This window comes from Gammaproteobacteria bacterium (assembly GCA_033344735.1).
GTDB lineage: Bacteria > Pseudomonadota > Gammaproteobacteria > UBA4575 > UBA4575 > UBA1858.
On sequence record JAWPMW010000001.1, the window covers coordinates 57328 to 980073 of the forward strand.

Below are 922746 nucleotides of genomic sequence, written 5' to 3' on the forward strand. Positions count from 1 at the left end.
GCTGGGCTTTCTTGCGCTGTGTCTTCTGCGCTGATCGTAGATGAAAATAGCAATAAAATTATCAGTATTAATTTCATTTGAATACACTTAGTTAGAGTTTTGATTGGCTTATGTATCTTTGTTTCGTTATGGGATATAGCAATATCAATTAATTAAGAGGATATCAGATGTGTACTAGTATATATCTTAAATGGCTTTATCTTAAGACGAAATATTAGTGTAAAAGCTGTTTCCGAATGGGGTAAAGCCCCAGAATTGGGGCTTTATAAAAAATTAATTAAGTTGGGAGAGTGTCTTAATTGGGTTGCGTTGCTAGGTGGTAATCCGTATTAACTGAAGTGATATTTTACTCGGGACAGACTAATAAAGGTTTTTCATACTTGCCGCCCCATTTACATCCCTGGCTGTTTGCATAATCAAGCAACTGTCTCACTTGATCTAGTTGCGTGTGTGTGGGTTTAAATGGCGACTGAGTTGCTTGTGCTTGGGTTACGCTTTGCTCTAGGTTGGCTAGCTTTTCCTCACGTATTTTTTGCTTGGATATTTTCACGTTAGCTGTATAAGGTATCTCAGTATATTCTGTTGTAGAACTGTTATTTGATGCGTCTGAATGATTACAGTCTTGTTTATACTGGCCATAGGCCAATGAGCCATTACAATTTGCATTCGCTATTTCTATAGCACCTAAAATGAATATGAAAGCAATTAATGTCTTTTTCATGGTTCTCTCCTTGTCTTGATGCTTAAATGCTCTGCTCATATCTTTTAAGTGTGTATGTTGAGAGTGTATGTATCTTGCAGTTGAAGAATTAATATTTTTAATTAAGTTTTTTACTCGTTGTAAAATACTATCTTTAAAATCAATAAGTGAATAAATGGTTAATCCGATATTGCCCCATAATGTATGAGTATTGAAAGCAACTATACCTTTAACAATGCGCCTTTCTTGGCACCATGATTTCTTATAATCATCGTCAAAATGTCCGAAGCTTAATAATTTCGAGTGATCTGCTTCAATAACATGTTCAATTAAATGTAATAGCAAGATAGAGCCGACAGAATGTTTGGCATATTTTCTATCGTAAGCAGATTTTGCGAAGATAGCTTTGTTGTTTGCAACTATGCATAATTCAACGCTTGCGGGTTGATTGTCGATGTATAAAACTCCGAAGCGCAATGTGTTTTTTTGTGCGCATGTGCGAATTAAACCTAGTGTAAAATCCGGGAAATATTCGGGTTCTTTCCAGCTGTTAGAGTAGACTTTATTGAATAATGAAATGGCTTTGTCTGTATCATTCTCTTCGGTGAGAATTTCAAAATGGGTATCATGCTTTTCTTGTAAACGCTTTTTCTTTCTTAATATGCTTTTTCTAGTTGATTTGGATCGATGGGCTAAATACTGCTGATAATCTAAATGCTCAGTATTTTCAACCCAGTTGCTACAATAGTCATAAGTCAGTGCTTTGTACTCTTGTGTTTTATTAAATGTTTGATTCAATGCTGACAAACTTTCCGAGTCGCTAGCGAATAAATTTAGATCTATCAGAGGTCTTTTTTCTCCTTTAAATTGATTAACTAATGAGTCAAAAATTTCATTCAAGTTGTTAGTATTATTTGGATAGAGAAATGAATGTGAATGGCATTGATAATTGGTTAGTCCTGCAATGGCATGATCTTTTACCCACCAGCCTTTTATTTTTGCGCCGTTCTGTGCTGCTGACGTGGTTACGAGTAATGCTTTAGGAGTTGAATTTATGTCGTTGGTTTCTACGCCATACAAGCGTAATGTCGAGTTTGATTCTAATGTAGTGTCGATAATATTTTCTAACCAGGCTCGGCTATAGAAAAAATTTTTCTCAGCTATTTGTTTGAAAAACTGTTGGTAAGTAGAAGGTAGTGAGTCGAAGCTGTTATAGATGTTAATTTTTAGCTGACTTAATTTTTGACTAAAATCTGCGGTTTTATATCTCGAAGAATTTGTTGGGCTTGATAAGCCTGTAAAGTTTTGGGATATGGTTCTCTCTTTCATCATAGAAAATCATGGTATTAAAATAGTATAAGTATAAAGTTACTTTAGATATGGTCTGATTTCAGAGAATTGCAGCAAACTTTAGGCTTAATTATCTTCACATGGAAACTCCTCAGAGAATGCCGTGACGGCTAGGCTAGCAGCAGTGAAATGTAATTTTTCTGGGTTCATCATTAAGTAGCGGCGAAATACACGTCCTAATAGACCGCTGGAGACACCAGTTGGCATGCAATACACGGAGTTGTCTGCTTGAATGGCTTGTAGCGCATAGCTAAAGCCGTCGCTGTATGAGCTGGCGATTAGCGCGCATTGCACGTTGTCATTACAAAATGCTAGTGCCATGGTGCCGCTCATAACTTTTGCCTCTGCTGTACTAAAGCAAAGAAATACTAGTAAACATAAAATTATTTTTTTCATGTCTTTGTATGTAGTTTCTGTGAATAATTTTCTTTGAAGATACGCTAATAATATATTCAGCACTGTTTAATGCATCACTAAACACATAATTTTATGTGGTTTGTTTGCTTGTATGGGTTGTAGGAATGTGATTTGATCTACATATATATTGTTTCCTGGATTGAAATTGATGATTAATAATCGGATTGTATTGTTATTTGTAGTCTTGATTGGTGCTTGTTCTATGCCAGTAAAAGAAACAGTAATACAAGAAGCTAATCAGGTCGATCTAGAGAAAACTCAGTTAGATGGAATATGGGTTGGCAGTTTTGATATCAGAGGTCGTGGGCCATTTGATTTCTTTGCAATTCATGTTGGTGGAAGATCGACTGCGGTTAGTTATAAAGCCAAGGCCATGTGTTTTGGCCAGGTTAGTCAGAATGAAGGCTATTACTATGCAAAATATAATTTGTATGCCCTGGATGGTTCGCATTTTGATTATGCTAGGCTAACTGGAGAAATTAAGGATAATCAAATTCAGTCGCATTTCACTACATTGAATGGCGGCGATACAGGCAGGCTGCAGCTTAGTTATAGTGATCTGTATGAACAACCTTCTTCTTTAGAGTTGTTAGAAGGCGAGTGGAGTTTTACTGATCGAGATAATTTGGAGTTTAATTTTACCATTAAAGATGGCGTTATTAATGGAGCAGACTCTGATGATTGTAAGTATCTCGGAAACGTTTCTTTAATTAACCCTCAATATAATGCTTATGAAGTCATATTGAATATTAGTAACTGCGCTTCAGTGAATGGCGAATACCATGGGTTAAGCTATATTGACAATAAACAAGCTATTTATTTTCGTGTAGATATAGGAAATGATCTCTATGGGTTCCATTATGATTTTGAAAAAAAATAATGGTTCTTAATTATTGGCACGCCATTGCTGCCAAAGTTTTTTTGCGGGATGATCATTCAAAGTATCGTCAAGCAAAGTTACTAGCATGCACCCATAATCTAATTCCCAGATACCTTCTCCAACATGAAAGGGATCTTGGCTAAGTTCTTGTGCGTACTCTTGTATCGCATTGTCTAATTGTCTGATGCAAGAACATAGATAACTTTCAGGGGCTAATTTTTTGATGTCAATTATTAAATGCCATGTATTGTCAGGCATAGATAATAGTAGCGGCAATTGCGCTTCTAGAATATCGATGCGTTGATTCAGCATTGACTGAAAGTTGTAACTGAGTCGCCACGCCCAATGGCGAAGTACTCAATGCCTTGGTTTTTTAAATACGCAGGATCATATAAGTTACGCCCATCAAAAATTACTGGGTTGTTAAGTGTAGATACAATATGGTCGAAGTCAGGGCTGCGAAATTCTGTCCATTCAGTCACAATAATAAGTGCGTCTGAATTTTCTAGTACTTCATTTGAGTTTGAGCACAACGTTAGATCGTTGCGTTTTCCATAAATGCGTTCACATTCATCCATTGCGACAGGGTCATATGCGCGAATCGTTGCGCCTGAATTCCATAGCTGTTCCATTAAGGTTCGACTCGATGCTTCACGCATATCATCTGTGTTGGGTTTGAATGCCAGTCCCCATAAGGCAAAAGTTTTACCTTTTAAATCACCATTAAAACGCGAGTGGATTTTGTTAAACAATGCTTGTTTCTGTTTTTGATTTACGCGGCCCACGGCAGAAATAAGAGTTGTTTCAAACTCCGCCTTAGCCCCAATATGTTGAAGGGCTTGTACATCTTTAGGGAAGCATGAGCCACCATAACCGCAACCAGGGTATATAAAGTGATAGCCGATACGAGGATCAGAGCCAATTCCTAGTCGCACTTGCTCAATATCAGCGCCAACTTTTTCAGCTAGATTGGCTAGTTCGTTGATAAAGCTGATTTTGGTCGCTAGCATAGCGTTGGCAGCATACTTGGTTAACTCTGCTGAGCGTATATCCATCACTTTGACGCGATCATGATTGCGATTAAATGGCGCATATAGATTTTTCATTAAATCGCTTGCTCGTTCGCTATCAGTACCAACAACAACACGATCCGGTTTCATGAAATCATCAATGGCAGCGCCTTCTTTTAAGAACTCAGGATTAGATACCACATCGAATTGCCCTTGCCTGCCATTTTTAGTCAATGTCTGATTGATCTCTTTTCTTACAATATCCGCTGTACCTACAGGTACAGTAGACTTGGTGACAACTACACGATAATCATCAAGGTGAGAGGCAATCGTATTGGCTACTTCCACCACATGACTTAAATCTGCTGATCCATCTTCATCGGGAGGTGTGCCGACAGCAATAAATTGAAATAATCCATGATTGACGCCCCGTTTAGCATCTTGAGTAAATTCAATGCGGCCAGCATCTAGATTTTTTTTGATCATTTCATCTAGGCCAGGCTCGTAAATAGGAATATTGCCTTGTTTTAATTGGTTGATTTTTTCAGCGTCAACATCAACACATAGCACATGATTACCGACCTGGGCTAAGCAGGCGCCTGTGACTAGGCCAACATAGCCTGAGCCGTAGATAGTAACTTTCATGAAATATTTTTAAGTTAGGTTAATTTCGTAGCTTAGTTTGTGAAGCAGATAATAAAAGATAACGTTATGCAGTGCAGTAATTCCCAGTCTGGATCAGAATTTCTCTCAAATCGAGATGCAAATTATGAGCTCAAGCTCGTGAATATCTCTTTTGGAGTCGAAATTTCAGCAAGAGTGCATATAAATATGATCTATTGTTGAAGTTACAAGATAATTACACCAGATATTACCACTATCTTGTTGACACTTGGCTTGTATCTATTTGACAATAGCCGGCTTTGTGCACGGAGGGGTACTCAAGCGGTCAACGAGGGCAGACTGTAAATCTGCTGGCTATGCCTACGTAGGTTCGAATCCTACCCCCTCCACCAGCAAGTGAGAGTGCGGGTGTAGTTCAATGGTAGAACCCCAGCCTTCCAAGCTGATGATGTCGGTTCGATCCCGATCACCCGCTCCAACTATATGCTGATACAAGATGTGATAGCAAATGGCTGGTTTGAGTTTTAAGTGCTATGTGCATAGTAGTAGAGAAGTTGGATTAGCGTCCAATGGATGGGCAAGGAAAGGAGAGGCAAAGAAAGGTTTGCCCATATAGCTCAGCGGTAGAGCACTTCCTTGGTAAGGAAGAGGTCTCCGGTTCAAGTCCGGATATGGGCTCCATATAATACTGGGCCCAGAAAACTGTATTTAGTATTGTTTATTTAAATTTAAGAGGTATCGGACGATGTCGAAGGAGAAGTTTGAACGCAATAAGCCCCATGTAAATGTGGGGACCATAGGTCACGTGGATCATGGTAAGACGACGTTAACGGCAGCGTTAACGAAGGTGTCAGCGGAAGCCCAGGGTGGCGAGTTCAAGGACTATGGCGATATCGACAATGCGCCAGAAGAAAGAGAGCGCGGGATCACGATTGCTACCGCCCACGTCGAGTATGAGACAGACAAGCGTCACTATGCTCACGTCGATTGCCCAGGACACGCGGATTATGTGAAGAACATGATTACGGGTGCGGCGCAAATGGACGGCGCGATTTTGGTGTGTTCAGCAGCCGATGGGCCGATGCCACAAACGCGAGAGCACATATTATTGTCACGCCAAGTGGGTGTGCCATACATCGTGGTGTACATGAACAAAGCGGATCAGGTAGATGATGCGGAATTATTAGAGTTAGTTGAGATGGAGATCCGCGATTTACTGTCTAGCTACGACTTTCCAGGGGACGATACGCCAATTGTCACCGGTTCAGCACTGAAAGCGCTTGAAGGTGATACGTCAGACATTGGTGTGCCATCGGTATTAAAGCTATTAGAAGAAATGGATGCTTACATTCCTGAGCCAGAGCGAGCAATTGATGGTGATTATTTAATGCCTGTTGAGGACGTGTTTTCAATTTCAGGTCGTGGCACGGTAGTGACCGGCAGAATCGAACGCGGCATCGTAAAAGTGGGCGAAGAAGTCGAGATTGTGGGAATTAAAGAGACGGCTAAGACAACGTGTACAGGTGTAGAGATGTTCCGTAAGCTGCTTGACGAAGGGCGTGCGGGAGACAATGTGGGAATTTTATTACGCGGCACGAAGCGTGATGAAGTGGAACGTGGGCAAGTGTTATGTAAGCCAGGCAGTATTACCCCTCACACGAAATTTGAAGCAGAAGTCTACATTCTGTCAAAGGATGAAGGCGGAAGACACACACCATTCTTCAATGGTTACCGCCCACAGTTTTACTTCCGAACAACGGATGTAACAGGTGCATGTGAGTTACCGGAAGGTGTCGAGATGGTGATGCCGGGTGATAATGTGAAGATGGAAGTGAGCATGATTGCGCCGATCGCGATGGAAGAAGGCTTACGCTTTGCGATACGCGAAGGTGGCCGTACCGTGGGTGCGGGTGTTGTATCTAAAATTATTGAATAATCGGTTGAACGTTAAGAGTAAAATAGGCCAGTAGCTCAATTGGCAGAGCGACGGTCTCCAAAACCGTAGGTTGGGGGTTCAAGTCCCTCCTGGCCTGCCAATACTGGCAGAAGAATTTAAGGAAACAATAAAATGGCCGAAACGGCTGAACAGACAAATAGCGTAATGGATACTGTCAAACTGGTGTTGGCTGCAATTCTTCTGCTAGTTGGGTTTTATGGGTTTTATCAATTTGCAGATCAGCCTTTGTTATACCGTGTACTTGGTATACTGCTGTTTGTAGTTATTGCTGCGGGTATCGCATTAACCACTACTAAGGGTCGTGCGCTTACCAGCTTTATGCAGTCTGCGCGAACTGAAGTTCGCAAGATGGTATGGCCGACTCGTGCTGAAACACTACAAACAACCTTGGTTATCTTGGTGGTAGTGATTCTGGTAGGATTATTCCTCTGGTTACTGGATACATTTCTGGGCTGGATCATGAGCATGATCATTGGATAATCGAGGATTAGCGATATGGCATTAAGGTGGTATGTGGTACACGCTTATTCTGGGTTTGAAAATCAGGTCAAGCGATATTTACATGAACGTATTGAGCGTTTGGAAATGCAAGACAAATTCGGTGAGATTTTAGTGCCGATGGAAGAAGTGGTAGAAATGCGAGAAGGCCAGAAGAAGCGTAGTGAGCGTAAATTCTTCCCTGGATACGTGCTAGTGCAGATGGATATGGATGATGATTCATGGCACTTAGTTAAAGATGTACCAAAAGTATTAGGATTTATTGGTGGAACGACTGATAAGCCAGCGCCGATACCTGATCGTGAAGCCGATGCGATATTGCAGCGCATTCAAGACGGTGTCGATAAACCGCGTCCGAAAGTATTATTCGAGCCGGGCGAAGTAGTACGCGTCACCGATGGGCCATTTAATGATTTCAATGGCATTGTCGAAGAAGTAAATTACGAAAAGAATCGTATGCTAGTCGCAGTTCAGATATTTGGTCGTTCAACTCCAGTTGAATTAGAATTCGGCCAGGTAGAAAAAGGCTAAAGAATTAAAGTTTTTAGAAGTTTTAATTAAAATTTCTGGTTTTTAAACATTACACGGGGAGCTAAGGGCGAGTACCCAAGGCGTTTGCACCCGTAAGGAGCTAAAAATGGCGAAGAAAATCGAAGCTTACATTAAGCTTCAGGTTCCGGCGCAGGATGCTAATCCTAGCCCACCTGTAGGACCTGCATTAGGTCAACATGGCGTGAACATTATGGAATTCTGTAAAGCATTTAATGCGCAAACGCAGAGTTTAGAAAAAGGCATGCCTGTACCTGTAGTGATTACTGTTTATAACGATCGTAGTTTTACCTTCATTATGAAGACGCCTCCTGCGTCAATTCTTCTTAAGAAGGCAGCGGGGGTTCCAAAAGGATCCGGCACACCTAATACAGATAAAGTCGGCAAAGTCACTCGCGCTCAGCTTGAAGAAATTGCTAAAACCAAAGAACCAGATCTTACTGCGGCAGACTTAGATGCAGCGGTACGTACGATCGCGGGTAGTGCTCGTAGTATGGGTCTTGAGGTAGAAGGAGTTTAATCATGGCTAAAGCAGGAAAAAATATAAGAGCAGCTCGCGAAAACGTAAACTCTGAGCAAGCGTATACGCCAACAGATGCGATGCAGCTAGTGAAAGATAATGCGCGTGCGAAATTTGTTGAATCTATTGATGTTGCTGTCAATCTTGGGATTGACCCTAAAAAGTCTGACCAAGTGGTGCGTGGCTCAACTGTGTTGCCAAACGGTACAGGTAAAACAGTTCGTGTTGCTGTGTTTGCGCAAGGCGATCAAGCAAAAGCAGCAGAAGCAGCAGGTGCAGATATAGTCGGTTTTGATGATCTTGCTGATTCAGTTAAAAAAGGCGAGATGGATTTTGACGTTGTGATAGCAACACCAGATGCAATGCGAGTGGTAGGTCAATTAGGTCAAATATTGGGGCCACGAGGATTAATGCCTAACCCTAAAGTGGGCACTGTGACTCCTAATGTTGAAGATGCTGTGAAAAATGCAAAATCAGGTCAAGTTCGGTACCGCGCAGATAAGACTGGGATTGTTCATTGCAGTATCGGAAAGGTAGATTTTGATGCGCAAAAATTAGTAGAAAATTTAGAAGCTTTGATAGGTGATTTAATTAAGGCTAAACCATCATCAGCTAAAGGTGTTTACTTAAAGAAAGTTTCTGTGTCGTCAACTATGGGTGTTGGCGTGATGGTAGATCAGTCAGCATTGGCATAGAGGAAGAATAGTAAAGATCATGGCGCATGTTTCGCGTCATTAAAAGACTTTGGGCTGTTTCAAGATTGTTTATTGGTTTTGAACGGCCGTCAAAGACCGTAGGAACGGCGAGTATGTCGTTTAAAAGAAGGGATCGGAATCCTACGTAGACGGTGGCTCCATTCAGAAATTGCTTCTGGGTTGGAACGCTGGAATTGTGTTGATAAGAAATTATCGACGAGTGTAACTCTTAAATATGTTCAGTTAAGTAACTGGGTCATATTTAGGAACAACTTAGGAGGACCATACTGTGGCACTAAACCTGGAAGGCAAAAAACAAGTTGTCTCTGAGGTTGCTGCGGTTGCTGCTGAAGCACATTCGGCGATTGCTGCCGAATACCGAGGACTCGGTGTTGAAGCTCTAACTGATTTGCGAACCAAAGCACGCCAAGGTGGCGTGTATGTAAGAGTGGTTAAAAATACTCTCGCTAAGCGCGCATTGGAAGGAACGGAATTCGAGTGCATGCGTGAAGGTTTGGTTGGCCCGATGATTCTTGCATTTTCGCAAGAAGATCCAGGTTCAGCTGCTCGCGTTATCAAGGACTTCAGTAAAGAAAACGAATTGCTTAATGTCAAAATGCTATCCATTGGTGGCCAGCTTCTAGAAGCATCTGAGCTGGAACGATTGGCAAGTTTACCGACGAAGGATCAAGCAATAAGTATGTTGATGGCAGTAATGAAGGCACCGGTCGAGAAATTCGTCCGTACCTTGGCAGAACCGCACGGAAAGATGGTGCGAACTGTTGCTGCTGTACGCGACCAAAAGCAAGCTTAAAGTTAAGTCACTTAACGGTTTTAAAATTTTTAGGAGTATTTAGAAATGGCTGTATCACAAGAAGATATTTTGGAAACAATTTCCAATATGACGGTTATGGAAGTCGTTGATTTGATTTCTGCAATGGAAGAAAAATTTGGTGTATCTGCGGCAGCTGCGGTAGCAGCAGCACCTGCAGCTGCTGGCGGTGACGCTGGCGCAGCAGCAGAGAAAGACGAATTTGATGTTGTCATGAGTAGTTTTGGTGGCAATAAAGTTGCAGTAATTAAAGTTGTTCGCGCAATCACTGGCTTAGGATTGAAAGAAGCCAAAGAAATGGTAGAGGGCGCGCCTTCTACAGTGAAGGAAGCGGCATCTAAAGACGAAGCAGAAGACATAAAGAAGCAGCTTGAAGAAGCTGGTGCTGCAGTAGAACTTAAGTAATTCTACTTCACTTTACGTGCTTAAAAGCATCACGATGAGAACACATGTTATGGATGTATTCATAGCATGTGTTTGCTCGTGGGTGCTTAAGTTATTTCGTTAGACAACAAAGATTACTGAAAAATATTTAGTCGCGGTGAAAACCAGACAGATGTTTTTCAGTAATCAGTTTAAAGCCCGGATACGAGGAGGCTAAATGCAATACAGTTTCACCGAGAAGAAACGAGTTCGAAAGGACTTCGGTAAGCGACCACAGATTCTTGAAGTGCCTTATATGCTTCAGATTCAATTGGCTTCTTATCGACAATTTCTGCAATTAGATGCAAGTGCAGACAATAGAGCGGATACCGGATTGCATGGTGCTTTTAATACCGTATTTCCGATTGAAAGTTATTCTGGGAATGTCATCTTAGAATACGTGAGCTACCGACTTGGTAAGCCGGTATTTGATGTTAAAGAGTGTCAGCTACGCGGCCTAACTTACGCGGCTCCTTTACGCGTAACAGTGCGTTTAGTTATCTATGATAAAGACGCGCCAGCAAGTCAAAAGAAAGTTAAAGACGTAAAAGAGCAAGAAGTTTACATGGGTGAGCTTCCACTTATGACAGATACCGGAACCTTTGTAATCAATGGTACAGAGCGAGTAATTGTTTCTCAGTTGCATCGTTCACCTGGTGTGTTCTTCGATCATGATAAAGGTAAGACACACTCATCTGGAAAATTATTATATTCCGCACGAATTATTCCTTACCGTGGTTCATGGTTGGATATGGAATTTGATCCTAAGGACTGTTTGTTTGTGCGTATTGACCGCCGCAGAAAACTAGCAGCGACTATTTTGATGCGTGCATTGGGCTATGGCACTGAAGAAATTCTTTCTATGTTCTTTGATACGCATAAAATTAAAGTCTCTAAGAAAGGTTTTGAGCTTGCGCTAACTCCCGAACATCTGCGCGGTGAAATTGCGGCGTTTGATATAGAAATCAAAGGAGAGGTGCTGGTAGAAGCGGGTAGACGTATTACCATGCGCCATGTACGCCAACTTGAAGAGGCAAAATTAAAGACCTTGGTTGTCCCTCAAGAATATTTCATGGCTAAAGTTATTGCTCATGACATTGTTGATGAAGAAACAGGTGAGCTAATTTTCCATGCCAACGAAGAGCTAAGCGAAGAAAATATACATAAGCTTGAAGAAAGCGGCGTCAAAGAATTTGAGATTTTATACACCAACGAAATTGATCGTGGCCCTTATATTTCTCAGACATTGGCAATTGACACAACCACAACTGAACTAGAAGCGCAGGTGGAAATTTACCGCATGATGCGCCCTGGTGAGCCACCAACTAAAGAAGCAGCTCAGTCACTATTTAATAACTTATTCTTCTCGCCAGATCGTTATGATCTTTCGCCGGTTGGAAGGATGAAATTCAACCGTCGCCTGGGTCGTGAAGAAACCACTGGTGAGGGCACATTAAGTAAAGAAGATATTCTTGATGTGATGAAAGTGTTGATCGATATTCGTAACGGCAACGGCATGGTGGATGATATTGACCACCTTGGTAACCGTCGTGTACGTTGTGTCGGCGAAATGGCAGAAAATGTATTCCGTGTTGGTTTGGTTCGAGTTGAGCGAGCAGTTAAAGAGCGTTTAACACTGGCAGAATCTGAAGGTCTGATGCCGCAAGAAATGATTAACGCTAAGCCTGTTGCCGCAGCGATAAAAGAATTCTTTGGTTCCAGTCAGTTGTCGCAATTTATGGATCAAAACAATCCATTATCAGAAGTGACACACAAGCGTCGTATTTCAGCGTTAGGGCCTGGTGGATTAACCCGTGAACGTGCTGGTTTCGAAGTGCGTGACGTGCATCCAACTCACTACGGTCGAGTATGTCCCATTGAGACACCTGAAGGTCCAAACATTGGCTTGATTAACTCGCTTGCGATTTATGCGCGCACTAATGATTACGGGTTCCTAGAAACACCGTATCGAAAAGTGACAAAAGGTAAAGCGACGGGCGATATTGACTATCTATCTGCAATTGAAGAAAGCCAATACGTAATTGCTCAAGCTAACGCGAGTCTTAACGAGAAAGGTCAGTTAGTAGATGAATTGGTTTCATGTCGACATCTCAATGAATTTGCATTGTCTACTCCAGACAAGGTCGAATACATGGATGTGTCGCCAAAGCAGATCGTTTCAGTTGCCTCATCATTAATACCATTCTTAGAGCATGATGACGCTAACCGTGCGTTAATGGGATCAAACATGCAACGCCAGGCAGTACCAACGCTACGCGCAGATAAGCCGCTAGTTGGCACAGGGATTGAGCGCGCTTTGGCGATTGACTCTGGTGCATCAGTTGTTGCAAAACGTGGCGGTGTTGTAGATACCGTTGATGCAGGTCGTGTTGTTGTGCGAGTAAACGATGAAGAAACTCAACCAGGTGAAGCCGGTGTTGATATCTATGCGTTTACTAAGTACACGCGTTCTAACCAGAATACATGTATCAACCAAAAACCATTAGTAAGACCAGGCGATGTTATCGCACGTGGTGATGTATTGGCTGATGGGCCTTCTACTGATATGGGTGAACTTGCATTAGGTCAAAACATGCTAGTCGCATTCATGCCGTGGAATGGGTACAACTTTGAGGATTCGATCCTTATTTCTGAGCGTGTGGTTGAGGAAGATCGTTTCACTACTATACATATTGAAGAAATGAGTTGTGTAGCACGTGATACTAAATTAGGCGCCGAAGAAATTACTGCAGATATTCCAAATGTCAGCGAAAGCTTATTGGCTAAGCTAGATGATTCGGGAATTGTCTATGTTGGTGCAGAAGTCAAACCGGGTGATATCTTGGTTGGGAAAGTGACGCCAAAAGGTGAAACTCAATTAACGCCAGAAGAAAAACTACTAAGAGCTATCTTCGGTGAGAAAGCATCTGATGTAAAAGATACCTCTTTAAGAGTGCCTTCAGGCATGGAAGGTACTGTCATTGATGTGCGTGTATTTACTCGTGATGGCGTAGAAAAAGATCGTCGAGCGCTACAAATTGAAGAAGCGGAAATCGAGCAAGTTAAGAAAGATATGCGAGATCAACTGCGAATTCATGAAGAAGATATTTTCAGTCGAGTCGAACGTTTGATAACTAATAAAGTTGCAGAAGGTGGCCCAGATGGATTGAATTCTGGTGAGAAAGTCACAGCGAGCTACTTGCAAGGTTTATCTCGCGATCGCTGGTTTGAGATTCGTATGCGCGATGAGAGTGTTAATGAAAGCTTAGAACAGCTCTCTCAAAGTATTGCCAATCAACGTGAAATTGCTGAAGAACGTTTAGTTGAGCAACGAGAAAAAATTACTGCTGGCGATGATTTAGCGCCAGGCGTATTAAAGATGGTCAAAGTTTACTTGGCTGTTAAACGTCGCATGCAACCAGGTGACAAGATGGCCGGACGTCACGGAAATAAAGGTGTTGTTTCAATGATTGTTCCAGTTGAGGATATGCCGCATAAGCCAGATGGCACGCCAGTTGATATCGTATTGAATCCATTAGGTGTCCCATCTCGGATGAACGTTGGCCAGGTGCTTGAGATTCACTTGGGTATGGCTGCAAGAGGTTTGGGTCTGAAAATACAAGGCATGATAGACAACAACGGCAAGCCTGCAGAGTTACGCAGCTTCTTGGATGAAATTTACAACCAAGACGAAGGAACTAAAGTAGATTTGAAGCAGTTCAATGATGAAGAGATCATGACTTTGTCGAAAAATCTACAAGGTGGTGTGCCTATGGCAACGCCAGTGTTTGATGGGGCTGAAGAACATGAAATCAAACGTATGCTTAAGTTGGCAGACCTGCCTGAAGATGGCCAGACTGAGTTAATTAATGGACGTACTGGCGAGCAGTTCGAGCGAAGAGTGACTGTGGGTTACATGCATATTTTGAAACTAAATCACTTAGTGGATGACAAGATGCATGCGAGATCAACTGGACCATACAGCTTGGTTACACAGCAACCATTGGGTGGTAAAGCACAATTCGGTGGTCAACGATTCGGTGAGATGGAAGTGTGGGCACTGGAAGCGTATGGCGCAGCATATACGTTACAAGAGATGTTAACAGTGAAGTCGGATGATGTGGCGGGACGTAACAAGATGTACAAGAACATCGTCGACAACGACCAGCAAATGGAAGCTGGTATGCCGGAATCATTTAACGTTCTAATGAAAGAAATACGTTCACTCGGCATTAATATCGAGTTAGAGCAGAATGACTAGAACAAAAATTAATAGAACGATTTTGCGATTTAAATTAAACCTTTCGTAGACCCTGCAGGAGACACGATGAAAGACTTATTGAACTTATTAAAGCAACAAGGCCAGTCCGAAGATTTTGATTCGATCAAAATAGGGCTTGCTTCACCTGACATGATTAGGTCATGGTCATTTGGCGAAGTTAAAAAGCCAGAGACGATTAACTACCGAACATTCAAGCCGGAACGTGATGGGCTTTTCTGTGCCAAGATTTTTGGTCCTACCAAGGATTACGAATGTTTGTGTGGGAAATACAAACGTTTAAAGCATCGGGGTGTTGTTTGTGAAAAGTGTGGCGTAGAAGTTACTCAAACTAAAGTGCGTCGCGAGCGAATGGGCCACATAGAGCTAGCGTGTCCCGTTGCGCATATTTGGTTCTTGAAGTCATTACCTTCACGAATTGGTTTGCTATTAGATATGACCTTGCGTGAAATCGAGCGCATTCTTTATTTTGAAGCGTTTGTTGTTATCGATCCTGGTATGACAACGCTTGAGACTAAACAATTGCTTTCTGAAGAAGCTTACCTTGATGCGATAGAGCAACATGGAGATGAGTTCCGTGCAGTCATGGGAGCGGAAGCAATTTATGAATTAATGCTTCAGATTGATCTTAAATCTCAGAAAGTTGAATTGCGTGAAGAAATTGAAAATACGCGTTCAGAAGCAAAATTAAAACGTTTTTCTAAGCGCCTAAAGCTGGTTGAGTACTTGCTCGAATCGGGAAATAAGCCTGAGTGGATGATTCTATTGGTGTTGCCTGTGTTGCCACCTGACTTACGTCCATTAGTACCTCTTGATGGAGGTCGTTTTGCCACATCTGACTTGAACGATTTATATCGTCGAGTGATTAATCGTAATAATCGACTAAAGCGTCTATTAGAATTAAATGCACCAGACATTATTGTGCGTAATGAAAAGCGCATGCTACAAGAGTCTGTTGATGCATTACTAGATAATGGTCGCCGAGGTAGAGCGATTACTGGTACCAATAAGCGCCCACTGAAATCACTTGCTGACATGATCAAAGGTAAGCAAGGACGTTTCCGTCAAAACTTGCTGGGCAAGCGTGTTGATTATTCTGGTCGTTCAGTAATTGTATGTGGCCCAACATTAAGGTTACATCAGTGTGGACTACCTAAAAAAATGGCGTTGGAATTATTTAAGCCATTTGTATTCAGTAAATTAATGTTGCGAGGCATTGCTCCAACAATTAAAGCATGTAAGAAAATTGTTGAACGTGAAGGTGCTGAAGTTTGGGATATCTTAGAAGAAGTTATCCGCGAGCATCCTGTTATGCTTAACCGCGCACCAACACTTCACCGTTTGGGTATTCAGTGTTTTGAGCCTCAGTTAATTGAAGGCAAAGCCATTCAATTGCATCCATTAGTATGTGCAGCATTTAACGCTGACTTTGATGGTGATCAAATGGCAGTGCATGTACCATTGTCTATTGAAGCGCAATTAGAAGGTCGCGCATTGATGATGTCGACTAACAATATTTTGTCTCCAGCAAATGGAGAGCCCATTATTGTACCTTCACAAGATATCGTACTTGGCTTGTACTACATGACACGTGAGAAAGTTAATGTGCATGGAGAAGGTATGATTTTCTCTGATGTAGATGAAGTGCGTCGTGCATTTGAAACAGGTGCGGCAGATTTACATGCGAAGATTAAGATCCGCATGGCTGAAATGACTATTGCAGAAGATGGTACGCAAACAGAACAAGTAGTGATTCAAGACTCATCTGTGGGGCGCGCATTGTTGCTTGATATTCTCCCTAAAGGATTATCCTTTGATCTTATAAACCAAGACCTCAATAAGCGTGCAATCTCAAGATTAATAAACGCTTGTTACCGTGAGGTTGGATTAAAAGAAACAGTGATCTTTGCTGACCAACTTATGTATACCGGATTTAAATTTGCAACGCTTTCCGGTGTGTCATTCTGCGCGGACGATATGGCGATACCCGACGAGAAAGTCAGCATTCTTGGTGCAGCCGAGCAGGAAGTAAAAGATATTGAAACACAATATGCTTCGGGCTTAGTGACAAAGGGTGAGCGTTACAACAAGGTTGTTGATATTTGGTCGCACACCAATGAGAAAGTCGCAAAAGCGATGATGGATAAATTAGGTAAAGAACAGGTCAAGGATGCTGAGGGTAATACAGTATCTCAACCTTCGTTCAATTCTATTTTTATGATGGCCGACTCTGGTGCGCGGGGTTCTGCTGCACAGATTAGACAGCTTGCTGGAATGCGTGGTTTGATGGCAAAGCCAGATGGTTCAATTATTGAGACACCAATTACGGCAAACTTCCGCGAAGGGTTAAATGTACTTCAGTACTTTATTTCTACTCATGGTGCACGTAAAGGCTTAGCTGATACTGCGCTTAAAACTGCAAATTCAGGGTATCTGACTCGTCGTTTGGTTGATGTGGCTCAAGATCTTGTAATTACTGAGCATGATTGCGGAACTGAGAATGGGATTATTATGAATCCCATAATTGAGGGTGGAGATGTTGTTGAGCCGTTGAGTGAACGTGTGCTTGGTCGTGTAGTGGCCAAAGATGTTCTTGATGCAACAGGTAAGAAAACACTTATCCCACAAGGCACATTGCTTGATGAAAAGTGGGTTGCACAGTTTGAAGAATTAGGTGTTGATGAAATTCTTGTTCGAACACCAATTACTTGCGATACCCGTTACGGAGTTTGTTCAAGTTGTTATGGTCGTGATTTAGCGCGCGGACATTTGATTAACCAAGGTGAGGCAGTCGGTGTGATGGCAGCTCAGTCTATTGGTGAGCCGGGTACACAGTTAACGATGCGTACTTTCCATATTGGTGGTGCGGCAAGTCGTGCAGCGTCAACAAATAGTATTGCGCCAAAAGCCTCAGGTACAGTTCGTTTTCATAATATTAAATTAGTTAAGCATCATGATGGACACAATGTAGCAGCATCGCGTTCTGGTGAAATTGGTTTAATTGATGAGCATGGTCGTGAGCGTGAGCGTTATAAACTACCTTATGGAGCATCTATTTCAGCGAATGAAGGGGATGCTGTTGAATCGGGACAAGTAATAGCAACATGGGATCCACACACTCACCCAATTATTGCTGAGGTTGGTGGACGAGTTAAATTAGTCGATTTCTCTGATGGCGTGACTGTAAATAAGCGATTGGATGAAGTTACCGGTTTGAGTTCAACTATTGTTGCCGATCCTAAGAGTCGTCCTGCAGCAGGAAAAGATCTGCGTCCAATGGTGAAGTTAGTTGATGACAAAGATAATGAATTAACGCTACCTGATTCAGATTTCCCAGCACAATACGTGTTGCCACCAGAAGCAATTGTAAGTTTAGAAGATGGTGCGCAAGTAGGTGTAGGTGACATTATCGCGCGTATTCCTCAAGAATCTTCAAAGACTAGAGATATTACTGGTGGTCTGCCTCGAGTTGCTGATCTTTTTGAAGCGCGTAAACCTAAAGAGCCAGCAGTGATGGCCCTTGAGTCAGGAATTATTAGTTTTGGTAAAGAGACCAAAGGTAAACAACGTTTAGTTATCACCATGGATGATGGTGAGACAGTAGAAGAATTAATCCCTAAGTGGAGACATGTCGATGTGTTCGAAGGTGAGCATGTAGATAAGGGTGAAGTGGTTGTCGAAGGTGAACGTAGTCCCCACGATATCTTGAAGTTACTAGGAGTGAGTGCATTAGCAGAATATCTAGTACAAGAGATTCAAGACGTTTATCGCTTACAAGGTGTGAAAATAAATGATAAGCACATTGAGGTGATTATTCGCCAAATGTTGCGCAAAGTTGAGATTTCAGACCGAGGTGATACCAACATGTTACGTGGAGAGCAGGTTGAGCGAGCTCGTCTGTATGAAGTAAATGAGAACATGGAGGCTCGAAACAAAGAGCCTGCGACTTTCCAAAATGTCTTATTAGGAATTACAAAGGCTTCGTTGGTCACTGAATCCTTCATTTCTGCGGCGTCTTTCCAAGAAACCACACGAGTATTGACGGAATCAGCGGTACGTGGATCCAATGACTATTTACGTGGACTGAAGGAAAATGTCATTGTCGGTCGTTTGATCCCGGCAGGAACAGGGCTGACGTATCATCAAGAGCGACGTAAAACTCGTCAAGAATTGAATTTGGGAATGCCAGAAATGCCTGATTTGCCCGATATTCAAGAAGAACCAGCAATGATTGAGGAGACGTCAGAGGCCGAATCGACCGATCAGGAAGATAATACTTTAGAAACATAGTGTTGTTGGGTTCTGTTCTCCTTGACAGGGTGCAGCCCAACTCCGTAAAATCTCGCCACCCTACGACAGGCCGAGCCAAAAATCGGCCTGTCGTTTATTTTATGCCGGAGAAAATTTAAGAATGGCAACAATTAATCAGCTTGTACGCAAGCCGAGAAAAAGAAAAATTGAAAAAAGTAATGTGCCAGCGTTAGCCGCTTGTCCTCAGCGACGCGGTGTGTGTACTCGTGTGTATACAACTACGCCTAAAAAGCCAAATTCAGCACTGCGTAAAGTAGCACGCGTGCGTTTGACTAACGGTTTCGAGGTTTCTTCATATATTGGTGGAGAAGGTCATAACCTACAAGAACACTCGGTAGTATTGATCCGTGGTGGTCGTGTTAAGGATTTACCCGGTGTTCGCTACCATACAGTACGTGGAAGTTTAGATACTCAAGGGGTAGCAAATCGTAAGCAAGCTCGCTCTAAATATGGCGCAAAACGCCAGAAGTCATAATTTATAGCGATCATTAAACATAATTTTAGCAATCATAATTACAAGTAAAGCGAAGAGAAAACATGCCTAGACGTAGAGAAGTTCCTAAACGTGAAGTGTTACCTGATCCGAAATATGGAAATGATCAGCTCGCTAAGTTTGTAAATATTTTAATGGTTAGTGGTAAGAAATCTGTAGCCGAAAAAATCGTTTATAAAGCGATTGATGAAATTTCTACTAAAAAAGGCACAGATGGATTAGAAGTATTTTTAGAAGCACTTGATAAAGTTAGACCTCCTGTTGAGGTGAAGTCACGCCGAGTGGGCGGTGCAACATATCAGGTGCCAGTTGAAGTGCGTCCGGTACGTCAAGCAGCTTTGGCAATGCGATGGATTGTAGATTCTGCACGTAAGCGTGGTGAAAAATCTATGGTGAATAAATTAGCCGGTGAATTGATTGACGCTGCTGAAAGCAAAGGCTCAGCAATTAAGAAGCGCGAAGATACGCTTAGAATGGCAGAAGCGAATAAAGCATTTTCTCACTACCGTTGGTAGTAAATGCATTAAGCAGAAAGTACCAAAATGGCTCGGAAAACGCCCATCGAACGATATCGGAATATCGGAATTATGGCGCATATCGATGCTGGCAAGACGACAACGACTGAGCGGATATTATTTTATACCGGTGTTTCTCACAAAATAGGTGAGGTGCATGACGGCGCTGCCGTAATGGATTGGATGGAGCAAGAACAAGAACGCGGCATCACCATTACATCAGCAGCTACGACCTGTTTTTGGACAGGGATGGACCAGCAGTTCGAGCAGCATCGAATTAATATTATCGATACTCCTGGCCACGTAGATTTTACGATTGAAGTAGAAAGATCACTACGTGTACTTGATGGTGCATGTGCTGTCTTTTGTGCGGTAGGTGGAGTGGAACCACAGTCTGAAACGGTCTGGCGTCAGGCAAATAAGTACCACGTTCCACGCATGGCGTTTGTAAATAAGATGGATCGCACTGGTGCGAACTTTCTTAGAGTGATCGAACAGATTCGAGATCGGTTAGGTTCAAATGCAATACCGATGCAGTTGCCGATAGGTGCTGAAGAGAATTTTAAAGGGGTAGTCGACCTGGTACGTATGCAGGCCATATATTGGAATGAGTCTGATATGGGTACTACATACGAGGCTAGAGACGTTCCTGAAGGTGAGTTGCTAGAAGAATGCCAGGAATGGCGGGAGCAACTGCTTGAAGCCACTGCAGAAGCTTCCGAAGAATTAATGGATAAATACCTTGAAGAAGGAGATTTATCCGAAGATGAAATTCATCAGGGAATTCGCATCCGCACACTAGCTGGAGAAATTGTTCCAGCATTTTGTGGGTCTGCTTTTAAGAATAAAGGCGTGCAGGCTATGCTGGATGCAGTTGTGAGATATATGCCGTCGCCATCAGATGTGCCGCCGATAACTGGCATACTTGATGATAAAAATGAAACAGAAGGCACACGAAAGTCTTCTGATAAAGAACCATTTGCAGCGTTAGCGTTTAAAATTGCCACTGATTCATATGTAGGCACGCTAACATTTTTTAGGGTTTACTCCGGTATCATAAAAACTGGGGATACTGTATTTAACCCAATTAAAGGGAAGAAAGAACGCATTGGCCGGTTACTACAAATGCACTCTAATTCTCGCGAAGAAATTAAAGAAGTGTATGCAGGTGATATTGCTGCTGCGGTCGGGCTAAGAGAAGTGACGACAGGAGAGACATTATGTTCTCCTAAAGATGTCATTACCTTGGAACGAATGGAATTTCCGGAACCGGTAATTTCAGTGGCGGTGGAGCCTAGAACAACAGGCGATCAGGAAAAGATGGCGGTGGCTTTGCAGAAGTTGGCGCAAGAAGATCCTTCTTTTAGGGTTAGAACAGACGAAGAGTCTGGCCAGACAATTATTGCCGGGATGGGCGAGTTGCATCTCGATATCATTGTCGATCGCATGAAACGAGAATTTAAAGTGGATGCCAATGTGGGTGCACCACAGGTGGCGTTCAGAGAAACCATCCGTTCTACAGTTGAACATGAGAATAAATTTGTTCGACAGTCAGGTGGGCGTGGTCAGTATGGTCATGTTTGGCTGAAGATAGAGCCACTAGAAGAAGGTGGCGGATTTGAATTTGTTAACGAAATTGTTGGCGGTGTAATTCCTAAGGAATTCATTCCATCAGTGGAGAAAGGCGTTAAAGAGTCATTGGAAAGCGGTGTGGTTGCTGGCTACCCAATGGTCGACATAAAAGTCACGCTATATGAAGGCTCGTTTCATGATGTTGATTCATCAGAAATGGCATTTAAAATAGCCGGCTCGATGTGTTTCAAAGAGGGTAGTCGAGAAGCAAGCCCCGTGTTATTGGAACCCATTATGAAAGTTGAAGTAGTAACGCCAGAAGATTACATGGGCGATGTGGTTGGAGACCTTAATCGTCGCAGAGGGATTGTTAGTGGTATGGATGATGCACCTGCAGGTAAAATCGTTCGCGCTGATGTACCTCTAAAAGAGATGTTCGGGTATGCCACTGATTTACGGTCAGCAACTCAGGGCAGAGCAACATATTCAATGGAATTTGAAAAATATAGTGAAGCACCTTCAGTAGTTGTAGAAGCAGTAACTAAGGGTCACTAGAAAGAGTTTGTTTTTAATTTAATATATAAATATTTAAGAGGTATCGGACGATGTCGAAGGAGAAGTTTGAACGCAATAAGCCCCATGTAAATGTGGGGACCATAGGTCACGTGGATCATGGTAAGACGACGTTAACGGCAGCGTTAACGAAGGTGTCAGCGGAAGCCCAGGGTGGCGAGTTCAAGGACTATGGCGATATCGACAATGCGCCAGAAGAAAGAGAGCGCGGGATCACGATTGCTACCGCCCACGTCGAGTATGAGACAGACAAGCGTCACTATGCTCACGTCGATTGCCCAGGACACGCGGATTATGTGAAGAACATGATTACGGGTGCGGCGCAAATGGACGGCGCGATTTTGGTGTGTTCAGCAGCCGATGGGCCGATGCCACAAACGCGAGAGCACATATTATTGTCACGCCAAGTGGGTGTGCCATACATCGTGGTGTACATGAACAAAGCGGATCAGGTAGATGATGCGGAATTATTAGAGTTAGTTGAGATGGAGATCCGCGATTTACTGTCTAGCTACGACTTTCCAGGGGACGATACGCCAATTGTCACCGGTTCAGCACTGAAAGCGCTTGAAGGTGATACGTCAGACATTGGTGTGCCATCGGTATTAAAGCTATTAGAAGAAATGGATGCTTACATTCCTGAGCCAGAGCGAGCAATTGATGGTGATTATTTAATGCCTGTTGAGGACGTGTTTTCAATTTCAGGTCGTGGCACGGTAGTGACCGGCAGAATCGAACGCGGCATCGTAAAAGTGGGCGAAGAAGTCGAGATTGTGGGAATTAAAGAGACGGCTAAGACAACGTGTACAGGTGTAGAGATGTTCCGTAAGCTGCTTGACGAAGGGCGTGCGGGAGACAATGTGGGAATTTTATTACGCGGCACGAAGCGTGATGAAGTGGAACGTGGGCAAGTGTTATGTAAGCCAGGCAGTATTACCCCTCACACGAAATTTGAAGCAGAAGTCTACATTCTGTCAAAGGATGAAGGCGGAAGACACACACCATTCTTCAATGGTTACCGCCCACAGTTTTACTTCCGAACAACGGATGTAACAGGTGCATGTGAGTTACCGGAAGGTGTCGAGATGGTGATGCCGGGTGATAATGTGAAGATGGAAGTGAGCATGATTGCGCCGATCGCGATGGAAGAAGGCTTACGCTTTGCGATACGCGAAGGTGGCCGTACCGTGGGTGCGGGTGTTGTATCTAAAATTATTGAATAATCCTGGCTAAACAATCCAGGTTAAATAACAAAAGAGTAAATAATGTCAGAAAGTCAGCGTATTCGAATTAGATTAAAGGCGTTTGATCACCGTTTAATTGATCGCTCAGCGAGTGAGATTGTGCAAACAGCAAAACGTACAGGAGCTCGTGTAAAGGGTCCAATCCCTTTGCCTACCAGAAAGGAGAGGTTTACTGTGTTGATCTCCCCTCACGTAGATAAGAACGCTCGAGACCAGTATGAAATTCGCACACACAAGCGGATTATGGATATTGTTGACCCGACAGACAAAACAGTAGATGCCCTAATGAAGCTGGATTTAGCAGCTGGGGTGGATGTTCAGATTAAACTGAATTAATTGTAATATAGCGACCGCCTAGCTTTTATTTGTTACTGAAATAAAAGAATAAATTTTAAAAAAAGCGGTTTCCTATTGCGTTAAATTCTGTAATAATTCGCGGCTTCCTGTGGCCCGGACAAGCATTGCTTGCCCGGGCCACATTCGCGATGCCTTAAAAAAAGCAGAATTAAAGAATATTGCGTAATTTTAGCAATTGAACGAGTAAAACAGAGATTAAATCGATGCCTTTAGGTGTAGTTGGTAAAAAAGTGGGTATGACCCGTGTATTTACAGAAGATGGTGCTTCTGTACCTGTGACTGTGCTTCACGTCGATAGCAATCGAGTAACTCAGTTAAAACAACAAGAAAATGATGGTTATAGTGCAGTTCAGGTCGCTTATGGAGCGCGAAAGCCGTCACGTGTAAATAAAGCGCTGACAGGTCACTTCGCTAAAGCGAGTGTGACATCAGGTGAAGGCATGTATGAATTCCGGCTATCAGACTCTGAAGAGGTTGAATTAGAGTTGGGTGCGCAAATTAGTGCTGATATGTTCGAAGAAGGACAGAAAGTGCAAGTGACTGGTATTTCAAAAGGTAAAGGGTTTGCTGGAACTATCAAACGCCATAACTTCCGTGGTCAAGATGCTACGCATGGCAACTCAATTTCACACCGTGTGCCTGGTTCAACTGGTATGTGTCAAACCCCAGGCCGAGTATTTAAAGGCAAGAAAATGGCGGGTCATATGGGTAGTGAACAAGTCAGTACTAAAAATCTTACAGTTGTAAGAGTAGATACAGATAGAGATTTAATTTTAATTAAGGGTGCTGTCCCTGGTGCTAAAGGCGGTCGAGTAATCGTAAAGCCAATTATAACTGCATAATAATAATCGAATAGAAATATGAAACTTGATGTAACTAACGGTAGCTCAATAAATGTGTCAGATGACACATTTGGCCGTGACTATAATGAGACGCTTGTTCATCAGGCAGTAACTGCATATTTAGCGGGTGCTCGCTCTGGAACAAAAGCTCAAAAAAACCGCTCAGCAGTAAGAGGTGGTGGTGCTAAGCCTTGGAGACAAAAAGGTACTGGTAGAGCGCGTGCCGGAACATCGCGCGGTCCATTATGGCGCAGTGGCGGACAAACATTCGCAGCACAGCCGCGTAGTTATAAGCAAAAAATGAACAAGAAAATGGTGCGCGCAGCTTACGCATCAATATTTTCAGAGTTAATTAGGCTTGAGCGTCTGCATGTTGTTGATGACTTTACTGCCGAAACACCAAAGACTAAAGATATGTTGGCGAGATTAAGCAAAATTGGTGTGAGCTCTGCATATATTATCGTTGGAACTGAAAAGTCAGATGAAAAGCTATATTTATCTGCACGCAATTTACATGATGTTGATGTTGATGAAGCATCAAGTATTGATCCGGTTAGCCTGATTAAATTTGAGCATGTAGTAATTACTGAAGAAGCGCTTAAAGAAGTTGAGGAGTGGTTGAAGTGAGTCAGTCAATCAGCATGGAGCGTCTTACCCAGGTGTTAGTTGCACCGCATGTATCAGAAAAATCTGCATTACTTGCAGACACTGCAAATCAACACGTGTTTAAAGTGCTTCCTAGCGCGAGTAAGCAAGAAATAAAAAGTGCTGTAGAGCAATTATTTCAAGTTAAAGTCGCCTCGGTTCGTGTTGCAAATGTTCAAGGTAAAAATAAACGTTTTGGACGTGTGATGGGTAAACGAAGTGATTGGAAAAAAGCATATGTAAGGCTCGAAACTGGGCACGACATTGATCTAACTGGAATGGAATAAAAATGGCAGTCGTAAAATCAAAACCAACCTCTCCAGGACGTCGATTCCAAGTACGGATCGTCTCAAAAGATCTGCATACTGGTGAGCCGGTTAAAGCATTAGTAGAAAAGAAATCAAAATCTGGTGGTCGTAATAACTTGGGACGCATCACTACACGTCATCGTGGTGGTGGTCATAAGCAACGTTATAGAACAGTAGATTTTAAGCGTAATAAAGATGGTATCCCAGCAATTGTAGAGCGTTTGGAATACGATCCAAATAGGACGGCACACTTAGCATTATTAAAATATGCAGATGGAGAGCGACGGTACATCATTGCTCCTAAAGGTATAAAAGCTAACGACTCAATTATGTCTGGCGCACAGTCACCAATTAAGCCAGGAAATACTCTGCCACTAAGAAGTATTCCGGTAGGTACAGTTGTTCACTGTATAGAGTTAAAGCCAGGAAAAGGCGCGCAAGTTGGTAGAAGCGCAGGTGCTGCTATACAACTTGTAGCAAGAGAAGGTGCGCATGCAACTTTGCGCTTACGTTCGGGTGAAATGCGCAAGGTGTTATCAGATTGTCGTGCAACAATAGGTGAAGTAGGTAATTCTGAGCATAATTTACGTAAATTAGGTAAAGCAGGTGCTAGCAGATGGCGTGGTGTAAAGCCTACTGTTCGTGGTGTTGCTATGAACCCAATTGATCACCCTCATGGTGGTGGTGAGGGAAGAACTTCGGGTGGTAGGCATCCAGTATCACCTTGGGGTATGCCAACTAAAGGCTTTAAGACACGTAAGAACAAGCGTACTGACAATATGATCGTACGTCGTCGCAATAAAAAATAAATAAACTAATTTAAGTAATAACGAGGACATAACGTTGCCAAGATCATTACGAAAAGGCCCTCATATAGATCACCATCTTGCTAAGAAAGTGCAAGTGGCTGTTGAGAATAACGATCGCAAGCCAATTAAAACATGGTCGCGGCGGTCAATGGTTTCACCGGAAATGGTGGGATTAACTATTGCTATCCATAACGGACGTCAACATGTTCCTGTATTGGTTTCAGAAAATATGGTGGGTCATAAGTTAGGTGAATTTGCAGCTACGCGTGTATTTAAAGGGCATTCAGGCGATAAGAAAGTTAAATAGTAAAAAGAAAAAATTACGAGTTAAATTATGGAAGTTTCAGCAAAGTTAAAAGATATCAGTATATCAGCGCAAAAATGTCGTCTGGTTGCTGACCAAATACGTGGCATGGAAGTGAGTCGCGCAGTTGAGCTTTTAGAATTTAGTTCAAAGAAAGCGTCTGGCATTGTTAAGAAGGTTTTAGATTCTGCTATTGCCAATGCCGAGCACAATGAAGGTGCAGATATCGACGAATTAAAAGTAACAAAAATATTTGTTGATGAAGGTCGAACGCAAAAACGCTTTCAGCCTAGAGCTAAAGGACGAGCATGTAAGATTTTAAAGAGAAGCAGTCATCTGACAGTGACTGTTGGTGATAATAGGTAGTCAACGTACTACATATTTAATAATAGACATTAACCGAGTTAATAGATCCGATGGGACAAAAAGTACATCCAACTGGCTTTAGATTAGGTATAGCAACTGACTGGACTTCTAAGTGGTATGCAGAAGGAACAGACTACGCTAAGTTTCTTAATAGCGACTTAGAAATTCGTAAATATCTAAAAGAAAAATTATCACAGGCATCGGTAAGCAGAATCCAAATAGATAGACCAGCACGTGCGGCATTTGTAGTAATTCATACCGCAAGACCTGGAATTGTTATTGGTAAGAAAGGTGAAGACGTCGAAGCATTGCGTAAAGAAATAGCTCGCCGTATGGATCTAAATATCAATAATGTAAAAATCAATATCGAAGAAATTCGCAAGCCAGAAATTGATGCGCAATTAGTATCAGAAAGTGTCGCGCAACAGCTAGAGCGCCGCATTATGTTTAGACGTGCAATGAAGCGCGCTGTTAGTAATGCAATGCGTCTTGGTGCGCTAGGTGTAAAAATTAATGTATCAGGTCGTTTAAACGGTGCTGAAATTGCTCGCACTGAGTGGTATCGCGAAGGTCGAGTACCATTGCATACATTAAGAGCTGATATTGACTATGGCACAGCAGAAGCGGCGACTACTTACGGAATTATAGGTATCAAGACATGGATCTTTAAAGGTGAAGTTTTTGATCTTGAAAGCAAGAACAGTGAAGAACTGCCTGACACTAAACGCGCTAGCGCATAAATAATAAGACCCTAAGAGAAGGATAGAATCGTGTTACAGCCAAAGAAAACCAAATTTCGCAAGCAGCAAAAAGGCCGCAACCGTGGACTTGCGTTAAATGGTAATAAAGTAAGCTTTGGAGATTTTGGTCTTAAAGCTGTTGGTCGTGGTCGTTTAACTGCAAGACAAATAGAAGCAGCACGACGTGCAATGACTAGACACGTTAAGCGTGGTGGAAAAATCTGGATTAGAATTTTTCCGGATGTGCCTGTGACCAAAAAACCTTTGGAAGTAAGACAGGGTAAAGGTAAGGGTAACGTTGAATATTGGGTGGCAAAAATTCAGCCAGGTAAAATGTTATATGAAATGGAAGGTGTGCCCGAAGAATTAGCGCGTGAAGCCTTTAAGTTGGCAGCTGCTAAGTTACCTATTCAAACTCAATTTGTCACAAGGACATTAATGTAATGAAAGCGACAGAATTACGTGCCAAGGGCGAGAGTGAATTAAAAGATGAATTAATTGAGCTGCGTAAAGAGCAGTTTAAGTTACGTATGCAATATTCAATGGGGCAAGCAAGTCGCAACCATGAATTTTCTAGAATTCGTAAAGATATCGCACGCATTAAGACCGTGCTTAATGAGCAAAGCAAAAGCGCGAGCTAGTAAATAGAAGACTATGGAAAAACAAGATAAAAAAATGCGAACAGTTCAAGGCAAAGTTGTTAGCAACAAAATGGATAAATCCATTGTTGTATTAACAGAGCGACGCGTTAAGCATCCTATTTATGGGAAATTCATGAGTAAGTCTTCAAAGATTCATGCACATGATGAAAACAACCAATGCACAATTGGTGATGTTGTCACAATTAAAGAATGCCGACCAATTTCAAAAACCAAGTCGTGGACATTGGTTGAAGTTGTTGTTCCTGGCGTAGCAGGCTAAATAAGGATTAACCATGATACAGATGCAATCTAATCTTGATGTAGCCGACAACAGTGGCGCAAAAAGAATTCAGTGTATAAAAGTTTTAGGTGGTTCGCATCGTCGCTATGCAGGTATCGGTGATGTTATTAAGGTGAGCATCAAAGATGCTATACCACGCGGAAAAGTTAAAAAAGGCGAAGTTTACAATGCGGTTGTTGTAAGAACTGCAAAAGGTGTGCGTCGCCCCGATGGTTCGTTAATACGTTTTGATGGAAATGCGGCGGTATTGCTAAATGCTCAGTTGCAACCAATTGGTACACGTATCTTTGGACCAGTCACAAGAGAACTACGCACAGAAAAATTTATGAAAATAATTTCTCTTGCGCCAGAAGTACTATAAAGACGAAAGTGCAATAAGAATTACAGATATGAATAAGATTAAAAAAGGTGATGAAGTAATAGTGAACGCTGGCAAAGATAAGGGCCGACGTGGAACTGTTACCCAAGTATTGGCTGATGGTCGCATACTTGTTGATGGGATAAATATGGTTAAGAAAGCTCAAAAGCCAAACCCTAATGCAGGCATCACCGGTGGAATAATTGATAAGGAAATGGCAATTGATCGTTCTAATATTATGATGTTCAACCCTGCGACAGGTAAAGGTGATCGTGTGGGAGTTAAAACATTAGAAGATAATACTAAGGTTCGCTATTTCAAATCTAACGGCGAAGTGGTGGATGTATAATGGCTAGATTACAAGCATTTTATAACGACACAGTACGTGCACAGTTAATGGAGCAATTTTCTTACGGCAATGTTATGCAAGTGCCGCATATTGAGAAAATCACACTTAACATGGGATTGGGTGAAGCAACTAAAGATAAAAAAGTTGTTGAGCATGCAGTGTCAGATATGGCGAAGATTTCAGGACAAAAAGCAGTTGTAACTTTGTCACGTAAATCTATTGCTGGCTTTAATATCCGAGATGATTGGCCTATTGGCTGTAAGGTAACCCTACGAAATGTACGTATGTACGAATTTTTAGATCGCCTAATTAATATTGCAATTCCACGTATTCGTGATTTCCGTGGTATCAGTGGAAGAGCCTTTGATGGGCGAGGCAACTACAACATGGGTGTTAAAGAGCAGATCATCTTCCCGGAAATAGATTACGATAAAATTGATGCGATTCGTGGGATGGATATTGCCATCACTACTAGTGCACCAACTGACGCAGAAGCAAAAGCATTGCTGGCTGCGTTTAGTTTTCCTTTTAAGAATTAACTAAGCAAATATAAAGATCAATTGAGGCATTACTAATGGCAAAACAATCCATGGTTCAGCGCGAAAAGAAGCGCACACGTACAGTTGCAAAATATGCAAAAAAACGTGCGGAACTAAAAGCAATTATAAAAAGTGCAACAGCTGACTATGAAGAAAAAGAATTAGCTGCATTGAAATTGCAAAAGCTTCCACGTAACGCCATGCCAGTTAGACAAAGAAACCGTTGCAACATTACAGGTAGACCACATGGGTTTTATCGAAAGTTTGGTCTAGGAAGAAATAAACTGCGTGAAGCAGCTATGCGAGGTGATATCCCTGGCTTAGTTAAGGCAAGTTGGTAAAGGTAATTTATTATGAGTATGAGTGATCCAATTGCAGATATGCTAACGCGCATTAGAAATGGGCAGAGTGCAGACAAAGTCAATGTCAGTATGCCAGATTCAAAGTACAAGCAATCAATTGCAGCTGTGTTAAAAGATGAAGGCTACATCTCGGATTGGAGAGTAGAGGGTGACGGCGTTAAAAAGCAGTTAGTAGTAGACCTAAAATATTACATGGGGAAGCCAGTAATCGAGAAAATCAAAAAGATCAGTCGACCAGGGTTACGTATATACAAAAGCGCTGAAGATCTTCCAAGTGTTATTGGGGGTATGGGAATCGCTATCATTTCAACATCAAAAGGTATGATGACAGACAGCACTGCACGTGAGAATGGGCAAGGTGGCGAAGTTATTTGTACGGTTGAGTAAAAAAAGAATTAGTTATGTCTAGAATCGCAAGTCAACCTGTAGAAGTTCCATCTGGCGTAGAAATTAAAATCGATGGGCAAAATGTACGTGCCAAAGGTGCCAAAGGTGAAATGGTATTAGCTTTGCACCCTGCTGTTAAATTGGTGCAAGAAGATGCCACATTATCAGTGAAAGCAGATGATAAAAGTTCTGTGGCAATGGCAGGCACTATGCGTTCTTTATTAAATAATTTGGTGGTCGGTGTGTCACAAGGTTTTGAGCGTAAGCTTGAGTTGGTTGGTGTTGGTTATCGAGCGCAAGCTAAAGGCAAAGTTTTAAATTTGTCATTAGGTTTTTCACATCCAGTTGAATATGCTGTTCCTGAAGGTATTACCATTGAAACGCCAAGCCAGACAGAAATTTTAGTAAAAGGTTTTGATAAGCAGAAAGTAGGACAGGTAGCAGCAGAATTACGTGCTTACAGACCACCCGAGCCATATAAAGGCAAGGGTGTTAAATATGCTGATGAGCGAATTATTCGCAAAGAAGCCAAGAAAAAATAGATAAGTAGAAATACACAAGTTTAAGTGATTTGAAATAATGGATAAGAAAGCATCAAGAATACGCCGCAGCAAAAAAACACGTTGTAATATACGTGCGCAGGGTGCAGCTCGCCTGTGCGTCTTTAGAACGTCTAAGCATATATATGCTCAGGTGATTGATGATGCAACGGCAAGCGTATTAGCGAGTGGATCATCATTAGATTCAGGTGTGCGTGGTAATGTGAAATACACAGGTAACGTTGAAGCTGCTAAGGCGGTTGGAAAGTTAGTAGCTGAGCGTGCTAAAGATAAGGGAATTACTAAGGTTGCTTTTGATCGTTCTGGCTTTAGGTACCATGGTCGAGTTCAAGCATTAGCAGATGCCGCCAGAGAAGCTGGACTGGATTTTTAACAAGAGAAGCTAGATTGGAATTTAAAGGGTAAATAATGGCCGGACAAGAAGTAACAAATAAAACTGCAGATGGGTTACAAGAAAAGCTTGTTGCAGTTAACCGCGTAGCTAAAGTGGTTAAAGGTGGTCGCCAATTTGGTTTCACTGCATTGACTGTAGTCGGCGATGGTGAAGGTAAAATTGGGTTCGGTTATGGCAAAGCCAAAGAAGTACCAATTGCAATTCAAAAAGCAATGGAAAAAGCACGCCGTAATATGCAAACAGTCCCACTTAAAGATGGCACTTTGTTTTATCCGAAAGTAGGCATACATGGAGCTGCAAAAGTACACATGCAACCAGCATCAGAAGGTACTGGTATTATTGCTGGTGGTGCCATGCGCGCAGTATTTGAAGTGCTAGGTGTACGTAACGTATTAGCAAAATGCATTGGCTCACGAAATCCGATCAATGTAGTAAGAGCAACAATGCAAGGTTTAACAAGCATGCAATCACCTGAGTCCATTGCTTCTAAGCGTGGAAAGTCAGTAGAAGAAATTCTGGGTTAATCAAATGAGTAAACAGTTACAAGTAACGTTGGTTAAGAGTATTCATGGTCGCCTCAAGTCGCATCAAGCGTGCGTGCGTGGTCTTGGTATTCGTAGAATTCATAACCCTGTGACAGTGATCGATACACCTGAAAATCGCGGCATGATTAATAAAATTCAGTATATGCTGAAAGTAGAGGAAATTTAGAATGCGCCTAAATACTATTAAACCGGGTGCAGGAAGCCGCACTAATGCTAAACGTGTAGGACGTGGAATTGGTTCTGGTTTTGGCAAGACTTGTGGGCGTGGGCATAAAGGCCAAAAATCACGTTCAGGTGGATTTCATAAAGTTGGTTTTGAAGGTGGTCAAATGCCATTGCAGCGAAGGCTGCCAAAATTTGGTTTTCGCTCTGCAAAAGCTAAATTGACTGCTGAAGTAAGACTTCATGAATTGTTGTTAACTGATGCTGCTGTTCTTGATATTAAAGCATTGAAAGAAGCTAACATTGTTTCTGAATTCACACAGCGAGTGAAAGTAATCTTGTCTGGTGAAATAAGTGAGCCCGTGCATACACGTGGCTTGATGTTTACAAAAGGCGCGCGTGCTGCAGTAGAAGCCGCGGGCGGAAAAATTGAAGACTAGTAGCTAAGTTATGTCAGCATCCCGCGAAAAAATGGCAGCCCAGCTAGGTGGGATGGGGCAGTTAACAGAATTAAAGCAACGCTTATTGTTTGTATTAATGGCGTTGATTGTTTATCGAATTGGTACCTTTATTCCAACGCCAGGTATTGATCCTGCGGCAATGGCGAGGTTCTTCGAAGAACAGAGTGGCACCATATTAAATATGTTTAATATGTTCTCGGGCGGTGCCTTAGAAAGGTTGAGTATTTTTGCTCTAGGTATTATGCCTTATATTTCTGCATCAATTATTATGCAGTTAATGAGTGCGGTAGTACCGTCACTGAAAGAGCTTAAGAGAGAAGGTGAAGCGGGTCGTCGTAAGATTACTCAATATACACGTTACGGAACGGTCGTATTAGCGACATTCCAAGCAATAGGTGTTGCAATTGCACTACAAAATCAGGGTGTAGCTTTGCACCCAGGACCAAGCTTTGTATTTACAGCGGCGATTAGTTTAGTCACTGGGACCATGTTCTTGATGTGGTTAGGAGAACAAATAACAGAGCGTGGTGTTGGTAATGGGATATCTATTATTATTTTTGCGGGGATTGTAGCTGGGTTGCCAGCGGCCGTCGCAGGAACACTAGAATTGGCACGCACTGGCGAGTTGTCCAGCGGCTTAGTTCTACTATTATTTGTCATGGCTATTGTTGTCACGGCAATTGTTGTTTTCATTGAAAGAGGACAGCGCAGAATTACAGTGAATTATGCTAAGCGTCAGCAGGGTCGTAAGATGTATGCCGCGCAGTCTAGTCACTTACCATTGAAGCTCAATATGTCGGGTGTTATCCCGCCTATTTTTGCTTCTAGTATTATTTTGTTCCCGGCAACATTAGGACAGTGGGCGGGGAATGTAGAAGGATTAGGATGGTTGCAGGATATTTCGGCAACCTTGGCACCAGGGCAACCTCTGTATGTGACTTTTTATGCCTTGGCGATAATTTTCTTCTGTTTCTTCTACACAGCGATCGTCTTTGATTCGCGTGAGACAGCAGATAATTTGAAGCGCTCCGGCGCATTTATTCCTGGAATAAGACCAGGTGAGCAGAGTGCTCGTTATATTGATTCTGTGCTTACACGTTTAACTGCGGTAGGTGCGATCTACATAACGTTAGTGTGTTTGATGCCAGAATTCTTAATACTTAAATGGAATGTACCATTTTACTTTGGTGGTACATCTTTATTAATCATTGTTGTAGTGGTGATGGATTTCATAGCGCAAGTTCAGTCGCATTTGATGTCTCATCAGTATGAAGGATTAATGAAGAAGGCTAATTTGAAAGGTGGCCGCGCAGGCCAGTTACGTTAACAATTTGCGTTAATTCTTGCGTAGAGCCAATAGATAGGAAATAGAAATGAAAGTTAGGGCCTCTGTAAAAAAACTATGTCGCAATTGCAAAGTGATTCGAAGAAACCGTGTAGTACGCGTGATCTGTACGGATCCAAGGCATAAGCAAAGACAAGGCTAGTTGGTTACGAGAATTGTAATAGAAACCCGTGATTTTATTGGTAAAATTTGCGGCTTCATGCGTAAAAAAGCGCAAAAGAAACTTTAGTTAGGAGTGTAATGTGGCACGTATTGCCGGAATAAATATCCCAGTGCATAAGCACACTGAAATTGCCTTAACGGCAATCTTTGGTATTGGGCGAACTCGTTCACGAGAGATTTGCGCAGTGACTGGCATAAGCCCTGCAGCTAAAATTAAAGATTTAACTGAAGAGGAAGTTGAAAAGCTTCGTACTGAGGTAGCTAAATTTCAGGTTGAAGGTGATTTACGTCGAGAAGTTTCTATGAACATCAAACGTTTGATGGACTTGGGAACATATCGTGGTATTCGTCATCGACGCGGTTTACCACTCCGAGGACAACGAACAAAAACCAATGCACGTTCACGCAAAGGTCCACGTCGTCCTATTAAGAGATAAAGAAATAAGCAAGGTTACTATTTATGGCAACAGCAAGCACAGGTCGCACAAAGAAGAAAGTTAAAAGAGTTGTTACTGACGGTATCGCTCATATTAATGCTTCTTTTAATAATACCATTATAACTATCACAGACCGTCAAGGTAATGCGCTCGCATGGGCAACTTCAGGTGGGTCAGGGTTTAGAGGATCACGCAAAAGTACACCATTTGCTGCTCAAGTAGCGGCAGAAAGATGTGGAAATGTTGCTTTAGAATACGGTATGAAGAATTTAGATGTTTTGGTCAAAGGACCTGGGCCTGGTAGAGAATCTGCAGTACGTTCATTGAACGCACTAGGTTTTAAAATCACTAATATTTCAGATATAACCCCAATTCCACATAATGGGTGTAGACCGCCTAAAAAGCGAAGAGTGTAAGTAGTTATGGCTAGATATTTAGGACCAAAGTGTAAGTTAAGTCGTCGTGAAGGAACCGATTTATTCCTTAAGAGTCGTGTACGTCCATTAGACTCCAAGTGTAAAGCTGACAAAGTTCCAGGACAGCATGGAGATAAACGAGGAAGAACTTCTGACTATGGTTTGCAGTTACGTGAGAAGCAAAAACTGCGTCGTATGTATGGCGTATTAGAAAAGCAGTTTAGTAACTACTACAAGAAAGCGAATTTAAAGAAAGGTTCTACCGGTGAAAACTTGTTAGAGCTATTAGAGTGTCGTTTAGATAACGTAGTCTACCGCATGGGATTCGGTGTTACTCGTGCTGAGTGCAGACAACTGGTTAGCCACAAATCTATTGAAGTAAATGGTTCGCTAGTGAATATTCCTTCTTATCAGGTTAAAGCCGAAGACGTTATTTCAGTGCGAGAAAAAGCACGCAAGCAATTACGAATTCAAGATTCGTTAAACACTGCTGAGCAATTTGGTTTCCCAGATTGGGTCACGGTCGATACAAAGAAAATGACGGGGACTTTCAGATCTGCACCAGAAAGAACTGATCTATCTTCAGATATTAACGAATCGCTCGTAGTCGAGCTTTACTCTAAGTAATCACAGCGGGAGAGGATATATATGGCAAGTTCAAACGAGTTACTTAAGCCTAGGTTAGTTGACGTTAATGTCATTAACTCTCAGAGCGCAAAAATAGTCTTAGAGCCATTAGAAAGAGGCTTTGGTCATACGCTTGGGAATGCTTTACGACGCATTTTGCTTTCTTCAATTCAAGGATGTGCCATTGTAGAGGCGCAGATTGAAGGGGTATTGCACGAATACACTGCTATCGAAGGTGTTCAAGAAGATGTTGTCGATATTTTGCTAAACCTAAAAGGTGTAGCAATTAAAATGCACAACAAAAACGAAGCCATGCTAACTGTTAATAAGAATGGTCCTGGTGTGTTAACTGCAGCAGACATTCAAGGTGACCATGATATTGAGATCGTCAACCCAGACCATGTGATTGCGCATCTAACAACAGGTAGCTCAATTAATATGACATTAAAAGTAGCAAAGGGCCGTGGGTACGTTCCTTCAACACAAAGAACATCTGACGAAGATCGCCCAATTGGTGCATTAATGCTAGATGCTAGCTTCAGTCCGGTTCGACGTGTGTCTTATTCAGTAGAAAGTGCGCGTGTAGAGCAACGTACTAATTTAGATAAATTGATTATTGATTTGCAAACAGATGGCACTGTTGACCCAGAAGAAACAGTACGCAAAGCGGCGGGAATTCTTCAGCAACAATTAACTGTCTTTGTTGACCTTCAAGGTGATGAGCAAGAAGAGCAAGCACCAAGTGAAGCTGAGATTGACCCAATTCTAATGCGTCCAGTTGACGACTTAGAGCTAACAGTCAGATCTGCAAACTGCTTGAAAGCAGAGAATATTTACTACATTGGTGACTTAATTCAACGCACTGAAGTGGAGTTATTGAAAACGCCAAACTTGGGTAAGAAGTCATTAACAGAAATAAAAGATGTGCTTGGTTCACATGGTCTATCGCTTGGTATGCGATTAGAAAATTGGCCACCGGCGCATATGAAAGATGAACGCAAATCAATCATATAAGATTGTCAGGTAAAAATTATGCGACACAGACATTCAGGTAGAAAATTAAATCGTACAGACGCACATCGTAACGCTATGTTTCAAAACATGGCGGTTTCACTAGTCGAGCATGAAGTAATTAAAACAACACTACCAAAAGCTAAAGAATTGCGAAAAGTACTTGAGCCATTAATTACTCGAGCAAAAGACGACACTGTTTCACAACGACGTGTTGTGTTTTCACGTTTACGTGATAAAGCGGCTGTAGGAAAATTGTTTACAGAATTAGGTCCGCGATACAAAGAACGTCCAGGCGGTTATCTACGTATTCTTAAATGTGGTTTCCGCAGTGGAGATAATGCACCAATGGCGTTAGTGGAGTTGGTTGATCGACCAGAATAAATAATAAGAATTTGAAACAGCAAAAAAGCCAGGCATGTCCTGGCTTTTTTGCGTTATGAGCTTTAAAAACAAGAAATTGAATGGCCAGGATTAATTTTTGCCTCTTTGTTTGACTAAGAAAATACTCGTTCTATACACATTAAATGTGTATTAATTGTGAATAATGCCGATTAAATTATGTTAATACTATAATAGAGTTAACTGAATCACTAAATATGTGCTTAATTGCTATTAATATTATTTGTAAATAACAATTAAGGGTGTTGTCATATTTTGGTCTACTTGTGAAAAATTCAGCAAGAAAAATGATTATGCAAAGAGTAATACACTATATAGGTATGTTGTTGTGTTGGTTGCTTATTCATTCCTCTCTGTATGCAAACGATACTAGCGATAGTCGTGTTAGCCATTCTTCGGAAATTAAAGCATTAAAACTTCAAGTTAAAGAATCAAAGATTGTATATAAGAGTATGCAATATGTTCGTGAATCTGTGTCGCCAAATTTATTGAAATTGGTTAGGGATGCGCAGACTCAGGAATCAAGTGTAAATTTTATTGTGAACTTGCATGATGATAGTTGTGAAAGTGAAATAGAGGCTAGATCCAATTGGAACGTCAGTGAAAAAATAAATTTAATGAAAGAACTTAGAAAAGAAGTTCAATCAGATTTGATGAAAAGGATGAATAGTATCAAGCCACTATTAATTCGGAATTATGATCCTTTTAATTCAATGGAAGTTTCTGTTCAAAACGAAGAAGAGCTTCTAAATTTAATGCGAGATCCTAGAGTAAAGTCAGTGCGGCCAATTGTTGAGCTGAAGCCGCTATTGTCAGAATCATTGCCTTTAATAAAGCATAATCTGGCACAGTCTCAAGGATATACAGGTGAGGGTATCTCCGTAGCGGTTGTAGATAGTGGAATAGATTATCTAAATGGTAATTTTGGTAGTTGCGCTATTCCGGTAAGTACAGCTAACCCTAACTGCTCAGTTATCGTTGATATGGATTTTGGAGTAATAGATGGTGCTGGCGGTGATAGTTTGTCGGACCACGGTACTCGTGTGGCAGCAACAGTTTTAGGTGTTGCTGGTGATGTAAATATTATTGGTTTAGATGTATTTGAAGATTCTGGTCCAGATGCTTTAGCGCCATCCTCAACCATTATGCAGGCTTTGCAGTGGGTGGCGACAAATGCCTCAACATATAATATTGCTGCTGTTAATCTTAGTTTAGGTGGCGGTTTATTCTCAGGTAATTGTGATAGTGATTTTAGCGCAGGATTTGATGCTGGTATATTTTCGACACTACAGACTTTGGGTGTAGTCCCAGTTGTTGCTAGTGGTAATGATGGTGTAAAAACTCAAATTAGTTCCCCCGCATGTTATTCAGACGCAGTGTCAGTTGGAGCGGTGAGCGATACAACACTTAGCGCTGCCGGGTTTATTTTTAATTATGATGCTGTTGATAGTTACTCAAACAGTTCATCTGAACTAGATTTATTGGCGCCTGGTTCGCTTATTGCAGTTCCAGGTTTGATTGGATCCGCTTTTGGTACTTCATTTGCCGCGCCACATGTTAGTGGTGCATCAGCATTATTGCGTGCATCGAATGCATTTCCTGATGAAACGGTTCAACAAACTATAGATAGGCTTGCTACTAGCGGCGATTTAATAACAGATACGATTGGCGGAAAAATCACTCCGCGCATAAATGTAGCAAGAGCGCTTGAACTTATCGATTCTCCAGACATCACTTACCCGTTAACAGGGACAACGCTGGCCAGTGCAAACGAGACAGTGTCATGGGATGCGATGGGGACAGTGCCACAGTATTGGGCGGTGTTAGTTGGTAGCAATGGACTCGGTAGTTATGATGTACATCATAGCGGTGTATTGTCAGGCAGTAGTACGAGTAACGCAGTGTCATTTCCCACGGATGGACGAGAAGTGACCGTGGGATTGTATGCATTTATAAATGGTGCATGGAACACTATGGATTCAGAAGTGGTGAATACGTTTATGGCGCCACCACCAGCTGCGCCCGAGATCACCAGTCCATTAACAGGGACGACATTAACAAGTAGCAGTGTCACGGTGTCATGGGATGCGATGGGGACAGTGCCACAGTATTGGGCGGTGTTAGTTGGTAGCAATGGACTCGGTAGTTATGATGTACATCATAGCGGTGTATTGTCAGGCAGTAGTACGAGTAACGCAGTGTCATTTCCCACGGATGGACGAGAAGTGACCGTGGGATTGTATGCATTTATAAATGGTGCATGGAACACTATGGATTCAGAAGTGGTGAATACGTTTATGGCGCCACCACCAGCTGCGCCCGAGATCACCAGTCCATTAACAGGGACGACATTAACAAGTAGCAGTGTCACGGTGTCATGGGATGCGATGGGGACAGTGCCACAGTATTGGGCGGTGTTAGTTGGTAGCAATGGACTCGGTAGTTATGATGTACATCATAGCGGTGTATTGTCAGGCAGTAGTACGAGTAACGCAGTGTCATTTCCCACGGATGGACGAGAAGTGACCGTGGGATTGTATGCATTTATAAATGGTGCATGGAACACTATGGATTCAGAAGTGGTGAACACGTTTATGGCGCCACCACCAGCTGCGCCCGAGATCACCAGTCCATTAACAGGGACGACATTAACAAGTAGCAGTGTCACGGTGTCATGGGATGCGATGGGGACAGTGCCACAGTATTGGGCGGTGTTAGTTGGTAGCAATGGACTCGGTAGTTATGATGTACATCATAGCGGTGTATTGTCAGGCAGTAGTACGAGTAACGCAGTGTCATTTCCCACGGATGGACGAGAAGTGACCGTGGGATTGTATGCATTTATAAATGGTGCATGGAACACTATGGATTCAGAAGTGGTGAACACGTTTATGGCGCCACCACCAGCTGCGCCCGAGATCACCAGTCCATTAACAGGGACGACATTAACAAGTAGCAGTGTCACGGTGTCATGGGATGCGATGGGCACGGTGCCACAGTATTGGGCGGTGTTAGTTGGTAGCAATGGACTCGGTAGTTATGATGTACATCATAGCGGTGTATTGTCAGGCAGTAGTACGAGTAACGCAGTGTCATTTCCCACGGATGGACGAGAAGTGACCGTGGGATTGTATGCATTTATAAATGGTGCATGGAACACTATGGATTCAGAAGTGGTGAACACGTTTATGGCGCCACCACCAGCTGCGCCCGAGATCACCAGTCCATTAACAGGGACGACATTAACAAGTAGCAGTGTCACGGTGTCATGGGATGCGATGGGGACAGTGCCACAGTATTGGGCGGTGTTAGTTGGTAGCAATGGACTCGGTAGTTATGATGTACATCATAGCGGTGTATTGTCAGGCAGTAGTACGAGTAACGCAGTGTCATTTCCCACGGATGGACGAGAAGTGACCGTGGGATTGTATGCATTTATAAATGGTGCATGGAACACTATGGATTCAGAAGTGGTAACGACTTCTAATTAGATTAATAAAATATTTAATTAAACAATATACTTTTTAAGTATCTGCCGGTGTAGGATGGTGTGCAATTTGTTGTTTGCTCTGGCGTTCCTATAGAGACGACTTCTCCACCTCCCGAGCCTCCTTCTGGTCCAAGGTCAATTACCCAATCGGCTGTTTTAATTACATCCAAATTATGTTCGATCACAATTAATGTGTTGCCGTGATCTCTAAGTTTATGTAGTACAGTTAACAGCTGTTCCACGTCATGGAAGTGTAATCCGGTTGTAGGTTCATCCAGTATATAAAGTGTTTTTCCTGTGTCTCGCTTAGATAACTCGCGTGATAGTTTTACCCGTTGTGCTTCACCACCTGAAAGAGTGGTTGCACTTTGCCCTAGTGTTATATATGTCAGTCCTACAGCAACGAGAGTGTCTAGTTTACGTTTAATCACTGGCACAGCATTAAAAAATTCTAGTGCATCTTCTATTGTCATTTGCAGAACGTCGTAGATATTTTTACCTTTGTACTGAATTTCTAAAGTTTCGCGGTTATAGCGTTTACTTTTGCATACATCACATGGCACATAAACATCGGGTAAAAAATGCATCTCTACGCGAATTACACCATCACCCTGGCATGCTTCACAGCGACCACCTTTAACATTGAAGCTGAATCGCCCGGGAGTGTATCCGCGTGAGCGCGCTTCTTGTGTGCCTGAAAATAATTCACGAATAGGTGTGAACAAGCCAGTATATGTGGCTGGGTTTGAGCGCGGTGTTCTACCAATCGGACTTTGATCAATTTCTACAACTTTATCGAAATGTTCCAGGCCCTCTATTTCTTCATACTGTGAGACTGCGATGCTTGATTTATTTAAATGTCTTGCAGCAGCAGCGTATAGTGTATTGTTTATCAGTGTTGACTTGCCTGAACCAGAAACTCCTGTTACGGCAATGAATAATCCAATAGGAAAATCAACATTGATTGATTTGAGATTGTTTCCACTCGCACCACGAACAGTAAGAATTTTTTCTGCATCGACAGGTGTTCGTTTAGTAGGGATTCCTATTGCTTGCTTACCAGACAAATATTGTCCTGTCAGAGAATTATTGTTATCACATACTTGTTTAGGCGTGCCTTGAGCAACTATTACACCGCCATGTATGCCTGCGCCTGGGCCAATATCAACGACATAATCTGCTGCTCGAATTGCTTCTTCATCATGTTCAACTACAATGACAGTGTTTCCTATATCACGTAAGCGAGTTAATGTATTAAGAAGACGCTGATTATCTCTCTGATGTAACCCTATGGAAGGTTCATCTAATACATACATTACACCAACTAAGCCTGAACCTATCTGAGAGGCTAAGCGAATACGTTGCGCTTCGCCGCCTGATAATGTGTCAGCACTTCTATCTAAGCTTAAGTAGTCTAGTCCAACATTGACTAAAAATGATAAGCGATCACGAATTTCATTAATGACTTTTGCACCAACTTGCGCACGATGGCCTTGAAGTTCAATTTCTTCAAAAAAAGTTAATGCTTGCTTAATTGAAATGGCTGTCAAAGATGGCAAGTTGCGGTCACTGACAAATACATGTCTTGCTTGAGTGTTTAAGCGGTCACCATGACAACTTTCGCATGATTGTTCTGATAAGTATTTGCTAAGTTCATCTCTAACAAGATGTGAGTCGGTTTGATCAAAACGCCTTTCCATGTTTGGAATGATTCCTTCAAAGGCATGTTTCTTAGTGACGCTACGTCCTTTTTCATTGATATATTTGAAATCAATTATTTCTTCGCCGCTGCCGTATAAAATGATTTCTTGCAGCTCTTCATCTAGTGTTTCAAATGGCGCTTCTATATCAAATTCATAGTGCGTAGCAAGTGATTGAATCATCTGAAAGTAATGTGCATTTCGGCGGTCCCAACCGCGAATAGCTCCACCAGCACAACTGAGTTGCGGTGAGCTAACAATTAATTCTGGATCAAAATACTCTTCTATACCTAAACCATCGCAGCTCTGGCAAGCACCAATTGGATTGTTGAATGAGAATAGGCGTGGTTCTAATTCGCTTACGCTATATCCACAGATTGGACAGGCAAATCGTGCAGAGAATAATAATGACGCTGCTTTGGGGTCATCCATAAAGGCAATTTCGGCAATATCGTCAGCAAGTTTTAATGCGGTCTCAAAAGATTCTGCGAGTCGCAGTTCTATGCCAGATTTGACCTTAAAGCGATCTACAACCACTTCAATTGTATGTTTTTTGCGCAAATCCAGTTTAGGTGGCTCGTCTAATTCGTAGACTTCTCCATCGATGCGAGCACGTAAAAAGCCCTGTGCATGGAGTTGCTGGAATAACTGTAAATGCTCACCTTTGCGATTCTGAACGACAGGAGCTAATAGCATCAGACGGCTATCAGCAGGCATCTCCATGACTTTATCGACCATTTGGCTAACGGTTTGCGCGTTAAGGTCATTACCGTGATTGGGGCATTTGGGTGTGCCTACACGCGCATATAGAAGACGTAAATAGTCATATATCTCGGTGATTGTTCCTACAGTTGAGCGTGGGTTATGCGAGGTCGATTTTTGCTCAATTGAGATGGCTGGAGATAGGCCTTCAATTGTGTCGACATCGGGTTTTTCTAATCGCGCTAAAAACTGTCGAGCATAGGCGGATAAAGATTCAACGTAACGGCGCTGTCCTTCAGCAAAAATTGTGTCAAATGCGAGTGAAGATTTACCTGAACCTGATAGGCCTGTAATTACAATCAATTCATCACGCGGTAAATCTAAATCAATGTTTTTTAAGTTATGGGTGCGAGCCCCGCGAATTTTAATCGCCGCCATGCGCGTATCTCGGTAAAGGTAAACTTGCTAATATACGTGCTTTCAACCATGCAACGCAAAGAAACGAGTGCTCCTATTAATGTACAGGTTAAACAATGAACTCGATTGAGCGTCGTGCAGCAATATCGCTTGCGCTGATATACGCCACGCGCATGCTTGGTTTATTCATGATATTGCCGGTGTTTGCTATATATGCCGAACAACTAACGGATGTCACGCCCTTGTTAGTGGGGTTAGCGATCGGTATTTATGGACTCACTCAAGCGGCATTTCAAATTCCGTTTGGTACATGGTCAGATAAAATTGGCCGCAAGCCCGTAATTATTACAGGCTTAGCTATTTTTATGCTCGGTAGTGTCATTGCTGCTCAAGCGGATTCAATTTATTGGGTAATTGTTGGGCGTGCGATGCAAGGAATGGGTGCTATTGCATCAGCTATTATGGCATTAGCTTCAGATCTAACCCGAGAAGAACAGCGCACTAAAGTAATGGCCATTATTGGTGCCAGTATTGGCGCTTCATTTATGCTGGCGTTAGTATTAGGTCCGGTCTTGCAGGCATGGGTAGGTGTGCCGGGGATTTTTTGGATCACTGCCATACTTGCTGTGATGGGAATCATCATTGTTGCAGCTTTAATTCCTACACCAGTTCAAGCGGGGCAAAAAACGGCGGTAGTAAATCGAGCAACCCTAGGTTCTGTTTTGAGCGATTCACAGTTGTTACGGCTAGATGCTGGAGTTTTTCTTTTGCATATGGCATTAACCGCCATTTTTGTTGTTGTTCCTCTGATTTTGAGAGACCAATATCAAATTATCCCTGCGCAGCATTGGAAGGTTTACTTAACAGTAATGATTGTTTCATTAATATTGTTAGTGCCAACAATTATAGTTTCTGAAAAATATAAAAAGATAAAAATAGCATTTAGTTTTGCGATCTTTATATGTGCTATTGGATTGCTAGTAATGGCTTGGAGCTCGCAAAGCTTCAAAGTTTTCTTTATTTCAATGGTAATGTTTTTCTGGGGTTTTAACTTTCTTGAGGCTAGTATGCCTTCATTGGTCTCTAAGTTGAGTAACCCTTTGAATAAAGGTATGTCCATGGGCGTATTTTCCAGCAGTCAATTCCTAGGGGCTTTCGCTGGTGGTGTCATGGCTGGATTATTACTGCAAAATTTTGATCAAAATGCGGTATTTTTGTTCGCATTTGTTATGTTTTTGATTTGGTTTCTAGTAGCATTCTCTATGCAGACACCTGTAGATTTCATGAGCTATACCGCTCATCTAGGTAAGATAAAATCATCTCAAATAGAGCAGGTTGCGGTTTCATTGCAAGCGTTACCTGGAGTCGCAGAAGCAACAGTGATTCCAGAGGAAGGTATTGCTTACTTGCGGGTCAACAGAGACACATTTGAAGAAGATAAAGTTAAACAGTTCTGCACACAATTAAATTAAACGAGACATTGAGAAAAGAGGATAAGTCATGGCGCGAGGTGTAAATAAAGTAATTATCGTTGGTAATTTAGGCCAAGATCCAGAGGTGAAGTATATGCCTAGCGGGCAAGCAGTTTGCAACATTAGTGTTGCCACTACTGATAGCTGGAGCGATAAAGCCACAGGTGAAAAACAAGAAAAAACTGAATGGCATCGTGTTGTTTTTTTTAGAAGACTTGCAGAAATTGCTGGTGAGTACCTTCGTAAAGGATCACAAGTATATATCGAAGGGCGATTACAAACGCGAAAGTGGCAGGATCAAAGCGGTGCAGATAAATACACCACAGAAATCATTGCCAACGAAATGCAAATGTTAGGTGGTCGCGGCGGCGGTGCCAGCGGTGGTGGGTTTGATGCGCCTCCAGCAGCTGATGAAGGTTATGGTAGCTCAAGTCCAAAAGCTGCAAAACCTGCTCCCAGTACTGCAGATGATTTTGATGATGATATTCCGTTTTGATATTAAGCATTCGATTATCTGAATAAATCTCTAATCTGTTGTATCAAGATATCGCCTGTCATATCTGCATAGGTGGAAAATCAGTGACAGGTGAGAAATCACAGATTCTTGTGCATCATACACTTGAATAAAATTAAACTACTAATTATTGCTCCTACATTTTATCCAGTACATGGAGGGGCGGGACTGCGCTTCTATCGATATCTCCCTTTTCTATACGAAAATAATATAGAAGTGACAGTCGTCTGTGGTACGCCAAAATTAAAAAAATTCACACGAGAAGACCATCAGGCTGATTGGGTGCATGCTGTCGATGGGGAGTTGATTTCTGAATTAGAGATTTCAAATGCGAAAATACTTAAATATAAAATACATGGTGAAAGTGCAAAAAAAAGATCTGAAATATTATTAAATAAAGCGATTGAGCGTAGTGAGGATCAAAATACCAAACCAGATGTGGTGCATATCATTGCTCCCATGCCATTTAAAGTGCTTAGCCAACTTGGAAAGTTGAGAGCGATGGGGGTAAAGCTGGTGTATTCACATACTATTGCTAAAAAATACTCAGAGAATATTTTGCTTGAGAAAATTCAAAAATGGAAGGTTCGAAAAATCAATCAGCACTACCATTCGATTATTGTTCAGTCAGCATCAATGAAAGAGACTCTTTTAAAGGATAATTCTAAAGCAAATATTCGTATTATTTTAAATGGGGTGGATACAGATAAATTTTGTCCGCTTGAAAATGAACAAGATAAACAAAATTTAAGAAACAAACTTGGATTGCCTATTGATGCTAAGCTCATCACTCTAGTGGGCGCCGTGCATCCAAGAAAAGGTACAGATTTGTTAGTTGAAGCTTGGTCTGTCTTGGTAAGGAAATTTCAAGATATGCATTTGATAATCATCGGACCTAGGTACGACCAGTCACGCAAAGAGCTGAAGCAATTTAAAGATGCTATGGAACAGATGATAAAGAGTTCTGCCAGTGAGTCTAATATACATTTTCTCGGCCAAGTGGATAATGTTAATGAATATTTGCAAATATCGGATTTATTTGTTTTCCCCTCAAAAAGAGAAGGCATGCCAAATGCAGTATTGGAAGCAATGTCTACTGGTGTAGCTGTTATTCTCACGCCTTTTATCGGTCTATCAAAAGAAATGGGTGATGAAGGAAGTGAATACCTTCTTTCGCAGCGATCTAGCAATGAAATAGCAAAAAACATTTGCTATGTCTTAGAAAATAATGAGCTGCAGACTAACCTTGCAAGATGTGCTCGTAATTGGGTTGTTGATTATATGGGCCTTGCATCAACTATCAGATCACATGCAGACCTTTACAGGCATTTGTTAACTTAAATATTCCTTAAAATAAGAACTATAGAAATGTGCGGCATAGCGGGAATTTTATATTCTGAGTCTCAAATAAATCACGAAGACTTTTCATCTTTAGTAAAAGCGATGGGTGACACATTGGCTCATCGTGGTCCTGATGATAGTGGAGAGTGGGTGAGTGCTGAAGACGGAATTGGTTTGGCACATAGACGATTGTCTATAATAGATTTATCTCCTGCCGGACATCAGCCAATGATTTCTAATAGTGGTCGTTATGTGTTGGTTTTTAATGGAGAGATATATAACTTCAAGGAAATACGAGCGAACCTAGAGAAGAATGGTATCCCATTCAAAGGTCATTCTGATACAGAAACATTGCTTGAAAGTATTGCTTATATTGGCTTGGATAAAACGCTTGAGCAACTTAATGGAATGTTTGCGTTTGCACTTTGGGATAAAGAGCAACAATCATTAACACTGGCTAGGGACAGAGTTGGTAAAAAACCTTTGTATTACGGATGGTGTAACGGGACGTTTCTATTTGGCTCAGAGTTAAAAGCATTAAAGGAGCACCCTGATTTTGATAATGAAATAGACAGAGCGGCTTTAGGTCAATTTATACAGTATTCTTGGTTAAACGGTCCGGCATCAATTTATAATAAAATTAACAAACTATCTCCCGGTTCTTATATTAGAATTTTCCAAAGCGATACTATAGAGTCTTTAGAGCCTACTATTTATTGGTCTGCATTAGAATCTGCAATTCATGGCCAAGGTTCTTTATTTTCATCTTCATATTTGGATGCAGTTGATCAACTTGAAGAACTATTACTTGGTTCGGTTGATCGCAGAATGATCGCAGATGTTGAGCTGGGTGCTTTATTGTCTGGAGGGATAGACTCGTCATTAATAGTCTCTATGATGCAAGCACAAACATCAAAAAAAGTGAAAACATTTTCGATTGGTTTCCATGAGGAATCTCATAACGAAGCGATCCATGCTAAGAAAATTGCTCAATATCTAGGAACTCAACATACAGAAATGTACGTAGCACCCAAAGATTGTATGGACGTAATTCCTTTGTTGCCTGAAATTTATGATGAACCATTTGGTGATGTATCTCAGATTCCAACTTACTTGGTTAGCAAGTTAGCTAATGAAAAAGTTAAGGTTGTATTGTCTGGTGATGGAGGTGATGAATTATTTGCCGGATATACACGATATTTCAGGTGTCTTGATCACTGGAAAAAACATGAGCTTGTACCGATGTCTATAAGGCCATTTATTGGTGGGTCAATGGACTTGGCAGCTAAGTCATTATGGTATTTGCTAGCTAACTCTAAGACTGATCAAGGAGTGAAAGGTTGGAGGCGTTTTGGTGCAAAGCTTGAAAAGCGAGCAAGGAGAATTGATGCAAAAAGCTCAACTGAATTGTTTGTGCGTATGATGGCAAGATATAAGAACATTAGTGATATTGTAATTGAGGGTAATGATACAACTTCAATGTTCTCGAAAAAAAATACATGGCCAAATCATTCTGATCCAATTCTAAATATGATGTTAATTGATACTATGTGCTATCTGCCTGACGACATTCTGGTTAAAGTAGATAGAGCAAGTATGGCAACAAGCCTAGAAGCACGAAGCCCATTGTTAGATAAAACTATTATGGAATTTTCATGGAAGATTCCAATGTCAATGAAAGTTGATCAGTTTGGGGGAAAGAGAATTCTTAAAGATGTGCTGGCTAGATATGTACCTAGAGAATTAACAGATAGAAAAAAAATGGGGTTTGGAGTGCCGATAGGAAGATGGGTTAGAGGCCCATTACAAGATTGGGCTGAAGATCTGTTAGAGCCAAGTAAAGTAAATCAACAAGGTTATTTTAATGAGTCTGCAGTGCAAAGAATTTGGAAGCAACATAAATCCGGGTGGAGAAATCATGATGATATAATATGGTCTATTCTCATGTTCCAGGCTTGGTTGGATAAGCGCTAAGTAAATGGCAAAAGTAGCAATATTCGTGAATAGCTTGTCGGGTGGCGGTATGGAGAGAGCCATGTTGAACCTAGCGAATCATTTTGCGATTAATGGGCTAGATGTAGATTTATTAGTAGCATCAAAAAAAGGTCAGTTACTTACAGAAGTTACTGAGAATATTAATTTAATAGACTTGAAAAACTATCGGTCAAGTCGTAAATCAATACGACTGTGGTTACTTAAATCGCTGCTATCTGTTGAATATTTGTTTTTTATATTGATGTTTATATGGAAGTTACCTAAGGCGATAAAAGTTATACCAAGTTTGGCGGAGTATATAGATGATCACTCTCCAGATGTTATTATGAGTACACCAACGACGGCGAATCTAGCTTTAATCTGGGCATCTAGTTATTGTAAATTCGACAATAAAGTGTTTCTCAGAGAAGCATCAACGTTATCACAGGAGCTAAAGCATAAACGCAGTTTATTTTTTAGGATGATAAAAAGATTTGTATCGAAATGGTACGATAAATCGGATGGGGTTATTTGTGTTTCTGAAGGGGTGCGACAAGATTTAATAAGTAATTTTTCAGTGCAAAGTTCAAAACTTCACTTTCTGTATAATATAATTGATATAGAAGGTATCAAGAAAAGGTCTATGTCTTGTGAGTATAAAGATCAGATTAATAATTATGGTAAATATATACTATCTGTAGGCAGGCTCGAAAAACAAAAGGATTTTGAAACTTTAATTAGAGCATTTAAGTTAATAGTAGATAGAACCAATTGTAATCTTGTAATTTTAGGTGAAGGTGCTGAGAGGCAATCATTAGAAAAATTGATTGAAGATCTATCATTATCTGGGCGTGTAGAAATGCCTGGTTATTATGTTAATCCGTATCCATTTATAAAATATTGTGAAGTATTAGCTTTGTCTTCAAGATGGGAGGGTTGCCCTAACGTTCTGCGTGAGGCACTGGTTCTACAAAAAAAAATTGTCAGCACTGACTGTCCTTCAGGAGTGAGAGAGCTATTGGAAGGCGGAAAATGGGGCGCATTAGTTGAAATTGGTGATGTGGATCATTATTCAAGAGAGCTCGAAAAAATGATTAATTCAAAATTCATCCCTAATAATTCTAAAGCAGAAGAAATGAACTTTGAAGCAATAAGGCATTACAAAGAATTATTGCAGGTTTAATAATCTAGAGAAATTTGAATAATTTAATAAATCTAATTATTTCTGCATGAAAAATTTAATATTAGAGCGAGAAATAACTTTTTTCTTGGGCTCGTTAGATAGGGGTGGCGCTCAAACTGTCATGCTCAATTTGCTTTCGGAATTTATGCGAAATGGTGTAAGGGTAACATTATTACTAACTAGTAATGCCGGGGCTTTGTCATCAAGTGTACCGGATAATGTGCAGGTTATAGTTCTAAAAAAACATACCGCATTTAATACATTAATATGTTTGCTTAAATTACCTGTTACTGATCTATTCAGAACTGCTAAGTTAATGATGTGTGAGAGCCCTTCTCTCTTTAAACGGTTGCCATCGTTGGTAAAATATTTAGAATCCAGCCAGCCTAAAAATTTCATGTCTACATTAGATGTATTAAATATTATGGCGCTGATTTCAAAACGAATTGCAAATGTAAATACAAGTATGTATGTGCGTCAAACAACTTTTCATTCTCGATATATAGATCAGTCAAGTAAATATTTTGACAAATATTTACTTCCTGAGTTAATGCGACGGTGGTATCACACTGCAGACAGGGTAATTGCATTAACTGAGAGTATGAAAAAAGATTTGGTCGATAATGTTGGTATAACTGAGTATTCTATATTGACAATAAACAACCCAATTGATATTGGTAAAGTGAAGGAATTGTCTTTGGAAAATTTGGAGGATGATTGGTTTAACGACGGAAATGTTCCGATAGTATTAGCTGTAGGCAGGCTCGACGTTCTAAAAGGTTATTCATCTTTAATTGATAGCATTAAATTAGTTAATCAGGTCCAAGAGGTTAGATTGGTGATATTGGGTGAAGGGATTGCGCGTCGGTCACTTGAAATTCAGATTGATAAACTAATGTTGAAAGAAGTCGTTATGCTGCCTGGAGAAGTAAAGAATCCTTATAAATATATGGTTAAGTCAGATGTCTTTGTTCTCTCTTCGTTGTGTGAAGGGTTTCCTAATGTTTTGTTAGAGGCATTAGCTTGTGGTTGCAATATTGTGAGTACTGATTGTGATAGTGGTCCTCGAGATATTCTCGTTAGTGGTAAATATGGCAGATTGGTACCAGTTGGGGATGTGAAATCGCTGGCTAAAGAAATAACCAATGCTTTAGAAAACCCGATGAGTAAAAAAGACGCGATTAATAAAGCATATACATATAATTTAAGAAAAATCGCAAAAGAGTATTTGGATGTAGCGTGCTGAATATATATTTATGTGTGGTATAAGCGCGATACTCAAGCGCACAGGAGTGCAGGATGCAGATATTTCGAGTTTGCAAAGAATGTTGCGCGTACAACAACATCGAGGGCCAGATGCATCACAGGTCAAAAAATTAGATAATGCTGCTTTAGGTCATGTTCGACTTAGTATTATTGATATCGATGGTGGTACTCAGCCCATGTCTGCACATGATGGCAGGTATACCATCGTTTTTAATGGAGAAATTTTCAATTATCTCGAACTACGTAAACGCTTGGAAAAGTCGGGATGTCGATTTAAAAGCAAGTCCGATACTGAGGTATTATTACATGCTTATATAACTTGGGGTACAGCCGTAGTTTCACATCTTAATGGGCAATTTGCATTTGTTATTTGGGATAGTGTAAATAATTCTGCATTTGCAGCTAGAGACCGGTTTGGTGAAAAGCCCTTCTACTATAGCCAAATAGATGATAGTGGATTAATAATCTCATCAGAAATAAAAGGATTGTTGGCATCCAAGTACATCAAGCCAAAAATTGATAGGTCTTCATTAGACTTGTACCTATCTTTACTATATATCCCTCCTGATAGATCTATATACGCAAATATTAACTCGCTTCCGCCTGCATGTTGTATGACATGGAGCCATGGGGCTCTAAAAAGTTGGAGATATTGGGAACCAGAATTTTCAACCAAGCATAAAACATCAAGAGATCAAATTATTGAAGGCACACAGTTTTATCTTAAGCAATCTGTGAGTAGACAGATGCAGTCTGATGTTCCTATAGGAGCATTGTTGAGCGGTGGTCTCGATTCGTCTACAACTGTTGCATTAATGTCAAAATTAAGTGAGAAACCGATTAAAACATTCTGTGCATACTTTGGCGATACAATTGATGAGAGGCCATATGCAAATGCAGTCTCGACCTTATATAAAACAGAGCATCATGAATTAAATGTTGATTTTCATATTGAAGAACATATACATGATTTATTAAATATATACGATGAGCCTTTTGCGGATAGTTCGGCTATCGCAACATATTTAATATCGAAATATGCCAGTGAATACGTAAAAGTTGTTTTAACTGGAGATGGCGCAGATGAGGTTTTTGGAGGATACGGTTGGTATACCAAGGCATTAATGTCTCAAGAATTACATGAAGGTTCATTTTCATTGGTTGGAAATAGATTGCTTAAAGCAATTTATAGTACGGTTGGTATATCAGATAAAAGAAATAATATGGCGGAGAAGATTAGACTGCATAAGTCGTTGCAGCGCCATGGGTCTATTTTAAATCAACATATAAAAGAACAAACTAGCTATTCCAAATTAAAGTCTAATTTGGGTTATAAGCCTAGTATTGATTCAATTGAAACAATGAGAAAAAGCTTTATGCCCAATGTTAATTATTCTCAAATAGATCAAATTTTTAGCTACGATTATAAAACCTATCTGCCGGGTGACATTTTAAGAAAAGTTGATCGTGCATCTATGGCGGTGAGTCTCGAATCTAGAGCCCCATTTTTAGATGTAGATTTAGTAGAATTTGTTATCTCTAACCACTGGGGAGTTCGTCTAGAAATAAACAAATCTAAGTCTCTACTCAGAGATGCATTTTCTGATAGTTGGCCAAGTAATGTGCGTAATAGAGAGAAACAAGGGTTTGGTGGGCCAGTAGAACAATGGATAAAGAGGCCGGCAATGCAATCAATGACAAAAAATATTTTTAATAAGAGTCATATTATCGCGGAATTTTTCCCTAATATAGAAAGAGCTATTGAAAATTGTACATCTCAAGACTGGTGGACTCTATTAATGCTAGGGCTTTGGCTTGAAAAGCACGGTGATACTTTAAGCTGATTAATTATGGCTGAAAATATATTCATAGAAATTAAAGGGGGGCTAGGGAATCAGTTATTCCAGTATGCAGCTGCTTATTGTTTGTCAAACAAATTAAATTGTAACGTTAAAGTAAATGTGCAATGGTTTGAACAGTATGAAGAAAGAGAATTTTTATTGGATCAATTTAATATTGATTTAGAATATGCGACCAAGGAAGAGCTAGAATCGTTTGTCAAAAAAAAGAATAATTTTATTACCAGGTTTGTAACTGGAAAAAAATTTAATAACAAATGCAAAAGAACTGATGCAGTTATATACAATCAGCCCGGTTTTCATTACGATCAAAATTTTCTTGACTATAAAGCGCCGACATTGCTGCAAGGTTACTTTCAGTCAGAGAAGTATTTTTTACCGGTAGAATCCAAGATCCGAGATATATTCAAATTGAAGGCTTCTATATCCTCGGCTAGTCAGTCGATCTTGAAAGAGATAAAGTCAGCGGATTACTCTGTAGCACTACATGTGCGGAGAGGGGATTATGTGGGTAGCGATGTACATTGCGTTTGCCCGCCGCAGTACTATAGTAGAGCAATTGAAATATTGAAATCTAGTGTTAGCAAAGACGCCAAATTTTTTGTTTTTTCAGATGATATTGGTTTCGCAAAATCAATCCTCCCTTCTAGCAAACAGTTTTACTATATTAGGGGCACTCAAGACAATACATGTGAAGATATGATGCTCATGTCTGCCTGCGATAACTTTATTGTCGCGAACTCTAGTTTTAGTTGGTGGGGTGCATGGCTAAGTGGAAATGCTGAAAAGATGGTTATTGCACCAAAGAACTGGTTTGCTCGAGAAAGTATGCTTGTTTATAACTGCGTTGATTTGTACCCTGATAAATGGATGTTAATGTGAAAAGTCATAAGCCATTAATATCTGTATTAATGAGTGTTTTTAATGGTAGTGAGTATCTTGAAGAAGCAATTTACAGTATACGAAATCAGTCCTTCAAAGATTTTGAGTTTATTATAGTTGATGATGGTTCAATCGATAATTCAATTGAAATAATTCAAAGTAGTGCAATCCAAGACTCAAGAATAAAGCTCATTGTTAATTCTGAGAATTTAGGTTTAGCAGCTAGTTTAAATAAGGGTATGAGGTTATCTGCTGGAAAATATATTGCGAGAATGGACGCGGATGATGTGAGCGCATCAACGAGATTGCAGGAGCAATATAATTATATGGAAAATCATCCAGATACAATAATATTGGGCACATGGATGAAGCCAATTGGCGAAGTCCAAGGAGAAAATATTATCTGGGAGATGCCTGTAAATAATGAAGAAATTTTAGCAAATTTATGCTTCGATTCTGTGATTTGTCACCCTTCTGTGATGATGCGAGGTGAATGGATACGACAGAATGAAATAGAATATGATGAAACCTTGCGTGCTACACAAGACTATGACTTATGGATAAGACTTTCGCAGGAATATTCAGCAAAATTTGAAAATTTACCGAGCGCGCTTGTTAGTTATAGAGTGCATACTAACTCTGTATCTAATGCATCAAGTAAAATACAACAAAAAATTGCTAAATCAATATACAATCGCCACCTGAATAAATTAGGGGTCAATCCATCTGAAGAGGAATTGAATGTTCATCAAATAGTTGCAACTCGAAGCTTTCGAGAAAATGCTATTCTCCTTGAAGATATTGGACAATGGCTTTTAAAGTTAAAAGAAGCAAACAGACAGTTGGAAATTTATCCAATTTTAGAATTTGAAAATTTATTAGAAAAATTATGGTACAGGGCCTGTTATAATTCAACAAGTCGAGGTCTAGAAACTGTATTGCTCTTCATCAAGTATAAAGCGATCGGTTTGAAGGCGATCTCACTGAGAAAATGGTTTAACTTAATAGCAAGATCCATAGTCAAATAGAATAAGTAGAATAAATTCAAAAAGGTAAAAATGAGCTCAGATAATATTACATTCTCGTTCGGTGAGAATTGGAGAGATTTTGTAAAGCAGGTTGACAAAGACGATATCAACCGTGCCAATGAAGATATACTTAGTTGGATTTCTGCAGATAATATAGCTGGAAAACGTGTTTTGGATATCGGATGCGGTTCGGGTTTGCACTCATACTGCTTCTATAATCAAAAAGTAAGTGAATTAGTATCCATAGATGTTGATAAATCTTCGGTAGATGCTACTCATGTTATGAGAGAGTATGCTGGTGAGCCAGACAATTGGCAGGTAGACACTATCTCTGTACTTGATAATTGTAAGCTTGAACCCCTTGGCGTATTTAATATTGTGTATTCTTGGGGTGTTTTACATCACACAGGCAAAATGTGGGAGGCAATAGAGAACGCGGCAAAAATGGTTGATTGCGGAGGCTTGTTCTTTATTTCCTTATACAAAAAAGGTGAAAAGTATCCTAAAGATCTAGCAATAAAAAGGCATTACAATAATCTTTCGTCTATAGGTAAGAAGTTATTTGTTTATAAAAAAATCATTAAAATAATGTGGAAGAGGTTGAAAAAAGGAAAGAATCCATTTGCATGGAATGAGCGAGTTGAAAGAGGAATGAATCGATATCACGACCTGATAGATTGGTATGGTGGACTTCCGTATGAAGTTGCTTCAACGGATGAGGTGGAAGAATTTCTTAAAAATATGTCATTTGAAATGGTTAAATTCAAAGAGACAAAGGAAAGATGTTGTAATGTTTACTTGTTCAAAAAAAAATAAGATGAGGTTAAGTTTTATATACTGAGCTATTTAGTAGCCTTTTTAGCTTTAATGTAGCAGACTTTATCTTTCCAGATAGGCTGCCAGTAAATATCTTCTATTTCGAAACCATTGTCTAATATTAGCTTTACAAGATTTTTGTATGTTGGATGCCAGGTGTGGTGATCTATGTATTTATTGATGCCAAATTTAGGGTATATGTGATTATTTACATAGTCCAAGCATTTTTCTTTTACAGGGATTATCCCGTCTTTACCGCCTTCTACATACATGCCAACTAATAGTTTGCCATTATCTTTCAATATGCGATGTGCTTCTATGAGTGCTAAATCAGGTACCAGGACGTGGTCAAGCATAGAACGCATATGCGCCCAATCAAATGTTTTGCTTTTAAAAGGAATGAACTCTGCCATTGCTGATACAAAGTTTAAATGTTTTGATAAGCACTTATAAGCCTCCATTTTAGCAGATGGTACTTCTAGAGGAGCATTGATATATGGGTCGATTGAAACAAATCTATAGCTGGTGTTGATTAATTCTCTTACGGTGCCTACACCGCCACCAATATCAATAATATCGCCAGATAATTCAAAATATTCATAAGTGGGCATATCATATTGAATCTCTTTTCTATAATTTTTAACTTTATTATTATAACCTGATGAACTTGTTTCCCAGTTTTCATAAGCGTCTTGACCAGAATTCCATTTAGAATGGCCCAGAGTGTTTTTTAAATGAACTCTTGCATCAATTATGTTGTAATGCTTAGTGAAGCTATCTATGGATACGCTAAGTTTAGTCACGGGGTCAGCGAGCGTCGATTTAACCCAATCATCTAGCTCAAATTGGCTATAGTCATTCATCTATTTTATTTTGGTCCATTATTAAGTATCAAATCTAACAGAAAGTATAATGGATATGCTTAGCTAATTAAAAGAATATGTTATTTGACTATTTACTGCAAAGAGATTGAGAGCATTTTTGGATATTTGAATACATAAATAGTACTACATAATAAAAAAATGGATAATAAGTTTACAATCATAGTGCCAACTCGTGAGCGTGCCGATACTCTTGTCTACACAATTAGATCTTTGTTAGATATTAAATATGAGAATCTAGAAATCATTATTTCTGATAATGCAAGCATGGATAATACAAAAGATGTTATTGATTCGTTTGATGATAAACGTCTAACTTATATTCAAACAGGTAAACGCGTAAGTATGAATGCAAACTGGGAGTTTGCATTGACTCATGTAGATGGAGGTTATGTTAGTTATATTGGTGATGATGATGCATTTTTGCCTGAATCTATCAGCGAGATTAATAATCTAATTAATAGATTCCAAGTTGATGCCGTTACCTGGAAAAAAGTAGAATATTGCTGGCCAAATCATATTGAAGATAAATTTAAAAACTATCTATCAATTCCATTAAAAAATGAAATACGAATTCTAGACGCAAATATACAAAGAGAAAAGCTGCTTAAGTTTAGTATTTCATATAATATGCTTCCGTGTTTATATAATAGTTTCGTTAATTATAATGTTATAAAAAAAGCAATTGATAAAAAGGCTGATAATAGTTTTTTTAATTCTCTCTGCCCCGATATATATTCAGGGATTGTTATTTCATATTTTCTAAAAAATTATATCTATAGCTATAGGCCATTTTCAGTAAATGGAGCATCAAAGCATAGTGGAGGTACTAGTTACTTCTCAAATAAAATGAAGCTATCTTCAAATAAGTTTTTATCAGAAAATACTACAGAGATAACAAATAAACTTGTGCTAGCTCCCTCAATGGTAATAATCGTAGCAATTGAGTTTTATAATGTAGCTAAAATATATGGATTTAAAGAATGTAATATTTCTTTAAATATTATAGTCGATAAGTCACTAAAAGAAATTAATACATTAAATGAGAAAAATCGTATAGAGGTCTATTGTGCAATTGAAAAAATTGTTACTCTGAATAAATTAAATGTAAATCTGCCTGAATTAACTCGTGCAATAAAAAATGAGCAGATAATTATTTATGGATACAATAAAAAAGAAGATTCATTGAACTTAAGAGCAGATATGTACCAAATAGTTAATGTGTACGATGCTGCAAAAGCTGTTAGCGGTATCTTGCCTAATTACAATGAATTGGAATTGAAGGCTAAAAGCGCAAGTAATCTTATCCAAAGACTTACTCTAACTAGTAAATAATCTCTCATATTTTTATTATGAAATTAAAAAAAATAATTAAAAAACTAAGAAATTTAAAAAAATCAGATAATTTAGAATCGATAAATAATGTTGACTTATTAAGCTGTGTCGGAGATAAGGATTCTACTATTCTTGAAATTGGTTGTAATAATGGATCTGATACAAATAGATTCTTGAAGTTGTTTCCAAAAGCTAAGATATATTGCTTTGAACCAGACCCAAGAGCTCTGGTTAAATTTGAAGATAATGTTAGAAGTAGTCGTGTTTTTTTAAATAAAGTCGCAATCTCTGATAAAAACGGCGTTATAGAATTTTATGCTAGTGATGGCATGCCTGCTGAATCTTACCAACAAAATTACCCAAAGGGCTGGGATGCATCTGGGTCAATTCGCAAGCCAACAGGACATCTAATACAACATCCATGGTGTAAATTTGATAATGTAATAAATGTCAAAACTGTAACATTGGATACATGGGCATCAACTAACAATATCAGGTATATCGATTTTATTTGGGCAGATGTCCAGGGTGCGGAAATTGATGTCATAAAAGGTGGAATCGAAACTCTAAAGAAAACAAAGTATTTATATACTGAATATAGTGATGATGAGTTATATCATGGGCAAGCTACATTAGAACAAATGCTAGAAATAATTCCTTTTTTTATTATCGAGCGAAAATACATTAATGATGTTCTTCTGCGGAATACGCTTGTATCTTAAATGAAAAATTATGACAGGCAATCACGATTAGATTCGATAGCGCAAGATTATGAAGATTAAAAAATTATTCAAAATAAATTTAGGTAGAGAAAATAAGTATAATCGAGATAAATGGGTGGTAAGTAGCATAGAGTCTTTAGCTGCTGGAAGTAAGATTCTTGATGCTGGCGCAGGTCCACAGATATACAGAAAATATTGTGATCACTTGGTTTATGTTTCCCAAGATTTTGCTAAATATGATGGTGGAGATTTGTCTGGTGAAGTTGGTATGCACGATAAAGAATTTCACTATGAAGGATTAGATATTGTCAGTGATATAACATCAATACCTGAAGAAGATGCCTCATTTGATGCGATTCTTTGCACAGAAGTATTAGAGCACGTTCCATATCCAGTGCATGCTTTGACTGAGTTTTCTAGGTTGCTTAAGCCCGGTGGTACATTATTGTTAACTGCGCCTTTCAATTCGCTTACACATTTTGCGCCATATTTCTTCTGTACAGGCTTTAGTATCTATTGGTATCAATATCACCTTAATAAGCTTGGATTTGAGCTAAAAGAAGCAATTCCAAATGGCAATTACTATGGAGTTCTTGCTCAAGAAATAGAAAGGCTGCCATTGATAGCTTCTCGATATTCTTCTAGTAAGTCTGGAGTGTTATTTAAGTTTTCATCATGGGTGCTTAAATTGGCGTTAATGAAGCTAAATAAAAGTGACAAGCACAGTGATGAGATTCAATGCTATGGTTACCACGTATTCGCAATAAAAAAATAAATCTATTTAGTCTGTCTCAGCAAGGATGAGTTTCCCATTATCTAGTTTATATAAATAATCTGAAGACTCTGCTAGAGCTGGTCTATGTGAAATTGAAATCACTAATAGATTCTTGCTAAGTTGTTTGACAAGTGCGCTTATTTCTAGTTCAGAATTTTCATCAAGCGCACTTGTAGCCTCATCTAAGATTAATAAACTAGGGTTTGTTGCTAATGCTCTTGCAATAAGGATGCGTTGTTTCTGTCCTCCGGAAAATCTATTTCCTTGTTCTCCTGCAATGGTATTTATTCCTTGGGGTAATTTCTTTATGAATTCATATGCATTTGATTTGGTCAACGAATTTATAATATCTTCATCGCTTAATGAAAAGTTACCGAGTTGGATGTTATTTTTTATGGATGTATTTAGCAGTATAGTGTCTTGAGTTACATAGCCAATTTGATTTCTCCAATTAGAAATATCGATATCGCCTATTTCAATGCCATCAATGTATATTTCCCCTTTGCTGGCTTTGTATAAACCTGCAACTAAATCTACACATGTTGTCTTACCAGTCCCAGATGGACCAACGATAGAGATAAGTCCTCGACTTGGAAAAGAAATATTACAGTTAGATAATATTTCAGAGTCCTTGTGGTTGAAGTAGACATTTTGGAATCGTATCTCTGAATTAAATCTTACTATTTTTTTACCAGTCAGTAATTCACGATATGATTCAGCATGCTTAATTGATTCAATAATTGCTTTAAATCCACTCTCTTCTTTCAATAAAGATTGGTATTGGCTTTGAGCCTTGCCAAATGTTTTGACAACCCTTAATAATGCGAAAAGCATTACAAGTAACATGCTTAAGTTCATACCCAGATTGTTGATGGCAACGTATGTGCCTGCTGCAACACCTATAGTAACAATAGGTTCTTGAGCAGATTGTAGTCCTGTTGTGCTTAGAATTGATTTGCGCTCTTCTCGCGCAAGTTTTTTTGTGTATGTTCTCAACACAGAGTAAGCGTAATCGGAGCGATTCATAACTTTCAGTGATTTCATACTGCGGAGGCTGTCAGTCAATTCAGTAAATAAAGATCTGACTATTACGGTGATTTTCTTTCCTATAGACTTGTTAATTATCACTAGTTTATTTAATAAAATTAGCATTCCTGCACCTAACAGAATTGCTGAAAATGCAAGTTTCCACGATATAAGCAATGCAATAGTTGAATAAACGCTGATTTGTATAATTGATGTGATAAGATTAACGCTTAGCATATATGCGTTAGATGCTCTGCCTGCTTCGCTAAAAAGTGATGTAGAAATTTTCCCTATAGGTTGAGCAACAAAGTAGCTCCATTCTGCTTTAGATATGGCGCGTAATAATTTAAGTCGTAAGTCCTTTGTTGCGATGTTAGCTGTTTTCCCAGCATAAAATTTTGTAAAAAAAGTAATAAGGCTCTTTAATAAAACTCCTGTTACTATTAATATTAGGAGTGCTTCTGTAGAGTCAGGAATACCAAAATCATTAAGAAAATTAGTTAGACTTAATTTATCATCTCCAGGAGCTGGTATCATTTTATTCTGATCTTGCCCATTGGGAATGATGCTGCTTAATAGCGGGAGTAATGCTCCTACACTTAATCCTTCAACTATGCCAGCTACTAGCAAAGATATAAGAACGATTATGGTCCTACTTGGATATACGTGAAAGAAATACTTCAATAGAGTCATAGATAAGATTATATTTATTTATTGTAATGGTTATGGTTATTCTAACTATGTTCCGAGTGGGAAGTTTGCCTAGATTAGATTATTATCGCTGAATAAGGAAAAGAATTTAACGTCTATTTTACTCTAGATCTGTGAGCGCGGGTCGTAGTTTACTAATAAAATATCAGGAGTACTCATTGAAAGCAGTAATTCTTGCTGGTGGATTTGGCACTAGAATAAGCGAAGAGTCTCATCTTAAGCCAAAGCCAATGATTGAAATTGGTGGACGTCCTATTTTATGGCATATCATGAAAATATATGGCGCCTATGGCATTAATGAGTTTGTCATATGTTGCGGATACAAGGGTTATTTAATCAAGGAATATTTTGCTAATTATTTTTTGCATATGTCGGACGTCACATTTGATATGTCAAAAAATGAAATGGAAGTGCACACACGCTCAGCTGAGCCGTGGAAAGTGACGTTGGTTGATACGGGTGAACATACCCAAACAGGCGGTAGAATAAAACGCATACAGGAGTACATAGATGGAACTTTTTTACTCACATATGGTGATGGGGTCAGTAATATCAATATCAATCATTTGGTTGATTTTCATAAAAAGCAGAAGACTCTTGCTACAGTTACCGCGGTTCAACCATCTGGTAGATTTGGCTCGATTGAAATAGAAGGTGATCGTGTTCAGTCATTTTTAGAAAAACCGAGAGGGGATGGACGCTGGGTGAGTGGTGGGTTCTTTGTTTGTGAAACGGAAATTTTCGACAAAATTAGTGGAGACGAAACAGTTTGGGAGCAGCAGCCACTTGAGAGCATGGCACAAGATGAACAGCTTTCTGTCTATAAACATACTGGTTTCTGGTCATCAATGGATACCTTGAGAGACAGGCAGTATTTAGAGAAAAAATGGTCATCTAATGATGCTCCTTGGAAGATTTGGGAGTGACTGGTTTTTGGAATAATAAACGTGTCTTTCTCACTGGCCATACTGGATTTAAAGGCAGTTGGTTGAATCTGTGGTTAAAAGAACTAGGCGCAAATGTTTTTGGGTATGCTCTTGAGCCTGAGCCAGATGCATTACTATTCCAGCAGTTAAATTTGGCCAATGAGTCCGGGCATTTCATTGGTAATGTCCTTGACCGTGAAATATTTAACTTGAAAGTTATTGAAGCCCGACCCGATGTGATTATTCACCTTGCTGCCCAGCCATTAGTGCGTCGTTCATATCGCGAAAGTATAGAGACATGGCAAACTAATGTTATCGGTACAATCCACTTGCTCGAAGCTATAAAAAATATTAAGCATGAATGTTCGGTGATAATTGTTACTACAGATAAAGTATATGAAAACCTTAATAGGAACTATGCGTACAAGGAAGAAGATCGGCTGGGTGGTAATGATCCCTATAGCTCAAGTAAATCCGCAGCTGAACTCGCAGTAAATAGCTGGAGAAGCTCATTTTTTAAAGATGATTCTAATATTAAAATTGCAACAGTTCGTGCTGGGAATGTTATTGGCGGAGGTGATTGGTCAGAAGATAGGATTGTTCCTGACTTAGTCAGAGCCCTAATACGCGGAGAAAAATTTTCTATCAGAAATCCTAAGTCAGTTAGACCATGGCAGCATGTGTTAGACCCATTGTCTGGGTATTTGTTGCTCGCAGAAAGATTATATTCATGCCCAGAAGAGTCACTGGAAGGAGCATATAATTTTGGTCCAGATGATGAAGGTGTTCGTACAGTTCAACAGCTGGTTGACGAAGCCCACAAAACATGGTCTGGAGAGTTCTGTGATAATAATAATTTAGATAGCCAATTGCATGAAGAAAAATTACTATCTCTAGATATAAGCAAATCAAAAAAAAATCTGTCTTGGTCTCCAAGATGGGGATTTGAAAAAAGCGTGCATGAAACAATTTCTTGGTATTCCCTAGTCAACTCTGGAAGCTCTCCACTTAAAACAACACTAAATCAACTCGATAAATATTCTGAACTTTTATGAAATTTACCCCGCTTGCTCTAAGTGGAGCTTATTTAATTGATCTTGAGGTCGCAGAAGATGATAGAGGATTTTTTGCGCGTAGTTACTGTGAGAAGGAATTTTCTAATCACGGTTTGGAGACTGCTTGGGTGCAAATGAACCATACACTGACTAAAAGTGTAGGGACAATTAGAGGAATGCACTTTCAGTATCCACCAAATGCAGAATCTAAAATTGTACGTTGTATGAAAGGTGCGATTTGGGATGTGATAGTAGATCTAAGAGAGAATTCACTAACACTGGGTGAATGGTTTGGTGTGGAATTAAGTAGTGATAATAGGTCAATGATATACATACCGAAAGGTTTTGCACACGGATTTCAGTCACTTCATGCAAATGCTGAGCTACTCTATTGTCACTCTAACTATTACAGCCCTAAAAATGAAGGAGGGCTTAAATATAATGATCCTGATGTAGGAATAGAATGGCCACTGCCAATAACGGAATTATCAGACCGTGATAAAAAGCACCCGCTCCTTAAAGATATGTCTTTAGTTAATTTATGAATTGCCGCCATTGTAAAACTAAACTCGATCAGGTGTTCATAGATCTTGGCTCGATGCCTCCCTCAAATGCATACCTAACAAAAGATGATTTGAATAAAAAAGAGACATATTATCCTCTTAGAGTCTTGGTATGTACCAATTGCTGGCTAGTTCAGACGGAGGACTTTGCACAGCCGGACGAGTTATTTTCTGCGGACTACGCATATTTTTCCTCAACATCTATTTCTTGGTTGAGGCACGCGAAAGAGTATTGTAATTATGTGATTAATGAATTTAATTTGTCATCAGATAGCTTTGTTGTTGAGATTGCTTCAAATGATGGTTATTTGCTAAAGAACTTTGTTGATGCTGGTGTGCCATGCTTGGGTGTTGAGCCGACAGCTTGCACAGCTGATGCTGCAGAAAAACTAAAGATACCGGTAATTAGAGAGTTTTTTGGAGAAGAGCTCGCCAAAAAAATGGTTCGCAAGGGAGATAAAGCTGATTTAATAATTGGAAACAATGTGTTTGCACATGTGCCGGATATTAAAGACTTTGCAATTGGAATGAGCCTGTTATTAAAATCGGATGGTATAATTAATCTTGAATTTCCACATTTATTAAGTTTAGTGGAGCTTTGTCAATTTGATACAATATATCACGAACACTTCTCTTACTTGTCTCTTACTGCTGTTAATGCTGTCTTCAATTCGGCTGGATTAAGAGTGTTTGATGTAGAGAAATTAGATACTCATGGAGGTAGTTTGAGAGTTTATGGTTGTAAACAAGATGCTCCATATAAGTCTTCTCAACAATATAAGGCAATAATTGAGAATGAGCTCAATGAAGGCTATACGACTATTAATAAATTTGAATCATTTCAGGAGAGGGTTAATTGCATTAGAGACGAATGCAAAAAATTTCTTTGTGATCAGAAAGAGCTGGATAAAATTTCAGTAGGGTATGGTGCTGCTGCAAAAGGCAATACGCTGCTTAATTATGCTGGAGTAGACCAGGATTTAATTTCTTTTATCTGTGATGCGGCAAAATCTAAACAAGGAAAATATATGCCGGGTAGCCATATACCAATTTTGCACCCAGATAAAATAAAAGATGTTCGTCCAGATTACATTATAATTTTGCCATGGAATCTAAGAGAGGAAATTATGGCAGAGTTAATGTATGTGCGTGAGTGGGGTTGTAAATTTGTTACATTTATCCCTCGTCTATGCGTTTTTTAAGGGTTTAGATTAGAATATCTTATGATATTGATTACAGGCGCTAGTGGGTTTGTTGGGTCTCAAGTGCTGAGACATATGAGAAATAATATAGACTCTAAATTTATTAGAGTTGTTCTCAGAGAAAGTTCCGAGGAGACGTCTCTATATAAAAATTGCGATATTTTTCGCACAAGTGACTTGTTTCATGAAAGCCAGGAAAGGCTAAGTATTATGTTGCAGGACGTAGAGTTAGTGATTCATTGCGCATGGTATGCTGAGCCAGGGCTCTATCTAGATTCAGAGAAAAACCTAGATTGTTTAGAGGGAACGATAAGCCTCGCGCGGGCGAGTATTTCCCAAGGAGTCAAAAGGTTTGTAGGTATTGGAACATGTTATGAATATAATATTTCGAATGAAAAATTGTCAATAGGCACACGTTTAAATCCGACAAGTTTGTATGGTGCTTGTAAGGCTTCAGCATTTATTATCATGCAAGAAATGTTTCGTTTGCATGCGTTAGAATTTGTATGGTGTAGATTGTTTTATTTGTATGGTGAAGGCGAGGATAAGCGACGGCTAGTCCCTTATATCAAATCGATGCTGGAGCAATCGAATGATGTGGAGCTAACATCAGGAAATCAGATTCGAGATTATTTAGATGTAGTAGATGCTGCGAAAATGATTTTTGATATTTCTAACAGCGCTTACACTGGGGCGTATAATGTGTGCTCGGAAAAGCCTGTGTCAGTTAGGGAAATTGCAGAGAAAATAGCAGACGAATATGATCGCAGGGATTTGCTAAAATTTGGTTCACGTACTGATAATCCTTTAGAGCCAAAATTTGTGGTTGGTGTTAAGACTTCTATTTAGGGCCAAAATCTACACATGAAAATCAATCTCTGTACTTATAAAGAAATTCCGGTATTTCAGAATAAAGTTTACAATTCTATTGAGCAGGCAAGAAATTGTGTTACTGGAAATATCCATCTTGTCGAAGATTTAGAGACAGGCCTTGTGTATAACGATGCATTTTCCTCTGAGTTAATGAATTATGACTCAAATTATAATAATGAGCAGGCGCTTAGTCCGATGTTCAAGGCTCATCTGGAGTCTGTATTAGATTTGATAAATAGTTACTTGGGTAATGAAAATCTTGTTGAAGTTGGGTGTGGTAAAGGTTTTTTCCTAGAATTACTACAATCTCGAGGCTTTGAAATTGTTGGTTTTGATCCTGCTTATGAGGGGAATAATCCAACAGTAGAACAAAAGTTTTTCGAAAAAGGTGTGGGGATAAAAGCTGATGGTTTAATTTTGCGACATGTACTAGAGCATGTAGAAAATCCTGTTGAATTCCTAGAATGTTTAAAAGAAGCAAATCAAGATTCTGGCTTAATATATATAGAGGTACCATGTTTTGATTGGATTTGTGAACATAATGCATGGTTTGATATTTTATATGAACATGTAAATTATTTTAGGCTTGGTGACTTCAAAAGAATTTTTTCCAATGTGGTGGAAAGCGGCAGATTATTTGGAGGTCAATACTTATATGTAATTGCTGATTTATCTAGTCTTAAGAAACCTGTGAGAGACATTAGCGATCCAGTAGCATTCCCAAGAGATTTTATGCTCGGAGTAGAAAAATATAAGAGTACTCATTTAAATGTGAAAAAAGCAATTTGGGGCGGTGCCTCAAAAGGAGTGCTATTTGGTTTATTACAATCACGGGTAGGCAATAATTTTGATATGGTTATAGATATAAATCCTGCTAAACAAGAAAAGTTCATGCCTTTGACCGGTGTTAAGGTCTATTCACCTGAAGAGGGTCTAGATATTTTGCCTTCCGGGTCTCCAATTTATGTCATGAATGGAAATTACTTAGAAGAAGTTAAAGAAATGTCCAATAATAACTACAATTATGTGAGTATAGATCGGTGAGTAATAATAAAGACAACACGTCAGATCCAATATCTGAATTTAATAATGAAGTAAAAGAGCGCATTAATAGTTATAAAGACAACAATGAGCTTGTTACTGCGGCAGAGAATTTTAATATCTGCTCTATATCTTCCATGTACTCATATAATTTTGAATGGTTTGGTCGTCCTATTATTCAGTATCCTCAGGACGTTGTTGCAATGCAGGAATTAATCTGGCGAATTAAGCCTGATTTAATAATTGAAACTGGGATTGCGCATGGAGGTTCTATTATTTTTAATGCGTCAATGCTGGCATTATTGGACTATTGTGATGCAGTAGAGAATAAAACGGTTATTGATCCATTAAAGCCTAATAGGAAGATTTTGGGAGTGGACATTGATATTAGAGCGCATAACAAAGATGCTATAAATCAGCATCCTATGTCTTCACGAATAGAAATGATTGAAGGCTCGAGTATAGATAATGGAATTGTAGAGCAAGTTAAATCAATTGCAGGTGAATTTAAGAAAATTATGGTTTTTTTAGATTCAAACCATACACATAGCCATGTTTTAGCTGAGTTGGAAGCATATGCCGGATTGGTATCACAAGGCAGTTACTGTGTTGTTTTTGATACAATTATAGAAAATTTGCCTGAAGATACATATTCAGATAGACCATGGGGTATAGGTGATAATCCAATGTCGGCCGTTAATAGCTTTCTTAGTACGCATAAGGAGTTTGAAATAGATAATGAAATTTCAAACAAGTTATTAATTTCGGTAGCGCCAAGTGGGTATCTAAAGAGGGTAATGTAATATCGCATTATTTTGATATTAGTCGTGCAATTTTGATTAACTTCTATATCAATATGCGATTTAAGTTGTTTGTATGAGTTTGATGGCTATATGTAGTGACCTCATTCAGCTATTTTAGTAACAATTATTAAACAGCAAAGGCTTCTACTTGCTTATCAGGTATGAGTATTTAGTTTAGTAATCCAACTCTTTTTTTAGGATAGAATTAGGGAATGACAGGAAAAGTATACATCAAAACCCAAGGCTGCCAGATGAATGAGTATGACTCAGATAAGATGGCGGATGTATTGGGCGTAGCAAAGGATATGGAAGTTACACAAAACCCTGAAGAGGCCGATGTGTTATTGCTGAACACCTGTTCGATACGTGAAAAAGCTCAAGAGAAGGTATTTTCACAGCTTGGGAAGTGGAATAAACTCAAAGAACAAAATCCAAACTTAGTCATTGGCGTAGGTGGCTGCGTGGCGAGCCAAGAAGGCGAAGCGCTTAAAAGACGTGCGCCCCAAGTAGATGTGGTATTCGGCCCACAAACCCTACATCGCTTACCAGATCTTATCGACCAAGCACGTGAGCAAGGTAAATCGGTCGTGGATATCTCTTTCCCTGCCATTGAAAAGTTCGATAATTTGCCTCCACCAAAAGTTGATGGTCCCTGTGCTTTTGTCTCGATTATGGAAGGATGTAGTAAGTACTGCTCATATTGTGTCGTGCCATATACCCGAGGAGAAGAAATAAGTAGGCCATTAAATGACGTGTTAGTTGAGATTATGCAGCTGGCCGACAAGGGTGTTAAAGAAGTCACGCTGCTTGGCCAAAATGTTAATGGCTATTACGGAAAAATGGATGATGGCGAAATTTGTAACTTCACACTACTGTTACATTATGTGGCCACAATAGATGGCATTGAAAGAATTCGTTATACCACTTCACACCCATTAGAATTTAACGATTCGTTGATTGAGGCATATTCAGAAATACCAAAATTAGTGAATCATCTTCATTTGCCAGTTCAAAGTGGTTCAGATCGAATTCTAGCAGCAATGAAACGCGGCTATACTGCTCTCGAATACAAATCTAAAGTGCGTAAATTGCGTCAGTATCGCCCTGATATAAGTATGTCATCTGATTTTATTATTGGTTTTCCTGGGGAAACTGATCAGGAGTTTGAGCAAACAATGAAACTGATTGAAGATGTAGGCTTTGATTATTCATTTAGTTTTATTTTTAGTGCGCGCCCAGGTACGCCCGCTGCATCGTTAGAAGATTCAACACCAATGCAAGAGAAAAAAGATCGATTACAAAAGCTGCAGTCCCGAATATTAGAAATGGCCAATCATATATCAGCTGATATGATTGGGACGAAGCAAACAATTTTAATTAATTCAAGGTCTAAAAAAAGCGATCTAGAAATCGCAGGTCGCACAGAAAACAATCGAGTTGTTAACGTGCATGGGAGTAAAGATCTCATTGGTCAACTGGTAGATGTGGAAATAACTGAAGCATTGCCTAACTCATTGCGCGGACGTTTGCTGTAAATCTGAAAGGAACATTTTATATTGAGTGCCCAACCTGCAAAAGTTAATCTCACTCTGCATCCCAACGATAATTCTCGCCTCGCCAACCTATGTGGCCCGTTTGATGAACATTTGCATCAAATTGAACAGCGATTGTCAGTAGAAATTCACCATCGAGGTAATTCATTTACTGTAGAAGGAAATTCATCCGCTGCTGAATCAGCTGCTGTAGTAATAAAAAACTTATATACTGCAACAGACTCTGAAGAACTTTCTAAGGAAACTATCCATTTGCATTTACAAGACTCACATGTAGATAATATTTCTGATAAAGATAACGAAAAGTTAACCGATATTGGAGTCCACACGCGACGTGGAATTATTAAACCACGTGGCCCTAATCAAGCAGCTTACATTAGTGATGTGCTTAATCATGATCTAACTTTTGGCATTGGCCCTGCTGGAACCGGTAAAACATATTTAGCGGTGGCTTGTGCTGTTGCAGCATTAGATTCTGAGCAGGTGCAGCGTTTGGTGTTGGTGCGCCCTGCGGTAGAAGCAGGAGAGCGCCTTGGTTTTTTGCCGGGAGATTTAACTCAGAAGATTGATCCTTATCTAAGACCGATGTATGACGCGCTGTATGAAATGATGGGTTTTGAACGTGTGAATAAGCTTATAGAACGCACTATCATTGAGGTGGCCCCGTTGGCGTATATGCGTGGTCGTACTCTAAATGATTCTTTTGTGATTTTAGATGAGGCTCAAAATACTACAAAAGATCAAATGAAAATGTTTCTGACTAGAATTGGTTTTGGTTCTAAGGCGGTAGTCACCGGCGATGTGACTCAGATTGATCTACCAAACCGAGGGCAGTCAGGTTTACGCCATGTCATGCATGTATTGAAAGATGTGAAACGAATCAAATTTAATTATTTTAATTCTAGAGATGTGGTTCGACATCCTTTAGTCCAACATATTATTGATGCTTATGATCGTGATGACGAGCAGGATAAACCTGACGGGAAATGATTAACATCGAAGTGCAGATTGCTGCATCCGCTGATGAAATTCCCAGTGTAGAGATGTTCCAAGTATGGGCAAGTGCGATTGAAGCGGATTCAGATGAACATAAAGATGTGGCAATGCGCATAGTTGATGAGGCTGAAATGGGCAAGCTGAATGAGCAGTATCGTAAAAAGACTGGTGTCACAAATGTGCTGTCTTTTCCGGCTGATTTGCCAGGAGGCGTTGATATCCCTTTTCTTGGCGACATAATTGTGTGTGCACCAGTTGTCATCAAAGAAGCCACTGATCAAGGAAAATCGCTTCATAGCCACTGGGCGCATATGACTGTACATGGTATTCTTCATCTACAAGGTTACGATCATATTGATCATGTAGAAGCAGAACAAATGGAAAGTTTGGAAACCAAAATCATGAATAAACTTGGATTTGAAAATCCTTACGTTTGATCAATGATGCCTTAATTATTTCTTTAAATTACCTAGCAAGAATCTATGGGCACTATGCCTGACCCCGCATCAGAAAAAAATTGGTTAGACCGCCTCGGACAAGTTTTTTCCAGCGAGCCAAAAGACCGTGAAGAATTAGTCGCAATTTTACGCGAAGCGCATGAGCGTAATTTATTCGATACTAGTGCCTTGGCAATGATCGAGGGTGTTTTTCAGGTATCTGAGTTGCAAGTGCGTGACATTATGATCCCACGTTCACATATGGTTGTCGTTGAAGAAGAACATTCGGTGCAAGAAATGTTACCTACAATTATTGAATCAGCACACTCACGTTTTCCGGTAATTGGGGACAGTCGTGATGAAGTGGTAGGTGTGTTATTAGCAAAGGATTTGCTCAGATTCTTGTCAGACAAAAATACCGAAGAATTTAATATCAAAGATATTTTGCGTTCGGCGTTTATTGTTCCTGAAAGCAAAAGATTAAATATATTGTTGAATGAGTTTCGTAATACCCGAAACCATATGGCCATTATTGTAGATGAGTATGGTGGCGTCTCCGGATTGGTAACCATTGAAGATGTGTTAGAACAAATCGTCGGTGATATTACGGATGAACATGATCTAGAAGAAGATCAATACATTACTTATTCAGAAGATGATAAGTACGCCTTAGTTAAAGCATTAACGCCAATAGAAGACTTTAATGAATTTTTTGATTGTTCATTTAAAGATGATGAATTCGATACCATTGGTGGTTTAGTGACAAGTAATTTTGGGCATGTGCCTAAAAGAAGTGAAGATGTGTCAATCGATGAATTTAAATTTGAGGTCATCAGTGCTGATAGTCGGCGGTTGCACTTGCTTAAAGTCACACGTTTATAAATTCTATTTGTTTAGCATTTAATAACCTTTGTTGTAATTAAATGAGTCGCGCTATTTTATTATTATTTGCAGGTGCCATTAGCGTATTGGCTTTCTCGCCATTCCATCTATGGTGGGTTTCAATTATCTCATTGTCCTTGTTGTATTTATTGCATCAACAGAATCATAGCCAGGCATTTAAAACGGGTTACTTATTCGGGATAGGTATGTTTGGCTCTGGAATCTCTTGGATTTTTAACAGCTTATACGACTTTGGCGAAGCGCCATTTATTGCAGCTATAGTAATCACTATTGTGTATACATTGGTACTAAGTATTTTTCCTGCGTTGGTTTTGAAAGTACATACCAGGTTAAGTGCATCAATAAGTTTATGGATGAGTGTGCTGACGTTTGCTGCATTGTGGGTTATGTTCGAGTGGTTACGCAGTTGGGTACTGACAGGGTTTCCTTGGTTGTTAGTAGGGCATAGCCTTGTCGATTCTCCTCTGGCGGGTATTATCCCAATATTTGGTACATTTGCGGGTAGTGCGTTAATTGCGTTTCTGGCAGCAAGTACAATAGTGTTCATTAACGCAAGTAAGCAACAATTAATGTGGCCGGCGATTGGTTTGAGTGTATTGCTGATGATGTGTTTTTACGCTACTGGTATTGAGTGGACGTCAAAGGTAGGCGAACGTCCCGTGAAAGTATCGGCAGTACAAGCCAATATTCCATTTGATATGAAGTGGGATAAATCTCGACGTCATGAGGTGTATCAAGCCTATATCGACCTAACCAGCAAACATTTGGATAGTGATATTGTACTTTGGCCGGAAACAGCGATTCCAACCTTTCTTCGAGTGGCAAATAAAGATTTTATTCCTAGCTTTGAGCGCCAACTAAAAGACAATAACACTGAGTTATTATCAGGAGTATTTACATACGAGCCAGGGACAGAACGAATATTTAATTCTTTGGTTACTCTCGGTGGTGAGCTACAAATCTATAATAAACATCATTTAGTGCCGTTTGGCGAATACCTTCCTTTACGCTGGATATTTGAATTTTTTCGCAGCATTGTAGTGATACCAATGTCTGATTTGAGTCCGGGTCAAGGTTCATCAGTACTAACTTTAAAGGGTATTCCAGTAGGTGTATCTATTTGTTATGAAGCGGCATTTGGCGAAGAAATAAACCGAGCATTACCTGAAGCTCAGATGCTAATGAATGTAACCAATGATGCTTGGTTTGGAAATTCACTGGCACCTCATCAGCATTTACAAATTGCTAGAACGCGAGCCTTGGAGACAGGCCGTTATATGTTACGAGCTGCGAATACTGGAGTATCTGCAGTCATAGACTCTAATGGACAAGTTATGGCGGAATCAGGACAGTTTGTTGATCAAGTCATTACTGGGGAAGTTTGGCCGATGCGCGGAAGCACACCGTTCATTATCTGGGGAAATTGGGCAATAATCAGCATTTTATCTGCGCTAATCTTGCTAGTATTTGTCCGATCTCGCCGTGCCAACTCAGGTGAGAAATAAATTCAGTTAAATACAAAGTATCTAGAATTAAATTATGCCTAAATTTGCTCATATTATACCGGTCATATTGTCAGGTGGATCAGGCACACGATTGTGGCCTGTGTCACGAAAATTATATCCGAAGCAATTTATTCCTCTAAGAAATAATCGCAGTTTGTTTCAAGACACCGTTGCGAGAGTTCAAGCATTAGGTAATGGAATTCAAGATCCTATTATTGTTTGTAATGACGAACACAGGTTCATGGCTGCTGAGCAACTACGTCAGGAAGGCGTTGAAAATGCCGATATTGTACTAGAACCAGTGGGGCGAAATACTGCTCCGGCGATTGCATTAGCTGCCTTATGCGCCCAGCAACGCAGAGATGATGCGATTATTTTAGTACTACCTGCAGACCACATCCTAGATGAGCAAGAAAAATTTAGCCAAGCGATTGAATTGGCCAAGAGCCTAAGTGAGCAAGATCAGCTGGTCACATTCGGCATAAAGCCAACGCGGCCAGAAACAGGCTACGGTTATATTAAAGCGGGTTCACCCTTAGTAAACGGCAAAGCCAATCAGGTTGAAAAATTTGTTGAGAAACCTGAGTTAGCAAAGGCGCAAGAATATTTAGATTCTGGAGATTATTCTTGGAATAGTGGCATGTTTATGTTTAAAGCATCTACATTAGTAACTGAGCTTGCAACACATGAGCCCGAAATGGCTGCCTGCGTGAATTCAGCATACGGCGCACATGAAAAAGATTTAGATTTTATCCGAATTGATAAAGATGCTTTTGCCGCTTGTAAAAGTGAGTCAATCGATTATGCGGTAATGGAAAATACTAATAATGCTGCGGTTGTTCCTTTGGCGAGTGACTGGAATGATGTCGGTTCTTGGCATGCGCTCTGGGAATCTTCACAGCAGGATGAAAACAACAATGCATTAACTGGTGATGTTCTGTTAGAAGATTGCCAAGGTTGTTATGTGCATAGTTCTAGTCGTTTAGTGACTGCTGTTGGCATGCATGATGCTGTTATTGTTGAAACGTCTGATGCTGTGATGGTAGCGCCGCGAAATCAATCGCAAAACGTCAAGCAAATTGCAAATGCACTTAGACAAGCAAATAGAGATGAATCAGAAATACATCGTAAAGTTTATCGGCCTTGGGGTGACTATGAGTCAATCGATAATGCAGAACGTTTTCAAGTAAAAAGAATCACTGTTAAGCCAGGCGAGCAACTATCTTTGCAAAAACACCACCATCGTGCAGAGCATTGGATAGTTGTGAATGGAACTGCCGTCGTAACCTGCGACGATAAAGAATTTCTGTTATCAGAAAATCAATCTACTTATATACCGATAGGTGCTATCCATCGTCTAGAAAACCCCGGAAAAATTCCTTTGGAATTGATCGAAGTTCAATCGGGTACTTATTTAGGTGAAGATGATATTGAACGTTTTGATGATCGATACGGTCGTTCAGATAAATAATAGGAGTAGCAAAAGAAAGCCCGCATGACTGATGGCGGGCTTTCTGTGTAGGCTCATGACTGGATGTAGTAATCTGATAAATAGTTCGTGCTATTGTGGTTTCAGAGTTGCCTAGAAAAAAATTTCTACTCTAGACGGTTCATCTTAAAGCGCACCGATCATATTTATCATTGTTATTAAACTTTTGTGCCTACGGCGCTTAACAACAATTATCTACTACAGGGATTACATTACTCTTCTGGCTCTGATACTACAAAAAGAACAATTTTATATCTCTCATTGATCAGCTTGATAGCAATTGATTGTCATTCAAACTTCATTTAACACGCAGAATTTTGCTACTATTAGGCCGCAACAGCCCAAGAAAACCCTAAAAGAAAAGTCTAATAATTAATCAAATTTATGAATGAAGATTATCAACCTCACGAAATAGAGGCTGAGGTACAGTCGCGATGGCAACAATCTGACACTTTTAAAGCGGTTGAGGATGAAAGCCGAGAGAAATTCTACTGTCTTTCAATGTTCCCATATCCGAGTGGGCGACTGCATATGGGGCATGTTCGCAATTACACCATTGGTGATGTCATTAGCCGTTACCAGCGTATGCAAGGCAAGAATGTAATGCAGCCGATGGGGTGGGATGCATTTGGTTTGCCGGCTGAGAATGCCGCACTAAAAAATAAAGTGCCACCAGCTAAGTGGACTTATGAAAATATTGATTACATGCGCGGCCAATTGCAACGCTTGGGCTTTGCCTACGATTGGAATAGAGAGCTGGCAACGTGTACACCTGAATATTACAAGTGGGAACAGTGGTTATTCACGCGTCTGTTTGAAAAGGGCCTGGTATATAAGAAGAAATCCATCGTCAATTGGGACCCTGTTGACCAAACAGTACTGGCAAACGAGCAAGTTATTGATGGCCGTGGTTGGCGTTCTGGCGAATTAGTTGAGCGGCGAGAAATATCGCAATGGTTCTTGAAAATTACCCAATATGCTGATGAGTTATTAGAATGCGTAAAGCAGTTAGAAGGCTGGCCGGAACAAGTGCAAGTGATGCAGCAAAACTGGATTGGGCGTTCGGAAGGGTTGCAGTTTTCGTTTGATGTAGAAGGTGGCTTACCTTCAATGCAAGTGTATACAACACGTCCTGATACATTGATGGGTGTTAGCTATGTTGCCATTGCACCAGAACATGAATTAGCAGACATTGCAGCAAAGAATAATACAGCTGCAGCGAATTTTATAGAAAAGTGCAAGCAACGCAAAGTTGCTGAAGCAGAAATAAATAGTGCAGAAAAAGAAGGTGTGGCGACTGGCTTATTCGCGTTACATCCGATTACAGGTGAAAAGCTTCCAATATGGATAGCCAACTTTGTATTAATTGAATACGGTACCGGAGCGGTGATGAGTGTGCCAGCCCATGATCAGAGAGATTGGGAATTTGCATGTAAGTATGATTTGCCAATTAGACAGGTCATCTTTCCTAAAGTGTCATCACAGCAGGGTGATGTCAGCAAACAAGCATTTACAGATAAAGGAATACTTAAACAATCTGGTGAATGGGATGGATTAACATCAGAGCAAGCATTCATTGCCATATCTAAAAAAATTGAAGCAGATAAACGTGGTGAGCGATCTGTTAATTTTCGCCTACGTGATTGGGGTATTTCACGACAACGTTATTGGGGTTGTCCTATCCCGATGATTTACTGTAATGATTGTGGTGCAGTCGCTGTACCAGAATCAGATTTGCCAGTTAGGTTGCCTGAAAATGTAGAGGTAACGGGTGCAGGGTCACCATTAGGAACAATGTCAGAATTTGTTGATGTTGCTTGTCCGAAATGCGGTAAGCCAGCAAAACGTGAAACAGATACCTTTGATACATTCTTTGAGTCAAGTTGGTACTACGCACGTTATTGCAGTGTTGATAATGAAGACAAAATGTTAGATGAGCGAGCTAACTACTGGCTGCCAGTGGATCAATATGTTGGTGGTATTGAGCATGCAGTATTACATTTGTTGTATGCACGTTTTTTTCATAAGCTAATGCGTGACGAGGGTTTAATCAGTTCTGATGAGCCTTTTACCAATTTGCTTACCCAAGGTATGGTGTTAAAAGATGGCACTAAAATGTCTAAGTCAAAAGGCAATACGGTTGATCCAGAGCAACTAATTGAAAAATTTGGTGCGGACACAGTTCGCTTGTTTACTATGTTTGCATCGCCACCAGACAATTCTTTGGAATGGATTGATACAGGAGTTGATGGTTCTGCGCGATTCCTTAAAAAGTTATGGCGTTTTGTATATCAGCATTTACAAGTGGATGTATCTACGTCAACGACTATTAAGCTGGCTGAGTTAAATACTACTCAAAAAGAGTTGCGTAATAAAATTCATAGCACTATTAAAAAAGTAAGTGATGATGTCGGACGTCGTTATACATTCAATACTGCAATTGCGGCGAATATGGAATTACTAAACGATTTGTCTGCATTGAAACAGCAAGACGAAAATGATTGTGCTGTAATTCGAGAAGGTATCGAAGCGATTGTGTTAATGCTGTCACCGATTGTTCCACATATATGCTCAGATTTATGGGGATCGCTAGGCCATTCAAATGAAATTGAAAGCCAGCCTTGGCCGCAACATGATGAGCAAGCTTTAGTACGTGATACGCTTGAATTAATGGTTCAAATAAACGGCAAGTTGCGTGATAAAGTTAATGTCTCAGCAGATGCTGATGATGAACTAATTAAGACAACAGCATTGAATAGTGAGAAAATACAGAATCATATTAAACAACAGCCAGTTAAAAAGATCATAGTAGTCAAAGGTCGTCTGGTAAATATTGTTGTCTAGGAGAAATGAGTGAATAAGTTCAAGTTACTAATTATTGTTATTGCATTATCTCTAGCATCTGGCTGTGGTTATCGTCTGGCTGGTAAGGCTGATTTAGATCCTGTGTTTGAAAGCACTCATGTCAGTTATCAGGGTCGTGGTCATGAAATGGCAGAATTGCTAGAGAAACAATTCGAAATAAATAAATATCGATTGGTCAGTGCAGAAGAAGCTTCTGCTCTAGTTGAAGTGCTTTATGAAATCACAGAGAAAGAAATACTTTCAGTCGATGAGGATGGGAAAGTTCGCGAGTACGAATTAATTTTACGCGTGGGTATAGACGTTAAAGATTCTGAAGGTAAAAGATTAGTTCAAAATCAAGAAGTACGTCTGACTAGAGACTTTTTGTTTGATATCAATGATGTGCTTGGTAAAAGCAATGAAGAGAACGCTATATACCAAGAAATGCGCGCAGATGCAGCACGATTGATATTATATCGCTTGCAAGCAATTTCGCTAGAAATTGAAGAGAAAGTATAGTAATTCCGTTTCAATTACTTCATGACTAGGTAAATGAGAATGATAGGATTTTGCAAAATATGGCAGTGGCAATTTTCTGTTAAATATAAAACGGGTAAGCATTTCTAGCCGTTTTCAAGAATAACTTTAGCTATTGCCGAAGAATCTAGTTCGCCATCTCCTTGTTCTAATAATGCTTGCAAGTAATGATCGGATAACTCAGTGCCGGGCATTTTAATTGAGTTTTTATCAGCACTTTTTAGTGCTATTTGTAAATCTTTAGCATGCAATTTTGTTTTGAAGCCAGGAATATAATTTTCATCAAGAATGCGTTGACCATGCAATTCCAAAACACGGCTATAAGCAAATCCACCTAACAGGGCGTCTCTTACTTTTGCCGGATCTACATTACAATTGCGTGCTAATAAGTAAGCTTCAGCCACTGCCACTACCGTTTGTGCAGCAACTAAATTATTGCAAGCCTTGGCAACCTGTCCGGCACCAGATGCGCCCACGTGGATAATGTTTTTTCCTAAACATTCAAAAATGGGAGTAGCGCGTTGAAAATCTTTTTCTTCTCCACCCACCATAATAGATAACGACGCAGCTATAGCGCCCACTTCTCCCCCGGATACGGGAGCATCTAACATGCTGACACCTGCTTGAGAAAATTTATCTGCCATTTCCTGCGTCGACTCCGGTGAGATAGTACTCATATCGATCACCAGAGACCCGGCTTTAACACCATGAATCACACCCTCAGCCCCTACTAGGACTTGTTCCACATCTGGAGTGTCTGAAACGCATGAAATGACCACGCTGGAAGCCTTAGCTAATTCAGCGGGAGTTGCGAAAGATTCGAGATTATCTGTCTCTAAGGCTTTCACGCTGGCCTGGCGGCGCGCATAAACATTGACTTTATGACCAGCTTTGGCCAGATTTTCGACCATGGCTTTACCCATGATGCCGAGTCCGATAAATCCTATCTTTTCTACCACTTTTTCTTTATGCATAGACCTAATATGTTGATTAATAAGCGTTAAAACACGTATATAATATACGAAATTGAGCCACAACTTATTAATCTTAACTCGGAAGACATTTTGGACCTAAACGTACAACAGCTGAACGATCATTTAGACATGGCTCTAGCACCTGTTTACTTGGTGTCTGGAGATGAGCCTTTGCAAGTCGAAGAGTCGCTTACTAAAATCCGCGCTAAAGCGCGTGAGAAAGGTTATATAGAACGCCAGGTGTTATATGTGGAGCGTAGTTTTGATTGGTCACAAGTGACTGAGCAAAGCAGTAATATGTCTTTGTTTGGTGATAAGAAAATTCTAGAGTTGAGATTACCAACAGGAAAGCCGGGTATACCTGGTGGTAAAGCATTACAGCAATATTGTGAACAACTCCCTGACGATGTACTGTTAATTATTCAAAGCGGTAAGATAGAAAAGGCCACTCTAAAATCTAAGTGGGTACAAGCGATTTCGCAGGTAGGTGTGTTTATGCGTATTTGGCCATTAACAGGTACTGATCTGGTACGCTGGGTTCAAACACGTTTAAAATCGGAAGCATTATCTGATGATCGTCAGACAGCTGAATATATTGCTTCGCGGGTAGAGGGGAATATGCTGGCAGCGGCGCAAGAAATAGAAAAAATGGCCTTGCTTGCTATTGATAATAATGATGCTGATCAAGCTTGGGTATCTAGTCAAACTAAATACAACGTATTTGATTTGGTTGATACTATTTTGAGTGGGCAAAGAAATAAGGTCATTAAAATTCTGGGTCAACTGCAACGTGAATCTTTTGCACCTAATCTGGTCTTATGGGGCTTGGCGGAATTAGTGCGTGCAGTAATTTACACCTCGACACAGAAACGGGGTAAGTCAAAAGGTGTGCAGAATGCATTTTACTACAATAAACGTAATCAATTAGGCGTACACGCAAATAAATTTAATCGCGAACAACTTTATACCTTGCTAATGAAATGCGGGCAGGTAGATCAAATGATAAAGGGCCGTGCAAGCGGGGATGTCTGGCAATCATTTACAGATGTTGCTTTAAAACTTGCGCGTTGAATAGGTAAAACAAATGGCAGTGACACAACAAGAGCTTTCAGTAAAACAGTACATGCTTGGTTTGGGGCAGAGGGCGAGCCAGGCTGCGCGCCAAATGTCTGCAGCATCAACTGCAAGCAAGAATGATGCGCTGAGCTACTTGGCTGACATTTTGCTAGCGCAACAAGAAAAATTAATACAAGTAAATCAGTTAGATTTGCAGGCGGGTAAAGAGCGTGGTTTGGAAGCTGCATTGTTAGATCGTTTGGAATTAACTCCAACTAGAATTCAATCAATGGCAGATGGTTTAAAGCAAATTGCTAGCTTACAAGATCCTGTCGGTGAAGTGTCTGATTTAGCTTCGCGTCCTTCAGGGATTCAAGTGGGAAAAATGCGTGTTCCGCTAGGAGTGATTGGTATTATTTATGAATCACGGCCAAATGTGACAGCTGATGCTGCTGGCTTGTGTTTGAAATCTGGTAACGCAGTGATATTACGTGGAGGTTCCGAAGCGATACATTCTAATCGCGCAATCGGTGAATGCATCCAACAATCTTTATCAAAAGCGGGGTTACCAGAGTCAGCAGTGCAAGTCGTTGAAATGACTGACCGTGTTGCAGTTAATGAATTGCTGCGTATGGATCGCTATGTCAGTGTGATAATACCGCGCGGTGGTAAAGGGTTGATTGAGCGTGTGTCAGCAGAATCAACCATCCCTGTGATTAAACATTTAGATGGAAACTGCCATGTGTACTTAGATCAGCAATTAGATATTGACAAAGCAGTTGCAATCTCTGTGAATGCAAAAACACATCGCTACGGTGTTTGTAATGCCATGGAAACATTATTAGTGCATAAAGATGTTGCAGAAAGCATATTGCCAAGGTTGCAAGAAGAATATGCTAGTTATCAAGTTGAACTACGTGGATGTCAGCAAACTAAAATGATCTTGTCTGGTATTAATAATGCAACAGAGCAAGATTGGAGTGAAGAATATTTGGCACCAATACTTGCCATCAAGGTAGTTGAGAGTAGTGAAGAAGCTATCGACCATATAGAAACCTATGGTTCTCATCATACAGATGTTATTGTCACCGAAAACCACACCACAGCACAGAAATTTTTACGTGAAGTTGACTCAAGTTCAGTAATGGTGAATGCATCATCGCGATTTGCAGATGGCTTTGAGTATGGCCTAGGTGCAGAGATAGGTATTAGCACAGACAAATTACATGCACGTGGTCCAGTCGGCTTGGAAGGTCTTACCACTCAAAAATTCATAGTCTACGGAGACGGGAATATACGTGAGTGATGCTAAAGCCACGAGTGGCATGAAAATAGGCATATTAGGTGGTTCATTTGATCCTGTGCACTTTGGTCATATCAAGCCGAGTCTCGAGCTAGCAGAAAAATTTCAGTTCGATTCAATTCGATTAATTCCCTGTAAGATCTCACCTTTCAAAGATGAAACATTTGCTTCTGCCCAACACCGGTGGAATATGGTTTCTATTATTGCTGGCAGCAGTGAGTTGTTTGAAGCAGATGCGCGAGAGTTGAAGCGTGAAACACCTTCTTTCACATATGAGACCTTGCGTGAAATAGCGAGCGAAGTAGCGAGTAATTCAACATTGTTTTGGATAATGGGTGAGGATGCGTTAATAGATTTTCCACGTTGGCATCAAGCAGAAAAAATTATGCAGTTGTGTCATGTCTTAGTAATGCGTCGTCCAGGCTATGAAGTGTCGCAAAATGTAAAAACAAATGCATGGTTGCAGCCGTATATGTGTGATGATGTAAGTAAGCTGAGTGAAAAACGATATGGCTATATTTATATTTCTAATGTTGAGCTGCTTGATATTTCCTCCACAAAAATTCGTGAAACAGTGCACGCTGGTGAGCAGCCAAGATTTATGTTACCGGGTGGAGTGTGGAATTATATTAAGCGGAATAATTTATACCAAGAAAGTGTTAACTGATTTTATTTACTTTTATAGGAGAACATGTGGAATTAAAGAAATTACATAAATTAGTCTTAGAGGCATTAGAAGACGTAAAAGGCAATGACTTAGTCAGTGTTGATATGCACGGTAAGATCGACATCATTGATATGATGGTGATTGCTAGTGGTACTTCAGATCGTCATGTGCAGGCGCTGGCAAATAATGTGGTAGAAAAAGCTAAAAAAGCAGGTGCTACCGTTGTTGGTGTAGAGAAAGATCGTTCATGGGTGTTAATAGATTTATATGACATTATCGTTCACGTCATGTTGCCGGATGCACGCGATTTTTATAATCTAGAAAAATTATGGCAATTAGAAATTCCGGCTGAAAAGACTCAGACAGTGTAAATTTTTATGCATTTTTCGTTACTGTACGTCAGTGAAAAACCAAGCCAATGGGCCGAAGATGCATGCCAATCTTATTTGAAACGAATGCCAGCATCGTTTGGGTATACACAGACAAGGTTAACGCCGATAAAACGTACCAAAAATACTCATATTGAAACAGCTAGAGAACAAGAGTGGCAACTTATACTAGGAAAAATTCCTAAACATGCAATGTTAGTGTTACTTGATGAACGCGGAAAACAATACACTTCAGAAAATTTTTCTCAGCAAATAAATAACTGGCAACATAATGGTCAAGATGTTGCATTTATAATTGCAGGCGCTGACGGTGTTAATGCGGAACATCGAAAGCAAGCCGATTTTTTAATGGCTTTATCCCGCCTCACGTTACCACATGAAATGGCACGATTGTTTTTGACTGAACAGCTATATCGTGGCTGGTCAATTCTTAATAATCATCCTTACCATCGAATATAAAGTCACTAGTTGTCATCCTCGAGATTGCGATGTCCCAGCAAAAGGTTGAATTATATACAATATTGAAATGCTGGATTCACGTCATTAGATCAACAATTCATGCGATAATTACCCAATTGAATTAGGAACCATTATGTCAATAGTATTGGCGTCAGCATCGCCGCGACGCGCTGAGTTATTGCAACAAATTGGACTGGATTTTGATGTGGCGCCCAGCGACATTGATGAGTCTGTTCAAGATAATGAATCGGTGATGGACTATGTCCAACGGATGGCGATGTCAAAGGCATTAGTCGCGCGTCAACAATTCCATCCTGAAGATATTATTATTGCAGCAGATACCAGTGTTGCTATTGGTAATACTATTCTTGGTAAGCCTGAAAATGAAACCCACTGTCTTGAGATGCTGGCAAGTTTATCTGGCCGAATACACATGGTGCATACAGCTGTGGTAGTGTCTCAATTAGATTTTACAGGTAAAGCCCTGAGTTCTAGCGCGGTATCATTCCGAGATATCAATGAAAAAGAAGCTAAGAACTATTGGCTAACAGGTGAACCTAAAGATAAAGCGGGTAGCTATGCTATCCAAGGTAAAGGCGCTGTGTTTGTTGATAAAATAACAGGCAGCTATTCTGGCGTTGTTGGCCTGCCGCTGTACGAATTGACACAATTATTGAGAGAGACGGATATCTCCATACTTTAAGGGAAGCTAGTGAGCGAAGAAATTCTAGTCAATGTGACGCCTAGAGAAACACGTGTAGCAGTGGTTGAAAATGGTGTACTACAAGAAGTACAAATTGAACGTGTTGCCAGGCGTGGATTAGTTGGTGGTATTTTTAAGGGCTGCGTTAGTCGTGTTATGCCAGGAATGGATGCTGCATTTATTGATATTGGTCTAGAGAAAGCAGCTTTCATACACGCTTCTGATGTAAACACACTGCCACACAGTTCCCAATCTGCACCTGTAGAAGGTGAAGATGTCCCTCATGAAGCGATTGCAAATTTGCTCCATGAAGGTCAGCAGGTATTGGTGCAGGTTGTTAAAGATCAGATAGGCACAAAAGGTGCGCGATTAACAACTAATATTACTGTGCCGTCACGTTATTTGGTGTTATTGCCTTACTCTACTGATGTTCGGTTGTCTGCGCGTTTAGAAGACGAAGAAGAGCGTGAACGTCTATCAGAGTTAATGCAAGAATTGCTTGATGCTAGTGGTAAAAAATTTGGTTGTATCTTGCGAACTGCAGCAGAGTCTGTTTCAAAGGAAGAGTTAAGAAGAGATTTAGAATTTTTATTGCGTTTATGGAGTTCTATTGTCGAGAAAATTGGCAAAGTAAACTCAATAGCAGAAGTGTATTCTGATTTACCTTTGGCTGTACGTACCTTAAGGGATTTGAATACTGATGATGTTGAAAATATTACCATCGATTCTCGAGAAACAGTATTTAATGTAAAAACTTTCGCTGAAAAATTAGTGCCTGAATTGGTTGACCGAGTTCAGCGTTATAAAGGTGCGCGTCCAATTTTTGATTTGCATGGCATTGAAGATGAATTAGAGAAAGCATTGCAAAGAAAGGTCATGCTTAAATCAGGTGGGCATCTAGTATTTGATCAAACTGAATCAATGACCACTGTTGACGTAAATACCGGTGGTTTTATTGGGAATAGAAATTTAGAAGAAACAATTTTTAAGACTAATCTAGAAGCTGCGCAAGCGATTGCGCGGCAGTTAAAGTTACGCAACTTAGGTGGAATTATTATAATCGATTTTATTGATATGGTGGAAGAGGAGCATAAACGTCAAGTATTGCGTGCACTTGAGAAAGTCTTAGAAAAAGATCGTGCTAAAACACAAATATGCGAAGTCTCTCCCCTGGGGTTGGTTGAGATGACACGCAAACGCACTCACGAAAGTCTTGAACATATTTTATGTGAACCATGCTCAACTTGTTCTGGTGCGGGATCAGTGAAAAGTGCTCAAACTGTATGTTATCAAATGTTTCGAGAAATTATGCGAGTTGCGCGTCAGTACGAAGCCAGTGAATTATTAGTGTTAGCATCTCAACAAGTCGTAGATTTGTTGGTTGATGAAGAGTCTGACATTCTTGCTGAGCTTGAAGAGTATACAAAAAAGACTATAAAACTCCAGGTGGAAACTTTGTACACTCAAGAACAATTTGATGTTGTACTACTATAGAAGTCTTAGTGAAATTGAATTTTTCTAGCATTATTAGTCTGGTATCCCATGCAGTGCTTTATACCTGCACTGTAATTCTCGTTGTTTTTGCAATTTTTATTACAATTATACGTGGCTATCCAAACTTAAGTGATATTGTTGAAAGTAAGATTGAGCTACGCCTTGGGGAGATTTTAAATGCAGATGTTTCTATTGAATCGTTGGATATTAGTAGGCAAAAATTATTTTCACAAATCGTTGCGCAAAATGTAGTAATTACTGATCGTAATAATGATGAGTATAATTGGGCTTTAAAAAAAGCAAGATTAAGTATTAATGTATATAAATCACTATTATCACGATCGCTAAGGATAAAAGAAGTTAGCTTAGAAGGCCTAGACTTGTCTTTGAGGAGAGATGAATCTGGTGACTTTCATGTGAATCAAGTATTTTTGTTGTCCAAAAGCAAAATGAATCAATCAGCAGGGAGTGGCAATTACAGCGATGTTCATTTGCGCTTGCTCGATTCTGATATTCACTGGTTAGATGAGCTGACAGAAACTGATTACTTGTTTAATGATATTGATATTGCCGTCGATCCTAAATCTAAAGGTTACGATGTATTTTTGTCTGGAAATCTTCCTGAAACGCTCGGTAAATCAATTCGTGCAAATGTAAGTATAGAAGGTGATATTAAGAACATTGCGGATGCCAAAATTGATTTCTATATTAAAACTGATCAATTTCGTATGGCGGAAATTGCAAAAAGATTTGTTGGCAACAGCGGGGGAAAAGTTCCAGTCATAATTGATTCTGAATTATGGGGTCAAGTCGCTAATAAAACACTAACGGGTTTACGAGGCTCAATTAGTGCAGATGATATTGTTGTTAACTCAGCAAGTAAAAGTGAATTATGCCTAAGTGATGAATATATACAGCAATTGTCTGTTCAGTTTGACTGGAATAATGAAGATAGAAATTGGCAATTTTTAGCAGATGATATAAATATAGTTACCTCCAAAGGTAATTGGCCAGTAACACAAGTTCAATTTGAGCTGCAGCGACACTCATTAAACGCTAAAACAATATTGGCGCATATTGGGAATATGAATTTAGGTGCTATTTGTAATACTCTGTATTCATATTCGCCTCATATAGTTCGTTTTGAAGATCAACTTCAACAATATCGACTAAATGCAAGCGTCGAAGATTTATTTATGCGCTTCGACTTAAAAGATAATCATCAGTCCACGTTTCAATATTCTGGTCAATTTAATGATATTGATATCTGGTTTGCACAAGGTAATCGATCTGTGAGCGGGGTAAGCGCTTATGTGGTGGGTGGTGATGCGGGAGGAGTGGCGGATTTAAATTCTAATAATATCCAGCTTGGACTTCCGACAACTTATCCAGGATATGATTTGAAATTTGCAGCTGATGGTCAACTAGAGTGGACCCATCATGGGAATGTGCATGAAGTGCGCGCAGATAGATTGAAAATATATAATGACGACCTAAGTATGAGCGCGCGTATTAACACCAAAATAATAGATAAAGACGTTTACACAGATGCGCAATTTTATGTCGATTCAGCCAAAGCAAATGCGGTAGGTGACTATTTCCCACTGCTACAAAAAACACGTCGAACAAAGAAATGGTTTACTGAAGCGATCCATGAGGGTGATGTTCGTAATGCCACTATTATTATGCGTGGCAACATGCGAGCGTTTCCTTTTCATAAACAAACTGGTGTTTTTCAAGTTGATGTAGAAGTTGAAAATGGGATTTTAGAATATAAAAAAGGGTGGCCGAAGCTACATGATGTAAGAGCGAATGTGTCAATTGATAAGGATCATATTAATATTCGTTCGCGACAAGCAAAAACACTCGATTCTAAAATAAAAAAAGTCGATATAGAAATAGACTCTTTTTTGCGCGCAACACTGGATTTAAAGGGAACAATTGATGGGCCGGGCCAGGATTTACTAACGTTTTTAGGCGAGTCTAACTTGGTCAGTGAAAGTAACTCCGTGCTTGAGCATATATCGCTTGCTGGTGATTCGCGTTTAGAAATTGATTTTTCTAGGTCATTATCTAAGAAGTTAATACTACCGATAAAAGTTTCGGGAAATATTCACTTCCTTGGTAATACGCTTGATTTAAAAAGTGTCGGTATTGAGCTTAATGATCTTGCTGGAGAAGTGCAGTTCACACAAGCTGGAGCAACTGGTGAAGGAATTTCTGCAACTCTCTTTCGGCAACCTGTTTTGCTATCTATAGATCCAGCCGGTGAGGGTGCTTCAAACTTAATCTTTAGTGGTCCATTTGATTTGGGTGCATATTTGGAGCAGCGTTATAAGCGTTTCAGTACTTTCTTTAGTGGTATAGCGCCGGTTAATGGTGAAGTGTACCTGCCTTCATTTTTTAAGAAAAATAATCCGGATAAATTAAAGCTAATAATTAATAGTCAGCTCAATGGGGTTAAGTCTACACTTCCGTCACCATTAAATAAGTTAGCGCACGGGTCGTTGCCTGCGATACTTAAATTCGACCAAAAACAAGGTTTAATGTCATGGCAATTGGATGATTTGCTGTCGTTATATTTTTCTATCCAACCTAAAGAGCCATTCGAGCTTAATCTGGTTGAGTTAGGCGAACCCCGTAAATCGGATATTGATAATGAAGGTTTAATGATTGCAGGTTCATGGAAAACTCTGGATCCTGTTTCATGGCTTGAAGTCTATAAACAATACATGAAATCTGTTGCTTCAAGTGACAAGGCAGTCATGCCTAGCATTGATGTAAAATTTGATTCTTTGCAGTTCCCAAAATGGCCTGCTGAAAATATTAGTATTGCGGGTAGTCGTGATAATAGTTCATATGTACTCAATTTAGATTCCAGCTTGGGTAAGGGTAGTGTGCTCCTGCCTGAAGATAAAAGCCTTCCAGTCTCTATCGATATGAAGACGCTGACTATTAATAAGGGGCAAACAGAAGATAAAAAATCATCGGTCGATATAGATCCACGAAACACTAGGCCATTTTCATTTTCTAGTCAGCAACTTAATTTTAATGATCTGAAGTTTATTGATGTTATTGTAAATACTTCGTCAGTAGAGAATGGCTTGGTCTTTGACAAAATTAAATTAGCTGCACAAGATATGACTTTGTCAGGCAATGGTTCATGGCTGTTAGCAGATCAAAATGCGACTACGTCATTTGATTTGCAATTAGAAAGTATAGATGTTGAAGATAGTCTGATTGATCTTGGGTTTAAAAGCAGTTTACGAAAAGGGGAACTAAGTGCCACCATGAATCTTGATTGGGATGCTGCACCTCATCAATTTGAATTGGATAAGCTGAGTGGTGTTGCTGATTTTAAAATGAAAGATGGCTCAGTCACTGAAGTTAATCCTGGTAATGCTGGCCGTTTGCTTGCGTTACTTAACCTGGGTGCAATTAGCCGTCGTTTATCACTAGATTTTAAAGACGTGACTAACAAGGGTTTTACCTTTGATTCAATTAAAGGCGTGTTGAATTTATCAAAAGGAGGCAATTTGCAAACTGATAAAATTTCAATCAAAGCATCGTCTGCAGATATTAAAATTAATGGTGAAACTAATTTAATTGAACAAACCTATAACCAAAATATTACTGTGACGCCTGCTGTGACAGGAACGCTTACTGCGGCTGGTGCAATTGTTGGTGGGCCGGTGGGTGCAGCAGCAGGTATGATTGTTGATCGAGTGGGTAGTGCTGTAGGTCTGAATAAAGTCTCTAATATCGAATATAAAATGACCGGAACATGGCAAAGTCCTGTCATCGAGAAAGTAAATAAGCGAAAAAATAATGCGCCTGAAACTGTTGGTCCCAAATCTGGTCCATAGCAAGGCGAAAAATTAATCACCTCAAATACATATTTATACCTTTAGTACAGGATTACTTAAATTTCGTTTTGTATAGGCTAGCCTAGGTTTAGCCATTCAAGCATACTTCTAATTATATAAATCTTAACATCGGGAAAATGATTATGAGTAAAGTTGCGGCCATTCAAATGGCTTCTGCTCCTCAGCGAGATGCCAATCTCATGGAAGCGAGCCGGTTAATCCAGTTAGCTAAAGAACAGGGTGCTGAACTGATAGTATTGCCAGAGAACTTCCCCATTATGGGGATAGAAGAGTCGGATAAGGTCGATATTCGAGAAGCATATAATGATGGCCCTATCCAAAACTTTTTAAGTGATCAGGCAAAAAAACACGGCGTATGGATTGTTGGTGGTACAGTGCCACTTCAATACGATGACCCAAATAAAATTATTGCGGCATGTATTGTTTATAACTCAGAAGGCAAGGCCGTTGCGCGCTATGACAAAATTCATTTGTTTGATGTCGAAATAGATGGCGAGGAGAGTTATAAAGAGTCTGAAACTATTGCGAATGGAACAGAACTAGTGGTTCTTGATACACCCTTTGGTAAATTAGGTTTAGCTATTTGTTATGACCTGCGTTTCCCAGAGTTATTTCGTCAACTAGTGGATATGGGCGCAGAGATTATAGCTATTCCTTCTGCTTTTACGGCAACTACTGGTAAGTCTCATTGGGAAATACTAGTGCGCGCGCGTGCAATTGAAAATCTTTGTTATGTTATTGCAGCAGACCAGGGTGGTTATCATTTAAGTGGTCGCAGTACGTATGGTGACAGTATGGTTGTTGATCCATGGGGAAATGTATTAAATAGATTATCTCAAGGTGCTGGCGTTGTTATTGCAGAAATAGACCTTGAGCGTATGAAGAATACACGACGTACTTTCCCATGTTTACAGCATAGAATGCTAAAGTAATTGAGACGCTATGGATAATTTAGATATCGCACGTAATCATCTGCTTGTGCCGACTGGCTTAACTGATGAGGATGTTAATAAGGCATTGAGTGCAGCACTAGGTGGCTCTATAGATGCTGCTGACTTGTATTTTCAGTCCACAACTCGTGAGTCATGGTCATTAGATGATGGCATTGTTAAAGATGCGAGTTTTAATCTCGAGCATGGTGTCGGTGTTCGTGCTATGTCAGGTGATAAAACAGGATTTGCATACTCTGATGATATAGCAATGGCTGCATTATTAGAGTCTTCGCATGCCGCGCGTAGTATTGCTAAATCAACAGGGACAAATGAATTGCAGTCATGGCGCGTGCAAACCGGGCACACGCTCTATACACCAGACAATCCATTGTCAGTATTAAGTGAAAACGAAAAAATGGATTTGTTACGTGCAGCAGACACTACTGCTCGTGAAGCTGACTCACGTGTAAAACAAGTAATGGTGAGTTTAGTGGGAACGCATGAAGTGATATTAATTGCGCGTAGTGATGGCACACTAGCTGCCGATGTGCGTCCTTTAGTTAGATTTAATGTCAGCGTTATTGCTGAACAAAATGGTCGTCGTGAGCAGGGATCTATGGGTGGTGGCGGTCGTTATGACTATAAAGAATTTATTGCGTCTGATGCCGCTAATGAATTTTCACGCGAAGCAGTGCGTCAAGCATTAGTTAATCTCGATGCCAAAGACGCACCGGCGGGCAACATGACAGTGGTGTTAGGACCAGGTTGGCCAGGAGTATTGTTGCATGAAGCTATTGGCCATGGTCTAGAAGGTGATTTCAATCGTAAAGGTACTTCAGCATTTAGTAATCGTATAGGTGAGCGAGTAGCAAGCCCAGGTGTCACTGTGGTTGATGATGGCACATTGCCTAATCGTAGAGGTTCACTCAATATTGATGATGAGGGTACGCCAACGCAATGCACGACATTAATTGAAGACGGTATCTTAAAAGGCTACATGCAAGACAGACTAAATGGTCAGCTTTCAAAAACAGCATCAACTGGTAATGGGCGTCGTGAATCTTATGCGCATCAAACTATGCCAAGAATGACAAACACATATATGTTAGCAGGCGAGCGTGATCCTGAAGAAATTTTAGCATCGGTAGATAAAGGGTTTTATGCGGTTAATTTCGGTGGTGGCCAAGTAGATATCACTTCTGGCAAATTCGTATTTTCCGCATCAGAAGCATACATGGTTGAAAATGGGAAAATTACATATCCCGTTAAAGGTGCCACATTAATTGGCGATGGCCCTGACGTGTTAACCCGTGTAGGAATGATAGGTAATGATCTTAAGCTCGACACTGGAGTAGGCACTTGTGGTAAAGAGGGTCAAAGTGTTCCTGTTGGTGTAGGGCAACCTACTATGCGTATTGATGGTATTACTGTTGGTGGCACTCAAGCTTAGTTAATACCTGGATTGTTTCTAGTACATCAAATAATAAATTAATTATGAGCTCATCTTTAGATATAACAATTAATGACGATTCGTTGAAATCGTTACTTTCACATGCCGTGGAATATGCGCGTGGAAATGGAGCTGATCAAGTCGAAGTTGCAGCAAGTAATGATAAGGGATATTCAGTTACCGCGCGTTTGGGTGAAGTTGAAACTGTAGAGCATCATAACCAACGTTCAATGGGCGTGACTGTATATCGAGGTAAAGCAAAAGGGGCAGCAAGTACAAATATTGTTAGTTCGGAAGCCATTAATCGTGCTATTGATTCTGCGTTGGAAATTGCAAAGTTTACTGCAGAAGATGATTGTGCAGGTCTTGCTGATGCAGAGTTAATGGCTACAGATTATCCGCAGCTAGACTTAGATCATCCGTGGGATATTGAGCCCGATAGTGCATTAGAACAAGCAATTCTTTGTGAACAAGTTGCTCGTGATGATAAACGTGTAGTGAATTCTGAAGGTGCCAGTGTTAGCAGTATTAACACACATCTTTGTTACGCAAACTCACATGGGTTTACTGGTGAATATCGAGGTACACGTCATAGTATTAGTTGTTCTGTGATTGCAGGCGACGACAAAGGAATGCAGCGCGATTACTGGTATGCAGTAGATAGGAATGCAAATAATCTTGAAGATGTTGAATCAGTAGGCGCCATGGCGCGAGAAAGAACGGTTCGCCGCTTAGGTGCGAGAGGCATGAAAACGTGTTCTGTGCCTATCCTGTTTGAGCCATCATTAGCACGATCATTAGTTGGCCATTTGGTCTCTGCTATTAGTGGTGGTGCGCTTTATCGTCAAGCATCATTTTTAGTGGACTCAATTAACAAAAAAATATTGCCATCTTGGCTGACAATCACTGAAGATCCTCACATGATTGGTGGTTTGGGAAGTGTGCCATTTGACAATGAAGGCGTACGCACACAATCAAGAAATGTTGTTGAAGATGGAGTACTCCAGGGTTATGTATTAAGTAGTTACTCCGCACGTAAATTGGGCATGCAAACTACAGCAAATGCGGGTGGTGTACACAATATACAGATGACCCATAGTAATAAGTCACAACAAGATCTACTCAATGATATGGGCACAGGCTTATTAGTGACTGAGTTAATTGGCCATGGTGTCAACACAGTCACTGGCGATTATTCACGAGGCGCATCAGGTTTTTGGGTGGAAAATGGTGAAATTCAATATCCGGTAGAAGAAATTACCGTAGCAGGAAACTTAGAGGATATGTTTATGAATATCGCCGCAATCGGTAATGACACAGATAGACGTGGCAATATTCAGTGTGGTTCTATCTTGGTTGATAATATGACGGTTGCTGGAGGTTCGTAGACTGCATTGTAATCTTTTCGCTAGCTTCATGTAGCGAACTATCTTGAATTTTCACAATATATTCTGTTTTACCTTCTTTAATTCTCTCTATTTGCAGCGGTAAACCATGTGAAGCAGGGTCTGCCCAGATTCTATAAGAAGAATCATCTTTTATGCGTTCAATTAAAATTGTATCGCGTTCACCATAAATGGTATTGAGTTTGACTTCACCTAGGTTAACAATTTGATACTCTTTTAGTTTGGCTTTAGAGATAACTGGCAAGGTTATTTTTTCAGGAATATTTTTTATATTTGCCATTATCAGCAATTGTAATGTGAATTTGTCAGTGGTCAGATCGGTTAAATTTATTTCCTGTTTACGATCTTTATATTCAGATTGAGCTAATTGTTTATGCCATTGATAAAATACTCGTTCACTTTTATCAACGCTTTTGGTTTTTCGAATGCGCTCATAAAACATTGGACGAATCGTGCCATCCAGTAATGTTAGTTTGGAAGTATCAGTTATTGCATTGCTACCGACAAACATTGCAGCTAAACCCAATGCGCTTGAGCTGGAATGATAAGTCCAATTTTCTGGGTCAGTTTGAGACAAATTTACATCCAGTGTTCCCACGTTCATTCCGCTAACTTTAACCGCATACTCGGCAGTGAATGCAGGTGGCATATTGGGAGTAGCCAGTGCTAGGCTGAAGTCTTGCGCAGAAACGCTAGTCGCTAATAACAATAAGAATGTGATAAAAGTATTTTTCATGCTGGCTATTTCTATTAGATTAACTCTATTGAACCTATTGTACGTGCTCGAGCTGCAAAGGTGAGGTTAATAGTTGCTTGTCGAAATACGCGCAACCATCCTGATAATAAATTCTGTTTTCGCATAACCACTGTACACATTTAGGGTAAATTATATGTTCTTGTTGTAATACGCGTTTTGCCAGTATTTCTACGTCATCATTGTCCAAAACTGGAACGCTTGCTTGTAAGATCACTGGGCCGCCATCAAGTTCCGTAGTAGCAAAGTGCACACTACAACCATGTGACGAATCGCCGTTATTTAATACTCGTTGGTGGGTATTTAAACCGCTATATTTGGGTAATAAAGATGGGTGAATATTGAGTATTCGCCCAAGGTAATGAGATATAAAGGTAGATTCAAGCACACGCATAAAACCTGCGAGGACAATGATATCTATATCATAGCTATCCAATGTTTTAATTAATGCTTGTTCAAACTCAGCGCGACCAGCGAATTTCTTATGAGAAATAACATGATGTGGGATGTTTGCATTATCTGCACGTTTCAACGCATAAGCATCAGCAACATTACTGACGACACACTCAATCTCAGCAGCGCAATCACCGAAGTGAATTTTATCAATAATAGATTGCAGGTTTGTGCCGCCGCCAGAGACAAGCACACCTATCTTGTTAGCGGAATGGCTCATGTGTAAATGACATGGGAAGCACCTTCGCTTGTTTTAACTTCACCAATCACATCAGCATTAATATTATGATTAGAACAAGCATTTATTATGCTGTCTGCATCATTTTGTTTAGCCACGACTAACATGCCAATGCCACAGTTAAATACGCGTAACATTTCTTCATCCGCAACATTACCTTGCTCCTGAATCCAATCAAAAATAGGTAAACGTTTCCAGCTTTGTAAATTAACTTCTGCGTATACATTATCTGGTAAAACACGCGGCAGGTTTTCAGTGATGCCACCACCTGTTACATGGCATAGTCCATGTATAGAGTTGTCAGCGATTATTTCTAATAGCGCTTTCACATAAATTTTTGTAGGTGTTAATAATGTTTCACCTAAGGTGCTAGCCTCAAATGAATTACTTAGCGAAAAATTTTTCTGTTCTAACAATTTATTCACCAGAGAAAAGCCATTTGAATGTACGCCGCTAGAATGCATGCCAATAATGACGTCACCAGAATTAATGTTGTCACCAGTGATTAGTTTGTCTTTATCTGCTACGCCAACACAAAAACCAGCAAGGTCATATTCGCCATTGCCATACATGCCTGGCATCTCAGCAGTTTCTCCACCAATCAATGCAGCACCTGCTTGCTTGCAGCCTTCGGCAATACCAGTCACTACAGCAGCGCTATCCTCTACTTCAAGTTTTCCGGTAGCGAAGTAATCAAGGAAAAATAAAGGTTCTGCGCCTTGCACAATCACATCGTTGACACACATAGCAACTAAATCGATACCAATGGTGTCGTGCTTGTTTAATTGATGGGCTAATTTCAATTTGGTGCCCACACCATCAGTGCCTGAGACCAGAATAGGGTTTTTATATTTGTGCGAGGCTAATTCGAATAGCCCGCCAAATCCACCAATATCGGACATCACTCCTTCGCGGTGAGTGCTTTTGACAGCGCCTTTGATTCTGTTAACAAGTTCGTTGCCGGCATCAATATCGACGCCTGCGTCTTTATATGTGAGTCCCATGGATAATTTTGAATGTTTTAAGGTGTTGAAATTAAAAGAATTACATCTAACCACTTGAAATACAAGGGTATTACTGAAATATCTTGCACGATTATGATATCTTTATACAAGTAAATACTATAACACCGCATAGTGCTGTTGATGAAATGCGGGAAGTCAGGAGATTGTCTAGTAATGTTAAAGGCTAAATACATACCTAATGCAATAACTAGTGCTCGGATTCTTTGTGTTCCTTGTTTGATTTGGATGCTTTTCCATCATCAATTTGAACGTTCCCTTATACTAGTCTTGCTTATGGGAGTGTCTGATGCACTCGATGGATTTCTTGCTCGTTGTTATGGTTGGAAAACAGCCTTAGGCGCATATTTAGATCCATTAGCAGATAAATTAATGTTACTCAGCACATTCATCGCATTTGCAGCGTTAGGCTGGGTGCCTTGGTGGTTAGCAGCTATTATCGTTGCGCGTGATGTTATTCTGCTAACAAGCGCATTCTATTATCATCTGTCTACCCGGCAATTAAAAATAGAGCCGTTGACAATCAGTAAGATAAATACTTTTGCACAAATCATTTTGGCGGCAAGTTTGATTTATGCGCAAGTTGGTCCATTGCATGTGCAAATTTTAAACGTGCTCATGACCATTGTTGCCTGTACGACCGTTGGTAGTGGTATGAGTTATGCCATGGAATGGTCGCGCCGAGCATCTAAGTATGCTCAGAAGCATATGTAGGAATAAACAAGTTGTTTGCTGGGGTGACTTAGAATTATCTTTAATCTTAGTGTGTGAACTCAATTCCATTGCACCCTCCCCCAAGCTAAGCCAAACTAGCTAAATGAATTCAAGTAATCCTCAACAGGCGCTTAACCTACAGCTTGCGCAAGCCAATACTTTTGAAACCTATTACCCGGGTTCAGATGCGACATTAGTGAGTGTGCTAAAGAATGTGGCATCAGGCGTACTAGAGGAGCCGCAAATTTTTCTATGGGGCGTTGAAGGCACTGGGAAAACACATCTATTACAAGCCATGTGTCGAATTGCTTCGGAGTCACATAAGCGTGCTATGTATATTCCAATGAAAGATTTATTAACCCAAGACCCTGCAAGTATAGGAGAACTACAAGACTTGGATTTAGTGTGTATTGATGATGTTCAAGTAATAGCAAAAAACCCGCAATGGGAAAAAGCGTTATTTAATTTTATCAACCATCATCGTTCGCAGAAAACCATTATTGTTATTTCTTCACTGTCAGAACCAACAGAAACATTGTTTGAATTGGCTGATCTAAATTCACGTGCAGTGTGGGGGCCGGTATACAAATTAACACCGTTAGAAGAACCACAATTAAACGATGCTTTGAATTTTCATGTAAAAGTGCGTGGATTGGACCTGAGTGATGAAGTTAAAAATTACTTACTGACACGTTACAAGCGTGATGTATCAAGCATGGTGAAAATGGTAGACGTGTTAGACAAAGCGTCACTAGAAGAACAACGCAAAGTGACTATTCCTTTCTTAAAGAAAACGCTAGCTACGCTTCCTTCTTAGGCCGAGTATCGTGTGTGCGGCAATACATCACCGTGCCAACAAAAATTAATAAACTCATGGATACTTGTAAAGCACCCAGAGGCCACTGAGACTCATTGGCGCAGTTCCAAATACCAATTGTAAAATACGCCCATATAAATAAAGTCACCCACTTAAACGTTTTAAAGTTTTCATTCAGCAAACCACGCAAAGGAAGCAACAAAGGGGCGACAATAAATAACAAAGTAACACTCTTAGGAATAATCGTCACAGGGTTAAGCCAGCCAATCCAAAGCACTTGGCCAAACAATAAAACGAAATAACTAAGGAGCGTGAGTTTGTAATACATAAAGAGGTTCTTATTGGTCAGCAAGTTTCAAAGCCAAGCCAGCAACCCGTTTACCTAATGCAATACAAAGCCGAGACTCCTCATCGCTCACGGGTAAATCACCAGAATGCCCAGACACATGACTAGCGCCATAAGGCGTGCCACCCGTAGAAGTTTTCGCTAAATCAGGTTCACTATAAGGCAAACCTGCCATCACCATGCCGTGGTGAAGTAACGGTAACATCATAGAAAGCAAAGTGCTTTCCTGCCCACCATGCATGCTACTAGTAGACGTAAACACAGCCGCAGGTTTATTTTCCAACGCACCTTTTAACCACAACCCACTGGTGCCATCTAAGAAATACTTCAAAGGCGCTGCCATATTGCCAAATCGCGTAGGGCTACCCATGATTAATCCTGAACATTCTTCCAAATCAGACAGTTCAGCGTACACATCACCCGATTCCGGAATATCTGACTCAGTGGCCTCGCAATTGGCTGAAACAGCAGGCACCGTACGTATCTTCACTTCAACAGGTACTTGTTCAACACCACGCGCAATTTTATATGCCATATCACGTGTAGCACCATGGCGACTGTAGTAAAGAACAAGAATTGGGCCCATTACAGAATCTCCAATACTCTCTCAGGCGGGCGAGCAATCACGGCTTTACCATTCGCAATCACAATTGGGCGTTGGAGTAAAATGGGGTATTGAATGATCGCATTAATCAAATCGTCATCTGAGGCTGTTTCAATATCCAGCCCGGTTTGCGACCATTCGTCTTCACCAGTGCGAATTAAGTCTTTAGATGGTATCCCTAGGTTAGTGATGTGGGTAAGCTCTTCTTTAGTGGGTGTATTGCTTAAATATTCAATAATATCTAAATCGATATTCTTTTCATCGAATATAGATTTGGTTTGACGACATTTAGAGCAATTGGGGTTGTAGTATATTGATGACATGATAGTAGTAGTATTAATGCAATAAGCAAAATTAAAAGTAATTATATAATATGATGAATTTTTATGTTGCTATCTAAGTTATTTTTGGAGGGGTTGAAGCAGCCCGGTTATGCTTTACTAGATCAGATAGTTGTAACTCTGTCTAATTTTTTAACATTTGTAATCCTAGCCCGCTATCTCGAGGTGGATGACTTGGGTTTGTATACGCTACTGTTTACCATAAGTGTGGTCATGCTTGGTATACATAATGCTTTGATAGCGGAGCCAATAAGAGTCAAAGGCGTTGCTTATAAAAAACAACGCTGTAAAAGTTATATTTCTTGTCAGCTTGCTATGCATTTAATTTTAACAGTATTTCTTTCTTTCGTGACTTTATTGTTAACTTATTTTTACAATTTCGACTCAACATTAATATTAAGTTACTTGTTCTTTGTTGTATTTGTTTTAGCAAACCAATTTACTCGAAGTGTCTATATAGCATTGTTTGATATTAAAAGGTTATTTTATATAGATTTGACAACAAATATTATAAGAGTATTCATCGTTGTTGTTGTTATGCATTATTCAAATGCTTCATTGAATTTAGCTTTTGTGGTTTCAACTATTAGTTGGATCTTGGCTGTAGCTTATTTATTTATCGACTTAAATAAATTCTATTTTTCCCTGGAATATAAGGTTAAAGAGTCATGTTTAAGTATAACTATCAAGAGCTGGGACATGGGTAAATGGCTGCTGTTAGAGGCATTGGCTTACAGTTTTTCAATACAAATCTATGTTATTGCGCTGGGGTATTTTAGAGCTGCAGAAGAAGTCGCAGTTTTTGGAGTAGTTCAGAATTTGTTAAATGTGACAAATGTATTTATTGCTGGAGTTGGGTTTTATGCTATGTCTGCTGTGAGACAAACTTTAAACGATTCTGGAGTTTCGAAATGGTTTTCACAACTGAAGTTATATAGTCTATCCACGCTAATAATTATATCTGGGTTGTTAGTATTTGTTAGTATTTTTGGAAAAGAAATTCTATTGCTTTTGTATGGAGATGCTTACTCAAATCACGCATATCTAATACCATTGTTCTCGATAGCTTATCTATTAGCATGCACTAATAATTTCTACAGAATATTTTATATTTCCTCAGACAATCCACGAATTCCATTTTATGCAAGGTTTCTTTCACTAGTCGTATCTCTTTGCGCAATATATTTTCTGATAAATAATTTAGGAGTAATAGGTGCTTGCATTGGCTTGATAGTTACACAGGTAAGCTGGTTATTGGTCTATCGTCTGAATCATAAAGCTTGGTTTAAAAAATTAAATAATGAAATATATGTATGAAAGCAAGAATTATTTTATATAATTTAATTATTACGTTACTAATTCCCAATATCGTGCATGCTGATGTTGCAGTTATTTATGAGAATTCTGAATGTAAAGAGAATTTGGAAAGTTGCTTTATTTCAAAATATGAAAATATTGTAGAAGCAATTCATTCTGTTAAGAAGGCTAAATTAAATCGTGATACAAAAGTAAAATTTTCTTTCGATAATGGGGATTATTACTTTGATCAAACATTAAGCATATCTGCAAGTGGGTTTCCGGAAAAAGTTAAAGAGATAAATCTTATTGGTGATGGTGATAATGTAAGATTTATTGGTGGGGTAGCATTTGGTATTAATGAATCTAACGTAAATAATACTTATGCAAATAATTATACATATGACTTGGGGTATTTAAATAAACTAGATGAAAAGCTTTATTGGGGGCGTGGCGATTATTCTTTTGAAGAGTTAATAATTAATAAGCGACCATATCAATTAGCTAGATGGCCAAATCATGGATATTTAAGAACTGGAGATGTTATATCAATAGGATCTATACCGCGCGAGGCAAGAATATCTCCTAATTTGCCTGTATTTAAATTTAATAGTAAGCGTATAAGAAATTGGGCCGGTGAATCAGATATATGGGTAAGAGGTTACTTTAAATGGGATTGGTTCGATGAGCCACTCAAAATTAAGTCAATTAATTTTAACAAACATGCAATTACGCTAGATTCACCTCACTATTATGGGTTACATGAAAATAGGAGGTTCTACTTTTCAAACATTAGAAGTGAACTTGATGTTGCAGGTGAGTTTTATATAGAACGTAAAAGAAAATTATTAAAGTTTATATTTAAAGGTGATAATAAAAATTATGATGCAATTTTAACTTTGCTCAAGTCACCTTTAATAAAATTATCTAATGTAGAAAATGTCTTAGTTGAAAATATCACATTTATTGGTGGGCGTGGCATAGGTATTAAAGTTGAGGGCGGTGTCAATAATACTATTAAAGATTGCGAGTTTATAGGGTCGGGTGTAAGTGCAATTCATATTGATGGTGGCATTAAACATAATTTATTGAATAATATTATTTCATATATTGGCGCTAGTCCAATAGTCATTAATGCGGGAGATAGGCAATCTCTTGAATCTTCTAAACATTTGGTTAAAGGAAATATAATTGAACATTATGGCAGGCACATTGCTACTAAACAGGCTGGAATAAAATTATATGGTGTAGGTGTCACTGTTGAAGAAAATTTAATTAGAAATGCGCCGCATATGGGGATTTATTTCGAAGGTAATGAACATAAGATTGAAAATAATATTATCCATGATGTATGTCTCGATACTGGTGATGCAGGTGCAATCTATGCAGGCAGAGATTGGTCATATAGAGGCAATCTTATAAAGCGTAATTTATTTTTCAACATCTCTAAGTCTAAAGGTTTAGATGATGTCAATGCTGTTTACCTGGATGACATGTTAAGTGGCACAACTATTGTGGAGAATATATTTTATAATGTTTACCGCGGTGTCTTGATAGGTGGTGGTAGGGATAATTCTGTCATAGACAATCTGTTTGTTGAAACTCATATACCAATTCATGCAGATGATCGGGCATTGAATTGGGCTTCTAATTCAATTGAAAAGGGTAATGTAATGTTTAAAAAATTAAACACGGTCCCATTTCAAAGTGATGTATGGGTCGATAGTTATCCGGGAATCTCTTCAATAATAAATAGTGATCCTGGAGTGCCTTTGAATAATAAGGTTTATAATAATAATTTTATTAACAGTGGAAAAAATAATATTGCTGAAAGTGTGAAAGATAATGGTATCTATAAAGATAATATTTCATTTGTAGATTTGGAGGGGTTATCTTCAAAGCAAATTAAAAAAATTCTATATCATTGTTCGGTTAAGGATGCCTGTAATTTTAAAGATATTCTAGACTATATTTATTGATTGACCAATATGTCTGTATTGATTGTTTTTATAATAATAATTTTAATGTTATTCCTAGCGTTATACTCTCCTCCTGGGTTTATATATTTGATTCTGCTAGTGGGAGGGATCCCCATTTCATTATTAACTGGCCCAGCGATATTTTTAGAAACATTTGGTGGGTTAAATTCCCAAGCATTATTTCTTTTCGCTGTTTTTCTTGCTGTTCTATTAATAGTCATTATCAATCTGCAAAAAGCAACTTTAGTAATATTAAAGCATAATATATATTTGTTGTTCTGTTTTTTTGCGATGCTATCATTATTTTGGTCGAATGCTGGAATGGAGTCTTTAAGGTCATATGTTAAATATGTATTTCCTTTTATTTTTTATGTGATGGTAGTTGTATCGCTGGCGAATAATTTTAAGAAAATAAAAGTTGTTGAAATCATTATCTATCTTGCTGCTATATCAAGTATAGCCATTGCTATATTGAATGTATTTTCGGGAGGTCTGTTTGGGCCTGTCAAGCAAACTTATGGGGTCCTTGGGTTGCATACATTGGCTGTCCCTTATATGAGCCCGGCGAATTTTTCATTTTTCTTGTTAGTGCCTGGATTTCTGGCTTTATCGAAATGGTTGCAGGATAAAGACAAACTTAGTCTTGTAGTTTATATAGTTATATCTATGTCAGTTATATTGGCTTTTGTAAGAATTGGAATACTTTCTTATTTTGTCGGTTCTATTATTGTTTATTTTTTGCTTAGTAAGAATAATTTATTTAAGGTCCTTGTGAGTTCGGCGTTATTGTTTGTCGTAGTATCTTCATTTTTCTACCTTGATCAAATGAAAGAAAGAATGTTTTATGATCCTAATACGGCTAGCTATCTAGATATAATAAATGATCCTGATAAGTTTATCAGTAATCTGAATACTTCTGGTAGGCTGGAGTTATGGGAAAGTGCTAGTAGAGAATTTAAAGATAGCGATATAGTTTTAGGGTCAGGTTCCGGATCTGTTGATGCGTGGTTAGGCAGATATGGCCATGTGAATGCATTGCACTCAGATTTTTATAGATTATTTTTAGACCTTGGCTTGACAGGACTAATTATTTATTTGGCGGCAATATTTCAGTTAATCTATGTCTGTGTTCGTTCATATAAATTAGGTTTCATTTTTAGGGTAAATGATGCCGTAATATATAGCGTGGTTTCTATTGCATCCATAGTGACTATGCTAATAACCATGCTAACTGATAATACATTAAATTATGCAACTGAGTTTGGTGTTTATGTGTATGGGGTGTCCGCTTTATCTTATATTCACTATAGAAGGATGTTGGCCTTTAAGAAGTCATGAATACTAATTTTAGAGGCGTTGTAATTCTGCAAAAAATATTACCTCATTACAGAATACCATTCTTTGATGAACTTGATGGGTTGTTACGAGATAAAAATATAGTTTTACAGATCCTATATTCGAATGAAGAGAGTGGACAAGTACCAAAGACTATAAATGTAAATAAAAGATGGGCGAAGAAAGTCGGGTGTCAATATTACAAATTATTTGGTAAGACAATATATAGGATGGCGCTGGGTAAAGAGATAAAGTCAAATCTATTGATTGCAGAACATGCGGCAAGTTTTATTAACTTATATCTAATATTGCTAAATAATCCTGCAGATAAAATTGCACTTTGGGGGCATGGAGAGAATCTTCAGGGCGATGGTAACGGTAAAATAAAAGACTTTATTCTGAATAAAGCAGATTGGTGGTTTGGTTACACTGAGCATACTAGAAGAGTGTTGATAAACAAAGGTTATAATCAAAAAAACATAACGATCGTTAATAATTCAATTGATACTTCTATCTTTGAAGTTGAAAAGGTCGAATATGATACTAAAGTCAAAGAGATCAAACATAAATACAATATAGTTGGAGAAAATATATGTGTTTATTGTGGCGGTATTTATTCTCACAAAAAAATTGATTTTCTGCTTGAGGCTTCTTTAAGATTAGCGAATGAAATAGAAAATTTTACTATTTTAATAATCGGTGAAGGTCCAGACCAAGATAAAGTTGAGAATGCTGCAGAGAATAATTCATGTATAAAATTTGTAGGCCCGTTATTCGGTAGTGATAGAGTGCCTTACTTGAAGATGTCAAAAGCTATGCTAATGCCCGGATTGGTGGGCCTAGCAATTATTGATAGTTTTTCTGCAAAAACACCAATTATTACAACAGACATCCCGATTCATAGTCCAGAAATTGAGTATATGAATGATGGTTTTAATGGAATGATGGTTGAGTATGATATTGATGCATATGTCAAAGCTGTTAAAGATTATTTAAGCAGCCCTCTAAAGCAAGCCACTCTAGAGAAGGGATGTGAGAGATCATCTGAATTGTATTCTATTCAATCAATGGCAGAAAATTTTGCAGGTGGAATAATGAAATGTCTTGAAAGTTAATGAGGATTCTTCTAGCCCATAATTTTTACAGAACAACTGCACCAAGTGGTGAAGACATAGCGTATTCAAATGAAAAGGAAATGCTATCTAATAGTGGTCTGAATATTGCCACATTTGAAAAATTTAATGATGACTTGGAAGGTTTTAGTGGATTGGAGAGATTAAAGCTTGGGTTGAGTAATAGTTGGTCGTCGGTCTCTTATAGAAACATAAAATCAAAAATACAATCTTTTAAACCCGATATAGTTCATTTTCATAATACATTTCCTCAAATAACACCAAGCGGATACGCTGCCTGTAAGGACATGGGTATACCTGTCATTCAAACATTGCATAATTTTAGATTGCTTTGTGCTAATGCTTTGCTTTTGAGAGAAGGTAAGTCTTGTGAGCTTTGCGTTTCTGGCTCTATGTTTAATGCGTTAAAATATAAATGTTATAGAAATTCTCTTTCTGCGACTGCTTCACAAGTCCTTTGTTTAAAAAGAAATCGTTATAATGGATCTTATGCAAATAACGTAGATCGTTATATAACGCTGACCAAGTTTGCAGAGAAAAAATTTATAGAAGCGGGTTTTTCATCTGAGCAATTTGTTACGCGGCCAAATTTCTTGCCAGATCCTCCGAAGATGAGAGAAATAAAGCAAAATTATGCAATTTTTGTTGGCAGAGTGACCGAAGAAAAAGGTGTATATACTCTCTTAAATGCTTGGAAAAAAACTAATGGAATAGAGTTGAGAATTGTGGGTGATGGTGAATTATTAGCTAAATGTAAAAAATATGTGGATGAAAATAATATTAATGTAAGATTTATGGGTTATTTATCTAGGCATGAAGTGATTCCAGCTATTCAAGATGCAAGCTTTATGATTCTACCTTCAAATTGTTATGAGGGATTTCCTATTAGTTTATTAGAAGCATTTGCTTGTGGAACGCCCATTATAGTGTCGAATATAGGTGGTCAATCGGAGATTATAAAAGATGGTGTTACTGGCTTGACGTTTGAAGTAGGTAATTCAGGCGATCTCGCTGATGTGTGTAGCCATCTTTCTGGCAATGCGGAGTTACTTAAGAGCTTGAGGGTAAATGCAAGAAAGGAATTTGAACGTATGTATACAAGAGAGTCGGTTTTTCAACAGACATTGGATATATATAACTCTGTTTTATCGTAATAAATGAATAGTAATCTGACTATATTTGATATTGAAATATCTGGTAAAGATAAAGCTCAGTTATCATTAGAAATTAGTGATGCCATAAAAAATGGTATTGAGCCGCTAACCTTGGCATGTGCTAATCCTCACTCACTTGTAGTTAGTCTTGATGATGCCCTTTTTAAAAAGGCATTAAAAAGTACTAATGTACTGGTTGCAGATGGAAAAGGAGTTGCGTTGGCAGGTCGTTATGTCAAGAAACATCCAGTGGAGAGAATTACTGGTTTTGATATGTTTTCAATAACCATGAAAGAACTTGAAAGACTTGAGAAAAGTGTTTTTTTCTTTGGTTCCTCAGATCTTGTTTTAAATAAAATTGCGAGTGCAGTTGGGAAGGATTATCCAGGTGTGAGATTGGCTGGTGTATTGTCTCCACCATTCGGCGAGTGGTCCATCGATGAAAATAATGAGATGATTGAACGTATTAATAAAGAAAAACCAGATGTTCTATGGGTGGGGATGACTGCACCCAAGCAAGAAAAATGGGTTGAGCAGAATAAATCAAAGTTAAATGTGAAAGTCATAGGCTCTATTGGTGCTGTTTTTGACTTTTATGCTGGGACAAAGCCACGAGCGCCAGCGTGGATGTGTTCACTTGGAATTGAGTGGTTGCATAGATTAATAAAAGAGCCTAAAAGAATGTGGAAAAGAAATTTTATTTCAACTCCATTATTCCTCAGATTGTTGTTCAAAGAATCAAATGGAAAATAATAAGCATGTCAAATAAGATTGCTCTAATCACCGGTATTACTGGCCAAGATGGCGCCTACTTAGCGGAATTTCTTTTAAAGAAAGGCTATGAGGTTCATGGTATTAAACGCCGTACATCATTGTTCAATACTGATCGTATTGACCACCTCTATCAGGACCCTCATACAGATAATCAAAAGTTTGTACTTCACTACGGTGATATGACAGATACATCTAGTTTGATTCGCATTATTCAACAGATTCAGCCAGATGAGATTTATAACTTAGCAGCACAAAGTCATGTGGCTGTTTCGTTTGAAGAGCCTGAATATACTGCAGATTCAGATGCCATTGGTGCACTTAGGATACTCGAAGCTATTCGAATTTTAGGTTTTGAAAAGAAAACACGTTACTACCAGGCGTCTACTTCTGAGCTATTTGGCAAGGTGCAAGAAATACCTCAAAAAGAAACAACACCGTTTTACCCTCGTTCACCTTATGCGGTAGCAAAATTGTATGCATACTGGGTGACAGTAAATTATCGAGAGGCTTATGGGATCTATGCCTGTAATGGTATTTTATTTAATCATGAATCACCGTTACGTGGCGAAACTTTTGTCACGCGCAAAATTACTCGTGGACTTGCCCGTATTAAAGAAGGTTTAGAGAAATGTTTATACCTGGGAAATATGGATGCTAAACGAGACTGGGGTCATGCGCGAGATTTTGTAGAAGCACAATGGATAATGCTTCAGCAAGATGAGGCCGAAGATTTTGTGATAGCGACAGGTGAGCAACATAGTGTTCGGGAATTTGTAGAAATTGCCTCTAAAAAAATTGGTATTGAAATTACCTGGAGTGGCTCAGGTGTCAATGAAAAAGGCACTGATCAAAATGGAAATGTCGTGATACAGGTGGACCCTCGTTATTTTCGCCCAACTGAAGTGGAAACTTTGCTGGGTGACCCAAGCAAAGCTAAGGAGAAGCTAGGGTGGGTGCATAAAACAAGTTTTGATAGTTTAGTAAAAGAAATGGTTGATGAAGACTTGCAGCTTGCAAAGCGTGATGCCTTAATAAAAGAAAAAGGTTTCAAGACTTTCGACTATAAAGAGTAAGTAATGCAAAAAGATGCCAAGATATATGTAGCGGGCCACCGAGGATTGGTGGGTTCTGCAATTGTTCGTCACTTAATTGCTGAGGGATTTTCAAATATTCTTACACGCGCTAGTAGCGAGCTTGATCTTTCTAATCAGCAGGCTGTTAATGAATTTTTTATAGAGAATAAACCTGATTATGTTTTTCTTGCTGCAGCAAAAGTGGGAGGTATATTAGCCAACGATTCTTACCCGGCAGATTTTATTTATAAAAATTTAATGATTGAGGCTAATGTTATTAACGCTGCCTATGAATCAGCAGCTAAAAAATTACTATTTCTTGGTAGTACCTGTATTTATCCTAGGTTAGCTTCTCAGCCATTAAAAGAAGAGTATTTGTTATCTGGCCCATTAGAGCCAACTAATGAATGGTATGCAGTAGCAAAGATTGCTGGAATCAAAATGTGCCAGGCTTATCGAATACAACATGGGTGTGATTTTATTTCTGCAATGCCCACGAACTTATATGGTCCTGGTGATAATTTTGATTTACAGAATTCTCATGTTTTACCGGCTTTGATTAGAAAATTCCATGTAGCAAAAATATCTGACTCACCTAGTGTAACTATGTGGGGAACAGGTTCACCTAAGAGAGAATTTTGTCATGTCGATGACTGTGCACAAGCATGTGTGTTTCTAATGCATGAATATAGTGGAAACGATATTGTGAATATCGGTGTTGGTGAGGATGTATCGATTAGTGACTTGGGCGAGATGGTTAAATCAATTGTTGGTTTTCAGGGAAATATTGAATATGACACAAGCAAGCCTGATGGAACACCTAGAAAGTTAGTTGACGTATCAAAAATTCATTCGTTAGGTTGGCATGCTAATACATCATTAGAAGATGGTGTTGCAGCCACATATCAGTGGTATTTAGATAATCTCACGAATTAAATTATCTGTTAAGTAAGTATCCTATTAACCGCTTCACCAATTCCCGCTAATGTTCTTACCGTATGAACCCCTGCATTTTCTAATGCTTTGTATTTTTCTTCTGCAGTACCTTTGCCACCACTAATTATTGCGCCAGCATGCCCCATGCGTTTTCCTGGCGGCGCGCTTGCACCGGCAATGTAACTAACAATGGGTTTATGAATAGCGGTTTGAATAAATTCTGCCGCTTCTTCTTCTGCGCTGCCGCCAATTTCCCCCACCATAACAATCACATCGGTGTCTGGGTCATGTTCAAACATGGTAAGGCATTCAATGAAATCCAAACCATGTATTGGATCGCCGCCAATGCCAATGCAAGTTGATTGGCCATGTTCTTTTGTTTGGTCTACAGCCACATAAGTAAGTGTGCCAGAGCGGGAAACAATGCCAACATTGCCAGCTTTGTGAATGGTTCCGGGCATAATGCCAATTTTGCATTGGTCTGGTGTGATTATGCCCGGGCAATTCGGGCCAATTAATAACGAGCTACTTGTTTCTAGAATATCGCTAACAGGAATCATGTCCTGAACGGGAATGCCTTCTGTAATGCATACAATTAGTGGAATTTCAGCTTCAACGGCTTCTAATATTGCATCGGCTGCAAATGCTGCAGGGACATAAATAACGGTGGCATCGATCTCATGATTCTGCATGACTTCATTGACGGTGTTATACACCGGTAAATCTAAATGCATGCTGCCACCTTTGCCTGGAGTGACACCAGCGACAATTTTACTGCCGTAGTCTAAGCCTTGTTGAGTGTGAAATGTGCCCACACTGCCGGTAATGCCTTGGCAAAGTATTTGTGTGTATTCGTCGATTAATACACTCATGCTTGTGCCCCTGCTTTTTCGATGGCGAGTTTTGCACCTTCGGTAAGTTCGCTAACAGCGGTGATTAAATCGTGTTTGTCTTTTAGGATTTCTTTGCCTTGTTCTGCATTTGTGCCTTGCAAAAGAACGACAACAGGCAATTTGAGTTCTGTTTCTTCAAGTGCTTGCAAAATACCATTTGCGATCACGTCACATTGCACAATGCCACCAAAGATATTCACAAAAATAGAACGAACACTTTCGTCGTCAATTAATAAATTAAACGCTTGGGTAACTCGTTGGGCTGTTGTGTTTCCGCCTACGTCTAAGAAGTTGGCTGGTTCGCCGCCATTATGTTTGATTAGATCCATCGTCGCCATGGCGAGGCCAGCACCATTGACAATGCAACCAATGCTGCCATCTAGCTTCACGTAGTTAAGATCATGCTGCTTGGCTTGTAACTCAATGGGGTTTTCTTGGCTAGTGTCTTTTAGCGATGCAATTTTTTTGTGACGAAATAATGCGTTGTCATCAAAATTCATTTTTGCATCAAGCGCTAGTAGTGATTCGTCATCCGCTACAATAAGTGGATTGATTTCAATCAATGATGCATCACTATCAAGGAAGAGCATGTACATCTGTCTGAGAATATGTGAGAACTGCTTGAATTGATCTTTATTAAGATTCAAATTCTGTGCAAGCAATCGGCAATGGTAGCCTTGAATGCCAGAGGTTTTATGAATATTAACGGATGAAATTTTTTCAGGCGAGGTTTCGGCAACTTCTTCAATATTAATGCCACCTTCAGCAGAAGTGATTGCAGTAATTTTCTTGCTTTCCCTATCCACTAATAAGCTCAAGTAGATTTCACGTTTAATATTCGCTGGTTTTTCAACTAATAGGGTATTAATGGGTAGGCCTGCAGCATCAGTCTGCTTAGTGACTAGCCGGGTACCCATTAGCGTGTCAATTTGTAGTTTGAGCTCTTCTTTATTGTGCGCCCAAAGAATTCCGCCTGCCAATCCACGACCACCGGCATGAACTTGTGCTTTTACAATCCAGGATTCTCCGCCAAAGTTGGAAACAAATTTTTCTATGCTGTCTCCTTGGGTAAAGACTTCACTTCTTGGAACTGGAATTTCGTAGGTATGGAGTAAACGCTTAGACTGATATTCGTGGATATACACTTGTAGGTCTCGTCATCATGTAAGAATTTTGCGTAACATTAACACAGAGTTGTGTGTTGTTCTTATTAAATTTGTGCGAATCTTTACTATATTATCTGGCTCAGAAAATCAGCCAAATGAAGTGTGTAAACTTGATGATTAATGCAAACTGGCGACTTTAATTAATCGTTGACGCCAATAAGGTTCGTTGATGTTTGCGTATGAAACGTATTTCCCAGATTTTGGTGCGTGGATGAATTGGTCATTGCCAGCATAGATGCCGACGTGAGAAACATTATTACCGTAAATTCTAAAGAACAATATGTCGCCTGGTTTGGCGGAAGCTAAATTTTTGTTAGCACTATGCTGTGCTTGCTGTTTGGTTGTTCGTGGTACTGTAATGTTTAACTGCCGGTGGGTATAGTAGACCAGTCCGCTGCAATCAAAGCCATTAGGAGACGCTCCGCCATATTTGTAGGGTGAGCCAATTAATGACTCAGCGATAGATACTATTTGATGACCTGTGGAGTATTTAACCGGGGTGGAACGCTTATAGATTTTAGCTGGTGTTTTGGTTTCATTGTTAGCATTAGAGGTTTCTACTGGTTTTTGTGGTGCTGACGAGCACCCAGCAAATACAATCACTATGCTAATAAAGCCTAGCGCAAATGATTTCTGAATTAAGTGTGGCAATGTGCTTATAATTTTCATAAGACTAAACATTACAGAGTTATTCTTGCATGTTCTATAAGAACGGTTAAATGGCAATATTCTTCCGACCTTAAACGAAATTTTATTCTATCAGTGCAATTTTTGTGACCGAGTTAAAATTATTTCGCTATAACTAAATACTAGACCATTATAAAAATCATGACAAACGTAAAGGGAATTAACGAAGCAAATATTGTAGATATAACGCTAGAAGGGAAGGGTGTCGCAGATCAAGACGGCAAAGTAGTATTTGTACCATTCACTATTACTGGTGAGCGCGTTACTTTTGAGCGTGGCCGTAAAAAGAAAAAATATGACGAAGCTAAATTAATCGATGTAATAAATGCTTCTCCACATAGAGTAACAGCCAAATGTGAATACTTCACAAATTGTGGGGGCTGTTCTATTCAGCATATCTCTGAGCAAGCGCAAATTGAATTTAAACAAAAGTCTGTGATGGATACATTGAGCCGCATTGGTAAAGTGACTCCTGAAAATGTGTTTTCTCCAGTGATGGATAAAGCATGGGGGTATCGACGTCGTGCGCGATTGGCTGTGAAATATGTGGCTAAAAAAGGGCGCGTGTTAGTCGGCTTTAGAGAATATAGTGCGCCATATGTTGCTGATATGTGGAGTTGCGAAGTTCTGCATCCCAATATTGCCAGTTTGATTAAGCCGCTGTCAGAGATGATTTCGCAATTTTCAATTAAGGATAAAGTGCCGCAAGTGGAGTGTAGTGTGGCAGAAAATGCGACTGCATTGATATTTAGAGTCTTGGCCGAGCCGTCAGATGAAGATATTGATAAATTAGCTGAATTTGCTCAACAACATTCCGTGCGCGTGTATTTGCAAACTAAGGGACCTTCAACAGTAGTGCCATTGAATAATGAAATCTTTGAACCATCTTTATCTTATTCATTGCCACCATTTGATCTCAAGATAGAATTTTTACCGATAGATTTTATTCAAGTGCACAACGAGGTTAATCAAAAGATGGTGCAGCAAGCCATTGATTGGTTGCAGCTTGATGAAGGTCAAAACATTTTAGATTTATTTTGTGGTTTGGGTAATTTTAGCTTGCCTGTGGCAAAGCATGTAGCGAAGGTGTTTGGTATTGAAGGCGACAATAACTTGGTTGATCGCGCGCGTCATAATGCTCATATTAATAATCTAAATAATGTTGAGTTTAAAAAGGAAGACTTGTTCGCGGTTAATGAACAATGTGAATGGTTAGCCAAGAAGTGGGATGCGGTGATTATTGATCCGCCTCGCGCTGGTGCGCGCGAAGTGGTTGAATTGATATCTAAAATTAACCCAAGCAAAATTCTCTACATTTCTTGCCATCCTGGCACATTGGCAAGAGACGCCGACGTGTTGGTGAATAGTCTGGGTTATCGCATGGAAAGAATGAATATACTTAACATGTTTCCACACACTGGGCATGTGGAAACAATGGCTTTGTTCGTTAAGTAATAACTTAGTTGTCTGAAGTGTTCGGCACCACAGATGCCTTCTTGCGGAAGTTGATTCGAAAAATATTTCCGTTGGGTTCAATGCGGTCGTCCACAATGATATGTGGTCGGGCGTTATAAGGGTCTTGTTTGCGTGTTGAAACCGCATTAATAAGTGTTTCGTCTTGGCAGTTCACTTTGCGAAATTCGCCGCGGTAGTCCACTTCACTCTCTTCGCATAGACGCACACCAGGTAAGAAGCTGGATTCGTAGACGGTTTCTGTTTTGATTGAGTATTCAGGCTGCGCTTTTGATATATCTTCCGTAGACGGCGGTGTTGGCACACTAGCGTCTTCAGCGTTGACGTTTGTAATAAGCATTGAGCAGCATATGACAACGTAGATGAATAGATGAGCATATTTAGATTGATTCATGGCGTTTCTCCTCATCATTGTATTGTTAAATTATATCACGCTTGAAACTGTTAATTGATGAGCATTTGGTAAGGTTTTTGTTGATTAGTTCTGAAAATGCAACGAATTGTCATAGTTTGCAAATACCACTTATCGGCATTTGTGAATCACGAATATAGAGATAACACCTAAGGGCTTTATTGAGTTGGAATTTTCGTTTGTATATGAGTGGTAATTCTTTCTTGTTATATGACAGAATGGCCCCATATAATCCGTCACCATTGTTTTAAAGGAAAATGTTGCATGCCGATTTATGAATATGAGTGCCAGCATTGTGGTTATCGCCATGAAGCTTTGCAAAAAATCAGCGAAGATCCATTAACAGTTTGCCCTTCTTGCAATGAAAGTGCGTTGAAAAAATTAGTATCTGCCGCAGGCTTTCGTTTAAGTGGGAGCGGATGGTACGAAACTGATTTTAAATCTGATAATAAGAAAAACCTCGCAAAAAGTGATTCAGATAGCTCTTCTAGCAGTTCTTCTGCTAAATCTTCTGACAAGTCTTCTAGCAAATCTTCTAAGTCTGCATCCAATGCTAGTTCTAATTCTAGCTCATAATATTGATACTTTTTCCTAGGTAATTAGACATGTTACGTCGTTATCTAGTCGCCGGTTTGCTTGTATGGGTACCGTTGGGTATTACCTTTTTGGTAATTAGGTTCTTGCTGGAATTGATGGACAGGCTACTATTGTTACTACCTGTGGAGTGGCGGCCTGAAACAATCCTAGGATTTACTATTCCTGGCTTTGGTCTAATTTTAGCGATCGTTATATTGCTCATAACAGGGATGATTGGTGCCAACCTGCTTGGTCGAAGCGTGCTGCGTGTCTGGGAAGGGTTGTTGTCGCGAATTCCTCTGGTCAGGACTGTATATTCTTCAGTTAAGCAGATTATGACAAGTCTGCTATCAACGGGAAGCGATTCATTCCGAAAGGTATTGTTGATTGAATATCCACGTAAGGGGATTTGGACGGTATGTTTTCAAACGGGTGCTGCAGCGAATGAAATTCAGTCCAAAATGGATAAAGAAATGATTATGGTATTTGTGCCGACGACACCCAATCCAACGTCCGGATTTGTTATGGCAGTGCCGGCCGAAGATGCGCGCGAGTTAGATATGGATATTGAAACCGCACTTAAATTAGTCATGTCGTTAGGAATCGCAGCCAATACAGATAAGGCTGATGTTGATTCGAGCAAGACGACTCCGTAATATCCTCACCTTTCGTTGAAAGCCAGTGTTTTCAGGCTTTTTCTATGTATCGAATTGTGAAAATAATAAATTTAACTATATTTCAGCCAGGAAGCTAAAGCATGCGCACGCAATATTGTGGGGAAGTCACTAAAGATAATCTTGATCAAGAAGTCACTCTATGTGGGTGGGTGAATCGCCGCCGTGATCACGGAGGTGTCATTTTTATCGATTTACGCGACAGAACGGGGCTAGTTCAGGTGGTTTTCGACCCAGATCGCGCAGAGATATTCCAACTTGCTGAGCAAATTCGTAATGAATATGTGCTTCAGGTGACCGCCAAAGTACGTTTGCGCCCTGAAGGCACGGTGAATCCTGAATTAACCACCGGAGAGATTGAAGTATTGGCCACTGAGCTTAACGTGCTGAATGAATCTGAAACACCACCATTTCAAATCGATGACGATGACGTTAATGAAGAGTCTCGTTTACGCTACCGCTACGTAGACTTACGTCGCCCAGTAATGCAAGAACGCATTCAAATGCGTGTGAAGGTAATTCAAGCATTGCGTAAATATTTAGATAGTAATGGATTCCTGGATATTGAGACGCCTATGTTGACGAAAGCGACCCCAGAAGGTGCTCGTGATTATTTAGTGCCTAGTCGTACTCATCCGGGTGAGTTCTTTGCATTGCCGCAGTCGCCACAAATTTTTAAACAGCTGCTTATGATGAGTGGCATGGACCGTTACTATCAAATAGTGCGCTGTTTCCGCGATGAAGATTTACGTGCAGATCGCCAACCCGAATTTACTCAGCTGGATATCGAGACTTCTTTCTTGGGTGAAGAGGATGTCATTGTGATGATGGAAAACATGATGCGCGATATGTTTAAAGAAACTTTGAATGTCGAGTTACCAAATCCTTTTCCACGCATGCCATATGCAGAAGCGATGCAACGTTTTGGATCTGACAAGCCCGACCTACGCATTCCATTAGAACTGGTTGATATTACTGATCTCATGAAAGAGGTTGAATTTAAAGTCTTCAGTGGACCAGCAAATGATGAAAAAGGGCGGATTGCTGTGTTGCGGTTACCCAATGGTAGCGAACTCTCACGCAAAGAAATTGATGACTATACAAAATTTGTAGGTAACTACGGTGCTAGAGGTTTGGCGTACATTAAATGTAATGATGTTGAGCAAGGCAGAGAAGGTTTACAAAGCCCAATACTTAAATTCTTGCCAGATGATGTTGTTGCTAAAATCTTAGAGCGTACACATGCAAGTAATGGTGATTTGTTATTCTTTGGTGCGGATAAGGCAAGTGTGGTTAATGACGCTCTAGGTGCGCTGCGTGTGAAGCTAGGTATAGATCGTGGATTACTAGAAGGTGAGTGGAAGCCTTTATGGGTAGTTGATTTCCCAATGTTTGAGTATGACGATAAAGAAAGTCGTTGGAATGCTTTACATCATCCGTTTACTGCGCCTAACTTTGATTCTGCGCAGCAATTATTAGATAACCCGGGAGGAAGTCTCTCTAAAGCTTACGATATGGTACTTAATGGTACTGAATTGGGTGGTGGCTCTGTACGTATTCATAAACAAGATATGCAGAAAGCTGTGTTTGATGTGTTAAATATTTCTGAACAAGAAGCTGAGAGCAAATTTGGCTTCTTATTAAAAGCATTAAAGTTTGGATGTCCACCTCATGCCGGCATTGCGTTCGGTATTGATCGTTTAATTATGTTAATGACCGGCAGTGAGTCAATCCGTGATGTGATGGCATTCCCTAAAACACAAACTGCACAGTGCCCATTAACAGATGCGCCTGCTGAAGTGAGTGAGCGACAACTTAAAGAACTAAATATTCGCTTAAGAGCAAAAGCGCAAGAGTAATACACCTCAACCTTAGATAATAATCGTCATTCCTATGCAAGAATGTAAAAAGTAGAAAATTGCAGGAGCAATTATCGAGACGCAGTGACGTCTATAGATAATGATTAGAAGAAAAAGTTATCACTTTATAGTCGCAATAGCCCATTGATATTCCTCAGAAGTCGGGTATTCGTTTTGTAATAAATTGAAGTAACCCACTTCCACTTCTTTATCTTGCATTAAGCGTCCAATTTCTATACCTAGCTTTAGTGTTTGCGGTGTATGAGAGGCAAACTGTGAGTAAGCATGTAGACGTTCAAGTGCAGCAATGCTGCGTCCTTTAGATAGATTAATTTGCGCTAACTGAAATAACGCTACAGAATTATTTTCTTTAAAATCCAAGGCGGTTTTAAAATAAATTTCAGCTTGTTCTAGATCTGGTATGCGTAATGCGCATAAGCCTGCATTGGTGTATGCAATTTCTGGATTAGGGTTGCTCGGGTGGCTGCCAGCGCGCAGAAATTTTTCTTCCGCTTGTTTGGTGTTGCCGTAGTCACACAAAAAACTTCCATAGTTATTCAATGTTGAAGCGTCATTGCGTGCTTGAGAAAGTGCTTTTTCAAAGTGTGTTACTGCCAGTTCAGCCTCATGGCTTTTGCCGTAAATTAATCCTGCAATATTGTTTGCGTCAACGCTATTAGGGTCTAGTGCTAATGCTTGTTTAATGGTTTGCTGAGCCTCAATTAACGCTCCACGTTGAGCGTAAACAAGACTATTGGAAACAAGTGAATTAATATCTGGGGCAGATTTTGTATTTTGTGGTTGGGTCGGCTGAGTTGCGCATGCCGTTAAATAGCAAGCCAGTAGCAGAGCAACAATATTTCTTATTTGGCTAATCACAATAAAATAAACTAGACATGATAAATGTGTGCTTCAATGTATCATTAATCAGATGAAAGCATAATGGCATATTTGATGGATCCAAGTGATGGACGATAATAAAACATATAAGCGACCTGAGTCCGTATTGGTGGTTATTTATAGTAAAACTGGCCATGTGTTGATGATGCAGCGTGTCTTCCCTGAGGACTTTTGGCAGTCTGTGACAGGCAGTCTGGAATGGGGTGAGCAAGCCCAGCAAGCTGCTGCACGAGAGCTCAAAGAGGAAACCGGCTTGGAGTCAGATGGGCTTATTGATTGTCAGTTTTCTCAGAAGTTCGAAATTTACTCAATCTGGCGTGATCGCTATGAGCCAGGTGTGATTCATAATCAAGAACATGTTTTTTTATTGCCTCTGGATAACTGCGCGGCCATAGAATTTGATCCGCGTGAACATACTGAGATCATGTGGGTCACGCGAGATGAGGCTATAGAAATGGCAACTTCTCATACAAATAAAGAAGCTATTGAACGCTGGGTCCCCAAGATTGAATGTTGTTAGAAACATTCTCAACAGATGCTAAACTAGCGGTTTTTAGTCACTCGAGAGGATCATGGCAGGACATAGTAAATGGGCGAATATTCAGCACCGTAAAAAGGCCCAAGATTCAAAGCGCGGCAAAATATTTACCAAACTAATTCGTGAAATCACAGTAGCGGCACGTATGGGTGGCTCTGATCTTTCAGCAAATCCTCGTTTACGTATTGCGGTCGACAAAGGTCTGAGCGCTAATATGACTAAAGACACCATCGACCGAGCAGTTAAGCGAGGTGCGGGTGAGCTTGAGGGGATGGAATATGAAGAAATCCAATATGAAGGATATGGAGCGGGTGGCACGGCAGTGTTAGTAGATTGTTTAACAGATAATCGCAATCGTACTGTGGCAGAAGTGCGTCATGCATTCTCGAAACACGGCGGTAACCTTGGCACTAGTGGTTCTGTCGCTTATCTGTTCTCCAAGCAGGGCGTATTTAGTTTTGAGGCGGGAGTGAATGAGGATAATTTAATGGAAATCGCGCTTGAATCAGGCGGCGATGATATTGTCAATAATGATGATGGCTCAATCGATGTAATATGTCAGCCAGAAGAATTTGTTGGGCTAAAAGAAGCGTTAGAAGCAGCCGGTTTAAGTGCTAGTTTTGCAGAAGTGTCAATGCGTGCCGGTACTATGGCTGAAGTGAGCGATAAAGATGCAGAAAAAATCATTCGTTTAATTGATGTATTAGAAGAGCTGGATGATGTGCAAAATGTTTATTCAAATGCTGACTTCCCGGAATCTGTTTTGGAGAATTTAAGTTAATACACACTCATCAATGGTTCGTATTCTTGGTATAGACCCAGGATCAGTAAAAACCGGATATGGAATTATTGAAAGTAATGGTCAACAAAGTCGCTATGTGCATAGTGGGCACTTGAAACTTCCTGTCGATAGTTTGGCCAGTAAACTCGGACAAATATTTTCTGAGCTATCCAATGTTATTGACGAATATCAGCCTGAACACATGGCAATAGAGCAAGTCTTTTTGTCAAAAAATGCTGCATCTGCATTAAAGCTGGGACATGCACGCGGCGCAGCAATGACGGCTGGTGTAAATGCAAAGTTAGAAATATTTGAATACAGTGCAAAATCTGTCAAACAGTCAACCGTGGGTTATGGTGCTGCCTCCAAAGAACAAATTCAGCATATGATTTTACGTTTACTGAATATACGTAAAGTCCTTCAGGAAGATGAGGCGGATGCGTTAGCAGTCGCTTTGTGTCATGCGCATACTAGTTTATCACCGCAATATCAAAAAAATATTAAGGCGTCACAGTAAATGATTGGGAGACTTCAAGGTCAATTGATCTATAAGCAGCCGCCAGGTTTGATGATAGATGTCAATGGAGTTGGTTATGAAGTAGAAGCGCCAATGTCTACATTTTACCAATTACCAGAATGCGGTAATAAGGTTACCCTGCACATACATATGATAGTACGTGAAGACGCGCAAACGCTTTATGGGTTTCATGATCTTGCTGACCGTAGCCTTTTTCGTACGTTGTTAAAGGTAAATGGTGTTGGGGCCAAAATGGCGTTGACTATATTGTCAGGAATGGATGCCAATGGATTTAAAAATTGTATTCAGTTTGGTGATACTGATGCCTTGGTTCGATTGCCTGGGGTTGGTAAAAAAACTGCAGAACGCCTGGTCGTAGAATTACGCGACCGATTAGATAAAGAATCAAGTGCACCTGTAATGAGTGATGCTAATGTAAATACAAACACAGTGCGTAATCATATTGAAGAGGCGATATCTGCACTCACAGCCTTAGGGTATAAATCCCCAGAGGCATTACGCATGGTTAAAAATGTAAAAGACGAAACTTCTTCTTGTGAAGATTTAATTCGTTTGGCATTAAAGTCCAGCTTGAATAATTGAGTTAGCATAAATGAACCATCGCTGTTAAAACTAGGTAATCAAATAAACAATGACGACTGATCGAATAATAGAAGCAGATACTATTGGCAATGAAGATGTTGCTTTGGATCGTGCAATTCGTCCGCGTACATTGTCTGATTATACTGGCCAAGAAAAAGTGTGTGAGCAAATGGAAATTTTCATTGCTGCCGCACGTGAGCGTAAAGAAGCATTAGACCACGTGTTAATTTTTGGGCCGCCAGGTCTGGGTAAAACAACTTTGTCGCATATCATTGCTAATGAGTTGTCTGTGAATATGCGCCAAACGTCTGGACCTGTATTGGAGAAAGCGGGTGACTTGGCGGCTATACTGACTAACCTAGAAGAAAATGATGTGTTATTTGTTGATGAAATACATCGTCTTAGTCCCGTGGTTGAAGAAGTGCTGTATCCAGCATTAGAAGATTTTCAACTTGATATTGTGATTGGTGAAGGGCCAAGTGCAAGATCAATTAAATTAGACTTGCCTCCATTTACATTAGTGGGTGCGACAACGCGCGCAGGGTTATTAACTTCACCTTTGCGAGATCGCTTCGGTATTGTTCAACGATTAGAGTTTTATACTAATGATGAGCTTGGTTCAATTGTTAACCGCTCTGCAGGTATATTAGATGTAGAGCTTGATCCCGAAGGCGGCATTGAAATTGCCAAGCGTTCGCGCGGAACACCACGTATAGCAAATCGTTTATTAAGACGCGTGCGAGATTATGCACAGGTTAAAGCCAATGGTGTGATTACTAAAGATATTGCAGATAAAGCTTTAGATATGTTGAGTGTTGATCATAATGGCTTTGACCATATGGATAGACGTGTATTGTTAGCAGTGATTGAAAAATTCGAAGGTGGCCCGGTAGGATTGGATAGTTTGTCTGCTGCAGTAGGCGAAGAGCGTGGCACTATTGAAGATGTTATAGAGCCATTCTTAATTTTAAATGGTTTTTTAATGCGTACTCCGCGTGGTCGAGTAGCGACAATGAATTGTTATCGACATTTTGGTTTGCGTGCGCCAAAGCAGTTAGAGCAGGTACAGGCCGAGGCAGATCTGTTCGCGAGTGAGTCAACAACACAGGATGGTTAGAACTTGAAGCCGTTTTATTGGCCAGTAAGAGTTTACTACGAAGACACAGATGCGGGTGGGGTGGTGTTCTATGCTAACTATCTTAATTTTTTAGAGCGAGCGCGTACCGAGTGGTTGAGGTCCTTTGGCTTCGAGCAAGACCAATTGCGATCTGAATACGGAGTTGTATTCGCCGTTAGAGCAGTTGATATAAAATATATGAAACCCGCGCGTTTCAATGAAGAATTGGCGGTTTCTGTAGAAAATATTGAATTGAAACCCGCCAGCATGTCTATGCAGCAGTCGGTTTCTAAAATAGAAGCAGATAAAAACGAATTTATTGTAAAAGCCACTGTCAATATAGTGTGTTTGCAAAGCGAGCAATTTTCTCCGTGTCCCATTCCTAAACCAATATTTGAAGTGTTGAAAGCATGCATGTAGATATGAGTATTTATCGGTTAATTGCCGATGCCAGTTTATTAGTCCAAATCGTAATGATTATTCTCGTCTTTGCGTCGGTGATTTCTTGGACGATGATTTTTAGCAAAGCACGCGTACTTAAGGTAGCAACAAAAGAAGCCAATGAGTTTGAAGACCGTTTTTGGTCTGGTGCTGACCTACCTTCCCTGTATGAAAAGGTCGGTTCTAAAAGAAATATCTCAGGCATGGAAAGGATATTTGTCGCGGGCTTTAAAGAATATATACGTCTCCATAAGACGCGTAAGGTGTCCGCCTTGTCAATTAGTGATACATCGCTGCGATCAATGAAAGTCGCACTGTCGCGTGAAATAGATTTCCTGGAACATTATTTATCATTTCTTGCGACTGTTGGTTCTACAAGTCCCTATATTGGTTTGTTTGGAACGGTGTGGGGCATTATGAATTCTTTTCGTGCACTTAGTGGTGTTCAGCAGGCAACACTATCTGCTGTTGCACCTGGTATTGCAGAAGCTCTGATAGCGACCGCGATGGGTTTGTTTGCCGCTATTCCTGCAGTAATTGCGTATAACCGTTATTCAACACAAGCGGATCGCTTGATTACTCGTTACGATAATTTTGTAGAAGAATTTACTGGACTATTACAGCGTCAGGCAATCACTCGTGAGGCTGAGGCCTCACAAACGCGAGGTACTCAAGAGTAATGTCACAATCAATTTCAAGACGGCGTAAGCCAATGGCAGATATCAATGTGGTGCCATATATTGATGTGATGTTGGTGTTGCTAGTGATTTTTATGGTCACTGCTCCCATGTTTAATCAAGGGGTACAGGTTGATTTGCCACAAGCACCATCAGAACCTATTAAAGAGTTTATGGAGCAAGATGAGCCATTTATTGTGTCAGTAGATCAGCTGGGTAAGATTTATATCAATAAAGGCTCTAATCCTGAGCGGGCAATGTCTCTAGGAGAGTTTAGACAACTCGCCCCAGGCATGTTGGCGCAAGAGCCGACTAAACAAGCCTATGTTAAAGGCGATCAAAATGTCATGTATGGCCGAGTGGTAGAAGTGATGGTGGCATTGCAAAATGCTGGTGTACCTTCAGTGGGTTTAATTTCTCAGCCAGAATCAGTTAAATAAGCAGCAATGGCCAAGGGTCCGCTTTATCTTCCGCGTTCTGCGTTCATTGCCATAATTGTGCATGTTGTTGTTTTTTCTCTATTTATTTTTGGCTATCAAATGAAGCCTAAAGTTAGTCAGGCACTTGTAGATCCAATTAATATCGTAAAAGCCGAAGTGATTGACGGTGAGACGATAGAACAAGAGAAGAAAAAAATACGTGACGAACAAGAATTACGTGAACGTAAGAAACGTGAAGAAGAGCAGCGTAAAAAGCGTGAGGCTGAAGAGAAAAAACGCCAACAAGAAGAAGCAAAAAAGCGTGAAGAAGAAAAACGTCAGGCAGAAATAAACAAAGCCAAAGAAGAAAAACGCAAAGCTGAAGAGAAAGCCCAAAAAGAAGCTGAAGCTAGAAAAAAAGCGGAGTTGGAAAAACAGAAGGCAGAAGAGGCAAAGAAAAAGGCTGAACAAGAACGTATTAAAGCAGAAGAAAATGCCAAAAAACTTGCTGAAGAGCTAAAGAAGCAAGAGGAGGCAAAGAGGCGCGCTGAGGAAGAAGCGGAACAAAAACGATTAGAGGCGATCCTAGAACAAGAAGAAGCTGAAATTCGCGCTGAGGAAGAGCGTGCAGCTAAAGCGGCGAGACAGCGTGAGTTAAATACGTTACTGTCGCAATATATTGGGGCTATTACTTCAAAGGTTCAAAGTAAATGGCGAAAACCACCCTCAATGGAGTCAACAGAAGCAGAATGTGTCGTCTATGTGGTTCAGGCAGTTGGCGGCTATATTGAAAAAGTCGAAGTGCAAAAATGTCGTGGTGGGGATGAGCAATTTAGAAAATCTGTCGAAGAAGCGGTGTGGAAATCAGACCCATTACCAGCGCCTACTGATGATGAATTATTTCAACGTGAACTCAAAATTACTTTTAGACCAAGATAATGTATTTCAAATCTAATTCAGTTAAATTTATTTTATTTCTGCTCTGTCTATTATTCTCAAGTAATGCTTTTGCGTTGTTAGAGATTGAAATTACCCAAGGCGTTGAGTCAGCTATGCCATTGGCAATTACACCGGTTGCTGGTGATATGCCAATTGAAGCAACTCTGCTTGAGAGTGTGGTCTATTCAGATCTGCATCGCAGTGGTTATTTCTCTATTGTTGATAAAAAAAGTTACCCTCAGCAAACAGTCAAGCTGGACCAGGTTGAGTACAATAACTGGCGAAACATTGGTATTGAAGCATTACTTACCATGAGAGCGACGGCAGTTGGTGAAGGTAAAGTTCGTGTGCAATTTGAATTGTATGACTTGGTTAGAAAGAATCGTGCGCTTGGCCATTCTGTTACTACCAATAAAAATCAGTTACGCAAGGTGGCGCATAAAATTTCAGATTTAGTATTTGAAAAGCTAACCGGTATTAAAGGAGCTTTCAGCACGCGCATCGCATATATAAGTGAGGCGAGTAGTAATAAAGGTAAAAAATACCAATTACAAATTGCTGATGCTGATGGTTATAACCCTCGCACCATTTTTTCCTCATCGAAACAATTATTATCACCTGCGTGGTCTCCTGATGGTAGAAGACTTGCATATGTTTCATTTGAAAATGATCGAACTGAAATTTTTGTACAAGACATTACCACGGGTAAACGATCTAAAATTTCATCTGAGCCAGGTATTAATAGCGCACCAGCCTGGTCTCCTGATGGGGGTACTATCGCGCTGACATTGTCTTCGGGCGGGGATCCTGAGATTTATTTGTTAGATGTAGAATCACGCAAGTTACGTAAGCTTACTAATCACTATGGTATTGATACTGAGCCGGCCTGGTCGCCTGATGGTCGCTTTATTTACTTCACTTCAAATCGATCTGGTGCGCCTCAGATTTATCAAGTGTCATTTGGTGGGGGCACGCCAAAGCGAGTGACCTTTGAGGGTAACTATAATGCAGCGCCAAGCGTGTCTGCAGATGGAAAATATTTAGCCATGGTGCATAGAAACGATGGTGGATATCGTATCGGTTTGTTAGATATAGAAAAAAGTTCATTTAGATTGCTGACTGATGGTGTGCTTGACGAAGCACCAAGTTTTGCCCCTAATGGAAGCATGATAATTTATTCAACTCGCCATAATAATAGTACCGTTTTATCTGCAGTCAGTTCGGATGGACGAGTACGACAGCGATTGCGTTTACAGAAAGAGAAAGTGAGAGAACCTTCTTGGTCACCATTTCGTAGATAGTTATTAAGAATCTTTAAAGAGGAATACACATGATTATTCGACAAATTTCAGTCATATTTTTTCTATCGATATTATTAGTAATAGGCGGTTGTTCAGGTAATAAAACCAAAGATGATGACGGTACTATGGTAGGTGATGGTATCGAAGATGGAGCACCGATAGATGTAGGTGAAGATGATTACTCATCATCAGGTCTTGATGAAGATGGTGCTGTTATTTTAGATCCGCTTGACGATCCAGCTAGTGATCTATTTGTTCGTACTATTTACTTTGATTATGACAGCGCAAATATTAGAGAAGATTCTATGTTGATCGTACGTGAGCATGGAAAATATCTGAGTAGTAGCCCAGAACGCCTAGTTCGTCTGGAAGGGCATGCAGATGAGCGAGGAACACGGGAATATAACCTGGCGCTTGGTGAAGAGCGTGCAAAGTCTGTACGTGAAGTATTGTTGTTGGAAGGTGCGCAAGAAGAACAAATTGAAATTGTAAGCTTTGGTGAAGAGCGTCCAGCCGTCGAAGGTACTGATGATTCAGCTTTACAGTTGAATCGACGCGTAGAGGTAGTCTACTAAAGTATTGATTTGCTTATATGTTAGTGTTAAAGGGAATTTTATGAAGCATAGTCGTTTAACTATTATTAATATACTTGTGTTGGCTGTTTTATCACAAGTGGTAAGTGCTGCTCCAAAGGCAACAAAAGAGGAACTAAATATAGTAACTCAGCGTTTGGAGAGATTAGAACGAGCTCTGGATAGTGAAGCGGCTAGCTCAGCTAACAAAGAAAGTCTGATCACACTTCAACAGAAACTGAATAATATGCAGCGCGAGCTGCAAGAGCTTCGTGGTCAAAATGAAAGTTTGCGTAATGAATTAGATCAATTGCAAAAGCAGCAACGCGAATCTTTTATGGCGATAGATAAACGCATGCAGATGAATGCGCAATCTAATAAGCCTGATCAGCAAATGCCTGTGAAATCAACGGGCAGTGCGGTCAATGTTGAAGTGGTTAAGTCAGAGCCAAAGGCAATAGAGCGCAAGCCAATTGTCGTGCCAAGTGCGACTGAAGATTCTAATGAGACTATTGATGCGTATCGAAATGCGTTTTTGTTGTTAAAGCAACGACGTCATGAAGAGTCAATTACTGCATTTGAAGATTTTTTGTCTAATTACCCTAACAGCAAATATTCTGCTAATGCACAATACTGGTTAGCAGAGGCCAACTATGTAACTAAACGATATGAGCGTGCTCTGACTGAATTTCAAACAGTCATTGATCGCTATCCTACGAGTAGCAAGCTACCTGATGCGCGTTTGAAGATTGGTTACACACAATATGAGCTAGGTCAATTTGAAGAGTCGCGTGTTACGCTAACACGATTGCGCGCTCAGTTCCCTAACTCCACTGTGGCAGGATTAGCTCAAGAACGTTTAGAGCGTTTAGAAAAAGAAGGGCATTAATTTATCTTTGTTATAAGTCTTGCTGGCACTTCCCATGTGAAGTGCTTAATATGAAGCAGCTATTAACAAGTGACTTCATGTTATTTAATGTCAGAATCCAAGCTACGAATCACTGAGATTTTTTATTCCTTACAAGGAGAGACAAGCACGGTAGGGTTGCCGACTGTATTTGTGCGTCTTACGGGATGTCCATTACGCTGTCTCTACTGTGATACTGAATATGCTTTTTCTGGTGGCGAATGGATGGATTTTTCTTCTATTTTTAGCGAGATAAAAAACTACAAGACATCTTTTGTTACTGTCACCGGCGGTGAACCTCTTGCGCAACCCGAGTGTATTTCATTGCTTGAAAAATTATGTGATCACGGTTACCAAGTGTCGTTGGAAACTAGTGGTGCAATGCCATTAGAAGACGTGGACCCACGTGTTAAAAAAATAATGGATATCAAAACACCAGATTCGGCGGAAGTGGAACGTAATCGCTGGGAAAATCTGCAATGCATTCATCACGAAGACCAAATCAAATTTGTTATTTGTAGTGAACAAGATTACCAGTGGTGTAAGCAACAGTTAGAAACTAAATCGCTCGATTCTATCTGTGAGGTATTATTTTCACCCAGTCATGAGCAGGTGGATCCTGCTCAACTCGCTGATTGGATTTTACGAGATCAACTGCCGGTTCGCTTTCAAATGCAATTGCATAAAGTGTTATGGGGTAACCAACCTGGAAAGTAAGTATGACTACTAAAAAGAATGCTGTCGTACTATTGTCAGGTGGATTGGATTCTGTTACTGCGCTCGCAATAGCACAGCACCAAGGCTATCAGTGTTATGCCTTGAGTTTTCGTTATGGACAGAGACATACTGCCGAGCTGGTAGCATCTGAGAAAATTGCTAAAGCAGCACATGTTAAGAAGCATCATATTGTTGATTTGGATCTGTCTTTGTTTGAAAGCTCTGCATTGATAAACCAAAAGTTAGACATTCCTATCCATCCTACGAATGATATTCCAATTACCTATGTTCCCGCTAGGAATACTATCTTTCTATCAATTGCTATAGGGTGGGCTGAAGTGCTCGAAGCAGATTCAGTTTATATTGGCGTCAATGCGTTAGATTATTCTGGCTACCCAGATTGCCGCCCAGAGTTTATTCATGCCTTCCAATCGATGTGTGATCTTGCTACTAAAGCAGGAGTCGGAGGTAATGGTGTAAAAATTCAAACGCCCCTTATCAATATGACAAAAGCCGAAATCATTAAAGAAGGTATGAGCTTAGGTGTAGACTATGCAAATACGGTGTCTTGTTATCAAGCTACGTTAGATGGGTTGGCCTGTGGACAATGTGAATCATGTCAATTAAGGGTCCAAGGCTTTGTTGATGCAGGTGTGAAAGATCCCACACATTATAAATAGTTTTGTCTAACCATATGATTTATATGGTCTATATGCAGAATTTATCAGGGTAGTGGCAAATTGAATATACTTTGTACTATATAAGATAATAATAATATGCTAATGTGCGCGACCTAACTTACTGCTTACATACTAATAAATACAGGGGGCATTATGTCGGATCGAAAAAAACTTGCCATTATTGCTACAAAAGGGAGCCTTGATTGGGCTTACCCACCATTTATTCTTGCTTCTACGGCAGCAGCACTTGATTACGAAGTGCAGATATTTTTCACTTTTTATGGACTTGCGCTGCTGCGCAAAGATGTGAATCTTAAAGTGACACCTCTTGGAAATACCGCTATGCCAATGCCAATGGGAATGGATAAATGGTTCCCAGTGATGGGTACAACATTACCAGGCATGGAAGCCATAATGTCTTCAATGATGAAAGCAAAAATGAAGAAAAAAGGTGTAGCGAGTGTGGAAGAGCTAAGAGAGCTTTGTTTAGAAGCTGAAGTTAAATTTGTTGCCTGTCAAATGACAGTTGATCTGTTCGATTTTGAACATGACGATTTGCTTGATGGAATTGAGTACGGAGGTGCAGCAACATTCTTCGAATTTGCAGAAGAAGCAAATATTACTCTTTATGTATAAATATAATTAGTTATAGCGCTACATGAACTTATAAAAATAAAACTAACACTCGGCAGAGTTTGCCGTTTCTCACTATGACGGGAGGAGTCAATGAGAATAAATAAGAATTTCTTTGCAGCATTAACCATTATGCTGAGTGTAGGTAGTCATACAGTAGTTGCGGAAACAGACGCAACTACAAATGCACATCCAACTATTCCTGGTTACGGCATGATGAATCCCGGCATGATGGGTATGAACCCAATGATGGGCATGAATCCCGGCATGATGGGTATGAACCCAATGATGGGCATGAATCCCGGCATGATGGGTATGAACCCAATGATGGGCATGATGAATCCAATGATGATGAACGGCATGATGGGGATGAATCCAATGATGGGCATGATGAATCCCATGATGGGGATGATGAACCCAATGATGGGCATGATGAATCCAATGATGATGGGGATGAATCCAATGATGATGCAAATGATGAGTCCTGGAATAGATGGGATGACACGTGCTGAATCATTAGACAGCATGATGCGCATGATGGACCCTAAAATGATTGCAGCAATGATGGGGGGAACATATGAGCAACGAGAGGATGATGATCTTCCAAACACATTGCCTATAGCAAAAATTCCAGGTTTCCCTACCCAGTCATTTTATAACCAACCTGCTAATACTGTTTCGCCAAGTGTTAGTGACGAAGCAAAGAAGAATGCTTTTCAAAGCATGATGATGATCAGTCCGCTATCAATGCGCGATATGCTCAGCATTATTACCCATAAATTACCTTTAGAAGAAGATGTCACTTGGGATGATGCTGTTGAGTCAATGAAGTTGCGTGCCAATGAAGTTAATTTCAAGTTTGTTGGTTCTAGCCCATTATCCAAAGAGATTGAAGCTTTAACGGGTGAGCCATCTCCAAGAATAGAAATATTCCGTTTCTGCGATGCTTTGGTCGCAAGAAAAATTTTAGATTACATGCCAGAGTTCATTACTTTTCTTCCGTGCAAAATTGCATTGATCGAAGATGCTGAAGGGCAAATTTGGATCATGACAATGGACTGGGATGTCAGCTGGCTTGATTTTGCCCAAAACCCTAATTCACATCTCTCTCAAGAACTGAGAGCTGATGCAAAACTTATTCGTGAAAATATTCGTTACATTATGGAAGGTGCAGCGAGCGGAGACCTTTAGGAACACTATTAAAGAACTATTTAGGAGTCACTATGAGAATAAGAATTACCTTACTAGCACTTTTGCTGCTGTTAACAGGCTTTACATTTGTTAATGCCGAAGATGCCGCACCAACCAATGCAATGGCTGGTATGTCGTATCCAATGCAAAAATCGATGGATCCAAATGTTTGGATGAAAATGATGCCAATGATGATGGATCCCTCCAAAATGATGTCTATGGAGAATTGCGCGTTATGTCATGAAGGTGATGACTTGGCAAGATACGCTAAAGATTTTGGTCCAATGATGGAACCAATGAAGGAATTGGCCAAAGCAGCTTCACCACACCAGATGGCGTCAATGATGAATCCATTCATGAATTCAATGGGTGGAATGGGTGGCATGATGAATCCAGCCATGTACATGAATATGATGTATCCAATGATGGGAATGATGGGGCCAATGATGGGCATGATGGGACCTATGATGGGCGGCATGGGCGGTATGAACATGATGAACCCAATGGGCATGATGGGACCTATGATGGGCGGCATGGGCGGCATGGGCGGCATGAACATGATGAACCCAATGGGCATGATGGGTGGCAGTGGATATAACAACGCCAATCCAATGGGTCAAATGATGAATCCAGAACAGTACACGGACTGGTTTAATCAAATGATGAAGTCATTTACTCCTGCTCAGCAACCTGCAAACAATTAGTAATATTGTTTCTTAATCCCCCATTCTAACGAGGGATAGTACGATTTAAGGAAGATTAATTTGACAAGGATGTCAATTTTTAAATTTATTTAACTCTATTTCACATAGTGGAATGTCAATTATTCACTGTGCTGCTATAATCGCGCCCTTTAAATCATTCGCGATCCCTTCATGGAAGAACTTTCAAATATACATATCGTTGCAATTTGGGGCTTTTGTATTGCTCTAGTGTTTGGCTTTGTCGGCAATAAAACCCACTTTTGTACAATGGGTGCTATCAGCGATGTCGTAAATATGGGTGCACGCGGGCGTATGGGTGCCTGGTTTGCAGGTATTGGTATTGCTGTTTTAGGTGTGCAAATTTTGCGCTCTTTTGGCTTTATTAGCCTGGGTGATTCAATGTATTTGTCTACCCAGTTTTTAATTCTAAGCTACGTTCTTGGCGGTTTTATATTTGGTATTGGGATGACCCTGGCGGCTGGGTGCGGCCAACGAAATTTGGTTCGAGTGGGTGGTGGTAATCTAAAATCCTTAGTGGTCGTAATCGTCTTAGGTGTTACGGCCTATATGACATTACGTGGTTTATTGGCGCTGCTACGAATTAACTATATCTACAAAGCTGATATTGAATTGCAAGATTTAGGCATGAATTCGCAAAGTCTATCTCAAGGTGTCAGTGCGTTAACCGGTATTCCTGATGGCACTGCTATGCAAATTATTCTTGCTTTAATAATAGGTGTCGGTTTTCTTGCTTATGCCATTAAACAAGAAGAATTTCGTACTAGTTTTGATAATATTCTTGCTGGTTTAGCTGTTGGTGGTTGTGTCGTCGCAGCATGGTTTGTTACGGGATATATTGGTCAGGATGACTTTGATCCAATTGCACCACAGGGCTTAACTTTTATTGGTCCTACAGGAAATACGCTTAGTTACTTGATGACCTTTACTGGTGCCCAAATTAATTTCGGTATTGCCGTGACGTTTGGGATGATTTTTGGTTCTTTTATTTATGCCATTATTTCTGGAACATTTAGAATTGAAACATTCAGTAATCAATCTGAAATGGTTGGACATTTGATTGGCGCTGTAATGATGGGTTTTGGTGGAGTGCTTTCTTTTGGTTGTACTATTGGCCAAGGGGTTACAGGTATTTCTACTATGGCGATAGGGTCGTTCATAACTTTGCTAATGATTGTATTTGGCAGTGCGCTTACAATGAAAGTGCAATACCATATGTTAGATGAGAAATCGTTTATTCCAGCAGTCTTTACAGGTGCAGCGGAATTATTGAACCCATTTCATAAAGAAGAATAATTAATATAGATCAAATATTCACAAGGTGCTTTGCAACGCGCTCGTAATCAGTATAATGAGCACCCCTCGTATTCCAACAGATTGTTTAATGAAGAATTCATGTGGGATACCCCATCGAACCCGTTTACTGCTTACGCGGTAATTACAGTGTAATATGGGCCGTTAGCTCAGTTGGTAGAGCAGTTGGCTTTTAACCAATTTGTCGAGCGTTCGAGTCGCTCACGGCCCACCATTTAATTAACACTTATAAATTCCTGAAAAAATCTTAAAGACATTTGCCAGGCTTTGGTTGAATGCATTTCAAGTCCATTGCAATAAATAAGCGCAGCCTACTTTTTGCAATGCATGAAAAAAATCCCCGCAATTGCGGGGATAACTCAAGTACTGCCATAAATGGCAAGAGGAGTGCCCATGAAGGGCGAGGGAGAAGTCTAAAAAGTTAAAACTAAAAAATTAAGTTCCATTTTGCCAAGCATCAAATCTGACTGAATACTCTCAGGTGGTGCTTGTCATTTCCATATGAAATCTTTAATTAACTAAAGATCGCGGAAACTAAGACAAAGGCCGCAACATAAAAAACTACAAGCACTACAGTTTCGATGTTGAAACGGCATGAGATATCGTTGCAAAGTTTGTTCATTAATGTTTTTCCTATGTGGTTGAATCTTATAGCTAGTAGCGCTTGACTCTATTTCTTATTGAGACAGCGTTTTGCAGATTAGCGCTGTCCGCAATTAGTGGCAAAGAACACAATCCAATTAATGGAATTGCCATCAATACGGTCAAAATTAGTATTTCCATCTGTCTATCTCCATGGTTGTTGGGTTAGATGCGTATATGGTAAATACACTTCTTGGGAAGTATAATGCTCTTATGTATACGATATGTCTAATTATAAAACCTGTACACATGGCCATATATCTGTATTTGTACAGGTAAATATATATAAATACCTGTACAAATAAAATTGATTGTCTTGGCTTATAAGTATTCTTGCATGAGGCAAAAGACGATTATGCTGACAACAATTTTAAACGAGTTAATTAGCACATCATCTTTTAGACAGATAGTTGGCATTAGAATGGAATCAGTCCTGAATGTTGATCAAGGTGTATCAACGCAAGCCATATGAAAATATGTTGAGAAGTTTAGAAAGTTGAATTAAACAAATAATGTACCTCAAGCAGCACAAACATTTAATCAATTATGTAAACGTTAGAATACTGCGATGAATATATTTGTTCTTGATACAAACATAAATAAATGTGCAAAATACCATTGTGACCAGCATGTGATAAAAATGATTTTAGAAAGCGTACAAATTATGTGTACCGCTTTAAACAAGAAGGGATTTACTACTCCATATAAGTCTACACATGTGAAACATCCTTGCGTGCTTTGGGTGGAAGAATCTTATGATAACTTTCTTTGGCTTTCTAAATTAGCAGTCTCGTTAAATGAAGAATATAAATTTCGATATAAGAAAACAAAAAATCACAGTTCAATTGAAGTGCTGAATAAAATTAAGCTAAATAAATTTGAATCAATAGGATTAACTGAATTTGCACAAGCAATGCCTGAGCAATTCAAAGTTCAAGGTGATGCAGTCAGCGCTTATCGAAATTTTTATTTAGGTGAAAAAATGAAATTTGCAAAATGGACTCGCAGAAAGCCTCCATTTTGGGTAAAAGATATTCATAACTGACCGCACTTGAGTTTACAGAGGAAAAAATCTAAGAAATTTAGAGAGAATTTCCTTAGAATTGGACTTAAAATTTTAGTAAGGAATAGAATGAAAATTGGAATTATTAGTGGAAGCCATCGCAGTCCTTCTCAGAGTGAAAAAGTAGCAAATTACATGAGTGGGTGCCTGATTGATGAAGGGGTGAAAACCTGGGTTTATCCATTGGCCAAGAACCCTTTACCATTGTGGGATCAATCTATCTGGGAAGGAGAAAAAGCATGGTCAGAACGTTTGCAGCCTGTTAAAAATGAACTGAGTGAGTGTGATGGTTTTATCATTATATCGCCTGAATGGCATGGCCAGGTACCATCAGGATTAAAAAACTTTTTCCTTTTTTTTGGTCATGCAGAATTTGGGCATAAACCAGCTTTACTTGTCTCAGTTTCATCAGGTGATGGCGGCGCATATCCGATTGCTGAATTACGTATGAGCAGCTATAAGAATAACCGGATTTGTTATCTTCCAGAGCACTTGATTTTACGTAAAGTCGAAAAAATCTTAAATGAGGATCCTAATGATAATGATGAAAGTTTGGATTCATATTATCGTGAGCGCATAAATTGGACATTGGGAATATTGAAAGGTTATACCACTGCATTGAAGCCTATGCGTGATACCACGCAAATTTTTCATGATAAATTCGGTTATGGTATGTAAGGTTAATGTAAATGAGTGTGCATAGTAAATTCATAAATTTATAATCTTAGGATTGATCTTAAGAGGAAAATAGAACTCCCCAAAGCGTGAATAATTTACGTGCTATATATGCTGCTAAATAATTCAGACAATGTAATAGTAGTTACTTTTTGTTTTTAAGCCTTTCCTGAATGTCTGCTATTGAGTCGAAAGACGATACGCAATTATGAATATCAGAGAAGCAAGCAATACTGATTTCGATCTTATATGGCCGATCTTCCAGGAGGTCGTTACTGTAGGTGATACCTATGCTTATTCGCCGGATTTAACTAAAGAACAGGCATTTCATTTGTGGATGGAAATCCCACGTAAAACATTCGTTATTGAGCATGAAAATAAAGTTCTAGGTACATATTACATAAAAACAAACCATGCTGGTCCGGGAGATCATGTTTGTAATTGTGGGTATATGGTTTCCTCGAAAGCAAGAGGAAAAGGTTTAGCTACTAGCATGTGTGAACATTCTCAAAAGATAGCGCGTGAGCTAGGGTATAAGGCAATGCAGTTTAATTTTGTTGCTTCGACTAACAAGGGTGCTATTAGACTTTGGGGTAAATTAGGGTATCAAACTGTTGGTCGCCTACCAAAAGCATTTAATCATCCAGGCGAGGGATATGTAGATGCTTTGATTATGTTCAAGTGGCTAGAATGACTGTATTTGAATCGATACTAGGCATTATGATTTAAGCAATATTTAGAATATGAGAACATTCTTTCATATATTTTTTGGTTTAATAATAGGATTAATCACTGCGTGGTTTTTAACGCTAATATTTTTATATGCCGTTCCATTTATATTTAGTGGTTTAGGGCAAGATTCGATGTCGCAAGGGATAATGGGGACACTGTTATTAGTTTTTACAGCGCCGTTGCTTGGCGTGCTTGGTGGTCTAATTGGTTACAGAAAATCAAAAAATATTAGTCCTAAGCGCTAAGTCTGAATGAACAAATGACTAAAAGCTTAAATGATTTCTTTTAGGCCATAAGCAATCATTAAAAGAGTACTCAAATACCCCTATGATTTCTAATCGTCGTCATCGTCTACACGTTAATATCTGTGAGATGTTTTTCCCATTAATCTATCTCTCTATCAGGTACTAATATCACTTTGTGAGACAGGTCAATATTTTCATGTTGGTGCGAGTGTTAGGCTTGCTCAATCAAGGTATTTTCCGGTTGTTTGGCTGTATGTCATGAATAAGGCCGTTTATCTTCTATCTTTGAAGAGTATTTAGAAAACACCTATCTTTTAGAGTACACCTTAATTGAGTTTGTTTAACCAGCCATGCTAGACGTATTTATCACAGTGGATGTAGAGATTTGGTGCGATGGTTGGAAAAATATCGACCAGAAATTTCCCAGGGCATTTGATTCATACATCTATGGACCAACACCAAGTGGCGATTGTGGCTTGCCGTTAAAACTCAAAATTTTACAAGAACATGGAATTAGGGCGACATTTTTTGTAGAGCCTCTATTTGCAACTAGATTTGGCCTCGAGCCTCTTCAGGAAATTGTCAGTTTGATCAAAGAATATGATCAGGATATACAGTTGCATCTTCATACGGAGTGGGTTGATGAAGCAAATAAACCTCTCTTTCCAGAAAATACAAACAAGCGTCAACATATTAAATATTATTCGCTTGAGGAACAGTGCAAGCTGATAGAAACAGGGGTGAATTTATTAAAGCAGTGTGGTTGTGAAGACGTTAAAGCATTTAGAGCAGGTAGCTTTGGGGCAAATATGGATACACTTGAGGCACTAAGGCGCAATGATATATTTATTGATTCCAGCTATAACTATACTTTTCTCAATAAGAACTGCGACATTGAATACCCAACACCTTTATATCAGCCAGCTTTGATAAATGGTGTCTATGAGTATCCGCTTAGCTATTTCCATGATAGCAATAGTGCTCGTCATGCCCAGTTGGGTGCATGCACAAGCCGTGAGTTGATACATTGCATGCAGCAAGCCGAAACTCTGGGATGGGATTCATTCGTTATACTTTCACATAACTTTGAATTGATGAACACTAAAAAATCTGGTCCTGATAATACTGTCATTAATAGATTTCGTAGAGTGTGCGAATTTCTGGATCAACATAGAGATGAGTTTATAAGCTGCACTTTTAGTGAATTAGCCCCCGCTGTTGGTGATCAAAGTATACAACCGCCAATAAAATCTAAATGGCTTGATTCCAAAGTTCGTATGTTTGAGCAAATTATGAGGAGATTGCATTGATTGTTCCTTGGCATAACATTGACTATCCATTAGGCTTTTATTTGGGTGACAAGCGTCTTTTTTCTAAGAAATTTGCGCTTTGTGGCTGTGAAGTTGGACTTGTTCAGGGTATTAACTCCGCAGAGGTTATTGCCAGTAAACCTGAGTTAGAGAGTGGGCAAGATGGCTATATGATGCGAGGCCTACCTGTAGAGGAAGTGCCAGACAAATTGACTGACGAGGGTAATTTTATTTGTTATACCCCTAATGTATACAAACGTTATTATGCTGAATTAAATACTGACTATGATACTTATCTAAAAAGTTTTTCATCAAAAACTCGCTCTACGATCCGACGAAAAGTGAAAAAGTTTTTGCAAAGCTCTAATGGCGACGTTGAATTTAAATGCTATAAAACAGCAACTGAGGTTAATGAATTTTTTAGTATCGCAGCAGCGCTTTCAAGTAAGACCTATCAGGAAAATTTGTTGGGAGTGGGTTTGCCGACATCTGAAGAGTACAAGCAGGAAATGCTTGAGCAGGCAGATAAAAATAAAATCCGTGCATATTTACTGTTTCATGATAACAAAGCGGTGGCTTATTTATTTCTAACTTCTCGCGGTGACAGTTTGATATACGATTATTTAGGTTACGATCCGGAGTATATGAAGTGGTCTGTCGGTACAGTATTAAACTGGCTGGCCTTTGAAGAATTGTTTAAAGAGCAGACTTTCTCCATGCTTGACTTTACAGAAGGCGAAAGTCAGCAAAAATCAACTTTCAGCACAGCTAGTCTGACTTGTGCGAATACTTTTTATATTAGAAAAAATTTAGTAAATCGATGCTTTTTATTCGCTCATTTGGGGATAGATGAAATATCAAAATACTTGGGTGACCTGCTTGATAAGCTGGGTGTAAAGGCAAAAATACGTAAATGGCTGCGCCATGGAATGACCAGCCGCGCTTAAGTGGTTTTTGACTGCATTTTATGAGCCCATCAAAAACTTCGTCCTTAAAACATAACTTTAGTGGCAAATAGCCAGAAAATGGCACTATAGTCGTTTAAATAAGCCTTTTTAAACTATAAGGTTTTCCTATTGTCTTTAAACTAGACTACTGTCATTTATTGTCGTGACAGTATTAAATCTTATTCAATATAAAAGCAGGTTGTTTGAGTCATGTTTATTATTAAAGGGCTATTAGATAGAGTGCTATTTGCACTAGGGGTATTGTTGTTTATGCAGGCACCTCATTTTGTTGATCAATATTCTCAACGTTTAGGTGGGTATTATCAGGCGCAACTAAATCACCTTGAGCAATATCAGAAAATTGCACAAACTCAACATCAGGGAAACTTAGATTTGTTAATTCAGGAGTTTGCATCCAGTGATAAAACATCTGTACGCGCTACTGGACGTAACATCAGTATTGTTCGAGAGCAAACCAAAACAGTTAAAAGTGATCTCGACGTGCTTGAGTACAAACCATTCGTGTTCAAGGTGATGCATTTGTTTATGAGTATGCGATATGAAATAGCTCAGCAGACATTTGTAAATTATAAGCCAGGTGTCCCGTTTTCCATTGAAGCTTTCGTATGTGCATTACTTGGTGGAGTATTGATGAGTAGTTTGTTTAATTCTTTTTTGTTTGTTCCAAGACTATTCAAGCGTAAGCCAAATAAAATATCACGTCCAGTTGAAAAGCGAATTGAGCCAAAAGTTAACCGTGTTGCTAGAGCAAGCTAGTTGATCTGTTGTAAAGATAGATAATGAATGCTACTACTTCGCAACAGTTATATGATACTAGTGGCATTACTAGTTATGGAATAAAGGTTTTATGGCTTTTATTCACACTGTTTATATTTTATGGCGCATTAATTCCTTTTGAATTTGTATTTGATAATGATTTGATCGCAAGAAAAATTCGCAATTTCAATTGGGTGCCTTTCATTGATCCTGATGGATCTAGACATTCTGTTCCTGATATTGTGCAGAATGTATTATTCTTTATTCCCTTTGGATTTTTAGGTGTGTTGTCTTTCTCGAGGAATAAGTTTTTTGCAATCTTTTTAGTATCATTTTTTGGTTTCGTAATCAGCTTGAATATAGAGATACTTCAACTGTTAACAAGTAGTCGTGTTACTTCTGTAACCGACTTGGTGTGCAATACAGCGGGAGGCGCGATTGGTGCGGTGGCGGCATTTATTGTGTTTGGAATTTTTTGCTTGCTATTGAAGTCCGCATCATTTCGGCGAACGTTTAATAATAAATTTTATTACCTATTCATATTTAGCTTTTTAGTCATTGCTGCCAGCACATTGCAACCATTTGATTTCACTCTTGATGTGGGTGCGGTTTGGGATAATGTGAAAGGAGTAATGGAAAATCCAGGGCAGCTGACAACCAATTTCACTGATGAATTTGTTGTTGGATTTCGTTTTTTCTTATTTGCTGCGATTACTGCACTTTGGTTACGAAGTATTAATAATGTGCTGTGGCCAATTGGAGGGATATTGCTCAGTGCAAGTATAGGTGTTTTCTTTGAGCTGGCACAATTTATTGTATCTTCCCGTTCGCCTTCAATACAGGATTTGCTTGTAGTGATGATTGGATGTATTTCAGGTGGTGTATTTGCTCTAGTGGTACCTAAGCAACTGCCAAGAATAATTTGGATTGTACCCGTAATTGTGATTTCGTTAATCACGGCTGCGGTACAAATACTGGCTCCATTCGAAATGCGCCTAGCCCATATGAGTATGGGAATGGTGCCGTTTTTGCCATACTACGAATCTTCAACTTTTAGCGCCATTGCCAATTTTTTAGAGGGCATGATGATTTATATTCCGCTTGGATTTGTCATGCAATACGCGATTTCACGGCGCCGTAGTGCGTTTATATTGATTGTTATAGTCGTCGGAGTTATTGCTTATGGGTTAGAATATGCGCAAGGTTGGATTGAAGGCAGATACCCTGATATTACTGATGTCTTAGGGGCGGTGATTGGTGCTACTATTGCTGGGTCGCTTTGTTTGCGCTGGTCGCGTGTATTTGAAAGTGGTGCAGAAGTGATAAGTGAAAATAAACAAGAGCCACAAGAAGAAAAACAGGTTATTTATACATAAAATACCACTCATCCCTAATATGTCTGTTTCTGTCCAGTGTGCTTAGAATTGATGATAACTACTTCACATAATGGTTACATGGTTTAACGCTAGTGATTTGGATAAAAGAATTGATATGAATCGTTTTCGTAATCTGGTTTCAGCAACAATTTTGCTTGGCGCTCTATGTGTAGGAAGTGCTCATGCCCTAGTGGTGGATTTTGAAGAGTTTAACAATGTTGGATTGATTAATAGATTTGTGGATGCAAACATAGATTATGATCTAATCAATTCACCAACGCATATATTAGAAGGCCGATCATTCGGAGCAACAGGTGGCATAACATTTTCTGGTGGTGTGCTGCTGCAAGACCCTTTAGATAGCACTGCAATGATCATTAATGGTGATGGCGGGTCTATTTATTACGGTACTGCTTTTTCACCTTCTACGTCTATTCCGACTTCAAATTACGTAAATACCCTAACTATCAATATCACTTCAGATGAAAATATAAATGACATATCTGGTTCATTAGTACATGGATTGAATACTAATTTAGATGCTCCAGGCATACTTATCGATTATGTTGTGAACTACTATTCGGATAGTTTCATGGCGCCTTTATTTTCTCAAAACTTGTTAGATGTGCCATTCATTGATGGCGCTGGTGTTGTCTCGTTTGGCCTGAATACAAACAGTTTGGCTGGAAGCTTGATGGGTGAGCTCATAAATAGAGTTGAGATTACTACTTCGGGTTATGATTTTACTAGTAATGATAATGATGTTTTAGAGTGGGATTTTTTACTTGGTTCAGTGAACTTTGATAATGCAGCAAGCCCGGTTCCAGTACCAGCAGCATTGCCATTATTTATTAGCGCTCTTTTGGGCGGGTTTGTAGTCGCCCGACCAAAAAAGAAGTCAGGCGATCACAAGTTAAGTTAAGATTAGTAACGACCTAAAGCTACTTTTGTTTGATTTTGGTTTCGCCAGATCCCGATTCACCCAAGTTATCTTTCCAGCTAAGTGAGATGGTGTCTCCAGCAGCACCACCTTTAATTTTGAAAGATATGTAAGGGTTCTTAGAAACCCCTGTGCCCCAGTTGGCGTTAAGTACAGGTGTCTCATTGTGAGAAACTAACAACTCTTGAATATATTCAGCCGGAACTAATTCACCTGATTCTTTATCTTTACGCGCACCAGTTTCCATTGGGTGAGTCATCAGTGCTTTTACTGTAGTCACTCCATCTTTCAGTGTGGCTCTAACTTTTACTTTCTTATCCATAAGTATTCCTCTTGATTATGCGCAGCCGCCTGCTGTGACTTTGACAGATTGTTTTGCAATGAATTTGCCGCTAGTTGTTTCAACGATAGCAACGACATTGGATGTTTCACGCATTTTTACACGCGTTGAAATTGTTGCTTCTATGTTTTCATTTATGAAGAATGTTGCAATGTAAGGTCGAGGGTTTTTCTCAACTAATACACTAATAGATTTAACATTATCCAGGTCAGTTGAAATTGTAATTGGGACTGTTGCTCCATTGCTGGCAATTTCTGGTGCTTCAATTTTGACTTTGCCTTCCTCGGGTTCAACTCCATCTATCACGGCCGCATATGAATCTTCATAAGCTGTGGTATCAAATGCTGCTGCAGGCCATTCAGCAAACACCATTTTGGTAAAGCTTGAGATAGAGCCAATGAGGGCGCCTAATGAGCCTACTTTTAATGCATGTCGTCTAGTTATATTCATAATCTTCCATAAGTTAAGTGTGGTCTATTGCTTGCGAATTTTGACGTATTCTATACGGATAGGTCGCATATTGTTAAGCAGATATTATTTATGTTTGTTTTGAAACTCTCTTAATCGTTGCTTTTTAGCTTGGATTCGTGCCTTGCTATGTGCATCAATACCTGTTTGACGCTCAGCAATGAGTAAATGTTCCATCGCTGTACTAAATCTTGCGTGCATAAGGTCATAATTTGATAATGCTTCATGGCTTCGCCATGGTAGGCCGGCACCATCAGCCGCACGTGCTCTAAGACGCTCTATTGCGGGATTTCCAGTAATATCCTTACTAAGAGTGTCGAGTTTATCAAGCGCCTTCTTAGGGTTTTTGTCCTCTAGTAAGGCCGTAGCCATATAATAAATCACTGCTTCATTTTGTGGATATAAATCGTCCAAATCTTGTAATATTTCTAGCGCTTTGTCTATTTGACGATCAATAATAAATGCTTGGGCACGAGCAATAGCAATAGGGAATCGTTCATTGTTGTTTGGAGTAATTTTATCCAAGGCGCGTAAGGCTTGTTTGCCCCTCCCAAGACGGTTTAAGGCAATTGAGAGAATGTAGTAGGTTAAATTATTAGGTTCTTCTTCAAGCAGTTTTTGGTATCGACTTACTAGAGTATTTGGTTCGCTTGAGATGCCAATGGCGCGTGCTTTAGCGTATTGATAATGAACAGTGTTTTCATTGTAGCGTCTTCCTTTAAATTGCTCTGCGCGTATTTTTGAGTCACTAATTCGTGAGGTGGTTAAAGGGTGGCTACGCAAAAACTCAGGAATTCTGCTTTGGTTGATTTTTGAGTGTGAATTTAAACGCTCAAAAAATCGAGGCATCCCGAATGGGTCAAGGTTAGCATTGATTAAAAGTGACATACCAATACGATCAGCTTCTTGCTCGAAAGCTCGACTATAAGATAAGGAGGCATCTTGAAATGCTCCCAGAGTAGCTGTTCCAGCAGCTTGTCCCGCTTCGCCACCATATATAGTAGCTAGTACTGTGCCAAGTAAAGCAATGGTATTCAGCACGCTTAATTTTTGCTGTCGTGAAAAGCGGCGTGCAATATGACGTTGTGAAACGTGTGAAATCTCGTGTGCAACTACACTGGCGAGTTCCGATTCAGATTGGCTTAGTAATAACAAACCGCTATTAATTGCCACAATACCACCAGGCATGGCAAATGCATTGATGCGTGGATCAAATACAAGCCGAAAATAAAATGGGAAATCAGAATTTAGGCCGCCCGATATTAAGCGTGTTCCTAAAGATTGTAGATAGTTGCGTAACTCGGGATCTTCAGAGACGGGTAGACGCTGATTCACTTGAGCAACTAAAATTTTACCTAATTCAATTTCTTGATTGATACTTAGAATGGCGCTGGCCGGGTCACCAATATCAGGCAGAATAATGCCGTAGTCATCATCATTATTAGCAAAAGATAAGTTACTTGTTACGAATATTGCTATTGATAATAAGTAAACTAATACTCGATAGTTAGTAGAGGTCAAAGCATCTCTCTTTAGATAATAGTCCGGATTAACAATCACAAGACCGGTTTGTGAGAACAATTATGGCATTTTGCCTGTGGGTTTTAATCTAAGACAACTAGCTTGGGGCTAAATTCATAATATCAAGCGCTACTCGAATTGTATGGATGTGACCCGGTTCATTCTAGTGTAATCACCAACTTGACTATGGAAATGGCCTTAATCATAATATCACCGTCTTCTAATATAGGCTTTACTACGTATTCTGTAGTTCCCTTATTAGAGCGTTCATCCGCTATACTGGCTGAACGACTTTATATTATGTAATAACGTTCTATTACTTTATTTTACAGCTTAGATTATAACGGAGGTTCTGTTAATGGCAGATTTTGATCAAGAATTAGATGCATGTGGGTTGAATTGTCCTTTACCAATTTTACGTGCAAAGAAATCACTATCGAGTTTAGAAAGCGGGCAAGTGCTACGCATCATTGCAACTGACCCTGGGTCAGTGAAGGATTTCGAAGCGTTTGCCAAGCAAACCGGCAATGAGTTACTTGAATCTAGCGAAGATGGTGGAAAATTCCATTTCTTGGTTAAGAAGAAGTAACTGGCATTTTTTGATTTATTTAATAGCAAGCTGAGTTGTCCGAACAAATGTTTGCGGATACTCTGATTTAGCGACCTAATCGGTTGTTAAGCCCTGCAGAGCGTGTATTATTGCACGCTTTGTTTGGTTTAGAGCACGACGAGTAGTGCTCGTATGTGATGAAAATAGATGCGCCATATAATCTCAATTTTATTGGAAAATGAAGCAGGGGCTCTATCTAGAGTATCTGGTTTGTTTTCTGCGCGTGCTTATAATATTGCGTCACTGACAGTAGCGCCGACAGATGATCCCACCATTTCCAGAATTACAGTGGTGGCACATGGTGAAGATGCCATTGTGCAGCAAATTATTAAACAGCTAAATAAGCTTGTCGATGTTATTAAATTGATTGATCTGACTGAGAATGAACACTTCGAACGTGAGATTATGCTAATAAAAATTCAGCCCAAAGGGGCGCAATTAGACCAGCTTAGTGTTGCGATACATGAACTTGCCGCGCGCAAGTTAGAAGAACACGAAAACATTATTACTTTGGAAATTACCAATATAGGGTTAAAGCTCAACGAAGCGATTGAGAGGTTGAAGCCCTATAATGTCATTGAAGTCGTGCGTTCCGGCGCCGTTGGTATTGGCAGTGGTGATTCTCTACTAAGAATTTAATATATATACACGATAAGAATAGTCTAGCTAGGAGTTATGCATGAACGTTTATTACGATAAAGACGCTGATCTTTCACTCATCCAAGGTAAGAAAGTAGCAATACTTGGTTATGGATCACAAGGGCACGCACACGCAAACAATTTAAAAGAATCGGGTGTATCTGTTGTCGTAGGATTGCGTCCTAATTCGCAATCAGAAGCGAAAGCAAAATCTGCCGGCTTAGAAGTTATGTCTATCGAAGATGCAGTAGCTAATTCAGATGTGATTATGATTTTAGCGCCAGACGAGCATCAAGCGGTTCTTTACAAAGATCAAATTGCTCCAAACATTAGGAAAGGTGCAACCATTGCATTTGCGCATGGCTTTAATGTTCATTTCGAGCAGATTGAGCCAAGAGAAGATTTAGATGTCATTATGATTGCTCCTAAAGGGCCAGGACACCTCGTGCGTTCAACTTATAAAGAAGGCGGCGGCGTTCCTACATTAATTGCAGTATTCCAAGATGCTTCTGGATCAGCACAAAAGACAGCAATGTCTTACGCATCTGCGAATGGTGGAGGTCGTGCAGGCATTATTGAAACTACCTTCCGTGAAGAAACTGAAACAGATTTATTTGGCGAGCAGGCAGTTTTATGCGGCGGTGCAACAGCACTAGTGCAAGCAGGTTTTGAAACATTAACTGAAGCAGGGTATGCCCCAGAAATGGCCTACTTTGAATGTTTGCATGAGCTTAAGTTGATTGTTGATTTAATGTATCAGGGCGGTATCGCAAATATGCGTTACTCAATATCAAATACAGCAGAGTATGGTGATTTAACTCGTGGTCCGCGAGTTGTCACTGATGAAACTAAAGCAGAAATGAAGAAAATCTTAAGTGAGATTCAGTCTGGGAAGTTTGCGCGTGAATTCATTTTAGAAAACCAAGCAGGCGCTGCAACACTTAAAGCTATGCGTCGTCAAGGTCGTGAGCATCCGATTGAAGAAGTGGGTGACAAGTTACGTAGTATGATGCCTTGGATTAAAGAAAATCAGTTGGTTGATAAGTCAAAAAACTAATTAGTTTTAATTTCTATTTATAACTTTAGTGGGTAACCACATACTGCGATATGTTGCCCATCGCTAAAGAGTTACAAAGTGTTTTTATATTCGGCACGCTGATAGTAATCGGTGTGCAATTTATTGCCGGTCCATACGCTATCTTGTTATGGGTACCTTGGTTGATTTTTTTCTTCTTTATCCGTGATTTTCATCGTGATATCCCTCCTATACCTTTGGCGATTATTAGCCCTGTGGATGGTGTTGTTACTGCTATTAAAGAAGTGCAAAATCCTTTTATTGATCAATCTAGCTTTTGTTACACCATTGAGCAATCACACTGGGGCGAATTTAATATGCATAGTCCTATTGAAGGGAAAGTTGAACAGCTTTGGGTGAGAGAGCCCAGCCATAATAAAAAAGCATTAGTATTTTGGGTGCGAACTGATGAGCTGGATGACGTGGTGACTCATGTACTATTAGAGTCAACACTTCAACATGCCAGTACCGCCTTGCATCCTGGCGAGCGCGTTGGTCAGGGGCGTCGTTGTGGATTTGTGGCAGTAGGGTGTAAAGTGAATATATATTTACCAAAAAATGTAAAGCAAATTGCTGCTCCAGGAGATAGAGTAACTGCTGGGAAGAACATACTAAGTCAATTTATTCATTAACTAAAAAGATGACAGAATCTACTAAATCCAGAAAAGGTATATATCTGCTTCCGAACCTGCTAACTACAGGTGCGCTATTTGCAGGTTTTTATGCGATTGTGTCTGCCAATTTAGATAGATTTGAACAAGCAGCAGTCGCAGTATTTATTGCCATGGTATTGGATGGTCTGGATGGACGTGTTGCTCGTTTGACCAATACTGAGAGTAGCTTTGGAAAGGAATATGATAGTCTTTCAGATATGGTGTCATTTGGTTTGGCGCCTGCGTTAGTGATGTTTGAATGGTCACTTCAACATGTAGTTTATGAAGGCTGGTTATTACAAAAACTTGGATGGTTGGCTGCTTTCTTTTTTACTGCCTCAGCTGCACTTCGTTTAGCGCGGTTTAATTCGCGCTCATCTGATCAAGATAAGCGATATTTTCAGGGGTTACCAAGTCCGGCTGCTGCGGGTGTTATGCTGGGATTTGTTTGGGCATGTCATGATCTAAAGTATACCGGTGCGGATTTATGGTTTTTCGCGTTTGGTCTGACCTTGTTGTCCGGTGGCTTAATGGTGAGTAATTTTAGCTACTATAGTTTTAAAGAATTCGATGTGCGCAATAAAATTCCATTTATGGCATTACTGGCCATCGTTGGAGTATTTATTCTGGCTTCGATTGACCCTCCTAAACTAATGTTTGCAGTATTTTTGGTGTATGCCCTTTCGGGGCCGGTGACAAATATTGTGCGTTCATTGCGAAAACGCTCTCGTTTGGCAAATAATCGTGAAAAGGTTACCAAATAAGCATTGCAAATCAAGAATTGACTCAGCTATAGTAACAAGTATGCAAAAGCATCAACATACAATTCAGTTCCAACATCATGTAGGCAATGATTTGCCAGCATGCGCGTCTTTTTTTGCATTACTCCTCCTGCCGCGCTAGCGGCTAAAGATCCCTGGCGAGGGTAAACGTATCCCAACATCAAATTTTTTTTATTTACCTTATAATCGTGTTCATACACGGGCCATCAGGTATGGTGGCTGACTAAATGTCGGAGTAACAAAATGGGCAGCAACGAAAAATTAATTATTTTTGATACGACCTTGCGGGATGGTGAGCAAAGTCCTGGTGCATCAATGACTCAGGATGAGAAGTTACATATTGCAAAGTCACTAGAACGAATGAAGGTTGATATCATTGAGGCAGGGTTCCCAATTGCCAGCCCAGGTGATTTTGAATCCGTTAAAGCTGTTGCAGCAGCAGTTACAGGTAGTACTGTGTGTGGTTTAGCGCGAGCTCTGGATGCCGATATTGATCGAGCGGGCGAAGCATTAAAACCAGCAAGTTCTAGTCGTATTCATACTTTCATAGCAACATCTCCAATTCATATGGAACGAAAGCTTCGTATGAAGCCTGATGAAGTTGTAGCGCAAGCGATAGCAGCGGTTAAGCGTGCAGGTAAGTATACTAATGACATTGAGTTTTCTCCTGAAGATGCTGGCCGTTCAGAATTGGATTTCTTGTGCCGTATTATTGAAAAAGTCATTGATGCTGGAGCAAGAACAATAAATATTCCGGACACTGTAGGTTATAACATCCCTCATCAGTTTGGTGAGTTAGTTGGGAACTTAATCAATAAAATTCCTAATTCAGATAAAGCCGTGTTTTCAGTGCATTGTCATAATGATTTAGGCTTAGCAGTTTCAAATTCACTTTCTGCGGTATTGAATGGTGCTCGCCAAGTGGAATGCACGATTAACGGATTAGGTGAACGTGCAGGAAATGCTTCTTTAGAAGAAATAGTCATGACAGTGCGTACCCGTCAAGATGTCTTCCCATGTGATACTAGTTTGGATACAACTCAGATTGTTTCTACCTCTCGTTTGGTTTCTACAGTCACAGGTTTCCCTGTGCAACCTAATAAAGCAATTGTAGGAGCAAATGCGTTTGCACACGAATCGGGAATTCATCAGGATGGTGTGCTAAAAGCGCGTGAAACTTATGAAATTATGCGTGCCGAAGATGTCGGTTGGACAGAGAATCGTATGGTATTGGGTAAACATTCTGGGCGTAATGCATTTCGTTCTCGTTTGAAAGAATTGGGAATGGATTTTGAATCAGATGAAGATTTAAATCGAGCCTTTACTGCATTTAAAGAACTTGCTGATAAAAAGCATGAGATCTTTGATGAAGATTTGTTTGCTTTGGTGGCAGATGATGACACTCATTTAGAAGAGAAGTTTAAATTAGTAACTTTGCGTGTATGTTCAGATACAAACAAGGTGCCTGATGCCGATCTTACATTATTAATTGATGGTGAAGAGAAATCGTCAAATGCAGGTGGAGGTGGGCCAGTCGACGCTGCTTTTAAAGCTATAGAAATACTTGCAAAAAGTAATACAAAATTACAGCTTTATTCGGTAAGTAGTATTACAAGAGGCACAGATGCTCAAGGCGAGGTAACAGTGCGTCTTGATAAAGATGGCAGAATAGTGAATGGCCATGGTGCAGATACGGACATAGTAATTGCTTCAGTTAAAGCGTATTTAAATGCATTAAATAAAATCCATTTCACAATCGAGCGAGAACACCCACAGCATAGCCAAGTGTAATGAAAGATCGCATGTCATTAGATGAATCCACGCGTAAAGCTTACCTAAATGCATTGGGGATACAGCAATGGCGCACGCGTGATTCACATTATGATGATATTGAAGAGATAACACAGGTAGAGTCTGCATCTAAATCTGTTGTGAAGATTGCTGTAGAAAAGCAAGCAGAACCTGGAGATGTAATTCAGTCTGCAATGAAAGTCGATGTAGAAAAAATTTCTAAAATGGACTTGTCGACATTAGAACTGCATGTAAGAGGATGTGATACATGCGACTTGCATAAAACTCGCAAACAAACAGTTTTCGGTGTTGGGCATCACAAAGCAGATTGGTTGATTATTGGTGAAGCACCAGGTGCGGATGAGGATAAGCAAGGCGAACCATTTGTGGGGAGAGCAGGGCAATTGTTAACGCAAATGTTACGTGCTATAGGTCTGGCTAGGGAGGAAGTGTTTATTGCCAATATTCTAAAATGTCGCCCTCCTAATAACCGTGATCCTAAATCTGAAGAAGTGAACGCATGTAGTGCTTACTTAAATAGACAAATTGAATTACTGGAGCCAAAAATTATATTGGCATTAGGTAGAATTGCGGCGCAATCAATACTGCAAAGTAATGTGCCAATAGGTAAAATGCGCGGTAAGCTATATCACTATGAAAAAAATAATATTCCCACAGTAGTAACTTATCATCCAGCATACTTGTTACGTAGTCCTAAAGAAAAGCGTAAAGTATGGGAAGATTTAAAGTTTGCACGCAAGCAGATTATTACCTAGTAAATCAAAGTAGATATGAGTGCCGTTCTAGATTCAACTGACCCTATTTATCGTTTTATGGATTTAAATGATTTGTCACATGTAATGGAAATTGAGCGGGTTGCATATCAGTATCCTTGGAGTTTGGCGATTTTCCAGGACTGTATCAAGGCGGGGTATCATTGTTGGATAGCAGAAATAGAAGGTGAAATTATCGGTTATGCCGTTTTTATTAATGCCGTACAAGAATGTCATTTGCTGAATTTATGTATTAATCCGACTCTTCAGGGAAGAGGCTTGGGACGTAAATTGTTAGCCAACGTCTTAAGTAACGCTAAAGACTATAATGCTACTTGTGTATTTCTGGAAGTGAGACCATCAAATAAATATGCAGTTGATCTATACGAATCTGAAGGGTTTAACGAAGTCGGTATTCGTAAGAAATATTACCCTTCTGGTAATGGAAGAGAAGATGCTGTGATTTATGCAAAAGAGCTATAAAAATTTACAGCGCATTTATATTTTCTGACTTTTACGTAATTAATTCATGAGTGATCATTTAGCCCAGACCAAGCGTCGAAGGACGTTTGCAATAATCTCGCACCCTGATGCTGGTAAAACAACCATTACTGAAAAACTATTGTTATTTGGTGGTGCTATTCAGCAAGCAGGTACTGTAAAAGGCAGAAAAGCTGCGCGTCATGCAACTTCAGACTGGATGGCGCTTGAACAGCAGCGTGGAATATCGGTCACCAGTTCGGTGATGCAGTTTATTTATAATGATTGTGTAGTCAACCTGTTAGATACACCAGGACACGAAGATTTTTCTGAAGATACTTACCGAACATTAACTGCGGTAGATTCTGCGTTGATGGTGATTGATTGTGCAAAAGGCGTCGAGGGTAGAACCATTAAGCTAATGGAGGTATGCCGTTTACGTGATACACCTATTGTTACTTTCATTAATAAGCTTGATCGTGAAGGACGTGAACCAATTGAATTAATTGACGAAGTTGAGTCAGTATTAAAAATCAATTGCGCTCCCATCACTTGGCCAATTGGTATGGGGAAGTCATTAAAAGGTGTATATCACTTATTGAATAATTCAGTGCATTTATATGGCGCCACTCATGGAGGGAAAAAATTAGATGGTGAGGTAATAGAAGGGTTAGATAATCCGCGTCTTGATGAAATTTTGGGAGATACTGCAGATGACTTTCGTGAAGAAATTGAATTAGTTGTAGGTGCAAGCCATGAATATGACCACGAAGAATTTTTGGCCGGTAGGTTAACTCCAGTATTTTTCGGCTCAGCGATTAACAACTTTGGTGTGCAAGAACTATTAGATAAGTTTGTCGAAGTTGCGCCCGCACCGCAACCTCGAGAAAGTCTTGATCGTGTGGTTCAGGCAAATGAGGAAGCTTTCTCAGGCTTTGTTTTTAAAATTCAAGCGAATATGGATCCAAATCACCGTGATCGAATTGCTTTCATGCGAATTTGCTCGGGTAGCTTTGAGAAAGGTATAAAATTGCGACATGTTCGTTTACAGCGTGAAGTTAAAATTCCTGATGCGTTAACTTTCTTTTCTTCAGAACGTGGTCATGTAGAGCGAGCTTATCCAGGTGATATAATTGGATTGCATAATCATGGCACGATTCGTATTGGTGATACTTTCTCGCAAAAAGAAGAACTCGTGTTTACTGGTATTCCAAATTTTGCGCCTGAGTTATTTAGACGTACACAATTAAAAGATCCTCTAAAAACAAAAGCATTGCTCAAAGGTTTGATGCAATTGTGTGAAGAAGGTGCAACACAATTATTTCGCCCTCTAGTCGGCAATGATCTAATTCTTGGTGCGGTGGGAATATTGCAATTCGATGTAGTTAAGCATCGTTTAAAAGATGAATACAATGTTGATTGCCAATTTGAAGCAGTGAACGTACATACTGCTCGTTGGTTGCATTCTGACGACCCACAAGAGCTTGATAAAATTAAAGAAAAGTCTTCATCAGGTGTGGCGCTAGATCATGCGGGAGAGCTAGTCTATATGGCGTCTTCTCGTGTTAATTTAGAGATGGCGATGGAAAAGTGGTCAAGTATCGAGTTCAGAAATACTCGAGAGCAGGTATATAATTAGTCAAGACGTCATGCCCACGACAGTGGGCATCCATCTAATGGCTTGCTGAACTCGTTAGTGCAGTTCCTTGCTAGATTGTTGCAGGATTTCCATTTTAATGAAAATGACGATGAGATTAAAAATTATTTTTTCAATAGATCTCTAATTTCTGTAAGAAGCTTTTCTTCAGCACTAGGCTCTGGCGGTGTTTCTGGTGCTTCCTCTTCTTTCTTCTTCAGGCTATTCATAAATTTAATTGCCATGAAAATAGCGAAAGCAATAATTACGAAATCAAATACTGTTTGAAGGAATGCTCCATATTTAATGGTAACAGCTTCAACACCTTCACTGGCCTCTTGAATTGTCACAGCCAAATTAGTGAAGTCAACTCCGCCTACCATGACTCCGATTGGAGGCATGATTACATCAGAAACAAAAGATGAAACAATCTTTCCAAACGCAGCTCCTATAATGATACCGACCGCCATGTCGACAACATTGCCGCGCATAGCAAAATCTTTAAACTCTGACATCATACCCATAGTTCTCTACTCCTAGTTTTGAATTATTATTATTTTTTTGAACTCACCAATTCACTGTTTTTACTCAGGGAAATTTGATCACAGCCGGTATGTTAATTAGATATAATGATTATGTATATAGTGTATTTTACTTAGATGATATGGACATTACCTATACTTTTTGTAGGTGATTATAAATTGGATTTTAAATGAACAGTAGGTCAATTATGAGCGAATTAACCCCCTCAACCTGGCAAGTATTTAAAAGTGTTTTAGCAAGTTTTTTTGGTGTTCAGAAAGAAGAGACACGCCAGAGAGACTTCACCTACGGAAAACCAGGTCAGTTTATAGTTATCGGCTTGATCATTACGGCGTTATTTATTGCAGCGGTATTTGTTGCAGTAAAAGTTGCTTTGCATTTAACGCTAACCGGCTAAGTGTTAATTAGCCCAGTGTGATTTTCTACACAAGCCTTGGTAGTCGCAGACACGGCAGACTTTATTATCCCCGTTAGCGGGTAAAGGCGCTTGATTTCTTAATCGTTTAATTAGGCTTTCTATTCTTGGTAAATGCTCAGACTTTAATTCTTCAAGTTCATCATCACTGACCAATGCACTTGGCTTGACTTCACCTTGAGTGCCTAAGGTTATATATTCAGCTTGAGTGATTTTCTTATCAAGTAACGCATAAAATGGTAACTGCACTGTTTCGCCATTGAGGACATTCTTCTTTGAGGGTTTGCTACTACCAGTCTTGTAGTCAATGACTGCATAATTATTTGTGTCGGAGTCAATGCGGTCCACATGTCCATGTAAAATCACATCATTATCTAATTTCACTTCTAGTGATGCTTCTCCGCGCAATGTTTTCCATTGTTGTCCTCGTTCAATTGCCCAATCAATATAGAAAGGGACATTGGACAGCCATCTTTGTAACCAGCCTTCTTTTACTGTAGTGGGGAATGGAGCACGCATAAATAATTCGCTGCTTATTGAGGATAATTGAGTAATTAAATTTGAGCGATTATCGTTATTGAAGGTTATACCAGTTTTATGTTTTTCACCAAAATGAAATTCATGCAAACTTTGATGGACGAGTTGGCCAAAGTTAGAGGCTTCAAATTCATCTGTACTTTCTTGCTTGCTTAAAGCTAAAACATACTTTGCAAAGTATTGGTATGGGCAGTCAATAAGTGATTGATATTGAGTGGCAGATATCTTGCTGGGAACTAAAGGGCTTGTAGCAAATGGTGCAGGTACTAGGGCTCCTAAATTAGTAAATTGGTTAGTATCGCGCTTAGACTTTTGGCGTAACTGAAGGAGCTGATCAAGCTGAGTGTTCCTTAATGACGATGAATAAGCTTGTTTGCTAAATAATTCAATTAATTTAACCCAGGAACATATTTCTTGAGGTTCACCGTGATTTTCTGTTTCAGCGCTTAATAACAAATGTTCACATTGTTGGAGTAATTGTCTAAAGCGAACGAAATTAATCGAAGTTGTTTCATGTGTAGTTGGTAAATGTAGTTCGTGACGTACTTTTTCATTAAAAAAAGTGCGCTTAGTATTGGCGCTGATTAAACGTGTTTCTTCAACACCGGCGATAACTGCCGCTTTAAAATTGAAATCATCAATATGTTCAAAACCACATAATGTGATGCGGCTATCAGTATCTTCGGGAATGAAATAATTGTGTTCGAATAAATCGCGTAGCCACTGACGCCACTCTTTCCAGTTAATTTTTATGCTATTGTTTCTGGCGCTGTTAATATTAGTTTCTAAAGTATCTAGCAATTGTAAGCCCGCAGCATCATTATGTAGGCAATCTTTAATGCCCATCACGTCTAGCGCAGTCAATAAGCTGATAGAGAGATTGTATAATTCATATTCACCTAGGTTTTTGTAACCGAATAATTCATCACTTGCTTGTTTGGCTAATTCGCAGATTTTAGTGATGTCGGTACTGTCATCTTGCGTAGATTCAGAATGTATTGTGATTAATGAAATAAATGTATCTATATTGTCTTTAGGTGTATTGCGATGCTTCCTTAATAGTTTTCTTGTTTGAAAGACTTGATGTTGGTAATGCTCATTTTCATTGTAGTTGAATGGTAAGAAAGGAGAGCTAAGTAAATCTAGCAACGAATCTTTTTTGAAGTTATGCTCAACTGCATCAAGGAAAATCTCAATCGACGTAGCGGCGCTAGTAGTGGATAGAGTCCAGCCGCCTAAGTCAGTGGGTTTAATGCCTTCTTCTTCTAGCACTGCACGGATGCGGCGAGCAAGTAAGCGGTCACCAGCGATTATACCTATTGGCCTGATGTCTTCTAGTAACCACATCTTTACTTGCAAACATACTGCATTCACATGGCGTTCAATTGAATTGCAGCTATATACACTTAGCCAATTTTTAAATATATTCTCATGATATATGTGTTTGAAGTTTTGTATACGTTTATAAGTGTGACTATTTTTATTATAAACAATATCTAATGCTTGTTCGCGTTGATCGCTTGCATTGGCATTGTTGCTCGTTTCACTGATTAAATGAAGATGAGGATGGTGGTGTGTGCCAAATTGATTGGCAGAAACTTTGGCTGAATACAGCGCTAAACGATGCTGCTTATTTATGTGATGAAAAAATAAAACTTCTGCTGCTGCAAAGCGATGTTTGCCTACCATATAAAAATATTCATTGTTATTAGCGCTAGCATAGTTGATCAATGTTTCGCAGTAATGTGTGACAGGATCTGTCCACTGGCGTGCCTGTATTTGCTCTTGGTAGGCTTGCCATAAACGATAAACAATTTCACTTTCTCTAGAGATGTTTTCAATGTTAGCAACAGGAAACTGATAACTTTTTAATAATGCTTCACGTAAAGAGGTTTCGCCATCACTTAAAGGAATTTGTGCAAGCGTACATTCATTGAAAAGGCTGACTAATTCTTTTGCCAGTGGCCAGGCATTATTAGTTTGAAATAGGCCCGGGCTATGGCGAATGGCTTCAACTAATAACAGTTCTTTATTAGTCTCACTAATCAGCGGCTTATCAGGTGGGTTTTGTTGGGTCGCCCAATCCTGCAGGGTAATAATGGTAGGTAATAACAGACTGTTTATATTAGCCGCTTTTGCTGCTGCCAATAATTTCAGTCTCATGGTATGAATCACGCTACGCGAATCACACCAAATAGTGTATTGGCTTAAATCAGAAGGGTTGGGTTTTTCTAAAGTGATTAAATCCCTGGCTAGTGCATCTAATGGATTAGTTGCATAGTCTACAAAAACAAAGGGTAGCGCAGAATTATCGTCACTAACGCTCACAATGTTGAGCTATCGATCAAGGTACTGCCGTTTTTCTTTGACATCTTCCCATTCGCCGGCATCCTCTGGCGGGTCTTTGCGTATGGTGAGTACTGGCCACTGAGCAGATAATTCTTCATTGATTTCTAAGAAGTCTTTTTGATCCTCAGGTAAATCATCCTCAGAGAGGATCGCATCTACCGGGCACTCTGGCTCACACATGGCACAGTCAATACATTCTTCAGGGTCAATCACCAAGAAATTAGGGCCTTCGTGGAAGCAATCTACTGGACAGACTTCAACACAGTCTGTGTATTTACATTTTATGCAAGATTCTGTTACTACAAATGTCATTTTGGCTCCGTATAGTCCATTAAAACCGTAGTTACGTGTAAATTGCTAGCGAATTCAACGTGTCGCCAACCTATATTGGTTACACTTAGCAAGCCAGATCACGCTCATACATCAACTGGTCGACAATTATATATAAATATCGGATTCGGGAGGAAATTTTGACAACTGTTTTGGTAACCGGTGGGGCAGGTTTTATCGGCTCACATACAGTAGACCTGCTTTTGGCACAAAATTTCTCAGTACGTGTGCTGGATAACTTCTCCAATGGGTCAAGAAATAACCTGCCTGAACATCATCCGCAGTTAGAAATTATTGAGGGAGATATTACTAATTCTTCAGATGTGAATGAGGCCATGCAAGGTGCGGATAAGTGTGTCCATCTTGCTGCTCAAGTTTCGGTAGTTAGCTCTGTGGAAGATGCAAGTTTTTCAGCTCAGCAGAATATCCTCGGTTTCGTCAATATTATTGAAGCAATCCGAAAAAATCACGTATCACGCCTGGTTTATGCCTCTTCCGCAGCCGCATATGGTAATCCAGTTGAATTACCTTTACGTGAAGATTCGTTGTTAGTGCCAGAGTCACCCTATGGTTTAGAAAAGAAAGTCAACGAGCAGTATGCTGAATTATTTTTGAATCTGCATAACATGTCGGCTTGTGGTATGCGTTACTTTAATGTCTATGGTCCACGACAAGATCCAAAATCACCATACGCAGGCGTGATTGCGCTATTCGTAGAGCGTATTAAAAACAAACAAGCACTCACTATCTTTGGTGATGGGCTGCAAACACGTGACTTTGTATTTGTGCATGATGTTGCAAGTATCAACGTTGCCGCATTAAAAAGTGACTTCAATGGTGCATGTAATGTTGGTACTGGTAAAACAGTCACGCTACTTCAATTAATAGAGGTGCTCGAAGAATTGTGTGGTTGGCAAGTTGAAAAGAATTTCGGAGACCCTAGAGAAGGCGATATCGTTCATTCTTCTGCTATTGTCGAGCGTATGAATAATTATTTAGGTTTTACCGCACAAGTGAATTTGCATATGGGGCTGCAGTCGCTTTTAGATGAATAGTAATTGCAAGAATCTAGTAAACATATAAGGATGTGTGCAATTTTTACTCTTTAACTTGCAAGGTAAATAATTTTACTGGTGCAATGCTAAATTCAATATAAAATAAGTTAACGAAATAGTTAAATCATTATAATGAAGGTTGAAAGGTGAGTCGCCGTATTTATCGTATGGAAATTCTCTAGATCATTTAATGACGAGCTAAGAGCAGTTGAGCGACTCTTTAGTTAATAAATATAAAATTAAATAGGTTGATTTAATAATGGAAACAAAAAAGCTGGTCGGATCAATAAAATCAATTTGGCAATACCCTGTTAAATCTATGAATGGTGTTAAATTAGACAAGGCCGACTTCAGCACTGGCGGAATTCTTGGTGATCGTGCTTATGCTTTACTTGATCAGTCGAATAATAAAGTTGCGAGTGCTAAATTTCCAAAAAAGTGGAGTAAATTACTTGAATTAAGTGCGACCTTTGTAACGCAACCCAATCAAAGTGCTCACCACGCACCTGTCCGTATCACGTCTACAAATGGGCTTGATATATTAAGCACTGATGATAATGCGGATAAGTTGCTCTCTGATTATGTTGGTCGACCAGTTAAATTAACCTCATCACGCCCAAAATCAGTAAGTTTAGAGCGCCTTGATCCGCTCGAGTCTAATGAGACTATATTGGACATTGGCGACCTAATGTTGAAGAATAAATTTTCCGATTATGCTGATTTGCATTTACTAACTACAGCCAGTCTTAAGCAATTATCAAGTATTTCAGCAGATATTAATTTTGATGAACGAAGATTTCGTCCAAATATAGTTATTGAGACTGATTCAAGTATTACAGGGTTCGCAGAAAATGAATGGGTTGGGAAAACTATAGTTATTGGCGAAAGTGTTCGTTTAAATATTACAGATCCAACTCCTCGGTGTTCAATACCAACATTGAGTAATGGTGTGTTTCCAAAAGACCCTGAAGTTCTAAAAACAATAGTCGATCACAATATGCTTGAAGTCCCCTTGCTTGATAACAATGTACTGCCTTGCACTGGCATCTATGGATTTTTAACCGATAGTGGAGTTGTTTCTATCAATGATAGCGTCTGGATTGAGTAATTCCTGAATGTTTTCTTTTAAGCGAATAGCAGTCATTTTCTAATTTATGATAGGTGGCGTACATCGACGCCGCTATTTTTATGTAACTTTTTTGCGCTTAATAGACGTGCTGACAGAGGTCTGCATAATGAATGCGCTTTTTTTTCGACTCTTTTTTTATTAAATGAGCGCTTAGATAAGTGTTCATCAATACACGAGATATAAAGTTGACATATCTTAATTTCTTTTTGATAATTTTTTGTTTGTCTTGATAGCATTGCAGCATGCTCAAAACAAATAGGTGATGGCATGATTTTCCAGCGCCTACTTTTTTTTATTTCCTTGCGACACTGTTTTAATGCTTTATTAAATGCGACTCTGTTAGCGCTTAAATGTTTTTCTGTATTGCTGGGAGAGTGTGATTTTTTGTTATAGATCCAGGTTATAGAACACTTGCCATGTCTAAATGAATTTTTGAATATACTTTTTAAGCCTTCCATTCCTGATTTATCACCAATTTATTGCTAACTTGAAAGTATTATTGATACATGACTACTTGGAGTCTTGATTAAGATAAAAGGGTTTAAAAAGTCTATAAAACAACAAAATATAGAGAATATGAGTTAGCGAAGAAGTGCATTTTTATGAATGATTTTGGCTGATTGAGCTAAAGTCTGTAGTTGATTGTAGTTCTTCATTTCACTAGCATATAGAGAAACAATAACGAAGACAAAATGAGTGGGTTTAATATATAACTGCTTTTTGGTGTTTTAGGTGACTGGTGGCAATCGCATAAGCAAATCTGGCGCTGTATTTTAGAAAGAAAAATTCTCAGAATTATCGTTACCACTCGTGATTGAAAATTTAATTATTTTGTATTGTGAATAGCTATTATGAATCAGCATGAAAAAATAAATTACATTGAGTTTCCAGCGAAAAATATTCCAGCTGTTAAAACGTTTTTCAGTACTGTATTTGGCTGGAAATTTGAAGATTATGGGCCAGATTATATCGCATTTTCTGATGAGGGCGTTGATGGTGGTTTCTTTAAATCTGATCAGGTTTCTACGTCTGTCAATGGAAGTGCTCTTACTGTGTTTTATAGTAATGACCTTGCTAGCACACAAGCAAAAATTGAAAAGGCTGGTGGCACTATTGTTAAAGCAATTTTCTCTTTTCCGGGTGGTAGAAGATTTCATTTTTGTGATCCTAATGGAAATGAGTATGCAGTATGGTCAGATATTGATATATTTTGAACGAAGAAATCATTATTAAAGCTGTTCAGAACTGGATAAAGACGTTTATTGTCGAGTTAAATCTTTGCCCTTTTGCAAAACGAGAAGTAGTTAAGAACCGGGTTAGATATGTTGCTACTGAGGCAACAACCGAAGAGCAGTTGTTGGCTGCATTAGCAGTAGAATTAGAACTTCTTAGTGAATCAACTTCTATTGAAACAACTCTATTGATTCATGCCAATGTGCTGAGTGATTTTTATGACTATAATCAGTTTCTTGGTCTCGCTGATGGCTTGCTACAAGAAATGAAATTTGATGGTGTATTTCAAATTGCGAGTTTTCATCCGCAATATCAGTTTAGTGGCACCGATGCGAGTGATGCTGAGAATTATACAAATCGCTCACCTTACCCAATATTACATTTACTTCGAGAGGAGAGTATGGAGCAAGCGATTGCTGAGTATGCAGACGCTGACAAAATTCCAACTCGTAATATAGCGTTAATGAATGACAAGGGTGTAGAAAAACTCAAAGAAATGCTGAGTCAATGCATAGGCTAATCAACTGCAACAAAATGAAGGTTAGCAAGAAATTATTTTCTATTGTTCTATTAATGATTTTATCAATTAGCGCGCATGCTTCTTGTGTGATTCTTCTCCATGGATTGGCGCGAACAAGCGCCTCTATGGGAAAGTTAGAAAAGCATTTAACAGAAGAGGGTTTTCGTGTTGTCAATCTTGGCTATCCTTCTAGAGATGATGTGATTGAGAACTTAGCTAGGCAAGCTATCTATCCTTCGCTAGCTGAGTGTCATCCTGAGCAAGCAGTGAACTTTGTTACTCATTCATTGGGCGGAATATTGATACGTCAATATTTATCAGCACATGAAATTCCGAATCTCAATCGTGTTGTCATGCTTGGACCACCTAACAAAGGAAGTGAAGTGGTGGATAAAATGGGTGAAGTGCCAGGATTTAATTTAATTAATGGAAAGGCAGGAATGCAGTTGAGTACTGACTCAAATAGTGTTCCTAATACATTGGGACGTGCGGAATTTGATGTGGGGATTATCGCTGGGACTAAAAGTATTAATTTAATTTTATCTTATCTTATTCCCGGGCGGGACGATGGTAAAGTATCTGTCGAAAGTACCAAGTTACTAGGAATGAATGATCATATTGTTTTACCGGTGACGCACACTTTTATGATGAGTAATAAGAATGTGATTGCGCAGACCATATATTATTTGAGAAACGGAAAATTTAAAAAGGAATAAGGTTATTAAGATTTTGTGGGCTATTGTTTATTTGGTTGTTTTGATTTGGTCAGGCATACAGCCAAAAGATCAGGTCACTTGGATTTTGGAGGTCTCGCCTGCCATTATCGGTGCAATTCTACTGTTATTAACGTACAACTCTTTTCGTTTAACGCCAATGCTGTACTTTTTTATATTATTGCATTGCATCGTGTTAATGGTTGGCGGTCATTATACCTATGCCGAAGTGCCGTTATTTGATTTGATTAAAGAAACGTTTAATATGGATCGAAACAATTACGATAAGCTTGGACATTTCATGCAGGGGTTTGTGCCAGCTTTGCTCACTAGAGAAATTTTAATTAGAAATAATGTGGTTGATAGTTTAGTCTGGTTGAATTTTTTTGTTATAACGGTGTGTCTCGCGTTTAGCGCATTTTATGAATTAATAGAATGGTGGGTGGCACTGATATCAGGGGGTGATGCCGAAGCATTCTTGGGTACTCAAGGATATGTATGGGATACGCAATCTGACATGATGCTAGCATTGATAGGCGCAATTGTGTGTTTGTTTTTGCTTTCTAAACGGCACAACTATCAAATACAAGATATTAAATTGACCCGTTAAGTGATGAGATTAAGATTTGTTTTTGAAATTTTCTTGAGCTTCTAGCCATATATTGTCTTTTGGCGATTTTGTTCGTAGATAAAGTGTTTCTACTTTTTTGCGTGCCCATGGGGTTTTGCGGAGGAATTTTAAAGATGAGGAAATACTGGGATCATTAGTAAAACATTTGATTTTTATCCGTTTCCCTAGTTCTTCCCAACCATATCGCTCCACAAGTTGAGTGACAATTTTCTCTAAGGTTATGCCGTGCAAAGGGTCTTTAGATGCATGTGTCATTTCAACTTGTTATAAAGGTTTGGCTTTGAAGATTCTGGAGAAACAGCCGATTTTTTCTCTGCTTTTTTAACGCGCAATTCGCTGCCTTGGATATTTTTTCCATTTAAATTTTTAACAGCAGCTTTTGCTTCGCCTGGCTTAGGCATTTCAACAAAACCAAAGCCTTTTGAGCCTCCTGTTTTTTGGTCTAACACAATCGTGCAAGATTGAATGGTGCCATAAGCTTCAAATAGTGACTGTAATTGTGTTTCCGTCACACCACGATCAATATTGCGTACAAGTAGTTTCATAATGGTAATTTAAAGGAATGATTGCGTTATAATAGTTATTGTTGTTGCGAGATTTTAGTTTACATGAGTTGTAAATTGGTGTCAGATATTCTATTTGAATATGAAACGGAAAATTTGCGCATACCATCAAGATGCTGAGTCTGATTGGGTGGCAGAGTTGGAGTGTGGTCATTATCAGCATGTTCGTCATAATCCTCCCTGGGTAAATAGACCATGGGTAGAGACTGAGAAAGGCCGAACATCTAATCTTGGTATTAAGCTTGAATGTAAAAAATGTAACCAAGCCATGCCTAAAGACACGTGCGAATAGGTTTAGCGATTGAGTAAACTAGAGCATTAAATTTTTAGAAGGTTCGAAGTGTTTTACCGCATACTCTTTTAGCCAATTGAGATCTAATTCAGTTTCATTAGTTCTGGATATGGCATGTTCGTACGCTGATATAAATTCAGTATTATTACTTGTTAACCATTGGTCAACCTGCCTGAGTACAGAGGTTGATTCTCTACGAAAAACTTCCTCAAACACGGCATCTGTAATTAACGCGATTTTATGTTTGTTTGTGACTTTGTTTGCTTGTGCGTACGCTTCACAAATACCCAGCATTGAGGCGGTGATGTATTTGCTATCGTGTAGCGTTGTTGGCACTGTACCAAGCTCATCTTTTAATGGGTCAAAGCAATCTGACATACTGCGTTGTAATGCTCGCTTGCATTTTCCTGAATTGAATCCAAACATGATTTTTAAATTTTTAAATTTCTTGAGATTTTCATTACTTACTGATAATTACGCCATTGTATTGTCAATTTTGGGTATGTCTATGGCACACTATATTTTGAATGTGATATTACTATAAAGTTTGTTTTATGAAGCCTGTGCAGCCAATTATTTTTACTGACATGGATGGTTCTCTATTGGACCATGATTCCTATAGTCATGCTGATGCCGATGAACTGCTTGCCTGGTTGAGAAATAAACAGATTCCTGTCATTCCTGTCACAAGTAAGACACGTGCAGAGGTGCTTAAATTGCGCGAACAATTAAATAACCAACATCCATTTATTGTAGAAAATGGTGCAGCTGTATTTTCGCCTCTAAGTTACTTTAAGCATAATGATTTTGAAACTACTAAAGATGGTTATTATTGTGTGAAGTCATTTGTTGAGTCTCGAGCACACTGGCAGGCGGTGTTGCGCCAAGTTGATGTGCACTTAAATGAGGCATTTTTATCCTTCGAGCAGTGTGGAATTGAAGGAATAATGGAAATGACCGGATTAACTCTAGACGAAGCGCGACTTGCTTCGCAGCGGGAATTTGGTGAGCCATTAAAATGGCAAGGTACTGAGGCTCAGTTAAATTCTTTCAGTCGGTATGTGTGTTCTGAAGGAGGGCAATTATTGCGAGGTGGAAGATTTGTTCATCTGTCCGGTATCTGTGATAAAGGACTCGCGTTACGCTGGTTATTGGGTAAATATAAACAGCAGAAATTTGACAAAGATATAGTCGCTATTGCGCTAGGTGATAGTCATAATGATACTGCTATGCTTGAGGCAGTAGATTATGCCATTGTAATTCGATCGCCAGCGCATGATTATCCTCAATTAAAGCAACATCCGAATCAGTTTGTGTATAAGACAGAACAAGAAGGGCCGCGGGGATGGGTGGAAGGAATGATGCAAGTGTTAGCTAAGTTGGGAATAAATAATTAAATATATTATTGGATAGAAGGTTTTATTATGGGCGATTTTCATCAAAGCGGTATTGTTACAACATTACATAACTTGACTAATAGAACAACAGAGCAACTTGAATCTGAACTAGTGAGTTTTAGTGAGCAACGTCGTATGGGTTTAATACTTCCTTCCTTGTACTCTGAATTACAAACCGACGCACTTCCTAATATTGTGGCCACTTTAAAACAAGTTCCCTATTTAAATCAAATTGTGATTGGTTTAGATCGTGCTGATCAGTCAGAGTATCAACATGCGCTTAAGTTTTTCTCATCACTACCACAAAAACATCGTGTGCTTTGGAATGATGGTCCACGTTTGCGAGCATTGCATGAGGAATTGTCTGCACGAGATTTAGCGCCCACTGAATTAGGTAAAGGAAGAAATGTTTGGTACTGCATGGGTTATATTCTTGCATCAGGTCAGACGGATTCTGTGGCATTGCATGATTGCGATATTCTGACTTATGAGCGTGATTTATTAGCACGATTAATATACCCAGTGGCTAATCCACGCTTCAATTATGAATTTTGTAAAGGCTATTATGCGCGTTTTGCAAATGGGAAAATAAATGGTCGTGTGAGTCGATTATTTGTCACACCTTTGCTACGCGCACTTAAAAAAGTTGTCGGGCATAATGATTACTTAGAATTTATGGATAGCTTTAGATATCCATTGGCGGGAGAGTTTTCTTTTAGAACTGATGTATTGAATGATTTGCGTATTCCAAGTGATTGGGGTTTAGAGATAGGTGTATTATCTGAAATGCATCGTAACTATGCACATAATCGGCTCTGTCAGGTAGATATTGCGGAATCTTATGATCATAAGCACCAGGACCTGTCACTAGAAGATAAGAAAAAAGGTTTGTCAAAAATGTCGACGGATATCGCTAAAGCCTTATTTAGAAAAATGGCAACACAAGGCGTGGTGTTCTCAAATGAAACCTTTAGAACATTGAAAGCAACATATTTGCGTATCGCATTAGATTTTGTTGAAACCTATCATAATGATGCTAGTTTTAATGGGCTTGATCATGATATTCATTTAGAAGAGTTAGCAGTAGAAGCATTTTCTGAGAATTTGGTTAATGCAGGACAGACATTTTTAGATAACCCAATGGAAACACCTTTTATACCTAGTTGGAATCGAATTGCCAGCGCTATGCCTGATGTGTTCGCTCGCCTAAGGAATGCTGTCGAAGAAGACAATCAAGAATTCTCAAAATAACTAATCATGAGTGATTTATTGCAAGCGCTTATACAGCGCACCACTCTGCATGTGGAAGCAATTTATGCAGATGTTGATAATGTCACAGATTATCAACAATTAGCTAAGCAGCTAATTCAAGCAGCTCAACTGGAAACAACGCAAGCAGCACCGATTAATCAATTGGAATACTGGGACCAGTCTGATGTTGCCATGATTACTTATGCAGATACTGTACGTGAAAACAATATGGTTCCATTGCAAGTGCTACATAGTTTCCTAGATGAGTTTTGTAGCGATATTATTAATATAGTGCATATATTGCCATTCTTTCCGTTTAGTTCTGATGATGGGTTTGCTGTTATTGATTATCAAAAAGTGAATGAGAGGCATGGTAATTGGGATGATGTAAGTAATATCGCTAGTCAGTATCATTTAATGTCTGACTTGGTGATTAACCACTGCTCTAGTAATAGTCTTTGGTTTAAGAATTTCAAGACTAATAAAGACCCTGGGAAAGATTATTTTTTCACGATATTACCCGAAGATGACTTATCAAAAGTTGTTCGGCCCCGCACCAATAATTTATTAAAAAGTGTCGAGACTGAAGATGGGATTAAGCACGTATGGTGTACATTCAGTCATGACCAGATTGATCTAGATTTTTCTAATCCAAAAGTGCTAATTGAATTTGTCAAAATCATCCGCTTTTATTTGGATCGAGGTGTGCGTATTTTTCGTTTCGATGCTGTGGCATTTTTATGGAAAATTGTTGGTACTAGTTGTTTGAACTTAAATCAAACACATGAAATTGTTAGATTGCTAAGGACGTTAATCGAGCGCATACGTTCAGATGCAATAATTATTACTGAAACAAATATACCTAATCGAGAAAATCTTTCGTATTTTGGAAATGCCAATGAAGCGCACTGTGTTTATAACTTTTCACTGCCACCATTATTGCTGAATACATTATTAACGGGTGATTGCCATTATTTGAAACAATGGATGATGAGTATGCCGCCCGCTCAACACGGTACTGCCTATTTTAATTTCATTGCTTCACATGATGGAATTGGTTTAAGGCCTGCAGAAGGTTTGATGAGTGAAGATGAAATTGATGCGATTATGAAAGCGGTAGAGAATTTTGGTGGCAAGGTTTCTTGGCGTACGGGCGCTGATGGAAAAGAACGACCGTATGAATTGAATATTGCTTTATTTGATGCATTGCAAGGAACAATCAAAGGTAAAGATCATTTTGGGGAAGATAGATTTGTTTGTGCCCATTCGATTATGTTAGCGCTCGAAGGTATTCCAGCATTTTATATTCATAGTTTATTAGCGACAGGTAACGATTATGGTCGATTAGAAAGCACCAAACGTAATCGTACTATTAATCGTCATCGCTGGCAGTTAGATGAAGTTAAACGAGTTTTGAGTAATTCATCAACGCAACATTCGCGTGTTTACAAACGTATGAAACATCTAATAAGCATCAGGCGTGAACAAGCTGCATTTCATCCTAATGCCACTCAATTTACCTTGCATCTAGGCAATCAAGTGTTTGGTTTTTGGCGTCAGAGCATGGATCGGCGACAAAGTATATTTTGTATTAGTAACATTTCAACTGAGACATTATCTTTGTCGTTATCTGATATCAATTTAATTGGCACTGAAAATTGGCTTGATCTTATTAGTGGCGAAGTGCTTAAAGATATAGATGGTTCGTTTGAATTGCAGCCTTATCAAACTTGTTGGATTACAAATAAATAGCATTTCTCATACTAGAAACGAAGTGGTTTTTAATCATCTTCTAATTCTTTTAGCTGATATAGTAATTCTAAAGCCTGCTTAGGCGTTAAGTTGTCCGGCGTAATTTCTTCTAATTTTTCAATAACAGGGTGAGTGTTTAGTGATTCAACTATGAGGGGTAATTCTGTTTGCATAGTATCCTTGGAAAGAGACTGCTGTTCTAACAATGCCAGGCGTTGTTTAGCATTTTTTATCACACTTCTAGGTACGCCAGCTAATTGCGCTACCTGCAAGCCATAGCTCTGATTAGCAGGGCCAGGTTTTACTGTATGTAAAAATACAATCTCATCATCATGTTCTATGGCATCGATATGAATATTTACTGCACCATCTAGTTCATTTGCTAACGACGTTAGTTCAAAGTAATGGGTGGCAAACATTGTTAGTGAACGATTAATTTGCACTAGATGATCTGCGCAAGCCCACGCTAACGATAAGCCATCAAAGGTGCTAGTCCCTCGTCCAATTTCATCCATCAGGACTAAACTATTTTCGGTGGCGTTGTTTAATATATTAGCTGCTTCGGTCATTTCAACCATAAATGTTGATCGGCCGGTACTTAAATCGTCAGCAGCTCCTACACGCGTGTATATTCTGTCGATCGGCCCGAGTTTGGCATATTCGGCAGGTACATAGCAGCCTGCAAAAGCAAGAATAGCAATCAAAGCAGTTTGACGCATAAAGGTGGATTTGCCGCCCATATTAGGACCAGTAATTAGCAGCAGTCGTGAATCTGAACTTAATGTTATATCGTTGGCAACAAAAGGCGTATTTTGTATTTTTTCGATTACTGGATGACGTCCTTGTTTGATGTCTATGCCAATCACATCACTTAGTTCAGGTTGTGCATAATTAAAATCTAATGCTACTTGAGCAAAACAAGCCAGCACATCAAGTTCAGCTAGTGCATTTGCAATAGATTGCAGTGGAGGTAGATATACTAATAACTTTTCGAGTATTTTATCGTATAAATACTTTTCACGACTTAGTGCCCGTTCTTTAGCGCTGAGTACTTTATCTTCAAATTCTTTTAGTTCTGGAGTGATGTAACGTTCAACGTTTTTTAATGTCTGTCTGCGAGTGTAGCGATCAGGAATTTTATCAACTTGCAGCTTGCTAACTTCAATGTAATAACCATGCACACGATTATATGCCACTTTTAATGCCGCAATACCGGTATCTTGTTGTTCGCGTTGCTCTAACTGTAATAAATAATCATCAGCATTGTTGTGCAAAGTGCGTAATTCATCTAACTCGCTGTCATGTCCTGTGGCAATGACGCCACCATCTTTAATAAAAGCAGAGGGTTCGTCTTTTAAGGATGAGGTTAATAACTCATTCAGTTCACTAGGCAGATCAAGTTGCTGCTGTAGTGAATAAATTCTACCTTCTGTAAATGTGCTTAGTAATGATTGAATATTGGGTAACAGGTGTAATGAGTCTCTTAATGCGGTTAAGTCTCTAGGCCTTGCGGTTTGTATGGCAATACGTGCGCGGATGCGCTCAATATCAGCAATGATCTTGAGTTGTTCTTGTAAATCTAGATAGAGTTTTGTTTGAATGAAGCTATCTATGGATTGATAGCGCAATTGCAACGTTGCCATGTTCAAGCAAGGTTGTCCAATCCATCGGCGTAAACAACGTGCACCCATGGCGGTTTTAGTGTGATCGATTACGCTGGTAAGGCAGTGTTTAGTGCCACCATCAATTGATTGATCAATTTCAAGATTCTTTCGACTAATGGCGTCAACGATAATGTATTCGTCATGGCGTTGCACATGCAAACCAGTAATGTGGGGCAACGCTTTGCGTTGTGTATCTTTGACGTATTGCAATAAGCCACCCGCAGCACAAATAGCTGTTGGTGAGTCATCACATCCAAAGCCAGTTAAATCTTTGGTCCCAAATTGTTCTGTGAGTAACCGGTGGGCGCTATCAAATTCAAAAATCCATTCGGGTTGGGTTTGTGATTTTCGCTGATTTAATGATAATTCTGAGTATTCTTGGCAAATAATTTCAGCAGGCTGTAATCGTTCTATTTCTGCAAGTAATTCATCTTCGCTAGTAAAAGTTTGGAGAAGAAAATCTCCTGAGCCCAGTTCGATACTGGCTAAACCGATAGATTTGCTTTGAACGTAAATAGCACAAATATGATTATCACGTTTTTGGTCGAGTAAATTTTCATCAGTAACAGTACCGGGTGTGACAATGCGTACGACTTCACGCTTTACTAATCCTTTGCTTGCGGCAGGATCGCTCACTTGTTCGCACACAGCAATCGATTGCCCAGATTTTACTAATCGGCCTAAATATCCTTCTGCCGCGTGGACGGGAACACCCGCCATTGGGATGCGCTGACCATTGGAATTGCCACGAGATGTCAGCGTCAAGTCTAGTAAATTTGCCGCTTGTTCTGCATCTTCCATAAATAGTTCATAGAAATCACCCATGCGGTAAAAAAGAAGTTTGTCAGGGTGATCCGCTTTGATGCCTAGGTACTGCTGCATCATTGGCGTATGCTTTTCAGAAGATTGGTTTGTCATGCGGATAGTTTAACCCTGATACTTTATTTGGTAACAATAATAATCGTGTTATTTTTGTAATGTAGATTATAGAGAGGAGACTGCTATTAAAACCTGTATTACTCAAGTGGCTGAATTATTGAGGGCTAATGATCAAATGTTAGCCGTGGCTGAGTCTTGCACTGGTGGATGGCTGGCTAAAGTATGCACAGACTTACCTGGTAGCTCTGAATGGTTTGAGCGTGGGTTTGTCACTTACAGTAATGAAGCTAAGCAAGACATGCTAAGTGTATTAAATACAACTATTGAAACTCAAGGTGCAGTCAGTCAGCAAACAGTGGAACAAATGGCGTCGGGCGTACTTAGTCATAGCCGTGCGCATTGGGCCATTGCAATATCAGGTGTTGCCGGCCCTGGTGGTGGTAGTGATACTAATCCTGTAGGTTCTGTATGGTTTGCATGGATGAAAAAAAATCAAAATCCAATCACAATTAAACAAATATTTTCTGGTACGCGCGAGCAGGTACGCCAGCAATCAGTTGAATTTGCATTAGCAGAGTTGGCTAAGTTGTTGAAATGAGCGTAAGACGATTATTTTTGGCATTCTGGCCTAATGAACAACAACTTGAGAAGTTACATGAGCTTCAGTGTGATTACGTAGGTTGGGGAAGAGAGGTGTTACCTGAGAATTTTCACGTAACATTATTATTCTTAGGAAATATTTCTTATGAGGTAACAGATTGCTTCGTGCAAAATTTACAAGATATCTCTGTACAGCCATTTCGTATGAAATTAGATCGATTGGGTTATTTTGATAAAACAAAAATATTTTGGGTTGGTCCGACTAGCGTTCCTCTAGAGCTCGAAAGTTTATATAAAAGTGTTCGCAACTGTGCGCAATGCTGTGGTATTTCAAAATTAAGTAAGCGTTATATACCGCATGTTTCCCTGTTAAGAAATTCTGAAATTCCCATTTCTAATCCAGACTTTGCGCCTATTGAATGGCAAGTTGAAGAATTTCATTTGGTGGAATCTCGACTTGATAAAGATGGCGCACGTTACTACACATTAGACAGTTTTAGATTAGCAAATCTTGTGTAGACTGTGTCTGTTGACGCTATTAATATAGCTCGATTATTCAGTTAAATATTCATACATAAAATCATAGATTAGAAGCCGAGGTAATTCGTGGAAGAAGACAAGAAGAAAGCGTTAACAGCAGCCCTAGGGCAAATTGAACGACAGTTTGGAAAAGGCGCAGTCATGCGTTTGGGAGATGATTCACTGCCACGAAATATTGATGTAATTTCTACTGGCTCACTAGCTTTAGATGTTGCTTTGGGAATAGGAGGTTTGCCTAAAGGTCGCGTGATTGAAATTTTTGGGCCAGAATCTTCAGGTAAAACCACATTAACATTGCAAGTAATTGCAGAATGCCAGAAAACTGGTGGAACTGCGGCTTTCGTTGATGCTGAGCATGCATTAGACCCTACCTATGCTGAAAAGTTAGGCGTTAATGTTGATGATCTACTTGTTTCTCAGCCAGATACCGGTGAGCAAGCATTAGAAATCACCGATATGTTGGTGCGCTCTGGCGCTGTGGATATTGTTGTTGTCGACTCCGTTGCTGCCCTTACACCAAGAGCTGAAATTGAAGGAGATATGGGTGATTCTCATATGGGCCTACAAGCACGCTTAATGTCACAAGCCTTAAGAAAGCTAACTGGTAACATCAAGCGATCAAATACCATGGTGATTTTCATTAACCAAATCCGTATGAAGATTGGCGTCATGTTTGGTAGCCCTGAAACAACTACAGGCGGTAATGCATTGAAGTTTTACTCATCAGTACGTTTAGATATCCGTCGCATAGGTTCTATTAAGAAAGGTGATGAAATTCTTGGCAATGAAACACGTGTCAAGGTGGTTAAAAATAAGATGGCACCTCCATTCAAGAAAGCAGAATTTGAAATTCTTTACGGTGAAGGTATCTCTCGAGTGGGTGAATTGATTGATTTAGGTGTAGAACATGATCTAGTTAAGAAAGCCGGTTCTTGGTATAGCTATGGCGATGATCGCATTGGTCAAGGTAAAGAGAATGCCAAAGCTTATTTGAATGAAAATTCACATCTCATCGAAGAAATTGACGGTTTATTGCGTGCCAAATTACTTCCAGATTTAAGCGATTTTGTGCAAGATGATTCTGAGGAAGAGGAAGAGGCTGCTGAAGTCTAGCTCAAAACCAAAACCTGGACGTGATGCCTATTACGTCGCAGTGGATTTGCTATCTCGGCGCGAGCATTCTCGCGTCGAGTTAGAAGCAAAACTTGCCAAGAAAGAATTTACTGAAGAACAAATTGACAGCGCTTTTGAGCAACTTCTAGAACATGGGCTGCAAAGTGATCAGCGCTATCTTGAAGATTTTGTACGTTCGCGTTTGCTTAAAGGTAGCGGACCATTGAAGATCGCTCATGAATTGCATGCTCGTGGGATTGATTCTGCTACTCTGCAAGACTATCTAAACAGCCAGCAAATAGACTGGTTTGAAGTGGCCTCAGCGACATATAAAAAAAAATATCGGTCAAATGACCAAATTGATGCGCAAGAACGAGCTAAACGCGTACGCTTTATGCAATCAAAAGGCTTTCCTAGTGATATAATTTTCCAGTTATTTAAATGACCGCATCAGCAGGCGAACACAAAAGGATATCCAGTCAATGGAAGGTAGTGCGGAGATACGCAGCGCATTTTTAGATTACTTTGAGAGCAAGGGGCATACTAAGGTCCCGACCAGTTCGCTGGTGCCTGCTTCAGACCCCACCTTATTGTTCACCAATGCAGGCATGGTCCAGTTTAAAGATGTATTTCTTGGAAAAGATAAACTTGCATATAAGCGCGCGACTTCAAGTCAGCGCTGTGTGCGTGCAGGAGGAAAGCATAACGATCTCGAGAATGTTGGTTATACCGCGAGGCATCACACCTTTTTCGAGATGCTAGGTAATTTCAGCTTTGGTGATTACTTCAAGCAAGAAGCGATTAATTATGCATGGGACTTGCTGACCAATGTAATTGGCCTGCCTAAAGAGAAACTTTGGGTGACAGTGTTTGAAGAAGACGATCAAGCAGCAGAAATCTGGTTAAAAGAAATTGGCGTTAATAAGGATCGATTAAAAAGAATAGGCGCGAAAGATAACTTTTGGGCCATGGGTGATACTGGGCCTTGCGGGCCTTGTACCGAAATATTTTACGATCACGGTGACCATATTGCAGGTGGGCCACCTGGCAGTCCTGATGAAGACGGCGATCGTTATGTTGAAATTTGGAATCTCGTGTTTATGCAATACGAGCGAGATCAAGCAGGAAAGTTAAATCCATTACCCAAGCCATCTGTTGATACTGGAATGGGCCTTGAAAGATTGTGCGCAGTATTGCAAGGGGTAAATAGCAACTATGATACAGATCTTTTTCAGGGCTTGATTAAACAAGTGGCATCACTTGCTAAGATGAAAGATTTATCTAATCCATCATTAAAAGTGATTGCAGACCATATTCGCTCTTGTAGTTTTTTAATTGCAGATGGTGTGTTGCCATCTAATGAAGGACGCGGATATGTGTTGCGACGTATTATTCGACGTGCAGCAAGACATGGTCACCGATTAGGGTTGCAAGAACCATTCTTCCATAAATTAGTCGAACCACTAATTGGAACTTTCCATGGTGCCTTCCCTGAGTTAGTGGAAGCACAGGCAAAAGTTGAACGTGGTTTGTTAAATGAAGAAGAACGTTTTAGTGAAACTCTAGAACAGGGCATGCGTATCCTCCAAGATGATATTGATCGCTTGAAAGGAAATACTATTTCTGGTGAGACTGTGTTTAAACTTTATGACACTTATGGATTTCCGGTTGATTTAACAGCAGATATTGCTCGTGAAAAAGACCTTCAATTAGATCTTGAAGGGTTTGAAGAAAACATGAGTCAGCAGCGCGAGCGTGCTCGCGATGCGAGTCGTTTTGGTGAAGGTTATGATGTAGCGCTGGATGTAAAATCAGTGACTGATTTTACAGGTTATGAAGGACTGGATGGTAGCGCCAAAGTTGAAGAAATTTTTTCAGCAAATCAATCAGTACAAACATTATCTGAAGGTGATGAAGGTATATTAATGCTGACTCAAACACCTTTTTATGCAGAATCAGGTGGTCAAGTGGGCGATGCTGGAACCATTGAAGCCAATGGCTTTTATTTTGTGGTGAATGATACGCAAAAGAAAAGTACTGCGTTTGCACACATAGGTAAAGTGATTAAGGGGCAAGTATCAATTGGCGACAGTGTTTCTGCAAAAGTTAATGAAGACAGAAGAGCTAATATTGTATTAAATCACTCTGCAACGCATCTCATGCATGCTGCATTACGTCAAGTATTAGGAACACATGTTCAGCAAAAAGGGTCATTGGTTGATGCGGACAAATTGCGTTTTGATTTTTCACATGATGCGCCCGTGAGTGATCAAGAAATTTTTCAGATTGAACAAATCGTTAATGCTGAAATAAGAAAAAATAGCACCGCGAATGCAGAATTAATGAATAAAGATAAAGCTTTAGCTGCAGGAGCGATGGCATTGTTCGGTGAAAAATATGGAGATGAAGTACGTGTGCTTTCTATAGGTGATTTCTCTGTAGAGCTTTGTGGTGGTACACATGTAGACAGAGCCGGTGATATTGGGTTGTTTAAAGTAATTGCAGAAACTGGTGTCGCATCTGGTGTAAGACGGATAGAAGCTGTGACTGGGGAGAATGCATTTAACTGGATACAAGGAACGTTAAATGATTTTAAGCGAACTGCAAAAATACTAAATTCAAGATTGGAAGATGCTCCGATTAAAGCAGGTAATGCAGCGGAGAGAATTAAAGAATTAGAAAAAGAGTTGCAACAAATTAAATCTAAACTGGCAACTCAAGCTAGTGAGGATATAGAAAGCAGTGCAGTAGAAATAGATGGTATTAAAGTTTTGGCGCATCACTTGGAAGGTGCTGATGTAAAAACATTGCGTGATACTTTAGATCGGCTGAAAGATAAATTAGGTAGTGCAGCGATTGTGTTAGGCACATCTAAAGATTCCAAAGTGACGTTAGTTGCTGGTGTAACTAAAGATCAAACACATCGCATTAAAGCTGGTGATTTAGTTAATTCAGTGGCGACACAAGTAGGCGGAAAAGGTGGTGGCAGACCTGATATGGCGCAAGCGGGCGGAGACAATCCAGCCGCGTTAGATGCTGCTTTGCAAAGCGTGCCTGACTGGGTAAGAGCGCAAGTTTAAGAACCTATTTAGAGATTTAGCATGGCAGTAATTGTACAAAAATATGGTGGCACTTCAGTTGGTACAGTTGAGCGAATTGAAAATGTTGCTGATAAAGTAATTAAGTATCGCAGCAATGGCGATAGTGTAGTCGTGGTTGTGTCTGCTATGAGTGGAGAAACTAATCGATTAGTGTCATTAGCAAGTGAAATTTTAGGTGAAGCTCCTCACGGTCCAGAATTAGATGTACTGCTATCTACAGGCGAACAAGTCACAATTGCATTGCTTACCATGGCGTTACAAAAAAGAGGGTGTGCTGCCATATCAAGAACAGGATGGCAGTTAGATATTAAAACTGATGATGCTAGTAACAAAGCACGTATTACCGGAATTGATACTGACAAAATTCAATGTCATTTAGATGGAGGGTTAGTTGTAGTCGTTGCGGGATTCCAAGGGATTGATGCGGATGGCAATATCACTACATTAGGACGAGGTGGGTCAGATACCACCGCAGTAGCACTAGCAACTGCTATTGATGCAGATGAATGTCAGATATTCACTGATGTGGATGGCGTCTACACTACAGATCCTCGCGTAGAGCCAAATGCGCGTCGCTTGGAGCAAATTACATTTGAAGAAATGTTAGAAATGGCCAGTTTGGGCTCTAAAGTACTTCAAATTCGTGCTGTAGAATTTGCAGGTAAATATAAAGTACCGTTGAGAGTTTTATCTAGCTTTGAAGATGGGCCAGGCACACTGATTACAACCGAGGATAAGCAAATGGAACAGGCCAAAATTGCGGGTATCGCATTTAACCGAGATGAGGCGCAGCTGACAGTCAAAGGCGTACCAGATCAACCAGGTATTGCGGCTAAGATACTGGGCCCAATTTCGCGTGCAAATATTGAAATCGATATGATTGTTCAAAATGTAGCCTGGGATAATACGGCTAATTTTACTTTTACCGTTCATAGAAATGACTTCAAGCGTGCTTTAGAGATCCTTGAAGATACCGCTAATAAGCTAGGGGCGACGACAGTCAGTGGTGATGATAATATCGTTAAACTTTCGTTGGTAGGTGTGGGTATGCGCTCACATGCTGGGATTGCCAGCCAAATGTTTGAGACCTTGGCAGACGAAGGCATTAATATCAGAATGATTTCTACTTCAGAAATAAAAATATCTGTTGTTGTGGACGAGAAGTATCTAGAATTAGGGGTGCGATGTCTGCACGAGAAATTTGGACTTGCTGAAGGCGCAATAGATGAGTCATCAACAGCTTAAGATTGGAGAGGAATTAGGGAATACAAAGGATTTCTAGAAACAGGCCAATAAAAACAATAACTTATCTGTTATCTAGGGGTAGACTGAATAATAATAATTATAAAAAAACCACAGGAATAGGAGGACCGGGGCATGTTGATACTAACCCGTAGGGTCGGAGAGACCCTTATGATAGGAGACGATGTAACCGTTACTGTGTTGGGTGTCAAAGGTAACCAGGTACGCATAGGAGTAAGTGCGCCTAAAGATGTGGCTGTGCATCGTGAGGAAATTTACGAGAGAATTCGTAAAGAAAAAGAAGTGGATGCATAAATAGTAAATACTGGCGCGTTCGCGCTGATTTGCAAAAATTCTTAGGTGTGAAGTACACGGAGAAGTGGCCGAGTGGCTGAAGGCGCTCCCCTGCTAAGGGAGTATACAGTTTATAGCTGTATCGAGGGTTCGAATCCCTCCTTCTCCGCCATTAAAAATTAATATTTCAATTGATCATACAAGCCGAATTACGCATAATTGCCGGCTTTCCAAATAACGCGCCCGTAGCTCAGCTGGATAGAGTACTTGGCTACGAACTAAGGGGTCGGGAGTTCGAATCTCTCCGGGCGCGCCATTTTTTCTGTGACTACTCATGATTATGTTTACTACATTAGTAAGCGGATCACTATTTTTACAAATGATTGCACTTAATAATCAAAACTACTTCTGCTAGTAGTTTTGGTTTAAATCAAACTTGTAATTATCTGTATAAGTAACTCTTTGTATTTTTGTTGCACAATAAGTTTTGTTTCGATTTTATCAAAAAAACTAAGATGCATGTCTTTGTACATACGATTAAATGTGTCACAGTTTTTATTGATAAATTTTGTTGACCTGAAGTATTCCTTTTGGAATTTATATCTGTAGTAATCTGATCCTAACTATTAATATTTAATAAATATTCACAGTACTACGAGTTGCAAAGGGATGGGGCTTGAGATACGTTTATAAGGAGTCGGAAAATAATATAAATTTTGGAGCAGGAAATGCTTAGATTGGCGAAAAACGTGTCAATAAACACTGTGTTGTTGATGTTAGTTTTTTTGGCGTCATTAGTTTTCACTTCAAATTTGTCGTCACAAGAATCAACGGTAGAAAAAGGCAAAAAAATTGCATTTGACCGTTCCGCAGGAAACTGTTTGGCTTGTCATTTGATTGAGGGAGGCGAGTCACCAGGTAATATAGGGCCACCATTAGTGGCGATGAAAGCACGTTTCCCAGATGCAGAAAAACTTAGAAATATTATTTGGGATATTACCCAAACTCGCCCTGAAGCAATGATGCCTCCATTTGGAAAACATAAGATAATAAGTGAACAAGAGATTGATGATATTGTTAGCTATTTGTACACACTTTAGGTAATTAGTTAAGTTGAGAACAAAATATGAATGAATTAAGAAGGAAAATTTTAAATCAAGGAGGTTTTGTTGCAGCAATTGCAGCAATAGGTTTCCCCTTTACTGCTTTATCTGAATGGCCTGAAAAAGCGTTTACTGCAAATTCTATGGAAGATGCCCTAAATGCTTTGATAGGAACGACCGAATCTGCTGAGGGCGATATTGTTATTAAAGCGCCTACGATTGCTGAAAATGGTGCTGTTGTTCCAATAACGGTTACAAGTAATATACAGGGTACAGAATCTATTAGTGTTGTAGTAATTGAGAATCCGCAACCGCTAATTGCAAGTTTTGATTTAATAGATTCTGCACCCTATGTATCAACAAGAATAAAAATGGCAAAAACTTCTAATGTAGTTGCCATTGTAAGTGCGGATGGAAAATTTTATAACAGTACAGCAGAAATTAAGGTCACTATTGGTGGCTGTGGCGGCTAACATTATTCTCAAGGAAAAATCATGGAAAAATCGATGAAAATGCGTACCAAAGTTGAGGGTGATGTGACAACTGTAAAAGTTTTAGTGTCTCATCCTATGGAGACTGGTACAAGAAAGGATGAAAAAACTAACGAGCTTGTGCCTGCTCATTTTATAAAAGAATTTAAGGCTGAGGTTGAGGGTAAAATGGTATTCAAAGGAAACTTAGGAACGGGTGTATCAAAGAATCCTTACTTTGCATTTAAAGTCAACGGAGCTACATCAGGGCAGATGTTGAAAATCACCTGGATAGATAATTTAGAAAATTCAGATACTTTAGAAAAAGCTATAAAATAACAAACTATATTAATAAAGAGATAGTAATGGGTAATATCAAGTTCATTTGTACTTCTAGCTTGGCATTGTTAGTTTGTTTTTCTCTTGTTCAAAATTTAATTGCTGACCCGCAAGAAGATATAAAGACATATCAGGATTATTTTATAAAACGTTTTCCAAAAGTTGAGTTTCAAGAATTTTCCAATGGAATTTATGCGATTAATGATGCTATGCGTGAAAATTGGGAGGCAATGGAAGAGTTTCCTCCGTATGAGCCATTCATAGATGATGGTAAAGTGATGTGGGATACAGCTTTTAGCAATGGAAAATCATATGCACAATGCTTCCCTGATGGTCCTGGCTCAAAACATCTTTATCCAAGGTGGGATAAACAGCAAGGTCAAGTGGTGACACTTGCTTTGGCAATTAATCAGTGCAGAGAATCAAATGGTGAGCAATTATTGAAATATAATGAAGGGCCAATTGCACAAATTCTTTCTTATATGGCTTGGGAAAGTCGAGGAAAAAAAACTAATGTTGTCGTTCCTTCAGACGATCCTCGTGCAATGCAGGCATATGAGAAAGGCAAAGAGTATTATTTTACAAGAAGAGGGCAATTAAACTTTGCTTGTTATCACTGCCACTTTAGTAGCTCGGGCCTGAATTTGCGCGCAGATGTATTAAGTACCGCTGTCGGTCAAACAACAGGTTGGCCAGTGTACCGCTCAAAATGGGGAACAGTTGGTACACTTCATCGTCGTTATATTGGATGTAATAAACAAGTTCGTGCAAAACCATTTAAAGCGCAAAGTGAAGAATATAGAAACCTTGAATATTTTCACTCCGCAATGAGTAATGGTATTGAATTAAATGGACCATCGTCACGGAAGTAAAATATTCTATCGTAAATTAAAAATATATTTATTTTGTACTGGAGAATATGTGAATGCATAATTTGGTTAATAAAGTAATACTGATTCTCGTATTGTTATGCATTTTTCTTTCATTAACATCCAATGCTAGCGATGACGTGAAAGTAATCCAGCTAATAGAAGATGCTAAAGTAGCTCAGAAAAAAGCTGCATCTGTCGATGGTGAATGGCGTGATGTTGCTGAAATTCTGGAAAAAGCAGAGCAAGCTATAAATTCGGGCGATTTAGACAAAGCCAAGGAACTTGCAGAACTTGCTAAGTTTCAATCTGAATTAGGTTATCAACAAGCTGTAGATCAAAAAGGAAACGTAGAGCATCCATCAATTTTACGTTAAGCGATCTTGGCTAACTAATTAGGCTAAAGAATTAAAAGGCTCCACTATGTACCTTTCTAGAAGAGAGTTTTTATCGCTATTAAGTATCGCCGCAAGTGCAGGCATACTACCTTATGCTAAAGGTTTGCACGCTGGTAAACAGCCCGCCTTATATGGAATTCCAAACTATGGCAATGTGCGACTTTTGCATATTACTGATTGCCATGCTCAATTGCTTCCAACATATTTTCGTGAACCCAACGTTAATATTGGTGTTGGTGAAGCCAGAGGCAAGATCCCACATATTGTTGGTGACAAGTTATTGGAACATTTTAATATTAGTGCAGACGATGTTGCACTTGAGCATGCTTTCACACACATTAATTTTGCTGAGGCTGCAGAGAGATTAGGCAAAGTTGGTGGATTTTCACATCTTGCGACACTAATTAATAAGCTGCGTTATGAATATGGCGAAAACAAAACTTTGTTGTTAGATGGTGGTGATTCATGGCAGGGATCTGGTACTGCTTACTGGACACGTGGAAATGATATGGTCGGTGCTTGTAATCAACTTGGTGTTGACGTCATGACTGGACATTGGGAGTTTACTTATCACGATAACGAAGTATTAGAAAATATAAAATCATTTAATGGTGAATTCCTGGCTCAGAATATTAAATTAACCGAGGATGGTTTTTTTGACGAGCAACCTGCCTATGATCAGGATTCCGGGCATGTATTCAAGCCTTATACGGTTAGAGAGTTAAATGGAATTCCGATTGCAATAATCGGTCAGGCATTTCCTTATACTCCTATTGCAAATCCAAAACGATTTATTCCTTTTTGGTCATTCGGTATAAGGGAAGATGAATTGCAAGAATTAGTTAATTCAATATATGAGAATGAAAATCCTGCGGCCGTGATTTTGCTTTCCCATAATGGTATGGATGTCGATCTGAAACTAGCTAGTCGTGTGACTGGAATAACTGCGATACTTGGAGGTCACACTCACGATGGTGTGCCAAAAGCAATTGAAATAAAGAATTCTAAAGGCATGACTATTGTTACAAATGCTGGTTCTAATGGAAAATTTCTTGGCGTAATGGATTTTGATATTAAAAATAATAAAGTCTCAGGCTATAAATATCGATTGATTCCCGTTTTTTCGAACTTGCTGAAAGCCGATGCTCAAATGGATGCTTATATAAATAAAGTCAGACAACCTTATCTAGGTGAATTAAACGAGGAATTAGGAGTAACTGAATCTTTGTTATATAGGAGAGGTAACTTCAATGGTACATTTGATCAAGTTATTTGCGATGCTTTAAAGGAACAGCTTGATAGTCAAATTTCATTGTCTCCAGGATTTCGTTGGGGTGTGTCAGTATTGCCTGGCCAGAGTATTATGATGGAGCATGTGCTTTCTCAAACCTGTATGACTTATCCTGAAACTTATGTACGAGATATAAAGGGTTCTGATCTTAAACTTATATTAGAAGATGTGTGTGATAATTTGTTTAATCCGGACCCTTATTTCCAGCAAGGTGGCGATATGGTGAGATTGGGCGGTTTGAATTATGTATGTGATCCGTTAGAAAGCATCGGTAATAGAATTACAGAATTAACATTAGATGATGGTAATAAAATTGATGCCAATAAAACTTATAAGGTGTCTGGATGGGCTACGGTTGGTGCAAAATCTTCTGGCTCACCAATCTGGGATGTGGTTGCTGATCATATACGAGAACATCAAGAAATTAATGTTACAAGCATCAATACGCCGAAGCTTAAGAATATGGCAGATAATCCAGGCGTAGTTAGTAAGTGATCGAAAATTTATTAGTTATATAAATTGAGTAGTAATTTAAAATTATAACTTATAAAGTTTTAATATATGTATAAGGTGATTCAAATATGCGTAATATAAAATTTTACTTAATAATATTGCTTTTGTTATTAGCGAATTCATCAATTGCAGAAAGTATTTTCGTGAGTTCTAAGATTTTATCATCATCTTTATCACAGCAAGCTGCTATGGCTGCATTGTCTGCCTGCACAAAATTAGGTTATCAAGTAGGTGTTGCTGTGGTAGATCGAAATGGTAATTTACTAGCATTTGTACGTGATCCATTAGCAGGGCCGCATACTATAGAGCTGAGCGATAAAAAAGCATTTACATCTGCGAGTACAAGAGTGTCAACTAGAGCCTTAAAAAATCAGCACACTTTAAATTTTTCAGAGCGTCTAATTACAGTAAAAGGGGGATTACCTATCTCAATTGCTGGGTATGTCTACGGCGGGATTGGCGTGTCAGGAGCTACATCTGAGGATGACGAGGTATGTGCTCAAGCAGGCATAGATGCAATTTCTGAGGAAATAGAATTTAGTCAGTAATTTGTAATTAGAAAAATTTAGAAAGACGAAGTTGTATAAAATCATCATCTCTGAAAGCAGAGGTAAGTGAATCATCTCTGGTATTAGTAAATACTTGTCCTTCCAATTCAACCTTTATTGAATCACCAATGCGGCGCTCTGCTTCTAGTCTTATACTGTATGACTCATCTTCTAAATCAAATATTCCACCTGCTAGTAATGATGTATCTTGAATGTCATTAAATGTATAACGTGTACCAAGGAATAAATCATTTTCTAGTGTGGTTAATGGCGTGTCAATTTCATCTCTATCGTCGAAAAGATGTTCAAGTAGAATGCCTAAGTCAGCATCAGAACTGCGAAACTGAAAAAAAGTATATTCAAAACCGAATACCGTGGCAGCAAATGTATCACCTTGACCTTCGCGAACTATACCTTCAAATTTCCATAACCATTCTTCATTGGTGTATTGGATGTCTATGCCAACTTGATTGATGAGATCATAGTGTGGAATTAATCTAGAACCGTCACTGTTTGCTAGCAATGTTGGTTCTCTTCCGGTCCCATAAAAATAGCTGGCGCCAATATCCCAGTCACCGATGTAATGAGAGTATCTAAATGCTAGATCTGTATGCCATTGTTCAGCGCTAGAGTCATATTCGGCTTCGTCATCATCAACGATTAATGGTCCTCGCAATCGCCCATCATGACCAGCAAAAGTCCTCTCTCTAAACAAGGGTAAAGCATAAAATGAAAAGCGACCAAAGTCTTTTTGTATGGAAAAGTTGAGCATAGCTTGGCCAAGATAATCTTCTTCATCAATATTTTCAACTTGGTCAATTTGATTTAGTATATTTACAAGATGGCGAGATTCTGTAACACCCCAGAATTCTCGATTAAATCCTACAAGCAGCTCCCAGCCATCTTGTATGTACAACCAATATGCTTCACGAATATCAGCATGGGTGCGATCGTCATCACGTGAATCTATACGAGCAAATGGAATGAATGAAAATTGATGATCTCCATTTTCGATAATCCATTCTGGCTCAATGATTAGTGCGTTCTGTACGCCATGCAATTGTTCAGGAAACTGAGCACTATTGGGAAACCAGCGTCCTTCATATGCAGCGTACCCAGAAAATTCGAATTCGCCAAATACTGACTGACTCGTAATGTTACAAACAAATATTAATAAAATTGAAAATTTCTTAATTGACACGTTTTAATATGCCTTTAACAAAGTCATTTTCTGTTAAACCTGTTTTAAATTTGTAATCAGAATATATTAAATCTGTGCTTTTGCCTGTTTGGTGATTTCTCATAATAAAAGTATGTGAGCGCCAAATACCATCCTGATATTCTCGATAATCATTCAATTCTAATGTTTTTAATAATGAATTTTTACGGTCGTAAAAGTCTAATTTCCTCACTTGATAAACACTTTGATCTACCCATGAAATTTGGCGCGTGTAACCTGAATTCTCATATCGAGGATAACGTTCAACAACATCACAAGTAAACTCACCACACGATTCTGATCGTAACCATTTGTATGAGTATTTATTTAGTTCTGTGGAAGTGAAGTCTTCAAATGCGAATTCAGATCCTACAAATGGACCAGATTTGTTAGTTGATGAGATTCTTTTGACGCGCTTGAGGGCAGGTAAGAATAACCATTGATCATCAGGGTCTAGTATCTGTGCATGTGATAATAAGGCGGTGCCTTTGATGTCGCGCGGACTGTCAAAAACGACTAAGCTTTTATCTCCAATATTCTCATCTTGTACTTCAAATGTTTTTATTTCAAGCGAGCGCGATGATTCTTTACCAGCCGCATTTCGTAATGTCATTTTTAACTTAACAATACTATCTGAAAAGCCACGATCTGAACGATCACTTCGTGCAGCTATGTCGAATCCTTTTTTCTCTATATCTTCATCTGAAAATACAGGTGTACTTATAAGTATTATGGTAAGCAATAAATATAAATGTTTATATAAATTGTGAGCTCTAAGAAAATTCATATTTAGTTCCTTGTTGTATTGCATATTTATATAGCTTGGGCTGATTGGATGTTTTTCTTGTTTTTATCTACTACTAAGAGCAAGGCTGGTAAAAGTAAGAAATCTAATATCAGCGCAATGACTACTGCAGTCGCAGTTAAAATACCCGCTTCCTGATTAAGTTTGAATGATGAGAATGCAAGCACAGAAAATCCGATTGCGAGAATCACGGTATTAATAGTGATTGCTTTTCCTACAGTATTTAATGAGTAGCGAATGGAGTCTTCTGTGTTAAGATCTTTTTCTCTTCGTCCTCGTAGGTATTTCGTTAATAAGTGTACCGTGTCATCTACAACAATACCAAGCGAGGTGGCAGTGATGGTGGCAGCGGCCATACCGATAACACCGACAGTGAGCGCCCATATACCAAACGTGACTAAAACGGGAATAGCGTTAGGAATAATGCTGAGCAAACCCAAGCGAAAACTTCTGAGTGAAAATATAAGAATGATCGCGATAATTGAAACTGCCATAGCATTTCCGCGTAACATGCTTTCAATATTTCGCTTGGCAATGTAAGAGAACATTTGTGTGGGTCCTGTCGCGCTGGCCCACATGTATTCTGGCGTATTGTCTTGTAACCACTGCCTTGATTCAACGACAAATTCTCTTGTTCGAATTGTATCGACATCACCTAATGTAGCTGTGATGCGTGTAGCTGACTTGTCAACATTAATCCTATCGTTTAAGTCAAGTCCATATGGTAATGAAAGTTCATAAAGTAATAGGTATTGAGCAGATAGTTCATTGTCTTCTGGTAAACGAAAATATCTTTCGTCATCGCCATGCATATTTTTATTTAGGCGCTTAAAAATATCTGTAATTGAGTAAACATGTTCTACATCAGGTTGTGCGCGCATCCATTGCGCAAATTCATCCAGTTTTTGTAGATACTCTGGATGGCTGATACCGCCAGATTCTTTAGATGGGATAGAAAACTCCACTGGATAGAATGCACCCAAATGCTGTAGAGCGAAATCTGTATCTTTTCTGAATTTTATTGATTCATCAAAATACTTGGTCCATACATCATTGAGCTGATTGGTAAAAGCAAGCGCTGAGAAAATAATTGCAATAGAACCTGTTGCAAGAAGAATAGATTTAGGTCGTAAAATAACAAAGTTTGCCAGCTTAGTGTAAAAACTATTTTCAACAGATTCTTTAGTATGATTTTTAATTTTCATAGGTAATAGGCTGATAACAGCGGGTAACATGAATAGTGATAAACCCCACGCTGCTGCAATTCCAGCGGCTGTCATATTGCCTAAATGATGATAAGGAGGTGAGTCGGAAAAGTTTAATGATAAAAAACCTACAATTGTGGTAATACTGGTAATAGTTACCGCAAGAAAGTTTATGCGGATGCCTTCAATCAACGCTTTGTTTTTCTCCATCCCGGTACGCATCAGTTCTCGCATAGAAATAAGTATGTGAATACTGTCAGCAATTGCTAAAGTTAAAACAATGGTAGGTGCAGTCAATGAAATTGGTGTGAGTAATACATGCATCATCCCGCCAGCACCAAGTGAAACCAGGGTAGATAATATGATGACAACTAAGGTGGCAAAAGTTGCACTAATCGAGCGTAATGATAAAAATGTAATTATCAGTAGCACTGCATACATGATCGGAGTGAGTGTTTGCATGTCTTTTAAACCAGACTCTGCAAACGAATTGTTCAACATGGAGACCCCGCTAAGAGCAATATTGATGTTGGGAAAGTCCTTCTCTATGCCTGCAACAATGCTTCTGGCGTAGTTTGCTGCTATTGGCACTTCTTCCAGGTCTTTTTCAGGGTACTGAAGTACGACATTGATACTGGTAGTATCTGCATCCTTTGATATGAAGAAGTTATTTAGTAGAGGCTCTTTAAGTGCAATATCTACTTTACTATCCAACACGTTGGGTGCGAGATGTCTGCCATCTTTTATCAAATCTTCAACGGTTAGGTCATCACCATTTGCCCAAGTGTGTTGAAAGTTGGTGATAGAATCAACGCGAGTAGCATAAGGGATTTGCCAAGCCTCTTCTGTAATGCGTTCTGCTATTTCAGCTAATTCACCATCAATGCGTTTTTCATCTTTATGCTGAATTACGAATAAGAAGTTATCACTTTTAGTATAGGTTTTCTGAAATTCCTCAAATGCGACAAGATCTGGATTCTCCTCGGAGAAGAACACGCGATAATTGGTGGAGAAGTTGAGATTGACAGATTGGCTGAATATTGCGCCGACAATGACCAAGCTTAAAAAAATCGTTAACCAACGATGATTGAGTACCCATGTGCTCCATTTGACAGAAAAGTTATCAATTGCTCGTGTAAATTTATCCACGATATCTCCGGTATTTTTACAATGTTAGTATTAAGGTGAATTGAGTTGTAATGTTTGTAGATACTTGGTTAAGCCATTAGTATATTCGCTAAAGCTTTTTGGTTGTTGAGCATTCTTAGCTATACCTGTAGCGCCTTGTGTTACCGCAATAATTAATGTTGCAATATCCTCTGCATTAGTTTCACTATTCATATAATTATTGTTCTGACATCTATTTAATGCCGCAACTAGATGTGATTTCCAGTCTGAATACATATTTTCAATCTTTTCTCTAAATCCTTCATCTATTGGTGACATTTCTTGTGATAAATTATTTATTGGGCAACCAAGTTTTACTCTCTCACAATCAAGATAATTTTCAGGATTTCTGAACATATTTATAATCTCTTGTAACGGGTTCTCGCTCATTAACATTGGCATCCATATTTCTGTTTTAACGTGTTCAATAGATTGGTCTAAGACTGCATAACCCAATTCTTTTTTAGTCGAAAAATGGTGATAAAAACATCCTTTTGAGATGTTTGCTTTTTTAATAATTTCTCCTATAGAGGAAGATTGAAACCCACAGCGTAAGATTTCTTCAGCTGCAATGTCTAAAATTTTACTGCGAGTAGATTTTGCTTGTATTTCTCTTTCGGAAACCATCTGCATAATATACAGACCAACTGGTCGGTATGTCAATAGTGTGTATTATTAAGCAAATAACTGACTAATTAATTTATGGTTATCGTGCGATAGAATTATTAAAGCAATATGTAAATCCATGGGGGAATTATGAAAAAAGTAATCAATTGTTCTGTTGTAATTTTTCATTCTGTGGTCGATTACAGATTTCCTCATACATGGTTTGATCTTAAAAGAAGCATATTTGGAAATGGCGCATTTATGGCGATCTGAAGAAAAAATTAAAATGATTCTAAATTCTGTTGTTGTGCTTATAGCAGCAGTAATTTTCACATGTATTTATGTATTTCTAATTAACCGTAAATCTATAAGCACAGCACTAGTTTATGGTCTGTTATATGGAATAAGCGCAGGTATAACGATGGGTTATGGCTTTTACGCATTTTCTCCAATTCCTTATACAATGGCTGCAACTTAGTTTGCAATTAACCTTATCGAAGGTCTCGTGGCTGGCGTGATATTGTCTATGTTGATAAATTAAGTAAGCTTTCATACAAAAAAATATTCACTTAAGAGGTCAATCGGACCTCTCAATTTGTTTGAGAGGTTTATCACATAATTCGATGTTTCCTTAAAAGTTTAGACCGATCAGTCGAGCGTTAATCTACGCTTATCGGTTAACTTAATCAGTTTTTCCTGCATTAGTATTAATGTGTCTTTTATATTGTGCGGCATTTAATTGTCGTTATAAATAATATGGATGTTTAATAATAAATCTAAGGGATGCAGGTCGGTATGCAGAATAAGATATTTTTGATTGGTGCTTATGGTATCGATACAAAAGACATGCTTGTGCTTGAAAGAATTTTCAAGATTACCGAGGGGCGAACTCGTTCGTATCAAGTTCAAGATAATACGTCTGGAGATAGTATAGATATTGCGATGGTGAATGTGTCGAATAAAGATGCAATTAAACAGTGGGGTACAGAGAACTTAGATTCAAATGGAAAGCCATTATGTCCTACATTACTAGTCGGAAAAGTGAGACCTAAAAACGATCGTTTTAGATTTACACCTTTACCATTTTTTGCAACACGAGTATTGCAGTCGTTAGATGAAATTACAGTAGAGGATTTAAAGTATACACCAGAAATTGCTATTGATGATGATGTCAACAATGATGATCTAATAGATAACAATACTGAAGCTACAGCAGTAGGCATGAGTCAAAAGCGAGTAGTTGAGATGCTTGAAAAAGGAAATGCTGCAAAGAATACAAATAAAAGAGCTGTGTTAGTGGTCGATGACAGTCTACCAGTTAGGCAGGCATTAGAAATGAAGCTTACACTAATGGACTATCAAGTCGAATTGGCAACTAATGGCCAACAAGCAATGGACATGATAGAAGAAAACTTTTATGACTCGATTTTTTTGGATGTGATTATGCCTGGTGTGGACGGATATGAAGTTTGTAAGAAAGTTAAGAGAAATAAAAAAACAAAACATATTCCAGTAATAATGTTGACAAGTAAATCATCTCCGTTTGATAAAGTTAAGGGGAAGTTAGCAGGATGTGATTCTTATCTTACTAAGCCTGTGGAGCATGAAGAGTTTCAAAAAGTTGTATCTGGTTATCTTGGATAGATCGTATTTATAGGAGAATGATGTATGTCTAACAAAATTTTAGTAGTGGATGACTCGCCTGCAGACTTGCAAAATATTAAGTCTATAGTAGCTAATGCCGGTCACACTGTAATTACAGCATCTTCAGGGAAAGAAGCTGTTTCTAAAGCCAAAGAAATGCGCCCAGATATGATTTTCATGGATGTAATTATGGATAACATTGATGGCTTTGAAGCATGTCGTGAAATCATTTCTGATAGAGCTACTAAAAATATCCCCGTTGTATTTGTCAGTTCTAAATGTCAAAAAGCAGATCGAGTATGGGCAGAGTTGCAAGGTGGAAAAGCATTGGTGGGCAAGCCCTATACAGAAGATGAAATTGTTAGTCAGATTAAAGCATATAGTTAAAAAAGAATAGACATGGAAAATTCAGGTTTAGTAAGAAATGCTTTTTTGTCTATGGGGAAAAAGCCTTTAGATGAGTCATTAGTTATTCCGTTAGATGAATATGAAGAGCAAGAAGAAGCTGATCGAGGTAAAAAACGTTTCTATGGGTTCAAGTTACTAGATATACAATTGTTATTGGATGCTGATATACGCAGTGAAGTAATTAATGATGTAGTGGTTACGCCGCTACCATTGATGCCATCTTTTATAAGTGGTCTATGTAATGTGCGAGGGAACTTAGTACCTGTATATAACATGTATGAAAAATTAGATTTGGAAAATACTGAGGATATATCAAGTAATAAGAAAGTGCTTGTTCTTGGAGAGAATGAAAATATGGCAGGTATTGAAGTAAGGGAAATGGTCATGTCATTGGAGTTTGATGAGCAAGATATATGCAGAGATGTGTTATCAGATAATCATAAATTAAATGAGTGCATCACGTATAGCTATCAACAAAATGGAAGTAATTGGTTCGGCTTCGATTATAAAAAGCTATTTAAAATAGCTGATTAAGCCATATAAATTTATAAGGGATATTAAAGAGGTAAAAATAATGATTAATTTTGCGTTGTTGGATAACCTGAAAATAAAGAACAAATTAGTAGCATTGTTTTCTGCAGTATTGTTAGGATTTTTTATATTGGGGGTCACCTACTGGCTTGAAAATCAGGCAACGCAAACTGCGGGTAGTAGATCAACAGCTTTCATTGAATATGAATCACTATCAAGTCAGGCGCAAAAAAATTATCTAAAAATGAGAAAATATGAATCAGATTTCGCGCTTAATATCTCTGGTGATTCTGGTCAAACATATAACGATGCGCCTCTTGAAAATCATAATAAGCATGCTTTGGAGCTTGAAGGAATAATGAATGAACTTTCAGCTGTTGCTCCTCAAATTGATTCGTTTACTCAAGATGTTATTTTGGATAACCCTGAGGCTGATACCGACGACTATGTTAGAAGTTTAGTGACTCAGGCATCTGAGGTAACTGCTGACTATAAGACTTCATTTGCAGATATTGTAAAATTTCAAAAGCTAATTGGCTTCACAGAAAACGATGGGTTAAGAAAAATTGCTAATGATAAATTTTTCCAGTTAGATAAAAGAGTTGCTAGAACAGCTGATTCAACGCTATCAGCATATTTGCAATTAATGCGTGAAAATCAAGGCAAGATTATACGTTCAACTGACCTTACAGCCGCGCATGAAAATTTAAAGACCGCAAGTAATAATTTTAAGAATTATTTAAAAATATCTGATACTACTGCTGATGAGCGAATTAGTATGAATTCTTATGTTGATGGATATATATCGAGTATGAACTCTATTGTATTTAATAAGAGAAGTGCAACTCAATACACTGAGTTATATGATTTCATGCTTGGCCCAATCTTCGATGAGATGGGTCAATCAGCCCAAAATAGAATTGGGCAAAATACAGTTGCCTTAAGTAAACAAACTGATCGATTAACATCTGTATTTGTCTCAACAGTAGTGATTGTAGCTATCTTGCTTTCTAGTATTTTATATATGTTTGGTAGAAGTATTGTACGACCAATTCAGTCTCTTCAGTCTACTATCCACCAGGTTAACCAAGGTAGATTGGATGCGCGTAGCCAAATGACTCGTGAAGATGAGTTGGGAGAACTATCTGATGCATTTGATACTTTGTTGGACGAGAAAGTTGCTCAATTATCTGGTGCAGAAAAAGAAAATGACCAGCTTAATGAATCAATTGTTGAATTACTAAAATCTGTTGCTCATTTGAGTAGAAAGGATTTTACAGTTCGTGTGCCTGTATCTGAAGATGTAACAGGGGCAGTTGCAGACTCGTTGAATTTACTTGCAAAAGAAACGGGTGATGCTCTGAATGAAGTAAGGACTGTTTCTTTGAAAGTCGCTAAGGTTTCTACCCAAGTTAAAGATCAGACTAAGTTGGTGATGGGAGAAACACGTAAAGAAAGAAAACAGGCTGAAAGTGCCATGAGTGAAATTCGTGTGGCTTCTACCGCAATGCAAAAGATTTCAAGTGACGCTCAGCAAGCAAATGAACAGGCTGATAATGCATTTAATAATACACAAGTTGCGCTGGATACAGTAAATGAATCTGTTCAGGGTATTAATAGTATTCGTGACACTATTAGCGAAACTGAAAAACGTATTAAGCGATTAGGTGAGCGATCTCAAGAAATTACTGGAATTGTGAACTTGATTAACAGTATTTCTGAGAGAACTCATATACTTGCATTAAATGCGAGTATGCATGCTGCATCAGCAGGTGAAGCTGGACGTGGATTCGCTGTAGTCGCAGATGAGGTTCAACGTTTAGCGGAAAATGCACGCGAGGCGACTAAAGAAATTGGAACATTGGTTAATAATATTCAAGTTGAGACAGGTGATACTGTAGTAGCAATGAATGATGTGATTACTCAGGTTGCTAAAGGAACAGAGCTTGCAAGTAAAGCTGAAAATGCAATGTTGATGACTCAGGCTTCTACAAAGGAATTGGTAGATGCAGTTGATTTGATCGCTAATAGCTCTAAATCACAGGCGAAAGCTACCAACGGTCTATTGGATCAAGCAAACGAGATTGTGGAAAGTACTCGGCAGACCGATAGACATATGAAGCAGCAGTCAGTTAATACTGAATTGTTAGGTCGTTATTCTAAGAATTTAGTACAAACTGTAAGCGAGTTTAAATTGGTTACTGAGCATGGGAAGACGCCAGAAATCGAAACTACAGCTGTGGACGAACTTGAAAAAGAATTAGATATTGATCTTATGGTAAGTAACCAATAAGTCATTATCAGTACATTAAACATTTAAATTGCAACAAGGACGACTATTTAAATGCAAGAGATAGACCAGCAGAAGCTATCAGAATTTACTAATGAACTATCAGCATTTCAAATAGAAGCATCTAAAACAGCTTCTATTGATGTTTATGATCGCTTTACAATTAGTAAGCTAGAAGATCATTTGGTTGACCTTTGTCAGTTATCCATTGATGCTTCACATGCTGGGCTTCAGTACTTGTGTGAGCGGTTGCGCGACAATATTCGTGACCATTTTATCACTGGCACTAATATATCTGTTGCAGAATTCTCTCTGATGACTGAATGGAAAAGCTTGGTTAAAGCTTACCTGCTAAATAATGATAATGAGAAAATAGTTACTGCATTAGCTGCTAATTTATCAAAACCAGGTTGGACATATCCGCTAAATTCTGATGATACTGATGAAGTAATTTCTGTATTACTTAATAAGTCAATATATAATTCAGCTGAATCAGAATCTAATAATGCTGAATTCAATGTGGATGATTCGGAAGAATTAGATTCTCTACTAGGTGAGTCAAATGCAAGTCTCGCAGATGTATTTGAATCACTAAATGATAACGAAGAAGTTATTGATGAAGCTGTTGTTAGTCTGCCTGATGAAAAAGAATCATCGATTTCCGAATTTTTTGAAGATAATTCATCAAGTGCTGATATAAAGGAAGTAAGCAAAAATTCATCTGAATTTAAAGCAAATGAGAAAGAGGAGCCAATTGTTCCGAAGCAGTCCGTTGAGGACGAATTGCCTGAAATTGATGAAGAAATTACCCAAACATTGCCTAACGATCTGCTTGCAGCAGATGAAAATTCAGTAGAAGCAGATTATCAGGTAAATATTGATAAGGATATGTTAAATGCCGAGGCAGCATTTGCACATAATCTTGATGAATCAATTAATAAAATCGAAGTATCCAAGCAAGAATTAGAAGAAATTGATGAAGCAGTTGTCGATTCAGTAGTAGATGAGTTACATGTCGAAGGCGATGAAGCTGAATATAACGATGACTTTAATAAAGAGATATCTGATGCGAAAACAGCTTTTACAAAAGTTGTTAACGAATCCGATGATAAAATCGAAGTATCCAAGCAAGAATTAGAGGAAATTGATGAAGCAATTGTCGATTCGGTAGTAGATGAGTTACACGTCGAAGACGATGAAGCTGAATATAACGATGACTTTAATAAAGAGATATCTGATGCGAAAACAGCTTTTACAAAAGTTGTTAACGAACCAGATGATAAAATCGAAGTATCCAAGCAAGAATTAGATGATATTAATAAGACGGTAGCTAATTCAATAGAAAATAAATTGTTTGTTTCTGCTGCTGATGCTAATGAATTGCCTAACGATGAAGAGTTTGATGTTAATTTGCAGGAATCACAAGCAATTTTAGATCAATCTACCGTAGAAAAAACGTCACAGATAGAAGATGAACATTCCGATGATGAATCTGTTACTGATTCATTAGTCGATGAATTATTTGTTGCAGACAATGATGAGGATAAGCCAGAAAGTAATCAAGCATTTGATAAAGATTTATCTGAAGCAGCTTCTTTGATTGAAAGTAGTGATGTTGAAAAAGACTATAATGAAAGCTCATCTGACAGTAAAGAAGATTTACAAGCAGTAGATGAGAAAGAAACTGTCTATATAGAGACTGCAGAAAAGGAAAAAGCAGCTCCTAGAAGTATTATTGAAGCATATGTGGGTGTGATCGCCGATAAGATGCGCACAAATAAGCCCAAAGAGCTTGAACAAGAATTAATTAAAGCACCACCTAAGCCCCCACCTATTCAAAAACTTGAACCCGTAGATAGTATTTTACTTAAGTATTCTGATTGGAATGAAGAACAAAAAGAGTTGCTTAGTCTGATTTTATCAGAAGTGCATGATGTTATAGAGCAGCAAGATGATGTATTAAGTGTCTTGCATAAAGATGAGATATCTGAGCAGAATGTTCTCGATATGGTTTGTTTATACTCAGAACAAATAGAACGTATGGGCTCTGCTGCTGAAATGGTTGGTTTAGATGCATTGCAAAAACTGTGTGAATTGATTGGGTTCCATTTTGGTGATCTTGAAAAATCTAGTACAGATATGATTATTAGCTCTGAAGAGCAAATAAGAAAATGGCCATTTATAATTCATAACTATCTTAAAGATATTCATAACGAAAAATATCATCAAGAGGTGATTGAATATATTTCAAATGATGAGTGGGCACGAACTATACGTGAAGATATTAAAGCTGATTTAAAACAAGCGCTATCAAATTCAACTATACATATTGAAAAAACAGAAGAAGATAAGCGTATTACTAAAGCATCTGCTGAGGATGTAGATATAACAGTTCCTGATGATGTGCAAGCAGAATTGCTTGATGGTTTATTACAGGAATTACCACATCAAACAGAAGAGTTTTCTAAGTCTATTCAGGGCTTGATTAAAGATGATTATTTGTCTCAGCTTGAGGTTACACAACGTATAGCACATACAATTAAAGGTGCTGCTAACACTGTAGGTATCGTAGGTGTCGCTACACTAACACATCATCTTGAAGATATACTGCAATCATTGTTGAAAGCACAGGCTAAGCCAAATGCTGCTCTTCATATGGCATTAATAGATGCATCAGATTGCTTAGAACAGATGACAGAATGTTTGCTGGAGCAGGGTGAACAACCAGATGATGCTATGCAAATAATGCAGGTTATCCTTGATTGGGCAAATTATATTGATGAATTTGGTCCACCAAAAGATGATGCAAATAAAGTGGTAGCATCTGCTAATACCTCCGAATCTGAGCAAAAAGAAAAAACTAGTGCGACAGAGAGTGATAAAAAGGATAAAGCTAAATCATCTCAAGATTCATCACTACGTGTTCCAGCTATTATGATTGATGAGCTAATTAATCAATCTGGTGAGAGTATTATTGCAACTTCTCAGATGCATGAGAATGTAAATAAGCTTTTAAGTAGTATGCGTGATATTAAAAAGAACAAGGATAGTGTCTATTCTTTATCTCAACAGTTAGAACATTTAATTGATGTTCAGGGTACTAATGAGAAGTTTTCAAATTCTACCAATGACGAAAAATTTGATCCTTTAGAATTAGATCAATATAACGAATTACACACTTACTCGCGAAGACTAATTGAAGCAACTGCCGACTCCGTTGAATTGATTAAAGATATGGAAGAGCGTCTATTCTCATTAGAATCTGTCATTGCTGATCAAACTCGTGCGCAGAAGGATAATCAATATGCGATTTTGAAAACTCGTATGATGCCTGTAGAAACTATTGTTGCCAGACTTAAACGTGGTGTTCGTCAGGCAGCTAAAATTAGTGGTAAATCAGTTGAGTTGCAAGTCTCTGGTAGTGATACATTACTGGATAGTAAAATTTTAAATAATTTATTGGATCCATTAATGCATATACTGCGTAATGCAGTAGATCATGGTATTGAATCAGATGAGGTGCGCGACGCTAACGATAAGCCTTTGCCAGGAATTATTAATTTGTCGTTTTCTCAGACGGGCGAAAGATTAGAAATTTATTGTAAAGATGATGGTCAAGGACTAAATATTGAAGAAATTAAATCACGTGCAATTGATAAAGGCATGGTTCTTAATGAACAAGACTTAACGGATGATGAAGTACAGCAAATTATTATGCAGCATGGTTTTTCAACACGTGATGAAGTAACTCAGTTATCCGGTCGTGGTGTTGGTATGGACGTTGTTTATTCAAGTATCAAAGAACTTAATGGATCAGTAGCAATTAGTTCTGAGCCCAATAAAGGTATGAATGTTGAACTCTCTTTGCCTGTATCATTGCTGACTGCACATGCTCTTTTAATACCTACAATGTCAGGTTCTATGGCAGTTTCCACAAGTGGTATAGAAGAAATTCTTCAAGTAAATCTTGATGACTTGAAAGAGACCGAACAAGGATTGATCTTAAAACTAGAGAATCAAGAATATCCAGCAATTCATATTGAGCAGTTACTTAAAATGCCTTTATCTGTATCCTCAAATAAGCAGAAAAATTTCTCTGCATTATTAATAGATGAGCTTTCTGGTCAGAAAAAAGTTGTATTAGTTAATGAGATTCAAAGTGTTCGTGATATTGTCATAAAACCGTTTAGCCGTTACTTGCCTAAAGTGATTGGTTTGGTAGGAGCAACAGTTCTTGGTAATGGTGATATTGCTCCAGTGGTAGATGTTTGTGATTTGCTTGCACAGCAATCAAATCTTGTTGGAAAGATAAATATTCACCATTCTACTGATTTGGAAGAAATTCACCAGGCTAGTGTATTAGTGGTAGAAGACTCAATTAGCACTAGAAGGTCACTTGCAGAATTTATGCAGGATTTAAATTATAAAGTATTTACTGCTAAAGACGGTGTAGAAGCGATTGAAGTAATGCGTGATCATTCGCCAACAATCTTATTAACAGATTTAGAGATGCCGCGTATGAACGGATTAGAACTGACCTCTTATGTCAGATCGCATGACGAAACGAAAGATATCCCAATTATTATGCTTACTTCGCGTACAACCGAGAAGCATCGTCAAGAAGCAAAATCGATTGGAGTTAATGAATATCTATCAAAACCATTTGTTGAAGATGTATTACTAGAAAAAATACAGGGTCTTGCAATCCTCAAGTGATATCCTGCTAGTAGTTATTGAAGCACTTCTTATTTAATACAGACATAATAATTACAGTATGGGCTATGTGCACTACCATGTCTTAAATGTATAATTCTATTTTCAAATTTCAAATATGCGCCCATAGCTCAGCTGGATAGAGTACCTGGCTTCGAACCAGGTGGTCGGGAGTTCGAATCTCTCTGGGCGCGCCATTAATTTTGTCTACGTGAATAAACTATATTCATAATTATTTCTATATCTAGCTCTATTAACTATTATAAACAACCACTTAGTTCTTGTTTTGATATATGAATAGTGTTGGGAGCTAAGCTGTGCAAAATTATTAATTTGGTGTTCAGATTTTATATATCATAAAATTTTAAAAAATATTAGAGTACGGACTTAATAATATTTTAACACTACAATTTTGTTCTTAAATTAGGTGAAATTTTGACTGACGAATTAGATCATCCGACAGGATTTAAAGTTCTAAATAGTGCATCGCTAAACAAAGGTACTGCTTTTACTTCAGAAGAGCGGGACAAGTATAAATTACATGGTCTACTCCCTCCGACTATTAATACACCAGAATCACAATTAGATCGTGCATTAAAAAATATGCGACGCAAGTATTATGATATTGAGCGATATGTTTTTCTAAAGTCATTGCAGGGTAGGAACGAGCGTCTTTTTTATAAATTAGTGATAAATAATATAGAAGAAGTAATGCCACTTATTTATACACCTACAGTTGGGCAGGCATGCAATGAGTTCGGTCGATTATTTAGAAGACCAAGAGGTATGTACCTTTCCTTGCAAGAGAAAGGGCATATTAAAGAAGTAATGGAAAATTGGCCTTATAAAGATATTCGTGTGATTGTTGTGACTGACGGTGAGCGTATCTTAGGATTAGGTGATTTGGGTGCTAACGGTATGGGGATTTCTATCGGTAAATTAGCATTATACGTTGCTTGTGCTGGAATTCATCCTTCTCAATGTCTACCAGTTATGTTGGACGTGGGAACAAACAATGAAGAATATCTTAAAGATGATCTTTATTTAGGGTTGCATCAAAAGCGTGTTACGGGCGATGAATATTATGAATTTGTAGATGAATTTATTCAGGCTTCTAGACAGTTATTTACGAATGTTCTTATTCAGTTTGAAGATTTTCTGACACCACGTGCTTATACTTTAATGAATAAGTATAAAAATGAGACATTATGTTTTAACGATGATATTCAAGGTACTGCAGGTGTCGCCTTGGCTGGTCTTTATGCAAGCACGCGTATTTCTGATATCCCATTCTCCGAATTGAGAATTTTATTTTTAGGTGCTGGTTCTGCTGCCACAGGGATTGCAGATTTAATTTGTTATGCTCTACAGAAAGAAGGGCTGTCTGATCAACAAGCCCGAGAGCGACTATGGTTTGTGGATAAAGATGGGTTGCTTGTAAATACTCGGCAAGATATCAGCGAGCATAATTTACCATATTTAGTAGGTGAGTCACCAATGTCATTCTCAGAGGCAGTTGAGTATTTTAAGCCGCATGTATTAATTGGTGCAACAGGTTCACCCGGAACATTTTCTCAAGAAGTAATTGAACAAATGGCTCGTATAAATTCAAGACCTACCATTTTTGCATTGTCTAACCCTACTTCACATGCAGAGTGTACTGCAGAGCAAGCATATTCTTGGTCAAATGGGCGTGCAATATTTGCTAGTGGCAGCCCATTCGATGAAGTGCAAATTAAAGGTGAAATATTTAAACCTGGTCAGGGAAATAATGCATATATTTTCCCGGGGATTGGATTAGGAGCGGTTGTATGTAATGCACGGTTAATTGATGATGATGTATTTTTAGTGGCTGCAAGAGAACTAGCAAAGCAAGTTAGTGAAGAAGATTTAGCACGTGGTACTCTTTATCCTCCGTTAAATAGAATTAGAGAGATTTCAATTAATATTGCTGAAGTTATCATTAATCATGCATATGAATATGATTTGGCTCAGCTGGAACCAAAGCCTGAAGATGTCAAAGAATATTTATTGAACTATATGTACGATCCCACATATTAATTTTGTTGAGTAAATAATGAAAATTATAGAAGTAATCACTGATGAAGGACATGTAGATACAATAATAGGTATTGCAGAACAGTTCAATGTTACTGATTATTGGTATTATCAACCACAGCACGGTGACAGACATGTTGTTCGAATGTTAGTTGCTAATGAGCTAATTCAAACTGTGTTAGATACAACACAAAAAACAATAAGTGCTACTGAAGGTTCTCGGGTAGTGGTTATACCTGTTGAAGCAACGGTACCCCGTGTTGAAAAACGAGGCAGCTCTAATTCCTCATCTAAAAATACTACTTCTAGAGAAGAGCTATATCAATCGATTGAGCGTAATGCACGTATTGATCAAAATTATATTTTACTGGTTTTACTTTCCACAATTGTAGCTGCAGTTGGTATGTTAGAAGATAATATTGCTGTTGTGATAGGAGCGATGGTGATTGCACCTCTGCTTGGACCCAATATTGCCCTTGCATTTGGTACTGTGCTTGGTGATGGTAAGCTGGTTTTACGTGCGTTTACTGCCTTATTGATTGGAATTACAATTGCCCTGCTAACTTCATTTATTATATCACTGATCTATCCACTGGATGAATTTAGTAAAGAGCTTTCTGCTAGAACTGTAGTGGGAATTAGTTCTGTAGTTATGGCTTTAGCCTCAGGTGCTGCTGCTGCACTATCTATGACTACAGGTCTCTCTACTGTATTAGTTGGAGTAATGGTCGCAGTAGCCATTTTACCACCCACAGCCGCACTTGGTTTAATGTTAGGGTATCAACAATATTTTTTAGCATTTGGCTCATTTATACTGCTTGCTGTAAATATCGTGTGCATTAATTTATCAGCTAATATTGTATTTATCTTTAAAGGAATTAATCCGAGGACTAGCGGGGAAAAACGAAAAGCTAAGAAATCTGCATTAGTGTATCTATTTATTTGGTTGATGTTGCTTGTTACATTGCTGATTGTATTGCTTAAATTGAAACTATATTTAATTGGTGCCTAATTATGGAAAGACAAAAAAATGTGTATGGAGACGATTTAAATGAATGCGGTTATGAACCAATTACTGGTTACTTTCGAGATGGTTCGTGCAATACCGATAATGGTGATCATGGCTCACATACGGTATGTGTTCAGATGACTAAGGAATTTCTCGAATATTCAATGAGTAAAGGCAATGATCTGAGTACGCCTGTACCAGAATTTGATTTTCCAGGTTTAATACCAGGCGACCGCTGGTGTGTTTGTGCCCTACGGTGGAAAGAAGCCTATGATGAAGGTGTGGCACCCAAAATTATTTTACTGTCTACTAATGAAAAAGTGCTAGATATTATTCCCTTAGAGCTGTTAAAACTGCATGCAATTGACCTTTCCTGATGGCTCTGGTTTGGCATAAATGTATCGGCTTAACTAAGTATAAAGTCACTCGTGCAGGCAACGCTATACGCTTGTATCGTAATAAAGTATTACATAGTCAGTGGAATCCTAGTAAGCCTATTTCTGGTAATTTATGGGATTTATTTTTAATGTCTAGTATTGATGCTAATACACCTATCAATAATGTATTGGTTTTAGGTGCTGGAGGAGGTGCAATTATTAATTTGGTTCATCATTTTTTCCCTAAATGTAATGTTGTGGCAATAGATCTAGATGAAACGCATTTATATGTTGCGAGGAAGTATTTTAAAGTATCAAAAAAGTATTGTACTTTAATACATAGCGATGCAAAAGATTGGCTTAAGCTGAACCAGAATAATAAGTATGACTTGATTATCGATGATGTATTCATTGAATCAGATAATGTTCCATATCGATCTATTCAATTTCAAGCATTATGGATGAAGGACTTATTATTAAGACTATCTAAACATGGTGTATTAGTAATTAATTTCGCAGATAAAAAAGAGTGGTTGAGAAGTAAAAAACAATTGGCAAAAATGAAATTAATTGATAAGTATCAATTTGCAGTAGCTACACATTATGCATGCGATAATCAAGTTGTGCATGTTTCTAAAAAGTTATTTTTAAGTAAAAATATCAAAGAAAATTTGATTTATAAATCGGGGCGTCAATATAAACGCTATATAGAAAATGGCACGATTGAATATAAAAAATTAGCTCAATGGTGAACTGATGCATGGATTTGTCCCACCAGACCCAATAGATGGAGTTTCTAAAGTACAATTTGCCGTGATATATGCTCCTCGTGCTAAGAGGCATCGATTCTCAGCTAATTGTGTAAAGCTATATAACAGCAAAATGGAAGCTGTTAATCATGCTTGTATTGAGGAGAATAAGTATCCAGCTAAGGTGTTGGGCCCATCAAAATCCTCTGAAGGACAGTTTATTTTCTATCTGATTGAATGGCTAAGTGCATGAATTCTATTGGTTTATAGCACTCTGTCTAGTATTTCCTTCCATATAGCTTAAAGTGATTTTTATGCTCAATTAAATGGGTAATATATAGATTCAGATTACTCCACATACATGAAGTTGAACTATGCTTAATTTGTTTGGTAGAAACAAAAGCAGTGATTTAAGGCAAGATGTGCCTAGCACCCAGTCAGTAGAATCTAAAAGTAAGTATTCAATTCAGCTAGATTCCAATGGAAAAATTTTATTTATTAGCTTTGGATTGAAAGAATATTTTCTAATTTATGATATTTATGATGCTACACAAGTGCTTCCAGATAATGTTGCACAAATATGTCAATCTCTTTCAAAATCTGCAGAGTCTCAAGTTATTAGATGTGAGCTTAACGATAAGATATGGGTATGGGAGTTATCAACTCAGAGTAAAAATACTGTATTCGTTGAGCTTCTTAATGCTAATGATTTTGAAAATATTGATCGAACATCATCCGGTGAAGATGTAGATCAACTTAATGAAGAATTATTTGGAAGTATTCCAGCTAGCATATGTGTGACTACATATGAATCATTTGAAGTCGTTTACACTAATAAGAAGTTTATTGAGATGTTCTCGTTGGAGAACAAAAAGATGCAAGAAATATCAGAATTGATAAAAAATGAAGCTGTTCTGCAAGATATCAAAGCATCCATTAATGATGCGGATCAAGTTGATAATGTTTTATTTGTTTTCGCGAAATCAGGGGAGAGCTTTTGGCAGAATAGTAACTTATATATATCTATAAATATAAAACGGTCAAAGAAAATATTTGGAGATGCGCTGGTTTGGAGGTTTGAAGATGTCACTGAACTTAAAACCTTGCAGTATAAGCACAAGCAATATAAAAGAAAGTTTGATACAGCGATACAAGCTGCAACAGAAGGTATCTGGGAATGGTCTAAATTAAAAGATGATGGAGACTGGTGGTCTAACCCAATGTACAGTTTGTTAGGTTTAGATAATGACAATTCTAAACCATCATTTGAACTCATCAAAAGGCTAATGCATCCCAAAGAGAAGAAGATATTTGATCGTCTTGTTGAAAGTGAAATTAGAAATAAGCAATTCTTTTCTATGGAATGTCGTTTAACTGTTAAAGAGAAAGGTTTCCGTTGGTTTAGATTACGAGTTGTAGGGTCGTTTGATTCATCAGGCGATCTTAATAAAATGATTGGTTCTTTAGTAAATATACATGCAGAGAAAACTAATCGAATTCAGTTACAGCAAGAAAAAGATAAGGCAATTGCTACATTGAACTCTATTGTTGATGCGGTTATAACCACTAATGCAGAAGGTGTCGTAGAATACGAAAACGCGGCTGCAGAAAGGTTGACTGGTGTATCTAGAGAAGATACGCGTGGTAAAAGTATAGAGAAGGTAATTTCATTTTTTAAAGAACATTCAATGAATGATATTGATAATCCAGTGCTCACTTGTCTGAAGACAGGCGAGCGTATGAATCAAAAAATTTATGCTGATATGTTAGATAAGGATGGCACTAGATATACTGTTCAAGTAATGGCTGCACCTCTAGTGCGTAAGGATGGCCAGATTTTTGGAGCAGTATTAGTGCTTAATGATGTAACTAATATTCGTATTTTGTCGAGACGATTAAAGTATCAAGCATCACATGATATTTTAACTAAACTTATTAATCGCAGCGAATTTGAAAAAAGGGTGAATAATGCGATAACTATTGCGCAAAATTACGAAGGTAATTCTGCGGTGCTTTACATTGATCTGGATAGATTTAAATTAATTAATGATATATGTGGCCATGCTGCTGGAGATGAATTGCTCAAACAGGTAGCAAAGCTGCTGAGAACCATAGTCAACAAAAAAAATTCTGTTGCACGCATGGGCGGTGATGAATTTGCAGTCTTAATCGAAGATACCAATATCGTTAGTGCAGAAAAAGTAGCTGAAAAAATACTAACTGACCTGGCGGCATATAGATTCTCATGGGACGAAAAAACATTTAGCATAGAATGTAGTATTGGAATGGCTGAGATTCAATCTTCTTGTGATGGGTTAACTTATATTTTAAATGCAGTTGATAGTGCATGTTATTTAGCTAAGGAATCTGGACGAAACTGTATTCGAAAATACTGTGATGGTGATGACACTATTATTGAGAGGAAAGGGCAAGAACGTTGGATTCAACATTTTGACAAAGCAATAGAATCAGATGGTCTTGTTCTTTATGCGCAACCGATAGTATCTCTTGCAAAAGACAAACCCAAGAAAACCTCTATAGAAGTATTAGTGCGTATGCTGGATGAAGACGGTAGTATTATTCCACCTAATGCATTTTTGCCAGCCGTTGAAAGATATGACCGCGCATATAAATTGGATCGCTGGATTATTGAAAAAGTATTTCAATACATAAGCGAAAACAAGAATAAAGTTAAAGAACTGACTAAAATTTCAATTAATTTGTCTGGACAATCGGTTGCTGAAGATGAATTGCTTTCATTTATCCAAGATAAGTCCAGGGAGTACAAGATTGATTCGACAAAAATATGTTTTGAAATCACAGAGACTGCAGCTATTGCTAACTTAACAACTGCTATAGATTTGATCGAGCAACTAAAAGATGATGGCTTTTTATTTGCATTGGATGATTTTGGATCTGGTTTGTCATCATTTGCATATTTGAAGACATTGCCCGTAGACTTTCTTAAAATTGATGGGATCTTTGTAAAAGATATGCAAACTGATAAAGTTAATTATGCAATGGTTAAAGCTATTCACGAAATGAGCGCAGTGCTAGATAAACAAACGATCGCTGAATATGTGGAAAATGAAGCGGTAGTTGAGTTATTAACAGAAATTGGTGTGGATTATGGGCAAGGATTCCACTTAGGTAAACCAGAGCCTATCGAAAATTATCTCGTAAATAAAAGTTTTCTTAAAAAAATATCAAATTCAGCTGCATAGCTGGACAATATATTTCTGTCATTCTTATAGGCAATTCGAATAACTCGTCTTCAATAATTTTAGTTTGGTTATAACCTATCTTTTTATTACGTATTAAAAAAAACGAATATTTTTATTAATATCCTCTATATTTTGTAAATTTCAATATTGGTTATTATTTAACCAAATAATATATCGCTACAATACCTAATATTGGTTTAAAGATATTGCCAATTCTAAGTATGTCTTTGTTGATCATTCTAAATTCTAGAATTTAAAATCAAAGTTGTTACATTTTAGTAACATCTTTTGAGTACAATATAAGGGCATAATAATAATAATGAGTATATTCATGAAAAAAACCCTATATATCCTTACTTTATTTCTGGTTATTAATGTCAATTGTGTATTTGCAGAAACAGTAAATTATTATCTTCAACCGGGTGATGTGCTGTCAGTATCTGTTTGGAAGGAAGAAGATCTACAACAATTATTATTAGTGCGGCCTGATGGTGGAATATCTTTTCCTTTAGTTGGTGATATCCAGGCTAGTGGAAATACAATTGAAGGTATTAGGCAAATTATTACACGAAAACTGAGTAAATTGATTCCTGATGTGCAGGTGAGTGTTGCATTACAAGAACTGAATGGCAATTTGATTTATGTAGTAGGTAAAGTAAATCGACCGGGAGTATTTCCTTTTAGTAAAAATGTTGATGTATTGCAAGCACTAGGTATGGCGGGTGGTGCGACTGCATTTGCAGCGTTGAATGATATTAAAGTTTTGCGTAGGGAAGCTGGCCAGCTTAAGTCAATCAAGTTTCGTTATGCTGATATAGAAAAAGGTAGAGACCTTCAACAAAATATTATTTTACAAAGTGGCGATACTGTCCTTGTTCCATAACACTTATTTAGTATTTATTATTCATGAATTTAAAGCATATAACGTTTCTATCACCGATAGTTATAGCTATGACAATTGTAATTCCTGCGCGCGCAGATGGATGGTTTTATCAGACCTCTATGAGCACAAATTTAGAAGCAGATGACAATAAACGTTTGCGTTCAGAAAATGAAAAAGGTGTAGTAGGTGCTAATGCAAAAGTTGATATCAAATTATCAAATGTCACTGAAATAAGTGAAGTATATGTTCGAGGTGCGCTGCGTTCGGTGCGCTACGATGGAGATGATGATCGAGCCGCAGATACTGATGATCAGCTGTTATATGCGGGTGGTCGATGGGATGGGGAAAGATCTCAACTTAGTGTCGATGGGGAATTTCTTAGGCAATCATCGCAATTTACAGAGTTGACAGATACGGGCTTCCTTGAGGATGCGAATAGACGTGTAGATAAGTCTTTATCTTCACAATATAGCTATATAGTGAGAGAAGATACTCAGATTTTTGTGGGCGGTAGTTACACTGAAGTAGATTTTCCAAATTCAATACCTGTATCACTTACAGAATATTCTGTTGAAGGATTAAATGCAGGTGTTCAACATAATTTTGATGCGCTTAATTATGTGACATTAAATATATTTAGTTCTGATTATGAAGCAGATAACTCTAGCGATAATGAGGTTAATACAATAGGTAGCAATATTCGATATAACACCTCTTTTACTGAATTGTGGCAAGGTTATGCGCAATTGGGATATCGGAAATCAAATTTTAAGAATCAAATTTCTGGCTCAATTGTTAGAAATGATGACACAGGGGTTTCATATGATTTCGGTGCTACTAGGAATGATGAAGTTTCAAGATTTAATGTTGATTTTAGTAATTCCTTGGAACCAAGTGCAGATGGCGATGTAAACGAGCGTACTGAGGTTAACTTTACTTACAATAGACAGTTTAGTAGCCGTATTAGTAGCCGGGTAGGTTTGAAGTGGTTTGAAGACGAATCAATTAATAATAATCAAGAAGAAGAGCGAGAGTATTGGCAATTATCACTTGGCGCCGATTATCGTCTGACTCCTAAATGGTATGTTACTAGTCAAGTTCGTCATAGAGATACAAAAACAGATAACGATATTAATAGTACAAGTGCAGAATCTGATGCAGTAATCATAGGTATTCGATTTCAAGGTCAAGAAAATAGAATTTAACAAGATATGAACAATAGTAATGAGTATGATGATGCGCTAGAGCCGGAAAAAAGTCTTGCTGATTGGATTCGCGCAATCAAAAGAAGAAAGACATCAGTGATGATAACTGCTGGTGTTTTAATAGTAATTTCTGCGCTACTAGCTTTTTTCTTGCCTGCCAAATATCAATCTGCAGGAACTATCTTGATAGAACAACAAGAGATTCCGCAAGATTTTGTACGCTCAACTATCACCACATTTGCTGATCAAAGACTTCAAGTGATTAAGCAGCGTGTAATGACATCTACGAATCTATTTAAAATCATAGATAAATTTAGTTTGTATCAAGATTTGTTAGAGGAAGAGCCTAGAGAAGTAGTATTAGAAGAAATTCGAGATGCTATTTCATTAGATTTTATTAGTGCAGATGTCATTGATCCTAGAAGCGGACGTCCAGTTCAGGCAACTATCGCTTTTCAAGTCTCATATGAGCATGAGTCACCTGCATTAGCGCATAAGGTTGCAAATGAGATTACTGGTTTATTTCTCAATGAAAATATAAAAGAGCGTACACAAAAAGCTCAAGATGCAACTAAGTTTCTAGAGGATGAGTCTAGTAAGCTCGAAGGTGAAATTAGTAAACTAGAGGAAAATCTAGCGGAGTTTAAAACTGGTAACGTTGAGAAATTACCAGAGTTGGTATCTATGAATCTTAATTTGATGGATAGAACTGATCAAGAAATTAAGCAGATTGACCAACAGTTACGTACTTTGAAAGAACGCCAGATTTACTTGCAATCTGAGCTAGCCCAAATGAATCCTAATCAAGCTTTGTATAGTGAACAGGGTGAACGTTTACTTGGATCAGGCGATCGGTTGAAAATTCTTAGAATACAGCTTGCACAACTATCCGGAATATATTCAGACAATCATCCAGATATTCTGCGTACTAAAAGAGAAATTGCATCGTTGGAGAAAGACAGTGAGCAAAATGGTAGTGGCTTAAAAGAAATTAATGCTGAGTTACAACTGTTAAAACAACGCTTGCAACAAGCTGAACTAAAATATTCAAGTAATCATCCTGACGTAAAGTCGTTAAGGCGTTCCATAGAATCTCTTGAATCTACACTTGCTACAACTGATTCTAATGCGAGACCGAAACTACAATCCAGCGATATATCAAATCCAGCATATTCACAATTGCAAGCACAGTTAGAAGCATCAAATTCTGAGATTAACAGTCTGAAAATTACCCGTTCTTCTCTACAAGCTAAAATACAAATGTTGGAAAAGAGATTAATAGAGTCTCCAGAAGTTGAGCGAAAATACCGTGCGTTAGTGCGTGATTACGATAATGCACGTATAAAATATGCAGATGTTAAAGCTAAGCTATCTGAAGCTAAGATTGGAGAGTCACTTGAGCTAGGTAATCAGAGTGAGCGGTTTACGATTATTGAACCACCTTTGCTGCCCGAACAACCAGTTAGTCCAAATAGGCCAGCTATCTTAATTTTAGGTATGTTGTTAAGTGGAATTGCAGCGTTAGGCGTCGTGTTGATAAAAGAAAGTTTGGATGATGCTATTTATGATCGTTCAACTGTACTTCAATTAACTGGATATATGCCGATAGCAGTACTTCCTACTATGTATACAATTGAAGAAGTATCAAAATCTGAAAAAACAAAATTATATTTTTGGGGCTTGATATTAATGGGTGTGGCTTGTGTGCTTTTATTGCTACATATCTTCTATCTGCCTTTGGATGTGCTCTTTTATAAAGTACTTAGAAAGATCTAATTTAATAAACAAACAAATATAATAGTCGTGGATAAAATTACAAAAGCATTAGAGAAAACACGAGCCACAAGAGATCAGCACTCGCTTGAAACTGTGAGTGCTGATGTAAATGATAGTTCTATATCTTTAACTAAAAATAATAATGTTTATGAAATAAAAACATTTTCACCCAATGCATTGACTCTAGAAAAGAATAGAGTGCTTAATAAAGCTAGTAGAGAAGAAATGATTCAGCCATATAAAGTACTGCGTACCCGTTTAATGCATCTAATGAATGAAAAAGATTGGCATAGCATAGCTGTTGTTAGTCCAACAAAGGATGACGGCAAATCAACTGTGGCTATAAACTTATCTATTAGTGTAGGAAACAGTAGAAAAGCAAATGCAGTTTTATTGGATTTAGATTTGTTAACGCCATCTATACATTCATATTTTGGTTATGAGCCAGAATTCGGTTTGGATGAGTTTTTTGAAAAAAATGTGCCATTGTCAGATATTCTAGTTTCACCTGATATGGATGGTTTAGCTATTGCGCCATCTATTAAGCCATTACATGACTCTTCCGAATACCTTTCTACTTATAGAGGTGCAGACCTTATTGAAGAAGCAAGTGATGTATACAAAAATGGTGTGATCATTGTCGATCTCCCTCCCGTACTTGTTAGTGATGATGCAATATCATTTTTACCTCATGTTGATGCAGTATTGCTTGTTGTTAGAGAAGGTAAAACTAATAAATTAGATTTGCAGCGTACTCAAGAAATGCTTGCTGGGGTAAATATAGCTGGCGTGGTCATAAATGATTCTTTAGAACCTGCTACGCTGGGCTATTATTAGTCAGCATTAACAAGTAGCGGAAAATACGCATGTATAACGAGCACTTTGGGTTAAGCGAAAAGCCTTTCGCTCTGTCTCCCGACCCTGGGTTTTTATATTTCACAAAAAGTCATCGATTAGCCATGACCATGCTTGAGTACGGTATACAAAATGAATCTGGATTTACTCTTATTAGTGGTGAGGTGGGTTGCGGTAAGACCACTTTAATCAGGTATCTGCTGCGAAATTTGGATGATAGTTATACGGTCGGACTAATTAGCAATACCCATGAATCTTTTGGGGAACTTATTGATCTAGTGTTATTAGCATTTGATCTGGAATACAAAAATAAATCAAATATTGAGAAATACCATACCTTTGAAAATTTCTTATTAGAGCAGTATGGCATGGGTCAAAATACGATTTTGATCGTTGATGAAGCCCAGAACCTTAGTTCACGTATGCTCGAAGAACTTCGGGTAATTTCTAATATAAACTCTGAAAAAGATCAATTATTCCAGATTGTTCTTTCTGGCCAGCCTGAAATACGTGAAACACTTAGAATGCCTGAATTGAAGCAATTTGCGCAGCGAATATCATCAGATTTTCATTTAACGCCATTAACATTGGAGCAGCTCACAGAGTATATAAAACATCGTCTAAAAGTGGCAGGAGCAAGGCAAATGTTATTTACCAATAGTGCTATACGTATGATATTTAATTTTAGTAAAGGTGTGCCGAGAGTTGCAAATACATTTTGTGATTTATCGCTAGTATATGCATATGCAGATGGGCTTGAAGCAGTTGATTGGAGAACCGTCATGAGAGTTGCAATTGATAAAAAAAATAGTGGTGCAGTTGGAATTTTATAGATAAGTTAGAGAAGTAAATATATGTCGGAAGTAAATAACCAAAGTAATGACCAATCAGTTGCGTGGAAATTTTCATTCACTTACATATGCTTGATTGTTGTTTCATTTATATTTCTTTATTTGCTTTTTAAGGAAGGTATATTACATGCTGTTCAGAAATGGGACTCACCAGAATATAGTCACGCATATTTAATACCATTTATCTCTTTGTTTATCATATGGCAAAAAAATTCAGAAATAATAAAAGATAAGTTCAATGGCTCATGGTTAGGTGTAGCAATATTATTGCTGGGTATATTTTTCTGGTTTTTAGGAGAAGTCAGCACTCTCTATGTCATAATTAAATATTCCTTGCTAGTTGTTTTATTCGGGGTAGTGCTTTCCTTTTCTGGTATTAAAAGATTTCACTACTTTTTGGTACCGATATTTTTATTATTTTTCACAATACCGTTGCCAAGTTTCATATATAACAATTTATCTGCATATTTACAGCTCATTTCATCTAGTATAGGTGTCGAAGTAATTCGATTATTTGGAATTAGTGTCTTTCTTGAAGGTAATGTAATCGATCTCGGAAATTATAAATTACAAGTCGTGGAAGCATGTAATGGTCTAAGGTACTTGTTTCCTCTGGTAACTCTGGGAGTAATAACTGCATATTTTTATAATGATAGTTTTTGGAAAAAATGTGTGGTGGTCATTTCTACTTTACCTATTACTATATTAATGAACAGTATTCGAATAGGAATCATAGGTGTTCTAGTAGAATACTGGGGTATTGCAATGGCTGAAGGTTTTTTGCATGACTTTGAAGGTTGGGTGATCTTTATGGTTTGTTTTGCAATTTTGCTAACAGAGATTTGGCTATTATCTAAAATTACGACTGGTAGGTCTTTGAGAGAAGTATTGAGTATTGATGTTCCTGGGAAATTAGATCTATCTAATTATTCTATTAATGAGAGGCATATACCAAAACCATTTTATGCATCTATATTAGTTTTGTTTATAGTTGTTGCAGCAAAATTTTCGTTGCCAGAACGTCAAGATAATATTCCAGATAGGCAGGAATTTATAGATTTCCCTGCACAGATTTCAAATTGGCAAAGTGTGAGAAAAACTATGGAAGCTAAGTTTATTGATGCATTGAAATTTGAAGATTATTTATTAGCAAATTACTTCAGTGATCAAGGAGCGCTAGAACTATACATTGCCTATTATGATTCACAGAGAAAGGGCGAATCAGCACATTCGCCGCGATCATGTTTACCGGGTGCAGGTTGGAAGATTACAGATAGAAATCAAATTGCATTTAATTATGAAAATACAGATGACAGTGATTCAGAGATCTCTATCAGTCGTATGTTAGTACAGCAGGGTGATAATAAATACTTAATGTATTATTGGTTTAAGCAACGTGATCGTCATATTACGAATGAATACTTAGTTAAATGGTATTTATTTTGGGATGGAGTCACAAGTAATAGAACTGATGGTGCACTAATTAGAATTATGTATCCAATCAGACAAGGTCAGGACGTGCAAGAAGGTGATCAAGTAGTGCAGTCATTTTTGCAAGACACGTTGCCAATATTGTCTGAATTTGTTCCTGATTAACAGTTAAAAGAGATATTCATGCTGTTTTATACAATATTTCTAGTGGCAATGTTTACTGCGATAGTATTGATTCCGCCATTAACGTTCATTTATCAAAAGCTTAATATTGTTGATATACCATCCCCGAGAAAGGTTCATACAAAACCCATCCCTAGAGTCGGAGGAGTAGCAATTGTTATCGCAACAATTATTCCAATTATTGGCTGGATGCAACTAGATGATCCAGTAATTGGCCTATTAGCTGGAATTGTTGTGTTATTTATTCTAGGAGTGTTTGATGATGCGAAAAATTTAACTTACAAAATAAAATTTTTATTCCAAATCGTATCTATATTATTGGTTTTTGTCTTTGGATTTATTGATGTGCAATCATCACACTTTGTCGTTAATGAGTTATTGTCTGGTTTAATCGTTTTAGTTGCTTATTTTTTGTTTATCTTGGGTGTTACTAATGCTATTAATTTATCAGATGGACTTGATGGATTGGCAGGAGGGGAAGCGTTGCTTTCTTTCAGCATTATCGGTTTGTTAGCCTATGAATCCACTAATACCTCTATCATTCTTATTGTACTAGCTATTATAGGTGCTGTATTTGGTTTCCTACGTTTTAACACTTATCCAGCTAAGATATTCATGGGTGATACAGGCAGCTTGTTTTTGGGATTCATTTTAGGCTTGCTAAGTGTGGCTCTAACATACAGGGCAGATTATGCATATGCAAAACTACTGCCCTTATTGTTAGTTGGATTACCTGTGTTAGATACCTTAATGGTCATGGTTATTAGAATATATAACAGTCAATCTCCTTTTAATGCAGACAGGAATCATTTGCATCACAGATTATTGGATCATGGTTTTGAGCATTATCAAAGTGTTTTAATTATATATCTAATTCAAAGTATCTTTGTGCTAACAGCTTATTTCATGCGTTACGATACAGAATTAAATATTATTATTGCTTTTATGATTATCTCATTTTTTGCAATATTATTGAGTTATATAACTAGAAAGAAAAGCAATACGAAAACATTTGATAGTTCTTTACTTGAACGAATTAGTATGTGGTTAAAATCAATTGTAAATTCACATACAGAAAAATTATTTACATTATTGGCTGCACTATTAATTTTATATGCTTTAACTTCTTCATTAAGCATGCAGAAATTTGATATAGACGTATTAATTCTGCTTTCTGCAATATTTATTGTTGGTGTAATTGGTCTGATACTTTTTAGAAGAAAGCCAAGTAATTGGATAGAGAGAATAGCTATTCATATTATGATAGTTCTATCTATATATTTTGGTGCTAACTCAGATAGCAGTAATGTATTTGAAGGTTTCCAGATGGTTATGCTGCTTTTGTGTGTGTTTGTCATTGTTGTACTTTTCGCAGGAGAGGGTAGAAAGAAGTTTATAGGGTCACCTTTAGATTTTCTTTTAGTTGCTACAGCAATTGTGATACCAAATTTACCTGATTCGCCAATTTCAGATCATGGCTTAAGTTTTTTGATAATGAAACTAATTATATTATTTTATTGTGTAGAGTATGTTTTATTTAATATTGTTAAAAACTGGTGGGTAATTCGTTCTACTTTAATTGTGAGCGCTTTCATACCGATTACATTAAATTATTTATAGTAAAGTCTTGATAATATTCTCAGATTAGCTGAAGGGGTTTGTAGTGAATAAGTTTTTTGTTATTTTAGTTTTTGTTATTTTACTTATAAGTGGTTGTGGTGGTGCTGATTCAAGAAAAGCGAAATATCTGCAAAGCGGTAATGAGCATTACTCTCATGATGATTGTAAAAAAGCATCATTGGATTATAAAAATGTATTGCAAATAGATCCAAAAGATGTCGATGGCCTTGTTGGATATGCTCGATGCTTGATAGAAGAGAAGGAGTGGAGAAAAGCATATCAATCATTGCTGAGTGCGATAGAATCTGACCCAAATTCAGTAAATGCTAAGTTGGAATTGTCTAAAGTATATTTAATATCTGGTGATGGAGATAAATCCTATCAGTTGATTGAAGAAGTACTTGTTACTGATCCAAAAAATGCTACTGCAATTGCGCTGCGAGGAATATTTCACTTAAAGAATAGTACACTTACTGCAGCGCGAACTGATTCGCAACAGGCTATTAGTTTAGAAGGCGATAACTTGTCTGCTATTACTTTGCTTTCATCTTTATATGTCAAAGAAGGTAAAGCAGCAGATGCCGCTAAATACATAAGTAGTATTATTTCTAAAAATGAAATTGATAAAAGAAAGAAAAAAGAACTTCAGATAATTTTGATAGCGCTTTATGGCCATCTAGATGATCTTGATAACGTTACTCTAATATATAAAAGTCTAATAGCACAGTATCCGAAAAATAAGAATTATGTGTACAGATTGGCTGCAATTTATGCTCGCTATGACAATATCGTAGAGGCAGAGAATTTATTGCTTTCAAGTATTGATCCCGATGATAGCGATAGTCAGCTTGCTTACATCTCTTTTTTAAATACATTTAAGTCTCCTCTTGAAGCTACAGATAAGTTAGAAGAATTTATTGAAGAATTTAAAGATAACGGGAGGCTTAAGTTAACACTAGGCAAGCGTTATTTGAATAATGATGAGATAGATAAAGCAAAATTATTATTAACACAATTATCAGAAGATATATCTGTTGTAGAGCATATCGAGGCTAAAAATGAATTAGCATTTTTACTCTTAAGAGAAAATAAACCAGCTGAAGCAAAAAATTTAGTTCAACAAGTATTGTCTGAGCAGCCAAATAATATAAGAGCACTAGTATTACGTGGAACAATGGCTATTTCTAATCGTGATGCCCCTCAAGCTATCTCAGATTTTAGAACTATATTACGTGATCAGCCAAATAATACATTTGCAATAAGGCAGCTAGCTACTGCATATATTCTTAATGATCAAGAAGAACTGGCTAAAGAATTGCTACAGAAAGCTATAGATATAGATAGTAATGATAAAGAGTTAGGCCTTTTATATGCACGACTACAGGGTAAGGATAATGAGTTTGAATCTGCTATTACTACAGTCAATGATCTTTTAGAGTCTAATAATGATGATATAGATACTATAAAAACTTTATTTGATCTACAAATAGCAAATAAAGATTACGAAGGCGCCAAACAAACTGCTGAATCTATGAAATATACTTTAGAGGATAATCCGCTTGGTTACTATTTATCGGGTATTCTTTTGCAAAATGAAAATGATTCTACTGCAGCAGAAAAAGAATTTTTGACTGCCCTTGAAAAACAACCGCGTGCGAATGAACCTCTTTCTGGATTGGTTAGACTGTATCTATCAAATGGTAATCAAGATAAGGCAATTACATTGTTAAATAATATTATTAATGATGATCCTGACTATTTGGTTCCTTATAATTTGTTAGGTGAGGTTGGTATTGCAATTAAAGACTATGAAATGGCCATTGATAGCTTTAAGTCAGCTATTGAAGTCAATGATAAATGGTGGATTCCGTATCGCGGTCTTTCAATAACTTATACTGCTAAAGGAGATAAGGACAAAGCAATTCAGGTATTGCAAGATGCATTTGATAAGGAAGTAGGGGTTGAGCGTTTAGGAATTGAATTAGCTTTAGCTCAATATCGAGAGGGGCTAAGATCAACTTCAATTAGTACATACGAGAAAATTATTAATGATATTCCAACATCTTTGTTGGCTAAGAATAATTTAGCGATGATATTGGTCGATGATCAGGCTAATCAAAACGATATTAATAAAGCACTGGTCTATATTAAAGATTTAGTAGACTTAGAAGAAGCAGCCTCACTAGATACAGTTGGCTGGGTGTATTACAAAGCTGGTAATTTTGCTAAGGCAATTGAGATTCTTGAGAAAGCTGTTGCTATGGCCTCGAATGCTGCCGAATTACACTATCATCTTGGGATGGCATATAGTGCTGATGGTGGCGATGTGGAAAAAGCAAAAGAGCATTTAGGTATTGCAGCGGAGTCGGAACAAAACTTCGATGGTAAAGATAAGGCTGTTGCAAAATTAAATCAATTATAATCTTGATCTATATTACTTGGATTCAGAGTTGATATGTTATTTATGTAATTATCATTATTTTCTGGCTACAAGATATCGTGGCTCTGTACGTCTATCAGTTAACTTGGTAGTGTCAGTAGTTGGATTTTGCCGATTATGTAACCTTTGAATTTTGTTGAATATGTCATTGGTTTGTTTGCGAATTTTTTTCTGCATAATACCCTCAGCACTGTATCGGCTGCTATAGGGATTTGTTTATTAGAGGATTTTATTCGGCTAGATATTTCTCAGCAATTCTGAAGTTAACCTCTCTTAACTTGTTGTTATTTAAGAAAATATTTAAATTTTGTGCCGGCCTTAATTTGCTAGCATATTTTGCTATATCTGGGTCATTCAAATCTTGCTGATTAAATGCCACAAATATTACTGGATGTCCCTGCCACTGAATAGGATTAGTCCATTGCTCATACATAGTGGCTGATTTACCTACTGCGTTTCTTGAAACAATATTGTTTACCTGATTATCAATATCATAGAAGCGTAATGAACTTGCAATAGACCATTTGCTTAGTCCTATTATTAATGGTCTTTGCCCAGTTTCCTGAGTGAGTTGTCTTTCTATTGAGTCAATTTTATGTGCTGCTTGCTTCCAAAAGTAATGGTTGCTTATATGCGTGTTAGATTTTATTGGTAATCCCAATGCTGCGTAGTGGAGCAGGCCTCCATATGTTAGACATAGTATTCCTGCTGAATATAAAGTTAGTTTGGTAAATAATTTTTTATTAATAAAGATTGAGGTCGGACTTAGAGCATGAGACATCAAGGGTATGGCAACTAACCAAATTGGTGCTGTCCAATGAAAACGAGGGTAGTGAGTAAGACTGAAATATACATAAACAGCTAATGGAATTAGAGTGAATATTACAAAAAATTGTTTATAAGTTTTGATATCAGATAATGAATTTTCTTTATTAGAGATTAACGTTGCTAAGTTTTTATATGTGTTTATTAAAAATAGTAAAATAAATGGTGATAAAAGTATTATCAGGTGTAGTAATAAATAATGTGTTGAAAATTCTGAAGATCGATCTAACCGTCTAGTTGTTTGAAAAATGAACGAGGCCCATTCATTAGCTGCATTCCAATATAATGTTGGTGAGAATAAAATAATAGCTATTATTCCAGAAAGATAAACAATTGGTTTTTTCCACCATTGTCGTGATTCTTCATTTACGCAGATAAAAATGATTATACTCACAGCTATTAATGCCATAGAGTATTTTGAAAGCATGCCTAGCCCTATACATATTCCCAGACTAATCCAAGAGTGAGATGATTTCTCAAATACTATTTTTGCAATAAAATACAGGCTTGCTGTCCATAGTGTGATTTGCAAAGCATCTGTTGTGGCAAGAAATCCTGTGACAACAGTGAGTGGTATTATAGAAGTTAAAAGTAATGAAATATATGCCGATGTTTTATCAAATAAAAGTAAGCTGAGACGAAACATGAAATAGAGACTTGCAACACCGCAGCAGAATGAAAATAGCCTTACTCCAAGCTCATTGTCGCCAAATACACTCGTTCCTATCCAAATTAACCATGCAATCAAAGGTGGATGGTCTAAATATCCTATACTTAAATGTTCTTTATAATTCCAGTAATAAGCTTCGTCGGGTATAAGTTCGGTCGATCCTAAATACAAAAAACGCAAGATAAGCACGAAGGCAGTTGTAGCTATTGCTAATACGCGCCAATTTATAGAATTATATTTAAAGTTCTTATTCTTATCGGCCGGAAATACAATAAAGGAAGCTCCAAAATAATTAACTAAGGCGGCTGCAATAATGGCTGGGTATATTGCTAAACTTGGATCAACATTTAACAAGTTAATCAGAATTGCCAGTACTCCTCCACGTATTGTTAATGCAATTAAGCCAAAGTAAATATACTTAATTGCTTTTTTAAGCCAGCTATTAAATGAGTCATGAATGTACTTGAAGGACCATATTGAATTAAAAGTATAGTTAAATGTGGCAGCTATAAAAAAACTGCTTATGTGCGCACTGCTAATACTCCAGTCTCTACTCAAAAACATTTTAAAAAACAGGGCGTCTATGGCTACACCAAGTATACCTATCACTATGAATCTACCAGTAGTGGTACCGCTTACTCTCCCTCCACTTAATTCAAGTAAGCGTTGGAAGTATTGTATGAGCTGTTTGGCAGAAAGTTTTGATTCTCCAAGAATTCGGTCTGTGAATACAATGGGTGTTTCTGTTACTCGAAACTTATCTAGGCCAGAAGCAAGTAATTCCAACAGTACTTTGTATCCTCTCGCGTCTTTATCTATATTAGCAAAGCATTCTTTCTTGCAGGCGAAAAATCCAGAAGTAGTATCTTTGACGTCAGTCAATACTCTTGCTGGTAATCCTCCGAACCAAGATAAGAACCGTCTATGAATAGGCCAATCCGCAATTCCGCCATCTTTAGTGTAACGGCTGCCAACAACAACATCATGAGTATCATCAATGATAGGTTTGAGTAAATGCGGTACGCGCTCAATGGGGTGGCTTAGATCAGCATCCATAACTAATATATAATCAGATTTGCTGGCAGCTACGCCATCTAGAATGGCCTGTGTCAAGTCTGGGCTACTAGTACGTTGTAATACAGATATCCAGTTAAAACGTTTACTCCAAGCATTGATTTTTTCAATAGTGTTGTCTTTAGATTGATCATCTACGAATAAAACTTTGAGATCACAATTTTCTACAATGATTTTGCTTAGACCTTCTAAAAGAGGATCAATGTTATCTTGTTCATTCAGCGTAGGAATGATGATTGTAGCGCTGCTCATTGATTACTCAGTGAAGGGTAGGTTGTTGGGTAATTGATATAAAATTGTGAAGGAATGATACCAGAAATCAGGGTTATATACGTCAGGCGCTTGGTCAATTCTACAATGGAACTCAGTGCTTATTTCTTCCTATGATTTATCATGCTAAATCTTAAAAGTACTAATTATTTGCAGTGTAGTTTGAATATATCATCTGATATCTGGGATACATTAATATCAGAGAAGCGCCCAGTAAGGTCTTGGAAACGAGAAATCCGTTGATGTAAATAATCAATACTAATAGGTGGGAACCGATGTTTATGATAAGCAGCGCTATTTCGATTAGATGATTTTTTGCTTCTAATTATTTTTACTAATGTGCGCGCGTTATTATGTACTATACTTGGAGATCTAGCCAGTATGCCGCGTTGACTATATGATGTTTCAATATAATTTTTAGATAATGTGCTAATTATTTTGTCTGTTGCAAAATCGCCCTCTAGACTGTTGATATGATTCGAAAGTAAATGGTATTTATTACTATTCTTATTGTCTGTTGAGAGTATTGTTTCGACATTTTCTATCAAACTTTGATTACTGCTAGCAATATCACATAAGACTTTGGGTAATTTGTCATCAATTTGATCATTAGTTATAGGGTAGTAACCAAGTGTGGGCTTATTTAATAAAGTAGCTTCAATTGAAGTAGTGCAGCCATTGGAGATTAAGATCTTTGATCCCATTATCCAAGGGATCACATTTCCATTATTGGTTACTTTAATATTTGTATGCTCAGAAAAAAGATGTTGCCAGTTTGCTACATTTTCTGAAGGGTGAGGCCGGACGATTATATTTATTGAAGGAAATATTTTTGCTAGTAAAGGTATAACATTTTTAAATTCATTGAAGAGTATTTGCTTATGTTTAAAGCGATTAGCGATATAATCATCATTAGAATTTTCACTGAAGTTCTTATCTCTATTAGCTTCATCATTGCCAACGCTAGGGATAAAGTGATTGACCTGGCCAAAATTGGTATTGATGAGAATATAGTTGCCGTGTTCCTCAATAATTTTATTTGTTTCAGGATTAAAATAGCTGCGTAGCTCTGGTCTTAATATATCTATTCTTGGGTTACCTGTAATATGTACTGGCTGATTACTATAAGCAGAGTAATTTTTAAACACATTGGCATCGCTATTACCCCAAGCGAATAAATGATCTATATATCCGAATGCGGTTGGCGATAATCTATGCATATAGTATTGTTCATCAGGCAGTCTTACTAAACCTTCTTCGTCCCATGCAGCAATTCTATGACCTAAGCCATTCATGATTTTAAACATTCTGTTGCTGAATCTACGCATACTCTTAGCTAGGTAGACTGCATTACGTACTTTTGATGAATGGTGATGAATATAAGCTCGTGAGCCAATAATGGTGTTGAAACCTTTTTCCGCCGCTGCACAAGCAAGTAGTATTTTTCCATCTAGTTCGCGCACCTGGCTCTCGACAGGAATGAGTAAAGTATTAAACGTACTCATAGCTTATTATATAGCTCATTAAGAAGTACTTCTGCGAGCTTTAAATCAATTTCTTCATCGATATTTACCACAGGGCGTTCAATTACAAGAGGGATGCATTGCTTCTCCATTAAATTATAGTTGTCTATTAAACTGTTTCGTGTTGTTGCATAACAGATGCCATTACGATGAAAAAAATCAGGGATTTGTTGGCGGATAGAGTATTTAATTCCACCTTCTAAGTATGAGTTAATAAAACCTGAATCAGATAATTGTAAAGTTTTGTGTGGGGTATAGTGTCCTGGTGTTTTGCTGACGCTTGCAACGCTGAAAGAGTTTTGTTCTATCAGTAATGTAACAGCGTTGGTAATATCTTCTGGTGTTCTCATCGGGCTGGTTGGTTCTAACAACACAGAAATATCGAAGCTTTTACTATAATAATCTTCGCAATATAACCAGGCGTGTCTCCATACATCAATCGACTTTGCATCATCGGTAGATAATTCTTCAGGGCGAGTAAATGGTACGTCTATATTTAATTCTTTTGCATGTTCGCAAATTTCATCATCATCAGAGCTGAGGATTACTGCATCTATCCAGTTTAGCTGGTTGACGCAATCTGAAGCATGTGAAATTAAAGATTTACCATGAATATGACGTAGATTTTTTCGAGGTATGCCTTTACTGCCACCACGTGCTGGTATGACAGCAAGAATATTTTTTTTCTTGAATGACATGATTAAGTGCGACTAGTGACTAGCGTTTTTCAGCGAGAATTGAAAAACCGACTGGAAATTTAGTATGTTCGCGCACTAAATTGTCTTTGAATTTTTCTTCCCATTCTTTTAGTTGAGGCCAATGTTCAGTATAAAACCATTCTTCAGTTTTTTCTCTTTCATCAGGTGGCATGTATTCCAAGGCTTGAAGCCAGCAATAACCAATAGCGCTGAATGGACCGCCATCAAGATGTGTGTCTACTGGATGAAGCCCGACTGAACGCATAATTTCATACATTCCATAGGGTGTATAACGCAGATAATCATCGGGAATTTGATGTAGCTCTCTTAACGTGGGTTCAAACACAAATACTTTCCCATGGGGTTTGGTGATTCTAGCCATTTCACAAAATAAAGTATGTTGGTCAGCTATGTGATGAACTAAGTTTGGTACTAATACTAAATCAGCAGTATTCTCGGCTAGGCCTGTATTCTCGATAGGTGCACGCTTTGTGATAGGGACGCGTAGAAAATTCTCGTCTACTACTTTATCTTTATTATAAGCACCGCGATTATCCGCGCTATTAGGGCTGCAATCGATGGAGATGAATTCTTGTCGATGGAAATATGGGCCGACCAAACTGAGTCCACCATATAACAGTCCACGCTCTAATGAAACAACAGTAGTCTCAGGTGCCGCTTGCTGAGAAAGTTTTTTTATTTCGCGTAATAATAAATTAAAATGTGGTAAGCGATCGGTTAAAAAGACCTTTTCCGCAAGGACTTGGGTGTGCTTGTCTAGTTGGTCATTTGAGTAACTCATATGCTTATTGTACTAGAAAAATATGTGGGGATACCTGTTTAATCTCTACTGGTTTGTCTGTGTTGATAATTTGAGCAAATCGATCGATTTTGGTTTGTAACTCCTTTTGCTCCAATGTTGGAAATCGCACTTGTTGAAAAGAATGATGGTATTTAGAACTTTTGAATATACCTTTGATGCGTTTTATTGTCCTACGTTTAGATGCTAGTAGCTTTCCATGCATTTTGTCGGCCAGAGAGTTCTCAGATTTTGGTGTGTTGAGAATTTGCTTGATAATATCAATAATACTAGAACAACTTAGTTTGTCTTTATCAAACTCAATATATTTATTAAGTATTGATGAATCTAATGTAGGTGTAATATCATTCAAGTATTTATCTAACATTTTGGCCACTTCAGAATGATCTGAGCATTGATGACTGAGTTGATCCGGTATAATTGCGTCATAACCGTATCGTAGATCTACTGTCGGCACATAAGCTATAGCCGGTTTGTTAGAGAGGTATGCTTCAATGCCAGTGGTACATCCGCTGTGGATAACTGCAGTTGCAGACCTAATCCAAGGGATAACGTTACCTTTTTGCACTACTTCAACATTATTATGTTGTGCGGCAACGCTATAATATATATCTTTATTTTCTACAGGATGAGGGCGGATAATAAATTTTATATCTTTGAATTTATCAGCAAGATAAGGAATTAATGATATAAAATTTTCGTAAATTGATTGCTTGAATTTAGCGCGTCCTTCAGAAAACTGTCGTCCCATTCCGGTAGCACCTCGACCCATGTCTTTGTAGTTGCCATTTTCATCTTTGGTAGTAAATAAATTATGTATTGGTAAATGTGCATTAACATTTCCAAAGTTGGTATTGAGTAAAATAAACTTCCCATGATTTTTAATAATATCGGTTATTTCATCTTCATAATAGTATGCAAATTCTTTGCGAAGCATGTCTAAGCGGGGGTTACCAACTTTGTATATAGGTAATGTTTGTGGAAGTGAAGGGTATGATCTGAATAAATCTTCATTTTCTTGTCCCCATGCGAATAAATATGAGATATAAGAAGCTGCAATAGGTGAAAGTCTGCGTTTGAAATAGATATCAGCTGGATAATGAACTAATGCTTCTTCGTCCCACGCACAAATTGTGTGACCTAGCTTAGATAAGATGCGAAACATTTTGTCACTACGTTGAGTAAAGCTTTTAGCTAGATAGATACTGCGTGGAAATTTGGTAATCATGATGTCCATCTCTGTTCGATAACCAATATAGCTTTTAATACCTTCTTTAGCTGCACATACTGCCAGTAGTAGCTTGGGATCCAGCTCGCGCACTTGATTTTCAATAGGGATTAATAATGGTTGAGTGCTAGACACTGATTTAAATAATTTTATTAGTTAGTTGATCCCATCTTGTTTCAAATGCATCGATTATTTTTTTATCATAACAGCAAGCGACGACTTCATGATTCAACATGAAAGATCTGGAAGACCAATTAAAACTGCCGAACATCACGCAGTGTTCTTGATCAGATTTATATAAGATGAACTTGTTATGCATTAAACAGTTATTCTCTAATTTTGGTTGATAATATTTTATTTTATGCTTTTCCAGAAAAGCCAATTGCTTATTAGGCACTCTACGCTGACTTGATTCTAAAATTAATTCTATTTTCTTTCCAGCTCTCATAGCGATTTTTATTGGCCTTAAGATGCCTGGCCCCTTAAGGTGAGAGATAGCACATTTAACAATTGCATTATTATCTTTTCTCGATAGTAATATGTTGATAGGGTGAGTATGCAGTCTAGGAAGAAAGTCAATTGTCCAGTTTTTCGATCGATAAGAGATATTGTGTGTTGATGAAACACGTGCAAACATTCTTCGCCAAAAATTTTGTATATTTGAAATGTAATTTTTCAGGTATTTTACAGTTTCTTGATCATTGACTGTTACTAATACATTGTGACTGATTGAGTGATCACCAATTTTATTAATCGAATCTTCACTAAGATGCACTACTCCAGCGGTCGGGTTGTAAGAACCTAATAGTACTCGTGGAGCAGGGTGGGAAAAGTAATATAGTTTGCTATGAAGATGTGCATGCCAGTGTATTCCTATATATTCCCATAAGGGTCTAATTTTTACGACGTTAATTTTAATTGATGAGTTATTAAGTTGTGAAATCTTGTTAATACACATGAGATTAATACTGGGAGAGCGTGGTCTCCCGTCTAAAGTTAATTCTACATTTACACCTCGTGTGGATGCATCAATTAAGGCTTGCAATATAATAGGATCATTTAAGTAGTAGCATAGCCAGTTGATATTGCCATTAGCAGGAACTGCGTTTATATGCTCAATTAAAATATCACGCAGCAAATTTTTGCTTTTATCAGGACCGCCAAAGTAAGTCGTAGGTAAGTTTGTCACGGTGCAGACACGCGAATATTAATATCGCAGTGTTTTTTCAGTGTTGTTACCGGCATTAGCTATTGTTTCGGCAATACGTATACCTGCTTTGCCGTTTCCATACAGTGGATTAGAGGAGTACTTCCCATGTTTGACTTGTTTAAGTAGTGCGTTTTTAATTTCTTCACTATTGTATGTCACATCGATAACATTCTCTCCGCGATCTCTACCATTTTGGCGGCTACCAATGTTCACTGAAGGAGCGCCTATAAAAGTGCTTTCTCGAATCCCTACACTTGAATTTCCCACAATGCATTCGCTACGGTTTAGTAGTTGAATAAAATTTTCTGGTGGGAGATTTTTAACAAAGTGAATGTGATTTGTTTCATTGTTCTCTCTGAATGCGCGAATGCCTTTGGATGTGCCGTCAGAGCCAGCATCAACATTTGGCCAAAACCAAAGTGTTGGAATTTGACATTGCTCAATTGCCTGAAGTGTTTGTTCTATATGAAGTCGCGCTTGTTTATACTCTGTTGTCACCGGGTGTTGCATGACTATAATGAATGGTTTATTTAAGTCTACATTAGCGCCAACGCCACCTAGTTGTTTAGCAATACGGCCTACATTATCAGCTTGATTTTCACAGGCCTGCATAGCTAAGTCGATAGAGGGGCATCCAGTTATATACACTTGCTGAGGATTTTCACCCATTTTAATTACGCGTTGAGCAGCTTGTTCACCTGAAACACAGTGAATATCGGCAAGCTTAGTAATAGAGTGCCTGACTTTTTCATCTATTGAGCCAGTTACTTCGCCACCTTGCACATGCACCAAGGGGATATGCATATAGCTTGCTGCAATGGCCGTTGCCATGGTTTCAAAGCGATCTGCAATTGTGACAACAAAATCAGGTTGAAGGTTATCAAATACGGTGGCAAGTTCTGTCACGCCAAGTCCAGTAGACTTTGCTGAAGTTACTGGGTTTTCTCCCTCGAGAATCATATAGACACGTCGATCAATAGTAAAACCTTCACTTTCTATAACTTTGTCAGCACTGCCATAACGGTCGAGTAGTGCAGATGCCGCGACTACTAATTGTAATTCTAATTCTTTGTGTTCACAGATAGCGTGAAGTAGAGAGCGAATTCTAGCGTAACTGGGTCTAGCAGTAATAACGACACATACTTTGCGCACTTTTTGCTACTCCAAATTCTCTAATTGAATCATCGAGTTTGCTTCGATATCAATACGTGTTTTTTTGCCAAGTACCTGATTGATTTTATTGGCCGGGATACCGGTACCAGGCTTCTTAGTTGTAATCATATCAGCGCTAACAACTTGGCCTTTTTTGATTGGTGTCGTTGCATATAGACTCTTCATGAAAATTTTGCGTAAAGGCTCTGCTTCTGCATCAGGAGAAGACTTGTCGACTGGGTGATTAATAGTTTTTTCGATATAACGAATGCCTTCAACTAAAGTTTTTAGTTCTTGGGTCGTAATCGAAGCAACCACATCGGGGCCGAACATCTCTCTACTTAGTGTTATATGTACTTCTAGTACTTGAATATTTTGTGCTGCAGCCGCAAGACCAGAGTAAATAGTTCCAGAATGATCAGATAAACCAACTGCACAATTATAATCATCTCTAAATTGATTTATTACATTTAGTCCAAGTCTTTCAGGACTGCAAGGGTATTGAGATGTACATTGAAGTAGTGCCAATGGACTATTGGCTTTCTGGATATATGCCACTGCTTCAGTAATTTCAGCGCTAGCGCTTAAACCGGTAGATAAAATCACTGGCTTTTGAGTTGCAAGAATGCAATCGAATAGAGGTGTATTCGTGATTTCACCAGATGCAATTTTCCATGCACCTATTCCTAAGTTTTCTAAAAGCTCTACAGCTTTAATTGAAAATGGAGAACTTAAAAAATGTAAGCCTATCTGGTCGGCATGACGTTTAAGTTCTTGCCATTGTGAAGGAGTAAATTCCATGCGTCGCCAATAGTCCATGCGCGTGTCATCTTGTTGGCTAAACTTGGTGCGCCAGGGTTCTGCAAGCGTGCTTTCTTCTTCTGCTATGTGAGTTTGGAACTTAATTGCATCAGCGCCTGCATTAGCGGCAGCATCAATATGCGCATGCGCCATGCCTAAGCTACCGTCATGATTTTGTGCAACTTCAGCGATAATGGCACATGAGCCATTATTAACAGGATTGTCTAACCAAGTTTGAGTTTTCACAGTCATGAGTACCTTTTACTGCCTATTGTGAATAGACTTGCAGGTCCTTAAGCTAATTGCTCTTTCAGTGCAGGAACTTGGAAACTTGCAAATGCATCAAGAACAACATCAAGTTGCGCGCGAGTATGTGCTGCACTGACACTACAGCGTAGTAAGCATTTGCTATTTGGTGTGGCTGGTGGCATGACTAAATTCACATAGATACCGCGATCAAATAATTTCTTCCACATGGCTAAGGCGTTCTCACGTTCGCCAACATTGACAGCTATGACTGGACTGACTTCTGGGCTTAGATCGTAGCCCATCACTTTTAAGCCGTCATATAGTCTATTTGCATTCTCCCACAATTGTTTGCGCAAACCTGGGTTGTTGCGAATTATTTCAAGAGCGGCCCTTGTTGATGCAATAGTACCAGGTGAGGGAGATGCAGTGAAAATATAAGGGCGACTTGTATATCTTATTACTTCTAATTCAGAATGCTGGCTTACGCAGTAACCACCTATACCAGCTAAACTTTTGCTGAATGTGCCGGTAATAAAGTCTACGTGCTCCTCTACTTCTAACTCTTGTGAAAGGCCGCGTCCACTTTCTCCTAGCACGCCTAATGAATGTGCTTCGTCTACCAATAGTAAAGCATCATATTTTTGTTTAACGGCGACGATTTCTTTTAAATTACCACGATCACCAAGCATACTATAGATGCCTTCGATTATTATTAAGGTGGTTGATGCTTTGTCACCAAGTCTACGCAAGCGCTTATCTAAGTCTTCTGCATTATTATGTCTGAAGTGAATAATATCAGCACCACTTAAATTACAGCCATCGTAAATAGATGCATGACAGTGTTCATCTATCATGATCGTATCGCCTTTGCTAACTAAGGCTGAAATCATGCCTAAGTTGGCAGTGTAGCCAGTTGAGAATACAATTGAGTTTGATACACCATAAAAATCTGCTAACTCATTTTCGAGATCTTGATGTCCCGCATAAGAGCCATTAGCTAGACGTGAGCCGGTAGTGCCTGTTCCGTAAGTTCTGGTTGCTTGATGATTGGCATTAATACATTGATTATCAAATGTCAGGCCAAGATAATTATTAGTACCGACTAAAATGGTTCTTCTGCCTTTTACGCTGCCTTCAGTGGCAGAGTATAAATGTTCGATGACTGCGCCAAGAGGAGCCATTCTGTCATCATCCATAGTGGCATGTTGTTGAGTGAATTGTTGAAGTCGGTCTAGCAGGCTCATTAGTATTAAGTGCTCTTTAGTTTTGATATTTCAGCAGCTAAGTCAGATACAGTATTCACATCCGGCAGCGAATTAAGTGGGATAGAAATATCAAAATAATCTTCTAACTCCATCATTAGCTCCATCACCATGACAGAGTCTAATTCTAGATCTCTCATGAGATGTTGGGATTCTGTAATTTCAATGTCTTGCTTTACAAATTTACCCAACAGTTTAATTACATCGCTTTGTATAGCGGTTGAATCGTCAGCCATGAATATGCATATGTCTAATTAACTTCATCGCTAGAGTATAAAGTGCCAAGCCCTATTTTTAAATCAACTTTGGGCCTCCAGTTTGCAATTGAAGAAGCATCTTGGGATACCCAATCATCATGTAGTAACTCTCTTACTTTGCCAGGCGTCAACATGGGCGAGTAATTAAGAGGTTTAGATAATAGCACATTCAAATGTGCTACAAGCGATAGGAGAAAGCTTGGTAAGCGCAATATGATGATATTTTTATTAAAGAAAACTGAGCTTATTTGCTGGATTTTTTGCCAGTTATATCGATTTCCGTCATCAGGCTCTAGTGTTTTTCCGTATTGATTTGATGAGCTCAGCTGATCAATGATCAGTTGGCTTAAATCTGCAACATGTAAAAGCGAAAATTGTTGATTTAGTGATCCAGGAACCCAGAGTATCCCACGTTTCATCCAGTCAAATACTGGTTTTAGCTCAGTGTCACCCGGTCCATACATCGCGGGTGGGCGAATAATTGTCCATTGTTTTAGTTGACTTTGCATTAATGCAGCTTCACTTGCGTATTTGCTATGGGCATAGTCTGAGATAGTAGGTTCACGTGCTGACAATGATGAAATAAGTATAAACCTAGTTATATTATTCTTTACAGTTGCAAATAGAATATTTTTTGTCCCTTGAATATTGTCATTTGCAAAGTCAGACGCCGTGGCACCCTTGACTCTGCCCGCACAGTGAATAATTGCATCTACATTCGATGTGAGATTCAATAATGAGGAGCGACTATGTAAATCACCTGGGATGATTTCAATGTTTGGATGCTTAATGCTGATCTTATTGGGGTTTCTCACCAAAATTTTTATCCGAATATTATTGGCGAGTAGTGATTTGAGAATATTTGAACCAATAAAACCTGTGCTGCCGGTAAGGGCAACTACTTTAGCGAGAGGCATATGTATAACGTAGAGAGTTCTGAATCTAGCGGCATGTTGTCATGCCCTGTATATCATCAGCCAGCAGTGTTTACTTGTGTGCTGTGTGTGTCAGAGATAAATGCCTCAGGAAGACTATTTTGCTCCATATAGTCGCGTCTAGCAGCTGATCTCGATAATTTTCCAGAGGAAGTTCTTGGTAATGTATGTGGAGGGACTAATTTGATAAAACAGCGTACACCTATTTCATCAAGTACTGCTGTTTCCACGCGTTTAATAATATCCATTCGGTTTTCTTCATTGCGTTCACGGCATTGCATTACTAATACAACAGTTGCTTCACTATTAAATCCAGGAGCAGAGAAAGCTAACGCATCACCTGTGCGAATTTCAGGCTGCTGTTCGGCTAAGTGCTCAATATCTTGAGGCCAAATATTACGGCCATTAATAATAATTAAGTCTTTTTCGCGGCCAGTAATAAAAATTCTCCCGTCGACTAAAAAGCCAATATCGCCTGTATTTAACCAGCCATCACGCAAGGAGTTTTCTGTTTCTTCACTATTATCGAAGTAATGTGACATGACACTCGGACCTTGCACATATATCACCCCAATTTGGCGTTCGGGTAGGCTGTTGCCATGCTGGTCTCGTATTTCAATAGAGTGGTCTGGTAGAGATGAGCCGCAATCCACGAAACTAGCTTTTCTATGTTCAGATTCGTTAACGTTAAATGGAACCGCTATTTTGTTTTCTGCTAGTTGTTCTCCATCAACAGTTTCAACAGTAATAGGCTTATCTAGTGCTGCAAAACTGATCGCAAGAGAACACTCGGCCATACCGTAGCAGGGTAGAAAAGCAGTTTCATTAAATCCGCATTTGCTGAGTAATTTAGAGAATCTTTCTAGGGGCTCAGGGCGTATGGTTTCTGCACCAATACCAGCAATTCTCCAATGACTTAGATCATATTCGAGACTTTTACTTTCGCGTAAGCGTCTTTCTACTAATTCATAGCCAAATGGTGGGCTAAAAGTGATCGTTGCCTTGTTCATAGACATTATTTCTAACCATCTTCTAGGACGCATAGCGAAATCGCGCGTATCAAGGTAATCAACAGAAGTCTGAGAGGCAATTGGTGATAATACTAGTCCAACTAAGCCCATATCATGATAAAACGGTAGCCATGAAATGGCGCGGTCATCTGCATTGATCTTAATGCCATCAGAAATAATTCTGGCTAAGTTACTTAGTACCGCTTTTTGCTCTATAACCACGCCTCTGGGGAATTTGGTACTTCCTGAAGTGAACTGGATATACGCAGTATCACCTGGTTTTGCGTCATATAACTTAATCTTGGGGTCTACTGGATGGTCAGAGAAGCTCTCAATGTCTCCAACAAATTTCATATCGATGTCTTTACACGCTTCATTGACCAGTGGTAACACTGATTCTGGAGCGAATACAGCGGTAGCATGAGCACTTATTAGTAAATCACGCGTTTTTCGCACATAGCCCGCGCGGCTACCCAGTTGAATTGGAACAGGCACAGGGGCAGGAATAAGGCCAGCATATTGGCAGGCAAAGAAACCACGCAAAAAATTTGGATGGGTTTCAGCCACAATGACCACACGGTCACCTTGTTTGAATTCCATGGCAATTAGCTTTCTAGCTAAGTCTTTTGCTTCTCGTGCTAATTGGGCATATGGAACTGATTCTAGAAGTTGAGCTCGGCTTCCGTAAAAATTGGAGCCTGTGATGCCTTCAGCTGCATAATCTAGCGTTTCAGCAAGGTTGCTAAAGTCAGCGGGTCTAAGTGGAATATTATTTTTGGTTGGAGTGGCACTTACAGTCATGTTGTAGTTTAATTCCTAAAATTACAATATTATCAATTACTTATGTTTTTGTTATGTGCCAACGAATTTATTATTATTATATAATGCTATAAGCAAAGTTACTTATTTATTTAAATTTTCAAGACTGAGTGATACGAACTCACTCTAAAACCATAACTTTTAAAGTATTTTGTGCTGAGTTTCAAGTTTTTATCTTATTATTCGGTATTATCTGACAGTAATTACAACGTAATTGTTCCTAAAAATTTCAGTGCTCATGTATTAACAGTAGTGCTAAACGTATTAATGGTTGAACACCATAAAAATAGTCATTAACCCCATTGTGACTTGATCAGTGCTAGTAATGCCTGTTTGTGAGATGAATCCATGGGAACTTTACTGCTCAGATCTGGCGGCCCTGGCCAAAATTTGTCCACTATAGTAATGGATTCGAAGATTTTGTCCGTACTATAACGTGGAATCACATGAAAATGAACATGTGGATCAATCATCATTAGCATTAAGTAATTGATTTTATCATAATGAAAACAATTACTTAATGCTGTCTCAATGTCTTTCGTAACAATTGATAACTCGCTCATAGAGGCGCTAGAAAGATCACTAAAGGCGTGCGCATTACTATGGTTGGCTAGTATTAGTGAGCCTAATGTCACTTGTTCAGGACGTAAAAGTACACTCCAGTACTCATATGACATGATTAATGAGTCGGGAAAACCGAATTTGATTAGTGTGTCATTCATATTTGTTATTGGAGTGTTGGTCGAGTGGTATAGGTCAAGTATCTAGCTCAGATGGTTTACTCAAGGGATGATGATTATAATTATGATTAGCAAGATTATGAACCCAATGATTAGGTAAGTGAATGAATTCAACAGGTATGTTCTGGGCAAGTAAAAAGTATCATCTCGAAGATATGACGTTCCCAGAATTAGTAAAAGCATATATACAGTACCCAGCAATACAGGTTTATTTCATGATTGCGCTAGCCGCCGCAATAGCTATTTCTTTGCAGGGATTATGGTCATTTGTGCATATTGTAATTGCTGTAATTGTGGCATTTATTTATCCGCTTATTTGGTATTTGCTGCATCGTTATGTACTGCATAGTCGTTATTTGTATAGATCTCCCAACTTTGCAAAAATGTGGAAGCGTATTCACTTTGATCATCATACTGATCCTAATGACTTGCGAGTATTGTTCGGAGCATTACATACAACATTGCCTACGGTAGCGATTTGTACAATGCCTATTGGATGGCTTATTGATGGATGGGTTGGAGCATCAGTTGCTATTGCTGCTGGTGTAATCGTTACTATGTTTTATGAATTTTGTCATTGCATACAACATCTACATTACACACCAAGTATTAAATTTTTTAGAACCATTAAGAGGTTTCATTTATTGCATCATTATCGAAATGAACATGGGAACTACGGAATAACTAATTACTTTTGGGATAAGTTATTTGGGACTTATTACGATAAAGATGATAAATGGGAAAAAAGTCCAACCGTTTTTAACCTTGGTTATGATGAGCTGCAAGCCGAAAAATATCCATGGGTAGCTGAGTTAACAAGACCCGCTGAAGAATAACCTTTGGCCTCGTTGATAGTTTTTATTAGGTTGTATTAGTGTCATTAACACTACGTTCATTTGATGTCACAGATCGTGCATCTATCAAAAAGTTTATTATAGTCCCCTGGGACATTTACAAAGATGACCCCAATTGGGTGCCGCCTTTAATAAAGGAACGCCTTGACTTGCTTTCACCAAAGCATCCTTACTTTGAACATGCGCAAGCTCGATTTTGGATTGCTTATCATGGCTCTTCAGCTGTCGGTCGTATAAGTGCTCAGATTGATCAAATGAAATCCATTAATGATCATGAGTCAGTCGGTTATTTTGGTATGTTTGAGTGTATTGATGATACCTCTATAGCGGGAGAACTTTTCGCAGAAGCAGAGCGATGGATTGCAGCGCATCAATGTGCATTAATTAGAGGTCCATTTAGCCTGTCTATTAATCAAGAATGTGGTTTGTTGATAGAAGGATTTGATACTCCACCGTATATCATGATGGGTCACGCTAAACCTTATTACCAAGAATTGTTGATGAATCATGAATATCGCAAAGCAAAAGATCTATACGCTTGGCATAATCAGTCTGAATTCACTGACCCTCCCGCGATGGAGCGTTTAGTTGAGCGTTACCAAGATAGGATAGTGATGCGTGATGTGAATAAAAAGCAAGTTGATCGTGATATTAATATCTTGATGGAGGTGTTTAATGATTCATGGGCGAATAATTGGGGGTTTATTCCTTTTACGGCAAATGAATTTATACACTTGGGAAAAGAAATGCTGCGGCTAATTCCAGCCAGTCATTTCAAAATTGCTGAGTTAGATGGAGAGCCTGTAGGCATGATTGCGGGGTTACCTAATTTTAATCAGATAATAAAAGACTTGAATGGAAAATTGCTATTTTCGGGAGTGTTTAAATTTCTATGGCGGCTCAAATTTTCTCCCCCAACTACGGGTCGCGTGGCATTATTGGGTATTAAGCAAGAATATCAAAATCAGTTAGTTGGCTCAGCTTTAGCATTTATGTTGATAAGTAAAATCAAAGAGGTCGCTTATGAAACAGGTGTTACTGAGCACGAGATGTCATGGGTGCTTGAAGACAATAAGCGATTAAATAAAATATTAGAAAGCCTAGGTGCAAGTCGCTATAAAACTTACCGTATTTTTGAAAAACGATTGTTATCCCAGTCATAAAGTTAATATTGTAGAATGAAAATTTGGAATGCAGTTGTATTGGCTGGAGATCGTGGTCCTGGAGATCCAGTGGCAAATGTTGCTAATGTCTATGGAAAAGCAGCGGCTACTCTGCAAAGTAAAACACTTATTGAACGAGTCATTGTTGCGTTATACCAATCTAGTTGTATAAATAATATCTTTACTGTTGGCCCAGATCAAAAATGTTTGGATAAGAATCCTTGTATTGTTGAAATGCTTAAGAAATATAATGTGAAAGTTATTGAGCCAGCCAAAGGTCCTAGTGCAAGTGCGATGCGTGGTGTTATTTCTAGTGCGAAGTACCCAACGTTGGTAGTCACGTGTGATTTGCCGTTGCTTAATTCGTCTATGATAGATAATTATTGCCAGCGTGTTATTAATGTTGACGCTGATTTTGTTGTTGGTGCAATCGATTATCAGTTGATAAGAGAAAGAATATCAGCGCTTAAAAAAACTAAGTATCAATTCAATGATCAGGCAGTGTGTTTTGCTAATTTGTTTGCAGTGCTAAACCCACAGGGTATAAATGCTATTGAGTATTGGCAACAGGTCGAAGAAAGCCGCAAGAATCCCATTGAGCTGATTCGAAAGATAGATTGGTTGAGTATTTTGAGTTACAAACTTGGTCGATTAAGTTTGCCGCAAGCAGCAAATAAATTATCGCGCAAAGTTGGAGCTAAACTTGTTATTGAAAATTTCTCTGTCCCAGAATTAGCCATTGATGTTGATTCTGCTCATGACTATGAAGTGCTATCTAGTTATTTACAATAGTAGCTATCTTTTCGTCCATTTTTCAGCGAGCTGCTGAGCTCGTTCAAGATCTTGAATGAAATCAACTTCAGTCCACTCAAGTCCGTGAATGGAACATATGCCTACGTGTTTTTCTGATGCTAATTGATCGATAATGGATAAATACCACTTCTGTAGAGATTCAGGTGAAAACATTAATTTCTCTATAGTGTTTTTAAATAGCATTGCGCCTTTAGGAGAAAAATGCATAGCGCCAATAGATTCGCCGTTCACATCATCCAGGGATAATTTTTTTCCTACAGAGATTAGTTGGGGGCCCTCAGTAATTACTTTCATGTCGTCATCATCATAATTTTCTTTCTTATCAGTGGCTAATGTGATGGGGAAATCGTTTGTACTTAATAATTTGGAAATTACTGCGGGTTCGAATAAAGTATCGCCATTAAGAATCATAAATTCATCTATGAAATGGTCGCGTGCCATCCAGCAGCTGGCTAGATTGTCAGCAATTTCATAAAATGGATTGTAAACAAAACTTACTTTGTCTCCGTATCGTTTGCTAAGAATAGATTCGATCCGCTGTGCGGCGTACCCAACTACCGCTACTATTTGCTCTACTCCAACTTCCTGTAGTGCATCTATCTGCCATTCAATAAAATATTTGTTATTGAGTGATAATAAGCACTTGGGTGATGATTCGGTGTAGGGCAGTAAACGGCGTCCTTGTCCCGCACATAATATAATGGCTTTCATGTGATTTTGATAAAATTGTTGGTGTTAAAGTCTAGCGGTAACAAAATTAGCGCTAGACGAATCGGGCGTAACTATACACTATACTTAAATACAGGGTGATACCAATCCAATCACGGATTAAAGCAACTTGATTATAAGCGCGTACATATCTAGGGAAATACTAAGACCATTTGCATTAATCTGTGCAGTTTTGCTTTTATTAATGGTCAGTTATAGCGCATTAGCATTGTTAGCTGATGCAGAAAGTAATTTAATCCCTTCTAATTTATTAGTGGTATTAATCGTATCTAAGACAATTGCTGCATTTGAGTTGTTCTTGCCATTGGCGCTTTACATTACATTATTAATGGGTCTTGGCAAACTTTATTCTGAACACGAAATCAGTGCTTTGCATGCATCTGGAATGAGTGTGTTTGGATTGATTAAAATCCTGCTGCCATTGATTATAAGTATTACATTACTAACGGCTGTGGTAGCGATTTTTGTGCGTCCTTGGGCTTATGATTTGCGTTATAGCGCTAAATACCAAGCGCAACAAACATATGATTTTGATTATCTTGAAGAAGGCTACTTTTATGAGAATAAAGACACTGGGCAAGTGTATTTTGTTAGGAGTATTGATAATGACATAAAAAATGATCTTTTTGTTTATCAGCCGGAAGAAAATTCTGTGCAAATTGTTTATGCGGATAAAGGGTATCAGTTAAAAGCGGAAAAGAATCAGTCTCCATCAATGGTATTTTTGGATGGAACTGCTCACCGATTGCAGCAACATAGTGCAGATATTTTGGTTAGCTTTAAGAGGTTTACAGTATTTCCAGAGTCAAAAGAAATAGTGCCGCAATCTTTTAAAAGAAAAGCAGCATCTACCTATTATTTATCAAGTTCATCAGATCGAAATGAAGTGGCGGAATTTCAGTGGAGAATAACTTCTGCTTTTAAGGCATTTTTTTTAGCTATTATCGCCATATTATTAGCAAAGACATCACCTAGACAGGGACGTTACGGGAAATTAATTGTTGGTATATTATTCTTCTTTGTGATGCATGCTTGCAGTCTGGTAATGAAAACATGGATCGAGCAAGGTGCTCTAAGTGTGATTCCAGGGATGTGGAGTGTTGTTGCAATTCTTATTATGTTTACTATTATTTTAGGTAAACGCTACTCGTAATTCGCTATGTTTATTCTGCAACGCTATATAGGTTTAAGTGTAATACGTGGGTTTGTGTTGTTGGCGTTGATTATGGTGTCACTTTTTTCCATTATTCTTCTAATAGAAGAGTTGGATCAGGTAGGCAATGGTAGTTATAACTGGGTGATAGCGGTTAAGTATGTATTGTTGCAGACTCCTAAATTATTATTGGATTTTGCTGCTTTTATTAGTTTGGTGGGCTCAATACTAGCGTTGGGCTCTTTAGCAGGGAATCAAGAGCTAGTGGCAATTGAAAGTGTGGGGGTTTCTCATCGTAGTGTAACTAACTCTGTGTTGTTTGCTGCATTAATCTTGATGACTTTAGTCTTGATTAATGCTCAATTTGTTATTCCTGCAACACTACAGCGAGCTAATGTAGAAAAAACTTTGGCTATAGAAGGTGCTGGTGATTTTGTCAGTGAGGCAGGTTATTGGGCGCAAAGTAAACATCGATTTATTCATGTGAAAGCAGTTGAGAATGGACGTATTCCTACAAATGTGGAAATTTTTGAGTTTAATGATCAGCACGAATTATTACGCTATCTGCATGCAGATAAAGTTTACTTGGAAGAGGAGACTAAATGGGTTTTGCAGGGTGTAAAAGTTAAGCATCTGGTTGAAGGCCGTTTGCAGGTAAATCATTTAGACGCAATGAATTGGAATTCCTTTTTGACTGCAGCTCAGTTAGGAATTATTGTATCAAAACCTGAGGCTTTATCTGTCACAGATTTATATCAATTTGTACAAGGTTTGAAGCAGCGTGGAGAACAGTCGTATCGGTATGAACTGTTATTTTGGCAAAAAATCATGATTCCTATATCTGCGGCAATTATGATTTTACTGGGAATGCCTTTTGTATTTGGTTCCCAGCGTTCTATATCTACCGGCAAGAGAATTACTTTTGGCGTGCTTGCAGGCGTCACTTTCTATGTGATTTCTCAGCTAATAGCGTATACCGGATCACTTCAGCAGTGGTCTCCAATACTAATAGCTTCTGCGCCAAGCATGATAGTGTTAGTGATACTAATTTTTATTAAAATACGCTTGCCTAGCAAGCTCTCGGCTGCTTGAATTCCTGTTGGGTAGTGGCGATAAATTTTTTTAAACTTTCATTGAATGTATAACTCTGCTTGTTAATGTGCCAACCGAGTGAAGTTTTTTTGATATCAAATAATATAAATTCCGCTTGGTAATTTTTTATTTGATTAATACTAGACGACGAAGACATGCCAATAATAGGTGTTTCAGTGTTATCTGTGTGTTTAATCGAGTCGTAACAGCTGTTATGCCCATGTCCATGTAACACTAGTTCAACGGGGTATTGTTGTAATAAGCTGGTTAATTTGTCTCGATTGAGTAGACATTTGCGCTCAGGTGTATGTGTTATCGTTAAGGGATGGTGAATAAGAACTACTTTGCAATAATTGGCTAATGATTTACTTCTAAGTAATGTTTCTAAACGATTTAATTGTAGAGTATTAATTTTACCAGTGGCGCGAAACCATGGAGCATCAAAGACACTGGATAAACCAATAAAGGCAATCTGTTTGCGAATGCGTACAATTGGGTATAGCTGATTTAGCTGTGTTAATGCTTTTTTAGATAATTCATCTTTTTTTTGGTCGTCACCCAGCATGTAGTTTTCCCATAGAGCAAAACTACGATCCCATTGTTCATTAACATATAAGTCATGATTGCCGGGGATGACTGTAATTTTGTCAGAGGGGGCAACACTATTTAGCCATTGATGAGCTTGTTCAAATTCATCTTTTAATCCAATATGAGTTAAATCACCAGTGATTGCATAATGATCAACATTGAGCTCACGAATTTCCTCTATAGCAAGATCTAAGATCCAGCGTTGATGTGTGTAGCGCCGCTTACGTAGCCACGACAAATAACCTAAGCTGCGTTTGTTGAGTAAGTTAAATGGATTTGGCTTATCAATGGAAGATAAATGCAAATCAGAAAGTTGCACAAATCGGAAAGACTCATTAGCATGCCCGCCTGTTTGACTGCTTTCATTCATTAAATTTAATACAATACTGTTTGTTGAAAATTGTGAGCTATTTGAAATAATTTCTTCATTATTTTAATTGGTTGAAAGCATAATGGGTATTAATTCAAGCGATCCGGCATTATATACAATTATGGATTATCACATTATAAATACATGCGATGTTGCATTGTGGGGTGTGCCCCAAGTTGAGCGTATTCGTAAAGTATTGGCTAAAGCAGGCAATTTCAATGAAATTTTAGACGTCAGTGAAGTGCAATCAGGACAAAATATCTTAATATTACGCGCTGATTATCTTTACGAAGCGAATGTAATACAAAAATTGGTTGGTCACAGTAAGGCAATACTTACATCATCCTGCAATGAAAATCTTCCAACAGCAGTGTGGTGTAGCAATCAAAATGTACTAGATGCTGTTAAGCTGCTTGCTAATGAATCATCTGATTCTGGGTTAAAATCACTAAATGCCTTTTCACCGCAACAGCTGACTGGCGGCTATGATCCACGATTGCGCAAATATGATCTGGCACATGTGGTACATATTAATAATCGTGATAAAACAGTTATTGAAAACTATTTGTACGATAAATCATATAAGGGAATTACCGATTTGGTTACTAAATGGTGGTGGCCATTGCCAGCTCGAGGAGTAGTTCGAAAGTGTGTATCAGCTAAAATTACTCCTAATATGGTGACGGGATTTGGCTGGATCTTAACAATAATTGCAGGCATTGCATTTTTTTATGGTGAATTGGTGCTGGGTCTATTGGCCGCCTGGGTGATGACATTCTTAGATACTGTGGATGGAAAATTAGCACGTGTAACACTTCAATCTAGCAAGATTGGTCATGTTATGGATCATGGCCTTGATATTATTCATCCACCAATCTGGTATTGGTGTTGGGCGACTGGTTTAGGTGTGAGTCAAATTACTTTTATGGGTATATCTTTGACAGTCTTAGACTGGGTATGGTTGATGCTAGCTGCGTATGTCGGTGGTAGAGTTTTTGAAGGCTTATTTCAGTTACTGTTTAATGACATTAGCATCTTCTGCTGGAAGCCGATTGATTCATTCCATCGCTTAATAACGGCGCGTCGAAATCCATGCATTATTATGTTGACTGTAGCTGTACTAATTGCCGATCCGGAGCTAGGTTTTATGTGGGTGGTCGCGTGGTCAGTGATATCAACGCTAGTGTTAGCTATTCGTTTTTTAATGGCATGTTTAGAGAGAATTTTCAATGGGCCACTTGAGTCGTGGGTGGAAAATATCAACCCTGATAAAAGCGACGCTTCATTAGCGGTTAGAATGTTTACTGGCTATCCTGCGCAAAAAACAATTGCACCTTTACTGAATGCGACAAAATAGCTTATATCATGTATGCCAATACTATAGAGACTGCTGATATTGTTGCTATCAGTAATCCACGTAGTGGTAGAAATAAACGTGGAGGGTTTGAGTTATTTACAAAAGTGTTAGAACAATATCCTACTATTGAGCATATTGTTACAAACCATGAAAATAATCTTTTAGACGCGCTAGATGCTTGCAAGCAACATAAAATTAAAATAATTATCGTCAATGGCGGTGATGGTACCTTATTGCAGGTGCTTACTTATCTAAAGATAAAGATGCATCATGCATACCAGCCTAGTCTAGTATTGTTAAAAGCTGGAACAACGAGCATGGCATTTGGTGATGTAGGGTGTAAGGGTAAGTTGAAGCAAGTGATTGACAAAATTATCAATTATGTAAAAGGTGATAAAAAAGTATTAAAAGAAACTTTTAGGCCGGTTCTGCAAATGACATTACCAGAGAAAGACATTGACGTATGTGGCATGTTTTTTGGTGCCGGTGCAATTTATAATGGCATACTGTACTGTCGGCAAAACATACATACCAAAGGTTTACGTGGTGAGCTGGGGCCTTCAATGGCGATGATTCGTTATATTTTTGATTGGATTACTGTAAATAAACTCACAACATCGTCTTATGCAGTCATTCAGACTGATGAAAATTCTATGATAAAAGGCGATTTTAATATTATTACAGCGACTACATTAAATCGATTATTGATGGGTGTATTCCCTTTTTGGGGGAGTGGGCGATCAAATAACAATATTTCGCTTACATTAATAAAAAAGAATGCTCCGAAAGCTACTAAAGCATTAACTAAAATACTCCGAGGTGTAGATCCGTGTGTAGAGAAACATGCTGACTTCTATCATAGCTTCTGTCCGCAAAAAACCATATTGAATATTCAAGATGGATTTACTTTGGATGGCGAGCTGTTTGGTGAACAAGGTATATCGACTAAAGTGATTCTACAATCTGCAGGTGATATTAAATTTCTAACCATATGAATGATGCTTTATACCAGCATGTGTTTTCAAATTTGCAGTATCAACAAGACGCAGTGCTGGATAAGTTTGTTGAAGAGTTAAAATCTAAATTTCAAGACTCATTGCTAAGCATTGTTTTTTACGGTTCATGTATGCGTACTCATGAATACGACAATGCCATGCTGGATTTTTATGTCATTGTTGAAGACTACAGTCAGGCATATTCTAATCGCTGGTATTCAATAGCGAATACACTACTGGCACCAAATGTTTTCTACCAACAAGTGCAAATAGATGGGCGTATCTACCGTGCTAAATATGCTGTGGTAAGTAAATCAGCTTTATCGTCTGGTGTTAAATCATTTCACCCTTATTTTTGGGCGCGTTTTACACAACCATTGGCATTAATTTATGTTGATCATGAGCAAGTAAAAAAATGGTTGGTAGAGGTTCAATGTATCGCTGCTTCGACATTTATACATTCAATTATTAATGTTGTTGAAGGAGAAATTTCTAGTGAAAAGTTATGGGTTAAAGGATTACAGCTGACTTATGGTGCTGAATTGAGGGCTGAAAAGATGCAGAGGGCTAGTCTTATTTATCATTCGCAACGTGCTTTTTATGATGGCCTTACATTTAACATATTTCCTAAGAATCAGCTAGATTCCTTGGTAGGTAAAGCTAAGTTATTTGCCTCTTTGAAATGGAAATTAAGAAAAATCTTAGGGAAATTTTTATCGATACTGCGTTTAATGAAAGCAACGACAACTTTTGTTAATGGTGTTGATTATATTGCTTGGAAAATTGAAAGACATACGGGGGAAGAAGTGATTGTGAGTGAAAGGCTTCGTAAATATCCGTTGTTATATGGTTGGCCACTGCTTTTTAAACTCTATAAGCAAGGCAAAATTCGTTAGCACATTGTGCGCAAAAATAAAAATTATATTGTATAAATATTATATTTTGTAATAATTGTCCCATAGCAATCTAGCGACTTAAAAAGTCGCTAGATCTAACCTTAGTCCACTGGCTGGTAGTAACTAAGGCTATGATAACTATACTTAGGTTATTAATTAATGTTTGCAATAACATTGAGTTATGAGCGAAATGTAACAATATTTTTCAATTTAAGATCATGAATGAAATCGAACGTAATAAAGTGAGATTGAAAAAATTGATGCTTGCTCATGGTAAAACTTCACGTCATATAGCAATTTTGTTGGCTCGAGTAACTGGCGATCCATTGTCTACTAGAACAGTGCAGTCTTGGAGCGCATCACCTGATTTGGTTAGTGCGCGTCCTTGTCCAGGCTGGGCTCTATATATTCTCGAATCCGAGTTACAGATTATTGCTGAGGAGAGTTTAATGGATAGTACCCTTCGATATAATAATGTACAAAATAACTATAAGTGACTGTTCAATATTTCTTTGATCTCTGATGCCACATTTCTAACTAGCCAATGCGCACATACTTTATTGTGAGAGTAGGGGATATCGAATATCTGCGCATTGATAGGAACTGATATTAATAATTTTTCTGGAAATAAAATATCTATTTGAGTAACCCATATCCAGTTGCCTTTACTTTGATGATTTCTGGAAGTTAGATCTAGAGGAAAAATGTAGTCTATATTATCTATGGTAGTAATTTTTGTAGAAGCATTATTGACATGGCTTGATGCAACAAGTTTGGCCGCTACAATATCTTGATTCGTAATGTGATTTTGGTATGCGCGGATTAATTCTGGATGCGATAGATTGAAAAACGCATACAAATTGTGAATTTCCCCAATTTTACTTTTCATTATAATTTAAGCTCAATCTTGAATTATTGCTATCTTGGTCGATAAAGAATAAATGATCAATTTTCTAGGATTATCTCTGAGATTGTCATTATGCATACTCAATATGCGGCTTCATCGGTAATTATCTACCATATATTTTTCTATACAGATTTTAAAAGTCTTGCCGATAAAACCCTATAGCTAATTAATTAAGAATGCTAGCGCATTCATGTATTTCTATGTCAGTCAATAACTGTCATATCAATATTCATCTAGGAGGGTAAACAATAATGGATTTAGCGACTCTGATTGGTCTGATAGGCGCGCTAATTGTAATCAGTATTGCAATTCTTTTAGGAGGTGATTTTGGTACATTTATCAACATGCCTTCCTTGGTTGTAGTTATCGGTGGAACTTTTGCTGCAACATTGGCAAGAATTTCATTGGGACAATTTTTTGGTTCATTTAAAGTGGGTCTTAAATCTATTATCCATAAAAGTGTTAATCCGCATCAATTAATTGAGGAAGCAGTAGAGCTTGCTAATGTGGCAAGAAAAGAGGGTATTCTTGCGCTTGAAGGTCGAGAGATCGGTCATCCATTTTTAGAGCGTGGTATTAATTTATGTATTGATGGTCATGCGCCTGAAGTGGTTCAAAAGATGTTGAGTAAAGATATTAATTTAACCTTAGATCGTCACAATACTGGTATCACCATGTTTAAAGCAATTGGGGATGCAGCTCCCGCAATGGGAATGATTGGAACATTGATTGGTCTAGTGCAAATGCTTTCAGCGATGGATGATCCTAAAGCGATTGGTCCGGCAATGGCTGTTGCGCTGTTAACTACATTATATGGAGCAATTATTGCGAATGCAGTAGCCTTGCCGATAGCGGATAAGTTAAAGAAGATCAGTGTTGAAGAGAAGTTGAATAAAAGTTTGATATTGGAATCAATATCATCTATTCAAGCCGGTATCAATCCAAAGGTTGTTGAACAAATATTGCTGACATTTTTGCCAGAAGGCAAACGCATTACTGAGAAAAATGAGTAACTCAGTATGAGTGACGAAGAGCAAACAAAAGAAGAAGGAGATGCAGGTGCACCAGCATGGGTAATGACATTTGCTGATTTGATGTCGTTACTAATGTGTTTCTTTGTACTTTTACTTGCATTCTCTGAAATGGATGCACAAAAATTTAAACAGTTATCTGGTTCTATGAAGCAAGCGTTTGGTGTTCAGCGACAGATTAAAGCAAATGATATACCTAAAGGGACTAGTATTATTGCAATGGAATTTTCTCCAGGTATTCCTCAACCTACACCAATTCAGGTAGTAGAGCAGGAAACCTCAGATGACACTAAGGATAACTTGGAATTTTCAGAGGGCAGTGATGATGAAAATAAAAATCTTGCAGAAAAAATGTATGCTGCTGCGATTGACAGTATACGGGAAGAAGCTGAAAAGCTAGTTGAAGATCTGAAAGAAGAAATTGAAACGGGAATGTTGGAAGTAGAGTGGTCGGAAGCTGAGATTACTGTAAGGTTGAAAGAGAAAAGTACATTTAATTCTGGTGAGGCAAAACTAAAATCTTCTTCATTTGAAATTATAGATAGAGTATCTAAGTCATTAAATAAAATTGAAGGTAATATTATTGTTGCTGGCCACTCTGATAATGTACCAATCAGTACCTATGAATATCGCTCGAATTGGGAATTATCTGCAGCAAGAGCAGCTAATGTAGTGCATCACCTAACAAAAAATGGCAGGGTTGACCCATATAGAGTACAAATGCGAGCACATGCTGAAACAAAGCCATTAGTACCTAATGATAGCTTGGAGAATAAAGCAAGCAATAGAAGAGTGGAAATTGTCATCGTAGGTAATAACCATCTATTTGATGAGCTGCATAATAACTTTGGTATTGATGATGTGAATCAAGTTGTTGATGAGTTAAACCAACCGGAAAGTGAGTAAGAGTCACTGTCATGCATACGAAAGCGATTGACATAAGATGTATGCCAGCGTCGGACCAAGTAATTGATGAACTGCGCAAATGCTTTTCTCAAGATGATATTGATTTGCGAGACATTACAGCATTAGCTAATCAAGATGCCATTGTTCTTGCAAATATTTTATTCTTAGTTAATGAGATATTTCTAAAGCGCAATAGTCCTGTCGTAAATACACTTTCTGCGGCTATCAATTTAGTGGGTTTGCAACCTCTTAAAGACAAATTGTTATCAATAAAATCTCTAAGTGAGGAAGGTGTCGGAGCTGAAAAAATTTATGAGTTTGAGTTAATTAGAAGTCGAATATATGTGGCGTCACATTTGACACAATATTGGGCTGATTATATGGGCCAGACATCATCAGAAGAGATGTATTGTGCATCTATGCTTACTGGCATAAATGACCTTAATTCATGTTTGTCAGGTCAGAGTCTGAATGATATTAGCATGCTAGATCTAGATGCAATTGATAGTATTCAACCTTTATATCATTTTTCAGATCATGACATAGGTCTACTTCCAGATAGTATCCAGCAATTTCATGAAAGTTCATCAATTTCTGAACGTCTAAAATTAAGCATTATTGTTTATCATCTGGTTTCATGTGTAGAGTTTGGTTATGAGTGTGAAAGCTTTGAAAATGCATTAAACAATATTTGCGAATATGTAGGTATAGGAATTCACCGTGCAGGTTATGACTTTTCGCGCCAAGTGGTTGAAATAGATAAAGATGCAAGCCATCAGAGATTACATCATTGTCATTTTTTGTTGAGTACTAATACAGAATTTGTCAATCCACTTACAGCGTAATTACCTTTTAGAACAGATGTGTGGAGCTATTTAACTAGTAAAGCATATGCCCGGTCAGCCGATAATATCCTTAAGCCTGGTTGAATTATAGGATATTTAATGGAATACATTCTTTCTTTTTCATCGACTATAAAGTCGTTTGTGCAAGTATCGCTTGCTGTCGCATTGGTTGTAGCTGTTGCGGTAATCGCAGTTTTATATGTGATAGACGTTACTCAAACTAAGCAAGCTATCCGAAGAAACTATCCTGTGATTGGAAGATTCCGTTATTTATTCGAGTATCTTGGGGAGTTTTTCAGGCAGTACTTTTTTGCTATGGATCGTGAAGAGCTGCCCTTCAATCGAGCTCAACGCTCATGGGTCTACCGTGCAGCAAAGAATTTATCGAATACATCTGCATTTGGTTCAACACGCGACTTAAAAAAGCCTGGAACGGTGCTATTTGCTAACTGTCCGTATCCAACAATGTCGGAAGATGCAACAAGTCCTGATTACGAAACTATTGGTCCATATGCGAAAAAGCCGTTTGTAACACGTTCTATATTTAATATTTCTGGAATGAGTTACGGTGCACTTTCTAAGCCCGCAGTCCTTGCATTAGGCTACGGTGCAAAGAAGGCTGAATGTTGGATGAATACAGGAGAAGGTGGTTTGTCGCCTTATCATTTGTCTACAGGCTGTGATTTAGTATTTCAAATTGGTACTGCTAAATACGGTGTACGTGATTCTGAAACCGGCAAGCTAAGTGATGAAAAACTTAAAGAAGTAGCAGCACATCGACAGTTAAGAATGTTTGAAATTAAATTAAGCCAAGGAGGTAAGCCTGGTAAGGGTGGGATATTGCCAGCAGATAAGGTATCTCAAGAGGTTGCGGATATAAGAGGAATTCCAGTGGCAACCGATTCAATTAGTCCAAACCGCCACCCAGAGATTAAATGCGATGATGATTTAATTGACATGATTAATCATGTTAGAGATGTTACTGGAAAGCCAGTAGGATTTAAGGCTGTGATTGGATCGGAAAGTTGGCTAGATCATTTGTTTAGCGCAATTCTACGCAGAGGACATGAAACTGCGCCTGATTTTATTACTGTTGATAGCGCAGATGGTGGAACCGGTGCTGCGCCATTGCCATTGCTTGATGATATGGGTTTACCATTGCATGAAAGTTTGCCAATCGTTGTGAATAAATTAATTGAATATGGCTTGCGTGACAGAATTAAGGTCATCGCTTCAGGTAAGTTAATTAACCCAGCAGATGTAGCGTGGGCGCTATGTGTAGGTGCTGACTTTATTACATCTGCACGTGGATTTATGTTTTCTTTAGGTTGTATTCAAGCATTACAATGCAATAAAAACTCCTGTCCTACAGGCATTACTACACACGATAAGAAATTACAACGCGGACTTGATCCGCATATAAAGGCAGAGCGTGTAACTTTTTATGTGAAAAATATGATTTATGAGGTAGGTATGATTGCTCACTCTTGTGGTGTGAGCCACTTTAGAGACTTAGAGCGTCATCATGCACGAATTATTCAAGGTGATGGTTTGTCTGTGCCTTTAGATAGGCTTTACCCTAAAGTTGAACCGTTGTTTGAAACGGATCGTAGAGATTGGACTACTCGGCCATGGTCTGCAAAAGAACACGCTGCCTTAGACGCAGATGAGACTGAAGATCAATTAAATAGTGAGCAGGCTTCTTAAATAATAATTTTAAAAATAATGTTCGATAAAATTTTATCAATATTTAAAAGCAATAAAATTGCTAATTTAGAAGAAGTTCAAAACATGAGCTCATTGGCTTCTGCTAAGTCAAGATTGAAAGACTATCAAAACATTGCTGATGCTAAACAATTAGAAGAATTTCTACTGCTTGAGCGCGAAATCAATGATACATTTTCCAGTAATGAGGTATTAGCTTATCTGGGTGATTTATTTCAATCAATTAGTGTTGGATTGCAATCTTCAACACTTGATGCAAAAGCAGTTCAGCAATGGAAAAAAGCACTTCGAGAGTTGTTAGTTGGTGTAAATTATAGTGGCGAATATGTGGATTTGGCTAAAAATATCAAAGAGCAGCTTGATACTAGTCATGACATAATTAATTGTACTCAAAAGACTAAAAGTTTACTGCTAGATTTTTCTAGTAGCCTAACTGAAGATCATGAAGAAATGCATGGATATTTATTGGTCATCGCAAGTAAGCTACAATCTATTTATGCTGAACTAAGTGAAACTAAAGATGAGTATTTTTCGCGAGAATCTAAAAAAGGCAGCATCAATAAATCTTTTGAGGAAGGTATCAAGGAGCTTGATGATAGTATAAAGAATAGTGACGATATAAATTTATTGAAAGCAAGCCTAAGTAAAATTGTATCTGCAATACAAACAAAAGTTATTGAGGAAGTGGAGTCAGAAGAGAGCGAAACTAAAATTCTCGAAAATAAAATTGCCGGTATGAGTAATAAGATTAAGTTATTAGAAGATCATGCCAAAGACTTAGAAAAAACCATCCATAAAAAACACATGGAAGCAGTCACTGATCCTTTGACTGGCCTATATAATCGTGCCGCTTATGTGCAAGCACTAGAAAAAGCATGGATGAATTGGCAGCAAAATAAAGTATCTAGCACTATGCTGGTGTGGGATATTGATCACTTTAAAATGATTAACGATCGTCATGGCCATTCTGCGGGCGATAAAGTTCTCCAGTCAGTTGCAAAAAAACTTGGAACCGGCGTGCGTAAAGGCGATATGTTGGCAAGATTTGGTGGAGAAGAATTTGTTATGTTGCTTGTTGATAAATCTTTAGAAGAAGGTGCTCAGTTAGCTGAAAGAATTCGAAAGCTTATTTCTATAACGGAGTTCACTTATAAAAAACAGCCACTACATGTGACAATTTCTTGTGGTGTTGCATCTTTTGTGGATAAAGATACACCTACCACTCTCTTTGAGAGAGCCGATAAAGCGCTATATAAAGCTAAACAAAGTGGTAGAGATCGTATTGAAATGATGAAAGTTGCTTAGCTGATAAATTTTCCATCAGCAATTATCGACTGATTACGGCCCATTTTCTTTGCGTGAAGAACTGCGTTGTTAGCACGCTCAAATATGCTTTCAATGCTATCAGTTGCCAATAATTCAGCTACGCCTGCGCTAACAGTGATATGTGTAGATTTTTTATTGATGGTAATTAATCTATTATTATCAATCTCTTTACGTATGCGTTCACTAATTTCAAACGCATTGTTTGATGTTACCCCTTTCAAAATTAGGCAGTATGTATCATTGTTATAACGGAACAATAGATCTGTGTCACGAATTCTAGCTCGCATTACCTGCATTACGTTATATAAAATTTCATCTCTAATAATGAGGTTTGCTGATTCAGAAATTTTGTTAAATCGATCAATATCAATTAACACAAGTGACATAGGTACTCGTTCTCTGTGGGATAATTTTGCCTCACGCGTCACTAATTGTTCTACTAATGTTGAGTTAGCTATGCCTGTTGTTTGATCATGTATTGACAATAATGAATTAGACTTTTGATTAATTACAGACCTTAAAGGGTGGACTAATAATGATGAGATGAGCTCAATATTTTTCATCTCATTATCTGAGAATTCATTTTCTCTATATAATGTAATATCACCCCAAAATTCATTATCCGTTTTTAAATGGAAATTACTTTGTGCATTATCAGTAATGCCTAATGAGTGATTAATTCCAAGTAAAGGGTAGCGATAGCGGACTCCGCTTACATTTAGGATAGAATTGATGCATTCTTCATAGGATTGAATTAATGATTTATCGCAAATTTGACTCTGAAACTTAAGTGCATAGTTCAGCACTGACCCTGTAGAATTTGATGAGGTTACAGAAGTCGTTAATTCATGGTTCGCCGGCTTAAGTGGCCTAATCAATTTGATTGGCTTATTTATTTCCATTTATTTTAACTTTTTTATTATAAAATTTGGCAAGCAAATAATATTAGATCTGCATTAAATCGATATTAGTATTAATACTTACAGATGCATCAAGTTAACAACTGTTCACAATTGATATCAACAAACGCCAAATTATTGACGTCTTATTCGTAATTACACTCCTATATTTACTCGGTAAAGAGTGTTTTTGCTAGATAGTTTAGGCGTGAACGGAGCGATTTGGTTCCGAAGTGATAATTTGATTTCCGTTTTCGCTGTAAGTTACAGCATGTTCGGTATCAAATAATGAATGTAACTGGTTCAGAGTGTTGGTTGTTTGCTTAAGACGATTATTGACTAAAGAGCTATTCTCAGTATTCATTTGCTGACATTTTTTAAGTAAGTTAATGGTTTCTTGCCATTTCTTATCTAATGTTTGGTCATTTGCAAATTTATCTAACATTGGAGAGAACTGGGTTTCCAGTTTCGATAATTTCGTAATCGTGTCTTGTTTTTGAAGGGTGATTTTATTTAAATCATTTGCATTTCCGGCTAAAAGTAATTCTCTTTCGGCCGATAGCTGATCTAGGAAAGAATTAATACAATTCTGTAAATCACTAATGACTTGATGTGAGTTTTGATTATTCATATACCGTTCCGTGGTTTTTGAGTAGACTAAACTGTATGTGAGCTATTTAAGTAGCTCATCAATTTCTATTAATTTGTCCGCAATAACTGAGCTATTCACCTCATAACGGCCATCTGCGAGAGCAGATTTAATCTCGTCTACTTTTTGTCGATCAACGATAGGCTCTGAAGATAAATTAGCAATCAACTGATCTACTTTTTGAGCAGAATTGGTCAGATCTACCTGTCCTTCTGCGGCATTGGTTGATGCACTAGCTTTTTGGCTTGGTGCGCTATCATCCGAAGACTTAGCTGTTGGTTTTGACCCAGATCCAGCTATCTGGTTGTTTGAGTTAATATTTCTAATCACGTCTGTCATCTTCTCTTACCTTTTCCTGATTTCCATATATCGGCAATTATCGCCATTTCTTTAACAAAAATTCATATAAATCTTTAGATATTTATATGAACCACACTATTTTTATGTAATACACCTTCCAGTTCTTTTTTGCTGGATAGGTTTTGTACTCGAATTCGGTCACCTTCAGCCGCTGCGTTAAGCGCTGTCGCGGCGGTGCGTATTTCTAAACCATTGACGCGAGCGATTACAATCACACGATCACCACGTTTTACCGCCATAGGCTTTTCTAAAGCCAATACTTGCAGAATATCTCCTCTGCGCATTGGCCTCTTGGCAACTAGGCCGATTGGATTTTGCTCAATACTAAAATATTCACGGCTATTATTTCTAATCTCTTTCCGCTCAAGTGCAACATGTGAGCGATTAAGTATAGTGCCACGTGATAAGGCGGTCATGGCTACCCATACTTGCTGGTAACGCTTTATTTGTGCGCCGACATATATTTTCCATGGTTTACTATCATTACAACGAATACCAACAGAGGTATGACCTGCTTGGCTAGCACCTGGCGGCCAAAATGCTTGTAATGGTATTTCACATTTACTTAACTTTAATCTTTTATCTAATGATTTAGCTGTAATTGTCATCGATTCATCATCTGCATTAATTGAATCGCCAATGAATTCTTTTACTGCCACAGTAATATCATCATGGCGATGGTATTGACCTGATCCTGATAGCTCTTGTGAAAATGCTGAGTTCACACTTATACATATAAGAATCAACGTCAGCATGATCTTCAGACTTCTATTTAAATTCTTCATCATCTCTCTTTAAGTATCGTCAATTGTTTAACGCTACTAGGAAATGTTGCAAAGTTCATGCCGACTATTTAGTTGAGCACATTATATTTGCTTTATGGAAAACATTGCATGCAATTATTGCCGCACGACGGCAACATCTGAATGTCACTTCATGTCATGTATTGATGAAGTGTCGGCTTTTATCTCTGATCGGTTGTTATCGGCTGGCACAGCGATTGCTATAGCTATTACAAATAAATTTTGTAAAAAAACCGATATGTCTAGTCCTATAGATAAACTTTTTGGAATACATGCACAAGCAATTACGCTGCGTGCTGCTCGTTCAGAAATGCTAGCAGCGAACTTGGCAAATTCTGATACGCCAAATTACAAAGCGAAAGATATTGATTTCAAATCAGCTTTTGAAAGTTTACAAGGTGGGAAAATGCAAACTAGTGTTCAACTTGAGAAAAGTAGTTCACAACATTTTTCAAGTGACTTAAATGGTATTGCAAGTCAGGCAATACGCTATCGAGTGCCTTCACATGCTTCATTAGATGGAAATACGGTTGATGCTGATTATGAAAAGTCTGCATTTACAGAAAATGCTATTCGTTATCAAGTTAGCTTGTCTATCTTAGGTAAAAAAATTAGTGGACTAATAAGGACTTTACGAGGTGAATAAGAATAATGTCATTATTTAATATTTTTGATATATCAGGTAGTGGATTAAGCGCACAAAGCGTTCGACTTAATGTTACTGCTAGTAATATTTCCAATGCACAGTCTGTTGCAGGAAGTGCAGATGCAGCTTACAAAGCAAGAAATCCAGTTTTCTCTGCTATGTATAAAGATGTATTTAATTCTCAGAGTAGCAATATTGGTGTGCAAACTCTCGGTATTGTTGAGAATAATACAGAAGCACCAAAAAGATATGAACCAGGCAATCCTTTAGCAGATGATGAAGGATATATTTATTTGTCTAATGTGAATCCCATAGAGGAGATGACTAACATGATGTCAGCTTCACGAGGTTATCAAAATAACGTAGAGGTAATGAATACATCAAAGGACTTGCTTCTACAAACACTACGCTTAGGCGAATAGCAGGGAGACTATTAATGGAAATAGGTACTAATACAGCATTGAGTAGCCAATTTGGAGTGCAAAGATTTCAAAAGGATGCCACGAACAACAAGGAATTAGGACAAGAAGATTTTTTACAACTTATCGTTGCTCAAATTCAAAACCAAGATCCGTTCGAGCCAGTAGAAAATGGTGCCTTTATTGGGCAGCTCGCTCAATTTGGCACAGTGGATGGTGTGAATAATCTTAATGACTCATTTGCAGAATTTTCACAGGGAATAAATAACAACCAAGCACTTAATGCAGCTGGTTTGATTGGTAAAAGCGTTCAAGCTGAAGGTAATCAAGTTTCAATGACTGAAGGAGAATCAGTGACGGCTTATGTTGATTCAAAAAGCCAAGCAGGAACTGCTGAAGTTCTGATTAGTAATGCAGCTGGTGAAGTTGTACAAACCAAGCAAGTGGTATTAGCCAACTTGGGGTTGAATAGTTTTACTTGGAATGGATTGAATGAAGCAGGTGAACAAGTCCCAGAGGGTAATTACTTTTTATCAGCTACAGTACTAGCAGGTGAAAATGAAGTTTCATTGCCAACCACTGTAGAAAGTAAAGTGCAAAGCGTTAATCTTTCAAATTCAAGTGCAATTGAGCTTGGGTTACAAACAGGTGGCACTATTTTATTTAATGAAGTACAGAGAATTTCGGAATAATTAATTAATAAATCGCATACTAAAGGAGAAAGATATGCCATTTGATATAGCACTCACAGGGCTAAATGCCGCCCAAAATGATTTAGAGGTAATATCTAATAATATTGCCAACAGTGAAACTACCGGATTTAAAAAATCTCGCGCTGAATTTGCAGATGTTTATGCAAGTTCTGAATTTGGAGTCAGCAGTAATGCTATCGGTCAAGGTGTTCAACTTGCAGGAATACAACAGCAGTTTACAGATGGTGATCTTACATTTACTGACAATGCTTTAGATTTAGCCATTAATGGTCAGGGATTTTTTGTGCTTGAAGATGCCGGTGAGCGTTTTTATGGTAGAGCAGGTTCTTTTGGTGTCGATTCAAGCGGGAACCTTGTTGATCCAATTGGCAATCAATTAATTGGTTTTCAACCTGACTCAAATGGCTTGATTACAGGTGGGCTAGGGCCAATTGTTGTTAGTCGTGCAGATGTTGCACCACAAATTACTTCAGAAATTGATCTAGGTGCAAACCTTGATGCAACAGCGACTGTGCTACCAGCATTTACAGTCGGAGCATCGGGTCCTGATCCTGCAACATATAATCACTCAACTTCACTAACTACTTATGATTCATTGGGTGGTCAGCATTTGACTTCATTATATTTTAGACGAGACACAGCTACTAATTGGGAAGCCTTTGCCTTTGTTGATGGTGTTCAAGTTGATGGCCCAGATATTTTGAATTTTGATCCAAGCGGAAGTTTGGTTGGTGTTAATGGTGGTGCTGGAACTACAACCACTTCAGCAGCTTTTACACCTGGTGGTATAGGTACATCGACCACTTATACGATTGACTATGCTGCAATAACTCAATTCGGAAGTCCATTTGGCGTCTCTTCGCTGAATCAAAATGGTTTCGAAACTGGTCGTTTAACAAGTTTAGACTTTGCTTCAGATGGAACATTGTTTGGACGCTACTCTAATGGTGTGTCTAGTGCATTTGGTCAAGTTGCTTTGGCCAACTTTTCAAATACTCAAGGTTTGGTGCCTTCAGGTAATTCGCTTTGGAATGAATCATTCGCCTCCGGTGCAGCATTAGTAGGTGCACCAGGCTCCACCGATTTGGGGCTAGTACAGTCAGGTGCACTTGAAGAATCAAATGTCGATGTGACATCGGAATTGATTGATATGATTCAAGCACAACGATTCTTCCAGTCTAATGCTCAAGTGATTGGTGCAGCTGATGAAATCACTCAGACTATTATTAATATTATTTAATAAGGTTGGCCTACAAGAGGAGTAGAGAATGGATGGGATGTTATATGTGGCAATGAATGGTGCTAAACAAATACAACTGCACCAGGCAACGAATACCCACAATTTAGCTAACGCAAACACTACAGGATTTCGAGCAGATTTCGATACCATTCGAAGTCTGCCCGTTTACGGACCAGGTAATCCAAGTCGTGTATTTAGCGTTGATGAAAGATCAGGAATAAATTTTGATGTCGGACAAGTGACGCAAACAGGGCGTGACTTAGACGTATCAATTAACGGCCAAGGTTTTTTTGCTATTCAAACACCCGATGGTAGTGAAGCCTATACTAGAGCTGGTGACTTGCGGGTCGTTAATGGCGGTTTATTACAAACCGGTGCAGGATTTTCTGTCATGGGTAATGATGGTCCGATTGCTTTGCCTCCCTACGAAAAACTCGATATTGCGGCTGATGGAACATTGTCAATTATTCCTGTTGGTCAGGATGCAAGTGCATTGGCAGTAATTGATCGAATCAAGCTGGTTAATCCACCGATTGAAGAACTTGAAAAGAATTTGGATGGATTCATTCGAGCAAAAGATGGTGTTGCTGTTGATGCAGATGCATCAATAAGAGTAGCAGCAGGTACTGTTGAAGGTAGCAACGTAAATTCAGTAAGTGAGCTTATTAATATGATTGAGCTTGCAAGAAAGTTCGAGATGCATGTGAAGCTAATGGAAACGGCTGAAAGCAATGACTCTAGCTCAGCAACAATATTAAGATTGCGCGGATAAAATAATAAAGGATTAAAAATGACTTCAGCATTATGGAATTCAAAAACAGGTTTAGATGCGCAACAAACGCGCATGACAGTTATTTCAAATAATTTGGCTAACGCAAATACCACTGGATTTAAAAGAGACCGAGCAGTATTTGAAGATTTGATTTATCAAAATATACGCCAACCAGGTGCGCAATCCTCACAGGACACACAATTACCAACCGGATTACAGCTAGGTACAGGTGTAAGAGTGGTGGCGACTGAGAAATTGTTTACCCAAGGAAATGTATCGCAAACAGATGCGCCATTGGATGTTGCCATACAAGGTCGTGGATTTTTTGAAATTCAATTGCCTGATGGCACATCTGGTTACACACGTGATGGAAGTTTTACATTGGATTCGCAGGGCCAAATCGTAAACTCAAGTGGTTATGTTTTACAGCCAGCTATTTCTATCCCGCCAAATGTTACCAGTATAACAATTGGTGTTGATGGTACTGTTTCAACGTTAACTGCAGGTGATAATGCACCTACGCAGGTGGGTAACATACAGTTAGTCGATTTCGTTAATGAAACTGGTTTGCAGCCAAGAGGTGAAAACTTGTTTTTAGAAACTGCATCATCGGGTAGCCCAACTCCTGGAACACCTGGTCAGAATGGTTTGGGAACAATGATTCAAGGGTCGTTGGAAACGTCAAATGTGAATGTTGTTGAAGAATTAGTAAATATGATTGAAACGCAGCGTACGTATGAAGTTAACTCGCGGGCAATTGAAACTGCAGATAGCATGCTTCAGTACGTTAATAACAACTTATAGAATTAAATGAATCACAGGGATGGAGAATATGAATAAGCCAGATAAAATATCATTAGCAGGACTGATATTACTATTGATTTCCGGTTGTAGCAGTATAGGTCAGCTGAGTGATCCAGATTACGAGCCCGTTGTGCCTGTCATGCCGGAGGTTAAATCTAATTATGATGGAGGGTTATTTTATGCCTCGAGTAATCTTTATATATTTGAAGATATAAAAGCAACACGTGTAGGCGATCTATTAACGGTCGTGCTTTCTGAGCAAACGAATGCAAGTAAATCGAGTTCATTAGAAGCTGATAAAAGTACCACAATAGATCTTCCAAATCCGACTATATTTGGTAAAAGTGACTACACATTGGATGGAAGAGAAGTTTTATCAAGCAGTGCAACTGCATCACGAGATGTTCAAGGTGAAGGAGAATTAACCCAAGAGAATAGCCTTGATGGCAATATCACAGTCACTGTAACAGAGAGACTACCGAATGGTTATTTGGTTATTAAAGGAGAGAAGCTGCTGACATTAAATGAAGGTAGTGAAGTAGTCCGTATTGATGGCATTGTTAGGCCAACTGATATTGATTCAAGTAATCAAATTGAGTCAACCAAAATAGCCAATGCTCGCATTACATATAAAGGGAGTGGTGTGGTTAGCGATAGTAGTAAAGCGGGTTGGTTGGCTAAGTTTTTTATGCATGCCATTTGGCCGCTATAACTTGAGGGAATAATAATGCGATTAATATACATAATAATTTTGCTTACAATTTCAAATTCAGTATTAGCCGAAAGAATAAAAGATTTAACTTCAGTTGCGGGTGTTAGAACAAATCAATTACTTGGTTATGGGCTGGTAGTAGGTTTAGATGGTACTGGAGACCAAACAAGTCAAACGCCATTTACAGTGCAAAGTTTAAAAAGCTTTCTTAATCGTTACAATATTACCATTCCACCAGATGTTAACCCGCAGTTGAAAAATGTGGCTGCAGTGTCAATCCACGCTGAAATGCCAGCATTTGCAAAACCTGGTCAGACTATTGATGTCACTATTTCATCATTGGGTAATTCTAAAAGTTTGCGTGGCGGAAGCTTATTGATGTCGCCATTAAAAGGTATTGATGGCAAAGTATACGCAGTAGCTCAAGGTAATCTAGTCGTTGGTGGTTTAGGGGTTCAAGGAAGTGATGGATCCAGTATCACTATTAACGTTCCTAGTGCAGGGCGAATTCCTAATGGTGCAACCGTAGAACGAACTATCCCTAGTAATTTTGCTCTTCAAGATCATCTGTTCCTCAACTTACATACTTCTGATTTCACCACAGCAAAACGTATGCAAGATCGTATTAATAATGTTATGGGGGGAGGTGTCGCTAGTGCCATAGATCCAGTAACAGTGAGAGTGCGTGCGCCATTTGATGCTGCAAATCGAGTATCGTTTCTTGCAGAAATTGAGAATATTCAAATGATACCTGGTGCTAGTGCTGCGAAAGTTATTGTTAATTCTCGCACGGGAACTGTTGTGATTGGGTCCAATGTGCGTGTTTCACCGGCTGCTGTTTCACATGGTAGTTTAGTTGTAACAATTTCTGAAAATATGGAAGTCAGTCAGCCAAACGAGTTTGCAGCAGTAGGTAATACAGAAGTAATCACTGATACAGAAATTGATGTGCAGCAAAATTCTGATCGCATGTTTTTATTTAATCCTGGGATTTCTCTGAATTCTATTGTTAATGCTGTGAATGAGGTAGGCGCAGCTCCAGGCGATCTGGTGGCAATTTTAGAAGCGCTAAAACAAGCGGGTGCGCTTAAAGCAGAATTAATAGTGATTTAATTATGAGTGACGGTATAGCATCTCTACTTTCTACAGCATCAGATACGGCTCGTTTGCGATTGCAAGCGGGTAATGGTGAGCAAGAAGTTAATGATGAAATTTTTCAACAGTTTGAAGCATTATTTTTGCAGCAAATGCTAAAAAGTATGCGTACTGCTTCACTGTCAGAAGGGATGTTTCAAAGTGAACAATCAGAATTTTATCGTGATATGTACGATCAGCAAATTGCAACAGATTTGGCTAAAAAAGAGGTTTTAGGCATAGCTAATATCTTAAACCGTCAATTAGGTGGTAGTTCAGAAAATGCTGTAAACGATGAACAGAATGCACAAGAAATTTCATTCAATGAAGTGATTGTTAATCGTGTTAATACAGATATAAGTAATGATGAATCCGAATATGTTGAACCAATAAAATCTGGTGTTGATGATTTTGTAGAAAAACTCGCTGCCAATTTAAAAGAAGATTCTGTGGTTGATGCCAACATTTATTCGACCAATGAAATAAAACAGATTAGACCATTAGCATTCAAACCAGAAACACCAAACGAATTCGTCGAGCTTGCATATAAATATGCCCAAGCTCCCGCAGAGCGTTTAGGTGTCGATGCCAAAGTGCTAGTTGCTATCGCGGCACTTGAAACAGGTTGGGGAAATCATGTGCCTAAAGATGTGAGAGGTAGCTCTAATAACTATTTTGGTATTAAAGCGGATACTCGCTGGGACGGCGATCATGTTGGTAGCAAAACTCTCGAATTTGAGAATGGTGCATTTAACGAGCTAAAACAATCTTTCCGCGCGTACGATTCATTAAAAGAATCATTTGAAGATTATGCCGAATTTTTACTTGGAAATGATCGTTATTCATATGCACTTGAATTTGCAAGTGATGCAAAGAAATTTTTAAGTGAAATACAAAATGCAGGTTATGCAACTGACCCTAACTATGCAAATAAGATATTGAATGTTCTCGATAACGCAGCATTCTCTAAACTACGTCAATAACGTTGATAGGAAACCATTATGGGTAGTCCACTAGACATTGCGGTTACAGGCTTACGTGCATTTCAAACTGCCTTAGCAACGACTTCGAATAATATTGCTAATTCGACGACGCCGGGTTATAGCCGTCAAGAAGTGAATTTTACTACCTTACAGCCCCAAGCATTCGGCAATGGGTTTATTGGGTCAGGGACACGAGTCACCAATATACAACGTATTGAGAGCGAATTTTTAATTGAACAATTGCGTAATGCTTCTACAGAAGCTGGTAGACTTAATGCAATTAGCAATTTAGCTTCGCGTGTTGATAACTTGCTCGCTGATGGTGATGGCAGCTTGGCCCCTTCATTACAGAACTTCTTTAATAGTGTTCAGGATTTATCAATTGATCCTAGCTCAAACTCAGCGCGTCAAGTGGTATTGAGTGCAGCAGAATCCTTGGTGACTAGATTTACAAACATAGAGTCCCAGCTGCAAGCGATCGACAGTGATATTAAAGTCGGTATTAGTGAGAATATTCAAGACTTAAATTCAATTGCAAATAGTATTGCAGATTTGAATCGAAATATTGTTGAAGCACAAAGTGTCACTTCTGGCGGCCAGCGACCAAATGATCTTCTTGATCAGCGTGATCAGTTGGTTCTGGAATTATCAGAAATTGTTTCAGTGCAAACTCTAGAACAAAGTGATGGGTCATTAAGTGTTTTCGTCGGCAGTGGTCAAAGCGTCGTAGTCGGCGATAGTGCTCAAACTTTGGTTGCAATTTCCGACCCTGCAGATGCATCAAACACTCGTATTGCATATCAAACATTTACGGGTGATGCTGATATTACTAACTCAATTACTGGTGGTCGATTAGCTGGGTTACTAGAATTTAAAAATGAACAGCTGGGTTCAATTAGAAACGAACTTGGCCGTATTGCCACTGTGATGGCAGGAACATTCAATGAACAACATAATATGGGTCAAACCTTAACAGGTACTATTGGGACAGATTTCTTTGCATCTGGTCCTGTTGAAGTGATAGGTAATACAGGTAACACAGGCAGTGCTAGTGTCACAGGTATGATCACAGATTATAGAGCGCTGACTTCTTCTGATTATAGTCTCAGTTATGATGGGGCAAATTATACTGTGACTCGTTTAGATGATGGCGTCACTACCGTATCAGCAGCCACTTCATTTACTGTAGATGGTGTGCAGATAAATGTTGGTGCAGGAGCTGCTGCTGGTGATCGATTTTTAGTTCGTCCTACAAGACTAGGCGCAAGCCAAATAGATGTATTAATTTCCCGGACAGATGACATTGCTGCTGCATCACCAGTTAGAACCAGTGCGCAATTGAGTAATTTGGGTGATGGCATCATCAATCCGCCGCAAGTGTTAGATATTACAGATCCTGATCTAACCGATACTGTGGAAATTCGTTTTAACACACCAGCGACAACATTTGACGTATTTAATGTTACTGATGGCGTCAATATTGCTGCGGGCGTGACATATACCAGTGGTGCTGATATTGATTTTAATGGCATAAGGGTAAATATCGAAGGCCCTGTTGAGAACAATGATGTATTCGTTATTGAACGTAATACTAATGCTGTATCTGATAATACAAACGCTATTGCTTTACTTGGACTTCAAACGGCCGATACCGTTGGAGGAAGTAGTAACTATCAAGAAACCTATGGTGGGTTAGTGGGCAGAGTAGGAACAGTGACGCGTCAAGCGGAATTAAATAGTAGTGCGCAAAATCGGTTGCTAGCAGATTCTGTACAAGCAAAAGAAAGCGTTTCTGGAGTTAATTTAGATGAGGAAGCAGTGAATTTGACCAAGTATCAACAAGCTTATCAAGCGGCAGCACAAGTTATTGCTGCTAGTGATGAATTGTTTCAAACATTATTGAGTGTGGTTGGGAGATAATATATGCGTATTTCTACGTCGCTATATTACCAGCGAGCTGTTCAAGACATACAAGAAAACCTTTCTCAGATAGCAGGCTTACAGGCGCAAGTAGGTTCAGGTAAAAAACTGCTGCGCCCATCCGATGCACCCACTGAAGCCGCAAGATCGGTGGATCTTAATCAAGCGATTTCTCGCTTAGATCAATTTGAGCGTAATCGAGGATTTGCGAATCAGCAGTTAGGATTGCTCGATGCAACTTTAACAAGTGTAAATAATACATTGCAGCGTGTCCGAGATCTGACTATTCAGGCCAATTCTAGTACTCAGACTGATGAAACGAGAAATATCATTAGAACTGAAATTAACCAAAGGCTTGAAGAATTATTAGACTATGCTAATACACGTGATGGTAATGGTGAATTTTTATTTTCTGGTAGTAAAGGTAAGACCCAACCTTTTACTTTGACGCCTAGTGGTGCAACATATAACGGCGATCAATCTCCGCTGAATTTACAGATTTCTGCTAATCGTGCAGTGGATATTGGCGAATCGGGTTATGAAGTATTTCAAAAAATTCGTAATGGGAATGGATCATTTTCGACTGATGTTGCGGCGGGTAACACTGGTGGTGGAACTATTAACGCAGGCAGTGTTGTGGATAATAGCAGTTTTCTTGCTCAAGACTTTAGAATTGTATTTACTTCCGCGACCACATTCGATGTGGTCAATGATACGACAGCAGCGACCGTATTAGCTGCGCAGACATATACAGATGGAACATCTATAAGTTTTAATGGAATTGATGTTGCTGTATCGGGTGATGTCAATGCTGGAGATGAGTTCACTATTCAAGCGAGTCGTAATCAAGATATATTTGAAACAATCACTAACCTTGTTAATACTTTAGGAATCTCTCCTTTTGATCAATCTGGAGAAGCTGAATTACAGCAAGGCTTACAGATAGCATTAGGTGATATTGATCAAGCGATAGGAAATATACTTAATATACGAACAACAGTAGGCACGCGCCAGAATTCTTTAGACTCAGCAGATACTGAGTCATCTAGTGCAAAACTTGTGTTACAACAGACTCTTTCTGAAGTGGAAGATTTGGATTTAGCTGAAGCAATTAGTCAATTAACCTTTGAAATAACCTCACTTGAAGCAGTGCAAGCGACATTCTCGCGTGTGCAAAACCTAAATTTATTTAATTTCTTATAGAGATCATCTGATCTCATACCATCTATCGTGAAATTTTTTCCGGTTATCAAAATAATATTAAAGAATTATGATGCTATAAAATATGAAAATAGAAAGTCAATAATATTATTGCCCGCTCATCACTTTTTTTAGACACATCCCTTAAAGTTTTTTTTTGCAAGGCCGATACGCTTGACAATGGCAACGCGGGAGCACTAGAGCTCTGCAGAGTCGGAGTGTTTCCTACTAAGGAAAGAAACTTTTTAAAGGAGCTGGTAAAATGCCACAAATTGTAAACACAAACTTATTCTCGTTGAACGCTCAACGAAATTTAAACGAGTCGCAGAATGCGTTAGGTCAATCATTGCAACGTTTATCATCAGGACTACGTATTAATAGTGCAAAAGATGATGCTGCAGGTCTAGCAATTGCAGAGCGATTCACTTCTCAAATTCGAGGTCTTAATCAAGCAATTCGAAATGCGAATGATGGTATATCATTTGCACAAACTGCTGAAGGTGGTTTAAGTACTTCAACAAGTGCTCTACAACGTATTCGTGAGTTAGCAGTACAGTCAGCTAATGATACAAACTCTGCATCTGACCGTGGCGCGATCAATAATGAGGTACAACAGTTGATTGCAGAAGTACGACGTATTGCGACTACAACTCAGTTTAACGGTCAAAATGTATTAGATGGTTCTTCATCTAGTCTGAGCTTCCAGGTTGGTGCAAACCAAAACCAGACTATTACTGTCGATGGTGTTGATGCACGATCTGATGTATTGGGTGCTCGAGTATCAACCTCTGGATCAATTGATCAGACGGCGATTGATGCTTCAGTTGCAGCTGCAGCAGGGGCTGGTGACTTGGTTATTAATGGTATTGCAGTTGATTTCTCAGGATTAAGTGCAGGTGCATCAGTAAATGATATTGCACAACAAATTAATGCAGTAACTTCTTTGTCTGGTGTGTCTGCTCAAACGGCGACTACTGTACTAACAGAAGATTTAGCTCAAACAGCAGGTACCGCTACTATAAATGGCGTTACAGTTACTTTACTAGCTGGATCATCAACTGCTAATAGAGATGCTAATGTAGCTGCAATTAATGCGTTAACTGGCCAAACAGGTGTTACGGCAGCGTCTGGCGCAGGTAATACTTTAACGCTTAGCAACAGTGATGGTACAAATATCGTTGTTGGCGGTGGTACTAACTTAGGTGGTGCTGCTGAGACGTATAGTGCAGGTCTTGTACTAGCGGGAAATGTTGGACAGGCGTATACAGCGACAGGTACTTTTGCTGTTCAGGGTGCTAGTAATGGTGTTGCCGCGGTTGTTTTAGGTGCATCACAAACAGACCAGTCTGTGACTAATACTAATGTATTGACTCAAGCAGATTCAACTGCAGCACTACTTACCCTGGACTTTGCATTAAGCCAGGTAAATACATTGCGATCAGAGTTAGGTGCGGTTCAAACACGTTTTGAATCTACAATTTCTAACTTGCAAATCACTTCTGAAAACTTAACAGCTGCACGTTCAAGAATTCAGGATGCTGATTTTGCTGCTGAGACTGCAGATCTTACTCGAGGCCAGATTCTTCAACAGGCTGGTTTATCAATTGTGGCTCAGGCTAACTCTTTACCACAATCAGTATTATCTCTACTTCAGTAATAGTGAGAATGTGAAATTTGTGCTCGGTTGATATGGCTGAGCACAAATTTACTAAAGATTAATAAAAGGTAATAACGATGACGACTGATGTGACATCCTTAACAGGTATAACACGACCACAGTCCAACTCGAGTATTGTTAATCGAGGGACTACAAATGTAGTTGCGATTAACTCAGAAGTCTCAGAAAAGTTGGTGCAAGAAATTAAGCAACCAACTGTAGTAGAGGTCAAGGTAGCAGCAAAACAAGTGAATGACTTTGTTAAGCAGTTAGATAGAAATCTTGAGTTTTCAGTAGATGAATCTAGCGGCAGGGTCATTATTACCGTACGGGAGCCGGAAACCGGCAAAATTATCCGCCAAATACCCCCAGAAGAGTTACTCGTAATCGCTAAATTAGTAAGTGAAAACTTCGCTAGTGCGCCTGTGCCTACAGGTATCTTATTAGCCGATGAAGGATAGTGCGAATCGGCATTATCTTTGCAAGCTTTTTGTTAACTAAGTTTGTTTATATAGATTAAGGAATTATATGGCCGGTTCAATCACTTCACTTGGCGTTGGATCTGGAATTGACCTAGAAGGGCTAGTAAATAATTTGCTGGCTGCAGAATCAAGACCAATTCAATTACTGCAAGTACGTCAGGGAAATCTTGATGCGAAGATCAGCGCATTTGGCCAACTTCAAGGTTCTCTATCCTCGTTTCAAGAAGCCGTCAGTGCATTGTCTACATCAGAAGCATTTCGTGAAGTATCAGCTTCGTCGACGGATGACTCTGTGTTTACAGCAACAGGATCACAATCTGCTGTCAACGGATCAAATGTCGTCGAGGTGACGCAGTTAGCGCAAAATAACAAATTAGGTACACAAAGCTTTCTTAGTGGAAGTGAAGTGTTAGGAACAGGCCAGCTTGCGTTTACAGTTGGTAGTGAAAGTTTCACTGTTGATATTACTGAAGAAAATAATACCCTTGAACAGATACGTGATGCAATCAATGCCAATAGTAATAATAATAGTGTTCAAGCAAGTATTATTAATGTTGATGAAGGCAGTAAACTAATATTAACGTCAAAAGAATCTGGACTGGCAAATCAAATTGCTTTTACTGTCACAGATGATGATGCAAATAATACCGATGATGCAGGTTTATCTCGTCTAGTGTTTGGAATTCAAGAATTGGAGGAAGCTCAAGATGCCACTTTGACGGTAGATGGATTTGCAGTGACGCGAAGTAGTAATGAAATCTCAGATGTCATTCAAGGAGTCACTCTTAGTCTGACGGGTTTAGGGACTGCCTCAGTATCAACAACAGAAAACTTGAATGTTGCGAGAAGTTCTATTGAAGCCTTAGTGTCTTCTTATAATGATTTAGTGTCTACGCTTAGTGTGCAAGGTGAAACTTCATTATCTGGTGAAAATACATTGTTAAATATTGAATCACGCGTGAGAGGTTTATTCTCCAATTCATATAATGATTCCTCTTCTAATATTAATTATTTATTTCAACTTGGCTTAAATTTCGATAGAGATGGTGTGCTTAGCTTTGATGATGAAAAATTTACTGAAGTCGTAGCCACTGATATTGATCAGATACAGAATCTTTTTACAAACTCTGAAAATGGTTTTATTACTTCATTAGAAACAGTAATTAAAAGTTATACCGACAGCGATGGTATTCTTAATAGTAGAACAGAAGGCTTAAACACAGAAAGATCGAGAATTGACGATGATATTGCACGTAAGGAGCTACGATTAGAAGATATTGAGGCACGTTTACGTACAAGGTTTGGTGCGCTTGATGGCCTGCTAAGCAGACTTAATTCAACTAGCTCTTTTTTAACTCAACAATTGGCAAATTTGCCATCTTTTAATCAATCAAGATAAAGGTAATAACTATAATGAATTCATTAAATTCTAATCAGGCATTGGCAAGCTATCAGGAAATGGGTGCGTATGGACAGGTAGAAGAAGCTAATGGGCATGAGCTTATTCGATTGTTACTTGAGACTTTGTCAATACGTATTGCTGAGGCAAAAACTTGCATACAAGAAGATGATATTGGTGAGAAAATCACCCGTCTGACCAAGGCCTTAAATATACTTGATGGTTTACGTATGTCATTAAATATTGAAAAAGGTGGTGAGATTGCTAGCAATCTTGATGATTTATATGACTATATGCAGCGCCAATTGATACAAGCGAATGCGCATAATGATGTATCAATTCTTGATGAGGTCAAAGGTCTGGTTGAGGAAATTTATAGTGCATGGTCTTTAATACCACAAGAATTACGTCGCTAGTCTCATGCTTGAATCCCGGCATGTGCATCAACAGTTATTAGGCGCGATTGACGCAAGTGAAAAAATAATTGATTCACTTAATAGTGGTGAGCTAGAAGAAGCAAGAAAATATGACGATCTTCGTGCCGACTTTATTCGTAGTATGTCTAAATGTCAAAATTTTTCAACAGATGCAGCTTTGTTTATAGATGAAATTGGTAAGTTAGCTAAACTTGATAAAGTTATTTTACGACTTAGTGGCAAACTACGTGACGAAGTTTTGACGGAAATCCGCAAAGAGCAATCATATCGGTTAAGGCATGTACAGTACGCTGAAAATCTCCAGCTGTAGCTAACATATACAATACCTAATAAATTGATAGTTACTATTATTTACAATACTTAACGAATGAAGAAAGAGATATCTCAAACCTATATTGATAACAATCATTCAAATATATTTATTTATTAACATGGACTTAGAACTAAATAGCAGATAATATTTGTAATATGTTAAGTAATTTGTCAATAATTTACTGGTGTATGAAGTAAAACTAGAATATTATTTAGTGGCATAAATATGTCGTTGAGTGTCAGAAACCCTACACAATAGTTATAACAATAAAGTGTTTGGAATTGCTACGTTGAAGGGAGCCTAAACTATGCGAAGTGTCAGTGAAGATCGACAGCACATTAACCAAAGCAGCACCGAAACAAAAGAATCAGTAGCGGCAAGAAGACGTCGTGGAAAATCGTTCTTAGATGGTCACAGCCATGCTATTCAAAATGTTTGTAAATTGGTTGAGCATGTTGCATCCACTACTGCTAATGTTTTAATTCTTGGCGAATCTGGAACAGGAAAAGAATTAGTAGCACGAGCAGTTCATTCTTTTTCTAATCGTGCTAAAAATCCCTTTGTTCCTGTTAATTGTGCAGCAATCCCATCAGAATTATTAGAAAGCGAGTTATTCGGTCATGAAAAGGGCGCTTTTACTGGTGCAATTACTGCTCATAAAGGACGCTTTGAATTAGCTCAGCACGGTACAATTTTTCTAGATGAAATTGGCGATATGGATCTGCAGATGCAGGCAAAGTTATTGCGGGTATTGCAAGAGAGAATTTATGAGCGAGTAGGAGGAACTAAGCCAATTCAGGCAGATGTCCGAATTGTTGCAGCGACACATAGAAATCTAGAAGAGATGGTCAGCAGTGGTGAATTTCGCGAAGACTTATATTATCGTCTAAATGTCTTTCCAATAGATATGCCACCATTACGTAGACGCGTTGAAGATATTCCTGCGCTTATTTGTGCTATTACTGATAGATTGAAGCGAGATAACGGTGCTAATTTCTCTCTGACCAATGATGCAGTTAAAATCTTAGCCAACTATCCATGGCCTGGCAATGTAAGAGAATTGTCTAATTTAATCGAGCGCCTCAGTATTCTTTATCCAAATAGCTCAATTGATTCATTGCAGTTACCAGAAAAACTACGTGATAAAGCGTCAGTGAAATCATCGACAAGTGATGAGAGTGCTGAGGTGGAATTCATAGAACAATTAGTCGAACCTTTTGTTGTTGAACAACCCAGTGATTCATTTCAATCTTATGGGCATCTCCCAGAATCTGGTTTTGATCTGAAAAGTTACATAGGTGATTTAGAAGTGCATTATATCCGTGAGGCCCTAGAGGCATCTGACGGTGTAGTGGCGCAAGCTGCTAAGTTATTAGGATTAAGAAGAACAACTCTAGTCGAAAAGTTACGCAAATACGGAATCCAAAGATAATATCGTCGTAATTTTGGCGTACTTCCACTTGAAATAAGTTAAGTCCTTATTTTATCTAGTTAAATTCATTTAGGCACGCCGTTTGCTTACAGTTGGTTAACGTGTAGTTTTTCTGCACATAATTAAACAGTAAGAAGCAAACCAAGAGGGTGTGCGCCATGAATGCAGTATCTAGTCTATCAAATGCAGATCTACATCTTGCTTTTGAGCAGTTTAATCAGATATCAGAACAATTTACTCATGCATATCAAGATCTCGAAGGTCGTTTCAAGCAAATAAAATCTGAATTATCTGATACCAAAGCAAAACGATTATTAGAGCTCGGTGAAAAAGAGCAATTAGCTAATAGAATGCATTTGCTATTAATGGCATTGCCAATGGGCGTCATGGTTATTGATAGTGAAGGTGTCATCCGTGAGTGCAATCAGTCTTCAGTTGAATTATTAGACATACAGTTACAGGGCAAGCTCTGGTCTGATGTTATAAAACAATTGTTCCCTCAGAATTCTCAAACTGACATTAGCAGTATTAATATCAATGGGCGAAATATACATTTCTCATCAAAATCAATTGCAGATTCTGAAGATTCGTTAGTTTTGGTTAATGATGTAACAGACCCTATGACGCATATCGATAGTGTTAAAAGAAAAGAGCGTCTAGCATTTTTGGGAAATGCAATCGCATCTATCGCGCATGATATACGTACACCTTTAGCAACATCATTTCTACATTTGTCAAATTTAAACAAAAAGTTAAAAAGCCAAAATCATGGCGACTATGTGAAAGTCGTGGAGAAGGTCAGGCATAATTTAAAAACTTTAGAAAATACTATTAATAGTATGCTTATTTATGCCAAAGGTGGTGTAGATACATTTAAGTCAATTGAGTGCAAGAAGTGTTGTGAATTGATTGCGACGGATCTTTTTGAATTATTTCCACAAGTCACATTTACAATTCATGCTCAGGAAAGTTTAAAGAATAAGTATGTAAAAGTTAATTTTGATGCATTAATGACAACATTTCGAAATTTAATTGCAAATTCGCAAGCAGTATGTAATCAGGATGTTTCAATTAAAATTAATTTTATTAGTGATAAAGACGACCTTATGAAAATTACAGTTTCTGATAATGGCCCAGGAATAGAAGAAGAAACTATGGAGAAGATATTTGAACCATTCTTTACCGCCAGAAAAAATGGAACAGGTTTAGGTTTGTCTATCGTTAAGTCAATAGTTGAATCTCACAGTGGTCAAATCACAGCCGAAAATACGTCTTCGGGTGCTATGTTTAACATACAGCTGCCTTTAGAGTATCAAGTATGGAAGCCAAAAAAAATTGGAGTAAGCCAATAAAATGGTTAATGACAAGGAGGAAGTAGTGTCTAAAATTAATATTCTCATCGTTGAGGATGATCAAGAACTATTGCAAGCGTTAGTTGATACATTGAGCCTGGATGACAATATTGTGCATGGCATGAACACATTGTCTAGCGCAGTAACTTGCTTGAAAAACAATGATATAGATTTGATTGTTAGTGATGTTAATTTTAATCAAGAAGATAAGAAGTGCGCATTACAATCAGGAATGGATTTTCTAAAATATACTAGAGAAAATTCTTTACAGATTCCATTTATTCTTATGACAGCTTACGCAACCGTGGATAAAGCAGTTGAAGCAGTGAAGTTGGGTGCAATTGATTATCTGGTTAAGCCATTTGAAGCTGAACAATTAATTAATATCGTTCAGAAGAATGTGCAAGTGCGTAAAGATGATTCTATTTTCGTTGCGGTTGATGATGAAAGTGTCAGAGTTAAACGTTTAGCAGCACAGGTTGCGTCAACTGATGTTTCAATTTTAATTAATGGAGAAAGTGGAACTGGTAAGGAAGTTTTGGCTAGTTATATACATCATTGCTCGCCTAGAACAAATGAGCCGTTCATTGCCATAAATTGTGCAGCAATTCCAGAGAATATGCTGGAAGCAATGCTGTTTGGTTATGAGAAAGGTGCATACACGGGCGCCCATACCTCTAACCCTGGAAAATTTGAACAGGCTCAAGGTGGAACCTTATTGTTAGACGAAATTTCAGAAATGGATATTTCTTTGCAGGCTAAACTATTACGAGTCTTGCAAGAAAAACAGGTAGAACGATTGGGCGGTAAGAATGTTATTGATTTGGATGTAAGAATTCTGGCAACAACTAATAGAAATATAAAGCAAGAAGTTGAAAAAGGTAGATTTAGAGAAGATCTTTACTACAGACTCAGCGTATTTCCAATAAGCTTAAAATCTTTAAGAGAGCGTAAAGATGATATTTTGCCAATAATCGAGTCGCTTCTTTATAAGTATCGAAATATTTCTGGAAATGTCAGTTTAAGTAATGCGGCTAAAGATAAGTTAATTAGTTATCAGTGGCCAGGTAATGTCAGAGAACTAGATAATGTTATTCAGCGATCAATAGTCTTGTGCAATGGCCAAACGATATTGCCTGAGCACGTATTTATTGAAGATGATGGCGAGGACAACAATATTATTATTCAGCCTGAAAATAATTTAAAAGAAAATGAACGTAGTTTAATCTTACACGCCTTGAAAGAAGGAAATGGTAGTAGGAAGCATGCGGCTGAACAGCTTGGTATCAGTCCAAGAACATTACGATATAAGTTAGCAAGGCTTAAAGATGAAGGGGTAGAAGTACCTTCAGCATTTGGTATGGCATAAAGGAGTAATAATCAATGGATAAAATAAATTCTAATGAGTTGCTTAATCAACTTCAGGTGTTGGCAAGACAAGTTCAAGAGACTAACACTCAAAATAGTGCTGATAATGAAGTTACACAAAGCAGTCAATTTTCTGAACTCATGAAAAATTCTATTAATCAAGTTAATGACCAGCAAATGAAGGCGGGTGAAATGACTAAAGCATTTGAAATGAATGATCCTGATGTGCCACTTTCATCAGTAATGATTGAAATGCAAAAAGCGCGGGTATCATTTGAAGCACTTAAGCAGGTGCGTAACCAGTTGGTTGATGCGTATAAGCAAGTAATGAATATGCCATTATAATAATTAAATTAGCAATAACTTAATAAAAGAGGATAGTCATGGAAGGCGACATTAGTATTCAGCAAAGCCCCGAAATGCCTGATAAAGCAATGCGTATCACTAAAACAATTGTGTCGTCTGTGAGCACTTTGTTTGGTTTGGCTGCTGTTTTAGCGCTTAGCGTTGCAGTCATAATGTGGGCATCAAAACCTGAATATTCACCTGTAATTGATAATTTATCGGACAGTGATATTGGGGCGGTAACCTCAATATTATCGGCCAATGAAATTCCGTATAAAGTTGATAGTAATTCTGGAAGTTTATTGGTAGCTAATGACCAAAAGCAAAAAGCCAGAATTTTATTGTCTGCAGAAGGCTTGCCCAACTCAAGCCCAATGGGGTATGAATTGTTGAAACAAGATACTGCATTAGGAACTAGCCAATTTTTAGAGACTGCACGCTATCAGCATGCTTTAGAGACTGAGTTGAGTCGTTCTATATCATCGATGAGAAATATAGATAGTGCTAGAGTACATTTGGCTATGCCTAAAAGAACAGCATTTATGCGAAAGAAAGATAAAAGTAGTGCTTCAGTAATGGTTAATGTGTCGGGTGGTTTAAAATTAGAAAAAGGTCAAATTAATTCTATTGCTTATTTGGTCGCATCTAGTGTTCCTTATTTAAATGTTTCTAATGTAACTGTCGTTGACCAATGGGGTAATCTGCTTAATTCTACAGGTGCAGATAAAGGAATTGAGCATTCGAAAAAGCAATTCGATTATAAAATGGAAGTGGAATCATTGTATGTTGATCGTATTGAGTCAATGTTGGCGCCAATATTTGGTTACGGTAGAGTAAAAGTTCAGGTTAATGCAGAAATGGATTTCACTCGAATTGAAAGCACTCAAGAGTTATTTGATTCAGACCAAGAAAAAGTGAGAAGTGAGCAAATAATAGATCAACAACAAACTGGCGCTGGAGGTACAGCTATAGGAATTCCTGGTGCTTTGTCTAATCAACCACCTGCTGGTGGTACAGTTGATCCCCAAGGTAATGCAGTGGATGGTAGTAACATTACGCCAACAAATAGTAATAGAAATTCAGTTCGTAACTACGAATTAGATAAGACTATAAGACACGTAATGCAGCCAGTTGGTGAACTTCAAAAAATTACAGTAGCTGTAGTAGCTGATGATTGGGTCACGGTGAATGAATCAGGTGAAGAAGTGAGAACTGAATTATCAGATGAAGATTTCGCTTTAATAAGGGGTATTGTGAGTGAAGCAATCGGATTTAGTGAAGAGCGTGGTGATAGTGTCTCAGTCTATAATAAATCATTTCAAACTATTGAGTTAGAAGTAATACCAGAATTGCCAATTTGGAAGCAAGACTGGTTTGTCACACTTGTGAAACAGAGTCTTGCTGGTATAGCTATATTGATATTAATTTTCACAGTAGTCAAACCAACAATGAAAACGTTGCAAGGTCGTTTAATTGATTCGGGTTCTGATTCAAATAAGCAATTATTAGCATTAGAGAATTCAGATGGTTCGAGTTCTGGTAAAGCAGAATCAAACACTCAACAATCTCTGACAAATCGACATCCGAATTATGTTGAACAATTAGCAATGGCTAAACAGCTTGTTGGACAGGATTCAAAGCAGGTAGCAAAAGTAGTCAAGAATTGGGTTTCTGATAATGGCTGATGAAATAGCAGCGTTAAATGCACCTGCACGTGACTTAACGGGTGCTGAAAAATCAGCAATTTTGTTAATGGTACTAGGTGAGCAAGATGCTTCTCAGGTGTTAAAACATATGAGCCCAGAAGAGCTTCAACAACTTGGTGAAGCAATGACTAGTATGAATGATATAACACAGCATGAAATTCATGATGTGATGGTTAACTTTTCTGATGACACAAAAAGTACAACACCATTAGATATTGGTGCTTATGACTATCTTAAGAAAGTTCTGAAAACTGCCCTTGGTAATAATAAAGCTAAAAACATCCTTTCTAGAATAGTTCTTGGTCCTGAAGCTAAAGGTATAGAAGTTTTGAAGTGGATGAATGCGGAAACCATCTCAGATTTTATAAGAGATGAGCACCCACAAATAGTAGCAACTCTTCTAACTCAACTAGATGGGGAATTGGCGGGTAAAGTGTTAGAGAGTTTAGATATACACGATCAGTCAAAAGTAATTGAACGAATCGCACTTATGGAAGATGTTAATTCTGATGCGCTTAGGGAATTAGACGAACTAATTGAAGATTATTTTAAGAAAGATAAACCTGACAAAGTCCCTAGTGTTGGCGGCCCATCAATTGCAGCAAATATTTTGAATAATGTTAAAACTGATATTGAATCTAATGTCATGGAGCAAATTAATAATCGCGATAAGAATTTAGGAGATCGAATTAAAGGTTTAATGTTTGTTTTTGATAATTTATTAGATATTGATGATCGTGGTATGCAAACTATATTAAGAGAATCACCTCAAGATAAACTTGTGCTTGCTCTGAAAGGTGCAAGTGCTGATGTGAGAGAGAAAATATTTAAGAATATGTCTAAACGTGCTTCAGAAATGCTAAGAGATGATCTGGAAACTGCTGGTCCAGCAAAATTATCTGAAGTTGAAGATGCTCAAAAGGAAATATTGGAAGTCGCGCTTAAGTTAGGCGAGGAAGGTAAGATTATGTTGGGTGGAGGAGATGATGATTATTTATAGATCATCATATATTGAAATTATAAATTTAGGTGGAGCATGAGCGAAGGTGGAATAAAGCGATTATTATTTGAGAATAATAATCAAAATCGAAGTGTTCAAAGCCAGTTTAGTCCAAGTAAATTATTCCAAGCAGGAAATAATGCATCGAGTAATGTTTATCAAGATTCTTTCGAAGAAGAAAAAAAACGTGCGTTTGACCAAGGTTATCAGCAAGCTGTTGCTCAAGCTCAGCAAGAGTGGAATGAAAAAATCAGTTTGATAAATAATTTAGCTGAAGCTCTAGATCAACCATTAAAAGATATTGACCACAAAGTTATTGAAAAATCTACAGAATTAGCCATCGCAATTGCTAAACAAATTGTTAGAAGAGAACTATCTTTAGATTCTGGTCAAATTGTCTCAGCTGTTAAGCAAGCAATTGAGCTGATTCCAAAAGATGGTGAGCAAATTAATATATATGTAAATCCCAAAGATGATCAGCATATTAAACAGCTTTTCTCTAAAGATGAGAAATTTAATAAATATAATGTTATACAGGATCCAACAATTTCTGTAGGTGGATGTAAAGCAAGTACAGATTATTCATTAGTCGATCTTACTATAGATAAACAAATAGCAAACATAGCAGCACAAATTTTTGGTGATCAAAGAAATGCCGCAAGATAATACCTATTTGTATACTAGGATTGATACATATTCGCAATGGTTTGACCAATGTTTGGAAAATATTCAATTGCAGACTCCTGTTGTACGTGGAGTATTAACTAGAATATCTGGCTTAGCGCTAGAAGCTAGAGGTATACATTGTAAAATAGGCACTCGATGTGAAATTATTGCAGATTCTGAACAAGCAATAGAGGCTGAAGTAGTTGGTTTTTCTTCAGGTAAAACATTTCTTATGGCAATGGATAAAACTCATGAGTGCTCTCCTGGAATGGAGGTAATTCCAAAAGAAGAAATTGTTGGTCTCCCAGTTGGTGATGAGTTAGTAGGGCATGTGTTAGATGGCAATGGTTGTCCTTTAGATGGAAAACTTCTACCTGAGAATTTAACTCGCTCAAAATTAACCAGTCATCCTATTAATCCACTAATGCGAAGTATTATTAATGAACCACTTGATGTAGGTGTTCGGTCAATTAATAGCTTGCTTACTATAGGTCGAGGACAAAGGATAGGTTTGATTGCTCCTAGTGGAGTGGGTAAAAGTGTTTTGCTTAGTATGATGACACGATATACCAATGCTGATATTACAGTTATTGGGCTTATTGGTGAAAGAGGACGTGAAGTTAGTGAATTTTTACATCACACATTAAATGAGCAATCTAGAAAACAATCTGTAGTTATAGCAGCTCCTGCTGATTATAGTCCATTAAATAGAGTACATGCTGCACAGTATGCCACTTCAGTGGCTGAATATTTCCGCAGTCAAGGTAAACATGTATTACTTTTAATGGACTCATTGACACGTTATGCGCAAGCTCATCGAGAAATTTCTTTGTCGGTAGGAGAGCCGCCTGTATCAAAAGGTTATCCACCATCTGTATTTGCAAAGATACCCGAATTAGTTGAGCGTGCAGGAATGAACGAAGATGGCAGTGGGTCTATTACCGCTTTTTATACTGTTTTAGCTGAAAATGATGACTTGAATGATCCTGTGGTTGATTCTGCTCGCTCAGTACTAGATGGACACATAACTCTTTCACGTGACTTGGCCGAATACGGACATTACCCTGCAATTGATATAGAGAAGTCAATATCTCGAATAATGAATAATATTGTTAGTAAAGACCATATTAAACTTGCTCAGGTATTTCGATCTATCTATTCTAAGTATGAGGAAAATAAAGATGTCATTCAGTTAGGAATTTATAAGAAAGGTTCTGATGAAGAGCTTGATATTGCGATCGCTCTACATGAAAATCTAATGAAATTTTTATCACAAGATATTGATGAACAGTCAAGCTTAAATGAATCTATAGAAAGTTTATCATCTTTATTTACAGTTGCTAACGAGTGAATAAAGTACAACGACTGGAAAAATTGCAGAAGCTCTTGAAGATTCGAGAGCAGGACGTGTTGGCTGAATTTAAACAGCTACAAAAAACTAGTAATGAGATAAAAATGCAGATTAATGATTTGTCCAACCATGGAATTCAATCTGAAAAAAAACTTATGCAAAATCCTGTTGTAATTGATCAATTAACATTAGTAAAGAATTTTAATGCTAAAATTGAGGTGGTGATAGAGCAATTAAATGTTAGTTTAGCCAACAATGATAAAAATTTCCTCATCGTTGCTGATAAGATAAAGGAATTAAGAACTAGTTTGACTTCCATTGAACGCTTGACTGATAAATACCAGTTGATAGAAAGTTGCGATCAAGAAAAGCGTACTCAAAAACAAATTGAAGAAAATATAAACTATAATCTTTCTACTTCAGAATGATGGTGATTTAATTTAATAAAAGTTGGCCCACTCTATGCAATGACTTAGGTAAGTTATTAACTACCTTATACATGCTATGCAGTCATTAATAAGCCAAATTGCTAATTTATTTGCTACACAATCACTAAAATCTATAGATAACAATGGGTTATCTCAATCTTCAACAGTTAATTCAGAGTTCGGTGGACTATTAGAAAGCTTTTCTGGAGATGATTATGCTGCAAATATTGCCGCTCTAGATGGCAATATTTCACCTGTATCATCATATACACCTATCTCTTTTAAACTCACTCAGTTTGCAGTGACTGCGCGACCAAGTGATTCTAATGGAGAAATTGAGTATAGCGGTCAAATAAGTAGTACCCTCTTAAAGGGCAGCTTAGAAGGTTTGACAAATTCATTCAATTCAAATTTTAGTGCTTTAAGTAAAGATAGTATTGAATTTTCTAATCCTGCAAATCATATAAGTCTAAAATCGACAACGTCTCACAGTCTTGATGGTGAGCAATATATCCCAGTATCTGCTTCATCAACACAGTTAAATGATGATTTGAACTTGCGCCGAGGCATTCATAATTTCATTGATGACCCAAAAGTTAATGCTCAAGTAGGAAATCAGAATCGGAGCGAAATTAATTTTCATAATCTTGTTGACGAACCAACAGTTAATACTCAAGTAAGTACGCATAATCAGCGTGAAGTTCTCCATAAGACAGAAAATGTAGTTAACAATTATCTTCTAAAGGATACGCCTGACGATAGTTATTTAGATAATGCTATTCGTCGGAATACAGAGAACTTGGTGAATAGCAAAAATGCAACATATAGTAATACAAATGGCGCAGATCTTATTGCTAAAAGTAATGAGGTGACTACTAATTCTGTTGTTAGTTCTGTGGGTAATATAAAGCCATCAGATCAAAGCTTAAGTGCTTTTTCGGTAATTCCAGTAGATGAGAAAGTCGTTAAAGTAGCAAGTACAGATGCGCAAATATTTGATGTTAAAGTCGCAAGTAATACAGATTTAAGTATTGATGAATTAAAATTACCATCAATTAAAGAAAGCGTTAACGATAAAACTTTATCTACTGATGCAAAATTGGGTATGCGATCGGAAACATTGAATGCTAATAATGAATCTGTTGATATGTATAATGATAATGCAACAACAAAACAGTTAATCACTGATAGCTCGTCTATAGATAAAGAAGTAATTATTGCAGAAAAGCAAATATATAACCAAGCTCAGTTAGATGAGGCAAAACGTATAGACAATAATGCCCGTGAAGAAGTGAAAAATTTTAGATCCAGCTCTTTAGACCACAGTATAGATCCAGGCAATATTCCTAGAGTTACGGCTCGTAACGATGTCGGCCCGGAATTAAATACTATAAACAGGAATCTAGATATCATACAAGATGTGAAACTATCACCAAATATGAATGTTCCAATAGATAAACTCACCACTATTAATTCTGCACCTATAGAACAACTTACTATGAGTAATAAAGTGTCTGGACTTGAAAGATCACCACTACTATTCAATGATAGTAATCAAGTGCGCAATGGTGATGATCTAGCACAACAGATAATATGGGCAAAGAATAATAATGCCAGTCAAGTTAGGATCGCTATGTCCCCAGAGCATCTTGGTGCATTGGAGATAAATATTGAAGGTGATATTGATGGATTGAATATTCAATTTACTACTCAAAATGCAAGTGCTAAAGATGCGTTAGAAACTTTTATGCCTAGACTTAAAGACATGTTAGAACAAAATGGTTTAAATCTTCAGAATGCGAATGTGTCGCAGCAGGATAAAGGCCAGAGAGATAATTTTGCTTTTAATGATACCGAGCAATTTGATTCCCAGTCCATTAATGAAGAACAGGCAGGTACTAATGGAGATTTTGATACTAAAGAATCTAAGCAGTCGAAAAATTATCTATTAGAAGCGTTTGCTTAAGTTTTAGATTCTCAATTTCAAAGCATCACTATCGTGGTGCGGGTAATTTGTCGCTAAGTTGACGTCAATGTGTTGGCTATTACTTAGAGTGATGCGCCAATTTTACAGCTATTCAGCCCTATCTTATTGAAAATTAACAATTTATTTTGTTGGCATATGCTTTGCTAATACTAAAGCAAAGACACATTGGTATGTAATTGATTTCTTTAAAAGGTGTAAGAAATGGCTGACGAGAACAACGAAGAAGAAGAAAAGAAAGGTGGATCTAAAAAAAATCTGATCATGATGATTGCGGTTGTCGTTGTTACATTGGCATTAGGCGCTGGTGGGGCAATATTCTTCATGGGAGGTAGTGATTCAGCTGAGGTAGAAATGGTCGACGGAGAAATGATCGAAGAAGAAATTATGCCAGAGATGTCGATTTATCATGAATTGCATCCTGCATTTGTCGCCAACTTCAGTGGAAAATCGAAAAAGAAGTATATGCAGGTATATATAGTTGCATTAGCACATGAGGATTCTGTTATTGATGATCTTCAATTGCATATGCCCGCAGTTAGAAATGATGTGTTGATGACTTTAAGTAAAACAACAAGTGATGAAATTGAAACAGTCGAAGGTAAAGAAGAATTGCGTCAAAAAGTACTGTCCAGAATCAAAGAAACAATGAAAAAGAAAACAGGTAAAGAGGGCATAGAAGATATCTACTTTACTAAATTTGTAGCGCAATAAGGCTATGTCTGAGGAAGATATCTTGAGTCAAGATGAGATGAATGACCTTGCTAATAAAAGCAATGGTGATGAAACGTCACCTAAAGAGGAGCTGCACGACGTAGGTCAGGTGCAACCATACGATTTTAAGCAACCAGAGCACACAAAACAATCACATTTTCCAACTTTACAAATTATTAATGAGAAAACTGCATTAGATCTGCGTGAAAAATTAGAAGTAATGTTGCAACAAAAAGTTGAGGTAACAGCTCAAGAATCACATATTAATAGATTTGGCGAATTTTTGCATTCTCTCAACATACCAATTGATATTAAGAAAATTTATGTTCCAGAATTAAAAGGAAGTTTTTTGATTTGCTTTGATGAAGAATTAATTGGCTCTGTCATCGAAGGATATTTTGGTGCTCCAGAAATGGCTGCTGACAATCATGAGGAGGCAAATAGTAAGTCAGATGATGAAAGCAAAAGTAATGATAACTCGGAAGAATCAGAGGATGAGTTAGAAGTTATCTTGGAGAAAGAAGAATTTACAAATGCCGAGTCGCGTATTAGTCAAAAGTTACTTAAATATGTATTAGAAAGTATGCAAGGTGGTTGGAACTTGTTGGATAACTATTCATTCAAGTATGAGAAAACTGAAAATAATCCACGCCTAATTAATGATTTAGATCATGAAGAGCTACTTATTAATATTAATTTTGAAATAAAAATAAGAAATAAAATTAATGTAATTCGCATAGGTATGCCTTACAAAATGCTTGATAAAGTTAAACATAAATTACGAAGAGTTGTTCAAAATATACAAGAAGCTAGTGATAAAAAATGGCTTGCAAAATTATATGACAAGTTGCAATCAGTGCCTATGGAATTAGTTGGTGAATTGGGTCGAGTAGTTGTTCCTGTGAATAAACTTATCGAGCTTAAGGTGGGCGATACATTGAAGATCCAAAAACCTGAAAATATTACTCTTTATGTTAATAAAACTCCTATATTGACAGGCCAGTTAGGAGAATCAAATGGTCAAACAGCAATCCAAATAAACAATTGGATTAAGCCTGAGATGAAAAAAATATAAAAGGATTTTTATGAGTGAAACAGATCAAGAGGTAAACATGGATGATAATAAGGGAAGCTTAGCTGATGAAGAAATACTCGAAGCAGCGAGTATTGATAATAATCCAAATCTAGACGTAATTTTAAATATTCCTGTTCAAGTTTCATTGGAACTTGGAAAAGCTAACATGGACTTAAGGGATTTACTTCAACTTGGTCAGGGTTCAGTTATAGAGCTAGAAAGAATGATTGATGAACCATTAGATGTTCTAGTCAATGGCGCACTTGTAGCACGCGGTGAAGTTGTTGTGGTTGATAATAAGTTTGGTATACGTCTTACAGATATAGTTAGTCCAGAGAAACGAGTTCAATCATTTAGCGGGCTATAGCATGATCAAATTCCCACTTATGAAAATAGCATCAATCGCTATTTTAAATGCTACTTATGTGTCTAATTCATGGGCACAAGAATTAGCGACTGGAACATCTATAGGTTCATATTCTTGGGAGGCAGTGAAAGTCGTCGTGTCTTTGGCATTGGTGTTAGTTATTTTCTATCTCTTGGTGAATGCATTCAAAAAATATACGGGTGTTTCTATGAAAGCTAATTCATCTATTCGTGTGATAGGTGGACTTACTTTAGGTGGTAAAGACAAAGTCGTTATATTGGAAGCAGGCAAGGTTAATTTTTTATTAGGTGTCTCGAACTCAGGTATTACTAAGATACACCAGTTTGAAGAAGATGAATTTGATGCATCAAATAATGCTCAAGTAAGTGGAATTGGATTTAATCAACATATTGAAAGAATACTAAATAAAAATTCGTCATGAAGTTTATATTCGTAATTGCATTATTTCTAATTTCAGCTACAAGTTTTGCTGCGCCAGGCCTTGAGGCATTGACTGTCGAAACAACAATAGATGGGGATCAAAAATATTCATTAAGCTTGCAAGCTTTAGTGTTGATGACGGCACTAAGTCTTTTGCCAGCAGCATTATTAATGATGACATCATTTACACGTATCATTATTGTCCTTGCTATATTGCGTCAAGCATTAGGCACTGCTCAAACACCTTCCAATCAAATTCTTTTGGGATTAGCGTTGTTTATTACCGTGTTTATAATGTCACCAGTATTACAAGAAATTAATGTGACTGCAGCGCAACCGTATTACGCAGAAGATATTTCAGCAGATCAAGCGATAAATTTAGCAAAGAAGCCGATTATGGAATTTATGCTTGCGCAAACAAGAGAAGATGATATTTCTATGTTTATTGAGATGTCTGGTATTCAGGGTATAGACGGTCCAGAAAATATTCCATTGACTGTATTGTTGCCATCATTTGTCACCAGTGAGTTAAAAACAGCATTTCAAATTGGTTTTCTAATATTTTTGCCATTCCTAATTATTGATTTGGTCGTTGCGAGTGTACTGATGTCAATGGGTATGATGATGTTGTCACCTCTTATTATCTCTCTACCATTTAAGTTGATGTTGTTTGTAATGGTTGATGGTTGGTCAATGATTATTGGTAGTTTGGCTTCGAGTTTCTTATAGGTATATTTATGACTCCTGAATCGGTATTAGATCTAACTCAAAATGCAATGTGGACAGCAGTCATTGTTGCTGGACCAATGTTAATGATTGCATTAGCTGTTGGTTTGGTGATCGGTATGTTTCAGGCTGCTACACAAATTAATGAAATGACCTTAAGTTTTATTCCAAAATTATTTGCACTATTTTTGACTTTGGTTTTTGCGGGACCTTGGTTGTTGGCAACTCTAATGAATTACACGCAAAATTTAATTCTCAGTATTCCAAGTATAATTGGTTAGCCATATGCAAGCTGCATACATCATCAATTATCTCAGTGACTTTATGTGGCCATTTGCCAGGGTAACAGGGCTGTTGTTAATTGCACCATTAATTGGTAGTTCATATATACCTCTATATATAAAAATTTTAGTGGCTACTGCGATTACTGCATTTGTATATCCTCTAGTTGAAGCTCCAGCTAATATAGATCCACTTACACTTGACGGCGTTGCTTTATTAGCACAACAGATAATGATAGGTCTTACAATAGGGCTTATTATGCAGGTGGCTTTTAGTGCTATTACTATTGCTGGTGAGAATATCGCATTAACAATGGGATTGGGTTTTGCTTCAATGACTGATCCAGCTAATGGAGTAACAATTCCTGTCGTCAGTCAAATAATGACTATTTTTGCTTCGCTATATTTTCTTGCATTAAATGGACATATTGCTTTAATTGAATTGCTAATAAATAGTTTCATCACTTTACCGGTTAATGGGATATTCTCTTTAGATACAGCGATGGCTGTTGCGGAATGGGGTGGCCGCATGTTTATTGGTGCCTTATTAGTGTCTATTCCTGCTGTTACTGCATTGCTAGTAGTTAACATCTCCATGGGTTTAATGACACGTGTTGCGCCGCAAATGAATGTATTCTCTGTAGGATTTCCTCTTACGATGATGCTCGGTTTCATATTTATAGCAATAAGTATCCCTATGATTATGAGGATTTTTCAAGATATATTGGAACAGTCAGTTGAATACGTCACTGTTCTTTTTAGCTGATGGATTGAGATATGGCTGATAACTCATCTGATCAAGAAAAAACGGAACAACCGAGTGCCAAACGTTTACTTGATGCTAAGAAAAAAGGTCAAGTTCCAAGGTCAAGAGAATTAAATATCACTATTGCTAGTCTTGGTGGAGGGCTATTATTTTTATTTTCTCTAGGAGAAATTCAAAAATCAATTGAAAGTGTTTTTAATAAAAGTTACGTAATTACTAGTCGTAGTATGCTGAGTAATGACTACATTCTTGATTTATTTGGAGCAACATTTAAAGAAGTTTTGATGAGTTTTTCTTTTATGTTCTTCTTTCTAATGATTATTGTCGTGGCTGGTCCAGCATTAATTGGAGGTTGGTCGTTTAGTCTTTCTTCAATGAGTTTCAAGATTTCCAAACTTAGCCCTATGAGTGGTTTTAAGCGTATGTTTGGTATGAATGGTTTGATTGAATTAATTAAATCAATTATGAAAGTTATTTTGGTTGCAACAATTGCATTTACATTTCTAAAATCCAATCAAAATGAATTCTTGGCCTTAGCTGGTGAACAGCATGATAAAGCAGTTGTTCATTCAGTTAGTATTGTAGTTAGTAGTTACTTGTATATTGCATTAGGTCTGATTGTGATTGTAGGTATAGATGTTCCTTATCAGTTATGGAATCACAAGAAACAATTGAAGATGAGTTTACAAGAGCTCAAAGATGAATATAAAGAAACTGAAGGAAATCCTGAGTCTAAAGCACGTACACGGAATCTGCAGAAAGAAATATCACAAAGAAAAATGTTACAAGAAGTACCTAATGCAGATGTCATAATTGTGAATCCAACACACTTTAGTGTGGCTTTGCGCTATGACACAAGTAAAGATGCTGCGCCAATATTAGTTGCTAAGGGTGTAGATAATGTGGCGTTGAAAATTCGAGAGATAGCCACTGGGCATAATATTCCAGTATTCACCGCGCCACTCCTTGCGAGAGCAATTTATCATACTACTGATTTGGAGAAAGAAGTGGATTCAGATTTGTATATTGCAGTTGCAAAAGTACTCGCATATGTATTCCAGCTGAAAGACGCGAAACCTGGAAACTATCCTAAACCTCCTACAGATTTAACTATTCCTAAAGAGTATAGAGCGTATTAATCACATGAACATATTTGACATGGTTAGAGCATTTATAAAAAATGGGCTTGGAACACCTGTTCTCTTGGTTATGATGCTAATGATGTTAATTGTGCCCATTCCGCCATTTGGTTTGGATGTGCTATTTACTTTTAATATCACGCTTTCACTGATTGTTATTTTAGTAACAATTTATACTATGCGGCCATTAGATTTCGCTGTATTTCCTACAGTGCTTTTAATCGCAACTATGATGCGATTAGGTTTAAATGTTGCATCCACTCGAGTGGTATTAATTGAGGGTCATACAGGTTCAGATGCGGCTGGTTCAGTAATACAATCTTTTGGTGATTTTGTAATTGGCGGCAATTATGCAGTTGGTATTGTTGTATTTGCTATCCTAATTATAATTAATTTTGTGGTTGTCACCAAAGGTGCTGGTCGTGTATCAGAAGTGAGTGCACGCTTTACCTTAGATGCTATGCCTGGTAAGCAGATGGCTATCGATGCTGATCTCAATGCAGGTTTAATTGATCAACAACAAGCTAAAGACCGACGAGAAGATATATCTAATGAAGCAGATTTTTATGGCTCCATGGATGGTGCCAGTAAGTTTGTTCGTGGAGATGCAATTGCGGGGATTTTGATTGTATTTATTAATATTGCTGGTGGTTTGATTATAGGTATGACTCAGCATGGATTATCGTTAGAGGTCGCTACTCAAAACTACTTATTATTAACTGTCGGTGATGGTTTAGTTGCGCAAATTCCTTCTCTTCTATTGTCCACAGCTACCGCTATTATCGTCACACGTGTTTCATCATCTCAAGACATGAGCCGTCATGTCATTACGCAAATGTTTGATGATAAACGTGCTCTCGGAGTTTCAGCTGTAATTATGGGTGGACTTGGTTTGATCCCTGGAATGCCTAATGTCGCATTTTTAACATTAGGTGCAATTGCTGGTGGCGCTGCGTATTGGATGAAACTGAATAAAAATAAACAAGCGATAGTAGTTGAAGAGACCTCAGAGCCTGCACCAACAAATGAAGAGAGTACAGACATTAGTTGGGATGATATGCAATCTGTAGATAAGATTGGATTGGAGGTTGGCTATAAATTAATTCCATTGGTTGACAGAAAACAAAATGGTCAATTAATGGGAAGAATTAAAGGTGTAAGGAAAAAACTTTCTCAAGAACTGGGTTTTTTAATTCAGCCTGTTCATATTAGAGATAATTTAGATCTTAATCCTAATTCTTATCGAATTACATTATTAGGTGTTAATGAAGGTGAAGGTGATATTTATCCTGATCGAGAATTAGCTATTAATCCAGGTTCCACCACCAGCGAATTGAAGGGCATTAAAACAACTGATCCTGCATTTGGTATGGACGCGGTGTGGATTGAAGCTAATCAAAAAGATTATGCGCAGAGCAATGGTTATACCGTTGTAGATCCTGCCACTGTAATTGCAACACATATCAATAAAATTCTACGTGATCATGCAAGCTCAATGCTTGGTTATGACGAAGTCCAGATGCTTTTAGATAACCTGGGTGTGCAGTCACCAAAGCTTGTTGAAGATTTGGTTCCAAAGGCATTACCAATTGGCACCATTACTAAAGTATTACAAAACTTATTACAAGAAGGTGTCTCTATTCGTGACATCAGAACAATTTCAGAAACATTGTTAGATGCGGCAAATACTAGTCAAGATGCTGACGTTTTAACAGCTACCGTGAGGGTTGCATTACGTCGAATGATTGTACAAGGCATCAATGGAATGCGCACTGAACTGTCAGTTTTCACCATTGATTCAAAGCTGGAACAGTTATTGCAGAAGTCAGTACAGGGAAATAATGACGGATATTTGATGATAGAGCCAGGATTAGCAGAAAAGTTACAGAAAGGCGTTGGAGAGTCTGCACAGAAGTTACAGGCGATAGGCTTGCCTGCGGTCTTGGTTGTATCTAAAGGCCTGAGAACCATGTTGTCGAGATTATTTTCAAATACTGTCTCAGACTTACATGTTATTGCATATGAAGAGATTCCTGAGTCAAAACAAATAAAAATAGTCGCAAATGTTGGCGATGAAAGTGAAGAAACTACCTCAAATATGATTGGTATAACCGCATAAAACGCATTTAGCTATTAATGCAACGGAGTTAAATAATGGAAATAAAACGGATTAAAGAAAAATCAATTCATGATGCTATTCAAAAGGTACGTGAAGAATTAGGGCCAGATGCGGTAGTTCTTTCAACGGAAAAAAATAGACATGGGGTGGAAATTATTGCCGCTTTGGACTTCGATGCAAGTGTCTTAGAGCAAAAACTAGCTGATCAGGATCAACCAGCAACAGTTGTAGAATCTCAAATAGTGGCTAGTGAGGAGACTCTCTCACAAGCTATCGAGAAAAGTATCGAGAAACAGTTCTCTGAGCAAATGGATAAAATCAGTGAAACAATTGTTAAATTTCAGATTGAAAGTAATGAAGATAGAAATAAAATTTATGACACTTTGAATCAGAAAATTGACACATTACATAAGTCGGTTGAAGAAAAGTATATAGAGCAGCAACGTGCACGTACCGAAAATTTTTCAGTACTACAAAAGCAAGTAACTCAACTGCGTGATGATTTTACTGACTATATGACTAGTGCACTTCCTGATGAGATGAATTCAATTATGCAGATTCATGAGGAAATTGGTGATTTGAAAGATGTGTTAGGTTGCCAGACAAAGTTATTAGATTGGGCTAAATGGGGTAAAAATAACCCTAGTGGTATCTCACTTATATCAAGGTTGGTTAATGCAGGTTTTGGTGTAGGTTTAAGTAAAAATGTAATGAGTAATATCAGTGATATTTCAAATAGTGAAACAGCGTGGAGAAATGTAATTGAGTTGCTAAGTACAGGTATTAAAACACCAGCAGTTGATATACAAAAAGATGGTGGTGTAGTAATGGCGTTAGGGCGTACTGGCGTTGGTAAAACTACCACATTAGCAAAAATAGCCACAAAATATGTTATTGAAAATGGACCAAATGATGTTGTATTTATTAATTTAGATGACAAGCGTGTTGGAAGCTTTGATCAATTAGATACGTATGGACGTATCCTAAATGTGCCTGTCTATCGTTTCGATGGTGAAGAAAATACACGTAGTATTCTAAAAATCATTCGTAGTAAAGCGCTAGTTCTAATTGATACAGCTGGAATGATTGAGCCAGGTAAAGAAATTGAAAGCTTTGTCAATAATTTAACTAGAAATAAAGTAAATATACATAAGTTGCTTTTGATGAGTGCAAATACACAGTTACATAACTTAAAAGAAATTGTAGATGGTTTTAAAAAATGTCAACCAAATGGTTGTGTGATCACTAAGACTGATGAGTCATCACAGCTAGGGAATGTTATTACTGTTTCAATCGAAGATGACTTGCCAGTATATTTTGAAACACATGGTCAGCAAGTTCCAGAAGATATTTCTAATATTGAGCCTTCATCGTTGATACAAAGAGCAATAGATAACAATAATGATGATAATGTACTTTCATCGGATGATGGATTACTACTTGAAGGATTAAATCAACATGGATCTACAGACTAACCTATCAACCTTGAATAATAATAATATTATGGATGCAGCTCAATTATCGGTCTCTGAACACAAAGTACGCTGTATAGCAATTACTGGCGGTAAGGGCGGTGTTGGTAAAACTAATATATCTATTAACTTGGCGACCAGTTTCTCTAAACTTAATAAACGTGTGATGTTATTAGATGCAGACTTTGGCTTGGCCAACGTAGATGTTGTATTAGGTCTATCTCCAGAAAGTAATCTATTGCATGTAATTGAAAATAAATGCTCTCTGCAAGATATTCTTTTAGATGGTCCTGAGGATATTAAAATCGTACCTGCTTCATCTGGTGTTAAAAGAATGGCTAACTTAAATAGCTTAGAACAGAGCGGATTGATATCTGCATTTGGTGATATGGGCGATCAGTTAGATGTGATGATCATTGATACAGCAGCAGGTATAAGTGATAGTGTTGTCCACTTTGCACGTGCAGCTGGTGAAGTAGTTGTAGTTGTATGTGACGAGCCAGCTTCAATTGCTGATGCGTATGCGCTAATTAAAGTATTAAGTCGCGATTATGCAGTCAATAAAGTTAGTGTGATATCTAATCAAGTTGAATCAAAAGCACACGGTGAAATGTTGTTTAATCAGATGCTAAAAGTGATCAACAAATATCTTGATGTATCTGTAAGTTATCTAGGCGCTGTCCCAGAAGATGCTTATTTAAAGAAAGCGGTTAAAAGGCAGCTCGCAGTGACTAGTGCTTACCCAAGATCAAGGTCATCTGAAGCTTTTAAGGAAATAGCTAAAAAGATGAATAGTAGAAAAATTGAAGAATTCTCATCTGGGAACTTAGAATTTTTCGCAGAACAACTAGTAAATATAAATTAACTATAAAGTTGGGAAAGGGAAGTCAGGGATGAATGCTCACACAATGTACATGAATGTACAGCAAGAGACATCAGCAGATGATTTAGTTACTCGACACGCACCACTGGTGAAACGAGTTGCTTATCATTTAAAGGGCCGTTTACCAGATTCTGTACAAGTAGATGATTTGATACAGTCTGGTATGTTGGGTCTTTTAGAAGCTGCAAAAAATTTCGATTCTACACAAGGAGCTAGTTTTGAAACTTATGCGGGGATAAGAATCCGTGGTTCTATGTTAGATGAGATTAGATTAGGTGATTGGACGCCTAGATCTGTTCATCGTAAAGCACGTGAAATGAATCAAGCTATTAAGAAAATTGAAGATAGAAAACTTGGTAATGCATCTGACAGTGAAATAGCTAAAGAAATGGGTGTGTCATTAGATGAGTTTAATCAAATTCTCAGAAATGCATCAGTGTCTAAAATATTTAGTATTGATGATGGTGAGGTAGAGCATGACTACAATGGCAGCATGTCTACTAAAGTTCAGCCAGAGACAATTTACAAACGGGAAGAATTAGCATACGCATTAGAAGGAGTCATAGATGATTTACCTGAAAGAGAGCGTCTAGTGATGTCTTTCTACTATGAAGAACAAATGAATCTTAGAGAGATTGGAGAAGTGCTAGGAGTTAGTGAGTCAAGAGTATCGCAGATTCATGGAAAGGCGCTTATTACAATTAGAGCTAAAATTCAAAATAGTTTTGAAAATACAAAATAATAACGAATTGTACTATGAGTCAAAGAATTAAAAAATATCACAATGAGGCATGTGATATGAATGGAGCATGCCCATGGACGACAATAGAATCAGACCAGTTACACCTTCTCCTGCTAGATTAAAATACGAGCCAAATCGTAATAATAATAGTCAGAAGAAAAAACGAGAAAAAAAAGACTCGCATGAACCTGATGCGGATAACGAACATGTCATTGATGACTTTGCATAAAGGATAGAAAAATGGATTACTCAATTTCGGATAACGATTTATTTACTTCAAGACCTTCATTACTTGAAAGGATATCAGCCATAATCTTTAATAATTTTGTAGCAAAGAAGTCTACTACGAAATCACAGATTGACGGGTTGCGTGCTGATTACGCAATGGCAATGGATCAGTGTCAATTGATGAAGCAACATATTCAGGACTTAGAAAGTAAATTTGATAATATGAATGCTTCAATGGATCTTCGTCCAGAAGCGAATGAACCAGAAGTGCCTTATTCAACAGCAATTGTACTTGCTAAGCGTGGTTGTGATAAACATGAAATTCAAGAAGCATGTGGCTTAACAGATTCTGAAGCAGATCTGATTTTAACTTTACACAATAGAACGCATGGACAATCCTCAAATAGTGTATTGGCGAATTAAAATAGGTACGAGCGCTTTAAATTACGGGATGTTTGGTCATTACTACTGATTTAATGCGAGTATTATTTGTATACCAGCTATAAACATTGAATCAGTGGTATGGAATATTTTGGTAAAAACACATTAGAGCAAGTTATTTTAGATTTTCTTGATCAGCAAAAAGAGAACAGAAATTTAAGTACTCAAGAATTGATTGGGAAAATCAATAAAGTTGTTGAATACTATCGAGAGTCATTAATGTATGAATTTGATGAGTCTGAGTATCCAAGCACTTTAGAGATGATGCGTGAAGACACCGTTCCCAAGATTGAAGAGAACTAAATCATCCCATGTTTTTTGATGAACGAAATAACTTCATCAAGGCCTTTCTCTTCTTTTAAATTTGTGAATATGAAAGGCTTATCACCTCTCATAATTTTAGCATCACGTGCCATCACCTCTAGAGATGCACCTACCATTGGTGCTAAGTCAGTCTTATTTATAATTAATAAATCTGATTTAGTGATTCCAGGACCGCCTTTTCGTGGAATTTTTTCACCAGCTGCCACGTCAATAACATAAATAGTCAGATCAGATAATTCTGGGCTAAATGTAGCGCTTAGATTGTCACCACCACTTTCAATAAATACAAAGTCTAAATTTTCAAATGTATCGCATAAATTTTCTACTGCTGATAGATTCATTGAAGCATCTTCACGTATCGCAGTATGCGGGCAACCACCTGTCTCAACACCGATAATTCTATTTTTTTCTAACGCTTCATGTCGAATTAAGAAGTCGGCATCTTCACGTGTGTATATATCATTGGTTACTGCAGCTATTTGATAGTCATCACGCATATGCATGCATAATAAACGCAATAAGGCTGTTTTTCCTGAGCCTACTGGACCGCCTACACCAATTCTTAGTACTTGTTTATTTGTAGTCATAATTATATATTTTGATTCATGAGCGAAAAAGACGTGTGTATTGTTGTTCGTGTTGCATGCTGGCCATTACTGCGCCTGGGCATGTTGCACCGATAAGATCATCGTTCATATCCAGTCCGTGAGTTACACTATCATTAATGCACTGCATTACATCTGATAGAATTAATTGCCCACTAGTTTGCCCCAGGGGGATTAGTTTTACACCTATGCCAACTTGGTTTTCACACCAACTCCAGACTAGACCTTGGGTGGCAGTTGTTTTTTCTATTTCCCATTTAGCGCAGGCTAAACTAAACGTGGTTAATAATGAGCATGGGTTTTTTTTCCAAAAGGTGGATTCATTTAATCCTAAATCGACAAGAAGTCTTGCTAATGCGCCACCCATTTGAGTGTCTTCTAATAAAAGTTCACTAGTTTCGCGTGATGCTAAAATGTAATCATTCCAATAGCGTATATCTTCGCAACTTTGTCGCATATGTGCATCATAAAGTCTTGAGAATATAGGGATGTCCAAATATGCCATGCTATTTTCTAGCAGACCTATTATCCACTTATATAGACTTTCTTGATCTGAAACATATTCATTATGGCATGCTGTTTCTAAGCCTTGTGAATATGCGTAACTGCCTATTGGTAGAGTAGGGCTACAAATTCTCAACAGTTGTAATAATGAATGTTTACTCATGATTATGATGGTGTTGATGATGATCATGTGTGTGTATATGTTTCTGTCCATAGCCTTGTGAATATGCACCAGACTCAGGTTCAAAAGGAGCTGATTCTTTTTTGATGTTAAGATTAAGATGTTCTAACATTTCATTTAATACATGATCGTGATGATATCTTAAATATGTTGGTTTGACTTCTAAAGGCACATGTCGATTGCCTAAGTGGTAACTGGCACGCATCAGAAGTAGAGGGTCTTTACATGTGACAGTGCTGACTTCTTCATTGGCTGAAATGATTTCTATAATCTCGCCTGATTCTGCTTCTAGTTTATCTCCGCCACGCAAAATTAATCCTCTTTGCAAAAATAATCCTGCTTCTTCACCACTATCTAATAGAGTATGTAATCTTGCTTTTTGCCTAGACTCAAATGGTAATGTCAATGTGTATGTAGCATTGATATTAGTATCGATCTTATTGGTAATTTTAATCATTATAGATTGTGCTCATGATTAAAATAAAAAATATCGCTGTGCTAGTGTGACAACTTCAGCGGGCTCACAGGTTAGTAACTTGCCATCAGCGCGTACTTCGTATGTCTGTGGGTCTACTTCAACATTTGGCTGATAGCTGTTATTGATCATGTCGCATTTCCTGACTGATCTTGTATCTTTTACAGGGATACAATTTTTTTGCAAAGATAATTGTTTTGCTATGTCATTATCAATTGCGGCTTGAGATACAAATGTATAGCTGGTTTTGTAGTTTGCACTAGCGTAAGCACCAAACATGTAACGATAATGAACTGGCTGTGGCGTAGGAATAGATGCATTGGGGTCACCCATTGGTGCTGCTGCAATAAAGCCGCCCTTGACTATTAATGCAGGTTTAACCCCAAAGAATGCAGGCTTCCATAATACTAGATCTGCGAGTTTCCCCACTTCAATTGAGCCAACTTCGTGTGATATACCATGCGTAATCGCTGGATTGATTGTGTATTTTGCAATATAGCGTTTTGCACGATTGTTATCATTATCAGAGCTATCTTCTTCTAGAGGTCCGCGTTGTTTCTTCATTTTGTCAGCAGTTTGCCAGGTGCGACAAATTACTTCACCGACACGCCCCATTGCTTGAGAGTCAGATGCGATCATACTGAATGCACCTAAATCATGAAATATATCCTCTGCAGCTATTGTTTCTTTGCGAATTCTTGATTCAGCAAATGCAACATCTTCTGGAATTTTTGTATCTAAGTGATGGCACACCATTAACATATCTAAGTGTTCATCAATTGTGTTGATAGTATAAGGGCGAGTAGGGTTTGTGCTTGATGGTAGTACATTGGCTTCGCCACAAGCACGAATTATATCTGGCGCATGTCCTCCACCCGCACCTTCGGTATGATAAGTGTGAATAGCACGGTTTTTAAATGCAGCAATAGTATCTTCAACAAATCCGGATTCATTAAGAGTGTCAGTATGAATAGCCACTTGAATGTCATATTCTTCTGCCACGCTCAAGCAATTATCTATTGAAGAGGGCGTTGTTCCCCAATCTTCGTGTAGCTTTAGGCCCATTGCACCTGCTGTCACTTGTTCTTCTAATGCTATTGGTAAACTAGCGTTACCTTTCCCTAGGAATCCTAAATTCATAGGGAAAGCATCGGCTGCTTCCAGCATTTTATGAATATTCCATGGTCCTGGTGTGCAAGTGGTTGCGTTAGTACCTGTTGCAGGACCCGTGCCTCCGCCTAGCATGGTAGTGACACCAGTCATTAATGCTTCTTCAATTTGTTGCGGGCAAATAAAATGTATGTGTGCATCAATACCACCTGCAGTAATAATTTGACCTTCACCTGCAATCGCTTCTGTGCCAGGACCAATGGCAATATTTACATTTGGTTGTATGTCAGGGTTTCCTGCTTTGCCAATACCAAAAATTCTCCCGTTTTTAATGCCAATATCAGCTTTAACAATACCCCAGTGATCTAGAATTAACGCATTTGTTATAACGGTATCGACAACGTCCTTGGAGCTTAACTGGCTTTGTCCCATGCCGTCGCGAATAACTTTGCCGCCACCAAATTTCACTTCTTCACCGTAGGTTGCAAAGTCTTTTTCAACTTCAATAAATAAATCAGTGTCGCCCAATCGTACTTTGTCACCAATGGTTGGGCCGAACATTTCTGCATAGGCTTGTCTGCTAATTTTAGCCATAATTCTATTTTACCTTTCCCATTACTTTGGCATTGAATCCGTAAATTATTTTATTTCCATCAATCTCAACTAATTGAATGCTTCTTTCTTGACCTGGCTCAAAACGTACTGCAGTGCCTGCAGCAATATCTAGGCGCATACCTAAAGTACTTTCTCGATTAAAAATTAATGCGCTATTAGTTTCATAAAAGTGATAGTGAGAGCCAACTTGTATAGGACGGTCGCCAGTATTGGCAACAGTAATATTTAATTTTTTGCGATCTTGATTAAGCTCAATGTCGCCCGATTGTGCAATTAGTTCGCCAGGTATCATATGTATATTCCTAGGATTTAAGTAATAGGGTTATGTATGGTGACAAGCTTGGTGCCGTCAGGGAATGTTGCTTCAACTTGTACATCGTGAACCATCTCGGCGATGCCATCCATCACGTCGTCTTGTGTTAGTAGATGTCTGCCTTCTTCCATTAATTCAGCTACTCGCTTTCCCTCTCTTGCACCTTCTAATATCGCGCAAGATATATAAGCGATTGTCTCTGGGTAATTTAATTTAATACCTTTGTCCTTGCGTCGTTCTGCCAATAAGCCTGCTGTAAACAAAAGCAGTTTATCTTTTTCTCTTGGTGATAATTCCATACTGGTTCCTATGTTAAATTAAGTATGCCAAATTCTAGGTGTGCTCGACTCTAGCTGGAGAATCTGTGGTCTTAGCACTTCCCACAATGCTGCAAAAAACTTTTTTATTATTTCTGCATAAGCGCTCATTGCCCTAATAATTAATAAGCCATTCATTGAAGTGTATGAGTTGCTCAAGCCCTTAAACTTTAATGCTTCTGTATTGATCGTTTCAATATCAATTGTTGCGTCTCCATCACTGATGACAAATGTGCCCACCGATTTATGACCTTGAAGTCCCCAACTAGCATTAAGAAGTTCATCACCGCCAATGAGACGATTGGTTTCTAGTAATACGGGTTTGTCTTCTCGCCATATTTCTAATTTTTGTCTGCATTGGCCGGAAATAAAGTATTCTTGTTGTGCAGGTAAGCCTAAACATTGTATTTCCCATGCAAAAAAACGATTACTTTTATTCAGATTAATTCTCGTAGTTGATGCCGCATTAGTGTCATTAAAGTAAACAGTCTCTTGGGGAAGCCATTCTAATATGGCATTTTCTTTTAGATTGATAACTTGATTCTGGCTGGCTTGTATGCCTGTGCTTCGATAAAACTTGGTTGCTGCTGGGGTAGTGATTAAAGCATGTGAATTTTCATCAAGTTGTGCACTAAGGTTGAGTGAGTCTCCACCAACAATACCACCAGGTGGATGGATTAAGTAAATGTGACAGCAACCATTTGCCTCAGGATAAAATGGTTTTTGAACTATCAATGGGCCAGAGTGTTTTTTGCTTGTTAGATTTGTTTTATTATTTCTTTGTGCAAAACAAAGATCCAGAGTTGCTTTCCAGCTGGCTTGATTTTGTGATGACAGTGCAGCAGAAATCATTGTCGTCTACTATTTCTTAATGTAATGGTAAATTATGCCGCCAATAACAAACAATGCTATAAAGTATTCAATGCCTGAATGGCTATGAAAGATAGCTGTATGTCCGGAATGAGACAGTGCGGGTGTAGCAAGAATCATTAGTGTTAAATAAAGGCAAATATTTGTTAATTTAGAGTGCATAAGTTTCTCCTAGAATTATTTTAAACCTTCAAGTATTTATCAATTAAGTGATCATCTAACTCATTCATTGCACCTTGTGCAACATCACGACCTTTTTCTAATATACAAAAGTTTGATGCAACACGTCTTGCAAAAGGTAACTTCTGTTCGACTAATAGTACAGTGAGTCCAAGTTCTTCATTTAATTTTTGTATAATGTCGCCTATTTCACGAACTATGTTTGGTTGTATCCCTTCAGTTGGTTCGTCAAGTATTAATAATTCGGGTTCAATGGCCAATGCGCGACCAAGTGCTAGTTGTTGTTGTTGACCACCAGATAAATCTCCACCTCTTCGGTGCAACATTTCTTTTAGAACAGGAAATAACTCAAAGATAATTGATGGTAATTGCTTGGATTTATTTGCAACTAAGCCAGTGTTTAAATTGTCTTCCACAGTCAGTTGAGAAAATATTTCCCTACCTTGTGGTACATAACCAATTTTATGAACGGCGCGTTTTTCAGCATTTAATCTAGTGATATCTATATCTTTAAATTGAATAGACCCATCAGTAGTAGATTCTAATCCCATTATGCATTTCAGTAAGGTGGTTTTGCCGACACCATTTCTACCCATTAGACAAGTCACACTCCCTTCGGGAACGTCTAATGATAGATCCCATAGTGTGTGGCTTTCTCGATAGTATTGATTGATTGAAGAAACTTTTAACATATTAATCTCCCAAGTAAACTTCAATCACTTTAGGATCGCTTTGGATTTTATCCATGCTGCCCTCAGCGAGGACAGATCCTTGGTGTAATACGGTAACTCGTTTTGCAATAGATCTAACAAATTCCATATCATGTTCCACAACAACTACTGAATGTCGTTCAGCGAGAGATGTAAGTAATTCAGCTGTGCGTTCAGATTCCTGGTGTGTCATTCCTGCAACAGGTTCATCAACTAGAAGCACTTGGGGATTCTGGGTGATTAACATGCCGATTTCTAACCATTGCTTCTGCCCATGAGATAATTCGCCAGCCATTCTATATTTTTCAGATTCAAGGCCAATAGTTTCTAGTGAATAATCAATTTTGTTGCGTTGATCTTCGCTCAGTTTATAAAACAAATTGCTTAATATATTGCGATGACCTTCTAGAGCAAGTTGTAAATTTTCAAATACACTGTGATTCTCGAATACAGTAGGTTTTTGAAATTTTCGACCAATGCCTAAATTGGCAATTTCTGCTTCATCTTTAGTGGTTAAGTCTATGTGATCTCCAAAATAGACTTCGCCTTCGTCTGGATTTGTTTTACCAGTAATAATATCCATCATGGTTGTTTTGCCAGCACCATTAGGGCCAATTATGCAACGTAGTTCATTCTTGTCTATGTAAAGACTCAGTTCATTGATCGCTTTGAATCCGTCAAAACTAACAGAGACATTATTCAAATATAATATAGATTCATTTTTATCCATTATGATTTCTTCATATTGGCAAGCGATTGTTTGATCGATTTATTTTTAGTATTGCGAGTGATGACTTGATTGTAAATTCCGACTAATCCTTTTGGCATAAATACCGTTACGAACACGAACATGCTGCCTAATATAAATAACCAAGCTTCAGGTGCCCATGCAGTAAAGAATGTTTTTGCATAATTGACAACAAATGCTCCTAGTACAGCTCCATACAATGTGCCTCGACCACCAATGGCAACCCATATAACAAGCTCGATTGAACGGATAGGTGCAAACTCACTTGGATTAATAATACCGACTTGTGGTACATATAATGCACCGGCAATTCCTGCTAATAAGGCAGATACAACAAAGATGAATAATTTTATATGTTCATCACGATAACCCATAAATCGCACGCGACTCTCTGAATCTCGAATCGCCATAACTAGACTTCCAAGACGAGACTGAGCAATGTATTTACATAATGCGTAACCAGATAACAATGCAACAGCAGATGTAAAAAATAATGCACATCGTGTGGTGTTGTCTTGCAGGTTGAATCCCAATATCTCTTTGAAATCAGTTAATCCGTTATTACCACCAAATCCAAAATCATTCTGAAAGAAAGTTAACATTAGTGCATAAGTCATCGCTTGTGTCATGATAGATAAATACACACCAGTGACACGCGAACGGAATGCTAACCAGCCAAAAACGAAAGCAAGAATTCCAGGAGCTAGCAATATCATTAATAGTGCCATTGAGAAATGATTGAAGCCAAGCCAGTACCAAGGAAGTGAATCCCAGTTTAAAAACACCATAAAGTCTGGTAAAAGTGGGTTACCATATACACCTCGATCACCAATTTGACGCATTAAATACATGCCCATGGCATAGCCGCCTAACGCAAAGAACGCACCATGTCCTAGGCTGAGTATCCCTAAATAGCCCCAAACCAAATCAACTGATAGAGCCAATAAGGCATAACATAAATACTTGCCTAATAAAGTTACTGTATAGGTTGATATATGTAGAACAGAATCTACCGGCGTAAGTAAGTTTAATGCAGGAACTATGATGGCAGAAATAACAATCACTATTGTGAGTATTTTGCTTCCTGTGTCAGACAGTAGTAACCGTTGTATAAGAGATTTTTCCATAGTGTTAGCTGTCAACTGAGCGACCCTTCAAGGCAAACATGCCTCGTGGTCTTTTTTGTATGAATAAGATAATAAATACCAGTACGATTATCTTTGCTAACACAGCGCCAGAAAATGGTTCCAAGTATTTATTTGCAATTCCTAAAGTCATTGCACCGAATAAAGTGCCCCATAAATTCCCTACACCGCCAAATACGACGACCATAAATGAATCAATAATATAAGTTTGACCTAAGTTAGGACCCACGTTAGTCAATTGGCTAAGTGCAACACCAGCAATTCCAGCAATTCCAGAGCCTAAACCAAAAGTGAATGCGTCTACCCAATCGGTTCTAATGCCCATCGCTTTTGCCATAGAGCGGTTTTGAGTCACTGCTCTGACTTGTAGGCCAAACCTTGACTTATTGAGTAATAGCATTAGTCCGGCAAGGACGATTAAAGCAAATATTATGATATAGAGTCGGTTATAGGTAAGTGATAAAGCTGGATTAATTTCAAGTGAACCACTCAACCAGTCAGGGGTAGAGACTGCACGATTCTGTGGTGAGATAAGTGTACGCACTGCCTGTTGCAAGATTAAACTAATACCGAAAGTGGCTAATAAAGTTTCTAAAGGACGACCATAGAGAAATCTAATAATGCCACGTTCAATGCCTATACCAACAAGTCCTGTAAAAATAAAGGCAGTCGGTATTGAGATGAGTATTGAGTATTCAATATGATTCGGCAGTACTAGCTGGATAATATAAGTAGTGTAAGCGCCTAACATTAGCATTTCACCGTGAGCCATGTTAATTACTCCCATGACACCAAAGGTGATTGCTAAGCCAACCGCAATAAGTAATAACACTGATCCCAAGCTAACACCGAAAAATATATTTTCAATTTGTTTGTATATACCCACTCTAGATTCAATTTTTGTCAATGAAGTGCGTGTTGATTTAAGCAATGATTGAGATTTTAGAGTTTGTGTATTTCCAGAAAGATTTTTTTCAAGTTCTTTTAACGCCACGCGTACTTCAGGGTAAAGTGAGTCAGATAGTGCTTCGATAGCAATAATTTTTTCTTCGTGAACAGGCGCGTTTAATTGGTTGATATATATTGCTGTTTGCAATGCGCTAATGACATTTTTATCTTTTTCCACGCCGAGTCGTTGTTCTAATATTTCAGATGTTTCGTCATCCATATTCTTGAACATTTCTACTGCAGCAGATTTTCTGACTTTGGGATTACTATCAGCTAAGCTTAATTGGGCAATGGAAGAATTTAAGGCGCGTCTTAACTTGTTGTTGATACCAACTTTTTTAAGTTTCTTTTTGGCGATGTCTCCAAGTGGTTCACCGCTGCTGGCGTTTATAATGCTAGCTGTTTTGTTTTGAATGTTTGCAATGACTATTAATTTATCGTCTTTCTTATAATAAAGTTTTCCATCTAATAATTTAGATAAAATGGTTAGAGATCGTTTATGCCCTGATTGCTGTATATTTTTTATGATGACTTCTTTTTCATCAAACTTTTTAGTTGTCAAGCTTGCGACTAAGTCAGAAAAGTTTAACTTTGAGTCATTAGTACTATTTTCGTCTGCAAGAGATAACCCTGCTAGCAGAGAAGAGAGTAACAAGATAAATGTTAATTTTGACAGCATTTTAATTATTATTATAAAAGGGCGCTCCAATATTGGAGCGCCCAATTTGTACCGAGAGTACAAGGTTAACTAATTATAATTTAGTAATTTTGACCGGAACATTTCTTGGTCTCGGTATTGTAGTTACCGCAGTTGATTGCAGGATCAGACCAATCAGACACGATTACTGCGCTTTCCGGAAGATAGTCAGTCCAAGCATCACCGATAACTTCGCTATCTGTTGACCAAACAATTTCAAATTGGCCATCATCTTGAATCTCACCAATTAAGACAGGCTTAGATAAGTGATGATTAGTATTCATTACTGCAGTACCGCCAGTTAAGTTTGGAATTTCTAATCCATACATTGCGGGACGAACTTTATCTACCTCTGTAGTGCCAGCTGTTTCGACTGCTTGTGCCCACATTTTGAAGCCAATGTATGTTGCCTCCATTGGGTCATTGGTAACACGATCTTCGTTACCAATAAATGTTTGCCATGCTTCGATGAACTTATCATTCTCATCACTTTCAGCGCTTTGGAAATAATTCCAAGCAGCTAGGTGACCAACTAATGGTGCAGTATCAATACCTGAAAGTTCTTCTTCACCAACAGAGAATGCAACTACTGGAATATCTTCTGCTGACATACCTTGGTTGCCCAGCTCTTTGTAAAACGGCACATTTGCATCACCATTAATGGTGGAAACAACTGCTGTTTTCTTGCCGGCTGAACCGAATTGCTTGATGTCAGAAACAATTGTCTGCCAGTCAGAGTGACCGAAAGGTGTGTAATTGATCATGATGTCTTTCTCATCTACACCTTTAAGCTTTAGATATGACTCTAGAATTTTGTTGGTAGTGCGAGGGTAGACGTAGTCTGTTCCTGCTAAAACCCAACGTTCAACGCCACCATCCATTAGATAGTCAACTGCTGGAATCGCTTGTTGGTTAGGTGCAGCTCCTGTGTAAAAGACGTTCTTAGAAGACTCTTCACCTTCGTATTGGACTGGATAGAATAAAAGTCCATTTAATTCTTCAACAACAGGAAGTACAGATTTTCTGGAAACTGATGTCCAGCAACCAAAAATCACATCGACCTCATGAACTTCAATTAGCTCACGCATTTTTTCAGCGAACAAAGGCCAATCAGAGGCAGGATCTACTACTACCGCTTCTAACTGCTTGCCTAAAAGACCGCCAGCCTTATTTTGTTCTTCTACCATCATTAATACAGTATCTTTAAGTGTTGTCTCACTAATTGCCATGGTTCCTGATAAGGAATGAAGTACGCCTACTTTAATAGTGTCTGAGAATGCGTTTGATGACCATGCAATCATCGCAACACATAACACAGACCACAAACTCAACTTTTTCATTAAATTCTCCAGTGGTTAATATTCAAAGTTCTAAACAGGGCTTACATCAAGTTCATGTGCATAGATGCATTGTCATTGTGCGTAATGCCCTTAGTTTGGTAGGTTCACGATTTGTGCCACAAAATATATTTAGTAAAGATATTACTAACTAAGTTTATTAACTTATTGAATTTATTATATAATTTTATCAAATATCTAGCTCTTCTTATGTATTACTTCATTAATTTAATATGATTGGAATGTCCGACTTTAGTGCAAGCCGAATTTATAATGATTTAAATTGGTGCATATTTAATTCAATTTATTAGGTTTGAAAGGTTTTCAGCGATTGATTAATGCTTGATTGACTTAAGTTTAAAAACATTAAATGCATAAAATCGTACAAATCTGGCAGCTGCATTGATATTATATAAACAAAATATGTACATTAATGTTCGTATAGATTATTAGATATGTACAAATACTGGTTATGTGTTTATTGTACATAAATTGTAAATATACGAGGAAAATTATAATGGATTCTCAAATTTGTAAAGATGAATATAAGATCGGTGCTGTTTCTAAGATCACAGGAATAGGAACTGAAACACTAAGAGCGTGGGAAAGGAGATACCAAGCGATTGTGCCAAGTCGATCTGAATCGGGTGACCGTGTTTATAGTAGTGATGATCTATCGAAGTTATTTCTGCTAAAAAACTTATCTGATGCAGGAAATTCAATTGGTACAATTGCACGACTGTCTCTACATGAGCTAAAAAGTAAATGGGAAAATAGTGTGCAGTTAAGTGAGCTAGGTTCTAATTTAGGAAAAGCTAATGATAATCAACAGATTTCAAATAGCCAGTCATGTCGGGTATTACTATTAGGAGAAGATTTTCCATTGAGAGTACTTGATGGTATGTCTGACTTTAACGGCATAGAGTTACTTGGGCATGTTGATTCCATAGAAAGTTGGGATAAAACACAACCAAATTCATTGGTGCATGTGGCAATTATAGAGCGGCCCACAATTAATGAAGAGGTCAGAAAATACGTGTCTACATTGCTTAAAGAAATGGGTGTTTGGCATGTGATTGTTTTGTATGGATTTGGGTCGCAAATAGAAATTAATCAATTGCAAAGTCCCCAAGTGAGTGCCATACGCTCATCTATCGATGTACATGAATTGGCTAGATTGTGTATGGACCGTGCTGGTGGTGATTCTAAAAATTTAATTGCTACTCAAAATTCTACAGTGTACTTAGAAGATTCTATACCTACTCGACGTTACAGTTCTAAACAATTAGGTAGCTTGGCTAGAATATCATCATCTATACAATGTGAGTGCCCAAAGCATTTGTCAGATCTTATTAATAGCTTGGTATCTTTTGAGATATATAGTGCTGAATGTGAGAGTAAGAATGAACAAGATGCAAATTTGCATGCCTATTTGCATGCTACGTCAGCACAATCACGAGCGATACTTGAAGATGCCTTAGCCCATGTAATCAAACACGAAAATATAAAAATATAGTTAGCTTTAGTTAATTCGAGACTAAGGACTGTCCCTCGCACGTGACTTTAAATTTATTTGATGGCGTAACACCAAATATATCGAGGAGTGTTGGTGTTATGTCTAGAATGGAAATGATAGTGTCAGGCTGCTTGGTATAACTTACATCTTTTGGTAAGAATAGTAGGCCGGAAGGATCATGCTCGCCACTCTTGATGTCTTCCATTTTGTAAAGTGAATCATAGAATTTAATGCGTCTGTCTTTAACAACTATTTCAGCATCATCCCCGATTGCACTAAATATTTGACTGCCAAAATTGAGAATTCCAGTTTCTTCATATGTTACATCAAACACTTGGGTATCTTCATCAGCCATCTTGACTTGTGATAACAATTCTACGTAGTAATCAGTTTTGGAAGGATCTTTAATTGTCAATTTGTATTGTTGAGCCATTATAGGATGGATCTCAACTTGATTGGCATCGATATCTAGCTGGCTTAAAAAAGATAATTCATCTTTCAGGCGGTAGTAGTGCCGGCCGCCAGAGTTTTCGTATGCTAAATATGGGCGTTGACTTAATGCAGAACAGACGACTAATTTATAGTCATGCTTTTCTGCAATCGTCATAAATTTTCCTAGCAATTGATCTAGTTTTGAATATCCGAAATAAATTGCATCTTTATAGAGATTGTAGTTTTCTTTGCCAATATTGCTTGAGAATTTTTCCGGTTGAAGGTAACGCCAATAGGCATGTTGGTAATGAGCAACGCTATTTGAGAAGAATGAAATAAATTTTGGATCCTTATCTTTTATAACTTTTTTTGCTAGATCAAGTTGTATCAAGTCGAGTAATGTTGCACTTTTCCAGCTATGCTTTTTATGATTGGTTTTTTGTAGAATCAGCTGTTTTATGATTTGAAGTAGGGTGCTGCTGCTTAAACCATTTTTCCATAGGCTGATTAAAGTTTTCAGGTTGTCTGATACGCTGTTTTTATTGTTATTAGAATGGCCTATGACACTTTCAGATATAAAATTATATGGTTGCTGCAATTCTTCAGGGTGAGATTTTTGGCTATTACACCATGGGTCTGGAATATATGCACATTGTTCTCCGGTGAATGCTTTTACATTCATTGATCCTATAGATGCAACATTATGACCATCGTTTTTTATGGCTTGCCAGATATTCTCAAATTTACATCTAGTGCCATCAGTAAGCTCAAACACTTTATGAGTATTATATGATTTGCCGACATGGATTGAATGCCATTGAATCCATGGTTCTAAATTCGTAGTTTGCTCATCAGATAAAGTATTGAAATACATAGAATCATTACGTAATTTACTGAAATTCGGCAATCTTCCTTCAGCTATCCATGAGTCTATTAAATCAATGCATATTTCATTGAATTCTAGGAATAATAATTTATTGGGCATGAGCTTAGTTCTGTTTTATTGCTAGATTTGCGAAATATTAAGTATTAGTAAGCGGATGTTATTGCAGAACGATATTGGAAACTATGAATGAGTACACTTTTTTGCAAGTAGATTTAAGGAATATTGCTTTTTCTCGTAAATGACTTAATCCATTTGTCTTGTGACTATTAACTATCTGAATTTTGGTGAGTATTGTTGTTTTTTGTAGAGATTTTTAATCTATGCTAACTATGCGCTGCATTTCCATTGATAGTAATGAATAGTAGCTTCAATTTTTCTTTGATCCATTTAACCAACACCTAAATACGCTCATCAGTTTCCATAATAACGCTATGTTATTGATTGCTATGTTATTTGCCATTGGAGTCGAACATCGTTTTTGCTTACGTAAAGCGATGATAATAATTATATAAATTTTTGAATAATTAACATGGTGAGTAATATGCAATCGGAAAATGCAGCTGAGTATAATGACGTGCTCGAAGAACCTCGAGTAAATCATCAAGATAGTATTGTACGTGAAAAGTTAGATCAGAGGATTCGCCCTTATTTTTTGATTACAGGGTTCTTGTTTGCTTTCTTATTGTTAGAAATATATCGCTGGTATATGGATATTCCCCCAATGCCTATCGTTATTTTTGGATTGTTTGTGGCATCTTTGGTTTTTGTTGTTTATCAACTAGCAGATTATAAAGACCACTTCCGTTTTTTATACTTGGGCAAGCGTGGGGAACCATTATTAGCAAACATCATTAAAGAGCATAGTGACCAAACCGGAAGTTCAGTCTACAAAGATGTTGTGGTGGGTAAGGAGAAGGTCGATTATGTAATTGCGAATCAAACGGGCATAGTGTTAATTAATGTGTGTGACTGGATAACGCCTTCGAATGATGAGGCGATAATAAACTACGGCAATGAGCAAATTCTTCTCAATGGATATCGACCTGATGCGAATCCTATTGAACCTTTAAAGACAGTTAAGCAATGGATCGAAAATAAGCTCTATGCAAGTCTTGGTAAGCCAATTGACGTCGAATGTTTGGTGGTTTTCCCTAAATGGTTTGTAAGAGCGCCACGCGAACATGTGGTAGTTCAAGTAATTAATCCACGCGAAATGAAGAAAGTATTAGAAGAGCGCAGAGAAGTTTTATCTGATAACGATAAAACATTGCTTAACTATCATATTGCTAAGCTAATAAATAAAAATAGGATTAGTTAAATTTAATTGTGTATCAAGCACGAGTATTTGCTCGTGCTTGATTTAAACTGTTTAATTTATAGCGCCTTGCTCAAAATCTACTTCAACTTCAATGTCACTTTGAAGTCTGGACTGGCAAGCTAAAACCATTCCATTTTTTAGCTGTTCTCCATCAAGTACGTAAGAAAAATCATTTAATGCCTTAACTTTTCCACTCTTAATAGTTGCCCGACATGAGCCACAGCTGCCAACGCGACAATCATGTGGCCACTCGATACCTGCATTCAATGCAGCTTGAAGTAAATTGATTCCGCCCTTAACTTCAAAACTCTGACCAGAATTGACAATAGTTGCGGTGAAGTCCTTCTTTTTTCCTATTCCAAACATGCTAAATCTCCAAGCTATGTTACTTCCAATGTATTGCCCTAAAAATTAACAGGGCGGTATATAAATCATAATTTACATATTCATGAAACTTAATTGCATTTAAATCGCTAATCTAGTTAGTAGAAATATTAAAAGGTAAGTACGCTGGGCACCATCCCATTACTCCAGTGAATACTGGTATGATTCCAATTACACCCCACCAGGATGAAAATATAAAGCCAATTGTAATAATTAAGAGTCCAATAAGTATTCTTGCCATCCTCTCTGTATCGCCTACGTTACATACCATAATTAATTACCCCAGTTAAAATAGTGTTATTTGTCTGTCTGTCAATAATAAATAGTCTTACGATTGTGTGCAATATACTACGTATAATTAAAGGGACCTAGCAGGAACTGAATCTTCGTACAGGATAATGCTGAGTTTCTGCGTTTTAAAGATCTTTTGCATCCTAAGCTTGGAGGAGCTCCCCGTATGTCGATTTGTGTGATATTAATCGTCTAAATTGAAAATATTATGAAAGATAGTCTTGATCAGTCAGGTCTTAGAGTTATGAATACAAAAGAGCAAGGGTTTGAGTCCATGGTTCACGCCTATTCGAAAGATCTTTATAGATACGGATATTGGTTGAGCAAGGACAGTGCGATTGCTGAAGATTTGGTGCAAGAGACATTTTTACGTGCCTGGCGAGCAATTGATTCACTAAAAGATGCTAATGCGGCAAAAAGTTGGCTTTTTACTATCCTTCGACGTGAGAATGCACGTCGGTTTGAGAAAAAAAGTTCTCAAGCAGAATTAACCACCTTAGATGATGAAATGGTGGAAGTGTTTGCAACTGTAGATGATGATTTCGCAAATGTAGACAATATAGCCGTTCGTGCCGCACTGCGACAATTGCCAGCATCATATGCCGAGCCATTGGTGTTACAAGTCATCGGTGGGTATTCATGTGATGAGATCGCTACCATCATAAATGCTAAACCTGGCGCGGTAATGACACGAGTGTTTAGAGCCAGACAAAAATTAAGAAAGCTACTTGAAGAGGATGAGACCAATGTGGTCTCAATATAGTTATGGATGACATGAATTGCTTGGCGGCGAGACGCATTATTACTACCGATATTACAGATAAGAGTAGTGCTTTTGTGAGCCATGTTAATGGTTGTCCAACGTGTAAATCTTTTTACGAGAAACAGTTGAAGTTCAATTCTGTACTTAAAAAAGCAGTAGATGTAGATGTCCCTGAAGGGTTGGCTGCTCGCATATTAGTTGAGCATAATCTTAACAAGAAAAAAGAAAAAGAAGGTGCAAACAAATTTCGATGGAGTGCAATAGCGGCTAGTGTCATACTTGTTTTTGCTGTGTCAATTGTGTCTACCATTAATACACCTCCTGCAATAGCTGAAGTGATTTTAGAGCATGCTCATGAAGAACTATGGGTATTGGAAGATAAAGGCCATGTCACACTTGAAAGTCTTAATCAGTTGTTAAAACCTCATGGTGTGAGAGCTAACGAAAATATTGGTTATGCTACGCATGCTGGTAACTGCGTAATTCAAGATCAAGTGGGCGTGCATATCGTGTTTGCTGGTGAGAATGCACCAGTGACATTAATTGTTTTCCCGAAAGAGTTGGACAATGAAAAAAGTGTGCGTATTAGCGATCATTTTTTCAAGGGGGTCCTAATGAATACCAATAAAGGTACATTAGCGATATTGTCTGAAGATGAAGAGTCGTTGAAGCTATTTGAAGCTAGATTAAATAGCTCCTTGATGACATTCATTTAAATAAATCTCAATATTTAAAAAAGCGCCTCCATAATTGGAAGCGCTTTTTTTATGTCTAACTATTTTGGTAATGTTCCATGAGAATTTTAGCAACTTCAGGTCTGGCGAACTCCATAGGTAAGTCTTCACCGGCTGCTAACATCTCACGAACCTTAGTGCCAGAAAGCAACACAAAGTCTTCTTTACTATGATCAGGTGCGTCGCGCATCATGACAACTTTATCTAGTTTCTTTGAATATGCAGTATGGTCAGCATTAAAAATTTCTATTTCTAATGCACCATTGGGTACTTGATCATCAAAGATCGTTTGTGCATCAAATGCGCCATAGTAATCTCCAACACCAGCATGATCGCGGCCGATAATGAAATGTGTGCAACCACAATTTTGTCTAAACACAGCGTGTAATACCGCTTCCCTAGGGCCAGCATAAAGCATGTCAAAGCCATAGCCTGTTATCATCACAGTGTTTGTAGGGAAGTATAATTCCACCATCTTACGGATGGCTGCATCACGCACAGGAGCAGGGATGTCACCAGGCTTTAGTTGGCCTAGTAACATATGTATGAGTACTCCATCTGCATGTGTAGCTTCTTTGGCCATCTTGCATAGCTCTTCATGAGCACGATGCATAGGATTACGCGTTTGGAAAGCAACAGTTTTATTCCAACCTCGTTCTTCAATTTCTGAACGAATTTGTCCTGCAGTTCTGAAGGTGCCAGGAAAATCTGTTTCGAAATAGCTGAAATTCAATACTTCTACCGGTCCTGAAACTACGTAATTACCAAGAGAAGTGAAAGTAGCTACACCGGGATGTTGTTTATCTTTAGTGGCGTAGACTTTTTCAGTAATGAGATTTAATTCTTCATCGCTGAGTTGCTCAATGTTATCAACTGTTTGTATAGCGATAACTGGGTTTCCATCTACGTTTGGATCCAGTAAAGCAATTCTTTTGTGTCCGCTTATTTTGGAAACGTCTTCACATAAATTTAATACGGGTGTTGGCCAAAATAGGCCAGTACTTGTATGCAGGTTATTGGCAATTGAAATGGCATCCGCCTTATTCATGTAGCCTGCTAGGGGAGTAAAATATCCGGCACCAAGCATAACTGCATTTGCCGCGGTGGCAGAATTGACTAGTAATCTAGGTAGCGTCTCTGCTTCCTTTAATAGTGCAGCACGCTGCTCATCATTTTCCACATAAAGTGGGGTGAGCTGTGCACTTCCATGCGGTTTTATCATCGCAATCTCCTCCTGGTTAAATTTATGTCGATATTATTATTTTCTATCTGTATTGGTAGGTGAATAGACTATATCTAATGTTCTCGTCTACTCGTATAAGAATAGTATCACTAACACAAATACACGCAAACTTAGTGGCCTTATTTACTTCATTATTCTTTTAAACCTGCAGCTCCAATTTCTGTAATTAAACAGGCTTTGCCAAATGCAATTTTTGGTCAGAAAAATGTGGCTAATATTTTTGCATTTCTCTCTTATAGACGGCGTCTTCAAGCACTTCTCCTTTCAATGGTATTGGCCTTGATTCAGGTCTCTTTATAATTAACTGCTGGCTGAATGATTTGAGGTGTTTAATTAAAAATTTGTGCTTCAATCATGTTAAATCTCTTTATATTTGTGAATTCATTTAATTTTGAATTAAGTGATAGTTGTTTGGCGAAAAACTCACCAACAATTAGTGAGATATACGGTGTTAACTTGTTTTTTCCTGTAAAAAATTCTATCTGAAAAATGTTCTATCTACTTAAAATCTAAATAAAAAATGTTAATCCGATCACATCGTATTTTAGGACACCATGCTAATCTGAATTCGTAATTTTTAAGTAGCTATCTCAAGGAATTTATTTATGTTGTTAACAAGTGCGGTCATCGTTGCTTGGTTTGCCGGTTTGCTAGTGATGTTCAATGGTTTTGAACGTTCTCAGGAACTGAAGTCAGGAGCACTTATCGTTGATCATCAAAAACGCAATAAATTTACCTTTGGCTTGAGTATTTATCTTGTAGTAAGTTTAGGGCTGCTAGTAGTCTTTATCACCAACGCATAATAGCAATATTTCTAGCTGTATTAGTTTGTAGATCCTCACAATTCTTTACGTAGCCACAAAATGCAATGAGATACCATTGTTGCACCAACGTTCTCCTGTTGGTAATGGTCCATCCATGAATAAATGGCCATGATGCCCCTCACAACGTGCACATTTATAACCTCTCTGTGGTGGAATTGCAGACAAATCAGTATAGGTCACTAAGTGTCCGCGGATATGATCGGTAAAACTAGGCCAGCCAGTATTACTTTCATACTTCATTTCTGAAGTAAAAAGATCTAAGTTACAGCCTTGGCAGAAATATACCCCAGGTCGCCACTCTCTGTTTAATGGGCTCGACCGGCGTAATTCAGTTTTACCTTTTCTTAGCACATGATAAGCATCCTCGGATAATCTTTGCTTCCATTCTTTATCGCTGAGCTCTAACGTTTCAATGTCACTTGCTGCTGTATATAATTGTTTGCTCTTGCCAGATAGTATCTGTAAATAGACAAATCCTCCAAAGCCAAATAAGGCTAATAAGAGAGTTCTGCGTGATTTAGATAGTTTCATGTTGCTTTAATGTGTTGGCTATAATAACTATTAGACCATGTATACACAGTGTAATCTTACACTTCAGTTAGATGATTTAGTGATCACTATATACAAAAGCTATTAATAATATGAGCAATAATCCAGCAGACGTTAAACAATATTTTCTTAAAATCAATCGCAATCTGACTTCTGGCCTGGTGGCTGTCTTAATTGTGGCTTCTGCGCTGTTTTGGTACACAAAAGTAGTGACACTGGAGAACTCTTCATTTTGGATAGGAGCGGCATTTATGCTGTTAGCTATAGTATTTTACCAATTACCTTTTGTGAGTTTTCTGCTCACACGACGTCACTTTGATAGTGTCGATAGAAGTAACATAGAAATTCTAGATGCAGATTGGAAAACGTTTAGAAAGTGGGTGGAGTCTTAATTGTAAATATTAATTATTTACCACAGTTTGAGCGACCGCATAGGCTTGAATCTGGGAATATTGTCGGAATACCTCCAACTCATAGATGTATTTTATAGTAGCCTGTGGATAGCCTCTAAAAAGGCTGGGAATTGGTCAATTTGTCTAAATTAACGGAAAATAGTATGCATTATCCTCGTAGTAAGCGAGAACCTATCGATGGTGAAGTGATAATCAAACGCCCTGGTAAGCCGACATTGAAGTCAAAGCAAGGCAACGTCAGTGATGGGGGGCTATACGTGAATCTACCAAATAATCATGATCTTCAGAAAGGACGTCGTGTTGAAGTCATTGTGGTACGTGAAAATGGCACAGTACGAGATATGCAAAGAATGTCAGGTATCGTTATAAGAATTGATGAGCAAGGTGTTGCCATGGTGATCTATAAGGCTGACCAATTGCGCCGTGGGGATGCTGATGAGTCCAATCTTACAAAACTTAATGTTAATTCACCTAAAACTTCATAGTGATTCCTGTTAAACGGTCGATTTCGACCGATAACGTGTAAAGTAATTTTTCCCCTACAATCTATAATTAATTCCGTAGTTTCTCTCCTTCTGAAGCTGACCCGCAGTAATTTATTACTGCGGGTTTTTTTATGTCCTTGATATATATAGTACAAGACTGCTATCTCTGCCTTGTCTCAGAGCGCTTCAAGTGGTTGAATAACGTCACCTAATAACTGCTGAAGACCCGTTTTATCCAATGAAATCTTTATTGCTTGTTGCCCATGGGAGTCGTCGTACTGAGTCCAATGCTGAAATTGCCGTAGTGGCAGAATCTTTGAGTTGCAGAGTTAAGCATCAGTATGCTCAAACGGCTTATGCATTTTTGGAATTGGCAGAACCCTCCATACAAGACGGAATTGATAAATTGGTCATGCAGGGGGCTACAGATATCACGATTCTTCCATACTTTTTGTCTGCGGGGCGACATGTGCATGAGGATGTGCCTGAAATAATCAATATGAAGAAGAAACAATATAATGATGTTAATTTACATATAGCGCCTTATATTGGTGAAGCTGATGAAATGATTGACGTGCTAGTGGCCATTTCAGAAGGTAAGAATTAACAATCATTATTACTAAGTAATAATTAAAGTTACTTGGCCGTGATTCAGCCAGTCAAATTAATTGCTTACGGCGATGTATATTATCGATAGGCTCGTTGTTAGAAATGCAATGACTAATAATGTAAATGATTGAGTCTGACTTTGATAGACACAAGTTGTGCATCATTGCTCCAATTATTAATTCGAGGCTAGAGCATTATTTGCGATTTTTCGTGCTTGTATCATCTCGGCATGTAAATCTTCAAATGGTGGAATATTGTCATCTCTTTCGATCAATGTGCTGATTAAGCCAAATTTTTTCACTGCATCAGCATATAAGTCCCATACTGCCGGTGGCACATCATGATCATGAGTATCAATGACATAATCACCATAATCACTATGCCCAGCCAAATGAAACTGTTGAATATGTTCTGCTTTGATTGAGTGTAAAAAAGTGTGCGCTGAAAATTCATGATTGCGTGAGCTGACATAAATGTTATTAATGTCCAGTAGTATTTTACAGCCAGCACGATCAGCAATGGCATTAATGAAATCCCATTCTTCCATTTCAGACTGGTTATAAGTGAGGTAACTAGAAACGTTTTCCAATACTAATGTCCTGTCTAAAATTTCTTGTACTTGTTGGATGCGATCAACAATATGTGTAATGACTTCGTCATTGTATGGAACAGGTAATAAGTCGTGACTATTTAAACCTTGGGCGCCAGTCCAACACAAATGATCAGATACCCACTCGGGTTGTACTTCAGAAGATAAGGTTTTTAATTTTTTCAGGTAATCCATGTTTAATGGATCAGTGCCTGCAATAGACATCGATACGCCGTGCATAACAATAGGATAATTTTCTCTAACAGAATGTAGAAAATATTTAGGCTTGCCGCCTTCCACCATGAAGTTTTCTGATATAACTTCAAACCAGTCAACATCGGGTTTGTTGTCAACAACATATTGGTAGTGGTCAGTTCTTAGGCCTACGCCAAAACCAAGAAATTTTGTGTTCACTTAAAGAAACCTTTTATAATTTCTAGAAGCAACTTCAGCTGTATCTGCGGTCATTTTTACAGACGTTTAATATGCCTGCTGCTACAAGTACAACACCAGATATTTTTGGAGTAACTTTTGGGTTTTCCACGTTTGTTTTCCTTTATCAGATCTACAAAAAACTAATTTAAATATTAACGTAAACATTTAATGACAGCGTATTTGCTGTTTCTCTGCGTTATTAAATTATAAGACCTTGCAAAAGTCGTGTTAATTACAAAAAATTACTTATTTTAGTAATTCTTTTGCTGTGATTGGATGGTATGGAGTATGACGGGTTTTATCATGCGTGTGCATGCGGTATTCGACAAAATCGTCACATGAATGAAAATGTAGAAATGGATTGCCGGATATTTGTTCGCCAAAATTTGAAGTATCTTTGCTGGCGTAATTGTGGCCGGGGTGAATAACGGTGTCAGGATCAAGCTCAGTTTTCATTTTCTTCAAAGTGGCAAACATCTGCTCTGGGTCTCCACCCTGAAGGTCGCATCGTCCACAACCAAATACGAATAATGTGTCACCAGTAATAATGTCGATATTATTAATTAAATAACATGCTGAACCGGGAGTATGTCCTGGTGTGTGAAGTATAGTTATCTCAGTGCTACCAATTTTTAGTGTGTCCCCACCATAATGCAAAGCGGGTTTGCCGAGATTGATTTCTCCAAAATCTGCTTCATCTTTTAATATGTGCAGTCGTGGGTCTGAGAGGTTGAGGATGTCTTCAACGCCATTGATATGGTCATGATGACTATGAGTGAGTAATATATCAGTGATTTTTATGTCTTTAGATTGAGCATTCTGGATAATTTTTTTAGTATCCCATGCAGGATCAATTACGGCGGCATGGTTGGTTTTAAGATCAGTAACCAAATAGACGAAATTCTCCATCGGGCCTAATTCCATAGTGGTTATTTCATATGTCTTATTCACTGTCGTACTCCAAAATAGCTGCTTTAAAGGGCCTACTGGGTTATATCTTATAATGTAGAAGATAGTACTTTAAAATACAAAGATATGTCCGATGTAAATAATAATAAAACTTGTTTACCTGATTATATAGATTATGGGTTAAAGATTTTGTCGGTTGGCTTAAATCCTTCGATTCCATCTGCAAAGCTAGGTTTTTATTTTGCCAATCCTCGTAATCGTTTCTGGAAAGCATTTAATAAAGCTGAAATCATTGATACTGAAATTATACCAACCCGGGATATTCATACACTTTTGTTAAAACAATATGCCATTGGTTTTACCGATGTGGCAAAACGTGTAAGTGCTATGGGGCACGAATTGCGAGCTAGTGATTTCAAGTCTGATGCACCTGTATTGCGTGAAAAGATACAATGCTATGCGCCTGATTTAGTGTGGTTTCATGGGAAAATCGCTATGAATAAATTTATGTATTATGCCTATGGTGTTAAGAACAACTGGAAATGGGGCTTTAATGATGTTGATATTATCAATTCAAAAGTATTTATTAGCCCAAACCCTAGTCCGGCAAATGCAGCTTATAGTCTTGATACATTAGTGGATTTTTACAAGAAGCTCAGGTGTGGGTGAACCTTCATTTATCGCAACTATCTAATCATGATTAAAGTTTAACTTGTATAGAGGCTATGTTGTTTTGAAAATGTTATTTCGGATTGTATTTGCCTCAATGATATTGTTATCGATGCTGTTATCACTATCATCTTCCGGGCATGGAGTGCCGGTTATATGGAATGACAAATTAATACACTGTATTAGTTATTTTCTGCTAATCATGATGTTTGATTTCTCATGGGAGTCTAGTAAGCAATTGTTGATTAAATCTGTGTTGATATTAGTTTATAGTGGCTTGATAGAGTATGCGCAGGGATTTGTTCCGGGTAGAGATACGTCATTAGCAGATATCGCTGCTAATGCTATAGGTGTGTTGTTATTTATCATTTGTGTTCCTGTTTTAAAAAGAACTAATGTTTATCAGGCATTAAGACTTGTATAAAATATAAAAAGAGTAAATGAAATGTATCGAATATTAAATTTATCGGTAGTAGTAATAGTAGTCGCCTCAATATTGTTTGCGCTCTATTATCTAGAAGCAGTTCTTTTTTTGGAGCCCTGTCCTTTATGTATGGTGGATAGAGTAATACTCTTAACCATTGCTGCGATATGTTTGATTGCATTTATTCATAATTCAAGCGGTGTGATGCGTTGGCTATACACGAGTTTTGCTACTCTATTTGGTTTGGCTGGGGTAGGAGTGGCTGCACGGCATATATGGTTACAAGGGTTACCGCCAGAGGAAGTCCCTGAATGTGGTCCTGATTTAACTTATATGTTAGAAGTGTTTCCACTCGGAGATGTAATAAAGCGCATATTTACCGGGTCTGGAGAGTGTGCGGAAGTGAGTTGGACTTTTTTAGGAATGACAATTCCTCAGCAAACCTTATTATTGTTTATTGTATTGATTATTATTGTATTAGTTGCCCATATGCAAACCCAAAAACGCTAAGGTTCAATAAAATTGGCAAGAAAGCTTAGCGTTGAAATTTAATAGTAGATATAATTTAACCTTAGGTTTTGCGTGTATAAAGTTGGATAAATATGAGTACTAGTACATTGGACGTTAAACAAACTCATTTGCGTGCCACAGCGGCGACTAAATTCGTTACATTAAGAGGCGATTACGGAACCGGTGATTTTGTCATGCATCGAGGCGGCGTACTAAAAGAGGTTGTAATTGCGTACGAATCCTGGGGGACTTTGTCAGATAACAATGACAACGTAGTGCTAGTGTTTGGTGGGCTTTCGCCATCTGCTCATGCCTGCTCTTCTGAGCAGGATCAGAATAAGGGCTGGTGGGAATACATGATAGGTCCTGAAAAACCCATTGATACTAATAAATACTATGTTGTATGTGTGAACACCTTAGGGAGTTGCTTTGGTTCTACTAGTCCAGCATCAATTAATCCTGAAACAGGAAAAGTTTACGGCTTAGATTTTCCTGATTTAAGTATTGAGGATGTGGCAAAGTCTGCCCATCATGCTCTATTAGATTTAGGTATTGATCATTTGCATACAGTAGTTGGCAGCTCTATGGGTGGCATGTCAGCATTAGCGTATGCCTTAATGTATCCGCAAGAAGTTGATCATTTAATTTCAATTTCGGCTGCGACTAGAGCTTTGCCATTTACCATAGCAGTACGCTCTTTGCAGCGGGAAATTATACGATGTGATCCTGCTTTTAAAAATGGTCTATATGATCCTAATGAAGAGCCTACAAGTGGAATGGTGTTAGCACGTAAGTTGGGGTTAATGTCATATCGAGCTGCGGAAGAGTGGCATCAACGTTTCAATCGTGCACGTATTAGTGCTGATCGGAAATCTAATGATCGGTTTGGTATTGAATTTGAAGTTGAATCTTACTTGGATTACAACGCACATAAATTTGTTAAAACGTTTGATGCAAATAGTTATTTATATTTGTCTAGAGCAATGGACCTATTTGATGTTGCTGATCACGGGGGTTCAGTTAACGCTGGTCTTGCAATGATTCAAGCAAAGAGTGCGTTAATTATTGGTGTGGAAACTGATATTTTATTTCCAGTTCACCAGCAACAAGAAATTGCAGATGGTATAAGAAAAACTGGTCGACCGGTTGAGTTTGTGCAGCTTGATTCAATCAATGGTCACGATTCGTTTTTAGTAGATGAGGCGCACTTTGCACCAGTGATGCGAAACTTTTTCGAACAAAACGCTAATACATAAAAAAGCCAGTATTGCACTAACAATACTGGCTGAGAGCTGTCTACTAGTAGGGACTAACGTTTATTGATGTCAACGTAATCTCTTTCAGCGTAACCTGTGTAAAGTTGCCGAGGTCGACCAATTCTTCCTTCAGGATCACTCATCATTTCCATCCAATGTGTTAACCATCCGACTGTGCGTGATAACGCAAAGATAACAGTGAACATGCTGACAGGAATTCCGATTGCTTGGAAAATAATGCCTGAATAGAAATCAACGTTTGGATATAGCTTGCGTTTAATGAAGTATTCATCTTCAAGTGCAATCTTTTCTAGATCCATAGCAATTTTAAGTAATGGCTTGTTAGGATTGTCATCGCCCAATTCGTCAAGCAAGTCGTGACAAATTTTACGAATAATTTTTGCACGTGGATCATAATTTTTATAGACGCGATGGCCAAATCCCATTAAGCGGAATCGATCATCTTTATCTTTAGCACGTGCAATGTAATGAGATAAATCTTTGCCTGACTCCACAATTTCATTCAGCATTACAATCACTGCTTCATTTGCACCACCATGCGCTGGTCCCCATAGTGAACCAATACCTGCTGATAATGCAGCAAAAGGGCTAGCTTCAGAGCTGCCAGTTAAACGTACAGTTGATGTTGATGCATTTTGTTCATGATCTGCGTGCAAGATTAATATTAAATCCATAGCACGAACCATTGTTGGAGTTGGCTTGTGCAGTCGACCTGGCATGCTGTAAAGCAAGTGTAGAAAGTCAGCAGTATAATCCAGTTCAATATTTGGATAATTGAAAGGATGGCCAAGTGCAAATTTGTAACACCAACTTGCAATAGTTGGCATTTTAGCAATTAATCGATGTGCGGCTATCTCTCTTGAAACAGGATCATGAACATCTACCTCTTCGTGATAGAACGCTGCTAAAGCACCTACCGATGCCACCATCATAGCCATCGGGTGAGCGTCATGGCGGAAACCTAAGAAGAAGCGTCTCATTTTTTCATCAAGCAACTTTCTGTCTTTTATCGAGGTGGTGTAACTGCTTAATTGGGTCGAGTTAGGTAATTCTCCATAAAGTAATAAATAACATACTTCATCATAGCTGCTATTTTCAGCCAGTTGCTCGATCGGGTAACCGCGATAAGACAAGCGGCCTTCTGCGCCATCGATGAATGTGATTTTGCTGTCACAGCTGGCAGTGGACATGAATCCTGGGTCAAAAGTGAAATAACCAAGTTCTTTATAGAGTGATCTGATATCTATAGTACCTGGGCCGTCAGTACCTTCTAAAACAGGCAATTCAACTTGCTTGCCAGTGGTATTGTCAGTAATAGTGACGGTTTTCTTTGATTGACTAGACATGTTTAGTCCTCCTGGATTCTAGTTCAACGTCCGTTGATTGAAAGGCGCACAGATTGGTGGCCGGTGCAGCGAATTTTACTCGTTGACAGTACATCATAAATCTAATTAAAAAATTGATATAACTAATTGATATTATTTATTTTAAACGCTCGAAAAAAACCATTGAAGGTTTAATAGTAAGCGTTGATATTGTTCGTTACTCTTTAATTTGCCGAGCTATTTTACATGAGTCGGGAGTATAGAGGATATCTAATTGAATAAACGGCGTTGCAACACACATTTATCAACTAGCTCAGCTTAAAGTGACTACGGATAAATGTCGCTATCTCCTTAGGTTCATTGATATCTAAACAAATTACTTCTTTAGATACTTCGCAGACTTGATCAGTAGCAAAGGCAATTATATTTGGGTCTTCAATACACATAATTGGGTGGCCAAGCGAAGGGCGGTGTAATTCGATTTTAGGAAAAGAAACGTTCTTGAATCCCTCAACCAATATTAAATCAATGTTTTTATGATCAATTTGCTCAATAAGATCAGGCAGTGCTAGCTCTGATTCATTTTCATGTAATTCTGTCATCAAGGCCCAGCGACGTGATGAAGAAATGATCATTTGAGTCGCACCAGCGTGGCGCAATTTGTAACTGTCTTTTTCTGCATGATCGACATCAAAATTGTGATGGGCATGTTTAATCACACCTAGTCGAATACCTTGATTGCTTAGGATTGGAATTAATTTAGTCAGTAAGGTGGTTTTGCCTGTACCACTGAAAGCGCAGAATCCAATTAAAGGAGTGGGGCAATTTTGTATATTCATCATAAATTTAGAGTAATTGAATAGCAGATTGCAGATCTTCTGGTGTGTTGATATTGGTAAACATATCAGCAGAAGTAGAGAAATCGGCTTGTGCGAATTGGTGTTTATCGTACCAGCGATCAATTTTGCGTTCACCAGCATCAAGATAATCGACCAAATCGTTTAATAGATCACGGTGAATAAGGGCATAAACCGGCTGAAGGCGTTTTCCGTCAAATCCTACGCTAATCATACTGTTTGCTTCACTAGCGGCATGCATAAGAATATCAGCATAATTTTTAGGTAGAAATGGGCCGTCACACGGTACAGTTGCAATATAGTCAGTTTGGCAATGCTTTAGTCCACTCGCCATACCTGCAAGCGGGCCTTGAAAATCTTCAATATCATCGCTAATCACATCGTAGCCATATTCTTTATAAGTGCTAATGTTACGATTAGCGTTTATCAGTATTGAACTGACTTGAGGTGCTAAAGCATCAATAATATAGGAAATAATTGGCCGTCCTTCTAGTGTTATGAGGCCTTTGTCTGTCCCACCCATGCGGCGCGCAAGTCCACCTGCGAGGATAAGACCAGTAATATTGTTGTGTGTTTTCATGTTGGATTAGAGCACTTCAAGGTAAAATACTGAGTAATTTGATTATAAAGGTTTCGCGCTTAACTAGGAGCATAAATACATGACTGATGACAATAAGCAAACGGAAATTGAAGCTGCAGTATATCGCCGACTCGTTGAACATCTTCAATCTAAACCAGATGTGCAAAATATCGATTTAATGAACTTGGCAGATTTTTGTCGTAATTGTTTGTCGAAGTGGTACGTAGCAGCTGCAAAAGATCAAGGTCTTGAAGTTGATTATGACCAAGCACGTGAGCAGGTCTATGGTATGTCCTATTCTGAGTGGAAAGACAAATATCAAAAAGAGGCAACACCAGAACAGCTGGCAGCATTTAATGCAAATAAAAAATAATCACTAGTTGATTTCATGTCTAATTCTATTGATTTGACTGATGCGCAGTTACTGCAATTTAGTCGGCAAATTATGTTGCCGCAAATTGATATTGCAGGTCAGCAAAAAATAATTGATGCAAGGGTATTAGTATTAGGCGCGGGAGGCTTAGGTTGCCCGGCATTGTCTTATTTGGCTACGGCAGGCATTGGGGAAATTGTGATTATCGATCCCGATGTCGTTGATCGGTCGAACATGCAGCGGCAGATATTATATACGCATAATGATATAGGCAGCTATAAAGCTGAAGTGGCAGCACGCAAGCTACTCCAATATGGTACAAAACTTAGTACTACAGCGTTAACAACAATTCCAAACCATTCAGAGTTATTAGCATTGATAGCTGATGCGGATGTTGTGCTTGATGGCACTGATAACTTTGAAGCTCGTTATAAACATAACCAAGCATGCAGGAAATCTAAAACGCCGCTGATTTCTGGTGCAGTTATACGTTTTGAAGGCCAGCTGGCGACCTTCGACCATCGAAATGTCGACTCGCCGTGCTACCATTGTTTATATCCTGAAGCGGTAGATGAGCAACTGAATTGTTCTGAAAATGGAGTATTAGGTCCTGTCGCAGGTATGGTAGGCGCGATGATGGCTGCCGAAGCAATAAAGATTTTACTAGATATTGGTGAATCTCTTAGCGGCAAACTAATGTTGTTGGATGCATTAAATATGCAATGGCGGAAAGTGAAATTGCGAAAAGATTTAAGATGTTCTGTATGTTCAAAAGAGTGAATTAATGCAAGTCATTATAAAAAAAATAAGTGAAGCAATTTGGCAGGGAAACCTAAAGTCGCAACCACTATGGAAGCAGATTGTCATCAATGTTTGTCGATTTATTCATTTGATCATTGTAGATTTGGCTAATGGCCAGCTTAATCTGCGCGCAATGTCGTTAGTGTTCACGACGATTTTATCTTTTGTTCCTTTGATTGCAGTTAGCTTTTCAGTATTAAAAGCATTTGGTGTACACAACCAAATTGAGCCTGCGCTATTAAATTTATTTTCACATTTGGGAGACAAAGCACCAGAGCTCACTAACAATATTATTGGCTTCGTTGATAATGTTGAAGTGGGATTATTAGGTACATTGGGAATCGCGTTTTTGTTCTACTCAGTTATTTCTTTGTTAACAAAAGTTGAAGAAGCATTTAATTATACTTGGCGTATACAAAAGACAAGAACATTGGCTGAGCGTTTTAGTAATTATTTAAGTGTGCTTATGGTGGGGCCAGTGCTGGTAATCGCAGCCATGGGGACAACAGCAAGTTTGCTAAATAATTCTGTCACTCAAAGTTTAGCTAGTGTAGAGCCATTTGGAATTTTGCTCGAGTTTGTGACTAAATTAATTCCTTATGTGCTAATCATATTTGCATTTACTTTTGTTTATTCATTCGTTCCCAATACTAAAGTACGTTTTATACCTGCCTTAACAGGTGGTATCGCTGCAGGAATTCTCTGGCAGTCAGTTGGCTATATTTATGCATTAGTGATCGCTCAGTCATCTACTCAAACAGCGATTTATGCAGGATTTGCAATAATATTCTTCTTTATGACTTGGCTTTACTTGAATTGGTTGATATTGCTGGTGGGTTCGAGTGTTGCGTTCTATCGTCAATATCCAGAGTATTTAATGGCAAAAAATCAATCTGTTTCATTAAATAATCATGATCGTGAACATGTAGCCTTAAATGTATTATTAATGATTGGTGCGAGCTTTTATAACAGGCAAACTCCAGTGAGTGTTGAGGCAATCGTTGATCATCTATCCTGCCCAAAACAGTCGGTTGAAGAGGTATTACAGTGTTATGAGGATGCAGGCATATTACAAAGCGTAAATGCTGCGTCCTCGGCATATTTGCCAGCAGTACCATTAGAGAATTTAACCGTATCAGAAGCTTATTCTGCAATACGTACTAGTTACGCTATATTCTCACCAGTAGTTATGCATAATATAAGTACTGATATGGCATTGCCTATTGTCGATAGAGTAGAGAGTTCTATATCGCGTGAGTTAGGTGATCTAACCATTAAGCAAATTGTAGATATGAATGCTGATAAATCTAAAAATTTAATAATTGCCATGGAAGGATCCTAATGGAGCAGACAGAAGTTAAAGAATTAATGTTAGCGTTGAGGAAATTTGCTCAAGATCGTGATTGGGAGCAATTTCATAGCCCAAAAAATCTTTCAATGGCATTATCAGTTGAGGCGTCTGAATTACTTGAGCATTTTCAGTGGATGCCAGATCAGGCCAGCTATGCTTTAGGAGAAGCCAAGCAGCAACTTGTTAGTTATGAACTTGCAGATATATTTATCTATCTGCTACGCATATGTGACCAACTTGATGTCGATTTGATGACTATGACTAAAGAGAAAATGAAAATTAATAACGAACGCTATCCTGTTAGTAAGGTCAAAGGCAGTTCTAAGAAATACACAGAATATTAATCTAACTATATTTTAATCCCAATGAGTGAATTACCTGCTGGATCTCAGCCGATAGAAGAGCTCCAGGTAAATAATACTAATATAACTATTTTAGGCACTGCGCATGTATCAAAAGCTAGTGCTGATGCGGTGCGAGAGTTGATTAATTCAAATCAATTCGATGTCATCGCTATAGAGCTTTGTGATAGTCGATTTAACTCAATCGTTAATCCAAATTCGTTAGCAGATATGGATCTATTTGAGGTTATCAAAACAAAAAAAGCGAGTATGGTCGCGGCGAGTTTGGCTTTGGGTGCATACCAACAACGTTTAGCTGAGCAGTTTGATGTTCAGCCGGGTGAGGAAATGCGTGTAGCGATTGATCTAGCAGAAAAAAATGATTTACATCTTGAGCTGATCGACAGAGATGTAGGTATTACTTTGAAACGCTTATATAAAAATATACCTTGGTGGCGAAAGCTTTACGTAATCTCTGGTTTAATAGCTAGTGTCATGACTAATGAAAAAGTCACCGAAGAAGAAATAGAAAAACTAAAAACTGGCGATATGCTTGAAAATACTTTTGCTCAGTTTGCTACTTCTGCTTATGATCTTTTTAGTCCGCTAATTTCTGAGCGCGATCAATTTATGTCGGCAAAACTTAGGCAGTCTGTACAAAAACATGAAGCTAAGAATATATTAGCTGTGGTCGGTGCTGGTCACCTTGCTGGGATTAAGCAAGAATTAACTAATGGTAATGCTGAGCCACAATTAACTATTGATAAATTAACTCACTTACCAAAAGGCTCTGGAATTGGGAAATTTATTCCATGGATAATAGTCGCATTAGTATTAACAGGCTTTGCTTTTGGTTTTAGTAAAAGCACTGACTTAGGGTGGAGTTTGGTTTTAGACTGGGTGTTGATAAATGGAGGTTTGTCAGCGTTAGGTGCTGCTATTGCTGGGGCACATATATTGACAGTTCTAACTGCATTTCTTGCTGCACCATTAACTTCACTGAATCCTACAATTGGCGCAGGAGTGGTAACTTCAGCTGTAGAGTTATATCTCCGCAAGCCTACCATTAAAGACTTTGAGAATGTACGCTTAGATACAACCAGGTTATCTGGCTGGCGCTCTAATCGAGTGGCTAGATTAATTCTAGTATTTTTATTAAGTACACTAGGTTCTGTTTTCGGTACTTATATTGCTGGTTTCCAAATATTTGATGCACTTGTAAATTAAATTGTGTTGGCTCTCGACAGCATAGTAATCTTATTATTGCTTGGAGCTATTGTTGGTTTTTTTGCGGGACTATTAGGTATTGGTGGTGGAGGTATTATGGTGCCAGTACTAACTTCTTTTTTCTTATACAAAAGCGTGCCTGTTGAATCCGTGGTTCATATTGCTTTAGGCACATCAATGGCTTCAATTATTATCACGTCTGCATCAAGTTTATATGCCCATCAAAAACGTCATGGTGTTGTATGGTCCGTCGTGAAGTCTATGGTTCCTGGGATTTTATTTGGAACTTATATGGCAACTTATATAGTTACATTTATAAGTGCTAAACATCTAGCAATATTTTTTGCATTATTTATGGCATATGTATCCATCCAAATGTTTTTGAATATTCAACCTAAACCTTCTCGTGATATACCTGGTACTTTAGGGCTGATATCTGTGGGTGGTTGTATTGGTGCTATATCTGCTGTGGTTGCTATTGGGGGAGGCAGTTTAACCGTACCATTTTTGGCTTGGAATAATATTCCACTGAAACGTGCAATTGGTACATCGGCGGCGGTTGGGTTTCCGATTGCAGTTGCTGGCACAATTGGTTACTTAATGAATGGTTGGAATAACACTTATCAACACGATTATTTGTTTGGCTTTATTTATTTGCCAGCAGTAGTGCTGATATCACTAGTGAGTTATTTTACAGCACCACTAGGCGTTAGTTTGGCGCATAAACTACCAGTGCCGATACTTAAAAAAGTATTTGCTGTGTTTTTGTTATTGCTGGGAATTAAAATGCTGCTTTCGATTACTCAGTAGTGAAATTCACTTCTGAACAATCATTCTTTGTTTGTCACGATTCCAATAGGCATTTAAATCTGCAGAAATTTGTGCAGCTTCAATTAGCAAAATATCATTTTCGATATTGCTTGATTCTTCCTCGTTATTCTCACTAGCATTATTTTCTTCATCTAAGCCAATTAATTTTTCATATTCTTTTCTATCTTTTTCTAGCTGGGCAAATTTTTTCTCGCGTTTAGCTTGGTTTAAAGATAATTCGGATTGTTTCTGTAGGCTTTCATTTAGATCGTAGAGTTTGATTAAAGACTGATATTTTTCATCATCTTTAATGCGGTCTACATGTTTATTTTCTAAATTATCAACAATTATTTTTGAAATATGGCGATTATCAAATTGTGTCGGTGATATTTTTGTCCACGGTAATGCATTATCTAAACTTCGCTCACCTTGTTCGGATTTATCGTAAGAAGCTTCGAAAGGAATGTCGGGTTCAACTCCTCGATGCTGTGTGCTTTCACCATTAATCCTAAAATATTGCGCTATAGTGGCTTTTAACTGTCCTAGATTTGCATCATTTTTACGTCCAAATCGATTTAAATCGACCAGCTGTTGAACCGAGCCTTTGCCAAATGTAGTTTCACCAACAATGACAGCACGTCCATAATCTTGTAATGCACTAGCAACTATCTCTGAGGCTGAAGCGCTAAATCGATCGACTAAAACTACCATCGGACCTGTATATGAAATATTGGCATCTTTATCTTTATGAATTTCAATATGACCACTAGAATCACGCACTTGCACTATTGGCCCTTCATCAATAAATAAACCAGCTAATTGAGTTGCTTCAATTAATGAGCCACCGCCATTTGAGCGTAGGTCTAGCACTAAACCATCAATGTTTTCTTCTAATAGTTCATTTAGTAATGCGTGTACATCTTTAGTGGTACTGCGGTAATTTATATCACCACTTTGAAAAGCATTAAAATCCAAATAGAAAGTAGGGATTGTGACAATGCCAATTTTTTGAGTCTTCTTGTCATGTGGTATTTCTAGTAGCTCTTTACTTGCTGCCTGTTCTTCTAATTTTATTTTATTTCTTTTAATGGCAATTTCTTCAAGTGCAGCACCGTCGCCTTTGCTGCCTGGCAATATTTGTAATTTGACTACAGTGTCTTTAGGTCCACGAATTAATTCCACTACTTCTTCAAGCCGCCATCCAACCACATCTGTAAAATCTTTTTCATTCTGCTGTGAGATACCAATTATTTTATCTTTGGCATGCAGTAAATCACCAAGATCTGCTGGTCCACCTGGAATAATGCGTTCAACCACTGTGTGATCTCCGTCGGTACGTAACAGTGCTCCAATACCTTCTAAAGATAAACTCATGCGAATTTCAAAATTATCATAAGAGCGTGGTGACAGGTAACTTGTATGCGGATCTATTGCTGTAGCATAAGAGTTGATATAAAGCTGAAAGATATCATTCTCATCCAATTGATTAGTTCGCCTCAATACACTGCTGTAACGTTTGACTAAGGTCTTTTTAATTTCATCTTCATCTTTATCGGCAAGCACTAGTGACAACACATCATTTTTAATACGTTTGCGCCATAAGTCATTTTGCTGATCTACCGTAATTGGCCACTTAGCATTTTCTCTTTCAATAACAAATGTTTCGTTTTTAGAAAAATCAAAATCTTTTTCTATTAATAGCAATGCATACTCAATTCGTTCATTCACTCTCTTTTGATAAGTAGAGAAAATAGAATATGCGGGTAATAAATTGTTTGCGCGTAATGCATCGTCCAAAGTGAATTTATATTTATCAAAGCGTGCAATATCAGTTGCTAAAAAGTAGCTCTTACTCGAATCTAATGAGTCTAAGAAATTATTGAAGATAGTGACGGAAAATTCATCATTCAAATCAACCCTTCGATAATGATATCGGCCTAGGAAATCTGTAATAATTTTCGTAGCACGTAGATGGTCAACCGTTGGTGACAGTGTTGTATTCTCAACGCTGGCACTATTCAACGATAAGGTTACCAATAAAAAGGCGGAAATTAGACTAATTAATTGTTTATGCACGATAATTTTGACTTTGACTAAGGTGAGTTAGGGTTATTAATTTAAATTATTATTCTTAGATATCAATTTATTGTATACAACTGTTGAAGTAAATAGCGTATTTATGTCTCTATTTTGATGAAAAACTCTCAGTGAGTTCCATATAAAACAATTAGAATAGTCGGCTAATAAACTTGGCGCTCATCGGCAGTCTGCCATATAATGGCGAAAAATTATATAACTCATTGAAATAAAACAACATTATAATAAATGTGTGTGTTCAAAAATATGGAATATTGAGGAAACCCTTAAGGAGAAAGTAATTGGATCCACTAAAACAACATAAAAAATTGTTTATGACGAGATTGATGACCCCTGAGATGGCCAACTTTTCTGGCAAAGTTCATGGTGGATCAATACTAAAGTTGTTAGATGAGGCGGCTTTTTCTTGTGCATCGCGCTATTGCCAGACTTATGTAGTGACAGCTTCCTTAGACCAGGTCGTGTTTAAGAACCCTATTACTGTAGGTGATTTAGTTACCTTCAAGTGTAATGTGAATTATGTGGGCAATAGCTCAATGGAAATTGGCATAAAAGTGGAAGGCGAGAAAATCTGTGAAAAGAAAAAGTATCATGCCATTTCGTGCTACTTCACTATGATATCAGTGGATGATAGTGGCAAGTCTCTAACTGTGCCAAGACTTAAATTAGAGTCAGATACAGAAGAAAAATTATTTCAGGCAGGAAAAATGCGCTGTCAGATGCGTAAAGAAATCCAAGAAAGAAATATGCAATTACATGTAGGATTTGATACTGATTAGACTTAGCGGCTGACTGGCTTAACAATCATCACATTGCCATCAACCGAAGTAATCATGCATTGAGCGCCATCTGCAATACTATCAACATCAGCGCGGCTATCTAAGCGGCTATTCCAATCGATGCCAGAATATCGAATCGTGCCATTACTTGAAGTAATTTCACTGCTGGCAGGTACTTGTTTGCCAATCATGTCACTACTGGTGTCAGCACCGCCACCTGAATTTTGAAATTTCTTTAATGGTTTCCATAAGAGTAGGGTAGTTAACGCTGTTAATACACCCAACGCAAAAATTTCCATTTCCCAGCCAGACAAGAGTCCCAAGCTAATCAACACGCCAGTAATAAAACTAGCAATAGCAAAAAAGAGTAGTGGGCCACCTAGGCCAATAATTGCTAGTTCAACGATAAAACTAATGCCTGCTAACAAATAAAAGAAATGGTCATGGTTGTCGGCAAAGTATTGGAAAAAATCCACTATTATGCTCCTTCTGATTGTCCGGGTATTTTAAGGTTACTAGATACCGCTATTGCTTGAGCGACTGTATTGGCAACATTATCACTGGTTTTTCCATCGCTTAATACAACAGTACTTTCAGCAGCAATTGCACGATGTGCGTCTATTGCTTCGCGTGCTAGCTTTAATGTCACCGCTGACTCACCTGATTCAGTTTTTGCAATATCACCAATAGTTTTCAATGCGCTTGCATCGGCTTCAGCGACCAAACGTATTGCCGTGGCTTTACCCATGGCTTGTAAAATTTGTGCTTCCTTATCTGCTTCTGCAGCCAACACTTGTTCTGCTTTTGCTGCTTCAGCATCTAGTACGCGTGCTGCTTTTAAACCTTCAGCCTCAGTAATAGCAGCAGTTTTAACACCTTCAGCTGTCAGGATGACTGAGCGCTTTTCGCGTTCCGCTGTCATCTGTTTTTCCATATCCTCACGAATAGACTGTGGAGGAGCGATATCTTTAATTTCATATCGTGTCACCATTACACCCCATGGATGGGTAGCTTCTGTCATGGCATTAAGTATGGTGGCATTAATTGCGTCACGGCTTTGAAAACATTCGTCGAGTTCCATTGAACCAATTGCGTTACGCATTGTTGTCATAGCAAGTTGAATTACCGCCATTTTGTAATCGGTAACATTATTTGTTGCTGCGGCGGCATCGGTGACTTTCATAAAAAGAATGCCATCAATATTTAAGGAAATATTATCTTTGGTGATTGCTGACTGAGAAGAAATATCTAGCGCTTGCTCTTTTAGATTACGATCTGCAGCAACTGTTTGTATAAATGGAATAATAAAATTTAAACCGGACGATAGTGTCTTGTCATATTTGCCAAACGTATATATGACATAGCCACGATTTTGAGGAACAAAATGGATACCTTTTTTCAGCGTGTAAAGTAGTACTAGAGCAATCCAAAATAAAGGGCTAGAGAGAAAATCGGCAGCAAAATCCATAGTCTTTTCCTAATTGAATGGTCTGCTAATGATAATGTATTTTTGCAAATACAGGGTAGAATATTATTATCATTTAGATGAGTTGAATTTGCATTGTTGTATTAGCAAATTCGACAATATCACCAGAAAGTATTTTTTTGCGTTTTCTTGTTTCAATGGCACCATTTACTAGTACATGACCATCAGCAATGACAGATTTAGCTTCCGCGCCACTAGCGACAATACCTTCAAATTTGAGAATTTTGTAAAGTTCTACAGGCTCGCTAGTTATTTCGACTACAGTCATAGCAATTTGGATATTGAATGTATTCTTATGGTAAATGCAGTGTGGTGTTAGGTATTAATAAATGTAATTCAAATTTCATATTAATGCTAAATAAAGTTAGTCAAACAAGATGAGTGACTTGTCATGCATTTGAATTCAATATTTGATGTCTAAATGATGCTTTTTGTTAGGTATGAGTAAACTCATGCCCAGCCGAGCTGCTCCAAGCTAATAGTGTCATTCCATATTTTAGTCATATGTTTGAGTAACCCATTCTCAAATTGCATTGCGTAGACATAGTCTGCTGCAATAGTCTTTCCAGTAGGATCGACGGGGCCTCCAGGACCAGTTTGCGTGCCATGAAATACTGCGAATGCGGTAACGCATTGACGCTCTTCATCTTCTGAAAAACTCTTTATTTCATAGTGTCCGTCCGGTATGGGTGTCAGCAGATTCTTCATCCATTCGGTATAATTTTCTAAAGTGTCAATGTCAGCAAGTACTCCTGACTGCGCGGAAAATGTAGCTCCAGACTGGCAGAATGACTGGCAAGCCTTCCAGCCTTTGCCAGACTCACAAGCTTCAAAAAAATCTCTTGCAGTGTCTATTATGTTACTCATTTAATTATCTCCACTTGGCTAAAGTTCTTGAAATCTAAAGGCCATCATCAATATTTTTTAATTGCAGGTTACATTATACATCGCAGTTGAGCGAAAGGGCGTGCGTGTAACGGGTGTCATGGCATGCAGTGGCGAACTTGAATGGATTCTTAGGAGGTCTGGTTAATTTTAGATTTAACATAGCGATCAAATAACCAAAATAACACAGTGATAAACACGAAAAACCCCAAAGCCCCAGGAAGGCCACCCAGTATTAAATTATCTGACAGGGTAGTAAAAACAATTAAAAATAGAATACATGTACCCATCCAACTTCTGACTGCATAAATTGCCCATTGTCTCATCCCCCATAAACCAATTGCTGAGACAAGTGCTGAAATACCATATAGAAATGCAATAACACCAATGAATTTAGGCGTCTCTGATGATTGATCTGAGATTATCATCCAGGCATTTCCAAAGCCTGATATTGTCAACCAACCTAAGAAGATTGCGCTAATTGTTATACCAATTGGACGTTTCATATAAAACACATAACGGTTGAGCTAACAGGCGACCAGTTGAGTGACTTGTCAGCGGTCACATATCTGCTAGGCAGGTTTAAGAAATTCAATAATATTTTAAATATTGATAATTAATAGATAACAAGTTTAATTACTTGGGTAAATTAAGTCTAGTTGCACTTTGTTTGTTGATTAGATGAGTAATATTTGTAAGCCGGCTGTTAATTTTTCTATGCCTTGTTTGACTGTAGCACTGGTTAATGCCCCATAAGATATTCTTAAATAAGCGCCATTTGAGGCTTCAAATGCACTGCCAGGTATAGTCGCCACACCGAATTTTTCTATGAGTTGTTTGGCAATAGTGAAATCGTCTTTTTTCGTATTTAATTTTATAAATATATAAAAAGCACCTTCAGATACTGCAGGTGTTTTGAGTAAATTAGTCTGGTTGATATGTTCTAAGCAAACATCTCTGGATTTCTCTATTTCTTTTAAATGGTTTTCAATGTACGAATAAGGTGCACGATGTGCGCCATGTGCAGCATATTGTGAAATGATTGTCGGCGAGATCAATACTGTGTCTTGGACCTTTCTTAATGAGGCAAACATTTGGCTAGGTATAACCATGTAACCTACGCGCCAGCCTGCAAAGCCATAGGCTTTTGATAGTGAATACAAACTAATGGTATGTGCTTCTGAATTGTTTAATGATGCTGGTGAAAAATGCTTTCGGTCTTCGTATAAAAAATCTTCATAAGCTTCATCTGAAATATGATAAATGCCATGTTTTGCGCATAGTTGATTAATTGCAGTTAATTCTTCTTGTGTATAAACAGCGCCGGTGGGGTTGTTAGGTGAAACAGTGACAATTGCACGAGTCTTATTAGTGATGGTGCTTTTAATATGGTCAATATCAGGGTGATAGTTATCAAGTGTGGGCACTAATACAGGTGTGGCATCAGCTAATCGAATTGCCATTTCATGATTAAAATAATACGGTGTGAGTAGAATAATCTCATCGCCTGGATCAGCAATTGCAACCATTAGAGAGCTAAATGCCATGTTAGAGCCGGCAGTCACAAAGACTTTACTTTTTTGATTAATGCTGATGTTGTTTCTTGCGTGTAATTTTTCAGCTAATGTTTGTGTTAATTCTGGAATGCCTTCAACAGGGCCATATGCATTTAGCTTGTTTGAATTTAATTGTTTTTGAATTTCATCATAGGCTTGTTGTGGTGGTCCATAGTAGGCAACACCTTGACCTAATGAAATTGTGCCCGAATGTTTTCGTGCAAGCTGTGTAATGGTGGGGATGATTGGTGTTTGAACCGCATATACGCGCTTGCTTTGAATTTTTTTGATTAATTCATCCATGAACTTATACCCCCCTTACATTGTTATGCGTCGATAAATATCTGAAACTTTGTAAGGCAGTTTGTCGACTTGATCAACAATAGTGAAATTCACAGGGCCATACATATATTGCAAATAGTCCATTGCTTCATCATCAATTGTGATGCAAAAAGGATAAATGCCCAGGAATTTAGATTCTATTAATGCTCGACGTGTATCTTCTATACCATAGGCGCCTCGATAGCCATCTTGGTCATCGGGTCTGCCGTCTGATAATGTGATTAATACTTTTGTCTTGGCTTCTACACAGGATAATAATTTTGATAGATGTCGTATTGCTGCACCCATACGCGTGTAATCTTGCGGCTTAATATTGGCGATTCGGTCTTTTACTGTCGCAGAATAGCTTTCTTCAAAGTCTTTAATTTTATATAAGTCGCAACGACGATGAGTTAATCCAGAAAAACCATAAATTGCATAGCGGTCACCTAGCACCTCTAGTGATTCACATAACAATACTAATGCTTCGCGCTCCATGTCGTTAATCCAGCCTGAAGTCGAACCGCTCATATCCACCATAAACATGACCGCAATATTGCGATCGACCTTGCGTTGTTTGATAAACAGATTCTGACTTACTTCTTCTCCATTTATCATATCTGCATAAGATGAAATGATGGCATCTAAGTCAATATCTTCTCCATAAGGTTGTTTGCGTACTCTTCTGTCTTCATCACGTAATGCTTCAAAGGTTCTATGTAAATGCTTTAATAAACTTCGGTGTTTATTTAATGTTTGCTCTACAAAGTCTGAAGGTTTGCCTTCGACATCTATTTCGCGAAGATGACACCATTCTTTTCGATATTTTTGTCTTGAATGGTCCCACTCATCGTATAGGAAAACTTCACCTGAGCCAGAGCGAATATTAATATTGTCTTGTATATCTTCGCCATTGCCCGTTTTGTATGCATTGTCATCAACAGGTGATAAATAATCATCGGGTATTTCACCTAAGTCTTGTTGAATAGATTCTAATAATTCTTGAATATTTTCAGGCGGGTCTATTGAATCGCCATTTAATTCTAATTCATAACGATAACCATCGGGCATTTCGTCGTCTTCAATTTCTCGTACTTCAAAACGATTTCCATCTTGTCCGTCGTCTACAGGCATGTCTTGGTTATTACCTATAGATTCTTTCTGTAATTCGTCTAATGCGAGTTTTAATTCTTCTTTGTCCTGGTCAATACGTTCATTCATTGTTTGTCTAGCAAGGTCAGGATTCAAAACGCCCTGATAGAGTGTGTCTTGGGGAATGAAGTCGTGATCATAGAGTTCATATAGTAGGCGTGCTGTATCATGTGCAGAAGCTTCTTCTGATGACAAGGTCTTGATTGCACTTTGCCAAGGTAGAGAAAGATCTTTTGCGACTAATAAAGAACTGAATTTTTCTATTGCTCGGCCAATGCCAGGTAATTCACGTTTAATGTTGGCGTCTAGGCGAACTGTCTCAAGCTTATGAAACAAATCAATTGCTTTTTGTTTGTCGGCAAAGTTGGCTACTAATTGTTGAATGTCCACACGCCAGGTGCCATACCAAGTTTGCGCCCATTGATGCACAGCAATTGATTTGTAAAGCGCAAAGTTATCATCGCGACTTTTAAACGTAGCAATATTTTCAGGAAGATGAATTACTTCAGTATCTGTAAATAATTGTTCGCCTTGCTCAAGTTTTAATGCTCGACCATTTAGACCGGTAATAATACTTTCAATAATGCGACTGATTTCATCAAAGCTGACTGACGTTGGCGCAATTGCAAATGAATCAACGTATTCATCGACCGCTTGCATAGCGGCGATGCAGTCATTGAGTCCTTTAGTAGTGTGTATTTTTAATAAATGAGTAACCCATGCCTGCCAGTTTTCTTCGTCGACCACTCTTAAGCTATAGGGTGCGTAGTGACAAAAATTAAAAGCAAGCTCAACATTGGTGAGTGCAATGGAGTCTATCGATTCTAAAAAGCGTTCTTGATCAGCCAGGCTGAAATTCACTAATGCTTGGGCTGGCTCAAACACACTGTTATGTGTTGATAATATTGGCTCAACTAGTAATTCTAAGCGTAATTGCAGTTCGCGTTCACCCATCCCGCCAAAGGAAGAACTATTTTGGTTTTTGCCTGTGCGTACAGGTGAGCGAATATAACCGCCGTCTTTAGAATATGATTTAACTTGGTATTCTGGTTGGTCATCAATTACTGTCTCATTAGACTTTTTTTTACGCTGCCAAAATTTAAAATTCATGAAGTTTAATCAGCATGTTGATTAATTAATAAATCTTTAGCTTGATTGATTTTTGTCGCTAGATAACTAGAGCCGCCTCTGTCTGGGTGCAGTTTTTGAATCAATCGTTTATGTGCAGCAATTATCGTATTTTTGTCAGCTCCAGATTCTATTCCAAGAATAGCATAAGCTTCTTGTTCGGAGAGTTGAGAATTACTGCTTGCGCCGCTATTGGGTTGAGATGAGTAATCTTGTTCTGTACGCCATGTTGTACCGTGTGTGCGATCAAGATAATTTTCTAATAATAATCGAGAGTCCTCATCATTATTACTATATAGCTTACGCAACTGAAGTAGTTCTTCTAAGGATAAATTATCTAGTTTATGTCCAGCAAATAATCCTGTCTTAACAATGCCAGATAATTTTCCTGAGTCGTGATCTAGCTGCATTTGTAAATATTCAGTTTCAACTTGTGATGTTTGGCCGCTACTGGGTTTGTTGCCTCCCAATGAGTTAGCAACTTTTTGCAATATGGGTAAATACGCAACTAAACCTATAATACGTTGCAACGCTGGAATTAATGCACCAGCCAAAGCAAAAAGCCAATGCAATTTTCCTGTAGCAACAAGACCGAGTAATACTACACCGACAAGTAACATCATATATTGCCAGCGCTTATTAGCTGGTTGTTTTTTAACCCAACGATATAATAGTAGCGCTAATATTATCGCTGCGATGATTAAAATAATTCTTGCCATAATTGTTAACTAGCTTTGTTTTTTACTTTGATTGTTTAGGCAGTTGTTTAATTATAGTACGAGCAATAGTGTTGCCTTGTTGTGAATGTTTTTGTAATGCCTCGAAACCACCAACTGCAAACGTTGCAACAGCGCATAATAATTCTTTTAACTGTGCGACACTATTATGGTCAAATGAGCAATAAGCACCATTGCTGAGTTGAGCGATATGTTGAAAGGCATTTTTTGCAGCATCATCATTACCCTCATGAAATACAAACACTGGCACGCCTAGCATACCTAGTTTCCCAGCGACTGCACCAACTTGGTCGATTGATTCTTCAAAACTATCACTGACTAATACTACTGCTTTAATTTTCTGTTTAACACAACTATTAATTGCATACTCAAGTGTACGTTTAATTTGTGTCTGACCAGCGAGACATCGTACCTGTAGCATCTGATCACGCAGCTTGTTAGCATTGTTACTCCAGTCAAATGATTTAAATTCATTGTAGCCACGGTAGTAGCAAAGCGAGATTTCAAGATTACCAATTTCTTGCGTGCTCATGAACATATCTGCTTGGATCTGGCATGCCATATCCCAAGCATGTTCTCGGCTAGCAGTAGCATCCATGGCAAACAGAAGTCGGCCAGTATTTTTATTTCCCTCATGCGGTACAATTTCATCAGATTTTTTAAGAAAATCTTGTACCGATAGTGAATTAGAACGGGTAAGCTGGTCTTTTGCCATATCAAATGATTTTAATAGTTTTGCTAAACCTTTTCTGGGCGGATTGGTCTATTGGTATGCCTATTATTATAGAAGGAGCATAAGAATGCAGCAGTTGATGATCAAACACCACTCACTTTTCATGCAATTTTATTTATTAATACTGTTCCTGGCTATTAGCTTATGCACCGTTAATGCAACAGAGATCAAATCCACCATTGAAGATCAGCAAGAATTATCACTTACAGTTTATAACCAAGATTTAGCGTTGATTCGAGATGTGCGTAAAGTTGGATTAAATAAGGGTATTAATAGAATTGCTGTAAGAGAAGTTAGTGCACAAATTAGACCAGAAACAGCAATTATTACCAGTTTATCGCATCCTGATTCGCTGTCTTTGCTTGAACAAAATTTTGATTATGATTTGTTAACACCGCAACAGCTATTACAAAAATATGTAGGAAAACAAGTACGAGTTATAAAAACTCATCCCACCACTGGTGCGGAAAAAGAAGTGCAGGCAACTGTGTTAAGTGCCAATAATGGTGTGGTTTTAAAAATTGGTGATCGCATAGAGACGGGTGCACCCGGACGTATTGTTTATGACAAAGTCCCAAGTAATTTACGTGATCGCCCAACTTTATCAATTCTTGCTAATAATAAAGTAGGCAGTAAGCAAACGCTTGAGTTAAGTTATTTGTCAGGAGGTCTAAGCTGGAAAGCAGACTATGTGGCTAAATTGGATAAAGATGAAAAACACTTGGACTTAAATGGTTGGGTGACATTAAATAACCAAAGTGGTGCTAGCTATAATAATGCAAAATTACAATTAGTGGCTGGTGATGTTAATCGCGTTTATGAACCTCGTGCTATGCAGCATAGAGATGTGAGAACGATGAAGTCTATGGCTGCTGATAGTGTGAATGAAATGGCAGAAGAGAGTTTATTTGAATATCATTTATACACGCTAGGCCATAAGACTGATGTTTTGCAAAATCAAACAAAGCAAGTTGCATTGTTAACTGCGAGTAAAGTCCCTGTCGATAAAGAATTTCTTCTAACAGGTAATCAACATTACTACTATAACAAGTATGGCGTCATAGCAGATAAGCTTAAGGTTGGAGTGTTTGTTGAATTCAAGAATGAAAAGAAAAATGATTTAGGTATTGCCTTACCTAAAGGTATTGTTAGAGTTTACAAAAATGATTCTTCAGGTAATTCTCAGTTTATTGGTGAAGATCGTATTGATCATACGCCAAAAGATGAAACAATTCGTTTGAAACTGGGTGATGCGTTCGATATTACTGCAAATAAAAAGCAAATGACTTATAAGAAAGAATCTGCATTTGGAAAATATAAACATGCAGCTAGTTCTAGTTATGAGATTGAAATTCATAATGCTAAAGAAGAAGATGTTGTTGTTAAAGTACTTGAGCCAGTACCGGGAGATTGGAAAATGCTGGAAAGTAATTTAGAGCATGAGAAGGTGAATGCTCATACAGCACAATGGCTGGTAAAAGTGCCAGCGGAGAAGAGAGTTACCTTGAGTTATAAAGTGTTGGTGAGATATTAATGTTTAGTTTAGCTTCGTCTCTATGATTTGCGCTTGCGTATATATGACAGGTTTGGCCTGATTTATACCTTATTTTAGTACGATTTTTTTAGAAAGTGGTAAGCTGCTTCTTGAATTACTAAATTGTCTTAAATGAATTCTTCTCGATTATTTGATTGGTTTGCATTATTCGCGTTAGTCGCAATGTTTGGTTCTGCATTTTTGTTAACCAAAATTGCTGTACAGGAAGTGCCGCCGGTAATGGTAGTTGCAGGGCGTATAGTTATTGGCGCTTTATTACTGTTGATTATTTCATATTCGCAAGGCGAAAGGATTTCTGCATTAAAGCCTTACTGGCCAATCTTACTTGCACTGGCATTGACAGGAAATTGTATTCCATTTTTTGTCATTACTTGGGGTCAGCAGTATGTAGACAGTAGCCTGGCCGGAATATTGATGGCAATGATGCCGCTAACAACTGTGGTGTTGGCTCACTTCTTTGTGCAAGGAGAACGTATTACCAAAAATAAACTAATAGGTTTTTTACTTGGATTTTTTGGTGTTGTAATTTTAATGCAGCCAGAATTATTAGTTTCTTCTGATTTTGATTGGCTACATTTAGTTGCAATGTTTTTTATATTAACAGGTGCAATAAGCTATGCAGCTAATTCTATTATCGCACATTCATTGCCTAAAATTAGTTTGTCATTGATTTCGGCTGGTGTGTTACTGATGGCTTCATTTGTCATTATTCCCTTGTCAGTATCACAGGGGTTTTCGTGGGTAGCAGAAACGTCTCCAGCTGCAATCTGGTCAGTTATCCTTTTAGGTGTTTTCCCTAGCGGGTTGGCTACTATTATATATTTTAGTGTTATTAGACGTGCAGGTGCTGCATTTCTTTCGCAAATTAATTATTTGATCCCTGTATGGGCTGTATTGTTAGGAATATTGTTTGGTGGAGAACAGATGACACTTAACGCAATAGTCGCATTAGTGGTTATTTTAAGTGGGATTGCAATAGCACAGAAAAATAAATCAGCTAGAGAAGATTCAATATACCATGATTGATATTAATCTCTGTGAACAGGTAAACCACCAACACGTACATATATTAAGCAGCCATTTTTAGAGTAAGGTTTGTGTTTACTTAAATGCGGACTGCGTATCCAAGAACCAGTTGGGTATTCACCATGATCATCTTCAAATGTGCCTTCAATGACAAATATTTCTTCACCACCAGGGTGTGTGTGCTCTGGAAAATAAGTGTCTGGTTGCCAACGCACTAATGCCATGTTCTCGGGATATTCTGATTGCGAATATAGAGGTAGCACTGTCAGGCCTTCGACCATTCCTTGGCGCCATTCCATATCACTAGTATTCACTGCTAACTTTTTACGATTATTGCCATCGTATTGGCGTAACCTTACAAACAATGTGCAACCAATATCTGAGTAAGGTGCATGCTCAGTTCCGTCAGGATTTAATAAATATGTGCCAGCAGGGTAGCGGCCATGATCGTCACAAAATTCACCCTCTAGTACAAAAATTTCTTCACCCTGTGGATGAGGGTGTGTGCGAAATTTTCCACCTGCATCATATTTTACGATGCTAGTAACAGGGCCGAATTCACCTCCCTGACGATACAATGGCTTGCGCCAGACAGTACCGCTTGGGCTTGATTGCCATTGCAAGCTTTCAGTATAAACAACAACATGTTGGTTTAGGTCTGCATTTATGTCGTCTAGTTGTTTCATGTCTACTCATAAACAAGCAGTTCTAAAGCGTCTATATCAATCGCATTACGGCTATACCCAGCTAATTTATTTTCAGTATTGTATAAAAGTTGTGAAGGCACACCAATTAATGTTGATTGAGTAATATCCTGATAAAGTACATTACTATGGTCAAAGTCCGTCAGTACATGTGTGTAATTCAGATTACGCTCCTGGATTTGTCTTAGCGCCTTTTGCTTTTCTTCTAATCCATCGGTGACAACGCCTACCACAGTTAAGGGAATTGAAGGGTTATCCTGAATGAATTCAGCTAATTTTTCAAAATCACTTTTGCAGATATGGCAGTACGTTGCCCAAAACATGACAAGTTCCCAGCGTCCTTCTTGTAGCTCGTCTAAAACCGAATTTTTAATTAATCCTTGTGGTTCTATAACTTTGCTTACTGATTGATTTACAGGGTTTGAGGTTGGTGTGTTATTACTCTTAGACGCAGACGTCTCTTCTTGATCAGAACAGGCCTGAAGCGTGGTAAATAGTAATATAACGAGAATGACAGAAAATATTTTCATAATTATTTGTGATCTTATAGTTAACTAAACACTAGACCAAAATTATACGTCAGGTATTACAATTACCTATATTAATTGGTGATTGGGTTATACTTTGACCTAAACAATAACAGCTTTTGGAGGGTTTATGGCTGCAACACGTGTACAAAAAGTATTGGATGAGGTCGGTTCGTTAGCTTTCCCAGGTATATATGACACACTTTCAGCCAAAATAGCTGAAAAAGTAGGTTTTCCTATGGCCTTTGTCTCTGGCTACTCGTTAGCAGCCTCCACCATTGGCGAGCCTGATTTTGGCTTGTTGACTCAAACTGAAGTGGTGGAACGTGCCAGACAAATATGCTCTAGCGTCGATATTCCAGTCATTGTAGATGCTGACACGGGCTACGGTAATCCGTTAAATGTTTATCGGACGGTAAAAGACTTAATTGCTGCAGGTGCGGCAGGGTGTTTTTTAGAAGATCAAGTATGGCCTAAGAAATGTGGTCATATGCGTAACAAAAAAGTTATCGAGCGTGAGCAATATTTACAAAAAATCAGGGCTGCCGTAGAAGCACGAGGTGATGCAGATTTCTTTATAGTTGCGCGCACAGATGCTGAAGCAGTGTTGGGTCTTGAGGAAGCCATTGCAAGAATTGAAGGAGCGCGTGAGTTAGGTGCTGATGCTAGTTTTGTTGAAGCGCCAGGTTCATTAGAGCAGTTAAAAGAAATTGGCAAACGTGTCCCCAAGCCAATGGTTGCTAATATGATTGAAGGCGGTAAAACGCCAGTGTTAACTAAGGAAGAATTATCTGAAATGGGTTTTCAGTTAATATTGTATCCGTTGACAGGGTTGTATGCAGCGGCGGCAAGTATGAGAGACTTTTATCAAAAACTAAAAAATGATGGTACAACTATTGGCAAAGAAAGTGAGTTAATGCAGTTTGCCGAATTTAACGATTTAATCGGTGTTGAGGAAAAATATCGATTGTCAGAAAAATTTGGAGAGTAGTTTTACGCTGGGCGTCTATAAAAGCGTTGTCCATAGGTAAAAAATAACTGTTGCATATAGAGCGTAAGAAGTGGGGTCTATTAGTTCCCAATATTCATCATAAAGATCTTTCATATGTTTTCCTTAATTTAAGTGTAATTTGTAGATACAGCTTCGATAGTATTGCCTGAACTTAGTTCACAGATTTAAATAATTAAAGTTAAGCGGTAGAAAAATCACTCCCAACGGTTTGTTAGAAGTGATTAGTTAAATGCTTAAAATACTGCCAGCCATAGTCCAAATGTGCTGCATGTCCCAACTGTGTACAATGTAGGGTCAATAATGGTCCAGAATCTCTCATATAACCTATTAAACATGATGTTCTCCTCTAGTAAAAAACATAAAAAAATTAAAAATGTATATAGATAATTTTCTACACTGCAACCGCTGTGCCAACTTTAAACGCGTGAGGAAAGGCGATAAATGGCTGTATTTACTTATTTCTAAGACGGGCAACGTTCCAAACCAGAGCAGTTCTTAGTTTTAATGAATACTTTTTGTGCATTTTTTAACAAATACACATATTAAGATTTGAGTTATTGATGTTAATTTGGAGAGGCAAGTACTAATGTCCAATAAACGCGAAAATCTGATAAATTATTTCGGGTGCAGGCTAGGCCTATTTCTTTGTGAGCACTATTCATAATATTGTGGCAGTGCTCTGGACTTGTCATCCATTGATCTAATGTTTGTTCAGGTGTATCTGTACCGGCTGCAATGTTTTCAGCAACTGTTTTCCAATTGTAACCAGTGTTGGAAACGCGCTCGCTAGCAGATAAACCTAATGAACTATTATGGTCAAAGAAATTATTTTTAGCCATGTCATTAGAATGGGTAAGCGCTGCAAGCGATAACTTGTTATTCCATGTCAATGCAGGGGCAGCAGGGTGAGATTTCTCACTACACACCCGTGATTGAGAGCGCAGTGCATTAATGTAACCAAGCACGCGTTGAATTCTTAGTTCGCTAAAATCGCACTGACTGGTTTTAGGGGGTTCTTTATAAACAGGTGCTTTGGCAATTTTACGACTGTTAATATAATCAGACATACTGCAACTGCTCATCAAGAATAGTGAAAAAAATGTAAAAAACATGCTGCAGGCTATTTTAGATTTCATGACTATATTTATTAATTATCTGGGTATAGTTTATAACAAGCTGACTGAATATATCTTGCACCAAGCTCTGTTTGTACTTGCTTTCCATATTTTAATACACAGGCGCTGGCGGTTTTAGGTCCAAACCATGAGCGTTTTTTTTCTATAAAAATCCTGTCATGAAATGCGAACTGATTTTTACATGAAGCGACAACTTCTTCAGCAATAGTGTCGCTCTGTACTTTTTTCATATTTTTCAATAAGCATTCCCAGTAGTTATCAGGACTGAACCAGCCTGCATTTGCTTGAGTGCTTATCGTTAGAATGCTAAGCATTACTAGTAAGAAAATTTTCATCAAGAAGTTTTTAAAACAAAAGACTTAGTTAAAAATCTTTTGTTTGGATGGTGAGATCAAATATCAATCAGGCCCGTATTGAAACGCTGCTGCAAGTCCAACTGTATTGGAGTGTGTGTGATCTATGCCGTTACTGCGGTACCAAGTTTTCTTGGATTTTGCGACACTAATTGGATTTCCAGGTGCGACAGCAAGAGGGTGATTACTAACAATGACATCTCCGCCGTCTTCGCCTTCAATTGTATACATTTCATTCTCGCCCACTTTGCCTATTTTTAAATGACGTTTTTTACCATCAATAGTAAATTCAATAGGGGCCTGTTCAACGGTTTTAACTTGGCTAATAAGACCGGCTATAACTGCAAGATGCCCGCCATGTTTGCCACTCCATAATTCACTAATCGCCATAACTTGCATATCAGTAGCGCCATCATCGATATATAAATTTACTTTCCAGCCTCCATCCGTTAACACGCCTGGTGCTTCAAGATATACTGCTACTTTGATGCCATCGAGTATTACTTCGCCTAAATTTCCTTTATCTATTCTCCAGCCAACAAGTGCATTGCAGTAACCTTTGGTCGGTGGCATGAGGAATATACATGGGCAAACTAAATCACATGTACAGGATTCAAAGTAATTTCCTTCCAGACTCCAATTATCAGCCATAGTTATATTCCTTAGGTGAATGTTTTAATGTCATCATGAATGAATAGTATACTCAGCAACTAGTGAAATACAAACTTATTAAGTGATTGTTATTTCAAGTATTATCGTCTCTTACTCCCTAATTTCTTTGTGATTTATGGTAACAAATTTAATTAAATCAAATTACTTTAGCCGTGATTATCTGATTGTCTACACAGCGATGCTATTGGTCTTTTTGATCGCCTGGGGTTATATGGGCTACATGGGATGGGCAATGCAGCATATGGATATAGTTGATATGTGGATGCCACCACGTGCAGGTACTCGATCATGGCAGTTGTATGATTTCTTTATGCTGTTTGTGATGTGGGCAGTAATGATGATTGCGATGATGACACCTTCGGTACTACCAATGGTGTCAATGTATGTCACGGTTACTCATAGTAAAAAATCAAAAGCTCAAGCCTACACGCCTACCATAATATTTTTATGTGGCTATTTAGTTGCGTGGATATTTTTCAGTGTAGCTATTTCGATCGCTCAGTATCCTTTGCATGTTGTCGGTTTGCTGAATCCTATGATGGATAGCCGAAGCTATTTATTAAGTGGGATTGTATTAGTGCTGGCTGGAATTTATCAATGGACGCCTTGGAAAGATGCATGTTTAGAACAATGTCGTAGCCCATTACATTACTTAATGACACGATGGAGGGAAGGTCATTGGGGCGCTTTTAGTATGGGGGTTCATCATGGGGCTTATTGTGTAGGGTGTTGCTGGGCATTAATGGCAGTGATGTTTGCTGTTGGTGTGATGAATGTTCTTTGGATGGTGTTAATTGCATTCTTCGTATTGGCGGAAAAGATCTCACCTATCTCATCTAAATATATTAGGATCATCTCAGGGCTGGGGTTGGTACTATGGGGAAGTTATTGGTTGTTTTTGTATCCTTGGTGATATTTAGATCACATAATAAAAATATGTAACACTTGTGGGTTATTTGAGCTTCTTAATAATTTTGCAACAATTACAAAATTATTTTTCTTGAGGACTGTATTGATAATAGATCTACTTAAGAAAGTGGCTAAAGAATTAAATGGAATTAATAATGATAAAAGTTAAAACAAGTGATATTCATGGTAAAGGACTATTCAGCGCAAAAAAAATCTGCAAAGACACTGTGATTGGTAAATGCAAAGTTAAAAAAACCAAGAAATCAAATATGTATACTTTGTGGGTTGGTGACAAACCATTTGATGTGAAATGTAAGCTACGCTTTATCAATCACTCGGATGATCCAAATATTGTTTATTACGATGATTTTACTGTCGTTGCACTTAGGGATATCAGTAAAGGTGAAGAGCTGTTACACAATTATGGTTGAGCTTAATAATTAGAACAAATTAAGTTAGGTTAAAAACCAATTACTGGCTTGATAACTACATAAGTGAACACAGTAATTAAAATCACACCAATTATATTTAACCACAATCCTGCTCTGCACATCTCGGGAATAGTTATATGTCCAGAGCCAAATACGATGGCATTTGGTGGTGTGGCAATAGGCATCATAAACGCAAAGCTAGCGGCTAGTGTTGCAGGAAATATCAACAAGTAAGGGTGAATCCCAGCACCAATTGCAATACCAGCAAGTATTGGGACTAAGGTAGCAGTTGTTGCGGTGTTTGAGGTTAATTCTGTTAAAAATATAACACTTGCACATATAATCAATACGAACAAAATTTCCGGAATGTCTTGAAGGAATAAAGCTTGTGAGGCTATGTACTCCGCAACACCATTTGTTTGAATTGCTTTGGCTAATGTAAGTCCGCCGCCAAACAAAATAAAAATTCCCCAAGGCAGTTTTTTTGCCGTTGGCCAATCTAAGACAAATATTTTTTCTTTGAAGTTAACAGGAATTACAAATAAAAGCATTGCTGCTAGCATAGCTATGCCTGGATCGCTTAATTGGTGTAAAGGGTGAATTGCCTGTTGATTAATTGTGATAGTAATTTCTTGGAGCAGTGGGCGAGTGATCCATATAATGACGGTAGTAATGAACACTGCGATGGTAATTTTTTGACCGCGGTCCATTTTATATTGTTGTTTTGTAGGTGCTTTAGACTGCTGATTCAGTGATTCGGATTGAAAGGGAAATGCTAATTTGGTTAGTACTAACCAAATAATCGGTAGGAATATAAATGCCAAAGGTGCTGCAAATGACAGCCATTTGATAAAGCTGATTTCAAGTTGATAGTTACTATTAATACTATCCTCAAGAAAGCTAGCTAAAAATAAATTTGGTGCGGTACCAATTAAAGTCATAGTGCCACCCACTGACGCTGCATATGCAATGCCAAGCATCATGCAGCAGGCAAAATTATGCTGACTTGTGTTGTCAAAGCCATCTTTTTTTTTGTTAGTGTAGAGTGCAATGATGCTTAAACCGATTGGTAGCATGACGGCGGTGGTGGCGGTATTTGAAATGAATGCGCTCAAAATTGCCGATGAAAACATAAATCCTGCAATAATCATGTAAGGATTTTTGCCAACAATGGATAATACTGTATTGGCTAATCGATGATCTAATTTCCAGCGTTGCATCGCCAATGCAATAAGAAAACCACCCATAAATAAGAAAATAAGGTGAGATGCATAAGGTGCCGTAGTCTCTTTGATATCAGCAATGCCTAACAATGGGAACATGGCGATTGGAAGCAATGCGGTAGCACTTATATCAATCGCCTCAGAAAGCCACCAAATAGCCATCCAGACTGTCATGCAAAGTGTTGTTTTTGCTGAGAAAGTGAGTGGAATTAACGCTTTATGGGTATCGACATATTGGTCAGGTAAGGCAAAGTATAGGCATAGTGCAGCCAATGGCCCGGCGAAGAATCCAATACGTTGAACGACGAATTGCATAGACAAGTTAAATTCCGCATATTTATTAGTAATGAATAGTACACATGACTGAATTGAACGACCAATTTAATCGAAGCATGAGAGATCTGCGCATCTCGGTGACCGATCGATGCAACTTTCGCTGCACATACTGCATGCCGAAAGAAGTGTTTAATTCTAAATATCAATTTCTTGTGCGAGATGATTTGTTGTCATTTGAGGAGATAACACGACTAGTACAAATATTTGTTAAAAATGGTGTGCGCAAATTGCGACTCACTGGTGGTGAGCCATTATTACGTAAGAATCTAGATGTATTAATCTCAGAGTTGAATAAAATTTCTGGCATTGAGGATATCGCATTGACAACAAATGCATCATTACTCACATTGGAAAAAGCTCAAGAGTTGAAACGTGCCGGCTTGCATCGCGTTACTGTCAGCTTGGATGCAATTAATCAAGATACATTTATGCAAATGAACGATATGAAAGTATCTGTGAAGAAAGTATTAGATGGAATTGATAATGCGCGCACAGCAGGGCTGGATTGTGTAAAAGTTAACATGGTAGTTCAGAAGGATATTAACGAAGAAGAAATCGTACCTATGGCTGAATATTTTAAAGGAACAGGAAATATTTTGCGTTTTATTGAGTTTATGGATGTTGGTAATACCAATGGTTGGAACATGCAGCAAGTTGTGTCTGGCCAAGATATTGTTGATCGCGTAAAGCAAAAATTCCCAATTGAAGCTGTGGACCCAAATTACAAAGGCGAAGTAGCTAAGCGCTGGCGCTATAAAGATGGTGAAGGTGAAATTGGTGTTATTACCTCAGTTACTCAAGCATTCTGCGGTGACTGTAATCGTCTTCGCCTTTCTGCTGAAGGAAGTATTTATACTTGCTTATTTGCTTCACAAGGTGTTGATCTGCGGCGTCTATTGCGTGAGGGTGCTTCAAATGAATTTATAAATGAAGTAATTACTAATACATGGAAAGATCGTAGTGATCGATACTCTGAAGTACGCGGAAAAGAAAATAAATCAGTTCATAAGGTGGAAATGTCCTATATCGGTGGTTAAGCAGCATACTTTCTATGAGCGTATTGGCGGTCAAACAGAGATCACTAAATTAGCTAATAAGTTTTACGATGTTATGCAGCGTGATTCAGTTGCCAGTCATGTTCTGGATCTGCATCCTGATAACTTAACGCGTTCTCGTAAACGATTGGCTAATTTTCTTTGTGAGTGGTTTGGCGGACCAAAGTTATTTGGTGAAATTTATGTCAATCCAGACTGGTTAAAGCTACGTCATAAACATTTAAATATTGGGATTGAAGAACGTGACCAGTGGATACACTGTATGACTACTGCGATGCGTGAATTAGACTATGACCAGCAGCTACAAAAAGAACTCACTAAGACATTTTTTGAGGTTGCAGGTTTTATGCGTACGCGTGTTTGAGTGAATGTTGTTTTAGTTATTTTTCCAGTAAGCGAGGAATGAGTTCAACTAAATTACATGGTCGATGTCGATAATCTAATTGCTGGTTAATTAATTTATCCCAAGCATCAGCACATGCACCTGATGAGCCAGGCAAACAGAAGATATAAGTGCCGTTGGCAACACCCGCCGTTGCGCGAGACTGCAATGTTGAAGTGCCAATTGTCTCGAAAGATAATACCCTAAACATTTCGCCAAACCCTTCTATTTCTTTGTCAAGTAAAGGCTTGACCGCTTCAGGAGTGCCATCGCGTCCGGTGACGCCGGTGCCACCAGTAGTAATTATAACTTGAGGTTTTTCTTTGGCAATCCATTGTGAGACAGTTGAGCGAATTTGGTAAATATCGTCACGCACAATTTTCTTTTCACATAAAGAGTGACCAGCTTTCTCTAGGCGTGTAACGAGTAACTTTCCAGACTTATCGTCATGTTCAGTGCGTGAATCAGAAATCGTTAATATGGCAATAGATAGGGGGATTAAATTTCTTTTGTTATCCATCATGAATTTTCTCTACTTACATTTTTAGGCTGTAAATTTTGCTTCACGCCAATTGTCTATTACATCGCTTGCTTCTTTGTAATCATTTTCATCGACGACGACTCTTATTAGCCCATTTGCAGGCAATTCTCCCGTGGCACCTTGAAGAAATTCACCTACTATGTTGGAACTAATACCTTCGCTCTCTAATAGACCTTTAATGACATGAGCCTCTAGAGAATTTAGTGCATGCAGGACTGTTTTCATAGTTGGTGTATAGATTATTTGCTAAAACGATTATTATACAATTTACTATAGCGGACATTTTACAGTTAGTAACGTTTAAATTGAAATAATCACATATTCCTATGAAAGTTGAAATTTTTAGTCATCCATATAATCCTTGGGATTGGGTGCAGTTATATCAAAAAGAACAATCTCAATTGCAGCATAATTTTGGTGCCACTGCTGTGTTTGTAGGTACCATGCGTGATTTTAATGAAGGCGATGATGTCGCCTCGATGTTTCTTGAACATTACCCTGGTATGACAGAAAAAAGCCTGGAAAAAATCATTCTTGATGCAATTAAGGCATGTAATCTAATTGATGCATGTATTGCGCATAGAGTGGGTGATGTGTTCCCAGGTGATCCTATTGTTTGTGTAGCAGTTTGGTCATCGCACCGCAAAGAGGCTTATGAAGCTAATAGAATGATTATGGAGGCGCTTAAATCAATTGCGCCATTTTGGAAAAAAGAACAATTAGGACAGGATGACCAAAATCAAGGACAGCTGACAGGGCGATGGGTAGAAAAAAATACAGACGGTTTCTAGATAGTGGGTTTAGTAATTTAATGATTCATAAGTAATTAATTCTTATAATCGGCCGATATAATTCTATTAAGAAAACTTAGTTATTGCTAAAGCAATTTAAACAGCATTAGTAAGCTAATTAATAAGATTTTTATTTAAAACCATTAGGCTGGGAAAATATTATGGATGCTGTCGTTATACTTGTCGCGCTAATCGCGGGACTAATATTCCGTAGGTTTAATTATCCACCACTGTTAGGTTATCTGTTATCAGGATTTGTTGCGCATGAACTAGGGATTGGCAGTGTAGAGAATATTGCACCTTTCGCTGATATTGGCATTCTGCTTTTATTATTTACTATTGGTCTAAAGCTTAATTTAAAATCACTAGCAGCGCCCCATGTTTGGGGAACCGCCTCATTGCATATGGTTATAGCGGTAGTTCTAACTGTGCCTGTAATTATGGCTGCAGGATTATGGATGCCCGCACTCGCCATAAACGATTCAATAGCTATTTGGACTCTAGCATTCGCATTATCATTTTCTAGTACGGTATTTGCTGTAAAAATATTTGATGAAAGAGGTGAGAGTACTTCTTTACATGCTTCAATAGCGATAGGTATTTTGATTATTCAAGATTTATTTGCTGTATGTTATTTAGTATTTACAGCAGATAAAGCAATTGAGCCAAGCGCAATTATACTACTTGCATTACCTTTGATAAGGCCTGCATTACTATACTTAATGCGCTTAACGGGTCATGGTGAATTACTTGTTTTATTTGGCGTGGTGGCGGCCGTGGGAGCAGCAGAATTGTTTGAGCTGTTTAATCTAAAAGGTGGTCTAGGAGCTTTACTGTTTGGTGTATTACTCGGTAATACTGAAAAATCTAATGAGCTTTATAAAAATTTACTAAATTTAAAAGATTTATTCCTGATTGGATTTTTCTTACAAATTGGTTATTACGGATTACCGTCCATTGAAATGCTATTTGTCGCCTTAACGTTAGCGCTGTTAATATTTTTACGGCCTATCATTTATTATTTTGTATTGGTTGCTTTCAGGTTAAGGTCTAGAACATCATTTTTAACAGGTATAGCATTATTTAACTATAGTGAGTTCGGTTTGATTGTAGGAGCCATTGCAGTTGGTAATGGTTTGCTATCAGCTGAATGGCTAACGACTATCGCGCTGGCTATGTCTATTTCCTTTTTTATCTCAACACCTTTTAATACTCGTGTGCATGATTTGTTTAGCAAATATAGTGACGGCTTGCATCGTTATGAGCGTAAGCAAAGGTTGGAGCAGGAAGCGTTACCATGTTTGGCGGATTCAAAAACTGTAATTCTAGGCGGAGGGCGTGTAGGCCTGGGGACTTATGAAATGTTGTCGTCAAAACTGGATGGAAAGATTGTATGTGTTGATGAAAAACAAAAAAGAGTGGATGAATTAAATCAACTAGGAGTGAACTGTATTCGTGGTGATGCCAGTGATTATGAATTTTGGCGTGCTACGGATCTTGTTTCGAGTGATAAGATATTTGTATGTTTATCTAATCATCATGAGAATTTACATATTGTAAATATGGCAAAACAATTAGGGTATAACAATGTTCTTGCAGTTGTCTCTAGATTTCCTGATGAGCAATTAGAGTTGCAAGAGCTGGGTTGTATTGCGTTTAATTTATATGCAGAAGCCGGGCACGGTTTTGCCGAACATGTATTAACTGAATTGGATAATGTTAAGATGTAGTTTAGTTTAAACATGTTTGGGCAGGTGCATAATGGATTGGAAGATACATCAAAAACAACTTGCCTACGACGGTCATTTCAAAGTTACTAAGTTTGATTTAACGCATGAAAAGTATAATGGTGAGTCAACTCCGTTATTACGTCGTGAACTGGTTGAACGCAATGACACAGTCGCTATGGTTGCATATGATCCTGTGACAGATGAAGTTGTTCTAGTAGAGCAATTTCGTATTGGAGCCATCAGTGAAGAACAGCCTTGGCTGATAGAAATTGTAGCTGGGCTGATCGAGGCTGATGAATCTGCCGAACAAGTTGTTATAAGAGAGTCTGAAGAAGAGATTGGCTGTGTTCCAAGTGAGATAATTAAAATTGCCGATTTTTATACTAGCCCGGGCGGTAATTCTGAATGGGTGCACTTATATATAGGTAAAATTTCTGTAAACGAAATCAGTCAATTAGGTGGGCTTGAAGAAGAGGGAGAAGATATAAAAATTACAGTAGTTCCTGCCAGTGATGTGCCATATATGTTATCTACCGGTGAAGTTAGATCTGCAATTGCGATTGTAGGGTTGCAATGGTTCGTTATGAATAAAGGTAATATACGCTTACAGTGGCTTGATTAGTTGGATAATTCTATTTTCAAGAAAATTTTGTTATAGCGATCTTGATTCTTTTTCGTGCGATATAAAATGCCATTAGATTCACTGCTGCGGCTATCTGTATTACCGCCGATCTCAAACCACTCTCCTAAGCGCACTCGCAGCGTTGTGTCTACATAAGTCTGTTCCTGGCCATATCCTTGATAAGTGCGGCTACTATTAGAAGCGCTTTGTATACTTATGTTTGCAGACCTATTATCTGCACTTCGCGCAACGACATAGAACCCATCCTGCTTGCTAGGAGATAGGCGATTATGTTCGATTAGGAAATTACCATTTGGTCGCTGCACATAAGAATAAATAGGGGTAATGCGTAAATTTTCTTTGGAAATATATGCAGGCTTACCTTCCTGTACTTGCACAAACTGAGTCTTGTCACTTTTGTTTTCTGTATTACGTGTATCAATATTGACAGTGACACCCGGTTCTTTTCTAGGATATTTACCTGCATTAACCTTTGCGCCATTCGATTCTATTTGTACTGATGCATTGACATTGTTTTCATTACTAGCTGCATATTCATCACTGGTTACTGAAATTCGAAAAGTTTTACTGGCGCGATCCACAGAACTGATAAGACTTTCGATTTCTTCAAGACGATTAGTAGGTGCTTTGATAAATAGTTGGTATCCATCACCACTCATTGCTTCTGTATCATTCAGTAGTGGCCGTATCAAGGGAATTACCTCATCAGCGGGCCTGTTCTTTAAATCAAAATAATGAATTGTGTCAGCCGCATAAATACTTGGGGCTGAAAGTATTACGACAAAAATATAGATAAATTTTTTCATGATTTATATACTCACGCGCCTTAAGTCAGGTGTGATTTCACTTTGATTCCAATGGTCAATAAATAATTTATCTAACTCAGCGCATTTGATATGGTCATTAAACGAGACGCTACCTTCGTAACGATCTGATTGAGGGTTGTGCAGGAAGCCTTTTCCGTCAGCTGTGACTAAGCTTTCATTGTAATAAGTATACTCTGTAGGCAGTTTTCTAATCGATATCTTAGAGGGTACTTTATCGGCGAGATTTATTAGGCGGTGACCGTCTTTAATAACGTTAGTACTATCAAATAGAATGATGCGGATGTTTGTATTACGATTCCTGCGAATGAATTTGCTGAAAGCCTCAACAATATCACTACGATCGAATATCTGGTGATTCAGCGTTCTTGAGATAATATTAATATCTAGCACTGCAGAACTTGCTAATTTATGGATAGCTGCAATATTCAATGCGCGGTCTTCCACAGGAATCTCACCTTCAGTGACGCCCAGTATAAAATTCTCAAAAAATCGTTCTTGCTTCATCTTTTGGTTTGCGGTGGAAAATGTCTGAGAATACCTGACTATTCAGGTAAGATGTACGCCTGTCTTCCAAATTGGCAGATTAAGTGCCTGTTTGGTATCAATATTCAGACTGTTTTAGCGTCTGATTAGTTCACCGGCAAAGAGTCGGGAACTTGCCATATCTTTACACTGTCATCTACTTGCCAATGTGAGACGAGTTTGGTAAAAAATGCCTGTTTTGTCAGTATGAATGGCTCTTCTTGAGTCTAAAATAAATATAAATGTGTCATGATTGAAATTGAAAATTTAGTCAAAAAATTTGGTCCTTTAACCGCAGTCAATGATATTTCCTTCTCCGTAGAGCCCGGGCAAGTTCTGGGTTTTCTTGGCCCCAATGGAGCAGGAAAATCAACCACAATGAAAATGATAACCGGTTTTCTTGCACCTACCTCAGGTTCAATTCGTGTGTGTGGCCACAAGGTTGAAGGTGATTCTCTGCAAGCTAAAAAAGAGCTTGGTTACCTCCCCGAGGGTGCTCCTAGCTATGGAGAAATGACGCCCTACCAGTTTCTGCAGTTTATTAGTGATGTCAGAGGTTTAAAAGGTGTTAATAGAGCTGAGCGCATAGATACTGTAATTTCGCAGCTGCACTTGCAGCAAGTGATCAATCGTCCAATAGAAACTTTGTCTAAAGGGTTTAAGCGCAGAGTTGGTCTGTCGCAAGCAATCCTACACGACCCTAAAGTGTTAATTCTTGATGAGCCTACTGATGGTTTGGATCCAAATCAGAAATACGAAGTGCGAGAATTAATCAAAGGGATGGCTAAAGACAAAATTGTAGTGATTTCGACACATATATTAGAAGAGGTCGATGCAGTATGTTCACAGGCTATAATTATTGCTAATGGAAAAGTCGTGGTTAATGAAACACCGAAGGAATTGATTTCAAGATCACCAACGGGTCGACTGGATGATGTGTTTAGAGAGATAACATCTAGGGAGGGCTTATCATGAAAAATATAGGGATTATTTTTAAACGCGAGTTGATAAGTTATTTCGCAACACCAGTAGCTTATGTCTTTATTGTTATATTTTTAGTGCTCAGTGGGGCATTAACATTTCATATGGGTGGTTTTTATGAGCGTGGCCAGGCAGATCTTGCGCCATTCTTTAATTTTCATCCTTGGTTATATCTGTTTCTCGTGCCGGCCATCTCTATGCGCTTGTGGGCTGAGGAGCGCAAGTCAGGAAATATTGAATTATTATTGACCTTACCTATAACCATGATTGAAGCAGTAATTGGCAAGTTCTTGGCTGCGTGGTTATTTACTGCTATAGCGTTGTTTTTGACTTTCCCATTATGGATTACTGTTAACTATTTAGGTGACCCTGATAATGGAGTCATTCTTGCAGCTTATATTGGTAGCTTGTTAATGGCAGGTGGATTTTTAGCCATTGGTGCATGTATTTCTGCCACTACGAAGAATCAAGTGATTGCTTTTATTATTAGTGTAGTGATTTGTTTTGCTTTTTTATTGAGTGGTTTCCCTATTGTGCTAGATTTTTTCCGAGGTTGGGCGCCGCAATATATGGTAGATGCAATTGCTTCATTGAGTTTTTTGACTCATTACACATCGATTAGTAAAGGTGTGATTGATCTACGCGATATTATTTATTTCGCGACATTAATTGGTTCCTGGTTGTATGCCAATGCAGTAGTTATTGAAATGAAGAAGGCTAGTTAACTATGAGTTCTGAAAAAACAATGAGTAAAACAATCAGCTACTCAGGATTAGTAATCCTTGCGATTTTGTTTGTCCTAGTGAATATGGTGAGTGGTAATCTTTTTAAAAGTTTACGCATGGATTTAACTGAAGATAAGCTATATACACTTTCTTCTGGAACATTAAATATTTTAAAAAGTATCCAAGAGCCAATTACCTTGCATTATTTCTTTTCTGATCAGGCAAGCCAAGAAATTCCACAGTTAAGAACCTATGCAAATAGAGTGCGAGAGCTGTTGCAAGAATATGCGCAATTATCAAATGGAAAAATAACCTTACATGTTATTGATCCTGTTGCTTATTCAGAAGAGGAAGATCAAGCAGCGGAATTTGGTTTGCAAGGTGTGCCGACCGGGCCCGGAGGAAATACTATTTATTTTGGTTTAGCAGGTAGTAACTCGGTGGGTGAATCCAGGCTGATTCCTTTTTTTCAGCCAAATAAAGAACAATTCTTAGAATATGATGTGACAAAATTAATATATACGTTATTAAATTCTAAGAAACCTGTAGTAGGTTTGATATCAAAAGTACCTATGTTTTCTTCTTTTGATATTGAAACTCAAAAAATTCGTGATCCATGGGTGATTACAAGTCAATTGCAACAGTTGTTTGAAGTGAAAAATATCGATTTCACAGCATCTTCATTTGATAAGGATATGGAATTGTTGATGCTAGTACATCCCAAGGATCTTAGTAAAAAAACATTATACGCAATTGATCAATACGTTTTGAATGGTGGTAATTTAATTGTTTATGTTGACCCATATGCAGAAGCAGATGTGCCAGCAGTAAATCCTGAATCGCCCATTGAGTCGGCGGGTGTACGTAGCTCTAGTCTAAAATTGCTGTTTGATGCATGGGGAATTGATTATTCGCCAGCATCTGTTGTGGGTGATCGTAAATATGCCTTGGCTGTAGATGTGGGAAATGGTCAGCAAGAGCGTCATTACTCTATATTAGGTCTAGATAAGCAAGCTTTTCAAGACGATGATGTAATCACTTCAAGTTTGGATTTTGTCACAGTTGCTATGGCTGGTTCAGTGAAGCCTAAAGAAGGTGCAGATGTAACTTTTGAGCCGTTAATACACTCTAGTAGTGAAGCAGCACTATTTGAAAGTTCTAAATTTAGATTTTTGCCTAAGTTGTCGAGCTTATCAGAGGACTTCACGCCCTCTAAAGAAGAGTATGTGATCGCAGGACGATTCCAGATGCAGCCAAATTCAGCTTTCCCGAATGGAGCTCCAGAAGATGCAGAAGTTAAAACGGAGCATGTTAAAAAAGCAGCGAATTCGGTTAATGTCATCGTAGTGACAGATGTTGATATGCTGACTGATCGTATGTGGGTAAATGTGCAAGACTTTTTGGGACAGAAAATTACTGATGCATGGGCTTCAAATGGTGATTTCGCAGTTAACGCTGTGGATAATTTGTTGGGTAGTTCGGATTTGATCAGCGTGCGTGGTCGAGCGACTGCAACAAAGCCGTTTACTCGTGTAGAAGAATTGCGTCGTGAGGCAGATGACCAGTTCCGAGTTCAAGAGCAAAGTCTACAAAACAAATTGAGAGGTGCTGAACAAAAGATTGCTCAATTGCAATCGCAACGTGATGACCAAAGCTCTATGATTTTGAGTCCAGAGCAGAGTGCTGAAATCCAACGTTTTCAAGCAGAAAAATTACAAGTAAGAAAAGAGCTAAGAAAAGTTCGTCACGAATTAGATAAAAACATTCACAGCTTAGGTGCATGGCTAAAAGCGATCAATATTGGTTTGATGCCAGTGATTTTAACCATTCTTGCATTAGTGTTATCTGCTTTACGTATTAAAAAGCGAGTTCAACAACGCGCGTAATATTATGAATACAAAATCTCTTGCTATATTAATTATTTTTTTACTTGTCGGTGCGGGTGTATATTTTTTCTCTACAGCAAAAAATAGTATTAACACATCAGAAAGTATTAATTCTGAAATCATACCCGCACTGCAGCCAGCACTTAATGATATTGCTGAACTGCAAGTCATTGGCGCAGGTAGTCAAGTATTATCAACTTTGTTGCGCAGTGACTCAGGATGGTTAGTTAAAGAAAGAAACCAGTATCCCGCTGATATTTCAAAAATACGTTCCGCGTTACTAAGTTTGGCGGAAGCTAAAATTGTAGAGCAAAAAACATCTAATCCAGAATTATATAATAAGTTAGGTGTCGAAAGTATTGAGCAGAGCGATGCACAAGGTATTAAAGCTGTTGTTCGCTATGGTGCGCAGACAAGCGAATTAATAGTAGGTAAGCCTGGACCACAAATAAACAAGTCCCGATATGTACGTATCGCAGGTAAAGAAACCAGTTGGTTGATTGATCGAAAAATTGACTTGAAACACCAGCCAGATTACTGGTTGAGAAAAGATATCCTAAGTATTGAGCCTAGCGAAGTTGCTGCGGTCACTATCTTGTTAGGTGACAATTCAAAATTAGATATTAAAAGCACTCAGGAAGAAGAAAAATTTGAAGTTACAAATTTAACCGATCCAAATTCACAAGTTATTGAAGCAGAGTTACATCAAGTCACTAATGCTTTATCTTCGTTTCAGCTGCTTGATGTTGCAAAAAGTGCAGATTTTGAAGATGCGAAGCCTACTATGAATGTTAAGTATCAATTAAAGACTGGCGTTGATATAAATATTGCTGCATATGAGTTGGAAAAAGATCATTATGCTGCTCTAAATATTCGACTTAGTTCACACATTAACGAAGAGCAAAAGTCCAAGGCTGAGGAATATATTGATAAATTAACCCAGTTAACATCAGGGTGGGTGTATAAGATACCTAATGTTACTTACGAATCCATGAATAAACGCGAAGCAGATGTGCTCGCAATCACTGAAGACCAGTTAAATTAGATTATATTTTTTTAGCTTTATCTACTGCATTCCCAATATAAGTGCCTGGAGTGAGTGATTGCAGCTCTTTCTTTGCATCTGCAGGAATATCTAAGCCTTCAATAAATTCAACTAAACTTTGTTTATCAATTTTCTTGCCACGAGTTAATTCTTTAAGTTTTTCATAAGGCTTTTCAATATTGTATCGGCGCATGACTGTTTGAATTGGTTCTGCCAATACTTCCCAGTTATTGTTTAAGTCTGCCGCCAGACACTGTTCGTCAATTTGAATTTTATTGAATCCACGTAATAAAGATGCGGATGCGATTAAGGTGTATCCAAAAGCACTGCCCAAGTTGCGTAATACGGTAGAGTCTGATAAATCTCTTTGCCAGCGTGAAATTGGTAATTTTTCTGCAAAGTGAGTTAACAATGCGTTGGCGATACCATAGTTACCTTCTGCATTCTCAAAATCTATAGGATTAACTTTATGCGGCATGGTGGAAGACCCTACTTCTGTGGCGACAACCTTCTGAGTAAAATAACCAATTGAAATGTAACTCCAAATATCACGCGAAAAATCAATACAAATAGTATTAATGCGTTGTATGTTGTGACACATTTCGGCAATGTAATCGTGGGGCTCTATTTGAGTCGTGTAGGGATTGTAATGCAGCCCTAATGATTCAATAGTAGATTGTGAAATTTTATCCCAATCTGCATTAGGGTAAGCAGATATGTGTGCATTAAAATTTCCGACTGCTCCGTTTAACTTTCCTAGTATTTCAATGCCATTCAATTGTGATATTTGTCGTTCAAGGCGATGACATACATTGGCAAATTCTTTCCCCATGGTTGAAGGTGTTGCTGGTTGTCCATGTGTACGACAAAGCATGGGTGTATTAGCTAACTCTAGTGAAAATTTTCTTAAATGATCGGCAATGTGAGTTTGAAGATCAATCAATAACTCTCGGCCTTCTTTTAGCATCAAAGCATAAGCAAGGTTATTGATATCTTCTGAGGTGCAAGCAAAGTGGAAAAATTCTGAAAGCTCTTTAAGGTCGCTATCACTAGCGACTGATTCCTTTAGCCAGTATTCAACTGCTTTAACATCGTGATTTGTTGTTGCTTCAATTTGTTTGACGCGCTCTGCATCAGACATATCGAAACTTTTAATTAAGCTATTCAGCTTTTCTCGGCCAGTGTCACTGAGAGTTGGAATGTCATTGAGTTCAGGAGTATCAGCCAAACGAATCAGCCAGGCGACTTCAACAACTGCGCGACTACGAATTAATCCATATTCACTGAAAATTTCGCGAAGATTCAAGGTGGCCTTGCTGTATCGGCCATCAATAGGAGTCACTGCGCTGAGAGTATTTAATTCCATGTATTTTCCAATTTGCTTCGATTCTGCTTCTATAGACAAGGTATGAACCATTATACTACAGCCCATCCAAGGTTCGCATTTACAAAAATTTTAGAAATAGGAAAACAATATGTGTAGTGACAAATACAGAATAGAAAAAGACAGCATGGGTGAGTTACAAGTCCCTAAAGGCGCTTTATATGGTGCTCAAACTCAGCGTGCGGTGAATAATTTCCCTGTCAGCGGCTTGACTATGCCAAGAGAGTTTATAAAAGCTTTAGGATTATTAAAAGCTTCTTGTGCAATGGCTAATCAAGAGCTGGGCTTGCTAGACCATAAAATAGCCAATGCCATTGTCGATGCAGCAAAAAAAGTCAGTAGTGGCGAACTTGATGAACATTTCCCAGTGGATGTTTTTCAAACTGGTTCAGGGACTAGCAGTAATATGAATACCAATGAAGTGATCTCTCATATTGCTTCTGTGGATGTGCATCCAAATGATCACGTCAATATGGGACAAAGCTCTAATGATATTATTCCTACAGCGATTCATGTCAGCGCATGTCTGGCGATTCATGAAGAATTATTACCAGCTCTAGAGCATCTTTCAAATTCTTTGCGTAGTAAAGCTAAACAAGTAGATGGCTACGTAAAAACTGGCCGCACCCATCTTATGGATGCCATGCCAGTCACTTTGGGACAAGAATTGAATGCTTGGGCGACACAAATTGAAAATGGCCAAGCGAGAATTAAACATGCATTAGGCTTTTTATATGAGCTTGCTCAAGGAGGCACAGCCGTTGGCACAGGTATTAATGCTCATCCTGATTTTGCCGACAAATTAGTTAAGCATCTTACCTCGTTAACAAATATTCCATTTAGTACTAAGCCAGATAAGTTTGAAGCATTAAGCTCACAAGACGCTGCGGTAGAAATGAGCGGACAGTTAAAAACTGTGGCAGTTAGTATGATGAAAATTGCAAATGATCTACGTTGGATGAACTCTGGACCACTTGCTGGTCTGGGTGAAATTGCATTACCAGCATTACAACCAGGCAGTAGTATTATGCCGGGAAAAGTGAACCCGGTAATTCCAGAAGCAACCGCCATGGTATGTGCACAAGTCATTGGTAATGACGCGACCATTACCGTTGCTGGTCAAGCCGGAAACTTCCAATTAAATGTGATGCTACCAGTGATTGCTTATAATTTAATCCAAAGTATCAAGATATTGGCGAATAGCGCCCGCCTAATGGCGGATAAAGCAATTGATGATTTTGCGGTGAATGAAGAAGCGTTAACAGATGCTTTGAGTCGTAACCCAATTCTTGTAACAGCTATTAATAGTGTGATCGGGTATGAAAAAGGGGCGGCTGTTGCTAAGAAAGCATATGCAGAGGGGCTAACTGTGATCGAGTCCGCAATGCAGTTAACAGATCTGTCAGAAGAAGAGCTTGTCAAGCTTCTAGACCCGGCTCAACTGACGAAAGGTGGCATTCAGGGTCTCTAGTTTTTTAGAGTGTAGAACAATCCGATAAATCACTGTAGTTACTTGTATACAATAGGGTTATGCAAGTAACTACAGTTTTCCAGTTCTTCTATCTGGCATTTGTCGCTGGATTAAGTGCCTTCGCTTTTGTGCGGTTGCACAAGCGTGTTCCTATTAAATATGAATCACGCATGTCTATTGGTGCCTTGCTATTTTTAGCATTCTTTGTGTTCTTGGTCAGTGCATTACTATTTCTAGTTTTCGGCATTATCTTTATTTCTGAAATCAGCTTGGCTGTTTATACAGGTGGAGCACTGTTAATTATTTGTAGCATCGTTTTCTTGCTCGCTTCTAATATTGTGGTTAAAGAGCGAGAGTATTTCAGGCAACTTGAAAAAAGACAGACAGAACATGATTCAAGTACTGGCTTGCCTAAGTATCCTATCTTTTTAGAAAGAACTAAGAGAGCATTAACTAAACATAGTTTAGATAGCCCTTACTATCCTGCAGTTATGGTCATTTTAATTTCTGGTTTGCGCCAGCTGGATCGGCGTGTGGGCTTTGGTGTTTCCGACTTTGTCATAAGAACTGTTGCTCAACGAATTCATGCGACACTAAGAACAACAGACTATGTAGCAAGGTTGAATGAAAATTTATTTGCAGTGTATGTTAATGATCTTAAACAGCGTGAAAATGTTCATACAATTTGTGAGAACATATTAAAGAGTATAAAAGTGCCTGTACAAGTTGCCACAGAACAAGCGCCCATATTCCCTTTTATTGGCGTGGCATATTATAAAGATCATCCCTTTGATGAAGTATTGAAGTATGCTCAGTCTGCCGCATTAGAAGCGTGTGATCGTGGAATGGAAGTGATTGTGGCCGATGCAATCACCCCTGTTCAAAAGGCAGATAATGACATTCTGACTGTGTTACAACGAGGTTTAGAAGAAAAGTCATTCCAGCTTTACTACCAACCTCAAGTATCTTTAAAAGAATTACAAGTTATCGGTGTAGAAGCACTAATTCGTTTGCCTGAAGAAAACTGGTTATCAATTGGCACGGGTGAGTTAGTTGAGCTTGCAGAAAGAAATGGAATGATTCATCAGTTAGATTTACTTGTATTTGAGATGTTATTTGAACAAGTCGATCTTTGGGTAGAGAAAGAATTAAAGATTAGAGTGGCTGTTAATATGTCTATTAAGAGTTTCAAGAATCACTCTTTATTAGATTATATAATCGAAACGCTAGAAAATAACCCGCGTTATGGTAAGCGACTTAAAATTGAAATTACAGAAACAGCTAGTCTGGACGATGTTAAAGAAATGCTTGATTTTATGAAGCAAGTGACACCTCATGGCGTTCTATTCTGTATAGATGATTTTGGTACGCAGTATTCATCTATGGAATATTTGCAGCGTCTGCCTGTGCATGAGGTCAAGATAGATAAAAGTTTTGTATTAAGTGCTTTAAGTGATAATTCTAGTGAAAAGATTGTTCGTTCAGTGATTCAGCTAGCGCATAGTTTAAATCTGTCTGTCACGGCAGAAGGCGTTGAAAATGAACAAATGTTAAATTTTCTTCGTTCATGGAAATGCGACCAGGCTCAAGGCTTTTACTTTTCACAAGCTCTATCTGCTGAAGAATTTGAAATCTATTTAAGTGAACAGGAAAATAAGGAAGTATCGGCTTAATGATTAGGTAACAGGCGCATGTTTTTCTCGTATCCTGATTAGTTATTCATTAGATGGTTTCTTGCTATATAAAATTACTAGTCCTGCTGTAATAATTAATGTGGCACCAATGAATGTGTTGATTGCAGGCCATTCATTCCAAAAAAACCAACCGGCAAGGCTTGCCCAGATGATAGAAGAGTAGGTGAATGGTCCTACTTGGCTCGCAGGCGCCATGTGATAAGCCTTGGTTAAGAAGAATTGTCCTACTGTGCCAACCAAACCTAAGCTAATGAGTAATAGCCATTCTTGGCTGTTAGGCGAATACGTTTCATTAGTGAGCATGGGTACGCTACTAAATAATGTGCCGAAGAATGCAAAGTAAAATACAATTCTTGCTGTTGGTTCTGTGTCAGACATTTTTCTTATTGATACTTTTGCAGCCGCGGCGAGTGCGCCACCGATTAAACCAATAATTGATGCAAATTGTACTTCTGCAGTGGGATTAAGAAAAACGATCACACCAAAGAATCCCAGCGCAATTCCAAAATAAGTTTTCGCGCTTACTTTTTCATGAATCCACAGGATTGCAATAATCGGTATAAAAATAGGCCCAGTTAATTTTAATAACATTGCGTTAGCCAATTCAATATTAGCAAGTGCGTAGAAGAAGCAATACATTGCCATTAAACCTGTTATCGAGCGTATTAAGTGCATGCCTATGCAATTTGTTTTTACATGCGTTAAACGCTGACGAAACAAAAAAGGTGCAAGCACAATGACTGCAAAGACATTACGATAAAATACGAGTTGATAGCTTGGAATGTTTTCTCCAAGGGTTTTAATGATCATACCCATGGTAGTAAAAAACACTTCGCCCAATATTACGAACAAACTACCAATGACGATGATTTTATTGAAGTGCATAGAATAATGTCGCCACGCAAATGACAGGGTAAGTGATAGTTTTAATATTGGATTTCTATTGTATAGATATAAAAAAAGGCGAACATCAGTCCGCCTTTTTAATCAACGAAATGGAATGTAATTATCCGTTAACGACCTTAATATTTATTTCCGCCAGTCTTGCATCCGCTTCTAATGCTTTACTTGTGTAGTCTTCGATTTCATTAAAGTTTAAGTAACGGTAAATATCGTCAGCCATTGGATCAATTTGTGCGGCGAACTCCATATATTCCTCGTAAGTTGGAATTTTTCCAAGTATAGAAACAACTGCTGCAATTTCCGCGGAAGATAGAAATACGTCTGCACCATCACCTAAACGATTAGGGAAGTTACGTGTTGAGGTTGAAACAACTGTAGAGTTAGCGGCGACGCGTGCCTGGTTGCCCATGCAAAGCGAACAACCCGGCATTTCTGTACGTGCACCTGCTGCTGCATAAATGCTGTAGTAACCTTCATCTGAAAGTTGGCTTTCATCCATCTTTGTGGGTGGTACTACCCAGAGTCGTGTTGGGATAGTGCCACCATAAGCTTCAAGCAATTTTCCTGCTGCACGAAAATGACCAATATTGGTCATGCATGAACCAAGGAAAACTTCATCCACGGGAGTGCCTGCAACATCCGCCAGTGTTTTCACATCATCAGGATCATTCGGGCATGCAAGAAGAGGTTCTTTAATCTCATTCATATCAATTTCGATGATTTCTGCATATTCAGCATCAGCATCAGCTTCCATTAGCTCTGGGTTAGCTAACCATTTTTCCATCGCTTTTATGCGACGGTCTAATGTACGCGCATCACCGTATTCATTGGCAATCATCCATCGAAGCATGACGATATTTGAATTTAGATATTCAATGATAGGTTCTTTATCCAGTTTGATAGTACAACCTGCTGCAGAACGTTCCGCAGAGGCATCTGATAATTCAAACGCTTGTTCTACTTTAAGATTGGGTAAGCCTTCAATTTCAAGAATGCGACCAGAGTAAATATTTTTCTTGCCTTTCTTTTCCACTGTTAGCAGACCCAGCTCAAGTGCTTTATATGGGATCGCGTTAACCAGATCTCGCAACGTAATTCCAGGTTGCATTTCACCTTTAAAACGAACAAGAACTGATTCTGGCATGTCCAGAGGCATGACACCGGTCGCCGCAGCAAATGCCACTAGCCCCGAGCCTGCGGGAAATGAAATACCAATGGGGAAACGCGTATGTGAATCACCACCAGTACCCACAGTATCTGGCAGTAACATACGGTTTAACCATGAGTGAATAATGCCGTCACCTGGACGCAATGAAACACCGCCACGATTCATAATGAAATCCGGGAGTGTATGGTGAGTCCCAACGTCAATAGGCTTTGGATATGCTGCGGTATGACAGAAAGATTGCATTGTAAGATCTGCCGAGAAACCGAGACAGGCTAAATCTTTTAATTCATCACGTGTCATCGGGCCTGTTGTATCTTGTGAGCCTACAGTTGTCATTTTAGGTTCACAATAAGTACCGGGGCGTATGCCATCAGTACCACAAGCGACTCCCACCATCTTCTGTGCAAGCGTATAACCTTTGCCGGTGTCTTTAGCAGGTACAGGAACACGGAATAGATCATTTGAGCCCATACCAAGAGATTCACGTGCACGTGTAGTTAAGCCACGCCCAATAATTAACGGGATTCGGCCGCCAGCACGAGCTTCATCCAACAGTATGTCAGTCTTTAGTCCGAACTCACAAATAGTTTCGCTTGTTGCATTGTTTTTAATGACACCTTCGTAAGGGTAGATATCGATTACATCACCCATAGCTAGGCTGGTGACATCACATTCGATAGGCAATGCACCCGCGTCTTCCATTGTATTAAAGAAAATAGGCGCAATTTTTCCACCGAGGCAATATCCACCATCGCGCTTATTAGGGATAAAAGGAATATCGCGACCCATATGCCATAGTACAGAGTTAGTGGCAGATTTACGTGATGACCCTGTTCCAACAACGTCACCAACATACGCTAGAGGATGACCTTTCTCTTTTAGCGCTTCGATCTGTTTGATTGGACCAACTTTGCCTTGTTCGTCTGGTGTTATACCGTCACGTTCCATTTTTAGCATGGCGACAGCATGTAAAGGGATATCTGGACGAGACCAAGCATCTGGTGCTGGTGAAAGATCATCTGTGTTTGTTTCACCAGTTACTTTAAACACAGTGACAGTAATTTTTTCTTCTAACTCAGGCTTGCTAGTAAACCATTCACCATTCGCCCACGACTCAATAATCTTCTTCGCATGTGCATTTCCCTCTTTCATTTTTTCTTCAACGTCATAAAACGCATCGAACATCAGTAGCGTATGTGACAGTGCTTCAACCGCGGCGGATGCAAGTGACTCATCATCTAGCGCATCAATCAGTGGGGCAATGTTATAGCCGCCAAGCATGGTGCCGAGTAGTTCAACGGCTTTTACTTTGTCGATAAGCGGGGATGAAGTTTCACCTTTTGAGATAGCCGCAAGGAAACCTGCTTTCACGTAAGCAGCTTGGTCAACACCAGCTGGCACGCGGTTAATAAGTAGATCGAGGATAAACTCTTCCTCACCCGTAGGTGGATTTTTAAGTAATTCGACTAGATCTGCTGTTTGTTCCGGGGATAATGGCTGAGGGACGACTCCCAGAGCAGCTCGTTCTGCTACATGTTCGCGATAAGCATCTAACACAATATTGGACTCCACATGTTGGGTGACAGCTCAGCTTCCTTGCTGGCACCTTAGATAGGTTGTTATAAATGAGCCGCCCATTATAGCGGATCTAGTAGAAAAATTTTAGAAAGTAAGCTTCTTTAAGCTAGAATCTGATCAATAGTTTTGAGGTATTTTGACTTGCCAATTAACAAATTAAGTTGATTTCCTCCAGCCTGATACCAAAGTAAAGCAGCGCGCAGGCCTGCAAACAACATAGCGCGAATAGCGGCTGCGTTATCATCATTTTTCAAAATTTGTGGATCGCATAGACAATTACACGTGGTGTTAGAGGACTAATAGCGTTTTGATAGAGTTGGGCAATACGCTCGATGACATAGTCGCGCTGATTTTCTAAATCATGAGCAGCTTCGTCTAATAAGCTAAGGGTTGTGCCAGTTTGTTTGCCTAGTTGATTGTTATCTCTTAAGTTTTTAGACAACATCATTAGGTTAACCATATAGCGCGCACGCTCTAATGCTTGCTTGTTATGTTTTTCGGTGAAGCTTGTTTTTAATGCGATTAAGCCTGGTCTTAAATCACTAATTGATCCAAACACTTCTGTATATGTGTCTGGATTTCGAACAAATAAACTGGTTAAACATACGTCGATTTGAGAGTAATCGTAGTCTGCCTCCCAGGCTATGTTTTGAACTTGTGACAATGCTTGATGCATGCCTGCTAAAGCGATAGTTTTATTTGTATATTCTGTGCTCATAATTAATTGATACGCTGGCTTATTATGCCGCCACCGAGGCAATGTTCGTTATCGTAAAGCACCGCATACTGCCCAGGCGTCACTGCGCGTTGAGGCTGTTCGAAATCTAGCTGCCATTGGCCGTTTTTTAATTCAGTTGCCAGGCATGCTTGATGAGATTGGCGGTAACGTATTTTAGCCTGAATTGAATTAATAGAATGCTTGTAGGACTGTTCTATCCAGTGCATTTCCTCAATTATCAAGCTGCTGTTGAACAAGTCAGGGTGGTCACTGCCTTGGCCGACAATTAGTTGGTTAGTCTCCATATTTTTATCCACAACATACCAGGGTTGTTCGCTGGCACTGGCGACTCCGCCAATACCTAAACCCTGTCTCTGTCCAATGGTGAAGAAGGTAGTGCCTTGATGAGATCCTATTACGTTACCTTCGGTATCTACTATATCACCTTGATTATTATCAATATATTGATTTAGGAAATCACGGAATTTTCGTTCACCAATGAAGCATATTCCAGTGCTATCTTTCTTGTCATGAATATGTAAATTCAATTCCTCAGCAAGTTGCCGAACTTGTGGCTTGCTTATATCGCCTAGTGGAAATAACGATTTACTTAGTTGTTGTTGATTCAGTCCATGTAAAAAATAACTCTGATCTTTGTTTGAGTCTATGGCGGTAAGTAATTGGTAATCACTAGTTGTTTGTTGACAACGTGCATAATGTCCCGTGGCTATTTTTTCAGCCCCCAACTCAATGGCGAAATCTAAAAATGCTTTAAATTTGATTTCTGTGTTACATAAGACGTCTGGATTAGGTGTGCGTCCTGCCTTGTGTTCGGTTAAAAAATATTCAAACACCCAATCCCAGTATTCTGAAGAAAAGTTAACTGTTCGCAGGGGAATACCAAGTTTTTTGCATACTTTTTCAGCATCTTCTAAGTCTTGTGCGGCTGAGCAATATTCGTCTGAGTCATCTTCTTCCCAGTTTTTCATGAATATTGCATCTATCTTATGACCGGCTTTTTTTAGTAAATATGCCGCTATAGCAGAGTCGACACCACCAGATAGACCAACAACAATATGCTTTAATGACATATGGTTAAAGAATATATGTAAAGTTATTTATAGAATATTTATGAGGTATTACGGTATAAGCATTATGCCTGTTGATTGCTTGAAATGACTATATATCAATCAGAGTGGAGCTTACCAAGTTTCTATTATGTCGCTCAACATAGAAAGGTCGCAACGGCGACCGCTTTCATAATCATCAATGCTCTGAAGCACCATGGCGCTGCGACGCTTAATTTCTGGCAGTCTTGCAATTTCCTCTCGTGTCATCCACAGAGCTTCTAAAATTCCATTGTCTAAAGGTTGCTCTGGAAAATGTTTGCCTACCTGTCCAGAGAATGTAATACGGAGATAAACATCGTCTTTTTCGGGATGTTTCCAACGATAAATACCCGTCAGCGACTCTGGAATAAACTCCCAGGCAGTCTCTTCTAGAGTTTCTCGAATAGCGGCATCTTCTAAAGTTTCGTCTACTTCCCAATGTCCGGCGGGTTGGTTGTACACTTCAAGGCCATTGGCTAGTTCTCTTACCATTAAGTATTTGCCATCTCGCTCAATGATGGAGGCAACTGTGATATGTGGATTTGATGGCATATCTATAATATTCAGTTAGTTATAGTTATAATTTAAAGTTAAATTGCAAGTAAAATTTGGCATAAAACTTGATACTAAAAGACTATTTAAAGATTATTTTTGTACTACTTTTTGAGAGAACACTGGTCTTATGGAGTATTCGATTCTTGATAGTAAGAATCCTATAATATGATTTACTTAAAGTAACAATGTGCTATTTGTATGTCGAGTGACAATCAATATCAAAATGATGATGGATTAGCGGTCGAAGAAGATCGTCCTAAGGTCAAACAACCACCCATGTATAAGGTAGTGTTGTTAAATGATGATTACACGCCGATGGAATTTGTTGTGCATGTGTTAGAAAATTTTTTCAACATGGGACGTGAGCAGGCCACTAGAGTTATGCTAAATGTACATTCACATGGTAAAGGGGTGTGTGGAGTATTTACTCGAGAAGTGTCAGAAACCAAAGTATCGCAAGTTAATGAATATGCGCGATTAAACAATCATCCTCTGCTTTGCGATTTGGAAGAAGCTGAGTAAATTTAAGTGGATATTACAATACAAAATGCTATCTAAAGATTTAGAAACAAGTTTGAACTCTGCGTTCAAGAGAGCTAGAGAAAAGCGACATGAGTTTATGACTGTCGAACACCTGCTCTTGGCTTTGACTGAGAATAATTCAGCTGCAGAAATTTTACGTGCTTGTGGAGCCAATATTGAGGCATTGAGCTCTGAATTGAATGTATTTATCGATGAAAATACGCCACTACTTAATGATGATGAGGAGCGTGAAACAACTCCTACGTTAGGTTTCCAAAGAGTTTTGCAACGTGCTGTGTTTCATGTGCAATCCTCAGGTAAAAAAGAAGTGACAGGCGCCAATGTATTGGTTGCAATTTATGGTGAGCAAGAATCACATGCAGTGTATTTGTTAACGAATAACGATGTCGCTCGTTTGGATGTGCTTAATTTTATTTCTCATGGTATTTCAAAAGTTTCGGATGATGAAATTGGGGAAATGCCTCCAGAAATGGATCCTGATGTTGATTATCAAGAACAAGAAGCAAAACCATTAGAGAAGTATGCGACTAATCTTAACGCCTTAGCTGCTTCAGGAAAGATAGACCCTTTGATTGGCCGTGCGCATGAAATAGAGCGCACTATGCAAATTTTATGTCGACGTAGAAAAAATAACCCATTGTTAGTTGGAGAAGCTGGTGTAGGGAAAACCGCCATTGCTGAAGGCTTGGCTAAAAAGATTGTCGATGGTGAAGTGCCTGAGATTCTAAAAGATAGCGTTATTTATTCTCTAGATCTTGGTGGTTTAGTCGCTGGGACAAAATATCGTGGCGATTTTGAAAAACGACTCAAAGGTGTTCTAAAGCAATTGTCATCTGAGGAAGGCGCGATTTTATTTATTGATGAAATACATACTATTATTGGTGCAGGCGCAGCATCAGGTGGTGTAATGGATGCATCAAATCTCATTAAACCGCAATTAGCAACTTCAGAATTAAAGTGTATTGGTTCTACTACTTATCAAGAGTATCGCGGTATCTTTGAAAAAGATCGTGCATTGGCAAGGCGCTTTCAAAAGATAGAAGTTTCGGAGCCATCTATAGATGAAACTTTTCATATCCTCAAAGGTATTCGTAGCCAGTTTGAGGGTCACCACAAAGTTAAATATTCAGATAAAGCTTTAAAGGCTGCTGCAGAACTTTCTGAGCGTTACATTACTGATCGGTTCCTACCGGATAAAGCGATTGACGTAATAGATGAAGCTGGGGCAGCTGTTACATTGAAGTCTGCGACCTCACGCAAGAAATCAATCACTGTTAAAGATGTAGAAGGCATTATTGCAAAAATTGCACGTATTCCTTCTAAAAATGTTTCACACAGTGATACTGAATTATTGAAAAACTTAGAGCGTAATTTGAAGTTAGTAGTGTACGGGCAAGACGAAGCTATTACTACATTGTCTACATCAATCAAAATGTCTCGTTCGGGATTGGGCGATGACGAGAAACCAATTGGTTCATTTTTATTTGCTGGTCCAACCGGTGTAGGTAAGACAGAAGTAACTAGACAATTGGCAACAGCACTTGGTATTGAGTTGGTACGTTTTGATATGTCTGAGTACATGGAGCGGCATACTGTTTCGAGATTGATTGGTGCGCCTCCAGGATACGTTGGTTTTGATCAAGGCGGCTTGTTAACAGATGCGGTATTGAAAGCGCCACATAGTGTATTGCTGCTTGATGAAATAGAAAAAGCACACCCCGATGTATTTAACTTGCTATTACAAGTGATGGATCATGGAACATTAACTGATGCTAATGGCCGCCAAGTAGATTTTAGAAATGTGATTTTGGTGATGACAACTAATGCTGGCGCACAAGAAATTAGTCGCTCAACGGTTGGGTTTACTAATCAAGATCATTCCAGTGATGGTATGGAAATTATTAAACGAATGTTCACACCAGAGTTTCGTAATCGTTTAGATGCCATTATACAATTTCAAAGTTTGGATAAATTGACAATTGGTAGCGTGGTGGACAAGTTCATTGCTCAACTAGAAAGTCAATTGAGTGAAAAGAAAGTTGATTTGATTGTTGATGAAGATGCACGCATCTGGATAGGCGAGGAAGGTTACGATCCGCAAATGGGGGCACGGCCAATGTCGCGTGTATTACAAGAGCATATTAAGCGCCCATTGTCAGAAGAAATCCTGTTTGGGGATTTAGCTAAAGGTGGAACTGTGAGAGTGACAGTACAAGATAATAAATTGCACTTGGATCTATCAAACGAACAGCATTAGTTGCCTTTGCTGTTAACGTGCTCGGTAAGTGATTCGGCCTTTGCTTAAGTCATAAGGTGTTAGTTCAACAGTGACTTTATCGCCAGTTAAAATACGAATATAGTTTTTTCGCATTCTTCCAGAAATATGTGCGGTGACGACATGACCGTTTTCTAGCTCGACGCGAAACATAGTATTCGGTAGAGTTTCAACAACGGTGCCTTCCATTTCAATGTGATCTTCTTTTGCCATGCATCTCCTCATATGTGTTTATGGTGAGGCGTCATTATCGTTATCTATTCAGTTAAAACAAGGTTTTTCTGACAGCTAGATGAGAAAATACTGAAATTTTATGAATAAGCTGCTAGATAAGTGCTAAAAACACTAAATAATAATATTAATAGGAAATAGAGAATAAACATGAAATTCGCATTTGTTTTTCCCGGGCAAGGTTCTCAATCAGTAGGTATGGTCAAAGACCTCTCTGAAAGTTTTGCAATTGTTAGAGAGTGTTATCAAGAAATCTCTGATGCTATTGAGGTGGATTTATGGAAAATGGTTCAAGAAGGACCAGCGGAAGATTTAAACCAAACAAAAAACACTCAACCAGCGATGCTCGCAGCGAGTTATTCCATATCTAAAATTTGGGCTGATTCAACTGAGCGAAGAGCAACTATCATGGCAGGACATAGTTTTGGTGAAGTGTCCGCGTTTACATGTGCTGGGGCGATGACGTTTCATGATGCTGCATTACTTGCACGTCGCAGAGGTGAATTTATGCAAAATGCGGTGGCTGCAGGAAGTGGAGCCATGGCAGCAGTGTTGGGCTTGGAGAACCAGGAATTAGATGAATTATGTAAATCAATAAGTAGTGATGGAGCCGTTGTTGAGGCTGTAAATTATAACGCTCCAGGACAAGTTGTGGTTGCAGGGCATACTCAAGCAGTTGAGAAATTAATTGATTTAGCTAAGCAAGAAGGAGCAAAGCGAGCATTAAAGTTGCCTGTATCAGTGCCAGCGCACTCAAGTTTAATGCGGCCAGCCGCAGAAAAGTTTGCTAGTGCATTAACTGAAGTTGATTTTAATATGCCTAGTGTTCCTGTAATTCAGAATGCTACTTTAGCTTCTCCGCAAGATACTCGAGAACTGGTATCTGCCTTACAAGCTCAGTTACATTCACCAGTGCGTTGGGTGAATACAATTGAGTCTATTAAGCAGGCTGGAGCAAGTTGTTTGATAGAAGTGGGGCCAGGAAAGGTGCTTACAGGTCTGCATAAACGAATAGATAAATCGCTCACTTCAGTGTGTGTTTGCGATAATACATCGCTTGAAACTGCTTTAAATACTATTGAGGAAGAACAGTGTTAGATAAAAAAGTCACATTAGTCACGGGTGCAAGCCGTGGTATTGGTAAAAGTATCGCTATTGAGTTAGGCAAAGATGGTGCGCGAGTGATTGGTACAGCCACTTCAGAGAAGGGTGCAAAGAATATTACTGACTATTTAACCCAAGAAGGCATAGATGGAGTAGGTATGGTGTTGGATGTGCGTAGTAGCGAATCAATAGATCAATGTATGTCAGACATAAAAGCACAATATGGTAATGTTGACATTTTGGTGAATAACGCAGGGATTACACGGGATACTTTGCTAATGAGAATGAAATTAGACCAGTGGGAAGAAGTCTATGAAACCAATCTGCGTTCAGTATTCTTGTTAAGTAAAGCGTGTTTGCGTGGCATGATGAAAAATCGAGCTGGGCGCATTATCAATATTTCATCCTTAGTGGGTACGACAGGTAACCCTGGTCAATCTAACTATGCTAGTACTAAAGCCGGCATGGTGGGGTTCACCAAATCACTAGCGCGTGAAGTGGCTAATCGAGGTGTGACTGTCAATTGTGTGGCACCTGGATTTATAGCTACTGATATGACTGATGAGCTTAGTGATGAGCAAAAACAGCAGATTCTAGCTACTATCCCCATGGGTAAATTAGGGGAAGTAGAAGATATTGCTAAGGCAGTAAAATACTTGGCATCAGATGATTCTGCTTATATAACGGGCCATACTATGCATATAAATGGTGGGCTACATATGGAGTAAGCATACTATAAGATTTAATGTATCGAAATAGATATACATTGTAACTAATTGTTATTAAAGATAAAAAAATTATAATTTCCCTGCTAAAACTAGCTGAAATAATAACGTCATTAATGACTAGATTGCGAATAAACTTTTCACTACAATGGCGGCCCTTCTCCTCCCACACAAATTATATCTTTGAGGATTTTATTAATGAGTAATATTGAAGAACGAGTGAAACAAATCGTTGTAGAACAACTTGGCGTAAGTGAAGAAGAAGTTAAAGAATCAGCTTCGTTTGTTGATGATTTAGGTGCTGACTCACTAGATACTGTTGAGCTGGTTATGGCATTGGAAGAAGAATTCGAATGTGAAATTCCTGATGAAGAAGCAGAAAAAATTACGACAGTTAAACAAGCTATTGATTACGTAAACGCGAATAAATAAGCATTACTAAATTTATCGTGAAGTCAAAAGTGACAGATTAAACCTTATACTTAATAAATATCACCATCCGTGTCTTCTAGAAGAGTAGTTGTAACAGGTCTAGGCATTGTTTCTCCCGTAGGATCTACCGTAGATGCTGCCTGGGCGAACATATGTGCTGGCAAAAGTGGCATTTCAAAAATTGATGTATTTGACCCGTCAGAATTCTCTGTGCAAATCTCAGGCGCAGTCCAGGGCTTTAATGCTGATGACTACATTCCTAAGAAAGATCAAAAGAAGATGGATCCGTTTATCCATTATGGAATTGGTGCTGGAGCTCAGGCAATTAAAGATGCTGGTTTAGAGATCAGTGAGGAAAATGCTGATCGTATTGGTGTTTCTATCGGTTCTGGTATTGGTGGATTGCCAGGTATCGAAAAAAGCTACGCAAGCTTTATGAAGAGTGGGCCTAAAAGGATTTCACCTTTCTTCGTTCCTTCTAATATTGTCAATATGGTTTCAGGTAACCTTTCCATCATGTACGGCCTACGTGGACCAAACTATTCGCTAGTATCCGCCTGTGCAACTGGGACTCATAGTATTGGAGATGCTGCGCGCTTAATTCAATATGGCGATGTCGATGTGATGATTGCTGGTGGTGCAGAAATGGCCACAAGTCATCTTGGAATCGGCGGGTTTGCGGCGGCAAGAGCTTTATGTGCTTCCCATAATGATGACCCTGAATCAGCCAGTCGACCATGGGACAAAAATAGAGATGGTTTCGTGTTAGGTGATGGAGCTGGTGTACTTGTTCTTGAAGAGTATGATATAGCAAAAGCACGTGGCGCAAGAATATATTGCGAGTTGGTAGGGTATGGAATGAGTAGTGATGCTCACCATATGACGCAACCTGCAGCGGGTGGAGTAGGAGCAGCTAAGTGTATGAAAAACGCATTTGCTGATGCGGGTATTAACCCTGAAGATGTAGGTTATGTGAACGCTCATGGTACATCAACTCCCGCAGGTGATATAGCAGAAACGGATGGACTTAAGGCCGCATTTGGCGATCATGCTTACAAGGTTGCTGTGAGTTCGACCAAATCTATGACAGGACACTTATTAGGTGCAGCGGGTGGTGTAGAAGCATTGTTCTCTGTGCTGGCTCTACATAACCAAATAGCTCCGCCGACGATTAATTACACCACACCAGATCCTGACTGTGATTTGGATTATGTGCCAAATCAGGCACGTGATGTATCAATTGATATCGCTATCTCAAATTCTTTTGGATTTGGTGGCACAAACGGCACGCTAGCTTTCAAAAATATCTAACGGCTGAACATTCTTCAGCTTTGTAACTTAATTAATCAGTTTTCGTAGATGCATTGATAACATTGATTTGTTAGCAATGCATCGACTCGCATGCCTGATTACATTACCATCTTGTTTCAATAATAAAGTCAAATAAAACAGGTGTAGAAATATGTTGGTTAACGGAATAGCAAATGATGCTCTTTCAATTGTAGATAGGGGGCTTCTGTATGGTGATGGAGTTTTTGAGACTATTTTATGTGAGGCCGGCCGGCCTATATTATTGGCTGGACATACGCAACGTCTGGAAAATGGATGCAAGCGCTTAGGTCTGGCCAAACAAAATTTATCAATTATTCTATCGGACATCCGCGAAGTTGCCCAACAAGAGGATTGTGTCGTTAAAGTGATCATCACCAGAGGTGAGCGTAATCGAGGTTATGCTTTTGATAAAGAAGATAACACTAGTACGCGAATAGTTTATCGTGATGACTTGCCATCTATCCCTGTTGATTACTATCAGGAAGGTATCCAGCTTACTAAATGCGAATACTTAATTCCCGATAATGCGCCCTTGGCAGGAATCAAACACTTAAATCGATTGGATCAAGTGATGGCGCGCAGTGAATGGAATACACAGTTTCAAGAAGGCATTATGCTCTCAAATGATGGTCGTGTTGTTGAGGGAACAATGACTAATATTTTTATTGAATCTGATCAAAAGTGGTTCACACCCATTCTAGAAACTTCCGGAATATTGGGCGTGATGCGTCAATGGTTAATGCGAAATTGTTTTCATGCAGGGATAGAATGCGTAGAAAAGGATATTCAGTTATCTGAATTTAAAAATGCACAATCAATATTTGTTTGCAATAGTGTGGTAGGTATTTGGCCAGTGACTCAGTTTGAAGGTAAAACCTATCCTGTAAGTGAGGCGGTTTCTAAAATGATGCAGCAAGCTAACTCAAGTTTAACTAAATTGTATCCGGTTTGATTTATGCTTAAAGCATTTTCAATTTTTATAGTTATTATGCTTATTGCTGCTAGCGTGTTTGCGCATAACGTGCATCGGTATGTAAATGATCCTATCAGTACCAAAGATAACTTGATAGAAGTTGTTGTTGACCAAGGCGCTACATTTAACCAGGTTAGTCACCGGCTTGTTGAGGCTGATTTTATTACTCATCCGCTGTATTTCAAACTGCTTGCAATGTATGAGGAAAAAACTCATAAAATTAAACCAGGTGAATATCAATTTAATATGAAGCAATCACCTATGCAGATTTTGGATGATCTTGTTGAGGGTAATACTGTTCAATATAAGCTAACTATCATTGAGGGAAAACGTTTCCAGGACTTTTTTCAACTGCTGCAAGATCACCCCAAGATTGCTCGTGTTATTGATGATGTAAATATAATCAAAACAGAGCTAAATATTAAACAAGAGAGCTTGGAGGGATTATTTTTTCCTGATACTTACACTTTTACTGCTGGGACTAAAGATATAGATGTTATTCGTCAAAGCCATAGGTTGTTACGCGATTTTCTCGATCAAGAGTGGCCAAATCGCAGCGAAGAATCTTTTGTTACAAGTCCATATGAAGCATTAATCCTTGCCTCAATCGTTGAAAAAGAGACATCTGTTGAATCAGAGCGGCCAATCATAGCAGGTGTATTTATTTCAAGGCTTAATATAAATATGCCATTACAAACTGATCCCACTGTAATTTATGGATTGGGAGCAGAATTTGATGGTAATTTAACACGCAAGCATTTAGAGACAGACAATCCTTATAATACATATACGCGTAGGGGGTTGCCGCCATCGCCGATTGCCTTAGTAGGTAAGGCTGCTATTGAAGCTGTATTACATCCGCAAATTACTGGCGATTTATATTTTGTTTCAAAAAATGATGGTACTCATTATTTCTCGAAAACATATAAAGAGCATCTTGCTGCTGTACGTAAATATCAATTAAATCAATAAATATGAAAGGATCTTTCATAAGTTTTGAAGGCATTGAAGGTTCAGGGAAAAGCACTCAATTGAGCTTTGCGGTTGAGTATTTGCAAGCTAAAAATATAGAGGTTGTTCAGACTAGAGAACCTGGGGGTACTTTGGTCGGTGAAAAGATTAGAGATGTGTTGCTAGATAATCAACTACCTAGCATGTATGTGGATACTGAATTGATGTTAATGTTTGCAGCGCGTGTTGAGCATGTGCGAAAGGTAATTCAACCTGCCTTGCAAGCGGGTAAATGGGTGGTGTGTGATAGATTTTATGATGCTACTTATGCATATCAGGGTTACGGGCGCGATATTGATTTAACTCGGATTGATGCACTTAAAGAATTTTCTATTGGAAGACTTTCGCCAGATCTCACATTGTTACTTGATGTTTCGCTAGAAGTAAGCATGGATCGAGTGACTAAACGTGGTAATAAAGACCGTTTTGAAAATGAAAAAGTAGATTTTTATAAAAAAGTCAGAAATGGGTATTTGCAGATTGCTGAAAACAATTCAAGTAGAGTTTCTATAGTTGATGCCAATAACTCAATCGATGAAGTTCAAAAAGCTATACGTATTCATCTTGATGGGTTGTTGAATGAATAATAAATTGTATCCATGGCAGCAAGAAAATTGGGATTACTTTATTCGCATGCAACAATCAAATACAATCCCGCATGCTATTTTATTGAGTGGACCCGAAGGAATTGGTAAACATGATTTTGCCAACAATGTTTGCGAAGCTATTTTGTGTCAGCAGGTATTAGATACCGGTTTTGCTTGCGGACATTGTAAACACTGTTTATTAATGCAGGCGAATACTTACCCTGATTTTGTTCGTGTCCTACCAGAGGAAGATAAAAATACAATATCCATTGATGTCATTCGTGAATTAATTGCAAAGTTACACCTCACCAGGCATTTCGAATCTAAAAAAATTGCCTTAATTGAACATGCCGACAGTATGAACACTAGTGCTGCAAATGCACTTTTGAAAACATTAGAAGAGCCTCCAGAGGGAACAATTATTATTTTGGTAACAAGCACTCCTCTTAAATTGCCGGCCACTATACGCAGTCGCTGCCAGTTTGTTGCTTTTCACCCACCCACTCAGGAACAGGCACTGTCATGGTTGAATGGCACAGATACTGGCATTGACTGGGAGCCCTTACTTAGGGTTGCACAGGGTGCACCGCTCCAAGCTATGCAATATCATGAGACAGAATTGCTTGATCAACGTATTTCAGTTGTACAAGGTTTTCTAGAGGTATTTGAGGCAAATTCCGACCCAATAGCCATTGCGAACAGAATTGAATCAATTCCATTTTCGCTCTGTTTTCAATGGATTCAAACGGTTATCGTCGATTTATTAAGAATAAAGGGGGCTGAAAACCCAATAACGCTCGAAAACCCCGACTTTTATCGGTCATTACTTGCCTTAGCGCCACGTATGCAAGTACCTTTACTATTGGAGTTCTGGGAGTTAGTCATAGAACGTAAAAGGATTTTCGATAACAGCCTAAATAAGCGATTATTCGCAGAATCACTGCTGATACGTAGTCATAAGTTGGCGCTTAAACACTCAGTCTAAATTAAAGAGAATATAAGAGAATATAGATATGGCAAACGGTGGAAGAGGGATTATATCACTAGCAATTAAGGATAAGGGCTCTTTATATGCCTCGTATATCCCATTTGTGAAAAATGGTGGTTTATTTATACCTACTAGCAAGAATTTTAACCTGGGTGAAGAAGTATTCATGCTACTCACTTTAATGGAAGAGAGTGAAAGGATTCCAGTAGCAGGCCAGGTCATATGGATAACTCCGCAAGGATCTCAAGGGAACAGAACTACTGGAATTGGTGTCCAATTTAGTAGCCAAGATAGTGGTGAGACACGTACAAAAATTGAAGCATTACTAGGTGGTGCCTTGCAAGCAGATAGACCAACCCACACAATGTAATTGCACTGCAGCAATATTTGTATAACTTGCTTTAAATCTATAATTTACTTATACAAATTCAGTTAAAACATATGCAGCAATGAACCATAAAAAAAACCAACACATTTATGGACTCAATGCAGAATATATTGAATCGCTTTACCAGCAATATATAGACAGTCCCGCTTCGGTTAGTCAATCCTGGCAGAAATACTTTAGTCAGCTAGATGTTAATAGTGATGCAAATTTGCATGACTTGCATGTAAGTGCAAAAGAAAATATTGGTCGAAATATTAACTCAGCTAAGCAGCATGTTTCTCAAGCTGGTAATGATTCTCATGATGATTACCAAGAAAAGCAAAGAGCAGTGCTGCGCCTGATTCGAGCTTACCGACGTTTAGGTCATCGACAAGCAGATATTGATCCATTATATGGTGAGGATCGTATTCAAATAAGTCTGCTCAATCCAGAGAATCATGGCTTAACATCAGCTGATCTTGATAAAGAATTTTTTGTATGGGAGAAAGCTACTGATTATAAACACTCACTGAGTTCTATCATTAATCTTATGACTACCACTTACTGTGGAAGTATTGGTACAGAAACAGAACATATTTCTGATCCTGAGCAAAAGCGTTGGTTAAGAGGTTATTTAGAATCAAACTATTCAAATTTAAAGCTTAGTAATGATAGAAAGAAACGCATACTAACAAGGCTAATTGCAGCCAATGCTTTAGAAACTTATTTGCATCGTAAATACATTGGGCAAAAGAGATTTTCTTTAGAGGGTGGCACTAGTCTAATTCCTTTGCTTGATACATTGATACAGTCAGCAGGTGAGCATGATGTGGGAGAGGCGATTATTGGTATGGCGCATCGCGGGCGACTGAATGTGCTGGTTAATATTATGGGTAAGAGCCCTCATGATTTATTTGAAGAGTTTGAAGGAAATATAGATTTAGAGTTTGGTTCGGGTGATGTTAAATATCATAAAGGGTTTTCAATAGACCTAAAGACTAATAAGAATCCCATTCATGCGGTATTAGCATTTAATCCATCTCATTTAGAAATAATTAATCCTGTAGTTGAGGGGTCGGTACGTGCACGCCAGGAACGACGTCAAGATAAACGTCGTGAACAAGTAATACCTGTATTAATACATGGTGACGCTGCTTTTGCAGGTCAAGGTGTTGTGATGGAAACACTGAATCTATCTAGTACTAAGGGATATACCACGGGTGGGACTATCCATATTGTTATTAATAATCAAATTGGATTTACTACCAGTGACCCATTAGATTCACGTTCGACACTATATTGCACAGATGTGGCAAAGATGGTGCAAGCACCTATTTTGCATGTTAATGGAGATGATCCTGAGGCGGTAGTATTTGCGACTCAATTGGCAATGGATTACCGCATGAAATATGCATGTGACGTCGTGATAGATATGATTTGTTATCGACGTCATGGTCATTCTGAAGCAGATGAGCCAGCAATTACACAGCCGTTAATGTATCAGCGTATTCGTACCAAAGAACGTGTTGATCAAATGTATTATAAGCAGTTGATAGAAGAGGGCGTGGTTAGACCAGGTGCGTATGAAGACATTGAAAAAGATTATATTGAAAAATTGAATGTCGGTAAGCCGGTATGTGGAGATATCGCTGAACGTAATTATTCTGAGTATGTGGTTGACTATAGCCCATTCAAAGGTTCGCATTGGAAGCAGCATACTGACACTACAGTCACAATGGATGTTATCGAGCAGATAGGCAATGTTGTGAGTTCGGTACCAGATGGATTTGTAGTGCATAAAAATGTTCAAAAAATTATTAAGCAACGTAAGCAAATGTCTAAAGGATCCATTCCTGTCGATTGGGGATTTGCAGAGATGCTGGCATATGGTTCATTGTTAGAGCAAGGATATCCCATTCGTCTGTCTGGGCAGGATAGTGTGCGCGGTACTTTTTCACATCGACACTGTGCTTTTCATGATCAAAATAATGGTGATATACACATACCATTAAGAAACTTATATGAAAAGCAACCGCAGTTCCTACCTATTAATAGTTTGCTGTCTGAAGCTGCAGTGCTTGGCTATGAAGTTGGGTATGCGACTTCTGAGCCAAATTCTTTAGTAATATGGGAGGCTCAGTTTGGTGACTTCGCAAATAATGCACAAGTTATTATCGATCAATTTTTAAGTTCTTCTGAAGTTAAGTGGCAAAGATATTGCGGTTTAGTATTATTCCTCCCGCATGGATATGATGGTCAAGGGCCAGAACATTCATCTGCGCGCATGGAACGCTATTTACAACTTTGTGCTGAAGAAAATATGCAAGTATGTATGCCAACTACTCCGGCACAACATTTTCATTTATTGCGTAGACAAATGCTGAGGCCATATAGAAAGCCGCTGATAGTGTTAACGCCAAAAAGTTTGTTAAGACACTCGAAATCCACATCATCATTAGAGGAGTTTACCCAACAAGGCTTTAAGCAGATTATAACCACTTATAATGAAGCCGATATTTTAAAAGTGACAAGACTTCTTATATGTAGTGGTAAAGTCTATTATGATTTGTTGGAGCAAAAGCAAGAACATGAATTGGATCATATAGAAATTATAAGAATTGAGCAGCTTTATCCATTCCCAGGTGATGAAATAAAAGAGCAAATAGCCAGATTTAAGCATGTATCTGATATTGTTTGGGTTCAAGAAGAACCTAGAAATCAAGGTGCTTGGTTCTACATGCAATCACGTAAGAATTTAACTGATTGTATTTATCCTAATCAGTCTCTAAAGTATGCTGGAAGAGACTATTCAGCATCACCTGCTGCTGGTTACATGCAACTACATCGTCATCAGCAAAAGCAGTTGGTGAATGAAGCGCTTGGTTTGACTACTGTGTCGAAGAGCGTTGAACTTAAAAGCGTTAGCTAATATCTATTAACTTAAGGATATCCATTGACCATTGACATAAAAATCCCTGAATTTTCTGAGTCTATCAGTGAAGGCACTATTAGTACGTGGGTAAAAAATGTAGGAGATCATGTTGTTGAAGGGGAGACACTGGTTGAGATAGAAACTGATAAAGTGGTTTTAGAGATTCCTGCGCCTGCGAGTGGTGTTATCGAGAAAATAGCCAAAAGTGAAAATGAGACAGTTAGCAGTCATGAGGTGATAGGGTCCTTAGCTGAATCTAGTCAGGATTTGTCTGCTGAAAGTACACAAGATAATGATGTTGCTGAGATTGAAAATAGAGATATCACAAACGAAGATGCTATTGAAAAAAATTCGGCTAGCTATAAAAAGACAAGTCCTGCAGTAAGAAAGTTAATACAAGAAAAGAATATTAATATTGACGAAATTATACCCACAGGTAAAGGTAATCGTGTTACTAAAAAAGACGTATTAGCTGCAGAATCAAGCAATCCTCATCCAAACAAATCTCTATCTGATGTAGCTGGTGATGGGGGCGAGATTGAGCGCGTACCAATGAGTAGTTTAAGAAAGAAGATTTCAGACAGATTGGTTTCTGCGCAACAAGATTACGCTATGTTGACCACTTTTAATGAAGTTAACATGCAAGAAATATTGTCGATTCGTTCTAAGCATAAGGAGCAATTTTTTGCGCAACATGGCGTAAAATTTGGTTTTATGTCATTTTTTGTTCTAGCGACAATAGAAGCGCTAAAAGAATATCCAATAATAAATGCATCTGTTGAGGGAGATGATATTCTCTATCATCGATATGTGGATGTCGGAATAGCGGTTAGTGCTGAACGAGGTTTGGTAGTTCCTGTGGTGCGTAATGCAGAGACCAAATCTTTGTCATCGATTGAAATTGAAATTAACGAGCTTGCAAACAAAGCGAGGGAGAATAAATTATCTATTGATGAACTAATCGGAGGAACTTTTACTATAACAAATGGTGGAGTTTTTGGTTCTATGCTATCTACACCAATTATAAATCCTCCACAAAGCGCAATTCTTGGAATGCACGCAATAGAAAAAAGACCAATTGCAGATGGCGACGAAATAAAAATAGCGCCAATGATGTATCTAGCATTGTCTTATGATCATCGTATAATTGATGGGCGAGAAGCAGTATTATTCTTAAGTCTTATTAAACGTATTATAGAGAACCCTATCCAACTGCTTCTGCATTTATAACTATGGAAAATTCTAATTATGATGTAATAGTTATTGGTGCTGGTCCTGCTGGCTATGTCTGTGCAATTCGCTGTGCCCAACTAGGTTTGTCTGTTGCTTGTGTTGATGCCTGGTCCGATAAAAACAATAAGCCGAGTCCAGGTGGAACCTGTCTAAATGTTGGCTGTATACCTTCTAAGGCATTACTGGATTCTAGTCATCACTATTCATTTATTGAAAAAAATGCAAATGAACATGGAATAGAGACACAGAAATGCAGTATTGATATTGCCAAAATGCTTCAAAGAAAAAATAAAATTGTTAAGACTTTAACGACGGGCGTAAAAGGGCTGCTGAAAAAAAACAAGGTTACTTTTATTCATGGTAATGCTTCTATTGAATCTTCAAATGAAGTGCAAGTAAGTAATAACGATAGCAAACAAGTAGTCAAAGCTAATTCAATTGTGATAGCGACCGGATCCAAGCCTTTCGAGTTGGATTTTCTGCCAATTGATCAAGTGCAAATTGTCGATTCGACAGGAGCTTTAGAATTAAAGCAAGTGCCTAAACATTTAGGTGTGATTGGTGCAGGAGTGATTGGTCTTGAAATGGCTAGTGTGTGGAGTCGATTGGGCGCGGAAGTCACAATATGGGAAGCTGAAGATCAATTTTTACCAGCCGTGGATACAGATATAGCTGCACATGCAAATAAAATAATTTCAAATCAAGGTTTAGATGTGCAACTGAATAGTAAAGTTCAAGCGGTATCAAAACGCCAAAACTCAGTTGTTGTATCGGTGCAAGGTCCTGAGGGTGAGTCTCAAACTGAAATAGATTGTTTGTTAGTCGCTATTGGTCGTAAGGCAAATACCGAATCCTTAGGCCTAAATGCACTTGGAGTAAGTATAGACTCGCATGGATTTATTGAAGTTGATAGGCAATGGAAGACAAATATTGATGGTATTTATGCGATTGGAGATGTTATTGGTGGTGCTATGCTAGCGCATAAAGGTTCGGAAGAAGGTATTGCAGTGGCTGAGCAATTAGCAAATCATCATGGACATGTTAACTATAATGCAATTCCTTGGGTGATTTATACATGGCCTGAAATAGCCTGGGTAGGTAAGACAGAGCAGCAATTAAAAATTGATAAAATTGATTATAAAACTGGTTCATTCCCATTTATGGCACTGGGCCGAGCTCGTGCATTAGGTGACACTGAGGGTGTGATAAAATTTATCGCAGATGCTATTTCTGATAGATTATTAGGTGTACATATTATTGGGCCAAATGCTTCTGAGTTGATCGCAGAAGCTGTGCTTGCAATTGAATCTGACTTAACAGCAGAAGATTTGGCTCTTACAATTCATGGGCATCCGACTCTATCTGAAGGATTGCATGAGGCTGCATTGGACTTACACGGGCGAGCAATACATTTCTAATCCCCGATAGAATTTTTTAAACTAAAATCGATGTCTATTGACGCAAAATTGGATAGTAATCTGATTAAACTGCCTTTGCTGTTAATATTTTTGCTCCCACTTGCTATCGCTATCTGGGATTTTTATAGAGATCCTCTAAATATTAATCCAGTTGAAGATATAACACATACTACAGGGGTATGGGCCCTAAGATTACTATTAATTACATTGGTGATAAGTCCTGCACGTAAACTGCTAAGAGCTAATGGCCTGATTCATTTGAGAAGGTTGTTTGGTGTGCTTTGTTTTTTTTATGTCACATGCCATTTTGTAATTTATATTTTTTTAGATCAATGGTTTGATTGGTTTGCGATCGTTGATGATATTAAGGAGCGCCCTTATATTACTGTAGGGTTTGCTGCATTTGTTTTACTGATACCTTTGGCGCTTACATCTACCAACTCAATGCAAAGAAAACTTCAAATTGCATGGAATAAGTTGCATAAATTAGTCTATGTAGTTTCAATTCTTGCTATACTACACTTTTGGTGGCTGGTGAAAGCAGATCTGTTAGAGCCAATTATCTATGCTTCAATCCTTGCGGTTTTACTAGGTTATCGAGTATTTACTCATATAACGTCTAGGTAGCAATTAATGTTCGCAGGCAATGGCCATGTGCTATTGACTTTATTCCAGTGCATACCATGAGCAAATTTTTTCTATGAAAGAAAGTTCTTTAGTAACCAATGATCTTGTAGAAAGAGATTTAAATCATGTCTGGCATCCGTGCACACAGATGAAAGATCATGAGAATTTTCCAATTATACCAATCACTAGTGGGCGAGGTGTATGGCTAGAAGATTTTGATGGAAATAAATATATCGATGCCATTAGTTCTTGGTGGGTAAATATTTTTGGTCATGCAAACCAAACTATAAATAATGCAATTTCTAAACAGGCAAAAGAATTGGAGCATGTGTTACTTGCTGGTTTTTCACATCAACCTATTATTCATTTATCTGAACAGCTCGTTGAGATTACGCCTAAACCTCTACAAAAATGCTTTTATGCAGACAACGGTTCTTCAGCAGTTGAAGTAGCCTTGAAAATGAGTTTTCACTATTGGCAAAATACTGGCAAGGCAAACAAGAAAAAATTTGTCACATTGCAAAATTCATATCACGGTGAAACATTAGGCGCTTTGTCTGTGGGTGATGTTGAGCTATATAAGGATACATACAAGCCACTACTGTTAGATGTAATCACTGTGCCGGGTGCTGATAGTTATAATATGGAGCATGGTGAGGAAACTGAAGATTATGTGTTGCGCATGTTTTCACATATGGAAAAGACACTAAGTGAGCATCATGAAGAAATATCTGCAGTGATAGTTGAGCCATTAGTTCAGTGTGCAGGTTATATGCGTATGTATGATGCTAAGTATTTAAGTTTATTGCGTGCTGCATGTGATAAATATAATGTTCACTTGATTGCAGATGAAATTGCAGTTGGCTTTGGACGAACAGGAACAATGTTTGCTTGTGAACAAGCAGATATATCTCCAGACTTTATGTGTTTATCAAAAGGACTTACTGGTGGTTACTTGCCATTATCTGTCGTTTTAACAACTAATCAAATATATGACGCTTTCTATGATGACTATGAAACAATGCGAGCATTCTTGCATTCGCATTCTTATACAGGTAATCCATTAGCATGTGCAGCAGCTTTGGCAACCTTAAGTATATTTCGTAATAATGACGTTATTCAAAGAAACAAGGGGTTAATTAAACGTATTAGCGAAAATGGCCAACGTTTTAATAATCATCCAAATATTAGTCACGTACGTCAAACAGGGATGATATTTGCCATAGAAATGGTTGCTGATAAGTCATCTAAAACTGCTTATCCTTGGCAAGAGCGCAGAGGGCTAAAAGCATATAAGCATGCTCTAAAGAATCATATATTACTTAGGCCGTTAGGGAACGTTTTATATTTTATGCCGCCTTATGTAATAGAATATGATCAAATTGATTTAGTACTAGAAGTTATGGAAGAGGCAGTAAATGTCGCTGTGGCAGATTAAGTAAATAGAGTTATCCTTATGCAAATATCACGAGTATCAATATTCTTCTTGGCCTGTTTTGTTAATTCAGTATTAGCCCAAACCTATTCTTATAATCCTGCTGAAGATGTGGTAGGTAATATTTCAATTCATACGATTAAAGAGGGCGATAACTTCTTGCAATTGGCCCAAATTTTTAGAATTGGATTTAATGAGTTGGTTGATGCAAATCCTGAAGTAGACCCATGGATTCCTGAAGAAGATGCGCAAATTATTATTCCCACTCAGTATGTGTTACCCAATGTTGAAAGAGAAGGTGTCATCATTAATCTTGCTGAATTGAGACTATATCAATTCCATGGGATTGTTAATGATGTAGCAACTGTATCCACCTATCCAGTTAGTGTTGGTAAAGATGATCAATGGGAAACACCATTAAGTTATACACGTATCACTTCTAAAATAGCTAAGCCAAATTGGTATCCTCCTGAGTCTATACGTAAAGAGCATGAAGAGAATAATGATCCTTTGCCTAAGGTTGTTCCACCAGGGCCAGATAATCCGCTAGGAGATTATAAGCTTGGGTTAGCGTTATCTGGTTATCTTATTCATGGTACTAATGTTCCAGAAGGAATTGGGATGAGGGTGACTCATGGTTGTATTCGATTGCATCCTACCGGTATTGAAAAGTTATTTAAAAGTGTGGAAATTGATACCCCGGTTACTATTGTTAATCAGCCTTATAAGGTAGGTTGGAAAGATAATAAACTGTACGTAGAAACTCATTCAGAAATTGAAGAGCAAGAAAAAGCATCCTCTCGAAATCTAACAGAGTTTGTTCAACTGGTTGTTGCTCAAACTAAAGAGAAGGAAAAGGATAGGTATAAAATATTCTGGGAAAGAGGATATAAAGAAGCGCGAGAAAAGAGGGGTATACCTTTTTTAATGTCATTGAGAGATGAAAAAAGTTAAAACTTACAAGCAAAAAAAAGCCCCTTATTAAAGGGGCTTTTTTAATGTCATATAACGATTATGAAATTACTTACCTTTCATAGATTCGTGGAACATAACATTCATGCGGCGTGAGTTAGCGTCACAGCATGCTTGAGCAGCGCCTGCAGCTTCTAAAGCAGCATCAGCTGTTTCTTGAGCTGAAAGTGCCATGTCTTTTGCAGTTGATGCATTGAATGCAGCAGTGTTTGCTGTGCGAAGTGCTTCGTTTGCAATTTCACGTACTTCTGCAAGTGGGTCAGGAGCATCAGCAGCTTCTTCTGTACCAGTTACAGTACAACCAGCAGCGAATGCTACAGTCCCAGCCATAGCGAGAGCTTGAAGAGATTTCAATAACTTGTCTTGCATTTTTTATAACTCCGAAGTTTTTAAAAATATATATATAGAATTTTTAGTTGTTACAACAAAATATCAAAGGTAGATCAAGTTCGCGTAAGCTAATGGTTATGCGTAAATTCTGCTACTTCGATACATCAGGTGTATTTTAAGTAAAAATGTGACAGATACCAAGGTTTAATCTTAATAGATTACTTTCAACTGATAATTGCATCAATTTGCCTATTTTTGTCTATTAATGAAGCTAATTTTAGGTTGAAATGTGTACTATTTAACATAATCATGCGTCTAGAGGTCTGGTAGTATGCTATCGAGATACGTGAAGTGGTCGAAAATTCTTGCAATTAATCATGTAAACGCTTCAGTTTGCTGTATATTTTGCTAAAGTAACTTTATCCAATAACACTTATACGCCAATAAGCTATGTCAGCAAGAAAAAATATGGAGAGACGTCTAAGCGTCCGTCGCCCAACATCAGAAAATGTCTATTTATATTGTAAACAGCTAGAGCTGGAACGATGCAAACCTAGTAATATCAGTTCACGTGGCGTATTTATAGATTTTATACCCAAACGCGCATATGTGGGTAGGCGAATACAGTTAGTATTTGTGATTGATCGCGGGCGTACTGCAAAAATGATCCGTGTATTTGCGGTTATTGCTCACATATCTCAAGGAGGAATAGGCTTTGGATTTATTGGTAAGCATATTCCAAGTAAACGCGGAAATGGTCTCCCAAAACGATTGTCACCATAGTGTAAGGCGAGTGAATTTTTGATAAGTATTAGACTAGTTATCTAGAAACTAGATTAATATTAGTTATTATCTTGTTGATTTTAATGCCAGCGTAAAAATACGCCAACACTTACTACAAGCACTAACAATGCAATTATTAGATTAATTGTTATGGGCATGATGAATCACTTGTTATTATTATTCTTAGTTTTCTCTACAACACATTTACTTTATGCGTTAAATACTTGTAACGCAAGTAAACATTAATTATTTATTGCTTGTTTTATAGTGTTTTTATTACGCTACGATGAAATTAATTCTTTCGTTAATAAATACTATTGTTCAATCGCTAAAGCACCTAAGTTTTTAATTTTCCATGTTTGGAATTGAGTTGGTGTTTATATAAATAAACATGCATAGTACTAGGCACTATTTACCATTATTTATATATGTAGAGAATGCCATGGGGCGATTTGTAACAGTTCATAAAGCTGCCACCTTAGTTGGAATTTCTGCGCGTGATCTTCAGTCTGAAATTGACACAGGCCGACTACCTTGTGTGAGAGGCATGGTGCATATTGATGACTTAACAGAACTACACCCAAACGTCAGCTCTGAAGAAGCTGACATGGTGATGTGGGTAAATAAAATCAAGGATAGCTCACTGCAACATGCGACCGAAAAACTACCTCATGAGCTAACTAAAAATGAGTTGCGGCAAATGTTATCTAAAGCGAGTAAGCAGCTATCTTATCAGCGCGATAAGATAGAATCTTATGAAAGCCTTATTAATGAATTGCGTTATAGTTTGGAAGTGTTAAAAGAAAAATCATCTGAGCCAAATAAAATACAAAGTGTAATTGCTTGGCTAGATAAAAAATCACATTGAAATAATATCTTTTGTATTTTTGCAAAGAGTAAGTGTTGTTATCTACTAAAGAGTTAGCCAGGTGGCCAACTTAGTTCACGTCCTGCAATAATGTGTATATGCAAATGGAAAACAGTTTGTCCAGCAGCCTCCCCATTATTTATAACAAGTCTGAAGGCATCAGCATAGCCTTGCTGTTTTGCGATAAATGGTGCTTTTAACATTAAATGACCTAATATTGCTTGATCTTGAGATGAGCTATCAGAAAGTTTAGTAATGACTTGTTTGGGAATGAGTAGTGCGTGTAAGGGTGCTTGTGGATTGATATCTTTGAAGGCTAAACATAGATCATCTTCATAAATAATCTCTGCTGGGATATCACGATTAATAATTTTTGTAAAAAGAGTTTCTTGATTGCCCATGAAGTATATCCTGCTGCAAATATTTAAGCAGCAAGCATAGCAATTTAATAGTGATGTTGAATAGCGTTTGCTGGAACTTTTGTAAAAATAATCATGCTAATCAAACTTGATTCTTACAGCAAAACCAACTGCATCATCTTCCACATCGCCGATTTCTGGCAAGTAATGTATTTTTAGGGTATATCTATCTTTGGTTAAAAATAAATATGGAATCAAAGCTGGTCGCGGTTCCTGCCCATCGTTGTAACCGGTAATTAATCCGCCGATGGCACCTAAACCAATCCATTCAACATCGCCAAATGTTAGCTCTTTGCCTGCACCAATGTAAAAACTATCACGGTATAAACTGTTCCAGAAATAACCGCCAGCTAAAAAGAAAGAATCATAATAATATTCAATACCAATGCCTCGGTTGAATTGATTGTACTCACTTGCATTTCCAGGGTGGTATGAAGCTAGGTTTATTTGTAAGGCAAAATTTTCTAATCTTCCATCAAATAACCCTTCTTTCTTGACGCTATATTGGTCTTTTTCTTTCGCAACATAGATATCATCATCAGCAAATAACGTTGTAGAAGTAACTAGCAAAATAAAGATTAATGCATGACGTAGCATGATGATGTGATCCTTTCAGGTTATATGGATGGATTTATTATGAGAAGTTTGATTTAAGAATGTATTTGTACACAAAACTTAATGAAATTAAATTCAACTCCGATGACTGGTGTGGGAATTAAGATAAGTCCTTAGGCCAGTATTTTGACATTAATGATATATAATATAGAGAGTTAAAAGCTCCGATGAATGCGCTATTTTATATATAATTCAGGCACATTTTGTTTGCGGCGAATCCAATTTAGACTATTTAAGATAGCTGGTTTTTTGACTAAATATTGTTCGAATTTATACTTTCCTGGAAAATCTGAAATTAATATACCTAGTAAAATCGTGAGTAAACCTTGTCCAGGTAGCAGTAACATTAGTGCACCCACTCCGATGAGAAATATACCTAATAGATTTTGTATACAAGTCTTAACGGTAGCTCTGAATGAGGAATGTTTGATTTGATTTGAATTTTTAGTGCTCACAAAGTAATCACAAGGTATTTGAGCAACAAATTTAGGGATCAGCATTATGCTCACTACTATGAGCACAACTGAAGCCACTGCAAGGTAGGGTAGGAAGTGAGAATAGTTATTTAGTGAATATAATACAAATTCCTGCATCTATAGTTTTATACTATAGATCACACATATCGAAAAGCTGGATAGAAAATTTATAATACGTGTGAATTTAGTTTTATGAGCTTATCCTTTAAAGCTAGACGCAATCTTTCTTGGTATGTGTCGGTAAATGAAGGGATTTGAGTGATCGTATTCACTGCCCAGTCAACACCACCAATTGAGACTAGATCTGAAACAATTTTAGTTGTTTCTCGCTCGATTCTTGCCTGTTCAAAGTTTGTATATACTGTTCCCATATATAAATACCAAATGTTAGTGTGGTTACTTAGGTTATCGGTAGAATCTAATAGTCTTTAAGTCTTATGTGATCAGTTGATCGTGATTTTTTACCGATTATCTAACTAAGGTGATCTTATTTTTGGAAGTAAGGAAATTTTAATGTCGAATATTGCTGTTACATACCTGGTAATTGCTCATGAGAAAGAAGTATCTGAGCTGGCGCGAAAAATAGCTATAGAGCAAAGTGTTGAGACCCCCGAATCTTTAATTACTCCTGAAATCGAAGCGAGATTTGTTGGCAAGATAGAACAAATTAACCCTGTTGAAAATCACCTGGATAAATTTACTATTACACTTAGCTATCCAGAAGAAATACTCAGTCAGCAATATAATCAATTGATTAATTTATGCTTTGGCAATGTTTCAATGTATCAAAATGTTAAATGTATTGACGTGAGTTTGCCCGAAAAGTTACTCGATTGTTTTGCTGGCCCAAGATTTGGTGTAGAAGGAATACGCGAATGTTTAGGTGTCTATGGAAGACCATTGTTAGCGACTGCTTTAAAACCACGCGGATATAGCGAAGAACAGTTTGCTAATCTCGCCTATGAATTTGCGGTGGGCGGTGGAGATATTATTAAGGATGACCAAAATCTCATAGGCGATTTTGAGCAATTTAAACATCGAGTTACATTATGTTTAGATGCAGTTAAAAGAGCTGAAGACAAGACCGGTAAGCGTTGTGTTTACTTTCCATTTATATCTGCGCCCTATGAACACATACAAATGTATTTTGAGTGGGTTAAGAACAAAGGTATTGAGGGTGTACTGTTAGCGCCTTTAATTCTTGGATTAGATACCGCAAGAGGGTTAGCAGCCAAGTATGATTTAATTTATATGGCACACCCATCATTTACTGGTAGCAATTGTATTCCACCTAATGATGGGATGAGTTATCACTTATTGTATGGATTGTTATTTAGATTAGCTGGTGTTGATATTTCCGTATACCCAAATACAGGTGGTAGATTTGAATTTAAAGAAAATGACTGTAAAGCCATTGCTGAACAACTGCGTAAACCATTAGCACATATAAAACCTGCATTTCCGTGTCCAGCAGGTGGAATGCAGTATACCCACCTAAATGAAATGTGTCGGTGGTACAAACATGATTCTGTTTTTCTTTTGGGTGGTTCATTATTAGAGTATTCGCCAAAATTATCTCATTCAACACAGGCATTTAAAGAAAAAATATTAGAGGAATACTCTGAAGATATTAAACCACCTAGAAAATTACAAACTACCTCTTCATGTGATTATCCATTATCAAGTGCTTGTTTACCGCTGGAACATATAAGGTTTAATGATTTTGAATGGACAGATAGAAATAGTGTTGTTTATAAAGATACAAACAACACTTCATTTGAAGGTGTTCGTCGAATTGAGTTAGTTGGAAATAATGGAGAAATATCTAACTTTGATTTGCGTTACTTTGAAATCAGCCAAAATGGATTTTCAAGTAAAGAAAAACATAAGCATACTCATGTAATTATTGTAATACGTGGTGAAGGTAAAATCATTATTGATAATAAGAAATACAGAGCGAAGAAAAATGATATTTTATATGTAAAGCCTATGGCTATCCATCAATTAAAAAATATAAGTGAAGAGCCATTTGGGTTTTATTGTATTGTTGACCACGACCGAGATAGGCCGATCATCTCTGACTAGATAGCATTACTTATAATTAATATATATTGGCCGCAGCGTGATGCATTTACACCATTAATTATAGTGTCACCAAAAAAGCTATACCCTAATACTGAGTGCTTACTAACAATTTCACCATCATCTAAAATATGAACAGTGTGTGAACTATTAATGTACTCATATGATAATTCTGCGTCGAGTTCTAATTCAGTGCCATCGCAATGAACCTCGCAAGGTAAAGGAGGTGATGTATTTCCTGCGCGATCTAGCAAAATTACAGTATAAGCCATTTCTGATGCATCTAATTTAGTGAGAATGTTTTCAAAATATAATTGAGATAATAACTAAGCTCTTTGAAGCCTGTCAAAAAATTGCCTAAAAGGTTTTTTCTAGAAACTATTATTTTTTGACTCTAAATTAATCGATCAAGCAATAATTAGTTATGAAAACTGCTAAATATCTTAGTTAGCAGTGAGTTACCTGCTCCTAGAAAAGCTCAATTTCAGCATATTATTGATATTTGACCAGTTATCAAAGTATATGTTTGCTAAACATATTCTTTCACTATCAGTCATTTTTATTGAGAGGTCTTTATCTATTGGTGACTGCTGTATCAACCGCTCATAACTAGAATTACTTTCTTTCTTGTTACTAGAACTTGCAAGACCACACGCATCGATTGAAATTGAATGCCATGTATATGCTATCGAAGTAAAGGCATCTTTATTAGATTTGCGAAAATTAGATAAATCATTAGAAAAATCAATATCAACAGACATATTATTTGAGACATACAAATACGTTTGTTCAAACTCTGAATTGATATATTTAGCAACACTTTGATCATGTCCGTTGCTGCAAGCGCTGATAGTGAAACAAATACAGAGTAGCTTCAAAAAACGGCTTATATATTTTTTTTGCACAGTCATTATTTATTTCAGTTCACGGTACCACTTAAACATAAAAAACCCACAGTTATGAGGAATTATAACTCGCCTATCTTAATGATGCTTTTGGTGGCCAAATTTTGTACGTCTGTTTCGCCACTGAGAGGGAATTCTTAACCGTCTATCGCAGATCAAAATCAGAACTGGTTCACAGAGTTATACATACACCCACGCCGGAAGGTGATCAGAAATTCATGTTTCTGATGTGAGATCAGTCCACGGATGAGGCTGGAGGGGAACGTCTTGAATATTTTTATCAATAGACGTTTAAGAAGTATTTATGTAACGCTGAAAAGGTGCCGCTATGCGCTTACGCAATAAACTTGCTTATAGTTTAGTTATTACGTTGATGTCAGTAATGTTCACAATTTCTGCAGTTCATGCAGGACCACGTGAACAAGCGAAAAGAATGCATGATCGATTGGTGGGAGTCCCACCATCTGCTGCAGTTTTAGATTCAATGACAACTAAAATTCAAAATGGAGATACTGTTGGAGCCGCTTATGAAGCGATGGAAAATCCAGCATTCTATAATACAACACTGAAAGACTTCTCCACACCCTGGACTAATAGAGAAAGTTCAGTATATGAAGACTTGAATGATTTCTCAGCCACAGTGATTGGAATGATTCGTGATGAAGTTCCATTCACTGAGGTTTTGTCAGGTAATATTGTTTACATTGGCTCAGCTGATGCTTCAAATAATGTTGCATATTCACAAACCAATAATGATCATTACTTAGAGTTACAAGAGTCGAATGTAAATTTAGGTGATCCTAATAATTTGATTCAAACTCAACAGACATCTTTGCCAGGTAATATATTACCTGCAGCAGCAACCGCTGGTGTAATGACTACACGCGGATTCGCAGAATCATTTTTGATTGCTGGAACCAATCGTTCAGCAGTTAGAAACGCTATGTTTAACTTCTTATGTAAAGACCAAGAAGATATGCGTGACATTACTGCTAGACCAGATTTTATTCGTCAAGATGTCACTCGTTCTCCGGGTGGTGACAGTAATATTTTCCTAACTGATTGCTTGACTTGTCATGCAGGTTTAGATGGATTGGCTGGAGCATTTGCCTATTATGACTTTGATGAAGAGAACTTGCAGATTGCATATACAGCAGGTTCTGTTCAGCCTAAGTACTTACGTGATGCTGGAGTATTTCGTTTTGGCCATGAAACTGTCAATGATGGTTGGGTGAACTACTGGCGTACAGGTCCAAATGCATACATACAATGGAATGGCCCAGGTTCAGGCCTCGGTGCTAAATCACTTGGTGTTGAGCTCGCTTCAACGCGTCAATTTGCAGAGTGTCAAGTTAAGAAAGCATTTGAGAAGGTTTGTTACCGACCGCCCAACGGTGAAGTTGATGACATGCTAGTTAAAAATGTTGCAACCGTATTCCAAAACAGTAATTACAGCATGAAGCGTGTATTCGCGGATACTGCTACTTACTGTATGGGTAACTAAGCGATGCTACCGAGGAGAAAAGTAATGACTCAGGAAAATTTGATTGTATCGCGGAAAATGGACATCCGACGAATTCATAAATCGTTACAGTGGATTGGTATTATTCTAGTAATGATTGTAATGACAGCATGTGGTGGCGGTAGCGGTGGCGGCTCTTCTGAAGAAGGAGCTACACCAACTACTATAAGCAACACGCCCACTGCACCAACGGTACCTACACCACCAACTGTTCCACCACCGCCTGCACCTACAATGCCGCCGGTTAATGACCAGCAGTTATTTGCGGATACTGTTTATCCAATCATGACAGCAAATAGTTGTGTACAGTGCCATAGTGATCCAACTCCACTTGGACTTGTACCAGTACTACCGTATATGGCTCATGCCACTCTTGAGACGGCTTACAACGAGGTTATTAATAACCAAAAAGTTAGTTTTACAAATCCTGCTAATTCACGATTAGTCGATAAGCCAAGAGCAACTAATCACAATTGTGGTGGTCCTGTGGCATGTGAAGAATTTGCTGTTGCAATGGAAGCAGCAATTACATCATGGGCAGCTGATCGAGCTGCTGCTAATCCTCCATCAAATAATCTTCCACGTGTTGCAAGCGCGATGGCTAGTTTTGCAGATGGACAAGATGGTGGTGCTGCAAGAATAGATGCTAATGTCATTGCAATGTATGACTTTTCTGAAGGTGCTGGTGACATCGTTGGAGATTCAAGCGGAGTGGGTACTCCAATGGATCTTCTGATTGAAGGTGATATGCAGTGGGTTGAAGAAGGTGGACTGCGAAATGTCAATGGTAAAGCTAAAGCAGCTATGGCAGATAGCGCAAAAATGTTCAACTTAATCTCAGAAGATCAAGATGAATTCACTATCGAAGCATGGATTATTCCAGATGCAGAAGATCAGAACGTTGGAGGTATATCTGTTATTGCAGGTTATCAACGTAACAATGCTTCGATTGGAAATAACAACTTCATATTTGGTCAAGTGAACACCAATTTTGAACTTCGTACTAGAAGTGAAACAACAGGTAATAATGGACAACCAGCATTGACAGCGAACGGAAGTGTAGTTCGTACTGACTTAATGCATGTTGTGTTTACCGTAGATGGAACTTCGGGGCGTAAAGTATTTGTTGATGGTCAATTCGTTGGTGATATGGACGGTGCTCCATTAGGTCAACTTAATTGGGACTCTGACTTTGGATTTGCTCTTGGAAATGAGTATGAGGATCAAAGTGGCAACTTGTGGTTAGGTACATACAAAATGGTTGCCATCCATAATCGTGCATTAACAGATGTGCAAGTTCAGCAAAACTATGATGCAGGATTAGGTAACTTTGTCACTCTAGCATTTGATGTCAGCGACATTATTGGTGCACCTGCGACTGTTCAGATGCAAGCAACTAATATGGACGACAATGCATATTTATTTGCATCTCCAACACTTGTTACTGATGTGACAGGAGTACAAGTTCGAAATATTAGAGTTGCTGTTAACAATAATTTGCCAGTGGCAACTCAGTCATTTCGTTCGGTTGACATGATGGTTAATCAGAGTGGACAAGTTTTATCACCACTTGGAGCCGTAATTCCTAAAGATCAGGGACCTAACTTAGATATGTTCCACTTGGAATTTGAAGTACTTGCGGGTCAAACTGGAACAGGTGATCTATTTGTTGATTCATTAGAACCAGGAATACCAAATTACGGTGTATTGCCTGACTTCGGTGTACGCTCATTCTCTAGCGTCAATGACACAATGTCAGCGTTAACGACTATTCCTATTACTCAAAATACAGTACGTAATCGTTACGAGGAGTTAAGGGATTCATTGCCTGCTACTGCAGATATTCTAGCCTTTAATTCTGCGTCACAGATTGCTATCCAACGATTAGCGGTGACTTACTGTGATCGAGTGAGACGATCTAACGCGGCATGTAATACAGTGTTTGGAACAAGCTGTAATAACATTGCCAACGCGACTGACAAACAAAATCGTGTCAATGCATTATTCGATAGATTTGTCGGTGACTTAGATAACCAACCTGACCGTGCAGAAACAACCGCAGAAGTAAATCGTTTAATGGACGATTTAGGATGTGCGAATGGCTGTACAAATGCTACTAAAGATATTGCTCTGCAAGCGAGTTGTGCAGCAGTTCTTTCAAGTGGCGTGATGACAATTAACTGATCTATAAGCGAGGATATAACGATGGGTAAATATGTAGAGCAATCTCGACGTCAAGATGAGCAGCATCGTCGTTTGCAGCAACGTATCGAAGAAGATTGTCGCCAGTCAGGTCATGGTCGTCCGGTGACACGCAGAGACTTCTTAGGTAGAGGGTTGATTTCAGGCATGGGCATGGTGTTCGCGCCAACGCTCTCAACATTTCTAGCACGTCAAGCACATGCAGAATGTGACCTCTCAACACTTGTTCAAGGTGCAGGGAAAATTCCTTTCATCAGTATTGATCAAGGTGGTGGTGCTAATATTGCAGGATCAAACATCATGGTTGGTTCTTTAGGGCAAGAAAACTTTTTAAGCCCTGAAGGCTATGCAAAACTAGGACTACCTGAAGCTATCATACCAGACAGCGTGGGTGTTGATCGTACATTTGGAATTGCTATGCATCCTAACAGCGCAATGCTAAGAGGGATGCTGGATAAAACAAGTGTAGCAGCTCGAGCAGGAACTAATGGAATTGTTATTCCAGCACGTTCTGAGAATGATACTGGAAATAATCCACATAACCCTGTTTATGGTATAGCCCAAGCAGGTGCAAATGGACAATTTGTTGCAGCGGTAGGAACGCGTAACTCTGACACTGGGGGACGTTCTGATGCACCTAATTATATGATTGATCCATCTGTACGACCGACTAAAGTAAGTAATTCTAATGAAGCCATCGGTCTAGGTGGTGGTGATGATGATGGTTTCCCTACGGGTCGAGTGGCGGAAGCTGCAGCTATTATTAGTGAACTTAAATTAGGAAAAATTACAGCAGAGCAAGCAACTAAAGAGCTGGTTCAATGTGGTTACGATAAAAGTTCAGCAACATTCAATACTGCAATAACAGCGGCAGAATTAGATCCAAATCAAGATACAGACTTACAAGCTATTTTCCCTAATGGTGAATTAAATGATGGTGATTTCCGCAAAGCGGCAGCAGTTATGAAGACTGTGATTAAAGGTTTTGCTGGTGCAGGAACCATTGAATATGGTGGTCGAGATTATCACCAAGATCCACGACCAGAAACTGACGGTAAGGACTTTGTTGTTGGGCAGGTAATTGGTGCTACCTTAGAGTATGCCATGCGTGCAAACCAACCTGTGATGATTTACGTTTTTAGTGATGGTTCTGTATCTGCAGATACTGATAACCCTGAGGATGATGGAAATGGGGTTACTAAATTCCGATGGCGTTCAGATAATTCACAAACAGCAGCTAGTGCAATCTTTGTTTATCAACCAGGTGGAGTGAGACCAGTACTTCGTGGTAACGCAGCCGGTACGAATCAGTTAGGTACATTTAGAATGGATGGAAACGTAGATACTGCATCAAGTCCATTTGCAAATAGTGTGACTTCTCTAGCGGAACTTGTTGTGTTGAATTATTTAGGTCTACATGGTCAGCAATCAAGATTTGGTGTGGATGTATTAGCCAACAATGGGTTAGGTACGGGTGCTGCAGTAGACCCATATATAGCCTTCAATCCGATTGCTTAATAGTTAAATAAGTAGCGTAAAGTGAGTAAAAAGCAGGGTGGATTAACCATCCTGCTTTTTTAATGATAAAAGGTTGAAAATTCACGACCAAAGTCATTTCTTATATTTTTAATAATTCCAAAATAGTGCTTCACAAATACAGTCATTTTTATTTTGGGAAGCCAACTCGATCAATCAACTGAAACATCACATTTTTCTCTGTCAGTATATTTGCAGTGTCCGAAATGTGGTTCTTCCAAGTTAACTGAAAGTACAGATCATATTGATTGCGATAAATGTAATCAGTCTTATCCACAGTTTAAATTTGGGAATATATCAATACCATTTTTATTTGCTGACGTTGATGCGGCAATAGGTGCATGGTGTGCACGTATTAATGGTTTTAAGAAAGCAATTGAGCAAGAAATTGAGCACCTTAATATTCAGTCTAAAGATAAAAACAATAGTCGATTAACAACAGAAAGATTGAAAACGTCATTAAAATCTAAAAAGCAATACAAGCAGCAGATAATTGAGCATCTTGAATCTTTTAAAGCATATTCTTTAGACGAATATGCTTACAACAGTAGCGAAATCGATAAAAATCAGGGTGTTGAAAGTTATATTAATAATATATTTAGAGATTGGTGTTGGAATAACGGCGAAAATGAAGAACTTCTAAGAAGTATAAGTAAAGTTGTTGACTCTAATTTTCAAGCGGGTATTAGCTTAACTCTTGGTGCTGGAGCTTCAAGATTTTCATATGATTTTCATGAAAAATATCTAGCAAAACATTCGTTTCTGCTCGATATTAATCCAGTATTGCTTGGAAATGCTGCAAAAATTATTAATGGTATGGTGGTTGAGTTAAATGAGTTTCCAGTTGCACCTATATCAATAGACGATTTTACAAAACACCAGAAGTGTAAAATTGCTTGTGATACTCCAGAGGAATTTAGCTTTTTGTTGGCAGATGCATTAAATGCACCACTCAAAGAAAAAAGCTTCGATAGTATATTAACGCCATGGTTAGTCGACATTATTCCCATAGACTTGAAAGATTTTATTACACGAGTAAATCGCTTGCTTAAAGTTGGTGGTTTATGGATAAATTCTGGATCGTTAGCATTCTTTCATAAAAATCAGCAATGCAATTATAGTCAAGAAGAAGTAATAGATTCATTAAAAAAATTTGGTTTCGATGATGTGAAAGTAGCTAGGACTAAAATTAATTATTTGAATTCACCTCATAGTGCACATGGGCGTATTGAAGAGGTCTTTAGTTTTTCGGCTAAAAAGAAGTTTGATTCTGCAGTGCCTAATAATTTCACTTACTTTCCTGAGTGGGTAAATGACGTTAATTTGAGCATACCAAATCATGCTGAGCTAATGGCAGAGTCTTCAAAGCATCTACTTCAAGCTCAAGTGTTATCCGCAATCAATGGGCAACGTAGTATTATTGATATAGCCCAATTATTAGCCAAGCAATACGATATGTCTGAAGACAGTGCAATTTCTGCTGTGCGTCAAATTTTATTAGATAATCTCTAGTTAATCTATCAATCTTATTTCATTTAACAATATGAGTTACAATTAAGCACTATACAGTGCTTTCTTAAAGCAATAATAATGAAAAATTCTATTTCAGTCATGTTTGTAATCTTTGCCTTAGTCGTAGCAGGCATTGGTTATTATTTTTACCCTAAACAACAAAAATCTGTTCATGGGCGCGCATTAGTGTTGGTGTTCTCTAGCGAAACAGATAATCAAATAGAACTGATAGAGCGATGGGAGAAAGTAGACCTATCTGTAGAATTTACTAATGCTTGTGCAAGAGGAAGTGATGCGAAACGTATTAAATGTATAAGTAAAAAGATAGCTAAAGCATATTCTCGAGTTGAAAGCAGTGGTAAGTCATTACTATTGCTAGCTGATAAAGAATTTTCACCTGTATTGCTGAGCACATTAAATAAAAATAATATTCATCAAATAACAGCGCTAATCCTTTTACAGTTAAATGCTAGTAATAGTGTAGCTAGTAATTTTAATATTCCAAAGACATTGGTTATTAGTGATATTAATGATGCTGTTGAAGATGTGATAACAACACGTACCTTGGCATCAAATATTAGGAATAAAGACAAGTGGGCTTGGTCAACAATGTTGGTTGATGATGGTGGTGGTCTTTTATTTCATTCTGTTTTGCCTCATATGATTTCATTTTTGATAAATGAAAATGTAAATTCTGCTTATAAACATGAATTTAAGGCTGAATCACATTGGCAACATCCTATTGTTGATAACAGCAAGTTTTTTAAATTAACTGAATTTGTTGAAACATATCCAGTTGATAATGATATTCAGCGAATTCTTAAATCTTTTTATGCATATGATCAAAATCTTTTAAAGCAATGGCCTCTTAAGGAATATAAAGCATTTAATTTACTTAAATATAGAAATCATATGCTTGAAGATAAGCAAGGTCGGTTTGTCACATTTGTAAATAGAAAAGGGCATCGATTTTATTTAGATCTTCAGCGTTATGAGCAATATAAACCCGAAATCGTAATAGCAATAGACGATGAAGAAAATTTGTATCGAATGACATCTTTTTATATAACCAAAAGATACTACAGTTGGGAACAGGGTGGTCCTGAAGAGGATATGCTTTATTCGCACTCATTAGGCGCATTTATTCATTTTCAAATTCCACCACCACTTCATTTAGAACTGCCTTATTTGCAATATTCTTCAATTCTGTTTGATAGCATAGAATTTACCGACCAAAATCCCTATGAGGGGCTAAAAGGACTGAGTGATTCAGCATTTGGTGTGCTGACAATGAATTGTATCCCCTGTCATAGTGTTAATGGAATAGGGGGCGCTGCGCATCATTTGGATTACTTAACTCTCAAGCCTCAACCGGGATATGCGCATCCTTTACTTAGCTACTCTAAAGATGTGCTGGAAAATTTTTTCTTTAATCAAACTGCTACTGCACAGTTAATAGGTGTGAACCCTAATTATGTGGAAGAGACAATTGGAGAAGAGTTGCTTGATTGGCTGCTGTCTAAGCAATAGCTTTATATTTTCCGGGCATATTAACTTGTACTAATCTAGCTGTTGCAACACGGTCAACACTAATGGGCGAGTATTGCTCATATAGATATCTTTCTACACCGTCACGATATTGCTCTTGCACTGATGCCCATGTGACTAATAGGTCTTCTCCAAATCTTGCAATTATGGCGCTGTTTCTTAATCTTTGTAATTCAGAAGCGATATTTCCTTGGCCAATCCTTATTACATTATTTCTACTTTGAGGCATCCAAATGATGTAGTTGCCATTGGCTTTTACTTGTTCCAGATTGAGAGTATTTAATTTGCACCAACCTTGTTTCTTATACTTTGCCCATTTAACTGAGAGTTTTAATGGTTTTTGGGAGCTGAAAATTCCAGACTGAGATTGATAACGCCGATTTACTTTGGGCGAGCTGGCAAAGAGTTGTAATGCGGAATAAATTCTAGGGCTGTCTGCAAAGCTCATATTCTGTTTAATTTACGTACAATTGATTAGAAATTATACTCAAATAGAGTCACGTTTATCTATATATTGTGATCTAAGTAGCAAAATAATAGCAGATATTGTGATAAAGGCAAGCTTATATCATCTTCTTAAAATAATTATTAAGTAAGGTAGATAATTGAGGCTAGATACGGATGGACTCTACTAAATTGTACGTTTTATATACAAAAATATAGCGGAGGAGAATATTGTGCTCAATCTGTATTAGCAATTGATGCCAAAATTTTATGTGCTGTTGCCGGTGAAAAGAGTGGGGAAGTTTGAATTATTTAAAGTTCAGCTATTAATTTCTTCCAGCTACTTTTTTCGCGACTGGGTGTGAATAAAAGGCGACGTGAATTACATTGATGAACTAACGATTGGTAAAACTTATTATTAGATTCACATCGTAATAACATTTGTTTTAAAGAATCAGAATTTCCTACATTGAAATAACCAGAATAATTTTCACCAAGTAAGCCAATCGAGCCTACTATATTTGAAGTAACTACTGGAAGCTGTGCAATGATTGCTTCAGAAATAATATTTGCACCACCTTCCATAAGTGATGGGAGTACCAGCAAGTCGGATTGTGCAAATTTCTTTTGGAGTAGTGATTGAGATATCTCTCCGTACCAATGATAACGGCGATTTTTAGCCATTTCTAATCTGGCTTTATCTTCCCAGTTTTTAGAGTGTGCTTTGCCGTAATGTGAAATTTTTATAGCACTATAGCTAGGTAATGAACGAACAGCATAAGCCGGGCGTAAAGAGTCTTTTTCGGCACGTAAATGCCCTGCAATACAAACTTGAAAATCTTTTTGTTTGTTTGTTCTGCGTGTCAGTTTTGTTTCTGTGGATTGAAAAATAACACGCACTTTTTCATTAAATTCTTGTGGTATTGAAGATGCAATATTGGCATGTAACCCTATTAATCTATCCGCATGTTGGATAGAAGTTAAAGTCTGTTGTGCATGACTATAGAGGAATCGATATACATCTGTACCAGTCAAAGCAACTAATAAAGGACGCGTTGGGAATTTCTTAGCAAATAATTGTATTGAGTCGGCACTACGCCAAGCGTGTAAAGCGAGCATAATATCAGCATCCTGTCCTAAATATTTTTGAGAAACAGTTACCCTGTGCCCTAAGCTTTGTAAAATATTTCTCCAGCGTACTGCTGTTGTACGATTACCATTTCGTGAATCAAATTTTGCTGGGCTAATGAGCTGTATATGCATTTTATAACTAGTATAGTGGTAATAACGTAAGCATGTCTGTGTTATCGTGACGATACATTAAGTTGTCTAGGAATATAACTGAGTTAACTATGGCGTTAGTGAGTCCCGAAGATCTAATACTGCAGCTAACTGATGCGCGTGCTAGGACGTGTGCGTTAATTGATCAATTAAGTGAAGAACAGCTTATGGGTCCGCGGCTTCCCACAATAAACCCTCTGCGTTGGGAAATCGGCCATGCTGCATATTTCTACGAATTCTGGATTTTAAGAAATCACTTTAAAGAATCTCCATTAATATCAGGGATAGATGAGTTGTTTGATTCTATCCATATCCCACATGAATCGCGCTGGGATTTAAAACTCCCGACAATGAGCGATACTATTAAATATATGCAACAGGTGAAAGATCGTGTTGTGTATTATTTGTCTAACGGGCAACAAGACCCTACCAGAGATTATCTGACGCAATATGCTATTTTTCATGAAGATATGCATTGCGAAGCATTTACTTACACAAGACAAACATTGGAGTATCCCGAACCTAAAATTTCTCTTGAGGGGGCTACTAAAGATGAAATTGAAATAGTTTTCGGAGATGCATCAATTCCAGGTGGGAAATTTTTCTTGGGAGCAGAGAAATCTGATAATTTTGTATTTGATAACGAAAAATGGTCGCATGAGCAAATAGTAAAGCCTTTTAAAATTTCCAAATTAGCGGTGACTAATGAAGAGTTTGAGAGATTTGTGAATTTGGATGGCTATAAAGAACGTGAGTATTGGTGTGAATCTGGTTGGGAATGGCTGATTAAAAATAATATTAATCATCCTGTGTATTGGCGTATAGATAACGACACGAATACTTGGCATGTACGCTTATTTGATAAATGGAAAAGGCTGAATGCAAAGTCAGCTGTAGTTAATATTAATTGGTATGAAGCAAATGCATATTGTAAATGGGCTAAACGACGATTGCCTACAGAGCTTGAGTGGGAAGTAGCAGCGTCTGCTATACCCAGTGACGATGGCCTTTCCTTGAAAAGAAAGAAAAGATTTTTCCCTTGGGGAAATGATCCGCTCAGATCTGATCATGCTAACTTCAACGGAGAAAGACTAGGCCCAGTTAATGTCAATGCCAAAGCAACTGGGGATAGTGCATTCGGTTGTCGGCAAATGTTGGGCAATGTTTGGGAGTGGACAAGCTCAGTTTTTTCTCCTTACCCTGATTTTACTCCTGATATGTATGAAGATTATTCGCAACCATTATTTGGTAAGACTCGGGTTCTGCGTGGTGGTTGTTGGGCAACGCGTGGGAGATTAATGCGAAATTCTTGGCGTAATTATTATGGACCGGAACGAAATGATGTGTTTGCTGGTTTTCGTACTTGTGCGCTAGATTGAATATAAATTTTTTATGTCTCAAAAAACAGTTCATTTTCATGATATGCACCCTACGGTTGAGAATTTATTGGAGGATGTGCTAGTAGGTCTGCGAGAAAGTCCTCGCTCAATATCACCCAAATACTTTTATAATGACATCGGTTCGCAATTATTTGATCAGATCACTGAAACCGAAGATTATTATCCAACTAGGACTGAAATAAGTATTCTTCAAAAATATAAGCAGGATATTGTGCAATCTTTAAATAAAGATTGCTTGCTGATAGAGCCGGGAGGAGGTAGCTGTTCAAAAGTACGTATTTTTGTTGATGATTTACGCCCCAGTATGTATGTGCCGATGGATATTTCTAAAGAACATTTGTTGGCATCAGCGACGCAGATGTCAAAAGAAATTCCATGGTTAGAAATACATGCAGTATGCAATGATTTTACTTGTAAGCTAACACTTCCCGAAGGTCTTTCAGATGCTGCGCGAGTTGTATTTTTCCCGGGCTCAAGTATTGGTAACTTTTCTCCAGATGCAGCAATTCAATACCTATCAGAAGTGAAAGATTTGTTAGGGATAGGTGGACAATTATTAATTGGTGTCGATTTAAAGAAAGATAAAAATATACTTGAAAATGCTTATGATGATTCAGAAGGGATAACTGCTCAATTCAATTTAAATTTGCTGACACGTTTGAATAATGAGTTATACGCCGACTTTGATCTGCAAACATGGGAACATTATTCATTTTATAATGCTGATCAAGGTCGTATAGAAATGCATCTTCGGAGTATGTGTAAGCAAGTTGTAAATATTTCTGATCATGAGTTTTATTTTTCTGAAAATGAAACTATTCATACAGAAAACTCACATAAATATTCCATCGAAGAATTTCAATCCCTTGCTTCTAAAGCGGGTTTTTCTGCTGAAAATGTATGGTTGGATGATAATGAGTTATTTAGTGTCCAGTTGTATTCAGTGAAAATTTAAGAACAATAATTATTATGCAAAATTCAGGGTCTTCTATTGTAAAGGATTTGATTCTTATTGGTGGTGGGCATGCTCATGTCTCAGTGCTGCGTAGATTTGGGATGAAACCAATTCCTGGTCTGCGTTTAACATTAATTACACGTGATATTCATACACCTTACTCTGGGATGTTGCCAGGTTATGTTGCAGGCCATTATGAGTATGATGAGTGCCACATTGATCTAGGGCCTTTAGCTCGATTTGCTAATGCGCGCTTATATCATGATGAAGTTACCGGTCTTGATCTTAATAATAAATTGATACATGTCGAGAACCGTCCACCAATATCATATGACTTGTTATCTATTAATTCGGGTTCTCGTCCATCCGTGAGTGATGTGCCAGGGGCTGATGAATATGCATTAGTAGCAAAGCCAATCGATATCTTTTTACAGCGCTGGCAAGTTCTTCAGCAACAAGTACAAGAAAGTAAGGGCGATTTTAAAATTGTTATCGTTGGAGGTGGTGCTGGAGGTGTGGAGCTCGCTTTGTCAGTTCAATTGCGATTGCAAACATTACTTTCATCTAATCAAGATGACCCAAATAGACTCAAATTTTGTTTGTTAACTCAAGGTTCTGGCATTTTATCAACGCACAATGCGGGAGTGCAAAAGCGATTTTCGAGAGTATTAGCTGACCGAAATATTGAAGTTTTGCTTAATCATTCAGTAAATCAGATAACACAGAACTATGTGAGCATAGAAAATGGTAAGCAGGTAGATGCAGATGCATGTATTTTTGTAACTAATGCTTCATCTCCTAGTTGGCCAAAGGCGTCTGGCCTAGACGTGGATTCTCAGGGGTTCATTAGCGTTAATCATTATCTGCAGTCCACTTCTCACCCTGATATTTTTGCTGTAGGTGATGTTGCCTCATTGATAAATCCTAGGCCAAAATCTGGGGTATTTGCTGTTAGACAAGGCCCGATTTTAACAAAAAATTTAATTTCATCGGCAACAAATAAAGCATTAAAAAAATATCGTCCACAGAAATATTTCTTAGGTTTGATAAGCACAGGAAATAAGTATGCGGTTGCTTCACGTGGTTCATTGTCATGGGGGGGTGAGTGGCTATGGATTGTTAAAGACTGGATTGATCGTCAGTTCATGGATAAGTTTAATCAGTTGCCTGAAATGTCTAATGAAGATCATGTGGAATTTGCTGATGGCTTAGCTGACAAAAATGCTATTAAAGAATTATCAACACTCGCAATGCGATGTGGTGGTTGCGGTGCAAAAGTAGGAAGTGGAATACTCACTAGAGTTATGCAGCGTTTACCCGTGTACCAGAGGGATGATGTACTAATTGGCCGTGATTCACCTGATGATTCTGCAATGCTTGCAGTTCCTGCCGGAAAAGTCATGGTGCAAAGTATTGATTACTTTAGAGCGTTTATTGATGATGCTTATTTATTTGGTGCGATTGCTGCTAATCATGCATTAGGTGATTTGTATGCTATGGGCGCAGAACCACAATCTGTTCTGGCGCTTGCAACAGTTCCTTATGGGCGTGAAAAAATAGTAGAGGAAAGTTTGTATGAATTGCTAGCCGGTGCTTTAAAAACACTGGAGCCTACTGGTGCAGTATTGGTGGGCGGTCATTCTGCTGAAGGAGCAGAACTCGCGTTTGGTTTAACTGTAAATGGTTTAGTGGACCCTGAAAAAGTCTGGCGTAAACAAGGACTCAACCCAGGTGATCAATTAATTCTAACCAAGCCTATTGGTACAGGGACATTGTTTGCTGCGGATATGAGGCGTAAGGCAAAAGGGCGGTGGATAGATAATGCAATTAATACTATGTTGTTATCAAATCAACATGCTGCTCAGTGCTTTCAAAAATATCATGCAACTTCTTGTACAGATGTTACAGGTTTTGGGTTGCTTGGGCATTTAGTTGAAATGACAAGAGCTTCTAAAGTTGATGCAGACATTTGCATTGATGCAGTTCCAGTTCTAGATGGAGCCAGACAAACAGTTGCTGCAGGTGTGTTATCTTCACTGCAGCCACAAAATTTAAGATTGCGTCGTGCTATAGAAAATTTACAACAAGCAGCAAAACATCCTGATTATCCTTTAATATTTGATCCTCAAACTGCCGGTGGACTATTAGCTGGAGTACCCTCAGAATATACACAGCAGTGTATCGGTGAGTTAAAGCAAACGGGTTACCCTTATGCATGTGTGGTTGGAGAAATAAGAGCCAGTAGCGATGCAGATGCCCCGATTAAAATTATCACATAACATTAAATCATTATGAAAAAATCAACACTACTAAATCCATTAATATGGTTATTTGTGAGTCTTACACTTGGGCTTGCTCCATTTACTCCAGAACCACATATATGGGAAAAGATTAAATGGGTATATGCTGGTGCTAATGGTATGCAACCTATTGATTGGTTCGATTTGGTTTTACACGGCACTCCATGGGTAATGCTGGTACTAAGTGTTATATATAGAATTAAAAAATAATTAAAATTAAATTTACTTCTGTGAGTCACTGTTTGTTTAGATTTATTCTATTCTTTTTATTCGTCACAAGCTCTGCGTTATCCTATGCAGATAATTTTCCAAAACCTGTCGAATTAGAAAGAGATGTTAATTTTTGGGTGCGTGTGTATACAGAAATTGATACGCGAGGTGGATTCATTCATGACTCCAGAAATCTATCTGTGGTCTATTCAACAGTAAGCTTGAAAGGTGGTCCACGCGCAAATAAAAGACAAATTAAAAAAATCAAAGCGAAATACGCTTCAATACTTAAAAAATTAGCTCAGGGTAAAAGAAATAATTTATCGAGAGATGAGCAGAAAGTACTGGATATGTGGGGTGGTGAGGATGTCTCTAATAAGCGTTTGGGTTCCGCTGCTAATAACATTAGATTCCAACGTGGTCAGTCTGATCGTTTTTATAGAGGTTTGGAGCGTTCTGGTGAGTGGCGAACTTATATAAATCAGACTTTTCTAGACCTGAATATGCCTGTGGAATTAGCTGTACTACCTCATGTGGAGTCATCTTTTAATCCTAAAGCATATTCGCATGTGGGTGCGGCCGGTATATGGCAATTTATTCGTTCAACTGGTCGACGTTATATGCAGGTTGATTATTTGATTGATGAACGAATGGATCCGTTTATTTCTACTAAGGCAGCTGCGAAATTACTTGGTCATAATTATCAGCTAACTAAGAGTTGGCCATTGGCTTTGACCGCATATAATCATGGAGTCGCCAGCATGCGTCGTGCCATTAATAAGCTTGGGACTAGAGATATTGCGACGATTGTCAGAAAGTATAAAGGGCGTTCATTTGGCTTTGCTTCTCGCAATTTTTATGTCGCTTTTCTAGCGGCTCTGGAAGTAGATAATAATCCAGAGAAGTATTTTGGTTCGATAAATTACGCTAAGCCGATAGAGTATGAGTTGGTAAAGATAAATAGTTACCTTTATGCAGCAGATATAGCTAAGTATTTAAAAATAAATAAATCGCAATTAGAACTTCATAATCGGTCGCTAAGAGGGACAATCTGGAGCGGTGCAAAACGTGTTCCTAAGAATTTTTGGTTGCGAGTACCTAAAGAACTGCTGTCTAAATCAGCTAAACAGCTGATCGCTGCAATTCCTGTTGAGCATCAGTATAAGGTGCAAACACCTGATTTGTTTCATCATGTGGTCCGAGGTGACACTATTTCCGAAATTGCAAATCAATATGGTTTTAAAGTTAGAGACATAATGGCTGCTAATGGAATGAGTAGCGGGCATTTTATTCGTGCAGGTCAGAAACTTCGTTTACCTGTAAAGGATAAATCTGGTGCAGTCGTGTTGGCAGCTAATCCAAATACTAAAAAGCAAGTTACAGAAAAGTCTGTGCCTAAGATTGAAGCAGTTAAAAAACTTGAAAATAAGCAAACAGAAATTGCTGCAGAAGAGAAGCAAGCAGTTGAAAATGGTCAAGCTATCACAATTGCGTCTGTGAAAATGCAACAAGAACAATTAGATGTCAGTGTTGTAGCGGAAGCAGAAGTTGATGTTGAAGAAGAGGTTTCACTGTTTACTGATCCTGCAGATTATACTGTTCGAGAAGATATGACAATTGAAGTTCAAGCATCTGAAACTTTGGGGCATTATGCGGATTGGTTGGATTTGCGAGCAAGTCGTTTGCGTGAGATTAATAAATTGAAATTTGGTAGGCCTGTGGTTGTGGGGAACCGTTTGTTACTAGATTTTAGTGATGTTTCCATTCAAGAATTTGAAAATAGACGTATTGCTTTTCAAAAGAATTTACAGGAAGAATTTTTTGCGCAATATCGTATTGAGTCGACCTACCAACATAAAATCAAAAATGGTGAATCTCTATGGGTATTAGCACTAAGGCAATTTAAAGTCCCAATTTGGTTGCTTCGTCAACATAATCCAGATATTGATTTTAATCGTATGCGAGCTGGTATCGTTATCGTTGTGCCAAAATTAATAGAAGTTGAACGCAATGTAGTCGCGCCGATAAGTGCTGGTTAATGAAGTTAAATAGCAGCAAAATGATATAAAAGGCCGACAAGAGGCCATATTCTTGACGAAAGCCTCAGTCCGAGGCGCACTTCTTGTTCATACTCACTTCTCAGTTAACCAATAGATGTGCCGATTTTAGGCTCTCACAAACAAAAATTATGAAATATATTTTTGCAATAGTTATTGGATTAGTACTCAGTGCGCAAGCGGCAGCTTGGCAAGGGTATAACCTGGATACTGGCACAGTCATCATGGTCAATACCGAAGGCAGACAAGATATAACAACAGGGAATGTTGTCTATTTTGACTACGATACTGGTTTAGAAAAAATTGGCTATCTTAATATGTACGAGCAAAATATTGGCTTGCTGGTAGATCTAGATTCAGGTGAATTAATTCGCGTAAAAATGGAAGGACGTTAAAGCTTTATATAATAATAAAGTACTCGAGAAACAACTGTTAGGCCACTGAATTAAATTTAACTCAGTGGCTTTTTTGTGTCTAAGTATTTAATCGATTTGCGATAATGTCTTGAACCACTGAAGGGTCTGCTAATGTAGATGTATCGCCCAAGTCTTGTATCTCATTTGCAGCCACTTTACGTAATATTCTACGCATAATTTTGCCTGAGCGGGTTTTAGGTAAGCCTGGTGCCCATTGAATAAAATCTGGTTTTGCAAATGGCCCAATCTCTTTTCTGACTAAGTCTATTAATTCTTGCTTAAGTGCTTCGCTTGGTTCTATGCCAACCATGGTAGTGACGTAGCAGTAAATAGCCTGGCCTTTTATGTCATGTGAGCAGCCCACTACTGCCGATTCAGCCACAGACTCATGTAAAACTAAGGCACTTTCTATCTCTGCAGTCCCTAAACGATGTCCTGAAATATTTAGTACGTCATCGACGCGGCCAGTAATCCAGTAATAGCCGTCTTTATCACGACGACATCCGTCACCACTAAAGTAATAACCTGGAAATTGTGAAAAGTATGTGTCAATAAATCTTTTGTGATCACCATAGACTGATCTCATTTGACCAGGCCACGGAAATTTCATGGCTAAATTGCCTTGGCATTCTCCACTTAGCTCATTACCTTCATCATCAAGAATGACGGCTTGAACACCAAAGAAAGGTAATGTGGCTGAACCAGGTTTAAGATCAGTGGCGCCTGGTATCGGCGTTATTAAATGGCCACCTGTTTCAGTCTGCCACCATGTATCAACAATAGGGCAATTACCGTTGCCAATTTTGTAGTAATACCATTTCCATGCTTCAGGATTGATCGGCTCTCCAACTGTGCCTAATAAACGTAAGCTGCTGCGCTTAGTTTTTTCAACAAATTCATCGCCAAGAGCCATTAATGCACGAATTGCGGTGGGTGCGGTATAAAATGATTTCACTTGATGTTTGTCTATCACTTGCCAGAAACGACTACCATCAGGGTAATTGGGCACGCCTTCAAACATCAGTGTCTTAGCACCATTACATAATGGCCCATATAAAATATAAGTATGTCCTGTCACCCAACCAACATCAGCGCTACACCAATACACTTCGTTATCTTTATAATCAAAAACGTATTTATGTGTAATCGCTGCATATAATAGATACCCGCCTGTAGTATGTAATACGCCTTTAGGTTTTCCTGTAGAGCCTGATGTATAAAGAATGAATAATGGATCTTCAGCATTCATTGGTTCTGGTGCACATTCATTGCTTTCAGCAGCGGTAATTTCGTGGTACCAACAATCTCTATTTTCTATCCAAGCAGTTTCATTGCCAGTGCGCCTGATTACTACAACAGTATTTACATTGGGGCATTCTTGTAATGCTTGATCAGTATTAGCTTTAAGTGGAATGGTTTTGCCGCCACGTACTCCTTGGTCGGCAGTAATTACAACACGGCAATCAGAATCTAAGATTCTGTCGCGAAGAGCATCTGGAGAAAATCCACCAAATACAACTGAATGAACGGCACCGATTCGTGTGCATGCAAGCATGGCGATTGCTGCTTCAGGAACCATAGGCATATAGATGCAAACACGGTCGCCTTTCTTTACGCCACGTGACTTTAAGGCATTAGAGAATTTACATACTTCAGCATGCAACTCTGTATAAGTGATAGATTTATCATCATTGGGATCATCGCCTTCCCAAATAATGGCTGTTTGATTCGCACGAGTTTTTAAATGACGATCAATACAATTATAGGAGACATTAAGAGTGGCTCCTTCAAACCAACGTATATGTCCTTTGTGATAGTCCCAGTCTAAGACTGAATCCCATTTCGTGAACCAGCTGACGAACTCGTCTGCTTGCGTGGCCCAAAAACTTTCTGGGTCAGTAATAGATTGTTCATACATGGATTGATATTTTGCTGAATCAATGTGCGCCGAAGAGCTAAATGATGTAGGAACAGGGTATAGTTTATCCTCAGACATAATTAAATTTCTCCACGTATTTTCTACTAAGTATATTGTTGTCACTATACTTAAAATTTATATAAATTTGTTTTACCTAAGTCATAAATTATTGGTTTTGCTAGATAATTGAACGTATAACTGCAGAGATTAAGCTAAAATATTATTAAAATTTAATTGATATAGAATTATTATGCCTATGATATCAGAATTCTCAAATAATAAATTACCGGGTATCAACGGTGAGTATGATTGGGGTAGTGTTGCTGCTGATTATGATCAGTATATCTTGAGCCTATTTTCGCCAGATGTGTTGAATATTGCTTGTAGTGTTATTACACGCGAGCTTCAAAAAAAATTGAATTGGCTAGCTTGCTATCAAAAGAAGAAATTTGAGATGGGGTTATCGTTGCTGAAATATTATTCATAAATCCTTTACGGCTGCAATTACTTCTTCAACATGGCCATTCACTTTGACTTTGCGCCATTCTTGTCTTAGCACACCTTTTTCATCAATTAAAAACGTACTTCTTTCAATGCCCATTACTATTTTCCCGTACATGTTTTTTTTCTTTATGACATCAAATTGTTTGCATAGCTTTTCTTCGCAATCTGATAGTAGGTCAAAATCGAAGTTCAGCTTTGACTTAAAGTTTTCATGTGATTTTATACTGTCTCTGGAAATGCCTAAAATTATTGTATTAAGTTTGTTAAATTTATTTATAGAATCCCGGAAATCTTCCGTTTCTTTAGTACAGCCAGGAGTATTGTCTTTTGGATAAAAATAAAGAACAACATTGCTACCTTTGAGATCAGTTAGTTTGATTACTTTATCGCCAGTCGCATGTAATTGGAAGTTTTTAACTTTATCCCCAATATTAATTTTGGTCATCGAAATATCCTTATAAAGAATTTCGTAAGGTTATGGTATTTTTGCAAGAGTATCTCGAAGAATCATGGCTAGTTCTGGGTCAAATAGTATACGTCTAGATTCCACCATCACTTGTGTGACATCGCCACAATGGTAGCGATTCTTTTGAAATTTTTTAATGAATAGTTTTTTTTCTTGCGGAGATAATGCATTAAATCGATCGCCACCAGATTGATGGTGTAGGTTTAGACGTTGAATTTCTTGTTCGATCTCTAATTTATAATGTAAAGCAGATTGTTTGTCTTGTACGTTGCTTAGTAGTATGCGTAATTTACCATACTCTTCTGCAAAACTATTATCTGTATTTAAAAACGCAGAGGCTGACAAGGTGTTTGTCAAACAAAAAAATAAAACCAAATATAAAATCAGTGCTCTCATAAACAATGCCTAAATTATGTGCTTTGTATTATAAAGTTTAGGTATATTTTATTCTAGAAAGTTTCTTTGATGATTTTTAGTTGTACAGTGCTTAATGGTGCTTTATCCAACCGAGTATGTCGATTTCTGGTTCTGCAAGCCATGCATTTCTGCTGCATGATTTCGGAGTTAATTCTGATAGTAATGACAAGTAGTTATTACGTGACATTTTGCTTCCACCTATAGAGCTTAAATGAGGTGATGGTAATTGAGTGTCAATGACTTTGTAGCCCCATGTATCTAGATAAGCCGACAAATAAAGTAAGGCGACTTTGGATGCATCAGTCATTCTACTAAACATTGATTCTCCAAAAAATATTGTGCCTATAGATATTCCGTACACTCCGCCGATCAAATTGTTTTCTTCATCCCATACTTCAAGTGAATGTGCTTGTTTAATTTCATATAATTTAACATAGGCTTGAATCATGTCTTGTGTAATCCAAGTACTTCTTGAGTTGTTACGTGGTTCAGCGCAAGCCTTCATTACTTCTAGAAATGCTTTGTTATAAGAAATTCGCCAAGAATTATTTTTGATTTTGCGTATCAAGCTTTTATGCGCAATAAAATCCTTGGGATATAATATACCGCGCGGATTTGGAGACCACCACAATATGGGTTGGCCTTCTTCGTACCATGGAAATAAGCCTTGGTGGTATGCCCGTAAAAGTCTAGTGGGCTCCAGGTCTCCTCCAGCGGCTACTAGACCCTCAGGATCTTTTAAGGCTGATTCTGCAGGAGGGAAGGGGGCATCTTGATTATTAGGATCCAGCCAAGGTAAATTAATATCACTCATGTTTCTAGATAGCTCATCATGATTACGTATCTAATCGATATGGTGATAAGCTAAGTAATTCTTTGCATTGATTATTCATAGCATTTTGTTCGCGTTGGCAAAATGTATAAATTGGTTCCTGAAACTCTTTATTGTTAATCCAATGTGCAGACCATGTCTTGGTTGGTAAGAAGCCACGCGTTATTTTATGTTCGCCTTGTGCGCCGGGTTCAAATGTTTGCAATTTGTTTTCAATGCAATAATTAATTCCTTGGTAGAAGCATGTTTCAAAGTGCAAGCTATTGAATTCTTGTTTGCAGCCCCAAAATCGTCCATACAAAGCATCATCACTACGCAACGTAATAGCACAGGCAATATATTCTTTTTCAAGTAACGCAAACATATAAACTACATGATGTCCCATGGTCTGGCATATTTCTTTAAAGAAATTTATGTTTAATGTTGGCACGCCAGATTTTCTATCAAAAGTATCTTCATAAAATTGTTGAGCAATCTCTATTTGCTGCTCACTAGCATCATTTCCCTGAACAATATCAATGACTATATTTTGTTCGTCAACCATGCGTCTTTCTCGTTTTACTTTTTTACGTTTACGTGAAACAAAAGTTGATAAGAAGTCCTCAAAGCTTGAATAATTTTGGTTCTTCCAATGATACTGACAGCCTAGTCTTAATTGTAAGTCATTGTGACTACAGATTTGAGTATCTTCATTGTTAGTGAACAGCCAATGCATGCCACTCATTTTTAGTTTTTCAGCAACTTTAATGATTTGTCTAACCATCACTGATTTTATACTGGCATCATTGGAGAGTAAGCGTGCACCAGTGACAGGATTATAAGGCACAGAGCAAACCATTTTTGGATAATACTGCAGTCCTGCTTGTTCATAGGCAGATGCCCATGACCAATCAAAGACAAATTCACCATAAGAATTTGTTTTTATATATATAGGGCATAAACCAACAAGTTGTTTATCAGAATTTCGAACAGATAAGTGATAAGGGAACCAGCCAAAATTTTCACCTACGCACTGATGATTTTCGAGTGCAGCTAAGAATTCATAACGAATAAACGGGTCTGAGGTTCCAGAAAGCGCATTCCACTCTATAGCAGGAATTTCATTAATAGAAGGATGAAAGCAAAGCTCTAGTGCTTTGCCATCTTCATTACTCATACAACTTTAGAAGGCTAGCTTAGTCTGACTCAAGCTGGTCTAAATATTTTTCAGCATCGAGTGCTGCCATACAGCCCGTACCCGCAGAGGTGATTGCTTGTCGATATACGTGATCCATTACGTCACCCGCAGCATAAATACCTTCAACACTGGTAGCAGTAGCATTGCCTGTTAATCCACTGTTAACTTTTATGTAGCCACCTTCCATTTCAAGCTGGCCTTCAAAAATACTGGTATTTGGTTTGTGTCCAATTGCAATAAACACACCTTGAAGGTCTATATCTTGAGTAGAGTTGTCTTTTGTGCTTTTTATACGCATACCGGTGACACCAGAATCATCACCCAACACTTCGTCTAGCGTATTATTCCAGGCAATAGTGACATTGCCATTCTTTTCGCGCTCAAATAACTTGTCTTGAAGTATCTTCTCGGAACGCAAACTGTCTCTTCTGTGAACAAGCGTGACACTTGATGCAATATTCGATAAATATAGCGCTTCTTCAACAGCAGTATTCCCACCACCAATAACGGCAACATCTTGTTGCTTATAGAAAAAACCATCACAGGTAGCACAAGCTGATACGCCTTTACCTTTGTAGGCTTCTTCGGACTCTAAACCTAAGTACATGGCAGAAGCGCCTGTGGCAATAATTAATGCGTCACAAGTATAGGAGCCATTGATATCACCATTTAGCTTATAAGGCTTCTGACTGAAATCGACGGATTGAATATGATCGAAGATTACCTGGGTTCCATAGCGCTCGACATGTGCCAACATTCGCTGCATAAGGTCAGGTCCTTGCAAGCCCTCTACATCACCTGGCCAGTTATCCACTTCTGTTGTGGTCATTAATTGACCGCCTTGTTCTAAGCCTGTAATGATTACTGGATTCAGGTTTGCACGTGCTGCATAAACACCGGCGGTATAACCCGCGGGACCGGAACCTAATATAATTAGTTTGTGGTGTTGGCTGTCGCTCATTGACGTTAAATCTCCATGTGTTTGTAAGAAGACACCTAATTGGCTCGATATCTTACGTAGCTCTTAAAGTGGGGGCAAATGTTGCTAAATTCAAATCTGAGTTAATTTTTCATCTGAATTGCTTTAAATTTATACTTGACAAGAATGAATAAAAAATCAATGATTTACATACTATTCTTGACCTACATACTTAAAAAGTGGCACAAGCAACATTTAAAAAATCAAAACGTACGTCAGAGTATCGACTAAATTTAAGTCACGGCCTTCGTGAAAGTGCCTTTGTGGTCCTTGTTGCGGTAGGAGTGTACTTATTACTGGCGCTAGTTAGCTTTGATCGCACTGACCCAGGATGGTCTGTGAGTGGATCAGGCAGTGAGATCGCCAATATGGGTGGCTCGGCAGGTGCATTTTTTGCTGACTTGTTTTTGTTCTTATTTGGTTATTTAGCTTATTTGGCACCGCTAATGGTGGCCTACAGTGGATGGTTGCTATATCGTGAAGTCAACGACAAAGGTCAAGTGGATTGTCATATCCTAGGAATTCGCTGGGGCGGATTCGTTCTTACACTTATAGCTGGCTGTGGTCTATCATCATTACACTTTGATCAAGGATTCCTTCCTTCGGATGCGGGTGGACTATTAGGTAATTTGGTCGCCAGTGCATTTGTATTAGCATTTAGCTATATCGGTACGACATTATTATTGTTGGCTTTGTTTTTTGCGGGGATCACTATTTTTACCAGTTTGTCTTGGTTGAAGGTGATAGATAGCACAGGCAAGATAACGGTGCTGATTTATGAATATCTTTGGAGACAAATAGGCATTTTAATTGAGATGTATCGTGCACATCGTGCGAATGCAGATATCAGCGCAGAAGCTGAACTACTGCGACCGGTTAAAAAGAAGCCCCTCATAGCTAAGTCACGCAGAAAACCTCGCATTGAGCCAACCATTGGACAAGCACCTGTCAGCGAGCGAGTACAAAGAGAAAAACAAATTCCGTTATTTGAAGGTAAATCTTCAGGCGAATTACCGCCATTGACAATGCTAGATCCTGCCCAAGAACAAACAACAGGTTATTCTGATAAGGCATTAGAAGCATTATCTCGTCAGGTTGAGTTGAAGCTATTAGATTTTGGTATTGAGGCGGAAGTCAGTGACGTGCATCCTGGCCCTATTGTGACGCGTTTTGAGTTGCTACTGGCCCCGGGATTAAAAGTCAGTAAAGTAACTGCACTGGCCAAAGATCTTGCACGTGCATTATCAGTGGTGAGTGTTCGTATAGTGGAAGTGATTCCAGGGAAGCCATCGGTAGGTTTAGAAATTCCTAACGAACAAAGAGAAATGATTAGTCTAAGTGAGATTTTGCAATCGAGCGAATACGATGAAGCTCAATCTCCTCTTACCTTAGGCTTAGGCAAAGATATTAGTGGTCATCCTATTGTGGTGAATTTAGCTGCCATGCCACATTTGCTTGTTGCAGGTACCACCGGTTCGGGCAAGTCGGTAGGTGTTAACGCCATGCTGCTAAGCCTTCTATATAAGGCATCACCAGAAGATGTCCGATTAATTTTGATTGACCCTAAAATGCTTGAATTAAGTGTTTATGAAGGCATTCCTCATTTGTTAACACCGGTTGTCACAGACATGAAAGAAGCGTCCAATGCATTGCGTTGGTGTGTCGCTGAGATGGAACGCCGTTATAAGCTTATGTCGGCATTAGGTGTGCGTAACCTTGCTGGTTATAACTCAAAAGTTGAAGACGCTGAAAGTAAAGGTGAACCAATCTTAGATCCGTTATTTAATCCAAATGATCAACTGTCTGAAAATGCTTGTGCTCAAGAATTAACTAAGCTTCCTGTTATCGTGATTGTGGTTGATGAGTTTGCCGATATGATGATGGTAGTTGGCAAGAAAGTTGAGGAACTAATTGCACGATTAGCACAAAAAGCACGTGCAGCTGGAATACATTTAGTGCTTGCGACACAGCGTCCATCGGTAGATGTGATCACCGGTCTAATAAAAGCTAATATTCCAACACGCATTGCTTTTCAGGTGTCCTCAAAAGTCGATTCAAGAACCATACTTGATCAAATGGGCGCAGAACAGTTACTGGGACACGGAGATATGTTGTATCTGCCGCCAGGCACCTCTATTCCAGAACGTGTGCATGGTGCATTTGTATCGGATCAAGAAGTGCATAAAGTATGTAATTATTTGCGTGATAAGAGCGAACCAAACTATCTTGAAGAAATTATTCAGGATCCAAGTGCGGGTGCAGAAGCGATTCCTGGCTTAGAGCCGCTTCATAATGCAGGAGATGATTACGATCCACTCTACGATCAAGCGGTTGCAATTGTGACCGAAACACGCAAAGCTTCTATTTCGTATGTGCAAAGACGTTTAAAAGTCGGTTATAACCGAGCTGCACGAATGATAGAAGAAATGGAAAACAGTGGAGTTGTTTCTCAAGTACAATCAAATGGTACGCGCGAAGTGTTAGCACCTCCTGCGCCGAACTAATTAGAGCTATACCGTTCTAAATTAAACATTTTTCTTTTAGTTAAACCTTATGCGCCATAGCAGCATTATTGTCCTATTGACCTGTTTTATCTTGGCTTCCACGCAAAGCTTTGCTCAATCCACTGAGGAAAAACTCTATCAATCAATAAAAACCCTATCTAGCCTAAAAGCGAACTTTTTTCAGCAGGTGGTCGATTCAGAGGGTGAAGTAATTCAAGAGGCAAAAGGGATTTTTGAGTTAAAAAAACCAGGAAGATTTCGTTGGCATTATGACCCACCGTATTCTCAACAAATTATTGCTGATGGTAAAAACTTATGGTTGTTTGATTTGGAACTAGCACAAGCCACTGTGCAGCCAATCGAGCAAGCACTTGGCAGTGCGCCAATAATCTTGCTTACAGACTTAAAACCATTGTCAGATGAATTTGAGATACGTGATATGCCTGAGTCATTTGGACTGGAGTGGGTTGCATTAGCACCAAAAATCCAAGACACTGAATTTTATCGTGTTGATATTGGTTTAGACGGTAATGTTATTCGTGAAATGAGATTGCATGATCATTTTGACCAGAAAACCATCATTCGTTTTTCAGATATTGATACAGTGGCTAACTTACCAGATTCGCGATTTATATTTTCTATCCCTGATGGTGTTGATGTGATTGGTACGGCGCGCTAACGTAGCGCTATGTCATCGAATACAGACTTATTCTCAAACACAGACGAACATTACCGCCCGCTAGCTGATCGAATGCGTCCGCGCAGCATGGATGAATTTGTAGGTCAGACTCATCTTCTTAAGCAGAACTCACCTTTGAGAGCGGCAATCGATTCGGGACGACCCCATTCTATGGTGTTGTGGGGACCGCCAGGTACGGGCAAAACCACTATTGCTCATTTGATCTCTATTCATTGTAAAGTCCCATTTATATCGCTTTCAGCGGTACTCAGTGGTGTTAAGGAAATTAGAGCTGCAATCGATCAAGCCAAACAATATCAAGCAGAGCAATATCCCACGACAGTGTTATTTGTTGATGAGGTACACCGCTTTAACAAATCGCAGCAAGATGCATTCTTACCCCATATAGAAAATGGTACTGTTTGTTTTATTGGTGCAACCACTGAAAATCCGTCGTTTGAATTAAACAATGCATTATTATCGCGTATGCGTACCTATGTGCTGAAGCGCTTGGAAGTAAATGACATTTGTGATTGTATTCAAGATGCATTGACTGACTCAGAGCGAGGGCTGGCAGAACAAAAAATTGAAATTGATGCTGCTCATATTGAAACCTTGGCAATGGCTGCAGATGGAGATGCCAGAAGAGCGTTAACATTGTTAGAAGTGGCTAGTGACTTAGCTAAAGAAAATGACAATAGTAAAGTCATTGACAAAGAAGTCATCGAGCAAGTTACACAATCAAGTTTGCGGCGCTTTGATAATAAAGGTGAGTATTTCTACGACTTGATTTCTGCTCTACATAAATCCGTACGTGGGACAGATCCTGATGCTGCACTATATTGGTATTGTCGAATGTTAGATGGCGGCTGTGATCCTATATATATTGCGCGCAGAGTAGTGCGTATTGCTTCTGAAGATATTGGAAATGCTGACCCCCGATGTTTGCAACTAGCATTAAATGCGTGGGATACATTCACTCGTCTAGGTAGTCCAGAAGGTGAGTTAGCTATCGCGCAGGCGATTGTATTTTTAGCTTGTGCTCCAAAAAGTAATGCAGTTTATATGGCTTATAACCAAGCTATGAGAGATGCTAAGGACAAAGGGACTTTGGAGGTGCCTATGCATCTGCGTAATGCGCCAACCAAACTGATGAAAGATTTGGATTATGGTAAAGATTATCGATACGCTCACAATGAAGAAGGTGGATTCGCAAGTGGAGAAAACTACTTTCCAGATGAGCTTTATGGTACAAGGTATTACTCTCCAGTCGAGCGTGGTTTAGAGATTAAAATTAAAGAGATGTTGCAAAGATTGCGCACTAAATGTTAACAGAATCGAAGGTAAAAATATGTCAGATGAGCTTAAGCTTTCAAAGGAATTAATCGACAATGTAATGAACGTGGTCATGGCTGTTGATGGCCGCGCTAAAGACCCTTTCGTAGGAAGTCAGTACTTAACGGCCATTGTTGGTTATGTGGTTGGAACATCATCAATCCCTAGCCAAGAGAAAAAAGAAATTATGGATGAGTTGAGCTCATTTATGCATCATGTTTACCAGGATGTATCTCAGCCACAGCAACAACAGCCTCAGTCGGCACCTGTTGCGCCTCCGGGCAGTGCCTTTGGTATTTGGAAGCCTGGTGACTCTTAAATATCTGCATTGATCTTATTGGTTCAGTCAGTATAATTTTCGCTTAGCTAACCAAATCAGTGCTTAAACAACAGAAAAGGGTATAAAGATGGATGAAGAAGCAATTAAAACGATCATTACAGTGGTAATTATGTCGATCCCAATTGTAATTATTTCTGTTGCGGTGATGGATAGATTTCTATTCTGAACGTATAGAAATGCTAATAAAAAAGCCGCATTTTATGCGGCTTTTTTATTTATAATACAATAAGTTAATATAAACTTATAAAGTAAAATCTAATCTCTTCTAAGTCGGTCTGATACAGCAATTGGAGTGGGGAATCTTAGTACTACTAGATAAGAAGAAAGCACGAAAGTAATAATAGTTGATACATGAATTAAGTATGCGGCTTTCTCACCAATTACACTAACATTTAGCGCTAACGCACCCAATAAAATTGAGAATTCACTTAATTGACCGATTCGATAGCCAATCTCATTGGCTACTTTAGGGTCTTCCTGCCCCAGCTTGGTAAGCAAAATTCTGAAAGTAATTGGTTTAATCAGCATAGCTAAGCCAGCAATAATTAAAGCAGGCAGGATTACTTGAGAAAGAATTTCAAGTTGGAAACTGGCGCCTATTGCAAAAAAGAAAATAATCAAAAAGAAATCGCGTAAAGGTTTCAAGCTTTCAGCAATAAATAAAGCAATAGGGCTGGTTGCGATGGATACACCGGCTATGAATGCACCAATCTCATGTGATAGCCCAACCCACGAGGCTAATTGTGAAATACCTAAGCACCAGCCAATAGCTACCAGGAAAACATACTCTAATATTTTGTCGAATTTTCTGAAGAGGTAGGATAATACGTACTTAGAGAAATAGAAGGTAAAGGCAATCAATATGGGTAAAGAAATGACCAGCATGAGTAAATCATTGGCGCCTGCTTGACTAGTGTCTGCTCGTGAGTGAAGAAGTAACAACATAATGATGGCGATTAAATCTTGTAGTAATAAAATGCTCACAATAACTTCACCAGTATGTCGATGATGCAAAACAGTTGTAGGTAATAACTTAAGACCAATAATAGTGCTTGAGAAAACCATGCTTCCTGCAATGACTACACATTCAATAGGCTTGAAACCCAATGCATAAGCAGCCACATAGCCCACAAAGGCAAAAACAGCTGAAGATACCAGCGTTAATAAAGTGGCATCTTTAAGTAAGCTAACTAATTTGTTCGGATTTAAACTGAGACCTAAGAGGAATAATAAAAACATAATGCCAATATCTGCGACTTGCTGAATAAAATCATGATTCTCAACAACACCAAGTGCAGATGGTCCTAATAAAACACCTAATGCTATGTAGGCAATTAATAATGTTTGTCGTGCATACAATGCAAGTGTTGCAAAAACCGCTGCACCCGAAAATATTATAAATATTGTGAAAATAATTTCGTCAGAATGATTCATTTAATTCGCAACCTCGATTAAATCTAACCAATGCATAACAGGAATTGGTGAGTTTTTTTGTAAATGTAAGATGCAACCAATATTGGCGGTTGCAATGATGTCGGGGTTAGATTTTTTAATGTCTAAAATTTTATTGCTACGTAATTTGTTGGAGAGGGCAGATTGCAAAATTGAATAAGTACCTGCCGAACCACAGCATAAATGTTTGTCTTTAAAGTTTTTAATCTCATAACCGGCATTACGTAAGATTGGCTCGACAACATCTACCACTTTTTGGTCATGCTGTAATGTGCATGGGGGATGGAATGCAATGGTTGATTTTGTATCAAGTTTTGCAATAAATTTTTGTTGAGCAAAAAATTCGCTTGCATCTTTAGTTATTTGGGTGATGACACGAGCTTTGTCTGCATAATCGCTGTCATGTGCAAGTAGGCGTTGATAATCTTTAACCATGCTTCCGCAACCGCTAGCGCTCATAATAATAGTACTGTAACCGTTTTCTATCATCGGCCACCAATGATCAATGTTTTGCTTAATAGTGTCTAAAGCTTTTTCGCTTTGACTATTGTGATGTTGAATTGCACCGCAACAAGAAACACTTTTTAGAGAAACTGACTCAATATTTAAACTGTGCAACAAATGGCTTAAGGTTTGGTTGATTTCAGGTGAGATAACAGATTGTACGCAACCATCTAGTAAAATAACTTTGTCTGAAGGATTATCAGTAGATGGATTGTTTCGTGAAGTATTGTTTGTTGTTGGTGTTATGCCAATTAAGCTGGCAAACCAATAAATTGGCTTAAAGCGGGCAGGGTAAGGAAGTATTGTACAAAGCCCCCAACGTTTGAAAGCCGATATTGTGTTACGAAGATTGCTTCGTTCTGCTGAATGTCTACCTATTTCTACTAATTCACCATAATTGACACCTGATGGGCAAGTGGTTTCACAGCTCAGGCAAGTTAGACAATTGTCTAAGTGATTGAGCGTGCTAGTCGTAGTTTGGTTGCCTTCTAACATCTCTTTTATTAAATATATACGGCCACGCGGTCCATCTAGCTCATCACCTGTAATTTGATACGTAGGACATGTTGCATTGCAAAATCCGCAATGCACACATTTGCGTAATATTTCATCAGCACGCTTGCCTCTGGGAGTGGATAATAATTCTTGGGAAAGTTTGGTTTGCATTGCTAACACCAAGAATACATGCGACCAGGATTTAATATCCTTTTGGGATCAAATGCTGTTTTTAAATTTAAATGTAGTTTCTGTATATTTGGATTAATGCTTGCTAAGCAATCTTTAGTTTTTGAATTGGTTTTAAATAAGGTGGCCTGCGCTTTCATTTTTTTGCAGAGATTTATAATTTGTTGTGTATTTTCATTCGATTTGATCCAGCGAAGGCCGCCATTCCACTCTAAGCATGATTCGCCATTGATAGGTAAACCAGGTGTGGTGTTGGGAATGATGATTCTCCACAAAGGTTTTTCTGTTCGAAAAAAGTCTGTTTGATGATTTTTTAGGTCATTCCAGAATTTCTCGCTATTTTCAATGATCTGTCCGCCTATTTCTTGATGAGCTTTCTTGGTGGTGCTTTCAAGCCCAGCAATTCGAATGTATAAAACTTCATTATTGAAATACGTAGCGCTAATAGGCAGTTGCGTTTGAGTCCACGCATTCATGTTTTCTAATGCTTCGCGTTGATTGATTTCAATTGCAATGGTGATTTCGCTATGTGGTTTTGGAGAAACTCTAAGTGATATTTGCGTTAACACGCCTAAAGTACCAAATGCGCCGCACATTAATCTGGATGCGTCATAGCCGGCAACATTTTTCATCACTTGTCCTCCAAATTCTAAATACTCACCTTTGCCATTAACAATGTTTACACCAAGAACACAGTCTCGCATCGAGCTTGCATAGGCTCTGCGTGGACCAGATAAAGCACAAGCCACTGTTCCACCTAATGTTGCACTTGGGCTGAAATGAGGGGGCTCGAACGGCAACATTTGATTATTGGCTTCTAGAATTTCTTCAATCTCAGAGAGTAAAGTTCCATTGCGCGCAGTGATGTATAATTCTGAGGGTTCGTAATCGACTATGCCAATATGTTTAGATACATCTAGTGTATTTGCAGATATTTTATTGCCATAAAAACTTTTACTATTGCCTCCTAGTATTTGCAAGGCCTCTTGTGTGGCATTTGCTTCTTCTATAACAGCGCTTAATGTTTGAATATAGTCAGATTCAGACATATCTAAAAACGTGGTAAATCTTTGAAAGGCATTTCTCCGTGATGAACATGCATTTTGCCGAATTCTGCACAACGCTGTAATGTTGGTATGACTTTTCCAGGATTGAGTAAATGCGTCGGGTCAAATGATTCTTTAATGCGTTCAAACTGATTAAGTTCTTCACGTTTGAATTGCACGCACATCTGATTTAGCTTTTCGATGCCTACACCATGCTCACCGGTGATTGTTCCACCAACACTGACACATAATTCTAAAATCTTTCCACCAATCTGTTCGGCTTTTTCTAATTCACCAAGGTTGTTAGCGTCATACATGATCAGTGGGTGTAAATTGCCGTCTCCAGCATGGAAAACATTTGCAACTGCTAAGCCAATTTCTTTTGAGTAATTCGAAATCTCACTTAGCACATGAGCTAAATGTTTGCGCGGAATCGTGCCATCCATACATAGGTAATCGGGAGTGAGTTGGCCTATTGCTGGAAATGCTGATTTGCGACCTTTCCAAAATAATTCTTGTTCATCAGCATCTTCAGCTTTATGCACAGATACCGCATTAGCTAAATTACATTGTTCAGTGACCTGATCTATTTCCCATTGCAAAGAATCACCATAGCCATCTAGCTCGCATAACAATATTGCCGCTGCATCAGTTGGATAGCCTGCATGACAAAAATTTTCCGCAGCACTAATAATGGCGTTATCCATCATTTCTAAACCCGCAGGTATGACGCCACCGGCAATAATTGCTGCAACTGCATTACCTGCATCTTCGACTTTGTTAAAAGCTGCGAGAATAACTTCCTTGTTAGTTGGTTTAGGGAGCAATTTCACTTTGGCCTCTACCATGATTGCCAGCATGCCTTCCGAGCCAGTTAATAACGCAAGGATGTCATAACCTGGATTCTCGTAGCACTCACTCCCGATAGTGATTAGTTCTCCATCAATTGTAACAAAAGTGATTTCTAGTAAATTGTGTACTGTGAGTCCGTATTTTAAACAATGAACCCCGCCAGAATTTTCTGCTATGTTGCCGCCAATTGTGCAAGCAATCTGCGAAGAAGGGTCGGGTGCATAATAGAGGCCAAATTCAGAGGCGGCATCTGAAATGGCTAAATTACGAACACCTGGCCCTACGTGGGCATATTGAAGCTCATGATTAATTTCTAATATCTCATTGAGCTTGGATAAATTGAGTAGAATCCCGTTGGAAATTGGGTGTGCACCACCTGATAAACCAGTACCTGCGCCTCGTGTAACAATTGGAATACTTTCTGATTGGCAAGTTTTTATAATATCGATTACTTGTTGTGTCGTTTCAGGCAATAATACTGCTAGTGGTAATGATTTGTAGGCAGTGTATCCATCGCACTCATACGGACGCAATGTTTCCGTTGATGTGAGTATATTATTCTTTGGCAAACAGTCAGAAAATAAGGTAGGAATTTCGCTTCTATTAGGCATATGCTTATAGCTTATTACATCCTGTGTGAATTGTTGTTTGAGAATACCTTAATTAACCTCAACGTGGCTATACAATGATATTAGTTTGGATTGCATTAGGCGGTGGAGTAGGTTCTGTACTCAGATATTTGCTCTATACAAGAGTTGATCAGCTGCATGGATATACCTTTCCTCTCGGGATACTCACTGTAAATCTTATTGGCTCTTTTCTCATGGGATTTTTGGCGTGGGCCTTTACTAGTCATATCACACTAGCTGAAGAGCATCGTGCAGCTATTTTGGTTGGCTTGCTTGGCGGCTTTACGACTTTTTCAACTTTTTCACATGATACTTTGCAACACTTTATCCAAGGAGAGTATGCGGCAGTAATACTGAATATTGTGTTAAGTGTAGTTCTCTGTATTATTTCCGCCGGAGCAGGGTTGCTAATGGCCCGATCATTGTTAACTTAATATTAAAAATTTATATGTTAGACCCTAAATTATTGCGTTCTGATTTAGAAAATGTTTCTAAACATTTACAGAAAAAAGGCTTTGAACTAGACCATGCTTTATTTTCTAATTTAGAGGAGCAGCGCAAAAGCTTACAAGTTGAAACTCAAGAATTACAGAGTGTACGCAATCAGCGTTCTAAAGAAATTGGAGCCGCCAAAGGGCGAGGAGAAGATATTGCTCCATTGAAAGCCGAAATGGATGAGCTGGCTAAAACACTTAAAGAAAAAGAACAACAATTAAATGAACTCCAGTCTCAGTTGCAAAACTGGTTGATGGGCATTCCAAACATTCCTCATGAGTCTGTTCCTCCAGGGAAAACCGAAGAAGACAATAAAATTGAACGGGTCTGGGGTGAGCCTACTCAATTAAGTTTTGAGCCAAAAGATCATGTTGATTTAGGTGAGGGTTTGCAGCAACTCGATTTTGAGACTGGTGCTAAAATCACTGGATCGCGTTTTGTGGTATTGCATCATGATATTGCTAAGCTACATCGTGCGTTAATTCAATTCATGTTAGATATGCATACAAAAGCGCATGGGTACACTGAAGTATATGTCCCGTTTATGGTGAATTCTGATAGTTTGCGTGGCACTGGGCAGTTACCAAAATTTAAAGAAGACTTATTTAAAATAGAAACTGATAGTGACTACTATTTAATTCCAACTGCTGAAGTGCCTGTTACTAATATATGGCGCAATGAGATTGCTAATATTGAGAAGCTACCTATTAAATATGTGTGTCATACACCCTGCTTCAGGTCTGAAGCAGGGTCTTATGGTAAAGATACACGGGGCCTGATTCGGCAACACCAATTTGAAAAAGTAGAACTTGTTCAGTTGGTTCATCCAGACAATTCATGGCAGACATTGGAGGAATTAACAGGTCATGCTGAGGCAGTTTTACAGACTTTGGAATTACCGTATCGTCTAGTTACATTATGTGGTGGTGATTTGGGTTTTTCGGCAGCAAAAACCTATGATTTAGAAGTTTGGTTGCCTGCACAAAATTGCTACCGCGAAATTTCATCATGCAGTAACTTTTTAGATTTTCAGGCACGTCGCATGAAAGCAAGATGGAAAGATAAAGACAGCAAACCGCAGTTGCTACATACACTTAATGGGTCGGGTCTCGCTGTTGGTAGAACTTTAGTTGCTATCTTAGAAAATTATCAGAATGAAGATGGGTCAGTTCGTATTCCTAAAGCGCTGGTGAGTTATATGGGAGGCATCACCGAGCTCAAAGTTGCAGATTAGCTTGCAAAAATAAAAAAAGCCTGCACGGGTTGGGGCGCGCAGGCTTTAAACTCATACTAGGTACGAGTTTTGGGGACTCGATATTATTGAATGCTTATTAGACAAATATATCGGTTTACACGTAGAAAATCATAACATTTTTAACATTAACATAAAAATATATATCTGTTAACAAATGTAAAACACTGTAATACATACTGATAATTGTATAAACAAACTAATTAGTTGTTTCTTGTTCATGTTTTGTCTTATACGAGTATAAGTTCATGTTATAAATACATTTCAAAGTACAGTAAGTCATGCAAAAAGTCGTTGAACTCAAACAACATTTTCCATATCCAGGCAAAGTAGAGTGGATAGGTGTACGTTCTCATAGAGAGGCTGAGATTGGGCAAATCTCTTCCGTTAAGGCAGTCACAGATCATGGTTTAGAGGGCGATAAAGCCGGAAAACGTTCTGGTGGGAAACGTCAAGTTACATTATTTCAAGCCGAATACATAAATGTCATTCGTTCATTGATGCCGAATAGCAACATAAACTTAGCTGATTTGCGGCGAAATATTGCCGTATCAGGAATCAACCTTAACGCGCTAAAAGATTGCACAATATTGGTTGGCGAGGCTAATTTAGAAGTGACTGGATATTGCCACCCTTGCAGTAAATTAGAATCTCAACTTGGCACAGGTGTATTTAATGCGTTACGTGGGCACGGCGGAATTACTGCTAAAGTGACTAAAGGTGGCCTAATTAACCTTGGAGATGAGATTCAGGTATTAAAGTTTGGTTAATCTCTATTTACTAAGCTTTTCCAAGCTAACCAGCACCACGCGATGATAAAAGATGTCCCTCCAAATGGAGTAATCATACCTAACCAAGTGATACCTGTAGTGCTTAAAACATACAAGCTTCCGCAAAACAATATTATGCCAAGATTCATCAATCCGGCAATATTTGAATAATTAGCTTGTGGGTTATTTTTAGCGATTAAGCCAACGAGAATTAGGCCTAAAGCATGCCAGAAATGAAAATCTGCAGCAGTATTAAAGACCTGAATGCTGCGCTCATCTATATGTTTTTCAAGACCATGTGCAGCAAATGCCCCTAATGTTATGGCTAACGCGGCATTGAAACTACCGACAGAAATTATTACATTGTGTTTCATTAAATTATTATTGCTTAAAAATAGGAGAGTATAGTGCCTACATTTGATATTGTCTCTGAAGTTGACACTCACGAATTATCTAATGCTATCGATCAAGCGAATCGGGAGATAGGTAATCGTTTCGACTTTAAAGGTAGCAATGCCAAAATCACACTGAAAGAGAATGTGGTTTCATTAGAGGCTGAAGTGGAGTTTCAGATTAAACAAATCTATGATGTTGTCACGCAAAAAATGGCAAAGCGTGGGATTGATCTAGAATGTGTTACTAAGGGTAAGCTGGTAGAAGCGAATAAACGTGCTACTCAAGACGTGGTGATTAATCAGGGTATTAATTCAGAAATCGCTAAAAAAATTACCAAACTAATAAAAGAAAGTAAGCTGAAAGTTCAATCGCAAATTCAAGGTGAAAAAGTGCGTGTTACAGGGAAAAAGAGGGACGATTTGCAGCAGGCTATGCAACTTTTGCGAGAACAGAGTTTAGGTGTGCCTTTGCAGTTTGATAATTTCAGAGATTAAACTTTATTGGCTGACTAGCCAGATAAGTAGCATAACAAATCCAATTACACCCAGTAATGGAAGTAATACTGCACTCCAATCGCCAGACTCAGCTTTGGGGCTGTTAAAAAACATCTGTTTGGCACGAGGAAATAGAAACACTAGCATTAAAACTAAAAATATTGCGCTGGCGATTTGCATTCCATCCATATTGTTTTTCCTTGTAAATAAAAAAGCCCGCTGAAATATTTCAGCGGGCTTTTTTTTAAGTTTTAGTACTCTTTAGTCATCACCGCCAAAGATACCTAATATGTGTAATAAGCTAACAAATATATTGTAAAGACTTAAATACAAAGAAACAGTTGCATTAATGTAATTTGTTTCTCCGCCATTAATAATACGGCTAGTATCGAACAGAATGAATCCACTCATTATTAGTATAATTGCAGAAGATAGTGCTAATGATAAAGCGGGAATCTGTAAGAAAATGTTTGCAACCATTGCAAGTACAGCAATGATTAGTCCGACCATCAAGAATCCACCCATGAAGCTAAAGTCACGCTTAGTAGTAAGCACGTAACCTGAAAGAGCAAGGAATATAATGCCTGTGCCACCTAGTGATGTAGCAATTAATTCAGGACCATTAGATAAAGAAAGGTAGTAATTTAATATTGGACCGAGGCCAAATCCTAATAAACCAGTTATGGCAAATACCACTCCAATGCCTGCCGCTGAGTTAGCTGTTCGTGGTAATACCAGCCAGATTAAACCTAGCGCGCCAAAAGAACAAACTAATGACACCATGTGGCTAACCTGGAGCATCATAGAAATGCCGGCAGTCAAGGCGCTAAATAATAGTGTGAAGGAAAGCAGGAAATAAGTATTTCTAAGTACCTTATTGATACTTACTGCTGATGTCGTCGAAACCGATGGATTGTAATTGTTCATGCAAAAGCCTCAATATAGATTTAAGTTAATTATTAGGTAAAAGTATATAAAACTAGTGCCTAGTTTACTACTTATGCAACAAGTTATCGGCAATAGTTTGATTATATCCACTAATATAGTGACGAAATCTTTAAAATCAAGTTATAGCTAATCCACATGTTTTTTATAGATTTATCAGCGATCGCTATATTTTGTAGTAATTGCTCAAAAATCTATAAGACTCAATTTAAAGCTGTTAGATCATCAGAAATAAACGAGGTTTTTGTATCTTCAATTCTCATACTTCTTATGCTGAATTTTATATGGCTAGTATGCTAACTAAAGTTTTTTAATCAACCTTCAGGATTAATTCTAATAATCTTGATTAATACTTCTAACGTCATTAAGTCATGCAGAATATGAAATCAATTTTTTGATGAGTAAGTGTTTAACTGGTCATTAATAAAATGACTAAATATTTTAATAAGCTTCTAGATATATACCCTGAACAGTGTTTCATACAATGACTCGTCAAAATACATTTAATTTATCCTTAAAGTTGTATTTTATAAATTTAGCTCTTATGAATCAGTCAGATATGAGCTTACCCATATATATTGGTCGATTTATGTGCGGATAGTGTTACTTAGCTATAGTGTTAAATGCATTGCATCAAATAACGGTAGCCCATGATGAAGGGTTATGGTAAAAAGCGTCTTCCCATTAGTAATACTAGATTATGCGCTCAGTAATCAGTAGCTTACTCATGTTACATGGACCAGATACGGAGAGGTGGCAGAGTGGTCGAATGCGGCGGTCTTGAAAAGCGAGAGCCGAAATGATAAGTCACTATTTCAAGCTTTAATATCAATATATTAATCACATCCGATAGTGGTCGTCATTAGATAACTACAGTTAAATACCGTCACAAACAGTAAGATAAATTTATGTCTTGGCACAAATTTGGCACAAATCTGAAAATTGAAAACGAAGCCTAGGATGGGGGGTAGGGGGCAAAAACGTTCCTATGTTTTTCATGAAATTGGGGCCCCATGTCTCAAAATCCGTAAAATTTTTTTGAAATTTAAAACCTATTATTAATGACTGCATTCGGTGCAATAGCGGTCATTAACGGTTGAGCTAACGGGCGACTGCATTAGCAGGCGTCCAGTTGAGTGACTTGTTATATGGCATGATTTTAACGTTTTGCATATGAATGGAAAATATAGAAAACACCAACGACTAAAAACGATAAGCCTATAAGGCTATATATGCCGAATATGTAATATTCTTGAGGACTGCCAGCTATACTGTTTATTAAAATAAATAAAACTCCTAATACAATTGAAAATTTCCCCATTTGGTTTTCTTTTGTCTTAATTTTGGTGGCACTTATTGATTTTCTGTTTTTCAGTAATGTAACGATAATCCACGCACCATAAACAATTGATGCAACTCCTAGCAACTCAGCAAAAAGACCAGCTTTATAATAAATACCCTTGTTACCAACTTCATGTGAGTAGATTGTCATAATGCCTATAAATATCATCAGAAATCCAAATACATGTAAGAGCGTATTACTTTCCTTCATTTATTGATTTGCCACATAATGGTTGAGCTAACGGGCGAGCGCATCTAGCGCGAGTCCGTAGTAGAGCGACTTGTTAGGCGTTACTTTGATTAGCATAGATAATTAAAGCCTCGTTGGCTGAAGATGCGGTAGTTTGATAAATTAATGAATAGCCTTTAGACAGCAAAGCTTTTTCTCTCCATTTGTTAGCTACAGCAGGGTAATAAATAAAATAAGCGGCAACCAAGTAAAGCAGGGTTAAGTATGCTCCTGTATTTGGATAGAACTCATTTATGAAACCTAAAATTGGCAACGGTAGTGCTAATAAAACGTATTTAAATAGTGTCCCATTAACTATTGCCCAAAAAATTTGAAGAATTAATGCAAATAAATTGTAGCCTTGAGGCACAGCCTCAAGAGACTCATAGAATTCAAATACTTTATAATTTCTATTTAGCATTTGTGACACCTAACAGTTAATAAGCGGACTGCTTCGATCCGTATATCATTATTAGAGCTTACCAATAGTGTTGCTCAAGTTATTGATAACCATAACAGTTGCATGATGTTGATGAAATATAGAAATCAGCAAATGCGGACCCCGTTATCATTTTTTACTCAATGTCCGCTAAGGGTCGCTAAAAGTCATTAAAGAAGTCTCTTGAATATATAGTCTGCTATCGGCGCAATAGCGGTCATTCGACGACCTTATTAACAAGCGCTGCCCAATCATTTCCACTACAAGATGACTTTCTAATTAAGAGCTTCTTTTTTTCATCAGGATGCTGGTAATAAAGTCGACCATCATTTACTGAAAATTCTACACTTGATTGTAAGTCCAACCTAATATTGTAAATGAAGATCACATTAAACAAGATAAGTTGAGTGGCTGTAATTTTAAAGTAAGGGAAATATAAGAATCTAATAGTCAAATATAAACACAAAAACATACTTATCAAATACCAGATTTTTAGATTCTCTTGAGTGTTTGGTGAAAAATAAGAAGCGGCTTGCCAAGCTAGCGCCAGACCAAGAATAATTCCATATTTAGAATTGTATTTAGCCGTCATTCGTAATATTGATTATCAAATATTGAGTCGCCTACCGGCGCAATAGCAGACATTTATTGTCTTTTATCATTGATAGTAACGCCAGCTTCTTTAGACAGTAACAGTATTTCAGGAAGTGCCGCTTTGACCAAGTCATTAGCCCTAATGATTTTGTCCTGACCTGAATATAGATTGAATTTAATTTCCAAATCTTTTTCTTTAGAAGATGACCTAGATGTTATCTCAAGAGTATATATTTCTTCGAATTCTATACGGTAGTCATGATTACCAAAAAATATGCTGTTCGGACTCAATACAAGCAGTTCATTATTCTTAAATATAGTAAATGCCATTACGAGACCTAAACCCAAGAACATCCATGTTTCTAAGCATCTATAAGTAAAAAGATTATTCATTGAAGACCAGCAACTATGCTTTATTAACTTAACTAACGAGATCAAAATCAGAATGCATCCAGCTATTGTAAGCGTTGGTAAGATCCATTCTGCATGACTGAAAATTACAAGGTCATTCTCTGCAGTTCTGTCTACAAAATATTTTAAGAGCATTCTGAAGAAGTGAAGTTAGTGATAAATTTAGACACACTCATTTCATTAAAATTAAAACTTAGTCGGCTTTCGGCGCAATAGCGGTCATTATAAAAATAATATAATTACTTACCATAAGAAACTAAATCCTCTTCTACCAATTCCTTTCAAGAAAAAATGAATTGCACAACCCCACCAAAAAATAGTTATACCAATAAAAAAAGGAGGAAAATCAAACAAACATCCCAGAGGAGATGAGCCTCGACCAGGCATAGATATACAAAAATCTCCCGTTTTAAAAAACGAATCAACTACCATATATGTATATGCACTAGCAGTAAATAAAGACGCAAGCAGGTCAGACCAGATTAATTTTTGACTTTTACTCTTCATTTCTCATTTTTTAGTTGCCCACTACTATCAACAACATAATCATCGGAACCTGTCATATAATTTTAAATTTCTAAACAATGTCAGCATTCGGCGCATTAGCGGTCATTAGTAAGTTATGCCTCTATTGCCGTTGATGCATTTGCATGATTGAGTGATTTAAATGCATTTTCTAATTCAGTAAATGTTGTGCTTTTCATTTTTACTACGAACCTCAGTTTGTAAAAATATAATCGCCTTACTTGAAGTATAAGCTCTCCTTGATCCTCATTCATAATTATTCTATTTACTGGTGATTTCCCCCAAGTAAAGCTAGCCAGTCCTTTAGTTCTGCATGCTTCAATAGTGTTCTCTATTTCTTGCTCAGTTATTGGAATTGTAGAGATATACTGTATGGGTGCTTTAGCTCCTGGCTTTGTTGCATAAATATATAAGCCTTTTTCTTTGGTTGGTTGATTTATTTTGGTGACGATTGCGGTTGTTACTTGAATAAAATTCCAGTTATCTCCTAGAGTCATCTTAGATAGACGATTTATAGTTCTATATTTATGTACTTTAGAAGCAATTACCGCAATAGATACATATATAAATAAGATAAACAATAAAAAAGAAACAAATTTAAATGCTATTTCCATATAGAATAATATCTTCTTCCGGCGCAATAGCGGTCATTTCTGTTTAAATGCGCCAACAGTATAGTAGGCACCCAAAATGAAAAAAACCAATGCAACAGGGTTTTTATGTTTGTGCAAATAAAGAGTAGCGTGTGTATGCTCATTGCCTGGAATTTTCCCAGTGTTATATATGCCAACGCTTAATAAGATAAATAGTAATCCCCATAATAATCTCATACTGGCATGTTTATTTGTCTTCATAATTTAATGCTCAATATGCACTCGGCTCAATTGCGGTCATTTCATGCCTGCGTAGAAAGTACCACAAGTTAATATAATAATTATTCCAAGAAAAGCTAATATCAATGCTTCGGTACTGATTATGCCCATCAATGATAGATAAGTAAGTAATATAATAATTAGTGTCAACCCTGACCAATACGGTGCGAATGCCAATAAGCGATGTTTGTGTTTTCTGCGAATACTGAAAATATGAGCAACTACCGTCACTAAAATCGGAACAAGTAAAAGTATAGGATTATTTTTAATTTGTGGAATAAGCAGTATTAGTAAAAATGAAGGAATTAGATACTTTAAGCACCTTTGTTTTGTGCTAATAGCCTTAGTAGTTTGCTCTTGATACTCTGGATCGTTGTATCCATAGGTGTTACGTAACCCATCTTTTGTTCGATTCCACCAATACTTAGTTTCGTCCGACCACGTCATAATTCATATAAGATTTTTATGTTCAATTCTATCTGATTGAATTGGCAATATCTCTAGATTGACGAATGTCTGCTAAGGGTCGGAACCTGTCATATAAATAATATACGTCTGCTTTCGGCGCAATAGCGGTCATTTAGTATCACTCTATATACTCAATTCTTATAATATCGAATTTCAATAACATTTCGATCTGGATCATTTATATAAGATGAACTGACAGCGTGGCCTTGAGCACCAAAAGCATTCTCTCCTCCAGATTGAACTTGAATGCCACTATCCGTTAAGCGCTTACATATTGATGCATATTCGTCTCCACTCACAGATAGACAAACATGATTAATTGGTACGCCACCTGCATCATCACTTCCTGTAAATTTTTTAACTAGTGGTAATAACTCATCACGCTCCATGATATCTAATATAGTGCGGCTATTGATGCGCACGCTGGGGAATTTTGCATTCCCTGAATGAAACTCATTTAATCGTACAGCCTCAAGACCTATTATCTTCATATAAAATTCAAGCGATCTTTCTGCGTTATCTACCCACAGCACAATATGATCAATATCCATATATAAACCTCGTATAATCAATCTTCATTTTACAACATCTATGTCACCTTTCGGCGCAATAGCGGTCATTCAGATTTATCCCAAAACCAACGAAGCAATATCATTGATACTAATAGTGGCACTATGAAATATAAAATCATATGCATATTAGAATTTACCTCAATAATGCTGATTTGTTCTTTGCTCATTTTTTCAAATGGTAAATCTGCAATTGGGTAAAGCCAATTTGTTACATATTGAGAAACAAGTATCGCAAAAATATATCCTAATATGACTGATAAAAACCAGTATCTAACTCTATGAGCAATGTTGTAATTTAAGATTACAAGTATGAAAGTAGTTACAATTATTGGCCACAAAAAAGCAGTCCAGATAAAAATCACACCTTCAACGCCTACATTCAATCTAAATTTCCTATATTTCGCATTAGTTAGTCAGCTTCCGGCGCAAAAGCGGTCATTTGATATGAAAATTAAGATGATTCGAGGCTGCGTAAATACGAAACGATTTCTTTAGCTTTTACCCAATACTCAACAGTGTTAATTTCATTGTCTCCTGATTCAACAAGTTTCTTTTCCAATCCATTTGGTGGAGTAACAAATTCTTCTGGGAATTTTACCGCTTCTTCGTTATTAAACTTAGTCGTCCAGCTAACTTCAAGTGTTGATACTCCATGAAACATCTCATGTAGCTCTGGAATATGCTTATTACATTTCTTAAAGTGCTCTTGTTTTGCATTCATTTGCACGCTATTTGAACTAGCTACTGGCTCATAAATCGAATCTTTTTTGGATAGGAATACCAAATAAACCCCACCTAGTTTTCTACCAGAATATGGTCCAAATTTAAGTATAGAGTCCTTATCTACATCACCTTTCAGTGGTTCTAGGACACGTGATTGATACTCTGATGCACATAAGTACTTATCTTCAATTTCAATCTGTTTTCCTTGAGTGATTTCTATAATTGCAACTACTTCTGCATTCTCATACAGCTCTTTTATTTCTAATTGAGGAAGCGTCGTTGATCTAACTGAAATAGAAATCAGAAGGATACTTATGAATACTAGGTACTTAAACATCGTAAAATTATACCATTGTCTGAATGTCCGCTAAGGGTCGTTAGCAGACATTAAAATCTATTGTAAATCAGTATATTTGATTTTGCTAATATATAGTATGTTCTAATGACCGCTTTCGACCCAAAGCGGACACTAGGGTTAAGAGTACTTTTACTTAATTTGCTTATTTAACATTCATGCTGTAACTGTTACAGTTTTCAATAATATGGACAGATAAATATGGTTTTGCTAATAATGATATTTGAAACAAAGCTAACCGTTTAGTAACTATTAGGCATTTAATAATATTAAGTTAATACTTAAGATCAGTTTGTTAGGTGATAAAAATGAAAATAATATCTTGTTTAGCTTTTTTGTTGTTTTTATATTCTTCTTGTGTTTCTGCAGAAATAGACATTCTCCAACCAACCCAAAACCCAGAAGCAGTCTATAGATTATTTAATACAAAAAATACATACACTTTATTAGAGCTGAACACTCGTACGGGACAAATATGGCAAGTGCAATGGGGTTCAACTAGCGAAAGATTTACCACACCTCTTAATGAGGAGCCAATTGTACTTGATGGAAAACCAGGGCGTTTTACTCTACACCCAACGGCTAATATTTATACTTTTATACTCATAGATCAAGTAAACGGTAAAACGTGGCATGTGCAATGGGGTGGCAAAGAAGATAGGTTTAGATACCTAATCGAATAATTTATATTATTTGACTATTCAAGTACACCTAACAAATCACTAAAGCAAGACACACGTTAATGACCGCTATTGCGCCGGAAGCTGCCAATTAGTTAATGATTGGAAAAAAAGAAAATGGCAACAATCAATAAATATGCAATAACTAGAATTTTACTTGGCTTGGTTTTTATTGGGGCGGGGATATTCTCAATATCATCTGGTACAATTTCACTTTCACTAATGACGTATAATTTATTTGAGTTAACTAACATAGTTGGTTTTACGTTAATAGTATTTGGCGTATTTATAATTATACGTGCATTTGTAAAATACTGAATGACCGCTATTGAGCCGAAAGGTGACGAAGCTTAAGAAAGAGATACTTATGAGAATATTAGACGTAGATACAGATCGAGCAGTTCTTCAAGCACAGCTTTACTTTACAGAAAATGAGGCAAGGCAATTAGTCACGGATTTGCAATCTCTTTTGGCTGATCCAGATTCAATTAAGCACCATCACTTATTCTCAGACGATAGTGGATGTGAGATCTCTTACTCTTTGATTACGCCGACCAAGCTAGAGAACATTTCTAGCTACACAAGTCGAGAGCAAAAACTGCTGTCGAAGCACAAATGAATGACCGCTATTGCGCCGATAAGCGACGTATAAATAATGAAAATATTCTTAATAGCAATATTGATTTTAATCCCTACTTTGGTGAGCGGGCATGAGTCAGCATTTTTTGAAAAACAAACTGAGTTATGGGAGCAATTAAGTTCAATGCCACCATATCCTTCTCGTAAAGATGGTCCTTCATACTCCGTGAAAGACAAACTACGGTATGTAAACATCTCTGATGAAGAAGTTCGGCAAATACAAGCTAAAGCCTTAGAACTTAACCCTGGTATGACTGTAAATATAGGAGGTGTAACTGTAGGGTGTCCATGCGAGGATGGCCCAAACTGTAAAGATCAAGTCTGGGTTGTTACGTCTACATCGGTTAATAGTATTGGTTTAATGTATTCAAAGATAGATGGGAGTTGGGTAATAGGACCAGTACAAAGTTGGTGGATGCAGTACGAAATGTTATTTGGAAAAATTGATAGTCCAAAAAGCTGGGGGAAATCAATTGATTGGTATAAGCAAAATGAAGATAGCCTCACAAAGCTATATGACTCCAAGCCAAGCTGTTTATCTGATAATACCGACTCTATCGAATGACCGCTTTTGCGCCGAAAGCGGACAACAGCCTTAACGAAACTAATATTATGAATTTTATGGAAGTAGCATAAGTGTTAAAGAAAATCGCATTAATATATGTGTTGATAGAATTAACAAGTAAAGCATATATAATTTATAGAGCAATTAATGAAGAATTATTCTATAAAGCGATCAATGAAAATTTAGCTCATCCTCTTATGCCTTTTCTAAGTTGGGGAATTAGCATTGCAGGTTTGGTCGCAGTATTGGGTTATGCGTTAAATAAACAATTATTGAATCCGATAATTTGGAAAATTCTGCTTATCGCATTTTTGCTATTGCGACTTATTGAACTTATGCCAAATGGATTATTTGTTTCAACCGCCTCTTTAAGTGCAAATATATATGTCGGTTTACGCTATCTATGGTTAGTAGTGCCAAGTATTGCAGCAATGTGGTACCTAGGATTTAAATTTGAACAAAACAAGATGTAATATGGGAATCGTTGAATGACTGCTATTGCGCCGGAAAGCGACATATTTCGGTAAAGGAATATAATGCAAAATTATATTATCAAACTTAAAAATCTAACAGTATTATTCCTGGCTTTAATATTTAGTACTTGTGTACTTGCGGAAAGTATAAAGATATTAATTTTTGATGGCAGTTTATTGATACCAAATCACTACGTTCTTAATAATGAGGAATTAGATAACCATACTTTTATATCAGTGAATAATGATGATTCAAGCAAATCAACAGGCAGAATTACAACTGGATTAATCAATGATATTACAGATTTTTCAGAGAAATCTCCCTTCAGGATAGTAAAACGAGATAAAATTTGTAATCTAAATATTCTTCACTTCGTTAACAAGCAAGATACCCCGTTACCAGGAAAGGTGGGTTATGTCCTTATGCATGATGAAAAAGAATACATCAGAGTCTTCGATGATAATCTTAATGTCTGGCGGCATATCCTAAACTCCTATTGCGACTCAGTTGACATAAAATATGAAGCTGCAAACCAAAATAAAAATTTACTGCAGTAACTCGCCTAATAGAAATACGATATATAGTTTTGCTACCAATAGAGATAAAATAGATAAATGACCGCTTTTGCGCCGAAAGCAGACGTGTTTTTTAATTTAGCTATAAATGGCTGGTATTGATGAAATCAACATCGCGTTATATATTCTTGAGGAATAATCATGCTTTCTGCTGGTGATGAAATATCAGCTATTCATACCATAACACCGTTATGGATGAGAAATATGATTCCGTTCTGGGCTATGTTGATACCAATATATTTAACACATGCTGAGAATATATTGGTAATAGTCACTACAGGAATCGCCACATCATTAACTCTTCTATTAATAGCTAAAAAATATTTTCGAAAGTATAACTATAAAATTATTGATTTCGGATTTGAGTGGTGTGCATATAATTTAGGTTTGGTGTTTTTTGTTTATCTGACTTGCCTGAATATCGACAATATAAAGTTTTTCATAGCGTATTTATTTGTGCCTACAATAATGGCTTCTATTTATATAATGTTAGATAAAACTTTATTAGCTAATGTTCTTGATAAATCAAATAAAATAACACATGACTAGTAAAACGATTGCGGAGATAAGCAAAGAATCGCTAATTGACTTTTCTTTGTCAAATGTCCGCTTTTGCGCCGATAGCAGACATGAAGACTGCTATCAGAGATTTTTAACTATGCTTCAGTTTGTTCTGCCATTTCAAGAGCATCATCAACTTCTATCCCTAAATATCTAATTGTATTCTCAAGTTTTGTATGTCCAAGAAGTAATTGAATTGCGCGCAAATTTTTTGTTCTACGATAAATTAATGATGCCTTCGTTCTTCTCAAAGAGTGCGTACCATAAATCATAGGGTTTAATCCAATACTATGTATCCATTGATCAACTAAGCGGGAATATAGTCGAGTAGATAGGTGAGATCTTTTGTTTATTCTGCTTGGAAATACATAGCATTCGTGGGTTAGTTTTGCATGTTTTACCCAACTTAAAGCGGAGTGTCTCGTTTGCTCTGTCAGTTCAAATTGGACTGGCTTCATCGTCTTTTGTTGCATTATCATTGCTCGATCAGTTATCTTTTCTCCATGATATATGTCGCTCACTCGTAATTTTACTAAATCACAAGCTCTTAATTTGCTATCAATTGCTAAATTAAATAATGCTAACTCACGAATTTGATTGGCAATTTGCAAGCGAATACGAATATTCCATACTTCCTTAAGTTTTAGAGGCGGTTTTTGCCCTACCAACTTACCTTTATTCCAAGGTTCATATTGTCGATTTTTGCATAAATATAGATACATAGTTCAGCCTTATTTTTCATTAATAGACTATGTATTTTCAATCAATCTCCATGATAAGTGATAACCTCTTATAACAGTTGCGATAACTATTGATCTCACCATCAACAAGCCAAGCTAGGCAATAAATATAATATTCAGGCTAAAAAATTTATAAGTTGTTTAATTTTGATAATTTTTTAATTCTTTTAAGAAAGTACTTATGTAAATCAGAATGATTGTATTCAAGATCTTCCTCGTAAAGAATGTCTAAATAAGCTGCCTTTTGTTGATGCGATAGACCCGTTCCATAATTTTCAGAGTAGTCATCAAGCGATTCTAGAATTACCGCGATTATATTTGTTTCAAGGTCTCTAGAATTATGAGTGCGTTCCATGCTTCCAACTCCAAATATTAACCACTCGGCTTCAATATTTAGTTTCTCGCAAAGTAATAAAATTTTTGACGCAGACGCATTAAGAATTTTTTCACCAACTGACCAAGAATGTGCAGTCGGCTTAGCTATGTCTAATTGATTTGCTATCGATGTGTAATCTTCTCCAGCTCTATCCAGTGCATGATCATATCGTTTTGCCGCATCAGATTGAAATTTCTTATTGTGAGTCATTATTTTAAATATTCAATATAATAGTCGCTATAAGGTTAATAAAGCATATATTATTTGTTATAGTAGAAATATATAGTAAATTATCTATATAAATAGACAATGAATAGTATACAGGCAAATTGGCCAAGATCAAGGATCAGTCTTAATGCTAGATATTGTTAATTAAACTGCATGGATAGATCCACGTCGCAAGGAGGCGACATTTTAATGAAGATAAATGAGTGTCCACAGTACGAAAGTTGTAACGCACCCATTTGCCCACTAGATGAGAATTGTCTCAATAGTACTCATCTCGAAGGTGAAGCAGTGTGTTTGTACTTGAGAGAGTACTCAAAACTTGCAACCAGAGACGATCTAAGGGGGGTTATATCGAAAGAACATTATCAAGTTATAGATAATGCTTACCCAAATGTATCAGAACGATATAACTATATAAAAAAAGCATTAGCAAGATCTGCAAATAATCCTTCCAAGCTTAAATTAGATAGTAAGAGGAGTGTGAACTAATGGGTAGATGCAAAGTTTGTGATGATAGTATGGTGAAAATTCCTGAGGGAAAATACAAAGTACAGTTTGTAGAATATGAAACAAAAGTCTTAATTGCACCTAAAGCAATATGTACATTTCGTATTATCCAGCCAGGTGAATATTTAGAAACCAAGTTATCTAGACACTACAATGTGCTTAATCATATTGGTAGGCCATCAATCAATGGAGATTTTCAGTCAGGGCGTAAGAGCGATTTAGTTCGTGAATACTTCACTATATTTGGAGACAATGCTGATATAGATAATATTGATCTAAATAAGTATCGGGAAATAATAGTAATTGGAAAAGTACATACAGTTACAAAAAGCTCAGACAAAAAGGAGATACACCAAGCTCTCCAATACAGTGTGATTAGTGAGCTTATGCCAATTGAACAAGACATTATTAGTGCTGATCGAATAGAGGCAGATATGGATTTAGCTGTTCAAGTAGATCCAAAGCCATGGTCTCCATGGAGTGGAACAGATGAGTAATATTAATCATGTGATAGTTTCAGTAATTGTTATAGATATTGTTAAGGTTGCTCTCAAAGCAACCGTAATTGTTATTCCTCTAGTTAATGTTATAGCTATTCTTACACCTATACCTACACCTAGTAAAATCGATGTGAAATTCAGGTACACATCGATAATAAATATGGTTGTAGAAATTCCATTTAGTCTAATGATTGACTAAATGGGTGATGAAACGATTAATGTTAAGCAGGCTGCTGATCTCTTGCACGTTCATGAGGAAACGGCAAGAGACTTGGCGCGTCAAGGTCAGATACCTGCAGCTAAGTTTGGTCGTTCCTGGGTATTTATCAAGCAAGACCTTCTCGATGCGATTCGGTCTCGCTATACTATCCAAGACGATCGCTGTCGGGTGTTTGAAATAGGAGATATTCGATGGTTAGAAAACGAAACAAGGTCTGGCATATCGACTTCCAATTCAATGGAAGACGAATACGCCAATCTGCTCAAACGACAGTAAAGAAGGAGGCAGAAAAACTCGAGCACAAGTTGCGCACACAATTGTACTCTCAAGCGGTAATGGGTGATCAACCGCGGCGTTCCTGGCAAGAAGCGGTGATTCGTTACAGTCGGGAAGCCCAATCCAAACGTACCTGGAAAGACATTCAGCGTCATTTGATCTATTTTGATACAAAATTAGGTCAGCTGTATCTCGATCAAATCAATAATGATGTGATTGAGGCGATCATTGATGAGAAGCTGAGTGAAGGCGTTACAGGAGCGACGGTCAATCGTTACACGACGACGTTGAAAACAGTGTTGCGTAAGGCTTATCTTCAGTACGAATGGATACAACGCGTGCCTGCGATTCGATCATTACCTGAATCAAAAGGTCGCTTGCGGTGGTTAACAACACAAGAGTATGAACGTTTGATAGCAGTGCTGCCTGAACATGCCGCATTGGTCGTAAGATTTGCGGTGCATACAGGACTGCGATCCGCCAACATCTTTAAACTGTCATGGGATCAAATTGATTTGGAGCGAAAAGTGGCCTGGATCCATGCTGACCAGCATAAAAATGGTCGTGCACGGTCTGTACCATTAAATTCTGAGGCAATGGCTGTCTTGGAGGCCATCAATCAAGGACCCCATCACATAAAAGCGGTGTTTACCTATCAAGGTCATCCCATCAGTACGATAAGGACAACCTTAAAAAATGCCTGTGAGTCACTTGGATTGGAGGAAGTGACATTTCATACATTTCGGCATACGTATGCGAGTTGGTTAGTGCAACAAGAAGTACCTTTGAGGACAATCCAAGAATTGGGTGGATGGTGTAGTGTAGATATGGTACAACGCTATGCGCATCTAGCAGGTGACGACTTGCAGGCCTATCAAGAACGTTTAGTCGGCCGGCACAAAACTGTCACAAACCCATTAACTGGAACTAGAAATAACATTCATTAGATGTTATAAAACGTTGATATATAAAGACTTGGAGAGGTGGCAGAGTGGTCGAATGCGGCGGTCTTGAAAACCGTTGACGGGTTAAACCGTCCGGGGGTTCGAATCCCTCCCTCTCCGCCAGATAACTATATGGTCTCTTTTTCAAGAAACTTTTCTGTGCCTTAAATTTATTAAAAATTATTATATTTCTGGATCTTTTTCACAGTAATAAAAAGATTATTTGTGTAAATTATGTGTCAATGGAGAGGTGGCAGAGTGGCCTATTGCGGCGGTCTTCAAGACAGCTGTCGGGTTAAACCGACCGGGGGTTCGAATCCTTCTCTCTCCGCCAAATTTATATCAAGCCCCTCATTGTAGGGGCTTTTTTGTGTCTGCTATTGATTCATAATGACTCAATCCTAAACAAATATACAATTTCTCCATGTTATTTAATTTTGATAATACATACGCAAAGCAATTAGAAGGGTTTTATAGTTCGTGCCAAAGTGCAGTTATCCCTTCACCAAAGCTTATTAAGCTAAATGGTGACCTTGCTGCACAGCTCAATTTAAATCTAGATAGTTCAACATTAATAGAACAACTGAAAATATTCTCTGGCAACGAATTGCCTCAAGAGTCTTCGCCTTTAGCTCAAGTATATGCTGGGCATCAGTTTGGAGGATTCTCTCCTCAGCTTGGTGATGGGCGAGCACTATTATTAGGTGAGGTGCTGGATAAGAATGGAAAACGATTTGATATTCAATTAAAAGGTTCTGGTCGCACGCCATACTCACGAGGCGGTGATGGTAAAGCGGGAGTAGGGCCGGTATTACGTGAATATATTTTAAGTGAAGCGATGCATGCGCTAGGTATTCCAACGACACGTGCATTGGCAGCTGTTGCTACAGGTGAAATGATAATGCGTGAAAGGCCGATTCCAGGTGCGGTCTTAACTAGAGTAGCATCAAGTCATATTCGTATTGGTACATTTCAATTTTTTGCTTCGCGTGGAGAAGTAGATAAAGTTCGCCAACTTGCAGATTATACAATTGCGCGTCATTACCCAGAGATAATGCAGTCTGATAATCCATATTTGAAATTATTAGAAAAAGTGTGCGACTCTCAAGCATTGTTAGTATGTAAATGGATGTTAATTGGATTTGTGCATGGCGTGATGAATACAGACAACATGACTGTTTCTGGTGAAACAATTGATTATGGACCATGTGCATTCATAGATAGTTATAATCCTGAAGCAGTATATAGCTCTATTGATAAACAAGGTCGCTATGCATTTCAAAATCAACCGCCGATAGCACAATGGAATCTAGCCCGATTGGCTGAAACTTTATTGCCATTAATAAATTCTGATCAAGAACATGGCATTGAGCTAGTAACAAGTGTTTTAAATAAATTTCCAGAGAAGTATTCTGAATATTGGCTAGATGGTATGCGATCTAAATTAGGTTTAAAGAACCCTCAAGAGGGGGACATGGAAATAATGAATGATTTGCTAGCTCAATTGCATGAAAACGAAGTGGATTATACTAACTTCTTCCGTGAGTTGGCGGATGTGCTTCTAGATAATAGAAAGGCTGTGCATAAAAACTTCACGGACATTATGAGATTTGAACAATGGCTAGTTCGTTGGAAAGATCGATTGTCTGATGAGAGTATTATTGCTGAAGAAAGTGTTCAGTTAATGAATCAAGTGAATCCAATTTATATTCCTCGTAATCATAAAGTTGAAGAAGCTATTGAAGCGGCAATATTAAATGAGGATTATTCAAAATTTGAAATGCTTTTAGAGGTGTTAAGTCAGCCATATTTTGTACAGTCCGGTAAAAATGAATATTCTCAACCTGCACCTAAAGAATTTGGTATCTATAAAACTTTTTGTGGTACTTGAGTATTCTAATAAATAGAACCGCTGTTTAATTTAATTACTGTTTTTTTATAATTTCCTCTTTTATAAGTTAAATAATCCAACTATAAAATACCTTATATTTTAAGTGGTTTATTTAATTTTCAAGATTGCTGTTAATCTAGATGATTATATTGCCAGTCAAAGTTTAAATAGTTAAATCTCTTTGCAAGCAATATCGATAAACTATGATTCTAAGCTTATATAAAGGTTTATTTCGGCTTTAATCGTTAATCTTGCAATCTAGAGATACTTAATCAATAAACACCGATACTAGTGGAATTAAGGCGGTTTAAGGGGCTATAAATATTTATTGACAGTAAATGAATTTTATTGATAATAAATTTAACATACATGGAGTGAATCTAACCTCGCTTGAACATTATGGGTGGTTTTATTTGCCTCTTTATATCAATGTTAAATTCAAAAGGTAGCCGTAATGAGTAAAAGCGTAAGAGAATTAGCTGAGAGATTTTATGAATTAGTCAATAGCGGAGGAGATTTATCCGAAGTGCTATCTGATGATTTTGTATTTGGAATAATGCCAGGTTTTCCATATGGGGGCGATCAAAATGGCTTGGCTGCTTCGTTAGAATTTTTTGATAAACTGGGTAAACATTTTGATTTTTGGGAAGTCATTCCGCAGAAGTACATTGAAATCGATGACACTAATATTGCTGTTCAAGGTTTGTATCGCACGAAGGCGACTGAATCTAGGAAAGATGTTGAATTGCAAACTGTTCATTTCTGGACATGCTCAAATGGCAAGTTGAATACTTACAAACATTATTGTGATACGGCGATGCTATGCGAACCGTTAAACTATTCAATTCCACACTAAGATAATAATAAAATCTTATTTATGTTGTAAAAGTTTTATATGTTTGTGTGCTGTAAATGCCTTTAATGACTAACTACGAGAAAGGTAGTGACAAAAATTAGAACTGCTGAAATTAATGATATACCTCAGTTATGTACACTTCTTCAAATTCTTTTTAATCAAGAGTTAGAGTTTGCACCAAATGAAAAGTTACAAATAGCAGGTCTGAGTGAGATTATTAATAACCCTGAAGTGGGCGATATTGTTATAGCGACAGAAAATTCTATAGTAGTAGGAATGGTTAATTTGCTTTATACAATATCGACGGCTGTTGGTGGTGTAGTGGTAATTCTTGAAGATATGGTAGTTAGTCCGACTGTGCAAGGTAGAGGTATAGGATCTAAGTTGATTGATTATTCATTTGAATTAGCTAAAAGCAAAGGTTGTCGTAGAATCACATTGCTGACAGATATTGATAACGAAATTGCGCATCGCTTTTATAAAAAGCATGGATTTAATCAATCTTCGATGGCGGTATTTCGAAAATCATTATCATAAATTAATATTCATAGTGATGAATGATGCTAACAATCATGTTTTTATCTATGGGACGTTAAAGCGGGGATATAGAAATCATAAGGATTATCTAAAATTCGAGAAATATCTCGGTGAATATCGCACTGTAGATTGCTATCCGTTGGTTATTGCTAATGAATGGTATGCACCGGTGCTCCTACAGGAAAAGGGCATAGGTCATCAAGTGGTGGGCGAACTTTACTCTGTCGATGATATAAAACTTACTGAACTAGATAAATTAGAACGCACGCATCACATTAGAGGCTACAAACGTATATTAATCGCTATTCAGAATATTATAAATGACGAATATGTTGAGGCATATACCTATATGAATGAACGAAAAAATCTTAAACATGTTGGTTCGGAGTATATGCCTAAGTACACTGATAGTCGCTATATTCCCCTTAATGAGAGATAGTATTTTTGATTAAGCTTGAGTTATAGAATATTGTGTAGATTTTGAATCATTGGAAGTAATTACATCTAGTAATTGCTGTGCAGTTGAGTGTAACAAGTTTGTAGAGATTGCTTCATTCCCTTGAAGTATAAATAAGCATGACTTAGTTTTGTTTGATGTTTTAGTCTTTTCGCACTGTCTACAATCAAGCCGACAAATAACTTCATTTTCGTCTAAGTAACAATACTCTCCGCTATTAATAGTTTGCGACTGATCTTTACCTAATGGAATAAAATGTTCGTCTCCTTTTGTAAGTCTAAGCTCCACGTTGCCAATGATATTCGCTAGGTCATGCGCGCCAATGGATATTTTGTTCTTAATAGAAATATAATTGTAAGTATCGACAATTGGGTTAATGGATCTTAATGATTTATGTTTCAATAGAATTTTAATGATACTTTCTGGGGAGGCTGTGAGTAATTTATCTGTCACACCAACCTTGTTGTGTAATTTTTTATAGCCAACAATATTGTGATTATTATCGAAATCATTGAGCGTGTATTTTTCTGAGAAAATTTTATAATAGTCATCGATTTCATTTTTCAATGCTTGAGTGAAAAATGAGTTATCTATTGAAGTGACGGATAAGAAAATGACATTAATGCCTAGCGCAGATACTTCTTCAGAAACCTTGAAATTCATTACAAAAAGACGTGTAGAAGATAAGGCTAGATTATAGGAAATGTATTCATTTCTAAGCTTAAAGAATAAAGCATTATTATTCCTATTAAAAAAGCAATCGCACCGATGCCAATATTATTATAGCGTATGGGGAATATACGAATTTTATTTTGAAGGGGCACACTCATTAAGATTGAGAGTAATGCCATGCTCACGATCAATAAAAAGCTAAATATGGCTATATAGGTAAATTTCCAAGAAATTGAATCTATTTTTGTAGTGATAATTGCAATGATTACGCCCGAACCAGCAGCCCCATACAATAAACCAATAAAAAATGATTTAAATGACAGCGTGTTCTCTTGGCATGTCTTCCAGGATGAGTGTGCAGCAGCGATCATTATCTTCTACTATTTTTTAATGTAATGGTAGATTATGCCGCCAATAATAAACAATGCTAAAAAGTACTCAATGCCTGAATGGCTATGAAAGATAGATGTATGTCCCGAATGAGAATGTGCTGGTGTAGTAATAAACGGTAGTGTTAAAGAAAGGCAAATATATGTTAATTTAATGTTCATAATTTTCTCCTAGAAATATTTTATATCTTCAAGTATTTATCGATTAATTGATCGTCTAACTTATTCGTGGCGCCTTGTTTTGCAGTTGCTTTAGTAGAGTTAGATTGTGAGGATAATATAAGTACGGCTGCCATATGGTCAGTTTCCAATGCATGGCGTATACCGATAGTAATAACAAGAATTAATAAGATAGCCATATAAATTTATTTTTCTATTTTCGTCTTATTTTTGGTTTTATATTGACGAGAGTTTCTCTTATTATCATCCATGATTGAATCATAGTTTTCTTTAGCGCAACACCGTCCGGCGCTAGATACTTGATTATGATTCCACAGTTATTAGGTAATAGCGTTGCGCCACCATAGATGTCATTACTATTCTGCATTAATATCTGTAGAGATGTTAGTAATGAATTATCTATAATGTTGCGGTCTATTACTGAGATTGTTCCCATGCTTATGTGCTTACGATGATTGTGGGCAAAATTTCCTGGATTCGCTAAATATACGTCTTTTGTCAGAAGCTCGTTATCTTCCGAATAAATACATAAGCTACTTTCATATTGCCTAAATAAATCTTCTTCATCATTTAGGAAGTGTAATAGAAAAGCATCCGCAACTACGACTGTACTTGTTCTATCTATATGTACATTAATGTTGGAGCGTAAACTTGAGTCTGGGAATAAAATCAGGGGATCTGAAACATATTCTGTATAAGCATAATCTGATGCATTTATATTTATATTTTGATGTGCCATGCCATTTGGCATGCTATGAACAATAGTGGAAGCTTGTGTTGTAACATGGCTGTTTGACTTTGCTCTTGCAATCACATCAGTAGACAAGTTTTCATTTTCATAGATGCCTCCTGAAGCGGATTGAATATAGACACTTGCCATACCATATGGGTCGTTTTCATAATATTGTGTTCTGCAAATATGAAACGGATATGAAGCATATTGATTCTGAAGATAAGTTTTACCTTCGATATCGTTTGCAAACTGTAGTGCTAATTTACTCATAATATAATTTAAGTTTAGCTAAAAAGGACGTTGTTAATAATATGTTCTGCGACTTCTTCTATTCCTTCTCCCGTTTTGCAATTGGTTAGTACGAGTGGCTTGTTATTTCTTACTTCTGTACCTTCTTTTACCATTAAATCAATATTTGCTCCTACATAAGGTGCAATATCAATTTTGTTGATTACCAATAGATCTGATTGAATAATCCCGGGCCCCCGTTTACGTGGAATGTCGTCACCTTCAGCTGTATCTATCACAAACATCCAATAATCAACTAGATCTAATGAAAAGGTCGAGGCAAGATTGTCTCCTCCACTTTCAATGATAATAAGATCAAGGTCGTTGAATTTGTGTTGTAGATTATCGGCGGCTTGTATGTTGAGTGTTGGGTCTTCACGAATCACCGTATGTGGACAAGCACCGGCTTCCACTGCAACTACGAATTCTGGAGCAAGCAACCCTGACTGTTGTAAACGTATAGCATCTTCTTGTGTGACTAAATCATTAGTGACAATTGCAATTTTATTGCCCCTTTTAATGAAATAAGGAATTAGTTGTTCTATCAATGCGGTTTTACCTGAACCGACTGGACCACCAATTCCTACACGTGCAGCGCCATTTTGTGTTGTAGATGTATTCATCTCAACATGTACCTTTGTGCTAATGGTAAAGTCTCAGCAGGTTCACATGTTGCGAGTTCACCATCGACATAGACATCAAAGGTTTGTGGGTTAACAGTCACTTTAGGGCAACTGTCATTATGTAACATATTACTTTTGTTTAGCTTGCGCGTACCATGAGCTGCTAAATTTTGTTTCTGTAATTGTAATTTTTCACCTATATTATTGTTTACTGCTGTCTGATTAACAAAATTGACACTGAGATTTTGTTTGGCGTTTCCAAATGCTCCCCATTGTGGTCGCATGGCAAGAGGTTCACATGTCATCAGAGATGCTGCACTATCACCCATTGCTGACCAGACAATAAATCCACCTTTGATTATTAGTTCTGGTTTGATCCCAAAAAATTCTGGCTTCCATAAAACAATATCAGCAATTTTCCCATCTTCTAAAGAACCGATGTGCTCCTCGATTCCAAAAGTCCGTGCTGCATTGATTGTATATTTGGCGATATAACGTTTTATTCTCTCGTTGTCGCCCATCTTGGTTTTTTCTTCATCAAGCCGACCGCGTTGATCTTTCATTTTGCTAGCTAATTGCCAGGTTCTACAAATGACTTCTCCAATGCGTCCCATACCTTGACTGTCAGAACCGAGCATAGAAATAGCGCCTAGATCATGCATCACATCTTCAGCAGCAATAGTTTGTGCACGTATTCTACTTTCGGCGAAAGCAACATCTTCTGGTATTGCTGGATTTAAATGATGGCAAACCATTGTCATGTCTAGATGTTCATCAAAGGTGTTGACTGTGTATGGATTGGTTGGGTTTGTAGAAGAGGGTAGGCAGTTAGATTCTCCTGCCACTCTAATAATGTCAGGAGCATGCCCGCCACCAGCACCTTCAGTATGGTACATATGGATAGTGCGACCATTTATTGCAGCAAGTGTGTGCTCAACAAAGCCACTTTCATTGAGTGTGTCGGTGTGCAGTTGCACTTGAAAATCTAATTCATCAGCCACTGATAAACAGGTGTCTATTACTGCAGGCATAGCACCCCAGTCTTCATGAATTTTTAAACCTAAGCAGCCTCCTGCAAGTTGATCAAGTAAAGATTTTGGTTTTGATGAATTGCCTCGACCTAGAAAACCAAAATTAATTGGCCATTGTTCTGATGCTTGTAGCATCTTGCCTACATTCCATGCGCCACCGCAGTCAATTCCCACAGTTATTGGGCCTAAAGATCCACCAATCATGGTAGTAATGCCAGAGCTTAATGCATGTTCGCATAGTTGGGCACTATCGAAGTGCACATGGACATCAATTCCTCCCGGTGTGGCTATCAGTCCCTCTGCATCACGTACTGTAGTTGCTGCACCACAGACAAGATTCGGGTCTACATTGTCCATAATCGCGGGATTACCCGCTTTTCCAACTCCAGCGATTTTGCCATTCTTAATGCCAATGTCGGCTTTTACAATGCCTAGAACTGGGTCAATTACCACAGCATTGCTTACCAACATATCAAGCGAGCCTGCAGCACTATCGTAGCCAGGAGTTAATCCAAGACCATCGCGTAACGTTTTGCCGCCACCATGTAAACATTCATCACCTAGCACAGCATAGTCATGTTCGACTTCTGCTAATAAAGAAGTATCGCCCAATCTGACTGCATCACCCTTAGTGGGGCCATACATAGTTGCATATTCTTTTCTCGAGAGTTTTATCATTTTTAGGATCCTTTAAAGTGACGAATATTTGCTTCATGCAACGCTTTAGTTTTATTAGTTTTGCTTGATGTTGAGCCATTAGTTAAGCTGTTGAGCCCATATACTTCGCCAGCACCACCAAATACCACTAAATTAACTTCTTTGCTCTCTCCAGGTTCAAATCTGACTGCGGTACCTGCAGGTATGTCTAAATGTTTACCAAATGCACTTTCTCGTTTGAAATCTAAAGCAGGATTGACTTCAAAAAAGTGAAAATGACTACCAATCTGGACTGGTCGATCTCCTGTATTAATCACTTTTAAAGTAGTAGATTTTTTATGCTCGTTTATTGATACATCACCATCACCTGGAATAATTTCTCCAGGAGTCACATCATTTTTACCTTTGGCTTTTTTCTTGCCAGGTCTTATAGGTTCATGCACTGTGACTAACTTTGTACCATCCGGAAATGTGGCTTCAACTTGAAGCATATGCATCATGTCATCGACACCTGGCATTACATCATCTGTATTCAATAGTGTAGATCCGTAACCAATAAGGTCTGCTACAGTACGTCCTTCACGCGCTCCTTCTAAAATTTCATCAGCAATAATTGCAGTCGCTTCAGGATGATTTAAGAGCAGACCTTTTTTCCTTCTTTTTCTGGCTAATTCAGCCGATGTGAAAATAGTTAGACGTTCATATTCTGTGGGAGTTAGTAGCATAAGTGCCTCCAAATTCTTATATAGATCATAGATTAATTAGCGAATAGTCGAGTGTTAGTATTTTCATGACGCATTGACGCAATATCAGCGTACGGAGTGAATGCATAAATATTTTCTAAACTGGGAATATCTTGAGTGGTTAATTCAGATATTAATGGGCGAAATTTGTTAAGGCTCTTTTGGCAATCAATATGCCCTATAATGCCAAGTCTTATTGCGGCACCAAGAATGGCAACACAAAAATTATATGCAGAGATAATTAATGCTGAATTTTTTGATTGACCAATAGATTTTGATATCAATCCATGGATGACTGGCAAATGTCCATGAGCAGAATTTTCTTGTATCAGGCGCTGATATTCTTCAGCACCAGGGGTATTTAATTTTGTATGAGTGGCTAATAATGCACTGCCTAATCTCTTTGAGCCATCTCTTAATTCACTAGTGACAGTCATACTTTCGACAAGTTTATCAATAGCAACAACGTCATTAATTTTGTCGGCACTTAAATATGTGTGAGCTATTACGACTCGCTCAAAAGTTGCCCATTTATGTATGAGTTGATTTTCCAGGAAATCATTCACACCTTTTTTTGACATAATAATGTTATCTTCCTTGAGCATTTCAATTCCCCAGGAGAATGAGACTGCGCCCGATGGAAAAAAACTATCACCAAATTGTAAAACAGTAAGAATGTGTTCTTCTTCAGTCATGATTTATTCGTGTTATTTTATTGTTATCAAAAAATTCTTTTAATCGTTCTAGATAAATTTCTTCTGGATTATCAAGTGCAACATTAAGATGCTGATTATCAAATTTAACGCGCCAATGCATATTTCCAGCAAAATAACCCAGTTCGATAGCAGCGGATAAATCTTTGGGTCGTAGTGACAGCCATTGATCATCAACCATTTTCACTACAATAGCTCTATTTTCATCAAGTACTAAAACGGCACCGTTTGACAATTTTTCATCACGTGAGATTGTTATTGCACAATCAGTACCCTTGTTGGTTTTAGCGCGAAATCTGCGTCGCTGTAAATTAGCATGATCAAGAGATATGTATTCAACTTGATTGTTATGGGCGAGGTCGTGAAGTTGATCTGATAATTTAGAATCATGTGTATGACCTAGAATGCTATTAATTTCAATCATTTTCATTGAGCCGTTACTAAATTTGGTGCATTTAATGCCCCGTCAATTCTGAAGTTTAAATCTGATTTGATTGTTGAATTTAGATAATCTTCTAATGAGTATTTTTGTGTATTGCTCGATAACAAGACTTCGTGACATTTAACATGACCAAGTGCATTGATATTTTCCTGATTTAAATCATAAGTGCCATTAAATGAGATCGAGGTATGACGAAATAATTCATCATTGTTTTCAATGCAATATAATTCTTCAGAATTAATATATTCAAACCAATGAGGCAATAAATCTAAAATAGAATTTCCTTTGATGAATGCATTTAAATTAATATCAAGTATGCTCTTATCGATTAAAATTAATGCTTCTGCTTGTATATTATTTTCTTTGAGATCTATCGATAACTGATCTAATTCAATATGTGAAAATTCATTTAAAGCTCTTCCGATCACATGTAACGAATTTATTTCTAGGTTATTACCTAGTACTTCACTTACTTCTAATGTTCCGTTGTCACTTGTGATATCGAATGTTGCCATCTTTGCATTAAGTAAGTCATCAAATTCTAGTTGTATATTTCCTGATAAATGGACTTCCAGTGGTGTGAGGTAGCTGAATTGAGGGAAAAATTCAGTTAGTAATGCTGGTCTAACTTTATCGGGTTGTATGGAGAGACTGAAACTCTTACTTCTAGTATTGTAAAGACAATCACCTAGGATGTTTATGTATTCACCTCTGGCAAATACATTAAACTTATAATTACAATTTACACCGTTAACATCAGGGCTTAATTCAATATTCGCATTTGGCGCATGTAATAAAGATCCAGTAATCTCATCGCCCAATGTTAAATCAGAGCTAATAATTTTAATGTTGGTTGATTCGTGAGTATTTTGGTGATGAATCTTAGGAGTTGTTGCTACATGAATTAATATTGTTTCTAATATTCTGCCAGACGAACCATCGTGAGTGTTGCCAATATCAAACTTAAACGCTCCACCATGTGAACGTATTAAACTAATTTTAGGGTTGTGTAATTCTACGGATTGTAGCTTTTTATGTTTTCTGAATATTGTGTCAGTGTCTACTACAATGATGACTTCGGGCACAGTAGCTATATTGTTATTACCATAGTCTACAGCCTTAGCTGAATCCAAATGAAATTCTATCTTTCCTTCAAATGGATGCCATCGAGTTCTTAATGTATCAAAATCTACATAATATGTATGAAAATGGTTGTCTAATTGATTTCTAACAAAATTAGAAAGAAAAGGTAGAGATATTGGATAAAGTGAAATTAACAATAATATTGTTGTTAATATACTAATCACCGTTAAAGCTATTATGGTTACAGAAGTTTTTGCTGTAACTCTCATTTTTTATCGTTCTAAATTTACAGTTATATCATTTAAATGATGATATATAAGACTAGTTGCTGGAATGACTATCACGGACTTGTCCGATTACTTTTTTTGTATAAAAACACACAGTCAGTATCTTCAGTCCCATTAATAACTGATTTGCCATCAGTATTTAACTTTTCAAGAAAATATTCCTGTACTGTTTTACATGCTTTAAATGTCAAGGCTTGTTTGTACAGCCATATATCATCTTCTTTATCAACATGATGTTGATTAAACATTTCATTCTTTGGATCTGCAGAAACCCCTACATACCAATCGCTAAAATCGCCCCCAAATTCTTTTATGTATGCAAGTATTTCATATTTTATTTGTTGTACGCTATAAATCATATGTTTTCACTGCTTATATAAATTAATTGGACGGCGTGGGGTTTAAAGCAACTTGCATGCGGTCAGAACCAGTTTTATTTCGCCATTGTTCAACTAATGTTGCACCCATTGCTTTTTCTTCTGAAGACATGCTTTTGACTACAGTTTCTAGAGCGGCTAGCGCAGTTCCTATTCCATGCTGTGAAGCTAGTGTTAACCATAAATATGCGAGAATACGGTCTTTCTCTACTCCTTGTCCGTGAGCATACATATAGCCTAGCCGTGACTGTGAAGGGTAATGCCCTTGTTCTGCTGCTTTACGGTATAATTCTGCAGCTTGTTCTTGATCCTCATCTACATCTTCGCCCTTGGAATATATTACTGCTAAATTAAATAAACCATTTACGTCATTATTGTCCGCTGCTGCTTTAAGCCATTTGATCGCAGAAGAAACATTCTTTTCTGATCCTTGCCCCATAAAATACATTGCGCCAACATTTGCTTGTGCCATTGCATGATTTTGATGAGCAGCTTTTTCATACCAAGCCAATGCTGTTGTGTTGTCGACATCTACACCATCACCATTTGCATACATAGAGCCTAACCATGCTTGAGCTTCAGCAGTTCCAGCTTCGGCTTGTGTTTCCCAAATGTCTCGTGCTTTTTTAAAATCACCTTGTGTGTAAGCTTGTCTAGCTTGTTCTAACTCTAGATTATTTTGCTCACTCATCATGTATAACCTCTCTTTATCTATTTCTTAAGCGACTGGATTATTTGTAAACAGCGGTGCATTCCAATAATACTCATGCATAGTAGTAACTGTTTTAGCGACGTATTTCTGAAATACATATCCAGCTATATTATTTTCTAGTGGCATTGTTTTATTATTCAGTTCAGAAGAACTTGGAGAATTTATTTTTCCAGTTATATCCTGAAAAGATTTTGTTCTAGATTGTATTAGTTCAATAAAATTTAATATTTCTTTTGGTATGGAATCATTTCCTTGGTCAGTATCATTTTTATTGAAAACACATGCACGTAATAAGCTTTCTTGCATGCTGGTTGGCTGAAGGATGACACTGAAAATGTGAGTTAATGTATCAACGATAAGCAAATTGGGAAATAACCAATAAATATCAGCTTTTAAAAGATTGTCATTATTATCTGCTTCAGATATTAATACATCTGTTGCGTGAAAATGAGTTGTATCTTGAGAGAGTTCTTTTACTTCTAGATTTTGTTTATTGTTATCTGAATCATAAAATGCTCTACCAATAAGTTTCCAATTTGAAGCACACTCAAACCATTGATCTGTTTGTAGATCAAGGTTAGTGATGCTGTTGAAATCTATACTTTCAGGTATGCTGGAAAATTCTTCGTTTAAACTTTTACTGTCGGGGTCAAGATTGACAAAAATATATGGTCCTAGTGTTTCTACTTTGACTGGCAATAATCTTTCAGGGATAAGACCAAGATACTGATGCATTGTTGGTGTATTTTCGCCTATCTCTTCTACTCGAATTGTCTGACGGTCACGGCTATAGCCACATGAGGTAAATGAGCATTTGGTTTTTTTGCCTGTTTGGCATTGTGCAGGTATGGCGCGACAACCTCCATGTTGGGCTTTGTTGAAGCGTCCTATCAGACTGCCATCTTCTTGTCTTTGTACATGTAGCCCATGGCGACCTACTGTAAATGGTAACAAATCACCAATGTTAGGAATTTGGTGCGTTGTGCCGATAGCAATCCAACTGCGTGTCCATAATTTCTCGTCTTCTAGGTCACTGAAGATTTTTGATTGATATGAAAAAGAGGGCAAGATAGTGGCTTGGCCAAAATCTCGAATTGCAGTTTTATATAATCCTGTATCAGTAAAGTCGATCCCATTTTCTACATAGCCAAGATCTGGGTGATAGACCATAAATTTACACCTCGTTAACTTTATTCCTTAATTAGAGCTTCAGTGACATTTATGTCACTGAAGCTCTAAATTACCGACAAGAAATGCTAAGAGAAATGAATCTTAGTCACTTGTTGATTGCGCTTATTTGTTCTTCTTATTCATCGCTGGATCATGATCAGCGCGTCCACGATGTATGTATGCATCTTTAGGAGCATCTGGTAATGGACCATCTTTGGAGAATCTATCAAGCACATTACCTACTAGTGTAGAAATGTTATTTTTTCCATTGTTCCAAGGAAGAGATCCACAAAATGCGATGGAACTAAATGCGAAACAACCACCTCCATTTGGAGTTTCATGGAAGGCAATATCGGATCTAACTCGTGGATGTTGAGTACCGTCGATACCTTGTTGACTAAAGCCGTAGTCCTCCATCACTAAAAGATAGGCTTCAGTGTGACGCCCTGCGGAAGTAGCGCCTACTAATGTATGCGGTGGTGAACCTAGCATGGTGTCGACAATATCAAGTTCGGTTCCAGCTGCTCCGCCACCTACAAGACCAAAGTTACCGATCTTCTCATCGTAGTCGATGCCATCAAATGCCCAAGAGATTCGAGGGTCATTACTTTCATAGGTTCGTGAGTAGTAAGATGAAATGTCAAAACCTTCTGATGACATTCCTGTGCCAGCAACTGAGTGTAAGTATCTACCACGATAACGCCACATGCCACCAAGTTCACCAGTACCTTGGTGATAATACTCACCAGGGTCTGCTCGCCAAGTACGAATACCTGATTCGCAACGACGCATCTCTGTAATAACTCCACGTCCCAAATGCTCGTAAGCAGGATGGTAAGAATGAATCCAGTACCATGCATCAGCACCCATATACATTAAACGTCCACCTTGTTGAGTGTAGTTATGTAACGCATCTAATTGTGGACCACTATTATGCTCTGGGTGAGAGCCAGTTATGACGACATTGTAATTTTCAAGTCTAGCAAGGCCATCATAATTAACATCTTCATCCATGATGCAATCATACTCATAGCCCATTTCTTCTAGCCAATATATTAAATGCAGGTCAGCTGGATACTGCCAAGGAGCTTGCATTAAGAAGTGATCATACTTAGGTCGAATGCTTAAGATTGGACGTAATCGTGATGATAAACATAAGCCACTACCATCAGTATGTGTATCGTAAATTGAACCTCCATACTCACGATGCTCACTTAAGAACATATTTTGATCTTGCATAATTGGTACGCGGTACACAAGTAATTCTGCACCACCAGCATTATTAGCTAAATGCTCATTTGCATAAGCCATGTAGCTAATTGTTGGGACCATTACAGCAATTTTGGATTGTTCTTTACCCACTTCAGGGACAACCCAAAATGGTATATAGTCTTCATCACCATCACTGGTAGTGAGTTTAGCCGCGTAGAATTTACTACTGGTACCTTCTGGAACATTCCACTCAAAATCAACATCCCAACGTGCATCATCCACATCGTCATCATGAAAATGTATTGCACCGTATTCCTTTGGAGCATGTTTCCAATCAAAATTATGACCAGAAAAATTATAACCAGTCATTGCACGAGTAGGGCAGTTAACAATGTCTAAGTGATATAGATATGGGCCATGATCGGTGCCAACAGCAGTATTAATACCATCAGAAAAATCCCAAGAACCTACGAGAGCTTCTGATAGAGGGCCAGTAGGTCCACTATGCCGTCTTTCCGTTAAACCAGGTTGAGCACCTAACTTCATGGTTTCAATTTCTTCACGACTTAATGCTCTACGACATAGGCGAGGACTATCAATTTTTCCATTGTAATGTCCCGCCATTACCATACCTGCTGGACGAGATGCCTGAGCTTGTGGGTCAGAATCCGCACCGCCTGCATAAGCTGCTACTGCAAATGGAACACCTGCTGTATGACTTACTTTTTCTTTGATTTTCTTGCTAACAGGTGGGATGTCAGGGTCAAGTGCGTATTGAATTTGTGGCTCATGATACAAGGTAGCTTCACCAGTGGACGCATCAAAAGATGCGGCTACAAAATGCCATGCATGGTCTCGTACTGGCGCACCTGTTGTAATAGTTTTTCCATTGATTCGTAGTTCAACACACCCGTCTTCATTCAGAAACAATCCATAACCTTTGCCATCACACCATTTAGTCATTAAACCTTGAGCGCCATGACGCCAGTATTTAGGATGAGTTTTTGGAGTGGTGGGCCATATCCAGCACTGCATAGTGAATGATTCAACTTGCAAGTGTTTGTTATCTTCTACATATCCATAAGAACCACTATAGATCGTTTGTGGGCGTCCTTTATATTGCCCGTTACAATCAGCATCAACTGCTTCTTCTATTAATCCTGGTCCTCGAGGGTTGGTGTCAGCGTGAATCATTTTTACAATTTGACAATCGTATTTTTTTGGGCCATCACAATTGACATGGAATTTAATTGTTTTACCTGGATTGACACCGAATTTGTCAGCGTAACCCGTTAATCTCATAGCACACATATGCTCATTCCCCTTATATAAAGAATTATTTGTTAAAGTGCCGTATTAGGTTACGGTCCAGTTATCGTTACGACGCTTCCAGCCTTCATTGAAGTGTTCTGGATAACCATCTTCCGCGTCTAACTCGTCTAAGCGCATTAAGAAAATGTCGTGTTGAGGGTCTTGCTCATTGTCGTAAACTTTGTCATTAACAAATTCTGGTGGTACACCACGTACACCAGCTAGGCGCGCAATTCGCCATTCTTTTTCTACTTTTGTACAAACGACTACAAGCTTTCCTCCAAAGTTTCCTGGCATTGCTGTGCGCATGCGGATTAAAACTTTATTGAGTAAAGGATCTTCTTGAAAACCGCCACTAACGACAGTGGTATCTCCCTGAGTTTCACACTTCATGATGGTGCAACCTGGTACACCTTTCATTGACTCGATACATTCCTTGTGTGTCGCGATAAGTCTTTCTCGCTCAGGAGTTCCTTTTTTAGGTATAGAAATCATGTTACTGCCTCCAAAATTGTTGAATGATTCAACGCCGATTATGTTGTGACATGTCTGTAAATATAGGGTCCATTTGCAGTGATATTTGACGTCAATATGATAGACCTTTAGCACTAAGAACTGGCCAGTAGGCTACTGTCTTATGGCATAAGTGAATCATATATTCGCGTATGGGTCAACAAACTAGGTATCAACAAACCAGCTACTATAAAAATGGAAATCTTTTAATCGAATTTTAAGCGGAAGAGTTCTTAAAGTACTGTATAGATAGGAATATACGTTTGAAAAATAAACGCTTAATGAATTAAAATTATTATCTATATCAATCAGATAACAATGTCACTTAAAAATAAGTTTTAAAAAATTCTATAAGTTAAAATTATTAACTAAGTAATACTTAATGAATTATATGGTCAGATGCTGATTGATGAGTTCGTCCGTTAGTTCTTCAATTGGCCCCTGAGCTACTGCTCGACCAATATCCATAATAATAAAGACGTCAGCGAGTTTTTTTGCAATTTTTATATGCTGCTCTGTCAATATTAATGTCATGCCCATTTCTTTATTTAAATGATGCAATGTATTTTGAATTTCTTCGACAATATTAGGTTGAATACCTTCAGTAGGTTCATCAAGTAATAATATTCCGGGATCTGTTGCTAGAGCTCTTGCAATGGCAAGTTGCTGTTGCTGACCACCTGACAGTAGACCTGCACGTTTATCTAGATTTTCCGCAAGGTAAGGGAAAAGCTTCAAACAGGAACTTGGTAGAGTATTATTATTATCATCTCGCGCGAATGTCCCCAAAACAATATTTTCTCGTACGCTAAATTTACCAAGTATTCTTCGGCCTTGTGGTACATAGCCCAATCCAGCATTCGCTCTTAAATGCGTTTGTTTTTTTGCGTAATCAGTCCCGTTTATTAATAGTTCTCCATCCATGCTGGTAGTTAAACCCATGATGGTGCGTAGCAATGTAGTTTTACCTACTCCATTACGACCTAATACACATAAGCATTGGCCCTTTTTCAAAGAAAAATTAATGCCCTGTATGATTGGGGTCTTGCCATAATATGAGTTTACATTCGCAAGTTCTAACATATTAGTGTATGCCTTCTGTTCCAAGATAAACTTCTTTGACTTTCTCGTGTTGCTCGATTTCAGTCACTGTGCCTTCCGCGAGCATTTTTCCTTGGTGCATTACCGAGATTCTATCTGCAATGCTTCGAACAAATTTCATGTCATGTTCAACGACAACTAAAGTGTGTTCGCCCTTTAATTCTTTGAATATTTTTGAGGTTTTTTCAGTTTCTTGTTCAGTCATACCCGCAGTAGGCTCATCCATAAGAAGTAAACGAGGCTTTTGCATTAGCACCATACCAATTTCCAACCACTGTGTTTCTCCGTGAGAAAGAAAACCTGCTGGAATATCAAGGCGGTCACCTAAATCAGCTAATTCAATGATATCGTTAAAATGTTTCCTTCCCCGATTTTTTTGGAATGGATTCATGTTCTGAAATGGTCCACGTTTATCAGTTAGAGCGACTTCAAAATTTTCACGCACAGTTAAATCTTTAAATACTGCAGGCACCTGAAATTTTCTTCCTATGCCATGAATACATATTTCTCTTTCCATCAATTTTGTGATTCTTTTTCCATCAAAGTAAACTTCACCTGAGGAAAGTTTTTGCCGGCCTGTGATTAAGTCAATCGAAGTTGTTTTGCCGGCGCCATTTGGGCCAATTAAACAACGCAATTCACCTTGGTCTACACTGAAGTTAAATCCATCAATAACTTTAAAGTCATTATAAGCTTTAGTAACTTCCTTTAATTCTAGTATAGGCATTGTTATGTTGTTCCTGTTCCATTAGTTGCACGAGAAAATTTCCCAATTATTAATTCAAACAGCCCAGTCAGGCCTTTGGGTAAGAATAAAACAACAATCAGGAAGACAATTCCAAGTATGATTGTCCAATAAGTCTGAAATTCATCGCCAGCATAACTTTGTCCAAGGTTAATTAAGAATGCGCCAATTATTGCACCGAGGAGTGAAGTGCGACCACCTACAGCAGCCCAAATTACCATTGAAATACTTAAAACAATTTCCATAGAAGTAGGAGACACGTATTGAGTAATCATTACCCAGAGTATTCCTGCACATGCTGCAATAAACCCAGAAATAGTAAATAGCACTGTTTGGTAATAGGCAACGCTATAACCTAGAAAACGTGCGCGCTCTGGATCATCTCTCATCGACTGTACGATTAGGCCAAATTTTGTATGCAGAATAAATTTAGATGCCAGTGTAATCACAACTAAAAATCCCACACAGATCCAATACGCCGTAGTACTGTATGGGTCTATTGAAGTTCCGAAAATTTCAAAGTAATTGGGCGGTGAAATTCCATTGAAACCAGCGGTAAAAGGCTGCATGTCGTATACAACAGCGTACCAGGCGGCAAGCATAGCTAATGTCATTATTGCTACAAAGACACCTGCAACACGAGCTTGAAACATCATGTATCCGAAAAATAAAAATAATAATGTGGGTATTCCTACAGCTAGTGCTAAACCAATCGGTGTTGACCAGAACGGTTCCCAAATTGTTGGTAATGTTTCTAATTCGTTGGTTAGCATAAATGTCGGTATTGGATCACTCTCGGGATCCTGAAACTGCATTTGCATTGTTGCTGCCATTCCATAGGCACCCATTCCAAATGCAATGCCTTGACCTAAGCTTAGTATTCCTCCGTAACCCCACACTAAGGAGACAGATACTGCAGTGAGCGCCAGAATGATATATCTAGCAAATTGATTTAATGTAAAAGGGTTATCGGCGAAAAAAGGAAGCAAAGCCAGTGCAGCAAATATTGCAATATAAACTGCCCACTGTGCCTTGCGATTGTGATACAAATTTCCAGTCATTTGTTTCTCTCTCCGTCGAGTTATTAGTTTTATGATTAACGTCTCGTGGTGCCATCAGTGATGAGGCCTTGAGGTCGAAACCTAAGAAACACGACTACTAACGTGAATAGTATAAAGCGAGCAAATGTTTCATTAGTGAAGTAAGAGAAGATCGAGCTTAATTCTCCAAGAATACCGGCACTAAACATACTACCCACTAAGCCAATTCCGCCTACAACTACAACCAAAAAGGCTTCGACGATATAACCGCTTCCCATATCTGGAAATAATGTTTTTAAGGCGCCAAATAATGCGCCTGCCACTCCGGCTAATCCTGCGCCATATGCAAAGGTAATACTGTAAATTTTATTTGCATCGATCCCAAAAGATGCTGCCATTTCTTTATCTTGCATAACAGCACGAACACGAATACCCATGGTTGTTTTATACATAAGGAACCATGTGGCGGCGCCAATTACTATGGCGAATATAATAATAAATAATCGCACTCCGGAAAGGTGTATAAAGTTTGCTTCAATCTGGAAGTCCAGCCAACTTGGAACGCCAACGTATTTAGGCTCTCCACCAAAAATAATACGTATGCCTTGTATAAGAATTAGTGAGAGACCCCAGGTCGCTAATAATGTATCTAACGGCCTTTGATATAAGGTTCGAATAATTCCTCTTTCTATGACAAGGCCAATGACTGCTAGCGCTATAAAAGCGATGGGTAGGCAGATTAAAAATGGTACTCCAAGAAATGTTTGAAATACATAAGTGGTGTATGCACCAAGCATGATGAATTCACCATGGGCCATATTAATAACGCCCATTGTTCCATATATAATTGTTAGCCCTAGAGCTGCAATGAAAAATATACTAGCGAGGCTGATCCCTATGAATAAGGAATTTAGGAAAGGGAATAATGAAAACGGAGTCCAAAAGTCATGTATGCTCATTCGCTAAATTCTCCTTGTAGAATTCTGTGGTAGCAATTCCTATAGCATTTGTTTTTTATCAGTGAGAGCTTAAGCCTAAAGCATAAAATCCTGAGGCTATATTATTAAGTTTCTTAATTCGTCTTGCGTATTTTGTAAATGTTTATTAATTAGCGTGAGTAGTGAGTACTACTCACGCTAACAACTACTAGTTAAAGAACATCTGTCTTAATTTTACCATCTGGAGTATGTAGGCCATCTGCCTTGCAAACGCCTCTTTCTGGATAAATAGACATTGGGTCAGGTGCGACATGCTCGTCAGCAGCTTTAACAATCTTGAACTGACCGTCACTTCCACACTGACCAATTTTTGGTTTGAGCCAGCAATTAAAGTTATCTGGGTCAATCCAAACTTTACCTTCAGGTGAAACATCGTCTTCAACAGCAATTCCTCCAGATACATCTCGAATCATACGTGGAGTGATATCTTCAATATTGCCTGTCTGTGCCAATGCTTTCTCTAAACCGTACTTCCATACATATAGTGAAAGGTAAGTTTCTTCCATGTTGTAGTGTGTTACACCACCACCACCATATTTGCTGGATAGATAGCCATCAACAAATTTGTGATTAGTTGGGTTGTCGAGAGTTTGGAAATATGGTGCTGATAAGAAGTGGCCTGCACCAGCTTCGGCACCCATTGCCCGAATCTCGATTTCGCCAGTAGTTAGTGCTGCAATTGGCAATTTATCTGATTTGAATCCTTCTTGTAAAAATTGCTTATGCATTGCGATATCAGAATCACCTACCACGGTAGAGAATATGAAATCAGGCTTAGCTTGACGTACTTTATTGAAAATAGGTGTAAATTCAGATCCACCCAATGGAACGTAATCTTCACCTACAATTTCACCGCCAACGTTCTCTAACCAAACTTTTGCATTTTTATTAGACTCTTTCGGCCAAATGTAATTAGAACCAATTAAGTAACATTTAGGACCAAACTCTTTCGCCATGAATGGAATTAGATCAAATGAGTGTTGGTTGGCTAGAGGTCCAGTATTAATAATATTTTGTGTGCACTCACGGCCTTCATAACATGTTGGGTAGTAGAACAAATGATCTCGTGCCATAACTATTGGAGCTACTGCACGACGGCTTGCTGATGTGTAACCACCAAACGTTGCAATTACTCTATCCTTTAAGATTAGCTGGCTGATTTTCTCTGAATAGACTTTGATATCAGATTTAGCATCAATCACCACTGGCTCTATCATTCTGCCAGCTACACCGCCTGCAGCATTGATTTCATCAATTGCATATAAAGCAACTTGAGTAGAATCATTTTCGATTACTGCCAGATTTCCTGTTTGAGACCAGAGTAATCCAACTTTAATTGTTTTATCTTTTTTCTTGATCCATGGTGCTGCTGCTGATGCATTCTTTATGTATATCGATGGGAAACCTAATGCAGCTGCTGATGCGGCGACAGCAGATCCCTTTAAAATTTTTCTTCGCTTGTTACTAATTGGTTTGTCTTTCATGGATGGAATCTCCTAAGTTATGATTGACTTATTTAGTGGCAATCCAAGACGCACACGTATTTGGAATTCTGCTGATGTTTGTTTTTACTGTCTCAAAATTGCTTTTTCTTGTTTTAGAAAGATGGTTCAACTACACATAGACTAAAGTATATAGACTAATGGTTGTATTGAATCATATGAAATAATCATCGTCAACATATACTCACTAAAGTACAGGTATAAAATTAATGACATTTATTTTCGATGAATATCGATTGATGATTATCTAGATTATGAAAATTTTTGAAATGTATATCTTAAAATTAATCGATAAAATGTACATTAAATTCAATTGGTTAAGATATTTATTTAATGCTGTTAATATTATGCAGTGAGATTGTATTTGTCAGATATATAAAAAATTTACTGATTGAAATGATAATGTAATTGATCAATCAAAATCGGCTAATTGATATTGGGTTATTTACTAATTGTCAGCAGTGATATATCTCTCTATCCTTAATGTTTGGGTAGTAGCATTTGCCTGGCTTGATTTATAACTTTTAGCTAAAGTTCAATGCCAACATCTATCTTGATATAACATCATTAGGACAATATTAATAAGTTCATGGTTGCTGAAAATTCTGTATTTAGAATAATGGTTGCGGATGACCATGCCTTAGTCAGAGGAGGGCTGGTTCAATTAGTAAAACTAGTTGAAGAAAGTGTTGAAATTATTGAATCAACTGATTTCAATCAAACTTTAGAATATCTTGCTAATGATCAAGAGATAGATCTTTTATTGTTAGATCTAATGATGCCTGGTATGTCAGGAATGGATAGTATTAAGCAAATATGCGAAGAACATCCTGATGTTCCGTTAATTGTTGTCTCCGTGCGTGAAAATATTGCTTCTATACGTAATGCGCTTGCCGCTGGAGCTGTTGGCTACATTCCTAAAACATCATCACCAGATGTGATGATGAGCGCTATAAAGTTGGTTCTGTCTGGTGGAGTCTATGTCCCGCCACATGTGCTTGGTTTGACGTCTGCTACTGAAGATACTCTAAAAGATCAGGTGATTGATGAAGGGATTGACAACAGTAGAGGATATTCCATGCTGACTAAAAGACAACAAGAAGTGCTAGATCTGATGGCGCTTGGTAAGTCAAATAAAGAAATTGCAGATGAATTGGGGTTAACGACAGGTACTGTAAAAATGCATTCATCAAGAATTTTTAAAACGTTAAATGTCCAAAATAGAACTGAAGCTGTTGCTAGGTTTGCAAAATCTTAAACAAGTTTAATGCGATAGTTTTACTGTGCGTTGCTACGCCATAATTTGATTTTCCTCTAAGCAAGTTTTTTATTTTTTTCTGAAATAACTAGTAAGTGTGAAATTAGAGCTCTTAGTTTTGCAGGATGCACTGGCTTAGACAAAACGCGAAATCCGTAGTCTGTAATCTTTCGAATCTTACCGGTGTCTGCTTCACCTGTAATAATAAATGCGGGAATAGGGTAGCCAACAATTTTGCGCAAAGATTCAATTGTTTCAACTCCATTCTTTTCACCTGGCAGGCTGTAATCAGCAAGAATAATGTCTGGTAACCTTGTTTTGTCTGAAATTACTTGTCTTGCTTCAAAAAAGGAATTTGCACAATTAACATCACAATGCCAAGAAGTAAGAAGGTTTTGTGTTGCATCTAATACAGTTGGGTCATCTTCAATTAAAAGAATAGAAATATTTTTTAAGTTAAATAAACCACCATCAATTTTTTCCTCAGTTGATACTGTTTTTGGCTTTTTAGTTAAAGTGGTAACTACAGCAAAACGTGATCCATGTTTCAATTCTGATGAATGCTCTATTGTGTGATTTAAGCAGCTAGAAAGCCTTCTGACAATCGCAAGTCCTAATCCTAAACCTTTTCCTCGATCTCTTTCTTTATTATCTAATTGATGAAAATCATCAAAAATAGCTTCGCTTTGATGTTTGGGTATACCTGGGCCTGTGTCTAATACTTCTATGGATAGCGTACTTTCTCTACGTCTACAACCAAGTAATACACGTCCTGTTTCAGTGTAGCGAATTGCATTAGCAACAAAATTTCCAATAATTTGTTCAAGCAAAATAGGGTCGCTTCGTACATATGCGCTTGAAGGGACTATATGCAATGAAAGTCCTTTTCGATAAGACATTGGTCGAAAATTGCGTGCAATTCTGTTTAATATTTCTTGTATCGCAAAATCTTCTATTTGTGGTTTTACTGCGCCTGCTTCTAATTGCGAAACATCAAGTATGGAATTAAGTAAGCGACCTGTAGATACTGATACAGCATCAATATCTGAAACAATTTTCAGCATTTCTTTGTCTTTGATTTTTTGTTGCAATGCCGTAATGTACATTTGCATCGCATGCAATGGTTGGCGTAAGTCATGACTTGCTGCAGCAAGAAACTGGGACTTGGCACGATTAGCTCGTTCAGCATCTTCTTTTGCTTGACGCAGGTCTTTATCTTGTGCGCTTAAATCATGCTTTAAATTATTAAAGCTCCGGCTCACAATTCCTAATTCATCACCACGTGACATAAGCTGCTTTTCTATTGGTGAATCTTCAATATCATGTAGAGCACTGACTGAATTAATTGTATCGGATAATGAATGTAATGGATTTGAAATATTTTTCTTTACCACATAGTAGAAAATAGTAATTACGATGCAAAAAGTTATTATAGAGGCTAGTATCGTGAATGCAGTGGCCGTATTTTCAACACGTACAGCGTATTTTACAGAGGCATCATTGAGTGAATCTAATACGGTGACTAATGCGTCCAGTTCTTTTGTTAATGTATTTTCGCTGGCTCTGACATCTGAAATCATTTCCATGCCCATAAGAAAAGAACCATCCTCAACATGCCGAAAAACTTTGCCAGCACGGATGCTGTTAATTCGATTAGCTTGCCTTACGCTTGATAATTGGCGTAGTAAATCTTGTCGGTAATCACTGATTAGATTAGCTTTTAAGTTCTTATTGTTAGTAGCTTTTGTGATTAAACTGAATGAGCTATCAATTTCAGCATCTATATTGCTGTTATTTTCTTGATACTTCCCACGTGCAGCAATGTATTGTTCTTTTGCTTCTTTGTCATAGACCACGCGATCACCGACAAAAATGATATCTTTTAAATTTAATCTGCCTTCTTGAATTTGAAGGCGAACAGTCTCTGATGATGTAAATAAAGGTAAATATAGGTCAGACATCTGTTTTACAACATTGCCTACTGAGCTGATCTGCGAGATAGCAATAGTAGTTACTAAGGAATACGAGAATATCTCGAGAAATAATACAACTAGGACTTTTTGTCCTACTGACATATCATTTATAATTCTTTTAAACTTATATCTCATAACTTATTTAGTACTTAAATTTCATTTATGATGATGCCTTAATTAATTTGCCACTAGGGAGTAGTAGTCCTGCAGCAGTACACTCGCCTCGTTGTGGGTATAATACATATGGGTCCGGAGGTATTTGATGTTGTTGCTGGAACAATAATTTGATTTGACCATTAGCATCAAATCTTCCTATTTTTGGCGTTAACCAACTATTGAAATTTTTGCTATCAATTTTTACTTTACCTTCAGGTGATTCATCTGCCGATAACTCCAAGCCCGCAGAAAATTGACGAACATTGTTTGGGCTTATAGATGTTTCTCCTGCTTGTTTGACTAATTTTTCAACTGCTTTTTTAAAGTATAGAAAAGTTAAGTAGGTTTCTTCCATATTATAATGTGTAACTCCACTGCCGCCGTGCTTGCTTGATAGAAATTCTTGTACAAATTTATCGTTAGTTTTAGATCGTAAACTTTGAAAATATGGTGCAGATAGAATATGTCCCTCTCCATATTCAGCGCCCATTAGTTTTACTTCCATTTCTGAAGTAGTGAGTGATGCGGTAGGTAAAATATCAGGGGTAAACCCTGCTTTGATGTACTCCTTTCTAAAATAGATGTCTGAGTCTCCTACCACAGTCGAAAACACCCAGTCCGGCTTTAGATCTTTTATTTTTTTGAAGATTTTATCAAATCCTCCCAATCCAAGCGGCATGTATGACTCACCAACTAAACTGCCTTTAGCATTGTTAAGCCAACGTTGGGCATTTCGATTTGATTCACGAGGCCATACATAATTTGAACCTACAAAATATGCTCTTGGTCCAAACTTGTTAACCATGTATGGGATTAAATCGTATGAATGCTGATTAGCAATGGGGCCAGTGCAAATTATATGCTGCCAGCATTCTCGACCCTCATAACATGTCGGATAATAAAATAAACCATTATTTAGTGTCACTAAAGGCATCACAGCGCGTCTACTTGCGGAAGTGTAACCACCAAATGTAGCTAAAACATTTTCTTTTAACATTAAATCTAGAATGCCTTGCCGATATGATTTCATATCTGATTTAGCATCAATCACAATTGGTTCTATCTGAAAACCTGCAATACCACCGTTTTTATTGATGTTGTCTATGCAGAATAGTCCCACATCTCGTGACGGTTCTTCGATAACGCTTAGGTGACCAGTTAACGACCATAGCATTCCAACTTTAATTGTATTATTTTTAGTGATCCAGGGTGAGCGGGTATTGGCAAAAGAGTGAGTTATCATTGGTCCGCAATTCAGCATTGCTGAAGCAGCGCAAGATGCAGCTAGAAATTTTCTGCGATTAATAGCCATTATTTATTTGCCTGAATTTCTAAATATTTAATAATTAAAGGTTTACTAATATCAATTAAATTACATTTAATTGATATTATTTCATGCAAAAGATTAATGCTGACATTATAATATAAGTCATCGATCATAATGCTATTGTAATATATGAAATTTCCTGGGTAATCATGTATTTTTCTTTTATTTTGAATTTTTGATAATTATTGAATCGATGTTGGTGAATTTCAGGTGATGATTAACGAGAGAGAGTTATGAATCGAGCAGAGCGCCGTCGCATAGAAAAACAAAGAAGAAAGGATAAGACGGGAAACATTTCAAGTTTCGAAGAATTATTAACATCAGCAGTTGCTGAATTACAAAATGGTAATTTTGCTCATGCTGATAAATTGTTTGCCAAACTCATATCTAAAAATCCACAAGAACCAACTTCTTTGCACTTTGCAGGTGTTACAAAATATCATCAGAGATTATATGGTGAAGCAGTGGATCTACTTGGTGCAGCAATTAAGATTGCGCCTAATTATGCGCAAGCCTATAACAGTTTAGGAATAGTATATTTTGATCAGCGAGAGTTCAATCAAGCACAGCAATCTTTTCAAACAGCAATATCAATTAAACCTGATTATTCAAATGCTCATACTAATTTGGGTAATACTTTAGTTGAATTAGATGAAATATCGGAAGCTGTGAGTTGTTATGAGGCAGCTCTAACTTATGATCAGCATAATCTTGAAGCTGGCTATAAATTATCAGCTGCGCATTTAACAATGGATAATCCTGAAGATGCTCTTGCTTCTGCAGATAACTGCTTGTTAAATCATCGCTATTGTCAAAATGCTTATGCTTATAAAGCAATTGCCTTATCTAGGCTAGATCGAAAATCTGAATGGCTTGAACTATATAATTATGAAGAAATGATTCATAAAGTGAATATATCTATTCCCACTGAGTTCTCTTCATTGGAAAGTTTCAATAGTAAGTTAGAACATGATATTCGCGATCATCCAACATTAACTTGGGAACCTTTAGATAGAGTTACTAATGGTGGGGCAGTAACAAAAGATATAGCAATTAACCCAACAGTAGCAATTAAGGCTTTTGAGAGTGCTTTGCGTCGATCTATTGATTTGCTCATTGAACAACTTCATCATCAATCTGGACATCCGTTTTATAGCCGTATTCCTAAGAAGCGCTATAACTTGACATTGATCGCATCAATTTTACGTGCTCGTGGCTGGCATCCACCACATATTCATGAATCTTCATGGCTCAGTGGTGTTTACTATGTGAAAGTTCCATCAATTGTAAATGCTGACAATAAACAGCATGAAGGTTGGTTGCAGTTTGGTCTTCCAAATATTGAGTTAAGTGAAAACTGGATACCAGACACAACTGAAATAAAGCCTGAAGAAGGGAGTATAGTTAGTTTTCCCTCTTATTTCTTTCATGGGACTATTCCATATCATAATGATGACGAGCGAATAGGTATTGCTTTTGATGTGTATCCCGCTTGAGTGCTAATCTGTATTAACTCATTAAGTCAATTAAACATGATAAGCCAATAAGCTGCCCTGAATAATCTTGCATTGCATCCATTAAGCTGTCCCAACAATATTCCGAAGATACGTTTTCAACCAATACATAAAATCCTGGGGTTTCTCCTGCATCACAACGAATTATAATTGCATTAATTCTGGCTAGGGATGTTTGTGCAATCATTAAGTTGTTGAATTTATTTATGCGTAGATCTACTGCGCATAATGTTGAGAACATTTCTGGTGCATTAACCCCACACACATAAAAACATGAATGGCTGTCTTGTCTTGGCATGATATAGCCACAACTATGATTATTTAGTGTGTAATCATGATTCCATTGTTGTTCTAATATTGGTTTAATGTTCGTTTTGTTTTCAAGATGATCCAGAATTAAGATATCTTGAGCGCCAATTCTTGCTGCTAAGCAACCATTGCTTGAGATCTCTGCTGTGTTTATATTTTGTGGAATAGTTATTTGTTGTGATGATAGCCACTCAGTTGAGCCGTCACCTTTGAATCCTATTCTTTGTAAATGACTTAGGTCACATAGAGCCATTTTTTGTGCGTATTCAATTTCTAATTCTGTATCATTGATTGAAACTACAGCAGCATATCCATTAATATCAGACCACGTGACTGATAAATTATCAAACTTACGATAAACGAAACTTCTATGTTGGCAGTATTCTGGCTGTACTTCAGTGTAATTCATTACTATAACTCTTGACGCTGGTTATCCGGATCATAAAATGGTGTTTGGCATACAATTGCCTCAATTATTTTTGAATTGGATAATTTTATTTGTATCAGCTGGCCTACAGCTGATAATTTAGTGGAAACAAATGCGAGTCCAATAATTTTATCCAAAGTAGGTGAATAAGACGCTGATGTTACTCGACCTATAATTTCATTGTTATTAATTATTAAATTACATTCTTTAGGCAATGGAGATCCATTTGGTAGAGTGAATCCTACTAACTGGCGTTTTACTTCTCTTGCATTGATAGCCTGTATTGCTCGTTTACCTTGAAAGTATGGCTTCTTTTTTGCGATAGCCCATTCCATATTGGCTTCTTGTGGAATAGTTAATCCATCAGTATCTTGTCCGACAATAATATGTCCTTTTTCTAATCGTAATAAACGTTGCGTTTCTACACCAAATGGTTGTATATCAAATTGTTTTCCTGTTTTGATTAATATATCCCATAGTGCTTCACCCTGGCTTGCTGGAACATGTATTTCATAACCTAGTTCACCAACAAATCCAACTCGTAATAATCGTGCAGGAATATCAGCAATATGACCTACACGTACTTCCATATAAGAAAATTTATCTGCATTTAAATTTATGTCATCTGTTAGGCAATTTAAAACATCTCTTGATTTTGGGCCAGCAATATTGACGGCAGCATAGGCACCAGTGACGTTAGCAATGTCTACTTCTAGATTCCACTCTGCATTCCAACGCAGCATATTTCTATAAACACCATCAACACCACTCGTTGTAGCAGTTACATAGAAGTGGTTTTCACTTAATCTGCAAGCAACACCGTCATCAATAATAGAGCCAGTTGAATCTGTCATTAAGACATAGCGTGATCGAAAAATTGGCTGTTTTGAATATGCGAACGTATACATTCGATTTAGGAATTCTGCTGCATCTGGTCCTCTTATTTCTAATTTACCTAGAGTTGAAACATCTATTATTCCCACGTTATTTCTTACTGCTAAGTTCTCTTTTCTTACACATTTATCTTGTGCTTCGGGGTTTCCATAGAAAGCTGGTCTATACCATACGCCAGCAGTCATCATATGTGCGTTATTTTGAATATGGCGATGATGCATGGCCGTGTATTTAGCTGGTTGAAATGACTTTCCAGCGAGATGTTGAATATATTCAGGAGAGAAGGGAGGTCTTTGTGTCGTGACTGTTACGCCTTCCAATTCACGTTGAGTTTCTCTGCAAACAATTCTTAAATTATTTAATGCTGATTGCTTTCCTTGTGAAGGGCCCATAACAACAGTTGAGTAGCGTTTTACTAGCTCTAAGTCGTCATAGCCATCTTTGACTGCATTTATAATATCTTTAATTTGTAGGTCTTCATCATAGTCAACAAATTCTTTACCATCCGGGTGTGGAAATATTGGCCATGGGTAATTTTGTCCATGTGCACTTTTTTCAGTGACTGCATTAGATGGGTTTCCATTGTTTAATCCAATAGCATTTGTTGTGGTCCAGCCTGCATATTTACCATCAGATATAACATCATTGAGATTGAAAACAGTATTTAATGATCCTGCTGCGACAGATAAACCATGGGTTGGAAGTTGGGATAATTTCAGCATGGCATCTGTACTATCGTATTTTAGCTGACCGCCAGAATGACAAAGTAATTGAGCTGCAGGACTATATCCCGCTGTCATACATATTAAGTCACAATCAATGAGCTGCTGTTTTTCACCAATCTCACCATTTGAAGATAGTTGGTGAATTAGTGCACCTTTGATATTGCGCTTTCCTGGACCAGGGATTGCTTCAAAAATGGCATGACCTTGCATAATTGAAATATGATTTTCTTTTACTAAATCTGCTAATGGGCTATTACTTGGGTTATGTCTCATATCAACAATTGCTTGGACATTGACACCATTGTCGTATAAATCAAGTGCGACTCCATAACCGTCATCATTGCCTGTCAGCACAACAGCATTGTGCCCTGGCGCAATACCATAAAGATGTATAAGTCGTTGTGCTGCTGTGCCAAGCATTACTCCAGGTAAGTCGTTATTCCGAAATACAACAGGTTGCTCTATTGATCCTGTTGCTGCTACAACTGCTTTAGCACGAAGTTTAATTAATCTTTGAGGACACATAATGGCGAGCCAGTTATCTGCAAACCATCCTGTACATAAAGCCTTTGTATAAACAGTAATTGATTGATGATTATTTACAGCATCGACCAATTCATTCCTAAGTTTCGTGGTTTGATTTATATCAACATTGAATCTTGCATAGTTTAATGAGCCTCCTAGCATTGGATTTTCATCGATGAGAATAACTTCTGCGCCTGAATCAGCAGCTTTAATTGCAGCGCTTAGTCCTGCTGGACCTCCTCCTAATACGGCGACATCACAGAAGCGATAGGCTTTATCACTTTTGTATGGGGTTGAATTTGTGTCAACGGTTCCCAACCCTGCAAAATTGCGTATTACATTATCCCAAAACTTCCAAATACCTTTGGGCTTATAAAAAGCTTTATAATAAAATCCTACTGGTAAAAATCGAGAAAAAGATTCAACTAGTGACCCTTTATCTTTCTCTAGACTGCCAAATATATTTTGTGCATAAACTTCTAGACCTTCGGTAATTGGGAAAGTATCAGCACGTGCGCTAGGTTCGTCATTAATTTGTACAAGTGTATTTGCATCACGTCCGGCCATTGTCAAAATACCACGAGCTCTATGATATTTGAATGAACGTGATAATAAGCGCTGGTTGTTCGCGGCTAAACTGCTTGCTACGGTGTCACCATAAAAACCTTGGTAGGACTTTCCTTCAAAGTTGAAATTTATTAGCTTTTTGCGATCAAGGTATAGGCCTTTTGGCTCAGGTAATCGCATATTGGAGTTGTCAGACATCAGATGTATTCGCTTGAGTAAACTCTACTCTTTGGTTAAATAATTCAGTACTAGGGTAGGTTGCAACAATTTCTTCTGTTGCTGTATTACGTTCAGCAATGAACCAATATGATGTAGGGGCATGCATCCACCATTCACGAACAATTCCTTTAGCGTTGTTTTCCATAAATAAGTATTCAGCCCACTCATGGTCACTTCCAGTATCAGGATTTGGCATTTCTTCTACTTCTCCACCACATATAAATTCTGAGATGTTTCGTAGTCCGTTAACAGGACAAGGCATTAACTTCATTTCAATTTCTCTCGATATATATAGTCATAATTAGTGGCCAACAGAAGCAGCACCACGTTCACCTACTTGTTCAAATCTATAAAATCTTTCTAACTCAAACGGTTTGATCAGCTCAGGTACTTTTCCAGTTGCTATAGTTTCTGCCATACGTTTGCCGCATACAGGTGTGGCTTTAAATCCCCAGGTTCCCCAGCCTGCATCAATGTAATAATTTTGAACTGGAGTTAATCCCATCACCGGGCTAAAGTCTGGTGTCATATCAGTAGTGCCTGCCCATTGCCGAAGTATTTTGACTTTGCCTAAAAATGGAAACAGTTCTAATAAGTGTGTCATCAATTCTTCTTTGAAATCTAAAGTTGAACGAGTCGAATAAAGAGGATATGGATCACTCGTAGAGCCCATTACTAATTCGCCACGAGATGACTGTGAAACGTATACATGTAATGAACCTGATACCACAATAATATTTAAAAATGGTTTTACTGGTTCAGATACACAGGCTTGCAGTGGAATTGATTTAATTGGTAGTTTGAATCCAGCAAGTTTTGAAACTTCTGAGCTAGCCCCGGCAACAGCTTGTATAACAGTGCCACAATTTATATTTCCTCGATTAGTTTTAACGCCTTCTATTTTTCCATTTTGTATATCGAAGCCGGTTACTTCTGTATGAGTATGAAGTTCAACGCCACGTTCAAAAGCACCTTTTGCATAACCCCATGCAACAGCATCATGTCTTGCTATTGCTCCCGGTGGATGGTACAGAGCACCCATAATTGGATAACGCGTATCTTGGCTTAAATTTAAATGGGGGCAGAGTTTTTCTAATTCGTCTGGATATACAACTTTTGAATTTATGTCTAAGTGTTTGTTAACTTCGGCTCGCCAGCGAGATGTGCGTATGGCAGCATCTGTGTGAGCTAAAGTTAAATGACCTCTTTCGGAATAAAGGATGTTGTAATTTAATTCGTTACTCAATCCTTGAAATAATTTTACTGACTCGTCATAAAATCGAACTCCTTCGGGGGTCAAATAATTTGAGCGAACTATTGCAGTATTACGCGCAGTGTTACCACTAGCCAGGTAACTCTTCTCTAAAACTGCAACATTAGTAATCCCCCATTCTTTTGCAAGATAGTAGGCGGTCGCTAATCCATGTCCACCGCCACCAACAATTACGACATCATAACTGGGTTTGAGGTCAGAGCATGTATTAAAATGCCTCTTAGATGGGTGAGCTTTTTTTAAGCCGTATTTTAGAAGTCCTAGAGGCATTTATGTTCTGCTTGTTATGTGAATCTGTTTAACGCAATTGATAAGTTAATGGTTGAATGAAAATATTGCAAAGTTGTGTACTGCATAAGGTTAATCAGCAGTCGAGTGTGGCCTGCCGTTCCCACTCACTCAGATGGCTTGTGTATTGTTCCCATTCCACCATTTTTAACTTTGCGTAGGATTCAATGAGTTCAGCACCCATTTCCTCTTTAAGTACTTTATTTTTTTGCAGTAAACGTATTGCATCCAATAAATTTGTGGGCAATCTTTTAACTGACTTCAGCTTATGGCCTTCTTCGTACATGTTTATATTGCTTGGTTTGCCTGGGTCGCGTTTGTTTCTAACGCCTTCTAATCCCGCTGCAATGATTCCAGCTTGAGCTAGATAAGGGTTCATTGCACCATCCATTAAACGCAATTCAAATCGACCATCATCTGGCACACGAATCATATGTGTACGGTTGTTTCCAGTATAAGTAATAGAGCTAGGGGACCAAGTTGCACCTGATGTGGTGCGAGGTGCCGAAATTCTTTTATAACTGTTCACTGTAGGGTTGAACAATGCACACATTGAATCTGCATGCTCCATTATTCCGCCTAGAAATTGATAGGCTAACTTAGACAAACCCAAGTCATCACTTTTATTTAAGAATAAATTTTTCTTGCCAGATTTATCCCAGATAGAAATATGTGAGTGACAACCATTACCAGTTAGGTTGGAAAATGGTTTAGGCATGAAAGTAGCGCGCATATCATGATTTTCAGCGATCGTTTTAGTCATAAATTTAAAAAATACATGTCGATCAGCTGTTAGTAATACATCGTTATAATCCCAATTCATTTCAAATTGGCCATTCGCATCTTCATGATCATTTTGATATGGGCCCCAACCTAGATCCAACATGCAATCACAAATTTCTTTTACAACTGGATAACGTCGCATCAATGCCTGTTGGTCATAACAGGGCTTAGATTGTGTGTCATATTCATCATACAATTCAGTTCCGTCTTTATTGACAAGAAAAAATTCACATTCAACACCGGTCTTAACACGAAAGCCTTTTTTTTCAGCTTTAGCAATTTGTCTCTTTAGTGCAACGCGAGGTGAAGCTTCAACTTCTTTTCCATCCATCCATAGATCGGCGGCTAACCAACCAATTTCAGGATTCCATGGTAGTTGAATGAGACTATCTGGATCAGGGACGCCAAACATATCTGAGTCGGCTGGACTTAAATCTAACCATGCGGCAAACCCAGCAAAACCAGCACCGTCTTTTTGCATGCCTTTTATTGCACGTGCGGGAACTAACTTTGCGCGTAATACGCCGAATAAATCAACAAAACTTACTAAAAAATACTTAATACCTTTTGCTTTTGCTACTTGAGCTAAATCTTGTGGCATGATCTTTTCCCCTTGAGATATTTTTCGATAGTGTTGCTAAATACTACATGCCATTGACACCTGGAATCCAGTCTGTACCTGCTAATGGTACTTTTGCCATTGCTGCTGCTTCCGGAGTCAAAGCAACTAGATCCTCTGGTTCTAGATTATGGACATGATTTTTTCCGCAGGCACGAGCTAGTGTCTGTGTTTCTAGCGTGAGCACACGTAAGTAATTTGCCAGTTTTTGACCGCCGACGATTGGATCAAATCGTTTTGCTAGTTCTTCGTTTTGAGTGCTAATTCCAGCGGGGTCTTTACCATCTTGATAATCATCATAATATCCAGCTGAAGTACCAAGTTTCCTATATTCTTCTTCTAGATCTGGGCTGTTATCTCCTAAGGCAATTAATGCAGCAACACCTATAGATACAGCGTCAGCCCCGAGGGCTAAAGCTTTAGCGACATCTGCACCACTTTTAATGCCACCTGAAACGATTAGCTGCACTTTACGGTGCATGTTCATCTCTGTTAACGCTTCAACGGCCAATCGGACTGCAGGTAAGATCGGAATACCAACATGTTCTATGAAAACATCTTGAGTGGCTGCTGTTCCACCTTGCATGCCGTCAAGAACAATAGCATCTGCACCAGCTTTCACTGCCAACATGGTGTCGTAATATGTTCGGGTAGCACCAATTTTGATGTAAATCGGTTTTTGCCAATCTGTGATCTCACGCAGTTCAAGTATTTTAATTTCTAAATCATCAGGTCCAGTCCAATCAGGATGTCGACAAGCACTACGCTGATCAATACCTTGCGGCAAGTTACGCATACCTGCTACACGTTCACTAATTTTTTGTCCTAACAGCATTCCGCCGCCGCCAGGTTTAGCGCCTTGGCCGATGACAATCTCAATAGCATCTGCTTTTCTTAAATCATCAGGATTCATGCCGTAACGAGAGGGGAGTAATTGATAGATTAGTTTAGATGAATGTTCTCTCTCTTCTGGTGTCATGCCACCATCTCCGGTGGTTGTACTTGTTCCTACTGCATCAGCACCCCGTCCTAATGCCTCTTTGGCTTGTGCTGATAATGCGCCAAAGCTCATTCCTGCTATTGTGATAGGAATATCTAGTTCAATAGGTTTTTTTGCAAAACGAGTACCTATAGTGACATTGGTAGAACATTTTTCACGATATCCTTCTAGAGGATAGCGCGACATACTTGCACCTAAAAAAAGTAAATCATCAAAACTAGGCACATGGCGTTTGGCGCCATAGCCACGAATATCATAAAGACCAGTTTTTGCTGCGCGTTGAATATCTGCAATTACATTCCGAGGGAATGACGCAGATGCTTTTAACCAGGAATGTAATTCTTCATCTGACATTGATATTTCCTTCTAATATGATCCAACGTTATCAATGTTAAAGTTATACAAGGTTCTTGCAGACCCATAACGATGAAATTCTTCAACATTAATATCAGTAATATTAGCTCGTTCAAGTAATTCTTTTAATTCAGTTTTGTGTTCTTCTTTCATAGGTTTTTCAATACAGTCAGCACCTAGACTTGCGACTTTTCCACGGACATAAAGTCTTGCTTCATAAAGTGAGTCTCCTAATGCGTCACCTGCATCGCCACAAACTACTAGTCGGCCGGTCTGTGCCATGAAAGCGCTCATATGACCAATGTTTCCTTTTACGACAATATCAATTCCTTTCATAGATATACCACATCGTGAACTTGCATCACCTTCAATGATGAGTAAACCTCCATGTGCAGTTGCACCGGCATATTGAGAAGCGTTGCCTTTTACAGTGACAGTTCCGGACATCATATTTTCTGCAACTCCGGCGCCACAATGGCCATTAATAGTAACGTTGGCTTTTTGATTCATGCCTGCACAGTAATAACCTACGTGACCATCAATTTGTAAGTTCAAAGCTGAATTAATACCTACAGCTATAGCGTGTCTGCCTTTAGTGTTAGTCACTTTCCATGTTGACTGATCTGTAGCTTTACTTGGATTGTGTAATGCTGCGTTGAAATCGCGAATTTTGGATTGGTCTAAGTCAAATTCATTCATTTTAATTTACTCAGAAGTTCTAGTGTTTCCAACTATATATTTTGCTTGGTTCAGGTTCCCAAGTGGTTGCATCTTTTGCACCAGGCAAAACTGAAATTGCTCGATATTCTGATGACATTGCTACCCAATCTTCAGTTTCAGCAATAATTGCGGGCTTGCATGCTATCGGGTCACGCATCACAGCAAATCCATCTTTGGTACCTACAGCAAATGTATAAAAGCCGTCTAAGTCATGAAGAGCTGCCTCAAGTGCTTGGTCTAAGTCGTCACCTTGTAGTAAGCGTGATGCAATATAGCCAGCAGCAACTTCACTATCATTGTCAGTATGAAAGACGATACCTTTTTTACTTAATATTCTTCTTAAACGATTGTGATTAGATAAAGAACCATTGTGCACTAAGCATATATCTTCACCGGTAGAGAAAGGGTGAGAATGATGTGTAGTGACAGCACTTTCAGTTGCCATACGCGTGTGGCCCAGAGCATGTGTGCCAGTTAATTCTCGAATATTAAATTTTTCAATTACACGTGTTGGAAGGCCGGTGGCTTTGTAAATTTCAATCGTGCTTCCAGAGCTAATTAGCATGAGTTCAGGGTGAGTTTGATTAAACCAATTTGAGATTCCTTCTTCGCTACCTGGCACTATGAAAGTCGCTTGGTTGCCTCTCACTTCAAAAGCAACCTCGCCATCGTAGTGATGGCTTAGGTCGGTTGAAACTTTTTTCCAATTGTAGTCATCCTTTGGGCAGAGAACCGTCAACTTTGTGTGGCCATTGTCTGTTGGATTTCTATAAACAGCGATGCCAGCGCTATCAGGTCCGCGCTCTGTCATTTCTAATAACATCTCTGACAAGTAATGGCCTAATTGGGATTCAATCTTGTTTGATTTTGAAAATAAGCCAACAATTCCGCACATAATTAGCATTCCTGATGTAGATGCATTATTACTATACGTAAAAAAATGTTACTGTCAATAAAATTATTGAATATAAATATTCTTTAGAATTTGAGCTAGATTTCAACGTGTCGGCGGGCTAGAGGATTTGTGACAGGAACGCTAAAAAGCGTATAGAAATGAATATTAAGAGCTTTAGCTTGTTTCCGTTGAATAGTTAATAATAGCTAAGATTTCAATAGGGACTTTAATTAACTTTTCTGGGCCGTGAGGAATATCACCAGCAAACATTAATGAATCTCCAGGTTGTAAGATATATGTTTCACTTCCATGTCGATATTCGATTTTACCTTTTAGAACATAGATTAACTCAGTCCCTTGATGCTGGAAGCTTGGAAATTCTTCGCTAGCATCATCCATAGTGATCAAAAATGGTTCAAATGACTTTGCCGGACCTTGTTCATATGCTAACAACTGATAAGAATGACCTTTTTTAGTGCCTCTGCGCACGACTTGCATACCTTTACCTTTTCTTACTAATTGAGCACTTCCTTCTGGAGCATCGTAATCACGAAAAAATAACGATATAGGCATTCCCAGAGCAATTGCTAATTTCTCAAGTGTTTCCAAGCTTGCAGAGACATCACCGCGTTCTATTCGGCTTAACATGCCGGGGCTAATTGTGGCTAATTCTGATACTTCATTAATAGTTAAATGATTGAGACTACGCTGATTGCGTATAATGTTGCCTATATGATGTTCAATTGAAGAAGCAGACGAAATTTTTGTGTTAGAAATTTTCGATGCTTTTTGTTTGATTGCGGTCTTCTTCTTGAGTTTAGTATTAGGCATTATTCAATGAGATTTTTTTAATGGATATATTATGTATCTATTTACCTTAGATGTAGAGGCAATACAATTAAACTTTGTATTGGATTAAGATTGAGCAGATTGATTAAGATAGAATCTATGAGTCAATATTACCAGCCATGACACTATTACAAATGGAGCAGTTAACGATGGCCAGCCGATTAGAATGAAGGCTTGGGTGACAAAGACAGTAATTATAATGCCGCTAATTGGGAATATGAGGGGTTTTATATTTTGTAATGCAATCGCTGTTAACACCGCGCTAAAACCATATAGACCATTTTCTATGTTGACTGCTGGATAGTTAAGCGTATGAGCAATCAACCATGCTAAACAAGTGGCAGCCATTGCCCAAATAAAGTCTGATTTAGCATAAAGCACAATCGCAAGTAAGATAATTACACCTGTGATGCCATTTCCTTGTAGATAGACTTGGCCGACTGCTTCTCCTAGTCCTAGCGTATAAATATTGTCATTAAAGTTTAATACATTACCTGCTGGCAAAAGATGTAGCAGATTTTCAACACCAATTACCAACCATGTGATCAAAACAAAGGGAGCTGTGAAAGTGGGTACTTTTAAATAGGCAGGTATCCATAGACTAATATAAACGGACAAGATGCTACATATGAAAAGTATAAAAATACTCAAGTAGGTGACTTGGTATAGATATACAAAAGCGATCCCTATTAGTGTTGCATTGTAACCATAGAGTCCTAAAGCTATTATTTTTTGTTTTTTCTTAATTAATATCGCGAACCCGGTGGCGATTGCCGTAGCAAAAAAAGCACTAATTGCCATTTGCCAAGAGTGAATAAGTATAGCTAGTAAAATTAATGTGCCGGCTACTGGGTGGGATTGGACGATAACTTCCGCGATGCCTGACATCGTGTACTTCAGAAAATTAATCGCCCTTGTCATTATGAAATAACCTCATTATTACTGTAGAGCATAAGATATACCCTATAGTAAGAATAAATTATTTTTATTGAAGTGTTGATTTACCCTCTTTTTCGCACAATCATGGTGCTAACTTAACGCGAAGCATATGACAATTAAATTAAGTTTGGTACTTATTTTTAAACCTTATGCTACATTGTATGTGCGTTTAGAATTTTAAGTTCTATTGGGAGCATTCGCTAAATGAATCATTCATCATGGAAAGTTGGTGTATTATTTTCTAAAACAGGCGTTACATCAGTTATAGAAAAAACACAATTGAATGCGACATTGCTTGCCATTCGAGAAATAAATGCTATGGGTGGTATTGAGGGGCGAACAATAGAGCCGATTGTTTATGATCCTGGATCAGATCCAGAAAAATTTTATCTTTATTCTAAAAAGTTAGTTGAGAAAGACCGTGTCAATATAATCTTCGGTTGTTATATGTCCAGTGCACGAAAAGCTGTACTTCCAGTAGTTGAGAATTTTAATGGCCTTTTGTGGTATCCAACATTATATGAAGGTTATGAATTTTCAGACAATGTCATATATACAGGAGCTGCTCCGAATCAAAATAGTGCCTTTCTTGCACAGTACCTAGTAAATAACTTTAGTGGTCGATTCTATTTAGTGGGATCAAATTACATTTACCCTTATGAGTCTAATCGCATAATGCGAGATTTAATTGAAAATAGTGGAAGAAAAGTTGTTGCAGAAAAATATATACCCTTAAACCCGAGTGACGAAGATATCTCTCTTATTCTCTCGGATATTCTTGAGAAGCGGCCTGATGTGATTTTTAGCACCATAGTGGGGTCTGCCACTCGTACATTTTATAGAAAATACTGGTCAGCTGGACTGCAACCAAATCAAATGCCGATTGCAAGTCTGACTACTTCTGAAGCTGAAGTTGCAGATATTGGTTTGCAAGCAGCATGTGGGCATATTACGGCATCTCCATATTTTCAATCAGTTGATACAAATATTAATAATCAGTTTGTCCAGAAATATCATTCCATGTTCGGTTCTCAGCAAAGTACTAATGCTTGTTGTGAATCGGCATATTTCCAGGTCCATATGTTTGCTAATGCATTATGCAGGGTAGGGAAGCTGGACACAGAAGGTATTCGTTCTGCCGCGCTTGAGTGCATATTTGATGCGCCTCAAGGCAAGATAAAAATCGATAAAGATAATCATCATACTTATTTATGGCCGAAAATTGGACGAGTAAATAAGTTTGGTCAGTTTGATATAATTGAACAAGCGGACACTTGGGTGAAACCAGACCCTTACTTAGTGGATCTTCATACGAATAAGTCTTTATTCAATATGAGCTCACCTTATTACTCAGAATATGAATCTAGTACGAGACATTAGGAGCTATTGATATGGCAATTAAAATATTACAAGAATTGAGAAATCTAAATACTCTTATTGTCCATCCTGATGATCGCCAGAGAAGTGAACTATGTAAGCATGTTGAGAGAATTGGTTGTAATGTCACTATGGAGTGGCCATTTCCTAAGTTTATTACTTCGCAAACAGACCTGATATTTGTAGCAATGATGCAAGATCATCCTTTGTTTGAAAAGCCATTACTGCTGCATAAAGGTGATACACGGCCCACGATTATTGCAATTGTAGATTATGAGAACCCGACGGTATTGCAAACTGCTTACGATATTGGAGTTCATGCAATTATTAATGCACCTTTCAAGCCGTTTGGATTATTGTCAAATATGGTTGTAGCTAGAATGCACTGGCAACAAGAAGTGTCAGATTTCAATAAGATTCAAAAATTGGAAAATAAAGTACGTAAAATCCATTGTGTTGAACAAGCGATTTCAATTCTAGGCCGCAATAATGAAGTTGATCGCCAAAAAGCCTACCAATTCATACGTAAACAAGCCATGGATAGGCGTATATCAACCGAAGAATTCGCTCAAAAAATTGTTCAAGCAGATAAAACATTAGATATTACTGGGGATAAAAACTAATGGATATCAATTGCATATGCTCACATTGTTATCGCCATAACAAGTTGGTACTTGACGGTGTTGGAGATATAGTCTAAATATGAAAGTATAATTTAGCAGAATCAACAGCGCTTCTGCACAGACTAGGCAATAAAGCCTCCACCGAGTTTCCTCTGTGGAGGCTTTTTTTTGTGCTGAATATTAATGTCTAATCAGTTAAATCAGTCATATGTATAATTTTTTTAGAAAAAAATTACAACTTAGGAGAATGGATTATGTATCACGGTGATATATCAAGTAGTAAAGACGCAGTCGGTGTTGCAGTTGTGAATTATAAAATGCCTCGATTACACACTAAAGCAGAAGTGCTTGAAAATGCACGTAATATTGCTGAAATGATTGAAGGCATGAAAGTCGGTTTGCCCGGATTGGATTTGGTTATATTTCCTGAATATAGCACTCATGGAATTATGTACGATGAAACAGAAATGTATGAAACTGCATCCTCAGTACCTGGTGACGAGACTGAAGTTTTTGCGCAAGCATGCCGCAATGCAAAAGTATGGGGAGTATTTTCATTAACCGGTGAACGACACGAAGAACATCCCAATAAAGCACCATATAACACCCTGATTTTAATGAATGACCAAGGTGAAATTGTTCAAAAATATAGGAAGATTATGCCATGGGTTCCGATTGAAGGATGGTATCCAGGAAATTGCACTTACGTGTCAGACGGACCCAAGGGGTTAAAGATCAGCTTAATTATCTGTGATGATGGAAATTATCCTGAAATCTGGCGAGATTGTGCAATGAAAGGTGCGGAATTGATTGTTCGCTGCCAAGGTTATATGTATCCCGCAAAAGAGCAGCAAGTTATGGTTGCTAAGGCCATGGCATGGATGAATAACACATACGTTGCTGTAGCAAATGCAACTGGTTTTGATGGTGTCTATTCTTATTTTGGCTATTCCGCCATAATTGGTTTCGACGGGCGTACGTTAGGACAATGCGCAGAAGAAGATATGGGTATTCAGTATGCAAATCTTTCAGTATCGCTAATTCGTGATGCACGTAAGAATCAACAATCTCAAAACCACTTATTTAAATTACTCCACCGCGGTTATACTGGGTTAATTAACTCTGGGGAAGGAGATAAAGGTGTTGCAGCATGCCCATTTGATTTTTATAAGAAATGGGTAGAAGACCCTGAAGCGGCTCGTGAAATGTCTGAGTCAATCACTAGAACAACTGTGGGCACAGATGAGTGTGAAATAGAAGGCATACCAAATCCTAAAGCGCACCGTTAATTTAATTTAATAAGCAATAGGCGAAGATATTTTTATATCTTCGCCTTATTTTTTTATGATGTACAAATGAAATTTATCAAAATTAAATAAATGGATGTTCGTGATGAATCTTGATAGTTATTTAATTAAAGAAGAGCCATTTTATTCGCCTACACATAACGAAATTGCATTGTTCGAAGCAGCATCCGCCAGTCGTATGCCAATGATGCTTAAAGGCCCAACTGGTTGTGGTAAGACTCGCTTTGTCGAATATATTGCTTGGAAGTTAAAAAAACCCCTTATTAGTGTTTCTTGTCACGAAGATATGACAGCGTCGGATTTAATTGGACGATATTTGCTAGATGCCAACGGCACTGTCTGGCATGATGGCCCACTAACCTTGGCTGTACGCCATGGAGCTATTTGCTATCTTGATGAAATAGTTGAAGCGAGACAGGATACAAGTGTAGTTATTCATTCATTAACTGACGACCGTCGGATGCTTTCTCTAGAGAAGAAAAATGAAATTGTTAAAGCGCACCCTGATTTCCAAATCATAATTTCATATAACCCTGGTTATCAAAGCGTTTTAAAGGATTTGAAAGAATCAACTAAGCAACGATTTGCAGCTATAGATTTTAATTATCCAAAGCCAGAAATCGAAGCAAATATTATTGCGCACGAAACGGGTGTGGATAAAGATATTGCGCAAAAACTAGTACAGATTTCTGAGCGATCAAGAAACTTGAAAGGCCATGGACTGGATGAGGGTGCATCTACACGTATGTTGATATATGCAGCGCAGCTAATAACCCAAGGTGTATCAATAGAAGAAGCTTGTGAAGTGGCGTTAGTGCTTCCTATAACAGACGATCATGATGTCCGTAATGCGTTAAGTTCTGCAATAGCAGCCTGCATGTGATTTGAATTTTGACAATCTCAAGTACTCAAAGTGAGTGCAAAGTAGCACCACAAAAAGAAGAACCTGGAGATATTAATGAAAGATTCTCCTATTTAATTGATCAAGGTAAATCTTCATTTTCTGGAGAATATTTTCACCAATGGGAACAAGCTTGCAATAAGCTTGCAAATGCAGGATACGGATCATTAATACCGTTATCTTATGTTCGTGAATCACCAAAATTAGCAAATCTATTGAGTGCTGAAATTGCTATCAATTTTGTATCATTAGTTTCATTGTCAGCGATAAAATTAAATCGTGCTGCCTCAGAATTGTTACCAAAGTCAGCTATTGTCGCCGCACAAAAGCTTTCGACCATCCCAGAATTTTTATCTTGGGTGTCTACAATTGAAGTGCTTATTAAAGCAGCGCCTGAGTCTGTTTTACCTGTTCTTGAGCGAACTCAAAAGATATTAACAACTTTGACGCCCGAGCAATTTCGTTCTTGGGCGTTAGCTGGTTTGCGGTCTACAGATGAAGATAAGAACCGTCAAATACAATATTTTTCATTTGCTGATCCGGAGTCTGAAAAATGGTTTCGTCATGAAGCTGGAGATGTTGTATTTACGGATATTGACCGTCGCTTAAAGTTATATTTGGTATCGTTATGGAATTTGCGTCCACCAATTCGTGATCTTCCAGCATCTACTTCTCCATTGTCGTTGCGACGAATCTCAATATCTAATGGAGTAGTGCGAATCCCAGAAGTTTTTCCAGGATTTCATGGCGATCAGGCGGAAAAAATTTTCCGTGCGGGATTGGCGCATGTTGGCGCACACCTCGTGTACTCGACTAAGGTATTTCCAGTAGCTGAACTAAAGCCAATCCAGATTGCTTTGATATCTCTTTTAGAAGATGCACGTGTTGAGTATCTTGCTATGCAAGCATTTCCAGGTTTGAAAGAATTATGGTTGCCTCTACATGTTGCGAAAGCGAGTGGACCTAAGCTGGTTCCTCATTTACTTGCACGATTATCACGCGCATTAATTGATAGTGAATTTAAAGATAGAGATGGTTGGGTGCAAAAAGGTCGAGATATGTTTTTTGATAAATCTAATAATATGTCAGATCCAATTATGTGCAGAAAGTTAGGTGTACTGTTAGGTAACGATCTAGGACAGATGCGTGCACAATTTAATTCTAAAACATATGTAGTAGAGCCGCCTTATCGTGATGACAATTTGGGTTTATGGGATTTTGGTGATCAACAAGGGGATGAAGAAGATAATGAAGGAGTATTCATTGAAGCCGTACAGATGGATCAAAAGGATAAAAATGACGACACCTCCTCAGATCTGGATCGTAATGAGGAAGATCAAACTAGTGAACAACAATATAATGCTCGACAAAGTCAAGATGACGAAGTTCGTGAATCTGAAATTGCAGTTCGTTATCCTGAGTTTGATTACCTGACTGGCTATGAACGTCCTAACTGGACATGTGTTGTTGAATATTTCCCAGATTTCGGTGATGCATACTTGATTGATAGAATTTTAGAAACTCATAGAGATTTAGTGAATAGAATCACGCAGCTCATTCAATCTGCCAAAGTCAGTTTGCCAGAACGACTGCATCGTCAAAGTGTTGGTGAGTCGTTGGACATAGATGCATGTATTGATGCTGTTGTCAGTCGAAGGATGGGACAAACTCCAGACCCAAGAATATATAGTACTACGGAACGAAAGCATCGTGATCTTTCTGTTCAAGTGTTGCTTGATATCTCTAATTCTACTAATGACATTGTGCCCAATACAAATGAATCTGTTTTACAAGTGGAAATCCAGGCAACAAGCTTGTTGGCATATGCCATGACTGAATTGGGAGATCCGTTTGGTATTGCTGCATTCTGTTCGGATGGTAAAGAGGATGTTCATTATTACCGAATTAAAAACTTTAATGATGAATATGATAAGACTTCACGTGCATATTTGGCGGGTTTAAAAGGAAAATTATCTACTCGCATGGGTGCTGCTATGCGTCATGCGGTAAAAGAATTGACAGTACAACAGACACATCGTCGTTTATTATTAATCATTACAGATGGGGAGCCTTCAGATATAGATGTCCAAGATAAAAACTATCTGGTTGAGGATGCGCGAAAAGTTGTACGTTCTGCCTCACATATGGGTATAGATACATTCTGTGTAGGTTTAGAAGCATCAGGGGAAAACTATTTGACTAAAATCTTTGGCAAAAAGAATGTTGTACTTATTGATGAAATTGATCGTTTGCCACAACGCCTGCCAATGTTATATCTGAGATTGACCGCATAAATATAATAATTACCTGTATTTACCTATCAAATATTTGTTTGAAAACTTTCAAGCATAAGAAAATTAATGTTTATATGTTAAAACTGGCTAGAATGCAGATATTTATGATTGAACGGTTTTCTAGGATATAGCACAAGCATAGCCTTAGCGTAACAATGTGAACTTGTTCACACTAATAGGGGTGATTGAATCATGAAAATCATATTGTCTTTTTTATTTGTTGCGTTATTTGTGTCTTCCTTTGCTGTGCTCGCAGGCGAAGATTTTGTTTGTGATAATAACGGCGAAAAAAGAATCATTAAAATTTCTTATCAAAATGATCAGCAGCCTGTGCCTTGTGAAGTAAAGTATGACAAAGGTCAGGGTGAGGAAACATTATGGAGTGCTCAATCTGAAGTTGGATTCTGTGAAGCTAAAGCTGATGAGTTTATTCAGAAGCAAGAATCTTGGGGCTGGTCATGTGAGAAATTTCAAGCTCCAGTAGATGAAGTGCCACTTGAAGAATTGCATACGTCTTTATATTAAATAGTTATAACTTAACTAGACCATAAATAAAACAGCCACCCCGGTGTTACCTGGGGTGGCTAAATTACACTCAGTGGCAGCTGAGATTAATAGTAATACATCTCGAGAGTATAAAGTGTTGTTGTTCCACTTACCTCATTTGCAACGGCTAATAAAGGCTTGCCAGTAGGGCTTTTGTGAGCCGGAATATAATCTAGTCCTTCCGGCCCAAGATCTAATCCAGGTCTTACAACTAACTCATCGTCATCATCCTTAAGTTCTTTAGATGAATTCGCGCCACTCACTCGATTGCCGAATAGTTGAACAAGTTTTGGTTTTTCAGGCCAGCTCAAATCAAAGATAGCAATTAGAGAGGCACGCTCTAAACCTACGAATGCGTACGGGACACCATCAATAAATTCAATGATTATTGCTTCTGGTTCTGGACCTTTGTCATCACTTCTGCTGTCTATTCCATCCTCGTCATTGTTTGCATTGAATAAAGCTGGGAACTGATCAGCCACAGCGCGTTCAATAACTGAGCCAGTGTCTGCTACTTTGCGTAATTTACCTCGATGGTTAAATCGCCACACTGTGATTGAGCGAGCGCCATACATGTGGACCTTGTCAATATCACCATCATTGTCAATATCGCCATCTTGATCAGTTACGCGAGGGCGACCTAAGTCATCTTCATCCGCAAAACCAGGAAATTTTGCAACTAAGTCTGCATCTAGTGTTAAATCTTCAACGCGTACTTCTTCACTAAATCCGTCATAGTCACGTGCATCACCTTCGTTAGCAGTAACAATATAAGTTTCACCATAGTAATTAAAAGATGCAACAGCATCTGGTTGATACATGCCAACAAGAGGAGCCCGTACAATGTTTATTGCGTCATCTTCATTAGTGTAGTCTAGTGCGTTACGTTTGCGATTGAAATTCTTAGTACCAAAAGAGTTGATCGATAATACCTTGGCTTTATGAATATCAACTACAGCAAGTGCATTGTTCTCTTGAAGAGTGACATAAGCTAAGCCATTGGATGTTGTGATGTATTCTGGCTCTAAATCCATTGAGGCGTTCGCATTTGGTCCAAAGATTCTGACTCCTTTCTTACGGAGTTGTTCTTCTTTTCCATTGAATTCATGAAAATCTGCAGTTGCTACAGTGGCAGAAGCAACTCCTGAGCTGATATCGATAATACTAATTGAGCCTTCAGGATCAATATTATAGTCATCATTAGGTTCGCCTTCATTAGCAACGACTACTTTCATGCCATTCTTTGTAAACGTTAACATGTCAGGTAATGCGCCAACTTGGATTGAGCTAATAAAGCTACAGTCCATAGCGTTATAAAATGCTACTTCACCAGGGTTTTGTTTGGGATCATCCTCAACGGCTACAGCAACTAATCCATTATAAACAGCAACACTGTTTGGGCCGCCACTGACGTTGGTAAGTGATAGATCTAAGTTGCCATCAGTACATGATTCATCTTTCGCAAATACAAATTCATCATCTATGGCTAATACGTCTATAGTATTACTTTGTGCATTGACAACAAAAAATTTCTGGCTTGTTGCATCAAATGCAACAATCTCTGCGGCACTCTCATCAAATTCCACATCTTCATTGCTAAACGTTGCAAATGGGGTAATTTTGAATGGTTCGTAGCTTGCGTGAGCAGTACTAGATAAAGCTAGCACGCCAGCTAATAAGCTTAGTTTAAATTTCACAGCGTAGTCTCCCTCTGTTTTGGGTATTTTAAACGCCGCAAGGTATCAATCTAATATTATGATTTTGTGACGCAAAATATATCTTTTCTCTGTGAAAAATATTTAATTAGTTGAGTTTGAATTGATTTGACTTAAAGTCGTTTATAATTGTAAAGGCTTATGCTTTGTTTTAGTGTGTGTTAATCTGGAAATGTTGATGTGAATGTCAATTTGGGACTTACTCATAATCAACCATAAGCAAATTAACCATGCTCTGTAAGGTAAATAATATTAATATGCCAAGACTTACATTTATTAAAAAACATATGTACTTAAATAGGTGTAATTTTGTTCATGCTTATGTTTAATGTGAAAATCGGCAACGAAAATGTCGTTTCAGAGCAAGATATTTTGGTCAATGTTTGTTGTATTGCTAAAATCGACAGTCATCTGCAATCACGATCCATGCAAGGTTTATTGAGTTAATATATTATGGTTGCCTTTATTAAACGAATATTTATATTCTTATTCATTGCGCTTTTAATTTCTTTTGTATTAATCCCGCTATATGAGATATTTGTTGGAGGGCATTCATTTACCTCAATTAAGCAACATATTATTGATAATATAAATTTTGAATCTTTAGATATATGGAAGCAGGTATTCATATTTTATTTGGCATTATGGTGTGGAAAAGCAATTTTATGGGCGCTAGCAACAGCTAGGGTAGATCCTCCAGGGTAGAGGTAAAGTAGTGGCTGAAGATAAGAGAATAAATGTACTATTTGTATGTATGGGGAATATTTGTCGTTCACCTACCGCAGAAGGAGTATTTCATCATCTAGTGAGAATACATGGGCTGGAGGATATTATTCGTGTCGATTCTGCAGGTACGCATGCATATCATGAAGGTGAAAAGCCTGACCCTAGAGCATGTGCTTCTGCACTAGAAAAAAATTATGATATTTCATTTTCTAGAGCACGCAAAGTTAAAGATAAGGACTTTGAGGAGTTTGATTATATCCTGCCGATGGATAATGCCAATCTAAGTGCCTTGCAAGTGAAATCCCCGTTAATGCATCGCGATAAAATTGAACTATTCTTGAATTTCCATCCAGAAAAATCTGGTCAAGAAGTGCCTGACCCATACTATCGCGACAGCGATTTATTTGATGGCGTATTTGAGATGGTAGAAGAGGGTTGTTGGAATCTATTAAAGGTGATGCGTAAACGTCACCACCTTTAATGCCTTTAAGAAAAGCTAGTAAATCAACTTTACGTACTAGGCTCTTTTTCCTGAGTCTGAGGTTTTTGCTGGCTAGTAGTATTGCTGTTATTTGATTCGTTCTGTTGAGGTGCAGGGTTGCTGTTAGTACTTTGTGTATTACCATTTGCCTGAGGACTGTTACCTGAAGAGTTTCCTTCTTTAGGACCCTGCGTTTGCTGCTTATTGTCACTGCCAGAATTATTCTGCTTATTATTCGATTGATCAGCATTTTGATTGCGATTCTGGGAGCGCTGGGAATCTGAGCGATTTCGATTGCGGTTTCGGTTTCGGTTACGATTTCGATTGCGGTTGCTATTATTGTCTGACTGATTTTTTTCACCGTCTGCACGCGGCTGGTCATTTTTATTTTCGTTTCGACCGCCTTTACGATTTTGTCCGCGCTGATTAGGCTTTCTACGACGATTGTTATTACGATTATTGTTATTGCTGTATCGACCGCGAGATTGATTTTTACCACGAGAATTTGATTCAGCTTTTTTAGCTTCTTCTTGTGATGTGTCTTCAAACAACCAGCCAAATAATTTTGCAAAGATACCTTTAGATGCTTTCTTTCCTTGAGCGGAAACTTGGCTTGGTACTGGAGTTGGTGCGGGTGCATCCATGCTAACTGTAGATACAGCTGGTTTATCAACCGGCCTCTGTGTAGTTGTAGTGATTTCTATTTCTTCTTCTTGGCTAGTGCTTAATTCATAACTGGTTTTACCCTCAGTTTCTTTGTCGTCATCGCGTACACGTTGTACTTCAAAGTGAGGGGTTTCTAGATTTGCTTGCGGTACGATTATTAAATCAATTTTATGCCGATGTTCAATTTCTTGTAGAGATAAACGTTTTTCGTTAAGCAGAAATGTGCCAACATCTACAGGAACGCGCGCTATCACTTTTCCTGTTTTATCTTTCATTGCTTCTTCTTCAAGTAAGCGCAGAATGGCTAGTGCTAGAGACTCGCTGGTGCGAATAGTGCCATGACCAGTACATCTAGGGCATACAATTTGACTGGACTCTCCTAAAGAAGGGCGTAATCGTTGGCGAGACATTTCTAATAGACCAAAACGAGAAATACGTCCAAGCTGAATACGTGCACGATCAACTTCGACGGCATCTCGTAATCGATTTTCTACTTCACGTTGATTTTTATTAGCTAGCATGTCGATGAAATCAACCACAATCAATCCACCTAAATCACGCAAACGTAATTGGCGTGCAATTTCATCTGCTGCTTCTAGATTAGTTTGTAGTGCAGTTTGTTCAATGTCGCTACCTTTAGTAGCGCGCGCAGAGTTGATATCAATAGAAAGCATTGCCTCCGTATGATCGATAACAATAGCGCCACCCGAAGGTAAATTCACTTCGCGCTGAAAAGCAGATTCGATTTGCGCTTCGATTTGATAGCGATTAAATAGAGGCACATGATCTTCATATAATTTAAGTTTGCGAAGATCATTAGGCATTACTTGTTCTAAAAAATGGTGCGCATCTTTATAAACAGCATTATCATCAATGATAATTTCATTAATATCATTACGGAAGTGATCACGTAGAGCACGAATCATAGCGTTGCTTTCTTGGTAAATTAAGAAAGGTTCTTCTTTCTGAGAAGCTGCATTTTCAATCGCCAGCCATACTTTCTCTAGGTAAGAGATATCCCAACCGAGTTCTTCACTAGTACGCCCCACTCCTGCGGTTCGTACAATCGCACCCATACCATTAGGAATTTTGATCTGGCTTAACGCCTCACGCACTTCTTTTCTATCATCGCCTTCTATACGTCGTGAGACACCACCTGCACGTGGATTATTAGGCATTAATACTAAATAGCGCCCAGCTAGACTGATGAATGTCGTAAGTGCCGCACCTTTATTGCCTCGTTCTTCACGTTCTACTTGAACGATAAGTTGCTGGCCTTCTTCTATCAGGTCTTTTATTGGTGGGCGTTCACCCGCAGGGGTATTGTTATCTTTGAAATAAAGCTTGGATATTTCTTTGAAAGGTAGGAAACCATGGCGTTCAACGCCATAGTTAACAAAAGCAGCCTCTAAACTCGGTTCAATCCGAGTGATAATGCCTTTGTATATATTGGCTTTCTTTTGCTCTTGTGAAGGAACTTCGATATCGAGATCGTATAGCTTTTGGCCATCGACCATCGCAACACGCAATTCCTCTTGCTGTGTAGCATTTACTAGTATTCTTTTCATATTGGTCTCGGTTTTCTATTTCTGCTTTCAATTGCATATAGGGTGTCAACCCATTTTGCGCAACGTGTCCAACCACAGAATGGCGTGATAAGCCATCTGTACACAACGTAAAGAGCTCTTTTACAGAGTTCATTAATAAATTGCAGATTGAAAGTAGAATGAACATTCTTTTAATTATTTACTTTGTCCGTCGTGACGGTAGTAAAATCTATTTAAACTCTGACTGCTATGTTATTACAGTCAGAAATAAGGGTAATTAAGCTCTTTTGCGCTGGTCTGTTTGGGGCGCTGAGAGTGGCTTGAGCTATCGCTAACTTCGGTTCTCAAGTAACTTAATGACGCCAACTATATCAATCATTTCAATGAGCGGCAATGACCTCAGGTTTTAAATATAAGTGACTGTCAATAAAGCAAAATTCGTAGAGGTCGATGAAAACCATGCTGGTCAGCGTATAGACAACTTTTTACTAGCTCATTTTACTAAAGTGCCTAAAAGTAGAATATACCGAGCACTTCGTAGCGGTGAAGTTAGAGTCAATAAAGGCCGGGTAAAACCCATTTATAGAGTTAAACTAGGTGATATGGTCAGACTGCCGCCAATTTCGACCGAACAGAACATCAATTCGCAAGCTAGCGTACCTAAGAATTTGATAGGTCAATTGGAAGACCAAATTATATTTGAAAATGAGCACCTTCTAGTGATCAATAAACCTGCTGGAATTGCGGTACATAGTGGGACTGGTGAACGTTGGGGGGTGATTGAGGCATTTCGTGCAAGCAGAGAGCATCAACCATTTCTAGAATTAGCTCATCGCATCGACAAAGATACCAGTGGATGTTTGGTATTAGCTAAAACTCGGCGTGCCTTACTAGATGTTCAAGATGCGCTACATGCTAAAGAATCGCGTAAAGAATATATTTTTCTTGTCAAAGGTGACTGGAAGATTAAAAAGCATACAGTCGAGCATGCGCTAGAAAAGCAGGCAAATAATAGCATCGGATCTAAAATGGCTGGCTCTGAATCGGGTAAAGATGCCATTACCATATTCACAACAAAAGAGCGCTTCAAAAAGCACTCGCTTATGTCTGCAAGTATTTTGACTGGTCGTACCCATCAAATTAGAGTCCATGCTCAGCTCGAAGGCCATCCCATCGCGGGAGACAAGCGATATGGCGACTTTGAATATAATCGTGAGTTACAAAAATTAGGATTACAGCGTATGTTTTTACATGCAGATTATCTGAAACTTTGTCTATCGGCTCTCAGTCAGACATTAGAGTTTCGAGCACCACTTCCCGAGGAGCTGAAAAAGCTGTGTAAACGGCTGCGCAAAGGGGAGTAGTGAAAGCGAATTAAGTCATTCACATGCTACAATTTAGACAATTGATGATAGCTATTTTTTAAACGTATTCGAGGTAACCTAGTCACATGGATGAATCCAAAACTAATTGGGAACGTGATGCCATTGTTGAGTTAGCCAATGCAGGACTCAAAGAGCAACGTCGTGCCAGACGATGGGGAATATTTTTTAAATTATTCTTTGTTGCCTATTTAATTATTTTTTTGATTACGTTTGTTGGTTCAAAGAAGGCTGATAGCTTGATGTCCAATGAACGCCACACCGCACTAGTCAGCTTATCTGGTGTCATTGCCGATGGCGAAGACGCTAGTGCAAATAATGTTGTTTATGGATTACGTCAAGCCTTTGACAACGAAAACTCTGCGGCTGTTATTCTAAGTATTAATAGTCCTGGTGGTTCGCCAGTTCAGTCTGCGTATATTTATAATGAAATTAAAAGATTGCGAGAAGAGTATCCAACTAAACCTTTATATTCAGTAGTATCAGACATTTGTGCATCGGGCGGTGTATACGTAGCAGTTGCTGCTGATAAAATTTTTGCAAATGAATCAAGTATAGTGGGTTCTATTGGTGTACGCATGGATGGGTTTGGTTTGGAAGGAACCATTGAAAAACTAGGCATTGAAAGACGGTTATTAACTGCGGGTAAGCATAAAGCATTACTTGATCCATTCTCACCGGAGAATCCTGTCGAAAAGCAACACGTACAAACCATGCTAAATGAAATTCATCAAGAATTTATTGATGTGGTTAAAGAGGGGCGTGGTGATCGTTTATCTGATGACCCAACATTGTTTACTGGGTTGTTTTGGACGGGTACTAAAGCGATGGAGCTTGGCTTGGTTGATGGCTTAGGTAGTGCCGGCTATGTTGCTCGTGAAGTCGTTGGTGTTGAAGAAATTGTTGATTACTCATATCAAGAAGACATATTTCAACGTTTTGCAGGACGAATTGGAAGTTCTATTGGTTCACAACTAAGACTTTGGCTGGAAGGTGTAAACATTCGTTAATTGGATTAACTACATAATGTACCCATGATTTAAAAAAATTAAGGTACTTGTAATCCAAACTCTCTTAAATACTGCGCGACGCTAATTAACGGTAAACCAATTAAGGCGGTGGGGTCATCACCGTGCATGGATTCGCACAAAGAAATTCCTAATTTCTCAGACTTGAAACTACCTGCAGAGTCGAAAGGTTGTTCAACATCTAGATAGCGATCGATTTCAGACATCGATAATTTTCTGAATTCTACGGTGAATACATCCACCCATTCTCGGTGCCAATTAGATGATGGATGTTGAATAGACACGGCTGTGAGAAATCGAATTTCTTTGCCTGAAGCAGCTCTGAGCTGTTCGATGGCATTATTCCGATCTTTAGGTTTACCGAGAATAATATTGTCATTAACACAGCACTGATCAGATCCAATGATCAAACTGTCAGCGTGTGTTTTGCCAATTTCAGCGGCTTTTTCAATTGCTAATCGCTGAACATAGGCACCAGGTTGCTCATTTTCGAGGCTAGATTCATCAATATTGGGGGAGATACACTCAAATTTGATATGCAGTCTTTCCAGTAATTCTTTTCGATAAGGTGAGCTTGAAGCAAGAATTAGACGGGTCATGAGTTATTTTCCAATTTATTGAGTGAAACAAGCCTAAGAAGTGGTTGATTTCAGTAAAAACTTTGACGAAACTTAAGTCAATCTATACACTTGGCCGCCGAATGAGCAACGATCTACCTTTGCGTTTTGACCCCGTTTTATTTGCTAAACGTGGGCGCCAATTCGCGGGAAATCTTCCTGTCCAGGATATGCCTAGAATTATGGAGTTGGCACCTAACTCGGACGGTGAATTTCGTGTAACGATGGAGTTTTCTACCTCTTCGCTACAGTTTCCAATGGTCAAAGGTACTATTGAAGGCGAGGTCGTGCAATCGTGCCAACGGTGTATGGGTGATGCAGCTGTCCCAATTAGTGGAGAGTTCCAGCTGTTATTAGTATCACCAGACTCATTAGAGATGGCCAGTGAAGAAGGACATGAAATTTTTGAATATGACGGGCAACAAATTACAACTGCCAGTTTAATTGAAGATGAAATTATTCTGTCTATGCCTATTGTTGCGAAACATTCGGACGTAGAAAAATGCGAATCCACTGTCAAGCAATGGATGCATGAATTTGATGAAGTGCCAACGGATGAAAAAGAAAATCCGTTTGCAAAGCTGAAAGACTTAAAACTTTAAAGATAGATCGGAGATCACCAATGGCAGTACAACAGAATCGAAAAACACCATCGAAGAGAGGCATGCGACGAGCACACGATGCATTGAAGGCTGAAACTCTTTCTATCGAGCCTACTACTGGTGAAACTCATCGTAGACATCACGTTAGCCCTGATGGTTTCTACCGTGGACGCCAAGTTATCAAGCAAGACGAAGTAGACGAAGACGAAGATTAGTTCGTCACTCGCACCACTATACAATTCAGTGTTAATCAATTTTAACGCGTCACTAAGTAAGTGTTGCGTTAAAAACCTCTATTCTCATGACTAATACAATCGCACTAGATGCAATGGGTGGAGACTTTGGTCCCAAAGTTGTTGTGCCCGCTGCATTAAGTGCATTAAAAAAACATGATGATCTCAATCTTATTTTGGTGGGAGATCAGACGAAAATCGAAACTGAGCTGGAACAAGCATCAAGTGAGCTATCTCACCGACTCATAATTCATAATGCAACACAAGTAGTAGAGATGAATGAGCCTCCGGCGCAAGCATTACGTTCTAAAAAAGATTCATCAATGCGTGTGGCAATTAATTTAGTTAAAGAAGATCAAGCACAAGCATGCGTTAGTGCCGGTAACACAGGTGCTTTGATGGCGACAGCAAGATATGTATTGCATACTTTGGCAGGCATAGATAGACCTGCAATAAATACAACTTTGCCCGCTTTGAATGGTCATACTCATATGTTAGACCTGGGTGCAAATGTAGACTGTAAAGCAGAAAACTTATTTCAGTTTGCTGTCATGGGTTCAGTATTAGCAAGTGCGGTAGATGATCTTGTATCGCCAAGGGTTGGTTTGCTCAATGTTGGTTCAGAGGCAATTAAAGGTAATGATCAGGTAAAAGAAGCGAATGTGTTATTGGAAAATAGTGCATTAAATTACATAGGCTATGTTGAAGGTGATGATATATTCTGTGGTGATGTCGATGTCATAGCCTGTGATGGCTTTGTTGGAAATGTATCGCTTAAGACAAGTGAAGGTGTGGCTAAACTTATTTCCAGTTATGCTAAAAAATCATTCACTAAAAACATTTATACTAAATTTATAGCGTTATTAGCAACACCAATATTGAATGAATTTAAAAATTCTATCGACCCAAGGGGTTATAATGGTGCATCTTTGCTGGGGCTTAAAGGTATAGTGATCAAGAGCCATGGTGGCGCAGATGCTTTTTCATTTGAGCATGCTATTTATATTGCTTATATAGAAGCAAAGAAGAGTGTACCAACGCTAATTGATAAACAACTAGAAAACTATTTGGCATAACTTGACTATGAAATACTCAAAAATCATTGGAACTGGAAGTTATTTGCCAGAAAGAATTTTGACTAATAAAGATCTTGAATCAATGGTGGATACTGCAGATGATTGGATTCAAGAACGTACAGGAATTAAAGAACGTCATATTGCAGCAGAAGGTGAAACGACTGCAGACTTAGGTGTTATTGCAGCAAGACGCGCAATGGAAATGGCGGGCAAAACTAAAGAAAATATTGATTTAATTATTGTTGCAACAACCACGGCGGACAAGGTTTTTCCAAGCACTGCATGTTTAATACAAAAGCGTTTAGATATTCATGGATGCCCTGCATTTGATGTTCAGGCAGTATGCACTGGTTTCGTTTATGCATTAGCTATTGCTGACAACTTCATTAAGGCTGGAACAGTGAAGACTGCATTAGTTATTGGTGCAGAAACACTTTCGCGAATTGTTGACTGGACTGACCGCAGCACCTGTGTGTTATTTGCTGATGGCGGCGGTGCAGTCGTATTAGAAGAAAGTGAAGAGCCTGGTATTTTATCAACTCATTTGCATGCCGACGGCAGTTATGAACATTTATTGCATGTACCGCGAGGTATATCTGAAGGCTATGACTTATTGAAGAAAGGTGAAGCCTACATATATATGAAAGGCAATGAAGTGTTTAAGATGGCAGTGAACACGTTAGGTAAAATTGCCGACGAAACATTAATTGCAAATAACTATGATAAATCGCAAATTGATTGGTTGGTTCCGCATCAAGCGAATACCAGAATTATTCAAGCGACTGCTAAAAAGTTAAAGTTATCTATGGATCGTGTTGTTGTCACGGTTGATAGACATGGCAATACCTCAGCTGCCTCAATACCATTAGCGTTAGATACTGCGGTGCGCGATGGTAGAATTAAAAAAGGTGAATCAATTATCTTAGAAGCATTTGGTGGTGGATTTACTTGGGGTTCTGCGCTACTTATTTATTAGTAAGGGTGTGCAATTAATCTGAAGTTACAACATTGCTAAAATTTTTTATTGCTGAATCCTCATCTACACCTGGACGATGACAGATATTTAAATAGTGGCCACAAAAAAATTCTCCACGCGCTGTAAACAATGTCCTCGACTTGCTGATTTTCTAGCAGAGTCAAAGCAAAAATTCCCTGATTACTTCTGTAAACCAGTACCACCGTTTGGTGATGATAAAGCAAAATTACTAATTGTCGGTTTAGCGCCAGGGTTGCACGGAGCAAATGCTACTGGAAGACCATTTACAGGCGACTATGCGGGTATTCTACTATATGAAACGCTCCATAGATTTGGTTTTTCAAGTGCACCAGAATCTAAGCATGTAAAAGACGGCTTGCAGTTACTAGGTGCACGTATTACAAATGCTGTGAAATGTGTGCCACCACAAAATAAGCCGACTCCTGCAGAAATAAAAACCTGTAATCAATATATACAACAAGAATTGCTTAGCTTATCGTCAGATAATATTGTATTAGCGCTTGGGCGTATCGCTCATGAAACAACATTGAGATCGCTGGGTTTGCGTTTAAAAGACTATCCATTTGGACATGGAACAGTGCACCATCTGCCTGATCAATTCATATTGGTAGATTCATATCATTGTAGCCGCTATAACACATCGACCAAGCGTCTGACAGTCGATCAATTTGAAGCAGTATTCGTTAAAATCAGAGATCTAATTGACTCGTAGTGACTTAATGATTTCAATATGCCTGAGACACCTACACAATTTGATAATAAGGCGTTTCTAAAAACGTTGACTCAACAGCCCGGCGTGTATCGCATGTTAAATAGCGATTCATCTATTCTTTATGTAGGCAAAGCTAAGAATCTTAAAAAGCGAGTCTCTTCCTATTTTAATCGCAGCAGCATAAGTCCACGTATTAAGCAGATGATTCAACAAGTGACAGCCATGGAAGTGACTGTGACAAATACAGAAGCAGAAGCTTTGCTGCTAGAAAATAACTTAATTAAGGAACACCGCCCAAAATATAATATTTTATTGCGCGACGATAAAAGTTATCCCTACATCTTGTTGTCTAATCATGAATTTCCTAGTTTAAGTTTCTATCGAGGATCAAAGAAAAAGAAAGGTGAATATTTTGGTCCTTATGCCAGCGTTGGCGCGGTACGTGAAACTTTAAGTTTATTGCAAAAAACGTTTAAGGTGCGTCAATGCAGTGAAAGTTATTATCGCAATCGTTCACGCCCTTGTTTGCAGTATCAAATTGAAAGATGTACGGCACCTTGTGTGAATATGGTTAGTGAAAAAATTTATGGTAATGATGTAGATTTTGCACGCAAGTTTTTACAGGGTAAAAGTGAACAAGTTGTTGACCATCTTGTGTCTGAAATGGAAAAAGCTTCTAGTGATTTGGAATTTGAACATGCCGCTAAATTGCGTGATCAAATAGAGGCATTAAGACAAGTCTCACAACAACAATACGTCAGTGACTTGTCTGGAGACTGTGACATTATCACTTGCCGCATGCGTGACTCTTTAGCCTGTGTGCAAGTGTTCCAAGTGCGTAATAAAATGAATCTGGGCAATAAATGTTTTTTCCCTAAAACGCCTGCACATTATAATGAGCAGCAATTACTGTCAGCTTTTATTGGCCAATACTACTTGCACCGTAGACCACCAGAAGAAATTATCACCGCACATGAACCAACAGAAAGTGATGTGCTAGCAGAAATGCTATCAAATCAACGTGAAGCAAAAGTGAAAATAACTTCATCAGTGCGTGGCAAACGAGCACGCTGGTTAGAGTTTGCCAATAAAAATGTCGTTACTGCCTTTGAATCTCGTTTGGCTAGTCAATCTGGTATGGAACAACGTTTTAATGCGCTGGAAGATATCTTTAAGTTATCGGACCCAATTCAACGTATGGAATGTTTTGATATTAGCCACACTTCAGGAGAACTAACGGTGGCTTCATGTGTTGTGTTTAATAGAGAAGGGCCAAGTAAATCTGAATATCGAAAATTTAATATAGAAGGTATTACACCTGGCGATGATTATGCAGCAATGTTGCAAGCCTTAACGCGTCGTTATACAAGAATTAAAAAAGGCGAGGGTAAGTTACCCGACATCTTGTTTATTGATGGTGGTAAGGGCCAACTCACACAAGCCGGACAAGTGATAGAAGAACTGCAGGTGACAGGTGTATTGGTTGTGGGTGTGGCTAAAGGTGTTGAAAGAAAGCCCGGTATGGAACAATTATTTGTATTGGGTGATAAACAACCGATTCACTTGAGCAGTGATTCATTGGCATTGCACCTGATTCAGCAGATTCGTGATGAAGCACACCGATTTGCCATCACAGGACACCGGAAACGCAGAAATAAATCACGTACAATGTCTCCATTAGAAGGAATTGCCGGACTAGGGCCCAAGCGTCGCCAAAGTTTGTTAAAACATTTTGGAGGGTTGCGGGGTATAGAGAGAGCAAGTGAACAAGAACTTGCCAAAGTCACGGGAATCAGTAAACAACTGGCACAGACCATACACGAAACATTGCATAGTCATTAAACAAAATAATGTCTTACACCATACCTAACATGCTCACGCTACTACGTATTGGCTTAATTCCATTGCTAATCGTGGTCTACTTTTCTTCCATTCCTTATGCCATGCCGATTGCAGCAATTATTTTTACAATCGCTGGGCTGACAGACCTATTGGATGGTTACCTGGCAAGAAAACTTAACCAAACCTCTGCTTTTGGTGCATTTTTAGATCCTGTGGCGGATAAGCTTATTGTCACCTGTGCTTTGGTGATCGTTGTGTATAAGCATCCCAGCATGCATGTGTTGATACCGGCGCTTATTATCATCGGGCGTGAAATAACAGTCTCTGCATTACGCGAATGGATGGCAGAGCTCGGTAATCGCGCCAAAGTGTCTGTGTCTTATCTGGGTAAAATTAAAACCACTGTACAAATTATCGCTATTATATTTTTGTTATGGCATCAACCGTTTATTGGAATTCCTACCTTTGAGGTGGGTCAGTGGTTGTTAGATATTGCGGCTGTATTGACGGTTATTTCTATGATTGATTATCTAAGAGCAGCATTTAGATCAGATTAACGCCAATGGCCAAATTATGAGAGCAGATTAGCAAAATCGGGTAATTTAACGGCAAGTCTGTCACGAAAATAACAAATATAAACAAACACTTCGTTGACAGACCTATGAATTACACTAGAATACCCGCCTACACCAAATTGCGGGAATAGCTCAGTGGTAGAGCACAACCTTGCCAAGGTTGGGGTCGCGAGTTCGAATCTCGTTTCCCGCTCCATTCCAAACTCAACTCAGGACGTTTTGAAGGAGTCTTCAAAACACTCAATCAACCACTTATCAAAAACCGTTACAGTTCATCCTCAACTGGATTCGCCCGTCGCCAGGTCGTTTACTACCAGTACAACCGGGTGCAACCACAAGTGGTAGTATGGAAACTGGATAAATTTCCGATACTGTATGAATTATTGTACACATAAATTTACATAAGGCTAGGTTTCCTGTTGCTATGGAAACGTCGCTTTCTTATGCACATAATTCTGTGAATGACACGGATGATTGAATGAGTTTCCGGTTTCCAAGCAGTAAAGAGAAGAAACTGGAAACTTGAATTGAAAAAAGGAGTATGCGAGAGGGTACGAGTACCCCTCGAAGCGGAGTGTTTTACTACAGGGCTATAGTGTTAGCTCTTGCAGCGCTCGCTCATCCATTGCTTCTAATGCTTGTTTTTCTTTAGCTTTTTGAACGCTGTTAAGCCACTCGCTTTCAGTCAGTAAACCTTGAATCATGCATTTTCTTATTTTTTTATTCGCCCAAGCCTTCTGGTGGCCAAAATATTCTCCAAGCTCGGCTTGCGAGATATAGGTACATGATCTTACGGCTTCGGCCACTTGTGTGAGTATTTCATCTTCATCACTTTGAATCGTCCAGCCCTCATCGGGATGGAGTGCAAAGATGCGGGACTTTAATGTTTCATCGCCCAAGTAACGGTTCTTTTTGAATTCAGTATAAAAACATGCGCCCGTGTCTTTTGGTTTTTTGTGGTCTTCAACTTTAGAGATGTGAATCCGTTGTTCAAAGATGGCCGCCATTTTGCTGCTACCTCGATAACCTTCACTGGAATCTTTGGTGGATCCTTTTCGGTCATGGTGAACAAGAATGCCTGTGCGTTCTTGTTTGAGTCGCGTGAGAAACTTAAAGATAGAGTTATAAGAGCTCGCGGCATTCTCATCAGGCAGATCTGCCAAAGTAGAGAGATTGTCTAAGATGACAACTTCAGGGTTTAATGTCCGAATATCATCAAGAAGAATTTCTTGTCCTTCAGGATCATGTAAATCAGGAAATTCTGTATCGAGTGCTTGGTCTTGTCGTGCAATTACCAACAGATTGTTCTTCAAGACTTCTTTTTGCTCATCACTAAGCTCAAGACAGTGCATTAAAAATTTCAATCGGTCCTGTAAGTCATCCGGTTGCATTTCGCCATCAATGATCAATACTTTTGCAGGATTTTCGCATGCCCAATCTGCAAATCCTTTGCCAGATGCAATGCCAACGGCAAGACTCCAACAAAACCAACTCTTACCCACGCCTGTCGGTGCATGCACCAGTACTAACATTCTTTGCTTGAGCCATGGAGAGAGTATCCAATTACGGGCGGGATATTTGACGTTATGTAAGTGCACAGCATTGCGTACTCGCATTGCTAAGGATGGTGTAGTTAATTCATTCGTTGGAACTCCAGCCATGATGGATACCTATACTATGACTTAGATATAACAGCGACATTTGTGGGATTCAAATGAGTTATTTGCGACCAGATATTCATTTGATCGGCATCAATGGGTCCTCATGACCCCGTGAATGACTTACCCCATCACTTAAAAGAGAAATATTTAGGTCGGCACTGTTTTAAAAAATAAAAACAGCTGTAAATTCCGGCTTGGTTGCATGAGTCTGGCACCATAAGAAAGCCTGAATACAACCCCAAACTCTTATATTCAATGACTTATCTCCATGCGAGAAGAAAACCGAGGAGATGAGAATTATTTGGTTACATATCCAAGCGGAGTTAGCTAAGGGGGTAGGGGGCAAAATTGATCAACTTTTTATCGAAATAGTGGGGCCCCGTGTCTCAAAGTTTGCCAAAAATTTTAAAATTTGAAAAGCTGATTAATTATGACCGCTTTCGACCCTTAGCGGACATTGACACAATATCTAATTAAACAAAATTTTTCTCAAGTCAAATTGAATGGAGCATAAGGAATGCTGAACTCTACTGGTGACACTGTCCCGACATACGAGGAGCGATATATCGCATTTTTAGATATTTTAGGTTTTTCTAATCTTGTTAAGGAATCATTAGATGAAAAGGTAGGTACCAATAGAATTTACGAAATAATCAAAACTTTCCAAGAGCAAAAATATTTTTTAAATGAAATAATGCCTGTAGGTGGCGATAATCCACGCGTATATATGTTTTCTGATTCAATATGCCTTACTGTTGCACCAACAGCAAAAGGGCTTAAAAGGCTATTTGATATAATATTTGTGCTTAATAATTCGCTGATTCATAACAGTGTATTGTTGCGTGGCTCGATAGTTCAAGGGAGATTATATGAAAAGGATAGTATAATTTTCGGCCCAGGATTAGTTGAAGCCTATGAAGCTGAATCAAAAGCTGCAAAATATCCAAGAGTGTTGATAAGTAATTCTATCTACAAAGAATCACAATCAATTGATTATATTGTAACAGGACGTGAGCCAATGCCTTTATCAGCTCGAACACGAAGAGATTTTGATGGTTTATATCATCTGAATTGGCTATGTCATTTTTGTATCAAAAGGAATCCAAGCAGTCGTGGTGTACCAACCATTATGACTGCTCCATTAAATTATAAATGGATTAAAGAAAATATTGAGTCCGGTTTAATAGAAGCTAAAGATAGAACCGACATTCTATTAAAATGGCAATGGCTTGCTAGTTATTTTAACGAAGTAATTGCTACAGGCGAGGAATTAGATATTTTAGTAGGCGATAATAAGTCAGTATCTCCAATAAAATTCTAAGTTTATCTTATTTTTCTGTACGCTAAATATTCAATGACCGCTTATGAGCCGAAAGCAGACGTGATTTTACGATTTAGCTTTTAATGACTGTTTCCGACCCATAGCGGACATTTGAATAATTATGATCACATCGTCTTTCTTCTATAATGAATTATTTTATAGCTAATGGGTGCTGGGTAAATGGCAATATATGAAATTAATAATAAGCAACTAGTCAAGATAGACGAGATGAATTTCTCTTCACTCGGAATGCGTGAGCGGCAAGATTTGCAACAAATATTGAAAGAGTCATTCGCAGCGATAGACCCAGACATATTAATCATCTCTGAAGAATTTGGTGACTGGGAAGATAGCCGCCGAAGAATCGACTTACTAGGTATAGATAAGAATGCAAACTTAGTCGTTATCGAGTTGAAAAGAACTGAAGATGGCGGGCATATGGACTTACAGGCAATTAGATATGCCGCCATGATTTCAATACTAACTTTTGAGAAAGTCGTCTATATATATCAAGATTATTTGGATAAGAATGGTTCTGAACAAGATGCAGAAACTACATTATTAGACTTTTTAGATTGGAATGAAGAATCTGAAGATGAATTTGCGCAAGATGTTCGGATAATTCTCATTTCAGCAAATTTCTCTAAAGAGATTACTACTGCAGTAATGTGGCTGTTAGATAAATTTGTAGATATTAGATGTATAAGAATAATTCCATATCAGAAAGATCGTGACGTTATAATTGACGTCCAACAAATAATACCTTTGCCTGAAATATCTGATTATCAAATACAGGCCAGAGAAAAAGAAAAAAAGGAAAAAAGTTCTAAAGCGAGTAAAAAGGACTATACAAAATATGATGTGACTGTCGATGGCGTTCCTTATGAAAGACTAGCTAAGAGGAATGCCGTATTTAGGATAGTCAAGTCATTGTGTGATAAAGGCGTATCACCAGATGATATTTCAAAGCAGATACCTTGGAGGGGCACTCTATTTAAAGTTTTACCTGGAAGGTTATCGTCTGAAGAATTTAAGAAGAAAATAAAAGTGGTTATTGAGTCAGAAGGGAATATATTTAATCCTCGCAGACGATTTTATAATGACGACGAATTAATTTATTGGCAAGAAAATACTTACGCTTTGACAAATCAGTGGGGGCGGAGAACATTAGAATTTATTGAGAACTTAATTAATAATTTTTCTGATTATGGAATTACTGTAAAGGAATCAGAGAATAATTTTTAGTTGAATATAAACAAACTAATTTATCTACAATAGAATCATGTATAGATTATAACAAGCCAATTAACCATAAAGCATGCTAATGACTGCTTTCGACCCTTAGCGGACATTGTTTCTATTTTAGGTGCTAGTAACTCTAGTAGCTACTATCGAATAGAAGCTTGGTGGTAGCTATCGTGTAATTGTTAGGATTGTCTGTGATAAAGAGGTAAAAAGTTTAATCTAGATCAATCTATAGGTTTAAGATTTGCAATAAAATATTGCTATGAAAGTCTGGGAGTCAACTGTCAGTCAAGTTGTTCGCATAGTGACAAAGCGGCCGTATTGGACGTTACTCATTACAGTAGTTGTAATGTCTCTAATGTCATGGCCAGTAACACGTTTATCGATAGATGCATCACCAGATGCACTATTGCTTGAAAACGATCCTGATTTAAAATTTTATCGATCCATACATTACACCTACGGAACAGATGAATACGTAGTCGTTGCCATACATTTGGATAAGTCTATTTTGATGTCTTCCTCTGTGCGCAGAATTGAAGAGATTACTCAAAAGTTTAAAGCCATCGAAGGTGTTTCAGACGTCACTAGTATCACTACTGTACCGTTGATTTACCAATCTTTAAAGCAAGATAAAGAGTCCACGATAACTTTTCCAACTTTATTATCTAAAGATGTGGATATTAGTATAGTAGAAAACGAATTTTTAACTAATCCGCTATATGAAGGTAATCTTGCAAGTAATGATTTGCATATTGCTGCCTTTAAAATAGATTTTTTAGCTGTGCCTGAATACAAAGAACTTTTTGATCAGCGTTATATATTAATAGAACGGCAAGCAACGGGAATACTTGACTCGCAAGAACGAGAAGAATTAGAGAAAATTAATAACAAGCTTGAAAAGCTACTTTATAATGAGAGTCAAAGGTACGCATTTGCAATAAATAAGATACGCAGCATATTAGATGTTTATAAAGATACGCAGCAATCCTATCTAAGTGGAACTCCATTAATTGCAAATGATATGAAGCGTTATGTGTTGCAAGATATTAAAGTATTTGGTGTTGCTGCACTATTATCCATGACGATCATATTATTCATTATTTTTCACAATTTTGTATGGGTGTTAATTACGCTGTTTTGCTCATTTGTGAATGTTTTGTTGGCATCTGGGTTAATTGGACTATTTAATTTTAATTTGACGGTTGTTTCATCTAATTATGTAGCGATATTGCTAATCTTTTCTTTGGCAATTGGAATACATGTGGTGGTTCGTTATCAAGAAGAGATGGTCGTACAAGGAGCTGCAGACTTTAATGAAAGGTTAATCATTGCCATTCAGCATATAAGTACACCATGCTTGTATATGGTGCTGACCTCTACGGTAGCCTTCATTTCATTAATTATAAGCAATATACAGCCAGTAATAATATTTGGTTATATAATGGTAATTGGTTTATGCGGTGCGTATATCGTCTCTTTTACTATTCTGCCTGTGCTAGTCCAGTTATTAAAACCAACATCGAGGCCGCTACACAAACATTATTCACATAATATTCTTAAGAATTCATTATCGTCTGTTCTTGAGCATAAAATTATTGTTATGGTGGTGTTAGTGCTTGGAATTATTGTTGGTGGGTTTGGTATTACCAAGATCACTGTAGAAAATCGATTTATCGACTACTTTAAACAAACCACTGATATACACCAAGGCTTACTCGTCATCGATCAAAAATTAGGAGGCACGGTTCCCATTGAGATTGTTTTGAATGCTCCTGATGAAATCGATCTAAATGAGAATGAAAATATACTTCTAGGTGATGAGCTAGATGAATTTGATGATTACTTAGCTGAATTAGAGAATTCAGATGGGGGGTACACTTCTAAAAGTTATTGGTATAATAGACGTGGAATTGAAAAAATTCGATCCATCCATGTTTACTTAGAGGGAATCCTGCAAATTGGAAAAGTTTTATCTCTATCAAGCACTGAAAGTGTATTTCAACATGTCATCAAAGAAAAAGTATTAGATGATTTTGAATTATCGTTAATTTATTCGAAATTACCTCAGGAGACAAAGTCAATTTTGATCCAGCCTTATCTTTCAGATACTGGAGATCAAACTCGAATTGTTGCGCGACTTAAAGATTCAGATCATTCCTTGGTGCGGAACAAACTGTTAAATAAAATAAAAGATGATTTGGAAAAGCACTTTGTAGGAAGAGATGATATTGAAGTAAAAATATCGGGCATTGGCATACTATATAATAATGTATTGCAAAGCCTATACCGTTCTCAAATACTTACCATTGGTTTTGTTTTTATCGGCATATTTTTAATGCTGTCTATTTTATTTAAGAGCATGAAGTTTGCTTTAATTGCGATTTTGCCAAATATATTTACATCCATCCTCATTCTAGGATTAATGGGAATATTGAATATTCCTTTAAACATAATGACGATTACAATAGCCGCAATAACTATTGGAATAGGCGTAGATGATGCTATCCATTATATACATCGCTATAAAAATGAGTATGCAAAGCGAAATGATATTTATGAATCTATTATGACTTCTCAGATCACGGTAGGTAAAGCCTTGTGGTTTACGTCTGTTACCATAGCAACAGGATTCATCTTGCTAATATTCTCAAATTTTATGCCAACGGTATATTTTGGATTGTTTACGTGTCTTGCGATGATTATTTCAATTTTTGCTACTTTTACTTTGATACCTTTGGCTTTATCAGCTTCATCTCAAAGAGGTTTGCCTACCTAGATTTATTTTTAATTTCCGTTATTGGCGAAAAGCAGACATACAGATATCAAAATAAGGTGATTCTTGGTTGGAATCTAAAAAACAGTCTTAAACTGTCCGCTTACGACCCTAAGCGGACATTTATATATGTGGGTCACCACGTTCTACTTAACGACTGTTATAATGCTGACAATGAAAAATAATAATGATTTCAAGCCGCCATTTAAATTAGAAGTCATGATGATTACAATCGTAATTGCATTATTTCTGGGCACTCTCCACATAAAGCTAGGCATAGATTGGTTAAAGCCTTTCTCTTTTATTGCAACACTAGTTGGCGCTTATATGGTCTTCAGAAACTGGTATGCATCTATTAAATACGAGTTTAAAAAGTAAATATGTTTCCTTTTCAAAATGTATCCAAATAACAAATTTTAGAAAGGATTACGTTTACTAATGACTGCTAATGCGCCGATTGCAGACATTATATTGATTAGCTAATTTAATTTGATGCATCATCCTTGATGCAATCTACATCCATGTTTCTGTATGAAGTTTAGTAATCTAATATTTTATCTGCATCTACCATTACTTTTAAGAGACTGTCACTATTTGCTAGCTTAGCTCCATCTCTTATATCTGAGACACCAGCCGCTTTTGCACAATGTGGACAGACTAATACTTTACCGCCTGCTGTAATAAATTGATTATAGAGAGACATTACTGAATCTCCATTTCCCCAAGTTAAATCTTGAGGCTGATTTTTATCAACTAGTCTTACACCTTCTAAATCTAGAAATAGAGTGACAGACTCTCCTGACTTTGAAAGCAGATGTCCAATTTTTAGAGCCATATTCACTGAATGTAGGTCATTAGTGTAGTTACTCAAATGAATTACAATGTTTTGCTTATCACTATGATCGGAAGCATGGGTCCCGCCAAAAAACACAACTGACATTAAAATGAGTACTGATATTAGTTTTTTCATATAAAACTCCTTAGTAGAGAAATAAAATCATCATTCATAATTAGCTATCAAATGACTTCAAGAGCTAATTAATTATATAAGTAAATTCTAATATAGATTCCTATCAATTGAATTGATATAAATCAGTTGTTAATTTGAAATTAAGAGACGCGAGATATCTTGAAAATATTTATTGGACGACCGCTATTGCGCCGATAGCTGACATTCTCTTTCGCTATGCAGAACTGGCACTATGAGGAAGTTTGCAAACAACCTTAATCACATATACTCAATGACTTATCTCTGGGTGATGAGAGAAATAAATAAATGAGAATTTATAGGCTCTTTATCCAGACTGAATGAATCATGGGGGGTAGGGGGCAAAACTGCCCAACTATTTATCTAAATAGAGGGGCCCCTTGTCTCAAAATTTGCAAAATTTTCAATATTTGAAAAGCTGGAATTTTATCGCCACTTTCGCTTCAATACATTCATATAAACTTTAGAGAATTTTTAATTCTAGTTTTCGCAAACAATGAATTTTGACAAACAATTCTTATAACTCACTGAAATAATATTCATATAACCATAATTTGTATGATGAAAATTTTATAGTTATAATTTCATTTAAATAATTAATAATTTAAAAGAGAAACTTAATATGCGGTCTTTTAGACTTGTAGATATTGTTGCCACCTCGTTTACTATATTTTTATTTATTGCACTTGCAAGCATTGCTAAAGCTGATCATTGGGAGTCACGTGATAGTCAAGATAGAGTGTGTAAAGAGGATCGTAAATATAAAAACTACAAAAATATATGGTCACAGAAAAAAATAAAAACTGAACTTGTGCCATCTGAAACAAGAGAATTTGATTTAACTTTCAAAGCGCCCAAAAATTTAAAAACTGCATCGTTAGTTGCCTCTAAAAAAATTGACCCTTTTATAGAAATCAATCCTTCTGAATTTAATAATATTAGAAGAGGCGAGGAGATTAACTTCACGGTTAAAATTACAGCTCCCACAAATTATTTAGATGAAAAATTGAAAGGTAAGATTTGGCTAGAAAGGAAAAAGAAAAGAATTGGAAATAAACTGCCAATAAAAGCGTACATCTCTGGTATAAGCGAATATGAAGGTGATAGCACAACCAATCTTTCTTTCAATTATCCAAATTACGGCAGGACCACTGAAGTTATCAGTCTAAACAAAACTATTGGGCATGAAGTAATTGTAATTAGAATCGAATTGCCTAATAGCACATTTTTGACAGATGAAATTTATATTGATGTTATTGATAACACTGAAGGTTTGGATACCTGGTTTATTACGAACATTGACCCAGATGGGTTATTAGTCGGGATCAATAAATATGTGCGTCAAAATTTAGCAAATGGTTTAGATGCTTATATTGTGCAGCCTGAAATTGAAACACCTGATGAATACCTTATGAACTATGGTCTTCTCTCTGCTGCATATGTGACTTCTCCAACAGCAGACAAAATAATAGTTATTAATATACCTGAAGACTCAGGCACAGTCGCGACTTCTGAGCAAACACAAATCTCAGCTTTTATGTTGAACTTTTTATCAAGCTTTAATTTTAATTAGGTAATAGATCATGCGATTTATTTTCATAACACCATTAATATTATTATTAATATTAAATTATGCAATAGCTGCTAAGCCATGTGGCACCACTATGAATTCTTTTAATGGCATTGAAGCTAAATCAAACGGTATCTACCAAGGAGAAGGTGGGGCCTGTGACGATGATGCACCTTATGTATATGGTAACTTATATCAATGCGTTGAATATGTAAGACGTTATTATGGAGAAGAGTTAGGACTTAATACTGACAGCGATGCTTGGAGAGGAGACGCAAGATTTTATTGGGCTGAAGCGTCTAATCGTGGATTAGAAAGTTATAATAACAATGGTGGTTTTGCTCCTCAGGTAGAAGATATTATAGTTTTTGATGGTGGTAGATGGGGCCATGTAGGCATAATTACAGACGTAGAAGGGGATGAAGTTACAATTATTGAACAAAACTGGGATCCTAGAGGAGAGTTTAAATTAGATTTAACAATTAGCTCTAATGGCCAATATTTTGTAGGAAATAGATCACGCAGATACTCAACGATCGGCTGGTTAAGAAAACCAGGGAATGAATACGATACAAGGAGTCTGCGTGGGGATTGGGATGTGAAGATCTACTACGATGGCAGATTGACTTTCACACCTGTCTGGGAAATAGATAGAGATGGTACATACGAAGAATGTGAAGATGGCTTTGCATGTGCATCAGGAGAATGGTTTCAATTAGGAAGTCAAGTATATTTCACAATTCCAGGTTTAGCGGACTTTCATGGCTTAGTAAGTACTAAGGATGAAGATAGAATGGAAGGCACTTTATTTAATTCTTTCTTCGGTGAAGGAACTTGGGAGGCAAGAAGATAAAAATGAAAAAATATATAACCTTATTTCTACTTTTACTTTTCAGTCATCAAGCTTTTGCGGGGTTGTCAGGATCATACAGAGTTAGTATTACTCAGATTTGTGGTGGTGGTTTCACTACCATATTTACATATGACCTGACACTTTCAAAAGATAAAACTTTTACAGCTAATGGATACGGAAGTTATATAGATCCATATACAACTGCCAAAATTGATTGCGGAGGAACGTGGTCTCGAAATCAGAGACAAGTCACTTTAGATCAAACAACATGTACGGTAACAGATTTAGCGATTTATAACCCTTCTACTTCACCTGAGCCTTCGCCTAGAGTGCTGACTACTTATTTTGACAATAGCATTGAGTATATTTTACATTTCCCTCCCAATGATAATTCTACTTTCATGGTTCACAATGATCAGTCTGAGCAAGAAGAATTAATAATTGATGGAATAACAACATTTCGACCATGCGCTAAACAAGGAATGGGTGTAAGACTTAAGAATAACAATAACACTACACTTCCAACGTTAGAAGGACCGATTTTGTCTCCACCACCTGCTTGTAACGATAGTATTGATAATGATGGTGATGGTGATATAGATTTAGCTGACGCCGGTTGTGACGATGCTAACGATGATGATGAATACAATGCTCCACCACCTGCTTCATCCATTGACTCATTCTCAGCTCAATTAATAGATCCTAATTTTAGTGAAATTCAATCAGCTTGGAATTTCACATGGACTACTTCAAATATGTTTTGGTGCGCAGTAAAGCCTTTTGATGCCAATATAAGTCAACGACCAGCTAACAGTTCAAACTCTTTTGCAATTCTAAATACAACAACCGATAGTGGACTAGATGTTAATATGGAATGCGAATCATTAGTTGATAATAGTACTATAGTAGGACCAACTCTTACTATATTCACAGATGGAAGAGTGCAGTAGTATTGTGTTTCTGTTGGCTTATGAACTTTTGTTCACTTCTGAGCCAATAGTGAACAGCAATTAAATATCTCGTTTAGGCATAATTGAGCTATATACAAGTTGTCAGTTTGCTAATGCCTCTTTTTGCATGTAATTATTCCGTAACTTTTCGGATACTTGCTCCCACAAGTTTTGCGAATATATTTATCAAAAATTAATCCTTTTTTACTGACAACGTAATAATCTTCTTCATTTACTGATTGAGTGTCAGAGTCGTCACATTTTGCATCAATGACTTCAAGAGAGTAGAAATTAAAGTATGCTTTTTTTATGTTGTACCTTGTAAGTGTGCGAATTTTTGGTAGTTTTCCATTTTCAAATTTCTCTGTCTTTAACAAAGATTTAGCTTGATCTGCAGCATTAATAAGTGCGCAGACCCCATCGGGATGAGAATCGTGCCAAATTGGGAATGATTTCCTTATATCTTTTAGTCCAATCCTTGGATTTATGTAATTGGTTTCTTCGCCAGCTCGCTCAGTCTCTTCTATAGTAATAACCAGATTATCAAGAGGTACAATACTATCGTCTGCACATACGTTGCTATATATAAGCATTACAAGAAGGAATAAAAACGCATGCACTAATTTATATTTATTCATAAAAAATTATTCAATATTTTATTTAGACAATAAATTTATATATAAATATTAAATAATGCAAACGATGAGAATACTCATGTAACTCGTTGAATGTCCACTATGTGTCGAAAGTGGTCATTAATAACGATTCTAGATTAGTATATTTGAGAATGCTAATATTATCTAAATTTTAATGATTATTTATGAAAGTAAATGACTTAATATTAATACAGAGTAATATTATGAAAATAATTGATTAATAATATTCTTGGTAGCTATAAAATTTACTGGCACAGCAAACTCTAATGTATTTGTATGTTATTTTGATAATAAATTCTAAATGATTGAAGAAATAAATCTTAAATTTGGCCGAGCAGCTAAGCTTGAACCTGTCACGATTAATACATCAGCAGTGACAGTGTTTGTTGGGCCCAATAACTCAGGAAAAAGCAAAGCATTAAGAGAAATTTTTGAGTATTGTAAATCGGGAAATAAAAATCCAGATGCTGTAATTATCAATAATATAGCATTTAGTAGTTTCAGTTTGCATAAGGCTGAAGAAATATTAAATAAAGTAACTTTAGCACGTAGAAAAAACGAACACCTAAATCAAGGGAGCATAATAGTTGGCAAACGAGGAACTAGACATCAAATAGACAAAAGTCAATTATTAGATGCACTTCAAAATCCAAATCAAAATCAAAGAGTAATTTGTCCATATTACCTCGAATACAATACATTACTGCTTGATGGTAAGAGTAGAATAGGATTGGTAAATGAGCAAAATGCAGGTGACTTACAAGAAAATCCAAGTACAAGTCTACAAGTATTAGTGTCAGATGACTACAAACGTAAAGAAATAAGAAGAATAGTTTATGACGCATTTAAAACATATTTTGTAATAGACCCAACTAATCTAGGTAAGTTACGTATTCGTCTTTCTGATACTGAACCTAAAAATGATATCGAAGAAATTGGAATTCTTAAGCCATCTACTGAATTTCATTCTAGAGCAAAGCATATTAATGAAGCGAGTGATGGAGTTAAGGCATTTACTGGTATGTTGACTGAAATTATTGCGGGAGACCCGAATATTTTACTCATTGATGAGCCAGAAGCGTTTTTACATCCAGCTTTATCATTTAATTTGGGGAAAGAAGTTTCACAAGCCAGTTTAGAGGCTGAAAAAAGATTATTTATTTCAACACATAGCCCATCATTTGTTATGGGTTGTATTCAGTCTGATGCACCAGTCAATATTGTTAGGCTCACGTATAGAGATAGCGTTGCAACAGCAAGAATATTACCAAACGATGACATATTAAAACTGATGAGAAATCCGCTATTGCGTTCTACTCGTGTAATGTCGGGTTTATTTGCTGAATCAGTAATAGTTACAGAGTCTGATACAGATAGGGCATTTTATGAAGAAATAAATGAGCGATTATTAAGATTTAACCCAGATTTTGGTATACCAAATTGCTTATTTATAAACGCACAGAATAAACAAACAGTTCATACGATTATTCGACCACTTAGAGAGTTAGGAATACCAACTGCAGGAATTATAGATGTAGATATACTTAAAGAAGGTGGATCAGTTTGGGCTCAATTCTTGAGTGGAGCATTTGTTCCAGAAATAGTTAGAAATGCATTTTCTCATTCCAGATCTGATTTAAAGAAAAAGCTTGATGAATCTGGATTAAATATGAAGAAAGATGGCGGTATTGATATTCTTGATTCAGATGATAGGCAAGCTGCGATAGATTTATTTGATCAATTAGATGAGTATGGACTATTTGTTGTTAGAAATGGTGAGTTAGAATCATGGTTAAAGACATTGAATGTGACTGGCCATGGACCTAGCTGGCTAATAAATATTTTTGAAGAAATGGGAGAGGATCCAGACTCTTCTAATTACTTAAAGCCATCAAATAATGATGTATGGATGTTTATAGGTTCTATAAAGAAGTGGTTATTAAATCAAAGTAGAAAGGGAATACCAACTTAGTATGTATAAACTGGTATATTTTTAGTTATTTTTAATATTTATAGGGTATTGCTGTGGAGCAAGATCATTTAGATAGTATTTGGAATGAAAAGCCTAAAGTCATCCGTAAGTTTCTAGATTTACTTCCATTACATGAGCGATTATGTGAGGAAGTTGAGTTTATTTTGGAATGTTTGTTAGAAAAATATGATATCGAAGTATCTACTATTTCTAGTAGAGCTAAGTCTTTGAATAGTTTTTGCGAGAAAATGTATAGAAAGTCATATGATGACCCATTTTCACAAATGGGCGATCTATCTGGAGCTAGAATTGTTTTTTTGTATATGGACGACTTGAAGCGTATTGAGAATTTGATTGAAGAAGAATTTGAAATAATAGAAAAAGAAAATAAATATAATGAAGAGGAAGTCGAAAAATTTGGATATGGAGCGTTGCATTACATAGTAAAAATTAAAAAAGATCAAAGCGTAGCAATATATGATGATCTAAAAGATATAGTATGTGAGATTCAGGTTCGTACAATCCTGCAAGATGCATGGGCAATAGTTGCTCATCATTTAGCTTATAAACAAGAAACTGATGTACCAGTAGCACTCAGAAGAAAATTAAATGCATTATCTGGGTTATTTGAAACCGCAGATGATCAAATTGATCAATTGAGAGTCGCTAGGCAAGAATATATAACAGCAGTTGAGCAAGATATATTATCGGAACATAAGCTATCATTAAATCAAGATATTAATTTAGATAATTTAAAAGCTTATTTACATTCAAGATTTCCTGATAGAGAGCATTCTGAGTCTGACAGTGTTTCAGCACTATTCGAACAATTAAAAGAAATCAATTATGTAAAGCTTAAAGAACTTGATGATAAAGTTGACAAAGCAATCAATGCAGTCATAGCTAAAGAAAAAGAAGATCCACCTGAAAATCAAACTACAAAGCAAAAAACAAAATATACTGATGTAGGTCTAGTGCGTATGGCATTAACATTCTCAGAAGAAAAATATGCGAAATTGATCTCTTCAGGCTTTGCAGCTTTAATGAAAGAAAAATATAAACACTTGCTATAAATCAGATAAACATATCAATTATATGCCTGCTGAAAATAGTCTAGAGGATTTTCGAAAAAATCATCCTCATCCAGATCAATTAGGAATAAATACGCTGTTTAAGTTTTATGCAGGTACACAATTTATAGAAACTCTTTTTATTTCTAAAGAATTGTATCATTCTCTGCCAGAGAAGTTTAATGACCCTTTTGAATGTAAGCCTAATTTTTCATGGCCAAAACAGCCAGCAAAAATAAAAAAAATAAGAGAACATTTAATAAAAGTAATTCGGGAAAGTGGAATAACTAAAAGGCAATCAGAAAAAATTGTATCCAATGCAATGATAGGATCTCCACATGAAATGATTGCTGGTGCAGCAATTGAAACATTCAAAAAAATTAGAATTTGTTGTTTTACTAGTGATAACAAAAATTTACTTTTTTGGGCTCATTACGCAAATTCTCATAAAGGATTTTGTATTGAATTTGACTGTACAAAACTACCAATTAGTAATTCATTTAAAGTTAATTATCAAAATGAATACCCAGAAGTTACCTATCCGCCTCAAAATGATGAGAGAGCATTTGAAACCGTATTGATGAAGTCTAAGCACTGGCAGTATGAGAATGAGTTCAGATCCGTATTTATACCAATAAATATAGTCCAGCAAAGTATATTACAATCGATGATTAGTGATAATTTAGAATCACTAAAATTGAAAGGAGATGAGATAATAAATATCTACTTGGGAGCGAGGATAGAGGAACATACAGAAAAGACGATAATTAATTTAATTAATAAGAGTTCATTTAACCCAAAAATATGGAAATCAAAATTATCAGATTCCTCATTTGAATTGAAGTTTGAAGAATATATTCCAAAATAAGAACTTTCGTTTAAATTTGCTAATTTATATCTAAAAATGACTCCTGATAGTATGTTGCACGGTGTTCAGGTCTGTTTCGCGTATATCGATCGTTCAACACGCGTTGATCTAAATGACCAGTTTGACGCTGACGTAATGCATCGTCCATTCCACGCTCCACTAATTGAGTTGCATTCTCTACACGGATGTTATGCACGATCAAATTAGGTCGACCCAACACATCTCGACACGCATCTTTAAATAATCTCCAGACATAATTGCCTTTACTTTTCTCTTTGAGTTGCGGAAAAACAAACACACGCCCATCTTCGGTGTCACGATCCCAGACTTTCATCATGGCATCCACGGCTAACGGAGTCAGCATAACGATTTTTGCTTTACGATTTTTGTGTTGCTTGCCAGGGATTTTAATGTGAGCTGGGTAATCGAGCTGTACCCAATCTTTTTGTAACTTCACGACCTCGCTACGTCGCATCGCCGTTTCATACAAAACAACTAAAGCCAGCATCACATCATGATTAATCGGTTTGATGTGCTCAAGTACAAGTTTAAATTCCTGTGGGGTGATGGGTTCTTGGTCTTTGCGCCCACGGACTTCATCATCCGCACGGGTATCCATCGGGAGTTGGGGTTCGAGTGGCCAATCAAATGGATCCATGGGACGCCAGCCATAGTTTCGCCGGGCATAATCCAAGACACGTTTAATCGCTTCGATTTCTTTTTTGGCGGTGACCACACTGACACCATCATCATCGACGCGTTGGTAGGCATACTGTTCCAAGCTGCCAGATGAGAATTTGTGGAGTCGCAGATGGCCTAATCGCTTTTGTACACCTCGATAGAGGTTAGCCCCATTGTCACGATACGACTTAAATCGCATCACGCGTTTCTTAATGTAGTCTTCACACAAGGCGCCGAACTCATTCTCGGTCGGGAGATGACCTTTTTCTAAACACAGCGTGGAATAGGGAGCAGATTTGGGTTTGAAGGTGCGGATGAGGTCGTATTCCAGGTCCTCGGCCCAGCGTCGAGCGAGCAATTTATCGTCAAAACGTTTCCCAAAGCGTCGGCCATCGACACTCACTTGAGCAAACCACTTTTTGCGTTGTTTATCGAAAAAGACACTCGCCATAAAAGCCTCCTTCTGGCTATTGTTATCGGGTGGTAGTAGTTAATTGCCACCAGGGGCGCCTCAGCGAAGGAGTAAGCGGTTGATTCAGTTGACAATGGGTAGGAGCAAGGTATTCTTCCCGCTCCAAATCGAAAATTCCACATATTTAAATTGACGCTAAACATTGCTTCTGAAAGAGCATGTTATCGTCAAAACGTATGTGAAATGTCGAAAATGCAAAGCAGCAATAACATATTAAATAAACCAAACAGTTAGAAAAATATTGGTTATAATTCGCAGCTTCGTGCAACAGCTCAGAGCTAAATTGCTGGCTTTGCCTAAGTATATAAGTGTATTAAAAACAGGAAGTTACCAATACTTCCTAAAGTAACTAATCATGCAAAAAACTGATCTCATTCAGAGCATGTGGAACCAGTAACAAGTAAAAACCACGGCGAGTTGGCAGAGTGGTGATGCAGAGGCCTGCAAAGCCTTGTACAGCGGTTCGATTCCGCTACTCGCCTCCAGTTACTTTGAAAGCAAAGTAATAACCGCAATACCCAATGCCCGGGTGGCGGAATTGGTAGACGCAAGGGACTTAAAATCCCTCGCCTTCACGGGCGTGCCGGTTCGATTCCGGCCCCGGGCACCATATTTACAAGCGGATATTATTTGATGATTTACTACTTAACTATCGAGTACTGTTCCGCAAGCGACTAGGCGAACTTCTGGCGGCGGTTTATCTGAAGGGGTGTCGTGATCAGGGTTTAGTAAGTGTAAAAATTCTTTTGCCTGTTTATATAATTTCTGATCATCGTAAATTTGCCTTGTTTCTGATTTTTTAGAATAGTCATTAACTGTTTCTTGCGGTACTTCTATAACTACTGTCCTTGATTTCTTTCCTGAATATTTTGGATTATTAAGCTTCCATGATGCAGTAACAAGGAAATCATTGCTTTGACTGTTGGAAGTCAGTAATGCGTTTTCAGGAAATAATGGATGGAGAATGGTTAACCAACGAGAATGTATATTTTTGTCCATAGAGGGTCCCATAAGAGCATTACATTATGTTCATTATCCGATATAAAAATAATACTTAATTGATTTAGAGCAATTACACTAAAATTTATGAAATAGAACTGCTGAATCATTATTAAAACTATTATATGTTCCTATAAATATTATTATTTGAAGTTAAATTGCTATATATCAATGTCGCTGACAAAGTATCTTGTTATAAAAGTAATAACGACATTGATAAGAGGCACTTATATGTCTGACAATAAAATTGTATGTACCAAACCATATTTTACAATTAATACATCATGTGAATGTGCTGGTAAGACAAGTTTTAATCTGAATAACGCCAATAAAAGAAATAAAATAAAATTATATAAATTTAAAAGAGCGCCAGACCGCGATTACGTGGGAAAATATTGTCTTGTGGATTGGGTAGACGATACTGCAATTATTGACTGCTCATTAATTCATGAATGGGATTAGCAATTATCTTTAATAAATTTATATGCAGATAAAAAAGCTAAAATAAAACTCAATTTGAAACAAATAATGGCATGGTTGAGTTTTCAATTAAATATTTAGTGGTGCCACCAAGTACAATTTCTTTAAATTTGGAATGTCCATAAGCACCCATTACAATTAAGTCAGCATTATATTCTAATGCAGTTTCATAGATTGTATGTCCTGTTCCTTTTAACAATTTGTTAGGAGTGAATATCTCACAGTTAATAAAATGATGTTTTAGGTGCCTTTGTAATTGTTCGCACCTTTTCATATTCTCTTTCTCCTTTTTTTCGCTCTTTGAAACATTTACAATTTGAATGTTTTCTGCTTGCCTTAAAATGGGGAGGGCATCATGAACGGCTCTGGTTGCTTCATGGCTTTCATTCCATGCAATAATTATTCTTTTAGGCAAGTTAAAAACTTTTTTTAAATCCGGTGTAATTAATAAAGGACGTCCTAGTCTCGTCGTGAAGTAATCACATAATTGATGTGATGTTTCTACACTGTAGTGAGAATATGTCGCTGGAGCAATTACGAGATCATTGTAGCGTGCATTTTCAATAATAAAATTTAAGTCTAAGCCTTCTATAGTTTTCCATTCATGCTGTATATGATGGCTTTCTGCGATCTTGGTAAATGAATCTTCAAGTTCTTTAGCATGTTTATTTGCCCGATCGATTTGATCGGCAGCAGTATACGATGACGCATCCGGATACATGCCCCCATATATTGGAATCACAGGGAATGGGATCATATGCACACCTGTTATGTGTGCATCAAATGATTCTGCATAACATAATGCTGTTTCAATTCTGAATGCATTGGAATCATTGGAATCACACAAAACAAGTATATCTTTCATTGCGACACTCGCATTTGTTTGAATTTGAAAAAATGCTCTTCCTCAAGGCTATCCTGCTTTGAGGAAGATGCAAGATTACTTAACATTAACAGATATCTTTTTAGGTTTTGCAACTTCAGCTTTTCCAACCTTTATTTCTAAGACACCTTTATTTGAAGTTGCTGACACATTTTCTAAATCAGCTGTTTCAGGGAGACTGAATCTCCTATAAAAGCTACCATGTAAGCGTTCTACACGTGAATAGCCATCTTTTTCATCCTTTGATTCGCTTTCACGTTCACCTTTGACAGTTAAGTAGCCATTTTCCATGCTGACTTCTATATCTTCAGGGTCCACTCCAGGAACATCTGCTTCAATTAGAAAATGGTCTTCCTTTTCAGCGATATCAACTGCTGGCGTCCAATTGCCAGATGTTAAAGTATTATCATCATCCATTTCCATGTTGAAAAATCTGCTTAGATCTTTCATTTGAGGAAATGCATTAATGAATGGGTCTCTTGGTACAAGTTTCATTATTTACCTCCGTGCTGGTTAAAGAATATTAATAACAGTCGTTATTATCGAACTTCTACGGCAGTAAATATTGATAAAGGTCAATTTATAATGTCATTTCCATATGGTTAAATAATTCATTATAGAATTGATATAAATCAAAAAGAATTCTTATGCTAAATATTATGCTAAGAACATCATTGACGAATCAAAGTCAAGAATGATAAATATTTATGAACAGTAATATTATATATACATCAAATTCTATATGTTCATATTACGGTATTAATAAAGATGTATTATCTGATATGGTCTTATGGGGTATTGCTTCACCATCTGGTTGCTCACCTGATACATGGTTTTTTAATCAAAGCGATTACGATAAAATAGGTCGTGCATATAGATTTCACAGAGATTTGGAAATTAATATTCCTGGAGCTGCAATGATTTTAGAATTGTTGAGTGAACTAGATAAAGTAAGAATTGAAATTCATCAATAATTATCTGTTAAATTATATTTTTATTATTTTTCTCTTGAGTTATTCTCCTTTTAGGCCATTTATTTTGCAATATTTTCGAGTCTTTCCATATCAACTACTCTAATGTGCCTGCCTTGAACTTCAATTAATCCTTGATCCTGAAAGCGTGTAAAAATTCTACTAATAGTTTCAACCGCTGCTGATAAATAATTACCAATGTCTTTTCTAGAAATATTTAATGTAATTTCACTATCAGAAAATTCATGTTGTGAATTTCTCTTTATCAATCTAAGTATAAAAGTAGCAAGCTTTTGTTCAGTGTTCTTTGTTCCTAACATAAGTGAGTGTTCTTCCTCTTCGATTATGCGGCTGCTCATGTGATTAAGCAGCCTTCTGTAAAGCTTAGGTGTTTGTGATGCAAGATTTAAATATTGTGCTAATGATATACTACAGAGAAAAGTAGTCTCTAATGCTTTTGATTCTGTAATATGTTTTTGTTTATATAGACCTTCAAGTCCAATTACGTCACCTTGTATGGAAAAATTTAGTATTTGTTCTCGACCTTCTTCATCAATCAAGGTGTTTTTAAGAGAGCCACTTCGTATTATATAGATAGCATCAAACTTATCTCCAGACTTGTACAAAAATTCACCGCGCTGAAGTTTTTTGGAATGCTTGGCGATAGAATTAAACTCCAATAATTCATCGTCATTTAATTCACCTGATAAGCAGTTTTTATGTTGCAGACATCCATTACAATTAAGAGTTTTAATTGTAGACACAGATGTTGATTTACTGTCTGAGCATTTATATGAACTAGCAATAGTCATTTGATGAATTCCCTCGCTAAATATGGCCAATTCCTACTTATATTGTGTCACGTATGAGAAATTTCAATTTATAAAGTCATATTATTACTTGATATATATCAATTTCGATAAAATAATTTGTGTTAATTTTAGGAAAATTAAATGAAAGAACTAATGTAAATGCTAGCAGGAATCATTTTATTAATATCTGGAATACTCATAGCGTTATATCCACCTTTATTATCGTTAATTGTCGCTTCGTTGCTTATCACCAGTGGGGTCATAACGTTAATAATTGCATTTCAAAATCGACGATTGCCACAAGAACTTCAAAATCCAATACTAAGAATATTCTTCAGAATATAAAATAATCGATACAAAGATTAAGTACATATAATACTCTGTAAAGAAATCTATACTTAATTGATGCATATCAATTCAATAAAATATAAGTATTTATATAATAGTAAGCATGTCGTTATTAGTCATACTAGTCGCGAGGTGATACTGATGTTTCGTAATATAAAACAAGATATTATTGTATGGACACTTATGGTTATTTTATTCATTGCTTTGGCTCTCATGTCACAAGTCGTTAGTGGCTAAAATCTACTATACTTAATTAAGTGGTCCTGAGGTTATCATATCTTTCTAATTTTGAGGTTATACAAAACTAATCTCAGAATTTATATACTTCATCAAGCATCACTGCTTTGGCTTTAAATTAAATCTAATAAATACAAATTATTTCTAATAAAATTATTCGCTAGTCGAATCTTGTAAATAAATGTTGATTGATATCAATCGTATCTCAATCGATATATGTCAATATAAATGTGCATTACAAACTTTACTCAAGAGAGTCGGCTATGTTCGCAAATTATGAGGAATTAGAGAAGTTAAAAATAAGCAAAAAAAAATTAGAAAGTAAAATTCAAGCTATAGAAGATGATCTAAGAAAAGGCTTGAATAGACGTGGACATGAACAGGCGATTCAACTGGAAAATTATGAGGTTTTATTAGAGTTGCTCAGAGTGACTGAAAACAATTTGCACGATGTTAACAGGAAAATTTATCAATTAGAGAATGCGGTCAGTTAATGACTGCAAAATTTAGAATGCTACAGTTAATCTGCAGATTCTATATCAGTATTGATTGGAGGTAGGTAATGACGGTTTCTCAGAAAGAACATTTAATAGAACAAAGAGTATTAGAATACGAGTCTAAATTAAAACACATTGATGAACTGATAAATCATGCAGAAACACAGGTAAAGTCATGTGACGTTCCTAGTCATGTTGAAGATGAACTTACAATGATCAAGTCCATGCGCGATCAGCTAGCAGACAAGCATGAATATATTGATGAGTTATCTTCCTCTAACTGGCAAAGTGAAACAATAGAGCACGCAGGTCCTATGGCAATATGGGATACTGTTGCTCAAAAAATTGAGATGCTTATAGAGAAATTTGATTCTCAACATAAAAACTAAGCTGCCGCTATTCGGCAAAGATCGTACTATTCTACATTGTTAATGGTTGTAGGCTCTTCCGTAGAAGGGCTAAATCCACGCGCACGTAATATTGATATCACTTCATCAGTAATATCTGTTGAAGGGTCAAACCAATGTGACTAAACTACTCAAACATAATGCAATAATGGCGTTTTGATAAAATTATTTTAAAAATAATCTATAAAACAGGAAATTATGCAAGCAGATTTACTTACAAAAGTAATTCTTCCCATCGCTCTCTTTTGTATTATGTTTGGGATTGGTATTTCTTTAAAGCCTATAGATTTTAAAAATATTATTAAGTCGCCAAAAGTCGTGGCAATTGGTCTTTGTGCGCAAATACTGTTGCTTCCAATAATTGCTTTTATCATTGCTATTACATTTACGCTTTCTCCAGAAATTTCTGTGGGCTTGATAATCATTGCTTTAGCACCTGGCGGTGCCACATCAAATATGTTTGTTTATTTGTCTAAGGGCGATGTGTCTTTATCGATTACCTTGACTGCTATAGCAAGTTTAATCACACCTTTCAGTATTCCTATTTTTGCTGATGTTAGTATGAATTATTTTATGGGAAGCAATACAGCTTTTAGTTTACCTATTGCTACAACAATTGTGCAATTATTCGTGATCACTGTAATTCCTGTTGTTTTAGGCATGCTTGTTTTGTCTTATTGGAAAAATTTAGCAAGAAAAATAGAGCCTATATTTAAATGGCTGTCTATTTTATTTTTGATATTTATTATTGCTTTAATTGTTGTGAAAAATGCAGGCAATATGGCGAGCTTTTTTGCTCAGGCAGGATTAGCAACTATAGTTCTTAATGTGATTGCATTGTTGGTGGGGTATCAACTTGCTAAATTCGCAAAGCTTTCTCATCCTCAGTCTATCACTATTGGTTTTGAAGTTGGCATTCAGAATGGAACCTTGGCTTTAGTCGTTGCGGGTACCTTAATAGGTAATAACGTTATGATGATTCCCGCTGTGACTTATTCATTAATTATGTTTTTCAGTGGGAGCATATTTGGTTGGTTGATGAATAAGCAACTTTCCAAACAGGAGTCCTAGTATTTAATCAAAGTATCACTTCTCTAGTTCGAATGATCACCGTGTGAGAAAAATCTGCAATTCCTGCTAATCTACATATACATCTAATTGACCTATATCAATGTATAAAATTCTTTAAGTATTAAATTAGAATGGATTGAATGAGTTTAAAGAAGCATGAATAATTTATTAGATAAATTGCATAAGGATCATATAAATTTCATTAAACTGTTTGCGTTTATTGAGTTACAACTTGAACGCATTAAGAATTGTGAAGTAGTAGATTTTGAAACAATTCTAACTTCGATCAAGTACATGAAAGATTATTCTGATGAGATCCACCATCCACTTGAAAATATTATTTTTAAATACTTTCTTGATCATTATGATGCAGAGCGGGATGTAATTACCCAGTTAATGGGTGAACATGAAAATATGCCACTTTTGACAGAAAAACTTATAAATATGTTGCAATGCGTCATAATCGAGATGCCTATTAAAAGAGATGAATTTTGTGATGATTTGTCAAACTATATTTGTATTCAAAAAGAACATATGAACTATGAAGAGTCTAGTATCTATCCAGCTCTATATGCACATTTAAACGACAATGACTGGCAATCATTGAAGAGTGAAGTAGATGATGTCAACGACCCATTATTCGAAATCCCAAGAAATGAGAGTTATCAATTACTGTTTAATAAAATTACATCATCTATATAGTAGAGGTGATTATGAAGATGATCTGGTTAGATTAGACTGCGCTCCAAAACTCCATTCTTATCAATTTTACTGAAAAAAACAAAATTGGCTGAAAGCACGTAGTTTAGATAATATGGCTATTACCAAAGAATAATCGATCTGATTAATCTGCATGGTAATAGTCATCTTCACCAAATTGGAGCATTGAGCATTGAGTAATAGTATCACCTTACGAAAACCAGACGATTGGCATGTGCATCTTCGTGATGGAGACATGTTGGCAATGGCGCTGCCAGCAACGGCAGAAAATTTTGGCCGAGCCATAGTCATGCCAAATTTGACGCCTCCTGTGGTCACAAGTGCTCAAGCATCTGCATACCGGGAGCGTATTCAACAACTGTTGCCTGAGAATAGTCGATTTGAGCCTCTTATGACATGTTTCTTAACCGATGCAACAGACCCAGACAATGTTGCTAAGGGATTTGCCGATGGAGTACTAACCGCCGCAAAAATGTACCCGGCCAATGCTACAACGAACTCTGCCTCGGGTGTCAGTGACGTCAGAAAGATCTATCCTGTACTTGAGCGTATGCAGCAAATTGGAATGCCACTGCTTGTTCATGGTGAAGTAACGGATAGAGAAGTAGATATATTTGATCGCGAAAAAATATTTATTGATAATATCTTGACCAAGCTGCGTTCAGATTTTCCAGAGCTCAGGATCGTTCTAGAGCACATCACCACGGCAGATGCTGCACAATTTGTGAGTGGAGCAGGGGCCTACACTGCCGCTACGATTACCCCACATCACTTGATGATCAATCGCAATGCGATGTTTAATGCTGGTATTCGTCCACACATGTACTGTCTACCAGTCGCAAAACGTGAACGACATCGGTTAGCTTTGCGTCAAGCGGCGATCTCTGGAAAGTCATGTTTTTTCCTTGGCACGGATTCAGCGCCACACTTGCGTACAGAAAAAGAATCAGCCTGTGGTTGTGCCGGAATTTTTTCTGCACCCGTCGCGCTAGAATTATATGCGCAAGTGTTTGACGAGGAACAATCGCTAGACAAACTTGAAGGATTCGCATCTATTCACGGGCCAAAGTTCTACAATAAGACTGTGAACGAAGAAACAATCACATTAGTCAATATTACATGGCAACCTCCAGAATCAATAGTGGTCAGTGGCAATGATGACGTCTGTGTTTTCGGTTCAGAGCTAGAGCTTAATTGGAGACAGGAAAAATAGGAACAAACAACAGAGTCACTTCAAATAATTAAACTTTTATTTATATTCAAGCTGAAGATTTGGAGTCAAGAGTGTTTTCTCGCTGTTCTATATATTTTGCAGCATATTCCAAGAATTTAATATCTGTGAGTGGCTTACTAAATAAGTATCCCTGGCCATAATCGCATTTTAATGCACGTAGAATATCTTTTTGAGCTATTGTTTCTATACCCTCTGCGACGATTTTCTTTTCTAGTGTATGGCCAATATCAATAATAACTTTAACAATGTGTTGGTCTCGTTGATCTTTATCAAGATCCATAATAAATTCACGATCAATTTTTATAAGGTCAAATGGAATTTTCTTTAAATAGTTTAATGATGAATATTCTTTGCCAAAATCATCTATTGAAATAGTGACACCCAACTCGTGTAGTTGATTTAATTCTTTAGTGAGTGCATTAGTGTCGTTTATGAAAGCACTTTCAGTGATTTCAAGATCTAAGCACTGTGCTGACATACCTGTTTCTTGTAAGGCAGCTTCAACAATGTTTGTGAATCCATTGTTAGCAAGTTGTCGTGCAGAAACATTGACAGCGATAGACTCTAGTAATATACCTTTTTCTAACCAGTCTATATATTGATAGCAGGATTTTCTTAAAATCCATTCGCCGATTTCATTAATTAAGCCAGTTTCTTCAGCAAGTGAAATAAATGCTTCCGTGTTCACCATACCTAATTCAGATTGATGCCATCTGGCTAATGCTTCTACACTAACAATTTTTTCAGAGCCAAGATGCAATTTGGGTTGATAACAAAGTGAGATCTCATTAGATTCTAATGCATGATGTAAATGATGTTCTAATGACAAACGTTGGTTACGCTCTTTTTCAACGGTATTGTTAAACAAAACATATTTACTTCTACCATCTTGTTTAGCCTTAAACATGGCCATATCTGCTTTTTCTAGGAACTGTTGAGGACTATTACAACCTTCAGGACCTATAATAATTCCAATACTTGTACCCAAATAGTAAGACATATCCATTACGATAAATGGATGCTTAAATTCTTTGTTAATTTTTTCAGCAAGTTGAATAGCTTGTTGTTCACTTTCTAGATTTTCAATAGCGATACAAAATTCATCACCACTGAGTCTTGCCAGGCAATATTCTTTGCGTATACATGCATGTAAACGTTGTCCTACTTGAATAAGTACTTCGTTACCTACACTATGACCAGATAGATCATTGACGCTCTTAAAGTGGTCGAGATCAATATAAAGCAAGGCAATAGTTTCTTGTTGTTTGACCGCGTGATGCCATATCGCGGTTAAATGAGTGAATAAGTAACTACGATTCGGCAGGTGAGTGAGACTATCGTAATTGGCCTTCTTATATAACATCGATTGATGATATAGAGTGGAATAGATAACTGAAAAGCGCTCTGATAAATCTTGTAAAGAGAATGCTGCACGTTTATTCAATCGAACTGCATTGCTTCCTATGTTTATGTAACCAATTGTCTGTCGTGAATGTTCAATTTTATGTATCCATACATATTTGTAGTCGTCATATACAGTTAATGGATCAAGTTTCTGTTGAAATACTTCTCGGTCTAGCAGGTATAGCGAGTTTATAGATTGACTGGAATTGTCTATTTTATGTTTAATGTTTTTATAATTATAATTTCTTTTATCATAATCATAGCTTGCGATATGCGAAGTAAACAGTTCTGGTTGAAGTGGATTCGCTATTGAAATTACTAACCAGTTGGCATCAAATACTTTAAGTAATAGCGGTAAATTGTTCTTTATTGAATAATGGATATCTGCTGTTTGTAAAAAGTCTCTTTCTAATCTCGAATAAACATCTGTCTTGTATGATTCGTGTTGTAAGTTATTAGACATAGTATTGAATGACTGGCCTAACTCCATGAACTCATCATTAGTAGAAATTTCTATGTCTACATCATAATCACCAGCAGCAATCTTTTTGGTCGCATTAGATAAAATATTTAATGGGTGTAATAACTTTGCACTAAGTCTGAAAACAATAAAACTTGCGATGAGAAAAAATAATAATGAGCTTGGTATTAAATAGTATTCAAAACTCCATAAAGAAGAAAGAATAGTGCTTTCTTGCTTTAATATCACAAAATGCCATGGTGGAGATTGGAAGAAACTTGGTAAGAATAATTCTCTTGAAATTAAACGATATTTATCGTCTTCGAATATTTGTTCAATCATATGCTCTTTGGCATTGATCAATGTTGAAATATTGGACAACTTAACTTTTTCTAGTGCTTTTTGATTGTTGCAAAATAATATTTCGAGTTGCCCTGTGATAATACATACGGGTTCGCTATAAGGGTTGTTAGCCTCATTGCCGAATATTGATTCACTATTTATGGTTGCACGTAAAACAAACATGTCTCCAATATTTGATAAATGAAGTTTCTCGATATTGAAAAATAAATTATCTTCATCATCTCGGTAATAGATTAAGCGAGGTCGTATGGAATAACCGAAGCCAGCGCTTTTCACATCTTCAATTGGAATGAGTTTTAGATTGTCAAATGCATGAGTTGAGTTAGTAGAAATTGAGTTATTCGTGCTTGCACTGACAGAGTCTAACAGATTGCTAAATACTTTGAGTTTGTTAAAAGTCAATTGCTCAAATGACTTTGCATTTTTAATAAGATTAGAATTCACCTCTTGTTCTACAAAATTTGTAACGTAGGACTTTGAGAAAAAAGTTTGTAAAGATAAAGGTATAAATGCAGCAATAAAAAATACAATAAGTATTTTTACACTAAATGATTTAAATATAGATGTATGAAAATTCAAAATCGGCTCGATTTAATAATTATTGCCAGATCCAATCCACTTGCCATTGTTGGCGCGAATAACATCATCTAGTGAAGACTTCTCAAATACAGCAGTAGTAGTAAGACCATCTTTACCGGTGCTATATAAGTCGTAATCATTATTAATTAGTCTTAAATTTTTATCTTTGCGTCGTTTCTCATCTGAAGCTGATTTGTGTGAGATGTATTGATATGGCTTTCCCCATGGGTCTTGCATGTTGTCCAGGTCAAGTATTGATAGATCATCCGGCAGTTTATTATTAGCTAATTGATACTTAGCAATGACAATACTTATGTCACTAATATCTTTAACGGCTTGTTCGATATCTCTATGATTCTGATGTTTTTGGTATGCAGGTATTGCTAGGACTGTTAGTAGTCCGATTGCAGCTGTAATTATGAGTATCTCAATTAGCGTAAATCCATTACGAAAATTACGAGATAGTGAAAAATCGAGAAATGCCATAGAAAAGTGTGTGGTTTGGATCTATATCCTTTTCTACTTTATATAGGTATATTATTTCTATTAAACACACACTGTGACAGGTGGTATTTTCTTGTCACATAATCGGATAATTTTACGGATGCGACTGCCTAACAAGTTGATATAAATGAATAAAATTTATCCATTCAAAATGATTCTATTGTCATCTTGATGAGTAATAGCGGCATTAACTTCTGTTGGATATGAAATAAGAAATGCTAATCTAAAATTATAGAATTTTGTTGTTTTTCATCACGTATATTTCATATGCGAAAAGTTCATCGAATTGTTTTTTAAATATCGAAAAATAATGGATACTAATTTAATTCAATACGTTAATTTATTTAAAGCAGCAAAGTTAACATCTGTGTCGATTACTAAAATATACAGGTTTATACATGCAGGTGAATTAGAGGTATATAGTAAAAATGGTGAATATGTTGTGAATGTTGAAGATCTTTTGAGGATTAATAAGTCTATTCAAGATTGTGAATTGTTTGAACCCACATTTATGACACTAATATCTACGATTAAAGATACTAAATAATTGAAATTAGATTGTTTATCAACAATTAATATCTCTGAAATTTCCTTCATACCAAATAGAAGGTGTTCCTTCGTTGACAGTTGCATGTTGTACTTCGCCGACTAGAATTTCGTGGTCGCCACCTGGATATGTGTCTTTAATATTGCATTCAAGAGTAAAAATGCTGTTTGATATGATTGGTAGTCCACTTTTACCATCATCAAATTCGCCGCCATCAAATTTATCGACACCCTTAGTAGCAAATTTGAACGCTAATTCGTGCTGTTGATGACCAATAACGTTCACAGCAAATTTATCGCATGTAACAAATGGCTCAAAGCAATCAGCTGTATTTGCCAAGCAAACTAAAATTAATGGTGGATCCAATGAAAGTGATGAGAATGCAGATGCTGTAAATCCATGTTTCTTTCCACTAGAGCTGATTGTAGTAACAATGACTACTCCGCTTGGGAAGCGACTCATCGCCTTTTTAAATACTTGATTATCCATTTTTGACATTAAATTTATTAATAGAGGTTAAATTTTGACTGGTTAAAGATTATTTAGCAATTAACATACCACGGAATAATATTCTGTAAGTATCTGATTAAATAGCTAATTTTATTTGAATCCACTATTTATGTGTTCCATTTGGAAACTTTGTTTCTCTTGTGAAACAATATGAGCGTTGATTATAAAATTATGTTCAAATAGAAACAATTCTAATAAAATTTAGTTAGATCTAATAATAAAAATAAATAGAAGCTCTGCAAGACTAATAATTTTTGAAATAAATAAAAATAATTAAAAAATTATAAGGAGTAATACATTATGGCTTTTGCACACGTTCATAAGATATTAGTTGTCGATAATGATGTAGATTTTGCTGAGTCAGTTACGCTAACACTTATAGATGAGGAATTTGCTGTAACTCATGTTAAAAAAGTAGAAGATGCAATCAATATTTTGTTGGCAGAACATTTTGATTTGGTTCTTAGTGATTTGAAATTAAGTGGAAAAACTGGATTAGATCTGCTCAGAAAAATTAGATCAGAAAAACTAGATTGCCCTACCATTATTTATACCAGTTATACTTCTATTAAATGTGCGGCACAGGCATTGCGCCTTGGTGCTGCAGATTACATTTTACGTCCATTTACTGATTCATACTTATTGCATGCTGTTGTTCGTGTAATTAATGAAAAGTGTATCAAAAAAGAAAATAAAAATCTCAAGCGTGATTTAAATAATGCGCTACAAAAGGAGAGGGTAATTATTGGTGAGAGTCAATCAATGAAAGAGCTTAAATCTTTGATTGAGCGTGTCGGTCCTTGTGAGGCTACAGTTTTAATTACAGGAGAAAGTGGTACAGGAAAAGAATTGGTTGCTCAAGCAATACATAAAGCTAGTCCTAGAAGTGAAGGAAGGTTCGTCGCAGTAAACTGTGGCGCAATTCCTAAAGAATTGATGGAATCAGAATTTTTTGGTCATGCTAAAGGAGCATATACAGGTGCGACAAACGAAACTGAAGGACTTATAAGGCAAGCAAATGGAGGAACTTTATTTCTAGATGAAATAGCTGAATTAGATCTCTCTTTGCAAGTGAAGTTACTCAGGGTGATTGAAGAAAGAATTGTGAGGCCGGTAGGTAGTAATAAAAACTACAATGTTGATATTAGAATTATTGCTGCAGGAAATCGTGATCTGCACTATGAAGTTAGTCAGGGAAAAATGCGAGAAGATCTTTATTATCGGCTTAATGTTGTGCAAATACTTGTGCCACCACTTAGAAATAGAGGAAATGATTTAGTACTGTTAGTTGATTATTTTATAAATACGCTCAATAAAAAATTAGGCAGAAAAGTAAATAGTGCCAGCAAAGAACTTATTTCATATTTATTTGAATATGAATGGCCTGGAAATATTAGAGAGCTTGAGAATTCTATTGAAAGAGCAATAATTTTAGCAAGTGATGATGAGTTGAGTGTTAATGACTTTAAGCATCTAGCAAATAATAACTCGTCTAATGTAAATTCATCATTGTCTGAAGGTAAAGAAATAGCAATCATGTCAATTGAAGAATTTACTAAGAAGATTGTTAAAACCTATCAACATAAATACAGCGAACAACAATTAGCGTCTTTGTTAGGTATAGGTAGGAAAGCGCTATGGATGCGAAGAAATCGTTGGGGTTTGTTTCGTAAAACCAATCAAGACTCTTTAAGTTACAGCGACTAGGAATTATCTAGGCAAAGCTCCTATAATTTTCTTTAATAAGCATCATAAGTATATATATCCGCGTTTTAATTATATTAGTAAATCTGATTATCATTCAGAAACGTTCTGATTCATTTTGAAACTTCCAACTATTGCATCTGTTCTGTATCACCTTGAATTTATGACTTAAATTCTTAGGCATGGCAATTGCTACATAATTAAGCTGACAAAGTAGTTAATTACATTGTTCAAAATTAGTTCAAACATTAAGTTTGGACTAATTTGATATAATAACTACTAATCAATAACTTAAACGTTACTTAATTAACTGTCTAATAAATACAATTTGTTATAAGCGCAATTGATTAGTATTAATCAAAATGCATAAGAAAGATGGCAGTACTAATGGAGGAAGTAAATATGTTTCATAATAAAGTTGCCAAAATATCATTCTTGGTCATGATTTTTTCGGCATTATTTGCATTAACTACACCTGTATTTTCAGAAGAAAGTATGTATATACCAATTCCAAGCTATAGAGTAGGCCCTTACGCTGCTGGTGGAACTGGTTACTACGGCGGGATTTTAGACTACTACAGCTTGCTTAATGAGCGAGATGGTGGTGTCGGAGGCGTAAAACTTACTTGGTCTGAGTGTGAAACTGAATATTCAGTTGAGAGAGGCGTTGAATGTTATAAGAGAATGAAAGATCGTGAAGGCGGTGCTCTTTTCTTTGATCCATTAAGTGTCGGTATTGCTATTGCCTTAAATGAAGTGGTTCGTGCAGATCAGATTGCACAAATTACAGTTAACCATGGCATGAGTGAAACAATTGATGGTGAAGTTTTTCCTTTCGCATTTCCACTAGGAATGGGTGTACCTGATGAATACAACGCTACGGTTCGATTTATGGCGCACTTAGAGTCTGATGAGGATCCTAATACAGTTGATATTAAAGGTGCTCTTAATGGTAAGACAATTGTAACTCTTCACCATGGTTCTCCTTACGGAAAAGAAGCTTTAGACTATATGTCTGCAATGGGCGAACAGTATGGCTTTGAACACGTAAGAATTGAGGTTCCACATCCTGGTAATGAGCAACAAGCACAATGGTTAAAAATCCGTAAGCTTAAGCCGGACTTTGTATTCTTGCGTGGTTGGGGTGTAATGAATCCTGTTGCTATGCAGACTGCATCTCGTATGGGTTACCCAGTGACTCGTTTAATCGGGAATATTTGGAGTAATTCAGATGAAGACGTAATCCCTGCTGGTGCTGCTGCAAATGGTTATCAAGCGATTACTACGCATCCAGCTGGAGTATTTACTAAAGTTCAAGATGAAATTATCAATGTGCTATACAACAATGGTAAGGGCGATCTAGAAGATAAAAGTAGACTAGGTAGCGTATATCATAACTTGGGTATCACAGCCGGTATTATGCATGTTGAAGCAATTAGGAATGCACAGAAACGCTGGGGAGAAGGTAAGAAGCTAACAGCTCAACAAGTTCGTTGGGGTTTCGAAAATATCCGATTTGATGATGCACGTATTGCAGAGCTCGGTGCAGAAGGCTTATTGGGTCCAATGCTGGTTACATGTAAAGACCATGTTGGTGGCCATAACTCTAAGTTTCAAAAATGGGATGCAAATAAGCGTCAGTGGGAAATTGTTACTCCATGGATAAGAAGTCAAGCACCTACTGATAAGCTTTTTGCAAGCGCTGAAAATTATCGTGTTGACAATCAGATAGAGAGTCGTGATTGTGATGATCCGCAGCAACGTGATAATTGGAAGTTGTCTAAGGATGAGCCTGCAGTCCCAGAAGGTGTTAGCACTTGGGGCGGCTAAGATAATTTATTAACCTCTTGGTTGATCTCTCTTAACTAAACCATTAAGGAGGAAGTAAGTTTAAATCTTTATATTAAAAGTGTTTACTTACATTGAGCTGGAGTATTGATATATCGATACTCCAGCTATTTTTGTTTCAACTTGGCTCCTTTAAACTTGAAGCAAGCTCTCAAAAGAAACATCCATATTTAATAAAATTCATCAGGTCAAATTCTATATATTCTATTTTATTAATATATCAGAAGCTTATGAAAGTACATTCCTGGCACAAATCATGCTGTTTAATAAATACTGCTGATAATTTATTGGAGTAGCATCGGTATGAAAATTAATTCCATCAACAAAGTTGTAATTGATTTACTTGGGTGTAAATTCATGAAAATTGCAGGTGATGAAAATCGGACATGTTATTAAAAAAGATTAGTTAAGTTGATAATAATACCTTACTGATCATCAAATATTTTACTACATGGAGAACTAAACAAATGAGCGAAAAAGAGTTCACATTTAAAGACGTTACTCCAGAAATGATAAAGTCTGTTAGAAAAGAAACTAGAGCAGGAACAATAGATTGTAGAGATGCGATTATTGAAAGTTGTGGAGATGTTGAGAAAGCAATTCAGATATTAAAGGAAAAGGGGATTGGAACACCTAAAAAAGTATGGACATAAAAGTTATTAGTTGCATTATAAAATAATGTATCACTCCAAAGTGATTGCAAAAAATATACTAAGAGTATGGAGGTGAAATAATGGCGACTTATCCTGATTTATTGCCAGATTCGAAAAATCCACTAAAGCCATCTGCATGGCTGAATTCCGACCAGGTTGAATTCGCTTATTGGGTGCCTAATATCTCCGGTGGCTTAGTTATAACTACCTTGCCTATGGATACAGATTGGACACCAGAAGCCAATATTAAATATGCACAAGATGCAGAGAAAGTAGGATTTGCTACAGCATTAGCTCAAACAAGGTGGTTTGCGAGTTATGGTGCGGATCATCAACATGAAGCATTTACGATCGCAAATGTAATTCTTCAGCATACAAAAAAACTTGAAGTAATCACTGCTGTACATCCTGGTTTATGGCATCCCGCAATTGTTGCAAAAATGCAAGCTTCACTTGATGTATGTAGTCAAGGTAGAACATCAATTAATATTGTAAGTGGCTGGTTTAAAGGTGAATTTACAGGCTATGGATTGCCTTGGCTTGAGCATACTGAGCGATATCGTCGATCAGAAGAATTCATACGAATAATGAAAGGCATGTGGACAGAAGAAGAATTCACTTTCTATGGAGACTTTTATCAAATTAATGGAGCACCAATGTTACCAAAGCCTTTACATAGACCCGTTGTATTTCAAGGTGGTAATTCAAAAGATGCTCGAAGAATGGCAGGAAGAGTAACAGATTGTCTATTTATGAATGGAAATACAAATAAGGGGTTTAAAGAAATTATGGATGATTCAATATCATCTGCAATTGATGCTGGTCGTGACCCAAGTGAATTGAAATTTGGTGCAAATGGATTTTGTATAGTTCGAGATACTGTAGAAGAAGCAACAGAAACACTAAGAGACATTATCGTGAATGCAGATGTTGAAGCGGTAAAAGGTTTTGGTGAAGCAGTTAAGCATGCTGGTAGAGAGTCAAAAGAAGGAGAGGGGATGTGGGCGAACTCTACATTTGAGGATTTAGTACAGTATAACGATGGGTTCAAGACTGGATTAATAGGTACAGCAGAAACAGTTGCTGATCGAATTATTGAATTAAAAAAGCTTGGTATGAAAGTCATATTATGTGGTTTTTTGCACTACAACACAGATCTTAAAGCATTTGGAGAGAAGGTGATTCCACTCGTAAGAGAGAAGGAAGAAGATTTGCGTAAAGGTAAGTCTGTTGGTAAGAAGAAGTCGGCTTATGTTTCATGACATTAAATAATAAAGTAGGAAGTGATATTTCAATAGACTGTAGCGTCTCCTATAACTGTAATAATTTTGAGTGATAAATAAATGAAGCTACTTGGAATATCAGGTGGACCAACGCAAAGCTCTAAAACTTTAATCGCAGTAAATACTGCTTTAAATTATGCGCATAATTATGATTCCAGCATAGATATAGAAACATTAAATGTGAGCCAGTTTAATGTGCAATTTTGCGATGCCCGAGATCCATCACAATACGAGGGCGATGCAAGAGTTTTAATTGATAAGATAATTAATGCTGACGCATATATTATTGGAACACCGATGTATCGAGGCACATATACAGGAATTCTTAAAAATCTATTTGATTTAATTCCAAATGAGTCAATGATTGGTAAACCAGTAGGTTTGATCGCAACTGGTGGTAGCGATCATCATTATTTAGCACTAGAGCATGAGTTGAAACCATTACTTGGGTTCTTTTTAGCAATTGTATTGCCTGGTGTGGTGTACGCTAATAATAATCATTATTCCCAAGGAAATATTAGTAGTGATGAGATAATGATGAAATTGCAACAACTGGGCGAATCAGTTGTAAATTTCCAGAAAATACTACCTGATGACAAGTTAAGTATTATAGGTGCTTTAGGACCAACGATAAAAAGGCAATCATTAACAGATGCATAATTAGTATAGATTTATAATATTATGCAACTAGGAGAAATTAATGACTAATAAAAATGTAAATTACAAAATATTGCAACAAGTTGTAGATGAAGAAACTTATCGTACAGATACTTCAACGTTACTTGCCTATGACCTAAGCAATGAAAAATTTTTATTCAGAGCATTGAATTCTAATTATTTTTTACAAGATGACAGCGCTGAAAATATTAGTGTTATTAATATGGATGAAGCAGAAGAAATTTGGAATGACATGCCAGAAAAATACGTAGTTAATATTACCGCTGCATTTCCAAAAAATCATGGTGGTGTAGGCATGGATACATACACGAATTTATATGATGATTAAATATTTATTGTAGATATTAAGTTATAAGATCATGAGTTGTAATTGAATCTATCGATGATGATTGAATTTCCTGAAGTTCCCTATGGATGACATACAGAATGAAATAAATTACTGTAGCCGTTGCGGTGCAAAAATTGAAAAATCTAATCATCTGAAAGATGATGTTTCAACACATATGTGTGTAAATTGTAATGCCGTATATTATGAAAACCCTAAAATAATTGTTCTTAGTTTGATAGATTACAGAGGTAAAGTTTTATTATGCAAACGTGCAATAAAACCTAGACTGGGCTTTTGGACTCTTCCTGGCGGTTATATGGAAAAAAATGAAACTGTAGAGGAAGCGGCTATTCGTGAAACACAAGAAGAAACAGGTGTGATAGTCAATAAGTTGCATTTGTATACTTTAGTAAATTGTCCAAAAATTAATCAAGTATATTTTGTATTTCGTGGTTCTGTTAACTCAGATTATACCGAAGCGGGAGAAGAGTGTATGGATGCTAAATTCTTTGCTGAGTGTGATATTCCTTGGGATACGCTTTCTTATAAATTAATGAACCAAGTTCTAGATTGGTTTTATGATGACAAATCTAATGGTAAATACTTATTTCGTACACACGACACATATGAAATATGCCCAGATTAGTGTTTTTTTGAGTAAAAAAGAAACATGAATTTATATCAATTTTTAAATTTAAGTCATTTAGAAACAATTCAAATTGAATTGATTATTAATGAAAATATAAATATCGACAATTCATAAGCTTAAGACTTTGGCTTATTTATTGCTTCTATTATCCTAGTTCCATAAATTAATTTTACTTGGCAATACACTTAATCATAAAAGAGATTAAGTGTATTTTAATAAATAGAAATATTTAAATTCATAAATTAAGTAGTACGCAAAATGAGTGACGAAAATATAAAAAGTTTAGAGTCTGTAAAAGTTTCTATCAATAATATGATAGAAAAAACACAGAGTGATCCTGAGTTTGGTAAGTTTAAATATTATGTCAATACGCAATGGGAAGGTGGCACATTATGCAAAAATCAAATTCGTCGAGCGCATAAGTTGCTAGTTGATGAACCATCATCTTTCGGCGGTTCTGATTTAAGTGCGAGCCCTGTTGAATTAGTTCTTGTTGCATTGGGATCATGTCAGCAAATTATGTACTCAGCTTTAGCTTCTGTGCGAGACATACCGATAGAAGAATGTGAAGTAACATTAACCGCCAACCTTAATGTGCGTGGCTTGCTTGGCCTTAATAAGGAAGAGTCGATATTTCCAGGTTTTTCATCAATTAAATATGAGACTAATCTATCTAGTAGTGCTGATCAATCAATATTAGATAAATTAATACATGATGTAGAAGAACAATGCCCCGTAATGGATATGTTAACTAGAGTTGTCGAAGTTGATGGTGAAACTAAAATTAATGGAAAAAGCATTAGTGCTAAGCCTCAAGTAGATGAAAAAGTATCTCTAATGAAAAAGATTCTAAATATATTTACAAGAAAATAAAAATTATACATATTTTTATCGACACAAGAATAATTTATAAATAAAGACAAATTTTATTAGTTAATTAATTTCTATGAATAAGTACCCTGTAAATGAAAAATATCAATCTTTATATGATTGGTCTGTTCAAGATCCTGTTGGATTTTGGTCTGAACAAGCAAGCTATCTTATTGATTGGATGCATCCTTGGAATGAAGTGAGAAGCAACAATAATGATAAAACACATGCAAAATGGTTTAGTGGCGGCAAGTTAAATGTATCGTCCAATTGTTTAGATCGCCATTTATCTAAAAGAGGCGATAAAACAGCAATTATTTGGGAGGGTGATAATCCTAATGATTGTAGAAAGATATCTTATGCAGAACTGCATAAAGAAGTTTGCATATTTTCTAATGTACTTAAATCTTATGGGGTATGTAAAGGAGATAGAGTCTGTATATATATGCCAAATATTATAGAAACTGCTGTTGCTATGCTTGCTTGTGCAAGGGTAGGAGCTATTCATTCTGTAATATTTGGCGGGTTTTCATCTAATGCATTAAAAGACAGAATTGTTGATACTCAATGTAAAGTTGTTGTTACAGCTAATGAAGGCAAACGTGGAGGAAAAAATGTCCCAATTAAAAGCATTATCGATGATGCTTTATTAAATTGCCCGTTAGTGGAAAGTGTAATCGTTATAAAGCACACCGAAACAAATGTGAACATGATTACTGAAAGAGATGTGTGGTATCACGAGGTCAAGAAGAATGAGTCTGATGTGTGTAATCCTACACAAATGGAGTCAAATGATCCTTTATTTATTCTTTACACATCGGGTTCTACTGGTAAGCCAAAAGGTATACTTCATTCATCTGCTGGTTATTTATTACATTGTAATATTACATTCAAATATGTGTTTGATTATAAAGAAAACGAGATATTTTGGTGTACTGCAGACTTAGCATGGATAACAGGACATTCTTATGTATTGTATGGTCCATTATCTATGGGTGCGACAATTTTACTTTATGAGGGCGTCCCAACTTATCCTACTGCAAGCCGCTATTGGGATATGATTGATAAATATAAGGTAAGTACATTGTATACAGCTCCTACTATTTTAAGAACACTTGTAGGAATGGGTGACAGTCACTTAACTGATTCAACACGTGAAAGTTTAAGGTTGCTTGGATCTGTTGGTGAGCCTATAGACCCTGAAACATGGCATTGGTACTTTGATAAAGTAGGAAAACAAAAGTGTCCAATTATTGATACGTGGTGGCAAACTGAAACTGGAGGCATCATGCTTTCACAATTACCACATTCAATAACACATGAATGTGGTGACGACGTAAAGCCAATGTTTGGAATTGTTCCAGACTTGGTTGATGATAATCATAAGCTAACATCAGATGAATCAGGAAATTTAGTTATAAAAGAACCATGGCCTGGGCAGATGCTCACTATTTACAATGACGAAAAACGTTTTCGAGAAACGTATTTTATCGATAGTAAAAATGGTGGGTATTATATACCGGGGGATAGAGCGCAGTATAATCAGCAAAAGACATTAAGAATTACTGGAAGAGCAGATGATACATTAAATGTTGCTGGTCATTTGTTAGGTGCAACGGAAATTGAGGCAGCACTGATTAAGCATGAGGCTGTAGCTGAAGCAGCCGTAGTTGGATATCCGCACCCTGTGAAAGGTCAAGGAATTTATGCATACGTTGCATTAATTAATAATTATCAACCTGACGAAGAAATGATAAATGAATTGCTAGGTTTGGTTAAGAGTGAAATTAGTGGAATAGCTAAACCAGATGTACTTCATTGGACACCAGAATTACCAAAAACACGCAGTGGCAAAGTAATGCGAAGGATTTTGCGTAAAATCTCTAATAATGAATTTGATGATGTTGGAGATACCTCTACTTTAGTGAATCCATCTATAGTTGAATATTTGGTAACCAGTCGTACTCAGTATGGAAGCTAGCACATGAATCTTAATTCCTTATTCATGCGTCCCTCAATTCTAAAATAGCATATGTTAAAAAATATAAATGTACCTGACTTAGGTGAAGCTGAAGGCGCAAAAGTACAAGAAATTTTAGTTTCTGTTGGCGACACCATAAAAAATGGAGATATATTAGTAATTTTCGAAACTAGTAAAGTTGCTATAGAGCTTGAATCTCCAGGTAATGGTATTGTTAAAGAAATATTAGTTTCAGTTGGTGAAGAAGTTAATGAAGACCAATTGTTAATGAATGTTGATCTAGCGGGAGATCAATCTAACGAAGGTGAATCGTTAGATAATAATCATTTAAATGAGCTTGAAGAAGATGTATCTGTAGAAGTTTTAGTATTGGGTTCTGGTCCAGGAGGATACTCAGCTGCATTTAGAGCAGCAGATTTGGGCAAAAAAGTTATTTTAGTCGAAAGGTATAATACATTGGGTGGTGTATGCCTTAATGTTGGTTGTATACCTTCTAAAGCATTATTGCATGCTGCAAAAGTCGTTAGTGAAACAAAAGAAATGAATAATCTTGGTATTAACTTTTCTTTATTAGATATTGATACTGATAAATTACGTGGATGGAAAAATAAAGTTGTTACTAAGCTAACTAAAGGTTTAGCTAATTTAGCAAATAAGCGTGACGTCCAAATAGTGAATGGTGAAGGATTATTTGTTTCATCAAATAAGTTAAAAGTTATATTTCCCGGTGGTAGATCAGCATTTATTGAATTTGAGAAAGCAGTAATTGCTGTAGGATCTGAACCAATAGAAATACCAGATTTCCCAAATGATGATCCTAGAATGCAAACTTCAACTGATGCATTGGAAGTCAAAGATGTTCCTGAGCGATTATTAATTGTTGGTGGAGGTATAATCGGATTAGAAATGGCCACGGTTTATCATGAGTTAGGCTCTAAGGTAACAATCGTAGAATTTGCTGATTCCTTGATACCAGGTGCTGATGAAGATTTAGTTAAACCTCTTCATAAGAGAATAGAAAAATTATATGAGAATATCTATTTAAACAACAAAGTAATTAGTATTGAGTCTACTATCACAGGTATGTATGTGAAATTTGAAGGTGCAGATGGACTTAAAAAAGACTTATTTGATAAAGTACTGATTTCTGTTGGTAGGAAATCAAATGGGAATCTCATTGATGTTGAAAATGCAGGTGTTAATGTAGACGAGCGAGGATTTATTTCAACTGATAAACAAATGAGGACTAATGTTGATAATATTTTTGCTATTGGTGATGTCGTTGGTCAACCAATGTTGGCTCATAAAGCGGCACATGAAGGTCGAGTAGCGGCAGAAGTTATTGCCGGGATGAATTCGAGCTTTGATGCAACCTTAATTCCATCTGTCGCATATACGGACCCAGAGATTGCCTGGGTTGGGATGACTGAAAAACAAGCAAAAAAATCAAACATCAAATACGAAGTTGGAGTTTTCCCCTGGGCTGCTAGTGGCCGCTCATTAAGTATAGAAAGAAGTGAGGGTATTACAAAAACTTTATATGATCCGGCGACAAAAATAATAATAGGTGCTGGAATAGTTGGTACCAATGCAGGAGATTTAATTTCAGAAGCAGCACTCGCAATCAAAAAACAATGTACCGCAAATGAATTAGGTGAATTAATTCATCCTCATCCAACACTTTCTGAAACGTTAGCTCAGTCAGCTGAAGTTTATGAAAAGACTATTATTGATATTTATGTCCAATAAATAATTTCTAATAGTTCTCAAGCTTTAATTTAGAGCATCATGTTCAGTAAATATTTAATAATATCAAGATATTATATGAAGTTTCTTCTATAAATGAAATTGATGAAAATCATTATGAAAAATCTCTGATAATTTCACTCATTATTTCTCTTCATAAAAAACGCAAATAAATCAAATAACAATATTTAAGTTGAATTCATGAACATCTAGGCGTCAAATGCTAATGAAGCGGTGAATTAACCGGTTGTTTCTGTCGTATTCTAATGAAGGCGATTTACGTAAATAATTAGGAGGAACTCGCCATGCATAATGTAACGATTGAAGATCTATGTAGTAAGCTTGAGAACAAGGCCAAAGATACACATTTTCTTGATAAGTCAGTTGAAGGTATGGAGCATTGTGCTGATTATTTTGTTAAGAAATTTGCTGAAGAAAATGGATTGGCTGCACATACATTAGGCGCTTTGCGTTGGTACTTTCAGTCTGATGATGCGCTCGTTGAAGATGGACTAATAGAATTGCAGTGTCATGTGAACCCGTTTACTCATAAAGGCCATTGTGGTTTTCAGTTTGTAGATGTTGAAGAAATCGATTCAAAGAAAAAGCAATAGATTACTTTTAGTTGAGAAATAAAGGGTGACCAACCCTTTATTTCTTCGTATTGAAATTGTATTCACCAGTAATCATTTAGAAAATTTCATACTGCCTGCCATTTAATATCTCCTTGTTTTATAGTTTAGTTCTCTCTATGTTACGATTGTCTCGTGAATAGATTATTTCAATGGCTATTAAAATTTGTACTGAAACTTGCCTTAGTATTTATTGTAGTCAGTATTATAGTTGTTTTACCATTTCGCTGGATCAATCCTCCAATTACGATGGTGATGATGGATCGTTGGTTGCATGCATCCAATGAAGACTTTGCATTACAACAACAATGGCTTAGCTGGGGTGAAATTCCTAAGCATGCAGCATCAGCAGTTATGGCTTCTGAAGATCAGCTCTTTGTTGTACATCATGGCTTTGACTTTGATTCAATTGCCGATTCATTAAAGTCGCTGGGTAGTGGCCAGCGGCTGCGTGGCGCAAGTACTATTAGTCAGCAAGTCGCTCGAAATGTTTATTTATGGACAGGCAGAAGCTGGATTAGAAAGGGTCTTGAGGTTTGGTTTACTGTTCTTATTGAGCTAATGTGGAATAAACAGCGAATATTGGAAGTATATTTAAATATAGCTGAGTGGGGTGAAGGTATTTTTGGTTTGGAGTCAGCGAGTCAATATCATTTTAATCATTCAGCATCACAACTCACACGTATACAATCTGCATTACTTGCTTCTAGTTTGCCAAGTCCTCTTAAATATAAGCCTTCAAATCCATCGCCATATTTAATTGAACGAGCACGTTGGAATATTAAACAACAACAGTGGATTACTGGCAGTAATTATGAGTGAAAAATAATTTTATTAAATGAAGAGTCTCATATTGCTAATCTAGATAAGATGGTGCTGATAATTAGCTAGCATTCAAATATTTTGATGTTTAGGCCATAAAATATTTAAGTGTTTGCTAATATTAATGGAATGGGGCATTAGTTTTATGTAATGCCCTGAATGCATCTCCATCTTTTTTTATGTAAGACTGTCAATTTTTGCTTTTGGCGCATTCGTTTTAACGCTTTTTATACCATTGTCTCTAGCTCGTGTTGTATTGTACATCTCAGATGTGCCAACCACTTGACCATTAAGTGCTTTGAGACAAAACATGTGTTTTCCATTGCGGGAAGTCTTAGATTCAAATTGTTTTAGTGTTTTAGCATTTTTTTGTACTGATGCAATACCATTATTACATCCCGCTCGACTCTTATATCCTTGACTAGCAAGGATGATACCGCCATTGCTGGCTTTTAAGCGAAATCGAAAATTTCCTTTCTTATCTTTAAATATTTCAAATTTACCGGCCATTCGTCACCTCCTGAAATTTAATTTATTGTCGAGTGTGTACTAAATATAAATATGAAGAGAATGTCAAATGAATAGAAGAATTTATGGTGTGAATACCAGAATTAGTGTAGCGATAATTGAATTATTAACGAAGTTAAGCTTATGTTTCAAAGATCTTAGGAGATTGGATCACTTTCTACTGATGAGAATTAAGGCAGGAGATATAGTTGATTGCGTATTAATAAAGAAGGAACACTTTGCTTGAAACAAAGTGTCCCTTCTTTAACTTTATTAGAAATTTAACTAACTTATCTTCCGTATACGTCAATTCCAGGAAGTGGACGATGGTACTGAACAACTTCTGCATATTTCTTAGATGCTGCAGCAATGCCTTTTGCGCAATCGGCTGGAACGCCTGCTTCTTCAACTGCATGTAAAAATGCAATGGAAGCCATTAATGCATGTTGAGGTTGAATGCCTCCTGTTGCGCATAGGCGCCAACCCATATCTGGATAACCAGGTATTGCAGCTGCTTCTACCGCATGTTTAAAGTACATAATGCTTAGTACTTCCATGATTTTCTGCTCACCATATCCTTCTGGTGCTTTAATAGCAGTGACAGCATTTGAGGCTAAGCTCTTATCTTTTGTTACTAAGTCAAAGCCAGCTGAAAGTACTGCAGCACGGTAGATCTCAGAACATTCTTTATGACGTTCACATACGCGATCAATGCCTTCAATGGCTATGCTATCTAAAGCCACTGCGAATTGTGCATAGTTACTTGGTGTTTCAATGTGAAGACCATGGGTGTCCATCGCTTCAATGATCTTGCCAAGGTTCAAGTAGTGCTGTGATTTTGCTTGTCCTGCTTCTTGCAATTGTTTCTCAGACTCTTGAATCTTAGCCACAGCTTTAGGGCTTAAGGTAATCATGCCGATACCGGGAGTACCCATAATGCCTTTTTGGCTGCAACCCACGAGCATATCGATACCCATGTCCTTCATAGAAACTGGCATGCTGCCAATAGAAGAGATTCCATCAATAACAAGAAGTGCAGGGTGGTTAAGTTCATCCAACATATCGCGAAGTTTCTTAGGATGAATTGTGACGCCAGCGGCTGTCTCATTTTGAGGTGCCATCACCATCTTGATATTATGGTCTGCGTCTTTCTCTAATATTTCTCTGGCTTTTGCATAGGGTAAATCATCCCCTAGGTCACACTGTAAGCGAATAGCTTTTCTTCCAATATTTTCTACGCAATTGCCCATGGCCATACTGAACCAGCCAATTTCCATCGTCAGCGCGACAGGTGTATCTGAATCCTTTTCATCTGGCGTACGACATGACCCAGCCGCTGCTTCGGTAGCTGACGTACCAGAGCCAGTGAAGAAAATAGATCGACCGCCTTCTTGCATGCCCACCATCTTTCCATATTCTTCACGTACTGAAGCAAAGAATTTGGCAACGCCTGGACCACGCATTCCTCTGGTTTGATTTGAAGAGAATTGGGTTACCAATTCAGATCCAAACGCGGGTCCTGGTGTCACATTGATAATTTTATTATGTGGCGACCAGACATATGACTTATCGTTAATAAAGTCGACATCAGAATCTTCCATTTGCTTTGTTTCGATAAGACGCCTAAGACCAGAAAGTGGGGAGATTAATTCATTCGTCATTTGCTTATATCCCTATGTATATACATGTTTACAGTGCTGATAATTAATAAAAAGCTCAAGATAAACAAACCAGAGAGCAGCCAATCTATTTGGAATCCTATTATGAATAAGGTTGGCTAATGGTGCGTTGTCTTCTGAAGTGTTCTTTTAATACGGCCTTTTTTCTTAACCCGCGATGTTATCACAATCCCTTCCAGAGAAAAGGTAGACAGCTCAACAACAAGGTAAACATAACTAGCTGTTTGTAATGTATTAGTTAAGTGAGGATTGGCAAGAATTTTATGCCCCTATATGTATTCTTAATATATTATTCAGTAGAGTCGTTAGAATAAGTAATATAAATATTTAATCCAAAATTGTTTTTTTGAATAAAATTTGATGCTCCCACTTTAAACTTATCGGCTTTAGTGCTTATTAATTTGTAAATGCCTTATTTGAGACAATTGATATTGGTTCTATATAGTCTGTTTTATCAAATAAAGGGATATAAAAATAATTTACTTGATTAGTACATAATCATATTCTAATATTGCACATATCTTGTGCATCCTTACTAAATCAGTGCTACTACAAAGCCTTTGCATAGACAGTAGTATGTAACTCATTGATAAATAGATAGTAATTATGTGGCATAACGATTGCAAATTGGTTGTAACGTTTACAATCATCTATATACATTGGGGAAACAATGAATTTATTCATATCAAGCATCTCGGTTACAGCACTTTTAGCCACAACATCAGGTGCTTACATCAAGGATCATTCTGTAGATGAGCGTCCCATCAGTGAGTATTGTGCAATGGCCACTAAAGGCTATGAACTAGTAAATATTGAATCTCAAGCACTTATTGATCAAAACACGCTTCCCGCGCCATTTCATACTCAGCCAATTGCCAACTACCGATTGGTTCCCGGTAATGATTGGCCTGAAGATTGTGAAATATATTTCGCATCAAATTAACAATTTAATTATTTAGGAAACTTACAATGAAATTATCAATTTACACATTATTAACACTTTTAATATTAGGAATATTCAGCATCACGCCACTCTTTGCTGAGAGTAATGAAGATTTGGAAGATTATATCGCGGAATGTTCTGCGCCAAAGGCATTTTATGACCCAGCAGTGATGGCTGAAACTATGGCAGACCCAGCAAAATTCATGAGCTTCATTACAGAAATGAATAATCCTGCAACTGCTAAAGCGATCGCAGAATGTATGGCACATCCAGAGCAATGGGCAAGTGTGATGGCAAGTATGACTGACTATAACAAGTATTCGCAAGCAATGATGCCATTCATGAATCCACAAATGTACATGAACTGGATGGCAGCATCGATGAATCCTCAGACATATACACCATTTATGTCATTCATGAATCCTGCTTACTACACTCAGTGGATAACAACAATGATGGACACAACTAACTATGAGTCAATAATTAGCATGATGAATTCAACTGAATACACAAAGGCATTTGAATCATTTTATAAAATGCCAGTTGTTGCTCAAGCAAATATAGTGCAAAAATAAATTTCTTATAGAAAGAGAGATTATCTTAAGCCCCAAACACAAATTGGGGCTTTTTTATGTATGCAGTAATGAAACATCTGTTATAAAATTCTAATCATTGAACTAATTTTTTATAGATGAACAATAATCCTTTAATAATTAATTATTTTACAGACATTTTATGTGTGTGGGCTTGGATTGCAGAAAGAAGACTAGAAGAATTAAATATACATTTCGGTAGTAAAATTAAAATCAGTCATCGGTATATTGATCTTTTTGGTGATACTGATTCTCGCATACAAGATCAATGGGCTGAAAAAGGGTTGCACAAAGGATTTGGTGCGCATGTTATGCAGGCAGCAGCTCCTTATGAAACAGCTCCAGTAAATGCAGATGTTTGGAGTAAAGTATGTCCAACAACATCTGCTACTGCGCATATGATTATTAAAGCAGTAGAGTTAACTTATGGATATCAATCAGCCGTTAAGTTTGCAAAAGTATTACGGGAATCTTTCTTTATAAATGCAATAGACATAAGTAATTTGCAATCGCTTTTTACTTTACTTGAAAAACAAAAATTTGATGTTAACCAAATTGATCCTGTATTAAATAATGGCAAAGCACTTGCAGCATTGATGAATGATTATCAAAAAGCGAATGACTATGGAATTAAAGGGAGTCCATCTTTTGTGCTTAATGATGGTCGGCAGAATCTATTTGGGAATATTGGGTATAAGGTGCTAAAGGCAAATATTGAAGAGTTGCTTGCAAAATCAACAAATGAAGCGAGTTGGTGTTAAATATAATGCTAATTTGCTTTTAACATAGTCAAGACTGTTTGCAATTTATCCCAAATATTTTCAAGAATTTTAGGTTGTGCCTCTGCAGTTGGATGTAGCCCATCGGCTTGAAAATACTTTTCTTGTAGTGCTATCCCCTCCAGCATGAAGGGCACATAAAGAATGTTGCTATTTTCTGCCACATCAGAGAATACCTGATGGAATGCTTGTGTGTATTTTTCTCCATAATTTGGAGGCAATTTAATTCCTAGTAATAAAGATGTCCCAGTTGTGCTGCATTTGGTTACCATTTTGTCCAAATTATTTTTCATTAATGTAAGTGATTGGCCACGAAGGCCGTCGTTGGCTCCCAGCGCAATAATGCACAGTACAGGTTGATGTTGCCTGATTAATCTTTCCAGTCTTGCCAATCCTCCTGAAGTAGTGTCACCGCTGATAGAGGCATTTATGACATTCCACATTGAATTATCATTATTTAATCTGGTGCGTAATAAATTTACCCATCCTTGCTCTATCTCTATGCCATAGGCTGCACTTAAACTATCACCTAGAATAATGATGGTATTTTCTAGGGATGAGCTCTTGCTAATATTGTCGGCGTGAGAGACATTGAGCATCACTATATAAATTATAAATAATCGGAGATACATTATTTCTAGGTCACCTATATTGAGCTGTTCTCAAGTGAGTAAAGTTGTACCTACTCAAGAGAGTTCTATTTCTATTCTTGAGAAGATTGATTTCCATGTAAGTGAATCAGAATCGGTTGCTGTCATTGGCCAATCTGGTTCGGGTAAAACGACATTATTAAGCATGTTAGCAGGTCTTGATACTCCGACAACAGGCAGTGTGAATTTGTTCAATCATTCATTGGAAAAATTAACAGAGGATCAGCGGGCTGAATTACGTAATCAATATATTGGGTTTGTATTTCAGGCTTTTCACCTGCTTCCAGGTTTTACTGCATTGGAAAATATCATGCTACCGCTAGAAATAAATAACAATAAAGATGCCAAGGCGATTGCATTATCTCTGCTAGATAGAGTAGGAATGAATCATCGGGCTAATCATTTTCCAACGACATTATCAGGGGGAGAACAACAACGTGTTGCAATTGCAAGAGCATTCGCAACTACTCCACCTATATTACTTGCAGATGAGCCTACAGGTAACTTAGATGCAAATACAGGCAGCAGAATAATTGACTTGCTGTTTGAGCTAAACCAAGAAAAAGGAACTGCATTAGTGCTAGTGACACATGATTCTTCTCTGACAATTAAATGCAATAGCGTCTATTGCTTAGAGAATGGCCGAATATCAAAAAAATAATATGTTTAAATTTTATTATAAATTTCTAACCAGGTTGCTTAGGCAGGGGGCAATGCGACTATTCTGTGTTGCTGTAGCGCTTGCCTGTGCAGTGACATTCAGTATTACATTGCTAGGTGATCGTCTAGAGCAATTATTTGATGCACAATCTAAAGAAGTTCTTGCTGCAGACATAGTGCTGCAATCATCAACTGAAATAAATTCACAACAAGAAAATATTATTGATCAATTTGAATTAAGACATGCTAGAACTTTAACATTCCAGACTATGGCGAATCCTGAAGATGGAGAAGGATTTCTATTATCCAGCGTCAAAGCTGTCACAAATGGATATCCATTACTAGGGGAGTTACAAACAGCATATAAGCAGTTTGGAGTGCCTTCTGGAACTCAAGATATTCCAATGGTTGGTCAAGTTTGGGTGGAGGACCGCATACTAAATGAATTGAATTTACAGTTAAGTCAGTTCATAAATATTGGTGAAGCATCTTTAAAAATTACTCGTGTTTTAGTATATGAGCCAGACCGAGGAAATAGTTTTTATAGTTTTACACCTCGTATTATGATGAATTGGAGTGACGTAGACGCAACTAAAGTTGTGAAACCTGGTAGTAGAGTAAAATATCGATATTTGTTTGCTGGTAATCAAGATAAGTTATTTGATTTAAAAAGTAAGCTATCGGAAACGTTGCAACTCAACCAACAATTTGTCTCTGTTGATCAAGCAAATCAAACTTTAACCAATACTCTAGAAAGAGCTTATCGTTTTTTAAACATTACTGCATTAATTGCAATCTTATTAGGCGCTATTGCAGCAGCATTGGTAAGCTTTCAATACGCAAATGAAATGACTTATCAATATGCATTGTTACGGTGTTTGGGTATGCAGGGAAAGCATATGGTTGGTGCAGTTACTTTTCCTATTATTGTATTCTTTTTATTGGCTATCATTATTGGGTTTGTTGTTGGTGGAGGAGCTCATCTTATTATTCTTAGAGCTCTAGGCAATTTAGTACCAGAAACCTTGCCTGGCCCTTCGATAAAGCCATTTATATTGAGTGCGCTGACAGCATTAATCGTAGTCGTTAGTTTTGCTTGTCCATTTATATATAACTTATTAAAAACAGCACCAAAATTATTATTAAATCGAATGGAAGTCCAAAGACAACCGATAGGAATTACATTGGCATCTATGCTTTTGGGCTTGTCTTGTTTAATCTATCTTGGAACAAGAGATGCACTAATTAGTATTTATATACTTGCAGTATTATTGGTATTTGTTTTGATAGCGTACATCGTAACCAGGTATTTTATTAGTTGGTATGGAGTGCTCGTTCAAAAGAAATTTATTTCAATGAATTTGACTGCACGGAGTTTAAAAGCAAATAAATATATGGTTGTCATTCAGGTGATAGCAATTGCATTGACAATTTTTTCTCTAGCCATTATTTCAACAATCAGAGATGACTTGGTGAGTTCTTGGCAATCAAAAATCCCAGATAATGCCCCAAATATATTTGCTATTAATCTATTTGATCATGACAGAAAAAAATTCTTAAGTGAATTAACTAGGCTTGATATCGATAGCAGTGATCTATATCCCATAGTAAGAGGTCGTTTAAGCGCTATTAATGATAATGAGATACGCCAATATGTTAGTAAAGATGATAGTCGAGGTGATGAGGCTTTAGACAGAGACCTGGCACTTACCTGGGCTAATGAGCTTCCAAAAGAGAATGAAATTTTACAGGGTATTTGGCATTCAGCTAATTCTGGAGAATATAAAAGTGGTGTATCTGTTGAAGAGGGAATCGCAGATAATCTCGATATTAAGTTGGGCGACAAACTTAGCTTCACTGTTGAATCTGAAGTATTCTCAGCTGTTGTTACCAGTATTAGAACAGTAGAGTGGGAATCATTTTCACCAAATTTCTATATGATATTTTCAGATGGTGTGCTTGATGACTATGCAACTACCTATATAACTAGTTTTCACATAGGTAATGAGCAACGTTCTAATCTTGCCGACTTTGTTAAAAAATTTCCTAGTGCTACATTCTTTGATGTGGAATTTTTATTGACACGAGTGCGAGGTATTGCTGAAAAAATAAGTTACGCTGTAGAGGCAGTTTTATATTTTGCAATATTATCTAGTATTCTAGTATTCATCTCTATAGAAATGATTCTGAGAAAATATAGAATATATAGCGCAGCTATATTTAAGGCATTAGGCGCCAATACAAAATTAATTCATAAAGTCTTCCGCTCTGAATTTATATTAATTGGAGTCATTGCTGGGTCTACAGCTTATTTATTAAATGTGATTATCAGTTATGTAATTGCAAATTATATTATTGAAGGTCAATTTATATTTAATATAAAAACAACAATCTTATGCTTAGTTATAACACCAATACTTGTATTGGCGGCAGGTTATATATCAGTGAGGCGAACAAAGAATGTATCTGTCAAAAAATTGCTAATACTTAACTAGAATTAATATAATTGATAGAACCTACAATTTTATATAGTCCACGAAATTATATGTAAATTAGTTTAAACTTTAATGCTAGGGTCAAATGGATTTATATACTCTGATTCATATATATGTCGTTGTTCAAAATCAATTATTTCGCCTCTAACTAAGTTATTAATTATTTTAGGGTCATCCTCTAACTGACCTAAATACTTATCATCCTGAACTAGTAATATTTCAACCCATAATTTCTCTGTCAATACTTTTTTGGAATCAGTGTCTAACATTTTAAAAATTAATTTTACTTTACTACCTTTCTCTAACTGGCGTTCTATAGCATCAGAATAATGGTCATTAACTGTGTCTCCATCTTGATATTCTAATCTATTAATTAATTCCCATCTCATATTCATTGGTAGGACTCGGTATAGTCTTTTATCAATATTATAGTCAACGTGACCTCTCTATTTATAATAATTTGAATGTAAATGTAATTCTGAATTGATGTATGTCAGGTGAAAGATGAAAGATAGCTGCTATCTTTCTCAATATATAACAACAATTTTGGCTTCAAATTAACCAGCACTGTCAGTAATCATAAATAGTCATTGTATGGATAAAGGATTTTCCCCATTATTATTATTGCGTTTGGTATTCACACCCACAGCTGTATTTAAAGTGCTGGCAAATACGCGTCCTGCACCTATGGCAGTCTTTTTAAAAATAGCTATTTGGTTTGGCATGTTACCTCCAGTTTTTGCTTATTTAGGTGCTACGGAACATGGTTGGAATCTGGGTACAATCGAACCACTTTACTTTTCTAATGACACTTTATTGGGCATCAGTATTTCTTATTTTATTGCTCTATTGATTGGCTTTGTTAGCACAGCGATTGTGTCAAGATGGATGGCAAGCACTTATGGAGCACGACGTTCATTTGGCATTCATCTTGCGATGATTTCAATTGTAGGTGCACCAATAGCAGTCGGTAGTGTTATTCACTTATACCCAGATGTTTTTATCAATATTCTAGTTCTGGTTCCTACGATTCTCTGGAGTATGTACTTACTTTATAGAGGTTTACCAATTGTTCTTCGTACTTCGCCGGAGAGAGGTATGTTGATGGCCTCGTCACTAATAGGCTACTTCCTTGTTGCCTTCGTTAGTTTGTTAGGAATTACTGTTGTGTTATGGGGGTATGGATTTGGCCCCACGCTGGGGATATAACTATGATTGATCCAGCTAAAACATTATCGGTTGAAATATATAGTGATCGAATTGTCACGACACTGGTCATGTTCTCAATTTTTTGGGCGATTGTAGGAATGATTGCTGGGGTATATGTTGCTGCTGAATTGGTATGGCCAGCACTTAACATGGATAACGAATGGATTTCATATGGACGTCTGAGAACATTCCATACAAATGTTGTGATATTTGGTTTCGCAGTATCTGCATTAATGGGGACTGCATATTACAGTGTACAGCGGACATGCCATGTCCGACTTTTTGCTCCTAATCTCGCTTGGTTTACTTGCTGGGCATGGCAAATAGCAATATTACTTGGTGGGCTTTCATTGTTAGCAGGGTATAACACATCAAAGGAATATGCTGAGCTTGAATGGCCATTTGATATTGCTATTACCCTCGTTTGGGTCTGCTTCGCAATTGTATTTTTTGGAACTATTGCCAAGCGAAAAATAAACGAAATATATATCTCAAATTGGTTCTATGGTGGACTCATTATAGTTATAGCCATGTTGCATATAGTTAATAATCTTGAGTTACCAGTCACCTTAACAAAATCATATTCACTTTATGCTGGTGCTCAAGATGCAATTGTACAGTGGTGGTATGGGCATAATGCAGTTGGATTCTTGTTAACAGGTGGATTTCTAGGAATGATGTATTATTTTCTTCCTAAGCAAGCTGGCCAACCTATTTGGAGTTATCGTCTTTCAATTGTTGCATTTTGGGCATTTGCCTACAGCTATATTTGGGCGGGGCCACATCATTTACATTTCAATGCAATTCCAGAGTGGGTGCAAAATCTTGGTGTTGTTATGAGCTTGATTTTGTTAGCTCCGTCATGGGCTTCCATGGTTAATGGAATTATGACAGTAAGCACAGCTTGGGAAAAACTTCGAACTGATCCGGCCTTAAAATTTATTGTTCTTGCATTAGCATTTTATGGCTTGGCTACTTTTGAAGGGCCTATGATGGCAATTAAAAGTGTCAATGTTATTAGTCATTTTACAGACTGGACGATAGGACATGTTCACTCGGGGGCTCTTGGCTGGAATGCACTCATAACATTTGGTACATATTATTTTCTTGTACCAAGATTGGTTGGAGCGAAGTTATATAGCGTCCGTTTGGCCAACATACATTTTTGGATGGCATTATTGGGGACAATACTATATGTCGTGGCAATGTGGGGCGCAGGTGTGTCACAAGGTGTTCTATGGCTAAGTTTAGATGAGATTGGTCAACTTAAATATAGCTTTACTGAAATTATGGCGGCAATGAATCCTTATTATTTATTACGTTTTGTTGCTGGATTGATTTTCTTATCAGGCGCTTTATTAATGGCCTTTAATTTTTTGATGACTATTGTTGGTAGACATACCATTGCAGTAAGACCGCCTATGGTAATGGAGTCAAGAGCGTGAATGGTTTGGACTTACATCATAGGCTGGAAAAAAATTTAGGGTTACTCATATTTGGTATTCTGTTTGTCACATCTATCGGCGGACTTGTGCAAATTTTACCAAGTTTATTTCAAGAATCGCTCAGTACGCCTGGAAAAAACACACACTTATATAAGCCACTAGAATTAGCTGGAAGAGATATATATATTCGCGAAGGCTGTAATACATGTCATTCACAACAAATTAGACCTCTAGTTGCAGAAGTAGAACGTTACGGAACATATTCACGTGCAGATGAATTTGTTTATGATCGACCATTTTTATGGGGATCAAAGCGTACAGGGCCAGACTTGCATCGAGTTGGTGGTAAGTATTCAGACGAATGGCACAGACTGCATATGATTAATCCTCGTAGTGTAGTACCGAATTCAATTATGCCTGCTTATCCTTGGTTATCTGATCGTGAAGCCAATCACTCGAACGACATAACCAAAAAATTAATTGGGTTGCAAAAACTAGGTCATCCTTACACGGAGACTGACATAAATAACGCAGCAACAGATTTAAAAGACAAAACAGAATTAGACGCTCTAATAGCTTATTTGCAAATTTTAGGAATAGCACGACCTGAAGGAGATTTACCATGGCTTATTTTTTATTCGCAGGAGATATGCTTGTAATGGCATTCATGATCGCAGTGGTAATCTGGGTATCATTAAAGTCATCAAATTCAAGTATGCAGAAGGCTGCAAAAATTCCATTAGAAGATGAGGATTTCGATGCCTGATATGCCTACAGCATTTTGGAGTGGCTGGATTATTGTCCTTACGATTGGCAGCGTATCAGGATTATTGTGGTTAATATTCACTATCTACTATTCAAACTCATCCCCTAAAGAATTCAAGTCTCCAGTATGGGATGAAAATTTACAAGAAGGTAATAATCCAGCACCAATGTGGTGGTTTTGGATGATATTAACGGCGCTAGTTCTCTCTGCAGCATACTTGATGTTATACCCTGGATTAGGGTCATTTAGCGGAGCATTAAAATGGTCTCAAAGTGGGAGGTTAGATAAAAAACTAATATTATATGCTTATGAGCATACAGATATGAAAAAGAAAATCGCTCAAATGTCGATTGAAGAGTTGAAACAGAATGAAGAATTAATGGGGTCTGCAAAAAGAGTATTTAACCAAAACTGCATAGCATGTCATGGGGAAGGCGGAAGAGGTCAAGCAATGAGATTTCCAAATCTTGTCGATAATGACTGGCAATGGGGAGGAACTATAGATGATATCGAACATTCAATTCGCCATGGAAGAATTGCTGTAATGGTTGGATGGCAAGCAGTATTGGGCGATGATGGAGTTTCAGATGTAGTAAATTATATTAAAGATCTAGGATCTGCATCTCACAACACCACTGCAGTTACAGGAAAGGATTTATATCAACAATTCTGTGTCGCCTGTCATGGAGTTAATGGAGAAGGAAATCAATCACTTGGTGCGCCAAATCTTTCTGATGATATTTGGTTGTATGGAAATACTGATGATCAATTATTTCACACCATCTCAGTCGGAAGAAGTGGGAAAATGCCTTCATTTGATAAAAGACTAAGTGATTTAGAAGTCAAATTGTTAGTAGCGTGGCTAGCGCGTTAATGAACATTTCATTGGCTAGAACAAATATCTAATTCAAATATCTGAATCAGTATTTTGACTGTTTTTGTCATTGCGAAGTCTTTCTCTGTATTTTCCTCTAGCGTATTTTTGTAAATCTTCTATTTTATCTGTCTCATCAAGAATTTCTCTGCCTAACATTGTTTCTATAGCATCTTCTAGTGTAACTATTCCTGCTGTTTGACCATATTCATCTTCAACTAGAAACATATGTTCTCGCTTTTTAAGAAACCTATCTAAGAGCTGTTGTACTGGAAGGTTTTCAGAAACACGTGTTATTGGTTTTGCAAAATTATGTAATTGCGAGTCTGACTTTCCTTCTCTTTCTTCAAATAATAGATCGCGATTAGTTACTAATCCAATAATATTATCAGGATTATCCTGATAAACAGGTATACGTGTAAATTGCTTTGTCTCATTATATGAAAGAGCTTCGCTGATGGTTGTATTAGCTTCTAGACAATGCATCACTGTACGCGGTGTAAGTATCTCTTCTGTCTTAATTTCGCGTAACTTAAGAATATTACTTAAGTATTCATTTTCCTGGCCAATTAACGACCCCATCTGATGACCTAATGAAGCTAAAGCGATAATTTCTTCTCTCGAAACTTCTTGTTTGTTGTCTTTTCTAAATGACTTGGTGATGAGTTCAGAGACTAAAATTAATGGATATACTAATTTAACCAGCCAATAGATAATGTTTGCAGATGGAATAGCAAGTTGCCGCCAATAAGTTGCACCAATTGTTTTAGGGATTATCTCAGAGAAGTATAGTATTACTAATGTTAATATCACTGCGATTAATGTTTCCCATCTCACGCCAAACACTTTTGCTGCTTGTGCACCTACACCGGCTGCACCCATAGTGTGCGCAAATGTATTGAGAATTAGTATACTGGCAATTGATTGATCAAGCCGATCCTTAACACGGTATAACACTTTTCCTCTGTTGGGATATTTTGTAGTGATACTTTCAACATAACTGGGTGTTATAGATAATAAAACAGCCTCTAACACAGAGCATAAAAATGATACGCCAATCGCAATTGCAAGATAAGTTAAAAGCAAACTCATAGTCTATATTTTATGCCTTGTTTAAATTAAGTTTAATGTTCCAAAATATGCTTATTTTAAAATAATAGTTTGGCATAATTTGAATTCGTAAAACAATAAATGATTGTTATATAATTTATATGAATTTATCTTGGCGTAATACAGTGACATCACTAGTAAAAATTATCATTGCATAATTATCGTAGTATTTCTCTTGTAGAAATGTCGTAATTGCATTTGCCACTTCATCATCACATACAATCTCTAGTCGGATATTTCCATTTGTTTCCCAACCAGCATTTCGCGTTCCTCGGCTTCCTTTGCCTCGCGCATCAGTGATTGTGTAACCTTTTGCTCCTAAAGCTTCGATTTCATCTATCAAAATATGTTCTAAAGCAGTTTCAGTTATAACAGTGAGTAATTTACGCATGTAATTAGCTTTTATGATTACGTTGTTTTATGGCCCATATATAAAGTTAGCAATTTCTATGTATATCGGAATACCAAATATGACATTGAAGGTAAAAGTAATACCCAATGAAGCTGTAAGCGATAACGTAGGGTTTGCTTCTGGTACAGATATCCGCATGGCAGCTGGCACTGCTATATAAGAAGCACTGGCTGCAAGCGTTGCTAACATTGCTGCTCCACCGATTGAGAGACCTAATAATAACCCAGTAATACTGCCTACTACTGATGAAAATATAGGCATTAATATGCCAAATGCAATTAAGAACAATCCATACTTCTTTAAAGAACCTAGCTGCATTGCTGCAATAAGACCCATTTCCAGCAGGAAAATTGCGAGAATTCCCTTAAATAAATCAAAAAATAACGGTTCAATAGTTATTAGACCCTCTGGTCCTGCAATCCACCCTATGAATAATCCGCCCACTAATAGAACAATTCCCTTACCTAAAAATACTTCATGGCCCACAGAGCGCCATTTAGTGTCTCGTGAGAGACCGCGAGCCAGCAATATTCCCACTAAAATTGCAGGTATCTCAAGCATAACGAGTAATAATGGCATATGTTCTTCGTATGAAATGTTTTTAGATTCATAGTAGGCAACAGCTACCGCATAGGTTCCTACACTCACAGAGCCATAATGCGCGGCAATGGATGCAGCATCAGGACGTTTAAATTTACCCAGGTATAACAAAACTGGAAACGCAACTAGAGGCAGCAGTGCGCCCATAGCAATGACTGCTAACATGTCAGGAATTAGGCTTGAAGGAGATTGCTTGGCGAGTTCGATGCCGCCTTTCATACCAATTGTTAACAAGAGAAGAATGCTAACAAATTCATATATTTGTGCTGGTAATCTCAACTCAGACTTAAGTATGCCAGCAGATAATCCTAAGATAAAAAATAGAATGATAGGATCGATAAATGAGCCCTTTTAGAATTTTAAGTGATCTATTAAGTTAACACTAATTGTTAACTTTCTTCAATTTGAGTGATCAGGTGTTTCTTATTGGTAAATTGGCTCGTTTCCATGCATTTAAGCCGCCATCCAGGCTCAATAAATTAGAAAAGCCCAACTGATTCATAATGTGAATCGATTTATCACCACGACCTCCACGAGGGTTCACGGCACAATGGATTATGTATAACTTTTCTCGGTCTAATGCAGCAACTTGTTGTGAAAAGGTTGGATCGTGAATGTTGATATTTATCGCGCCTGAGATATGACCTTTGACAAACTCTTTTGGGGTTCGAACATCTAATACAATGACATCTTTATTTTCCACAATAATTTCATTTGCTTTATGTACATTTATACCTGTACTTATTGTAACAGAGGGTTCAGAGCTGCAAGCAGAGAGAACTATTGCTGTCGCAAATAGTAAGAAAATAAATAGGTATCTTTTTTCTTCCATAAATAATTGATTAGAGTTGATGCAATTCAAGTGACTATTAGAAATTATAATTTCTAGGTAAGTGTATAAAATTTACAGTGTTTGTATGACTGGCTGGTACAAGTAGTATAGAGGATATAATAGCTTCAAATAGGGGAAAGTATTATCATAATTTTTCTACATAATACTAAGATATTTTCGATGCCAATTAGTTGGATAGCCAAGCCAAGACAAACCATCACTATAAGATTTATCTGATGTTCTACATATATAATTTTCGATTTGTGCTTATTAGGTCAATCGGATTATTATATTTAAATGTTAGTAAAGTTTAACAATAATTTTCCAAGTGAATATGCACGACTATTAAATCGTAGATTAAGTTGTGATCCTTCACGAGTTTCTAGTGTCAAACATTCTTATGAGCCAACTCTAGATCAAAAAAGACAATCAGAAGTTGAGTCATTACTTCTAAGTCAATTAATGCGGATCAAATAAAATAGAATAATAAAAGCTGATTTAGTCAGATCATTGACTATCACTTAAATGTTAAAAAATTTCTATGTATCAATGCAGCAACTGACTATTGCATTCGCAAATACTAGCACTATAGAAAATCCAGATATAATTATTCCTATCATTAATAATGTATCAATCATGTTTCCTCCATATAATTTAATGTATATTCTCATACAAGAAAGTCTATAAAAAGTCGAATTTATACATGCAATTGTTTGTTAAAAGCGAACATTCTTCTTTCGCAATTAACTGAATCGTCTACAAAATAATATTGGATGAGATATGACTATTAGAAAGAAAGTTAATTTTGAGAATAATTTAGGCATCACATTATCTGCAGCATTAGAATTGCCTTTGATGCCAATTAAATACTATGCAATTTTTGCTCATTGTTTTTCATGCGGCAAAGATATATTTGCAGCTTCTCGAATATCTCGTTCTTTAGCGTCCGCTGGAATTGCTGTCTTAAGGTTTGACTTTACAGGTATTGGCGAGTCTGAGGGTGATTTTGGTAATTCAAATTTCTCAAGTAATATTGATGACATTCTATCTGCTGCAAAGTATCTACAAGAAGAATATAGTGCGCCTCAATTATTAATTGGTCATAGCCTTGGTGGTACAGCTGTTATTCATGCTGCAAAAGAAATATCAGAATGTAAAGCTGTTGTTTCGATTGGTTCACCATCAACACCAAATCATATTCTCAAGCATTTTCCGAGTGAAGTTAAACAGCTTGAACATCTAGATTCATTAGAAGTAGAAATTGGGGGCAAATCATTTGATATTAAAAAACAGTTTGTAGATGACTTGAATGCAAAATCATCTACTTCAGATATTAGTAAACTGCGTAAAGCTATATTAATTTTTCATTCTCCTCTAGATGAAATTGTGTCTATTGAAGAAGCAACACGTATTTTCGTAGCTGTCAAACACCCAAAGAGTTTTATTACGCTTGATAAGGCGGACCACTTGCTAAGTGATCCTGATGATTCAGAATATGTAGCAAATACAATTGCTGCGTGGGCAGAACGATATATTCAAATTAATAGTCTCAATTCTCATAACGCAGATAAAGGTGAAGTGCTGATAGGAGAAGGTAATCAAAAGTTTCTGCGGGAAGTTTCGAGTGATGACCACCATTGGTTATCGGATGAGCCTAAAGCTGCTGGTGGAGATAATCTTGGCCCCGATCCTTATGAGCAATTACTTTCATCACTCGGCACATGCACTTCAATGACATTACGCATGTATTGTAATCATAAAGGCTGGACGGTAGACAACATTGAAGTCAAGCTTAGTCATATGCGAAGCCATGTTGAAGACTGTAAAGAACACAACCAAAACAACTGTAAGGTAGAGGTAATTAAAAAGGAAATAGTAATTGAAGGAGAATTAGATACTCAACAAAAAGATCGTTTGATTGAGGTTGCTGATCGATGTCCTGTTCATAAAACATTATTAAGTAAGCTTGAAATTAGCTCGGATTATATATTTAAGTAAACTCGTTAAAAATGAGATAGAGATTAGATTGAGCAATATACCGAAGTTCTCAAGTACATGTACTATTCAAAACTTCCGATGAGTTAAACTTATCTTCTTCTAGAGGTGAGGAATTATGAGTAGAAAATGGTTAAAACTTATTCTTATCATAGGCGTTCTGGTATTAATTGGATTCATTTCGTGGGGGCCTATTATGAGTAATGTTGAACATCCAAAGTATCAAGTTCTCTCATCTGAAGGCAAAATAGAAATTCGGATATACAATCCGATGATAGTTGCAGAAGTGACTGTACAAGGTGAGCGAAAGGAAGCTATAAGTGAGGGGTTTAGATTCTTAGCTGATTATATCTTTGGCAATAATATAAAAAATAGTAGTATTTCGATGACTGCGCCTGTAATGCAGCAACAAAATCAGAAAATTGCTATGACGGCACCAGTTAGTCAACTTGCTGCAGACGATGGGTGGATAGTTAACTTTGTAATGCCTGCAGAGTATTCTCTAGATACTCTCCCAAAGCCAAATAATAATAAAGTTGTAATTAAGGAGATTCCTTCAAAAGAGTTTGCTGTAATTCAGTTTTCAGGGATGAATACAAATAATAACATTAGCTCGCATGAGGAAAAGCTAAAGTCATATGTGGTGAATAAAGAACTTATCATTCTATCAGACCCTGTGTACGCTTTTTACAATCCTCCTTGGACGCTTCCGTTGCTACGACGTAACGAAGTTTTGATAGAAATAGATAATGTAAATAAATTAATGCGAGAATAAATCCATTGAAGATATTTATTTGGAGGGAAGAGGCAGTTACTTTTCTATAAAGGCAATTATCTGTTTTCAACACATAATAGAATATAACTTAAATCTTTGTGCCCTAATATATAACCCCAAACCTCTTGGTTTTTATTAATCATCTTTGAACATGACTAGATCTAATCAATACATTCTTCTAGAAAAAGCTATATTTGATATTACTTTGTCCAAATTTCTGCAATATCAACGATTACTGGCAATTTGAAATTTCCTGATTGACAGGCTTTTATGCTGCTGATTTCAGCATATATTGACATTGTTAACACATATACTAATATAGACATTGATAATAAACTAATTTTACTGTCAATAAACACAAATTTGCATAAAACAAATGTTGATTTGAGCGGTTATGATAGATACTGATGGGTATCGATTCCACAAATGTAGATAGAACTAGAATTATTTTAAGAGCTCTTTAACGAGCCAAACCAACAGAATCTGGCCATAATGCTGAGGAGAAAACGATTCACTTTAGGACTGCTAGGGATGGGAAGTTAAATGCTTATAAACACAACTGTGACACAGCATTATTGTATTCGGCGCTTGGCCATTCGATACCTCATTAATCAATTTATATAAGGAATAATTTATGTGTGGCATTGCAGGTATTATGCTTAAGGATTCGTCAGATTTTAAAACTGGTGAAGCACTGGTAAATATGCTCAATGGTTGTCAACATCGTGGTCCTGATTCGACGGGCTTTGCTCTATATGGTGATGCGCAAAAAAATACCCTAAAGCTAAGACTATTTGTCGGTCAAGCAGAGATTGGAGTGGCAGCGATTACTCAAATTAAGCAATCCTTAAAGGAAAATGGTGCATCCATAATTGAAGAAGAACATATCGGAGAAACCTACCGTGCAAAGGTTAATTATTCAGGTGATATCCAAAAATTTTCATATGCGCTTGAGCAAGCTGCAAAAGTGGTTTCTATTGGCAATAGCTTAGACATTATTAAGGATGTTGGTGGTGCAGAAGATGTTGATGCGAGCTATGACATACGTAAGTATACAGGCTCTCATGGTTTGGGGCATGTGCGTTTAGCAACAGAATCTGATGTGAAGCCCGAAGCTGCACACCCGTTCTGGGCCACTGGATTTGCGGATGTTGCAATTGTGCATAATGGACAAATAACTAATTATTGGAAAATGCGTAGACGTCTTGAGCAACGTGATTACGAATTCCGCACCGATAATGATAGCGAGTTAATAGCAGTTTATCTTGCCGATAAACTATCACAAGGAATTAAATTAAAAGAGGCACTTAAAACTTCAATTGATGATCTTGATGGCACATTTTCTTTTCTTGTTTCTACAAAAGATGAAATTGGTTATGCAAAAGATCACTTAGCTGTAAAGCCTATGGTTATGTACGAAACTGAGGATATGGTAGCTATCGCTTCTGAAGAAGTTTCTCTCAATAAATTATTCCCAGGGCAAGCACTTAATACAAAAGAACCACCACCAGGAACTTATAACACATGGTCACGATCGATTTAGCAAAAACCTCCGTTAGAGAAGGTAATGAAAAAATTCGACAATGCGGTAAGAACGGTGAAGATGTCGAAGTAATCAATCCAGATGCACGCCATCACATTGGCGTAGGTTTAATTCATCCCATTAATGTCAAGGTAAAAGGCTCTGCAGGATATTTCTGTGCAGGCTTAAGTGATGCTGCGCATTTTGAAGTAGAGAGTAATGTAGGTTGGGGTGTTGGTGATAATATGTATTCAGGTTCCGTTATTGTTGGAGGCAATGCAGGCGCTATTCCTGGAGTTGCAATACGTGGTGCTGAAATTGTAATACGCGGCAACATGGGTTCACGTGCAGGACAGGTGATGAAAGCGGGAACCTTGTGTTGTGAAGGTAATGCAAATTTTATGGCTGGTTACATGATGTATGGGGGACGCATCATAATTTTAGGTGATTCGGGTGAAAAAGTTGGCGAGGATATGTCTGCAGGTGAAATATTTGTAGCAGGTAAAGTTGAAAACTTAGGTTCAGATGCCGAAATAACAGATATTGATAGCGCAGAGATTGATGAGGTAATGGAATTTTTAGAGCGTTATAAAATTCCATTTAAAGGAAGCTTTCAAAAAGTAGTTAATGCAGGTAAGAAACTACGTTATGCAACCTCTGAACAACAAATGCGTAGTATTCCATTTTTCTCGTTTTCTGGTGCATCCGATTATTGGAATCCAAAAATTCAAGAAGACTTATATATTAAATCCCAAATAGGTCGTTATCGAATTCGAGGTTATGGTGGTGCAAGGCCGTTGCCACATTTTTCTGATATAGCTTTCAAAAAAGACTTATCGATTGCAGGTAACGATGCAGATGTATTGTCTAAAGTAAAAATGCGCACCGATATTGGCGGCATTAACGGTGCTGAACCACTTAAATTAAGTATGCCAGTAATGATTGCACCTATGAGTTATGGTGCATTAAGTGCTTCAACAAAAAGAGCTATTGGGCTTGCTTCATCTTTATCAGACATCGCTGAAAATACTGGTGAAGGAGGTATGAGTGATGCGCAGCGTGGAGCAGCAAATCAACTAATATTCCAAATGTTGGGAGGGAGACTTGGTTGGAATATTCATGATATGAATCGTGCAGATGGTTTAGAGATTTATATTTCTCAAGGAGCAAAGCCTGGGCTAGGTGGACAGTTGATGGCTAAAAAAGTAACTCCAGAACTTGCCAAAATTCGAGGTATTCCTGCAGGTATCGATTTGCGATCGCCGTCAAGACACCCAGATATTCTTGGAGCGGATGATCTTGTTATAAAAGTTGAAGAATTACGCGAAGCAACAGGATATAGATTACCTGTAAGCATTAAATTAGGTGCAGGACGTGTACGTGATGATATTAAAATAGCAGTAAAAGATGGCTTTGATTTTGTTGAGTTGGACGGCATGCAAGGTTCAACAGGTGCAGGGAGTGCAGAAGTTATCGATTATGTTGGTATCCCAACGTTACCTGCCATCATTGAAGCGCTGGATGCATTAGAAGAAATTGGTAGACGTGATGATATTCAAGTTGTACTTATGGGGGGTATTCGTGATGGCGTGGATGCAGTCAAGGCATTGTGTTTAGGTGCCGATGCGGTAGCGTTAGGTACATCTACTATTATTGCAGGTGGTTGTATTGCTTGCATGCAGTGTCATGTAGGGCAATGTGTGACTGGGATTGCTACGCAAGACCCAGAGCATGAAAAACGTTATGAGCCAGAAGTCGAAGCACAAAATATTCATCGCTTTCTAGAAAGTGTTCGTTGGCAGATTGCAACAATTGCAAATGAACTTGGATATGACGATGTAACACAATTTAGTCGAGACGATTTAGTAGCATTAACACCAGAAGCTGCAGCTATTACCGGTTTACCTTACGAGCCTCAATATGGTGATGCAGATTTAGATATTAAAGTGAGAGAAGCAGTATGAGTACTGTCTATGATGTTAACCGAATATTAATGCCAGATGTGCCCCCTGATTATGAAGATCATACAGCTGATGTTAATTATGTTCCTGCTCCTTGCCAAGTAGCTTGTCCAATTGGTACAGATGCACCTTCTTACATAGGTTATATATGGGAAGGGAAATTTGAAGAAGCATTTGAAGCAATAACGGCAACAAATCCTTTCAGTTCGATTTGTGGACGCGTGTGTGATGCGCCTTGTGAACCTGCTTGTCGACGTACTGATAGTGATGGGCCATTACAAATACGCAATTTAAAACGATTTGTGATGGATAAATTAGGATCTACCTACGAGCCTACTCCAGTTAAAGCTACGCAGTCAAAAACGGTTGCTATTGTTGGTTCGGGTCCGGCAGGTCTTACTGCTGCACATGAGTTATGTGATGCAGGATTTGAAGTGCATGTATATGAAATGACTGATCGATTAGGCGGCATGATGATTTGGGGAATACCGGCATTTAGATTACCCCCAGGTATTATCGAAGAAGATATAAGTCGTTTACTTAAGCGTTTCCCTGATTTGCATATTCATTTAAATACAGGACTTGGTGAACAAATTTCATTAGATGAGCTAAAATCAAAGCATGATGCTGTTTTGTTAACCATTGGGTCTTGGTGGGGTAAGCCGATGGGTATCCCAGGCGAAGAAGGTAATGAAAATGTCATTGATGGAGTAAGTTTTTTACGTCGCGTTAATGCTGGTGAGCGTCCTACATTGCCAGAAACAGTAGTGGTAGTAGGAGGCGGAGATGTGGCAATGGATGCTTGTCGTGCAGCATTACGTTTACCTGGTTGTAAAAATGTAAAAGTTATATATCGTCGCGGACCTGGCGAAATTCCCGCAAGAAAGATTGAGTTAGAAGGTGCGATTGAAGAAGGGATAGAATTTATTTATTTTACTCAGCAAGTAGCTGTTGAAGAACAAGGTGAGAAGCTAACCCTTAAGTGTGTAAAGACTAAATTAGGTGAAAAAGGTGAAGATGAGCGCTGTCAACCAGAAATAGAAGAAGGTAGTGAACACGACATTGAATGCGGAATGGTGATTGCTGCAGTTGGTCAAAAAGGTATATGTGATGATTTGGAGAATCATAATTTAATGGATGTCGATCGTGTGCGTACTGATTGGGCTACCATGCGTACCGATGACACTAAAGTTTTTGCAGCAGGAGATGGCGCATTTGGTGGTTCTACTATTGTAATGGCGATGCAACACGGCCAACGCGCTGCATACTATGTGAAATCATTTCTAAATGATATTGAAATCCCAATTCCTTATAGAACGCCTTATCGAACGCGCAGAGTACCGGTGGCACAAGATATTAAGTGGGAAAAATTTAATCCTCACCATCCCGAGTTTTTTGGAGTCGGTGATGATCCTGTTAGTTTTCCTGAAATTGAAGCAACCTATGATTGGGATACAGCACGTAATGAAGCATCACGGTGTTATCGTTGTGATGCCGAAACTGGTTCGCCAGATTATTCAGTGTCACATCGTGAAGATATATTTTCGATGGCACGCACTAATCCGACAGATCATATGAAGTTGAAATCCATGCTGCACAAAAGATTGCGTACTCGAACGAATCCATTTCCAAAAAATCGTGCAGCAAGTTTAGACGACATTGTATTTTTACCCGCAAACTTATCGCGTCTGGTAATTGATCCTTATCGTGAAGCATGCAAAGTCACGACTAATCTTGCCAATAAACTTGATTTGCATCATCCATTTTTGGTAACGGGTTTTGATAATGAAGCGCAAGAGATTTTTGAATCAATGAGTCAAGGTTGTGCATTGTCTAACACGCCTTATTTAGGAAGAAAGAAACCTGATGACAATGCACCTTGGATACAGTTAAGTACTTCCTTAGAAGATCTTGATTCTACAGCATCAGGCTATGTGTATTATTTAAAAGGAGATGGCAAGCCGATTCAACTTGCTGGAGATACAAGTGAACAGCTTGTTGGTTATGCAATTTCTTCTGCCGAAAATATAGAGCAAGTCATAACTTCCGCGCTGGAAAATAAACATGACATATTAGTACTAGATGCCACGGGGAAGCTTGATAGCGCTGAATCTGAATTAGCTGCTACTCCAGATTTTAGTATTTTACGTGATGCGATTAGTACATTACGCAAGATGAAAAAAGAAGAAGCAATTGAGTTAATATATTATGGTGGAGTGCGTTCAGGAACTGATACAGCCAAATTAATTGGTTTAGGTGCTAATGCTGTTGTTTTAGGTGTTTGCGCAGAATTAGCAATGGGTGGCGAAATTCAAAATAATAAAATTGTCTATAGCTCAAATTATTCTGAGTCTGATCGTGTTCAAGGATTGGTTAATATTGTTAAGGCTAATTTAGGCGAAGCATCTATGATGGCTCGTTGTACTGGTAAAACCAATCTATATAATGTCGAACCTGAGGATTTGAGTGCAATCACTGGCAAAACATCTATTGCGACTGGCATACCATTGCCTGGAGAAAGCACATAAGTTAACTGAAGAAGAGATGGTTGATATTTAGCTAACTATTAATTCTCCATTTCTATCTTTCTCATTGGCATTGAGTCTATTAACTCAAAGAATGCATTTAAATTAAAATCTTTTGCCTCTTGCTTTACAGTACCATCTTTGCCAATTAAAACCATACTAAGTGAAGCAACAGAAAAATATTTTCTTACCATGTTTTTATTGAAATTCTCAGCAATATCACCTTTGTAATTTGTATAAATTTTATCTTCAAAAAATACAAACCAGTTAATATGCCTATCTAGTATTTTGCTTTTTGCTATTTTAAAATCTAGCAAGACATCTTTTAAGTTATTCTTTGGTCGAACTAAAATTATTCGGTTTTCCCATTTAAGTTGAGTTACGCTCTCTAAAAAAAAGTTATTAGATTGACTGGGACTAACTGACAGAATAATAATGCTAATTATAAGCAAAGTTTTTATTATGCAGTATCCTAATGATTGGATGCTAATCAACGCAATTATTATTTCGCTAATTCTTGTTCAATAATAGAGATTATTTTACTGTTCCGAGGTTTTGTCCGCGGGCCAATCTCTGCGACTAACTGTCCATTCCTACCAATGACATATTTATGAAAATTCCAAGTCGGGTAAGTGCCAGAAGCTTCATTTAAGGCGGTAAAAAATGGGTGTGCTTTTTTGCCTTTTACTTCGGTTTTTTCAAACATTGGAAACTTCACGCCATAAGTTAAACGGCAGAAATCTTTGATTTCTTCTTCAGTTCCCGGTTCCTGACCAAAGAAATTATTTGATGGAAAGCCAAGTACAATTAAACCTTGATCGAAATATTCTTCATATAGACTTTCTAATCCTTCATATTGAGGAGTATTACCACATTTAGAAGCTGTATTGACGACTAGAATAACTTTGTCTTCGTACGATTCGCAAAGATTTATACTTTCATCAGAGGCTAGTTTCTTAAAATTATGATCAAGCAAATTACTCTCACAAGCCATAATGTTGAAACTGATTGAGAATAGACAAATGGATAATATAGTTTTCATAAGTTAAATGTCCCAGATGATAGTGTAATAATTTATTATTTAAGTGCAGTCAACATTGTTAATAAAATTGATTTTCGATGAGATTGAATTTTTTATTAAGCATTGGTTTTCTGCTTTAGTTAAAAGCCTAAGAGCTTTTTGTTTATCAGCTTCAGAATTCACTTTTAAAAATACCTTAATATTCATCTGAGTGAATTTATTTTCACCATCCACTCTATCAAGAATTCCTTCTGCTTCACATGATATGTCTGCCCAGGAAAATTTTGATGCATTGGTTATTGCGCGAAAAGTAAGTATTAGGCAATTAGCAACCGTTGCCACAAACAACTGTTCAGGAGACCATTGTTCATCAGAACCATTAAATTCTAATGGTTCTGAGATATATAATTTCGGTGAATGGCGTGACTCTGTCATAATATTTCCAGAAGACTGTCCTCTCGTAGAAGTCATATATTTATGTGGAAATGGTTCCATATGGTCTAATTCCTTTTAAAATTCTTGTTATGTGCCTTAACTTGGTGTCTTGTTAATTTGTTCGATAGCTATGCCGGAAGAGAGATCAATCCAAAATATGGAATTGCTAGAAACATCACAAGTGTCATCAATTTCATCTTATTCACATACATGTTGAGTTATTTACGTTTGAGTCTTGTTAGTTGATCTTGTCACGATGTAAGTAAACTACTCTTCGGAGAACTAGCTGTCTACACTATGTATAAGTTATAAATCTATAAATATATTGTACAATCGATAATTATCAGCAAATTCATTGTGCAAATATTTTTATGTACAGATAATAGGTGCGGGTATTATTGTGTAAAGATTATTATTTGAGGTCTTGCAGCGTGCTAAAAGAATAATTAAGGGAAAATGTATGGCTACATGGTTAGCTTATTTAGGCGTAATTCCATTTGTTATTGGCGTTACTCTAATATCGTTTGGTTACCAACAATTTTTTCTTATCAATGACTTGGCATTTATGGTGAGCTCATATGGATTGGTTATTGTGGTGTTTATGTCTGGTATCCATTGGGGTAATTATTTGAGTGATGAGAAAAGCCATTCATTAAACCTATTAATCGCTAGCAATTTAATCACCTTAATTTCATGGTTTGCATTTCTACTAATCTCTACCGAGCTTACTCTGTTAATCTACTGTATAACCTTCTCTGCTTTACTATATATTGATGCAAAATTACTTTCGCTTCAGGTCATATCTAAGCGTTACTTTAAAGTCCGTTGTGTAGTGACTTTAATAGTCGTGATCTCGCTATTATTGACTATATTGAATTTAGTAATGAGATGACTAATCGTAGTTTTTTGCAAAGCCCAATAAAACTAATTAAGCAGACTTTACAAATTGTTAGTGTAAGTAATAACTCTGGGATACAAAATTGTCCTGAACAACCCATTACTGTATAGGCTAGTATTGTTTATTTGTCTTGAGAAATTAATTATGATCTTAAAATGGAAATAAATCTCGACTCTGGAAAGCTCTACGTATTCGTGATTGGGCTTTTATTTTTCTTCATACTTGAGAGTATCTTTGTGAAACGTAAATGGAGTGGTATGCGCTTGAAGCGACTTGCTCTTCATGCCGGTATGGCAACCTTCAATACTATACTAATTCGCGTTTTCGCTTATGTCCCTTTTTTACTTCTTACGGTTTATGCAGAAGAAGAAGGGTGGGGCTTGTCTCGAATGCTGGGTTTGGTCGGCTGGGTAGAAATAGCATTATCGATTATTATCCTTGATCTGTTTGACTATTGGTGGCACAGAGCAAATCACAGAGTTAGATTCTTATGGCGATTTCATAAAGCTCACCACTCAGACACGTATATGGATGTGACTACTGCACTTCGTTTTCATCCTGGCGAGTTATTAATTTCGTTTTTCGTCAAAGCTTCCTGGATAATAATTTGGGGGCCAACAGTAATTGCTTGGTTTTTATTTGAAGCAATGGTGAGCTTAAGTGCCCAATTTCACCATAGCAATTTCGATTTCCCAGATAAAATTGAACGTTGGTTAGCCTTGATTATCGTAACACCTCGATATCATGCATCGCACCATGCAGTTGATCGTAAATTCGGTGATTCTAACTATTCAACAATATTCAGTGTGTGGGACAGAGTATTTTTAACTTATTCTAGACCTGGTAGTGGCGGATCGACAACCTCAGCGCCTGATGCGATTGGACTTCCTGAGGGTAGAGATATAGCATTTTCACCTGTCCACCTAGTTACAGAACCGTTTAGTACGCGAAACTTAAATCTTAAAAACGAGACGAGTTCCGGTTAAATTTTGAATTTTTATTAATAGGAGAAACATATGAAATTAATTTTATCTTTATTACTTATATTGCCTTTAATAGCCTTGGCAGATGGTCATAAAGCAGATCATGCTGGTAAGGCAGCAGAACATGCAGGCCAAGCAGCTGAACATGCGGGCGAAGCAGCAGAACATTCAGAAAAAGCTAAAGAACATGCTGAGAAATCAAAAGAGCATGCAGGTAAAGCAGCTGAACATGCGGGTGAAGCTGCTGCTGAAGAAAACTAATGTTACCAAATTGATAGAAAAGTAAATCGGTTAGTCCTGGCTATGATTAGAGCAAGCTTCTCACTAGTATCTCTATTTCTATTTTTCAGCACAATAGTTATTGGAGATTCTAGTGATAATAGTCTATCGTCATCTGAATCCATCTCAAATAGTAAAAAGTACTATGTAGGTGACATCAAAAAAGCAATGACAGACCATATTGCAAATGAAATTGATGAGGATGGAATTTTTCGTATTCGCGATGAAAAAACAGGAGAGATTTTAACTCTCAGGTTTGTAAAAATTCATGACCCTGTAAGAGTAATAAATAGTAATACCTATTTTGCATGCACTGATTTCCATGTCGTGGGCAATCCAAAAAAATTATATGATTTAGACTTTTGGATGCACCCAGAATCAGGTGAATTGAAAATTTTTAAATCCAAAATTCATAAAGAACCACGCAAGTCAATCATTTATGGTTGGTACAAGCAACCACGATATACTTTTGTAGATGATAAAGTAGTACCGCTATACTAATTTTATCTTTATAAGTTATCTTTCAAAAGCACTTCGATGCGAATTTTTTCTTGCGCCGTTACTATAGGTCGATTGTCGCATCTAGCTCGTAAGATTCTTAATGCGCTGCGAACTGCATGACCAGGATTTTGTGCAACTATTGCGTCAATTTGCTCATTCTGAAGTGCGTCTTCAGTAAAGGGCGTTCTTTCATGCGCGACTACAGTTAGTGAATTTAATTCTTTGCACTTTGAAACTTGAGCAAGTGGAATACGTGCTTCTGAGCTCATAACATAAACTGCAATGATGTCTTTTTCGTTTTGGAACTGATGCGATATAATGCGCTCTGTTCTCAGTTTGTCACCATATGTTTCCAGTGAAGGTAATGCTTTTAATAAAGGGAAGTGTGTGCTTAAAACTTTGTCAAAGCCCAAACGACGTTGAATATTATTTAATGATTGCATTGTGTCAGCAATCACCATAATTTTACCTGATACATCACCTAGAAACCTGCTAAGAATTCGGCCAGCAGTTGCTCCAGCTGCAACATTATCTGCACCGACAAAATCATGATTTTCAAGATTTTCTTGTCCAGATAGGAATTCAACAACTTTAATGTCGCGCTCGCTAAGTCTAGAGATAGCGTCTCGAACCTGTGGTGATTCTGGTGCCATGATTGCTATCCCATCAACATTATCTTTCACTAGTAATGATAAAAAATTAGCTACATTGTGAGGGTCCTGCATATTGATTTGGTCATATTTAACATCTGTTAAATCTGATCTCGAATCGACTTTGGCTTGTAGAACTTGTCCGATTAATTCATTCAGATACTGATCACCAGAGGTAGGCAAGATAAATTGAAATGAATAGGTTCGATTTTTTGCCAGATTTACAGCTGCGATATTGCGGACGTAGCCCATCTCATCAATAGCTTGTTGAACCCTTTTACGTGAGCGTGTGCTAACACTGGGTCGGTCATTTAATACACGATCGACAGTCGCGAGGCTCACACCTGCTGCTTCGGCTATGTCTTTCGCGGTTGGCCTCATAATTTACCTTACTTATTGTAATGTATTATTGTCTTTGCTTTTTATCAGAGCAAGTCTATAATAATGTAAAAATTTGAGGTACGCACCTCAAATAATAATAATTACATATTCAGTGAAGAACTGGCTCTATAGCCATACTTTCTGTATTCATGCAGGCAACTTGGTTTAGTTAGAACAAAGCCTGCAAATTGTTCGTTAACAAGCGTGCCAAACACCTTGTTAATTGATCGAGGTGTAACTTGGGAGGAGTTTTATAATGAAATCAAAAATACTAAATACAATCGCAGGTGTTAGTTTGCTTGCTGCTGGTGCTTTCGGAACCACAACTGTCAAGGCTGCTGATCTAACACTATGTTGGGCAGCTTGGGATCCAGCCAATGCACTTGTGGAACTTAGTAAAGGCTTTGAAGCAGAGTCTGGTCATAAAATGAGTTTTGAATTCGTGCCCTGGCCTAATTTTGCTGACCGTATGCTTAACGAATTGAATTCAGGCGGCAAACTATGTGATCTTATGATTGGTGATTCACAGTGGATTGGTGGATCGGCTGAAAATGGTCACTATATAAAAATGAATGACTTCTTTGCTAAAGAAGGCATTGATATGGCTGACTTTATTCCAGCAACGGTGACTGGATATGCAGAATGGCCAAAAGGCACACCAAACTACTGGGCTCTTCCCGCATTCGGTGATGTGGTCGGGTGGACATACCGTAAAGATTGGTTTTCTCGTCCAGATCTTCAAAAAGAATTCAAGAAGAAGCATGGCCGAGACCTAGATGCTCCAAATTCGCTAGAAGAACTCAAACAAATTGCAGAGTTTTTCCAAGGTCGTGAGATTGATGGTAAAACAGTTTACGGAGCATCAATATACACCGAGCGTGGATCTGAAGGCATTACTATGGGTGTTACAAACGCACTTTATAATTATGGCTTCAAATACGAAAATCCTGATAAGCCATATGATATAGAAGGCTATGTTAATTCTGATGCTGCAGTTGCTGGCTTAGAATTCTACAAAGCACTATATGATTGCTGCACACCGCCCGGATCTTCAGATTGGTATATGTCAGAAAATATTGATGCCTTCAAATCAGGGCAGGTGGCTATGCAAATGAATTTTGCTTTTATATGGCCAGGTGTTGAATCTGATCCAAATGTTGGTGGTGGCAAATCTGGATATTTCCCAAATCCCGCCGGCCCAGGAGGGCACTTTGCACAGTTAGGTGGCCAAGGGATTTCCGTTGTTGCCTATTCAGATAATCAAGCTGCGGCACTCGAGTATATTAAGTGGTTTGCACAGCCTGAAGTTCAGAAAAAGTGGTGGGAAGCCGGTGGCTATTCTGCACTCCGTGCGGTTGTAGAAGATCCAAGTTTTGCAACCAGCCAACCTTATGCTCAGACATTTCTTGATTCAATGGCGATAGTGAAAGATTTTTGGGCCGAGCCGGCTTATGCATCTCTCTTATTACCAATGCAGTCTCGAATCCACAATTATGTTGTTGCGGGTCAGGGAACTGCAAAAGAAGCACTCGATGGTTTGGTCAAAGACTGGAACGAAGTGTTTGAGGACGAAGGTAAGAAATAAAGCTGCCTTTCGAATAATTTCTCTATAATGGTTAGCGAATCAGAGGCTGGATGTTCTGATTTCGCTAACTATTATCTGCTAGCAATAATAAGATGCCGAATTCTCTAAAGGATCGTGCTGCAAGAGTAACACCGGCCGCAATGATCAATCAGGTAAAAGGTCTATCAGATCGAGCAATCGCTTGGGTTTTTCTCGGACCAACAATAATTATATTGTTGGCTATAAATATCTTTCCTCTGATATGGACAATATATCTTAGCTTCACAAATTATCGCGTCAATCGTCCAAATAAAGATGTCGAATTTATAGGGCTGCGAAATTATGAGCGCATTCTTTCAGATACAGATATTTGGATTACCATGCAAGCCACTGCTCATTTTTTGATTTGGACTATTGTTTTACAAGTCTTGATTGGATTTACCTTGGCATATCTCATCAACAAAAAATTTAAGGGAAACGATCTTTGGACAACAATTATTGTTCTTCCCATGATGCTTTCTCCTGCAGTAGTAGGTAATTTCTGGACATTTCTCTATCAGCCACAAATAGGACTATTTAATTACGTAGTAGGATTTATAACAGGCGCAGACCCTTCCACTTTTTCTATGATTGGTGATGTACCCTTAGCGCCATGGGCGATTATTATTGTTGACACCTGGATGTGGACACCTTTTGTTATGTTGATTTGTCTCGCAGGTCTTCGTTCAATACCGGATAGTATTTATGAGGCTGCGGAATGTGATTGCGCTAGCAAGTGGCGTCAATTTTGGACAATTACTATTCCTATGGTACTTCCATTTCTTATGCTTGCAGTACTTTTCCGTGGAATTGAAAACTTCAAAATGTTTGACTTAGTAGTACAACTTACTGGTGGTGGTCCGGGGTCAATTACAGAGTTAACTTCAATTAATCTTAAACGAGAAGCATTTGAAAAATGGCGGACAGGTTATGCATCGGCTTACGCAGTAATCTTGTTTGTAACAATTTTTGGATTAGCTTCTATCTACGTTAAAGCACTTAATAAGGTTAAAGACAGATGAGTGCTTCAATAACTGAACCTTCAACACGCCAAAAATGGAGTGCAGGTATATTAGTAGTGACTTATGCAATTATAACTTTATTGCCATTGGTTTGGATTATTGCGACTGGTTTTAAATCATCATCGGATTCTATCGCTTATCCACCAAAAGTTGTATTTCAACCAACTGTAGAAGGGTATGTAAATTTATTTACAACACAAACGCGACTGAGTAGTGATGCTATAGCAGAGCCGCGAGAGAATTTGCCTTGGTATGAGCAAATTGTTCGTGAAAAGGGTAATACGATTGTAGGTGCATCCCGATTTTCAGAGCGATTTTTTAATTCCGTGATCATTGGATTTGGATCTACTTTCTTTGCAATTGTTCTAGGAACAACTGCGGCTTATGCCTTCTCACGATTTAGGGTGCCATTAAAAGATGATCTTCTATTTTTTATACTTTCAACAAGAATGATGCCTCCAATTGCAGTTGCGATTCCTATCTTCCTAATGTTTAGACAGCTAGGACTAAACGATACTCATGCTGGAATGATCTTACTTTATACAGCTGTCAATCTTTCTCTGGCTGTATGGTTAATTAATGGCTTTATAGATGAAATTCCAATTGAATATGAAGAAGCGGCACTAATTGATGGATACACACGTTTCCAAGCTTTTTATAAAGTTGTCTTACCCCAAGCTGCAACTGGAATAGCTTCAACTGCAATTTTCTGTCTCATTTTTGCGTGGAACGAGTATGCGTTTGCAGTCCTGTTGACATCGGGTAATGCACAAACTGCACCTCCGTTTATTCCTACAATTATCGGAGTTGCTGGCCAGGATTGGCCTGCCGTTGCAGCTGGTGCCACTCTCTTTTTGTTACCCGTTATGATATTTACAATTTTTCTACGTAAACATCTTTTGCGCGGCATAACTTTTGGCGCAGTTCGCAAATGAATAATTTTTTACATGGAATGCTTGGTTTGAAGCGTGGACCTTGGGAAATGGTGGCTTCAATTATAATTGCCATTGGTGTCGTTATGTTGATGCAATCTTTCATACTCTCACTCTTTACTTATTCTTTTATTGTCACGCTAATTGGCACGATTATGTTTATCGTTGTTAGTCATTTTCCAGAGTAGATTGTGGCTCAAATAAAAATAAAAAATCTACGCAAAGAGTTTGGAGCTTTTACCGCAGTTCAATCTTCAACCTTCACAATTGAAGATGGTGAATTCTTTATGCTACTTGGGCCTTCAGGGTGTGGAAAAACAACTACATTGCGCATGATTGCAGGCTTGGAACTACCTACAAGTGGTGAGATTTATATTGGTGAAGAAGAAGTAAGTATGAAGAGGGCATCTGAACGTGACATCGCATTTGTGTTCCAAATGTTTGCACTCTATCCACACATGAATGTTAGAAAAAATATTGCTTACCCACTCTTGAGTCAAGGTATGTCAAAAGCACAAGCTCGGGAAAAAGTGTTAGAGGTTGCTAAAATTCTTGGGATAGTAGATCTCTTGAATAAACCAGTTAGTGGACTTTCAGGGGGAGATCGACAAAGAGTCGCTCTCGGCCGCGCAATTGTACGCGAACCAAAAGCATTTTTATTAGATGAGCCACTGGGTGCTTTGGATGCTGAGTTTAGAGAACATATGGCGGAAGAACTACGTGCGCTTCATGATCGTATGGGTGCAACAACTGTTTATGTGACACACGATCAGCTGGAAGCTATGCAAATGGGAGATAAAATTGTAGTCATGAACCATGGGCTTGTAGAACAGTTTGGTAAACCTCAAGAAATTTATGATTGGCCCGCCACAAAATTCGTTGCAAAATTCATAGGTTCTCCTGCCATGAATTTTCTTGATTTTGAGGGTGCGATTTCTTCTGGTGCCAATACCTTAACATTTAGTGATTGTGACTTTGAAATTCCTTGCTTACGTGAAGATGCAGAAGGAAAACTTTCGCTAGGTGTCCGACCTGAACATATTCACTTTTCTGATAATGCTCCATATCGCGGTGAAGTCTTAGCTACTGAATATCTTGGTACCACTCAAATTATTACAATAGAAACACTCAATGGTGTTATTAAAGCACGAACTGCTTCCAACAATGTAATTGCAAAAGGAGACAGATTAGGTCTTGAATTTGATGCGCGAACTCTAACAGTTTTTCATGCTAAAACTGGAATCGCATTAAAATCAGAATCCAATGAGGGGGTTTTAAGTAATGGCTGAAGTTGTTCTCGATCAGGTCAATAAGACTTTTGGTGATACACGTGCTCTTGAAAATGTTTCTATGACAATTCCAGATGGCTCTTTTGTGGTTTTGTTGGGACCGACAGGAGCAGGTAAAACAACTACACTTAGGATGGTGTCAGGTTTAGATAAACCCACAAGTGGTGACATTCTTATAAATGATTACTCTGTTAGTGGACTTACACCTGCACAACGAAATGTTGCTATGGTTTTCCAACAATATTCACTCTATCCACATTTAACGGTTAGGCAAAACCTTGAATTCCCATTGAAATCACCTTTGTTAAAAACACCTGCGGGAGAAATTAATAAAAAAGTTAATTCGGTTGCAGAGATTTTACAAATAACACACAAACTTAATAACAAAGCTACTGAACTTTCGGGTGGTGAGATGCAGCGAGTTTCAATAGGTCGTGCGCTTGTGCGTACACCAAACATTTTCTTGATGGATGAACCTCTCAGCTCGCTTGATGCAAAGCTGAGAGCTGATTTGCGAATTGAGCTAAAGAGCATTCAGACTGATTTTGGCGCAACAATGCTATACGTTACTCACGATCAAATTGAGGCAATGACTATGGCGACACATGTAGGTGTCCTTGATCATGGGAAATTACTTCAATTTGGACCACCACGTGAAATTTATGAAAATCCAGTGAGCATTTATGCGGCAAGTCGTTTAGGACAACCTCGTATTAATATATTACCTGCTGATTTGTTTTCTGGTTCACCTTCAGGTGCAAAGTCTATTGGTATGCGACCAGAGCAGTTAATCCAAGGTCAAGGTGATGACAGCACGGTAGTTCGTGTTGAGCATCTTGGAGATCAAACTCGCCTTCATCTTGTGTATAAAAATCATGATTTAATCACTGTTACAGATGCGCATACCACACTTAAAAATGGTGATGTATTAAAAATACAACCAACTAACGCATTTTATTTTGATAATGATGGTGTCCGTTTGCCTTGAATAAAGGGACAACAAAAGGAGGACAATATGACTCAATTTATTAATACAAAAGAGGACCTTGTAACTGAAGCAGTGGATGGAGTTGTTGCTGTTTCGGGAGGTAAGTTAGCACGTTTGGATGGTTATCCTCATATTCGCGTAGTTGTACGTAATGATTGGGACAAATCTAAAGTTGCTTTGGTATCTGGCGGCGGTTCGGGACATGAGCCAGCCCATGCTGGATTTGTTGGAGAGGGCATGTTGACCGCAGCTGTCTGTGGAGATGTTTTTACCTCGCCAAGTGTAGATGCTGTGTTGGCAGGGATTCTTGCAGTAACAGGTTCTGCGGGCTGTCTTTTGATTGTTAAAAATTATACTGGCGATCGTCTTAATTTTGGGCTTGCTGCAGAACGGGCACGTGCCTTTGGACTAAATGTGGAGATGGTTATTGTTAATGACGACATTGCACTACCAGAATTACCACAAGCACGTGGTGTCGCAGGTACGCTTTTTGTCCATAAGATTGCAGGCGCTTTAGCAGAACAGGGAGCTGATCTAAACACAGTTACAGTTGCGGCTAAAAAAGTGATTGCCAAAACTAAAAGTATTGGTATGTCACTGAATACTTGCACTGTGCCGGGGTCACCTAAAGAAGACAGAATACCACAGGGAATGGCAGAACTTGGTTTGGGTATTCATGGTGAAGCGGGGGTCGAGCAAATTGAGTTCAATAATGCCAAGCTAGCAATGACTGCTATGATAGAAAAGTTAAGTGCTAGCATTGATAAAAAGCCACACATTGCTCTAGTGAATAATCTTGGTGGTACATCAATAATTGAAATGTCAGTTTTATTACATGAGTTAATCAACTCGAAAATAGGTGATAAAATCAGCCATGTGATTGGCCCTGCAGCAATGATGACCTCATTGGATATGCAAGGATTTTCTATCTCACTTTATCCAGCAGATGGTAAAGAAATTGAACTACTAGCGGTGCCTACAGAACTATCTGCATGGCCTGGAATTTCTTCAATTAAGCCTGTTACAACACTTGCCTTATCTGATGGGCTAACTGCAATAACTCCACTACCATCAGAACATCAAGCTACTCGTGATTTACTGAATGAATGTTGTAACGTATTTATTTCAGCGGAAAACGACCTTAATGCGCTTGATGCAAAATCAGGGGATGGTGATACAGGATCGACTTTATCTGGTGCTGCAAGGTCATTAATTGATGCATTAGATCGATTGCCCTTGGCAGACCACACCCAGTTGTTTAGAGCTATAGGTTTAGAGTTAAGTCAAACAATGGGTGGATCATCTGGTGTTCTATTAGCTATATTTTTTGCTGCAACAGGTGATGGTGCGTCGAGTGGTTTACCAATGCGCGAAGCACTTAAAGCAGGCTTGAAACGTATGCAGGAAATAGGTGGTGCACAGCTGGGTGATCGTACAATGGTAGATGCTCTTGCGCCTGCGTTAGATGCACTCGAAAAAGGTTCTAAAGAGGCAGCAATTGCTGCAAGACAAGGAGCAGATCATACTGCGACAATTGTTAAAGCAAAAGCAGGACGCGCATCATATATCAACGCAAAACAACTCGAAGGGCATAACGACCCAGGTGCAGAAGCAGTTGCACGCTTATTTGAGAGTATGGCGAGATAAACTGACTTGCTACTATTTTTGTTTAAGCAGTATATAAGGTAAATTTAAATTATGAGAATATTGCACACAATGTTAAGAGTAGGTGATCTAGATCGATCTATTCAGTTTTACACTGAAATACTAAATATGAAATTATTGCGAAAGAAAGACTATCCTGAGGGTAAGTTTACATTAGCTTTCTTGGGTTATGGTGATGAGTCAGAAAATACTGCAATCGAGTTAACTTATAATTGGGATACAGAGAAATACGATTTAGGTGATGGGTATGGTCATATAGCTATTGAAGTTGATGATGTTTATGCAGCAACAGATAAAATTAAACAACAAGGTGGAAAAATAATTAGAGAAGCTGGTCCAATGAATGCAGGGGCAACAATCTTATCTTTTGTAGAAGATCCAGATGGATATCAAATAGAATTATTAGGCGCTAAGTAAATATTATTATTAGAGTTAATCAGTACTATTGATTATCGTCATTTCTTACGTTCACCAGCGAAAATCGCACGATAATCTACCAGCATTTATGGTGAAAATAATTCTTTTAGAGAAGCAATCAAGCCTCATTTGCGAAATGGGTTAGTACCGAAGTCTTTTAATAACTCATCATGATGATGTTGTGTATGTAGAAAAAGCGTGAACTTCGAGTAATGCTGAAGTGCATCCATGATCTTTTCCAAATTTTCATCTCTTTATCGATTATGATTTGTGTAGATGGTATTCTCAAAATTTTCGCTTAGGTGAGCTATAATAGTACATATATTCTAATTTAAAGGTGGTAAGAAATGGCTTGTAATAAAATTCATACTCATCCAGAACACACTCATGGCGATAATTGTGGACACACTGCTATCCGTCACAATGATCACATTGATTATGTGCATGATGGTCACTTACATCATCCTCATGATGATCATTGTGATGAACATGTATTAGATGTCAGTGTCGTCAATCCAAATGAATGTATACCAGTTCATTCCTGCAATGATCATGTTCATGGTCCTAATTGTGGACATGAGGCAGTACCACATGGTGATCATATAGATTACATCGTTAATGGGCATTTACACCATGTACATGGTGATCATTGTGATGACCATGGACCTGTAGAGTTAGCTTAGAAAATTTTTTAGTCGATAGCTGACATTTATCTATTCGAGAGACAGCCTAACAATCGAAATTACAGTATAAATGTTTGAATAAATTATAAGTGTAGGGCGATGCAGTCACTATATGCCCAAAAATGCCCTCATATAACTATATACGTCTGCTTACGACTATAAGCGGCCGTCAAAATATAAATAATCATTAAGCTTTATTTTCCTTATCACGAATTGCAGATATCACCTTATTTACCTCTGGTGTTTTTGAAGAAATATTTGTCAATGATCCTTTTTTAAATCTAAAATCGCAATAATCACAGCCATCAGCTAATGTTTGTGTGCGTGTAAGCCCCCAACCTAAGGCATCACTCAAGGCAATATCTGACATGCAGATAAAAGGTGCAAATTCAGCACCTCCATGTTTCATAGCAAAATTATAATTGCCACATCCATGATAGTTAGCACCAATATCAAAATTGCCATTAATTCCAACAAGATATTCAATCTTAAATTCACCAAAATTACCTTCCTGACAATTTTTTTCTCGACTGGCTATGATTTTCTTTACAATGTTTGAAAACATAAAGTGCTTCATAAGCCAACGTTTCCATATTGGAAAACTTTGCATTTGATTTTTAATTGTTTGGTGGCAGAGTTCCCATGCCTCTGATGCTGATTTGCCATGTTTTTTCATGGCTTTATAAACTGCAAGTTCTTGTGCGGTAATAATAAGAAATGTATTCAAAAATTGTGCACGCATTCCTTTTATAAATGGAATCTCTGGAATAAGCTTTTTATACTCTGCATGAACATCTTTTTGTAGATTATCCGCAAACTCATTACCATAACGTGCAATAACATGACTTTTCATTGACAAAGAAATTCTGTCTAAGCAGTTCAATAGCTTATTTTCGTATGTACTGTAATAGCCAATTATTTGATCAGACATTTTATACTAAGAGAATAATCAACAATAAATGCAATTCTAATCAATCATGACTTAGCCTTGCTTGATTAGAATTGTATAAATGCCCAATCGATCTTGTATTGATTTATATCAAGCAATCAACCATTAATAATGGGTTCATTCGGTGCATCATGCTTTATATTGTTTGTTGTTCCTAATAGTCCATTCGCACAACCAAGGAATGTAGCTCTTGTAGAAGGAAAGAGGGTGATAGGGCAAAAATTTTGACCCAAAAAGAATTTAATTTGGTGGAGGCGGTAGCTACTTAACTTGATATGTAAGTGTTTGTTTCTATTGCTAAATTAGCGGTTAGACAAAACTTTGTGCCCCTATTTATACCCCTAAATATCTTGGCTGTAGTTAGACTTCCTTGAATCTTGCTGGAATATGATCAGCGATTATTTGAATCACATAAATTTTTTTTAGATTCAGTTTTTGTTTCTCGAATAATGCTTATACCTCCCCACAGTACAATCCAGACAATAACTGCACCTATGATCAAGTCAGGCCATCTTGTACCGGTAAAGAACACTAAAGCACCGGCAATAATTACACCGATATTTGCAATTACATCATTTTTAGAAAAAATCCAACTTGCTCGCATATGAACCTCTCCATTTTTATGTTTTGAAATTAACATCAAGCAAATCGTATTAGCAATAAGAGCAACAACACCAACAATGATCATCCAAGTGGACTCAGGGTCACTGCCGTAAATAAATCGTCGAATAATGTCAATTGCAACAAGTAGGCTCAATAAAATCTGGAAAATGCCACTCGTAAAAGCAGCTTTGAGCTTTACATTTGCACTTCTTCCAACCGCATATAGTCCTATCGAATAAACTGTTGCATCCGCTAACATATCCAGTGAGTCTGCTATAAGCCCAGTTGATTCAGCAATAATACCCAGGAAGATTTCAACCAAAAACATGGTGAAATTGATCACTAATAGAATTATTAATACGCGTCTTTGCTCTTTAGTATCTATTTCTACTGAACAATCGCAAGAAGACATACTGATGTACTCGCTGTTGGTTTAAGTATTATTATCGCCACGATATTCACGCTTACATACTAGTCGATATATTGTGGGCAATAATAACAATGTAAGAATAGTGGAGGAAATAATTCCTCCAATAACGACAGTGGCTAACGGTCGTTGCACTTCTGAGCCTGCGCCTGTGTTTAATGCCATTGGAATGAATCCCAGGCTGGCTACAAGTGCTGTCATTAAAATTGGGCGTAAGCGTGTTAGAGCACCCTGAATTAATGCATCATCGAAACTCATGCCTTGATTTTGTAGATTCCGAATAAATGAAATCATGACGACACCGTTGAGTACTGCTACGCCAGATAGTGCAATAAAACCTACACCGGCTGAGATAGACAATGGAATATCGCGTAACCAAAGAGCTGCAATTCCTCCTGTTAATGCTAATGGCACACCTGTAAATATTAATAATGCGATTTTTCCTGATCCAAATGCCATAAATAGCAATCCAAAAATAAGGAAAAGAGCAATGGGGACAACAATGCTCAATCGCTCTCGTGCAGAAATGAGCTGTTCAAATGTACCCCCATAATCCAGCCAATAACCGGCAGGTATAGTGGCTTGGTCAATAACTGCTTGTTGTACTTCTGCTACAAAACTCCCTAAGTCTCTCTCGCGTACGTTGGCAGTCACGACTATTCGTCTTTTACCATTCTCACGACTAATTTGATTCGGACCATAGTTAATACTTACATTGGCAACTTCACTGAGTGGCACGTAATTAGGTGCAGAAGTTTGCATGTAATTATCATTACGATTCAATGGAATTGGCAGTCGCTTAATTTCATCGATATCTTTTCGTAAGGTTTCGGATAGTCTCACAATGATGTCAAAGCGACGATCACCTTCAAAGATTTGACCAGCTTCACGACCGCCCAAAGCGACTTGCACCATATTTTGAACATCCATGACATTCAAGCCATAGCGCTCGAGACGCTTTCGATCAGGAATGATCGATAAGACAGGTAACCCAGTTACTTGCTCGACATTCACATCAGCAGAGCCTGGGATAGTGCTAACGACAGAAGCAACAGACTGTGCAGCACTCACAAGTGTGTCTAAATCGTCACCATAAATTTTAATAGCGAGATCGCTACGAACGCCAGAAATTAATTCGTTAAAGCGAAGTTCTATAGGTTGAGAAAACTCATAGGCATTTCCTGGTATTTGTTCCAAGGCTTCTTGCATTTCGTTGACTAATTCTGATTTTAGTTTTGATTTGTCTGGCCATTTATCTCTATCTTTAAGAATGACATATGCATCAGAAATATTTGGAGGCATAGGATCTGTTGCGACTTCTCCTGTTCCAATTCGTGCTGCCACAAGTTTTACTTCAGGAAATGCTTTTATTGCGCGTTCCACTTCACCTTGCATTTTCACAGATTCTGATAGCGCTGTGCCAGGCGCACGTAATGATTGAACAGCAATATCTCCCTCATCAAGACTGGGTACAAACTCTGTGCCCATTTTTGAGGCAGCAATTAAACTTATTACTACAAGAGAAACAGCGATAGTGATAAGTTTCCAAGGATTAACAATACTCCATGTCAGAATTGGATGATAAAGACGCTTGGAACCTCTTATGACTGCATTGTCTTTCTCTTCTATTTTTCCTTTAACAAAGAGTGCAACAGCGGCAGGAACAAACGTAATCGATAAAATGAGTGCTGATAGTAAGGCGGTCACAACAGTAAATGCCATTGGGTGAAACATTTTCCCCTCAACACCTGTTAATGCAAAAATTGGTATATATACAACGGTGATAATTATCACGCCAAAGATACTGGGTTTTATCACTTCAGCTGCTGCCTTAGCAGTCAGCTCAAATCGTTCTTCTTTGGTGAGCAATCGCCCATATTCTTTTTGTGCGATGCCAAATCGACGTATACAGTTTTCAATAATGATGACTGCACCATCAACTATAAGGCCAAAATCTAAAGCACCAAGACTCATTAGATTACCTGAGACGTTTCGCCCAACCATTCCTGTGATAGTCATGAGCATCGCGATGGGTATGACGAGCGCTGTGATTAAGGCGGCGCGAAAATTACCTAGTAATAAAAATAACACCAGAATAACGAGTAGGGCACCTTCAAGCAAATTCTTCTCAACTGTCCATATTGTTCGATCAACAAGGTCTGTTCGATCATAGACAGTATTGGCGGTGATACCATCTGGGAGACTGCGATTCACTTCGATTAATTTGTCTGCAACACGCTTTGAAACTTCACGGCTATTTTCTCCCATGAGCATCATTGCAGTACCTAGAACAGTTTCCTTACCATTTTTGGTTGCTGCACCACTTCTTAGTGATGCACCTAGAGACACTTGAGCAATATCTTTGATACGAATAGGTAGTTCATCTCGAAGAGTGACAACAATACTATTTATTTCTTCAATGGTCTTAACCTGACCAGGTACACGAATAAGGTATTGTTCACCATTCTTTTCTATGTAGCCTGCACCAACATTGTCATTATTGTTTTCTAAGGCTTCGATAATCTCATTTATGCTGAGATCATATGCGCGCAACTTTTTTGGATTTGGGCTAACTTGAAATTGTTTCTCAAAACCACCAATTGAATTGACTTCTACGACCCCTTTAACATATTTGAGCTGAGGGGCAATGACCCATTCTTGTAAAGTTAATAAATCCATGGGTGTGTACGGGGTGCCATCTTCTTTGAGAGCATCTTCTTCTGCTTCTACTGTATAGAAGTAAATTTCACCTAACCCTGTGCTTATTGGACCCATTTCAGGCTCAATGCCTGCCGGTAATACACCACTAATCTGCTGCAACCGTTCAGATAGTAGCTGGCGTGCAAAATAAATATCAGTGCCTTCCTCAAACACGACTGTGACTTGTGATAATCCATAACGAGATAGAGATCGTGTGTAGTCTAAGTCTGGTATGCCACTTAAGACTGTTTCTATGGGGAATGTAATGCGCTGTTCAACTTCTAAAGGCGAATAACCTTGTGCTTCCGTATTTATTTGAACCTGGACATTAGTAATATCAGGCACTGCATCAATGGGGAGTTTCTGGAAATTTGCCACGCCCAGCGCCATCAGCCCAATCACTACAAGTAAAACAATCCAACGATGCTGAATTGAAGTATAAATTATTTTTTCTAACATAATATTCCTTAGTGATCGTCTTCAAGCGTTGATTTTAAAAGATCAGCTTTAATCCTGAAGCTTCCTTGACTAACGTATTCATCACCCTCAGATAAACCTGAGAGAACTTCTATAAACTCACCATCGCGTTCACCTAAAGTTACTTCATGAGGGACGAACATCGATTCATTTTCTTTAACAAAGACAACGGATTTCTCACCCATGTTTTGTAATGCGCTCTCCTTGATGGCAAGGTGAGCAAGTTTTTCTTGGACGTGAACATAACCTTCGATAATCATTCCAGGACGCCACAGACTATCCTTGTTTGAAATTGGAACAATGGCTGTGACAGTTTGGCTTACCGCATCTGCAACGGGTAATAACATTTTGATCTTTGATTGAGTGCTGAGGTTAGAATCCAAATGTTGAATGATGATATTTTGTTGTGCTTTTATAGAATGGAGATCACTAGGGAAGACATTAAACTCTGCCCATAGGGTGCTTAAATCCGCAATCTTAAAGAGTGCATTATCATTTGCCACATCACCCATATTTGTATTGCGTTCAATGACAACTCCCTCATTTGGTGCTTTTACAGAGTAGGTGCGAAGGCTGTCATTACTTTCAATTAACGCTAAGACTTGACCCTTTTTAACACTTTCTCCCCATTGCACCTTTACTGATTTTACTATTCCTGGAAATCTCGCTCTGATTGTGAAGGTGTTATCGGGTACCTGCATCATGCGCCCAGTCAGCACCTTTGATTGTTTAATCGTTTGACTCGATACATGTTCCGTGAATATGCCGGCTCGCTTGGCTACATCGGCTTGTATGATGGCTTCTGTTGCTGCTTCTTCATCATGGTCATCTTCACCAGCATAAACAGATGTAAATAATATCTGATTTAGACTGGTAATATTGAAAGTTACTGAACTCAAAAAGAGTATCATCAATATAATTCTCATCCTTGTTCTCCAAAGCCATTTGTTAATCGTTTAACGTTAATTCGTGCAGTGTGATAGTTTCTTAATGTGCTTAGATATTGGTTCTGCGCTTCTATCAATGTGCGTTGAGCATCTAACACTTCCAAATAGGTGAACCGCCCTCTGTTATAGGCTGATTGCGCTAAATGAAATGACTGCTCAGCTGCTGGAATGAGTTTGGTTTTCATATGAGCCGCTTCCATGAATGCTGTTTTCCATGTTTGCCAATTCTCAAATAGTGCTTGTTTTAGATTCAGTTCAAATTGCTGTGCATCACTTTGTGCCTGCAATGATTCCGCTTGTGCTTGTGCAATGTTTCCTTGGTTTTTATTAAATATCTGTAATGGCACACTTACACCTACTAGAAATGCGTTATCACTGCCTTCTTCAAATCGTCTAACACCAATGCTCACCACTGGATCAACAATTTTTTCTGTGTTTGCCAGATCAAATAAAGAATCCATTTGTGATTTTTGATGAATAAATTGTTGAACATCTGGAAGTTCATCTAATCTCTCTAGATAAACCTCATATGTCATAGGCTCATCAAGCTGAAACAAATACTGATGATTAAGACTGTCATCAAATGAACTTTCACCCCAAAGTTTTGCAAGATTATGTCTGGCTATTTGAAGTTGTTGATTCGTTTGTTCGCGTAAAATTAAACTATTTGCGACCGTCACTTCCGCTTTACTTTGTTGGATTGCTGACTCTGCTGCTGATTGCACGCGCTTACTCACATTGGCAAGAATATCTTTAGCGAGTTGTTCTTGTTCAATCGCTAATTTTACCGACTGCGTGTTTGCGAGCACATTGACATAGGCGCTATGCACATCTTTGATTATATTTAGACGTTCAATAGATAAGCCTTCTTGTGCCACAGCATATGAAGCTTGAGCTACTTGTTTTCTAGCATCACGCTTCCCACCTAATTCGATCTTTTGATTAAGGCTTAATGTGTATTCAGCAGAATTTGTACTGCCAAAATCATCATTTCCTGAAAAATTTTCAGCTTCAAATGCAAGTTCAGGGTTAGGTAAGAGGCTGGCTTGAAGTTGTGCCCCTTGTGCGGCATCCATTCTACTGGCTGCTGATTGGAGTCTTGGCGTAAACTCTAAAGCACGTCCAATTGCATTTTCTATCGTTAACAAATCAACATGATGAATTATTGCCTGAGACGAATCATCAGTAGGTGTTTCGCTGGCGACAACAATCTGTAGATAAATATAATTTACTAAGGCAAATACTAATATTATTTGCCTGCTTTTAATGTTTAAAGATTGCATGAATCTTACCTCTAAAACGCAAATATTCTTTGAATGTGTGCAAGCACACGCTAAGTAGAATCAATCCCAGTGGAATGACAACTATTTAGAAAGAGTTAGGAGTGGACTAGTTATCTCCACTCAAGTGAAGAGACTAATTTCCAGTGTTTGCGCTAGGCAATAGGGGGGCGAAATAAGGGAGGTGAATCCTTAGATGAGTAATGATCAGTATAATGAGATGCTTCTTGATCCGAATTATTTGGTATCAATGATATATCTGTACTAAATGTTGCAAAGTGATGTGCACAATGGCACAAGTGATTACAAGAGTTTTCTTCAAATAGTTCAGCTTGACCATCATTATCATATAAGTGTGAGACTTCCTCATCGTTATCAAACAGATGAAAAGTACTACAAACTGCTGCCTCTGCACTAACAAACAGAAGGGCAATAACGATAAACTTTGCAAAAAACTTAGTCATTTATTTAGCCTAATTGAGGAAGCCTAATAAATCAACAGTATTTCAGATGACTGGTCACTAGTTAAACCTTAACTTTTATCAGTGCTATTTTGTAGGTATTCAACGATCATCTGTGTCTGTTCTTCATTAGGCGCTTGTTTGTTCTGAACATTCATGTAGCCCAGCATACGCTCAACAACAGATGGCCATTCCGCTGCAGTATGTTGACCAGGATCAGGTAATACATGGCATTGAACGCAAACTTCACTAAAGACTTTCCCGGTTTCACTATCAAGATCAGTATGAACCGTAGCATCGATCTGTGTTTGTGCATGTTCTTGTAAGTAATTTGTGATCAGATTTAGTTCCTGTTCATCAGGTACATTGATTTGCATCCATTTTTTTGACCAGCTGATATGCATCTTCATGCGCTGAACTACTGATGGCCATTCTTGTGCAGTATGTAAACCAGGTGCAGGTAACCCATGACACTGTGCGCAATTTTTAATGAGTGTTTGTGCGCCCTCTGAAGGGTTATCAGGTAATAGCGTGGGAAGAATACCTTGTGGCATGTTACCACTTCCCATGCCGCTACTATTGCCTCCACACATGCCTTGACCGCATGAACCCGAAGCAATAACACTCGTGCTATCTTGAGGTTTTGTAAACGATTCCATTGCAAAAGGATTTTGCTCTGCATGTAATGTGACTAAAGACCCTAGTGTAATAGTTAGTGCACTTACTGCAGCAACATTTTTTGTATTAATGTTCATCTTTAAGACTCCTAAAATGTAACGACGCCCTATCAAATTCTTATGACGGGACTCAATTTTGTTTCGTGATTTCTAACGAAAAATTGCGGTATATAGGATTAGGATAAACGTTGGTAATCGATGATTATGCTTCTCAGAAAAGGCTGACACAAAATGTCAGTCACATCTTTTCTGAAAAGTAAAATATCTTAAACATATGTTTGACCTAACACTATCTCAGCTGCACATATAAAATACAGCTGTAAAATTTGGCATTAATTTGCCGTGTTAGGTAATTGGGGGGCGTAGCAAAGGAGGAGGAAATTGGGATACAACTATATCGATCTTAAGAGGTTTTATTAATGAATTAGCATTGACACTGTCTGTGCTGATAACTCTGTTACTGAATTGTTTGACGCAATTACAATAATAGTCACAGCAATCAGCATCATTACTTTGATTTTCTTCATCAAAATTTGATTGCTCATTTTCTTGGGTGTAATCAAAGAACTCACACACTGAAACGTTTGCGGAAACAACGCTTCCGAAAACTAATAAAGCCAGCAATAATACTGATACAAATTTCATAATAACTAAATGTTAACTTAGCGATGCTTGATATGCAAACAAGTATTAATAGCGATAATCAAATCTTATACTCAAAATTTATCAGGTAATTACATTGATGTGGATTATGAATAGAAAGCAATGAGCCTTTGAGGATGTTCATTGTCCACCAATTCGCAGGATAAAGATTGTTGGAACTTGGAGTAGTTATTGGAGCTATATAAATATTAGTGTGACTGACTACTAGCTTTTTCAATCAATACTTTCATTTCATCAAAGGTTTTTAATCCTCTGATGACTTTGCCATTGATAATAAATGTAGGTGTACCAAAAACATCATATTCTAGTACCGCTTCTTCTCTTTCTTTTTCAATATTCAGCGCTTGTTGCGGATCATTTAGACATGTACTAAACGTTTCCCGATTCAAGTCTAGTGATATAGCAATATCAGTCAGTGCGATTTCTACATCTTTTGCTTGGGACCAATCTGCAACCGCATGATACAAGGCATCAAGAAGCGGGTAGTACTTATCAGGACCAGCACAATGAGCAGCGATTGCACCTCTATAGGCTTCATCAGAAGTGGGATAATCGCGATATATGAAACGTACTTTACCTGTTTTTATATAATCTGATTTGAGTAACGGTAAAACTTCCCTGTGAAACCGAACACACTTACCACACGTGATGGAACCATACTCAATGATGGTGACTGGGGCTTGAGTGTTGCCCAATTCTATATCGCTGTATACTAGAGATGTAATACTTGTAAGGATAACGATAGATGCTAAAGATCGAAGTTGCTTGATAGTGTTGCCCCTTATTTTGATTCTGAGTGTTACTAATTATTACCATCCATTAAAATCTTTTCAAATATTCTAGACATAAAAGTGGTCATTGAATTTGATGATGCACTTCATTCTCTAACTTACCCTGTAAGCCGCTGGAATTTGAGCCGGAAGCAGACTCATTATTTCACAAACAGAGTCAGGTATAATAGCCTTTATCTGTCTAGGTTACTCACGCAAAAGTGATTTAAGTTTATGGATTGGAAGATATTTGCAACAATATTTTTAGCGGTGTTTATAGCAGAGCTTGGTGATAAAACTCAATTGGCTACAATGTTGTTTGCAACGGATAAAGAAGTAAGCAAATACACTGTATTCTTTGCTGCATCGGCTGCATTAATTGTTGCAACCGCCATTGGTGTATTAGCAGGAAGCTTGTTTTCGGAATTCATTAATGAAAAGTACCTGCATTATATTGCTGGGATTGGCTTTATCCTGATAGGTGTTTTTACTTTGTATAATGCTTAAAAATCATGTAACAAATAGTTATGTCAGAATTGCAATTAGCATAATGGCCGCTATTGAGCCGATAAGCGACCTTGAATGTGCAATAATAAATAACCTAGTAAATGGAATTTCTTTATGTCTACTCAATCACCTCAACTTGATTCGACATTGACCTGTCCAGAATGTGGGAAACAAACAAAAGATAAGATGCCAACAAATTCTTGCCAATATTATTACGAATGTAAATCTTGTAATACATTATTAAAACCAAAGGCCGGTGACTGCTGCGTGTATTGCTCCTACGGCGATGTGCCTTGTCCCCCGATACAGGAAGGGGCTTGTTGTAGTAATTCCAAATGACCGCTTTTGAGTTGCAAGAAAGCGTTGCGATTAATTTTGCTTATAGCGATAGATAAGAAGAAATCTAGTTAGCTATAGCTGATTTTACAATGAGCTATGACCGGATCATACTATAGTGATCATTTGGTTAAGTTTTTCTGAATCTAAAGTTACCATTAGTTATCTTCATTTGATCTTTATCAGTTTAATGGGAACTAATTATTGAATAACCATACTAAAACATATACTGTTCATCTATGGTGAAAACTATGGTATCAAAGCATCATGTCAAGCAAACAAGCTCATTGCGCACTGTAATAAGTGTATTGATGATGTTGTTGTTGATATTTTTGCCTTTGAGTTCATGGAGTAGCAGTCTAATATCTTCAGTAGATAAATCGCCTGAAAGCTTTATTTCCTTAGATTTATCTGAGAACCAAGTCGATACAATGCCATGTCATTCTAGCGATATAGATATGACTCGTTCAGATCAAGAATCTTATAATAGTGACTGTTGTACTCAATCAGGTGTGCACACACAGTGTGATAGTTGTGAACAAGGCTGTACATTCGTAAAACATTTTTCTAATTCTATCGATTCTTTTGCAATACTATTCTCCTCAACTCAATTGGCACTTAAGCCGAATGATCTTATTGTAACACAATTCCCAGTTCCTCCATTTCGCCCACCAGCGGCATAAATCTATATCTTCTGTCATTTAATTAGTGCGGCGTAGAGCCTAAAAACTCAAGCACTTTTTTCAAGAAACTTTATTCTTAATCCAGCAACGTTGAGCTGTGATTTAAGAATTATGATATGGATTTTTCTCATGCGAGATCAAACAGAAAACTGTCTATTTAAGACAAATATATATGTCAGTCATTACATATCAATTATTGCATTGATACTGATTGTATTCACTCAACAGGCAAAGGCATTAACTTTGGAGGAAGTTGAAGATATTACGAGAATGAATGATTACATTTCTCAATCCCAACTTTCTAGACGTGATGCCTTTAAAGAGTCGGCAGTCGCTGACGGTCAATTACCAGATCCCCAACTTAATGTCGGCTTATTTAATGCGCCACTTGATAATTTTGATCTAGATCGTGAGCCTAATACACAGTTGCGATTTGGTGTTAATCAATCTTTTCCGCGAGGTGATACGTTAAAAATTCGTACTCAACAAACTCAGTGGTCTAGCAAAGAACAAGGTTTCCGTTCACAAGATCAATTGGCTCAATCTGTACGTATGGCAAGAGAAAACTATTTAGATATTTTCTACAACGTAGGTGCGCAGGGAATTATTCATCAAAGCCACCGATACTTTTCGCAGCTTGTCGATATAGCTGAGTCTTTTTATAGCGTGGGAAGAGTTAATCAGCAAGACGTGCTCCGAGCTCAATTAGAGCTTTCTCGATTAGAAGAGCGTGTGATTATTTTCAAGAAGAATGAGGATCTAGCAAGGGCGGAGTTGAGTAAATGGCTTGATGACCGTGCTTACGAAGTAATTGATACAGAGTTCCCAACACTCGATAAACTAGAAGAGCAGCATACTGTCGTAAATCAGTTAATTGATCATCCTAGAATAAAAGCGAGTGACACTGTTATTTCCTATTTCAATGAAGGGGTTGCTATCGCTGAAGAACAGTACAAGCCTGGTTGGAGTGTAGGTGTTGAATACCGTAAGCGATTTGGTAATAACCTTGATGGGAGTGATCGAGATGATCAAATGGCGGCTTTGGTTAAAGTCGACTTACCAATATTTACTGATAAACGCCAAGATCGACGTTTATCGTCCAGCAAACATCAAGTAATGGCAGCAAAAGATGTGCGAATAGATGAATTGCAAGCACTAAAGCGGTCTGTTTTACGCGAGTATGCAGCTTTTAGAAAATTTCAAGAACAAAGTGAATTATATGACAAGCAGTTAGTTCCTGATGCCAATGCTAATGCTAATGCCTCATTAAAAGCCTATCAAAGTGGTGTCACGGAATTTACCACATTAGCCAGAGCGCGTATTACGCAACTTGATATTCAGTTAGAAGCATTGCGCGTGAAAGTAGGTGCTGCAAAGGCCCAAGCACGAATTTTATATCTTATGGAAAAGGCAGAGTCATGAAAAAAATAATTGTACTAACAAAAATTTTGATGATTATTTTCATCTCGCTCTTAGGTGCTTCATCATCGTTTGCTAAAGAAGATGAAGAACGTGAGATTCTTTATTGGGTCGCACCCATGGATGCAAATTTTCGTAGAGAGGAGCCAGGTAAGTCTCCTATGGGGATGGACCTTGTGCCAGTGTATGCAGACGAGCAACAAGGCTCTGGCAGCGAGGTCGTTATTTCTCCAGAGGTGATACAAAACCTGGGTGTACGCACAGCAAAAGCAGAACGCTCTAAGCTTTGGCGAAAGATTTCTACGGTAGGGTTTGTTGACTATGATGAATCCAAGATGTCACACATTCATTTGCGCACACAGGGGTGGATTGAACAATTGAAAATGCGTTCCGAAGGTGAGCGTGTAAAGAAAGGTGAATTTTTATTTAGTCTCTATTCCCCAGAACTCGTGAATGCGCAAGAAGAATTTTTACAAGCCTTGAAGCTAGGTAATACATCGTTAGTCAATGCTTCCAAAGATCGTTTAGTAGCTTTGGGTATGTCTCAGTCAGCAGTAAACCGTTTAAAAGAAAAACGTAATCTTAGACAGAATATTGCTTATTACGCACCACAAGACGGTGTGGTCTCTAATCTCATGGTGCGTGAAGGCATGTTTGTGAAACCAGAGAATCAGATTGCAACATTAGCGGATCTGTCCACTGTTTGGGTGATGGCAGAAGTATTTGAACGGCAAAGTAGTTGGGTCAAAGAAGGATTACCTGCCGAAGTCGAGTTTTCGTATTTACCTGGGAAAAAATTTGAAGGGGTTGTTGAATATATCTATCCAGATCTAGATGAAAGAACACGTGCGCTTACGGTACGGCTTAAATTTGAAAATTTTGATGAAGCATTAAAACCAAACATGTTTGGTAATGTGTCAATTTTTGCAGGTGCTAAAGACAATATCATTGTCATCCCTAGAGAAGCAGTCATTCGAACAGGCAGTGATGAGCGCGTCATTCTTGCTATAGGAGAGGGGCGTTTTGAGCCGAGGCAAATAGTTGCAGGGATTGAAAGTGGTGACTGGATTGAAGTGAAATCGGGTCTAAAAGAGGGTGAAGATGTAGTCGTTTCAGGTCAGTTCTTGATTGATTCGGAAGCAAGCACAAAAGCGAGCTTCATGCGTATGAGCCAGCCAGATAATGCAACGGTAAAAAAATCTGAAATGGCGATGCAAGATGAAAGCTCATTAATCATGGGAATGGGTACGATCACTGAAATATTCAAAGATGAACAGATTCTAAAAATCGATCATCAACCGATCGAAGTCCTAAATTGGCCTCGGATGGAAATGAAATTCCCAACACAAAATGAGAATGCACAAATTGATTTTGATGCGTTGAACGTCGGTGATCATGTTGAATTTAAAATGCAGAAAGTCGATGGAAAATATCTAATCATTGAAGTGTCGTCGATGGTTCATGAGGGAGGGCAATGAAATGATTGAGTCTGTCATTGACTGGTCTCTCAAAAATAGACCGATGGTCATTTTGCTCACCATACTCTTAGCGGCATGGAGTGTGTATGCGATAAAAAATATTGCACTGGATGCGATACCGGATTTGTCCGACGTACAAGTGATTATAAAGACGAATTATCCAGGGCAAGCCCCACAAGTTGTGGAAGATCAAGTGACCTATCCACTCAGCACTGCGATGCTCTCGGTACCCAAAGCTGTGAACGTGCGCGGCTACTCGTTCTTCGGTGATTCTTATGTCTATGTTATTTTTGAAGACGGGACAGATCTATATTGGGCACGTTCTCGGGTGCTAGAGTACTTAAGCCAAGTGGCCAGTACCTTACCGGCTGCAGCAAAACCACAACTGGGTCCAGATGCTACCGGTGTTGGTTGGGTGTATGAATATGCGCTAGTGGATCGCCTAGGGAATCATGATCTTTCACAGCTACGTAGTATTCAAGACTGGTATTTAAAATATGAATTGCAGACAGTAGACGGTGTTTCTGAAGTGGCCACGGTTGGAGGTATGGTCAAGCAGTATCAAGTCGTGGTGGATCCAAACAGTTTGCGTGCACATGACATTCCTCTTTCAAAAGTTCGCCAAGCGGTATTACGAGCTAATCAAGAAACAGGTGGATCCGTGATTGAGATGGCCGAAGCAGAATATATGGTACGCGCGACAGGCTATGTCAACGATCTTGATGACTTGAGAAAAATTCCATTAGCCGTGAATGAACGTGGGACTCCCATATTATTAGAAGAAGTGGCTGACATTCGTTTGGGACCACAATTACGGCGCGGTATTGCTGAGCTTGATGGAGAAGGTGAAGTTGTGGGTGGTATTATCGTTATGCGCTATGGTGAGAATGCCTTAGAAACCATTCAAAATGTTCAAGCACGTTTACAGACTCTTCAAGAAGGATTGCCTGAAGGCGTTGAAATTATCGAGACGTATAACCGCGCATCATTAATTGAACGCGCCATCTCGACGCTAAACGGAAAACTTGTCGAAGAATTTATTGTTGTCGCTTTAATTTGTGCATTGTTCCTATTTCATTTTCGCTCTGCGCTAGTGATTGTATTATCACTTCCCATTGGTATAGGTATTGCGTTTATTGTCATGTATCACATGGGGATTAATGCCAATATCATGTCCCTGGGTGGCATTGCGATAGCCATCGGTGCAATGGTGGATGCTGCCATTGTCATGGTGGAAAATGCGCATAAGCATATTGAACGTATGGGTGATCAACCCTATGATCGATTAGAATTAATTGGAAAATCTGCCAAAGAGGTGGGTCCCCCTATCTTTTTTTCGCTAATCATCATCACATTAAGTTTTTTGCCAGTATTTGCGCTAGAAGCACAAGAAGGTAAATTATTTGGTCCACTAGCGTATACAAAAACATTTGCTATGGCCGGTGCAGCATTTCTTGCTATTACGCTTGTCCCTGTCTTGATGGGAATTTTTATTCGAGGACACATCACACCAGAAAATAAAAATCCTGCAAATAAAATGTTGATTGCAGCATACCGTCCTCTCATTAGTCTCGTGTTGAAAGCACCAAAAACTATTTTAGTAATTATTGTGATCGCAGTCGCCATTGGTTTGTGGCCTATCACCAAGCTGGGTAGTGAATTCATGCCAGATTTGAATGAAGGTGATTTGATGTATATGCCAACGACATATCCATCCATTTCAATAGGCAAAGCACAAGAGCTATTACAGCAAACCGATAAACTTATTCGCACGGTACCGGAGGTTGAGCGCGTCTTCGGCAAAATTGGACGCGCAGAGACTGCGACAGATCCCGCGCCACTCACCATGATCGAGACTGTCATTAAGTTGAAACCACAAGATCAATGGCGAGAAGGTATGACTATCACTGAGCTGAAAAAAGAGCTTAATCAGTTAGTAAATTTTCCTGGTCTAACGAATGCATGGGTGATGCCCATTAAAACGCGGATTGACATGCTCTCAACTGGAATAAAGACACCGGTTGGAATCAAAATAGCAGGAACGGACTTAAATGTAATCCAACAAATTGGTACCGAAGTGGAAGAAGTTGTCAAACAAGTGCCAGGGACAGCATCTGCTTATTCCGAACGTGTTGCCAGTGGTCGATACGTGATCGTGGATATTGATCGTAATGCAGCTGCTCGATATGCATTAGATATTTTAGAAATACAAGAAGTCATTCGCACAGCGATAGGGGGTATGCAGGTCTCCATGACCACAGAAGGATTGGAGCGTTATCCTATCAACATACGTTATCCAAGAGATTGGCGTGATTCACTTGAACAGTTGCGCAATTTGCCAATTGTTACTCCAACTGGTGCGCATGTGCAGTTACAAGATGTCGCCACCATTGGGATAGAAATGGGCCCCGCGATGATTAAAACAGAAAACGCACGCCTCAATGGCTGGATTTTTGTTGATATAGAAGGAAGAGATTTAGGCTCGTATGTAAACGAAGCAAAACAAATAGTCGCAGACAAAGTTGAGCTTCCAGCAGGCTATACAGTTTCATGGTCAGGACAATATGAGTATCTACTTCGTGCAAAAGAAAAGTTAACGCTTGTTATTCCAGTGACGCTCGCGATTATTATCTTGTTGTTGTATTTAAACTTTAGAAGCTTTACAGAAGTGCTCATTGTTATGGGTACGCTGCCAATGGCGTTAGTTGGAGGTGTTTTACTCCTCTATTTTTTAGATTATGAACTGTCAGTTGCCGTTGGTATTGGTTTTATCGCATTAGCAGGTGTCAGTGTCGAAATTGGTGTGGTGATGCTTGTGTATTTAAATCAAGCATTACAATACCAAAAAGAATTAGCAGAAAAAGAAAATAAACCACTTACGGTTGATGCAGTTAAAGAAGCGATTAAAAGTGGTGCATTGTTGCGAGTTAGACCCATTATGATGACGGTATTCACCATATTATTTGGTTTATTGACCGTCATGATTGGGTCAGGAACTGGCTCAGAAGTGATGCGCAGAATTGCTACGCCCATGGTGGGCGGGATAGTGAGTGCAACAATATTAACACTGATTGTGATTCCTTCGATATTTTTAGTGATACACACAATGCGCTTAAAGAAGAGTTCAATATAGGGCTTCAGTATAAAATATATAACTACACTAACTTTTATTTCTAAAATTGCTCCAAGCTCCATACTTGATTAAGCACTAATCTAATTTAGGTGAAAGTAATGGATGCAATATTAAATTTGATGGTTGACCTTGGACCTAAGTGCAAGGTTAAGCTCTCAAATAAAGGTAGGCGTGTATTAATAAATGAGGCATATAAATGTTCACTATCGGGCAGTTAGCCAAAGCAAGTAAAGTAAAGATTGATACATTGCGTTATTACGAACGTACAAATCTTCTTATACCTATTTCACGATCTCAGGCAGGTTATAGAATTTATGACCAAGAATCTGTCAATCGCGTACGTTTTATCAAAAAAGCACAATCTCTTGGGTTTTCGTTAAAAGAAGTCAGTCAATTACTCAAGTTTGATGGTTCAACCGAAGCGACTGCAGGAGATGTATTAGCTATTACAAAGCAAAAAATATGTCAGCAAAACAAAAAAATTAAGGAATTGATAGAGATAGAAAATATCCTCAAGCACTTAGCTAAGCAATGTTCAGGCAAAGGTCCGGCCCATGAATGTCCGATATTAAAGTACTTATATCCCCCATTAAACAATGAGAGTGATAAGAAGGAAGGAGAAACATGATGGTTAAAAATAATTCCAACGATGAAAATATCAATAGCTCATCGCAATGCTGGTACAGCCGACACAACTGGGTGACGATATTTTTTATCGCAATCATTTCATTTTATCTTTTTACAGAGCATCGAGCACACTTGTTTGGCATATTGCCTTGGTTAATTTTACTAGTATGCCCACTAATGCATTTATTTATGCATCGCAGTCATGGAGGACAAGAACATTCTTCACGTCAGCAGAGTGAGGGTAAGAATGATGTCTGAACATATGATTATTCCTAGTTATGGTCTTTGGAGTTTGGTTATCATCAACTCGTTGGTGTTCATTATCTTTGCATTTAGTTTTGCAAAACCGATTAATAAACGAGACTGGCGATCCTTTAGCGCTTTTTCAGCCTTTATTGTTGCATTGTTTGCAGAAATGTATGGGTTTCCATTAACGATTTATCTATTTTCAGGTTGGTTAAGTAATCATTACCCAAGTGTTGATTTTTATTCACATGAGAATGGGCATCTTTGGCATGTGCTGCTTAGTTTAGGGGGAGATCCTCATTGGAATCCTATTCATTTGGTTAGTTTTGCGCTGATTATTGCTGGTTTTGTTTTGTTGTCAGCTTCTTGGAAAGTGCTATATTCCGCTCAAAAAAACCACCAACTTGCAACAACTGGGCCTTATGCACGAATTCGGCATCCTCAATATGTGGGGTTCTTTCTAATTATGTTGGGTTTTTTAGTGCAATGGCCAACGCTTCTTACTTTGCTTATGTTTCCGATCTTGACCTATATGTATGTTCATTTGGCGAAAAAGGAAGAGCGTGAAGCCGTAACGGAGTTTGGCGCAATCTATGAAAAGTATGCAGCCAAGGTGCCTGCATTTATCCCATTAATGATTCAAAGGGAGGCCATCAATGGATAGTGACAATCATACACATGAGCATACTCAGCATAACATGAGCTCTTGTCATGCAAAAAAAGGGAGACTGGATTATTTATTATGGGGTTCCATTAGTGCAGTGGTAATTTTATACCTTCTGTATTGGCTGTTTCCGACCGAGGCTGCAACCATAACTCAGTTAGAGATTCTATCAAAATCTGTATATGAGTTAATGAATACTATTTGGTGGGGAATTACGATTGGAATTATTATGGTCGCACTTTTGTCAAAGGTGCCGCGTGAATTTGTAGTTTCATTATTAGGCACAGAACAAGGCATTGGAGGCATTCTTCGTGCAACCTTAGGTGGCGTATTATTAGACCTATGTAGCCATGGAATTCTAATGGTTGGCGCCAAACTCTATGAACGTGGCGCAAGTGCAGGGCAAGTCATGGCTTTTTTAGTGGCCAGCCCATGGAATTCTTTTTCACTCACATTAATACTCATCGCATTAATTGGTATCAAATGGACGCTCGCATTTATTATTGCCTCAATGCTTATCGCGATCATTACCGGATATATTTTTGATCGACTAATTGCTGTAAAGGTATTGCCTGAAAACTCACATCAAATCGACTTACCAAAAGACTTCCGGTTTTGGGCAGAAGCCAAGTATCGTTTTCGCAACACTCAGTTCACGCGACAGTTTTTTGGAGAAATGATGAAAGATGGGATCATTGAATCACGTATGGTCATTCGATGGATTCTGTTTGGTGTGCTGCTCGCAGGAATAATTCGTGCATTTGTTGATGCAACAACATTTCAAACTTATTTTGGGCCAACTTTGGCAGGCCTAGGTCTTACTATTTTGGTCGCGACCATTTTAGAAGTCTGTTCAGAAGGATCTACTCCTGTGGCTGCAGATATTCTTACGCGTGCGAATGCGCCTGGGAATAGTTTTGCTTTTCTAATGACAGGAGTATCAACGGATTACACTGAGATTATGGTCTTAAAAGAGGCGACTAAGTCCTGGAAGATTGCACTATTTTTACCATTAATTACTGTGCCACAAGTTATATTTATCGCATGGTTAATTAATCTTCAAACAGTATGAAATTTAAATTTAAGTAAATGGATAATGAATATTTTGGCATGCGGAGTAAATACGATATTTTTTAATTTAATGAATTTTATAGTGATGCAAATATTATAGTAAGGAGGGTATTATGATGCATGATGATAATGGATTTCTATCGCATTGGGGATTTGGCTTTGGCCATTGGAGCCTGGGTTTTTTGTTTTGGATTCTTGTCATTATTTTGATAATTGCGTTAGTAAAAGCGATATCAAAATAAAATAAATGAAAAGGGGCCAGCTAAGATTCGTGAAAGAGAAGACTTGCGCCAACAAGCAACCATCGACCAAGTTTATTGAAAATTTGCTGAATATTTAAATTGATGATGAACGTTATATGCTGATATACGTCCTATTTTTAATAGAAGTCGTTATTCAATTTAGTGGAGCACGCCACTCCCCAACTCAGCAGATAAGTCATTGAAGTAGGGCGGCTATATAATTCATTTTATAGAAGAGCCCCTTAATGAGGCCCCATATTGTACTACCTGTATTCTTGATGGTCTGCTCCTGCATTTTTGTTGTAATTCAATTACAATTTATCGTTGCCATTCGATGAGCATCTGTGTAGGGCGAGTTTCCGACTAGTTATTGGCATTGTACTATTACCTATATTAGTTACTTTAAAAATATTTGAGTGACAATTAGCAAAAAGAGTGAATAAATTTATGAGTCAACGAATAACAAGATCATATAAGGATCCATATAGAGATAAAAGCATGTCTTGGCAAAAGCGCTGGAAAGATTATGACGAAGGATTAATTATTTGTTGGGAAAATGGGAAAGAACTTCGAAAGAAAAAGCCGGAGTTAGCCAAAAAAGCTAAAAATGGAGAATTACCGAAATTAGTTTGGAAGGGTGGTGTTGATGAAGAAACAAAAGCAAGTAAAAAGTACGGTTCACTAAAATATTTAGCTGTGTGGCAAGGATTGCGAGGAGATGACTTAAATATAGATTTAGATGAAGAGCCTGAATTGGTCTGTTCTAAAACAAAGACGATGGTTATCTTTACTAACGACATAAAAAAGTTATGGTGATAACTTAAATTTGGAACGAGTATAATGAATTTTGTAGCAATTGATGTCGAAACAGCTAACGCAGATATGGCTTCGATCTGTCAAGTTGGAATTGCGAAATATGTAAATAATAAACTAGTCGAAGAATGGTCATCACTTATCGATCCAGAAGATTACTTTGATTATTTTAATATAAAAGTTCACGGAATCACTGAGAAAAATGTTGTTGGAAGTCCTATATTCCCAAAAGTTGTCGACAAACTTGACTATTTTCTAACTGAAAATATTTGTGTTAGCCACACTCATTTTGATCGTGTGTCAATTTCTCGCGCATTGAATAAATATGATTATCCAGAGATAGGTGCAATTTGGTTGGATTCTGCAATGGTAGCACGCAGAACTTGGACAGAATTTTCTCGCAATGGTTATGGACTTTCTAATGTATGCGACAAAATTGGATATAAGTTTAAACATCATGATGCTCTTGAAGATGCTAAAGCAGCAGCTCATATCCTTATGGCTGCTGTTGAAGTAACTGGATTAGATTTAGAGTCATGGTTAAAAAGAGTCAAGCAGCCATTAGGCTCTGTTGATGGATCTAGTGCAAGAGATGGAGATACTCAAGGCAAATACTATGGTGAGGTGATAGCGTTTACGGGCGCACTTCAAATTCCACGTAGAGAAGCGGCTGATATAGCTGCAAGCATAGGCTGCTCAGTAACTTCTACTGTAACCAAGACAACAAGTATATTAGTGGTTGGAGATCAGGATCTATCGAAGTTATCAGGTTATAAAAAGAGTTCTAAGCATCGTAAAGCAGAGCAGCTAATTAGAGACGGTCAAAAAATTCGTATTATTAAAGAAACTGATTTTAAAGAGTTAGTGAGGATTGCTCATAATGATAGCTAGCTAATAAGGCAACTTACAATTGAAATTTAATTAACTAACCACTTTTATTATGAAAGTAGACATTCATCAATTTGATAGACTACTCAACAATCGAATTGAGTAACTAAGTGATTGAATGAATTTAAAGAGTAGGGTGGTGTTTTTTTAAAGTGCCCCAAAGAATGTCCCCAAATTTAGCTGGCTAAAAAAATGACTGCTTTTGTCACAAAAGTGCTCGTTCAGGTGTTGAATGTCTTCAAATTGTGCATTTTTTATTAGCATTACATTAAATTCCTAGATTTCCTTCCATTTACGAGGAATGTTGATTTCGTATATTAGTATAAAAAATAAGCATATCTTGATGTTATTATGAATCTAGGTTAGTTAGTATTTAGTTATGATTATCTATTACTAGATTACTAGATTGTTAGATTAATAACTCTGAAAAACTTTTTGTGGTTTCTACTATGCGACGAATTTATTTTATAGTTTTTTTTATAATATCATTATGCTTATTTGGCTCTTCTTTAGTGCTGTCTCCAGGTGTATTTACACCAACTCTTTTTGGGCTTCCAAGAACATTGTGGTCTGGGATAATAATATCTTTATTATTTCTATTATTAGTCGTCATTGCATCATTTTCAGTTAAGGAGAAAGGAGAATGAGTAATGATTTGTATATCGCAATATCTATAGTAGGTGGCATATATATTCTTGGATTAATTTACTGCTCATATAGGGGCAGAAAAGAATTATCTGAGGAAAAGAAAACCAATAGTAGTGCGTTTATGAGTATTGGATCTGGAATAGGGCCGATTCTAGGATTTTTAACATTTGCAGCTACTTTATTTAGTACATTTACATTAATGGGAATACCCAATTTTTTTAGGACTCATGGCGTAGGGACTTGGATATTTTTAGGTGTTACAGATGTAGCGATGGGATTTGTGATCTTATGGTTTGGAATAAAATTACATAAAAAAATAAATACAACTGAGTATACAAGCGTATCTAAATTTCTAAACCAATCTTACGGTGGTCAAATAGCTGGATTTGTTTATATGGCCACTATCTTTATATTTTTACTACCATATGTTGCTATTCAAATTCGTGGTATTGGTGTTTTCTTAGAAGCTGTAGTTCCACTAGGCTATAGCAAGGATTTTTGGATGATTGCTATTGTTTTTTCAATGTTAATTTATAGTGCTATAGGTGGATTGAAAGCTATAATTTATAGTGATGCTATCCAAGGCGTTGTTCTACTCGTCTTAACATGGATTGTTGCAAGCGTATGTTTGAGTAATAGTGGTGGAGTTTTAAACCTTTTTGAAGAAGTTAAAATAAGTGAAGAAGCTCTGTTATCTACGCCAGGACCTAAAGGTTTATTTACAGTGCAGTTCTTAATTGTATCTTTTATCACTATTCTTCTAATGCCATTATCCCAGCCTCAACTTACAAATAGAATTGCTTATATGAGGTCGACATCAGATCTAAAAACAATGGCTATAGCTGTTGCACTTTTTTCATTGGTTGTGATTCTGCCTACAATTATTATTGGATTCTATGGTTCTGTAAATTATTCTGAACTAAGCGCAGGAGATTTTATTGGCAAAGTATTGGTAAAAGATCAAATAGCCGTAATTGGCGCAATTTCTATTGTAGGTTTGATTGCGGCAGCAATGTCAACTTCGGATTCTATCTTATTTGCGTTAGGGACAGAACTCAAAGAGAGTATTTTTAAAAAATTAAATAATTCCGAATTTTATGTATTATTAATGATAGTTGCTTTTAGCGGTTTAGCATATCTCCTAGCTAAGAATGAAGGGATAACTGATCTTGTTTTGCTAGCACGCTTAAGTTTTGCAGGAACTGCCTTAATAGCACCAATGGTGATTTGTGCAATATATTCAGATGATGACCGCTCCAATTTAGGGTGGGAAGTACCAATCGCATCGCTTTTTATTGTTGCTCTATTCTTGTTGCATGTTTTTGGGTTTGGACCGAATCAGTTAATTGGCCTTAGAATTGATTTAGCATTATTGATAATTGTTTCTATTTATGTTTTTTCAATCTATAACTTAAAAATATTTTTAAGAAAATGAATAAAGAAGACTTAAGCTACAAGTTATTTGATAAAATATTACAGTCATCTTCTAAGTATGGTCTAAGATTTAGCATCTTAGTTATATCGGTTATTTCAGCAACGGTTTTAGTTTGGCCTGGAGCTATAATAGAGATTGTTGATGACAATGATAAATTGTATGTAGCTCTTCTCATATATGTATTCGCAATCTTTCTTTTTTACTTACTTTATGATGCTACAAAGAGGTATTTTCAACCTATAACGGTCCCTAGAAAGCCAAAAGTGTGTGTGTTTATTCCGGCAAATAACAAAAGTGCAAGAGGAGATGCTCTCCTTCAGGTTGCAGGCTTTGAGGCTGCGAAGTTGAAATATAATAATTTAGATATTGAGCAATTAGATTCTTCAAAACCAGATTGGATGCATAAACTTGAAGATATGATCTTTAACACTAAACCGAATGAGCCAATCTGGATCATAATTACAATGAGTAAATATGGAGCTGAGGCACGTGAACTTATTGAGTCATACACGAAAAAAGATGAAAGATTAAGAGAAAGATTAACAGTAATTTTTACAGTTACTTCATCTAGATTTGAAACAACAGATAGAAAAAATTTATTCAGAATATTTGTTGATGGAGAAAAAGAAATAAGTGCAATATATGAATTCATTAAATTAACTAAAGATATTGACAGCTTAGATGAGATAATTTGTTATAAAAACAATTCAAATTATGGGGAAGATGCATATAAAAAACTAAGTTCATTGCTTCCAGGCTCAATTAATTTAACACCTTGTAATAAAGACAACATTTCAGAAGCTCTAGAGCAGTCTACAGCAAAGATTGTTATAGCTATAGCATATGATGAAGACTTGATTGTGTTATTTGATACGCTGTATAAAAATGAATTTGTAGGAACGCTAATTGGAACAACGCCAATGTCTGTTCCAGATTGGCAAAAGTTATTTCTTATTAATAAAAATATGCTTGATGTTTATCATACTGCAGTGTCTGGCTATGAGGATGATCCTGAGTTCGAAGAAAGACTAAGGCCAATTAATTTTCAATACATAACTGATTCAAATAAAGTTGGTACTCCAATATTTGACTCTAATACAATAAGAGAAATGGCATTGGATGATGCTTATGAGTCTTACTCTGAAATTGAAAATAATTATGTTTCTGCATTTTGTGAAGATTGTATTCGTTTGATAAATATGGCTACAAAAAAAGGACACCCAACATTATATAAGCTACTCAATGATCCTAGTTGTGATGAAGAGAGACGTGGGTTGACGTTATTGCGAGACTTGGACTTTGGAGTTACAGGTGATGCTCATGTTGATGTTTATATAAAAAAGCTAAAGTAAAGTATTTATAAAATGACAATAGCTTTAATTATTATAGATTATCAAGAGGATTTCTGTGAAGGTGGTGCATTACCTGTAAAAGGTGCACGTTCACTATTAGATAGGATTAACAATTCAATTAACTACGCATTAAATAAACACTGGGAAATAATCTTCACAAGAGATTGGCATCCAATAACACATAGTTCATTTGCCGAGTACGGCGGTCCTTGGCCAGTTCACTGCGTCATGCATTCAGATGGAGCTAAATTTATTAAAGGGGTATATGTTCCTACTACAAGTACAGTGATTTCTAAGGGTTGTTCAGAAGAAGGAATGGGGTACTCTCCATTTGAAAACAAGGAATTAGTCTCTCTAATAAGTGAAAAGAAAATTAGTTCGATTATTTGCTGTGGCGTGGCATTAGAATTTTGTGTTAGAGCTACTTGTATTGATGCTAGAGATGCTGGATTGGATGTTACTTTGTGTGAGGATACGATAGCATCTATATCAGATGGTGTGGATGCAAATAAAGTTTGGAATGAGATATCAGTTAACGGATGTAATATTGTAAAGACCATTTCAGATATTTAAAAAATCAAGTGAAATGTCTCTATTTAAGCGCTTAGATAAGTTTTGCTTATTAGTTTGTTGTGATTCCCTCAATTGAATTGAATCATTAAGTCTTTGATCTCATAGTGAGTTAGGGTTGATGGTGTACTATATGCCCCCTAATGTGCCCCAATTAACTTTAATCTGTAATTATGATGAAATTCATAACTTTTATTACACTATTATTTTTTAGTTATCCTTTGTTTTCTACTGAATTTAATGTAGGTACAAGTTCAGTGCGTTCTGCCTATGATGGTGACAGCTTCAATATCGCTTTTAGATTAGCTCATATAGATGCTCCTGAGATAAAAGGTAAGTGTGAGCATGAGAAAATACTTGCAATCCAATCGAGAAACTTTGTTAGGCATTATTTTAAAGAGAATAAAAAGATTCAGCTTAAGGTGGTCACTGTGGGAAAATACGGTCGACCTATTGTAGAGGTGAGGGCGGAATCTGGTTATCTCAATCAGTTGCTTTTAGATAAAGGATTGGCGCGTCCTTATGATGGTAGTAGGAAAAGTTGGTGTGAATAGATAAATTCACTATTTATGTATATGACTGCTAACGGCACATTACAAGTCTAATGCGTATGCCATTGGATTTGTATTAGCTGCTTGCAGTGAATTTGTAATTAAATGCAAACAACTAATTAAGCCCCATAAAGCTAAAGGACCTTCTGCAGCAATTCCGAGATATTGTTGCGAACTAATAAAGATTCCTGAATCAATCACTAGAATACCGGCAATATTTGGCTCTTCTTGTAAGTGCTTTTGAATTGTCTCGATATTCTTCCAGCCAGTGTATGAAGCTATGAAGAGAGGAGTTTCTAGTGTAGGGGCCATACCCATTACCATTGTAGTTCCGAAATTTCTTTTCAATGGTGCAAGTTGAGATGCTGTGGAGCATGCTTGCTCCCATTGTGATGAAATGTCAGATTTCACTTCAATTACTGCTGCCACACTTTCAGCTAAATACAATCTTGATTGAATGTTACCAACTGTGGGTAAAGTCGGAGAAAATGGATATTCAACAACTACATCTAGCTGGCCACTTTTATTGCCTGAAGAGTCAGTGGCTTCCCCTGTTCCAAATCTATATACGGGTGGTAAAACTTTTGAAAGAAATTCATCTATAAAAGCTTCTCTTTCTCCTCCTTTTGTACAGGATGACATAGTAGCATTTGCTTGATACACACCATTAAGTATCGTTTGAATTCCAGCTAATCTTTGCGCAATGTGATTATTTCTCATTTTTTACCTATGTTGCATAGAGGTTGAGTCAATAAATTTATTTAATACCGAGAGTCTTTTTTGTGTGAAAGTGACCATTTGTATGCAATATATATTAGCAAATACAAATATGCTGATCTACAATAGACTTCATAGTCTGCTAACGACTTGAAGCAGAAATATATATTAAGTCAGGTCCACAAATTTCATCAAAGTAATATGAAGGAATGCGCGTGACACAAAATACTATTCATAATCCTGACCATTACATGTCTGATGTGCGACAAATTTTGTCGCAAGGGAAAAAACGCATCGGCTTACTAATAGGTGCAGGTGCACCAGTATCTGTCAAAATTGATCAAGAAGGTAAATTAAGTAGTCAAGGTAATCCGATTATCCCAGATGTTATTCATTTAACAGAAGTGGTTATAAATGCTCTTGAGGACAGTGACAAGCAAGTTATTACAACGTTACGCTCTGAACTTGATGATAAACAGAATAATATTGAAGGAATTTTGACTAGAGTTCGCAAATTGTCTCAAGCAATTGGGTCTGCGAAAATTCATGGTTTTAATGGTGATGAGTATGGAGAGCTTGCTGAGAGAATATGCAAACTCATTGGTGAAAGTGTTAATCCTGCGTTACCACAAGAATCCAATCCCTATACAGAATTAGTGTCTTGGGTAGGTGGTATTAATAGAGAATTTCCAATAGAAATCTTTTCACCTAATTATGATTTGTTGTTAGAGGAAGCATTTGAGCGTGCATTGTTGCCTTATTTTGATGGATTTTCCGGCTCGCACAGACCATTTTTTGATCCGGCAAGTATAGCTACTGATAGACTACCTGCACGTTGGTCACGTCTCTGGAAAATTCATGGTTCGCTAGGCTGGGATATTTCAGATAACACCGTAATTCGAACAGGAAACCGCAATGCCACCAAACTGATATTTCCGGACCATCTTAAATACGACCAGATTACCCGCCAACCTTATTCAGCTCTATTTGAGCGCTTAAAAATCTTTCTTACAACTCCAGATAGTTTATTAATTTGCACAGGATTCTCATTTTTTGACGCACATATAACCGCAGTTCTTGATGAAGCTCTTGAGGCCAACACACACACATCATTGCTTGCGTTTCAATATGGTGCACTAGCTGAGGAGCAGCAGGCAGTAGATTTAGCAATGAGACGACCAAATATGAGCGTTTATGCAAAGGATGGAGCCGTAATATTTGGACTTCGTGGCGATTGGAAACCAGGCGAACCTCCAAGTGATGAATGGTTGAAGATTCGACAAACATTTTGGGATACACCATCTGATGAAGGTTCAAATAGCACTTTCTTGTTGGGCGATTTTGCTAAGTTAGCACGCTTTTTTGTTCTTTCTCAAGCTTCTGAATTTACAGTAAATAGGAACACTGATTTGCCTAAAGAAGATTGTATTGAACCTAATGTTGACGATATTAGTTCTAATTCGAATTTAGAAAATGAAGGTGATAATGCTAAGTCATGATCCTACATATTTAGGATCTGTCGCTTCTGTTTCTGGATCTTCCGTCAGTGTACATTTAGCTAAATCCATTGCTTCAGGACTATCAATCATTGAAGGAAGAACATATAAAATCGGTCAGGTTGGAAGTTTTGTTCGTATTCCACAAGGTTATCAAGATTTGTTCGGTGTAGTTTCAGAAATAGGAGCAAGTACTATTCCGGATCAATTAGATTATAGCGATGCTGAGACTGGCAAGTGGATGAAAATCCATTTAATAGGAGAAGCAATAGGAGAAGTATTTGAGCGTGGTATAACTCAGTTTCCAAATATAGGTGATAGTGTTCATATAACAACGGAAGCGAGTTTAGCTCGTATTTACGGTTTAAATGATTTTGGGAGTATAGTCATCGGAAGTCTTTCTAGCGTGGAAAGTATTCCTGCGAAAGTATCACTTAATGAACTTGTTACTCGTCACTCTGCTGTACTAGGTTCAACTGGTTCAGGCAAATCAACTACAACAGCTAGTCTGCTAAGATCTATTTGCAACAACTTAGAATCTGAAAGTAATTATCCTGGTGCCCGTATTCTACTACTGGATATACATGGGGAATATTCAGAAGCACTTTCCGATATTGCAAGCGTATTCTCAGTAGATCCACGCTCAGGAGAGAAAAAGCTATCAATACCTTATTGGGCTTTAAGTTCTTCCGATTTATTGAAATTTATTACAGGCGGAGTAGACGGGCCAAGAGAAACAGCCTTTACGGATAAGATCTTTGATTTAAAAATGAAAGCACATGAGGAAATACAATTCTCAGGTGTTGAACAAAGCTCCATTACAATTGATACACCATTACCATTTAGTCTTAAACAACTTTGGTATGACCTTATAGATTTTGAGATCACTACGTTTGTAGGTGCTAACCGTGATGAACCTGCTAAACAGCAAGATGGTGACGTTGATAATTTGGTTCCTCCAAAATATACGCCTCATGCAATGGGTGCTCAGGGACCTTTTCTAAATACTCAAGCTATTGGTATTAGAAGGCAACTGAATCATCTTCGATCGAAATTACTTGATAGACGCTATGATTTCCTCCTTCATCCGGGGCCGTGGGAGCCTAATGCTAAAGGTGAAACGGAAAAAGATCTTGATTCATTGCTCGAAGGATGGCTTGGCGGGGAGAAACCTATAACTATCCTTGACCTTTCAGGTGTTCCTAGCTTGGTTTTGGAGCTACTTGTAGGCTCTATACTTAAAATTGTATATGAGTCTTTATTTTGGAGTAGAGAAAAATCAGAAGGAGGAATCGATCGTCCTCTACTAGTTGTGATGGAGGAAGCACATAGATATCTCTCATCTGATCAAAATAGTTTGGCATCTGAGACAGTTCAGAAGATCGCAAAAGAAGGAAGGAAATATGGGGTTGGTGCCATGATTATTAGTCAACGTCCTTCCGAAGTTAATGAAACTATATTATCGCAGTGCGGTACTTTTTTTGCGTTACGTCTTTCTAATCCTTCAGATAGAGCAAGAGTAAAAGGCGTTCTTCCTGATGGACTAGTGAGTCTTCTTGATGTGCTTCCTGTTCTTCGTACGGGTGAAGCGATAGTAATGGGAGAAGCCGCTAAATTACCAATGCGCTGTTGTGTACGATTACCTTCCGAAGAGCATCGACCAAGAAGCAGTGATCCAAAGGTTGCAGCTCAATGGTCTCATGCAAAGAAAGAAGAAGGGTATGATCGAGTTGTTGCTTCATGGCGAGCGCAAAATCCACGTGCTGTAATTAGAAGATTAGAAATACAGCGGGAAAAAGTCGAAGATGAAACATAATGCTAAGAGAGGGACTCTAAATGGATAGAAATAATGTAGCCTCATCCAACATAGCTTCTATTGGCTATGATGAACACACTCAAACTTTAGAAGTAGAGTTTACCAATGGATCTATCTATCAATACTTCAATGTTCCTCTTGCTCTTTACGAACAACTAATGAATGAGGGATCTAAAGGACGCTTCTTAAATACGTATATTAAAAATGCTTTTCCGTATTCAAGAGTTTAAATATGAATCTATGGTAGAGATGGTTGACAATAAGGCACATAATAATACCGATTATCGCTTCATCTAATGTAACAGAAATTTGGATACTTATTGTAGAAACAGCATAGTTAATAACTCGAATTACCAGAGCAATTTAATTTTTTCATGTTTGATATTTTAAAGATTAGTCATTCCAAGTCTCGTGATAGCAAGATAAATTAGTGTTGGAACATCACCATCTATAGCTTTATCAAATATCTTTTCCTTTATAGAAATATTTCTGATGAAGTTCGCGCGTTTTTTGCTCATGTTTTTTTTATTAGCATCGAATCTTAAGTTTATTCTTTTCAATGGTATGTCAAATATATTGGCAAGCTCTTCTTCAGTGTAATCAGTTGCTGCGATTTCTCTTAATTCCTCAAGTATAGTGTCATCATGAAATTTCTTAGCTTGAATTCTTTTGCTTATTTTATTCATTGGTGTGTATTGCTTAAAAATTTATCTAATTGCCTTTCTTCAACAGAGTAGTCATCTCTCATTTCGGCATTAGCTAACTCAGTTTTCAATTTGATGATGGTTAATAAGTCGTGTAATTGGGAGGCGGATAATTCACTTATATCAATTTGATCAGCAATTTTTTTATTTGTATCAATACATGGCATTTCAAAATCCAATAAATGCGTTGAACTATTAGTTTCTTGAGGTTTTAATATTGGCATTATGCGATCCAAACACATTTTCATCGCAGACATATCACCGGCAATCGCTGCGTTTATTACGCTGTCTATGAGTTCGTCTGAACGTGAGTGCAGTCGCTTTCGTAGTTCATTGATACGGCTTGAGCCTTTAGGTCGTCCTAATGGATTTCCACTTTGTCCTTTTTCAAACTTTGCCACTGTCTGTTAATTCTCTGTTATAAACAGGTCACTTTATTTTGAGCATAGTTATCATTAGACCGAAGGGTGATATATATAATAGTGAGCCCTTTCTTAGCACAGTGATTACAAGTAATAGAGTAAAAGTGTGCTTAACATCTAGATAACACAGCATCTCAGGTGTGTTTTGGGGTTTTTTGCATATTTTGTCAGGATGACGATTATCGGGCGGTGATCATTCCCGCTGGAAGCCCAATCCAGTTACGGTTTATCCGTTTCACCCATTAAAGAACCTGTTTTGTTTTCAATCGCTGGTCTCAAGCGACACGCAAAAAATATCTACGCAATTCACCTTGCAGACCCAATCTGAGAGGAGACGCTGCCGTTGTACTACCCGTCACGCCTTTTAGTGGTTAAGCCCAACCTAACAACAAAAATTTTGTAAATCACCTTGGAAGTAACTTAAAAAATTTGTATTCCATAGAATGAAATAATGTTTATCACTCATACTTAGGCATTTTTTATAGACTAAAGTTCCATTTATCTTAATGAGATGATTCCATCTTTATAAAATTGAAATGCTAATTCTTCAACGCCTTGCAATGCATCTTCAGGTGTATCTGCGATCCATGCAATGTAAGGGAATTGTTCGCATATCGCCTCATATTCATTGGGATATTTGACGAGCTTGTACGTAAGTATTTGCATCAAAAAATCATGCACGTTCTTGTATGGGTATTCAACGAATTCTTGTGCGTTGCAAATGTGATGGCCTGTCACATTCGTACGCACTATTACTAGTTAATTAATGGAGAGTTGATTCGTCTTCATCACAATCTATCGTTGCAACCAATTCGCATACACTGTCATATGCCAGAGCATCTTCCATGACTAATGAATGTCTATTTTTCACGAGTGAGAGATAATTATTCGCCTGATCAATGCTAATCTCATTTTTCGTGACAGCCTTGATAATTAGAAGATACCAACTGCAAAGATCAGAATGATCATCTATGCCTTCAAAAATATTGGCACGTAAAGTTTCAGGCTTAAGTGTCGGCATTGTTCGATCGAGTATTAATTTCGCCGCTGCTACATCGCCATTTTTTGCTTTGATTGAGAGAGCTGACATGATGCTTTGAATGTCATCACTATCTAAACCCATTTCTTGATGTGCATAGTAACTATTGGATTGGCTGTTATTGTCGTTAATGTTTGTCGTCTTATTCATGATAATTCCTTATTTCTATTGATGATGCTGTCTTGCCATTCTCCAATTTCGCTATCTATCCATGCCACCGAACGCACACCAATTTTGATTGGTTTGGGGAATGAATTTTCATTAATAGATTTGTAAATTGTTGAACGTGAAAGTCCCGTGCGTTTAATGACTTCGGGCAGTCTAAGTAACTGTGTTTTCATTTTTGAACCTCTAATTAATCAGGACTTCATTGCCTCTGATGCGAGAGATTATTGTCAGGTAAAAACCAATTTGGCAAATGCCGAATTCTCTCTAACTGCATGAAATAACTGAAAATAACTTAAATTTTAAGGTGAGTAGTTTAGGGTTTCAGGTATTCACCTTAAAATAATATGACGTGACTTTTATCGCTTTTGAAATATCGTAAATTAGAGCGTGAACGTTATAAGCCTTCTGTAGACGCTATTGGACGATGTTAAAAATTTTATTGAGAAGTTAGTGAAAATTTTTCGACTAAAGAATAAGAAAAACGTGACTTAAAAAATACTTCAAAAAATAATTTACACTTTCCGACGGACGGTTTGAATTTGAATCACATCTGCCGACGATTTAAGTGAATCAAGATAATCTGCATACGCTTGCATCATCTTTTTTCGTTCAGGTAAATGCTTAGAGTGGTCGTACGTACCACGCACTTTACTTTTATCGGTGTGTGCAAGTTGTCGTTCTATTGCATCGGGGTGCCACACGCCTTGTTCGTTTAACAGGGTAGAGGCCATGTGCCGAAATCCGTGACCGGTGACTTGTTCTTTCGCAAACCCCATGCGACGTAATGCCGCACCCACAGTGGCTTCACTCATGCAGCGTGAATAAGATCGCACACTGGGAAATAAATACTGACCATTTCCTGTCATCGTGCGTAACTCTTCTATGACATCGATGACTTGATTGGCCAGTGGCACGATGTGAGGTTTACGCAATTTCATTTTCGTTTCAGGAATGCGCCACACTTTGTCTTCAACATTAAATTCATTCCATTCTGCTTTGCGTAATTCACCTGGGCGCACAAAGGTGTACGTACCTATTTGCATCGCAGCTTTAACAACGGGAAATTCATAACCATCAATGGCGCGTAACAATTTGCCCACTTCTTTCGGTTCCGTAATCGCTGCAAAGTGTTTCGTTTGAGGTGGGGCAATCGCCATCTTTAAACCGCGAGTGGGATCTTTTTCTGTATATCCGCACGCATTCGCATAGCCATAAATGCGACCACAGATTTGGAGCGCACGATGTGCACTTTCAATTGCCCCTCGTGCTTCAATATTCAAAATGGCTTTACGCAAATGTGGACCGGTAATCATGCCAATGGGTTGGCTGCCCACCACCGGAAAGATGTCTTTTTCCAGGGCGCGCCACACACGTTTGGCATAGCCGGGTTCTTTGTCTTGGTAAAACTTCACATGCCACTCGTGAGCGATGCGGGCAAAGGAATTTTCGTGCAGCTCGACCTCACGGTGTTTTTTCGCTTGGCGTTCAGCGCTGGGGTCAACGCCTTTAGCCAGCAAATCAGCCGCCTGATTACGCGTCAGACGTGCGTCTTTAAGCGAGGTATTCGGATATACCCCGAGTGCCAATCGTTTCTCTTTATTGAGATAGCGGTATTTATAACGCCAGTACTTCTGCCCCTTGGCCGTGACCTCACAATAGAGGCCATTACCATCATATAAACGATAGGTTTTCGCCTTGGCTTTGGCGTTCTTAATTTGGATGGCAGTGAGGGTCATTTGGGGGCACATTTTTAAACGGTAGGGGAGATGCCCCCAATAATGCCCCCATGTGCCCCCAGATGTCAAAACACACCTCGGGGCATGTTGGGATTAAGGGTTTGGAGTATTTGTAGTTAAATCAGGGAGATATGGACTGTATTGGATTCCCTGGGACTGTAATTTGGTGGAGGCGGCGGGGATTGAACCCGCGTCCGCAAGTTCTTCACTTTCGGTACTACATGCTTAGAGTACGTTTTTAATTTAACAGTTAAGGTCCAACGATCAGGGCGTTTAACTGCGAGCCTAAGCTTTGTTTAATGGATCCGATTTAGGCAGTCTTTTCCACGATCTTGCTAAGGTGACGCCCGGTTCCTAACACGCAAGCTCACTAGGGCGGACGACTCTAAAACTGGTTTTTAAGCAGCTAGAGCAAAGTTGTCGTCATTTGCGACTATATAATTGCAGAAATCTTTTACGAGGCGTCTACATCCTCGGCATGCACCTAGAGATCGGCTACCCACGTCGAAGCCAGGTCGCCCCCAGTACTTATTGTAAGACTGCAGTTTAGCTTAAAAGTTGCTGAATTTATAAGGGAATTTAACTAAATTGGGGATATATTAGACGAAATGAAACTGTATTTACTGGTAAATATTGCGAAAGGTGAGATTAATTCTTGGTTCGTTAACCTTTAAAGATTTAGGCAATGAATGTGTCCAGTTTTCTTGTGTATCACCTTGCATGATTAACAAACTTCCACTGTTTAGTTTTAAATTTTTCACTATGTCTTTTTGTCTGTAATGACGAAATTTAAATAGCCGTGCAGCCCCGAAGCTAATAGAGATAATGAGTGGTTGTAAGCCGTGAACCCTTTCATTGTCACGATGCCAGCCCATATAGTCGTGTCCGTTTCTGTAATAATTTAAAAAGACACCGTTAAAGGAATAACCCAAATCTTCTTCAATTGTTGTCTTAATGTTAGTTAATGCAGTTGTCCAAGGCGTACTGATTAAGTTAAGACTGGAATATTTAAGCATAATGCCAGGGTCACCATACCAAGCAATTAAGCGAGGTTGTAAAACAAAGCGACCATATATTCTGATTTCTTTGTGTTCCCAGTGTATTTCATCTTTCAAGCAGTTGAAGTAATGAGATGACTCTGCCGCTGAGAAGTATCGGTTGTCCAAATACGCTTCGCCATCAAATGGCAAGAGGTTTGTTTGTAAGGGCGTTTCCGTATTGCTTACTTGACTCATTACTAAGACATTGAAGAAGAGCTTATTGCTGTAAGCAATAAAGGGTAGCGGTTAATTTTGAAATTAAACTCTCCTGATGGAGAATTTTATTGTTGAATTGTGTATTACTTAGAGCGTACTTTAGCGCGAGCTTCATGCACAGCCATAGAAGCAATGACACCAATGAAAATCGAAAATAGTGTTACAACAATGATGAAACTAGTACTCATATTTCAGTCCACTTGATTAGTCCAACAGCCCATATTATAGCACCGACACCGGTTAAAATGCCGCCATTAATCGCAGAAACATCTTCTTGTATAACCATGCCAATAAACCCTACTAACATTAGGCCTATACCTAGTTTTCTTAGATCTTCAAAGACAGCTTCGAAGTTTAAGCGGTATTTCATGTGTGATTCTCGCTAGTATTTATATTGACTATACACAATATTTCTTAATGTAAAATGGCTAATAATTGAACGATATGAGTGCAAAAACAACTGATTTTGATAACAATTTTACTACGTGTTTCATTACGTAGATTCAGCTAATATAGCCACATTCTTGAACAGATTTTCTAACATTTTATTCGAGCTTCAGACATTATGCTGATCCTTCGCGGTGGCCCAGCAGCCACGCCATTTAGACTTCAACAACAGTTAAATTCCATCCAAAAAATCGCTTCAGAGATAGAGTCCATTGAATCACATTGGATTTACTTCACTGAGAATTCTGGTGTATTGCCATCAGAGCAAATTGGGACATTACGTGCATTACTCAGTGTTGAACAAGCAATATCATCAAATTATAAATTAGATGAACAATTTATTGTAAGTCCTCGTATTGGAACGATTTCTCCTTGGTCTTCTAAAGCAACTGATATCGTTGAGCACAGTGGCTTGGGTAAGACAGGTCGAGTAGAAAGAGGGGTATTATTTAGTCTTTCAGGTTGGAGAAAACTCGATGAAGTCACACGCCAGCAAGTAGCCTTATTGCTCCATGATCGAATGACGCAAAGTGTACTCACACAGATCGGACAGGCACCTTTATTATTTAAACATGAAGAACCAGCGCCGGTGCAACGGTTAACTTCCATCGAAGGAATGGCAGCAGATATTGCTGGGTATAACACTGAGTTAGGTTTGGCACTATCGAATGATGAAATTGAATATTTGGTTGAAAATTATACAAGATTAGATCGATGTCCTTCAGATGTTGAATTGATGATGTTTGCCCAGGCTAATTCAGAGCATTGTCGACACAAAATCTTCAATGCGAGCTGGACAATTGATAATGAAAAGCAAGACGAAACATTATTCGGCATGATCCGTACCACTCATGCAAATGCGCCACATAACGTGCTTTCTGCCTACAAAGACAACTCAGCAGTGATTGCAGGTCATGCAGGTGAACGTTTTTACGCCAACAAAGACACCACTTATTCATACTCTACAGAAGATATTCATATCTTAATGAAAGTTGAGACTCATAATCATCCGACAGCGATATCACCATTCCCTGGTGCGGCCACTGGCTCAGGTGGTGAAATTAGGGATGAAGGCGCCACGGGACGCGGAGGTTATCCCAAAGCGGGATTGTGTGGATTTACCGTTTCTAATTTACAAATACCTGGCATGCACGAACCTTGGGAAGGTAATTACGGCAAGCCAGATCGTATCGTGTCTGCCCTAGATATTATGATCGAAGGTCCCATCGGCGCTGCAGCGTTTAATAATGAATTTGGCCGACCAAATCTATTGGGCTACTTCCGTACATTTGAGCAAGAAGTAGACGGCGTGATACGTGGTTACCACAAGCCCATCATGATTGCCGGTGGCATGGGTAACATTCGTGCCAGCGATGTTGAGAAACTAGATTTTCCAGCAAGAACGCCCATTGTTGTTTTAGGTGGCCCTGCCATGTTGATTGGTTTGGGTGGAGGTGCAGCATCCTCTATGGCATCAGGCAGTAGTAATGAGCAATTGGATTTTGCCTCCGTGCAACGTGAAAATCCAGAAATGGAGCGCCGATGCCAAGAAGTGATTAATAGGTGTTGGGGGCTAAAAGATGAGAATCCGATTTTGTCAGTACATGATGTTGGAGCCGGTGGTTTATCAAATGCCTTGCCGGAAATTTTGCACGATTTTGAGCGTGGAGGAATTATCGAATTACGCAAAGTGCCTAATGCTGAGCCTGGAATGTCACCGATGGAAATCTGGTGTAATGAGGCGCAAGAACGTTATGTATTAGCGATAGAAAAAGACAAATTAGAAATCTTTAAAGCACTTTGTGAAAGAGAGCGATGCCCCTATGCCATAGTCGGTGAAGCAACAGAAAAGCAAGATTTGATCGTGACCGATGCAAAATTTGGTCAAAATCCAATCGAAATCCCAATGGAAGTGCTTTTAGGTAAGCCGCCGAAAGTAGAACGCAATACCTCAAGGAAACTGCAATCCCAAAAGAAAGCAAACTATAGCAATATTAAAATTGATCACGCCATAGAGTATGTGCTTAGAAACCCAACGGTGGCGTCTAAAAAGTTTCTAATCAGCATAGGTGACCGCACTATTACTGGACTGGTTGCCCGTGATCAGATGGTTGGACCATGGCAAGTTCCTGTGGCGGATGTGGCAGTGACCGCAAGTAGTTTTAAAGCATATTCAGGTGAGGCCATGTCTATGGGAGAACGTACTCCAATAGCACTTAGCTCAGGACAAAGTTCTGCACGCATGTCTTTGGCAGAAGCTGTCACCAATTTGGTTGCTGCGGATATAGAAAATTTACATGATATTCGACTCTCAGCAAATTGGATGGCTGCTGCAAATTATACTAATGAAGACAGTGTATTATTTGATACAGTTAATGCACTTTCTGATGTATGTAGAGAACTCAATATTGCTATACCCGTGGGTAAAGATTCTTTATCTATGCAAACTCAGTGGCAAGAAGCGGGGGTTGATAAGAATGTGGTTTCACCCGTGTCGTTAATTGTCTCAGCGTTTGCTCCTGTATCAGACATTAGAAAAACGTGGACACCTCAAATAAGAACGGATGTAGGGTCAAGCTACTTAATTCTGCTAGATCTCGGTGAAAAGAAAAATAGATTAGGTGCTTCTTGTTTGAGTCATGTTTATAAGCTTGATGATGACAATGTGCCAGATTTAAACTCATCTGAATTGCTGCTAAAATACTTCAATTATTTTAATAGGTTAAGAGAGAAAATTGATGTAATATCTTATCATGATCGTAGTGATGGTGGGCTATTAGCAACATTATGTGAGATGGCCTTTGCTGGACGCTGCGGAATGAAAGTACAGATAAACACATTAGGAGATGATGAGTTAGCCAATCTTTTCAATGAGGAACTTGGGGCAGTTTTCCAAGTGCTCGCAGAAGAATTAGGCGAGGTGACTTTGATTGCAGAGGAATATGGTCTTAGTGATTGTCTGCATGTGCTAGGTGAGCCAACTCTCGATGAAAATATTGTAATTACTCATAAGGATACGGAGTTATTGAATAAATCCCGTTCAGAACTTGAGTTGTTATGGAGCCAACCCAGCATCCACATTCAGAAATTACGAGATAATCCTGTTTCAGCCGAGCAAGAATGTAGTTTGATCGGAGATCATAATCACAAGGGCCTGGTTTCTAAACTCAGTTTTAATATTGATGAAGATATTACTGCCCCATTTATTACCAAAGGATTGCGTCCAAAAGTAGCTATTTTACGTGAACAGGGTGTTAACGGGCAGATAGAGATGGCTGCTGCATTCGATCGTGCAGGTTTTGAAGCTATTGATGTTCATATGACTGACTTGGTATCAGGTCGACGTGAGTTATCTGAGTTTCAAATGCTTGCGGCATGTGGTGGATTTTCTTATGGAGATGTCCTCGGTGCGGGAAATGGTTGGGCAAGTAGTATCTTATATAACAGTATGTTGAAAGAACAATTTAATATATTTTTTAATAGGCAAAATGTGCTTGCTTTAGGTGTTTGCAATGGATGTCAAATGATGTCTAACCTAAGTGAGATTATTCCCGGTAGTGAGCTTTGGCCAAAATTTTTGCGAAACACGTCAGAGCAATTTGAGGCACGTTTAGTCAATGTAGAAATTACAAACTCTCCGTCATTGATTTTCGAAGGTATGCAAGGCTCAGTGATCCCAGTCGCTGTTGCTCATGGTGAAGGTCGAATTGACGCTAATGGTGAGCATTGTGAACGTATAAAAAGCGCTAACCTAAATGTTATGCATTACGTGAATTCTTCAATAGAACCTACTGAAATTTATCCATTAAATCCTAATGGTTCTCATGATGGAATCACTGGATTAACTAACGCTGATGGTAGATTTACAATAATGATGCCGCATCCGGAACGATTATTCAGAGCTTGCCAGTATTCGTGGCATCCTGATGATTGGGAAGAGGATAGTCCCTGGTTAAGAATGTTTCGCAATGCTCGAGTAACCCTTAATTAGCTTGGCTATTTATAATTGTCAGATCATGTGAAACTATGCTGGTTGGGACTGTCATATTTACTACACAAGTCAGGTCTTTAATGTGAGCTAATAATTCAGTTAGCTGGGGGTGCGGAGTAGTATGAATCAATATACTAGAATTGCTGTGTTTATTTCACTGTGCGCGATAAACGCGTCAATAGTGCAAGCAGAATGGTACTTAGGTGCAGGTCAGATACCAACGGCTAATTGGTATGAACTGGATGACTATTCGATCGATACAACAATTTCACATGATACTGATCCTGGTATTAAATTCTTCAGTGGTTACAAAGCGAGCGATTTTTTCTCGGTAGAGTTGGAATATAAAGACCAAATGGAATTTGGTGTTGGTAATGTCTTCTCAGGGAATGAGCTTTGGTTGACTGACCAAAGTGATGTTGAACTTGAGAGTAAAACTCTATTCTTCACTGGTATTAGCACGTTTGCTATTGATGAAACCAAGCGCTTGTATTTACGAGGTGGCTTATATAATTGGGACCTAAAATCTACTAATCAAAACGCAACTGACAATTCCCAGGCAAATAAGAGTGGTACGGATATATTTTATTCTGTTGGATCTTATTTTGATGTGACTGAAAGAATTGGATTTAGTGCCGAGTGGGAAAGATTTGAATATGAAAACGACGATGTAGATTTTATTTCTACCGAAATTCATTTTAACTTCTAGATTTAAACAAGCTGTGCTAATAAAAAGTAAAACTAGTTCATTCATTCCTGAGTCTGAAGTAACTGACTATAAAATTTACAAACACCGTCGAGAGTTCATAAAAAAAGCTACTGGTGCTGCCGCTGCACTTAGCTTGGGAATTCCTGCATTAAGTTCAGCGGGTGTAAACATTCAAAACTATAAAAAAGATTTAGATAATCCACTTGCAGATGAGCTCACTGAAGAAATTAAAATCACTTCGTATAATAATTTTTATGAACTAGGCACAGGTAAGGGTGATCCAAAATTAAATGCGCATTTATTAAATACAGAGCCCTGGGCAATACAAGTAGAAGGTGAGTGTGCTAAACCTGGTGTGCTAGGGTTAGAAGATTTTGTTTCGCCGCACCAAGTAGAAGAAAGGATATATCGCTTACGCTGTGTAGAAGCATGGTCGATGATTGTACCTTGGTTAGGTGTTGAGCTAGGTCCTGTGTTAAAGCGTTTCGAACCAACAAGTAAAGCTAAGTATGTAGAATTTACTACCATTCTTGATCCAGACAATCTGCCTGGTCAACGTCGGTCAGTATTAGACTGGCCTTATAAAGAAGGCTTACGTATAGATGAAGCAATGCATCCACTCACAATTCTTGCAGTTGGTCTATATGGAAAGCAATTACCTAATCAGAATGGTGCGCCATTAAGGTTGGTTGTGCCATGGAAATATGGATTTAAAAGCATTAAGTCTGTTGTAAAAATTCGCTTCACTGAAAGTCAGCCTAGTACAAGTTGGAATTTATCATCTTCCAAGGAGTATGGATTTTATTCAAATGTTAATCCTGAAGTTAATCATCCGCGATGGAGTCAAGCACGTGAAAGAAAGATTGGTGAGCTTCGAAAAAGAAAAACATTAATGTTCAATGGCTATGCTGATGAAGTAGCATCACTTTATGATGGTATGGATTTAGAGAAGTATTTTTAAATTTTTAATTATTGAGGAGATATTTGCCTGCATAGTCCCGTGCAAACTGATTTGCAATACGCCCACTACGTGATCCTCTTTGTAATGCCCAGCGCAATGCAAGTTCGCGGTATTCATTTTGATTTTGTTTGATTCCAAATATTTTTAACCAATGTTCAACAATAGATAAATATTGATCTTGCGTGAGTGCATGAAATGATAACCATAAGCCAAATCGGTCCGATAAGGAAATTGCTTCTTCAATGGCTTCGGCATGATGAATCTCTCCCTTAATGTGTTGTGCATGTTGATTGTCTGCTAACTTCTCTGGGAGTAGATGACGGCGATTGGAGGTTGCATAAATTAGAGAGTTCTTGGGTAAGCTGGTTAGAGAGCCATCTAATGCTGCTTTAATATCTTTATAACTTGAGTCATCTTCATTAAAGGAAAGATCGTCGCAAAATAATATAAATTTTTGCGGTTGATTGGATTTAATACAATTCACTATGTCAGCCCAATCTGAGAAGTCACTATGATTAATTTCTATCACACGTAACTGCTGATAAGTAAATTCTCCTAGAATTGCTTGAATTAGCGATGATTTGCCAGTGCCTCTAGAACCCCATAACAAAGCATTATTTGCAGGAAAACCTTTAACAAACTGTTGAGTGTTATCTAAAAGCAGTTTAGCCTGACGATCTATATGGAGGAGACTGTCTTGAGAAATTGGACTTTCCCATTTAATAGAAGTAACACCTTGATTTTTACACCAACGCAGTGCAAATGAATTCTTTTCAATAAGTTGGTTTTTTAATGGATTTTGCAATGATTCTAGTCGGTCTAGCAATCGATTAGCCTTGTTTAATACGTCATTTATCAATGTTGCATCAGTGGTCATGATTTGAGGCGCTTCAAGTTAATAGTTATCATTTATCATATCGGTTATTTGTAATCTAAACATGGCAATACAGACATCAATATTCGGTAATCGCCGGGTTATTTTAATTTCCATCGTTATTATTGCAATTGCAATTGGATTTTGGTCAAGTTCACGTTATCCAACTTTGCAAGGCAAAGCGGATATGACGGGGATAATTCATCTGGAAGATACATTGACTCATGAGGTATTTATCCATGTTGATGAAAAGGCTTCTTTTGTAGAAAAAGTAGCCTATACCACCATCAATTGGGCATGGACTAACCGTCAGGGAATGACATTTGCGGTATTTATTGCTGCAGCTTTTATGACCCTATTTAAATATCTGCCGCGCTATCGTTCGCGAAATCGTTTTCTGAATAGTCTGTATGGTCTCGCAACAGGAACACCATTAGGTGTTTGTGTTAACTGTGTGGCACCTATTGCTAAAGCAATGTATGAGGGAGGGCGAAGTATTCACACCTCGTTGGCAGTAATGTTCAGTTCGCCAACTTTAAATATAATTGTTTTAACTATGCTGTTTACTTTGTTTCCCTTTTACTTAGCATTGATAAAGCTGGCGTTCACGATATTTTTAATCTTAGTCATTGTTCCTTTTATTTCGCATAAAGAAGCAGAGCAGGAAGCTGTTTCATGCGCCATTTCAGATGCACCAATCGTCTATTCTGAATCATGGTTTAAAGCTCTTATAGGTATCATTAAAGATTATTGGGATAGTTTTGTTTATATAGTCATACGCACAGTCCCACTGATGTTTGTCGCAGGATTTTTAGGAGCTCTTGTATCTCATGTATGGGATCCAAATACATTAATTGGAACTCAGCCTTCATTGTGGGCTGTGGTTGCAATTGGAATTTTTGGCACATTCTTGCCAATGCCAATTGCGTTTGATGTGATGCTGGCACAATCCTTATTTGCTGCTAATGTGCCTATAGTAGTAGTTATGACATTGCTGTTTACGCTAGGTACTTTCAGCATTTATTCTGGATTTATTATTTGGCGTACATTCAATTTTAAGTTGGCAGTGCTTTTATTTTTGATTGTTACTGCACTTGGTGTTGCGGCTGGTTACTTTGCTCAAGTAGTAACAGATTATAAAGAACAAAAATGGGAGAAACAGTACACCGATGAGGTATTAAAGAGCGACTTAAAACATTCAGGCTATATTGAAAATAGGAATATCACTAAGTTTTCATTGTATGGTCTTGAGGAAACAACACCTCAACCTATTGAAGAATTTTACTCTAAAAACAATATTCTAATTGCTCGCAGCGCATTTTCTGAGCCTAATGAAGATGGTATTTTGCCATTCACAAAGCATAAAGCAATTGATCTTGGTATAGATTCATATAACAAAATTGACGAAACCAATTTCATTGAGCCATTTTTTCTAGGTCGAGGTCTAGCATCTGGTGATTTTAATAATGATGGCTGGCACGATTTAGCCGTGGCAGAAACTGGTGGAATAGATTTATTTCAAAATATTAATGGTGAGTATTTCAAAAAAGTACGTCTGGATATTCCCCAGATAGTTAATTCGGAAGTGATATTTGTTGCAATGGCTGATATGAATCGAGATGGTTGGCTAGATTTCTATATTACAACATTCGGCGAAGATAATTATATTGCGTTAAATCCATTGGCAAATACGATTCAAGAACACCCTGTGCGGAAGATAGAAAATGGCGATGCTCTATTGACTATGTCAGTTTCTATGGCAGATGTTAATAATGATGGTTGGTTAGATATTTTTAATGGCAATTGGAATGGTGGGGAAATAACTGCAAACCCAGGTCCTAAAGCAAGTAATCAAATGCTGCTAAATAATAATCTTAAGTTTAATATCTTCCCACTTAGTAAGATGCCGAATGAGATAGAAGGTAATACCTTAACCTCACTATTAACAGATTTTAATCAAGATGGAAGTATGGATCTCATCGTTGGCAATGACTTTGAGGTGCCAGACCGATTTTATATTAATATAAAAGGTGAAATGTTTGGTCAATTGTCAAGAAAGCAGAATGCAATTCCTGGTTCTCCACAATTAAATATGAGTATCGACAGTGCAGACTATAATAATGATCTTAGTTTAGATATTTACATGACTGGAGGGTCGTGGACTGAAACTCCTAAAGAGGAACGTGCTGTTTCTGTTTATAAAGACTCTCAGTTTTGTTTAAACAAACAGACGACAGAAGAACAAAAAGAATGTCTCAAAATTTGGATGTTGAGTAAAATAAACTTGGCTAAAAATTTTAAAGAATGTGAAGAAATGCGTGAGCGGTACGGTGATGAGACAGTGAGAGACTGTTTAGTCACTCAGCGAGTTCACCAAATGAAATTCGATAGAAAGTCGTGTATGTCAGTCCCTGATATTTACAAAATCTATAAAATACTATGTAATGCTATAGAGGATTATCCAGAGCGGGTAAAATTAAATAATAGCAGTTTTATAAAGCAAATACCCGTTACGAATATTCTGCTTGAAAATAGGGGTAGAGGAGGTTTTGCTGACACTTCCGAAGCTAAAAATGCACAGTATGGCGCATGGAGTTGGGCTGGAAAATTTGCTGATTTAGACAATGATGGTTGGCAAGATATTTATGTTACAAATGGTTCGGTATATGCAGCGTTCGTTGGGCCAACTACTCATTCTCCAAATATGTTTTTCCATAATAATCAGGGAGAACAGTTTTCTCTAAAACATGTGTCATATGGTCTAGATGATTTTGATCATAGTTCTGCATTTACTTATATTGATATAGATAACGATGGTGATTTAGATATTATTGGAAATACAACCCACGGTGGTCTGAAAGTATTTAAAAACAATCAAAAGATTAACAACTCTATTGCAATTGAAATTAATGACGAAATAGGTAATGCAAATTGCATTGGCTGTAAAGTACTTATTGCAGCAGGTTCAGGTGATCAAGAAATGAAACAACTAAGAGAAATCAAAGCTGGTGGAGGATTCCTTTCCTTTGATGCTCCTTACGCTCATTTTGGACTTGGTAAGGAAACTGTCGTTCATAAACTTGCTGTACTTTGGTCAACCGGTGAGAGGAGTGTATTCAAGCGTGACTTTGATGCTGGTTATAAATACACCATCACTAGGACATCCATTGCTGAGGCGAAAATTGAGTAACTAATCCACTTAATCTACTAGGTATCGATAAAACAAATTGCTATCTTTTGGTGCAAAGGATTAGAATGTCGCCTGGAGAGCTATAAACAGTTAAATAACAATAATATAAATAGCACAATCACTATACACACTTAAAAAATATACTAGAGGGGTATTAAATGTCAAAAATTATAATTGCTATCATCATTATCGCAGGAGCAGTATATTATTACATGAATCATATGGCTCCAGAGCAAGGCGAAGCAGTGATGGATAAAGCATCTTCTGCAATGGAAAAAACTGGCGATATGGCCAGTGATGCGATGGATAAAGCTGGTGATATGACAGAAGACGCGGCTGATGCAACGGGTGATGCGATAGATAAAGCCGGAGAAATGGCTAGTGATGCCAAAGACGCTGTGATGGATAAAGCTGGTGAAATGGCTGACGATGCTAAAGATGCTGTCATGGAAAAAGCAGAAGACATGGCTAAGGACACCATGGATGATGCTAAAGATGCCGCTGCGGATCATGCTAAAGACGCTATGATGGATAATGCGGAAGAAGAAGCTAAAGATACCGCTATGGACAAAGCAAAATCTATGCTGTAACAGCTTTCCAGTACTAAGCATAAAGAAAGCCGGGAGAAATCCCGGCTTTCTTTTTTGTTCTCCCATAATAACTCTCAAATTTCTCTTTCAAATCATAATGAAAGAATCACTCCACCTAGTCAGATTTTGGTGCCCAAACATCCTGAAAAGCATGTTATTCATTTGGCGTTTTCACTAGATTCTAAATATGAATTTAATCATCTGCTTGTATCGACAGGAATGGATAAATTTGCATAAGTAGTAGAATAATACTTACCACTGTTAACAGGCTATCCTTAGAAGTATGGAACTATTTGCAAGCAAATTACGCGACTACGCTAATAATATTGCTGTCGTTTCAGATAGTGGCAAAACACTCAATTATCATCAACTTGCCGATAAGGTAGACGCTCGATGTAAAGAGATTGGAGAGCGAAGAAAGCTAATATTAGTAGAAACTGCAAATGAAATCGAACCACTAGTTGCATATCTTGCAGCACTTATAGGCAATCATCCGGTCATCTTAGTAGAGTCAGGTGCAACAGCAAAAGACTCACGAATAGCAAACACATTTAATCCTGAAGTTACATTCTTGAAAAAGAATGGGGAATGGCAATTTGTTCATCAACACAGCAGTGAGACAACTAATCTACACCCAGAGCTATGTGTGTTGTTATCAACATCGGGGAGTACCGGTAGCGCTAAACTTGTACGGCTTTCCAAAAATAATATTCAATCAAATGCAGATGCAATTGTTGAATACCTGGAGCTGAGTGAGCAACAAAAAGCTATTACGACACTTTCGTTTCATTATTCCTATGGCATGTCGATAATAAATTCTCACTTATCAGTTGGTGCGACATTATTGTTAACCGATGATTCTGTGTCGCAAACGAGTTTCTGGGATTTTTTTCATCAACAGCAAGCCACGAGCTTTTCTGGTGTTCCATACACATTTGAGTTACTCCAAAGAATAAATTTTACAGAAAAATCGTATCCTTCTTTGCAATATATTGCTCAAGCAGGAGGAAGATTATCCGAAGACTTAATTAAAGAATACGGTCAATGGTCGGAAGATCATGGGAAGAAATTTTTTGTCATGTATGGCCAGACAGAAGCTTCTCCTAGAATGGCATATCTTCCGCCAGAATTATTGAATAGCAATTCAGATTGCATCGGTATTCCTATTCCTGGGGGAAAATTCAAATTAAGTAGTAATGATGGAGAAGAAATAACCTCACCGAATATGTCAGGCGAGCTAGTGTACTCGGGCCCCAATGTAATGATGGGGTATGCCAATAGCATTGAAGATTTAGCATTAGACTCACAATTAAATGAACTTAAGACGGGTGACTTGGCTGAAGTCAATGAACACGGCTTATATAAAATTGTTGGTCGAAAGAGTCGGTTCTCAAAAATTTATGGCCTACGAATTAGTTTAGATGAGCTGGAAATCTTTTTGAATAAATATGGTTTTACTACTGTAGTCACTGGAAATGATGATCAGCTTGTTATTGCAACATTGCAAAAGAATTGTAGTGAGAAAATAGGCGAGCTGATGCAAGATCGTTATAAGATAAGTCCGAGTTCTTATACGATTCTAGAGTTAGATGAGCTACCTTTGCTTTCTTCGGGAAAAGTAAACTATAGAGAGTTAATATCGATTGGAGAGAAAGACGCTGCAGATTCTTCTGATTTTCAAAGTCTTTTAGAAGCTTATAGTCAGATTATGGGGAACCAAGACATTAGAGCTTCAGATTGTTTTCTAAATCTTGGTGGAGATTCATTATTCTTCATAGAGATCTCATTAGTAATTGAGCAAAAGCTTGGGTTTCTACCTGACAACTGGGAAGCTATTGCGATAGAAGATTTAGATAAAATATCTCAGGGCTCTTATGGCCAAGTAAAAACTACTACATCTAATGCAAAGCCTTGGCTTATATTAACGTTTGTTCTGTTATTTTTTGTCGTCGGCGAACTTTTCTTGCAAGTCAGAAGTTACTTAATGACAGGAAGAAGCGCATTCTCATTACTCGATGACAATAGTACTGTCATTGAAAACAAAGAAATCGATGTAAGCACTTATCGTCCAAATTTAAAAATAATCAATCCAGAAAATGAAAGTGTCCGTATATCAATTAACAGTGTTGGATTAAGAAGTCCAGAAATCTCCCCAACATTAATGGAAAACGAATCAAGGATTGCTATCGTTGGAGCTTCAACGGTAATGGGAGCTTATGCAGAAACAAATGAGAATACTTTTCCTTATCTATTATCCAACCAGCTGAAAGAGATTATTGATAATCCAGTGAATGTCATCAATGCTGGTATAGAAGGTCATTCAGTAAGTGATTCTCTCAAGTTAGTCGAAGGAATCATCTACGATCTTAACCCTACAATGATAATTGTTTACCCAGGGTTTAACGATATAACCACATTATGTAACGCAAACAATGAAACAGGTTCAAAGGTCTATTCATTACCCTATTTGCAACTACCTAATTGGATACAGTCCAAAGAGATGATACGAAAAAATACCCTCTTTGTAAGAGATCATAAAAATAGCCGGTTTAATTCACTCAATCCAAATGATGTCGATCCTTCAGCTTACAGAAATGACATAGAGAAATTAGTTGTTAGTATTAAACAACAAGGAATTACACCTGTTTTAGCGACTGTTGCTAGATCTTTTAACAATGTTGAGCCAGAACTTAAAAATGAATTAGCTGTAAGCGCTTTATATTTTTATCATTGTTTAGATCTTGAGGGCTTGCTGGCTATTACAGATCTTTATAATCAGCAGATCCGCAAAGTTGCTGAGAAGCACGATATCTTATTGATCGATGCTAGTAGATCCATGCCAGGAGGGAATAAATATTTCGTCGATGCTGGTCATTTCACTCTTACTGGTGAACAGAAAATGGCAAAGATTATTTTTGATGCAGTTAGCGACAGGTTAAAGAGCAACTAATATGTCGATTACTTCTTTCCCATACTTCATATTTTGTTTTATTGTGCTTTTGATTGCGACTGGATTGCAGAGTAATAATGAGCTGAAAAAAACATTTTTATTGATTGTCAGCTACTATTTTTATATGACTATTGATGTGCGGTTTGCTGGTTTGCTAGTGGCACTAACGACAGTTAACTATGTTGCAGGCCATTTAATATCGAAGAGTCCGAGTAAAAATATCAAAATTCTGTCTCTAATAGCAAGCGTCTGCATTAGTCTTTCGATTCTTTTCTATTTCAAATATTTTAATTTTTTCATCGATGCAGTTTATGATCTGTTATCAATTATAGGATTGGAGGGCCGTAGCACAGTCATTGAAATACTGCTTCCAGTAGGTATTTCGTTTATGACTTTCCAGGCGATTACCTACCCAATAGATTTATACAAAGGAACTCTTAAGCATAAGAGTTCATTAAAAGATTTCTCCTTATTTATGGCATTTTTTCCGCAGTTATTATCTGGACCAATAATGAGAGCCTCCTATTTTATTCCTCAGCTTGAAAATTCAAGCCGCGCTTCCAAGTCAGATATGCTAGAAGGGCTTGGTTTTATACTCAGAGGATTAATCAAGAAAATAATGATTGCCGATGTGCTTGCAGTACAAATTGTCGATCCTGCTTTTTCTGACCCTAATTTATTTTCATCATCGTTTCTACTGTTTGCGTTATTTGCATACAGTTTTCAAGTGTATATGGATTTAAGTGGGTACACCGACATTGCTATTGGTGTTGGAAAGATGCTCGGATATAAGATTCCTGTGAACTTTAACCGACCATATCTTGCGACCAGTATTGCAAATTTTTGGCAACGTTGGCATATCACCATGTCGTCTTTTTTCAGAGATTATCTTTACGAAGCAATTAAAAATTGTTCTTGGACAAACGTCTATGTAAATCTTTGGATTGTATTCATTGCTATTGGAATATGGCATGGAGCAGGGTGGAATTTTGTTATTTATGGATTCATCCATGGAAGCTTGGTTGGCTTTGAACATTTTCAGCGCCAACGTAGAGAAAACCAAGGTTTGCCTCCAAAAGTCTATAGAGGATTAAAGTTAGCAATACGAGTGCTACAAATCTTCACTATAGTTGTATTTACGCGATTACTATTCAGAGGAGACGACCTAAGCTCAAGCATTGAATATTTATCTGCAATGGCAAATTCTTCAATTTCCGCATTTCAAATTTCATGGTTAGCTTTGGCAGCATTTTGTGCGGCAATCTTACTGCACTTCACACCTATACAATGGCGAGACAGTATTATGATACTGGCAACTAAAATGCCATCTATTATTTATGCTGGAGGCATTGTTTTATTTGCTTATTTATTTATTGCATTAGGAACAGATCAAGCATCTTTTATATATTTTGATTTTTAAAATAAACGACTATGCATCAAGTCTTTTATATTTGACTCGCTTGGGCTGGCTTGCTTCTTCGCCCAGTCTTTTCTTTCTGTCTTCCTCGTATTCTGAAAAGTTACCTTCAAACCAATACACATTTCCTTCATCTTCAAAGGCAAGTATATGGGTGGCAATACGATCTAAAAACCAGCGATCATGAGAAATAACAATTGCGCTACCAGGAAAGTTTAGTAACCCTTCTTCGAGTGCGCGTAAAGTTTCTACATCTAGATCATTAGTTGGTTCATCCAGCAGCAACACATTTCCACCTTTACGAAGTAATTTAGCAAGTTGCAATCTGTTGCGTTCACCGCCAGATAATTCTTTAACTAATTTTTGTTGGCCGCTACCTTTGAAGTTAAAGCGTCCCACATAACTCCTAGAAGGCATGCTGTAATTGCCGACTGTAATGTTATCCAAGCCATCTGATATTTCTTGCCACACTGTGTTATCGCCCTGTAAATCATCTCGTAATTGATCGACATAGGATAATTTTACTGACTCACCAACTTTCAAATTACCATCGTCTGCTTTTTCTTGTCCGACAATCATCTTAAATAAAGTAGTTTTACCAACACCATTACCTCCTATCACACCAACGATGGCGCCACGAGGAATATTGAAGGAAACATTGTCAAATAACACCCGGTCATCGAAGCGCTTAGTAATACCATTTGCTTCAATAATTTGATCGCCCAATCGGTCACCTACCGGAATAAAAATCTCATTGGTTTCTGCACGTTTTTGATAATCTTGTGAATTTAGCTCCTCGAATCGTTTCAAGCGTGCTTTACTTTTTGCTTGGCGTGCTTTGGGGTTACTGCGTACCCACTCAAGTTCAGCTGAGATAGTTTTCATGCGTGCTTGCTGTTGTTTTTCTTCTTGTTTTAAACGCGTTTCTTTTTGGTCTAACCAACTGGAATAATTTCCTTCCCAAGGAATTCCATGGCCTCTGTCTAATTCAAGGATCCAACCAGCAACATTATCTAAAAAGTAACGGTCATGAGTAACAGCAATTACCGTACCTTGGTATTCTTTTAGGAATTGTTCTAACCATGAGACTGAATCTGCATCTAGGTGGTTAGTTGGTTCATCGAGAATGAGCATATCTGGGTTAGAAAGAAGTAGTTGGCATAAAGCAACACGTCTGCGTTCACCTCCAGAAAGCTTGTCGATGGTGGCTTCCCATGGAGGAAGGCGAAGAGCATCGGCAGCAACTTCTAATTTTCGATCTAAATTCCAACCATCGGCTGCTTCGATCTGATCTTGGAGTTCTGCTTGTTTTTCAAGTAGGGCAGTCATCTCATCATCAGACATAGGCTCAGCAAACTTCATGCTGACTTCATTGAACGCATCTAATGCTTGTTTAAGAGGTGAGATTCCAAGCTCTACATTCCCACGGACGTCTAAGGATTTATCTAACTCAGGTTCTTGCTGAAGATAACCAATGTTTAGATTGGCTTGTGGTCGTGCTTCACCAATATATTCTTTATCTACACCAGCCATAATGCGCAATAGGGTCGACTTTCCCGCACCGTTATAGCCAAGTACGCCAATTTTTGCGCCTGGGAAAAAGTTTAGAGAAATGTCTTTGAGAATTTCAGTTTTTGGCGGGACAACTTTACCAACGCCACTCATTGAAAACACATATTGGGCCATAAATTACTCTATTGTTAGGTCGATTTTTGAACGGCTTTCACCGCCTCAGAGGCCGGTTATGATTCCAAAATTTGCAGGCGCCGTCTAGCAAAGCAATATTCAGTAAGAACCCTCACATTTAAGTCAGCTATATAGGCCAGTAGGGTTAGTTCATCCACAATATTTTGGGGTATAATCGCCCGATTATGGATTTTGACTATATTTAAGACAGGAGTATTTACATGTTTTCAGCCGATATGGGAATCAGTAGTTTCGACACGGAATTATCAGATGCAATCAAAAGTGAAATGCAGCGTCAGGAAGAGCATATTGAGTTAATTGCCTCGGAAAACTACGCAAGCCCAAGAGTAATGGAAGCACAGGGAACTGTGTTAACAAATAAATATGCAGAAGGTTATCCTGCCAAGCGTTACTACGGTGGATGTGAGCACGTTGATACTGTTGAACAGTTAGCAATTGATCGCCTTAAGAAGCTTTACAATGCAGACTACGCAAACGTACAGCCCCATTCTGGTTCACAAGCAAATGCAGCTGTATTTTTGGCACTCTTAGAGCCTAATGACACTGTCTTAGGCATGTCTTTAGCGCATGGTGGTCACTTAACCCATGGATCACACGTTAACTTCTCAGGAAAGCAATTCAACGCAGTTCAATATGGCTTGAACCCTGATACTGGTGAAGTGGATTATGATGAAGTTGAAAAATTAGCTAAAGAACATAAACCAAAAATGATAATTGCAGGTTTCTCAGCATATTCACGTGTCATGGATTGGCAACGTTTTCGTGATATTGCGGATAGTGTCGGCGCGTACTTCTTGGTTGATATGGCTCACGTTTCTGGCTTAGTGGCTACTGGCTTATATCCTAATCCTGTGCCAATTGCTGATGTCGTAACATCAACAACCCACAAGACATTACGTGGACCACGTGGCGGAATTATTATTGCTCGCGCTAACGATGAGATTACTAAGAAATTAAACTCTGCAGTATTTCCAGGAATGCAAGGCGGCCCATTAATGCATGTGATTGCAGCAAAAGCTGTTGCTTTCAAAGAAGCGTTAGAACCTGAGTTTAAAGCATACCAACAACAAGTAGTTAAAAATGCACAAGCCATGGCATCACAATTCCAAAGTCGCGGATATGATATCGTCTCTGGTGGAACAGATGATCACTTAATGTTGGTTGATCTAATTAAGAAAGGCATTACTGGCAAAGCAGCAGACGCCGCTTTAGGTAACGCTAACATCACAGTAAACAAAAACACTGTGCCTAACGACCCTCAATCACCATTTGTAACTAGTGGGATTCGTGTTGGTTCTCCAGCCATTACTACACGCGGTTTCAAAGAAGCAGAATGTACTGAGTTGGTAAATTGGATGTGTGATGTGATGGATGATCTTGAGAACGAGGAAGTAGGTAACCGTGTTAGACAGCAAGTACTTGAGCTGTGTAACCGATTCCCAGTTTACGGTTCTTAGATCTATGTCTAATACTATTATTTTAGAGAAAGACAATGCGCTGTCCATTTTGTGGTGCTAACGATACTAGAGTAATAGATTCCCGCTTAGCGGGAGACGGTAGTCAAGTCCGTCGTCGCAGAGAGTGTGCAAAATGCAAAGAACGCTACACTACCTTTGAGACGGCGGAATTAGATTTGCCAAGAATAGTAAAGCGTGATGGTCGCCGAGAAGCATTTACTACAGACAAGCTTCGTTCTGGCATCATTCACGCCATTGAGAAAAGACCTGTCTCTACTGATCAAGTAGAAAAAATTATCGATCATATACGTCGACTCTGTCTTGCTTATGGCGATAGAGAAATCCCTGCTAATCAACTAGGTGAGTGGGTGATGCATGAACTAAGAAATGTTGACCAAGTTGCCTACGTTCGCTTCGCTTCGGTATATCGCTCATTTACTGATGTTCAAGAATTCCGAGAAATTATTGAACACGTCGAAAATGATCTTTCGCCGGAAATGCGAAAAAGTCAGCTATCTTTAATTTCTGATAGTTAGTTATCGGCATGAGCAATCATCGCGATGTCGAGTGCATGTCGCTTGCACTACGTCTTGCTAAACGTGGTTTATATACAACCCGACCAAATCCTAATGTTGGTTGTGTTATTTCTGATAAATATGGTCATGTTGTTGGTACTGGTTATCACTCTAGAGCAGGTCAACCTCACGCGGAAATACATGCCCTAAAACAAGCAGGTGATAAAGCTACTGGTGGCACTGCTTACGTGACGCTTGAACCATGTTGTCATCAAGGTAAAACCGGTCCATGTACACAAGCATTAATCGATGCTGAGATAGCGAGAGTGGTGATAGCTATACAAGATCCCAATCCACTAGTTGCAGGCAAGGGTGTTCAGCACTTACAACATCATGGAATTCATGTTACTGAAAATTTACTGAGTTATCAGGCTGAGGTGATAAATCGTGGATTCATAAAACGAATGTCTCGAGGGTTGCCTTGGGTAATGCTTAAAATGGCAACTAGTATCGATGGCCGTACCTCTTTAAATAATGGTCAATCCAAATGGATCACATCAGAACACGCTCGCTATGATGTGCAAAAATTACGTGCAAAATATGATGCGATTTTAACAGGAATTGGCACTGTAATTGCCGATGACCCTTCACTCAATGTGCGTCTTAGTAGCGATGAATTAAATATTGATGGTGATGTGATTCAACCATATCGAATTGTTATTGATCCTGATTTAAAAATATCACTAAATGCGAAATTATTGCAGCAAAAAGGAAAGACACTGCTATTCACTAAAGAACACTTAGATAATAGTAAATTTAGTATGATTGAAGGTTGTGAAATAATTCATCTACCTTATAAGAATGGAAAATTCAATTTAAAAATGTTACTGGAAAAGCTATCGGCTTATGAAATTAATAGTGTAATGATAGAAGCTGGTCCAATATTATCTGGTGAATTAATTAATTCAAAATTGGTAGACGAATTGGTACATTATGTTTCTCCAAAACTAATGGGTAACACTTCTAAAGGAATGTTAGATATTGATGAAATTAAAAAAATGGATAACTGCATATCTCTAGAATATTCTGATATTAGAAAAATTGGGGATGATTTACGTATTACCTCACTAATAAATTATTGAAAAAATAATATGTCAACAATTGTCGCTGTAGAAAAAAACGGAAAAATCTGTATTGCTGCTGATACTCTTACAACTTTTGGTGATGTACGTCAAAGCAATGAATATGACTTAACTAGCGAAAAAATATTACACCATGAGGATAGCTATGTTGGGATTGTAGGTAGTGCGGCGCATCATTTAGTTATTAAGCATATTTTTGAAAAAGAGAGTGCTTTAATAAATATGCAATCATCGATTGATATATATAAAACATTTCTAGATCTTCATCCGATCTTGAAAGAAAAATATTTTTTAAATCCAAAAGATGACGATGATGATGCCTATGAGTCATCTAGAATTGATGCATTAATTGTTAATAAAAAAGGCATCTTTGGTGTATATGCGTTACGTGAAGTTTTTCAGTATAAGAATTTTTGGGCTATTGGTGCCGGTGCAGAAGTTGCTTTAGGAGCGCTTTATGCAATGTATAAAATTGAGCAAGACGCTGAGAAAATCGCAACTTGTGCAATTGAGGCTAGTGCTGAGTTTCATACGAGCACAGCATTACCTTTAACTAAATATTGTATTGAGTTGAAAGGCTAGCATTATGTTTACAGGGATTATTCAGGCAACTGGCTATGTAGCAGATATAAAGGTTAATGATGGTTCATATATCTTGTCAATTAATGCGCCGGATAGCTTTCTTGATAAGGTGAATGTTGGCGATAGTATTTGTGTAAACGGCGTTTGTCTAACTGTTACATCACTAGACAGTAGTTTATTTGCAACTGATGTTTCTATTGAAACAATTCGATGCACTTCATTTAAGCAGTTAGAAAAAAATAGTAAAGTTAATATGGAGCTAGCACTGACTCTAACTGATCACTTGGGTGGACATCTTGTTACAGGGCATGTGGATGGCATAGGGTTAGTAAAACATATTGAGAAAGAAAGTAATTCAACATGCATTAGAGTGACTGCACCTAAAGAAATTGCAAAGTATATTGCTAAAAAAGGTTCGATCTGCATAGATGGGGTTAGTCTTACTATTAATTGTGTAGATGGTGATGATTTCACCGTCAATATTATCCCGCACACACTAGAGAATACCGTTATAATTGACTACCAGAAAAATACAGTGGTCAATTTAGAGATTGATCTTATCGCTCGTTATATTGAGCGATTGAACACCTATATTTAATTCTTGACATATGAAATTTAATTCAACTGAAGAAATTATTGAAGATATTGCTGCCGGTAAAATGGTTGTTATCGTCGATGATGAAGAACGTGAAAACGAAGGTGATTTATTGATGGCTGCCTCTATGGTAAGGCCAGAAGATATTAACTTCATGGCCAAATATGGACGTGGATTAATTTGTCTCACACTTACTAAAGAACGCTGCAAGCAATTAAATCTTCCTTTAATGGTTGATGTTACTGAAACAGATCATACAACTAATTTTACAATTTCTATTGAAGCCAGAGAAGGTGTTACCACTGGCATTTCAGCATATGATCGAGCACATACAATACGTACTGCGGTAGCACCTAATGCTGATAGCAACAGCATTACTCAACCAGGTCATATTTTTCCTCTAATGGCACAAGCAGGCGGAGTGCTAACTCGTGCAGGTCATACTGAAGCTGGGTGTGATTACGCTAGACTTGCTCAGTTAGAACCTGCTTCAGTGATCGTTGAAATTATGGATGAAGATGGGAGTATGGCACGACGACCACAGTTAGAAGATTTTGCAAAAGAACATAATCTGAAAATTGGCACAATTGAGGATTTAATACGTTATAGAGTTGTCAACGAACGAACAGTTTTTCGTCAATCAGAGCAAACTTTTTCAACTGAATGTGGCTTGTTTCAATTACTAACCTACGCAGATTCAATTAATAAAGAAGTCCATTTTGCATTAGTAAAAGGCGAGATTAATCCTGATGAAGCAATATTAACGCGGGTGCATATTGAAAATACCTTATGCGATACTTTATTTGGTAATGGTTTAGGTTGTGGTTGGCCAATACGTGATGCTATGAATAGAATTGCTAACGAAGGTACGGGTATTGTGGTGGTATTGCGTATAGCAAATGATAGTGATTCTTTACGTAGTCAACTTAAAAATATGGATTACTACAGCAAACATAATTTAAATGAAAATAATTCTCACCGTATGGATTTGCTTAATAAAGAAAAATTCATAGATGATTCACCAAGTCCTCCTATGAATCGTTGGACTTTAGGTGTAGGTGGTCAGATACTTCACGATTTGGGTGTAAAAAAAATGCGCCTATTAAGTGCACCGCAAGTATTTCATGGTCTAGGTGGATTCGAGTTGGAAATTGTGGAATATATTGATGGAAAATAATTATTAATGAAGTCACAAATAAATGAAGTAGGGGATCTTTCTCCGGGTAATGCTCAAATTGCTATTGTTGCAGCAAGATTTAATAGCAATATAGTTAATAATTTATTAGAAGGTGCTACTGACACTTTAGTAAAGCATGGTATTAGAAAAAGTAATATCAAAGTTGTTTATGTGCCAGGCGCATTTGAAATACCATTGGCAGCGATGCATTTAGTCGATTCAGAACAAGAATATAATGCCATAATTACACTGGGCTGTGTCATTCAAGGTGATACACCACATTTTGACTTTGTAGCTGGTGAATGCGCGCGAGGTGTGATGGATGTAAGTTTAAGTACCGGAATTCCTGTTATCTTTGGTGTACTCACTACTAATACGCTTGAGCAAGCACAACTACGTTCACAAGCAAGTGGCGAAAATAAAGGTGTTGACTGTGCATTATGCGCATTAGAGATGTGTAATGTTATTAATAGTATTCGAGAACAATCTTGAATCAAACAGGTGACAGAGCTTTATTTCATAAGCGGCAGTGTTCAAGAAGACTAGCTTTGCAAGCTATGTATCAATGGCATCTAACTGATGAAAAACCTGATGTATTAGTGAATCAGTACCAAGAAGATGAATATTGGCCGAAATCTGATCATGAATATTTCTCAGAATTAGTTATTGGAAGCATCAAGCAAGCTGATATTATTGATGAAAATATTAATAATGCCTCAGAATACAATGTGGAAAATATTGATCCAATAGAACTAGCTGCATTGCGTATTGCTACTTATGAATTAATTAATTGCATCCAAATACCTGAAAAAGTTATCACATCTGAAGCAATAAGATTATGTAAGAAATTTGGATCTGATGAAGGGTTTAAATTAGTTAACGTAGTTCTAGATAAGCTAATGAAGAAATTTGATCGTAAGTTAATGCTGCAACAAAGTTGAACGAAAAGCATCTCATACAGAAATATTTCTCAAGAAAACTCGATGATGAATCAATCATCGAAGGAATAGGAGATGATGCAGCAATTGTATCGACTAATAGTGACTGCGAACTAGTCATCACAACAGATACGATGTCAGAAGGAAATCATTTCTCTAAGCAAGCGCCTGCTTTTGCTGTTGGTTATAAATTAATGGCATCTAATTTAAGTGATGCAGCGGCGATGGGTGCGACTCCACGTTGGGCTACCTTAAACATAACTCTGGATAAACTAAATGAGTCTTGGTTGGAACAATTTTCTAACGGACTACATGAGTGTGCTGAAGCACATAATGTCATGCTAATTGGTGGTGATACCACAAAAGGTAGTTGCTTAAATGCCTCTATTCAGTTAATTGCAGAAGTGCCTATAGGCAAAGCGATGCTAAGAAGCGGGGCACATGGCGGTGATAAAATTTATGTCACAGGTGTCATTGGCAATGCTTTTAATGCTTTAGAGTTTCTGCAAGAAAATGATTTTAACCATAGAAAATTATCTGATACACAATTCTCGGCATTATATATGCCTGAATCTCGAATAGATCTAGCTCTTGAACTACGTGAAATTGCTAATGCAGCAATTGACATATCAGATGGTTTGTTACATGAATTGGAACTAATGTGTTCAGCCAGTCATACAGGTGCAATATTATATGTAGATGATATACCGATTAACGATGACATTGATTTTTCAAAAGCAATAATTGGTGGAGAAGATTACGAATTATTATTTTCCGCACCTGCGGAGTTTGCTGAAGAGATAAATAATTTATCAAAAAAACATAACTGTTTGATAAGTTGTATTGGCGAAATGACAAACAATACGATAATTGAGTTATATCATGGTAGTAAGGTAATTCCTTATCCAAAATATACTGGCTATGACCACTTCGCACCGTAAATAATGAGCCATACTCCAAGCTGGAAAACGATACTCTGCAATCCTGTTCATTTTATTGCTTTTGGATTTGGTAGTGGATTAGCGCCCAAAGCACCAGGTACCTTTGGCACCTTAATCGCCATTCCTATTTACTTTTTATTACAACCACTAAGCATTGCAAATTATGTCATTGTCCTAGTTATATTAACTTTATTAAGTATTTATATCGCAGGTAAATCTGCACAATTATTGGGCATTCACGACCATGGCGGCATAGTCATAGATGAAATATGTGGTTTTCTTGTCACAATGATACTAGCACCTGAAGGCTGGGAATGGGTTGCTGCTGGATTTGTTCTATTTCGGCTCTTTGATATTGTTAAACCATGGCCAATTAATTATCTGGATAAGCGCGTCACAGGTGGTATAGGCATCGTATTAGATGACCTAATGGCGGGAATATATGCCTTATTGTCGCTTGAGCTGATTGTCTGGCTAGTAAACTAATATTCAAAGTCAACTCTTTGCTATAAGATATGCCTTAACGTTATGTTTTTTCATGAATTTTAGTGAACTTTTAACGACAAAGATGTTTATATTTCTGGAACAAAAATTATAAATTTATTGAACACATGGGTTTATTAAGTGGCTTACTCTCGGATGGATCGATTGCGCAGATATCGCAATGTAGTTCTTTGGCCGAGCCAAACGCACAAAAAGCGATAGCTAAGCTTAAAAAAAGTCCTAAATCTTCTATCCCAAGACTTGCTGAGGCATTACAGTCAACAAATAAATTAGCGAATAGTCATATTATTGAAGTGTTAACTGATTTAGCTAATCCATCAACACTTGACTATTACATTCCTTTATTGGGCAATGATGTAGAAATAATTCGACAAGGAGTTTCAGAGGCATTAAGCAATGCTGAGAATATTGATCCCAATCCTCTAGTATCTAAGCTAGCAGACCCTAATCTTTCTAAAACTGCAATCATGAATATTTTAACTGCGCATAAAGAAAAATTAAAAGCAGTTAATTTAATTAAATTTGTATTTAATGTTGATCATAGTGAGCAAGTTGCTTTGTTTAAGATCATTGATAATGTTGCAACAGACACAGTTGTTACTGAAATTATAAATAGAATCGATACCAAAGAGGCCTTTATACGAAGTAACTTTGCCAAAATTCTTCGCAAGTTTGATCGTCCTCAAGTCCATCAAGCACTAGAGAAACTATTAGAAGACGATAATAAGAGCGTTAGGCTCGCAGCATTAGATGGTTTATCCCATATGAAGGGTGAGATAAGCATTGATCGTTTGACAAAACTTATCGATGATACTGACTATGCAGTCCAAAATAAGGCAGTTGAAACAATAGTTACTATTCAACACCCTGAAACTGTCGCTCATTTAGTTGAACACCTCAAAAGTGAGTCAGAATATACAAGGCGTGCAGCTGTTGAAGTGCTTAATGAAATAGCTAGCCCAACCTCTGTCAAAGACTTATTCCGTATTCTTAAAGATGAAGATTGGTGGGTGAGGTCAAGAGCTGCTGATGCACTCGGGAAAATTGGTGGTCCCAAAGTCGTTAAAGCAGTAATGATACTTCTGAAAGACAAAGATGAATTTGTGCGTAGAGCTGCCATTGAGATAATCAATGCCACAGAAGATGAAAGTACATACGATGCTTTGGTTGATGCGCTAAATGATTCTGACTGGTGGGTGCGTGAACGCGCGGTTGATGGATTAGCTAATCTCGGTAATCGTCAAGCTGTTCCAATGCTGATTAAATTGTTGCAGAAAAATGAAAGTAATGAAAATGATAAAAATATCGAGTCAATGGCAATTATTTTGCTACAAGCATTAGGTAAATTAGAGGCAAAATCTTCTGTCCCTTATGTAATTAAGCAATTATGGGCTAAGCAAGAAAATATTGTTAAGGAAACATTAGCCTGTTTAGAACGTCTTGCAGATGATATGAGTGTAGATGAAATCGTATCATCTATAAGTCATGCATTAGAAAATCGTGATGAAGAGTTAAGAGAATTGGGTGGTTGTTCAATCGACAGAATTTTAGATAACCAGAATAAGCAACGCACTGATATAAGAGCAACCTTATCTCGCGCTAGCGATAGATCAGATTCAGAAAAAACAATGCCTGGAACAATTATTCGAGGCAAAGCAGAATTACAATCAAAATCTGTTGATCCAACTAAATTACAACCCGATGATATTCTTGCTGGTCGTTACAAATTCATTCGTCAGGTAGGCAAAGGGGCATTTGGTGCAGTTTTCCTCATGGAAGACTTGATGATTAATGAGGATGTCATTCTTAAGTTCTTAAATGCACAGTTTGTATCCGACGAGAGTGTTATTAAACGTTTCATCTATGAATTGCGTTTTGCTCGTAAAGTTACTCATCAAAATGTTATACGAATATATGACTTGATTACATTCGGAGAATCTCATGCCATTTCAATGGAGTACTTTGAAAGTCACACATTGAGTGCTGAATTGAAAGAGCGTAAGCCATTGACCAATGAACGTGCAATCAAGATCACAAGTGATATCTGTAATGGCATGGAGAGTGCACATAGTGCAAATGTTATCCATCGTGACTTAAAACCCAATAATGTCATGATCAATGAAGATGACATCCTCAAAATCGTAGATTTTGGTATTGCTGCAGCTAGTCAGAGCTCTGATACTAAGTTGACCAAAACTGGGTTACTAGTTGGGACACCAACTTACATGTCACCTGAACAAGTATTAGGCAAAGAGATAGATGAAAAAACTGATATCTATAGCTTGGGTACAATGATGTATGAGATGTTAACAGGGAGAGCACCATATAGCGGTAAAGATAGTATGTCGATTATGTATCAGCATGTACAAGGAGAAGCCAAACCGCCTATCGAAAAAAATGATCAAGTCCCGATAGAACTGAGCAATCTTGTTATGGATTGTATGAAGGTTAAACCTGAAGAACGTATACAATCTATGACAGAATTATCAGAGAGACTAAAACAATTTACCCAGTAAATCTTACAAGTGAAGATTATTAGTTATGGCGCGTATTGATGCTTTTTTAAAACTAGGTCGAGAACAGGGTGTATCTGACATACATTTCGCTGTAGGCGTGCCACCTATGTTTAGAATGCATGGTGATTTACTACCAATTAAGTTTCGCGATCTGGGTGATACTGAATTAGAAACTTATTTATTTGAAATACTAACTAAGAATCAAATTCAGAGATTTAAAAGTGGATTAGACCTCGATTTTTCTTATATGTCTGAAGGAGTAGGTAGATTTCGAGTGAATCTATTTCGCAAGCTATCAGGCATAGGCGCTGTTCTTAGACATATTCCAACCGAAATACCTACCTTTGATTCATTGAACTTGCCGCGAGTGATTAAATCATTTGCTGAATTTCGACAAGGCATGGTCTTGGTCACTGGTGCAACCGGAACAGGCAAATCAACCACACTAGCATCACTGATTCATCACATTAATTCTACTCGTCAAGAAAATATAATTACACTTGAAGATCCAATTGAATTTATTCATCCGTCACGCAAATCACAAGTAATACAAAGAGAAGTCGGCACCCATCTAAATAGTTTCTCTGATGGATTAAGAGCTGCTTTACGCGAAGATCCAGACATTGTGCTTGTAGGTGAGATGCGTGACTCTGAAACTATTAGTATGGCAATGTTAGCTGCAGAAACCGGACACTTAGTATTTGGAACACTTCATACAACTTCTGCGACTAAAACAATTGATAGAATTATGGATGCGCTACCCGCTGACCAACGCGAACAAGGAAAAATTTTCTTATCCCAGCACTTGCATGCTGTTGTTACACAAGACTTGGTGCGCTCGGGAGATGGAAAATCAAGAAAAGCTATTGTTGAAGTGATGATAATGAACAACGCTATATCTAATTTAATAATTTCAGATAAAACATTCCAAATACCAAATCAGATTCAAACCGGTAGTAATATTGGCATGCAATTAAAAGATCAAGCATTGTTAGATGCAGTACAAGCAAAAGAAGTAGATCCTGATCATGCGTATCTTTATGCCAATGACAAAAAGATTTTCCAAAAGTATGTCACTGATACTAGCTTAATCACTTCTCAATAGTTTTTAACACAATGTATAACCTAAATGAATTATTAAAAAAACTTGTAGATGATAATGGGTCTGACCTTCACGTATTGTCTGGAGATCCAGTACGTATGCGTGTAAATGGAGATCTTATATGTGTCACGGAGGAACCACTTAGCGCTAAAGATGCTCTTGAATCGTTCAAAGACATTATGAGCATGCGTAATAAAGAAGTACTAGAGGATGATGAGCAAGTGGATTTTGCCCACGAAGTTGATGGAGTAGGGCGCTTTCGCGTCAATATTTTTAGGCATTTAAATGGAGTTGGAGGTGTTTTTCGAGCTATTCCTTCTGATGTAATCCCACTCGATAAATTAAATATGCCTCCAATTATTGAATCTATATGTAAACAAAAGTCAGGATTAATTTTAGTCACAGGTAAAACTGGTTCCGGTAAGTCGACTACCTTAGCCTCGATGGTTGATGTTATTAATACTAATCAGAAAGGTCATATATTGACTATTGAGGACCCTATTGAATTCGAGCATCAACGTAAAGACTGTTTAGTCAGCCAACGTGAAGTAAATCATCACACTAAAACGTTTTCCCAAGCTTTGCATTCAGCATTGCGTGAAGATCCTGATGTTATTCTGGTCGGCGAATTACGTGATTTAGAAACCATGAGTCTAGCGGTTACTGCTGCAGAGACAGGTATCTTAGTGTTGGCTACACTTCATACTAATAGCGCTGCAGCGACTGTAGATCGAGTTATCAATACTTTTCCAGTTAATAAGCAGCCACAAATTAGAACCATGTTATCCACATCACTTAGAGCCATTGTTTCTCAGCAGTTATTGAAAAAGTCTGATGGAAAAGGTCGTGTTGCAGCTGTTGAAATTTTAATCAATACATCAGCTTCGTCAAATATTTTACGTGAAGGGAAGTCGGAGCAATTACAAAATATTATCCAAAGTGGTGCTGCACACGGCATGCAAAGTATGGATAGTGCATTGCATAATTTAGTTAAGGAGGAGATGATTCAACCACAAATAGCATTTGAAGCCGCAAATGATAAAGGATCATTCACACAATACCTTAAGAAAAGCTCATAACTCACTAAATTCAGGTAATATTTTCCATTATTCCCTGGTATTTGTTATAGTATTATCTTTAATTAGTACGGTCACACGGGCTCAGCCAATTCAACACATAGAAGTAATCGCTTTATTTGAAAATAAAGCCATGCTTCATATCGACAATGATGAAGTGTTGCTGTCAGTAGGAAACATGACAAAACATGGTGTAAAGTTAATATCAGCTGATGCACATGGTGCCGTGCTTGAAATTGAAGGTATACAACGTAAGTACTTACTCGGTAATGTAGTTCGAAATACCGATGCTGCTAACAATAAAAAAGATGCAGATATTATCGTCTACCAAGGCGCTGATACAATGTTTCGTACCACTGGCTCTATGAATGGGTATCCAGTCAATTTCTTAGTAGATACTGGTGCCTCGAGTATTGCGATGAGTTCAGAAGAAGCAAAACGCCTCGGTATAAATTACAAGTTAAATGGGAAGCCTACCTGGGTGTCTACTGCCTCAGGAATTGAGAAAGCCGTGACAGTCACTATTAAAAAAGTCACTATCTCAGGGGTCACAATTAAAGCTGTAGAGGGGTTGGTTATAGAAGGCTCTGAGCCTTCGATGCCATTGTTGGGGATGTCATATTTAAATCGATTTAAAATTATAAACGATGGAAATATGATGAGATTAAAAAGAAAGTATTAAATTTTCGTATGGAAAAGCATACTGATTGTGCTGTCATGTTTGTCGATATAGCTGGCAGTACTAAACTTTATCATGAGTTTGGCGATACTCTAGCTCAAGATAGTATTGCGCGTTCACTTATCCGCATGTCGGAAACTATTAAACGTAATAAAGGCAGTGTAGTTAAATTTATTGGTGACGAAATATTATGCTATTTTCAGCAAGTTGATTACGCAATCACCACTGCTTTTGCGTTGAATGACCTTTTAGAACAGTTAAAAGACCCAAATGGTATACAGATTAAAATACGTATAGGCTTACATTATGGTACTGCTATCATTGATCAGAATGATATCTACGGAGACACAGTCAATGTTGCAGCAGCTATGCGTGAAATTGCTCGTTCACGACAAATCATTACTACTGAAGCAGTCATACAAAAACTCCCAGCAGAAGTACTTCATCGCGCAAGACGTATTGAAAGCTCTAGATTAAAAGGACGACAAGAAGAAACGACAATTTATGAATTGCAATGGGAGGATGAAGACTACACGCAGATGTTATCTGCGGTAGGTCAAAATGATGATGATAAAGTCACTCGTTTACAGCTGATTTATCGTGACCAAGAAGTCTCACTACTAGAAGATATGCCGATATTTACTTTAGGTCGTGATGCCTCATGTTCTATGACTATTGAAGGTAAACTGATTTCACGTAATCATGCTTCAATTGAATATAAAAAAGGCAAATTCATATTCAAAGATTCCAGCACAAATGGCACCTATATTCGCACCGAAGAAGGCAGAAACGTTTATGTGCGTCGAGAAGAAGTAGCGCTTTGGGGCTTGGGAAATATTAGCTTGGGCCGTGTTCCCGAAGAAGATGAAGATAATCTTCTTCAGTATATTAGTCGCTAAATAGCGAAAACAGATTCATCTCTTACCCTTGTCTGGGTTATTATCTGCAACTTCTAATTTACTCATCTATTTGCAGGTCTCTACATGGAAGTAAAAACTAGATTTGCCCCAAGTCCCACTGGATATTTACATATTGGTGGCGTGCGAACAGCGCTTTTCTCTTGGTTATATGCAAAACATAATCAAGGAAAATTTGTTCTTCGTATCGAAGATACAGATAGAGAACGTTCTACTCAAGAATCAGTGGATGCAATTTTGCGCGGTATGGAATGGCTAGGGCTTGAATTTGATGAAGGACCTTTTTATCAAACTCGGCGTTTTGATCGATACCAAGAAGTCATTGAAAAGCTTTTAAATGAAAATAAAGCCTATCGTTGTTACTGCACTAAAGATGAATTAGATGCTTTACGTTTAGAACAACAAAAAAATAGACAAAAACCAAAGTATGATGGCCGTTATCGTGACTATACTGGCCCCATCCCCAAGGATGTTAACCCAGTAGTTCGATTTAAAAATCCACTAGATGGTGAAGTCATTATTCAAGATCAAGTATTGGGCGATGTTGTAATTAATAATTCTGAGTTAGATGACTTAATTATTGCTCGCTCTGATGGTACACCAACATATAACTTAACGGTTGTAGTCGATGACCTAGATATGAATATCACACATGTTATTCGTGGTGATGATCATGTTAATAACACACCTAGACAAATTAATATGATTAATGCTCTAGGTGGAACATTGCCAAGCTATGCTCACGTCCCCATGATTTTAGGAAATGATGGTAAGCGGATGTCAAAACGTCATGGTGCAGTAAGTATTTCAGCTTATGAAGATGAAGGGTATTTACCTGAAGCAATATTAAATTATTTAGTTCGGCTTGGCTGGGCACATGGTGACCAAGAAATTTTCTCAAAACAGGAAATGATCGCACTATTTTCATTAGAAAATATAAACAAGTCTGCTGCTGCATTCGATATTGATAAACTTCAATGGCTGAATCAACAATATATTAAACTAACACCTAATGAGAAACTTGTGTCATGGGTAGAGTTAGCATACGCAAAGAAAAACGTTAAACTAAGTTCCTTTAATCAATTAGACAAGGTGATTGATCTACAAAAAGAAAGAGTAAAGACCTTAACTGAACTGACAGATAATAGTGAATATTTTTTTACTGATTTTGATAGTTATGATGAAAAATCTGCAAAGAAACACTTTAAACCTGCAAACTTGCCAATTTTACAATCAATTAAATGTAAATTTTCTGCTGTACAAGATTGGCGAGCTGAAAATATCCATCAATGTATTACAGACTATTCTGAAGAGAGTCAGTTAAAATTAGGTAAGATAGCTCCACCGATTCGTGTGGCTGTATGCGGTAGTGCAAACTCTCCTTCGATAGATATAACCCTTGAATTAATTGGCAAAGAAAGGGTGTTGGTAAGAATTGAAAATGCAATTACATTTATCTCTAAACAAGTTGAGGGAAGTTGATAAGCTAGGCATAATTGCATCTACCAAACATTACTTAATATCGGGGCTATAGCTCAGCTGGGAGAGCGCCTGCGTGGCACGCAGGAGGTCAGCGGTTCGATCCCGCTTAGCTCCACCACTTATTTAATTCTTTAGTGTTAGTAGTAGTGCTAATTATCAGCAAATGTGCTTCGGCCAATCCATTCTGATATATTTTTTACATGTGTTTTAGAACCGAGAATTTTCATTTTGCCATTTCGAATCATAGTTGTTAACTTCTCGTAACCTAGCCATATATTGGTCATAGTTTTGAGTGTGGTAATAATCACTATATCGGGTTCATGACCAGTATCCTCAAAACATAAGTCAATTTCATTGTTATCAATTACTATCCACCAATAGCGATCACGATTATCTTGATCGTAAAACTCAATATTGATGACTGCTCGTTGATTATTAAAGTAGTCGATATTTAAACGACGACGCATATCCCACAATAAAAAACCTGCATCAAGATCTTCAGTTGTAATTTTATTCTTTGCCCATTTATGCCCCCATGCCCCGAAACCTAATACAATTGGGCGTAATTCCTCTCCAGATTGAGTCAAAAAATATTCATAATTATTCGCTTTAAGCTTTTTAGAACGAAGAATAATCCCTTGTTCTTCAAGAGATTTCAGGCGGCGTGAAAGTATACTAGGTGAGATCCTTGGAAGTCCGCAGCGTAGTTGTCCAAAACGAGTGCTTCCCATCATCAGTTCTCTGAGGACTAATATGACCCATTTTTCACATAGAATTTCAGCAGCTTTAGCTACCGGACAGAATTGACAATATTTTTCCATAAAACAGCAATTTATTAGTAGAAATTAGTACAATTTAAAGACTAGTCCACACCCTTGTAATAAAACCAACTAATTCTGGTTGCATTAAAAACAACTGGAGGAAGAGCCAAATTTAAGTTTACTTCAGGCGTCTTCATCCTACTATAGATCTTGGATTTAGCTTTATTCAATCAATTGTTTCCTTAGCTATTGTCAAGGATTTCCGAGCACTTCGGCTTTGGGTGCGACAATTAGTCCATTTCATCCAAAATTTGAAATCAGGTATACTGGACTATTCACATGCTGAGCAACGCCTAACGTGTGAGTTATAACTATCTAATGATCTGATTATTATTAAATAAGCTACTTAATCGACACCACTCACATGCACGCATCAAATATAGAAGTAAGTGTCTCCCGCATCAATACATTAGTTGAAGCAGGGGGACCTGTCGTAATAGTATTAATTGGAATGTCTGTAATTGGACTTTCAATTCTGCTCCTTAAGAGCTGGCAATTTTTTGCACTGCAACTAGAAAATCGTGCATTCATCGATTCAGCAATTAATGCTTGGAAAAACAATAATACTGAAGCGATGTATGAAATACTTCATCATTCAAAAAATCCTATTGCACAAGTGCTCGAAGCAGCTACCCATGCATGTCTACAACAAAATATTGATTACAACATAGCGCGAGAAGAGGTTATACGTGTTGCCACTTTAAAACTTGCTGATGTGAGGTCTTACCTAAGAGTAATAGAGGTAATTGCAGCGCTAAGCCCATTGTTGGGATTGTTCGGAACGGTATTAGGAATGATAGAAGCATTCCATCGTCTGGAATTAGCAGGAACCGCAGTTGATCCGGCAGTATTATCTGGTGGTATTTGGGAGGCGTTACTAACCACAGCAGCTGGCTTAGCCGTTGCTATTCCAGCTATCATTGCACTAAATTGGTTAGAACATAGAATTGAGAATTTTAAAATTGCTATGGAAGATGCAATGACTCAAGTATTTACTCATAAGGTTAGCCTTAACTAAAGAAATGCAACTATCTCTGCCACGGAAAAAATCTTTAGTAAATTTAACTCCACTTATAGATGTAGTGTTTATTCTTCTTATATTCTTCATGTTAGCATCAAATTTTATCCGCTGGCATTACATTGAGTTATCAGTTGGTAAAATTGAAGATTTTTCTGCTGACCAAAATGAATTAAGTATTATCAAAATATCCTCAAATGGTGAGTACCAGCTTAATGACGAGATACTCTTACTTGATTCGATCATATTAAAAATGAGAAAACAGATTGGTAATGATGCCAATCATTCTATCGTCATACAGCCAGAAGAGGGCGCCAATGTACAAACGATGGTAGATGTCTTAAATTCATTGAAAAATTTTGCAAGTGATAATATATCAGTAGCTAAACCTGCAAAGCAGAATTTATAGAAATGAAAATTCAAGAACAACCAGAGAAAAAGGAACTTGAGAATCTATTGCCTTTGGTCAACGTTGTGTTCTTATTATTAATATTTTTTATGGTTGCTGGTGCATTTTCATCTCCAGAATTATTCTCAATCAATCCAACTATTGCTAAAAATAACACACAAGCAAATCGAGAAGTATTAACAATACTAGTAAATCAGTATGGTGAACTTGCTATCAATCAAGAAGAAGTTTCGTTAAAGTCGCTTAATAAAATAATCAATAATCACCTGATTGATAATCCTAAACAAAAAATTCAGCTTAAACCAGATGCTGAGACTGAAGCTATTCGTGTTGTTGATATATTAGAAACTTTAGGTGAAACCAATTTAGAAGCAGTACATATTATGACGAGTACATCCAAGTAGTATTTAGAATGACTAATAGTAGTTTCTGTATTAAGCCTTACCATTGGTGGATAGTAATTAGTTTAGCCGTCATATTTCATGCTAGCTTGTTGATTAGCTATGATCAAGATAAACAGCATATAAATACGGACACTATTATTAATCATGATGAAATTGTCATTCGTTTAAAGAAACTAAATATGCCTGCCAAGGCCGATCCAGTTGTTGTAATAGAATCAGAGCAGCTAAAACCAATACCACCGGTTAAACCAGTTCAAAAAAAACCTAAAATAATTAAACCTGAAAAAACTATCGTTGATAAAAAACCAATAGTAAAACCGAAAGTTGTTAAACCGAAAATAGAAGCATTTGCTGAAAAATATAAGCAGACTACTATCAAAAAAAAATCTACCTCCAAAAATTATGCAGCACCAACGGACTCAGTAGTTAAATTATCTGAAAAAATCGAAAGGGATAGAGCATCCTACCTGGCACGATTATCACAGTGGTTGGAACGTCATAAAAAGTATCCCTCTATTGCTAGAAGAAGAGGGCAAGAAGGTCAAGCAGTGGTAAAATTTACTATAAATAGCAGTGGTCAGTTAGTAAGACATCAATTAGTCAAGCCCTCTGAGCATCAAAGCCTAAATACAGCGGCTATAAAAATGTTGGAACGAGCATCACCCATGCCGGTACCACCAAGCTCCGTAATAGGCGATAAAAATGAATTAACCTACACCATACCTGTGAATTTTAGTTTGGTTCAGTAGTAATTACCACGTACATACTCTTTTATATATTTGTAACGTTTTGATTAAATATAAATTTATATATTTCAAGAACTTAAAAATGAAATTTATATTAAATTATAGAATAATTACAATTCTGGTATATAATTGACACTAATCTTAAAGGTGGTCGGGTAGATATACATTAAGTTTGGGACAAATATAACAATGACACAATTCAAATTCATAGTAGAAGATAAAGAGAGGCGGGTCAGAGAAGATAGGCGTTTAAATTTAAACCCTACAACTTTTCCAGTATTTACAACCAGCGGTACTTGGATACGTAAAGAGTGTCGAAAAACTCCAGAACGACGCATTGAAAATATCAATGTGACAGAAACGCAAATTGAAGACGAAGAGTTTAATGAATTGTTTAAAGAATTCTCTTAAGTAACTCTTTAATATGCTAATTTACATGCAAAAATAAGATAACTAATTGATTCGCAAATTATTTATTATCTAGCTACAATGTCAGCATTACTTTTACATTGTACTAGGTGCTGCTTTGCAAAAAACCAAGCCACGTCGACCTGAAAGAAGAGCTGGTAATCTAAAGAAGAACACAAAAGAAGCGTATTCTCGAGAACGTCGAAAGAAATCTTCTGAACGCAGGCATAGTGAAACTGTCGCCCAATTTCCTATCATTACTACGCAAGGAATATGTGTTAGAAAAGAGCGACGCAAACTCCCAGAACGCAGAATTTCAAATATTGTTGTGCGTGAGACAGTAATGAATGAAGAAGTTTTTGAAACTCTATTCTCTAATTACCTAAAATACAAAGAAAGAATGCGTTTGGCTGCAAACAAGCTAAATAGCTAGACTTCCTCGTTGTTCTAGCCTGACGGAGCCATCTGGTTGTAATTCTCCAATAAAATTTAATCCATTTACAACCGCTTCTGTTGAATTAGAATTTTTTTGCACTTTTATATCAAGCTGGTACTTCATATCATTGAAGAGCTGAATCGCTCCAGCCAGATCTATGTGTCCCTGCTTATTATCAATTTTAATTTGCGTATAATCCTTTTCAGGTTCAAATATACAATCAACATTTCCCATAGATAAGCGTAGAACTCCATTTACATCTAATGCGGTAAACTTCATGTTACCTTGTAAATGCTGAATACGTTGATTATCAAATTTAATTTTTTCCATGTTGCCATTGAAATCACCAGATAATGTTATTCCGTAGTTTTTCAATAGTGGGTTTAATACTTGAGAATTTCCGCTTATTAGCAAGTTGATTATTTCAGTAGTGCTTCTTGCTTTTAGTAGAAAAGAGCTAGTGATATCTGCATGATTTTGTTTTATATCGGCGCATATTTTTATTAATAGAAAACAACTAGGCTTAATTTTCCATTTAATAGACCCATAATTTATTTGATTGATAGTAATACTAGAAGCTGAGCCATCCCATACATTTCCCTGAAATTGTTCGGCAATGATATTCTTAGGGAGTAGTTTTCCGGCAACACTAGCAGGCACATAAGCAACCATAGCAAATAAAAAAACAAGAACGCCTAAAAAAATATATTTCTTCATAGTCTCTTTAAGATTAATCTTGCTTTAACTAGACCTGGCTTTTCTAATTTTGTGATACTTGCTTCTCGTACTTTAACGTTACTATTTTTATCCAATTGGCCTAGCATGGTGGCAAGTGCATCAAAATTTATCTCGTCCATGTAAACTGTTGCTGCGTGAGGTCCATCTGGCTGAATTTGTCTTATTGCGGCACGCAAACCTAGTCTATTAGCAAGACTATCTACAATTGCTAGCAATGAGCGTTTATTATCGGATTTAAGCAGGTTAGGGTTAGTTAATTTAAGTTGCTTAATCTCTGTGCTCTTTGATTTCATCCATAGCAACAATTCTTGATTATTTTCGACTCTCATTAGCTTTTTATCTCTTGCATCAGCCAACGGTGACCAAGCCAAGCTGTAGAATAAAAACAAGATTAATGCAATACCTGCAATAAGGACAAAGCTTTGTTCTCTCGATTGTAAATTATTCCACCAGTCTTTCATGATTTACTCCGATACTTGCATACGTGCCATTACAAAATCATCAACTGTTTTTGCTGTTTGTAATTCTGCGTTGATGTTCTTAGACTGTAGTTTAGATTTAACTGCTTCTAATACTTGAATGTTTTTAGTTTTGATATCTAAGGACAGTTTGTTATTTTTATATTGTAATTCTGTAATTGATATATTCGAGTCTTTATAAAGTTCGTACCCACTTTGATGTAAAAATTTAAGAAAATCTGCTTCACTTACATTAGAATCAGAAGCAGACAAGGCTTTAATACGTTGCTGCATTTGAACGCGAGCATTAACGACATTTTTAACTTCAGGAAATGTGCGTTTAAATATTTGATCGATCTCAGCAGATAGGTTTTTATCTAGTTTATTCAATCTAGAATATTCAAGGCCCATATTTGCCATTGAAATAGTTATCCATATTGCAGTAAGTGCCGCAGCTATTTTCCAAGGTCTAATAGTTTTGTGTTGTTTATCAGCTTTTACATAACTCCCTTGAAGTAAGTTAATACATTCTTCATTTGAAAATCCTTTGATGAATGCACTTGGTGACCAAAAATCATCTAGTTGAATATTAGGTAACTTTACAATGTCTTCTAAGTTTTCATCAGGATGACTATACACAACGATTTTGCTTGGGTTTTCTGATTGTTCACTAAGCGTAACATTCATGAAGTCAGTGAAATCATTAGTTTCACAACCAAATCCATTACATTGTTGAGTTCTTGCTAATAAGTGTCCGTCATCAATACATAATGTCCATTGATCTTTACTCCAGTCCAAGCCGAAAATATCCGAAGTGATCACATCGGGTAAAACGTTAACACTACCTAAAATTTTAATGAGATGATCTAAATGTATTTTAGATATAACTATAACTGGGATCTCGCCATCATCATTGCGCTTTCCCAACGAGAAATGTAAGTCTTCAATGTCTTCGGTTAAATCATCCTCAAGTGCATACGGTATTGCTTTTTCTAACTGTTTTTTATTCTTGGTTTGTACTGCTACTGATGTAATATATAGATGTTCAATTGGTAATAAGATAACAACTTTTCGGTCTTGTATTAATGTTGAAGCATTAGTGAGTTTAACCATTCCACAATCATTAGCTTCAGATTCGTCAGTGACTAAAACCCAACGCACGGATGTGTCTTCATCGATAACACGATTATCACTATTAGCTAGAAATCTTAAAAATAGGGTTTCCATGATTAATATCCTGGTACTCTTGTTACAACAGTGATGTTGGAATTATTTATTCGATTGAGAATACTCGTATTATTAATAAAACTATTTCCAACTTTTACTTGAGAATTTAAACTAAAGTAACTACTTCCTACTGATAGGGCTTGAAGATTCACTGAAGTGCCTTGAAGCAGAGGATTTGATACAAACTCTTGGACAGACTTAAAGGCCTCTTCATCACGCTCTTCAATTAGATTATTAGCCAGCGCAATTCCAATATTTGGGATTGCTGAGGCAATGACTTCTGCTTTAGCTGTATTAACATTAACAGCAGTATTGGAAGGCAAAGCAGTTAAAAATGGTTTAACTTTGTCATATATTTCTTGATCAAAGCCTTTCACTAAGCGTATTTCAGATATATGTTGCATAGGGCGGTTTGCCGTCAAATAAGGGGATTCTAATCCCGTATAGTAATCGTCTTCGGCACCATTAGGAGGGATTGCGTTGACATCTGGGTCAATCCAGTCGATGACTGCTTGTATTAAGGTAGGATCTAGCTCAAGCAGACTAAATAAGCTTTCTAATCTAATTCGTGTAAGTGGATCGGGATCTGCCCCTGCAAGGAGGTTATTTATATTAATTTTGCCCTGTTCATCTTGAATTTTACCTGAAATATACCCCCCGGGAAGCGGTAGAGCAGGGAGCTCAGTCGCCCAAGCTTCACTCTCATGGTCATAGCTATTTTTATCATCTAGATCTCTAGCTAAAATTACCTTTGCCCAAGTTTCACCACCATGAAGATACGACCATACTTGGCTGCCAAATACAACGTTTTCAGCTCTTCGAATTGATAACTGATGATTTGCTGAAATAGAGGTTGCAGCAATGACCGCTAACGCAAGCACAAGAATGGCAGTCAATAATGCAATACCACGCTGTTGAGAATAATTAGTCATTCAGGCACCGTGATAATTCTTGTGATTTTACCAATTGGTTGTGCCTCAAAAGAAATTAATACAGCTCGCGGCAAACCGATTGAAGTAGAGTCACTATTAAGTGGCGGCCACTGGTCAACCCATGCGTTTGCTTGGTTTAGAAATTCTATTTCTAATTCTTTAACTTCTTCAAGTAGTACTACTTCACGTGCATCTTCACTTATGGCACCATCTAGTCGATTCCAGCTATGTCGCTTAAATTGATTTTCATTTACTTCATAAGCAACGCGCTGCAAACTACTTCGTAGCAATCCAGCAGGATTACGCCAACCACTATAAGTTAAACTCATAATTGATTCGCCGTCCGATGAAAATGCTGGCTGAGTATCACCGTATTGATCTCTAATAGGTCTAGCGATAGAGCGATTGATATCTCTCTCTAAATATTTAAGCGTCAATTGTATTGATTTAATTTGATCTGAACGTAGCTCTAAATCAGTTTGCCATTTCAAAATAGCATTAAGACCACTAAATGCAGTAATACCAACAATGCCAAAAACGGCCAAAGCAACGACCACTTCTATTAAAGTAAAACCAACGCTTTTATGGGTTCTAGCAATCATGATGATATTAATAAAAATAAGCAGGGAATAGTGAAACCAATGAAGCATATACTTGGCTATCAGGATCATCGTCACGCCTAACATCTATTTCAACACGTTGTATGCCTGGGTCTTGCGTATCGACTAATTTTTTAGTCCAATGCCATTCAATACCGGCTACTTCTTCGGTTCCTGTAGTCTCTTTTTCTGCATCATCCTCTAGGTTCAATTCATAGCTAGCCATAGCATTTTGGGCAACCCAGGTAGCGACAACTCTTTCATTTAGATAAACCGTATTCTTAGTGACAGTACCAATTGTTTTTATTGTACCCATTAATCCAACTGCTATTACTGCTACAGCAACAACAACTTCTATTAATGTAAATCCTTTTATTGTATTAGCATTAATACTCATTGCTAAGCATCCGCCAAAACTATTTCAAATTCACCTAACTCATCGAAACTAATTTGATAAGTCCATTCATCACGATCAGTAATATCAAGCTGAAAAGGAGAGACTTCTCCATCTGAAGTTATAAAGATTTGTGGCTTTTTTTTATCTTCAGCAGATAAAACAACTTTTATTCCATCAAGATATAATTTATGTTCTATCCCATCGGGCAATGTGCGGTTTCTAAAAATTCTATCACCTGAAACTTCTACCCATCCTGTTTGGTCAAGAGTGTAGAATGCATAACCTGTATCCCAAACAGATAGAGCATATTCCTGAGAGTTAAAAATTGCTTGTTCTTTTGCTAGATGAATAAGTGAAGTAAAGCGCTCACTTGTTTGTTTCATGCGCTTTACTTGTGGATTTCCTATGCTGATTGTTGCAATCGTCAGCACAAATCCAATAATTGCAATTACAACAATAATTTCTATTAAAGTGAATCCAGACTGTCTGTTAGTCAACTTCAATTGCTTTACTCTAAGTCTAAATTACTAATATCTGAATTGTAATCAGTGCCGCCCGGCGCCCCATCAGCTCCTAATGAGTAAATATCATAGTCACCAGTTTCACCGGGACTGATGTATTGATAATCATTTTGCCATGGGTCTTTAGGCAGCTTAGGAATATAGCCACCTTTTTGCCAATTTTTTGCTTCTGAACCTGATGTAGGTTTTTCTACTAGTGCTTGTAATCCTTGATCTGTGGTGGGGTATCTAAAATTATCAACTCGATACATTTGTAATGCACTTTCTAATGCTCGTATATCTTGTTTAGCCTTAACCACGCGAGATTTATCCACATTTCCAATTACATTGGGTGCGACAATTGATGCCAATATACCCAAAATCACCAACACAACAATAACCTCTATCAGCGTAAATCCAGATTGTGTTTTCATTTTAGTATTCTCCTAAATAATAATTGTGTTTAACCAACCAATTGATTCATTTCAAATAATGGCAACATAATTGCAATGACAATGCCAAATACCAAGCCGCCCATAAAGACAATCATTAGTGGTTCAAATAAACTTAAAGTTGCTGAAATAATTGTTTTCAATTCTCGTTCTTGTTGTACAGCCGCACGTTCCAACATGACTTCTAAATTACCACTAGCCTCACCACTTGCTATTAGATGTAGTGTCATTGGTGGGAAGTGTCGAGAAGTCTCTAGAGACCCATGAATGCTTGCGCCTTCTCTGACATTGACTGCCGCATCATTTACAGCTTTTTTCATTGGCAAGTTTGGGATTACATGTGATGCAATACGTAATGCTTCTAATACTGGAACACCTGATGCAGTTAAAATACTTAAGGTACGTGCAAAACGTGAGGTATTAAGACCGCGAATTAATCTACCAGCAATTGGTAAACGCAATTGCAGAGCATGGAATTTGTATCTGAAAGCATGCGCTTTCATTAAATATTTAAAACCAAAAATCGCAGCAATTATTGCGCCCAACCAATACCACCATGTTGCTCGAAGAAAATCACTAGCTGCCAATAACACTTTTGTTGGAAATGGTAGTTCATTGCCAAGATCTGCAAACACTTGTACAACCTGTGGTACAACATAAGTAAGCAGTCCCACAACCACACCAATACATATAATTAACAAAACAATAGGATAAACTAGTGCTGTAGTGACGCTCTGCTGCATTTCTTGGCGGCTTTCAGTATAGTCAGCGAGACGCTCTAGCACAGGGTCTAAATTACCTGACTTTTCTCCAGCAGAGACAGTTGCGCGATATAAATCAGGGAAGGTTGCAGGAAATTCTGCTAAGCCATTTTCTAAGCTATGTCCTTCGGTAACTTTTGAGCGCACACCTAAAATTGTGCGAGTAACATGTGATTTTTCAGATTGTTTTGCAGTAGTGCGTAATGCTTCTTCTAGCGGAGTACCTGATTGTAGTAAAGTAGCAAGCTGACGCGTAAACAAAGCAAGCTCACTTGAACTCATTCGTTTACCCAGAGAAAAAAATGGTTGTCTATTCCCACTACGATCTTTTTGCGCAATTGGATTTATATCAAGTGGTGTTAACCCTTGTGAACGTAACAATTGTCGAGCAGATTTTGGACTATCACCCTCGATGACGCCTTTCTTATTACGTCCCGAATCGTCTAATGCGTTATATTCAAAAGCCGGCATAGCAAAATTACTTGCTTAATTTTCTCGAGTGACTCGCATCACTTCTTCAAGAGTCGTCTTTCCTTGTAATACTAAACGTATGCCATCCTGGCGTATGCTGGGTGCAATTTTACGTGCGTATTCATCTAGATCCTGCTCAGAGCCTATGTCGTGAATCATGCTGCGAAAAGTATTATCTAAGGTGATAAATTCATAAATTCCACTTCGACCGGTATAACCACTGTTATTACAAGTAGGACAACCTTTAGCAGAATAGATAGTTGGTGCTTCACTGACACCAGAACCAAACTGGGCTAAGTTTAATTGTTCATATTCCATTGAGCTAGCTGTATGTGGTTCTTTACATTCATCACATAACACACGTACTAATCGTTGTGCCAAAACACCAAGCACACTTGATGCCAATAAGAATGGCTCTACACCCATATCACGCATTCGTGTAATCGCACCTACCGCAGTATTAGTGTGTAAAGTAGAAAATACCAAATGCCCAGTTAAGCTAGCTTGTACTGCAATTTGCGCTGTTTCCAAATCACGAATCTCACCAACCATAACAACGTCTGGATCTTGTCTAAGGATGGCACGTAATCCACGTGCAAATGTCATATCAACTTTATTGTTAACTTGAGTTTGACCAATTCCATCTAGGAAATACTCAATAGGGTCTTCGACAGTTAAAATATTGCGAGATGAGTTATTCAATTCATTTAGCGAGGCATATAAAGTGGTTGTTTTTCCTGAACCAGTTGGACCTGTGACCAAAATAATTCCATGTGGCTTAGTAATAGTATTTTTTAGCTTATCGTGTAAGTCTTTAGTTAAACCAAGGTGAGATAGTTCTAAACGTCCTGCTTGTTTATCTAATAAACGTAATACAACACGTTCTCCATGACCCGATGGTAATGTAGATACACGCACATCAACGGGGCGACCAGCTACTCTTAGCGAAATACGACCATCTTGAGGAAGTCGTTTCTCAGCGATATCTAAGTTAGCCATCACCTTGATTCTTGATACAATTAAGATTCCAATATTTTTTGGCGGTTGAAGTACTTCACGTAACACTCCATCTACTCTTAAGCGAATAGATAAGCGCTGCTCAAAAGTTTCAATATGAATATCAGATGCGTTCTCACGAACAGCTTGAGTGAGTAGGGCATTTAGCAATCGAATTATAGGCGCATCATCATCTGCTTCCATCAAATCTTGTGGTTCTGGAATAGAGTCAGCCAAGCTTTCTAGATCAAGGTCATCACCAAGATCTTCCATCATTGCTAAAGAGCCATTTGCACCACTGTCATACACTTTAGACAGGAGCTCATCAAACTCATCTTCTTGGAGTGGTTTAAATGCGATAGGAGCCCCTAAGAAACGCTGAATCTCCTTGATTGCATTCATTTTTACATTAGGACGCTGAAAAACAATTACACGTCCGTTGATTTCGTTACCAACCAACACACCATGTCTTTTAGCAAAGCTATATGGAGGGCGTCGAGTTTCGATTGCAGAAGCCATAGAATATTATTGCTGTGATGAACTCGGTGATTGTGGTTGAAGTTGACTATTCGATGTTTGTGTAGGATTTTTTACTTGAATAGGCAGTTGAGTGACTAGGTCATTAAGATCAGGAAAGCGTGCAAAATTGTCTTTAATTAATCCACGATCTTCAATTTTAGATTCTAATTGACGAGTACGTAAGTATTCATATTTAGATTCTGTCGCCACATTAGCACTACTTGCATCACGCAATATGACAGGATGAATAAACACCATTAAATTTTGTTTGGTTTTAGATGTTGTTGTCGACCTAAACAAGTTTCCAAGTAATGGAATGTCTCCAAGTAGAGGTGTTTTAGTTACTGAGTCTCTGTAATCATCTTGAGTTAATCCACCCAGCACAAGAATCTTGTTATCGTCTACCATTACTGAAGTACTTATTCTTCGTTCATTAGTTATAATGTCGGAAGCCACTGAGCTAGTTGAAATATTAGAAATTTCTTGCTCAATCTGGAGTCTTACACTGTCTCCCTCATTAATCTGCGGGGTTATTCGTAATGTAAGTCCTACATCTTGTCTTTCAATTGTTTGAAAAGGATTTACAGCAGAATCTGTACCACTTCCTGTATTAGTAAATTGGCCTGTAATAAATGGTACATTCTGTGCCACTACAATTTCAGCTTCTTCATTGTCTAGCGTCACCAGCGTAGGCGTGGAAAGAATATTAGTTGAGGCATCGCCTTCAAGTGCTCTTAAAAGTACCCCCCATTGAGTGTCTCCCGATAAATCAGCACCGCCTAATGAAAAACCCGTTGCACTGAGAAGACTAGTCGGGTCTGCAACAATATTTGCGATAGTACCACTATTGATAGAAGAAGCTGCAGGGCCACTTGGAGAATCTCCAGTAGGAATTAAAAAGCCTTCTACCCCAAGTTCTTTGGACAAGTCTGAAGAGACTTCTGCAATGATTGCTTCTACTAATACTTGAGCACGTCTTACGTCTAGCTTGCTGATAACTCTACGCAAACTATCATACCTAGCAGGTGGAGCAGTAATTATTAATGCATTGTTTGTTGCATCTGCCTGAATATTGATGTCTTCATCACTTGACGAAGTCGTATTTGTTCCATTCTCAGAAGATTCGAAATCTGAAACACCTTGAAGGATGGGTGCGATCTCTTCGGCTAACGCATAATGTAAATAAACTACCTTAGTATTGCCAGTTCCTTCAATCGGCGTGTCTAAGTGTGCAATTAAACCTCGAATACGCATTTTTGATGTGCTATCACCAGAGAGCAAAATACTATTTGTTCTCTCATCTGCTGCTAAGGTTGGGGCGCCTGGCGTTTGTGCAGCCGCTTGTCCACCGGCAGTGCGAAGAGAATTTAGTATTTGAACGACTTCACTTGCAGAAGCATGCTGTAAAGTAATTACTTCAATTTCTTGTGCATCTGGCTGATCAATCTTTTTAATTATTTTTTCTAAACGAGCTATATTTGCTCCCCGATCGGAAATCACTAGCATATTGCTACCAGGGTAAGCAGCTAAATGACCTTGTTGAGGAACTAATGGACGAAGGATGGGAACGAGTTGTGCAGCGGCAACGTTATTGACTTCAATTACACGCGTAACTAACTCGTCACCCTTAGAACCTGATGAGCCAGTCACAACATTGCCTGGACCTTGTTTAGCATTCACATCCGGTAATATCTTAATCACTTCACCAACTTCAACAGTAGCAAATCCATGCACTTGTAAAACAGATAAAAATACTTCATAAATTTCTTTACGATCCATAGGACGCGCCGAAACTACAGTTACTTTTGCTTTTACGCGAGGATCAATAACAAAATTTTTCCCAGTGATCTCCGCAACTGTTTCGATGAAAGATTGCAGATCAGCATCCTTAAGATTAAGTGTAATGCCAGTTTCTGAAAATGCTAAGTTGGAAAACACACAACTCGCCAGCAGCATGAGTGCAAGTATCTGTGATTTGATAGCATATGGTGCGGCAAAGTTTTTCATCGTTATCATCATTTTTATTTCACTTATTACAATCGTAATAATTATCTTGTTTTTTCCAAAAACCAATGTCCTAACAGTAGATTATCGAACACTTATTACTAGTTTGTGTAGATATGTGAATCAGTGGTTCAATCTAGGTTATGAACAAGGTTAATCGTGGTTCCAGAACGTAAAACGGTCATCTCCAACTGTGAGGCGCTAACAAGCTTTTGAAACGCCTGGGTGGCTTTATTGGGGTTATCCAGAGATATTTCATTAATAGTTGTGATCACATCGCCTTCCACTAAACCCAATTCATCAAATAATGCCGAAGAGCCGCCATTTGGCTTCACCTTATAGCCCATAAATTCACCTGTTTCATCGTCATTTGCACTACTAATTGATATGTATTTGGCTAGGGAAGAGGGGTTTTTAGTCAATTGTTGCTTAAGGTTTGAAAGGCTGGGCTGCTGATTGGCTTTAGCTTGGGAAGGTACTCGAGATGATATAGGTATTTTTCTAGTTGTTGACGTATTATTTAGGTTAGAAAATCCCTTTTCAGATGCTTTAGGTAAAGATAGTTTTTCTGTGCGCCCAGATCGGGCAAGTAACACATAATCAGAGAAAACTGAATGTAATGTAACACCTGAGGTTATCTCTTCATCTAATTGATAAAACTTATGTTTTTTTGATTCATTTTCAATAATAGCAAAACCTTCTCCGCCACCTAAGGCAAGAACACCACTGAGTGTTAAGTTTAGAGAGGTGTCCGGTGCATTTTGATCAGCCATCACAGGATTATCAGCAATAGAAGCCTTACCCATGAGGTGCAAGCGCGCAATTTGGGACCCATAGTCTGGTTTAGGTGGAGGTGGTTTAACAAGCTTTGGAGGAGCGGCTTTTATCTCAGTAACGTTGGTTGAAGACTCAGCACCTGAAAAAAAGCTCCACACTAATTTGGCTGAACTCATTGCGATAAGTATCACTAACAAGTAGCTCAACATGCGTGGCAATAAGACGCTATTTCTCTGCAAAATGGCAGGTAATTGTAGTGCGATACTGGTCATAGTAGGTTAGTTTAGAATGGCGTTATGTACAGAAGTTTACTTAATTTACTATTCGAATTCAGATAATTCCCGACAAGATAGTAAATAATAAGTGTAAGGCCCTAAATAATCTTCGTGCTTGACATAAGTGCCTGTTTTAACGTAATGTTCGCGGCCCATAAGCACTGTAGAAATGCGGTGTTCTCTACGATAAAGCGATCAATTTGTCCCCATCGTCTAGAGGCCTAGGACATCGCCCTTTCACGGCGACAACAGGGGTTCGAATCCCCTTGGGGACGCCATTCTTATATCAATCAACTAAATCACTAAGATTATAGATCTGGTGCTTTTTTCGATTGGTTGATTATCAATCAGTATCATTTGTTATTCGGAATCAACGCTAATAAAGGAATCAGATTTTTCAGTTATGAATAGATGTCGGCTTTCGGCTCAAAAGCAGTCATTAAAAGGATCATTAAAGCTTTGTCGGCACAACAAGGAGAGGAATATTACATAGACGTATAGTATTTTCCGCTGTGCTACCTAAAAACAGTCGCTTTAACCCAGTTTTTCCCTGAGTGCCCATAACGATTAGATCAGCTTCCCAATCTCCTGCGATTTTAATTATTTCCTTGCTCGGTTTCCCTTCTGATACATATCGATCGAATTTGCATTCGGGAAAATTTTCTACAATATGATCAATTGTTTGATTCGCTTCCTTTTTTAGCTTAGTAATTTGGTCTTGTGGAAGACTTCCAGACTCCGAATCTTTATTAACTTTTGCAGTATCAATTACAGATGCTAAGGCGATGTTAGCGTCAAGCTGGATAGCTAATTTTATACCTTGTTCAGCGACCCTCATGGAAAGCTCACTTTTGTTAATAGCAATTAAGATTTTTTGATATGGCATTTTAAATTGTAGGAAGTAGCTATAACTAGATTATCAGTATAAGTATTATAGTCGCTTACAGATTCAAAAGTGGTCATTTTTTAACAAAAAAGCCCGATAAATATCGCGCTTATAATGATTTTTTTACACTACCACTATAATATTTTGCATTATTAAATTCTAAGGACTGGTAATAATGGTTAACCCAAAACCAATTGAAAAATTAAAGGGAAGTCGGCAAAGCATTTCTAATCTTGTAGATCACCCTAAATTCACAATTTTTATCACCACTTTGATATTCATAAATGCCATCACGCTAGGCCTAGAAACTGATGCAGACATTATGAAGCGCTATGGATTTTGGTTATTATTGATCGATAAAGTCATACTTGTCTTATTTACATTCGAATTAGTATTAAAATTTTACGCCTATAGATTTTCATTTTTTCGATCTGGCTGGAATGTTTTTGACTTTGTAATAGTATCAATAGCATGGCTCCCAACAACTGGGCCTTTATCTGTATTGCGAGCATTGAGAATATTACGTGTTCTCAGGCTACTTTCTGTCGTACCTCAGATGCGAAGAGTAATTTCAGCACTTGGTCACTCTATACCTGGCATGGTTTCAGTAATCGCAGTACTTTGCATTATTTTTTATGTGTCAGCAGTACTAACTACTAAACTATTTGGCGCTCATCCAGACCCTAATTTGCAAGAGTGGTTTGGTACAGTAGGGGCTTCGGCCTATACATTATTTCAAATTATGACATTGGAAAGCTGGTCAATGGGTATCGTTCGGCCAGTTATGGAGCATTTCCCATATTCTTGGATATTCTTTGTGCCATTTATCATCACTACTAGTTTTGCAGTATTAAATTTATTCATTGGTATCATTGTAGATGCGATGCAAATTGTACAAGGAGAAACTCGACAAATTGATAATTCTGAAATAAAAGAATTTACTCAAGATGAACTTAATTTACTTCATAAACGTTTCGATGAGTTACACGCTGAGTTGGCAGAGCTGAAGAAAAATTCTTCTACCTGAGAGTGTTTGTACTCTAAAATTAAAATATGAAAATGTTCAATGTGTATTAAGGACAAAAATGGCACTTAAAAACTCCATAAACAATTATGGCTCTATCGCAAAATGGATTCACTGGTCGCTAGCCTTCCTATTCTTATGTTCATATTGTGCTGTTTATTATCGACACTGGTTCACTGATGATAAGACCCCAGAGAATTGGATTTCACTGCAATTACACCTATCTATTGGAATTAGCATTGCGGTCATCGTCGCGCTTAGAATCATCTGGCGCAATTTGAATCAAATTCCTGAACAAGAGCCTGGATCTAAGATTGCACATATAGCTGCGCACCTTGGTCATTACGCTTTGTATGCTGTAATGATATTAATGCCATTAACTGGCTATATCGGTACAGGTGTAGACACAGAGTTTTTCTTTTTATTTGATATAACGAAATTTGAATCAACTTCTCTTTATCAACTTATTGTTACCAACTGGATGGGACTTAGTTTTAAGGAGTTTGAAGCACCCATCGACTTTTTCCACAAAGAGATTATGGGTAAATGGGCAGTGTGGCTCCTAATTGTGGGGCATGCATTGGCAGCCATGTACCACCATTTTGTTAAAAAAGATCGCACATTAATAAAAATGACTACAGGCTAATACAACTGAATATCTGCTTTTGAGCGAAAGCAGACATTTTTCTGCGAAATAAGGAGAATGAATTAAGCAAATTCAAGTATATTGGCAGAATAAAAATGATGCATTCATTAAAAAGCAGTAAATCATTACTTTTAAGTATCTAGGAAATATCTATGAAATTTATAACAGTTTTTACTCTTACCTGCGCAACTATTATTTACTCCATTTCAGCATTTGCAGATCACCATGTTAATACTGTTAGTCAAATCAAAGAAACTGGCAAGATTAGAATAGGGTACAGACAATCCGAACCGCCCATGTCATTTGTTAATAAAGATGGTAACCCTGTTGGGTATTCAATAGATTTATGCAATTACATAGTTGAAGAATTAAAAAACGATTTAAAATCTCCCAATATAAAGATTGAATATATACCCGTTGATGCCAAAGATAGATTTTCAGCGATCACCGAGAATAAAATTGATATTTTATGCGGCTCAACAACAAAAACATTGTCAAGAAGTAAGTTGGTCGATTTTACTCAATTAACTTTTATTACTGGTGCATCATTAATGACTTTAAAAGGTCAAGAATTTAATGACTTAGCTCAATTAGATGATAATAAAGTAGGTGTTGTTCAAAACACAACGACCTTAGAACACTTGGAAAAATTATTAAAACAATCATATTCATTGGCTAATGTAGAGCAGTACAAATCCGCTGAACAAGGCTTAGATGCATTACGCAACGGTGATATTGCTGCTTTTGCCGCAGACCAGGTTGTATTAATCGGTTTAGCTATATCTTCGCCAGATGGAGACAAATTTAGCATTTCACCAAATGTTTTCTCCTACGAACCTTTGGCTCTGGCAACAAGGCGCAATGATGCTGAATTTATTTATATCGCCAATAGTAGTATTTCAAAGCTTAGTCGTAACAAACAAATTTTTAAATTGTACGGCAAATGGTTTAGTAAGTTTTCTGAAAAGCGACCGCCCTTAATCGAATCTCTTTATAAACTGAATGCCATTCCTGAGTGAATTGGTTGATTCAACATTTTCTATAAATTTTAAGATGATATTTATAGAGTACGAATCTATATTATACTCCTATAAGTTCGCATAATGTATATTATGTTAAATAATATCTGATTGTAAGATTGCATAGAAAATAAGTGTCATATTATTGATAACAAATAAAGGAAGTATTTACCATGAAAATAATATTGATACTTATATACCTAGTAATTAGTTTATCAATGAGCACACTGAGTTATGCAAAATTCAAATGCGCTGAAGATATATCAGATGATGAATGTAAAAGTAAAAATAAAATAGAATATTGCGAATATATTGATAGAAGAGTAAGCACCTTAAAAAGAGAATTACAAAATGGATATGATACATATCATCATGATGAATATAGAACTGAAATAAAAGAATTAACGAGCGATAAAAACAAATATTGTGAATAAAAACATTGCAATCCTCTATATCAATCATTATTCCAGTCTTCAATGAGGAGTTAATAATAAGAGAAAATATAGAGCATTTAAATTGGATAAATGCATCTTATTATTTACTTTTTGTCGATGGAAATAGTACCGACTCAACGATAAATATATTAGAAGAAAATAACTTTAACGTAATAAAATCACCTTTAACAGGACGTGGCGGCCAAATTTCTTATGGCGCATCAAACCTTAATAACGAAAGTGAATACTTATTATTCCTCCATATAGATACACTCTTGCCTAAAGACTTCTATAATCAAATGAATGAATATATGGAAAATTATTATTGGGGATTTTTCAGAATAAAATTAAATTCAAATAAATTAATATTCAAAATTATTCAGTTTATGATGAATTATCGTTCCCAATTAACAAGTATCGCTACGGGTGATCAAGCAATCTTTGTCAGAAAAAATGAATTCATGAATCACATTGATACAATGATTGAACACCCAATTATGGAAGATATATATGTGTCAAAAGTATTTAAAGAAAAATTTGGCAATGGCGCTATAATAAAAAAACCAGTGATCACATCAGTTCGTTATTGGCAAAACAAAGGACCTATTAAAACTATCCTCAAAATGTGGAAATTTCGTCTTCTATATTTTATTGGCATATCGCCTAAGTATCTTTATGTTAAATACTATAAATGACGCATGCGAGGAAACAGTACATTAATTCTATTTGCTAAAAAAGCACAGATTTGCCGAGTCAAAACTCGAATGTGGCCAAATCTATCGTACAGAGAGAGTTTATATTTACATAAAGCACTAACTGCAGATGCAATAAAGAAATTCAGCGCAAATTCAAAGTTTAAATTGATTCTTTATACAACAGATACAAAAACAATCCACTATTGTAAATCACGAGGCCTCATAATTAAGAGACAATATGGTTTAGATTTAGGATCAAGAATGATACATGCAATTAGCCAGGAACTAAAATATTCTCAGAAAGTGGTATTAATAGGTTCTGATTGTCCCACGTTGAATGTTGACTATATAAAAAATGCATTTATGCACTTATCAAAAAATAATGATGTAGTGTTGGGCCCAACAACAGATGGAGGTTATGTTTTAATAGGTATGAAAAAGAAAAATGACTATTTATTTAAAAATATTACATGGGGATCCTCAAATGTATTCAATCAAACACTAAAAGTTGCAGCCAATTATAGATGTAACATTAAATCCTTAGAAAAAGTTTCAGATATAGATACTGCTGAAGATCTGCATGAATTTAATATCAAAAGAATTTATCTGCATGGGCAAACAACTCAACTATTAAAAAATAGATTAGCCAACTAATTCCAAGCCTTGATGTATTAGGTCCACCCCTGCCCCTGGTTTATGCATATTCTCGCTTAAATAGCGTCTCCAAAGCTTAGCACCAGGAATACCTTGATATACATTTAAAATATGTTTTGTCATCGATTTAAGAGGCGTGCCATTTTTAATATTGTCTTCCACATATTCAGCATACTTTAAAATGACTTCATTCATATCTGCATATTGAGTTGAACTTTGATTATATATCTCACTATCAACTTTTAATAGAAATTCAGGATGCTTGTATGCTTGTCGGCCAATCATTGCGCCATCAACATACTGTAAATGATTCTTTACCTGCTGAATTGAATCAATACCTCCATTTATAATTACATTTAAAGCTGGATAATCATTTTTTAGCATATAGACACGTTGATAATCTAGTTCTGGAATTTCTCTATTTTGTTTTGGGTTCAAACCTTTCAACCATGCTTTTCGCGCATGAACAATAAGTGTTTCACAGCCAACTGCAATAATAGAATCAACAAATTCACATAAGAATTCATAACTGTCATCATCATCTACACCTATCCGACATTTAACTGTTATTGGAATATCTACTTGTTCACGCATAGCACTAATACATGTAGCAACTTGTCTAGGCTCACGCATCAAACACACACCAAATCTACCTGCTTGTACACGGTCACTTGGACAACCAACATTTATATTGACTTCATCGTACCCTACACTTTCACCCCACTTAGCAGACTGTGCCATATCCTTTGGCTCGCTTCCGCCTAACTGTAATGCAATTGGGTGTTCACATGCATTGAATTCCAAAAATCTGTCTCTGTCACCATGAATCAAAGCACCACTAGTGACCATCTCAGTATATAAACGAGTATGTTGAGTCATTAACCTTACTAAGTATCTATAATGACGGTCTGTCCACTCCATCATTGGTGCAATACATAATTTATGATTTGTCATAAATATCCTACTTAGGAGAGTATCTTGACTCTAAATATTGACAGACACTACGTAGACCCATTGCTTCACCTCCTTTAGGTCTTCCTGGTCGACTTCTCATGTTATACGCCATAATATCAAAATGAAGCCAGTCACAGTCATCTGAGACAAATGACTGTAAAAATAACGCTGCGGTTATAGCACCTCCATAACCACTTGATGCACAATTGACTAAATCAGCTATGCTACTTTTAAGTTGATGTTTATACCCATCATGTAATGGTAATCTCCAGATATCATCTTCAGAAGCATTTGCTGAACTATTTAAGTCATGTGCAGTTTTATTTTTCTCACTGAAAAACACGCCTACTTCTGTACCTAGTGCCACGCGTGCAGCACCTGTTAATGTTGCATAATCGATTAATAAGTCTGGATCTGACTCACATAGTTCTGTAATAGCATCTGCCAATACTAATCTTCCCTCTGCATCAGTATTATCTATTTCTACTGAAGTTCCTGAACGAGCAGTAACTACATCACCCGGTCTGTAAGCATTATTTGAAATTGCATTCTCAACGGCAGGGATTAAAACCTGTAAACGTACAGGTAAATTAGTTTCCATAATATAGTTAGCCAAACCAAGTGCATGTGCTGCACCACCCATATCTTTTTTCATCCAGCGCATTCCTGTAGCATTCTTGATATTTAATCCTCCACTATCAAAACATACACCCTTACCGGCGACACATAATAATGGGTACTCAGGTTTACCCCATTCAATTTTGATAAGTCTAGGTTCATGTTCGCTGGCTCGTCCTACTGCATGTATCAGCGGGTAGTTATTAGAAATCAGATCATCACCCACAACCTCACTAAATGATGCATTAAACTTTATGGCCAAACTCTGTGCTGCATGTGAAAGATGTTCTGGCATCATTTCATTTGCAGGTTCATTGATCAGATCTCTGACAATATATGTTGAATTAATTGTCGCCAATACCGTTGTTTGGTCGATATTAGAATCGAATAATAAGCGAGCACATTGCTTTGATTTTTTGTACTTAGAAAACTGATAAGATCCTAGCCCCCATCCAATAGCAAGCTTTTCACGATCAGTAGCCGGAAGCTTATCAGTTAAATAATAATTTCCTGCTGGTAGAGCTAATGGCAAATTAGCAATCGTCCAAATTGACAGACAGTTATCGACAATAACAACAACTTGGTTTAACTTACCTTGTTCATCTGGGACTAGATAATAATTACCTTCCTGTATTGAGCGATTACTAGACAATAACCATGTTGTAAGATTATCTAAGGATGAGTCTGTTAATTCATCAAACTCTGACTTTGTAAATAATGTAATTAAAATGCTATCTTCTTTGGCGGCTTCGTAAAAACATTCCATGCTTATATATATGGTAATTTATAAAGCAATTATTGTAACAAACCAAGCTTGAAACAGCTGCATCAATATTAAGTAAATGACTACTGATACTCCAGCACTTAAGATAGAGAATTTAATAAAATGCTACAAAGGTGGCTTCCAAGCACTTAATGGCATATCTTTTCAGGTCAATCAGGGTGACTTCTATGCATTACTTGGACCCAATGGTGCAGGTAAGTCAACGACAATAGGTATAATTTGCTCGTTAGTGAATAAGACTTCTGGCAGTGTCGAAGTGTTTGGTCATAATATTGATAATGACTTTGCGGAAGCAAAAAAATTAATTGGATTGGTGCCGCAAGAGTTTAATTTTAATTCGTTTGAACCAATTCAGGAAATTGTAAAATATCAGGCTGGTTACTATGGAATATCAGCAAATATTGCAAAAGAAAAGGCAGAGCATATATTAAATATTTTAGGATTATGGGATAAAAGAAAAAATACTCCGCGCGAATTATCAGGCGGGATGAAACGTAGATTAATGATTGCTCGAGCACTTATTCATGACCCACAATTATTAATCCTCGATGAGCCTACTGCTGGTGTAGATATAGAAATACGCCGTTCTATGTGGGAATTATTACAAAAATTAAATGAAGATGGCAGGACTATTATCCTAACCACACATTACTTAGAAGAAGCAGAGTATTTGTGTAGAAATATAGGCATTATAAATGATGGCAATATTATAATTGATACATCATTGAGAGAATTCTTGGATCAATTACAAAAAGAGACCTTTATTGTCTATTTGAAAAAGCCTTTAACAGTGACACCAATAATCGAAAATGCTTCAATTTACTTAACTGATGAGCGTACTTTAGAAGTTACACCTGAAGAAAATCAAACGCTAGAATCAATATTTTCAGACTTCGCAAACCTCAACATTGAAATTGTCAGTATGAGAAATAAATCGAATCGACTTGAAGAACTATTTATGAATCTAGTTAAAAAATAATTAGAATTAATTATGACATTCACTCAAAAAATTATTGCATTAAGAACAATTTTTTTAAAAGAAATTTTAAGATTTTCACGGATATGGGTACAAACTATTGTGCCTTCCATTATAACTGTCGCACTATACTTTATAATTTTTGGCAACTTGATTGGCTCGCAATTAAATGATGTCAAAGGACATGCTTACATAGACTACATCATTCCTGGAATGATAATGATGTCAATAATAACCAACTCATATGCCAATGTAGTCTCATCATTTTATAGCTCCAAATTTCAGAAACATATTGAAGAAATGCTTGTTTCTCCTATGCCAAATTATATTATTATTTGGGGATTCTTATCTGGAGGTATTGCTAGAGGAGTAATGGTTGGTGTAGCAGTCTCACTAACAGCAACATTTTTTACAGACTTACAATTTCAAAATATTGGATTACTCTGTTTAGTTACTCTGCTTACTTGTATATTATTTTCACTTGCAGGTTTAATAAATGCTATTTTTGCCAATAGCTTCGATGATATATCATTAATTCCTACGTTTGTATTAACACCATTAACCTATCTTGGCGGAATATTTTACAGCATTGATATGCTTCCAGAATTTTGGCGTTCAGTATCATATGCAAATCCTATTTTGTATATGGTTGATACTTTTAGGTTAGCAATGATTGGAGTAAACGATATAAATATCTATTTATCTCTGACTATTATATCAGTATTTGTACTTGCACTATATATTGCTGCATCAACCTTATTGAACAAAGGCATCGGAGTACGCAGTTAACAATATTTTATGCAGGCATCGCTGCTTCATTTTTCCCTCTTATGCTTTTAGGCATTTCAGGAGCAGATTCTTTAGAATTTGACGGGATGCTACTTACCTTTTTCTCTTGGTAATTAATATTATCAACTCTATATTCCATATCAACACGAGCTAATGATATTTTATCTCCAGCTTTCAATACGCATTTATTAATACGGTGACCATTAACTAAGGTTCCATTAGTACTGCGTAAATCCTCTAAAAAGAAATTATTATGGAAACTAATGACTTTGGCATGATGCATGCTTACTGATTTAAGTGGTATATGAATCTCATTACTAGGAATTCGACCAATTGTAGTAACCTCTTTAGTAATATCAAAACAAGCAACAACCTTGTTGCCTTCCAATTGGACTAATTTAGGTGTCGGTTCACCTGCCATATTAAGTGAAGCAACGTTCTTCTCAGCAAAGTGCTTAATTCCTACGCGCTCTTCATATGGTATCCACTGAAGTTCATCAACAGATAACTCTAATGTTTTTACTGAAATAGATTTTTCTTGCTCAACAAAGGCAGTAATAAGTGCAGTATCAAACAATGCATTAATTAACCGCGGTACACCGCCTGTGTAACGGTGAATTATCGAATAGCATTCCGGGTGAACAATTGGCTCTGCCTTACCCTCTTCTTCAGCTGTATAATCATAGCCAGCGGTCTCCATACGATGCCTCACATAAGCAACAATATCTTCTTGATTCAGTGGAGCCAAATGAAATCTAAAGCGAATCCTTTGACAAAGCTGCTCCATACCTGGTGCATCCAACACTTGTTTCAATTCTGGTTGACCTACAAGCACTAAATTTAGAATACGCTCTTGTTGCGTTTCCATTCCGGTTAGCATGCGCACTTCTTCTAGGACCCGTCTGCTTAAATTTTGAGCTTCATCAATTACTAGAATAACTTGACGGCCATTTTCATATTGCTCCATCAAGTAGTTATTTAGCATTTCTATTAATTCAACTTTACTCGCATTGAATGGTTTAAATCCAAATTCAACTAATATTGCTTGGAAAAACTCTAATTCATCTAGTTGTGTTTGGTAAACTCGCGCAATAACTACATCATCACCCACACTAGATAACAAACTTTGGATAAGTGTTGTTTTGCCTGAACCAATCTCACCTGTAATTACTACAAATCCATCACGATTCCACACTGTATAGTCCATATAAGCTTTTGCACGCTTATGGCCTTGGCTTAAATACAAAAAATTCGCATCAGGTGTTAACTGGAAAGGCTGTTGTTGTAGACCAAAATGTTCTAAATACATACCAAAGTTTCTCTTCTGTTGTGAATGCTGACGTGCTTACTAGTCAAACATGTGATTTATTAAATTTATAATACGCATTGTAATGGTGAGAAAAATCATTTTTAGAAGATAACTCACAAAACAAACTAATCAGTAAATAAAGAAGCATAAAAAACAAGTAATAAGCCAAACCTTACTAGCTAAACATAACTGCACTAGAAATATAACTTAATGTTATATATGGATTTTATAGAAATTAACAAGCAGAGAATGTGATGGTTATCAAAACTAATGAAATTACCTGTGAATACAAGCAACTAAGATATATAAATCACTTTGAATTTATAGTAATTAAGATTAATTACCAGCATTATCACATTCTGGAGAAGTACACTCTCCGTAAATAATTAATGAATGATCTGTAATTTTAAATCCCGCATCTTCAGCAATTTTCTTTTGCTGTTCTTCAATTGATGCGTTTAAAAATTCAACAATTTTTCCACACTTTATGCAAATCAGATGGTCATGATGTTTGCCACGATCCAGCTCAAAAACAGCTTGCCCACCCTCAAAATGGTGACGCATAACTAGCCCAGCTCCTTCAAACTGGGTGAGAACTCGGTATATCGTCGCTAAACCAATTTCTTCATCAGAATCAAGCAGTACACGATATATGTCTTCAGCACTCAAATGCTGTTGAGTTGACTGCTCTAAAATCTCCAAAATCTTCATTCTGGGGAGAGTGACTTTCAAGCCTGCCTTGCGTAAATCTTGGTTTTCCATATGGATAATTAGAATTAATTTATGGACAGAACTATAGCAATAAATCGACGATATAGTATCGAATTATTATCCACTATTTTTGCTTAATACGAAAATATTTCAGATTTCTCAATAAGTTGCGTGCAGCCTCCTCAAAAGTTTGATCACCATTAATGGTGCAATAATCACGCAACCATGATTCCACTTGATTCACCGTTTTGGTTTTTCCTAAAATTGAATAGGTTTCTTCTTGTAAATAATTATAGGCAGTCATATAACCTGCTAACCAGCTTAAATAGTATGCAGCGCCTTTTTCATCTTCTGTTAAAAATGATTTACAACTTAAATTACCCAGACCCATGGTTAAGTATTGACCGGTGTCGTCTGCAGCGTAATTCGCGTTTGCGCAAAGAAGTGTTGCTAAGAATAAAATTATTGAAGCAAAGCTATTCAATTTTTGATTTAAATGAGATATCACAATTGACTTGAATATAGTATCTTAAATCATTGAATTTAAAAATAAAAACCCGCCATTGAGACGGGTTTGCAATCTGCCAATTGTACGCTGGGACTCCGACAATTTATTGTTTTTTATACCTAACTAGAGGAGAAAGGGTTGTCAATTTTCCGTGCGTACGGCATATCAAATTCTCTATATATCTTCCATCGTAAGACAAAGCTAACTTTCTAGCTTAGCGAAGATATGTGAGGCAACACATTAGCATACCTTTAAACCGATTTCACAAGGTTTTATAGCCATTTCCAATCGATTCCTAAGTATTCACGCTAAATATAGCGAATTTGAAAAATGTTAAACAGATAAATGCTTAAATAATCTGAGTCTTGTTGGCCGACCAATGATATAGAAATCCCGCTTAACAGCACAACATTATTAATTATGTACATTTTATTTCTTTATAATTCATAAAGTTATCGTCAATTTGCTGGCCTCTATACACTTTTTAATGGTGCTGAGAAAAATACAAATATCCCTTATGTCCTGGCAAATATATAAAATTAACAATGAGATATATCTATATGAATTATATGAATTATTTTATTTTTATTTTCATCATTCTTTTGAGTAACGCTCAAGCAGATATGGTACTCAATAAATCCATCGTCTATTTCGAACCTAGCGAACCTAATAAGCAAGATATAGAAATTGAGAATGTTGGTTCAAATCCACTGTACATAAAGGTTGAGCCGAAGATAGTAAAATACCCTGGCACGGATCAACAGATTCGTGAACCTTACAATGATCCAACAAAATCTGGATTATTAGTGTCGCCAAACAAGTTAGTTATCCCCCCAGGTGGAAGGAAGCTAGTTCGCTTTGTAAATCTAATCCCTAATCCTACAAAAGAGCGCGTTTATAGAGTAAGCGTGTCACCTGTTGTTGGAGATCTGGTTGATGGTCAATCAGGAGTTAAAATTGTTATTGGTTACGAAGTTCTCGTATTAGTCCATGCAGTAAATGGAGAGCATGAATTGGTTCATAAGCGTTCAGCAAAATCGTTTGAAATAGAAAATAAAGGAAATAAGAATGTTTTACTGCGTGAAGGTATTCAATGCCCTAACGAAGAAAAAAACGAAAATGATTGCGATCACATCCCTGGCAAACGACTTTACCCAGGAAATACATGGAAAGTGGATTTACCAAACGATATGCCTGTGAAATTCTTTTTAAATTCTGGATTAAAAAACTCCGTAAGAATATTTGAATAACCAAATACAGTTGTCCAAGGAATGGATATACAAAAACACACTGGAATTGGGCATTTATTTTCTTTAGTACGCTCAACATTCAAAAATATTTTACTTATATTGTGTATGAGTATAATTTTATCTATGAAATTTTCATTTGCAGCAGGCAATAATGATTCATTATTAATTGTTACGAATACTATACCCCCCGGCTTTGAAGACTTAGCAGGACCACAAACCAATCAAATTGATGTTTATTTACATAATAAATTAATAATCAGCACAATGGCTACGTATGACGCTGAGACCTTAACATTAAAAAATCCAGAAGCTGTCATAGATAAAATCCAAGACCTTCATGATCCTTCAGTCATATTAAAATCTTTAAGTAGAACTTTAAATACCAATAGCGATAAGTTATGTTTACAGCACATTCAATCTGACAGTTGTGGAGAATTAGAGCCCAATATTATTGGTATAATTTTTGATGAAGGTCAATTTAGAATGGATCTATTTATTAATCCATTACAGTTGAAAGCTGTAAGTGTATACCAATCTAAATACCTACCTAAGCCTGTAGATCAATTTTCAACTTTACATGCACTTAATATAAATCTATCAGGCACAGATGAAATAAATGACAGCTATAACATTCAGACAAACAGTATTATTGCTTTTGGTGAAACTCGTCTGTCAGCGCAATCTAACTATACAAATAAAGAAGACTTCGTCATTGATGACATGTCTCTAATTAGTGACCAACCAGGCTGGGAGGCTGAAGCAGGTATATTTGACACCGAAACAAGAGCTTCAAATTTCTTTCCTACTGAAGATATTATTGGATTACGAGCAAGATCATCTACAAATACTCGCACTGACTTGGAAGTCACAGAAGGTACACAAATTTTTATCTTCCTAAATCAACGCAGCCGAGTAGAGGTATTTAAAAATAATCGCTTGATTGATGCAAGATTCTATGATGCTGGTAATAGGCAGCTTGACACTTCTAGATTTCCAAATGGAGCATATCGCATCTCGGTAAGAATTCGAGATGATAATAATTCAGAGCGAACTGAAGAATATTTTTATGTTCGCAATTCATTGCTTCCCTCTATGGATGAACCACAATATTTTATTGAAGCTGGCTCAGTTGCAGAGATTGAACAAGATTCAGTCTTTCCTGAATCTTCAAGTAACTATGTAATACATACGGGTGGAATGATTAGAGTCAAAGAAAATCTTGCGGTTGAAGCCGAGATTGCAAGCACTAGTAATGAGTCCATTGTACAAGCTGGTATTGTACATATAGCAGCTGGTATACAGTCACAAGTGAATGTTATGACAACCACAGAAAGTGACTGGGGAATATCTGTGCGAGAAAATTGGGCGACAGAAAGATTCTCATTGAATTTAGATTTACGGTTTATACATGAAGGTAATGAAAATCATGATTTAGATAAATTAGATTTTGTATCCAATGATTTCACACAAGCATCTGCATCGTTCACACATTCATTATTTGGTGGAAGAATGCTCTGGAGATATGGTCAAACGGATAGAGGGTTTTCAGAAAAGTCAGAAACTTATTCACTAGATTACAATCGTTCCATCTATCGAAAAAATAAATTGAATGTAGATTGGAGTTTTGATGCAAGTAAAGATAGTGATGATTATCTAATAGGTACCAGACTTAACTTTAATCTCAGAAAAAATAATGATACATACCAAGTGAGCACAGGCTACGAAAGTCGTAAAACAAACAATATGGAAGATAATGACGCCATTGGCAGAGCTAGCTGGCAACATAATGCACGTAGCCCTACTTATGGGAATCTGCAGTCCAGATTATTTCATATAAATGAAACTACAATTTCAACAACAGGCATGAATATCACCTCTGACTCTAGATATGGATATAATCAGGTTGAAATTGATAACACTAAAGAAGATGGCCGAAACACTCTAGGTTATGCAGTGCGCAGCCAGTTTAACCTCGCTAGCGATTTCCAGCATGTATCATTAGGTGGCTCTGGCTATAATACTAGTGCGGTGATTATTGATTTAATTGGCCAACCAGAAGGTTCCAAATTTGAGGTTTATATAGATAGACAATCTGCTGGATTTGCTAAAATTGGCGCTAAAACTGTTATTCCCCTCACACCATACAAAACATACGATATTCGATTAGTGTCTAGAACTGATTCATTTGTAACTTTTGATGAATCAGTAAAACAAGTTACGTTGTATCCAGGTAATGTTGAAACGCTTACGTATGATATTAAGCGTGTGTCGATAATTATTGGGCAGGTATTACGCCCTGATGGCAGCCCATTTGATAATGCCCGTATTGAAAATGTTACCTCATTTTCTGGCACTGATCAAAATGGATGGTTCCAATTAGAAACCGGCAAAGTTGATTCACTAACGTTCAATAAAAAGTCTAGTGGAGAAAAGTGTACAGTGAAGCTGAATGATTATACTGATAACGAAGACGTACATGTATTCAATCAAATTGTATGTACTACTATTGAAAATTCAATTGAATACTCTCCTACTCAGGAACGAACATAAATAAAGTTACATTAGAATCTGCAATTTCTCTAACTATCCTTTTTTCAGTGTCACACTCTGTTACATTTTTTATGGGCATATTGCGATAGTTCTTTAAACGTAATAGAGCCGATGATTCATCATCATCCTGAATTCTATAATAGCTATAACTGTCTGTTGAATTGCGATTTAATACACTAAAGCAAACGTAACTACTCTCTAATGATAATGAGTCACTTACACTATTGACAATAAATTGAACTGTTTCTGGAATAATCACAGTAATACTAACGGAGCCCACTGAAGTCCGGCCTATTGTTCCCTGAGTGGCTGCGAAACTAATCGAGACTATAAAGCAAGCGCTTAACAAAACACCCACTAGCAAGCGACGAAATAGTTGCAGCTTTTTGACATCCTCCAAGATGACCTTCCATTATCTTAATATTATTGATACTTTTTCACATATGGGCTATCGGCATATGCGAGAATTTCCTAAATAACAATCTTACTAAGAAAAGAATGAATGGTACAAATTTATAGATGAATGGCTTTTGCCAACATTAATTAGCACTGCCATTTCACATAATGCAAGGTGGTTAATTAAATTATATTTATTCTGGAATTACAGTGAGTTGGAGTGAACCCTGATATCTCCCAGCCGGCGCTCGCTGAATTGATTCACTAGCAATGGTGACTCGTATTCTGACTGCATTTCCGGTACAGATTCTGTTATTAGCAAGTCGTCGCGATTGAAGTCCAACTAATGGAACACCAGAAAGTATCTCTCTATACGATCTTGATGATTGACGATCTCTGACAGCAACTTCAAAAATTATGGTAGCCGCACCATTTTGAATAGAAAATTCGCCGTTGTTGCCTGTCCCTATAGCTAGTAATGAATAAGGCCCTGTTGGGCTACTTGCCACACAAAACCTCTCTATAGCAGTAACGTCATTGACACTTCCTGGTGTCACTGAGGCCTCGATGTCACTCAATTTTCCAATTAAAATATCAGCAGATGCTAAAGAGCTAAAGCTTAAAATTAATACCAAAGTATTAATTTTTTTACCAACACTGACAATAAGTAAATTCTTGAACATCTGCATCAGAATATTAATAGATGTAATGTCAGCATATAGACATGAGAACTAAGTGACAAGCACGATTGCATGAGCTTGTCTTGTAAATTATGTCAACTATTCAGGAATTAATTCCAATGTTAACACACCACTGTGTGTTCCAGAGCCGGTAGTTAATTGTGATTCTTCGATTATTACTGTAATTGTGGAATTGGGAAATAAGCAACCAGCGTTAATTACACTAAGGAAGTATGTGAATCCTGCAAAAAATTGATTGCCACCTCTAATCTGCCCTGGAAGCAATTCATTTGTATCATCTTGATCTGTAAGAAATACACGATAATAAATATCATTAACGCCATTAGACAATGTAAATGCACTAGGGTCAGCCGCATCACCATTACCAGTGGCACGCAATTGAAAGTTGTGTGTAGTGAATAGTGCTCCTGTAGTAGCAACACATATATCATCTGTTCCAGTTAAATCGCCAGTGCCAGACCATGTGCCAAAACTTATGTCTGTTAATCCTTTAATTAACGCTAGTTCATCAACAACGACTCTTATGTCTGAAGTGCCTGTTGAAGTTGCTCCAGTCACTCCTTGAGTTGAAGCACCTACTGTTTGTGGATAAAAAAGAATTGAAAAAGTTGTAACAAGTATAACAATCAGTTGATATTGGACTGTAATATGCCTAGATCTAAATTGGTAAATTGCACTAATCATCAATGAAAAAAACGAATATTGACTGCAATAATACAGCCAATATTCAGATCCTCACCAGTGAGTAATTTGTTTATTATTCGGGAGAAACAGTAATACTAAGTGTTCCTTCCAAAAGACCAGAGGGTGCTCCAACTAAATCACTTGCAAGAATAGTCAATTGAACAGCAGAGTTAAGGCCAGTATTTCCACATGTTGTTGAACTAGTATCTGCTCCAGTTTGGCCAACTACAGGCGTGCCAGATGTTACTGGAACACCGGCTCCAGGAATTGCTTCATCATTCCAATTGACCGAGTAAGCTATCGCAGGATTTATTCCATCATCAATTGAAAAATCTGTACCACTTACTCCACCATCACCTACAGCTGTAATTTGATATAAGCCCGTGCCATTACGATAGATACAAGCAGTATCATTATGTACAATGTCATTTGTACCATCAAATGTAGCTATCAGATCATTTAGTCCTGAAATTCTTACTGAATCACCTACTGTTACGTCGATATCTAATGTACCAACTGAAGTTCCTCCAACAACACCGTCAGTTGCAGCCATTAAGCCACTAGTAGCAATCATGCCTGTTACAAGTGCTGTAGTTTTCAATAAATTCTTCATTGTTATCTCCGTATTTATTAAGTCCATTTAAACGAAAAACGTCATCCGTTTTTTGTCATTCCGTAAATCAGTGTCAAAAATAGTACTCAATAAATTTTCAATAACCGCCCTATTCTCGACAAGCGAACTTTATTTTAGGCTGAGTGGATTAAAGCTTTTTTATTTAGTGAATCAGGTCAAATTTCTGTCGCAAATCCAACAAGTTAGGAGAGTCAGAATTATGTCAAATACAGTCAAAAACGTGATCACATTCACACAAATTTATTGGCTGCATGTAAAGTTTTTGAGTATGTAAAAAATTAACGAGAAAATTAAAGGAATAAGATAATGAATTTACCCATGGCAAAAACCCACAGAGAACTCTATAGGTTTTTGCGACCCCTTGGTGAGAGGTCTTGTTTTTGTACCTAACTATGCTAGCAAGACTTCACATAACTGTGAAATCTTATGTATTTATACAGCAAATAAGAGAAAGTGATATGACATCACTTTTGAGAATTTTATAATAGAAGATATGAAAGAGAACGTTAACGTTCTCTTTTCATAAGATAATTAGTGAATTTTCGACGTGCGGTTTTATTTGGCTGCATATGATGGAATGCACACCACCCACTAAATGTTTCTATGTAAATTGGTAACAATTTAACATCTAAACCACGGTTAGATATTTCAATAATGGCTTTGTCCGCTTCTGTTCTCCACTCATTGAAAGAGTTAAAAAACGTTTTTGGATCAGAACAATATGATTTTGTGGCTAACCATTGCCTTTTAGTATACCAAGGCAAGCCTACAACCAGTTTATTGTTACCAGCATCGACCGCTTCTAGAGCCTCTTGCCCAAAATTATTCATCCCTGCTATCACTTAAATAATTAAATTCAAATGAAGAATAGCAGACAGTAATTGGTATATTATGTGCGGGTGGTCACGCATCTTTTAATAATGCGCAAGATCATTGTGAGATGTGATGAAACTATACAAATTTTTGATACTTTTTGATGAATTCTTCTTCATCAATTTCAGTATCTTCTACAGCAATATTATTTAATCGACGATCAGGAGCTTTTCTTCTATCTTTAAGAATAACCAAGCCTTCTTTAGTCTTGTAAGGAAAACTAACAGCTCTATGTAAACTTCTACGATCTTCACGTTTACGGCGTTCTTGATGTTCTTCGTTTTCTTTATCTTCGTTCTTCAAGGCACTTTCCTCGTTTGCCTAAATCGTCAGTATTTTTTGAATATATCAATATAAATCAATAATTTCCTTAGTCCAAGATAACCATACCGATATCTCTGATTATCGGTATGGTTCAACACAAATTACATTTGAATGTATAAATAAACGCCACAACTTCTAAAATAAGTATGCTAATTGCCGATACCTTACTGAAGGACATTATTTATTCAAAATGGGACTATGCTAAAAAAGTTAAATTTCAAAAGTAAAGATACCTATAACAAAGATAGTGTTACTCAGTTATTAGATCGAAGCAGCTTGATCAATAAATTATCAGAAATTTTGTCGGATTCACCTGATAATGCTGATTATGTATTTGGTATAGCAAATATAGAGCAATTCAAATTAATTAATCATTCTTACGGATACAAGGCGGGTGATTATGTATTAAATGTAGTTGCGAAAACACTTTCACTCGAAATGGATAAGGGCACAATTGTTGGACGTTTAGGCAATGATGAATTCGGATTCATTTGCATGAATAACCAGATAGCTCAGATACAATCAAGTTGTGAATCATTAAATTTTTCTTTAAGTCATGCGCCAGTTACTTGGGATAATAAAAAAATAAGACTACATATAAAATTTGGCCTGGTTAAAATTGATGAGACAACAAAAGATATCGATAAAATTTTAAATGCGGTCAATGAAGCAATATATTCTGCACAATATGATGGCTGTTCCACAGTGTGTGAATATGATGAAGAAAATACAGCTATCTTACGTAGAAGTGACAATATGCAAGAAGCAATCACTTTGCAAAGATGGATTGCACGCGACCAGTTCTTACTATATGTGCAACCAATAGTTTATTTAGACAATCCTAAAAAAGCTAGTCACTTCGAATTATTATTGCGTGGCCAATCGGACAATGGCGAAGTAATTTCACCAGGAAAATTAATTGAATCGGCAGAAGATTTTAATCTTACTCCTATGCTGGATAAATGGGTTATTAGAAATTTGTTTTCCTGGGTTAATAAAAATAATTCTTCTCTATCTTCTAAATATAAATTTTCATTCAATCTTTCTGCATTATCCATTAACGACAGTGATCTCAGCCAATATATTATCGAGATGGCAAAAAAAGAAAATATTAATCCACGAAAAATTAATATAGAAGTAACAGAAAGAGTTGCTATTAGTAATTTGAAACGTTGTTATGATTTTATGCGAGAATTAATACAAGAAGGTTTCACTTTTTCTTTAGATGATTTCGGTTCAGGTTATTGCTCTTTCAAATACATACAGACATTACCATTTGATGTTATAAAAATTGATGGGTCATTTATAAAAGATATAGAAACAAATAAGCAGAATCAAACTATTACTAAAGCAGTGACAGATATTGCTAATGCATATGGCAAAAAGACAATTGCAGAGTATGTAGAGAATAAAGAAATCGCTGATATTGTTCGCAGTCTAGGTGTTGATTATGGTCAAGGGTATTACTATTCAAAAGCTTTCCCTATCTCTCAATTATCCAAATCAGAAAAATAGCTACTTCTCTGGAAAAAACTTTTAGTCATTATAAGCAATAAAGCCGTCGATAATGCACATGACGAGAAAATCATACACATAACTAAAATTTGATAACGCACAGCAATCAAGGGCGAAATGCCAGACAATACTTGCCCAGTCATCATCCCAGGCAAAGAAACGATTCCTACTGCAAACATAGTATTTATTATTGGAATTAGCGAAGTATTGAATGCTATATTTCTAGCTTGAATATAATCACCATGGCTATTTAACTCAGAACCTAAACGCTCTAAAGCTAGACTCATGGTATTCATTGTATTAGCAAAGACCATACCTGCAAGTGGAATTGTGTACTGAGGCTTAAAAATTGGCTCAAGCTCTAGCACCAGCCAAACAGTTAACAATAAAACACTGCCACCACCTAGAAGAGAAGAAATAAATACATATCTGAATAGATTGATTCGTAAATTGTCAATTGTACGTAATGCAATCCAGCTAGAAACAGTGATCATTATAGTTATTATTAAAACTGTTACCCATAAATTTTCCGATTCAAATATAAATACCAGGACATAACCAACAATAATTAACTGCACTAGCATGCGTGCAATCGAATAAAATGCAATATGAGCATTCAATGACCATTTGTATAATAGTGCTAAAATTAATAACACTGGAATAAAGGCAATAGCCAAATTGCTTAGCGGAATAATTTGAACGGTAGTTTCCATGACAACATTCCATACTTTAAAAGTATAGTATGGCGCGTCAGCACATATTAATGCACGTAAAGATTGCTAGGAATTTTTATTTAGCTAGCTTTTTTAGAAGAACGTTTACGTTCATGTTCTTTTAGATATTTCTTGCGTATACGAATACTGACCGGTGTTACTTCTACCAGCTCATCATCATCAATAAACTCTAATGCATATTCTAGGCTAACAGGGACTGGTGGGGTGAGGACAATATTTTCGTCTGTTCCTGAAGCACGCACATTAGTTAGTTGCTTACCTTTAAGCGCATTCACAGTTAAGTCGTTATCACGAGAATGAATTCCAATTACCATGCCTTCATAAATATCTTCACCATGACCAATCATCATACGTCCACGCTCTTGTAAGCTGAATATCGCATATCCAGCCGCCTTTCCTTGACCATTGGAAATTAACACACCGCGTGGTCGTTGACCGATACCACTTTGCATGGTTGGCCCATAACTATCAAACACGCTATATAGAAGGCCAGTGCCAGAGGTCATTGTCATGAATTCTGTACGAAAACCAATTAATCCACGTGCTGGAATAATGTAATCTAAGCGAACACGGCCTTTGCCGTCCGGTTCCATGTTTTTAAGTTCACCGCGACGTTCGCCAAGTTGTTCCATAACTGAACCTTGATGATCAGTTTCAACATCGATTGTTAATTGCTCAAATGGTTCTAGAATCACCCCATTTTCTTCGCGTGTGATCACTTCAGGACGACCAACAGCAAGCTCAAAGCCTTCCCTGCGCATCGTTTCAATCAGTACAGAAAGATGTAATTCTCCACGTCCTGAGACTCTGTATTTTTCACTATCTTCAATAACTTCTACACGTAATGCAACGTTATGCTTTAACTCTTGCTGTAGACGATCCCAGATGTTTCTACTAGTAACATATTTGCCTTCCTTACCAGCAAATGGTGAAGCATTAGCTTGAAATGTCATACTGATGGTAGGTTCATCAACACTCAATGCAGGAAGTGCTTCTACAACATCAGGCTGACATATGGTGTCAGAGATATCGAGAGGATCGATACCTGTAATAGCAACAATATCACCCGCACTAGCCGACTCTACTTCTATCCTCTCTAATCCATGGAAACCCAGGATTTGTAATATCTTCCCTCTTCTTTGCTTACCCTCTCTATCAACAATGGCAACTGGTGAGTTAGATTGAATTACACCTCGTTTAATTCTTCCAATTCCAATCACTCCCACATAGTTGTTGTAATCTAGAGTAGAGACTTGCATCTGAAATGGCCCCTGAGCGTCAACATCAGGAGCCTTAACATTCTCAATGATACTGGTCAGCAATGGAGTCATATCGCCTTCACGAACACTTGCATCAAGACCTGCGTAACCATTTATCCCAGAGGCATATACCACAGGGAAATCGAGTTGTTCATCAGTTGCACCCAAACGATCAAATAGATCAAAAGTTCTATCAAGCACCCAATCAGGTCGGGCCCCATCTCGGTCTATTTTATTAATCACAACAATCGGACAAAAACCCATATTAAATGCTTTTTGGGTTACGAAACGTGTTTGAGGCATCGGGCCTTCTACCGCATCAACCAGCAAAAGCACACAATCTACCATCGATAACACTCGTTCCACTTCACCACCAAAGTCTGCATGTCCTGGTGTATCTACGATGTTAATACGGTAATCATTCCAACGGATCGCAGTATTTTTAGAAAGAATGGTGATACCGCGTTCCTTCTCTAAGTCATTGGAATCCATAACGCGTACTTGTGGTGTTGAGCGTTCATCGAATGTGCCAGATTGCTGTAATAATTGATCAACCAAGGTAGTTTTTCCATGGTCAACGTGGGCAATAATAGCGATGTTGCGGAGTTTGTCGGTCACGTGCTGATCCTTGCATTCAGAATGCGCGCGATTATACATGCCCGCCAATCAATTGATAGCGGTAGTATCAAAGAAGTATGGATATCTTTTTAAGTATAGGATTCAGCATGAAGAATAAATTAAATTATAAATTACATAAATAATATTATATAACTAACTGAATAAAATAGTAATTCTGATAATATATTAATCAAGTATTAGCTTTAGATATATGTTGTAACTATATGATTTATATATTATAAATTCTAATTTCTACAGAGTTACCATTTACACCATGGGATTTAATTTACTAAATTCCAATTAAACAAATATCACTCAACCAATTACATCACACAGCTTTATTCATACGTATCAATCTGTGAAGCATCATGTATACTCTGCGCCAATTAAGTGCACTTCGGTCTGCACATTTTATCAAGCGGTAATCCCCTTCGATTCCCTCATAAACAAATATTGTTTTCGCCTAGACTGATTCAAAATTAATTTTGAATAGGCTGATCTCTGGAGTTAAATTATTAATGTCATTTGAAAATCTCGGCTTGCGTGCCGAATTACTTCGTGCTGTGTCTGAAAAAGGCTATAGCGAACCTACCCCAATTCAAAAACAAGCCATTCCTCACGTTCTAGAAGGGCGCGACCTCATGGGAGGTGCACAAACCGGTACAGGGAAAACAGCTGGATTTACTTTACCGCTTTTACATCGGTTAGCCTCAAAAGAAGTTAATAAAAAAGGACGACGACCTATTCGTGCATTAGTATTAACTCCAACTCGTGAACTTGCTGCTCAGGTAGCAGACAGTGTGCGCGACTATGGTGAATTTCTACCATTACGATCTGCTGTAGTTTTTGGCGGAGTCAGCATTAATCCGCAAAAGCAAAAACTTATAAAAGGCATTGATGTATTAATTGCGACCCCAGGAAGATTACTAGACCATGTAAGCCAAAAAACAGCAGACTTATCCAATGTAGAAATATTAGTACTAGATGAAGCTGATCGCATGCTAGATATGGGTTTCATTCATGACATTCGTAAAGTGCTTTCATTAGTACCAAAACATAAACAGACTTTACTATTTTCAGCAACATTCTCAAAAGAGATTAAACAACTATCAAATGGCCTGCTTAATTCTCCAGCATTAATTGAAGTAACTACAGAGAACACAGCTTCCGATTTGGTTTCACAAGTTGTACACCCGGTCGATAAAATACGTAAACGTGAACTGCTGTCATTTTTGATTAGCTCAAATAACTGGGAGCAAGTACTCGTGTTCAATCGGACAAAGCATAGTGCTAATCGTCTTGCGAAACAGCTGGAGTCGGATGGCATTGGTGCTGCTGCAATTCACGGCAATAAAAGCCAAGGTGCAAGAACTAAAGCTTTAGCAGATTTTAAGTCTGGCAAAGTACGCGTATTAGTAGCAACCGACATTGCTGCAAGAGGGTTAGATATTTCACAGTTGCCACACGTAGTGAACTACGACTTACCCAATGTAGCTGAAGATTATGTTCATCGTATTGGTCGAACCGGTCGTGCAGGTCACGAAGGTGAAGCTATGTCACTGGTTTGTATTGACGAACACAAATTATTAAAAGACATTGAAAAACTTATTAAGCGAGAGATCCCTAAAGTCACAATTGCTAATTTTGAACCCGATCCGTCAATCAAAGCAGAACCAATAAATACTGGGCGAGGTCAACAACAAAAAAATAAAAAACCCTCTAATAAAAGAAACCCTTCACAACATAAAAGAAAGTCTTCCCCCTATAAAAGTCGTTCAAACAATCAGAAGAGTTCTGGTAGTCGAGGACGCCAAAGCGCTAGAAATTAAGTTTATCTGAGAATACAGGGATACATGTTGTCTTATATAATTAACTTTAAGATAAATTTTCCTCTGCCTCCTTCCATTGAGGCATATATTTAGCAACAATATTATAAAATCGCTGATTATGGTTAGACTCAAGAAAATGGCTCATCTCATGTAATACTACATATTCAAGACATTCAAGCGGTTTTTTAGCTAATTCTAAATTCAACCAAATCCTTTTTGCTCTAGGGTTACATGTTCCCCATCTGGTCTTCATTTTCTTTACACCAAATTCGCAGACTTCCAATTTCATTAAACCCTCATATTTTTTTATTAAACTAGAAATCTGATTTTTTAACTGATCTCTATACCATGATTCAATAATTAATTGCCGCTGTTCACGTGTAGATTGATCATCAATATATAATTTTAATATATACTTGTTTAATACTACTTTGGGCTTAATTCTTGAATGGACGCATTTAAGTACATACTGTTGGTCAAAGTAAAAATGTTTTTCGCCGGATTTGTAAGCAAATTTAGTTTTACTACCATTTGCATGTAATTTTTCTTGCTGCAACAATATCCAGTCATATTTAGAAGCAACAAAATCATATATCAGATCGAGCGATAATCGCTTAGGCGCAGATACTTTCACTATCCCGTCTGGCGCAGTGACCCTTAAATTAATATTTTTTACATTCTTTCGTGTCAACTCAAATGAAATATCATGAATTAGTAATCTCATTTTTGATGACTTATCTGATTTATTCATTGAGTTGAAATTAGTGAATTTTACGCACTTTGAATTTACGGCCTTTTATCTTTCCTTCAGTCAATATCTTTAATGCTTTCTTTGCTATAGACCTATCAACTGCAACATAGGAATAATGATCAAAAATATTAATTTTACCAATCTGCTTTCCAGATAGATTAGTGGTAGATGTCAACGCACCGAGAATATCTCCTGCACGTACTTTATCTTTACGCCCACCATTAATGCACAGAGATACCATAGGAGGAATCAACTTAAAATGTTCACGTGTTTTAAGTGATGTAATTGGAGAAATAATGACATCAGATTTTTGATATTCTTCAATTGCTTTAATTCGATGAGCTTCGTTATTCAAAAACAAACTGACCGCTATACCTTCTTTATCTGCACGTCCCGTTCGTCCTATACGATGAATATGAATTTCCGGATCAAATGCCAATTCAAAATTAACCACCAAGTCTAAATCTTTAATGTCTAATCCACGTGCCGCTACATCCGTAGCGATTAATATTGACGTACTCTTGTTCATGACTTGAATTAATACTTGATCACGTTGTTTTTGTTCAAGATCTCCATGCAATGCTAATACATGAAATCCTTGGCTCCATAATTCGTCGGCTAATTCTTGACATTGTTGTTTTCTATTACAAAACACCACACTAGACTCGGGTCTGTAATGTTGGATTAAAGTAACAAGCGTTTTTGTACGGCTTCCTTTTGAGATTTCATAAAATGTTTGTTTTATCTTTTTATTATCGTGCAAGCTTTCGATACGAACATCTACAGGGTTCGTCTGAATAGAATCACTGATATTTTTTATTTCGACTGGATACGTTGCAGAAAATAATAACGTTTGCCTATTCTTAGGTGTTTCCTTAATGATATTCATAATATCTTCCTGAAAACCCAAACTAAGCATCTGATCAGCTTCATCAAGCACCAGTATCTTCACTCCACCCAACAACAGAGTTCCCATTCCAATATGTTTCAGAATTCGTCCCGGCGTACCCACAACAATATGAGGATTCCTTTCTAGTGATGCCAGTTGTGGCCCTAATGGCTTGCCACCACACAAAGTCAAAATATTAGTATTAGGTATCGCACGCGCTAGTTGACGAATTTCTTTAGTTACTTGATCCGCCAACTCTCGAGTTGGACATAAAACTAATGATTGCGTCATGAATACCTGAGTATCCAAATTACTTAAAATTCCAATCGCAAATGCTGCTGTTTTTCCACTACCGGTTTTAGCTTGTGCTAGTAAGTCTTTGCCTTTAAGAATATCTGGCAAACTCTGAGCCTGGATATCCGTCATTGTCTGGTAATCTAATGATTGAATATTAGCTACTAACTCTGAACTGATTGATAATGATGAAAAGTTATTTGATTCCACGCGTGATATAGCCTATTAATTATTCATTTGGTAACGTTTACTCGTTTAAGTAGTTATACAAACTGTATAAAACTAATAATACGTACTGCGAGCATACTAGTATGTCTTATATAAGATTTTTCTGATATAGTTCGCGCCTTCTCATGAGGTTGATATTCCAACAATTTATAGGACCCAAATTTTCACACTTGGATGCGTTAGTAGCGCCTGTTTTAACAATGAAATTCTCTCGACGCAACTACAACAACTATCTATAGTACCGCCATTTAATTAATTATCACTTTTACGATTTCAGGAACTTAGTTTTGATCACGACCGCCAATATCACTATGCAATTCGGTGCTAAACCGTTATTTGAAAATATCTCAGTCAAATTTGGCGGAGGTAACCGCTATGGCCTGATAGGCGCAAATGGCTGTGGTAAATCTACCTTCATGAAGATACTTGATGGCAGTCTTGCTCCCTCTTCTGGCAACGTTTCAATCACCCCTAACGAACGTGTTGGCAAATTACATCAAGATCAGTTTGCCTTTGAAGAATACAGTGTGATTGATACAGTTATCATGGGTCACTCAATACTGTGGGAAGTTAAACAAGAACGCGACCGTATTTATTCATTGCCAGAAATGTCAGATGAAGACGGCATGAAAGTCGCTGAACTAGAAATCCAATTTGCAGAACTAGATGGTTACAGTGCAGAAAGCAGAGCTGGTGAATTGCTATTAAGTGCTGGCATTGAGGAAGCATTACATTTTGGATCAATGAGTGAAGTAGCCCCAGGCTGGAAATTAAGAGTACTACTTGCTCAAGCTTTATTTGCAGACCCTGATATTTTGTTACTCGATGAGCCAACTAATAACTTGGATATTGACACTATTCGCTGGTTGGAGGATGTGCTTAATGTGCGCAAAAGCACTATGGTCGTAATTTCTCATGATCGTCATTTTTTAAATGCAGTTTGTACCCATATGGCAGATATGGATTTTGGTGAATTACGTGTTTATCCTGGTAACTATGATGACTTCATGATTGCTTCAACAGCCGTAAGAGAACGCGCTCAATCCGAAAATGCTAAAAAGAAAGCACAGATTGCTGATTTACAGCAATTCGTTAGTCGTTTTTCTGCAAATGCTTCTAAAGCCAAACAAGCTACCTCTCGGGCTAAACAAATTGATAAGATTAAACTAGAAGATATAAAACCTTCTAGCCGAGTGAGCCCATTCATTCGCTTTAATCAAACGAAAAAGCTACATCGCCAAGCGTTAGTATTAGAAGAAATAAGTCATGGTTTTGATGATGAAATACTTTTCACTAATGGCAATCTTATTCTAGAGGCTGGCAGTCGTCTAGCAGTGATTGGTGAGAATGGTACTGGAAAAACTACTTTCTTAAGGTGTTTAATGAATGAGCTCCAAGCTAATCATGGCACTGTAAAATGGTCAGATAATGCAACATTGGGTTATTGTCCTCAGGATAGTACTGCAGATTTTAATAATGACTTAAATTTATTCGACTGGATGAGTCAATGGCGTAAACCTAAACATGATGATGAAATAGTTCGTGGAACATTAGGACGACTATTATTTTCATCCGATGATTTCAAAAAGAAAGTTAAAGTATGCTCAGGTGGAGAGAAAAATCGTTTATTATTTGGCAAATTAATGATGAGTGAAACCAATGTGCTTATTATGGATGAGCCAACCAATCATTTGGATATGGAAGCAATCGAAGCATTGAACCTTGCTTTAGAACATTATGAAGGTACATTGATATTTGTAAGCCATGATCGTGAATTTGTTTCTTCTCTTGCAACTCGGGTAATCGAAGTTAAAGACAAAAAGCTTATAGACTTCCAAGGTACCTATGAAGAATATTTAGCTAGTCAGGAGACTAATGATAAAGCTGCAAGTTTTTAATGCAGCCAATTTTTGAAGAAATTGATTTTCAACAAACTCCATTAGGAGATATCAGCCTCAGACGCAGATCTGAGCCACGATTAGATAATATAATTATCTATGAAGTGAAGTTAAACGAAGAATTTTTAATGTCCAGTCTATTTACTGAGGCTGAGATACAGTTATCAATTCTTGGCCTTAATAATGTTTTGAATACTTTTCCAGACAATAAAAATCTAAACATTATTGTTGGTGGATTGGGCTTAGGCTATACCGCAGCAACCGTCTTAGAAAATTCTGCAGTTTCGTCGTTAAATGTGATTGATGTCATGCAGCCAGTGATTAATTGGCACAAAGAAAAGCTTGTACCTTTAGGTGAAAGACTTATTAGTGATCCAAGATGTAAACTTACGCATGCAGATTTCTATGGATTAGCAAAACTCAAAAATTGTGGATTTGATAGCAGCCAACCCAATCAATTAGCCCACGCTGTATTATTGGATATCGATCATTCACCAGGTCATTTACTTAATGACAGTAATGCTTCTTTCTATACTAAAGATGGCCTTGAAAATTTAACCAATAAATTATATCCAAAAGGAATATTTGGATTATGGTCGAATGAATTACCAGATAAAGATTTCATAAGGCTGTTAGATTCCGTATTTGAATCAACTCACGCACATATTATTAAATTTCCAAACCCTTATACTCAAAAAGAAGCTATTAATACTGTTTACTTGTCTAACACTTATTAACACTTGCTTCCATTTAGACCAATGTAATACAAAAAACGACTATTGCTCTTCAGTAAATCACTTTACCATAGATGAAATTTCACCATCTACTTAAGTTTAAAGGAGCACATATCGATATTTATCCAGTGACTGTGGTATAAATAACATCAACTCTATCTATTATATTCCTATGATTTTTCGACAACTTTTTGAACCCACATCTAGCACCTATACTTATTTACTCGGTTGTGAAGAGACTGGTGCTTGTGCACTTATTGATACCGTAGTTGATACAACAGAGCGAGATCTAGAAATTCTTAGCAAGTTGGGGTTAACTCTCAATTACACTATAGATACTCACATTCATGCAGATCATTTAACTGCTGCAGTGAAATTAAAAGCCTTAACAAAAAGTAAAATTATTTATCCTGATGTCTGCGAGTTACCTTGCATGGATATCGGTGCTCGAGAAGGTGAGATTATAAAAATTGGTAATATTTTATTACACCCTCTTTTCACACCTGGTCATACAGATCATCATTTTGCTTATTTGATCGACAACGGGACTCAGCAAATGGTGTTTACTGGTGATGCTTTATTAATTGAAGCATGTGGCCGAACTGATTTTCAGTCAGGTGATGCAGCGACATTGTATAAAAGTATTCATGATAAAATATTTTCACTACCTGATGATACGATTGTCTACCCTGGTCACGATTATTCAGGCCGTTTAGTGTCTAGTGTATTACAAGAAAAACAGCGAAACCCGAGATTAGGCAATAACAAACCCATTAATGAATTTATCCAGATAATGGACGGTTTAGATTTACCCTATCCTAAAAAGATTGATTTTGCAGTACCTGGAAATGAAGACTGTGGGGTATGTCCAGAAAACACACCGGAAGAATTACGCGCACCATGTGAGATACACGATCAGGGATAATATTTATCCGGTTTTACGCCGTCTATTGACGTGTTGAATATAACCCAACCTATTTTGGTTAGCATATCGCATAAAACGCAATTTTATTTCTTTGATTGCTACTGTCCTTTCTCGTGCTCTTCCTCCACGAATAGCATCAATCAATGCTAGTAACTCATATAGCGCAGAATCAACTCGAACAGCATCTGGTACCGAAGGATATAATGGTCTAAATGCAATACCTTGGACTTTGCCATTGTCATCTGGCCATACTGGCGGATTAGCATCATCACTTATGATTCTGTCACACAGTGGTTTAGCTGCATACGATGTTGGTATTCCTATACATACGTCACCACGTTCAGCAGCAAACGCATATTTCAAGCCATATACAATGAATTCTTCAAGATTCTTAGCATCTGGCATGATAGTTTCACCTTTATCTATCATCAATCCAGCATTATGGGCTCTCTTCATAGCCGCATGGATTTCTGAAGAACTCATACTAAGCTCCATGGCTAACCGACTGTACACCCAATTCATATCACCTTGTGCTACAAGCTTGAGTAAAATCAATACGTCTTGTGGTTTTAAATTCATAAAGTATTCGTTGTTCGCGATTAGCGAACATAATTACCTGAATTTTGGCTAAATAAAACATATGAACAGGTCAAATATACAAGAAACCCTACAAGTGGATACATTTTTATAGGAAACTACTCATATCAATAGACTTTAATTCAGCCATTAACATAGTCATATATGGATCCCCTTACTCAAGGCGCGCTTGGTGCAAGCATGTCGCAGTCAATCAGCAAAAAATCTCAAGTTTTAATCGCGGGATTACTAGGGTTTTTATCAGGGATGTCACCTGATCTGGATGTACTAATACGTTCAGAATCTGATCCACTTTTATTTTTAGAATTTCATAGGCAATTCACACATTCACTAATATTTATTCCTGTTGGAGGATTAATATGTGCGAGTATTTTTTATTTTATCTTTAGTTGTCGTGTAAAATTAAGTTTCAAACACACATATATCTATTGTACTTTAGGTTACGCTACGCACGGCTTACTTGATTCATGTACCAGTTATGGCACTCAGTTATTGTGGCCTTTCACTAATCATCGTTTTTCTTGGGACACAGTATCAATTATCGATCCAATCCTGACATTACCGTTACTAATACTCATAATTATTGCTGCAATAAGGAAAAATCCTAAGTTCGCATTTGCAGGCCTTATATGGATGGTTTGTTATCAATGCATTGGCTTATACCAGAATCATCGCGCTAGTGAGATTGGTTGGCAATTAGCGAAACAACGAGGACACTCACCTATTAGGCTTGAAGCTAAACCTACATTAGGAAATTTAATACTCTGGAAAGTTATTTATGAAATTGATGAGGGCTATTATACTGACGGTGTAAGAATTGGATTAAAAAATAAAGTTTTCCCAGGTGAATTAACTCCAAAACTAGATGTGCCTATTGATTTTCCGTGGTTAGATAATGATTCACAGCAAGCTGAAGACTTAAAACGATTTACCTGGTTTTCTCAAGGATATGTATCTGTTGATCCTAATAACCCTTTACGAGTAATAGATACACGTTATTCATTATTACCTAATAAAGCAAGCGGTCTATGGAGTATATGGATCACACAAGATGCACTCCCAAATCAACATGCGGTATATCGAATGGATCGTGATATAGATCCAGATAGCAAAAAATTATTTTTTGATATGTTATTTGATAGATAAAATGTCAGACACACTAGTTATCCAATCTCATCGTGAACCATTGCCATATTCTTGGATAGAAGCATGCTTGTCTTCTGTGAAGTCTTGGGCTGATTTAAATAATTATCATTATGAATATATTGGTGATGAGTTATTCGACTACATTCCACAAAAATTACTAAGCAAAACACAAAACCAAATTGTTATTGCCACAGATCTAGCAAGATTAAAATTACTACAAAGCAAGTTAGCAAAGCAATACAAAGTAGTAATATGGTGCGATGCAGATTTCTTAATATTTTCACCAGAAAAATTTCATTTGCCTGAATCTTCCTATTCTCTAGGACGTGAAGTATGGATACAGATAGATGCAAAAAATTCAAATAAGTTAGTTTCTAAAACAAAAGTGCATAATGCATTTATGATGTTTCGTAATACCAATAATTTCCTAGATTTTTATTCTGAAACGGCAGAACGTTTACTAAATCTAAACAGTGGAAGCATACCTCCGCAATTTATTGGTCCTAAATTGTTATCGGCAATACACAATATAGCCTATTGTCATGTACTAGAAACTGCTGGAATGATAAGCCCAGTTGTAATCAAGGATATTGCTAACGATGGCGGTGCTGCTTTAAAGTTATTTCAGAGCAAATCAATTAAAAAAATTGCTGCCGCAAACTTATGTAGTTCATTATATAAACGGGGTGAAGTATCAGAAAATGAAATAGAGCAATGCATTCAAAAAATATCTAAATGCATTGCTTCCTAAAGACTTGTGACTTTAAAATATTATTTTAGAAATTTACTCATCAAGTCATCGACCACACTACCATCACCATCCTGATCTAGAAATGACGTCAACATACTTTCCAGTCCAGATGATTGCCTAGATTGTCCGCCACTCAGTAATGCACCCAGTACACCGCCAGACCCGGATTGTTTGCTCATGCCCCCCATTACCATTGTTGCTACGATGGGTAACATTTTTTTTAATATACTTGAATCTATACCAGTATTTTGAGCAGCATGACCCGCAACTCGACGACTGACATCTTTACTGCCGAGTAAATGACCAAGAATTGCATTACCCTCTGAAGCAGTTGATGCATTACCCAACTGAGATGGATTATCTAAGTATTGGCTATGGCTACCAGAATTAAGCGCTGAGATTAATGAATCTAATCCCCCTTGTTGCACATTTTTTTTAACTCCACCAGCAAGTGCAGGGATTAATTGCGCCAGCGCAGAATTTGCTTGATTCTTATCAAGGCCAAATTGATTAGCTAGCTGTTCTACTCCACCACCATTTTGAGATTCTAAAATCGTTTTTAACAAGTCCATTATTTAATCCTTATAAGGGGATTCGAATTTTTTGCCCAGGATAAATTTTATCTGGGTCTTCTATCACTTCTCTATTCGCTTCGAATATCTTAGGATAATCCATCGCGTTGCCATAATAATGTTTAGCAATTTTACTCAAAGAATCACCTGAAACAATTGTATAGTACTCTACCTTGAGACCATCATCAGGTAAAAGCTGATTATCTCCAGCTGAACTCATCGGTGTTACTTGACCATTCTGAACAACCTTTAAGCCTTTAGTATAAACATCTATAACACCTTTAACATTTCCAGCCATAAGTACAGCTTTTTGAAAAGCTTCTCCAGAATCACAATCTCCACATAAACCAACTATGCCATTCTCAAAAGTAACTTCTAAGTTACTGACGCCAGGGTTGTTACCTTCTATGTAAGTTTTAATTTCTTCTGCAGCTTCTTCATCTTTATTAAAAATTTTTCTACCTATATCTTTAACAAATCCAAATAAACTCATAATTTTCTCCCAACATGAAATGTTCTTATTATTTGGTATTACCCCTATAACAATATGATTATAAAATCTTATTATTATGCTTTTATTATATAGCTCCAATTTGGTATATGCTATATGTATGGCTAGAGTGATCGTGTTTATATTTATACTATCTTTCCCGGGACAAGCGATACTGGCGCAAGATTGCAAAAGTCATGAAGCAGCCTTAATTATTGAAAATGATAGCACCCTAACTCTGGGTGGCGGGACAGATCGTTACTATTCAAATGGCTTTGAAGCTTTTTTTAAATGTCATACCAGCCCAGACAACAAAAAGTCCCAATCAAATTTAGCTTTTCGCTCTTTGAATTGGTTTGGAAACAAATCAGATTTTATAAGAACCTCTAAAGGACTCAGACTTGGACAAAAAATATACACGAGCTCCGATCTAACACTTGCACCCAATGAAATTGACACTAGCAGAGATAGACCTTACGCAGGATGGACCTATGCAAGCTTCTTTCATGAAGCAGAAACATTGCATGATAGATACTTAAAACATGAATTTAGCATAGGTTGTGTAGGACCTTGTTCACAAGCAGAAAACATGCAAACTGAATGGCATGAATTTTTTGGTTTTGTACGTCCAGAAGGTTGGGACTTACAAATAAAAAATCAAGTTGCCATACAATACTTCCTGGAATATAAAACTAATCGCTATGAAGTATTTCCACATATCTCTTTACATCCAAGATACAAAGTATCATTAGGCACCGTCTTTAATGATTTATCTTTTGGTGGGGAGTTTATTATTGGCGATAAAAGTAATGAACAATTAAATAAACCAGATCATAAGTATAAAAAATGGGGATGGCAGTTCTTCTTGCACAACGATATCAAACTCGTTGCTTTTAATGGCACATTAGAAGGTTCAATGTTCAATAATAATAGTCCACATACAGTAAACCCATCAAGGGTAATACTTGAGAATGGATTAGGTGTTAGATTGAATCTCAACAATCAATATTCATTTGAGTATCGTTTCATAGGAAGAAGCACAGAAAATGAAGAACAAGACTGGAAGTTTTGGGACCATAAATATGGCAGTTTTGAATTTGGATTCGGGTTTTAGAAAATCTCCATAATAGATAAAAATAGATAAAAGAATCCAGTACAGTGCAATATTTTCAATATCATTAATTTAAGAATAAAATGCTCATGCATAAATGTACTAACTATGAACAGACAGAAGAAATCTAAATACTAATGACAGCAAAGAATATCACTATTGCAAACCCACAAGGTAAAGCATCACTAGCTGTATTTAGTGATTTACAGTCTTTTGCACCAGTCAATGTACATAAAAAAGATATACCAAGATGGCTGGCAGATTTTTTTACTTCGCTATTAGTATTAAGTGCTAAATTCAGTTTTAAGCCAATTACTAATAGAGAATACTACTTGTACCTTGATGGTAGCCATTGGAAATTAAGTTTGATTGAACCAGATGCTTGGAAAAATTGCCCTTATATATATTTTGCATCATGTTGTCTTCATGAAGACAAAAGCTGGAGCATTTCTCCACTAGACCAATGGGAAAAAAATGATCTGTTACTCAATAGAATCAATGAAATTAAGCAAGAGTTTTACAATACATTAAACAGTGACGAGTCTGTTCACAGCTTACTTCCCTACTATGAATCAACTTTAAATTACTACCAGCGACTTGCAGCCAATGGATTAGCAAAATCATTAAAACAATCATTAGATTTGCAATTAGGTCTCAAAATAAGTGAAACAACTTGCGGAAAACAGCTAATTAATCAGACTAAGTTTAATAAACAGTCGTTATTGTATTCAACAAATTAGACCTTTAAAGATCAATTAATTTTCATCACTATAAATTTCAAGCCTTACTGGGTGGAGCTTATCTTTACCATGGCGCACCAAATGTTCATTCAGAAAAAACTGCACTATCTGTCTATATAAAGTATTATTCGCATATGTACAGAATTATGCGAATAGCTTCAAATACCTGTACATTATTTGTAATTCAAATAATATCTTTATATTATAATTAGTTATATTGTTATATATGGGTATTCTTATCCCAATATTCATTTATTTTTCTGCATAATTACAATAATTATATATTTGTATATAACTTATACATGTACATAATTTGTATATAACACTGAAAGGTCCTAGTATTTGTTCCAGTTACATTATCTTGTACATCAACAAAGGAGTTGTAGATCATGAAGAAATTATTAGTTAACACAAGATATTTCATCGCCCCGCTACTAATACTATCAGCGATTTTTGGAGTATTAGCAGGTGGACCTTGGGTCTGGGCAGGTGTGGCACTACTAGGAGTTGGAATAATTGTAGACACATTGACACGAAAACAAACACCTGGAGCAGGTTTTGACGACTTAGGAGATACATATGCTATACCTGGATTACAAAATGGCGTTATGTATGGAATGTTAGGTGCATTTGCCATGTTACAAATTGTACTCGCGTGGCGTGTATGGGAATACGTTAACAACGTACCAATCGGTGAATCAATGTTGCTTGGTTTGTCTATACAAAGCGGTATTACAGGAACTCAATTGATAGGCGCATGCTTATCAAGCGGAATTTTTGCCGGTATTGGAATCATCTATGGGCATGAGCTCGCTCATACGAAAGGTTTCAGTTTCGTGATTGCACGCTGGATGATGGCATTAAGTGGTAAAGCACATTTCTGCTACGCACATGTGTACAACCACCACCTTGAATTAGGTCATAAAGATGATCCTGCAACTGCACCTAGAGGTAGAAGCATCTATGCGCACTTACCTCTATCTGGCCTAGGACAGAGTAAATTTCTATTCAATATGGAAAAGCAACGTTTAGATAGATTAGATAAATCGTTTTTGAGCTGGGAAAATCGTTGGATACGCGGATACATGATGAGTTTACCAACAGTATTACTATTTTGGTTTGCTGGTGGGTGGATCGGTATCGCAGCATTAAGTGCACTTTGGTTAATCGCCAACTTTGAGCTAGAGGCGTTAAATTATCTAGAGCACTATGGATTAATTCGTGAGAAAGGTCAACCAATCGATTATCGACATAGCTGGGATAATAATACGGCATTCACAAGTTGGTTCTTTATCGAAATTGGTAGACAAGCCGACCACCATGACAGAGGTGAAACTCATTTCTGGGAATTGGATGACGTAGGCGCACCAAATTGTGGCCGCGGTTATTTCTCATTATTTGCTCTCACTCTAATACCATCTATATGGCATAAATATATGGGTGAGCAATTAGATAAATGGGACAAAGAAATGGCTAACGAAGGTGAACTTCAAATTGCAGAAGAATTAAAAGCTGCAGCATAAAAACTCCTCCACCTTGCACTTTTAACAGTGCAATTACAGTACTCCCCCGGCTATGCTGGGGGACTTTTTTTATTTACTGCGCTGACATAAAACCATCGACCATTTAAGCGTTGAAAATAAGACCTTTCATGTAAATAATTTTCAGAATTTTCTTTACTCACATAGTAAGCTTTAAACTCTACTATACCCTCATCACCCTGCTGACTATAATCAATAATATCTAATCTAAGCCACGTATTAGATTTTTCAGAGAGTGCTGCTACGGATAATCCTTCAATCATTTTTGGGTGCCATGTACTTAACAAATACTCACCCAAACCTCCCAAAGCATAAGCACTATATCTCGATCGCATTAATTGTTTTGGTGTTTTTGCATACTTTTCACCGGAATGCAGTAGTCCGCAACAGCAATCAAGTAGCTTAGTGCTACCGCATGGGCACAAGTTATCCATATTTATTTACATTAAATACATATCACGCTTAATCTATATTTTAGAAAAATTAATATATTACTCTACAAGACAATACTTAGAATAGTGAAAATAAAATTTTTTATTATATTAATGTAAGATTTTTATTCGATAGTACTTTAGATAGAATTAAAAACTCAGAAGTAGATGCACATAAAATCGCGATTGAATAAGATGATATTCGAGCACGCTAATAAGAAATTTTCTTGTTACTCAGGTAGCAATTATATTGGATCTCCTAAATATGATTAGACTTTGTTATTCATCGTTATGTTTAAAATATTCGGCAAATTGAGCATCTGAAATAAATTCAGATGTAACGATAATTTTACTGCGCCTATCTACATTCTTACGGCGATCACATAAGACTTTTTCACCATCATCATTTTTAAGAGGAAATTCAACGAATTCTCTCTCAAGTCTTCTCTCCTTATGGCGTCTATCCGCTTTGTAAGTCATAAGCCTGGACTATCTAACGCATCCATGAGCTCTTCAAATTCAAGCTCTGTTAATTGCTCTTTATTTTCTTCGTCTAAAGCAAGATTTAAATCATCAAGCATATCATTAATTGCACTATCATTCGGGTCCATCACGACATCACCTCACATCATTTAGCTATTAATATGTGCAGTTTTATTTATTTTTTAAAAATAAAAATGTGAAGATGGCTACAAAATAACTTGTTAGGTAACTTGACAAGGCAAATATGGATTAACTTTGTGAAGACAATCTAATAATTTTTATAATTTCTAATATGTTTTATTATCTAATAATACTGTCATAATTTTGTAATAATAATCAGTGATATATAAAATATCAGCATAAGAAATTAATGATTTACTAACAATGTATGTGCGCTAAGTCATAATTCACACAAAGTTCAACTGTGCTCAAATAAATTTAAAAGCGATTTCACATTTTCATGAGTTAATTTTGATAGTTTGTTGTAATTGAAGCTGGAGCTAAAAACTATTTATTTATGAGGATAGCAATGAATGTCGATAAAGTACTTTACCATTTGAAAGAAGCAGATAAAGAATTGAATCAAATCACTAATGCAAGTATGTCTAGCGACACTTACAGTCATCAATCATATTTAATAGCTATGTCCGATGTATATGATTTCGTATTATCAATTAAAGAATCCAACGATAACAATAGCGCTATTAGAGATGATTATTAATTAAATTCAAGAAAATAAAATCTTCTATCAATTCTTATTAAAAGCAAATCTAAAAGAAACACCTACAATTCCTCCAATAATATTATTTAGCATATCTTTCTGCGTATCCCATTGATCTTTATCACCTGCACCAATAAACAATACTCCATCGCCTTCACCTAATAATATTGCTCCCGCAAACTCGTATAATTCATGAGCTGCAGAAATTCCAAGTACAGCAACAAAGGTACTTATAATGCAAAATGTCTGGCTAAATTTATAATCTGATTTAGTAAACCAATGCAAAATTATTAGCGAAGAAATCAATCCGAAATAACTATGTACCCAATAATCATATTCAATGCCTAAAGGATAAGTCTCATAGAGTTGAAACATTCCACAACAATGCAAGAAAAGAAAAATAGAAAACAAAAAATAGTGAATCCAATGCAAATAAATATGTGATCTAAAATAATATGTAGCAAACAGTAAAATCAGACACATTAAGATGTCGTATTTATAATGACTTTCAAGACCCAAAGCCAGTGCCTCCATTATAGAAAATACAATAAGAAAGATTATCAATACATATTTATACTTTCTATTTACGTCATTACTTTCAATCTTGCCAGTCATGGTCATTTAGCATTAATTCTTACTCGGTTATCAATATATATATTCCCCATATTATAAGAAATAACCACATGGCTGAATATAACCAGAGGTTTTTAATTACATTAACGATCTCTTGCTGTTTAATCCACGCAACAAGATCGCCAGCATAGTTAGCCAAACCCGTTAGCATCAATAAAGCAATAAACAGGCAAACTGCTAGTATCTCTACTATTGAAATCCCAGCATTAACAATAAAGTACAGAACAAGTACTGACAGTATAAAACCAATAACTGTCATTACTATCGGTACAGTATAAATTTTACTTATAAAATTCAACCAAATTTGCGGATTAAGTATTAATATTATCACCTTAACCACTGCCAAAATTATCAAAATAGAAGCTAGTATTTCTATAACACTTAAGTTCATATAATCACCTCACATTTAACACTGATACTTTAACAATTACTTTTATATAAACAATTGATACAAATCAAATACCGATTCAACAGAGCATGTGAAAATGTAATAAGAGAAGTCAAATACTAATACTGTAAATAAAGTTGAATTTATATAGGTCAATTATGAATATTATAAATCCTGCGATTAAATTTCTGGTTACTATTACGTTAGCAGTTACATTTAATTCTTCGATTGCAGAAGAAGATAACAATGAAATGATGGCGACAATTGAAGCTGGAAACAAATCCTTTTATCGCTTTTGCTCTATTTGTCATGCGCCAAATGGAGAGGGAAATGGCATGTTCAGCGATCACTTAGTTACAAATCCACCAGACTTAACTAGATTAAGTAAAAACAATAACAATAATTTTCCCTGGATCGACTTATACAAAATTATTAATGGAAATGATATTAACCCTGAGCATGGCACACCTGAAATGCCTATTTGGGGAAATCAATTTGATCTGAATCAATGGGATCATGCTGAGTCTGAATTCTCAGATGTTATTGTTCGCGGACGAATCTTTGAGATATTAGTTTATCTACAGTCCATTCAAAAATAATACATATGCCGCACTTATAAATCATAGACAAATTAAGTATGTTTCTAATGATCTAAATCAATGTCTCCACATTCTAATTGAGTAAAATTAGTAGTAGATAACAACATAGGTATCTATTATGAATTTAACCACCATACGCAAAATACTTTTATCTACATTTATTCTATCCTATAGCGGTACTCAATATTGTTTAGCAGAAGAACCTTATGATACAGAAGAACAAGGTAAAGCTGAATTCATTGACAACTGTTCATTATGTCATGGCAACAATGCTAAAGGTGATGGCGTATTTGCAAAGTTACTCACAATAGATACTCCTGATTTGACTCGTTTAAAAAAAGACAATGGCGGTGTTTTTCCATTTAAAGAAGTATTTTTCATGATTGACGGTAGAGAGGAAGTTGCAATACATGGACCTAGATATATGCCAATCTGGGGTGACCGATTCCAATCATCAACTTGGTCCTCGGTATCAGATGAGCACGCAGATACCTTAGTACGGGGAACTATTTTTGAATTGTTATTATATCTAGATTCAATCCAAGAAAATTAATGCTAAGCGCAAACATAATACATCTGGAAGCATTAAAGAGAAGTTACTCATTACTCAAAGAGAATGATGAAAAAATCGGCAAGGCAACATATGAAAATATGTTTAAAAGGCATCCTGAATTAAAAAAAATGTTCAGAAACACGTCAACAATTCAAGGCAAAAAATTAATTGATGCAATTTTATTTTATTGCATAGAAGCGGATAATTTTGAATTATTCTATGAGAGATTGGATGCCATTGCACATGTTCACATACATATAGGCATAAAGAACGAATATTATCCGTATATGAAGGATGCATTTATAAATGCGATACGCAGTGTATTAAAAACAGAAGCAACTGACGAAATCATTAATGCCTGGAGTTATGGTTTTAATAGTCTAAGTAACGAATTAATCCATATTGAAAACTTAATTAGAAAACATATGAATACACATTAACAACTTATAGGCTTGATATAAATAATATTCATTTATATTTGAAATATTAAATGTGACGAACATATCCTTAGCAAGGAAGATATCACTTCCATTATTAACTTTCTACGGTGTAGGCACCATTTTAGGTGCCGGCATATACTTGCTTATTGGTGAGGTTTCTTTAAGAGCAGGAGCCCACGCCCCTATCGCCTTTATTGTATCGTCATGTATCGCAGCAATTACCGCATATTCATTCGCACGATTATCATCCATGTATCCTAAGAGTGCTGGTGAGGTTGCTTATACACAAGCAGCTTTTAACTCTCAAATCATTTCTATACTGGTAGGTTTATCTGTAGTTTTAATAGGCACAGTTTCAGCATCAACCATGGTAAAGGGATTTGCTGGGTACTTTACCGCACTTTCTCCTACTCCAGAAATTTTAATCATATCGACTTTAGTGGTATTTATAACTGTATTCTCGATATGGGGTATTAGTCAATCTATGTACCTTGCTGCTATTATTACTGTTATCGAAATATTGGGTTTGGTGTTTGTAATATATGCAATAGCTGACATGGATTCAATTGATCAAATCAGTCTACCAACAAGCAAATCAATATTTGAAAATAGTCATATGATTATTTATGCTGGATTTATTTCTTTTTACGCTTATATAGGTTTTGAAGACATAGTAAATATGGCTGAAGAAACCAAAAATCCAACAAGGCTAGTTCCTCTAGCAATTTTACTATCATTGATTATTTCTACATTATTATACGTAATATTATCTATATTCTGCACCAGCTTTATACCATTATCAGTATTTGAGCATAGTAAAGCACCACTTGTATCAATCATTGAGTACAAAGGCTATAACACAACTATAATGGGTTTAATTAGCATTATCGCGATAATTAATGGTGCTTTAGTACAACAACTAATGGCATCGCGAGTATTATATGGAATGGCAAAACAAAATTTGTTTTTCCAAGCCTTTCAAGAGGTCAATATAAAAACCCGCACTCCAATAACCGCAACAATAACTATTGCAAGCATCATCTTCTTTTTATCTATAAGCTTCGACCTAATTACATTAGCTGAGCTTACTAGCATGTTAACGCTAATCGTATTTATTATTATACAGATTGCTTTAATTCTATTATCCAAAATGAATCAAAGCAGCAGAAAGCTGGATTTTGTTTTACCTCCTATTGGAATAACTTTAAACATAGCTTTAATTTACTTTGGATATATAAACCCTTACATGAATGATGGTTAGCTTGCAATCCACTAATCATTGTCATCATTATTTCGAGTGGAAAAATTAAATATCATATTATAAAAAGCGATGCCTCAATGTTTATGAGACATCGCTTCTGTTATCAGTAACTAAACAATGTCAAAACGATCTAAATCCATTACTCTGCTCCATGCTGTTACAAAGTCTTCTACAAATTGTTTTTGAGAATCTTCACATCCATAGTATTCTGCAATTGCACGAAGCTGTGAATTCGAACCAAAGATCAAATCAAAACGTGTACCTGTCCACTTAATTTCTCCTGTTACACGATCCCGGCCTTCAAATACATCTGCGTCCTTTGAAGTTGGAACCCATGATGTGTTCATATCAAGTAAATTCACAAAAAAATCATTACTAAGTGTTTCTTCTTGATTGGTGAAAACACCATGTTTAGTTTGATCGTAGTTAGTATTTAAAACTCGCATACCTGCAACTAACACAGACATTTCAGGTGCGCTCAATGTCATTAACTGAGCACGATCCACTAACATATCTTCAGCCGGTACCACACACTTAGATTTTTGATAGTTACGAAAACCATCGACTATTGGCTCAAGCACATCAAATGAGTCAACATCAGTCTGTTCTTGAGTTGCATCACCACGACCAGGAGTAAATGGAACGGTAATATCTATACCAGCGTTACTAGCGGCTCGTTCAACACCAACACAACCACCTAAAACAACTAAGTCCGCAAATGAAATATTTTTGCCAGCACTATTAAAATCCTGTTGAATCCCTTCAAGTGTTTGTAGCACTGATTCAAGCCTTTCTGGTTGATTCACTTCCCAATCTTTTTGTGGAGCTAGTCGGATACGTCCACCATTTGCACCACCGCGCATATCTGAGCCACGGAAAGTTGAAGCTGAAGCCCATGCTGTAGATACTAATTGACTCACAGATAAGTCAGAAGCTGCAATTTTGGCTTTAATATCTGTAACATCATTCTCATTAACCATCTCACCTACAGGAATTGGATCTTGCCAAATTAATTCTTCCTGTGGAACGTCAGAGCCTAGGTAACGCGAACGTGGCCCCATATCTCGGTGAGTTAATTTAAACCATGCACGAGCAAAAGCATCAGCAAATTCATCGGGATTTTTATGAAAGCGTCGTGAAATTACTTCATAAGCAGGATCCACCCTCATTGCCATATCTGCAGTTGTCATAATTGGCTGATGTGTTTTTGAAGGATCTGATGCATCTGGTACATTAGCTCCGGCACCATCTTTAGGTACCCACTGATTTGCACCTGCAGGGCTCTTAGTTAATTCCCATTCATATCCGAATAAAGTATCAAAGTAGCTATTGTCCCAGGTCGTTGGTGATGGTGTCCATGCTCCTTCAAGACCGCTTGTAATTGCATCTCCCGCCTTGCCGCTTTTATGATTACTTATCCAGCCAAGACCTTGGGCTTCGATTGGTGCAGCTTCCGGCTCTGGCCCCACTAGTGAAGCATCGCCAGCACCATGACATTTACCAAAAGTATGTCCGCCAGCGGTTAACGCAACTGTCTCTTCATCATTCATGGCCATACGTGCAAAAGTCTCACGAACATCAACTGCTGAAGCCAATGGGTCAGGATTACCATTAGGACCCTCTGGATTTACATAGATCAATCCCATTTGCACTGCGGCTAAAGGATTGTCTAGATCACGCTCACCTGTATAACGCTTATCACCAAGCCATTCATCCTCTTTACCCCAATATATATCTTCTTCTGGTTGCCAAGTATCTTCACGACCACCGGCAAAACCATATGTTTTAAAACCCATTGACTCTAATGCCATGTTACCAGCCAATATCATTAAATCTGCCCATGAGATTTGCTTGCCATATTTTTGTTTGATAGGCCAAAGTAGTCTTCGTGCTTTGTCTAAGTTACCATTGTCCGGCCAACTGTTCACTGGGGCAAATCTTTGATTTCCATTCCCAGCTCCACCACGACCATCACCAGTACGATAAGTACCAGCACCGTGCCATGCCATACGAATAAAAAACGGACCATAGTGCCCATAATCTGCAGGCCACCACTCTTGAGAATCTGTCATTAAATCTGTTAGATCTTTCTTAAGCGCATTTAAATCAAGCTTGCTGAATTCTTCAGCATAATTATAGCCACTACCAGCTGGATTCGATCTAGCTGAATGCTGGTGCAAAACATTCACATTTAGCTGATTTGGCCACCAATCTCGGTTGGATGTACCGGCATTAGCTGTATTACTCTCTGTATGCATTACTGGGCATTTACTCACGTCATTCATAATATTGTTTCCTATGGTTATTAGTACCTGGAGGTATTTTGACCATAATTTATCAATTCATCAATTTCATTTTTTAGATAATATTGATTCATTTTATGAATGATAAAGTCTGCAGTGGATTGCTTGAGTCAAATTATCATTAGAGAATTACCAAGAAAAGAATTTAAAACGTATTAAAGTGAAGTCAACTTAATAAGAGGTATAAGATTTCCGACAAACATTACTGACTTGATGCCTTAAAATAGACAAAGTTAATCATCAAAAATGAGTAAAATATATCTATGTTAAGGATACTATTCTTATTTGCTGCAATAATTATTTTGCCATCTATTTCTATGGCACAAAAATCAGAAATATTTGCTGTACAGATTGGCACATATGAAAAATTTGCTGCCGACAATAAGCGAAAAGTTCGTAATTTTGATAATGTCCATGTCTTTACTTTCAAAAACAAATCACGCGTTACTGTTGGTGAGTTTACAAGAAGAGAAAATGCAACTGAACTACTAAAAAAACTTAAAAGTATCGGCTTTAGCGATGCTTTTATACGCAGGACAGGTTATGTCGATCTAGATAATGCACGAAGCACAATTGAAAAATTCAATATCCTTATCTCAGAAATGGATGCCAAAGCATTTTATTTAGATGGAGATATGTATATATTCCAAGGAACAGGTTACATTAAGATTCATCACTTAAACCCAAAACAAGTATCTAACTCAAGACAGACTCTTAACTTAAATCCAAATAATAATTTTCTATTATTAGGCACTTATTAGTAACCAGAACAGCCCAAGCTCTCCAAAGAACATTCAAATATAATTTATATTTATAATACTGATGGATTCAGTGACATAAAAAGTGATTGGGCGTGTTCCGCTGCTGTTATTCCAGAACTAGTCAAGTACCCACCATCCACTTGTGAAGTAAATCCTTTGTCAAATAAACTGCTTGCAGCTGCTTTTGTTGCAGAACTTGCTGTTTTATGAATTTTTATTCCTACCCTAGAAGTAGAAAGATCGAATGCAAGAAGCAGATTTAATTCGGCAATATTTTCTGATGAAAAAGACATTAGTTCAGCTCCATTATCATTATTGTTATGTTAATTTGTTTCTTACCTTGGTATTTATGCACGCATTTTAAGTAAATTTACAATCTTATCAGCCATTTTAGCGTATCATTAAAATCCAAGCTAAAAATAGCTGTCTAGTATATGAGTTAAACTGTATAATGTTGGCGAACGCATGCACTATAGCGTCTCCTGGAAAGTCATTATTCCTGTCAATCTGCTTGTTTATATGGTGGAGCGAAAAATTCAACCCCACTACTACTACAAACACTATGACTGATATCACAACTAGCGCTTCACAATTTTACACAATCGAATCTATTGAGCCTATAGATCCACCATCAGGCGCAGAAGGTGATGATTGGTACAAGTATGTAATTGTACAGGGGACTAATCGTATCAGCGGTTATAGACAAGGCGACTTAGAATCAGTTCGAAATGCTACTGAGGAAAACATTGAATTGTTAAACGAGCGCCAATTTGGTAAACGTGCACGTCTTCAGCAAGCCTCCTCTTCAAATAAATAAATTTCGAGCCTTTTCTTTAATTAACAATTTCAATGTCACCAGTTAGGATACGTTACCAAACGATCGAATTTGATAGTACTGACATTCACCTCAGGACATTACGCGACAATCAACAATATTCCGACGAAAATGATATTGCCAAGAAACTAGGGATTTCTTCAGCAACATGGCCACTTTTTGGTGTAGTCTGGCCATCAAGCATTGTTTTAGCCAATTTCATGTTAAGTTATAATTATTCTGGAAAACGAATATTAGAAGTTGGCTGTGGTATAGGTTTAGTCAGCTTACTCTTAAATCACAATCACGCTGATATAAGCGCAACAGATATTCACCCTGAAGCAGAAGAGTTCCTAATTAAAAATGCCAATTTAAATAATGGCAAAGTGATCCCATTCAAACGGGCAAATTGGAATGACATTGATACAAAATTAGGCCAATTCGATTTAATTGTAGGCAGCGATTTGTTATATGAAAGAGAAAACGTAAACTTGTTAGCAGAGTTCATTAATCATCACACAAAAGCTGATGCTCACGTGATAATTGTAGACCCTGGCCGAGGCAATCATGCAACCTTCAGCAAGAAAATGGTAGCACTAGGTTATTCACATACTCAAAATCAGCCTGCAGATACAAGTTACCTAGAAAAGCAATTCAAAGGACAGATACTTGAGTACGCATGTCATGAGGTAGTGGCTTAAACTGCTACTCATTATTTTTAAGCTTGAACGCAACGTAATAGTTCATCGTCATAATCTCCATCAATAACTTCATAAGCAGATTTTCAACGCCTTTCCTCTCTTAAATTTATTATATCTTTAGCACGCTGAAGCAATTTGGCAAGTCATTGATTAATAATGAGATCAGGTATTATGATGCATATTTAGAATAATAATTCAGGTACTAATAAAAATGGATCAATGTATTTTCTGTGGTAAACAAACAATAGTTCATGAAACAGAGTTAACTTATGTTACATACGATAGTTATCCAGCCTCACCTGGGCATATACTGATTATTACTAAACGACATGTACCAAATTATTTTGATTGCAGCCCTGCAGAAGTCGTGGATCTTTGGCAGTCTGTGGCGGTAGCGAAGCAACTTGTTGAAAAGGATTACTCTCCAGATTCTTACAATGTAGGAATTAATGTGGGCGCAGTTGCAGGACAATCTGTACCACATATCCATATTCATTTAATTCCAAGATATACGGGCGATGTTGAGGATCCTAGAGGTGGTGTCCGCAGCGTCATCCCGCATAAACGAAAATACACTAGACGCCAAGATGTAAATAATTAAATAGCATGCATATGTATAAAACACACCCAAATACAATAAACTCCTTAAGAATTACTAACTAGTCGACTTTTTGCACATTCGTGCTATAGCCATTATGGGCTGTGTGCTATATTTAAATGCAGGGGCAACATGAGTAAATCTCTCCCAAAGCATAAAAATTACATTATTTTCGGAGGATAATTTTCAATGAAAACAAATACATACATAACAATTCTAATTGCAACAGCAGTTATTTTCACAGCATCACTAGCAATATCTTCTGAGATGTCTTTATATGAAAGGATTGGCGGTGAAAAAAAAGCAAGGGCCATTGTTAGTGACATCTGGGACAACCATAGTAAAAATCCAATCGTTAAGGACCGCTTTGCAAAGAGCAACCCAGACTATGTTAAACAACGCGTATTTGAAATTTTCGCAGCAGCCACTGGCGCAACAGACGTTACTTACGGTGGATTAGATATGAAAACGGCGCATACTGGCATGAATATCAGCGAGATGGAGTTCAATGCAGTGGTTGATGATGTGTTAGCGGCCTGTGAATCTAATGGTGTTGCACAACAAGAAATGAATGAAGTGCTCGCAATATTGTGGTCAGTCCGAAAAGACATTGTCAATTCACATATCATCACAGACACATTAGTAAGCTCGGACAGTTCTAGTAAAAGTCATCATCACAAAAAACAAACAACTAGCAATAACAATAAACACGACGCACATTACTGTCTTAAAAGTCACGAATGCTAGAAATCAATATTTTACCTAACTTTCAGGGTCAAAATTTAAATCTGGCCCTGAATAAACTTAAAAGTAATTACACTAGTAAATAATAAATTTTACTTTGAATGAAGAACTAGAAATACGTCACTTTTGCCAGCTTTTACTTAATTCTAGACAATTTTATCTCAAGCAGCTTATCTAGCGCTCAAGCATAATCCCGGTATTTAATGATATTAATTATTAAATATCATGCATCAATATGCGACTGGCATTAAATAAAATATTAAATTCAATAATTTTTTTACTTTATTTATCGTACTTTAGAATCTATCTCTTTTTTAACTATGACAATATTATCTTTGATTTGCGCTTCAACAAAACTAACAATATTCGAATCATATTTTTCTGCAGTTCTTTTTGAGGCTTCCTGACCAACACTACGATTAAATTCTATTGTTTTCTTACCAATAGGTGACTCATAAAACTTAAGCAATTCCTTCACTTCTGCTGGAGAGTAGGTTTCTTTATAAAGTGGCAGATAGATTTCTGTTATTACCTTCTCGTATGGCATCGTTTTTTTGATATGTCCTTCATAATTTTTAACCATAGATGCAAATCTAGCTTTTAATAGTTCTCCCGCTTGTTTCTTTTGACTATCACTAAATGTAGATCCATCAATACTTTGATCAGCCGCCCGAAGGAAACCCGCCTGCATTTGATTAATTATTTGTGAATTAAGTCCAATATAATTATTCACTATCCCTGTTATTTCAAATAATCTTTTTAGATCATCGTTGTAAGAACCAGCGTGGGCAAAAGAAGAAAGCAAGAGTAACATCAAAATACTGAATATTTTCATATAGATAGAATCCTAATAGGTTTTAAAATCAAATAGCTTTAACTAGATGAAAGCATTGTAATACATCCTAGCTAAATCATGCGATTATTTCTTAGCCAAGATATATTTCAACCATATTAAAATTACCCTTAATCCAATCAATCTATAACAAATTTAAAGAATTTACTTAGCGAGCAATCGACTATTTTGTTTAAAAAATAAACTTGGACAGAACTTTTATAAACCATTTATATTCACACCAAATTCAAATACATCTAAAATTGCTGCTAGCAAATAATTAATGACTAAAGAAATTCTCTAAGTGGTATTATCACTGCGCTTAAAACTCTATTACACATACCAAATCACAACAATATAAAATATTAAATGGAATTTATTACAGGACAACGTTGGATTAGTCACTCAGAAACACAATTAGGCCTTGGTATCGTCACAGAGATTGCCAGCCGACGAGTTAAAATTTTATATCCTGCAGTAGACGAGAGTCGTATTTATGCAATTGATAGCGCTCCATTAAGTAGAATTCGCTACGATATTGGCGATAGAGTGATCGATGAAAATGAGCACTCTATTCAGATTACAAAAATATCAGATGATAATGGTTTAATTACATATTGTGGAAAAACAATCGAAGGTGAATACAAAGAAATACACGAGTTAGATTTAAATTGTTTTGTCCAGTTTACAACACCGCAGCAACGTCTTTTTAGCGGCCAATTAGATAAGAATAAAAATTTTGTATTACGTATAGAAACATTACAGCACCTTCATAGACTACAACAGTCACCAGTAAAAGGTTTATTAGGGTCACGCACTGATTTATTAACTCATCAAATTTCAATTGCGAGTAATGTTGCAAATCGTCATGCCCCACGCGTATTGCTAGCAGATGAAGTTGGTTTAGGTAAAACAATTGAAGCAGGTATGATTTTGCATCACCAGTTGCATACTGGCAAAGCTACACGTGCATTAATATTAGTTCCAGACAGTTTGATTCACCAGTGGCTTGTCGAAATGCTGCGTCGCTTTAATATCAGTTTTTCAATATTTGACCAGGAAAGAATTGAAGCTTTACTTGAAGAAGAACATGGTAATCCTTTTGACTCTGAACAAAAAATTCTTTGTCCATTAAGTCTAGTCTGCAATGAATCTCAGACACAACAACACCTATTATCAACGACGTGGGATATAGTTATTGTAGATGAGGCACATCACTTAAGTTGGAATGAACAACAAGCTAGCCCAGAATATCAATGTGTTGAAAAATTAGCTCGACAATGTGAGAGTTTATTATTATTAACCGCAACACCTGAACAAGCAGGCCTAGATAGTCATTTTGCACGTTTACGCTTATTAGATCCGGCAAGATTTCAAGATTTTGATACATTTCAAAAAGAACAAGCAGGACACACCGAACTTAATATATTGATTCAACATATTATTGAAAATCAACAGCTGAATTCTGAGCAACAAAAAAAACTAGAAAAATATCTAGGTGAATCATGCAGCAATGTTGCTTCCGAGAATATTGCTATGCTTCTAGATCGCCATGGTACAGGACGCATATTATTTAGAAATTCACGTGCAGCGGTACAAGGCTTTCCTAGTAGAGTTGCAAATCCCTACCCCTTAGAACTAACTGATGATACCAATATAATTAAAAGCTTAATCTATCCTGAAACAAATTTTGATGATGAGAGTTGGTTGGAGAAAGACCCACGTGTCTCTTGGCTTGTGGAAAAATTAAAAACTTTAAGACCAAATAAAGTATTAGTTATTTGCCACTATGCAAAAACAGCAATTCAACTTGACAATTACTTAAATCTTAAAATGGGCATTAGAAGCACATCTTTCTATGAAGATTTAAGCATTGTAGAACGAGACCGTGCTGCTGCTTATTTTGCAGAAGGCTCAAACCCTGATGAGTTAGATAGTGGAGATGGTGCTCAAGTATTGATTTGCTCGGAAATTGGAAGTGAAGGACGAAATTTCCAATTCTCTCATCATTTAATCTTGTTTGATTTACCACTAAATCCAGATTTATTAGAACAACGCATTGGTCGGCTAGACAGAATTGGCCAAAAGCAAGATATACAAATACATATCCCTTATTTGTTAAATACTGCGCAAGAAATTTTATTCAGATGGATTAATGAAGGCATTCAACTATTCACTCAAAGCTGTTCTGCTAGTTATGAAATTTATCAAAATTTTTCTTCACGATTAAATATATTACTTAAATCTGCAGATAATTTTGATTCAAATTTTCTTAATACATTAATAGATGACACTATTTTATTCACTTTTGAAACAATGCAAAACCTAAATGAAGGTAGAGATAGACTGTTAGAGTTAAATTCATGTAATAAGCCTGCAGCACAGAAATTAATTGAGCAAATTAAAAATGAAGACCAATATGAATTGTTAAGTGATTATATGGAAAAAGTATTTGATCAATTCGGCGTCGACACAGAATTTCATTCTGAAAATAGTTACATATTACGTCCAAGTGATCACATGCATGGAAATTTCCCAGGACTAAATGAAGAAGGTAACACAATCACTTTTAGCCGTGAAAAAGCACTACTTCGAGAAGATATGGAGTTTTTAAGTTGGGAGCATCCAATGATCACAGAAAGCATGGAAATGATACATAACAGTGAATTTGGCAACACTGCACTCGCTGTTATTAAACTGGAAAGCTTACCCAAAGGCACACTATTTGTTGAAACTTGGTACGCTGTTAATATTATAGCTAATAAAAGTCTACAACTAGAACGATACTTGCCTATGCACCCTACTCGCTTTCTGGTTAATAATAGCAAGAAAGACTATAGCCTGATGTTACCATTTGAAAAATTAAATCCTTTATGTAACTCACTTCCCAAGAAAACAGCTTTGGCTATAGCAGAAAAAACCCGAGCAATTACGCAAGAAATCATATCAACTTCTCAATTGTTAGCTGACAAAAAAATTGTGCCTATAAAGGCTAAAGCAAAGCAGACAATGATAAATGATTTATCAACTGAGCTAGATCGTCTTCAGTCATTACAAAAAATCAACGCCAATATAAGAAACGAAGAAATTGAATATTTAAAAGATAAAATTAAATTATCTGAAGACAATATCGATAGAGCACAATTCCAATTACAGGGAATCCGTTTAATCATAAATAATTAATAGCATATGGTCCGGTTAAACGATTTTAACCAATTAAATCTTTGATATTTTTGAAAACATTTATCAAATGCTTAAATTATTTTAATAAAATACTTTATAAATAACTTATAACATATTGAATAATATACTAATTAAATATATTTCCCATACATAAGTAAGTTTTATTAGCATTATCATGTAATTACATTAGAATATGCTAATATTTTTATTTAATGACCAGGGAAAAAAAATGAAGCAATCAAAGATATCACTATTAAGCATTATCGGAATTATAACAATTTGCACTACACCTATTTTTAGTAATGCATCAGCAGAAGATGAAAGCAAGCAAGTAGAAGCAACCAAATACACTACTGATTGCAACCTACCTGAAGCATTCATGAATGCAGAAAATATGGCAGAGACAGTAGCTGACCCAGCTAAATTCATGCAACTTATCACTTTAATGAGTGCACCCCAATCAGCGCAAATGATGATGAATTGCTCTACTGATTCTGAACAATGGGGCAAATGGACTAAAAATTTAGGTGACCCAACATTCAAAATGAACGCAGCAGCTATTTTTATGAATCCTCAAGTGTATATGAATTGGATGACAGCAATGATGAATCCACAAACATTCATGACATCAATGAATACTTTCATGAATCCAGCTTTATACATGCAGTGGATGACAGCAATGTCTAATCCTGCCTATTATCAACCTATGTACAAAATGATGGACCCGGCTTGGCAGCAACAAAGCACTGCATGGATGATGGATCCAGCAAGCTACCAGCAAATGTTTAATTCATTCATGCCTGGACAAGTAGTAGCTGACGTAAAAGTAAACTAAGCTCTTACTCACTCTTGCAGGAAGCAAAAGTAATGTATCTGACTCCCTGGATCTAGAGTAGTAGATACATTGCAGATAATAAAAAAGCCCTAATCTTTCGTTTAGGGCTTTTTTTATATGTGTATAATTTAAACAGAAAGATAACTGCTGATTTTCTCAGCGTCTACTTCGTCCCTTTTATTCTCAAAAATAATCTCACCACTTTCTATAACTAAAATTCGATCAGCTACAGCCAATGCAAAATGTAATACCTGTTCAGAAACAATAATAGTGATATCACGCATTTCTCTAATTTCATTTAGAATATTGGCAATATCTTTTATGATTGAAGGTTGAATGCCTTCAGTGGGTTCATCCAACAATAATACCTTTGGATCTGTCACTAATGCACGAGCAATTGCAAGTTGTTGTTGCTGACCTCCAGATAGGTTCCCTCCCTTCCTATGCCTCATGTCATGTAGTACTGGAAACAAAGAGTAAATTTCATCAGGTATTTTTTTGGTTTTAGAGTTTTCTAAACCAGTTTCTATATTTTCTTTAACTGATAAAGTAGGAAATATCATCCTCCCCTGCGGGACATAAGCAATCCCTTTAGATACTCTCTCATAACATTCCATATTCGATACATTAGTATCATCAACTGAAATATTCCCACGATTAACCGGAAGAACACCTATTAAAGATTTAAATAAGGTAGTTTTACCCATTCCATTTCTACCCATTATGGCAATAGTTTGATTATCTTCAGCTGTAAATGATAAATCATTAATGACATTACTCTGGCCATATGAGACTTGAATATTTTCTACATTTAACATATTTTCATCCTTTGGTATCGATAGCCATGAATTAATGACCTAAGTAAACTTCTATAACTTCTTCATTTGCTTTAACTTCATTCATTGGCCCTTCAGCTAATAACCTACCTTGATGTAACACAGTAACTTTACTTGCAATTTTTTCAACAAAATCCATATCGTGTTCAATTACAATAACACTACGGCCCTTACATATTCTTTTAAGTAATTCTGCAGTTTGATCACGCTCCCTAACACTCATGCCTGCAACAGGTTCATCAAGCATCAATAATTCGGGATCTTGTATTAATAACATACCTATCTCTAGCCACTGCTTTTGCCCATGACTTAATAAAGATGCTTCCATACTCAAGGAATCCTCTAAGAAAATTTCTTTAGCGATACGATTAATCTCCTTATCAACTTTTTCTGTTGTTTTGAAAAATAGCGCACCTATTACATTTCTAGATTGAGGATAAGAGACTTCTAAATTCTCATACACAGTCAAATTTTCATAAATTGATGGAGTTTGAAATTTCCTCCCCACTCCAGAATGAACAATCTCATGCTCAGACATCCTTGTTAATTCATGATTTTTAAACTTAATATAGCCACTGCTTGCAGAAGTTTTGCCACAGATCAGATCTAATAGAGTTGTTTTTCCTGCACCATTTGGACCAATAATTACTCTTAACTCATTCTGGTCGATATACATAGTCACATTATCAACAGCTTTAAATCCATCAAAAGAGACAGTCAAGTCCTCTATACTTAGTACATAGTCAGTATTATTTCCTTCAGCCATGAGACATTCCTTTTTATGTGCTCTGCTCAGTAACTGCTGATGCAGAATCGACTCTATTCATCTTTAATTTATATTTCTCTACTAATGAGTTATATATTCCAGCCAACCCATTTGGAAACGCCATCACCACACCGATAAATAATGCACCCATCAAGAATAACCAGAGTTCTGGAAAACTTTCAGAGAATAATGTTTTTCCGTAGTTGACTAATAATGTGCCATAGATCGCACCTATCAAGCTCATACGCCCACCTACAGCCGCAAAAATAACCATTTCGATTGATGGAACAATACCTACAAATGAGGGAGACATAAAACCTACTTGCAAAGTGAACATAGCGCCGCCAATCGCTGAAAATGCTGCAGCTACACAGAATATGAATATTTTAAAATTAGCAACGTCATAACCTGAAAACCTCACTCTATCTTCTTTATCTTTAAGAGCGAGTAACAACTTTCCAACTTTTCCATTAAGAATGTAACGACCTATTAATACACATACTGCTAATAAGAATAGATTGATGTAGTAGAGTATATATTTTGCAGAATCGTCTCTTATATCCCAACCATGCAATGTACGTAAATCTGTAATGCCATTGACGCCACCAATTAATCCTTGTTGGCCAATAATTAAAATAGTCAAAATGGCAGCGATGGCTTGAGTAATTATGGCAAAATATACACCACTAACACGTCGCTTAAACATTGCAGCACCAATAATATAAGCAAAGACAGTAGGTACTACCAGCACTGCAACTAGAGCAAATGTAAAGCTGTCAAAAGGCACCCAGAACCACGGAAGTTCTGTTAATTGATTCCAATCCATAAAATCAGGAATACCAGGAGTAGATTGAATAGCAGTTGTTTCAGGGTCAGATGCTTCTAGCTTAAGAAACATTGCCATACAGTAACCACCAAGACCAAAAAATATTCCTTGACCTAAACTTAAAATACCACCATAGCCCCAACACAACACTAAACTCATTGCAACGAACGCATATGTGAGATATTTTCCTACAAGGTTAAGTCTAAATATATCCAATACTAAGGGAAGTAATACACCTAGGAAAATTAAAATAACTATCAATCCAATAATGTCAGTTTTATTTCCCAACATCCTATTTAATGCGACACTCATAGAAACACTCCTTATTTTCTAACTTTGATTGAGAACAAACCTTCAGGTTTAATCATCAATATTATGATTACAGTTAATAGCGTTAATACTTTTGCCATTGAGCCAGAAAGGAAAAATTCCATAATGGATTGAGCTTGTGCAATTGAAAATGCTGAAGCAATTGTCCCCAATAAACTCGCTGCACCGCCAAATACAACAACTAAAAATGTGTCAACAATATATAATGAACCACTAGTTGGTCCTGTTGATGCAATTGTCGTAAACACAGCACCAGCAATTCCTGCAATTCCACAACCAAATGCAAATGTATATCGGTCAACTTTTTTTGTATTTATACCAGCAGCGCCACTCATAACTCGATTTTGTGTTGTTGCTCTGATTCGCAAACCTGCGCGAGACTTATTAAGCATATAAAATACTGCTACAGTTAAAATAAATGTTACAGAAACTACTAGCATACCGTTAATTGGAATTTCAATAATATCTGTCAATTGATAGGAACCTAATAACCAGTCAGGTAACGTTGGACTTACTTCTCTTGCCCCAAATGCAGATCTAAATATCTGCTGCATAATTAAACTCAAACCCCAAGTTGCTAGTAATGTATCTAATGGCCTTTTATACAAATGTCGTACCATACCTAACTCAACCAAATATCCGACAATAAAAGCGATAAAGAAGGCAACAATAATGGCTAGAAAAAAATAATAATTCATGAATCCAGGAATATATTTTTCAGTAACCACAGAAAGTAGATAAGTTGTATATGCACCTATAGTAAGAAACTCACCATGTGCCATATTAATTACTTGCATTTGTCCAAATATAATTGCAAGCCCTAATGCCATTAATAAAAATACGCAAAACAGACTCAATCCGGAAAACCCTTGCATTGCGAATATTGACCCCAACTCAGACGCTGAGTAATCAGAAAACATCAGGAAACTCCTTGTAAATTATTATTCGTAATCATTATCGAGTAACAATAAATGAATTTTCATTTATCATTACTCGAAATGAAGTATTAAAATATAAATCTAGTAGGTTTTATTGATAACCTTCAGGGAATGGATTTGGCTCAATCAAATCAGATTCGTAAATCACTTCGAATTGTCCATCAGCTTTTGCTAAACCAATACGTGTTTTACTCCACAGATGATGGTTAGTATCGTGAATTCGGACATACCCTTCAGGAGCTGTATCCAATTCTATGCCACCAGACGCTTCAGCGATTTTGTCGATATCAAAACTACCAGCTTTTTCAACCGCAGCTTTCCATAACCATGGACCAAGATATGCTGCTTGAGTAACATCACCTATCACACTGTCTTCACCCCACATCTCTTTAAATGCTTTCACAAAAGCCTTGTTATTTTCATTATCAAGAGACTGGAAATATTTCATTGCAGAGTAGAATCCTTCAACATTCTCACCACCTATGCCAAGCATTTCATCTTCAGTCACTGAGATAGTCAATAAAGTCCATTTGTCTGATGTGATACCAGCTGCTTTAAGTTGCTTGTACCAAGACACGTTACTACCACCCACTACAATACTGTAGATAACATCAGGCTTTTTCAATTTGATTTTATTAATCAGAGAACCGAAGTTTGTATGCCCAAGAGGATAATATTCTTCGCCAACAACCTTTCCACCTAACACATTTTCAATATGCTTGCGTGCAATTTTATTGGAAGTACGAGGCCAGATATAATCTGATCCAATTAAGTAAAAAGTTTTTGCACCTTTTTTCTCTTTAATCCAATCTAGACCTGCAATGATTTGCTGAGTCGCTTCTTGACCGGTATAGATTACATTTTTAGACTCTTCAAGTCCTTCATAAAATGTTGGGTAATAAAGCATTCCATTTTCTTTCTCAAATACTGGCAATACTGCTTTACGAGAAGCAGATGTCCAGCACCCAAAGACAGCAGCTACTTTATCATTAACCAATAACTTCCTAGATTTCTCTGCAAAAGTTGGCCAATCACTCGCGCCGTCTTCTTGAATTACTTCAATTTTACGACCTAATATTCCACCCATTTCATTGATTTGCTTAATAGCGAGTTTTTCTGCTTCAACTGATCCAGACTCACTAATTGCCATCGTACCTGTTACTGAATGCAAGATACCAACAGTAACAGTATCGTCTGTTACAGCCAATCCAGTTGTGTTAACCACATCTGTTGGGTAATCAGCTGCAAATACATTTTGACTCATTAATAAAAATATTATTAATAATGAGCTCAAAATATTAATCTTAAACTTGTACATTTTTATATCTCCAAAGTTAATGTTAACCATATTCGAAAATACATATAGCAACTAGAATGCCAACTATGATTTTATGAGATATATGAAGGTATATTGGAAAATTAATATCAATTATTTAAATTTTACGCACTAATATTGTATGGAAAGATATTATTATTTAATTAATTGGTGCGTAAAATAGTGCGCAAACTATTTAATATAAAAATTATAATATCAGCAAAATTTTTTGGATAAATTAATTTAAATAACATATCAATATGCATTAAAGTAATGCATATTGAGTATTGTTAGTGCACAACTAACCTATTTTAGAAATCACTACAAAGATGAAGATATTAACTATAAATTAATATTTGGGCGTGTGTTTTGATCTAGTATTTTCTTAACTGTAGAACAATGCCATTGTCCTTTTCTAGGTGTCTTATGGTTATTCTCATTAAGATAGTTACAAATTTCTTGAAGTATTAGCCCTTTTCCTCGCAGGCTAATAATTTTAGAGATTGTAGATTGCTGATCACGATCGATCATTTGATATCCACTAGACGCTATTCTCCAACCAAAGCGCATTCTTCTATAATTTTGATGATCTGTTTTATATGCTCTCATTTCATTTATGACACGTTTTAATGTCCTAGCATCCATGGACGACCGCCTGGCGATGCTTGCATATATTCTGTTTTTTTATGCGAATGATGATCATGTGAATGATCATGGCCACATGAGTGTATTTTCTTGCGTATTGGCTCATGCGCGCTCTTTTCATTTTTCGCCCAGGCTTTTCTATTACTATCATTCATCAGTGACAAAGCAGGTGCAGAAATAATGCGTGTGGTATTAGATCCACATGAAGGACAATTAAAAGTATTATTCCTATTTGCGATATCTGTTTGGTGAATAAAATCACCATGTTGCTCACAACGATATTCATATAAAGGCATTATCTACGCTCCTGCTATTATAATTACTTACTATTAACTAGTCACAGCTAAGTCTTCTGAACCTAACACTTGTTTTGTTGGACCTTCTTCTTTGATATTGATATCAAAATCAAAAATTCCAGTTGGCAGCCACAGAGTTGAACACGCATTAGGTATATCTACAATTCCACTAATATGCCCTTCAACCGGTGCAGTACCTAGAATTGCATACCCTTGAGCACCTGTGAAACCAAACTTCTTCATATACTCAATTGCATTTAAGCAGGCTCTTCGATATGCAATATGTGGATCAAGATAATGCTGCTCACCATCTTCATCTACAGATATACCTTCAAATATTAAGTAGTCTGAATAATCTGGATCAATTTTACTCGGCTTAAAGATAGGATTAACAACGCCATATTTTTCCATACCGCCTTTGATTATATTCACCTTAATATCTAAGTAACCTGCCATCTCAATAGCACCACAGAATGTGATTTCACCATCACCTTGCGAGAAATGAATATCGCCCATTGAAAGACCTGCACCATCAACATAAACAGGAAAATAAACAGTTGAACCACGCGAAAGATTTTTAATATCACAGTTTCCACCGTGTTCTCTTGGTGGAACGGTTCTAGCTGCTTCTGCTGCTGCCTTATCTCTAGCTGCACCAGTGAGTGAACCCATTAATGCTGTATCGGCATACGGGAGTGCTGCTAATGGAGGAACTCTATCCGGATCAGTATCAACAAGCTTAGTTTCTCGCTTATTCCACTCATCTAATAAATCTGCAGATGGTAAGCAACCAATTAACCCTGGATGCATTGTTCCAGGAAATTTTACATGAGGGATATGTCTTGATGATGCCCATACACCGCTGAAGTCCCAGCAGGCTTTTCTAGCTTCTGGATAATGCTCTGTTAGAAAGCCGCCACCATTCTCTCTAGCAAAAAATCCAGTAAAACCCCATGCTGATTCTGGAAGCACGCCAACATCTAATATATCAACGGCTAACAAATCACCAGGCTTAGCACCTTCAACACCGATAGGACCACTCAAGTAGTGTACTTTTGTAAGATCAACATCACGAATATCGTTAGCACTGTTGTCGTTCTCAATTTGACCGCCAGTCCAATCGATGCATTGAACTCTGAATTCATCACCGGGTTTTACTGTTGATGTAAAAGGTATATCCGGATGCCAGCGATTATGAAGAACATCTGCTTGCTCTTCTGGTGTTTTATCAATGCTTACTTCTATTAGTGTTTCTATCATTGTGCTTACTCCTAAGCCGATTAAGTTTCAAATCAGTTAAAGTAAACGCACTAAATATGCCAGAAGTAACACTATGTTAAATATCAACGAGTTAGTATTTTAAAAATAAATATTTAGCGAATTAGTCACTTTTTCGCACCAAATCAATAAAGAACTGCCCCAAAATAGACCTCGAAAATATCAATATTGTCCATTTTTAATACTAACTTACAAACTAAAATAATTATCGCACTAAACAATAATTCAATTAAGATTTAGGCACTATTTCTTTTAATATAAAATATGGATGTCGTTAATTCATTCAAAAAGAACTTTCTGATGATTATTTTTATAATCAATGTCTCAATGACACATATAATTCGTGTAATTCTTCGATAGAATTTATACAAGTATTCAAATCTTTTAGAATCCCATCTTCTATTCCATAAATCCACCCATGTACCGACAATTCATTTTTAAGGTTCCAGTTATTTTGCACAGTCGGGGTATTACAAACATTAAATACTTGCTCAATTACATTTAACTCACACAAACGAGCATGCTTTTTGTTTTCAGATAGACCTGATAGCTCTTTGGCATGCAATCTTGCTACATCTTTAATATGTCTAAGCCAATTATCAATCAATCCGTGTTCTTTATCTTCGAGTGCAGCTTGAATACCACCACAGCCATAATGACCACATACAATAATATGTTTGATTTTTAATACCTCAATAGCAAACTGTATAACTGACAAACAATTCAGATCTGTATGTACGACTAAATTAGCAATATTACGATGAACAAATATTTTACCAGGAGGAAGGTTTACAATATCATTTGCAGGAACCCTGCTATCTGAACAACCAATCCAAAGATATTCTGGTGATTGTACTTGAGATAAGTTCGCAAAAAAGTCTGGGTCTTCATCTTTGATATTATTAGCCCAAACACGGTTATTCTCAATCAAGTTACTTAGTGTTTTCATTTTTAATCTATATATTAGTAATTAAAATAACCATCCCATAAACTATCCAATTGTTTATTAGAATCCACCAATGACTTTGCTTTATATTTTCCATCAATAACATCAACTAATTGCAGGCGCAATAATTTCTGCAATGCATCGTGCATCTCAAAATCAAGTACACAATTATAGTTATCATTAAACCATTGCTCGATAATGGCATCTAATTCATTTGCAGATAACGGTATATCGGAATTCAACAAATGATAATATGCTAATATTGTCTCTTTACATTCCTCTTCTTCTGCAGCATCTATTAGATGATGAAAAACACCTGCATTATTGTCTAAATTTTTAAAGTAAAGATTTTCTGCCAATTGCTTCATGAATTGGATTTTTCTAGTCTTATACTTACTAAACTGTCGCCATAGAAATCCACCCAGCCCTCCCAGACCTACTAGCAATGCAATTAAAGTAGGTTGATCGAGTGTTGCAGGCTTGTCATGCAAGCCTAACCAAAATGCCAAAACTGAAAAAACCAATAACAGAGTAGCGCCCAATTTGGTTACCAGCATAAAAATACCTCCTACCGCCGTCGGAACTCCAATTAATAATTTATCAATTGGCTTCATACGCACTTCGGTATTAGGGAATAACATTTCCATATCATTCTTTGGAACGTTCCTGAATAATTTAATAATCGTCGAACCGGGTTCAAAATAAAGTTCAGTTTTATCAAGCGAATCAAAATGCTGTTGATTTTTGAAACGCACATAAACAACAATGCGGTCATACACTTCTAATTCTATGTTGACTTTCCTTAACCCCATTATTGTATTAATCGTTTCAGTTTTAAAACTAACCCCTCTTCTAAAAAACAGTACTTCTTCAAAGTCATCAAAATCAACTTGAAGCTTCACTCTAAATAAAGATTCACTTTGCATTGCATCATTCAAATCACTTTCAGAAACACATTCAAAGTTTGCCTGCTCTAGAACCGCTTTTAATTCTATTTCCAGTTGCTGCTTATTATCATCGAGATCATCCTCCTCATTGAGTACCTTAGTATCTCTGTCTGGGTCAAAAGGCGCATAACAATCTTTTAGGTGCTCTAATTTTTTATGTAGCTCAAAATGAAAAAGGTTAGTTAATATTTCACAAAACTGACTAAATTCTTTAACTTCCTCATTTGAGAAATTTTTATCGCTTTTGCAAATATCAATAACGTCAGTTCGACGATATGGAATAAATCTTTCTTTAACTATTTTATGCATAACATCAAAATTAATTCTTACACAAATTTTTGTCTATTAGAGTTACTCATTTTCCATTTCAACAAACCGCATATAATCTCGAGTAATCGGAATATCATCTACGTTTTTCGATAATTGAATTTGAAAATTCATATGTTTTCCATAACGAAAGCTAAATTCACTAATAATCAAGTAAAACTCCCACATACGACAAAATCGTTGATCAAACATTGATGCTACTTTATCTCGATTCGCTTGAAATCTTTTATCCCATTCTAAAAGAGTTTCAGCATAATGTAAGCGTAAAATTTCACAATCGGTGACCCAAAGACCCGATTTTTCTATCTGTTCAAAAGTCTCTGATAATGCTGGTGAATAACCACCCGGAAATATATATTTGCGAATCCATGCGCCTGTACTTCCAGGCCCACCTTTTCGGCCTATTGAATGAATAACAGCGCAACCACTGTCATTCAATAATGCTTTTATTGATTTGAAATACTCCAGATAATGATTCAAACCTACATGTTCAAACATACCTATCGATACAACTCGATCAAATTTTTGAGTAACATCACGATAGTCCATTAATTTAATTTCTACCTTTTCTGATAAGCCTCGATCTTTTATTCTTTTTGTAGCAAGCTCATATTGTTCATCTGAGAGAGTGACACCAACTACATGACAATCAAATTGCTCAGCCAAATAAATAGCCATAGCTCCCCATCCACATCCTATATCTAGTACTGTTACTCCTGGAGTCAATTGCAATTTTGAAGCGATGTGCCTTTTCTTAGCTAACTGTGCTTGTTCTAATGTCATATCTGAATGCTGGTAATAGGCACATGAATAATTTAAGTCATCGTCTAAAAATAAGCGATAAAATTCATTTGATAAATCATAGTGGTGCTTTACATTCTTACGCGACACAGAAGTTTTGTTAAGCTGGTGAAATCGGCGTATTTTTTTAAACCATCGCCTTAATATTTTTTGAGTTGGTTGCGATCGCAACCTTCCTCTATTATTTGCAAATACTTCTAACAACCCACGAATACCGCCTTGCTCGCATATTAAAGTCCCATCCATATATGCTTCACCTGCTTTGAGCTCTGGATTCAAAAAGAGATTTCGATACAATTTTTCATTAGTAAGTCTTATTACCGCCGAAGGTGAATCCACTCCACCAGGCCCATAGACATGTTTATTCCCATCAACATCGATGATGGTTAACTGTCCAACTTTAACAAAGCTAGACATCATAGAATCAAGCAGTTTCATATACTACTATTATAGATGACTAATTAACTCATATTCCAAAAAATATACTCATATTATTCAACAATTTGGATTGAATAGCCTTTATTCATCAAAATATTATTAATGCTAGCATCACCCCAAAAGTGCCCTGCACCAATAGCAAAAAAATATTTCTGGCTTGGATTTTCACTAACTAGCGAAACAATTGTATCTGCCATTCTAATATTTCTCTTATCAATTAAGCGATCCAACAAGTCAGTATAAAACTCATTATCTTTCATGTATGACATCAAATGTGCCATAAGCTGATCTAAATCCCCATTTAAATATGCAACAATAGACTCTTCAATAAAATTATCTTCATTGTTATTTGTAGCAATCATAAACTCGACTGTATCGCTTAAAAACATAATTTGTTCATCCACAGTCATTTGTTCAAACACCTGTAGTTGCTCTTCTACAGATTCCAAACCACCGGTCATTAAACCTAAAGATTTTGCTTGATTGAAAAGCTTGGCATCTAAAGCTAGCTGACCTGGATATTTAAGTTGCTGCTCTATCACCGTCAATGTTATTGCTAATACCCAAAGTTTTTGTTTCGCAAAAAATTCTAAATTTAGTTCGGGATTAATTTGTTTTAGATATGATTCTATATTCTCTTCAAGCTCTACTGATAAATAATCATATAAATTCATTTTTTCTGGTAACCACATTGATTGTTTAATCATCATGGTATTTGACTCACTGAGATCTAGTTCTGCATAAAATGATGTCGATTGTTTTAAAGCGATTTCCACTTCATCGGAAATATCAGTGACACGTGGGTCAGGAAGATGAATAGTACCAAAAAGATAAAATTCATGGTCTCCACTAACTTTCCAAAGAAATGGGTGAGCATACAGAGAGGAATTCCACGCCAGCAAAAATATAAAGGCTAATACACCACTGCTGCTTTTAATTTTGATGCTTTTAAAAAATCTCATGCTTATTAAAAACATTTACTGTGGATGTATGCAACTAAGTCATGTTAGAAAGAATAGCTTTCTTCACTTCATCTAAGTTAGCATCGATGGTGATCATCTTACTGGTCGCCTGCTTAATAGCTGTATCTGGATCTTTTAAACCATGCCCAGTCAGCGTACACACTACACTACTTCCTTTTGGTATTTTACCAGATTTGATATCTCTTAACGCACCTGCGACAGATGTTGCTGATGCAGGCTCACAAAATACGCCTTCTTCACTCGCCAAGGTGCGTTGTGCTGCTAATATTTCTTCATCAGTGCATTCATCAAACCAACCGCCGGACTCTTTAGAAACAGCCCATGCATTATCCCAGCTTTGAGGATGTCCAATACGTATGGCTGTTGCAACTGTCTCAGGATTATCCACCATTGCATTGCGCATGAAGGGTGCACTACCAGCAGCTTGATAACCAATCATTATTGGCCTTGTGCCTATCATTGATGGTGTATTAAATTTACATGCTCCAGAACATAAATTACATGCTTGCGTTTGTATGGAACCGTTGTCACTAGCGCATTCTGTATAGCCAATCCAATGAGCAGTAATATTTCCAGCATTGCCTACTGGTAAGCAATGAAAATCAGGTGCTTTACCTAACTCTTCAACAATTTCAAATGACGCTGTTTTCTGGCCTTGCAGTCGATAAGGGTTAATACTATTGACAATATCTACCGGCGCATGATTTGCAACTTCTTTAACTAAACGCATGCCATCATCAAAGTTGCCACGTACTTGAATAACAACTGCACCATGAATCATGGCTTGGGCCAATTTACCCATAGCTATTTTGCCATCGGGAATAAGTACAAATGCTGTAATACCGGCACGTGACGCATATGCGGCGGCTGCAGCCGAAGTATTACCAGTCGAAGCACAAATTATTGCACGACTACCATCTTGCACAGCTTTAGTCACTGCCACAGTCATACCACGATCTTTAAATGAACCCGTTGGATTCAAACCTTCAAATTTTAAATACAAAGAAATGTCGTTTTCAGCTGCAACTTTTATGTTCTGAGATAAAATTAAAGGCGTATTACCTTCACCCAGACTAATTATCCTACCATTGGGATCAATCGGCAGTCGTGGTAAAAAGCGCTTAATTAATCCAGTGTAATGTGACTCTATATCTTGCATGGAATTAACCTAAAGTTTCTAAACGAATTCTAATGATTTTACCTGTGACTGTTGCCAGACTTTCTATTTTAGCAATTGCAGCCATCATATTAGACTCCGTTATATTATGTGTAAGTATTACCAATGGCACACAACCTTGTTGATCCTTTTCTTCTTTCTGAACAATAGCTTCTATACTAATATTTTGATCAGAGAAAATACGTGTTACATCTGCCAACACACCAGCTTGATCTTGTACTTGCATACGTAAATAGAATGCAGTTTCTACTTGATCCATACTCAGTACATCGATGTTTTGAATCGAATCAGGTTGAAAGGCTAAATGTGGTACACGATTACCAGGGTCTGTAGTTAATGCTCGAACCACATCCACAAGATCGGCAACAACGGCTGATGCGGTAGGTTCTGCACCTGCGCCAGGTCCATAGTATAAAGTAGGACCAACAGCATCAGCGCGTACTAATACTGCATTCATGACGCCATCTACATTAGCGATCAATCTACGATGTGGAATTAAAGTGGGATGTACACGCATTTCTAAGCCTGTTGAGACACGACGCGCAATTCCTAAATGCTTTATCCGATATCCAAGTTCGCCAGCATATTCGACATCAGCACGAGTAATTTCTGATATACCTTCTGTATACACTTTTTCAAATTGCAGTGGTACACCAAATGCGATCGAAGCAAGTATTGTTAACTTATGTGCAGCATCTATACCTTCAACATCGAATGTAGGATCAGCTTCAGCATACCCTAGCGCTTGAGCTTCTTTAAGTACATCCATGAAATCGCGGCCTTTGTCCCGCATTTCAGTAAGAATAAAATTACCCGTACCATTGATAATACCTGCAAGCCATTCAATTTGATTACCAGCTAAACCTTCACGAATCGCTTTGATAATAGGAATACCACCAGCAACAGCTGCCTCAAAAGCAACGGTGACTCCTTTTCGCTGAGCTGCTTCAAAAATTTCATTACCATGTAATGCAATTAGTGCTTTATTAGCAGTCACTATATGTTTGCCATTTTCAATTGCGCGCAGTACTAATTCTTTTGCCAGCTCAGTACCACCAATCAGCTCTAAAACAATATCGATATTTGGATCATCAACAATCTCATTCGAGTCTAGCGTTAATTTGACATTATCTAATTCAGCATTACGCTTTTTATTAATATCTCGCACACTAGCAGATACTAATTCAATAGAACGGCCCGCTCGACGAGCTATTTCTGCAGCATTACGCTGTAGTACCGTGGCAGTGCCAGCGCCAACAGTACCTAAACCTAAAATTCCAATTGTGACTGGTTTCATTATGCTATCTGTACTCATTAGTTATTCAGAATCACGGAACATTTTTTTGATGCCGCGAATTGCTTGTCTAGTTCGGTGCTCGTTCTCAATTAAGCTAAAGCGCACATGCTTATCACCGTATTGACCAAAACCTACACCAGGCGAAACAGCCACCTTGGCTTTTTCTAGCATCTGCATAGAAAATTCTAAAGAACCTTGTTGAGCAAAATTTTCAGGTATTTTTGCCCATACAAACATTGTCGCTTTAGGTGGATCCACACGCCAACCCATACTATTCAAACCTTCAATTAATACATCGCGGCGAGAACAATACATATTTCGTATTTCTTCTACACAATCTTGTGGCCCATCTAATGCAGCAATTGCAGCAACTTGTATAGGTGTGAACATGCCATAATCAAGATATGACTTTAATCTTGACAATGCGCCTACCAACGTCTTATTCCCACACATAAAACCAACACGCCAACCAGGCATATTATAGGTTTTAGATAATGAGTAAAACTCTGCGGCAATCTCTTTTGCTCCTTTCACCTGAAGTATAGACGGTGGCTCGTAACCATCGTAAGTAATCTCGCCATAAGCAATATCATTGATCACCCAGATATTATGTTCCTTGGCAATTTCAATAACACGTTCAAAAAACTCTAACTCAACGCACTCTGTTGTTGGATTTGCTGGAAAATTAAGAATAATAAGTTTTGGTTTTGGCCATGCCACTTGAATTGCTTTTTCCAGCTCTTCAAAAAAGTCTGTCTCTTCAGATAATGGAACATAAATAACTTCAGCACCAGCAATCACACAGCCATATGGATGAATTGGATAGGCTGGATTTGGAACCAATACAGCGTCTCCAGGGCTCAACATCGCTAAAGCTAGATGCGCCAAGCCTTCTTTTGAGCCAATAGTCACTATTGCCTCACTATCTTCATCTAGATCAACATCAAATTTACGTTTATACCAGCCGCAAATTGACTTCCTCAAACGTGGAATCCCACGTGAAACGGAATATCGATGGGTATCATTACGTTGAGCAGCTTCGACCAACTTTTCTACAATATGAGCAGGAGCGCCTTGATCAGGGTTTCCCATCCCAAAATCAACAATATCTGCTCCTTCCGCACGAAATGATGCCTTGCGTTCATTGACGATATTGAAAATATACGGTGGTAACCGTTGAATTCTAGGAAAATCTTCCATGGATGCGCTATTCCAGAACTTAAAGTACTATTTAGAGAAATTGTAAGCGAAAATTAGACCGTGCATTTTACAGAAGACAAGCCCTCGGGTAACTACATTATTAATGAGTACAGCAAAAATACTGTCACTATAAACAACCAATGTTACGAAAATTCCTTATATCTCTCTGCAGACACATTTATTGAGCAGATTCCTCTCAGACGCAGCTCAGATTTGAGTATAAAAGCAATTGAATTCATTTTTGATATGAAACCAGAATTGGTGATTTTAGGCAGTGGAGAATCTCTTAAATTTCCACCCGCTGAAATTATTGCTCATTTCGCACACAATGGAATAGGTTTTGAAACTATGGACCATTCTGCCGCTTGCCGAACTTATGCAGTACTAAGTGCTGAACAACGTGATGTCGGTTTATTGATATTAATCGATTAACGAGGAAGGTATTTTAGTGGATCAACAGGATTACCGTCCTTTCGTATCTCAAAGTGAAGTTTAGCTCGATCTGTCCCTGTGGAACCAACCTCAGCAATTTTCTGCCCGATTTTAACGATATCACCTTCACCAACCAATAGTTTTCGACTATGAGCATAAGCACTAAAGTAACTTGAATTATGCTTAATAATTAATAAGTTTCCATAGCCACGTAAACCACTTCCAGCGTAGACTACTTTGCCTGCTGATGCAGCACTCACAACAGCCCCTTCTTTAGCAACAATATCAATGCCATTATTTGTGCCAGAAAACTTGCTTAACAATTTACCTTTTAATGGCCAACGCCAGTCTCCTACCGGGATTGATTTGACAGGCTTACTAGTTTTAATACTTGATTTACTTGATGATGACTTACTATCAGATCTAGCTCCTCTTATAGGCGCAGTTGAATTGACACGTAATTTTTGACCGGGATAGATCGTATAAGGACGTGGAATGTTATTCCAATGAGCAAGCTGCTTTGCATCTACTCCATAACGCCAGCTTATAGAATGAAGAGTGTCACCCTTTTCTACAATGTGATAACTATTATGGTAGTGACGCGGTGCCTTAGGTTTAGAAGTACAACCGCTAAACATCAAAAATGCAACCAAACAAATAATAAATATTCGCATACTAATTAGACACAAGTTACTAGTGAGTAGATACCCACACAATTGCAATACCAAGTAACACTACAAATATCCATCCTATGCGTTCGATATATTTTAACAACATAGGTTCAATACGTGGCCCAGCATATTTAACAATTCCTGCTACCAAAAAGAACCTAGCACCACGTCCAATGAATGATGCGAGTAAAAATGGTAACAATGGCTGCACCATAACTCCGGCTGTAATTGTAAATAACTTATATGGAATAGGAGAAAAACCTGCAACAAAAACAACCCAGACACCCCATTGCTCAAACCAGTTACGGGCATGAATATAACTATCCCAGTAGCCAGTAGTTTGCAACCACTGTGAAATGAAATCAAAAGCAAAATAGCCTATCGCATAACCAGCTAAGCCACCCAGCACTGAAAATAGGGTTGTAAGAAAAGCAAACCAAAATGCTTTATTTGGCATACGCATTGCCATTGGTGCAAGCATTACATCTGGAGGAATAGGGAAAAATGATGACTCTGCAAAACTTAATGCACTTAAAATTGCTGGCGCTCGTTTATGCTCAGCTGCATTCATACATTTATCATAGATGGTAGAAAATAATTTCATTAAATTTAAATTAACCTCTAACCAAAGGTACAAACGAAACATCTTCAAGTTTTTCTTGTGTCACACCATCCTTAGTTCTTTTCAATGTAAGTAATTGTTGTGCACTGTCTTGCGCACCAACTGGAATAATCAAACGTCCTCCAATGGCTAATTGATTTAATAAGGAATTCGGGATCTCCGGTGCAGCGGCTGTTACAATAATGGCGTCATATGGAGCGTAGCTTTCCCACCCCCAAGTACCATCAGATAATTTACATTGCACATTCTTTAAACCAAGAGAAATAAAAAGTTTTCGTGCTTGTTGATGTAAAGGTTTAATTAACTCTACGCTATATACTTTTTCTACTATTAGAGAGAGTAGCGCTGCTTGATAACCAGAACCTGTGCCAATTTCTAATACTTTACTTGGTATACCTTCAGAAATTAATGCTTCGGTCATTCTAGCAACGATATACGGCTGAGAAATTGTTTGCTTATGCCCTATTGGCAATGCATCATCTTCATAAGCGCGTGTTGCCAATGCTTCATCGACAAACAAATGTCTAGGTAAGGAACGCATTGCTTCTAACACCGTGACATTGCTTATTCCTTTAGTACGCAAACGTTCAATCAAACGATCGCGTGTTCGCTGAGATGTCATTCCAATGCCAGTAATACTATTATTCATGCCTGATCTCACAATCTCCCAGCCAACGACTCACTAAGTCCATTGAACTGTATTTGGTAAGATCAACATGAATTGGTGAAACTGAAACATAGTTTTCACTCACAGCATGAAAATCTGTCCCTGGCCCTGCGTCTTGCTCGGGGCCTGCAGCACCAACCCAATAAATAGTCTTTCCGCGAGGATCTTTATCAATCACGGCTGGTTCTGACTTATGTCGATTTCCAAGCCTGGTGGTTTGTAATCCACGAATATCAGCCAGAGGCACATCGGGCACATTCACATTTAAAATAGTATCTTTGGGTAATGGCTTATCAATAAGTTGTTGGACGATGTTTTTAGTCACCACTGCCGCAGTACTAAAATGTTTAGCTTGGAATGAATTTATTGACACCGCCACAGCTGGAAATCCTAGATGTCTGCCTTCAATAGCAGCTGCTACAGTCCCAGAATAAATCACGTCATCACCCAGATTTGGACCAGCATTAATACCGGAAACCACCATATCGGGCTCACTCACAAGCAATCCAGTTAATCCTAAATGGACGCAATCGGTAGGTGTTCCGTCTACCCTATACCAGTCAGATTCAGTCTGATTAGCGCGTAGAGGCGTTTGCAAGGTAAGTGAATTACTCGCAGCACTTCTGTCTATATGAGGTGCCACTACAGTTATTTTGGCAATTTCGCCAAGCGATTGTGCCAACGCTATCAGTCCAGGGGCCTGATATCCATCGTCATTACTAAGTAAGAGGTGCATGCATAAAATTGAATAAAAAGTGTACTATATTGAAAATAAAATCCACTTATAATAACAGGCAAGTGCCTAAGCCTCGTAGTAATAATTTAACTAGTGATAATCTTCATGTCAGACCCAAAAGACAATCAAAATGATCCTCCAAGCTTTGCTGAGCTTATGAATGGGGTTAAGGTATTATCAAATGATGACAAAGTGGTTCACAACACACCTAAGCCTCGTCCCGTTCCACAACAATCACACCGTGATCAACAGAAGGTTATGCAAGAATTATTAGTTAGTCCTACTGAACACGAAGACATGCAGCCTGGTGATAGCTTGTCATACGTTCAAGCGGGAATTCAAAAACAAGTATTTAGAAAACTTAAGCGTGGTCAGTATACTATTGAAGCTGAATTAGATTTACATGGCCTCACCAGACTTGAATCACAACAACAATTGACCGATTTCGTGAATGAATGCCGTGACCGTGGTATACGTTGTGTTCGCATAATTCATGGCAAAGGTTATGGCTCAAGTAATCAGGGACCAGTAATAAAGCCACTGGTGAATCAATGGTTACAACGTCGTGATGAAATTTTGGCTTTTTGCTCAGCAAGACCTGCTGATGGAGGCACGGGAGCGGTTTACGTATTACTTAAATCAGCTTAAATTCTTTTTAACGCTGTAATAGATAATTTTTGTAATATCTAACATTATCTCGAATCAACTCAAGATCAATAGACTGGGTATATTTAATTTGGTCAAAGGCATCGGAAAATTCGTCTGCGTTAGAAGCGCCCACACCATTAACCGAAACAATTAAATCTCCTTCTTGCAAATCAAGTGTTTTTGAAATTTCTTCCTCAGAGACGGTTTTCACTTCATACGCTGCAAGCTGTCCATCTTGCATATGAGGAATCAAGTTAAATGCCAATATAAAATTTTCTGGCTGGTCAAATAACTCTGTTTGGTATTCATCAGAAATAGCAACAGGAGGTGACCATACATCTTGATCAGCAGCAGTAGACGTTATGTCGATACTTAAACTACGTAAAGTTAACGTTAGAATTTGATCATTACAATAAAAGCTAACTCTACTTTTACGCACATAATCAAGAACACAACCTGATATCACATCTCCGACTCGCAATACTTTCTCATTACGTTTTTCTTTGTCGAATAAAACAGCGATAGAATTGGAGTTATTCAACACAACTCCACTTAGTTCAAAATTAGCTAGCTTAAGAGGTGCGCTTGACACTGCCGACATAGAGACAGCAAATGCTACGCCTACAGCAGCTACCCAGCGAAAATTATACTGGGTAAAAGTCGATTGGATAATTGAATGTAAATATTGGAACATCTTCAGATCCAAAGTTAATCAGTTTTACACGTTGTATTAGTTTCTGCTCTAGTTCCGTATCGGCCAATTCACTGCTAACAATGAAGATATCAGTGACTTTACCTGATGGTGCAATTGTAATTTTTAACACAACTTTGCCTTGAAGTTCAGGCGTTGATCTGAGCGCTCGATTATACATACTGAAAATTGCACTTTTATTTCGATCAAATGTAATCTGGATTTTTTCTAAGTCACGTTGAGCAGCGCGTCCTATTCCGTCATCAGAACCTGTACCAGATCCGCCTTCGCCTGCACCCATACCCGCAGGGCCTGAAACTCGACTAGCTGTTCTACCACCTAAGCCAGTCCCTGAAACATCTCGACTAAGAGAGGCAGTATTAATGCCGCCACTACCCTTACCTGTATTCTTGGTCACTAAAGAACGTTCAATTCTTGAAGCCGAACCACCACTGCTATTTAGTGAACGTTCCCCCAATGCTTGAGAAGTTGATTTTTTACTTATATCCGCCAATTCATTTTGAAAAGCCAATAATCCAGACCCAGCAGCTACTTCTTTAGCAGATTTTTTTGGTGGCGCAGGCGCTATCTTCTTTTGAGGAACAGGTTTATTGGCAACTTTAGCAACTTTCTTTTCTTGAACTTTTTTAATTGCTTTAGGTTTAGCAGTCTTAACTGGCTTCTTGAGCTTAGTAGGCTCCACTTTTTTAACTATAGGTGGTGGAGGTGGTAATTTTTTCTCAATAAGTATCTTTACAACTCGTTTTTCTTGCTTTTCCTCAATAGGTTTTTCTTTCTCAGGAAGAGGCAAAAATGGAATGATTAATGTGAGCACAAGACAAGTCATTGTAACGCGGTTTAAAATGCGTCTGAATCTTGTCTTTTCTACAGTTGACACTTCCCATGGGAGGCGCCATGAATATACGGCTGTTGCACTCATAAACTTAACTTGCTTTAGTAGATTCTCTTTGGATGACTGACAAAGATATTTGCTCAAAACCAGCGCTAGAACAAATTTGCATAACACGTTTAATCAAACTAAATGGGACTTCTTTATCACCCATGATAGTAATTTCTTTTTTCTCGCTAGTTTCATCGTCTCTTTGCAACTGTTGTACTTTTAATATTTCTTCTTGAAGAGCAACTTGTAGTTTTTGTACTTCTGCTTTTTTATTTCCAGAAATATTATTTGAACTTACGACTTTTTCACCTTGCAGACTAATATCATCTTTACTCAACATTAAAACTACTGAGACACGAGGCTTCTTCTCTGCCATTGACTCAGGCATCTCAATACCTTTAGCGTTAGGTAATACAGTTGGGTCTGAAGCATTTACCAACAAGAAGAATACTAAAATAGTAAAAATATCCATCAATGAAACAATATTGAATGGTGCTTGTTTTTTTGCGCGATCATGATTGCGCTGCATTCTTTTAACTGTCTTCTTGCCGCGCATAATTATCTACCTGCTGTATACACTGGAGCATCACCCACAGCGATATCTGGAAACAAATCAGCAAATACTGTCTCACCATCTTTTTCGACTTCTGCAGTTCTGACCGAGTCCATAATCTGAACAAGCATATCGTACGAAATATCTGGCTCTAATAGTATTGTTGCATTATTAATGTCTTGGTACTTAGACTTCAAACCTTGTAAATATTCGTTAAGCACTGTTAATTCGTAACCTTGCTTACCATTTTTAATTGACTTTAGAACACCCTTATTACGATCTTGGACACGCAAAGAATTTTCACGCACAACAATTTCTAACTCTAATGACTTAGTGTTGTTTTTAACGACATCTGATTTTGCAGGCAAATCTAATTCTAGAATACTTATTTTAGAAAAGACTGCAGTGATCAATAGAAAAGGAACCAAGATCACCATCAGATTCATAAAAGCTGTGATGCTTAATTCTGCATCTTGTTTATTACGTCTTGCTCTATAGCGTCTAGATCTCATAATGACTTACATACCAAATGTTATGCTGCAGATTCAGTTTGTTTACGAGCACTAGTAGCAATGGTATTTAACACTTTAACCGATGCCATCTCTAAGCTATCTACAATTTCAGTCGTCTTGGTTTGCAACCAAGAATGTAATAGCAGCAGAGGAATACCTACCATCAAGCCAAATGCAGTTGTGTTCATTGCGACTGAAATACTAGAAGATAATAAGTCTGCTTTTTCAGCTGGGCTTGCAGCAGAAATAGCAGTAAAAGCATCAATAAGACCAATAATTGTCCCAAGCAAGCCTAATAGCGTTGCAACATTAGCGAAAGTAGCCAGGTAGTGAGTTCGCTTCTCTAGCTTAGGTACCACTTCCATTAGACCTTCTTCCATTGCTGTTTCAATATCATCTCTACGACGAGAAGTTTGTGCACTAGCAATGCCGTAACCCATAATGCGGCTAATAGCACATTTAGATTTTTCAGCAAAATTCATTGCTTCGTTCATGTTGCCACTTGCCAAAACTGTCTGAATTTTTTTCCATGCAATCTGATTTTTAACTCGCGTAGATGAAAGATAAATATATCTTTCAATGGCAATAGCAAGACCAACTGCCAATACAAATACGATTGGGATCATAAAAAATCCACCGGATTGAAAGAATGTTACAAAAGACTCGTAAATACTCATTGGAACTCCCTATTACTTAAATCGTAAATTTATTTTCTACTTTGCTGGTAGAAATCTACTTTGCGCTCAAATACTTCCTTGTCTACCGGCTTCATATACTCGTTCATATGGCGCTGTAGAAAAAAATCACCTTCTCCTGGCAATGATGCTTTCCAAGGTACAATGACTAGACTTTTTGGTAATTCTTTATTACCGATAATTGAGATACCGTTAAGCTCTTGCACATTCTGATCTGCAAATGAAATACTTTGCACAAATACACAGATCATTATAAGTAAGAAAATTTTCACTATCCCAACTCCACCATTATTTTATTTGGCTCTCTCTTCGAGACAAATCATTAATCCAAGCTATAACTTGTTTATCGTCATTTTTTTCAATCTCTTGATATGCTTGATAATGAGACTTCGCACAGACTATTTTCTGTAAATATAGGTCACATAAAATAGCTAAATTTAGATGAGCGTTTGCGTAATTCGGATACTCGGCTAAGGCATTTTTATACATAGCTTGAGCCTCTTCAAATGAGCCATTTTCACGCTTAATAATGCCTGCCTGATTTAATGCGTAAGGATTCTTCGGGTTCAACTTAACGGCAGTTTCAATAGCCTCATCGGCCTTATCAATTTGATCTAACTTACGGTAAGCAATTGCAATATTGACCCAGGGTCCAGAAGCTCGAGGTTCCTTTTCTGCAACTTTTTTGAAAATTTCGATTGCCTGCACATAATCTTCTGAAGACATAGCTTCTATGCCGTGAGCAAATTGCTGCTCTACTGAAGATGATATTTTGTAATTTTGCTTAACCACCATTGTTGGTCTTGAATCATCACCCTTTGATGATGAAGATACTTTTCCAGGCGCACTAGCACATGCTGTTAACATCAAAGCAATGGCACTCAAAAAGAAATATTTAATATTAATATATTGTCTCCACATAACTCTCTGATTTCTCAGTTCGGGCATATCGGGCTGGCACTAATTCACCTAACTCTCTAAGGCTTTCTCGAATCCATTGGTTATAGACACCATCAGCTGTTCTCCGTGCATTCAACTCAAATAAGTCAATTGCCTGTTCCTCGAAAGGAAATGCTTGTTCTTCCAGTAAAAATTCATACTGCGCCAGTTCTTCTTCCGATAGACCTCGAGGCCGATCAGATTGCATTAATGCACGACTAAAGTCATAGTAAATTAAGCCAGAATAGTAAGTTGCCGCTGTTGTCACCTCTTCAACCTTGTAAGCTCCCGCCAATTCAAAAGCTGCTAGCGCTCTTTCCATGAGTTTTTTCTTTACTTTCAAACTGGTCTTTAAAGGTATTTTCAAACGACTGGCATTAAATATTGTGTATTTGGGAATTGCTAACTGCAATGATGCGTTAGCAGCAATAAATTTCATACGATCAGTGCTAGCAGTTCCTGCAGTTGCTTCTGATTTAATAATATCTTGGCGCCACTGTTTAACCAGTTTATCTTCTTGACGTGATGAATATAAATCAACTAAAGACTGACGAACCTCTAAAGATGCCTCATAAGGTTTTGGAAATCTTTTGATATAAGTTTTATAAATTTCTATAGCACGATAATCATCTTTTTCTTTAGCGTATAAATCTGCCGCCACTAAACTTGATGTACGCTGTGTTTCTTTATCATTTGAATCATCCAAGCTAATTCTTTCGTATTCCTGAGCAGCTAAAAGATTCCGCTGATCTTTTTCATACACCAAAGCTAGTTTATGAGTAATTGAAGATTGCTCTTTGTGATCTGGGAATCGACCTCTAAAATCTTCCAATACGGTTGCTGCACGAGACCATTGTTCCGACTTAAGCAATAATGCTGCTGCATCATATTGTGCTGTAGGTCGAATATCTGAATCTGGTACAATTTGACCGACTCTTAAATAATGATTTACAGCAGCATCAGTTTCACCGGCCAACTGGCTTGCTTCACCTTGCTTATAAATAGATGCTGCTAATTTTTCTTCCAGTTTTTTACGTTCTTTTACATCTTTATTAACTAGCAAAATTGCTTGTTGATATGATACTTCAGAATCTGAGAAATCTTTTAGTTCAAATGACGAATGTGCTTTAACTGTCCAAGCACTTTTACGTAATTTAACATCACTATCTGCAAAATTTTCAACTAACAGGCTAGAGGCTTCGATCGCCCGCTTATAGTCTTTAATTGAGAATAAATCTTCAGCCGCCTTGGTTAAAGCCACTGGCGCTTCTGGATGTAACGGAAACTTATTAGCAAATTTAAATGTACTATCAATCTGTCTAGATTTAATAAGCGAACTTACATTAGCATCCTCAGTAGCGACTAGCCAATCATTAAACGCAACTAATGCTGCATAGCCCGCTTCAGAATCTTTAGCATGTGCTTGATATTGATAAGCCGTCTTCTCAAATTCTACAACTGCATTTTCATATTCTTTGGTTTCATACCAAATATCAGCTAGTAAGAAATTCATATGTGCCGAATGCGGATCTTTCGGAAATGAAGCAATATATGCTTTATACCAACGAGTTGCTTCTATGTAATCTGGTTTTTTCTTAGATTTTTGTGCCACTGCATGATAATACTTAGCTAAATCGATAATATTGGTTTTAAGAAACTCAACCACATGAGGAACTTTTTCGATTTGATTGTGTGTCCAGTACTCCGAATTGATATGATAATTTTCCACAAACTGCTTCTTAGCACTCAACACTTCTGATGGGAATTTTCCTTTCTTAAATGCATCGATTGCTCTAATTTGAAAATCAGGTGCTTGCCTATCAAATGGATTATGTTTTACAAATTCTCTAAAAGTATTTGCTGCATCACTAAAGCGTTGTTTCTCTAAGAATTGCACACCCAGACGATCATATATCAATGCTTCATAAGATCGTCGACCATAGCCATCGAAGTAACTTGAGATTTCTTTCGCTCCACCTAAATAGCCATAACTCAATGCTAAGGCACGTAAAGAATCATCTAATAGTTCTTTTTCTGGACGCGTTAATGCTTCAATATCTTTATCGACATCTTCTTTAACCATAGTATCGATAAGCGCAACAAAAGAATGTAACCCAACATCGTAGTCAAGCATCTTAAAATGTGACCAACCTTGCTTGTATAAAGCATGGCGATAAAAACGGCTATCCTTACCTAATTGAATTACTTCTGCATATGCATACTCAGCCTGTTTATATTTTTTATCAACAAATAGTGTTTCACCACGACGAAATTGCGCTTCAACGTAATAATCTGAATTTGGAAATTTAGCAATTAAGCGATCCAAACTATCCAACATTTTTTCACGTTCATCAGCCGCTTCATAAGCACGTGATAATTGATATAAAACAACATCGTTTAATTGATAATCTGATTTTTCATCCAACAAGTATTCATATAAATCAATTGTCTCTTTATAATTAATATCAATAGTAGTGAATTTCTCTGCTACTTGAGGACTCGAGACATCTACAGCTTGTAAATCTTCATTTTCTTCTAATCTTAAATCACCTAGTCGACGAATAACTTCAGGCGAGTCTTTCTCTTGATCTTCATCTACTAAAAGCTCACGATAACTATAAATAGCTTTTTTGCGGCTACTTTCAACAGGAATATCGTTTTTCACATCAACCTTATTACGCTCTAGATCTTCAATTGTGTAATAAGATCCTCCGCCCCAACCACAAGCTTGCAGTATTAAAATTAGCGCATAAACGCAATATAAACGAATACGCCTCATTGCTCGTCTCCAATAATTTCCGGGTTATCTATAGTCGCTTGATCATAAGCTTGAGCCAATGCAAGTTTAGCTTGCGCACGATAACTCTTCATAACTATCTTGCGTTTAACTAATTCACGTACAGCTAGCTTTTCAATCAGCTTACTTTGTTTATCATAAGCAATAACTAGTCTTGGCATTGCTTGTTCAATTCTTAACTTGATTTCATCAATGCGATACTGAAAACCACCAAATCCAAAACTAGCAACTTGATCAACTGTGCCTATAGATTTTTCTACATCTGCGAGATTAGTAATTTCTTGTTCAATAATTTTCAGCTCGCTTTTAGTCTTCCATTGCCTTTCTGCATATTGCTGGGAAACATTCCAATAAATACGCCCTTTAAGTAATTTAAGTCGTTCCAAGTTAACTATGTATTGTTCATTTGACGGATCTTGTTCGCTTAATTCTGTCAACTTATACTGCAGTCGTTCAATACGTTTAATATTCAGCAATTCATCATCATTTACAAATGCCAGAACATCTTGATTAGATTCTGCATTTTTCAATGTTTTAGTTAATTCTGCATATTTTGCTTGCAGCCGTTTTAACTGGGATCTTTTGAGAGTTTTTCCTGCAGCTGGTGCAGTTTCTTCATAACGGGCCTTGCGTGTATCTAACATAGTGTTAAAAACATGGATATTGTCCAACCAGTGTTGAAGATTATCTTGAAGAAATATTAAGTCGCGGAAGTTTTTAACTGCTTCATGAAATTGATGATCTGCCATCAATTCTGACAAATAGCGCATTTCCGGTATTGATGGAATGCTCTTTAATGACCAAAACCAACCTAATAAAGGCTCTTCTTGTGTTTTACCAATTAACGCGGTAATAAATTTGCCTTGTTCAATGGAAGCAATTGATTCTGTTAATTTGGTACTTTCAACTTGATAAGAATTAAGTGCATCTTCATAAGATTTAACGGCACGTCCATTAAGACCCAACTGACCATAACCATATGCAATAGCAAGTAATCCTTCTTGGACTGGCGTGGTTGTCAAACGACGATTTTTCAACTCCAACCAAGGAGTTAATGCTTTCTCATAGTTACCTTGTTCACTATGCGCCCACCCCATAGTTAATAATGAAATATCAGAATACAAGCCACTTAATCGCACATCCTCCAAATAGCTCTGCGCCTTTTCTGGTTGTGCTTTTAATAGTGCCAAACCGGCAACAAGATTAGATTTATCCCGCAATGTTAATTGATCAGAATTCCTTACTTTTTGTTTGCTGGCGCTTTTTAAGCTATCAATTCCATCATCGACATTGCCATTCCTAATATGTGCAATACCGAGATTATGCAGTGCATATGGTTTATGTGATTTGGGCGCTTTCCAACTATCTAATGTTGCGATAGCTTTTTCTGGTTGACCGATATCTAGATAAATTTGACTCTTTAGTAATTTAACATCATTAAAAATATCTTCATGTACAGCACCTTTGATGTTTTTTACGTACTCTGCTGATTTCGCTAAATAACCACGCTGATAAGATATTTTTGCAAGATAATAGTAGGCTCTATTTTTAACTGCATCATCAGTGTTTTCTTCTAGAATTCTAGCGAAGATTTTACCAGCTTCGTGATGCATGCCATAAGATAACTCTATTCCTCCTAATAGTAACTCATCATCTGGGCGATGATGTGCGACTCGATTTAGTTGTTGCGCTGCCAATAAGTGTGTAATTGATGTGAAATAATCATCTTGAAAGAAATGAAATAACACTTCACCGTAATGCAGATCTTTGACTGTATTGATGACTACATTTTCTTCAGCATAAGTAACCGTACTTGCTGACAGGCAAATAATCACAAAATACCTAATTAATCTAAGCAACATAGTCATTATTCAGTAACAGTTTAATTAGCAACTTCTTTAACCGATTCGTTTATTGCCATTCTTTAATAATAAATTCAGGCTGTTTTTTTATTTCACGATCTGAAATTTTCAACTCTAAATATTTCGCACCTAAACCTTTCTTTACCTTAATATCTGCACCACGACGGTAATCGCGGCCATTCGGCCCTTTACCTACAAGTATTGCGACTAGTTCATGTTCACCACTGGTGACATTGCCAATATATAGCTGTTGAACACCGCCACGATGTAATGCATCCACTTCTCGTTTGGTATAGAGGTAATTTGCAACGATTTTGTCATCTAACTTCAATTGCACAGAATCCAGATCAAAGAAATCACCAACGTCAACTGAAACGAATACAGCTATTTGCGTGTTTGCCGGAAAAAGCAATTCCTCTTCAAGCACGTAAAGATCGCGGTTAATCTCTAAAACTTCTTTCTTGAGATTTTGAACTCGTCCATCTAGCGACTTAAACTCATCATCCAGACTCTCATCTGTCTGCGTTGCAGCAATAACGCCACCCGTAATCATCAAAGTAACTATAAATATTAGTATTTTTGTAGGCATGTATACCCCCTTTAAATTATTCATACTCATCGGCTTAATACCTGACCGAGAAGAACAACTGCAATACTGCCGCATCAAATGAATATGTATCATCTGTAATGACAGAAAGGTCTTCTATCCCGCTATAATCGTCATACTGCGAATCGATATATTCTGCAGAAAAATTCAACGTCCCGTTATTGAAACCTGAATACTCATTAAAAATTTTATAACTGATCTTGCCGCCAATTGAATGACTATCAAATGAGCTTAATTCTTTATCTCTAGCCATATAATTTTGTGCGACAGCAAAGTTATTACTATAGAAATCCGCTGCATCTTGAGTGTAATAGCGTAAATACAAATCAGTTAACCAGCGTTCTCCGAAATATTGGGAGTAAGTAAAATCTACTGTATGCGCAACTATGTCCCAAGTATCCCTGAAATATCGATAACCCAATGATGTTGCACCTTTAAAGTCCCAGTACTTAGTGGCACGCACAGCAGTTGCTTGGCTTGTACGTGTTCCTGGATACACTTCAGACCCAAGTCCTTGAGGCACATTGCCTATTATGACAAAACGATATGGATTATTAATGAAACCATCTTCAATTATGGCTTCATAAGATAAGCTTGCTTTAATTTTACTGGTAAGCACTTGTGATATGGATGCGCGATATTGTGTACGCCTTAAGTCTTCCTCAAACTCAGGTGCATCAACACGCATAATAGTATCCCAACCATATGTAAAACCTAAGCTAACAGTAGTTAAATCACCGAACATATCATGTGATATGTCAAAACCAGCTGTATTAGCTTCGTAATCATTCTCATCGCTGTAAGTGTAAAATGTACTCATTAGGGTGTTGTCGTACAAATAATTACCGCCGATAGTGTATTCATCTCTATCTTCAGAGTACTTACTTGCACCCGCCAACACATCAGGAGATGCAGCTGTAATGCTGTCTTGATGATATTTCCCGTACACAGAAAATTTGTTTGCAAAACTTTTTCGTACTAACACAGTAGCTCCATCCACTTCTACTCCACCACCGTCATAGTAGTGATACTGAATATCTGCTCTATCTTCTGGCAGAGCAGCAGAAAACACTGGCCGACCAATCATCAACAAGCCAATAAGTGCGTTAATAATTATTGCGCAAATATTGAATTGAACCTTAGTTACAACCACAACCACTTCCTTGTGCTGAACCCGCACCTTTTGCACCTTCGCGCGTTTCAAAAACGTGCTGTCTAAATGAACTAAACACAGCATCACGATCTGGGTCCATAATGGGATCAGCAAGGTGTTCACGCTCGTAAGGCGCTACCCAAGGCTCAATAGGCTTAAAACTACATGCAGTCAAACCAATAGCAGTTAGCAATAAAATTGAAGATTTAATAATCATTGTTTATTCGAACTTCAAATGTTTAATTTGTTGCTGATAAAGACTAAGATAACTTTCTTTAAATCCGCGATGCATATATCTAATCTCTCCATTTCTATCAACAAGAATCGTCATTGGCATTGCATCAATGTCATATAACTTGCTCACTTTTTTTGACTCATCAAATAAAATCGGAAAATTAATTCCTAATTTTTTTGCAAGACGGATTGCTTTCTCTGGCTCCTCATCAATATTCACAGCAAGTAATTCAAAGTCATACTCATCATGTAAATCTCTTAATTCTGAAAGCTTGGGAAGTTCTTGTTGACATGGCCCACACCAAGATGCCCAAAAGTTTATCAACACCACTTTGCCACGATATTCACTAAGTTTTTTGTTATCACCTTGATCACTACGCAAGGTAAAATCTGGCGCAGGCTTTCCTAATAAATCACTACTGGCTATTAATGCAGACATAGAACCCAAGCAAGCCAGTGCTATTAAGATTAATAGATTACTTTTAGTTACAATTTTATTCATGATGCCCTCACATTCTTAACTAGAAGAATACGCCGAGGTTTAAAGTAGCTTCTAGGTTATGAGTGAATTCATTTTCACCTAGAAGATCTGTCTCGTAGATATAATCTCTAAAGTCAAAACGTACTGATAACCAGTCTGTTGGTAACACTTTCAAACCTACACCAGCGTGATATGCAAACTCGTCTTCATCAATGAACTCAACATTGCCCACACCAGCAAGAACATAAAAAGAACTACTCATAGCTATATCACGACCAAGAAACACTTCGCCCGGCAATATGTTGTACCCTACTGATAATGCGTAATATTCAACGTCCTGCGTTTCTTGAGGGAACAATGGCAAACCTAGCCGACGAAATGAATCATCCTTAACTTCTGATTCAGCATAAGTGGCTTCTACAAAGAAATCCTCTGTGATGTGATAAGCAGCACGTATACCAATAACAGGCTCAGAACCAAAATCTTCCACATCTAAAACGCCATAAAACCCCGTAATCTCAAAATCTTCTGTATCAATTTTTGGCACCAAAATATCTCGACGAAAAATATTTGGTTTAATTACCTGTTCCTGTTCTGCTTGATCTTCATCTTCTTCAGCCAAGACCACACTAGTGTTGATGCTAATCAACATTATCAGTAACACTGAAATCCATTTCATAATTTATTCCTTCCCTTCTTTAAAAGAAAAATCCAATACCGCCTGTAATTTCATCAAAGTCATCTGTCTCATCATCATTCGACAACACAATGTGATAACGATAATCTGCTCGAACGAAAAAACGTTCAGTTAAATAAAATCTTGCACCAATACCTGCATTAGCTAAATCAGAATCTGTATTTTCTGCATTGACCAACGTTGCTCGAGGTGTATTTTCGAATCGTCCATATCCAATAGTGAAATTAGGACTGATTCTCCAATTAGGAAAAGGTATTGAAACCAAATTGATGCTGTAAACATCAGAACTAGAAAAGTCACCAGCAACTTCTCCATAAGCTAATTCGAGTAAAATATTTTGAGAAAACTTGTACCCTAGACGAGCGGTAATAAAAGGATCACCTTCATAGTCTCCACCAGATACACCAAACTCAAAGCGTCGACTTAAATAATCACTAACTAGTACATCGCGAAAACTTTTGCTTGTACCTGCTTCAGTTAACGTACGCTCCATTTGAGAGCGCTCTACCCAACCTGTTTTATTTTTATCTGTTCTAACTTTGAACCAATCTGTCTTTCGCTTAATTATTGCTACCCATTCATGTCGATCAACCACATGAAAAATTGGAAACCCACGCCCAGGTCCCGTATGCATTTCTATATATGGATCTGCTATCTGCACACTTTGATATTCTTTTTCAGCGTATACGCTTTTATTCGATGTGATTAAAATCACAAAAGCAAATATCACATACTTTAAGTGAGTTATTGTTATGTTAAGAGTAAAGCGTTCCATGCTTGATATTTTTCTTTAAAGTTTTAAGGGGCGCAGCTTGCTAGATCTGCAGCTGATGGACCTGTCCCAGTTAATACAGTGCAATTAGTTGGACAAGTACCATTTGTTGTGCCGGCCCAATTAGCAATTTCTTGATAACAAGTTGCAGCAGTGCTGGCAAAGACATCTCCACCACCATGAGGGCCAACCGAAGCCACTCCTGAATCACCTACCAATGGTTCTGCGAGCAATCTGCTTTGTGGCACACTCGCCGGATTTACAAATGCTTGTGCTGAATTAAAATTAAAAGCGAAGTCCGCAGCTGAAATCGGATTTTGAATCAAGATAAAAGCACCACCGGATCCACCGGATGTATGACAAGCACTAGCAGCGCAACTAACGGTCGATGGACCAATGGGACCTTGTAAGATTGGACTAATACACAAGTCAAAAATATTGCTACACAAATTAGCCACACTACCGGGATCATCCTCAGTAGAAACATTGTCACATCCATATAAAATGATTAGCGTCGCAGCAAGCGACGCAAACCGCCGCTTCTTGTTCACGGGTTATAATTCTCCGTAACTATTTAATATTTAAATACAAGTTGGGTTATTTGCAGCACCCATGCTAATCCAGTTCAATATCACCCCATAAGTAGAATTCGGACTAGTGTCTACTAATACCGGTTGAGTGGCTCCCGCTGGATTTGCAGGATTCACCAACACTTGAGGGTGTGGCAAATTAGGTGCGACATTGTCTGAAATCGGTCTTAATAACAAATCATTATTGGCTGGCGTGCATAAATCGTTAATCATTGAAATAGTAACGTTAAAGTCTCCGCTAGCATTACCAGTCAATACAAAGCGATTTTGGCCACTGGAAGGATTTGCACTGTTATCAGCATCTTCGCCAGGTGCGTGACATGACTGACAATCTGTCATTAAACGCGGATGTACATTTGTATTAAACTCAGCTTGACTAACACCTACATTTGAAAGTAGATCAGCTTTTACTTGATAAACGCCCCCGACTAACTCAAACGGATCATTAATATATTGAGCACCAATATCTACCCATTCAGTGACTAAACGTTTTTCAGAAGCATTCATGAACAAGCTATGATCTAACGCCCCTAGTGTATGCTCGTTATCAGCGCGTAACTTCCTATTATAAATTGTTTCTATTAGATGACTGGTACGTGAACTATTTGCTGAGCCACCTACTGACACTAATGGTTCATTACGTAAGAAAACAACTTCACCATCTTGTACCACTGGAGGTAATGGTTGACCAAGAATGTCTTTCTCAAATGTTCCTACTAATAGCTGATCGTAAGAAATAATTCTTCCACCAAGTCCACCAAGTCCACCTTCTAACGTTAATCCAGCGGAAACAGCTTCATTAGCAAGCAATGCATTGTTGTGACAGTTGACACAAGTACATCCACCATCGTTTATTGCACCTGCAGCACTACATTCACCCAACACATCAGGACGCACTTTGTCCCATAATGGTTGAATGTGTTCTTCATAATTAATACGAATACGACCATTAGGCGCAACTGGTGGAGGTGTATCTAAATCATCATATGAAATAATTTGTTGCTGAATACCACCGACACTTATTGCTGCCCATACCGGCGTGTAAATAATATTTGGCTGCAAATCACCTGAGGTAGGATCATTATTAGCTTTCGTGTCTGCCATTGTTTCACCTGCCGCAACCGCCCAGTTATTAATATTAACTGCATGGCTGCCTGCAATTGGCGCAGAATTCAAAGGTTCTGTCGCTCGTCTTGGCGAGTGACACCCGTTACATGTTCGCACTTCACCAGGTCGCACTTGCAACCAGTTTGTATGTGTTTGGAATGCACGCCCTTCTCTATCAAGCACTGTCATTGCTAATGCAGTATCAGCCGGGACTTTTACACGGTACGAACCATCTGGTTCAATTTGCGTGTAACCTAGAATCTCTTGCATCTCAAATTCACTTTCACCAATGGCATCCATAATCATGCCGGGAGGTGTTGGTATAGCCCGTGTTACGCGAACAAAACGTGCAACACGATTAGCAAATTCTGCTGTACTTGGATCTTTCATCAATGCTAGATCAGGCTCACCGGTGATAGTTTTAGGAATCACTTCTCCTGCTGCAAGCACTGAATCACCCATAATGTCTAATCCATCAGTGTCATATACACTTCGTACATTAAACACGCCCATGCCAGTTCCTCCCAGGCCATTAGACTCTGTTGCTAGTGCAGGGTCAGGGAATTTATCTCCAATAATCGCGGGTGTATCGCCCAATCCACGAGGAATAATTGCAATTGGATCAACTAATGCTCTACCCGAAGTTGCCAAATGCACAGGACGTAAGGTGCCACTACTTAAATCCATCATATAAATACTATATTCCGGCACACCTTGATCAAGCTCTGAAACACCTGTCATAGGATCAGTTACTGCTGTTGGATTTGGTGGTGCAGGTCTGAACGATACTAATGCGCGATTTGTACCATCCCATAATGGATAAGGTGTAGTGAATCGACCACCTGGTGAAAACTCATCATCGTAGCTTACTGTTAAATTAGTAAGTTGTACTTTTGTTTGACCGTTACAATTTTGAGGCAGCCCTGGTCCTGGCTCACATGCATCAGAATAATTTTTAACGTCTAATAACATAATCGCACCCGCTTCATTTGTGCCAGATAAAGGCATCAATGAAGTCATCACACGACCATCTTGCATCTCACGTGGGTGTAAAAAACTATTGCCCGGACTAAATGCACCATATTCTACAAATAGATTAGTGCCGTCAGGATTAGCAAAAAATACTGGAAAGTGGTTTCGGTTCGCGAAGTGATCCCAACGCGAATACATAATCTCACCAGTCTTAAGTACCGTGGCATTACGATCGTGACTTTGATTAAACGAGATTTGGGTTATTTCTTGTGTAATTGGATCAAACACATGTAATGCAATCGTTTGTTCACGCTCATACTCATCTAAATAAGTGTATGGCTGGACATTTTCTTCAAGCATTTTTTGTTGTGTTGTTTTTTGGCGACTTGACGAAAATACAATTCTTCCATCTGGAAGATACGCTGGGTCAACATCATCTGCTAATTCAGCGACAGCTGTGTCTTGAATTAGACGAGACATGGTATTGGAACCTAAATCTATTTCCCAAATATTGAATGTAGAATCGTTAGGGCCACGCATGGCAAATACAACTTTACTTGCATCAAAATTAACTTCAGGGTCAGACACATCACCTTGACCTTGTGTATACGACGCCGTTAAATTAGTCGACTCAGAAAGTGGCGCCGAAACATTTTTCATGTATAAATCACCACCTGGTGAAAAACGCACACCATCTGTTGGATTTCCTAGTGCTGCGGTATTTCTTTGCGCATATACGATTGGAAAATCACCATTAATGATCACCCCATCTTCATCCGTTGTACCACCACCACAACCAGTGACCGAGACAGCAAGTGCCCCACCGATTGCCAACATGCATATATGTAAGCTTTTAGCCCATTTAACCGCCATAACCGACTACTCCAAATAAAATTCTGTTTACGTGAACAGAATCTAGTTATTTATGATGGCGATTATTGTGGAGAGTGAAGGTGTGAAACGGTCGATGTTGATAAACGGCAAATGCCTTCAGATGGATGGAGCAAATTTAATTATGTGAAAAACTTCAATAAAAACAATACACATAGGAAATATTTTTGTGAACTCAATCAAGGTTTTGCAACCCACTAGAAAAGAGCAAGTTACCATTCTTGTCAACGATAATTCCCTCTATTTTATCGAGTGATTCCAATAATTGCAGACCTTTAATAGACCCCATCACAAATACACTTGTGGATAGTGCATCAGTATCGATGGCTTTAGGACCCAATATTGTGACACTACGAACTGTACGTGCTGAATCTCCCGTCTTTGGGTCGATAATGTGATGGTATCTTACGCCATCTTCGTCAAAATAGCGCTCATAATCACCAGAGGTTGACAATGCTTCATTAACCAAAGGAATTTTCGCAATCACTTTATCTTTATTCATAGGATGACGAATACCAATTACCCAAGGCCGCCCTAAACGATCTCCTAATATGCGTGTATCACCGCCTGCAGTGACTGAAATATGTTCAATACCAAGTTTTTTAGCTCGTTCAACTGCTAGATCAACAGCATAACCTTTAGCAATCCCACCCAAATCAATACGTACACCTTTGTGTTTATAATGAATGGTCTGATCTGACTTATTCAAATCTATAAACCGAAAATTCACTCCCGTTAACTGTTCTTCAAGCTGCGTTTGATTAGGTCGAATTGATTTTCGATAGTTGTACAAATAACCAACACTCGCGTAAGTAATATCAAAAGCACCAGCCGTTTTAACCGAGTATGCTAGTGACTGATTAATCACCGAAAATAGTTCGGAGCTAATCTGTATTACTTTTGAACTTGCGTCACGATTCACCAAAGATAATTCGCTACTCTCTAAATAAGGACTCATGCTCTGATTCACCTCATCCATGGTCTTTAAGACCAGTTCAGCAGCCTGTTGCGCAATGGTTATATCCTCATGCCACACTTCCGTATGAATGGTAGTCCCCATGATTTTAGCATCACGCACTACCCATTCAGCACTCAATGCTAATGATGATGCACTAAATATAAATACGCTTATGAGTAAAATAATTTTATTCATTATTCGGATTATAAAATCATTAATAAAAGACCGGGCATTTCAAAGCCTAGATATTTCATTATCGCTTAAATTACAATCTCACACGAATATAATAACCACTAGCTAGATTCCCGCCTTCTCTGGAATAACGTAGAATTGATGCCATGACAGATAAAAAAATAAAATACAATCCTAGCTGCATGGACGATTACGACCCCTCTTCTATGGATGCGCAAATTGCTCAGCAGCATATCCTGCATTCTATTAACTCAATCACAGAGACAGAAGTAGTTCCTATCAGAGAGGCATTACACAGAGTGGTTGCTGAAAATATACGCTCAACCATTAATGTACCTGGTCACACCAATTCAGCTATGGATGGTTATGCCATAAAAAGTAGTGATATACCTAGTGAAGAAACAAAACAACTTAATCTAATTGGCACCGCATGGGCGGGCCGCCCGTTCAATGGCAATGTAAACGATAATGAGTGTGTGCGCATTATGACTGGCGCTGCAATGCCAAAGAATACTGACACAGTTGTTATGCAAGAACATGTGCAGATTAACGACAAAATCATCACAATAGACAACAAACAACAAGCCCAGCAAAATGTACGCCAAGCTGGCGAAGACATTGCAGAAAATGATCTTGTGTTTACACCAGGCAAGTTTCTCAATCCCTCTGATATAGGATTAATTGCATCATTAGGAATTGGTGAAATAAAAGTGATACGTAAGTTACGTGCAGCCTTCTTCTCCACTGGTGACGAACTCGTCTCCATCGGCACTCCATTGGAAGTCGGGCAGATATACGATAGCAATCGTTATACATTATGGAGCATGCTTACACGTTTAGGCGTCGAAATAAATGATCTAGGCGTTGTACGAGATACACCCGAAGCAGTTGAAGACGCTTTCTTAAAAGCTTCCAATAATGCAGATATTGTTATTACCTCAGGCGGGGTGTCAGTCGGGGATGCAGACTTTGTCAAAGAAACGTTAGAAAAATTAGGTGAAGTAAATTTTTGGAAGGTCGCCATGAAACCTGGCAGACCTCTCGCTTTCGGAAAAATAAGAGACGCTTACTTTTTTGGCTTACCCGGCAACCCTGTTTCAGTAATGGTTACATTTTATATCTTTGTACAAGCAGCAATTGAAAAAATGATGGGATGCGAACCTAAAGCACGCATAGAAATTCAAGCAATATCAAAAAGCGAATTACGCAAACGTCCTGGACGTGTTGAATACCAACGAGGCACCTACACATTGAATGAAGACGGAAAATATATTGTAAGCAAAACAGGCGCGCAAGGTTCAGGCATACTGCGTTCTATGTCTGATGCCAATTGTTTTATCTTTTTACCGATGGATAGCAACGGCATAAAAATCGGAGATAAAGTTGAGATTTGGCCATTTGATTCATTTGTGTAGCCCAAGAAAAATTGTATAAGCAAAAATGCATGCTAATTAACTCAACTATTAACATCAAATTTAATTATTTATCTTCAATCGATGGTAGTCATCCATTGTATCGACACCTATTCCTGGATATTCTAGACATTCATCAATAATAATTTCGTCACCATTTTCTAGTGCACGTAGCTGCTCCAACTTTTCAATCATCTCTAATGGTGATGGAGACATTTTAATAAACTGTTTCAAGTAACGTACACGGTAAGCATATATGCCTACATGACGAAAAACATGATTTTCTTTTAATACTTTTACATCCACGTTGCGAATGAAAGGCAATGAGCTACGACTAAAATAAAGCGCTCTTCCTTTTGAGTTTTTTGTAACTTTAACTACATTTGGGTCATCATACTCCTGAATTGTTTGGATACGCTGGCATAACGTACCAATCATTGCGTTGGTATTTTTCAAAAGCAAGTCAGCTACTTGTTTAATATTTGCGGCCGGCATTTGTGGTTCATCACCCTGCACATTGACGATGACTTCATCATCTGCCCAACCTTGCTGTTCTACTGCTTCTGTTATGCGATCAGTTCCAGACATATGATCACTACTGGTCATACAGACTTGCGCATCAAATTTTATTGCTGCTTCAGCAATGCGTTCATCATCTGTCGCTATAAGAACAGACTCAGCATTACTCTCACATGCATTTTGATACACATGTTCAATAATGGGCTTGTGTTGAAATGTTAGCAGAGGTTTTCCTGGCAATCGACTCGAGGCATAACGCACAGGAATAACAACTCGAAATGAGTTAGACATTATTTTTTCTTTTTATAGTATTGATACTCGTCATCATTAATCTGACGCGCCTCTTCTTCCAACATCACCGGGATATCATCGCGAATAGGATAGGCCAAACGTGCAGACGTAGAAATTAACTCTTGTTTTTGTTCATCATAAATTAAAGGCCCTTTGGTCACTGGGCATGCCAAAATATCCATCAATTTCTTATCCATTCAAATCCCTCAATAATGTGTTAACACGCGACATAAAATCATCTGGCAATACTGTTTGCACTGGGACATACCACGCATTATCTAATGCTAATTTTTGGCATTTTACCGCATCTTTCTCTGTCATTAGTATTGGATTTTGATCTGAAAATGAAAAATCACTCAGTTCGTAGTGCACATGATCTGGATAGGCATGCTCAATCACTTTCAACCCCAACGATGTTAGGTTATTAAAAAAACGATTAGGATTGCCAATTCCAGCAACGGCATGCACAGCTTGATCTTTGAAATTCGCTATTGAACATTTGTTATTTGAATCGCTTAATGAAACACATTCACTAAGCTGCAATTTCATACAATCCTCACTGACTGGCGGAACTACTTTTGATGTGGCGACAACGAAATCTGCATCTTGTAATCGCTTGATTGATTCTCGTAATGGACCGGCAGGTAATAACTTATGATTACCAAATGCACGCTCTCCATCGATCATAATAATTTCAATATCATGTTCAAATCGATAATCTTGCACACCGTCATCACAAATTATCACATCACATTGATGATCTTTAATTAATTTCTCAATAACGTCCACCCTATCCTCACCGACCATTACTGTCGCACATGTGTTGTTAAAAATCATTAAAGGTTCATCGCCAACATAATACGCACTATGAGACTCTTCTACCGTTACTGCTTGAGTTGCCTGCCTGCCATAACCGCGACTCGCAACTCCTGGCTTAAACTCTTGCCGCTGCAGATTTTTCACTAGCGCAGTCACCATAGGTGTTTTACCGGTTCCACCAACCGTTATATTGCCAACGACAATTACTGGAACCGGAAAATTAATTTTTGAATGACATTGCTTCCATTTCCGTGCTTTTGCAGTCACAGCAAACACACCAGACAATGGCAACAGCAAATAAGATAATATATTCGCACCATACCAAACAGAATTCACCCATAGATGTGGGCTTTGTTTTTTTTTCGTTTGATTAGACATCTAGCCCAGATGATTTTTTAAATTGCCGATGATAGAGATTGGCATATTCACCATTTTTATTAACAAGTTCTGTGTGCGAGCCACGTTCTACTACTTTACCTTGGTCCATAACATAAATTTCATCAGCGCTTTCAATGGTAGATAAGCGATGCGCAATAACAAAAGTGGTGCGGTGCTTACGTAACTCATTTAGTGCTTCTTGTATATGATATTCAGACTCAGAATCTAATGAAGAAGTTGCCTCATCTAAAATTAAAATTGGAGCATCTTTCAATAACGCACGTGCAATAGCAATGCGCTGTCTTTGACCGCCAGACAACAATAAACCTTTATCGCCTACTCTTGTTTCATATTTTTCTGGCAGCTTTTCAATAAATTCTGCTGCATGCGCTTGTTCAGCAGCTTTGATGACATCTTGCCTGGTTTTATTTGGCATTGCATAAGCAATATTATTTTCAATTGTATCATTAAATAGAATCACATCCTGACTTACCATTGAAATATTATTACGTAGACTTTTCAATGAAATGTCTCCAATCAAATGACCATCTATTTTTATTTCACCTGATTTAATTTCATAAAATCTAGGGATCAATTTAACCAATGAAGACTTACCACTACCAGATTTACCAACAAATGCGATCAACTGATTTGATTTTGCAGATAAATTAACATCAGTTAATACTGTCTCAGGCTTTGATGGATATTGAAAAGAAACATGATTGAATTCTATTTCACCACGGCATTTATCAAGCTCGACCAGACCTTTATCATTTTGAGCGGGTTGATCAATGAGATTAAACACACTTTCACTCGCGGCAATGCCCGCTTGAAGTATTTGATTGATAGTCGTTAACTTGCGTGCCGCATTGAGCATCCCCATGACGGCTGCAACAAAACTAGCAAATGAGCCTGCAGTCAAGTCCCCCTTTACAGACGGCATAAAGGCGACATAAATAACCACGGCAAACGCAATACCAACAATCATCTGAACTAAAGGTGTATTAATAGCCTTGACAGCAACAAATTTTGTTTGATTACGACGGTTTTTTTCATTAATCAATTCGAATCGACTAATTTCTTCTGACTCTGCGGTAAATAGTTTTACAAGTGCTTGCGCACTAACAGACTCTTCTACTCTGGAAGTAATATCACCAGTTGACGTTTGAATTCTATGGCTCAGTTTTCTAAAACGCAATGTTGCGTAACGAATAACGACGTAAACTAAAGGTGCTGATATAAATAGTACTAGTGTTAATTTCCAGCTCAAATAAAACATCAGCCCTATTAGAAATATTACTGTCAAAGTATCGCGAACAATAATAGGAATACTTTTAGATGCCGCCCAAGAAACACGCTCCACATCAAATGTGAATTTAGAAAGCGTAGAACCTAGTTTGACAGAATCGTAATACGATGATGGAAAGTAGAGTAACTTCTCATGCATCTCTGTACGCAACACCTTAACAATTCTTTGTCCAATACTTCCAATATAATAAAGGCCAAGAAAGCTACCGACACTTCGCACAATAAAAATTACTGCGATGGTCAGCGGTATCCAGGCTAGCTCTGCATTGCCATCAGCAACAAAAGCTTCATCGATAATTGGACCTAACAACAAGGTAAATGCAAGTTGACATGCAGCCACAACAGCCAAGCCAATGACTGCCAGCACTAATAGTAATTTATAATTCTTTAGATATTTTAAGAGACGAAGGTATACCGACAAGCCTGATGTATCTTGATCTGAATTACTTTTTGATGTCGTGTTGCTCACTTGATGCTGCAATGAATACCTTATTTATACCAATCTTGCCAGCTGCATCCATGATAGATACAACAAATTGATGAGGAGTTTGGGCATCAGCTCGTATGGTAATTTTTTCAACATTATATTTTTTAGTCAGTTTAACTAGTGCCGACTCTAAAGTACGCGACTGACCATCTAGTAAAGTTTTACCGTCCATGTAGTATTGACCATTACGATCAATCACCACTTCTAAGTTCTTTTCTTCTTGAGATTGTACCGCATTACTAGCCTTAGGTAATTCTATCTTTAGGCTTGCATCATTATCAAAAGTAGTAGTTACCATGAAAAATATCAACAATAAGAACACCACATCAATTAGCGGAGTTAGGCTAACATCGGTTTTATCTTCTTCGTCTAGGTTAAATTTCATGACTTAGTAGTTTCACTAGATTCTGCTTTGCGGGAACCTTGCATAACTTCGACTAGCTTAATTGCTTCACCTTCCATGTCCACTACCAAACCATCTACTTTACGACGGAAATAGCGTACAAAGAAAATTGCAGGAATAGCAACAGATATACCTGCCGCCGTGGTAATTAAAGCTTTTGAAATACCATTGGCCAACTCTGCTGGGTCACCAACCCCCACACTGGTAATGACAGCAAATACTTGAATCATACCCACCACTGTACCTAGCAGCCCTAATAATGGTGATATAGCGGCAATAGTCCCAAGTGTTGTTAAAAACAATTGCAGCTCATATGCCGTATGTCGACCAGTCTCTTCAATACTTTCACGCATGACATCGCGAGTACTAAAACGATTCATTAATCCTGCTGCTAATATTCTGCCTAATGGCGAGCTATCTCTTATTGCGACAACTTTTTTGTCATCAAGTTGATTGTTCTGGTCTAACTTCCATACTTTTGCTACTAAGTTTTCAGGAGCAACACGTTTTTTTTGTAAACTCCAGAATCTCTCTAGCACTATCGCTAAAGCAATTACCGAACAACCTAAGATAGGCAGCATTAGCCAACCGCCTGATTTGATTATTTCAAACACTCTTTAGATATCCCTTATTCTATTGGATCACTAGTCTCTTGTTGTGTGGAATGCCAATAGCGTTTGCTATCCAGCCTATGTTGAGCCTGAATTTGCAGACCATCATTAGCGTCAAATAGAAACGTCACCGCTCCTTGGCGTGCTGTTTCCACAATTTGCGCTCCCATCTCTTGGTAACGCTGGCTAATAGTAGCATGAGGAAACCCATATCTGTTCCGATAACCCGCTGAAAAAACGACAGTTTGAGGATGAACAAGGTCAACAAACCGATAACTCGAAGATGACTTGCTGCCATGATGAGGTGCAATGATTAAATCACTGGCCAAATTATCACCATATTGGGCAATTAACTTTTCTTCAGCTGATTTTTCGATGTCCCCACTAAGCATAATATTGCCAGCTGAATGAATAATTTGCAGTACACATGATCTGTTATTGTCGTTTGAATGCCACTTTTCCGGCGGATGTAATACTTGAAATTTCACTCCATCCCAATGCCATTCATCACCAGATCGACATAATTTTACTGGCTTAAAATCGTATAATCTCGGAAGGTTACTCACCATTAACTCTCTGACCACACCTGCAGCAAGTATTGAATGCATACCACCTGAATGGTCATTGTCGTTGTGGCTAACTATTGCTAAATCGACTTTAGAGATATCACGCGATCTCAAAAATGGTAATACGACCACTTCTCCAGTGTTAAAGCCTGATGGCGAACGTGCTCCAGCATCATAAATTAAGGCATGATTTTTTGTTTCAATAACAACTGATAATCCTTGACCAACATCAAGTACGGTCATACGCATTTGATGATTCTTTAATCCAGGTTCTTTTATCAAAAACAGCCCAGTTAGCAGAACACATGCTAAATACCGAGCTGGTAATCCTTTAGCTTGCACTAACATAAATAGCCCTAATTCATAAGCAATCACACCCATTAACTTAGGACTAAATTCTAATGAAGAGTATTTAAATTTTGCAGATTCATTCAAACTCCACCACAGCCAAGCAAACAATTGATCAATCACAGAAAACATTGAATGACATAATGGCGCATCAAATAAAAACAATAATTGTGTGAGTAATAACAATGGTAGCAATAAAAAACTAACTAAAGGTATTGCTATTAAATTAACTACAGGAGAAATAACTGATGCTTGCGAAAAGAAAAATAAACTAATGGGAAATAATGCAAAGCCCAAATAACATTGCACCGCAACGATGCGAAACAATTTACTTTTCCCTTCGGTACTTTTAAGCACTATGAAAATAAACAAAACTGCAAGAAATGACATCCAAAACCCAGCGGTTAATACTGATAAAGGATTTATAATTAACACCAATAGCAATGCACATGACAATACAGGGATATTTATCACTGGCTTACGCAACAAAATGGCAAGCAATCCTGCCGTGACCATTATTAATGCGCGTTGAGTAGGTAAAGAAAAGCCAGCAAGATATGCATAAAATGTTGAAGCAATCATTGCAAATATAGCGGCAATAACACGCGCAGGTATCATTTCGCAAATCCATGCACTGCAACGAACCAAGCTAGCTGTAACAAAGAAAACCACTAAACTAATGGCGCTCAAATGCAATCCTGATATAGCTAACAAATGTGATGTGCCAGTCTTGCGTAATACTAACCACTGCTGCTGATTAATATTTTCACGATGACCGAAAGTTAGCGCTTGCATTAATTGTGAATACTCATAATTTGGTGCAATTGCTTGAAACTGAGATATCCATATCTGCCTGAGACTTACTTTATCATCTACTTTTTTATCTTGGATACATTGTCCAGAACGCACATAACCTCGAGCACCAATACCCTTTATGAACATATTTTTTTCATAATCAACATTACCAGGATTAGAAAATCCCCAGATTTTTTTAAGACGCACTACAAAATCGCATTGTTGATAATCTTGAATTTTATTCTCAGCTTGAAACCAACTTAATATGACTTTCTCAGGAATATTTGAGTCTAATTGAGCAATTGAGGACTCATTAATATTGAAAATAAACTTAGAAAATTGATGACTTTCTGATTTTACTTCTGATATATAACCAGAAACTTGAACATCCTTCCCTTCTAACTGTTCTGATAATTGCGGGTAAACCATGTACAAAGAAAAAATAAATGACCACAAATAACCCAAAGAAAAAAATAATATAGGTAATAAGCTGAATTTCTTAGCGCATAAATAAATACTGGCAGGCAACAATAACAAGCAAAAATATGATGGCATTACACTAGAAGTCTGAAATACAATGACACCTAGCAAAAATGATAATGAGATATTTGCCATGTTCATGTCATAATCATTAGAGATTATTCATTTATGTTGATTACCAGCACGGTTTAATGCCTAGAAAATTATTAAAAAAATTATTCCCAAATCTAGACTCGATTAGAAATAGTCAGTCATTGGAAATGTTTGGCCATGCCGGCAAAGAACCAAATCTTTGGCATTTAAACCGCCGTTCAGTTTCACGTGCTGTGGCTGTGGGTTTGTTTTGCGCATTTGTGCCAATTCCTGGCCAAATGATATTGGCTGCAGCATTAGCAATTATATTGCGCGCGAATATTCCCATCTCAGTGATTTTGGTGTGGGTGTCTAATCCCGTGACCATGCCAGCACTTTTTTATACTGCGTATAAATTCGGAGCAATGCTTTTAGATGTCCAATTACAGCCTTTCCAATTTGAATTTAGCTTGAATTGGTTATTTACTGAATTACAAGATCGATGGCAACCTTTCTTGGTGGGATGTTTGTGCAGCGGCGCACTAGTGGGCGCAATTGGTTACGGATTAGTACAAGCCTATTGGCGCTGGTACGTTTCTAAGGTATGGGTAAATCGTAAAAGTTATAAACGTGCTAAGAATATCAACAGTTAAATAATCATATGACTCTTGCTCTATATGTAATTTCGTAACTATGTAGTACTCTATTTATTTTGATATTTCAATAGATCGCCCAGAGATTTTGGCTCAGCAAGTAGCGATGTGTGAGGTGCATACCCGTTTCGCCATTCTTCATCAAAAATTACATCTCGAGCAATACTCATACCAAAGAAAAAGCGAGGTTTAATCGAACTATTATCTGGCCCTGCATGCAACATATCGCTACGATACAAAATTATTGACCCCTTCTTTGGTGATACTTGTACAAGTGGAAAATGCTCACGAATATACTTTCTATTCTTATATAGCTTAAGCAACTTATGCGGCAGAAGACTAAACAAGTCAAAAATATCATTGCGACGTAAAAAGAAGTTGATCAAGTTAGGTTGATGGTTATCATAGCGAGTAGAGAAAACACGATCACGAAACTCTTGTTTAGAAATTTTAAAACTCCCAGATTTACGCATACTGAACATTTTTTTAAGATTATGTCGCAGAATATGATAGTTTGATAAGGTCTGGGCAAGGGTCATTAAAAGACCAGCATCTCCTTCGTGTTGCAATTCAGAACCACTATATTTATGTGTCCCTGGAACAAATACTGTTCCGCCTTGTTCTAAACTAATGTCATCTAGCGCAGAGAATAAACACAGCACACCATCAGGGTCACGGTGTAAGTACTGATGGGAACAACCTTGATAACTTGTCATTGTTGAAATTTCAAGAACTTTTCGAGTAGTACCGCAATATTCAAGTAGCACATCTTTTAGACGATAACAAAGCAAACTAGCATATGACAACACTTGCGGACTTGATGGCAGTGGGCAAAAATCACGTCGTTCATATAAGATATCAGTCTGACTGGCAAAATCACCTCGCTCACGATTAGGATCAGCAACTGCGTCTTGCACAAGTCTTAAACCAACATTTGCCTCTTCTTCTGTCTGCAAATGTGGGATTATTACAAAACCAAAATTATCCAAAACATTACAAATATGTTGAGCGCAATTACGTGTAACACGTCCCGCACTATTTAATTCTGCAGCAACTTCATACTGTTTTGTATTGTATGCAATATTAAGATTTAGCATTTTAGTTTTTTAATTACTTGGGGTAATTAAGTCTAACTTTCCTTGTTTTGTTAATTGTTTGATTTGATGCTCACGTTTTAATGCCATGCTTTGATCTTCACAACTTTCGGTATATATAATGCGAAATGGTCCACGGCCTTTTGTGTATTTTGCTCCTTGGCCAGATTCATGTTGCTGAATGCGACGTTCTAAATTATTTGTGATACCTGTGTAGAGTGTTTTATCTTTACATTCTAAAATATAGACTGCCCAGGTATTCATACTATGTTGTAGTCAGCACGCCGTCTTTTATTTCGTAGATACTGTCCATAGTTTCAGCTAGACTCATATCATGAGTGACCAAGACAATGGCTGTATCCAATTCAATATTTAACTCTGTCATTAGCCCTGACACTTGTAATGCTGTTTTACTATCTAGATTACCTGTTGGTTCATCAGCAAGAATAACTTTTGGCTGCGTCACTAGCGCTCTTGCAATTGCAACACGCTGGCGCTCTCCACCAGACAATTCACTTGGTTTATGTTTAATGCGGTCCTTTAAACCTACATGACCAAGAATCTCTTTAGCTTGTTGCTGAATTTTTTTGACAGATTGATTGCGAACCATCAATGGCATAGCCACATTTTCTAATGCGGTAAACTCAGGCAACAAATGATGGAACTGATATATAAAGCCTAGATATTGATTACGTAATTCACCACGCATAGTGTCATTGACTTCATTTAAATTATTTCCACAAAGTGTCACTTGACCTTTACTAGGTTTATCTAACCCACCAAGCAACTGAAGTAATGTACTTTTACCACTACCACTAGCACCAACAATTGCAATACGCTCTCTTGCTTGCAATGAAAAATCTACATGCTTAAGCACATTGACATTGAGATCACCATCATGAAAACTTTTGCTTAATGCATTCACTTCAATGACATTGTTTTGATTTGCACTCATTACTCGTACCTCAACGCTTCTGCGGGCTCAGTTTTTGCTGCTTTGCGCGCGGGATAAAGTGTGGCTAGCACCGTTAAAAAGAATGATATACATGCTACGTAAACAACATCACCAGAACGAACTTCAGAAGGAAGGTCGCTAATATAGTAAACACTTGGCGACAGTACCTTTAGACCTAATAATTGCTCAACAAAAGCAACGATAGCTTCCAAATTTAGAGCTAAAGCAAGACCCCCAACAACACCCAATACGGTACCCACAAAACCAATCAAACTACCTTGAATTATAAATATCCAAAGAATACTGCGTGAAGATACTCCATAAGTTCGAAGTATAGCTATGTCTGATTGCTTATCAGTTACCACCATAATTAACATAGAGACAACATTGAATGCTGCAACTGCAACAATGAGTGTCATAATAATAAACATCATGGTCTTTTCCATTTTTACTGCACGGAAAAAGTTTTGATGACGCTTAGTCCAGTCAGTCATCCAAAACTTACCTTGTAAATCTTGATTTAACTTATGTGTCAGCTCTGGGACTAAGAACAAGTCTGATAGCTTTAATCTTAGTCCAGTGACTTTATCGTTTAGACGATATAAACGTTTAGCATCTTCAATATGAATAATAGCGGTGTTTCTATCAAATTGATTCATGCCTACTTCATAAATACCAGCGATAGTGAATCTTCTCAGTTTCGGTAATATTCCTGCGGGCGTCACAGATGCCTCTGGCGTGATAACGGTAATCTTTCCACCCACTCTAGCACCTAAAAAACGCGCTAATTCGCTACCAATAAGAATGCGAAATTTTCCTGGCTCAAGCACGTTAAGGTCATTATCCACCATGAAATTTCTTATCTCTGAGACTCCTGATTCTAATCCTGGATCGACACCACTTAATAACACTCCAGTCACCTGTGTGCTTTTTACTACCATCGCCTGACCCTCTACATAGGGTGCAACACCAATAATTTCATCCATATGGCTAATTGCCTTTTCCGCTTGTTGCCAATCATCTAAGGTTCCATCCAATTCCAAAATATTGGCATGTGCCGTCATGCGTAACATGCGGTCACGCACTTCAGTTTGAAAACCATTCATAACCGACAGCACAGTAATTATCACAATAATCCCAAGCGCTATCCCTAGTACCGAAGTTAGAGAAATAAACGAAATGAAGTGATTGCGCCGCTTCGCACGCAAATAGCGTAAGCCAATAAATAATTCTAACGGTTTAAACATTATTATTTACTTTAAATTTAATAGCTATTCTATTGTTTTATATGAATTAATTGAATTATGAATAGCATAGATATTCAAACCCAAATGAAGCAATCATGTTTGTTGTCATTAGTCTGGAAAAACCTTCGAATTATCCCTTTTACGTCATGAACATATGCGAGAAAAATCTTCTGAGTGATATAGTTACGACAACTTTGTAATAGGATATATCCATGATTAATCAAATCATACGTTATTGTATCGCATTCTCATTAGTTGTCGCTTTTGGCGTCCATGCTGATGTTATCAAGATGCCCTCGCAATCACCTCATGTACTTACTAGTGACTCTGCACCTGTTCGTGGAATGACCAAAAGCCAAGTAGAAACTAATTTTGGCTCTCCAATGGCAATTTCTGGACCAACTGGCACACCAGCCATTTACCGTTGGGACTACCCAGATTATTCGGTGTTTTTTGAACATAATTACGTACTACACTCAGTAGTCACTGCAGGCAATTAAATCACTGGGAATTTCCCACGCGACAATGAATAATAGCTAGGCGTTCTACTTCAGCATTCGCCTAGCAGTGAAAAATTATTTCCCTCTTCCAGAGTGGCATACTCAAGCAGCCACGATACTAGTTTGGCCTCACCGATACTCGGACTGGGCAAACATGCTCGATGAAATTTCCACTACTTATGTAGAAATAACTCACGCATTAACTCAAGTTCAAAATGTCATCATTATCTACTTTAATAACGAGCATAAACTATATATAAAAAAACTTTGCAATGAATATTGTTGCAATATGCAAAACATTATTATGATTAAGATCGAAACTAATGATACTTGGGTTCGTGACTATGGCCCGCAGATATTACTTGGTAACAAAGAATACCAATACATTGATTTGGAGTTTAATGCATGGGGCGAACACTACGCATGCCGTTTAGACAATTTGTTTTCTGAAAGCTTATTCAAATTAGTTATAAGTGAGCAATGTCAATATCACCGCTCACCCTTAGTCCTCGAAGGCGGCAATTTGGAGTTTGATAGCAATGCAACGCTATTAACCAATATCGCATGTGTAAAGCGCAATTTGCAAAAAGAAAATATTGATAAGGAAAAGCTAATTGAATCAATTAAGTACGAGTTGTCTGCAAAACATGTATTATCAGTTGATGTTCCTGCATTGACTGGCGATGATACAGGTGGACATATAGATACCCTGGCAAGATTTATCGACGATAATACGATTGTATATGCCGCTTGCCACGATCCTGACCACCCCGATCATTCCTGTTTACTCTTACTATTAACGCAGCTAAGGGCATTGAAAACCAAACAAGGAAAACCCTATGAATTAATCCCGGTACCATTACCCAAAATATTAATAGAGTTAGATAAAAATATTTTTGCGCCCGCTAGCTATATTAATTTTGTATTTGCTAACGACATAATATTAGTACCAATGCATGACGATGAGCATGATCAGTTAGCATTAGATATTTTTGATAGCGCTTGCCCTGATAGAAAAGTAGTTGGAATTAATGCCAAGTCATTATTGAAACAATATGGCAGCCTGCATTGTTCAACATTGCAAATTCCTGAAAACGTTATAGACTCAAATAAAATTAAACAAGAAATACACGAATGAAAGCTGGGTTAATACAACATAGCAATATTGAAGACACTCATAAAAATCTTCACTACACACTTGAAAAAATAGATTTACTCGCCCAACAAGGCGCTCAACTAATTGTTTTACAAGAATTACATAGCTCTTTATATTTTTGCCAAACAGAATCACAACATCATTTTGATCTTGCAGAATCATTGGATGGTAACACCGCATCAATTCTTGCAACTTGTGCAAAAAAAAATAAAGTTGTTATTATTGGATCAATATTTGAAAAACGTAGTAATGGTGTTTATCACAACACTGCTATTGTATTAGATAACGATGGAAGTTTCGCAGGTCATTACCGAAAAATGCATATACCCGATGACCCAGGCTATTATGAGAAGTATTACTTCACCCCTGGCGATACAGGCTTCACTCCCATCAAGACAAACATCGGTACTCTAGGTATTCTAATATGTTGGGATCAGTGGTTTCCAGAATCTGCACGTTTAATGGCATTAGCCGGTGCAGAGATTTTAATCTTCCCCACAGCAATTGGCTGGGACACAAACGACACTAAAGAAGAAAAACAACGTCAATTAGATGCTTGGATAACTATCCAGCGCAGCCATTCTATTGCCAACAATTTACCTGTTATAAGTGTTAATCGTGTTGGCTATGAAAAAGACCCTAGCAAACAAACTGATGGTATACAATTTTGGGGAAATAGCTTTGCATGCGACGCAAGAGGAAAAATAATAGCCGCATGCTCAAGTGAAAAAAATGAAAATGTTATTATTGATATTGATTTGACAGAGTCTGATCAACAAAGGTTAGTTTGGCCATATTTCCGTGACCGCCGTATTGATGCTTATATAGATCTCACCAAGCGCTCAATCGATTAGTTTTAATGCCTAGCCAAAATGCACAACACCCTGTCAAAAGCACAAACACTGAGATGTATAACAATTTAGTATATTTATGAATGTCGCCCAGCCATGCGCTATAACCGGAGGACTCAAGGAAATAAATAGTAGCGCCGAGAATAGACAGTACAAATGAAACTAATAAACTCCACACTGGTACGTTATCCTTACCAGCAAAGATAGAAAAAAACACAACAGGAGCTAAAAATAAAGATGCAGTTCCACTTACAGCCACCGCACTGAATAAATCTTTATTCCCCCAGAATACACATAGCACACCTAGCATCATAAACACTAGCATCACTAAACGACCATTTAATACACTATGTGAAATTAATTTCATATCAAGAACAATCAATTTTGATGCACTTGATAAACTACTATCTAAAGTAGACATCGCAGAGACTATTAAGGTAAGCGAAAGCAATAGCATTGGCCATTCACCTAACATACGCATCAACACAACATTCATATCTTCACCTTCCAATGCATTTGCACCCGCCAAGACACCCAAGCAGCCAAAAACAATAATACATACAATACTTATCCATGCAGCATGAATAAAACTTTTCTTAGTTGTATCACGATTTGCCAGAAAGCCACGATCCATCATTACCGGGTCGTGCATGGGATAACTCCAAATCTGTAATAAAGCGACAAGTAGTAACACTGGCCCCGGCTGACCTATTTCGAAGCCTATAAAATTTAGATCCACTAGCGAGAATTGACCATTATCAAATACTGACAGCAACAATAAAGACAACACAACAATAAACATACTCATTTGAAATACATCAGTTTTCAAAGAAGCATGTAATCCACCCAACATGGAATAGAACAACACCACGGCAGAGAATCCTACAATAGCAATACTATACAAATTTGAACCTGCAACACCAAATAAAATGCCAACGACTAATAAATTTGCGAACACTTCACTAATCAATCGGATAATTACCACCGCGTTATAACAAGACACTCCTACTCGACCAAATCGCTTTTGCAAAAATGCATGCAAGCTAGCAAAGCCTTGTTTAAAGCGTATGACTTCGATAATTTTCCACCCAGTCAAAAATGAAAAATAGTACCCCGCGTAAGCTAAAGTTCCCCATATGCCATAATAATATCCAAGAATAGCGGCATTCATTAATGACCTGGCAAATATCCATGTCGTGACTTGCGAAAAAGTTAGAGTAACTACGCTAGGTTGCCTACCATCGGGAGATAAACCCGAGAAGAATGAATTTTCAGTACATACTTTCGGTAACAGCATGATTGAAATAAGCGCAATAATACCAACGATGGCAAATAATATAGTTTCCATCATTCCTCTATGAGTTAATTAACGTATTAAAGAGAGACCTTAGTTTTAACTCTTCTATTACAAATAAAATGTAATATTAGCTATGGTCTATTATTTAGAGTTAAGAAAAAATAATTGCTCGCCCTGTACTCTATAGTCTGCAATAAATTGTTGACCTTGATCACTTAGCAACCAGTCAATAAATATATAAGTCATCTCTACTTTAACATGTGGGTGTTTAGTAGGATTGACTGCAATAATGCTATATTGATTATGTAACGGCGGATCACCTCCTAACACCAATACATGATTTTGTTTGTTACCAAAACTAATCCAAGTGGCACGATCTGTGATTGCATACCCATTCATACTCACCGCTGTGTTTAGAGTAGCCCCCATACCAGCACCTGCTTCCCGATACCATGTTCCACTGTCTTTTACTGCATCTACACTTGCCATATTCCATAACAACAATTCTTTAATATGTGTGCCGCTATCATCACCTCTTGAAACGAATATCGACTGTGTTTGAGAAATTTTTTGTAGTGCTTCTATAACATCACTAGTCTCTAATACAGCAGCTGGGTCTGACTTTGGCCCAATCAAAATAAAGTCGTTGTACATTAATTCGTGACGCTCAATGCCATAACCTTGAGAAACAAATTCTTGTTCGCGATTTTTCTCATGAACTATTAATGCATCCGCGTCACCATTTCGCGCATTTCTTAATGCCTGCCCCGTACCAACAGCTACCACTCTCACATCAATACCAGAAAATTGCTTAAACTTTGGAAGTAAATAATCATACAATCCTGAATTTTTCGTCGATGTTGTAGATTGTAGAAGTATATAAGGCGTTTCTTCTGAATGAACTAATTGCACAGCAATAAACAACAAACTGATAAAAATTGTATTTAAAGTTTTTTTCATTATTAAATGCATCTGATCGATCGGTAAATTAAAAAGAAAAAGTCACCTGACTGTATAAGAAATTAGAATCACCTTCATCATTAGCATTAGGTGCATCATGGGCAAAACCATCTTTGAAGAAATATGCTCCACCAATCTCCCAACGTAAATTTTGGGGATTAATATCCCAGCGCAAACGAGTTTCTAACTGCTGGCCTAAATAACTACCTGATTCACCTTCTGGGTCTTGCACTCCTGCAACTACCCAAGTATCACGATCAGACGCTAACCAGTAGGCTCGATGAGAAATAAACATAGATAGTATAGAACTAGGCTTAAGTTGTAACCGCAATCCTGGAGACACAATATTTGCACGTGAAAATGGTCCATAAATACCTAAAGGACCAAAGTCACCACGCCTGACACTAAATAAACTATCAAAGCGATTATTATCATTATCATCAGGATTATTATCCCCGCTTGCGTAATCAAACTGCGCAACCAATCTTGGTGACCATGCCATATTAAAGCTATAACCTAACTCAGCATGTCCAAAGTAAGCACTATGATCTAAATCTTCTCTATCAGTGGCTGAAGTAGTAGCTCTTGATTTTCCAAACTGATAAACAGCTTCTAATTCATAATCAAAATGACTACGTGACCTTTTTCGATAAATGCGACCACCGATTGTATGTATGTCTCGATTTTTTGTTGGACGATTATGTGTATCATTTTCGTCCAAGCCAAAATAATATAGTTCAGCTTCACTATCCCATATATTCACACTAGATTTTGGTAACTTGTAATACAAGCCCCAGAAACCAACCTCTGTATCTTGATCATCACCTTCACTTCTATTGCGCTCTCTGCGTTCAAACTCTTGTGGCAAACGATGAACAGGCAATGTATAAAATGCACGAAACTTCTCGCCTTGATCAGTTTCAAGCGTCCAATCAATACCAGTAAATGAATTTATTGCATTACGGAATTTATTACGTGCAACCAAACGACGACTTCCTACATCAATGGTGAACCTCCCAAATCGTACATTACTATTCACCTGATTTTGTGAAAAATCTGAAAAATTCCATTGGGCATAAGTTTGCAAGATATCGAGCGGATTCACATCACCAGATGCGATCTTAGTACTATCATCACCATATGCCTGCCGCGAGTCTAGTAACTCAACAGCAAAGTCCCATTGATTCCATGTCACATATACCAAGATATTTGTTCTAAACACAAGAATTTGATCATCACCATTTCCACCAGCTCGAAATTGTTCGTCTAGAGTTTCATATCGAATGCGATGTTGTCCGCTAACCGTTAACCAATCTGGGGTATTGAGCATTGAGTCTAATGACCATGCATGAGCGACAGCGTGATTATTAGTAAAATTGATAGTAATAAGCAGGAATATTCCAATCAGTCGCAGTAACTTATGCATTATTGTTCTTAGGCTTCGCGGGTGATTTTCAGATTGTTATTTTAAATATCTAATAAAATTGTGCAATATAAGTGTATATTATAGTTTTGTACCAAAATATCTCTTAACTATTATAACCAACGTCGAACGCGCTGCGTATATGCAAGATATTCATTCGAAAATTTGTTTTTCAGCATCATTTCTTCTTGCAAGACAAATCTTTTATGAATCCATATCGCAAAATATGCAATTACAATAAAAGCACTAATTGATTGTAAAAATAAGCCCCAACCTAGCAAAAAAGCAAACATACAAAGATAGATAGGGTTGCGACTAAGTGTATACGGCCAAGATAAAATCAAAAATTTCGATTCTTCAAATGGTTTTATTTCCGTCTCATACTTATTGAACACATAAGCACAATATGAAACACATAAAAAAGAACTAATCATTAAAAAATATGCAATGACACGTGAATTTTGCCATGTCAAAAGTGGAATAAACTTATCTAACAAATACATTACTGCCATTGCAGTTAATACACCGTAAGGTGGCAAAAATCTTGTCTTTTTGATTTCAGACATTATGTATCAATAGAATCATACTGTAAGTATTAGTATAATTGGAGGTTACTAAATGCACTAATACCGATTAGAGTTTTCATTAGTTGTATGCGTAGTATCACCAGATAAATGTCACCTATCGATTTACTCAGAAAAATATATCACGTTAGCGTAGCAAAGAATCTTGCAGTATAAAAATTAAACAGTCTCGACGACAGAATCTATCATTGTGGCAGCTTCTTAAAATTTTATTATTTACTATTGAAACTGTGTCGAAGAATAAAATAGCCCAATATTCCTGAACATAATGAACCAATTATTATTCCTAATCTTTCATCAAATAACAGATTAACACCTGTTTCTTCGAAAGCAAGTGATCCAATAAACATGCTCATTGTAAACCCTATACCACATAAAGCCGATAAACCTAGCAAACGCTGCAAATCCATTCCAGAAGGCAATGAAGTTAATTTAAACCTTATAGCTAGCCAGCATAAACCAAACACGCCAATTAATTTTCCCACAAATAAGCCTAATGAAATACCCATAGAGACTGGATGAGTAACAGAGTCAATACTGATAGTTGATAGATTAATTCCTGCATTAGCAAATGCAAATACAGGAAGAATGAAGAAAGCAACCACAGTATGTAAATCATGCTCAAAACTTTTTAAGGTTGAGTGATCGGGGTCTTTTCTAGATTGAAGCGGAATGAATAATGCCAACAATATGCCTACCAAAGTAGCATGTACACCTGATTTCAACATTGCTACCCACATAATAATACCAATTAGCACATATGGGCTTCGTGAACATATATTTTTTATATTAAATAATGTCAATATGGCTAGACATAAAATAACAATCAATAAAGCAGTTGTTGAAATTTTTGATGTATAGAACAAAGCAATAATAATTATTGCACCCACATCATCAAAGATGGCAAGTGAGGTAAGAAAAATCTTACAAGAAATCGGGACACGGCTACCTAATAAACTTAGTATGCCTAAGGCAAATGCTATATCTGTAGCTGCAGGAATTGCCCACCCTTGAGATGCTACTGGGTCGTCATAATTGAAGTATAGATAAATTAGAGCAGGAACAGCCATACCTCCAATAGCACCAATACCAGGCAAAATAATATTACGTTTATTCGATAACTCACCTTCGAGCAATTCTCTTTTAAGCTCAAAGCCAACCAAAAAGAAAAATACAGCCATCAATCCATCATTGATCCATAATAATAAAGGCTTGGCTATGACCAATTCCGCCACATGAATTTCTAAAGACGTTGATAGCAACAACGAATAAAATTGATTTAAAGATGTATTAGCAAATATCAATGCTAGTACAGTAGCAAAAATTAAGAATATACCGCTTGCAGATTCCATCTTAAAGAAAGAAGCAATATATGATGATTTCACATCATTCATTTGTATTAATAGCCCAAATTTAAAGTAAGATTATTTTGTTGTTATATAATAACGATGAAATATTTCTCTAACTAATCGATATAGCCGAACCGTCAATATTGAAATATCTGTTTTATCAACGACGCATATAAAACTATAGTTTAGTCATAACAACATGGAGTTAGAAATGATTAGGCTACACATTGAAGCAGAACTTGATAGTATATGGCGTAGAACAATCAATTATCAAGTGGATTATTTGCTTGCTCCTATTGTTAAAAACATAAAGTTCAGTGAAATTAATTTCTATACGTGCAAAAAAACAAAACAAATATATTATTGTTGCGACATACTAGGGGAAGATATATCAGGACATAAATTTCAGTTCAAAGTAAAAAATTCAAACGGTAAATTAGCAATCAAAGACACGATATCCAGAGTACGTCGAGAGCTGTTAAGAAAAGATAAAAGGTTGATTGCTTAAACTTATTACTCTCGATAAATTTAGATTTGCTACGACTAAAATTTAGTTAAAAAGTCTGGATCTCGCTTCTTCAGTTATCTTTAATACACCAGGATGCTTTATCTTCCTTTCAGGGGATATAGTGTAATAGGTTTCAGTGACGGACTCTATCGTGCCTACAAGTTTTGCGTGATACATACTTTCAATTGCTTCTGCCACTGCATATGGCGCAGGAAATAGACCAATAGCAGCTTCACCAAATGCTTTAATTAATGCACTATCATCTACTTCAGCAACAATATTAGGCTGCACCCCAACTTCATCAAACCAGTCGTCAAGATCTCTACGCATTTGATTATTGCTAGCAGGCAATAACAATGGTGCATTAGTCAATGATTGTGGAAATTTCTTACTATATCTTGACGCAATACTTTTATGTGCAAAAAAAGCTATTTGACTATTACCTAACTTATGGTTATATGCTTTCACATTCAACCCTGCTGGGACTTGTCTGTCAGAGATTATCAAATCTAACTTATGTACAGCGAGATCGCCCAGTAATGTTTCAAATTCTCCTTCCTGACAAATCACTTTGATAGATTCTTCCAACTCTAATGCAGGCGCAATTGTGCGAAAAGCGATTAGCTTGGGAATTGAATTTAATATTCCCACACTAAGTTTATTATGAACTTCAATTGACTGGCTTTGTACGCGTTGCGCAAGCTCACCACCCAAAGTAAAAATTTCATCAGCATAAAGATTTACCACATCACCCATTGCAGTAAGACTTAATCCACGACCAGCACGCTGGAATAAAGGCTCTCCAATAGATTCTTCCAATAATTTTAATTGGCCACTGATTGTCTGTGGCGTGATGTGCAGTAATTCGGATGCTTTTGCAATACTACCTTCACGTGCAACCGTCCAAAAATAGTGTAAGTGGCTATAGTTTAAGTGTCTCATCTATGCTTCATCTTTGCTTATAAAAATACATCAACATCTATTTAGACATATATTATCTTATAATTGAAAAATAAGGAATATTCGATTTATTCATATTAAATCATCGTTTTTATCGATTTAAATAATTTCATTATTTTAAACTTTTATCGAATTAAAGCTAAAAAATATACGATTTGTTAGTAGTTTCTCTATGGATTAATCTTTTCACCATCACAAACAAAAGGGGCTAATACAGATGCATGTAGAAATTCAAGCAAGAGGATTTGAGTTATCCGAAAACTTGGAAAATCATATCCACAAAAAAGTTACTCACGCATTACAGTACGCAAACACTAAAGTACGAAAAGTAATTGTTAGGTTATTTAATGAAGATGCAAGACACAATCAAAAAACTCGTACTTGCCGCATATTAGTTTCAGTTAAAGGTATGCCAGATATTATTACTAACTATCGTGCAAATAATATTTATAAAGCATCAAACGCAGCAATTAAAGCATCAAGCTTTACGATAAAAAACAGACTTAATAAGATTAGAAAATTAAAGAATATTAAGCGCCAAACACAATCATTAATTACTAATTAAGGGAAAAACATGAACACTATTTTATATAGCAAATCAAAATCTACACTTAACGAAAAATCACAGGATAAAAAAATGCTTAAATCTAAATTAACACTAACGACAGCACTGACTGTTACCATGCTCTTCAGCACAAGTAATCTGTTTGCAAGTAATAAAGATAGTCAACTCGACGTTTCAAATTATGCGTATGAAATTTTAGTCAATACAGAACAAGCGCTTAATAACATGACGTATCAACCAAAAGAATCACTTTCTTATGTAACAACGTCTTTAGATTTGATCGAAAAAATTGAGTCCAATTTCACTCAAAACACATTAACTGAAACCAATCAAGACAAAAAAGACAGGATTGCACACTCGCATACCCACTACTTACCAAAGCTAGATCTTACAGAACTGAAAAACAATGAGACTCTGCCAATCTTAAAACAAAAAATTAAAACTGATGTTGTCTATAAAGGAGAATCTGAAACCAGCGATTACCCTAATAATGCATGGTTTGATTATACTTTTGCTAAGGCGAGTTTAGTGACTGTACGTGAAGCACTGAATGCTGGTCATTCAATGGAAGCAATACGCAATCTAAAAAGAGTATATGAAGCTATTTACATAGAACCAGATTTCAATGTTTCTGAACAATCATCATAATTAAGGAAAACTATGTACACATCACAAGCACAAAGTACTATATGCAACTATTGGCTTGAATCAACAGGATTGTTTTTCTACACTATCTTATCAATTGCTATAGGCATAGCATTATTCAATTAATAGAGTAGTACTTTTTTCACAAGTTATTTATCTACAACATCCAGTGTAGATTCATCTACACTGGATTAATGACTTGATATATTAACTTAATCAGCAATAGCACTAATATCTAGATTCACAGCAGCTATATTCGTTTCTGAAAAATCTACAACGACTGATTTCGAAATGAGATCACCTTTTTGAGTTATCGCCTGACCACTTTTTGATATACGCGCCAACACTTCTACTTTTTCAAAAGTATCTATATCCATACTAGGCATCATGGCCATTTCTTTAGATAGAGTAACCTTTGCAGGAAGACTTGCAACGGTTAAACGCGCTAATGAAAGCGGCATTTTTGGGCCATCTACTGCTCTAGCGTATATAAACAATGTGTCGCCAGACCCTGCTAATTGGTTAACACTTTCATTAAGTTGTACAGAAACTTCAATTTTGCGCTGATCACTTGTGTCTTGTTGAGCCATATCCTCTGCTTGCTCTAAGGGTACTAGACCTGCTTTACTACGCGCATCATTTAAAAACTGGACTAATGATGCTTTCACATCTGCTCTATCATTTGGCACCAGAGTTAATAATGTTTGCCAATGATTAACTGCGTTCTGGAAGTCAGAGGTTGTATAAGCTGCATAGCCTGAATACCACAAGCCACGCTGATGATTAGGGTTAATAGACAAGGCTTTAGCTAATAATGATTTTTCATAGTCGCTGAATAATTCATTATTAGAAAATGCTGACGCTTCTGCAGTCAATACTAATATTTCTGGGTCGGCTTGGTTAACAAGATCAAGAGCTTTAATATAAGCTTGCTTGGCAAGCTCATATTGTTGTGTCACAAAGTATGACTGCCCTAACATTCTCCAACCTTCGACACTGTCAGGCTTTTCTTTTAATTTTTTCTCCAAACTGGCAATCGAGTTTTCTATAGATTGCATTTGTGATGATGCAACAGTCTGGTTACTAGCGACATCATAAGTATAACTTCCAGTACTGACTTGTTTATATGTGAGCAAAGCGACCACTGGCAATACTATAGCTATGGTCAAAGTCATTATCTTGTTACCACGCAAATTAAACGGTTTGGTATCTTCAACATCAGCATCTTGTAATAACGTTTGCTGCAAGTCGGCAAGCGCATGATCGTACTCTTCTTTGTCTAGGAGGTTACGCTCTAAATCAGCTTCTAAATCTTCTACTTTACCGATATAAATTGCCTTATTAATTTCCTCTCTGGAAACGTACTGATTTTTATTTTCCTTTGAAAGTAATGGCAATAAGACAAATAAAAGTCCAAGCAATATCAAACCAATTACGACTAACCAAAAAGTGATCATTTATATTGCCTTATTATTTCATTTTCGTATTAATATCTTCATCGAGAAGATCTTTTAGACGTTGCCTGTCTTTGTCATTCAATTCATTATCCGTAATATCCATTGAGCGTCGTTTAACCAGCATTAGTGCAGTGATAAGTCCACCAGCAAGTAGCAAAAATGGCCCAATCCATAATAAGTAAGTGCGCGGCTTAACTGGAGGATTATATAAAACAAAATCTCCATATCTGTCAGACATGAATTTTAAAATTTCTTGATCTGTCGCACCTCTCTCCAACATTTCTTTTACTTCAATGCGCAAGTCATTAGAAAGATCAGCAGGTGATTCTGCCACTGTTTGATTTTGACAAACTAAGCAACGCAGCTCGGACAAAAGATGTTCGTAACGCTCTTCATATTCAGGCGCAACACTAATCACTTGCGGGATGCTTACTGATGAATGCAACACAATAAAAGTAAAAACAAAAATTTTCGCTCTATTCATTGTAATGCTGCTGTGATCTGATTTATTTTAGGCATAAATTGCTTTTCCCATACATCAGGAGTCATTACACCCACAAGTTTATGTTGTATTATTCCTTTACTATCTATCAAGAATGTTTCTGGAGCACCATAGACTCCAAAGTCGATGCCTATCCGGCCATTTTCATCAAAAATATTAATAACATATGGGTCACCATATTGCTTCAACCAATTAATAGCAGCTCCACGATCATCTTTATAATTAAGCCCATAGATAGGTACTTGTAATTGACTTGCCAAATAAACTAATGCTGCATGTTCCTGTTTACACGCAGCACACCACGTTGCCCAGACATTTATCAGTGCATAGTCGCCCTGAATATCTTTATCAGAAATTATCTTGCCAGGATCTCTCAATGTACTGGTAGCAAATGTTGGGATCGGTTTTCCAATTAATGGTGAAGGAATTAGAGATGGATCCTTATATAAGCCAACAAACAAAAATCCAGTCAATATTAAAAAGAGTAATACAGGAATAAGAAAACGAATCATGTCTTGTCGGTATAAATTAGTTAAGCGGATGTTGTTTGTGTGTCAGAATTTCCATTATCCACTTCCTTTTTTACTGTCGCCAAAGTTCGATAACGTTTGTCCATAGCGCCTAATATACCGCCAATTGCCATAAGTAGCGTACCAAACCAAACCCACTGAATAAATGGTCGATAATAAATTCTAAAACCCCATTCATTCTCATTTATAGGTTCGCCTAAAGACACATATAAATCTCGGAAAACACCTGTTTGAATTCCAGGTTCAGTCATGGGATTTGTTTGTACGGTATAAATTCGTTTCTCAGGATACAACATAGCTACTGGTGATCCATCTCTTGTCACATTTACACTGCCACGCATGGCTTTATAGTTAGGTCCTTGAACGGGCCCAACATTCTCTAATATAAATGTATAGCCGGCTAATTCAACCTGCTGACCAAAAGTGACGCTTACTTCCTTTTCGTCACTGAATGAACTGGTAAAAACTACACCCAGAATAAATATACCTATACCAATGTGTGCCGTCACCATACCTAACATTGCTCGAGGTATTTTTTTATACGCTTTACCCAATGATGTTGAGCTATCTCGTTTAATGATTAATCTCAACACTGCATATAGCGCAGTTAATATTGCCCATGCTGCAGCTGCAATACCGACAGCCGTCATAATAGTTGTATCTCTGTAAATCGCTAATGGGAGTATAATTCCCAGGGCAATACCTAAAAATAATAATATTTTTAACCTACTAAATAATTCTTTTACTGGTACACGGCGCCACTTAGCAATGGGCCCTATTCCCATGATTATTACTAAAGGCAACATCAATGGCACAAACACTGCTGAAAAATACGGAGGTCCAACTGATAATTTTGGCAACCCTAATGCATCTAAGAACAGCGGATAAAGAGTACCTATTAGAATGGTGATCATCGCTACTACTAGCAATACATTATTAATGAGCAACATGGTTTCTTTAGAAACCAAATCAAAACGTCCGCCAGAAGTAAATTGAGCCGCACGCCATGCATATAATGTTAACGAGCCACCAACTACTACAGCCAAAAAACCTAATATGTAAACACCACGTGCAGGATCGCTCGCAAATGAATGCACTGAGACTAATACGCCCGAACGCACCAAGAAGGTACCAAGCAAGCTTAATGAGAATGCCATGATTGATAACAGAATTGTCCAACTTTTAAATGTAGAACGTTTTTCTGTGACTGCTAAGGAATGAATTAACGCTGTACCTACTAACCAAGGCATAAATGAAGCATTTTCCACTGGATCCCAAAACCACCAACCACCCCAGCCTAACTCGTGATATGCCCACCAACTTCCAAGTGCAATTCCTATAGTTAGAAATACCCAAGCAATACTTGCCCAAGGGCGAGACCATCGCACCCATGCAGAATCTAACTTGCCACTTAATAATGCAGCAATGGCAAATGCAAATGCTACTGAAAAACCAACATACCCCATATACAACATTGGTGGGTGTATGACTAAACCAGGATCTTGCAACAAAGGATTTAAATCACGCCCTTCAATCGCTGCTGGAAATAATCTTTCAAATGGGTTTGATGTAAGTAAAGTAAATAAAATAAAACCAATACCTATCATACCCATAACTGCTAATACTCTAGCAATCATCTCCGCAGGCAGCGCACGACTAAATATTGATACCGCAAAACCCCAGCCAGCAAGAGCTAGCACCCAGAGAAGTAAAGAGCCTTCATGTGCACCCCATACTGCTGAAATTTGATAATAAACAGGTAATTTCGTATTAGAGTTATTAGCAACATACAACACAGAGAAATCGTTAGTCACAAAACAGTATGTTAAACAAACAAAAGAAATCAATAGAAATAGAAACTGCCCACTGGCAGCTGTGCGCCCTACCGCCATCCAACTGAGGTTGTTACGATGCGCACCGATTAGTGGGATAGTTGATTGTGTAATTGCCAAACATAAAGCAATGACTAATGCGAACTGACCAATTTCTGCAACCATAGATATTATCTAGAATTAATTAATAGTAGTCTTTGGAATAGATACAGGATGTTTAGCCCCCGCTTCCTTTAATGCTTCCGCCACTTCAGGGGGCATGTAGTTTTCATCATGCTTTGCTAATACTTCTTGAGCAACGAATACACCTTTTTGATTAATCTTACCTTGTGCAACAATGCCTTGCCCTTCACGGAATAAATCCGGCAATAAGCCGGTGTATCTCACTGTAATACTTCCCGCTGTATCTGTAAGATCAAATTGCGTAGTAATACCATCACTTTCACGTACTACACTTCCTTCAACTACCAAACCACCCAAGCGAAACATTTGACCTTTTTCAACTTCACTTGAAGCAATCTGTGAAGGGCTATAAAAATATAGTAGATTTTTTTGAAAGGCAAAAAGCGCAAGACCAATCGCGGCACCGAAGCCAACAATTAGCACCATGACAAATATTAAACGTTGTTTTCTTTTTGGCGTCATTATTAAAATCTCTATACTTAAATCTTGATACTCAGGACTCTTCCGATAATTCCTGTAACTCTTTAAAAATTCGTTTACGTTTGATTTTCGCGGCAACTACATTTGCAATCATAACAAATGCCACTATTCCATAAGATGCCCATACAAAAAAAGCATAACCGCCCATAGCAAAAAATTCTTTCATGATTCTTTCTCCATAACATCTTTTACCCACGATGTATTTTTTTCGCGCGATAGCACTTCGGAGCGTGTTCGCGAAAATAGCAATGCTAGAAAGTAAGTTTTAAATGCTACTGCCATCACCAACAGAGGAATTAGCATAGACATATGCATTGAAGGTTTATCGAACTTCGCCACCGTGGCAGGTTGATGTAATGTGCTCCACCATTCTACAGAATACTTAATTATTGGAATATTAATAATCCCCACTATGGCAAGTATTGCAGCAGCTCTTGCACCAGTGCGTGGGTCTTCAAACGCCCCATGCAATGCAATGACTCCAAAATACAAGAACAGTAATACAAGTTCTGAGGTTAATCGTGCATCCCATACCCAGTATGTTCCCCACATAGGTTTACCCCATAACATTCCAGTGATAAGTGCTAAGGCAGTGAATGACGCTCCGATGATTGCGCATTCTCCAATGACAATTTCCGCCACTTTTATTCGCCACACAAGTGCAACGATACTAGACACTGCCATTGCCATATAGACAAACATAGACATCCAAGCAGCAGGCACGTGAATGAAAATTATTCGATAACTTTCACCCTGTTGGTAATCGGTAGGCGCTACAAAAAAGCCTTGGTACAGACCAAAGCTTAATAGAAGAAGGGTTATTACTGTTAGCCAACGCTGCCAACCCTTAGACCACTGATAAAAATATTTGGGTGATCCGTATTTATGGATAAATTGCATCATACCTAGTTATAAGAAACTTTTAATGCAGCAACCACTGCAAATGGAATTAATATTGTTAAGACTATTAGAAATGCCACTAAAAGTGCGTAGTATCCCGAAACAGGGAGGTTATTAGCCGACGCATTGATCGCCATGGTTGAGAAAATCAATACAGGGATATAAAAGGGCAAAATCAATAATGAAGACAAAATTCCTCCAGAGCGCAAACTAAGGGTTAATGCAACACCAACAGAACCTAACAAGCTCAGTATGGGGGTGCTAATCAATAATGTGACTATCAAACTACCTATTGCGTGCATAGGAAAATACAAGAGCAATGACATAACTGGCGCTAGTACAACTAATGGCAACCCGATACTGAGCCAATGCGCAGTAATTTTCGCACCTATCAATAATACTTTAGGACCTGGCAGCAACAACAATTGTTCCAATGAACCATCGTCATAATCGGAACGGAACATGGCATCCATCGACATCAAGGTTGCTAGGAGTGCAGTTACCCAAATCACACCTGGCGCCATTTTACTCAGCAATTCTTGATCAGGGCTCACTCCCAGAGGGAACAGACTAACTACTATTACGAAGAAAACCAGTGGGTTAGCTAACTCTCTTCGACGCCTGATAGCTAGCATTAAGTCTCGATACAAGATTGAATAGAACAATCGCATAGTGTCGGTAATCTCTATAGATTCACACAAAATGAGGATTGATCAGCCAGATCAATCCCACGGTGAGTAGTCAATATAGCCATACCACCAGATTTAAGATGATATTGCAGACAATTCTCCACTGTTTCTATGAAACCCACATCCAGCGCAGTCAAAGGCTCATCAAGTACCCATAATTTTTGCGTGGATATAAATAGGCGAGCCAACGATACTCTTCTAAGTTGCCCCGCAGATAACCTTGAACAAGAAACACTTAAACGCTGACGCAATCCAACATTTTCCGCAAGATCTGCGATTGAACCGACAGCATCAGATGGCCAGAAACGTTTAAGGAGCTGCAAATTTTCCCTCACTGTTAACTCGGTTTTAACCGCAGAAAGATGCCCTATATATAAGAGTTGCTGCTGGAATTCCTCAGCAATATTGATGATATTTTGATCATTCCAAGACACAGCCCCTTCAGATGGCTGGCTTAGACCGGTAATAATACGTAATAGACTAGTCTTACCGGCTCCATTACTACCTTGAATGATCATAGCTTGACCACTTTGGACTGTAAATTCGAGATTCTCGAATAAAATTCTACCCCCACGCTCACATGTGAGTGAGTTTGCAACTAATTGATGACTTTCTTGGCTAACAGACATTTGTGACGACATTAAGATCTAATCAAGGTACTGTACTGATGATAAATATCAAACAATATGGACACAGATAGATTGCTGCATTGTGGTGATAAAGAATATTTCCTAGAATGCAGTAACTTAACTTGATACTAACACCCTCGGTCGCACTATGTCAGATGATTCTAATAGCCCAGTTAATAAACCAGTAAAGCTCTTACGTTGGATAGGATTTTTGTTTGCAGTAGCACTGGGAGTAGTTTTTGCCATCGGCTCGTCAACAGCCCTTGAAACTACTAATACAGAAGAATTTTGTACTTCATGCCATTCTATGCAGTGGGTAAAACAAGAATGGATGGAGTCATATCACTATAAAAATGCCTCTGGCGTTCGAGCGGGATGCCCAGACTGCCACGTACCACATTCTCTAGGACCTAAACTTTATGCGAAAGTGATGGCAGCTAAAGATGTATGGGGCGAGATAATGGGCACCATTGATAGCGAGGAGAAATTTGAGCAACATCGTTGGAAAATGGCCAATCGAGTATGGGCAAAAATGGAAGCAACAGATTCACGCGAATGTCGCTCGTGCCATTCATTTGAATCTATGGACCCTTCAGAGCAAGAGAAACAGTCTCGCAAGAAGCATAAAAGAGCACAAAAACAAGGCAAAACTTGTATAGATTGTCATAAAGGCGTTGCACATAAAGAGCCTAGTGAACCAGATGCATAACTTATTTAAAGTAATTTATTAGAATTTATTTGCTTTAGGCAAGTCTAAAAATATTCAAACTGCATACAAAACAAACAATATATACATAATTTAAAACAATTATTATCGTGCAAGCTATAATTATGCACTAATAAAGTAAACGTAAATCGCAGGAGTCAACTATGCAAATAACAACAAGATTAACCGCTTTGTTGCTGGCAGGAGCATTACATAGTAGTTACGTAATTGCCGATCATAGCTCAACAAGCATGCTTACAGACACGTGTGTAGCCTGTCATGGTGAAGAAGGTAATAGTGTGGGCCCTGCTATTCCAAATCTCGCAGGTATGTCTCCTAATTACTTAATGGGGGCGATGTTGGCTTATAAATATGATGACGATGATGACAAATTAGATTCTGTTATAGAGTCAGATGCTGACTTTGAAGATGTTGAAGCTTTCCCCCGTTATTCAACTATTATGGGGCGCCTCGCTAAAGGATACACTGAAGAAGAAATCAAACAGATTGCAGAACATTTCAGCAATGAATCTCCGATACGAGCGTCACAATCTTTTGACTCGGCCAACGCAAGTGCTGGTAAAAAACTACATGACAAATACTGTGAAAAGTGCCACGAAGATGAAGGTCGCTTAGCAGATGACGACACTGGCGTACTAGCAGGGCAATGGAAATCATACTTCTTATATTCAATGAAAGATTTTGCCAATGGCGACCGTGCTATGCCGAAAAAAATGAAAAATAAGCTAGAAGAAATGGCTGAAACCGATGGAGAAGAAGCTATTGAAAAACTGGCAGATTACTACTCAAGCATTACAGACTAATAATAGGAACGGAGAAGCCCAATATGAAAAAGTTAAATCGTAGAGATTTTATTAAATTAGGCGGTGGTTCCATAGTTGCTGGAACTGCAGGCATTAGTATTCCAAATATAGCCGTTGGCGCAACTAAAAAAGTTGTTGTTATTGGTGGTGGTGCTGGTGGCGCAATTGCTGCTAAGTACATAAGGAAAGCTGACAGTTCAATTGATGTCACACTGATAGAAACCAACAAGGATTACCATACTTGCTTCATGAGTAATGAAGTAATCGGCGGTGGCAGAAAAATTGAAACAATCCGTCATACTTATGAAGGTCTGAACAAACATGGCATTAATGTCGTCCATAGCAAAGCAACTGATGTAGATATTGATGGCAAGATGGTTAAAACTGAGAGTGGAGATTCATTCGCCTATGACCGCTTAGTTGTATCTCCTGGAATCTCATTCAAATGGGGCGCAGTTGAAGGTTACGACGAAGCCGCTTCAGAAATTATGCCACATGCATGGAAAGCTGGTGGTCAAACTACACTACTTCGCAAGCAGATAGAATCAATGAAAGATGGTGGAGTAGTGATAATTGCTCCCCCAGCTAATCCTTTCCGTTGTCCTCCTGGTCCATATGAGCGTGTTTGCCAGGTTGCGCATTACTTAAAACACAATAAACCCAAATCCAAGATTTTAGTGTTAGATGCTAAAGACAAATTCTCAAAACAAGGTTTATTCACTCAAGGTTGGAAAGCTCGCTACGATGGCATGATAGACTGGATACCTGCAGCAGATACTGGCGGCGGTATTACTTCTGTTGATCCAAGCAGCATGACCGTATCGACCGACTTTGATGAATATAAAGCTGATGTTGTTAACTTAATTCCCCCTCAATCTGCAGGCACTATTGCAATTACGGCAGGGTTAACAAATGATTCTGGTTGGTGCCCTGTTGATTTAGGCACATTCGAGTCCACAATTCATGCTGGTGTACATGTAATTGGTGATGCAAGCATTGCGACTGGCATGCCTAAATCTGGCTATGCTGCTAACTCACAAGCTAAAGTATGTGCTGCAGCCATTGTTGCTTCACTAAATGATCATGATATGGCTGACCCTTCATATGTAAATACTTGCTACAGCTTAGTGGCTCCAGATTACGGTATTTCGGTAGCAGCTGTTTATAGACTTGCAGAAGATCGCTCAAAGATAGCTAAAGTAGCTGGCGGCCTAACACCAAGCGATGCAAGTGCTGATGCATTACAACGCGAAGTGCAATATGCATACAGTTGGTACGATAACATCGTTGCTGATATGTTTGCCTAATCAATCACCTAAAGTACAATCAATAAAAAGCGGAGCTACATGCTCCGCTTTTTATTTGTCTGACATTTTTAGTTAAAATTGTTTCGTGAATTACCTCAAAGCATCACTACCCCACAACAAGCAACCAATTAAATATTGGGGTCAACTGTATGGATGTGCACGTGGTTTAATAATTAATGATGCTATCAGCCAACATGATGGATTAGTTGTTGTATTGACCGCCGATTCTTTATCTAGCTCCATCACTTATAATGAAACAAAATTCTTCAACCAAGATCAAACAGAGTTCTTAACATTTCCAGAATGGGAAACTCTACCATATGATATTTTTTCCCCACATGAAGATATTATTTCTGACAGAATAACTACACTGCATAAATTGCCACAATTAACACATGGAGTATTAGTTTTACCTATCACTACGTGCATGCAGCGTGTCGCACCGAAAGATTTTATTGCCGAAATTTCTTTACATATAAAACTTGGCGATGTTCTAGGATTAGATAATTTACGCACATCTTTAACTGCTACAGGATACCATCACGTCTCACAAGTGGTTACTCGCGGTGAGTTTACAGTGCGTGGATCCATCGTTGATTTCTTCCCGATGGGATCCAATCACCCATATCGTTTGGAATTATTTGATGACGAAGTCGAGACAATTCGCACTTTTGATCCAGAGAAACAAACTTCGTTAAAAAAGTTAGAAGAAATAAGTTTATTACCCGCCCATGAATTTCCAAGTGACGAGCAAGCAATTAAGGAATTCCGTCGTCGTTATCGAGAAAAAATTGAAGGCGACCCTAATAAAAGTATAATTTATAAAGAAGTCAGTAATGGAAATTTCCCTCCCGGAATAGAATATTACTTACCTCTATTTTTCGATAAGGTATATACACTATTTGATTACTTACCGAAAAATACATTATTTATCTTGCATGAAAATGCATTAGAGAATGCAGAAGAATTTGAATTGGAATTATTCAGCCGTTATGAGCAACGCCGTCATGATATAGAACGCCCTATTCTCACTCCCAAAGAAATATATCTTTCAGCAGACGAGACCAAAAAAAATATTGAACAGTTTTTGCGTGTACAGTTAAACAGCAATAAATATCAAAATACCCAAGATGATATTTTTACGAATTATCCAAGTTCAACACTACCTGCAATTAATATAGATTCACGTCTGGAAGACCCCGCGATGCAATTACGTCAATTTATTCAATCTAAAGATAGAAGCATCGTTTTCGCAGCAGAATCATTAGGTCGCCGTGAGTATGTTAATGAAACGTTGCGCAGCCTGGGCATCAAGCCTACTATCCAGGAAAACTGGCATGAATTCACCAACAGCAGTGATTCAATCAATTTATTAGTTGCCCCTATAGATGACTCTGTAGATTTACCTGAACATGGCGTGACAATAATTGCTGAACGCCAATTATTTGGTAATCGTGTTAGACAAGCTAGCAAGCGAAAAAGGACACGTGATGCCGATGCTATTGTTCGCAACTTAAATGACCTTACCGAGGATGCTCCAGTTGTCCATGAAGATCACGGTGTTGGACGTTATAAAGGATTACAATCGCTAGACATTCAAGGCTTAGAAACTGAGTTCCTAACAATAGAATACATGGGCGGTGACAAGCTCTATGTACCTGTTGCTAACTTACACCTAGTAAGCCGTTACACAGGTGCTGATAATGAAAGCGCGCCATGGCATAAATTAGGTTCAGATTTATGGTCTAAAGTAAAACAAAGAGCAGCAGAAAAAGCGCGCGATGTTGCTGCTGAGCTTTTAGATGTCTACGCACGCCGAGAAGCTAAACAAGGTATCCACTACGATATCACAATGCATGACTATGTAACTTTTTCATCTAGTTTTGCATTTGAAGAAACACCAGATCAACAAACAGCCATTGAAAACGTCTTAGATGATATGAATTCTACAAAACCAATGGATCGAGTTGTATGTGGAGATGTTGGCTTTGGAAAAACAGAAGTTGCTATGCGAGCTGCGTTCATTGCGGTTAACAATGGAAAACAAGTTGCAGTATTAGTACCAACCACTCTTCTAGCTCAACAACACTACCAAACATTTCTAGATAGGTTCGCTGAGTGGCCAATTCAAATTGAGTCATTATCTAGATTCAATTCAACAAAAAAACAAAAAGAGACCATTGAGTCATTGAAAAATGGAAAAATTGATATTGTAATTGGCACCCATAAACTTTTTAACACAGAAATAAAATATAAAAATCTTGGTCTTATTATCATAGATGAAGAACAACGCTTTGGGGTACGCCATAAAGAGAAGTTAAAATCATTACGCGCCGAAGCTGATATATTAACGCTAACTGCTACCCCTATTCCACGCACATTAAATATGTCCTTAAGTGGATTAAGAGATTTATCAATTATTGCTACACCACCTAATCATCGCCATGCGATTAAAACATTTGTCTCTGAATGGAATGATGCAAACATTAAAGAAGCCTGTATACGTGAAATCAAACGAGGCGGACAGATTTACTTCTTACACAATGAAGTAAAAACCATAGAAAAGGTCACCAAAGAATTACAAGAATTACTACCCAATGCTTCAATTCGATTTGCTCATGGTCAAATGTCGGAACGTGAACTTGAACAGGTAATGCTAGATTTTTACCACACCCGCTTCAGCATATTGGTTGCTACTACTATTATCGAAAGTGGGTTAGATGTTCCTAGCGCTAATACAATTGTAATTAACCGGGCAGATAAACTTGGTTTATCACAACTACATCAGTTACGTGGTCGTGTCGGCCGGTCACACCATCGTGCCTATGCTTATTTAATTACGCCTAATAGAAAGGCAATGTCTGCAGACGCAATCAAACGTTTAGATGCGATTGAGTCACTTGAAGAGCTTGGAGTTGGATTTACTCTCGCTACGCATGATTTAGAAATTCGCGGTGCTGGTGAGTTATTAGGCGAAGACCAAAGTGGGCAAATTCATGAGATTGGTTACACCATGTACAATGAGTTACTTTCGCGTGCGGTACAGGCTCTAAAATCTGGTGATTTACCACAACTTGATCGTCCGTTAGATCATGGCTTAGAAGTCGATTTAGGTGAGCCAGCCCTTTTACCTAATGATTACGTTCCTGATGTGCATATGCGCTTAGTATTATATAAACGTATTGCTAGTGCTGCTAACGAGGATGAATTAAAAGAATTGCAAACAGAGCTTATTGACCGCTTTGGCTTGCTTCCAAAATCAGCCAAAAATCTTATATTAACTACGGAACTTAAACTATTTGCTGGTAGTCTGGGTATAAACAAGATTGAAGCACATGAGGATGGTGGTCGAATCATATTCGACAAAAACCCAAAAATAGATATTGATCAGCTATTATTGCTCCTACAAAGACAATCATCTGTATTTAAAATGTCGGGTAGTGAAAAATTACTATTTACAGTAAATCTGACAACTATAGAAAATAGAATCGAATATGTTCGCAACATTATTAATACAATTGCATTCAAGGAAGCCGCATGAAATTTAAAACACTATTAGTCTGTACCACCTTGGCGATTACTAGTTTATCTGCTTCGTTTCTATGTGCAAAAGATTATGCTATTGAAGTGATTTTATTTACCAATAAAAATGGAATTCAACAAAGCGCTGAGCAATTTAACTTCAATCATGTTATTCCTGTGCCTACAAATGGATTAGATTTAACTACTGTAGATTCTGATTCAGCTTGGCGACCAATTCCAGAAGATGATTACATCCTTAATGACGTCGCTACTAAACTAAATCGTTCTAGTAACTATCGCATCCTCAAACATCTTGCTTGGCGGCAACCAGCAGTAGAAAAAAAAGATTCACAACCCATTTCAATACAAGCTGGGCGAGATTTCACACAACAATATCCCGAGCACGCTTACCGTCAAATTGAGTTTAGCGATACCTCAAGAAATAACACAGAAAACTCAAAAGTCATTGAACTTGATGGAACAATTAATATTGTCATCACACGATACATACATTTATATACCGACCTTGTTTACCGATTACCAAGAACAATTCCAAATGAAATAAGCGATGCTCTTGATAGAAACCATGCATTAGTGGACTACTCTGTGAAATCTCATCGTCGCATGCGTAGTCGCGAGCTACATTATATAGATCATCCTTTTGTTGGCATTATAGTTGAAGCAACTCCAATAGATGAAGACCAGTAAATTTTTCCAGCTAAATAATTTCCATTAATTTAGCTAATAAGGTACGGACTTTTTCCATACCCACTTCAGTACATTCACGAATTGACTCTAGCGTTATCAATTCTTCGCTACGTCCTGCAGCCCAGTTAACAGACATCGCGCAATGCGCATAACCCATTTCTAATTCTCTGGCTAATGCAGCTTCTGGCATACCGGTCATACCAACAACATCACAACCATCACGTTCTAATTTATTCACTTCAGCTGCAGTTTCTAAACGCGGCCCTTGCGTAGCTCCGTAAACACCACCTTTAAACACATCCACATTAGCTAATTTCGCGGCTTTAATTAAGTTTTCGCGTAATACAGAATCGTAGGGATTTGAAAAATCTATATGCATAACTTGGCTTAGGTCTTTTTCAAAGTATGTATGTGAACGTCCGTAAGTGTAGTCAATAATCTGCTCAGGAATCACTATTCTAGTTGGATTTATATCAGCATGAATACCGCCGACAGCAGCCACCGCAACAATATGCTTAACGTTTTTATCATGTAATGCCCATATATTCGCGCGATAATTCACCATATGAGGGGGTATAGTGTGGCGTGAACCATGTCTAGGCAAAAATATTATCTGCTTACCACAATAATCACCAAAAGTTATCGGCCCAGAAGGTGCGCCAAAAGGCGTACGCACCACTTCTTTACGGATAATTTTCAATCCCGGAAATGATGCCAGCCCTGTTCCACCAATGATAGCTATGTCTTGCATATTTTATTTGCCCAATGATTATTCTGAGATTGCATAGATAGCGGGTACATTACGCAAGCAGCCTTTATAATCCATCCCATATCCATATACATATCTATCATTCACTTCTAAGCCAAAAATATCAGGCTTAAGATCAACTTGGGGAGTTATTTTTTTCTTTAGCAATAACACTGCTGTAATTACTTCACTAGCACCATGCTTTTTACAATATGAAACAAGTTCCTCCATGGTATAACCTTCATCATATATATCATCAACTAATACCACGGTTTGATTTTCTAATGATAACTGTGGTTCTTTCAACCAATGCAAACTACCACCCACTGTTTTATCACGATAGCGAGCCACCTGCAGATAATCTAGGCGCAGATCACAATCCATACTCCGCAGCAAATCAGATGTTATGATGATGCCACCATTCATGACACAAATAAGAATTGCATTTTTGTTATGTATTTTCGACTCTAACTCCAATCCCATCTTTTCTACTGCTGCCTTAATTTGACTAGCACTAAAAACTAAATCAGAATTTTCTTTAACTTCTTGCAGTTGTTGGAAGGACAGAATCGCCATTAGTATTTAGCCTTTATTATTATCAAGCTGACCTTGCTGCAAAAACATTGTGGTAGTGGGGAATGCCATTTCCGCCCCATTCTCTACAACAATATCCGAAATCTTCAACAATACATCTTGCTTAACCTCATGAAAATGAACCCAATTTGTAGTCTTAGTAAATGTGTATATAAAGAAGTCGACAGATGATTCATTAAATGCATTAAAGTTAACAATCATAGTTTGCATTTGATCTATTTCTTCATGCGCTTTAAGCATAGCTTTGACATCTTCAACAATGCGATTCATTTGAGTGACATCATCGTAACGCAAGCCGATGGTTTCATAAATACGTCGATGTGACATACGTGAAGGGTTTTCGACTGCTATGGTTGCAAAAATAGAATTTGGGACATATAAAGGGCGCTTATCAAATGTTCGTATTACAGTGAGACGCCATCCAATAGACTCTACAGTACCTTCAATTTGTCTATCTGGAGAACGAATCCAATCGCCTACAGTAAATGGGCGATCCAAATAAATCATTAAGCCACCAAAGAAATTAGACAATAAATCTTTAGCGGCAAAACCTATAGCAATACCACCAATTCCGCCAAACGCCAAAACTCCTGACACACTAAAACCTAATGTTTGCAAAATAACTAATGCTGTAGTGATGAAAATTGCAACTCTGATTAATTTTCCTATAGCATGTATCGATGTTTTATCTACTTGCTGTCCTGTTTGAAGTTTTTGCTTAATAGTTGCATTTTCCAATCTTGCTACAAATGAAATCAGCGCCCACGATATCATCGCTGTAATTAATGTATAGCGGATTGGATTTATGTATTTAAAAATTTCCGCATCAGTTTGTGCACCTGCAATTTGAGCTGCATAAGAAATTCCCAAAATAATAATCGTATAACGTAACGGCCTACGCACAGCATTGACCAAGGCATCATCCCAAGGATTGTATGTTGCTGCTGTCTTACCAGCCAACTTCGTGAGTACTCTTCTAGCAATAAATGCTAATATCAATACAACAAGTACAACCGCAAAGACTTCATAGATCCATGTATCAATCAAGTCATTTGCAATGATATTTTTTATACCTTCTAATAAGTCCTGCATAACATTATTTCTACTATAAATTTAAAGACATACTTTTGTTGGTTTGATATGCAGCAATAAACTCATCAAGTGATGCTTGCTGCGCATTAGTCAACGGCTCAGGTGTTTTACCATGAAAGCGAGCCAAACGTAATTGGGAACTAGGATTATTGTAATTATCGAGATGATCAAGCGCAGGAGGAATATCTCCAGGGCTATTGCAAATCAATACCATATCCGAACCAGCATCTAAAGCAGCTTGCAAACGTACTTGGATGTCACCGATTACATGAGCTCCTTTCATAGACAAGTCATCACTGAAAATAACGCCTTCAAATTTTAGTCGATCTCGAAGTACACGAGTTAACCAATATTTTGAAAAACTTGCAGGATTCTTGTCCACATGCTCATACACCACATGTGCAGACATTATTCCGGCTATCCCATGATCAACTAAACGTTGAAATGGAACCATATCTGCCAATTGCAGATCATTTTCATAACGATAATCGACAGGACATTCGAAGTGTGAGTCCGCAATGACGGTACCATGACCAGGAAAGTGTTTACCCACCGATTCCATACCACCTTTACGCAGGCCCAACATGAATTTACTTGCCAAAGCACTGACAGCATCAATATCGTGATGAAATGCCCGGTCACCTATTACCAAGCTTTCTCCGGTATCTAGATCCAATATTGGTGCAAATGTAAAATCAATCCCGATTTCACGTAGTTCAGTAGCTAACTTACATGCTAGACTTTCACTTAATAGTAAACCTCCTTTTGGATCTTTATCGTAGACCTCACCTAAACATCTCATTGGTGGAAACGCAGTAAATCCTTCACGAAATCGCTGTACGCGTCCTCCTTCCTGATCTACCGCAATTAATAACTTAGGCTTCTTTATTGAGTGAAGATCACTCACTAATGATGTTAGTTGCTCTTTATCTTGATAATTCCTAGTAAACAGAATTACTCCTCCAACAGCAGAATGGGATAGCCATTGCCGTTCTTGAGGACTAATTTCAGTCCCCTGAAGATCTATCATTAACGGACCATTGCTCATTATTTAATTATAATCCAATGAGTTATAAGACTTTATAGAGATAAAATAAGAAATCTGACGCAATTGTATGGTGAAACTCATGCAAAGATAAGAGTTAAACTAACAGTTTGATACTTTACGGAATTGGTTGCTTCAGGTAAAAAAATAGGGCACCCATAACCGAGTGCCCTAACCAGGAGGAGTCGAGAATAACAACATGGCAATCAAATAAATTCTGATTGATGTTGTGAGGCTCACTAAATATAAAAGCATTTATAATGCCAATAAGTATAAACTCTTTATAATCAAGGATTTATTAACTCACCTTATGATTTAAACTATAAATTAACAATTTAACTGCTACAAAATGTGGCAAATTTTTGCCGATTATGGCAATTATTGCCAAAAACAACCTTTGGAACTCACTGAAATTTAGTCATATTTTATCAAATATTGATTTAACTTAGACTTACAGAGAAAAGAATTCTTACTGTTCACTGACGCTCTTTATGCCAAAAAAACGATACCAAGCGGCACTTGATGCCAACGAATTGAGTTATGACAAGATGCAGATGAGAGTTGTTGATCGGCTCGAAGCTTTACACTCACAAGTTACGCAGCAAAACACAATTCGTGAAGAATCTATTGTCAACAAATTAACTGGTATTTTCCATCGCACAGGAAAGCAGAATCATAATAAACAAGGTTTATATATATGGGGCTCTGTAGGACGAGGTAAAACTTATTTAATGGATATATTTTACGATTGCTTACCTCTAGATAAAAAACTGCGCTTACACTTTCATCGTTTCATGCAAGAAATCCATCATCAACTTCGAGACATCAATAATGAAGAAGAACCTTTAAAAATTGTTGCAGAGAGCTTCAAAAATCGGACTGATATTATTTGTCTAGATGAGTTATTCGTTTCTGATATCGGTGACGCAATGATTCTCGCCGGATTATTAGATGCATTTTTCTCTCAAGGTATCGTATTAGTTACAACCAGTAATTGTCACCCTAAAAATTTATATAAAAATGGATTACAAAGACAAAAATTTCTACCTGCTATTGAACTGATTAAGCAAAATACAAGCATAATCGAATTGGGAGGCAAAACCGACCATCGATTAGAATATTTAGAGCACGCGGATATATATCATCATCCACTAGATGAAAATGCGTATGAAATTATGCTGAACAACTTTATGCATGTATCTCCTGAACCTGGTATAGAGAATGAATGCTTGTATATAGAAGGAAGAGAAATTCAATCAATCCGTTGTGCAGACGGTGCTGTGTGGTTATATTTTGCAGATTTATGTGATGGTCCACGCAGTGCTGCAGATTATATTGAAATTGGACGTTGCTTTAATACTGTATTAATTTCAGAAACCCCTGTGTTAACTAATAATGATGATCTTGCACGCCGTTTCATTACTGCAATCGATGAATTTTATGACCGTAACGTGAAAGTGATTATTTCCGCCGAGACAAGTGTTCATGAATTATACAAAGGGAAAAGATTGTCTTTCGAATTTCAACGCACAATAAGTCGCTTACTTGAAATGCGATCTCATGATTACTTAGCACGACCACATAAATCTCTGTGACATAGCAAGTGTGTTTCGCTATTATTAGCGATCAAATTATTACGTGTGAGTTCATTATGAAAAAACCAGTTACTGTAGCTATTACAGGTGCCGGAGGGAACATAGGGTACGCGATAGCATTTCGCATAGCAGCAGGCAATCTATTTGGCCCAGACCAACCTGTTAACTTACACTTAATTGAAATAGAACCAGTGTTACCTGCATTGACCGGTGTAGTAATGGAACTAAATGATTGTGCGTTTCCTACATTAAATAAAATAGTCGCCACTGCAGATTTCTCAACCGGTTTTGGTGATGCTGATTACATTTTCCTAATTGGCTCTAGACCAAGAGGCAAAGGTATGGAAAGACAAGATTTATTAAGTGCAAATGGCGCAATATTTAAACCGACCGGAAAAGCGATTAGTGAAAATGCAGCTAAAGATGTCCGCGTTTTAGTGGTCGGCAATCCTGCCAATACAAATGCGTTAATTGCGTTGCATAATGCACCAAATTTACAGTCCAACCAAATTACCTCAATGATGCGTTTAGACCACAATCGGACTATTAGCATGCTATCTGAAAAAGTAGGCGTACATTCATCTGTTGTAAACAATGTGACTGTATGGGGAAACCACTCCACTACTCAATTTCCTGATTTACAACATTGCACGATCAATGACAAAAAAGCTTATGATTTAATAGACATGAATTGGTATAAAAATGAATTTATTGAACGCGTACAAAAACGTGGTGCAGAAATTATTGAAGCCCGTGGTGCATCATCAGCAGCATCAGCAGCATCAGCAGCGATTGATCATATGCGTGATTGGGTATTAGGCTCAGATGGTGATAGCTGGGTAAGCATGGGTACCTATTCAACAGGGAGTTATGATGTCACTAGCGAATTAATGTATTCATTCCCTACACATTGCAATAATCGTGAATATCACACAATTACTAATTTAGATTTAGATGAATTTTCAAAAGAGATGATCGCGCTCTCTGAAAAAGAATTAATCAAAGAACGCGATATGATTAGGTGGTTACTTCGCGACTAATTTACAAATAAGAAAATTATAAATTAACTCCCTTCCACTCAGTCACAAAGTCATTAATATATTTTGCGACCTCATCAGGTCGATCTTCTTGTACCCAATGGCCTGCTCGCTCAATGTATTGCACTCGAGTTGGACCTGATATTCTTTCTTTTAATTTTTCTGCTGCTGTTGCTGACATGAAATTATCATTCACGCCCCACATAACCATAGTAGGACAAGTAATTTTACTATGATCAACATCAGTATCTGAATTTTGCGGATCTGCTGAAATACGAATTAATGACTTAAAGCCTGTCATTCCTGGCCCTCTTCCCCAGAACTGCAAATAATTTTGTTTGCAATTTTTATCTGTGAATGGCGATCCATCATAACTACCCATACGCATCAATGCTGGAAATCCTGCAACTGCCTGCGCCATTGCCATTTGTAATACCTCGTCAGGCGCACCATCTAAGCCAGCTAGCGCTTCAACTTCACACACTGGCCATTGATCAAAACAAACTGGATTAATTAATACTAGTCGAGAAATATAATCACAATATTTAGTCGCAAAAACCTGAGCAACACCACCACCATGATCGTGAGCAACAAGTATGACTTTTCCTTTTAGCCCCAAGCCTTCAATCACTCCTTTAATTGCCTCAGCTTGATTCATAAAGGAATGCTTGAACTCGTTTAATGGCATATCTGATTGGCCGTAACCAACCATATCCATTGCTAACGTGCGATATTTATCTTTTAGATTTTCTTGCACATGTCGCCATAGGCGTGCGTTAGTAGGTATACCATGCACCATTAATAATGTTTCATCCCCACTTCCACACTCTTCTATGTTTATATTTAATTTAAGGCCATCTACGCTGACTTCTTGTTTCATTTGAATTTCTCCTACTGTTTAGTGATTATTTTTTTAATAAACTTTCTATTTGTAACACTATCCCATTTACTGAAGATTTATCGACATTCATTCGACTCATAATGAACAATCCTTGCGCATTATTAAGAAGAAAATCAGCCGTAGTATCAATATCCAATTGAGTTGATATTTCATTAATTTTTTGTGAACGTGCCAATGCATTTCTGAATACGGACCTCATATGCTGAAGCGTAATATTAACTTGTGTTCTAACTTGGTTATCATGCTGGGCTAATTCAGCAATCGAATTAGTTACCAAACAACCCTGTATATCAGAATTCTTTAAAGCATCTTTTGCTCGTGCATGAAAATACTTACAAATTCCATCTTTTGGCGAAGAAGAATTTTCGATTAACGAAAAGTTTTTTACGATGATGTTTTTATGGTAGTGCTCAAGCACGCTTAGGAATAAATCACGTTTACTTTTAAACGTATCGTAGAGGCTCTGCCGACTAATACCCATCTCAGTCTCTAACCTTGGAATTGATGTTGCGCTATAACCCTTACGCCAAAATTCTCGCATCGCACAATCAAGCACCTGATTAAGTTCAAATTGTTTATTTCTACCCATTTGATAATTAGTTTATCTAACTAAAACGATGCAATAAATACAGACAATATATTCTAAATATTACTGGAATGATCTGTCAAATAATAACTCTAGACAATAAAAAAAGCCCTTAAAAAAGGGCTTTTTAAAATAAATTAAAATGATTACTATGCAGCTGAACGATCAGGATAATGATTCCCAGCATCATCTCCTACAGATCCATCTTGTTCTGACCCCCGCTTCAAGAAATTCTGGGCGATTAGCAAATTCTGCCAAAGTAATACCATTTAGAAAATCGTAAATTTTCTCACTTAACTCTTCCCAGAGCACATGAGTGACATATTTCTTTTCTAAATTAGGCTCAGCTGATACTTGCTGGTTTGTATTTGGACGGTACTCATCTATAGACGAAATAATTTGAGCAACACTGATCTCACTCGGCACACGAGACAATTTATATCCGCCTCCTGGTCCACGTACACCAATCACTAATCCACTCTTACGCAATTTAGCAAATAGCTGTTCTAAATAAGACAACGATATCCCTTGGCTTTGAGAAATTTCAGCCAATGTAACGGGTCGCACCTTATCATTGAGCGCAAGATCCATCATTGCAGTAATAGCATGACGCGCTTTTGTTGATAACTTCATTTTGACCACCTTTCTACCTAGAAATTTATTCCTACAACTATGTTATTAGTGTGTAATTTTCGTATCTGGTTTCATTAAATTTAGATATATTTTAATTTCGCTAAAATAGTATCCATTTAGCGCCATATAAATGATCCATTGAATAACCAATAAATGGTCTATATTACGGTACATTAATGGATTAATTGTATAATTTATATACAATTAATTCGACTCATTTCTGCGTCAAAGACATGGCCCTGTGCTATACAAAAGCTTAACCACTTATATAAGAACCGATTATCTTTCCATTTATTACTTAAACGGCTAGGTTTAGCCTGAGTGACTAATGATTTCTTGGATTCACGGTGCAGCACTTCTGCCTGCATGGCGTCAAAATATACTTTTATCAGTAAGTTAGGTAATTCTTTAATCTGATTGGTTTTCTTATCAGTAAATCGGTAGGTGAGATTTAATGTGATGGTGTACTTAGTCCGTTCTACTACTTGTAAATGCAAATCTAGAGCATTGTTTACTCGCGAGTAACTATATTCATTCAATGCATTAAAATTACCACATAACCTTCTGAGTTTTATGTAATTATTTTCATAGACTTCCATCAAACCGGCAAATGTATTTGGGTCCGGGTGAGGAATTCTCGCGAAATTATTCGAGCATCGCATAGTTGATTTTCATTGTTCTTTAAGTGAATAACTAATTAGTTAAATATTCCTGGACAAATTATACATCGGCGTAATTGAAAATATCTTTCAGTAGGCATCGAATCTACTCCAATTATCACACTTGTGCTGGCACCATCCGATGCACGCAGAATTAGCCAAACAAATGAGTTATTGAGAGAGATATACGTTACTGAATTATAGCGTCGCCATTGATGCTTATCCGATGAAATACTCCAGCATTGAACTTTGGGTTCATATTTTAGGAAATAATGGCTGCGAGCCCAGGTGAAAATCTGCCATACCATTGATGCAAAGATAGCTATCACTAAACTTAGACAAATGAAAGCCGGCATTTCAAAGCTAAGCGCACAAAATATTGTAAATGCATGGACTATAAAAATGTATGCAGCCACATAACGTGAGGGTTTAATTTCAAAAGATTGAATCAAATTGAATGAATTTTACCCACGATAGCAGTGATATGAGGATCGTTTACTTGTTTATCCCGAGTGAGTATCTCATGTAACTCAGGGTCTTGTAGCGTCAGTAGTTGCGCGAACGCACTTTGTTCGTGTTGTGAAGCACTTGAATAGAAATGCTCAAGATAACGTGTTGTCAACGTATCGAGCTCTTTTGTTCCACGTCTACAACGCCAGCGTAGTTTAGATAGGTCAGGAGCGCCTGACATAAGACTAGTTACGTCGCTTGACGATCAATTTCTTAATTTCTGCAATCGCTTTAGCCGGATTTAAATTTTTAGGACATGCATTGGTGCAATTCATGATGGTATGACAACGATATAGCTTGAACGGATCTTCCAGTTCATCTAATCGCTCTCCAGTTGATTCATCACGACTGTCCGCAATCCAACGATAAGCAGCTAATAATGCAGCAGGACCTAAATAGCGATCACTATTCCACCAGTAACTAGGACAACTAGTTGAACAGCATGCACATAAAATACATTCTTCTAACCCTTCTAGCTTTTCACGATCTTCTTTAGACTGAAGACGCTCACGGTCAGGCGGAGGTGGAGTGTCAGTCTGCATCCACGGCTGAATAGAAGCATACTGGGCATAAAAATTAGTCAAGTCTGGGACTAAATCTTTCACCACATCCATATGTGGCAAAGGGTATACATTTACATCACCTTTAATTTCATCAATGGCTTTAATGCATGCTAGTGTATTCATACCATCAATATTCATTGAACATGAACCACAGATACCTTCACGACAAGAACGTCTGAAAGTTAGTGTTGGGTCAATTTCATTTTTAATTTTAATCAGTGCATCTAGCACCATTGGACCGCAGGTATCTAAATCAATGTCATAGATGTCTACTCGCGGGTTTTGACCGTCGTCAGGGTTATAACGATAAACTTTAAATCGCTTTGTATTATTGGCCGCAGCTGGTGCCTCAAAAATTTTGCCTTTTTTAACTACCGAGTTTGCTGGAAGTGTAAATTCAGCCATGAAATAACTCCTCTAATCCTTTTGATCTACTTTAGTACACACGCGCTTTAGGCGGGAACACATCAACTTCATCTGTCAATGTTGTTAAATGCACCGGACGATAATCAATAACTACTTCGCCTTTGTCAGACACTGTCGCCAGGGTATGCTTCATCCATGATTCATCATCACGATCTTTATAATCATCGCGTGCATGCGCACCACGACTTTCTGGTCGGTTCAATGCTGATGCCACAGTTGCAATAGCCTGCGGGAACAGATTAGATAACTCTAGAGTTTCAATTAAGTCTGTGTTCCAAATCATTGATTTATCTGTAACTTTCACATCATCAAATTGCTTATATAAAGCATTAACTTTTTCTAAACCTGTTGATAGAGACTCACCAGTTCTAAATACTGCAGCATGGGATTGCATGGTCTTCTGCAAATTCAAACGCAGCTCTGCAGTGGATGTACTACCGTTTGAATGACGCAAAGAATCGAAACGATCCATGATTTTTTCTGTTGCATGTTCCGGTAATGTTGGATGCGGTGTATCTGGCTTCACAAGCTCAGCCGCTCTAATCGCTGCAGCACGCCCAAATACAATCAAATCAAGAAGAGAGTTTGACCCAAGTCTGTTTGCACCGTGCACAGATACACATGCAGCTTCACCAATTGCCATCAGTCCTGGCATAACAGTATCAGGCTCACCATTAACCAAATTAACTACCTGGCCGTAGTGATTGGTCGGAATACCACCCATATTGTAGTGAACTGTCGGTAGCACAGGAATTGGGTTTTTGGTCACATCAACACCGGCAAATATTCTCGCACTTTCAGCAATTCCGGGTAGCTTTTCATTAATAACATCAGCACCGAGATGTTCTAAATGCAGATGTATATGGTCTGCCTCTTCACCGATACCTCGCCCTTCATTTATCTCCATTGTCATTGAACGACTAACAACATCTCTAGATGCGAGATCTTTGGCATTAGGTGCATATCGTTCCATAAATCGTTCACCTTTAGAGTTAGTTAAATAACCACCCTCTCCTCGTGCGCCTTCAGTAATTAAACAGCCCGAACCATAAATACCAGTTGGATGAAATTGCACAAATTCCATGTCCTGCAAAGGCATTCCTGCCCTTAAAATCATAGCGTTACCATCCCCTGTACATGTATGCGCTGAAGTACATGAGAAGTAAGTACGGCCATATCCACCCGTTGCTAACAGCACCTGATGTGCGCGAAAACGGTGTAATTCACCAGTCGCCAAGTCAATTGCAATAACACCGCGACAAGTTCCGTTATCATCCATCAAAAGATCAATAGCGAAATATTCAATATAAAACTCAGCATTATGCTTAAGTGATTGCTGATACAGCGTATGCAATATTGCATGACCTGTTCGATCCGCAGCTGCGCATGTGCGTTGTGCTATACCCTCTCCATATCGCGTGGTCATTCCACCGAAAGGACGCTGATAAATTTTTCCTTCGTCAGTTCTTGAAAATGGCACTCCATAGTGCTCTAACTCAACAATTGCTGGGACAGCTTCACGACACATATACTCAATGGCGTCTTGGTCACCTAGCCAATCAGACCCCTTGACTGTGTCATACATATGCCAGCGCCAATCATCTTCACCCATGTTTCCTAAAGATGCACTCATGCCTCCTTGTGCTGCCACAGTATGACTACGTGTTGGGAATACTTTAGTGATACATGCTGTAGATAATCCACTCACCGCCATACCAAACGTTGCACGTAAGCCAGCACCCCCTGCACCCACAACAAGTACGTCGTAAGAGTGATCTATAAACTTATAACTTTCGCCCATATTATTACAAAGATACTTTAATAATTGAAAATAAGCCCATGAATGTACAAACAATACATGCAAAATTCAGAGCGATTAATGAAGCTACTTTTCTCCAACCACCAACATAATCTTCGATGATGACCTGAACCCCTAACTGCACGTGATAAAACATAGTCACGACCAGTAACGCTAATGCCACAGCCACCAATGGCGACTGCATCCATGCAATAACTGCGCTATAAGTAAACTCACTGAAACTGGCGATGGTAAAAGCTAACCAGATAGTTAACGGCACTAAAGCAATAGAAGTTAAGCGTTGTGCCCACCAATGATGTGCGCCTTCTTTTGCTGATCCCAGACCCTTAGCATTTGACAATGGTGTTCTTAAACTCATTTTTATACTAACTCCACGCTAGCGCCCAAGTCGCAGCAGTTGCTATAAATGCAAATGCGATCACAAACAAACCTGACCGATTAGCAGTATCTTTTTCCAAAGCTACACCTGCATCCCAGATAAGATGGCGTACACCATTGGCTAAATGTAAAAATAGCGCAAATGACCATCCCACTAACAACAACAATCCAATAGGATGCGCGAGCCAGGATTGAACCGTTTGAAATTGACTAGATCCTGACGCAATAGCGGCTAATACAACCACCATCACAACCGCCCCTATGGCAAGAAAAACTCCACTCATACGATGGAGAATTGATAACGCCATCGTTAGCTGCCAACGATATATCCCTAAATGTGGCGACAATGGCCGTTGAGGTGTGCCCATGAAAAGTATCTCCTAACATCCTGTAATACTTAATAAGGAACGAAATATTAAAAATATAGTCGCACCCACTCGCTTCGATATTATGACTTTTTTCTATACTAATGCATTGATTATATTCGAAATCATAGTTGGTGAAGCATAAATTGTATACCCGTGGAGGTATAACAAGAGGCAGAAAATTACATTACTTTGGCTTCAGAAGCTAGCTTGACAAGCTAATTATGCAATCAAATACGCACTATATTTGTACAGGGAACCCAAGTGACAGCAAGCATTCTAGACAACGCCTACACACCGGATCATTTTTCAACCGATTTAGACAAACCTGCGCTGATTAGGCTAAACCACCTCGTTTGTTACAAAGTCACAGGTGAAGATGCGACCTTATTTTTACAAGGCCAATTTTCCAATGATATTAATTCTGTCTCAACTTCAGCAGGACAAATTAGTAGTTATTGCACACCCAAGGGCCGCATGTTGGCAACCTTATATATCTTCAAACAAGACGATAGTTATATTCTAGTGACATCCAAAGACATTGCTGAACAAGTCATGAAGCGATTACAAATGTACGTAATGCGTTCTAAAGTCGTTATAGGACCAATGGACGAAGCGATACTGGCGGGTGTTTGCGGTGACAAGGAAAATAAAATTCTTGATGAATTAAACATCACCGCACCAGACAATCACTATCAAACAAGCATTAATGACACTACTCTGTGTATCAATATTCCTGGAGTGAGCACACGCTATATTATTATTGGTGATCAATCATTATATACAAAGCTAGAATGCTTAAATAGTGACGATATAAATATATTCAGCGAAACTTACTGGCAATGGCTAGATATATTGGCAGGCCTGCCAAATATTACTAGCAATGTGCAAGAAGCCTTTGTTCCGCAGATGGCAAATATGGAACTCATAGAAGGCGTCAGTTTCAGTAAAGGCTGTTATCCTGGACAAGAAGTGGTTGCCAGAATGCATTATCTTGGTAAGGCAAATAGACGCATGTTCAGGGTTGAGGTAGAAAATAATGAGCCAGTCAATATTGGTGACGATATTTTTACTCATGGATCCGATCAGCCAATAGGTAAATTTATATCCGTCATCAATGAGGCCAACAATAAATATGCCGGTCTTGTGATACTAAGACTTGAAGCCGCTAAAATGAATCAACTTGCTATTGGTTCCTCATCAGGCAATAGTGTGAACATAAAACCATTACCCTACGACGTGCCCACCGAACCAAAAGAGAAAGAAAAATAATATGCGTGCAATCGTCTTATATTTAGCTGCAGCAGCCTTAGCCGCACTTGCTGCATACATTATTCGCGCAAACAGTAAAGTGATTTCCAATATTCTTTTATTTATTTCCCTTATATGTCTTTGCGTACTCGGTGTATCTATAGTTATTGAACAAGTCGATTAATAACTCTGGCAAAAAATTAATAATTAACTTAGCAATGCTCATCACTCACTTTGTCCGTGCCAACATCAAAAACCACTTTCATAACCACTTGTTTATATCTAAATCATACTAGTAACGCTATTTTTATCGCCCAAGAATTGGGCTAGCACCCAAGTTTCATTAGGAAATTAAGACAAAAGTGAAACAATATTCTCTATGTGTCTGATTTCACTATTAAACTGAATACCACAATATATAAAAGGTTAAAATCAGGTCAAATTTAATCTTTAATTCTTAACTGTAAAACTGTGAACTGATTGATTTTTTTTAAGTTTTATTCGCTCAAAATACATTTCAATAAAATCGTGCATATATATAAACGATATTTAATAACGCACAAGCAACGCTTCTGCACTTAGTTCGCTGTGCAACTGAATCTAAGTCTATATATTTGCCACATATGCATAATAAGGCTCTTATTTAAAATACGAATACACGTTAGAGATGAATCTAAAACCCAAAAACTCTTTCATAGACCGACGTTCTGAGGAAGATCGACGCACATCTGATAAAACCTTATGGTCAAATAATGTGGAAAGAAGAAAAAGACCTGATCGAAGATTGGATGGTTTAGATGTAGATGTAGTTAGTATAAGTGAAGATGAGTTTTTGGAGATATTCTCACAATTTCTACCCAAGCCAAGCGCTATATAAATCAATCATTCCTCTTATCTCATTTGAGGAAATAGCAACACGTCTCTTATTGATGCAGAATCAGTAAACAACATTACCAGACGATCAATACCAATCCCTTCACCCGCTGTTGGTGGCAGTCCATATTCTAGCGCTCGAATGTAGTCAGCATCATAATGCATAGCTTCTTCATCACCACCATCTTTTTGAGCGGCTTGCTCTTTAAAGCGTGCTGCCTGATCTTCTGCATCGTTCAACTCTGAAAATCCATTAGCAATCTCTTTTCCGCCTACAAAAAATTCAAATCGATCAGTTACTTCTGGATTAACATCGTTGCGTCGTGCAAGGGGCGACACTTCTGTAGGATATTCAGTAATGAAAGTTGGTTGATCCAATCTATCCTCTACTGTTTTTTCAAATACCTCAATGAGCAATTTTCCGGTGCCATAAGTTTTTTCGTATGGAATACTCAATTCCACACATACATTACGTAAAGCTTCTACTGACAACAAATCACTTTCAGTCAAATTCGGATTCATCATCAATACTGATTCTTTGACAGACATACGTGTAAATGGCTGTTCAAAGTCATAAGTAGAACCTTGATATTCAATGGTGTACTTACCGTATAAGTGACTTGCAAGTTGCCGCAACATATCTTCAGTACGATCCATCAAAGTATGGTATTCAGCGTAGGCTTCATAGAATTCAAGCATTGTGAACTCAGGGTTATGTCGAGTAGACAAACCTTCATTTCTAAAATTACGGTTAATCTCAAACACTTTTTCAAAACCACCCACGACTAAGCGCTTAAGGTACAGCTCTGGAGCAATACGTAAATATAATTGCATATCAAGCGCGTTATGATGTGTCACAAAAGGCTTAGCTGCTGCACCACCGGGAATAGATTGCATCATAGGTGTTTCAACTTCCAAGAAGTCTTTGTCATTTAAGTAACTACGAATAAATGCAACAATTTTAGAACGAATTTTAAATTTCTCACGCGCTTCTTGATTCATAATCAAATCAACATAACGCATGCGGTAACGTTGTTCTTGATCGGTAAGTCCATGGAACTTTTCAGGCAATGGGCGTAATGACTTAGTCAACATCACCACTGCTTCCATTTTCACATATAAGTCACCCTTACCCGATTTACTAATTGGGCCCGATACACCGATAATGTCTCCAATGTCCCAAGTGTCAATTTCTTTAAGTAATTCTTTATCCAAACCTTTACGGTCAATATAGGCTTGAATTCTTCCTGACATATCTTGTAGCAATAGAAACGGACCACGTTTTGCCATGACACGTCCAGCAATACTGGCATATTGATTTAACTGTGATAACTCTTCTTTAGTTTTACCAGCAAACTGATTTTGCAAGTTACCAGCCAGTGAATCACGGCTATAATTATTTGGGAACGCATTACCTTTACTGCGAATATCCGCGAGCTTTTCACGCCTTAATGCAATTAGCTTATTTTCGTCTTGCTGCAAATCTTGATTATTATTCTGTTCACTCATTTGTTTTCTGTTTCCTTAAGCTCTAGCTTACAAACCATGCTTTAAACTTGCTTCAATAAATTGATCTAACGCCCCATCTAATACTGCTTGAGTGTTACTGGTCTCAACCGAAGTGCGCAAATCTTTAACGCGCGATTGATCTAATACATAAGACCTAATTTGACTACCCCAACCAATGTCAGATTTAGAATCTTCCAATGCTTGCTGTTCAGAATTACGTTTTTGCATTTCCAGTTCATATAATTTTGCTTTTAGCTGTTTCATTGCTACATCTTTATTCTTATGCTGAGAGCGATCATTTTGACATTGTGTCACCGCTCCAGTAGGCAAATGCGTAATGCGCACTGCAGATTCAGTTTTATTAACATGTTGTCCACCTGCTCCACTAGCGCGATAAACATCAATTCGTAAATCTGCTGGGTTGATTTCAATATCAATATCATCATCCACTTCCGGTGAAACAAATACAGCAGCAAATGAAGTATGTCTTCGGTTTCCAGAATCAAAGGGGGATTTTCGCACTAATCGATGCACACCTGTTTCAGTTCGCAACCATCCAAACGCATACTCTCCATCAAATTTAATGGTGGCACTTTTTATACCTGCTACATCACCTGGAGATGCTTCAATCAATTCTGTTTTAAATCCTTTTTCCTCACCCCAACGCAGATACATACGCAAAATCATTTCCGCCCAATCCTGAGCTTCAGTACCACCGGAACCTGACTGGATATCTAAGTAGGCGTTATTTACATCCATATCACCTGAAAACATTCGCCGAAATTCTAGCTTGGCCACATCTTCTTCAAGCGTATTCAAATCTTCAATAACCGAATTGACGGTAGATTCATCATCTTCCATTTCAGCCAATTCTAATAACTCAATAGCTTCTGTCACTCCTTGTTCTGCAGAACGAATAGTATTAACCACTATTTCATATTGGGAACGTTGTTTACCTAGTGTTTGCGCGCGCGCAGGATCATTCCACACATCAGGGTCTTCTAATTCTCGGGACACTTCCTCGAGTTGTTCCACTTTTCTGTCGTAGTCAAAGATACCCCCTAAGCGAATTAACGCGCTCGCCGAGGTCTTTGAGTTGATTGTAGTAAAGTGCCAGTTCCATTGCTTTGTAGTTAACCAATACAGAATAAGGCGCGTATGATAACGCACTCGCATCACTAGTGCATGGAGCGTACTTCTAAGTGTCGAATTAACAATTGTGGCGATTCAATCCCTCTGAAATGATTCACATCTAGCTCATAAGCGGCATGTACCACCGAAGCTCTGTTATTCCAGTCGAAATTTGTGTAATTGAATGCAATAGCATTTACAGTGTTATTCCCTTCTGCTGACTGCAAAGTCAGCTTTAAGTGATGCTCCCCCACTACTCTATAATCTATTACCCTAAATTCACCGTCAAATACGGGCACCGGAAATCCTTGCCCCCATGGCCCAGATGCTCTTAGTGTTTTTGCCATTTCTAAATTAAGATGTTGTTCATTCAATTCTCCATCAGAGAGTATTTCGAACTGAAGATCTTCATCTGTCAGCCACTCACTCAATACTTGATTAAAGGCAACAACAAATTTGTCATACTTTTCTTTTGACAAACTCAATCCTGCTGCCATTGCATGACCACCGAACTTAGCAATAATGCCAGGATTTCTCGCAGCAACTGTATCCAGCACATCACGTATGTGCACTCCAGGAATTGAACGCGCCGACCCTTTCAATTCTTCATCATCGCTATTCGCAAATACAATGGTAGGCCGATAATATTTTTCTTTGATACGCGCAGCCAATATACCTATCACGCCCTGATGCCAATCGGACTGGTAAATGCAAATACCCAACTCATTTTTATTGATACTTAGTTTGTCAGATTTTATCTGGTCCAGACTTTTAATCGCCTCTTCCTTCATTTGACTCTCAATTTCTCGCCGCTCTACATTTAATGCTTGAAGTCGAGTCGCAATTTCATTGGCAGCGTGCTCATTATTTGCAAGTAAACATTCAATACCTATCGATATGTCTTCCAGTCTTCCGGCTGCATTCACTCTTGGTCCTACATAAAATGCCAAATCAGTAGACACGGCACGTGTGTACTCACTTCCCGCCACTTTCAATATTGACAGAATACCTGGGCAACACTGCCCCGCACGAATTCTGCGCAAACCTTGCTCTACTAGAATGCGGTTATTTCGATCAAGTGGGACAACATCTGCAACTGTCCCTAGCGCAACCAGGTCTAATAACTCAGCAAAATTAGGCTGAGGTAGGTTTTGAGCTTGAAACCAGTCTTGCTTTCTCATGTATGAGCGCAATGCTATCAACACATAAAACATCACTCCTACACCAGCCAATGACTTGCTTTCGAACTCATCACCTGGCTGATTGGGATTAACGATGACATTAGCATTGGGCAACTCTTGGCCAGGTAAATGATGATCTGTTACCAATACATCGATACCAAGATCACGCGCACGTTGTGCGCCAGCAACACTAGAAATGCCATTATCGACAGTAATAATCAGTTTTGGAGCACTTTTTTGGGCTAAATCAACGATTTCAGGTGTGAGCCCATAACCATACTCAAACCTATTAGGCACAATGTAGCTAACTTTTCTCGCTCCTAAACTAGTCAATCCTCGCATAGCCAAAGCCGTACTAGTGGCACCATCGGCATCATAATCTCCGACAATAACTATCGATTGATCATTCTTAATAGTTTCAAATACCAAATTTGCAGCTGCCTCGACTCCCTTTAAATTGCTTGGAGGCAAGATATTTTGTATCGACATCTCTAAATGAGCAGGGTCAGTTACACCACGATTCGCGTATACTCTTTGTAGCAGATCAGGAAGCTGAGATTGTGCAAGTGGTTGTTCTGAAAGGGGTGCGCGTCGTTTAACTCGTGAATTCATTGGCAGGAGTTTAGCAACAACCGCTCTATTCGCACATCAGATATAATATTTATCATTATTTAATGTTATTTCTATATTATAAATATAACTTATTGTTTTATATTAATTAATCAAAAATGCCTCAACACTTACTTTTCCTCACCGGCAAACTTGCAGAAAAAAGTTTGCATAAGGTGCTAGAAAGCATGCAACCCACCGAATTTACTTATGAAGTTCATCAAATTGGCGTAAGTGTGGCAGCATTGATGACGACCGATCTAATTATCAGACGATTAAAAGATGTATCAGGATTCGATAAAGTTATTTTACCAGGACGATGCCGTGGCGACATTGACTTACTAGCAAATCAATTAGGCATATCTGTGGAACGCGGACCTGAGGAACTAAAGGATCTCCCTCAGCATTTTGGTCATGCAGTCAAGAAATCTGACTTGACTGACTATTCAACAGATATTTTTGCTGAAATTGTCGATGCTCCAAATATGAGTGTCGAACAAATAATTGCTCGGGCAGAGCAATACAGGAATGATGGTGCCAATGTAATTGATTTGGGTTGCTTGCCAAACACATCCTTTGGCCACCTAACTGAATCAGTACAAGCGCTTAAATCGGCAGGCTTCAAAGTTAGTGTAGACTCATTGCATGCTGAAGATCTAGTAACAGGCGGTAAAGCTGGCGCAGATTTCTTATTAAGTTTGCAATATAACTCTCTGTGGGTACTAGAAAAAGTAGATTCGACACCTATTATCATCGGCGCACCCCCTACTAATATGCGCTCACTCTATAAATGCATCGATACTCTTCTAAAAGAAGGTGTACCATTTATTGCTGATCCAATTCTTGACCCAATTAATTTTAATTTTACTGAGTCCATTGTCCGCTATCGCAATTTGCGTAAACGCTATCCTGATATAGAAATCATGATGGGAGTAGGCAACTTAACCGAGCTCACTCATGTTGATAGCGCTGGTACTAACACCTTACTGATGGGAATTATATCGGAACTCGATATTGGGCATATTTTAGCCACTGAAGTTAGTGAGCATTGTCGCAAGTCCGTAAAAGAAGCAGACTTAGCCAGACGAATTATGCATGCTTCCAAAGCCGACAATATTCCCCCCAAAGGCTACCACAATGGCTTGATGGCATTGCATGAGCGCAAGCCCTTTCCATACGACATTGATGAAATCAAGGAATTTGCCACAGGTGTTCGCGATCCAAATTTTCGAATTCAGGTATGTGATGAGGGCGTCTTCGTATACAATCGCGATGGCATTTGGAATGCAACTGACCCATTTGATCTTTACCCACATTTAAATGTTGCTGAAGATGGCGCACATGCATTTTACTTAGGCTGCGAGTTAGCACGCGCACAAATTGCCTGGCAGTTAGGTAAACGTTATGACCAAGATGAAGAACTTGGTTGGGGCATCGCTGTTGAAAAAAGCGAACAAGACCTAAGCGCGTTCAAACAAGAAGGTAGCACCATGCAGTCACGAAAAGATCGTAAGAAGAATCGCCAGAAAAAAGGCAATAAAATTAAAAATAATAAGAACGACGCACGACGCTGTTAATAATTATGCCATTTATTAGAGAAAGCATTATCACCACCTTGCATGAAGATGGCAATGCGCATATTGCCCCAATGGGTGTGCACGAGACTGATCGCGGCTTAATGCTTGCGCCATTCAAACCCTCCGCGACATTGAACAACCTTTTGCGAGATGGCACAGCCACAATTAATTATCCCGATGATGTACGTATTTTTGCTGGTTGTTTAACGGGAAGACATGATTGGCCAACTCTACCCACCGATGTGATTGCAGGAATTAGATTAGATAATTGTTTAGCGCATACAGAAATAAAAGTGCATACACATGAAGACGAGGAACAACGTCCTAAATTTTACTGTGATGTTGTACACGAACAAATGCATCATGCGTACCATGGCTATAATCGTGCCCAGTTTTCTGTAATTGAATTAGCCATTTTGACAAGTCGATTGCATATGCTTAGTGCTGAAAAAATAGATAGTGAAATAGAATACTTACGCATTGGGCTAGATAAAACTGCTGGTCAAAGAGAATTAGAAGCATGGCACTGGTTAATGGATAAAGTCACCCAATATAGAAACGAAGAAACCGAGAAAACTTAATGACTGGATTTTTAGCAAGTGTTGATAACCTAGAAGATGCTATCACTGTTAGCGAACATGGCGCAGATATAATTGATTTAAAGGATCCATCCCAAGGCGCACTTGGCGGCCTTACGATTAATGCTATCCACGACATTGTTGATCACTTATGGGAAAAATCTATTGTCAGTGCCACGGTTGGCGACCTTGATGCAGACGTATCGTTAATTTTAGAACAAATTGGCAATGTCGCTGATACTGGTGTGGATTATGTCAAGGTCGGGATGTTCAGCCAGGAACATATAGACAAATGTTTACCTACATTTGAATATCACGCACGCCGTGGAATCAGAATTATTGCTGTACTTTTTGCAGATATAGATTTTGATATTCATGAAACTGTTAAGATGTGTAAAAAGGCACATTTAACAGGCGTCATGATGGACACTGCAGGAAAACATGCAGGTAGCCTACTATTACACAGAGAAATGAACGAGCTTTCTAGTTTTATTCAAACAGCAAAAAATCTTGGCCTTCTCACAGGGCTTGCAGGCTCATTACGTGAAAAAGACATCGAAACTTTATTACCAATTAATCCTGATTACATTGGTTTTAGAACTGCACTATGCAAAGATTTAAAACGTACGGAGCGAATTAGCGCTGAATCTGTTAATCGTATTCGCTCTCTAATACCAAGCACACTAAAAGCAGCCAATCTGGGATAATTACTGCTCTTCACTAAAAGCTGATTGCGAGACTAGATCAAGCGCCGAACTGCCTATAAGGTCAAATTATTCACGCTAACAAACTGTTATAGTTGGCGAATAATCTGATTTGTATCTCCCAAATATATGACAATTACTGTAAAAATTATCCTTGGCGATGATGCGCTCAAATATGCAAAAGACGGGGTTTTTCTAGAGAAATGGAAAACTCTCGCTGACAACACTGCTCATAAAACCGTATTTCAGGAACCAGACTTTGTGAGTTTATGGTTCCATCATTATCAACAATACTTTGAACCAGTTCTCGTTATAGGCCTTTCAGAATCTGAAGAGTTAATTGGGTTAATTCCTCTAGCTATTGACAAAAAAGATGCAATTTTAACTCAAGCAGGTGCGCAATTAGCAGAATATAGTGGCTGGTTATGCTCAAAGATGCATAACGATGAATTTCTTAGCAAAGCATTCCAATCAATAAAAGTAAACATATCATTTTCACTATGGAAGTGGACATATATAGCACCAGGTGCTGATACAACATGGCTTCAGTCATATCACTTAAAAAATATTGGCATCTATGCACGATTTGAAACAATCGATTCGCCTGTCTTAGATTTACACAATAAAGAAAAACTTAAGAAAGTATTAAAAAATAAAAGCGTTAAATCTAAGATCAACAGATTGAAACGCAAAGGTGAACTAAAGATAGAACGAATAACAGAACAATCACGCGCTCTTGAACTGATGGATCAAGTAACGAATCTTGTGAATTTTAGGCATGAGTCTGCCCATCATGACGCAGCTTTTGAAGAAGATCATTTACAAAGAAGTTTTTATGAAGCACGCAGTCATAATCTAAAGGACAATCACTTTAGTGTTTTATGGTTAGGAAATAAATTACTCGCCTTTCACTTTGGCTACATTGATAATGATAGTATCTATATCAGCTTAACCGCTTTTGACCCCACAGAAAGCAAACATTCCCCAGGAGTTATCTTCTTAATTTATTTAGCTAATCTATTAATAGAAGAAGGTATACGTTATATCGATTTAACACCGGGCGGTGATGAGTATAAAGAGCGCTTTAGTAACGCTCATAATAAGCTTTACCTACCAACTATTAACACAAATAAACTTCAGCATAGCAAACAAATATTAAAAAATAACTGTAAATCTTTGGCAATTACAGCGTTAGAATATTGCAATATAGATAAAGACAAGCTAAAAATTCACATTAATAAAAGAACCAAAAAAAGAACATACAATCAGAATGACTTTGATTTATTTTCAATATCCTCAGAAAATTACAAGATTCATGACGCTCATCCAAATAATAATATTAACATTCAATCGTATAGCGATTTATTAAACTACCAAGAAAACGATAGCGGTATCAGTAGACAAGAAATCCTATCCGATGCGACTTACAGATTTTCTCGTGAAGATACACTATTCACAATACATAATAACTCACGACTACAATCATATTCATGGTTATCCAAACTTGGCTCTAAATATTCGCGCCTTGGTTTTAATTTTTCTAACGAAAAAAATAGCGTAGTTATTGATTGTATGAATTATAATTTGAAGTTAATTAACAATGACCATATGAAAATATTAATTAACAGTATGCTGAATCATGCATTTTCGAAAAATGCTCAAGTTGCTTTTTTATTTATTCCTCATTCAGAAAATATTCAGATTCATATAGAAACATTAAATGAGATCGGTTTTGAAAAAACTAACTTTTCTGACTAATGAGCATTCATTCCCAATAACGATCGCAGCACATCTCTACGACTGATTTGCCCAACTAAACGGTTATCTTCTACAACAGGGTAACGACGTGGACCTTTTTCCATAAACAATTTAGCCACTTCAAGCACACTTGCTTCAGCTTCTACGGTGATTACTTGCTTAGTCATATAGTCTTCTACTCGACCACCTAATTGTTCGTAATAACCTGCCTGTACTGCTACTTTCATACAGTCTTTTTCAGATAATAAACCAATTAAGTTTCCACGCTCATCTACGACTGGTGCACCCGAGATACGATTTTTTACTAATACATCGATAGCATTCATCACATCCATGCCAGGAGTAAAAGTGACTAAACTTGCACTCATATAATCTTTTACCGCAATAGACTGGATCATGATTATTCCTTATTTTTCTTAGCACAAGGCTTGCTACACGATGAACATTTATTACCGAGTCCACCGCAAGAACCTTGAATAGGTAGACGACCAAATAGCACACCTACCATCATAACGGTAAACATGAATAAAAATATTGCGAGGCTGAATAACAATGTAGTCATTTTATTATTGTTTAGCCTCCAAAATCATCAAGCATAATATTCTCATCTTCGACACCTAGACCTTCTAACATATTGATAATCGCTGCATTCATCATTGGTGGCCCGCATATATAGAACTCACAATCTTCAGGAGATGGATGATCTTTCAGATAGTTTTCATACAATACTTCATGAATAAAACCTGTATAACCATCCCAGTTATCGTCTTCTTGCGGATCAGACAAAGCAACATACCATTGAAAATTCTCATTCGCTTCTTGCAATCCGTCAAAATCTTCAACAAAAAACATTTCCTTTGCACTTCTAGCACCGTACCAGAAAGTCATTTTGCGATCACTCCCTAACCGTTTTAATTGATCGAAAATATGTGAGCGCATTGGCGCCATACCTGCACCACCACCAATGAATACCATTTCATTTTTCGTATCGCGAGCAAAGAAGTCACCAAAAGGACCTGAAATAGTCACTTTATCACCAGGTTTCAAACTATATATGTATGAAGACATAATGCCGGGAGGAATATCACCTGTACTTCCTGGTGGCGGTGATGCAATTCTGACATTGAGCATTACCTTACCTTTTTCTTCTGGGTAGTTAGCCATCGAATAGGCACGCGTTACTACTTCATCAACTTTTGATTCATATTGCCACAAGTTAAAATGATCCCAGTCCTCTTTAAATTTTTCTTCTATATCAAAGTCTTTATATTTGATTAAGTGTGGCGGGCACTCTATTTGAATATAACCACCAGCACGAAAATTAACGTCTTCACCTTCGGGCAAACGAACGACGAAATTTTTGATGAATGTCGCCACATTCTCATTTGATTCGACGACACATTCCCATTTCTTGACACCGAACACTTCTTCAGGCACTTCTATATTCATATCTTGCTTCACTGCTACCTGACAAGACAAGCGATCACCTTGTGCGGCTTCACGCTTATTAATGTGAGATTCCTCTGTAGGTAACAGCGCACCTCCACCATCAAATATTTTCACTCGGCATTGAGCACATGTGCCACCACCTCCACAGGCAGAAGGTACAAAAAGGTTTGCTTCAGAAAGCGTGGCGAGAAGTTTTCCTCCCACTGGAGCAACAACCTCTTTTTCACCATTAATTGTAATCGTTACATTACCTGACGATACTAATCTGGACTTGGCAAACAGAATCAACAATACCAATGACACAACAATCGCTGAAAAAAATGTCACACCTAATGTTATTTCGATCATCGCAATACTTCCATGTTCTACAATTGAATGCCTGAAAATGCCATAAAGCCCATTGACATTAATCCTACAGTAATAAAAGTAATTCCAAGACCTTGCAGTCCGTCTGGTACATCACTGTATTTTAATTTTTCTCTAATACCTGCTAATGCGGTAATCGCTAATGCCCAACCTATTCCAGAACCCACTCCATAAGTCACACTTTCAGTAAAATTATAATCACGCTCTACCATAAATAGTGATCCTCCTAAAATCGCACAATTAACTGTAATCAAAGGTAAGAACACACCTAACGCGTTATATAATGCAGGAAAAAATCGATCTAATACCATTTCCATAATTTGGACCATGGCTGCTATTACACCAATATAGCTAATTAACCCTAAGAAGCTTAAATCAACTTCGGGAAATCCCATCCAAGATAATGCTCCATCTTTTAGCACATATTGAAACAACAGGTTATTAGCTGGAACAGTAATAACTTGTACTGCAATAACTGCAGCACCCAAACCTAATGCTGTTTCAATTTTCTTTGATACCGCTAAAAATGTGCACATGCCTAAAAAGAAAGACAGCGCCAAATTTTCAACAAATATCGCTTTGATCAATAAACTTATTGTCACATCCATTAGTACGTCTCCGTACGGTGAATACGATGAACTTGGTATTCACGTTTCTCAATCTGTTGAGGTTTCCATGAACGTACTCCCCATATCATAAGACCAATAATAAAGAAGGCACTAGGAGGAAGTAGCATTAATCCATTTGGCTCATACCAACCCCCTTCTTTAGTTAGTGGAAAAATTGTGTATCCTAATAACGAACCAGAACCAAATAATTCTCTAACAATAGCAACCGAAATCAATACCACGCTATAACCCAATCCATTGCCAACACCATCCAGAAAACTAATACCTACCGGGTTTTTCATTGCGAATGCTTCTGCTCTACCTAATACGATGCAGTTTGTGATAATTAATCCAACAAATACGGATAAAGTTTTACTCGCATCATAAGCATAAGCTTTTAATATTTGATCTACTACAATCACCAATGAGGCAATAATAGTCATTTGAACAATAATACGTATGCTGCTTGGAATATGATTTCGAATCATACTGATTGAAGCATTAGACAATGCAGTCACAGATGTTAATGCTAAACACATAATTAACGTCGCACCTAACGTGGTCGTGACCGCTAATGCAGAGCAAACACCTAATATTTGTAGCGTGATTGGATTATTATCAATCAACGGATCGAGCACTACTTTTTTTGCACTTTCACTCATAATACTTCTCCAGCACGAACTTTATTCATAAATTTTTCGAATCCAAGCTCACCCATCCAGAAATGAAACATATTAGTTACTCCATCACTGGTTAATGTTGCTCCAGATAGACCGTCAACTTGATAACTTTCTTCAGCATTACCAGGAACTACCGAGCCTTTTATTATTTTAAGTGCTAATTGACCATCAGCATCAAACAACTTCTTTCCTTTCCATGATGACTGCCACTTTATGTTATCAACTTCACCACCTAAACCAGGTGTTTCACGATGATCATAAAACTTAAGTGCATAAATCGTATTCATATCTTTTTCTAATGTGACATAGCCATAAAGAGTTGACCATAGCCCATAACCATGCACTGGAAAAACATAGCGATCAATTTTATTATCATTTTTGACTAGAAATATTTTTGCAAAATTCGAACGGCGATTAATATTAGCGACATCAACATCATCATCTAGTTTTATACTTAACTCAGCTATCTTCGATGCTTTGCGCTGATCAAAAGTGGCAACATCAATTTCATCAGTCACTTCACCTGTGTCTAAATTAATAATGCGTGTATCAATTGAAGAAAATAAACTTTCTATATCGGCACCGTCTTGCCATAGACCAGACACTTTTAAAATATTGATTTTTTGATCTAATATTTTATTCATCTCCTGTTGAGGTCTCAGCTTAACCGCTGCTGTTGAAACTATAACTGAGCACACAAGACATAGCGTGATAGCCACTAGCAAAATATTTGTCGTACTATCTTTAGACATAATTTCTTTTACGCCTCCTTACATTCACCTGCACTACAAAGTGATCAATGAGAGGAGCAAAAATATTAGCAAATAAAATTGCCAGCATGATTCCTTCAGGAAAAGCTGGATTAATGACACGAATCAACACTGTCATAAAGCCAATCAAGAAACCAAATGTCCAGCGACCAACATCGGTCATAGACGCGGACACAGGATCTGTTGCCATATACATCATGCCAAAAGCAAATCCACCTAACGTTAAATGCCAATACCAAGGCATTGCAAACATAGGGTTAGTATCGCTGCCAATCCAATTAAGCAACGTAGAAGTTATGACCATACCTCCGAATACACCAAAAATAATACGCCAAGATGCGATACGCGTGTACATTAAAAACATTCCACCAAGAATACATGCAAGTGTTGATGTAGAACCAATTGAGCCCTGAATGGAACCCATAAACGCTTGCGTCCATGTGACACCATTTGCAAAAATAGCTTGCATGCCATCTAACGCAGCTAAACCAAGAGGTGTAGCGCCTGAAAATCCATCAACGGCAGTCCATACCGCATCTCCAGACATATGTGCTGGATAAGCAAAAAATAAGAAACACCGACCCGTTAACGCAGGGTTTAGAAAGTTTTTACCTGTCCCTCCAAATACTTCCTTTCCAATCACAACACCGAAACTAATTCCTAACGCAACTTGCCACAATGGAATGTCAGGCGGTAACGTCAACGCGAAAAGCATAGATGTCACTAAAAAACCCTCATTAACTTCATGATTACGAACAGCAGCAAAAATAACCTCCCAAATACCACCTACTAAAAGGGTGACAAAGTAAATTGGAAAGAAGTACATAAAACCATGAAGAAAGTTACCCAGCGGATTGCTTGCATCATAAGAAAAACCAAATAACGACAATATTGAACCGCGCCATCCAGGTGCTTGCTCTATGCCCATAGTAGCCATAGCGGTATTTGCTTGATATCCAATGTTCCAAAGTCCGATTAATATACAAGGTAGTGTTGCAATAACGACATAAGTCATTACTCGTTTAATATCTAATGCATCTCTAGCATGAGGAGCATGAGGCGTAACATCAGATGGTGTATATAAAAACGTATCCACCATCTCATATAATGAATAGAATTTTTCATACCGTCCACCTTTTATAAAGTGCGGGTGAATACTATCCAAATATTTTCTTAATTTTGACATTAACCTTCCTTCTCTATTTGGATAAGATTTTCTCTCAACATAGGCCCAAATTCGTATTTACTTGGACATACGAAAGTGCACAAAGCTAAATCTTCCTCGTCTAATTCGAGACAACCTAACGCTTGCGCAAGATCAGTATCTTTAGTCACTAATGCTCGTAGTAGTTGCGTCGGAAGAATATCTAACGGCATCACTCTTTCGTATACACCAATTGGAACCATGGCTCGCGGGCTTCCATTTTGTGTAGTCGTAAAATCAAATTTGGCTTGCTTTCTAAAGAAACTAGATAACAACGCGTTTGATTTAGAATATTTTTTCATCCCAGGAACTATCCAACCAAAGAACTCTCTCTCACGTCCTTCAAAGATTGCAGTAATTTGCAAATTAAATCTCCCCAAGAAGCTTGCCCATCCAGCTGCACGCCAACCGGAAAGTGCTGAACCCGAAATTATTCTCGTTTCACCAGATTTAACTTCACCTTCAATAATATCATCAGTGCTAGCGCCTAGGCGCACACGTAATAATCTTGGATTTTTTATTGCTGGACCAGCTAATGAAATAATACGATCAGTCCAAATTTTTCCTTCAGTAAATAGTTTGCCATAAGCAATTACATCTTGATAATTCAAATGCCAAACTGACTTATTTGCATTAACAGGATCAATATAATGAATATGAGTGCCGGGTATACCTGCTGGATGTGGTCCTTCAAAGATAGCTTTTTTAATTCGTTCATCTTTTTGTAACTTTAATGAATTTTCTTGAGCACAACAGACATAGACACTGCCTTCAGTTAGACGTGTTAAAATATTTAATCCATTCTTAAAATCCTGCAGGTATTCAGAGATAACCACATCTGGGTCAGCTGCTAAAGGCCGCGTATCCATTGCTGTAACAAAGATTGAATTGGGAATATTGTCCGGATTTGGAGATTTACTATATGGCCGTGTTCGCATTGCTACCCACAGACCTGAGTCCAATAACTGCTCGACTATGCTGCCTCTATCTAATTGCTTTAAGTTATTAGTCGCATGTACTTGGAAAGTAATTTCTTCATCACCTTCTAAACGAATAACAAGTGATTGGAAGACACGTTTGGCACCACGATGGATTACTTCAACCTCACCAGCACCGGGTGCAACATATTGAACACGAGGATTTTTTTTATCTGTGAATAAAGGTTGACCTAGTTTTACACGATCTCCTTCTTTCACGAGCATTGTAGGTTTCATGCCTACATGCTCTCTACCAAGCACAGCAACGCGAGATATATTGGGTAACCCTTCAATTGTTTGCTTAGGTGTACCTGTTATTGGCAACTTTAGGCCTTTATTAATTTTATATTGCATTATTTAGTCTATATATAGTCCCTTTGATTTGAGCATTACGCATCAAGCTTACGTAAAATAACTCATTCAAGTATCTAGCTATTTTCATGCCAATAGATACTTGGTCATACTATCGGCAAAATGTTGTATTGCTATAAAATTTATGCGGCAGCGTCAATATTTTGTTACATTTCATATATTTATCTACACGTAAAAAAATATATGAACCGAAATACTGGCATCATTAACAAACCACTATAAGCAAACTATCCTGTTATAGAGAAATTTAAGGAAAACAATGCATCACCATCATCACCATAATGCACCTTCAAGCAATAAGGCGTTTTTAATTGGTGCAACAATTAACGTTGCTTACGTGATTGTCGAAGCAACATTTGGATTCTTGTCAAATTCATTATCTTTATTGGCTGATGCTGGTCACAATTTCAGTGACGTACTCATATTGCTACTCGCCTGGGGTGCAAATATTCTTGCTTCAGTTAAACCCACAGATAGCCATACTTACGGGTATCGTCGCGCAACCATTCTTGCGGCTCTTACTAGCGGGCTTACGCTAGTTGTTACTATGGCATTCATTGCAATAGAAGCCATTCAACGTTTAGATAAATTAATCGAACCTGATAGCTTGACGATAATTGTTGTGGCAAGCATTGGAATTGTGATTAATTTTATTACTGCTGCATTGTTTGTTAATCACAAAGACGACGATTTAAATGTTAAGGGCGCATTCTTACATATGATCGTTGATGGAATAGTATCCGTTGCGGTTGTGGTTGGAGGAATTGTCATTTACTTTACAAGTTGGACAATGATAGACCCCATACTTAGTCTATTAATTATTATAGTTATAGCAGTTAGTGCTTGGGGCCTAATTAAAGATTCATTTAATTTATCCGTTGATGGAGTACCAAATAATATAGATACTGAGTTAGTACGAAAATATTTACTTAGCTTACCCGATGTTATTGAAATACATGACTTACACATTTGGGCAATGAGTACTACCCAAGTAGCTTTGACAGCACATTTATTACGCCAGTCAGAAAAAGTGGATGATAATTTACTACATCAAGCTGCAAGTGAACTTAAAGAAAAATACGGAATACACCATGCGACAATCCAAATAGAAAATGGTCATTGCAACTTAGAATGTCAAAATTAATAGATAATTTTAGTCATTAATCCATTTTGACGGTATCCAATAACCTGTTGCTTGAATCGGAGAAATATCGTCCATACTACTCACCCAAATAGCTAATGCATAACGTTCTACATTCTCAGATGCTTCTTTAGGCAAATCAATTTCCCAGAGATCCTTGTTAGCTGAGTACATATCATGAGAAAGTGCCACAAACTCTTGCTCCAACACCTTTCCTCTATTTTCTCCACGCTGAATATCTGTCTTAATTCCGACGCCTAATAAAGCCACGTTAAGCACATGGTCATTAGTTGTTTTAGAATAATTTATAAATACTTTCTGCGAAGTCGCAGTGAAACTCAAAATCCCAGCATCATCGTTTCCACGAGGAAAATCTTTACCGTTAATCCATCCACGCCATTCTTTACCATTCACCAATATTCCTGGTGTATAAACAGATCGTACGTGACCTTGCTGTTGATGCCGATACTGTCTAGTACTATATGCATGATTAGCATACGGATCAGGCCAACCAAGCCTATCCCAATAGTCAACATGAAAAGCAATAGGCACTATCTCTTCCCAAAGTTTATTATTGTTCTCAAATGAATTTATCCAACGTTCAGCTGGTGGGCAGCTACTACACCCTTGTGAAGTAAACAACTCTATAAAAACAGTCTGCTTATTACCACTAGAAAACTGAACATTCTCTTGTGCTGCCACAGTCGATAGAAAAATAATTTGGCTAATTAATAAAGCAGCTTCTATGTATTTCATAAAATTCAACCTTAAATAGATCACGAAAAATTATTAACAACATTTTCCATATTCGTATGAATTGAAGTTTTCCTTTTCACTATTGCCTTGAGACCGGCAAAAGATAAGGTATATGACAGTCTTACGCCAGAAAACTTATGAATTTATATTTTTTTCATGCATATACATAATAGATAGAAATATTTGATCTAAATCACAAATATATATATCAATCTACAATTATAGATAGGAAGTTCAAATAGAAAATATAATAAATAACGTGAGTTATATAGCACTTCCTAATTTCCCATCTTCTAAAAAACACCGCCCATTTTTAATGAAGTCACTATGTGAAAAGTATCTCAGATGAAAACCTAAAGTAAGTGTAAACAAGTACCTACGATACTGGTAAAAATTAGTGTAATTACCGTTCATCGAGAAAAATTTGCGGGTTATTTTTTCTGAAATTTCAAGTGCTTAAGAACATAGCCACTCATCAGAGAAACAAAGCGAGTTATATGCGCTGATCAAAATGCCAAGGATAAATTAAGTAAAGTAGTAATCATTAAAATTTAAGTAGAGTAAAAAATGCAAACAAGTGAGAAACAAATAGGATTCAGCATAATAGAGTTGATGGTAACAATATTGATTGCATCACTATTACTGACTGTTGGCGTGCCTAGTTTTGCAAGTTTAATTGCAAACAACCGAATCACTTCGCAAGCAAATGAACTTGTTTCTGGATTAAATCTAGCACGTAGTGAAGCATTTACCCGAGGTCAAAGAGTGACTATATGTTCATCTACTGATGGTGATTCTTGCGCTGCTGACACTGATTGGGCCACAGGTTGGATAGTATTTAACGATGCAGATGGTGACGGTGTTGTCGCAAATGTTTCTGATATTTTAAGGGAATGGGAAGCCGTAACTGGAGATACCACACTAACTGGATCGGTTAATTTTGTGACTTATCAAGGCAATGGTTCGGTTAATGCAGCAGCAAATTTTAATATGACAATCCCAAATGGATCGACCAGTCAAACAAGAAGAATTTGTATTGCTCTAGCTGGAAATAATTGGGTAAACCGTCCTTCATCAAATTGCTAATATCATGAAAACTATTCATTCAAAAAACACTTCTAACTACAAAGGATTTACTCTTTTAGAAGTTCTTGTCGCATTACTAATTTTATCCATAGGATTACTAGGACTAGTAAATCTACAAATGCGTGGCTTGCAGTATTCTGATAGTGCACGACAAAGATCACAAGCAACATTTTTGGCTTACGACATACTCGACAGAATGCGAGCTAATAAAGGCGAAGTTGATAATGGAACTTACGACATACTCATAAGTGCTGCAGCACCTCAACCACTTGTTACAGATATGTGTTCAACTGTGACAGTATCTTGCACACCAGATAAGTTAGCAGATTATGATCTATGGGAGTGGAAAAATGATTTGAGCACTTATCTTCCAAATGGAAATGGCAGCGTAAGAAAAGATAATACTATTCTTACTGCAGATGTATATGAGATTACTGTTCAGTGGGACAGACGAGCTTTTTCTGAATCAGATAAAGCTACAGCACTAGGCACTCAACTCTCTGACAGCATTGTCATTCAGACTGAATTATAACTAAACATACTTAAATTACGAACATGAGACATTCAAGTCCACCAATTTCACAACGCATACAATCAGGTATATCAATGATAGAGCTGTTAGTTGCAATGATATTGGTAATAGTGATACTTGCTGGTTTAATTAGTATGTTTTCCAGCAATAAGATTGCTTATACATCACAAGAAAGTATAAGCAGAATACAAGAAGCTTATCGATTTGCATCAGAAATAATTCAAAAAGAAGTACGTTCAGCTGGATATTATGGCTGCAATAGAGAATCTTCAATAGTAGACACACTCAGCTCATTACCGTTTGAAGCGGATCATACGAAACCTATAGAAGGATTTAATGCAACTGATGCAACCACATGGGACCGTGCAATAACTCCAACTAGCTTAACTATAGGCACTACGACTGGTGATATTGTAAGAGGTGGAACTGATATTCTAGTAGTTAGAAGAGTATCAGATACGCAGCATGCACTTAACGCTGCCATGGCAACCACTTCTGCAAGCCCACAAATTGCTGCGAATATCAGTCCTGTTGCATTATCTGTTGATGATGTTGCAATTATCAGTGATTGCAAACGTTCAGCTATATTTCAAGTGACTGGATTTACAATAGCATCTGGAATAATTGCCCACTCAACGACTGGCGGCAGTATAGGAAATAGTACTGCGCAATTATTAACTTCCGCACCGGCTTTTGATTTAGATGCAGATGTAATGAGATTCAACACCACAGTATTTTTCATTGGTACTAGCACAAATGGCACTCCATCTCTGAAAAGAAAAGTAAATAGTGCTCCCAGTGAAATCATCATTGATGGTGTTGAAAATATGCAAATTCTATATGGGCTAGACACTGATGCTGACGGAATAGCTAATCGTTATGTTAATGCATCAAATATAACAGCCGTAGAGTGGGCCAATGTGACTAGCGCAAGAATTTCATTATTAATGCTCGCTCCTGAAAATTCACTACCTGAAAATGATGCAGAAACTTATGTATTGCTAGACGAATCAATTGCTGACACAGGAACGACTATTACACATGCAGGTGATCTTAGATTTAGACAATCTGTAAACATGACTGTGGACATACGAAATTTATAATTTTATCAGGCTAATTCAAAAATGAATATAAAATCAAATCAAAACGGTGCAGTTTTAGTGATTAGCTTAATCATACTGCTTGTAATGACTGTACTAGGTGTTACATCACTTAGATCCGCTACCATGGAAGAGAAAATGTCAGGTAATACTTTTGACAGACAGTTAGCATTTCAAGCAGCAGAAGCCGCATTACGCTCTGGAGAAAGAGATGTAGAAACAAATCCAACACAGACTTTAGATGAAAATTGTAATGCTGGGGTATGCACTAATCCACGCGAGCAAGATGTTTCTGGCTGGCAAGAAGATCCCTCTCATGCTGTATGGGCATCTGCACAAAGTGTTGATGTTGTATTGAATGGCATTCGAACAACAGCAAAATATATGATTGAAGACATGTGTGAATTTACTCCTCCTTCTGGTGCGACAGATTCAAGAAGAATGTTTCGAATTACGGCATATGCAACTGGTGGCACAGATGCGTCACAAGTCATGCTTCAAAGTGCATATGCAGTTGACAATAATTATGGTGCGACACCAAATTGTAATTGTAATGATGCTTCTTATTGTACTGTATGTGGCGGGATTAATTGCACGCCATAATATCTAACAGGATAAAGATATGAAAATTAAATTCCTTGATAAATTAACTCCAGTTCTATTAGGTATATTGGTTGTTATATACACATCTACAGCATTTAGTGTTACTGGTAGCTCTGGCACTTTTACCTCCAAGCCACCTACAACATCTCCACCTACCCCATTAGTCATGTTAACCATGTCTAATGATCATCAGCTCTTTTATAAAGCTTATACGGACTGGGATGATTTAACTAATGATAATATTCCTGAAACCACTTATTCAAATGCATTTGAATATTTTGGTTATTTTGATCCTCAGAAATGTTACGACTATGATGCGACTGATGGGAGATTTGAACCAACAGCAGTAACTACCAATCACTATTGTGATGTAGTTTCTCCAAATTCATGGAGTGGGAATTTTTTAAATTGGGCTACTATGACTCGTGTAGATATATTGAGAAAAGTACTTTATGGAGGTACACGATCTACAGATACGACTACCGAAACTGTTTTAGAAAGATCTTACCTACCCACTGATGCTCATAGTTTTGCAAAGTATTATGGTGGTAGTGATATAAGTCAACTTACTCCATTTAGCGTGACAGATATTACACTATGCAACACAACATATACTGCCGATACTGGCACAGATGGTGAATCTCAAAATGTAGACGAACCCCCACTAATTCGAGTTGTCGATGGTGACTTCAGATATTGGGCTGCTAACGAAAGATGGCAATGTACTTACGATGATGAACGTGGTGATAATTCCAGCGGTACCAATACAACAGGCTCACAAACCAGTGACCCAAACAGAGGTACAGATGGCCTAGGTGAAAGCACAACAACTGATTATATCGCTAGAGTACAAGTTTGTGCTTCTGGATTAATTGGCAGTGAAGATTGCAGATCATATGACACTAGTGGCAGCACATTTTTAAAACCATCTGGTTTACTTCAAGAGTATGGTGAAGACAGTCAAATACACTTCGGCTTATTAACTGGAAGCTATGAAAGCAATATATCTGGCGGTGTTGTTAGAAAAAACATTAGCGACTTCTCTACTGAAGTAGGTGTTAATGGGATATTTACAGGTACAGCTGGAATCGTTACTACACTGGATGCATTAAGAATATCAAGATACGGATATAGCGATAATGGACGTTACAATGTTCCAGATAATTGTTCATGGGGTATAAACAGCTTTACTGAAGGTAACTGCTCTAACTGGGGAAATCCAATCAGCGAAATGTATCTTGAAGCCGTGAGATATTTTGGTGGCTTATCAGAAAACACGAATTTCTCAGCTAATAATGATGGCAACTATATTACTGGTTTATCTACACAATCATGGGTAGATCCGTTAGATGCAGACAACTATTGTGCTTCATGCAATATCATTGTTATTAATGCCAGTGAAGTTTCTTATGACAATGACAGCTTAGATATGTCTGGCTTACCAAGTGGTTCGGCTACAATGGCATCTACACTCACCAATGCGGTTGGTGTTGCAGAGGGTATTTCAGGCAGTCAATATTTTGTAGGGGAAAATGGTGTAAACAATGACCAGCTATGTACCGCAAAATTAATTACAAACTTAGGTAGCGTGCGCGGGACATGTCCAGGCTCTCCTCGTTTATCTGGAACTTTTAATATAGCTGGACTATCACACTGGGCAAGGACACAAGATATAAGAACTGATTTAACATCAAACCAACAAATCTCTACATATTCTGTTGCACTATCTCCCGCTGTGCCAAATATTTCTATTCCCATTCCTGCATCAACAAACCAATTATCAATCTTACCTGGTTGTAGAAATGACAGCATTAATGGTAACTGTGCAATAGTTGACTTTAAAATTCTAGCGCAAGATTTTGCTGCTGGCACTGGTACCTTTTACGTTAATTGGGAAGATAGCGAGCAAGGTGGTGATTATGATCAGGATATGAAAGGAACAATAAGTTACTCAATTAATACAGCGACAAATCAAATTACTATTACTTCTGATGTTGATGCACAGTCAACTGGCTATAGAATGGGATTTGGTTATATTATCAGTGGTACAACACAAGATGGTTTCCATGTTCACTCAGGCATAAATAATTTTAACTACACAGACCCTACTGCAGGTATATTGGGCTGTACTAACTGCCAAACTGGTGATGCCGCAACAAGTCAAACATATTCTATCGGTGCATCTGGCGCTAGCTTACTAGAGGATCCACTATTCTATGCAGCAAAATATGGAGGCTTTAATGATTATGATGCAAATAATCTTCCAGGTAATGGCGAGTGGGATGTAAAAGATTTAGATGGAAATTCAACTCCAGATGGTATCCCAGATAGCTTTTTCCCAGTATCAAATCCGACACAATTGAATTCATCATTACAAACAGTTTTCAATACAATTCTTAACAACGTTGCCTCGGGTACTGCTGCAGCGGTTACATCAAACTCTGTCAATGGAACTGGTGCATTATACCAAGCATTGTACCAACCACTATTTAGAGATGGAATCAACGCAGTCTCTTGGTCTGGGATATTAAGAGGAATTTTTATCGATCAAAATGGAAACTTTAGAGAAGACAATGATACTACTGGCACAAAAGGTAGACTTGATAGTTGTTCCATAGACAGGATTATTACAATTGAATTTGATACAACTGCAAATGAAACTTTATTAACACGATACAATTGTGACACTGATAATATGCCAACAACTGCCATTGAATCAGTCAGCCAAACTGAACTACAGACAATATGGGATGCACGAGATAATCTTGCATCGATCACGAACGTCACTACGCAAAGATCGTATAACGCTGTGGGATCGACTGGCCGTCATATTTTAACTTATATCGATAGCGACTTAGATGGTGAAGTTGACAGCGGTGAACTGGTAGATTTTGATCCATCTGAACTAGGAAGCACATCTACAGACACTAATCGTTATCGTTTACTAAATGCAGATACGGCTGTCGAAGCAGATAACATCATCAATTATATTCGTGGTCAAGAGATTAGCGGTTATCGTTCAAGAACAATCGATTACGATAATGATGGAACAGATGAAGTATGGCGCTTAGGTGACATCATTCATTCAACACCAACTATCGTAGGCGCTCCAAATCAAAACTATGACAACCTATATAATGATGATAGCTATAGAGACTATAAGTTAGCCCATCAAAATCGTCGTGAAATACTATTTGTTGGCGCTAATGATGGAATGATTCACGCATTTAATGCAGGGTTCTTTAATCAATCAACCTACACATTTGAAACTAGCGTAACGAGTGAGACAGCTCATGCACTTGGTGACGAAATATGGTCATATGTACCTTATAATTTACTTCCTCACTTAAGATGGCTCACTGAAGACGACTATCCTCATGTGTATTACATTGATAGCCCGCCTCAAGCATTTGACGTAAAAATATTCACGCCCGATTCAACATATGTTGAAGGATGGGGAACTATACTAGTTGCCGCAATGCGCTTGGGTGGAAGCCCAATTGCAATTGATCATGATGGAAATACGGGCACTCCTGATGAGACATTCCGTTCAGCCATTGTCGTATTAGATGTCACTGATCCTGAGTCACCACCAAAGTTACTTGCTGAAATCACTCACCCAGAGCTAGGGCTTACCACAAGTCTTCCTACAATCATGTTTGATGAAAGCGGAGCTAATAACGAATGGCATCTAGTATTTGGATCTGGACCAACTGATTTGGGCTCTGTTAGCTCAACGCAAACTGCTAAAATCTTTAAATATAATTTAAAAACTAAAGCCTTTGAAACTAACTTTGGACCTAAAGATCTGGGAATTGCAAACACATTCATTAGCGATGTCTCTGCAGTTGACTGGGATTTTGATTACCAGAGTGATGCTGCCTACTTTGGTACAGTAGAAGACGATAGCAGTACATCACAGGAATTTGATGGCCGTTTAATGCGCTTAAATGGAAACACTGCAACTACATTGTTGGATCCAGGACAACCATTCGTATCAGATCCACTGCTTGTACGAAATCAAAATGAACACTGGGTATTTTCTGGAACAGGACGGCTATACACTCTAAACGACAAAGCTAACTCAGATCAGCAATCGTTTTATGGTGTTAAGGAAAAATTAACAAGTGGAGCTGTTAATTATAGCGAGACAATAAACAAAAGCGAGCTAGAAGATGTCACAGGAATATCAGTCTTTTTAGATGGTACTACTGATGACCCTACTTATACTTCTTGGAGCGCATTACAAAACCATATCGAGATAAACAAGTCTGGTTGGTATAGAGATTTTGATAATCCTGTTACTGATCCAAGCACAAGAAATATTTCTCATGCTCTCAGCCTGTTTAATGAATTCTTAGTTTACACAACTGTAAAGCCTGAAGTAGGAAGCTGTGATGCAGCTGGTGAAAGCTTCTTAAGTGTATTACACATTCAAACAGGCACAGCTTTCCCATTCAATGTCATTGGCTTAGGTGGCACTAACTCAAGTGGAAGTAATGAAGCACTTGATACAGTCGACTTAGGGATCGGGATCCATTCTGCCCCGGTTATTCACACAGGAACAGGAGGAACGACCATTATCACTCAAAGTAGTGGCAGCGGCGGATCTTCAGGTGCATCTGGCGGCGGCGGCGGCGCTAGCGGTGGTGGCTTATCTGGCACAGGTGCCAGCGCACCAACAAGTGTAGGAGAAAGGAAGTCTTGGCGAGAAATTCAATTATAAGGATGTATAATGAAAGCATATGTGAAAAACTCATTTTCTAATCATAAATTCAACCAAGGTTTTACTTTGATCGAATTAATGATTGTCATAGTCATTGTTGGCATCTTAGCCAGCATTGCACTACCAGCATACACAGAACAAATGAGGAAAGGCAGACGCTCAGATGGTATGGCTGCATTATTACAAGTTGCCCAAGCACAAGAACGCTTCTTTACACGAAATTTTTCTTATTCTAATGATATTAATACTGAATTAGGCTTTGGTGCTAATCCATATGTATCAGAAGAAGGATTCTATAATATTGCTATAGCAATCCCTGGAGCATGTGTAAGCGGTGCTGTTAACTCATGCTTTACAGCAACGGCAACGGCAATCGGTGGTCAGTCAGGTGATGCTAAGTGCAGCACAATGACAATTAATAACCGCGGTGAAAAAACTTCTGCTAATGGCGGGACCGATACTACTGGTCAATGTTGGTAATTGACCAGTATATTTATTACTCAAGAATACAAATCAATTGCATCTTCTTGCAAGTTAAATAACTGCTCACGCAAATTTAGAATGTGTTCTTCCCAATAACGAGCCGTATTAAACCACGGAAATCCTAGCGGAAAAGCTGGGTCGTCCCAGCGGCGCGCTAACCATGCAGAAAAGTGAAGCATTCGCAAAGTACGCAAACTCTCAATTAGCTTTAACTCATTTATATCAAAATCAGCAAACTCATTATACCCTTCTATTATTTCACGCAGCTGTATTTGTTGCTCATTTCGATCACCAGACAATAACATCCAGATATCTTGGATTGCCGGTGCCATTCTTGAATCATCAAAATCTATAAAATGAGGAAGTTCATCACGCCAAAGCATATTCCCGATATGGCAATCTCCATGCGCTCTAATAAATTTCATATCTTTAGCGTCATCCATTATCGAATCTATTAACTTTAATAGATCATCCGTTAAAGTTTCATACGCAACTTTCAATTCATCTGGAATAAAATTTTCATTTATATATTTAACACTTTCATGACCATAACTTTGGCTATTAATTATTGGACGAAATTCAAAGGATACTGAAGCCCCTATCATATGAATACGCGCAAGAAATCGCCCAAGAATAATTAAATTATCAAGATTATCTAATTCTGGTGCCCTTCCTCCTTTTCGTGGATATAAAGAAAAACGAAAATTCCCGTATTCAAATAAACTAATTTTCTGTTTATTTTTAATTGGTGCAACAACAGGTAGTTCAGCTTCAGCCAACTCATAACAATAATAATGTTCTTCTTGAATCTGCTCATTTGTCCATCGCCCAGGGCGATAGAATTTGGCAATAACAGGTTCAGCCTCATCAATACCAATTTGATACACTCTATTCTCATAACTATTGAGAATTGTTACTCGCCCATCCGTTTTAAATCCCACGCTATCCACCGCGTCTAAAATAAAACTCGGATCTAGTGTTTCGAATGGATGTAAATCAGTTGAATTTTCCATTATTTATGTCAGAGATAAAATGTTGGGACTGAGAAGCATGATAAAAATGTATTTGACCGGAATAGTTTTTCGTAGCATCAGAAAAATAACTGTCAACTAATTCTGTTGATATATATTGATCAGTTGAGTAAATATCTATTTGAGCAGACTTGACCAGACATAAATGACTCGCAGACATCTTACATGCTAGCCATACAGCAAGAGAATCTGATGTGATTTGCCAATTCCTTGGATAGTCGCATTCTGTTGATAGATCTTGGTAGGGCAACCACACATAAGGCTTATCTGCAAATAAATTATTAGAAGATTCTAATGGTGATAACTTATTATTAATGTTAATCAACAGACAGCCAAATTGCTGCATCCCCATTACTGCCATATTATGAGCTGTGTTATCCGATAAATGCCATTTATTATCAACATCACGTACTTGATCTGCAAATGGCCCACCACCAGGAACAATAATTATAGGTACTTTAATACCAGCAAGTTGATCACACCACTCTTTCAAGTAGCTTGAAGAATATAGACTTCCACCAATTTTTATAATAATCACTATTGCTCAAAGAACCTAAATATTGCAGCAGCTTTATCAAATGTCTCTTGGTATTCTTCATCAACCTTAGAATCCCAAACCAACCCACCACCAGCATAAAAATATGCTTGATTATGTTTTTGTATTACAGTTCTTATTGCAATATTTGTATCCATTTTTCTATTAAAGCCAATATATCCAACACTTCCACAATATAATCCACGTCGATGAGGTTCTAGTTCTTCTATAATCTCCATAGCTCTGATCTTAGGTGCGCCTGTGATTGAACCACCAGGAAAACATTCACGCAACAATTCTACTGGAGATGTTTTGCTTGGCAATTTACCTTCAATAGTACTTACCAAATGATGCACCGTTGGATAGCTTTCTATATCAAACAATTTAGTCACCTTCACAGTATTTATCTCACAACACTTACTTAGATCATTTCTTAACAGATCCACGATCATTACATTTTCTGCACGGTCTTTTGTGCTTTTTACCAATTCTTCCTGTAACTTTTGATCAATCTTAGTATCATTAGATCTTGGCCTAGTGCCTTTTATTGGTTTTGTTATAACCACATCGCCATTAACTTGCAAAAATCTTTCTGGAGAAACACTCAATATTTTGCATTCAGGAATATTTATATAAGCACTAAATGGAGAAGGATTGATTTTACGTAACCGTTGATAACCTGACCAAGAATCACCTTCAACATTCACGGTAAATCGCTGAGCCAGATTTACTTGGTAGCAATCACCAGAACCTATATAGTTTTTAACTGAAGAAAATTTTTCTTTATATTGTTCAGCAGTCATATTAGATTGAATTTTATTTAAAGCTCTATAGCTATTGCTGTACTGGACTATATTTTTCTGACTACTAACTTTTTCAATAATATCTTGCCAATTCAATCGTACACGTGGCTCAGAAAGATTGCCCACCACCATTGCTTTTTTACCAATATGATCTGCTATGTATGCCCAATGATAAATCCCAACAGCCATCTCAGGAATACCAATATCATCTATAGCCGAGTTGGGGATGCTTTCTATTCTTCTTCCTAAATCGTAAGAAAAAAAACCTAATGCACCACCCGAAAATGGAAAATCATCTGATTCAATATAATTCCTAGAAAGCTCACTTGCTAACAAGTCAAAAGGGTCATCTGGCACCATTTGCTGATTACCCCCTGAAGTAATGGTAGTTAATCTCCCTTGAGTGACAAATGTTTTTTTGGGATAAGCTGAAAATATCTCATAACGGCCAAATTTACTCATTGGCCGTCCACTATCAAGAAATATCGCCCAAGGTAATTGAGCAAATGATGAAAAAATTGGCGCAACGTCCTCAAAATATGGGACTTCAACGCTTGTAATTTTAGAAATTCCAGGCATAAAAGTTACGATTGAAAAACAAGCGCAACAGCAGGCGCACAATCTGAACAATTAGCATCATAGTTTAGCCCAGGCGGAATAATGTATTGAGCAAATTCTTGATAATCAAGCAACAATTCATTAGCAATTTTTTTAATTAAAAATCTGCCAATGCCGGCTCCAACAATTTTGGGTTTATCGTCATGAGTTTTAACCTGATTTTTAATGCTCTCTTCAACCATTTTCATTTGTTGGATAGCAATATATTCTGCAACTGAAATCCAGTTTTCTTTATCTTGTTCTCTATAATCTTCACCAATCATACGAGCTAAACGCCGCATACTCGATGTTTTATCCTTAGGTTGACCATCTGTTGTATTACCATAATCAGCATGATCCGGCAGCCAACCCAATATTCTATAAATATCTGCAGAAACAGCGAAATATTCAGCCATTAGCGGAACAAAACTTCCCTTATAAGGAATTTTTTGACATATCGTGTTAACACAACTACGAACTACTCCAGTATAAACAAGCTCGCTAGTACAAAGTCTTTCAAAGTCTGACAAGCCATTAAGCTCTAATTGTCCTCCCTTAACAGATAATACATCTGTTGTAGTACTACCGATATCGACAAAAATAATATCGTCATTGTTACGACCGACGCAGAGACCACTGGCTATCCAGTTTGCTGAAGCGATTGATAACGTATCTAGTAATGCTGTTTTATGATCAACTAAACCTGTCCTTGAAAAGATTCTGACATTATCATCTAAAGGAAATTGCTCAAAGAATACACGCATAATTTCTTGTACTCCTTGTTCTCTAGAAATAAAAACATCAACCAACTCTCCGGTCATGGTGACATGATGATTAATAATGCTTTCTGGAATTAAAATTTTTGCTTTATGAATAATCGACACTAATTCATCCAATCCCTTCCATAGCGGACAATCCCATTGATGGACAAATAGCTCATTGTCTTCAATATATGCCAACTTTACATGCGCACCACCAATATCCCAACCAGCTCTTGTTAATACGTCATCAATCAAAGCACACCTCTGCAATTTGACTATTACAAATTACTTCTTCAGGCAGCTTCCCTTTTATAATAGTGTTCATGCATACTTCCGCTGGATTAATATTCAAGACTTCACTTAAGCCCGCATAAGAAGAAGTCAATCGCGGATTAATATCTATAACAACATAACCATCATCACTTGCGATTATATCTACTCCAACATAAGAGGCCAAACCAGGAAACGCTGTAGCAATTTTATTTGCAAGTGTCTCCATCTGCTTATCAATAGGTAAAGCATTGACGAGACATGCTTCTAATTTTGGCTCCAGTTCGCCAGAAAATATTTGTTTATTACATGCAAGTATTTTAGCTTGCCCTGAACTACATAGTAAGGACAAACTTAAATGTTCGCCAAAAATATAAGGTTGTACAACCCATTGATTAAAATCATCGATATATTCTAACGCAGAAGCACCTGAGTCACATATTTTTAAACCCTCACAACCTACTCCAAAACGATTCTTAATCACTGTCTTGCTAGTGAAAATATTTGCCTCCTCAACTGATAAATTAACTGCTGAAGGAATTCCTACATTTAACAGAAATGAAGTACACTTAATTTTATCTCCTGTAATTCTAATGCTTTCAGCATCACAATTTATTGTGGAAACACCATCATAATTTAATTGCGTGACAATCGATTCTAGTATTCCTGAACTTTCAGGTGCAATCACCCATGTGTAATCACTGCCTGCTGCCAAATAGGATACTTGTTTAATGTAATCTGTAGAGCTCTCAACTGTATGTATGACCACATTACTATTATCAATTGTGAAACGAGAATCCAGGCATGTCGTTAATTGAAGGTCTTTTATATTAGAACAATCCCTCAATACCGAGCTAAGCATCAACATGCCTTCTTGTTTTAATCCTTGTGGTAATGGATGATTAGCAAAACCACCACCAGTGATGAATTCAGTCACGAATAAACGCATGTAATGAATATAATTCCGGTTATAGATTATCAACAAGGAAATGTAGTCCTAGCGCAGATGGGTAATCGCGATAACTACCAATCCATTTCTTCCGTACTTTGCGATAAGCCAGATATTTGTAGTGTAATAGAAGGTATTTTAACGTTAGCTGAGTTCAAAACAATCTATATTGCTGATCTGGATTGCATAGAAAAACAGCAATTAGATAATAATTTATGGCCTTCACTCTGTTCTAAGTATCCTAATATTGAGTTTTGGATCGATCTCGGTCGCGTGAGCGAACTATGGGGTCAAGTAATGCACAATACCTGTAACGCGCGTCCTGTTATTGGCTCAGAATCCTATACTCATATAGATGAACTGAATACGAACCTGGATTTTCTTAATCAATATAACCCACTACTCTCAATAGATATAAAGAATAATGAAATCCTTGGCCCTGCATCACTACTACAAAAATTTAACGCCTGGCCAAATGAGATTATAATTTTATCTCTGAGTCATGTAGGCAGTAATAATGGCCCTAACTTTGCGTACATTCAAACAATATCTCAAGAACTTAACAATCAAAATATATTTTATGGTGGTGGCACAAGAGATATCAATGACATTAAACAGCTAGAACAGCTAAATATCCAAGGCATACTAGTTGCAAACAGCCTGCACTCAGGAAAATTTGATAAGAAACTATTAAAGAAAATTATTTAGCAATAACTTTTAAGCTCTTAGTATTTTGATGTCTGCGCAATAACTGCCTCAATACAGATCGGCCTAACTCAGGCTGACTGAAATGCTTAAGTGGAGTTTTGCCATTATTCTTTTGCATATCTTCTAAACTAGGACCACGATACTGACAGAAAGATTGAGTTGTTTCATAGGTTTGCAATTCAACCAAGCCAGGCAAAAACTCTATTAACTGTTCCCAGATAAATATATTCAACAATTCTGTGCTTGAACGCCAACCTAAATCTGCACACACAAAATTTAAGTTCTGATGATCTAATCTTTCTATAACATGCTTCTTAACAATTTCTTTGAGGTAACCATAGTCCACTACAAATCCTGTTAATGGATCAATACGTCCTTCAATCTTCACATGCAAAGTATAACGGCCGCCATGTAAATTCTCACATTTGCCAGGATGATCAGTAATAAAGTGAGCAGAATCAAACACCAACTCTTTACTTACAACAGCATGCTGTACATCTGAAAAATAACGTTCCGATACACAAGGTATATCTTTTAGATGCAAAGAAATTAATACTAGCAGTCGCTGCGCATCTTCCAATGACTCGGTTCTAAATAAAGATGTCTGCTTTTCAAATTCACCGTCTAACTTCTTCCAGCGAATTTGATAATCACTAGTTAAATGTGTCAGTAGAAAATCTATTTCATCACAATTTGGCAAACATATAAATATATAGCCATTATGAAACTCTCCTGCTTGCGCAATCAGCACAGCAAGAAATAACTCGAAGTCCAACTCATCATCATTAGACGTTAATTTATGCAAATAAGCAGTGGGCGTCTTAATTAAATTATTAGTCACTACGCGATGACTTGTAGATGTATAGGTGTATTCCTGTCTATATTGAAAACCATAAACCTGCAACTCACGCAAATACCATAGCAATTCATCAAGTCGTCTAATTTCACTGGATAAAGTTATAAAACTATTTTCCTCTTCAAACACACCACACAATTGCAACGCTTTAAGAATAGATAACGCTCGTTTGGATGGATCACCCGATGGCAGAGAATAATCTGCAATATCATCAACCACATTCACCATAGATTCGTGCACTAACAAGTCCAACGGCATATGATGTCGAATTGCATATTCTTGCAAAGTCAGGCCACAACAATCATTGAGGTGATTGTTATCTAAGTGCAGGACATCAGCGTTACATTCTTGGCATTTCATATTGACACTTTACTGCTAAATCGCAGACAAAAAAATACCCCGGATTGTTAAATCCGAGGTATTTAGAACTACTATAAAGAAATTGCTTAGAATCCTTTGAACGGATGCTCTGCAGAATCTTTTTGTGCAACAACTGTAGATGCTTTTGGCTCATCTTTGATAGCACGTTCGATAGACTCTTTTACAGCCTTGTAATTATTCTCGTAGATAGCTTCGTCGCTCTTAGCTTCCCAGTGAATAAATACACCAACGCAGATAAACATGTCATCTGCTTCGTCAGCTGGAATAGTGCCGTCTTCAACACTATCAGCAACTGCTTTAGCAACAGCCGCTTGAGCTGGACCAAACATTTGTACTGCTTGAGTAGCGCCTTTGATGGTCACTTTATTGAACATCATAGTGTTTGGCTTACAAGGAAGGTTAGGTGCTACAACAGCTAGCAAAGTAGAAAAACCATCTTTGTTATTTACTAAACCGTTACAGAACGCTGTCTCAACTGCAGAACCACGTGGGCCCATTAGTAAATCGATATGAGCGATTTCTGCCATAGTGCCAGATGGGTCATTGTCATTCACAAGTGACTCACCAACCATTACTCTGTTGACTACTGCCATTTAATTTCTCCTAATTAATTAGTATTGTTTATTTACAAACAGCCGTAAATATTTTCGATAAAAATTGTGTTATGGGCCCCTCCCTAATGAAAACTACTAGTAAGTCTTCACACTATAGTTCGTCCCTTATGCTTGCCTCTCTAACATTGCTACAAATAGAGTAACCACTGTTAAGTCTGCAGTCGTCCCTGGATTAATTCCAGCGCTCTTCAGTTCACTGTCTAATGACAATAGCCCCGAAACATGATCCGTTGGATCTCTAGACGCCAACACCTGTTTGGCAAGAGGCGCAATCATATCACTAATTTCACGTGCTTTTAATAGGCTATTTTTACGAATTATCAGACTATCTGGCTCTCTAAGCCACTGACTAAGAAACACAGCCGTTGCAGCCCATTCCTGACTACCCCATTTCTCTAGATATTCTCTATAGATGGACAAATTATGTTCGAAAATATCTGAGAAACCATTCGCAAACTGGTAAGCAATACGGTCCCTCTCAGCCGACATCTGCATAGCCTTCAATAAACTGACGTCAGGTTCACTTGAGATATCTTGCTCATCTACTTCGCCCATTCCACCCGGCATCGCTTGCTGAATGGCTTTGTAGCAGTGTTTTGCATCACTGATAGACAAACGAGACAATACATCACTTAAGTTATCTCTTAGCTTTTGACTGTAACCCACATTCACAAGCACCTCAGCTATTGGTGCTACCAGCAATATAATGCCTAGGTTGGTATTGTCTGCTACCTCAACTTGAGTAGCTTTAACAGCTTTAAGAATACGCTCCCCTACACCAGCGCTTTCACTAAATAATGGTGCAGCGGATACTTTACTACTTAGCTCAAACTGTTCCACAGTCATGCCGTGACCACTTGAATGATAACCAACGTTTCCTGGCTTTATTGCACGTAACTCAAGTAAACAGGCCTGTTGGTAGCACTGAATATAGCCAGAAATTTTATTAGTCATTCTGTTGTTTGAGCCCACAGCGCTTAAGAAAACAAGTAACAATAACATCCACAACTGGCTCTGATAGAGTTTGTTGAAGACCTTTCCAAGCCGGAACACTATTGACCTCAGTTACCCAGTATTTTCCTTGCTTATCTTTGATCAAATCTACACCTGCATATTCAAGCTGCGTAACACGCGTAGCATTAATCGCCAATTGCTCAACTGCTTGATCAAGTTTTATACTCTCAACATGACCGCCCTGAGCCACGTTGGTAATCCAACTTTCACCGACCCGCTTCATACTGGCAATAACTTCGTCACCAATCACAAATACACGATAATCAACGCCAACACGTTCACCTGCATCGACGTATTCTTGTATGTACATAACACCATGCATTTCTGAATAATCTATATATTGTGACGCATGCTCAAGTAGCTGTACGCCTTTGCCTTGAGAACCAAATATAGGTTTAAGAACCAGCTTTTTGCCTTCATCAATATAATTACGTATTTTCTTATGAATATGATGTAAGTCACTACTAATAAAAGAATTTGGCGTAGCAATTTTATTCAGCTTAAGCAAATATGACGTCATGCCTTTATCAACACTGCGTTCTATTCCACGAGTGTTATTAAAGACGGGGACACCGGCATATTCCAAGCCATGTAACACATCTAAATAATAAACTACCTCTTCCAGACTACCACCAGGCACGCCACGCACAAACACACCTGCAGGCAAAGTGGAAAATCCAGGAAGATTTATTCGAGGTGACTCGGAATCTAAGTCGAAATGACAATCTTGTAGACGTGTAAAGCGTGACATATATCCACGCTGTTGAAGAGATTTTTTCAGCTGTTGTCCATGCCAGCCAGGATCATCAGTGATGATGGCAATGCAGGGATCGTTGCTAGCCACCAAATGATTCTTTCAATAAATCTAAATTAACTTCGCCAGCAAAGAATGTGTTGCCACTCTCCATAGCAGTCACACTCACTTGTGCAGGACTGAATAACATTTGATCTATTTGATAGAAGTCGTACTTAGCATCTGCGAATACTTTTGCAAAAGGCTTGCCGTAGTCTTTGGATGTGTTTGAAGGAAGGTCATTGGCAAGTGCTTTTGCGTCATCGTCGGAGCCAGTGACATACAACTGCACACGACCTGCAAATAAAATGGAGTCATTGGTTCTTCCCATGGCCTGAACAAAGTCAGGTATTGGAGGACATAGTGGCGCACTACCCGCTCCATCGACAATTCTCTCTAAGGGGAATTTCAATTCATGTGTCTTATGTAAAGCCGTCTCTAATACTCTAGCAACTACTTGAACTACACCAGCTAAGCTCTTGGTTGGAGTGAGTATTACAGTAAGGTTCTTGGAATCAACTCCACATTGCTTAGACATTTTTGCGAGCAATTCTGAAGGTGGATTTTTATCGACCTCCATGACTAAACAAACTTTGTCATTCTTGTCTTCATAAGCCAATTCTTTATACAAGGGTTCACGTAGTGAAGCTGCACGACCAGGTCCAGAGCCTAAGGCATAAAAGGCGTCTTTACCTTCGCCATGTGATAATTGCCAGCCAGCATATTGGCTACCCAAGCACGCAAGTACCGGATTTGAACTATGCACATAGACAGACAATGGCCAATTTGGAACAGTGTTGGTATGAGTAAGCGACACATTACCAAGTCCCCCTAAACAAATTTCACTAATTAGTCTACCCGCTTCTAGACCACCATGGTGATTAATGCCAGCATCAACAATGGTCACTCCACTGCTGTCTTGTTGCACACCTACTCGCAAAGCATCAGCTCCATCAATTAACTGTTGAACTATCGGTTGGGACAATTTATTAATACTTGGCTGCTTATTCATACTTAATATCATTTATTAGGTTTACATTATAATTTATTGTTTTAAAAGACTTAATATCTGCTTTCGCCTTTCTTCCAAAAGTGTGCGAACTGATTCGGCATCATTTCCCGCTTCAACATAGACACTACAGACCGGCTCTCCTACTGATATCAATCTACCTGATTCTGGCTTATCTTTTGCCCAGTCTGGCCAAAGCATATCTCCATGAACCTCAATATCTGTATCAGCATAAATTATCAAGTATCCATACAATGCATAATTTTGACTATTGATTAGGATATTTGAAAGCCGCTCACCCTCACATACTCTGATGTGTGCGTCAACCAGATTCAGACCAGGATTTAGCTGCTCATAAAGCTCGTAGCTTGCTGATATTCGTGGATTAATTTCTATTACAAAAACCTCACCCCTAGCCACGACCATATCCATACTGAAGACACCAACTAGATTAAAGTAAGATATTAATTTATCAACATAACTTTCTATTTTTATTAGATTTTCCTTACTTATAAATGCATTGGCCAGCGCACCCTCATATAGATATGGCAATGCATCGAAATTTGAATTTACATATTGTTGATTAATACCAATAATTACGTGTTCTCGTTGATCTGAAATGCATAAAGCAGACATCGACACTCCCACCATTTCCCGTTGCCAATAACCACTTAACGCTTCAATACGTAAACTATTTGAACGTGAAATACCTACTCCACCACAACTTGACGGTCGCTTATAGAGCCAGTCGTTGGCTGCTGGAGCAATGTTGAAATTGATCTCGGGGAAAGGAATATTCAAATCGGTGAGGGCTCGGAAAAATTCTTTTGGGCGATTTACTTTAGACAAAGTTGAGATATCACTACTTAATAGCGTCCAACCTTCGATAGACTCAATTAAGCCTGCAAAATGCTCAGAACCGGCACCAAGTATGATCTTAGCATTCGAATAATTAGTCTTAAGACGACTTAGACAAGTGCTTAATTTACTAGCTTCAAATTCACCTGAATTAAGAGGGACACACCAGCATTCTTGGCAAACGGCAATGGTATCAATATCCGCAAAGGCATCAACCGCCACCACACCATAACCCGCTCGGCGCGCAGACTCTGAGAGAGCGCGCGCCGAATGGGCAATAATGATTAATACCTGGGAATGACTAACTATTGATTACTTTCCGTTCACGTAATCACGTGCTACTTCAAACGCATGTTCAAAGTGAAGATAAACTGGCTTATCTTCCTCACACATTTGCTTTAACAATCTGTGCTGAGTCTGGTATTTCGCATTTCCTATTGCTAACGCCCCAATGCCAACAGCACCACTCTCTGAGCCCTTTATTGGCGCAGCATCATCCATCACATCAAGACCAGATATACCTGTGGGTGGCACTGCATTCACATCGGCGGCTACTTTAAGACGGGTTGCGCTTTTAACCTGATTTTCATTCATAACTTGCACGCCGGCAGCCGCTGTTGCAAATACCACATCAACCTCATCCAGAATATCATCAATATGTTCGTTGGCTTCACCTCTGATGCCGGTAATTTCTGAGCCGTATTCTGCATTACAGATACCGGCAACACGTTGCGCTTTATCTTTTTTACGCCCCATAATCTGAACATCTGCGCCAGCTTTGGCTGCAATGACTGCTGCTGCCATACCGACAGGGCCTGTACCACCCAAAGCAACAACACATTTATCTTTTAAATCAGTTCCATGAACATCTTTTAGGGCTTTTTCTACTTTAGCGACCATACCTGCAGCCGTTGTAAATGCACCACTTGGATCCGCAAACGCAGACACTTCAAAAGGTGGCACCATAGACTCCCGACAAATTTGCATCATATCCATCGCAGTATGCATATCGCGACCACCAAAGAAGATTCCTGTTCTTTTCACTCCACTTGGACCACGAGAGAAAATGGCATCTTGCACTAGCGCTTGAACCTCATCATTTTCGACATTTATATATGGCAAACAATTTGTCCAACCTGCATCAATTGCCATATTGACGTCGAATGGGCTCAAATTCTTAGCTGCCGTGATCATATGTAAAATATATGCTTTTTCCATGTGTAATATCTCTCTCTTTTGTTTATCCCAATGTTATCGTAGTCAATATATTTCGCATGCTAATTTTACTAGCATGCGAAGAATTAGCTTGAATCTAGTTTAATTTACCCAGTGTTTTGAGTAGTTTGGTTCTGCTGACCATTTTCTGAAATGGTAACGACAGAACCTACGTTGTTGCCTTTCACAACTTTATAACTGAGTTGTGTTAGATGAGTAAACTGATTTTGGCATTCTCTCATCATTGTGTGAGCGGCGGTATCACTATCAAAAAATGCAAATCCAGTGGGCCCCCACGAGCTTTGACCAACTCCTGGAATGTCCTTCTTGATCAGATACTCGATCACCTCAGCAGCAGCAGCACTAGTATACCTACCACCTTGTGCAGGAGCGAAATAATCACCTACTCGCTGTTGAATTTCACGCACTCCCAAACCAAATTCTTGAATATTATTTTCTATTAGTCCCGGTAAAATTCTAGCCAAGACTTGCCTAGACAAAAATCCAGCACATGAATCAGAAAATCTAGGCAAGGTTGAGAATGCATCTGCTTCTGGCGCACCATGTAGTCCTAAATCACTCTCATCCTGAATTATAAGAATTCTCCATGCCTCCGGAAAAGGATGCCTGACTATTGTAGGAGGCACTCGCGTTTTACTGCCTCGACCACCATCAATTATCATCCCACCTTGTTGAAATGCAGCCACACCAATACCGGAACGTGCGCCTCGGCCTAATTCCTGTGCAATTCCTACAGCATCAATTTCATAATCAAATAAATTGGCAACACCAGCACCCACACAGAGAGCAAGCTGGGTTCCCGAACCCAATCCTGAATGTTCAGGAATCGAGCGACGCACAGTTATATGGCAACCACCATCTAGGTTCCATTTTTCGAATAATTCTCGAGCAAAATCTAATGCTCGCTCAGAACATTCTCCCTGTGCTTCAAATTTTTTAGCAGCTTTTATAGTTAATTCAGTACTAAAACCATCTATGGTTACACCAGCGCTTATAAACTTTCGACCCAGCGCACCTCCGAGATCAACAAATCCAAGGTGCAATCTTGCAGGAGACCTTACGGTAACATTTTGATTTTTGTGGTATAACATCAGTATTCTTACTAATAGATTTCTGTTTTCACTTGGTGGCTCTATTTTACACTCAACTGGCTAGTTCAAACTAGCAAATACCCGAACAATCTAACTCACATAGTCACTTTTTACAGAGAGCAGCAGATAGTAAATAACGATAGTACTCGAAACAACCATCACCTCACTTTAGAATTACATACATGCAATTTGAAAATGTCACCTGCCCTCATTGTGGAATACTTTGCGATGATTTATCGATAGATGTAAATGGGTCTGTGTTGAAGCCTGTTAATGCACTCGACAAACATTGCATGAAAGCCTATGAAGATGCATCTTTTGAAGAGTCTACGCTCTTCACACCTATTGTAGATGGTAAAAAAACATCTTTAGATGATGCGATCAAAAAAGCATCAGAGCTTTTAAATTCCAGCAAACAAACTCTTGTAAGTGGCCTAATAGCTGATGTGCAGAGTTGCCGGGAAGCAGTTGCATTAACAGACAAGCTTCAAGGTGTTATTGACCATGCTAATGGGTCAGGAATGATAGCCAATGTAGCCGTTATGCAGAGACATGGTAAAGTTAAAACAACATTAGCTGAAGCACGTAACCGAGCAGACAATGTCATTATATTTGGGTCAGAAGTGTTAAACCGGTTTCCACGTTTCCTAGACCGCATACTTTCTCCAAAGAAAACCTTAGGCAACAACAGCACAATTAATAAAACGATAACTATTATTGACTCGCAGATAGCTACAAGTCCTATAGAATTTAACCAAAAAAATATTCAATACTTAAAACTGAATGCTCTTTCACTAGACAGTATTATTCAAAATCTGCAACGCGTTGTTCATGACAACCCAGATCCCAGCGAACTGCATGATGATGACACAAAAGCACTAATTAGTATTTATCAAACAATGCTAAGCAGTAACTACACCACAATGGTTTGGAACACAGGTTTGTTCGACAATGACATTGCCGAACAAACAGTACAAGCACTGACAATGATGATTAGAGCCATCATGAAAACACATCGTTGTGTGGGATTACCTTTAGGGGGCTCAAAAGGAGAAATTACTGCAAGCCAAGTCGCAACTTGGCAGACAGGAGTTCCCTTACCAATTAGTTTTTCTACTGGCGCTCCTATCCATGACCCGCTGTTGTATAACGGTATGTCAATGTTAGAAAACAAAGAAGCCGATTGTTTAGTATGGGTTGCAACATACAGCCCAGATGACACACCACCAAAGACGGACATACCGACTATTGTAATTGGGCATCCAAAAATGAAGATAGATAATGATTCTGCTGTATTTATCCCTGTTGGTGTGCCTGGAATAGATACTCGCGGACTTGCATGCCGAACAGATAGTGTCGCGACACTGCCTTTACAAAAAATTCGCAGTGTAGATTTACCTACAGCACAGGACGTATTAATAAAAATTACTGGAATGCTATAGAGGGAACGATGGCAATCAAACTTACAGGTGGAGAAATTTATGATCCTGCACACCAAATTGATGGTGTAAAACAGGATTTGTATATCGTCGATGGGAAAATCACCCATGTATTACCTGAAAATGAAAAAGTTACACAAACATTCGATTTATCAGATTGTATTGTGATGGCTGGAGCCATTGATTTACATACTCACATCGGTGGAGGCAAAGTTAATATTGCACGTACCATGATGTTAGAAGACGAACATGCTCACCCAGATTATGGAAATGATATTCGCCGATCTGGTAATGGGCACATCATTCCATCTACATTCACTGCCGGTTATCGTTATGCAGAAATGGGTTACACCGCGTGCTTTGAACCTGCAGTACTTCCCGTTAATGCGCGCCAAGCACATATGGAGATGGCCGACACACCGATGGTAGATAAAGGCGGTTATGTTTTATTAGGCAACGATGATTTTTTGCTTAATATGTTGCAAGACGGCGTCCGTCAATCCACCATAAATGATTATGTCGCCTGGATTCTGCATGCGAGTCAATGCATAGGCATTAAAGTAGTAAATGCAGGAGGTATACACGCCTTTAAGTTCAATCAGCGACGCCTTGATGTAGATGAAATAAGTCCAGCAGGAATAACTCCAAGATATATAATTAACAAACTTAGTCGTGCCGTCCATGAACTAGGTATTCCACACCCACTGCATGTGCATGCTAGTAACTTAGGTATTCCAGGTAATTTTAAATCGACACTAGCCACGATGTCGGCGGCAGAAGGTTTGCCCATCCACCTAACACACATTCAGTTCCATAGTTATGGAGCGGAAGGAGATTACAATTTTTCTTCTGCAGCTTGTGAGATTGCTGAAGCGATAAATAGCACACCTAATGTTACCGCAGATGTCGGTCAAATTATGTTCGGTCAAACGATTACAACATCAGGCGATACTATGATGCAGTATTTTGGTCATGAACATGCGAGTCCAAAAAAGTGGACTGTGATGGATATCGAATGTGAAGCAGGATGTGGCGTGATTCCATTCAAATATAAAGACAAAAGTTTTGTTAATGCCTTGCAATGGGCCATTGGTTTAGAAATATTTTTACAAGTCAATGATCCATGGCGTGTATTCCTAACTACCGACCATCCTAATGGTGCACCATTTACAAGCTACCCTCACCTGATCAAATTATTAATGGATAGATCCTTCAGAAATGATGTGTTCAGTATGATTCATGTCGAAGCACAAAAAATGTCTAACTTAGCTTCCATGGATAGAGAATATAGTTTGTATGAAATTGCTGTTATGACACGGGCCGCACCTGCAAAGATTCTTGGCCTGACTAGCCAAGGTCATTTAGGAGAAGGCGCCACAGCGAATATTACAATTTATCGCAAACAAAATGATATTGAACAAATGTTTGCTAAACCTTCGATGGTATTTAAAAATGGTATGCAAATAGTCAAAGATGGCGAAGTCATCAAAACTGTTATAGGAGTCACTCACGTGGTGAAACCAGACTATGATGCCTCTATTGAAAAGCCATTAACAAAATACTTTGATGACTACCAAACGATATCGATGCCAAATTTCAAAATTTCTAATGATGAAATGGTAGAATGCATTGGTAGCGAAATAGAAATTCACCCTTGTAAGTAATAATATGGATATGATTGTTAATGGTGTAGTAATTGACGATACGTTTTCCGAAGCGTTCTCGATGCGTGCCACGCGTGTCATTATTACCGCAATTAATTTTAAATGGGCCCGTCATGCTGCTGAAACCATGACAGGCTTTGCTACCTCTGTGATTGGCTGCAAAGTTGAAGCTGGTATTGAAAGAATGGTGGGTAATCATGAAACTCCTGATGGCAGACCCGGTGTATCAGTATTATTATTTGCAACTGACAGCAAAACATTAGAAAAGCAATTACAGACCCGTATTGGTCAGTGTGTTTTAACTTGTCCAACAACGGCAGTGTTTTCAGGCATGCAAGGCGAACCGGACAAACAAATTGCCCTAGGCAAAAACTTACGCTACTTCGGTGATGGTCATCAAACCTCAAAAATGATTGGCAACAAAAGATTCTGGAGAATCCCAGTCATGGATGGTGAGTTTTTATGTGAAGAAACCACTGGCTACCAAAGCGCAATTGGAGGTGGCAACATATTAGTCATGGCGCGCAGCATTTCACAAGCATTACTGGCATGTGAAGCAGCCATTGATGCCATGGGTATGCTATCGAATATTATTCTCCCATTCCCTGGCGGTGGTGTACGTTCTGGTTCAAAAGTCGGTTCAAAATATAAGTTTTTAAGTGCCTCCACAAACCACCCATTCTGCCCTACGTTAAAAGGCGAACCTGATAGCGCGTTAGATAAAAATATTGAAGCCGTGATGGAAATTGTTGTTGATGGACTCTCTAAAGAGGATGTTTTCAATGCAATGCACCATGGCATTGAAGCGGTATGTGATCTAGGCAAATCTCAAGGCATTGAAAAAATAACAGGGGGCAATTACGGCGGCAAATTAGGGCCCCATCATTTTCACTTAAGAGAAATCATGCATGAGTCATACACTCGTTACATATAAAGGCTCAACTCAAATGCGCATTGATATGCGCTGGTTAAGTGAAGCGTTAAATCAGTCAAGCTCGGCAGATCAAGTCAAAAGCCATTCTATTTTTATTGGTAACCAACAAATCCCCATAGGTGATTTATTTGATATTTCCGCTGATGATTTTTCTGACTCAGTAGTATTAGAAAATAGCCATGACAAAATGGATTATATTGGATTTGAACTTCAAGCCAAACATAAAATTAAAGTTGAAGGTGATTGTGGGCATTATACTGGCGCCCAATTGGCTGGTGGCAAATTAAAAATTAAAGGCAACACCTTAGACTACACAGCCAGCAACATGAGAAAAGGCATCATCAAAATTGATGGTAACTGTGGACACTATGCGGGTAGCGCCATGGCTGGCACGAAAAAAGGTATGTCTGGAGGGACTTTATTAGTACATGGAAATTCTGGTGATTTTACAGGTGACTTGATGCGCCGTGGCCTGATAATGGTTGAAGGTGATATCGGCGACTACTGTGCAAGTCGAATGATTGCCGGTACCATTACTAATTTAGGAGGCATTGGCAAACAAGTCGGCGTTGGCATGCGACGCGGCACCTTACTGTTGCCTCACAAACCCGAAGATATGAGCACAGGCTTTAAAGATTATGGCCGACACAATCTTGGCTACCTGACTTTATTACTACACGAACTGCGTCGCTTCGAAAGCCGCTTCCAATCTTTACATCCCATGCGACGCCGTGTGCAACGATATCAAGGTGATATCGCCGTTGGTGGTCAAGGCGAGCTACTAGTTTGGATTGGCTAATCACAGACACATTAAAGATTGATATTTTAAACAAATAACGACACTATAAGAAAAAAAACAGGAGGAAATCATGCCAAAATACATTATCGAAAGAGAAATTCCAGATGCAGGAAGTCTAACTGCAGCAGACCTACAAGGCATTTCACAAAAGTCTTGCAGCATTCTTAAAAACATGGGCCCACAAATTCAATGGGTAGAAAGCTTCGTCACACAAGATAAAGTTTATTGCACCTATATCGCACCCAATGAAGAAGAAATTCGCAAACATGCCCAGGAAGGCGGTTTCCCTGCTAATAGCATTGCTGAAATCAAATCAGTAATTGACCCAACAACATCAGAATAATTAATTGCTAAACAAAAACGCGCACCAAAAACCTAAATTTGAGGAATTTTGGTGCGTCTTAATTGTTTATTAAACACCTTAAAAACTCTCAAGGACAACTTTTCCCACTGCTTGATTACTTTCAATATGAGTATGGGCTCGTTTAAGATTCTCAGCATTAATAACACCATAATTTTCACCCAAGGTGGATTTAATCACTCCACTATCGACCAACTCAGCAACCTTATTTAGTAGTTCATGTTGCTTTTGCATATCTTCCGTTACAAACATAGAACGGGTATACATAAATTCCCAGTGCAAAGAAATTGATTTCATTTTTAGCTTCTTAATATCAATATGATCTTGAGGGTCGTCAATTAACGCTAATTTTCCTTGTGGTGCTAGTACTTCAACTATTTGATCAAAATGCTGATCAGTATGGGTAAGGCTGATAACGTGAGTGACATGATTGATCCCCATATCATTCAATTGCTGCTTGAAAGGTTTGTGATGATTAATTACATGGTTTGCACCTAATTCGCTTACCCAATCTTGGCTCTGTTGCCTTGAGGCAGTGCCAATAATTGTTGCATTTATCAGTTGCACAGCCAATTGAGTTAATATCGAACCTACCCCGCCTGCAGCACCAATAATTAATATGCTTGACTTGGGTGATGCATGCCCATCAACGTGATTGTCTTTGCTTGATAGAGTGAAACCAAAACGATCAAACAATATTTCCCAAGCTGTAATGGCAGTTAATGGCATCGCTGCCGCTTCGGTATTTGATAGCGAGGCTGGCTTTTTACCCACGATCCGTTCATCCACTAATTGATATTCTGCATTTGACCCAGCGCGAGTAATATCTCCGGCATACCAGACCTTGTCACCCACTTTAAATAACTCTACATCATTACCAATAGCGACAACTTCGCCCACTGCATCCCATCCAAGTATTTTATACTGGCCTGGTTCGGGTGATGCCGATGCGCGTACTTTAGTATCCACGGGATTAACAGAAACAGCCTGCACTTTGACTAATAAGTCTCGACCTTGTGCTTGAGGTGTGGGTATTTCAATATCGACTAGCGCATCTGCCTCATCGATTGATTTAGGATGTAAATAGCCAATTGCCTTCATTGTCAATCCTTATGATTGGTATAAGACTTTAATTGCTTAAAAGTCCATTCGTACAAGTATATGTAAGTATTATTCACAATCTAGGTAGTATATAAAGCCAACAAGCCAGGAAACATAATCAAATTATAATTGATAATGTGTATCAGGAAGTTTTACCCAACTGACAATGAGAAAGAATCAGGAACAGACTAAGATTTTTTATAAAGCAAGGTGCCAATGTATTTACTTTGAAAGCGTCATGAGCAGAACAAACAGCAGCTGTTGCTTTCAAGGTGAACCAAATATACATCCCTGCTCAGTCACGACTACAGGAAAATCACCCAATCCTCTCATCGTGCTCGCTACGGCATATTGTTCTAGCTGAGGTCCAATTTCATTCGCGTCTCGGCTTTGGGTAGCAGAGTACATCACGCGAATAAAGTGCGAATCGGTTTGATTAATTAGTCGAAAGCAATAACTTTCTTTATCTTGTTCTTCTTGAATCTCGAAATCTGAGAATTCGATTTGTAAATATGACAAAACTGCGTCACGGATTTCAATACGATATTCAGACACAATATTAAATATTACCCTTTGTCTGAGTCAGCATCAGCAGTCGCTAAACGCTCATACTCTTTCATAATGCCACGTAGAAAATCAACCATTTCACCTGAATTCCAATCGCGTTCACCTGTGGCCTTATAAATCAATTTACCGGAAGGGCTAATAAGAAATGTAGTTGGCAAACCTGAGACTTCCCAATTAGACAATGACATATTTTTATCAATAACAATATCGAAATCGACTGGATTATCTTTTAAAAATTGTTTTACTGTGGCTAATGCTGGACCAACATGTACACCAACCACTTTCAATCCATTGCTAGAATTTAACTTATTATGCAAATCATTCAGCGCAGGCATTTCTTTTATGCAGGGTGGACACCAAGTTGCCCAGAAATTGAGTAGTACAAATTTACCCTCATAATCAGATAAGCTGATATCTGATCCATGCGCGCTCATAAGAGTAAAGTTTGATGCTTTTGAGCCAGATATTTTGTCCATCAAACCATCTGCATGCGACAAAGATATCATTACAACTATGACGAAGATAAGCGCTGTTAATAGAGCACCTGATTTAACGAAATTTCTCTTACTGCTAGAACTACACTTCATAATTACCGCTTTGTATTTAATATATACGTTAGTAGAGTCAAATATTATAATTAAGTTCGTTTCGAAACACTTGGCCAACCCTTATTAGATAGCCATTTATCTGGCTTATTTCTCAGATACTTTAGTTTCCTCGTAATCCACAAAGACTTTCTTTAAAAAATCCACCATTGGAGGCGAATTCCACAATCTTGAGCCTACCGCTCGATAAGCAAAATTACCTTCCGGTGTCAGCAAATAGGATGTTGGCAAGCTCGGCACACCCCAATGTCCTAACTCTAAATTGATATCCATAACTACTGGGTAGCTTACTGGAGAAAGCTCTAAATGTTCATTCACGCCAATGACATCTGGACCAGCATGCACGGCAACTACCTGCAAGATATTTTCTTCAGCGAGCTGATCTAACAAGTCCTGCATTAATGACAATTCAGTACGACATACAGTGCATTTTGTAGTCCAAAAATTTACTAATACAAACTTACCTTGCAAGTCCTCAAGATTAAATTTACCACCCGTGGAATAAGGCAGCGAAAAGTTTTCAGCATGCATGGTACGCGGCATCGCATCTAATAATCTATCCGCATTTGCTATAGAGCATACAAAAATTAAGACAATGCTAGCAATAAATTTTAGTTTCATATCTCTCATCTATTTCACTTTAAATTCTGAATCATGTGCCCAGTTAGGATCTTGTGAACGAATATCACCAATAGGTGCTGCAAATCCATCTGCCACCAGGATTTGAATATTATCGCCCGTTAAAGCATTCATAAAGTCAACCAGCTGATCTATTTCTTGTTCAGTCAAATTCAAGGGCTGTATCAACGGACTAAGCAGCTCATTAGGCACACCACCCTGATTGTAAAACTCGACAACCTGACGCAAATTAGTAAACGCACCATCATGCATATAAGGCGCTGTAAGCGAGATATTGCGTAAGATAGGTGTTCTAAATTTCCAACGATCAAATGGGTTTTGTGTAATTGTGTATAGACCTACATCATTCTGCTTAGGTGTTTGCCGAACAGAATCTATGACTTCATTATCAACATTCACAAAAACGCCAGGCGCCAACTGCACTCGTGTTTGCTTGGGTTTAACACCCATAGAAACATTGTAGCCATGACCTGTATTATGCAGTAATTGATCAGTGAATAATGCGTATTCCTCATTGATCAAATGACAAGCTGAACACTTAGCTTTGCCCGTAAATAGTGCAAAACCTGCCTTTTCATCTTTGGTCAATGCATCTTCTTGTTTACCATAATACCATTGATCAAATCTTGAGTTACCTGAATTCAACGTTCTCTGGTAACTTGCTAATGCCTCTCCCACCGTCTCCATAGTGGGGCCTTTACCATCAAAGGCTTCTTCAAACAGTCCTTCGTATTCTTTGATGCCTTTTATCTTATTGATAACATAACCTATAGAAGGATTTGCCATTTCATTCATAGCAAGAAGTGGTGACCATACTTGTTGCTCTAAACTATCTTCTCTCCCATCGTGGAAAAATATATCGAAGTAACCCACGTTATAAATTGTTGGGCTATTGCGCTTAACACTACGACCTTCAAAACCAATTGCTGTGGCTAACTCATTATTAGCATAACCTTGTTCAGGTATATGGCAGATAGCACAAGAGAATGTATCGTTATGAGATAAACGACGATCAAAGAAGAGCCGACGACCTAAGCTAACCTTCTCTTCAGTCACGGGATTGCCATCAGGCATCTTCATTTTTGGCAACCCAAGAGGTGTTTGATAAACAAATTGAAGTAAGTCTGCTTGCTTACCTTTTCGCGCTGTTACACTTAGCGAATTAGTGACATAAGTTTCTTCATCATAACCATGTTTACGATCGCCTGGTCCGAATATAGCATCTTCATTAATATCTTCATTACTAGCATTAGCAATGAGAAAGGTAGATGCACTTACATATACACAACAGCCAAATAAAACTAGAATCCAGTGGCGCAATTTTAAATAATCAAGTTTCATTTCAAGCTAGCTATCTTGCTCTTCCATTATTAATGTTTTCAAGTCTGCAATTATAGATTGATCATGTAAAAAGCTTGCACTGTATTGGGTTCTTTTATTACCTTGCTTATCAATTAGAAACACTCTTAAAATATGTGCAAAGCTATTTGTAGGGTTCCCTTCTTCATCGTATTCTTGATTGACATATTGCCCAAAACTTTGCGTAATTGGATCTAATTCATTATGAGATGCTGTGGTTAAAAACTGCCATTCAGGACCACCAAAGTCTTTACTTCCTTGACCATAAAATTTCATCACTTCGGGCGTGTCATATTTTGGATCGAAACTCAAACTCACCAACCTGAGTTGGTCCGATAATTCGGGGTCGTCTTTCAATGCCTCTTTTAATTTATAGTAGACTGCTGTTACAAGCGGGCAACCATTTAAATCAGAACATTGCGTAAACATAAAGCTAAGAAGAACAACTTTATCTCCATAAAATTCTGATAGACGTTTCTGCTCGCCTTCATCTGTTAACACATCACCGTCGGCGGCCTTTCCAAACGGAGGTAACTCATAAGTCCCAGGCTCAGGCAATTCAAATTGCATATCACCCCACCCTGGTGCATGAAGAAGAACTTGATCTTCATGACTAGACAATACCGCAGAATGTTCTGCTTCATTATCTGTTTTATCGCATCCGTATAGCGATACAATTATTAGTGAAAAACAAACCAGATATACGTTTTTCATCATTCCTTTTTAATCCTCTATATAAACAAAAGGCCGCCTTCTAAGGCGGCCTTTTTTATTTACAGCTTTTACGTTTACGTAATAAACGCTAGCCTAACCTCGGTTCAATTATTTATCTACTTGAGACAACATTGTATCCGAAGAGTTCGGCTTTTGAGAGTAAAGCGAATAAGCGCCAAATCTCATTTGGTGTGCACGACCTAACTTCAATTGATAGAAGTCGATTGTGAACTGATGATCCAGTTTCTTACCATTCCAATGGAACAGTTTGAACCATTGCTCATCATCTTTACCAGTCTTATCCCAGTTACCTAACAAGGAAGTAGTGAAGTAAGCACGCTTACCATCCCAGCTTTGAGAGATCATGTTCACTTGTGAACCAATTTGATGCTCATATGTTTGCTTAGGATTGTGTGGGTCACTGATGTCAAAGTAACGTGTCTTTCCGTCCATGAAAGTTTGAACCCAAAGACCTTGGTCATCAGCGGTGATTGAGATATCAACAGGAAGAGGCACTTTTGAAGGATCGCCGATGTCAGCAACTTCCTCTGCTTGCCACTCACCATCTTTGTCTTCATAAACCAACCAGATTTTTGAAGTCAGAGCAGTTGTAGTAAAACAGAAGTTGTTAAGTCCAGACCATGCACAACGAATTTCTAAAGGTGCACCTGGTACATCAAATACCTTCTTAGGCTTACGAGTGTGCAAGTCCCAAAGTACCATTGTGTTACCAAAACGTTTCATAGCTTCTGGATCAGACAACATTTGACCGAAGTCCATCATGTAGTTTGACCAACCAGTAAATGAAGAAGTTAACATCACGTTGCGTCGTGGAAGCACTCGCACATCGTATCCATAACCGTCAGCAAAATTACCAGTCTTGTTAGCACCACGAAGATCGTCGTCAGTTGGGAACCAGTGTGCAGAAACGAAGTCGCCTTCACTAGTGTACTCGGCCATACCAGTTCGACCACCATGGTCTACATTGTTAGACAGGGCAGATACCATAATACGTCCAGGTAATGCATAGAAAGTATGAGGGCCAACCATGCCACCAGTCTTGTCAACAAAGTCAGTGATCACTTTGTGAAGGCTAGGCTGACGTGGATTTGAATGGACATCAAAAATAAAGATCTTGTTGCTATCTAAGCCACCTGCCCATAAATAGCGACGGTCATCAGATAAACCAGAGTGATGAGCTTCGTTACGACCGCCCACTGAAACGATATGGACAACTTCACCATAATCATCAGCATCTGGGTTTACAGAAATTGTCACAAGCTTATCTTGCTCGTCACCCAATCCTTCAACACCTAACGTCCATACATATACATAATCTTCCTGGCCAACAATCTTAGCCATGTAAGGTGACATGCATGTCTCATCAGCTTGAACAGCTGCAGGCATTCCACCAACTAATGCTACTGCACTGATTAATGCTGAAGCTACTGTGCCTCTTGCCCATTTAAAAGGAAGCATTTTTTTCATTGTTTAAACTCCATAAATTTTACTAATTAAAGTAGATCTAATCTCGAATCAAGATACACAAATGGTAACGGCTTAGATCCACATAAACACACACCCACGGATGGGCTAACCAAAATCCAGTTCGATGTGCGACATTATGCCGCATCTAGCCCGACTATCAAGTTCTAATAAGATACTAGTTGTCATACATCAATTGAACGTAAGATACTAAATTAGCTCGACTTATAGGTATATTCACTCAAACTGAGTGGATTTCTGAAATTAGACCCTTTTTGGTGCATTTATGACCTATATAGAGAGAAACTGTCTAGCAGACTTATAGTCTTAAAAGTATAAATTCAACCTAAATCTTAAATTATGGACATTTATAAAATTATCAAGCCATCTAGCCGCACAGCATATGCATTTATCCTATGTGTTTTGTTGTCAGCTGGCCAGGTAAATGCAGCCAAATTGGGAGGTGAATTTGAGTTAACCTCCCACAAAGGAGAAACTTTTAGACTCAGTGATATTAAAGGGAAAGTTGGAATTATATTCTTTGGATTTACCCATTGCCCAGATGTATGTCCTAATACCCTGCTAGAAATCCAGCGTTTAATCATCAACTTAGAAGACCAAGCAAAGCACTTAAAAGTACTCTTTATTAGCGTAGATCCTAAGAGAGATACTCCAAGTAAATTAAATAGTTATGTAACATACTTCAACAAAAATATTATTGGTCTAACTGGCTCTCAAGAAGACATCGCTAAAGTACTTAAACAATTTAATGCTAGCGTAAAATTTAGCGGTGATACGAGCTCAGAAACTTATAATGTAGAACACACCGCGAATATTTTTCTTATCAATAAGCAAGGCGACATTGGCAGCATCATTCTTCCTCGAACCCCCTTTAAAGTATTAGAGCAACAAGTACGCAAATTGATCTCAGAGTAATTAATCGTATTTTATATACGCAAAACGCTGATCATCAGGTACACCATCCAAATCAGGCTCATCCTTTGCTGGATCCCACTGGATAACTTCCTCTATCTTTTTAGCCAAGGCAAAATCTTTATTGGTAACGCCTTTGGCAGCGTGGTTCATCAATTTGACGACCACGAATGCATAAGAAACTGTCAAATCCGGGTGATGCCAAGCAGCTTCAGCTAAGTGACCCACTGTATTCACCACCATCAGCGTCCCTTTCCAACTATTTGTCTTATATTTACGTCGAATCCATCCATTCTCGTAGTACCAATTGGGTAACTCTTCAGCCAATCGGAGTTCAATTTGTTCATCGGTATAAGTTTCTTCAGGCTGGATATCTCGCCACTTCGCCATATTAGATCTCCATTTCTATATCGTTCGAGTTATGCTCGACTCAAAAGTCATAGCTATATTAAATCGATGATATACGCTTTCCGTCAGAAATCACGTAAAATAGCACCCTCGCATCAACTCAAATCAATTTTTACCTAGGAATCCAAGGCTCATTATGGACAAAGCAGTCACGCGCAAACGGAATAAAATGAGGGGAGAGAAACGTGGAAGAAGCGTTAATCCTCTGGCTTTACAACAAGTTCGTGAATTATTAGGTGACATGCCCATTCGGCGCGACCTATTAATTGAATATTTACATTTAATTCAGGATAAATATTTCCATATCTCTGCCGACCATATGACGGCATTAGCAAGTGTCATGAAATTAGCGACGACAGAAGTATACGAAGTCGCATCTTTCTATCATCACTTTGATTTAGTCAAAGAAGGTCATCATGCTCCACCAGAACTAACCATCAGAGTATGCGATTCGGTTAGTTGCGAAATGAATGATGCAAAAGCAATTATTAACACACTTGGAGGTAAATATAACGGTGAAATTCGCGTTCAACCTGTGCCATGTGTAGGACGTTGCGAACAAGCTCCAGTTGCGGTTGTAGGGACTAATGCAATTCCGTATGCAAACATAGATAAGATTGTCGCTGCGGTAGATAAAAATGAAAAAGAAGCTGTCGCACCTGCCTGCATTAATTTTGAAGAATACAAAAAGGATGGCGGTTATCAAACCTTATCTAAATTAATTAATGGTTCACTTTCTAAAGAAGATGTCATAACTACATTAGAAGATTCAAACTTACGTGGCTTAGGTGGCGCTGGATTCCCCGCAGGTAGAAAGTGGAGAATTGTAGGCGACCAACCTGCACCAAGAATTATGGCTGTTAATATCGATGAAGGAGAACCAGGCACCTTCAAAGATCGTTACTATCTTGAAAGAGATCCACACAGATTTTTAGAAGGCATGTTAATTGCCGCATACGTTGTTGGCACTGATGCTATTTATATTTACTTGCGAGATGAATACGCTGGTGTACGCAAAGCATTAACCAGTGAATTAGAAAAGTTAAAAGCGGGTCTACCGCACGAACTCCCTCATATTGAATTAAGGCGTGGTGCTGGCGCATATATTTGTGGTGAAGAATCAGCAATGATTGAATCCATAGAAGGCAAACGTGGTATGCCTCGTTTACGACCTCCATTTGTTGCACAAGTTGGTGTATTTGGACGCCCTACCCTTGAACACAATATGGAAACTCTTTATTGGGTACGAGATTTAATTGAACGTGGTGCGGAATGGTTCACATCGAACGGAAGACACGATCGTAAAGGATTACGTTCATTCTCTGTCAGCGGACGTGTAAAAAATCCCGGCGTGCATTTAGCTCCAGCAGGAATCACAGTTAAAGAATTAATCGATGAGTTTTGTGGCGGAATGCTGGAAGGTCATGAATTTTATGGTTACTTTCCTGGGGGTGCTTCTGGTGGAATTCTTCCCGCATCCATGGGCGACATTCCAATGGACTTTGATACACTCAATGAATACGGATGCTTTATTGGTTCAGCAGCAGTAATGATTTTCTCAAATCAAGACAGTGCAAAACAGTTAGCACATAACGCAATGAAATTTTTCTCGCATGAATCATGCGGTAAATGTACACCATGCCGAGTTGGCACTTCCAAAGCAGTTATGTTGATGGATAAAGATGATTGGAACCAACCATTAATGAAAGAACTTTCTCAAACCATGAATGACGCTTCCATTTGCGGTTTAGGTCAAGCAGCATCGAACCCAATGCAATGCGTCATCAATTATTTTCCAGAAGAATTGAAATGAAGAACTCAAATAAGGAAATGGAGTAACCACAAATGGCAGCTAACCCAAAAGATTTAAAAGAATTAAAAACGGTTGAGTTCTCGTTAAACGGAGAAAAAATTCACGCGTTTGAAGATGAAACAATTTTACAAGCAGCACGAAGAAACGGCATAGAAATTCCACATTTATGTTATACCGATGGCATGCGCGCTGATGGCAACTGTCGTGCTTGTGTTGTTGAGATTGAAGGTGAACGTGTTTTACAACCATCGTGTGTTCGTACTCCAACTGAAGGCATGGTTGTTAGTACTGAAAATGACCGCGTTCTACATTCACAAAAAATGGTGCTTGAATTATTACAGTCAGACATCGTCGATAAAAAATATACTTTAAATAGCGAGCTTGATGAATGGTCACAAAAACTTGAAATTGGCTTGCCACGTTTTGAATCACGTCATAATCCTGAACAAGATCTATCTCACCCAGCAATTGCTGTAAATTTAGATGCTTGCATTCAATGCACACGTTGTTTACGTGCCTGCCGAGAAGAGCAGAACAATGATGTAATTGGCTACGCTAACCGTGGTTCACATTCTGAAATTGTGTTTGATATAGCGGATCCGATGGGTGATAGCTCATGTGTCGCTTGCGGAGAATGTGTGCAGGCTTGTCCGACGGGCGCTCTGATGCCATCAAAAGAATTAGGCCTGCAGGAACCAGACAAAAAAGTAGATTCAACCTGCCCTTACTGTGGTGTTGGCTGTTTACTTACATTCAACATCAAAGATGAAAAAATTATTTACGTTGAAGGCCGCGATGGTCCCGCCAATAAGGGGCGGCTATGTGTCAAAGGGCGCTATGGTTTCGATTACATCCATAATGAGCGTCGTTTAACCAAGCCTTTAATTCGCAAAGAAGGTGCAGCTAAAGTGACAGACATTGAAAATCTCTCGCAAGATGAGATTAGTGCAATGTTTAGAGAAGCCACTTGGGATGAAGCATTAGAGTTTGCTGCTAAAGGTCTTCGAGATATTCGTGATGACCTTGGTGGCAATGCACTAGCAGGCTTTGGTTCTGCTAAAGGCTCAAACGAAGAAGCCTACTTATTCCAGAAACTAATTCGCACTGGCTTCAAGACTAACAACGTTGATCACTGTACACGTTTGTGTCATGCCTCTTCTGTTGTCGCATTACTAGAAGGTTTGGGTTCAGGTGCAGTTTCCAATCAAGTTGCTGAGGTTGAAGACGCAGAAGTAATTTTAATTATTGGCTCAAACCCAACGACCAACCACCCAGTGGCTGCGACATTCATCAAGAATGCTGCGCGTGATGGTAAAAAATTAATCGTTATGGACCCTCGCCGCACTGAGATTGCACGTCACGCAGATTATGTATTGCAATTCAAACCAGACACAGATGTTGCCATGCTAAATGCCATTATGCATTCCATTGTTAAACAAGGCTTAGTGGATAAAGACTTTATTGAAAAACGTACAGAAGGTTATGCTGAACTTGAAGAACATCTAAAAGATTTCTCTCCTGAAGAAATGGAAAAAATCTGTGGCGTTCCTGCAGAAACATTACACGAGGTAGCACGAGTTTATGCATCTTCTAAAGCATCAATTATTTTCTGGGGCATGGGTGTTTCACAGCACATTCATGGCACCGATAATGCACGTTGTTTGATTGCATTATCATTAATTACCGGCCAGATTGGCAAACCCGGTTCTGGTTTACATCCCTTGCGCGGTCAAAACAATGTGCAAGGCGCATCAGATGTGGGCTTAATTCCAATGGTTTTCCCTGATTATCAACGTGTGGATAACCCAGAGGCACAGGCTAGATTTGAAAAACTTTGGGACACCCAATTAGATCCTAACCCAGGGTTAACCGTAGTAGAGATCATGGACGAAATCACTGATGGCAAAATTTTAGGTATGTACGTTGAAGGAGAAAACCCTGCAATGTCTGACCCCAACTTAAACCACGCGCGTAAAGCCTTAGCATCACTAAAACATTTAGTCGTACAAGACATATTTATGACTGAGACCGCATTATTTGCTGATGTAGTTCTCCCAGCCTCTGCTTTCCCCGAGAAAGATGGCTCGTTTACCAATACTGATCGTCGCGTACAACTTGGACGCCAAGCAGTTAACCCACCAGGTGAGGCCAAACAGGACTTGTGGATAATCCAAGAGATAGCCAAACGTTTAGACTGTGATTGGAACTATTCAAGTCCAAGTGACGTATTTGCAGAGATGCGTTTAGGTATGGACTCAATTAAAGGCATGTCGTGGGAACGCTTAGAACAAGACAATTCAATCACATATCCATGTGATACCCCTGAAGATCCGGGTCAAGGCATTATATTTATTGATGACTTCCCTACTGCAAGCGGTAAAGGCAAATTAGTGCCAGCCAAGTTTACTAATGCTGATGAATTACCTGATAGCGAATATAGTTTTGTATTAATCACTGGCCGTCAATTAGAACATTGGCATACTGGTGCAATGACGAGACATGCATCAATGTTGGACGCAATTGAACCAGTACCAGTGGCATCAATTAACCCAAAAGATCTAGAGAAATTAGGATTAAAACCAAACGAAATGATCCGTTTAAGCTCACGTCGTGGCAGCATTGAATGTTATTCGCGTGTTGATAGTGGTTTGAGACAAGGCCAAGTATTCATGCCATTCTGTTATCATGAAGCAGCTGCTAACCTATTAACGACAGATGCACTAGATCCGTTTGCTAAAATTCCAGAATTTAAATTCTGTGCAATCAAATTAGGTCCGGTCGAAAAACATTAACCTAGATGTATCCTTCCAATCTCTGAGGTAGCAAATATGCCAGAGATTGGTAATTCTCCCATTGAAATTACCCTACCTTATATAAAGTTAAATTATATAAGGTATTTCAATGTCAACCAATTAGCTTCTTCTTCGTTATAAGCAGTAAGAATTGTCGTTTTATTACGATCTATTTCTTAAGCGCATTAAACTAAATAATTCACCATACGTTTAGTGCAGTCTTAAAATTTATGCCTTCGCAAAAGGCTTAAGGAGATTTAGCGATGTCGATAAATTTCACCAAATCAACAACAATAGCTGGAACGGTATTATTACTTTCTTTATCTACTAGCAGTTTTGCTAGCGGCATCTATGGAAGTGTTGGATATGGACATCACCCTATCCATATAGTGGTCGGTTACAATGGACATGGTAAACATTATGGCCATAGACGCCATCACTACAAGCACTACAATCATAAAAGGCATTACAACCATCATAGACGTCATTACTATAAGCATGCTTACAATTACGGGCACAAAGCTCGTCACCATTATAATCAACCTAGAAAATATTGCAGATCTGGATATTAATAATTAAATAAAAAACTTGATACAAAAAAGGCAAACTTAACGTTTGCCTTTTTAAATTCTAAATTCTTATGAGAGTTTTATTTACACATTTTAATTGCATAACTAACATCTGCAGCCTGACGATTCTGCCAAACATCATGCACTCTAAATATTTTAACTCCTGCTTCTACACCTAATGCTGTAGTAGCACAGGTTGCTGGCATGCGCTGCGACGGATCTTCAGTCGCACACACTTCACTCATAAATCGCTTTCGACTTGTACCTAACAATACAGAATAATCTGTTTCGCAAATTTGATTAAGCTGGTTTAACAATTCAAGATTATGTTGGGTACGCTTACCAAAACCAATTCCAGGATCCAAAATAATATTATTTTTAGATAGCCCTAAATCTTGTATTTTTAATGCTTGCGTGACTAAGAATTCTTTAACTTCTTTTGCAGCATTAACATAACTCGGATTATCTTGCATATTATCTGGGCGACCTTGCATATGCATAATGCAATATGGCACATTGCGTTCAGCAACTAGTTTCATAAGATTTGCATCGTCAGTACCACCTGTCACGTCATTAACAAATCCAGCCCCTGCATCTAAAGCTGCTTCTGCGACATCACTTAATGTAGTATCAATGCTAATAAGCACATCATCAGAAATTTCCTGAGATAAAGCAGAAATGACATCTAATACACGTCGCTTTTGTTCTACAGCATCAACACGCTCAGAACCGGGACGAGTAGACTCTCCACCAATATCAATAATATCTGCACCTTCATCCACCATCTCCAAACCGCGTGCAACAGCATCTCGTGTACTTACATACCTTCCTCCATCTGAAAAACTATCGGGAGTGACATTTAATATGCCCATTATTAACGGACTTTGCTTATATAGAAGTTTACTCATGATTGATTACTCAACATTTATACGCTGTATATCTATAGAACTACCGACACCAATTTTCATTAAATCATAACCCATGACAACATCACCAGAATATTGTTGTTTAATTTCATCAATTACCTGACTCTCGGGCACACCAAATAATAAAACGTGGTTGAGAACCGTCATTTTTGGTTTAGTTTTATTTAAAGTATCAGCCATTTGCTCAGGATTTGTATGGTAGGCCACCACACTAGATAAACGCTTATTTCGTTTTAGCAATGATGGACTTGCTGCAGTAATTTCATGAATCAGCAAATCTGCCTGCTGCGTATTTTTAATAAGATTTTCGGAGTAAGTAGTATCCCCTGAAATCACGACTGTTCGATCACCAAATTCAATTCGATAACCATAGGCTGGTTTAACAGGTGAATGCTCGACGAGAAAAGCACTTATTTTGACATCTTCTTTTTCATAAATCGTATTAGGCGTAATTTCGACACTTTCTATTTTTGCCTTTTCATCATCATGGCCAACATTTGCAACACGATATGAAATATCAGCTGCATACGCATTACGCAAACCCTCAACCAACTGATGGGTACCTAACGGCCCATGAACATTTAATTTTTCCTGCCGCTGCCACACCCAGCCAGTAATCCATAAATCATCTAATCCCGAGATATGATCTGAATGTAAGTGTGTCAAAAACACCTTATCAATTTGATTAGGCGTGATGCCTGCTTGTTGAAGTCGAATCGTTGCCCCTCGACCAACATCAAATAGAAAATATTGACCGCCCGCATTAACTAAAGTCGCTGACCCAAAACGCTCGATACTTGGTCGAGGAGTCCCTGTTCCTAGAAGGGTGACTTCCATATAGTCAGCATTTGCTGATTGCAGCAATACGATTGATAAAAGCAATAAATTTAGTGTTTTTGTCATCGTCATAATGAATCAGTTATTTTTCAACCTATTCAACACTCCACGAAACTTGTCATAACCATGGTAATGACAGAAATTTATTTACTAACCTTCAATACCGCTAAGAATGCAGCTTGAGGCACTTCTACACTACCAATCTGCTTCATGCGTTTTTTTCCTTCTTTTTGTTTTTCTAATAATTTTTTCTTACGAGTAATATCTCCACCATAACATTTTGCAGTTACATTCTTGCGTAAAGCTTTAATGGTGGTACGTGCAATAATTTGTGTTCCTATGGCAGCTTGCACAGCCACATCATACATTTGGCGCGGTATAAGATCTTTTAGCTTCACTGCCAATGCATTGCCATAAGTGCGCGAATGATCAGTATGCACAATGACTGACAATGCATCGACTCGCTCACCATTAATTAATATATCCAGCTTCACTAATGGTGATGCTGAAAAATGTGAATGATGATAGTCAAACGAGGCATAACCACGACTAACAGATTTTAACCGATCAAAAAAATCTAGCACCACTTCATTCAATGGAATATCAAATGTAATGGCCACTTGGCTTCCGTGATATACAAGATTCTTTTGCACACCACGTTTTTCTATACACAATGTAATCACATTTCCCACATACTCATGTGGCACTAATATATTTGCAGTTATAACAGGCTCATGAATTGAGTCTACTTTATTTGTTGGTGGCAATTCTGCTGGATTATGAATATCTAAAATTTCGCCGTTCGTTAAATGAATCTGATAAACAACAGTAGGTGCTGTAGTGATTAAATCTAGATCATATTCACGCTCTAAACGTTCTTGAATAATTTCCATATGCAACATACCCAGGAATCCACAGCGAAAGCCAAAACCTAATGCCTGCGAAGTTTCTGGTTCAAATGAAAATGATGCGTCATTTAATTTCAGTTTATCCAGCGCATCACGAAAATTTTCATAATCATCAGAATTAACTGGAAAGATACCTGCGAATACATTGGGATTAACTTCTTTAAATCCTGACAAGGGTTCTTCTGCTTGTTTATCAGATGAAGTTAAAGTATCACCCACTTTTGCACTAGAAATATCTTTGATTCCACAAATCAAGAATCCTACTTGCCCGGCAGATAATTTATTACGTTCTTCTCGTTTAGGGGTAAACACACCAAGCCTGTCAACCTGATAAGCTCGCCCCGTAGACATTGAAATAATCTTTTGTTTTGGCCTAAGACAACCATCAAATACACGTACTAATGTAATAACGCCTACGTAGCTATCAAACCATGAATCAATAATCAGTGCCTTTAATGGTTTATCAGGATCACCCTGTGGTTCAGGAATGTTGTTGACTAGCGCTTCTAATACATCTTCAACACCTTGACCGGTTTTTGCACTGACTAAAATCGGGTCAGTCGCATCAATGCCTATTACTTCTTCAATTTCTTCAGAAACGCGCACTGGTTCTGCTGCTGGTAAATCGATCTTATTCAGTATCGGTAGTACTTCTAACCCTAACTCAACTGCGGTGTAGCAGTTAGCGACACTCTGTGCTTCTACGCCTTGAGACGCATCGACAATTAACAATGCGCCTTCGCATGCAGCTAAGGATCGTGAAACCTCATAAGAAAAATCGACATGTCCTGGCGTATCAATGAAATTCAGGTCATAGGTATTTCCATCTTTAGCCTTATAAGGTAACGACACCGCCTGAGCTTTGATGGTTATGCCTCTTTCTTGCTCAAGATCCATTGAATCCAGTACTTGTGCACTCATTTCACGGTCGCTTAGACCACCGCAATGCTGAATAAAGCGGTCGGCCAGGGTCGATTTGCCGTGATCAATATGAGCAATAATGGAAAAATTTCGTATGTATTTCATCAATGAGTGGGCAAAAATATTTGGTAAACAATAAAAAAGCGGGCTTAGTCAGCCCGCTTCCAATGATACAACGCAATTATGGGGGAAATGTTTACTAACTGCTACTTTTCCTCGTCAGCAGGGATCTTAAGCGCAAGGAATTGTGGACCTTGTCTGCGCTGGACCAAGATAGAAGCAAATTTACCTTTAGGTAATTTTTCTACTATTTCCTTAAGACCCACCACCGTCTGAATTTTCTCGCCGTTAATTAGCTGTAGTACATCACCTTTACGTATACCTGCTGATTTTGCCGCACCTTCAGCAACAGACGATATATACAATCCATGGGATAATTCAGATTCCTCTAGCTCATCTTTAGTTAATGCACGAACATCCATTCCTAGTATACCGTCAGACACCTTCTCTACGGCCTCACCTGCCACTACTTGATCAGAGTCTGGTAATTGACCAATTATCACTTTCACGGTGCTTAACTTGCCATCACGCATTATTTTGAGTTTTACTTGCTCACCTACTCGCACTCGTCCCACCATTGGTGGCAGTGCTGCAGAATTTTGTACTTCTTGTCCATTAAAGAAAAGAATTACATCACCAACTTTAATGTCGGCATCTTCGACTGGGCTACCATCCATAATTTTTGCAACTAATGCACCCATGGGTTTATCCATTCCAAATGACTCAGCTAACTCCCGTGTGACCTCTTGAATGTAAACACCTAGCCAACCACGCGATACATATCCATTTTCTTTAAGTTGATCAATAACATCCATCGCCACTTCAACAGGAATCGCAAACGACAGGCCCATAAAGCCACCAGTACGACTGTATATTTGCGAGTTAATGCCAACCACTTCACCATCTAAATTGAATAATGGTCCACCTGAATTGCCAGGATTAATTGCCACATCTGTTTGAATGAAAGGAACGTAGTTTTCATTAGGAAGGCTTCTACCTTTTGCACTAACAATACCTGACGTTACAGAATGATCAAAACCAAAAGGCGAGCCAATTGCTAAAACCCACTGGCCGACTTTTAGCTTTGTTGCAGAACCCAATTTCACCACAGGTAAATCTTTTGCATCAATTTTCAATAACGCTATGTCACTACGTGGATCACTACCTATAAGCTCTGCTTCAAGTTGGCGTCGATCACTGAGTTTCACAATAATCTCATCAGCGCCTTTAACTACATGATGATTAGTAACAACATAACCATCGTCAGACACAATAAAACCAGAACCTAAAGAACGAGAATTAAAGTAATCTTCATGCGGACCTTGCTGACCTCCAAAAAACTTTTCGAGAAAATCACCCAATGGGCCATCTTGTGGAATGTCAGGAATTTCGGCATTAGGAGGTAGTCCACGACGTGCTGGCTGTTGCTTAGTAGTACTAATATTCACCACTGCACCAGCATTATTTTCTACTAACTTAGTAAAATCTGGTAGGCCGTGCTCTGCATTAGCAATACTGCTATATGCAAATATAATTAAAATTAAGAAATATAATAAATGTAACGTTCTATTTGTTTGCAACAAAGCTATTCTCCTTCAAAAAAGCAGCTTTTTGTATTAGTAGTCTCACTTATGCTTGATTCTTATATATTCCATTAGAATCATGATTCATTCCATTTTACGAATCACTTTACTACTGACAAAACCGACTAACGAAAAGTTCTCAAATAATTTTACTGTTCACCATGAACAATTGACGAACCGATCATTTTAACGGTCTCATTTGGCACTTCTCCTAGCACAGTAATTTGATGGTTATCAAACCCTCTAGAAAAAGCATTGATTGATCCGCGTCTACTTAACCCTTCAAACATTTTACTAAGTTTACGTGGCTTGATAATAAACACTGATACTGAAGCAACACCATCAGATACCACCATATGGTGTACTGGCTCATCACTGGTTGTCATTAAACGCTGACTTATTTTACTCACAGAAAAACCAGGAGGTAGCTTTGATACACGCCAGCTTTTTTCATAATTTTGTTGGATTTGCGCTTTCTCGCCCGGATGCTTTGATTTGCGCCATGTGAAGCCCTCTATATCATTTTCAGGGTGAAAATTAATATGATCCACAGACTCTAAGTACTGCACATTAGTAAACATCACTTCTTCAAGCAAATGCCCACGAGGATGAATCATTTTAGATCGAAGAAGCATTCCACTTTCAGGTTCAATACATAATTCATAGCCATATCGAAATTGATCAATGGGCTTAATTGCAAGTACCTTGCAGTCATGCTCTGCAATTCTACTAACTGAGCCTGAAATAACCGTATAATTTTGAGTAAGACTCTCTAACTCTCTTGGTACGATAGTTGGAATACCATGATGAGCGGAGGATGGATCTACAGTCACCAAATTACGCATAGGCCAAACACACGTGACTGTCTCATCATCTCGCACTACTTCGCGAGGTTCACCACTTAACGAAGTTAATCGCTCTTTGACTTCCCCATCGACAACACCATGAACAATTCGCATCGAATCTAATTGGCCATTGTGCATAAAAACAAATGTGCCTTGATAATTCACTTTATCGACGTGGTTAAGCATTTTTGTTATTAGCTCATGACCCTCCGTATTGGCATTAATTTGTACTGGTGTGGTGGTAGGAGTTTGTGCTTGCACATAAGTTGCAAACATAATAATTCCTATGGTCACTATAGATCGCATGGAATTATTCTTTAACATCCTTCAGCTCAATTATTTCAACGTAAGGAGAAATAATACGTTGGCTTCCATAGCCAGCATGACCTTGGATATAAGGATTCAACTCTTGATAATATACTTTTTCTTCTACTTGAGGATTACTCTGTATAGCTTCCAGCTGTTGAACTGTAGCGGGCGCAAATTCAACTTGCTGAGAATCATTTATTGCAATTGATTCAGCAGGCATCATCTCATCGGCAGCTTCCTGTTGACTAATAGCAACTTCTGGAATATCTACAGCAGTAGGTTGATTGAAATTTTGATAGGTGACAATTGAAAATGCTGCAACTGATGCAGCAACTGCTAAGCCGGCAACTTGCTTAACATAACTACCGACACGTTTAATACTTGCTTTGGCTGGAGACTCTTGTTCTTGCTCATAACCTTCTTTACTGATTGCCTGCATAACTTGTTGTGAAAAATCATTATCAATTTGCGCAGGAAAGTGTTTATTCATAATAGCGCTAACTGCATTATAACGTACCCAAGTTTTTTCACCTTCAGGTTTTGCTAGCACACTGGAATTTAATCTACGTCTTTCAAATTCCGATAAATCTTCATCAATACTTGCACTGATTAATTCCAGATCTTTTTCAGATATTTCTGTTTCTATACTCATAATAGTGACTCTATTAAAATAATTAATCCATTAATGGCTGCACAACTTTATCGATCGCCTCACGCGCTCTAAAGATTCGCGATCGGACAGTACCAATAGGACATTCCATTGCCTCTGCTATTTCTTCGTAGCTCATTCCCTCTAACTCACGCAGTGTAATCGCCATCTTTAAATCATCGGGCAATTGACCGATCGCATCAAACACCCTGTTTTCTAACTCTTGCGATTGTAATACCCGATCTGGTGTAGCGTGATCGCGTAAAACAACAGCATCGTCAAAATACTCTGCATCATCAACATCCACTTGACGATCTGCCTGTCTGCGTGATGCTGATAACAAGTAATTCTTAGCAGAGTTCACCGCTATCCTATACAGCCATGTATAAAATGCCGCGTCTCCACGAAAATTTTTCAATCCTCGATAAGCCTTAATGAACGCTTCCTGCGCCACATCTTGAGCTTCCTCAGAGCGGACATAACGACTGACCAAGTTGACGACTTTAAATTGGTATTTCTTTACCAATAAGTCGAACGCGCGCGTATCTCCTTCTTTTGCTCGTGCAACCAGTTCTTTATCGTTATTATTATTCTCGCCCATCTTGGGGCTATCTCCTTGGGCGAATAGGTATCCGCTGGTGGTATGACTATTTTGAGTCAATGAAGTTCGCTCAAGCTCAGGTAGAGTGAGCAATTACGGCGATATACTAACGATTGATGCTAACGGCGTCACATATTTTATGACAGAATTAGAAGATATGAGCTTAAAATCAACAAATTCGAAGCCAAAATCGCACGATTACGATGTGCTTATCCTCGGCAGCGGTGCTGCAGGATTAAGTACCGCACTACATATTGAACAAAATTTGCGCATTGCAGTGCTATCCAAGGCTGAATTAAGCAGTGGAAATACATCCTACGCCCAAGGCGGCATCTCTGCAGTATTGGATGATAATGACTCATTTGAGCAACATATTGCCGATACTATCTCTGCTGGTGCTGGCCTTTGTGACCCAGATGTTGTCGCTAAAACCGTTTCCGAAGGCAGTGAAGTGATTGATTGGTTATTGTCTATTGGTGTAGATTTCACGCGCGACAATAACCCTCAAAATTCTCAGCAATTACACCTTACTCGAGAAGGTGGTCATACGCATCGGCGAGTTGCTCATGTGGCAGATGCTACTGGCAATGCCGTGCAAAACCAGCTCATAGATGAAGTGCGCAAATGTAATCATATAGACCTGCATTCTAACTACATAGCGGTTGATCTAATCACTACTCGAAAGTTGGGCATAAAAGACAACCGCTGTGTAGGTGCATATATTCTCAATATTCAAACTGGAGAAGTCGAAGTTTTCCGTGCCAAAAATGTAGTATTAGCTACCGGCGGCGCTAGCAAAGTGTACTTATATACTAGCAACCCTGATGGTGCCTGCGGAGATGGCCTTGCCATGGCATGGCGTGCAGGTTGTCGAACGGCAAATATGGAATTTATGCAATTCCATCCTACTTGTTTATATCACCCCAAAGCTAAATCTTATTTATTGAGTGAAGCCATTCGCGGTGAAGGTGGCAAAATTACCCTAGAAGATGGCACAGAATTTCTACATAACTTCGACCCCCGGGGTGTATTGGCACCGCGTGATATTGTGGCGCGAGCCATAGACTATATGATGAAAAAACATGGTCTAGACAATGTATTCTTAGATATTAGCCATAAATCAGCAGAATTCATTCAAAGCCACTTTCCCAATATTCATGCACGATGCCTTTCTTTAGGGTACGACATGACTAAACAGCCTATCCCTGTTGTGCCAGCAGCTCATTACACTTGTGGCGGCATTATTACCGACGAACATGGGCAGACTGATGTTGAACAGCTCTATGCAATTGGCGAAGTTGCATTTACAGGTCTTCATGGCGCAAACCGTATGGCAAGCAATTCCTTACTAGAATGTTTAGCTTATGGACGTTTCGCAGGTAGGCATATAAATAAATCAACTAACATCAATACAAACCACGCAGATATCCCAGCATGGGATGCCAGCCGCGTATCTGATTCAGATGAAGAAATTGTTGTTGCTCACAACTGGGATGAACTACGTCGCTTTATGTGGGATTACGTTGGCATAGTACGCAGCACAAAACGCATGCAGCGTGCAAAACATCGAGTGGATTTATTACTAAGCGAGATTGATGAGTACTACAGCAACTTTAAAGTCACAAGTGACTTAATCGAACTACGTAATATTGCAGTAGTTGCAGATTTAATTATTCGCAGCGCTTTAGAGCGCAGAGAAAGCCGCGGCTTACATTACACCTTAGATCATCCTGATACAGACACTTCAATGGATAATGTAAATACAATTCTAACACCGAATTTAAATGAACCTGTAGCAGGCTGGGATACTGAAACTCAATTAGCTGGAAACGACAAATAATTTTGCACGATAATGTTTTAATTCATCTATTGAATCACGTATATCTGCTAATGCTAAATGCTCTGATTCTTTATCAAATTCATATTCTTTACCTGGATACCAACGCTTAACTAGTTCTTTTAAAGTGCTGACATCTAAGTTTCGATAATGAAAAAATTCTTCCAAGGCTGGCATTTGTCGCGCCATAAAACGTCGATCTTGACAAATACTATTACCACACATAGGCGACGCACCTGCAGGCACGTGTTTTTCTAAGAAAGCAATGGTTTCAGCCTCAGCTTGAGCCAAATTATATTGACTATCCAGTACACGTTTAATTAGACCCGATTTACCATGTTGCTTTTGATTCCACTCATCCATCTGGTCCAAACGACTTTGTGGTAAGTGAATAGCAATCATTGGGCCTTCAGCAATTATATTGAGTTCTTTATCTGTGACAATGGTGGCTATTTCAATGATTTCATCATTGATCGTATCCAATCCGGTCATTTCTAAATCAATCCAAATGAGATTATTATCGTCTGTAGAATTTTCCATCTATAGGCCCACTATGCTATGACTAGCTGTATAATTGAGAAAAATCAGAGTGTACACCAACTCTCTTCATTTTATAAAAATTCAACTGTTAAAAATATCGAGAAATATTTATCTTATGAAATTATTACCCGTCCTACTATTACAACTCTTAATACTTATCTCACTGACCGCGCACGCACAGGATGGTCAGGCATTACACCAGTCAGAGTGCATTGAATGCCACAGTCGCATGACAGGCGGAGATGGACACGTAATTTATTCTCGTGATGATCGTATAGTAAAAAATATATCTGAGCTCTCAACACGTGTTACACATTGCTCAAATGGAGCCAATACTGGCTGGAATGCAAACCAAATTGATGCTGTAACAAAATATCTAAACGAGCGGTACTATAACTATTAATAGCACTTTATTTATGTATTTAGCACATGTCATCGCACGACAAGGAAATACATTTATTGTCGAAGATAAACATGGAAAACAGCATATCTGTCACGCAAGGAGCAAATCGGTTGATGCCGTTTGTGGAGACAAGGTTGAATGCGAACACAAAGATCAATCAAAAGACGTTATTAAAAAAATATGCTCACGTAAAAATCAAATAACACGTATAGACAACTTCAAACGAGAAAAAACCATTGCTGCAAACATCGATCATATTATTATCGTTGTCGCTGCTACACCAATATTTTCAACATCGCTGATTGACAAATATTTAGCCTGCGCACAACTCAATAATTGCAAAGCGACACTTACAATCAATAAAGCAGAAATACTCAATGATAATAATGTTAATATTTCTGAATTAGAGAATCTTTATAAAGAAATAGTAGATAATTTTATAATCACTAGTGCAAAACTAGGTTACGGCATTCAAACATTACGCCAAGCACTTTCCAATGAAACAAGCATTTTAGTTGGTCAATCAGGCGTTGGGAAATCATCATTAATTAACCGCCTACTTAGTAATAATAATATTAAAATTGGCGAGCTCTCAGAAAATATACAACAAGGCAAACACACCACCACTAATGCTTTTGCACATAACATTAATGATAATGGCAAACTAATAGACTCACCTGGCGTACGCATGTTCATGCCAATCTTCAAAAACTTAAAAGAAGTGATGCTAGGTTATAGCGAATTTCTTCCTCACATAGGAAAATGTAAATTCACAGACTGCCAACATATAAAAGAACCTAATTGCGCAATCAAAGCGGCCGTAGAAAAAAATACTATTCACAGAGATCGCTACAATAGCTATTTAGAAAATATACAGGAAGTTAAAAATACATAATATTTATCTGCAAATATCTTATACCAGGAAAACTCTACTCTTAACTACACTATCCCAGTTTGGATTATTTGCTATGAGATTTGTGCATCACCATAAAGGCGACGCACAAATAAAGAACAACTAAATACTATTTAAAATGCTTGAATTAGATTAAGTCTAACACCACTAATTTGAGTATTATCTTCACGAAGGAAGAATGTTACTACGTGTTGCCCTGGTGTAAGATTAAGTGTTACCGCACCACTCTCTCCTCGGTTTGTAACAAGTGTAGGCACAAATGAACTATAGTGTTGTCCTGTATCCCATAAGTATGGTGTTGATGGACCACCATCAACTTGGACAAAGAATGAATCTGAGCCAAAGCTATTTGCAAAAATATCTGCTTCTATTTGATAGAGTCCTGCAGTTGTAACATTAAATGTAAACTGCGCTGATCCAGTACTTGGCGTGAAACTATAGTAATCACCAAATGATTCTGGCACGTGTATGTACTGGCCATTTGCAGCTAACACAAAGGCACCTGATAAACTTGCAGAACTAGCAGGCAAATCTAGTACTTCAGGACCACCACCAGTATCAGCCTCAACTGTAATAGACACCGCTGCGCTGGTTGTCGTGGCTGCTTCATTATCTGTCACTACTGCTGTCAAGCTATACGCACCTTCAGTCGCACCATTCCAAGTAAAGCTGTATGGTGCAGTGATGTCACTACTTAACAATGTTGTTCCAGCATAAAAATCTACACTGGTAACACTACCGTCACTATCTGAAGCAGATGCTGTAATGTTTATTGTATCACCGACAGTAAATGTTGCATTCGCGGCAGGTGCTGTAATCACTACTGTAGGATCAACATTAGCTGGCACCGTAACCGTGATATCAATTGCCACACTTGTAGTGGTCGCGGCTTCATTATCAGTCGCAACTGCTGTCAAGCTGTGAGCACCTTCAGTCGCACCATTCCAAGTGAAACTATATGGCGCAGTAGTGTCTGTACTTAACAATGTTGCTCCGTCATAAAAATCCACACTTGTTACAGTACCATCACTATCCGATGCAGATGCTGTGATGTTTATTGCATCGCCTAGAGTAAATGTCGCGTTTGCGGCAGGTGCTGTAATCGCTACTGTAGGATCAACATTAGCTGCCGGAGTATTTACATTGATATTTATAGCTGCACTTGTAGTGGTCGCGGCTTCATTATCTGTCGCAATTGCTGTCAAGCTGTGAGCACCTTCAGTCGCACCATTCCAAGTGAAGCTATATGGTGCAGTGGTATCTGTACTTAATAGTATTGCTCCATCATAAAAATCTACACTGGTAATACTACCGTCACTATCTGAAGCAGATGCTGTAATGTTTATTGCATCACCCACAGTGAATGTTGCATTCGCAGCAGGTGCTGTAATCGCTACTGTAGGATCAACATTAGGTGGCGGTGTTACCGTGATATTAACATCACCACTTACAGAAACATCACCATCATCATCAGTTGCAACCGCAGTGACTATATGTGCACCCTCTGCAGCACCATTCCAGGTAAAGCTATATGGCGCAGTGGTATCTGTGCTTAACAATATTGCTCCATCATAAAACTCTACACTTGTTACAGTGCCGTCACTATCTGAGGCATCAGCAATTAAGGTAATAGCGTTACCAAAAACAAATGATGCATTGTCGGATGGTGCCGTTAAATTTACAGTTGGTTCAATATTTGGAATTGGCTGATTGACGCTGATATTAACTATCGCACTTGTCGTTGCCGCCCCTTCATTGTCAGTTGCAACTGCAGTCAAGCTATGAGCACCTAATGATGCTCCATTCCAAATGAAGCTGTAAGGCGCATTAACATCGGTACTTAACAACGTGGCACCATCATAAAACTCAACACTTATAATTGAACCACCTGGATCTGTTGCATCAGCAGTTAATGAAATAGCGTCACCGACAGTATAGGTAGCATTTGCTATAGGCGCAGTAAGGCCTACTGTTGGCGCAACATTTTGAGATGGTTGATCTAGGATTAGTTTTACGTTACTTAACTGAGTACCAGATTCTCGATGGTAAAAAGTTACGACATGCTCACCTGCTGATAAATTAACAGTCACTGGATCAGTTTCACCACGATTAATGATCAGTAGAGGTGTGAAAGTATTCTGTATTTCCGTATCCCATAAATAAGGTGTATTTGGCACACCATCAACACGAATATAAAATGAATCCGACGTATCATCATTAGCTAGTACCGTTGCCTCAATCTGATATGTCCCCGCAGTCACAACATTAAATGTAAACTCTGCATAACCTGCACTTATTCCAAAGTCATAGGCAGGTTCGATATTTTGTGGAACCTCGATAAACTGATTATCAGGAGAAAGTGCAAATGCTCCAAATATAACTGCATCTTGAGCTGCCTGCTCTAAAACCTCTAAACCTGTATCGCCGAATGGTGTTTCATCAGCATTATCACCAATACCATCACCATCGGTATCTTGTGTTTCCGTTGGATCATTCGGGAATACATCACTGTTATCACCAACACCGTCACCATCGGTATCTTGTGTTTCTGTTGGATCATTCGGGAATGCATCTTCTGTATCTAGAACGCCATCACCGTCACTATCTATAAAGCTAGCTTGTTCTAGGTAAGCAGACAATTGATCAAGTTCTGTAGAACTTAAGGTTACAGTATTATGCGCACTAATCGCTTCAGCAACAGTTTGTGCCGAGCCGTCATGTAAATAAGGTGCAGTCTTAAAGATACCAAGCAATGTTGGAGTATCAAAGCCATCAAGAGTTGACCCTAAACGTTGGCCACTAGCGGTATCAATTGTGCCAATATCATGCAATAGAGCTTGCTCAGAATCTGTCAACAAAATCCCAGTATGGCAACTTGTACAACCACTATTATTAAATACAATTTCACCCGCGATTGCTTCAGCTGTCATATCAACCGCAGCAACGGCATATGGATTGGCAGGTATTTCAGTCAATGAATTCACGTAAGCGGCTAATGCATCAAGATCAGCACTAAGACCTGCCTTTGGAATACCCAGCGTGTCGCTAGTTGCAGTAAAATCAGCTTCACTCATCAAACCAGTGCCCGCCGATAGATCGCGAATTTGTCCTTCAAAGTCTTGCACTTCATCAAAGTTACTTGACCAGTGAAGTCTGCCATGACCTGCGCCATGACCTTGTAATGAAATGGTGTTACGTAGACCTTCACCAAATGCACTGATGTCCCAAACTCGACCATCACTATCACCTTCGTTATGACATGACGCACAACTCATGTAATTATCAAGTGCTAAACGATCATCAGCTGCATCATAAAATAGTTGCTTGCCTAGGAAGACATCAGATGTTAATTGCTCACCACCTACAACATTCACCGGACTAAGCAAATTCAATGCAGGCAGATCCGTTTCAATCATTTCAGTCAAGTCAAAGCGTGAAATACTTCTATCCATAAAGTTATGCACATACGCAATACTACTATCAGTAGATAACGCAACGCCTTGAGGTGCACGGCCTGTTGGTAAACGCATTACTTCAAAATTATTAACAATATCAAACACACCAAGTTCACGACTGGTCTCTAAAGCAACGAGCAAGTAACGACTGTTGCCTGTTATTGCAGCACCAGTAGCAACACTAGCATTATCAAAATCAATACTAATGTTTACACTGTCTTCAGTTTCAGTAGTTAGATCAATACGTGATGTATTCGCTCTAACAGTTGTATCGAATGTCATGCCTGGCTTGCCGCGCAATAGACCTGAATCAACATTATCTTTCTTAGAAGGAATAAACCCGTTCTGATTATCAAAAGAAATAACAGGCGCATTCAGATAGTTTGGCATGCCTGGTCCCTGACTCTCAGAGATGAAACGATTATCGTAACTAAGTGCGATAGTATTGGTTAAACTCATTGATGGTGGATCGATAACAAATACTTCAGCAGCACCATTTTGCGTATCTACAACCAATGTACTCTCACCAGGAATTGGTGGCGTTATAAAATTAGTAACTAACAAACGACTATCATCATATGTCATCGCAATATGACGCGGTGTGCCTGTCAATTGAGTACTCGCAATGACAGCGTGAGTCACAGCATTACGCGCTTCTACATGCGCCGTTGCTTCCAATACTAAGTAGTAGTTCGAACCAAGACTGTCGAAAACAATTCCGTGAGGTTGCGTGCCAAACGGCAAGCTAATTGTTTGCTCAACAACGAGTGTTTGAGTATTGATAACACTGATTGTTGCATCTTTTTTATTGGTTACATATACAAGATTTGCATTAGGTGCTTTAGCCAACGACCAAGGATTAAGACCAACAGGAATTTCTTGAATTAGATTTCCAGCTTCACTTGTTACAGACACCGAATTATTATCTGGGTTAACATTCCAGATACGGTCAGCACCAGTACTAGTTTCAACAATTAGTGTTGTCGAATTGCGGGGGGCTGTTGGTAAGTTAGCAAGATTTGAACCACCCGTAGGTGTTGAATCAATATTATCTCCATAACCATCACCATCGGAATCTGCTGTTTCAGTAGGATCATTCGGGAATGCATCTGCATTATCACCCACACCATCACCGTCTGTGTCGGCTGATTCAGCTGGATCATTCGGGAACGCATCTGCATTATCACCGACGCCATCACCATCAGTATCAACTGTTTCAGTTGGATCATTAGGGAACGCATCTTCCGTATCAATGACACCATCTCCATCGCTGTCAACTGGGCCATTTGCCTGTACTAAAATCAGCTTTAACTCACTTAATTGCGTGCCTGATTCTCGATGGTATAGCGTGACTACGTGATTGCCTGCTGAAAGATCTACCGCAACTGGGTCTGTCTCACCGCGATTAATTATTAGCAATGGTGTGAAAGTGTTTTGTATTTCTGTATCCCATAAATACGGTGTGCCCGGCGCACCATCGACACGTACATAAAATGAATCTGATGTATCATCAGTTGCTTGAACTGTCGCTTCTATTTGATAAATACCAGGAGTTGTTACATTGAATGTAAATTCAGCAGATCCTGCACTTTCACTAAAATCATAAGCGGGCACAACAGATTGCGGCACCTGAATGAATTGATTGTCTGGAGATAACTCAAAAGCACCAGACAGAACAGCTGCATTGGCTAACAACGCAAGCTCAGTATTGCCTCCACCATTATTACCGCTACCTTCTTCCACAACTATAGAGACTGGGACACTAGTGGCAATGGCACCGTCATTATCAGTTGCATCTGCAGTTAAAATATGAGCACCCTCAGTGGCACCATTCCAAATAAAACTATATGGAGCAGTGGTGTCAGTACCTAGCAATACTGCACCATCATAAAAGTCTACACTTGTAATATTACCATCACTGTCAGCTGCATCCGCAGTTATCGTTATAGCATCATCTTCTGTAAAGATTGCATTAGCTGCCGGTGCAGTTATGCTAACAGTTGGTAATATATACGGTGTTGGGTCAGAGTTGTCTCCGATACCATCACCATCTGTATCTTTTGTTTCGGTAGGATCATTAGGAAATGCGTCACTATTATCGCCGACACCATCGCCATCTGAGTCTGTAGTTTCAGTAGGATCATTAGGAAAAGCATCTTCGCTATCTGGCACACCATCACCATCACTGTCACCTGGACTTTGAGGATCTCTTAAAATTTGAATAGTCCTTCCAATCGATGGCGTATCATCACCGTTCATAGCAAATAACCAGTAATTACCTGCAATTAAAACGTTTGGATTAGAAAACATTGTCAAAGTAAATGTACCGTCACCATTATCGATAGAAGACACAGGGACAACACGCTGATCAGTATTCAAATGGTGAGTCGTTGCTGATAAACGAACCATTGAAAAACTTTGTGTATCAGCACTTGCGCTTACAGTTATCTCATCACCAGCTCCAGCTTGTGATGGAGCGTTTGTGATTACCGGACGCGTTGCGAGTGAACCATCATTGTTGTACAAATAGGGAGGAGAATAAATCTGTGCATCAAGATGATTTGCATCACAATTACCACACGCTCCACCGCCGGCAGAAAATACGCGCGCATCTTTCATCAATATAGCAGTTGAGTGATATGTTCTAGGAATTGTTATCGAATCAACAATTCTCCAGCTATCTGTTTCTGGAGTATATATTTCTGATTCAAAGACAGCGCCGAAGTCAGTAAAATTAAATGCGCTTGTATTTCCACCAACTACAATCACTTCACCATTTGGCAAGGTCACTGAGTTACTGTATGCACGTGGAAAAGTCATCGGCGCACCTTGTGTAATAACAGGTGTAGGACCATTCAGGTCAACAAGATGCACATTAGTGTTAAGGACTGGTGGGGTCTCGCGTGTGTCTGAACCACCAATTAAAAGAACTTTACCTACATCATAAGTAACTACATTTCCCCACATTCTTGCGCGATTACCTGTAGGTTGTCCCAAATCTTGGTTTGCAGTGTCATCTATGGGATCAAAAGAATGCAAGGTCGGTGTCGGTCCACCATGAAATACTCTGCCATTAGGTTGAACTGCTAAAAGAGCATACCACTCCATATTTCCGCCGCCGCCTTGGATATTATTATGCTCTTGCAATAAAGTTTGCATACTAACGTTTGGCGTCCTGATCCAAGAGTTTAAATCCGGGTCATATTTTTCAGAGCGATTGCCCGCACCTCTTGCAAACGTTGAAAATATTTGATTATTTGGCAGCGTTATATTTGTTCCATACCATCTTTCATCAAACATGTCCGGTAATGGCCCCCACGTTAAAGTATTTGGATCAAAACTACTTGTACGTGCATCTTGAGGATTTCCACCTGACGCAACTATGACGCCATTTTCTAAAGTAGATACACCAGTACAGAACATATCGTGAAAATTATTGTCAGTCGTTTGAAAAGTATTATTTGATGGATCAAAAACAGCTGAATGTGTATAAAAATTTCCCGCAGGAAAACTATCCGGCTCACTAGCCGACCACGTCAATATACGTCCATCAGTTAATGTAGCAGCGTAAATAGCAATATGAGGCCAATCAATTACTGGTCCCCATTGGCCCATTTCTTTCAGTGTGGAGAGATCACCATTTAGTGCACCATCGGCTGGAATCGCCTCAAATCCTCCACCAGCAACTCTATATTGGACGTCTAAAAATCCATTTGTACCTTTAGAAAAATATTCAACACGTAATTGATATACACCAGGGTTTAAAAACAATTGCCCACCTACCGTAATCGGTGCATGCAAGCCATCATTATCAACAATAAGATTGTTATCAATTAAAAGTGCCGAACCATCATCAGAAGTAGTTTGAAATTCATAAGTTCCAGCTGTAGTGACTGATATTTGATTTGTAAAAACTAAACCGAAGGTATCAGTTTGGGACGTCACGTTTAGAGAAATAGTATCGTTGGTACCTGTTGCTATAGGACTTAAAGCAGTAAAATCTGGCAATTCATCATAATCTCCATCGTACACACTGTAGTCGAACTGTGAATATGCTGTTGAGCAAAATACGATTAACAACAGTGTAAAAGCTGAAGTTAGTCTAACTAATTGTGACATAGTAAGTTTCTCAAAATTATTAGTATTTAAGCGGTAAATAAATTTTATTACCCTGATCTTATATAATGAGTACTACTAATTCATTACTACTATTACGTATTTGTGATCATCTTCTCCCTTTTATCTGGAGTAATGTCTTTTTTGTCTAATCCGACAGTTTTACTTGTATAAATTAGGATAAAGCAGAAAAGATAAATATTTTTGAGAGAATATTATGAGAAAAGATAAATTCTTTCTCTCACAATAAGTTAAGGTCTGAATTGTTCCGCAGTTATTTAACTGACAACATATTTAAAAAAGCGACTAAATGATCAAGCTGCTCTGATTGTAAATTCAGTGGCTTTAATTCATGAGCGCCATTATCAGTAGGTGGATGATTATAAAATTCCACAACCTCCTTTAATGTGTTAAATCGACCATCATGAAAATAAGGTCCAGTTAACTCAACGTTGCGCAGTGATGGAGTTTTGTAGGCTCCATGAAGTGGAATATGATTAGTGCGATTTAGAAATCTCAGCGCCGTGCAACTATCAGGTTTAGCATCACTATAAGCACCCAAGCAATTAAATTCATCCATCAACACTGCTTGAAGTCCAAAGACGCGACCAAAATCAAGCTTGCCTCCTTCAAATCTTCCACTACCAACATTATGAAATCCACCATTAGTCAATAACGCTCCATTATGGCACTGCATACATTGTGTTTTCTCAGGATCAATAAACAATTTAATCCCTTCTATCTCATCTTTAGTGGGTTCAATGACTTGATTATTTTTATCGAATAACTGATCAACATAGTTATCAAATCGACTAGGCTTAGGTGCTAACGTTCTTTCATAGGCTTCAATCACCTTACCTAGATTAGAGTACACTCTATTTATCTTTTTCTGCGTTAAAATAGGTAAACGATACCAGTTATCCTGTGTTTTCATATCACCAAATGGTCCAGCGTGTTTAGGCAAATCACTACTTAGAAAATTTTTCGGAAATTCACCAAAAATTGACTCGTACATGTCGCGATAGTTCTCATCTTGAGTGACAATACGTACCACAGCAAGGCGACTGCTGCCCATCTCGTCCTTTGCCTCAAATGGTATAAGCGCTTGTGCCCAAAGTGAATCTCGACGACCATCCCAATAAAACCATCGCAACCATCCACTACCAACAATCGTGGGAGTATTTCTTCCTGCAGTGTTTTTACTGTTTATATGAGGCAGACCATCTGTGAAATATTTATCTGGTTGATGACAAGTAGCACAAGATGTATCACCATTGCCACTTAAACGTTCATCAAAAAAAAGTTTCTCTCCAAATGATTTGGCTTGAGGAAGATCAGCAAAACGATTAGATGCGCTATCAGGCAAAGAAGGCAACGCAGAAAGTGATAGCGACTGCAATATAGATAACTCATATTTAGTCCACTGCCTGTCGCCTGCAAAACAGAATACTGGCAGGCAAAAAGTTATAAGCAAAGTTAACGCGTTAAAACGAGAGTTCAATATCAAAACGTGCTCGATCTTTATAAGATGAATTTTGGATATAAAAATTCAATGTCCATTCTCCAGACATATTAAACAACATACCTTCAATCAAATAGCTTCCATCACCGAAATATTCAGTGACAATTGGTTGCGAAGGCAACCCATGTCCATGTCCCAACATTCCGCCTTCCACAGTAATATTTACATCATCAATCGCATAACCAGAAAGATCTTTAACAACTATTATCCAATTATGGTACTGACCAATCTGATATTGCTCAGCTTGCGGTTGAATTAACACTTTTAGAGATCCGCTTTGAGAAAAAACTTCCCAGGAAGCTTTATCTGCATGCAGTACAAAACTGATGAGAATAATTAAAACTCCAAAAATACTAGAATTAAAAGCACGAAATTTATTCATAAACTAAAGCATATAGGTTGCACCACAACTCGACATCATTGGCATTTTCTATTCGTGATCATTATCACTATTTTATATGAATCAATATATTATTTGTCTAAAATCACTCACCACTCAGAGGGATTAATCGAGGAAAGTCATAGCATTCTCACAAAGACTAGACCTGTACTTAAAAACACACAATAATCGCCTATTATTATATTTATTTAGAGGGATTTCTTCATGTCTAAATTCGACAATGTTTCCATTGTTAAAGAAGCAAATGTTTACTTTGACGGGCAAGTCACTAGCCGTTCAGTGATTTTTCAAGATGGCTCTCTCAAAACTCTCGGTATAATGTTACCTGGCGAGTATGAGTTCAGTACCGATGACAAAGAGCTAATGGAAATCACCATAGGCTCTCTAAAAGTACTCCTGCCGGGCAGTGATTGGAAAAATATCAACGCTGGAGATAGCTTTGAAGTTCCAGCAAATTCAAAGTTCCAATTAAAAGTCTCAAAAACGACAGATTATTGCTGTAGCTTTATTAAATAATGGATTGGGTCAGCGCACTTCTAATTGGTTTATTAGCCTCCACCTTATTGGCTTACTTTTTTGGTATATTTCACTACCCCTATGGTGTTCTCATTCTACTCGCGTTATTAGTATCTAGAATTTTATTAATTAAAAGCAAAGGAAAGTAACAATGGCAGGAGGATGGTCACGAGATGGCGCAATTCAAGATCAAATTGATGCAAGCATTGAAGACGCAGTTAAGCAAGCGCGCAGTCAATTACCAAAAGGCTCAGGACTAGACTATTGCGAAGAATGTGAAACTGAGATTCCACAAGCACGTCGAGATGCTATGCCTGGAGTTCGCCTATGCATAAAATGTCAGGAGCAACTTGATGCGACTCAAAAAAATTTTGTCGGATTTAATCGACGTGGCAGCAAAGATAGCCAACTAAGATAATTATAAATATGAATCAAATAGCCTTTTGGGAGTTTTTCATTTGTACAACTCTTATATAAAAACTTCAATCATATTCAGTTCTTGTTTCAAAAGCTTGAGATAATGTATTGAGGTCTAAGTATTCTAGCTCACCTCCTATAGGCACACCTTGCGCTAATCTAGTGGTTTTTAAGCCATTTTTCTTCACCATTTCTGCAATGACGTGTGCAGTCACCTCACCCTCCATGGTTGAACTAGTAGCTAAGATGATTTCTTCAAGGTTACCCGACTTCAGGCGATCTTCTAATATATCCAAACCTAATTTTTCAGGGCCAATTCCATCTAAAGGTGATAATTTCCCCATTAATACAAAATAAACACCGTTGTAGATTGTACCATTTTCGATTGCCATTAAGTCTGTAGGAGTCTCCACAATACACATTTGAGAAGATTTGCGATTTGGACTATTGCAGATTTCACATACTTTTTCTTCTGTGTAGTTTCGGCATTGGCTACAATGCTTAATACTCTCCACTGCCTTACAAATAACCTGACCAAGCTTGATCGATTTATCTTGCTCAATTTTTAATAGGTGTAGCGCCATGCGTTGCGCTGACTTTTGACCAACACCTGGTAACAATTTCAGAGAATCTATTAGCTCTGTGAGCAATGGGGAATGTTCCGCCATTCGCAGTCCTTTTTAGAAAGGTAGCTTCATGCCTGGTGGCAACGACATGCCAGAAGTGAGACCTGCATATTTTTCTTTGGTAGTTTCCTCTAGCTTATGAACTGCATCATTCATTGCTGCAGCAATTAAGTCTTCTAACATATCTTTATCATCACCAATTAAACTATCGTCAATCGCAATACGTTTGACTTCGTGACTACCCATCATGGTGATCTTAACCATACCGCCACCTGATTGACCCTCCACTTCAATGAGCTTGATTTCTTCCTGCGCTTTTTGCATGTCTTCTTGCATTTTTTGCGCCTGCTTCATCAAATTACCTAACCCACCTTTCATTATTTACCCTCTTGTTTTGGTTGTAGTGATCCTGGCACTATTTCAGCCTGCATATCTCTCTTTAATGCCTTAATAAATTCATCTTGCTCTAAACCAACTTCCGCTTTACTTAAGCGCTCTGCTTCACGGTCCCTAGTATGCTGTGCTGGACTGTCAATGCTATCCGCTATCACTTCAATTAACACTTTCGTATTTTCACCAAATGTCTCTTTTAGTTTTTGCGTTAACTTCGACACTGTGGCTCCGGCCATTAAGCTTTCATGCTCACTTGCTAATAATAACTTCATGTCATTGCCTTGATAACTTTGTAGTGCGCAATGAGTGGCAAGGGCTCTTACCACACCAGCAAATTCGGCTTTTTCAATAATCTCCAACCAATCAGCTGGATCAGCTGTTACAGGACGCACTGCAGGCTGCGCAACTTTGACTGAGCCTTGTTCAGACGCAGATTGTATATCAATTGATTTCGGTGTTTCGACTTGTTGTCTAGATGATGGCGGTGCTGCTTTAGACGACGGATTATTTTCTGGAATAGCTCCAACCATCGCTGTAGCTTTACCTGACGGCACTGTAGATATTCTCTTAGCATGTGGTACTTTACTTTCACCGCCCGGCCTAAACATAATCATACGCAAGACTGCCATTTCAAAACCAGCACGCGGGGAATGTGCTAAATATAGATCTTTACGGCTATTCAATACAATTTGATAAAACAATTGAATATCTTCAGCCGTAAGTTTTCCGCTGACCATTTTTATAGTATCACCAAACAAGGCAATCTGTTCTTTATGTTCTGGGACAGCTTGCGAAATTGCAGATGCATGAAAAATCATGATCATCTGATCAAGTAATTTAGTAAAATCCACATTCAAGGTCGTTAATGAATGAATTAACTCAATTGATTTAGCTGGATCAAAATCACAAATAGCATCAATTAATGCATTAACCTGTTCACTCGGTACTGTGCCAAGCATTTGACTCACAGTTTGCTCAGAAACATCTGCACCTGAATAAGCGATTGCTTGATCAAGCAAACTCAAAGCATCACGCATACTGCCATCTGCTGATTCGGCCAATTGAATAAGTGCCGGTGTTTCATATTTAATCTCTTCTAACGCTAATACCTTAGCTAACTGTTCAGCAATTTTTTCGGTGGAGATATGGCGCAATGTAAATTGCAAACAACGAGACAATACCGTCACTGGAAGCTTTTGTGGATCTGTCGTCGCCAATAAAAACTTCACATGTTCAGGCGGCTCCTCTAAAGTCTTTAGCAATGCATTGAAACTATGCCCTGATAACATGTGCACTTCATCAATCAGGTATATTTTAAATCGACCTCTGGTAGGAGCGTATTGAACATTCTCCAATAATTCACGCGTATCTTCTACGCGCGTTCTGGATGCTGCATCAACTTCTATTAAATCAACGAAACGCCCTTCAGTAATCGACTGACAAGCATCACAGTTTCCACATGGTTCGCTAGTAATTCCTTGCTCACAAGTAAGTGCTTTAGCCAGCACTCTTGCTACGGTAGTTTTACCCACCCCACGAGTACCGGAAAATAAATAAGCATGGTGAAGTCGATTCGCCTTAAGCGCATTCACCAGTGCCGTGACCACATGGTCTTGGCCAACAATATCGGCAAACGTCTGCGGACGCCATTTTCGCGCTAGTACTTGATGAGACATTGATTAAATTTTGTTTTGGCGGCAACCTGTGCCAGTAGGAACTCAGCACCCGAATCAACTGTTACCGTTGCTCCCTTCCGGGCCTGGCGGGGTTCACAATTTATCGCTGCAAAGGAACCGACACAGATCACCAGTACACTTTACGTCATAGTAACATTTCAGCATCAAAAAGCCGTGTTTTAGCAAGCCCTATAAATTTGCTGAGACGTTTATATTATTAAGGTGTGGGCAACATACTTGGATTAAAAGTGAAGTCAAGATACAAATACTTTGTCATAATTATATCTTTACAAATCAATACTATATAAACAATTATTAAATTTTAATTTTCAAATACGAGATAAGTTAAAATTTTATGACAAGCAGAATTGTATGCAATTTGCTCAATAAAACGTGAATTACATGTATCTGAGAATGTAATGTACTCACAAATTTCTTGGTGATCTCACTATGAGGTTTGCAAATTGACCAACCAAGCGATAATAAATATTTGCGGAACAGTAATTAAAGGTAAAAATAAGGCTATCTTCCAGGAGCGTGTCGATTCTTTAAGCACCATTACTTCCGTATAGTCTGTGGAAACACCAGCCATTAAAAACGCAAAACTATTACCAGGAGATTTAGCACGTGTTAGTAAATCAGCAGCGATTGGTGCTGAACCTTCAGAACATACTTCTATTACCGTGGCTGCTATAAGGGTAAAAATTAGACCAACCATGGTCGGACCGAAATATTGCTGAAACAAAGATACGTCAACAAAGGCACGAATTAGACTGGCCAGTAACACTCCGAATAAAATCCATCTCACTACCATGCGTGATTCTAAAATCCCGCTTTTGAGCATATCCAAACATGTATTTGTGTTAAATGTTGCTAAGGACAACTGCATTTTGGCTTCATACCAGAAATTAAATTCGCTAGGTAATTCTATGGTATGAGAGTTAGCGGGCAATACACCTTTTTTTTCCAAAGAATCAAATAACCAACCAGAAAACAAGGCAATAAGCATTGAGGCAAAAATAAAAAATAATGTCCACTTCAAACCAATCAAAGCAAATAAAATTATTGTTAATGAAAATGAATTCCATGGGCTTGCAATTAAAAATGCCATCACTTGCCCAACACTCGCACCTCTTTCATATAATTTAGCACCTACCATCAAGATACCATGACTACATAAATCTAATAAGACGCCACCTATAGTTGCACGCATTATTCCACCAAAGCCTGTTCCGGTACCTAAAACACAAATAACAAATTCACGTGGCACTTTTGATAATAACGCCAGCATTACTATACCTAGCAATATTCCCCACCATACGATATTCAATAAAGAATATACGGATTGCGCCATTACTTCTAACCATTGCACTTGCTCTATAACAACTAAAAACTGCCAATGCAAAACATATAATATAGTGCAGAATAATATCGAACCCCATAGCAAATAATCCACTGAACTACCGGGCTCATGACAGCTACTTTCCTGTTTAGGTGAATTACAACAACTTGACATCAAATTCCAATGCAATAGGGTTAATTAACTTATGCTAAATAAAAAAGTTTAATCATTAAACATGTAATCTCTATATTACACTGATTCACTGGGCAATTCTCACAGCAATATAACCCGATTGTTTAAGCAAAAATTAATCACAGAATTGCGGGGATGTGCTTTTGATATTGTATTAAAATTTAATAGCACTAATTTATAATCTATTACTCAGAAACTGCAAATGTTTCCAGCCGAACCAAATGCATTAACTCTTTAAAATCATCAACAATAACATCAGGTCTATGTGGATGCGTGACTGTACCTGGAAAAATTTTATCCAGCCATTCTTTGCTCCAATCTGCCCCATTGTAGTAAATTGCTGTTACGCCAGCTTCTTTTGCCGCAATAATATCGGTAGTACTATCACCCACATACCAGCAAGACAAACTTGCTTCTTCATCTAATTCATGGAGTGCTTTTAAAATTTGGTCAGGAGCCGGCTTCCTCTTCGGCACATCATCTCCACAAACAATAACATCAAAGAAATGCTCCCAACCAGTTTCGTTAACCACCGAAACCTCATGCATCATAAATTCGCGATTTCGATTAGTTAGCGCCCCTACGGCCAAGTTCAATTCACGTAGATCTGTTAACATTTTTTCAACACCTTCCTCAAAAGGGTGTACATCACCAAAATAATCACGATAAGCATCATCAAATGCTTCATGGACCAATTTCTTTGCCTCTTCATCATCGCCAAACAGCACTTGAAAAATATCAGTACGTGAGACTTTACGAGCAACCTTTAACTTTGGGTGTAGTTTTTTATTATCGCGCACATACTTAACTAATTTAGCATCTTCCAGTGTTTTGCTATCCTCAGTTTTCACCATCCTATCCACTACACCCAGCTCATTTAGCTTAGGCAAAACATCATCAATAGCGTGATACATAGCATCATGCGTATCAACCAATGTGGCGTGCCAATCAAACAATATAATTTTTGGTGCCGCGTAAGGTATATCTACTATGCTCACTATATAATCCACCCATAATTTAATATTAGAATTTCAAACAAGTTCATTTAACAATTAAAATATCAGCATTGGTACGCATAAATTGTAAAAAAATGTTACTCAATTTACTGATGTGATTTAACTCACTTATCAATACCAACATTCTATTACAATTGCTTCTCTTGAAATTCAAAACAATAATAAATGGACTATCTAATCACAATTAATACAGATAAGCCCACAAAGAGACTCTACAATGATTGATGATCCAAATGACACGCTAACTACTATCGAAGCAAAAGTACTTTGCTTGAGATACGGAATTAAGAATATTGATGCTAGTAATAGCGTGAAAAAGCTAAGTACGCATCAAGTAGAAGAACGGAACCCAAGTCGCAGCATAACTGTTATAGCAAAAGCACTTGGCTCAGATAAAGATACCGTAAAGTATACAGAGCAAAATGCTCTCAGAAAACTGAACATTAGCAAATAATCATGATTTTCGAATTGGGCTAACCATATAATTTTTGGTCAATTAAATTCTAAATAGCATGCCATACAGCCCTATACTAGCGCGGATTATCCGTTTATTCGGAAATTTACCCCAATAAAGCACAGGAATTGGATATAGTTTGCCTACAATTTTCAAACTAAACCCAACTACATTTCTATCTAGCTACAATGTCTAGCCAAAAAAATAAAAAAGAACATTTCGCTGTGATTGGTATTCCATGGTATTCGGAAAGGTCCTGGAATAAAATGAAGGATATATCGGAGGATCAAGATAATTTCCACGCGTCTTATCAAATATGGTTGGCTCACGCAGACAAAAGTGTTGTTATTTTAACCAATCGTGGCAAGCTATTTGAACGCTTGAAAATTGATCCAACGAGTTATTCCTGGTGGTGCAAAAATCAATCTATTCCTCGCGACAAAGAATCGCGCCGATTGTACATAAAATATTTATTAGAAAATAAAATCAGTCAACAAGAAGCTATTGATTAATCATTTAATAAAATGCTGTTATTTTTATTATCTTTATAAGCAACGAAAATACTTAAAGGAATTCATTCATTTAAAGTCTTTAGCACAGTAATTATCTCTTCTGGAGTTGCTCTATTTTTATAATCCGCATCTAAGAATGCATATTCAACCACACCATTTTTAGCAATCACATATGTAACAGCTAACGGCAGCCTATTTTCATTATCACCATTATGAGCATTCAATTTAGATGACAAATCGTAATGGTCTACTACATAATTAGGCACGGTATAAGCAAGCTTATACCTATCTGCAACTTTATTTTTGGTATCACTAAGCACCTGAAATTCAAGCATATGTCGCTCTTTGGTAGACATTGTTTTGTCCGGTAGCTCTGGCGAGATAGCAATAACCTGTCCACCAGCCTGATGAATTTCATTTAATTTCTTTTGTATGTGTTGAAGTTGTAAATTACAGTAAGGACACCAACCACCACGGTACCAAACGAGAACCACAGGACCTTTCTCTAATTGATCATATAAACTGACATATTTTCCTATAGCATTAACGAGATTGAACTCAGGCGCATAATCACCAACATTTATTGCTTTATCTAGAATTCCTGAATATCTTACTTCATCAACCCCATTATTGAAGTCACTCTGCACATCCTCTGGCGCTGTTTCAATGAAATCTTTTACAAATCTATCAAGATCTTCAGACAGACTAGTCGTTGCATAAGCAATATTAGAAACACATATAGCTATTAATACCAAAATCAGTTTAGTCATGGATTTTCCACCCGCATAGAAAGCAAGTTAATGAATTTTATGCTGACAAGATAACATTGGCACCTTAAAACTTGCAACTTGATAGGTGCAGAATGGTGTTATTCATTTCAATAATTTTTGTAAGCTATTATTCAGAAGAGATATTCCTACTTAACAATCAAGAAACACTAAGAGATTCTTTAGGTATAAGCTTTAATCTTGATAATTTTGCGAGGCAGATTTTTTAGTACGATACAAACCCCATCTATTTCGTCGCATCCAAAGCGCTTTTCTGCCTATACCTAATAGTGATGCAAGTTGCTGTTCGCTGTATTCGTGCTGATAGTCTTTAACAATTTTTTTGGTAAACTCTTCAATAGACATAGGCGCAATTTCGCTTTCGTCCGATAATGTTGAATTTAAATTAGACGCATGATGACTCCTTATATGCTTGAAGTCTTTTATTTTCAATTCATCATCTGTGGCTAATATGATAGCCCTTTCAATTGAATTTTCTAGCTCTCTAATATTACCAGGCCATTCATATTCCATTAAATATTCAATCAACTCATTGTTTGCACTATTAACTTTTCTGCCTAATTTCTTATTGTGCATTTCAATAAAATGATCTACTAATAATACTAAATCATTTGCTCTTTTTCTTAATGGAGGAACTAATATCTGTACAACATTAAGTCGATAATAAAGATCTTCACGCATTTTGCCCTTACTAACTTCGTAATGCAGGTCTCTATTGCCCGCTGCAATGATTCTTATATCAACATTGTAATCTTTATTACTTCCAACAGGTCTAACAATTCTTTCTTCTATTACTCTAAGCAGTTTAACTTGAAGCGAAAGATCCAACTCAGCTATTTCATCCAGAAATAAAGTGCCGCCATTAGCTTGTCGTATTAAACCTTCTGTTTCATTCGTTGCTCCGGTATAAGCACCTTTTGCATGACCAAAAAATTCTGACTCCATCAGCTCCTTTGGAATAGCGCCGCAATTGACTGCAACAAATCTGCCTTCTCTTCTTGGGCTTGCTCTATGAATAGCTTGCGCAACAAGCTCCTTTCCGGTTCCACTTTCACCTTGTATTAATACAGTTGCTTCACAGGGGCCAACACGAGTAATCAATGACTTCAATTCAATCATCGATTGGCTTTCACCAATTATTTCTCTTTTCTGACGCAATGCTACATCTAGGTCACGTTTGAGATTTTTATTTTCTTTTTTAATACTTCTTTCATTGATTACACGTACAACAGCATGTAACAAATATGAATCTGTAAACGGACGCAAAATATAGTCTGCTGCACCTAGACGCAACGCTTGAGCTGCACACTTTATAGAAGTATAGCTTGTATATATTATAATAGGACATTCCAACTTTTCAGATCTAACTTTTCTAAGTAGATCCAAGCCAGATTGGCCATTCATATTAAGGTCGCTGAGTACCAAGTCGAAATGTTCAGATAACAGCATATCAACCGCGTTATCTACTTTTCTAACGTGTTTTACATCAAACTGTTCTTCCATGAGAGGTTCTAAGACTGTTTCAGCAAATTCTATATCGCTATCAACGACTAAAATTTTATGTACATGCGTAAAACCCATAATGATTTACCTTGATTCTTTAATTTTTTTCTTGTCTTGTACTTTAGCTATTAATGTCATAAAAGTGGGGAGTAATGATTCATTACAATATTTTAAGAAATTTATATAAATCAAATCTACTACTTGAAATTAACACCCATCATATTTTCAACAACATGATCTAATTGATTTATAAAATATCAGTCTTAAAATCCATAATATATAATTATGGATTCAAATCTAATACTTCCTCAATTTCTTCAAAAGGTAGAGAAGCCTCCTCATTTACTGACTTTACAGTAGCAGCATCACCCGCCTCGAATAAGCACGTACACTTTTCGCTACTTGGGTAAAAATTACTTCTAATATATTTAACAGATGTTCCTTTTTCAGAAAATTCATTGCTTTTTTCTATTGCTGCTTTTTGAGCAGCGCCAAGATCTTCCATTGATATACCCGCTAAGTTTCTTTGTACGGCAAATATAGGCATTTCTCACCTCCAATTATTTTTACGTAACAATGTGCCAGATAGAATACTCACTTATCTGGCACATTAAACTACTACAGTATAATTTTGCTTAGTGGGCATGAAAATGTTTTGCGCCTGCCCATGGCGAATCAGTTGTACCATCTTCGATAGATTCTTTACCTTTATATGAACCTCGAACTTTAGTTGCAGGATGATCACTACCTGTATATGGACTTGACGGATCAACCAGTTTCTCTCTAAATGTGCCTGGCGCATATTCTGTTTGTGCGCGTCCTCGCTTCACAAGTTCAGGCCTTACATAATCAATAAAGTCGGTGACAGATCCTGGAGTGATAGCATACGCAAGGTTAAACCCATCAACACCGCCGTAATCTACCCATCGCTCTAACTCATTAGCGACTTTTTCAGGCCCACCAACAAGTACTGGACCAAGACCACCAATGCAACGCTCTTTAATCACATCACGCACGGACACATTTTTTCCACCATCTTCAGTTAATGATTCAAGTGTTGTACGCAGAGCATCATTATCTAATGCCTTGAGTGGCTCATCAGGTTCTAATTTAGAGAAATCTATACCAGTCCAACCACCGTATAGTGCCAACATGCCTTCAGGATTTACATATTGTAAATAATCTTCGTATTTCTGTTGTGCTTGCTCATCGGTTGAGCCCGTCACAACTGTTAAAAGTGTAAAGATTTTAATTGAACCAGGATTGCGCCCTGCTTCCTTTTCATATTTTCTTATATCATCCGTAACTGTTTTCGAATGCTCAGGGCTAGTTGTCAAAATGAACATTGCTTCACAATGCTTGGCTGCAAACTGACGGCCACGACTAGATGCACCAGCCTGAAAGATAACCGGGGTACGTTGTGGTGAAGGCTCGCATAAATGGAACCCTGGAACTTTAAAGTATTTACCTTCATGTTTAATAGGATGAACTTTTGTAGGATCAGTAAATATTCCACTTTCTTTATCACGTTTAACAGCGTCTTCTTCCCATGAGCCTTCCCATAACTTATACATCACTTCCATATATTCATCTGCATAGTCGTAACGTTCATCATGTGCCATCTGTTGATCCATACCAATATTAAGCGCGGCACTATTCAAATATGAAGACACCACGTTCCATGCAACACGGCCTTTGGTAAGATGATCTAGGGTTGATAATCGGCTTGCAAGAAGATAAGGAGGCTCAAATGTCACTGCAGCGGTTACGCCGAATCCGACATTCTTTGTGGCAGCTGCCATTGCTGCAATTGCGCAAAATGGATCATTAACTGGAATTTGTGCTGCGTCTTTAAGCGATGCCGCTGCAGTACCACGGTATACATCATACATACCTTTAACATCAGCAATGAACAAAGTATCGAAAACTCCACGTTCAAGCTCAATAGCCATGTTCGTCCAATACTCTATATCATTATATCTTGAAGCCTGGCTATTTGGATGAGTCCACATCCCTGATGATTGATGGCTCACACATGTCATATCAAAAGCATTTAAAATAATGCGCTTTTTTGCACCCTTACTCATAATTCTCCTACCCTTCTTTGAATTGATGTTATCCAAAGTAGTACTGCAAATGACATGCCTAGAACATAACTAGTTAAAATATATGGAATATATTATATAGGTACCTCCCTATATGATTCGAAATGACACAAATTATCTTAAATTTATTTCACATTGTTTCTATTTGACTCATCATAAAATATTCTGCAGTGCATTTTCATTATTATTATACTTAATGAAACCAATTATGATTACCTAATATAAATTCAAGTAACAGGTAAAGTAAGTAAAGAGAACATCTGGAAACACTTAAAACCGCTTTTTAAATTGATAACATATAAACTTATGATAAGTATTGATCATTCATTATCTCTATTAAAAGACTCTTACTTACCCTCTATTAGAATCCTGGAGTTGGAATAATGTCAGAGGCTGTAGCCATACTTGGAGCAAGCAATCAACATTATAGGCATGCATATAAAGCTCAATTATCATTGATCTCAAATGGACACACTGCCGTTCCAATTAATCCAAAATACGACATCATTGATGGGATTCAGTGTCACCCTGATCTAGCATCATGCTCACACAAGATTGATACAATCACAGTGTATGTGCGTCCATTTATCTTATCGAACTTGGTCGCAGACATCATAGAGTCCTCTCCTGGCCGAGTTATTTTGAACCCAGGGACTGAGGATTCGAATATCATAAAACAATTGCAAAAGGCTGATATTCTAGTTGAAGTGGCCTGTACGCTTGTACTCCTTCGCACTTCAGAATTTTAATTTTATATAATTTTTCTCAATATCCTAAAAATACTTTGCAAAGAAATATTTAATATATTCCGGCACTGCACTCAAGCAAAAAATGATTGGATGTGCACACATTAAGATAAATAATTAACATACACTAATTATCTCAAAGCCAAGATTAAGCATGCATCTTCTTTTAAATTGCAGAGCTTTAATTTCGCCTTTTTCTTTTCTTAGGATTATCTGAGTTCACCAAGAAAACATTCTCTTGAATCTCTCTACCAATACGTGTGTTACGACGAATCACTTGCGCAAGAGATGTCTGCTCAATTGAACGTACTTGACGAGGTGACATGCTGTTTTCATACCAGAAGCGGTCACCATCACGCAGCCTTTCAAATTGGTCCTTTAAAATAGCAAAGAAAACTTCTCCCACTAATGCCCCGGCTACTTTATCTTCTGCGAGGCCACCTACCCAAAGATCAACTTCGTTAACGGTCGTATAAGCTTCAGCCAACTTTGCTTGTATGTCAGTATTCGATGAAATATCTGCGAAGTTCACAACAGGTGCCAGACCTAATGCGACGCGAGTATCATTATAACTAGCTAAACCATGATCACGCCCACGTTGTATATTGAGTGAAGCTAAATCAAACCCTCCATTACCAGGTAGACCAAATAAAAAATTACGAACATCATCAATGATAAGCACATCAAGGTCTTGGCAAGCCTGTTTTGCCAGCCCCCTTAATATAGGGTCAATACCACCTTCATTGATAATACTACCGGGAGAGAAGAAAGCATCTCGCAAGGAGAGATTTCCAAAAGCAATTTCATTACCACTTCGATCCAATCGCAGTATTTGTGGTGAAAGTAAACTATGTCCCAAGCGATATGCAGCAGTAGAAAATTCATTACGAATGCTTGCATCAAGATCGGGGTTATAACCACTGTATTCACTTAATGCATTTGGTCCAAGTAGCACGGGTATAAATTCTTTATAAGTAATGACCTGCATAAGCGCAGCTACTTTATTACGTGCACGTTGATAAATTTCATCACCGCTTAAATTGGATTGACGTCTAGCAATTCTTGTTGCCAGTCGATTATGCTCGCGAACAAATAAAGTATGCATAGCTGTGAGTCCAACTTGCTCATTAGCACGCACATCACCTGCCAAGAATAATGTCTCACTTGGACCACCAGCATTACTTAAACCCGCAGTATTAAATGGTAGTAGGTTGCCCTCACTGGTTTTTAATTTTCCGGTACCATCTAAAGTACGCAATTCAGCGGCACGCTCATCATCAGAACCATATACATTAGATGCATCAATCCAGCCGGTGATTTCGTTAACTTGTTGGCGTGGATTATCAGCATTGAGTCCTGTCAGTTCATCATAGTTTGATCGGTTGAATGGCAGCACCACATCACCCGCATCATTAGGATCAAAAAGCTCATCTCCAGAAGGGATAGCAATGTTAGCAGGTTCTGGTATCGGCACGCCTTCGGTTAAATCAATATCGTGATCTAGAAATTGGCCCCACTGCCAAAGAAAGTCACTGGCAACATTTGGGGTTTGTGTTGAGATGGCTTGCGCCAATACACTATTACTAACGACACGTGGATTGGGTCGTGTTGCTCCTGCTAATGCTGATATGTCATCACTATATGCATTTGGTGCAATGCGAGCCAACTGTGTGTGAGGCGTATTCATGTCTGGGACTGCAATATTATTATTCGTTCCATTAATCGAGCGAATAAATACTTCGATGTTATTATTTTTATTGCGTCGATTATGGTCACGTTCGATTCGTCGAACAGGAGAAGCATTTCGATCTTGTACGGTTTTATCCGCTTCTTTTAATAATTCGCCACCAGAAAGCCTTTGCCGTTGCTCTCCAATAACAACTGTTGATACAAAAAAAGCACCTAATATAATAAAAATAATTATACTTTTTCTTGTCATGCCGCCGCCTTATTTTCTTGATTAAGTTGTTTTACTCATAATTCACACTTTGTAATATGTGTTAATTCACACTTTTTAATATGCATTATTTTTAAATGATGTTGAATCAAGGCCAACGGTAGTCTGAGACTGACAAACGGTAGAGAAAGCTCGCTAATCAATTGAATTAATTTGAATTTATCTTTTGTGAACGACTTAACGTGCATTCTAAGCCCTAGAGTTGTTACTGGTAGGAAGCAGGCTTAATCCAATAACGCATAGCATGTTTTCAAGTAATGTCCACTTTCGACCCAAAACGACATTCAAGATTATAGTAAACCTTGATCTCGTTTTGCATTTTTGTCTATATTTCTTATATTTAAACACTGTTTTGGTTACCAATAACTTGTGTAATTATATAAGTAATTGCGAATGATATTAACTTGACTCTGCAGATTTATATAACAGCTGTTAGCAGCATAACGGATCAAATCGATGAACTATAATAATATTCCGAAACAGTCTTTAGGTTTTTTCCCAACACCGATTGTCGAACTTTCCAAGTTAAGCAAAATGTTTGGCGGCCCTAAATTATTTATGAAACGAGATGATAATACGGGTCTTGCATTGGGTGGTAACAAAACCAGAAAGCTAGAGTTTATTCTTGGAGATGCGTTGGCGTGTGGTGCAGATACTATAATTACTGCCGGAGCAACACAATCAAACCATTGTCGGCAAACTGCTGCCGCAGCTGCAAGTCTGCAACTTGAATGCCATCTTGTTTTAGGTGGAGAAAAACCTGAAATTATTAACGGCAATTTATTGCTTGATCAAATATTTGGCTGCCATATTCATTGGGCTGGAATTAATCGCAAGGGAGAAGACATTCCTCAAATTGTTAAACAACTACAACAAGCAGGAAAGAAGCCTTATGTTGTGCCATATGGTGGCTCGAATGAACTAGGAGCTTTAGCATGTGTAGATGCATTGAAAGAAATTATAGCGCAAAGTCATAACATGAATGAGTCGTTCACACATATCGTTTTTGCCTCAAGCTCAGGTGGAACACAAGCTGGACTAATGCTTGGCAAGAAGATACTTAATTCATCATATCAAATCATTGGCATAAATATTGATAAAGGAGAAACAGATATGGTTTCTTTTGATCAATTCATATTGTCTCTTGCAAACAGTACTGCAAATTTCATTGATTTTAATCAAGAATTCTTAGAAGAAGATTTAAATTTAAATTCTGACTATGTTGGCGAAGGTTACGGCGTGCTTGGTCACTTGGAGAACGAAGCAATTTCGTTGACAGCACAAACAGAAGGAATATTGTTAGATCCTGTTTATACAGGAAGGGCTATGGGTGGCTTAATTGATATGATCCGAACCGGAAAATTTGACAAGAGAGATAACATTTTATTTTGGCATACCGGAGGCACACCTGCTCTATTTGCTTATTCAAATAGATTGAATTCCATGGAATTTTAGCATAGCACTGCAGCAGACGAATTTAAATAATTAAATCTTAAAAATAATTTATGAGGAATTTTAGTGGATAAAATAGAAAGTTATAAAGCTAGTTGCAGTTGTGGAATAATTGAAGTCTCTATGCAAGGAAACCCAAAAGTAAAAGGATTTTGTCATTGCGAAGATTGTCGAGAACTATTAAATGTACCTTATCATTCTGTAAACGCATGGGATAATAATAATGTTACGGTCTTAAAAGGCAGTGTTTATATTAGAGAATATCAGCACTCTAAACTTAAAATGAAGAAGTTCTATTGTAGTGAATGTGGAGACACTATTTACAACTCTAATGCTATGGATTGGAAAGTATTTTCACAGTTGTTGATTAGCAAGTCTTATAGTGGAAATCTACCTAAAGAGCTTCATCCAGAATCCCATTTTTTTTATGACAGCCGTATTATTGATATTAATGATGATTTGCCGAAACATAGTTAGAAGAGAACCAATCTGAATGAAGGTGTTATTTAGCTCTATACAGCAGGAACCGGCCTCAAGCAGAAATTCGCAACTGGATAATAAAGAAGACAACTTAGTGATAGAATAACTTTCTTCTTGTTTTTATCATTAAAATCAAATAAGAGGTACGCCATTTTGGAAGATCAATCAGTTGACGCTTATAAACCTGCAAAAATTGCTGAACTAGTAGAAAATATTGGTGTGACTAAAGCTGTCATGCCTACTGTACCAACGATTATGTTGGGCTTAATGGCAGGTGCTTTCATAGCATTTGGTGCTATGTTTTACACACTAGTCATGACCAATAACGATATGGGACTAGGTCCCGCTAGATTGCTAGGTGGTCTAGCATTTTCATTGGGTTTGATACTGGTGCTGGTGGGTGGAGCAGAGCTTTTCACAGGTAATAATTTTATTGTGATGGCATGGGCCGAGAAAAAAGTAACAACGCTTCAGCTGTTAAGAAACTGGTCTATCGTCTATATCGCAAATTTTGTAGGAGCTGTTGGAACGGCATTATTAATTTTTTGGTCTGGTGTACTTACTATTGGTGAGAACGCTTTCGCCGAGAATGCATTAAACATTGCAGTCTACAAAACTAACCTAGACCCCTTACAAGCATTTATTAGAGGTATTTTATGTAATGCACTGGTATGTCTATCAGTTTGGATATGCTTTGCAGCACGTGATGTAGCAAGCAAAATTTTAGCAATTATTTTTCCTGTCTCAGCTTTTGTTGCATTAGGCTTTGAGCATTGTATTGCAAATATGTACTTTATCCCGCTTGGCATGATTCTAAGCGATGGACAAATAGGAATTACTGATTTTATGACAAACATAATTCCTGTAACCGCTGGAAATATAGTTGGAGGGAGTATATTTGTAGCATTTGTGTATTGGATTGTTTATGTAAGGGATTATAAGTAAGGAGACATCTACCAAATTTACTTTAAATGCTCAAATCCACTTGCACTTAACGAAATTTGATCTTCATGAATCTTGCAGAAATAGCTATTTTTATTGAAGAATTTACAATGTCTCTTAGCAGGTACAAGATTAATTCGCAGTATTAGGCTTATGAGGCGAGCCCTGCTCTACTCTCGTTTACCAGTTAAACAGTCAATACTAAATGTTTAATTCTTGAAGATGCTCAATTAGTGACTTGATATTATTTCGAGCCGAACCCTCATTAGCCAATCTTAATCTCTCTACCCCTAAGAAAGCAGCATTCCACTTTGCTGTAAAGGGCGTTGTGATTTTTTTATAAAATACTTCTTTTTTGGTTTCATTTTCCACTAAGGAATATGAAATTATTGTAGTGACTGTCATACTTGCACCAAGTATAGGCTGCTTAACTTCTATTAATACTGCTGAGAGTGAATAATCACTATTTACTGAAGATCTATTTAGAAATTGCGCATCTGCCAACGAATTAATCATCGCCTGCTTATAATCTTCGTTACTAATTTCTGATGTCCATAGTGGATTGGTACTTTTACCTCCGGAGACTGTATCCACTATTAAATTATTTTTTAAATTATCACTTCCTTTGTACTGCCCCCAATCTTCTGAGGGAATAGTCATATTCTCCATTTTTGCAGGAGAGGCACAGCCGCTTATTAGCAAAATAATTGCAAGAGCTAAAAAGTAAATTATATGTTGATTTTTCATATATGATTTATACACCTGTTTGATTTTTGTAGTATATCTATTTTATCTAAGGATTATTTGGCTGTGCAGATTTAGCTTTCTTTCTAGCTTCTTCCTCTTCTATAGCAATTTCGCGTTTAATTTCATCTACCGGATCTTCTGGCACAATAGATACATCACACTTATTTACAATAGTTACTCTTTGAAGCGCATCCCATTCGCCACGAAGCTGTGAGAATTCTTCTGCTTCAGGCCCATCACCCCCTTCTAGAGCCAATAAAGCAGGCCAAAACAAGAGACCACCGATCCATGATTGCGCTACATCATCATCGCGTTCTTGTTTAAGACTTCGATATAAATCTTTCGTACGACGGTGATTTCGCTCAAATTCATTTCCAATCATTTCACAATTATAGTCACTGAACTTATCAGAAGAGACTTGTTTTTTTTGAAGCTCATCCGGATTAGATGCACATCCAACAAATAAACATACAGAAAATGCTATTAAATTATTATTCAAAGACATAATTAATTATTTTAATATTTTATTGAAATACATAATCCCTTAAATTGATATAAATAACAATAGTAAAAATTATTAATTATTTTTTGAATGACATATGTTTAAATTTCAAGGTAATGATAAGTTAACCGAATTTGACTGACGATTTTTAAATGAATATCACCACGAAGTGAAAAGATCTCTGGCTTTGATAAACTTTGGCTATGAAATATACTTTATTGCCTAAACATAATGGCTAAAAAGGAATTGTAAAAATGACACATTATGATGCCATCATCATTGGCGCAGGTCAGGCTGGCCCTTCATTGGCTGCCTCTCTCACATCCAATGGGCAAAAAGTAGCAATAGCAGAGCGGCATTTATTTGGTGGTACCTGCGTAAACACTGGGTGTATACCAACTAAAACTTTAGTGGCCAGCGCCAAAGTAGCAAACATGGCTCGTCGTGCCAAAGAATACGGAATTATGTTGGATAGTGACATTACCGTAGACATGAAATTAGTCAAAGCACGAAAAGATGACATTGTGGCCAAATCGAATCAGGGTGTAACAGGCTGGTTGAAAGGCATGAATAATCTGGATGTATATGAAGGCCATGCTACTTTTGAAAGTGCAAATTCTGTATTAGTGAATGGAAAAACAATTAGCGCAGATAAATTGTTTATTAATGTTGGTGCTCGCGCGCGAGTTCCAGATATGCCAGGTATAGGTGATATAGAGTATTTTACTAACACCACCATAATGGATGTTGATACCTTGCCAGAGCATCTGATAATTGTGGGTGGTAGTTATATTGGACTAGAGTTTGCACAAATTTATAAACGTTTTGGCAGCAAAGTGACAGTCATTGAAATGTCTGACCGTGTAATTGCCAGAGAAGACGATGATGTCTCTACGAGTGTTCAGGAAATTCTTGAACACGAAGGTATTCAAATTGAATGCAATGCTGAATGCATCAGTTTTGAAAAGCAAGGCGACAAAGTAGTAGCTAGCTTGTCATGTTCAGATGAAACTAGAAAGATTGTTGGTAGCCATGTGTTGTTGGCAGTAGGCAGAGTGCCAAATACAGATGATCTTGGTTTGGAGAAAGCAGGCTTGGAAACGGATGTTCGAGGTTTGATTCCGGTTAATGATCAGCTTCAAACTAGTGTTTCAGGAATCTGGGCATTAGGAGAATGCAACGGTAAAGGTGCATTTACTCATACGACATATAATGATTATGAAATTGTTGCTGATCAGTTACTGGGTTCAAAAACACGCTTAGTCAGTGATCGTATTCCTTGTTATGGCTTATACATTGACCCTCCTTTAGGTCGCGTAGGAATGACAGAGCAACAAGTCAAAAATAGTGGAAAAAATGCATTAGTTGGGAAAATGATGATGGCAAATGTAGGACGTGCAAAAGAAAAAGGTGAAACTCAAGGATTCATGAAAGTGATGGTAGATGCTGACAGCAAGGAAATACTAGGTGCAAATATACTTGGTGTAGGTGGTGATGAAATTATACATCTTTTTCTAGATACAATGTACGCTGGGCAAAGTTATGAAGTCATCAAGAATGCAGTACACATTCACCCTACGGTTGCTGAGTTGGTTCCTACTATGTTGCAAAACCTAACACCTTTAAAACAATAAATAGAGTATTGAACAGATATCTAGTCAGTTCATTTTTAAAATTGACTGATTTAACTCGGGTATAGCCATTTAAAAAATAGCCTTGTCAACCAAGGCATTATCAGCCAAACCATAATAGGTACTGATAATATTATCGACAATAAAATTTGAATTAAGTAAGACCAGTCTGAAACAAAAGGAGATAAAATATAATCTAATAACAAGACTAGTGGGTACAAACCGAGAACCAGCAATATGGCTGTTTTATATTTTGGTGGCGCTTGGCTTATACTGCGATCGGGTAAAGTAAACCACTTCTCCATACCAGTTAACGTTGTAACTTCTTGTGAATCTAACGTGATGGTATCAAGCTTATTAATCCATTCTGCACGTAATTCAGAATTTAACCAGTTTTCTAAATTTTCCGTGGAATCAAACTGCACGACAGATATATATTCTAAATTATTTCCACTAGGCCTGATAATTGTTGTTCCTTGATTACCTTTAAAAGAGTTTGAAACATTAGTTATATCTTTGAGCCATTGTTCATAATCATTTTCATAGCCAGCTTTTACTCTTCTTGAGAAAATTGTTGTTACAGGACAAGGAAATTGCTTAGTCATTAGCAATTCTCAGCATAATAGAATTCCAACATGGTAATACAAAACTCTCGATTTCAATGGATAAGTTAATTTTATTATTACAAGGACGCATCTAGAATTCTCGGAATATTCGACCTACATTTTTAATTTTTTCATTAAAACCATTCTCTCTTAATGCATACCAAAATAGTGTAGTATTGATACTTAGCACCGGAATTTCGATAATAGGTTCAAGTTTCTCTGCCACATCTATCATACTCATATTCGTACCACATTGAACTATTGCATCAAGATCATCAGCTGCGAGCAATTCTGTAATTGCTTTTTCTTTAGCCTAGTTGGGAATATGAGCTATATGCAATGCATTAGCGCATGAAAATCCCACAGATGAAACAACTTTAAAACCCATATCCACAAACATGCGAGCAGCATTTTGATTTCCATTCTTGTCAAATGGAGTAATTAAGCCAATGCGCTTTGCGTTATATAACTTTAATGCGACTGGTATTGCTTCATGCCAAGTGGCCCATGAAAGACCAGAATAGCTTTCTATATCAAGCATTGGTGCATTAATCTCTGTGATGCCTTGTGCATGGCGAATTAGTATTTTTGCATAATATCACTTGAATTCGCAGTCTTGTTATTGATTGGAATCTAACTATGATAAGTCTGCATGAAGGATGTACTCTTACTTGCCATTCATTTTGTAACGCTACTTATCCGCCTGCTTCAACCCAGTGGAATAAAGGCAGTTGCGGCTGAAAACTTGACGCTAAAGAAACAACTGTTAGTCATTCAACGATCGAGATCGAAAGCACCCAACCTCACTACTATGGATCGACTGATCTTTGGGTGGTTGGCAATGTTGCTTTCTCCCAAACGAATCTCTCGATCTTGCATCATTTTAAAACCTTCGACCCTTCTCTCGTTTCACAAGGCACTCGTGAAACGAAAATACTTACAACTTTTTTCTTCTACTGGCAAAGGAAAACCTGGCCCTAAAGGTCCCAACAGTGATTTGATTAAAGCCATTATCGAAATTAAACAACGCAATCCCAGGTTTGGCTGCCCACGTATTGCACTCATTATTACAAATACATTTGGTATCGAAATTAACAAAGATGTTGTGCGAAGGATATTGATGAAACATTATCATCCAAGCCCTAATGACAAAGGCGGCCCTTCTTGGTTATCTTTTATTGCTAACATGAAAGACAGCTTGTGGAGTATTGATCTATTCTGTTGTGAATCCACTACACTGAAAACGCATTGGGTACTCGTCGTCATGGATATCTGGAGTCGACGGATGATTGGATGTTCAGTCAATAAAGGACCTGTCGATGGCCCAACTCTTTGCAGGATGTTCAATCAGATCATATCTAATAAAAGTGCACCTCATTATATAAGTACGGACAACGACCCTCTTTTTCAATTTCATCGATGGAAAGCCAACCTTAGAATTCTGGAAATTGAAGAAGTGAAATCCATTCCCTTTACGCCAATTTCACACCCTTATGTCGAACGAGTGATTGGCACTATAAGGCGCGAGTGTCTGGACCAGACATTATTTTGGAATGAAGTTGATCTGCAGAATAAACTGGATGACTTCATCGACTACTATAACAATCATCGCGTGCATGCTTCGCTTAATGGCAATGTGCCCGCCAATTTTGGCGAAGAAAGATTGCAATCAGTTGCGAATCTAAAAAAGTTTAACTGGAAAACACTTTGTCGCGGACTGGTTCAACTCCCAATCCCAGCTTAAATTACCAATTCGCCATGCACAACTTATTTAATCAATGATATCTCATGACATTCTGGTCATATTTCAATCATCATCAAAACTTTTTCTCATCGCAAGAATATGTTCTTGATATCTTTCAGAGTTGCCGAAGTCAGAGAATTTTAAGTAACGTCTATGTGGATCAAGTACTTTACGTGCATGCTTAATAGGACACCAATATTGTTCGGTTCTAGCCACTATTTCACGCATGTAGGATATTAATCCATTTATATACCCACAATACATACAATGCATTCTCTCTATCGCATTTAAATATTTCAAATGATGCCGATCAACTACAATATATTCTGATCTTTTAACTAAAGGAATTTTATATAAAGAAAAACATATAAGTTGATATATAGAAATAAATATATCAATCAATAAAAATGGAATAATCATAGAGTATATAAATGGAGCAGTAATTACGTTTCTAAGTTCACTATTTAGAAACCACTGTATAAGCCCTGTCTTTAATTGACGATGCGCATCTTCAATGAGCTTATCAAATTTGACTTTTGTACCTTCAATTTTATAAAAAAATTCACCTTCGTATGATTTAATTACTTCTTCTAACTCGTCTTCACGCTCTTTAATTTCTTTCAATAATTCAGTTATTCTAGAATTCATGTATTACTACCTTTTCATATAAACTAGTGAAATATATTTTTACATTATAAATATGGTGAAAAAAGCCAAGCAATTCCATCTCTTATTTTTATCATTAATGGTCTACGTTCCAGCTCATCTAACGCAACTCGACGACTAACTTTAATAATGCTATTCAAATTTTGAGTTAGCTTAAATGCCACAGGAGCATCATAAATCTCAACAGCCACTTCATAATTAAGCCTTAAACTTCTTGGGTCTATATTTGCGGATCCAATCAAACTATAAAATTCATCAACGACAAATATTTTAGAATGATCAAATGGTGGTGGCTGATAGTATATTGTCACACCCGAGGTAATAAGTTGAGACAACATGTGTCGACTTGCCCAATTGACAAAATTAAGATTATTTTTTAGAGGCAATACCACAGATACATCTACATTTCGCAAAGCTGCTACTTGCAGCGCATGCAGTAGTTCTTTACTAGGCAAAAAGTATGGAGTCATTATACAAATGCTCTTCGTAGCTGCATTGATAGCACTAAATATCACGAGCGATAAATGCCCTAGATTTTCTCCAGGACCATCACTAATAACTCGACACCAAGTCAGATTATTAGATGTAAAAAAAGGTTTATTTTGATTTTTATCAATACCACCATTAGCAAAATCCCAATCAGATTCGAATAATGCTTTTAATTGATAAGTTAATTCTCCTTTAATTTTAAAATGAATATCTTTCATGGGTGATACTTCAAGCATATATTCATTACATATATTCATACCACCAACAAAACACACTTCATCATCTACTACCAATATTTTTCTGTGGTTTCTTAAATTAACATTCATATTAAATGGAAAAAGCTTGGGCGGTAAAAACCTATCCACCTTAACGCCCTGCTTAGATAATATACGTCGCGCTTTAATCCTCGAGTAATGTTCGCCTATCCCATCAATTAATACATATACGTCAATACCACGGTCATTCGCTTCAATCAACGCCTGTACAAATTTCGCGCCAATTTCATCCACTTTAAAAATATAAGTTGATAAGTAAATATATTTTTTAGCGGCTCTTATTGATTCAAGCATTGCAGGATAGGTTTGTCCTCCAGAAAATAATACTTCTATCGTATTACCTGCAACCAATGGCAATTTGGTTAATTGATAAGAAATATGCTGGATATTGATTAAAGAATCAGGAATTTCTGATTGAAGATTTTGTGTGTAGGAATCAAATTTAAGTGGCGGATAATCAAGTTTTTTTGCCCTCTCATGAACACGATTAATACCAAATAAAAAGTATAATATTGGACCAAATAACGGAAGCAACAAAGAAATAGTAATCCAGCCAAACGCAGCTCGTGAGTCTGTCTTATGTAAAAGTGCATGAATCGCAGAGTAAACTGCAAGAAGGAATAATAGTAGGCTTACCAAATAATAATATGGCATACAAGTTAACATCCTTTAAACACTTGACTTGTAAGCCGTCAAGATAAAATATAAATTGATAATCCCACTGTTTTCAGAGTAGTCTGATCGACAAGATTATTATTGATGCAAATCAATCATCATTCGTCTTATTTCACTATATTACTACATATTATGTGCTAATTAATATTAGGAGCTGCTATGGACTTATTAAGACATGGTTTATCAGTAGGAATAGAACGGTCAGATAATAACTATTATTTATATATCAAGGCCATTGGAAAACTGACTCACGAGGATTATGGGATTATTGTACCAATGATTGAAGGTGCACTTGAAGGTATAAAAGATCCTAATATTATCGCATTAATAGATGGATCTGAATTCGAAGGCTGGGAGATAAGAGCTGCATGGGACGATTTCAAACTGAGTTTAAAGCATGGTAGCGAATTTAAAAAAGTCGCAGTAATTGGCAATAAGAAATGGTTACAAGTTGGCTCTAAAATAGGTTCATGGTTGATATCGGGAAGAGTTAGACAGTTTGAAGACAATAATACGGCTTTACAATGGTTACTCGACAAATAGAAAATTAAGATATTTATAACAGAAAGGGTATTATGCAATTTCGAGTAATGTCTTACAACATACATAAATGTATAGGTAGCATTGATCGCAAATATAGACCTGAAAGAATAGTAGAGACAATTCGCCACTATCAACCGGACATCGTCTTGCTTCAAGAAGTCGACAAAGGCGTGCCGCGCTCAAGACATGATAACCAAGTTAAATTATTAGCAAATAATTTAGACTTTAAGTATTCGCTGTTTCAAGCTAACGTTAAATTAAAATATGGCTGTTATGGTAATGCTATTCTTAGCCATTACCCTTTAAGCTATCATTCTAATATTGATCTCACTGTCCCACCTAAGAAAAAGAGACGCAGTTTAGCCACACAAATTAAAATAAAATCTGGCGGTCATGTAAGATCAGTTAAATTTATTAATGTTCATCTTGGTTTAGCTGCCTATGAACGGAAAATTCAAGTCACACGAATTGTAAACGACAATTATACAACGAGTAATCCACATAAATTACCCATTATTTTAGGTGGTGATTTCAACGATCTGTGGCAAAATCTATGCAGAAAAGTATTGTATGCAAATGATTTCACACCAGTTTTAGGCAAGACTAAAACCTTCCCTTCAATATTACCCTCTCGAGCACTAGATAGAATATTTTATCGAGGAGATCTAGAAGTAATTAACTCTTTTGCTGGACACATAAAATTAGCTCGCGCCGCATCAGACCACTTGCCAATTATTACTGATTTTTACCTGCCTATTTAATTTATAGTTTAATGGCTAATCCCACTCATGAATCAATGAGCAATCAATAACAGCACTATCATCCATCCAATCTACAAGACAATATTTCCCAATATATTTACGATTAACTGATTTACTATCCTTTTTGTCTTTAACAATATTTCTGTTGTCTGCAAATACTCTTTCGCTTAATGTATGAGTTGACAATAAAGGCTTGGTATAGACAATTACATTCTCAGACATACTAGCATCTCTCAATCACTTAATTAGTTATACATATAACAACTAGCCTATTAAAGATTATTGATTTAGCTCAATTAAATCAGCAAATTTATTCATGTGACTCTACATACAACTTAAGATGAAATCTTAATCTATCAATTTCTTCAATTAAATCTAAAGCTAACGCGACTCCTTCGATATTGATGCCTAAGTCATTCCCAAGTCTAATTGCAGCTTGGACACTCTTTAAATGAGTCGCGGAAAATTTCCAGTTTTCATAATTTTCGCCGTTCGGCTCTATTACACCTTCATCCACTAACTTTATTATCAAATCTTCTTCACTGTTACTGACCAAACATAATTCGCTTAATGTAAATTCAACCTGTTCATCTAACAATTCACCAACATGGAGTTTTTTCATCAGTTTTTACACTCCTAACGCTTTACGTGGATTAAACTGAAATGTCTGTTCCATCTGTCGATAGAGTGATTTTTCAGCGTCAGACTTTGCATTAGGAACTGAAACCTCCAGGACAGCAATAATATCTCCAGATGGTTTTCCAGGGATGCCCTGACCTTTTAATCGAAGTTTACTTCCACCAGACGACCCAGGCGGAATTTTTAATTCCACCTTACTAACTGGTGTAGGTAAAGTGATAGTTGCTCCTAATGCAGCTTCCCATGGGCTCACAGGCAACTTAATGTATATATCTCTATCTTCAACACTAAACATAGGATGAGAACTAAATTCAACCTCCAAATAAAGATCTCCTGCAGGACCACCACCAATACCTTTCGCACCCTGTGCTGCCAATCTGATTTTCTGTCTTTGTTTTACTCCCTTAGGTATCTTTACATTTAATGTTCTTTGCTTATTAACAAGCTTTCCATGCTCATCTATTTCTGGTGTTTTCAATACTAAATCTCTTATAATGCCATTATATGAGTCTGAGATATCAATCAATATTTTTGCATGGTGATCTTCACCTCGAGAGTGGCTATTAGAAAAGTGTTGATAGCCGGCTTTAGAGCGTGCAGCATGACCAAATAATGATTCAAAAAAATCGCTTGAATGCATATCACTATAATTAGTGTATCTATCACTAAACTCGAAACCAGCATCCCAGTTAGGTGGTGGTTTAAAATCTTGACCAGATTGCCAATTAGAGCCTAATTGATCATAAGCAGCTCTTTTCTCTGGATCTTTCAAAACCTCATAAGCCTCACCTAATTCTTTAAATTTAGCTTCAGCATCTTTTTCTTTACTGACATCGGGGTGATATTTACGGGCAAGTTTACGATAGGCACGCTTAATGTCATCTTGAGTTGCGCCTCGTTCAACACCAATGACTTTGTAATAATCTTTATAATCCATACACCCTCAACGTAATTTAGAGTTCATATTGACGTTGGGTAAAAACATAGTTATTGATACAAATCAATAATAAGCATTAAATTAATTAATCAATATAAAAATTGCTCTGAATCAATATATGATTAACCGTTAAATTGATAATTTGTGATAGTGATTAATAAATAGGATAGGTCTAATGGACAAACAACTACACACACTGATTCAATCTTATCAGACCACTTTTCCCAGAAAATTCGAAATAAACATCCGAATCAACTATGGAAGATTTCTTGGTGACTGTATCATGGTTACTTAATAATGATCCAAGTCAACCCAACAAGAGATCTAGAAACGTAGTTATAGAAATACCAAAGGACACTATTAATGACTATTCGAGTAAAAAAGATAACCAAAAAGACAATGATGATAAAAAATTATGCAAATAGGTTATAGAATTCTTGCATTTATTAAACCCAAATCATGATTCATTAGGTGATACTTGCGCACCCGAAGTGAAATTAATTGCATGCGGATCGGTACTGAATAGTTGATATAAGAAAAAAATTTATTAAATGGCCGCCGAATATAGATCAGAGGTAACATGTCAGATAAAAAAACCTGTATATATACACTAGTAGCTATAATATTACTTACAGCAACTATCTCATGGGTGCTCATTGAGATAGGATTATTAAGTATTACTTTCGGTTAGATCTTATAAATAATATACTTATGGTTCTTCAGGCTCAATGTGTATCACCACATCTTCCATACCATAAAGTTCTGCCAATTTATGTTCTATTTGATCTGCTATAGCATGTGATTCATTTGTCGATAAATGACGACCTACAATCACGATTATGTCTGCAAAGATACCATGTTCAATGACTCTCGAACGCATTCGCCTTACTTTTACAACACCGTGTAGCTGTTCAATATAGCTAATGACCTGTTCGTGATCTAAAGATGTGCTATCAACTAATATTGGGATGCACTTACTGAATAATGTATAAGCGAGGTATAACACAAATATAGAAATTCCTAGTGAAAGTAAAAAATCAAACATTGGATAGCCACGAGCAGCTAATTGCCAACCTCCAATCACGGCAACTGTTGTCAATATATCGCTAAGCGTGTGTCTTGCATCTGCTTTTAATATTTCCGAATCAAGACGCACAGCCCAATAATGCTCCCAACTAGATATGCCAATATTAATTACTAGTACTCCGCACATCAAAATAAAACCCCATTGACTAAGCAGTATTGGATTTCCAATTCGCTCAAAAGCTCGAAAAACAATCTCTATGGCAACAACACTTAAAAGCGTTGCCAATATAAATACAGCCAAGGTTTCAAATTTTCGATGACCATATGGGTGATTCAGATCCGGGCCATAAGAAGAAATCTTAATTAATGTAAATGCGAGAATATTGTTAAATAAATCTGACAATGAATGTAATGCGTCGCTTAAAATGGCACTAGATCCAGTATATATTCCAACCCAGGCTTTTATAGTTAAAATAATGAGGTTTGCAAACCCTTCTATAATTAAAATTGAACGAACTTTTCTATTCTTTTCAACGATGGATTTATGTTGAAGCAACTTGGTCATAATTAACTCGAATCTATGCTCTACATTGCAATTAAAATAATAGTGTTGTATTCAAAACTAATCGCTATACATTAAGAATTTTGGAAAATTTAATATTGCCAATTAAATTATTTGGAAATGAGAAGCATTTTTCTTAAAGAATGAATGATATTCCGAACGCTAGAATATTTGCATGTACATCATATTCACCGACAAGGTTACCTCTTGAAACATTTGGTTCTGAAGAGGTTGATAATACCAATGTAGGATCATCTAAATTTAGATGCGAATATGCACCATGGACTTTTATATGATTATTTATGGCATAAGTCCCTCCTAATGAAAACCAATATCGATCTGCATCAGGAACACGTGGTGATCTGAATTCATTTGATGACGCACCTTCTTCATAAGCAATACCTCCACGTAATTGTAGACGATCATTGGGACGATATTCTATTCCAAAAGAAGCAAACCAGGTGTCATCCCATTTCAAATTCGTAATATTATTACTTTGACTTGGATTCTCAAATTGTATAACAAGCTGATCCACTCTCGACCAACGTGTAAAATCAAATTCAGACATAATGGACCATGACTTATTTATATCATGACGAATTCCAAAAGTGATAAATTCTGGCGTTTCAATTCGGCTAAATGAGTCTGTATTTATGAAAGCATCGGTTGCACCACTGAGTGTAGCTCCAATCCCTTGCGGGTCTAATCTAAAATCTGCCTTCCCCTTCAATTGATAAGAAATTTTAGAACGATACGCTATACCCAGCTTAGTGGTTGGTGAAGTCTCAAATAAAAAACCTGCTGTCCAACCAAATCCCCAATCATCACCTTTTATACTTACGAATCCATCTTGGTTAGTGCTTGCTGGAATAGCTCCCGGGACTGAATTTAAGAAGCCCAAAGTGCCAAAATCAATAGCGTTATCAATTTCAACTTCTAGATACTGAGCTTGAATGCCAATTGAATATGAAAATTTATTATTAACTTTAAATGCAAGTAATGGATTAATATTGATTGAACGTAATTCAGATTGGATCGCGTAATAACGTCCCACCCAATTATGATCATAATTCGTTTTCAGTCCCCAAGGCGCACTGACGTTAATCCCGAATTTTAAATTATCAGCCCAGCTATAAACTGCAGAAATTGCAGGTACCCTCGATGTTTCATGTTTAAATGTCCCAGAACCTTCAATTAAGCTACCAGAAATTGTTGAGGAATTTCCATTATTATAATCGCCTGAGAAATGAATAACAGAAGCACTACTAGAAAGTGTATTTCTATCATATAGCGTCATTGATGCACCATTGAAAAAAATAGCATTGGCGTCATGGCTACCTGCAGCAATGCCAGCGAATGAATTTCCCTGTCCCAGTGCAGACTGCTCACGAATCTGAAAACCTGACGCATCACCATCCTGATGATGAATCAGAAATAATAACGCGAAAATACATAATTTTTTAGATCGAAGAATCATTTGATATATCAATAACTGTAATTTCAAGCCATTTAAAATTATACATTCAAATCGAGTTGTTTATCAGGAGATATGACTTATGACAAAAGCAACATCTAAAGTACCAGTAAAAAAGAAAAAAACAAATAAAACTAGTCAAAAAAAGACACTTGCTAAAGCAGCTGAGAATGTAACTCCATTAGCCAGTTTGCGTGAAGAAGTAGACAATTTGTTTGAACGGTTTGCCGACGATTGGCCAAGTTTACCTAAAATTTTTGGGAAAGGTTGGTCCTACCCAATTGCCAATATTGAGCGACAATTTAGTCACTCAGACATTCTACTGACACCGCGAGTCGATATAAGTGAAACTGATGATGCGCTTGATATTGAAATGGAACTTCCTGGATTATTAGCAGAAGACATAGAAATTACACTTGGCGATGATTCTCTGTCTGTAAAAGGAGAAAAATCTGAAAAACGATCTGAAACAAAAAAACATTATCATATCAATGAAAGAAGTTATGGCGCATTTCTACGTAATTTTCGCGTTCCTAACGGAGTCGATCGAGATAAAGTTGAAGCCTGTAATTCAAATGGAGTATTAAAAATTAAATTACCTAAAACCGCCGCCGCGATAAATGATAAACGATCAATAAATGTTAACGCTGCATAATATGATATTTATCTAAGAGATTGTCCACGACCAGGAAAGCAGCGTGACAAAAGTCCTAATTAGCCTCAGACTTATTTATTGCGGTACTAGATAATTCTTCAAGTAAACTAGATAGATCTTCCTCTACTAATGTTTCTTTCGTAAGTAACTGTTGTGCTCCATGTTCAAGCACATTTCGATGTTCTATCAAAATTGACTTAGCTTTATCAAATGCAGCTTGTATAAGCTCTCGAACGGAGCGATCTATTTTTTCAATAGTTTCATCGCTAACTTCATGCTGACGTGAGGATAATGCTTGATTATCTAGAAAGAGCGGTGCTTGTTGCTGATAAACAACATGTCCCAGATTTTCGTCCATCCCATAGCGTGTCACCATGCTTCGTGCAATGTCTGTAGCTTTCGCCAAATCATCGGCTGCCCCTGTCGACAAATGCTTAAATATTAAAAATTCAGCGGCTCTGCCACCAAGCAATACCGCCATTTTATCAGCAAGCTCCTCGCGAGTCATGAGGAACCGATCTTCTGTAGGCCGTTGTATTGTATATCCGAGAGCGCCAATTCCACGTGGAATAATTGAGATCTTATGTACAGGATCTACACCGGTTAATGACATCGCAACTAACGCATGTCCCATCTCGTGATATGCAATTACTTTTCTCTCTTCAGGATTGAGGATACGATTTTTCTTCTCAAGACCAGCCACAATTCGTTCAATTGCGAGTGTAAAATCATCCAACGTTATTGCGTCGGCTTCTCGTCGTGTCGCAAGTATTGCAGCCTCATTTACTAAATTCGCCAAATCAGCTCCAGTAAATCCAGGTGTTAATGCAGCAACAGTTTCTTCATCAAAATCTGGCGCCAGAGTGATTTTTTTTATATGTACACGAAGAATTGCAGCACGACCATTTTTATCAGGTCGATCTACTAAAACTTGACGATCAAATCGGCCAGCACGCAAAAGTGCTGCATCAAGGATTTCTGGACGATTGGTTGCTGCAAGCAAAACCACACCTTGACTAGGATCAAATCCATCCATTTCAGCTAACAATTGATTGAGTGTTTGTTCTTTTTCATCATGTCCACCACCTAAGCCTTGAATACTACGTGCTCGGCCTAGCGCATCAAGTTCATCAATGAAAATAATCGCTGGTGCTTTCAGCCTTGCTTGCTCGAACAAATCTCGCACACGAGCCGCACCAACACCAACAAACATTTCTACAAATTCCGACCCACTGATTGAAAAGAAAGGTACTTTTGCTTCACCTGCAATAGCACGAGCAAATAATGTTTTTCCTGTTCCTGGTGGACCAACCAATAATATACCCTTTGGAATACGCGCACCAAGTCGACCATATCGCTTTGGTTCTCGTAAAAAGTTAACAACCTCCTGTAATTCTTCTTTTGCTTCATCCACACCAGCAACATCATCAAACGTTACTTTTGTATCTTGTTCAACATAGACTTTGGCCTTGCTTTTTCCAACTGACATCGTACCACTTGTCGCGCTCATGCGGCGAATAGCAAAAAGCCACACCCCAAAAAATAAACCGATCCATAACACAGTTGATAGAACAGCACCTATCCAACGATGTTCACGCTTCCCAACATAACGGACCTTAGATGATTGCAGGTCTTCTATTAAATTAGGATCTTCAATCCGCACTGTTACAAATCGATACTTGCCAGCACTAACCCTATTCAATTTATTAATAGTCTCTGGCGGCAACAACTCACCAAGATCTTCAATATGTAAAACACCGGTAATTGTTTCGTTATTTAGCGTAATATCATCTAACTTGTTACTCTTAAGTAGTAATTTAAATTCGTTATAAGCCAAATTTTCAACATGCGCACTCGGCGTATATTTTTGTAGCATTAATATAAAAACAATGGCTACCAATACGTACCAAATAGAAAATTGATGTTTTGTGTCCATTTCAAATAATTTTATTTATATTTTATTCGTATACAAGTTAAATTAATGCAAATATTTTCCTTGTGGAGATAAAATGTGTTCTCACTTCAATTTGTAATTGAGCGTTTAGGGCCAAGTAACTACTATAGCAACATTCTCAATTCAGTTAATCTTCTAGTTCTTCAGCTCATCTTTACCCACCCCTCCATTAGCGTCCATCTTTATCATTCTATCTATATGCAAATTCACCATCACCACGCTTAACGATATAAATATTTATATACTTCACGAAACGCAATAGATATGTCATACATATATTACCACCTATCCTTATCTTAATTGATCTATATCAATACTTATTTCACGTAAAATATATAATTGAACTATTGTTAATACATCTAATTGGAATGATTTATGTTCATATCTAAGTTAATTACTATTTCATCAATACTGTTCGCTTTATCGCTATTTAGTCTTGTGAGTTATGCTGACGTAGAAGATATTATAGATTCGCAAGCAGAAATATTAAAATCAGATGAACAACAAAGAAAACATGAAAAATTTTCTTTAAAGAAATCAAAAAATGGTGTTGAACTCGGACGCCAGGAATTTATTGATACCTGTGTAATATGTCATGGTGACGACGCCAAAGGCAAAGGCCTCTTCAGTCCACACTTAGCAAACAAACCTAAAGATTTAACTTTGATTGAAATGAACAATAATGGAGTATTTCCTTTTAAAAGATTATACGAAATAATAGACGGTCGTAAAGATGAAAGTATGCATGGCACACGTACAATGCCTATCTGGGGAGATAAATATAGCGCAGAAAGCTGGTTAAAGGTTAGCACTCAACATGCAGAAACATTAGCGCGAGGTAAAATATTCGAATTACTTCTTTACTTGGAGTCTATACAAGATAATTAACATCTACATTATAAAATTATATGTTCAGTGTTACATTTAGTTAAGGTGTAATACTTTCGCCAAAATGCGGAATATTCGTATCCCAGTGAGCTGTAGAAATACATCCACCACTTAGCCATCTTGATCGACTGCACGCCGCAAATACTTTTGTTACACACGAATTTTCACGAACACTTCACCGATATAAAACGTATCGTCGTAGCCCTGATGCTTTCATTTCAATCGTCTGGCGAATTGAGGACCAAACATGTTGAATCACATGCGAATGTTGCCACATCTCATACTATACAACAATCTTATATCTTTTTAGAAATCTTACCTAATGCACAGCTTACAAAAGACGTCGCCTTGGTGACTAAGCAATTCGATCCTGTAGATCCAGTTTCTGGATAGCCTAATTTCGCAAGTGCAGCGCTAAGTGCTTCCCGTTGGCTATTACTTTGATCAGACTCAGCAATGACTCTGACTTCTCGATCGTCGACCTTCACAATGACATCTTCAACACCATCAATCTTGCGAAGTTTAGTTGTAATTATGTTAGAACATCCTCCACACTTGATATTTTCGACCTGAAAATCATACTTCATTCTATTGTTTCCTACTATTTTTACTCGCCTGGAATACGGATACCATTCTCTTAAAAAAATCCCAGAATGATCGGTATCATTCAGGCCAATCAACATCGACCCTAAGCGGACATTAACTATTATGAAACCTTCTAGAGTAACGCTATAGTTAATAGTTTCTTTTAATTATGTCTACTAGGAACCCACCCCCTTGCA

940 protein-coding genes, 14 tRNA genes, 2 other RNA genes and 2 pseudogenes (2 of these 958 cut by a window edge) are annotated in these 922746 nt (G+C 37.8%); 551 read left to right on the plus strand and 407 right to left on the minus strand.

Going from position 1 to position 922746, the window contains the following annotated elements:
• The 3 genes from R8G33_00300 to R8G33_00310 form a co-directional block, all read right to left on the minus strand.
• Positions 1–77, minus strand: partial view of a hypothetical protein gene (locus R8G33_00300; protein MDW3094093.1) — the 5' portion only. 343 nt of this gene lie to the left of the window's left edge; only the first 77 of its 420 coding nucleotides appear in the window; its start codon is at positions 75–77; its stop codon lies beyond the left edge, outside the window.
• A 269-nt stretch (positions 78–346) separates the two neighbouring features.
• Positions 347–2032, minus strand: coding sequence for a GNAT family N-acetyltransferase (locus R8G33_00305; GenBank protein MDW3094094.1), 1686 nt, complete (start codon positions 2030–2032; stop codon positions 347–349).
• An 84-nt stretch (positions 2033–2116) separates the two neighbouring features.
• Positions 2117–2446, minus strand: a complete 330-nt coding sequence (locus R8G33_00310) for a Rap1a/Tai family immunity protein (protein ID MDW3094095.1) — start codon at positions 2444–2446, stop codon at positions 2117–2119.
• 169 nt (positions 2447–2615) lie between these two features.
• Here R8G33_00310 and R8G33_00315 point away from each other — a divergent pair, with 169 nt between their 5' ends.
• A complete protein-coding gene (locus tag R8G33_00315; protein MDW3094096.1) occupies positions 2616–3347 on the plus strand; it encodes a hypothetical protein in 732 nt (243 codons plus the stop codon).
• Positions 3348–3353: 6 nt separating this feature from the next.
• On the opposite strand, the gene R8G33_00320 is transcribed toward R8G33_00315, so the two are convergent.
• Entirely contained in the window at positions 3354–3659 is a 306-nt protein-coding gene (locus tag R8G33_00320) for a hypothetical protein (GenBank protein MDW3094097.1), read from the minus strand.
• On the minus strand, positions 3653–5002 hold the full coding sequence (locus R8G33_00325) for a UDP-glucose/GDP-mannose dehydrogenase family protein (GenBank protein ID MDW3094098.1): 1350 nt from the start codon (positions 5000–5002) through the stop codon (positions 3653–3655). The genes R8G33_00320 and R8G33_00325 overlap by 7 nt, the downstream gene beginning before the upstream one ends.
• Positions 5003–5288: 286 nt before the next feature.
• On the opposite strand from R8G33_00325, the gene R8G33_00330 reads away from it, so the two are divergent.
• From R8G33_00330 to R8G33_00555, 46 genes are all read left to right on the plus strand, one after another.
• Positions 5289–5373 (plus strand) — tRNA-Tyr (locus tag R8G33_00330).
• A gap of 12 nt (positions 5374–5385) precedes the next feature.
• Positions 5386–5459 (plus strand) — tRNA-Gly (locus R8G33_00335).
• Positions 5460–5587: 128 nt separating this feature from the next.
• Positions 5588–5662 (plus strand) — tRNA-Thr (locus R8G33_00340).
• A gap of 64 nt (positions 5663–5726) precedes the next feature.
• A complete protein-coding gene (gene tuf, locus R8G33_00345; protein ID MDW3094099.1) occupies positions 5727–6917 on the plus strand; it encodes an elongation factor Tu in 1191 nt (396 codons plus the stop codon).
• Between the two features lie 24 nt (positions 6918–6941).
• Positions 6942–7017 (plus strand) — tRNA-Trp (locus R8G33_00350).
• Between the two features lie 32 nt (positions 7018–7049).
• A complete protein-coding gene (gene secE, locus R8G33_00355) occupies positions 7050–7418 on the plus strand; it encodes a preprotein translocase subunit SecE (GenBank protein MDW3094100.1) in 369 nt (122 codons plus the stop codon).
• Positions 7419–7433: 15 nt separating this feature from the next.
• On the plus strand, positions 7434–7967 hold the full coding sequence (gene nusG, locus R8G33_00360) for a transcription termination/antitermination protein NusG (protein MDW3094101.1): 534 nt from the start codon (positions 7434–7436) through the stop codon (positions 7965–7967).
• A 106-nt stretch (positions 7968–8073) separates the two neighbouring features.
• Positions 8074–8505: a 50S ribosomal protein L11 gene (rplK, locus tag R8G33_00365; GenBank protein MDW3094102.1), complete on the plus strand. Its 432-nt coding sequence runs from the start codon at positions 8074–8076 to the stop codon at positions 8503–8505.
• 2 nt (positions 8506–8507) lie between these two features.
• Positions 8508–9200 carry a 50S ribosomal protein L1 gene (rplA, locus tag R8G33_00370; protein MDW3094103.1) on the plus strand — a complete coding sequence of 231 codons (693 nt, stop codon included), beginning with the start codon at positions 8508–8510 and terminating at the stop codon, positions 9198–9200.
• A 289-nt stretch (positions 9201–9489) separates the two neighbouring features.
• A complete protein-coding gene (rplJ, locus tag R8G33_00375) occupies positions 9490–10014 on the plus strand; it encodes a 50S ribosomal protein L10 (protein MDW3094104.1) in 525 nt (174 codons plus the stop codon).
• A 45-nt stretch (positions 10015–10059) separates the two neighbouring features.
• Positions 10060–10437, plus strand: a complete 378-nt coding sequence (gene rplL, locus R8G33_00380) for a 50S ribosomal protein L7/L12 (protein ID MDW3094105.1) — start codon at positions 10060–10062, stop codon at positions 10435–10437.
• A 196-nt stretch (positions 10438–10633) separates the two neighbouring features.
• The gene (gene rpoB / locus R8G33_00385; GenBank protein MDW3094106.1) at positions 10634–14716 is read left to right on the plus strand and encodes a DNA-directed RNA polymerase subunit beta; all 4083 of its coding nucleotides are present in this window, start codon (positions 10634–10636) and stop codon (positions 14714–14716) included.
• Between the two features lie 66 nt (positions 14717–14782).
• On the plus strand, positions 14783–19024 hold the full coding sequence (gene rpoC / locus R8G33_00390) for a DNA-directed RNA polymerase subunit beta' (protein ID MDW3094107.1): 4242 nt from the start codon (positions 14783–14785) through the stop codon (positions 19022–19024).
• 121 nt (positions 19025–19145) lie between these two features.
• Positions 19146–19520 carry a 30S ribosomal protein S12 gene (gene rpsL, locus R8G33_00395; GenBank protein MDW3094108.1) on the plus strand — a complete coding sequence of 125 codons (375 nt, stop codon included), beginning with the start codon at positions 19146–19148 and terminating at the stop codon, positions 19518–19520.
• A 62-nt stretch (positions 19521–19582) separates the two neighbouring features.
• A complete protein-coding gene (gene rpsG / locus R8G33_00400; protein MDW3094109.1) occupies positions 19583–20053 on the plus strand; it encodes a 30S ribosomal protein S7 in 471 nt (156 codons plus the stop codon).
• A 27-nt stretch (positions 20054–20080) separates the two neighbouring features.
• Entirely contained in the window at positions 20081–22180 is a 2100-nt protein-coding gene (gene fusA / locus R8G33_00405) for an elongation factor G (GenBank protein MDW3094110.1), read from the plus strand.
• A gap of 50 nt (positions 22181–22230) precedes the next feature.
• Positions 22231–23421: an elongation factor Tu gene (tuf, locus tag R8G33_00410; protein ID MDW3094111.1), complete on the plus strand. Its 1191-nt coding sequence runs from the start codon at positions 22231–22233 to the stop codon at positions 23419–23421.
• Between the two features lie 42 nt (positions 23422–23463).
• Positions 23464–23778: a 30S ribosomal protein S10 gene (gene rpsJ, locus R8G33_00415; protein ID MDW3094112.1), complete on the plus strand. Its 315-nt coding sequence runs from the start codon at positions 23464–23466 to the stop codon at positions 23776–23778.
• Between the two features lie 224 nt (positions 23779–24002).
• Complete coding sequence (rplC, locus tag R8G33_00420; GenBank protein MDW3094113.1) at positions 24003–24641, plus strand: 50S ribosomal protein L3; 639 nt, start codon at positions 24003–24005, stop codon at positions 24639–24641.
• A gap of 18 nt (positions 24642–24659) precedes the next feature.
• On the plus strand, positions 24660–25268 hold the full coding sequence (gene rplD, locus R8G33_00425) for a 50S ribosomal protein L4 (protein MDW3094114.1): 609 nt from the start codon (positions 24660–24662) through the stop codon (positions 25266–25268).
• Positions 25269–25276: 8 nt separating this feature from the next.
• Entirely contained in the window at positions 25277–25573 is a 297-nt protein-coding gene (gene rplW / locus R8G33_00430) for a 50S ribosomal protein L23 (GenBank protein MDW3094115.1), read from the plus strand.
• A 2-nt stretch (positions 25574–25575) separates the two neighbouring features.
• Positions 25576–26403 (plus strand): 50S ribosomal protein L2, encoded by an 828-nt coding sequence (gene rplB, locus R8G33_00435; GenBank protein MDW3094116.1) that lies wholly within the window; start codon positions 25576–25578, stop codon positions 26401–26403.
• A gap of 34 nt (positions 26404–26437) precedes the next feature.
• Positions 26438–26710 (plus strand): 30S ribosomal protein S19, encoded by a 273-nt coding sequence (rpsS, locus tag R8G33_00440; protein MDW3094117.1) that lies wholly within the window; start codon positions 26438–26440, stop codon positions 26708–26710.
• 27 nt (positions 26711–26737) lie between these two features.
• On the plus strand, positions 26738–27073 hold the full coding sequence (rplV, locus tag R8G33_00445; GenBank protein MDW3094118.1) for a 50S ribosomal protein L22: 336 nt from the start codon (positions 26738–26740) through the stop codon (positions 27071–27073).
• Between the two features lie 50 nt (positions 27074–27123).
• Positions 27124–27813, plus strand: a complete 690-nt coding sequence (gene rpsC, locus R8G33_00450; protein ID MDW3094119.1) for a 30S ribosomal protein S3 — start codon at positions 27124–27126, stop codon at positions 27811–27813.
• Positions 27814–27843: 30 nt separating this feature from the next.
• Positions 27844–28257 (plus strand): 50S ribosomal protein L16, encoded by a 414-nt coding sequence (gene rplP / locus R8G33_00455; GenBank protein ID MDW3094120.1) that lies wholly within the window; start codon positions 27844–27846, stop codon positions 28255–28257.
• A complete protein-coding gene (rpmC, locus tag R8G33_00460; GenBank protein ID MDW3094121.1) occupies positions 28257–28454 on the plus strand; it encodes a 50S ribosomal protein L29 in 198 nt (65 codons plus the stop codon). Before rplP ends, rpmC begins: the two co-directional genes overlap by 1 nt.
• 13 nt (positions 28455–28467) lie before the next feature.
• Complete coding sequence (gene rpsQ / locus R8G33_00465) at positions 28468–28734, plus strand: 30S ribosomal protein S17 (protein ID MDW3094122.1); 267 nt, start codon at positions 28468–28470, stop codon at positions 28732–28734.
• 13 nt (positions 28735–28747) lie between these two features.
• Complete coding sequence (gene rplN, locus R8G33_00470) at positions 28748–29116, plus strand: 50S ribosomal protein L14 (GenBank protein MDW3094123.1); 369 nt, start codon at positions 28748–28750, stop codon at positions 29114–29116.
• A 28-nt stretch (positions 29117–29144) separates the two neighbouring features.
• Positions 29145–29462, plus strand: coding sequence for a 50S ribosomal protein L24 (rplX, locus tag R8G33_00475; GenBank protein ID MDW3094124.1), 318 nt, complete (start codon positions 29145–29147; stop codon positions 29460–29462).
• A complete protein-coding gene (rplE, locus tag R8G33_00480; protein ID MDW3094125.1) occupies positions 29462–30001 on the plus strand; it encodes a 50S ribosomal protein L5 in 540 nt (179 codons plus the stop codon). Before rplX ends, rplE begins: the two co-directional genes overlap by 1 nt.
• Positions 30002–30036: 35 nt before the next feature.
• On the plus strand, positions 30037–30342 hold the full coding sequence (gene rpsN, locus R8G33_00485) for a 30S ribosomal protein S14 (GenBank protein MDW3094126.1): 306 nt from the start codon (positions 30037–30039) through the stop codon (positions 30340–30342).
• Positions 30343–30354: 12 nt separating this feature from the next.
• Complete coding sequence (gene rpsH, locus R8G33_00490) at positions 30355–30750, plus strand: 30S ribosomal protein S8 (protein ID MDW3094127.1); 396 nt, start codon at positions 30355–30357, stop codon at positions 30748–30750.
• Between the two features lie 14 nt (positions 30751–30764).
• Positions 30765–31292, plus strand: a complete 528-nt coding sequence (gene rplF, locus R8G33_00495; protein MDW3094128.1) for a 50S ribosomal protein L6 — start codon at positions 30765–30767, stop codon at positions 31290–31292.
• Positions 31293–31329: 37 nt separating this feature from the next.
• Complete coding sequence (gene rplR, locus R8G33_00500) at positions 31330–31683, plus strand: 50S ribosomal protein L18 (protein ID MDW3094129.1); 354 nt, start codon at positions 31330–31332, stop codon at positions 31681–31683.
• Positions 31684–31718: 35 nt separating this feature from the next.
• Positions 31719–32228, plus strand: coding sequence for a 30S ribosomal protein S5 (gene rpsE, locus R8G33_00505; protein MDW3094130.1), 510 nt, complete (start codon positions 31719–31721; stop codon positions 32226–32228).
• A gap of 4 nt (positions 32229–32232) precedes the next feature.
• Positions 32233–32415 carry a 50S ribosomal protein L30 gene (rpmD, locus tag R8G33_00510; protein MDW3094131.1) on the plus strand — a complete coding sequence of 61 codons (183 nt, stop codon included), beginning with the start codon at positions 32233–32235 and terminating at the stop codon, positions 32413–32415.
• 1 nt (position 32416) lies between these two features.
• Complete coding sequence (gene rplO, locus R8G33_00515) at positions 32417–32851, plus strand: 50S ribosomal protein L15 (protein MDW3094132.1); 435 nt, start codon at positions 32417–32419, stop codon at positions 32849–32851.
• Positions 32852–32882: 31 nt separating this feature from the next.
• On the plus strand, positions 32883–34199 hold the full coding sequence (secY, locus tag R8G33_00520) for a preprotein translocase subunit SecY (protein MDW3094133.1): 1317 nt from the start codon (positions 32883–32885) through the stop codon (positions 34197–34199).
• 46 nt (positions 34200–34245) lie between these two features.
• Positions 34246–34359: a 50S ribosomal protein L36 gene (rpmJ, locus tag R8G33_00525; protein ID MDW3094134.1), complete on the plus strand. Its 114-nt coding sequence runs from the start codon at positions 34246–34248 to the stop codon at positions 34357–34359.
• Between the two features lie 100 nt (positions 34360–34459).
• Complete coding sequence (rpsM, locus tag R8G33_00530; GenBank protein MDW3094135.1) at positions 34460–34816, plus strand: 30S ribosomal protein S13; 357 nt, start codon at positions 34460–34462, stop codon at positions 34814–34816.
• A gap of 23 nt (positions 34817–34839) precedes the next feature.
• Positions 34840–35232, plus strand: coding sequence for a 30S ribosomal protein S11 (gene rpsK / locus R8G33_00535; protein ID MDW3094136.1), 393 nt, complete (start codon positions 34840–34842; stop codon positions 35230–35232).
• A 6-nt stretch (positions 35233–35238) separates the two neighbouring features.
• Positions 35239–35859 carry a 30S ribosomal protein S4 gene (gene rpsD / locus R8G33_00540; GenBank protein MDW3094137.1) on the plus strand — a complete coding sequence of 207 codons (621 nt, stop codon included), beginning with the start codon at positions 35239–35241 and terminating at the stop codon, positions 35857–35859.
• A 21-nt stretch (positions 35860–35880) separates the two neighbouring features.
• Positions 35881–36873 carry a DNA-directed RNA polymerase subunit alpha gene (gene rpoA, locus R8G33_00545; protein MDW3094138.1) on the plus strand — a complete coding sequence of 331 codons (993 nt, stop codon included), beginning with the start codon at positions 35881–35883 and terminating at the stop codon, positions 36871–36873.
• Positions 36874–36891: 18 nt separating this feature from the next.
• A complete protein-coding gene (gene rplQ, locus R8G33_00550; GenBank protein ID MDW3094139.1) occupies positions 36892–37254 on the plus strand; it encodes a 50S ribosomal protein L17 in 363 nt (120 codons plus the stop codon).
• A gap of 311 nt (positions 37255–37565) precedes the next feature.
• A complete protein-coding gene (locus tag R8G33_00555; protein ID MDW3094140.1) occupies positions 37566–40763 on the plus strand; it encodes a S8 family serine peptidase in 3198 nt (1065 codons plus the stop codon).
• 13 nt (positions 40764–40776) lie between these two features.
• On the opposite strand, the gene uvrA is transcribed toward R8G33_00555, so the two are convergent.
• Entirely contained in the window at positions 40777–43602 is a 2826-nt protein-coding gene (uvrA, locus tag R8G33_00560; protein ID MDW3094141.1) for an excinuclease ABC subunit UvrA, read from the minus strand.
• A gap of 95 nt (positions 43603–43697) precedes the next feature.
• Here uvrA and R8G33_00565 point away from each other — a divergent pair, with 95 nt between their 5' ends.
• From R8G33_00565 to R8G33_00610, 10 genes are all read left to right on the plus strand, one after another.
• Positions 43698–45053 carry an MFS transporter gene (locus R8G33_00565; protein ID MDW3094142.1) on the plus strand — a complete coding sequence of 452 codons (1356 nt, stop codon included), beginning with the start codon at positions 43698–43700 and terminating at the stop codon, positions 45051–45053.
• A 28-nt stretch (positions 45054–45081) separates the two neighbouring features.
• Complete coding sequence (ssb, locus tag R8G33_00570) at positions 45082–45549, plus strand: single-stranded DNA-binding protein (protein ID MDW3094143.1); 468 nt, start codon at positions 45082–45084, stop codon at positions 45547–45549.
• A 123-nt stretch (positions 45550–45672) separates the two neighbouring features.
• The gene (locus R8G33_00575) at positions 45673–46908 is read left to right on the plus strand and encodes a glycosyltransferase family 4 protein (GenBank protein MDW3094144.1); all 1236 of its coding nucleotides are present in this window, start codon (positions 45673–45675) and stop codon (positions 46906–46908) included.
• Positions 46909–46935: 27 nt separating this feature from the next.
• On the plus strand, positions 46936–48882 hold the full coding sequence (gene asnB / locus R8G33_00580; GenBank protein ID MDW3094145.1) for an asparagine synthase (glutamine-hydrolyzing): 1947 nt from the start codon (positions 46936–46938) through the stop codon (positions 48880–48882).
• Positions 48883–48886: 4 nt separating this feature from the next.
• Positions 48887–50065, plus strand: coding sequence for a glycosyltransferase (locus R8G33_00585; GenBank protein MDW3094146.1), 1179 nt, complete (start codon positions 48887–48889; stop codon positions 50063–50065).
• Between the two features lie 46 nt (positions 50066–50111).
• Positions 50112–51311, plus strand: a complete 1200-nt coding sequence (locus R8G33_00590) for a glycosyltransferase (protein MDW3094147.1) — start codon at positions 50112–50114, stop codon at positions 51309–51311.
• A gap of 10 nt (positions 51312–51321) precedes the next feature.
• The gene (asnB, locus tag R8G33_00595; protein MDW3094148.1) at positions 51322–53175 is read left to right on the plus strand and encodes an asparagine synthase (glutamine-hydrolyzing); all 1854 of its coding nucleotides are present in this window, start codon (positions 51322–51324) and stop codon (positions 53173–53175) included.
• A gap of 6 nt (positions 53176–53181) precedes the next feature.
• Positions 53182–54072 (plus strand): alpha-1,2-fucosyltransferase, encoded by an 891-nt coding sequence (locus tag R8G33_00600; protein ID MDW3094149.1) that lies wholly within the window; start codon positions 53182–53184, stop codon positions 54070–54072.
• A 29-nt stretch (positions 54073–54101) separates the two neighbouring features.
• Positions 54102–55100, plus strand: coding sequence for a glycosyltransferase family 2 protein (locus R8G33_00605; protein ID MDW3094150.1), 999 nt, complete (start codon positions 54102–54104; stop codon positions 55098–55100).
• 30 nt (positions 55101–55130) lie between these two features.
• Positions 55131–55916, plus strand: coding sequence for a class I SAM-dependent methyltransferase (locus R8G33_00610; protein ID MDW3094151.1), 786 nt, complete (start codon positions 55131–55133; stop codon positions 55914–55916).
• A 26-nt stretch (positions 55917–55942) separates the two neighbouring features.
• Here R8G33_00610 and R8G33_00615 read toward each other — a convergent pair whose 3' ends face one another.
• On the minus strand, positions 55943–56779 hold the full coding sequence (locus R8G33_00615; GenBank protein ID MDW3094152.1) for a class I SAM-dependent methyltransferase: 837 nt from the start codon (positions 56777–56779) through the stop codon (positions 55943–55945).
• Between the two features lie 159 nt (positions 56780–56938).
• On the opposite strand from R8G33_00615, the gene R8G33_00620 reads away from it, so the two are divergent.
• The 3 genes from R8G33_00620 to R8G33_00630 are packed head-to-tail and all read left to right on the plus strand — an operon-like array spanning position 56939 to position 59629.
• On the plus strand, positions 56939–58132 hold the full coding sequence (locus R8G33_00620; GenBank protein MDW3094153.1) for a glycosyltransferase family 2 protein: 1194 nt from the start codon (positions 56939–56941) through the stop codon (positions 58130–58132).
• Between the two features lie 17 nt (positions 58133–58149).
• Positions 58150–58854: an FkbM family methyltransferase gene (locus R8G33_00625; GenBank protein MDW3094154.1), complete on the plus strand. Its 705-nt coding sequence runs from the start codon at positions 58150–58152 to the stop codon at positions 58852–58854.
• 49 nt (positions 58855–58903) lie between these two features.
• Positions 58904–59629 carry a class I SAM-dependent methyltransferase gene (locus tag R8G33_00630; protein ID MDW3094155.1) on the plus strand — a complete coding sequence of 242 codons (726 nt, stop codon included), beginning with the start codon at positions 58904–58906 and terminating at the stop codon, positions 59627–59629.
• Positions 59630–59635: 6 nt separating this feature from the next.
• Here the strand turns inward: R8G33_00630 and R8G33_00635 are convergent, their stop codons facing one another.
• Positions 59636–61348, minus strand: a complete 1713-nt coding sequence (locus R8G33_00635; GenBank protein MDW3094156.1) for an ABC transporter ATP-binding protein — start codon at positions 61346–61348, stop codon at positions 59636–59638.
• 176 nt (positions 61349–61524) lie between these two features.
• On the opposite strand from R8G33_00635, the gene rfbF reads away from it, so the two are divergent.
• The 15 genes from rfbF (at position 61525) to lptE (ending at position 78075) form a co-directional block, all read left to right on the plus strand.
• Complete coding sequence (gene rfbF / locus R8G33_00640; protein MDW3094157.1) at positions 61525–62292, plus strand: glucose-1-phosphate cytidylyltransferase; 768 nt, start codon at positions 61525–61527, stop codon at positions 62290–62292.
• Positions 62289–63347 (plus strand): CDP-glucose 4,6-dehydratase, encoded by a 1059-nt coding sequence (rfbG, locus tag R8G33_00645; protein ID MDW3094158.1) that lies wholly within the window; start codon positions 62289–62291, stop codon positions 63345–63347. Before rfbF ends, rfbG begins: the two co-directional genes overlap by 4 nt.
• Positions 63344–63892: a dTDP-4-dehydrorhamnose 3,5-epimerase gene (gene rfbC / locus R8G33_00650; GenBank protein ID MDW3094159.1), complete on the plus strand. Its 549-nt coding sequence runs from the start codon at positions 63344–63346 to the stop codon at positions 63890–63892. The genes rfbG and rfbC overlap by 4 nt, the downstream gene beginning before the upstream one ends.
• Positions 63889–65112 (plus strand): class I SAM-dependent methyltransferase, encoded by a 1224-nt coding sequence (locus R8G33_00655; protein MDW3094160.1) that lies wholly within the window; start codon positions 63889–63891, stop codon positions 65110–65112. The genes rfbC and R8G33_00655 overlap by 4 nt, the downstream gene beginning before the upstream one ends.
• A 21-nt stretch (positions 65113–65133) precedes the next feature.
• Complete coding sequence (locus R8G33_00660; protein MDW3094161.1) at positions 65134–65961, plus strand: NAD(P)-dependent oxidoreductase; 828 nt, start codon at positions 65134–65136, stop codon at positions 65959–65961.
• A gap of 15 nt (positions 65962–65976) precedes the next feature.
• Complete coding sequence (locus R8G33_00665; GenBank protein MDW3094162.1) at positions 65977–67029, plus strand: class I SAM-dependent methyltransferase; 1053 nt, start codon at positions 65977–65979, stop codon at positions 67027–67029.
• A 29-nt stretch (positions 67030–67058) separates the two neighbouring features.
• Positions 67059–67829 (plus strand): cephalosporin hydroxylase family protein, encoded by a 771-nt coding sequence (locus tag R8G33_00670; GenBank protein ID MDW3094163.1) that lies wholly within the window; start codon positions 67059–67061, stop codon positions 67827–67829.
• 212 nt (positions 67830–68041) lie between these two features.
• Positions 68042–69364: a tRNA (N6-isopentenyl adenosine(37)-C2)-methylthiotransferase MiaB gene (gene miaB, locus R8G33_00675; GenBank protein MDW3094164.1), complete on the plus strand. Its 1323-nt coding sequence runs from the start codon at positions 68042–68044 to the stop codon at positions 69362–69364.
• Positions 69365–69385: 21 nt separating this feature from the next.
• Positions 69386–70372, plus strand: a complete 987-nt coding sequence (locus R8G33_00680; protein MDW3094165.1) for a PhoH family protein — start codon at positions 69386–69388, stop codon at positions 70370–70372.
• A complete protein-coding gene (gene ybeY / locus R8G33_00685) occupies positions 70369–70815 on the plus strand; it encodes an rRNA maturation RNase YbeY (protein MDW3094166.1) in 447 nt (148 codons plus the stop codon). The genes R8G33_00680 and ybeY overlap by 4 nt, the downstream gene beginning before the upstream one ends.
• Positions 70816–70860: 45 nt before the next feature.
• Positions 70861–71697: a transporter associated domain-containing protein gene (locus R8G33_00690; GenBank protein MDW3094167.1), complete on the plus strand. Its 837-nt coding sequence runs from the start codon at positions 70861–70863 to the stop codon at positions 71695–71697.
• A gap of 41 nt (positions 71698–71738) precedes the next feature.
• Positions 71739–73223, plus strand: coding sequence for an apolipoprotein N-acyltransferase (gene lnt / locus R8G33_00695; protein ID MDW3094168.1), 1485 nt, complete (start codon positions 71739–71741; stop codon positions 73221–73223).
• Between the two features lie 52 nt (positions 73224–73275).
• A complete protein-coding gene (locus tag R8G33_00700) occupies positions 73276–74694 on the plus strand; it encodes a mannose-1-phosphate guanylyltransferase/mannose-6-phosphate isomerase (protein MDW3094169.1) in 1419 nt (472 codons plus the stop codon).
• Between the two features lie 402 nt (positions 74695–75096).
• Positions 75097–77556 carry a leucine--tRNA ligase gene (leuS, locus tag R8G33_00705; protein ID MDW3094170.1) on the plus strand — a complete coding sequence of 820 codons (2460 nt, stop codon included), beginning with the start codon at positions 75097–75099 and terminating at the stop codon, positions 77554–77556.
• A 9-nt stretch (positions 77557–77565) separates the two neighbouring features.
• Complete coding sequence (gene lptE, locus R8G33_00710; protein MDW3094171.1) at positions 77566–78075, plus strand: LPS assembly lipoprotein LptE; 510 nt, start codon at positions 77566–77568, stop codon at positions 78073–78075.
• A gap of 104 nt (positions 78076–78179) precedes the next feature.
• On the opposite strand, the gene R8G33_00715 is transcribed toward lptE, so the two are convergent.
• The gene (locus R8G33_00715; protein ID MDW3094172.1) at positions 78180–79067 is read right to left on the minus strand and encodes an NAD(P)-dependent oxidoreductase; all 888 of its coding nucleotides are present in this window, start codon (positions 79065–79067) and stop codon (positions 78180–78182) included.
• 90 nt (positions 79068–79157) lie between these two features.
• Here R8G33_00715 and holA point away from each other — a divergent pair, with 90 nt between their 5' ends.
• The 11 genes from holA to pmbA all read left to right on the plus strand — a co-directional run bounded on the left by holA (position 79158) and on the right by pmbA (position 92795).
• Positions 79158–80138, plus strand: a complete 981-nt coding sequence (gene holA, locus R8G33_00720) for a DNA polymerase III subunit delta (protein MDW3094173.1) — start codon at positions 79158–79160, stop codon at positions 80136–80138.
• Positions 80139–80151: 13 nt separating this feature from the next.
• Entirely contained in the window at positions 80152–81429 is a 1278-nt protein-coding gene (locus tag R8G33_00725; GenBank protein ID MDW3094174.1) for a glutamate-5-semialdehyde dehydrogenase, read from the plus strand.
• Positions 81422–82093, plus strand: coding sequence for a nicotinate-nucleotide adenylyltransferase (gene nadD / locus R8G33_00730; GenBank protein ID MDW3094175.1), 672 nt, complete (start codon positions 81422–81424; stop codon positions 82091–82093). The genes R8G33_00725 and nadD overlap by 8 nt, the downstream gene beginning before the upstream one ends.
• A gap of 26 nt (positions 82094–82119) precedes the next feature.
• Positions 82120–82464 (plus strand): ribosome silencing factor, encoded by a 345-nt coding sequence (gene rsfS, locus R8G33_00735; protein ID MDW3094176.1) that lies wholly within the window; start codon positions 82120–82122, stop codon positions 82462–82464.
• A gap of 6 nt (positions 82465–82470) precedes the next feature.
• Positions 82471–82941 carry a 23S rRNA (pseudouridine(1915)-N(3))-methyltransferase RlmH gene (gene rlmH / locus R8G33_00740; GenBank protein MDW3094177.1) on the plus strand — a complete coding sequence of 157 codons (471 nt, stop codon included), beginning with the start codon at positions 82471–82473 and terminating at the stop codon, positions 82939–82941.
• A 133-nt stretch (positions 82942–83074) separates the two neighbouring features.
• Positions 83075–83644 carry a Maf family protein gene (locus tag R8G33_00745; protein ID MDW3094178.1) on the plus strand — a complete coding sequence of 190 codons (570 nt, stop codon included), beginning with the start codon at positions 83075–83077 and terminating at the stop codon, positions 83642–83644.
• 9 nt (positions 83645–83653) lie between these two features.
• Positions 83654–85138 carry a ribonuclease G gene (rng, locus tag R8G33_00750; protein ID MDW3094179.1) on the plus strand — a complete coding sequence of 495 codons (1485 nt, stop codon included), beginning with the start codon at positions 83654–83656 and terminating at the stop codon, positions 85136–85138.
• A gap of 8 nt (positions 85139–85146) precedes the next feature.
• Positions 85147–89004, plus strand: a complete 3858-nt coding sequence (locus R8G33_00755) for a YhdP family protein (protein ID MDW3094180.1) — start codon at positions 85147–85149, stop codon at positions 89002–89004.
• Between the two features lie 143 nt (positions 89005–89147).
• Entirely contained in the window at positions 89148–89957 is an 810-nt protein-coding gene (locus R8G33_00760; GenBank protein ID MDW3094181.1) for a carbon-nitrogen hydrolase family protein, read from the plus strand.
• Between the two features lie 10 nt (positions 89958–89967).
• Entirely contained in the window at positions 89968–91407 is a 1440-nt protein-coding gene (gene tldD, locus R8G33_00765; GenBank protein MDW3094182.1) for a metalloprotease TldD, read from the plus strand.
• A gap of 44 nt (positions 91408–91451) precedes the next feature.
• Positions 91452–92795: a metalloprotease PmbA gene (pmbA, locus tag R8G33_00770; GenBank protein MDW3094183.1), complete on the plus strand. Its 1344-nt coding sequence runs from the start codon at positions 91452–91454 to the stop codon at positions 92793–92795.
• Here the strand turns inward: pmbA and R8G33_00775 are convergent.
• The 3 genes from R8G33_00775 to purM are packed head-to-tail and all read right to left on the minus strand — an operon-like array spanning position 92755 to position 95262.
• On the minus strand, positions 92755–93549 hold the full coding sequence (locus R8G33_00775) for a DUF3108 domain-containing protein (GenBank protein MDW3094184.1): 795 nt from the start codon (positions 93547–93549) through the stop codon (positions 92755–92757). The genes pmbA and R8G33_00775 overlap by 41 nt on opposite strands.
• A 34-nt stretch (positions 93550–93583) precedes the next feature.
• Positions 93584–94240: a phosphoribosylglycinamide formyltransferase gene (gene purN / locus R8G33_00780; GenBank protein ID MDW3094185.1), complete on the minus strand. Its 657-nt coding sequence runs from the start codon at positions 94238–94240 to the stop codon at positions 93584–93586.
• A complete protein-coding gene (gene purM, locus R8G33_00785) occupies positions 94237–95262 on the minus strand; it encodes a phosphoribosylformylglycinamidine cyclo-ligase (GenBank protein MDW3094186.1) in 1026 nt (341 codons plus the stop codon). Before purM ends, purN begins: the two co-directional genes overlap by 4 nt.
• A gap of 174 nt (positions 95263–95436) precedes the next feature.
• On the opposite strand from purM, the gene R8G33_00790 reads away from it, so the two are divergent.
• Both R8G33_00790 and hda read left to right on the plus strand, forming a co-directional pair.
• A complete protein-coding gene (locus R8G33_00790; GenBank protein MDW3094187.1) occupies positions 95437–95994 on the plus strand; it encodes a CDP-alcohol phosphatidyltransferase family protein in 558 nt (185 codons plus the stop codon).
• A 103-nt stretch (positions 95995–96097) separates the two neighbouring features.
• Complete coding sequence (gene hda / locus R8G33_00795) at positions 96098–96811, plus strand: DnaA regulatory inactivator Hda (GenBank protein MDW3094188.1); 714 nt, start codon at positions 96098–96100, stop codon at positions 96809–96811.
• Here the strand turns inward: hda and R8G33_00800 are convergent.
• From R8G33_00800 to arsC, 3 genes are read right to left on the minus strand one after another with little or no spacing between them, the layout of a single operon-like run.
• The gene (locus tag R8G33_00800; GenBank protein MDW3094189.1) at positions 96795–97139 is read right to left on the minus strand and encodes a DUF2069 domain-containing protein; all 345 of its coding nucleotides are present in this window, start codon (positions 97137–97139) and stop codon (positions 96795–96797) included. The two genes, hda and R8G33_00800, sit on opposite strands and share 17 nt — an antisense overlap.
• A gap of 10 nt (positions 97140–97149) precedes the next feature.
• A complete protein-coding gene (wrbA, locus tag R8G33_00805) occupies positions 97150–97743 on the minus strand; it encodes an NAD(P)H:quinone oxidoreductase (protein ID MDW3094190.1) in 594 nt (197 codons plus the stop codon).
• Positions 97743–98084 carry an arsenate reductase (glutaredoxin) gene (gene arsC / locus R8G33_00810; GenBank protein ID MDW3094191.1) on the minus strand — a complete coding sequence of 114 codons (342 nt, stop codon included), beginning with the start codon at positions 98082–98084 and terminating at the stop codon, positions 97743–97745. Before arsC ends, wrbA begins: the two co-directional genes overlap by 1 nt.
• 231 nt (positions 98085–98315) lie before the next feature.
• On the opposite strand from arsC, the gene R8G33_00815 reads away from it, so the two are divergent.
• From R8G33_00815 to R8G33_00850, 8 genes are read left to right on the plus strand one after another with little or no spacing between them, the layout of a single operon-like run.
• Positions 98316–99419: a hypothetical protein gene (locus R8G33_00815; GenBank protein MDW3094192.1), complete on the plus strand. Its 1104-nt coding sequence runs from the start codon at positions 98316–98318 to the stop codon at positions 99417–99419.
• Positions 99416–101377, plus strand: coding sequence for a right-handed parallel beta-helix repeat-containing protein (locus R8G33_00820; protein MDW3094193.1), 1962 nt, complete (start codon positions 99416–99418; stop codon positions 101375–101377). The genes R8G33_00815 and R8G33_00820 overlap by 4 nt, the downstream gene beginning before the upstream one ends.
• Before the next feature lie 9 nt (positions 101378–101386).
• On the plus strand, positions 101387–102715 hold the full coding sequence (locus R8G33_00825; GenBank protein MDW3094194.1) for an O-antigen ligase family protein: 1329 nt from the start codon (positions 101387–101389) through the stop codon (positions 102713–102715).
• Positions 102712–103827 (plus strand): glycosyltransferase family 4 protein, encoded by a 1116-nt coding sequence (locus tag R8G33_00830; protein MDW3094195.1) that lies wholly within the window; start codon positions 102712–102714, stop codon positions 103825–103827. Before R8G33_00825 ends, R8G33_00830 begins: the two co-directional genes overlap by 4 nt.
• The gene (locus tag R8G33_00835) at positions 103827–104999 is read left to right on the plus strand and encodes a glycosyltransferase family 4 protein (protein ID MDW3094196.1); all 1173 of its coding nucleotides are present in this window, start codon (positions 103827–103829) and stop codon (positions 104997–104999) included. Before R8G33_00830 ends, R8G33_00835 begins: the two co-directional genes overlap by 1 nt.
• Before the next feature lie 3 nt (positions 105000–105002).
• The gene (locus R8G33_00840; protein ID MDW3094197.1) at positions 105003–105752 is read left to right on the plus strand and encodes a WecB/TagA/CpsF family glycosyltransferase; all 750 of its coding nucleotides are present in this window, start codon (positions 105003–105005) and stop codon (positions 105750–105752) included.
• 5 nt (positions 105753–105757) lie between these two features.
• Positions 105758–106846 carry a GDP-mannose 4,6-dehydratase gene (gene gmd, locus R8G33_00845; protein MDW3094198.1) on the plus strand — a complete coding sequence of 363 codons (1089 nt, stop codon included), beginning with the start codon at positions 105758–105760 and terminating at the stop codon, positions 106844–106846.
• A 3-nt stretch (positions 106847–106849) separates the two neighbouring features.
• Positions 106850–107782, plus strand: a complete 933-nt coding sequence (locus R8G33_00850) for a GDP-L-fucose synthase (GenBank protein MDW3094199.1) — start codon at positions 106850–106852, stop codon at positions 107780–107782.
• An 8-nt stretch (positions 107783–107790) separates the two neighbouring features.
• Here R8G33_00850 and sucD read toward each other — a convergent pair whose 3' ends face one another.
• The 3 genes from sucD to R8G33_00865 form a co-directional block, all read right to left on the minus strand.
• Positions 107791–108654 carry a succinate--CoA ligase subunit alpha gene (gene sucD / locus R8G33_00855; protein ID MDW3094200.1) on the minus strand — a complete coding sequence of 288 codons (864 nt, stop codon included), beginning with the start codon at positions 108652–108654 and terminating at the stop codon, positions 107791–107793.
• A complete protein-coding gene (gene sucC, locus R8G33_00860) occupies positions 108651–109820 on the minus strand; it encodes an ADP-forming succinate--CoA ligase subunit beta (protein ID MDW3094201.1) in 1170 nt (389 codons plus the stop codon). The genes sucD and sucC overlap by 4 nt, the downstream gene beginning before the upstream one ends.
• A 138-nt stretch (positions 109821–109958) precedes the next feature.
• On the minus strand, positions 109959–110510 hold the full coding sequence (locus R8G33_00865; protein MDW3094202.1) for an NlpC/P60 family protein: 552 nt from the start codon (positions 110508–110510) through the stop codon (positions 109959–109961).
• 159 nt (positions 110511–110669) lie between these two features.
• Here R8G33_00865 and rlmD point away from each other — a divergent pair, with 159 nt between their 5' ends.
• Positions 110670–111983 carry a 23S rRNA (uracil(1939)-C(5))-methyltransferase RlmD gene (gene rlmD, locus R8G33_00870; protein ID MDW3094203.1) on the plus strand — a complete coding sequence of 438 codons (1314 nt, stop codon included), beginning with the start codon at positions 110670–110672 and terminating at the stop codon, positions 111981–111983.
• Positions 111984–111987: 4 nt separating this feature from the next.
• Here rlmD and R8G33_00875 read toward each other — a convergent pair whose 3' ends face one another.
• The gene (locus tag R8G33_00875; protein MDW3094204.1) at positions 111988–112341 is read right to left on the minus strand and encodes a hypothetical protein; all 354 of its coding nucleotides are present in this window, start codon (positions 112339–112341) and stop codon (positions 111988–111990) included.
• Positions 112342–112677: 336 nt separating this feature from the next.
• On the opposite strand from R8G33_00875, the gene R8G33_00880 reads away from it, so the two are divergent.
• From R8G33_00880 to aspS, 3 genes are all read left to right on the plus strand, one after another.
• Entirely contained in the window at positions 112678–112989 is a 312-nt protein-coding gene (locus R8G33_00880) for a zinc ribbon domain-containing protein (protein MDW3094205.1), read from the plus strand.
• 116 nt (positions 112990–113105) lie between these two features.
• Complete coding sequence (locus tag R8G33_00885) at positions 113106–113645, plus strand: DUF502 domain-containing protein (GenBank protein MDW3094206.1); 540 nt, start codon at positions 113106–113108, stop codon at positions 113643–113645.
• 101 nt (positions 113646–113746) lie between these two features.
• On the plus strand, positions 113747–115522 hold the full coding sequence (gene aspS, locus R8G33_00890) for an aspartate--tRNA ligase (protein ID MDW3094207.1): 1776 nt from the start codon (positions 113747–113749) through the stop codon (positions 115520–115522).
• Between the two features lie 120 nt (positions 115523–115642).
• On the opposite strand, the gene pilW is transcribed toward aspS, so the two are convergent.
• Positions 115643–116401 carry a type IV pilus biogenesis/stability protein PilW gene (pilW, locus tag R8G33_00895; protein MDW3094208.1) on the minus strand — a complete coding sequence of 253 codons (759 nt, stop codon included), beginning with the start codon at positions 116399–116401 and terminating at the stop codon, positions 115643–115645.
• A gap of 88 nt (positions 116402–116489) precedes the next feature.
• On the opposite strand from pilW, the gene nudB reads away from it, so the two are divergent.
• From nudB to R8G33_00990, 19 genes are all read left to right on the plus strand, one after another.
• Entirely contained in the window at positions 116490–116942 is a 453-nt protein-coding gene (gene nudB, locus R8G33_00900; protein MDW3094209.1) for a dihydroneopterin triphosphate diphosphatase, read from the plus strand.
• A gap of 52 nt (positions 116943–116994) precedes the next feature.
• Positions 116995–117741 (plus strand): YebC/PmpR family DNA-binding transcriptional regulator, encoded by a 747-nt coding sequence (locus tag R8G33_00905; GenBank protein MDW3094210.1) that lies wholly within the window; start codon positions 116995–116997, stop codon positions 117739–117741.
• A gap of 13 nt (positions 117742–117754) precedes the next feature.
• Entirely contained in the window at positions 117755–118258 is a 504-nt protein-coding gene (gene ruvC / locus R8G33_00910) for a crossover junction endodeoxyribonuclease RuvC (protein ID MDW3094211.1), read from the plus strand.
• Positions 118259–118861, plus strand: a complete 603-nt coding sequence (gene ruvA, locus R8G33_00915; protein ID MDW3094212.1) for a Holliday junction branch migration protein RuvA — start codon at positions 118259–118261, stop codon at positions 118859–118861.
• A 49-nt stretch (positions 118862–118910) separates the two neighbouring features.
• Positions 118911–119978, plus strand: coding sequence for a Holliday junction branch migration DNA helicase RuvB (ruvB, locus tag R8G33_00920; GenBank protein MDW3094213.1), 1068 nt, complete (start codon positions 118911–118913; stop codon positions 119976–119978).
• Between the two features lie 3 nt (positions 119979–119981).
• Positions 119982–120398 carry a tol-pal system-associated acyl-CoA thioesterase gene (gene ybgC / locus R8G33_00925; GenBank protein MDW3094214.1) on the plus strand — a complete coding sequence of 139 codons (417 nt, stop codon included), beginning with the start codon at positions 119982–119984 and terminating at the stop codon, positions 120396–120398.
• Positions 120389–121099, plus strand: a complete 711-nt coding sequence (gene tolQ, locus R8G33_00930; protein MDW3094215.1) for a protein TolQ — start codon at positions 120389–120391, stop codon at positions 121097–121099. The genes ybgC and tolQ overlap by 10 nt, the downstream gene beginning before the upstream one ends.
• The gene (gene tolR / locus R8G33_00935; protein MDW3094216.1) at positions 121099–121536 is read left to right on the plus strand and encodes a protein TolR; all 438 of its coding nucleotides are present in this window, start codon (positions 121099–121101) and stop codon (positions 121534–121536) included. The genes tolQ and tolR overlap by 1 nt, the downstream gene beginning before the upstream one ends.
• Before the next feature lie 6 nt (positions 121537–121542).
• Positions 121543–122454, plus strand: a complete 912-nt coding sequence (tolA, locus tag R8G33_00940; protein ID MDW3094217.1) for a cell envelope integrity protein TolA — start codon at positions 121543–121545, stop codon at positions 122452–122454.
• Positions 122454–123755 carry a Tol-Pal system beta propeller repeat protein TolB gene (tolB, locus tag R8G33_00945; GenBank protein MDW3094218.1) on the plus strand — a complete coding sequence of 434 codons (1302 nt, stop codon included), beginning with the start codon at positions 122454–122456 and terminating at the stop codon, positions 123753–123755. Before tolA ends, tolB begins: the two co-directional genes overlap by 1 nt.
• 29 nt (positions 123756–123784) lie before the next feature.
• Positions 123785–124330, plus strand: a complete 546-nt coding sequence (gene pal, locus R8G33_00950; protein ID MDW3094219.1) for a peptidoglycan-associated lipoprotein Pal — start codon at positions 123785–123787, stop codon at positions 124328–124330.
• Between the two features lie 40 nt (positions 124331–124370).
• Complete coding sequence (ybgF, locus tag R8G33_00955; protein MDW3094220.1) at positions 124371–125216, plus strand: tol-pal system protein YbgF; 846 nt, start codon at positions 124371–124373, stop codon at positions 125214–125216.
• Positions 125217–125303: 87 nt separating this feature from the next.
• Positions 125304–125951, plus strand: coding sequence for a 7-carboxy-7-deazaguanine synthase QueE (gene queE, locus R8G33_00960; protein MDW3094221.1), 648 nt, complete (start codon positions 125304–125306; stop codon positions 125949–125951).
• A gap of 2 nt (positions 125952–125953) precedes the next feature.
• A complete protein-coding gene (gene queC, locus R8G33_00965; GenBank protein MDW3094222.1) occupies positions 125954–126631 on the plus strand; it encodes a 7-cyano-7-deazaguanine synthase QueC in 678 nt (225 codons plus the stop codon).
• A gap of 153 nt (positions 126632–126784) precedes the next feature.
• Complete coding sequence (locus R8G33_00970) at positions 126785–127267, plus strand: DsrE/DsrF/DrsH-like family protein (protein MDW3094223.1); 483 nt, start codon at positions 126785–126787, stop codon at positions 127265–127267.
• Positions 127268–127357: 90 nt separating this feature from the next.
• The gene (locus R8G33_00975) at positions 127358–128455 is read left to right on the plus strand and encodes a DUF302 domain-containing protein (GenBank protein ID MDW3094224.1); all 1098 of its coding nucleotides are present in this window, start codon (positions 127358–127360) and stop codon (positions 128453–128455) included.
• Between the two features lie 32 nt (positions 128456–128487).
• Complete coding sequence (locus tag R8G33_00980; protein MDW3094225.1) at positions 128488–129159, plus strand: hypothetical protein; 672 nt, start codon at positions 128488–128490, stop codon at positions 129157–129159.
• Positions 129160–129330: 171 nt separating this feature from the next.
• Complete coding sequence (locus R8G33_00985; protein ID MDW3094226.1) at positions 129331–130473, plus strand: YeeE/YedE family protein; 1143 nt, start codon at positions 129331–129333, stop codon at positions 130471–130473.
• 156 nt (positions 130474–130629) lie between these two features.
• Positions 130630–130705 (plus strand) — tRNA-Lys (locus tag R8G33_00990).
• Positions 130706–131145: 440 nt separating this feature from the next.
• On the opposite strand, the gene R8G33_00995 is transcribed toward R8G33_00990, so the two are convergent.
• Positions 131146–131274, minus strand: coding sequence for a hypothetical protein (locus tag R8G33_00995; GenBank protein ID MDW3094227.1), 129 nt, complete (start codon positions 131272–131274; stop codon positions 131146–131148).
• 427 nt (positions 131275–131701) lie between these two features.
• Here R8G33_00995 and R8G33_01000 point away from each other — a divergent pair, with 427 nt between their 5' ends.
• The 9 genes from R8G33_01000 to R8G33_01040 all read left to right on the plus strand — a co-directional run bounded on the left by R8G33_01000 (position 131702) and on the right by R8G33_01040 (position 139180).
• Positions 131702–132178 carry a pyrimidine dimer DNA glycosylase/endonuclease V gene (locus R8G33_01000; protein MDW3094228.1) on the plus strand — a complete coding sequence of 159 codons (477 nt, stop codon included), beginning with the start codon at positions 131702–131704 and terminating at the stop codon, positions 132176–132178.
• Between the two features lie 87 nt (positions 132179–132265).
• A complete protein-coding gene (locus R8G33_01005; protein MDW3094229.1) occupies positions 132266–132874 on the plus strand; it encodes an NAD(P)H-dependent oxidoreductase in 609 nt (202 codons plus the stop codon).
• 205 nt (positions 132875–133079) lie between these two features.
• Positions 133080–133565 (plus strand): N-acetyltransferase, encoded by a 486-nt coding sequence (locus R8G33_01010; GenBank protein MDW3094230.1) that lies wholly within the window; start codon positions 133080–133082, stop codon positions 133563–133565.
• 49 nt (positions 133566–133614) lie between these two features.
• Positions 133615–133848, plus strand: a complete 234-nt coding sequence (locus R8G33_01015; GenBank protein MDW3094231.1) for a hypothetical protein — start codon at positions 133615–133617, stop codon at positions 133846–133848.
• Positions 133849–134198: 350 nt separating this feature from the next.
• Complete coding sequence (locus R8G33_01020; GenBank protein MDW3094232.1) at positions 134199–135158, plus strand: polysaccharide deacetylase; 960 nt, start codon at positions 134199–134201, stop codon at positions 135156–135158.
• Positions 135155–136105, plus strand: coding sequence for a GNAT family N-acetyltransferase (locus tag R8G33_01025; protein MDW3094233.1), 951 nt, complete (start codon positions 135155–135157; stop codon positions 136103–136105). The genes R8G33_01020 and R8G33_01025 overlap by 4 nt, the downstream gene beginning before the upstream one ends.
• A gap of 210 nt (positions 136106–136315) precedes the next feature.
• Complete coding sequence (locus tag R8G33_01030) at positions 136316–136882, plus strand: DUF2937 family protein (GenBank protein ID MDW3094234.1); 567 nt, start codon at positions 136316–136318, stop codon at positions 136880–136882.
• Positions 136883–136905: 23 nt separating this feature from the next.
• A complete protein-coding gene (locus R8G33_01035; protein MDW3094235.1) occupies positions 136906–138258 on the plus strand; it encodes a VanZ family protein in 1353 nt (450 codons plus the stop codon).
• Between the two features lie 70 nt (positions 138259–138328).
• Positions 138329–139180: a hypothetical protein gene (locus tag R8G33_01040; protein ID MDW3094236.1), complete on the plus strand. Its 852-nt coding sequence runs from the start codon at positions 138329–138331 to the stop codon at positions 139178–139180.
• 19 nt (positions 139181–139199) lie between these two features.
• Here R8G33_01040 and soxZ (R8G33_01045) read toward each other — a convergent pair whose 3' ends face one another.
• The 3 genes from soxZ (R8G33_01045) to R8G33_01055 form a co-directional block, all read right to left on the minus strand.
• Positions 139200–139520 carry a thiosulfate oxidation carrier complex protein SoxZ gene (soxZ, locus tag R8G33_01045; protein MDW3094237.1) on the minus strand — a complete coding sequence of 107 codons (321 nt, stop codon included), beginning with the start codon at positions 139518–139520 and terminating at the stop codon, positions 139200–139202.
• Positions 139521–139535: 15 nt separating this feature from the next.
• On the minus strand, positions 139536–139988 hold the full coding sequence (soxY, locus tag R8G33_01050; GenBank protein MDW3094238.1) for a thiosulfate oxidation carrier protein SoxY: 453 nt from the start codon (positions 139986–139988) through the stop codon (positions 139536–139538).
• A gap of 84 nt (positions 139989–140072) precedes the next feature.
• On the minus strand, positions 140073–141527 hold the full coding sequence (locus R8G33_01055) for a M48 family metalloprotease (protein ID MDW3094239.1): 1455 nt from the start codon (positions 141525–141527) through the stop codon (positions 140073–140075).
• 358 nt (positions 141528–141885) lie between these two features.
• Here R8G33_01055 and R8G33_01060 point away from each other — a divergent pair, with 358 nt between their 5' ends.
• From R8G33_01060 to R8G33_01100, 9 genes are all read left to right on the plus strand, one after another.
• Complete coding sequence (locus R8G33_01060; protein MDW3094240.1) at positions 141886–142116, plus strand: sulfurtransferase TusA family protein; 231 nt, start codon at positions 141886–141888, stop codon at positions 142114–142116.
• Between the two features lie 168 nt (positions 142117–142284).
• Positions 142285–142776 carry an acetolactate synthase small subunit gene (gene ilvN / locus R8G33_01065; protein ID MDW3094241.1) on the plus strand — a complete coding sequence of 164 codons (492 nt, stop codon included), beginning with the start codon at positions 142285–142287 and terminating at the stop codon, positions 142774–142776.
• 40 nt (positions 142777–142816) lie between these two features.
• The gene (gene ilvC / locus R8G33_01070) at positions 142817–143833 is read left to right on the plus strand and encodes a ketol-acid reductoisomerase (GenBank protein MDW3094242.1); all 1017 of its coding nucleotides are present in this window, start codon (positions 142817–142819) and stop codon (positions 143831–143833) included.
• A 50-nt stretch (positions 143834–143883) separates the two neighbouring features.
• Positions 143884–144483: a phosphatidylserine decarboxylase gene (locus R8G33_01075; protein MDW3094243.1), complete on the plus strand. Its 600-nt coding sequence runs from the start codon at positions 143884–143886 to the stop codon at positions 144481–144483.
• Positions 144484–144491: 8 nt separating this feature from the next.
• The gene (pssA, locus tag R8G33_01080; GenBank protein ID MDW3094244.1) at positions 144492–145268 is read left to right on the plus strand and encodes a CDP-diacylglycerol--serine O-phosphatidyltransferase; all 777 of its coding nucleotides are present in this window, start codon (positions 144492–144494) and stop codon (positions 145266–145268) included.
• 261 nt (positions 145269–145529) lie between these two features.
• Positions 145530–147077, plus strand: a complete 1548-nt coding sequence (locus tag R8G33_01085; protein ID MDW3094245.1) for a 2-isopropylmalate synthase — start codon at positions 145530–145532, stop codon at positions 147075–147077.
• Positions 147077–147853 (plus strand): uracil-DNA glycosylase, encoded by a 777-nt coding sequence (locus tag R8G33_01090; protein MDW3094246.1) that lies wholly within the window; start codon positions 147077–147079, stop codon positions 147851–147853. The genes R8G33_01085 and R8G33_01090 overlap by 1 nt, the downstream gene beginning before the upstream one ends.
• 15 nt (positions 147854–147868) lie before the next feature.
• Positions 147869–148333, plus strand: a complete 465-nt coding sequence (gene rimI, locus R8G33_01095; GenBank protein ID MDW3094247.1) for a ribosomal protein S18-alanine N-acetyltransferase — start codon at positions 147869–147871, stop codon at positions 148331–148333.
• A 46-nt stretch (positions 148334–148379) separates the two neighbouring features.
• The gene (locus tag R8G33_01100) at positions 148380–149969 is read left to right on the plus strand and encodes a peptide chain release factor 3 (protein ID MDW3094248.1); all 1590 of its coding nucleotides are present in this window, start codon (positions 148380–148382) and stop codon (positions 149967–149969) included.
• Positions 149970–150091: 122 nt separating this feature from the next.
• Here R8G33_01100 and mscL read toward each other — a convergent pair whose 3' ends face one another.
• Positions 150092–150490: a large-conductance mechanosensitive channel protein MscL gene (gene mscL, locus R8G33_01105; GenBank protein ID MDW3094249.1), complete on the minus strand. Its 399-nt coding sequence runs from the start codon at positions 150488–150490 to the stop codon at positions 150092–150094.
• Positions 150491–150696: 206 nt separating this feature from the next.
• Between mscL and R8G33_01110 the strand changes: the two genes are divergently transcribed.
• On the plus strand, positions 150697–150906 hold the full coding sequence (locus tag R8G33_01110; GenBank protein ID MDW3094250.1) for a DUF2970 domain-containing protein: 210 nt from the start codon (positions 150697–150699) through the stop codon (positions 150904–150906).
• 3 nt (positions 150907–150909) lie between these two features.
• Here the strand turns inward: R8G33_01110 and R8G33_01115 are convergent, their stop codons facing one another.
• Both R8G33_01115 and R8G33_01120 read right to left on the minus strand, forming a co-directional pair.
• Positions 150910–153789: a PD-(D/E)XK nuclease family protein gene (locus R8G33_01115; GenBank protein MDW3094251.1), complete on the minus strand. Its 2880-nt coding sequence runs from the start codon at positions 153787–153789 to the stop codon at positions 150910–150912.
• 9 nt (positions 153790–153798) lie between these two features.
• A complete protein-coding gene (locus R8G33_01120) occupies positions 153799–154122 on the minus strand; it encodes a ferredoxin family protein (GenBank protein ID MDW3094252.1) in 324 nt (107 codons plus the stop codon).
• 158 nt (positions 154123–154280) lie between these two features.
• On the opposite strand from R8G33_01120, the gene R8G33_01125 reads away from it, so the two are divergent.
• Both R8G33_01125 and R8G33_01130 read left to right on the plus strand, forming a co-directional pair.
• A complete protein-coding gene (locus R8G33_01125) occupies positions 154281–155195 on the plus strand; it encodes an NAD-dependent epimerase/dehydratase family protein (GenBank protein MDW3094253.1) in 915 nt (304 codons plus the stop codon).
• 259 nt (positions 155196–155454) lie between these two features.
• Positions 155455–156303 (plus strand): MOSC domain-containing protein, encoded by an 849-nt coding sequence (locus tag R8G33_01130; GenBank protein ID MDW3094254.1) that lies wholly within the window; start codon positions 155455–155457, stop codon positions 156301–156303.
• A 44-nt stretch (positions 156304–156347) separates the two neighbouring features.
• On the opposite strand, the gene R8G33_01135 is transcribed toward R8G33_01130, so the two are convergent.
• Positions 156348–156782, minus strand: coding sequence for a hypothetical protein (locus R8G33_01135; protein ID MDW3094255.1), 435 nt, complete (start codon positions 156780–156782; stop codon positions 156348–156350).
• 393 nt (positions 156783–157175) lie between these two features.
• On the opposite strand from R8G33_01135, the gene R8G33_01140 reads away from it, so the two are divergent.
• From R8G33_01140 to R8G33_01155, 4 genes are read left to right on the plus strand one after another with little or no spacing between them, the layout of a single operon-like run.
• Positions 157176–157538, plus strand: coding sequence for a VOC family protein (locus tag R8G33_01140; protein MDW3094256.1), 363 nt, complete (start codon positions 157176–157178; stop codon positions 157536–157538).
• Complete coding sequence (locus R8G33_01145; GenBank protein MDW3094257.1) at positions 157535–158077, plus strand: DUF1415 domain-containing protein; 543 nt, start codon at positions 157535–157537, stop codon at positions 158075–158077. Before R8G33_01140 ends, R8G33_01145 begins: the two co-directional genes overlap by 4 nt.
• Before the next feature lie 14 nt (positions 158078–158091).
• A complete protein-coding gene (locus tag R8G33_01150; GenBank protein MDW3094258.1) occupies positions 158092–158793 on the plus strand; it encodes an alpha/beta hydrolase in 702 nt (233 codons plus the stop codon).
• Between the two features lie 4 nt (positions 158794–158797).
• The gene (locus R8G33_01155) at positions 158798–159400 is read left to right on the plus strand and encodes a DUF2238 domain-containing protein (protein ID MDW3094259.1); all 603 of its coding nucleotides are present in this window, start codon (positions 158798–158800) and stop codon (positions 159398–159400) included.
• 9 nt (positions 159401–159409) lie between these two features.
• Here the strand turns inward: R8G33_01155 and R8G33_01160 are convergent, their stop codons facing one another.
• Together R8G33_01160 and R8G33_01165 are read right to left on the minus strand one after the other, a co-directional pair.
• A complete protein-coding gene (locus R8G33_01160) occupies positions 159410–159676 on the minus strand; it encodes a VF530 family protein (protein ID MDW3094260.1) in 267 nt (88 codons plus the stop codon).
• The gene (locus tag R8G33_01165) at positions 159673–159966 is read right to left on the minus strand and encodes an RNA-binding protein (GenBank protein MDW3094261.1); all 294 of its coding nucleotides are present in this window, start codon (positions 159964–159966) and stop codon (positions 159673–159675) included. The genes R8G33_01160 and R8G33_01165 overlap by 4 nt, the downstream gene beginning before the upstream one ends.
• 100 nt (positions 159967–160066) lie before the next feature.
• On the opposite strand from R8G33_01165, the gene R8G33_01170 reads away from it, so the two are divergent.
• The gene (locus R8G33_01170) at positions 160067–160276 is read left to right on the plus strand and encodes a DUF3565 domain-containing protein (GenBank protein MDW3094262.1); all 210 of its coding nucleotides are present in this window, start codon (positions 160067–160069) and stop codon (positions 160274–160276) included.
• Between the two features lie 18 nt (positions 160277–160294).
• On the opposite strand, the gene R8G33_01175 is transcribed toward R8G33_01170, so the two are convergent.
• On the minus strand, positions 160295–160702 hold the full coding sequence (locus R8G33_01175; GenBank protein MDW3094263.1) for a hypothetical protein: 408 nt from the start codon (positions 160700–160702) through the stop codon (positions 160295–160297).
• A gap of 128 nt (positions 160703–160830) precedes the next feature.
• On the opposite strand from R8G33_01175, the gene R8G33_01180 reads away from it, so the two are divergent.
• Genes R8G33_01180 through R8G33_01190 form a run of 3 tightly spaced genes read left to right on the plus strand, consistent with a single transcriptional unit; the run spans position 160831 to position 164676 of the window.
• On the plus strand, positions 160831–161673 hold the full coding sequence (locus R8G33_01180; protein ID MDW3094264.1) for an HAD-IIB family hydrolase: 843 nt from the start codon (positions 160831–160833) through the stop codon (positions 161671–161673).
• 27 nt (positions 161674–161700) lie between these two features.
• The gene (locus R8G33_01185; protein MDW3094265.1) at positions 161701–162924 is read left to right on the plus strand and encodes a glycosyl transferase; all 1224 of its coding nucleotides are present in this window, start codon (positions 161701–161703) and stop codon (positions 162922–162924) included.
• A 6-nt stretch (positions 162925–162930) separates the two neighbouring features.
• A complete protein-coding gene (locus tag R8G33_01190; protein MDW3094266.1) occupies positions 162931–164676 on the plus strand; it encodes a sugar phosphorylase in 1746 nt (581 codons plus the stop codon).
• 29 nt (positions 164677–164705) lie between these two features.
• Here the strand turns inward: R8G33_01190 and mutS are convergent, their stop codons facing one another.
• On the minus strand, positions 164706–167258 hold the full coding sequence (mutS, locus tag R8G33_01195) for a DNA mismatch repair protein MutS (protein ID MDW3094267.1): 2553 nt from the start codon (positions 167256–167258) through the stop codon (positions 164706–164708).
• Between the two features lie 106 nt (positions 167259–167364).
• Here mutS and R8G33_01200 point away from each other — a divergent pair, with 106 nt between their 5' ends.
• The 16 genes from R8G33_01200 to R8G33_01275 all read left to right on the plus strand — a co-directional run bounded on the left by R8G33_01200 (position 167365) and on the right by R8G33_01275 (position 179640).
• On the plus strand, positions 167365–167817 hold the full coding sequence (locus R8G33_01200; GenBank protein MDW3094268.1) for a CinA family protein: 453 nt from the start codon (positions 167365–167367) through the stop codon (positions 167815–167817).
• Positions 167814–168338 carry an RNA 2',3'-cyclic phosphodiesterase gene (gene thpR / locus R8G33_01205; GenBank protein ID MDW3094269.1) on the plus strand — a complete coding sequence of 175 codons (525 nt, stop codon included), beginning with the start codon at positions 167814–167816 and terminating at the stop codon, positions 168336–168338. The genes R8G33_01200 and thpR overlap by 4 nt, the downstream gene beginning before the upstream one ends.
• An 87-nt stretch (positions 168339–168425) precedes the next feature.
• The gene (recA, locus tag R8G33_01210; GenBank protein ID MDW3094270.1) at positions 168426–169472 is read left to right on the plus strand and encodes a recombinase RecA; all 1047 of its coding nucleotides are present in this window, start codon (positions 168426–168428) and stop codon (positions 169470–169472) included.
• A gap of 40 nt (positions 169473–169512) precedes the next feature.
• The gene (locus tag R8G33_01215; protein ID MDW3094271.1) at positions 169513–169917 is read left to right on the plus strand and encodes a regulatory protein RecX; all 405 of its coding nucleotides are present in this window, start codon (positions 169513–169515) and stop codon (positions 169915–169917) included.
• Positions 169918–169954: 37 nt separating this feature from the next.
• Complete coding sequence (alaS, locus tag R8G33_01220; protein MDW3094272.1) at positions 169955–172552, plus strand: alanine--tRNA ligase; 2598 nt, start codon at positions 169955–169957, stop codon at positions 172550–172552.
• 21 nt (positions 172553–172573) lie between these two features.
• Entirely contained in the window at positions 172574–173818 is a 1245-nt protein-coding gene (locus tag R8G33_01225; GenBank protein MDW3094273.1) for an aspartate kinase, read from the plus strand.
• A gap of 132 nt (positions 173819–173950) precedes the next feature.
• Complete coding sequence (csrA, locus tag R8G33_01230) at positions 173951–174130, plus strand: carbon storage regulator CsrA (GenBank protein MDW3094274.1); 180 nt, start codon at positions 173951–173953, stop codon at positions 174128–174130.
• A 58-nt stretch (positions 174131–174188) separates the two neighbouring features.
• Positions 174189–174281 (plus strand) — tRNA-Ser (locus R8G33_01235).
• 67 nt (positions 174282–174348) lie between these two features.
• Positions 174349–174425 (plus strand) — tRNA-Arg (locus tag R8G33_01240).
• Between the two features lie 433 nt (positions 174426–174858).
• A complete protein-coding gene (gene soxX / locus R8G33_01245) occupies positions 174859–175209 on the plus strand; it encodes a sulfur oxidation c-type cytochrome SoxX (protein MDW3094275.1) in 351 nt (116 codons plus the stop codon).
• A 26-nt stretch (positions 175210–175235) separates the two neighbouring features.
• Entirely contained in the window at positions 175236–175685 is a 450-nt protein-coding gene (soxY, locus tag R8G33_01250; GenBank protein ID MDW3094276.1) for a thiosulfate oxidation carrier protein SoxY, read from the plus strand.
• A 21-nt stretch (positions 175686–175706) separates the two neighbouring features.
• Positions 175707–176021 (plus strand): thiosulfate oxidation carrier complex protein SoxZ, encoded by a 315-nt coding sequence (gene soxZ / locus R8G33_01255; protein ID MDW3094277.1) that lies wholly within the window; start codon positions 175707–175709, stop codon positions 176019–176021.
• Positions 176022–176047: 26 nt separating this feature from the next.
• A complete protein-coding gene (gene soxA / locus R8G33_01260) occupies positions 176048–176893 on the plus strand; it encodes a sulfur oxidation c-type cytochrome SoxA (GenBank protein ID MDW3094278.1) in 846 nt (281 codons plus the stop codon).
• Positions 176894–176946: 53 nt separating this feature from the next.
• On the plus strand, positions 176947–177267 hold the full coding sequence (locus R8G33_01265; GenBank protein MDW3094279.1) for a hypothetical protein: 321 nt from the start codon (positions 176947–176949) through the stop codon (positions 177265–177267).
• 46 nt (positions 177268–177313) lie between these two features.
• Complete coding sequence (gene soxB, locus R8G33_01270) at positions 177314–179074, plus strand: thiosulfohydrolase SoxB (protein ID MDW3094280.1); 1761 nt, start codon at positions 177314–177316, stop codon at positions 179072–179074.
• A 161-nt stretch (positions 179075–179235) separates the two neighbouring features.
• The gene (locus R8G33_01275) at positions 179236–179640 is read left to right on the plus strand and encodes a heme-binding protein (protein MDW3094281.1); all 405 of its coding nucleotides are present in this window, start codon (positions 179236–179238) and stop codon (positions 179638–179640) included.
• A gap of 7 nt (positions 179641–179647) precedes the next feature.
• Here the strand turns inward: R8G33_01275 and R8G33_01280 are convergent, their stop codons facing one another.
• Genes R8G33_01280 through R8G33_01295 form a run of 4 tightly spaced genes read right to left on the minus strand, consistent with a single transcriptional unit; the run spans position 179648 to position 184663 of the window.
• Entirely contained in the window at positions 179648–180841 is a 1194-nt protein-coding gene (locus tag R8G33_01280) for a hypothetical protein (protein ID MDW3094282.1), read from the minus strand.
• On the minus strand, positions 180831–181646 hold the full coding sequence (locus tag R8G33_01285; GenBank protein MDW3094283.1) for an outer membrane lipoprotein-sorting protein: 816 nt from the start codon (positions 181644–181646) through the stop codon (positions 180831–180833). The genes R8G33_01280 and R8G33_01285 overlap by 11 nt, the downstream gene beginning before the upstream one ends.
• Positions 181647–181672: 26 nt before the next feature.
• Entirely contained in the window at positions 181673–184018 is a 2346-nt protein-coding gene (locus R8G33_01290) for an MMPL family transporter (GenBank protein ID MDW3094284.1), read from the minus strand.
• Between the two features lie 30 nt (positions 184019–184048).
• Positions 184049–184663 carry a TetR/AcrR family transcriptional regulator gene (locus tag R8G33_01295; protein MDW3094285.1) on the minus strand — a complete coding sequence of 205 codons (615 nt, stop codon included), beginning with the start codon at positions 184661–184663 and terminating at the stop codon, positions 184049–184051.
• 229 nt (positions 184664–184892) lie between these two features.
• Here R8G33_01295 and R8G33_01300 point away from each other — a divergent pair, with 229 nt between their 5' ends.
• From R8G33_01300 to R8G33_01400, 21 genes are all read left to right on the plus strand, one after another.
• Positions 184893–185120 carry a hypothetical protein gene (locus R8G33_01300; GenBank protein MDW3094286.1) on the plus strand — a complete coding sequence of 76 codons (228 nt, stop codon included), beginning with the start codon at positions 184893–184895 and terminating at the stop codon, positions 185118–185120.
• Between the two features lie 317 nt (positions 185121–185437).
• Positions 185438–186286, plus strand: a complete 849-nt coding sequence (locus tag R8G33_01305; GenBank protein MDW3094287.1) for a response regulator — start codon at positions 185438–185440, stop codon at positions 186284–186286.
• A 24-nt stretch (positions 186287–186310) separates the two neighbouring features.
• Positions 186311–186673 carry a response regulator gene (locus R8G33_01310; protein ID MDW3094288.1) on the plus strand — a complete coding sequence of 121 codons (363 nt, stop codon included), beginning with the start codon at positions 186311–186313 and terminating at the stop codon, positions 186671–186673.
• 12 nt (positions 186674–186685) lie between these two features.
• Complete coding sequence (locus R8G33_01315; protein MDW3094289.1) at positions 186686–187228, plus strand: chemotaxis protein CheW; 543 nt, start codon at positions 186686–186688, stop codon at positions 187226–187228.
• Positions 187229–187268: 40 nt separating this feature from the next.
• Positions 187269–189518 carry a methyl-accepting chemotaxis protein gene (locus tag R8G33_01320; protein ID MDW3094290.1) on the plus strand — a complete coding sequence of 750 codons (2250 nt, stop codon included), beginning with the start codon at positions 187269–187271 and terminating at the stop codon, positions 189516–189518.
• Positions 189519–189569: 51 nt separating this feature from the next.
• Positions 189570–194231: a response regulator gene (locus tag R8G33_01325; GenBank protein ID MDW3094291.1), complete on the plus strand. Its 4662-nt coding sequence runs from the start codon at positions 189570–189572 to the stop codon at positions 194229–194231.
• 117 nt (positions 194232–194348) lie between these two features.
• A tRNA-Arg gene (locus R8G33_01330) sits at positions 194349–194425 on the plus strand.
• A 238-nt stretch (positions 194426–194663) separates the two neighbouring features.
• Entirely contained in the window at positions 194664–196289 is a 1626-nt protein-coding gene (locus R8G33_01335; protein MDW3094292.1) for an NAD-dependent malic enzyme, read from the plus strand.
• 16 nt (positions 196290–196305) lie between these two features.
• The gene (locus R8G33_01340; protein ID MDW3094293.1) at positions 196306–197298 is read left to right on the plus strand and encodes a TIGR00341 family protein; all 993 of its coding nucleotides are present in this window, start codon (positions 196306–196308) and stop codon (positions 197296–197298) included.
• A gap of 2 nt (positions 197299–197300) precedes the next feature.
• Positions 197301–197672 (plus strand): DUF2237 domain-containing protein, encoded by a 372-nt coding sequence (locus R8G33_01345; protein ID MDW3094294.1) that lies wholly within the window; start codon positions 197301–197303, stop codon positions 197670–197672.
• Positions 197672–198424: a class I SAM-dependent methyltransferase gene (locus R8G33_01350; GenBank protein MDW3094295.1), complete on the plus strand. Its 753-nt coding sequence runs from the start codon at positions 197672–197674 to the stop codon at positions 198422–198424. Before R8G33_01345 ends, R8G33_01350 begins: the two co-directional genes overlap by 1 nt.
• A 4-nt stretch (positions 198425–198428) precedes the next feature.
• Entirely contained in the window at positions 198429–198674 is a 246-nt protein-coding gene (locus R8G33_01355; GenBank protein MDW3094296.1) for a hypothetical protein, read from the plus strand.
• A gap of 121 nt (positions 198675–198795) precedes the next feature.
• Positions 198796–201645, plus strand: a complete 2850-nt coding sequence (locus R8G33_01360) for an EAL domain-containing protein (GenBank protein ID MDW3094297.1) — start codon at positions 198796–198798, stop codon at positions 201643–201645.
• Positions 201646–201976: 331 nt separating this feature from the next.
• Complete coding sequence (locus R8G33_01365; GenBank protein MDW3094298.1) at positions 201977–202528, plus strand: polysaccharide biosynthesis/export family protein; 552 nt, start codon at positions 201977–201979, stop codon at positions 202526–202528.
• 68 nt (positions 202529–202596) lie between these two features.
• Positions 202597–203733, plus strand: a complete 1137-nt coding sequence (locus R8G33_01370; GenBank protein MDW3094299.1) for a hypothetical protein — start codon at positions 202597–202599, stop codon at positions 203731–203733.
• Between the two features lie 6 nt (positions 203734–203739).
• On the plus strand, positions 203740–205509 hold the full coding sequence (locus R8G33_01375; GenBank protein ID MDW3094300.1) for a lipopolysaccharide biosynthesis protein: 1770 nt from the start codon (positions 203740–203742) through the stop codon (positions 205507–205509).
• Positions 205510–205536: 27 nt separating this feature from the next.
• The gene (locus R8G33_01380) at positions 205537–206346 is read left to right on the plus strand and encodes a CpsD/CapB family tyrosine-protein kinase (protein MDW3094301.1); all 810 of its coding nucleotides are present in this window, start codon (positions 205537–205539) and stop codon (positions 206344–206346) included.
• Between the two features lie 29 nt (positions 206347–206375).
• Positions 206376–207197, plus strand: a complete 822-nt coding sequence (locus R8G33_01385) for an AAA family ATPase (GenBank protein ID MDW3094302.1) — start codon at positions 206376–206378, stop codon at positions 207195–207197.
• Between the two features lie 21 nt (positions 207198–207218).
• Positions 207219–208811: a VPLPA-CTERM-specific exosortase XrtD gene (gene xrtD, locus R8G33_01390; protein MDW3094303.1), complete on the plus strand. Its 1593-nt coding sequence runs from the start codon at positions 207219–207221 to the stop codon at positions 208809–208811.
• Between the two features lie 18 nt (positions 208812–208829).
• A complete protein-coding gene (locus R8G33_01395) occupies positions 208830–210449 on the plus strand; it encodes an MraY family glycosyltransferase (GenBank protein MDW3094304.1) in 1620 nt (539 codons plus the stop codon).
• Between the two features lie 43 nt (positions 210450–210492).
• Positions 210493–212871 carry a tetratricopeptide repeat protein gene (locus R8G33_01400; GenBank protein ID MDW3094305.1) on the plus strand — a complete coding sequence of 793 codons (2379 nt, stop codon included), beginning with the start codon at positions 210493–210495 and terminating at the stop codon, positions 212869–212871.
• Between the two features lie 247 nt (positions 212872–213118).
• Here the strand turns inward: R8G33_01400 and R8G33_01405 are convergent, their stop codons facing one another.
• The 13 genes from R8G33_01405 to R8G33_01465 form a co-directional block, all read right to left on the minus strand.
• A complete protein-coding gene (locus R8G33_01405) occupies positions 213119–215710 on the minus strand; it encodes a glycosyltransferase family 39 protein (GenBank protein ID MDW3094306.1) in 2592 nt (863 codons plus the stop codon).
• A gap of 164 nt (positions 215711–215874) precedes the next feature.
• Positions 215875–217233 (minus strand): hypothetical protein, encoded by a 1359-nt coding sequence (locus R8G33_01410; GenBank protein ID MDW3094307.1) that lies wholly within the window; start codon positions 217231–217233, stop codon positions 215875–215877.
• Entirely contained in the window at positions 217230–217949 is a 720-nt protein-coding gene (locus tag R8G33_01415) for an acylneuraminate cytidylyltransferase family protein (protein ID MDW3094308.1), read from the minus strand. Before R8G33_01415 ends, R8G33_01410 begins: the two co-directional genes overlap by 4 nt.
• Positions 217950–217968: 19 nt before the next feature.
• Positions 217969–218751, minus strand: coding sequence for a methyltransferase domain-containing protein (locus R8G33_01420; protein MDW3094309.1), 783 nt, complete (start codon positions 218749–218751; stop codon positions 217969–217971).
• A 4-nt stretch (positions 218752–218755) separates the two neighbouring features.
• Entirely contained in the window at positions 218756–220132 is a 1377-nt protein-coding gene (locus tag R8G33_01425; protein MDW3094310.1) for a hypothetical protein, read from the minus strand.
• 4 nt (positions 220133–220136) lie between these two features.
• A complete protein-coding gene (locus R8G33_01430) occupies positions 220137–221186 on the minus strand; it encodes a phospholipase D-like domain-containing protein (GenBank protein MDW3094311.1) in 1050 nt (349 codons plus the stop codon).
• Between the two features lie 18 nt (positions 221187–221204).
• On the minus strand, positions 221205–222359 hold the full coding sequence (neuC, locus tag R8G33_01435; GenBank protein ID MDW3094312.1) for a UDP-N-acetylglucosamine 2-epimerase: 1155 nt from the start codon (positions 222357–222359) through the stop codon (positions 221205–221207).
• A 6-nt stretch (positions 222360–222365) separates the two neighbouring features.
• Entirely contained in the window at positions 222366–223412 is a 1047-nt protein-coding gene (locus R8G33_01440) for an N-acetylneuraminate synthase family protein (GenBank protein ID MDW3094313.1), read from the minus strand.
• A gap of 41 nt (positions 223413–223453) precedes the next feature.
• On the minus strand, positions 223454–224653 hold the full coding sequence (locus R8G33_01445; GenBank protein ID MDW3094314.1) for an aminotransferase class I/II-fold pyridoxal phosphate-dependent enzyme: 1200 nt from the start codon (positions 224651–224653) through the stop codon (positions 223454–223456).
• A gap of 5 nt (positions 224654–224658) precedes the next feature.
• The gene (locus R8G33_01450; protein MDW3094315.1) at positions 224659–224907 is read right to left on the minus strand and encodes an acyl carrier protein; all 249 of its coding nucleotides are present in this window, start codon (positions 224905–224907) and stop codon (positions 224659–224661) included.
• Positions 224908–224921: 14 nt separating this feature from the next.
• Positions 224922–225845: an NAD(P)H-binding protein gene (locus R8G33_01455; protein MDW3094316.1), complete on the minus strand. Its 924-nt coding sequence runs from the start codon at positions 225843–225845 to the stop codon at positions 224922–224924.
• A gap of 56 nt (positions 225846–225901) precedes the next feature.
• The gene (locus R8G33_01460) at positions 225902–227674 is read right to left on the minus strand and encodes a fatty acyl-AMP ligase (protein ID MDW3094317.1); all 1773 of its coding nucleotides are present in this window, start codon (positions 227672–227674) and stop codon (positions 225902–225904) included.
• Between the two features lie 311 nt (positions 227675–227985).
• Positions 227986–228414, minus strand: coding sequence for an HIT family protein (locus tag R8G33_01465; GenBank protein MDW3094318.1), 429 nt, complete (start codon positions 228412–228414; stop codon positions 227986–227988).
• A 122-nt stretch (positions 228415–228536) separates the two neighbouring features.
• On the opposite strand from R8G33_01465, the gene R8G33_01470 reads away from it, so the two are divergent.
• Genes R8G33_01470 through R8G33_01480 form a run of 3 tightly spaced genes read left to right on the plus strand, consistent with a single transcriptional unit; the run spans position 228537 to position 231241 of the window.
• Positions 228537–229268: a sterol desaturase family protein gene (locus tag R8G33_01470; GenBank protein ID MDW3094319.1), complete on the plus strand. Its 732-nt coding sequence runs from the start codon at positions 228537–228539 to the stop codon at positions 229266–229268.
• Positions 229269–229306: 38 nt separating this feature from the next.
• Positions 229307–230449 (plus strand): GNAT family N-acetyltransferase, encoded by a 1143-nt coding sequence (locus tag R8G33_01475; protein MDW3094320.1) that lies wholly within the window; start codon positions 229307–229309, stop codon positions 230447–230449.
• Positions 230450–230464: 15 nt separating this feature from the next.
• Entirely contained in the window at positions 230465–231241 is a 777-nt protein-coding gene (locus R8G33_01480; protein ID MDW3094321.1) for a nucleotidyltransferase family protein, read from the plus strand.
• A 3-nt stretch (positions 231242–231244) separates the two neighbouring features.
• On the opposite strand, the gene R8G33_01485 is transcribed toward R8G33_01480, so the two are convergent.
• Positions 231245–231973: a phosphocholine cytidylyltransferase family protein gene (locus R8G33_01485; protein MDW3094322.1), complete on the minus strand. Its 729-nt coding sequence runs from the start codon at positions 231971–231973 to the stop codon at positions 231245–231247.
• 127 nt (positions 231974–232100) lie between these two features.
• Between R8G33_01485 and lptF the strand changes: the two genes are divergently transcribed.
• Both lptF and lptG read left to right on the plus strand, forming a co-directional pair.
• Positions 232101–233144, plus strand: a complete 1044-nt coding sequence (gene lptF, locus R8G33_01490) for an LPS export ABC transporter permease LptF (protein ID MDW3094323.1) — start codon at positions 232101–232103, stop codon at positions 233142–233144.
• A gap of 6 nt (positions 233145–233150) precedes the next feature.
• A complete protein-coding gene (gene lptG / locus R8G33_01495) occupies positions 233151–234236 on the plus strand; it encodes an LPS export ABC transporter permease LptG (GenBank protein ID MDW3094324.1) in 1086 nt (361 codons plus the stop codon).
• Here lptG and R8G33_01500 read toward each other — a convergent pair.
• Positions 234214–235194: a metallophosphoesterase gene (locus R8G33_01500; GenBank protein ID MDW3094325.1), complete on the minus strand. Its 981-nt coding sequence runs from the start codon at positions 235192–235194 to the stop codon at positions 234214–234216. The two genes, lptG and R8G33_01500, sit on opposite strands and share 23 nt — an antisense overlap.
• 82 nt (positions 235195–235276) lie before the next feature.
• Here R8G33_01500 and R8G33_01505 point away from each other — a divergent pair, with 82 nt between their 5' ends.
• From R8G33_01505 to R8G33_01520, 4 genes are all read left to right on the plus strand, one after another.
• On the plus strand, positions 235277–236551 hold the full coding sequence (locus tag R8G33_01505; GenBank protein ID MDW3094326.1) for a CDP-alcohol phosphatidyltransferase family protein: 1275 nt from the start codon (positions 235277–235279) through the stop codon (positions 236549–236551).
• Positions 236552–236559: 8 nt separating this feature from the next.
• Entirely contained in the window at positions 236560–237546 is a 987-nt protein-coding gene (locus R8G33_01510) for a diacylglycerol kinase family protein (protein ID MDW3094327.1), read from the plus strand.
• Positions 237543–238442: a hypothetical protein gene (locus tag R8G33_01515; protein MDW3094328.1), complete on the plus strand. Its 900-nt coding sequence runs from the start codon at positions 237543–237545 to the stop codon at positions 238440–238442. The genes R8G33_01510 and R8G33_01515 overlap by 4 nt, the downstream gene beginning before the upstream one ends.
• A gap of 218 nt (positions 238443–238660) precedes the next feature.
• Complete coding sequence (locus tag R8G33_01520; GenBank protein ID MDW3094329.1) at positions 238661–238939, plus strand: hypothetical protein; 279 nt, start codon at positions 238661–238663, stop codon at positions 238937–238939.
• Here R8G33_01520 and R8G33_01525 read toward each other — a convergent pair.
• On the minus strand, positions 238930–239331 hold the full coding sequence (locus R8G33_01525) for a hypothetical protein (GenBank protein ID MDW3094330.1): 402 nt from the start codon (positions 239329–239331) through the stop codon (positions 238930–238932). The genes R8G33_01520 and R8G33_01525 overlap by 10 nt on opposite strands.
• A gap of 269 nt (positions 239332–239600) precedes the next feature.
• On the opposite strand from R8G33_01525, the gene pomA reads away from it, so the two are divergent.
• The 5 genes from pomA to R8G33_01550 all read left to right on the plus strand — a co-directional run bounded on the left by pomA (position 239601) and on the right by R8G33_01550 (position 245161).
• Positions 239601–240362 carry a flagellar motor protein PomA gene (pomA, locus tag R8G33_01530; GenBank protein ID MDW3094331.1) on the plus strand — a complete coding sequence of 254 codons (762 nt, stop codon included), beginning with the start codon at positions 239601–239603 and terminating at the stop codon, positions 240360–240362.
• A 6-nt stretch (positions 240363–240368) separates the two neighbouring features.
• Positions 240369–241286, plus strand: coding sequence for a MotB family protein (locus tag R8G33_01535; protein ID MDW3094332.1), 918 nt, complete (start codon positions 240369–240371; stop codon positions 241284–241286).
• A gap of 11 nt (positions 241287–241297) precedes the next feature.
• Positions 241298–242131: an HDOD domain-containing protein gene (locus tag R8G33_01540; protein MDW3094333.1), complete on the plus strand. Its 834-nt coding sequence runs from the start codon at positions 241298–241300 to the stop codon at positions 242129–242131.
• A gap of 99 nt (positions 242132–242230) precedes the next feature.
• Positions 242231–243838, plus strand: a complete 1608-nt coding sequence (locus R8G33_01545) for an FMN-binding glutamate synthase family protein (protein ID MDW3094334.1) — start codon at positions 242231–242233, stop codon at positions 243836–243838.
• Positions 243839–243856: 18 nt separating this feature from the next.
• Entirely contained in the window at positions 243857–245161 is a 1305-nt protein-coding gene (locus tag R8G33_01550) for a GGDEF domain-containing protein (GenBank protein ID MDW3094335.1), read from the plus strand.
• Here R8G33_01550 and R8G33_01555 read toward each other — a convergent pair.
• From R8G33_01555 to flgA, 4 genes are all read right to left on the minus strand, one after another.
• Positions 245158–246084 carry a GGDEF domain-containing protein gene (locus R8G33_01555; GenBank protein ID MDW3094336.1) on the minus strand — a complete coding sequence of 309 codons (927 nt, stop codon included), beginning with the start codon at positions 246082–246084 and terminating at the stop codon, positions 245158–245160. The genes R8G33_01550 and R8G33_01555 overlap by 4 nt on opposite strands.
• Positions 246085–246283: 199 nt before the next feature.
• Positions 246284–246712: a flagellar protein FlgN gene (locus R8G33_01560; protein MDW3094337.1), complete on the minus strand. Its 429-nt coding sequence runs from the start codon at positions 246710–246712 to the stop codon at positions 246284–246286.
• A 42-nt stretch (positions 246713–246754) separates the two neighbouring features.
• A complete protein-coding gene (gene flgM / locus R8G33_01565; protein MDW3094338.1) occupies positions 246755–247069 on the minus strand; it encodes a flagellar biosynthesis anti-sigma factor FlgM in 315 nt (104 codons plus the stop codon).
• A gap of 74 nt (positions 247070–247143) precedes the next feature.
• Positions 247144–247845, minus strand: a complete 702-nt coding sequence (gene flgA, locus R8G33_01570; GenBank protein MDW3094339.1) for a flagellar basal body P-ring formation chaperone FlgA — start codon at positions 247843–247845, stop codon at positions 247144–247146.
• Positions 247846–247969: 124 nt separating this feature from the next.
• Here flgA and flgB point away from each other — a divergent pair, with 124 nt between their 5' ends.
• The 41 genes from flgB to R8G33_01775 all read left to right on the plus strand — a co-directional run bounded on the left by flgB (position 247970) and on the right by R8G33_01775 (position 286053).
• Positions 247970–248539 carry a flagellar basal body rod protein FlgB gene (gene flgB / locus R8G33_01575; GenBank protein ID MDW3094340.1) on the plus strand — a complete coding sequence of 190 codons (570 nt, stop codon included), beginning with the start codon at positions 247970–247972 and terminating at the stop codon, positions 248537–248539.
• A 5-nt stretch (positions 248540–248544) separates the two neighbouring features.
• On the plus strand, positions 248545–248961 hold the full coding sequence (flgC, locus tag R8G33_01580) for a flagellar basal body rod protein FlgC (GenBank protein ID MDW3094341.1): 417 nt from the start codon (positions 248545–248547) through the stop codon (positions 248959–248961).
• Between the two features lie 14 nt (positions 248962–248975).
• On the plus strand, positions 248976–249650 hold the full coding sequence (locus R8G33_01585) for a flagellar hook capping FlgD N-terminal domain-containing protein (GenBank protein ID MDW3094342.1): 675 nt from the start codon (positions 248976–248978) through the stop codon (positions 249648–249650).
• 34 nt (positions 249651–249684) lie between these two features.
• The gene (gene flgE / locus R8G33_01590; GenBank protein MDW3094343.1) at positions 249685–250911 is read left to right on the plus strand and encodes a flagellar hook protein FlgE; all 1227 of its coding nucleotides are present in this window, start codon (positions 249685–249687) and stop codon (positions 250909–250911) included.
• Positions 250912–250939: 28 nt separating this feature from the next.
• Positions 250940–251683, plus strand: a complete 744-nt coding sequence (gene flgF, locus R8G33_01595; protein ID MDW3094344.1) for a flagellar basal-body rod protein FlgF — start codon at positions 250940–250942, stop codon at positions 251681–251683.
• Positions 251684–251701: 18 nt separating this feature from the next.
• Positions 251702–252487 carry a flagellar basal-body rod protein FlgG gene (flgG, locus tag R8G33_01600; protein ID MDW3094345.1) on the plus strand — a complete coding sequence of 262 codons (786 nt, stop codon included), beginning with the start codon at positions 251702–251704 and terminating at the stop codon, positions 252485–252487.
• A gap of 28 nt (positions 252488–252515) precedes the next feature.
• The gene (locus tag R8G33_01605; GenBank protein ID MDW3094346.1) at positions 252516–253199 is read left to right on the plus strand and encodes a flagellar basal body L-ring protein FlgH; all 684 of its coding nucleotides are present in this window, start codon (positions 252516–252518) and stop codon (positions 253197–253199) included.
• Positions 253200–253214: 15 nt separating this feature from the next.
• Positions 253215–254312 carry a flagellar basal body P-ring protein FlgI gene (locus tag R8G33_01610; GenBank protein MDW3094347.1) on the plus strand — a complete coding sequence of 366 codons (1098 nt, stop codon included), beginning with the start codon at positions 253215–253217 and terminating at the stop codon, positions 254310–254312.
• Positions 254313–254314: 2 nt separating this feature from the next.
• The gene (gene flgJ, locus R8G33_01615) at positions 254315–255316 is read left to right on the plus strand and encodes a flagellar assembly peptidoglycan hydrolase FlgJ (protein ID MDW3094348.1); all 1002 of its coding nucleotides are present in this window, start codon (positions 254315–254317) and stop codon (positions 255314–255316) included.
• 18 nt (positions 255317–255334) lie between these two features.
• Positions 255335–257236, plus strand: a complete 1902-nt coding sequence (gene flgK, locus R8G33_01620) for a flagellar hook-associated protein FlgK (protein MDW3094349.1) — start codon at positions 255335–255337, stop codon at positions 257234–257236.
• A gap of 3 nt (positions 257237–257239) precedes the next feature.
• Entirely contained in the window at positions 257240–258439 is a 1200-nt protein-coding gene (flgL, locus tag R8G33_01625; protein ID MDW3094350.1) for a flagellar hook-associated protein FlgL, read from the plus strand.
• 259 nt (positions 258440–258698) lie between these two features.
• Positions 258699–260093 carry a flagellin gene (locus R8G33_01630; GenBank protein ID MDW3094351.1) on the plus strand — a complete coding sequence of 465 codons (1395 nt, stop codon included), beginning with the start codon at positions 258699–258701 and terminating at the stop codon, positions 260091–260093.
• Between the two features lie 77 nt (positions 260094–260170).
• On the plus strand, positions 260171–260554 hold the full coding sequence (locus tag R8G33_01635; protein MDW3094352.1) for a flagellar protein FlaG: 384 nt from the start codon (positions 260171–260173) through the stop codon (positions 260552–260554).
• A 67-nt stretch (positions 260555–260621) separates the two neighbouring features.
• Positions 260622–261974 carry a flagellar filament capping protein FliD gene (gene fliD / locus R8G33_01640; protein MDW3094353.1) on the plus strand — a complete coding sequence of 451 codons (1353 nt, stop codon included), beginning with the start codon at positions 260622–260624 and terminating at the stop codon, positions 261972–261974.
• A gap of 14 nt (positions 261975–261988) precedes the next feature.
• Positions 261989–262390: a flagellar export chaperone FliS gene (gene fliS / locus R8G33_01645; protein MDW3094354.1), complete on the plus strand. Its 402-nt coding sequence runs from the start codon at positions 261989–261991 to the stop codon at positions 262388–262390.
• 4 nt (positions 262391–262394) lie between these two features.
• The gene (locus R8G33_01650; GenBank protein MDW3094355.1) at positions 262395–262721 is read left to right on the plus strand and encodes a hypothetical protein; all 327 of its coding nucleotides are present in this window, start codon (positions 262395–262397) and stop codon (positions 262719–262721) included.
• 310 nt (positions 262722–263031) lie between these two features.
• On the plus strand, positions 263032–264156 hold the full coding sequence (locus R8G33_01655; protein MDW3094356.1) for a sigma-54 dependent transcriptional regulator: 1125 nt from the start codon (positions 263032–263034) through the stop codon (positions 264154–264156).
• A 158-nt stretch (positions 264157–264314) separates the two neighbouring features.
• A complete protein-coding gene (locus R8G33_01660; protein ID MDW3094357.1) occupies positions 264315–265508 on the plus strand; it encodes an ATP-binding protein in 1194 nt (397 codons plus the stop codon).
• Between the two features lie 25 nt (positions 265509–265533).
• The gene (locus tag R8G33_01665; GenBank protein ID MDW3094358.1) at positions 265534–266877 is read left to right on the plus strand and encodes a sigma-54 dependent transcriptional regulator; all 1344 of its coding nucleotides are present in this window, start codon (positions 265534–265536) and stop codon (positions 266875–266877) included.
• A 14-nt stretch (positions 266878–266891) separates the two neighbouring features.
• Positions 266892–267221, plus strand: coding sequence for a flagellar hook-basal body complex protein FliE (gene fliE / locus R8G33_01670; GenBank protein ID MDW3094359.1), 330 nt, complete (start codon positions 266892–266894; stop codon positions 267219–267221).
• 38 nt (positions 267222–267259) lie between these two features.
• Positions 267260–268906, plus strand: coding sequence for a flagellar basal-body MS-ring/collar protein FliF (gene fliF / locus R8G33_01675; GenBank protein ID MDW3094360.1), 1647 nt, complete (start codon positions 267260–267262; stop codon positions 268904–268906).
• Positions 268899–269927, plus strand: coding sequence for a flagellar motor switch protein FliG (gene fliG, locus R8G33_01680; protein ID MDW3094361.1), 1029 nt, complete (start codon positions 268899–268901; stop codon positions 269925–269927). The genes fliF and fliG overlap by 8 nt, the downstream gene beginning before the upstream one ends.
• Positions 269928–269963: 36 nt before the next feature.
• Entirely contained in the window at positions 269964–270593 is a 630-nt protein-coding gene (locus R8G33_01685; GenBank protein MDW3094362.1) for a FliH/SctL family protein, read from the plus strand.
• Positions 270580–271944: a FliI/YscN family ATPase gene (locus R8G33_01690; protein ID MDW3094363.1), complete on the plus strand. Its 1365-nt coding sequence runs from the start codon at positions 270580–270582 to the stop codon at positions 271942–271944. The genes R8G33_01685 and R8G33_01690 overlap by 14 nt, the downstream gene beginning before the upstream one ends.
• A complete protein-coding gene (locus tag R8G33_01695) occupies positions 271941–272372 on the plus strand; it encodes a hypothetical protein (protein MDW3094364.1) in 432 nt (143 codons plus the stop codon). Before R8G33_01690 ends, R8G33_01695 begins: the two co-directional genes overlap by 4 nt.
• 76 nt (positions 272373–272448) lie before the next feature.
• The gene (locus R8G33_01700; GenBank protein ID MDW3094365.1) at positions 272449–274338 is read left to right on the plus strand and encodes a flagellar hook-length control protein FliK; all 1890 of its coding nucleotides are present in this window, start codon (positions 272449–272451) and stop codon (positions 274336–274338) included.
• Positions 274339–274560: 222 nt separating this feature from the next.
• Complete coding sequence (locus R8G33_01705) at positions 274561–275070, plus strand: flagellar basal body-associated FliL family protein (protein MDW3094366.1); 510 nt, start codon at positions 274561–274563, stop codon at positions 275068–275070.
• A 4-nt stretch (positions 275071–275074) separates the two neighbouring features.
• On the plus strand, positions 275075–276145 hold the full coding sequence (locus R8G33_01710; protein ID MDW3094367.1) for a FliM/FliN family flagellar motor switch protein: 1071 nt from the start codon (positions 275075–275077) through the stop codon (positions 276143–276145).
• Positions 276146–276155: 10 nt separating this feature from the next.
• Positions 276156–276512, plus strand: a complete 357-nt coding sequence (gene fliN, locus R8G33_01715) for a flagellar motor switch protein FliN (protein MDW3094368.1) — start codon at positions 276156–276158, stop codon at positions 276510–276512.
• A gap of 19 nt (positions 276513–276531) precedes the next feature.
• A complete protein-coding gene (locus R8G33_01720) occupies positions 276532–276954 on the plus strand; it encodes a flagellar biosynthetic protein FliO (protein ID MDW3094369.1) in 423 nt (140 codons plus the stop codon).
• A complete protein-coding gene (fliP, locus tag R8G33_01725; protein ID MDW3094370.1) occupies positions 276951–277682 on the plus strand; it encodes a flagellar type III secretion system pore protein FliP in 732 nt (243 codons plus the stop codon). Before R8G33_01720 ends, fliP begins: the two co-directional genes overlap by 4 nt.
• 8 nt (positions 277683–277690) lie before the next feature.
• Complete coding sequence (gene fliQ, locus R8G33_01730) at positions 277691–277960, plus strand: flagellar biosynthesis protein FliQ (protein ID MDW3094371.1); 270 nt, start codon at positions 277691–277693, stop codon at positions 277958–277960.
• Between the two features lie 4 nt (positions 277961–277964).
• Positions 277965–278726, plus strand: coding sequence for a flagellar biosynthetic protein FliR (fliR, locus tag R8G33_01735; protein MDW3094372.1), 762 nt, complete (start codon positions 277965–277967; stop codon positions 278724–278726).
• A gap of 11 nt (positions 278727–278737) precedes the next feature.
• Positions 278738–279865, plus strand: a complete 1128-nt coding sequence (gene flhB / locus R8G33_01740) for a flagellar biosynthesis protein FlhB (GenBank protein MDW3094373.1) — start codon at positions 278738–278740, stop codon at positions 279863–279865.
• A gap of 4 nt (positions 279866–279869) precedes the next feature.
• Positions 279870–281984: a flagellar biosynthesis protein FlhA gene (gene flhA / locus R8G33_01745; protein ID MDW3094374.1), complete on the plus strand. Its 2115-nt coding sequence runs from the start codon at positions 279870–279872 to the stop codon at positions 281982–281984.
• A gap of 35 nt (positions 281985–282019) precedes the next feature.
• Positions 282020–283459 (plus strand): flagellar biosynthesis protein FlhF, encoded by a 1440-nt coding sequence (gene flhF / locus R8G33_01750; protein MDW3094375.1) that lies wholly within the window; start codon positions 282020–282022, stop codon positions 283457–283459.
• Between the two features lie 28 nt (positions 283460–283487).
• A complete protein-coding gene (locus R8G33_01755) occupies positions 283488–284321 on the plus strand; it encodes a P-loop NTPase (protein ID MDW3094376.1) in 834 nt (277 codons plus the stop codon).
• 28 nt (positions 284322–284349) lie between these two features.
• Positions 284350–285081 (plus strand): RNA polymerase sigma factor FliA, encoded by a 732-nt coding sequence (locus R8G33_01760; protein ID MDW3094377.1) that lies wholly within the window; start codon positions 284350–284352, stop codon positions 285079–285081.
• Positions 285082–285154: 73 nt separating this feature from the next.
• Positions 285155–285310: a hypothetical protein gene (locus R8G33_01765; protein ID MDW3094378.1), complete on the plus strand. Its 156-nt coding sequence runs from the start codon at positions 285155–285157 to the stop codon at positions 285308–285310.
• 11 nt (positions 285311–285321) lie between these two features.
• Positions 285322–285732 carry a DUF2802 domain-containing protein gene (locus tag R8G33_01770; protein ID MDW3094379.1) on the plus strand — a complete coding sequence of 137 codons (411 nt, stop codon included), beginning with the start codon at positions 285322–285324 and terminating at the stop codon, positions 285730–285732.
• A 99-nt stretch (positions 285733–285831) separates the two neighbouring features.
• Entirely contained in the window at positions 285832–286053 is a 222-nt protein-coding gene (locus tag R8G33_01775; protein ID MDW3094380.1) for a hypothetical protein, read from the plus strand.
• Here the strand turns inward: R8G33_01775 and ureG (R8G33_01780) are convergent.
• The 12 genes from ureG (R8G33_01780) to urtA (R8G33_01835) form a co-directional block, all read right to left on the minus strand.
• Positions 286050–286661 (minus strand): urease accessory protein UreG, encoded by a 612-nt coding sequence (gene ureG, locus R8G33_01780; protein MDW3094381.1) that lies wholly within the window; start codon positions 286659–286661, stop codon positions 286050–286052. The genes R8G33_01775 and ureG (R8G33_01780) overlap by 4 nt on opposite strands.
• A 16-nt stretch (positions 286662–286677) precedes the next feature.
• Entirely contained in the window at positions 286678–287346 is a 669-nt protein-coding gene (locus R8G33_01785) for an urease accessory protein UreF (protein ID MDW3094382.1), read from the minus strand.
• Positions 287339–287821, minus strand: coding sequence for an urease accessory protein UreE (gene ureE / locus R8G33_01790; protein MDW3094383.1), 483 nt, complete (start codon positions 287819–287821; stop codon positions 287339–287341). The genes R8G33_01785 and ureE (R8G33_01790) overlap by 8 nt, the downstream gene beginning before the upstream one ends.
• 18 nt (positions 287822–287839) lie before the next feature.
• Positions 287840–289543, minus strand: a complete 1704-nt coding sequence (gene ureC, locus R8G33_01795) for an urease subunit alpha (protein ID MDW3094384.1) — start codon at positions 289541–289543, stop codon at positions 287840–287842.
• Positions 289544–289547: 4 nt separating this feature from the next.
• Positions 289548–289856, minus strand: a complete 309-nt coding sequence (locus R8G33_01800; protein MDW3094385.1) for an urease subunit beta — start codon at positions 289854–289856, stop codon at positions 289548–289550.
• A gap of 17 nt (positions 289857–289873) precedes the next feature.
• Positions 289874–290176 carry an urease subunit gamma gene (gene ureA, locus R8G33_01805; GenBank protein ID MDW3094386.1) on the minus strand — a complete coding sequence of 101 codons (303 nt, stop codon included), beginning with the start codon at positions 290174–290176 and terminating at the stop codon, positions 289874–289876.
• An 18-nt stretch (positions 290177–290194) separates the two neighbouring features.
• Complete coding sequence (locus tag R8G33_01810) at positions 290195–291046, minus strand: urease accessory protein UreD (protein MDW3094387.1); 852 nt, start codon at positions 291044–291046, stop codon at positions 290195–290197.
• 200 nt (positions 291047–291246) lie between these two features.
• Complete coding sequence (gene urtE / locus R8G33_01815) at positions 291247–291936, minus strand: urea ABC transporter ATP-binding subunit UrtE (GenBank protein MDW3094388.1); 690 nt, start codon at positions 291934–291936, stop codon at positions 291247–291249.
• A 1-nt stretch (position 291937) separates the two neighbouring features.
• Positions 291938–292684 (minus strand): urea ABC transporter ATP-binding protein UrtD, encoded by a 747-nt coding sequence (gene urtD, locus R8G33_01820; protein ID MDW3094389.1) that lies wholly within the window; start codon positions 292682–292684, stop codon positions 291938–291940.
• A complete protein-coding gene (gene urtC / locus R8G33_01825) occupies positions 292684–293829 on the minus strand; it encodes an urea ABC transporter permease subunit UrtC (GenBank protein MDW3094390.1) in 1146 nt (381 codons plus the stop codon). Before urtC (R8G33_01825) ends, urtD (R8G33_01820) begins: the two co-directional genes overlap by 1 nt.
• Before the next feature lie 4 nt (positions 293830–293833).
• A complete protein-coding gene (gene urtB / locus R8G33_01830; GenBank protein MDW3094391.1) occupies positions 293834–295474 on the minus strand; it encodes an urea ABC transporter permease subunit UrtB in 1641 nt (546 codons plus the stop codon).
• 80 nt (positions 295475–295554) lie between these two features.
• Positions 295555–296793 (minus strand): urea ABC transporter substrate-binding protein, encoded by a 1239-nt coding sequence (gene urtA, locus R8G33_01835; GenBank protein MDW3094392.1) that lies wholly within the window; start codon positions 296791–296793, stop codon positions 295555–295557.
• A gap of 553 nt (positions 296794–297346) precedes the next feature.
• Here urtA (R8G33_01835) and R8G33_01840 point away from each other — a divergent pair.
• On the plus strand, positions 297347–298345 hold the full coding sequence (locus tag R8G33_01840; protein MDW3094393.1) for a MerR family transcriptional regulator: 999 nt from the start codon (positions 297347–297349) through the stop codon (positions 298343–298345).
• Positions 298346–298355: 10 nt separating this feature from the next.
• Here R8G33_01840 and R8G33_01845 read toward each other — a convergent pair whose 3' ends face one another.
• On the minus strand, positions 298356–299762 hold the full coding sequence (locus R8G33_01845; GenBank protein MDW3094394.1) for a hypothetical protein: 1407 nt from the start codon (positions 299760–299762) through the stop codon (positions 298356–298358).
• A 442-nt stretch (positions 299763–300204) separates the two neighbouring features.
• Between R8G33_01845 and R8G33_01850 the strand changes: the two genes are divergently transcribed.
• The gene (locus R8G33_01850; protein MDW3094395.1) at positions 300205–300981 is read left to right on the plus strand and encodes a nuclease-related domain-containing protein; all 777 of its coding nucleotides are present in this window, start codon (positions 300205–300207) and stop codon (positions 300979–300981) included.
• 51 nt (positions 300982–301032) lie between these two features.
• On the opposite strand, the gene R8G33_01855 is transcribed toward R8G33_01850, so the two are convergent.
• Together R8G33_01855 and R8G33_01860 are read right to left on the minus strand one after the other, a co-directional pair.
• Positions 301033–301347, minus strand: a complete 315-nt coding sequence (locus R8G33_01855) for a 2Fe-2S iron-sulfur cluster binding domain-containing protein (GenBank protein MDW3094396.1) — start codon at positions 301345–301347, stop codon at positions 301033–301035.
• A gap of 112 nt (positions 301348–301459) precedes the next feature.
• Positions 301460–301636 (minus strand): DUF2892 domain-containing protein, encoded by a 177-nt coding sequence (locus R8G33_01860; GenBank protein ID MDW3094397.1) that lies wholly within the window; start codon positions 301634–301636, stop codon positions 301460–301462.
• Between the two features lie 228 nt (positions 301637–301864).
• On the opposite strand from R8G33_01860, the gene R8G33_01865 reads away from it, so the two are divergent.
• Positions 301865–302419, plus strand: coding sequence for a sigma-70 family RNA polymerase sigma factor (locus R8G33_01865; GenBank protein MDW3094398.1), 555 nt, complete (start codon positions 301865–301867; stop codon positions 302417–302419).
• 2 nt (positions 302420–302421) lie between these two features.
• Entirely contained in the window at positions 302422–303135 is a 714-nt protein-coding gene (locus R8G33_01870) for a DUF3379 family protein (GenBank protein ID MDW3094399.1), read from the plus strand.
• Positions 303136–303190: 55 nt separating this feature from the next.
• On the opposite strand, the gene sat is transcribed toward R8G33_01870, so the two are convergent.
• Positions 303191–304375: a sulfate adenylyltransferase gene (gene sat / locus R8G33_01875; GenBank protein ID MDW3094400.1), complete on the minus strand. Its 1185-nt coding sequence runs from the start codon at positions 304373–304375 to the stop codon at positions 303191–303193.
• Between the two features lie 626 nt (positions 304376–305001).
• On the opposite strand from sat, the gene R8G33_01880 reads away from it, so the two are divergent.
• Positions 305002–305199: a hypothetical protein gene (locus R8G33_01880; GenBank protein ID MDW3094401.1), complete on the plus strand. Its 198-nt coding sequence runs from the start codon at positions 305002–305004 to the stop codon at positions 305197–305199.
• A gap of 45 nt (positions 305200–305244) precedes the next feature.
• Here the strand turns inward: R8G33_01880 and msrB are convergent, their stop codons facing one another.
• On the minus strand, positions 305245–305751 hold the full coding sequence (gene msrB, locus R8G33_01885; GenBank protein MDW3094402.1) for a peptide-methionine (R)-S-oxide reductase MsrB: 507 nt from the start codon (positions 305749–305751) through the stop codon (positions 305245–305247).
• Positions 305752–305861: 110 nt separating this feature from the next.
• Here msrB and R8G33_01890 point away from each other — a divergent pair, with 110 nt between their 5' ends.
• From R8G33_01890 to R8G33_01900, 3 genes are all read left to right on the plus strand, one after another.
• Positions 305862–306161, plus strand: coding sequence for a hypothetical protein (locus R8G33_01890; GenBank protein ID MDW3094403.1), 300 nt, complete (start codon positions 305862–305864; stop codon positions 306159–306161).
• A 140-nt stretch (positions 306162–306301) separates the two neighbouring features.
• Positions 306302–306667, plus strand: a complete 366-nt coding sequence (locus tag R8G33_01895; GenBank protein ID MDW3094404.1) for a hypothetical protein — start codon at positions 306302–306304, stop codon at positions 306665–306667.
• A 238-nt stretch (positions 306668–306905) separates the two neighbouring features.
• Positions 306906–307274: a CbiX/SirB N-terminal domain-containing protein gene (locus R8G33_01900; protein MDW3094405.1), complete on the plus strand. Its 369-nt coding sequence runs from the start codon at positions 306906–306908 to the stop codon at positions 307272–307274.
• A 177-nt stretch (positions 307275–307451) separates the two neighbouring features.
• Here R8G33_01900 and R8G33_01905 read toward each other — a convergent pair whose 3' ends face one another.
• The gene (locus tag R8G33_01905) at positions 307452–308279 is read right to left on the minus strand and encodes a DUF692 domain-containing protein (protein ID MDW3094406.1); all 828 of its coding nucleotides are present in this window, start codon (positions 308277–308279) and stop codon (positions 307452–307454) included.
• 267 nt (positions 308280–308546) lie between these two features.
• A complete protein-coding gene (locus tag R8G33_01910) occupies positions 308547–309224 on the minus strand; it encodes an MBL fold metallo-hydrolase (protein ID MDW3094407.1) in 678 nt (225 codons plus the stop codon).
• A 111-nt stretch (positions 309225–309335) separates the two neighbouring features.
• On the opposite strand from R8G33_01910, the gene R8G33_01915 reads away from it, so the two are divergent.
• The 4 genes from R8G33_01915 to R8G33_01930 all read left to right on the plus strand — a co-directional run bounded on the left by R8G33_01915 (position 309336) and on the right by R8G33_01930 (position 312068).
• Positions 309336–309878: a mismatch-specific DNA-glycosylase gene (locus tag R8G33_01915; GenBank protein MDW3094408.1), complete on the plus strand. Its 543-nt coding sequence runs from the start codon at positions 309336–309338 to the stop codon at positions 309876–309878.
• Between the two features lie 70 nt (positions 309879–309948).
• Positions 309949–310302: a VanZ family protein gene (locus tag R8G33_01920; protein MDW3094409.1), complete on the plus strand. Its 354-nt coding sequence runs from the start codon at positions 309949–309951 to the stop codon at positions 310300–310302.
• A gap of 21 nt (positions 310303–310323) precedes the next feature.
• Positions 310324–310812, plus strand: coding sequence for a disulfide bond formation protein B (locus R8G33_01925; GenBank protein MDW3094410.1), 489 nt, complete (start codon positions 310324–310326; stop codon positions 310810–310812).
• 92 nt (positions 310813–310904) lie between these two features.
• Positions 310905–312068 (plus strand): homoserine O-acetyltransferase, encoded by a 1164-nt coding sequence (locus R8G33_01930; protein ID MDW3094411.1) that lies wholly within the window; start codon positions 310905–310907, stop codon positions 312066–312068.
• A gap of 53 nt (positions 312069–312121) precedes the next feature.
• Here the strand turns inward: R8G33_01930 and R8G33_01935 are convergent, their stop codons facing one another.
• The 3 genes from R8G33_01935 to mobA all read right to left on the minus strand — a co-directional run bounded on the left by R8G33_01935 (position 312122) and on the right by mobA (position 314851).
• Entirely contained in the window at positions 312122–313435 is a 1314-nt protein-coding gene (locus R8G33_01935; protein ID MDW3094412.1) for a citrate synthase, read from the minus strand.
• 287 nt (positions 313436–313722) lie between these two features.
• A complete protein-coding gene (gene mobB / locus R8G33_01940) occupies positions 313723–314256 on the minus strand; it encodes a molybdopterin-guanine dinucleotide biosynthesis protein B (GenBank protein ID MDW3094413.1) in 534 nt (177 codons plus the stop codon).
• Positions 314257–314260: 4 nt separating this feature from the next.
• Complete coding sequence (gene mobA, locus R8G33_01945; GenBank protein ID MDW3094414.1) at positions 314261–314851, minus strand: molybdenum cofactor guanylyltransferase MobA; 591 nt, start codon at positions 314849–314851, stop codon at positions 314261–314263.
• Between the two features lie 79 nt (positions 314852–314930).
• Between mobA and R8G33_01950 the strand changes: the two genes are divergently transcribed.
• Genes R8G33_01950 through R8G33_01975 form a run of 6 tightly spaced genes read left to right on the plus strand, consistent with a single transcriptional unit; the run spans position 314931 to position 319754 of the window.
• Positions 314931–315224 carry a DUF1244 domain-containing protein gene (locus R8G33_01950; GenBank protein MDW3094415.1) on the plus strand — a complete coding sequence of 98 codons (294 nt, stop codon included), beginning with the start codon at positions 314931–314933 and terminating at the stop codon, positions 315222–315224.
• A 15-nt stretch (positions 315225–315239) separates the two neighbouring features.
• Positions 315240–316004, plus strand: a complete 765-nt coding sequence (locus tag R8G33_01955; protein MDW3094416.1) for a HesA/MoeB/ThiF family protein — start codon at positions 315240–315242, stop codon at positions 316002–316004.
• 4 nt (positions 316005–316008) lie between these two features.
• Positions 316009–317367, plus strand: coding sequence for a YihY/virulence factor BrkB family protein (locus tag R8G33_01960; GenBank protein MDW3094417.1), 1359 nt, complete (start codon positions 316009–316011; stop codon positions 317365–317367).
• Positions 317367–317720: a nucleotide pyrophosphohydrolase gene (locus R8G33_01965; GenBank protein MDW3094418.1), complete on the plus strand. Its 354-nt coding sequence runs from the start codon at positions 317367–317369 to the stop codon at positions 317718–317720. Before R8G33_01960 ends, R8G33_01965 begins: the two co-directional genes overlap by 1 nt.
• Before the next feature lie 21 nt (positions 317721–317741).
• Positions 317742–318944, plus strand: a complete 1203-nt coding sequence (locus R8G33_01970; protein MDW3094419.1) for a TraB/GumN family protein — start codon at positions 317742–317744, stop codon at positions 318942–318944.
• A gap of 36 nt (positions 318945–318980) precedes the next feature.
• A complete protein-coding gene (locus R8G33_01975) occupies positions 318981–319754 on the plus strand; it encodes a sulfite exporter TauE/SafE family protein (GenBank protein MDW3094420.1) in 774 nt (257 codons plus the stop codon).
• A 6-nt stretch (positions 319755–319760) separates the two neighbouring features.
• Here R8G33_01975 and R8G33_01980 read toward each other — a convergent pair whose 3' ends face one another.
• Positions 319761–321830 carry a carboxy terminal-processing peptidase gene (locus R8G33_01980; protein ID MDW3094421.1) on the minus strand — a complete coding sequence of 690 codons (2070 nt, stop codon included), beginning with the start codon at positions 321828–321830 and terminating at the stop codon, positions 319761–319763.
• A gap of 302 nt (positions 321831–322132) precedes the next feature.
• On the opposite strand from R8G33_01980, the gene R8G33_01985 reads away from it, so the two are divergent.
• Positions 322133–322630, plus strand: coding sequence for an acyl-CoA thioesterase (locus R8G33_01985; GenBank protein ID MDW3094422.1), 498 nt, complete (start codon positions 322133–322135; stop codon positions 322628–322630).
• Positions 322631–322632: 2 nt separating this feature from the next.
• Here the strand turns inward: R8G33_01985 and R8G33_01990 are convergent, their stop codons facing one another.
• The 9 genes from R8G33_01990 to R8G33_02030 all read right to left on the minus strand — a co-directional run bounded on the left by R8G33_01990 (position 322633) and on the right by R8G33_02030 (position 330610).
• Complete coding sequence (locus tag R8G33_01990) at positions 322633–323106, minus strand: NfeD family protein (protein MDW3094423.1); 474 nt, start codon at positions 323104–323106, stop codon at positions 322633–322635.
• A gap of 2 nt (positions 323107–323108) precedes the next feature.
• Positions 323109–324098 carry a stomatin-like protein gene (locus R8G33_01995; GenBank protein MDW3094424.1) on the minus strand — a complete coding sequence of 330 codons (990 nt, stop codon included), beginning with the start codon at positions 324096–324098 and terminating at the stop codon, positions 323109–323111.
• Between the two features lie 73 nt (positions 324099–324171).
• On the minus strand, positions 324172–324384 hold the full coding sequence (locus tag R8G33_02000) for an RNA-binding S4 domain-containing protein (GenBank protein ID MDW3094425.1): 213 nt from the start codon (positions 324382–324384) through the stop codon (positions 324172–324174).
• Between the two features lie 182 nt (positions 324385–324566).
• A complete protein-coding gene (locus R8G33_02005; protein MDW3094426.1) occupies positions 324567–324983 on the minus strand; it encodes a nuclear transport factor 2 family protein in 417 nt (138 codons plus the stop codon).
• 149 nt (positions 324984–325132) lie between these two features.
• Positions 325133–325507: a DUF2127 domain-containing protein gene (locus tag R8G33_02010; GenBank protein ID MDW3094427.1), complete on the minus strand. Its 375-nt coding sequence runs from the start codon at positions 325505–325507 to the stop codon at positions 325133–325135.
• A gap of 171 nt (positions 325508–325678) precedes the next feature.
• Positions 325679–326860: a pyridoxal phosphate-dependent aminotransferase gene (locus R8G33_02015; protein ID MDW3094428.1), complete on the minus strand. Its 1182-nt coding sequence runs from the start codon at positions 326858–326860 to the stop codon at positions 325679–325681.
• Between the two features lie 15 nt (positions 326861–326875).
• Positions 326876–329140: a VWA domain-containing protein gene (locus R8G33_02020; protein MDW3094429.1), complete on the minus strand. Its 2265-nt coding sequence runs from the start codon at positions 329138–329140 to the stop codon at positions 326876–326878.
• 5 nt (positions 329141–329145) lie between these two features.
• On the minus strand, positions 329146–329877 hold the full coding sequence (locus R8G33_02025) for a DnaJ domain-containing protein (GenBank protein ID MDW3094430.1): 732 nt from the start codon (positions 329875–329877) through the stop codon (positions 329146–329148).
• A gap of 22 nt (positions 329878–329899) precedes the next feature.
• Positions 329900–330610, minus strand: coding sequence for a VWA domain-containing protein (locus tag R8G33_02030; protein MDW3094431.1), 711 nt, complete (start codon positions 330608–330610; stop codon positions 329900–329902).
• Positions 330611–330695: 85 nt separating this feature from the next.
• On the opposite strand from R8G33_02030, the gene R8G33_02035 reads away from it, so the two are divergent.
• Positions 330696–332162, plus strand: coding sequence for a DUF4139 domain-containing protein (locus tag R8G33_02035; protein MDW3094432.1), 1467 nt, complete (start codon positions 330696–330698; stop codon positions 332160–332162).
• A gap of 132 nt (positions 332163–332294) precedes the next feature.
• A complete protein-coding gene (locus R8G33_02040) occupies positions 332295–333209 on the plus strand; it encodes an EamA family transporter (GenBank protein ID MDW3094433.1) in 915 nt (304 codons plus the stop codon).
• Positions 333210–333211: 2 nt separating this feature from the next.
• Here R8G33_02040 and R8G33_02045 read toward each other — a convergent pair whose 3' ends face one another.
• Positions 333212–333895, minus strand: coding sequence for a cupin domain-containing protein (locus tag R8G33_02045; protein MDW3094434.1), 684 nt, complete (start codon positions 333893–333895; stop codon positions 333212–333214).
• Between the two features lie 2 nt (positions 333896–333897).
• The gene (locus tag R8G33_02050) at positions 333898–334443 is read right to left on the minus strand and encodes a redoxin domain-containing protein (protein MDW3094435.1); all 546 of its coding nucleotides are present in this window, start codon (positions 334441–334443) and stop codon (positions 333898–333900) included.
• Between the two features lie 127 nt (positions 334444–334570).
• Here R8G33_02050 and R8G33_02055 point away from each other — a divergent pair, with 127 nt between their 5' ends.
• Positions 334571–335431 carry an isocitrate lyase/PEP mutase family protein gene (locus tag R8G33_02055; protein MDW3094436.1) on the plus strand — a complete coding sequence of 287 codons (861 nt, stop codon included), beginning with the start codon at positions 334571–334573 and terminating at the stop codon, positions 335429–335431.
• A gap of 584 nt (positions 335432–336015) precedes the next feature.
• Here R8G33_02055 and R8G33_02060 read toward each other — a convergent pair.
• The 3 genes from R8G33_02060 to R8G33_02070 all read right to left on the minus strand — a co-directional run bounded on the left by R8G33_02060 (position 336016) and on the right by R8G33_02070 (position 337592).
• Positions 336016–336519: a CAP domain-containing protein gene (locus R8G33_02060; GenBank protein MDW3094437.1), complete on the minus strand. Its 504-nt coding sequence runs from the start codon at positions 336517–336519 to the stop codon at positions 336016–336018.
• 80 nt (positions 336520–336599) lie between these two features.
• Positions 336600–336923 carry a hypothetical protein gene (locus R8G33_02065; protein ID MDW3094438.1) on the minus strand — a complete coding sequence of 108 codons (324 nt, stop codon included), beginning with the start codon at positions 336921–336923 and terminating at the stop codon, positions 336600–336602.
• A 63-nt stretch (positions 336924–336986) separates the two neighbouring features.
• Positions 336987–337592, minus strand: a complete 606-nt coding sequence (locus R8G33_02070) for a DUF1326 domain-containing protein (protein ID MDW3094439.1) — start codon at positions 337590–337592, stop codon at positions 336987–336989.
• Between the two features lie 136 nt (positions 337593–337728).
• Here R8G33_02070 and R8G33_02075 point away from each other — a divergent pair, with 136 nt between their 5' ends.
• Both R8G33_02075 and R8G33_02080 read left to right on the plus strand, forming a co-directional pair.
• Entirely contained in the window at positions 337729–338526 is a 798-nt protein-coding gene (locus R8G33_02075; protein ID MDW3094440.1) for a DUF2182 domain-containing protein, read from the plus strand.
• 151 nt (positions 338527–338677) lie between these two features.
• The gene (locus R8G33_02080; protein MDW3094441.1) at positions 338678–338953 is read left to right on the plus strand and encodes an SET domain-containing protein; all 276 of its coding nucleotides are present in this window, start codon (positions 338678–338680) and stop codon (positions 338951–338953) included.
• A 29-nt stretch (positions 338954–338982) separates the two neighbouring features.
• Here R8G33_02080 and R8G33_02085 read toward each other — a convergent pair whose 3' ends face one another.
• A complete protein-coding gene (locus tag R8G33_02085; protein MDW3094442.1) occupies positions 338983–340491 on the minus strand; it encodes an SLC13 family permease in 1509 nt (502 codons plus the stop codon).
• Positions 340492–340535: 44 nt separating this feature from the next.
• On the opposite strand from R8G33_02085, the gene moaA reads away from it, so the two are divergent.
• Complete coding sequence (gene moaA, locus R8G33_02090) at positions 340536–341549, plus strand: GTP 3',8-cyclase MoaA (GenBank protein ID MDW3094443.1); 1014 nt, start codon at positions 340536–340538, stop codon at positions 341547–341549.
• Positions 341542–341931 carry a group II truncated hemoglobin gene (locus R8G33_02095; protein ID MDW3094444.1) on the plus strand — a complete coding sequence of 130 codons (390 nt, stop codon included), beginning with the start codon at positions 341542–341544 and terminating at the stop codon, positions 341929–341931. The genes moaA and R8G33_02095 overlap by 8 nt, the downstream gene beginning before the upstream one ends.
• Positions 341932–341947: 16 nt before the next feature.
• Here the strand turns inward: R8G33_02095 and moaB are convergent, their stop codons facing one another.
• A complete protein-coding gene (gene moaB, locus R8G33_02100) occupies positions 341948–342469 on the minus strand; it encodes a molybdenum cofactor biosynthesis protein B (GenBank protein ID MDW3094445.1) in 522 nt (173 codons plus the stop codon).
• Between the two features lie 24 nt (positions 342470–342493).
• The gene (locus R8G33_02105) at positions 342494–342715 is read right to left on the minus strand and encodes a DUF2007 domain-containing protein (GenBank protein ID MDW3094446.1); all 222 of its coding nucleotides are present in this window, start codon (positions 342713–342715) and stop codon (positions 342494–342496) included.
• Between the two features lie 101 nt (positions 342716–342816).
• Between R8G33_02105 and R8G33_02110 the strand changes: the two genes are divergently transcribed.
• The 3 genes from R8G33_02110 to R8G33_02120 all read left to right on the plus strand — a co-directional run bounded on the left by R8G33_02110 (position 342817) and on the right by R8G33_02120 (position 345633).
• Positions 342817–343281 (plus strand): molybdenum cofactor biosynthesis protein MoaE, encoded by a 465-nt coding sequence (locus R8G33_02110; protein ID MDW3094447.1) that lies wholly within the window; start codon positions 342817–342819, stop codon positions 343279–343281.
• A gap of 161 nt (positions 343282–343442) precedes the next feature.
• Complete coding sequence (locus R8G33_02115; protein ID MDW3094448.1) at positions 343443–345011, plus strand: cation:proton antiporter; 1569 nt, start codon at positions 343443–343445, stop codon at positions 345009–345011.
• A 31-nt stretch (positions 345012–345042) separates the two neighbouring features.
• Complete coding sequence (locus R8G33_02120) at positions 345043–345633, plus strand: NUDIX domain-containing protein (GenBank protein ID MDW3094449.1); 591 nt, start codon at positions 345043–345045, stop codon at positions 345631–345633.
• Here R8G33_02120 and R8G33_02125 read toward each other — a convergent pair.
• Positions 345630–346460: a hypothetical protein gene (locus tag R8G33_02125; protein ID MDW3094450.1), complete on the minus strand. Its 831-nt coding sequence runs from the start codon at positions 346458–346460 to the stop codon at positions 345630–345632. The two genes, R8G33_02120 and R8G33_02125, sit on opposite strands and share 4 nt — an antisense overlap.
• A 3-nt stretch (positions 346461–346463) precedes the next feature.
• Positions 346464–346985, minus strand: coding sequence for a hypothetical protein (locus R8G33_02130; GenBank protein MDW3094451.1), 522 nt, complete (start codon positions 346983–346985; stop codon positions 346464–346466).
• Positions 346986–347252: 267 nt separating this feature from the next.
• Between R8G33_02130 and R8G33_02135 the strand changes: the two are divergent.
• The 4 genes and pseudogenes from R8G33_02135 (at position 347253) to R8G33_02150 (ending at position 351640) form a co-directional block, all read left to right on the plus strand.
• Positions 347253–347918, plus strand: a pseudogene (locus R8G33_02135) (ABC transporter ATP-binding protein).
• A gap of 56 nt (positions 347919–347974) precedes the next feature.
• Positions 347975–348709, plus strand: coding sequence for an ABC transporter permease subunit (locus tag R8G33_02140; GenBank protein ID MDW3094452.1), 735 nt, complete (start codon positions 347975–347977; stop codon positions 348707–348709).
• Positions 348710–348711: 2 nt separating this feature from the next.
• Positions 348712–350595, plus strand: a complete 1884-nt coding sequence (locus tag R8G33_02145) for a Gldg family protein (protein ID MDW3094453.1) — start codon at positions 348712–348714, stop codon at positions 350593–350595.
• Positions 350596–350599: 4 nt separating this feature from the next.
• Positions 350600–351640 carry a DUF4340 domain-containing protein gene (locus tag R8G33_02150; protein MDW3094454.1) on the plus strand — a complete coding sequence of 347 codons (1041 nt, stop codon included), beginning with the start codon at positions 350600–350602 and terminating at the stop codon, positions 351638–351640.
• A gap of 1 nt (position 351641) precedes the next feature.
• Here the strand turns inward: R8G33_02150 and purB are convergent, their stop codons facing one another.
• Positions 351642–353006 carry an adenylosuccinate lyase gene (purB, locus tag R8G33_02155; protein MDW3094455.1) on the minus strand — a complete coding sequence of 455 codons (1365 nt, stop codon included), beginning with the start codon at positions 353004–353006 and terminating at the stop codon, positions 351642–351644.
• Positions 353007–353115: 109 nt separating this feature from the next.
• On the opposite strand from purB, the gene R8G33_02160 reads away from it, so the two are divergent.
• Together R8G33_02160 and R8G33_02165 are read left to right on the plus strand one after the other, a co-directional pair.
• Positions 353116–354495 carry a class II fumarate hydratase gene (locus R8G33_02160; protein ID MDW3094456.1) on the plus strand — a complete coding sequence of 460 codons (1380 nt, stop codon included), beginning with the start codon at positions 353116–353118 and terminating at the stop codon, positions 354493–354495.
• Positions 354496–354554: 59 nt separating this feature from the next.
• Positions 354555–356168, plus strand: a complete 1614-nt coding sequence (locus R8G33_02165) for a bifunctional diguanylate cyclase/phosphodiesterase (GenBank protein MDW3094457.1) — start codon at positions 354555–354557, stop codon at positions 356166–356168.
• 42 nt (positions 356169–356210) lie between these two features.
• Here R8G33_02165 and R8G33_02170 read toward each other — a convergent pair whose 3' ends face one another.
• From R8G33_02170 to R8G33_02195, 6 genes are all read right to left on the minus strand, one after another.
• Positions 356211–357074, minus strand: coding sequence for a DMT family transporter (locus tag R8G33_02170; protein ID MDW3094458.1), 864 nt, complete (start codon positions 357072–357074; stop codon positions 356211–356213).
• 121 nt (positions 357075–357195) lie between these two features.
• On the minus strand, positions 357196–359817 hold the full coding sequence (acnB, locus tag R8G33_02175) for a bifunctional aconitate hydratase 2/2-methylisocitrate dehydratase (GenBank protein ID MDW3094459.1): 2622 nt from the start codon (positions 359815–359817) through the stop codon (positions 357196–357198).
• A gap of 122 nt (positions 359818–359939) precedes the next feature.
• Positions 359940–360092, minus strand: a complete 153-nt coding sequence (locus R8G33_02180) for a DUF489 family protein (GenBank protein ID MDW3094460.1) — start codon at positions 360090–360092, stop codon at positions 359940–359942.
• Positions 360089–360556: a DUF489 family protein gene (locus R8G33_02185; protein MDW3094461.1), complete on the minus strand. Its 468-nt coding sequence runs from the start codon at positions 360554–360556 to the stop codon at positions 360089–360091. Before R8G33_02185 ends, R8G33_02180 begins: the two co-directional genes overlap by 4 nt.
• Positions 360557–360558: 2 nt before the next feature.
• Positions 360559–361647 carry a tRNA 2-thiouridine(34) synthase MnmA gene (gene mnmA, locus R8G33_02190; GenBank protein MDW3094462.1) on the minus strand — a complete coding sequence of 363 codons (1089 nt, stop codon included), beginning with the start codon at positions 361645–361647 and terminating at the stop codon, positions 360559–360561.
• Positions 361648–361758: 111 nt separating this feature from the next.
• Positions 361759–362217 carry an NUDIX hydrolase gene (locus tag R8G33_02195; protein ID MDW3094463.1) on the minus strand — a complete coding sequence of 153 codons (459 nt, stop codon included), beginning with the start codon at positions 362215–362217 and terminating at the stop codon, positions 361759–361761.
• Between the two features lie 201 nt (positions 362218–362418).
• On the opposite strand from R8G33_02195, the gene clpS reads away from it, so the two are divergent.
• Both clpS and clpA read left to right on the plus strand, forming a co-directional pair.
• Positions 362419–362742 (plus strand): ATP-dependent Clp protease adapter ClpS, encoded by a 324-nt coding sequence (clpS, locus tag R8G33_02200; protein MDW3094464.1) that lies wholly within the window; start codon positions 362419–362421, stop codon positions 362740–362742.
• Positions 362743–362767: 25 nt separating this feature from the next.
• The gene (gene clpA, locus R8G33_02205) at positions 362768–365020 is read left to right on the plus strand and encodes an ATP-dependent Clp protease ATP-binding subunit ClpA (protein MDW3094465.1); all 2253 of its coding nucleotides are present in this window, start codon (positions 362768–362770) and stop codon (positions 365018–365020) included.
• Positions 365021–365032: 12 nt separating this feature from the next.
• Here clpA and infA read toward each other — a convergent pair whose 3' ends face one another.
• On the minus strand, positions 365033–365251 hold the full coding sequence (gene infA / locus R8G33_02210; GenBank protein MDW3094466.1) for a translation initiation factor IF-1: 219 nt from the start codon (positions 365249–365251) through the stop codon (positions 365033–365035).
• 168 nt (positions 365252–365419) lie between these two features.
• Here infA and fabD point away from each other — a divergent pair, with 168 nt between their 5' ends.
• The 15 genes from fabD (at position 365420) to R8G33_02285 (ending at position 381387) form a co-directional block, all read left to right on the plus strand.
• Positions 365420–366367 carry an ACP S-malonyltransferase gene (fabD, locus tag R8G33_02215; GenBank protein MDW3094467.1) on the plus strand — a complete coding sequence of 316 codons (948 nt, stop codon included), beginning with the start codon at positions 365420–365422 and terminating at the stop codon, positions 366365–366367.
• On the plus strand, positions 366361–367101 hold the full coding sequence (gene fabG, locus R8G33_02220) for a 3-oxoacyl-ACP reductase FabG (protein MDW3094468.1): 741 nt from the start codon (positions 366361–366363) through the stop codon (positions 367099–367101). The genes fabD and fabG overlap by 7 nt, the downstream gene beginning before the upstream one ends.
• Positions 367102–367296: 195 nt before the next feature.
• Positions 367297–367530, plus strand: coding sequence for an acyl carrier protein (acpP, locus tag R8G33_02225; protein ID MDW3094469.1), 234 nt, complete (start codon positions 367297–367299; stop codon positions 367528–367530).
• A gap of 69 nt (positions 367531–367599) precedes the next feature.
• Positions 367600–368841, plus strand: a complete 1242-nt coding sequence (gene fabF, locus R8G33_02230; GenBank protein ID MDW3094470.1) for a beta-ketoacyl-ACP synthase II — start codon at positions 367600–367602, stop codon at positions 368839–368841.
• A 151-nt stretch (positions 368842–368992) separates the two neighbouring features.
• A complete protein-coding gene (pabC, locus tag R8G33_02235) occupies positions 368993–369814 on the plus strand; it encodes an aminodeoxychorismate lyase (GenBank protein ID MDW3094471.1) in 822 nt (273 codons plus the stop codon).
• 3 nt (positions 369815–369817) lie between these two features.
• Complete coding sequence (gene mltG / locus R8G33_02240; GenBank protein MDW3094472.1) at positions 369818–370807, plus strand: endolytic transglycosylase MltG; 990 nt, start codon at positions 369818–369820, stop codon at positions 370805–370807.
• A 2-nt stretch (positions 370808–370809) separates the two neighbouring features.
• Positions 370810–371433 carry a dTMP kinase gene (gene tmk / locus R8G33_02245; protein ID MDW3094473.1) on the plus strand — a complete coding sequence of 208 codons (624 nt, stop codon included), beginning with the start codon at positions 370810–370812 and terminating at the stop codon, positions 371431–371433.
• Positions 371426–372418 (plus strand): DNA polymerase III subunit delta', encoded by a 993-nt coding sequence (locus tag R8G33_02250; GenBank protein ID MDW3094474.1) that lies wholly within the window; start codon positions 371426–371428, stop codon positions 372416–372418. The genes tmk and R8G33_02250 overlap by 8 nt, the downstream gene beginning before the upstream one ends.
• A gap of 28 nt (positions 372419–372446) precedes the next feature.
• On the plus strand, positions 372447–372791 hold the full coding sequence (locus tag R8G33_02255) for a PilZ domain-containing protein (GenBank protein MDW3094475.1): 345 nt from the start codon (positions 372447–372449) through the stop codon (positions 372789–372791).
• Between the two features lie 79 nt (positions 372792–372870).
• Positions 372871–375717, plus strand: a complete 2847-nt coding sequence (locus R8G33_02260; protein ID MDW3094476.1) for a 2-oxoglutarate dehydrogenase E1 component — start codon at positions 372871–372873, stop codon at positions 375715–375717.
• 24 nt (positions 375718–375741) lie between these two features.
• Complete coding sequence (gene odhB, locus R8G33_02265) at positions 375742–376950, plus strand: 2-oxoglutarate dehydrogenase complex dihydrolipoyllysine-residue succinyltransferase (protein MDW3094477.1); 1209 nt, start codon at positions 375742–375744, stop codon at positions 376948–376950.
• A 2-nt stretch (positions 376951–376952) separates the two neighbouring features.
• Positions 376953–378371 (plus strand): dihydrolipoyl dehydrogenase, encoded by a 1419-nt coding sequence (gene lpdA, locus R8G33_02270; GenBank protein MDW3094478.1) that lies wholly within the window; start codon positions 376953–376955, stop codon positions 378369–378371.
• A 30-nt stretch (positions 378372–378401) separates the two neighbouring features.
• Positions 378402–378998: a protein-methionine-sulfoxide reductase heme-binding subunit MsrQ gene (locus R8G33_02275; GenBank protein MDW3094479.1), complete on the plus strand. Its 597-nt coding sequence runs from the start codon at positions 378402–378404 to the stop codon at positions 378996–378998.
• 73 nt (positions 378999–379071) lie between these two features.
• The gene (locus R8G33_02280; GenBank protein ID MDW3094480.1) at positions 379072–380436 is read left to right on the plus strand and encodes an adenosylmethionine--8-amino-7-oxononanoate transaminase; all 1365 of its coding nucleotides are present in this window, start codon (positions 379072–379074) and stop codon (positions 380434–380436) included.
• Between the two features lie 18 nt (positions 380437–380454).
• On the plus strand, positions 380455–381387 hold the full coding sequence (locus R8G33_02285; GenBank protein ID MDW3094481.1) for a L,D-transpeptidase family protein: 933 nt from the start codon (positions 380455–380457) through the stop codon (positions 381385–381387).
• 66 nt (positions 381388–381453) lie between these two features.
• Here R8G33_02285 and R8G33_02290 read toward each other — a convergent pair whose 3' ends face one another.
• Positions 381454–381774 (minus strand): alanine-zipper protein, encoded by a 321-nt coding sequence (locus R8G33_02290; protein ID MDW3094482.1) that lies wholly within the window; start codon positions 381772–381774, stop codon positions 381454–381456.
• Positions 381775–382185: 411 nt separating this feature from the next.
• Between R8G33_02290 and R8G33_02295 the strand changes: the two genes are divergently transcribed.
• Positions 382186–382518, plus strand: a complete 333-nt coding sequence (locus R8G33_02295; GenBank protein MDW3094483.1) for a hypothetical protein — start codon at positions 382186–382188, stop codon at positions 382516–382518.
• A 442-nt stretch (positions 382519–382960) separates the two neighbouring features.
• Positions 382961–383386 (plus strand): hypothetical protein, encoded by a 426-nt coding sequence (locus R8G33_02300; protein ID MDW3094484.1) that lies wholly within the window; start codon positions 382961–382963, stop codon positions 383384–383386.
• Positions 383387–383439: 53 nt separating this feature from the next.
• On the opposite strand, the gene R8G33_02305 is transcribed toward R8G33_02300, so the two are convergent.
• From R8G33_02305 to R8G33_02320, 4 genes are all read right to left on the minus strand, one after another.
• Complete coding sequence (locus R8G33_02305) at positions 383440–383787, minus strand: histidine triad nucleotide-binding protein (GenBank protein ID MDW3094485.1); 348 nt, start codon at positions 383785–383787, stop codon at positions 383440–383442.
• 96 nt (positions 383788–383883) lie between these two features.
• Positions 383884–384402, minus strand: a complete 519-nt coding sequence (locus tag R8G33_02310; GenBank protein MDW3094486.1) for a hypothetical protein — start codon at positions 384400–384402, stop codon at positions 383884–383886.
• 194 nt (positions 384403–384596) lie between these two features.
• The gene (locus R8G33_02315) at positions 384597–384920 is read right to left on the minus strand and encodes a hypothetical protein (GenBank protein MDW3094487.1); all 324 of its coding nucleotides are present in this window, start codon (positions 384918–384920) and stop codon (positions 384597–384599) included.
• Positions 384921–385063: 143 nt separating this feature from the next.
• Positions 385064–385267 (minus strand): hypothetical protein, encoded by a 204-nt coding sequence (locus tag R8G33_02320; GenBank protein MDW3094488.1) that lies wholly within the window; start codon positions 385265–385267, stop codon positions 385064–385066.
• Positions 385268–385409: 142 nt separating this feature from the next.
• Between R8G33_02320 and R8G33_02325 the strand changes: the two genes are divergently transcribed.
• Positions 385410–386981 (plus strand): RuBisCO large subunit C-terminal-like domain-containing protein, encoded by a 1572-nt coding sequence (locus tag R8G33_02325; GenBank protein ID MDW3094489.1) that lies wholly within the window; start codon positions 385410–385412, stop codon positions 386979–386981.
• Here R8G33_02325 and R8G33_02330 read toward each other — a convergent pair.
• Together R8G33_02330 and R8G33_02335 are read right to left on the minus strand one after the other, a co-directional pair.
• Positions 386978–387250 carry a hypothetical protein gene (locus tag R8G33_02330; protein MDW3094490.1) on the minus strand — a complete coding sequence of 91 codons (273 nt, stop codon included), beginning with the start codon at positions 387248–387250 and terminating at the stop codon, positions 386978–386980. The two genes, R8G33_02325 and R8G33_02330, sit on opposite strands and share 4 nt — an antisense overlap.
• 186 nt (positions 387251–387436) lie before the next feature.
• Positions 387437–387889 carry a hypothetical protein gene (locus tag R8G33_02335; GenBank protein ID MDW3094491.1) on the minus strand — a complete coding sequence of 151 codons (453 nt, stop codon included), beginning with the start codon at positions 387887–387889 and terminating at the stop codon, positions 387437–387439.
• Positions 387890–388211: 322 nt separating this feature from the next.
• Between R8G33_02335 and R8G33_02340 the strand changes: the two genes are divergently transcribed.
• The 5 genes from R8G33_02340 (at position 388212) to R8G33_02360 (ending at position 396185) form a co-directional block, all read left to right on the plus strand.
• Positions 388212–389387, plus strand: a complete 1176-nt coding sequence (locus R8G33_02340) for a hypothetical protein (protein MDW3094492.1) — start codon at positions 388212–388214, stop codon at positions 389385–389387.
• Positions 389388–389411: 24 nt separating this feature from the next.
• On the plus strand, positions 389412–391589 hold the full coding sequence (locus tag R8G33_02345) for a LamG-like jellyroll fold domain-containing protein (protein ID MDW3094493.1): 2178 nt from the start codon (positions 389412–389414) through the stop codon (positions 391587–391589).
• Between the two features lie 21 nt (positions 391590–391610).
• Positions 391611–393125, plus strand: coding sequence for a hypothetical protein (locus R8G33_02350; protein MDW3094494.1), 1515 nt, complete (start codon positions 391611–391613; stop codon positions 393123–393125).
• Between the two features lie 153 nt (positions 393126–393278).
• Positions 393279–394655: a class I SAM-dependent methyltransferase gene (locus R8G33_02355; protein MDW3094495.1), complete on the plus strand. Its 1377-nt coding sequence runs from the start codon at positions 393279–393281 to the stop codon at positions 394653–394655.
• A 78-nt stretch (positions 394656–394733) separates the two neighbouring features.
• On the plus strand, positions 394734–396185 hold the full coding sequence (locus R8G33_02360) for a hypothetical protein (GenBank protein MDW3094496.1): 1452 nt from the start codon (positions 394734–394736) through the stop codon (positions 396183–396185).
• Here the strand turns inward: R8G33_02360 and R8G33_02365 are convergent.
• Together R8G33_02365 and senB are read right to left on the minus strand one after the other, a co-directional pair.
• The gene (locus R8G33_02365) at positions 396175–396651 is read right to left on the minus strand and encodes a hypothetical protein (GenBank protein ID MDW3094497.1); all 477 of its coding nucleotides are present in this window, start codon (positions 396649–396651) and stop codon (positions 396175–396177) included. The genes R8G33_02360 and R8G33_02365 overlap by 11 nt on opposite strands.
• Before the next feature lie 308 nt (positions 396652–396959).
• Positions 396960–397910, minus strand: coding sequence for a selenoneine biosynthesis selenosugar synthase SenB (senB, locus tag R8G33_02370; protein MDW3094498.1), 951 nt, complete (start codon positions 397908–397910; stop codon positions 396960–396962).
• Between the two features lie 89 nt (positions 397911–397999).
• On the opposite strand from senB, the gene senA reads away from it, so the two are divergent.
• From senA to R8G33_02400, 6 genes are all read left to right on the plus strand, one after another.
• Positions 398000–399307, plus strand: coding sequence for a selenoneine synthase SenA (gene senA, locus R8G33_02375; GenBank protein ID MDW3094499.1), 1308 nt, complete (start codon positions 398000–398002; stop codon positions 399305–399307).
• A 13-nt stretch (positions 399308–399320) separates the two neighbouring features.
• Positions 399321–400283: an L-histidine N(alpha)-methyltransferase gene (gene egtD, locus R8G33_02380; GenBank protein MDW3094500.1), complete on the plus strand. Its 963-nt coding sequence runs from the start codon at positions 399321–399323 to the stop codon at positions 400281–400283.
• 14 nt (positions 400284–400297) lie between these two features.
• Positions 400298–402562 carry a selenide, water dikinase SelD gene (gene selD, locus R8G33_02385; GenBank protein ID MDW3094501.1) on the plus strand — a complete coding sequence of 755 codons (2265 nt, stop codon included), beginning with the start codon at positions 400298–400300 and terminating at the stop codon, positions 402560–402562.
• Between the two features lie 12 nt (positions 402563–402574).
• A complete protein-coding gene (locus R8G33_02390) occupies positions 402575–402793 on the plus strand; it encodes a hypothetical protein (GenBank protein MDW3094502.1) in 219 nt (72 codons plus the stop codon).
• A gap of 32 nt (positions 402794–402825) precedes the next feature.
• Complete coding sequence (locus R8G33_02395; GenBank protein MDW3094503.1) at positions 402826–404832, plus strand: transglycosylase SLT domain-containing protein; 2007 nt, start codon at positions 402826–402828, stop codon at positions 404830–404832.
• A gap of 149 nt (positions 404833–404981) precedes the next feature.
• A complete protein-coding gene (locus R8G33_02400) occupies positions 404982–405245 on the plus strand; it encodes a hypothetical protein (protein ID MDW3094504.1) in 264 nt (87 codons plus the stop codon).
• A 79-nt stretch (positions 405246–405324) separates the two neighbouring features.
• On the opposite strand, the gene acs (R8G33_02405) is transcribed toward R8G33_02400, so the two are convergent.
• Complete coding sequence (gene acs, locus R8G33_02405) at positions 405325–407262, minus strand: acetate--CoA ligase (GenBank protein ID MDW3094505.1); 1938 nt, start codon at positions 407260–407262, stop codon at positions 405325–405327.
• A 172-nt stretch (positions 407263–407434) separates the two neighbouring features.
• Between acs (R8G33_02405) and R8G33_02410 the strand changes: the two genes are divergently transcribed.
• Positions 407435–407671, plus strand: a complete 237-nt coding sequence (locus R8G33_02410) for a hypothetical protein (protein MDW3094506.1) — start codon at positions 407435–407437, stop codon at positions 407669–407671.
• Here R8G33_02410 and R8G33_02415 read toward each other — a convergent pair.
• The 5 genes from R8G33_02415 to trxB all read right to left on the minus strand — a co-directional run bounded on the left by R8G33_02415 (position 407666) and on the right by trxB (position 411541).
• Positions 407666–408133: a peroxiredoxin gene (locus tag R8G33_02415; GenBank protein ID MDW3094507.1), complete on the minus strand. Its 468-nt coding sequence runs from the start codon at positions 408131–408133 to the stop codon at positions 407666–407668. The genes R8G33_02410 and R8G33_02415 overlap by 6 nt on opposite strands.
• Before the next feature lie 30 nt (positions 408134–408163).
• The gene (locus R8G33_02420; protein ID MDW3094508.1) at positions 408164–408550 is read right to left on the minus strand and encodes a hypothetical protein; all 387 of its coding nucleotides are present in this window, start codon (positions 408548–408550) and stop codon (positions 408164–408166) included.
• 91 nt (positions 408551–408641) lie between these two features.
• Positions 408642–409385, minus strand: a complete 744-nt coding sequence (aat, locus tag R8G33_02425) for a leucyl/phenylalanyl-tRNA--protein transferase (GenBank protein ID MDW3094509.1) — start codon at positions 409383–409385, stop codon at positions 408642–408644.
• Between the two features lie 22 nt (positions 409386–409407).
• Positions 409408–410559 (minus strand): GNAT family N-acetyltransferase, encoded by a 1152-nt coding sequence (locus R8G33_02430; protein ID MDW3094510.1) that lies wholly within the window; start codon positions 410557–410559, stop codon positions 409408–409410.
• Positions 410560–410578: 19 nt separating this feature from the next.
• Positions 410579–411541 (minus strand): thioredoxin-disulfide reductase, encoded by a 963-nt coding sequence (trxB, locus tag R8G33_02435; GenBank protein ID MDW3094511.1) that lies wholly within the window; start codon positions 411539–411541, stop codon positions 410579–410581.
• A 197-nt stretch (positions 411542–411738) separates the two neighbouring features.
• Between trxB and R8G33_02440 the strand changes: the two genes are divergently transcribed.
• From R8G33_02440 to R8G33_02455, 4 genes are read left to right on the plus strand one after another with little or no spacing between them, the layout of a single operon-like run.
• Positions 411739–414063 (plus strand): DNA translocase FtsK 4TM domain-containing protein, encoded by a 2325-nt coding sequence (locus R8G33_02440; GenBank protein ID MDW3094512.1) that lies wholly within the window; start codon positions 411739–411741, stop codon positions 414061–414063.
• A 49-nt stretch (positions 414064–414112) separates the two neighbouring features.
• Positions 414113–414742, plus strand: coding sequence for an outer membrane lipoprotein chaperone LolA (gene lolA, locus R8G33_02445; protein MDW3094513.1), 630 nt, complete (start codon positions 414113–414115; stop codon positions 414740–414742).
• Between the two features lie 9 nt (positions 414743–414751).
• A complete protein-coding gene (locus R8G33_02450; protein ID MDW3094514.1) occupies positions 414752–416074 on the plus strand; it encodes a replication-associated recombination protein A in 1323 nt (440 codons plus the stop codon).
• A 19-nt stretch (positions 416075–416093) separates the two neighbouring features.
• Positions 416094–416396, plus strand: a complete 303-nt coding sequence (locus R8G33_02455; protein ID MDW3094515.1) for a hypothetical protein — start codon at positions 416094–416096, stop codon at positions 416394–416396.
• A 276-nt stretch (positions 416397–416672) separates the two neighbouring features.
• Here R8G33_02455 and R8G33_02460 read toward each other — a convergent pair whose 3' ends face one another.
• Genes R8G33_02460 through R8G33_02475 form a run of 4 tightly spaced genes read right to left on the minus strand, consistent with a single transcriptional unit; the run spans position 416673 to position 421566 of the window.
• A complete protein-coding gene (locus R8G33_02460) occupies positions 416673–417851 on the minus strand; it encodes a cation:proton antiporter (GenBank protein ID MDW3094516.1) in 1179 nt (392 codons plus the stop codon).
• Positions 417852–419039, minus strand: coding sequence for a glycolate oxidase subunit GlcF (glcF, locus tag R8G33_02465; GenBank protein MDW3094517.1), 1188 nt, complete (start codon positions 419037–419039; stop codon positions 417852–417854).
• A 2-nt stretch (positions 419040–419041) separates the two neighbouring features.
• Entirely contained in the window at positions 419042–420106 is a 1065-nt protein-coding gene (gene glcE, locus R8G33_02470; protein MDW3094518.1) for a glycolate oxidase subunit GlcE, read from the minus strand.
• Positions 420107–420108: 2 nt separating this feature from the next.
• Complete coding sequence (locus R8G33_02475; GenBank protein MDW3094519.1) at positions 420109–421566, minus strand: FAD-linked oxidase C-terminal domain-containing protein; 1458 nt, start codon at positions 421564–421566, stop codon at positions 420109–420111.
• Between the two features lie 74 nt (positions 421567–421640).
• Between R8G33_02475 and crcB the strand changes: the two genes are divergently transcribed.
• The 3 genes from crcB to R8G33_02490 all read left to right on the plus strand — a co-directional run bounded on the left by crcB (position 421641) and on the right by R8G33_02490 (position 424101).
• Complete coding sequence (gene crcB, locus R8G33_02480; protein ID MDW3094520.1) at positions 421641–422018, plus strand: fluoride efflux transporter CrcB; 378 nt, start codon at positions 421641–421643, stop codon at positions 422016–422018.
• Between the two features lie 14 nt (positions 422019–422032).
• The gene (gene serS / locus R8G33_02485; GenBank protein MDW3094521.1) at positions 422033–423313 is read left to right on the plus strand and encodes a serine--tRNA ligase; all 1281 of its coding nucleotides are present in this window, start codon (positions 422033–422035) and stop codon (positions 423311–423313) included.
• 299 nt (positions 423314–423612) lie between these two features.
• On the plus strand, positions 423613–424101 hold the full coding sequence (locus tag R8G33_02490) for an MOSC domain-containing protein (GenBank protein MDW3094522.1): 489 nt from the start codon (positions 423613–423615) through the stop codon (positions 424099–424101).
• Here the strand turns inward: R8G33_02490 and R8G33_02495 are convergent.
• Positions 424098–424475, minus strand: coding sequence for a DUF423 domain-containing protein (locus R8G33_02495; protein MDW3094523.1), 378 nt, complete (start codon positions 424473–424475; stop codon positions 424098–424100). The two genes, R8G33_02490 and R8G33_02495, sit on opposite strands and share 4 nt — an antisense overlap.
• Positions 424476–424508: 33 nt before the next feature.
• Between R8G33_02495 and R8G33_02500 the strand changes: the two genes are divergently transcribed.
• On the plus strand, positions 424509–424991 hold the full coding sequence (locus R8G33_02500; protein MDW3094524.1) for a YajQ family cyclic di-GMP-binding protein: 483 nt from the start codon (positions 424509–424511) through the stop codon (positions 424989–424991).
• A gap of 3 nt (positions 424992–424994) precedes the next feature.
• On the opposite strand, the gene R8G33_02505 is transcribed toward R8G33_02500, so the two are convergent.
• The 13 genes from R8G33_02505 to R8G33_02565 all read right to left on the minus strand — a co-directional run bounded on the left by R8G33_02505 (position 424995) and on the right by R8G33_02565 (position 432447).
• Positions 424995–425180 carry a hypothetical protein gene (locus R8G33_02505; protein MDW3094525.1) on the minus strand — a complete coding sequence of 62 codons (186 nt, stop codon included), beginning with the start codon at positions 425178–425180 and terminating at the stop codon, positions 424995–424997.
• A 72-nt stretch (positions 425181–425252) separates the two neighbouring features.
• Positions 425253–425918, minus strand: a complete 666-nt coding sequence (locus tag R8G33_02510; GenBank protein MDW3094526.1) for a Bax inhibitor-1/YccA family protein — start codon at positions 425916–425918, stop codon at positions 425253–425255.
• A 1177-nt stretch (positions 425919–427095) separates the two neighbouring features.
• Positions 427096–427488, minus strand: a complete 393-nt coding sequence (locus R8G33_02515) for a hypothetical protein (GenBank protein ID MDW3094527.1) — start codon at positions 427486–427488, stop codon at positions 427096–427098.
• Between the two features lie 73 nt (positions 427489–427561).
• A complete protein-coding gene (locus R8G33_02520) occupies positions 427562–427927 on the minus strand; it encodes a hypothetical protein (GenBank protein MDW3094528.1) in 366 nt (121 codons plus the stop codon).
• Between the two features lie 235 nt (positions 427928–428162).
• Positions 428163–428537: a hypothetical protein gene (locus R8G33_02525; GenBank protein ID MDW3094529.1), complete on the minus strand. Its 375-nt coding sequence runs from the start codon at positions 428535–428537 to the stop codon at positions 428163–428165.
• Between the two features lie 53 nt (positions 428538–428590).
• Complete coding sequence (locus R8G33_02530) at positions 428591–428830, minus strand: hypothetical protein (GenBank protein ID MDW3094530.1); 240 nt, start codon at positions 428828–428830, stop codon at positions 428591–428593.
• Between the two features lie 363 nt (positions 428831–429193).
• The gene (locus tag R8G33_02535) at positions 429194–429457 is read right to left on the minus strand and encodes a hypothetical protein (GenBank protein ID MDW3094531.1); all 264 of its coding nucleotides are present in this window, start codon (positions 429455–429457) and stop codon (positions 429194–429196) included.
• Between the two features lie 113 nt (positions 429458–429570).
• The gene (locus tag R8G33_02540) at positions 429571–430089 is read right to left on the minus strand and encodes a hypothetical protein (protein ID MDW3094532.1); all 519 of its coding nucleotides are present in this window, start codon (positions 430087–430089) and stop codon (positions 429571–429573) included.
• Positions 430090–430122: 33 nt separating this feature from the next.
• Entirely contained in the window at positions 430123–430329 is a 207-nt protein-coding gene (locus R8G33_02545) for a hypothetical protein (GenBank protein MDW3094533.1), read from the minus strand.
• Between the two features lie 36 nt (positions 430330–430365).
• Positions 430366–430794, minus strand: coding sequence for a hypothetical protein (locus R8G33_02550; protein ID MDW3094534.1), 429 nt, complete (start codon positions 430792–430794; stop codon positions 430366–430368).
• A 152-nt stretch (positions 430795–430946) separates the two neighbouring features.
• Positions 430947–431366 carry a VOC family protein gene (locus R8G33_02555; GenBank protein ID MDW3094535.1) on the minus strand — a complete coding sequence of 140 codons (420 nt, stop codon included), beginning with the start codon at positions 431364–431366 and terminating at the stop codon, positions 430947–430949.
• A gap of 65 nt (positions 431367–431431) precedes the next feature.
• Positions 431432–431770, minus strand: coding sequence for a hypothetical protein (locus R8G33_02560; protein MDW3094536.1), 339 nt, complete (start codon positions 431768–431770; stop codon positions 431432–431434).
• A gap of 68 nt (positions 431771–431838) precedes the next feature.
• The gene (locus R8G33_02565) at positions 431839–432447 is read right to left on the minus strand and encodes a hypothetical protein (protein ID MDW3094537.1); all 609 of its coding nucleotides are present in this window, start codon (positions 432445–432447) and stop codon (positions 431839–431841) included.
• 326 nt (positions 432448–432773) lie between these two features.
• Between R8G33_02565 and R8G33_02570 the strand changes: the two genes are divergently transcribed.
• The 6 genes from R8G33_02570 to R8G33_02595 all read left to right on the plus strand — a co-directional run bounded on the left by R8G33_02570 (position 432774) and on the right by R8G33_02595 (position 435947).
• Positions 432774–433148 carry a hypothetical protein gene (locus tag R8G33_02570; GenBank protein ID MDW3094538.1) on the plus strand — a complete coding sequence of 125 codons (375 nt, stop codon included), beginning with the start codon at positions 432774–432776 and terminating at the stop codon, positions 433146–433148.
• A gap of 364 nt (positions 433149–433512) precedes the next feature.
• The gene (locus tag R8G33_02575) at positions 433513–433764 is read left to right on the plus strand and encodes a hypothetical protein (protein ID MDW3094539.1); all 252 of its coding nucleotides are present in this window, start codon (positions 433513–433515) and stop codon (positions 433762–433764) included.
• 36 nt (positions 433765–433800) lie between these two features.
• Positions 433801–434349: a hypothetical protein gene (locus R8G33_02580; GenBank protein MDW3094540.1), complete on the plus strand. Its 549-nt coding sequence runs from the start codon at positions 433801–433803 to the stop codon at positions 434347–434349.
• Positions 434350–434420: 71 nt separating this feature from the next.
• The gene (locus R8G33_02585) at positions 434421–434822 is read left to right on the plus strand and encodes a hypothetical protein (GenBank protein ID MDW3094541.1); all 402 of its coding nucleotides are present in this window, start codon (positions 434421–434423) and stop codon (positions 434820–434822) included.
• 63 nt (positions 434823–434885) lie between these two features.
• The gene (locus R8G33_02590) at positions 434886–435380 is read left to right on the plus strand and encodes a hypothetical protein (protein MDW3094542.1); all 495 of its coding nucleotides are present in this window, start codon (positions 434886–434888) and stop codon (positions 435378–435380) included.
• A 159-nt stretch (positions 435381–435539) separates the two neighbouring features.
• A complete protein-coding gene (locus tag R8G33_02595) occupies positions 435540–435947 on the plus strand; it encodes a hypothetical protein (protein MDW3094543.1) in 408 nt (135 codons plus the stop codon).
• A 107-nt stretch (positions 435948–436054) separates the two neighbouring features.
• On the opposite strand, the gene R8G33_02600 is transcribed toward R8G33_02595, so the two are convergent.
• Positions 436055–436681 (minus strand): tyrosine-type recombinase/integrase, encoded by a 627-nt coding sequence (locus R8G33_02600; GenBank protein ID MDW3094544.1) that lies wholly within the window; start codon positions 436679–436681, stop codon positions 436055–436057.
• A gap of 148 nt (positions 436682–436829) precedes the next feature.
• Positions 436830–437285, minus strand: coding sequence for a hypothetical protein (locus tag R8G33_02605; GenBank protein ID MDW3094545.1), 456 nt, complete (start codon positions 437283–437285; stop codon positions 436830–436832).
• A 207-nt stretch (positions 437286–437492) separates the two neighbouring features.
• Here R8G33_02605 and R8G33_02610 point away from each other — a divergent pair, with 207 nt between their 5' ends.
• The 10 genes from R8G33_02610 to R8G33_02655 all read left to right on the plus strand — a co-directional run bounded on the left by R8G33_02610 (position 437493) and on the right by R8G33_02655 (position 443473).
• On the plus strand, positions 437493–437792 hold the full coding sequence (locus R8G33_02610; GenBank protein ID MDW3094546.1) for a hypothetical protein: 300 nt from the start codon (positions 437493–437495) through the stop codon (positions 437790–437792).
• A complete protein-coding gene (locus R8G33_02615) occupies positions 437792–438307 on the plus strand; it encodes a hypothetical protein (protein ID MDW3094547.1) in 516 nt (171 codons plus the stop codon). Before R8G33_02610 ends, R8G33_02615 begins: the two co-directional genes overlap by 1 nt.
• Positions 438300–438509 (plus strand): hypothetical protein, encoded by a 210-nt coding sequence (locus tag R8G33_02620; protein MDW3094548.1) that lies wholly within the window; start codon positions 438300–438302, stop codon positions 438507–438509. The genes R8G33_02615 and R8G33_02620 overlap by 8 nt, the downstream gene beginning before the upstream one ends.
• A complete protein-coding gene (locus R8G33_02625; protein MDW3094549.1) occupies positions 438510–438806 on the plus strand; it encodes a helix-turn-helix domain-containing protein in 297 nt (98 codons plus the stop codon). It begins immediately after the preceding gene.
• Entirely contained in the window at positions 438722–439753 is a 1032-nt protein-coding gene (locus R8G33_02630; protein MDW3094550.1) for a tyrosine-type recombinase/integrase, read from the plus strand. Before R8G33_02625 ends, R8G33_02630 begins: the two co-directional genes overlap by 85 nt.
• Positions 439754–439783: 30 nt before the next feature.
• Positions 439784–439873: transfer RNA gene (locus R8G33_02635), tRNA-Ser, on the plus strand.
• Positions 439874–440174: 301 nt separating this feature from the next.
• Positions 440175–441641, plus strand: coding sequence for a YdiU family protein (locus R8G33_02640; protein ID MDW3094551.1), 1467 nt, complete (start codon positions 440175–440177; stop codon positions 441639–441641).
• Positions 441642–442095: 454 nt separating this feature from the next.
• The gene (locus R8G33_02645; GenBank protein ID MDW3094552.1) at positions 442096–442497 is read left to right on the plus strand and encodes a hypothetical protein; all 402 of its coding nucleotides are present in this window, start codon (positions 442096–442098) and stop codon (positions 442495–442497) included.
• Positions 442498–442584: 87 nt separating this feature from the next.
• Positions 442585–443034 (plus strand): GNAT family N-acetyltransferase, encoded by a 450-nt coding sequence (locus tag R8G33_02650; protein ID MDW3094553.1) that lies wholly within the window; start codon positions 442585–442587, stop codon positions 443032–443034.
• A gap of 16 nt (positions 443035–443050) precedes the next feature.
• Complete coding sequence (locus R8G33_02655) at positions 443051–443473, plus strand: gamma-glutamylcyclotransferase family protein (GenBank protein MDW3094554.1); 423 nt, start codon at positions 443051–443053, stop codon at positions 443471–443473.
• Positions 443474–443482: 9 nt separating this feature from the next.
• Here the strand turns inward: R8G33_02655 and R8G33_02660 are convergent, their stop codons facing one another.
• From R8G33_02660 to R8G33_02755, 20 genes are all read right to left on the minus strand, one after another.
• The gene (locus tag R8G33_02660; protein MDW3094555.1) at positions 443483–444154 is read right to left on the minus strand and encodes a phenylalanine--tRNA ligase beta subunit-related protein; all 672 of its coding nucleotides are present in this window, start codon (positions 444152–444154) and stop codon (positions 443483–443485) included.
• Between the two features lie 26 nt (positions 444155–444180).
• Positions 444181–444534, minus strand: coding sequence for a hypothetical protein (locus R8G33_02665; protein ID MDW3094556.1), 354 nt, complete (start codon positions 444532–444534; stop codon positions 444181–444183).
• 200 nt (positions 444535–444734) lie between these two features.
• A complete protein-coding gene (locus tag R8G33_02670; GenBank protein MDW3094557.1) occupies positions 444735–444911 on the minus strand; it encodes a hypothetical protein in 177 nt (58 codons plus the stop codon).
• A 14-nt stretch (positions 444912–444925) separates the two neighbouring features.
• Positions 444926–445735: an urease accessory protein UreD gene (locus R8G33_02675; protein MDW3094558.1), complete on the minus strand. Its 810-nt coding sequence runs from the start codon at positions 445733–445735 to the stop codon at positions 444926–444928.
• Positions 445736–445749: 14 nt separating this feature from the next.
• On the minus strand, positions 445750–446376 hold the full coding sequence (gene ureG, locus R8G33_02680; GenBank protein ID MDW3094559.1) for an urease accessory protein UreG: 627 nt from the start codon (positions 446374–446376) through the stop codon (positions 445750–445752).
• Positions 446373–448085 (minus strand): urease subunit alpha, encoded by a 1713-nt coding sequence (ureC, locus tag R8G33_02685; GenBank protein MDW3094560.1) that lies wholly within the window; start codon positions 448083–448085, stop codon positions 446373–446375. The genes ureG (R8G33_02680) and ureC (R8G33_02685) overlap by 4 nt, the downstream gene beginning before the upstream one ends.
• A gap of 2 nt (positions 448086–448087) precedes the next feature.
• On the minus strand, positions 448088–448789 hold the full coding sequence (locus tag R8G33_02690; GenBank protein MDW3094561.1) for an urease subunit gamma: 702 nt from the start codon (positions 448787–448789) through the stop codon (positions 448088–448090).
• Positions 448790–448821: 32 nt separating this feature from the next.
• Positions 448822–449502 carry an urease accessory UreF family protein gene (locus R8G33_02695; protein MDW3094562.1) on the minus strand — a complete coding sequence of 227 codons (681 nt, stop codon included), beginning with the start codon at positions 449500–449502 and terminating at the stop codon, positions 448822–448824.
• Complete coding sequence (ureE, locus tag R8G33_02700; protein MDW3094563.1) at positions 449495–449944, minus strand: urease accessory protein UreE; 450 nt, start codon at positions 449942–449944, stop codon at positions 449495–449497. Before ureE (R8G33_02700) ends, R8G33_02695 begins: the two co-directional genes overlap by 8 nt.
• Positions 449945–449946: 2 nt before the next feature.
• On the minus strand, positions 449947–451269 hold the full coding sequence (locus tag R8G33_02705; protein ID MDW3094564.1) for a hypothetical protein: 1323 nt from the start codon (positions 451267–451269) through the stop codon (positions 449947–449949).
• A 116-nt stretch (positions 451270–451385) separates the two neighbouring features.
• Positions 451386–451691 (minus strand): hypothetical protein, encoded by a 306-nt coding sequence (locus R8G33_02710; protein ID MDW3094565.1) that lies wholly within the window; start codon positions 451689–451691, stop codon positions 451386–451388.
• Positions 451692–451713: 22 nt separating this feature from the next.
• A complete protein-coding gene (locus tag R8G33_02715; protein MDW3094566.1) occupies positions 451714–452403 on the minus strand; it encodes a tetratricopeptide repeat protein in 690 nt (229 codons plus the stop codon).
• A gap of 24 nt (positions 452404–452427) precedes the next feature.
• Positions 452428–453591 carry a hypothetical protein gene (locus tag R8G33_02720; GenBank protein ID MDW3094567.1) on the minus strand — a complete coding sequence of 388 codons (1164 nt, stop codon included), beginning with the start codon at positions 453589–453591 and terminating at the stop codon, positions 452428–452430.
• A 123-nt stretch (positions 453592–453714) separates the two neighbouring features.
• Positions 453715–456114, minus strand: coding sequence for a DUF6605 domain-containing protein (locus tag R8G33_02725; protein ID MDW3094568.1), 2400 nt, complete (start codon positions 456112–456114; stop codon positions 453715–453717).
• 45 nt (positions 456115–456159) lie between these two features.
• Positions 456160–456609 (minus strand): N,N-dimethylformamidase, small subunit, encoded by a 450-nt coding sequence (locus R8G33_02730; protein ID MDW3094569.1) that lies wholly within the window; start codon positions 456607–456609, stop codon positions 456160–456162.
• 405 nt (positions 456610–457014) lie between these two features.
• Positions 457015–457710 (minus strand): urea ABC transporter ATP-binding subunit UrtE, encoded by a 696-nt coding sequence (gene urtE / locus R8G33_02735; protein MDW3094570.1) that lies wholly within the window; start codon positions 457708–457710, stop codon positions 457015–457017.
• A gap of 1 nt (position 457711) precedes the next feature.
• The gene (urtD, locus tag R8G33_02740) at positions 457712–458455 is read right to left on the minus strand and encodes an urea ABC transporter ATP-binding protein UrtD (GenBank protein ID MDW3094571.1); all 744 of its coding nucleotides are present in this window, start codon (positions 458453–458455) and stop codon (positions 457712–457714) included.
• A gap of 2 nt (positions 458456–458457) precedes the next feature.
• Positions 458458–459534, minus strand: coding sequence for an urea ABC transporter permease subunit UrtC (gene urtC / locus R8G33_02745; protein ID MDW3094572.1), 1077 nt, complete (start codon positions 459532–459534; stop codon positions 458458–458460).
• Between the two features lie 35 nt (positions 459535–459569).
• Positions 459570–460472 carry an urea ABC transporter permease subunit UrtB gene (gene urtB / locus R8G33_02750; GenBank protein MDW3094573.1) on the minus strand — a complete coding sequence of 301 codons (903 nt, stop codon included), beginning with the start codon at positions 460470–460472 and terminating at the stop codon, positions 459570–459572.
• 191 nt (positions 460473–460663) lie between these two features.
• Positions 460664–461980, minus strand: a complete 1317-nt coding sequence (locus tag R8G33_02755; GenBank protein MDW3094574.1) for a transporter substrate-binding domain-containing protein — start codon at positions 461978–461980, stop codon at positions 460664–460666.
• 622 nt (positions 461981–462602) lie between these two features.
• Between R8G33_02755 and R8G33_02760 the strand changes: the two genes are divergently transcribed.
• Positions 462603–463271 carry a response regulator transcription factor gene (locus R8G33_02760; GenBank protein ID MDW3094575.1) on the plus strand — a complete coding sequence of 223 codons (669 nt, stop codon included), beginning with the start codon at positions 462603–462605 and terminating at the stop codon, positions 463269–463271.
• A gap of 56 nt (positions 463272–463327) precedes the next feature.
• On the opposite strand, the gene R8G33_02765 is transcribed toward R8G33_02760, so the two are convergent.
• Both R8G33_02765 and R8G33_02770 read right to left on the minus strand, forming a co-directional pair.
• Positions 463328–465379: a hybrid sensor histidine kinase/response regulator gene (locus R8G33_02765; protein ID MDW3094576.1), complete on the minus strand. Its 2052-nt coding sequence runs from the start codon at positions 465377–465379 to the stop codon at positions 463328–463330.
• Positions 465380–465404: 25 nt separating this feature from the next.
• Positions 465405–466712 carry a transporter substrate-binding domain-containing protein gene (locus tag R8G33_02770; GenBank protein MDW3094577.1) on the minus strand — a complete coding sequence of 436 codons (1308 nt, stop codon included), beginning with the start codon at positions 466710–466712 and terminating at the stop codon, positions 465405–465407.
• Positions 466713–466960: 248 nt separating this feature from the next.
• On the opposite strand from R8G33_02770, the gene R8G33_02775 reads away from it, so the two are divergent.
• Entirely contained in the window at positions 466961–468223 is a 1263-nt protein-coding gene (locus R8G33_02775; GenBank protein MDW3094578.1) for a putative 2OG-Fe(II) oxygenase, read from the plus strand.
• Between the two features lie 13 nt (positions 468224–468236).
• On the opposite strand, the gene R8G33_02780 is transcribed toward R8G33_02775, so the two are convergent.
• The 10 genes from R8G33_02780 to R8G33_02825 all read right to left on the minus strand — a co-directional run bounded on the left by R8G33_02780 (position 468237) and on the right by R8G33_02825 (position 479576).
• A complete protein-coding gene (locus tag R8G33_02780) occupies positions 468237–468959 on the minus strand; it encodes a hypothetical protein (GenBank protein ID MDW3094579.1) in 723 nt (240 codons plus the stop codon).
• Positions 468960–468961: 2 nt separating this feature from the next.
• Positions 468962–471886 carry a glycine cleavage T C-terminal barrel domain-containing protein gene (locus tag R8G33_02785; protein ID MDW3094580.1) on the minus strand — a complete coding sequence of 975 codons (2925 nt, stop codon included), beginning with the start codon at positions 471884–471886 and terminating at the stop codon, positions 468962–468964.
• Positions 471879–472178 (minus strand): sarcosine oxidase subunit delta, encoded by a 300-nt coding sequence (locus R8G33_02790; protein ID MDW3094581.1) that lies wholly within the window; start codon positions 472176–472178, stop codon positions 471879–471881. The genes R8G33_02785 and R8G33_02790 overlap by 8 nt, the downstream gene beginning before the upstream one ends.
• A 30-nt stretch (positions 472179–472208) precedes the next feature.
• Positions 472209–473450: an FAD-dependent oxidoreductase gene (locus R8G33_02795; GenBank protein ID MDW3094582.1), complete on the minus strand. Its 1242-nt coding sequence runs from the start codon at positions 473448–473450 to the stop codon at positions 472209–472211.
• A gap of 94 nt (positions 473451–473544) precedes the next feature.
• Positions 473545–474852 (minus strand): type III glutamate--ammonia ligase, encoded by a 1308-nt coding sequence (gene glnT / locus R8G33_02800; protein MDW3094583.1) that lies wholly within the window; start codon positions 474850–474852, stop codon positions 473545–473547.
• Positions 474853–474895: 43 nt separating this feature from the next.
• Entirely contained in the window at positions 474896–476224 is a 1329-nt protein-coding gene (locus R8G33_02805) for an FMN-binding glutamate synthase family protein (GenBank protein MDW3094584.1), read from the minus strand.
• Between the two features lie 12 nt (positions 476225–476236).
• Positions 476237–476923, minus strand: a complete 687-nt coding sequence (locus tag R8G33_02810; GenBank protein MDW3094585.1) for a hypothetical protein — start codon at positions 476921–476923, stop codon at positions 476237–476239.
• Positions 476924–476942: 19 nt separating this feature from the next.
• Positions 476943–477839: an amidophosphoribosyltransferase gene (locus R8G33_02815; protein ID MDW3094586.1), complete on the minus strand. Its 897-nt coding sequence runs from the start codon at positions 477837–477839 to the stop codon at positions 476943–476945.
• A gap of 174 nt (positions 477840–478013) precedes the next feature.
• On the minus strand, positions 478014–478670 hold the full coding sequence (locus R8G33_02820; GenBank protein MDW3094587.1) for an XRE family transcriptional regulator: 657 nt from the start codon (positions 478668–478670) through the stop codon (positions 478014–478016).
• An 84-nt stretch (positions 478671–478754) separates the two neighbouring features.
• Positions 478755–479576 carry an urea transporter gene (locus R8G33_02825; protein MDW3094588.1) on the minus strand — a complete coding sequence of 274 codons (822 nt, stop codon included), beginning with the start codon at positions 479574–479576 and terminating at the stop codon, positions 478755–478757.
• Positions 479577–479831: 255 nt separating this feature from the next.
• Between R8G33_02825 and R8G33_02830 the strand changes: the two genes are divergently transcribed.
• From R8G33_02830 to R8G33_02855, 6 genes are all read left to right on the plus strand, one after another.
• A complete protein-coding gene (locus R8G33_02830; GenBank protein MDW3094589.1) occupies positions 479832–481007 on the plus strand; it encodes a transporter substrate-binding domain-containing protein in 1176 nt (391 codons plus the stop codon).
• An 11-nt stretch (positions 481008–481018) separates the two neighbouring features.
• Complete coding sequence (locus R8G33_02835; protein MDW3094590.1) at positions 481019–481627, plus strand: ANTAR domain-containing protein; 609 nt, start codon at positions 481019–481021, stop codon at positions 481625–481627.
• A gap of 254 nt (positions 481628–481881) precedes the next feature.
• Positions 481882–482916, plus strand: coding sequence for an aliphatic amidase (locus R8G33_02840; GenBank protein ID MDW3094591.1), 1035 nt, complete (start codon positions 481882–481884; stop codon positions 482914–482916).
• 103 nt (positions 482917–483019) lie between these two features.
• On the plus strand, positions 483020–483817 hold the full coding sequence (locus tag R8G33_02845) for a CbbQ/NirQ/NorQ/GpvN family protein (protein MDW3094592.1): 798 nt from the start codon (positions 483020–483022) through the stop codon (positions 483815–483817).
• Between the two features lie 8 nt (positions 483818–483825).
• The gene (locus R8G33_02850; protein ID MDW3094593.1) at positions 483826–486129 is read left to right on the plus strand and encodes a VWA domain-containing protein; all 2304 of its coding nucleotides are present in this window, start codon (positions 483826–483828) and stop codon (positions 486127–486129) included.
• Between the two features lie 192 nt (positions 486130–486321).
• A complete protein-coding gene (locus R8G33_02855; GenBank protein ID MDW3094594.1) occupies positions 486322–486654 on the plus strand; it encodes a hypothetical protein in 333 nt (110 codons plus the stop codon).
• Positions 486655–486740: 86 nt separating this feature from the next.
• On the opposite strand, the gene R8G33_02860 is transcribed toward R8G33_02855, so the two are convergent.
• Positions 486741–488372, minus strand: coding sequence for a choice-of-anchor I family protein (locus R8G33_02860; GenBank protein ID MDW3094595.1), 1632 nt, complete (start codon positions 488370–488372; stop codon positions 486741–486743).
• A gap of 471 nt (positions 488373–488843) precedes the next feature.
• Between R8G33_02860 and R8G33_02865 the strand changes: the two genes are divergently transcribed.
• Together R8G33_02865 and R8G33_02870 are read left to right on the plus strand one after the other, a co-directional pair.
• On the plus strand, positions 488844–489095 hold the full coding sequence (locus tag R8G33_02865; GenBank protein ID MDW3094596.1) for a hypothetical protein: 252 nt from the start codon (positions 488844–488846) through the stop codon (positions 489093–489095).
• Between the two features lie 10 nt (positions 489096–489105).
• Complete coding sequence (locus R8G33_02870) at positions 489106–489597, plus strand: low molecular weight protein-tyrosine-phosphatase (GenBank protein MDW3094597.1); 492 nt, start codon at positions 489106–489108, stop codon at positions 489595–489597.
• A 29-nt stretch (positions 489598–489626) separates the two neighbouring features.
• Here the strand turns inward: R8G33_02870 and rne are convergent, their stop codons facing one another.
• Positions 489627–491831 carry a ribonuclease E gene (gene rne / locus R8G33_02875; protein ID MDW3094598.1) on the minus strand — a complete coding sequence of 735 codons (2205 nt, stop codon included), beginning with the start codon at positions 491829–491831 and terminating at the stop codon, positions 489627–489629.
• 395 nt (positions 491832–492226) lie between these two features.
• Here rne and R8G33_02880 point away from each other — a divergent pair, with 395 nt between their 5' ends.
• On the plus strand, positions 492227–493174 hold the full coding sequence (locus R8G33_02880; GenBank protein MDW3094599.1) for an RluA family pseudouridine synthase: 948 nt from the start codon (positions 492227–492229) through the stop codon (positions 493172–493174).
• A gap of 86 nt (positions 493175–493260) precedes the next feature.
• Positions 493261–494202: a signal peptide peptidase SppA gene (gene sppA, locus R8G33_02885; GenBank protein MDW3094600.1), complete on the plus strand. Its 942-nt coding sequence runs from the start codon at positions 493261–493263 to the stop codon at positions 494200–494202.
• Positions 494203–494240: 38 nt separating this feature from the next.
• On the opposite strand, the gene R8G33_02890 is transcribed toward sppA, so the two are convergent.
• Positions 494241–494819 carry a nucleoside triphosphate pyrophosphatase gene (locus tag R8G33_02890; protein ID MDW3094601.1) on the minus strand — a complete coding sequence of 193 codons (579 nt, stop codon included), beginning with the start codon at positions 494817–494819 and terminating at the stop codon, positions 494241–494243.
• A gap of 101 nt (positions 494820–494920) precedes the next feature.
• On the opposite strand from R8G33_02890, the gene R8G33_02895 reads away from it, so the two are divergent.
• The 8 genes from R8G33_02895 to R8G33_02930 all read left to right on the plus strand — a co-directional run bounded on the left by R8G33_02895 (position 494921) and on the right by R8G33_02930 (position 501070).
• Positions 494921–495439, plus strand: coding sequence for a YceD family protein (locus R8G33_02895; GenBank protein MDW3094602.1), 519 nt, complete (start codon positions 494921–494923; stop codon positions 495437–495439).
• Between the two features lie 20 nt (positions 495440–495459).
• On the plus strand, positions 495460–495654 hold the full coding sequence (gene rpmF / locus R8G33_02900) for a 50S ribosomal protein L32 (GenBank protein MDW3094603.1): 195 nt from the start codon (positions 495460–495462) through the stop codon (positions 495652–495654).
• Between the two features lie 86 nt (positions 495655–495740).
• The gene (gene plsX / locus R8G33_02905; protein MDW3094604.1) at positions 495741–496748 is read left to right on the plus strand and encodes a phosphate acyltransferase PlsX; all 1008 of its coding nucleotides are present in this window, start codon (positions 495741–495743) and stop codon (positions 496746–496748) included.
• A gap of 7 nt (positions 496749–496755) precedes the next feature.
• Complete coding sequence (locus R8G33_02910) at positions 496756–497724, plus strand: beta-ketoacyl-ACP synthase III (GenBank protein MDW3094605.1); 969 nt, start codon at positions 496756–496758, stop codon at positions 497722–497724.
• 91 nt (positions 497725–497815) lie between these two features.
• Complete coding sequence (locus R8G33_02915; protein ID MDW3094606.1) at positions 497816–498457, plus strand: uracil-DNA glycosylase; 642 nt, start codon at positions 497816–497818, stop codon at positions 498455–498457.
• An 18-nt stretch (positions 498458–498475) separates the two neighbouring features.
• Positions 498476–500299, plus strand: coding sequence for an excinuclease ABC subunit UvrC (uvrC, locus tag R8G33_02920; GenBank protein MDW3094607.1), 1824 nt, complete (start codon positions 498476–498478; stop codon positions 500297–500299).
• Between the two features lie 8 nt (positions 500300–500307).
• Complete coding sequence (gene pgsA, locus R8G33_02925; protein MDW3094608.1) at positions 500308–500856, plus strand: CDP-diacylglycerol--glycerol-3-phosphate 3-phosphatidyltransferase; 549 nt, start codon at positions 500308–500310, stop codon at positions 500854–500856.
• Positions 500857–500995: 139 nt separating this feature from the next.
• Positions 500996–501070 (plus strand) — tRNA-Gly (locus tag R8G33_02930).
• A 394-nt stretch (positions 501071–501464) separates the two neighbouring features.
• Here R8G33_02930 and R8G33_02935 read toward each other — a convergent pair.
• Positions 501465–502535, minus strand: a complete 1071-nt coding sequence (locus tag R8G33_02935; GenBank protein MDW3094609.1) for an AAA family ATPase — start codon at positions 502533–502535, stop codon at positions 501465–501467.
• A 517-nt stretch (positions 502536–503052) separates the two neighbouring features.
• Here R8G33_02935 and R8G33_02940 point away from each other — a divergent pair.
• The 4 genes from R8G33_02940 (at position 503053) to R8G33_02955 (ending at position 508255) form a co-directional block, all read left to right on the plus strand.
• A complete protein-coding gene (locus R8G33_02940) occupies positions 503053–503856 on the plus strand; it encodes a hypothetical protein (GenBank protein ID MDW3094610.1) in 804 nt (267 codons plus the stop codon).
• 180 nt (positions 503857–504036) lie between these two features.
• On the plus strand, positions 504037–505101 hold the full coding sequence (locus tag R8G33_02945; protein ID MDW3094611.1) for a hypothetical protein: 1065 nt from the start codon (positions 504037–504039) through the stop codon (positions 505099–505101).
• Positions 505102–505363: 262 nt separating this feature from the next.
• Positions 505364–507880 carry an MMPL family transporter gene (locus R8G33_02950; protein MDW3094612.1) on the plus strand — a complete coding sequence of 839 codons (2517 nt, stop codon included), beginning with the start codon at positions 505364–505366 and terminating at the stop codon, positions 507878–507880.
• A gap of 171 nt (positions 507881–508051) precedes the next feature.
• Positions 508052–508255: a hypothetical protein gene (locus R8G33_02955; protein MDW3094613.1), complete on the plus strand. Its 204-nt coding sequence runs from the start codon at positions 508052–508054 to the stop codon at positions 508253–508255.
• Positions 508256–508415: 160 nt separating this feature from the next.
• Here R8G33_02955 and R8G33_02960 read toward each other — a convergent pair whose 3' ends face one another.
• The gene (locus tag R8G33_02960; GenBank protein ID MDW3094614.1) at positions 508416–508847 is read right to left on the minus strand and encodes a DsrE family protein; all 432 of its coding nucleotides are present in this window, start codon (positions 508845–508847) and stop codon (positions 508416–508418) included.
• 640 nt (positions 508848–509487) lie between these two features.
• On the opposite strand from R8G33_02960, the gene R8G33_02965 reads away from it, so the two are divergent.
• The 3 genes from R8G33_02965 (at position 509488) to R8G33_02975 (ending at position 512238) form a co-directional block, all read left to right on the plus strand.
• Positions 509488–510438 (plus strand): hypothetical protein, encoded by a 951-nt coding sequence (locus tag R8G33_02965; GenBank protein MDW3094615.1) that lies wholly within the window; start codon positions 509488–509490, stop codon positions 510436–510438.
• 91 nt (positions 510439–510529) lie between these two features.
• Positions 510530–511288, plus strand: coding sequence for a CHAP domain-containing protein (locus R8G33_02970; protein ID MDW3094616.1), 759 nt, complete (start codon positions 510530–510532; stop codon positions 511286–511288).
• A gap of 2 nt (positions 511289–511290) precedes the next feature.
• Positions 511291–512238: a hypothetical protein gene (locus R8G33_02975; GenBank protein ID MDW3094617.1), complete on the plus strand. Its 948-nt coding sequence runs from the start codon at positions 511291–511293 to the stop codon at positions 512236–512238.
• A gap of 110 nt (positions 512239–512348) precedes the next feature.
• Here R8G33_02975 and R8G33_02980 read toward each other — a convergent pair whose 3' ends face one another.
• Entirely contained in the window at positions 512349–512831 is a 483-nt protein-coding gene (locus tag R8G33_02980) for a hypothetical protein (protein ID MDW3094618.1), read from the minus strand.
• 364 nt (positions 512832–513195) lie between these two features.
• Between R8G33_02980 and R8G33_02985 the strand changes: the two genes are divergently transcribed.
• The 3 genes from R8G33_02985 to R8G33_02995 are packed head-to-tail and all read left to right on the plus strand — an operon-like array spanning position 513196 to position 516804.
• Positions 513196–514866, plus strand: coding sequence for an AAA family ATPase (locus R8G33_02985; protein ID MDW3094619.1), 1671 nt, complete (start codon positions 513196–513198; stop codon positions 514864–514866).
• Positions 514867–514919: 53 nt separating this feature from the next.
• Positions 514920–515939 carry a hypothetical protein gene (locus R8G33_02990; protein MDW3094620.1) on the plus strand — a complete coding sequence of 340 codons (1020 nt, stop codon included), beginning with the start codon at positions 514920–514922 and terminating at the stop codon, positions 515937–515939.
• A 22-nt stretch (positions 515940–515961) separates the two neighbouring features.
• A complete protein-coding gene (locus tag R8G33_02995; GenBank protein MDW3094621.1) occupies positions 515962–516804 on the plus strand; it encodes a DUF2971 domain-containing protein in 843 nt (280 codons plus the stop codon).
• 19 nt (positions 516805–516823) lie between these two features.
• On the opposite strand, the gene R8G33_03000 is transcribed toward R8G33_02995, so the two are convergent.
• Positions 516824–517684: a tyrosine-type recombinase/integrase gene (locus tag R8G33_03000; GenBank protein ID MDW3094622.1), complete on the minus strand. Its 861-nt coding sequence runs from the start codon at positions 517682–517684 to the stop codon at positions 516824–516826.
• Between the two features lie 684 nt (positions 517685–518368).
• On the opposite strand from R8G33_03000, the gene R8G33_03005 reads away from it, so the two are divergent.
• Together R8G33_03005 and R8G33_03010 are read left to right on the plus strand one after the other, a co-directional pair.
• Positions 518369–518442, plus strand: a tRNA-Cys gene (locus tag R8G33_03005).
• A gap of 38 nt (positions 518443–518480) precedes the next feature.
• Positions 518481–518567: transfer RNA gene (locus R8G33_03010), tRNA-Leu, on the plus strand.
• A gap of 35 nt (positions 518568–518602) precedes the next feature.
• Here the strand turns inward: R8G33_03010 and R8G33_03015 are convergent.
• A complete protein-coding gene (locus R8G33_03015) occupies positions 518603–518956 on the minus strand; it encodes a hypothetical protein (protein MDW3094623.1) in 354 nt (117 codons plus the stop codon).
• A 231-nt stretch (positions 518957–519187) separates the two neighbouring features.
• On the opposite strand from R8G33_03015, the gene R8G33_03020 reads away from it, so the two are divergent.
• Complete coding sequence (locus R8G33_03020; GenBank protein ID MDW3094624.1) at positions 519188–519418, plus strand: hypothetical protein; 231 nt, start codon at positions 519188–519190, stop codon at positions 519416–519418.
• Between the two features lie 49 nt (positions 519419–519467).
• Here R8G33_03020 and R8G33_03025 read toward each other — a convergent pair whose 3' ends face one another.
• Positions 519468–520301 (minus strand): universal stress protein, encoded by an 834-nt coding sequence (locus R8G33_03025; protein ID MDW3094625.1) that lies wholly within the window; start codon positions 520299–520301, stop codon positions 519468–519470.
• 75 nt (positions 520302–520376) lie between these two features.
• Positions 520377–520814, minus strand: a complete 438-nt coding sequence (locus tag R8G33_03030) for an Hsp20/alpha crystallin family protein (protein ID MDW3094626.1) — start codon at positions 520812–520814, stop codon at positions 520377–520379.
• 212 nt (positions 520815–521026) lie between these two features.
• Here R8G33_03030 and R8G33_03035 point away from each other — a divergent pair, with 212 nt between their 5' ends.
• Entirely contained in the window at positions 521027–521293 is a 267-nt protein-coding gene (locus R8G33_03035; protein MDW3094627.1) for a chaperone modulator CbpM, read from the plus strand.
• A 59-nt stretch (positions 521294–521352) separates the two neighbouring features.
• Here R8G33_03035 and R8G33_03040 read toward each other — a convergent pair whose 3' ends face one another.
• Positions 521353–522102 carry a helix-turn-helix domain-containing protein gene (locus R8G33_03040; GenBank protein MDW3094628.1) on the minus strand — a complete coding sequence of 250 codons (750 nt, stop codon included), beginning with the start codon at positions 522100–522102 and terminating at the stop codon, positions 521353–521355.
• A gap of 848 nt (positions 522103–522950) precedes the next feature.
• On the opposite strand from R8G33_03040, the gene R8G33_03045 reads away from it, so the two are divergent.
• The 5 genes from R8G33_03045 to pyrC all read left to right on the plus strand — a co-directional run bounded on the left by R8G33_03045 (position 522951) and on the right by pyrC (position 526595).
• Complete coding sequence (locus R8G33_03045) at positions 522951–523181, plus strand: hypothetical protein (GenBank protein MDW3094629.1); 231 nt, start codon at positions 522951–522953, stop codon at positions 523179–523181.
• Positions 523182–523249: 68 nt separating this feature from the next.
• Entirely contained in the window at positions 523250–523573 is a 324-nt protein-coding gene (locus R8G33_03050; protein ID MDW3094630.1) for a hypothetical protein, read from the plus strand.
• A gap of 216 nt (positions 523574–523789) precedes the next feature.
• Complete coding sequence (locus R8G33_03055) at positions 523790–524662, plus strand: bile acid:sodium symporter family protein (protein MDW3094631.1); 873 nt, start codon at positions 523790–523792, stop codon at positions 524660–524662.
• Between the two features lie 156 nt (positions 524663–524818).
• A complete protein-coding gene (locus R8G33_03060; protein MDW3094632.1) occupies positions 524819–525364 on the plus strand; it encodes a hemerythrin domain-containing protein in 546 nt (181 codons plus the stop codon).
• Between the two features lie 190 nt (positions 525365–525554).
• Positions 525555–526595 (plus strand): dihydroorotase, encoded by a 1041-nt coding sequence (gene pyrC, locus R8G33_03065; protein MDW3094633.1) that lies wholly within the window; start codon positions 525555–525557, stop codon positions 526593–526595.
• 46 nt (positions 526596–526641) lie between these two features.
• Here the strand turns inward: pyrC and R8G33_03070 are convergent, their stop codons facing one another.
• The 3 genes from R8G33_03070 to R8G33_03080 all read right to left on the minus strand — a co-directional run bounded on the left by R8G33_03070 (position 526642) and on the right by R8G33_03080 (position 530962).
• Complete coding sequence (locus R8G33_03070) at positions 526642–529422, minus strand: EAL domain-containing protein (protein ID MDW3094634.1); 2781 nt, start codon at positions 529420–529422, stop codon at positions 526642–526644.
• Between the two features lie 12 nt (positions 529423–529434).
• Positions 529435–529908 (minus strand): prepilin-type cleavage/methylation domain-containing protein, encoded by a 474-nt coding sequence (locus R8G33_03075; GenBank protein MDW3094635.1) that lies wholly within the window; start codon positions 529906–529908, stop codon positions 529435–529437.
• 583 nt (positions 529909–530491) lie between these two features.
• Positions 530492–530962 (minus strand): flavin reductase family protein, encoded by a 471-nt coding sequence (locus R8G33_03080; GenBank protein MDW3094636.1) that lies wholly within the window; start codon positions 530960–530962, stop codon positions 530492–530494.
• Between the two features lie 321 nt (positions 530963–531283).
• Between R8G33_03080 and R8G33_03085 the strand changes: the two genes are divergently transcribed.
• The 12 genes from R8G33_03085 to mtgA all read left to right on the plus strand — a co-directional run bounded on the left by R8G33_03085 (position 531284) and on the right by mtgA (position 544177).
• Positions 531284–532690 (plus strand): sigma-54 dependent transcriptional regulator, encoded by a 1407-nt coding sequence (locus tag R8G33_03085; GenBank protein MDW3094637.1) that lies wholly within the window; start codon positions 531284–531286, stop codon positions 532688–532690.
• A 399-nt stretch (positions 532691–533089) separates the two neighbouring features.
• Positions 533090–534517 carry an ABC transporter substrate-binding protein gene (locus R8G33_03090; GenBank protein MDW3094638.1) on the plus strand — a complete coding sequence of 476 codons (1428 nt, stop codon included), beginning with the start codon at positions 533090–533092 and terminating at the stop codon, positions 534515–534517.
• 485 nt (positions 534518–535002) lie between these two features.
• Entirely contained in the window at positions 535003–535188 is a 186-nt protein-coding gene (locus R8G33_03095; GenBank protein MDW3094639.1) for a hypothetical protein, read from the plus strand.
• A gap of 77 nt (positions 535189–535265) precedes the next feature.
• Positions 535266–536450: a dimethyl sulfone monooxygenase SfnG gene (gene sfnG / locus R8G33_03100; GenBank protein ID MDW3094640.1), complete on the plus strand. Its 1185-nt coding sequence runs from the start codon at positions 535266–535268 to the stop codon at positions 536448–536450.
• Between the two features lie 81 nt (positions 536451–536531).
• Positions 536532–537131: an NADPH-dependent FMN reductase gene (locus R8G33_03105; GenBank protein ID MDW3094641.1), complete on the plus strand. Its 600-nt coding sequence runs from the start codon at positions 536532–536534 to the stop codon at positions 537129–537131.
• 40 nt (positions 537132–537171) lie between these two features.
• Positions 537172–537477: a hypothetical protein gene (locus tag R8G33_03110; protein MDW3094642.1), complete on the plus strand. Its 306-nt coding sequence runs from the start codon at positions 537172–537174 to the stop codon at positions 537475–537477.
• A gap of 82 nt (positions 537478–537559) precedes the next feature.
• Entirely contained in the window at positions 537560–538123 is a 564-nt protein-coding gene (locus R8G33_03115) for an NUDIX domain-containing protein (GenBank protein ID MDW3094643.1), read from the plus strand.
• A gap of 261 nt (positions 538124–538384) precedes the next feature.
• Positions 538385–538999, plus strand: a complete 615-nt coding sequence (locus R8G33_03120) for an OsmC family protein (GenBank protein ID MDW3094644.1) — start codon at positions 538385–538387, stop codon at positions 538997–538999.
• 73 nt (positions 539000–539072) lie between these two features.
• The gene (gene acs / locus R8G33_03125) at positions 539073–540977 is read left to right on the plus strand and encodes an acetate--CoA ligase (protein MDW3094645.1); all 1905 of its coding nucleotides are present in this window, start codon (positions 539073–539075) and stop codon (positions 540975–540977) included.
• A 51-nt stretch (positions 540978–541028) separates the two neighbouring features.
• The gene (gene lpdA / locus R8G33_03130) at positions 541029–542726 is read left to right on the plus strand and encodes a dihydrolipoyl dehydrogenase (protein ID MDW3094646.1); all 1698 of its coding nucleotides are present in this window, start codon (positions 541029–541031) and stop codon (positions 542724–542726) included.
• A 302-nt stretch (positions 542727–543028) separates the two neighbouring features.
• Complete coding sequence (locus R8G33_03135; protein MDW3094647.1) at positions 543029–543337, plus strand: hypothetical protein; 309 nt, start codon at positions 543029–543031, stop codon at positions 543335–543337.
• Positions 543338–543490: 153 nt separating this feature from the next.
• On the plus strand, positions 543491–544177 hold the full coding sequence (gene mtgA, locus R8G33_03140) for a monofunctional biosynthetic peptidoglycan transglycosylase (GenBank protein MDW3094648.1): 687 nt from the start codon (positions 543491–543493) through the stop codon (positions 544175–544177).
• A gap of 177 nt (positions 544178–544354) precedes the next feature.
• On the opposite strand, the gene R8G33_03145 is transcribed toward mtgA, so the two are convergent.
• Both R8G33_03145 and R8G33_03150 read right to left on the minus strand, forming a co-directional pair.
• Positions 544355–544687, minus strand: coding sequence for a YegP family protein (locus R8G33_03145; protein MDW3094649.1), 333 nt, complete (start codon positions 544685–544687; stop codon positions 544355–544357).
• A 287-nt stretch (positions 544688–544974) separates the two neighbouring features.
• A complete protein-coding gene (locus R8G33_03150) occupies positions 544975–546345 on the minus strand; it encodes an aminotransferase class V-fold PLP-dependent enzyme (protein MDW3094650.1) in 1371 nt (456 codons plus the stop codon).
• Positions 546346–547033: 688 nt separating this feature from the next.
• On the opposite strand from R8G33_03150, the gene R8G33_03155 reads away from it, so the two are divergent.
• From R8G33_03155 to R8G33_03165, 3 genes are all read left to right on the plus strand, one after another.
• Positions 547034–547306, plus strand: coding sequence for a hypothetical protein (locus tag R8G33_03155; protein MDW3094651.1), 273 nt, complete (start codon positions 547034–547036; stop codon positions 547304–547306).
• Between the two features lie 26 nt (positions 547307–547332).
• Positions 547333–547881 carry a hypothetical protein gene (locus R8G33_03160; GenBank protein MDW3094652.1) on the plus strand — a complete coding sequence of 183 codons (549 nt, stop codon included), beginning with the start codon at positions 547333–547335 and terminating at the stop codon, positions 547879–547881.
• A 116-nt stretch (positions 547882–547997) separates the two neighbouring features.
• Positions 547998–548660, plus strand: coding sequence for a DsbA family protein (locus R8G33_03165; protein MDW3094653.1), 663 nt, complete (start codon positions 547998–548000; stop codon positions 548658–548660).
• Between the two features lie 8 nt (positions 548661–548668).
• Here the strand turns inward: R8G33_03165 and R8G33_03170 are convergent, their stop codons facing one another.
• Positions 548669–549277 (minus strand): arylesterase, encoded by a 609-nt coding sequence (locus tag R8G33_03170; GenBank protein MDW3094654.1) that lies wholly within the window; start codon positions 549275–549277, stop codon positions 548669–548671.
• 67 nt (positions 549278–549344) lie between these two features.
• On the opposite strand from R8G33_03170, the gene R8G33_03175 reads away from it, so the two are divergent.
• A complete protein-coding gene (locus R8G33_03175) occupies positions 549345–549989 on the plus strand; it encodes an ABC transporter ATP-binding protein (protein MDW3094655.1) in 645 nt (214 codons plus the stop codon).
• Between the two features lie 52 nt (positions 549990–550041).
• Positions 550042–552483: an FtsX-like permease family protein gene (locus tag R8G33_03180; protein ID MDW3094656.1), complete on the plus strand. Its 2442-nt coding sequence runs from the start codon at positions 550042–550044 to the stop codon at positions 552481–552483.
• 62 nt (positions 552484–552545) lie between these two features.
• Here R8G33_03180 and R8G33_03185 read toward each other — a convergent pair whose 3' ends face one another.
• Positions 552546–552878: a hypothetical protein gene (locus R8G33_03185; protein MDW3094657.1), complete on the minus strand. Its 333-nt coding sequence runs from the start codon at positions 552876–552878 to the stop codon at positions 552546–552548.
• Positions 552879–553077: 199 nt separating this feature from the next.
• On the opposite strand from R8G33_03185, the gene R8G33_03190 reads away from it, so the two are divergent.
• From R8G33_03190 to ccoP, 4 genes are all read left to right on the plus strand, one after another.
• On the plus strand, positions 553078–553692 hold the full coding sequence (locus tag R8G33_03190) for a Yip1 family protein (GenBank protein MDW3094658.1): 615 nt from the start codon (positions 553078–553080) through the stop codon (positions 553690–553692).
• A 2-nt stretch (positions 553693–553694) separates the two neighbouring features.
• Entirely contained in the window at positions 553695–555137 is a 1443-nt protein-coding gene (ccoN, locus tag R8G33_03195) for a cytochrome-c oxidase, cbb3-type subunit I (protein ID MDW3094659.1), read from the plus strand.
• A gap of 5 nt (positions 555138–555142) precedes the next feature.
• Positions 555143–555796, plus strand: coding sequence for a cytochrome-c oxidase, cbb3-type subunit II (ccoO, locus tag R8G33_03200; protein MDW3094660.1), 654 nt, complete (start codon positions 555143–555145; stop codon positions 555794–555796).
• Between the two features lie 99 nt (positions 555797–555895).
• Positions 555896–556777, plus strand: coding sequence for a cytochrome-c oxidase, cbb3-type subunit III (ccoP, locus tag R8G33_03205; GenBank protein MDW3094661.1), 882 nt, complete (start codon positions 555896–555898; stop codon positions 556775–556777).
• A gap of 33 nt (positions 556778–556810) precedes the next feature.
• Here ccoP and R8G33_03210 read toward each other — a convergent pair whose 3' ends face one another.
• From R8G33_03210 to R8G33_03225, 4 genes are all read right to left on the minus strand, one after another.
• Positions 556811–557869, minus strand: a complete 1059-nt coding sequence (locus R8G33_03210) for a CNNM domain-containing protein (GenBank protein MDW3094662.1) — start codon at positions 557867–557869, stop codon at positions 556811–556813.
• 115 nt (positions 557870–557984) lie between these two features.
• Positions 557985–558278: a transcriptional regulator gene (locus R8G33_03215; protein ID MDW3094663.1), complete on the minus strand. Its 294-nt coding sequence runs from the start codon at positions 558276–558278 to the stop codon at positions 557985–557987.
• A 27-nt stretch (positions 558279–558305) separates the two neighbouring features.
• Positions 558306–559238: a sodium-dependent bicarbonate transport family permease gene (locus R8G33_03220; GenBank protein ID MDW3094664.1), complete on the minus strand. Its 933-nt coding sequence runs from the start codon at positions 559236–559238 to the stop codon at positions 558306–558308.
• 73 nt (positions 559239–559311) lie between these two features.
• Complete coding sequence (locus tag R8G33_03225; protein MDW3094665.1) at positions 559312–559731, minus strand: rhodanese-like domain-containing protein; 420 nt, start codon at positions 559729–559731, stop codon at positions 559312–559314.
• Between the two features lie 780 nt (positions 559732–560511).
• Here R8G33_03225 and R8G33_03230 point away from each other — a divergent pair.
• The 5 genes from R8G33_03230 (at position 560512) to R8G33_03250 (ending at position 568512) form a co-directional block, all read left to right on the plus strand.
• On the plus strand, positions 560512–561729 hold the full coding sequence (locus tag R8G33_03230; protein MDW3094666.1) for a bifunctional alpha/beta hydrolase/OsmC family protein: 1218 nt from the start codon (positions 560512–560514) through the stop codon (positions 561727–561729).
• 115 nt (positions 561730–561844) lie between these two features.
• Entirely contained in the window at positions 561845–562501 is a 657-nt protein-coding gene (locus R8G33_03235; protein MDW3094667.1) for a heme-binding protein, read from the plus strand.
• A gap of 634 nt (positions 562502–563135) precedes the next feature.
• Positions 563136–564044: an amidophosphoribosyltransferase gene (locus tag R8G33_03240; GenBank protein MDW3094668.1), complete on the plus strand. Its 909-nt coding sequence runs from the start codon at positions 563136–563138 to the stop codon at positions 564042–564044.
• The gene (locus R8G33_03245) at positions 564026–565987 is read left to right on the plus strand and encodes a glutamate synthase-related protein (GenBank protein ID MDW3094669.1); all 1962 of its coding nucleotides are present in this window, start codon (positions 564026–564028) and stop codon (positions 565985–565987) included. The genes R8G33_03240 and R8G33_03245 overlap by 19 nt, the downstream gene beginning before the upstream one ends.
• Positions 565984–568512, plus strand: coding sequence for an FAD-dependent oxidoreductase (locus R8G33_03250; GenBank protein ID MDW3094670.1), 2529 nt, complete (start codon positions 565984–565986; stop codon positions 568510–568512). Before R8G33_03245 ends, R8G33_03250 begins: the two co-directional genes overlap by 4 nt.
• Before the next feature lie 38 nt (positions 568513–568550).
• Here the strand turns inward: R8G33_03250 and R8G33_03255 are convergent, their stop codons facing one another.
• From R8G33_03255 to R8G33_03265, 3 genes are read right to left on the minus strand one after another with little or no spacing between them, the layout of a single operon-like run.
• Positions 568551–569003, minus strand: a complete 453-nt coding sequence (locus R8G33_03255; protein MDW3094671.1) for a DUF4174 domain-containing protein — start codon at positions 569001–569003, stop codon at positions 568551–568553.
• An 8-nt stretch (positions 569004–569011) separates the two neighbouring features.
• Positions 569012–569551 (minus strand): glutathione peroxidase, encoded by a 540-nt coding sequence (locus tag R8G33_03260; GenBank protein ID MDW3094672.1) that lies wholly within the window; start codon positions 569549–569551, stop codon positions 569012–569014.
• Positions 569552–569590: 39 nt separating this feature from the next.
• Positions 569591–570001, minus strand: coding sequence for an OsmC family protein (locus tag R8G33_03265; GenBank protein ID MDW3094673.1), 411 nt, complete (start codon positions 569999–570001; stop codon positions 569591–569593).
• Between the two features lie 424 nt (positions 570002–570425).
• Between R8G33_03265 and R8G33_03270 the strand changes: the two genes are divergently transcribed.
• The 4 genes from R8G33_03270 (at position 570426) to R8G33_03285 (ending at position 572626) form a co-directional block, all read left to right on the plus strand.
• On the plus strand, positions 570426–570857 hold the full coding sequence (locus R8G33_03270; GenBank protein MDW3094674.1) for a DUF3429 domain-containing protein: 432 nt from the start codon (positions 570426–570428) through the stop codon (positions 570855–570857).
• A gap of 242 nt (positions 570858–571099) precedes the next feature.
• Complete coding sequence (locus R8G33_03275; protein ID MDW3094675.1) at positions 571100–571849, plus strand: sterol desaturase family protein; 750 nt, start codon at positions 571100–571102, stop codon at positions 571847–571849.
• A gap of 30 nt (positions 571850–571879) precedes the next feature.
• The gene (locus tag R8G33_03280; protein ID MDW3094676.1) at positions 571880–572107 is read left to right on the plus strand and encodes a hypothetical protein; all 228 of its coding nucleotides are present in this window, start codon (positions 571880–571882) and stop codon (positions 572105–572107) included.
• 42 nt (positions 572108–572149) lie between these two features.
• Positions 572150–572626, plus strand: a complete 477-nt coding sequence (locus tag R8G33_03285; protein MDW3094677.1) for a hypothetical protein — start codon at positions 572150–572152, stop codon at positions 572624–572626.
• Between the two features lie 8 nt (positions 572627–572634).
• Here R8G33_03285 and R8G33_03290 read toward each other — a convergent pair whose 3' ends face one another.
• The gene (locus R8G33_03290; protein ID MDW3094678.1) at positions 572635–573657 is read right to left on the minus strand and encodes a LacI family DNA-binding transcriptional regulator; all 1023 of its coding nucleotides are present in this window, start codon (positions 573655–573657) and stop codon (positions 572635–572637) included.
• Between the two features lie 256 nt (positions 573658–573913).
• Between R8G33_03290 and R8G33_03295 the strand changes: the two genes are divergently transcribed.
• The 9 genes from R8G33_03295 to R8G33_03335 all read left to right on the plus strand — a co-directional run bounded on the left by R8G33_03295 (position 573914) and on the right by R8G33_03335 (position 582256).
• Positions 573914–575242, plus strand: coding sequence for an ABC transporter substrate-binding protein (locus R8G33_03295; protein MDW3094679.1), 1329 nt, complete (start codon positions 573914–573916; stop codon positions 575240–575242).
• Positions 575243–575334: 92 nt separating this feature from the next.
• The gene (locus R8G33_03300) at positions 575335–576282 is read left to right on the plus strand and encodes a sugar ABC transporter permease (protein ID MDW3094680.1); all 948 of its coding nucleotides are present in this window, start codon (positions 575335–575337) and stop codon (positions 576280–576282) included.
• Complete coding sequence (locus tag R8G33_03305; protein ID MDW3094681.1) at positions 576279–577217, plus strand: carbohydrate ABC transporter permease; 939 nt, start codon at positions 576279–576281, stop codon at positions 577215–577217. The genes R8G33_03300 and R8G33_03305 overlap by 4 nt, the downstream gene beginning before the upstream one ends.
• A complete protein-coding gene (locus tag R8G33_03310) occupies positions 577214–577402 on the plus strand; it encodes a hypothetical protein (protein MDW3094682.1) in 189 nt (62 codons plus the stop codon). Before R8G33_03305 ends, R8G33_03310 begins: the two co-directional genes overlap by 4 nt.
• Positions 577403–577405: 3 nt before the next feature.
• Positions 577406–578503, plus strand: coding sequence for an ABC transporter ATP-binding protein (locus tag R8G33_03315; GenBank protein ID MDW3094683.1), 1098 nt, complete (start codon positions 577406–577408; stop codon positions 578501–578503).
• The gene (locus tag R8G33_03320) at positions 578496–579491 is read left to right on the plus strand and encodes an ABC transporter ATP-binding protein (protein MDW3094684.1); all 996 of its coding nucleotides are present in this window, start codon (positions 578496–578498) and stop codon (positions 579489–579491) included. Before R8G33_03315 ends, R8G33_03320 begins: the two co-directional genes overlap by 8 nt.
• Before the next feature lie 27 nt (positions 579492–579518).
• Positions 579519–581138, plus strand: coding sequence for a dihydroxyacetone kinase subunit DhaK (locus R8G33_03325; protein MDW3094685.1), 1620 nt, complete (start codon positions 579519–579521; stop codon positions 581136–581138).
• Between the two features lie 51 nt (positions 581139–581189).
• The gene (gene gloA, locus R8G33_03330) at positions 581190–581573 is read left to right on the plus strand and encodes a lactoylglutathione lyase (protein ID MDW3094686.1); all 384 of its coding nucleotides are present in this window, start codon (positions 581190–581192) and stop codon (positions 581571–581573) included.
• Between the two features lie 347 nt (positions 581574–581920).
• Positions 581921–582256, plus strand: a complete 336-nt coding sequence (locus R8G33_03335; protein MDW3094687.1) for a hypothetical protein — start codon at positions 581921–581923, stop codon at positions 582254–582256.
• Positions 582257–582443: 187 nt separating this feature from the next.
• Here the strand turns inward: R8G33_03335 and R8G33_03340 are convergent, their stop codons facing one another.
• Entirely contained in the window at positions 582444–583187 is a 744-nt protein-coding gene (locus R8G33_03340; GenBank protein MDW3094688.1) for an L-2-amino-thiazoline-4-carboxylic acid hydrolase, read from the minus strand.
• Between the two features lie 111 nt (positions 583188–583298).
• On the opposite strand from R8G33_03340, the pseudogene R8G33_03345 reads away from it, so the two are divergent.
• Positions 583299–583391, plus strand: a pseudogene (locus R8G33_03345) (HPP family protein).
• A 205-nt stretch (positions 583392–583596) separates the two neighbouring features.
• Here the strand turns inward: R8G33_03345 and R8G33_03350 are convergent.
• The 8 genes from R8G33_03350 to R8G33_03385 all read right to left on the minus strand — a co-directional run bounded on the left by R8G33_03350 (position 583597) and on the right by R8G33_03385 (position 592135).
• Entirely contained in the window at positions 583597–584220 is a 624-nt protein-coding gene (locus tag R8G33_03350) for a cation diffusion facilitator family transporter (protein MDW3094689.1), read from the minus strand.
• Positions 584221–584241: 21 nt separating this feature from the next.
• Entirely contained in the window at positions 584242–587394 is a 3153-nt protein-coding gene (locus R8G33_03355) for a CusA/CzcA family heavy metal efflux RND transporter (GenBank protein ID MDW3094690.1), read from the minus strand.
• Positions 587395–587402: 8 nt separating this feature from the next.
• Positions 587403–588323 (minus strand): efflux RND transporter periplasmic adaptor subunit, encoded by a 921-nt coding sequence (locus tag R8G33_03360; protein ID MDW3094691.1) that lies wholly within the window; start codon positions 588321–588323, stop codon positions 587403–587405.
• A gap of 11 nt (positions 588324–588334) precedes the next feature.
• Positions 588335–589642: a TolC family protein gene (locus R8G33_03365; GenBank protein MDW3094692.1), complete on the minus strand. Its 1308-nt coding sequence runs from the start codon at positions 589640–589642 to the stop codon at positions 588335–588337.
• 152 nt (positions 589643–589794) lie between these two features.
• A complete protein-coding gene (locus R8G33_03370; GenBank protein ID MDW3094693.1) occupies positions 589795–590103 on the minus strand; it encodes a hypothetical protein in 309 nt (102 codons plus the stop codon).
• Between the two features lie 68 nt (positions 590104–590171).
• Positions 590172–590855 carry a hypothetical protein gene (locus tag R8G33_03375; protein MDW3094694.1) on the minus strand — a complete coding sequence of 228 codons (684 nt, stop codon included), beginning with the start codon at positions 590853–590855 and terminating at the stop codon, positions 590172–590174.
• 338 nt (positions 590856–591193) lie between these two features.
• Positions 591194–591322 (minus strand): hypothetical protein, encoded by a 129-nt coding sequence (locus R8G33_03380; GenBank protein MDW3094695.1) that lies wholly within the window; start codon positions 591320–591322, stop codon positions 591194–591196.
• Between the two features lie 306 nt (positions 591323–591628).
• Positions 591629–592135 carry a DsbA family protein gene (locus R8G33_03385; protein MDW3094696.1) on the minus strand — a complete coding sequence of 169 codons (507 nt, stop codon included), beginning with the start codon at positions 592133–592135 and terminating at the stop codon, positions 591629–591631.
• Between the two features lie 309 nt (positions 592136–592444).
• Here R8G33_03385 and R8G33_03390 point away from each other — a divergent pair, with 309 nt between their 5' ends.
• The 13 genes from R8G33_03390 (at position 592445) to R8G33_03450 (ending at position 604320) form a co-directional block, all read left to right on the plus strand.
• Positions 592445–592717: a TMEM165/GDT1 family protein gene (locus tag R8G33_03390; GenBank protein MDW3094697.1), complete on the plus strand. Its 273-nt coding sequence runs from the start codon at positions 592445–592447 to the stop codon at positions 592715–592717.
• A 114-nt stretch (positions 592718–592831) separates the two neighbouring features.
• The gene (locus R8G33_03395) at positions 592832–593056 is read left to right on the plus strand and encodes a GDCCVxC domain-containing (seleno)protein (GenBank protein MDW3094698.1); all 225 of its coding nucleotides are present in this window, start codon (positions 592832–592834) and stop codon (positions 593054–593056) included.
• Positions 593057–593304: 248 nt separating this feature from the next.
• On the plus strand, positions 593305–593736 hold the full coding sequence (locus tag R8G33_03400; protein ID MDW3094699.1) for a hypothetical protein: 432 nt from the start codon (positions 593305–593307) through the stop codon (positions 593734–593736).
• Positions 593737–593865: 129 nt separating this feature from the next.
• Positions 593866–595158 carry a TolC family protein gene (locus R8G33_03405; protein MDW3094700.1) on the plus strand — a complete coding sequence of 431 codons (1293 nt, stop codon included), beginning with the start codon at positions 593866–593868 and terminating at the stop codon, positions 595156–595158.
• On the plus strand, positions 595155–596633 hold the full coding sequence (locus R8G33_03410; GenBank protein ID MDW3094701.1) for an efflux RND transporter periplasmic adaptor subunit: 1479 nt from the start codon (positions 595155–595157) through the stop codon (positions 596631–596633). Before R8G33_03405 ends, R8G33_03410 begins: the two co-directional genes overlap by 4 nt.
• Position 596634: 1 nt before the next feature.
• Positions 596635–599766 (plus strand): CusA/CzcA family heavy metal efflux RND transporter, encoded by a 3132-nt coding sequence (locus R8G33_03415; protein ID MDW3094702.1) that lies wholly within the window; start codon positions 596635–596637, stop codon positions 599764–599766.
• A 196-nt stretch (positions 599767–599962) separates the two neighbouring features.
• Positions 599963–600394, plus strand: coding sequence for a heavy metal-responsive transcriptional regulator (locus R8G33_03420; protein ID MDW3094703.1), 432 nt, complete (start codon positions 599963–599965; stop codon positions 600392–600394).
• Positions 600391–600651, plus strand: coding sequence for a DUF2933 domain-containing protein (locus R8G33_03425; GenBank protein MDW3094704.1), 261 nt, complete (start codon positions 600391–600393; stop codon positions 600649–600651). The genes R8G33_03420 and R8G33_03425 overlap by 4 nt, the downstream gene beginning before the upstream one ends.
• The gene (locus tag R8G33_03430; GenBank protein MDW3094705.1) at positions 600641–601303 is read left to right on the plus strand and encodes an isoprenylcysteine carboxylmethyltransferase family protein; all 663 of its coding nucleotides are present in this window, start codon (positions 600641–600643) and stop codon (positions 601301–601303) included. Before R8G33_03425 ends, R8G33_03430 begins: the two co-directional genes overlap by 11 nt.
• The gene (locus R8G33_03435) at positions 601296–602375 is read left to right on the plus strand and encodes a permease (protein MDW3094706.1); all 1080 of its coding nucleotides are present in this window, start codon (positions 601296–601298) and stop codon (positions 602373–602375) included. The genes R8G33_03430 and R8G33_03435 overlap by 8 nt, the downstream gene beginning before the upstream one ends.
• Before the next feature lie 112 nt (positions 602376–602487).
• A complete protein-coding gene (locus R8G33_03440; protein MDW3094707.1) occupies positions 602488–602616 on the plus strand; it encodes a hypothetical protein in 129 nt (42 codons plus the stop codon).
• Between the two features lie 498 nt (positions 602617–603114).
• A complete protein-coding gene (locus tag R8G33_03445) occupies positions 603115–603432 on the plus strand; it encodes a hypothetical protein (protein ID MDW3094708.1) in 318 nt (105 codons plus the stop codon).
• 24 nt (positions 603433–603456) lie between these two features.
• Positions 603457–604320: an exonuclease domain-containing protein gene (locus R8G33_03450; protein ID MDW3094709.1), complete on the plus strand. Its 864-nt coding sequence runs from the start codon at positions 603457–603459 to the stop codon at positions 604318–604320.
• 457 nt (positions 604321–604777) lie between these two features.
• On the opposite strand, the gene R8G33_03455 is transcribed toward R8G33_03450, so the two are convergent.
• On the minus strand, positions 604778–604930 hold the full coding sequence (locus R8G33_03455; GenBank protein MDW3094710.1) for a hypothetical protein: 153 nt from the start codon (positions 604928–604930) through the stop codon (positions 604778–604780).
• Between the two features lie 30 nt (positions 604931–604960).
• Here R8G33_03455 and R8G33_03460 point away from each other — a divergent pair, with 30 nt between their 5' ends.
• From R8G33_03460 to R8G33_03475, 4 genes are all read left to right on the plus strand, one after another.
• The gene (locus R8G33_03460; GenBank protein MDW3094711.1) at positions 604961–606400 is read left to right on the plus strand and encodes a sodium:solute symporter family protein; all 1440 of its coding nucleotides are present in this window, start codon (positions 604961–604963) and stop codon (positions 606398–606400) included.
• Positions 606397–607752, plus strand: coding sequence for a hypothetical protein (locus R8G33_03465; protein MDW3094712.1), 1356 nt, complete (start codon positions 606397–606399; stop codon positions 607750–607752). Before R8G33_03460 ends, R8G33_03465 begins: the two co-directional genes overlap by 4 nt.
• Positions 607753–607764: 12 nt before the next feature.
• Positions 607765–608325, plus strand: a complete 561-nt coding sequence (locus R8G33_03470; protein ID MDW3094713.1) for an isochorismatase family protein — start codon at positions 607765–607767, stop codon at positions 608323–608325.
• A gap of 170 nt (positions 608326–608495) precedes the next feature.
• On the plus strand, positions 608496–608876 hold the full coding sequence (locus R8G33_03475) for a thermonuclease family protein (protein ID MDW3094714.1): 381 nt from the start codon (positions 608496–608498) through the stop codon (positions 608874–608876).
• Positions 608877–608915: 39 nt separating this feature from the next.
• On the opposite strand, the gene R8G33_03480 is transcribed toward R8G33_03475, so the two are convergent.
• A complete protein-coding gene (locus R8G33_03480) occupies positions 608916–609593 on the minus strand; it encodes a DUF6602 domain-containing protein (GenBank protein MDW3094715.1) in 678 nt (225 codons plus the stop codon).
• A 212-nt stretch (positions 609594–609805) separates the two neighbouring features.
• On the opposite strand from R8G33_03480, the gene R8G33_03485 reads away from it, so the two are divergent.
• From R8G33_03485 to R8G33_03495, 3 genes are read left to right on the plus strand one after another with little or no spacing between them, the layout of a single operon-like run.
• On the plus strand, positions 609806–611089 hold the full coding sequence (locus R8G33_03485; protein MDW3094716.1) for an SIR2 family protein: 1284 nt from the start codon (positions 609806–609808) through the stop codon (positions 611087–611089).
• The gene (locus tag R8G33_03490; GenBank protein MDW3094717.1) at positions 611064–612902 is read left to right on the plus strand and encodes an ATP-binding protein; all 1839 of its coding nucleotides are present in this window, start codon (positions 611064–611066) and stop codon (positions 612900–612902) included. The genes R8G33_03485 and R8G33_03490 overlap by 26 nt, the downstream gene beginning before the upstream one ends.
• A 20-nt stretch (positions 612903–612922) precedes the next feature.
• Positions 612923–613132 (plus strand): KTSC domain-containing protein, encoded by a 210-nt coding sequence (locus R8G33_03495; protein ID MDW3094718.1) that lies wholly within the window; start codon positions 612923–612925, stop codon positions 613130–613132.
• Positions 613133–613288: 156 nt separating this feature from the next.
• On the opposite strand, the gene R8G33_03500 is transcribed toward R8G33_03495, so the two are convergent.
• The 9 genes from R8G33_03500 to R8G33_03540 form a co-directional block, all read right to left on the minus strand.
• On the minus strand, positions 613289–613588 hold the full coding sequence (locus R8G33_03500; GenBank protein ID MDW3094719.1) for a hypothetical protein: 300 nt from the start codon (positions 613586–613588) through the stop codon (positions 613289–613291).
• The gene (locus tag R8G33_03505; GenBank protein MDW3094720.1) at positions 613585–614007 is read right to left on the minus strand and encodes a DUF5681 domain-containing protein; all 423 of its coding nucleotides are present in this window, start codon (positions 614005–614007) and stop codon (positions 613585–613587) included. The genes R8G33_03500 and R8G33_03505 overlap by 4 nt, the downstream gene beginning before the upstream one ends.
• Before the next feature lie 519 nt (positions 614008–614526).
• A complete protein-coding gene (locus tag R8G33_03510; protein ID MDW3094721.1) occupies positions 614527–614778 on the minus strand; it encodes a hypothetical protein in 252 nt (83 codons plus the stop codon).
• 13 nt (positions 614779–614791) lie between these two features.
• Positions 614792–615217, minus strand: coding sequence for a hypothetical protein (locus R8G33_03515; protein ID MDW3094722.1), 426 nt, complete (start codon positions 615215–615217; stop codon positions 614792–614794).
• Positions 615214–615408, minus strand: coding sequence for an AlpA family transcriptional regulator (locus R8G33_03520; GenBank protein ID MDW3094723.1), 195 nt, complete (start codon positions 615406–615408; stop codon positions 615214–615216). Before R8G33_03520 ends, R8G33_03515 begins: the two co-directional genes overlap by 4 nt.
• Before the next feature lie 339 nt (positions 615409–615747).
• A complete protein-coding gene (locus R8G33_03525) occupies positions 615748–616971 on the minus strand; it encodes a tyrosine-type recombinase/integrase (protein MDW3094724.1) in 1224 nt (407 codons plus the stop codon).
• A 164-nt stretch (positions 616972–617135) separates the two neighbouring features.
• Positions 617136–617494, minus strand: a transfer-messenger RNA (tmRNA) gene (ssrA, locus tag R8G33_03530).
• Positions 617495–617591: 97 nt separating this feature from the next.
• Positions 617592–618206 carry an alpha-ketoglutarate-dependent dioxygenase AlkB gene (locus R8G33_03535; GenBank protein MDW3094725.1) on the minus strand — a complete coding sequence of 205 codons (615 nt, stop codon included), beginning with the start codon at positions 618204–618206 and terminating at the stop codon, positions 617592–617594.
• A 205-nt stretch (positions 618207–618411) separates the two neighbouring features.
• Complete coding sequence (locus R8G33_03540; GenBank protein ID MDW3094726.1) at positions 618412–618597, minus strand: hypothetical protein; 186 nt, start codon at positions 618595–618597, stop codon at positions 618412–618414.
• Positions 618598–618792: 195 nt separating this feature from the next.
• Here R8G33_03540 and purL point away from each other — a divergent pair, with 195 nt between their 5' ends.
• From purL to msrP, 3 genes are all read left to right on the plus strand, one after another.
• Positions 618793–622665 (plus strand): phosphoribosylformylglycinamidine synthase, encoded by a 3873-nt coding sequence (gene purL, locus R8G33_03545; protein ID MDW3094727.1) that lies wholly within the window; start codon positions 618793–618795, stop codon positions 622663–622665.
• Positions 622666–622786: 121 nt separating this feature from the next.
• Complete coding sequence (locus R8G33_03550) at positions 622787–623374, plus strand: outer membrane beta-barrel protein (GenBank protein ID MDW3094728.1); 588 nt, start codon at positions 622787–622789, stop codon at positions 623372–623374.
• Positions 623375–623387: 13 nt separating this feature from the next.
• Complete coding sequence (gene msrP, locus R8G33_03555; protein ID MDW3094729.1) at positions 623388–624335, plus strand: protein-methionine-sulfoxide reductase catalytic subunit MsrP; 948 nt, start codon at positions 623388–623390, stop codon at positions 624333–624335.
• Between the two features lie 4 nt (positions 624336–624339).
• Here msrP and R8G33_03560 read toward each other — a convergent pair whose 3' ends face one another.
• Positions 624340–625212, minus strand: a complete 873-nt coding sequence (locus R8G33_03560) for an ATP-binding protein (GenBank protein MDW3094730.1) — start codon at positions 625210–625212, stop codon at positions 624340–624342.
• Between the two features lie 61 nt (positions 625213–625273).
• Here R8G33_03560 and R8G33_03565 point away from each other — a divergent pair, with 61 nt between their 5' ends.
• The 4 genes from R8G33_03565 to R8G33_03580 all read left to right on the plus strand — a co-directional run bounded on the left by R8G33_03565 (position 625274) and on the right by R8G33_03580 (position 633359).
• Positions 625274–628399, plus strand: coding sequence for an FG-GAP-like repeat-containing protein (locus R8G33_03565; protein ID MDW3094731.1), 3126 nt, complete (start codon positions 625274–625276; stop codon positions 628397–628399).
• 158 nt (positions 628400–628557) lie between these two features.
• Entirely contained in the window at positions 628558–628989 is a 432-nt protein-coding gene (locus tag R8G33_03570; protein ID MDW3094732.1) for a hypothetical protein, read from the plus strand.
• Between the two features lie 283 nt (positions 628990–629272).
• A complete protein-coding gene (locus tag R8G33_03575; protein ID MDW3094733.1) occupies positions 629273–631939 on the plus strand; it encodes an AMP-binding protein in 2667 nt (888 codons plus the stop codon).
• 1 nt (position 631940) lies between these two features.
• Positions 631941–633359: an MBOAT family O-acyltransferase gene (locus R8G33_03580; GenBank protein MDW3094734.1), complete on the plus strand. Its 1419-nt coding sequence runs from the start codon at positions 631941–631943 to the stop codon at positions 633357–633359.
• Between the two features lie 9 nt (positions 633360–633368).
• Here the strand turns inward: R8G33_03580 and ettA are convergent, their stop codons facing one another.
• Positions 633369–635042, minus strand: a complete 1674-nt coding sequence (ettA, locus tag R8G33_03585) for an energy-dependent translational throttle protein EttA (protein MDW3094735.1) — start codon at positions 635040–635042, stop codon at positions 633369–633371.
• A gap of 221 nt (positions 635043–635263) precedes the next feature.
• Here ettA and glyA point away from each other — a divergent pair, with 221 nt between their 5' ends.
• The 17 genes from glyA to R8G33_03670 all read left to right on the plus strand — a co-directional run bounded on the left by glyA (position 635264) and on the right by R8G33_03670 (position 650804).
• On the plus strand, positions 635264–636520 hold the full coding sequence (gene glyA / locus R8G33_03590) for a serine hydroxymethyltransferase (protein MDW3094736.1): 1257 nt from the start codon (positions 635264–635266) through the stop codon (positions 636518–636520).
• 35 nt (positions 636521–636555) lie between these two features.
• Complete coding sequence (gene nrdR / locus R8G33_03595) at positions 636556–637056, plus strand: transcriptional regulator NrdR (protein ID MDW3094737.1); 501 nt, start codon at positions 636556–636558, stop codon at positions 637054–637056.
• A gap of 8 nt (positions 637057–637064) precedes the next feature.
• Entirely contained in the window at positions 637065–638177 is a 1113-nt protein-coding gene (ribD, locus tag R8G33_03600) for a bifunctional diaminohydroxyphosphoribosylaminopyrimidine deaminase/5-amino-6-(5-phosphoribosylamino)uracil reductase RibD (GenBank protein MDW3094738.1), read from the plus strand.
• A gap of 9 nt (positions 638178–638186) precedes the next feature.
• The gene (locus tag R8G33_03605) at positions 638187–638759 is read left to right on the plus strand and encodes an MFS transporter (GenBank protein MDW3094739.1); all 573 of its coding nucleotides are present in this window, start codon (positions 638187–638189) and stop codon (positions 638757–638759) included.
• Positions 638760–638763: 4 nt separating this feature from the next.
• Positions 638764–639357, plus strand: coding sequence for a riboflavin synthase (locus R8G33_03610; protein ID MDW3094740.1), 594 nt, complete (start codon positions 638764–638766; stop codon positions 639355–639357).
• Between the two features lie 10 nt (positions 639358–639367).
• Positions 639368–640531 carry a 3,4-dihydroxy-2-butanone-4-phosphate synthase gene (gene ribB, locus R8G33_03615; protein ID MDW3094741.1) on the plus strand — a complete coding sequence of 388 codons (1164 nt, stop codon included), beginning with the start codon at positions 639368–639370 and terminating at the stop codon, positions 640529–640531.
• Positions 640532–640537: 6 nt separating this feature from the next.
• Positions 640538–641023: a 6,7-dimethyl-8-ribityllumazine synthase gene (gene ribH, locus R8G33_03620; protein MDW3094742.1), complete on the plus strand. Its 486-nt coding sequence runs from the start codon at positions 640538–640540 to the stop codon at positions 641021–641023.
• Positions 641020–641472 (plus strand): transcription antitermination factor NusB, encoded by a 453-nt coding sequence (gene nusB, locus R8G33_03625; protein ID MDW3094743.1) that lies wholly within the window; start codon positions 641020–641022, stop codon positions 641470–641472. Before ribH ends, nusB begins: the two co-directional genes overlap by 4 nt.
• A complete protein-coding gene (thiL, locus tag R8G33_03630) occupies positions 641469–642410 on the plus strand; it encodes a thiamine-phosphate kinase (protein MDW3094744.1) in 942 nt (313 codons plus the stop codon). Before nusB ends, thiL begins: the two co-directional genes overlap by 4 nt.
• Positions 642411–642413: 3 nt before the next feature.
• A complete protein-coding gene (locus R8G33_03635; GenBank protein ID MDW3094745.1) occupies positions 642414–642896 on the plus strand; it encodes a phosphatidylglycerophosphatase A in 483 nt (160 codons plus the stop codon).
• 125 nt (positions 642897–643021) lie between these two features.
• Entirely contained in the window at positions 643022–645430 is a 2409-nt protein-coding gene (locus R8G33_03640) for a HEAT repeat domain-containing protein (GenBank protein ID MDW3094746.1), read from the plus strand.
• A gap of 25 nt (positions 645431–645455) precedes the next feature.
• A complete protein-coding gene (locus R8G33_03645; protein ID MDW3094747.1) occupies positions 645456–646535 on the plus strand; it encodes a PilT/PilU family type 4a pilus ATPase in 1080 nt (359 codons plus the stop codon).
• An 11-nt stretch (positions 646536–646546) separates the two neighbouring features.
• Positions 646547–647611 (plus strand): type IV pilus twitching motility protein PilT, encoded by a 1065-nt coding sequence (locus R8G33_03650; GenBank protein ID MDW3094748.1) that lies wholly within the window; start codon positions 646547–646549, stop codon positions 647609–647611.
• Between the two features lie 130 nt (positions 647612–647741).
• Positions 647742–648290: a TIGR02281 family clan AA aspartic protease gene (locus R8G33_03655; GenBank protein MDW3094749.1), complete on the plus strand. Its 549-nt coding sequence runs from the start codon at positions 647742–647744 to the stop codon at positions 648288–648290.
• 8 nt (positions 648291–648298) lie between these two features.
• Positions 648299–649186 carry an adenylate/guanylate cyclase domain-containing protein gene (locus R8G33_03660; GenBank protein MDW3094750.1) on the plus strand — a complete coding sequence of 296 codons (888 nt, stop codon included), beginning with the start codon at positions 648299–648301 and terminating at the stop codon, positions 649184–649186.
• A gap of 84 nt (positions 649187–649270) precedes the next feature.
• On the plus strand, positions 649271–650686 hold the full coding sequence (gene gltX, locus R8G33_03665; GenBank protein MDW3094751.1) for a glutamate--tRNA ligase: 1416 nt from the start codon (positions 649271–649273) through the stop codon (positions 650684–650686).
• 42 nt (positions 650687–650728) lie between these two features.
• A tRNA-Ala gene (locus R8G33_03670) sits at positions 650729–650804 on the plus strand.
• 31 nt (positions 650805–650835) lie between these two features.
• On the opposite strand, the gene R8G33_03675 is transcribed toward R8G33_03670, so the two are convergent.
• Positions 650836–651507: a helix-turn-helix domain-containing protein gene (locus R8G33_03675; GenBank protein ID MDW3094752.1), complete on the minus strand. Its 672-nt coding sequence runs from the start codon at positions 651505–651507 to the stop codon at positions 650836–650838.
• Positions 651508–651871: 364 nt separating this feature from the next.
• Here R8G33_03675 and R8G33_03680 point away from each other — a divergent pair, with 364 nt between their 5' ends.
• From R8G33_03680 to R8G33_03705, 6 genes are all read left to right on the plus strand, one after another.
• Positions 651872–652525 carry a MotA/TolQ/ExbB proton channel family protein gene (locus R8G33_03680; GenBank protein ID MDW3094753.1) on the plus strand — a complete coding sequence of 218 codons (654 nt, stop codon included), beginning with the start codon at positions 651872–651874 and terminating at the stop codon, positions 652523–652525.
• 4 nt (positions 652526–652529) lie between these two features.
• Positions 652530–652934: a biopolymer transporter ExbD gene (locus tag R8G33_03685; GenBank protein MDW3094754.1), complete on the plus strand. Its 405-nt coding sequence runs from the start codon at positions 652530–652532 to the stop codon at positions 652932–652934.
• Positions 652935–652936: 2 nt separating this feature from the next.
• On the plus strand, positions 652937–653338 hold the full coding sequence (locus R8G33_03690) for a biopolymer transporter ExbD (protein ID MDW3094755.1): 402 nt from the start codon (positions 652937–652939) through the stop codon (positions 653336–653338).
• A gap of 8 nt (positions 653339–653346) precedes the next feature.
• On the plus strand, positions 653347–654087 hold the full coding sequence (locus R8G33_03695) for an energy transducer TonB (GenBank protein MDW3094756.1): 741 nt from the start codon (positions 653347–653349) through the stop codon (positions 654085–654087).
• 186 nt (positions 654088–654273) lie between these two features.
• A complete protein-coding gene (locus R8G33_03700) occupies positions 654274–654495 on the plus strand; it encodes a hypothetical protein (GenBank protein MDW3094757.1) in 222 nt (73 codons plus the stop codon).
• A gap of 115 nt (positions 654496–654610) precedes the next feature.
• On the plus strand, positions 654611–654925 hold the full coding sequence (locus tag R8G33_03705; GenBank protein MDW3094758.1) for a hypothetical protein: 315 nt from the start codon (positions 654611–654613) through the stop codon (positions 654923–654925).
• Here the strand turns inward: R8G33_03705 and gspN are convergent.
• The 12 genes from gspN to gspC all read right to left on the minus strand — a co-directional run bounded on the left by gspN (position 654914) and on the right by gspC (position 666031).
• Positions 654914–655645 carry a type II secretion system protein N gene (gene gspN, locus R8G33_03710; GenBank protein ID MDW3094759.1) on the minus strand — a complete coding sequence of 244 codons (732 nt, stop codon included), beginning with the start codon at positions 655643–655645 and terminating at the stop codon, positions 654914–654916. The two genes, R8G33_03705 and gspN, sit on opposite strands and share 12 nt — an antisense overlap.
• Positions 655642–656127 (minus strand): type II secretion system protein M, encoded by a 486-nt coding sequence (locus tag R8G33_03715; GenBank protein ID MDW3094760.1) that lies wholly within the window; start codon positions 656125–656127, stop codon positions 655642–655644. The genes gspN and R8G33_03715 overlap by 4 nt, the downstream gene beginning before the upstream one ends.
• Positions 656128–656130: 3 nt before the next feature.
• Positions 656131–657351, minus strand: a complete 1221-nt coding sequence (gene gspL / locus R8G33_03720; GenBank protein ID MDW3094761.1) for a type II secretion system protein GspL — start codon at positions 657349–657351, stop codon at positions 656131–656133.
• 2 nt (positions 657352–657353) lie between these two features.
• The gene (gene gspK / locus R8G33_03725; protein MDW3094762.1) at positions 657354–658283 is read right to left on the minus strand and encodes a type II secretion system minor pseudopilin GspK; all 930 of its coding nucleotides are present in this window, start codon (positions 658281–658283) and stop codon (positions 657354–657356) included.
• The gene (gspJ, locus tag R8G33_03730) at positions 658280–658885 is read right to left on the minus strand and encodes a type II secretion system minor pseudopilin GspJ (GenBank protein MDW3094763.1); all 606 of its coding nucleotides are present in this window, start codon (positions 658883–658885) and stop codon (positions 658280–658282) included. Before gspJ ends, gspK begins: the two co-directional genes overlap by 4 nt.
• Positions 658886–658892: 7 nt before the next feature.
• Complete coding sequence (gene gspI, locus R8G33_03735; protein ID MDW3094764.1) at positions 658893–659279, minus strand: type II secretion system minor pseudopilin GspI; 387 nt, start codon at positions 659277–659279, stop codon at positions 658893–658895.
• Between the two features lie 2 nt (positions 659280–659281).
• Complete coding sequence (gene gspH, locus R8G33_03740) at positions 659282–659782, minus strand: type II secretion system minor pseudopilin GspH (protein MDW3094765.1); 501 nt, start codon at positions 659780–659782, stop codon at positions 659282–659284.
• 5 nt (positions 659783–659787) lie between these two features.
• Positions 659788–660213 carry a type II secretion system major pseudopilin GspG gene (gene gspG, locus R8G33_03745; protein MDW3094766.1) on the minus strand — a complete coding sequence of 142 codons (426 nt, stop codon included), beginning with the start codon at positions 660211–660213 and terminating at the stop codon, positions 659788–659790.
• A 29-nt stretch (positions 660214–660242) separates the two neighbouring features.
• Positions 660243–661463, minus strand: a complete 1221-nt coding sequence (gene gspF / locus R8G33_03750; GenBank protein MDW3094767.1) for a type II secretion system inner membrane protein GspF — start codon at positions 661461–661463, stop codon at positions 660243–660245.
• A gap of 15 nt (positions 661464–661478) precedes the next feature.
• Positions 661479–662978 carry a type II secretion system ATPase GspE gene (gspE, locus tag R8G33_03755; GenBank protein ID MDW3094768.1) on the minus strand — a complete coding sequence of 500 codons (1500 nt, stop codon included), beginning with the start codon at positions 662976–662978 and terminating at the stop codon, positions 661479–661481.
• A gap of 6 nt (positions 662979–662984) precedes the next feature.
• Positions 662985–664997: a type II secretion system secretin GspD gene (gene gspD, locus R8G33_03760; protein ID MDW3094769.1), complete on the minus strand. Its 2013-nt coding sequence runs from the start codon at positions 664995–664997 to the stop codon at positions 662985–662987.
• Between the two features lie 116 nt (positions 664998–665113).
• Positions 665114–666031, minus strand: a complete 918-nt coding sequence (gene gspC, locus R8G33_03765; GenBank protein MDW3094770.1) for a type II secretion system protein GspC — start codon at positions 666029–666031, stop codon at positions 665114–665116.
• 205 nt (positions 666032–666236) lie between these two features.
• Here gspC and R8G33_03770 point away from each other — a divergent pair.
• Positions 666237–666312: transfer RNA gene (locus R8G33_03770), tRNA-Glu, on the plus strand.
• A gap of 173 nt (positions 666313–666485) precedes the next feature.
• Here R8G33_03770 and R8G33_03775 read toward each other — a convergent pair.
• On the minus strand, positions 666486–666920 hold the full coding sequence (locus R8G33_03775) for a universal stress protein (protein MDW3094771.1): 435 nt from the start codon (positions 666918–666920) through the stop codon (positions 666486–666488).
• 175 nt (positions 666921–667095) lie between these two features.
• Here R8G33_03775 and R8G33_03780 point away from each other — a divergent pair, with 175 nt between their 5' ends.
• The 6 genes from R8G33_03780 to R8G33_03805 all read left to right on the plus strand — a co-directional run bounded on the left by R8G33_03780 (position 667096) and on the right by R8G33_03805 (position 671392).
• The gene (locus tag R8G33_03780; protein ID MDW3094772.1) at positions 667096–667947 is read left to right on the plus strand and encodes an ion transporter; all 852 of its coding nucleotides are present in this window, start codon (positions 667096–667098) and stop codon (positions 667945–667947) included.
• Between the two features lie 58 nt (positions 667948–668005).
• Positions 668006–668590, plus strand: coding sequence for a cytochrome b (locus R8G33_03785; GenBank protein MDW3094773.1), 585 nt, complete (start codon positions 668006–668008; stop codon positions 668588–668590).
• Positions 668591–668742: 152 nt separating this feature from the next.
• Positions 668743–669609, plus strand: coding sequence for an amino acid ABC transporter substrate-binding protein (locus R8G33_03790; protein MDW3094774.1), 867 nt, complete (start codon positions 668743–668745; stop codon positions 669607–669609).
• 218 nt (positions 669610–669827) lie between these two features.
• Positions 669828–670043: a hypothetical protein gene (locus R8G33_03795; protein MDW3094775.1), complete on the plus strand. Its 216-nt coding sequence runs from the start codon at positions 669828–669830 to the stop codon at positions 670041–670043.
• A gap of 5 nt (positions 670044–670048) precedes the next feature.
• Positions 670049–670738 (plus strand): TIGR04283 family arsenosugar biosynthesis glycosyltransferase, encoded by a 690-nt coding sequence (locus R8G33_03800; protein ID MDW3094776.1) that lies wholly within the window; start codon positions 670049–670051, stop codon positions 670736–670738.
• A gap of 3 nt (positions 670739–670741) precedes the next feature.
• On the plus strand, positions 670742–671392 hold the full coding sequence (locus tag R8G33_03805) for a TIGR04282 family arsenosugar biosynthesis glycosyltransferase (GenBank protein MDW3094777.1): 651 nt from the start codon (positions 670742–670744) through the stop codon (positions 671390–671392).
• Here the strand turns inward: R8G33_03805 and dusA are convergent.
• Positions 671381–672346, minus strand: a complete 966-nt coding sequence (gene dusA, locus R8G33_03810) for a tRNA dihydrouridine(20/20a) synthase DusA (protein ID MDW3094778.1) — start codon at positions 672344–672346, stop codon at positions 671381–671383. The two genes, R8G33_03805 and dusA, sit on opposite strands and share 12 nt — an antisense overlap.
• A 7-nt stretch (positions 672347–672353) precedes the next feature.
• Positions 672354–673730: a leucyl aminopeptidase family protein gene (locus R8G33_03815; protein ID MDW3094779.1), complete on the minus strand. Its 1377-nt coding sequence runs from the start codon at positions 673728–673730 to the stop codon at positions 672354–672356.
• 76 nt (positions 673731–673806) lie between these two features.
• On the opposite strand from R8G33_03815, the gene R8G33_03820 reads away from it, so the two are divergent.
• On the plus strand, positions 673807–674727 hold the full coding sequence (locus tag R8G33_03820) for an ABC transporter ATP-binding protein (GenBank protein ID MDW3094780.1): 921 nt from the start codon (positions 673807–673809) through the stop codon (positions 674725–674727).
• A 12-nt stretch (positions 674728–674739) separates the two neighbouring features.
• Positions 674740–675513 (plus strand): ABC transporter permease, encoded by a 774-nt coding sequence (locus R8G33_03825; GenBank protein ID MDW3094781.1) that lies wholly within the window; start codon positions 674740–674742, stop codon positions 675511–675513.
• Between the two features lie 7 nt (positions 675514–675520).
• Here R8G33_03825 and R8G33_03830 read toward each other — a convergent pair whose 3' ends face one another.
• From R8G33_03830 to R8G33_03840, 3 genes are all read right to left on the minus strand, one after another.
• On the minus strand, positions 675521–676822 hold the full coding sequence (locus tag R8G33_03830) for an AAA family ATPase (protein MDW3094782.1): 1302 nt from the start codon (positions 676820–676822) through the stop codon (positions 675521–675523).
• A gap of 336 nt (positions 676823–677158) precedes the next feature.
• A complete protein-coding gene (gene fur, locus R8G33_03835) occupies positions 677159–677584 on the minus strand; it encodes a ferric iron uptake transcriptional regulator (protein MDW3094783.1) in 426 nt (141 codons plus the stop codon).
• A gap of 73 nt (positions 677585–677657) precedes the next feature.
• Positions 677658–678017, minus strand: a complete 360-nt coding sequence (locus tag R8G33_03840) for an HdeA/HdeB family chaperone (GenBank protein ID MDW3094784.1) — start codon at positions 678015–678017, stop codon at positions 677658–677660.
• A 593-nt stretch (positions 678018–678610) separates the two neighbouring features.
• Between R8G33_03840 and R8G33_03845 the strand changes: the two genes are divergently transcribed.
• Together R8G33_03845 and R8G33_03850 are read left to right on the plus strand one after the other, a co-directional pair.
• Complete coding sequence (locus tag R8G33_03845) at positions 678611–679291, plus strand: hypothetical protein (GenBank protein ID MDW3094785.1); 681 nt, start codon at positions 678611–678613, stop codon at positions 679289–679291.
• Between the two features lie 123 nt (positions 679292–679414).
• Entirely contained in the window at positions 679415–681841 is a 2427-nt protein-coding gene (locus R8G33_03850) for a TcfC E-set like domain-containing protein (protein ID MDW3094786.1), read from the plus strand.
• On the opposite strand, the gene R8G33_03855 is transcribed toward R8G33_03850, so the two are convergent.
• The 6 genes from R8G33_03855 to R8G33_03880 all read right to left on the minus strand — a co-directional run bounded on the left by R8G33_03855 (position 681822) and on the right by R8G33_03880 (position 685432).
• A complete protein-coding gene (locus R8G33_03855; protein MDW3094787.1) occupies positions 681822–682241 on the minus strand; it encodes a hypothetical protein in 420 nt (139 codons plus the stop codon). The two genes, R8G33_03850 and R8G33_03855, sit on opposite strands and share 20 nt — an antisense overlap.
• 190 nt (positions 682242–682431) lie before the next feature.
• Positions 682432–682920 (minus strand): hypothetical protein, encoded by a 489-nt coding sequence (locus R8G33_03860; GenBank protein MDW3094788.1) that lies wholly within the window; start codon positions 682918–682920, stop codon positions 682432–682434.
• Positions 682921–683016: 96 nt separating this feature from the next.
• Positions 683017–683625, minus strand: coding sequence for a hypothetical protein (locus R8G33_03865; protein ID MDW3094789.1), 609 nt, complete (start codon positions 683623–683625; stop codon positions 683017–683019).
• A gap of 70 nt (positions 683626–683695) precedes the next feature.
• Entirely contained in the window at positions 683696–684235 is a 540-nt protein-coding gene (locus R8G33_03870; GenBank protein ID MDW3094790.1) for a hypothetical protein, read from the minus strand.
• 527 nt (positions 684236–684762) lie between these two features.
• Complete coding sequence (locus tag R8G33_03875) at positions 684763–685086, minus strand: hypothetical protein (protein ID MDW3094791.1); 324 nt, start codon at positions 685084–685086, stop codon at positions 684763–684765.
• 121 nt (positions 685087–685207) lie between these two features.
• Positions 685208–685432, minus strand: a complete 225-nt coding sequence (locus R8G33_03880) for a hypothetical protein (protein ID MDW3094792.1) — start codon at positions 685430–685432, stop codon at positions 685208–685210.
• 219 nt (positions 685433–685651) lie between these two features.
• Between R8G33_03880 and R8G33_03885 the strand changes: the two genes are divergently transcribed.
• The gene (locus tag R8G33_03885; GenBank protein MDW3094793.1) at positions 685652–686968 is read left to right on the plus strand and encodes a bifunctional diguanylate cyclase/phosphodiesterase; all 1317 of its coding nucleotides are present in this window, start codon (positions 685652–685654) and stop codon (positions 686966–686968) included.
• Here R8G33_03885 and R8G33_03890 read toward each other — a convergent pair.
• Both R8G33_03890 and typA read right to left on the minus strand, forming a co-directional pair.
• Positions 686944–687681, minus strand: coding sequence for an ABC transporter permease (locus tag R8G33_03890; protein MDW3094794.1), 738 nt, complete (start codon positions 687679–687681; stop codon positions 686944–686946). The genes R8G33_03885 and R8G33_03890 overlap by 25 nt on opposite strands.
• An 80-nt stretch (positions 687682–687761) precedes the next feature.
• On the minus strand, positions 687762–689579 hold the full coding sequence (gene typA, locus R8G33_03895) for a translational GTPase TypA (GenBank protein ID MDW3094795.1): 1818 nt from the start codon (positions 689577–689579) through the stop codon (positions 687762–687764).
• A gap of 518 nt (positions 689580–690097) precedes the next feature.
• On the opposite strand from typA, the gene R8G33_03900 reads away from it, so the two are divergent.
• Positions 690098–691408: a DEAD/DEAH box helicase gene (locus R8G33_03900; GenBank protein MDW3094796.1), complete on the plus strand. Its 1311-nt coding sequence runs from the start codon at positions 690098–690100 to the stop codon at positions 691406–691408.
• Between the two features lie 46 nt (positions 691409–691454).
• Here R8G33_03900 and R8G33_03905 read toward each other — a convergent pair whose 3' ends face one another.
• Together R8G33_03905 and dbpA are read right to left on the minus strand one after the other, a co-directional pair.
• Positions 691455–692159 (minus strand): SprT family zinc-dependent metalloprotease, encoded by a 705-nt coding sequence (locus tag R8G33_03905; protein ID MDW3094797.1) that lies wholly within the window; start codon positions 692157–692159, stop codon positions 691455–691457.
• Between the two features lie 10 nt (positions 692160–692169).
• Positions 692170–693552: an ATP-dependent RNA helicase DbpA gene (dbpA, locus tag R8G33_03910; protein ID MDW3094798.1), complete on the minus strand. Its 1383-nt coding sequence runs from the start codon at positions 693550–693552 to the stop codon at positions 692170–692172.
• A 305-nt stretch (positions 693553–693857) separates the two neighbouring features.
• On the opposite strand from dbpA, the gene R8G33_03915 reads away from it, so the two are divergent.
• From R8G33_03915 to R8G33_03925, 3 genes are all read left to right on the plus strand, one after another.
• The gene (locus R8G33_03915; GenBank protein MDW3094799.1) at positions 693858–695468 is read left to right on the plus strand and encodes an ABC-F family ATPase; all 1611 of its coding nucleotides are present in this window, start codon (positions 693858–693860) and stop codon (positions 695466–695468) included.
• Positions 695468–696205, plus strand: coding sequence for a spermidine synthase (locus tag R8G33_03920; GenBank protein ID MDW3094800.1), 738 nt, complete (start codon positions 695468–695470; stop codon positions 696203–696205). Before R8G33_03915 ends, R8G33_03920 begins: the two co-directional genes overlap by 1 nt.
• Positions 696206–696374: 169 nt before the next feature.
• Entirely contained in the window at positions 696375–697127 is a 753-nt protein-coding gene (locus tag R8G33_03925) for an MBL fold metallo-hydrolase (GenBank protein ID MDW3094801.1), read from the plus strand.
• A gap of 3 nt (positions 697128–697130) precedes the next feature.
• On the opposite strand, the gene R8G33_03930 is transcribed toward R8G33_03925, so the two are convergent.
• Positions 697131–697706 carry a hypothetical protein gene (locus R8G33_03930; GenBank protein MDW3094802.1) on the minus strand — a complete coding sequence of 192 codons (576 nt, stop codon included), beginning with the start codon at positions 697704–697706 and terminating at the stop codon, positions 697131–697133.
• Between the two features lie 162 nt (positions 697707–697868).
• On the opposite strand from R8G33_03930, the gene R8G33_03935 reads away from it, so the two are divergent.
• Together R8G33_03935 and R8G33_03940 are read left to right on the plus strand one after the other, a co-directional pair.
• A complete protein-coding gene (locus R8G33_03935) occupies positions 697869–698870 on the plus strand; it encodes a metal-dependent hydrolase (GenBank protein MDW3094803.1) in 1002 nt (333 codons plus the stop codon).
• A 1-nt stretch (position 698871) separates the two neighbouring features.
• Positions 698872–699621, plus strand: coding sequence for a hypothetical protein (locus R8G33_03940; protein ID MDW3094804.1), 750 nt, complete (start codon positions 698872–698874; stop codon positions 699619–699621).
• A gap of 20 nt (positions 699622–699641) precedes the next feature.
• On the opposite strand, the gene R8G33_03945 is transcribed toward R8G33_03940, so the two are convergent.
• Both R8G33_03945 and lysM read right to left on the minus strand, forming a co-directional pair.
• Positions 699642–700193, minus strand: a complete 552-nt coding sequence (locus R8G33_03945; GenBank protein MDW3094805.1) for a DUF937 domain-containing protein — start codon at positions 700191–700193, stop codon at positions 699642–699644.
• Between the two features lie 10 nt (positions 700194–700203).
• Positions 700204–700686: a peptidoglycan-binding protein LysM gene (gene lysM / locus R8G33_03950; GenBank protein MDW3094806.1), complete on the minus strand. Its 483-nt coding sequence runs from the start codon at positions 700684–700686 to the stop codon at positions 700204–700206.
• 118 nt (positions 700687–700804) lie between these two features.
• On the opposite strand from lysM, the gene R8G33_03955 reads away from it, so the two are divergent.
• The 3 genes from R8G33_03955 (at position 700805) to R8G33_03965 (ending at position 704057) form a co-directional block, all read left to right on the plus strand.
• Complete coding sequence (locus R8G33_03955; GenBank protein ID MDW3094807.1) at positions 700805–701797, plus strand: lipid A deacylase LpxR family protein; 993 nt, start codon at positions 700805–700807, stop codon at positions 701795–701797.
• Positions 701798–701931: 134 nt separating this feature from the next.
• The gene (locus R8G33_03960; GenBank protein ID MDW3094808.1) at positions 701932–702534 is read left to right on the plus strand and encodes a hypothetical protein; all 603 of its coding nucleotides are present in this window, start codon (positions 701932–701934) and stop codon (positions 702532–702534) included.
• Between the two features lie 389 nt (positions 702535–702923).
• Positions 702924–704057: a fatty acid desaturase gene (locus tag R8G33_03965; protein MDW3094809.1), complete on the plus strand. Its 1134-nt coding sequence runs from the start codon at positions 702924–702926 to the stop codon at positions 704055–704057.
• Positions 704058–704107: 50 nt separating this feature from the next.
• Here R8G33_03965 and R8G33_03970 read toward each other — a convergent pair whose 3' ends face one another.
• The 3 genes from R8G33_03970 to R8G33_03980 form a co-directional block, all read right to left on the minus strand.
• Complete coding sequence (locus tag R8G33_03970; protein ID MDW3094810.1) at positions 704108–704509, minus strand: YchJ family metal-binding protein; 402 nt, start codon at positions 704507–704509, stop codon at positions 704108–704110.
• 276 nt (positions 704510–704785) lie between these two features.
• Complete coding sequence (locus R8G33_03975) at positions 704786–704986, minus strand: hypothetical protein (protein ID MDW3094811.1); 201 nt, start codon at positions 704984–704986, stop codon at positions 704786–704788.
• Positions 704983–705120, minus strand: a complete 138-nt coding sequence (locus tag R8G33_03980) for a hypothetical protein (GenBank protein MDW3094812.1) — start codon at positions 705118–705120, stop codon at positions 704983–704985. Before R8G33_03980 ends, R8G33_03975 begins: the two co-directional genes overlap by 4 nt.
• Positions 705121–705518: 398 nt before the next feature.
• On the opposite strand from R8G33_03980, the gene R8G33_03985 reads away from it, so the two are divergent.
• On the plus strand, positions 705519–705710 hold the full coding sequence (locus tag R8G33_03985) for a hypothetical protein (protein MDW3094813.1): 192 nt from the start codon (positions 705519–705521) through the stop codon (positions 705708–705710).
• 27 nt (positions 705711–705737) lie between these two features.
• On the opposite strand, the gene R8G33_03990 is transcribed toward R8G33_03985, so the two are convergent.
• Together R8G33_03990 and R8G33_03995 are read right to left on the minus strand one after the other, a co-directional pair.
• A complete protein-coding gene (locus R8G33_03990) occupies positions 705738–706325 on the minus strand; it encodes a DUF2238 domain-containing protein (protein MDW3094814.1) in 588 nt (195 codons plus the stop codon).
• Positions 706326–706344: 19 nt separating this feature from the next.
• Positions 706345–706734, minus strand: a complete 390-nt coding sequence (locus tag R8G33_03995; GenBank protein ID MDW3094815.1) for a hypothetical protein — start codon at positions 706732–706734, stop codon at positions 706345–706347.
• Positions 706735–706889: 155 nt separating this feature from the next.
• Between R8G33_03995 and R8G33_04000 the strand changes: the two genes are divergently transcribed.
• From R8G33_04000 to R8G33_04015, 4 genes are all read left to right on the plus strand, one after another.
• A complete protein-coding gene (locus tag R8G33_04000; GenBank protein MDW3094816.1) occupies positions 706890–707330 on the plus strand; it encodes a hypothetical protein in 441 nt (146 codons plus the stop codon).
• A 118-nt stretch (positions 707331–707448) separates the two neighbouring features.
• Positions 707449–707883: a cytochrome c gene (locus R8G33_04005; GenBank protein ID MDW3094817.1), complete on the plus strand. Its 435-nt coding sequence runs from the start codon at positions 707449–707451 to the stop codon at positions 707881–707883.
• Complete coding sequence (locus R8G33_04010) at positions 707883–708323, plus strand: globin domain-containing protein (protein ID MDW3094818.1); 441 nt, start codon at positions 707883–707885, stop codon at positions 708321–708323. The genes R8G33_04005 and R8G33_04010 overlap by 1 nt, the downstream gene beginning before the upstream one ends.
• Positions 708324–708375: 52 nt before the next feature.
• Complete coding sequence (locus tag R8G33_04015; protein MDW3094819.1) at positions 708376–709584, plus strand: amino acid permease; 1209 nt, start codon at positions 708376–708378, stop codon at positions 709582–709584.
• 110 nt (positions 709585–709694) lie between these two features.
• On the opposite strand, the gene katG is transcribed toward R8G33_04015, so the two are convergent.
• Positions 709695–711869, minus strand: a complete 2175-nt coding sequence (gene katG / locus R8G33_04020) for a catalase/peroxidase HPI (GenBank protein MDW3094820.1) — start codon at positions 711867–711869, stop codon at positions 709695–709697.
• Between the two features lie 281 nt (positions 711870–712150).
• Here katG and R8G33_04025 point away from each other — a divergent pair, with 281 nt between their 5' ends.
• Complete coding sequence (locus R8G33_04025; GenBank protein ID MDW3094821.1) at positions 712151–712648, plus strand: SPOR domain-containing protein; 498 nt, start codon at positions 712151–712153, stop codon at positions 712646–712648.
• Between the two features lie 50 nt (positions 712649–712698).
• On the opposite strand, the gene R8G33_04030 is transcribed toward R8G33_04025, so the two are convergent.
• Entirely contained in the window at positions 712699–712941 is a 243-nt protein-coding gene (locus R8G33_04030; protein MDW3094822.1) for a TIGR02647 family protein, read from the minus strand.
• A 269-nt stretch (positions 712942–713210) separates the two neighbouring features.
• On the opposite strand from R8G33_04030, the gene R8G33_04035 reads away from it, so the two are divergent.
• From R8G33_04035 to R8G33_04050, 4 genes are all read left to right on the plus strand, one after another.
• Positions 713211–713465: a hypothetical protein gene (locus R8G33_04035; GenBank protein MDW3094823.1), complete on the plus strand. Its 255-nt coding sequence runs from the start codon at positions 713211–713213 to the stop codon at positions 713463–713465.
• Positions 713466–713497: 32 nt separating this feature from the next.
• Complete coding sequence (locus tag R8G33_04040; GenBank protein MDW3094824.1) at positions 713498–714163, plus strand: methyltransferase domain-containing protein; 666 nt, start codon at positions 713498–713500, stop codon at positions 714161–714163.
• A 211-nt stretch (positions 714164–714374) separates the two neighbouring features.
• A complete protein-coding gene (locus R8G33_04045) occupies positions 714375–714764 on the plus strand; it encodes an HIT family protein (protein ID MDW3094825.1) in 390 nt (129 codons plus the stop codon).
• A gap of 186 nt (positions 714765–714950) precedes the next feature.
• Entirely contained in the window at positions 714951–715508 is a 558-nt protein-coding gene (locus R8G33_04050) for a group 1 truncated hemoglobin (protein ID MDW3094826.1), read from the plus strand.
• A 283-nt stretch (positions 715509–715791) separates the two neighbouring features.
• Here the strand turns inward: R8G33_04050 and R8G33_04055 are convergent, their stop codons facing one another.
• Entirely contained in the window at positions 715792–716340 is a 549-nt protein-coding gene (locus tag R8G33_04055; GenBank protein MDW3094827.1) for a DUF2059 domain-containing protein, read from the minus strand.
• Between the two features lie 366 nt (positions 716341–716706).
• Between R8G33_04055 and rapA the strand changes: the two genes are divergently transcribed.
• Together rapA and R8G33_04065 are read left to right on the plus strand one after the other, a co-directional pair.
• Positions 716707–719520: an RNA polymerase-associated protein RapA gene (rapA, locus tag R8G33_04060; protein MDW3094828.1), complete on the plus strand. Its 2814-nt coding sequence runs from the start codon at positions 716707–716709 to the stop codon at positions 719518–719520.
• Positions 719521–719749: 229 nt separating this feature from the next.
• Complete coding sequence (locus R8G33_04065; GenBank protein MDW3094829.1) at positions 719750–720355, plus strand: hypothetical protein; 606 nt, start codon at positions 719750–719752, stop codon at positions 720353–720355.
• A 128-nt stretch (positions 720356–720483) separates the two neighbouring features.
• Here the strand turns inward: R8G33_04065 and urtE (R8G33_04070) are convergent, their stop codons facing one another.
• The 15 genes from urtE (R8G33_04070) to alaC form a co-directional block, all read right to left on the minus strand.
• On the minus strand, positions 720484–721173 hold the full coding sequence (gene urtE, locus R8G33_04070; protein MDW3094830.1) for an urea ABC transporter ATP-binding subunit UrtE: 690 nt from the start codon (positions 721171–721173) through the stop codon (positions 720484–720486).
• A gap of 31 nt (positions 721174–721204) precedes the next feature.
• Positions 721205–721957: an urea ABC transporter ATP-binding protein UrtD gene (urtD, locus tag R8G33_04075; protein ID MDW3094831.1), complete on the minus strand. Its 753-nt coding sequence runs from the start codon at positions 721955–721957 to the stop codon at positions 721205–721207.
• A gap of 13 nt (positions 721958–721970) precedes the next feature.
• Entirely contained in the window at positions 721971–723095 is a 1125-nt protein-coding gene (gene urtC / locus R8G33_04080; protein MDW3094832.1) for an urea ABC transporter permease subunit UrtC, read from the minus strand.
• An 11-nt stretch (positions 723096–723106) separates the two neighbouring features.
• A complete protein-coding gene (gene urtB / locus R8G33_04085; protein MDW3094833.1) occupies positions 723107–724033 on the minus strand; it encodes an urea ABC transporter permease subunit UrtB in 927 nt (308 codons plus the stop codon).
• Positions 724034–724142: 109 nt separating this feature from the next.
• Positions 724143–725315 carry an urea ABC transporter substrate-binding protein gene (gene urtA, locus R8G33_04090; GenBank protein ID MDW3094834.1) on the minus strand — a complete coding sequence of 391 codons (1173 nt, stop codon included), beginning with the start codon at positions 725313–725315 and terminating at the stop codon, positions 724143–724145.
• Between the two features lie 393 nt (positions 725316–725708).
• Positions 725709–726011, minus strand: coding sequence for a recombinase family protein (locus R8G33_04095; protein MDW3094835.1), 303 nt, complete (start codon positions 726009–726011; stop codon positions 725709–725711).
• Positions 725993–726307: a zinc ribbon domain-containing protein gene (locus R8G33_04100; GenBank protein MDW3094836.1), complete on the minus strand. Its 315-nt coding sequence runs from the start codon at positions 726305–726307 to the stop codon at positions 725993–725995. The genes R8G33_04095 and R8G33_04100 overlap by 19 nt, the downstream gene beginning before the upstream one ends.
• Before the next feature lie 33 nt (positions 726308–726340).
• A complete protein-coding gene (locus tag R8G33_04105) occupies positions 726341–727567 on the minus strand; it encodes an acetamidase/formamidase family protein (protein MDW3094837.1) in 1227 nt (408 codons plus the stop codon).
• 334 nt (positions 727568–727901) lie between these two features.
• Positions 727902–728534 carry a carbonate dehydratase gene (gene can, locus R8G33_04110; protein ID MDW3094838.1) on the minus strand — a complete coding sequence of 211 codons (633 nt, stop codon included), beginning with the start codon at positions 728532–728534 and terminating at the stop codon, positions 727902–727904.
• Between the two features lie 14 nt (positions 728535–728548).
• Positions 728549–729787 carry a TMEM143 family protein gene (locus tag R8G33_04115; protein MDW3094839.1) on the minus strand — a complete coding sequence of 413 codons (1239 nt, stop codon included), beginning with the start codon at positions 729785–729787 and terminating at the stop codon, positions 728549–728551.
• A 42-nt stretch (positions 729788–729829) separates the two neighbouring features.
• Positions 729830–731044 (minus strand): cyclopropane-fatty-acyl-phospholipid synthase family protein, encoded by a 1215-nt coding sequence (locus R8G33_04120; GenBank protein ID MDW3094840.1) that lies wholly within the window; start codon positions 731042–731044, stop codon positions 729830–729832.
• Between the two features lie 53 nt (positions 731045–731097).
• Positions 731098–732006 (minus strand): TraB/GumN family protein, encoded by a 909-nt coding sequence (locus R8G33_04125; protein MDW3094841.1) that lies wholly within the window; start codon positions 732004–732006, stop codon positions 731098–731100.
• A gap of 34 nt (positions 732007–732040) precedes the next feature.
• A complete protein-coding gene (gene thrC, locus R8G33_04130) occupies positions 732041–733186 on the minus strand; it encodes a threonine synthase (protein ID MDW3094842.1) in 1146 nt (381 codons plus the stop codon).
• Positions 733187–733190: 4 nt separating this feature from the next.
• Positions 733191–734501 (minus strand): homoserine dehydrogenase, encoded by a 1311-nt coding sequence (locus tag R8G33_04135; GenBank protein MDW3094843.1) that lies wholly within the window; start codon positions 734499–734501, stop codon positions 733191–733193.
• Positions 734502–734522: 21 nt separating this feature from the next.
• On the minus strand, positions 734523–735701 hold the full coding sequence (alaC, locus tag R8G33_04140) for an alanine transaminase (protein MDW3094844.1): 1179 nt from the start codon (positions 735699–735701) through the stop codon (positions 734523–734525).
• A gap of 60 nt (positions 735702–735761) precedes the next feature.
• Here alaC and R8G33_04145 point away from each other — a divergent pair, with 60 nt between their 5' ends.
• A complete protein-coding gene (locus R8G33_04145; protein MDW3094845.1) occupies positions 735762–736133 on the plus strand; it encodes an MTH938/NDUFAF3 family protein in 372 nt (123 codons plus the stop codon).
• On the opposite strand, the gene R8G33_04150 is transcribed toward R8G33_04145, so the two are convergent.
• From R8G33_04150 to surE, 4 genes are read right to left on the minus strand one after another with little or no spacing between them, the layout of a single operon-like run.
• Positions 736130–736807, minus strand: a complete 678-nt coding sequence (locus R8G33_04150) for a peptidoglycan DD-metalloendopeptidase family protein (GenBank protein ID MDW3094846.1) — start codon at positions 736805–736807, stop codon at positions 736130–736132. The two genes, R8G33_04145 and R8G33_04150, sit on opposite strands and share 4 nt — an antisense overlap.
• A 19-nt stretch (positions 736808–736826) precedes the next feature.
• Positions 736827–737408, minus strand: coding sequence for a YqaA family protein (locus tag R8G33_04155; protein MDW3094847.1), 582 nt, complete (start codon positions 737406–737408; stop codon positions 736827–736829).
• Between the two features lie 10 nt (positions 737409–737418).
• On the minus strand, positions 737419–738075 hold the full coding sequence (locus tag R8G33_04160; GenBank protein ID MDW3094848.1) for a protein-L-isoaspartate(D-aspartate) O-methyltransferase: 657 nt from the start codon (positions 738073–738075) through the stop codon (positions 737419–737421).
• Positions 738068–738829, minus strand: coding sequence for a 5'/3'-nucleotidase SurE (gene surE, locus R8G33_04165; protein ID MDW3094849.1), 762 nt, complete (start codon positions 738827–738829; stop codon positions 738068–738070). Before surE ends, R8G33_04160 begins: the two co-directional genes overlap by 8 nt.
• A gap of 105 nt (positions 738830–738934) precedes the next feature.
• Between surE and R8G33_04170 the strand changes: the two genes are divergently transcribed.
• Positions 738935–739477 carry a Smr/MutS family protein gene (locus R8G33_04170; protein MDW3094850.1) on the plus strand — a complete coding sequence of 181 codons (543 nt, stop codon included), beginning with the start codon at positions 738935–738937 and terminating at the stop codon, positions 739475–739477.
• Positions 739478–739484: 7 nt separating this feature from the next.
• On the opposite strand, the gene R8G33_04175 is transcribed toward R8G33_04170, so the two are convergent.
• The 18 genes from R8G33_04175 to R8G33_04260 form a co-directional block, all read right to left on the minus strand.
• The gene (locus R8G33_04175) at positions 739485–740171 is read right to left on the minus strand and encodes a hypothetical protein (protein MDW3094851.1); all 687 of its coding nucleotides are present in this window, start codon (positions 740169–740171) and stop codon (positions 739485–739487) included.
• The gene (locus R8G33_04180) at positions 740122–741108 is read right to left on the minus strand and encodes an AgmX/PglI C-terminal domain-containing protein (protein MDW3094852.1); all 987 of its coding nucleotides are present in this window, start codon (positions 741106–741108) and stop codon (positions 740122–740124) included. The genes R8G33_04175 and R8G33_04180 overlap by 50 nt, the downstream gene beginning before the upstream one ends.
• A gap of 4 nt (positions 741109–741112) precedes the next feature.
• Entirely contained in the window at positions 741113–741625 is a 513-nt protein-coding gene (locus R8G33_04185) for a biopolymer transporter ExbD (GenBank protein ID MDW3094853.1), read from the minus strand.
• 2 nt (positions 741626–741627) lie between these two features.
• Positions 741628–742134 carry a biopolymer transporter ExbD gene (locus R8G33_04190; GenBank protein ID MDW3094854.1) on the minus strand — a complete coding sequence of 169 codons (507 nt, stop codon included), beginning with the start codon at positions 742132–742134 and terminating at the stop codon, positions 741628–741630.
• Between the two features lie 20 nt (positions 742135–742154).
• A complete protein-coding gene (locus R8G33_04195; GenBank protein ID MDW3094855.1) occupies positions 742155–742811 on the minus strand; it encodes a MotA/TolQ/ExbB proton channel family protein in 657 nt (218 codons plus the stop codon).
• Between the two features lie 29 nt (positions 742812–742840).
• The gene (locus tag R8G33_04200) at positions 742841–743101 is read right to left on the minus strand and encodes a hypothetical protein (protein MDW3094856.1); all 261 of its coding nucleotides are present in this window, start codon (positions 743099–743101) and stop codon (positions 742841–742843) included.
• Positions 743102–743117: 16 nt separating this feature from the next.
• Positions 743118–743714, minus strand: a complete 597-nt coding sequence (locus R8G33_04205; GenBank protein MDW3094857.1) for a tetratricopeptide repeat protein — start codon at positions 743712–743714, stop codon at positions 743118–743120.
• 16 nt (positions 743715–743730) lie between these two features.
• Positions 743731–746547, minus strand: coding sequence for a tetratricopeptide repeat protein (locus R8G33_04210; GenBank protein ID MDW3094858.1), 2817 nt, complete (start codon positions 746545–746547; stop codon positions 743731–743733).
• Complete coding sequence (locus R8G33_04215) at positions 746544–748400, minus strand: hypothetical protein (GenBank protein ID MDW3094859.1); 1857 nt, start codon at positions 748398–748400, stop codon at positions 746544–746546. Before R8G33_04215 ends, R8G33_04210 begins: the two co-directional genes overlap by 4 nt.
• Positions 748401–748476: 76 nt before the next feature.
• The gene (locus R8G33_04220) at positions 748477–749016 is read right to left on the minus strand and encodes an AraC family transcriptional regulator (protein ID MDW3094860.1); all 540 of its coding nucleotides are present in this window, start codon (positions 749014–749016) and stop codon (positions 748477–748479) included.
• A 34-nt stretch (positions 749017–749050) separates the two neighbouring features.
• Positions 749051–750187 carry a DUF3570 domain-containing protein gene (locus tag R8G33_04225; protein MDW3094861.1) on the minus strand — a complete coding sequence of 379 codons (1137 nt, stop codon included), beginning with the start codon at positions 750185–750187 and terminating at the stop codon, positions 749051–749053.
• Positions 750174–750404, minus strand: coding sequence for a DUF4266 domain-containing protein (locus R8G33_04230; protein ID MDW3094862.1), 231 nt, complete (start codon positions 750402–750404; stop codon positions 750174–750176). Before R8G33_04230 ends, R8G33_04225 begins: the two co-directional genes overlap by 14 nt.
• Positions 750405–750407: 3 nt before the next feature.
• Positions 750408–750923: a TlpA disulfide reductase family protein gene (locus tag R8G33_04235; protein ID MDW3094863.1), complete on the minus strand. Its 516-nt coding sequence runs from the start codon at positions 750921–750923 to the stop codon at positions 750408–750410.
• A 19-nt stretch (positions 750924–750942) separates the two neighbouring features.
• Positions 750943–751581: an outer membrane beta-barrel domain-containing protein gene (locus R8G33_04240; protein MDW3094864.1), complete on the minus strand. Its 639-nt coding sequence runs from the start codon at positions 751579–751581 to the stop codon at positions 750943–750945.
• Positions 751582–751600: 19 nt separating this feature from the next.
• Complete coding sequence (locus tag R8G33_04245; GenBank protein ID MDW3094865.1) at positions 751601–752374, minus strand: outer membrane beta-barrel protein; 774 nt, start codon at positions 752372–752374, stop codon at positions 751601–751603.
• A gap of 23 nt (positions 752375–752397) precedes the next feature.
• A complete protein-coding gene (locus R8G33_04250) occupies positions 752398–752922 on the minus strand; it encodes a hypothetical protein (GenBank protein ID MDW3094866.1) in 525 nt (174 codons plus the stop codon).
• A gap of 30 nt (positions 752923–752952) precedes the next feature.
• A complete protein-coding gene (locus tag R8G33_04255) occupies positions 752953–755913 on the minus strand; it encodes a hypothetical protein (protein ID MDW3094867.1) in 2961 nt (986 codons plus the stop codon).
• 193 nt (positions 755914–756106) lie between these two features.
• Positions 756107–757084 carry an FAD:protein FMN transferase gene (locus tag R8G33_04260; protein MDW3094868.1) on the minus strand — a complete coding sequence of 326 codons (978 nt, stop codon included), beginning with the start codon at positions 757082–757084 and terminating at the stop codon, positions 756107–756109.
• A gap of 143 nt (positions 757085–757227) precedes the next feature.
• Between R8G33_04260 and R8G33_04265 the strand changes: the two genes are divergently transcribed.
• Positions 757228–758496, plus strand: a complete 1269-nt coding sequence (locus tag R8G33_04265; protein MDW3094869.1) for a molybdopterin molybdotransferase MoeA — start codon at positions 757228–757230, stop codon at positions 758494–758496.
• A gap of 60 nt (positions 758497–758556) precedes the next feature.
• Here R8G33_04265 and kdsB read toward each other — a convergent pair whose 3' ends face one another.
• From kdsB to R8G33_04300, 7 genes are read right to left on the minus strand one after another with little or no spacing between them, the layout of a single operon-like run.
• The gene (gene kdsB / locus R8G33_04270) at positions 758557–759303 is read right to left on the minus strand and encodes a 3-deoxy-manno-octulosonate cytidylyltransferase (GenBank protein ID MDW3094870.1); all 747 of its coding nucleotides are present in this window, start codon (positions 759301–759303) and stop codon (positions 758557–758559) included.
• On the minus strand, positions 759303–759500 hold the full coding sequence (locus tag R8G33_04275; GenBank protein ID MDW3094871.1) for a Trm112 family protein: 198 nt from the start codon (positions 759498–759500) through the stop codon (positions 759303–759305). The genes kdsB and R8G33_04275 overlap by 1 nt, the downstream gene beginning before the upstream one ends.
• Positions 759493–760500 carry a tetraacyldisaccharide 4'-kinase gene (gene lpxK / locus R8G33_04280; protein MDW3094872.1) on the minus strand — a complete coding sequence of 336 codons (1008 nt, stop codon included), beginning with the start codon at positions 760498–760500 and terminating at the stop codon, positions 759493–759495. The genes R8G33_04275 and lpxK overlap by 8 nt, the downstream gene beginning before the upstream one ends.
• Positions 760493–762277 (minus strand): lipid A export permease/ATP-binding protein MsbA, encoded by a 1785-nt coding sequence (msbA, locus tag R8G33_04285; GenBank protein MDW3094873.1) that lies wholly within the window; start codon positions 762275–762277, stop codon positions 760493–760495. Before msbA ends, lpxK begins: the two co-directional genes overlap by 8 nt.
• Entirely contained in the window at positions 762252–762680 is a 429-nt protein-coding gene (locus R8G33_04290) for a biopolymer transporter ExbD (GenBank protein MDW3094874.1), read from the minus strand. The genes msbA and R8G33_04290 overlap by 26 nt, the downstream gene beginning before the upstream one ends.
• Entirely contained in the window at positions 762677–763312 is a 636-nt protein-coding gene (locus R8G33_04295; protein ID MDW3094875.1) for a MotA/TolQ/ExbB proton channel family protein, read from the minus strand. The genes R8G33_04290 and R8G33_04295 overlap by 4 nt, the downstream gene beginning before the upstream one ends.
• Positions 763313–763326: 14 nt before the next feature.
• Positions 763327–765633, minus strand: a complete 2307-nt coding sequence (locus tag R8G33_04300) for a DNA internalization-related competence protein ComEC/Rec2 (GenBank protein ID MDW3094876.1) — start codon at positions 765631–765633, stop codon at positions 763327–763329.
• Positions 765634–765689: 56 nt separating this feature from the next.
• Here R8G33_04300 and R8G33_04305 point away from each other — a divergent pair, with 56 nt between their 5' ends.
• Complete coding sequence (locus R8G33_04305) at positions 765690–766223, plus strand: DUF2062 domain-containing protein (GenBank protein MDW3094877.1); 534 nt, start codon at positions 765690–765692, stop codon at positions 766221–766223.
• Positions 766224–766273: 50 nt separating this feature from the next.
• Here R8G33_04305 and R8G33_04310 read toward each other — a convergent pair whose 3' ends face one another.
• From R8G33_04310 to R8G33_04325, 4 genes are read right to left on the minus strand one after another with little or no spacing between them, the layout of a single operon-like run.
• Positions 766274–767320, minus strand: a complete 1047-nt coding sequence (locus R8G33_04310; protein MDW3094878.1) for a phytanoyl-CoA dioxygenase family protein — start codon at positions 767318–767320, stop codon at positions 766274–766276.
• A 9-nt stretch (positions 767321–767329) separates the two neighbouring features.
• The gene (locus R8G33_04315; protein MDW3094879.1) at positions 767330–767581 is read right to left on the minus strand and encodes a GIY-YIG nuclease family protein; all 252 of its coding nucleotides are present in this window, start codon (positions 767579–767581) and stop codon (positions 767330–767332) included.
• Between the two features lies 1 nt (position 767582).
• Positions 767583–768272 (minus strand): lipoprotein-releasing ABC transporter ATP-binding protein LolD, encoded by a 690-nt coding sequence (gene lolD, locus R8G33_04320; protein ID MDW3094880.1) that lies wholly within the window; start codon positions 768270–768272, stop codon positions 767583–767585.
• Positions 768272–769519 carry a lipoprotein-releasing ABC transporter permease subunit gene (locus R8G33_04325; protein ID MDW3094881.1) on the minus strand — a complete coding sequence of 416 codons (1248 nt, stop codon included), beginning with the start codon at positions 769517–769519 and terminating at the stop codon, positions 768272–768274. Before R8G33_04325 ends, lolD begins: the two co-directional genes overlap by 1 nt.
• Before the next feature lie 212 nt (positions 769520–769731).
• Here R8G33_04325 and R8G33_04330 point away from each other — a divergent pair, with 212 nt between their 5' ends.
• From R8G33_04330 to R8G33_04340, 3 genes are all read left to right on the plus strand, one after another.
• Positions 769732–770019, plus strand: coding sequence for a hypothetical protein (locus R8G33_04330; GenBank protein ID MDW3094882.1), 288 nt, complete (start codon positions 769732–769734; stop codon positions 770017–770019).
• A 67-nt stretch (positions 770020–770086) separates the two neighbouring features.
• On the plus strand, positions 770087–771157 hold the full coding sequence (locus R8G33_04335) for an agmatine deiminase family protein (protein MDW3094883.1): 1071 nt from the start codon (positions 770087–770089) through the stop codon (positions 771155–771157).
• Positions 771154–772029, plus strand: coding sequence for a carbon-nitrogen hydrolase (locus tag R8G33_04340; GenBank protein ID MDW3094884.1), 876 nt, complete (start codon positions 771154–771156; stop codon positions 772027–772029). Before R8G33_04335 ends, R8G33_04340 begins: the two co-directional genes overlap by 4 nt.
• Here the strand turns inward: R8G33_04340 and R8G33_04345 are convergent.
• The 6 genes from R8G33_04345 to nhaR all read right to left on the minus strand — a co-directional run bounded on the left by R8G33_04345 (position 772007) and on the right by nhaR (position 779089).
• Positions 772007–773377 carry a sodium:proline symporter gene (locus tag R8G33_04345; protein MDW3094885.1) on the minus strand — a complete coding sequence of 457 codons (1371 nt, stop codon included), beginning with the start codon at positions 773375–773377 and terminating at the stop codon, positions 772007–772009. The two genes, R8G33_04340 and R8G33_04345, sit on opposite strands and share 23 nt — an antisense overlap.
• Positions 773378–773464: 87 nt before the next feature.
• Positions 773465–774283 carry a substrate-binding domain-containing protein gene (locus tag R8G33_04350; GenBank protein MDW3094886.1) on the minus strand — a complete coding sequence of 273 codons (819 nt, stop codon included), beginning with the start codon at positions 774281–774283 and terminating at the stop codon, positions 773465–773467.
• 28 nt (positions 774284–774311) lie between these two features.
• Positions 774312–775709, minus strand: a complete 1398-nt coding sequence (locus R8G33_04355) for an alginate export family protein (protein ID MDW3094887.1) — start codon at positions 775707–775709, stop codon at positions 774312–774314.
• 110 nt (positions 775710–775819) lie between these two features.
• Complete coding sequence (locus R8G33_04360) at positions 775820–776272, minus strand: methyltransferase (protein MDW3094888.1); 453 nt, start codon at positions 776270–776272, stop codon at positions 775820–775822.
• Between the two features lie 230 nt (positions 776273–776502).
• Positions 776503–777684: a Na+/H+ antiporter NhaA gene (nhaA, locus tag R8G33_04365; GenBank protein ID MDW3094889.1), complete on the minus strand. Its 1182-nt coding sequence runs from the start codon at positions 777682–777684 to the stop codon at positions 776503–776505.
• A 505-nt stretch (positions 777685–778189) separates the two neighbouring features.
• Positions 778190–779089, minus strand: a complete 900-nt coding sequence (gene nhaR / locus R8G33_04370; GenBank protein ID MDW3094890.1) for a transcriptional activator NhaR — start codon at positions 779087–779089, stop codon at positions 778190–778192.
• A 235-nt stretch (positions 779090–779324) separates the two neighbouring features.
• On the opposite strand from nhaR, the gene R8G33_04375 reads away from it, so the two are divergent.
• A complete protein-coding gene (locus tag R8G33_04375; GenBank protein ID MDW3094891.1) occupies positions 779325–779672 on the plus strand; it encodes an HPF/RaiA family ribosome-associated protein in 348 nt (115 codons plus the stop codon).
• A gap of 9 nt (positions 779673–779681) precedes the next feature.
• Positions 779682–780320, plus strand: coding sequence for a hypothetical protein (locus R8G33_04380; protein ID MDW3094892.1), 639 nt, complete (start codon positions 779682–779684; stop codon positions 780318–780320).
• A 209-nt stretch (positions 780321–780529) separates the two neighbouring features.
• Here R8G33_04380 and ccmI read toward each other — a convergent pair whose 3' ends face one another.
• The 9 genes from ccmI to ccmA are packed head-to-tail and all read right to left on the minus strand — an operon-like array spanning position 780530 to position 787531.
• Positions 780530–781774 (minus strand): c-type cytochrome biogenesis protein CcmI, encoded by a 1245-nt coding sequence (gene ccmI, locus R8G33_04385; protein MDW3094893.1) that lies wholly within the window; start codon positions 781772–781774, stop codon positions 780530–780532.
• Between the two features lie 13 nt (positions 781775–781787).
• A complete protein-coding gene (locus R8G33_04390) occupies positions 781788–782258 on the minus strand; it encodes a cytochrome c-type biogenesis protein (GenBank protein ID MDW3094894.1) in 471 nt (156 codons plus the stop codon).
• Positions 782255–782788 carry a DsbE family thiol:disulfide interchange protein gene (locus R8G33_04395; GenBank protein MDW3094895.1) on the minus strand — a complete coding sequence of 178 codons (534 nt, stop codon included), beginning with the start codon at positions 782786–782788 and terminating at the stop codon, positions 782255–782257. Before R8G33_04395 ends, R8G33_04390 begins: the two co-directional genes overlap by 4 nt.
• 20 nt (positions 782789–782808) lie before the next feature.
• Complete coding sequence (locus tag R8G33_04400) at positions 782809–784803, minus strand: heme lyase CcmF/NrfE family subunit (protein MDW3094896.1); 1995 nt, start codon at positions 784801–784803, stop codon at positions 782809–782811.
• Positions 784804–784818: 15 nt separating this feature from the next.
• A complete protein-coding gene (gene ccmE, locus R8G33_04405; protein ID MDW3094897.1) occupies positions 784819–785283 on the minus strand; it encodes a cytochrome c maturation protein CcmE in 465 nt (154 codons plus the stop codon).
• A 31-nt stretch (positions 785284–785314) separates the two neighbouring features.
• Positions 785315–785467: a heme exporter protein CcmD gene (gene ccmD / locus R8G33_04410; GenBank protein MDW3094898.1), complete on the minus strand. Its 153-nt coding sequence runs from the start codon at positions 785465–785467 to the stop codon at positions 785315–785317.
• Entirely contained in the window at positions 785464–786201 is a 738-nt protein-coding gene (locus R8G33_04415) for a heme ABC transporter permease (protein ID MDW3094899.1), read from the minus strand. The genes ccmD and R8G33_04415 overlap by 4 nt, the downstream gene beginning before the upstream one ends.
• A 5-nt stretch (positions 786202–786206) precedes the next feature.
• A complete protein-coding gene (gene ccmB, locus R8G33_04420; protein MDW3094900.1) occupies positions 786207–786836 on the minus strand; it encodes a heme exporter protein CcmB in 630 nt (209 codons plus the stop codon).
• Positions 786837–786886: 50 nt separating this feature from the next.
• Complete coding sequence (gene ccmA, locus R8G33_04425; protein ID MDW3094901.1) at positions 786887–787531, minus strand: cytochrome c biogenesis heme-transporting ATPase CcmA; 645 nt, start codon at positions 787529–787531, stop codon at positions 786887–786889.
• Positions 787532–787667: 136 nt separating this feature from the next.
• On the opposite strand from ccmA, the gene R8G33_04430 reads away from it, so the two are divergent.
• From R8G33_04430 to R8G33_04450, 5 genes are all read left to right on the plus strand, one after another.
• Positions 787668–788228, plus strand: a complete 561-nt coding sequence (locus tag R8G33_04430; protein MDW3094902.1) for a NapC/NirT family cytochrome c — start codon at positions 787668–787670, stop codon at positions 788226–788228.
• Between the two features lie 161 nt (positions 788229–788389).
• Positions 788390–789049: a c-type cytochrome gene (locus R8G33_04435; protein MDW3094903.1), complete on the plus strand. Its 660-nt coding sequence runs from the start codon at positions 788390–788392 to the stop codon at positions 789047–789049.
• Between the two features lie 23 nt (positions 789050–789072).
• Positions 789073–790356 carry an FCSD flavin-binding domain-containing protein gene (locus tag R8G33_04440; protein ID MDW3094904.1) on the plus strand — a complete coding sequence of 428 codons (1284 nt, stop codon included), beginning with the start codon at positions 789073–789075 and terminating at the stop codon, positions 790354–790356.
• 85 nt (positions 790357–790441) lie between these two features.
• Positions 790442–793897, plus strand: coding sequence for a transcription-repair coupling factor (mfd, locus tag R8G33_04445; GenBank protein MDW3094905.1), 3456 nt, complete (start codon positions 790442–790444; stop codon positions 793895–793897).
• Entirely contained in the window at positions 793894–794586 is a 693-nt protein-coding gene (locus R8G33_04450) for a CsiV family protein (protein MDW3094906.1), read from the plus strand. Before mfd ends, R8G33_04450 begins: the two co-directional genes overlap by 4 nt.
• 10 nt (positions 794587–794596) lie before the next feature.
• Here the strand turns inward: R8G33_04450 and R8G33_04455 are convergent, their stop codons facing one another.
• From R8G33_04455 to nagZ, 4 genes are read right to left on the minus strand one after another with little or no spacing between them, the layout of a single operon-like run.
• Positions 794597–795337, minus strand: coding sequence for an S-methyl-5'-thioinosine phosphorylase (locus R8G33_04455; protein ID MDW3094907.1), 741 nt, complete (start codon positions 795335–795337; stop codon positions 794597–794599).
• A gap of 18 nt (positions 795338–795355) precedes the next feature.
• Positions 795356–795910: a hypoxanthine-guanine phosphoribosyltransferase gene (locus R8G33_04460; protein MDW3094908.1), complete on the minus strand. Its 555-nt coding sequence runs from the start codon at positions 795908–795910 to the stop codon at positions 795356–795358.
• A 6-nt stretch (positions 795911–795916) separates the two neighbouring features.
• Positions 795917–797020, minus strand: coding sequence for a mechanosensitive ion channel family protein (locus tag R8G33_04465; GenBank protein MDW3094909.1), 1104 nt, complete (start codon positions 797018–797020; stop codon positions 795917–795919).
• Between the two features lie 13 nt (positions 797021–797033).
• Positions 797034–798068, minus strand: coding sequence for a beta-N-acetylhexosaminidase (nagZ, locus tag R8G33_04470; GenBank protein MDW3094910.1), 1035 nt, complete (start codon positions 798066–798068; stop codon positions 797034–797036).
• 488 nt (positions 798069–798556) lie between these two features.
• Between nagZ and zapE the strand changes: the two genes are divergently transcribed.
• The gene (gene zapE, locus R8G33_04475) at positions 798557–799660 is read left to right on the plus strand and encodes a cell division protein ZapE (GenBank protein ID MDW3094911.1); all 1104 of its coding nucleotides are present in this window, start codon (positions 798557–798559) and stop codon (positions 799658–799660) included.
• Between the two features lie 56 nt (positions 799661–799716).
• Positions 799717–800700, plus strand: a complete 984-nt coding sequence (locus R8G33_04480) for a malate dehydrogenase (GenBank protein MDW3094912.1) — start codon at positions 799717–799719, stop codon at positions 800698–800700.
• A gap of 16 nt (positions 800701–800716) precedes the next feature.
• On the opposite strand, the gene R8G33_04485 is transcribed toward R8G33_04480, so the two are convergent.
• From R8G33_04485 to sdhC, 9 genes are all read right to left on the minus strand, one after another.
• Positions 800717–801577, minus strand: coding sequence for an alpha/beta hydrolase (locus R8G33_04485; protein MDW3094913.1), 861 nt, complete (start codon positions 801575–801577; stop codon positions 800717–800719).
• 25 nt (positions 801578–801602) lie between these two features.
• On the minus strand, positions 801603–802187 hold the full coding sequence (locus tag R8G33_04490) for a TetR/AcrR family transcriptional regulator (protein MDW3094914.1): 585 nt from the start codon (positions 802185–802187) through the stop codon (positions 801603–801605).
• A 183-nt stretch (positions 802188–802370) separates the two neighbouring features.
• A complete protein-coding gene (locus tag R8G33_04495) occupies positions 802371–802817 on the minus strand; it encodes an Rrf2 family transcriptional regulator (protein MDW3094915.1) in 447 nt (148 codons plus the stop codon).
• 194 nt (positions 802818–803011) lie between these two features.
• Positions 803012–803479 (minus strand): DUF1249 domain-containing protein, encoded by a 468-nt coding sequence (locus R8G33_04500; protein ID MDW3094916.1) that lies wholly within the window; start codon positions 803477–803479, stop codon positions 803012–803014.
• Between the two features lie 445 nt (positions 803480–803924).
• Entirely contained in the window at positions 803925–804167 is a 243-nt protein-coding gene (locus R8G33_04505) for a succinate dehydrogenase assembly factor 2 (protein ID MDW3094917.1), read from the minus strand.
• A gap of 4 nt (positions 804168–804171) precedes the next feature.
• On the minus strand, positions 804172–804954 hold the full coding sequence (locus R8G33_04510) for a succinate dehydrogenase iron-sulfur subunit (GenBank protein ID MDW3094918.1): 783 nt from the start codon (positions 804952–804954) through the stop codon (positions 804172–804174).
• A gap of 31 nt (positions 804955–804985) precedes the next feature.
• On the minus strand, positions 804986–806776 hold the full coding sequence (sdhA, locus tag R8G33_04515) for a succinate dehydrogenase flavoprotein subunit (protein MDW3094919.1): 1791 nt from the start codon (positions 806774–806776) through the stop codon (positions 804986–804988).
• Between the two features lie 4 nt (positions 806777–806780).
• Positions 806781–807152: a succinate dehydrogenase, hydrophobic membrane anchor protein gene (gene sdhD, locus R8G33_04520; GenBank protein MDW3094920.1), complete on the minus strand. Its 372-nt coding sequence runs from the start codon at positions 807150–807152 to the stop codon at positions 806781–806783.
• Between the two features lie 7 nt (positions 807153–807159).
• Positions 807160–807540 carry a succinate dehydrogenase, cytochrome b556 subunit gene (gene sdhC / locus R8G33_04525; protein ID MDW3094921.1) on the minus strand — a complete coding sequence of 127 codons (381 nt, stop codon included), beginning with the start codon at positions 807538–807540 and terminating at the stop codon, positions 807160–807162.
• A 261-nt stretch (positions 807541–807801) separates the two neighbouring features.
• Between sdhC and R8G33_04530 the strand changes: the two genes are divergently transcribed.
• From R8G33_04530 to R8G33_04540, 3 genes are all read left to right on the plus strand, one after another.
• Entirely contained in the window at positions 807802–808809 is a 1008-nt protein-coding gene (locus R8G33_04530; protein ID MDW3094922.1) for a hypothetical protein, read from the plus strand.
• Between the two features lies 1 nt (position 808810).
• Complete coding sequence (locus tag R8G33_04535) at positions 808811–808972, plus strand: hypothetical protein (GenBank protein ID MDW3094923.1); 162 nt, start codon at positions 808811–808813, stop codon at positions 808970–808972.
• Positions 808973–809455: 483 nt separating this feature from the next.
• On the plus strand, positions 809456–809665 hold the full coding sequence (locus tag R8G33_04540) for a hypothetical protein (protein ID MDW3094924.1): 210 nt from the start codon (positions 809456–809458) through the stop codon (positions 809663–809665).
• A gap of 14 nt (positions 809666–809679) precedes the next feature.
• Here the strand turns inward: R8G33_04540 and lysS are convergent, their stop codons facing one another.
• From lysS to recJ, 3 genes are all read right to left on the minus strand, one after another.
• The gene (lysS, locus tag R8G33_04545; GenBank protein ID MDW3094925.1) at positions 809680–811170 is read right to left on the minus strand and encodes a lysine--tRNA ligase; all 1491 of its coding nucleotides are present in this window, start codon (positions 811168–811170) and stop codon (positions 809680–809682) included.
• Between the two features lie 27 nt (positions 811171–811197).
• Positions 811198–812293, minus strand: a protein-coding gene (gene prfB / locus R8G33_04550; GenBank protein MDW3094926.1) for a peptide chain release factor 2 whose coding sequence is annotated in 2 segments (ribosomal slippage) — positions 811198–812220 and positions 812222–812293 — 1095 coding nt in all. Because the reading frame shifts where the segments join, the coding sequence is not laid out codon by codon here.
• A 55-nt stretch (positions 812294–812348) separates the two neighbouring features.
• The gene (gene recJ, locus R8G33_04555) at positions 812349–814094 is read right to left on the minus strand and encodes a single-stranded-DNA-specific exonuclease RecJ (GenBank protein ID MDW3094927.1); all 1746 of its coding nucleotides are present in this window, start codon (positions 814092–814094) and stop codon (positions 812349–812351) included.
• Positions 814095–814210: 116 nt separating this feature from the next.
• On the opposite strand from recJ, the gene R8G33_04560 reads away from it, so the two are divergent.
• The 4 genes from R8G33_04560 to R8G33_04575 all read left to right on the plus strand — a co-directional run bounded on the left by R8G33_04560 (position 814211) and on the right by R8G33_04575 (position 818708).
• Positions 814211–815668, plus strand: a complete 1458-nt coding sequence (locus R8G33_04560; GenBank protein ID MDW3094928.1) for a DUF6513 domain-containing protein — start codon at positions 814211–814213, stop codon at positions 815666–815668.
• A 5-nt stretch (positions 815669–815673) separates the two neighbouring features.
• Positions 815674–816249 (plus strand): DUF447 family protein, encoded by a 576-nt coding sequence (locus R8G33_04565; GenBank protein ID MDW3094929.1) that lies wholly within the window; start codon positions 815674–815676, stop codon positions 816247–816249.
• On the plus strand, positions 816249–816953 hold the full coding sequence (locus R8G33_04570; protein ID MDW3094930.1) for a (5-formylfuran-3-yl)methyl phosphate synthase: 705 nt from the start codon (positions 816249–816251) through the stop codon (positions 816951–816953). The genes R8G33_04565 and R8G33_04570 overlap by 1 nt, the downstream gene beginning before the upstream one ends.
• A gap of 126 nt (positions 816954–817079) precedes the next feature.
• Positions 817080–818708: a GNAT family N-acetyltransferase gene (locus R8G33_04575; GenBank protein MDW3094931.1), complete on the plus strand. Its 1629-nt coding sequence runs from the start codon at positions 817080–817082 to the stop codon at positions 818706–818708.
• Here R8G33_04575 and R8G33_04580 read toward each other — a convergent pair.
• The 8 genes from R8G33_04580 to R8G33_04615 are packed head-to-tail and all read right to left on the minus strand — an operon-like array spanning position 818705 to position 825116.
• Positions 818705–819106, minus strand: coding sequence for a CBS domain-containing protein (locus R8G33_04580; GenBank protein MDW3094932.1), 402 nt, complete (start codon positions 819104–819106; stop codon positions 818705–818707). The genes R8G33_04575 and R8G33_04580 overlap by 4 nt on opposite strands.
• A gap of 2 nt (positions 819107–819108) precedes the next feature.
• Positions 819109–819270: a DUF539 domain-containing protein gene (locus R8G33_04585; protein MDW3094933.1), complete on the minus strand. Its 162-nt coding sequence runs from the start codon at positions 819268–819270 to the stop codon at positions 819109–819111.
• Between the two features lie 11 nt (positions 819271–819281).
• Positions 819282–820505, minus strand: coding sequence for an NADH:ubiquinone reductase (Na(+)-transporting) subunit F (gene nqrF, locus R8G33_04590; protein MDW3094934.1), 1224 nt, complete (start codon positions 820503–820505; stop codon positions 819282–819284).
• A 17-nt stretch (positions 820506–820522) separates the two neighbouring features.
• Positions 820523–821131: an NADH:ubiquinone reductase (Na(+)-transporting) subunit E gene (gene nqrE / locus R8G33_04595; protein MDW3094935.1), complete on the minus strand. Its 609-nt coding sequence runs from the start codon at positions 821129–821131 to the stop codon at positions 820523–820525.
• Positions 821131–821793 carry an NADH:ubiquinone reductase (Na(+)-transporting) subunit D gene (locus tag R8G33_04600; protein MDW3094936.1) on the minus strand — a complete coding sequence of 221 codons (663 nt, stop codon included), beginning with the start codon at positions 821791–821793 and terminating at the stop codon, positions 821131–821133. Before R8G33_04600 ends, nqrE begins: the two co-directional genes overlap by 1 nt.
• A complete protein-coding gene (locus tag R8G33_04605; GenBank protein MDW3094937.1) occupies positions 821790–822563 on the minus strand; it encodes a Na(+)-translocating NADH-quinone reductase subunit C in 774 nt (257 codons plus the stop codon). Before R8G33_04605 ends, R8G33_04600 begins: the two co-directional genes overlap by 4 nt.
• A complete protein-coding gene (locus R8G33_04610; protein ID MDW3094938.1) occupies positions 822556–823767 on the minus strand; it encodes an NADH:ubiquinone reductase (Na(+)-transporting) subunit B in 1212 nt (403 codons plus the stop codon). The genes R8G33_04605 and R8G33_04610 overlap by 8 nt, the downstream gene beginning before the upstream one ends.
• The gene (locus R8G33_04615) at positions 823767–825116 is read right to left on the minus strand and encodes a Na(+)-translocating NADH-quinone reductase subunit A (GenBank protein MDW3094939.1); all 1350 of its coding nucleotides are present in this window, start codon (positions 825114–825116) and stop codon (positions 823767–823769) included. The genes R8G33_04610 and R8G33_04615 overlap by 1 nt, the downstream gene beginning before the upstream one ends.
• A 277-nt stretch (positions 825117–825393) precedes the next feature.
• On the opposite strand from R8G33_04615, the gene R8G33_04620 reads away from it, so the two are divergent.
• Positions 825394–826278, plus strand: a complete 885-nt coding sequence (locus tag R8G33_04620; GenBank protein ID MDW3094940.1) for a cation diffusion facilitator family transporter — start codon at positions 825394–825396, stop codon at positions 826276–826278.
• Between the two features lie 9 nt (positions 826279–826287).
• Here R8G33_04620 and R8G33_04625 read toward each other — a convergent pair whose 3' ends face one another.
• Positions 826288–827031 carry a DUF1223 domain-containing protein gene (locus tag R8G33_04625; protein ID MDW3094941.1) on the minus strand — a complete coding sequence of 248 codons (744 nt, stop codon included), beginning with the start codon at positions 827029–827031 and terminating at the stop codon, positions 826288–826290.
• Positions 827032–827598: 567 nt separating this feature from the next.
• Between R8G33_04625 and R8G33_04630 the strand changes: the two genes are divergently transcribed.
• From R8G33_04630 to R8G33_04655, 6 genes are read left to right on the plus strand one after another with little or no spacing between them, the layout of a single operon-like run.
• The gene (locus tag R8G33_04630; protein MDW3094942.1) at positions 827599–828117 is read left to right on the plus strand and encodes a GspH/FimT family pseudopilin; all 519 of its coding nucleotides are present in this window, start codon (positions 827599–827601) and stop codon (positions 828115–828117) included.
• Between the two features lie 4 nt (positions 828118–828121).
• Positions 828122–828649, plus strand: a complete 528-nt coding sequence (pilV, locus tag R8G33_04635) for a type IV pilus modification protein PilV (protein MDW3094943.1) — start codon at positions 828122–828124, stop codon at positions 828647–828649.
• Between the two features lie 23 nt (positions 828650–828672).
• On the plus strand, positions 828673–829752 hold the full coding sequence (locus tag R8G33_04640; GenBank protein ID MDW3094944.1) for a PilW family protein: 1080 nt from the start codon (positions 828673–828675) through the stop codon (positions 829750–829752).
• 21 nt (positions 829753–829773) lie between these two features.
• Entirely contained in the window at positions 829774–830352 is a 579-nt protein-coding gene (locus R8G33_04645; GenBank protein ID MDW3094945.1) for a PilX N-terminal domain-containing pilus assembly protein, read from the plus strand.
• A gap of 19 nt (positions 830353–830371) precedes the next feature.
• Entirely contained in the window at positions 830372–835078 is a 4707-nt protein-coding gene (locus tag R8G33_04650) for a PilC/PilY family type IV pilus protein (protein MDW3094946.1), read from the plus strand.
• A gap of 9 nt (positions 835079–835087) precedes the next feature.
• On the plus strand, positions 835088–835558 hold the full coding sequence (locus tag R8G33_04655) for a type IV pilin protein (GenBank protein ID MDW3094947.1): 471 nt from the start codon (positions 835088–835090) through the stop codon (positions 835556–835558).
• A gap of 20 nt (positions 835559–835578) precedes the next feature.
• Here the strand turns inward: R8G33_04655 and R8G33_04660 are convergent, their stop codons facing one another.
• From R8G33_04660 to R8G33_04680, 5 genes are read right to left on the minus strand one after another with little or no spacing between them, the layout of a single operon-like run.
• Positions 835579–836574, minus strand: a complete 996-nt coding sequence (locus R8G33_04660; protein ID MDW3094948.1) for a serine/threonine protein kinase — start codon at positions 836572–836574, stop codon at positions 835579–835581.
• On the minus strand, positions 836558–837130 hold the full coding sequence (locus R8G33_04665) for an amino acid kinase (protein MDW3094949.1): 573 nt from the start codon (positions 837128–837130) through the stop codon (positions 836558–836560). Before R8G33_04665 ends, R8G33_04660 begins: the two co-directional genes overlap by 17 nt.
• Complete coding sequence (gene pabB, locus R8G33_04670; protein MDW3094950.1) at positions 837130–838509, minus strand: aminodeoxychorismate synthase component I; 1380 nt, start codon at positions 838507–838509, stop codon at positions 837130–837132. Before pabB ends, R8G33_04665 begins: the two co-directional genes overlap by 1 nt.
• Positions 838510–838514: 5 nt before the next feature.
• Positions 838515–839543: a hydantoinase/oxoprolinase family protein gene (locus R8G33_04675; GenBank protein MDW3094951.1), complete on the minus strand. Its 1029-nt coding sequence runs from the start codon at positions 839541–839543 to the stop codon at positions 838515–838517.
• Positions 839536–840495: an ATP-grasp domain-containing protein gene (locus tag R8G33_04680; GenBank protein ID MDW3094952.1), complete on the minus strand. Its 960-nt coding sequence runs from the start codon at positions 840493–840495 to the stop codon at positions 839536–839538. The genes R8G33_04675 and R8G33_04680 overlap by 8 nt, the downstream gene beginning before the upstream one ends.
• Before the next feature lie 15 nt (positions 840496–840510).
• On the opposite strand from R8G33_04680, the gene R8G33_04685 reads away from it, so the two are divergent.
• Positions 840511–841215 carry a HisA/HisF-related TIM barrel protein gene (locus R8G33_04685; protein MDW3094953.1) on the plus strand — a complete coding sequence of 235 codons (705 nt, stop codon included), beginning with the start codon at positions 840511–840513 and terminating at the stop codon, positions 841213–841215.
• Here R8G33_04685 and R8G33_04690 read toward each other — a convergent pair.
• From R8G33_04690 to R8G33_04725, 8 genes are all read right to left on the minus strand, one after another.
• The gene (locus R8G33_04690) at positions 841208–842431 is read right to left on the minus strand and encodes a 6-carboxytetrahydropterin synthase (protein ID MDW3094954.1); all 1224 of its coding nucleotides are present in this window, start codon (positions 842429–842431) and stop codon (positions 841208–841210) included. The two genes, R8G33_04685 and R8G33_04690, sit on opposite strands and share 8 nt — an antisense overlap.
• 86 nt (positions 842432–842517) lie before the next feature.
• Complete coding sequence (gene fae, locus R8G33_04695) at positions 842518–843045, minus strand: formaldehyde-activating enzyme (protein MDW3094955.1); 528 nt, start codon at positions 843043–843045, stop codon at positions 842518–842520.
• A gap of 126 nt (positions 843046–843171) precedes the next feature.
• A complete protein-coding gene (locus tag R8G33_04700; protein ID MDW3094956.1) occupies positions 843172–844020 on the minus strand; it encodes a triphosphoribosyl-dephospho-CoA synthase in 849 nt (282 codons plus the stop codon).
• Positions 844013–844924, minus strand: a complete 912-nt coding sequence (locus R8G33_04705; protein ID MDW3094957.1) for a RimK family alpha-L-glutamate ligase — start codon at positions 844922–844924, stop codon at positions 844013–844015. The genes R8G33_04700 and R8G33_04705 overlap by 8 nt, the downstream gene beginning before the upstream one ends.
• A complete protein-coding gene (gene mch / locus R8G33_04710; GenBank protein MDW3094958.1) occupies positions 844917–845885 on the minus strand; it encodes a methenyltetrahydromethanopterin cyclohydrolase in 969 nt (322 codons plus the stop codon). The genes R8G33_04705 and mch overlap by 8 nt, the downstream gene beginning before the upstream one ends.
• A gap of 33 nt (positions 845886–845918) precedes the next feature.
• Entirely contained in the window at positions 845919–846962 is a 1044-nt protein-coding gene (locus tag R8G33_04715; protein ID MDW3094959.1) for an ATP-grasp domain-containing protein, read from the minus strand.
• 90 nt (positions 846963–847052) lie between these two features.
• Positions 847053–847958, minus strand: a complete 906-nt coding sequence (locus R8G33_04720) for an NAD(P)-dependent methylenetetrahydromethanopterin dehydrogenase (GenBank protein ID MDW3094960.1) — start codon at positions 847956–847958, stop codon at positions 847053–847055.
• A 104-nt stretch (positions 847959–848062) separates the two neighbouring features.
• Positions 848063–849067, minus strand: coding sequence for a GHMP kinase (locus R8G33_04725; GenBank protein ID MDW3094961.1), 1005 nt, complete (start codon positions 849065–849067; stop codon positions 848063–848065).
• Between the two features lie 182 nt (positions 849068–849249).
• Here R8G33_04725 and R8G33_04730 point away from each other — a divergent pair, with 182 nt between their 5' ends.
• From R8G33_04730 to R8G33_04750, 5 genes are all read left to right on the plus strand, one after another.
• The gene (locus R8G33_04730; GenBank protein MDW3094962.1) at positions 849250–850509 is read left to right on the plus strand and encodes a hypothetical protein; all 1260 of its coding nucleotides are present in this window, start codon (positions 849250–849252) and stop codon (positions 850507–850509) included.
• Positions 850510–850517: 8 nt separating this feature from the next.
• Positions 850518–852170, plus strand: a complete 1653-nt coding sequence (locus tag R8G33_04735; protein ID MDW3094963.1) for a formylmethanofuran dehydrogenase subunit A — start codon at positions 850518–850520, stop codon at positions 852168–852170.
• Between the two features lie 10 nt (positions 852171–852180).
• The gene (gene fhcD / locus R8G33_04740) at positions 852181–853104 is read left to right on the plus strand and encodes a formylmethanofuran--tetrahydromethanopterin N-formyltransferase (GenBank protein MDW3094964.1); all 924 of its coding nucleotides are present in this window, start codon (positions 852181–852183) and stop codon (positions 853102–853104) included.
• Entirely contained in the window at positions 853079–853903 is an 825-nt protein-coding gene (locus tag R8G33_04745) for a formylmethanofuran dehydrogenase subunit C (protein ID MDW3094965.1), read from the plus strand. Before fhcD ends, R8G33_04745 begins: the two co-directional genes overlap by 26 nt.
• Before the next feature lie 70 nt (positions 853904–853973).
• Positions 853974–854246: a DUF4242 domain-containing protein gene (locus R8G33_04750; protein MDW3094966.1), complete on the plus strand. Its 273-nt coding sequence runs from the start codon at positions 853974–853976 to the stop codon at positions 854244–854246.
• A gap of 78 nt (positions 854247–854324) precedes the next feature.
• Here R8G33_04750 and R8G33_04755 read toward each other — a convergent pair whose 3' ends face one another.
• From R8G33_04755 to R8G33_04785, 7 genes are all read right to left on the minus strand, one after another.
• Positions 854325–855365: a zinc-binding alcohol dehydrogenase family protein gene (locus R8G33_04755; protein ID MDW3094967.1), complete on the minus strand. Its 1041-nt coding sequence runs from the start codon at positions 855363–855365 to the stop codon at positions 854325–854327.
• A gap of 267 nt (positions 855366–855632) precedes the next feature.
• Positions 855633–855920, minus strand: a complete 288-nt coding sequence (locus R8G33_04760) for a hypothetical protein (GenBank protein ID MDW3094968.1) — start codon at positions 855918–855920, stop codon at positions 855633–855635.
• Positions 855921–855931: 11 nt separating this feature from the next.
• Positions 855932–856519 (minus strand): TlpA disulfide reductase family protein, encoded by a 588-nt coding sequence (locus R8G33_04765; protein ID MDW3094969.1) that lies wholly within the window; start codon positions 856517–856519, stop codon positions 855932–855934.
• Between the two features lie 105 nt (positions 856520–856624).
• Positions 856625–857158, minus strand: coding sequence for a TlpA disulfide reductase family protein (locus R8G33_04770; protein MDW3094970.1), 534 nt, complete (start codon positions 857156–857158; stop codon positions 856625–856627).
• Positions 857159–857167: 9 nt separating this feature from the next.
• The gene (locus R8G33_04775) at positions 857168–858517 is read right to left on the minus strand and encodes a cytochrome c peroxidase (GenBank protein ID MDW3094971.1); all 1350 of its coding nucleotides are present in this window, start codon (positions 858515–858517) and stop codon (positions 857168–857170) included.
• A gap of 6 nt (positions 858518–858523) precedes the next feature.
• The gene (locus tag R8G33_04780; protein ID MDW3094972.1) at positions 858524–859252 is read right to left on the minus strand and encodes an SCO family protein; all 729 of its coding nucleotides are present in this window, start codon (positions 859250–859252) and stop codon (positions 858524–858526) included.
• A 105-nt stretch (positions 859253–859357) separates the two neighbouring features.
• On the minus strand, positions 859358–860737 hold the full coding sequence (locus tag R8G33_04785; GenBank protein ID MDW3094973.1) for a selenium-binding protein SBP56-related protein: 1380 nt from the start codon (positions 860735–860737) through the stop codon (positions 859358–859360).
• Between the two features lie 357 nt (positions 860738–861094).
• Here R8G33_04785 and R8G33_04790 point away from each other — a divergent pair, with 357 nt between their 5' ends.
• Positions 861095–861670, plus strand: coding sequence for an SCO family protein (locus tag R8G33_04790; protein MDW3094974.1), 576 nt, complete (start codon positions 861095–861097; stop codon positions 861668–861670).
• Here the strand turns inward: R8G33_04790 and R8G33_04795 are convergent, their stop codons facing one another.
• Positions 861671–862057: a 4a-hydroxytetrahydrobiopterin dehydratase gene (locus tag R8G33_04795; GenBank protein MDW3094975.1), complete on the minus strand. Its 387-nt coding sequence runs from the start codon at positions 862055–862057 to the stop codon at positions 861671–861673.
• Positions 862058–862211: 154 nt separating this feature from the next.
• Here R8G33_04795 and R8G33_04800 point away from each other — a divergent pair, with 154 nt between their 5' ends.
• The 3 genes from R8G33_04800 (at position 862212) to R8G33_04810 (ending at position 867252) form a co-directional block, all read left to right on the plus strand.
• Positions 862212–863888, plus strand: a complete 1677-nt coding sequence (locus R8G33_04800; protein ID MDW3094976.1) for an NAD(P)H-dependent oxidoreductase subunit E — start codon at positions 862212–862214, stop codon at positions 863886–863888.
• A gap of 32 nt (positions 863889–863920) precedes the next feature.
• Complete coding sequence (gene fdhF, locus R8G33_04805) at positions 863921–866680, plus strand: formate dehydrogenase subunit alpha (protein MDW3094977.1); 2760 nt, start codon at positions 863921–863923, stop codon at positions 866678–866680.
• A 263-nt stretch (positions 866681–866943) separates the two neighbouring features.
• Positions 866944–867252, plus strand: coding sequence for a hypothetical protein (locus tag R8G33_04810; GenBank protein ID MDW3094978.1), 309 nt, complete (start codon positions 866944–866946; stop codon positions 867250–867252).
• A gap of 77 nt (positions 867253–867329) precedes the next feature.
• Here R8G33_04810 and folP read toward each other — a convergent pair whose 3' ends face one another.
• The 7 genes from folP to rpoE form a co-directional block, all read right to left on the minus strand.
• Positions 867330–868157, minus strand: a complete 828-nt coding sequence (gene folP / locus R8G33_04815) for a dihydropteroate synthase (GenBank protein ID MDW3094979.1) — start codon at positions 868155–868157, stop codon at positions 867330–867332.
• Positions 868158–868163: 6 nt separating this feature from the next.
• The gene (locus R8G33_04820) at positions 868164–869084 is read right to left on the minus strand and encodes an MBL fold metallo-hydrolase (protein ID MDW3094980.1); all 921 of its coding nucleotides are present in this window, start codon (positions 869082–869084) and stop codon (positions 868164–868166) included.
• Positions 869085–869155: 71 nt separating this feature from the next.
• The gene (gene lepA / locus R8G33_04825; GenBank protein ID MDW3094981.1) at positions 869156–870946 is read right to left on the minus strand and encodes a translation elongation factor 4; all 1791 of its coding nucleotides are present in this window, start codon (positions 870944–870946) and stop codon (positions 869156–869158) included.
• 101 nt (positions 870947–871047) lie between these two features.
• Complete coding sequence (locus R8G33_04830) at positions 871048–872490, minus strand: DegQ family serine endoprotease (protein MDW3094982.1); 1443 nt, start codon at positions 872488–872490, stop codon at positions 871048–871050.
• A gap of 143 nt (positions 872491–872633) precedes the next feature.
• Complete coding sequence (locus R8G33_04835) at positions 872634–873635, minus strand: MucB/RseB C-terminal domain-containing protein (protein ID MDW3094983.1); 1002 nt, start codon at positions 873633–873635, stop codon at positions 872634–872636.
• A 4-nt stretch (positions 873636–873639) separates the two neighbouring features.
• The gene (locus R8G33_04840) at positions 873640–874290 is read right to left on the minus strand and encodes a sigma-E factor negative regulatory protein (GenBank protein ID MDW3094984.1); all 651 of its coding nucleotides are present in this window, start codon (positions 874288–874290) and stop codon (positions 873640–873642) included.
• Between the two features lie 22 nt (positions 874291–874312).
• Positions 874313–874888 carry an RNA polymerase sigma factor RpoE gene (gene rpoE, locus R8G33_04845; protein ID MDW3094985.1) on the minus strand — a complete coding sequence of 192 codons (576 nt, stop codon included), beginning with the start codon at positions 874886–874888 and terminating at the stop codon, positions 874313–874315.
• A 139-nt stretch (positions 874889–875027) separates the two neighbouring features.
• Here rpoE and nadB point away from each other — a divergent pair, with 139 nt between their 5' ends.
• On the plus strand, positions 875028–876728 hold the full coding sequence (gene nadB, locus R8G33_04850; protein MDW3094986.1) for an L-aspartate oxidase: 1701 nt from the start codon (positions 875028–875030) through the stop codon (positions 876726–876728).
• Here the strand turns inward: nadB and orn are convergent.
• On the minus strand, positions 876708–877265 hold the full coding sequence (gene orn / locus R8G33_04855) for an oligoribonuclease (GenBank protein ID MDW3094987.1): 558 nt from the start codon (positions 877263–877265) through the stop codon (positions 876708–876710). The two genes, nadB and orn, sit on opposite strands and share 21 nt — an antisense overlap.
• Positions 877266–877380: 115 nt before the next feature.
• Here orn and R8G33_04860 point away from each other — a divergent pair, with 115 nt between their 5' ends.
• The gene (locus tag R8G33_04860) at positions 877381–877668 is read left to right on the plus strand and encodes a cytochrome c (GenBank protein MDW3094988.1); all 288 of its coding nucleotides are present in this window, start codon (positions 877381–877383) and stop codon (positions 877666–877668) included.
• 13 nt (positions 877669–877681) lie between these two features.
• Positions 877682–878563, plus strand: coding sequence for a ribosome small subunit-dependent GTPase A (rsgA, locus tag R8G33_04865; protein ID MDW3094989.1), 882 nt, complete (start codon positions 877682–877684; stop codon positions 878561–878563).
• 131 nt (positions 878564–878694) lie between these two features.
• On the opposite strand, the gene R8G33_04870 is transcribed toward rsgA, so the two are convergent.
• The 3 genes from R8G33_04870 to R8G33_04880 all read right to left on the minus strand — a co-directional run bounded on the left by R8G33_04870 (position 878695) and on the right by R8G33_04880 (position 888056).
• Positions 878695–886155, minus strand: coding sequence for an Ig-like domain-containing protein (locus R8G33_04870; protein ID MDW3094990.1), 7461 nt, complete (start codon positions 886153–886155; stop codon positions 878695–878697).
• 271 nt (positions 886156–886426) lie between these two features.
• A complete protein-coding gene (locus R8G33_04875) occupies positions 886427–887659 on the minus strand; it encodes a cytochrome c peroxidase (protein MDW3094991.1) in 1233 nt (410 codons plus the stop codon).
• Positions 887637–888056, minus strand: coding sequence for a FixH family protein (locus R8G33_04880; protein ID MDW3094992.1), 420 nt, complete (start codon positions 888054–888056; stop codon positions 887637–887639). The genes R8G33_04875 and R8G33_04880 overlap by 23 nt, the downstream gene beginning before the upstream one ends.
• A gap of 222 nt (positions 888057–888278) precedes the next feature.
• Here R8G33_04880 and R8G33_04885 point away from each other — a divergent pair, with 222 nt between their 5' ends.
• Positions 888279–888590 (plus strand): pyrimidine/purine nucleoside phosphorylase, encoded by a 312-nt coding sequence (locus R8G33_04885; protein MDW3094993.1) that lies wholly within the window; start codon positions 888279–888281, stop codon positions 888588–888590.
• 151 nt (positions 888591–888741) lie between these two features.
• Positions 888742–889008: a DksA/TraR family C4-type zinc finger protein gene (locus R8G33_04890; protein MDW3094994.1), complete on the plus strand. Its 267-nt coding sequence runs from the start codon at positions 888742–888744 to the stop codon at positions 889006–889008.
• 64 nt (positions 889009–889072) lie between these two features.
• On the opposite strand, the gene recR is transcribed toward R8G33_04890, so the two are convergent.
• The 6 genes from recR to R8G33_04920 form a co-directional block, all read right to left on the minus strand.
• Positions 889073–889675 (minus strand): recombination mediator RecR, encoded by a 603-nt coding sequence (gene recR, locus R8G33_04895; protein MDW3094995.1) that lies wholly within the window; start codon positions 889673–889675, stop codon positions 889073–889075.
• 12 nt (positions 889676–889687) lie between these two features.
• The gene (locus tag R8G33_04900) at positions 889688–890014 is read right to left on the minus strand and encodes a YbaB/EbfC family nucleoid-associated protein (protein ID MDW3094996.1); all 327 of its coding nucleotides are present in this window, start codon (positions 890012–890014) and stop codon (positions 889688–889690) included.
• Entirely contained in the window at positions 890011–891702 is a 1692-nt protein-coding gene (gene dnaX / locus R8G33_04905) for a DNA polymerase III subunit gamma/tau (GenBank protein ID MDW3094997.1), read from the minus strand. The genes R8G33_04900 and dnaX overlap by 4 nt, the downstream gene beginning before the upstream one ends.
• 26 nt (positions 891703–891728) lie before the next feature.
• Positions 891729–891825: signal recognition particle sRNA small type (gene ffs, locus R8G33_04910), an RNA gene on the minus strand.
• 325 nt (positions 891826–892150) lie between these two features.
• Positions 892151–893218, minus strand: coding sequence for a permease (locus R8G33_04915; GenBank protein MDW3094998.1), 1068 nt, complete (start codon positions 893216–893218; stop codon positions 892151–892153).
• A 203-nt stretch (positions 893219–893421) separates the two neighbouring features.
• Positions 893422–894234, minus strand: a complete 813-nt coding sequence (locus R8G33_04920; protein ID MDW3094999.1) for an HAD-IA family hydrolase — start codon at positions 894232–894234, stop codon at positions 893422–893424.
• Between the two features lie 235 nt (positions 894235–894469).
• On the opposite strand from R8G33_04920, the gene R8G33_04925 reads away from it, so the two are divergent.
• Both R8G33_04925 and R8G33_04930 read left to right on the plus strand, forming a co-directional pair.
• Positions 894470–894706 carry a hypothetical protein gene (locus R8G33_04925; protein ID MDW3095000.1) on the plus strand — a complete coding sequence of 79 codons (237 nt, stop codon included), beginning with the start codon at positions 894470–894472 and terminating at the stop codon, positions 894704–894706.
• 188 nt (positions 894707–894894) lie between these two features.
• On the plus strand, positions 894895–895218 hold the full coding sequence (locus R8G33_04930) for a hypothetical protein (protein ID MDW3095001.1): 324 nt from the start codon (positions 894895–894897) through the stop codon (positions 895216–895218).
• Between the two features lie 62 nt (positions 895219–895280).
• Here R8G33_04930 and R8G33_04935 read toward each other — a convergent pair whose 3' ends face one another.
• The 4 genes from R8G33_04935 to R8G33_04950 all read right to left on the minus strand — a co-directional run bounded on the left by R8G33_04935 (position 895281) and on the right by R8G33_04950 (position 899596).
• Positions 895281–895988 carry a peroxiredoxin-like family protein gene (locus R8G33_04935; protein ID MDW3095002.1) on the minus strand — a complete coding sequence of 236 codons (708 nt, stop codon included), beginning with the start codon at positions 895986–895988 and terminating at the stop codon, positions 895281–895283.
• A 192-nt stretch (positions 895989–896180) separates the two neighbouring features.
• Positions 896181–897587, minus strand: coding sequence for a sigma-54 dependent transcriptional regulator (locus R8G33_04940; GenBank protein MDW3095003.1), 1407 nt, complete (start codon positions 897585–897587; stop codon positions 896181–896183).
• Between the two features lie 205 nt (positions 897588–897792).
• Positions 897793–898056 carry a DUF4242 domain-containing protein gene (locus R8G33_04945; protein ID MDW3095004.1) on the minus strand — a complete coding sequence of 88 codons (264 nt, stop codon included), beginning with the start codon at positions 898054–898056 and terminating at the stop codon, positions 897793–897795.
• Between the two features lie 88 nt (positions 898057–898144).
• Positions 898145–899596, minus strand: coding sequence for an LLM class flavin-dependent oxidoreductase (locus R8G33_04950; GenBank protein ID MDW3095005.1), 1452 nt, complete (start codon positions 899594–899596; stop codon positions 898145–898147).
• A 401-nt stretch (positions 899597–899997) separates the two neighbouring features.
• Between R8G33_04950 and R8G33_04955 the strand changes: the two genes are divergently transcribed.
• The gene (locus tag R8G33_04955; GenBank protein MDW3095006.1) at positions 899998–900363 is read left to right on the plus strand and encodes a CoA-binding protein; all 366 of its coding nucleotides are present in this window, start codon (positions 899998–900000) and stop codon (positions 900361–900363) included.
• 178 nt (positions 900364–900541) lie between these two features.
• Here R8G33_04955 and R8G33_04960 read toward each other — a convergent pair whose 3' ends face one another.
• Positions 900542–902299, minus strand: a complete 1758-nt coding sequence (locus R8G33_04960; protein MDW3095007.1) for a peroxidase family protein — start codon at positions 902297–902299, stop codon at positions 900542–900544.
• Positions 902300–902773: 474 nt separating this feature from the next.
• Here R8G33_04960 and R8G33_04965 point away from each other — a divergent pair, with 474 nt between their 5' ends.
• From R8G33_04965 to R8G33_04975, 3 genes are all read left to right on the plus strand, one after another.
• A complete protein-coding gene (locus tag R8G33_04965; GenBank protein MDW3095008.1) occupies positions 902774–903772 on the plus strand; it encodes a D-cysteine desulfhydrase family protein in 999 nt (332 codons plus the stop codon).
• 63 nt (positions 903773–903835) lie between these two features.
• Complete coding sequence (locus R8G33_04970) at positions 903836–904246, plus strand: GFA family protein (GenBank protein MDW3095009.1); 411 nt, start codon at positions 903836–903838, stop codon at positions 904244–904246.
• Between the two features lie 156 nt (positions 904247–904402).
• A complete protein-coding gene (locus R8G33_04975) occupies positions 904403–905194 on the plus strand; it encodes a formate/nitrite transporter family protein (protein ID MDW3095010.1) in 792 nt (263 codons plus the stop codon).
• Positions 905195–905392: 198 nt separating this feature from the next.
• On the opposite strand, the gene R8G33_04980 is transcribed toward R8G33_04975, so the two are convergent.
• Both R8G33_04980 and R8G33_04985 read right to left on the minus strand, forming a co-directional pair.
• Complete coding sequence (locus tag R8G33_04980; GenBank protein ID MDW3095011.1) at positions 905393–905938, minus strand: hypothetical protein; 546 nt, start codon at positions 905936–905938, stop codon at positions 905393–905395.
• A 46-nt stretch (positions 905939–905984) separates the two neighbouring features.
• Positions 905985–906443 carry a metal ABC transporter ATP-binding protein gene (locus tag R8G33_04985; GenBank protein MDW3095012.1) on the minus strand — a complete coding sequence of 153 codons (459 nt, stop codon included), beginning with the start codon at positions 906441–906443 and terminating at the stop codon, positions 905985–905987.
• 251 nt (positions 906444–906694) lie between these two features.
• Here R8G33_04985 and R8G33_04990 point away from each other — a divergent pair, with 251 nt between their 5' ends.
• Positions 906695–908074 carry an FAD-containing oxidoreductase gene (locus R8G33_04990; protein MDW3095013.1) on the plus strand — a complete coding sequence of 460 codons (1380 nt, stop codon included), beginning with the start codon at positions 906695–906697 and terminating at the stop codon, positions 908072–908074.
• Positions 908075–908124: 50 nt separating this feature from the next.
• Here R8G33_04990 and R8G33_04995 read toward each other — a convergent pair whose 3' ends face one another.
• The 3 genes from R8G33_04995 to R8G33_05005 all read right to left on the minus strand — a co-directional run bounded on the left by R8G33_04995 (position 908125) and on the right by R8G33_05005 (position 909217).
• Positions 908125–908676: an antibiotic biosynthesis monooxygenase gene (locus R8G33_04995; GenBank protein MDW3095014.1), complete on the minus strand. Its 552-nt coding sequence runs from the start codon at positions 908674–908676 to the stop codon at positions 908125–908127.
• A gap of 91 nt (positions 908677–908767) precedes the next feature.
• On the minus strand, positions 908768–908965 hold the full coding sequence (locus tag R8G33_05000) for a hypothetical protein (GenBank protein ID MDW3095015.1): 198 nt from the start codon (positions 908963–908965) through the stop codon (positions 908768–908770).
• Positions 908966–908989: 24 nt separating this feature from the next.
• Positions 908990–909217: a hypothetical protein gene (locus tag R8G33_05005; GenBank protein MDW3095016.1), complete on the minus strand. Its 228-nt coding sequence runs from the start codon at positions 909215–909217 to the stop codon at positions 908990–908992.
• Positions 909218–909328: 111 nt separating this feature from the next.
• On the opposite strand from R8G33_05005, the gene R8G33_05010 reads away from it, so the two are divergent.
• On the plus strand, positions 909329–910420 hold the full coding sequence (locus tag R8G33_05010) for an integrase core domain-containing protein (GenBank protein MDW3095017.1): 1092 nt from the start codon (positions 909329–909331) through the stop codon (positions 910418–910420).
• 63 nt (positions 910421–910483) lie between these two features.
• Here the strand turns inward: R8G33_05010 and R8G33_05015 are convergent, their stop codons facing one another.
• A complete protein-coding gene (locus tag R8G33_05015) occupies positions 910484–911068 on the minus strand; it encodes a hypothetical protein (protein ID MDW3095018.1) in 585 nt (194 codons plus the stop codon).
• Between the two features lie 44 nt (positions 911069–911112).
• Positions 911113–912504 (minus strand): cardiolipin synthase, encoded by a 1392-nt coding sequence (gene cls, locus R8G33_05020; protein MDW3095019.1) that lies wholly within the window; start codon positions 912502–912504, stop codon positions 911113–911115.
• Between the two features lie 180 nt (positions 912505–912684).
• On the opposite strand from cls, the gene R8G33_05025 reads away from it, so the two are divergent.
• Positions 912685–913068 carry an STAS/SEC14 domain-containing protein gene (locus tag R8G33_05025; protein ID MDW3095020.1) on the plus strand — a complete coding sequence of 128 codons (384 nt, stop codon included), beginning with the start codon at positions 912685–912687 and terminating at the stop codon, positions 913066–913068.
• Positions 913069–913100: 32 nt separating this feature from the next.
• Positions 913101–913829 (plus strand): endonuclease/exonuclease/phosphatase family protein, encoded by a 729-nt coding sequence (locus R8G33_05030; GenBank protein MDW3095021.1) that lies wholly within the window; start codon positions 913101–913103, stop codon positions 913827–913829.
• 15 nt (positions 913830–913844) lie between these two features.
• Here R8G33_05030 and R8G33_05035 read toward each other — a convergent pair whose 3' ends face one another.
• The 3 genes from R8G33_05035 to R8G33_05045 form a co-directional block, all read right to left on the minus strand.
• Positions 913845–914051, minus strand: a complete 207-nt coding sequence (locus R8G33_05035; GenBank protein MDW3095022.1) for a hypothetical protein — start codon at positions 914049–914051, stop codon at positions 913845–913847.
• Positions 914052–914139: 88 nt separating this feature from the next.
• A complete protein-coding gene (locus tag R8G33_05040; GenBank protein ID MDW3095023.1) occupies positions 914140–914451 on the minus strand; it encodes a chaperone modulator CbpM in 312 nt (103 codons plus the stop codon).
• A gap of 6 nt (positions 914452–914457) precedes the next feature.
• Positions 914458–915405, minus strand: a complete 948-nt coding sequence (locus R8G33_05045) for a DnaJ C-terminal domain-containing protein (protein ID MDW3095024.1) — start codon at positions 915403–915405, stop codon at positions 914458–914460.
• A gap of 257 nt (positions 915406–915662) precedes the next feature.
• Here R8G33_05045 and R8G33_05050 point away from each other — a divergent pair, with 257 nt between their 5' ends.
• Complete coding sequence (locus R8G33_05050; GenBank protein MDW3095025.1) at positions 915663–915830, plus strand: hypothetical protein; 168 nt, start codon at positions 915663–915665, stop codon at positions 915828–915830.
• Between the two features lie 284 nt (positions 915831–916114).
• Here R8G33_05050 and R8G33_05055 read toward each other — a convergent pair whose 3' ends face one another.
• Both R8G33_05055 and R8G33_05060 read right to left on the minus strand, forming a co-directional pair.
• Positions 916115–916996, minus strand: a complete 882-nt coding sequence (locus tag R8G33_05055) for a cation diffusion facilitator family transporter (GenBank protein ID MDW3095026.1) — start codon at positions 916994–916996, stop codon at positions 916115–916117.
• 133 nt (positions 916997–917129) lie between these two features.
• Complete coding sequence (locus tag R8G33_05060; GenBank protein ID MDW3095027.1) at positions 917130–918470, minus strand: outer membrane protein transport protein; 1341 nt, start codon at positions 918468–918470, stop codon at positions 917130–917132.
• A gap of 79 nt (positions 918471–918549) precedes the next feature.
• On the opposite strand from R8G33_05060, the gene R8G33_05065 reads away from it, so the two are divergent.
• The gene (locus tag R8G33_05065; GenBank protein ID MDW3095028.1) at positions 918550–919122 is read left to right on the plus strand and encodes an Hsp20/alpha crystallin family protein; all 573 of its coding nucleotides are present in this window, start codon (positions 918550–918552) and stop codon (positions 919120–919122) included.
• A 55-nt stretch (positions 919123–919177) separates the two neighbouring features.
• On the opposite strand, the gene ftsH is transcribed toward R8G33_05065, so the two are convergent.
• Positions 919178–921058, minus strand: coding sequence for an ATP-dependent zinc metalloprotease FtsH (gene ftsH / locus R8G33_05070; GenBank protein MDW3095029.1), 1881 nt, complete (start codon positions 921056–921058; stop codon positions 919178–919180).
• A gap of 393 nt (positions 921059–921451) precedes the next feature.
• Here ftsH and R8G33_05075 point away from each other — a divergent pair, with 393 nt between their 5' ends.
• Positions 921452–921964, plus strand: a complete 513-nt coding sequence (locus tag R8G33_05075) for a hypothetical protein (protein ID MDW3095030.1) — start codon at positions 921452–921454, stop codon at positions 921962–921964.
• Between the two features lie 296 nt (positions 921965–922260).
• On the opposite strand, the gene R8G33_05080 is transcribed toward R8G33_05075, so the two are convergent.
• Complete coding sequence (locus R8G33_05080) at positions 922261–922551, minus strand: heavy-metal-associated domain-containing protein (protein ID MDW3095031.1); 291 nt, start codon at positions 922549–922551, stop codon at positions 922261–922263.
• A 148-nt stretch (positions 922552–922699) separates the two neighbouring features.
• On the minus strand, positions 922700–922746 hold the 3' portion of the coding sequence (locus R8G33_05085; protein ID MDW3095032.1) for a hypothetical protein. 538 nt of this gene lie beyond the right edge of the window; the window shows 47 of its 585 coding nt (coding positions 539–585); its start codon lies beyond the right edge, outside the window; its stop codon occupies positions 922700–922702.

Coding starts and splice junctions, on each gene's coding strand:
- R8G33_00305 (MDW3094094.1), bottom strand. CDS start 2,032: ATGATGAAAGAGAGAACCATATCCCAAAACTTTACAGGCTTATCAAGC.
- R8G33_00310 (MDW3094095.1), bottom strand. CDS start 2,446: ATGAAAAAAATAATTTTATGTTTACTAGTATTTCTTTGCTTTAGTACA.
- R8G33_00315 (MDW3094096.1), top strand. CDS start 2,616: ATGATTAATAATCGGATTGTATTGTTATTTGTAGTCTTGATTGGTGCT.
- R8G33_00320 (MDW3094097.1), bottom strand. CDS start 3,659: ATGCTGAATCAACGCATCGATATTCTAGAAGCGCAATTGCCGCTACTA.
- R8G33_00325 (MDW3094098.1), bottom strand. CDS start 5,002: ATGAAAGTTACTATCTACGGCTCAGGCTATGTTGGCCTAGTCACAGGC.
- tuf (MDW3094099.1), top strand. CDS start 5,727: ATGTCGAAGGAGAAGTTTGAACGCAATAAGCCCCATGTAAATGTGGGG.
- secE (MDW3094100.1), top strand. CDS start 7,050: ATGGCCGAAACGGCTGAACAGACAAATAGCGTAATGGATACTGTCAAA.
- nusG (MDW3094101.1), top strand. CDS start 7,434: ATGGCATTAAGGTGGTATGTGGTACACGCTTATTCTGGGTTTGAAAAT.
- rplK (MDW3094102.1), top strand. CDS start 8,074: ATGGCGAAGAAAATCGAAGCTTACATTAAGCTTCAGGTTCCGGCGCAG.
- rplA (MDW3094103.1), top strand. CDS start 8,508: ATGGCTAAAGCAGGAAAAAATATAAGAGCAGCTCGCGAAAACGTAAAC.
- rplL (MDW3094105.1), top strand. CDS start 10,060: ATGGCTGTATCACAAGAAGATATTTTGGAAACAATTTCCAATATGACG.
- rpoB (MDW3094106.1), top strand. CDS start 10,634: ATGCAATACAGTTTCACCGAGAAGAAACGAGTTCGAAAGGACTTCGGT.
- rpoC (MDW3094107.1), top strand. CDS start 14,783: ATGAAAGACTTATTGAACTTATTAAAGCAACAAGGCCAGTCCGAAGAT.
- rpsL (MDW3094108.1), top strand. CDS start 19,146: ATGGCAACAATTAATCAGCTTGTACGCAAGCCGAGAAAAAGAAAAATT.
- rpsG (MDW3094109.1), top strand. CDS start 19,583: ATGCCTAGACGTAGAGAAGTTCCTAAACGTGAAGTGTTACCTGATCCG.
- fusA (MDW3094110.1), top strand. CDS start 20,081: ATGGCTCGGAAAACGCCCATCGAACGATATCGGAATATCGGAATTATG.
- tuf (MDW3094111.1), top strand. CDS start 22,231: ATGTCGAAGGAGAAGTTTGAACGCAATAAGCCCCATGTAAATGTGGGG.
- rpsJ (MDW3094112.1), top strand. CDS start 23,464: ATGTCAGAAAGTCAGCGTATTCGAATTAGATTAAAGGCGTTTGATCAC.
- rplC (MDW3094113.1), top strand. CDS start 24,003: ATGCCTTTAGGTGTAGTTGGTAAAAAAGTGGGTATGACCCGTGTATTT.
- rplD (MDW3094114.1), top strand. CDS start 24,660: ATGAAACTTGATGTAACTAACGGTAGCTCAATAAATGTGTCAGATGAC.
- rplB (MDW3094116.1), top strand. CDS start 25,576: ATGGCAGTCGTAAAATCAAAACCAACCTCTCCAGGACGTCGATTCCAA.
- rplV (MDW3094118.1), top strand. CDS start 26,738: ATGGAAGTTTCAGCAAAGTTAAAAGATATCAGTATATCAGCGCAAAAA.
- rpsC (MDW3094119.1), top strand. CDS start 27,124: ATGGGACAAAAAGTACATCCAACTGGCTTTAGATTAGGTATAGCAACT.
- rpmC (MDW3094121.1), top strand. CDS start 28,257: ATGAAAGCGACAGAATTACGTGCCAAGGGCGAGAGTGAATTAAAAGAT.
- rpsQ (MDW3094122.1), top strand. CDS start 28,468: ATGGAAAAACAAGATAAAAAAATGCGAACAGTTCAAGGCAAAGTTGTT.
- rplN (MDW3094123.1), top strand. CDS start 28,748: ATGATACAGATGCAATCTAATCTTGATGTAGCCGACAACAGTGGCGCA.
- rplX (MDW3094124.1), top strand. CDS start 29,145: ATGAATAAGATTAAAAAAGGTGATGAAGTAATAGTGAACGCTGGCAAA.
- rplE (MDW3094125.1), top strand. CDS start 29,462: ATGGCTAGATTACAAGCATTTTATAACGACACAGTACGTGCACAGTTA.
- rpsN (MDW3094126.1), top strand. CDS start 30,037: ATGGCAAAACAATCCATGGTTCAGCGCGAAAAGAAGCGCACACGTACA.
- rpsH (MDW3094127.1), top strand. CDS start 30,355: ATGAGTATGAGTGATCCAATTGCAGATATGCTAACGCGCATTAGAAAT.
- rplF (MDW3094128.1), top strand. CDS start 30,765: ATGTCTAGAATCGCAAGTCAACCTGTAGAAGTTCCATCTGGCGTAGAA.
- rplR (MDW3094129.1), top strand. CDS start 31,330: ATGGATAAGAAAGCATCAAGAATACGCCGCAGCAAAAAAACACGTTGT.
- rpsE (MDW3094130.1), top strand. CDS start 31,719: ATGGCCGGACAAGAAGTAACAAATAAAACTGCAGATGGGTTACAAGAA.
- rpmD (MDW3094131.1), top strand. CDS start 32,233: ATGAGTAAACAGTTACAAGTAACGTTGGTTAAGAGTATTCATGGTCGC.
- rplO (MDW3094132.1), top strand. CDS start 32,417: ATGCGCCTAAATACTATTAAACCGGGTGCAGGAAGCCGCACTAATGCT.
- secY (MDW3094133.1), top strand. CDS start 32,883: ATGGCAGCCCAGCTAGGTGGGATGGGGCAGTTAACAGAATTAAAGCAA.
- rpmJ (MDW3094134.1), top strand. CDS start 34,246: ATGAAAGTTAGGGCCTCTGTAAAAAAACTATGTCGCAATTGCAAAGTG.
- rpsK (MDW3094136.1), top strand. CDS start 34,840: ATGGCAACAGCAAGCACAGGTCGCACAAAGAAGAAAGTTAAAAGAGTT.
- rpsD (MDW3094137.1), top strand. CDS start 35,239: ATGGCTAGATATTTAGGACCAAAGTGTAAGTTAAGTCGTCGTGAAGGA.
- rpoA (MDW3094138.1), top strand. CDS start 35,881: ATGGCAAGTTCAAACGAGTTACTTAAGCCTAGGTTAGTTGACGTTAAT.
- rplQ (MDW3094139.1), top strand. CDS start 36,892: ATGCGACACAGACATTCAGGTAGAAAATTAAATCGTACAGACGCACAT.
- R8G33_00555 (MDW3094140.1), top strand. CDS start 37,566: ATGCAAAGAGTAATACACTATATAGGTATGTTGTTGTGTTGGTTGCTT.
- uvrA (MDW3094141.1), bottom strand. CDS start 43,602: ATGGCGGCGATTAAAATTCGCGGGGCTCGCACCCATAACTTAAAAAAC.
- R8G33_00565 (MDW3094142.1), top strand. CDS start 43,698: ATGAACTCGATTGAGCGTCGTGCAGCAATATCGCTTGCGCTGATATAC.
- ssb (MDW3094143.1), top strand. CDS start 45,082: ATGGCGCGAGGTGTAAATAAAGTAATTATCGTTGGTAATTTAGGCCAA.
- asnB (MDW3094145.1), top strand. CDS start 46,936: ATGTGCGGCATAGCGGGAATTTTATATTCTGAGTCTCAAATAAATCAC.
- R8G33_00585 (MDW3094146.1), top strand. CDS start 48,887: ATGGCAAAAGTAGCAATATTCGTGAATAGCTTGTCGGGTGGCGGTATG.
- R8G33_00590 (MDW3094147.1), top strand. CDS start 50,112: ATGAAAAATTTAATATTAGAGCGAGAAATAACTTTTTTCTTGGGCTCG.
- asnB (MDW3094148.1), top strand. CDS start 51,322: ATGTGTGGTATAAGCGCGATACTCAAGCGCACAGGAGTGCAGGATGCA.
- R8G33_00600 (MDW3094149.1), top strand. CDS start 53,182: ATGGCTGAAAATATATTCATAGAAATTAAAGGGGGGCTAGGGAATCAG.
- R8G33_00605 (MDW3094150.1), top strand. CDS start 54,102: ATGAGTGTTTTTAATGGTAGTGAGTATCTTGAAGAAGCAATTTACAGT.
- R8G33_00610 (MDW3094151.1), top strand. CDS start 55,131: ATGAGCTCAGATAATATTACATTCTCGTTCGGTGAGAATTGGAGAGAT.
- R8G33_00615 (MDW3094152.1), bottom strand. CDS start 56,779: ATGAATGACTATAGCCAATTTGAGCTAGATGATTGGGTTAAATCGACG.
- R8G33_00620 (MDW3094153.1), top strand. CDS start 56,939: ATGGATAATAAGTTTACAATCATAGTGCCAACTCGTGAGCGTGCCGAT.
- R8G33_00625 (MDW3094154.1), top strand. CDS start 58,150: ATGAAATTAAAAAAAATAATTAAAAAACTAAGAAATTTAAAAAAATCA.
- R8G33_00630 (MDW3094155.1), top strand. CDS start 58,904: ATGAAGATTAAAAAATTATTCAAAATAAATTTAGGTAGAGAAAATAAG.
- R8G33_00635 (MDW3094156.1), bottom strand. CDS start 61,348: ATGACTCTATTGAAGTATTTCTTTCACGTATATCCAAGTAGGACCATA.
- rfbC (MDW3094159.1), top strand. CDS start 63,344: ATGAAATTTACCCCGCTTGCTCTAAGTGGAGCTTATTTAATTGATCTT.
- R8G33_00655 (MDW3094160.1), top strand. CDS start 63,889: ATGAATTGCCGCCATTGTAAAACTAAACTCGATCAGGTGTTCATAGAT.
- R8G33_00660 (MDW3094161.1), top strand. CDS start 65,134: ATGATATTGATTACAGGCGCTAGTGGGTTTGTTGGGTCTCAAGTGCTG.
- R8G33_00665 (MDW3094162.1), top strand. CDS start 65,977: ATGAAAATCAATCTCTGTACTTATAAAGAAATTCCGGTATTTCAGAAT.
- miaB (MDW3094164.1), top strand. CDS start 68,042: ATGACAGGAAAAGTATACATCAAAACCCAAGGCTGCCAGATGAATGAG.
- ybeY (MDW3094166.1), top strand. CDS start 70,369: ATGATTAACATCGAAGTGCAGATTGCTGCATCCGCTGATGAAATTCCC.
- R8G33_00690 (MDW3094167.1), top strand. CDS start 70,861: ATGGGCACTATGCCTGACCCCGCATCAGAAAAAAATTGGTTAGACCGC.
- lnt (MDW3094168.1), top strand. CDS start 71,739: ATGAGTCGCGCTATTTTATTATTATTTGCAGGTGCCATTAGCGTATTG.
- leuS (MDW3094170.1), top strand. CDS start 75,097: ATGAATGAAGATTATCAACCTCACGAAATAGAGGCTGAGGTACAGTCG.
- R8G33_00715 (MDW3094172.1), bottom strand. CDS start 79,067: ATGCATAAAGAAAAAGTGGTAGAAAAGATAGGATTTATCGGACTCGGC.
- R8G33_00725 (MDW3094174.1), top strand. CDS start 80,152: ATGGCAGTGACACAACAAGAGCTTTCAGTAAAACAGTACATGCTTGGT.
- rlmH (MDW3094177.1), top strand. CDS start 82,471: ATGCATTTTTCGTTACTGTACGTCAGTGAAAAACCAAGCCAATGGGCC.
- R8G33_00745 (MDW3094178.1), top strand. CDS start 83,075: ATGTCAATAGTATTGGCGTCAGCATCGCCGCGACGCGCTGAGTTATTG.
- R8G33_00760 (MDW3094181.1), top strand. CDS start 89,148: ATGAGTAAAGTTGCGGCCATTCAAATGGCTTCTGCTCCTCAGCGAGAT.
- tldD (MDW3094182.1), top strand. CDS start 89,968: ATGGATAATTTAGATATCGCACGTAATCATCTGCTTGTGCCGACTGGC.
- pmbA (MDW3094183.1), top strand. CDS start 91,452: ATGAGCTCATCTTTAGATATAACAATTAATGACGATTCGTTGAAATCG.
- R8G33_00775 (MDW3094184.1), bottom strand. CDS start 93,549: ATGAAAAATACTTTTATCACATTCTTATTGTTATTAGCGACTAGCGTT.
- purN (MDW3094185.1), bottom strand. CDS start 94,240: ATGAGCCATTCCGCTAACAAGATAGGTGTGCTTGTCTCTGGCGGCGGC.
- purM (MDW3094186.1), bottom strand. CDS start 95,262: ATGGGACTCACATATAAAGACGCAGGCGTCGATATTGATGCCGGCAAC.
- R8G33_00790 (MDW3094187.1), top strand. CDS start 95,437: ATGTTAAAGGCTAAATACATACCTAATGCAATAACTAGTGCTCGGATT.
- hda (MDW3094188.1), top strand. CDS start 96,098: ATGAATTCAAGTAATCCTCAACAGGCGCTTAACCTACAGCTTGCGCAA.
- R8G33_00800 (MDW3094189.1), bottom strand. CDS start 97,139: ATGTATTACAAACTCACGCTCCTTAGTTATTTCGTTTTATTGTTTGGC.
- wrbA (MDW3094190.1), bottom strand. CDS start 97,743: ATGGGCCCAATTCTTGTTCTTTACTACAGTCGCCATGGTGCTACACGT.
- arsC (MDW3094191.1), bottom strand. CDS start 98,084: ATGTCATCAATATACTACAACCCCAATTGCTCTAAATGTCGTCAAACC.
- R8G33_00815 (MDW3094192.1), top strand. CDS start 98,316: ATGCTTGGTATACATAATGCTTTGATAGCGGAGCCAATAAGAGTCAAA.
- R8G33_00820 (MDW3094193.1), top strand. CDS start 99,416: ATGAAAGCAAGAATTATTTTATATAATTTAATTATTACGTTACTAATT.
- R8G33_00825 (MDW3094194.1), top strand. CDS start 101,387: ATGTCTGTATTGATTGTTTTTATAATAATAATTTTAATGTTATTCCTA.
- R8G33_00830 (MDW3094195.1), top strand. CDS start 102,712: ATGAATACTAATTTTAGAGGCGTTGTAATTCTGCAAAAAATATTACCT.
- R8G33_00835 (MDW3094196.1), top strand. CDS start 103,827: ATGAGGATTCTTCTAGCCCATAATTTTTACAGAACAACTGCACCAAGT.
- R8G33_00840 (MDW3094197.1), top strand. CDS start 105,003: ATGAATAGTAATCTGACTATATTTGATATTGAAATATCTGGTAAAGAT.
- gmd (MDW3094198.1), top strand. CDS start 105,758: ATGTCAAATAAGATTGCTCTAATCACCGGTATTACTGGCCAAGATGGC.
- R8G33_00850 (MDW3094199.1), top strand. CDS start 106,850: ATGCAAAAAGATGCCAAGATATATGTAGCGGGCCACCGAGGATTGGTG.
- sucD (MDW3094200.1), bottom strand. CDS start 108,654: ATGAGTGTATTAATCGACGAATACACACAAATACTTTGCCAAGGCATT.
- R8G33_00865 (MDW3094202.1), bottom strand. CDS start 110,510: ATGAAAATTATAAGCACATTGCCACACTTAATTCAGAAATCATTTGCG.
- rlmD (MDW3094203.1), top strand. CDS start 110,670: ATGACAAACGTAAAGGGAATTAACGAAGCAAATATTGTAGATATAACG.
- R8G33_00875 (MDW3094204.1), bottom strand. CDS start 112,341: ATGCTTATTACAAACGTCAACGCTGAAGACGCTAGTGTGCCAACACCG.
- R8G33_00880 (MDW3094205.1), top strand. CDS start 112,678: ATGCCGATTTATGAATATGAGTGCCAGCATTGTGGTTATCGCCATGAA.
- R8G33_00885 (MDW3094206.1), top strand. CDS start 113,106: ATGGACAGGCTACTATTGTTACTACCTGTGGAGTGGCGGCCTGAAACA.
- aspS (MDW3094207.1), top strand. CDS start 113,747: ATGCGCACGCAATATTGTGGGGAAGTCACTAAAGATAATCTTGATCAA.
- nudB (MDW3094209.1), top strand. CDS start 116,490: ATGGACGATAATAAAACATATAAGCGACCTGAGTCCGTATTGGTGGTT.
- R8G33_00905 (MDW3094210.1), top strand. CDS start 116,995: ATGGCAGGACATAGTAAATGGGCGAATATTCAGCACCGTAAAAAGGCC.
- ruvC (MDW3094211.1), top strand. CDS start 117,755: ATGGTTCGTATTCTTGGTATAGACCCAGGATCAGTAAAAACCGGATAT.
- ruvA (MDW3094212.1), top strand. CDS start 118,259: ATGATTGGGAGACTTCAAGGTCAATTGATCTATAAGCAGCCGCCAGGT.
- ruvB (MDW3094213.1), top strand. CDS start 118,911: ATGACGACTGATCGAATAATAGAAGCAGATACTATTGGCAATGAAGAT.
- tolQ (MDW3094215.1), top strand. CDS start 120,389: ATGCATGTAGATATGAGTATTTATCGGTTAATTGCCGATGCCAGTTTA.
- tolR (MDW3094216.1), top strand. CDS start 121,099: ATGTCACAATCAATTTCAAGACGGCGTAAGCCAATGGCAGATATCAAT.
- tolA (MDW3094217.1), top strand. CDS start 121,543: ATGGCCAAGGGTCCGCTTTATCTTCCGCGTTCTGCGTTCATTGCCATA.
- tolB (MDW3094218.1), top strand. CDS start 122,454: ATGTATTTCAAATCTAATTCAGTTAAATTTATTTTATTTCTGCTCTGT.
- pal (MDW3094219.1), top strand. CDS start 123,785: ATGATTATTCGACAAATTTCAGTCATATTTTTTCTATCGATATTATTA.
- ybgF (MDW3094220.1), top strand. CDS start 124,371: ATGAAGCATAGTCGTTTAACTATTATTAATATACTTGTGTTGGCTGTT.
- queE (MDW3094221.1), top strand. CDS start 125,304: ATGTCAGAATCCAAGCTACGAATCACTGAGATTTTTTATTCCTTACAA.
- queC (MDW3094222.1), top strand. CDS start 125,954: ATGACTACTAAAAAGAATGCTGTCGTACTATTGTCAGGTGGATTGGAT.
- R8G33_00970 (MDW3094223.1), top strand. CDS start 126,785: ATGTCGGATCGAAAAAAACTTGCCATTATTGCTACAAAAGGGAGCCTT.
- R8G33_00975 (MDW3094224.1), top strand. CDS start 127,358: ATGAGAATAAATAAGAATTTCTTTGCAGCATTAACCATTATGCTGAGT.
- R8G33_00980 (MDW3094225.1), top strand. CDS start 128,488: ATGAGAATAAGAATTACCTTACTAGCACTTTTGCTGCTGTTAACAGGC.
- R8G33_00985 (MDW3094226.1), top strand. CDS start 129,331: ATGGAAGAACTTTCAAATATACATATCGTTGCAATTTGGGGCTTTTGT.
- R8G33_00995 (MDW3094227.1), bottom strand. CDS start 131,274: ATGGAAATACTAATTTTGACCGTATTGATGGCAATTCCATTAATTGGA.
- R8G33_01000 (MDW3094228.1), top strand. CDS start 131,702: ATGAATATATTTGTTCTTGATACAAACATAAATAAATGTGCAAAATAC.
- R8G33_01005 (MDW3094229.1), top strand. CDS start 132,266: ATGAAAATTGGAATTATTAGTGGAAGCCATCGCAGTCCTTCTCAGAGT.
- R8G33_01010 (MDW3094230.1), top strand. CDS start 133,080: ATGAATATCAGAGAAGCAAGCAATACTGATTTCGATCTTATATGGCCG.
- R8G33_01015 (MDW3094231.1), top strand. CDS start 133,615: ATGAGAACATTCTTTCATATATTTTTTGGTTTAATAATAGGATTAATC.
- R8G33_01020 (MDW3094232.1), top strand. CDS start 134,199: ATGCTAGACGTATTTATCACAGTGGATGTAGAGATTTGGTGCGATGGT.
- R8G33_01030 (MDW3094234.1), top strand. CDS start 136,316: ATGTTTATTATTAAAGGGCTATTAGATAGAGTGCTATTTGCACTAGGG.
- R8G33_01035 (MDW3094235.1), top strand. CDS start 136,906: ATGAATGCTACTACTTCGCAACAGTTATATGATACTAGTGGCATTACT.
- R8G33_01040 (MDW3094236.1), top strand. CDS start 138,329: ATGGTTACATGGTTTAACGCTAGTGATTTGGATAAAAGAATTGATATG.
- soxZ (MDW3094237.1), bottom strand. CDS start 139,520: ATGGATAAGAAAGTAAAAGTTAGAGCCACACTGAAAGATGGAGTGACT.
- soxY (MDW3094238.1), bottom strand. CDS start 139,988: ATGAATATAACTAGACGACATGCATTAAAAGTAGGCTCATTAGGCGCC.
- R8G33_01060 (MDW3094240.1), top strand. CDS start 141,886: ATGGCAGATTTTGATCAAGAATTAGATGCATGTGGGTTGAATTGTCCT.
- ilvN (MDW3094241.1), top strand. CDS start 142,285: ATGCGCCATATAATCTCAATTTTATTGGAAAATGAAGCAGGGGCTCTA.
- ilvC (MDW3094242.1), top strand. CDS start 142,817: ATGAACGTTTATTACGATAAAGACGCTGATCTTTCACTCATCCAAGGT.
- R8G33_01075 (MDW3094243.1), top strand. CDS start 143,884: ATGTTGCCCATCGCTAAAGAGTTACAAAGTGTTTTTATATTCGGCACG.
- pssA (MDW3094244.1), top strand. CDS start 144,492: ATGACAGAATCTACTAAATCCAGAAAAGGTATATATCTGCTTCCGAAC.
- R8G33_01085 (MDW3094245.1), top strand. CDS start 145,530: ATGGGCAGCAACGAAAAATTAATTATTTTTGATACGACCTTGCGGGAT.
- R8G33_01090 (MDW3094246.1), top strand. CDS start 147,077: ATGAAAGATCGCATGTCATTAGATGAATCCACGCGTAAAGCTTACCTA.
- rimI (MDW3094247.1), top strand. CDS start 147,869: ATGAGTGCCGTTCTAGATTCAACTGACCCTATTTATCGTTTTATGGAT.
- R8G33_01100 (MDW3094248.1), top strand. CDS start 148,380: ATGAGTGATCATTTAGCCCAGACCAAGCGTCGAAGGACGTTTGCAATA.
- mscL (MDW3094249.1), bottom strand. CDS start 150,490: ATGGGTATGATGTCAGAGTTTAAAGATTTTGCTATGCGCGGCAATGTT.
- R8G33_01110 (MDW3094250.1), top strand. CDS start 150,697: ATGAGCGAATTAACCCCCTCAACCTGGCAAGTATTTAAAAGTGTTTTA.
- R8G33_01120 (MDW3094252.1), bottom strand. CDS start 154,122: ATGACATTTGTAGTAACAGAATCTTGCATAAAATGTAAATACACAGAC.
- R8G33_01130 (MDW3094254.1), top strand. CDS start 155,455: ATGGAAACAAAAAAGCTGGTCGGATCAATAAAATCAATTTGGCAATAC.
- R8G33_01135 (MDW3094255.1), bottom strand. CDS start 156,782: ATGGAAGGCTTAAAAAGTATATTCAAAAATTCATTTAGACATGGCAAG.
- R8G33_01140 (MDW3094256.1), top strand. CDS start 157,176: ATGAATCAGCATGAAAAAATAAATTACATTGAGTTTCCAGCGAAAAAT.
- R8G33_01150 (MDW3094258.1), top strand. CDS start 158,092: ATGAAGGTTAGCAAGAAATTATTTTCTATTGTTCTATTAATGATTTTA.
- R8G33_01160 (MDW3094260.1), bottom strand. CDS start 159,676: ATGACACATGCATCTAAAGACCCTTTGCACGGCATAACCTTAGAGAAA.
- R8G33_01165 (MDW3094261.1), bottom strand. CDS start 159,966: ATGAAACTACTTGTACGCAATATTGATCGTGGTGTGACGGAAACACAA.
- R8G33_01170 (MDW3094262.1), top strand. CDS start 160,067: ATGAAACGGAAAATTTGCGCATACCATCAAGATGCTGAGTCTGATTGG.
- R8G33_01175 (MDW3094263.1), bottom strand. CDS start 160,702: ATGTTTGGATTCAATTCAGGAAAATGCAAGCGAGCATTACAACGCAGT.
- R8G33_01180 (MDW3094264.1), top strand. CDS start 160,831: ATGAAGCCTGTGCAGCCAATTATTTTTACTGACATGGATGGTTCTCTA.
- R8G33_01185 (MDW3094265.1), top strand. CDS start 161,701: ATGGGCGATTTTCATCAAAGCGGTATTGTTACAACATTACATAACTTG.
- R8G33_01190 (MDW3094266.1), top strand. CDS start 162,931: ATGAGTGATTTATTGCAAGCGCTTATACAGCGCACCACTCTGCATGTG.
- mutS (MDW3094267.1), bottom strand. CDS start 167,258: ATGACAAACCAATCTTCTGAAAAGCATACGCCAATGATGCAGCAGTAC.
- thpR (MDW3094269.1), top strand. CDS start 167,814: ATGAGCGTAAGACGATTATTTTTGGCATTCTGGCCTAATGAACAACAA.
- alaS (MDW3094272.1), top strand. CDS start 169,955: ATGGAAGGTAGTGCGGAGATACGCAGCGCATTTTTAGATTACTTTGAG.
- R8G33_01225 (MDW3094273.1), top strand. CDS start 172,574: ATGGCAGTAATTGTACAAAAATATGGTGGCACTTCAGTTGGTACAGTT.
- csrA (MDW3094274.1), top strand. CDS start 173,951: ATGTTGATACTAACCCGTAGGGTCGGAGAGACCCTTATGATAGGAGAC.
- soxY (MDW3094276.1), top strand. CDS start 175,236: ATGAATGAATTAAGAAGGAAAATTTTAAATCAAGGAGGTTTTGTTGCA.
- soxZ (MDW3094277.1), top strand. CDS start 175,707: ATGGAAAAATCGATGAAAATGCGTACCAAAGTTGAGGGTGATGTGACA.
- soxA (MDW3094278.1), top strand. CDS start 176,048: ATGGGTAATATCAAGTTCATTTGTACTTCTAGCTTGGCATTGTTAGTT.
- R8G33_01265 (MDW3094279.1), top strand. CDS start 176,947: ATGCATAATTTGGTTAATAAAGTAATACTGATTCTCGTATTGTTATGC.
- soxB (MDW3094280.1), top strand. CDS start 177,314: ATGTACCTTTCTAGAAGAGAGTTTTTATCGCTATTAAGTATCGCCGCA.
- R8G33_01285 (MDW3094283.1), bottom strand. CDS start 181,646: ATGAATTTTCTTAGAGCTCACAATTTATATAAACATTTATATTTATTG.
- R8G33_01295 (MDW3094285.1), bottom strand. CDS start 184,663: ATGGTTTCCGAAAGAGAAATACAAGCAAAATCTACTCGCAGTAAAATT.
- R8G33_01300 (MDW3094286.1), top strand. CDS start 184,893: ATGGCGCATTTATGGCGATCTGAAGAAAAAATTAAAATGATTCTAAAT.
- R8G33_01305 (MDW3094287.1), top strand. CDS start 185,438: ATGCAGAATAAGATATTTTTGATTGGTGCTTATGGTATCGATACAAAA.
- R8G33_01310 (MDW3094288.1), top strand. CDS start 186,311: ATGTCTAACAAAATTTTAGTAGTGGATGACTCGCCTGCAGACTTGCAA.
- R8G33_01315 (MDW3094289.1), top strand. CDS start 186,686: ATGGAAAATTCAGGTTTAGTAAGAAATGCTTTTTTGTCTATGGGGAAA.
- R8G33_01320 (MDW3094290.1), top strand. CDS start 187,269: ATGATTAATTTTGCGTTGTTGGATAACCTGAAAATAAAGAACAAATTA.
- R8G33_01325 (MDW3094291.1), top strand. CDS start 189,570: ATGCAAGAGATAGACCAGCAGAAGCTATCAGAATTTACTAATGAACTA.
- R8G33_01340 (MDW3094293.1), top strand. CDS start 196,306: ATGAAAATTATAGAAGTAATCACTGATGAAGGACATGTAGATACAATA.
- R8G33_01345 (MDW3094294.1), top strand. CDS start 197,301: ATGGAAAGACAAAAAAATGTGTATGGAGACGATTTAAATGAATGCGGT.
- R8G33_01350 (MDW3094295.1), top strand. CDS start 197,672: ATGGCTCTGGTTTGGCATAAATGTATCGGCTTAACTAAGTATAAAGTC.
- R8G33_01355 (MDW3094296.1), top strand. CDS start 198,429: ATGCATGGATTTGTCCCACCAGACCCAATAGATGGAGTTTCTAAAGTA.
- R8G33_01360 (MDW3094297.1), top strand. CDS start 198,796: ATGCTTAATTTGTTTGGTAGAAACAAAAGCAGTGATTTAAGGCAAGAT.
- R8G33_01365 (MDW3094298.1), top strand. CDS start 201,977: ATGAAAAAAACCCTATATATCCTTACTTTATTTCTGGTTATTAATGTC.
- R8G33_01370 (MDW3094299.1), top strand. CDS start 202,597: ATGACAATTGTAATTCCTGCGCGCGCAGATGGATGGTTTTATCAGACC.
- R8G33_01375 (MDW3094300.1), top strand. CDS start 203,740: ATGAACAATAGTAATGAGTATGATGATGCGCTAGAGCCGGAAAAAAGT.
- R8G33_01385 (MDW3094302.1), top strand. CDS start 206,376: ATGTATAACGAGCACTTTGGGTTAAGCGAAAAGCCTTTCGCTCTGTCT.
- xrtD (MDW3094303.1), top strand. CDS start 207,219: ATGTCGGAAGTAAATAACCAAAGTAATGACCAATCAGTTGCGTGGAAA.
- R8G33_01395 (MDW3094304.1), top strand. CDS start 208,830: ATGCTGTTTTATACAATATTTCTAGTGGCAATGTTTACTGCGATAGTA.
- R8G33_01405 (MDW3094306.1), bottom strand. CDS start 215,710: ATGAGCAGCGCTACAATCATCATTCCTACGCTGAATGAACAAGATAAC.
- R8G33_01410 (MDW3094307.1), bottom strand. CDS start 217,233: ATGAGTACGTTTAATACTTTACTCATTCCTGTCGAGAGCCAGGTGCGC.
- R8G33_01415 (MDW3094308.1), bottom strand. CDS start 217,949: ATGTCATTCAAGAAAAAAAATATTCTTGCTGTCATACCAGCACGTGGT.
- R8G33_01420 (MDW3094309.1), bottom strand. CDS start 218,751: ATGAGTTACTCAAATGACCAACTAGACAAGCACACCCAAGTCCTTGCG.
- R8G33_01440 (MDW3094313.1), bottom strand. CDS start 223,412: ATGACTGTGAAAACTCAAACTTGGTTAGACAATCCTGTTAATAATGGC.
- R8G33_01445 (MDW3094314.1), bottom strand. CDS start 224,653: ATGAGCCTGCTAGACCGACTTCAACAATTCACTCAACAACATGCCACT.
- R8G33_01450 (MDW3094315.1), bottom strand. CDS start 224,907: ATGGCTGACGATTCAACCGCTATACAAAGCGATGTAATTAAACTGTTG.
- R8G33_01455 (MDW3094316.1), bottom strand. CDS start 225,845: ATGCCTCTCGCTAAAGTAGTTGCCCTTACCGGCAGCACAGGTTTTATT.
- R8G33_01460 (MDW3094317.1), bottom strand. CDS start 227,674: ATGACTGTAAGTGCCACTCCAACCAAAAATAATATTCCACTTAGACCC.
- R8G33_01465 (MDW3094318.1), bottom strand. CDS start 228,414: ATGAATGACACACTAATCAAATTCGGTTTTCCCGACTCATTAATCATG.
- R8G33_01470 (MDW3094319.1), top strand. CDS start 228,537: ATGAATTCAACAGGTATGTTCTGGGCAAGTAAAAAGTATCATCTCGAA.
- R8G33_01480 (MDW3094321.1), top strand. CDS start 230,465: ATGAAAATTTGGAATGCAGTTGTATTGGCTGGAGATCGTGGTCCTGGA.
- R8G33_01485 (MDW3094322.1), bottom strand. CDS start 231,973: ATGAAAGCCATTATATTATGTGCGGGACAAGGACGCCGTTTACTGCCC.
- lptG (MDW3094324.1), top strand. CDS start 233,151: ATGTTTATTCTGCAACGCTATATAGGTTTAAGTGTAATACGTGGGTTT.
- R8G33_01500 (MDW3094325.1), bottom strand. CDS start 235,194: ATGAATGAAAGCAGTCAAACAGGCGGGCATGCTAATGAGTCTTTCCGA.
- R8G33_01505 (MDW3094326.1), top strand. CDS start 235,277: ATGGGTATTAATTCAAGCGATCCGGCATTATATACAATTATGGATTAT.
- R8G33_01510 (MDW3094327.1), top strand. CDS start 236,560: ATGTATGCCAATACTATAGAGACTGCTGATATTGTTGCTATCAGTAAT.
- R8G33_01515 (MDW3094328.1), top strand. CDS start 237,543: ATGAATGATGCTTTATACCAGCATGTGTTTTCAAATTTGCAGTATCAA.
- R8G33_01520 (MDW3094329.1), top strand. CDS start 238,661: ATGAATGAAATCGAACGTAATAAAGTGAGATTGAAAAAATTGATGCTT.
- R8G33_01525 (MDW3094330.1), bottom strand. CDS start 239,331: ATGAAAAGTAAAATTGGGGAAATTCACAATTTGTATGCGTTTTTCAAT.
- pomA (MDW3094331.1), top strand. CDS start 239,601: ATGGATTTAGCGACTCTGATTGGTCTGATAGGCGCGCTAATTGTAATC.
- R8G33_01535 (MDW3094332.1), top strand. CDS start 240,369: ATGAGTGACGAAGAGCAAACAAAAGAAGAAGGAGATGCAGGTGCACCA.
- R8G33_01540 (MDW3094333.1), top strand. CDS start 241,298: ATGCATACGAAAGCGATTGACATAAGATGTATGCCAGCGTCGGACCAA.
- R8G33_01545 (MDW3094334.1), top strand. CDS start 242,231: ATGGAATACATTCTTTCTTTTTCATCGACTATAAAGTCGTTTGTGCAA.
- R8G33_01550 (MDW3094335.1), top strand. CDS start 243,857: ATGTTCGATAAAATTTTATCAATATTTAAAAGCAATAAAATTGCTAAT.
- R8G33_01555 (MDW3094336.1), bottom strand. CDS start 246,084: ATGGAAATAAATAAGCCAATCAAATTGATTAGGCCACTTAAGCCGGCG.
- R8G33_01560 (MDW3094337.1), bottom strand. CDS start 246,712: ATGAATAATCAAAACTCACATCAAGTCATTAGTGATTTACAGAATTGT.
- flgM (MDW3094338.1), bottom strand. CDS start 247,069: ATGACAGACGTGATTAGAAATATTAACTCAAACAACCAGATAGCTGGA.
- flgA (MDW3094339.1), bottom strand. CDS start 247,845: ATGCTGACGTTGATTCTTATATGTATAAGTGTGAACTCAGCATTTTCA.
- flgB (MDW3094340.1), top strand. CDS start 247,970: ATGGAAAACATTGCATGCAATTATTGCCGCACGACGGCAACATCTGAA.
- flgC (MDW3094341.1), top strand. CDS start 248,545: ATGTCATTATTTAATATTTTTGATATATCAGGTAGTGGATTAAGCGCA.
- R8G33_01585 (MDW3094342.1), top strand. CDS start 248,976: ATGGAAATAGGTACTAATACAGCATTGAGTAGCCAATTTGGAGTGCAA.
- flgE (MDW3094343.1), top strand. CDS start 249,685: ATGCCATTTGATATAGCACTCACAGGGCTAAATGCCGCCCAAAATGAT.
- flgF (MDW3094344.1), top strand. CDS start 250,940: ATGGATGGGATGTTATATGTGGCAATGAATGGTGCTAAACAAATACAA.
- flgG (MDW3094345.1), top strand. CDS start 251,702: ATGACTTCAGCATTATGGAATTCAAAAACAGGTTTAGATGCGCAACAA.
- R8G33_01605 (MDW3094346.1), top strand. CDS start 252,516: ATGAATAAGCCAGATAAAATATCATTAGCAGGACTGATATTACTATTG.
- R8G33_01610 (MDW3094347.1), top strand. CDS start 253,215: ATGCGATTAATATACATAATAATTTTGCTTACAATTTCAAATTCAGTA.
- flgJ (MDW3094348.1), top strand. CDS start 254,315: ATGAGTGACGGTATAGCATCTCTACTTTCTACAGCATCAGATACGGCT.
- flgK (MDW3094349.1), top strand. CDS start 255,335: ATGGGTAGTCCACTAGACATTGCGGTTACAGGCTTACGTGCATTTCAA.
- flgL (MDW3094350.1), top strand. CDS start 257,240: ATGCGTATTTCTACGTCGCTATATTACCAGCGAGCTGTTCAAGACATA.
- R8G33_01630 (MDW3094351.1), top strand. CDS start 258,699: ATGCCACAAATTGTAAACACAAACTTATTCTCGTTGAACGCTCAACGA.
- R8G33_01635 (MDW3094352.1), top strand. CDS start 260,171: ATGACGACTGATGTGACATCCTTAACAGGTATAACACGACCACAGTCC.
- fliD (MDW3094353.1), top strand. CDS start 260,622: ATGGCCGGTTCAATCACTTCACTTGGCGTTGGATCTGGAATTGACCTA.
- fliS (MDW3094354.1), top strand. CDS start 261,989: ATGAATTCATTAAATTCTAATCAGGCATTGGCAAGCTATCAGGAAATG.
- R8G33_01650 (MDW3094355.1), top strand. CDS start 262,395: ATGCTTGAATCCCGGCATGTGCATCAACAGTTATTAGGCGCGATTGAC.
- R8G33_01655 (MDW3094356.1), top strand. CDS start 263,032: ATGCGAAGTGTCAGTGAAGATCGACAGCACATTAACCAAAGCAGCACC.
- R8G33_01660 (MDW3094357.1), top strand. CDS start 264,315: ATGAATGCAGTATCTAGTCTATCAAATGCAGATCTACATCTTGCTTTT.
- fliE (MDW3094359.1), top strand. CDS start 266,892: ATGGATAAAATAAATTCTAATGAGTTGCTTAATCAACTTCAGGTGTTG.
- fliF (MDW3094360.1), top strand. CDS start 267,260: ATGGAAGGCGACATTAGTATTCAGCAAAGCCCCGAAATGCCTGATAAA.
- fliG (MDW3094361.1), top strand. CDS start 268,899: ATGGCTGATGAAATAGCAGCGTTAAATGCACCTGCACGTGACTTAACG.
- R8G33_01685 (MDW3094362.1), top strand. CDS start 269,964: ATGAGCGAAGGTGGAATAAAGCGATTATTATTTGAGAATAATAATCAA.
- R8G33_01690 (MDW3094363.1), top strand. CDS start 270,580: ATGCCGCAAGATAATACCTATTTGTATACTAGGATTGATACATATTCG.
- R8G33_01700 (MDW3094365.1), top strand. CDS start 272,449: ATGCAGTCATTAATAAGCCAAATTGCTAATTTATTTGCTACACAATCA.
- R8G33_01705 (MDW3094366.1), top strand. CDS start 274,561: ATGGCTGACGAGAACAACGAAGAAGAAGAAAAGAAAGGTGGATCTAAA.
- R8G33_01710 (MDW3094367.1), top strand. CDS start 275,075: ATGTCTGAGGAAGATATCTTGAGTCAAGATGAGATGAATGACCTTGCT.
- fliN (MDW3094368.1), top strand. CDS start 276,156: ATGAGTGAAACAGATCAAGAGGTAAACATGGATGATAATAAGGGAAGC.
- R8G33_01720 (MDW3094369.1), top strand. CDS start 276,532: ATGAAAATAGCATCAATCGCTATTTTAAATGCTACTTATGTGTCTAAT.
- fliP (MDW3094370.1), top strand. CDS start 276,951: ATGAAGTTTATATTCGTAATTGCATTATTTCTAATTTCAGCTACAAGT.
- fliQ (MDW3094371.1), top strand. CDS start 277,691: ATGACTCCTGAATCGGTATTAGATCTAACTCAAAATGCAATGTGGACA.
- fliR (MDW3094372.1), top strand. CDS start 277,965: ATGCAAGCTGCATACATCATCAATTATCTCAGTGACTTTATGTGGCCA.
- flhB (MDW3094373.1), top strand. CDS start 278,738: ATGGCTGATAACTCATCTGATCAAGAAAAAACGGAACAACCGAGTGCC.
- flhA (MDW3094374.1), top strand. CDS start 279,870: ATGAACATATTTGACATGGTTAGAGCATTTATAAAAAATGGGCTTGGA.
- flhF (MDW3094375.1), top strand. CDS start 282,020: ATGGAAATAAAACGGATTAAAGAAAAATCAATTCATGATGCTATTCAA.
- R8G33_01755 (MDW3094376.1), top strand. CDS start 283,488: ATGGATGCAGCTCAATTATCGGTCTCTGAACACAAAGTACGCTGTATA.
- R8G33_01760 (MDW3094377.1), top strand. CDS start 284,350: ATGAATGCTCACACAATGTACATGAATGTACAGCAAGAGACATCAGCA.
- R8G33_01765 (MDW3094378.1), top strand. CDS start 285,155: ATGGACGACAATAGAATCAGACCAGTTACACCTTCTCCTGCTAGATTA.
- R8G33_01770 (MDW3094379.1), top strand. CDS start 285,322: ATGGATTACTCAATTTCGGATAACGATTTATTTACTTCAAGACCTTCA.
- R8G33_01775 (MDW3094380.1), top strand. CDS start 285,832: ATGGAATATTTTGGTAAAAACACATTAGAGCAAGTTATTTTAGATTTT.
- ureG (MDW3094381.1), bottom strand. CDS start 286,661: ATGACTACAAATAAACAAGTACTAAGAATTGGTGTAGGCGGTCCAGTA.
- R8G33_01785 (MDW3094382.1), bottom strand. CDS start 287,346: ATGAGTAAACATTCATTATTACAACTGTTGAGAATTTGTAGCCCTACT.
- ureE (MDW3094383.1), bottom strand. CDS start 287,821: ATGATTAAAATTACCAATAAGATCGATACTAATATCAATGCTACATAC.
- ureC (MDW3094384.1), bottom strand. CDS start 289,543: ATGGCTAAAATTAGCAGACAAGCCTATGCAGAAATGTTCGGCCCAACC.
- R8G33_01800 (MDW3094385.1), bottom strand. CDS start 289,856: ATGATACCTGGCGAACTAATTGCACAATCGGGCGACATTGAGCTTAAT.
- ureA (MDW3094386.1), bottom strand. CDS start 290,176: ATGGAATTATCACCAAGAGAAAAAGATAAACTGCTTTTGTTTACAGCA.
- R8G33_01810 (MDW3094387.1), bottom strand. CDS start 291,046: ATGATTTCTGCTGCACTGTCATCACAAAATCAAGCCAGCTGGAAAGCA.
- urtE (MDW3094388.1), bottom strand. CDS start 291,936: ATGTTAAAAGTTTCTTCAATCAATCAATACTATCGAGAAAGCCACACA.
- urtD (MDW3094389.1), bottom strand. CDS start 292,684: ATGGATAAAAATGAATCTATATTATATTTGAATAATGTCTCTGTTAGT.
- urtC (MDW3094390.1), bottom strand. CDS start 293,829: ATGGAAAAATCTCTTATACAACGGTTACTACTGTCTGACACAGGAAGC.
- urtB (MDW3094391.1), bottom strand. CDS start 295,474: ATGCTGTCAAAATTAACATTTATCTTGTTACTCTCTTCTCTGCTAGCA.
- urtA (MDW3094392.1), bottom strand. CDS start 296,793: ATGATTGCATGGTCATCAAACGCATTCTCAGACACTATTAAAGTAGGC.
- R8G33_01840 (MDW3094393.1), top strand. CDS start 297,347: ATGGATTCTCAAATTTGTAAAGATGAATATAAGATCGGTGCTGTTTCT.
- R8G33_01845 (MDW3094394.1), bottom strand. CDS start 299,762: ATGCCCAATAAATTATTATTCCTAGAATTCAATGAAATATGCATTGAT.
- R8G33_01850 (MDW3094395.1), top strand. CDS start 300,205: ATGCAATCGGAAAATGCAGCTGAGTATAATGACGTGCTCGAAGAACCT.
- R8G33_01855 (MDW3094396.1), bottom strand. CDS start 301,347: ATGTTTGGAATAGGAAAAAAGAAGGACTTCACCGCAACTATTGTCAAT.
- R8G33_01860 (MDW3094397.1), bottom strand. CDS start 301,636: ATGGTATGTAACGTAGGCGATACAGAGAGGATGGCAAGAATACTTATT.
- R8G33_01865 (MDW3094398.1), top strand. CDS start 301,865: ATGAAAGATAGTCTTGATCAGTCAGGTCTTAGAGTTATGAATACAAAA.
- R8G33_01870 (MDW3094399.1), top strand. CDS start 302,422: ATGGATGACATGAATTGCTTGGCGGCGAGACGCATTATTACTACCGAT.
- sat (MDW3094400.1), bottom strand. CDS start 304,375: ATGATAAAACCGCATGGAAGTGCACAGCTCACCCCACTTTATGTGGAA.
- R8G33_01880 (MDW3094401.1), top strand. CDS start 305,002: ATGTTGTTAACAAGTGCGGTCATCGTTGCTTGGTTTGCCGGTTTGCTA.
- msrB (MDW3094402.1), bottom strand. CDS start 305,751: ATGAAACTATCTAAATCACGCAGAACTCTCTTATTAGCCTTATTTGGC.
- R8G33_01890 (MDW3094403.1), top strand. CDS start 305,862: ATGAGCAATAATCCAGCAGACGTTAAACAATATTTTCTTAAAATCAAT.
- R8G33_01900 (MDW3094405.1), top strand. CDS start 306,906: ATGAAATCTTTATTGCTTGTTGCCCATGGGAGTCGTCGTACTGAGTCC.
- R8G33_01910 (MDW3094407.1), bottom strand. CDS start 309,224: ATGGAATTAGGCCCGATGGAGAATTTCGTCTATTTGGTTACTGATCTT.
- R8G33_01915 (MDW3094408.1), top strand. CDS start 309,336: ATGTCCGATGTAAATAATAATAAAACTTGTTTACCTGATTATATAGAT.
- R8G33_01920 (MDW3094409.1), top strand. CDS start 309,949: ATGTTATTTCGGATTGTATTTGCCTCAATGATATTGTTATCGATGCTG.
- R8G33_01925 (MDW3094410.1), top strand. CDS start 310,324: ATGTATCGAATATTAAATTTATCGGTAGTAGTAATAGTAGTCGCCTCA.
- R8G33_01930 (MDW3094411.1), top strand. CDS start 310,905: ATGAGTACTAGTACATTGGACGTTAAACAAACTCATTTGCGTGCCACA.
- R8G33_01935 (MDW3094412.1), bottom strand. CDS start 313,435: ATGTCTAGTCAATCAAAGAAAACCGTCACTATTACTGACAATACCACT.
- mobB (MDW3094413.1), bottom strand. CDS start 314,256: ATGATGAATATACAAAATTGCCCCACTCCTTTAATTGGATTCTGCGCT.
- mobA (MDW3094414.1), bottom strand. CDS start 314,851: ATGAAAACACACAACAATATTACTGGTCTTATCCTCGCAGGTGGACTT.
- R8G33_01950 (MDW3094415.1), top strand. CDS start 314,931: ATGACTGATGACAATAAGCAAACGGAAATTGAAGCTGCAGTATATCGC.
- R8G33_01955 (MDW3094416.1), top strand. CDS start 315,240: ATGTCTAATTCTATTGATTTGACTGATGCGCAGTTACTGCAATTTAGT.
- R8G33_01960 (MDW3094417.1), top strand. CDS start 316,009: ATGCAAGTCATTATAAAAAAAATAAGTGAAGCAATTTGGCAGGGAAAC.
- R8G33_01965 (MDW3094418.1), top strand. CDS start 317,367: ATGGAGCAGACAGAAGTTAAAGAATTAATGTTAGCGTTGAGGAAATTT.
- R8G33_01970 (MDW3094419.1), top strand. CDS start 317,742: ATGAGTGAATTACCTGCTGGATCTCAGCCGATAGAAGAGCTCCAGGTA.
- R8G33_01995 (MDW3094424.1), bottom strand. CDS start 324,098: ATGGATTTTGCTGCCGATTTTCTCTCTAGCCCTTTATTTTGGATTGCT.
- R8G33_02000 (MDW3094425.1), bottom strand. CDS start 324,384: ATGACTGTAGTCGAAATAACTAGCGAGCCTGTAGAACTTTACAAAATT.
- R8G33_02005 (MDW3094426.1), bottom strand. CDS start 324,983: ATGAGTAACATAATAGACACTGCAAGAGATTTTTTTGAAGCTTGTGAG.
- R8G33_02010 (MDW3094427.1), bottom strand. CDS start 325,507: ATGAAACGTCCAATTGGTATAACAATTAGCGCAATCTTCTTAGGTTGG.
- R8G33_02015 (MDW3094428.1), bottom strand. CDS start 326,860: ATGGATGAATTAATCAAAAAAATTCAAAGCAAGCGCGTATATGCGGTT.
- R8G33_02020 (MDW3094429.1), bottom strand. CDS start 329,140: ATGAATTTTAAATTTTGGCAGCGTAAAAAAAAGTCTAATGAGACAGTA.
- R8G33_02025 (MDW3094430.1), bottom strand. CDS start 329,877: ATGGCAAGAATTATTTTAATCATCGCAGCGATAATATTAGCGCTACTA.
- R8G33_02030 (MDW3094431.1), bottom strand. CDS start 330,610: ATGGCAAAAGACCAGCTTACCCGTTCTAATTCACTATCGGTACAAGAT.
- R8G33_02035 (MDW3094432.1), top strand. CDS start 330,696: ATGCAGCAGTTGATGATCAAACACCACTCACTTTTCATGCAATTTTAT.
- R8G33_02040 (MDW3094433.1), top strand. CDS start 332,295: ATGAATTCTTCTCGATTATTTGATTGGTTTGCATTATTCGCGTTAGTC.
- R8G33_02045 (MDW3094434.1), bottom strand. CDS start 333,895: ATGAAACAACTAGACGACATAAATGCAGACCTAAACCAACATGTTGTT.
- R8G33_02050 (MDW3094435.1), bottom strand. CDS start 334,443: ATGAAAATATTTTCTGTCATTCTCGTTATATTACTATTTACCACGCTT.
- R8G33_02055 (MDW3094436.1), top strand. CDS start 334,571: ATGGCTGCAACACGTGTACAAAAAGTATTGGATGAGGTCGGTTCGTTA.
- R8G33_02060 (MDW3094437.1), bottom strand. CDS start 336,519: ATGTCTGATTATATTAACAGTCGTAAAATTGCCAAAGCACCTGTTTAT.
- R8G33_02065 (MDW3094438.1), bottom strand. CDS start 336,923: ATGAAAATTTTCTTACTAGTAATGCTTAGCATTCTAACGATAAGCACT.
- R8G33_02070 (MDW3094439.1), bottom strand. CDS start 337,592: ATGGCTGATAATTGGAGTCTGGAAGGAAATTACTTTGAATCCTGTACA.
- R8G33_02075 (MDW3094440.1), top strand. CDS start 337,729: ATGGTAACAAATTTAATTAAATCAAATTACTTTAGCCGTGATTATCTG.
- R8G33_02080 (MDW3094441.1), top strand. CDS start 338,678: ATGATAAAAGTTAAAACAAGTGATATTCATGGTAAAGGACTATTCAGC.
- R8G33_02085 (MDW3094442.1), bottom strand. CDS start 340,491: ATGCAATTCGTCGTTCAACGTATTGGATTCTTCGCCGGGCCATTGGCT.
- moaA (MDW3094443.1), top strand. CDS start 340,536: ATGACTGAATTGAACGACCAATTTAATCGAAGCATGAGAGATCTGCGC.
- moaB (MDW3094445.1), bottom strand. CDS start 342,469: ATGGATAACAAAAGAAATTTAATCCCCCTATCTATTGCCATATTAACG.
- R8G33_02105 (MDW3094446.1), bottom strand. CDS start 342,715: ATGAAAACAGTCCTGCATGCACTAAATTCTCTAGAGGCTCATGTCATT.
- R8G33_02110 (MDW3094447.1), top strand. CDS start 342,817: ATGAAAGTTGAAATTTTTAGTCATCCATATAATCCTTGGGATTGGGTG.
- R8G33_02115 (MDW3094448.1), top strand. CDS start 343,443: ATGGATGCTGTCGTTATACTTGTCGCGCTAATCGCGGGACTAATATTC.
- R8G33_02120 (MDW3094449.1), top strand. CDS start 345,043: ATGGATTGGAAGATACATCAAAAACAACTTGCCTACGACGGTCATTTC.
- R8G33_02125 (MDW3094450.1), bottom strand. CDS start 346,460: ATGAAAAAATTTATCTATATTTTTGTCGTAATACTTTCAGCCCCAAGT.
- R8G33_02130 (MDW3094451.1), bottom strand. CDS start 346,985: ATGAAGCAAGAACGATTTTTTGAGAATTTTATACTGGGCGTCACTGAA.
- R8G33_02140 (MDW3094452.1), top strand. CDS start 347,975: ATGAAAAATATAGGGATTATTTTTAAACGCGAGTTGATAAGTTATTTC.
- R8G33_02145 (MDW3094453.1), top strand. CDS start 348,712: ATGAGTTCTGAAAAAACAATGAGTAAAACAATCAGCTACTCAGGATTA.
- R8G33_02150 (MDW3094454.1), top strand. CDS start 350,600: ATGAATACAAAATCTCTTGCTATATTAATTATTTTTTTACTTGTCGGT.
- purB (MDW3094455.1), bottom strand. CDS start 353,006: ATGGAATTAAATACTCTCAGCGCAGTGACTCCTATTGATGGCCGATAC.
- R8G33_02160 (MDW3094456.1), top strand. CDS start 353,116: ATGTGTAGTGACAAATACAGAATAGAAAAAGACAGCATGGGTGAGTTA.
- R8G33_02165 (MDW3094457.1), top strand. CDS start 354,555: ATGCAAGTAACTACAGTTTTCCAGTTCTTCTATCTGGCATTTGTCGCT.
- R8G33_02170 (MDW3094458.1), bottom strand. CDS start 357,074: ATGCACTTCAATAAAATCATCGTCATTGGTAGTTTGTTCGTAATATTG.
- R8G33_02185 (MDW3094461.1), bottom strand. CDS start 360,556: ATGAGCACAGAATATACAAATAAAACTATCGCTTTAGCAGGCATGCAT.
- mnmA (MDW3094462.1), bottom strand. CDS start 361,647: ATGTCATTAAAGCATATTGTTGTTGGTCTATCTGGTGGTGTCGACTCT.
- R8G33_02195 (MDW3094463.1), bottom strand. CDS start 362,217: ATGCCATCAAATCCACATATCACAGTTGCCTCCATCATTGAGCGAGAT.
- clpS (MDW3094464.1), top strand. CDS start 362,419: ATGTCGAGTGACAATCAATATCAAAATGATGATGGATTAGCGGTCGAA.
- clpA (MDW3094465.1), top strand. CDS start 362,768: ATGCTATCTAAAGATTTAGAAACAAGTTTGAACTCTGCGTTCAAGAGA.
- infA (MDW3094466.1), bottom strand. CDS start 365,251: ATGGCAAAAGAAGATCACATTGAAATGGAAGGCACCGTTGTTGAAACT.
- fabD (MDW3094467.1), top strand. CDS start 365,420: ATGAAATTCGCATTTGTTTTTCCCGGGCAAGGTTCTCAATCAGTAGGT.
- acpP (MDW3094469.1), top strand. CDS start 367,297: ATGAGTAATATTGAAGAACGAGTGAAACAAATCGTTGTAGAACAACTT.
- pabC (MDW3094471.1), top strand. CDS start 368,993: ATGTTGGTTAACGGAATAGCAAATGATGCTCTTTCAATTGTAGATAGG.
- mltG (MDW3094472.1), top strand. CDS start 369,818: ATGCTTAAAGCATTTTCAATTTTTATAGTTATTATGCTTATTGCTGCT.
- tmk (MDW3094473.1), top strand. CDS start 370,810: ATGAAAGGATCTTTCATAAGTTTTGAAGGCATTGAAGGTTCAGGGAAA.
- R8G33_02250 (MDW3094474.1), top strand. CDS start 371,426: ATGAATAATAAATTGTATCCATGGCAGCAAGAAAATTGGGATTACTTT.
- R8G33_02255 (MDW3094475.1), top strand. CDS start 372,447: ATGGCAAACGGTGGAAGAGGGATTATATCACTAGCAATTAAGGATAAG.
- R8G33_02260 (MDW3094476.1), top strand. CDS start 372,871: ATGAACCATAAAAAAAACCAACACATTTATGGACTCAATGCAGAATAT.
- lpdA (MDW3094478.1), top strand. CDS start 376,953: ATGGAAAATTCTAATTATGATGTAATAGTTATTGGTGCTGGTCCTGCT.
- R8G33_02275 (MDW3094479.1), top strand. CDS start 378,402: ATGTCTATTGACGCAAAATTGGATAGTAATCTGATTAAACTGCCTTTG.
- R8G33_02280 (MDW3094480.1), top strand. CDS start 379,072: ATGAAAGAAAGTTCTTTAGTAACCAATGATCTTGTAGAAAGAGATTTA.
- R8G33_02285 (MDW3094481.1), top strand. CDS start 380,455: ATGCAAATATCACGAGTATCAATATTCTTCTTGGCCTGTTTTGTTAAT.
- R8G33_02290 (MDW3094482.1), bottom strand. CDS start 381,774: ATGCAAGACAAGTTATTGAAATCTCTTCAAGCTCTCGCTATGGCTGGG.
- R8G33_02295 (MDW3094483.1), top strand. CDS start 382,186: ATGTCAGCAAGAAAAAATATGGAGAGACGTCTAAGCGTCCGTCGCCCA.
- R8G33_02300 (MDW3094484.1), top strand. CDS start 382,961: ATGGGGCGATTTGTAACAGTTCATAAAGCTGCCACCTTAGTTGGAATT.
- R8G33_02305 (MDW3094485.1), bottom strand. CDS start 383,787: ATGGGCAATCAAGAAACTCTTTTTACAAAAATTATTAATCGTGATATC.
- R8G33_02310 (MDW3094486.1), bottom strand. CDS start 384,402: ATGCTACGTCATGCATTAATCTTTATTTTGCTAGTTACTTCTACAACG.
- R8G33_02315 (MDW3094487.1), bottom strand. CDS start 384,920: ATGCTGATCCCTAAATTTGTTGCTCAAATACCTTGTGATTACTTTGTG.
- R8G33_02320 (MDW3094488.1), bottom strand. CDS start 385,267: ATGGGAACAGTATATACAAACTTTGAACAGGCAAGAATCGAGCGAGAA.
- R8G33_02325 (MDW3094489.1), top strand. CDS start 385,410: ATGTCGAATATTGCTGTTACATACCTGGTAATTGCTCATGAGAAAGAA.
- R8G33_02330 (MDW3094490.1), bottom strand. CDS start 387,250: ATGGCTTATACTGTAATTTTGCTAGATCGCGCAGGAAATACATCACCT.
- R8G33_02335 (MDW3094491.1), bottom strand. CDS start 387,889: ATGACTGTGCAAAAAAAATATATAAGCCGTTTTTTGAAGCTACTCTGT.
- R8G33_02340 (MDW3094492.1), top strand. CDS start 388,212: ATGCGCTTACGCAATAAACTTGCTTATAGTTTAGTTATTACGTTGATG.
- R8G33_02345 (MDW3094493.1), top strand. CDS start 389,412: ATGACTCAGGAAAATTTGATTGTATCGCGGAAAATGGACATCCGACGA.
- R8G33_02350 (MDW3094494.1), top strand. CDS start 391,611: ATGGGTAAATATGTAGAGCAATCTCGACGTCAAGATGAGCAGCATCGT.
- R8G33_02360 (MDW3094496.1), top strand. CDS start 394,734: ATGAAAAATTCTATTTCAGTCATGTTTGTAATCTTTGCCTTAGTCGTA.
- R8G33_02365 (MDW3094497.1), bottom strand. CDS start 396,651: ATGAGCTTTGCAGACAGCCCTAGAATTTATTCCGCATTACAACTCTTT.
- senB (MDW3094498.1), bottom strand. CDS start 397,910: ATGCATATACAGCTCATTAGCCCAGCAAAATTTGATTCACGAAATGGT.
- senA (MDW3094499.1), top strand. CDS start 398,000: ATGGCGTTAGTGAGTCCCGAAGATCTAATACTGCAGCTAACTGATGCG.
- egtD (MDW3094500.1), top strand. CDS start 399,321: ATGTCTCAAAAAACAGTTCATTTTCATGATATGCACCCTACGGTTGAG.
- selD (MDW3094501.1), top strand. CDS start 400,298: ATGCAAAATTCAGGGTCTTCTATTGTAAAGGATTTGATTCTTATTGGT.
- R8G33_02390 (MDW3094502.1), top strand. CDS start 402,575: ATGAAAAAATCAACACTACTAAATCCATTAATATGGTTATTTGTGAGT.
- R8G33_02400 (MDW3094504.1), top strand. CDS start 404,982: ATGAAATATATTTTTGCAATAGTTATTGGATTAGTACTCAGTGCGCAA.
- acs (MDW3094505.1), bottom strand. CDS start 407,262: ATGTCTGAGGATAAACTATACCCTGTTCCTACATCATTTAGCTCTTCG.
- R8G33_02410 (MDW3094506.1), top strand. CDS start 407,435: ATGCCTATGATATCAGAATTCTCAAATAATAAATTACCGGGTATCAAC.
- R8G33_02415 (MDW3094507.1), bottom strand. CDS start 408,133: ATGACCAAAATTAATATTGGGGATAAAGTTAAAAACTTCCAATTACAT.
- R8G33_02420 (MDW3094508.1), bottom strand. CDS start 408,550: ATGAGAGCACTGATTTTATATTTGGTTTTATTTTTTTGTTTGACAAAC.
- aat (MDW3094509.1), bottom strand. CDS start 409,385: ATGAGTGATATTAATTTACCTTGGCTGGATCCTAATAATCAAGATGCC.
- R8G33_02430 (MDW3094510.1), bottom strand. CDS start 410,559: ATGAGTAATGAAGATGGCAAAGCACTAGAGCTTTGCTTTCATCCTTCT.
- trxB (MDW3094511.1), bottom strand. CDS start 411,541: ATGAGCGACAGCCAACACCACAAACTAATTATATTAGGTTCCGGTCCC.
- lolA (MDW3094513.1), top strand. CDS start 414,113: ATGCGCCATAGCAGCATTATTGTCCTATTGACCTGTTTTATCTTGGCT.
- R8G33_02450 (MDW3094514.1), top strand. CDS start 414,752: ATGTCATCGAATACAGACTTATTCTCAAACACAGACGAACATTACCGC.
- R8G33_02455 (MDW3094515.1), top strand. CDS start 416,094: ATGTCAGATGAGCTTAAGCTTTCAAAGGAATTAATCGACAATGTAATG.
- R8G33_02460 (MDW3094516.1), bottom strand. CDS start 417,851: ATGAATCATTCTGACGAAATTATTTTCACAATATTTATAATATTTTCG.
- glcF (MDW3094517.1), bottom strand. CDS start 419,039: ATGCAAACCAAACTTTCCCAAGAATTATTATCCACTCCCAGAGGCAAG.
- glcE (MDW3094518.1), bottom strand. CDS start 420,106: ATGTCTGAATCTGACTATATTCAAACATTAAGCGCTGTTATAGAAGAA.
- R8G33_02475 (MDW3094519.1), bottom strand. CDS start 421,566: ATGCCTAATAGAAGCGAAATTCCTACCTTATTTTCTGACTGTTTGCCA.
- crcB (MDW3094520.1), top strand. CDS start 421,641: ATGATATTAGTTTGGATTGCATTAGGCGGTGGAGTAGGTTCTGTACTC.
- serS (MDW3094521.1), top strand. CDS start 422,033: ATGTTAGACCCTAAATTATTGCGTTCTGATTTAGAAAATGTTTCTAAA.
- R8G33_02490 (MDW3094522.1), top strand. CDS start 423,613: ATGCAAAAAGTCGTTGAACTCAAACAACATTTTCCATATCCAGGCAAA.
- R8G33_02495 (MDW3094523.1), bottom strand. CDS start 424,475: ATGAAACACAATGTAATAATTTCTGTCGGTAGTTTCAATGCCGCGTTA.
- R8G33_02505 (MDW3094525.1), bottom strand. CDS start 425,180: ATGGATGGAATGCAAATCGCCAGCGCAATATTTTTAGTTTTAATGCTA.
- R8G33_02510 (MDW3094526.1), bottom strand. CDS start 425,918: ATGAACAATTACAATCCATCGGTTTCGACGACATCAGCAGTAAGTATC.
- R8G33_02515 (MDW3094527.1), bottom strand. CDS start 427,488: ATGAAGGAAAGTAATACGCTCTTACATGTATTTGGATTTCTGATGATA.
- R8G33_02520 (MDW3094528.1), bottom strand. CDS start 427,927: ATGCTAAATAGAAATTATAAAGTATTTGAATTCTATGAGTCTCTTGAG.
- R8G33_02525 (MDW3094529.1), bottom strand. CDS start 428,537: ATGACGGCTAAATACAATTCTAAATATGGAATTATTCTTGGTCTGGCG.
- R8G33_02535 (MDW3094531.1), bottom strand. CDS start 429,457: ATGAAGAGTAAAAGTCAAAAATTAATCTGGTCTGACCTGCTTGCGTCT.
- R8G33_02540 (MDW3094532.1), bottom strand. CDS start 430,089: ATGGAAATAGCATTTAAATTTGTTTCTTTTTTATTGTTTATCTTATTT.
- R8G33_02545 (MDW3094533.1), bottom strand. CDS start 430,329: ATGAAGACAAATAAACATGCCAGTATGAGATTATTATGGGGATTACTA.
- R8G33_02550 (MDW3094534.1), bottom strand. CDS start 430,794: ATGACGTGGTCGGACGAAACTAAGTATTGGTGGAATCGAACAAAAGAT.
- R8G33_02555 (MDW3094535.1), bottom strand. CDS start 431,366: ATGGATATTGATCATATTGTGCTGTGGGTAGATAACGCAGAAAGATCG.
- R8G33_02565 (MDW3094537.1), bottom strand. CDS start 432,447: ATGTTTAAGTACCTAGTATTCATAAGTATCCTTCTGATTTCTATTTCA.
- R8G33_02570 (MDW3094538.1), top strand. CDS start 432,774: ATGAAAATAATATCTTGTTTAGCTTTTTTGTTGTTTTTATATTCTTCT.
- R8G33_02575 (MDW3094539.1), top strand. CDS start 433,513: ATGAGAATATTAGACGTAGATACAGATCGAGCAGTTCTTCAAGCACAG.
- R8G33_02580 (MDW3094540.1), top strand. CDS start 433,801: ATGAAAATATTCTTAATAGCAATATTGATTTTAATCCCTACTTTGGTG.
- R8G33_02590 (MDW3094542.1), top strand. CDS start 434,886: ATGCAAAATTATATTATCAAACTTAAAAATCTAACAGTATTATTCCTG.
- R8G33_02595 (MDW3094543.1), top strand. CDS start 435,540: ATGCTTTCTGCTGGTGATGAAATATCAGCTATTCATACCATAACACCG.
- R8G33_02600 (MDW3094544.1), bottom strand. CDS start 436,681: ATGTATCTATATTTATGCAAAAATCGACAATATGAACCTTGGAATAAA.
- R8G33_02605 (MDW3094545.1), bottom strand. CDS start 437,285: ATGACTCACAATAAGAAATTTCAATCTGATGCGGCAAAACGATATGAT.
- R8G33_02610 (MDW3094546.1), top strand. CDS start 437,493: ATGAAGATAAATGAGTGTCCACAGTACGAAAGTTGTAACGCACCCATT.
- R8G33_02615 (MDW3094547.1), top strand. CDS start 437,792: ATGGGTAGATGCAAAGTTTGTGATGATAGTATGGTGAAAATTCCTGAG.
- R8G33_02620 (MDW3094548.1), top strand. CDS start 438,300: ATGAGTAATATTAATCATGTGATAGTTTCAGTAATTGTTATAGATATT.
- R8G33_02625 (MDW3094549.1), top strand. CDS start 438,510: ATGGGTGATGAAACGATTAATGTTAAGCAGGCTGCTGATCTCTTGCAC.
- R8G33_02630 (MDW3094550.1), top strand. CDS start 438,722: ATGGTTAGAAAACGAAACAAGGTCTGGCATATCGACTTCCAATTCAAT.
- R8G33_02640 (MDW3094551.1), top strand. CDS start 440,175: ATGTTATTTAATTTTGATAATACATACGCAAAGCAATTAGAAGGGTTT.
- R8G33_02645 (MDW3094552.1), top strand. CDS start 442,096: ATGAGTAAAAGCGTAAGAGAATTAGCTGAGAGATTTTATGAATTAGTC.
- R8G33_02655 (MDW3094554.1), top strand. CDS start 443,051: ATGAATGATGCTAACAATCATGTTTTTATCTATGGGACGTTAAAGCGG.
- R8G33_02660 (MDW3094555.1), bottom strand. CDS start 444,154: ATGAATTTCAAGGTTTCTGAAGAAGTATCTGCGCTAGGCATTAATGTC.
- R8G33_02665 (MDW3094556.1), bottom strand. CDS start 444,534: ATGATCGCTGCTGCACACTCATCCTGGAAGACATGCCAAGAGAACACG.
- R8G33_02670 (MDW3094557.1), bottom strand. CDS start 444,911: ATGGCTATCTTATTAATTCTTGTTATTACTATCGGTATACGCCATGCA.
- R8G33_02675 (MDW3094558.1), bottom strand. CDS start 445,735: ATGAGTAAATTAGCACTACAGTTTGCAAACGATATCGAAGGTAAAACT.
- ureG (MDW3094559.1), bottom strand. CDS start 446,376: ATGAATACATCTACAACACAAAATGGCGCTGCACGTGTAGGAATTGGT.
- ureC (MDW3094560.1), bottom strand. CDS start 448,085: ATGATAAAACTCTCGAGAAAAGAATATGCAACTATGTATGGCCCCACT.
- R8G33_02690 (MDW3094561.1), bottom strand. CDS start 448,789: ATGCTACTAACTCCCACAGAATATGAACGTCTAACTATTTTCACATCG.
- R8G33_02695 (MDW3094562.1), bottom strand. CDS start 449,502: ATGACTGAAGAAGAACACATTCTTACTGTTTTACAATTTGGTGATAGT.
- ureE (MDW3094563.1), bottom strand. CDS start 449,944: ATGATTGAAATTAATAGCATTCTAGGTCATACACATGATTCTAAATTA.
- R8G33_02710 (MDW3094565.1), bottom strand. CDS start 451,691: ATGATTTATAGCGTACAACAAATAAAATATGAAATACTTGCATACATA.
- R8G33_02715 (MDW3094566.1), bottom strand. CDS start 452,403: ATGATGAGTGAGCAAAATAATCTAGAGTTAGAACAAGCTAGACAAGCT.
- R8G33_02720 (MDW3094567.1), bottom strand. CDS start 453,591: ATGGTCTATCACCCAGATCTTGGCTATGTAGAAAATGGGATCGACTTT.
- R8G33_02725 (MDW3094568.1), bottom strand. CDS start 456,114: ATGTGTGCTATGAGATTAACGGGTTACGCTGACAAATTCGGTGTCAAT.
- R8G33_02730 (MDW3094569.1), bottom strand. CDS start 456,609: ATGATTTCTATACCTAAAAAAGGAACTCCTGAGCGAGAAAGACTTATC.
- urtE (MDW3094570.1), bottom strand. CDS start 457,710: ATGTTAGAACTTGCGAATGTAAACTCATATTATGGCAAGACCCCAATC.
- urtD (MDW3094571.1), bottom strand. CDS start 458,455: ATGCCTATACTAGAATTAAAGGAAGTTACTAAAGCTTATAATGACTTT.
- urtC (MDW3094572.1), bottom strand. CDS start 459,534: ATGACTGGAAATTTGTATCACAATCGCAAGGCACAGTGGGCAGTTTAT.
- urtB (MDW3094573.1), bottom strand. CDS start 460,472: ATGAGCATACATGACTTTTGGACTCCGTTTTCATTATTCCCTTTCCTA.
- R8G33_02760 (MDW3094575.1), top strand. CDS start 462,603: ATGGTTGCTGAAAATTCTGTATTTAGAATAATGGTTGCGGATGACCAT.
- R8G33_02765 (MDW3094576.1), bottom strand. CDS start 465,379: ATGAGATATAAGTTTAAAAGAATTATAAATGATATGTCAGTAGGACAA.
- R8G33_02770 (MDW3094577.1), bottom strand. CDS start 466,712: ATGGCTATTAATCGCAGAAAATTTCTAGCTGCATCTTGCGCTGCTTCA.
- R8G33_02775 (MDW3094578.1), top strand. CDS start 466,961: ATGAATCGAGCAGAGCGCCGTCGCATAGAAAAACAAAGAAGAAAGGAT.
- R8G33_02780 (MDW3094579.1), bottom strand. CDS start 468,959: ATGAATTACACTGAAGTACAGCCAGAATACTGCCAACATAGAAGTTTC.
- R8G33_02785 (MDW3094580.1), bottom strand. CDS start 471,886: ATGTCTGACAACTCCAATATGCGATTACCTGAGCCAAAAGGCCTATAC.
- R8G33_02790 (MDW3094581.1), bottom strand. CDS start 472,178: ATGAAGTTAATGCCTTGTCCTGTTAACGGACTACGAAACATCTCAGAA.
- R8G33_02795 (MDW3094582.1), bottom strand. CDS start 473,450: ATGCCTCTAGGACTTCTAAAATACGGCTTAAAAAAAGCTCACCCATCT.
- glnT (MDW3094583.1), bottom strand. CDS start 474,852: ATGCCACAAGATTTAGCTCAAGTAGCAAAAGCAAAAGGTATTAAGTAT.
- R8G33_02805 (MDW3094584.1), bottom strand. CDS start 476,224: ATGTCAGATGAAGAATTACATTCCTGGTTAAAAGCATCTGCGTCATTC.
- R8G33_02810 (MDW3094585.1), bottom strand. CDS start 476,923: ATGAATGAATTTGACTTAGACCAATCCAAAATTCGCGATTTCAACGCA.
- R8G33_02815 (MDW3094586.1), bottom strand. CDS start 477,839: ATGTGCGGAATTGTTGGCTTATTTTCAAAATCAAACAAGATTGAATCC.
- R8G33_02820 (MDW3094587.1), bottom strand. CDS start 478,670: ATGCCTAATACTAAACTCAAGAAGAAGACCGCAATCAAACAAAAAGCA.
- R8G33_02825 (MDW3094588.1), bottom strand. CDS start 479,576: ATGTCAGGCATCGCGGAAGTTATCGTCCAATCCCACCCAGTAGCCGGC.
- R8G33_02830 (MDW3094589.1), top strand. CDS start 479,832: ATGAATCATTCATCATGGAAAGTTGGTGTATTATTTTCTAAAACAGGC.
- R8G33_02835 (MDW3094590.1), top strand. CDS start 481,019: ATGGCAATTAAAATATTACAAGAATTGAGAAATCTAAATACTCTTATT.
- R8G33_02840 (MDW3094591.1), top strand. CDS start 481,882: ATGTATCACGGTGATATATCAAGTAGTAAAGACGCAGTCGGTGTTGCA.
- R8G33_02845 (MDW3094592.1), top strand. CDS start 483,020: ATGAATCTTGATAGTTATTTAATTAAAGAAGAGCCATTTTATTCGCCT.
- R8G33_02855 (MDW3094594.1), top strand. CDS start 486,322: ATGAAAATCATATTGTCTTTTTTATTTGTTGCGTTATTTGTGTCTTCC.
- R8G33_02865 (MDW3094596.1), top strand. CDS start 488,844: ATGGTTGCCTTTATTAAACGAATATTTATATTCTTATTCATTGCGCTT.
- rne (MDW3094598.1), bottom strand. CDS start 491,831: ATGAAAAGAATACTAGTAAATGCTACACAGCAAGAGGAATTGCGTGTT.
- sppA (MDW3094600.1), top strand. CDS start 493,261: ATGGATGAATCCAAAACTAATTGGGAACGTGATGCCATTGTTGAGTTA.
- R8G33_02890 (MDW3094601.1), bottom strand. CDS start 494,819: ATGACCCGTCTAATTCTTGCTTCAAGCTCACCTTATCGAAAAGAATTA.
- R8G33_02895 (MDW3094602.1), top strand. CDS start 494,921: ATGAGCAACGATCTACCTTTGCGTTTTGACCCCGTTTTATTTGCTAAA.
- rpmF (MDW3094603.1), top strand. CDS start 495,460: ATGGCAGTACAACAGAATCGAAAAACACCATCGAAGAGAGGCATGCGA.
- plsX (MDW3094604.1), top strand. CDS start 495,741: ATGACTAATACAATCGCACTAGATGCAATGGGTGGAGACTTTGGTCCC.
- R8G33_02910 (MDW3094605.1), top strand. CDS start 496,756: ATGAAATACTCAAAAATCATTGGAACTGGAAGTTATTTGCCAGAAAGA.
- uvrC (MDW3094607.1), top strand. CDS start 498,476: ATGCCTGAGACACCTACACAATTTGATAATAAGGCGTTTCTAAAAACG.
- pgsA (MDW3094608.1), top strand. CDS start 500,308: ATGTCTTACACCATACCTAACATGCTCACGCTACTACGTATTGGCTTA.
- R8G33_02935 (MDW3094609.1), bottom strand. CDS start 502,535: ATGGCTGGAGTTCCAACGAATGAATTAACTACACCATCCTTAGCAATG.
- R8G33_02940 (MDW3094610.1), top strand. CDS start 503,053: ATGCTGAACTCTACTGGTGACACTGTCCCGACATACGAGGAGCGATAT.
- R8G33_02945 (MDW3094611.1), top strand. CDS start 504,037: ATGGCAATATATGAAATTAATAATAAGCAACTAGTCAAGATAGACGAG.
- R8G33_02950 (MDW3094612.1), top strand. CDS start 505,364: ATGAAAGTCTGGGAGTCAACTGTCAGTCAAGTTGTTCGCATAGTGACA.
- R8G33_02955 (MDW3094613.1), top strand. CDS start 508,052: ATGAAAAATAATAATGATTTCAAGCCGCCATTTAAATTAGAAGTCATG.
- R8G33_02960 (MDW3094614.1), bottom strand. CDS start 508,847: ATGAAAAAACTAATATCAGTACTCATTTTAATGTCAGTTGTGTTTTTT.
- R8G33_02965 (MDW3094615.1), top strand. CDS start 509,488: ATGCGGTCTTTTAGACTTGTAGATATTGTTGCCACCTCGTTTACTATA.
- R8G33_02970 (MDW3094616.1), top strand. CDS start 510,530: ATGAATTCTTTTAATGGCATTGAAGCTAAATCAAACGGTATCTACCAA.
- R8G33_02975 (MDW3094617.1), top strand. CDS start 511,291: ATGAAAAAATATATAACCTTATTTCTACTTTTACTTTTCAGTCATCAA.
- R8G33_02980 (MDW3094618.1), bottom strand. CDS start 512,831: ATGCTTATATATAGCAACGTATGTGCAGACGATAGTATTGTACCTCTT.
- R8G33_02985 (MDW3094619.1), top strand. CDS start 513,196: ATGATTGAAGAAATAAATCTTAAATTTGGCCGAGCAGCTAAGCTTGAA.
- R8G33_02995 (MDW3094621.1), top strand. CDS start 515,962: ATGCCTGCTGAAAATAGTCTAGAGGATTTTCGAAAAAATCATCCTCAT.
- R8G33_03000 (MDW3094622.1), bottom strand. CDS start 517,684: ATGCGATTTAAGTCGTATCGTGACAATGGGGCTAACCTCTATCGAGGT.
- R8G33_03015 (MDW3094623.1), bottom strand. CDS start 518,956: ATGGACAAAAATATACATTCTCGTTGGTTAACCATTCTCCATCCATTA.
- R8G33_03020 (MDW3094624.1), top strand. CDS start 519,188: ATGTCTGACAATAAAATTGTATGTACCAAACCATATTTTACAATTAAT.
- R8G33_03025 (MDW3094625.1), bottom strand. CDS start 520,301: ATGAAAGATATACTTGTTTTGTGTGATTCCAATGATTCCAATGCATTC.
- R8G33_03030 (MDW3094626.1), bottom strand. CDS start 520,814: ATGAAACTTGTACCAAGAGACCCATTCATTAATGCATTTCCTCAAATG.
- R8G33_03035 (MDW3094627.1), top strand. CDS start 521,027: ATGAACAGTAATATTATATATACATCAAATTCTATATGTTCATATTAC.
- R8G33_03040 (MDW3094628.1), bottom strand. CDS start 522,102: ATGACTATTGCTAGTTCATATAAATGCTCAGACAGTAAATCAACATCT.
- R8G33_03045 (MDW3094629.1), top strand. CDS start 522,951: ATGTTCGCAAATTATGAGGAATTAGAGAAGTTAAAAATAAGCAAAAAA.
- R8G33_03050 (MDW3094630.1), top strand. CDS start 523,250: ATGACGGTTTCTCAGAAAGAACATTTAATAGAACAAAGAGTATTAGAA.
- R8G33_03055 (MDW3094631.1), top strand. CDS start 523,790: ATGCAAGCAGATTTACTTACAAAAGTAATTCTTCCCATCGCTCTCTTT.
- R8G33_03060 (MDW3094632.1), top strand. CDS start 524,819: ATGAATAATTTATTAGATAAATTGCATAAGGATCATATAAATTTCATT.
- R8G33_03075 (MDW3094635.1), bottom strand. CDS start 529,908: ATGGCATTTCTCGATTTTTCACTATCTCGTAATTTTCGTAATGGATTT.
- R8G33_03080 (MDW3094636.1), bottom strand. CDS start 530,962: ATGGATAATCAAGTATTTAAAAAGGCGATGAGTCGCTTCCCAAGCGGA.
- R8G33_03085 (MDW3094637.1), top strand. CDS start 531,284: ATGGCTTTTGCACACGTTCATAAGATATTAGTTGTCGATAATGATGTA.
- R8G33_03090 (MDW3094638.1), top strand. CDS start 533,090: ATGTTTCATAATAAAGTTGCCAAAATATCATTCTTGGTCATGATTTTT.
- R8G33_03095 (MDW3094639.1), top strand. CDS start 535,003: ATGAGCGAAAAAGAGTTCACATTTAAAGACGTTACTCCAGAAATGATA.
- R8G33_03105 (MDW3094641.1), top strand. CDS start 536,532: ATGAAGCTACTTGGAATATCAGGTGGACCAACGCAAAGCTCTAAAACT.
- R8G33_03110 (MDW3094642.1), top strand. CDS start 537,172: ATGACTAATAAAAATGTAAATTACAAAATATTGCAACAAGTTGTAGAT.
- R8G33_03115 (MDW3094643.1), top strand. CDS start 537,560: ATGGATGACATACAGAATGAAATAAATTACTGTAGCCGTTGCGGTGCA.
- R8G33_03120 (MDW3094644.1), top strand. CDS start 538,385: ATGAGTGACGAAAATATAAAAAGTTTAGAGTCTGTAAAAGTTTCTATC.
- acs (MDW3094645.1), top strand. CDS start 539,073: ATGAATAAGTACCCTGTAAATGAAAAATATCAATCTTTATATGATTGG.
- lpdA (MDW3094646.1), top strand. CDS start 541,029: ATGTTAAAAAATATAAATGTACCTGACTTAGGTGAAGCTGAAGGCGCA.
- R8G33_03135 (MDW3094647.1), top strand. CDS start 543,029: ATGCATAATGTAACGATTGAAGATCTATGTAGTAAGCTTGAGAACAAG.
- R8G33_03145 (MDW3094649.1), bottom strand. CDS start 544,687: ATGGCCGGTAAATTTGAAATATTTAAAGATAAGAAAGGAAATTTTCGA.
- R8G33_03150 (MDW3094650.1), bottom strand. CDS start 546,345: ATGACGAATGAATTAATCTCCCCACTTTCTGGTCTTAGGCGTCTTATC.
- R8G33_03155 (MDW3094651.1), top strand. CDS start 547,034: ATGAATTTATTCATATCAAGCATCTCGGTTACAGCACTTTTAGCCACA.
- R8G33_03160 (MDW3094652.1), top strand. CDS start 547,333: ATGAAATTATCAATTTACACATTATTAACACTTTTAATATTAGGAATA.
- R8G33_03165 (MDW3094653.1), top strand. CDS start 547,998: ATGAACAATAATCCTTTAATAATTAATTATTTTACAGACATTTTATGT.
- R8G33_03170 (MDW3094654.1), bottom strand. CDS start 549,277: ATGCTCAATGTCTCTCACGCCGACAATATTAGCAAGAGCTCATCCCTA.
- R8G33_03180 (MDW3094656.1), top strand. CDS start 550,042: ATGCGACTATTCTGTGTTGCTGTAGCGCTTGCCTGTGCAGTGACATTC.
- R8G33_03185 (MDW3094657.1), bottom strand. CDS start 552,878: ATGAATATGAGATGGGAATTAATTAATAGATTAGAATATCAAGATGGA.
- R8G33_03190 (MDW3094658.1), top strand. CDS start 553,078: ATGGATAAAGGATTTTCCCCATTATTATTATTGCGTTTGGTATTCACA.
- ccoN (MDW3094659.1), top strand. CDS start 553,695: ATGATTGATCCAGCTAAAACATTATCGGTTGAAATATATAGTGATCGA.
- ccoP (MDW3094661.1), top strand. CDS start 555,896: ATGCCTGATATGCCTACAGCATTTTGGAGTGGCTGGATTATTGTCCTT.
- R8G33_03210 (MDW3094662.1), bottom strand. CDS start 557,869: ATGAGTTTGCTTTTAACTTATCTTGCAATTGCGATTGGCGTATCATTT.
- R8G33_03215 (MDW3094663.1), bottom strand. CDS start 558,278: ATGCGTAAATTACTCACTGTTATAACTGAAACTGCTTTAGAACATATT.
- R8G33_03225 (MDW3094665.1), bottom strand. CDS start 559,731: ATGGAAGAAAAAAGATACCTATTTATTTTCTTACTATTTGCGACAGCA.
- R8G33_03230 (MDW3094666.1), top strand. CDS start 560,512: ATGACTATTAGAAAGAAAGTTAATTTTGAGAATAATTTAGGCATCACA.
- R8G33_03235 (MDW3094667.1), top strand. CDS start 561,845: ATGAGTAGAAAATGGTTAAAACTTATTCTTATCATAGGCGTTCTGGTA.
- R8G33_03240 (MDW3094668.1), top strand. CDS start 563,136: ATGTGTGGCATTGCAGGTATTATGCTTAAGGATTCGTCAGATTTTAAA.
- R8G33_03245 (MDW3094669.1), top strand. CDS start 564,026: ATGGTCACGATCGATTTAGCAAAAACCTCCGTTAGAGAAGGTAATGAA.
- R8G33_03250 (MDW3094670.1), top strand. CDS start 565,984: ATGAGTACTGTCTATGATGTTAACCGAATATTAATGCCAGATGTGCCC.
- R8G33_03260 (MDW3094672.1), bottom strand. CDS start 569,551: ATGAAAACTATATTATCCATTTGTCTATTCTCAATCAGTTTCAACATT.
- R8G33_03265 (MDW3094673.1), bottom strand. CDS start 570,001: ATGACTTCTACGAGAGGACAGTCTTCTGGAAATATTATGACAGAGTCA.
- R8G33_03270 (MDW3094674.1), top strand. CDS start 570,426: ATGGCTACATGGTTAGCTTATTTAGGCGTAATTCCATTTGTTATTGGC.
- R8G33_03280 (MDW3094676.1), top strand. CDS start 571,880: ATGAAATTAATTTTATCTTTATTACTTATATTGCCTTTAATAGCCTTG.
- R8G33_03285 (MDW3094677.1), top strand. CDS start 572,150: ATGATTAGAGCAAGCTTCTCACTAGTATCTCTATTTCTATTTTTCAGC.
- R8G33_03290 (MDW3094678.1), bottom strand. CDS start 573,657: ATGAGGCCAACCGCGAAAGACATAGCCGAAGCAGCAGGTGTGAGCCTC.
- R8G33_03295 (MDW3094679.1), top strand. CDS start 573,914: ATGAAATCAAAAATACTAAATACAATCGCAGGTGTTAGTTTGCTTGCT.
- R8G33_03300 (MDW3094680.1), top strand. CDS start 575,335: ATGCCGAATTCTCTAAAGGATCGTGCTGCAAGAGTAACACCGGCCGCA.
- R8G33_03305 (MDW3094681.1), top strand. CDS start 576,279: ATGAGTGCTTCAATAACTGAACCTTCAACACGCCAAAAATGGAGTGCA.
- R8G33_03310 (MDW3094682.1), top strand. CDS start 577,214: ATGAATAATTTTTTACATGGAATGCTTGGTTTGAAGCGTGGACCTTGG.
- R8G33_03320 (MDW3094684.1), top strand. CDS start 578,496: ATGGCTGAAGTTGTTCTCGATCAGGTCAATAAGACTTTTGGTGATACA.
- R8G33_03325 (MDW3094685.1), top strand. CDS start 579,519: ATGACTCAATTTATTAATACAAAAGAGGACCTTGTAACTGAAGCAGTG.
- gloA (MDW3094686.1), top strand. CDS start 581,190: ATGAGAATATTGCACACAATGTTAAGAGTAGGTGATCTAGATCGATCT.
- R8G33_03335 (MDW3094687.1), top strand. CDS start 581,921: ATGGCTTGTAATAAAATTCATACTCATCCAGAACACACTCATGGCGAT.
- R8G33_03340 (MDW3094688.1), bottom strand. CDS start 583,187: ATGTCTGATCAAATAATTGGCTATTACAGTACATACGAAAATAAGCTA.
- R8G33_03350 (MDW3094689.1), bottom strand. CDS start 584,220: ATGTCTTCTTGCGATTGTTCAGTAGAAATAGATACTAAAGAGCAAAGA.
- R8G33_03355 (MDW3094690.1), bottom strand. CDS start 587,394: ATGTTAGAAAAAATAATTTATACTTCAATTCAGCATCGTTGGATTGTT.
- R8G33_03360 (MDW3094691.1), bottom strand. CDS start 588,323: ATGATACTCTTTTTGAGTTCAGTAACTTTCAATATTACCAGTCTAAAT.
- R8G33_03365 (MDW3094692.1), bottom strand. CDS start 589,642: ATGCAATCTTTAAACATTAAAAGCAGGCAAATAATATTAGTATTTGCC.
- R8G33_03370 (MDW3094693.1), bottom strand. CDS start 590,103: ATGACTAAGTTTTTTGCAAAGTTTATCGTTATTGCCCTTCTGTTTGTT.
- R8G33_03375 (MDW3094694.1), bottom strand. CDS start 590,855: ATGAACATTAATACAAAAAATGTTGCTGCAGTAAGTGCACTAACTATT.
- R8G33_03380 (MDW3094695.1), bottom strand. CDS start 591,322: ATGAGCAATCAAATTTTGATGAAGAAAATCAAAGTAATGATGCTGATT.
- R8G33_03390 (MDW3094697.1), top strand. CDS start 592,445: ATGGATTGGAAGATATTTGCAACAATATTTTTAGCGGTGTTTATAGCA.
- R8G33_03395 (MDW3094698.1), top strand. CDS start 592,832: ATGTCTACTCAATCACCTCAACTTGATTCGACATTGACCTGTCCAGAA.
- R8G33_03400 (MDW3094699.1), top strand. CDS start 593,305: ATGGTATCAAAGCATCATGTCAAGCAAACAAGCTCATTGCGCACTGTA.
- R8G33_03405 (MDW3094700.1), top strand. CDS start 593,866: ATGCGAGATCAAACAGAAAACTGTCTATTTAAGACAAATATATATGTC.
- R8G33_03410 (MDW3094701.1), top strand. CDS start 595,155: ATGAAAAAAATAATTGTACTAACAAAAATTTTGATGATTATTTTCATC.
- R8G33_03415 (MDW3094702.1), top strand. CDS start 596,635: ATGATTGAGTCTGTCATTGACTGGTCTCTCAAAAATAGACCGATGGTC.
- R8G33_03420 (MDW3094703.1), top strand. CDS start 599,963: ATGTTCACTATCGGGCAGTTAGCCAAAGCAAGTAAAGTAAAGATTGAT.
- R8G33_03425 (MDW3094704.1), top strand. CDS start 600,391: ATGATGGTTAAAAATAATTCCAACGATGAAAATATCAATAGCTCATCG.
- R8G33_03430 (MDW3094705.1), top strand. CDS start 600,641: ATGATGTCTGAACATATGATTATTCCTAGTTATGGTCTTTGGAGTTTG.
- R8G33_03435 (MDW3094706.1), top strand. CDS start 601,296: ATGGATAGTGACAATCATACACATGAGCATACTCAGCATAACATGAGC.
- R8G33_03440 (MDW3094707.1), top strand. CDS start 602,488: ATGATGCATGATGATAATGGATTTCTATCGCATTGGGGATTTGGCTTT.
- R8G33_03445 (MDW3094708.1), top strand. CDS start 603,115: ATGTCTTGGCAAAAGCGCTGGAAAGATTATGACGAAGGATTAATTATT.
- R8G33_03450 (MDW3094709.1), top strand. CDS start 603,457: ATGAATTTTGTAGCAATTGATGTCGAAACAGCTAACGCAGATATGGCT.
- R8G33_03455 (MDW3094710.1), bottom strand. CDS start 604,930: ATGACGACTAATAATAGAAATAATAAAGATATTATTATCCCAGACCAC.
- R8G33_03460 (MDW3094711.1), top strand. CDS start 604,961: ATGAGTAATGATTTGTATATCGCAATATCTATAGTAGGTGGCATATAT.
- R8G33_03465 (MDW3094712.1), top strand. CDS start 606,397: ATGAATAAAGAAGACTTAAGCTACAAGTTATTTGATAAAATATTACAG.
- R8G33_03470 (MDW3094713.1), top strand. CDS start 607,765: ATGACAATAGCTTTAATTATTATAGATTATCAAGAGGATTTCTGTGAA.
- R8G33_03475 (MDW3094714.1), top strand. CDS start 608,496: ATGATGAAATTCATAACTTTTATTACACTATTATTTTTTAGTTATCCT.
- R8G33_03480 (MDW3094715.1), bottom strand. CDS start 609,593: ATGAGAAATAATCACATTGCGCAAAGATTAGCTGGAATTCAAACGATA.
- R8G33_03490 (MDW3094717.1), top strand. CDS start 611,064: ATGAAGGTGATAATGCTAAGTCATGATCCTACATATTTAGGATCTGTC.
- R8G33_03495 (MDW3094718.1), top strand. CDS start 612,923: ATGGATAGAAATAATGTAGCCTCATCCAACATAGCTTCTATTGGCTAT.
- R8G33_03500 (MDW3094719.1), bottom strand. CDS start 613,588: ATGAATAAAATAAGCAAAAGAATTCAAGCTAAGAAATTTCATGATGAC.
- R8G33_03515 (MDW3094722.1), bottom strand. CDS start 615,217: ATGAATAAGACGACAAACATTAACGACAATAACAGCCAATCCAATAGT.
- R8G33_03520 (MDW3094723.1), bottom strand. CDS start 615,408: ATGAAAACACAGTTACTTAGACTGCCCGAAGTCATTAAACGCACGGGA.
- R8G33_03525 (MDW3094724.1), bottom strand. CDS start 616,971: ATGACCCTCACTGCCATCCAAATTAAGAACGCCAAAGCCAAGGCGAAA.
- R8G33_03535 (MDW3094725.1), bottom strand. CDS start 618,206: ATGAGTCAAGTAAGCAATACGGAAACGCCCTTACAAACAAACCTCTTG.
- R8G33_03540 (MDW3094726.1), bottom strand. CDS start 618,597: ATGAAATACCGCTTAAACTTCGAAGCTGTCTTTGAAGATCTAAGAAAA.
- purL (MDW3094727.1), top strand. CDS start 618,793: ATGCTGATCCTTCGCGGTGGCCCAGCAGCCACGCCATTTAGACTTCAA.
- R8G33_03550 (MDW3094728.1), top strand. CDS start 622,787: ATGAATCAATATACTAGAATTGCTGTGTTTATTTCACTGTGCGCGATA.
- R8G33_03560 (MDW3094730.1), bottom strand. CDS start 625,212: ATGACCACTGATGCAACATTGATAAATGACGTATTAAACAAGGCTAAT.
- R8G33_03565 (MDW3094731.1), top strand. CDS start 625,274: ATGGCAATACAGACATCAATATTCGGTAATCGCCGGGTTATTTTAATT.
- R8G33_03570 (MDW3094732.1), top strand. CDS start 628,558: ATGTCAAAAATTATAATTGCTATCATCATTATCGCAGGAGCAGTATAT.
- R8G33_03575 (MDW3094733.1), top strand. CDS start 629,273: ATGGAACTATTTGCAAGCAAATTACGCGACTACGCTAATAATATTGCT.
- R8G33_03580 (MDW3094734.1), top strand. CDS start 631,941: ATGTCGATTACTTCTTTCCCATACTTCATATTTTGTTTTATTGTGCTT.
- ettA (MDW3094735.1), bottom strand. CDS start 635,042: ATGGCCCAATATGTGTTTTCAATGAGTGGCGTTGGTAAAGTTGTCCCG.
- glyA (MDW3094736.1), top strand. CDS start 635,264: ATGTTTTCAGCCGATATGGGAATCAGTAGTTTCGACACGGAATTATCA.
- nrdR (MDW3094737.1), top strand. CDS start 636,556: ATGCGCTGTCCATTTTGTGGTGCTAACGATACTAGAGTAATAGATTCC.
- ribD (MDW3094738.1), top strand. CDS start 637,065: ATGAGCAATCATCGCGATGTCGAGTGCATGTCGCTTGCACTACGTCTT.
- R8G33_03605 (MDW3094739.1), top strand. CDS start 638,187: ATGTCAACAATTGTCGCTGTAGAAAAAAACGGAAAAATCTGTATTGCT.
- R8G33_03610 (MDW3094740.1), top strand. CDS start 638,764: ATGTTTACAGGGATTATTCAGGCAACTGGCTATGTAGCAGATATAAAG.
- ribB (MDW3094741.1), top strand. CDS start 639,368: ATGAAATTTAATTCAACTGAAGAAATTATTGAAGATATTGCTGCCGGT.
- ribH (MDW3094742.1), top strand. CDS start 640,538: ATGAAGTCACAAATAAATGAAGTAGGGGATCTTTCTCCGGGTAATGCT.
- R8G33_03635 (MDW3094745.1), top strand. CDS start 642,414: ATGAGCCATACTCCAAGCTGGAAAACGATACTCTGCAATCCTGTTCAT.
- R8G33_03640 (MDW3094746.1), top strand. CDS start 643,022: ATGGGTTTATTAAGTGGCTTACTCTCGGATGGATCGATTGCGCAGATA.
- R8G33_03645 (MDW3094747.1), top strand. CDS start 645,456: ATGGCGCGTATTGATGCTTTTTTAAAACTAGGTCGAGAACAGGGTGTA.
- R8G33_03650 (MDW3094748.1), top strand. CDS start 646,547: ATGTATAACCTAAATGAATTATTAAAAAAACTTGTAGATGATAATGGG.
- R8G33_03655 (MDW3094749.1), top strand. CDS start 647,742: ATGCTTCATATCGACAATGATGAAGTGTTGCTGTCAGTAGGAAACATG.
- R8G33_03660 (MDW3094750.1), top strand. CDS start 648,299: ATGGAAAAGCATACTGATTGTGCTGTCATGTTTGTCGATATAGCTGGC.
- gltX (MDW3094751.1), top strand. CDS start 649,271: ATGGAAGTAAAAACTAGATTTGCCCCAAGTCCCACTGGATATTTACAT.
- R8G33_03675 (MDW3094752.1), bottom strand. CDS start 651,507: ATGGAAAAATATTGTCAATTCTGTCCGGTAGCTAAAGCTGCTGAAATT.
- R8G33_03680 (MDW3094753.1), top strand. CDS start 651,872: ATGCACGCATCAAATATAGAAGTAAGTGTCTCCCGCATCAATACATTA.
- R8G33_03685 (MDW3094754.1), top strand. CDS start 652,530: ATGCAACTATCTCTGCCACGGAAAAAATCTTTAGTAAATTTAACTCCA.
- R8G33_03690 (MDW3094755.1), top strand. CDS start 652,937: ATGAAAATTCAAGAACAACCAGAGAAAAAGGAACTTGAGAATCTATTG.
- R8G33_03695 (MDW3094756.1), top strand. CDS start 653,347: ATGACTAATAGTAGTTTCTGTATTAAGCCTTACCATTGGTGGATAGTA.
- R8G33_03700 (MDW3094757.1), top strand. CDS start 654,274: ATGACACAATTCAAATTCATAGTAGAAGATAAAGAGAGGCGGGTCAGA.
- gspN (MDW3094759.1), bottom strand. CDS start 655,645: ATGAAGAAATATATTTTTTTAGGCGTTCTTGTTTTTTTATTTGCTATG.
- R8G33_03715 (MDW3094760.1), bottom strand. CDS start 656,127: ATGAAAGACTGGTGGAATAATTTACAATCGAGAGAACAAAGCTTTGTC.
- gspL (MDW3094761.1), bottom strand. CDS start 657,351: ATGGAAACCCTATTTTTAAGATTTCTAGCTAATAGTGATAATCGTGTT.
- gspK (MDW3094762.1), bottom strand. CDS start 658,283: ATGACTAATTATTCTCAACAGCGTGGTATTGCATTATTGACTGCCATT.
- gspJ (MDW3094763.1), bottom strand. CDS start 658,885: ATGATTGCTAGAACCCATAAAAGCGTTGGTTTTACTTTAATAGAAGTG.
- gspI (MDW3094764.1), bottom strand. CDS start 659,279: ATGAGTATTAATGCTAATACAATAAAAGGATTTACATTAATAGAAGTT.
- gspG (MDW3094766.1), bottom strand. CDS start 660,213: ATGAAAACACAATCTGGATTTACGCTGATAGAGGTTATTGTTGTGTTG.
- gspF (MDW3094767.1), bottom strand. CDS start 661,463: ATGCCGGCTTTTGAATATAACGCATTAGACGATTCGGGACGTAATAAG.
- gspE (MDW3094768.1), bottom strand. CDS start 662,978: ATGGCTTCTGCAATCGAAACTCGACGCCCTCCATATAGCTTTGCTAAA.
- gspD (MDW3094769.1), bottom strand. CDS start 664,997: ATGATGATAACGATGAAAAACTTTGCCGCACCATATGCTATCAAATCA.
- gspC (MDW3094770.1), bottom strand. CDS start 666,031: ATGACCAGTATCGCACTACAATTACCTGCCATTTTGCAGAGAAATAGC.
- R8G33_03775 (MDW3094771.1), bottom strand. CDS start 666,920: ATGCCATATCAAAAAATCTTAATTGCTATTAACAAAAGTGAGCTTTCC.
- R8G33_03780 (MDW3094772.1), top strand. CDS start 667,096: ATGGTTAACCCAAAACCAATTGAAAAATTAAAGGGAAGTCGGCAAAGC.
- R8G33_03785 (MDW3094773.1), top strand. CDS start 668,006: ATGGCACTTAAAAACTCCATAAACAATTATGGCTCTATCGCAAAATGG.
- R8G33_03790 (MDW3094774.1), top strand. CDS start 668,743: ATGAAATTTATAACAGTTTTTACTCTTACCTGCGCAACTATTATTTAC.
- R8G33_03795 (MDW3094775.1), top strand. CDS start 669,828: ATGAGCACACTGAGTTATGCAAAATTCAAATGCGCTGAAGATATATCA.
- R8G33_03805 (MDW3094777.1), top strand. CDS start 670,742: ATGCGAGGAAACAGTACATTAATTCTATTTGCTAAAAAAGCACAGATT.
- dusA (MDW3094778.1), bottom strand. CDS start 672,346: ATGACAAATCATAAATTATGTATTGCACCAATGATGGAGTGGACAGAC.
- R8G33_03815 (MDW3094779.1), bottom strand. CDS start 673,730: ATGGAATGTTTTTACGAAGCCGCCAAAGAAGATAGCATTTTAATTACA.
- R8G33_03820 (MDW3094780.1), top strand. CDS start 673,807: ATGACTACTGATACTCCAGCACTTAAGATAGAGAATTTAATAAAATGC.
- R8G33_03825 (MDW3094781.1), top strand. CDS start 674,740: ATGACATTCACTCAAAAAATTATTGCATTAAGAACAATTTTTTTAAAA.
- R8G33_03830 (MDW3094782.1), bottom strand. CDS start 676,822: ATGTATTTAGAACATTTTGGTCTACAACAACAGCCTTTCCAGTTAACA.
- fur (MDW3094783.1), bottom strand. CDS start 677,584: ATGGAAAACCAAGATTTACGCAAGGCAGGCTTGAAAGTCACTCTCCCC.
- R8G33_03845 (MDW3094785.1), top strand. CDS start 678,611: ATGAATTATTTTATTTTTATTTTCATCATTCTTTTGAGTAACGCTCAA.
- R8G33_03850 (MDW3094786.1), top strand. CDS start 679,415: ATGAAATTTTCATTTGCAGCAGGCAATAATGATTCATTATTAATTGTT.
- R8G33_03860 (MDW3094788.1), bottom strand. CDS start 682,920: ATGTTCAAGAATTTACTTATTGTCAGTGTTGGTAAAAAAATTAATACT.
- R8G33_03870 (MDW3094790.1), bottom strand. CDS start 684,235: ATGAAGAATTTATTGAAAACTACAGCACTTGTAACAGGCATGATTGCT.
- R8G33_03875 (MDW3094791.1), bottom strand. CDS start 685,086: ATGAATAATTTTGGGCAAGAGGCTCTAGAAGCGGTCGATGCTGGTAAC.
- R8G33_03885 (MDW3094793.1), top strand. CDS start 685,652: ATGCTAAAAAAGTTAAATTTCAAAAGTAAAGATACCTATAACAAAGAT.
- R8G33_03890 (MDW3094794.1), bottom strand. CDS start 687,681: ATGGAAACTACCGTTCAAATTATTCCGCTAAGCAATTTGGCTATTGCC.
- R8G33_03900 (MDW3094796.1), top strand. CDS start 690,098: ATGTCATTTGAAAATCTCGGCTTGCGTGCCGAATTACTTCGTGCTGTG.
- R8G33_03905 (MDW3094797.1), bottom strand. CDS start 692,159: ATGAATAAATCAGATAAGTCATCAAAAATGAGATTACTAATTCATGAT.
- R8G33_03920 (MDW3094800.1), top strand. CDS start 695,468: ATGCAGCCAATTTTTGAAGAAATTGATTTTCAACAAACTCCATTAGGA.
- R8G33_03925 (MDW3094801.1), top strand. CDS start 696,375: ATGATTTTTCGACAACTTTTTGAACCCACATCTAGCACCTATACTTAT.
- R8G33_03930 (MDW3094802.1), bottom strand. CDS start 697,706: ATGAATTTAAAACCACAAGACGTATTGATTTTACTCAAGCTTGTAGCA.
- R8G33_03935 (MDW3094803.1), top strand. CDS start 697,869: ATGGATCCCCTTACTCAAGGCGCGCTTGGTGCAAGCATGTCGCAGTCA.
- R8G33_03940 (MDW3094804.1), top strand. CDS start 698,872: ATGTCAGACACACTAGTTATCCAATCTCATCGTGAACCATTGCCATAT.
- R8G33_03945 (MDW3094805.1), bottom strand. CDS start 700,193: ATGGACTTGTTAAAAACGATTTTAGAATCTCAAAATGGTGGTGGAGTA.
- lysM (MDW3094806.1), bottom strand. CDS start 700,686: ATGAGTTTATTTGGATTTGTTAAAGATATAGGTAGAAAAATTTTTAAT.
- R8G33_03955 (MDW3094807.1), top strand. CDS start 700,805: ATGGCTAGAGTGATCGTGTTTATATTTATACTATCTTTCCCGGGACAA.
- R8G33_03960 (MDW3094808.1), top strand. CDS start 701,932: ATGACAGCAAAGAATATCACTATTGCAAACCCACAAGGTAAAGCATCA.
- R8G33_03965 (MDW3094809.1), top strand. CDS start 702,924: ATGAAGAAATTATTAGTTAACACAAGATATTTCATCGCCCCGCTACTA.
- R8G33_03970 (MDW3094810.1), bottom strand. CDS start 704,509: ATGGATAACTTGTGCCCATGCGGTAGCACTAAGCTACTTGATTGCTGT.
- R8G33_03975 (MDW3094811.1), bottom strand. CDS start 704,986: ATGACTTACAAAGCGGATAGACGCCATAAGGAGAGAAGACTTGAGAGA.
- R8G33_03985 (MDW3094813.1), top strand. CDS start 705,519: ATGAATGTCGATAAAGTACTTTACCATTTGAAAGAAGCAGATAAAGAA.
- R8G33_03990 (MDW3094814.1), bottom strand. CDS start 706,325: ATGACTGGCAAGATTGAAAGTAATGACGTAAATAGAAAGTATAAATAT.
- R8G33_03995 (MDW3094815.1), bottom strand. CDS start 706,734: ATGAACTTAAGTGTTATAGAAATACTAGCTTCTATTTTGATAATTTTG.
- R8G33_04000 (MDW3094816.1), top strand. CDS start 706,890: ATGAATATTATAAATCCTGCGATTAAATTTCTGGTTACTATTACGTTA.
- R8G33_04005 (MDW3094817.1), top strand. CDS start 707,449: ATGAATTTAACCACCATACGCAAAATACTTTTATCTACATTTATTCTA.
- R8G33_04010 (MDW3094818.1), top strand. CDS start 707,883: ATGCTAAGCGCAAACATAATACATCTGGAAGCATTAAAGAGAAGTTAC.
- katG (MDW3094820.1), bottom strand. CDS start 711,869: ATGAATGACGTGAGTAAATGCCCAGTAATGCATACAGAGAGTAATACA.
- R8G33_04025 (MDW3094821.1), top strand. CDS start 712,151: ATGTTAAGGATACTATTCTTATTTGCTGCAATAATTATTTTGCCATCT.
- R8G33_04030 (MDW3094822.1), bottom strand. CDS start 712,941: ATGTCTTTTTCATCAGAAAATATTGCCGAATTAAATCTGCTTCTTGCA.
- R8G33_04035 (MDW3094823.1), top strand. CDS start 713,211: ATGACTGATATCACAACTAGCGCTTCACAATTTTACACAATCGAATCT.
- R8G33_04040 (MDW3094824.1), top strand. CDS start 713,498: ATGTCACCAGTTAGGATACGTTACCAAACGATCGAATTTGATAGTACT.
- R8G33_04045 (MDW3094825.1), top strand. CDS start 714,375: ATGGATCAATGTATTTTCTGTGGTAAACAAACAATAGTTCATGAAACA.
- R8G33_04050 (MDW3094826.1), top strand. CDS start 714,951: ATGAAAACAAATACATACATAACAATTCTAATTGCAACAGCAGTTATT.
- R8G33_04055 (MDW3094827.1), bottom strand. CDS start 716,340: ATGAAAATATTCAGTATTTTGATGTTACTCTTGCTTTCTTCTTTTGCC.
- rapA (MDW3094828.1), top strand. CDS start 716,707: ATGGAATTTATTACAGGACAACGTTGGATTAGTCACTCAGAAACACAA.
- R8G33_04065 (MDW3094829.1), top strand. CDS start 719,750: ATGAAGCAATCAAAGATATCACTATTAAGCATTATCGGAATTATAACA.
- urtE (MDW3094830.1), bottom strand. CDS start 721,173: ATGTTAAATGTAGAAAATATTCAAGTCTCATATGGCCAGAGTAATGTC.
- urtD (MDW3094831.1), bottom strand. CDS start 721,957: ATGGCTGAAGGAAATAATACTGACTATGTACTAAGTATAGAGGACTTG.
- urtC (MDW3094832.1), bottom strand. CDS start 723,095: ATGAGTGTCGCATTAAATAGGATGTTGGGAAATAAAACTGACATTATT.
- urtB (MDW3094833.1), bottom strand. CDS start 724,033: ATGTTTTCTGATTACTCAGCGTCTGAGTTGGGGTCAATATTCGCAATG.
- urtA (MDW3094834.1), bottom strand. CDS start 725,315: ATGAGTCAAAATGTATTTGCAGCTGATTACCCAACAGATGTGGTTAAC.
- R8G33_04095 (MDW3094835.1), bottom strand. CDS start 726,011: ATGGATGCTAGGACATTAAAACGTGTCATAAATGAAATGAGAGCATAT.
- R8G33_04100 (MDW3094836.1), bottom strand. CDS start 726,307: ATGCCTTTATATGAATATCGTTGTGAGCAACATGGTGATTTTATTCAC.
- R8G33_04105 (MDW3094837.1), bottom strand. CDS start 727,567: ATGATAGAAACACTAATAGAAGTAAGCATTGATAAAACACCAGAAGAG.
- can (MDW3094838.1), bottom strand. CDS start 728,534: ATGAAAACACTAAGTAACTTGATTGAGAATAACCGTGTTTGGGCTAAT.
- R8G33_04115 (MDW3094839.1), bottom strand. CDS start 729,787: ATGCATAAAATAGTTAAAGAAAGATTTATTCCATATCGTCGAACTGAC.
- R8G33_04120 (MDW3094840.1), bottom strand. CDS start 731,044: ATGAAACTGCTTGATTCTATGATGTCTAGCTTTGTTAAAGTTGGACAG.
- R8G33_04125 (MDW3094841.1), bottom strand. CDS start 732,006: ATGAGATTTTTTAAAAGCATCAAAATTAAAAGCAGCAGTGGTGTATTA.
- thrC (MDW3094842.1), bottom strand. CDS start 733,186: ATGCAAGATATAGAGTCACATTACACTGGATTAATTAAGCGCTTTTTA.
- R8G33_04135 (MDW3094843.1), bottom strand. CDS start 734,501: ATGAAACCAGTCACAATTGGAATTTTAGGTTTAGGTACTGTTGGCGCT.
- alaC (MDW3094844.1), bottom strand. CDS start 735,701: ATGGAAGATTTTCCTAGAATTCAACGGTTACCACCGTATATTTTCAAT.
- R8G33_04150 (MDW3094846.1), bottom strand. CDS start 736,807: ATGCGAATATTTATTATTTGTTTGGTTGCATTTTTGATGTTTAGCGGT.
- R8G33_04155 (MDW3094847.1), bottom strand. CDS start 737,408: ATGAAATTATTTTCTACCATCTATGATAAATGTATGAATGCAGCTGAG.
- R8G33_04160 (MDW3094848.1), bottom strand. CDS start 738,075: ATGAATAATAGTATTACTGGCATTGGAATGACATCTCAGCGAACACGC.
- surE (MDW3094849.1), bottom strand. CDS start 738,829: ATGCACCTCTTACTTAGTAATGACGATGGATATCAGGCCCCTGGACTG.
- R8G33_04170 (MDW3094850.1), top strand. CDS start 738,935: ATGTCAGACCCAAAAGACAATCAAAATGATCCTCCAAGCTTTGCTGAG.
- R8G33_04175 (MDW3094851.1), bottom strand. CDS start 740,171: ATGTTCCAATATTTACATTCAATTATCCAATCGACTTTTACCCAGTAT.
- R8G33_04180 (MDW3094852.1), bottom strand. CDS start 741,108: ATGAGTGCAACAGCCGTATATTCATGGCGCCTCCCATGGGAAGTGTCA.
- R8G33_04185 (MDW3094853.1), bottom strand. CDS start 741,625: ATGCGCGGCAAGAAGACAGTTAAAAGAATGCAGCGCAATCATGATCGC.
- R8G33_04190 (MDW3094854.1), bottom strand. CDS start 742,134: ATGAGATCTAGACGCTATAGAGCAAGACGTAATAAACAAGATGCAGAA.
- R8G33_04195 (MDW3094855.1), bottom strand. CDS start 742,811: ATGAGTATTTACGAGTCTTTTGTAACATTCTTTCAATCCGGTGGATTT.
- R8G33_04210 (MDW3094858.1), bottom strand. CDS start 746,547: ATGAGGCGTATTCGTTTATATTGCGTTTATGCGCTAATTTTAATACTG.
- R8G33_04220 (MDW3094860.1), bottom strand. CDS start 749,016: ATGCCTACAAAAATACTAATATTTATAGTTACTTTGATGATTACGGGT.
- R8G33_04230 (MDW3094862.1), bottom strand. CDS start 750,404: ATGATTATTAAATCTTCAATTTTATTGCTAACTGCTATTGGTTTGACT.
- R8G33_04235 (MDW3094863.1), bottom strand. CDS start 750,923: ATGAATAAAATTGTAACTAAAAGTAATCTATTAATCTTAATAGCACTG.
- R8G33_04240 (MDW3094864.1), bottom strand. CDS start 751,581: ATGAAATGGATTTCAGTGTTACTGATAATGTTGATTAGCATCAACACT.
- R8G33_04245 (MDW3094865.1), bottom strand. CDS start 752,374: ATGGAACGCTTTACTCTTAACATAACAATAACTCACTTAAAGTATGTG.
- R8G33_04255 (MDW3094867.1), bottom strand. CDS start 755,913: ATGGCGGTTAAATGGGCTAAAAGCTTACATATATGCATGTTGGCAATC.
- R8G33_04260 (MDW3094868.1), bottom strand. CDS start 757,084: ATGAATAAAATTATTTTACTCATAAGCGTATTTATATTTAGTGCATCA.
- R8G33_04265 (MDW3094869.1), top strand. CDS start 757,228: ATGACAGATAAAAAAATAAAATACAATCCTAGCTGCATGGACGATTAC.
- kdsB (MDW3094870.1), bottom strand. CDS start 759,303: ATGTCTAACTCATTTCGAGTTGTTATTCCTGTGCGTTATGCCTCGAGT.
- R8G33_04275 (MDW3094871.1), bottom strand. CDS start 759,500: ATGGATAAGAAATTGATGGATATTTTGGCATGCCCAGTGACCAAAGGG.
- lpxK (MDW3094872.1), bottom strand. CDS start 760,500: ATGTCTAATCAAACGAAAAAAAAACAAAGCCCACATCTATGGGTGAAT.
- R8G33_04290 (MDW3094874.1), bottom strand. CDS start 762,680: ATGAAATTTAACCTAGACGAAGAAGATAAAACCGATGTTAGCCTAACT.
- R8G33_04300 (MDW3094876.1), bottom strand. CDS start 765,633: ATGGCAAATATCTCATTATCATTTTTGCTAGGTGTCATTGTATTTCAG.
- R8G33_04305 (MDW3094877.1), top strand. CDS start 765,690: ATGCCTAGAAAATTATTAAAAAAATTATTCCCAAATCTAGACTCGATT.
- R8G33_04310 (MDW3094878.1), bottom strand. CDS start 767,320: ATGCTAAATCTTAATATTGCATACAATACAAAACAGTATGAAGTTGCT.
- R8G33_04315 (MDW3094879.1), bottom strand. CDS start 767,581: ATGAATACCTGGGCAGTCTATATTTTAGAATGTAAAGATAAAACACTC.
- lolD (MDW3094880.1), bottom strand. CDS start 768,272: ATGAGTGCAAATCAAAACAATGTCATTGAAGTGAATGCATTAAGCAAA.
- R8G33_04325 (MDW3094881.1), bottom strand. CDS start 769,519: ATGTTTAAACCGTTAGAATTATTTATTGGCTTACGCTATTTGCGTGCG.
- R8G33_04330 (MDW3094882.1), top strand. CDS start 769,732: ATGATTAATCAAATCATACGTTATTGTATCGCATTCTCATTAGTTGTC.
- R8G33_04340 (MDW3094884.1), top strand. CDS start 771,154: ATGAAAGCTGGGTTAATACAACATAGCAATATTGAAGACACTCATAAA.
- R8G33_04345 (MDW3094885.1), bottom strand. CDS start 773,377: ATGATGGAAACTATATTATTTGCCATCGTTGGTATTATTGCGCTTATT.
- R8G33_04350 (MDW3094886.1), bottom strand. CDS start 774,283: ATGAAAAAAACTTTAAATACAATTTTTATCAGTTTGTTGTTTATTGCT.
- R8G33_04355 (MDW3094887.1), bottom strand. CDS start 775,709: ATGCATAAGTTACTGCGACTGATTGGAATATTCCTGCTTATTACTATC.
- R8G33_04360 (MDW3094888.1), bottom strand. CDS start 776,272: ATGTCTGAAATCAAAAAGACAAGATTTTTGCCACCTTACGGTGTATTA.
- nhaA (MDW3094889.1), bottom strand. CDS start 777,684: ATGAATGATGTGAAATCATCATATATTGCTTCTTTCTTTAAGATGGAA.
- nhaR (MDW3094890.1), bottom strand. CDS start 779,089: ATGAGACACTTAAACTATAGCCACTTACACTATTTTTGGACGGTTGCA.
- R8G33_04375 (MDW3094891.1), top strand. CDS start 779,325: ATGCATGTAGAAATTCAAGCAAGAGGATTTGAGTTATCCGAAAACTTG.
- R8G33_04380 (MDW3094892.1), top strand. CDS start 779,682: ATGAACACTATTTTATATAGCAAATCAAAATCTACACTTAACGAAAAA.
- ccmI (MDW3094893.1), bottom strand. CDS start 781,774: ATGATCACTTTTTGGTTAGTCGTAATTGGTTTGATATTGCTTGGACTT.
- R8G33_04390 (MDW3094894.1), bottom strand. CDS start 782,258: ATGAATAGAGCGAAAATTTTTGTTTTTACTTTTATTGTGTTGCATTCA.
- R8G33_04395 (MDW3094895.1), bottom strand. CDS start 782,788: ATGATTCGTTTTCTTATTCCTGTATTACTCTTTTTAATATTGACTGGA.
- R8G33_04400 (MDW3094896.1), bottom strand. CDS start 784,803: ATGGTTGCAGAAATTGGTCAGTTCGCATTAGTCATTGCTTTATGTTTG.
- ccmE (MDW3094897.1), bottom strand. CDS start 785,283: ATGACGCCAAAAAGAAAACAACGTTTAATATTTGTCATGGTGCTAATT.
- ccmD (MDW3094898.1), bottom strand. CDS start 785,467: ATGAAAGAATTTTTTGCTATGGGCGGTTATGCTTTTTTTGTATGGGCA.
- R8G33_04415 (MDW3094899.1), bottom strand. CDS start 786,201: ATGCAATTTATCCATAAATACGGATCACCCAAATATTTTTATCAGTGG.
- ccmB (MDW3094900.1), bottom strand. CDS start 786,836: ATGCTAGCTATCAGGCGTCGAAGAGAGTTAGCTAACCCACTGGTTTTC.
- ccmA (MDW3094901.1), bottom strand. CDS start 787,531: ATGTCGTCACAAATGTCTGTTAGCCAAGAAAGTCATCAATTAGTTGCA.
- R8G33_04430 (MDW3094902.1), top strand. CDS start 787,668: ATGTCAGATGATTCTAATAGCCCAGTTAATAAACCAGTAAAGCTCTTA.
- R8G33_04435 (MDW3094903.1), top strand. CDS start 788,390: ATGCAAATAACAACAAGATTAACCGCTTTGTTGCTGGCAGGAGCATTA.
- R8G33_04440 (MDW3094904.1), top strand. CDS start 789,073: ATGAAAAAGTTAAATCGTAGAGATTTTATTAAATTAGGCGGTGGTTCC.
- R8G33_04450 (MDW3094906.1), top strand. CDS start 793,894: ATGAAATTTAAAACACTATTAGTCTGTACCACCTTGGCGATTACTAGT.
- R8G33_04455 (MDW3094907.1), bottom strand. CDS start 795,337: ATGCAAGACATAGCTATCATTGGTGGAACAGGGCTGGCATCATTTCCG.
- R8G33_04460 (MDW3094908.1), bottom strand. CDS start 795,910: ATGGCGATTCTGTCCTTCCAACAACTGCAAGAAGTTAAAGAAAATTCT.
- R8G33_04465 (MDW3094909.1), bottom strand. CDS start 797,020: ATGCAGGACTTATTAGAAGGTATAAAAAATATCATTGCAAATGACTTG.
- nagZ (MDW3094910.1), bottom strand. CDS start 798,068: ATGAGCAATGGTCCGTTAATGATAGATCTTCAGGGGACTGAAATTAGT.
- zapE (MDW3094911.1), top strand. CDS start 798,557: ATGCCAAAAAAACGATACCAAGCGGCACTTGATGCCAACGAATTGAGT.
- R8G33_04480 (MDW3094912.1), top strand. CDS start 799,717: ATGAAAAAACCAGTTACTGTAGCTATTACAGGTGCCGGAGGGAACATA.
- R8G33_04485 (MDW3094913.1), bottom strand. CDS start 801,577: ATGAAACAAGAAGTCAGCGTAGATGGCCTTAAATTAAATATAAACATA.
- R8G33_04490 (MDW3094914.1), bottom strand. CDS start 802,187: ATGGGTAGAAATAAACAATTTGAACTTAATCAGGTGCTTGATTGTGCG.
- R8G33_04495 (MDW3094915.1), bottom strand. CDS start 802,817: ATGAAGTTATCAACAAAAGCGCGTCATGCTATTACTGCAATGATGGAT.
- R8G33_04500 (MDW3094916.1), bottom strand. CDS start 803,479: ATGCGATGCTCGAATAATTTCGCGAGAATTCCTCACCCGGACCCAAAT.
- R8G33_04505 (MDW3094917.1), bottom strand. CDS start 804,167: ATGTCAGGCGCTCCTGACCTATCTAAACTACGCTGGCGTTGTAGACGT.
- R8G33_04510 (MDW3094918.1), bottom strand. CDS start 804,954: ATGGCTGAATTTACACTTCCAGCAAACTCGGTAGTTAAAAAAGGCAAA.
- sdhA (MDW3094919.1), bottom strand. CDS start 806,776: ATGGGCGAAAGTTATAAGTTTATAGATCACTCTTACGACGTACTTGTT.
- sdhD (MDW3094920.1), bottom strand. CDS start 807,152: ATGAGTTTAAGAACACCATTGTCAAATGCTAAGGGTCTGGGATCAGCA.
- sdhC (MDW3094921.1), bottom strand. CDS start 807,540: ATGGGCACACCTCAACGGCCATTGTCGCCACATTTAGGGATATATCGT.
- R8G33_04535 (MDW3094923.1), top strand. CDS start 808,811: ATGCGTGCAATCGTCTTATATTTAGCTGCAGCAGCCTTAGCCGCACTT.
- R8G33_04540 (MDW3094924.1), top strand. CDS start 809,456: ATGAATCTAAAACCCAAAAACTCTTTCATAGACCGACGTTCTGAGGAA.
- lysS (MDW3094925.1), bottom strand. CDS start 811,170: ATGAGTGAACAGAATAATAATCAAGATTTGCAGCAAGACGAAAATAAG.
- recJ (MDW3094927.1), bottom strand. CDS start 814,094: ATGAATTCACGAGTTAAACGACGCGCACCCCTTTCAGAACAACCACTT.
- R8G33_04560 (MDW3094928.1), top strand. CDS start 814,211: ATGCCTCAACACTTACTTTTCCTCACCGGCAAACTTGCAGAAAAAAGT.
- R8G33_04565 (MDW3094929.1), top strand. CDS start 815,674: ATGCCATTTATTAGAGAAAGCATTATCACCACCTTGCATGAAGATGGC.
- R8G33_04570 (MDW3094930.1), top strand. CDS start 816,249: ATGACTGGATTTTTAGCAAGTGTTGATAACCTAGAAGATGCTATCACT.
- R8G33_04575 (MDW3094931.1), top strand. CDS start 817,080: ATGACAATTACTGTAAAAATTATCCTTGGCGATGATGCGCTCAAATAT.
- R8G33_04580 (MDW3094932.1), bottom strand. CDS start 819,106: ATGATCCAGTCTATTGCGGTAAAAGATTATATGAGTGCAAGTTTAGTC.
- R8G33_04585 (MDW3094933.1), bottom strand. CDS start 819,270: ATGACTACATTGTTATTCAGCCTCGCAATATTTTTATTCATGTTTACC.
- nqrF (MDW3094934.1), bottom strand. CDS start 820,505: ATGATCGAAATAACATTAGGTGTGACATTTTTTTCAGCGATTGTTGTG.
- nqrE (MDW3094935.1), bottom strand. CDS start 821,131: ATGGATGTGACAATAAGTTTATTGATCAAAGCGATATTTGTTGAAAAT.
- R8G33_04600 (MDW3094936.1), bottom strand. CDS start 821,793: ATGAGTGAAAGTGCAAAAAAAGTAGTGCTCGATCCGTTGATTGATAAT.
- R8G33_04605 (MDW3094937.1), bottom strand. CDS start 822,563: ATGTCTAAAGATAGTACGACAAATATTTTGCTAGTGGCTATCACGCTA.
- R8G33_04610 (MDW3094938.1), bottom strand. CDS start 823,767: ATGTCAAAATTAAGAAAATATTTGGATAGTATTCACCCGCACTTTATA.
- R8G33_04615 (MDW3094939.1), bottom strand. CDS start 825,116: ATGCAATATAAAATTAATAAAGGCCTAAAGTTGCCAATAACAGGTACA.
- R8G33_04620 (MDW3094940.1), top strand. CDS start 825,394: ATGCATCACCATCATCACCATAATGCACCTTCAAGCAATAAGGCGTTT.
- R8G33_04625 (MDW3094941.1), bottom strand. CDS start 827,031: ATGAAATACATAGAAGCTGCTTTATTAATTAGCCAAATTATTTTTCTA.
- R8G33_04630 (MDW3094942.1), top strand. CDS start 827,599: ATGCAAACAAGTGAGAAACAAATAGGATTCAGCATAATAGAGTTGATG.
- pilV (MDW3094943.1), top strand. CDS start 828,122: ATGAAAACTATTCATTCAAAAAACACTTCTAACTACAAAGGATTTACT.
- R8G33_04640 (MDW3094944.1), top strand. CDS start 828,673: ATGAGACATTCAAGTCCACCAATTTCACAACGCATACAATCAGGTATA.
- R8G33_04645 (MDW3094945.1), top strand. CDS start 829,774: ATGAATATAAAATCAAATCAAAACGGTGCAGTTTTAGTGATTAGCTTA.
- R8G33_04650 (MDW3094946.1), top strand. CDS start 830,372: ATGAAAATTAAATTCCTTGATAAATTAACTCCAGTTCTATTAGGTATA.
- R8G33_04655 (MDW3094947.1), top strand. CDS start 835,088: ATGAAAGCATATGTGAAAAACTCATTTTCTAATCATAAATTCAACCAA.
- R8G33_04660 (MDW3094948.1), bottom strand. CDS start 836,574: ATGGAAAATTCAACTGATTTACATCCATTCGAAACACTAGATCCGAGT.
- pabB (MDW3094950.1), bottom strand. CDS start 838,509: ATGCCTGGAATTTCTAAAATTACAAGCGTTGAAGTCCCATATTTTGAG.
- R8G33_04685 (MDW3094953.1), top strand. CDS start 840,511: ATGAATATAATTCCGGTTATAGATTATCAACAAGGAAATGTAGTCCTA.
- R8G33_04690 (MDW3094954.1), bottom strand. CDS start 842,431: ATGAAATGCCAAGAATGTAACGCTGATGTCCTGCACTTAGATAACAAT.
- fae (MDW3094955.1), bottom strand. CDS start 843,045: ATGGCAGTAGTCAACAGAGTAATGGTTGGTGAGTCACTTGTGAATGAC.
- R8G33_04700 (MDW3094956.1), bottom strand. CDS start 844,020: ATGACTAATAAAATTTCTGGCTATATTCAGTGCTACCAACAGGCCTGT.
- mch (MDW3094958.1), bottom strand. CDS start 845,885: ATGAATAAGCAGCCAAGTATTAATAAATTGTCCCAACCGATAGTTCAA.
- R8G33_04720 (MDW3094960.1), bottom strand. CDS start 847,958: ATGGAAAAAGCATATATTTTACATATGATCACGGCAGCTAAGAATTTG.
- R8G33_04725 (MDW3094961.1), bottom strand. CDS start 849,067: ATGTTATACCACAAAAATCAAAATGTTACCGTAAGGTCTCCTGCAAGA.
- R8G33_04730 (MDW3094962.1), top strand. CDS start 849,250: ATGCAATTTGAAAATGTCACCTGCCCTCATTGTGGAATACTTTGCGAT.
- R8G33_04735 (MDW3094963.1), top strand. CDS start 850,518: ATGGCAATCAAACTTACAGGTGGAGAAATTTATGATCCTGCACACCAA.
- fhcD (MDW3094964.1), top strand. CDS start 852,181: ATGATTGTTAATGGTGTAGTAATTGACGATACGTTTTCCGAAGCGTTC.
- R8G33_04745 (MDW3094965.1), top strand. CDS start 853,079: ATGAGTCATACACTCGTTACATATAAAGGCTCAACTCAAATGCGCATT.
- R8G33_04750 (MDW3094966.1), top strand. CDS start 853,974: ATGCCAAAATACATTATCGAAAGAGAAATTCCAGATGCAGGAAGTCTA.
- R8G33_04755 (MDW3094967.1), bottom strand. CDS start 855,365: ATGAAGGCAATTGGCTATTTACATCCTAAATCAATCGATGAGGCAGAT.
- R8G33_04765 (MDW3094969.1), bottom strand. CDS start 856,519: ATGAAGTGTAGTTCTAGCAGTAAGAGAAATTTCGTTAAATCAGGTGCT.
- R8G33_04770 (MDW3094970.1), bottom strand. CDS start 857,158: ATGAAACTAAAATTTATTGCTAGCATTGTCTTAATTTTTGTATGCTCT.
- R8G33_04775 (MDW3094971.1), bottom strand. CDS start 858,517: ATGAAACTTGATTATTTAAAATTGCGCCACTGGATTCTAGTTTTATTT.
- R8G33_04780 (MDW3094972.1), bottom strand. CDS start 859,252: ATGATGAAAAACGTATATCTGGTTTGTTTTTCACTAATAATTGTATCG.
- R8G33_04785 (MDW3094973.1), bottom strand. CDS start 860,737: ATGAAAAAAATGCTTCCTTTTAAATGGGCAAGAGGCACAGTAGCTTCA.
- R8G33_04790 (MDW3094974.1), top strand. CDS start 861,095: ATGGACATTTATAAAATTATCAAGCCATCTAGCCGCACAGCATATGCA.
- R8G33_04795 (MDW3094975.1), bottom strand. CDS start 862,057: ATGGCGAAGTGGCGAGATATCCAGCCTGAAGAAACTTATACCGATGAA.
- R8G33_04800 (MDW3094976.1), top strand. CDS start 862,212: ATGGACAAAGCAGTCACGCGCAAACGGAATAAAATGAGGGGAGAGAAA.
- fdhF (MDW3094977.1), top strand. CDS start 863,921: ATGGCAGCTAACCCAAAAGATTTAAAAGAATTAAAAACGGTTGAGTTC.
- R8G33_04810 (MDW3094978.1), top strand. CDS start 866,944: ATGTCGATAAATTTCACCAAATCAACAACAATAGCTGGAACGGTATTA.
- folP (MDW3094979.1), bottom strand. CDS start 868,157: ATGAGTAAACTTCTATATAAGCAAAGTCCGTTAATAATGGGCATATTA.
- R8G33_04820 (MDW3094980.1), bottom strand. CDS start 869,084: ATGACGATGACAAAAACACTAAATTTATTGCTTTTATCAATCGTATTG.
- lepA (MDW3094981.1), bottom strand. CDS start 870,946: ATGAAATACATACGAAATTTTTCCATTATTGCTCATATTGATCACGGC.
- R8G33_04835 (MDW3094983.1), bottom strand. CDS start 873,635: ATGCGATCTATAGTGACCATAGGAATTATTATGTTTGCAACTTATGTG.
- R8G33_04840 (MDW3094984.1), bottom strand. CDS start 874,290: ATGAGTATAGAAACAGAAATATCTGAAAAAGATCTGGAATTAATCAGT.
- rpoE (MDW3094985.1), bottom strand. CDS start 874,888: ATGGGCGAGAATAATAATAACGATAAAGAACTGGTTGCACGAGCAAAA.
- nadB (MDW3094986.1), top strand. CDS start 875,028: ATGACAGAATTAGAAGATATGAGCTTAAAATCAACAAATTCGAAGCCA.
- orn (MDW3094987.1), bottom strand. CDS start 877,265: ATGGAAAATTCTACAGACGATAATAATCTCATTTGGATTGATTTAGAA.
- R8G33_04860 (MDW3094988.1), top strand. CDS start 877,381: ATGAAATTATTACCCGTCCTACTATTACAACTCTTAATACTTATCTCA.
- rsgA (MDW3094989.1), top strand. CDS start 877,682: ATGTATTTAGCACATGTCATCGCACGACAAGGAAATACATTTATTGTC.
- R8G33_04870 (MDW3094990.1), bottom strand. CDS start 886,155: ATGTCACAATTAGTTAGACTAACTTCAGCTTTTACACTGTTGTTAATC.
- R8G33_04880 (MDW3094992.1), bottom strand. CDS start 888,056: ATGAATAAATTTCGTGCTTTTAATTCTAGTATTTTTGGAGTTTTAATT.
- R8G33_04885 (MDW3094993.1), top strand. CDS start 888,279: ATGTCTAAATTCGACAATGTTTCCATTGTTAAAGAAGCAAATGTTTAC.
- R8G33_04890 (MDW3094994.1), top strand. CDS start 888,742: ATGGCAGGAGGATGGTCACGAGATGGCGCAATTCAAGATCAAATTGAT.
- recR (MDW3094995.1), bottom strand. CDS start 889,675: ATGGCGGAACATTCCCCATTGCTCACAGAGCTAATAGATTCTCTGAAA.
- dnaX (MDW3094997.1), bottom strand. CDS start 891,702: ATGTCTCATCAAGTACTAGCGCGAAAATGGCGTCCGCAGACGTTTGCC.
- R8G33_04915 (MDW3094998.1), bottom strand. CDS start 893,218: ATGTCAAGTTGTTGTAATTCACCTAAACAGGAAAGTAGCTGTCATGAG.
- R8G33_04925 (MDW3095000.1), top strand. CDS start 894,470: ATGATTGATGATCCAAATGACACGCTAACTACTATCGAAGCAAAAGTA.
- R8G33_04930 (MDW3095001.1), top strand. CDS start 894,895: ATGTCTAGCCAAAAAAATAAAAAAGAACATTTCGCTGTGATTGGTATT.
- R8G33_04935 (MDW3095002.1), bottom strand. CDS start 895,988: ATGACTAAACTGATTTTGGTATTAATAGCTATATGTGTTTCTAATATT.
- R8G33_04940 (MDW3095003.1), bottom strand. CDS start 897,587: ATGGGTTTTACGCATGTACATAAAATTTTAGTCGTTGATAGCGATATA.
- R8G33_04945 (MDW3095004.1), bottom strand. CDS start 898,056: ATGCCTATATTTGCCGTACAAAGAAACTTAGCGGGTATATCAATGGAA.
- R8G33_04950 (MDW3095005.1), bottom strand. CDS start 899,596: ATGAGTAAGGGTGCAAAAAAGCGCATTATTTTAAATGCTTTTGATATG.
- R8G33_04955 (MDW3095006.1), top strand. CDS start 899,998: ATGTCAGAGGCTGTAGCCATACTTGGAGCAAGCAATCAACATTATAGG.
- R8G33_04960 (MDW3095007.1), bottom strand. CDS start 902,299: ATGACAAGAAAAAGTATAATTATTTTTATTATATTAGGTGCTTTTTTT.
- R8G33_04965 (MDW3095008.1), top strand. CDS start 902,774: ATGAACTATAATAATATTCCGAAACAGTCTTTAGGTTTTTTCCCAACA.
- R8G33_04980 (MDW3095011.1), bottom strand. CDS start 905,938: ATGAAAAATCAACATATAATTTACTTTTTAGCTCTTGCAATTATTTTG.
- R8G33_04985 (MDW3095012.1), bottom strand. CDS start 906,443: ATGTCTTTGAATAATAATTTAATAGCATTTTCTGTATGTTTATTTGTT.
- R8G33_04990 (MDW3095013.1), top strand. CDS start 906,695: ATGACACATTATGATGCCATCATCATTGGCGCAGGTCAGGCTGGCCCT.
- R8G33_04995 (MDW3095014.1), bottom strand. CDS start 908,676: ATGACTAAGCAATTTCCTTGTCCTGTAACAACAATTTTCTCAAGAAGA.
- R8G33_05005 (MDW3095016.1), bottom strand. CDS start 909,217: ATGCTTGATATAGAAAGCTATTCTGGTCTTTCATGGGCCACTTGGCAT.
- R8G33_05010 (MDW3095017.1), top strand. CDS start 909,329: ATGAAGGATGTACTCTTACTTGCCATTCATTTTGTAACGCTACTTATC.
- R8G33_05015 (MDW3095018.1), bottom strand. CDS start 911,068: ATGAATTCTAGAATAACTGAATTATTGAAAGAAATTAAAGAGCGTGAA.
- cls (MDW3095019.1), bottom strand. CDS start 912,504: ATGCCATATTATTATTTGGTAAGCCTACTATTATTCCTTCTTGCAGTT.
- R8G33_05025 (MDW3095020.1), top strand. CDS start 912,685: ATGGACTTATTAAGACATGGTTTATCAGTAGGAATAGAACGGTCAGAT.
- R8G33_05030 (MDW3095021.1), top strand. CDS start 913,101: ATGCAATTTCGAGTAATGTCTTACAACATACATAAATGTATAGGTAGC.
- R8G33_05035 (MDW3095022.1), bottom strand. CDS start 914,051: ATGTCTGAGAATGTAATTGTCTATACCAAGCCTTTATTGTCAACTCAT.
- R8G33_05040 (MDW3095023.1), bottom strand. CDS start 914,451: ATGAAAAAACTCCATGTTGGTGAATTGTTAGATGAACAGGTTGAATTT.
- R8G33_05045 (MDW3095024.1), bottom strand. CDS start 915,405: ATGGATTATAAAGATTATTACAAAGTCATTGGTGTTGAACGAGGCGCA.
- R8G33_05050 (MDW3095025.1), top strand. CDS start 915,663: ATGGAAGATTTCTTGGTGACTGTATCATGGTTACTTAATAATGATCCA.
- R8G33_05055 (MDW3095026.1), bottom strand. CDS start 916,996: ATGACCAAGTTGCTTCAACATAAATCCATCGTTGAAAAGAATAGAAAA.
- R8G33_05060 (MDW3095027.1), bottom strand. CDS start 918,470: ATGATTCTTCGATCTAAAAAATTATGTATTTTCGCGTTATTATTTCTG.
- R8G33_05065 (MDW3095028.1), top strand. CDS start 918,550: ATGACAAAAGCAACATCTAAAGTACCAGTAAAAAAGAAAAAAACAAAT.
- ftsH (MDW3095029.1), bottom strand. CDS start 921,058: ATGGACACAAAACATCAATTTTCTATTTGGTACGTATTGGTAGCCATT.
- R8G33_05075 (MDW3095030.1), top strand. CDS start 921,452: ATGTTCATATCTAAGTTAATTACTATTTCATCAATACTGTTCGCTTTA.
- R8G33_05080 (MDW3095031.1), bottom strand. CDS start 922,551: ATGAAGTATGATTTTCAGGTCGAAAATATCAAGTGTGGAGGATGTTCT.